Here is a 922746-nt window from a genome sequence, read left to right on the forward strand (position 1 = left end):
CGGGGCTGGTCAGGTGTACCCGCGCCACATCGGAAAAATCCACCAGACCGCGCAATTGCACGTTCAACTGCTCCTGGTTCAAATCCCACAGGCTGCGTTCCAGGCTCGCCAGGTAGCCGGCGCGGATCAGCTCCATGCGTGCGTCGATATCGCGCATTTCCCGGCGGTATTCGATGTACAGCTGCACGCTGCTGGCGAGTACGGTGAAGCACAGACTGAACAACAGAATGAACAGCAACAGCCGTCGCAACAGTCCACCGGGTCGGGCGCGGATCATTGCGCGTTCGCCGGCAGGTTGATCATGTCGCGGTAAGTCACTTCGCTTTCATTGAGCAGGCGTTCGATGTCACCGGCATCGACCATGCGCTGCAATTGCTCGTTGATCTGCGGCATGCGCGCGGCCAGTGGAGAACGACGGGAAACCGCGACCCGCAAGTAATCCACGCTCAAGGCCTTGGGCAAGGCCACGATGTCTTGGGCACCGGGCAGGTTCTGCACGTAGAGCTCACCGGTGCGGCGCTCCTGGGTGATGAAATCGATGCGCCCGCGAATCAGCTTGCCGAAGTTCTGGCGGCTGTCGGAGACCCATTCGATGTTGTTGTTTTGCGCGACCATGCGATCGAATTCCACGCCATAGCTTTCACCGAACAGCAGGCCGCCACGGTAACGGGACAGATCTTCCAGCCGCTCGAATTTCACCGGATGCTGGCGATTGACGAACAACGCCACTTCTTCGCGCAACACTGGCACCGTGGAAAACAGCATGCTTTGTTCCCGTTGCGCGGTGCTGTAGGCCAGCACCACGTCGACCCGGCCCTCGGCGGCGTCAAGCAGGCAACGCTTCCAGTTGCCCAGCACCACGATCTCGACTTCGTAACCGAGTTGGCCGAACAGTTTTTTCACCACGCTCGGCGCCAGACCACGGACCTGTTTGCCGTCGCTCCAGGAAATCGGCGGATACACCGGGTAGTCGCAATAACGGACCTTTTCCGCCGCCTGCGCAGTGCCCGCCAACACCAACATAAACAAGAGCAACCACCTCACAGCTATCACGCCGCCAGGCTGGCAGTGAACAGGTAGCCGGCGCCGTGGATGGTGATGATCAGTTGCGGTTCGGCCGGGTCGTCGTGCAACTTGCGGCGCAAACGCCCGACCAGTACGTCGATGGAGCGGTCGTTGGGTACCCATTCGCGGTTGCGGATCTGGTCCATCAACTGGTCGCGGCTGAGGGTGTGGCCGCTGTTGCGCAGGAACACGCTGAGCAACTGGAATTCGCCGTGGGTCAGCAGGGTTTCGCTGCCTGAAGGATCGATCAGGCGTCGACGGTCGGTGTCCAGCGCCCAATCGGCGAACTGTTTGACGGGTTTGGAAACAGCCGCGACCGGTTGTGGAGTTTGCGCATGACGAACCCGGCGAATCAGGTTTTTCGCCCGCGACACCAGTTCACGCGGATTGAGCGGTTTGATCACGTAGTCATCGGCGCCGCATTCGAGGCCGACGATGCGGTCGATTTCATCGTTGCGCCCGGTGATCAGGATGATCCCGACTTCCGAACGCACCCGCAGTTCGCGGGTCAGGGTAAGGCCGTCCTTGCCCGGCAAGCGGATATCGAGCATGACCAGGTCAACGGCCTGGCTGGCCAGAAAGGCTTCGGCCAGCTCCGCCGTGGCGGCGCAATGAACGTCGTAGCCTTCCTGGGACAGGTAGGCGTGCAACAGTTCGCGAATCAGCGGATCGTCGTCGACGATCAGTACCCGAGGAGTCATTGCTGGGTGTCCCGCACAGGCCCGAAGGCGTATTTCTTATTAGAGTGTTTTGTTGCTTCAGCGCCAGAGAGTAGCCACTGTTGAACAGGTGATCAACAGCTACTCGTCTTCCCACAAAAGCGCTGCCGGCCACCAGCCTGCAAACCGTCGACCCAGGCTTCACAAATCTGCATGCCCTGCTCCGGGGTGAAAGTGCCTGGATTCAAACCCAACTCCAGCCAGAGGCCATCGAGCAAGGCACTGAGGCTGATCGCGGCGAGATCGGCGTCGAAGTTTTCCCAGCCTTCTTCCTGCGCCAGTTCCATCAATACCTTGCGCAGGATGGCGCGGTACTCGCCATAGGAATGATCGTGAGCCTGGTTGATCGCCTCGGCGGTTTTCACCGCGCCCCAGAACGCCAGCCAGGCGTCGATCAGTTGCGGGTCGAGCAATTCGGCGGAAAACGAACCACGGAAAAACGCTGACAAGCGCTCGCGGGCGTTGGGTGCAGCTTGCTCCATGGCGTCGCGCAACAGCGTCATGACGCGTCCGGTGATCGCCATGTAAGCCTCGGCCACCAACTCATCCTTTCCCGAATAGTGATGGCTGATCAGGCCAACCGAAACGCCCGCCTCGGCGGAAATCTTGCGAATCGAAGCGCCCTGGAAACCATGACGTTTGAGGCACACCAGCGTTGCCTCGATCAGATTGGCCTTGCGCAACTCCGGTTCCATGCGGGAAAAACGGGCTTCCTGATTCATGGCGACTGCTCCTGGATTCAATCATTAGGGCCCGCGCTGGCAAGCGACGAGCTGAACGACTGTACAGCAAGAGCAGGCAAAATCTCCAGTCAGTCTGGTAAACCGCGTCGCCTGCATCGCGGGCAAGCTTTGCTCCTACGGTTGAGTGGGCCGTCATGCGAACGCGCCCTTGTAGGAGCATGGCTTGCTCGCGAAGAGGCCAACCCATTCAATCTAGAATCCGGATCAATCCCGATACCCCGGAGCCACCCGATCCAACAACCGCAACAACGCCGCCCAAGCAAGTTGCATCGCATCCGGATCGCTCAACTCGCCTTCATCCAGCGGCCGCCCCGGATCATTGAACTGCCGTTCGGTATGCGCACAAATCTCAGCCGGTGGCAGAACGATCTCTCCCGCCGCCTGCGCAGCCAACTGAATTTCACAAGCCTTTTCCAGGTAATACATGCGCAAAAACGCCTGGCTCACGGTTTCGCCGACGGTCAACAAACCATGGTTGCGCAACATCAGCACCGATTTGTCGCCGAGGTCCTGCACCAGCCGTTGCTGCTCGCTCATGTCCAGCGCCACGCCTTCGTAGTCGTGGTAAGCGACCCGGCCGTAAAACTCCATGGAAATCTGGTTCACCGGCAGCAACCCGCACTTCAACGCCGCCACGGCGCAACCGGACTTGGTGTGGGTGTGCAGCACACATTGCGCGTCTTCGCGGGCGCCGTGAATGGCGCTGTGGATCACGAAACCCGCCGGGTTCACCGGGTACGGCGAAGGCTCGACGGCATGGCCATCGAGGTCGATTCTCACCAGATTCGACGCGGTAATCTCATCGAACATCAGCCCGTAGGGGTTGATCAAGAAGTGATGTTCCGGCCCCGGAATGCGCACCGAGATGTGGGTGAAGATCAGGTCGGTCATGCGGAAATGTGCAATCAAGCGATAACAGGCCGCCAGTTCTTCACGCAGACGCTGTTCGGTGGCGTTGCGCTCGGGGGCGGTCAGCGCTGTGGCAATTTTGTTCATTGTTCGGGCTCTCCAAGCTGTTCGGCTGGGCAGACAGTAAGACTGGACGCTTCGACACGTCCAGCCACCATCGCTATTTATTTGCTGGCCCAGGCGTTGAAGCGCTCTTCCAGTTCTTCGCCATGATCGACCCAGAAACCAACGTTCATCGACAACGCACCCTTGAGATTTTGCGGCGCCGTCGGCACCCATTGCGCCAGTTTGTCGTCCAGTCGCGCGGCGGCCTGGGTGTTGGTCGGGCCGTAAGGAATCTGCTCGACGTATTTGACCTGCGCATCCGGCTGGTTGGCGAAGGCAATGAAGCGCTGGGCCTGATCGACGTGCTTGGAGCCCTTGATGATCGCCCAATAGTCCATGCCATACAGGCTGCCCGGCCAGACCAGACCGAGGTGGCTGCCTTTTTGCGCCGCGTCGGCGATGCGACCGCTGTAGGTCGACGTCATCACCACGTCACCGGCGGTCAGCCATTGCGGCGGTTGTGCGCCGGCCTCCCACCACTGGATATACGGCTTGAGTTCAGTCAACTTGGCGAACGCGCGGTCCACGCCCTGCGGGGTGCCAAGCACCTTGTACACGTCCTCGACTTTTACCCCGTCTGCCAGCAAGGCGAATTCCAGGTTGTACACCGCACGCTTGCGCAACCCGCGTTTGCCGGGGGTTTTTTTGACGTCCCAGAAATCTGCCCACGATGTTGGCGCCTGGGCCAGTTTGTCGGTGTCGTAGGCAATCGCCACGCTCCACACCAGCGCAGCGGAACCGCATTCCTGTGCCGCGTCAGTGATCAACTGGTCAGCGTGGCCCAGGCGCGTCCAGTCGAGCCGCTCGTACATGCCCTCCTCGCAGCCGCGCATCAGGTCCGGGCCCTCGATCTGCACCACGTCCCAATCGACGTTGCCGGTGTCGACCATCACTTTGATCTTGGCCATTTCGCCGTTGTATTCGCTCTGGATCACTTTGCTTTGATCCACCGCAGCGAACGGCTGGAAGAACGCCACGTCCTGGGCTTTTTGTCCTGCGCCGCCGTAACCGACCACCACCATGTCCGATGCGGCTTGGGCGCTGCCCAGCCCCATCGCCAGGGTCAACACCAAAGGATAAAAACCGTGCTTGAGCGTTTGCGATTTCATCAGTGGTTCCTCTTGCAGGTGCCACCCGGTCACAGGCCGGTGCAGCCCTTTTTTATTGTTGTGAGGTTCGCCCCAGGAGCGGGCTCGAAACGAAATTACTGCAAGCCACAGTAAAAAAACAAGTTGATTTTTTACTACAGGTAAATTTCTATAGCGCAATAATAACAACGCCGAAAACCCGGCCTTTCGGCTTCAGCCTGCCTGGAGTATCCGCACCATGCCGACCACGACCCCAGCTTTTGCGCACCTGTTCGAACCCTTGCAGATCCGTGGCAAGCGCCTGAAAAACCGCATCATGTCCAGCGGTCACGACACGTCGATGCCCACTGACAATCTGGTCAACGAGCAACTGATCGCCTACCACCGGGCTCGTGCCGAAGGCGGTGTCGGGCTGATCGTGCTGCAAGTGGCCGGGGTGCATGACAGCGCGCGGTACACCTCCCATGTACTGATGGCCACCGACGATGAATGCATCGAGGGTTATCGCAAACTGGCGCAAACCTGCCATGCTCATGGCACCGTGGTGCTGTCGCAGGTGTTCCATCCGGGTCGGGAAATCATGGAGTCCAGCGATGGTCTGCTGGCCGTGGCTTATTCGGCATCGAATGTGCCCAACGAACGGTTTCGGGTGATGCCGCGGGCGCTGGATCAGGCGATGATCGACGAGATTGTCGCCGGTTATGCCGCTGCCGCCCGGCGCTTGCATCAGGCTGGCATCGACGGCGTCGAAGTGGTCGCCAGCCACGGTTATCTGCCGGCGCAATTCATCAACCCACGGGTCAACCGCCGCACCGATGGCTACAACGGTGAACTGGAACAGCGCCTGCGTTTCCTGCGCGAAGTGATCGCCGCCGTGCGTGCGGCGACCGACGAACAGTTCATCATCGGCCTGCGCATCTCCGCCGATGAACGCGACCCCGAAGGCCTGACCGAGGATGAATCCCTGGCCGCCGTGCAATCGCTGCAAGCACAACTCGATTACGTGCACATCGTCGCCGGCACTTCGGCCTCGTTGGGCGGCGCGGTGCACATCGTGCCGCCGATGGCGATAGAGGCGGCTTACCTGGCCAAGGAAGCCGGGACGTTCAAGGCGAGTCTGGACATTCCATTGTTCGTCACCGGGCGCATCAACCAGCCCCAGGAAGCCGAACTGATACTGGCCCGTGGGCAAGCCGATGTCTGCGGCATGACCCGCGCGCTGATCTGCGACCCGCAAATGCCCAACAAGACCGACACCGGCCGCGCTGAAGACGTGCGCGCCTGCATTGCCTGCAATCAGGCATGCATCGGCCACTTCCACAAAGGCCTGCCGATTTCCTGCATCCAGCACCCGGAAACCGGTCGCGAGTTGATTTTCGGCGAGCGGCAACCGGCCAAAACACGCAAACGCATCATGATTGCCGGCGGTGGCCCCGGCGGAATGAAAGCGGCCGCCGTCGCCGCCCAGCGCGGGCATGAGGTGACGCTGTACGAAGCCAGTTCGCAACTCGGTGGCCAGGTGTTGCTAGCGCAATTGCTGCCACGGCGCAGCGAGTTCGGCGGCGCCAGCACCAATCTGCAACGGGAGATGGAATTGGCCGGTGTGCGCGTGGTGCGCAATACCCGCGTCGACCGTGCCTTGGTGGAACAGGAAAAACCGGACATGGTGATCATCGCCACCGGCGCCGAACCGTACTGGCCGACATTCGAACGCGGTGGCGAATTGCAGGTGGTGGACGCCTGGCAGGTGTTGCGTGACGAGGTGCAGATCGGCCGTTCCGTGGTGGTGGTCGACTGGCGCTGCGACTGGATCGGCCCGGGCATCGCCGAGCGCCTGACTCGCGCCGGGCATCAGGTTCAATTGGCGGTCAACGGCACCCATTGCGGGGAAAACCTGCCGCTGTACGTGCGCGATCAACTGGCCGGCGAGTTGCACAAACTCGGGATCCCCATCACGCCATACGCACGCCTGTACGGTTGCGACGACAACACCGTGTACCTGCAACACACCGCCAGCGGTGAGCCGATGTTGATGGAAAACATCGATACGCTGGTGCTCTGTCAGGGCCATCAGCCGGTGGATACGCTGGGCGCCGAACTGCAAGGTCTGGTGGAATTCCGCCGCATCGGCGACTGCCTGGCGCCGCGTACGGCTGAAGAAGCGATTTATGAAGGCTTGAAAGTCGCGTGGGAGCTCTGAGGCTGTTTATACTCCGGGGCCTTAACGGCTAACACCGACCCTGTGGGAGCGGGCTTGCTCGCGAATGCGACGGATCAGTCGCCATTAATACTGGATGACTGACCGCTTTCGCGAGCAAGCCCGCTCCCACAGTGACTGCGTTCCCCTTCCCGGTTCGGAATTTTCCATGAGCAACAACAGCAAATCACAGCCCGCAACCGGCGCCGCCGAACCGCACTTCCTCGGCACGCGGATTCGCGGCCTGCGCAAACGCCGAGGCATGACCCTGGCGGAACTGGCGCAGCAAAGCGAACTCACCGCCGGCTACATCAGCCAACTTGAACGCAACCTCGCCTACCCGTCGATTCCCGCACTGTTCAACATCGCCCGCAGCCTCGGCGTAACGATCCAGTGGTTTTTCGCCAGTGAGGCCAATACGGCTCCTGAAGATGACGGCGTCGTGGTGCGCAAGAACAGCCGCTTGAGCGTGCATTACGAGGACGGCATCGTCGACCAGTTACTGACGCCGCAACCCAATCAACAACTGGAAATGCTTCACTCGCGTTTTCCGCCCGGCACCTACAGCCAGCAAAGCTACAGCCACGAAGGGGAAGAAGCCGGTTATCTGCTTTCCGGCAGTTTTGAGTTGTGGGTCGGCGAGCGTCATTTTCAGCTCAGCGAAGGCGACAGCTTCAGTTTCTCCAGCCAGGAGCCGCACCGTTACGGCAATCCCGGCGATGTCGATGCGGTGGTGATCTGGGTGATCACGCCGCCGACGTTCTAACGCCGCCGACCCACCAGCGCAGTGTTGCCCGCACGTTTCAAGGTGTCGCTCGGCAACTCCTTGAACAGTGCGCGATAACTGCTGGAAAACCGACCCAGATGCCAGAACGACCAATGCATCGCCACTTCGGCCACGGTGGTTTGCGTTGGCGTGCGGCTGAGCAGTTCGCGGCGGGCGCTGTTGAGTCGGCGCAAGCGCAACCATTGGGTCGGCGCCATGCCGGTGTAGGTCTTGAACGCATGCTGCAACTGGCGCAGTGAAACCCCGGCAACCAGGGACAATTCCAGCAGGTTGAGGTGTTCTTCCGGAGTGTCCGCCGCCCATTCCCCTACCCGCTTCATGATCGCCCGTTCCCCGGCCCGGCGCTGCAACGCACCTTGGTCGAGGCAGACACAGGCGTTATCGAGGATGAACAGGCAATCCTCCAGCAATTGCTGAGTGAGCGCTTCGCGCGTCGGTGGATCGAAGGTCTGGGACAACCGCGTCAGCGTGCCGCTGAGCCAACGGCAAAACAGCGCGTTCTGCTGTGAATTGAGCGGTGCCATGAACAACCCTTCCAGCCGAGCCACATCCAGGCTGTTGCGCTGGACGAATTCCGGCCCGAACACCACGGCGATTTCCTGATAGTTCTCCGGGGTGATCCAGATGTTGCGGCTTTCACCATTGAGCACGTAAAGCGCGTTGTCGCTGCGGTCGAAACAGAACGCCAGCGAACCCTCGGGCGCGCTGAAATTCTGCTCGACCCGGGTGTTCATGTGCTCTTCGTAAATCTCCACGCCCTGTAAATCCAGATAGCGCACGAGACCGGCGAAATGCCCCGGCGACATCTGTTGGTAATGCTGGGTCCAGCCCGGCGTGGCGCGGATTTGCTCGGCGACATCGGCGGTACTGAACGCTTGAACCTGTAGTGAATTACAGTTTGTCATGGGTGACCTTGCGCACTCTTTTGGTGCGCTTTGTGCTGCTTAAAGTGGATAGATGGAACCGCAAGGCTCGCCCAAGATAGACGGCAACGCGCTACAGGGGAAGTGTCCGGCGGATGAAACTGGCCTCTCCTGGCGTTAATAAAACCAATAACGAGGTCTTTATGAATGTCCCTTTCGATCAGCTGTTCACTTGGCTGAAAGATCACAAGATTACCGAAGTCGAGTGCGTCGTCAGCGATCTGACCGGCATTGCACGCGGCAAAATTGCACCGACCAACAAGTTCCTGCATGAGCGAGGCATGCGCCTGCCGGAAAGTGTCCTTCTGCAAACGGTAACCGGGGACTTTGTCGACGACGACATCTACTACGACCTGCTTGACCCGGCCGATATCGACATGGTCTGCAAGCCTGACGCCGATGCGGTCTACGTGGTGCCATGGGCCATCGAGCCGACCGCCATCGTGATCCACGACACCTTCGACAAGTTCGGCAACCCGATCGAATTGTCGCCGCGCAACGTGCTGAAGAAAGTCCTGCAGCTGTACACCGACAAAGGCTGGCGCCCAATCGTTGCGCCGGAAATGGAGTTCTACCTGACCCAGCGCTGCGAAGACCCGGACTTGCCGCTCAAGGCGCCGATGGGCCGTTCGGGCCGCGCCGAAAGCGGTCGTCAGTCGTTCTCCATCGATGCCGCCAACGAATTCGATCCGCTGTTCGAAGACGTCTACGATTGGTGCGAGCTGCAAGGCCTGGACCTCGACACGTTGATCCACGAAGACGGCCCGGCACAGATGGAAATCAATTTCCGTCACGGCAACGCGCTGGACCTGGCCGACCAGATCACCGTGTTCAAACGCACCATGCGTGAAGCCGCGCTCAAGCACAACGTGGCGGCGACCTTCATGGCCAAACCGGTCGGCGACGAGCCGGGCAGCGCCATGCACATTCACCAGAGCGTGGTGGACATCGCCACCGGCCAGCCGATCTTCGCCGACGCGAATGGCAACATGAGCGAGCTGTTCCTCCATCACATCGGTGGCTTGCAGAAGTACATCCCGAAAGTGCTGCCGATGTTCGCGCCCAACGTCAACTCGTTCCGCCGCTTCCTGCCGGACACCTCGGCACCGGTGAACGTCGAATGGGGTGAAGAAAACCGCACCGTCGGCCTGCGCGTACCGACCTCCAGCCCGGACGCCATGCGCGTGGAAAACCGCTTACCGGGTGCCGACGCCAACCCGTACCTGGCCATCGCCGCCAGTCTGTTGTGCGGCTACCTCGGCATGGTCGAGCGCATCGAACCGAGCGCCGCTGTCCAGGGCCGCGCCTATGAACGCCGCAACCTGCGCCTGCCGATCACCATCGAAGACGCCCTGACGCAGATGGAAGAAAGCGAAACCATTGGCCGTTATCTGGGTGACAAGTTCGTGCGCGGTTACGTCGCGGTCAAACGCGCCGAGCACGAGAACTTCAAGCGAGTGATCAGTTCGTGGGAGCGTGAGTTCTTGATGCTCAGCGTCTAAGGCTCGCGCTGTTGATCGTTCCCACGCTCTGCGTGGGAACGCAGCCCAGGACGCTCCGCGTCCCTTTTTCAAGCCGAACGCGGAGCGTCCGTTGAAGCATTCCCACGCAGAGCGTGGGAACGATCAACCTGAAGAACCCAATAATTCCAAGAAGGTATCGATATGCGTCTATTGAAATCCGTGGTCCCGGTTGCGCTGGCCGTTCTGTTCAGCGCCGTTGCCCAGGCCCAGCCGCAGGTCAGCGTCTACAACTGGACCGACTACATCGGCGAAACCACCCTCGCCGACTTCCAGGCCAAGACTGGCATCAAGGTGATCTACGACGTCTTCGATTCCAACGAAACCCTGGAAGGCAAACTGCTCGCCGGGCGCACCGGGTATGACGTGGTGGTGCCGTCCAACCACTTCCTCGCCCGTCAGGTGAAGGCTGGTGCGTTCCTCAAACTGGATCGCGAACAACTACCGAATTTCAAGAATCTCGACCCGAAACTGCTGACATTGCTGGAGAAGAACGATCCGGGTAACGAGCACTCGGTGCCGTACCTGTGGGGCACCAACGGCATCGGCTACAACGTCGACAAGGTCAAGCAAGTGCTGGGCATCGACCACATCGATTCCTGGGCCGTGCTGTTCGAACCGGAGAACATCAAGAAACTCAGCGCGTGCGGCGTGTCGATGATGGATTCGGCGGACGAGGTGTTCCCGGCAGTCCTCAACTACATGGGTATGGACCCGCGCAGCGAGAATCCCGAGGACTTCAAGAAAGCCGAGGCCAAGCTGCTGAGCATCCGTCCGTACATCACCTATTTCCACTCCTCCAAGTACGTCTCCGACCTGGCCAACGGCGATATCTGCGTCGCCTTCGGTTATTCGGGTGATGTGTTCCAGGCCGCCAACCGCGCCAAGGAAGCCGGCAACGGCGTGAACATCGCCTATGCCATTCCCAAGGAAGGCGCGAACTTGTGGTTCGACCTGCTGGCCATTCCCGCCGACGCCAGCAACACGAAAGAAGCCCACGCCTTCATCAATTACCTGCTCGACCCGCAGGTGATCGCCAAGGTCAGCGCCTCGGTCGGTTACGCCAACCCGAACCCGGCCGCCAAGCAATACATGGACCCTGAACTGGTCAACAATCCCGAGGTTTACCCGTCCCAGGAAGTCCTCGACAAGCTCTACATCTCGACCACGCCGCCGCAGTCGATCATGCGACTGATGACCCGTTCGTGGAGCAAAGTGAAGTCCAACAAATGAACCAGTACACCCAGGAACATACCCACTCCTACTACGCCGCGTCGGCCCATGGCATAGGGCCCTGGCCGACGCTGGGCGAAGACCTCGTTGCCGATGTCTGCGTGATCGGCGGTGGTTTTACCGGGGTCAATACCGCCATCGAACTAGCCCAGCGCGGGCTCTCGGTGATCCTGCTGGAAGCGCGGCGAATTGGCTGGGGCGCCAGCGGGCGCAACGGCGGGCAACTGATACGCGGGATAGGCCACGACGTCATCGGTTTCGCCAAACACATTGGTGCCGAAGGCGTGCGCTATCTGGAGCACGCCGGGACAGAATCGGTGCAGGTGGTGGGCAATCGCATCCGCGAAAACGCGATCGATTGCGACCTGCGTTGGGGCTTTTGCGAATTGGCCAACACCCCGGCGCAGTTTGCCGGTTTGAAAGCGGAATACGCAGAGCTCAAGGAATCCGGTTACGCCCACGAAACCCGGCTGGTCGAACCTGAGCAGATTCGTCAGCAAGTGGTGAATTCCGGCGTGTATGCCGGTGGCCTGATCGATATGGGTTCGGGGCATTTGCATCCGTTGAACCTGGTCCTGGGCGAAGCGCAGCTTGCGCAATCCCTTGGCGTGAAGATCTTCGAACAAAGCCCTGTACTGGAGTTGATCCATGGCAGCACGGTGCAGGTGCGATGTGCCGGTGGCACGGTACGCGCCGGCAGTCTGGTGCTGGGCTGCAACGCGCATCTGGAAGAACTCGAACCGAAACTCAGCGGCAAGGTGCTGCCGGCCGGTAGCTACATCATCGCCACCGAACCGTTGTCGCCGGAGCTTGCAGCAGAGTTGATCCCGCACAACGTGGCGCTGTGCGACCAGAAAGTCGGCCTGGATTATTACCGGCTCTCAGCGGACCGACGTCTGTTGTTTGGCGGCGCCTGCCATTATTCCGGGCGCGATCCTCGGGACATCACGGCGTACATGCGCCCGCAGATGCTCAAGGTCTTCCCGCAATTAGCCAACGTGCGCATCGACTACCAATGGGGTGGCAAGATCGGAATCACGGCCAATCGTTTCCCGCAGGTCGGGCGCTTGAGCCAGCACCCGAACGTGTTCTACGCCCAAGGCTATTCCGGTCATGGCCTGAACGTGACGCACTGGTGCGCCAAGCTGCTGGGCGAAGCGATCCATGCCGGCCACAGCAAAGGTTTCGACGTGTTCAGCGCCGTGCCGCACATGACCTTCCCCGGCGGCCGCGCCCTGCGTTCGCCACTGCTGGCCCTTGGCATGTTGTGGTATCGCATGCGCGAAATCCTCGGTTAAAACACCCGTCCCTGTAGGAGCTGCCGCAGGCTGCGATCTCTTGATCCTGATCTTTTCAGATCAAAAGATCGCAGCCTGCGGCAGCTCCTACATTGACCGCGTACATTCGCTGCCCCATCTATCTCGTTCAGCCTTTCGATTTGCTCAATTGCGAGTCACTTCTATATTGAGGGGGTGCTCATCAATTCCTGCCTCCTGTCGAGCCTGGCCCATGGCGACGAATGCCCAACTGATCATCTGCGAGCACTGCGACTGCGTGTACGAAAAAGCGACGCTCGCCAAGCATCAGAAAACCCTGTGTACGCGCTGCGGCGGCGTGCTCCAGCGCTATAACGGCCTGACGGTGGAGCAGCGCCTGGCGCTGACCTTCACCGCATTGATGCTGTGGATCTTCGCCAATTTCTATCCGGTCATGAGCATCAGCCTCAAAGGCCTGAAAAACAGCGCAACACTTTGGGATTCGGTGCTGGCCTTGAGCCTCGGGCCGATCACGTTCATCGCGATGGTGGCCGCGATCGCCATGATCATCGCGCCGATTATCCAGTTGTCGCTGCTGATCTGGGTCCTGAGCTACGCCCTCGCCCATCGTCGCTCTCCGGGGTTCAAGTTCTGCATGCGCTGGCTGGAAACGTTGAGGCCCTGGAGCATGCTGGAAGTCTGCCTGCTGGGGGCGATGGTCGCGGTGATCAAGCTTGCCGGATTGCTCGATGTACTGCCCGGCATCGGCCTCTTCGCGTTGGCCGTTCTCAGCCTGATGATGATCCGTATCGCCGGCCGCGACATCCGTGATCTGTGGGACATCCCATGAATACGCCTCCGGTCGCCGACGACCTCGATCTGTGCCTGTGCCACAGCTGTGGCCTGGCCTGTGACATGACCAGCCAGCCTCACGAATGTGAGCGCTGCGGTGCACCACTGCATCGACGCAAGACCAATTCGCTGACCCGGACCTGGGCCTACATGATCACCGCGCTGGTGTTTTACGTTCCGGCCAATCTGCTGCCGGTGATGAACACCAAAATGGTCGGCAACGGTGCCGATAGCACGATCATCAGCGGCGTACTGGAGTTCTGGGAGGCTGGTGCCTGGGACATCGCCCTGATCATTTTCATCGCCAGCATCGCGGTGCCGGGCATCAAGTTCGTGGCGATCACGTTGCTGCTGGTCACCGTGCAGCGCGACAGCGAGTGGGCGCGCAAGGAGCGCTCGAAGCTGTACCGCTTCGTCGAGGTGATCGGCTACTGGTCGATGCTCGACGTGATCGTGGTCGCCCTGGTGGCCTCACTGGTGAAGTTTCAAGCCCTGGCCGACATCGAGCCGCGTGCGGGCATTCTGTTTTTTGGACTGGTGGTGGTGTTCACCATGCTATCGGCCATGAGTTTCGATCCGCGCCTGATCTGGGATAGAGAGGCAGAGCGGGATAAACCAAATGAGGAGGTCAAGGATGCAGTCTCAAGCCACTGACGGGCCACAGGCCCCCGGTCAGGCCCCGATCAAGACCCGCCGTTTCGGCGTTTCATTGGTATGGATCGTGCCGATTGTCGCAGTACTCGTGGGGATTTCGCTGGTGGTCAACAGCATCTTGAAGGAAGGGCCGACCATCACGGTCACCTTCAAGACCGGTGACGGCCTGACCGCCAACAAGACCGAGGTCAAGTACCGCAACGTGGTGATCGGCCATGTCACGGATGTGGATCTGAGCAACGACCAGAAAAGCGTCAACGCCACCATCAAACTGGCCAAGCAGGCTGAAAGCTTCACCCGCGAAGACTCGCAGTTCTGGGTGGTGCGTCCACGTATCGGTGCGGGTGGAGTGTCCGGCATCGACACACTGCTGTCCGGCGATTACATCGGCGCCGACATCGGCCAGGCCAATGGCCGCGCGAAGAATTTCAAGGGCCTGGAAAACCCGCCACCGATCACTTATGGCGAACCGGGCAAGCGCTTCACCCTGCATACACAGGACCTCGGATCGCTGGATATCGGTTCCCCGGTCTACTACCGCAAAATTCCGGTTGGGCAAGTCGTGGCGTATGAACTGGACCCGGACGGCAAAGGCGTGAACATCGAATTGTTCATCCACGCGCCCAACGATCAATACGTTACCGAAAACACCCGGTTCTGGAACGCCAGCGGTATTGACGTAAACGTCGGCGCCAACGGTTTCGCGGTCAAGACCGAGTCCTTGTCCTCGATTCTGGTGGGCGGCATCGCGTTCCGCGCGCCTGAATACAGCCCCAACGACAAACCGGCGCCTGAGGAATACGCCTACGAACTGTTCGACGACCAGCAAACTGCCCTCGCCCCACCCAATGGCAAACCGCAATACCTGGCCTTGCGCTTCGATCAGGCACTGCGCGGGCTCAAGGTCGATGCGCCGGTGGAATTCCTCGGCATGGAAATCGGGCGAGTGGTGTCGATCAATCTCGATTTCGATGCGAAAAAGCGCAGCTTCCCGCTCAACGTCGGCATCGTGATCTACCCGCAACGTTTGGGGCAGGCCCATACGAAAATGCTCGCCGCGCTCAATCATGATCCCAATGACGAGGCCGGCGGCGTGCGCCTGATCGGCACGTTCATCGAGAACGGTCTGCGCGCTCAGGCCCGCACCGGCAACCTGTTGACCGGCCAGTTGTACATCGCGCTGGATTTCTACCCGAAAGCCGAAAAAGTCGCCTTCAATGCCACGGCGCGTCCGGTCATGATTCCGACCGTTCCGGGTAGCCTGGAGCAATTGCAGGAAAAACTCGAAGCCATGGTCGACAAGATCAACAAACTGCCGGTTGAGCGGATTGCCGGCAATCTTGACGGCAACCTCGTGGAAATGCGGAAAACCCTGAGCCAGTTCAATGGCAAGACGCTGCCAGGGGTACAAAACACCCTGTCAAACGTGAGCAAGACCCTGGAGTCGGCCAATACCACCCTGCAATCCGCCAACTCGACCCTGGCCGAAGATTCGCCGCAGCGGGAAAAACTGGGGCAGACGCTGGACGAGTTGGGACGCACGTCGCGGTCCTTGCGTGACCTTTCGGATTACCTCGGGCGGCATCCGGAATCGTTGATTCGCGGTCGGCCCAACAATGCCGCGCCGATGGACCTGCAAGCGCCACCGCGCAATTGACCACAGGAGCAACACCCATGGCTTTTTCGCACAAGCTGACCTTGATTACCGCTGTGTTGCTGCTTGCCGCTTGCCGCAGCGACCCGATTCAATTCCACACCCTTACCCCGGCTCAAATGACCGGTAACGCAAGGCCGACGACGGATATCCAGATCGAAGGCCTGACCGTCCCGCCGCAGGTCGACCGGCCGCAGATTGTGGTGCGCGAGGGCAACACCGGCATGGCGATTCTCGAAACCCAATGGTGGGGCGCCAGTCTGGTGGATGAGCTGCGCAGCGCCCTGCTCGACCAGATGATCAACAGCAATCCGCAACGTCGGGTTTCGGTGCGCCTGGAGGTGCAGCGCTTCGATTCGATTCCCGGCCAATACGGCTTGATCGACGTCAAATGGCGCTTGCGCGGCGCCAATGGCGATGAAAACACCCTGCTGACCTGTCGCAGCACTTTGCAGACACCTTCTGGGCCGTCCATTGATGAATTGGTGGCGGCCCAGCAGAACAACGTCAAGCGTCTGGCAGCGGTGATCAGCCAGGCGGCAAGCGGCTCGCAAAAAGGTTGTCCATCGACCCAATGATTTGACGAATTTTTCTCATTTGGCCCTTTACATTTGCCGCGCCGCAAACATGCAAATGATTCCTATTGATCTACAATAATCGACGTCTTCCCCGTCAAATCTGCTTGCTCGATTAAAAAGCCAGGAGCTGCCACAGCATGATTTCCCGTATCCCGTCTTTCCTGAAAAAAGCCCTGCTGGCCACCGCGTTGGTGAGCGCCGGCCATGTGTACGCAGCCGATGGCGTCGGCATAGTGGTCTACAACGCGCAGCACGAAGGCCTGACCAAGGCCTGGGTTGAAGGTTTCACTCAGGAAACCGGGATTCCGGTCACCATGCGCAACGGTGATGACACCGAAATGGGCAACCAGATCGTCCAGGAAGGTGCCGCCTCGCCAGCCGATGTGTTCCTGACCGAAAACTCCCCGGCCATGGTGCTGGTCGACAACGCGGGGCTGTTTGCGCCGGTCGACAAAACCACCCTTGAGCAAGTCGATTCCGCCTACCGTCCGGCCCACGGCAAGTGGGTAGGCATCGCCGCACGCTCCACGGTGTTCGTCTACAACCCGAGCAAACTGCCGGAAGCGCAACTGCCGAAATCGATCATGGACCTGGCCGACCCAAGCTGGAAAGGTCGCTGGGGCGCATCGCCGGGCGGTGCTGACTTCCAGGCCATCGTCGCCGCCATCCTCGAACAGAAAGGCGAAGCCGCGACGCTTGACTGGTTGAAAGCCATGAAAACCAACTTCACCGCCTACCGTGGCAACAGCTCGGTGCTCAAAGCGGTGAATGCCGGGCAGATCGACAGCGGCGTGATCTATCACTATTACAGCTTCGTCGATCAGTCCAAGACCGGCGAAAACAGCAAGAACACTGCCCTGCATTACTTCAAGCACAAGGACCCGGGTGCGTTCGTCAGCATTTCCGGTGGCGGCGTTCTGGCCTCCAGCAAACACAAGGAACAAGCCCAGGCGTTCCTGAAATGGATTACCGGCAAGGACGGCCAGGCCATCCTCAAGGACGGCAAATCGTTTGAATACGCCGTGGGCAAGAACGCTCAATCCAATCCAAAACTGGTGCCTTTGCAGCAGCTCGACGCGCCAACCGTTGATGCCTCGAAACTCGACAGCAAAAAAGCCGTGGAGCTGATGACTCAGGCCGGACTGCTTTAATTGATGCCTGAAATCCTGCCAGCGGGTGTCACAGACGCAATACCCGCCAACCTGCGCCGACGATCACGCGGCATGTTCGCGAGCCGTGGCGGCGCGTGGGTGGTCGGTTTGTCGGTGCTGGTTTCGTTATTGGCGCTGCTGCCGATTGCCTATGTCATCGGCGTTTCCTTGCAGACAGGTTGGTCGACGGTGGTCACGCTGGTGTTCCGGCCACGGGTTGGCGAGTTGCTGGTCAACACCGTGTTGCTGGTGATCATCACCGTGCCCCTGTGCATCGCCCTCGGGGTGACGCTGGCCTGGCTGACCGAACGCACCAACCTGCCGGGGCGGCGCTGGTGGTCGTTGCTGGCGACGGCGCCACTGGCGGTACCGGCGTTCGTGCACAGTTACGCTTGGGTCAGTCTGGTGCCGCCGATTCACGGGTTGTTTGCCGGGGTACAGGTTTCGGTCATCGCCTATTTTCCGTTTTTGTACCTGCCGGTTGCCGCCACGTTGCGCCGACTGGACCCGGCCATCGAAGACGTTGCCGAATCGCTCGGGCTCAAGCCCTGGGCGGTGTTTTTCCGGGTGGTGTTGCCGCAACTGCGCTTGGCGATCTGCGGTGGCGCGCTGCTGGTGGGCCTGCATCTGCTGGCCGAATACGGCCTGTACGCGATGATTCGCTTCGATACGTTCACCACGGCGATCTTCGATCAGTTCAAATCCACCTTCAACGGCGCTGCGGCGCACATGCTGGCCAGCGTGCTCGCCCTGTGCTGCCTGGCCATGCTGACCGCTGAATCCGCCGCTCGTGGTACGGCGCGCTATGCTCGCGTCGGCTCCGGCAGTGCCCGTGAACAGCGGATCGTGATCCTGCGCACCCCGTCGACCGCACTCGGGCTTGCGTTACAGATCATCACCTGCGCCCTCGCGCTGGGCGTGCCGTTGATCACCCTGAGCCAATGGCTGATTGCCGGTGGCTTGCAGGTCTGGGATTTGAGCGAACTGTTGCCGGCCCTGGAACAGACGCTGTTGTTCGGCGTGGCCGGTGCAGCCCTGACGACTTGCGCGGCGATCCCGATTGCCTGGCTGTCGATTCGCTATCCGGGCCGATTGCAACGGGTTCTGGAAAGCTGCAACTACATCACCAGCTCGTTGCCGGGAATCGTCGTCGCGTTGGCCCTGGTCACCGTGACCATCCACTTTGCCCGGCCGATCTACCAGACCACCATCACCGTGCTGCTGGCATATCTGCTGATGTTTCTGCCTCGCGCGCTGGTGAGCCTGCGCGCCGGCATCGCCCAGGCGCCGGTGGAACTGGAAAACATCGCCCGCAGCCTTGGCCGTTCGCCGGTCCGGGCGTTGTGGCTGATCACCCTGCGATTGGCTGCACCGGGCGCCGCTGCCGGCGCTGCGCTGGTGTTCCTGGCGATCACCAACGAACTGACCGCCACCCTGCTGCTCGCCCCCAACGGTACGCGCACGCTGGCCACCGGGTTCTGGGCGCTGACCAGCGAAATCGACTACGCCGCCGCGGCACCCTACGCGCTGCTGATGATTGTGCTGTCGCTTCCGTTGACCGGAATCCTTTATCACCAATCCAAAAAAACGGCTGGCCGATGAACGCTCTAGAACTGCATTCGCTGAACAAATCCTACGGCGCCCACCGAGCGCTGGACGATGTCAGCCTGTCCGTGCCCAGCGGCAGCCGCACGGTGATCGTCGGCCCTTCCGGGTCGGGCAAAACCACCTTGCTGCGGATGATCGCCGGCTTCGAATTCCCGGACTCCGGGCGTCTGTCACTCAATGGTCAGACACTGGTCGACAGCACCCACGAAGTGCCGGCGCATCAACGCCTGATTGGTTATGTGCCGCAGGACGGCGCGCTGTTCCCGCACATGACGGTGGCCGCCAACATCGGTTTCGGCCTGGCGACCAAGGGCAGCGAAAAACAGCAGCGTGTCGAGGAACTGATGGACAGCGTGGCGCTGGATTCGAACATGGCCGAGCGCTGGCCCCACGAATTGTCCGGCGGCCAGCAACAACGGGTGGCGCTGGCACGAGCGCTGGCCCAACAGCCACGGCTGATGCTGCTGGATGAACCGTTCTCCGCGCTCGATACCGGCCTGCGCGCGAGCATGCGCAAACTGGTCGCGCGCTTGCTGGCAGAGGCCGGGGTCACCACCATCCTGGTCACCCACGATCAGAGCGAAGCGCTGTCCTTTGCCGATCAACTGGCGGTGATGCGCCACGGTCGACTGGTGCAGTCGGGGCATCCGCTGGACCTTTACCGTTATCCCGACGATGTCCAGACTGCGTTGTTTCTCGGCGATGCGGTGGTGATGCCCGCCCGCATCGAAGCCGGTTGGGCCCATTGCGATCTGGGCCGGATACCGGTCAACAACCACCGCAATAACAGTGCGGCGCAAATCATGCTGCGGCCCGAGCAATTGCAGGTCGCCAGCGTCCTGCCCAATAGCGCGGAAGTCGCCGGTTGCCGCGCGGTGGTGACCGACCGAGATTTCAGCGGCAACACCTGCACCCTGACCGTGGAATTGCAGGCCATGGCCCCCGGCGAAGACACCGGTCGTTCACTGCTGGTGCGGAGCTCGGGCATGTACGCGCCACCAGCCGGTAGCGCCGTGCATGTCTCGACCATCGGTCACGCCCACGTATTGAGCGAGCCTTGAACCCTTCCGATCAAAGATCGAAGCGATCCACCGCACGGCGCCGCTCGTTGTCATCGCGCACGTCGTAATTGGCGGTGGTCTGGATGTTGCTGTGGTGGGCCAGTTTCTGTGCGATCGACAGGTCGTGTTCCTCGATCACCCGGGTGATGAACGAACGCCGGAAATCATGGGGCATGATTTTTACCCCCACCTGCGCCCCACGCTGCCGGGCGATGTAGTAGATCGCATGCTTGGTGATGCGCTCGCGGGTGATGTGGCTGCCCCGGCGAATGCGGTTGAACAGGAACGTATCGTCCGCTTCGCCTTCCTTGAGCTGTGAACGACGCAACTCCAGCCAGGCATCGAGTTTGGCGAAAGCCCAGGCCGGGGCGTACTTGATCAACTGCTTGTTGCCCTTGGCCGTGACCCGCAGGCTGCGTTCGGTGAAATCCACCTGGTTCAGGTCCAGGTTCACCGATTCCGATTTGCGCATCCCCGAACCGTACAGAATCCCGATGATGGCCGCATCGCGCAGGCCCTGTGGCCGTGGATCGGCGGCGCAGACTTCCATCAACTCCTGAATCAACGTACGTCGCAGATTGCGCCCTTGGGACAAACGCGTGCCGGCAATGCCCTTGACCGAGCGCATTTTCAGCAAGTGTTCCTGGCTGATCAGGCTCATGCGCCACGCTTCGTTCATCACCCCGCGCACTGCGTTGACGTATAGCGACGAGGTATTCGGCGCATAGCCATCCGTGCGCAACGTTGCCACCAGCGCAATCACATCCTCGGGCTGCAACTCATGCCAGGGAATTTCCTCGATGTTCACGTCTTCGAAGCCCAGGCGGTCGGCGGCGTCCTGCAACACGTAACGCATGGTCAATTGGCTGGACGGTGCCAATCGCGCCAGATACACGGTCAGCGGGTTGGTCTTGGGGGTACTTGAATCAACATCGGGTAGGTCAATCAAACGAAACGGCCTTGAAAAAGAAGTAGCAACAAACGGTGTGCAGACAAAGAGGGTCGTTACGCTGCCGGTCATGGCCGATAAAGTCAAATGTCGCCGACAGGGGCCACCACTCTGCTGATAGATGAATTGAAACATGGTGATGCAATCCTCGAACGCAGTCGATCGCGGCAGGAGCAAGCCATGAAAATCAGTGTATTTGGTAGCGGTTACGTTGGCCTGGTGCAAGCCGCCGTCCTGGCTGAAGTCGGCCATGACGTGGTGTGCATGGACATTGACGAGAAAAAAGTCGAGTTATTGCAACAGGGCCACGTGAGCATTTTCGAACCGGGCCTGGCCAGCCTGGTGCGCGAAAGCCTGGACGCCAAACGGTTGCAGTTCACCACCGACGAAAAGGTCGCCGTGCAACACGGCCAGGTGTTGTTCATCGCGGTCGGCACGCCATCTCGGGACGATGGTTCGGCGGATTTGCGTTACGTGCTGTCGGTGGGTGAAGCGGTGGCGCGGCATCGTGAACAACCGGTGATCCTGGTGGAAAAATCCACGGTGCCGGTGGGTACCGGCGACACCTTGCGTGCGCACATCGACAAGTGCCTGATCAAGGTCGGCCGTTTGCTGCAATTCGATATCGTCTCCAATCCGGAGTTTTTGAAAGAAGGCTCGGCCGTGGCCGATTGCCGGCGCCCGGACCGTATCGTCATCGGCTGCGAACGCGAAGAAGTGCGCGACGTGATGCGCGATCTGTACTCGCCGTTCAACCGCAATCATGAGCGCATCATGTTCATGGACCTGCGCAGCGCCGAGCTGACCAAGTACGCCGCCAACTGCATGCTGGCGACCAAGATCAGCTTCATCAACCAGATCGCCGAACTGGCCGAACACCTGGGTGCCGACATCGAATCGGTACGCCTGGGCATCGGCGCCGACTCGCGCATCGGCTACCACTTCATCTACCCCGGTTGCGGTTATGGCGGTTCGTGTTTTCCTAAGGACATGCGTGCGCTGATCCACAGCGCCGAGGAGGCGCACTGCTCCAGCGACCTGCTGCAAGCGGTGGAGGCCATCAACCAGCGGCAGAAACACAAACTGTTCGAACGCATCAAGGCGTTCTACAAGGGCGATTTACGCGGCAAGACCTTTGCCGTGTGGGGCCTGGCGTTCAAACCGAACACCGACGACATGCGCGATGCACCGAGCCGCGTGCTGCTCGAAGCGCTGTGGGCTGCTGGCGCCAATGTGCGAGCGTTCGACCCGGAAGCGATGCAGGAAACCCAGAACCTGTATCCCGAGGAATCAAAGCTGATGCTGATGGGCACGCCGGAATCGGTGTTGAACGGCGCCGACGCGCTGATCATCTGCACCGAGTGGCAACAATTCAAGGCCCCGGATTTCGAGCTTATTCGCCAACGGCTCAATGCACCGGTGATCTTCGACGGCCGCAACCTGTACGACGCCGAACGCCTGGCGCGCAATGGTTTCATGTACTTTCCGATGGGCCGGGGTGAATCGCGCAAGTTGCCGATTCCATTGCAGCGGTGGCCTGCAGTGTCAGTGGCTTGAGGGCATTGTTTGCAATAACTGCGGCGGGGTTGGAAGTTACTGTTTGCTGTCTGTGAATACGCAACTCCTGTGGGAGCGGGCTTGCTCGCGAAGAGGGTGTATCAGACAACATTCAAGTCGATTGACACACCGCCTTCGCGAGCAAGCCCGCTCCCACATCTATGGATACCCCCATTTCTGCAATACTGTTTTTGATGTGTGTTTGGCTTGCTTTCATCTATCCGGCGTCTGGGGGACGACCCTGCGCCTCGATGAGAATCGCGCCTGACGGCCCTTCATAGGGAGAAGGCTTTTTCAGCCTTGTGGGAGCCCAGGGTAGTCGTCAGGCCGGTTGGCCGTTCACGTCATCTGTTATCCAGCATCGCAAAACCAGGTGGGTGGTGCTCGGGTGGCAGCGGGGTCAAGCGTTCATCGCGCTTGACCCCGCCTTGAATTCATCATGGTGAGCGGCGATCGACCAGGCGATTCTTGCCAGTTTGTTGGCCAGGGCGCAGACCACACGGTTGGAATGATGGCGAGCCAGTAGCTGGCGAACCCAATCGGCTAGCGCTCCTGTCTGTCGTTCCAGCCCCATCAGATACACACGGGCGCATTGAATGAGCAGTCGCCTTTGATTTCGGTCACCGCGTTTGCTGATACCCAAAAGTACGGTCTTGCCACCGGTGGAATGTTGTTTGGGCACCAGCCCAATCGAGGCTGAATAGTCTCGACCGCACTTGAACTGCTGGCCGTTGCCCAACTCCGCAGCCAGGACGCTGGAGGTGATCGGGCCTACGCAAGGTATCGTCATCAGGCGAGAAGCCAGATCATCTTCAGCGGCTTGGCGTTCAACCTGCTTGTCCAGCGCCTTGACCTGCCCGTCCAGGTAGTTGAAGTGCGCATGCAGTCCCAGCAGGATTTGTTTGATCAGCGCAGAAAATGAGCATTCCTCCAGCAGCGCTGGCAGTTCTTTGATGGAGTGAAAGCCTGGGGACAGGCTGATACCGACCTCCAACAGGCCGGCGTGAATCCGATTGACCGTAGCGGTGCGCTCCTTGATGTAGGACTCGCGCACTGAGTTGAGCATGGCCAGCGCTTGTTGCGCTTCGGTTTTCGGGGACACAAAACGCATGGTCGGGCGGCTCGCCGCCTCGCAAATCGCCATGGCATCGGCGAAGTCGTTCTTGTTGCTTTTTACATAAGGACGCACGAGATGAGGCGCTATGAGCCTGGGCATATGCCCCCATTTTGCTGCTTCTCGTGCCATATAGTGGGCGCCGCCACAGGCTTCCATCACCACCGTGCACGGTTCAAGGTTGGCCAAGTGCCTGGCCAGTCCCGCGCGATTGAATTTCTTGTGGTAGAGCTCATGACCGCGATCATCTTGAGCATGCAGATGGAAGGTATGTTTCCCTAGATCGATAGCGACAATAGTTACGTTGTTCATGGCAATGGCCTCCGAAAGACACCCTGTGAAAGCTTAGAGAGCAATCACAGGGTGTGAGGGGGTAGCCATTTCATTAGGGATCCAACCAAGTCTTTAGGTCGTTGCTTTCAAATCAACCCCCAACGCCAGCGCAAATGCCTTCACCAACGGACTGCGCACGGTGTTGTGCCGAAGGATCAGATTGAACGGCGTGACGATGTTGATCAGGTCCGGGCGCACCGCGCGAAACTCTCCCCTCTCTACCATCGGTGCCGCGTAATGCTGCGGCAGGAAACCCACGAAACGGCCGGTCTTGATCAACAGCGCCACGGCTTCGACCTGGGTTGCCGAGGCGGAAAAACTGTCGTAGTGGGCAAAGTTGAGCTTGTCGCGATGAATCGCGTAGCGGTGATTGATGCACTCGTGATCCTTGAGCACGTTGCTGCCCATTTCCGTGTCGGCCATGGTGAACAACGGGTGGCCGACCGCACAATACACCTCCGAACGTTCTTCATATAAGGCGTAGTAATCAAACTCTTCACGTTTCTGATAAACCGGCACGATTCCAGCCACTAACCGACCCTCTACCACCCCTCTTTCCACTTCATCCAACTGAGTGGCCTGAAGTTGAAAGCGGACCTTGGGTGATTGCTCGTTAATTATTCTAAGCGCGGTAACTAACGGTGAATTAACGTCGGATATCGTGTTATCGATAACGCCCACACCCAGGTCGCCAATAAGTTCGTTCTGCGCTGAACTAAGCCGATCACGAAAGTTGTCCACCGAGGCAAACAGATCAATCGACGCCTGATACACCAGGCGCCCTTCTTCGGTCAGGTGAAACCCCTCGCGACCTCGCGTACACAAGCGCATGCCGATGCGGATTTCCAGGTCGGAGATCTGTTTGCTGATGGCAGCCAGCCCCACATTCAGTTCGTTCTGCGCCGCACTGAAACCGCCCGCTTCGACCACGGCCTTGAACACCTTGAGCAATTTGAAGTCCAGCCCGCTCAGGGCCAGCGGTGCCCGTTGCAGCGTTTTCGGCGGCGGGTTTCCGGAATTGGAAAGTGGGGTTTCCATAATGCTTATTTACCTCTGGCGCCGTATTCAACACTCTGTGCCCAACAACAAAAACATAGCTGGCCTAATAATAATGAACACAGAAAACCAGGCTTGGCAACCGCCAAAAAATCCCGAACATCAGTGCCAACTCACTGATCTCGAAACATTAAAAGCTGACACTTCGATCAGCTCTCGCCCCTTTGCAACTGCGCTGATCCCCTGCCCTTGATTTTTAACTGACCTGATTACGGCCGATTGATTTTCGCCACGTATTTCAGGTCTGGCACACCGATTTCAGTTCGCGTTACCGACGAGGAAAAAAACAATGTCTCAAGCTACCGACCGTCTCTGGGGTGCTCGCTTCAAAAGCGGTCCGTCCGAAGCCCTGGCCGCTCTCTCCCGTTGCCCCGAGCGCTACTTCCGCCTGACCCCGTACGACCTCGCCGGCTCCAAGGCCCACGCCCGGGAACTGCAACGCGCAGGGCTTTTGAGCGAGCAAGAAACCCTGACCATGCTCGACGCACTGGAGCGCATCGGCGCTGACTTCCGCGCCGGCAGCATTGCCCCGACCCTGGACGACGAAGACGTTCACACCTTCATCGAACGCCTGCTGACCGAACGCCTCGGCGCGCTGGGCGGCAAGCTGCGCGCCGGCCGTTCACGCAACGACCAGACCGCCAACGACCTGCGTCTGTTCCTGCGCGATCACGTACGCACCCTGGCCGTCGAAGTGCTGGCCTTGCAGCAGGCGCTGGTGGATCAGGCCGAGCAACACATCGAGAGCATCTGCCCCGGTTTCACCCATTTGCAGCAAGCACAGCCGATTGTCTTCGCCCATCACCTGCTGGCCCATTCGCAATCGATGCTGCGTGACGTGCAGCGCCTGGTGGACTGGGACGCACGCACTTCGTTGTCGCCACTGGGTGCGGCGGCCATGGCCGGTTCGGCCATCGCTCGCCTGCCCCAGCAATCAGCAAAAGAAATGGGTTACAGCGGTGTATGCGAAAACTCCATCGACGCCGTGGCCAGCCGTGATCACGTCGCCGAATTCCTGTTTATCGCCAGCATGCTCGGCATCAACATTTCGCGCCTGGCTGAAGAGTTCTGCCTGTGGTCGTCGCGGCAGTTCCGCTGGGTCGCGCTGGACGACGCCTACGCCACCGGCAGCTCGATCATGCCGCAGAAGAAAAACCCGGACATCGCTGAACTGGCGCGGGGCAAGGCCGGGCGCCTGATCGGCAACCTGACCGGCCTGCTGTCCACTTTGAAATCCCTGCCGCTGTCGTACAACCGCGACTTGAGCGAAGACAAGAACGGCGTGCTCGACAGCGTCGACACCCTGCTGCTGGTGCTGCCGGCCATGGCCGGGATGGTCGCGACCATGACCGTCAACGTTGAAGAACTGCGACGCCAGGCGCCCCTGGGCTTCACCCTCGCCACCGAAGTCGCCGACTGGCTGGCGATGCGCGGTGTGCCGTTCAAGGAAGCCCATGAAATCACCGGCGCGCTGGTGAAGGCTTGTGAAAAACACGACATCGAATTGTGGGAAGCCTCGCCGGCCTTGCTGGCCGAGATCGATCCACGCCTGACCCCGGAAGTCCGCGAAAGCCTGACCCTGGAAGCCGCCATCGCTGCCCGCAGCGGCTGGGGCGGCACCGCGCCGCAACAGGTGCGCGAACAGATCGGCCGCCTGAAAACCGCCCTCGCCGCGCAGCACGCGTGGACCGAGGACTATCAGGGCTTCCGCCTCTAACGGCCACAACACATAACCCTGTGGGAGCTGGCTTGCCAGCGATGGCGTCTAGCCAGTCGACATTGATGCTGGATGGCCCACCGCAATCGCTGGCAAGCCAGCTCCCACAGGGACCGTGGTGGATTTGAAAGAAAAGTGTACGGAGAACCAACATGAGCCAGACACAGGCAGAACGACTCCAGGCGGAGCGCAAACTGGCGGAAAACCAGTTCGACATTACCCAGTACCAACACGTGCCACGGCGCTACTACGGGCGGATTTTTTTCGCCACGCTGATCGTCATCGCTATCTTGGGCCTGGTGCGCGCCTTCGCCGAAGGCAAGATCGAATGGTCGTACATCGGCCAGTTCCTCACCTCTCAGGCGATCATGTGGGGTTTGCTCAACACCATCGTCATGGCCGTGCTGGCGATGGCGCTGGGCATCGTGTTCGGGGTAATCACCGCGATCATGCGCATGTCGGCCAACCCGATCCTGCGCTACGTGGCGGTGACCTACACCTGGCTGTTTCGCGGTACGCCGCTGATTTTGCAACTGCTGTTGTGGTTCAACCTGGCGCTGATCTTCCCCACCATCGGCATCCCCGGCCTGATCGAAGTCGACACCGTGAGCCTGATGACGCCGTTCGTGGCTGCGCTGCTCGGCTTGAGCATCAACCAGGGCGCCTACACCGCCGAAGTGGTGCGCGCCGGTCTGCTCTCGGTGGACACCGGCCAGTACGAAGCCGCCAAGTCGATCGGCATGCCACGCTTGCAAGCCTTGCGCCGGGTCATCTTGCCCCAGGCCATGCGGGTCATCATTCCGCCGGTCGGCAACGAGTTCATCGGCATGGTGAAAATGACCTCGCTGGCGAGCGTCATCCAGTACTCGGAGTTGCTCTACAACGCGCAGAACATCTACTACGCCAACGCCCGCGTGATGGAGCTGCTGATCGTCGCCGGTATCTGGTACCTGGCCACCGTCACCGTCCTGTCCTTCGGTCAAAGCCGTCTGGAGCGTCGTTTCGCTCGCGGCGCCGGCAAGCGTTCTTGAGGAATCCGACATGAGAAGCATCGTCAAGGCCGTGAGCCTGAACAAGTATTACGACCAGTTCCACGCGCTCAAGGACGTCAACATCGAAGTCGAGCAAGGCGAAGTGCTGTGCATCATCGGCCCGTCCGGCTCCGGCAAGAGCACCTTGCTGCGCTGCGTCAACCAACTGGAAAAGATCGACAAGGGTGGCCTGTGGGTCGACGGCGAACTGGTGGGTTACCGCGTCGTCGGCAACAAACTGCACGAACTCAACGAGTCGCAGATCGCCCGCCAGCGCCTGTCCACCGGCATGGTGTTCCAGAGGTTCAACCTGTTCCCGCACATGACTGTGCTGCAAAACATCATCGAAGGCCCCTGCCAGGTGCTCAAGCGTTCGCCCAAAGAAGCGCACGAAGAAGCCCTGGAACTGCTGGCCCGCGTCGGCCTGGCCGACAAACGCAACAGCTACCCGATCGAGCTGTCGGGTGGTCAGCAACAACGCGTGGCCATTGCTCGTGCCTTGGCCATGCGTCCCAAGCTGATGCTGTTCGATGAACCCACTTCGGCACTCGACCCGGAACTGGTCGGTGAGGTGCTGTCGGTGATGCGCGATCTGGCGCAGACCGGCATGACCATGATCGTCGTCACCCATGAACTGGGCTTCGCTCGCGAGGTTTCCAACCGCATGGTGTTCATGGACGGCGGGCAGATCGTGGAGGCTGGAAGCCCCGAAGAAATTCTAATAAGTCCGCAAAACCCACGCACCCAAAGCTTCATTTCTGCCGTTCGAACCTAAGCGTCTGTTGGCGCTCACAACACTCATAAGAGAACGACCATGAAGAACTTCGTCATCCCAGCAGTACTCGCAGGCGTCATGGCCTCCGGCTTCAGTTTCGCCGCCGAATTGCCGGCCAGCATCAAGGAAAAAGGCGAGATCGTCGTCGCGATCATGCCGAACTACCCGCCGATGGATTTCAAGGACCCGGCCACGAACACCCTCACCGGCCTCGACTATGACCTGGGCAACGCCCTGGCCGAGCGCTTGGGTGTGAAGATCAAATGGCAGGAAACCGGCTTCGAGCAAATGATCAACGCGCTGACCACCGACCGCGTGGACATGGTGCTGTCGGGCATGACCGACACCGCCGAGCGTCAGGCCAGCGTGACCTTCGTCGACTACTTCACCAGCGGCCCACAGTTCTACACCTTGCAGAAAAACAAGGACACCAACGAGATCGTCGACCTGTGCGGCAAGAAAGTCGGCACCAGCCGTCGCACCACGTTCCCGGCGGAAATCGCCGAGTGGAGCAAGGCCAACTGTGAAGCCGCCGGCAAGCCTGCGATCAACGTGATCGGCACCGAAGGCTCGGCCGACGCCCGCGCACAACTGCGTCAGAGCCGTATCGATGCGGCGATGCAGGGCAGTGAAACCCTGTCGTATCTCAAAACCCAGGAAAAGGACATGTACAAGACCGTGGGCCTGCCGATCTCCGAGCAGTTCACCGGCCTTGGCGTGAGCAAGAAAAAGCCTGAGCTGAGTGAAGCGGTGAAAGTTGCGCTGCAAAGCATGATCGACGACGGCAGCTATCAGGCGATCCTGAAGAAGTGGGACCTGGAACTGGGCGCGATCAAGACTGTGACGATTAACGCCGGGAAATAAAGGTCGCCTCAGAACCACTGTAGGAGCGAGCCTGCTCGCGATGAGGCCTTTCAGTCGACATCAATGCTGAATGACAGACCGCTATCGCGAGCAGGCTCGCTCCTACAGGGGCTGGTGTTAACTTGAATATTGTTGGAGCACCTTACAGATGTCCTCCTCACCCCAACCCACCTGGCCCGACCAGCACAAGGCCTGTCTGGCCCTGGCCTTCGACCTTGATGGGCCGACCGGCGATGCCATGCTCAACGGCTCGATCTGGCGCAAGCCCGAGTACTTCGGTTTCGGTGGCTACGGTCCTTATCGGGCATTGCCACGGATTCTGGATCTGCTCGATGAGTTCAAAATCCCGACGACGTTTTTCGTCCCGGCCTGGGTCGTGGAAAACTGGCCGAGACAGTGCCAGGCGATTGTCGAGCGCGGGCATGAGGTGGCGTATCACGGCTACAAACACGAATCTTTTTACGCCCTGACGCTGGAACAGCAAAAGGACGTGATGAAGCTGTCCCGCGAGGTGTTCTGGAAGCACCTGCACATCCGTGCCGAAGGCTTTCGCACACCGTCCGGCGACTGGCGCGCCGAAACCCCGGCAATGCTGGTGGAAGCTGGCGTGACCTACTCCAGCAGCATGCGCGGCGATGATCGTCCCTATCTGGTCAACGTACCCGGCCACGCCACGCCACTGGTGGAAATCCCCGGGCGCTGGGAAATGGACGATTACGCCTCCCTCGCCTACACCCGTGCGCCGAACTTCCCTTCAGGGCTGGACCGCACCGCGAGCTACGAGCTGACCCTCGACAACTGGTGCCGTGAATTCGACGGCGCGATGAACGAAGGCTTGTGCCTGACCACCTTGTTCCACCCCAAGATCACCGGCAAACCGGGGCGCATCCTGTTGCTGGAAAAACTCTTCGAACACATGCGCCAACGCGAGGACGTGTGGTTCGCCACCTGCCGCGATGTCGCCCACTGGTGGCTGAAGGAGCATCACCATGGCTGATTCCGCTCACTGGCCCAAAGGCTATCGCTGCGCCGTGGTCGTGACCGTCGACTACAACGACATCCACGGCATCCTCACCCAGGCCCCGGAAGTCGCCGGACGCGACAAGACCCTGTCGGTCTGGCGCTACGGCACCCAGCGCGGCGTCGAGCGTTTGCTCGGCCTGTTCAAGGAACTTGGGGTTGCGAGCAGCTGGTTTGTCCCCGGCATTGTCGCCGAGGAAAACCCTGAGCACATCCGCGCGATCCAGGCTGGCGGCCATGAAATCGCCTGCGCCGGATATCGCCATCAGGACTACGACACGCTTGACCTTGCTGCGCAAAGTGCTGATATCGCCAAGGGTTGCGATGCGCTGACAGCGCTGACTGGCCAGCGTCCAACCGGTTTTCGCATTCCCGCCGGCAACGGTGCGCCGGGTTTCATCGAAGCGTTGCGCGATCAGGGCATTCGCTGGTCGTCGTCATGGCGTGGTGATGATCTGCCGTTCGCTCACCCGACCGCGCCGCAGGTGATCGAGCTGCCGTTGCACTATGAACTGGAGGACGACCCCTACTTCGCCTTCAACCTCAGCCCCGCCGTGCCACCGGCGCAATCGCGCATCGCCTCTTACAGCCACACCCTGGGCAACCTGCAAATGGACTTCGCCGGGTTCCATCGTTTTGGCCTGTGTTACGTGCTGCGCCTGCACCCGGAAATCATTGCCACGCCGGGACGGATCGGCGTGCTGCGCGAGCTGCTTGAAGGGATTTTGCAGCACCAGGACGTGTGGGTCACCACTGGCGCCGAAGTCGCCCAATGGTGGGCCGAATCCGCTGCGCCCGTGACTGAGGATCATCCGGCGTCAGTGTATGAACGGCATTACCGGGATTACCTGCTATGACCGAACGCATGCAACGGCTGGCGCAGTTTTGCGTCGACACGCGGTTTGAAGACCTGCCACCGGCGCTGGTCGAGCGAGCCAAACGGCACATCCTCGACACCTTCGGCGCGACACTGGCCGGGGCTGGCAGCGATGTGGCGAAAACCGTGCGACAGGTGTTCGAAGGCGAAGCGGGCAACAGCCTGGTTTGGGGCACCGATTTGCGGGTCGGCGCGGCGCAGGCCGCCATGCTCAACGGCATCGCCGCCCACGCCCTGGAGCTGGACGACACCGGTGGCTGCGACCATTCCGGCGCGGTGGTATTGCCGGCAGTGATGGCGGCTGTGTCGATGACCGAAAAATCGGTGAGTGGCCGTGAGTTCATCACCGCCGTGGTCATCGGCTACGAAATCGGTCGGCGCGTACTGGAAGCCTGCGGCGGCTATTCGGCCCACAACGGCGCCGGCTGGCACTCCACGGCGACTTGCGGCGTGTTCGGCGCGGCGGCGGCCAGTGCGCGGATTCTCGGGCTGGACGCCGGGCAAACCTTGTCGGCACTGGGCATCGCCGGGAGTTTCAGTGGCGGTTTGTGGGCTTTCATCCACGACGGTTCGCAAAGCAAAAAACTGCACAGCGGTCGCGCCGCCGAAGGTGGATTCCTGGCGGCGCGGTTTGCCCAACAGGGCATCAGCGGGCCGAAGCAATTATTTGACGATGTCTGGGGCGGTTTTCTGAAAACCCTCGCTCCGGCCACTTCGACTGCCGAAGCGCTGGATACCGGTCTCTGCGAAGTGTGGAAACTCGCCCGCTGTTCGATCAAACCGTACGCGTCGTGTCGTGGTACTCACTCGGCAATCGATGCATTGGGCCTGTTGCTCGATCAACTGAAGGTGCCGGTCGATCAGGTCGAGGACGTGCAGGTTTCGCTGTGCGGGTTTCTGCATGACATGTGCGGTGGTCAGGATGTCAGCAGCCTCGCGGCCGCGCAGATGAGCTTGCCGTATGCACTGGCATCGCGGCTGGTGCACGGTCATTGCCGATTGCAGGCTTATGACGATGAGCAACGCCGTGATCCGCGCATTGCCCAGTGGATGCCGCGCATTCGCCTTGAAGTAGACCCGCAACTGTCCGAGGATGGCGAGCCCGTGGTGACGCTGCGGACCGTGGACGGTCGGCAGGCGAGTCTGTGCGTTGAAGTGCCGTTGGGCGCACCGGGTAATCCGTTGAGTGACGCGGCGCTGGAAGAGAAGTTTTTCAGTTTGGCTGAGCGGGTGATTCCACAGCGGCAGGCTGAGGATTTGCTGGAGCAGTTGTGGCGGATTGAAGAAATGGAATCGGTGCGTGCGCTCGAGCGGTGGCTGGCTTGACTCTTATGTCTGCCGCAAGTGCCTCTTCGCGAGCAAGCCCGCTCCCACAGGAGGATGCATTCCAAATGTGGGAGCGGGCTTGCTCGCGAATGGCAGCAACTCGGTATCGCGCCAGACACTACGAAATCTGAATAAGGACATTTGCACTCACCGTGGCCACTTACTCGCTCGTTATTCGCCGGTTGATGATTGTTTCGCTGACCATCGTCGTCAGCCGCGCCATCACCAGCCCATTGCTCACGCTGTTCCTGAGCAACAAGCTCGGGCTCAACCAACAGGATGTTGGTTTGCTGCTGGGCATCGCGGTGTTCATCGCCACCCTGCTCGCCCTGTATGGCGGCTACATCATCGATCGTCTGGAAAAACGCCGGTTGCTGATTCTGGCGATGCTCTCCAGCGCCATCGGTTTTGTGTTGCTGACCTTCGCCGAAAACCTCTACCTGACCACGGCCACCCTGGTGATCACCGAGACCGCGTCGGCGTTGTTCCTGATCGGCTCCAAAGCGATCCTCAGCGAAAACCTGCCCATGGGACAACGCGCCAAGGCGTTTTCCCTGCGCTACACCCTGACCAACATCGGCTATGCCACCGGCCCGATGCTCGGCGTAGTGATCGCTGGCGTGTATCCGATTGCGCCGTTCCTGATTGCCGGCGCTATCGCGTTTTTCAGCATCTTCTTGATGATCGGCATCCCGAAGGATTCGGCGCAGACGCCAGCGATTGGCCAACCGCAGAGTTTCCTCAAGACCCTGGTCACCCTGAAGAACGACCGCACGCTGATCATGTTCACCTGCGGCTGCCTGCTCAGCACCGTCGTGCACGGACGCTTCACCCTGTACCTGTCGCAATACCTGCTGGTGACCCACGACTCCAAACGCGCCCTGGAAATCATGGCCGCCCTGCTCGCCTGCAACGCCATCAGCGTGATCCTGCTGCAGTACCAGATCGGCCGCTTCCTCAATCGCGAAAAGCTGCGCTACTGGATTGCCGGCGGCACCAGCCTGTTCATTCTGGGGTTGATTGGCTTCAGTCTGGCCGACAGCATGCTCAGTTGGTGCGTGGCGATGTTCATTTTCACCCTCGGGGAAATGATCATTTACCCGGCCGAATTCCTCTTCGTCGACACTCTGGCCCCGGAAGAACTGCGCGGCAGCTACTACGGTGCCCAGAACCTGGCGGCACTCGGCGGCGCGCTGAGCCCGGTGATTTGCGGGTTCCTGTTGATGCACACCCCGGCGCCGACCATGTTCTACGCGTTGAGCGCACTCACCGCTATGGGCGGGTTCCTGTGTTTCATGAGTGGGCGTCGCGTGGCTTTACATCAGAATTAATGAACTGAAGCCTCATTAATATGAATTTGTCAGCATCAGCAAGTAACGGCACACTGTGCTCGTTCCTCCCCCAATAGTTGGAACAACCTTCAAGGGCTTTCTGGGTATCCCAGATAAGCCTTTTTTTTTCCTCAGGTTTTGTCTACGGAACGATCTTAATCATGCTCGCACGCTGGTTACCCGCCGCTATCAACACCCGCCCGACTGAATGGAGCCGTGCTGCCATCGGTATGTCACTGGGAACGATGCTCAGCGTCTGGGTCTGTGCTCAGGTATTCGGCATGGAAGTGGCGCAGCATCTGGTCGGTCCGCTGGGTGCGTCGGCGGTGTTGTTGTTCGCGGTGTCGTCCGGCGCACTCGCACAACCCTGGTCGATACTCGGCGGTTACTTGAGCGCCGGGGTCGTCTCATTGCTGGTCGCCCACGTGCTCGGACGAACCCTCGGCAGCGCTTGCCTCGCCGCCGGCATGGCAGTGATCCTGATGTGCTGGCTGCGTTGCCTGCACCCGCCGGCCGGAGCACTGGCATTGTTGCTGGTCCTGGCCGACCCGGCGACCATTGCCCTGGACTGGAAAGAGCTTGGCCCGGTGATGCTCGCTGCATCGACCATGCTGCTCAGCGCCCTGGCCTATAACAACCTGACCCGCATCCGATACCCCAAGCGCGCCAGCGAACCCGTCGCCGTGGTCCCGGCCGACCACCCTCCCGTGGAATCCCAGGCGATTACCGCCCAGGACCTGAAACTGGCCCTGGCTGAAATGGAAGCCTTCTTCGACGTCACCCCCGAAGACCTCGAACAGCTGATCCATGCCAGCGAACTGCATGCCAAGCGGCGCAGTATTGGGGAAGTCCTGAGCCGCAGTGCCTGAACCCCAAAGCGTCTCTTTTCTGTAGGAGCAAGGCTTGCCCGCGATGGCGATCTAAAGGGCCCCATCGCGGGCAAGCCTTGCTCCTACAAAAGCCTCACCCAAAATTCTGTACTGCAAAAACGCAGACAGCACCTGCACATATCCCGGTTGTACATCACAAATTTGCACTGTTACGATCCAGCATCGCTCGCGCGCGAGCTTCTCTATAAAGAACAATAAAAGCAGGGAGTTAGTGATGACTGCTCAGGTTTCATCGAAGGCGAGCTGGTCCATGGATGCCACGCAAAACGAAGTGCTGGCCGAAGTACGCAACCACATCGGTCACCTGACCCTCAACCGCCCCGCCGGCCTCAACGCCATCACCCTCGACATGGTGCGCAACCTGCACCGCCAGCTCGACGCCTGGGCTCAGGATTCGCAGGTGCATGCAGTGGTTTTACGCGGTGCCGGTGAAAAGGCATTTTGTGCCGGTGGCGATATCCGCTCGCTCTACGACAGTTTCAAAAGCGGTGACACGCTGCACGAAGATTTCTTCGTCGAGGAGTACGCCCTCGACATCGCGATTCACCACTACCGTAAACCGGTGCTGGCGCTGATGGACGGGTTCGTCCTCGGTGGCGGCATGGGTCTGGTGCAAGGCGCCGATCTGCGGGTGGTCACCGAAAAAAGCCGTCTGGCGATGCCGGAAGTGGGCATCGGTTACTTCCCGGACGTCGGCGGCAGCTACTTCCTGCCACGCATTCCCGGTGAACTGGGGATTTATCTGGGCGTCAGCGGCGTGCAGATCCGCGCGGCGGATGCGCTGTATTGCGGCCTGGCCGACTGGTATCTGGACAGCAGTAAACTGGCCACGCTGGACGAAAAGCTCGATCAACTGGAGTGGCGCGACACGCCGTTGAAGGACCTGCAAAGCCTGCTGGCGAAGCTCGCCGTGCAGCAGTTGCCGGATGCGCCATTGGCGACTTTGCGCCCGGCCATCGACCACTTCTTCGCGTTGCCTGACGTGCCGAGTATGGTTGAGCAAATGCGCGAAGTAACGGTCGCCGACAGCCACGAATGGGCGAAAAACACCGCCGACCTGTTGGAGACGCGTTCGCCGCTGGCCATGGGCGTGACCCTGGAAATGCTGCGTCGCGGTCGGCGCCTGAGCCTTGAACAATGCTTTGCCCTTGAGCTGCACCTGGACCGCCAGTGGTTCGAGCGCGGCGACCTGATCGAAGGCGTGCGCGCCCTGCTGATCGACAAAGACAAATCACCGCGCTGGAACCCGCCCACTTTGCAGGCGCTGGACGCCGAACACGTGGCGAGTTTCTTCAACGGTTTTGATGAGAGCGGGAGCTGAGCCATGCACGATCTCGAATTGACTGAAGAACAAGTAATGATCCGCGACATGGCCCGGGACTTTGCCCGCGGTGAAATCGCGCCTCACGCCCAGGCCTGGGAAAAGGCCGGCTGGATCGACGACGGTCTGGTGGCGAAGATGGGTGAATTGGGCCTGCTGGGCATGGTGGTGCCTGAGGAATGGGGCGGCACCTACGTCGACTACGTTGCCTACGCGTTGGCGGTGGAAGAAATCTCGGCCGGCGACGGCGCCACCGGTGCGTTCATGAGCATCCACAACTCGGTGGGTTGCGGGCCGGTGCTCAATTACGGCACCACAGAGCAGAAACAAACCTGGCTCGCGGATCTTGCCAGCGGCCAGACCATCGGCTGCTTCTGCCTGACCGAACCCCAGGCCGGTTCCGAAGCACACAACCTGCGCACCCGCGCCGAACTGCGTGACGGTCAGTGGGTGATCAACGGCGCCAAGCAATTTGTCAGCAACGGCAAACGGGCGAAACTGGCAATCGTGTTTGCCGTGACCGATCCGGACCTCGGTAAGCGCGGTATTTCGGCGTTCCTGGTGCCGACCGACACCGCGGGTTTCATCGTCGACCGCACCGAACACAAAATGGGCATTCGCGCGTCCGACACCTGTGCCGTGACGCTCAACAACTGCACCATTCCGGAAGCCAACTTGCTGGGTGAGCGCGGCAAAGGCCTGGCCATCGCCCTGTCCAACCTCGAAGGCGGCCGCATCGGCATCGCCGCGCAGGCATTGGGCATCGCCCGTGCGGCCTTCGAAGCGGCGCTGGCTTACTCCCGTGATCGTGTGCAGTTCGACAAACCGATCATCGAGCACCAAAGTATCGCCAACCTGCTGGCCGACATGCACATGCAGCTCAATGCGGCGCGATTGATGATCCTGCATGCGGCTCGCCTGCGCACGGCCGGCAAACCGTGTCTGTCGGAGGCGTCACAAGCCAAGCTGTTCGCCTCGGAAATGGCCGAGAAGGTTTGCTCCTCAGCGATTCAGATTCATGGCGGGTATGGGTATCTGGAGGATTACCCGGTGGAGAAGTATTACCGGGATGCGCGGATCACGCAGATCTACGAAGGGTCGAGCGAGATTCAGCGGATGGTGATTGCCCGCGAGCTGAAGAACTACCTGGTTTGAAACCCTAAAAGCATCGCTGGCAAGCCAGCTCCCACAGTTCCGGGATGTACACAGTATGTGTGAACGACCGAAAACCCTGTGGGAGCTGGCTTGCCAGCGATGGCGTCCTCAAGAACGCTACATCACTTACCTTTGAACTCCGCCTCACGCTTGGCAATAAACGCCGCCATCCCTTCCTTCTGATCCTGCGTCGCAAACGCCGCGTGGAACACCCGACGCTCGAAACGCACACCTTCAGACAGGCTCACTTCAAAGGCACGGTTGACGCTTTCCTTGACCATCATCGCAATCGGCAAGGACTTCTTGGCGATCAGCGCAGCGACTTTCAGCGCCTCGTCCAGCAGTTCATCGCTCGGCACGATCCGCGCCACGATCCCGCAACGTTCTGCTTCCACCGCATCGATCAGGCGCCCGCTCAGGCACATTTCCATGGCCTTGGCCTTGCCCACAGCGCGGGTCAGGCGCTGGGTGCCGCCCATGCCCGGCAGCACGCCGAGGTTGATTTCCGGCTGGCCGAATTTGGCGTTGTCGCCGGCCAGGATAAAGTCGCACATCAGCGCCAGTTCACAGCCGCCGCCCAAGGCGAAACCGTTGACCGCCGCAATGATCGGCTTGCGGCGGTTGGCCACACGATCGCTGTCGCTGAACAGGTCGTCCAGATAGATTTGCGGGTAGGTCAGCTCAGCCATTTCCTTGATGTCGGCACCGGCGGCAAAAGCTTTTTTCGAGCCGGTCAGCACGATGCAACCGATGTTCGAATCGGCCTCCAGACCATCAAGGGCGTGGTTCAGTTCGCTGACGATCTGCGCGTTCAACGCATTCAGCGCCTGCGGACGGTTGAGGGTGATCAGGCCAACACGGCCGTGGGTTTCCAGCAAAATCGTTTCGTAGTTCACGTAATGGTTCCTTCTTTCAAAGATTGCGCGAAATGACCATGCGCTGAATGTCGCTGGTGCCTTCGTAGATCTGGCAGACCCGCACGTCGCGGTAGATCCGCTCCAGCGGGAAGTCGTTCAAGTAACCGTAACCGCCGAGGGTTTGCAAGGCCGAGGAACAGACCTTTTCGGCCATTTCCGAGGCGAACAGCTTGGCCATCGACGCTTCGACCAGCGCCGGTTTGCCGCTGTCACGCAGGGCGGCGGCGTAATGCACCATTTGCCTGGCCACGGCGATCTGGGTCGCCATGTCTGCCAGACGGAATGCCACGGCCTGATGCTCGATGATCGGCTTGCCGAAGCTCTCGCGTTCACAAGCGTAATCGCGGGCCGCTTCGAACGCAGCGCGGGCCATGCCCACCGATTGCGAAGCGATGCCGACACGCCCGCCTTCGAGGTTGGCCAGGGCAATCCGGTAACCTTCGCCCTCTTCGCCCAAGCGGTTGGCCACCGGGACTTTGACGTCTTCGAAGAGGATCTGGCAGGTGTCCGAGGCGTGCTGGCCGAGCTTGTCTTCGACCCGCGCGACTTTGTAGCCCGGCGAATCGGTAGGCACGATGAACGCGCTGATGCCACGCTTGCCGGCAGTCGGGTCGGTCACCGCAAACACGATCACGATCCCGGCGTTCTGCCCGGAGGTGATGAACTGCTTGCAGCCGTTCAGGACGTAGTGATCGCCGTTCAGTTTGGCGCGGGTTTTCAGGCCGCTGGCGTCGGAACCGGCCTGCGGTTCGGTCAGCGCGAAAGCGCCGAGCATTGCGCCGCTGGCCAACGGCTTGAGGAAGCGTTCTTTCTGCTCATCGTTGCCGTAATGCAGGATCGGCACGCAGCCCACCGAGTTGTGCACGCTCATGATGGTCGAGCAGGCGCCATCGCCGGCGGCGATTTCTTCCAGGGCCATGGCGTAGGCCAGGTAACCGGTGTCGCAACCGCCCCACTGCTCCGGCACCAACATGCCGAAAAAGCCCAGCTCGGCCATCTCGCCGATGGCTTCCTTGGGAAAGCGGTGCTCACGGTCCCACTCGGCGGCGAACGGTTTTAGCCGTTCCTCGGCGAATTGCCGGGCCATGTCGCGGATTTGTTGTTGGTCGTCATTGGGGATCATGGTGAATCCTTAAAATCGGGTACGACATAGAACAATGTGGGAGCCAGCCTGCTGGCGATGACGGTGTGCCATAAAGGTAGACGTTGACTGACACGACGCCATCGCCAGCAGGCTGGCTCCCACAGGGGTGGGGTTGGCTTAGTAGAGGCATTCCACGGCCATCGCCGTCGCTTCGCCGCCACCGATGCAGATCGCCGCAACGCCACGCTTCAAGTTCTTTTGGCGCAGGGCCGAAAGCAAGGTCACCAGAATCCGCGCGCCGGACGCACCAATCGGATGACCCAGGGCGCAAGCGCCGCCGTGCACGTTGAGTTTCTCGTGGGGGATTTCCAGATGCGTCATCGCGGCCATGCCGACCACGGCGAAGGCTTCGTTGACTTCCACCAGATCGACTTCATTGAGCGACCAGCCGGTTTTTTTCATCAACTTCTTGATAGCGCCAATCGGTGCGACGGGGAACAGACCCGGCGTATCGGCAAAGGCCGCGTGGCCATGGATCACCGCCAGTGGTTTCAAACCACGCTTTTCCGCTTCGGAACGGCGCATCAGCACCAATGCCGCCGCGCCGTCGGAGATCGAACTGGAGTTCGCCGCCGTCACCGTACCACCGTCGCGAAACGCCGGTTTCAGCGAGGCGATCTTGTCCAGCTTGGCTTTTGGCGGCTGTTCGTCGTTGCTGATCGTCACCTGTTCTTTGCCGACGGTCACGGTCAGCGGCACGATCTCGTCCTTGAAGCTGCCGTCCTTGATCGCTTGCTGAGCGCGGGTGGTGGAGGCGATGGCAAAGGCATCCTGAGCTTCACGGCTGAAACCGTTGGTTTCGGCGCAATCCTCGGCAAAGGTGCCCATCAGGCGGCCCTTGTCGTAGGCGTCTTCCAGGCCGTCGAGGAACATCGAATCCTGTATCTTGCCGTGGCCCATGCGGTAGCCGCTGCGGGCGCGGTCCAGCAGGTACGGCGCGTTGGACATGCTTTCCATGCCCCCGGCAATGACCACTTCGGCGCTGCCGGCGACCAGCATGTCGTGGGCCAGAATGGCCGCTTCCATGCCCGAACCGCACATTTTGTTGAGGGTGGTGCAGCGGGTGGACTTGTCCAGCCCGGCGCCCAGCGCAGCCTGGCGGGCCGGGGCCTGGCCGAGACCGGCAGGCAGTACGCAACCGAACAGCACTTCATCGACGGCATCGCTGGCAACACCGGCGCGTTCGACCGCTGCTTTAATCGCGGCAGCACCGAGTTGCGGTGCGGTCAGGCTTTTCAGTTCGCCCTGAAAACCACCCATCGGGGTGCGGACGGCGCTGACGATGACAATCGGATCGTTGGAAAGGCTCATGTCAATTCCTCCTTATTTCGCGGCCATGCGCAAGGCACCGTCGAGACGGATCACCTCACCATTGAGCATGCTGTTTTCAATGATATGCCGCACCAGCGACGCGTACTCGGCAGGTTTGCCCAGACGCGGCGGGAACGGTACGCCAGCCGCCAGGGAGTCGCGGACTTCCTGGGTCATGCCAGCCATCATCGGCGTTTCGAAAATGCCCGGGGCGATGGTCATCACGCGGATGCCGAAACGCGCCAGTTCACGGGCGGCAGGCAAGGTCAGGCTGACGATGGCGCCTTTGGATGCCGCGTACGCCGCTTGACCAATTTGGCCGTCGTAGGCCGCAGCGGACGCGGTGTTGATGATCACGCCACGTTCGCCATCGGCGTCCGCTTCGGTTTCGGCAATCGCCGCCGAAGCCAGGCGCAGCATGTTGAAGCTGCCGATCAGGTTGACGTTGATCACCTGGCTGAAGCTGGACAGCGCGTGTGGACCGTTCTTGCCGAGGATCTTCTCGCCACGCACGATGCCGGCGCAATTGACCAGGCCATTGAGGCCGCCAAAGGCTTTGACTGTCGCTTGCACCGCCGCTTCGGCCGCCGCTTCGTTGCTGATGTCCGCCACCACGCTTTGCGCGCCGAGGCGCTGGGCCTGAGCTGCAACGGCGTCGGCGTTCATGTCCACCAGCATCACTTTGGCGCCGGCCGCGACCAGCATTTCAGCGGTGGCCGCACCGAGGCCGGAAGCGCCGCCGGTGACGAGAAAAACCTTGTTTTCGATCTGCATCATTGTGTCCTTGGATTCAAGCTGAGACGTTCTTTGCCGCCGCCTCTTGGGCTTTGGCGATTTCCTGATTACGCAAGATAAAGCGCTGCAATTTGCCGCTTGGGGTTTTCGGCAACTCGCTGACAAATTCGATTTCTCGGGGGTAAGAATGCGCCGCCAGACGCTTGCGCACGTGTTGGCGCAACTCTTCGGCCAACTCCGGCGCGGCGCGGTATTGCGCGCTGAGCACGACGAAGGCTTTGACCAGTTCGGTGCGCTCCGGATCGGGCTTGCCGACGACGGCGGCTTCCACCACTGCCGGGTGCTCGATCAGCGCACTTTCCACGTCGAACGGGCCGACGCGGTAGCCGGAGGTGGTGATCACATCGTCACTGCGCCCGACGAAGCTGATGCTGCCGTCCGGGTTCCACTCGACGGTGTCGCCGCTCAAGTAGTAGTCACCAACGAAGGCTTTGGTCGGTGCGCCTTCGTAACCGGCGAACCAGCACATCGGCGACTGCGTGCGGTCGATGGCCAGAATGCCCGGCTGACCGATGCCCAGTTCCTTGTATTCGTCGTCCAGCACCACGATGCGGTGGCCCGGCGAGGTAAAACCGGCGGCGCCCATGTGGATCGGATGCTCCAGACCATGATGGTTGCACAGCACCATGCCCAGCTCGGTCTGGCCGTAATGGTCGTGGATGACCACGCCGAGTTGATCGGCAAACCAGCGGATCACTTCCGGGTTCAGCGGCTCACCGGCGCTGCTGACAATGCGCAGCTTGCCCTTGATCGACTTGGCGAACTCGTCGCCGCCAGCAATCAACAGACGATAAGCAGTCGGTGAACCAGTGAGGTTGGTAATGCCGTATTTGTTGATCACCCGGCAGGTGCTTTCGAGGGTGAACGGGCCATCGTAGAAGGTGATCGGGTGCCCCATGGACATCGGTCCGGTCACACCGAAATAGATGCCGTAGGCCCAACCCGGATCGGCGACGTTCCAGAATGCGTCTTCCGGGCGCAGGTCCACGGCGTCGCGGGTGTAGCTCTGGAACGCAACGATGGCCTTGAGTGGCACCGACAACGCTTTCGACGGGCCAGTGGTGCCCGAGGTGAACATCAGCAGGAACGGGTCTTCACCGGTCAGCATCACCGGTTCGCAGTCGTTGGAATAGTTGGCCAGTTCGGCCCAGAAACTGAAATCGCCCTGAACGATGCCTTGGCCTTTCGGGCCACCGACGGTAACGACGGTCGGGCAATCGGCGACTTCGCTGAGTTTCGAGCGGTTGACCGCGTCGGTGACCACCACTTTGGCGCCGGAGCAGCCGAGGCGATGTTCGATGGCTTTCGGACCGAAGGCGGTAAACAGAGGTTGATAGACCGCGCCAATGCGCCAAGTGGCGAACACGGTGATCAGGAGTTCGATGTTACGTGGCAACAGGCCGGCGACCTTGTCGCCTTTTTTAACGCCTTGCGCTAACAGGAAATTGGCAAAGCGCGCGGCTTTGTCTTGCAGGTCGGTGAAGGTGTACGTGGCGCTGGAGCCATCGCGACCTTCCCAGAACAAAGCGATCCGGCCGGGCAACGCATGCCGGTCGCAACACTCGACGCAGGCGTTGAGGGCAGTCAGATCACCTGCGAGTGCGGCGTCGACGGTGTGCTGATAATTGAACTGTGAAACAGCAGACAAGTAATCGCGCATTGCCAGAATCCCTCTGTGTTTTTTATTGGTTGGGGGAACCGTAAACAACAGGGAAATACTCGCCCCGCGCGGGGCGTCGGGCAATGGTCAAAGTTATCAAGTTGTCTGACTGGTTTGGCCAAGATTTGAGAGGTGTGGCGCCTGAATGGACGCTTTCGCGAGCAAGCCCGCTCCCACAGGGGAACGCTTTTCAAAATGTGGGAGCGGGCTTGCTCGCGAAGAGGCCCGACCAATCAATACAAAATCCGGATCAGTCAGCCTCGTTAAGAATCAAACTCCGGTAATGCCCCGGATTGGACCCCGACCATTTGCGAAACGCCTTGTAGAACGAACTCGCATCGGCAAACCCCAGCCGCGTGGCGATGTCGGCGAAGCTGATGCTCGGTTCAGCCAGCCAGACAATCGCCAGTTCCTTGCGCACGCTGTCCTTGAGCCCTTGGTAGGTCTGGCCTTCTTCGGCCAGTCGGCGGCGCAGGGTCGAGGCCGACATGCACAGGCGTTGCGCCAGGGCTTCGGTTTCCGGCCATTGCTCAGCGGGTAATTGCCGCAGGTCATGCTTGATGCGGCTTGCCAGGCTCTGCGGGTCGCGATACTTGACCAGAATGTTCGCCGGCGCATGGGCCAGGAAACGCTTGAGTTCTTCTGCCGTGCGTTTGATCGGCAAATCCAGGCAATCGGCGGAGAAAATCATCCGCGTGCGTGGCCGGTCGAACCGCAGGTTTTCGGAAAACATCACTTGATAGTCGTCGCAAAAATCCGGCTGCGGACAGCGCAATTCGATGGCCAGGATCGGAATACGCCGCCCCGCCAGCCAGCACGCCACACCGTGCACGATCATCCAGTAAGTGAAATAAGTGAAGGCGCGGCGCGGGTCGTGGTCGTCCTCAAGCAGCACGATTTCCGCCAGGCTTTGCTGACGCACCAGTTCGGCGGGCATGCGCTCAAGCATCAACGACAGGAAATTCAGGCCGCTGGTGAGTCCCGTCGCCACGCTCGGCTGGATCATGGCGCTGCGACACAGAAACTCGAAACTTCCGGATTTGAGCTTGCGTGGGTCCATCCCGAAAAACTCATCATCCCCACGCCGGGCCAGCAGCCGCCAAAGCCGCGCATAGGCGGTGGCCGGGACGCGAACCTCGGGATTGTCCAGTTGCGTAGGATCGATGCCGACCTTGCTCAGCACCTCTTCCGTGGCAGCACCCGGCGCGCAACACTGCAACAGCGCCTCACGCGCCAATTGGATGGAGATGGTGTCTTTTTCCGACATTGAGCGCGGCAAGCCCTGTTCTTGTTTGAGTGGTGGGCATATTAGCGCAGCCAAGATCAAAAGATCGTCCGAAGGCTCGGGCGGCGATCGGACGATCTTTTGATTTGTTCAGCTTACGTTCAGGTAATTGTCAATCACTCCCATATGGGAATGAGTGTCATTATGTTACAAATTAGCACCCTATCTAAATTAGAGACGCTGCTGAATGCTCGTTCCTTTTCTGATCATGTTGCGCGAAGGCATCGAGGCCGCGTTGATCGTTGGCATCATCGCCAGCTACCTGAAACAAACGGGCCGCGGCCAGTGGATGCCCGCCGTATGGATCGGCGTATTTCTTGCCGCCGCCCTCGCCCTGCTGGTGGGTGGCGGTCTGGAACTGGTCAGCGCTGAGTTCCCGCAGAAACAACAGGAACTGTTTGAAGGCGTGGTCGGCCTGGTGGCCGTCGGCATCCTGAGCTCGATGGTGTTCTGGATGCGCAAAGTGGCGCGTTCGATCAAGCATTCGCTGCACGTGTCCCTCGATCAGGCATTGACCGGTTCCAGACATCAAGTGACCGCGCTGATCGCCATGGTGTTTTTCGCCGTGGCCCGGGAGGGCCTGGAAACGGTGTTCTTCCTGCTCGCGGTGTTCCAGCAAAGCGAAGGCCCGGCGGCACCGATCGGCGCCCTGCTCGGCCTGATCCTGGCGATCATCGTCGGTTTCCTCATCTACAGCGGCAGCATGCGCCTGAACCTCGGCGCGTTCTTCCGCTGGACCGGCCTGTTCATTCTTGTGGTGGCGGCCGGAATTCTCGCCAATTCCGTGCAGGCATTGCATGAAGCCGGCGTGTGGAACCACCTGCAAACCGTGCTCTTCGACATCAGCGCGACGCTGCCGATGGACGGCCCGTTGGGCTCGGTGCTGGCCGGCATGTTCGGCTATCAGGACGCACCAACCGTCAGCACCCTCGGCGCTTACCTGATTTATCTGGCGGTGGCGCTGGTGATGTTTTTTCTCCCGACCCCGGCGCCAGTCAAACAGTCTTCCTCCGTTTCCAGTCAGTAAGGGCAACCATGCCAAATCCAGCCCCTCCCCAGCCTTCCCCTCCCCGCGCCTTGCGCTGGGCGGTGGCCGGTTCGGTGATCGTGATGATCGCCGCCGGTGGCCTGTTCTACTACGCCTCGAAAATGGCCGCCGCCAAGCGCCAGGCCAACCACGATGAAGTGCTGGTGACGATTCACTCGCACAGCTGCGAACCGAATGCCCTGACGGTGCCGGCCGGTCGCGCCAGTTTCCGCATCGTCAACCGCTCCGATCGTGCCGTTGAATGGGAAATCCTCGACGGCGTGTTGGTGGTCGAAGAGCGCGAGAACATCGCTCCGGGCCTGAGCCAGGTGATCAACGCCAACCTGCTGCCCGGCGACTACGCGATCACCTGCGGACTGCTGAGCAATCCGCGCGGCACCCTGCACGTCACGCCGACTGCCGAGTCCGATGCGGCAGCCAAAGCCAAGCCGTCGATGGTGGCGTTTGTCGGGCCGTTGTCGGAGTTTCGCGTCTTCCTGAGCAGCCAGAGCACGGCGCTGATCGAAGCCGTTACCGCGCTTGATCAAGCCATTGCAGCCGGTGACTTGAGTCAGGCTCAAGCCTTGTACCTGCCGGCCCGCGCCGCGTATCAACGACTGGCCCCGGCGGCTCAGCGCCTGGCCGAACTGGACAACGCCATCAACGCCCGCGCCGACTATTTCGAGAAACGCGAACAGGACCCGGACTTCAGCGGTTTCCATCGCCTCGAATACGCGCTGTTCCAGCAACGCAACGTGGACGGACTGGCGCCGGTCGCCCAGCGACTGCTCGCCGATGTCACCGCCCTCAAGCAACAGTTGTTGGCCCAGACGCTGCCACCGGAGCAACTGGTGAGCATCGTCGTGCGCAACCTCAACACCCTCGCCGACGTGCGCGCCGCCAGCGGCGAAGAGGAGCGCTACAGCCACAGCGACCTCAACGGTTTTGCCGGCAATCTCGACGCCGCACGCAAAGTCGCCGAGTTGTTGCGCCCGTTGTTGGCCAAGTCCGCCGCCGAGCTACTGCCGACAATCGACACTGCGCTCAATGCTTTCGATACCGAACTCAATGGCTTCAAGGTCGACGACGGCTACGCCAGCTACGACAGCGTCAGCGCCGAACAGCGCAAACAGATCGCCGACAAGGCCAAGGCCCTGGCCGACGCACTCGACGGAATCGATCCCGCCCTTGGCCTTTCCGGCCTGTAAGCAGAAGACCACTTTCAGATGAACGATTCAGAGCAACTCAACCTTCAGCGTCGCCGGGTATTGATGGGCATGGGCGCCGCCGGTGTCGCCCTTGCAGGCTCCGCGTTGAGCTGCCCGGCCATGGCCGCCAGCCCCGCGCAGGTCACCGAAGCACCGAGCAGCGACCGCACCGAAGATCGTCACGACTTCCACGGCAAACACCAGAGCGGCATCGTCACCCCACGCCCGGCGTCCGGCATGTTGGTGTCGTTCGATGTGCTGGCCAGCAACCGCGAAGATCTGGAGCGTCTGTTCCGCACCCTCAATGAGCGCATTGCGTTCCTGATGAAGGGTGGCCCGGTCACTCAGGTCGACCCAAAATTGCCACCGGTGGATTCGGGGATTCTCGGCCCGGTCGTCACCCCGGACAATCTGACCATCACCGTGTCGGTCGGCGAATCGCTGTTCGACGAGCGTTTCGGGTTGGCCGACGCCAAACCCAAACGTCTGATCCGCATGGTCGGTTTCCCCAACGATGCGCTTGAAGCCGATTGCTGCCATGGTGACCTGAGCTTGCAGTTCTGCGCCAACACCACCGACACCAACATCCACGCCCTGCGCGACATCGTGAAAAACCTGCCGGACCTGCTGTTGGTGCGCTGGAAACAGGAAGGCAGCGTGCCGCCCCAGGCCCCGGCGAAACCCGGTGTACCGGCGCAGAGCGCGCGTAATTTCCTGGGGTTTCGTGACGGCTCGGCCAACCCCGACTCCAACGACGCCAAGGCCATGGACAGCATCGTCTGGGTCCAGTCCGGCAGCGATGAACCCGTCTGGGCGGCGGGTGGCAGCTATCAGGCAGTGCGGATCATCCGCAACTTCGTCGAGCGCTGGGACCGCACGCCACTACAGGAACAGGAAAGCATCCTCGGCCGGATCAAAAGCACCGGTGCGCCCATGGGCGGATCCCATGAAACGCAAGTGCCGGATTACGCCAAGGACCCGGAAGGCAAGCTGACCAAACTCGACGCACACATTCGCCTGGCCAACCCGCGCACCGCCGCGACCCAGGCCAACCTGATCCTGCGCCGGCCGTTCAACTACTCAAACGGCGTGAACAAGAACGGTCAGCTCGACATGGGCCTGCTGTTCATCTGCTACCAAGCGGATCTGGAAAAGGGATTTATCACCGTGCAAACCCGCCTCAATGGCGAGCCGCTGGAGGAATACCTCAAGCCCGTTGGCGGCGGTTATTTCTTCACCCTGCCCGGCGTTACCGGCGACCAGGATTTTATCGGTCGTTCACTGCTTGCTGCCACACAACCCACAAAAACCGCATAAATACCCAACACGGAGCCGTCCCATGAAAAAGTCGCCACTGGCGTTAATGCTGACCCTAGGCTTGCTCAACACCCCGCTTTCCGCTTTCGCGGCGACGGCACCGCTGGAGTTGGTGCAACCGATTTCCGACTACAAAATCTACGTCACCGAGCAACTGGACGAACTGGCCAGCCACACTCAGCAGTTCACCGACGCGGTGAAAAAGGGTGACCTGGCCACCGCGAAAAAACTCTACGCGCCAACCCGGGTTTACTACGAGTCAATCGAGCCGATTGCCGAACTGTTCAGTGACCTCGATGCGTCCATCGACTCCCGCGTCGACGACCACGAAAAAGGCGTGAAAGCCGAAGATTTCACCGGTTTCCACCGCATCGAATACTCGTTGTTTTCGGAAAACAGCACCAAGGGTCTGGGCGAACTGGCCGACGGTCTGAACAAAGATGTCAAAGACCTGCAAACCCGCGTCGCCAGCCTGACCTTCCCGCCGGAAAAAGTCGTCGGCGGTGCTGCTGCACTGCTGGAAGAAGTCGCGGCCACCAAGATCTCCGGTGAGGAAGACCGCTACAGCCACACCGACCTTTACGACTTCCAGGGCAACATTGACGGCGCGAAGAAAATCGTCGACCTGTTCCGTCCGCAGATCGAAAAACAGGACGCGGCATTCGTTGCCAAAGTCGACAAGAACTTCGCCACGGTGAACACCATTCTGGCCAAGTACAAAACCAGGGACGGTGGTTTCGAGACTTACGACAAAGTGAAGGAAAACGACCGCAAGGCGCTGGTCGGCCCGGTGAACACCCTGGCTGAGGATTTGTCGACGTTGCGGGGCAAGCTCGGCTTGAATTAAGGATCGGTCTGTTCAGGACCACCTTCGCCCTGCGACTGAAACTCACGTTCAGCCGCAGGGTCGTCTGACCGCACGGGCAGGACCGAATCAGTGCTCCACCCGCCCCACCGTTTCATTGCTACTGCGCAGTTGCCGGAACTACGAAATTATCGATTACGCGCCCCACCGGCGTTCCGTTTTTATCGAGCGCATACCATTTGCCGTTATCCAGAGTGGCCATGATTTGGGTACTATTTACCCGCCCCATGACACCGACGATCCTGGACTGACGAGATAACCTGGCAGCCGCTTCAGCGGCGAATCCTCCAAAGTATCCCCTCAGTCGATCCACGCATGTTTGTAAACGGCTAATCCCCGATTCTGTTAAAGCAAATACGCCAGTCGTCAACATTTTACCGAAGGAAGTGATAGCTCTTCCTCCACCCGCGATCATATCCACGACACCATCCAGTGGATTGATCATGGAAACGAAGGTTGTTCCGGTGATTTTGAAGGCTTCAAACGCCTTGACGCTGACGGGTCTGACAGGCCTCAACACACTGGAAATTTTTCCCACGCCACCTCCCAGGGCATTCAACCCTGAAACAAGGTCCGTGAAGCAACCAAAAGCGCCATTGATGAACCCCATACGTTTCCCGGAATTCAGGTCATCAACGCAACCTACAAACGGAATAAGCTGGACCAAAAAATTTTTGACTTTTTCCCAGTACGCACGATTTTCTTCTGCGCTGGTTTGCCCTTTTGCTTTTTTGAAAAGAAACTCTTCATACCCCTGTAAAAAGTTATCGCTCACGATGCGTTTGGCGATATCTCCGGTTTTGGCCGAGAAGTAACTATCGGGCACGTTCGCCGTTTGCTCGGCAGATACGTCCTTGGCGGGAATGGTTTCTCCCAACTGTTCGATGATCAGTTTTTTGGACGTGGCGCCGGCTTTCGGTTCTGCTCCTTCAGAATAGGCGGAGAAATCAAACGGCAGTTCAGTTCCACGCTGTATGGGAAATCTACCTGCGGGACCTCTGCCACTGACTTTTACCTTTATTGTTTTAATCTCACCATCGAGTGGCAAGTCATGGGGTAAATCCGTGCGTTTGATTATGGTCATCCGCCCCGGAAATACCTCGTAGTAACTAACCTGCTGATTATATTCGCAGCGTAAAAGCACCCCTTGATGCCCACGCATCGCCGCCTGATCCTCCGCTGTTTCGTCTTCCTTGAGCTTTCCGGTTTCCTCGCGCAACGTGAACAACCTGATCTCGCCAAGTTCAATGCTCTGGCGCTCGTCCAACGGTAACGCTGCGATCATGGATTTTGTTGCACACAAAAAACTGGCAGTGTCCGACTCGAAATGCCTTTTGACTGACTCAGTTAACAATTTGTCAAGGTCAGGCAACTTTATTCGAAACCAGTCGAAGGTATGGCGCCCCATCGAAATATTGGACATCTGCCAACCCGCGCTAGACAAATCTCCATCTATATATGCCTCTACGAATGACTTTTCGGTACTTCCACCGCTAACCTTTATATCTTCGATCGGCACACTGACATACGGGCCGTAAAGTTTATTAAGTTCTTTTATCGCAATTTCATTTCGCGTCACAAGATCGCGTTTGAAACCTTCAATAGCCTGGGCCATTTCCTTGCGCTGAGTCGAAAATTTGCTCGCTGCGATGTAATAGTCGTCAGAAGAATAGGAGGCGCGTTGAGGGATAATCCCGTTCATGACTCCCCATATCATCAGGATATCAACGGCGAGGGTCTTGAACAGCATTTGCTGCTCAGGGGTATGGGGCGTAAGAAGTGCGAGGTCCATCAACTGGGACATCGTCATTGCTCGCGAGCACCCGGGTTTCTGAGTCTCGGCAATCGCGACGCCCAAGCGCAAAGTCATCCAGCCAGCGGTGCCTACCTGCACCCCTTTGGCGATATCGTATGCCAGAAATTCTGGTGCGGCATCCACTAGAAACAGATGGGCAATCAGTGGCGCAGTGCGTTCGCTGACACCTTTATGTTGCACCAGATACCGTTCAATTTCCGTCAGCACTTCATTGACATCACGTCCCAGGTTTTTCGGCTGATAGACGTCATAACCTACGACCGTTCCGGGCTTGCCAGAGGCATCGGGATCGACGGCCAACTTGATTGCAGCCAGCAAAATCTGTTGCTTGATTTCAACCGAGGCCGTTTGCCCTTCCAATGCACCATACCAACCAAGCTCCCTGAGCATTTGCTGCGCCCAGGAATTCGATTGTTCTGATGCCAACATGTCTTCCAATATGGATTCAGCATTATCACGCCGATATTCAACGGGACGGTCGAGTTCGGAGGCATTACACAGCCCGTCAATAATTGATGCTGCACCATTTAATAGTTTTCGGGAAACCCCAATGATTGTCGTTCTTTCAACCGTTGTCAGTGTCGCCGATGATGGAGTGAGAGCCAACAACCCTGCGCCGAAATCGCCCAGAGGCATGGATGTTGGCAACGAAGTTTGCAGCCATCGAATAACATTGCGCACTTCTCCCGCCGTCTTTGGAGATCCAAAACCTCTGAAGTTCACTGTCTGCTGCAGATCAAAAGATAACGTTGAATAGAGCGCATTCCCCGTGTCCTTGACCTGTTGCAATAGCATGTTGAATGGCGCCAGCAAATGACTGTCTGCACTGACGGAATTCGTTATGTCGTACCACAGGGCGGGTGGCATCAGGACCTGAATTCTACTTTCGCTAATTCTCACTGGTGCGGCAGCACAATCGATTTCAAGACGTTGACAGAGTGAGATCATGCCCGGCAGTGCTATAAACTCATGCAAGTGACCAACGATGCTTTTGCATTTTTCATCCAGAGGTGAGCCGTTGGCGACTCTGCTGAACAGGCTGGACAACGAAACCGGCGCGTTATCTGCGAGATTTTTCACGCTTTGTTCAAGCTCATAACTCAACTGCGCACGGGTTTTTTCCTCATGGATCAGCGCCTTGGCCTTATTTAACAGTTCGTCATTTTTGATCGTATCGAACGCCGGCCAACCCTCTGCGCTTAAACGACGGACAAGTTCCGTCGCCTCCTCGGTCGAGGTCGGCGAAGTCTCCCCGTAGAACTGGATGATCACATCGCGATAAACAAGTTCAGGGCCTTCATTCGTATAAACAAGTCCGATGTCTCCAGGATCAAGTAATTGTCTGGCGATCAGAACTTGCGCTGATACCTGCCACCACCCGGAGTCATCCCATATGGAAAAGCTTTCGTCGCTGCTGACACCATCACGGATGACCTTTCCAGAAACTCTATCCGCAAAAACTTTCAATGTATTAAGGGCCAAACCCTTGGATTCAAACCATTCCAATACCTTTGGGTCGTTCATCGCGTCCCGGAAAAGGCTCGCGGGTTTGCGGATCGAACTGTCGGTAGAAACAGGCATCGGCGTATTTCCAGCCGAGGTCAGTTCCTTCACCACTCGCGCTTGCAGGGTTCGATCCGCGTGCAACGTGATGTCTGCATCGCTCATGGCATCGAGCACCCATTCGGCACTATCGAGCGCGCTATCGGTACGTTGGGAGTTTGCGGATACGTCTTCGGTCTCGACAAAAGGGTTCCCATCGATGTCCACGTCCATTCTTGATATTTGCAGACGAGCGTAGTGAACCCGAGCAATGGACTCGTCGACCAGTTCCGCGACCGTGATGTCTGGATCCGATGGCGCTGGCTGTTGCATAAGGGACTTAACGTCCGCTACCAACATGGGATCGTCATGAGGGTTCGTATAACCGGAAGCCTCACGTCGTGCCCTGACCGATTGTACGAATGTCGGCATTGCGTCCAGGGTCAATTGCACTTCATCGATAATTTGTTGGCGTAACCCGGGATCCGCCTCGGCGGCAAAATGAGCCTGGTTGCCTGCCCCCTCGTAGGGAAACCAGCGGCTGTAAAATTCATTCAACGCTGCGTGAATGGCTGCGAACGCCAGTGTTGCAGATGCGTTCGGGTGTTGCCGGGTGAGATGGGTAACCCCGGCCAGCATCGTCACTCCCATTGATCCCAAATGGGCGGCTGACGAACGTAGCCATGCTCCAAGGCTGGCCCCCAACGCTGTGAAATGGCTGTCAGCGTTAGTTTCGGTCGTTTCTGCATAGGGATTATCCAGGGAGCCAAAGGACGAACCTGGCGTCCTTTGAAACGGAGTTCGTACGTTCAGTCCTTCCATTGTCTCGGCAATCTGACTAAGTAATTGCAGAGGTTCTTGCAAATCAAATGCCTGGGTGGGCCTCCATCCAGTCAGGGCGTTAATGACTTTTGTTAACAGCGCATCCGCCTGCCGGGCCATCTCCAAAGCTTGCTCAACACTCGCAAAGGGAACCACCGATTTGCGTTCAACACCGGGTTCAGGAGGGGTATCGGGGTTAACAGGAACATCTTTGACGATGAACGGTTTCGAAGGTTTTTCCGGCAACAACATGATGGATTTGGGATGAGGTTTTTCTGGATACGCATGAAAATTCGAAACATTAACTATCTGGAGTAAATACGCTGCCTGGGCCACTAACCCTTTCGGAACACGATTGGCGTTGATGGTTACAGGGTGGAAGTCGGATTTGCGCTCTATTTCCTCAAGAATCGCCAGCAGTGGGAAGTGCCCGTTGCTTGTGCCTTCTCGGTGTCGTGAAGTCGGCGCAAGAAACTCGAACATCGCCGTCTCTTCCTCACGACTACATAGTTGTACTGCCGGATCGGTTTTGTCCTTGATGCACTCAATGAGCTCGCGGACCTGGCTTGCGTACTCGCCAGGCGCCGTTTCTTCTGAGCGATACTCATCTATGACCTGCAAGCATTTTCCCAGCAGAAGTTGCGTGGCAGCGGACGATGGCCTGAGCGCTGGAATATCCTCCAGGTCCATCCACGGCATATTGGGATCTGCCTGCTCCAAACGCTCATTCATCCATACCGGACGTTGCTCCAGCACCTCGCAGAGCCGCTGCCACTGCGCGTCGGTCAACAATTCACCAGAGGCGATGTTTTTATCCCTTTCCTCCCGCGATAATTGCAATTGCGCCTGTATAAAACCGGCAACGCCATGACTGCCGCTGGTTCGGGAAAAGTTGAGATGCTCGCCAAACTCGACGGCCCATTGGTCCGGGGGCAGGTGACAAATAGCCTCGAAAATTTCACCCAACCGTTGCGCAGTCATGTCGCCTTTGGGCTGGGTCGAGCGCACCATCGCCTCGAGGAAAACCTGTTCCAGGTTTTTGCCCATGTTTCTTTGCAAAATCCCACTTTTCAGAACGCTTAGCACTTCGCGCTCTGACAGGATCTGAGTAGTTAAATGCTCGTACAGCGCGCCCCAGGTTTCACTGAAAGAGTTCAGATCATCAATCAGATCGCCTTCGCGTTTGCTTCCCTTGCAATATAAGGGAATCTGCACGTCATCACAGTGCACAGACCCACTTCGGGCGTTGTCACCCAAAAAAATGAACGGTTGCGAGCTGTGACGGGTAGCTAAAATCTGCTCGGCTAACCGGGTTGGTGCCGCTGGCACCGGTGGGGAGTTAGAGGATGCTGCGGGACTGGTGGTGTTTGTGGGGCCAGATGAGACAACCATTTTTCAAATTCCTTTTTGCATGGGTGCATCACGTCAGCCTAAAAGCCTCACCCAAAAGGAAATACAAAAAAGCGCTCAATTCCTGGTTGTCCCCCACCTCCTCCCAGCAGGGCATCCCGCCTGCTTACAGAATGCGATACAGCAGCCGCTCAATCCGCACACGACTGACACGCTTGAGAAACTTGGCAACACCCGCCGGATACTCCGGCAATGTTTCCAGATCCTGATATCGCTCGATACGCAGGGTATGCTGGAAAATCTCTGCCAGTTCGGTGCGGCGTGGCCCCAGCAATTCGCCTTTCGGGTCATCGATCAACAAGGCGTTTTCCAGGTCGAGGCGAAACGCGCGCGGGTTGAGGTTGTTGCCGGTCAGCAAGGTGTAGCGCTGATCGACCCACATACCCTTGAGGTGATAGGTGTGGTCGCCGTCCTTCCACAGGTGCAGGTTCAACTGGCCGCTGTCGATGTTGCGCTGATGGCGCTTGGCGAAGCGGCGCAGGCTGATTTCGTAGAGATACGGCAGCGCAGAGATCACTTTGAACGGCTCGCTCGGCGGGATGTAGAAGTCATTGGCGGTCTTGTCGCCGACCACGATGTCGATCTTCACACCACGCGCCAGTGCCCGGTTGATTTCCCGGGTCACGGCCAACGGCAGGTTGAAGTACGGCGTGCAGATGGTCAGTTGATGCTGGGCGCTACCGATCAGCTCACCGATCACCCGGCTCAGCGGGTTGTTCTTGCCGACGCCCAGCAATGGGCTGACCGACAGACCGCTCTTGTCCGTTGAACCCTGGGTGGTGTCGTACGCGGCATGCTTGAGGCGGCTGCGCAGATCGCCGATGTCGTTGCGCAGGCTGCGCGTGGTCGGCAGGTTCGGCAAATCGAGGCGATGCACCGCTTTGGAAGCCACCAGCCCATGCTGAACCAAGTGATGCATGGAATCGGCCAGTGCACGGTTGTTCAGCAAGTGATAACGGTCGTAGCGGTACTTGTCGAACTTGTGCAGGTAGACGTTATTAAGGCTCGCACCGCTGTAGATCACGCAGTCATCGATGACAAAACCCTTCAAATGCAACACGCCGAACAGCTCGCGGGTCTGCACCGGCACGCCATACACCGGCACTTCACTTTCGTGGGTACGGGTCATCTCCTGATACCAGGCCGAGTTGCCCGGCTGCTTGCCGGCACCGATCAAACCGCGCTGGGCGCGCAACCAGTCAACGACCACCACCACGTCCAGTTGCGGACGCGCCAGTTTGGCCGCGTGCAAGGCATCGAGAATTTCCTGGCCAGCCTCGTCCTGTTGCAGGTACAGCGCGACGATATAGATGCGCTGGGTGGCGCTGGCGATTTTTTCCAGCAGGCAACGACGGAACTCGGCAGCGCCGGAGAGGATGGTGACGGCATCGGCGGTCAGCGGAAAACTGCGCAGTTTTGGCAGCAGGGAGCGTTTGAAAAGCGACGGCATAGGGCTCGCAATGGGTCGAATCCAGAGAGTTTGAGAGCTTACACCATGGATCGGTTCGGGTCTTGTTACTGTCTGTAAAGGCCCCACCGCCAGCAGGTTGGCTGTGCTCCCACATTTGCTTTGTGTATCCGCCTCAAGATTGTGTCGTGCCTGCTATCATGCGCGACACCCCATCGTACAGGACCGCGTCGCCCCCCATGGATTACCGCAAACCCTCCGACCGCAAAAGCATGCACTCGCGCATCGTCCAGGAACTGGGCATGCAGATCGTCTCCGGACGTTTCCTGCCGGACGACAAACTGCCCGCCGAAGCCCTGCTGTGTGAGGAATATGCCGTCAGCCGGCCGGTATTGCGTGAAGCCACGCGGGTTCTGGTCGCCAAGGGCCTGGTGTACTCCCGCCCGCGGGTCGGCACCGTGGTCAAGCCGCGTCGGGAATGGCACATGCTCGACCCGGACGTGCTGCACTGGCTGATGCAAAGCAGCCCGCAGAATGAATTCTTCAGCCTGTTGACGAGCGTACGCAGCATCATCGAACCGGCGGCCGCCGCCCTCGCCGCGCAATTTGCCACCGACGACGACATCGTCTCCATCGGCGAAGCCTACCAACGCATGGAAGCCGCACCGACGCCGGAAGCCTTGCTGCAACCGGACCTCGACTTCCACAGCCGCATCGCCGATGCGACCCACAACGACTTGCTGGCCAACCTGTGCAACATGCTTTCGGTGGCCATCGCCGAAGCCTTGAAGCATTCCAACCAGCGACCGAACCTGCATGAACTGGCCTTGCCGCGGCACAAGGCAATCCTCACTGCCATCGAGAACCGCGATGCCCTTGGCGCGCGGCATGCGACGCTGGTGCAACTCGATGATGCGCGCAGTGCGTTGAATGTGGTGCTGGGTAGCGATCCTGCCTGACCACGTCAGCCCGGTAGCAGTTCGTCGATGTGTCGATAGTCGGACTGCAACTGCGCCGCCAACATCTTGCTGCGTCCGAGTCGAATCGGGCCGCGTTCGATATCGATCAGCAGCCCCGGACACTCAAGTGCGGGCAACGCCTGCCAGTCCTTCAACCGACCATCAGTGAGCAACAGTAGCCGTTGCTGCTCCGCCGGAAAACGCTTTTGCCGCACAGTGAGCCAGCGCCCCGCTTCGCCCAGCGCTGACAGCAACGGCGTGCCGCCACCCGCGCCGAGGCCATCGAGCCAATGGCGCAAACCGCTGGACGCTTTCAACCCTTGGACCTGCCACTTCGGCACATGCCCGCTGGCCGTGAGCAAAGCGAGGCGCGCGCGTTGCCGATAGGCGTCATCGAACAGCTGCGCAAGCAAACCCTTGGCATCACTCAACGCCTGATGCCGGCGGGTCGACGCCGAGGCATCGGCGATCACCAGCCACAGCTCATGGGGCGAACGGGTACGCAGATGGAACAGCAGCTCTGAGCGCTGACGCGGCCGGCCGTTGAGCAGCGTGCCAGGCCAGTTGACCGTGCCGTTGCGGGCGGCGTGACGCTTGCCTTGTTTGCCGTGATCCAGCCGTCCGGCACGGGGTCTGGCATTCGCCCCCGCGTCAGATCGAGGGCGAATGCCTAGGGCTTTTTTGGCCAGCTCGGCACTTCACGTCGGGCGCCGATCGGCAGTGCTTGAGCAGGCATTTCGCCCCACTGGCCCTGACCTTCGCTCGGGTTGGTGTTTTGCGGAGCCGTCTGTTGCGGCGCTTGCAAGGATTGCTGCGCGGGCGATATGTGTTCGCGACGGCGATGGCGCAAGGCGAACTCGGCAACGGCGTCGATATCTTCCTCGGCAATGTTGCTCGCCCCGCGCCAGGCAGCGTGGGCACGTGCGGCACGCAGCCAGACCAGATCCGCACGCAAGCCATCGACCCCGGCAGCAAAACAGCGCTCGGTGATTTGCGCCAGCGCTGCATCGTCGAGGGGAATCGTCGCTAAAGCGCTGCGCGCCTTCTGGCATCGCTCGCGCAGGTTCGCTTGCTGGCTCTCCCACTCGGCACAGAAGCCTTGAGGATCATTGTCGAAATCCAGGCGTCGACGGATGATCTGGCCGCGCTCGGCAGGTTGAGTGTGACCGCTGAGCGCGACGTTCAGGCCGAAACGGTCGAGCAGTTGTGGACGCAACTCGCCCTCTTCCGGGTTCATGGTGCCGATCAACACGAACTTCGCGGAATGCCGATGGGAAATGCCATCGCGCTCCACCAGATTGGTGCCGCTGGCGGCGACGTCGAGCAGTAGATCGACCAAGTGGTCGGGCAGCAGATTGACTTCGTCAACGTAGAGCACGCCGCCGTCAGCCTTGGCCAACACACCGGGAGAAAACTGTGCACGACCTTCGCTCAGGGCCGCATCCAGGTCGAGGGTGCCGACCAGACGCTCTTCGGTCGCGCCCAAGGGCAAGGTAACGAATTGACCGCTGGCAAGCAGGTCCGCCAGGCCTCGGGCCAGGGTCGACTTGGCCATGCCGCGCGGGCCTTCGATCAGCACGCCGCCGATCTTCGGGTCGATGGCGGTCAGGTACAGCGCGAGCTTCAAATCGTCGGCGCCGACCACGGCGGAGAGCGGGAAATGCGGGGTGTCGGTCATTGTTCTATCTCAGTCATGGTCGGTGATGTCATGAACGGCGATGCCGTCAGCCATCTTCTTCTATATCCAATAGCAGGTTTTCCAGCGCCTCTCGGTACTCGCCCGGCTCTTTCCACATTCCGCGCTGTTGCGCTTCGAGCATGCGCTCGGTCATATCGCGCAAGGCATGGGGATTGTGCTCGCGGACAAAATCCCGGGTGTTCGGGTCGAGCAAGTAGGCATCGGCCAGCAACGCGTACTGGTGATCGTCGATCAACTGCGTGGTGGCGTCGAAGGCGAACAGGTTGTCGACCGTCGCCGCCATTTCGAACGCGCCTTTGTAGCCGTGACGCTTGACCCCGTCGAGCCACTTCGGATTGGCTGCCCGCGAGCGAATCACCCGGTTCAGTTCTTCCTTTAGCGTGCGAATTTTAGGCAAGTCCGGCTGGCTGTGATCGCCGTGGTAGCTGGCCGCGGCTGCACCGCTGAGGCTTTCGACCGCCGCGAGCATACCGCCCTGGAACTGGTAATAGTCGTTGGAATCAAGCAAATCGTGTTCACGGTTATCCTGATTTTGCAATACGGCCTGCACCTGGCTCAGACGCTGGGCGAACTGCTCGCGGGCGGCGGTGCCTTCGTCGGAACCACCATAAGCGTAACCGCCCCAATTCAGGTAAACCTCGGCCAGATCCTCACGACTCTGCCACAGGCGACCGTCGATGGCGCCCTGCACGCCCGCGCCATAGGCACCGGGTTTGGCGCCGAAGATCCGCCAACCGGCCTGACGCTTCGCAGCTTCTTCATCGAGGCCCGATTTCAGCAACGCTTCTCGCTCGGCGCGGACCTTGGCTGCCAACGGATTGAGGTCGTCCGGCTCGTCCAATGCGGCGACGGCTTGTACGGCGGCATCAAACAAACGGATCAGATTGGCAAAGGCGTCGCGGAAAAAACCCGAGACTCGCAACGTGACATCTACTCGCGGGCGGTCGAGCAGGCTCAGCGGCAGAATTTCAAAGTCATCAACCCGCTGACTGCCGGTGGCCCACACCGGACGCACGCCCATCAACGCCATGGCCTGAGCGATGTCATCGCCGCCGGTGCGCATGGTCGCCGTGCCCCAGACCGACAGGCCGAGCTGGCGCAAATGATCGCCGTGATCCTGCAAGTGCCGTTCAAGAATCAGGTTGGCCGACTGGAAACCGATGCGCCATGCGGTGGTGGTCGGCAGGTTACGCACGTCCACCGAATAGAAATTGCGCCCGGTCGGCAGCACGTCCAGACGACCACGACTCGGCGCGCCGCTGGGGCCGGCCGGGACGAAACGACCGTTCAGGGCGTCGAGCAGGCCGCGCATTTCGGCTGGGCCGCAGGCATCGAGGCGCGGTGCAACGATGTCGCACAGGCTGTCGAGGATGGCCGCCACTTCAGCGCAATCTGCCCCTTGTGGGAGCGGGCTTGCTCGCGAATCGGTTGATCCTTCAACATTTATGTCGATTGACCCACCGTTTTCGCGAGCAAGCCCGCTCCCACAGGGGTCCCCCAACACTCGTGAGATCAGTTGTGCGGCGAACAGCTCAAGGCGTTCTCGGGTATCGCCCGCCGTACGCCAAACCTCATCACTGACCATTAACAAGGCGTCTGGACGCGGCCCACTCCACGGCTCGGCCAACGCACAATCCAGCGGATCGAACCCCAGTGCAAACGCCTTGGCCAACGCGCGCAGCAAACTCGATTGCGCCCCGCGCCCATCGCCGCGCGGAATACGCAGCAGCGCGAGCAAGGTATCGATGCGCAAGCGACCGACCGGCGACTCGCCAAACACATGCAAGCCGTCGCGAATCTGCGACTCCTTCAAGTCGCACAGGTAAGTGTCCAGACGCGGTAACCAGATCGCCGCATCGGCGTCGCTGTCGAGTTTTTCGTCCAGTTGCAGTTCGCGATCGATGTGCGTATCGCGCACCAGCTGCAGGATGTCGCGCTGCAACTCCCGGGCGCGGCGCGGATCGAGCAATTGCGCTTCGTAATACTCGTCGGCCAGCAGCTCAAGATTGCGCAGCGGGCCGTAGGTTTCGGCGCGGGTCAGCGGCGGCATCAGGTGATCGATGATCACTGCCTGGGTGCGGCGCTTGGCCTGGGCGCCCTCGCCCGGATCGTTGACGATGAATGGATAGATATTCGGCAACGGCCCGAGCAACGCGTCCGGCCAGCAATTCTCGGACAACCCGACACCTTTGCCCGGCAGCCATTCAAGGTTGCCGTGCTTGCCAACATGGATCACGCCGTGGGCGCCGTAGGTGTTGCGCAGCCAGAAATAAAACGCCAGATAGCCATGGGGCGGCACCAGGTCCGGGTCGTGATACACCGCGCTCGGGTCCACTTGATAACCGCGCGCCGGTTGAATGCCGACGAACGTCAGGCCAAACCTCAAGCCGGCGATCATCATCCGCCCGCTGCGGCACATCGGATCGTTTTCAGGCGCGCCCCAACGCTCCAGCACCGCGGCGCGATTGGCTTCGGGCAAGGCATTGAACATCGTCAGGTATTCATCCATTGCCAGACTCTGCTGGCACGGACGCTGGTCGAGAGTATCCAGATCGTTGCTGACACCGCCGAGCAGTTGCTGGATCAACGCGGTGCCGCTGTCCGGCAAGTCCGCCGGTAACGGGTAACCTTCGGCCTGCAATGCTCGCAGGATATTCAACGCCGCCGCCGGCGTGTCGAGCCCGACACCATTGCCGATACGACCGTCGCGGGTCGGATAGTTGGCGAGAATCAGCGCCACACGCTTTTCCGCGTTGGGCAGACGCGCCAGATCGATCCAGCGCCGCGCCAGTTCGGCGACAAAATCCATGCGCTCCGGTTGTGGCCGATAACAGACCACATCGGACTGACTGCGCTCGCTGCGCCAGGCCAGATCCTTGAAGCTGATCGGTCGGCTGATGATCCGCCCGTCCAGTTCCGGCAGCGCAATGTGCATCGCCAGATCACGCGGGCCGAGGCCTTGTTCGCTGGCGCGCCAACCCGGTTCGTTATCCTGGGCGCAAATCGCCTGGATCACCGGAATATTGCGGCGAAACGGTCGCAAATGCGGCGCTTCGGGACTGGATTGGGCAAAACCGGTGGTATTCAGAATCACCCCGGCCTCGACTTCATCCAGCCAATCCTCGACCACCGACAGGCAGCCGGGCTCTTTCAAACTGGCCAGCGCGATCGGCAACGGGTTCAACCCCGCCGCTTGCAAGCGCTGGCAGAAAACATCGATGAATCCGGTATTCGCCGCCTGCAAGTGCGAGCGGTAAAACAATACCGCCGCCACCGGCTGACCGGCCTGCCAGTCGGCTTGCCAATCCTGCAGTGTTGCGGGGCTTTTATGGGGATGGTAAATCGCCGTGCGTGGCAGGGTTTGCGGCTCGGTCCAAGCGTAATCCCGCGCCAGGCAACGGTTGGCCAGACAGCGGAAGAAATCCAGAGCGTTGCCCATGCCGCCTTGACGCAGATACTGCCAGAGCCGGTCGCGATCATCGACGCCGACGGTGCTCAAGTCACTGAGTTCCGGGTCGGGACGGTCATCGCCCGGCACCAGAATCAGTTGCACGCCCCGTTGCGACAACTCCACCAACCGCTCGACGCCATAGCGCCAATAGGCAATGCCGCCGTGCAGCGAAATCAGAATGACCTTGGCGTGACGCAAGACCTCATCGACATAGAGATCGACCGAGGCATGGTTCTGCACCTGCATCGGATTGGCCAGACGCACGCTCGGGTAATCGTCGGGCAACTGCTGTGCCGCTTCGGCGAGCAGCGCCAGGCTGGAATCGCCGCTGCACAGGATCACCAGCTCGGCAGGGGTTTGGCCAAGGTCGGCGATGTTGTCATCCGACACGAAACCGCCGGGCTGGGTCCTGAGCAGGTGCATGGTTTACACGCTGAGCGCAGCGCGCAATTGCGCTTCGAGCAGTGCCGCGTCCAGTGCCTGGCCGATCAACACCAGACGGGTGACGCGCGACTCTTCGGCGCCCCACTGACGGTCGAAGTGTTTGTCGAAACGCGTACCCACGCCCTGGATCAGCAGACGCATCGGCTTGTTCGGGATGGCGGCGAAACCTTTCACGCGCAGGATGCCGTGCTGCACCACCAGTTGGGTCAACGCGTCCATCAGCAGGCTTTCGTCGGCTTGCGGCAGTTCGATGGAGATCGAATCGAAAGCATCGTGGTCGTGGTCATCGTGATCGTCATCACCGTCGTGGTGGTGATCGTGGTGACTGTGACGGCTGTCGATGTGCTCTTCGGAACCGGCGCCAAGGCCGATCAGCACGTCCAGTGGCAGGCGACCGCTGCTGGCTTCGATGACTTTCACCGCTGGCGGCAATTCTTCAGCCACTTCCAGGCGCACGCGGGCCAGGTCTTCCGGGCTGATCAGGTCGGCCTTGTTGAGGATCACCAGGTCGGCGCTGGACAGTTGGTCGGCGAACAATTCGTGCAGCGGCGATTCGTGGTCCAGGTTCGGATCAAGTTTGCGCTGGGCATCGACCTGATCCGGGAACGCGGCGAAAGTGCCGGCGGCCACGGCCGGGCTGTCGACCACGGTGATGACTGCGTCGACGGTGCAGGCACTGCGGATTTCCGGCCACTGGAAGGCTTGCACCAGCGGTTTCGGCAGAGCCAAACCGGATGTTTCGATCAAGATGTGGTCGAGATCGCCACGACGGGCGACCAGTTCGCGCATTACCGGGAAGAATTCTTCCTGGACGGTGCAGCACAGGCAGCCGTTGGCCAGTTCATAGACGCGGCCATTGGCCTCTTCTTCGGTGCAACCGATGGAGCACTGCTTGAGGATTTCACCGTCGATGCCCAGCTCGCCGAACTCGTTGACGATCACCGCGATGCGGCGGCCCTGAGCGTTGTCGAGCATGTGCCGCAGCAAGGTGGTTTTGCCCGAGCCGAGGAAGCCGGTAACGATGGTGACGGGGAGTTTGGCCAGTGTTTTCATCGGATGCCCTTTGGCAAGGTGGCGGGCATACGGGACGAGTACCGGCAACGCACATGCGCGCCGGAAGCGTTCGCCACCGGATCACCCCGCCCGGTTGTAGTGAGAATCTGTATCGAGGCAGGTCTCCTGGCTGACGGTGTGCCAGTCGCTTGACTGGCGTTTGCTGCGCCTTCCCGCGGGCTCAAGGGTTGAGCGTGCAGTGGCGTGGCAGCGAACATCACCGTTCACAGTTGCGGGGGCAGCCGCGGCATTGACCGCGTTCCCTTCTTAGCTTCGACAAACGCCGAAGAACCTCGAAAGCGCAAGGCTACGCATGGTATTGGGGCGGGTCAATGTTCAAGCGGAGAATGCGATCATCTGTGGCGAGGGAGCTTGCTCCCGCTCGGCGGCGAAGCCGTCGTGAAACCGAGCGCCGCGTTTCTACAGGAAGAACACATGAATCCGATTGCGACCGCTTCGCGCTCGAGCGGGAGCAAGCTCCCTCGCCACAGAAGCTCAAACGAGAACCCTTGCCAATTGACGTCCAACCCTCGCCCATGCTCTCCTACACGCCTTGTTACGGGTGCCCTTCACAGGGTGAAACGGGAAACCGGTGAATCATGTGCTTTACTCAAAGCCATGTCAGTCCGGTGCTGCCCCCGCAACGGTAAGCGAGCGAAGCGTCGAATCCACTGTGCCGATCAGGCATGGGAAGGTGATGCTTGCAGGATCAGGCAGACGCCTGCGCCCCTCGTGAGCCCGGAGACCGGCCCGCAACACAAAGTGAAAACACAATCACTGAATGACAAACCCGCGGTGGGCGGGCGCTGTTCGAATCTCTGCGCGCCCGGTCGTGCGGAGGCTCTGCATGCGCTTTTGATTCCCCGCTGACAGACCAGAGGGAAACGCCATGTCGATCATCAGCAGCACCGGCCACAGCAGCTCTTCCAGCGCCACCACAACCTTGACTCAACGCCTGACCGCCGCCGTTTGTGCGTCGATCCTTGGCGCGTGCCTGGTGTATTTCGCCGGTTTCTCGCACATCGAAGCGGTGCACAACGCCGCGCACGATACCCGCCACAGCTCTGCATTCCCGTGCCATTGAGACCTGCCGACATGATCAAGCGTATTGCGCAAACCGCAGGTTTCACCGGGCTGCTCGCCGCCCTGCTGCTCACCCTGCTGCAAAGCTTCTGGGTCTCCCCGCTGATTTTGCAGGCCGAAACCTACGAGAAATCCGAACCGGCCGCTCTTGAAGTCCACGAACATACCCACGCCGAGGGCGCTGTCGCCGCTCACACCCACGATGCCGAAGCCTGGGAGCCGGAAGACGGCTGGCAGCGCGTGCTGTCGACCACTGGCGGCAATCTGGTGGTGGCTGTCGGTTTCGCCCTGATGCTCGCTGGCCTCTACACCCTGCGCGCACCGACCAAAACTTCTCAGGGCCTGCTCTGGGGCCTGGCCGGTTACGCGACCTTCGTACTGGCGCCAACCCTCGGCCTGCCGCCTGAACTGCCAGGCACCGCTGCCGCCGATCTGGCACAACGACAGATCTGGTGGATCGGCACTGCCGCGTCCACCGCTGTCGGCATCGCCCTGATCGTGTTCAGCCGCCACTGGCTGATGAAAATCCTTGGCGCAGCAATCATCGCCGTTCCTCATGTGATTGGCGCACCGCAACCGGAAGTGCATTCGATGCTCGCGCCGGAAGCACTGGAAGCCCAATTCAAAATCGCTTCGCAGCTGACCAACGTGGCGTTCTGGCTGGCCCTGGGCCTGATCAGCGCCTGGTTGTTCCGCCGCAAAAGCGATGGTCAATACCACGCATGACTGATGTCAGCGCAGCGCCGACCTTGGTGGTCGGCCTGGGCTGCCAGCGCGGCTGCCCCCTCAATACGTTGCGGGCGCTGCTGGATCAGGCGTTACAAGCGCATCAAATCGGGCTGCATCAAATCAAGGCCCTGGCCAGTATCGACTTGAAGCGTGATGAACCGGCGCTGATCGAGTTGGCTGAACAACTGGCGCTGCCGCTGATGTATTTCAGCAGCGAACAACTGGCCGGTTATCAGCCTCAACTGAGTCACCATTCCGAGATCGCATTCGAGCGCACCGGCTGCTATGGCGTGGCGGAAAGCGCCGCCCTGGCCTTGGCCGAACAACTGGCCAACGCACCGGCCAAGCTTTTGATCCCGCGACAAAAATACGCCCAGGCCACCCTGGCATTGGCCAGCGCTGCATAAAATCCCCGATAATCCACGCATTCGATCATGAGCAATCTTCATCTGAAGCCTTGCGCAGCCCCTTTTTCCCACAGGAACCGACGATGACCGTCTACTTCATTGGCGCAGGTCCCGGCGACCCGGAACTGATTACCGTCAAAGGCCAGCGGCTGATTCGCAGCTGCCCGGTGATCATCTATGCCGGCTCACTGGTGCCCGCTGCGGTGCTTGAAGGCCATCACGCCGAAACGGTGGTCAACAGCGCCGAACTGCACCTGGAACAGATCATCGATTTGATCAAGACCGCCCACGCCAACGGCCAGGATGTGGCGCGGGTGCATTCCGGCGATCCGAGCCTGTATGGCGCCATCGGCGAGCAGATTCGCCACCTGCGCGAACTCGGCATCGCGTTCGAAATCATCCCCGGCGTGACCGCAACCGCAGCCTGTGCGGCGTTACTTGGAGCGGAACTGACACTGCCCGACGTGTCGCAGAGCGTGATCCTGACCCGCTATGCCGACAAAACCGCGATGCCGCCGGGCGAGGAGTTTTCCAGTCTGGCGCAGCACGGCGCGACCATGGCGATTCATTTGGGGGTTAATCACCTGACGAAGATTGTCGAGGAACTGCTGCCGCATTACGGCGCGGATTGCCCGATTGCGGTGGTTCATCGGGCGACATGGCCGGATCAGGATTGGGTGGTGGGGACGCTGGCGGATATTGCCGGGAAGGTTGAAGCCAAGGGTTTTCGTCGTACGGCGTTGATTCTGGTGGGTCGGGTGCTGGGCAGTGATCATTTCAGCGAATCGTCGCTGTATCGCGCCGGGCATGCGCATCTTTACAGACCCTGAAGCACCTGTGGCGAGGGAGCTTGCTCCCGCTGGACCGCGAAGCGGTCCCAATATCAGCTAACGCATTCATCACGGGAAAATGCATTGACTGACTTTGTGATGGCTATGCCATCAAGCGGGAGCAAGCTCCCTCGCCACAGCGCCGTTTTTTCATTTCGCAGCGAACACCTTAGTAGTAGGCGTTTTCTTTCTGCGTGTGGTCGGTCACGTCGCGCACGCCCTTGAGCTCTGGAATGCGCTCGAGCAAGGTGCGCTCGATGCCTTCCTTCAAGGTGACGTCTGCCTGGCCGCAGCCCTGGCAACCGCCGCCGAATTGCAGAACGGCGATGCCGTCTTCAACGACGTCGATCAGGCTGACCTGACCGCCGTGGCTGGCCAGCCCCGGGTTGATCTCGGTTTGCAGGTAATAGTTGATGCGCTCGTTGACCGGGCTGTCGGCGTTGACCATCGGTACTTTGGCGTTTGGCGCCTTGATGGTCAGCTGGCCGCCCATACGGTCGGTGGCGTAGTCGACAACCGCGTCGTCCAGGAACGTTTCGCTGAAGTGATCGATGTAAGCGGTGAAGCTTTTCAGCCCCAGCGCCGTGTCTTCGGGTTTTTCTTCGCCCGGCTTGCAGTAGGCAATGCAGGTTTCTGCATACTGGGTGCCAGGCTGGGTGATAAAGACGCGGATGCCGATGCCCGGGGTGTTCTGCTTGGAGAGCAGATCAGCCAGGTAATCGTGGGCGGCGTCGGTGATGGTAATAGCGGTCATGGAAACTCCTCGCAGGCTTGGGCGCAGTTTACGCCAATCATCGCCGCGGACAAAGTCCTAGTATTTTTGTCGGGAAAGAAAGCACCAATTTCCCCTGTGTGAGCGGGCTTGCTCGCGAAAGCGGTGGGTCAGTCCCATTGATGTTGCCTGACACGACGCCTTCGCGAGCAAGCCCGCTCCCACACTGGTTCGTTGGGGGTCAGAGATTCTCGTAGCGATTCATGTCCAGCACGCCCTCTTCCACTGGCTCTGTCTCGTGGATGTAGCGGCTCAGATCATGAAAATACTGCCAGAACTGCGGATGACTGCGGCGGATCCCCCAACGTTCGACGATTTTCTCGAAACGGTTGGCGTCCTTGGCATTTTCCATCGCATCCACAAACGCCGGAACCTGATCAGCCGGGATGTTGAACATGAAGTTCGGGTAACTGCTGAGTACGCCGGGGAAAATAGTCAGAGTGTCCAGCCCCGGCTGATAACGCAGCGATTCGCCGAGCAGGAAAGCCACGTTGCTGTGCGCGCGGTTGCGCAGCAGGCTGTAGATCACACGCTGACCGTTCGCGGTTTCGATGCGCAGCATCGTTGCTTCCGGCAATTGATCGATGACTTTCAGCCCGGCAGCCGGTCGCGCCGTGAGCGTGCTCAAGGCTTGCTCGGCATTTTGCAGGTCTGGGTCGATGTTCGGCCGCGAACAGTAGGCGCCGTCACAACGATTGATCGGATCTGGCTTGGCATTGAGCTCGCCGTAACGCGCCAGCAACTGCATGGCGAAATCGCGTTTGGGGTCCTTCCCGTCCAGTTTCAGCGCGGTCGGCTTGTCGTCGTCGATGGCTTCATAGTCCATCCACATCTTGAATTTGCCGCCACTCTGGTACCAGTCATTGAGGTAATCGTCCCGCGAATCGGCAGGCATGAGGCGCAGGAAATTCTGCTCGGCACCATTGCGGATCAGGTCGAAATACAGACGTGTCTGGGCTTGATGGGAGACGTTGCCGAACACGTCGAAATTCACCGCCAGCTGATAATACGTGCGCTCCAGCAAGGGGTAATCGAACAGCCACATGGTCTGCGGCACCTCGCCGATCAAGCCTTTGGTCACGGCGGCGCTGTCGAAATGCCGGAAGATGCTCAGCAGGGCATTGTCGTTTCCGGCCCACAACGTCGACCAGCTCGGTGCCGGCTCGTCGGCGTAGCTGTCCCGGCGCAAGGCCTCGTATTCGTTACGTTTGTCGCGGTAGTCGTGCCAAAGGGTCAGGACGCTGCCGACATCATCGTTCTGCCCCGGCATCGCCAGCAGCGGCGTGGCCTGGCCGCGATAGTTCGGGTCGGTGATGTAGAGGTCGTGTTCGGGCGCCTGGAACATTGCCCAGAAGTTGTCGCGGATCACGTCCGTGGCGATCTGCCCCCGACACACCGGGCCACGAATAAAGGTGCGCACGAAGTATTCGGCGTTATCGAGCATGAACTGGTAGCGTGCCTGGGCCGGGATCGCCTCGAACGTGGAAAACGGATTGGCCCGGCGTTCAGGCCCATAACCCGGCAACGCGCTGACCTGCCAATTGCCGCTGTAGAACAGGCTTTTGACCCGGGCCATTTTCGCCGCGCTCAGCGGATAGGTGATGTGGGTCTTGTGCACGATCACACCCTGCACCGGCCACAAGCGGTAATAGAACTGCACGCCCGGATCGTCGTTCGGGCGACGGGTATTGATCACGTCGATGGGCTGGCCGGTCGGCGTGCGCGAACGCACCCACTGGAAGAAATGCCCCGGTTCGCCGTCCTTGAAATAGATATGCGCGAGAAACCAGTGCTCGAACAGCCAGCGCCCCACCAGGCTTTGCCGGGCACCCGGCGCGTTGAGCAGATTCTCCCACTGCACCACCTGCAACGCTTCTTGTGCGCTCGGCACCAGGCCTTGCTCGTCGATCGGCGCGCCAGAGGCCAGCCAGCGTTGCAGCGTCTGGTATTGCTGATCGGTCAGGCCGGTGACCGCCAGCGGCATACCTTCCTTCGGATGGGCACTGGCGTAGCCGTCGAACTCGGCGGGCATGGCACACATGTTGTTGCGGTTCAGGCCCAGGACGATGTCTTCGGGAAGCTTGGCGTTAGGCTGCAACGGTACGCTGTGGCCCAGTTCAAGCATTCGCGCCATCAGTGCAGCCTGGCTGCCTTGGGCGTCGAGTACCGAATAGAAGCCTTTTTGCTGCCAGGCCCGCTTGCCCGAAGCGTCATAAAACAACCGGGTCGGTGCAACGGCCTGACTGCGGTCGCCGTCATACACCGGGACTTTCGTTGCGCCACGTGCCGCACCTTCGCCGCTGCCCAGATTGAGCTGACAGGCGGCGTCGTTGCAGGCATGGCAGGCCACACACTTTTCGGTGAAGATCGGCTGAATATCGCGGGTGTAGGAGATTGCAGGGGAAATCGCCGGACTTTGCGCGACCGCGCCCCAGCTTAAAAACATCAACACACTGCTGATGACGACGCGATACGACATGTCCCTGGTCCCGATCCTTTGAAAAACGCCGCGATTCTACCGGTCTGATGCTCGTACCAACATGAGCGATATTCATGCAAAACCCGAACATGCTCTAAAAGCGCACAGGTTTGCTATTATCTCGGCCCTTCGTCATGGCCTTACCGAGTAGTCCAAATGTCCGATCGCAGCGTTCGCCTTCAAGCTCTCAAGCACGCCCTTAAAGAGCGCATCCTGATTCTCGATGGCGGCATGGGCACGATGATCCAGAGCTACAAGCTCGAAGAGCAGGATTACCGTGGCAAACGCTTCGCCGACTGGCCGAGTGATGTCAAAGGCAACAACGACCTGTTGGTGCTGACACGCCCGGACGTGATCGGTGGCATTGAAAAGGCTTACCTGGATGCCGGCGCCGACATTCTGGAAACCAACACCTTCAACGCCACTCAGATTTCCCTCGCCGATTACGGCATGCAAAGTCTGGCGTACGAGTTAAACGTAGAAGGCGCGCGCCTTGCCCGCAAGGTCGCCGACGCCAAGACCCTGGAAACCCCGGACAAGCCGCGCTTCGTCGCCGGCGTGCTCGGTCCGACCAGCCGCACTTGCTCGTTGTCGCCCGACGTCAACAACCCTGGCTACCGCAACGTGACCTTTGATGAGTTGGTGGAGAACTACACCGAATCCACCAAGGGCCTGATCGAGGGCGGCGCCGACCTGATCCTGATCGAAACCATCTTCGACACCCTCAACGCCAAAGCCGCGATCTTCGCCGTGCAAGGCGTGTTCGAAGAACTGGGCATCGAATTGCCGATCATGATTTCGGGCACCATCACCGACGCCTCCGGTCGTACGCTGTCGGGCCAGACCACCGAAGCCTTCTGGAACTCCGTGGCCCACGCCAAACCGATTTCGGTCGGCCTGAACTGCGCCCTCGGTGCCAGCGAACTGCGTCCGTACCTGGAAGAGCTGTCGAACAAGGCCAACACCCACGTTTCCGCGCACCCGAACGCCGGCCTGCCGAACGAATTCGGCGAGTACGACGAACTGCCGTCGCAAACTGCCAAGGTCATCGAAGAATTCGCCCAAAGCGGCTTCCTCAATATCGTCGGCGGTTGCTGCGGCACCACGCCGGGCCACATCGAGGCCATCGCCAAAGCCGTGGCCGGTTATGCGCCGCGCGAGATTCCAGAAATCCCCAAGGCCTGCCGTCTTTCGGGCCTGGAACCGTTCACCATCGATCGCAACTCGCTGTTCGTCAACGTCGGCGAGCGCACCAACATCACCGGTTCCGCCAAGTTCGCCCGCCTGATCCGTGAAGACAACTACACCGAAGCCCTGGAAGTCGCCCTGCAACAGGTCGAGGCCGGCGCCCAGGTGATCGACATCAACATGGACGAAGGGATGCTCGATTCGAAGAAGGCCATGGTGACCTTCCTCAATCTGATTGCCGGCGAACCGGACATCTCCCGCGTACCGATCATGATCGACTCCTCCAAATGGGAAGTGATCGAAGCCGGCCTGAAATGCATTCAGGGCAAGGGCATCGTCAACTCGATCAGCATGAAGGAAGGCGTCGAGCAGTTCATTCATCACGCCAAACTGTGCAAACGCTACGGCGCCGCCGTGGTGGTGATGGCGTTCGACGAAGCCGGCCAGGCCGACACCGAAGCGCGCAAGAAAGAAATCTGCAAACGCTCCTACGACATTCTGGTCAACGAAGTCGGCTTCCCGCCTGAAGACATCATCTTCGACCCGAACATCTTCGCCGTGGCCACCGGCATCGAAGAACACAACAACTACGCTGTGGACTTCATCAACGCCTGTGCCTACATCCGCGATGAGCTGCCGTATGCGCTGACCTCGGGCGGCGTGTCCAACGTGTCGTTCTCGTTCCGTGGCAACAACCCGGTGCGTGAAGCGATCCACTCGGTGTTCCTGCTCTACGCGATCCGCAATGGCCTGACCATGGGTATCGTCAATGCCGGTCAATTGGAGATCTACGACCAGATCCCGGTGGAACTGCGCGACGCCGTTGAAGACGTGGTACTCAACCGCACCCCGAACGGCACCGACGCCCTCCTCGCCATCGCCGACAAGTACAAGGGCGACGGCAGCGTCAAGGAAGCCGAGACCGAAGAGTGGCGTAACTGGGACGTTAACAAGCGCCTGGAACACGCATTGGTCAAAGGCATCACCACGCACATCGTCGAAGACACCGAAGAGTCGCGTCAGTCGTTCGCCCGCCCGATCGAAGTGATCGAAGGCCCGCTGATGTCCGGCATGAACATCGTTGGCGACCTGTTCGGCGCCGGCAAGATGTTCCTGCCGCAGGTGGTGAAATCCGCCCGCGTGATGAAGCAGGCCGTGGCGCACCTGATCCCGTTCATTGAGCTGGAAAAAGGCGACAAGCCGGAAGCCAAGGGCAAGATTCTCATGGCCACGGTGAAAGGCGACGTGCACGACATTGGCAAGAACATCGTTGGCGTGGTGTTGGGCTGTAACGGCTACGACATCGTCGATCTCGGCGTGATGGTCCCGGCGGAAAAAATCCTCCAGGTGGCCAAGGAACAAAAGTGCGACATCATCGGCCTGTCCGGCCTGATTACCCCGTCGCTGGACGAAATGGTCCACGTCGCCCGCGAGATGCAGCGCCAGGATTTCCACCTGCCGCTGATGATCGGTGGCGCGACCACTTCCAAAGCGCACACGGCAGTGAAGATCGAACCCAAGTACAGCAACGATGCGGTGATCTACGTCACCGACGCCTCCCGCGCCGTGGGCGTGGCGACGCAGTTGCTGTCGAAGGAGTTGAAACCGGCTTTCGTCGAGAAAACCCGCCTGGAATACATCGACGTTCGCGAGCGCACCGCCAACCGCAGCGCCCGCACCGAACGCCTGAGCTATGCCGCGTCGATTGCGAAAAAACCGCAGTTCGACTGGAGCACCTACGAGCCGGTCAAACCAACGTTCACCGGCACCAAAGTGCTGGATAACATCGACCTGAAAGTGCTGGCCGAATACATCGACTGGACGCCATTCTTCATTTCCTGGGACCTGGCCGGCAAATTCCCGCGCATCCTTCAGGACGAAGTGGTCGGTGAAGCGGCTACCGCGTTGTACGCCGATGCCCAGGAAATGCTCGCCAAACTGATCGACGAGAAACTGATCAGCGCCCGCGCGGTGTTCGGCTTCTGGCCGGCCAACCAGGTGCGCGACGACGACATCGAGCTCTACGGCGATGACGGCAAGCCATTGGCCAAGCTGCATCACCTGCGTCAGCAGATCATCAAGACCGACGGCAAGCCGAACTTCTCCCTGGCCGACTTCGTTGCGCCGAAGGACAGCGAGCTCACCGACTACGTGGGTGGTTTCATCACCACCGCCGGCATCGGCGCCGAAGAAGTGGCCAAGGCCTATCAGGACGCTGGCGACGACTACAACTCGATCATGGTCAAGGCCCTGGCCGACCGTTTGGCCGAGGCCTGCGCCGAATGGCTGCACCAGCAAGTGCGTAAAGAGCACTGGGGCTACGCCAAGGATGAAACCCTGGACAATGAGGCGCTGATCAAAGAGCAATACAGCGGTATCCGTCCGGCCCCCGGCTACCCGGCCTGCCCGGACCACACCGAAAAAGCCCAGTTGTTCGCCCTGCTCGACCCCGAAGCCGCCGAAATGCGTGCCGGCCGCAGCGGCGTGTTCCTCACCGAACATTACGCGATGTTCCCGGCGGCGGCTGTCAGCGGTTGGTATTTCGCTCACCCGCAGGCGCAGTACTTCGCCGTGGGCAAGATCGACAAGGACCAGGTGCAGAGCTACACCTCGCGTAAAGGCCAGGAGTTGAGCCTGACCGAACGCTGGCTGGCGCCGAACCTTGGTTACGACAACTGAGATGCTATGCCAACCGCAACATTGTGGTTGGCAAAGATCTCATGTGGGAGTGAGCCTGCTCGCGATTGCGGTCTATCAGTCAACATCGATGTTGAATGTTATTCCCTCATCGCGAGCAGGCTCGCTCCTACAGGTGATGCGTTTTAGCTGTTTGATCCACCCGCCTGCTCCGCCACCTCCTGTCGGGACAACTCGATCATCTTCGCGTTGCGCGCCGCCGCCTGTTCGAAAAGCTGGCTCAAGAAGGCAGCTTCATCGGCGTTGTCCACCTCCTCCTGAACATCCATCTCATCAAGTGCCTGGAAGACCTCAGGGTATTTCTCCTTGAGATAATTCACCCAGTAATCGCGCTGGATCAGGTCTTCAAGAAAGGTGTCGGAGCGTTCTGCATTAAGGATCTCAGTGCGCATTTCCGCCATTTGCCGAGGCGTGACGCCCGAGGCATAAGTCATGTGTTTCGGTTGCCCTGGCAGGCTCAGGCCATCATCCCATCCATCCGTCAGGCCGATTCGATAACCCAGGCGTACCTCAGCCTCATCCTGACCAGTACGAGTGGCCTTTGTGGCCAGCTCATCCACCTTGTCCAGACGAAACAACTGCCGGGACAACCTCAACAGTGCTTCACCTTTCACGCTCAGACCTCCAACAGGAATATCGAGCAAGGCATTGTGGGTGAACACTTTGCTTTCCAGCCCGCTGAACGTCAGGATCCGACCGTCGACACAGGTACCATGGGTCGCGGAACTGGCGAACAACACCTCACGCAATTCGGTGTTGCTGGCGGCGGCGTCCATGACTGTCCACACTCGCCGGGTCAGGTCGGCATTCGCCACTCTGAACTCTTGCGTATCCTGCAATCGGGCAATCAAATGGAAGAACGCCGCGTTGTCCGGTTCCGCCGCCAGTTGATTCCAGATCTCGTTTTTACCGGCCAATTCCTCGGGGGGAGCATTGGCTAACCAGGGCTCCTTTTGTGCGGCGTCAGGCTCGGTTTCAGCGAGTTCTTCATCAGATTCGACGGTTTCGCTGCCCTCTTCGTCGAAACCATGGGCATCATCAATCAAGTCATCCAGATCAGTGCGCGTGAACCCCAGAACGGTCTCGTGCAAACCCTGTTCGCGATAGGTCCTCAGCCGCTCAAGGCTCTCCAGCGACAGGTTGTAGTTGTCGCTCAGATCGATACCGCCCAACAGAACTTCGTGGCTGCCATCCAGCGCCTGTTCAGGAATCGATGTGATGTCATTGCCACTGAGGTTCAATACTCTGAGCCGATAGGAGTCGAGCACACCGTCCGGCCATTCGGTCAGATTGTTGTTGCGCAGATCGAGCGTCTCCAACGCTTCAAAAGTACCGACATCAAAGGTATCCAGTTCGTTGTAGCTCAGGTCCAGCCGTTTCAACCGCTCCAGATGAGCCAACGAGGCATACAATTGCTCGTTATCGCTTACAAGATTCGAGGACAATTCGAGCCATTCCAGCTTACCCATGTATTGAACCGGGTCAGGCACAAGTTCCAATTCATTGCCATTGAGTTCCAGTGTTTTCAGTTGCGTAAATGCCCTGAGGAACCCATCTGAACCTTGGGTGGTAAGTTTTACACTCGTTAGATACAAGCTACCCACATGGTCGAACGCTACGGGCAGCTCGGGCAGGTCTCCCAGTTGCAGACCATTCAGATTCAACACGGAATCCGAACTGCCGGATGTGCCGGCCAAACCTTCGCGCCAGCACTCAAGGATTCGTAAAGCACCCAGCCTGCGAGTGCCCGAAGACGTCATCCAGCCAGCTCCTTGAATGCCTCGCGTATACAGCCAGCCATTCAAACGACGGGTGAGCAATTCAAAGGTTTGCTCCCATTCGGCAAGTCGCGAGCTGAGTTGCGCGTCCGTTAAGCCATTCGTGCGCATCTGTTCGATCACCTGCACGGCGTCTTCATCGGCGAGGTCAGGTTTCAGACGTTGCAGGCGTTTAGTCAAAACCGCAGGCCCTTCTCCCACCGGGACTTCTGTCAACGGCAGCAAATGACGAGCGATCGATCCCCCGCTCTCGGACGGCGGAAAAACCGTCGGCACCTCTTCCAGATCAAACCGCTCGAGGGTCCCGAGTGGCAAACCTTTGGCGAGCTCCACACGCTGTCGGGCGAGTTTTAGCGTTGCGATGGATTGCACGGTCAACGGCGTGCCGGTCAGATTGGTCTTGAGCAGCATGTCATCCGCAAGCTGCACGGGCAGTTCACTGAGCTGACTGTCACGCAGATCCAGCCAGGTCAGTTCTGGCAAGTTTTGCGACCCTATTGGCCATTGATGCAGATTCGTGCCGCGCAGACTCAAGGCTTTGAGGCGAGTCAATGCACTGACGTCCAACGATTGCAGCGGATTGTTACGCAGGTCCAGGTACTCGAGAGCCTGCAACCCCTCAATATGTTGCACAGCTGCTGAACCGGCACCAATGCTGTTGTCGGAAAGGTTCAGATGAATCAATTGCCCAAGTTCACCGGGCGCTATCGGCACTTCAGTCAATTCATTGCGGCTTAAGTCGAGCCTTTGAAGTTCAGTGAATCCACCGATGAAGCTGCGAATCCGTTCTGCGGACGCTTTGCTGCCCTTCAAGTACAAGGTCTGCACATGTGGGAAAGCACCGGCCTGCAGCTCGGGAAATTCACTGAGTTCCAGATTCGGCAAATCCAGCACCGACGCATCGCCTGTCGAGCCATAACGTTTGAAGACACCATTGCGCCAGCAGTCTTTCAGGGCATTTTTCGCCCACGTCCGGCCCATCATCTCCTTGATCATTGGCGTCTGTATCGCACGACTGGACCAGTCATCGAGTTGTCGGTCGAGCACGCTGTATTGCTCACTCAAGGCCTCAACAGCCGCAAACCTGGACTCGGCGTCCTGCCATTGCTCGGCAAACTGATTGAACACCCCGTCGAGAGAGTCGTTGATACCTTTGCCAAGACGTTTTAACTCACCCTTGCTGTAGCCCCTGACCATTTCCTCCAGATCAATTAGGTGCGCAGGATGATTCTTGACGTACTCATACGCCGGCTTGAAGTTTTCCCGCAGGAAGCTTGACCAGTCCAGCGACAGTCCGGACCAGAGTTTTTCATGCCCTTCGAAAACGCTATCGGGCAATGTTCTGATCCCTGTGCCTTTCAAGCTCAAACGCTCAAGCCGCGGCAGTTCGAAAACCCCGGCAGGCCATTCGAACATTGAAGGGGCAAGGACCTCCAGGCTACGCAATTTGTGCAACCGGGAGACATCCAGGGTTAGCGGCGCATAACTGGCGGAAGAAACCGTGAGGTCTTCAAGCCCCGTCAACGCATTCAACCTCGACGGCATATCCACCGCGTATGAAGTCGCTGAGAACAGGCTCAGGTCCCTGAGGTCGCGCATTTCGCTCAATGCTTCGGGAACGTTGCTGAACTCGTTGCCTGTGGCATTGATTCGCAGCCGTTTAAGCTTTGGAAACCTCGTCAAAAGGGCATCGGCGTTGGCGTCAGTGATGCATTGGCCCCGGACATTCAGATCACGTACATGGGAAAAATCCGCCGACAACTGAGGTATCGGGTCGTGGCAGACCAAATCCAGCAACCTGAAGCGGGAGTGTTCCCCGGCCAACGGCGAATTGCGCCAACTCTGTTTGATGTTATGCGCGACCGAACTCCTGCTCCCCAGCATCGACTGCAAAATGGAATCCGGCACCGGTTCGCCAACCCATTGATCGAGCGTCGATTCCAGTACTTCCCACTCACGCATGCGCGCCTGCAAAAGGCTGTAAATCTGTGCGTCGGTTTTGCCCGCGCGCAACTGCGCCAGGATAAATCCGCTGGCTTGCTGATCGGTGAGCGCCGGATACACATCCTGCACCCGCGTCACCAGCGAAGGATTCAAACCTTGCCCGCGCCCGCTGGCGAAGTAACCCACCCTGCGCTCGGTGATACGTTCAGGTGACTTGAACGACTTGCGGTTACCGGCGCGCTCCGCCAACAGGCGTGACAACGTCGCTCGATGTTCGATGGCCGAGTCGATGACGGCCTGCTGCAGACTGGCACCCTGACTGACGTGGGGAACACCCAGTGCCTGACGGGATTCATCGGGCAAGGCGTGCATGATCGAAGCAAAAAAGTTGTCGCCGCTCACCGGCACACCATTGAGCGCTTCGCCACGCTCATCAAATGCCTGATAGGAAGGTCCCTGTTTCACGAGGTACTTGCGACGGGTGGCTGTTTCGCTGCCGATGCCATCGATGAGTGGACCGTTGATATGACCGTCGCGAACCTCCAGACGTACCTCGCTGGACCATCCCGGCAACTTTTCCAGGGCATGCAGGGCGAGCAACCGGCTGTCTGCGGACGTCATGTTGCCCGTCTGCAAGTCGAGGAAAGCGCGTGCCTCACGCCCCTGCTGCGTGTACCAACGGGCCTCTTCCAGCATCCTCAACGGTATTCGGCGTGTTGCTTTGACACGTGACAACTCTTCGGCATTAGCGTCCAGCAAAACCCTCCGGGCGGCCGCGTTACTCAGCCCCGGGCTGGCACGCCGCAACTTTTCGACCAGTTCGCCACCGATGCCAGGCTCGCCTTCGAATAGCCGCAAGGCGTCCGCCAGTGCTGGAGGCGGCGGCATATTGTCCATGTGCATCTTGCGCAAGGCGTTGTCTTCGACGCCACAGGCGTCGGCGATGTCGAGCAACTGCTCATCGGAGAAGCCCTCGGTGATGTGGCCGATGCGCCGCAGCAGCGTCAGGCGATCCCATGTTCGCGGGCGCTCCAGCGTATGGCGCCAGGCGCCGTGCCCGTTGTGTTCGAGGATCGGCTGCCAGGCCTGCTTGTCCGTCGGATGCCGGATGCGCCATTTCTCCAGCGATGGGTCAAAGGTTGTTTCATAGACCTTGCCGCTCTGCCGGATAAAGGTTTTGCCATTGACCGGATACTGTCCCAGCTCATCAGGCATTGAATGGCGATCCAGCGTGATATTGCTTTCGTAGGCGCTAAGGTCAGGTTTCCATAACCGGGCTTCACCATCGGCACGCTTGACCGGCTCCAGGCGTTCGATCACCGCTTCAGGTTTCACCGCCGTCAACCTGGCCAATCCTTTACCGCCACCGGCCATTACCGCGATCAGTGCCAGATTCTCGGCCACATCGACCAGATGCCCTTTGGCTGCAACCCGATCGCCCTCGCTCCACTCGATCGCCCCCTCGAACGATTCGTATAGCAGTTGACCTGCCATGACCGTCAGCATGATCTCGCCCAGCACCGGTACGAACATCGACACCATGTTCAACCCCAGCATGCCGACTTCCAGCAGGTGATTGAGCTTTTCTGCCCGCACCCTGGCGTCGACATCAGCCGTGGGCACCGCATGACTGCGTGCATCGGCGATCACCTTGGCGCGGTTTTGTTCGTAGAGATAAGTCCACAGATCAGTGTTGGCGGACCAGATACCGTCCACGCCTTCGCGAGTGATCCCGAAAGGATTGAGGTAGGGATCGTCGACCGGCTCACGTTTGCCCGGCCGTTCGGGTGGCAACTCTTTGATGTGCGCTGCCGTTGATAGCGGCGGTAGGTATTGGACGACTTTCATCCAAAACGAACGCAAAGGATCGACGGGAGCGTCAGCGGCTTTGCGGGTGAACTGGCTGAAGTAATAAGGACGGTCGGCGTAGGCCACGAACTGGCTGAAAAAACGCTGGTGAGCCGTCGGCCCGTCATCGGGGGCAGGCGATGCATCCCGGGCGGTGAACTGGCGCTTGAACTCTTCACGCATCTGCTCGGAGGTGTAGCGCTTGAGCGGGTGCTCCGGGTCATGGGGAATGTAGACGATGAAATCGCTGGTGTAGCGATATTGCTCACTGATGCTGAATACCACGCAGCCTGTCATCCGGCGCTTCATCAAATTCAAGTCACGAAACCAGACGGGCTTGTTACCGACCTTGGGATGAATTTCGCCCTCAGTGACTGAGAGGATCATTGTGTAGTCTTCGGGCTCGATGTCCTTTTTCAGCAGAGCCAGTTCGGCTGCGGCCCGCATTGCCGCTTTCTGACTGGCAATGAACTGCTGACGAAGTGTCTGCACATCCGCTGACTGGAAAAACGCTTTCACACGGGTCTGGTACTGCGCGCCGATATCCAGTTGGCGACACAGTGTCAGGAACTCGCTGACCGTCATTTCGAAGGTAGCAACCTGGAACGTGCCCGGAGTCGATGTCTCGACAACAAACCCGGACTGGCGATGAAAGGCACCCTCCTCACACTCGGATGCTTCGAAGTTATGCAGCGCCGCCTGTAATAGCGACAGCTTCAGCACCTCAAACGATGAAACTTCTATTTCAAACACGCCCACCTCCAGCGGGCGCCTGAGACAGACTTGGGTTTTATTGACGTTTACTTCAACGCCAAAACGTTCCTTCAAGGCTTTGGTGAGTATCGGTTCGGCAAAGGTGTCGATGTCTTGCAGCGCTGACATCGTCTTGTCCAGTCGGGACTGCGCAGCAAAACTGGCGTTGAAACTGTCCTTGAGTGTCTGCTGTTGCCCGGTTGACGACCGCTGATACCAGTCCGGTGCACGCGTGCCGGTGTCCTTGATTTCGGCCCGTCTTTGCGGCGTGGCATTGATCAGCCATTGGGGCGTCAGTTGTTCCAGTAGCTCACTGTGAATGCTGCTTTGGCCTGGAAGCGGCCGGGACGAAATCGGCGGATGGTTAGGCATATTGTCTCTCCAAAAAAGTGGATCGACAGGACACCATTTCGCCAAGCCGCAACTGCGGTAGATAGTTATCGCATTGAGAAAAACCGGTAACGAATTGCGTCGATCCGCAGGCAGGTTCAGCACAACAGGATTCGTCGTATTGGCTATGCTTTGAGGACTTATTTCCAGGCGAGGGATATATGGACGATCCAGTCGACAACAAGCCGCCGACGTTCTGGCAGATGCTGCACAGTGTAATGGCCGCCGCATTCGGCGTGCAGAGCGGAAAGAATCGCGCGCGGGATTTCACCCACGGCAAGCCGAGTCATTTCGTGATTCTGGGGATCAGCTTCACCGCCGTGTTTGCGCTCGCGCTGTTCGGCATCGTCAAACTGGTGCTGTATCTGGCGGGGATATGAAGCGGCTCAGTGCATCAGGGTTTGCAGGGTGAACGGGTAACGCCAGGACGTCGGTCGCCCTTTTGCCGAGAGCTTGTGAAAATCCACACCGAAATCCTGCTTGGCGCCCATTGCCAGCAGGCGCTTGGCTTGTGCCCGGTCAATCAACTGCAACAACGGAATCTGCCGGTCGCGACCGCCGTACTGGCTGATGTCGACACCTTCGTCGTAGTCGTGTAATTGCACCAACGCCCAGCCGCCCAGGCTGAAGTGCCCGCCGAGCAGCACGCTCAAACGGTTGTCCAGCAACGCCTGCAATGCTGCGGGCGAATTGTTGATGGTGCCGAACAGCGCGTCCTTGCCGGGTTTGCCGCCAGACTCTTCAAAGGCGTGCATGACGCCAAAACCCATTTCGTCATTGGCGGACCACACCAGCGAGGTCTGCGGGTAGCGTTTGAACAGGACCTTGGCCTGTTCGTAGGCGCGCTCGCGGGTCCAGCCGCCGTACACCATCTGCCGCAGGCGCACTTCAGGATGCTCGGCCAATGCCCTGCGCATGCCTTTTTCACGCAACTGCGCGGACGGCGTGATTTTCAACCCCGAGAATGCCAGCAGGTCGATGGACTGACCGGGAGCCACCGGACGGTGCAGCCGAATCAGTTCCTTGAGCATCAGGTAGCCGCCCTCCTCGTCGTTGGGCACAAGGCTGCCGACCCAATCGGGGTATTTGTCGGGCCGGGCACCGAGCAATCGCATCTGGTCCGGGGTCAGGGCGTTGTTGACGATAAACAGCTTCACTCCGCTGCCCTGGGCCAGGCGCAGGATTTCCGGGGCGATGTATTGCTCGTTGACGAACACCAAGTAGTCAGGCCGCTTGGGCCCTTGCAGCGCATCGCGCGCCTGTTTGATGGTGATGTCGGAGTTGCGGTCGGAATATTCAATGTGCAACTCCATGCCCAGGTCCTTTGCGGCCGCCTGCATGAATTGCGAGTAACTGACCCAGAAAGCTTCTCGGGTGGTTCCTGGATTAAGGAACAGCACCGACGCCGCCTGAGCGCAAGGTCCCACGACCGTACCCAGCGTCAGCAATACGCCACACAGAAACTTCAACATTTGTCGTCCGAGCCCCCGGAAATTCGCCGCGCATTATAGCCAGCGAACGCCCGCAAAACGGCGTTTATTCCGGTTTTTGTCCGACAATCGTCGGAACGAGGCCCGGACGGGGTCGCTTATTGGTGACTGACCCAAAATACCGCAGTGCCGACGACCAGAATGATCAGGAACAGAATCGCCCAGGCATCGACCGTGCTATCGCTTTTCCTTGCTTTGGTTGGGTTGCTCATTGCATCGCCTCTTGTCGGTTTTATCGGTGATTGCATAAAGACTCGACCACAGTTAAGACGATGATTGTCCGCACGACAAATGTGGGTTAGTTGACAACAATTCTCGTTAGTCGATTTGGTTCTTTACATATACTCAAACATCACTTTTGCGCATAACTGCAAACTGGTATCTTGCCCCGGCTCCATAGGGAGTGCGCGGCCGTGCGCGCAGAATTGCAGAGGCTCTTTCGGACTCAAGCAAGCACAAAAACGCAGCTGTATCCGAGCGACCCAAGCCTGAGAACAGGACTTATATGTACGTATACGACGATTACGATCAGCGGATCATCGAGGACCGCGTCAAGCAGTTCCGTGATCAGACCCGACGCTATCTGGCAGGCGAGCTGAGCGAAGAAGAATTCCGCCCCCTGCGCCTGCAAAATGGCCTCTATATCCAGCGTTTCGCGCCGATGCTGCGAGTCGCGGTGCCTTACGGCCAACTGACTTCGCGTCAAATGCGAATGATGGCCAAGATTGCCCGCGACTACGACAAGGGCTACGCCCACATCAGTACCCGGCAGAACGTACAGTTCAACTGGCCGACCGTGGAAGACATCCCGGACATTCTCGCTGAACTGGCCACCGTGCAGATGCACGCGATCCAGACCAGCGGCAACTGCCTGCGCAACGTCACCACCGACCAGTTTGCCGGCGTCGCTGCCGATGAGTTGATCGACCCGCGCCCATGGTGCGAGATCGTCCGCCAGTGGACCACGTTCCACCCGGAATTCGCTTACCTGCCGCGCAAGTTCAAGATCGCCGTCAACGGTTCGACCTCGGACCGTGCCGCCATCGAAGTCCACGACATCGGCCTTGAGCCGGTGCACAACGCCGCCGGCGAACTGGGCTTCCGTGTGCTGGTCGGTGGCGGCCTTGGCCGTACGCCGGTGGTGGGCGCGTTCATCAATGAATTCCTGCCGTGGCAAGACCTGTTGAGCTACCTCGACGCCATCCTGCGTGTTTACAACCGCTATGGCCGTCGCGACAACAAGTACAAGGCGCGGATCAAGATTCTGGTGAAGGCACTGACGCCTGAAGTCTTCGCACAGAAAGTCGACGCGGAAATGGAACACCTTCGCGGTGGCCAGACCACGCTGACCGAAGCCGAAGTGCATCGCGTCGCCAAACACTTCGTCGACCCGGACTACAAGGCACTGGAAAACCAGACTGCCGCACTGGCCGAACTCGATCAGCAAAACCCTGGCTTCGCCCGCTGGCGCACGCGCAATACCCTGGCCCACAAGAAGCCGGGTTATGTTGCCGTGACCCTGTCCCTGAAGCCGACCGGCGTTGCACCGGGCGACATCACCGACAAGCAGCTCGACGCCGTGGCCGATCTGGCCGACCGCTACAGCTATGGTCAACTGCGCACTTCCCACGAGCAGAACATCATCCTGGCCGACGTCGAGCAGGACAAGCTCTTCACCCTGTGGGGCGAGCTGCGCGAGAAAGGTTTCGCCACGCCGAACATCGGCCTGCTGACCGACATCATCTGCTGCCCGGGCGGTGATTTCTGCTCCTTGGCCAACGCCAAGTCGATCCCGATCGCCGAATCGATCCAGCGCCGTTTCGACGACCTGGACTACCTGTTCGACATCGGCGAACTGGACCTGAACATCTCCGGTTGCATGAATGCCTGTGGTCACCACCACGTCGGCCACATCGGCATCCTCGGGGTGGACAAGAAAGGCGAAGAGTTCTATCAGGTGTCCCTCGGCGGCAGCGCCAGCCGTGACGCCAGCCTGGGCAAGATCCTCGGCCCGTCCTTTGCCCAGGAAGCCATGCCTGACGTGATCGAGAAGCTGATCGACGTGTACATCGAACAACGTACCGAAGACGAGCGTTTCATCGACACCTATCAGCGTATTGGCATCGACCTCTTCAAGGAGCGCGTCTATGCAGCGAATCATTAAGAACAACGAAGTCGTCGACGAAACCTGGCACCTGTTGCCCAAGGACTTCAACATCGACGAGATCAGCAACTGCGATGATCTCATCGTGCCGTTGCAACTGTGGCGCGAACACAGCCGCATGCTGTTGGCCCGCGATGGTGGCCTGGGCGTGTGGCTGGATGCCGATGAAGAAGCCGAAGAGATCGGTGAAGACGCAAACCAGTTCAAGGTGATCGCCCTGAACTTCCCGGCCTTCACCGACGGCCGCAACTACTCCAACGCCCGCCTGCTGCGTGACCGTTATGGTTTCAAAGGCGAACTGCGAGCGATTGGTGATGTGCTGCGTGACCAGTTGTTCTACATGCACCGCTGCGGCTTCGATGCGTTCGCGGTTCGCCCCGATAAAGACCCGTACGAAGCCCTGGAAGGTCTCAAGGACTTCTCGGTGACCTATCAGGCTGCCACCGACGAACCGCTGCCGCTGTTCCGTCGTCGCTGATCAGCGAATCGACATAAAAAAAACCGGGGATTTCCCCGGTTTTTTTATGGCTGCGAGATAACGTTCAGCGTTACCAGAAACGTTGCTGGGTCAGACGACTCCACCAGCTCAGCAGAACGCGGTCGACCGACCCGCTGGCCGCCATGCCGATACGCTCTTGCAGGCTTTTACGCTCGGCGTAGTGCAAGTGATAGAGCTCGGACTGCTTGGCGCGCTCGGCCAGGTATTCGTCGCTGGTCTTGAGTTCGTCCACCAACTGCTTGTCGAGCGCCGCGACGCCGAGCCAGATTTCCCCGGTGGCCACTTCGTCGATGGCCAATTGCGGGCGATAGCGGGACACGAAGTTCTTGAACAGTTGATGGGTGATGTCCAGATCTTCCTGGAACTTTTCCCGACCCTTCTCGGTGTTTTCGCCAAACACCGTCAAGGTGCGCTTGTACTCGCCGGCGGTCAGCACTTCGAAGTCAATGTCGTGTTTTTTCAGCAGGCGATTGACGTTGGGCAACTGCGCGACCACGCCGATCGAACCGAGGATCGCGAACGGCGCGCTGATGATCTTCTCGCCGATGCACGCCATCATGTAGCCGCCGCTGGCCGCGACCTTGTCGATGCACACGGTCAATGGCACGCCGGCCTCACGGATACGCGCCAGTTGCGAGGACGCCAGACCGTAGCTGTGGACCATGCCGCCGCCGCTTTCCAGGCGCAGCACCACTTCATCCTTCGGCGTGGCGAGGGTCAGCAGCGCGGTAATTTCGTGACGCAAGCTTTCGGTGGCCGAAGCCTTGATGTCGCCGTCGAAATCCAGCACGAACACCCGGGGTTTGGTCTCGGGTTGTTTCTTCTGCTTTTTCTCGGTTTTAGCCTGGGACTTGCGCAGGGCCTTGAGCTGGTCCTTGTCGAGCAAGGTTTGCTCCAGCCGTTCACGCAGCCCTTTGTAGAAATCATTGAGCTTGCTGACCTGCAACTGGCCGGCGGACTTGCGCCGACCTTTGCTGCGCAAAGCGGCAAAACTGGCCAGGACCACCAGAATGGCGATCACCAGGGTCACGGTCTTGGCCAGAAAAACGGCGTACTCGGACAAAAACTCCATAAGACATCCAATGAGGCTTGAAAGGCTCATCATATGGGTTCGAGGCGAACAATGTCTAACTCATTGGTGACAGTTTGTGGCGCTGTTGTGACACTCAGAGCATGGCCTTTGGCCTCAGACCAGCACCATCTTAGCCCCCGCCTCGGCCACCATTTGGGACCACAGCGGGACCGACCTAAAGAGGCGCACATGCGTAGGCGGCAAGGACCCATGCGGGCACGCGGCAAGGCTCAGGCGCGAGGCCTACGGGGGTATTTGCATGTCAATTAAGACTGAGGTGGTCTTAGAGAAATTTTCTCCATATTTTCCTCAGACTTTATGGGCCCTCATGCCACCGCATAGACCTCAGCGACCAGCTCACCAAGGACCTCAGAGATGGCCTCAGCGTTAGCGATCCCACAGGTCGCCCCAAGGATGCCGACAAGCTTCCAGAACGCTCTGGACGTTAGGACAGCCTTCACGACTGCCCACGGTTTCATATGGACCATCGTTAAGGCTCCTGTTGATATGGTTCGTGTTGCAGTAGGTATCGTGGTGAAGCCTCAAACACCCGGATTTGTAGCGGATGAAACTCAAACCTTAAATTGGCTTGAGGCTTCCCACGAGACCCACGAGGTCCCCGCGAAGGGACCCCAATGGTTCTTGATGGTGGTGTTGTTACTCTTCTTCAGGCTCAGCGAAGACCACGCGAGTGATTAGCGGAAAGCTAACTGTCTCGGTCTGCAACTTCTCGGTAGGGTCGGCAGGGTTAGCCAGCTTCAAGCGAACTTTGCCCTGAGCGATTACGTCAGCCACACCGGTGACCTCAAGATCCCAGCCTTGAATGGCCGGATTGCGAGTGGTCCTTACGTCCCAGATGTCGCCGTCTGGTCCCTCACGGAAGGACAACGAAGAGAAGCCCATAGGCAGCATGAACACACCATGGTCTTCGCCTGAGTAGAACTGAGTACGGGTCCCCAAATAGTCTTCAAGGTCATCGTGTCCAGCACGCTGAGCGGCACGGTTCAGGACAGCAGACAAGGCCACAGGCATCAGCAGCACGAAGGACTCAAGGTCGCGACCCACTGCAAGGTTCAGGTTCATGGTCAGGGCGTCCACGATGTCCTCTGCACGCTCACGCGGAGTGGCACTCAAGGCACCCGTAAAGGTCTTGGTCTCAGTGGACTGAGAGTCCTTCAAGATCCCCGCAACGACACCACCACAGGTCAGCTCAAAGTCATCCAGCAACTTCTTACCGGTCTGCTGTAAGCCCTCACCGGACCAGCCAGCAATGAGATGAGCGTCCAAGAAGGTGGCACGGAAGGAGAACAATGCGGCCTTGTCGCAAGGCTCCGTGAAGATCACGTCCCCGACAATAGCCTGACCATTGGTGAACTCTGATTTGTCACCGTAGATGCTGGTACGAGGGTCGAAGGTAACCGAACGGTTCTGCATCACGACCAGTTGTTGAGCGGTTGGCTCAGTCTTGGCCGGACGGAACTCGCAAGGGATCGCATTAGCCGCTTCTTCCTTCCAGTCGCCCTCATTGAAATACTCGTCGAGGGCCTGAGAGAAGATCTCGACGTAAATACTGGTGTCCGCTGCCATTCCTTCCTTGATCTTGTCGGCACGGGTGAACTGAATACGGGTCGAGCCCTCAGTTTGGGACACGGTATATGCGTTGGGTGCTTCGTATTGATCGCGTTTCATGATGGGTATTTACTCCTGAATAAGTTGTCTTGAAGGGTTCGTAACGAGGGACGCTGTGGGGATCAGTCAAAGTCGGGGAAAGAGGACCATGCACCACCACCTCGGGCAGCTCGGGTCTCTGCACCCATACGGCGAATGCGCTCGTTCTGAGCGTTCTTCACAGCACGCTTACGCTCAACTTCAAGACGCGTCGGAAGGACCTGCTCTTTGGCTCGTTCAGCGAACCATGCAGCCTCAGCGATGCGTTTGGCCTCCTGCTGTTCTTCCTTAGCGAAGACCGTGAAGGCCCGACGGGTCTCTACAGGGAACGCGGCGGTACTCAGACCAGCATCACGGTACTGGCGGACGATCTCGGTGACCTTGGGGTCGTTCTTGCCAGCCATAGCCAACAGACCAGCCAGCATTACGCCCTCGGCATATTCTCGGGATACGACTTGGCCTTGAACTTCAAGACGATCAGGGGTGTTAACGATGTTCAGTTGCATGGGGTTGTGTCTCCTAATAGACACATAGATCAAGCCGTGCCGCATGGGCGACGAAGACCAGAGGCCAAGGAGTAAGCCACTCCGGCGCCGTCACGGCTTGTCTATATGTTCTGGGTTTGAGGGATGTATTCGACGACTGGGGGTGAAGCTTTTGCGGGTCGTCAAGGGACCTTCGGGCAGCATGGCGGACTGACCTAATGGGCACTTTTGGGTAGGGTCTTGCGGGTGCTGTTGGGGTGGTCGTTAAGCGATATGAGCGGACTCAGGAGAGAGGTCCAGGAATCGGGGGTACGCAATTGGTTGTCGGTTCAACGGTACGGACAAAGGCACCATCAAGAGAGCGTCCAGATGGATACCAGCGGCTATAAGGCTGTGCATGAAGGTCACCAAGTAGGCGCCGTGTTTCTCCTTCAAGAAAGCCTCAAGGGCCGCTTGATCGACTACACGACCACCCAAGGGATGGATCATTGAGATGGCCTTGCGCTTGTAGATATCGGTCCACTGATTGCGGATGGTGATGAGCTTCATACGTGACGCTGGGGTCGGGCATAGCTTGTTGAGTAGGTCGAGGTAGCTCATTGCTGGACCACCTGAGAGGAAAAACTGGGACGTCCTACACGCTTAACTGTCGATTGCTTGGCAGCTATCTTTGCCCTGCTCTTCTGAGCCTTCGTCTCAGCTACCTTTAGGTTGATCTCTTCGGCCTTGTTACGGAGCCAATCCAGACCACGAGGTTTTACCCGCCAGCCTTCACGATTCCCAAACTCCGAAGAGGCTTTCACAAAGGCACCCTTTTCAAAGCCGGACTTGTGTGGGCGTGGCGAGCCCTCACGGCTACCGAAGTTATCCATGGGGTATACAAAGGAGCCCATTGAGACCAAAGCGTCCAAGGCGAGTCGAGGTTGTTGAATACCAGCCACACGAGAAGCCTCAGTCCATGTCAGACCAGCACCACGGGCTTTCATGTCGAGGGTCGAGGCCTTGGGCATGTTGGCGTCAAGGTCTGCCCTGAGGCTACGGGACTCGGCTACAGCATTATTACGCATGGCAACAAAGGCATGGACGACCATCAGATAGAAGTCAGTTGAGACCCACATGGCATAGGCAATGGTCCCGGCCTCAGTAGCGAAGGTGCCACCAAGATCACCGTTTACGGTCTGCAAATTTGCAGAGCGTCGCAACTCATCAGCCACAGCATTACGCCATTGCGACGGTGCTTTTGACTCAGAAAGGTCAAGGCCCTTTTGAATCTCGTTGAGGTTCCACATACGATCTTGATTGGCAGAGAAAGTCCGACCGTTAATGACCACAGGTAGAAGTTCGGAAGTTTGCATTTCATGGTTTCCTTTTGATTGCTCCCTGAGTTCGCATCCACAGGCCAGCACAGAGACCCCATGACGGGTTCTGGCGAGTAGCACAGGGAGCAATCAGAAAGACTCTGTTGGCGTAGTGACCATGCGAATGGCCTTAGAGGTGGACGGTGTGTCCGGTGTATGTGAGGGTTTTTAAATGGCATCCAATATTGAGGACACCTGAGAACTCAAGACTACATGACGCGTTACGATGAGTGACCCTATGAGGCCGTTGCTTGCAATCATGGTCTGAGAAGACCTGAGCCTTTGTACTTAAAGGACTCTTAAAGTCTTTTAACTTAGAGAGAGAATATAAAGATTACTATCTGATATTCATCATAGAGGATCTTTAAGTTAAAAGGCCCCTGTAATCACACGATCAGCAATAGGAGGCCCAAACCTATTAATGGTCCATCAAGCCATTCAGAGGCTCGATAGACAGTATCGTTGTGATGGTCCTCGTAACTGGACCTCAGAGGACCCCGAAGGGTTCTGACTTGGTGGTCTCATGTGTCTGGTGGAGTGAACCACGCTGTCACGTTGAGCCTTGCCCACTGGGATCACCTTGAGGGTGACTTAGCGGTTACGGTGGGGTGACTGTGGGTCATCCCGGTATATGTGAGGGTTTTTAAATCCCTGTCGCAATAGTGAGGGGTTTTGACAGCTAAGGTCTATCAACGGCGCCCTTAAAGAGCTTCGCCCCGAAAGTAACAATATCAATGCCCCCTCTTTTCTAATGAAGCCAAGCACAACAGCCTGCTCAATCGAGGCGCCTCACTAAAACCTCACAAACTTTTACCATTTGCCTTTTTTATGCTTTCGTCGGCAACCTCACAAATAAACTGAGCAATAGACGAGGCGACACTTCCGCTATCAAATAAAAAATCAGTCTCGTATTGATATTCACCACTAACATCCAAAGATATCAGCTTACCCATTTTATTTTTGCAATCCCCAGCAGTGACATACCACTTCGCAGATCTATAGTTGATGGCTTTGAGTTAACCACCCTCCCCGTCAATACCGCAATAGGTATACCACTCCTATTTTTTGTAAATTCAAATGAGCCGGGCTTGGCTTCCCACTTTGTACCATCGTCTGACACTGCAAGATCGATCCAATTTTTTTCAGCAAACGCGGAAAAACTGACGAGTAAAAACAAAGCACTCACTACAGCAACCATGCACCTATTAAACACCCTCAACATTTCACTCACCCCACTGGTCAAGATCACTGGAATCTAATATATTTTTTTATATCCAACAAACCAAACTTAGAACCTCATCATCAAAGGGCCGCATTTCGTAGACTTTGATAGCACGTACAGCCTCTCGCTCATCTTTTAGGCTCATCTACGCCTGTTCATTGCCTACCTGTAGATTTGAAGTAGGGCTGCCTCAACCCGAAAGCAGGCCGCATCGCAAAGCAATACCGACACCATAAAAACGCATCTGAAACTCCTTATTTTGAATGCTCGATCATAGCTGCCTGCCATTATTTAGCTATCAGCCAGAGCAATCTTAAGCGCCTCAACCATCCTGCCCATCTGTACGGACCTTGACGACCCATAAAGGTCGAACGCAAGGGTCCCCGAGCTGTGTCCGAGAATCTCCTGAACGGTCCCGGCTGGAACCTCAGCGGCCTTCATGGCGCCCGACAAGTGATGACGTATTGAGTGGAACGTCCGACCTGTATTGGCCTCAGTCCCCAGCACATCCCGAAGCAACTGATTGAGCATAGACGTGAAGCCACTTGAGGACATCTTGAACAGCCGACCGTTGGAAGTCTCAATGAAAGCCTTCAACGCCTTGAGGTCCAACCCATAGGCCGACACTACGGGCACCTTCCTGACGCTGTACTTGTTCTTGGTGGTCTTCTCGTCGTTGGTATTGATGTCCATGACCAACACGCCTTGAGCATCCTCAACGAGGTCCTTAGAGGTCAACTGGTGAAGCTCACCGATACGCGCCCCAGTGACTACAGCCAACGACAATGCCCAGCGCTGCCATGAAGTTGCAGGCAGACCATTGGCGTGAGTCATTAGTGTCGCTATTTGGTCCGAAGAGAAGGCCAGACGCCCACTGTCAGTTCCTCTGGCAATCTGAAGTTTCTTATCGAATGACTTCGAGATGTAGTCGTTGACCACGGCCCATGTCATCACGGTAGAAAGCTGAGTAAGGATCTTATTGACCGAGGACGGCTTACGACCCTCCAAGAGCTGCTCCCGCAGAGCAACCATATGAGCCCGTGTGTGATGCTCCAAGTCCAGGTCACCAAGACCAGCACTGAGGACTGCGCAAGTGGATTTGATGTTCTTCATGGTCGAGGGCGCCACGTCATCCTTGCGTTCCTTAATGTACAGATCGGCCAGCGCCCTGAAGGTCCTTTGGGGGCTTGTCTCTGTGGGGACTTCACGGATGCCTTGAGGAGCCCTTACAGATAAGGACGGAAAAGGAAGAGAAATACTATTATTAGACCCCGATCCATTCAGTTCCTCTATGACATCCACGAGCCCCTTCAAGTCCCCTTGAAGTCTCCCCTCCGCTGCCTGAAGAACTCGACTACCAGCGCTCACAGCCTTCGCCTGAGGGACCGTTAAGGGCACCGTGCGGGCGATTTCCAACAGATCTTCACGAAGGTCCGAATAGACCTGACCCAGCCCCATGTCCTCACGATCCCACACCGATCCGGTCGCCAAGGCATCCTCAGCGATCTCCTTGAGGCGCTCCCTTAGTTGTTCCCAAGTGGCCTCAGGGTTGTCGAGGTGGAAGGTTCTGAGTGTGGTCAGCAAGTGCTTAGCGGTGGTCATAGCAATAGGTCGATCCGTGGTGCGCAATGAGAGCTGAACAGCGTCCGTACAGGACCCTTGAAGTCGAACGCGCAGAGTGTATCGCCCCTGTCGACGATAGATCCAAGGCTTAGCGAGTTGTGACAGTTTGTGGCGGTTTGTGACAGTGCTGCCCTGAGGTGGGAGGTGGTTCATGGTCAGAATCCCGTGTGCGCTGGGGTTGACCTCACTGGTCGGAGTTGGACAAAAACTCCACAGGGACTCCTTAGACGATGCGCGGCATCAACGCGCGCGGGATACCACCAGCATACTCATGCGCCGGCCTTGCGACCAGCCGTGAAACCTCTGGCAACAGGCGTGTAACGGGCATTTCAAACAAGCGTATGTTTTTTCATTGACAGCTCACCGCCATCCTCATAACCTCGCCAAACCTTCAACGTACCGGGATGACGCGGACGTGGGCAGCATCTATTTGATTCGACATGGCCAGGCCTCCTTTGGTGCAGACGACTATGACGTCCTGTCGCCGACCGGTGTTCGCCAGGCAGAAATTCTCGGCCAGCACCTGGCCGAACTCGGCATCAGCTTCGATCGCTGCCTGGCCGGAGACCTGCGCCGCCAGCAGCATACCGCCAACAGCGCGCTGGAACAGTTCGCCGCCGTGGGCTTGCCGGTGCCGATCCTGGAAACCGATTCCGCCTTCAATGAATTCGATGCCGACGCGGTGATTCGCGCGTTGTTGCCCGCCATGCTGGCCGACGAACCTGAAGCCTTGGACATCCTGCGCAACGCCGCACAAAACCGTGCCGAGTTTCAGCGCATCTTCGCCCTGATCATCGAGCGCTGGCTGGCCGGCACCTACGACACACCGGGCCTGGAGAGCTGGCTGGGTTTCGTCGAGCGCGTCCAGGCTGGATTGCACCGCATCCTCGAACAGGCCGACAACACGCAGAAAATCGCCGTGTTCACTTCCGGCGGCACCATCACCGCCCTGCTCCACCTCATTACGCAAATGCCTGCCAAACAGGCCTTTGAATTGAACTGGCAAATCGTCAACACCTCGCTCAACCAACTCAAGTTTCGTGGTCGCGAGGTGGCCCTGGCTTCCTTCAACAGTCATGCGCACCTGCAACTGTTGAAGGCCCCGGAACTCATCACGTTTCGCTGAGTCCGGACTATTGTGACCCTGGCTGTAATCACCCTGCTCTTATTACCCTGCTTTAAATACCAGAAAAAGGATCAAACCATGACCTCCGTAGCAGATGCCGTACAAGCAATGAAAGCCAAGTTCAACCCAGCCGCCGCTGCCGGTCTGGACCTGGTCTTCGGTTTCCGCATCGACGACACCAAGAACTTCTCGCTGGTCGTCAAGGACAGCACCTGCGAGCTGCTGGAAGGCGAAAACCCTGACGCCCAGGTCACTCTGGTGATGGACGGCGAAACCCTGGAAGGTATCGTCAGCGGCGAAACCGACGGCATGCAAGCCTTCATGGGCGGCAAACTGCGCGCTGAAGGCGACATGATGCTGGCGATGAAACTGTCCGAGCTGTTCCCGTCGTAAGACGGAGCTTCTCAGTTAGCGATTCTGTTGCACACGAAACCCGCCCCTTGTGGCGGGTTTTGTCGTTTTCGAGGCAGCGACGGTCCAACCGGGATCAAGGCTGTAACAACAACGCCACCAACGCACTCCACCCTGTCTGGTGACTGGCCCCCAGACCACGGCCGGTTTCACCGTGAAAATACTCATGAAACAACACCAGGTCACGGCTGGCAGGGTCAGCCTGCAGTTGCGCATACGCCGCCATCGATGGTCGGTTGCCCTCTTCATCGCGCAAGAACAGTCGGGTCAGACGCTGGCTCAGGCTGTCGGCCACCTCCTCCAGTGAGGCCAGAAAACCTGATCCCGTGGGGTATTCCACCGAAAAATTCTGATCGTAGTAGCGGTGGAACTCGCGCAAGGACTCGATCAGCATGTAGTTGATCGGCATCCACACCGGTCCGCGCCAGTTGGAGTTGCCGCCATACAGCCGTGAGTCAGACTCCCCCGGCTGGTAACGGGCACAGAACCGGTCACCATTGATCTGCGCGCCGAAGGGCTGGTCAGCAAATGCTTTGGACAGCGAGCGAATGCCAAAGCCAGAGAGAAACTCATCTTCACCCAGCATGCGTTTGAGCAAATCCTTGGTACGTTCGCCACGCAGCAGGGCCAGCAGAAACCGGTTGCCTTCACCCGGCTCGGTCCAGCGCGAAACCAGGCTCGCCAGATCCGGTCGATGGCGCATAAATCCCAGCAAGCGCTCGCGCAAACCCGGCAATCCCTCGTGTTCCTGCTGCTCAAGCACTTGCACGGCAAACAGCGGCATCAGCCCAACGATGGAGCGCAGGCGAAGCGGCTCGTTGACACCGTCCGGGCGATGCAGCACGTCATAGAAAAACCGGTCCTGCTCATCCCACAAACCTTCGGCGTCGGAGTCGACTTTATTGATCGCACCGGCGATGTAGAGAAAATGCTCGAAGAACTTCACCGCGATGTCGACGTACACACTGTTGCGCTTGGCCAACTCAAGGGCGATGCGCATCAGGTCCAACGCATAGGCAGCGACCCACGCCGTGCCATCGGCCTGATCGAGTTCGTAGCCGGGTGGCAATGTCGACGAGCGATCAAACAACGCGATGTTATCCAGACCAAGAAACCCTCCCTGGAAAAGATTGCGACCCTCCGCGTCCTTGCGATTGACCCACCAGGAAAAATTCAACAGCAATTTATGGAAAATCCGCTCGAGGAAATCCATGTCTCCTACCCCGGTCAGCCGCTTGTCCTGCTGATACACGCGCCAACAGGCCCACGCGTGGACCGGCGGGTTGGCATCGTCGAAGCGCCATTCATAGGCCGGTAACTGGCCATTGGGGTGCATGAAGCGATCTTTGACCAGCAGCAACAATTGATGCTTGGCAAACTCCGGATCGATCAGCGCGAAGGCCACCGCCTGAAAGCCCAGGTCCCACGAGGCGTACCACGGATATTCCCAGGTGTCGGGCATGGAGACGATGTCAAAATTCGACAGGTGCCGCCAATGGGTGTTGCGAATGTGCGAGCGTCCGGACGGCGGCGCAGGTTGTCCCGGATCGCCGTCGAGCCACTGATTGACGTCGAAATAATAAAGTTGCTTTGACCACAGCAATCCGGCCAGCGCTTGGCGTTGTACGTTGCGCGCATCGGGGTTGTTGATTCCACGTTGCAGCGCTGCATAGAACCCGTCGGCCTCGGCGCGCCGACGCTTGAACAGCGCCTTCGCGTCCACTTCAGCTGAACCCGACCGGGCGAAACGCAGATAAACGCTGCGACTTTGGCCACCCTCGAATGCCAGTACAAAATGCGCCGCCACCCGTGTGCCAGCGTCACGGCGGATCGCGGCGTCGATGCCATCGACCACAAAGTCGTTGATCCCGTCCTTGTACGGACCGGCCGCCGCCACACCATCAAGTTTCGGGAAATTTCTCTGGTTTTCGCAGAACAGCCACTCGCAATCTTCCTCGCCCCAGGCCGTGGCCTGCCGATCTGCCAGTTGCGGATGCCGGGCCAGAACCTGATCGCCGGCCAGTGTCAGGCTCGGTTTCTGCCCGTCGACCACCCAGCTCCAGGTGTTGCGCGCCCAGAGCTGAGGCAATACGTGCAAACGCGCCGGCTGATCGGCGCGGTTGTGCACCGTGACACACATGAAGATGTCGTCGGGCGAGTGTTTGGCGTACTCCACTGTTACGTCGAAGTATCGGTTGTCCTCGAACACGCCGGTATCGAGAATCTCGTACTCGGTATCGGTCAGTCCACGCCGGGCGTTTTCCGCGATCAGGTCGGCGTAGGGAAATTCGGCCTGAGGGTATTTGTAGAGCATGCGCATGTAGGCATGGCTCGGCACGCCATCGACATAAAAATACAGCTCCTTGACGTCTTCGCCGTGGTTGCCTTCGGTGTTGTTCAGGCCGAACAGACGTTCCTTGAGAATCGGGTCGCGCTCGTTCCACAGCCCCAATCCCAGGCACCAGTGCTGAGCCTTGTCAGAAAACCCCGCCAGCCCGTCCTCGCCCCAGCGATAAGCGCGACTGCGGGCATGGTCGTGGGGAAAATAGCGCCAGGCATCGCCATCGGCGCTGTAGTCCTCGCGCACCGTGCCCCACTGACGTTCACTCAGATACGGCCCCCATTCGCGCCAGGCATCGGCCTCGCTGCCGAGCAGACGCTGGCCTTCGACGGTGCCTTGGATGTTCGCAGCGGGTTTGGCGGTCATGGCGGGGCCGTTGGGCGAGAGACCGTTGCAGTGTAGTGCCTCGGCTGACCGCTTGACTGAACACCAACGTAGCAGCTGGCGTCACCTGCTCTTACAATGCAGCACTTCCCCAACCGGCCACCCCATGGACATCGACCTCGCCCGCACCTTCCTGGAAATCGTCCGCCACGGCAGCCTTGCAGCCGCCGCCGAGAAACTCCACGTCACCCAGACCGCGATCACCGCTCGGGTGCAGAAACTCGAAAGCCAATTGGGCAGCACGCTATTCGTGCGCAACCGTGCCGGGGCGCGGCTGACGCCCAATGGCGAGGCCTTCGTGGTGTACGCCAATCAACTGGTGGAAACCTGGGAAGCGGCGCGACGGGACCTGCCGTTGCCCGAGGGTTACCACGACGTGTTGCACATCGGTGGCGAGGTCAGTCTGTGCAACCCGCTGATGCTCAGTTGGGCCGGCGAGTTACGAGAGAAAATTCCCAGCCATGCCTTGCGCATGGAGATCCGCGACGGCGAAAACCTGCTGCGCCAACTGGAACTGGGGGTTCTGGATGCGGCACTGGTCTATCAGCCCGAGTACTGGCCGCGCCTGCAAGTCGAGCAGATTCTGGAGGAAAAACTCATCCTCGTACGGCTACCCGGTCACCCCGATCCTTACGTGTACATCGACTGGGGCCCGGATTTCCGTCGCCAACACGATGCCGCGTTGCCGGAAAAAGCCAAAGCTGCCCTGAGTTTCAACCTCGGTCCACTGGCCTTGCAGTACATTCTGGAGAATGGCGGCAGCGGCTACTTCCGCACCCGCGTCGTGCAGAGTTACCTGGAAAGCGGCGTGCTGGAGCAGGTGCCCAAGGCCCCGGAATTCAGCTACCCGACCTACCTGGTTTATTCCCGCGATCGCGATTCGGAAACCCTGCAGCGAGCCTTCGATCTACTGCGCGAAGTGATCCGGTCCGATGATGACTGGTCGCAACGCTGGAACCCGCTGACCTGAATCCGCTTTGCACCGGATCATGGCAGTTGTGTCCTCAAGGTTCGGCCCGCCAAAACGCCGGAATCGTCTAATCTGCTGGAGATAACAATAACGACAGGTGATTGCAGTGAGGCAGACCACCGAAGCATTCCGCAGCCGTTACCGCGCCAACATCCATCCGCTCTACAACCCCTGGCTGCACGGCACCTTTGTGCTGTTGTTCGGCCTGTTGTCCATCGCCGCATTCTGGAGCACCGTGCAGCAGGTGCAACCGCTGGAGTGGCTGGCGGTGCCGCTGACCTTGCTGTTTTTCAACCTCGGCATTTACATGGTGCATCGGCACCTGGGCCATCACAAAAAAGCCTTCGCGCGGATGTTCTACGCACGCCACGCCGGTGACCATCACAGTTTTTTCGCCCCCGGGCACATGACCTACGACAGCGCCCGTGACTGGCGGGTGATCCTGTTTCCGGCCTGGCTGATCGTGTTGCACACACTGGTCATCAGCCTGCCGATCTGGTGGTTGCTCAAGCAGTTCGATGCCAATGTCGCCGGGCTGGTCGGCGGTTGCCTGGTGCTCGGTTACCTGACCTATGAGGTGTTTCACGCCTGTGAACATCTGCCGCCGCACAATCCGTTGACGCGCCTGCCGTGGATTCGCCAGATGCGTCGCCTGCATGAGCTGCATCACCGCCGCGAGATGATGCAGGAGCGCAATTTCAACATCGTTTTTCCGTTGATGGATTACCTGTTCGGCACCCTCTACTGGGAACCGGAACACGCCACCCCGTACCTGACGAGAACGCCCATGACCCGCATGCAGCACCAGATCGAGATTGCCGGAACCCCCATCGACGTACTCGCCTACGCCAGCACCGTGACCCGTTGGCCGGAATGGCATCCATCGTCGCTCAAGATCAATGGCCAGAAAGGCTCACTGCATGCCGGCGCACGGTTCGAAGAGGACATTCGCGCCGGCGGCCGTGATGGGCATTTGAGCTGGGTGGTCGACGAGTATTTGCCCGGGCGGCGCTGGAGTGCCCGGGCCGATGGTGATCATGGTCTGTCGTTGGTGGTGACCTATGAATGCGCGGCCGAGGGGACTGGCACGCGATTCGTTCGTACCCTCGAATACCAGTTCAGTGGCCTGGGGATGCGCGTGGCCAATGCACTGCTGCTCAAGCGGCGGATCGATCGCGAGTCGGCCGAATCGATGCTGGCCCTGCGCGAAATGGCGCAAAAGCATCTGGCGCAATCGGGAGTCAATGCGTGAGTCGATTCATCAGGTTCCGCCATTGGCTGCTGCTGGTGATCATCGCCATCGGCGCATTCCTGCTGCTGATGCCGACCAAAGTGCAACCGGTGGCCTGGACGCCGCCGCCCGCACCCTCCCTCACCAGCGGCGTTTATGCCGATAACACGCGACTCAAGGGCGTGGAACGGGTCGGCGCCGCAGACATCGACGGCCCCGAAGCGCTGCTGCTGGAAAACGATACATTGATCACCGGCTTGCATGACGGCCGGCTGATCCGCACCAGTCTCGACGGCAAGGTCACCAAAGTTTTGGCCGACACCGGTGGTCGGCCGTTGGGGCTGGCCCGTCATCCCAATGGCTTGCTGGTGATCGCCGATGCGGTCAAGGGTTTGCTGTCGCTCGACGCCCAGGGTCGACTGGTAGCGATGACTACCGAGGCCAACGGCGTGCCCTTCGGTTTTACCGACGACGTGGCCATCGACAAACCCGGTCACTACGCCTATTTCAGTGACGCTTCCAGCCGCTTCGGCTACGGCAAGGACGGCGAGGCGATCATCGAGCACGGTGGCGACGGTCGTTTGCTGCGTTACGACTTCCAGACCGGCAAGACTTCGGTGTTGCTGGATAAGCTGGAGTTTGCCAACGGCGTCACGCTGGGGCCGGACGATGCCTTTGTGCTGGTCAACGAAACCGGCGCCTATCGCATCAGTCGCTACTGGCTGAGCGGACCGAAAGCCGGCACCCACGATGTGTTTATCGATAACCTGCCCGGTTTGCCGGACAACCTGTCATTCAACGGCCGCGACCGCTTCTGGGTCGCCTTGTATGCACCGCGCAATGCCTTGCTGGATGCCACGGCGGAGCACCCATTCGTTCGCAAGATGATCGTGCGGGCCATGACCGTCCTGCCCAAACCGGTAGAAAAACGCGCCTTCGCATTGGGGCTGGATGTTGAGGGCAAAGTCATCGCCAATCTGCAGGATAGTAGCGACGGCAACTATTCCCCAATCACGACGGTGAGGGAGTATGGCGACTGGTTGTATTTCGGATCGCTGAAGGCGAAGAACATGGCTCGATTGCCGTTGACCACCGCATTGCAATAAACACCACAAAACCTTGTGGGAGCTAGCCTGCTAGCGATAGCGGAGTGTCAGACATCTGTTGATCAACTGACAGATCGCTATCGCTAGCAGGCTAGCTCCCACAGGGTACAGGGCACAGAATTCAATTCAGATCGGAGTCGATACCCTCGTCCTCCGGCACATCATCAATGCCCGGTTCTTCTTCAGGATGTTCAGTGGTATGGGCCGGGCTTAACGGTTGCGGACGGGTCGGCATCGGGTCGAAGCCACCCTGTTCTTCACTGGGATATTTCTGTTTCATGAGGCACCTCGCCTGCCGCCCGTCTTGTCGGGTTCTGAACATTCGAGGTGCCGGTTCTTATCGCCGTTCCAACTTTTCAGTCACCGGTCGTCGGTGACTCATGACCAGGGGTCAGGACGGCGACTGCAGTTGTTTGACGATCTTGTCCTTGACCTCCAGGCGCTTCGCCTTGAGCTTTGTCACCGCGTCATCGCTGGATTTGGCTTGCTCCGCCTTCACCACCTCGGCATCTGCCAGGGAATACTTGTTGATCAGCGAATCCAATAACGGATCCTTGGTGCGTTTCTGCTGGATTTCTTCCTTTGTGCAACTCAGGTCCTGATAAAGGTCATGGGACACCGGCATGGAACACCTCCGTTTGTTGATCGGTAGCAAACGCGACTGATTGCGTTCGCCAACTATCAGAATGGCCTCGGTTGGCCGGTTCTGTCGACCATCTGTCAGACCAGCGGTGTCCATTCGTCGTCCTCCGGCAAATGCGATAAAACCTTTCCCCAGGCGCCGGCCTCCACTAATTAACGATCACCGTGATCATCTGCGTGGAGAAGCACCAATGGACGGATTTAACCTGCGCCACCTTGCTATGGCCGTTGCTTTGAGCACTGGCATGATGGGTGCGGCATTTGCCGCGACTTCCAATGATTTTGTCGACAAGGCAGCCGCCGGCGGCATCGCCGAAATCGAGGCCAGTCGACTGGCCCTCGAAAAAAGCCAATCGGCGGACATCAAAGAGTTCGCCAACATGATGATTACCGATCATGGCAAGGCCAACGACGAACTGGCGACCATCGCGAAAAAGAACGACATTGAAGTGCCGGACAGCACGACGCTGGTGAAGCAGGCCAAGGAAAAGATCCTCGACATGCGTGACGAATCCTTCGATGCGGCTTATGCCAACAATCAGGTCAAGGCTCACGAAGAAGCCATTGAGCTGTTCAAGAAAGAAGCCAACACCGTGACGGACGACAAATCCAAAGGCGCGGTGGAACTCAAAGGCTTTGCGCAGAAAATGCTGCCGGGTCTGGAAAAGCACCTGGATATGGCGAAAAAACTCCAGGCCGCGCATCCGAGCAAATAATCACGCTGCCAATGCAAAAGCCGCATCCAGGATGCGGCTTTCGTGTTTGAGGATCACCTAACCGCCATCGGTATCGATATCGGCATCGGTGTCATCACTGGGCTTGGGTCGATCCGGATTGGGCTTGAAGCCTGGGCTGAATTCATTGTCGTTGTCGGTATGGCGGTTCTTTTGATCAACCGTTCCATCGCCGCTTTGCGGCTCCGGTGTGCTTTCCACGGGCTTGCCAGGGTTTTCGCTCTGCGCTCGATCCCTTTGCGGTGTCATCGTTTGGTCTTTCATGGCTACCTCGCTCGTCACTGCATGTACGCGGCCGGAATAGTCGAGTCTTGAGGTTTCGAAGTCGGCTGGCCGGCAGGGTTCCCTCGGACCGCTGATTTGCAATGAAAAACCGCCATCAGAACCGGCGCCGACTACAGTCCATGTGCAGCGGATGAAAAATGCTCTCGAAAGCGAACAACTATTTCATCCGGCAAATGTCATTGATTTGCGCCGGTCATTTCTTGGGGAGTCGGCGCCTACACTACAAGGAGTCAAGTCTCATGGCGGCACTGCAATCCAGCACTCTCGATGCGATGAAGAAGAACCAGGCACAACTGCTTGCCGAATGGACAACCGGCCTCGAAGCCAGTGGCGCCACCCGCAATATCAAAGACCAGGACCTGCAACAGCAAACTTCGCAATTCCTGCAACTGATTATCTCGGGCCTGCAGGGCGGTAACGGGCAGAACATCGCTGCCTCAGACTGGGACGAGATTCGCCAGTTTCTGGAAAAGCTCTCCCATAGCCGTGCCCTGCTCGGCCAGGACTCACAACAGACCGCCAGTTTCATCTTCGCCTTGAAAGGCCCGTTGTTTGCGCTGCTGCAAAATCACTATCAGGACAGTCCGGCGCTGTTGGCTGAACAACTCTGGGAAATCTCAGAACTACTCGACGCCCTCGGCATGCACACCATCCGCACATTCCAGAAGTCCCGTGAAGCGGTGATCAAGCGCCAACAGGAAGAACTGCTGGAACTGTCGACCCCGGTGGTGAAGCTCTGGGACGGCGTACTGGCGCTGCCAATGATCGGCACGCTGGATTCGCAACGCACTCAAGTGGTGATGGAATCGCTGTTGCAGCGGATCGTCGACACTGGATCGGAAATCGCCATTATCGACATCACCGGCGTGCCGACCGTCGATACGCTGGTGGCGCAGCACCTGCTCAAAACCGTCACCGCCATTCGCCTGATGGGTGCCGATTGCATCATCAGTGGTGTGCGCCCGCAGATTGCCCAGACCATCGTGCATTTAGGCCTCGACCTGCAAGGCGTCGTCACCAAGGCCAATCTGGCCGATGCCCTGAAACTGGCCCTGACCCGTTTGGGACTGACCATCAGCAAGGCGGTATGAGCCCATGGAGCGCATTCCGATATTGCAGATGGGTGACTTCCTGCTGGTGACCATCCAGGTCGACATGCATGACCAGTTGGCCCTGACCCTACAGGACGACTTGTCCGAGCGGATCAGCCGAACTTCCGCCCGTGGCGTGCTGATTGATATCTCTGCGCTGGACATGGTCGACTCGTTCATCGGCCGGATGATCGGGACCATTTCCGGACTCTCGAAAATCATGGACGCGCAGACGGTGCTGGTCGGCATGCAACCGGCGGTGGCCATCACCCTGGTAGAGCTTGGCCTGACGCTGCCGGGGGTCAGTACCGCATTGAATGTCGAGCGCGGGATGAAACTGCTTCAGGATCGAGTACGTGACCAATGAACGTACGCAGCAGTGGCTCTCATCCGATTCATATCGAGCAGGATGTGGTCCTGGCTCGGCAACTGGCGCGCAAGCTCGCCCAGGAATGCGGCATGCGCCTGATCGACCTGACCAAACTGGTGACCGCCGTCAGCGAACTGGCGCGCAACACCATGGTGTACGGCGGTGGTGGCGACATGGACTGGCAGATCCTCGACGACCAGACCCGCTGCGGCCTGCGCCTGGTGTTTCGCGACGAAGGTCCCGGCATCCCCGATATCAAGCTGGCGATGACCGATGGCTGGACCTCCGGCAGCGGTCTTGGCCTGGGCCTGACCGGCGCCAAGCGTCTGGTGGACGAGTTCGAGCTCGACACCGCGCCTGGCCAGGGCACTCGCATAACGATCACCCGATGGACATGAACATTGGCAGTTCGCTGACGCAAGTGCTGGTGATCGAAGACAGCAGTCAGATCGGCCACGCACGGCGTACCGCGCAGCAACTGGCGGAAAAAAACGGCTTCGACAGCACTGATGCCGGGCGCGTGGCGCTGGTTGCCACCGAACTGGCCAGCAATATTCTCAAACACGCCAGCCATGGCGAGCTGCACTTGCGAGTATTGCCTCGTACAAACGGCGCCGGCATCGAAATGCTTGCCGTCGACCGCGCGCAAGGCTTTGATTTGCAGGCATGCCTGACCGATGGATTCTCCACCGGAGGAACCCAGGGCATCGGGTTGGGCGCCGTGTCGCGTCAGACCGAAGTGTTCGACGTCTACGCCGATTCCCGAGGTGCCGTGCTGCTGGCACGCTTGTATCCGCGCCAGGACAAGGCCCCGGATCGACGCATTGGCATCAGCCAGCACTCATTGCGCAACGACCCGGCCTGCGGCGATGTCTGGCACTTGGCGTTCGACGGACCACGCACCAGCGTGCTGGTGATCGACGGCCTGGGCCATGGAGAAGAAGCCGAGCGAGCTGCCCGCGCTGGCGAGAAAGCCTTCGCACTGTCGCCCTTCGCGTCACCGATACTGGCACTGGAAGACATGCATCACGCCATGACCGGTACCCGTGGCGGTGCAGTCGCCGTCGCGCAATTTGACGGCGACGCACTAAAATTTGTCGGTATCGGCAATATCGGCGCCTGCGTGATTGCAGCGGACAAGTCCCGGGGGCTGGCCTCCCATCCCGGCATCGTCGGCGGCCAGTATCGAAAGGCGCAAGCCTTTGACTATGCTCAAGTGAGCGGACAGCTGTTGATCATGTACAGCGACGGCCTGCAATCGCGCTGGAACCTGCAGGATTATCCCGGTCTGGTGCACCGCCATCCCGCCGTGATCGCCGCCATTCTGCACCGTGATTTCTGTCGTGGACGGGACGATGTCACGGTGTTGGTCATTGCTCTGGAGGCCGCCCATGCCTGAAGCACCGATGAGTCAGACTGACGAACAAACGGCGCTGATCGCCCGGCTGCAAAACGAAGCCGAGGCCCTGCGCGCGGAGCTGGATGAAACCAATCAGGGTGTACTGGCGCTGTATGCGGAACTCGACACCCAGGCCGAACAATTGCGTCAGGCCTCGGACCTGAAAAGTCGCTTTCTTTCCTACATGAGCCATGAATTTCGCACCCCGTTGGGCTCGATCCTGAGCATCGCCAGCCTGTTGACCGATGAACTCGACGGGCCATTGAGCCCCGAACAGCACAAACAAGTGGCCTTCGTCAGCGGTTCCGCCCGTGAGCTGAGCGATATGGTCGACGATCTGCTGGACCTGGCGAAGATCGAAGCCGGGCGCATCACCATTTCCCCGGCGTGGTTCGACATGTTCGACCTGTTCGCAGCACTGCGCGGTATGTTTCGGCCAATTGTCGATGCAACCGCCGTGGACCTGATTTTCGAGGAGCCGGTGGGACTGCCTCGGCTGTACACCGACGACAAGAAACTCGCGCAGATCCTGCGCAATTTCATTTCCAACTCGCTGAAGTTCACCACCCGTGGAGAAGTCCGGGTGTCGGCGCGTCTGGAAAACAGCTCCCATGTGCGCTTTGCCGTCAACGACACCGGAATAGGTATCGCTGCCGAGCTACATGGCGCATTGTTCGAAGACTTTTCCCAGGTCGACTCACCGCTGCAAAAGCGCCTGCGAGGAACCGGGCTCGGATTGTCCCTGTGCAAGCGCTTCGCCGGTTTGCTGGGTGGCGAAGTCGGGCTCCAGAGTACGCCGGGCACTGGCTCGACCTTTTTCGTGATCATCCCGCTGGCCATCGCCACGGAGCCTGCCGATGAAACGTGACCTGCGCCTGCTGATCGTCGACGACAACGTCGCCACGCGCTATGCCCTGCGCCGACGCCTGGAGCGTCATGGCTATGAAGTGCTCGAAGCCGGTACCGGCAGCGAGGGCCTGGAGTTGATCGACAGTGTCACCATCGAGGCACTGATTCTCGACGTCAACCTGCCCGACATGAGTGGCTTCGACATCGTCCGCATACTGCGCTCGGACCCCGCGACCGCCCTGCTCCCGGTGATCCACGTGTCGGCCGCCTCGATCCAGACCGGCGACATCATCACCGGCCTGGATGCCGGCGCCGATGCTTACCTGATCCACCCGGTGGACCCGGACGTGTTGCTGGCGACGCTGCGCACCTTGCTGCGGGTGCGTGAAACGGAAAATGCCCTGCGGGAAAGCGAGGCGCGCTTTCGCGAGATTTTCATCAATGTGTCGGCGCCCATCGCTGTGCTGGATGCCCAACTCAAGGTGCATGAATGCAACCATGCCTTTTCCCGGTTGATTCAGGACAACCTCACGCCTGACACGCTGCGCGAGTGCTTCGCCGACGACCAACCCGGCATCATCGACGAACTGCGCCTGCGCCTGAGCTATGGCGAGCGCTGGAAAGGCACCTTGAGCATGCGGGTCCAGGGCGAAATCCGCGAAACCGAGTGGCAGATCTCGCCCTACCGTTCACCGGAACTCAGCCTGGTGTTTGTCGAGGATGTCACCGAGCACCGCCACCGCGAGCGCTCGCACCTGGCGCGCCTGGACGACGCAACCACTCAACTGGCCAAGGAAGTCGCCGAACGCGTGCGCACCGAAGCCCAGTTGTTGCAGGTGCAGAAAATGGACGCATTGGGCAAGCTCACCGGCGGCATTGCCCACGACTTCAACAATTTGCTCACCGGCATCATCACCAGCCTGGAACTGATCCAGAAACGTGTCGCCGATGCGCGTACCGACAAGGTTCAGTTCTATACCGAAGCGGCGTTGAACTCGGCGATGAGTGCGGCCTCCCTGACCCATCGCCTGCTGGCATTCGCCCGGCAACAGCCGCTCGACACACGACCCGTTGATATCAACGAGAACATCCGCTCCCTTGAAGAACTGCTGGTGCGGACCATCGGCGAACGCATTGCCCTGAAACTTGAATTGACGAGCAAAGCGGCGATTGCCCTGGTCGACCCGATCCAGCTGGAAAGTGCCGTGCTCAATCTGGTGATCAACGCGCGCGATGCCCTGCCCCAGGGCGGCAATATCTGGGTCAACACCTATGCGGCCTATTCCCATGGTGATCCCAACCTGGCCGATGGCGCTTACGTCGCGTTGTCAGTGCGCGACGACGGCACCGGTATCGAGCACAGCGTGATCGACAAGGTGTTCGATCCGTTCTTCACCACCAAACCGCTGGGTCAGGGCACCGGGCTCGGGTTGTCGACCATCTATGGTTTCGCCCGTCAGTCCGGTGGCGATGCACACATCCGCAGCGTGGCGCGGCGCGGCACCGAAGTGACCATCATGCTGCCGGCCAGCTCCGATCCGACGGCCAGCGAAGTGTTGCCCACCGCTGTCGATCCGCAAGGCTCCGGCGAACACATATTGATCGTCGAGGACACGCCGTCCGTGCGCATGTTCGTGGCCGAAGTGCTGGTGGACGCCGGTTACCGCTGCACACAAGTGGCTGACATCGAGGGGGCTCTGGAACGCCTGCAAAATGATCAAACCATCGACCTGCTGCTGACCGACGTCGGCCTGCCGCGCATGAGCGGCCGGGAACTGGCCGATGTCGCCCGAGGCTGGCGCAACAAACTGCCGATCCTGTTCATGACCGGCTACGCCGAAACCGCGATCAACCGTCAGGTGTTTCTGGGGGAAGGCATGGAAATGCTGATCAAGCCGTTCCAGATAAACGAACTGCTGGACAAGGTACGGCGCACGATCGACGGCGCCTGAAAAATCGATTCGCGAGCAAGCCCGCTCCCACATTTAACCGAGTCGCCCACGGATACTGTGATCAACACTAAACCCATGTGGGAGCGGGCTTGCTCGCGAAGAGGCCCGCATGATCGCCGAAAATTAAACCATACCAAGCACCCTGGCCAAAAACGGCGCCGTCCGGCTCTTCTTGCTCTTCGCCACTTTCTGCGGCGTCCCCGCCACGACAATCCTGCCGCCCTGATCACCGGCCCCGGGTCCGATGTCGATCACCCAGTCACTCTGCGCCACCACTCGCATCTCATGTTCGACGACGATCACCGTGTGCCCTGCCGTCACCAGATTATTCAACTGTTCGAGCAAGCGATCGACGTCCCGCGGATGCAGCCCGGTGGTCGGTTCGTCGAGCACGTACAGCGTCGCCCCGCGTTGATTGCGTTGCAGTTCGGTGGCGAGTTTGATGCGCTGGGCTTCGCCGCCGGACAGCTCTGTCGCCGGCTGGCCGAGGCGCAGATAACCCAGGCCGATATCGCGCAGCACCTCCAGCGAGCGACGGATCGACGCTTGTTCAGCGAACACTTCCACGGCTTGATCCACGGTCAGTTGCAGCACCTGGGCTATGTTGCGGCCCTGCCAGGTGATCGCCAGCGTATCGGGGTTGTAGCGCGCGCCGTGGCAGGTTGGGCATGGCGCGTAGACACTGGGCATGAACAGCAATTCGACGCTGACAAAGCCCTCGCCTTCACACGTCGCGCAGCGGCCCTTGGCGACGTTGAAGGAAAACTGCCCGGCGTCGTAGCCCGCCGTCTGCGCCTCGGGCGTGGCGGCGTAGAGCTTGCGCACGTTATCGAACAGCCCGGTATAGGTCGCGAGGTTGGAGCGCGGGGTACGGCCGATGGGTTTCTGGTCGACTTGCACCAGACGCTTGATCGACGCCAACCCTGCCGTGACTTGGCCGCCACTGGTTTGCGGCGCATCGTCTTCCAGGCTCGGTTCTTCCGTTTCACTCTCGATGACTGGGCGCCCGAGGTGCGTGCCGACCAGTTCGAGCAAGGCCTGGCTGACCAGACTCGATTTACCGGAACCTGAAACGCCAGTCACCGCTGTGAAACAGCCCAAAGGAAACTCGACACTGAGATCATTCAGATTATTGCGGGTGATGCCTTCCAGCCGCAGCCAGTCGCTGGCCTTGCGGCTGACTCGCGGCTGGCTGACTTGCTCGGCGAACAGATAGGCGCGGGTTTGCGAATCGGCAACGTCAGCCAGCCCGGCTGGCGCGCCGCTGTACAGCACCCGCCCGCCATGCTCGCCCGCCGCCGGACCGACATCGATCAACCAGTCGGCGCGGCGCATGGTTTCCAGATCGTGCTCGACCACAAACAAGGTATTGCCGGCAGCTTTCAAGCGCTGCAAGGCTTCGAACAACGCCTCGCCATCCGCCGGGTGCAGGCCGGCAGAAGGCTCGTCCAGCACGTAGATCACGCCGAACAATTGCGACCCCAGCTGCGTGGCCAGGCGCAGGCGCTGCAATTCGCCGGACGACAGCGTTGGCGTGCTGCGCTCCAGCGCCAGATAACCGAGGCCAAGATCGGTCAGGGTACTGACCCGCTCCAGCAAATCCTGGGCGATCCGCTGCGCGGCCAGACGCTTTTCCACTGACAGGTTCGGTGTGTGCCGCACATCCGGGGCATTGGCGTGGCCGCTGGCGCCGTGGGCTACACGCTGTTCACGGGCCTCGCGGGTCTGGTTGTGAGTCAGCACTTCGCCCGCCTCTTCACCTTCTTCAAGGTAATGCTGGGCTGCGACCGGTTTCAGTACTTCGGCCACCTGCAGCAACGGCATCTGCGACAACGCGCCAATGTCATAACCGGCGAAGGTCACCGATAACGCCTCGCGCTTCAGACGTTTGCCGTCGCACAGCGGGCAAGGACTGCCCAGCATGAATTGCGAGACACGCTTCTTCATCAGTGCACTTTGCGAATGGGTGAACGTGTGCAGGATGTAGCGGCGCGCGCCGGTGAAGGTGCCTTGGTAACTCGGCTCCATTTTGCGCTTGAGGGCGACGCGGGTTTCTTCCGGCGTAAGCCCGGCGTAAACCGGCACCGTCGGGGTTTCTTCGGTGAAGAGAATCCAGTCGCGCTGCTTTTTCGGCAGATCGCGCCAGGGGATATCGACGTCGTAGCCCATGGTCACCAGAATGTCCCGCAGGTTCTGGCCCTGCCACGCCAAGGGCCATGAGGCGACCGCGCGCTGACGGATGGTCAGGCTCGGGTCCGGCACCATCAACGCTTCGGTGACTTCATACACCCGGCCCAAGCCGTGGCACTCGGGACACGCGCCTTGCGGCGTGTTCGGTGAAAAGTCTTCGGCGTAAAGCATCGGCTGCCCCGCCGGGTAACTGCCGGCGCGGGAGTACAGCATGCGGATCAAGCTCGACAAGGTCGTCACGCTGCCCACCGAAGACCGCGTACTCGGCGTGCCCCGTTGCTGCTGCAAGGCTACCGCTGGCGGCAGACCTTCGATGGAATCCACGTCGGGCACGCCGACCTGATCGATCAACCGCCGCGCATACGGCGCCACCGACTCGAAGTAACGACGTTGTGCTTCGGCATAGAGGGTCGAAAACGCCAGGGACGACTTGCCCGAACCGGACACCCCGGTGAATACCACCAGGGCATCGCGGGGGATATCGACGTCGACATTCTTGAGGTTGTGTTCCCGGGCGCCACGCACCCTGACCATGCCGGAGTGAGAGTTGGAGGTGCGCGTTGAGGTCATCGGGAAGCCTTAATGAGATAACTGAAAAATACCGTTCCCCTGTAGGAGCTGAGCTTGCTCGCGATGGCGGTGTGTCAGGCACAACATTGTTGAATGTGCAGCCGCCATCGCGAGCAAGCTCTGCTCCTACAAGTCTGAATGTGTTTAGCCATTGAGCACGGTACGAATCATTCGAGCCAGCGATTGCGGGCTATAGGGTTTGCTCAACAAATGGGTATCCGGGCTGAGCTGGTGATTGCGCGAGATAATGTCACGGGTATGCCCGGAGGTGAACAGCACCGCCACCGGAGGATTTTGCACCTTGCCCCATGCGGCCAGATCGGAGCTCTTGATCAGGCCGGGCATGACCACATCGGTGAAGATCAAGTCCACCTGCGCGCCCTCCAGCAACATTTGCATCGCGATGTCGGCGTTGGCAGCCGTCAGCACCTGATAGCCCTCTTCACGCAGCAACTCCACCGACGAAGCGCGCACCGCTTCGTTGTCCTCCACGACCAGCACCCGCTCGTGTCCGCCCCGCTGATGCGCTTCCGGCGTGGGTGTTTCACTGTCCATCGAACGCAAGCTGCGGGGGAAATACAGCTGCACCCGCGTGCCCTCGCCGACAACGCTGGACATCTCGATATGGCCGCCACTTTGCTTGACGAAACCGAACACCATGCTCAACCCCAGCCCCGTGCCCTGGCCGTCGGGTTTGGTGGTGAAAAACGGCTCGAAGGCCTGCGCGAGTACCTGCGCTGGCATGCCGACTCCCGTGTCAGCCACGCAGACCTGCACATAGTCCCCGGCCACAATACCTTTGCCTGCGCAAAACGCGCGATCGAGGCTGATGTTGTCGGCGCTGAGGTCGATCGTGCCTTCGCCCTTCATCGCGTCGCGGGCGTTGATCGCCAGGTTGAGGATGGCGTTTTCCAGTTGATTACGATCGACGAACACCGGCCAGCAATCAACCGGGGCGGCCATGTTGACCTGGATTGTTTCCCCCAGCGCGCGCTGCAACAGTTCGCCGAGGCCGTCGAAGATCTGCTGTGGCGTACAAGTCGCCGGGGACAGCGGCTGGCGGCGCGCGAAAGCCAGCAACTGTGAAGACAACTTTGCACCGCGCTCGACGGCGGCAATGGAAGCGCTGACCCGACGCTGCACATTGGCGTTGCCCGCTTCATGCCTGGCCAACAAGTGCAGGTTGCCGGCGATCACTTGCAGCAGGTTATTGAAGTCATGGGCCACGCCACCGGTGAGGCCACCGATGGCTTCGAGCTTCTGTGACTGGCGCAATTGCTCTTCGGCCGCCAACCGCGCTTCGACTTCGTCGGCCACCCGTTGCTCCAGGTTGCGGGTGAACCGGAGCAGCGATTCTTCGGCGGTCTTGCGTTCATGGATGTCGATCAACACCCCGGGAAAACGAAAGGCCTCGCCCTGCTCGTTGAACTCGCAACAACCGCTGGCCAGCACCCACAGATAACTGCCATCGGGACGCAGAATGCGGTACTCGGCGTTATAGGCCTCGCCGACCTCGACCGACCGTTTGACCCGCTCTTGCACCCAACTGCGGTCATCCGGATGAATCCGCGTTTCGGCGAATTCCTGTGACAGATTGTTCAGGTCTTGCCCCGTCGGATAGGAAAAGGTCCGGGCGAATCGCTCATCGCCGGACAGCACATTGGCCTTGATGTCCCAGACGAAGGAACCAAGCAGAGCCCCGGCATTCAGTGCCAGGCGCACCCGTTCGTTGTCGGCGCGATAGGCATCTTCGGCAGTTTGGCGGCGTTGCTCGGAAATCACTCGTTCAGTGGTTTCGACCACCATCGCCATGACTCCGGCCGGACGTCCGTCATCATCGGCAACCGGGCTGTAGTAGAGGTCCATCCAGACCTGTTCGGGAACCCCGTCGCGCAGCAGCACCAGTTCTTTATTGCGATAGGACAACGTTCCCCCGGCCAGGCACGTATCCACCACATGCCGGTTGAACTCGGCGACTTCCGGCCAGCCCAGCTCCACCGGAGAACCCAACAGATAAGGATGGCGCCCGCCGGCGAATTCTGAATAGGCGTCGTTGTAGATCATGTAGCCGGGGCGCCCCCAGAGCATCACCATCGGCAACGGTGAAGCGAGCATCAGTTGCACTGTACTGCTCAGGCTCCGAGTCCAGGAATCAAGAGCACCCAGCTCGGTCCGACTCCAGTCGAACGCACAAATGCGCCCGGCCATTTCGCCGCTCCAGCCGGAACATCCGTGGCTATCGTCTAGAAACTGCATCGCTTGGCTCTATCCCGGTCATCCGCACCCGTTTGTTTCGAGCACAGTGAACGTTATTCGTTTCATAGAGGTATAGCTGAATCTCACGGGCCACTGCAGATCCCTTGTGGGAGCGGGCTTGCTCGCGAATGCGGTGTGTCCGTCGGTATTTGTGCTGTCTGACACACCGCATTCGCGAGCAAGCCCGCTCCCACAGGTTGAATTTTCAGTGACTGGGGAATTGGGGGCTAAACCTCAATGAGGTGTTTGAGCGGGTTGTAGCTGCTTTTCAAAGTCGCCGCCACATCGAGAATCGCCTTTTCGATGCCATTCAAATGCATACACGTCAGCTCAATTGCCGCGCTCTGGTTGCCCGCCTCGATGTACTCGATCAGCCGCAGGTGTTCATCGTCGCGGCAGGCTTCGTGGCTGTCGTCATCCAGCGCAGCGGCGTACAGCGAGGCGCGGGAGATCAGTTTCTGGAACCAGTCGAGCAGCACCGGATTGTTCAGGCTGCGGGCCAGTTTGATATGGAACTCACCGAGCAGATGGATCAGCCGCTCGTGATCCCCGCTTTGATGCGCCTCATCCTCCAGCAGCAGGTGATCGCGCAAATCCTGCGTCACCGCTGTATCGCGACGACGGCAAAGCTCACTGACGATGCCGATCTCGATCAGGCGCCGAGTTTCGAACAGCGAACGAATCTCTTCGTCACTCGGCAACGACACCGACGCACCTTTATTGGGCTCGGTGGTGACCAGTCCGTCGGCTTCCAACTGCTTGAGCGCCGCGCGAACCGACGTTCGGCTGACATTGAAAAGTTCGGCCAACGAGGCTTCGCCGAGCTTCATCCCCGGACGCAGCGAGCGTTTGCTGATCGCCTCGTAAACCCCTTGGTAGACGCGGTCGACCGTGGTTTCCAGTTTCTTTTCCGTCATTCATCAACTCCTTGCGCCCTGTGCAACCAACCCTGGCGGATGAACAGCCATTGAAAAAGGGGCTTGCACGAGCAGGTTAATCCGGGTATTTCTAAATTGCATCCAGATTTTGCATACAATAATTAGAGGAATGCACCATTATGGGTCATCCAGTTGCAATTGAAGTGCGAAACGTCTCAAAGCGGTATTCCGACGATCCGGGACTGGCCCCAGCGCTGGACAACGTTTCTGTCGACATTGCCGACAACGAATTCTTCACCCTGCTCGGCCCCTCCGGCTGTGGCAAAACCACCCTGTTGCGCACCATCGCCGGCTTCGAACATGTCAGCGAGGGTGAGATTCGTCTGGCCGGTGAACCGGTCAACGATTTGCCGCCGTTCAAGCGCCGGGTCAACACGGTGTTCCAGAGCTACGCGCTGTTTCCGCACATGAGTGTTGCGCAGAATATCGCCTTCGGCCTCGAGATGCAGGGTCTTGAACGCAAACTGATACCGCAGCGTGTCGATGAAATGCTCGCGCTGGTGCAAATGCAACACCTGGCCAAGCGCAAACCGGCCGAACTGTCCGGCGGACAACAGCAGCGCGTGGCTCTGGCCCGGGCCTTGGCGCCGAAACCCAAAGTGCTGTTGCTGGACGAGCCGCTGTCGGCACTGGACCTCAAGCTGCGTAAGGAAATGCAGGTCGAACTCAAGCGCGTGCAGAAAGAAGCCGGGATCACGTTCATTTTCGTCACCCACGATCAGGAAGAAGCGCTGACCCTGTCCGATCGCATTGCCGTGATGTCGGCCGGCAAGATCCTGCAGATCGGCACGCCCAACGAGATCTACGAGCGGCCGCAGCATCAGTTTGTCGCGCAATTCATTGGCGACATCAACTTCCTGCCCGGCCATCTCAAGCGCGGCCAGCAAAACGAAAACCTCTTCGTGCCCAACGGCATGCCGGTGGAAATCCCCTGCCCGCCGCAAGGCTTCGACGGTTCGCGGGTGCAGCTGGCGTTTCGTCCCGAGCGCTCACAATTGGTTGACCCGACGCAGCCACATCACCTGCGCGGCGTGATCGAAGCCGTGCTGTATGTCGGCACCGCGACGCTTTACCAATGCCGGTTGAACAACGACATCAAGGTCATGCTGCGCGAGAACAACGAAGGCCTGAACCATGGCCGGGTGGTCGGTGATCGCGTCGCGGTCAACCTGCCGCCCCACGCCTGCCTGCTGATGGAGGCCTGAGATGAGCGTCAGCAGCACTTCCCCAGCCCTCAACCGCGCGCTGTTGCTCAGCCCGGTGGTTCTGACCCTGCTGGCCTTGATCGCCATTCCGTTGGGCATCATGGGCTACATCAGCCTGTTGCCGCGCAACGTCTATGGCGGCGTCGACTGGCAGGCCGACTGGCAATTGCAAAGCTACGTGCAGCTGTTTTTCCAGGAAGGTTTCGACGGCGAACTGGAGCTGAACTGGGTCTACGCCCAAGCGCTGCTGCGTTCGGTGTTCCAGGCCGGTGGCACCACGATCCTGTGCTTCCTGTTCGGTTTTCCGGTGGCGCTGTGGATGTCGAGCCTCACACCGCGCCGGCGCAACCTGATGGTGTTGCTGATCACCATCCCGTTCTGGACCAACCTGCTGATTCGCAACTACGCGTGGCTGATCATCCTGCGTGAACACGGCTGGGTCGCCCAGAGCCTCAACGCGCTGCTGCCCCAGTCCGGTGGCATCACCCTGCTCTACAACGACTTCGCGGTCAGCGTCGGCCTGGTCTACAGCTTCCTGCCGTTCATGATTCTGCCGATCTATTCGACCCTGGAAAAACTTGACTGGCGCTTGGTGGAAGCCGCCTATGACTTGGGTGCCAACCGCTGGCACGCGTTGCGCCGGATCATCCTGCCGCTGTCGATGCCGGGAGTGATTGCCGGCTCCCTGCTGGTGTTCGTGCCGAGCCTCGGTGCCTTCATCACCCCGGCGATTCTCGGCGGCGGCAAGACCTTGATGATCGGCAACCTGATCCAGCAACAGTTCGGCACCGCACGCAACTGGCCGCTGGGCAGTTCGCTGTCGTTCCTGTTGCTGGGGATCATGTTGGTGTCCCTGGTGCTCTACGCCCTCTATAGCCGCAATGCCGCCAAGACCCTGCGTCGGGGAGCCCAAACATGATCGCCCTGCACCTGAAAAAACTGCCGCTGACCCGCGAAGTCAGTCTGCTGATCCTGGCCTATCTGTACCTGCCGATCTTCGTGCTGATTGCCTACAGCTTCAACGCCAACCGCTCGGCGACGGTGTGGACCGAGTTCTCGTTCGACTGGTATGGACGAATCCTGGCCAACCCGTCGATCCAGACCGCCGCGCTGAACTCGATCATCGTCGCCAGCATCGCCACGGTCTGCGCCACGGCGATTGCATTGCTCGCGGCATTGGCGACTTACCGGCCGTTCTACGGGCAGAAAATGGTCGAGGGCGGAATCAACCTGCCGTTGATCCTGCCGGAGATTGTCACCGCCGTTGCCACCCTGCTGCTGTTCATGGCGCTGGGGATCAAGCTCGGTTTGCTGACCGTAATCGTCGCCCACATCGGCTTTTGCATTCCCTTCGCTTACCTGCCGATCCGTGCGCGGCTCAATGACCTGGACAAGAGCCTGCTGGAAGCGGCGAACGACCTGTATGCCAACCCGTGGCAGGTGTTTCGCCGGGTGACCTTGCCGCTGCTGTGGCCGGCGGTGCTGTCCGGTTCGGTGCTGGCGTTCGTGGTCAGCCTCGACGATTTCATCATGACCTTCTTCGTCGCCGGCCCCGGTTCCACGACCTTGCCGGTGTACATCTTCTCGGCGATCAAGGCCGGTGTGACGCCGGAGATCAACGCGATTTCAACGCTGATGCTGGTGATTTCCATCGTGCTGGTGGTGCTGGCCTTCTGGCTGGGACAGCGCGGCAAACAACAATGAGTCTGGAGCGTTCTTGCATGAAACTGAAAAATATTGGTTACGGTGTCGCCGGTCTGGCCCTCAGTTGCTTTACCGTTTTCACCGCCCAGGCCGCCGAGCCCAAGGAACTGTTCTTCTACAACTGGACCGATTACTACCCGGTCGAGCTGCTGGCCAAGTTCGAAAAAGAGACCGGCATCAAGGTCACCATGGACGGCTACGACAGCAACGAAACCCTGCTGGCCAAGTTGCAGGCCGGCGGCGCGGCGTATGACGTGATCGTGCCATCGCAATCGATCATGCGCACCCTGATCAACCAGAACCTGCTGCTGGAAATCGACGCGTCCGCCCTGCCCAACTTCCAGTACGTCAAACCAGCCTTCCGCGACCCGAGCTTCGACCCCGGCCGCAAGTTCTCGGCGCCGTACTTGTGGGGCACCACCGGCTTCTCCTATGACAGCGCGCGGGTGCCCGGCGGCAAACTGGACGACTCGTGGAAAGAGTTCTTCGAACCGCGCAAGGAACTGCAAGGCCAACTCGCCGCCCTCGACACGTCCAGCAGCGTGATCAACGCCGCCAGTCACTACCTGAATGTCGACGAATGCAGCGAAAACCCGCAGGACGCCAAGCGCATTCTCGAACTGCTGCAAAAACAGAAACCGTTCCTGAAGATGTACAGCTCGGACAACACCGTCGACCGCATGGCCTCCGGTGAAGTGATCATGATGCAGAACTGGAACGGTTCTACAGCGCGGGCCACCTTGCAGAAGAGCACGATCAAGTACGTGTATCCGAAGGAAGGACTGGCGATGTTCCAGGACAACTTCGCCGTACCGAAAAGCGCGCCGCACCCCGGCAACGCCAAGATCTTCATCGACTGGATGATGAAACCGGAAAACGCCGCCGCCGTGTCCAACGCCATCGCCTACGACAACGGCATCCAGAGCGACAAATTGATTGATGCCAAATGGCGAGTGATGGACGCCATCAACATGCCCGACGAATTCGCCTCGCGCCTGCGTCCCGAGAAGGAATGCAGCAACAAGGCGCGGGAGCTGCAGGACCGGATCTGGGCGAAGCTCAAGGGCTGATTGCCTGACTTGAAACCGAGTCGCGGCCATCGCTAGCAGGCTAGCTCCCACAGTGGTTTTGTGTGGACACAGAATCCGGGGCAACCCCAAACCCTGTGGGAGCTAGCCTGCTAGCGATGAGGCCCGCCAAGACACCACTGAATTTGAGGTACGCAATGAATCAACCCCGCTGGCTACGCAACGTGCGCCCTTACGGCGCACCCGCCGAAGACCTGCTGATCGAAAACGGCCGATTCACCCAGCGCCGCCCGGCCTCGACCACCGAGCTGCTCGCCACCGACATCGACGGCCAGAACCAACTGCTCACCGGGGCCTTGGTGGAAAGCCACGTACATCTGGACAAAACCCTCTGGGGCCAACCCTGGCGCCCGAACAGCGCCGGGCCCACTCTCAAGGACTATATCGCCAATGAGCGGCGCATTCTGCGCGAAGTCACCACACCGATTGCGCAACGGGCCGGCGCGCTGCTGGAAAACTGCATCGCCCGGGGTTCGCTGACCATGCGCTGCCATGTCGACATCGACCCGGAGTTCGGCCTGCGTCACGTCGAGGCCATGCAGCAATTGAGGGAAAAGTATCGCGACCTGATCGACCTGCAACTGGTGGTGTTCCCGCAAACTGGCCTGATCAGCCGTCCCGGCACCGCCGAATTGATGCGCGAAGCCATGGCTCTGGGCGTGGAAAACGTCGGTGGACTGGACCCGTGCGGCATCGACAACGATCCCGTCGCACAACTGGATTTCGTGTTCAAACTGGCCAGCGAGTTCGACCGTGGCGTCGACATTCACCTGCACGACAAGGGTGAGCTGGGCCTGTGGCAGATCGCGTTGATCGCCGATTACACCGAGCGATTCACGCTTCAGGGGCGGGTGATGATCAGTCACGCGTACTGCCTCGGCATGCTGCCGTGGAGTCAGGTCAAACCGGTGGCCGAACGCTTGGCGGCGCTGGGTATTTCGCTGATGAGCTCTGCGCCGGCCGATTGCGCCGTGCCGCCGTTTCTTGCCCTGCGCGAAACCGGGGTCAATGTCTGCCTGGGTTCCGACGGCATTCGTGACGCCTGGTCGCCGATGGGCAACGGCGACATGCTGGAGCGGGCGATGTTGTTGGCGTTCCGTTTCGATTTGAACAAGGACGAAGAACTGGCGGCGGCCTTCGACGCCGCGACGGTCAATGGCGCTCGTGCATTGGGTTGTGAAGGTTATGGTTTTGAGATGGGCCGGCCAGCAGACTTTTTGCTGATGCCGGTACAAACGCTCGGTGAAGCGGTTGTCTCGCGGCCGTTGCGCCAGGTTTATCGCGGCGGGCAGTTGATTGCGGCGGGCGGCCGTTTGCTGGACAGCCGTTTGTGAAGCGCATCGGCTTGCGGGCCAGCTGCGTGGTCGGCTTCGACGGTACGCAGCATGTTTTATGGCGCGACGGCGAAGTGGTTTTCGAAGGTTCGCGCATCGAGTTCGTCGGGCGCGGTTATGCAGGCGCGGTGGATCAGTGGATCGACTACGGCAACGCGTTGATCGGTCCGGGATTTATCGATCTGGATGCACTGGGCGATCTCGACTCCACGGTGCTAACCCTGGACAACGGCGACGAGCGCGACATGGGCCGCATGTGGTCGGCGGAGTATCTGGCGCGCGGCTCACGGGAAAGCTATAGCCCCGACGAAGAAGTCTTCAAATACCGCTACGCCTTCACACAGTTGATCCGCAACGGCATCACCACGGCCATGCCGATCACCTCGATGTACTACCGCGAGTGGGCGGAAACCTACGATGAATTTTCCGCAGTCGCCGATGTGGCGGCTGAACTGGGGCTGCGCACGTACCTCGGTCCCTGCTACATGAGCGGCATGAGTTACTGGCAGGCCGACGGCACGCTGGCTCACCACTGGGATGAAGCCCGAGGTATGGCCGGGCTCGATGCGGCCGAGCGATTTTTCCGGGATTTCGACGGTTCTCACCATGATCTGATTCGCGGCGCGCTGTTGCCCGATCGTATCCAGACCTGCACGCCCGCTCTGCTTCAACGTACCGCCGCACTGAGCCGGGAACTCAACGCGCCGATGCGCTTGCATTGCTGTCAGGGCCTCGGCGAAGTGGCGATGGTCGAGCAGTTGCGCGGTGTTTCCCCACTGGGTTGGTTGCAGCAATTGGACCTGTTGACTCCACGCAGCCTGTTGCCCCACGGCATCTACACCCGTGGCGATGACGACCTGCAACGGCTGGTGGATGGCGGCGCGAGCCTGGTGCATTGCCCGGTGGTGTTTGCCCGGGACGGCGAGGCGCTGAACTCGTTTGGTCGTTATCGGGCCAAGGGCATCAACTTCGCCTTGGGCACCGATACCTGGCCGGCGGACTTGCTGGAAAACATGCGTCAGGGTCTGAACATCGCCCGGCTGATGGAAGGCGGCAATTCACTGACCCGCACGCTGGACCTGTACAACGCCGCCACCCTCGGCGGCGCTAAAGCGTTGGGTCGCGACGACCTTGGACGTCTGGCGCCGGGAGCAAAAGCCGACATCACCGTGTTCAACCTGCGCGGCCTGCGCCTGGGGCCGCTGTTCGATCCACTGAAAAACCTCGTGCTGGCCGGGCGCGGTGATGACTGCATCGCCAGTTTCATCGACGGCCGCTGCGTCATGCACAACGGTCAGGTCAACGGTATCGATTACCCGGCCCTGCAACGCCAGGCCCAACAGCAATTCGAAAAACTGATGCGCAGTCACAGCGACCGGGCCTTCGGCCAACCGGACTGGAAAAGTCTTTTCCAACCGGCCATCCCGTTCGCCGACGACTACAGCGCGCAAGCGCCACTGAGCGCGATTGATCCACTTCTTTAGAGATTTCTGCCCATGCAAAGCTTCGACTTCAGCCAACTGAGCCCACGGGACAAATACAAGATTCTGATCGGCAGCGTGGTACCACGGCCGATTGCCCTGGTCACCACCATCGACGGTGAAGGCCGCATCAATGCCGCGCCCTTCAGCTTCTTCAACGCGCTCTCAGCCGATCCGCCGATCCTCGCGCTGGGCGTGGAAAACTACGGTGACCAAAGCCCCAAGGACACCACGCGCAACATCCAGCTCAACCAGGAATTCACCGTCAACATCGTCAGCGATGCACTGGTGGAAGCCATGAACGTCTGCGCCGTGCCCTTCGCTCCCGGCTTCGATGAACTGACCGCGGCAGGCCTCACCGCCATCCCCGGCACCACGGTCAAATGCCCACGCATCGGCGAAGCCCCGGTTGCGCTGGAATGCCGACGGATGATGGCGCTGAACATCGGTCAATCCCGGGAGATCATCTTTGGTGAAGTGCTGATGGCCCATGTGCGCGATGAATTGATCGATCCCAAAACCCTGTACATCGATCAACTGGGGCTCGACGCGATCGGTCGAATGGGCGGGCATGGTTATGCGCGTACGCGGGATTATTTCGATTTGCCGACACGGTCGTTGCAGGCGTGGACGGATGCGCCTGGGGGCGGCGAGCGGTTTTGGCCGGTGTCCAAGTAAAAGGAACACCCCACATACCCTGTGGCGAGGGAGCTTGCTCCCGCTGGGGTGCGAAGCAGCGCTCAAGGTAACCACCGCGGTCATTCAATTGCATCGCGGTGAATGGTTTTACACCTGCTGCGCAGGCGAGCGGGAGCAAGCTCCCTCGCCACAGAAGCCCGCTCACCGTGGATCAGTGGAAATCCCGGCTCCGCACGCTGATGCCATCGAGCAGCGGACTCAGGTCGCTCAAGCGCCCGGCAATCAGATGCCGAACCTCGCCCTCCTTTTCCCAACGCCCATCGACCTTGAGCAACTGCGAGCCGACCAGTACCTTTCGCTGCCGATCGGCCAGGTCGTGCCACACCACCACGTTGACGTTGCCGAACTCGTCTTCCAGGGTGACGAAGGTCACACCACTGGCGGTGCCCGGCCGTTGTCGACCGGTCACCAGCCCCGCGACGCTGACCGGCCGTCCGTGCTCGACCTCCAGCAACTCCTTCGAACTGCGGCAACGCCGGGCTTTCAATTCAGCGCGCAACAACGCCAGCGGATGCGGCCCGAGGGTGGTGCCGACGCTGGCGTAATCGGCCCGCAGGTCTTCGCCGACAGTGGGTTTGGGCAGCGCGATCGCACCCTCTTCCTGGCTCGGCAGCCCGGCGAACAACCCAAGCTGTTTCTGCACCCCCGCCACTTCCCAGCGTGCCCGATGACGATCACCGGCCAACCCGCGCAGCGCACCGGCATCTGCCAGTTGCTCCTGGGCGCGGGCATGGAGCCGCGCCCGTTCGCCGAGATCGGCGATGTCGGCAAACGCGCCCTTGGAGCGCGCCACCTCGATGCGTCGGGCATCGTCCTCGCGAAAGCCCTTGATCATGCGCAGGCCCATGCGAATCGCCGGTTGCGCACCGGTGATCGGCTCCAGGCTGCAATCCCAGTCACTGGCCCGCACGTCCACCGGGCGAATCTGCAAATGATGACGGCGTGCGTCCTGCAGAATCTGGTCCGGGCTGTAGAAACCCATGGGCCAGCTATTGATCAGCGCACAGGCGAACGCTGCCGGCTCATGGCATTTCAACCAGCAACTGGCGTAGGTCAGCAAGGCAAAACTGGCGGCGTGGGATTCGGGAAAACCGTAACTGCCGAAGCCTTTGATCTGCTCGAAAATCTGTGTGGCGAAGTCCGCGGTATAGCCTTTTTTCTTCATCCCCGCTGCCAGGCGTTCCTTGTGCGGTTCGAGCCCGCCGTGGCGTTTCCACGCGGCCATGGAGCGGCGCAGCTGATCGGCTTCGCCGGGGCTGTAGTCGGCGGCGACAATCGCGATCTGCATCACTTGCTCCTGGAACAAAGGGACGCCGAGGGTGCGTTTCAACACCTCCCGCAACTCTTCTGACGGATAGCTTTCGAGTTCTTCCTTGTTTCGGCGACGCAGGTACGGATGCACCATGCCCCCCTGAATTGGCCCGGGGCGAACGATGGCCACCTCGATCACCAGATCATAGAACTTGCGCGGCTTGAGCCTGGGCAGCATCGACATTTGCGCCCGTGATTCGATCTGGAACACGCCGACGGTGTCGGCGCGGCCAATCATGTCGTAGGTCAACGAGTCTTCGGAGGGGATCGACGCCAGGCTCAAGTCCAGATTGCGATGACGACGCAGCAAATCGAAACAACGACGAATCGCGCTGAGCATGCCCAGCGCGAGGATATCCACCTTGAGCAAACCGACCGCATCCAGATCGTCCTTGTCCCACTGGATGATGGTGCGCTCGGCCATGGCGGCGTTTTCCACCGGCACCAGACTGTCCAGCGGATGCTCGGAAATCACGAAACCACCGGGGTGCTGGGACAGGTGCCGGGGAAACCCGATCAACTGTTGGGTCAAACTCAACACCCGGCGCAGCACCGGGCTCTCGGGATCGAACCCACCTTCACGCAGACGCTCCACGGGCGGAGTTTCATCACTCCAGTGACCGCAACAATCGGCCAGGGCGTTGATCTGATCCGGCGGCAAACCCAGCGCCTTGGCCACATCGCGCACGGCGCCTGCCGCGTGGTAGGTGCTGACCACGGCGGTCAATGCCGCGCGGGTCCGGCCATAGCGCTGGAACACATACTGCAAGACTTCTTCGCGGCGTTCGTGCTCGAAGTCCACATCGATATCCGGTGGTTCATCGCGCTCCCTGGAGAGAAAGCGCTCGAACAACATGTTCATCCGGTCGGGGTCGATCTCGGTAATGCCCAAGGCAAAGCACACCGCAGAGTTAGCCGCCGAGCCTCGACCCTGACATAGAATTTTTTCGCGCCGAGCGAAGGCGACAATGTCTTGGACCGTAAGGAAATAACTCTCATAGCCCAACTCGGCGATCAGTCCCAGTTCCTTGTCGATCAGCCCGCGCACCTTCTCACTCGCACCTTGCGGCCAGCGCGCGCGAATGCCCTCCTCGGTCAAATGACTCAGCCACGACGTGGCCGTATGTCCATCAGGCACCAGCTCCCGTGGATATTGATAACGCAACTGGCCGAGGTCGAACGTGCAACGCCGGGCAATCGCCAGCGTTTCATCAAGCAAGGCTTGCGGGTACAGGCTGGAGAGAACGTCGAGGCTGCGCAGATGCCGTTCGCCGTTGGGGTGCAGGCGCAACCCGGCGTCGGCCACCGGCAGGTGATGACGGATCGCGGTCATGGTGTCCTGCAAGGCCCGCCGCCCGCGCGCGTGCATGTGCACATCGCCGCTGGCCACCGGAGTAATTTGCAGCTTCCGGGCCAGGGTCAGCAGGTCGTTCAGCCGACGGGTGTCGTCCTGGCTGCGATGCAGTTGCACCGCCAGCCACAGGCGTTCGGCGAAAACCTGCTTCAGCCAATGGCCCTGCTCGTAATCATCGACCGCGTCCGGCACCCACAACGCCAACAGCCCCGGCAGCGGCTCGCTGAAGTCATCGCGCAGTATTTGATACTGACCTTTCTGCGTGCGCCGTCGGGCGCGGGTGATCAGTCGGCACAGCGTCTGGTAACCCTCAAGGCTCTCCACCAGCAGCACCAGTTTCGGACCGTTCTCGATGCGAATCTCGCTGCCGATAATCAGCGGTAGCTCCACGGACTTCGCCGCTTGCCAAGCGCGGACGATGCCGGCCAAGGTGCATTCGTCGGTGATCGCCAGGGCTTGATAACCCTGTTTTTTCGCCCGCTGGAACAGCTCAAGGGCACTGGAGGCACCGCGCTGGAAACTGAAGTTCGACAGGCAGTGCAACTCGGCATATTCGGCGTTCATGCGAACCAGCCCTGCAACCACAACGGGCCGTCTTCACCCACCGCCCGATAAGCCCAGCCCTGCTGGCCGGCACGGGTTTCGATCAGGTAGTAATCGCGGCGCACATCATCACCGTCCCACCAGCCGGACTCGATACGTTCCGGTCCCATGAGGATGCGGGTCGAGCCTTCGTGCACCGCCAGCGGTTCCGTCAGCAACCAGCCCGGTCGCTGCACGGTCGGGAATCCGCCGCAGGGCTGACTGTCGGCACTGGCCTGCCACGCGCACTCGGGTCGGTGATCGGCCTGAAACCGCAGGCCGTGCACCGCGTCATCGCCCAACCGTGCGCGCAGGCGTTCGCGCAATTGCTCCCAAGGCAAGGACTGCTGCGGGCGGTCGTCGAACAGTTCCTGACACTGCGGCACGAAGGCCGGCAAGTCTTCGGCGCGCAGGCGAAAACCGCGTACCGGCGCCTCGACCTGAACCTGCTCCAGCCGCCCCCGGGCCAGTTCGAACAGCATCGCCGGATCGCGCTCGGCGCTGAGCAGGCCGACCTTGATGACCGTGTCCGGCAATCCGGCGTGTTCCAGATGCAGGTCGAAACGCTGTACGCCGCTGTCGCGCCCGCACAGGAACGCCGACAGGTCACCGGTCAACCGGCGTAGCGGAAACAGCAAGGCCTGATGGGATTGCACATCGAAATTGAGCTCGATGCGCACATCGAAGCGATCCGGCGGCAGGTAGAACGCCAGCGCCAGCCGCCGCACCCCGAGCAAGGCGTCCAGATGCTTGAGCACCTGAGCTTCGAAACGCCGGGCCAAACTCTGCCGGGGCAACGCCTGCAGCTGACTCAAGGTGCGCAGCCCCATGCGCGACAACGCCGTGGCGACGTTGGCCTCCAGCCCGATGCGGTCGACGGGCATTTGCCCGAGGTGACGCTGCAAGGCTTGATCGTCGGGCACCACCAGACCGTCATAGGCATTGGCCAGCATTCGTGCCGCCACCGGATTGGGTGCAGCAACGATGCGATGGCGAAAACCCAGTTCGCCGAGTTCGCGACGCAAGCGCGCCTCGAATTGTGGCCAATTGCCGAACAGGCCGAGGCTGGACTCGATTTCGAACACCAGTGCCCGCGGGTAATGCACGCTGACCTGAGCGCTGAACCGATAGGCCCAAGCGGCCAGAAACTGCTGCCAGTGTTCGATTTGAGCGGCGTCGTACTCGGCGGTGGCAAAGCCTTTGCTCAAGGCCTGCGCGGCGCTCATGGACTGGCCGGGGCGCAAACCCAATTCCCGCGCCGGGCCGTTGACCGCCTGCAACACCCGGCGTTGGGCCGGACCGGTCAGCAGCGCCAATGGCTCATCGGGATCGGTGCGCTGACGCAGTACCGCGTCCAGCGCCAATTGCGGAAAAAGAATACAGACCCAGCGCATGGCAACCTCAATGCCCCACGGCGAAGGCAATCGGCGCCGAACGGGCCAACCCGCCCCGGCACTTGAGTACCCGCAATTGCGCAGGCTTGGCATCGATGGCGATGCGCAGGGCCGCGGGCGACGGGTTGATCGCTTCACTGAGCGAGCGATAGGCGAACGCCAGGGTCTGGCCGGTTTCCGCTGCCACCTGCAATCGACGCAAGGCGCGATCATCGGCCTTGTGCGGCCAGCACAGCACCGCGCCGCAACTGCCCGAACGCAGGCATTGCTCCGCGGCCCACAGCGCATCGCGCTCGCTGGCCTGGATGATCGACAACTGCCGCAGATCAACCCCCGCGTTCTGCCAGGCCTGGGGGTACGGCACGTAAGGCGGCGCCACCAGCACGATGCGCTCGCCCGCCGCCGACAGCCGCGCCAGCGCCGGCCACACCAATTGCAATTCGCCCACGCCCTGCCCGCTCAGCAGGATTTCCGTCAGCGCCGCCTCCGGCCAGCCACCGGTGGGCAGCGCCGCATCCAGCGTGGCATGCCCGGTGGGTTGCGGGCTGACGGCCGGCGGCGCAGGCCGGCCCTTCCAGACCTGGCCGCCATTGAACAGCGTATCCAACGCAACGACGGCGCCCATCAGCCTTGCCTCACCAGACCGCAGAACACCCCTTCGATAGCGAGGTCCCGGTCGGCTTCGACGATGATCGGCTGATAAGCCGGGTTGCGCGGCAACAGGCGAACCGTGTCACCGACCCGCTCGAAGCGCTTGATGGTGACTTCGCCGTCGAGGCGCGCCACGACGATCTGGCCGTTGACCGCCTCGGGGCTGCGATGCACGCCCACCAGATCGCCATCGAGAATGCCGTCCTCGATCATCGAGTCGCCGCGCACCCGCAACATGTAGTCCGGCACCCGCGAGAAAATCGACGGATCAAGCAGCAAGCGGCTATGGATTTCGGCATCGGCACCGATCGGCGCACCGGCCGCCACCCGGCCGAGTACCGGGATGTCCAGCAGTTCGGGGCGCGGCGGTTGCCCGAGCAGGCGAATGCCCCGGGCCTGATGCGGGTTGACCTCGATAAACCCGGCGTCGGTGAGCGCCAGCACATGCTTGCGCGCCACACTGCGGGAGGCGAAGCCGAACGCCTCGCTGATTTCAGCGAGGCTCGGGGACTGACCGTGCTCCGCGATGCGCTCGCGGATGAAGGTCAGGATGGCGGTACGGCGGGGAGTAAGAGTCGTCATGGAGTACATTTGTACTCTTTTGGCATTTTCCTGGCAAGGACCGCCAGTCAGCTCAACCCACGTGACGCCAAAAACCCTGCAATGTAATCGATGAACGCCAACACCTTGGCCGTGGCCCGTCGATGGCTCGGGTACACCGCCAGAATGTACGGGCCGAAGCTGTCCGGATCGATGTCGTAGTCGGCCATGACCCGCACCAGTCGCCCATCGGCAATGTACGGCGCGGCGCTCCACAGCGGCGTGTGCAGCAAGCCGCGCCCGGCCAGGGCATTGGCCAGCAACAAGTCGTAATTGTCGCTGCGCAGGCGCGGTGCCTGAGGTTGCGGCAGGCTCAGGCGCTGCCCGTCACGCTCGGCCCACCAGAATTCGCGACTCAGCAACGGATGGCGATACAGCAACCACTCGTGGTCATCGACGGTCTGCGGGGTGACCGGCAGCCCCTTGCGCGCCAGGTACTCCGGGCTGCCGCACAGTGCCAGGCGATTGCTGCCGACCACGCGGGCGATCAGCCCCGGCAAATCGTCGTGGCCTTCACGCAAGGCCAGGTCGTAGCCGCTTTCCAGCAGATTGACGAACTCGTCGCACAAGTCCACTTGCAGGTTGATCTGCGGATACTGCTCAAGAAAACCGCCACAGACCTGATCGAGAAAAGCCTGCCCATAGGCCAGCGGCGCGGTGATTTTCAGGCTGCCGCGCAAACCATGCTGCAACTGCTCGATTTCCTCGCCGGCCTCGTCCAGCCGCTGCAATACCTGGCGCGCGGTTTCCAGATAAAGCCGCCCGGATTCCGTCAGCAATATCCGCCGGGTGCTGCGCTCGAACAAACGCGCACCGAGTTCCGCTTCCAGGTGATTGACCGCTTTGGTCAGCGCCGACGGAGTCTTGCCCAATTGCTCGGCGGCGCGACTGAAACTGCCCAGTTGCGCCGTGACCACGAACATTTTCAATGCACCCAGCTTGTCCATACTTTTTCCATTCAGGCAAAAATGTTTTTCGTGAGCGAGGCGTTCTACCGAGCACGGCAAGCCACTAATCTGGCCATCAGACGCAATAACAAGGAAACATTCAATGAAAAGATTCATCCCGAATCTCTTGGTGGCCGCAGTGAGTTTTGCCTCGTTGGAAGCCATGGCGGCGACTGATCTGGTGTTGTTAAACGGCAAGATCTTCACCGCCGACCGCAGCCAGCCCAAGGTTCAGGCACTGGCGGTGCAGGACGGCAAAGTGCTGCAAGTGGGCAGCGATGCGCAGATCAAAGCCTTGATCGAATCGGGAACCAAGGTCATCGATCTGCAGGGCAAGACCTTGATGCCCGGCCTGATCGACAGCCACTCCCACGCGATTTTCGGTGGCCTGGAAATGGTCTCGGCCAACATGGCCGATGAAGTGGTCGAGCTCGACGAACTGGAAAAACGCCTGCGCACCTGGCGCGATGACGGCACGGCGAAGCACGGTGACGTGCTCAGCATCGCCGGCATGAGTTCGGTGTATTGGGCTCAGGCCGAAGCGTTGGGCAAGAAATTCAACAGCGGCGAATGGGCCAGTGTGCCCGTAGTCTTTATCGGCAGTGACCACCACACAGCCTGGGCCAACGACGTGATGCTCAAGCGCGCGGGTGTCGATGCTGCGCTGATCAAGTCGTTGCCGAAGGCTGAAGACGGCACCATTGGCAAGCTCAAGAACGGCGCGCCCAATGGCTTTCTGGTAGACGCCGGTTGGGACCGGGTCGCCTCGAAAATGCCGGCGCCGAGCGCCGCCGACATGCTCAAGGCTGCGCAAACCGCCGTGAGCTACAACAACAGCGTCGGCATTACCGCGTGGATGGACCCCGCTGCCAACGCTGCGCCGGGCGAACCGGTGTTCGCCCTCAAGCCCACGGAAAAAACCGTCGGCGTGTTGCCGGTGTACAAGGCGCTGGCCGAAAGCGGCGGCATGACTGCCCACGTCGCGGCGCTGCTGGTGGCCAACTCGAAAAGCGTACCCGCCGACCTCGACACACTGGACAAGGTTCGCCAACAATTTCAGGGCATCCCCAACCTGACGCTGCCCGGCATCAAGATTTTCGCCGACGGCGTGATCGAGTACCCGGCGCAAAGCGCGGCGATGATCGATCCCTACAGCAACTCGCACAAACAGGGCGAGTTGCTGATCGATCCCAAGCACTTTGGCGAGTTGGTCAGCGCCATCGATCAACGGGGTTGGCTGGTGCACATCCACGCCATCGGCGACCGAGCGGTACGTGAATCGCTTAACGGTATCGCACAGGCACGCAAAGACCGGCAGAGCGGCGTGACCCACTCCGTCACGCACCTGCAAATGGTCAACCCGAAAGAGTTCGCCCGGTTCAAACCGCTCGACGTCATCGCCTCGATGCAACTGCTCTGGGCCAGCGCCGACGACTACACCACGGACATGATCAAGCCTTACGTCAGTGCCCTGGCGTTCCGTTACCAGTACCCGGCGCACTCGTTGCTCAAACAGGGCGCGACCATCGCCGGCGCCAGCGACTGGCCGGTGTCGTCGCCGAATCCGTTCAACGCCATGGCCCAGGCCATGACGCGGGTCGGCCCTTTGGGTGTGCTCAACGCCGATGAACGCATCGACCGCGAAACCATGTTCTACGCCTACACACTCAACGCTGCGCGCACCATCGGCCTGGACAAGACCATCGGCTCGTTGAGCGCCGGTAAACAGGCCGACTTTATCGTTCTCGACCGCGACGTGTTCAGCGTCGACGAGAAAGCCCTGCACGACACCCAAGTGCTGCAAACCTGGTTCGCCGGTCGTCAGGTCTACGCCCCAACCCTCTAATAAAAAACCGCAACCACCCCGCTGCCCGACCTCGTGTTTTTCGACATGAGGTCCGGCGCAGCCTTGTCTCAAATCTGCCCATAACAATCACAATAGCGGGACGTAACCCATGAAAGCCTTCACCCTGATCGCCCTCGGTTCCTTGACTTTGCTGCCCTTGAGCAGCCAGGCCATCACCTTGAACGATGATTTCTCACTGTTGCTGGATGCAACCCTGGCCAGCGACTACCGCACTCGCGGCATCTCGCAGACCCAGAACGATCCGACCATTCAATTCGGCATGACCCTGGCCCACAGCAGTGGCCTGTACCTGGGCGCGTGGACATCCAACGTCGACTTTGGCGGCGGCCTGAAAACCCGCCAGGAAGTCGATTACTACGCCGGTTGGCTGTGGCAGGCCACCGATGACGTCAGCCTGGATCTTGGCTATCTCAAGTATTCGTATCCGAAGGAGAGTCAGTTCAATCAAAGCGAGGCCTACGGCATTCTCAGCGTCTACGGTGTGAAGCTGGCGGCCTATTACTCCGCCGATGCGCCGGGCATCGACAGCGAGCAGAACTCGCTCTACAGCTATGTCGGTTATGAAACCGAGCTGCCTTATGGCGTGGGTCTGAAGCTGCGTTACGGCGACATGGATTTCAAGGACCCGCACCTGTACTCACGCTCGGGTGAGGCCGAAGACTCGTACCGTGAATGGGAGGTCAAACTGACTCACGAGTTGGCCGGGGTGATGCTCGGACTGAGTTACATCGATACCGATTTGTCGAAGAGCCAGTGCGCCAGTAACTGGGGCTTCGATGATGTGTGCAGCGCGACAGTAGTGGCGAGTGTCAGCAAATCCTTCTGATCTCCATGGATCCCCATGTGGGAGCGGGCTTGCTCGCGAAAGCGGTGGATCAGTCGATATCAAGATTGAATGTTCGACCGCATTCGCGAGCAAGCCCGCTCCCACATTAGTTCTCTGTGGCTTCAGAGTTGAGTTGCGCCAGATAATCCCACGGATAAATCCCGCGTTCATGCCCGTCGCTGAACACCAGCTGCAAACCATATCCCTGCGGATTCAGTTCGACCACGCACACACGCTCATCGACCAGCGGCGTCATCCCGCGCAAACGAAACGCCCGGCATTGCGAACACGGACACAGCCGACGCAGTTCGGCGTGGCCGAGCAGTTGTTCACGACCATCCGGCCAGCCCAATCGCAACTGCTGTTTGCTGCGGGAATTGCCAATCGCCACGGGGTTCATTGCAGCTGACTCAAGGCGATGCGTACGGCTTTGCGCACTTCCGGGTCGCCGTCGTCCTGTGCGGCCTGCAACGGTGCGATGGCGCCGCGATCGTTCAATTCGCCAAGGGCCAGCGCGGCTTCCTTGCGCAGGTTGCTGATGCGATGGCCGAGGGCTTCGATCAGCGGATCGAGGGCCGGGGCGTAGCGCAAGCGGCCGAGACTGCGGGTGGCGCGCAGGCGCACTTGCCAGTAATCGTCGGTCAAGGCTTCGACCAGCGCCGAACCCGCATCAACGTGCCCGACCTTGCCCAGCGTGGTGGCGGCTTCCTCGCGCACTTGCCAGGCTTCGTCCCGCAGCGCCTGACGCAGCGCCGGCAAGACTTGTTCGTCGGAGGCAAGACCCAATGCCCCGGTGGCGGCGCGGCGAACTTCGACGTCCGTATCGGCGCTGGCCAGTCGCGCCAGTGCCGGCAAGGCATCGAGTTGTTTGAGCCAGCCCAGCACACCGACCGCTTCACGCCGGACGCTGGCGTCCTTGTCGTCCAACGCGAGCAACGCCGCTGGCGCCGCCTCGGCAAAGCGCAACTCTCGCAAAGCCCTGAACGCCGCGATACGCACGCCGATGTCGGCATGCCCGGTCCACGGCAGAATCACCTTCCCCGCCGCTTCACTCTTGAGCAGGCTGAGGCTTTGCGCAGCGGCAGCTTGCACCGCATCCGATGGATCGGTGAGTGCCTGGCACAGCGCCTCGACCACCGGCGCGTCCTCCCAGGCTTCGAGCAACCGCGCGGCTTCGGCGCGGACTTCCGGAGCCGGGTCTTCGGCCAATCGATTGACCAGCCACAGCAGGCCGTCCGGCTCTTCCAGGTCAGCCAGCTCGATCAGCGCAATGCGGCGCACGCCCGAATCGTCATCGGTCAGGCGCGGTTGCAGGGCGAGAATGTCTTCGTTATCGGTTACATCGAATAGTGAGGTCATAGGGCAAATCGCGGCAGTTTGTTTTCTGGGGGAAGTCCGAGAGGGTTCAGGCGAGGCAGCTGCCGACCGTCTTCGTGACGCAACAGTTCGAGGCAGTGACGCTTCAAACGGGAGAACTCATGGCTCGTCACCAGTTCAGTGGTGCGTGGCCGGGGGAAATCCAGGCGCAGGTCTTCGATGATCCGGCCGGGACGCGAACTCATGACCAGCAGGCGATCGGCGAGAAACAGCGCCTCGTCGATGTCATGGGTGACAAACACCACGGTGGTGCGAATGCGCGTCCAGATGTCCAGCAACAGTTCCTGCATGTTCAACCGGGTCAAGGCATCGAGCGCGCCAAAGGGTTCGTCCATCAGCAACAGCCGTGGACGATTGACCAGCACCCGGGCGATTTCCACCCGTTGCTGCATGCCGCCGGAGAGTTGATCCGGCCAGCGCTCGGCAAAACCTTCGAGGCCGACCAGGGCGAGGATTTCGTCGGCGGCCCGGTGCCGCTCAGCCTTGCCGACGCCGCGCATTTTCAGGCCGAAGGCGACGTTGTCGCGCACCGTGCGCCAGGGAAACAATGTGTGCTGCTGGAACACCATGCCACGCTGCGGCGACGGACCGGACACCGCCGAGCCATCGACGTTGAGGCTGCCGGTACGCGGTTGCAGATGGCCGGCCAGGGCACCGAGCAACGTGGATTTACCGCAACCGGACGGCCCGAGAATGCACACGAACTGCCCCGGTTCGATCTGGCAGTCGAGGCCCTGCACGGCTTCGAAGGCCGCATTGCCCTCGCCCAGGCTGATCGACAGACCGCGAATATCGATACGCCCTTCCGGGTGTTGAAATACGCTCATCAGGCTTTTCCTCGTGGTCGATGCCAAGGCGTGAACAACCCGCCGAGGCGTTTGATCAGCAGACTGCTGCCCATCCCGAGTACGCCGATCAGCAACATGCCGACCACGATGTCGGGGTAGTTCTGAATGGTGTAGGACTCCCAGGTGTAATAGCCGATGCCGTATTGGCCGGAGATCATCTCGGCGGTCACCAGGCAGAACCACGAGGTGCCCATGCCGATGGCGAGGCCGGTGATGATGCTCGGTGCGGCGCCTGGCAGAATCACTTCCAGCAACATCGCCCGGCGCCCTGCTCCGAGGCTTTTTGCCGAAGCGATCAACCTCGGGTCGACACCTTCCACACCGTGTACGGTGTTGAGCAGGATCGGAAACAAGGCGCCGGTAAAGGTGATGAACACCATCGACAGTTCCGACGACGGGAACATCAGAATCGCCAGTGGAATCCACGCCACGGCCGGAATCGGCCGCAGCACTTCCAGCGGCGGCAGCAACAGATCCTCGGCCCATTTCGAGCGGCCGATCGCCAGGCCCAACGCGACGCCGATGATCAGCGCCGCGAGGTAACCGGCGAACACCCGGCTCAGGCTGCTGCTCAGGTGCCGGGCGAGTTTGCCTGAATCGCCAAGGCCGAATGCGGCTTCGATCACCGACAGCGGCGTGGGCACGTTGGCGAAGGTAACGAGGCCGAGGTTCCAGTGGTGGCTGGCGGCGAGTTGCCAGAATACGAGGCAGAACAGCAAGGATGCGGCTCTTGGAATCCAGCGTGAATATGATCGGTACACAATTTTTCCTCTCTACCGAGATCCTGTGGGAGCGGGCTTGCTCGCGAAAGCGGTGTGTCAGTCAACAAGGATTTTGAATGTTGGACCGCATTCGCGAGCAAGCCCGCTCCCACATTTGACCGGGGTGTTCCGGGGGTTAGCGCACCGCCACAGCCTGCGCAGTGGCATCCGTGAAATCGAACACCTTGCCGCCCTGTGCCGAGGCAAATTGCTGGGCCTGGCCCTTGAGCAGGAATGCGCTCAGGCGTCCCTTGGCATCACTGGCAAACCACGCCTGATCGGCCAGCAGCTTGATCCCGCTGTCGCTGGCCTGGGTGTACACCGCGCGGATGTTCTTGCCTTCCTGTTTCAGCACGGTCAGCGCAGCAAACGCCGATTCCGCCGAGGCGTATTGACGGACTTTCGGCTCGCCGCGCACCCAGATTTCGGCCACATGGCTGAAATCAGTGATGGCCTTGCCGCTGGATGCATCCACGGCTTTGAGCGGCGTCTGGGCGTAGTTCGCCAGTTGCGCGGTGTAATCGAGGTTCGACGCCTTGAAGGCAGCACGGATGTACTGATCGTCGATGAAGGTATTCAGATCGAGACCTCGATCGGCCTTCTTCAATAGCTTGAGGGTGTCGATGGCAGTGCCGACAGCCTGGCGGTATTCCGGTTTCCAGCTCAGGTCGCGGGTCTGCACGCCAAGCGGGCCGTGGAACAGGTAGTTGACCTCGGCATCGACGCCGGTGACTTTGGCGATCAGTTCGCTGTACTTCTCAGGCTCGGCGGCGAGCAGTTGATTGGCTTCGATGCTGGCACGCAGATAAGCGACAACAATCTCCGGGTACTTTTTCGCGTAGGACTGATCGACCAACGCTCCGTGGAAGGTCGGCGCGCCGGCCTGGGAGCCGTCGTAGATCTTGCGTGCGAAGCCCCGGCTCGGGAACAGCTCGGCGAACGGCACGAAGTCGGCGTGGGCATCGATCTTGCCCGCCTGCAACGCAGAACCGGCGACTTCCGGCGGCTGGGCGATGATGTTCACATCCTTGAGCGGGTCCCAGCCTTGAGCCGCCACGGCACGCAGCAACATACCGTGGGCGGTGGAAGCGAACGGTACGGAAATGGTCTTGCCCTTGAGCTCGGCCAGCGACTGCACGCCCGATGCGCTCGGCACCACGATGCCGTTGCCACTGCCCTTGGTGCTGCCCGACAACACGCTGATAAACAGGCTGTGCTTGCCCGCTGTTTCAAACGCCACGCCGTTGAATGAACCCGGGAAATCGGCCATGGCGCCGAAGTCGAGTTTGCCGGCGACCATCTCATTGGTCAGCGGCGCGCCACTGGTGAAGTTCTTCCACTCCACCTCGTACTTGGCGTCTTTGTATTGGCCGTCGTGGGGCAAGTATTTGTCCAGCAGACCGAGCTCGCGAATCAACAGACCGCCGGCGGCACAGTTGATCGTGGTGTCCTGGGTGCCGATGGCAATGCGGATAGTTTCGGCCGAGGCCGACAAGGTGAATGAAGCCAGTACCAGACCGGCCAAAGCTGCACGCAACATCATGAGTGTTTCCCCTCGAATCATTTATAGGATGTTCGTCTCCGCCACGATCAGGGCGTGGTGGGAAACGAGGGGTGTTTTGAAGCAAGCGTCCGGGGGTGGCCGGATGGCGTTTTTGTGAGGCTGCTCTCGATCCCCTGTGGGAGCGGGCTTGCTCGCGAATGCGTCCGTTCAGTCAATGGAGATGCCAGTTGTGCCGGCCTCTTCGCGAGCAAGCCCGCTCCCACATTGATTGTGTTTCAGCGCAGTAAATACGGGATTTCGACCTTCACCGCCCCGGTCGGGCAGTCCTTTTCACAGGGCATGCAGTACCAGCATTCGTCGAAGGCCATGTAGGCCTTTTGCGTGGCCGGGTTGATCGCCAGCAGGTCCATCGGGCAGACGTCGACGCACACGGTGCAGCCCTTGTGGGCGATGCATTTGTCCTCGTCGACCGTGACGGGGGCGTTGGAACGGAAGAAGATTTCCTGAGGTTGGTAGGCCATTTCACGGTTTCTCTCTAGTGTCTTGCTCAAGCCGCATCGGCACCGACCCGCAACCGGTCGTAAGCCTGCATTTCGTCCACGTCGAGCGGGATGATGTAAGGCTCGACGGCTTTCTTGAAACTGGTCATCAGGCCGTTTTCGCCCTTCTTCAGGTGGCAATGGCAGAACCAGTCGCTGTCGTTGCGCTGCGGGTGATCGACCCGATAGTGGTAAAGCCCCCAGCGACTTTCGGCACGGAACAGCGAGGCCCTGGCGGCCATTTCGGCGCAGTCGCGGATCATGCTGACTTCCATGGCGCGCATCAGTTCGTGGGCGTTGTGGGCCTTCATCTGATCGAGGTCGCGCTGGATGTCGCTGAAACGTTGCAGGCCGATCTGCATCTTCTTGGTCACTTTCGGCGGTTGCAGGTAGTCGTTGACGAAGCGCCGCAGCTTGTATTCGACCTGAGCCGGTGGCAGTCCGTGTTCACGATCCAGCGGTGCGTAGACCCGTTGTTTTTCGGTTTCGATCTGCCGGGCATCCAAGGCTGAAAACTCGCGACCGGCAACAAAATCCGCCGCGTTGTTACCGGCAAACCAGCCATAGGTGAACGCGCCAAGCATGTAGTTATGCGGCACGGCAGCCATGTCGCCCGCCGAGTACAAACCCTTGACCGAGGTCTCGGCCTTCTCGTTGACCCATACGCCGGACGCCGAATGACCGCTGCAAAAACCGATCTCGGAGATGTGCATCTCGACCATCTGCGTGCGGTAGTCGGTGCCGCGATTGGCGTGAAATTGGCCCCGACTCGGGCGCTCGTTGCTGTGCAGGATTTCTTCGATGTTCTGGATGGTTTCTTCGGCCAGGTGATCGAGCTTGAGGAACACCGGACCGTTGCCGCTTTCCAGTTCCTGGTGGAACTCCCACATCATCTGCCCGCTCCAGTAGTCACACTCGATGAAGCGTTCGCCCTTGTTGTTGGCGGTGTAGCCGCCCAAGGGACCGGTGACGTAGGCGCAGGCCGGGCCGTTGTAGTCCTTGATCAGCGGGTTGATCTGGAAGCATTCCAGGTTCGCCAGTTCGGCTCCGGCGTGGTAGGCCATCGAGTAACCGTCGCCGGCGTTGGTCGGGTTTTCGTAGGTGCCCATCAGGTAGCCCGAGGACGGCAGGCCCAAGCGCCCGGCGGCACCGCAGGCGAGGATCACTGCCTTGGCCTTGATCACATGGAAGTCGGCCGTGCGGCAATCGAAACCCATCACGCCGTTGACCGCGCCCTCTTCATCCGTGAGCAAACGGGTGCAGACCAGGCGATTGGTGATGCTCACCCGCGCCCGCTTCAACTGGCGATACAGGACTTTCTTGATGTCGTGTCCTTCCGGCATCGGCAACACATAAGCGCCCATGTGGTGAACCTTCTTCACCGCGTAATCGCCGGTCTCGTCCTTCTCGAATTTCACGCCCCAGCGGTCCAGTTGCTCGATGGTTTCGAAGCTGTGGGTGGCATAGGCGTACACCGCTGCCTGATTGACGATGCCGTCGTTGGCGATGGTGATTTCCTTGGTGTACTGCTCCGGTGTCGAGTGGCCGGGAATGATCGCGTTGTTCAGACCATCCATGCCCATGCTGATCGCACCGCTGCGCTTGACGTTGGCCTTGTCGATCAACAACACCCGCAAGTCGCGGTTGCGTTCCTTGGCCTTGATCGCTGCCATCGGGCCGGCCGTGCCGCCGCCGATGACGACGATGTCGTATTCCTGTTCGAGGGTGTTTCGCGTCATGCCTGCTCCCCTTTTTGCCGGTCGATCCGCAGGCGGTACTGGAAGGCATCGCCACGGTAGTAAAGGTGTTCGAAGTCCAGCGGCTGGCCTGCGGCGTCGTGGGTCAGACGCTCGATGCGCATGATCGGCGAGCCCGGTTCGACGTTCAGCGCCTGGGTCAGGTCGCTGTCGGCCAGCACCGCGTCGATGGCCAGATCAGCATGGCCGAGCGAAACGCCGCAGTCGTTTTCCAGGATCAGGAAAATGTCGCGAGTCACCAGATCCGCCTTCTCCAGGCGCTCGCCGATGGCTTTGGGCAGGTAGGTGATTTCCAGCGAAATCGGCTCGCGGTTGATCAAACGCACCCGTTTGATCTGCGCCACGGTCTCGCCTTCGGCAACCTGCAAACGTTCGGCGACCAGCTTGTCGGCGGCGATGAATTTGAAACTGCGCAGGCGGTTGATCACTTCATAGCCGCGCCCGGTCATCGACTCGGCGAGGCCTTGCAGGGTGCTGACGTTCTGGAAGGTTTTCGGCTTGGCGACGAACGTGCCCTTGCCGTGGATCTTGAAGATCAGCCCTTCCTTTTGCAGATCGCCGAGCGCCTGGCGCACGGTGATGCGGCTGACCTTGAACAGCGCGCCGAGCTCGCTTTCGGAAGGCATCTGGCTGTCTTGCGGATATTCGCCGTCGAGAATGCGGGCACGTAGTACGTCGCGCAGTTGGGTGTGCAGTGGGACGCTGCTCAGGGATAGAACGTTATCGGTCATGAAGATCACTTGTTATAACGAGTTATGACGTGATCTTAGAGTTCTAATGACGGGCTTGAGAAATATTGTTTGGGCATAAGGTTAGATGCGCAGCGCAATCCCAATGTGGGAGCGGGCTTGCTCGCGAATGCGGTATGTCAGTCGACGTTTACGGCACAGATAGACCGCATTCGCGAGCAAGCCCCACAGGGGATTGGGTGTGATCTGCAGGTTCAGTGGCGCTTGAGGATCTGGTCCATCACCCAATCGGTTTTCAGCGCTTCCCCAGCCACCGACGGATGCTGCGCTTCACCGCGTATATGCGCGTTCATGCCCAACACGTGATGCCACTGGATGTGCGCGTGGTTATCGATGTTCAGGCTGAGCTGTTCATCGGCATGCAACTCAACCGGATACTCATCGAACACCGAAAAACTGATCCGGCCCTGGCTACCGATCACCTCGACACGGTCTTCGCGGCGATCGGCAACGAAGTTCCAGCAGCCCAAGCCCATCGCTCCCGAAGCAAACCGCCAACTGGCGCTGACCGCATCTTCGGCAGCATACAAACCGGCCTGCCGCGCAGTGAAGCCGGCGACTTCGACAATATCGCCCAGCAGGTACTGGAAGAGGTCAAAGCCATGGCTGGCCAGATCGGCGAAGTAACCGCCGCCGGCAATCGTTGGATCGGTTCGCCAGTTGCTCACGCCCTGCAGATCCGTCGCCGACGGCGCTTTGGTCAGTGTCCAGGTCAGGTGCCGAACCTCGCCAATCCGCCCCTGTTGCAGCCACTGCCCCACTTGCTGGAAGCGCGGCAGTGAACGTCGGTAGTAGGAAACGAACAGGTGCAGCCCGGCATCGGCAAAGACCTTTTGCATTTCACGACTTTGCCCGGCATTCAGCGACATCGGTTTTTCGACGCAGCAATGCTTGCCCGCGGCGGCTACCTTCAGGGCGTAAGCGTGATGACTGTCGGGCGGCGTGGCAATGTACACCGCGTCCACTTCGGGATCGTTGATCAACGCGTCGACATCGGTGTAGACCCGGGCGATGCCGTGACGCGCGGCATAGTCGCTGGCCGCCTCCAGCCGCCGCCCCATCACCGCCACCAGCGCCGAGCCGGGTGCCTTGTAGAAGGCCGGCCCGCTCTTGCGCTCGGCAACGCTGCCGCAACCGATCATGCCCCAACGCACCACGTTCATAGTCATTCCTTGATGATTAGCCGATACGCAGTGCACGCAGATCCAGTCGTCCGTCGTTCAGCGGTGGACACCAGTAGTAGCCACCGGTGATCGGCCGGCTGATGCGGTACAAACCGTCGGTGATGCCGTCTTCCAGCCCGCTCATGCGCCGCAGCTGAACTTCGAAGGCGTCGAGGGAAAAACCGAAAGCGAGGAACATCAGGCCGGCACGCTCGTCTTCGATCCACGGCATCGAACGACGGACCACGAACGCCTCGGGAGCAAAGCTTTCCTGGGCGGTGCGTTTGACGTGGGCAGAGATCGGCGCGTCATCGAGTTCTTCGTTGTCACTCAGGCGTCGACCCATGATGTCGTCCGTTTCATGGGATGGCATCGCGTGAAAGCGCTGGAGGTCATGCTGCCATTGCTGGATCGCGGCGAAGCTGCCGCCGATCATGCCTTCAGCGCCCTGGCCAACCAGTGCGGCAGCCGCAGCGGCTTCGTCGCGAGGATTCTCGGTGCCGTCTTCGTAGCCGGTCAGGTCGTGGCCGTCGCGGTGGCGGAAGCCTTCGGTCACCTGCACCAGGCGCAACGCCGGTGCCAGGGCAGCGGCAAAGGCGTTGCTGCGATTGAGCAACTCGCCACGGTCAGTGCCGTGCAACCAGCACCACAGCGCCTGTTGCGTAGACGGATTGTCCACGCCAACGCCGGTCATTGCCGGAAACACCCGCAACCCTTCGATGTTGCAATCGAGCGCCTTGACCAGGGATTCACCGAAACCGACCACTGCCGACTTGCCGTCCACCAGCTGCATCAACTTGTCGAGTGCCGCCGGCAGTTCAGCAGCAGATTCGAGAGCAAAGAACATGTGGCGGGCGTGAGGCGGAACAGGGGTGGCGAGAATGCCCGGCTGGTAGTGACTCATGTGAACTCCTTTAGAAAGAGCGCGAAGTTTAACCGCAGCATCGGCTGTTGTGTGCTCAAAGGTCAAAAGTCGCGTTTCAAGAACCGGGTAAAGCGGTCTACGCTTGAGGCACAAGATCCAAACCCTTAACCCCTCTACTCTGCCCATCGCCGCTCGATTGACTTAAAAAGTCGGGTCATTAGGGCGTATAACCTTTGAAGCGATTTCCGAACGGCAAGCCATCAGCGTACGGCTGACATCTCACACGGGGTAGCGACATGAGCACAGCAGATCTCCTTGGCAACCTGTTTCCCGAGGCCGGCAGCATCCCGGAAAAATACCGTCTCGAAAGCCAGATCGAGCAACGCGAATACCTGGTCGACGGCGTCCTGAAAACCTGGTCCGGCCCCCTCGCCCAGGTCCGCAGCCCGGTGTACCTGACCGGCGAAAATGGCGACGAACAAGTGATCCTCGGCAGCACGCCGCTGCTTGACGCCGAAACCGCTTTGACCGCCCTCGACGCCGCCGTCCGCGCCTATGATCGCGGCCAGGGTTTGTGGCCGACGATGCGCGTGGCCGAGCGTATCCAGCACGTCGAAACCTTCCTCGGCCGCATGCGCGAACAGCGTGAGGCCGTGGTCAAATTGCTGATGTGGGAAATCGGCAAAAACCTGAAGGATTCGGAAAAAGAGTTCGACCGCACCTGCGATTACATCGTCGACACGATCAACGCCCTGAAGGAACTCGACCGTCGCTCCAGCCGCTTTGAACTGGAGCAGGACACTCTCGGGCAGATCCGCCGCGTGCCGATGGGCGTGGCACTGTGCATGGGACCTTACAACTATCCGTTGAACGAAACCTTCACCACCCTGATTCCGGCGCTGATCATGGGCAACACCGTGGTGTTCAAACCGGCGAAACTCGGCGTGCTGTTGATTCGCCCATTGCTGGAAGCCTTCCGCGACAGCTTCCCGGCCGGGGTGATCAACGTGATCTACGGTAGCGGTCGCGAAACGGTCAGCGCGCTGATGGCCAGCGGCAACATCGATATCTTTGCGTTCATAGGCACCAACAAAGCCGCCAGCGACCTGAAAAAACTGCACCCGCGTCCGCACCGCTTGCGTGCGGCGCTGGGGCTGGATGCGAAGAACCCCGGCATCGTCCTGCCGGAAGTGGATCTGGACAACGCCGTGAACGAAGCCGTTACCGGCTCCCTGTCCTTCAACGGCCAGCGCTGCACCGCGTTGAAAATCCTCTTCGTCCACGAAGACGTGGTCGATGCGTTCATCGAGAAATTCAACGCCAAACTCGCCACCCTCAAACCGGGCATGCCGTGGGAAAGTGGCGTGGCCCTGACGCCGCTGCCGGAATCGGGCAAGGTTGATTATTTGCATTCGCTGGTGGCCGACGCCGTCGGCAAAGGCGCGAAAGTGGTGAACCCCAATGGCGGCGAGGCTCGCGCATCGTTCTTCTATCCCGCCGTGCTGTATCCGGTGACGCCGCAGATGCGTGTCTATCAGGAAGAACAATTCGGCCCGGTGGTGCCGATCGTGCCCTACCGGCATCTGGACACGGTGATCGATTACGTCCTGGAATCAGACTTCGGCCAGCAACTGAGCATCTTCGGCACCAACCCGGTCGCGGTTGGCCGCCTGGTCGACACCTTTGCCAACCAGGTCGGGCGCATCAATCTCAACGCCCAGTGCCAGCGCGGCCCCGACACCTATCCGTTCAACGGCCGCAAAAACTCCGCCGAGGGCACCTTGTCGGTGCATGACGCCTTGCGGGTGTTTTCGATCCGTACATTGGTGGCGACCAAATTCCAGGAGACCAACAAGGATCTGATCAGCGAGATCATCAGCGGCCGCAGTTCGAGCTTTTTGACCACTGATTACATCTTCTGAGGAGCGCAAACCTGAGCACATCCATCGCGCTTCGCCTGCCACCGCTGCTGCGCCGGTTATTGCGTCCGCTGCTGGACCCGTACCGGCGCTATCGCCATGCGCGGATGATCCATGCGGTACGCGTGTCGCTCGGATTATTGGCGTCGATCGCGCTGACTACCGGCATCAACCTGCCTCACGGTGAGTGGGCGTCGGTGACGATGCTGGTGGTGATCGGCGGCTTGCAGCATCACGGCAACATCGGCAAAAAAGCTGCGGAACGGGCGATCGGTACCCTGGTCGGAGCGGCTGTCGGCCTGGTCCTGGTGGTCCAGCAATCCTGGCTCGGCATGCCGTGGCTGACCTACTTCGCCATGGCCGTGGTGTGCGGTTTTTTCTCCTACCACGCCATCGGCAAAGGTGGATACACCGCGTTGCTGGCGGGAATTACCGTGTTTATCGTCGCTGGGCACGGTGACAATCCAGTCGCTGACGGGTTGTGGCGCGGGGTGGATATCCTGATCGGTATCGCTCTGGCATTGGCGTTTTCCTTCGCCCTGCCGCTGTATGCGGTTTATTCCTGGCGCTACAACCTGGCTGACGCCCTGCGTGATTGCGCGACAATCTACGCGCGCATTATCAACGGCCAACCCGTCACCGCTGACGAACACCTCAAACTCATGGGGCGCCTGAATACCGTGATGGTGCAACTGCGTTCGCTGATGCCATCGGTATCCAAGGAGGTGAAGATTTCCATGAACGAACTCGATGCCATTCAGCGTCAGCTACGCCTGTGTGTCAGTACGCTGGAGATTCTCGCCAACACCCGACCCGATACTAGTGACCCCGAGACCGTGGCTCGCCTGCGCTCGGCGTTGAAAGCAGAGCACCGGCTGATCCACGTACAACTGATCGGCATGGCCCGGGCGCTGAAGACCGGCGTCGTCCATCGCTTGAATCGTCCTATGGAGTTGCCGATCGTCAGCCTCGATGCTCCGGTCTACAACGCCCTCGACGGTTACCGTTTGTTGACTCAACAACTGGCTGCGAACATTGGCGAGATGCGCCAGCGACTGGCCAAAACTGCGCCGCGCTGGAACATCTGACGCACTGTTAAACAAGTTAAAAATCCGAGCAAAACGAAAACGCAACCTTATAAGCGATACTTTATATTTACTGAAAACACCACAAAACCGACATGACTTTTTATAAGCACAATAATGAGCCTTTTTTAATAGCCAGCAGATCGCCCCTTATTACAATGAGGCGAGCCATAAAGCCAAATACAATAGGGATATTAAATGCTTAGCATCAGCCGCACTAGCTTAACGCCCACCGCGTCCTTCAAGTATATAGAAGCTGAAACTGCCTACGGCGACCAACGCTTGATATTCGACGACACAAACAGAGTTCTTTATTCATTAATAACAGCATCCAACACAACAAAACCCACGCTCCAACTTCACAGTGCAATACCAGAAATAAGAGACCTCGGCATTACGTTCATCAAAAAAATCATCCATTGCGACACCACGACAATGCTGAAAGAGCCTGGACTGGTTCGTACCATTCTCGGCCAATATAACAACAACAGTTCAATTCCCGATCGATTTCGAGCCATCACTGATCTGAGTAAAATTGAAAAAACGCAGTACAAACAAATTTCCGACGCAAAATCAACTGAAATTCTTCGCCGCGACTTAATCTCGCTCATTGACGAAGACTTAAGAGAACAATTCAATATCGTGTTGAACGAATGGGCAACATACGGAATATCAGCAAGTGAAATCGACGCCCGCACCTATACAACCTTCAAGGCTTTTTATGATGAAGCCATGGATAGCTATGCGACAAAAAAAGAAGATTATACAAAGCTCGACTTTGCCACACAAAATGTCAAGCCGCTCATAACAGACAGCCGTTGTCTCGACGCAAAACTGACGCCCCTACAAATCTTTAAAGCCGCGTACCAATTGGGTGACATTCCAGCCGTGTCAAACTTTCGCTTCATGGACAATCCTGCCAGCAAAGATGACGGAAAATACAGAGAGTGGATGTTTCACTTCGACAACAGCAACTACGCTGCAGAATTCAAACTGATCACGACCCGGGTGACGGATACCTGCCAAGCGAACAAGGAACAATGTTTGGCAGCCTTCCCCTATGACACTTCCCAATCCATTCGATTTACCAAAAGCGAAGCCGCCACCAAATTTCCTGATTTCGAGGATCTGGAGAAGGAATTTCACAACGTACCTGGTGCAAGCTACGTAGTCATTCAAAATTCGGATAACGATACACCAATCGAAACCGGTATCCGAACCGAAATGATCGTTCATCACCGATCGGCCAGCAGTACCGACGATCAGGGTGAATCCAGAAGTTCCGAGCTAATGACCTTTCATGGAGTGGATCGGTGCAAGCCCTTTCTCTCAGCCCCTGAACTGACGGTGGCCAAACACCTTACGCCGTTACAACTATTTGTATTAGGCGGATTCAAAAATACTGACCCTAAAAAATTCATGGAATACTTCACAGCGGAGAAGCAAACCCTTAATTTGCAAATTCGAGATCTTGTTGAAGGGTATCGGATCAAGTCTCTAGATAGCTTGATAGTAGCAAGATTCAACGAGACAGATACAACAGTGATTAATAAATCTTTGTTCAACAAGCAGATTGACACTTACGAAGATCTCCCGGAAGTACTTGATAGAATTCCTGATCTGGCAGATGAAAGCCGTTGGCAAAAAGAAACTATCTTCAAGATGGTTCCGATGCTGATGAATTACGACCAGAACGCAGAACTCAAACCTGACTGCACAGAAAACGATGCCTTTCCGGCCCGAACCCAACTCAGAGAACGAACCTACGAAGCATTTGTCAGACCACTGGAAAGGGACTTGCCTGAAGTAAAATTTGGTACGGAACAGCAACATATCCTCCCTTTGGACAAGATCATCGATGCCGTACAACACATCCATGACTTCTACATCACCTACAACTCCCTTTTGAAAGCCACCCAGCCTCATAATAAGCTGCTAAGTTTATTTGAAAGTCGCGCAGCGCTCGCAAAAGAATACACCGAACAGTTCCAATCAAGGGCGACCCTCCCGGAAACGCACCAGACACTCACACTTTTTACATATTACATGCTTGACGACCTGGATACCGTCAGCCAGGAATTCTCCGACAACAACATAAAAATCGACAACACCACATTTGAAACAATCAAACAAGCAAGAATACCGCTATTACAACACTTCATCACTCATCGAGTATTAAGCGACAGATTGAAAATCTGATATTGAATCAAACCCCCTATATAAAGTGAAATTGGCATCTGCATTGATACCCCAATCACTTTAAAAGCGTTATTTCAAGTTTGGACCAGACCAATGATCAACAACAATTACAGATCAACGATACAGAATTTCATTTCAGTCGCCGAAAACGATCAAGCGCACGTGGATCAACTAGTAGAAAAAAAGAACAACTACTACTTTACCGATATGAGTCAGGTGCGAGGCCACAGCGATAGCAACATTGAAAAAATGACTCATCCACTTTCCCAAACTGATGACGTGGATTATTTATCACCCTACATGATTGACCTGTTAGGCAGAACGACAACTTTAGCTTTTGCCGAGAAGGTGCTCCAGTCCCCAAGAAAACAGATACTGGACCAATTGGGTATTGACGACTCACAACAAACACAACGTCAAAGCAGGCTACACTCCGATCAGATCGCAATCTCAAGATTTTACAACCATAGACCCGAAGCGCGCCCGCTATCCCTGACATTAAATGGTTCTCCATTTCTGGAGCAGGAGCCCACAACGCCATACTTCATCGGTCAAAAAATCATCACTCCTGATTTCACCATACACAGACGTGAAGAAAGTACTCACTTGCTGGACTTGCTACGGTGCAAGTTTCGTGATGATAGCGGAAAACCGTTTGATAAAGCTCCGATCGAAAGACTGCAAAAATACAACAGCACCGTACATTTAAACGAATCCCGCCGAAACGAAAATGGAGCATCCAACAAGGCAGACTACTTTGTTGAGATGGCAGAGTACCTAATACAGAGAGGAAACCCTGGAGATTTTATCGTACAAAATTCACTGGAAAGCAGTAGCGATAAGAACACACCCCATTTTCAATACGTCCCGAACCAGGTACCCCTCCCCATTTTCTTTCATATACCGCCATACGATGAAAGCATCGACACACAACGAGTCGATTGGCATCTACCGTCTCTTTACCAGAAGGTCGACCTACGGCAACCTGACTGGAGAGCAAAAATCATTTATCTGCAACAGTCATCTCAACAGCTGCTGAACCATAACAACATTAGCACCACTCCCGTGTTCAGGATGGTAGATCAAAGCCACATTGAGGTTCTTCTTGTTTTTAAGAAAGACGGTACTCCCATTTGGAATATGGCATTAGAGGACTCCCAACACACTCCCGGATGGCTAGAAGCCTGCGGTATATTTATCGCCAACACCCCCAAGGCTGAAGTATTCAATCTCAAAGGAGCACAACAATATTATGCAGTTTATAGCGTGCCGGCAGAGTGTATAGGCGATTTTTTTTGAAACTACTGCGTTACTGTGCGCCGAAACTTCAGGCTCCAGCCCTGCTGCATGCCCGCAGCCGCCAGCAGAATCGCGGCAACCCCGAGCCATTGCAGTGGTTCCAGACGATGGCCGAAGGCAAACCAGTCGACGAAAATCGCTGCGATCGGATAAATGAACGACAGCGCGCCGGTCAGCGCCGTCGGCAGTTTCTGGATCGCGCCGTACAGCAGCACATACATCACGCCTGTGTGCACGATACCCAGCGTAATCAGGCTGGCCCAGGCGCTCGGCGCTTGCGGCAGTGCTGAAAAATGGGCGAACGGCGCGAGCAACAACACGCCGGTGCTGACCTGGATCAGCGCGATCAGATGCGGCGGCGTGCCGGTGAGGCGCTTGATGATCAACGCGGCAATCGCGTAGAGGAACGCAGCGCCCAGCGCCAGAGCGATACCCAGCAAGTACTCGCTGCCACTCTCGCCCTGCCCGCCATGGGCACTGACAATCGCCAGCATCCCGAGAAACGAGACACCCAGCCACGCCATTTTCTGCAAGGTGATTTTCTCGTTGAGAAACACCGCGGCCAAACCCACCAGCATGAACGGCTGAACGTTGTAGACCGCGGTGCCGATGGCAATCGAGGCGCGAGAATAGGACGCGAACAACAGCACCCAGTTGCCGACAATCGCCACCCCGCTGAGCACGGCCAACAGGAACGTGGTACGGGTCAGAATGTCGGGGCGCAGGAAGCCGAATGCCGCGCAAATCAGCAGCAGCGTGCCAGTGCCGAACAGGCAGCGCCAGAACACCACGTCCAGTACCGGTTGCCCGGACACCAGCACAAACCAGCCGATGGTTCCGGAGATCAGCATGGCGGCGGTCATTTCGAACGAGCCGCGACGTATTGTGTTGTCCATCTTCAGACTCCTTTGTTGATGGGCAAATTATGCCGATCAGCCTTGGGGCTTCTCCAGCGCAAAAAGCAGGCTAAACTCGGAATCTGCCTTTAATGCGAAGGCAATTTTGAAAAACTGCCTAATTGAGGTTTTGGCCATGACCGATGATATCGACCAAGTGCTGATTACGGCATTGATGGAAGACTCGCGACGTTCGCTCAAGGCCCTGGCGCAAATCAGCGGCCTGTCTTCGCCCAGCGTCGCCGAACGCCTGCGTCGCCTCGAAGAGCGCGGCGTGCTCAAGGGCTACACCGTGGAAATCGACCCGAAATGCTTCGGCTATCAACTCCAGGCTATCGTGCGCATTCGCCCGCTGCCAGGCCAGTTGCAGGAGGTCGAACGGCAAATCATGGCCATTCCCGAGTTCACCGAGTGCGACAAAGTGACTGGCGACGACTGCTTCATCGCCCGTCTGCACGTGCGTTCAATGGAACAATTGGACACCCTGCTCGACCGTCTCAACACCCACGCGGAAACCAATACTGCGATCGTCAAGAAAACTCCGGTCAAGCGCCGGTTGCCGCCGATGGCGTGACCGCGCGGCCAAATCGCAGGCAAGAAAAAACCCGCCGAAGCGGGTTTTTTTACTCAGAGCTGACGATTAATCATCGCGGCTCATGATGCCGAACAGCTGCAACAAGCTGATGAACAGGTTGTAGATCGATACATACAGGCTGATGGTCGCCATGATGTAGTTGCGCTCGCCGCCATGAATGATGGCGCTGGTCTGGAACAGAATGCAGACCGAGGAGAACAGCACGAAACCTGCGCTGATCGCCAGTTGCAGGCCGCTGATCTGGAAGAAGAAGCTCGCCAGCGTCGCGCCCAGCAGGACAAAGAAGCCTGCGGTGATGAAACCGCCGAGGAAGCTCATGTCCTTGCGGGTGATCAGCACGTAGGCCGACAGGCCACCGAACACCAGTGCCGTCATCGCAAAGGCCGAGCTGACTACTTCAGCGCCGCCCTGCATGCCCAGGTAACGGTTGAGGATCGGGCCGAGCAGGAAACCCATGAAACCGGTCAGGGCAAATGCCGACACCAGGCCCCACGCGGAATCACGGAGTTTGTTGGTGAGGAAGAAAAGGCCATAGAAGCCGATCAGCACCACGAAGATGTTCGGGTAACCGACGCGCATCTGCTGTGCGACGAAGGCCATCACACCGCTGAAAGCGAGGGTGAGTGCGAGCAAGCCGTATGTGTTGCGCAGGACGCGGCTAACCTCTAGCTGCTCAGCCTGCAAGCTGTTATTAACTGCGTAATCCTGTTCGCGCATGGCGACACTCCTGTTGGTTTGAAACGTTCAGTCGCAAAGATAATAACAGACGCCCTGTAACAAGCTATGCAGAGAGTTTGACAGTGTGTTTCATTCAGGTATTATGGCGCCCGCAACGCAAACGGAGGTGTGGCCGAGTGGTTTAAGGCAACGGTCTTGAAAACCGTCGACTGTAACAGGTCCATGAGTTCGAATCCCATCGCCTCCGCCATCTTTATACGACAAAGCCCTGATTATTCAGGGCTTTGTCGTTTCTGGCTTCTGTAAAAACCTCCCAGCTCCACTTTTCCGGAGGCAGTCCTGACTACATGTTTCGACCGTGTTCAGGCACCTGACTCAGGATCGCTAGCCGGCATATTGCGCTGCTCCCTTTCGTCGTCGTCAAGTTCGTTCATCCGGGCTGCGTCGGGATCGTCGACGCGGTTGTCAGGACCCGTTTCCGGATGCTGATCCGACACCGAGCGATTGGCATATACATCGGTCAAATCTTCGTCAACCGGTGCCTCGTCGTCTGGGGGCAGTGGGACCTCGGGCGCATCCCTCTCGGAGCCATAGCCGGTTTCGTTGTCGGTCATGCGTGTTTCGGGCTGCTGGGATTTGTTGCCAGGGGCGTTCTCGTCAATTTCCATGGTGGCTCTCCGTCTTCATGCCCGGTAATTCGGTGCTTAAACGTGAGACGGTCACACCACGCTCGAGTGCCCTGCATTGGACGAGTGGTGGAAACGAAAAACCCTGAACACTGATGATTCACGCGACTTTAAGCGTGTCCACACGTACTCGCCCATCCGCCATGAGTTGCAGATATTCACGCCATTTTTTGAAAGCTTGCTGCTGTCTGTCGGAAGCTTCCAGCCACAAGGCGCCACCGATGTGCTCAACCGGGATGCACATCATCTGCTCGATCGCAAGATCAAGCTCATTGGCGAGTTCACGCCCATTCGGCAAATCAAGGATCAGTGGTCGCATGGAAACTTGCCTTCTTTTTTTGGGGCTATTGCATCGACTTGCCATTTTTTTATTCGTGCGAGAGTCCCGACGAACGGTTGCTGTAATCTCGACATGTGCCGCTGAGAACTCAGAAAACCGAAACGCCAGCGAGACTCATACCCGATAAAAGTGGCGATACCAATTCACAAATTGCGGCACACCGGCTTCAATCTCCACTTGCGGAGAAAAGCCGACCCAGTCGGCCAGCGCCGAAACATCGGCCCATGTATTGATGACATCGCCAGCCTGCATCGGCAAAAAATTGCGCTGAGCTTTAATGCCCAATGCCGATTCCAGACACTCGACAAAGTCCAGCAGCGCGACCGGCTTGCCGCGCCCTATGTTGAATATTCGGTTGACGCCTTCGGTCTCGGTTTCCGGGACCGGGGGCCTCGGGCGCAGTCGGACAATGCTTTCGACAATGTCGTCAACGTAGGTGAAATCCCGCGCCATTTGACCATGATGGTAAATATCGATTGGCCAGCCTTGAAGAATCGCTTCGGTGAACTTGAACAGCGCCATGTCGGGCCTGCCCCAAGGTCCGTAGACGGTAAAAAAACGAAGCCCGCTGGCTTTCAGGCCATAAAGATGGCAATAGCTGTGGGCAAGCAACTCATTGGCGCGTTTGGTGGCGGCGTACAAGGAAACGGGTTGCTCGACTGCATCGTCGACGCTGAATGGCAATTTGCTGTTAGCACCGTACACAGAACTGCTGGATGCATATATCAGGTGCGCTGGTCGATAGTGTCGACAGGCTTCCAGCACATTCAAAAACCCGACCAGGTTCGATTGCGCGTAGACATCCGGATTCTCCAGTGAGTGACGAACCCCCGCCTGCGCGGCCAGGTGAATGACTTCTGTGAACCCCTCTTCTTTGAATAACGCCATCAAGGCGGGCTTGTCGACAATGTCCATCGTCTGAAAGCGGAAACCGGGAGACTCGCTCAGTTGCGCGAGCCGGGCCAGCTTCAGTTTTACGCTATAGTAATCATTGAGGTTGTCGATACCGACAACTTCAAAACCTTCCTCGCATAATCGTTTAGCCGTGTGATGTCCAATAAATCCTGCAGCGCCCGTCACCAGAATGGTCATAATGCCCACCCGCTTGTTGAACCTCAGGCAGCTATTTATAGCGTCGCTTAATCACAAGATCCAGTTCATATAACCATGCCCCAATATTGGGTAGTGTCCTCTTGGCAACTAGCCAAACCAATGACTACGGACAGATAAAAAAGTTTAATCCGTTCGACGGAAAAAAATTCGTCTTAAAAATCAAATATTTGAAAGAAATCAACTTTACTTTTGGATGGATGGCATTTTTTTTGACAAGGAACGTTTGACAGCTTGTCGAGAGTGGTCAATAACTACACGGGTCTGTTGAAATAGAACACGAATACAGTTTTCTTCGTAGTCTCTATTCCTTAGGCAACTTACGAATTCATTGTTTTGATCCTGCTCCCTGACAAGGACCGTGCGGTAGCTTTGCCTTTAGAAAACTACTCATTGGTTATACCCGAAAGACTGTCAGATATAACGCACTCGACAAGTTCACTGTTACATCCATGCAACAGTTGTGACTCATTACTGATACACACTTACGAGCATCGCATATAACAATAACTCTGCCTGACTTAATTACTTATCGGCCCTCAGTAGAGCCACTGCCTGCCTAAACTTTCGATTTTTACGGAGTTTACCAGCATGCCCGCAATCAGCTCCGAGCGTTCCAACTGGTACCTGTTGCAATGCAAACCTCACCAGGACGAACGTGCCCATCTCAATCTGCTTCAACAACACTATGCCGTTTTTCATCCTCAGGTGCTGAGTGAGCGCGTGATTCGTGGAAAACGACAGCAGGTACGGGAATCCCTTTTTCCCGGTTATCTGTTTATCCATCTTGGAGGTAACGACAATTGGGCGCCCATACGCTCCACCCGTGGCGTCAGTCGTTTCGTCGAATTCAATCATGGTCCAGCGACGGTGCCCGAGAACGTCATCGAGCATCTGCGTGCGCGCTGTTTCGAATCATCAATATCTCGCGATGGCCCGCCGCTTACACCCGGTGACCACCTGCAGATAATCCGTGGGCCACTGTCATCACTCGAGGGAGTTTTCATTACTTCGCAGGGGCCTGAGCGCGTCATGATCCTGCTTCAATTTCTGAATCGGAACCAAACGATTTGCATGCCACTACGTGATCTCGAACGTCAGCTATCCTCGTTTCACCCCAATATCTGACTGTTTGTCTAGGAGCCATGACATGGCCTTGAGTTCACGCTGCCCTTTTGCACTGCTTATGGTCTCTCTTTACCCGGGAGTGGCCTGGAGTCTCGATCCGGCGCCTATCAATGTTTACGGATTCGATTTCACTCCGACCTTTCTGGTTTCAGAAAGCTATGACGATAACTTCCGGGAGCTGGAGAACGATAAGCAGTCGTCGATGGTCACCAAGCTGGTGCCCAATTTCGAGCTCAAGGCCGAAGATCGTAACAGCGCCACCCGGCTGATCTGGCAGCCCGCCCGCTACATTTACCACGATGAATCAGATGCCTCGTACACCGCACAACGGGTGCGCGCGGACAGCATAATGGAGTTCACCGACCGGCACCGTTTGAAACTCGAAGCCGAGTACCGCAAATGGGAGCGCACCGAATCGACGGCGGTCGAAGGCGAAAATGACAAGTTCAACAACAAACGGGTGGGTGGTCTTTATACCTTCGGCGCCAAGAGCGCGGACAATCAGATCGATTTGGGTGCCAGCTACGCCGAGCTTCGTTCAGACAATTCCGACGGCATCAACGACGACAAAGAACGAAATACCACCGCACTCACCAGTACCTGGTATCACCGCATCGGCAGCAATACCCGTGGCCTGCTGGAATACGACCATACCGATTTTGACTACCAGGAACCCAACAGCACGCGCAGCAGCAAATCCAACGCGCTATACGCCGGTGCCGCCTGGGACATCACTGCCAAGACCACCGGTAAAGTCCGCCTCGGTTACGAGAAAAAAGACTTCGACAGCAGCGAATCCAAGGACCTCGACAACCCGACGTGGCAAGTGGACATGCAATGGAAGCCACGCACCTATTCAACGTTCACCTTTGTCGCCCGCCAGGCACTTGCCGAGGGCGACGATGGCGCCGATGCGGTGAAGTCGACCTTTACCCAGGTCGGTTGGCGCCATGGCTGGACTGATCGGATCACCACCGTGGCACAGGCCGGGTTCGGTCGGTATGTCTACGAAGGCCAGGACCGCACGGACGATTTACAGGACTACAACCTGGCGGTGATTTATGCGATGCGCCGGTGGCTGGATATCGAACTCGGCTATCGGTTCCGCGACAACGACTCGGATGCCGACAACGAAAGTTTTACCCGCAACGTGGTTCAGATCAGCTTCAACGTAAGCCTCTAAGAGGGTTTCGCCATGAAATCGCATACTCTTGGCCTGTTGTTCGCACTGGCGGTTCTACCCAATAGCTATGCAGCAGATCCCGACACTCAGTACAAACTGGCTGCCGGCGACGTCTTGCGCATCATCGTGTTCGGCGAGCCGGAGTTGAGCATGAAAAAGATCCGCCTGAGCGATGCCGGGACGTTTTCCTACCCCTTTCTGGGAGAGATTTCCGCGAAAGGACTGACCCCCAACCAAGTCGAAAAAATCATCGTCGACGGACTTAAACAAGGGTACCTGACCGACCCGAAAGTCAGCTTGAGCCAGATCGAATACCGTGCGTTCTACATCAACGGCGAAGTGAAAAAACCCGGTAATTATCCATTCATACCCGGGCTGACCCTGGAGAAAGCCATTGCCCTGGGCGGTGGCTTGACCGAACGGGCTTCGATCAAGCGCGTAACCATCGTGCGCGGTGATGGCGGCGCCACGCTCACCGATGAAGTGACCCGAAACACCACGATTGGCCCCGGTGACACCATTTCCATTGCACAAGGCTTTTTCTAATCATGGACAACAGCCCTAGCACCTACGTCGAACGTCCTCTTCAAACGCATGTACATCAGCATCAACAGTACAGCGAAGACAAGGACACCATTGACCTGCTCGCGCTCTGGAGGGTGATCTGGCGCGCCAAATGGAACATCGCCTTGCTGGTCCTGCTTTGCTGTGCGTTGGCGGCCCTCGCGGTCTCGGCCATTACCCCGCAATACATAGGCAGTACCACCCTGCTGTTCAACGATAAAACACCGCCATTGATGTCTTTCCAGCAAGTCAAGGACTCGGGCAGCAACGCTACGGAATACTTGCAGACGCAACAAGCGCTGCTGCAATCGCGAGAGCTTGCCGAACGCGCGGTGAAAAAACTCGGCCTGACCACCAACCCGATCACCGACCCGCGCCAGCAACCGACATCTTGGTTCACGCCGCGCAAATGGCTAGCACAGCTCGAGCTAGACCAATGGCTGCCGGGACTGAGCACATGGGTACCGATCAAAAACGCGCCCAGCGAAGACGACGTGTTTAATCAGGTCACGCAAAATCTCATGCTCAATACCAGCGTCAAATTCGTAGGGAAAAGCCAACTGCTGGAAATCGAGGTCGAACTGCCCGACCCGGTCCTCGCGGCAGCGGCGGCCAACGCGCTGGCTCAAGGCTTTACCGACAGTCAATTGGACACCAGCGAGAAATCCTCGCAGGCCACCACGGCCTGGATGAACACACGACTGGTCAAGCTGCGCGACAACTTGCGTGTCGCCGAGAAAAAGCTCCAGGGCTATCGAGAAGAACAAGGGCTGGTCGACGTCGGCGGTGTCGCCACTATCAGCGCCAACGAACTGGAGATGACCGGCAATCGCATGGTTGATGCCCGTCGCAACCGCGCCGAAGCCGAGAGTGAATACCGTCAGGCGAAAGCCCTGAGCAACGGCGATCTGAGTCGACTCTCAAGCGTGCCGGCAGTCTTGAGTAACCCGCTGGTCCAGCAATTTCAGGCGGATCGGGCCAAGGCTCAAGCCAAGGTCGATGAGCTGGCAGGACGCTATGGGCCGAAACACCCGAGCCTGATTTCCGCGCAGTCCGAATTGCGCGCGGCCACCACGAGCCTGCAATTGCAAGTGCAGCAGGTGGTCGCCGGGATCGAACGGCAGTACCAGCTCGCCTCGGCCAGTGAGGCCTCGCTGCGCCAATCCTTCAATAGCAACAAGGCGCAGATCCAGGACATTGCCCGCAAGGAGTTCCAGCTGCGCGAGTTCCAGCGTGAAGTCGACAGCACCCGCGCGCTGTATGAAACCTTCGTCACCCGCTTGAAGGAAACCGCCGCCACCGCCGACATGGACTCCACCAAAGTACGCATTGTCGACTCGGCCATTGTTCCCGTAGAAGCGAGCAAGCCTCGTAAAAAATTGATTGTGGGGATCGTCGGATTAATCGCGGCGGTGTTTGGCATGGCGCTGGCCTTGCTCATGGACAAACTGAGCAACACCTTCAAGACTGACGAATCGATTGAAAGCACGTTGAACGTTCCGCTGCTCAGCGTGGTACCGCTGGTCCTGAAAAAAAGCCGTCGGCAATTGGCGCGATTGTTCGAGGACAATGAGAACCCGCGCTTCTCCGAGACCATTCGCAACTTGCGCACCTGGCTGATGTTGCAAAGCAGTGATATGCCGTCGCAGGTTGTACTGGTCACTTCAACCGTTTCCGGTGAAGGCAAAAGCACCATTGCCAACAACCTGGCAAGTTCCCTCACTCCGCTGGAGCGTGTGTTGCTGATCGATGCGGATATGCGTCAGCCAACCCTTTCGCTGAACTTTGACTTTGCGCCTGACAGTCCGGGGCTCGCCAATGTGATTGCAGGCACTGCGAGGCTCGAAGACTGCATCGTTTCGGTGGGCAATCTGGACATGCTGCCGGCCGGAATGGTCATGCCGTCTTCCTCGGATCTGTTCACTGCACCGCGCCTGCCTTCCCCGGCCGAGGCCCTGAACCCGTCCCGCCAGCCTCCGCCGCAGGATCTGCTCAGCTCACCGCGCATGGAGCGCATGCTTGAGGCATTGAAGTCGCGTTACCGCCACATCATTATCGATTCACCCCCTGCGGAGATGATCAGCGACGCGCTATTGCTGGCCAGGCATTCAGACGCGGTGATCTATGTGGTCAAGGCCGACAGCACGCCGATCAGCCAGGTACAGAGGGGCATAGCCACATTGAAACAAAGCCACGTGCCGGTATTTGGCGCAGTGCTCAATCAGGTAGACCTGCGCAAGGCGCGCAAGTACGGCTACCACCATTCCAAGTCGTTTTACAACTACGACTTCGCACCCCGGTAAAACCCGGTCCCTCGGTCTGTCACCGGACCTGTTTCATCCATCACAACAATTAGCTTCACCTCTGCCGAGCTACGGAAAGCCTGCGGGAGCCACGCTGTGTCTGCTCCCTCAGCGCTGATGCACTCTCTTTCCCTTGAGGTCAAGCCCATGACACCGCTCTATACCAATCAAATGGCACACCGCCGAGGCCTGACGTTCTGGGGGCAATGGTTGTGTGCGATGACGCTGGCGATCGGGCTGTTGATGCTTCTCGTGTATTGGCGCGTCGGCAGTCTGACCAGCGGATACCGCATTCTGATAATCCTGACTGTGCTCGGTTCAGTGCCGATCTACAGCATGATGCAGGTTTACCACAAGCGTCATGGCCTGGTGGTCGGGCTCGGTCGGCTACTGGTTGCCTGGCTGATCCTGCTGGCGGTCCTGGCGGCCATTGCGTTCTTCACCCAGACCAGTGCGATTTACTCGCGCCAAGTCATTATGGTCTGGGCGGTTCTGGGCTTTGTCGTCCAGGCCGCGAGCTTTCTGCCCCTGCACTACTTCGCCCGGCTGCATTCGCGGATGATCTGCAGGGAACGTCGCTCGGTGATCATCGGCACGTGCCCGACCGCCCATGAACTTGCGAAAAAACTGACCCGACCGAACCGTGCCCTGGCATTGGGTTTCATCGCCGCAGCCGATGACAGCGGGCCGGCACCGAGCATTTTGCCGTTGCTGGGCCATGTCGATGAGATCCGCGAGATCATCACGCGACTGGAAGTACGCCGCGTCTACATCGTCCTGACGATGGCGCACGCGGCCACCATCGAAGCGCTGTACATCGATCTGCTGGACATGAACGTTGACGTGGTGTGGATCCCGGATTTCGGCAGCATGGTGCTGCTCAATCATTCGATTTCCGAAATAGAACGAATGCCGGCCATCTATCTCAACGAGAGCCTGATCAGCTCGCATCCCGCCAGTCTTTTTTGCAAGGACCTGTTCGAACGCAGCCTGGCGGCCATCGCCATTATTGTCCTCAGCCCGTTGCTGTTAGGCGTAGCGATTGCCGTCAAGATGACCTCCGCCGGCCCGGTGCTGTTCACGCAAAACCGACATGGCTGCAACGGCGAAGTGATCACGGTCTGGAAGTTTCGTTCGATGCGCCTCCACGACGACCGTGACGTACGCCAGGCCACCCGTGACGATGATCGTGTCACGCCGCTCGGACGCTTCCTGCGTCGCAGTTCCATCGACGAATTGCCACAGTTGTTCAACGTATTGTTCGGCCAGATGGCCCTGGTCGGCCCCCGGCCCCATGCCGTTACACACAACATTTATTACACCGGCAAAGTGCGCGCCTACATGGCCCGTCACCGCCTCAAACCAGGAATTACCGGGTTGGCCCAGATCACCGGGCATCGAGGCGAAACCGAAACGGTGGAAAAGATGCAGCTGCGCGTCGCCCAGGACCTCAATTACATCAACCAATGGTCGCTGTGGCTGGACATCAAAATCCTCATCAAAACCCCCTTCACGCTGTTCTCCAAAAACATCTATTGACGCCCTGCCCAATCGTGGACCTGTGCCACGACGACCCGAGGTTAGATCATGAATGTGAGCGTATTCGGTATTGGTTATGTGGGCCTGGTACAAGGCGCCGCGCTGGCGGAAGTCGGCCACGACGTCCTCTGCGTGGATGTCGACACTGCCAAGGTCCAGGCGCTGAAGGATGGCACGCTGCCCCTGTACGAGCCGGGTCTGAAAAATCTGGTCCGCGAGAATTATCACAGTGGTCGACTGCAGTTCGCCACTGACCTTGTCAGCGCCGTCCACCATGGGGATGTGTTGTTGATCGCTGTGGGTACGCCGCCTGATGAAGATGGTTCGGCAGACCTCAAATACGTGCTGGACGTTGCGCAAACCATCGCGATGCACATGGACCGTCATCACATCATCGTCGACAAATCCACCGTCCCGGTCGGCACCGGTGACCGGGTGCGCGCACAGATCGAGCAGGTGCTGGCCGACAACGGTCGCAGCCATCTGACCTTCGATGTCGTCTCAAACCCCGAGTTTCTCAAGGAAGGCTGCGCGGTCGAGGACTGCATGCGTCCGGACCGGATCATCATCGGCACCGACAGCCCGCACGCCGAAGCGGTCATGCGCGAGCTGTACGACCCGTTCAATCGCAATCGCGAAAAAATCATCGTCATGGACATGCGCAGCGCCGAGCTCACCAAGTACGCGGCCAATTGCATGCTGGCGACCAAGATCAGTTTCATGAACGAAATGGCGTGCCTCGCCGAAAAACTCGGCGCCGATATCGAGATGGTTCGACACGGCATCGGCTCCGATCCGCGCATCGGATATCAATTCATTTACCCGGGCCTGGGCTATGGCGGGTCGTGTTTTCCCAAGGACGTGCAGGCACTGATCCAGGTGGCCACCAGCGTCGACATAGACGCCCGGGTACTCAAAGCCGTCGAGTCGCGCAACCACGAACAGAAAGCCAGCCTGTACACCCGGATTTTCGATCACTTCGATGGAGCCCTTCGCGGCAAGACCTTCGCCTTGTGGGGCCTGAGTTTCAAACCCAACACCGACGACATGCGCGAAGCCCCCAGCCGGGTTTTGATGGAAGCGTTGTGGCACGCCGGCGCCAGCGTCCAGGCGTATGACCCCAAAGCCATGGAAGAAGCCCAACGCATTTATGGCTCGCGCGATGACCTGGTACTGGCGGGCACCAAGGAGGCGGCGCTGAAAAATGCCGACGCGCTGATCATCGTCACCGAGTGGCAATCGTTTCGGGCACCGGACTTCGACCTGCTCATCCGGCAGCTCAAGCAACCGTTGATTTTCGACGGGCGCAATTTGTTCGATCCGCAGCGGTTGAGCAAGCGCGGCATTACGTACGTCTCCGTGGGCCGCCAAACCCACCCGGTCTACTGACAGGAGCTGCCCATGATCAGTCTGCAAATAGTCCGGCATTACTCACCGACGTTGCTCGACGAAAACCAGGCGTACTCCTTCATCAACTTTGCGTCCATCGGCAATTTTTTCGAGCAGACGCCGAGCACCGTCGCCTATTTTTGCGACGGCATGCTGATGTCGCTGTTCATGTCCCGAGTGACCGGCTGTGCGATCGACCGAGTCAGTTTCGACTTCACCTCTATTGCCGACGCGGTACTCGGCAGCGCTGAGCAACAGCGCAAACGCGTGTATTTCGTTGGCGCCCGGCAGGCTGAGCTGGAGCTGTTCATCGACAAGATCAAGACCCTCTATCCGCGGCTGACCATCGCCGGTTATCACAACGGCTACTTCGATGCATCCCATGCCGAAGACATTCAGGCCGACATCCGCCGCAGCGAAGCGAACATCCTGATCGTAGGCCTTGGTGCCGGGCTACAGGAACGGTTCGAACTGGATGCGTTGCGTGCAGGCTTTCGTGGAGTCGCCTTTACCTGTGGCGGATTCATTCACCAGGAAGCCATGGCTACCCACAATTACTACCCCCCGGTGATCAATCAACTGCATCTGCGCGCGTTTTACCGGATGTATCGCGAGCCCCATACGATCAAACGCTACCTCCTCGATTATCCGAGCAATTTTTTACACCTGCTGAAGCTACTCGTTCAGCGCAAAGTCGCCATCAGCGTGGGGGAATGACCATGCACATCCTGTTCATTCTCAAGGATTTCAGAGTGGGAGGCGGTATCGAGCGCGTCCAGCAACGGTTGTCCGAGCAGTTTCTCAAGGACGGCCAACGCGTGAGCTTTTTCGTCATGAATGGTGACACGGCGAACACCGCGGGTGTGCAAACGCTCAACGGCGCTGGCGGCGGCATCGTGGGCTTGCTCAAGTCCATCGTGCTGTTGCGCCGACTCATTCGCCGTGAGGGCATAACCCACCTGATTTCGGCCAAGGAGCAGGCCAACCTTTGCACCTGGTTCGCCACGCTGGGCCTTCCTTGCAAGGTCATCTATAGCCGCCACGCGACACTGGATTGCTCCGAACAGAAAACCGGCCCCTCAAGCTTGCGTCTGCTCTATGCGCTGTACCTCTGCGGCAGCGGCAAGGTCGTAACGGTTTCAACGGCCCTGCGCCAGTCGCTTGTCGACCTGATGCCCTGGGGTCGTCAACGCATCCGTTATTGCCCCAACGCCGTGGTCACCGACCAACTGCTGCAAGCCTCAAAGGCGCCGCTGCCCGACGGCATACCCCGCGACTATTGGTTGGGGTTGGGCCGCCTGGTCGAGCCCAAAGGGTTTCATCTGTTGCTCGATGCCTACGCTCTGGCGCTGCGTAGCAAAGCACTGCCGGACCTGGTGATCGCCGGCGACGGTCCCTTGCTCGATGCATTGACCGCCCAGGCCGGGCAATTGGGCATCGCGGACCGCGTGCACTTCAGCGGATATATGAGCAATCCCTATCCGCTGCTCAGGCACGCACGGCTGTTCATTCTGAGCTCTCTGCAGGAAGGCATGCCGACCGTACTGATCGAAGCGCTGGCGCTGGGTACGCCCGTACTGGCGTGCGACTGCGAGAGCGGGCCGAGGGAATTGCTGGACAACGGCCGGCTGGGTCAACTGGTCAACGTCAACGACGTACAAGCCCTGGCAAATGGAATGCTGCGCAGCCTGACTTCACCGGATTGCGTTGCGCCGAGCGCAAAAATGCTCGCCGATGCCATCCATCCGTACACCAGCCAGTGCGCTGCGAAAACGTACTACCAGGTATGGAACCAATGAAAAAGTTGCTGATAATCCTGCATGACCTCAGCGCAGGCGGGGCCGAGAAAATGATGGCGCGCCTCGCCAGCGCACTGGTGGACGCCGGCAATGACGTGACCTTGTTGATGCTCACCGGTGGCGGCCTGCATGCGGCGCACCTCGACCCGCGGGTCAAACAGGTTGAATTGCGCAGCCCGCGTACCGCGCGTGCCGTACCGGCACTCGCGCGATTTCTGCGTACGAATCGCTTCGACGCGCAATTGGCCGCCCTGACTCACGTCAACGTAGTGGCCATCGTCGCCGCATTGCTGTCGGGAACACTGACACGGTTGCATGTCAGCGAGCGCAATGCGTTTTCCCATGACAAGCATGTCAATCCCGACTTCATGGTCCGTCTGGCGTATCTGGTGGCGCCGCTGCTGTATCGGCTGATTCCCAATCCGGTGATCTGCGTCTCGCGAGGTGTCGCCCAGGATCTGGTCGACACCACCATTGCACGTGGCCGGGACGTGACCATTGCCGACAACCCGGTCCTTGATGACGACTTTCGCAACAAAGCGCCGCAGCGGCCCGGTCACCGCTGGCTCCTGGAAAAGTCCGGACAGGTGATTGTCGCCGTGGGGCGCCTGGCGGCGCAAAAAGGCTTCGACACCTTGATCAGCGCCTTCGCCTTGTTGCCGGACACCAACACGCGCCTGATCATTTTTGGCGAAGGCGCGCTGAGGGTCCCGTTGCAAGACCTGGCCCGAACCCTGGGCGTGGCGGATCGAGTCGATCTGCCGGGCTATGCCAGCGACCCTGTGGCTGAAGTGGCAGCAGCCGACTGCTTTGTGCTGTCGTCGCGCTTCGAGGGCAGTCCCAATGCGCTGGTCGAAGCCTTGTCCACCGGCACTCCTGTGGTGTCGACTCGCTGCCCCCATGGCCCGCAAGACATTCTCCTCGGAGGCATCGTCGCGCCACTGGTGGCCGTCGACGACCCGGCCGCCCTGGCCCAAGCGATTGCTCTGCAACTCTCGACACCACGAGATTTGCAGCGGCTGTCCCGCATCGATGCCGCAGCGCGCTTCATGAATGGCCGCGCAGTCGAAACCTACCTTGCGGCGTTGCTCCGGAGACCATCGCCATGAGTACGCTGGAGATCAGATATAGCACCCTGCGCGACGCCTTCACTCTGTTCGGCGTGCTGTTCTACATCCAGGTCATCACGTTTGTCCTGAGTCTGGGCAGCGCATCCAGTTTCGGTGACATCAACAAAGACCTCGAAGGCAACGTCGCCAACCAGATCTGCGGCCTCATCACACTGTTGGTGCCCCTGTTCTTCTTCATCCGCAACAAAGTGTTCCTGAGCAAAACCTTTTACCGCAGCAACTTCTTTCTACTCGTGTTCATAGTCTGTGTCGTTGCATCGATCGGTTGGTCCAACGATCCGATGCTGAGTCTCAAGCGGTTTATCGCACTGCTCAGCGTGATGTTTTTTGCCGGCTTCATCGCCTATAACTACCCGCTTGAAAAAATCACCTACATGCTCGGCTGTGCCATCGGCGTGGCGGCGATGATCGGATTGATACTCGCCGTGGTCATGCCTGACGTCGCGTTCTTGTCCGGTGGCATTCGTGACGGGGCATTCAAGGGGGTTTTTGCAGAAAAGAACGCTGGGGCCCGGCTCAACGCAATTGCCATCCTGTTGTTGATACCGACTATCCGCCAACGCAATCGCTGGGCCCTCTTCTGCTCGTTTTTTTCGCTGATCGCCATCCTGCTCGCGCAATCGGCAACCGGCGTGGCATTGATCGTTTCCGGTACGCTGAGCTACTGGTATTTCCTCACCTTGATCCGGCTCCGGATCAACCGCTCGCAGTGGCTGTTTTTCGGTTGCACGCTGGCGTTCCTGCTGGTTTGCCTGTTGCTGTACAACCATCTTTCGTGGCTGCTGGAGATGGCCGGTCGTGATCCGTCGCTCACTGACCGAACATTGATCTGGGAGCTGCTCGCGCCATTTATCGACGATCAATGGCTCAAGGGCTACGGCTTTGGTGCCTTCTGGGCCAGCCCCGACGCTGATGCTTTCATCCGTCGCTGGGGCTATATAGGCAATGCCCACAGCGGTTACGTGGAAACCCTGCTCAATGGCGGCGCTATCCAGCTGGCTGCGCTGATCCTGCTGCTGGCCGAAGCGCTGCTCAAACAATACCGCGCCGTAACGGCCAACCAGGCCGCACAGTTTCGCGCCAGCGCCCTGGTGATCATCGGCTTGTTCATCGTCACCAATTATGTGGCGTACGTGATTCCCAATTACCGCTCCGCCGAGTTTTTGGTGTTTTGCACCCTGGCCCTGTCCTTTCGGCATCACCACGCGACATACCCCGAGTCATCACCGACAACCCTGCGCCAGCGTCAGGCTGGCCGAGAATTCCAGCGCGATTCAGCCAAGGCGTAACAAAAAGGAGAACCACCCGTGCCAAACCAAGCCACCCCCTTAGCGCATTCCGTGTGTGTCGTGATCCCGATGTACAACGGCGCCGGCAGCATTGAGCAAACCTTGTCGTCCCTGGCCGAGCAAACCCGACTGCCCGACCACGTCATCGTCGTCGACGACGGGTCCACCGATGACGGACCACAACGGGTCCGAGACTTCGTGGCGCCGTTTCGCCTCACGCTGTTGCAGCAAGCCAACGAAGGCCAGGCCAGCGCCCGTAACCACGGCATGCGGCACTCCCAAGAGACTTTTGTTGCAATGCTCGATGCCGATGATCAATTTCGTCCGCAAAAGCTGGAACTGCAGCTGGCTCTGTATGAAGAACTCAGTCAACAGGGCCGCCCCGTGGGATTGATCGACTGCTACACCCAGGTCAATTACAGCGATGGCAGGCGGCAACTGGACAACATTCTCAAGAACGGCAGGCATTTCTACGACTTCATCCACGCCAACGTCGTCAACGGCGTATCCACCGCGCTGGTCAAGCGCGACGTGATCATGCAACTGGGCGGCTTCGATGCCAGCCTGCGTTATTCCGAAGACCGCTTCATGTGGACGCGTATCGCAGAACACTGGGAGATCCACACGGTGCCCCAGGTGCTGCTGGAACGCACGGTCAACAGCGGCAACATGACCGCGCAACCGAAAAAGTATTACCAGAACAAGATCCGCTTCATCGAGGTGTACCTCGCCCGCTACGGCGCGCAGTTAAGTAAGCAGCAACGGATCGATTTCGTGCTGGGCAACCACTCAGACTTTCTCAATGCGTTTTCCCGACGCGACGAGCATGCCGAGGTAATCGACGTGTACCGGCGAATGCTTGAGTGCTCCTGGCAAACCCTGATCTTCAACAACGGCAAATCGACCTTGCGCTACCTCTATGCCCGCGCCCGGACATTGCGAAAGGCAACGGCATCAACCACCGCTCATTGAACCGGTATTCGCCATGGCCAATCATCGACTGGTTACATTGACCTGGATCTTCACCGAGAAATTCGGCCTGATCTTCCTGTCTATGATTACCTTTGTTGTCTATGCCAGGCTGCTGTCGCCCGCCGAGCTGGGTGTGGGCACGGTCATCATTGCCATCGTCGAGTTGATCGGCCTGGTTTATTCATCGGTACTGGAAGACCCACTGGTACGACTCGAACGGCTGGAAGACAAACACATCAGCACGGCGTTCTGGGCATCGGTACTGGTCAGCCTGGCGTCCATCGTCGTCGTCTCGGTCGCGGTGGTGCTGTACACCTCCGACTCGGTGTTGCGATGGATGACGGCGGTGGCCTCGGTGAAGATTCTTTTCACCATGATGGCCCGTGTCTATGTGGCGCAAATGCGCCGCAGCGGCGACTTCAGGACGCTGGCCTCGCGCACATTACTGGGCAAGGTGCTGGGTGGCGTTGGCGGCATCGCTGTTGCGCTTTGGGGGTTGGGGGCCTGGGCGGTCGTTGCCCAGGCCGTGATCATGGAACTGGTGTCCATCATCGTATTGATGCGCGCAGATCCGCGACGCATTGCCTTTTACATTGACGGGCCGTTCCTGCGCGAACTATTGAAAGCCGGCGCACCGGTTGCAATCAACGCCCTGAGTTCCCAGACACTGCAGCGTGGGGTCAACGTGGTGCTCGGGATGGCAGCCGGCGCGAACGCGGTCGGCATGTTCAACATGGCAATGCGCATCATCGAACTGCCGCGCACTGCGATCTATAACGGTCTACTGAGCTACGCGCTGCCGGCGTTCGCGCGGCGCAGCGCAGAGCCGCTGCGACTTCTCGGGATCATTGGCGATTCAACTGCCATCAGCAGCTTTCTGTTGACGCCCCTGTTCATTGGCATCGCACTCACGGCCAACGACCTCATTCTGTTGATTTTCGGCGCCAAGTGGGTCGAAGCCATTCCCCTGCTGCAAGTGCTGGCCTGCACGGCGGCCATTGGCAACACCGCCATGTACGCCACCACCGCACTGGTGGCGGTCAACCGTAGCCACCTCACGATCAAGGCTGAAGTGGCGACCACGGTGCTGGCGCTGGCACTGGTTTACTTCTTCGGCAGCGTTTATGGCGGCATGGCCGCGGCCATCGCTCTGCTGGTGAGGATGCTGATCATCACACCGTTGCAAATCCGCGGACTGAACGCGGCCATCGGTTACGGCTGGCACCGGTTTTTCGACTCCAACTACCGCAGTGTGATTGCCTCGCTGGTCATGGCAGCAGTCGTTTTGTATGTGTCACCGCAGCTGGGTTTCCAAGGCAACCTGCACCTGATCTGCAACATCGTGGTGGGTGCGCTGAGCTATGCCGTGGCGTACAGCGTCATGCATCCGCGTTGGCCGCAAGAATTCAAATCGGTTTTCACCGCCCGCTGAGTTCAGTCCCCGAGACAGGAAGACTTCACCATGCGCAAAACTACGTTGATTACTGGCGGGGCCGGCTACATCGGCTCCCACACTGCTTTGGCGCTCATCAATGCCGGACACAATGTGCTGGTGCTCGACAACCTGTGTAACAGCTGTCGGGAGTGCATCGCGCGCCTTGAGCAACTGACTTTGTCCCGGGTCGACTTCATCAATGGCGACATCCGTGATTCGACCCTGCTGGACGACATTTTCAGGCGGTACGACATCGATGCAGTGGTGCATTTTGCCAGCCTCAAATCCGTCGAAGAAAGCATGCGCAAACCCCTGGAATACTACGCCAACAATGTCGCCGGCACGCTTGACCTGTGCCAGGCCATGGCGCGCAACAATATCTTCAAACTGGTGTTCAGCTCATCGGCAACGGTTTACGGCGAACCCACACGAACACCGATTGCCGAAGATTTCGGCACCGGCAAACCGGTCAATGCCTATGGTCGCACCAAGCTCATGATCGAAGAGTTGCTCACCGATCTGTGCCACTCCGATCCCCGCTGGAGCATCGGGTTATTACGCTACTTCAACCCGATTGGCGCTCACGAAAGCGGGATGATCGGCGAAGATCCCCGAGGCCGACCCAACAATCTGTTGCCGTGCCTGACGCAGGTCGCCATTGGCCGGATGCCCGAGCTTACGGTGTACGGCAACGACTATCCCACCGTGGACGGGACTTGCGTGCGCGACTACATCCATGTGGTCGACCTCGCCATCGGCCACCTCAAGGCGCTTCACGTGTTGCAGCACAACAGCGGCATCAATTTCTGGAACCTCGGTACCGGCATTGGCTACAGCGTGCTGCAAATCATCCATAGTTTCGAGGACATCACCGGCATCACCATTCCCTACCGCTTCGCACCGCGACGCGAAGGTGACATTGCCCAATGCTGGGCCGACCCCGGCAAGGCCGGAAGGGAGCTGGGCTGGACCGCGCAACGCGATCTTCATCAGATGATCGTCGATACCTGGCGATGGCAGTCATGTAATCCGCAGGGGTATCAATCTTCATTCGAGATTCAAGCGCTGATGGCAGTCAAATGATGTTCAAAGCGTCTTGGCTGGTACTGCTGCTGGCGGTTGCGATGGTTTGCAACGCACAATCGGGTGTACCTGCTACGGGGCTCGTGTTGTGGCTGGATGCGGCTGATGCGTCAACAATGACCCTGAATGCACAGAACTTTGTCCAGCAATGGAAAGATAAATCCGGCAAGTCCAATCACGCCACAGTCGACGATGGCGCGTCGCAGCCACAGCGAATGGCAAACGCCCTGAACGGTCATCCGGTGATGCGTTTCAGTGGTGTGTCGGGATTTCTGGGTAAAACCATCCGCAGCGCCAAAGGCCCTGTAACGGTATTGATCGTATCCCGTCGATTGTCGGAACAAGCCGAGGTTGATCCCTGGCAGCGCCTGTTCAGTTCACGCCCGCAATCCGCCCACAACGATAACGTGTTGCCGAATTTCGCCATCAGCCTGCAGCAGACCACCGCGTATGCGGCGACCGTTTCCGTCCTGGAGCTTTACGATGTGCCGATTGGTCCGTATGGAGTCGGGCGCAATGCCATCGGCAATTCCGAAAACTTTCGCGGCGACATCGCGGAAGTGTTGGTATACGACCGTGCGTTTGGCTCCCTCGCAGAACGCCAGCAAGCATTTCAGTACCTGGCGAATAAATGGGCCGTTGCCATTCCCAAGCAAGCCGATACCTGGACTCGCGTCGGGCCACTGGGCACATTGCCGAACCGGACTAACGCCAAGCTGCCACTGTCCGATCAAGTCAATGACGGACAGTGGATTCTCAACACCAAACTGTCCGACGACTTCAATGGCACCACCCTCGACCGCGAACGCTGGCACGTCAACAACGCCATAGGGAACGAGTCGCTGGGACGCAAACCGGCGCTGTTCACGCCAAACAATGCATCCGTCAACAATGGCAATCTGAACATTGTCTTTCGCAAGGAAACCTTGCCGCAGAAATACGTCAAGCTGGGCTTCAAGGACTACACCTCAGCCATGGTCCGAACCAATGAACGTGGGCTCTACGGATACTATGAAGCCCGCGCCAAACCCATGAACTCCGCAGGCTCCAGCGCATTCTGGCTGGCGTGGACGGGCATGGAGGACAACGCCACCGAAATCGACATCTTCGAGATCGGCGGCAAAACCAAAAACGCAGCTCTCGACCGCTCGTACAACATGAATGCCCACCTGTGGGCGACGCCGCAAAGCACCGAGCACATCGCCGATGGCAGCATTTGGATCAGTCCATGGCGCCTGGCGGATGACTTCCATATCTACGGCTTCGACTGGCAACGCGACACCCTGCGTTGGTACGTCGATGGTGTTCTGGTCAGGGAATCAAAGAACGTGCATTTCTTTTTTCCGATGCAGGTGATCTTTGATAGCGAAGCCATGTGGAAATGGTTCGGCGTGGTCGACGATGCCGACCTGCCCTCCACCTTCGAAGTGGACTATTTCTACATGTGGCAACGTCGCCAATAGTCAAGATTCAGCCCGCCTCTTTTGCAGCCTGATCTGCATGCCACCTTTAGTTAAGCCCATGAGGCGTGACGTCTGTTACAGCGTTCCCTGGCAAGATTTCAATCGATAGGGAGGTCGGTTTTCAACCAGGGCTAACAAGTCTGGAGCGCATAATCATGATCAAACGACGGCTGAGAGAACTGGATTTGCTGCGCTTCCTTGCTGCTATCGCCGTAGTGTTTTTTCACTATGCGTTTCGCGGATATGCAAAGGGCGACATGTCGACAATGCCCTACCCGCTTTTGGCTGAACCCGCTAAATACGGTTATCTAGGCGTCGAACTGTTTTTCATGATCAGTGGGTTTGTCATTCTGATGACCGCGTCGGGCAACAGTCTCAGAGTATTTTTCATATCCCGCGTCGTTCGCCTTTGCCCTGCCTTCTGGGTGTGCTGCACAATCACGTACCTGGTGACCCTTGCCATCGGACAGCCAAGATATACGGCAACTCTTTATCAATACCTTATTAACATGACTTTCCTTAGCAACTTGACGGACGTTCCGGCGATAGACGGCGTTTATTGGTCGCTCTTTGTAGAAATTCAATTCTACTTGATGATTTCCATTCTATTGGGCTTCAGGAAAATAGAAAAAATAGAAACTTATCTCGTGTTCTGGCTAATCATTTCAGCCACAGCAGAAACACTCGGTTTCGAACAATTACGCTCGATCTTGATTACCGATTACGCCGCCTATTTCATCGCGGGAGCCACGTTCTACATCATATGGGCCAAGGGCATCACAAAAACACGAACCTTTCTATTGCTGGGTGCATTGGCATTAGCCTGCTACACCGCAGTTGTATGGGCCGAACTGCTCGAAACAAAATACTCGACCGATTACAACCCACTGATCGTATGCAGCATGATTGTTCTGTTTTTCATGACGTTCTCACTGATCGCAACGAATAAAACGGGAGCCATAGGCACCGTGAACTGGACTGCATTAGGAGCGCTAACCTATCCACTGTATCTGTTGCATCAAATGATCGGATTCATGATTTTCAACGTTGCCTACCCGGCTGTGAACCCGCACATATTGCTCTGGGGCACCATCGCCTTGATGGTAGGTGCGTCTTATATGATCCACAAAAAAATAGAAGCTCCTATGGCCAGCTTCCTTAAAAAATTCCTTTCATTATCCTTCGCCCGCGTACGAAGCTGATTGGCTGTGACACCCCGGTGTTCGCTGTAAACAGTGGCTTACAGCGTTGAACAGGAAATAACGAATCCGCGAAAAATCCCCCACCTCGTCGATCCCTCCACGGCGTTCTGCCGATATCTTTCTTTCCCCCGACCGCTGCTACGCTGACCTCTCAATCGCTGTGCAAACCGAGACCTCTTCCCCTGCACGCTTGTCGTGTGAATCTTCTCTTCAAGCCCTATGTCGACGAGCGGTATCGGACTGTCTGTTCCGGCATCACGCAAGTTTCAGGCTGCCTACTATCATTTCAGGGGGACCATTTCACATTGACTCTGAGGACGTAAGTCATGATATCGATGCTTGAGTTACGCCATAGCATTGAGTGCGGCTTTCTCCCGTTATCCTGTATCTGTACGGCAAATTCGGATGGTTCGTTGAAGATCGAAGTGTTCGATCCATCGTCCGGTCAGGTTGAGTTGTTGGTCACTGGTGTGACGACAGATAAGCTGACGTCAAGCCGGGCCATAGCCGATCTCATTGGTGAGTTACGAAGTGAGATGGCCGTCAGACGTGCGCATTTTGCCTAGGAAAGTCAAGGCGCAGAGGACAATGAGTGCGTCGTGTTTGACCGCTGAAAAAAGGTGGTTATCTTGCCTTTTGCAGCCGCAAATGATCGATTTTTCAAATGCAACTTCTTTGATCATCCCTGCCGATCGTACGGTCTGAATATTTGTGAATTGAAACCTGCGCCCATTTCAGGATTTGGGTGCTCTGCTAAATGACAGGGATGATTTAAAGGTAGAAACCATCATGTCTAACTATTCAGCCGACCAGATTATTGCCTGCCGCCGCGTAGCAATGGAGCAAAACAAAAAGCTGTTCGAGGAGGCAAATGCCATCAATCGGTCAGCACTCGACCTCCTGGACCGCAGTGACTTCGATAATGAAATGTTTCTTGTTTATTTGCTGCTGCGAGAAAAGGCAAAAAACCAATTCAGAGAAGCGCTGGAACATATCGCTTTACTGAACGAGCATTTCCCCTCACCGGAGCTGCAAAGTACACGCAGTCGGGAGCACTCGAAAGTCAGGGTGAAAGACGGAGTCTGTTCATGAGCTGCCGCATACGCCTGGATTATCTGCTGGATACATTTCTTGGCCCCATCGCAAAAAGCGTGGAGTGCGAGGTAGTGATCATCCCGATTACGCCTGGTGCCTTCCAAGTGCAGGTGCAAGCACCCTTCCCGGAGGATCTGCATAAAGCACACACGGTGACGGTTACCCAGCCGTCAAAAGAGCTCTTGACCGGGACTCTTGTCCACGCTCGCAAATTGGCCAATGGTGATCTGGAATTGCAGATTGATGTATGAAGCCCATTGACGCTTTTGCATTCAGATAATGTCTTGTGGGTGTCGAACTGCTGACCCAGACAGGTCAGCAGTTCGAGCAGACGCATTATCGTTCGCCACGCGTCCCTCCGTGGCTATGCTGCCCACCGATACGAGCCTTCTCGGCTTTGTCGGTGGCCACGTTAGTCTTGGATTCGCCTTTGCGCCCGGCCTCTTTGACCTTTTGAGGGTCGTCGGAAAATCCGTGATGGGTTTCCTGTCGCTTGGTCATGGCTAATCTCCTTTACGTACCGCTTGTAGTTGGTTCGAGCTTGACCTTAATCCAGCCAGTCTCGTGTTTATCGAACGATCTGAAAGCAGAGATCGCATCGGTTAACGGTTCGGTCTGGGTGAGAATTTTTGAAGGGTCGACGCGACCTGCGAGGGTCATTTCGATAAGCCTTGGAATGTATTTACGGTGATGGCAGTTGCCCATATTTATTCGGACGTTCTTGTTCATTGCAGCGCCAATCGGGAAGCTGTCGAATCCCGCCGGGTACACCCCAATAATGGAAATCGTCCCTGCCTTCGCCACGGCCTCGACGGCCCATTGCAGGGCCTGGGCTGGTTCATCCCCTGGCTGCCACTGCGCTTGCTCGTGAGTTTCGCCATGATGCGCATGATTGGCATCAATACCGACGGCGTCTATCGCCCGATCAACACCAATGTCGCCCGTCAGTCGAGCGATCGTTTTTACCGGGTCTTCGGTTTCGAAGTTGATGCACTCGGCACCCAGCTCTTTTGCGCGGGCCAGTCTGTCCTCCAGACCATCAATGGCAAACACCCTGGCAGCGCCCATCAATTTGGCACTGACAATGGCGAAAAGACCCACCGGGCCGCAACCAAACACTGCGACAGTGTCGCCATCCTTGATCTCAGCCATTTCCGCGCCAAACCAGGCTGTCGGAAAAATATCTGACATGGCGATTGCCTGGTCATCAGTGATTTCTTCCGGAAGTTTTATCAGACCGATGTTGGCGAACGGGATGCGCGCTTTTTCTGCCTGCAGTCCATTGAACGGGCCAGTGGTTTTAGGCCCGCCAAAGAAAGCCGTGCCCGCTGTTTTGCCATTGGGGTTGGCCACGTCACACTGCGAAAAATATCCGGCGCGACAATAGGAGCAATTCCCACAAGCGATGGTGGAAGGAATCAGTACCCGATCGCCGACCTTCAGATTGCGCACGTCGTCGCCAATGGCCTCAATGATACCAACACCCTCATGACCGAGAATTGTGCCGGGCTGCATGTCTGGGGCGCTGCCACGGATGAAGTGCAGATCCGTCCCGCAGATAGCCGAGGCAGTCAGTTTGACGATGGCATCAGTGGGCGACTGAATGGTTGGATCGGGGACATCATCCAATCTGATGTCGCCCACACCATGAAACACGACAGCTTTCATTTTCTCACCTCGGCATCTTTGTGAAGTACGTAGATGGTTGAGAAAATGGCGCTGCCAAGGTTTCATTAAAAACAGAGGAAGGCTGACAAACGGCGGATGATCTGGTCATGGCATGGCGTGAAACCGCCTCGTTGGAATGGACGGAGGTATCGCCATGAACGGCAAATTCCAAGTGAGTTGTTCATGTATCGCGGTATAAGGCTCGAAGAAGGGCACACCTCAGGGCGCGAGTTGAATGTAGATGGCCCAGCCACCAAGAACTACCCAGAAGGCCGCGAACATCCAGGGTGTTCGTACCGAGAAAAGCAAAGCCTTGCGATAGCCTTTATGTGTAGATTCACGTTCGCAGAACAGGGGCGACTCATCGTAGGCCATGCCCATGATGGGCTCGCTGCGCAGAAGCTCGCTCTGTTTGAAATACCAGTGGTCGATGATGTCGTACGCCGCACGTATACCAGGCCATGCGTTCAACGAGCTCAGCACGCCCAGCAGCGCCAGAAATGGTGGTACCACCAGCGTGAACAGCTTGCCCCACTCCGGGTTCAGGTTGGCCATGCAGGAAGCAAAGGCTATGACCAGGAAGGATTGAGCCGCCAGATAAGCATCCGTCCGGTTTGCCAGGATGCTGGTTTCGTACTGGATTTCCCGTCGATAAAAATCGAGGCGCTCTTTAGGCGATCCAAACAGTTTGGCGTTGTGTTCAGTCAGCTCGGCGTCACTTGGCTGCGAAGTTAATATTCTTGGCAAAACGATAAAGTCCTGAAATATGAGGGGCAGCAGCCTGAAAAAACACGGCAGCCAACAACCCGCCGCCGTGCTGGTGGTCCAGAAGATCACGCAATCTTTCTGCGATTATTTCTCCAGCGTTGCCGCTTGATTGCCGCCCTGCTCCGCGATCTTCGTCAGCTTTTCGTCTGCACCCTTTTCTTCCGCCAGCGTAGCGGCCAGAAGCGTCACGGCGTCATCCAGTTTGAGGTGCTTGGCCATTGCGATCAGCGTGCCGTAGCTGGCGATTTCGTAATGCTCAACCTTCTGCGCCGCGCCAATCAGACCGGCGTCCAGTACGGCGCCCTTCTCTATTTCTTCGAGTAACTCTTTCGACTCCTCGACCAAACCTTCCATGGCCACGCACTTCATTCTTTTGAGTTTGATACCGGTCAACTCCACCAACTGATCAATGCGTTCAATTTGCCCTTGGGTTTCCTCCAGATGGGAGGTAAAGGCATCAGCGAGCAACGGGTTGGTCGCGGCTCTGGCCATACGAGGCAATGCTCGGGTGATCTGTTTTTCGGCGCTGTACATGTCCGACAGCTCGTGGATAAACAGGTCTTCAACAGTTTTTCTCGCCATTTGAAATACTCCTCTCCACTGAGTACGCGTCACCGTAGCGGAACGCATCATTTGCATATCCACACTTGTGGCCTGCATGAAGAAATGACCGATGGCCATCGGAACGTGTTCAAATTTTTTGCGACAGTGGTACCTGCGTGTTCATCCCAACGCCGTATCGAGAAACATCATTACCCCAAAGCCCAGCATGAGGCCGAGCGTCGCCGGCGTTTCGTGACCGTTACGATGGGTCTCCGGGATGACTTCGTGCGAAACCACGAAGATCATCGCGCCTGCCGCGAGGCCGAGCGCAATGGGATAACCCAAGGCAAAACTGCTTGAAATACCCAAACCGATAATGGCTCCTAACGGCTCCATCAATCCTGAGCCGACTGCAATCAGTGCTGCACGGTGCGTCGAGATGCCGGTCACTCTCAAAGCCAGGGCAATCGCCAGCCCTTCAGGAATGTCCTGGATGGCAATCGCGGTCGTCAATGGCAGTCCTACCTTCATGTCACCGGTCGCAAAACTGACGCCAATTGCCATGCCTTCCGGCAGGTTGTGCAGCGTGATGGCAAGTACAAACAGCCAAATGCGATTGATGCGTCGAACCTCGGGGCCGCGCTTTCCGCTTTCCACGTGTTCATGCGGCACGAAGCGATCCAGGCCAATCATCAACGCCACACCCAGCGCCAGGCCGAGCACAACAATGCTTGCCGCCAGCAACTGGTTGTTCGATATCCGCTGGGCCGCTTCGATTCCTGGAAGAATGAGCGAGAACGAACTGGCGGCGAGCATCATGCCAGCGGCGAAGCCCAACATAATGTCTTGAGTGCGGGAGGCAATGTCGCGCAGGATGATCGCGGCGATTGCCCCCAATGCCGTGGCAGCGAACCCTGCCAGACCGCCCAAAAAAGCCAGATGCAAAAAATCTCTTCTGGCACCCACGAAAGCGCCGTAGCCGCTGATGATCAGCAGAACGACGACGCCTGCGAGCACGCACCAAAAGAACCAGCCCATCCATCCCGACTGAGAAATCTGGACAAACCAGGATCTTTCCGGTGACCGAAGCGGTGCGGACGGTTCGGACATACGTCCCTCCTAACTATTAGCCATACGGATTACAGATCTGTTGAGGTTAGTGCGTAACTCTCGGGAGACACGCGTGGCCTCACGTTCAAAAGACAATGCCGTCGCAAGAAATAGATTTGGCGAAACCACTTCGAATCGCTCGGTTCTGAAATAGCTGGTCATGAAGTTCACCTCGACAAGCTGAGTAAAGGAGCGCCGCGTACCACAGCGGTACGCGGTGAGTCTTCAAGCTCCAGGTTCGATCTGTACGCCCGCGCCAAGATCGGCACCGGTCACCGGGTTGCTGTCCGGATCGGACATTGTTCTGGCTTTCATATCCATCAGCAGCGCATCGTCTTCAGCACTTAATTTCACGCTGGCCATGCCATCCCCGCCATCGACTGCCGGCGTGGGTTCTTCCACGAATTCCCAATCGTCTCCCTGGTTCCAAGGACCACGCGTGCTGCCTTCCCCTTGAGACATGTTGAAGTACACATTGGTGAATTCGGGCATACCCGGTAGCTTGCCCTGCGGGAAATTTGGCTGGATGGCATGCAGCGCTTTTTCGAACGACAGTTGGTGGGCGATCTCGCGCGTCATCAGGAACCCAAGCGCTTCCTTCACACCTGGATCGTCGGTGACATTCATCAGCCGTTCGTAGACGATTTTTGCCCGCGCTTCAGCGGCAATATTTGAGCGCATGTCAGCTGTGGGCTCGCCAATGGTATCGACATAAGCTGCCGACCACGGAACGCCTGCCGAGTTGGTCAGAGGGGCGCCGGCGCCGTACAACAGGCTAGTGATGTGAGAGTCGTTACCCGCACCGTTGATGGCGCGATAAAGCTCCCCTTCTTCTTCGACACCTTCGGCCATTTGGCCTTTGGCGCCCTTGTTCAACATGACGATGATTGAGCCGACGATCTCCAGGTGGCTGAGCTCCTCCGTCGCGATATCCATCAACAGATCCTTTCTGCCAGGATCGTCTTCCGCCAGTGCTTGGGTGAAGTAACGCGAGGCGGCTGCCAGCTCGCCTTGTGCGCCTCCAAACTGTTCAAGTAAAAGATTGGCCAATCCAGGATTGGGCTGGGCAACACGCACGGTGTATTGAAGCCTTTTGTTATGTAGGAACATGACAATCTCCTCAGGTGAAGGGGCTCGACCAAACCGATGTCGAGCCCACATGTTTGAGAAGCGATTGCCCTGCAGTTAATTTCAAAAACCTTCGACGCTGACGACAGACGGATAAAATCAACCTTTGCTGTTCTCCGGTGACGTTGCGAGGCCCGGCAACACCCCAGACGATCACCACGTTAATTCGCGCAGGCATCAGCTCGGTCAGATGGCGGCTGCGGGTTGTTCCAGAGGAAGCCAAACCCAAGCGCATCAACATCGATAGCTCGGGAAAGTCTGATCTGAAACAGCTCAATTAACAGCCCAACGAGGCGCTCTTCGGAGCGCCTTTTTTGTACGACCAAGCTGTAACCGAATTATCGGTTTCTTCACGCATCCGGTCAGGATCCAGTCCGGTGCGGTCATCATCAAGCGGACGCTCACCTACCAATCGTCGACAGCGGACAGGCAACCCCAAGCCGATTGAACCTAGCTGAAACCCAAGCCTCGGATATTGAAACGCCTCTGGTGAGCCTATGAAAATCGAGGACACGTTGTTACGCCAGCGTAAGGTGCTTGCCAAGTTTGGCGAGCTGGCCTTGGCATCAGATGACCTTGAACAAATCCTCGACGAGGCATGTCGATTAGTCGGGGATGCCCTCGAAACCAATCTGGCCAAATTCATGCAGCTCGAAGAAGACGGCGTCACTTTCTTCGTGAGAAATGGCGTGGGCTGGGCGCCAGACGTGGTAGGAAAGGTTCGTGTGCAAGCATGCGAAGGAAGTCCGGAAATCTTCTCACTCAACACCAATGCACCCGTCATTTCGACAGACATCGCAGCAGAAACACGCTTTCGCTATCACGATTTTCAAAAGAACAATGGAGTGAAAGCCTTCGTCAACGTACTTGTACATGGCGCCAACGGGGAACGTCCTTTCGGAATATTTGAGGTGGACAGTCGACGCCCTCGTCAATTTACCGACAGCGATATCGACTTCCTCCGGGGATATAGCAACCTGCTTGGTGCCGCTTTGAAGCGCTTCAAGAATTTCGACGTTATGCGCGAAACAGAAAAACGCCTTCGTGAAAGCGAAAGGCATTACCGCATTGCAGCTGAGCTAAATCCACTCTGGCCCTGGACTGCCGACAAGGGCGGTAACCTTATTTCTATCGATCCGCGTTGGTACGAATACACCGGTCTATCGCTCGAGCAGACATTAGAGCGTCAGTGGGCCAATGCTGCCTATGAGGCGGATCAAGTGTCGATTGCTGCTCTTTGGGATCAATCTCTGGCCACGCTGCAGCCATTCGATCTGCAAGTGCGATTACGAAAACACACTGGCGATTATCGTTGGTTCAGAATCCTTGCGCTGTGCAGCCTCGACGTCGCGGGGAATTGCGAACAATGGTATGGCACCATCGAGGACATAGACGACAGGGTGCAGCTGGAGAGTGCTCTGCGTGACTGGAACGTTCTGCTCGAAGTTCGGATAGCAGAACGCACCCAACAGCTCGAAGATGAACAGCGTGAACGCGCTGTAACGGAATCCAAGTTAAGACAAAGCCAAAAAATGGAGGCGGTCGGCCAACTCACGGGCGGAATCGCTCATGACTTTAATAATTTGCTGGCGGGCATCATTGGCAGCCTGGAGCTGATGCAGCGACGCATCGATGCGGGGCGTTACAACGACCTGACGAGATATAACTCCATCGCCATGACCTCCGCATCGCGAGCGGCTGCATTGACACAACGACTATTAACGTTCTCCCGGCAGCAATCGCTGACTCCTGAACTGCTCGATCCCCGGAAGGTGCTTGCGGGTCTTGAAGAGATGATTCGGCGCTCGGTTGGGCCAAGCATCACTGTCGAGTGCTCATTCAGAACAACCGATCGAATCAGATGCGACCTTAACCAATTGGAAAATGCCTTGCTCAATCTTGTGATCAATGCACGAGATGCAATGCCAGGTGGTGGGAGGCTCGACCTTCAGGTAGATCGATGCGTTATCGTTGAGACCCTCGCCGAAAACGCGCTGCCACCTGGTTCTTATGTGAGCATCTCTGTAACAGACTCAGGCACTGGAATTTCTCCGCAAGACCTGTCTCGCATATTCGACCCTTTTTTCACTACCAAGAAAATTGGCGAAGGAACCGGTCTGGGCCTTTCAATGATTTATGGTTTCACTCAGCAATCTGGTGGCCAAGTCAGAGTACACAGCAGTCTTGGTGTCGGCACCACTGTGACTCTATATTTTCCGGTAGACGATTCTCCGCCGGAAGATAAGGAGGTAGACCTGGCTGATAATCAGAAGCTTGAGTCATCGGGGAAGAACGAAACCATATTACTGGTGGACGACGAAGCGGCTATCCGGCAAATGGCGTCGGAGCTTTTGTCCGAAATCGGCTATCGAGTGATTGAAGCGGTAGATAGCGTTTCCGCAATCAGCGAGGCGCAGAAGCTGGAGCACCTGGATTTATTGCTGAGCGATGTTGGTTTACCAGGATTGATGAATGGGGTCAGCCTGGCGGCCGAACTCAAGGGAAAATTTCCACAGCTCAAGGTGCTTTTCATTACCGGCTTTGCTGGAGGTTCACGACTGGTTTCTGTCGATAGCACAACCCGAATACTAACCAAACCCTTTAGTCTGAATGAGCTCACTTCGCGAGTGCATTCGTTGCTGAACACTCCCTGAATTTGAGCACGCCTGACGATGGATGCTCGTAGTCAAAATGATGAAAGTGAAAAATGTCTCTCCTCAAGCTGACTGCTATTGCTGAGTGATAGGGAGGCCCGATGAAGACCTCCCATTTGCAGCGACCATCAGGAAGTCCCTAATCCCCGAGAGAGATCCGCCGACGCACCCGCTTCGCTGTTTTGTTGCGAATCTGACCTGGCTGTCACGTCCATCTGGTCGGTCGTTTTGGTGACGGTGTCGCGTACTGTTTCATAGCCTTCCTGGGCCTGTTTTTTCACCTTGTCGACCAAGCCTGCACTGGTACGTCCCATGTAACGCTGCTCGGTCGCGGTTGTAGGCAATGCCGCGCCAATCAGCGCGCCCAGGGCGATGCCCGCCGCGGCAACCACCAGTGGTTGTTCCTTGAGCAAGTGATTGAACTGCTGCCCCAGCACCTGGCTATTTCGCGCCAATCGATCACCGGCGTTATGCATGGCATGGCTCACGGTCTCGGTGGCCGCACCGACGTTGTCGCTCAGGTGAGTGGCCTTGTCCTTCAATGACTGATAGCCCTCTTTCAGCGAGTCGGAGGTCTGATGCATTTGTCCACGGACGCTGTCAAAGCCCTCGGCGATATCATCGACCCATTCGCCAACCTGATCCGGCCCCGTTCGATAGCCAGGTTGTGGTACTGGCGGCCGGTTCTGACTCATTATCAACCACAACAAGCCAACCGAAGTCAGCACCGCCGGTACGGGGTTGTTACGCACACTGGTGCCCAGGTTGTTCAGGAATGTCGAGCCGTTGTTCTGCATCATGCCCCACGCTTGATCAATCATCTGGCCGGGGGTGAATTTGCTTTCCAGCCGATCGACGATGTTGCCGATACTGGCCCGCTGAGCATCGATCTCGCGCTCGATCTGTTCGGGGCTTTTTTCCGCTTCGATCTCCAATTCGCTTTTCATGTGACTTTCCTCCGCAGCGCTTCCTGATCTTTATTCAGAGCGTCCAGTGTCCGGTCAGGCTTGAAGTGGGACGGCTCGAATTGTTTTTTCCCCGATTGCAACATGGCGAAGCCAATGATCACCACCACCACACCAACGATCAGCGCAGCCAGCCAGGGTGCCATGAACATGCTCAAGCCGTAGACAGCCGACATCAACAGGATGATGAAGCCCGCCAAGAGTACAATGGCGCCACCCGCCACTGCCGCAATGCCCGCCTTGAGCGTATTGAAGCTGGCTTGAAGTTCCGCCTTGGCCAACGCCAGTTCCTTGGTGAACAAGGCCGGTACCTCGCGGGATAATTGCCGCAGCAAGCCGACGACGGAAGCGTCGTCAGGTGGTGTGGCCGGTCTTGTGCCGGGAAGATCTGAATCGTCTCTGTTCATCACAGTTCTCCTTTGGCGTTGGGTGAAGCCGGCGGCATTGCCGCAGCGAAGTCAGAAGGATGATCGTGCGGATTTTGCGAGGCCGGTATGAAGCCGGAGGCCAATTCCGGCGCCGGGTCGGTATGAGACGGAACGGACGTTTCATAAGGACGCTGAGCGCCAAAACCACCCGCTGGCGGTGTTGACCTGCCCGCCGCCGGGTCGTGTTCACCCTGCATGGTCATGGCCGCAGAACTGCCTGCCTTGAGAAAGCGTGACAGGCCAAAGCCCAACGCAATACTGCCGGCAATGAACAGTGCGGGATTGCTGTGAGCCAGTTCGGCGCCGTCATGCAGAAGCTGTTCGGCGCTTTTACCGCGCAGATTTCCCGCCAGCCCGCTCATGGATTCCGCCATGTCGGTGAGGTAATCGGACATGCCGAGCGTGTCTTTATCCTCCAACTCGGAAACAAAGCTTTTCGCCCCTTGGGCCAAAGCTTCTATCTGGTCGGCAGCCGTGTCACGGTACTGCCCGAACTGAGCGTCAGCCTGTTGCCTAGCGCCGCCGAGCGCCTCCGTGACGTCATCTTTTAAATGTTGAAAACCCGGCTCAGGTTTGCCGCTCTCTGGATTACCGTTGCTGGTTCCAGCCCTGCTATCTGAAGTGTCCATATCGTCGCTCGCCTTCTGGTTGAAAACGCGTCACGGGACTTCGCAGCGGATTGCCCGAGCCCCTCATAGCAGAGGACGAGAGCGCCCGGTAGGGAGTTCAAAGAAGCTATTGATTGATGCGACGAGGGGAGCCATTTGTAACGGCTATCGGGGTCTGTCATTCACCGGTGGTCGTTAAACCAGCATCAGTTGGCTGAACCATGACCTGAATTCTTGTCAGTCCTACCCGCTCGGCCTGTTCCAAAATCTCCTCGGGTGTCGCATCGGCACTGGGCATGATCAGACTGTTTTCTCCATCTCCGAAATGTAGCTGTAGAAGGTGCATTGCTCCCTCATGGACAGGCAGCTGAACCTGCTTGAGTTCGAAGGTGTATGTACGGGGTTCGCCGTTAAAAAGGTAGTTCAAGGTGTATTCACGCATCACGATATCCTTGATACAGAAGTACTGCAGATGCACCCATACCCTCGACGTTGAGGGTATGCAGGTTGGAGATGCTTGCAGTTTCGAGCGTTCGATTTATCGCAGTACCAATCGTCGACGTCCTTGCAGATAACCTTTTAGTCATCCCGATGGAACATTGAGCTCAGCGCCGTCCTCTATCGCAACACCAGTGCACATTGAGGATGCCGCCATGATCGATCCATCGACCGGTATGAAGCCAGGCGAGCGATACGCTGTCGAAAGCCTGGAGCGCACGAAACACTTTCCAGGTTTTTTCCTTGATGGAAAGTATTACCTGGGCCCCGAGTTGATGACGGCGGTCGGATGGCTGGAAGGACAGACGTTTTTTTACGACGAGCTCGATCCTGCCGGAGAGCCGGTATTCCCGGATCGAGTCGCAGGCACGATTGAAAATCTGACGCTTAACCTCGCGGACGGCGCGCGTCTGAACCTTTACGAGGTGCGATATCACGCTCGGGAAGAACTAATGGCATCGGAGGTCGATAACCGCCCTGCTCCACTCGATCGCCAAGACTACCGGCGGCTCAACAACAAACTGGTGGTGATCACCGGGGCATCAAGTGGCATAGGTCGAGCAGCGGCTCATGCATTTGCTGACAAAGGCGCTCGCCTGGTGTTGGGTGCGCGTGACAAGGCCGCACTTGATGAAGTTGTCGAGGAATGCACGGCACGCGGCGCTTCAGCATTGGCCGTGCGCACCGATGTCACCAATAGCGAGCAGATGCGCGCTTTGGCAGATCAAGCCGCTGCCTTCGGTGACGGACGCATCGACATCTGGATCAACAATGCAGGTGTTGGTGCGGTCGGCAGCTTTGAGGAGACGCCGCTTGAAGCGCATGAACAAGTGTTGCAGACAGATCTATTGGGTTACCTGCGCGGTGCCTACGTAGCATGGCCATATTTCAAGAAACAAAAACGAGGAATCCTGATCAATACCCTGTCACTGGGTAGCTGGGTCGCACAGCCGTATGCCGCTGCCTATTCCGCCAGCAAATACGGTTTGCGCGGCCTGAGCGAAGCCCTGCGCGGTGAACTGTATGACTATCCGCAAATCCATGTCTGCGACATCTATCCAGCGGTCATGGACACGCCAGGATTTCGTGACGGTGGCAACTTCACAGGCCATGCACTGAAACCCCCGCCTCCCATTTATGACCCGCATCTCGTCGCCGAGGCCATGGTGGCTTGCGCGCTATGTCCCAGACCGAGTACTACCGTCGGCGCAGCTGCAACCCTGGCACGGATAGCGCATTTTTTGCTGCCTGGGTTTCCGTATCTATCTGGATGGTTGACTCGCCTGGGTTTGCAACACAGTCCGCAGGCTACCTCGACATCGGGCAATCTGTTTGTCCCGTCGAACGCTCAACGTCAGGTTGAAGGTGGGTGGCGAGCGAAAGCGCATCGACCCTCGCTCGCAATCGTGGTGGGTGCGACACTTGTGGTGGGTGGCTTGATGTTCGCTTTGAGTCGCCGAACGAATCAACATTGAGGACATCACCTCCGCCGTCTTCGTATCGAAAAGGCCCCATTTATTGGGGCCTTTTGCTTTGTGCAGTTTCTGTTCCCCCATGCGTGGGATGAATCAAAACCCTTCTCCCAGTACTCCTCCGCCCTCGACCCCGATCATCTAACAGGGTCGAGCCCATCGACTGTCAGTCAGCCCTTGATGTCTTTGGAAAGCATGGCTTTCGGAATCAGCAGGATCAGCACACAGCTAACGAGCAGGCAAGCGCCCAGCACATAGGTGCCGTTGTTCATGTCGCCCGTCAGTGTCTCAGCGGTGGCCGTAATCATGGAACCGGTGAACCCTGAAAGGTTGCCGATTGCGTTGATCATGCCAATGCCCGCCGCTGCGGCCACCCCGGACAACACCGTGCCCGGCAATGTCCAGAAAATTGGCATCAGGCTCAGCAAGCCTGAGGCGGAGACGCTGAGGAAGAAAATGGACACCGGCAGGTTATGGGCAAAGACGGCGCTGCAAATCAGCCCGATACCACCGATGAATGCAGGAATAGCCGCATGCAGTCGGCGCTCGCCGGTTTTGTTGGAGTGCCAGGCATTGAGTGTCATGGCGACGATGGCGGTGGAGTACGGGATTGCCGTCAGTAAACCGATGTGCAGGGTATTGGAGATACCCGTGGCCTTGATGATCGTCGGCATCCAGAACGCCAGCCCGTAAAAGCCAGTATTGAATGTCAGCAGAATCAGCACCAGCAACCACACTCGACCATTGAAGATCACATCCCGAAGGCTCGACGCCTTTGTGGTGTTTTCTCGATCGAGGTTGTTTTTGAGCATGTTCTTTTCTGCCGTCGTCAGCCACTTGGCGTTGTCAATTTTATCGACCAGCAAAGTCACCACGATAACGGCCATGATCAACGACGGGATGCCTTCGATTATCAGCATCCACTGCCAGCCGGCCATACCGTGGACACCCTGCATCGCCCCCATCAACCACCCTGACAAAATCCCGCCCAAGGTCAGGCTGATCGGCATGGCCATCAGGAAGCCCGCCATGACCCGGCTTTGCCGGTGCGTAGGAAACCAGTAGTTGAGGTAGAGAATCACCCCTGGGAAGAACCCGGCTTCGCATATCCCCAGCAGGAAGCGCAGCACGTAAAACATGGTTTCCGATTCGATGTGAAAGAACCTGGCCAGCGGTACGGTAAACGCTACAGCCATGGAGACAATGCTCCAGGTGATCATGATGCGGGCAATCCACAGGCGCGCGCCAAAGCGATGGAGGAACAGGTTGCTGGGTACTTCGAAGAGGAAATAGCCCCAGAAGAAAATGCTCGCCCCCAGCGCGTAGACGGTGTTGCTGAATTGCAGGTCGTTAAGCATGTCCAGCTTGGCAAAACCGATATTGACCCGATCCAGGTACGCCGCCATGTAGCAGAACAGCAGGATCGGCAGGATACGCAGAATGACTTTGCGGTAGGTACGATCCTCGGAGGTAAGCTCCGCCGAGCCCTCTCCTTCGAGAGGACGCTGAGATACTGATTCCATGTGTTGACCTCAAGGCATGTCGTCATGCCGATTGTTTTTGTTTTGGCTTGCGACCTTGAGTTCCTTGGGCTGACCTAAGCCAATCCGCAAGGAAAAAGGAATCTGCAAGTGACTCTGTTACCGGTAACATTTTTAATGTAGCAATTAGTTTCGGAGCAAAGCAAGCGGGCCCGGTTAAAAAAAATCAGGTGCTTTCGCGCGCCAGGATTTTGAATTCGACGACATCGAACTCCCGCGGACGTGGCAGCCCAAGGCGCTGTGCAGCAGCGCTGGCCACCAGTAATTCACCGGCGCGCCGGCCGATTCGATAGGGATCAACCGAGACGGTGGTGATCGTCGGCGTGCAATAGCGTGATACTTCGAAATCACCGAACCCGGCGATCGCGATGTCCTCGGGCACCCGTCGTCCCTGTCGATGGCATTCCATGATTGCCCCGAACGCCGACAGGTCGCTGACGCACATCACCGCGTCTGTGTCCGGCCACTTTTCCAGCAGCCGCTTCACGGACTCTCCGCCATGGCTCATGGTGATCGGCGACTCGCCATACTCCATCACCCTGGGCTCCCCTGCCCCCAACGCCGCGACAGCCTGAAGGTAGCCTTGCTGACGTTGCTGACCACGGTGGTCGAGTACCGACGCACCGCCGATGTAGCCAATCCGCCGATAACCTTGCTGATAGAGGTGTTCGTACAGTGCCGCCGCGGCGGCCGCGTTACTGAACCCGACCGATTGCTCGATCGGGTCGGCTGGAATGTCCCAGGTCTCGACAACCGGCACTTGCGCCTGGCGCAGTAGCTTACGGGTTTCGTCCAGATGCGCGCTGCCCGTCAACATCACCCCGACCGGCCGGTGGCGCAGCAGCGTACGCACCAGCAATGCCTCTTGCTCCAGGTGGTAATCCGTGTCCCCCAACAACAGGCACAAACCGTGTTCGCTGACGGCATCATTCAGGCCACGCACGGTGTCGGCAAAGTTCGAGCTCGCCAATGACGGCACCAGCGCCACGATAAATTCCGAACGTCCGGTGGCCAGGGTTCCCGCAGAGGCATCAGGCAGATAGCCGAGCGTTTCAATGGCTTCGTGGACAAGCTTTTGCGTGCGCTCTGACACGTCGCGACCGGCCAGGACCCGGGAAACCGTCATCTTCGAAACACCGGCCAGTTTGGCGACGTCGGCCATTCGCGGCGGCGTGGTGGTCTTGCCTGAATCCTCGTAACTCATGAACGTCCTGTTTTCCTGAAAATGACCGGCGGACATGGAAATCAACGCCACCAACACGGATGGTCGCAGATTATACATGGCCACTGACAGGCCCACCTCTGCTCGTTGCACGCGATTACCGTGCCCATTCGAGTATCGACATTGGGTCTTTACAAAAAAAATGTTACCGGTAACATCAAGTCATTCGAACGCCCAGGGATGCTTTTCAAAACCGGCTTTCTCGCCTCCTTCGACTGTTCATTTACCGCTGATACGCCCCTAACAAGAGATAAAACCATGCCTGAAAACACTCCTCGGTCCCTGCGAAGTCAACAATGGTTTGACGATCCAAGTCATGCGGACATGACCGCGCTCTACGTCGAACGCTTCATGAACTACGGCATGACGCGCGAGGAGTTGCAATCGGGCCGCCCCATCATCGGTATCGCCCAAACCGGTAGCGATCTCGCGCCGTGCAACCGCCATCACCTCGAACTCTCGCAGCGCACCAAAGCGGGCATTCGCGATGCCGGGGGCATTCCCATGGAATTCCCCGTGCACCCGATGGCCGAACAAACCCGGCGTCCCACTGCGGCACTGGATCGCAATCTGGCTTACCTGGGCCTGGTCGAGATTCTTCATGGGTACCCGCTCGATGGTGTGGTGCTGACGACTGGCTGCGACAAGACCACTCCCGCCTGTCTCATGGCGGCGGCGACGGTTGATCTACCGGCGATCGTATTGTCGGGCGGGCCAATGCTCGATGGACACCACAAGGGCCAGTTGATTGGCTCCGGCACGGTGCTGTGGCATGCGCGCAACCTGCTGGCCAGCGGTGAGATCGATTACGAAGGCTTCATGGAGATGACCACCGCGGCCTCGCCTTCGATCGGTCATTGCAACACCATGGGCACCGCGTTATCGATGAACGCGCTGGCCGAAGCGCTGGGCATGTCGCTGCCAGGCTGCGCGAGCATTCCGGCAGCCTATCGTGAACGCGGCCAGATGGCTTATGCCACTGGCAAGCGCATCGTCGACATGGTCCGTCAGGATGTTCGTCCTTCGCAAATCATGACCCGCGAAGCCTTTGAGAATGCCATCGCCGTGGCGTCGGCACTGGGTGCCTCGACCAATTGCCCGCCGCACCTCATCGCTATCGCGCGGCACACCGGCATCGACCTCAGCCTGGAAGACTGGCAACGCGTCGGCGAAGACGTGCCCCTGCTGGTCAATTGCATGCCCGCCGGCAAATACCTCGGTGAAGGTTTCCACCGCGCCGGCGGCGTGCCTGCCGTGATGCATGAACTGAAGAACGCCGGACGGCTGCATGAAGATTGCGCCACGGTCTCCGGCAAGACCATTGGCGAGATCGTCAGCAACGCGGCCGCCAGCGATACCGATGTGATTCACGCTTACGAAGACCCGTTGATTCAGCGAGCCGGCTTCATCGTGTTAAGCGGAAATTTCTTCGACAGCGCCATCATGAAGATGTCGGTGGTGGGCGAAGCGTTCCGTAAAACCTATCTGTCCGAACACGGCGCGGAAAACAGTTTCGAGGCCAGGGCCATCGTTTTCGAAGGCCCTGAAGACTATCAGGCCCGCATCAACGACCCAGCTCTGGACATCGACGAGCGCTGCATTCTGGTCATTCGGGGCTGCGGCACTGTGGGTTATCCGGGTAGCGCCGAAGTGGTCAACATGGCACCACCCGCAGCACTGATCAAACGTGGCATCGATTCCCTTCCCTGCCTGGGTGACGGGCGCCAAAGCGGTACATCGGCAAGTCCGTCGATTCTTAACATGTCCCCGGAAGCCGCCGTGGGTGGAGGAATAGGACTGCTGGAGACCAACGATCGTCTTCGCGTCGACCTCAATGCCCGTCGAGTCGATCTGCTGGTGGATGAAAGCGAAATGGCGCGTCGCCAGGCGGCGTTCAAACCCTCCATCCCGGCTTCGCAAACCCCGTGGCAGGAACTCTACCGACAGCAGGTCGGCCAGCTCTCCACCGGCGGTTGCCTGGAGCCCGCGACCTTGCATTTGCGGGTCATCGCACGCAGCGGCGATCCACGCCACTCCCACTGATTCGCTCTTTGCAGAGGTTAACGCCCATGTCCCAAACATCCGCTGTAACGTCATTGTCGGATCTCAACGCTCCCGCCCAAGACCTCGCTCAAGGCACGTGGATCAGTCGCGCCTGGATTCCTGGCGCCAGTGCAGGACCCGCCGTCGTGCTGCTCAAAGACGGGCAGGTTCATGACATCAGTGCCCGAGTGGCGACCGTTTCGGCGTTGCTTGAGCTTGATGATCCCGTTGCTTACCTGCGCAGCTTGCCGTTGAAAGAGCCGGTGATCAGTCTTGACGCTCTGCTCATCAACAGTGATGTATCCGCGCGCGACGAAACACGGCCGTGGTTGTTGGCTCCGATCGACTTGCAAGCCGTGAAAGCTGCCGGGGTTACCTTCGCCACCAGCATGCTTGAGCGAGTGGTCGAAGAGCAGGCCAAGGGCGACCCGGCCAAGGCCGATAGCATTCGCGCAACCCTGGTAGAGAGCATCGGTGCTGACCTCGGGCAAATCGTGCCGGGCTCTTCCCAAGCCGCCGCGCTCAAGGAAGTGCTGATAAGCCAAGGCATGTGGTCGCAGTACCTCGAAGTGGGGATTGGTCCGGATGCCGAGATCTTCACCAAAGCTCAGCCGCTGTCAGCGGTGGGCTACGGATCAGACATCGGCATTCACCCGAAATCCAGCTGGAACAATCCTGAGCCTGAAGTGGTACTGGCTGTTTCCAGCCGCGGCAAGGTACAGGGCGCAACGCTGGGTAATGACGTAAACCTTCGCGATTTCGAAGGGCGCAGTGCGTTGTTGCTTTCCAAAGCCAAAGACAACAATGCGTCGACCGCGCTTGGGCCATTTATCCGGCTGTTCGATGAAACCTTCGGCATCGAGGATGTACGCGCAGCAGAAGTCGCACTGCGTGTCGTCGGCGAGGATGGTTTCATCATGGATGGCAGCAGCTCCATGAACCAGATCAGCCGCGACCCGTTGGATCTGGTCGCTCAAACGCTTAACGAGAACCATCAGTACCCGGATGGTTTTGTGCTGTTTCTCGGCACCCTGTTTGCGCCCAAGCAAGATCGCGATCTGCCCGGCGGAGGCTTTACCCATAAAAAGGGTGACATGGTAGCCATCAGCAGCGCCAAGTTCGGCACGCTGGTCAACCGGGTGACAACAAGCGATCGCGCTCCGGCCTGGCAAATGGGTTATCTCGCCCTGCTCGACAACTTGCAAGGCCGTGGGTTGGTTTCTGCCGCGATCAAGCCACGGTAGCCAAAACGACAACTTCCATGGGCGCAGATCAACCGTTTCCTGCGGTCGATCTGCTTTCTAATCCCACACGGTCATTTCAACAGATCATTCGTGATCAATGTTTTCGGCTCCAGATACGCGCTCATCCCCCATTTGCCCATTTCGCGTCCAAGGCCTGAATGCTTGAAGCCACCGAAGGGAGCACGCGGTTCGTGGGCCAACGTGTTGATGAGCACTCGTCCCGAATCGATCTGCCGTGCGACATCCACACAGCGTTCGGGACTTTTCCCCAGCACCAGGGCGCTCAGCCCATAGTCCGTATCGTTGGCAATGCTGATCGCATCAGCGTCATCCTCGTAGGGGATGATGGTCAGCACGGGGCCGAAGATTTCCTCCCGCGCGATGCGCATCCGGTTGTTGGCATCGGTGAAGATCGTGGGCTTGACGAACCAGCCGGCATGCAAGCCTTCCGGACGACCTTCGCCACCCGCCAGCAACCTCGCGCCTTCTTCCTGGCCGATGCGGATGTAGCGCTGCACCCGCTCCCATTGTTTCTGGCTCACCATCGGGCCGATGTCGGTGTTGGCGTTGCGCGGATCGCCCGATTGAAACTGTGAGACGCCCTCCTTCGCAATCCGCTCGAACTCTGCCAGCCGCCTGCGCGGTACAAGGATGCGAGTGCCCGCGACGCAAGCCTGGCCGCTGTTGAGGAATCCGGCTTGCAGGACCAAGGGCATGACCGCCTGGAAATCCGCATCGTCCAGCACCACAGTGGGCGACTTGCCGCCCAGTTCGAGCGTTACGCGCTTCATGGTGTCTGCACCGGCCTTGACCAGATGCTGCCCGACTGCGGACGACCCTGTGAATGAGATCTTGGCAACATCGGGATGGCGGGCGATTTCCTCGCCAACCACATCGCCCCGTCCGTTGACGACATTGAATACACCCGGCGGCAGCCCCGCTTCGTGCAATGCACTGACCACGATCTGCGTCTGCAACGCGCTCATCTCGCTGGGCTTGATGACGGCGGTGCAACCTGCCGCCAGCGCGGTGGCCAGCTTGTTGCAGATGAAGCCCGCATTGCTGTTCCAGGGCGTGATCAGACCAGTCACGCCCACGGGCGTGAGAATGACCCTGGCCATGCCGACCTGTTCCTCAAAATCGAACGCCTGTAATGCATCGATCGCTTGCGCAATCACATCCGCCGGGTAAGCCGCCATCCAGCGTCCGCGAACCGAAGGCGCGCCGTATTCCACGAGAATGGCTTCCAGCAGTTCCTCCTCCTTAGCCGCCACGGCCCGGTGCATCCGTTGCAGTGCCGCGATACGCTCCTCCCGACGGGTACGAGACCAGGCCGGGAACGCAGCCTTGGCGGCTGCGATGGCACGCTGTGCATCCAGTGCATCGCCCAGCCGAACCTGACCGATGACGGCTTCGGTGCTCGGGTTGTGGAGGTCGAACCATTCCTGACCGTGCGGGATGACAAATTCGCCGTTGATGTAGATGTGATCAATGCGCTGCATGGCGCCTCCTCGTTGAAAACGACTGGCCTGAATCGAGCCTGTATGCAGCGAAGTCTATGGGGGGCTGATTGTTCCGATAAGCTATCCTTTTGCGCATGACGCATCCTTATTTTCAGGACAATCCATGCACAGAACAGGAATGACCGAGCTGGAAGTGGTGCTGGCCGTTGCGCGCCGCAACAGTTTTCGCGGCGCGGCACAGGAATTGGGCATGTCCACTACCGCTGTGAGCAGCGCGGTGGCCGGGCTGGAAGCGCGCCTGAAGGTGCGCCTGTTCAATCGCTCCACGCGCAGCGTAGCCCTCACCGACATCGGGCAACGCTATGTGGAGCGCATCGCCCCTGCGTTGGCGCAGATCAACAGTGCCGGCGAAGAGGCCAGCGTCGGCCTCGACGAACCCAGCGGCACCCTGCGCATCAATGCACCGCATGGCGCGGCCTACTTGCTGCTGGAACCGCTGTTCAAGCAGTACGCCGAGCGCTATCCCAAGGTGCGCATCGACATCGTCAGCGAATCAAACATGGTCGACATCGTCGCCGCAGGCTTCGATGCCGGAATTCGCCTGGCAGAGTCCGTGCCGCAAGACATGATTGCCGTGAGACTGTCAGATGACATCCGGATGCTTGTGGTGGCAACGCCGGAGTATCTCGAACGCCATGGCATCCCCGAACACCCGCGAGACCTCCTCACTCACCAGAGCATCGGCATGCGCATGGCCCACGGTGGCCTGTACCAGTGGGAACTGGAGCGAGACGGTGAGAAGTTGCAGATGGATCTGCCGGCGCGCTTCACCTTCAACGAGATGCTGGCCATCAAACAGGCTGTACTGCTGGGCCTTGGCATCGGGTTCATTTCCGAGTGGTTCATCCAGGAAGAACTGGCCAGCGGCGCCCTGGTGCCGGTGCTGATGCCGTGGTGCCCGTCGTTTGGCGGTTTGAGGCTTTATTACTCGGGACATCGCTTCGTGCCGGCGCGATTACGCGCGCTTATTGATCTGGCGCACGCGTTGTGACGGCCGCGATCATGGCGCTACCGAACCGACAGATCGCAGAACACTACTTCGCCACATACTTCGTGCCCCGCGAATCCCCAAGCTTTGCCTGCAACATCCCCCACTCGCGCTGAATGATGGAGTAAGGAATGAAGATGCTGATCCTCTCAGCCTTATTTATGCCGGAGTGGTTGCTCACATCGTTCAGCGTGGTTGAGTGGAAACCGATATTGATGCCGACGACACTGCCGTCACTGGTAATGACCGGCCCGCCCGACATGCCCTTGATCAGCGGGGCATCATGGATGGCATAGAGCTCACCGCTGTGTTCATCGGCGTTGACGAACGGCGTTTGATAAACCTTGCCTTTCCCGGTCGTGGTCACCAAGTAAGGACTAACCCCCACGGCCGTTATGCTTTCGCCCGCACGCGGTGCGCGCCAGGAGGGGTAGCGGCCGTTGGCCTTGTGCTGGATGAAGACCAGGTCGCAGCCTGTGCTGCAACTGTATTTGACGTTGGGAATGAACGGCATATGGCGAATGGTGACGGCGTAGTCATCGTTCCATTGCACGGCAGAGGCCATGTATACATAAGGCAGAGGAAAGCCTGAATAGACCAGGAAGTATGAATCATTAACAGGTCCCGATAAGTCGGGCTTAACGAAGCCATTGCATCCTGCAGTTAAAGCTCCTATTAGAAAGCAGGCCATGATCTTGATCATGATGGATCACCGACTTAATAGAGAGAGTACGACTGTTTTTTGTTGCCATTATTTTGTCTTTTACCGGGTTGCAGTACTCCTCGCCGCTTGCCCTAGTTCGACCTTATTTACTTATGGTTGAGTTTGCCATCACCCGTATGAACAAATCGCACTAAATCCAATCGCTTTTTGATCAACTTCACAGATTCAAATATCCGGCGCCTACGCCCGAGAAAACATCATTCCCACCTCCACATTCATTGCAACCAATCGTCATGCGCGCCGGTCGACATCGGATAGCCAGGTAATAAGTGCAGGCAGCATGGAGATCGTCAAATGATCGGAGTCATTGTCCCGGTGCACAATGAAGAGCGGCTGTTGAACAGATGCATCGAGTCACTGCTGGAGGCGGCTTTTCACCAGGACCTGGGCAATGAAGAGGTAAAAATCCTGATCGTTCTCGACGACTGCACGGACACTTCGTTGCACATCGCCCAATCCTACGGCGTGATGACGTTGACCTGCACGCATCGTAACGTCGGAAAAGCCCGGGCGCACGGAGCCGAGCACCTGTTGGGAGCGGACGCTCGCTGGCTGGCGTTCACCGATGCCGACACCGTCGTACCGGATGCGTGGCTGGCCGACCAAATCAGGTTCAACGTGGATGCTGTTTGCGGTCTGGTTGAAGTCAGCGACTGGTCTGAACATCCACAGAGAGTGCGTGAGCGCTACCACGCCAGTTACCACACCGTTGACGGACACCGGCATATCCATGGCGCAAATCTTGGCGTCTCCTCAGCGGCTTATCGCAAGGCTGGAGGCTTTCAGTCCCTGCCTGCTCACGAAGACGTGCAACTGGTGGCCGATCTGGAGCGTAGCGGCGCAAGCATCATGTGGACAGCGAGCAATCGGGTGACGACCAGCGCGCGCAAGAACTGCCGCTGCCGGGAAGGGTTTGGCGATTACCTGAAGTCGTTGGCGCTGTAACTAGTCGAAGGTCTCGGCAAGGTCAATCGAATGCGGCGAGCGGCTCCAGTATTCCAGGACAAAATCTGCTTCTTCATGACGAACCAGACGATGCAGGTGCAGGCGCTCCGCAAGTGCCGAATGAACGTCGCGGCCGTCCTGTGAACACCCGTCAATCGGGTGCAACCAATGACAGGCCAGAACGCCACCCTCCGGGCTCAGGCTGAGTAATGTTTTTTCGATCACCTGGTGCCACGCCTTGGCATCCAGAAAGTACCCAACTTCGCTCAATACGATCAGATCAAACAGGCCGTGGGGCCAGTCTTCTGGAATGCTCGCCTGCTCGACGCGAACGTGGGGGAGTTGACGCAATCGATGTTGTGAAAGCGTCACGGCCTTGTCATTGAGGTCCTGACACAGCAGCGACTCACAGCGCTCGGCCAGCATCGCACTCAGCTCACCGTTGGCGCAGGCGGGTTCGAAAACACGCTGATAACGCTGGCGTGGCAGCATGGCCAACATCAGGTCACGTTTGCGTTTCTCATACCAGCGCGTACGGAAAGACCAAGGGTCGTCACTGGCGTTGAACAGTTGTTGGAAGTAGTCAGGCGACATGCTCATAGAAACACCAGTTCAAAGGGCTGCAAGAGTCGTTCGATAGTTTGTTGATCAAGCACTGCCGGGGTTTGGCCATCTGTAGTGACCTGAGAGACATGGGCGTTGATAGCGCGGCGCTTTTTCGCTAATACCGGCGCATCAAGCATTAACTTGCGTGCGCGCGCCCAGGGAATTCTTGGATCATTGGGTCGCGCCCAATGCCATGCCCAGATCGGCACTTCGATCAAACAGGCTTTGCGCTGTGACGCCGCAAAGGCCGCTGCCCTGCCGGTCGCTTCGTGATCGCAATGTCCATCGAGTCGCCAGGTCGATATCAGCCGATCTCCCGGGCGTATGACTTCCAATAGTTGCTCGACCAACTGGTCTTCCTGCCCGGCTACAGCGCTATCCGGGAAACCCAATCGTTGCCAGTCCAAGGCATTGGCATCGAGCCCCAAGCAGTCGACGGCGCGCAAGCTTTCCAGCGGACGCTGTTGACGAAGCCGTGACGGTGTCCGCTCCTGCGAACATGGATGACTGGCTTCGCCATCGGTGACCGCAAGCATCACCACATCGGCCTCCCGGCCCCTCATTCCGGCCAGGATGCCTGCGCAGCCAAGGACTTCATCGTCAGGGTGAGGTGCGATCACAATCAGGCGATGGCCCGTGGGGATCAGTTGCTGGTGGATTATGGTCGGCACACACGCCAGCGAGTGGCTGGCCTGCCATTCAGCCAGCGTCGTACCCGCGCCACGGATGAGATTTTCCGCTTCAGCGCACTTCACAATATCCACCCATCAACGCCATGAGCAGCGATCAGTTCACCGAGCGCCGCAAGATCTTTCTCCGCGTGACTTTGCCGGATGAACACCGGCAGATCGGCGGCGAGCCTGGCGAAGTGAGCGTTACGACAAAATGGCGTGGCACCGAGAGCGCGCCCCACATGCTCAAGCACGCCGTTGACCGTTGTTTCCACTTGGGCACGTAATCGCCGCACAGGTATCTCAGCCGACCGTCGAGGGTTGGCATCGATCCACGTTGCGGTTTCTCTCAAGGACGCCGAGGCCGCGCACAACGCTGCATCGACAGCGCCAAGGTGAGCGGCGGCATGCGCATCGTGATGGGGCTGACGACAGTGTTCCCGAAGATAACCGGCAAGCGCACAGGCCGCGCCGTACCAACAGGCAGCGATGCCCCCGCCGCCCTGCCAAAAACCGGGTCGACCCACATACTGACCCGGCAACCCGACACATCGACCCAACGCACCTTCGAACTCGACATCAACGCTGGCCGTACTGCCCATGCCAACTGCCTGCCAACTTTCACCCACAGTGCTGATGCCCGACTGACGCAAATCCACCGCGACCAGTTGTGGTCGATGTTGCTCATCCCACGCGGTCAACAGGGCCCGATCAAGCATGGGCGCACCGGAACACCAGGCTTTGCGCCCCTGCAAGTACACCTGATCTGCCTGGCGATCAACGATGTTGACCCGGGCAAAATGCGGTTCGGCAGCCCAAGTGCCCCAGGCGCCGGCGGCGATGGGTGCGTCGGGCTCAAGCTCCGTCATGATCGCCAGCGCATCGGTATGGCCTTCGAACAGTTTGACCAAGGCCAGATCGCTCGCGGAGACAGCGGCCAACATCCCCCATCGTTCCAGTGTTTGACCTTGTCCAGGCATAGGCAGGACTGTTGATCCGCAGTCGATGAGTTCCTGCATCATCTGTTGTAGCGCACTGTCCGGCGCGGGAGTCGCGGGCCGAGAGGCAAACGTGTCCAGCAGATTTTCAAAGATGGCGGAGCTGCTCATGGCCCATTCTCCGGTTCTGAACTTGCTATGGGGTGTTCTTGATGTTCAGAGGTAGGTGACACGTCGACAGTTCCAACGCATTGCGCAGCGCTGCACCGCTCGCCGTATTGTCGAAAATGCACCAGACGGTCACGCCCTCGGCAGCTACAAGCCGCAGTTGATTCGCAAGGTTCTGCAAATAGGGTTGGTCATAGGCGCTGTAGTAAATGCGCGGCGAACCATGCAGTCGCCAATACTGCACTTCAGGTGCTCCGGCCGGTAATGAGTCGGTGCTGATGCGTGACGGATCGACTGCCGCCTGGGTAATCCGATACTCCATCAGCAAAGGGGCGGCACCCACCCAGGATTCGTGCCGGGGCTCCAGAATGACCGCCCCGGAATATTGCGCCTTCAGCACCCTGAAGAAGCTTTCTGCAACCGATTCGTCAAATACCAGCGACGGTGGTAGCTGTACCAGCAAGCCACCCAAACGCTCACCCAATCCGCAGCATTGACCGAGGAATTCGTCCAGCGGCTGTTCACAGTTCACTAAACGCAGTTCGTGGGTGATGTGCTTGGGTACTTTTACGCAAAACCGAAACATTTGCGGCACCGACTCGGCCCAGCGGGCGTAAGTCTGATGACGGTGCGGTCGATAAAACGAGCTGTTGATTTCTACGCAATTCAATGTCGAGCCATAGCGTTGCAGATGCGTGCCTTCAACCGGAAACGCCGCCGCCTGTTCGCGCCCCACACTCCAGCCTGCGCAGCCAATGTAGATCGGCAGATCACTCAAAGGATGACCCTCGCTATTTTTTGCGCGGCAACACGGCTCCCAATACCTGCTTGGCGGTTTGCACAATCACACCGGCCTCATCCGGATCGCCCCTGAGCAACGTCGTGGCGAACTTTTTCGCTTGCTCAAGCTTGATGTGCGGGGGGAGCGGCGGCACATTCGGATCGGTCTTGAACTCGATCAACACGGGTACGTCGGACGCCAACGCCTGTTCCCAGGCACCCGCAACGTCTTCTTCGCGCTCGACAAAAATGCCCTTCAAGCCGATGGAAATGGCGAAAAGGTGATACGGGACGTCGGGAATGTTTTGCGAGGCTTCAAACTTTGGATCGCCTTCCATGACCCGCTGCTCCCACGTCACCTGATTGAGGTCTTCGTTATTGAACACGGCGCAGATCCATTTGGGGCTTTCCCATTGCCGCCAGTATTTGGCCACGGTGATGAGCTCGGCCATATTGCTCATTTGCATCGCACCATCGCCGACCAAGGCAATCACTGCGCGTTGCGGGAAGGCAAACTTAGCGGCAATCGCATAAGGCACGGCGGCGCCCATCGAGGCCAGCCCACCCGATAGCGAGCATTTCATGCCGCGACGGATCTTCAGGTCACGGGCGTACCAATTGGCACATGAGCCCGAATCGCTGGTGATGATCGCCAGCTCCGGAAGTCGTGGTGAAAGCTCGAAAACCACCCGCTGGGGATTGATCGGCGAGGCTTTTACCATCGCGCGTTTTTCCAGGGTTTTCTCCCAACTGCTGCGCCAGCCTTCGACCTTTTTCCGCCACTTGCGAGACGTCTTGTGTTCCAGCAAGGGCAGTAACGCCGCGAGCGTCTCGCCGGCATCGCCCACCAGATTCACTTCCATCGGATAACGCAAGCTGAGCATGTCGGGCTGCAAATCGATCTGCACCCCGCGTGCCTGCCCTTCTTTTGGCAAGAACTCCGAATAGGGAAATCCGGAACCGATCATCAGCAAGGTGTCGCATTCGGTCATCAGCTTGTAGCTGGGCTCGGTGCCGAGCAACCCGATGCTGCCGGTGACCCAAGGCAGTTCGTCAGGCAGCGCCGCTTTGCCGAGCAAGGCCTTGGCCACGCCGGCTCCGAGTATTTCCGCTACCGCGATTACTTGATCGGTTGCCTGCAAGGCACCGGCGCCGACCAGTATTGCAACCTTCTCCCCTGCATTGAGTACTTCGGCTGCCCGTTGCAAATCCGCTTCATAAGGCAGCACTTTCGGCTTGCTGTAACCGACCCCGGAATGCACCGTGCCATGCGCCCTGCCCGGCGCTTCATACTCGGCGTCCTGCAGGTCATTGGGCAGGATAATCGCGGTGACGCGACGCTCGCCAAGCGAGGTGCGCACCGCGCGGTCAACCAGGTGTCGGACTTGCGCGGGCACCGAAGCTTGTTGCACGAAAGCACCGGCGACATCCTTGAACATCGACAGCAGATCAAGCTCTTGCTGGTAGTGACCGCCGAGCGCTGCGCGAGCCTGCTGGCCGACAATCGCCAAGACAGGCATGTGATCCATCCGCGCATCGTAGAGCCCGGTGATCAGGTGAGAAGCGCCAGGGCCGGAAGTGGCGATGCACACGCCAAGCTCGCCGGTGAACTTGGCGTGCGCCGACGCCATGAACGCGGCCATTTCTTCGTGCCGGGCCTGGATGAATTCGATTTTCCCCTGCGCTCGGCTCAGGGCGCCGAACACCCCGTTTATGCCATCCCCCGGATAACCAAAAATCCTCGTCACGCCCCATTGGCTGAGCCGCTCGACCAGAAAATCCCCCACTGTCATCGTCATGTCGTTGTTCGCCTGTAACCGATCCATAAACGTTCCCGACGGGACATGCCAGCGGGAGGTGTAAAGGTCTGGACAGTCAGGCCAACTTTGAAGTTCGAACAAAAACGCCTGAAACCGACCTCTGCCGGATCGGCCAGCGTTCAACCTTCAGTCCCGAACGGGATGAACCTTGCCACTGAAAACCCTGAATCCATAGGTGTTGTAGATGAGCGTCACCGGTATCAATACGGCAAATCCAACCAACATGAATACCTGACTGACGGGACTGGAGGCAGCGGCTTGCAGGGTCAGGTTAGGCGGGACAATCAGTGGAAAAAGCGCTGCAATCATCATGGCGAAGGCCAGGACAAAGATGCCCAGCGCGGCAAACAACGGCAGATAATCCCGCCGGCTCCAGCAGCCCAGGATGAAGCCGACCGTCAGGATGAAAAACAACGCGGCGCCAGGCATCCAGACAAACGTGTCGGACAGCCGCTGCGCATACCGAACATCCAGTTTCGCCGTCCAGACGACCAACACCGCCAGCAGCGCGATGGTCACGACGGCCAGGCTTTTTGCCTGGCGCTTTGAGCGCTGCTGGAGTTCATCCTCAGTGCGCCAATAGAGCCAGCACGCCCCCAGCCATGTGTAACCCACCACCAGCACTGCACCACAAAACAGTGGAAACGGTCCCATCCACTCTCGCCCGTCCCCGGTGTATTGCGCGCCGTTATTCGGCAGCCCTTGAACCAGCGTACCGAGGACAATTCCCTGTGTTCCGCCGACGAGTAACGAAGCACACATCAGCAAGCCGTCAACACAACGCTTGATGGTTTGATCAGGCACATAGTCGCGAAACTCCAGCGCGACCGCACGAACAATCAAAGCCAGAAACATCACAATGAATGGCAGATACAGCGCCGGAAGCAAGATCGCATAGGCCATTGGAAAAAGCGCCAACAGACCACCGCCGCCCAGCACCAGCCAGGTCTCATTGGCGTCCCAGATCGGCAAGATGGTCACCGCCATGGCCCGCCGTTGTTTGCTACAACGGGTGAACCCTAGAAGAACTCCCACCCCAAGATCCGTGCCGTCGAGCAGGACATAGTTCAACACTGAGAACGCCAGGGCTGCGGCGGATAGCAGGGTTATCCAGTCATTGCCCCACATGGGTTCGCCCCCTCAAGAGTCGCCGGTCTCATCCGCCAGCGTGGGTTGCGGGCCAGGTTCGTCCTCCTGCGCAGGTTTGCGCAGGATTCGTAAAAGCACCCAAAGCCCGATGCCGAAGATCAACAGATAAAAGCCGAGGATCGACCACGTCGATGCAATCACCTGCCGATGCGAAATCGAGGACAGACTGTCGGCCGTGCGCAACAAACCGTAAACCGTGAACGGTTGGCGGCCCACCTCCGTCACCACCCAGCCACTGAGCATGGCCAGAAAACCGGCGGGAGCCAACAACACGCAACCTCGCATCATCCAGCGAGCACCGAACAGCCGTTGCCGGCGACGCAGCACCCAACTGACCAAGCCCTGCCCCAGCATCAGCAGACCTAGCCCGACCATGAATCGAAAAGCGAAAAATACAATCGGCACGGGCGGGATATCCTGGGGCGCAAATTCATCCAGCGCAGCGATGGTGCCCGTCAGGTTGTAGCGCAGATACAGCGAGCCGACTCGAGGGATCGCCAATTCCCAGTGATTGCGCCGCTCATCCATATCCGGCACGGCAAACAGACGCATCGGCTCGCCCGCTCCTTCTGGCGGACGTGTCCAGGAGCCTTCGATTGCGGCCACCTTCTGCGGCTGCACGGCGAGGCTGTGCTCAGCGTGGAAATGCCCGACGACAATTTGCGCCGGTGCAAGCACAAGGATTGTCCATAGCGCCATGGAGTACTGGAGGCGAGCTCGCGGGTTTTCAGGCTCCTTCAGCAACTGCCATGCACTGGCTCCGGCCACCAGCGTGGCGGTGCCGAGCATCGCCGCCAATGTCATGTGCACCAGTCGATACGGAAACGATGGATTGAAGATAATCGCCCACCAATCCTGCGCTATAAAACGGCCATCGGCGCCGATGGAGAAACCGGCCGGGGTCTGCATCCAGGAATTGGCCGAGAGGATCCAGAAAGCACTTATCAACGACCCGGCTGCGACGGCGCAGGTGGCGAAGAAATGCACGCGCGGGCCTACTTTCTTCAACCCGAACAGCATGATTCCCAGGAAGCCAGCCTCCAGGAAGAAAGCGGCCAGCACTTCATAGAACATCAACGGGCCAAGGATATCTCCGGCCTGGGTCGAAAGCCGCGACCAGTTGAGCCCGAACTGATATTCCAGAATCAGCCCCGAGGCCGTGCCCACCGCTACGGTAAGGGCAAATATTTTCAACCAGTAGCGATAGACATCCAGGTAGATCTTTCTTCCACGCAACAGCCACAGGCCTTCGAGCACCATGAGAAAATTGGCCAGACCGATGGTGAGTGCTGCCAGCACGATATGAAAACTGATGGTGATCGCGAACTGGGCACGCGCAGCCAGAAGCGCCGACTCGACAGCTTCCATAAAGGTCACTCGTGTTGAGCAGTGTCACGGTAGAACATCGTAAACGCCCGGATGTTCAAGCCACGCGACATGAGGCAGGCTTTTGCAAATATCTTCGAATCGAGTTTGTGCCTATTTCAATCAAGCCCCGAGATAAATCGGGGCTTGACCAGACTCACACCGCATCAGGATTTACGGCCTCCTCCGTCGCTGTGTTCGCCTCCCTTACGCCCCGCTTCAGAAGCCTTGTCGCGGTCATCGGCAAAATTGCCGCCGCGCCCGGTTCCCTGGCCACCGCCAGTGGATTGATCAGCGTCGGTTGATTGCCGCCCACCCGATGCCTGACCACCTTTTTGCCCAGGTTTGTTCATGTTTTCCTTATCGTCAGCAAATTCGCCTCCGCGATTGCCTTGCCCACCTCCTGACATACGATCGGCATCGCGCGATTGTTGTCCGCCTGAAGCCTGGCCGCCTTTCTTGCCAGCTTCAGAAGCCTTGTCTCGGTCATTGGAAAAATTGCCGGGATTGTTATTTCCTGTATTGGCCATTTTCATTCACCTCTTACATCGTTAGTACGAGCGTTCGCCCGTGTAATTCGGAGGATGCAGAAAATCGAAAGTTTGGAAAAAACATCAAGCTTGCGACGAGCGGATTCGCATCGTTAGTTCCATTGAAAACAAAGGCTTTAGACTGGCGGTGCGGTTCGTCGGAGTGCGTGATTCAAGCCGTTTTTTTCGCTGAAAACGGTGAATATTTACTAGACTCATTAGCTCAAAAGAAGGTTTACAAACGCCGAAATTCGGAGATCAATCGATGACCGAGCATATCGTGCACTTTCACTGTCAGATCGACCAGGCAACGACCGAACGCTTCAGGGATTGTTGTCTTGAAGCGATCGATCAAGGCGCCACGTCGTTGCTGCTGAACCTGTCTACGTCCGGCGGCAGCACAAACTTCGGCTTTACCCTCTACACCTTTCTGAAGTCGTTGCCTGTGCCACTGTGTGCGATCAACGCCGGAAACATCGAGTCGATGGGCATCATCATGTTTCTGGCTGCGGGACGCCGCATCACTTCACCGCATTCGCGCTTCCTGATTCACCCGATGAACTGGTATTTCAGCCAGAAATCCGTTGACCACCAACGCCTGCGCGAATACCTGTCGAGCCTCGACAACGACCTCGCACGCTATGTCCAGATTTACTCGCTGGAAACCGCTGATGCGGCGACCAAACTCGATATTTTCCACTGCCTGTCAGCCGAGGAAAAAGTGATCGCCGCGCACGAGTCCCTGGCCTACGGCATTGCCCACGAGATGAAGCAGATGGTCTTCGCCGACGATGTCAAACACTGGAAAGTCAGTGGTGGATGATCAGCCTACAAACTGGGAACCCCGCGATCGGCGAACACCACACCCGGTTCAATTGACTCAGTCAACGGTTCCACTGGCGCGCCGGGAATCAGTATGACCTTGCGGCAGTCCTCCTGGCGTTTGTCGAATATTTCATAGCCTTGGGCGACGTTCTCCAGGGACATTCTGTGAGTGATGATTTCCTCAGGACGCAGATGACCCAGTTCAATATGCTCAAGCAGTTCGGGCAGATACCGTTGCACGTGCGTCTGGCCCATCTTGAATGTCAGCCCTTTATCGAACGCATCTCCGAACAGAAAGCCATGGATGAATCCCGCGTAGACCCCCGGCACACTCACCACGCCACCGCGCCTTACAGCGGCAATGCATTGGCGCAACGCTTTACCGCTACTGCCTTCTAGTTTCAGCGTCGCCAGCACGGTTTCGGTCGTGCTGCCCTTGGCTTCGAAGCCCACCGCATCGATCACCGCGTCCACGCCGCGCATACCCGGTGTCTGCCGAATCAAGGAGTCAGCCGGATCATCATCGTCATCGAAGTTGATCGGGATGACTCCGTAGGTTTTCCTGGCATAGGCGAGTCGGTATTCATGGTGATCAATCATGAAGATCTGTTCGGCGCCGAGCATTCGCGCGCACGCTGCGCTCAACAACCCAACCGGCCCGGCGCCGAAAATCGCCAGACTCGACCCTTTGCCGATCTGCGCATTGATCACCGCCTGCCAGGCGGTAGGCAGAATGTCGGATAGAAAAAGCACCTTTTCGTCTGCCAGCGTGCCAGGCACCTTGAACGGCCCGGTGTTGGCTTTCGGCACCCGGACCAGTTCGGCCTGCCCCCCGGGAATGCCTCCATACAACCGGCTGTAGCCAAATAATGCGGCACCCGGCGGGATGGATTTCTTGTTCAGATTGGCACCGCGTCCGTCGTTGGTGGTTTCGCAGGCGGCGTACAGTTGCTGCTGGCAAAAGAAACAGTCACCACAAGCAATGACAAAAGGAATGACGACGCGATCCCCGCGTTGCACCTGGGTCACCGAACGCCCGGTGTCTTCGACGATGCCCATGAATTCATGGCCGAAAATGTCGCCGTGTTCGACGGTGGGAATCTTGCCGCGATACAGGTGCAGATCGGAACCGCAAATTGCAGTGGCCGTGACACGCAAAATAATGTCGTCGGGTTGCTCGATGATCGGATCCGGAACGGTTTCAATCCTGACCTTGTGGGCGCCGTGGTAAGTCATTGCTCGCATGTCGTCACTCCTCGGTTAACGTAGAGATCGCTTTTGAATAAGGGCAATGACCTGCGAACAACGGTTCCTTTTCCATTGATGGCAACTGATCAATGGTTGTTGCCGTTGTCGATCAGTTTTCTCGCGCAATGATGGAGATCTTGCCGTTACGCTCAATGATCGCGAACTTGATCTCTTCCAGCTTCTCGATTCCCTGGCTGGAGCGCGCGGCCTCCATGACGTCGGCTTCCACCAGGCGAGCGTGACGCAGGCGCCGATGCAGGAGCTTGCCGTTTTCCACGATAATCGTGGGTTCACCGTCAATCAGCCGTGATAACCATCCCGAACGCTGCTTGAGCAACGAGAGCCCGACGTCGATGGCGATCAAAGTCACAATCACCAGCATCGAATTGGTCAGCGAAAAATCATCCCCAAGCAACGCTTGCTGGGTTGCCTCGCCAATCATCATCAACAAGACAAAGTCAAAGGTCGTCAGCTCGGCCAATGAACGTCGGCCGGCAATCTTGAACAGCACCATGAGCGCCATATACATCGCTGCCGCACGCAATACTGAATCCATAGGTCACCTAGGGGAAAATGAACTGATCGAGTTTCACGTCACTGGTGCCGGGCAAAACGATGCGGCTGTGGAACAACCCAAGGCCATCCCCTCGCAGAGTGAGGAATAAATCCGCCTGTCCTTGGGTATCGGTCTGTACCCATAACCGAATGCCTTGAGCAGAACTGCGGGTGCGCGCCGGCTCAGGCTGAAGCGTCTCGATGCTGAAACCCTCCAGGATCTCCCCGGCCAGTTCCAGCTCGACAGTGGATTCCGGGGAGCCGCTGACACTGATTTTCATGGAGTTGGTCGAGCCGTTGCGGTGGAACATCTCGTATTCCACTCTGACCCTGCCGTCCTCGCTGCGAACATCTCTGGAGCTCAGGACTCCGCGAGAAAACAGGCCCATCAAACCCAATACCATCAGTAAAACCAGCAGATACCACCCGCAGCGCTCAAAGCGCCAGACCCTCAACTGGTACGCCATGTCCTCGCGTACGGGGTATTTACGACTGTGCAAGTCCGGATGTTCGGCATCGTCGTTCATTACGTTTCAACCTTGCTCGCCAAGGAGCGCGCGGCGATGGAAATGCGGCAGCCATTGCATGGCGTACTCGGTTGCTTCCGTTTGCACCTGACAGCGAGTACCGAAAAACCGGTGCTCATGGCTGAACACGCAACGCTCCCCACGCGACTGGAAAGCCCACGCAAAGCAGATGGTGCCTGCGGGAATACCGTCGATATCCTCCGGACCTAGAATCCCGGTTGTGGCGATGGCGGCATTGGCGGTGCTGTCTCGCAGGGCACCCATCGCCATCTCCCTGGCGACCTCCACACTCGTCAGGTTGAAGGTTTCGATGGTGCGCGGATTGACGTGCAAAACACGTTGCTTGGCCTGCGGTGAATACACCACGTAACCGCACTCGATGAACTCACCGCTGCCTTCGATCCCGGACAATAGCGTCACGATTTTTCCGGCAGTGCAGGACTCGGCAGTGGTCAGCAACAAGGCGTTTTCGCGCAGGTAGTCAACAGTATCTTCAGCGATAGACATGAGCGGAACTCACGATGTTATTGCTCGATTGACAGGTGAAGACGCCGAACATTCCAAGAGAACGCTTCAGTGATAATCCTCTCCGGCGACTGCACGCAGATAGGCTTGATCTGCTTCCATTCGCAGATCTCGCCACTCAGTCCAGGTAACGATACCCAGCCGATCCATCTCGTCGGACTGACGAAGCAGTTCGTCGTGGTAGGCGTCAGGACAGTCCATACGCAACTGTCTGTTTTCCAGAGCGCGATGCCAGGCATCAAGGGCACGCAGTCTCACCTCTTGAGCAGGTGTCAGCAGGTCTTTGAAGGCGTTCATCACATTGGCCCACCCGGATATTTCTTGGTGGAGCAGTCGGTTTCGGAATAGGTTCACAACGTCTGACGAGAAGTCGCCGAATTTCCGCTCGACTATAGAATCGACCGCCCCAAAGGCCTTTCAGTCAGCTCGATGGAACATTGCGTAAAGTCCATGCTCTATCGCAACATGAATCCCACTACACCTGATGGTCGCTATTTCGTCGTCAACGGTCAGTTGTGGCGCTGTTCCAATCCATCGCTGACTGAAGACGTTCGCCAACGCCTCGTAAACGATCTCATGGCTGCACGACGTGAGGTCAAGGCTGCGAAGGCCACGGGCGATTCCGACCAGATAAAACTGGCCAGGATTCAAATACAGGAAGCCAAAGTCGCGCTAGGAGAGCGAGGCCCTGTCTGGTGGGAAGATGGCAGCCCAGACCTCAACAGGCGACAAGTTCTCAACACGCCCTACGCGCAGTGGTACCGCTCGTTGAGTAAGCCCCCGGCTACTGATCTTGCCCGGCAGTGACAGACCAGCACCTTTTTTATGCGAAAAAGCCCTGACTATGCAGGGCTTTTTCGTCTTCGGGAGTTGGTGGCCGAGACCTCTTACTCAGTCACCCCCACAATGTGCTCAGGAGCAGGCTCGGCACTGCCGATCGGTGCGTTGAGCAACAGGTAGTACGCCAGCGCCGAGCACAGCGCCACCACAGCACTGATCATGAACGCGGTGTTGAACGAGCCCGAGTACTGGATGCTGAAACCGGTGACGATTGGCGCGACGGAGCCCGCGATGTAGCCGCCGAAGTTCTGGATCGAACCGAACGAGGCGACACGGCGGCTATCGACGATGGTGTTGACGATCATCCATGCAGTGGCACTGGCCATGTTGATGCTGAACAGCGCGAGGCACAGCAGGATGATGCAACCGGTCAGGCCGGTGACAAACGACAGCGGCAAGGTGAACAGCGCGGCCAGTACCAGGCCGGTGATCACGCCGAACTTGCGGCTGGCGAGGATGCTCATGCCACGGCGGACCAACATGTCGCAGAAACGCCCGGCGACGATAGTGCCCACCGCGCCGAAACCATAGGCCAGCGACACCAGCCACGCGGTCTTGTACAGGTTCATGCCGTGCTCGCGTTCGAAGTAACCCGGCAACCAGGTCAGGTGCAGCCACAGCATGTAGATCACACCCATGAAGCCCAGTACCGCGCCCCAGGTGCTGCGGTGTTTGAACAGGTCGAGCCAGCCGGCAAAGTACGAGACCTTCGGTGCCTGCGAATCGACGGCTTGCACCTGAGCTTTTTTCTCGGTCGGCAACGGTTTGCCTTCAGCCGCGAGTTCGGCCAGGTACTGCGCCTTGCTCTTGTAGAAGGTCAGCCAGCACAAGGCCAGGACGATACCGATGGCGCCGGTGATGATGAACATTCCGCGCCAGCCGAAGTTGACCATGAACAGCGTCAGCAACGGCGGCGCCAGGCATGGGCCCAGGCAAGTCGACGACCAGACGATCCCGGTCGGTGTGCCGCGCTCGTTGGCATCGAACCATTCGGACAAGGCTTTGGCCGCCGAAGGAAACATCGGAGCCTCGCCAATCCCCAGCAGCACGCGCAGGCCCATGAAGCCGGCGAAGCTGTTGACCATGCCGAACGTCGACTGCGCCACCGACCAGGCCAGCAACGACGCGCCCAGTGCAATCTTGCTGCCCAAGCGGTCGATGATCAGGCCCATCGGCAACTGCGCAAACGCGTAGGCGATGGAGAAAGCCGACAACAGAATGCCCATTTGCGAAGGGCTGATCATCATGTCCTTCTGGATCGAGGTGTTGGCAATCGACAGCGCACTGCGGTCCAGATAATTGACGATGCCAATCAGTAGCAGGAAGACAACCGTGATGCTTTGATACTTCTTCAGTGAGTTCATCTGATGGCCTTTATTATTGTTGTTTCAGCGGTTGCAATACCGGTGCGATCCATCAACCGGTGACACACTCATCCGTGGGAGCCGACAAAAATCAGGGTTGGCGCGCCGTCACCGCTGCCTCAAGCAGGCCGCGCCGGCTCAGACTGTCGATCAGCGAGCGCAGGCCGAAGTCCCATTGCGGCGCGTGGTCGCTGGTGGTCACGCGGTTGCTCAGGCTGCCCAATTGCGGGTTGCTGATTACCACCACATCGCCCAATTTGTGGGTGAAACCGTTGCCCGGTTGATCGCGATCCTGCTTGGGGGCGAACAAGGTACCGAGAAACAGCACCAGGCCGTCAGGATATTGATGGTTTTCGTTGAGCGTCTGCTGAACCAGGTCGAGCGGGTCGCGGCTGATCTGGCTCATGGAGCTGCGGCCCTCAAGGATGAAACCGTCCTGGCCTTCGACGCGCAAATCCACTTGCGCGTTACGTACGTCATCCAGGTTGAAGGTTTCGTCGAACAGGCGCAGCAACGGACCCAGCGAGGTCGACGCGTTGTTGTCCTTGGCTTTGCCCAGCAACAGGGCACTGCGCCCTTCGAAGTCACGCAGGTTGACGTCGTTGCCGAGCATGGCGCCCTGAATGGTGCCGTTGCTCGATACCGCCAGCACCACTTCCGGTTCCGGGTTGTTCCAGCTCGACTTGGGGTGAATGCCAATGTCTGCGCCATGGCCGACGGACGACAGCGGCTGGGCCTTGGTGAAGATTTCGGCATCCGGGCCGATGCCCACTTCCAGATACTGCGACCACAAGCCCTGCTCCACCAGCACTTTGCGCAAGGCTTCAGCCTGGGCCGAGCCCGGGACGATTTGCGAAAGGTCGGCGCCAATGCGGCTGGCCAGGGTGTCGCGAATCGCGTCAGCCTTGGCCGGGTCACCCTTGGCCTGCTCTTCCACCACCCGCTCCAGCAGACTGGCGGCGAACGTCACGCCAGCAGCCTTGACTGCCTGCAAGTCAATCGGCGCCAGCAGCCATGGCAAGCTTTCGTCGCGGCGACTCGGGTCGCTGTTGTCCAGCAACGCCGGCAACTCGATCAAGGCCTCGGCCAAGGGCAACGCACGCAGATACGCCACCGGGTCTGCCACTTCAAGCAAGGCCGAGACGGTCGCGACATGGGCGCTGACATCGTGCACGGCGCCCGCCTTGACCAGCACCACGGCCGGTCCCTGGCCGGGCAGCCAGACACGCCCGACCCAGCTGCCGGTGTTGAAGACGGCGGCGTTGTTGCTCAGCGGCAGCGGTGCTTGTGCTCTCGAATCGTTTGTCATTTCTGCACTCTTGTTGTGTATGTAGGAGCGAGCCTGCTCGCGAAAAACCTGAGAACACCGCGGGGTGTCAGGAAAGAGCTGGCAGCTGCAACTGCGCGGCGCTCTGGTTGAGGTCGTCGATCACTTTCTGCGACAGGCTCACCCCTTCGCGCAGGGCTTGCTCACGCAGCTTCAACCCGGCCTGACCCGGCAAACGCACCGGGCGCTCGGGGTCCACCGGGCGGCTGGCCAGGATCAGCTTGCTCAGGAACGAACTCTCGTCGGTGAAGGCATCCAGCCCGCCGAAGAAACGCGGATCAATCACCACGGCCGTCGCCGATGCGCCCCATTGGTCCGGGCCGTCCTTGCGGCCATGACCGGCCAGCCCCGAGGTCAGGGCCTCGACCAGAATGGCCAGGGCAAAGCCTTTATGGCCGAAGGCCTGGCCACCCAGCGGCAAGATGCTGCCCGGTGGGGTGGTGAAGAAATCAGTCGGGTTGTCGCTCAACTGGCCTTCGTTGCTCATCAACACCGGGTGCGGCAGCGTGCTGCCGGCATCGCGGCATTGGCCGATCAATCCCAGGGTGACGGTGGACATGCTCACATCCAGCAGGATTGGCTCGCCCCGGGTCGGGATGCCTGCGGCAATCGGGTTGGGCGTGTAGATCGGGTCGATCCCGCCATGGGCGCAGACCAAACCAACCGACGGGTCCGAGGAATACACCATGGCCACCAGGCCACGGTCGGTAAAGGGCTTCAGATAGGCGGCGAGGCAACCGATGTGCGAAGCGCGGCGCACCACGGCGATACCGATTCCCTGCGCCATGGCGCCCTTGGCCGCGCAGTCCAGGGCGCGACTGACGCAATACGGGCCGAGCACATAGTGGCCATCGAACAGCGCCGAAATGCCGCTGTCGGAGACCTGTTCCAGTAACCCGGCACTGGCCTTGACCTGCCCGCTGAGCACGCCGCCGAGATAGCGGCTCACCAGGTTGAGGCCGTGGGTGCGATGGCCCAGCAGCTCACCTTCGAGCAGCACCCGGGTCACCACTTGGGCGACCTCGGCATCGGCCCCGGCCTTTTCGAACAGTTGCTCGACGAACGCGGTCAGCGTTTGTACGTCGTAGCGTTTTGCTTCCGTCATGCTTGCTGCTCCGTATTCAGTTCGCCACCGCTGTGCTGTGCTTGCCATCGACCAGCCGTTGGATGCCCAGCGGGTTGGCGTTTTTCAGGGCATCGGGCAGCAACGCGTCGGGCACGTTCTGGTAGCACACCGGACGCAGGAAACGATCGATCGCCAGGGTGCCGACCGACGTGCCGCGGCTATCGGACGTGGCCGGGTACGGGCCGCCATGGACCATCGCATCGCACACTTCAACGCCGGTCGGGTAGCCATTGAGCAGCACTCGACCGACCTTCACTTCCAGCGCACCGAACACTTCACCGAAGGCCGTCAGGTCGTCGTTGTCGGCCAGCAACGTGGCCGTGAGCTGGCCGCGCAAGGCGCCGACCGCGCGCAACAGTTCAGCCTTGTCCGCCACTTGAACCAGTACCGTGCAAGGGCCGAAGACCTCTTCCTGTAGCAGTTCATCGTTTTCCAACAGCAGGCTGATATCGGCCTCGAACAATTGCGGCTGCGCCTGGTTGCCCTTCTGCGCCAGGCCACTCAAGTGCCTGATGCCCGGGTGAGCCAACAACGCCTGCAAGCCTTTGCCGTAGCTGTTCAAGGTGCCGGCATTGAGCATGGTTTGCGGCGCCTGCGCGGCCATGTGCCCGGTCAGTTGCTCGATGAAAGCGCTGAACGCCGGCGAGCGAATGCCGACGACCAGGCCGGGGTTAGTGCAGAACTGGCCACAGCCCTGCACCACCGAAGCGCTCAGTTCCTTGGCAATCAACGCGCTGCGGTTGGCCAGGGCTTGTGGCAAGACCAGCACCGGGTTGATGCTCGACATCTCGGCGAACACCGGGATCGGTTGTGGCCTTGCCGCCGCCATATCGCACAGGGCACGACCGCCCTTCAGCGAGCCGGTAAAGCCCACGGCCTGAATACCAGGGTGTTTGACCAGTGCCTCGCCGACGCCAGCTCCGAAGATCATGTTGAACACGCCGGCCGGCATGCCGGTGCGTTCGGCAGCGCGGATCAGCGCTTCGGCCACACGTTCGGCCGTGGCCATGTGGCCGCTGTGGGCCTTGAACACAACAGGGCAACCGGCGGCCAGAGCGGCGGCGGTGTCACCGCCAGCCGTGGAGAACGCCAGCGGAAAGTTGCTGGCACCGAAGACCGCCACCGGGCCGACACCGATGCGGTACTGACGCAAGTCAGGACGCGGCAACGGAGTGCGCTCCGGCAGCGCCTGATCGATGCGTGCGCCATAGAAATCGCCACGGCGCAGGACTTGCGCAAACAAGCGCATCTGGCCGCTGGTACGGCCGCGTTCACCCTGAATGCGGGCGCTCGGCAGAGCGGTCTCGCGGCAGGTGAATGCGATGAAGTCCTCGCCCAGATCGTCGAGTTCATCGGCGATGGCTTCAAGGAATTCGGCCCGGCGTACTGCGGGCAAGTTGCGAAACAACGGGAACGCCGCACTGGCAGCCGTCACCGCTGTATCGACCTCGGCCAGAGTCGCCTGATGGAATGCGCCGGGCAGTTGTTCGCCGGTGTGAGCGTCGACGCTATAAACCAGAGTGTCGCCCAGGGCGCTACGTTGGCCCGCGATAAAGTTGAATCCGGAAACTTGCATGTGCTTTTCGCCTTGTGGAGGTTGCAGGGCTGTCAATCAGGTCACGGCACCGATCTGCCAGGGCACGAACTCGTTCTGCCCATAACCGTGCTGTTCGCTCTTGCTGCGCTCGCCTGAAGCGATGCGCAGCATCTGTTCGAAGATGTACGCGCCGCGCTCTTCAATGCTGGTGGAACCGTCGGCGATGCCGCCGCAGTTCACGTCCATGTCTTCTTCCTGGTGTTCGAACACCCGGTTGTTGGTTGCCAACTTGATCGACGGTGCCGGCGCGCAGCCGTAGGCAGAGCCTCTGCCGGTGGTGAAGGCGATAAGGTTGGCGCCACCGGCGACTTGCCCTGTGGCCGAGACCGGGTCATAGCCCGGCGTATCCATGAACACCAGCCCCTTGGCCCGGACCGCTTCTGCGTATTGGTAGACATCCACCAGATTGCTGGAACCGGCCTTGGCCACCGCGCCCAGGGACTTCTCCAGAATCGTGGTCAGGCCACCGGCCTTGTTGCCGGCCGAAGGGTTGTTGTTCAGTTCGGCGTTCATGCGCTGGCAGTAGTCTTCCCACCAATGGATGCGCGCGATGAGTTTTTCCCCCACCTCGCGGCTCACGGCACGGCGCGTCAGCAAGTGTTCGGCGCCATAGATTTCCGGGGTTTCTGAAAGAATCGCGGTGCCACCGGCCGCTACCAAACGGTCAACGGCATTGCCCAGCGCCGGGTTGGCGGTGATGCCCGAGTAACCGTCCGAGCCGCCGCATTGCAAGCCGACAATCAAGTGGCGAGCGCTGACTGACTCACGTTTCACCTGATTGGCCTGAGGCAGCAATGCCTTGACCTGCTCGATGCCACTGGCGATGGTCTTCGACGTGCCGCCGATGCCTTGAATGGTGAACGCGCGCAACTGGTCGCTGGCGGTGAGCCCTTGCGTCTCGAGCAGGCTCTCGATCTGGTTGGTTTCACAACCCAGGCCGATGATCAGCACGGCAGCGAAATTAGGGTGCACGGCGTAACCACCGAGCGTGCGACGCAGCAGCCCCAGGGCTTCGCCGCTCGGGTCGACTGCGCAACCGGCGCCGTGGGTCAGCGCCACGACGCCGTCGATGTTCGGAAAAGCCGCCAGCGCTTCAGGATGGATGTCCCGACGAAAGTAGTCCGCCACGGCCCGGGCCACGGTCGCCGAGCAGTTCACCGAGGTGAGAATGCCGACATAGTTGCGGGTCGCCACGCGGCCATCGGCACGCACGATGCCCTGGAACAGGGCTTCGGTACTGGGCGTGGCGTGGGCATCGACGCCGAAGGCGTAGTCACGGGCAAAATCGCCCATCTCCACATTGTGCACATGCACATGCTCGCCGGCCTCGATGACCTGCGAAGCAAACCCGATGATTTGGCCGTAACGACGCAGGGGCTGGCCCTGCTCTACCCGCTGAGTGGCGACTTTGTGCCCGGAGGGAATCGGCTGACGCACGGTGATCGCTTCGGCTTCCAGGACCAGGCCTTCAGGCAAGACCTGCCGTGCAATCGATACGTTGTCCAGGGGATTGAGGCGGATCACGGCAGAGTCGCCGGTCCGGGTTCTGGCAATCAGTTGCATGGGACCTCTCAGGGCAGTACGGCTGACTTCTTGTTATGGCGTCGCCCGTTTCGTGACGGGCGAATCTGCGATAACTGTAGGGAGCCAGCCCCAACATTCCCAATGAGATGATCCGATCAATCGATAACCTGACGTTATCGGATTGGCTTATTGAGCGACACTAATCAATCGCTCGCCGATTCTGCCTCCTGCCGTTGACGCGCGAAATCGAGCAGGATGTCGGCGAATTCCCGGGCCGAACCGGTGAGCGGCTCGTCCTTTCGGGTAATGATCCCGTACTCCAGCGGTGCCAGATGCAATGGGGTCTTCAGCTCCTTGAACTGGCCACTGTCCAGCTGCGCCGCCACCATCGATCGGGGCAACATGGCGATCATCGGTCCGGAGTGCAGCAGTTGCAGGAACATCTGCATGGAGATGGTATTGACGCTGTCCGCCGGCGATGTGATGCCTGCGGCCTTGAACGCCAACTCCAGGCGATCGCGAATCGGCGTACCGACCGGATACAGCACCCACGGCCACTCGCCGAGCGCTTCCAGCGGCGTGAAGTCCAGCTCATTGAGCGGATGACTGCTGTTGACCACCAGGCTGAAGGGCTCGGGCTCCAAAGGCTGGAAATCGAAGACCTGGCTGTAACGCTCTTCGGTGAAGCGGCCGATCATCAGGTCCAGCTTGTTTTGCTCAAGCATGGCCAGCAGATGGTCGCTGGACTGCTCCACTACTTCGATCGACAGCAAAGGACTGCGCGCCTTGATCGCGGCGATGGCCTGGGGCAGCACCACCGAGGTCGCCGCAAAAATCCCGCCCACCTTGAGAAAACCATGCCCGCCCTTGCGCAGCCGATTGACCTGATCTACAAACTTGTGTGAATCGGCCAACGCACCCTGGGCATACCGCACCACATGCTCGCCCAGCTCCGTCGGCGGCATGCTGCGCGGCAGACGCTCGAACAGGGCAAAGCCGAACTGCTCCTCCAGATCACGCAGCATCTTGCTCAAGGCTGGCTGACTGAGATTCATCCGGATGGCGGTGGCGTGCATGTTGCGCGTGCGCGCCAGGGTGTCGATCAGCACCAGGTGCTTGAAGCGCACCCAGTTGCAGAAGCTGGAATGGGTGATATCTGACGGCATGTTATTGCTCCCTGAAATACTCGAGCAGCCTATCCAAAACCAGTGGTCTAGGCCGAGACCGCAACGTCAGCAAACCAATGTTGACCATGGAAATCGGCAACTCCACCGGCAAAACCGTGACCATCCCATAGCGCGCATAATGCTCGGCCACATCATTGGGCACCACCGCGATCATGTCCGACGCCTCGAGCATCGCCGTGGTCGCCAGGATCGAAGCGGTCTCGACAATGTCCAGCGCCTGCACCATACCGCCGGCCTTCAGGGCACTTTCCACCCGCCGACGCATGGGGCTGCCGATGGGATGCAGGATCCAGGTCAATGTGATCAAGTCGGCCAACTGCAATGGCGAAGATCCCGCCAACGGATGACCAGCCCGGGCGATCACGCGCATCTGTTCACCCTGATCGAACAGCTCGATATCCAGATCCTGACTGTCGCTCTGGTCCGGCAAGCGCCCCAACACCACATCGAAATCACCGCGCAGCAAGGCCGGTAGCAAGGTATCGCTGGTACCGACCTCAATCGAAATGCGCACCTTGGGGTAATCGCGCTTGTACGCCAGCACCGCTTTTGTCAGCAGTCGGGGCACCGGTCCCATCACACTGCCGATGCGCACCAGCCCCGCAGCCCCACGTGCCAGTTCCGCGATCCGCGCCTGGGCATGCTCGAACTCATGCAGCGCGCCCTGGGCGTAGCGGATCATCACTTCGCCATACAAGGTTGGCTGCATGCCGCGCGGCAAGCGCTCGAACAGACGCACTCCAAGACGCTCTTCCAGTTGCTGCAACAGCAAGCTGGCGGCAGGTTGCGTGGTGTGCATCGCCGCGGCTGCGCGGCGCAGGTTGCCGAACTCACCCAAGGCATGAAGCAAGGTGATCTGCCGGCTGGAAATTTTCAGGGTGCCGAAATTATTCGGCGTGAGCGTGGCGCCTTCTGGATTGGATGACATATCAAATCCGGTATCCCTGCTTAGGAAATCGCGATTATGCACATATCGCTCGTCGACCTACAGTCGGTTCTCCAAATGGTCTTCAAGAACAAGAGCCCGCCATGCCTATTCGAATCACCCATCTGAGCGTTCGCGACATCCGCTTCCCCACTTCCCTGTCCCTGGACGGCTCCGATGCGATGAACAGCGCACCGGATTACTCCGCGTCCTACGTCGTGTTGCACACCGACGCCCCGGCCAACCTTGAAGGCCACGGTCTGACCTTCACCATCGGCCGTGGCAATGAAATCTGCGTGGCCGCGGTGCAATCGCTCGCGCCGATGGTGGTCGGTTTGTCGCTGGAAGAGATCGTCGCCGACATGGGCGCTTTCTGGCACAACATCACCGTGGGCGACAGTCAACTGCGCTGGCTGGGCCCGGAAAAAGGCGTGATCCACCTCGCCACCGCGGCGATCGTCAACGCCGTCTGGGACCTGTGGGCCAAGCACGAAGGCAAACCGGTGTGGAAATTGCTGGCCGACATGACGCCGGAACAATTGGTGCGCTGCCTGGACTTCAGTTACGTCACCGACGTGCTCACCCCTGAAGAAGCCATCGCCCTGCTGCGCCGCCAAGTGCCGGGCAAGGCCCAGCGTGAGGCGCACATGCTGCGCGAAGGCTATCCCGGCTACACCACCGCGCCAGGCTGGCTCGGCTATAGCGAAGAAAAAATGCGTCAATTGGCCCGCGAAGCGGTCGAGGATGGCTGGACGCACATCAAGCAGAAAATCGGCGCGAATCTCGAAGACGACATCCGTCGCGCCACGATTCTGCGTGAAGAAATCGGCTGGGAACGGACGCTGATGATGGACGCCAATCAGGTCTGGGACGTCGATGAATCGGTCGCCAACATGCGCCGCCTCGCCGCGTTCGAACCGCTGTGGATCGAGGAGCCGACCAGCCCCGACGACATTCTCGGCCATGCCAGCATTCGCCAGCGCATCGCACCGATCGGCGTCGCCACCGGCGAGCATTGCCACAACCGGGTGATGTTCAAGCAGATGTTCCAGGCCGGCGCAGTGGATTTCTGCCAGCTGGACGCGGCGCGCCTGGGCGGTCTCAACGAGGTGCTGATCGTGCTGCTGATGGCCGCCAAGTTCGACGTGCCGGTCTGCCCCCATGGCGGTGGTGTCGGGTTGTGCGAGTACGTGCAGAACATCGCCCTGTTCGACTACATCGCCGTCTCGGCCTCGCTGCACAACCGTGTTCTGGAATACGTCGACCACCTGCACGAACACTTCCTCGATCCGGTGGTGATCCACCGTGGCCGCTACATGCCGCCGCAGCGTCCTGGCTACAGCATCGAAATGACCGCCGAAACCCTGGAACGTTACCAGTATCCCGACGGCCCGGTGTGGGTCGACATCCGCCGCGCCTGACCACTGAACCACGGTGCCCGCTGCTATAGCAGCGTGGCACGTGACGGCTACAAAACGAGCCGCCGGTAATCCGCCAACACCCCCGTCAGATAAGCATTGAAACGCCCCGCCACCGCGCCATCGATGACCCGATGATCCCAACTCAGGCTTAGTGGCAGCATGTTGCGCGTGACCACTTCGCCCCGCTCCAGGGCAAGTCGTTCGACACTCTTGCCCACGCCCAGAATCGCCACTTCCGGTGCATTGATGATCGGTGTGAAGTAGGTACCGCCGATACCGCCCAACGATGAAATGGAAAAGCAGCCACCACTCATTTCGGCAGCGCTCAACTTTCCTTCCCGCGCCTTGGCCGCCAGTTCCGACATCTCCGTTGCAATCGCCCGAATGCCTTTGCGGTCGACATCCCTGATCACCGGCACCACCAGCCCTTGCGGCGTATCGGCGGCGAAACCGATGTGCACGTAACCCTTGAGCACCAGTTCATCGCCGTTGAGGCTGGCATTGAACTCGGGGAATTGCTTCAGCGCCGCTGCACAGGCTTTCATCAGCAACGCGAGCAACGTGATCTTCACCCCGGCCGAGGCGTTTTCCTTGTTCACCCGAACGCGGAATTGTTCGAGCTGGGTGATATCGGCATCGTCGTGATTGGTGACGTGAGGGATCATCACCCAATTGCGATGCAGGTTGGCGCCGCTTATTTTCCTGATCCTCGACAACGCCTTGCTCTCAACTGGCCCGAATTTGGCGAAGTCGACCACCGGCCACGGCAGCAAGCCACCCAAGGGTTGAGTTGCCGTGGCGGTTTGAGGCAAAGCACTCAGCGCAGCTTTTACATGGGCCAACACGTCAGCCTTGGTGATGCGATTGCGCAGCCCGGTCCCTCGGATGCTTTGCAGCGCCACACCCAGTTCCCGAGAGAACTTGCGCACCGAGGGCGATGCCAAGGGCAAGTCCGTTGTTGAGACAACAATCTCGAATGGTGCCGCAACCACAGGCTCATCAGGAATATCAGCGGGTTCGACAACAGGCTGTGCCGCTGGCTGATCAACCTCGATACTGGCGATCGCCGAGCCTTCGCTGATCTTGTCGTCCAGCCTGACCGACAATGACTGCAACACACCCCCATGGGGCGATGGAATTTCCATGGACGCCTTGTCGGTCTCGACAATGATCAGGGTCTGTCCTTCGACCACGGTGTCGCCCGCCTTGGCGAGGATTTCTATAACGCCCACATCCCTGGCGTCCCCGATATCGGGCAGACGAATTTCACGCACATTCTTCATAAACACTTCCTGAAAATTCGACTCACACCAAGCCCGGTTTCAGGCTTCCCAAGGCGCCACGCCGTCAACGTCAATGGCGTACCTGGCGATAGCCTCGGCACACACGCTCGCGTCCAGAGTTCCCTCGTTAACCAGTGCCGTCAGCGCACTCAAGACGATCTGATGGCGATCCACTTCGAAGAACTCGCGCAGCCTGTGGCGAGTGTCGCTGCGGCCAAAACCGTCGGTGCCGAGCACGGTGTAGCGGGCATCCAGATAACTGCCGATCAACTGCGGCAAGGCGCGCACGTAATCGGTGCAGGCAATGATCGGCGCCGAGTCGTTGAGCGACGCTTGCACATGGCACTGGCGCGCCGGTTGCTGCGGATGCAGGCGATTCCAGCGCTCCACTTCACGGGCATCACGGGCCAGTTCGGTGAAGCTGGTGACGCTCCATACCTGGCTGTCGATGTTCCAGTCGCTGGCCAGCAATTCGGCGGCGGCAATCACTTCGCGCAGGATGGCGCCGGAACCCAGCAATTGCACGCGGCCACGGGCATCCTCGAATTCATGCCGGGCAAACAGGTACATGCCCTTGATGATCGCCTGTTCGACGCCGTCAGGAAGGTTGGGTTGCGGGTAGTTTTCGTTCATCAGGGTGACGTAGTAGAACTCGTCCACCTGACGTTCCAGCATCTGACGCATGCCGTGATCGAGAATCACCGCGAATTCACCGGCGAACGCCGGGTCGTAGGCGCGGCAGTTGGGGACCATCGCCGCCATCAGGTGGCTGTTGCCGTCCTGATGCTGCAACCCTTCCCCGCCCAATGTCGTGCGCCCTGCCGTAGCCCCGAGCAGAAAGCCTCGGGCCCGTTGATCCGCCGCCGCCCAGATCAGGTCGCCGATGCGCTGGAAGCCGAACATCGAGTAATAGATGTAGAACGGCAACATCGGCAGGCCATGCACCGAGTAACTGGTCGCGGCGGCGACCCAGGAACTGATCGCCCCGGCCTCGCTGATGCCCTCTTCCAGAATCTGGCCGTCGAGTGCTTCCCGGTAGCTGAGGATCGAACCGATGTCTTCCGGTTCATAGCGCTGGCCGACGCTGGAATAGATCCCGATCTGCTTGAACAGGCTGGCCATGCCGAACGTCCGCGCTTCATCCGCCACGATCGGCACGATGCGCGGCCCCAATTGTTTGTCCCGCAGCAAACCACTGAGCATGCGCACGAACGCCATGGTGGTGGACATTTCCTTGCCTTCGGCGGCAATGGCGAACCCGGCATAACTGTTGATCTCGGGGACGGCCAATGACTCGCTGGTGGTGGGCCGTGCGGGCATGTAGCCGCCCAAGGCCTGGCGTCGTTCATGCAGGTAGCGCATTTCGGCGCTGTCTTCTTCGGGTTTGAAGAAGCTCAAGGATTCTGCCTGCTCGTCGGTCAGCGGCAAGTTGAAACGGTTGCGGAAGGCGATCAACGCTTCCTTGTCGAGTTTCTTCTGCTGGTGCACGGTCATCTTGCCCTGCCCCGCGTCACCCATGCCGAAGCCCTTCTTGGTCTGCGCCAGAATCACCGTGGGTTTCTTGCCTTCGAGCAGCGCGCTTTGATACGCCGCATGGATTTTCACGATGTCGTGGCCGCCGCGCTTGAGGCGATCGATCTGCTCATCGCTCAAGCCTTGGGCCAGATGCGCCAACGCCTCGTTCTGGCCGAAGAAATGGTCGCGGTTGAAGCGCCCGTCTTTTGCCGCGAACGTCTGGAACTGACCGTCGACGGTGCTGGACAACGCCTTGACCAGCGCACCATCGGCATCCCGTGCAAACAGACCGTCCCAATCGGAACCCCAGACCAGTTTGATCACGTTCCACCCGGCGCCGCCGAACAGCGCTTCCAGCTCGTCGATGATGCGACCATTGCCGCGCACCGGCCCGTCCAGCCGTTGCAGGTTGCAGTTGACCACCCACACCAGATTGTCCAACCCTTCGCGCGCGGCCAGGGTCAGCGCCGACATGCTTTCCGGCTCGTCCATTTCACCGTCGCCGAACACGCCCCATACGGTTCGACCCTTGGTGTCTTGCAGGCCCCGGTGGTCCAGGTAACGCATGAATCGCGCCTGGTAGATCGAACTGATCGGGCCGATGCCCATGGAGCCGGTCGGGAATTGCCAGAAGTCCGGCATCAGCCACGGGTGCGGATAACTCGACAAGCCCCGTGCACCATTGGCGCGGGCGCCGATTTCCTGCCGATAGTGCTGCAAGTCCTGCTCGTCGAGCCGTCCTTCGAGAAACGCGCGGGCATAGACGCCCGGTGCCGAATGCGGTTGATAGAACACCAGGTCACCGCCGCTGCTTTCGGTGCGTGCGTTGAAGAAATGGTTGAAGCCCACTTCGAACAAATCGGCGGCGCTGGCATAACTGGCGATGTGGCCACCCAACTCGCCATACGCGTGGTTGGCACGGGCGACCATGGCCAAGGCATTCCAGCGCATGATCGACGCCAGGCGTTCCTCGATGGCCAGGTCCCCGGGGAAGACCGGTTGGCGTTCGACACTGATGGTGTTGATGTATGGCGTGCCATGGCTGGGCCGCCAGCCGATGTCCGCGCTGCTCGCCACCGCCACCAGCATGTCGAGGATCTGTCTGGCCTGGGCAGTGCCGCCATGGGCGATGACCGATAGCAAGGCGTCACGCCATTCGGCGATTTCCTCACTGTCTTCTGCGGCCTGGCCCGGCAGTTGGGCGTGATGATCGGACGGGTTCATGAGCATCTCCTGCAACTGTCGGGTAACGCTTCAAGATGGCGTGAATGGCTGACTCGGGCGAGGCTTTTGACGTGTTCTACTGCGTCAATGACGGAACGCTCCGCCCAGGTGTCGTGCGTGACGTGGTAGACGCAGGGCTTGCCGTGCAGCAAGCGTTCATCAAGCTGACCGAACACTACAAAACTGTAGTCACTGCGGGTTGTTTGCACCTCGACGATCTTCTCGGGTCCAGTGTCAGCCCTGTCTACCTGCATAAGGGCGATGTTGTCGAAACAGCTGAAACCATGATGCATCAAGTCAATATGATCGCTATCAAGTCCGGACGCGATAACCACGATGCGCGTGCAACTGGACGGCTCGCGCATCCATTTCATGGCTTGATGTCGGTAGTCGGTGGATCGGTTCATAGGCGTTGTCTTTCTTGTTTGAATAGTTGATTCAGCCGTTGAATGGGCAGCGGGATTTCTAGAGGGCGCAACGCTCCTGCAACACGCTTTTGGCCAGCGTCCGGGCCATCGATAAAATGGCCTCCACCTGCTTATCCATCGCAGCGCCGGATAGCGCCGGCGTTCCCGGATTGATCACACGCAGCGGGTGGCCGCACACCGAACCCAGCCAGGTCAGGCCGGGTATCGGGGTGATCTCGACATCCAGTAAAAAACAGCCTTTGGATACGCCACTCAACAATCGAGTGGCCTGACAGGTGGAGGCCGGAACCTGCTCCATCGATTGGGAACTGACTTGCAACCAGTCGTGCATCAACACCTTGGGTTGCGTCACCACCAGGTAAGCGACCTGATCCCAGTCGTCGATTGCCACGTGCAACCGGTCAATGATGTACTTGGGCAGCGCGGCGCTGGTGACGATGACCACCCCGACATCCGCCAGAGGCTCTTTGATCCAGGTTGCGGATTGCGATATCGCATGCATGGCGGTACTCCCGGCGAAAAGGATCAGAACACTGCAATCACTGTGGGAGCGGGCTTGCTCGCGAAGAGGGAGTGTCAGTCGACAGAGATGTTGCCTGGCATACCGCTTTCGCGAGCAAGCCCGCTCCCACAGGTTGTTCACCTTCCGACAGAAGTTCAGCCGTTACGAAACAGGAAGCTGTAGGCGTTCAGCGCCGGAGCGCCACCGAGGTGGGCGTAAAGCACTTTCGACCCTTCGGGGAATTCACCGCGACGGACCATTTCGATCATGCCGTGCATTGATTTGCCCTCGTACACCGGATCAGTGAGCACCCCTTCGAGGCTGCCGCACAGGCGGATCGCTTCCAGTGTCCCTTCGTTGGGCAGGCCATATTCGGGATAGGCGAAGCGCGTATCGAGTACCACGTCGTCTTCGGTGATTTCGCGCCCCAGATCCACCAGTTCGGCGGTGTGGCGGGCGATGCGCAGGATTTGCGCCTTGGTTTTTTCCGGTTTGGCCGAGGCATCGATGCCGATGACGTTCTTCGAACGCCCGTCCTCTGCGAATCCCACGACCATGCCGGCCTGGGTGCTGCCGGTCACCGAGCAGACCACGATGTAGTCAAACTTGAAGCCCAGTTCCTTTTCCTGCTGCCGTACTTCTTCGGCGAAACCGACGAACCCGAGGCCGCCGTAGGGATGCTCGGAACAACCTGCGGGGATCGGAAACGGTTTGCCGCCACCCTCGACGACATCGCTCATGGCTTTCTCCCAACTAGGTCGAATGCCGATGTCGAAGCCTGCTGCATCCAGCCGCACGTCGGCGCCCATGATCCGCGACATCTCGATGTTGCCGACGCGGTCGTACACGGCGTCGGAGTAGTTCACCCAGTTTTCCTGCACCAGCACACACTTCATGCCCAGGTGGGCGGCGACCGCAGCGACTTGGCGGGTCTGGTTGGACTGGATGCCGCCGATCGACACCAGGGTGTCGCAGCCTTGATCGATGGCTTCGGGAATCAGGTATTCGAGCTTGCGTGTCTTGTTCCCGCCGAAGGCCAGGCCACTGTTGCAATCTTCACGTTTGGCATACAACTCCACCTTGCCGCCCAGGTGTTCGCTGAGGCGTTTGAGGGGCGTGATGGGAGATGGACCGAAGGTCAGCGGATAACGTTTGAAGCGATTCAGGTTCATGGCGTTGTTCCTTATAAGTTGAGATATCCAAGCTCTTTCAGCGGGCTTCGATGAATCAATCTTAAGAAAAAACCTGAAAATTTGTGTTGCAAGTTTCAACCAATAAATGAAGCATTATTTGTGCTGATCAAACCAGAACTTTACTTAATTGCGTGTAGGCGACCATGAACGCAACAAACAACCATAAGAAAGCTAGCGAGAAAGCCGCAGAGCCGATGCAGCTTGATCGCACCGACCGCGCCATCCTCAAGGCCCTGCAGCGAGATGCTTCGATCTCTAACGTAGCCTTGGCGGAGAAAGTGAAACTGAGTCCGCCGGCCTGCCTGCGGCGCGTCGACCGACTCAAACAGGCCGGCCTGATCAAGGGCATCGTCGCCCTGCTCGACCCCGAAGCGCTGGATGCGGGAATGGTGGTGTTGATCGGCGTGGTGCTGGACCGCTCCACGCCGGAATCGTTTGCCGCCTTCGAGGCCGCCGCGCAAAAAGTCTCGGGCTGCATGGAGTGCCACGTGGTAACTGGGGAATTCGACTACTTCATGTTGCTGCGGACCAAGGACAGCCAGAGCTTCAACCGCCTGCATGCAGAACAGTTGCTGTACCTGCCGGGTGTCCGGCAGATCCGTTCTTTCATGGGATTGCGTCAAGTGTTGTCGACGCCGCAAATTCCTCTGTGAAACTCAGATCAGCCCCAGCGTCAGTGCCTTGAGCGTCGCCGCCGCACGGGTGGTGCATTGCAGTTTGCGGAACACGCTCTCGACGTGGGTCCGCACCGTGCTTGGGCTGATGCCGAGCTGGCGCGCCACCTCCTTGTTGCTGCCGCCCATGCTGATACGCCGCAGGATTTCCGTCTCCCGCTCGGACAGCGGGCCGCTGCTCGCCTTGCCGGGGGCAACGCTGCTATCACCCCGGGCCGCCGCCATGACGGCCTGACAGGCACGCGAATCGAAACGCCCCTGTGCCGCTTCGTCGAGCAACAGTTGTTCTGCTTGTTGCGCACTGAGTGCCGGCCGCCACGGTCGGTCGGCGATCAGCGCTTGCCAGGCCAGTGCCGCTGCCAACAGGCAATGCTCGGTTTGCAGGGCATCGCCGTTCAGGCTGCGGAAATAGCCGCTGCCATCGAGGCGTTCATACGCGTGGGCAGCCAGTTGACCCGGCGCGACCAGTTCAGGCACCTGGGTGCTGGCCCGCAGTGTCCAGTAAGGCACGAGCCGCACCTGTTCGAGATCACCGTCAAGCAATGCACCTGGGGTGTTCCAGATTCGATTGGGCACCGCAGCCCGGCCGATGCCGTGAATCAGCGCGGCCTTGCCCAACTGATCAACCGATGACTCTGTGAGCCCCGACAGTTTGCCGGCCTCCCGCACCAGTTCCGACGCACGCCGCGAATAGCCCGCCAGCCACGGCAGCTTGAGATCGATCACGTCACTGACCAGCGTGAGCGAGACTGTCGCGCCATTGCCGGTCGCGCCTGATGCAGACGCTTGCGGTGTGCGCAGTTGTTGCAACCAGTCCTCGGCATGGCGCGAAATCTCGGCGGCCAGCGATGCCGGATAACGACGATCAGCCTGGGTCGTGATCCACTCCAGCGCGGCCTCCAGACCGTGAACCCGGGACATGATTTCCAGATCGCCGGCCAGCAACACCTGATACACCACCTCCGGCACCTCGGGGTGTCGCAGCCCAAACGGCCGGCCTTCGCCATCAAACTGCTCGAATACATGCCGCAGCCCGTGTTCAGCCGCTGCATTCAAGCCCAGCGTACGGGCGATATCCCCGGACACTTCGCAATGGATTTGCGCCAGGGGCGTGGTTTTGCGCATCGCCCGTTGCCCGGCGGCATTCAGTGTCTGGCTCAGCATGGCGTTACGCCCGCCGACATCATCGCCCAGCAACCGCGTGAAGCCCTCGGCGTTGGCGGTACACCCCGACCAGCGCAACAGCGCCACCTGACGTGCGATCTCCAGATGATCGCCAGCCCCGTTGCAGGACTGCGCGAGCATCCGTGCCAGCCGCGCGGTGCGACGTGACTGGTCGAAGGGCTGCCCCATGCTCAGGTCGCCCACCATGGACAAGGCCAGGATGGCGCCTTCGAGCTCGATGCAGTCAAGATCCGGCATAACGCACTCCACACAATCGCTGAAAATTATTCGTTCGCCTCGGATAAACGACCGATACCTGAACCTGCGGACATTGATGAAACTGGACCTCACCAAAAACAGGAGATTTGACCATGTTCAAACCCAAGACGCTCGCCCTCGCTCTCGCCATGACCGCTTCGCTGTTTACCGCAGCAAGCCATGCCGCCACCGCGCAACCTTCGGTGGTCATCGTACACGGCGCCTTCGCCGATGGCTCCGACTGGGCCAAAGTCGTACCGCTGTTGCAGGCTGAAGGCATCAAGGTCACCGTGGTGCAAAATCCGTTGACCTCGCTGGCCGACGATGTGGCGGCGACCCAGCGCGTCTTGAACAACCAGGGCGACAACGTGGTCCTGGTCGGGCACTCCTGGGGCGGTACGGTAATCAGTCAGGCCGGCACCGACAAGAAGGTCAGCGGCCTGGTGTACGTCGCCGCGTTCGCGCCGGATGCCGGTCAAGCCAGCAAAGACCTGGGCAAGGACTACCCGGCGCCGTCCGGCGTGAAAGACATTGCCGCCGACAAAAACGGCTTTCTCTACATGACCCCGCAAGGCATGGCGACAGGTTTTGCCCAGGACCTGCCTGCACAGCAGACCGCAATCATGGCGGCTACACAGGGACCGATTCGCGCCTCGGCGTTTGACGACAAAACCAGCGTCGCAGCCTGGAAAGGCAAACCGTCGTGGTATGTCGTAGCGGCTGAAGACCACATGATCCAGCCCGACTTGCAACGCGCATTCGCCAAGAAAATCGGCGCACAAACTACCGAGCTGAAGACCAGCCATGTACCTCAGCAATCGCGTCCGGGCGATGTTGCCAAAGTGATCATTCAAGCGGTCCACAAGAGCCAGGTGGCAGCTCAATAACACCGAAAGCAAAACCTCAAACGAAAAAAGACGCACCGCGTGAGCGCGTGCGTCTTTCGTGTTGTGGAGCAACTGACGTCAATCCGATTTCTGCTAATGTCTTGCTACCTCATCCAACGCTCATGGAAACGTTCTATGACAACGCTGATGCCCATGGATAGCGAGACCCCCGAGCCACAATCGATCTGCAGCCCCATCACCCGCAGCGCGATTTTCATCGTCGCAACCCTGGTTCCCGGCAGCGATGCGGCCGAGAAAGTGCGCGGCTGGTGCGCCGATATCGCAGGCCTCACACGCTCGGTGGGCAAGCGTGTGCCCTCGGGCAATTTGTCGTGTATTTGCGGGTTTGGCGCCAGCGCCTGGGACAGCCTGTTCGGCGCCCCGCGGCCGGCCTCGTTGCATGCCTTTCGTGAGTTCGGCGTAGAGGGCCGTCGAGCTGTCGCGACGCCCGGCGATATTCTGCTGCACATTCGTGCCGAGCATATGGACCTGTGTTTCGAACTGGCGACGCAACTGCTCACAGCGCTTGGCGATGCGGTATCGGTGGTCGATGAAGTTCAGGGTTTTCGCTATTTCGACATGCGCAGCATCATCGGCTTCGTCGACGGCACCGAAAACCCGGTGGGTCGCAAGGCCGTCGACTTCACGATCGTCGGCAGTGAAGATCCGACGTTCACCGGCGGCAGCTATGTGCTGGTGCAAAAGTACCTGCACAAGATGGACGCGTGGAACGCCTTGTCCGTCGAGGCGCAGGAACGGGTCATCGGGCGAACCAAACTCTCCGATATCGAGCTCGATGACTCGGTCAAACCGACCAGCTCGCACAGCGCGCTGACGACCATCACCGAAGACGGGCAGGAAGTGAAAATCCTGCGCGACAACATGCCGTTCGGTCGCCCCGGCGCCAAAGAGTTCGGCACTTACTTCATCGGGTACGCACGCTCGCCCGCTCCGCTTGAGCAGATGCTGGAAAACATGTTCGTCGGAAAACCGCCAGGCAACTACGACCGTTTGCTGGATTTCAGCACGGCTGTGACCGGTGGTTTGTTTTTTGTGCCTTCAGCAGATCTGCTGGAAGAACTGGCGGATCGTCAGCCTTAGGGCATGAACATCCATCAGCTTTGAAAAATGGCAGGGGCGGCTGGATTCGAACCAACGCATGGCAGGATCAAAACCTGCTGCCTTACCGCTTGGCGACGCCCCTGTATCTGATACGAGCAATGCGAACGCTTGCTCCCCTTCACTGCATACGCCGTTGGCGCTGTGTGAAAGTGGGCGGAAATTTAACAACTTTTGTTACGTCTGGGAAGCCCCGAAGGAAAATTATTTTATTGAAAAAACAGCGACTTACTAAGAATCCGCTTGAGACCTCGCACCTTGCGTGTTTCACCCATGATTTCCCGGCGAGAAAAAACGGGCCGGACAGCCTTGCAGCGAACCCGACCCGTGTTCAACGACCCTCGCTTACGCCAACTGCGCCCGATGCTGTTCGATGAACTGCGCCGGTGTCAGCAACGCCTGCCCGATGATAGCCGTGCCGGTGCTGTCGAGGCCTTCCAGGCGCTTCTCGCGCTGGTCGATTTTCACCGCATTGAAATGCACGGCAAATGCAGGATCTGCGTCGATGCCAAGTTGCTTGACGAAGTCTTCGACAGAAACCTGTTCATAGCGCACAGGCTTGCCCAGCGTCTCGCTCAACAAACCGGCCAATTCTGCATGGCTGTATTCGATCGGGCCGTGCAGCGGGTACGCCTGGCCGCCGTGGCCTTCCGGTTTGAGCAGGATGTTGGCGACAATCAGTGCGATGTCGCTGGCGGCGAGCGGCGCGAAGCGGCTGTCGGCGTCAAACGGCGTCAGGTAGCGACCTTCACGGATGAACGGCGCAATGTAGAGCATCCACTGGGCGAAAAAAGTCACCCGCAGGTGCGTGGAGGGAATGCCGGACCAGGTAAAGATTTGTTCCGACATCCAGTGGTTCAACGTCGCCTGACTGCGGGCGTCGGGCCGCGACTGTTTGTGGGACATGTTGACGATGTGTTTGACGCCCTGCTCCTTCGCCGCCTGAGCGAACAGCGCTGCCGCTTCCACCAGGCCATCACTCAACGGATAACAGAAGTACGCGCCATCGACGTCTTCCATGGCGGGACGCAGGGATTTCAGATCCAGCAGGTTGCCGACGCAAATTTCGGCCCCCAAGTCCTTCAATTGCTGTGAACGTTCATCTTCACGACGAACCAGAGCCTTGACGCGATGGCCCTGTTCGAGCAGGTACTTGACGGTCGGGGTGCCCGTATCGCCGGTAGATCCGGTAATCAAAAAGGTTTTCATGGTCTGTCTCCAATACAAAAAAGTGAGGGTGTTGGTTTATTCGGTTCTCAGCGGGCCGGCAGGCACCACCGTGTCGATTCGGCCGGTGGCCACGTCGTAGACCAGACCCGTGACGGTGAAGCCGCCGGGCAGGTTTGGATTGGCCTTCAGTGCCGCCACATCCACCGCGACCGCTTTGTAGGGATCGTCGATTTCCAGTGCCGCCAATTCCTGTGGCGCAACACCCATGTGTTTCGCCAGTAGTTCGGGGGCGTGGTGCAGGCAACCGGTGATGCCGCAGTCGGTGTGATGCAGGAGGATCAGGTTCCAGCCCTCTCCGACCTCAGAACCACCGACCCGCGAAACGGTGCGCAGGATGGCCATGGTTTCCAGCAGTGCCGGGTTGACCCGGCCGCCGACATTGCGGATCACCGCGGCCTCACCGGGCTTGAGCTGAAGAACATCCATCGGGTCGACTCTGGGGTCGACGCAACCAATGATCATGGTTTTGCGCGACGGGATAATCTTCAGGTCGGCAGAAAAATCCAAATTCGCAAACGCCGCATTGCGCTGGGCAAGGGTCTGTAGAAAGTCCATGAATCACCTCAAGGTTCAGTTAGTCGAATGGCGTTGCGGCAGCCGGGTGGACATCATCGACTGGACCTTTTGCGGGTCAGCGGTAAAGGCTTGGTAGATGCCGCGTGTCTGGGCGCCGGCGATGACCTCGTCGTTGGTCCCGGCTTCGATGGCGTTCAGGGCGTCGGTGACAACCTCAAGCGGACTCAGGCGCGGCTCCGGCAGTTTGGCGCCCATGTCCGTTTCGGTTTGCACGGCCAGCACACCAACGACTTGCGTACCTTGCCCGGCCAGTTCGGCGCGCAGACTGCGGGTCAGTGACAGGCCAGCAGCTTTGGACGCCGAATAGGTTGCGGCCATCGGCAGGCTGATCAGCGACAACATCGACAGCATGTTGAGCACCGCGCCACCGGTCTGCGCCAGGACCGGCGCAAAGGCACGGGTCAGCGCCAGAGGGCCGAAGTAGTTCACTTCCATCTCCAACCGGGCGTCTTGCATATCCGGGGCGGAAATGGCGCCATCGAACGCGGCATACCCGGCGTTGTTGATCAGGAGCGTGATATCGCTGGCGACGCTGGCCGCCGCAGCGACTTGGTCGGGATCAGTCACGTCGAGAGGCAGCGGCACCAGACGCCGATCGCCATTCTTGAGCAGCTCGGCCAGCGAGGCGGTGTCGCGAGCGGCGACGTAGACTTTGGCCACACCGCGCTTGAGCAGTTCTTCGACGAAGGTGCGGCCGATGCCGCGATTGGCGCCTGTCACCAGGGCAATGGAGTTTTCGATGTTCATGGTGGATTCCTGTTGGAAAGGGTTGGGGCCGCTCGGGGAAGCGTGCTGCTTCGTCGCCGATGGACCCACTATCCCTTCCCGCCGGAACGTCCGGTAGCGGTCGATTTCGGCTAACATCTATCCTGATTCCGCATTAATCGACGCTTACGCGCACGCGCCGCCACGGCTCGCTCGCACAGGAAACGGCATGCCTTTGAAAGACATCCTCAGCTTGCGGCTGTACACCCGCGTGGCTCACCTGGGCAGCTTCTCGGCGGCTGCACGCGAGAGCGGACTCACACAATCCCAGGTGTCGCGAATGATTGCCGAACTGGAGGCGGGACTCGGCGCGCGACTGCTGTCACGCACCACCCGCGCGGTGGTCCCGACCGAGGCCGGCCTGGAGTTTCTGGCGCGCATGGAGCCGATCCTCGCCGCCCTCGACGATGCCGAAAACAGCGTGCGTGAAACCGGTGAGTTACGCGGCCTGCTGCGCATCGGCATGCCTTCGACCATGGGCATCCGCGTGGTGATTCCGAGGCTGTCCGCCTTCACCGAACGTCACCCCATGCTGCACCTGGAACTGATGCTCGAAGACAAATGGCAGGACATGGTCAAGGAAGCCGTCGACGTCGGCATCCGTGTGGGCACTCTGCCCGACCTGTCCGGGACCGCCCGGCTGATCGGCACAATGCGTCGAGTGATCGTGGCCTCGCCGGACTACCTGACGCGCCACGGCACGCCCAGCACCCCCGAAGAACTGGAACGGCATCGCATCGTCGGCGGTCCGGCCGGTGCGCATGTCTCTTCCTGGCAATTGGAGCACGACGGCCAAATGGCGTCGGTCAACCTCAGCCCGCAGTTTTCCACCAACGACACCGCCGGTGCGCTGGCAGCCGCCGCAGGGGGACTGGGCATCGTCTCAACAACGTCCTGGGCTTGCCGACTGGAGTTGGAGAACGGGTCATTGGTACAGCTTCTGCCGCAGTGGAAAATGGCCGAGCTGCCGGTGCATGCCTACTTTCCCATGGGCCGCACCACGCGCCTGGCGGCGCGCGCGTTTGCCGATTTTCTAGCCAGCGAACTGGCCAGTGATCCTCGGCATTTTGATTCGTCCGATAAACGCTGACGGTGGATCGAATTCGGCCTACATCTCGGCGGCGAGCAACTTCACCAATGCCGCCGCCGGCATTTCCCGAACCAGTGGCGCGCCCTGCCCGGCCCACTGCACGGCGAAGTCAGTGTTGGCCTTGCCCGCTGCCGCAGCGTTGAGCGCTTTGTTGGCGTCGTAGGCGATGGGATAGTCCGGCAATGCCGGGGCATTCGCCTCAAGGCTGGTGAAGTTGCGATTGACCATGCCCCGGGCAGGACGACCGGAAATGACGCTGGTGACTTTGGTCTGGTGCGCACGCGGGCCTTTCAGGGCTTCGCGATAGGCGTTGTTGGCGGAGGATTCGGGGCACAGGATAAACGCCGTGCCCAACTGCGCAGCGCCGGCGCCCAGTTGCATGACGGCGTTGATTCCGGCGCCGTCCATGATCCCGCCCGCCGCGATCACCGGCAGCCCACACGCCTCGGTCAGCACACGCACCAGGGCAAACGTACCCATCTCGCTGTCCTGCTGTGGGTCGAATACCCCGCGATGTCCACCGGCTTCATAACCTTGCGCCACCAGCGCGTGCACGCCGGCACGCTCCGCCGCTTGCGCTTCGGCCAGATTCGTCACGGAACACAACAGCACGATGCCGGCGTCCTTGAGCGCATCGATGGCAGGTTGCGGCGGCAAGCCGAAGTGGAAACTGACCACCGCCGGTTTTTCGTCCAGCAGCATGTGCAGCATGTCGGTGTCTTCGACGAACGAGGTGTAGATCTCGCGCAGTGATGCTGGCGCTGCTGCGTCGAACTCGGCAAAGAACGGTGCGAGGAAATTCAGCCACTGCGTTTCGCGCTCGGCGTCCGGCACGGCAGGTTCATGGCAGAACAGATTCACGTTGAATGGCTTGTCCGTCAGCGCCGCCGTCTCGCGCAACATCGCCCGCGCCTGCTCGACATTGCTCGCGCCGATACCGATGGCACCGAGGCCGCCGGCATTGGACACCGCCGCGGCGAGTCTCGGTGTGGAAACACCAACCATTGGCGACTGAAGGATCGGCAGTTCAATGTTCAACAGCGATAACAGAGGATTGGACATGACGGCACCTGATGAGTGAGCGTTATAGCTCTGCGGTTAAGAATTGCGCACGGCCACGGCCGAACGACCAGTCTGCATCGCTGTTTTCCACCAGCGAGACAATCAGATCGTCCGGTGACAAATCGCAATCGACTTGCAGCTGTTCGGCCAGCAAGCGATAAAACTCGACTTTCTGCGCCTGTGAGCGCGGTCGCGAAATCACCGTCAGCAACACCACGTTGGCGGAGCGCGAGTAACCCAATCCGGTGTCGTGCAGGATCAACTCCCCCGCACGGTGCTGCGTGACGCTTTGGTATCGATCACTGAACGGCACGTCAAACGCCTGGACCATGGCCTGGTGCGCCCCATCCAGCAGGGTGCGCAGTTGTTCATCGGTGCGGCCCTGGATGATGTCGAACTTGAGCAATGGCATCGCGATTCACCTTGGAAAAAATTGGGAGCGAAGAGCTCGCCCCCCGGGACAAATGAACAGCGTGCAAGCCCGCGCCAGCACGCCTTCCAACCCGAAAACGTCAAAGTCTATTTGGAAGTCGGCATGGCAAACTCGGCACCCTTGGCGATGCTGTTCGGCCAGCGTTGCATGACCGACTTCTGCTTGGTGTAGAACCGCACCCCTTCTTCGCCATAAGCGTGCATGTCACCGAACAGCGAGCGCTTCCAGCCGCCGAAACCGTGCCACGCCATCGGCACCGGAATCGGCACGTTGATGCCGACCATGCCCACCTGAATGCGCGTAGCGAATTCACGGGCGATATGGCCGTCGCGGGTGTAGCACGCGGTGCCGTTGCCGAATTCGTGGGCGTTGACCAGATCGACCGCCTCGGCGAAATCCTTGACTCGCATGCACGCCAGCACCGGTCCGAAGATTTCCTCTTTGTAGATTTTCATCTCGGGGGTGACGTGATCGAAAATAGTGCCACCGAGCCAGAAGCCTTCGGCGCAATCGGCACCGGCCTGCGCGCCATCAAAGCCACGACCGTCCACCAACATCTCGGCGCCTTCGGCGATGCCTTGTTCGATGTAGCCGGTGATGCGTTGCAGCGCGGCGGACGAAACGATCGGGCCCATTTCGGCGGTCAGGTTCATGCCTTCCAGAATCTTCAGCGTGCGGGTGCGCTCCACCAGTTTCGGCATGACCGTGTCGGCCACGTCGCCGACAAACACCGCCACCGAAATCGCCATGCAGCGCTCGCCGGCCGAACCGAACGCCGCGCCAATCAGGGCGTCGACCACTTGATCGATATCGGCGTCAGGCATCACCACCATGTGGTTCTTCGCACCGCCCAGTGCCTGCACACGCTTGCCGTGGCGGGCGCCGGTTTCGTAGATGTAATTGGCAATCGGCGTCGAGCCGACAAAGCTCACGGCTTTGACTTCAGGGTGATCGAGCAGCGCATCCACCGCTTCTTTATCACCCTGCACCACGTTGAACACGCCGTCGGGCAACCCGGCTTCCTTGAACAGCTCGGCGATCAGCAGCGAGGGCGAAGGATCGATCGGGCTCGGCTTGAGCACGAAGGTGTTGCCGCAGGCGATGGCTACCGGGAACATCCACATTGGCACCATCACCGGGAAGTTGAACGGCGTGACGCCTGCCACCACACCCAAGGCCTGGCGCAGGGTCCAGTTGTCGATGTTGGTCGAGACCTGTTCGGTGTAGTCACCCTTGAGCAGTTGCGGGATGCCGCAAGCGAATTCGACGACTTCGATGCCACGCGTCACTTCGCCCTGGGCATCGGTGAACACCTTGCCGTGCTCGCGGGTGATCATCTGCGCCAGCGTGTCGCGGTGCTCGTTGAGCAGCGCCAGGAACTTGAACATGATGCGCGCGCGGCGCAGTGGCGGCGTGGCCGACCAGGCGGGGAACGCCGCTGCGGCCGACTGCACCGCCGCGTCGACTTCCGAGACATTGGCCAAGGCCACAATGCCGGTAACCGAACCGGTGGCCGGGTTGGTGACGTTCTGCGCGCGACCGGAATTGCCCGGCACGGCGCGACCGTGAATGTAATGTGCGATGTCTGCTGGCTGGTTGCTCATGGCGGGTGTCCCCTGGTGGTGGATAAGAGCCATCTCTTTTTGTTGTGAGGCCGGTGGCTGTTCAACGCCCCGACATCGCCAAAGTAGGCCCGCCAATGAATCATGTAAAATGATGATTAATGATCTTATGGATCATATTTCGTGAACACGTTTCTGCAGCCACTTCGCCCGCTCACCCAGACGCCGCTTCCAGTCCTCAGCCAGCCCAGCAGTGGCCGCCAGTACCAGCAAATCGTCGATGACAGGCCGATGCGACAACTGCACCTGCCAGAACTGGTCGATGGAAAAGCGTTCGCTGTGCCGCTCCAGCAGTTCGATCCGGTCCCCCGCTTCAATGAACCCGGGCTGAATGACCCGGTAATACCAACCGGTGATCCGCTCTTTGGCGACAAACATCGACATGTGTTCGGCATCGAAGCGGTGATTGATTTTCCAGCACGGGCTGCGCGGTTGGGACACCTGCAACACCGCGCTGCCGACCTGGAACACGTCACCGATGTGCACGTTGAGTTCCGATAGGCCCAACGCAGAAATATTCTCCCCGAGGCTGCCCGCCGTCAGTTCCGGTGCGCTGTATGGGAAGGCCTGAGCCAGACGTTCATAGTTTTGCGCCGCGTACTGATGGACTGCTTTTTCCGGACCGCCGTGCACGCGGGTATCGCCATGCTGGTCGCCGACGATTCCATGATTCTCTACGCGGACCGGTCCTGCGTGCCGTTGCTTGAAGATGCCCGTTTGCTGCCCTTCAGGTTTCAACAACCCCAAGCCTCCTGCAAACACATGGTCAATTTTTGAAGTCAATTTCATGGTCGATCTACGCTCGTTTCATATCGTTTCAAGCACTTTACTAATCCGCAGAAAAGCTCGTAAAGTGATCATTAAATATATCCACAATCACTTTTCATGATGGGTGGTAACGAACATGGAAATGCGCCAACTGAAGATTTTCTGCGCCGTGGCCGAGTTGGGCAGCTTCACCGCAGCGGCGGTGCAGGTGAATACGGTGCAGTCCAACGTGACCATGCGCGTGAAAGAACTGGAAGCCGAACTCAACCGCGAGCTGTTCATCCGCAAGAAATCCGGGGTCGTGCTGACATCGGCGGGCGAAACCTTCCTCGGTTACGCGCGGCGCATCCTGCAATTGACCGAAGAAAGCCGCAGCGCGCTGATGGACACGGGCAGCCCGACCGGCCTGCTGCGCCTGGGCTCAATGGAGACCACCGCCGCTATTCGCTTGCCGCAAGTGCTGACCAAGTACCGCGAGCAGTTTCCCGAGGTGCAGTTGTCGCTGCTGACCGGCACCACGGTGGAGCTGATCAAGGCGATTGAAGCGCATCGGCTCGACGGCGCGTTCGTCGGCGGTTTCCACCAGAATTCGGCATTGGCCCAAGAGGAAGTGTTCAACGAAGAATTGGTGCTGGTCAGCAGCAACCAATTCGAAACACTGCCCGCGCTGATCGAAAAAATGCCCCAGCAAACCGTTTTGGTTTTCCGTACCGGGTGCTTCTATCGCTCGACACTGGAAAACTGGTTCTATCAGGTGGGGCTTGTGCCGAACCAGATCATGGAACTGGGCACGCTGGATGGCATTCTGTCGTGCGTCGCGGCGGGCATGGGCGTGACGCTGTTGCCCAAGGCGATCGCGGAAAATTGCAGTGTTCGGCATGCGATTCGCTGCCACACGTTGCCGGCGGAATTCGCTAACGTTTCTACGGTGTTCATTCGCCGCAATGACACGATGATCACCTCGGCGATGAGTGCGTTCATTGGGTTGGCGCAGCAGCAGATTGCCCGGCCGGCGGCGGTATAAATCAGAAACTGTGGGTCGGGTCAGTCAACACTCTTATCGACTGACCTGACGCCTTCGCGGGCAAGCCCGCTCCCACAGTTTTTGTGTCGACTGCAATGTTTGTGAACGACATCAACCCTGTGGGAGCGGGCTTGCCCGCGAAGGGCCCGCCCATTCAACATGGATGCCGGCTCACTACCAGCCGAGCGACCTTCTCTGCTCATTCAAAAACCGCCCGGTCGCGGCATAGTCGGTGACGCCAATCTCCGCGACCGACGACCGATCCGGCACATCCAACAAACCACGAGCCAGCTCCGCCACCCGTTCCGCCGCCGGCACAACGCTGTGAATCTTGCCCACACCCTGCCCCGCATACAGCGACAACTTCTCGGCCATCCGCGGCTTGTCGATCGCCCGGGCGCCGCCGCCGATGAAGCGCAGCAGGTTCCATTTGTCCCGGTTGGGGATCACCCGGTGCGGCGTGCCGTAGGTCCAGCCGAACGAATAACCGGTGCGGTACTCCGTGTCGTCGGTGGTCGCCTCGACGATTTTTTGTTTGTACAACGGATGGGCGTTGGATTCATCGGTGGCAATGAACGCCGTGCCCACCACCACCCCGGATGCGCCGAGCGACATCAGCGCCCGCACGTCGTCGCCGTGGGTGATGCCACCTGCCGCCAGCACCGGTCGCCCTTCCGAAACAGCAAGGATCGAGGTGAGCAACGGCATGATGCCGATCGTGCCTCGATTGAGATGCCCGCCGCTTTCACTGCCCTGGGCGATGATGATGTCCGCGCCTTGGGCGATGGCGATGTGGGCCAGCTCTACCGACCCCGCTTGCACCATCACGATCAACCCGGCGTCCTTGGCTCGGGGAATCATGTCGGCGGCATACTTCTCGGCGTAGAACAGCGATAGCAGCTTGGGCTTTTCCTTGAGGATCACCTGAAACTGCGCTTCGAATACATCCGGGCCACCGAACTGCGGCACCAGGTTCACCCCGAAGGGCTGGTCGGTCAGTGCGCGGGTTTCCTGTATCCAGCGGCGCAAGGCCAAGGGCGGCAGGCGCAAGCCACCGATAACGCCCATGCCGCCGGCATTGGCCACCGCGCCCACCAGTTGCGGACCGGAAATCGCCGCCATGCCGCCGAGAAAAATCGGGTACTTCACGCCGCAGAGCCGGGTGATGGCGTTACCGGCAAAATCGAATCTGTCCTGGTTCATGACTCACAGCTCCACATGTTTGCCCAGCATCCGCTTGAGCGTGTTGTTCTTCAGGAGAAAGTGATTTTTTACTGCGCCGAAAATATGCAGCGCGAGCCCTGCGAGAAACGCCGAGGCGCCGATGTTGAACAGCACGTCGACCACATGCTTCAACGCCTCATTGACGGGCAGGATTGCCGGAATCCACAAGCCGCCGGGCAGTTCCACGACTTCGCCGGCAGCAGAGCGTGATGCCCATACCGCGATCGGCAACAGCACCATAGCCAGTGCGAGCGACACCGCCACCGAGCGGCTGATGATCACTTCGATAGGGTTCGGCGTGCCCACCGGCAGCGGATGGTAAGAGGTGATCCGCGCCCAGAACCGGTAAGACGAGACGAGGAACAGAATCAGACCCAGCAGGTTTTGCAGCCTGCCGAGTTCCAGTTGCTGTGCCGCGCTGGAGGCTTGGCCGATAAACAATTGCAGGCCGAAAATCGCCAGCAGCGCAAACGCCACGACCCAGTGCAGGGCGACGGTGATGGGTGAAAATCTCAGGCCATTGTCTCGAAGTTGCATGGCTGACTCCTTTTGCAGAGTGCGCAAATCAGGAAAGGATTGACCGCGAAGGTCTTAGTGGTTGACCGCCTGCGCGGCGCCGAGCCCGGTCTGGGCGCGGATCAACTGATCATCGAAACGCTCGCGCTCAAGCCCTGCCCCATGGCTGCGATCAGTGACCGAGCCCAGCCAGGTGAACAGGAACGCCACGTTCATCGAAATGATCGCCGGGTAGTCATAGGGGAAAATCGCGTCGGCATTGCCCAGCACTTTGACCCACACGGCCGGCGAGAGAATGACCAGCCCGACCGCACTCACCAGCCCGGCGACACCGCCGATCAACGCGCCGCGAGTGGTGAGCCCTTTCCAGTACATCGAGAGCACCAGGATCGGGAAGTTGACCGAGGCCGCCACACCGAATGTCAGCGCCACCAGGAAAGCGATGTTCTGGTCCTTGAACAAGATCCCCAATACCACCGCGACAATACCGATGCCCACCGAAGCGATGCGCGATACGCGGCGTTCGTCCTTGGCCTCGGCCTTGCCCTTTTTAACCACCATCACATACAAGTCGTGAGAGATCGCCGAGGTGCCGGCCATGGTAAGCCCGGACACCACCGCCAGAATCGTCGCGAACGCCACGGCGGAAATGAAGCCCAGCAGCAGATCGCCGCCCACGGCTTTGGCCAGGTGCATCACCGGCATGTTGCCGCCGCCGATCAACTTGCCCGCCAGATTACCGCCCTCGTAGAAGGCCGGGTCTTGCCCGACGATCACAATGGCCGCCAGGCCCAGCACCGCCACGATCAAGTAGAAAAAGCCGATGAAGCCCGTGGCGACGAACACCGATTTGCGTGCCTGCTTGGCGTCCGGCACGGTAAAGAAGCGCATGAGGATGTGCGGCAGTCCTGCCGTGCCAAACACCAGTCCAAGCGACAACGAGATCAGCGACAGCGGGTCAGCTACCAGTTTGCTCGGCAGCAGAATCCGCTCGCCATCGCGGTGCGCGGCCACCGCTTTTTCGAACAGCAGATCGAAGGAAAAGCCGAACTTGCTCAGCGCCAGAAACGCCAGCAGCGTCCCACCCACCAGCAGCAACCCGGCCTTGATGATCTGCACCCACGTGGTGGCGACCATGCCGCCAAAGGTGACATAAACCGCCATCAGCAAGCCCACGGCGATCACTGCATAGTTGTAAGGCAGACCGAACAACAGTTGAATCAACTGCCCTGCCCCGACCATCTGCACCACCAGATAAAAACACACCACCGTCAGCGAGCCGAAGGCCGTCATCGTGCGGATGCGGTTTTGATCGAGGCGAAAAGAAGCGATGTCAGAGATGGTAATGCGCCCCAGATTGCGGATGCGCTCGGCGAACAGAAACAGCAGCAACGGCCAGGCGACAAAGAAGCTGATCGAGTACAGCACGCCATCGAAGCCGTTGAAGAAGATCATGCTGGTAACGCCCAGCAACGCGGCCGCCGACATGTAGTCACCGGCCAGTGCCAGACCGTTCTGGAAGCCGCTGATACCACCGCCGGCCGTGTAGAAATCGTCCATGGATTTGGTTTTGGAGGCGGCCCAGTACGTGATGCCAAGCGTCGTCACGACGAAGACCAGGAACATGCTGATGGCAGTAATGTTGATCGGCTGTTTTTCGACGCTCTGGATAACGTCGCCGGCCATGGCGCGAGCGGCGAATACGCACAGCAGCACGGGCAGGATGAGGTTCACAAGGATGCGTTTCATACGATGGCCCCCGCGCGGATTTCTGCGGTGAGGTCATCGAACTCGCCATTGGCGCGATGGATGTAGAGCCCGGTAAACAACCAGGCGCCGACAATGAACACGGCACCTAAAGGCCAACCGATGCTGATGATGCTGGTGGCGGAAAGCTTCGTCGCTAGTAGCTGAGGGGCGAAGGCGGCGACGAGGATGAACGTGAAATACGGGACAAGGGTTGCAGCGGTAAGACTGGCGACGAATCTTCGCTGCCGTGAGACCAAGTCCTTGTACCGGGGGTGGTTACGGATTCTGGCTGACTCAGATGCATGATTCACGTTGACTCCGTGTAGCAGTGGTTGCGTTATTGTTGTTCCACAGCCTCAGATTCAGACTCGATCCGCCACTGGCTGCGGTATCTGTGCCCCTTCAACCTATGCCCGCCTCTTGATCATGTAAAATGATCATTTATGATTCCATTGATCGTTTTTGGTGAATCAAAAGCCGCCGTTTGCTTGTCTTTCCAAGACGCCAGCCCTAATCTCTTCCATGCTTCAGATACACAGCTGGCTATTACTTTTTGAGATAGGTGAGTTCGATGGATGTTACGGATCTCAAGGTGGTGGATGCGGTGGCGCGCCACGGCAGCATGAACAAGGCTGCGAGCGAGCTGAACACCGTGCAGTCCAACGTGTCGGCGCGGATTCGCTCGTTGGAGGACGAGCTCGGCGTCGCGCTGTTTCAACGCAGCGCCAAGGGTGTGCAGGTGACGCCTGCGGGCCGGCGTATCCTGCCCTTCGCCGCCCGCCTTTCGAAACTGCTGCACGATGCTTCCAGCGCCGCCCGCGATGACGGCCATCCCAAAGGCGTGCTTGAAATCGGCACGCTTGAAACCACCCTCGCCCTGCGTCTGCCGCACCTGATCGCCCGGTTTGCCAAGGCTTATCCCGAGGTTCGCCCGGTGGTCCGCACCGGCACCACGTGCAGCCTGATCCAGGGCGTCATCGACTGTAAGCTCGAAGGTGCGTTCGTGGTCGGACCGGTCAATCACCCGGAGCTGCACACTGAAGTCGCCTTCCGCGAAGAACTGGTGCTGGTCACCTCACCGGCCCTGCACCGCCTGGAAGATGTCGCCGGCATCGACAACCTGAAGACCGTGGTGTTTCGCCTCGGCTGTTCCTATCGCCAGCGTCTGGATACGCTGTTGACCAGCCTCGGCGTACTCGCGCCCGAGCCGCTGGAATTCGGCTCGATCGAGGCGATTATTGCCTGCGTGTCAGCCGGGGTCGGGATTACGTTGTTGCCCAGAGGCGTGATCGCGAACGCTGCACGCGAGGGATTGGTGGCCGTGCACGAACTACCCGCCGAATTGGCGGAAGTGGAGACAGTGTTCGTGCGGCGCCTCGACGGTTACCTCTCCAGCGCGCTGGCCACCTTTCTGCGCGGCGTTCATCTGGAGGGCGCTGTAGCGGCCGAGACTGCATAGAAGCGACTTTTCACCCAGCCGTTGATCCCGGCGCTCACTACCAGCAGCGCGCCGGTCACCAGGAACACGTGGTGCAATCCGAAATGCGCACCGATCTGGCCACCGATCAGCGGCCCGATCACCTGCCCGGAAAACTGCGCCGATTGCAGATAGCCGAGGATTTTTCCGGTGTTGTGATCCTCGACCGATTGCCGGATCAGCTTGGCAATGGCCGGCAGCAGCCCGGCGATGGTCATGCCCATCAGCCCACGCAACACCGCCAGTTGCCACCACTGCGTGACGAAGGCCTGGGGCACCATGACGATGCCGGTCAACACCAGGCAACCGATGATCACGTTCCAGCTGCCGACCCGATCGGCCAGTGCACCGAGTTTCGCGGCGGTCAGAATGCTGCCCAGCGCCGAGCAGGCCATCACCACGCCGGCGATCCGCGCTTGATCATCAAAGGCCACGCCCAAGTGTCCGATGTAGACGGTGATGATCGGCTCGATCGACATGTTGGCCAGCAGCACCATCATGGCCGTCATCAGCAGCGCCCCGATGATCGGCCAGCGAGAACTGACACCTTCGACCGGGGATTTTTTGTCGCGCCGGGCCCCGTCCGTCCCACGATCGAAGTCCTCGCGGATCAGCGCGATGGTGGTGATCGCCGCGACAGCGATCATCGCGCCGCCAACAAAAAAAGTGCCACGAATACCCACCAATTGCGGGAGAAATCCTCCCACCAGTGGCCCGATCAGATTGCCGGACAACGCTCCCGTCGACAGTACCCCCAGCGCCCAACCGGCTTTTTCCCGAGGGACCTGAGAGCCGATCATCACGATCGAAGCCGATGCGTAGCCGCCAATGAGCCCGGCGATCAGGCGCAACACCACCAGATCGGTGACGTCCCGCGCCAGCCCGATCAGCGACATCACGATCGCCATGCCGATGGCCGCGCGAACCAGCATCGGTTTACGCCCAAAACGATCAGCCAACCGGCCCCAGAGTGGCGCGGTAATCGCCGTGCCAAAGAACGTTGCGCCGAAAGCCACGGCCGACCACTGCACCACATCGGCCTGTTCGGTGACGCCCAGTTGTTGCACATAGAGCGGCAGGAACGGCAACAGCATGCTCAGGCTTACCAGCGTGGTGAACGAACCGAATACACAAACAGCCAGGTTGCGACGCCAGTAGGAAAGATTGCGATCGGCATAATTCACGTGAACAGGTGCTCCGGCGGACGAATTTGAAGTGATTCGCCGCCGACACTACGCGCGAGCAGATATCTCAAGAAGCGAATTAATCAGACAGCACCTATCTTGGATAGTGATATGCACCCGATCACTGTAGGAGTGAGCCTGCTCGCGATGACGGTCTTACGGCCACAGCGTATGTATCGGATGTACCGGCCTCTTCGCGAGCAGGCTCACTCCTACAGGGTTTTGATTACACGGTGTATCAACAGTAATTCCCGGATGACCGTATATCTTCACTTTGGGGCTTTTTACAGTGGCCGACGCACTGCGTTCTTTCACTCCACGAGCGAACCTTCATGCCCCACGATTTGAATCATCTTGATGCCGCGCTGGCCGCTTACCCACGGGTGGCATTGCTCGAAGGCCCGACACCGATCCAGAAACTGTCCCGATTGAGCCGGTTGCCCGAACTCAATGGCTGCAACCTCTACGTCAAACGCGATGACCTGACCGGACTCGGCGGTGGCGGCAACAAGCTGCGCAAACTGGAATTCCTGCTCGGCGAAGCACTGGCCGAAGGCGCCGACACGCTGGTGACCTGGGGCGGTTTTCAGTCCAACCATGCACGACTGACCGCTGCCGTGGCGGCCCGCCAGGGCCTGGCCTGCGAGCTGATTCTGACCCCGTCCGCCGTGCGCACCGATGACGACTTTTGCCACAACGGCAACGTCCTGCTGGACGGACTTTTTGGCGCGAAGGTTCATCGGCTACCTCGAGGGGTGATGCCGGATGCCTATGCGGCGCAGTTGGTCGAGAAGCTCAAGAGCCTGGGTAAAAAACCCTTTGTCATGCCGTTGGGCGGTTCCAGTCCACGGGGCAGCCTGGGTTATGCCGCGTGCGCGGCCGAAATCCTGCGCCAGGCTGACGCGCTGGGCGTGCAATTCGAGCGAATCATCGTGCCCAATGGCAGCGCCGGGACGCACTCGGGACTGCTGGCGGGTGTCACCCTGGCCGGAGCGACGACGCAGATCCTCGCCTATTCGGTACTGGCGACCGAGGAGCAGGCCACGTCCACGACTCTGGAAAAAACCCGTCAGGTTTTGCAGCTGCTTGATAAGTCCACAACGCTGGCCGACAGCGCGATTCGCGTGGATGGCAGTCAACGCGGCGAGGCCTATGGCGCGCCGACCGAAACGATGCTCGAAGCTGTACGCCTGCTCGCGTCCCAGGAAGGCTTGCTGACGGATCCGGTCTACGGCGGCAAAGCCTTCGCCGGACTGCTGGCCGCCGTGCGCCGGGGCGATTACCCGGCGGGTAGCAATCTATTGTTCGTGATGACCGGTGGCCTGCCCGGCCTGTTCGCCTATCGCAGCGCATTCGACTGACAGGTATTTCAGCGGCCATAAAAAAACCTCCCCGGGCGCGAACCCGGGGAGGTTTTTTTACAGCCGTATCGAGTGATCAGCCCTGGGCTTTGCTCATTTTGGTGAACAGTTCGGTCGGTACTTTCTTGCCGTTGGAGGTGAACTGGTTGGTGCGGAATTTGTAGACTTCGCCTTCGGAGAGGAAACCGTCGTTGTTGGTGTCCATCGCCTTGAACTCTTCACCGCCCTGTGGGGCAACGGTCAGCAGTTCTTTCAGCGAAACGCGACCGTCGTGGTCGGTGTCGGTACGGGCGAACGAAGCGTCGCCGCACTTGCCTTCACCGCATTTGCCTTCACCGGCCTTGGTCACTTTGGCGCCGGATTCTTCAGCGCCACATTTACCTTCGCCACACTTGCCTTCACCGGTCTTTTCGGCGGCGGCCAGTTGGTAGCCCTGGGGCAGCGCTTCTGCGGCAAAAGCGGTGGAAGCGAGGTTCATGCTGCCGGCCAGTGCAACAGCGATCAGGCCAATACGGGATTTGTTCGACATACGGGACATGGTGATTCTCCGGATTACTGTGTGCGGCCAGGCCGCTAAGGTCATTGCCACTAAGGGCGATAAGCCGTGGTGCGAGGCGCGTTTGCTTTCTCGCTAAGGCAGGGCTATTTGACTGCAGCCGTGTATCCCGGATGTATCCGGTTCGAGGGGCATTTGTAAGCCAGTCTCCGTACGGCGGGTTCGGATACACAGCGATACACACGCCCCGGACCTTGTTTGCGCAGGCTGCCTGCACGAGATAACACCTCAGGAAAATTGACGAGGCACCTGGCGTTTTCTAAGGTGACGTCGCAATCGTCTGCGTTCGGCCTAAAGCACAGGAGGTGTGATCAATGAAGCCATTCAGAGTGCGCGAGCTGAGCATTACGGATAGCGAAGCGTTGCTGGCCTTCGAAATTCAGAACCGCGAATGGTTCGAATCCCATATCGATGCGCGCGACCCTGCCTTTTACACACTGACGGGTGTCGCCGAGCATATTGAATGTTACTTGTCCGACTTTGCCATCGGCGCCTGGCATCCGTTTGTCATCGAAAGCGACAACGGAGAAATCGTGGGTCGAGCGAACTTGAAAAGCATTGACTCAGCGAACAGCACTGCAGAGGTAGGTTATCGGATCGATCAGCGCGCTTGCGGTCAGGGTTTGGCGACACTGGCGCTCAAGCATCTGATCCAGGAGGCACAGATGCGCTGGGGGCTTACGCAATTGGTTGCTTATGTTTATGAGGCGAATATCGGCTCGAAGAAAGTACTGGGCCGGTGCGGGTTCTTGCTTGAACCGCCAGCTACAAGCGCCAAGGCCGGGGACGAACGCCGATTCGTCCTTTCGATCTAGATAATCGGGCTCAAGCCAGCAGTTCGGTAATCCACCGGGCCTGCCGGGCAAGGTCTTGCACCTTGTCCTCAGGCACGGCCTGCCGCGCATGGGCGAAGCTGGCTAGCGTCTTGTGCTTCTGATGCAACATGCGCCGCCATTTGTCCAGGAACGCCGGGCTGCGGGCCTGCATCTGTAGCGGACCGAAGTACAGTTCCTCGTCGGTGTACTCCACCGGCCCGGCACGCTCGGCGACGATGATTTCGTAGTCGAAGCGGTTTTCCCGCAGCAGTTCCTCGCAGAGGATGCGGTAGCCATTGTCCATCAGCCATTGGCGCAGTGGCTGCTCGCCGCCGTTGGGTTGCAGGATCAGGCGTTCCTGACCGCTCAGGCGCGCCTTGCCGCTGTCAAGGATGTCGCGGATCGTCTCGCCGCCCATGCCGCAGATGCTGATTGCGGTGATCTCGTCTGCCTGCTCGATCGCCGCCAGGCCGCTCGCCAGTCGCACGATGATTTGCTGGTCCAGGCCATTTTCACGCACCGTGCGTTCGGCGGCGCTAAACGGCGTCAATGCCACCTCGCCCGCCACCGCCGCCGCAATGGCGCCACGGCGCATCAACGCCACTGGCAGGTAGCCGTGATCCGATCCGATATCGGCCAGGCGCGCACCTGCCGGCACATGCGCCGCCACGCGTTCCAGGCGCATGGACAATGTCTGTTCGTTCAACTGCAGCCCCTTTTCACCACGCACGTCCGGTACCTTTGGCCGGATGGGGCGCGATTCTGTCGAGCAATGCCGCGTATTACAACTTTATGCGACCAAGACCATGGTTCTAACCCAATTCGCCCCCCACATCTCGCTGGTTGGCCAGGTTGGCGAATTAGGGATACGCTGGTCAATCTCCTTTCTGAATCGCTATTCCATGACCAACCCAGAGTTTTCACTAGACGTTGACGCCATCAGCAGCATTGATGCTGTGCCGGTGATCTTGAGCATGGTCAAACATCTCACCGGGATGCGTTTCGCGGCGGTGGCGAGAGTCACGGAAAGGAGTTGGGTGGCATGCGCCGTCGATGATTCCATCGATTTCGGGTTGAAACCCGGTGGTGAACTGGTGCTTGAGTCGACCATCTGCCATGAGATTCGGCAACACCGACAGCCCGTGATTTTCGGTCACGCCAGCGCCCATCCGGTTTTTTCGTTGCACCATACTCCCAGGACTTATGGGCTGGAGAGCTACATCTCCATTCCCATCATCAGAGCCAACGGCGATTTTTTCGGCACCTTGTGCGCCATTGACTCGGTGCCTGCGAACCTGGATGAGCCCGCCATTGCCCAGACCCTCACACTCTTCGCCCAATTGATCGCGATGAGTCTCGACACTCAGCACCGGTTGGCAGAAACGAAGGCCGAGTTGGTCAACGCCAATGAGCTGGGGCGGCTGCGCGAGCAGTTCATCGCCGTGCTCGGGCACGACCTGCGAACGCCATTGAGCGCAATTCGCATGAGTGCCGATCTGCTGGAAACCAAAACAACGGACAAGCGATCCCTGAACCTGATTTCGGCCATTCGCAACAGCTCGATACGCATGGGCGTACTGATTGAAAATGTTCTCGATTTTGCGCGCGGACGGCTGGGAAGCGGGATACCGATCCAGCGCAAACTGGTCGATGACCTGGAGCGCACCCTGCGTTTGACCGTAGAAGAGGTGCAGGCCTCTGTTCCCCAGGCAAACCTTGTACCGCAGTTGAACCTGCCGGCGGGCGTCTATTGCGACGCCCTGCGTATCAGCCAGTTGTTATCCAATCTTCTGGGGAATGCGATTACCCACGGTTCCGTTGCGGAGCCGGTCAACGTGCGGGCCTGTACCGAGGGTGAAGAGGTGGTTATTTCCGTCACCAATCAGGGTGCGCCCATTCCTGCTCAATTAATCCCGCTGTTGTTTGAGCCTTTTACCCGATCGGAAGCCGGGCAACGCGGTGAAGGCTTGGGACTGGGCCTTTACATTGCCTCCCAGATTGCCACCGCCCATAACGGGACCTTGAGTGTCTCCTCGACGCGGGAGACGGGAACCTGTTTTGTCGCAAGATTTCCGGCTCAATTCCGATGGGTTTGAATCAACAATCAAGTGCATCCCTCTGATTGCAATCGTGATTCATCCCGCTGCGAGCCAGTTCACCAACGTCGCGATCAGACCGGAAAACATTTACTTACAAATAAACCGCTCGCTAAAAATCGGGCCAGCGACTACAAGTGATAGGTTACGCCTCCTGATCGGGCCATGAGATGCCTAGCCTTAATATGCGCATCAAACTTCCCGGTATACCTGCTCTCGGTGCTTATCTGGCACTGTCGTGCCTCTTTGCGGCCGCATGGTTCGCCAGTCCTGCCAACACGCACTCTTCCTTTGCATTGATGAAGCCAGTGCTGGCCGTGGCCGATCAAGTGGCCAAGCCCATTTATACCAGCCGTTTCGCCTCCTCCGGGCTCGTCGACTTCGTGCACTCCTCAGCCGTGACAGCTTTGCCTGACGGTAGCTTGATGACAGCCTGGTTCGCCGGCACGCGTGAAGGCGCCGCCGATGTGCAGGTGCGTTCCGCCCGCTTCGATGCAAAAACCGGCGAATGGGGTGCCGAACAGGTATTGGCGACTCGGGATTCAACCCAACAGGGCACGCAAAAATACATTCGCAAGCTGGGCAACCCGGTGATTGCTCTGGCGCCGGACAATCGCCTATGGCTGTTCTACGTGTCCGTGTCCATGGGTGGCTGGGCCGGGAGTGCGGTGAACGTGATGGTTTCCGACGACTTCGGTGAACATTGGTCCGCTCCGCGCCAACTGATCACGTCGCCCTTTCTGAACATCAGCACCCTCGTCCGGTCGGCACCGGTTTTTCATGCCGACGGCTCCATCGGTCTACCGGTCTACCACGAATTCCTGGGTAAGTTCGCCGAGTACCTGTACTTGAGCGCTGACGGCAATGTGATCGACAAGTACCGCATCAGCCACGGCAAGAACTCACTACAACCCACCGTGGTTCCGCTGGACGGGCAGCGCGGCATCGCCTTGTTGCGTTATGCCGGCAACACCCACCACCGGGTTTTGGCCACCCGCACTGAAGACGCCGGGCAAACGTGGAGTGAACCGTATCCGCTCGAGCCATGGAATCCCAATTCCTCGCTGGCGGCCGTCGCAACCCCCGAGCATGGCTTGCTGGTAGCGCTCAATGACCTGCAAGAGGGGCGTTTCAAGCTAAGCCTTTATGGCACGGACGCAAAAATGGACGATTGGCGCTCGTTGCGTGACCTGGACAAGTCGCCTGATCCAGAGGGCGATCCGTTCTCACCCGAGGCCTACAAGGAAATCATCGGCAATGAGTTCCGCGGTTCCAGTGGAGCGCTGCGCCAACCGCTGGCGGCGCAATTTCTCGACAACCTCGATAAGCGCGTCTGCAAAAGCAAAGGGTGTGAGTTTGAATATGAATACCCCTACTTCATTCGTAGTCCAGACGGCATGTATCACTTGGTTTACTCCTGGAACAACACGTTCATCAAGCACGTCAGCTTCAACGAAGCGTGGCTGTCCGAGCGTCTCAAATGATTAACCTCTGGCAAGCCCATGTCAGCTTCGCGATGATCAGCTTCCTGCTGCTGCCGTCTTTTGGTTTGAACAGGGCCTGGCGAATCGCCCTGCTGGTCACCTTGCTGGCCACCAGTTTCATACCCGTGGACGGGTTGTCGTTGGCCGTGTATTTGCGCAGCCACATTGACGACCTGGCGATCACGACGCTGATATTCATGGCGTGGGGTTGTCAACGGCGGCTGGGCTTCTTGCCGCCAGCGCAGCAGGACAGGAACTGCGTATTGATCCTATTCGCCGCGTTGGCGCTGGTGTTGTACCCGGCAACCCTGGGTCTAAGTGATCTGGACCCTTATCGGTTTGGCTACAGTCCGCGTCCGATGCTGATTTTCTTCGGCCTGCTGACATTGGGTCTGTTTTACCTGCGCAACGGTCTGGCTGTCGTGATGCTGGCCGGCGCGACCCTGGCCTTCATCGCCGGGATCAAACCTTCGCAAAACTATTGGGATTACCTGGTTGATCCGCTACTGGGCTTGTATTGCTGCGCGGCACTTGTGCTGCTCTTAGCACGCTGGACGTATGGCTTCCTGAACAAGCGACGCGGCTCAGTGCGCAATCGAACGGCTTGAGATTCAACAAAACTTTTTAACAGGGGAACATGGATGGGTTGGCTGCATTCGAGACGTTTGCACTATTGGCTGGGCGCAACAGCGATTCTGTTTGTGCTGTTTGCCCTGCTACGGGTGGTGTTCTTTTTCGGCTTTTCCGGTTTCGACGCCAAAGCCCTGATCGACCAGGATGCGGTCCTGGAAACCCTGGGCATCGGCTTTCGTTTCGATCTGCGCCTGGCCATCCTGGTGATGCTGCCGCTGGCGTTACTGGCCTCGATTCCTCGCTGGAACCTAGTCAACAGCCGTCTGCTCCGCCTGATCGCACGCGTATACATTGTGCTGGCCCTGGGTGCCCTGCTGCTGGTCTACATCATCGATTTCGGGCATTACGCTTACCTGGGCGTGAGGATCAACGCCACCGTCCTGCGCTTCATCGATGATGCACAAATATCCCGTGACATGGTCTGGCAAACCTACCCGGTTGTCTGGATTTCCCTGGGTTGGCTGGCAACAGTCGCGTTGGTGACACTGGCGCTGGTGCGTCTGGAACGCGTGACGCTGGACCGCCCCCGCAAGCCCATTCACCCGCTCTCCGCCACATGGGGTGGTGCGGTGATGCTCGTGGTGGTGTTGCTGGGCATTTTAGGTCGTGTCGAGCACATGAACCTGGAAAACCCTGTGCCGTTGCGCTGGAGCGATGCTTTCTTCTCGGGCAATAACCAGATTGCCGCACTGGGCCTGAACCCGGTGATTTTCCTCTATGACACGGTCAAGGTCGGCCAGTCGCGCTATGACGAAGCGCAGGTGCGCAAACTTTACCCGGTCATGACCAACTACCTGGGCGTCGATCAGCCCGACGCGCAAACCCTCAACTTCGTACGTCACCAGGCACCGCAACCCTACAAAGTACCGGGTTCCCGGCCGCCGAACGTGATGTTCGTCATGCTCGAATCGCTGGGCACCAGTGCCGTCGGCGCCTATGGCAACCCGATCAATCCGACACCCAATCTCGATCGCCTGGCCACGCAGAGCTGGTTCTTCGAACACTTCTATGTGCCGGTGACGGGGACCGCTAAAACTGTCTGGGCCAGCATTACCGGGATTCCGGATGTCACGCGCCAGGAATCGGCAACGCGTAACCCGTTGATCACCAAACAGCACTCCCTGATCAATGCCTTCACCGGCTACGAGAAGATCTACACCATCGGCGGTAACTCCGGCTGGGCCAACATGAATGCCCTGATCCGGCAAAGCATCGACGGCGTTCGCTTGTTCGAAGAGCGGGACTGGAAATCCCCGGTGGTGGATGTCTGGGGGATTTCGGACCTGGACCTGTTCAAGGAAACCGACCGCATCCTGCAAGCGCTGCCCATGGACAAACCGTTCTTTGCGTATGTGCAGACTGCCGGTAACCATCGCCCTTTCACCATTCCCAAGACAAATGACGGATTCGAGGTCAAGCACCCTACCCTCGAAGAAGTCCAGGCCGCAGGATCGCGCAGTGTCGAGCAATACAACGCCGTGCGCCTGCTGGACTTCAACATCGGACGCCTGATGGAAATCGCCAAGGCTGGCGGCTACTACGACAACACCATTTTCGTGCTGTTTGGCGACCACAACACCCGTATCGCCCAGATCCCTTACCTGGCCCCGGCCTATGAGCAACTGGGCCTGGAAAGCAATGCGGTGCCGATGATCATCCACGCCCCGGGCTTGCTCGGGACGCGCAAGGTCGAGGAAGCGGTTGGTCTGGTGGACTTGCTGCCAACCGTGGCGGGCATGGCCGGTCTTGAGTTCCGCAACGGCGGCATGGGGCGTGATATCCAGCAGCCTGCGCCCGAAGGCGAGCGCGTGGTACCGCTGGTGCTGCGCGAGGGTACGTTCCCGTTGATTGCCGGCGTGACTCAACATTACATGGTGCAAATGGAGCACGACGGCAGCTCGCCTTCGCTCCACGACCTGGCGTCGAAGACGCCGCTGGACAACGTGGCAGAGCAAAACCCTGAAGAGTTCAAGCGCCTGGTGGAGTTGACCCGCGCCATGCATGAAACCTCAAGGTTGATGCTGTATCAGAACGTGCGCGAGTAACGACCAGTACCAACGCAGCCGGGGTGATGGAAGGCCACACCTGCGCAGACAAGCCATAAAATCAAAAGGCCCCGGCACTTCGCAGTGTCCGGGGCCTTTGGCGTTGTATTGAACCGGTCAGGTTTTTTTAAAACTCCTGAACGGTCGGGCGCAGCACCACTTCGCTGATATCCACTTCAGCGGGCTGTTCGATCGCGTAGGCAATGGCCCGTGCAACAGAGTCCGCCGGGATAGCCTGCTTGTAGAACTCATTCACGTTGTTCGAAGACGCTTCGTCCGCGCTGCCGTACTTGAGTTCCGAGTCCACCGCGCCGGGGGAAATCAGGGTCGTGCGGATGTTACCGCCGACTTCCATGCGCAGACCTTCGGTGATGGCCCGGACCGCGTACTTGGTGCCGCTGTACACCGTGCCGCCCGGCGCGAACACCTTGATCCCGGCCACCGAGGCGATGTTGATGATGTGTCCGCTGTTTTGCTGTTGCATGTGTGGCAAGGCGGCGGCGATGCCATAGAGCACACCCTTGATGTTGATGTCGATCATCCGGTCCCACTCATCCGTGCGCCCCTGAGCCATGGGTGCAATCGCCATCAGGCCGGAGTTGTTGACCATCACGTCGATACGGCCGAACCGTTCGACCGTGGCCGCGACGAGCGCCTGCACTTGCGCCTGCACCGTGACATCGGTCGCAACGGCCAGCGCTTCGCCACCGGCGGCACGAATTTCTTCGGCAATCACTTGCAACCGCTCTTCACGCCGCGCTGCCAATACGACCTTGGCGCCGCGAGCGGCCAGGTGACGGGCGGTGCTTTCACCCAGTCCGCTGCTGGCGCCAGTGATAACCACAACTTTGCCGCTGATGTTGTTGCTCATGTTGATCTCCTTACACCTGGAAAAGAGCAGAACGATTTCTGCATGGCCCGGAGTATGGAAAAAAGCTTTAGTGAAATGAATGGAATAGATAGGATTTCGGAATTCCAGAAATAGGAACAATCCCATGCTCAATCGCACCGAACTGCTCCGTATATTCTGCTGCGCCGCCGAATCAGGCAGCTTTCGCGAAGCGGCCAATGCCTTGGGCATCTCACCGCAGGCCGTGACCCGCGCGATCAAAGAGCTGGAAGGCATGTTTGGCGAGCCCTTGTTCCATCGCAACACCCGCCAGGTGCAGATCAGTGCGTTCGGGGAGCGCCTGGCGGAGCAGGCGCGCCCGGCGTTGAGCGGCATCGAGCAGCTATTCAGCCAACACAGTCGCGCCCGTGATCAGGAAGTGAAAGGTCGGGTGCGGATCACCGTGACGCAGTCAATCGGCCACCGCATGTTGGTGCCGCTGCTGGCTCCGCTGCTGCGTGAACATCCTGAAATCGAACTGGACCTGCGTGTGAACGATGTGATGGTGGACGCCGTCGATGAAAAAATCGACATAGGCATTCGCGTCGGCTTTGTCCGCGACCGCAGCTACATTGCCCGCGTGATCGCGCCCATCGGTTTGCAGGTCGTGGCGACGCCGGAGCTGGTGCAACGCTGCGGCCTCCCCGCCAGTCCACTCGATCTGCAACGCCTGCCGTTATCCGCGCTGGTCGACCGCAACAACGGCCGCATCTGGCCTTGGTACTTTGCCGATGAGCAACAGTTCGTGCCCAGTCAACCCGCCTTTACCTGCGATGATCAGGAAGTCGAGTGCGAAGCTGTCCTCTCGGGCCTGTGCATCTCCCAACTTCCCGACTACCTGATCACCACACACCTTGCCAGCGGGCATCTGATCGCTCTGCTGCCGCACTGTGCGCCTGTTCCGTTGGAGTTGTTCATCTACCGCCCCCAACGCGGCCCGGTGCCTGCGCGGGTACGGCTGGTGTATGACCACTTGGCCCAATACCTCAAAGGTGTTTTTGATGAGGTCGATCATGCGCGCTGATTTTCCTGGCGGCTTTCTTTTATGATCCAGAGAATTGTCCATCCGCGGTCCATGTGATCGCCGCAAGCAAACGATGAGGTTGGTCTGATGAGCAAAGCGTCCTACGTTCCTCCTAAGGTCTGGAAAAACAACGCCCCGTCCGGCGGCCAGTTCGCCAGCATCAACCGGCCGACTGCCGGCCCCACCCATGACAAGGCATTGCCGGTCGGCAAGCATCCGTTGCAGCTTTACTCCTTGGCCACACCCAATGGCGTGAAGGTAACCATCCTGCTTGAGGAGTTGCTGGCGCTCGGACATTGCGGCGCGGAATACGACGCCTGGTTGATCCGCATCAACGACGGTGATCAGTTCTCCAGTGGGTTTGTCGAAATCAACCCGAACTCGAAGATCCCGGCATTGCTGGACCGCAGCGCTGAACCGGCGATTCGCGTGTTCGAGTCCGGCTCGATACTGCTTTATCTGGCGGAAAAATTCGGCGCCTTCCTGCCCACCGATCTGGCAGGACGCACCGAAACCTTGAATTGGCTCTTCTGGCAGATGGGTGCTGCGCCCTACCTCGGCGGCGGCTTCGGGCACTTCTATGCCTACGCGCCGGATAAGCTCGAATACCCTATCAACCGCTTCACGATGGAGACCAAGCGTCAGCTCGATGTCCTTGATCGTCGCCTTAGCGAAAGCCGCTATCTGGCCGGTGACAGCTACACCATCGCCGATATCGCGGTATGGCCCTGGTACGGTCAGTTGGTGCAAGACAACGTGTACTCCGCTGCCGAGTTTCTTTCTGCGCACGAATACACCCACGTGCAGCGCTGGGCCGAAGACATCGCCAACCGGCCTGCGGTGCTGCGTGGACAGCGCGTCAACCGTACGTGGGGCGATGAGGTAAGCCAGGTGCCCGAGCGGCATCAGGCCGATGATTTGGGTTAATCGCCTTTTTACTGGCAGCGTTCGGCAAAAAAACAAAATTGCCATGTGCTCACTTCGTTCTTCCATACGTCGCAGTGTTCACTGCCCGTTCCTGTACGTCTGGAGAATTCTCAATGCCCTCGCCCAACTCCCTGCCCGCCGCGCTGCTGGGTCTGGCCCTTGTCTGTCCGGCCATGACCGAAGCCCAAGGCCTGGAGCTGGGGCAAGTGCTGATCGGCGCAGAGGACCAGAGCGACGAAGACCAGAGAATCGACGACGCCAAGGCGCGGCTGGCCCAGGTGCCCGGCGGCACCAACGTGGTCGACATGCGCCGCCCGCTGCAAGGTCGCGTGGCCAGCAATCAGGACGTGCTGGCTTACCAACCGGGGGTCTATGCCCAGTCGGCGGGCAATGAAGGGGTAAAAATTTCGATCCGCGGATCGGGGATCAACCGGGCACCGGGCGCCCATGCCTCGGGGCTGTACGCCATGCTCGACGGTCTGCCGCTGACCGGCCCCGGCGGCACGCCCTATGAATTGCTGGAGCCGTTGTGGCTCGACCATGTGGAAGTGCTGCGCGGCGCCAACGGTTTCGATCGCGGCGCACTGGCCCTGGGCGGCGCCATCGATTACGTCAGCCACACCGGCTACGACGCACCGAAGTTGCAAGTGCGCTACGCGACGGGCAGCCATGGCTATCAGCAGCGCCAGGTCAGCTCCGGGCAGGTGCTGGGCGATTTCGATTACTACTTGTCGACGACCGATTCAAATGCCGATGGCTATCAGGACCACACGGCCAGCGACAGCCAGGGCGTGATCGCCAACTTCGGTTATCGCTTCAACCCGAACCTGGAAACCCGCTTCTACCTACGCTACCGCCAGACCGACAACGACCTCGCCGGGCGGGTGACCAAACACTCCATCGAACACGATCCACGCGCGGCCAACCCGGCCTACGTGACGCGGGACGACAGCCGTGAACAGCCGGGCAGCACCTTCATCGGCAACAAGACCACTTACTACATCGATGACGATTCAAGCATCCAGACCGGTCTCGTCTACCACGACTACCCGATGGATCTGCGCGAAGGCCCCAACCGCCTGAAAGTGGCGTACACGGATGTTAGCGGCACGTTCGACTACAAGCGGCGCGACACCCTGTGGGGGCTGCAAAGCCAAAGCACGGTTGGCCTGCGGGTGACCAAGCACCTACCCAATGCCGGGGCCAGCGAGCTGGTGCGCATTCCCGCCGGCAACACTGCCGGCTACGCGCCGGGCACGCACATGCGCAACTTCACCTACCAGGGCTCGGATTCCGTTCTGCATGTGGGCAATGATCTGGAAATCGCCGACGACCTGTGGCTGACCACTGGTCTCGCAGCGATCTATACCCGCCGCGAAAGTGCCGTGACGTATCCGGACGGAGGTGGCAAGACCAGCCTGGGCGACTGGGATTACGCACCGCGTCTGGGCCTGCGCTACCAGCTGACACCCGACCTGCAAATCTTCGGCAACCTCAGTCGCTCGGTCGAGGCGCCGCACCCGTGGTCGCTGATCTACAGCGCCAACCAACGCTTCCCGGTCGGCAGCGGCCCCGCCACCGGCACCCAGCGTGATCCGATCGAGCTGAAAAACCAGACGGCGACCACTCTGGAAATCGGCGGCCGTGGCGACAGTGCGCTGGGACAATGGAGCCTGGCCTGGTATTACGCCCAAGTGCACAACGAACTGCTCTCGGTGTTGCCGGATGCCAACGCCGTCACCCCCTACGAACTCAACGCCAGCCCCACCGTGCACCAGGGCGTGGAAGCCAGCCTGCAAAGCAACCTGTGGTCGCCGGGCGATGGCGGCCAGTTGAGCCTGCGCCAGAGCTATACCTTCAGTGACTTCCACTACCGCGACGACGACCGCTTCGGCGACAACCGCCTGCCGGGCCTGCCGATGCACTACTACCAGGGCGAGTTGCGCTACGACTGGACCCAAGGCTTCTTCGCCGCGCTCAATACGCAGCTGGTGTCCAAAGTGGCGGTGGATTACGCCAACAGTTATTACGCCGATCCCTACGCGATATTCGGCGCCACCTTGGGCTACAACGCGCCCAAGGGTGACTGGCAAACGTGGCTGGACATGCGCAACCTGACCGACAAGCACTACGCAGCCACCGTCACCCCGGGTTACGACGACAAAGGGCTGGACGCGGCGCGGTCCACGCCGGGTGAAGGAATGGCGATGTATGTCGGGGTGTCGTGGAGTCTGCTCTGAGGCTTGCGTGATGACGGGAGCGCCCGTCGTTCACGCAATCACTTTCGCATACACGGTTCGGTCAATGTTTCCGCCGGAAAGAATCACCCCCACCTTTTTTCCCGACATTGCTTCGCGCTCCTGAATCAGCGCTGCCAGGGCCGCCGCGCCAGCCCCTTCAGCGAGGTTGTGGGTATCGGTGTAATACACGCGCATGGCCTCGGCAATCTGCGCCTCATTGACCGACACGATCCGCGCCGCACCGGCCGCATAGACGGCAAAGGCTTCAGGAATCGGCCTGCGTACGGCAAGACCGTCAGCAAAGGTATTCGCGGAGGGGGTTTCACAGATGGCGCCTGTCTCGAACGACAGTTTCGCGGCCGCCGCCTCGGTGGAAACCACACCCACCACTTCGGTTTTCAGGCCCAATGCGTCGCGGGCGGCGATCACCGCGCAAATCCCCGATCCACAGCCAATCGGCACGTAGACGGTGTCGAGGTCCGGCGCCGCGCTGAACAGTTCCAGCGCATAGGTCGCCACGCCCTTGACCAGTTCCGTATGAAACGGCGGAACCAGATAGAGCCCATGCGCTTGCGCCAGGCGTGCGGCCTCTTCGCGGGCCTCGTCGAAATCACGGCCGTACTCCACCACTTCGCCGCCGAAGCCGCGCATGGCATTGTTCTTTTCCAGCGAGTTTCCTTGCGGAACGACAATCAGCGCATGCAAGCCCACCGCGCTTGCCGCCAGCGCCAGGCTCTGCCCATGGTTGCCGCGGGTGGCGGTGACAATGCCCTTCACCTCGGGATGCTCGCGTTTGAGCCAGTTCATGAAGGTAATGCCGCCGCGCACCTTGAAAGCGCCGGTCGGTGTGTGATTTTCATGCTTGACCCACACCGTGCAACCCAACCGCTCAGCCAATAAGGGCCAACGGTATTGGGCGGTGGCAGGCATTACCTGGTAAACCTGGCGGGCCGCCTGTTCGATATCGTCGCGAGTCAGTCTGTGCATGAGTAGTCTCCCTAGGATTTTTCCCAGTGTAGGCACGGTCTGAGTCTCATGGCTTTCAGAAAACTGACCTGACTTTTATGCCTCGTCTTCACTATGATGCGGTTCATGAGCCATCGAAACCGCCTGCTTCTGCCGCCCCCATCCGAACCGGTCCGCCGGGTCGAGGCCGGCCCATGGGCGATTGAATTGTTGCCGGGCGCCGCGTACGAAACCCGGTACGTCGCGACCCAGTCGGCGATTGGCTTTGCCTTCGATAGCCAGCGCGGCCTGCATGCTATCGGCAGCGACCGAATACAACCCTTCGATGCCGTGCCCAACAGCCTGGCATTCGTCCCCACCGGGTGTGACGTATTGTCCGAGTCGCCCAAGGGCGGTGAATACCTGCGGGTGATCCGCACCGACGGTATTGCACTGGAGGGAAATCGCCCCTTCAACAACCAAATCGATCAACAGGCGACCGCCCTCGCCCTACGAATACGCAGCGCGCTGTTACGGGCCTCGGTGGACGACGATTGGGAAGCCTGGGCGCTGGCACTGGCTGAACGGGCGCAGGCTAACCAAGCGCTGCCGGCTCCGTTCCAGGGTGCGATAACCGGCAGCCGGATGCGCCTGCTCGACGAGTTCATCGACGCGGGCCTCGACGGCCCGCTGGGTGTTCCGGCGATGGCGCAGTTGCTGGGATTGTCGGAAGGATATTTCATGCGGGCATTCAAGAACACGACGGGCATGAGCCCGCACAGTTACCTGATCGACCGCCGCCTCGCCAAAGCACGTGCCCTGATGCGCGATTCAGCAGCAACGCTGACGGAGATCGCGCACATCTGCGGCTTTAACTCCCACGCGCACATGGCGACGGTCTTCAAGCAACGCCTTGGCGTCAGTCCGGCACAGTTGCGTTCGCGGTTCAGTTAGAAGCGTGCGCAAGGGTCGAAAGTTTCCCATCCACTACCTTATTGCCGCCACTGTCCCACCCTCCTCCCAGCGCTTTGTAGATCGCAACAATCCCCCGGTACTGGTCGATCTCACCCTGGGCCTGCGCATCCTCCGCATTCAAACGCTCACGCTCGGCATCGAGCAGCACCAGATAGTCGACCGATCCCTCCCGATACTGAATGCCCGCCAGATCTGCCGCTGCGCGGCTCGATTCGCTTTGCTTGATCAGCGACAGCAAACGTTGTTGGCGTTTGCCGTAGTCGCTGAAGGCATTCTCGGATTCTTCCAGGGCCAGCAACACTTGCTGTTCATAGGTGGCCAGCGCGCCTTCGGCATCGGCATTCGCCCCACGGATGCGGGCGCGCACGCTGCCCAGATCGAAGGCCGCCCAAGTGATGCTCGGACCGAGGCTCCAGGCACGCGCGGCGCTGGAACCGATTTGCGAACCGCGCCCGGCGGTGAAGCCAAGGAATCCGCTCAAGCTGACCCGAGGAAACAGGTCAGCCGTGGCCACGCCGACATCCGCCGTGGCGGATGCCAGTCTGCGCTCAGCCGCCATTACATCGGGACGACGATGCAACAACTCGCCCGGATCACCGATCGGCAGCGCTTTGGTGATCGCCGGCAAATCCGCCGGGCTCAAGGACACGCTCAACTGATCCGGACGTTCACCCAGCAAGGTCGCGATGCGATTCTTCTGTCGGACCTGTTCCGCTTGCAGCTGCGGCACGCTCGCCTCGACCGCGGCCAGACGAGCGTCGGCACGCACCACATCGAGTTCGTTGCCCACGCCGGCATCACGCAGGCTGACCGTGACTGCGCGTGAATCGCTTTGGTTTTTCAGGTTGGCCAAGGCGATTTTTTCCCGCAGTTGCGCCCCGCGCAGTTGCCCGTAGGCATCTACCAGTTCGGCAATCATGGTCACCCGCAACTGATAGAGATCCGCCGCCGCGGCGTCTTCCAGCGCATCGCTCGATTCGAGCTGACGCTGGATGCGGCCGAACAGGTCGATTTCCCAGGCCATGTCCAGCCCGAGGTCATAACGTTCGAGATTGACACGGTTCTCGGTTTGACCAGGAACCTGCGAACGACCTTGCTGGCTGCTGACGCGACTGGTGACCACTGGCAGATTGTCGTTGCTGATGTCATCACGAATCGCCCGGGCGGCTTTCCAGCGCGCAAACGCCACGCGCAGGTCGCGGTTGCCCTCAAGGGATTTGCTCACTAGCTGATTGAGCGTTGGGTCGTCGAACTGCTGCCACCACACCCGTTCAAAGCGCGACTGGTCGTAGTTCGACGCCTTGGCGTAAACACTGTTTGCCGGTGCGGTATCGGGGGTTTTGAAATCCGGTCCGACCGTGCACGCGGCCAATGCAGTCACCAGGAGGCTGGGTAGAAACAACTTCAGAGCATTCATGGTTGCACCTCCAGGTTCAGCGCTTTGGTTTGCTGGCGCGCTTGCTTGCGTTCGATGTAGCGGCGGATCAGGACGAAGAACACCGGGGTCAGCAGCAGGCCGAAGAAGGTCACGCCGAGCATCCCGGAGAACACCGCCACACCCATGGCACGACGCATTTCCGAACCGGCACCGGTGGACGTCACCAACGGCACCACACCCATGATGAAGGCGAACGAAGTCATCAGGATCGGCCTCAAACGCATGCGGCACGCGTCGAGAACAGCGTCCAGCGGCGACAGCCCTTGCTCCTGTTTATCCTTGGCGAACTCGACGATCAGGATCGCGTTCTTGCACGCCAAACCTACCAGTACGATCAGGCCGATCTGGGTGAAGATGTTGTTGTCGCCCTTGGAAATGATCACCCCCGCAATCGCCGACAGCAGGGTCATCGGCACGATCAGGATCACCGCCAGCGGCAGGCTCCAGCTCTCGTACAACGCCGCCAGCACCAGGAACGCCAACAGCACGCAAAGCGGGAACACCAGCAACGCGGTGTTGCCGGACAGGATCTGTTGGTAGGTCAGGTCGGTCCATTCGTAGGTCATGCCGTTGGGCAATTCTTCCTTGAGCAGCTTCTCAATTGCTGCCTGGGCCTGGCCGGAGCTGTAGCCTGGCGCCGCACTGCCGTTGATTTCGGCGGTGACGAAACCGTTGTAGTGCGAGACCCGGTCCGGCCCCGACGTCGGGCTGACCTTGACGAAGGTCGCCAGCGGGATCATCTCGCCGCGATCATTGCGCACCTTCAACTGACCAATTTGCTCCGGCTCCTGGCGGAACTGTTGCTCTGCCTGCACGTTGACCTGATAGGTCCGGCCAAAACGGTTGAAGTCGTTGGCGTACAGCGAGCCCAGGTACACCTGCAAAGTGTCGAAGATGTCGTTGATCTTCACGCCGTGAGTCTTGGCTTTCTCGCGGTCGATCGCCGCTTCCACCTGCGGCACGTTGACCGTGTAGCTGGTGAACAGATTCGCCAGCTCTGGAACGCTACGACTCTTGGTAATGATGTTCATGGTTTCTTTGTACAGCTCGTCGTATCCGAGGTTACCCCGGTCTTCGATCTGCAAACGGAAACCGCCGATGGTGCCCAAACCTTGCACGGGCGGTGGCGGGAACACCGCGATGTAGGCGTCCTGAATGCCGCCGAACTTGGCGTTCAACGAAGCGGAAATCGCCCCGGCGGACAGGCTCGGGTCCTTGCGCTCATCGAATGGGCGCAAACCGATGAAGGCGATACCGGCGTTCGGGCTGTTGGTGAAGCCGTTGATCGACAGGCCGGGGAACGCCACGGCGCTGTCGAAACCCGGTTCGTTCATGGCGATGGTGCTCATGCGCCGGATGACCGACTCGGTGCGATCAAGGCTGGCGGCATCCGGCAATTGCGCGAAGGTCACCAGGTACTTTTTGTCCTGGGTCGGTACGAAACCGGTCGGCGTGGTGCTGAAGCCCATATAGGTCATGGCGATCAGCCCGGCGTAAACCAGCAAGGCCACGCTGCTGCCACGAATGATCTTGGCCACGGCAACCACATAGCCATGGCTGGCCTTTTCGAAGAAGCGGTTGAAGGGCTTGAACAGCCAGCCGCCGAACAACTTGTCCAACACTTTGGAGAAGCGGTCTTTCGGCGCGCCGTGGGCCTTGAGCAGCACCGCCGCCAACGCTGGCGACAGGGTCAGGGAGTTGAAGGCCGAGATCACCGTCGAGATGGCAATGGTCAACGCGAACTGTTTATAGAACTGCCCCGTGAGGCCGGAGATGAACGCCGCCGGGACGAACACCGCGCACAACACCAGCGCCGTGGCGATGATCGGACCCGTCACCTCGCCCATGGCTTTCTTGGTCGCTTCAGCCGGTTCCAGACCAGATTCGATATTGCGCTCGACGTTCTCCACCACCACGATCGCATCGTCGACCACGATGCCAATCGCCAACACCAGACCGAACAGCGACAGCGCGTTGAGTGAGAAGCCGAGCAAATGCATCACGGCAAAGGTGCCGATCAGCGACACCGGCACCGCGACCAATGGAATGATCGAGGCGCGCCAGGTTTGCAGGAACAGGATCACCACCAGCACTACCAGAATCAGCGCTTCGAACAGCGTGTGAACCACCGCTTCAATCGAGCTGCGCACGAAGATGGTCGGGTCGTAGACGATCTCGTAGTCCATGCCTTCCGGGAAGTTTTTCTTCAGCTCGGTCATCTTCGCCCGAACCTGGTCGGAGACGTCGATGGCATTGGAACCGGGGCGCTGGAAGATCGGCATGGCCACCGCTTCCTGGTTGTTGAGCAAGGCGCGCAGCGCATATTGGTTGGAACCCAGCTCGATCCGGGCAATGTCCTTGAGGCGGGTGATCTCGCCGTTCGGGCCACTGCGGATGATCACGTTTTCGAATTCTTCCTCGGTGACCAATCGCCCTTGGGAGTTGATCGACATCTGGAAGCTGGTGGCATTCGGTGCAGGCGGTGAGCCCAGTTGCCCGGCAGCGACTTGACGGTTCTGCTCGCGCACGGCGTTGACCACGTCGGTGGCAGTCAGGTTGCGCGAAGCGGTCTTGTCCGGGTCAAGCCAGATCCGCAGCGAGTAGTCACCGATGCCGAACATCTTCACATCGCCGATACCGTTCAGACGCGACAGCTCATCCTTGACGTTGAGGATCGCGTAGTTGGACAGGTAGAGCATGTCGTAGCGCTTGTCCGGCGACACCAGGTGCACCAGCAAGGTCAGCTCCGGCGAGGCTTTGTCGACGGTGATGCCGATGCGCGTCACCTCCTCCGGCAACTTCGGTTCGGTGCGGGTCACGCGGTTTTGCACCTGGACCTGAGCGTTATCCAGATCGGTGCCGAGGGCGAAGGTCACGGTGAGGGTCAAGCGACCGTCCGCCGTCGACTGCGAGGACATGTACAGCATGTTCTCGACGCCAGTGATCGCCTGCTCCAGCGGCGCGGCGACGGTTTCGCCGATGACCTTGGGGTTGGCGCCCGGATAGTTGGCGTGCACCACCACGGTTGGCGGCACCACTTCGGGGTATTCGCTGATCGGCAATTGGAACAGCGAGATGCCGCCGGCGATCAGGATCAGCAGCGACAGCACCGCTGCGAAGATCGGTCGCGTGATAAAGAACTGAGAGAATTTCATGTCGATGTTCCCTTATCCGCGAGGAGTGACAGCCGCATCGGTTTTCACCAGGGCCGGTGATTTCACGGGTGCAGGATGATTGCCGGCCTCGATTGCCTGCCGTTGGCGGCTCAGTGTCGCAACGGTTTCCGCGTCGGCCATTGGCGCATCTTGAGGGGCGACCACGGCGCCGGGACGAACCCGTTGCAGGCCGTTGATGACGATGCGGTCCTCTTTCTGCAAACCGCTACGCACAATGCGCAAGCCTTCAAGCTTCGGCCCGAGATCGACGTTGCGGTACACAGCCTTGTTGTCCTGATCGATCACCAGCACGAATTTCTTGCCCAGGTCGGTGCCCACCGCTTCGTCCTTGATCAGCAGCCCGGCGTAAGCGGCGCTGCCCACCAGTTTCAGGCGCGCGTACAAACCGGGGGTGTATTGGCCGTCGGCGTTGTCGAACACCGCGCGACCGCGAATGGTGCCGGTCTTGGGATTGACCTGGTTGTCGACGAAGTTCATCTGCCCCTGATGGCTGTTGCCCTCCTCGTTCGACAAGCCCATGTAAACCGGTGTCGTCTGGCCGCGCTGGCCTTGACGAGACAGTTGGCTGTACTTGAGAAACAGGCGTTCGTCGGCATCGAAGTAGGCGTAGACCTTGTCGGTGGAGACGACGCTGGTCAGCGGCGTGGTGTCGGCGGTGACGATGTTGCCGGCGGTGATTTCCGCACGGCTGACGCGGCCGGTGATCGGCGCGGTGACGCGGGTAAAACTGAGGTTCAGGCGTGCAAGGTCGAGCTGCGCCTGAATGGCATCGACCCCGGCCTTGGCCTCCTGCGCGGTGGTCGTGCGGGTATCGGCCAGCTCGGCGGAAATCGCGTTGCTGCCGAGCAAACGCTGCCCGCGCTGCGCTTCATTGGCGGTGCGGACGAGCGTTGCCCGGGCTTGTTGCAGTTGGGCCTGGAACCGTTCTACTTCGTGCTCGAACGGCCGTGGATCGATCTGGAACAGCAAATCCCCTTTCTTCACCAATGCACCGTCGGTGAAGGCGACACGTTCAATCTGCCCCGACACACGAGGACGGACCTCGACGGTTTCCGGCGCTTCAAGGCGCGCGGTGACTTCGTCCCATTCGGTGATCGGCTGTTCGATCACCTTGGCGACGGTAACGTGCGGCGCCCCCGGTGCTTTGGCGACATCGGGCGCACGATCGCAAGCGGCGAGCATCGTGAGGGCCAACGCGGCAAAGGGATAACGAAAAGGTTTGAGTGACTGTTCCATAAGGGGTGTCCGCCAGACGGTTAAGAAGTTTGCGGAGTCTCGGCCTCGCGCGAGGCAGCGACGAATTGAACGGAGTGAACTTGGCTATTACTATTAATGATGAACGTCATGTATAAGCACAAAAAAAAGGGATTTGTCCCGCTCATGCCCGCGTATCGGCGAGCGCATCGCACACCGAATCCAGCGCCGGTCCCAGAAGCTGCGCAACCCACAACGCGCGGGGTGTCGGCTCCATCGTCCGGCCTGTGCGCATGAACAAGGGATCGTTGAACAGACCGCGCAAACGGCTGAGGGCATTGCTGACCGCCGGTTGTTTCAGCGCAAGTTTGTGCGCCGCCCGGGTGACGTTGCGCTCCTGGAACAGGGCTTCGAACACCACCAGCAGGTTCAGGTCGATGTTGCGCAGTTCGTTTCTTTTCATGAGTCAGGCCCGCCAGATAGTGTCCACGAGGCATTTGCGCAGACAATATATTACGACCATAATCATTACAAGCCTTCAGGCGACGACTTGCTTGTAGCTATTGTGGGAGCGAGCCTGCTCGCGATGGTCGCCAACGATAACGCGCGCTGTCTGAATGAACGCGTTGTCTGGGCGCTTTTCGCGAGCAGGCTCGCTCCTACAGGGTCAAGGCGATGTCTGCACCACCGCCGCTTCCCGGCCCTTGAACGCCAGGGAGAAACAGAAAAAGATCAACAGCGCAAAACCTGCCGGGAACAGCCAGATGTGCTTCCAGTCGTGGCTGCCGGCTGTCGCGGCGTAGTGATCGGTCACCTGCCCCGCCACCCAGAATCCGATCAGCATGCCCAAGCCGTAAGTCGCCAATGTGATCAAACCCTGAGCCGAGCTTCTGAAGCGCTCCGAAGCCTTGGCGTCGGTGTAGATCTGCCCCGAGACGAAGAAAAAGTCGTAGCAGATGCCATGCAAGGCGATGCCGGTGAACAGCATGAATGCCAGGTCGCCATTGTTGCCGTAAGCGAACAACAGATAGCGCAACGCCCAAGCGAGCATGCCGACCAAGAGCGCAAGTTTGATGCCGAAACGGTGAATGAACAGTGGCAGAAGCAGCATGAACAGCACTTCAGACACCTGCCCGATGGCCATCTTCGCCGTGGGATTGGTCACGCCGATTTCCGCCAGGAACGGGTTGGCATTCTGGTAGTAAAACGCCAATGGGATGCAGATCAGAATCGAGGCGATGAAGAACACCAGATAACTGCGATCCTTGAGCAATCCCAGCGCATCCAGCCCCAACATTTGCTTGAGACCGACACGCCCCGCTTCCGGCTTCAGTGGCGCAGTGCGTGGCAAAGTGAAGCTATAGAGACCCAGCAGCAGCGAGGCGATGGCCGACATCAGGAAGGTGTTGCGCAACCCGCCGGAGGAAATCGCCGCTTGCGAATCCCAGGCAAACACAAAACTGATCACCACGCCGGCCACGATCCAGCCAATGGTGCCCCATACGCGAATGCGCGAGAACTCCAGTGCAGGGTCGCTCATCTGGCGAAACGCGACCGAGTTCACCAGTGCCAGGGTCGGCATGTAAATCATCATGTAGGCCAGCACGAACGGGTAAAACGAGCTGAAGTCCGGCGCGCGATAGAGTTGATACAGCAACACCGCGCCCACCAGATGCAACACCGCGAGGATGCGTTCGGCGTTGAAGAAACGGTCAGCGATCAAACCAATCACGAAAGGGGCAATGATCGCGCCCCAGGACTGGGTCGAAAACGCCATGCCGATCTGCCCGCCACTGGCGCCCAGGTTGCTGGCGAGGAACGTACCGAGGGTGACGAACCAGCCACCCCAGATAAAGAACTGCAGGAACATCATTGCGCTTAATCGCGCGGTCATCGTGGTCATAACAGTCACCGTCTTATTGTTGTTTTTTGCGAGTGTTCGAAGCGATCAGGCGTCGGGCAAGCCCAGCAATCGTCGATTGAATTGTTCGTCGGACGACACGCTGACGAAATCATCGAAGGCCTTGCGGGTCTTGGTGATCATGTGCCGCTCGATGAACGCTGCCCCTTCGGCGGCGCCCTGTGCGGAGTCCTTCAAACAGCATTCCCACTCCAGCACGGCCCAGCCAGCGAAGTCGTATTGGGTCAGCTTGCTGAAGATCGATTTGAAGTCGATCTGGCCATCGCCCAACGAGCGGAAACGCCCCGGCCGCTCGACCCAGCCTTGATAGCCGCCATAGACACCGGAACGCGCGTCGGGGCGAAACTCGGCGTCCTTGACGTGGAACATGCGGATGCGGTCGTGGTAGCGGTCGATGAACCCCAGATAGTCCATTTGCTGCAGCAACAGATGGCTCGGGTCGTAAAGGATGGCGGCGCGGGGATGGTGATCGACCGCCTCGAGAAAACGCTCGAACGAGGCGCCGTCGTGCAGGTCTTCGCCGGGGTGAATTTCGTAGCACAGGTCGACACCGGCCGCTTCGAAGCAATCGAGAATCGGCAACCAGCGCTTGGCCAATTCCGCAAAACCCTGCTCGACCAAACCGGCCGGACGCTGCGGCCACGGGTACATGTAGGGCCAGAGCAGCGCCCCGGAAAACGTCGCATGAGCCTTCAAGCCCAGGCGCTGACTGGCGCGCGCGGCCAGTTTCAACTGGTCGATGGCCCATGCCGTGCGCGCCTCCGGCTGCCCGCGCAAATGCTCTGGCGCGAAGTCGTCGAACAGCGTGTCGAACGCCGGATGCACCGCCACCAATTGGCCTTGCAGATGGGTCGACAGTTCGCTGATCTCGACACCAGCCTCGGCGCAGACGGCTTTTAATTCGTCGCAGTAATCCTGGCTTTCGGCGGCACGCGCCAGGTCGATGAATTGCGTGCCCAGCGTCGGCAACTGAATGGCCTTGTAGCCTTGGGAGGCCGCCCAGCGCGCGATGTTTGCCAAGGTGTCGAACGGCGCTTCGGCGGACATGAACTGCGCGAGGAAAATCCCCGGGCCGCGCATACCGGTGGAGGTTTGAGTGGTATCGGTCACGGAAGTCTCCAGGGTCATGGGGTGCAGACCAGTTCGGTCCACTTGGCGTCGCCGCGATGGTTGGCGATGACGGTCTCGATGAATGCCATGCCACGCAGACCGACGTCGATGCCCGGTACGCCGGGAGCATCAGGGCCAGCAACGTCGGCGCGAATCGCTTTGGCAAAGTCGCCGTAAAGATTGGCCATGGCTTCGAGATAGCCTTCGGGGTGCCCGGCTGGCAGGCGCATGCGCTGGCTGGCGGCCTCGCACAACCACGGCTGCCCGACGCCGGAACGCAAGACACGCATGGGTTGATCGAGGGCGCGGTGGATCAGGCTGGCCGGCTCTTCCTGACGCCACTCCAACCCGCCCTTGTCGGCGTAGACGCGGATTTTCAGCGGATTCTCTTCACCTGCGCAGACCTGGCTGGCGATCAGCACGCCACTGGCGCCTTCGGCCATCTTGAACAGCATCGAGGCGTCATCGTCCAACTGCCGACCCTCGATGTGCACGCCCAACATGGCGCACAACTGCTTGATCGGTTGATCCGCGACAAACTCGGCGAGGGAAAACGCATGGGTGCCAATGTCACCGATGCAACCGCCCAACCCGGACTGCTCGGGCAAATCACGCCACGCGGCCTGTTTGTTGCCCTGCCCGGCCACGTCCTGACTGAGCCAGCCCTGGGGGTACTCGACGATCACCTTGCGCACCGCGCCGATCACGCCGCTGCGCACCATCTCCCGTGCCTGCCAGACCATCGGGTAACCCAGATAGGTATGGGCCAGGCCGTAAAGACGATTGCCGCGCTCGACTACCTCTTTCAGGGCCAGCAACTCGCCCAGATTCAGCGCAGCAGGTTTCTCGCTGAACACATGAAAACCGGCGTTCAGCGCTTCGCTGGCCACCGGCGCATGCAGATGATTGGGAGTGACGATGACCACCAATTCCATGCGCTGCTCGGCGGGCAAGGCGCGCTCGGCTTCAATCATCTGCCGCCAGTCGCTGTAGCAGCGTGACGCCGGCAAGCCCAGTGCTGCGCCGGTGCTCTGGTTGTTTTGGGCATCACGGCTGAATGCGCCGCACACCAGTTCGAAGCGCCCATCGAGCCCTGCGGCTTGACGATGAGCCTTGGCGATGAAGGCCCCTTCACCACCTCCGACAAATCCCATTCTTATTTTTGGCACGACAGCGTTCATTGCATTTTTTCTCTGTTTGGAAGGGAATCCAGTCATGATGTAACCGGTTACATCGTGGCGGAAATTTAGGCTCAGTTCGGGGAGCTGTCAAACCCCGGATTAACATCCACGAACATTTCAGAGCAGCGTCGACCTGCGGTAAGCTCGCCGGCCGCGCTGTTCGATAACGAGGTGGTCTTGTCCAATATCCGTGAAGTAGCCCGGCTCGCCGGTGTCTCGGTGGCCACTGTGTCCCGAACGCTGAAGTCGCCCGAGCGCGTGCTCCCCGAAACCCGCGACAAGGTCAACGCCGCCGTGGAGCAGGCAGGCTATCGCCCGAACCTGATGGCGGTGCAATTCCGCTCGCGCAGGACCGGCAACCTGGTGATTCTGGTGCCGGCCATCGCCAACACCTTTTTCGCCCGGGTCATCAGCGGCGCACAACAAGCTGCCCAGGCTGCCAACTATCGCCTGCTGCTGTGCGACACCCAGGGTCGCGAGGAAATCGAACGGGAATTCGCCGAGCTGGTGTACAACCATCAGGCCGACGGCGTGATCCAGTTGCGCGCTTACGATCCGTTCGAAGCGCCCTTCCCCAGCGCCGAACTACCGCCCATCGTCAACGCCTGTGAGGTGATTCAGGGCGGTCGCCATCCGACCATCAGCCTCGACAACCGCGCCGCCGCCAAGGCCATGACCGAACACCTGATCGAACTCGGTCACCGCCGCATCGGCCTGATCAAAGGCCCGAAAAGCAGCCCGCTGACCCGCGACCGCGTGGCCGGTTATCAGGACGCCTTGCAGCACGCCGGCATTGCCAGCGACTTGGCCCTGATCTGTCACGGCGACTTCAGCCTGAAGGCCGGTTATGACGGCGCGGCGGCGATGCTGAAACTCGCCGAACGTCCCACGGCACTGTTTTGCGAAAACGATGAGATGGCCATCGGTGCGTTAAAGCACATCAAGCAGTTGGGGTTGCGCGTACCCGAGGATATTTCGTTGGTGGGGTTTGACGACATCCCTTTCGCGGCGTACTGCGATCCACCGCTGACGACCATTGCGCAACCGGCCGAAGTCTTCGGCCAGAAAGCCGTCGAGATGTTGATTGCGCTGATTGAGAAAAAGCCGCTGGCGCAGCGGCATGTGGTGTTGCCGTTTGAATTGACGCTGCGTAGCAGCACCGCGGCGCGAAAGTAAAACACCTGTGAGAGCGATCAGGCTCCCACAGGTTCAGGTCAATCGCGGAATTGCGTCAATTGCTGGCTCAGCGACCCAGCCTGATCACGCAGTTGCACCGACTGTTCAAGCAGGCTGCGAATCGCGTGATCGTTCTGCTCGGAGATGCGGCTGACGCCCTGGATCGCCACCGACAGTTGCTCGCCGGTCGCCGCCTGGCTTTGCGTCTGACGAGCGACTTCGCTGATGCGCGTCAGAATATCCTGGGCATGCTGGCGGATCTGATCCACGCCTTGGGCCGAAGTGGTCAGTTGCACCACACCCTGACGCACCGCTTCGCCGACCTGCTGAACGTTGGCGACGGTGTTGCGCACGTCCGAACCGATGGCGCCGATCATCTCGCCGATTTCACCGGTCGAGCGACTGGTGCGCTCCGCCAGTTGCCGCACTTCATCGGCCACCACGGCAAAACCACGCCCCTGCTCCCCGGCCCGCGCCGCTTCAATCGCCGCGTTGAGGGCCAGCAGATTGGTCTGGTCGGCGATGCTGCGAATCACCGCGATGATCCCGGCGATCTGTTGCGAGCGTTTTTCCAGATCGCCCACCGCGCCGGCCACCACGTCCATGGTCTGGTCGATGTGGGTGATGCCGGCGAGAGTCTGGCTCATGTCCCCGGAAATGTTCTTGGTCAACACTTCAGTGTTGCGTGCCAGTTGCTCCACGTCTTCGGCTTGCTGGGACATTTCGGTCACCGAGTGCGCCAGTGCCGTCACGCCGCTGGCCATTTCTTCGGTGGCGGTGTGTTGCGAAGTCGCACGTTCGGCGACGGCTTGGGTGGTATCGCCCAGATGATTGGAAATTTGCATCAGCGCCGTGCTGCTGTGACGGATCGAGCCCACCAGATCGCCAAGGCGCTGAATGAACTGGTTGAACGCCCCGGCCAACTTGCCGGTTTCATCGCCGCTGCGCTGTTCGAAACGCAGCCCCAGCTCGCCACCCCACGCCTGAATGCCGACCGTCAGGCCTGACAACGGACGAATCTGCCACGCCAGCAGATGCCACAGCACGATGGCCAGGACCAGCAACGCGACCAGTCCGATAATCACGGCGGTGTAGAGGAAATGATTGATCCCGGCCATGGCTTCGGCCAGCGGATAAGCGACCATCAACGCCCAGTTGTTCGGCGACTTGCCGATGTGCACCGGTTGCAGCACATAGCCCCAGCCATCGTGCTCGAAACTGTAGGGCTGGCCAGCCTTGATTGCGTCCTTCGCAGCGGCCGGCAATTCGTCGGCAGGCTGGGCTAAACGCTTGGCATCGGGATGGCTGGCGTACAGGCCATCGCTGGAGATCAGCGCGCCATAGCCTTTGAATGCATCAATGGTCGCGAGCTGGCGGTTGATGCTTTCCAGCGGAATATCGACCCCCGCCACACCCAGGGCTTTGCCACCCTGCAACAGCGGCACCATGATCGATACCAGCATCACCTTCTGCCCACTGCCGATGCTGTAGGCATAGGGTTCGGAGGCCCACGGCTGACGTGTATGCAGCGGTCGGTAGTAATACTGGTTGTCGGCATTTTCCGGCACGTAACCGCTCAACGCCTCGGACTTCACCCCGCCACTGGCGCGGTTCCAGTAAGTCAGGTAACGGCCCGTGGCATCAGTGTTCGGTTGATTGGCAAACTCACTGTCCTTGCCATCGAACGCGTTCGGCTCCCAGTACTGCCCAAGGCCCAACAGCTTGGGATTGGCTTCGAACAGTTGACGTGTCAGGGCATCAGCGGTCTTGCGATCGACCTGTTGTTGCTGCATCGCAGTGGCGACACCGGCCAGGGATTCGGCCACGGTAAAACCGACACTGAGTTCGACTTCGACTTCCTTGGCATTGGCCTTGACGATGGTATCGACCAGGGCAAAGGTCTCTTTGACCGACGAGCCATAAGCGATGTAGGCGATGGACCCCAACAGCAGCGCCATGACGACGACGGTGCCAATCAGCGCCGTCCAGAACAACTTGAAGTGCAGTGAGCGATTAGGCATGAACATTCTCGAAGGTGCGATTCGTCAACCAGCAACAGACCACGCAAAAACGAGAGTGCCGCAGCCCTGCTGGCAGGTGATTTATAATTGATATTATTTGGCCACTATATCGAGGCAAACGCCCCCGATGCAACACAATTGAACGTACGATCAGTTTTGAAAACGGAGGGAAGAAACCCGGGACGACAATCAACAACGGCACACTCGTTTCAGGTGTACCGATGCGGCGCAAACGTGCCGGTTAGACGGCTGTCAAAGACATTCCTGCGCGGCGCGTTCAAGCCTGGAAGGTCCGAATGTCGAGGCCAATAAGGTGCGCTCATACAGGAACACCTTGCCCTTGTAGGCCTCGAGTACATCGTTGGCAGCGACCTTGCTCGTAACCACGATACGGTAGCTGCGCTGGGTTTCCGAGACGGTGGTATGCAGCGCGCCTTCATGCAGTTTCGGCAGAACACACTGCGCGTAATCCTCAGGTGCTTTTTTCGTCTGCAAGGTCAGCGTGGGGTCGTTTGGCGTTGACGCACAACCTGCCAACAGCAAGGGTGCGAAAAGGGCCAGTCGAGTAAAATTTTTCATCGCGCCGGTTCCGGTAGAAGCGTTTAGATGGGCGCGATTTTCCTTGTTTCCCGCAAGCAACAGAACTTGTGATCGGTGATGGTCACTATTACTCGAACGAATAGTAAAAGCCCTTATTGCTCAGGGTTTTCGATCGGCTCAGCCCCGCGCTTGCCCTTGAACGCTTCGCGGCGTGCCTTGCGTTCCTCGGCGTAGGCCGGCGCAGGTTCGCTGATCAGCTCTTCCCGGCGCAGCAACTCGCCGCAATGCTCGCACAGCGGTCCGAGTCCGGCGTGATGCCTGCAAGTCTGGTGGGTATAGCGCACCGCCAACCCTTCCCCTTCGGATTTGCACCAGGTTTCCCCCCAGGCGCGCAACGCCAATACCACCGAGTAAAACGCCTGCCCTTTGGCGGTGAGGTGGTACTCGTAGCGCGGCGGTCGCTCGCTGTAGGCGCGGCGCTCAACCATGTCGTCCGCCTCCAGGCTTTTGAGACGCGTAGCGATCATCTGCGGGGTTCCGCCGGTCTGCGCCTGGATCTCGTCATAACGATGGTTGCGCATGAACAACTCGCGCAAAACCAGCACGGTCCAGCGATCGCCGACGATGTCTTCGGCCCGTGCAATCGGGCACAAAGTTTCGGGACTATTCTTCTTTACCGCCATGCGGGCTTGCCTCTTTTCTAGTTACTATGATTATCATATCAACACTATGCCGAGGCAAGCCTTGGCAAAGGTCAGTCAAAATTCCTGGAGAATTCGTCATGTCCAACGCAGCCTACCCGCTAGATCGAACTGCCTACCTGCTGGTCGATCCCTACAACGATTTCCTGTCCGAAGGCGGCAAGATCTTTCCCTTGCTCAAGCCCATTGCCGACCAAGTCGGCCTGCTCGATAACCTGCGCACGCTGGATCGCACTGTCCGCGCCCTCGACATTCCGGTGGTCATCGTACCGCACCGTCGCTGGGAACACGGCGACTACGAAAACTGGGATCACCCGAGCCCCACCCAATGCAAGATCCAGCACATGCACCACTTCGCGCGTGGCGAATGGGGTGGCGAATGGCATCCCGATTTCGCCCCGCAGGAAGGCGACACTATCGTCCAGGAGCATTGGGGTTCGAGCGGCTTTGCCAACACCGACCTGGATTTTCGCCTCAAGCAGAAAGGCATCACCCACGTGATCATCGTCGGCCTGCTGGCCAATACCTGCATCGAGGCCACCGCCCGTTACGCCCAGGAACTCGGCTACCACGTCACGCTGGTGCGCGATGCCACCGCCGCGTTCAAGCCGGAAATGATGCACGCCGCCCACGAACTGAACGGCCCGACCTACGCGCATTCGATCGTGACCACCGAGCAACTCATCGCCACCCTTAAGCAGTGAACACACAATGAAACTGACCGGAAACCTGTTGATCGGCGCCAACGAAGTCCCCGCGAGCGAGGGGACAATGAAAGCGCTCAATCCCGCGACCAACCAGCTCATCGAGCCGGACTTCGCCTTCGGCGGCGTCGCGCAAGTGGACATGGCGGCGAACCTCGCCGACGAAGCGTTCGACCATTACAGCCATACCTCACTGGCGGAACGTGCGGCATTCCTTGAGCGCATCGCCGCCAATCTCGATGCCGTCACTCCGGAGCTTGCTGCACGGGCCGCGCTGGAAACGGGTCTGCCCGAGGCGCAGCTTCAGGGCGAAGCGGCGAAGGCCGCCACTCAGTTCCGCCAGTTCGCCGACGTGGTGCGCAAAGGACGATTCCTGCAACTGGCCATCGATCCGGCGCAACCTGATCGCCAGCCGCGACCGCGCATGGATCATCGATTGCAGAAAATCGCCATCGGCCCGGTGGCGGTTTTTGGCGCGAGCAATTTCCCCATCAGTTACTCGGTGGCCGGCGGCGATGTCGCCTCTGCGCTGGCGGCGGGCGCGACGGTGATCGTCAAGGCGCATAACGCTCACCCTGGAGCGTCGGAAATTCAAGCGCGGGCCATCCGTAAAGCCGTGCAGGACAGCGGCTTTCCCGAAGGCGTGTTCTCTATGGTGCGTGGCGGTGGCAACACGATTGGCGAAGCGCTGGTCGACCATCCGCTGATCAAGGCCGTGACGTTCACCGGTTCCGAGCAAGGTGGCATGGCGCTGTACCGGCGTGCGCAACTGCGCCCGGATCCGATCCCGGTGTTTACCGAGATGACCAGCGTCAACCCCACGTTCATTCTGCCCCAGGCACTGGCCGCGCGCGGTGCACAGATCGGGGATGGATTTGTCGAGCGCATGCTGGTCAACGTCGGCCAGGCCTGCCTCAAACCGGCAATCCTGATTGCGATTGAAGGCACCGGGTTTGAAGCGTTACGCGGCGCGATGATCAAGCGCGTGGGCGATGCACCGGCGCGTTCGATGCTGACGCCGGGGATTCATGCGGCTTACCTCAGCGGCCTGGACCAGTTGCAAAGCGCTGGGGCAAAAACTGTCGTCGAAGGTTCGGCGACGACGGCGGATCTACAAGGCCAGTCAGCCTTGCTGGAAGTCGACGGCCAGCGTTTCCTCACCGAGCCGGCACTTGCGCACGAGGTGTTCGGTCCGGCAGCGCTGCTGGTGAAGGTCAAGGATGAGGCTGAGTTGCTCGCGGTGGTCCGTGCGTTTCGCGGCCAGCTCAGCGCAACCCTGCATCTTGAAGAAGGTGATCTGGAATTGGCCCGGCGTGTGCTGCCAATTCTGGAGCGGCGTACCGGACGCATCGTGGTCAACGCTTTTGCGCATCCACAGGAAGTGTCCTTCGCGACCATCCACGGCGGACCGTTCCCGGCCTCGTCGGACAGCCGCTTCACCTCGGTGGGCATGACTTCCATCGAACGCTTCCTGCGCCCGATCACCTATCAGGGCTTCCCGGATGCGTTGCTGCCCGAGGCACTGCGCGACCTCAATCCGCTTGGATTGCCGCGTAGCCTGGACGGTCAGTAAACGCCAACGCTGGCCCGGCGTGGTTTACGCCACTGATGCCGGGCCTTTGTGCAGGGCGAACACCTGATTACGCCCGTTGCGTTTGGCCTGGTACAGGCCGTCATCGGCACGGGTCAACAGGCTTTCCAGGTTGTCGCCGGGTTGGACGAAGGCGACGCCGAAAGACGCGGTGATCGTATCCAGCACGGTGTCGGTTCCCCGCGCCTTGATTCGCAATGACTGGACCTTAAGCCGCAGCTGCTCGGCGAAGGCGCAGGCACCGTCGAGATCAGCGCAGTCTTCCAGCACCACGCAGAACTCCTCGCCGCCGTAACGCCCGGCAAAGGCATTGGGCACCAGCGCGCCGCGCAACACCTGGCCGACATGCTGCAACACCCGGTCGCCCAATGGGTGGCCGTACTGATCGTTGAATTGCTTGAAGTGGTCGATGTCCAGCATCACCAGCGCAACACGTCGGGGACCCTTGGCCAGCGCCTGCTCCAGCAACCGCGTAAATGTCGTGCGGTTTAGAAGTTCGGTCAGGCCATCGAGTGTCGCGGCCAACTGGGCGCGTTCGAGTTTGTCGCGCAGGGTCTTGATTTCGTTTTGCGCAGACTGCAACTGGCCGAGGAATTGTTCCTGCTGGCTCTGCATCAGCCGAGTGCTCTGTTGCAGCTCATTGAGAATGCCCGGCAAGCGATCGCTGACTGGCTCGTCGAGCATTTCCAGGCACTGCCCGAGACGGTTCTGGAAATTCTGGCTGCCCTTCACGCTGCGCGAAACGTCGCGTTCCATACCATCCACCAGGCTGATGACTTGCTGCTGCTCGGCGCGGGCATCTTCCAGCTCGTCACGAATGATGTACTCGCGAAAAAGCCTGGTCGCCGACTCTGGCGGACAACCGTCGAAGTCCCGGACAACCCGGTCCAGATGACGATTGAGTTCCGGGTCCTGACCTTTGCTATAGGTGTACCACAGCGCGTAATGCACCGGATTGGGCGGAATGTTGTGGCGAACCATCAGTGGAACGGCTTGCTTGAGCAACGCCGCTGCCTCGCGGGAGTCTTCCGGATAAAGCGCTAGAACATTCGCACGCGATTCTGATTGGCTCATGGTTTCACTGTGGTTGTTAATCATTGGCATTCAGGCAGCCGGCAGAGCATACCGATACGCCTGACAAACGGCTATCCCGCCATGGGCTGCAAAGATGATTTTTATCGCGCCGAATCCCCTGTGGGACCAGCTCAACCCAGATTCAACAACGCCTGACGAAGCAGCCTGGCCGCCGGTGAATCCGGCACGCCTTTGCGCGAAACCAATTCGTAGGGCTCGCTCCGCGAGGTAATCGGCAGTGGCAGCGTGGTGGTAAAGCCGTAACCGGAACAGAATTTCGCCACATCGGTCGAGACCAGCGCCACCAGCGACGGGTTCTCCTGCAACAACGACAACGTCGCGAACGCCGAGGTGGTTTCCAGCAAATGCACCGGGAACCGCAAGTCGGCCTCGTGAAATTCGCGCTCCAATAACAGTCGCATCGGCATGTTCGCGCGGTAGACCACCCAGCGGTAATCCACCAGATCCTTCAACGACAGCTTCCTGGCATAGGCGAACGGATGCTGGGTGCTGGCGATCACCGCCAGGGTTTCTTCAACGAATATTGCGCTTTCGTACAGGTAAGGCGTGCTGCTGACGGTCGTGCGGCAGATCGCCAGGTCAAGACGCCCGGCGTCGAGTTGGCTTAATAAGGCGGCACTGGTGTCCTCGACGATCTCGATGGACATCTTCGGGTTGTCGGCAATCACCCGGCTGATCGCCGTGGTCAGCAGCGGCACCGCGCCCATGATGGTGCCCACCGACAGCCGTCCGCCTTCGCCGCTCATGATGCCGATGATCTCTTCGCGCAAGTGCGCGAGGTCGGTCTGGATCAGTCGAGCGTAACGAATCACCGAGCGTCCGGCGTCGTTTGGCTCTAGCCCGCGGTTAGTCCGGGTGAACAGCGAAGTGCCGAACGTGGTTTCGATTTCCTGCAATGCCTTGCTGGCGCCGGGCTGGGTCAGCGCCACCTGCCTGGCCGCGCCCAGCAGGGAGCCGTGTTCATCAAGGGCTATCAAAAGACGCAGCTGCTTGATGTGCAAACGGGACATGATCGAGTTGAGTGAGGGCGTCATCAGGGTTAACTAAAAGTTATAGAGGTATCGAAAGTTGTCAGTATCGGGGGCAATACGTCGGCCCTATAGTCCGCTCCACAGTCAGGCAATGCAATGGGTTTGGCCAGCGTTCAGCAGCGTTGCAACCACAGGCCGATTGCAACAATAACAATCCTGTATAACTTGTGGTGAATCATGTCCCTCATCAATTACGTCACCAAAATCCAGTTCGGCTATGACAGCCTGGAACATCTGGCCGCCGAAGCCGACCGCGCCAACATCACCCGTCCGCTGATCGTCACCGACCTGGGCGTGCGCAATGCCGGCATCGTCGACAAGGTCATCGCCGCCCTCGGCGCCAACCGTCCCTACACGATTTTCGACGCCACCCCACCGAACCCGAACGAACACGCCGTGCGTGAAGCCGTCGCGCAATACCGCCTGGGCGAGTGCAACGGCATCATCGCGGTTGGCGGCGGTTCTTCCATCGATCTGGCCAAGGGCGTGGCGGTTTGCGCGACGCATGAAGGTCCGCTGCAAAGCTTTGCGGTGATTGAAGGCGGACTGGACCGCATCACCTCGGCCACCGCGCCGCTGATCGCGATTCCGACCACCGCCGGCACCGGCAGCGAAGTCGGTCGCGGCGCCATCCTGATCCTCGATGACGGCCGCAAAGTGGGCGTTATCTCGCCGTACGTGGTGCCGCGCGTGGCCATCTGCGATCCGGAACTGACCCTCGGCCTGCCAGCGATGCTGACGGCCGCCACCGGCATGGACGCCATCGCCCACTGCATCGAAACCTTCATGGCGCCAGCCTTCAACCCGGCAGCGGACGGTATCGCCCTCGACGGCCTGTGGCGTGCCTGGGGTCATATCGAACGCGCCACCGCCGAACCCGGCGACCGCGAAGCGCGGATGAACATGATGAGTGCGTCGATGCAGGGCGCGCTCGCATTCCAGAAAGGCCTGGGCTGTGTGCATAGCCTTTCCCATGCCTTGGGCGGGATCAATCCGAAGCTGCACCACGGCACCTTGAACGCGATCTTCCTGCCGGCGGTCGTCGACTTCAACGCCAACGCACCCACCGTGCGTGATGAGCAGAAACTAGAACGCCTGCGCCACGCCATGGGCCTTGCGGCCGACGCCAACATCGGCTCGGCCATTGAAGACATGACCCGCCGCCTGGGCCTGCCCACCCGCCTCAGCGAAATCGGTGTCGACGAAAGCCTGTTCGAGCACATCGTCGAAGGCGCGCTGCACGACCACAGCCACAAGACCAACCCGCGCGAGGCATCCAGCGCGGACTACCTGACGATGCTCAGGCAGTCGCTTTAACGCATCGCCGCACCCTAATGCTATCCAACAATAAAAATTCAGGAGGCCGCCGCATCGCCGGGTTCACTCGAAACCGGCGATGGCAGAACAACCATGAAGCCCACCGTCCTTATCGAACGGCAAGACACCCTTGCCATCGTCACTCTCAGTAATCCCGGAAAAATGAACGCCCTGAACCTGTCCATGTGGCAGGACCTGGGCGACGTCATGACCGAGCTGTCGGCGGACTCGTCCATACGCTGCGTGGTATTGCGCGGCGAGGGCGAACAAGCCTTTGCCGCCGGTGCCGATGTCGGCGAGTTCCCCAGCGTGCGCGCCAACGCCGCTCAAGCACGGACGTATGCCGAAGTCACCTCGATGGCCATGCGCGCGGTTGCCGATTGCGTGCACCCGGTGATCGCGATGATCCACGGCGTGTGCGTCGGCGGCGGCCTGGAGATTGCGGCGCTGTGCGACCTGCGCATCTGCGGCACGTCCAGCCGCTTCGGCGCCCCGGTCGGCAAGCTCGGCCTGGTCATGTCCTATGACGAAATGGCCGGACTGGTCGCGCTGGCCGGGCGTTCGACCACCCTGGAAATCCTTCTCGAAGGTCGCATCCTCGATGCCCAGGACGCCTACGTGAAAAACCTCGTGACCCGCGTCGTCGCCGATGCCGAAGTCGAGGCCGAAACCCTCGCCACCGCCAAACGCATCGCCAATGGCGCGCCGCTGGTAGCGCGCTGGCACCGTCAGGCTGCCCGTCAGCTTGAAGCCGGCCAGGCACCCACCGCCCAACAGGTCGACCACAGCTACTTCTGCTACGACACCGAAGACTTCCAGATCGGCCTCAACGCTTTCATCGCGAAAGCCAAACCACAATTCAAGGGGAAATAACATGGGACCGCTGACAGGAATGCGCGTGGTAGAACTGGCTCACATCATGTCCGGCCCGGTGTGCGGAATGATGCTGGCCGACATGGGTGCCGACGTAGTCAAGGTCGAGAAAGTCCCCGACGGCGACGACTCGCGACGCTTCTCGCCGATCATGGCCAGCGGCGAATCCGCTTCGTTCATGGTGATTAACCGCAACAAGCGCGGCATCGGCCTGAACCTGAAGACCGACGGCGGCCGCGACGTGTTGCGCCGCTTGCTGATGGACGCTGACGTGGTCACGGAAAACTACCGCGCCGGCACCATGGAAAAATTCGGCCTGGGTTACGACACGCTGAAGACCCTCAACCCGGGGCTGATCTATTGCGCGATCTCCGGCTACGGCCGCAGCGGCCCGTTCGGCGACAAGGGCGGTTTTGACCTGATCGCCCAAGGCATGAGCGGCATGATGAGCATGACCGGTGAAGCCGGACGCGAGCCGGTCAAGGCTGGTTCTCCGGTGGCCGACATCAACTCCGGCATCCTCGCCGCCCTCGGGATCTGCGCGGCCTACGCCGCCAAACAGAAAACCGGGCTGGGGCAAATGGTCGACACCTCGTTGTTCGAAGCCGGCCTGCAACAGATGTTCTGGCCCGCAGCCGCGTACTTCGCCGATGGCACCATCCTGCCGAAAATGGGCTCGGCCAACTCCACCAGCGCGCCGTACCAGGTGTTCCGCACCGCCGATGGCTGGATCAACATCGGTGCCGCCAACCAGGCCAACTACGAGCGACTGGTCGAAGCCCTCGCCGTGCCGCAACTGAAAGCCGACCCGCGTTTCGCCAGCAACGCCCTGCGTATGCAGCACCGCTTGGCACTGGTGGAAATCCTCAACGAAGTGCTGGTCGCGCGCACCACCGATGACTGGATGGTGCTGTTCGACAGCCTCGGCCTGCCCGCCGGCCCGGTGCTGGACATCGCCGCCGCCCTCGCCCACCCGCAGACAAAAGCCCGGGGCATGGTGGTGGAAACCGAGCACCCGACTGAAGGTCGCGTACGCGGCATGGGCCTGCCGATCCACTTCTCCGACATGGACAACGCCCCGCCACAAACCAGCCGCCCGGCACCGCTGCTCGGCGAGCACACCCGCGAAGTACTCAAGGAAAGTGGTTACGCCGATGACGAAATCGACGACCTGATTCGCAGCAAGTCGGTAGTGGCGCTCGCGTCCTGACCTGTGGGAGCGAGCCTGCTCGCGATGGGCGTTAACGATGACGCGTGTTTGCTGGAAAAACGCGGCGCCCTCAGGTTTTTCGCGAGCAGGCTCGCTCCCACAAAGAGCAGCTAAACCGCCGTTTCTTTAGAACAACAACAAAAACAAAAAGGTAACCATCATGAGCCGTATCTTGACCGAAGCCGTCAGCCGCCGATCGTTCCTGGTCTCCGCGGGCGTCACCGTTGGCGGTGCCTTTGCCGCGAGCCTGCTGCCCACCAGTGGCGTGTTTGCCGCCACAAAACCGATCGTTTTGCGTTACAGCAGCAGCCTGCCCGACACCCATCCGCTGAACAAACAGATGAAGGCCGCGTCCGACGCGATCAAGGCTGAAACCAACGGCGCCGTCGATTTGCAGGTGTACGCCAACGCCTCCATGGGCGGCGACACCGACATGCTGTCCCAGGTGCGCGCCGGTGCGGTGGACTTCATTCCCCTGCCGGGCGCGATTCTCTCCACGCTGGTGCCGGCCATGTCGATTGAAAGCATGCCGTTCGCCTTCAAGGACTACGAAAGCGTGTGGGCCGCACTGGACGGCAAACTGGGCGATTACGTGCGCGCCCAGACCACCAAGGTCGGCCTGATCCCGATGGAGAAGGTCTGGAACAACGGCTTCCGCCAGATCACCAGCTCAACCCGCCCGATCTACACCCCGGAAGACCTCGCCGGCTTCAAACTGCGCGTCTTGGTCAGCCCGTTGTGGACCTCCATGTTCAGCGCCCTCGGCGCCGCGCCGACCGGGATCAGCATCAACGAAACCTACTCGGCGCTACAAACCAAAGTCGTCGACGGCCAGGAAAACCCGCTGGTGGTGGTCGAGTCGGCGCGCTTTTACGAAGTACAGAAATACTGCTCGCTGACCGACCACATCTGGGGCGGTTTCTGGATTCTCGGCTCGGGCAAGACCTTCCCGAAACTGCCCGCCGACGTACAGGAAATCGTCTCCCGGCAGATCAACGCTGCCGCGCTGGTCCAGCGTCAACAAGTGATCGACCTGAATGCCAGCCTCGAACCCTCGCTGACCGCCCACGGCGTCACCTTCAACAAGGTCGACCGCTCGCTGTTCCGCACCGAACTGCAGAAAAAAGGCTTCTACACCCAATGGAAACAGAAGTACGGCGACGAAGCCTGGGGCTTGCTTGAGCAGTACGCGGGTCAATTGTCCTAAGCCGGAGTCAAGGTCATGAAAAACGAAATGCCTATGACGGATGTTTCCCCCGCTGACGGACTCAGCCCACGCCACACCGCGCTGCGCATCGGCCGCGTTCTCGATACCGGCCTGCGCTGGGCGACCGAGGGCAGCGCCGCGCTGCTGGTGATCCTCGAAGTCACCTTGCTGTTCTGCAACGTGTTCTCTCGCTACGTGCTCAACCAGCCGATCGTCTGGGGCGACGAAATGGCCTCGTTGCTGTTTCTGTGGCTGGCGATGCTTGGCTCGGTGGTGGCGATGCGACGCGGCGAGCACATGCGCCTGACCTCGTTCATCGGTCGGCTACCGGCGGAAAAACGCGCCTTCGTCGACACCTTTGGCGCGGTGATCGTCATCACCTTCATCGTCATGCTGTTCTCGCCGGCCTGGGAGTTCGTCAGCGACGAGTGGATCATCACCACCGCCGCCCTGGAAATCCCCAACGCCTTTCGCGTGTCGGCCATCGCCGTCGGCCTGAGCCTGATGCTGCTGACCTGCGTCGCACGCCTGTTGACCAGCGCGAGGCTGATCGATTTCACAGTGTCGATGGCAATGCTCGGCTCGCTGGCCGCGTTGTTGTGGGCCGGTGAAGGCACGCTGTTGCTGATGGGCAACTGGAACCTGATCGTGTTCTTCATGATCGGCGTGATGGGCATGATCGTCATCGGCGTGCCGATCATGGTTGCGTTCGGCCTGGCCACCGTGGCGTACCTGTCGACCATGACCAGCACACCGCTGACCCTGGTGGTGGGCCGCATGGACGAAGGCATGGCCAGTCTGATCCTGCTGGCGATTCCGTTGTTTGTGTTCCTCGGCGCGCTGATCGAAGCCATGGGCATGGCGCGGGCGATGATCCGTTTCCTGTGCTCGTTGATCGGCCATGTGCGCGGTGGTTTGTCGTATGTGTTGATCGGCGCGATTTACCTGATCTCCGGAATTTCCGGCTCGAAGGCCGCCGACATGGCCGCCATTGCGCCGGCGCTGTTTCCGGAAATGAAGAAGCGCGGCGAGGATGAAAACGAACTGGTAGCGATGCTCAATGCCTCAGGGGCGATGTCGGAAACCATCCCGCCGAGCCTGGTGCTGATCACCATCGGTTCGGTCACCGGCGTGTCGATTTCCGCGCTGTTCACCGGCGGTTTCATGCCGGCGGTGGTGGGCGCGATTGCCATGGCCGCCGTGGTCTGGTGGAAAAACCGCAAGCGCGATGCCTCTACCGGCCAGCGCGCTACCGCCAAGGAAATCGGCCACTCGCTGCTGGTCGCATTACCGGCGCTGGCCCTGCCCTTCGTGATCCGCACCGCCGTGGTCGAAGGCGTCGCCACCGCGACCGAAGTGGCCGCCATCGGCGTGGCCTACACCTTCATCGTCGGCTTGCTGTGCTACCGCTGCTTTGACTGGAAACGCCTGTATCCGATCCTGGTCAGCACCGCGTCGCTGTCCGGCGCAATCCTGATCATCATCGGCAGCGCCACCGCCATGGCCTGGGCGCTGACCCAGTCGGGGTTCTCCCATCAACTGGCGCAGGTGATGTCCACCGTGCCCGGTGGCGCGATGGGCTTCCTGATCATCTCCGCCGTGGCGTTCATCCTGCTTGGCAGTTTCCTTGAAGGCATCCCGGCCATCGTGCTGTTCGGGCCGTTGCTGTTCCCGATTGCCAAGACCATGGGTATCAACGACGTGCACTACGCCATGGTCGCGATCTTCGCCATGGGCCTGGGCCTGTTCGCACCGCCGTTCGGTGTCGGTTTCTACGCGGCTTGCGCCATCGCCAAGGTCGACCCGAGTGGTGCCATGCGCCGGGTCTGGCCGTACCTCGGCGCGCTGGTGGTTGCCCTGGGCGTGCTGATTGCCGTGCCTTGGATTTCGATTGGTTTCCTGCCGTCCTGACTCACCTTTTGACTCCCCGCCGACGGTCACCACCGCGACTGTCGGCACTCAAACACGAGGTTGCTTATGAATTTCTCCACACTGGAAACCGGCGCCACCACCGAGCGCCGACTGATCGTCGACCAGCCACGCACCATCTCGTTTCTCGGCGAGGACTTGCGCATCTACGCCACCCCGCGCCTGGTGGATGACATCGAACAGGCTTGCCTCGACTACCTCCTGACCTTCCTCGACGAGGGTGAAAACACCGTCGGCGCGGCGGTCGATATCCGCCACGTTGGCGCGACGCTGCTGGGCATGTCGGTGAGCATAGTCGCCACAGTCACTCGTGTTGAGGGGCGCAGCGTGACGTTCAACGTCGAAGTGCGCGACGACGTGGAACTGGTGGCAACGGCGGCGCATACGCGGGTGGTGGTCAACGTCGCCAAGCTGCGCAGCCGCGTGCAGGCCAAGGCTGCTGCGGCCGAGGCTGGCGAAATCGATGACGGCGCGCTCAGCCCTGCGCGCCTGACCGCGTCGCGCTGAGCCAGGGAACGTCGCCATGATCACCCTGCAAGAACGCAACGGTTTGCCGAATTTCGCCGCCGACGATGCGCTGCCGATCGTCGACGCCCACCATCATCTGTGGGACCTCGGCGCCGGTCGCTATCCCTGGCTGCAGGAGGAATATCACGAGGAGTTTTTCCTTGGTGACTACCACTCGCTGCGCCGCGATTTCCTGCCCGAGCATTTCCTCACCCTGACGCAAAAACAACGGTTGATCGGCACGGTGCATGTCGAGGCCGAACGTGCCCGCGATGAGCAAGTCGCCGAGACGCTTTGGCTGGAACAGGTGAATGCCCGCTACGGTTTTCCCAACGCCATCGTCGCCCACGCCTGGTTCGATCGCGAAGACAGCGCCGAGATTCTTGCAGCGCAGGCCGAGAGGCCGTTGGTCAGGGGCATCCGCTCAAAACCGCTGACCTCGGCTTCGCCGGACGTCTCGATTGCCGGCGCCCCCGGCACGATGCAAGACCCGAAATGGCTAGAGGGTTTCTCGCTGTTGGCCCGCTACAACCTGTCGTGGGACTTGCGCGTGCCGCCGTGGCACCTGGTGGAAGCCGCCGAAGTGGCGGCGATGTTCCCGCACATACAGATCGCCCTGAACCACAGCGGTTTCGCCTGGGACCGCAGCCCCGAAGGCATGGCGCGCTGGCGCAAAGGCCTGGAAGCACTGGCCATGCAGCCCAACGTGCATATCAAACTGTCGGAGTTCGGCCTCAAGGATTCGCCGTGGCGCTTTGAGGACAACCGCGTCGTGGTGCTCACCGCACTGGAAATCTTCGGCCCCGAGCGCTGCATGTTCGCCAGCAACTTTCCGGTCGCCGGGTTGCGTGCCTCTTACGACACCATTGCCGATGGCGTGGCTGCGATGCTCGCGCCGCTGGGCCGCAACGTTCAGGAAGCGGTGTTCGCCGGTAACGCACAACGTTTCTATCGCCTGGAGACCGCGCATGAATGAGCAACAGGCCATCGACTGGCGCGCACGTTTTCTCGCCAGCGGCGACGACGCGGACTTGCCCATCGTCGACGCTCACCAGCACTACTTCGACATAAAGGCGCATTACTACCCGTGGCTGAACGACCGCCCATTGCGCCCGTTTCGTTATGGCGATTACTCGTCGATCTGCCGCAACTTTTTGCCTCAGGACTATCGCCGCCTGAGCGATCATCACCGGATTGTCCAGACCGTTCTGATCGAGGGCGAATGGGACCCGGCCACGCCGCTCAACGAAGTGTTTTTTGTCGAGTCGCTGGCCAAGGACGAACCGACGCTGGCAGCCATGGTCGCCCAGGCCTGGCTTGACCGCGAAGACGCCCCCGCGCTGTTGCGTCAATACGCGCAGCATCCACTGGTGCGCGGCATCCGCCACAAACCGAGCGTGACCAGCCGTGAAGCGTGGCACGAGAATTTTGCCGCACCGGGCTCCATGCGCGACACCCGTTGGCGGGACGGCTACGCCTTGCTGGCGGAAAACGGCCTGCATTTCGAGTTACAGGCGCCCTGGTGGCATCTGCCGGAAGCGGCCGAACTGGCCAGGGACTTTCCCGACGTGACCATCGTCGTCAACCACACGGCGCTGCCATCGGATCGTTCGGCACAAGGTCTGGCGGGTTGGCGCAACAACCTTGAATTACTGGCTCGCGAGCCGAACGTCGCGCTGAAGATTTCCGGCATCTGCATTCCCGGCGAGCCATGGCCCGTCGAAGCGAACCGCGTGGTGGTGAACGACGCGATTTCGATCCTCGGTGTCAGTCGCTGCGCGTTTGCCACCAATTACCCGGTCGACGGCGTGGTCAACGGCATGAGCGAGATTCTCGACGGTTTCAAGACTATCGTCCGCGACCGTCCTCTGGCTGATCGGCTGGCGCTGTTCCATGACAACGCCCGACGCCTTTACCGACTCAACTGACCCCATCCTTCAGGAGTTCCCATGTTTGAAGTTTCCGGCCACAACTACGTTGCAGGCACTCGCTCTGCCCAAGGCACCAGCACCCTTCAAAGCTTTGACGCCACCAGCGGCGAAGCCCTACCGTATCGCTTTCATTCGGCCACCGTCGAAGAAGTGAACGCAGCGGCCGAAGCAGCGGCAACGGCCTACCCGACTTTCCGTCATCTGTCGGCCGAACGTCGCGCCGAGTTTCTCGACGCCGTCGCCGCTGAACTCGACGCGCTGAACGACACCTTCATCGCCCTGGTCTGCCGCGAAACCGCCCTGCCCGCCGGGCGCATTCAAGGTGAACGGGCGCGTACCAGCGGCCAGATGCGCCTGTTTGCTCGCACGTTGCGGCGTGGCGATTTCTACGGTGCGCGCATCGATCGTGCCTTGCCGGACCGTCAACCGTTGCCGCGCCCGGACCTGCGTCAATACCGCACCGGCCTCGGCCCGGTCGCCGTGTTTGGTGCCAGCAACTTCCCGCTGGCCTTCTCTACTGCCGGCGGCGACACCGCTGCAGCCTTCGCCGCCGGTTGCCCGGTGGTGTTCAAGGCTCACAGCGGCCACATGGCGACTGCCGACTACGTGGCCGGTGCGATTCAGCGTGCGGCGGAAAAAACCGCCATGCCCAAAGGCGTGTTCAACATGCTTTATGGCAGCGTCGGCGAAGCGCTGGTCAAGCATCCGGCGATTCAGGCAGTCGGCTTCACCGGTTCGCTGCGCGGTGGCCGTGCACTGTGCGACATGGCGGCGGCCCGTCCGCAACCAATCCCGGTGTTCGCTGAAATGAGCAGCATCAATCCGGTGTTGTTGATGCCCGAAGCGCTCAAGTCTCGCGGCGACAAGATCGCCACTGAACTGGCGGCTTCCGTGGTGTTGGGTGCCGGCCAGTTCTGCACTAATCCGGGTCTGGTGCTGGGCATTCGTTCACCCGAGTTCTCGGCGTTTCTCGAGCGCTTTGCCGCGGTGATGGCCGAGCAATCCGCGCAGACGATGCTCAACAGCGGCGCGCTGAAAAGCTACTGCCACGGTCTGGAAAACCTCAGTGCCCACCCAGGCGTGACTCATCTGGCCGGGGCCGAGCAACAGGGCAACCAGGCCCGGCCACAGGTGTTCAAGGCCGACGTCAGCCTGCTAATCAACGGTGATGAACTGCTGCAGGAAGAAGTCTTCGGCCCGACCACCATCGTTGTCGAAGTGGCGGATCACGCCGAATTGATTCAGGCATTGCACGGTTTGCGCGGCCAGTTGACCGCGACCTTGCTGGTCGAAGACGCCGAGATCGATTCCTTGGCCGATGTCCTGGCCCTGCTGGAACAAAAGGTCGGCCGCGTGCTGTTCAACGGCTACCCAACCGGCGTCGAAGTCAGCGATGCCATGGTCCACGGCGGCCCGTATCCGGCCACCTCGGATGCGCGCGGCACCTCGGTCGGGACACTGGCGATCGATCGATTCCTGCGTCCGGTTTGCTACCAGAACTGCCCCGACAGCCTGCTGCCGGATGCCCTGAAAAACGCCAACCCGCTGGGCATCGCCCGCCTGCTGGACGGCGTCATGAGTCGCGACGCGCTGTAAGCCCGCGACCCGCCAAAGCCCACTGTTGATCCATTGACAGCAGCGCCTGTTTCCCAACAGGCGCCGGGCATCGCTTTGCCTGAAAAACGCTTCATCCCTACAAAAACAACAACAGAGGAAGTCCCATGCAAGTGCAACGTCAATCGAAACACCGCTTGTCCACACTGATGCTGGCGATCAGTGCCGCCGTGCTGATCAGCTCAAGCATTGCCCCATCGGCCATGGCCGAAACCCCGACCACTGCGACGACCCCGCCCATGCAATGTGCAACCGAAGCCACCCCGCGCTACACCAAAACGCCCACCGGTTATCTCATGGTCCTGCGCATGGGCGACAACGCCTTCAAGGAGCTGACCAAACTGGCCATCGCCGAGAAAATCCCCAGCGCCTCGATCAGCGGCATCGGTTTCGGCAACGTTAAATTCGGTTTCTGGAACAAGGATAAAAAGGACTTCGACGCCAAGACCTTCAGCAACGTCGAAATGGCCAGCATCACCGGCTCCGTGGCGTGGAAAAACGACCAGCCGTCGATCCACATGCACGGTGTAGCCGGGGATGCCACGTTCCAGGCTTACGGCGGGCACATCCTCGACTTCGAAGTGACCACCGGTTCGATGGAGATCACCGTCATCGTCCACCAGCTTCGTCTGGAGCGCGGGATTGATCCGTGCATCGGCGCCAACGTGCTGGGCATTTAACTCCTGCGATCTGCTACTCCCACAGCGTCTTCGCGATTGCGTTTGCCGAGCTGTGGGAGCACCCAACTTCCAATGATAAAAAACGGGCGACATCAATGAGCAGTAAACACATAGGGGCAACCCTGGCGCTGGGCGGCATCGTGCTCGGCAGCCAGGCACAGGCGGATTTCCTCAGCGACAGCAAAGCCACCCTGGGCCTGAAAAACTTCTACTTCAACAACGACAACCGCGACGGCACCGCCGCCCCTTCGAAAACCGAAGAATGGGCGCAGGGCTTTCTGCTCGATTACAAGTCGGGCTATACCGACGGTCAAGTCGGTTTTGGGGTCGACGCATTGGGGTTGATGGGCGTGACGCTGGACAGCGGTAAGGGCCGCCACGTCGGCAGCAGCATGATTCCATCGGACAGCGACAACAGCGCCGTCGATGAATGGAGCCGCCTGGGCCTGACCGGCAAAGTCAAAATCTCGAAAACCGAACTGCGCATGGGCACGCTGATGCCGAAGTTGCCGATCCTGGTATCGAACGATGGTCGGCTATTGCCGCAGACCTTCGAGGGCGGCCAGTTGACCTCAGGTGAATTCAAGGATCTGACCTTGATCGGTGGGCGGATTGAACACGCCACCGGCCGTGGCTCCAGCGATCAAACCGGCCTGGCGGCCACCGGTGGCTTGCGCGAGAGCAACCAGTTTGACTTCGCCGGTGGCGACTGGAAAGTCACCAAGGACCTGACCGCGCAGTATTACTACGCGCACCTGGACGACTATTACACCCAACAATTCTTCGGCCTGATCCACACGCTGACAATTGCCGACAATCAATCGCTGAAAACCGACCTGCGCTATTTCAAGACAGACGCGTCGGGTGAAAACAGCGACGGCAGCACGGGCTACAGAATCAGCGGCTACGCCGAAGGCAACGATGGTGAAATCGACAACAAGACCTGGAGCGCCGCGCTGACTTACACCTTGGGCGGCCATGCCGTCACGGCCGGTTATCAAAGCGTCTCCAGCGGCAGCGGTTTCACCCAACTCAACCAGGGTGGCCTGCCGGACAAAGGCGCGGGCGGAGCGAGTCTGTACCTGTACACCGACCGCCTGATCCAGACCTTCACCCGTGCCGGCGAGCGCACCGCGTTCGGCCAATACGCCTATGACTTCGCGGCCCTGGGCGTGCCGGGCCTGAAAGCCTCAGTCATCTACCTCAGCGGCGACAACATCAAGACCACGACCGGCTCAAACCAGAAGGAATGGGAACGGGACATCAGCCTCGACTACGCGCTGCAATCCGGTCCGCTCAAGGGGGTTGGATTCGGCTGGCGCAACGGCGAATCCCACAGTCAGGCGTCGCGCAATCAGGACCAGAACCGCTTGATCGCCAGCTACAGCATTCCATTGCTCTGACCCGAAGCGCATTGCAAACAAACGCCGCTCATCGAGCGGCGTTTTCATTTTTCCAGCGTCCTTTTTCCGCGATCAGCCAAGGCTGGCCCTATCGCCGGAATACGTCGTCCGACGTCGCTAATTCGTAAATTCTCGCCGGTAACGCAGCGGCTTTTTTTGTCGACACAGTACATGATGCCAATCTGCCTTCACTGCATCATGTAATCACTGCCCTGCCCTTCGATCACCCCCTCTTCACTATGTTGACTCAGGAAAACCGGACTATGGAAAGCTGGAAAATCAGGACTCACCTTCTGCTGCTGACCAGTGCTTTACTGCTGGGACTGTTGTGCGTCGGTGGCCTTGGACTCTTGGGTATGCAATCTGCCGTGCACAGCCTGGAAACCGTGTATATGGATCGAGTCGTACCGCTGCGGGACCTGAAAAAAATCGCCGACCTGTATGCAGTAAACATCGTCGATGCCACCCACAAGGCGCGCAACGGCAACTTCACCAAAGCCGAATCGTTGAGCCGGATCGAGCAGGCCCAAAAGGAAATCGAACAGACGTGGAAAGCCTATAAATCGACGCGGCTGATTACGGCGGAAACGCGGCTGATCGCGCAAATCGATCCACTGATGGACGCCACCCGCGCGCCGCTGCAAAGTCTGCAGGGCATGTTGCGCCAGAACGACGAAGCGGGTCTGGCACGATTCGCCACCGACCAGTTGTATCCGCTGATAGACCCGCTGTCAGACAAGTTTTCCGAGTTGATCGAGGTTCAACTGGTGGAAGCCAAGCTCCAGTTCGAACAGAACCAGATCGCCTACCGCTCCAATCTGCAACTGTGCCTGCTGATCCTGGCATTGGCGACGATTGCGGGCGCCGCCTATTCATTGTTCTTCTCCCGGTTGCTCACCCGACAACTCGGCGCTGAACCCGCCGAATTGGCCACCATCAGTTCGAACATCGCCCAGGGCAAACTCGCTCGCGCACACGATGACCGGCAAGGACCGTCAACCGGCGTCCTGCACTCTGTCCAGGCGATGCGCCACAGCCTCAGCGACATGATCGGCAAGATCAGCCAGGCCTCCGAACAGATCGAAGGGGCAACGCTGCAATTGTCCGCCTCTTCGGAACAGGGCTTGAGCAGTGCTGCGCTGCAAAGCGAAACCGCCTCATCCATGGCAGCCACCGTCGAAGAGCTTTCCGTGAGCATCAACCACATCGCCGACAATGCCCGACAGGCGCAAAGCACCGCGCAGACAGCGGGCGATATCACCGGTGAAGGCATGGCGGTCATGCAGGCGTCCATCGAGGAAATGGGGCAGATTGCCGATCTGGTGGCGCAAAGCTCTTCCGACATCGATCAACTGGCAATCCAGTCGAATGACATCAGCCTGATTGTCGGTGTGATTCGCGGCATAGCCGAGCAGACCAATCTGCTGGCCCTCAATGCCGCCATCGAAGCGGCACGCGCCGGTGAACAAGGTCGCGGCTTCGCCGTGGTTGCCGATGAAGTCCGCAGCCTGGCCGCCCGCACGGCCCAGTCCACCACCGAGATCGTAGCGTTGGTAGCAGCGATCCAGAACGGCATGGTCAAAGCGAAGGACAGCATGGCCGCAGGCTGCGAGCGTGTGACCCATGGCCAGAAACTGGTCGAAAGCGCCGGGCAATCCATGAGCCGGATCAAGGGCGCACTGGACGAATCGATTGCGGCGGTCAGCTTCATTTCGTTGTCGTTGCAAGAACAACGCTCCGCCAGCGACCAGGTCGCCAGCAACGTCGAAAAAGTCGCGCAAAGCGTCGAAGAAAACGCAACGGCCCAAGGCGGGATCGTGCGCACAACCCAGGAACTCAAAGCCATGTCCGACGGACTCGGGGTTATTTTGCAGCGGTTCAGCCTGTAACTGACGGCCGACAACAACATTGTCATGAACAAGCGCTACGATGAATTGACGGCATTCGTTATTGAATGCCGCGAAGACGACGACGTTCGCGAGGAATGCATGCAGTTCGAGGAAAAATCATGGCCCTGAAAACCCTGCTGATCTATTGGCCGCTGCTGTCGATCGCCATCGTAGTCGTCCTGTGTCGTATTGTTCATAACGCCAAGGTCGCGCTTGCGGCGCTGGAGATTCAGGCGCCGGATCGACAGCCTCTAAGGGCAGAACCCGGCGATGCCGGCAAGGGCGTGAGCCGTAACGCAGAGGCGGATCGCCGCGTTGCATGAATGCCGGGTTTAAGAGCTGATTTTCATCCATAAAAAAAACCGGCTTTTCAGCCGGTTTTTTATCACTCAATAGCGCATTGTTCTTGAGTCTTAATATGCATTCAATACTATGGGTAATCGCAATATCCGAATTGCGATTTGAGCATTAAACTTCCAACCCATAGAACTTGATCATCTGTGCTACAGCATGCGAGCATCTTCACCACCTTGCGATGCAATGGCACCAATATCTTCTGGAGGAGGCAGAGGATGCAGCAGTTCGGCAATCTGGCTCGCGGAATAGTCTTTTAAAACTCCCTGATCCTTAACTCTAATAAAGCTGATTGCCGAATCGCCGCCGACAAAATGACTGACGATTCTTATTTTTGACGAAATACCAAAATTCACCATTATTACGAGATCGTCATTATCACGATGAAACCTAAGGTGGTAAATATTTAGTCCCACCTCTGAAAAATCGACAACATCGTTGCCACCGCCGGAATTAATGACTATATCTTGCCCTGACTCATCATACTTATAAATATCATTACCACCCCCTCCGGACAACGTGTCATCTCCCGGGCCTCCCCAAAGAACATCATCACCTGAACCTCCTAAAATAAAATCATCTCCTTCCATACCTCGCATTACACCACTACCACTTAATGTATCATTACCTGGCCCACCTACAAGAGGAAGTAACTTATTATCTCTGAACGAGTTGACCACTGGCGCATTAGTGATCTGAACACCATGATTATAGACATCCGACGGCGCCTCCAACTTATGATTGATGATCAGCACCTCCAGGGTAATTGTCGACCCGTCTGAAAACTGTATGCTTTCGATGCCTGAGCCGATTGGATCGCTGGAGTTAGGCATTACGATCCGAACTGTCTGTAACGTTCCCCATGAAATATCCAAAGTGGTGTACAGCATTTGGCAGCGAGGGGCGATATATGAGGAATCGCGATTCGGCTTTGGATCCAGGGCGGTATTCACTGCCTCAATTAATGCAGTTCCCCAATTTAGTTGTAGCGTTTGCAATGAGGCACCTTCTGGAAGTATGACCGTGTCCTGATCGTTTCTCCCATGGAAGTCAACCCGCCACCCGGTCAATCCAACTTCAGGGCGCTGGAACACAGGGTTGACCATGTCGGCAACGATTGTCGTCGCGCCTGGATGTTCTCCGACTATATAGGCGTCCTGTCCGTCTTCGCCATATAGGTAATCATTTCCGGCCCCACTGATTAGAAAGTCATCGCCTTTCGATCCGAGCAAAATATCATCACCTGCACCACCCGACAGTAATGCCCCGGGAAAACCATCTTCGGGGTTACCGTATCTGATTCTCGGATTGAGGTAGGTGACTACTAGATCATCACCAGCACCTCCATGGTAAATATTTCCCGTTTCAAGATTAACTCTACCTCCGGTGTCATCCCCCTGAACCACTTGATGTCGAATGGTTTCAACTGTCGTACTCCAATCGAAGTTTTTGTATAGCGTTTCATCACCACTGAAACTGCTAGCCGGATAAACAAACCAGCCTTGAATCACGCCTGATTCGTTCTTATCCTCAACTACTACATCACCTGCACCTATAGCGAAGCCACTATGAATGGAGCCCAAGCGATAGTATTTTGGCTCTTTAGATGAATTATTTTTATGCCCACCCGAAAATATGCGTCTTGATTCGTTACTAGTGGTAAATTCAGAAGAGCGCTCACTAATGACAGCCTTACCAGAATCAGCCTTCATCCATGACGGCACTTCCGAATAAGTACTGACCTGAAAAATCTCGGCGCTTACTCTAGTATGCTCGGTGTATTCATTTGGATAATCAGCAATATAAGTCTTAGTCCATGCCCCCCCTTTGTTTAGAGTAGCTCCAGATAACAATCCAAGTACTGCCTGACGCTCCACCGCCTTATTTATAAACTTCTTGCCCCACGATTTGCCTTCAGCTATCTCGTCGAAACGATTTTCTTTCGGAAGGCTGATAGCCATAATTTCATCAATTGGGTTGTCAACACTACCAGCTATCTGACCCGCTCGAACTTCATCACTTACCGACTCTGCGAGCTCATCACTTCCAACACCTCTGATCAAGACTTGAGGCAAGCGCAACTCGGAAATATATTCAGGATTATTAAGTATTTTCATAATATCCTGAAAACTCAGCACACCCCCATCAAGAAAACTAAACGATGACTCATTCCACTTCTGATAATCTTTGATTAGAACTGCGTCACCCAGACCATTAGATAACTTCAGTACAGGACCAGTATTATTAACGATGAGGTCTACCTTTAACTCACTTACAGAAAATCCTGCACCAAATTTGAGGATATTTTTGCCACCTACATCGGTGATGATATCTAGGCCATCACCTGACCCGAAGTGAAAGATATCGTCGCCGCCTTGCCCTTCCAGATAATCATTTCCGGCCCCACCATCAAAGAAGTTATTACCAGAACCACCAAGGAGACGGTCAATTCCTGAGCCGCCAATCAACGTGTCGTTACCCGCACCACCCAAAAGCGTGTCGTTTCCCGAGCCACCATTCAAGTAATCTGCGCCATGTCCCTCTTCGGAACCGTCTATATAATCGCCTACTAGAATGTCATCATCAGCACCGCCGAAAAGAGTATCTGCGCCGGGCCCTCCCCAGAGTGTATCGTTACCCCCGCCGCCCTCAATGTAATCATCATTGACACCACCTGGCTCAAGGTTGTGACCATCACCATCGAGTTTATCTGCCCCTTCGCCGCCAATCAGAATGTCGCTGCCACCCATGCCTCTGAGCATGTCGTCACCGTCACCGCCATCGAGATAGTCGTTTCCCTGATAACGAATGGGATGTTCACCGTAATCGCCGGAAAGAAAGTCATTGCCTGCACCACCGTAAAGCGTGTCGTCAGCGCCTCCCCCATAGAGTTTATCGTCACCCGCTCCGCCATCTAGAAAGTCATTACCGAAAAAATCTGCTGCGTCACCATCAATACCTTGCAATACGGGATCATCACCCTTTAGCTCATCGTTTCCGGAACCTCCGAACAGCACATCGTTCCCTCCGTTACCGGCGAGATCGTCATTGCCGTTGCCACCGTCCAGCAAATCGTTCCCATGGTATTTGCTTTGCAAGCCGTCAACGCAATCAAGGTTGTCACCCAATAACAAGTCGTTATCCTCACCTCCCCTCAGCGTGTCATTTCCCCTCTCACCGACCAAGACATCATCTTCAGTCCCGCCGTCCAGTAGATCATCCCCCCATTCGCCATTGAGAAAATCTCGACCACCCTGGCCATAAAGAACGTCACTCCCTCCCTCACCCGGACTGATGGAGGATGCGTTTGAGAACATGCTGCGAACACTGACCACATCGCTACCAAGAGCGACATCAACCCTTTTGAAATCCCAGTGTTCTGACAGTGAACCCGTGACGCTATCACCGCCTAACCGATCGTCACCAGCACCTCCAATCAGCGTGTCACTACCGCTGCCGCCGAACAACACATCTTTTGCATTAGTACCCAATAGCAAATCATCGCCTTGCCCCCCATCCAGCCAATCGCCTCGAGCGCCACCTCCTTCTCCAGTTACACTCGCGAAAGCTTGTTCGATTGTTAAGCGTTGATTTCCGAACAGGCTGTCATTCCCGCCTTTACCGAACAATTGATCAGAACCGCCACCACCGATGAGTACATCGTCATTTCGCGAACCGTGTAGTACATCAGCTCTGTCTATATCCAGTGCAGGTTCCACTATGACGTTGCCTAAATCGTCATACGAAAATTGATCACCGGGAACGTCTGGGTCCGTGTCTATGGCCTGAAAATCCCCAACAATCGTTAGTGCAGGCGTTGATGAATTTTCACTCGTGTAGCCCGACAGATTGATACCCAACATCCCAGGTGTATAGTTTTTAACAACAACCTGGTCTACTTCACCGTACTGGATAGTAAGCGTTTGATCAGCAATCCCATCGCTAAGCGTTAAAGTGGTTTTTCCATCTTGAGTGATCCAAGTATTACCAAGGGGCATGGCGCGCTGAGCAATAGAAATTGGAACTCCATTTATGAGTATCCGACCATTGGCATCAAGATCGAAAATCTGATCCATTCCATCGCCACTTAAAAACTCATAGGTATCGTGGCCGACTCCTCCAATCAGAACGTCACTCCCTTTACCCCCCACTAATGTGTCATCACCTTCCATGCCATGCAGGGCATCATTTCCATCACCACCTGTTATTTCGTCGTTACCACCACCGCCCTCGACGTAATCATTCCCGGCAAAACCGCTGATTCTGTCATCTCCAGCGCCACCAAAAAGATGATCTTTATTAGAAACCCCGCTGAACGAACGGCCACCATCATCCCCAAAAATGATCAGGGGATTTGAAACGCCCGTACTCATCGGAGCTTGTTTACCAGATGCGATATCGGAGTAGGAAAAGGCTTGGAGGGTATTTTCTCCGAACGAACCATTGGTTCTTGCTATCAAGCGCCCCAGCATATCTGCACGGTCTGAAAGCCACCGTTCGGTCAGTACACCGACACCCGTTTCAGGGTTATAGAGCTCCAAACCGCGCCCGGAAAAATTATCTAGCTCGATGACTACTTCGCTTAAAAATTTAAGTGCATTGCGTAACGACATTGCTGTTGGCGTCGCCTCAGAAGCAAATTCTCCCAAAGCAGAAACGCTACCGTATTCCCCTACAGTTTTAACGACGATACTTTGTGATTGATCCGCTGAGAACGTAGAGAAAAAAGCATACGCATTAGCCGCAAATGTACCGTCCGTAGTGGGAGCAAAATCGGAGGAGCCTTGATAGATGCGCCTAAGCATGTCAAGAAACTCATTTTTTCCATGCCTTAATATCAGGTCGACCGTAGGCGAAATAGGGGTATTCTTGACAACAGACTGAATAAGAGGATTGACATTACCACTACGGAGCGCAACATTTATTTGTTCGGGAATAACAGAAAATAAAGAATCCAAAGTATTAAAACCGAAATTTTTTACGACCGCTGTAAGTGCAAAATTATAGGAATCCATTGCGAACAAAATATTTTTATAGTCGTCAAGCCTGTTGACTTTCGCCTTATCATGATTGCCTTTCAGCTCCGAACCTGGATCACCTGCCGATATCAATCGCCACGTCTCATACGGCCATTCGCCCCCTAGCAAGCTAAAAGCAATTGTCCCAGACCACCCTGCATTTCGGCTGGCCGCGGTATCATTCTTGCCTAAACCCTCTTGAAACAACACCTCACCAACAGCACGCGCATCGATGGAGGCTATTTGATCAATAGAGGGCAACGTCCACGGGGCTAAATTGTCCGATACTGAGCCGAACAACAATGCATTGATAAAATTCGCTGCCACCGTATTAGACGCTTCCTGAATTAATTCCTCACTAAATATTTCGTTTAACCTCAGTTCTCCCTGCCTCAATGTATAAGCACGGATCAATGCAGAGTAAGCCCCCGCCCCTCCATTGGCATCGAATGCTACATCCAGCCACAGCTTTGCACTTCTAAAACCGTCGATAACCCTATCATCGAACTTGTATCTACCATCAAGCCTTTCCTGCAGGATATCGGATAAAACCTCATACAAAGGAGCACAATTTGCTCCAATAGTTCTTCTCGCCTCATATGAAAGATCATCAGTATTTCGCTGCAACCCAGCACAAAGACTGGCCACTCCGACAATTTTCTCTCTTTCGGCAAAACTAAATACATAACTCATTCTTTACTCCCTGTAATTACTGAACGAGACAAATAGTCATTGAAAAATTTAAGTGCTTTAGGCGCGCTTCGCAGCGAATCAACGCCCAAGCTTATACGTGCATCCCCTGCGGCAAAATTGAAACTGTCGAGATCAACATTACAATAAGCCCTTAAACTACCAAAATCCAGATTCTCCAAGTGAACCCTATCAAGCTTTGTTAAATCTTCTACATTAAACCCACTTCCCAAGCTCCGCGAAGAGCGCAATCCACCACATGATATGTATCGTGGAGTTCCATCTCGCCGTCGCCAATCACGCATTATAAAGTGACTAACCGAGGACCTATTCTCGTCGCTCGGTGGCGGCGCTTTAAGCCAGAGCTCCAAGCCCGGATAATTTTTCAGTTTGATAATAAGCTCATCAGGCCAATCCAAGTGCCTGTAACCGGTGCTATGGGGACTGGCATTCGAATTATTCAGAAAAAGTCTGGCAGCCACATTAAAATGGGCCCAGCCAGTCTGATCATTTTTTTCCCCACCTCATCGTATGTGTTACGCAGTTCCGTCCCGGTCCACCAAAATGAACCCTCAAGATTATCGCCAACACAACCCTCTTTACTCATTTTTACAGACCAGAAAAAGCCGTGCAGCTTCGAAACATCAAGTAGTCCGCCACCCAAAATAGGAAGATACTTTGAGTCAGATAGCTTCTTTCTACACTCCACTAACTCTTTATGACTAATCTCTCCAGCCATCCACACCCTATCCCAGTAAAAATATTCACTTATCAACCAATAGAAAAATAACGACAAAATACTGACCTTCACTATCGTCTTGCGCCACCACTTTCTCCCTTTGCGAGGCATAACAAACATTTTGACTTCCCTTTCTAGTTGGTGACCTGACGAACAATATCAATCAAACAATAAAACAATCATTTAGAGCGATATATATTCGAGCTCACAAACGCTAACAAATATGCAGAAAGAAAACTGTAGGAGGTTTCCGCAAACTAGGGAGGAGATGGAGCAAGGTGAGGGGACAACCGATAAACGAGTGCATCGTATTTTTTATCTATGGATCATTCAAAAACCACAACGAAAAAAGCCCGGTTTACCGGTAATGACGTCTTAAAGATCGCCATCACCGGTAAATCGGGCTTCTAAAGCAAACTGCTTAGATATTTCGCTTCAACAACACTTCGGTCCAGCCTTGCTGCCGTAACGGGCTTCCTGGCGTTCCCGAAAGAACGCCTCGTAGTCCATCAACGGCTTGTCCGGGTGCTTGGTTTGCATGTGCTCGACGTAGTTGTCGTAGTCGGGCATGCCCACCATCAGGCGCGCGGCCTGACCGAGGTATTTGCCGAGACGACTCAGGTCATTGAGCATGATCAGGCTTCCGGCAGCGCTTGGTATGGCGCTTCTTTATCCGTGCGCTCCTTGGTGCCCCAAGCGGCGATGCCGACCTTGAGTGCGAAGAACAGGATGCTGAACACCACGAACAGGAACAAAGCAGTCAGCGTTGCGTTGGTGTAGGCGTTGAAGATCACGTGCTGCATCTGGTCAATGTTCTTGGCCGGGGCCAGGACTTGGCCGTTAGCCAGGGCATCGCTGTACTTCTTGGCCAAGGCCAGGAAACCGATCGCCGGGTTGGCGTCGAACAGCTTGATGAAGCCTGCGGTGGTGGTGCAGATCAGCAGCCACACAGCTGGCAGCAAAGTCACCCAGACGTAGCGCTGGCGCTTCATCTTGATCAACACAACGGTGCCGAGCATCAGCGCGATACCGGCCAGCATCTGGTTGGAGATGCCGAACAGCGGCCACAAGGTGTTGATGCCGCCCAGCGGATCGATCACACCTTGGTACAGCAAGTAACCCCACATCGCCACGCAACCGGCGGTTGCCACCAGGTTGGCGGTCCAGGATTCGGTGCGTTTCAGCGCCGGCACGAAGGAGCCGAGCAGGTCTTGCAACATGAAACGCCCGGCACGAGTACCGGCGTCCACAGCGGTGAGGATGAACAGCGCTTCGAACAGAATCGCGAAGTGGTACCAGAACGCCATGGTGTTTTCACCCGGCAGAACGTGGTGGAGGATCTGCGCGATACCGACCGCCAGGGTCGGCGCACCGCCGGCACGGGCCAGGATGGTGGTTTCACCGATGTCATGGGCGACCGCATGCAGCGCTTCCGGGGTGATTGCAAAACCCCAGCTGCTGACGGTTTGCGCGACGGCAACAGCGTCGGCACCGACGACGGCGGCCGGGCTGTTCATGGCGAAGTACACGCCCGGATCGATCACCGAAGCCGCAACCATGGCCATGATCGCTACGAACGATTCCATCAGCATGCCGCCGTAACCGATGTAACGGGCATGACCTTCGCTGGCCAGCAATTTCGGCGTGGTGCCGGAAGCGATCAGCGCGTGGAAACCGGATACCGCGCCACAGGCGATGGTGATGAACAGGAACGGGAACAGACCGCCCTTCCACACCGGACCGGTGCCGTCGACGAATTGGGTCAGCGCCGGCATTCTCAGCTCGGGCATGGTCACCAGGATGCCGATGGCCAGGGCGACGATGGTGCCGATTTTCAGGAAGGTCGACAGGTAGTCACGCGGGGCCAGGATCAGCCACACCGGCAACACTGCCGCGACGAAACCGTAACCGATCAGCATCCAGGTGATCTGGATACCGGTGAAGGTGAAGGCCTTGGCCCAGACCGGGTCAGCGGCAATCTGCCCACCGAGCCAGATCGAACCGAGCAGCAACAGCACGCCGATGATGGAGATCTCACCGATGCGGCCCGGGCGGATGTAGCGCATGTAGATGCCCATGAACATCGCGATCGGGATGGTCGCCATCACGGTGAAGATGCCCCACGGGCTCTCCGCCAAGGCTTTGACCACGATCAGCGCCAGCACCGCGAGGATGATGATCATGATCAGGAAACAACCGAATAGCGCGATGGTGCCGGGGATGCGGCCCATTTCTTCGCGAACCATGTCGCCCAGGGAGCGGCCGTTGCGGCGGGTCGACATGAACAGGACCATGAAGTCCTGAACCGCACCGGCCAGCACCACACCCGCGATCAGCCAGAGCACGCCGGGCAAGTAGCCCATCTGCGCCGCCAATACCGGACCGACCAGTGGCCCCGCGCCGGCGATGGCCGCGAAGTGGTGACCGAAGAGTACGTGTTTGTTGGTCGGCACAAAGTCCAGACCATCGTTGTTGAGTACAGCCGGGGTCGCTCGATTGGGGTCGAGTTGCATCACTTTATTGGCGATGAACAGGCTGTAATAGCGGTATGCGACGAGGTAGATAGCGACGGCTGCGACTACGATCCACAGGGCGTTGATCGCTTCGCCGCGGCGCAGGGCCACGACACTTAGCGCAATCGCTCCCAGGACAGCCACGGCAAACCAGGCGAGGTGTTTAGCCAGACGGGGCATAGAGGGTCTCCTGCCGACAGCCAGTGAACTGCGGCGGTAATTTTTATAATTGTGTCCGCTGTGCGGAGCTGGCCCAATATCCGCGCATGCCGTCCACAAATAAATCCGCGTTACTACGTACGTGGTGTCTACGTAGTTCTACGTAGATCTACGTAGATGACCCCGTCCCCTTGTGGGAGCGGGCTTGCTCGCGAAGGCGGCGTGTCAGTCGCTGCCAATGTTGAATGACACAACGCTTTCGCGAGCAAGCCCACTCCCACATTGGGTTTGCATTTCATCCCGCCCTTCGGTCATTCCGTCCTGCAACGCTACAGGCTGAGCGTATCTTTGGCATATGATGCCGAGCCTTCGCGCGGGCAGGAGTCAACATGCAGCTCAAACACAAGATCGTCGCCCTCGGGATTCTGCCGCTGGTGCTGGCCATTGCCGTCATTTGCGCACTGGTCATTTCGCTGAATCGCCAACTGGGTGATCAACAGGCGCAGCTGATCGAAGACAGCATCCTGATGAGCAAACGCGCGGAGTTGAAAAACTACGTGGAAATGGCGAAAAGCCTGATCGAACCGCTGTACGACGATGGCCACGGCGACGCCCACGCCCAGCAACAAGTGCTGGAAGAACTGCGCAAGCTCAGCTTTGGCATCAACGGGTATTTCTTCGTCTACGACCATGAAGGCCGCAGCCTGATGCATGCGCGGCAGTCGGAGCTGGTGGGCAAATACCTGTGGGACATGAAAGATCCGCACGGTCTTCCGGTGATCCAGGCGCTGCTCAAAAGCGCGCAATCGGGTGAAGGTTTTCAACGCTACGCCTGGAACAAACCCTCCTCCGGTCAGGTCACCGACAAGCTCGCTTACGTAGTGATGCTCGATCGCTGGGGCTGGATGCTCGGCACTGGCATCTACCTCGAAGACGTCGAGCGCGCCACCCAGCAGGCCCGCGCCGAAGTAGCCCAGGGCATTCGCAAGACCATGATGGCGATTGCCGTGGTCGCCCTGGTCGCGGTGCTGTTCGTGTTCGCCACGGGCATGACGCTGAACGTCAGCGAGCATCGTCTGGCAGACAAAAAACTGCAGCGCCTGACCCAGCGCATCGTCAGTCTGCAGGAGGAAGAACGATCGCGAGTCTCCCGCGAATTGCACGACGGCATCAGCCAGGTGCTGGTCTCGATCAAGTTTCAGTTCGAACTGGCCAGCCATCTGCTGGAGAGCGGGCAGGCACACGACAAGGGTTTGAACACGTTAAGAGACGCCACCGAGCGTTTGGGCGAGGCGATTGGCGAGGTTCGCAGCCTGTCCCACGACCTGCGCTCATCGTTGCTCGACACCCTCGGCCTGTCGGCAGCCATCGGCCAACTGGCGGCGGAGTTCGAGCAGCGCAGCGGTCTTACGGTGACCTATAACGACAATGAATTCGACTGCCAACTGGTTGATGGTGCCGCTGTTTCGTTGTTCCGCATCGTGCAGGAAGGCCTGACCAATATCGAACGCCACGCCGGGGCAAAAAACGTTTCCATTACCCTGCGCGGCTGTGAACAATCCGTGCGCCTGACGGTGGTTGATGACGGTGTGGGTTTCAACGTCGCCCAGGTCGAACGTCGTCACGCCGGCATTGGCCTGCGTAATATCCGTGAGCGGGTTGAACACTTTGGTGGTCGGTTCGACCTGATCTCGACGCCAGGACGCAGTGAGCTGGATGTTCTGTTGCCGATGAAACTACCCGGCGGCAAACGCTGACATCGCCCCGAAAACAACAAGAGTGAAAGCTGAATGAACCTGCCCTCCCCGATCCGCGTCGCGTTGGTTGACGATCACTCCCTGGTCCGCGACGGCATCAAGGCGTTGCTGGCTGTCATGGCGCCCCTGGAAGTGGTGGGTGAAGCTGAAAGCGGCGCCGAGGCGATCGAGATGGTCGGGCGTTGCCAGCCGGACCTGTTGCTGGTCGACATCAGCCTGCGGGACATGAACGGCCTGGAGCTGACCCGCGTGCTGCGCAGCCAGTACCCGTCGCTCAAGGTGTTGGTGCTGAGCATGTACGACAATTACGAGTACGTCAGTGAATCGGTGCGTTCCGGTGCTAGTGGCTATGTGCTGAAAAATGCGCCGTCACGGGAAATCATCGCGGCCATTGAAGCCATCACCAGCGGCGGGACGTTCTACAGCGCCGAAATCGCCCAGCGACTGATCGCCGACAAGAACACCGACAACGAGCTGACGCCTCGGGAAAGCCAGGTGTTAGTGAAGATGGCGCAAGGATTGAACAACAAGGAAATGGCGCGGGAACTGGACATCAGCGTGCGCACGGTGGAAACCCATCGCTTGAGCATTCGGCGCAAGCTCAACATCGACAAGCCTGCGGCGCTGGTAAAGTACGCCCTGGATCATGGGCTTATTTCTCGCTAGCGACCAATGAACCTGTAGGAGCAAAGCTTGCTCGCGATGGCGCCGTATCAGTCGACTTACATTCTGAATTTACCGGCCTCATCGCGAGCAAGCTCTGCTCCTACAGTTAGCGGTTCGCAACCATTGACTGCGTCAATAGTCACCATTAACTCAATGAAGTTCTCTTAAAAAATCCACGGCGTAACATCAGCTCCATACCAACCAACAACACCCCGGAGCACACGATCATGAAACGCCAAACCATCCTCAGCATCGCTTTCTCGATCTTTGCAGTTAACGCTTTCGCCGCAACTTCTGCTCAACCTGTCGTCGCTGAAGGCGGCTCGGATCGACTGATTGAAAGCCGTGTGGCTGAAGGTGGTTCGGATCGTCTGATCGAGAATCGTGTCGCCGAAGGCGGCTCTGATCGCCTGATCGAAAACCGCGTCGCCGCCGATGGCTCGGATCGTCTCCAAGGCAACTCCGTCGCCTGAAACCAATTGCTTCACCGCAACACCACAAAAAACCCGGCCTGATCAGCCGGGTTTTTTCATGCTTCTCAGCAGGATGAAGGCAACTCAGCTCCCCGCACCACCGTGTGCTTCTTCAAAAAAGTAGTCCTTCCAGCTATCGGCCTTGTTTTTCAGCACGCCCAACGCCTGCAGTTTTTCGGCGTAGACAGCTGTGCGCTGCGGATTAATCGTGAAGTCGATTTCAGGATCGTTGACGATTTTCTCAACCAGCGGCAGCGGTAACTTCGACTGCTCGACCCGAATGTAGGTCGCGGCCGCCGCGGACTTGTCGGCCTTGATGATCTTTTCGGCCTCGGCCAGTGCGTCGTAGAACGCCTTGTAGGTTTTCGGGTTTTCGTCGTGGAATTTTTCAGTGGTGTAGAGCACGTTAAACGTGGCCTGACCGCCCAACACGTCGTAGGAACTCAACACTTTGTGCACGTTGGGACTCTGTAACTCCTGATACTGGAACGGCGGACTGGAGAAATGAGAGGTGATTTCCGACCCACCGGCGATCAGCGCCGCCGTCGCATCCGGGTGCGCGAGGCTGATCGAGATATCGTCGAACTTCTTGAAATGCTCATCGCCAAACTGTTTGGCCGTTTCGATCTGCAGCGTGCGCGACTGGAACCCGACGCCCGCCGCCGGCACCGCGATGCGGTCCTTTTCGGTGAAATCCTTGAGGCTCTTCACATTCGGGTTATTGGTCAGCAAGTAGTTGGGCATCGAGCCGAGCGACGCGATCGCCTTGACGTTCTGTTTGCCCTTGGTCCGGTCCCAAATCGTCAGCATCGGCGGCACGCCCGCCGACACCACATCCAGTGCGCCGGCCAACAACGCCTCGTTCATCGCCGTGGCGCCGGAAATGCTGTTCCAGTCGACCTTGATGTCCAGGCCCTGCTCCTTGCCATGTTTCTCGATGAGCTGCTGATCGCGCACCACATCCAGAATCAGGCAACCGATGCCAAATTGCTGGGCGATGCTGATCTTGCCTTCGGCCTGGGCACCGGGGCTGAGCAATACACCCACCGCTGCAACGGATGCCGCTAACAGCGTCAACCCTGAATTCTTGAAACGACCCACCATGACAACCTCATCAAAATATTAACTAACAAAAGTCCTCACGCGATCCGTAGCAGCTGGCGAAGCCTGCGTTCGGCTGCTACAGAAAAGCGTTGAGACCGGACTCAGAGTTTGGCTATCGAGACTTCGGTGGATTTGACGAAGGCAATGACTTCGCTCCCGACCTTCAATTCCAGGTCACGCACCGAACGGGTGGTAATCACCGAAGTGACAATCCCCGACGCCGTTTGCACGTCGATTTCGGAGACCACTTCGCCTACCAGTATTTCCTTGATGACGCCCTTGAACTGGTTACGGACGTTGATCGCTTTGATGGTCATGATGAGGCTTCCTGTCTGATGTCGAGCCCTTCCGCATGGATGGGGCAGGCCCTCAAAGTGCACCTCCATTGATCACAACAAAAGGAATAAATAATTATCTATTTATAGCGTTAGGGAATATAAGCGCATTACTTGGCACCGAATCCGGCTGGATGCCCCGGGGTTGTGGAGGAGCGAGAGCTTTTCCGCTGGCAGGCGCGGAGCAAACTGCCAACTCTTGCGGCCGAGGGCGTCGTAGCCGAAGCAGCTGGTAAGCGTGCCCTGGGTACGCAGGACTTCGCGGTGCAGTCGTCACGCTCGATGTCGCTGATGAGCTGGCCGTCGAGGTTGAGTTGGTGCAGATGGCCGCTGCCGTAGTACAGGTGATTAAGGTGTTGGCCGGTGGGCATCGTCAGGGTGGTGAGGTTGCTCAGTGGGTCGTATTCGTAGGACAAGGCGCCTTGCGGCGTAGTCTCCTGGATCAGTCGGCCGAGCAAGTCGTAGGCGAATTCCAGCGTTTCTTCGCTGACGCCCAGTTGCTTGCCCTGCGCGGTCGACAGGCGCTGGATCGACAGCAGGCGATCAGCGTCGTCGTACACGTAATCCTGACGCGCATCGCCATTGAGTTTGGCCAGCAGCCGGCCAATGCGGTCGCGCTCGAATTCGGTACGACGCTGTGGTCGTTCACCGCGTTCGCCGTAGCCGGTTTCGTCGACCTGGGTCAGATGCCCGCCGAGGTTGTAGCTGAAGCGTCGAGTCAGGTTGTCGATGCGTTTTTCTTCGATCAACCGGTCGGATGCATCGTAGGCAAACTGATACGCCGCGTTGTTCTCGTTGATCAGCGCGGCCAGGCGAATCGCCGGGTCGTATTCGTAGCGGATGCGCTGGCCCTTGGCGTCCTGGCGGCTGCTCGGCAATCCACGGGCGGTGCGCAGCAGGCGCGTGGTCTGGCCTTTGCCGTCGGTATGGCTGAGCACTTGGCCGAGGGCGTTGTAGGTGAACGACTCGGCGCTGCCGTCCGGATGATTGATGCGCAGCACTTCGCCGTCAGGCTTGCGTTCCAGCGTGGTGGTCTGACCCAGCGCGTCGGTGACGGCGACCAGATGCTGGCGCTCGTCGAAGCGGTAGGTGGTGTTTTTACCCGAGCAATCCTGGAAGCGTTCGACCTGCGCCAGGGTGTTGCACCACAGGTATTTGGACTTGTGGGTCGCATCGATGATGGTGTGCGGCAGGCCGTCGTCGCCGTTGAGGTATTCGGTTTTATTGCCCAGGGCGTCGACTTCGGCGATCAAATTGCCTTTGGCGTCGTAGCGGGCCTGCCAGGTGCTGCCGTCGAGGAAGGTCGTTTCGGTGACCAGGGTAGTGCCGAGGTGGTACTTGTATTTGATCTTGCGACCCAGCGGGTCGGTTTCTTCAAGCAAACGCGAAAAGTCGTCGTACTTGAACCCCAACCGGTTGCCATCCGGCAGCTTGAGACCGGTCATGTTGCCCGCTTCGTCGAGGTCGATAGCGTACTGCTCGCCGCCGAAGTCGCGACTGGCAATCACGCGGCGATCGGCGTTCTAATGAAAGGACGTCGGTTACTTGTGTGGTGCGCGCCTTGATGTCGTAGCGGTACTGCACAAAGGCCTCAACTGTGGTTGCCGACGACACGTGTGGTGTCGGCCAAACGACCCAGCGAACCAAATGGATTCGTTCATTACTACTGATTTTTAGCGTGAATTAAGCACGCGCTTGCACAGCTTTTTTAGATTAAAGAGGAAAGTGGCTTAAGATAACCTTAAGCCACTCTGGAGATAAAATTTTAAAGAACGGCACAAACCCCACTAGTTTTTGACTACCAACGAACAACCAAACACATCCATGAAATACAGCGCCACCAGTACAACGGAGCGCTGCACCGCTTTCATACAAACATCAGAGAGCGGTTTTTTTCCACTTATCACCATTCTTTGTTTCTTTTTTCACTATCAGCCAACCACTTCCAGTATCTTTCAGAAAAAACTTATATACAGCTTTTAGTCTAGCCATCTGCTCGACAACCACAGCGTAATTTTTACCTTCTTGAACAGGCTTGTTTATTACATCCCTATCTGGATCATATGTCGGAGGAAACCCACAACCGAGATCTATAAGCCGAGCCCAGCTTCGCTCATCTGACACAGAAAACCTGGTTAATATCCTCTTAAGCTCGAGCTCATACTTTTTATCACAGTCAGAGGTATCTTTTTCCGCTTCGATCAGGCTCATTTGCTCATCGCGAAAAGCCGTCTCCCAATCTCGCATTTCGGACATAAAGCCTTTCAACACATCAACCACCGAAACTTCTTTTTCCATAACAACCTCAGTTACTAAAAATATCCGACAGTACAGTTTTTCCTTGCTGAAAAACGTTATACACAACTTTGGTCGGCCTCGTACTTGATGCGCCATAGATAAACTTAATATCTACATCCACCGATCCATTATTTCTTACGAAACTGGCAACCTCCCCTTCAAAATCCCTGAAAAGACCTCGATTTATCCGTGAGAGCTGTGGAAAAACGCCATCTTTACCGCCTGAACCACCCAAAAGTTTTCCGACGATATGTCCCGCATCGTCTTTTGAGTCACCCAGTGCGCGTGCCCAAGCTCTTGATGAAGCATTCGTCGCTGTTCCGGTACCGAGATCTTTCGCGGTAATTGTCGCTGTCGCTCTAAGAGGTTGCCCTGCCGCGCCACGTGTAACCACAGCACTGACACACCAGCCCAAGGGGTCAATCCACCCGTTAGTGTTGGGAGCATAACCATACAAATTACTACCACCCAACAACCCAATCGGATCCTGCGTAACAAACCGCCCCACCTCCGGATCGTAATACCGAAACGTGTTGTAGTGCAGCCCCGTCTCGTCATCAAAATACTGCCCCTGAAAACGCAGGTTCTGCTCGACGTCATTGACCGCCAGCTTTTCAACCGCCCCCCACGCCTTGTACGTCGCCTGCCAGACAATGCTCCCGTCCGCGTCCGTCATCTCCAACGGCGTACCAATCTGGTCAGTATGAAAGTAATAAAGCTTCTGCTCTTCACCTTCCGCCTGATCCATCCGCGCCAACGCCGCATAACTCCCCGGCTCATACAGGTACAAGCTGCTCTGCCCCGGACGCTCCTCACGCAACATCCGCAAACCTTGCCACAAGAAGTGTTTCTGCTCGGTCACGCCATTAACAACAGACTGTTTGCCGACCCGCCGCCCCAGGCTGTCGTACCGATACGCACCGGTACTTTCCAGCTTGCCATTCACCAACGTCTCAGCCCGCACCAAGCGATTTTCACAGTCATAACCAAACGTCTGCAGCGTGCCCATGCCACTGCGTTTTTCAATCAGGTTGCCCCACGCATCGTAGGCATATTCCTGATCCCGCCAGCGTTTGAGGCGGTTGTCTTTGACGTGATCGAACTGGCTGGTGTTGAAATTCAGCCGGTTCGCCGCGGCGTCGTAGCGGAATTCTTCGCTGTCGATCAACTGCCCAGTGTCACGGCTGTGCAACTGGCCGTTGGCTTCGTATTCGTACTTGATCTCGCCGCGCAGTTTGTCGAGGGTGCGGGTCAACTCGCCTGCGGGGTCGTACTGGTGACGGCGATGGATCGGGTTGTAAGCGTGCTCGACCAGCAAATCCGGCTGGATGCCGGGGTTGTGCAGGCGCGAGAGTTTTTCCGCCGGCAGGCGCGAGGCGAACTGCCAGCTCTTGCGCTCCCCACGCTTTTCAACCCCTAGCAGTTAAAAAACCGCCATAGCATACCGCGCAAAGGCCTGCGACCTAACAAGTCACAAATCCATCAAATAGCTAACCTTGAAAATCGTCATTCTCAAGATAGTACAGCGTCGCCTCCAGGTACTTATTTAAATCAGGCTTCGTTGTGCTTCTATCCGCGACAGACTTAATATCCAACATAGTCGGGCACTCGACAAACGTACGTTTAGTATCCTCAAACGCAATCTCCTCAAAATCATCTTCTGCCACATAAAAAAATGCAGAACTCACAACATCCTTCGATGTTCGATCAACTGTAGAGTCGACAAAAATCCATCCGACAACAGGTAGATGATCTAGATTCAACATAAGCTCAGAAAAACCCTTATATACTTTCATGCACATCCTCTTTATTATCGACAGGCTGTACCACCGCCCCATTTATTTCGCCCACCCTTGCCATCTGGATGGTACACCTTGTGATATGTTTGATGATCTAGTCTATCAACCAACTGAAGCGATCCAGGCTTGTCTCCGTGATGCCAAGTCATACCCGGAGGAGAACTGCCGCGGAACGAGCCGTCTACCCGAGGCTGAACATGTTCTACAACACCGGGATACTTAGACTGCAACGTCTTTTTAAAATCGTAGTCGACTTTAACGCGCTCATATACTGATTGATTCGCACGACTGAAGTGCTCAACATCTGTCATTTTGAACTCTGACTTCATCAGAGTATGTTCGTGACTAGAATGATATTTACCTAAGTCACGTACGCCTTCTCCATTGTACCAGCCAAGTGGATCTATCCAACGTACTGAGTTAATAGCATATTGATATAGATTATCCCCACCTACCAACCCGATCGGATCCTGCGTTACAAACCGCCCCACCTCCGGATCGTAATACCGAAACGTGTTGTAGTGCAGCCCCGTCTCATCGTCGAAATACTGCCCCTGAAACCGTAGGTTCTGCTCGACAGCGTTAACGTGCAGTCGCTCCAGTGCACCCCACGCCTTATACGTCGCCTGCCAAACAATCTGCCCCTCTCGGTCCGTCATCTCCAACGGCGTACCAATCTGGTCGGTATGGAAGTAGTAAAGCTTCTGCTCCTCACCTTCCGCCTGATCCACCCGCGCCAACGGCGCATAACTCCCCGGCTCATACAGGTACAAACTGCTCTGCCCCGGACGTTCCTCACGCAACATCCGCAAGCCTTGCCACAAAAAGTGCTTCTGCTCCGTCTTGCCATTGACCTCTGAAACCTTGGCAACCCGTCGCCCCAGGCTGTCGTATCGATACGCACCGGTACTTTCCAGCTTGCCGTTAACCAACGTCTCCGCCCGCACCAAGCGATTTTCACAGTCATAACAAAACGTCTGCAGCGTGCCCATGCCGCTGCGTTTTTCAATCAGGTTGCCCCACGCATCGTAGGCATATTCCTGATCTCGCCAGCGTTTGAGGCGGTTGTCCTTGACGTGGTCAAACTGGCTGGTGTTGAAGTTCAGCCGGTTCGCCGCGGCGTCGTAGCGAAATTCTTCGCTGTCGATCAGCTGGCCGGTGTCGCGGCTGTGCAACTGGCCGTTGGCTTCGTATTCGTACTTGATCTCGCCACGCAGTTTGTCGAGGGTGCGGGTCAACTCGCCGGCCGGGTCGTACTGGCGGCGGCGGTGGATCGGGTTGTAGGCGTGCTCGACCAGCAGGTCGGGCTGGATGCCGGGGTTGTGGATTCTCGAGAGTTTTTCCGCCGGCAGGCGCGAGGCGAACTGCCAGCTCTTGCGGCCCATGGCGTCGTAGCCGAAGCAGCTGGTGAGTGTGCCCTGGGTGCGCAGGACTTCGCGGTGCAGGTCGTCGCGCTCGATGTCGCTGATGAGCTGGCCGTCGAGGTTGAGTTGGTGCAGGTGGCCGCTGCCGTAGTACAGGTGATTCAGGTGTTGGCCGGTGGGCAACGTCAGGGTGGTGAGGTTGCTCAGTGGGTCGTACTCGTAGGACAAGACGCCTTGCGCCGTGGTCTCCTGGATCAGCCTGCCGAGCAGGTCGTAGGAGAATTCCAGCGTTTCTTCGCTGACACCCAGTTGCTTGCCCTGCGCGGTCGGCAGGCGCTGGATCGACAGCAGGCGATCAGCGTCGTCGTACACGTAATCCTGACGGGCATCGGCATTGAGTTTGGCCAGCAGCCGGCCAATGCTGTCGCGCTCGAACTCGGTACGACGCTGAGGCCGGTCGCCGCGTTCGCCGTAGCCGGTTTCGTCGACCTGGGTCAGATGCCCGCCGAGGTTGTAGCTGAAGCGTCGAGTCAGGTTGTCGATGCGTTTTTCTTCGATCAACCGGTCGGACGCATCGTAGGCGAACTGGTACGCCGCGTTGTTCTCGTTGATCAGCGCGGTCAGGCGAATCGCCGGGTCGTATTCGTAGCGGATGCGCTGGCCCTTGGCGTCCTGGCGGCTGCTCGGCAATCCACGGGCGGTGCGCAGCAGGCGTGTGGTCTGGCCTTTGCCGTCGGTATGCGTCAGTACCTGGCCGAGGGCGTTGTAGGTGAAGGATTCGGCGCTGCCATCCGGATGATTGATGCGCAGCACTTCGCCGTCGGGTTTGCGTTCCAGGGTAGTGGTCTGGCCCAGCGCGTCGGTGACGGCGACCAGATGCTGGCGCTCGTCGAAGCGGTAGGTGGTGTTTTTACCCGAACAATCCTGGAAGCGTTCGACCTGGGCCAGGGTGTTCCACCACAGGTATTTGGACTTGTGGGTCGCGTCGATGATGGTGTGCGGCAGGCCGTCGTCGCCGTTGAGGTATTCGGTTTTATTACCCAGGGCGTCGACTTCGGCGATCAAGTTGCCCTTGGCGTCGTAGCGGGCTTGCCAGGTGCTGCCGTCCGGTAATCCACCTGTGTGATCAGCAGCGTCAGGTGGTGATAACGGTATTTGATCGTGCGCCCGAGCGGGTCGGCGATCCGTGTGCTGCGTACTTTATTGCTCGCAATAACAGTGTAACCATTAGAGGCCGAATTATTATCTCAGCCCCTCCGAAAGCACCAACTTATTAAAGAACACCGCATCCAATTAAGATCCAGCCACTACCACAAACGACCTTCAGAAGCACACCGCCAAAACTTAATTACCACCAAGAAAAAACTGCTTAACACTAAAAATCTAATTTCGCATCATACACAAACTCAGACACTGGCATTAACATCACACCCCTCATTGAAAATTTAATAATTTTCTCTCCAAGCTCGGCTGAAAAAACATACTCCCCTCTCAGCATCTCAGAAGAAATAAAAAAATCTAAATCACAAACGTCTTTTCTTATACTAAAATCGGATATAGCATCAAAAATCACTCTACCTGGATGAAACATATCTTCTTCTGGAACTTTAGTGATCGGATCAAGCCGTAACTCGTATTTCGATTTTTCCATATCCAAAATCTTATGAATTTCTCTACTACGCACCAAATAGTATTTTTTTGATGAAATTGGGGAGACTTTACTCTCCTGATGGAGTCGAACCTCCCTGACATCCACCACGCCACAATTAGATGATTTAATTAATGCAAGAAAATCACCGGAACAAATAAATTCACTACCAAAATAAAAGAAATCCGTCACTACAACTTTATGCAGTGCGTAAAAATCAAGAATCGCGCCTTCAGGTGGAAATCTATCATCCTCAAAATTATTTGAGTTCCAATTATACCCAGCCAACTCTCCGTAGACTCCTCCTTCCGGACATCCGCTTTCAACACCTTTATAGACAATCGTAAACATGATTCTCTCAATAACACTCAGCATAATCGCCCTTTCGCATTAATAGGGACATTTTGGCTATTATGTTAGTACGCCATTGACTTCGAAATCGTATTTGATCCCGCCGTGCAGTCGCTGTTGAGGTATTCGGTGTAAGGCGCAGGACGTCGCAGCGCAATTCTTCGCTGTCGATCAACCGGCCGGTGTCGTGGCTGTACAGCTAAAATTCTCCACGGTCAAGCGCCAGTTAAACTGCCGACTGTATTTTTTGACATGACGATAGAGATTGCAGGTAGGTGGTTACAAAACAACCTCATCGCCCCCCATACAAATTTGGTCAGTCGAAACAGCGTCAGTCAAGACTTGAAAAATCCCAGATCGTACTCTTTGTTCTTAATTATTTTTTTATTGTTAGAGTTCTCCTCTAGAATCGAATCGCAATTAATTCCCGAGTCATACTTTGCAGAACATTTCAGCACGATTGCTGGATAAGCATAAAAGTCCGGATTCCTGACAACATCCCCAACCAAGTCGATATTGGGGAATACGCAATTAAGAACCCAAGGTATATAACGATTTACCAACTTATCTCGAACATTAAATGCGACCTTTTCAGCCACTGCAACGTCCGGCGTCTTTAAAACGCCCCCCACCACATCACCAAAGTATCCATCCCCCTCAGAAAGAGAAGTGAAGGACAAAATAGAAGAGTTAAATAAATTATTTTTATACGGCGGCTCGTTTTTCATACAGCACTGGTAAAGGGGACCACCATAAACCTCACCCCCAACATAATAACCGTCAACTTTTCTAAGATGAGCAAAGTATATTTCTGCAACTACCACCTTTCCAATCTTAAATTTTATTTTATTTTTGCTAGCCGAGATACTTTGATCAATTTGCTCCAGCGTCTTCAGCTGCTTGAAAAGTTCCCGCTCAAAATTTGACCGCTCTAACTCACTCATTATCTTCACCGATATTTAAGTATATTAAACGTAGCTTCATGCACGGCACCTTTACCACCAAGAGGTATTCCAGGCATGCCTTTTGTATCGACCTTGAACGTTCCTGGAACACCCTGCGAGGGTTTTATTACCCCACCTCCGAGCCATTCCGTAGTATTGGCAGGTGATGACATATCAAAAACATTCGCAGCTTTCTGGTTTTTGGTCAGTGCTCCAGAACCATGCTTAACCTCAAATACGTGTAGATTGCCCTGCGCATCTTTAGCAACAAAATCCGCTCTGACCCTACTTCCATTCACCTTCATTGTTACTTCTTCGGCTACTACCTTATATCCGTTTTGGTTCAAATCATGAATAGCTTTACTTCGACCTTTATCACCACTAACAGAACTCTTGCAGAGCCCCCATGGATCAATCCAGCCTAAAGCGTTTGGAGCATATTGGTAAAGATTCAACCCACCTAGGAGTCCAATCGGATCCTGCGTAACAAACCGCCCCACCTCCGGATCGTAATACCGAAACGTGTTGTAGTGCAGCCCCGTCTCATCGTCAAAATACTGCCCCTGAAACCGCAGATTCTGCTCGACGTCATTGACCGCCAACTTTTCAACCGCCCCCCACGCCTTGTACGTCGCCTGCCAGACAATGCTTCCGTCCGCGTCAGTCATCTCCAGCGGCGTACCAATCTGGTCGGTATGGAAGTAGTAAAGCTTCTGCTCCTCACCTTCCGCCTGGTCCACCCGGGCCAACGGCGCATAACTCCCCGGCTCATACAGGTACAAACTGCTCTGCCCCGGACGCTCCTCACGCAACATCCGCAAGCCTTGCCACAAAAAGTGCTTCTGCTCCGTCTTGCCATTGACCTCTGAAACCTTGGCAACCCGTCGCCCCAGGCTGTCGTATCGATACGCACCGGTACTTTCCAGCTTGCCATTAACCAACGTCTCCGCCCGCACCAAGCGATTTTCACAGTCATAACAAAACGTCTGCAGCGTGCCCATGCCGTTGCGTTTTTCAATCAGATTGCCCCACGCATCGTAGGCATATTCCTGATCCCGCCAGCGCTTGAGGCGGTTGTCTTTGACGTGGTCAAACTGGCTGGCGTTGAAGTTCAGCCGGTTCGCCGCGGCGTCGTAGCGGAACTCTTCGCTGTCGATCAGTTGGCCGGTGTCGCGGCTGTGCAACTGGCCGTTGGCTTCGTATTCGTACTTGATCTCGCCACGCAATTTGTCGAGGGTGCGGGTCAACTCGCCTGCGGGGTCGTACTGGTGACGGCGATGGATCGGGTTGTAAGCGTGCTCGACCAGCAAATCCGGCTGGATGCCGGGGTTGTGGATTCTCGAGAGTTTTTCCGCCGGCAGGCGCGAGGCGAACTGCCAGCTCTTGCGGCCCATGGCGTCGTAGCCGAAGCAGCTGGTGAGTGTGCCCTGGGTGCGCAGGACTTCGCGGTGCAGGTCGTCGCGCTCGATGTCGCTGATCAGCTGGCCGTCGAGGTTGAGTTGGTGCAGGTGGCCGCTGCCGTAGTACAGGTGATTCAGGTGTTGGCCGGTGGGCAACGTCAGGGTGGTGAGGTTGCTCAGTGGGTCGTACTCGTAGGACAAGACGCCTTGCGCCGTGGTCTCCTGGATCAGCCTGCCGAGCAGGTCGTAGGAGAATTCCAGCGTTTCTTCGCTGACACCCAGTTGCTTGCCCTGCGCGGTCGGCAGGCGCTGGATCGACAGCAGGCGGTCAGCGTCGTCGTACACGTAATCCTGACGGGCATCGGCATTGAGTTTGGCCAGCAGCCGGCCAATGCTGTCGCGCTCGAACTCGGTACGACGCTGAGGCCGGTCGCCGCGTTCGCCGTAGCCGGTTTCGTCGACCTGGGTCAGATGCCCGCCGAGGTTGTAGCTGAAGCGCCGGGTCAGGTTGTCGATGCGTTTTTCTTCGATCAAGCGGTCGGACGCATCGTAGGCGAACTGGTACGCCGCGTTGTTTTCATTGATCAGCGCGGTCAGGCGAATCGCCGCGTCGTACTCGTAGCGGATGCGCTGGCCCTTGGCGTCCTGGCGGCTGCTCGGCAGGCCACGGGCGGTGCGCAGCAGGCGTGTGGTCTGGCCTTTGCCGTCGGTGTGCGTCAGCACCTGGCCGAGGGCGTTGTAGGTGAAGGATTCGGCGCTGCCGTCCGGATGATTGATGCGCAGCACTTCGCCGTCAGGCTTGCGTTCCAGCGTGGTGGTCTGACCCAGCGCATCAGTAACGGCGACCAGATGCTGGCGCTCGTCGAAGCGGTAGGTGGTGTTTTTACCCGAACAATCCTGGAAGCGTTCGACCTGGGCCAGGGTGTTCCACCACAGGTATTTGGACTTGTGGGTCGCGTCGATGATGGTGTGCGGCAGGCCGTCGTCGCCGTTGAGGTATTCGGTTTTATTGCCCAGGGCGTCGACTTCGGCGATCAAGTTGCCCTTGGCGTCATAGCGGGCCTGCCAGGTGCTGCCGTCCAGGAAGGTCGTTTCGGTGACCAGGGTAGTGCCGAGGTGGTACTTGTATTTGATCTTGCGACCCAGCGGGTCGGTTTCTTCAAGCAAACGCGAAAAGTCATCGTACTTGAACCCCAACCGGTTGCCATCCGGCAGCTTGAGACCGGTCATGTTGCCGGCTTCGTCGAGGTCGATGGCGTACTGCTCACCGCCGAAGTCGCGACTGGCAATCACGCGGCGATCGTCGTTGTAGTGGATCTGCAGCTCGCGCCCCAGCGCGTCAGTGGCCCACGAGGTGCGGTGCTTGAAGTCGTAGCGGTAGTGAAAGTGTTCGCCATCGCTGGTCCAGTGCTCCACCACACGCAGCTGGCCTTCAAGGGTTTCCCAGCGGTAATGACAGCTCAGGCCCAAGGCGTTGCTGTGGCTGGCCATCACACCATCGGCGTAGCTGAAACGGCGCATCGAATCGCTGTTGCGATTGATCACCTCGATGAGTTGGCCGTTGTCGTCATAGCGGTACTGCACCAGGGTTTCAACCGCCACGTTGTCGACGACGCGCTTGACGTCGGTCAGGCGCCCCAGCGGGTTGTCATAGTGCAGGTGCACGCGAACACCGCCAGTGGCGCTGATGTCGGTCAACCGGCCTTCTGTCGTACGGGTGAAATGCAGGTAATGCCCAAGGGCATTTTCCAGGCGCTGCAGCGGAACATCGCTGTTGTCGTCCGGCACCTCGCCGAAGTAGAAGAACAGGTTGTCGAGGGTTTGCAGCAGGTAGTGGCCGCCTTCGGTGCGGACCAGGTGGAGTTGCTCATAGGGGTTATAGATGCGATCGCCGGGCTCCACATCCACAAAGGGCACGCTGCGCCCCTGGTTATCCGTGAGGTAGACGAAGCTGCCGCTTCTGCGCAGGCTTTGCTCCCAAGGCAATACCCAGCCTTTGCCGAGCACGCTGTCGACAGTCAGATCGCTGGCATAGAAGCGCGACCACTCAATCGGCATGAGCCCTGGCAGCGCAAAGTCGGTTTCTCCCGACTCGAGCAACAGCTTGCGCCCGCTGGTAAGGTCGACGGGATTGCCGCTCAAACCGCCGATTGCGCGTTCAACGGCCGGACCGATGACAAAGCGACCGGCCAGATAGCTGCCCGCCACGGCTGCGCCGAATTTCAATGCGCATGGCCCGGCCGCCTTCAGACCTTGTGCCATGCCCAGCCTGAAGATCGGACCTATTGCGCGGCCCATCGAGGCGACAATCATCAGCACGTCGACGGTGACCCGCAGCCAGCCGGGAATTTCTTCGTCGACATCGAGATAGCGCTCGGTCCCGCCGCCAATGAACACATTGTTCGAGCCGCTGGAGATCTTCGCGCCGCAGGTGAGTTTGTCACCCTTGCGCGAAGCCGCCACATTGTTGATGAAAACGTTGGAAGAGCCTTCGGCAACCATGACCGGTGCTGGGTGTTTATCGCAAATCCCCATGCTCAATTTTGCGTGGGCGGCATTACGGCTGTTGATGAACACATCCGTGGAGCAGCCTTCGAGCTTGATCCCCCCGGCGGGCGAACTCATTGCCGACCCTATGCTTTCGCCAATCATGGGGACGAAACTGGCAGCCAACCCTACGGCAATCCCCAGCAGAATGCCGCCGAGCCCCGCCGTGCAGATCGTGAATGCGGCAGCCGTCGCAATTGCAAGCCCGATCACTGCGCCGGCGAGAAACCCGCCGAGCGCACTGGTGTGTTCAATTTCATCGCCCCAACGCGCAGCTTCGAACATGGGTTACTCCTGTTCGGCGCTGTCGGTTGACACCATATCGGCCTGACGCGGTTTGAAACTTGCCAGCAGCTGCAACCAATTCTGATTTTGTGTGGCGCTGAAATCAGCCTGGCTGGTCGTGGAAAACACCAGGATGCGACCGGGTTCGATTTCGAACGCTGCCTGCCGTTGGTACACCGGTCGACCATCGTTCATGTAGTAGGCATCCACCTGGATGCCGGAGAACGGTTGCTCCCCGGACAGCGCTGCCGGCTTCTTGCTGAGCAAGGTATAGCCGCGCAGTTTGGCGGCAATGAGTTTTACCTGGCGCTCGATGTAAGCTTTCAGATCCTCTGCCGGCAGCATGTTGTCGCGCGACAGTGTGATGTTCAGCGGCGCAGGAATGCTGTTGCCGAGCACAAACATGTTCACCGTGCGGTCCTGAAAACCTTCCGGCAAAGTGATGGATCCTTCCTGAAGCTGATAGTCCATTGGGCGTGTGTTCCGTGAATGCGTGAAAGGGGAAAATGTTTAGTCGACGCTGATGTTTTCGAGCATCGTCTCGAACTCGATCAGCCAATCGGCTAGCTCTGCATGAGCGGGATTGATCATCGTCGACATGCTCAACCATTGGCGCTCGTTACCATGGCCGGGCTGGATGACTGCGCTGGTCGCTCTACCGTGGCGACGCTCCTGTCCCGCCGTGAATATATAATCCAGGGTTATCGCCGGGCTGCCAGCCAGCAGGCAATCGCTCTGGCGCACAATGGTGACGTCGGGGTGGTTTTTGCGCAGGTTCTCCACATACAACTGCACCGAGCGTTGCAGCGTCAGCCCTTCAGGTGCAGGACGACGCTTGACACTGAGCGTGACGGGATGCCCATGCTTTTCGAGCGTTGTATCGATGTCGCGGAAATTGAAGCCTTGCGGCATTACCAGGTTCAGCCCCGCGACTTTCAATTCATTGCGCGTCAATTGCAGCGGCACCACCGCTACCGGCTCAGGCTCGATGACAGCGGGCGAAGCCTCGGCAGCCTCCTGTAACTGCTGTCGCGCAAGTGTCTCGGCCGCGAGCCGCTTCTCGGAAATACGGTCGTAGATACTGGTCCTGACCATGGTCTGATTGCTCACTTGTTGATATCGACACGGTCACCGTGGACGTAGGTGTTCTTGCCAAGAATATCGATGGCGTCGCCCTTTATTTCGATGCCTTCGGGCGTCAGCTTGATACTGCTGCCGCCCACCTGAAGAATGATGTGCTGCTTGGCATTGACCTGAATGAACTGGTTGTCGACCTGAATCGTCAGCGAGCCTTCCTGGACATTCATAAGCGTGTCTTTCTTGATGGTTTCGGTGTGCGTGCCACCGACCGTGATCGTGCGATTGCTGCCGACACTGTGGATCTCGTCGACCTCGATCTCGGTGTCCAGGTTGCGCTCGGCGTGCATGATGATCTGCTCGGCACCGGCCTTGTCTTCGAAGCGGAAGAAGTTCGCCGTGCCGCCGTCGCCTTTCATCGAGCGCGTCAGGAATCCACTCTGCGTCTTGTTCGCCGGCAATGCCCACGGCGGCGTGTTCTGGCTGTTGTAGAGGCTGCCCATGACCAGCGGGCGGTCGGGGTTGCCGTCGAGGAACACCACCACGACTTCATCGCCCACACGGGGAATCTGGATGCTGCCGAAACCGCCACTGGCACCGGCCTGGGCGACGCGGACCCAGCAGGAGCTCTTGTCGTTGTGCTCGCCCTTGCGGTCCCAGTGAAACTGCACCTTCACCCGACCGAGTTCGTCGGTGAAGATTTCCTCCCCCGGCGGGCCGACGATGATCGCGGTTTGCGGGCCGGAGATGGTCGGGCGCGGAGTAGTGAGTTGAGGTCGGAAGACGATCTTTTTGCGCACGCAGGCGAAGGTGTTGTAATAACTCGCCTGATGCCCGCTGAGGTAGTTGTTGTGGCCTTCGCTTTCGACGCTCATCAGCAGGAACTGACGATCCTCGGCAGGGCCTTGATCGTGATCGTAATGCTGCAGCAGTTCGAAGGTGTAGCCGGGTTTCATCGCACGGCAGTTACTGGCGCCATGAAAACTCTTGCCCTTGAGCTCAAGCGCTTCGACCCGCAGCCGCAGCAGCGTTTCGCCTTCGTCGTAGGTGCCGTGAGTGTACTGGCCGGGGAAGTCGTAGATTTCGAATTCGTCGACATCGCCCTGCTTGTTCAGGCTTTTCATGGCGACCGGCAAGCGATTGGACGGCTGACGATAATCGAAGGTCTGGACCGCGATTTTCCCAGATTGCAACTGGCGATTACCGCTCCATTGGGTGATGGAGTCGGCGGTCTCGGTGACCGATGCCGTGTGGTAGCGGATCTGCGGTTGTTCAGGCAACGGCAGCAGCGTGCTGGAGTCGTCGCAGATGATCATGGTGTGACCTTCGGCGGTGTGCTCGAAGTAGTAGAACATCCCCTCTTCTTCCAGCAGGCGCTGGACAAAGTTGAAGTCCGTTTCACGGTACTGGGTGATGTAGGTGTAATGCTTGAGCGGCTTGCTCAGGCGAAACTCGTGCCGGGAAAACGCCGGGCACAACGCAAATACCTGGGTGACGACATCTTCCACCGTACAGCCCTGGAAGATGCGCGTGTCGAAGCGGTTTTTCAGCATCGAGAACCACGGGTTCAGCGTCGCCGTATAGCGGGCCATTCCACCGTCGCTGCCGATGCTGGCAAACCGCGTGAGGTAGCCTGCCAGGTAACGAGGCGAGGCATCCGCCAGCTCAATTTCCAGAACCACGTGCTGGCCCATCATCGACTTCAGCTCGACGCCGGAGTCCTGGCACACCAGCAGCAATTCGAAGTTGTACGCACGGGACAGACCTTCCGTTCCCCTGAAGGACTCAAGCAACAATTGCTGCTCGGGGTTGGCGAGGTTCTTGAACTTGAACAGGCGCCGATTTTGCGGGGAAAGCATTGCGGCAAGGTCCATCAACATGTGTATCTCCTTGAAAACAGTGGAAAGCTACCGCCCTCTCTCAACCACTGCGCATAACGAATCAGGTAAGAGGGTTAAACGCTGTTTGCCGCAACATTGATTTGGGCGAACACTTCGCCACCCTATGTTTTCGGACGGCGGCATGAGTCAATCTGTATGTTTTGTAAGAGACAACCTACAGAACACTCTTCATTTCCATCGAGCTCTCTTAAACATCCAGCGAAACTGCTCACACGAAATATTACGTCAGGAACTGCGACCTCAAGACAGTATGAAAGTGCCATCACTCAAAAAATATTTGAGAAATTTGTCACACTTTTGCAGGTATCACAGGTTCTGAACGCGGGAAGGAGACACCCATGTCATGCACTGTGTCAACCCACTCTCAGTTAATGCGGGTACTTCCACGCACTTCGAACTCAGTTCAGGACATTCCCTGAAAAATAATTATCGTCCCGCTGGCTGGCCAGAAACGCCGATATATCAAGGATGAACGGGAAGTCAGGTGCCACTGATTGGCAGCTAATGCCTTATTGCCATCATTGCCGAATGTAATGCGAATAACAAAAAATGGGATCCATGTTGAATTTTCCATCCCGCCGCGCAGTCTGAAGTGCGGCAGATAGCCATCACTTCGACATTGATGTTAAGTCGGATATTCGACAGCTCGACCGCAGCAACAAGGAAGCGCCTTTTCCCCAAGGACAGTGAAGAGTAAATGGATCTTTTAGCCAACGTGCCCAGCTGGGCCGATGTCGAACGCAACCTCGACCAGAAATTCAACGAGCTCAACCAGGGCGTCAACGACGGCTTGCGCAGTGCTCACGACAACTGGAACGGCTTCACCCGGCGTGTCAGCAATGGCGCGAGCCAGGCCTATGGCTACATGGGCGGTCATCGCATCGATGCGGTGCATCAGGCGATGACCCTCTCCTACCCGATCATCCAGATGGACCTCAAGCGCAAATGGGCCTCGATTGAAATCGAGCAGATCCTGCCGGTGCTGCTGCAACTGGTCAAGGAAGTCTCGATGATTCTCGGCGGCAGCGTGGCGATCGGCACCGTGGCCGGCGGCGCGGCGGGGGCCTTCGCATTCGGCGTCGGCGCTGCCCCCGGAGCCGCTGCCGGGGCCGGTATCGGCTTGCAGGTCGGCAACCTGATTCTCATGGGCCTGGGCCTGTCCGCCATCGCCGAGTATTTTTACCAGGGCCTGCCCGCCTGCCTCTCGACCTTGCAGGAAGGCATCGCCACGGCCTGGCACGCCGAAGAAGGCGTCAAACCGTCCGGCCTGGACCCCAGCGGCGGCTCCGCTGCACTGGTACAAGAGCGCGTCGAACGCGCGGCACGACAACTGGCCCGCGGACAGGAGCAACTTGTACTGCTGTTGCTCACCGCCATCGTCACCTACCTGACACGTGGTCAGATGAAAGCGGGTGTGATGAACAGCATGGAAAGCATCGCGACCCGCAGTGCGAAGCTTCAGGCGGAGATATCGAACAAGGAGTTGGCGGGTTGGTTGGCAAGGAATGAGCAAAAGTTGCTGGCTCGGGATGAGTTGCGGGTGAGGGAACCGGCGCATTTGGTGAAGGCTGAGCCAATAATGGATACTCCTTTTACCACTGCTCCAAAAACCAGCCAGATCCCTGAAAAAAAAGTCGATACATACCTCGGTCAACTACGAAAATACTGGTCCAAGCCTCCCGTCGACTTTAACGGCAACAAAGTGTTTCAGAGAGACGATCTGTTTGACCCAGATTTGATGACCACCTGGAGAGAGCGCGGAAAACTTGTGTCCGGTACCAATCTTGAGCGCATGGCAAGCGGACGAGCACCTATAGGCATCGATGGGAAATCAATCAACCTTCATCACATGATACAGACTCAAAACGGGGCAATAGCTGAGCTCACTCAAACATTCCATCAAAAATTTAGTTCTGTTATACATATAAACCCGAATACAATACCCTCTGGGATCGACAGATCTCTGTTTGATCGATGGAAAAGCGACTACTGGAACAATCGAGCACTAACCTACGCGAAAGGCAATTGAAAAACATGACACCTTCTCAGCTGGAAGACCTGATTAAAAAACATCCGGATATTGCTGCATTTGGATCCCCCGCTGACGCAGTGACTGATGATTGGTTAGTAAAAGCCGAGCAAAGAATCTGCCATAAATTACCTACGTCCTACAAATGGTTCCTTCTGAACTATGCAGGGGGAGAAGTCGGATCGGAGGAAATATATAGTATCTATGGAATGGACTTCGACGACATCAATGGTGGCGATATAGTTTTTCAGCACATTAATGGCCTCAAACATAAATCAACAACCGCAAAAAAGGTAGTTATCAGCGAAACCGACTTGGGCGAGGTTTTTTTCTTCGATTACGATACATATAACGGCGAGGAATGTCAGATCTTCGTTAGAATCCCTTCAGGGGAAAATTTATTGTACGCGAACAATTTTTACGAGTATCTCGCCAAGAGAATTAAAGCGCACTTGCCATAAGAGCTCCTTTCTTTGGAGCGCTCCGTCAAGTGAAAAATTATCCAACTCAGTCAACACAAGCACAGCATGGAGCTAACAACGCCACTTGAGCATGTCGAAAAAACGATCATGCTCACAACTGATAGGCGTTAGATGCCCACAGTTCTCGGTCTATACAATATTACTCACCTGAGTGAGTTGAGTGTACAAAAGCGCATGACAAACTCAAACCTGACAGAACTGCTTATTACGCTCAAAGAAATCTTTCACAGTGAGAGCTGCCAGAATTTTGATTCAGGAATAAACGCGATAATCCGCCTACTTTCCGACGACCCTTTACCGGACAGTAATGAATGGGCACAAGCGACTTCAATGTATAGAACTATGGCAGGCAGTAAATCAGGTTTCTCCGACGTCTACATTGATCGAGGTACCGCGGAGCAGCGAATCGCAGCCAACGCAAAACTGGATACAATTCGACAGATGTTGTGGGACGCATTTGAACGAATCTGAACTCAGATACATCGTGACAGATCATTGCCTGGTGCCAAGATGTTAAAAAACCTTATTGATCTCAGAAGCTCCAACGAAGCGCTCACCCAATACACTGAGCGTTACGACCACCTGCTCCCACCGCCCTCTCCTCAGCTGCTTCAGCGCATGGACCCTATGTTGCAGCCGGACGCACCCAAATTTCCGGTCAGGAAGCCTGAGTGGCTGACTTCCAGGCCTTGCACCCTCACTCAAGAGCAGGCGCTGGACCGCGCAAAGGGTTGCCTGCTGGGGCTCGCGATTGCCGACGCCGTGGGCACAACACTCGAGTTTCTGCCCCGGGATCGTGAACATGTCAGTGACATGGTTGGCGGAGGCCCGTTCAAGCTGAAACCGGGAGAGTGGACTGACGATACGAGCATGGCACTGGCTCTCGCAGACACTTACGTGGCAAACACTCAATAGGATTTCCTCGACTACTCGCAAAGGCTTTGTAGCTGGTATAAAAATGGCGAAAACAGCCATAACGGCAAGTGCTTTGACATTGGCAACGCCACTCGTACCGCGCTTGAAGGTCGGTTGGCGCAGGGCGTCGACTGGTACGGCAACGATCATCCATCTACAGCCGGCAACGGGTCGATCATCAGGCTGGCACCGACCGCCATTTTCCGTCGCCACTCCTTGTCCGGTACCTGGCGGGAAAGCGCGGCACAAAGCCGCTGCACCCACAGGGCTGCAGAAGCCGTAAATTGCTGCGAACTGCTCGGCGCTCAACTGCACCTGGCCCTCAATGGCGCGAACAAGGAAGAAACCCTGTCGTCAATGGTTCGCGCCTTGTATCCCCGCCCCTTGATCATCAACGCTGGCGAATACAAACAAAAAACCCGCGATCAGATCCGCTCCTCCGGCTATGTCATCGATACGCTGGAAGCCGCTCTGTGGGCGGTCTGGAACACCGACAACTTCAAGGATGCAATCCTGTTGGCGGCCAATCTGGCGGACGACGCCGACAGCGTGGCAGCTACAGCCGGCCAGATAGCCGGGGCACTGTATGGGGTGACGGGCATGCCTGAAGAATGGGTCAGAACGGTCGCCTGGTCAGAACACATTCAAGACCTGGCGCAAAAGTTATTCGAAAGCGCCCCACTCCATGACGAGATGGACGAAGTGATTTATGGGAATCGCTGAAACGACACGGATAAATACCCCAGACACCAGTTCAAGGACACGATGAAACTCAGTGACGTATTCACAAGCCGTGAACACATATTTACCTTAGGCGTCGAGGAGACTACAGGTCGCCTTTACCTGTCGATTCCAGTCAGCAACGGCATGGTCGACTACGAGGAGTATTACCAAATTGACCGGGCAGACTTCGATCTCTTCCAAACGGATCTTGATACAGCCCTGGCGTTTGCCATGAGATGTCGCCGCAGAGAGCTGGATGATCTTCTGATTGTGCAACCGGGGGCCAATAGAGGAACGGCCATCTAAGGCAAGCTCGTCACTTCGTCCCCGTGGACCGCTGCCCTCAAAATCAAAATCCTTGAACGGACATCCCATGTCAAAACTACTGCATCGTTTGAAAACCCTATTCGGGCAAAAGACCGCTCTTCCACCCGCCCCCACCGAGCAGGTTGTCGATGCAGCCCCCCAGACCGAAGTGGACAACCCACTTTCCCGAGTGGAAAGGAACCTGTCCTGGCTACCGATCAATCGTGAGCCAGAAGTGTTTGTCCCGCTGATGCCCCCCGCCTGCCCGGACCTGACGCTTGTGGATGCCCTCCTGTTGCAGCGTTATCGGGTTTTCGTCATAGCGAATGACCCGGCCGACGGGACTTCAGAGACCACGATAAACCGCGATTACGCCAGCCAACTGGCGAGTGACTTGTACGGCAAAGCGACAGATCTTGGTTATTGTCGAGGCACTGAATCCTCGTTCGAGATCTATTGGCTCACGCAATGTGCGGCGATTGTTTCGCTGCTGTCCCATGGACCAGAATCAGAACAATTCCTGACATATAGAAAACGCGTTGGTTATGATCGAGACTGTGCCCTGACCGGTGAGCAGGTTCGAATGTTTGATGAGTACGTAGCGTCGCGCAGCTATCAAACCGCTGGAACCGATAAGGACCGCCGTCTGAAAACGCCTATAACGGCCCTCGACTACATCGACAATGCGATAACCATCACCGCCCTGAGATACAACGGCTGTCCAGAGTTCCAGATCTACTCAAGCTCGTTAATCCAATTGCAATTCATCAAAGACGTGTTGCTGGGCGTTGAAAAAGATAAAGCCCGGTTGCACCAATTGACTATCGGCGCTTGGGCCAGCAAAGAGTTTGAAGCCGACGATCCTGAACTTGCTGGCGTACTGGGGGATGCCTTCTACATAGGCATTCAGATTGCACGCGGCCTGAAGATTCAGCTGCCTAACGGGTTGCCCCCGGAAAGTTTTCCTCGCACATGAAATTGCTGCGACTTCAGGGATAACACTAGAGGTAACGTCATGACCGAAACCTGGTACCACGTTGACAACGGCACCCTTTGGATAGCAGATCAATCCATTCACCTGCCTCACCCGGTCAAAGTCGCCTTGCAGCATGACGACAGGCTCGCGGTCCTGATCGAGTCCCCTTCAAATGTCATTTTCAACAAAAACATCCTTGCACTATCGAGGCATGGAAAGGTGGTTTGGTTCATCCAGGAAAGTCCCCACGGCACGCAAGCAGACAAGCCCTACATGAGTCTTCAGTGCGACAAAAACGGGGCGTTGATCGTTGGTAACTGGAATGGCCTCAGTTACTCGGTCGATTGGCACAATGGTTCCGTCAGCGTTGTGAACTTTGATAAATGATTCGCTCAGGACTGTCACCATGAAAGACATCTGCAAGATCTCCTTGAACCTTGCCCGAACAGCAGAACTACTGAGGAGATTCGGTCACCCGCAATGGGCCGACAGACTTGAGGAGTGCAGCCTTGCGCTGCCCCACGATACGACGTACGCGCTGTCTCGATTGATGTCGCTGTACGGCGGCATGGGCTCGATCAACGACGTTGTTCTGTATGAAGACACAACGCCCTTGCTGGCCGAAAATAACGAACTTCAGACGCTGCTATCAGACCTCCATCAGCTCTGCGCAGGGTGCCATTGAACTTCGCACCCCACGCTTGCAGGCCAAAATCGGCGATGTGCCGGATCGGCAATGGCGCCTTTAGGTTCGCAGATACCAAGTGCTCGGGCGTCCGCAACAACGCCGTCTTGTTCGCCCGCTTGAGCATGCGCAACGAGAATGGCAGCAGGCACGCCATCAATACGACCAGCCCCCCGCCAGCAACCAGTATCATCGATTTGCCAATGCAGTGGCCGGCGCTGGCGATTGCGGTTTTCTGTGCAGTGATTGCCTTGCTGAAACAAGCTTACCGACCGCTCGGCAAGGGCGGTCGCGTTTCGACTTGCTCAAGGCTTACACGGTAGGTGGTGTAAGTGTCGCCGTCTTCAAGGTAAAGGTTGCTCCGGTAATTCGAGACTGCGCCTTTGAGTTTGATGTGCAGGCCGTTGGAGACACGCTGGATTACCACGTCTTTCAAGTCAGTGTCCGAGACCAGGAAGGCCGGGGTCTTGCCGAGGCGCACCTTCATCGTCTCATTATTCCTGCCGCCGCCATTGTTGACGTAGAACCTCAGGCTTTTGGGCTCATCTGGATCTCTGGCATCTTGAACGATGTAGATCGACTGCCCCGCAATGAAGTCCTGCTTCAGGACTATCTCAGAAGGAAACGCCGGTTTGTGCAGGTACGCATAGATGAGAGCGCCTACAAGGCAGAGCAAAAAGATAATCAAGAGATACTTTTTGACTCTGACTACAAGAGTTTGCAGTTCGGTCTTGTTCATGGGATTCAACTGTAATCGAAGGTGAATAGTACCAAGCCTTCAATCGGCTCGTAGAACATGACGATCATGTCTGCGCCGGCCGTCCGGTAATGCCAGCCCGGAACGCTTGCCACGTGGAAAAACCGGTTATTCGCAGGGCTCAGGGGGTAGACATTCGAATCGCCGCGGTCGGGGTCCAGTTCAACGATGTGCATTGGAAATTCGACCGCCTCCACCCAGTTGGCGCAGCCATCGATTTCGCCGCCCAGTTGCGCGACAAATTCCACTGCATACAACGGTTCGCCATCCTCACGCGCCAGCACGCCGCTGGTTTTAAACATTTCAACGGTGGCGGCAAAAGCGCTGTGCTGATCGGCGTAGTGCCGCTCCAGATCCGCTCTCGCCTCCGGGTGAGGATCAGCCAGCTGTGCATTCCCCTCGTGCAGAAAGAAGTAGCGTGGATCGCCGCACAAGCGATAGCGCCCTTGCTCGACCTTGAAGCCGATCCAGTTGGTTTTCAGCAGGCAGCCATGGCACCCGTCCCACTCGGTCAGCTCGCCGACAAGGCCCTCGTACGGTTCCAACGGGCTGAGCATGTGCAGCACACCCGACCACAAGGGGTTTACGGTGCTGATATCCAAGCTGAACAAAGGATGCAGATGGTTGGCCAGTTCCAGTTGATCGGCGACAAACACGTCTTCAACAGGCGGGAACGGCAGCATGCCGGTGGGGACTTTGGTGAAGTCGGGGGTGTGATCGTCGGTCATCAGAGTTTCTTCCTTGTGGGTCGCCCCGGATTGCGCACTTTGGGTATCAATGGTTGTCCTGGTAAGCACCCAGCGTGGCGCAGTGGCGACATTTGAACAGGTAGGCGGTAGGCCCGTGATCCTTATCCAGGGCATTGAAGAACGCTTGCCACTGCGGACCGTCCTCCAATCCTGTTGAGTCCTGAACGGCGGCGATGGCTTCCGGGCCCAGTTCAAGCAACTCTGCATGACCGGCCTTGCCGACAAACTCGGCTGCGTCGTCGCAGTGAGTGAACCAGCACTCTTGCTGCCAGCCATTAAAACCAGGCGTGCGCTGGCTGACTTCGGCGATCTGCGCCTCGCTCAGCGTGTCTTCGACGTCCAGGCCGATACTCCCGTCATCGACAAACGTCGCGCCCAGGCGCTGGTGCGCACTCCCGTCGGCAATGCACCAAGGACAGATGCAGTTTTCGTATTCATCAATGGCGTATACCGGGCCCACATAAATGTAGCCTCGCGCCTGATTGCAGCTCACGCAAGTGGCGTAAGAGGCTTGCACCGAACCGCTACCGACGGGATCTGGATGATAAATAAAGTGGGGCAGTGTCATGTGCGCATCCTTGTTAAGTGCATGCCTTTCATTGCTCGACCTGCTCTAACCATGTCTTGAATTCGAGGGCTTGCTCGGGGGTATTGAGTTGCGTAATCCAGGCGATTTCTTCCGGCACGCTTTGAGAGTCAGAGACTGCGAATACATAAATGGCGTTCTCAAACGTGCACGTCGTCAGCGACTTCAAGGCCGCAACACAGTGTTCAAAAACGAGCGCGCGGTGACGTGCAAAATCTTCATCGGGAATCGAATCAGCCAAGTCCCACAACAGGCTCGACAGGGCGTTGAAGTGTTCGCCACCGAAGGTTACGTGGCTCCATTCAGCGGGTGACCATTTGAAATACGCTCGCTCAGCAGGATCTTCAGCCTGCACGCGCGCCAAGTGATCAGCCGTGTTGAACGACGGCACCAGCGTCCGCGCATCGGCGTCTGAGTACAGCGCAAACCCACAGACATCGGCGGAGGGGTGCGCTTGGCGAAATTGCTCGATGGCTTTCTTGCACGCTACCTGAATATCTCGCTGAAAATGGTCGTTGATCTGGCCCGAGTCGCTCATTCAAAAAAGAACCTCATGAAACCCTCCACATCCGTGCCCTCAACATCGTTGGCCACTTCCCTGGCCCTGAACAGAAAGGCGGGCGTGCGCTACCCCGGGATACGGCGTACGCATTGTCTCGATTGATGTCGCTGTACGGCGGCATGGGTTCGATCAACGACATTGTCCTGTATGAAAACGCAACACCCTTGCTGGACGAAAACAACGAACTGCAAGGGCTGTTATCAGACCTTCATCAGCTTTGCGCAGGGAGCCTTTGAACCCGGCGCCCCACGCTTGCCGATGCTGAAAGCCTTCAGGCCTGCTCGAATCGCTGCTGCAGCAAGTGCCGCGCTGTGCCTGCATTGAGGTAGGTACCGATCAGTTCCGCCAATTGCTCATTCTTGAGCTTTTTGTCGTCCCGGCAGAACTGAATCAACTGCAACTGGACCCAGCGCTTTTTCTTGTCGAGCTTCGCATCAGGCGAAAAGAACGAGCGCGAGGCCAACTCAGGCATCGGGGCATCGTCTTCCAGCAGCAGATTCAAGTGCAGCCCCTGGCCCATTTGCAGACCAAAATCAGCGACGTGCCGAATCGGCAGTGGTGCCTTGAGGTTGGCAAAAACAAAGTGTTCGGGCGTCAGCAACAACGCGGTCTTGTTCGACCGCTTGAGCAAGCGCAACGAGAACGGCAGCAGGCATGCCATCAATACGACGAGCCCCCCACCAGCGACCAGTATCATCGATTTGTTACTCCCTGAAGCCTGCGGCAGCAGGTACGGCAGGATCAGCAGGCCCAACCCCAACAGCATGAAGAACGAGAAGCAACCCAGGGTAATCCACCCGCGCAATCGTGCGCCTTCATGCAGCCGGACTTCCTCCGTGGCATTGCTGGCATGGCTACGCAACGCCTGCACAACCGCCGCATCCTGCTCCACGTAGTGGCCGAGAAAGTCCTCGGTAATGCGCGCACGCAATGCCTGGGGATCGGCGAAATAGTGATCCATCGCGGCGCAGGCTTGTGCCGCGTTGATCGGGCGGGTGCCGCGGCTGACGGCCTCTTCGACCGTGACTTGCAGGGATTCCAGCCGTACGAGATTGGAGGGATGAGTGTCCGATGGATGCGGCAGGCTGGCCGCCATTTCCTCCTCGGGCAGGGTCAGCGTCTGCGCGGCCAGTTCCTGCACCAGGCTGCCTGGCAAATCGCCGGTACGCACGTGTTCGGCACTGGGGTTGGTCGCTCGGGCCACATGGGTCGATACCCCCTGCTGCAACAAGGGGTCGATGGCAGAGATGCGCACCAAGGCCGAAGCGATGGCGATATTCCCTGTCAGCTTCGCGCCCGCCGCGTCCGCCGCCAGCTCCCGCACGCGGCTCCAATGGTTCACCGCATGATCGAAACGCTCCATGAAATACTCACCGAGCATGAACGCCGGCCACAGGGTCGTGCGTTGCAGCACATCGCTTTGCAACATGGTTTCGGCAATCACCCCGAGGCTGCGGCCGATGCCCTCGTAGATCGGTACGAAGCGCAGGCTGTACTCGGTATCGGCACCGGCGAAGTGCGCCAGTTCGTGACCGATGACCGCGCCGGTCTCCGCCGAATCGAGCAGGCCCAGGTACAGCATCGGCACGTGCAGTGTGCGCCCCTTGAGCGTGGTGTCTGCCGGGAGCAGGTTGACGTCGCTGGAGGTGACGTAAAAGCCTTCGGTCATGCCCAGCACGATGTGCTCGGGCGCCAGCGCGCCGAGTTGCTCCGCCAGCTGGCGAACATAGGCCCACAGCGCCGGCGCCTGTTGCGGTGTGACCATCTGGCCCAGAACGTTCATCGGCGTGGACTGGAACATGCGCAGCATGACCGGCAGCTGCTTGCCCATCTGCCAGATCGAATACAGGAAACCGAGCATCAGCATCAACACGATGAGCATCAGCTTGAATTCACCGGCGGCCATTTTCCCCATGTGCCACAGCCCCAGGCCCTCGAAACCGAGGATGGCCGCCACCGCCGCGCCCATGGCGACGATGTGCCCCACCAGCAGGTACGGCAACAGGCGGCTAACCCGGCTGAAGGTGTGCAGCAAACGTTCACGGGAATGACTCGCGCGGGCACCGGCCCAGCGCAAGCCCAGCAGACCCAATACGCCGACCAAGAAGGCCAGCAGGCCGAGGGCGATGACACCCTTGGCCAGATTGCTCATCACGGCACTCACCGGTTGCAGGATGGTCAGGTCGTGCTCGGCGTCAGCAATACGCGATAGAGCCATGGCAACACTCATGCGCTTGCCATTGATATCGACCATTGCCGAGCTCGATCCCGGCTTTGCAGCCATCGCTTCGAGTTCGACATGCATATCACCCAGTTCGGCGTTGATAGCCGCGAATTCCTTGATGCTTTCCGAACTGCGTTGTAACTCCCAGGCGCCAAACAAACCAAGGCAAAGCGGCAGGAGAATAAGTACGGCAATGAGTTTCAACGTTCTCATGAGACAGGGCCTCAATAGTCGCGTCGCCTTACATCCGTGGCGAGCATAAATTCCATTTAACGAAGGCCCGAAAGCCCCCACGCTATTGCACGGCCCGACATGAAAGTTACGGGGCGCACTCGTACCGGCGCGTTATACAGAAATATCGGCGATATGTAACGTCATATTGCCCGAACACTCGTTCAGCAATGGAAAGGACGCCTTGTATATCTCGGACATCCTGAATTGCCATCACTTCCCCCCGGTTATATGACACTTATCCTTCAACCTTTCCTCAGCGGATCATCAAGCAGGCGTTGGGTGAACCGATTCACCTTTTTCAAATTATTTTCATTTTAAAATTGGATCCACAACCTGCCTGAAACCATTGAATTAACTGGCTTTCGGAACTATCCGACAGACACACCCCACAAGTAATGGCAAGCCGACATCATTGCGGCGTGTAACAAAAACGAGAAAAAATCCGTTCTCGAATGAACTTTTCGATACGACGTGTTGCCATACACGACGTTACTGGCAACTCAATATCCATATGCCAGCATCACACTACCGGTTATCCCCGGCAGTGTGTTTTTTTGGTTTCGAACATTAGCAATCACCTCTCGTGGACAGCTGTTCACTCGAGAAATCTGTCGCTCGACATGCCCCGGTTTTTTTATCCAGGAAGGCATGGAGTGTTCAAGGACGATGTACCGATGACTCAGACGTTTTTTGATGTTGAAGCATTGATCAAGCTGCGAAGCCAGACCCGGGCCATTTCTGATGCGCTGAAGGCGCAGGCTTCGGATTATCTGGCGACCCTGGCTTTGCTGATTCGTCCGCAGGCGTTTTTCGGTGAGTACCTGCAGGGTGCACAGCGCAGCAGCGGCCGCGAAACCCAGCACCATTTCAAGGAACTCAAGGAGCTTTACGACCGCATCGGCTCGGGCACTCCGTTCCAACTGGTCAATGAACTCGAAGTGCCCCTGAACCTGCTCAGCACCACTCCGCAACTGTTTGCACTGGAGTACGACAAGGTGCTGTCCCAAAGCGGCCAATCCATTCGCATCACCAGCCCCGTGCGCTGGGTGGTTGGCTTCAGCTCATTCGACCTTGCCCGTTTCCGCACGGTCATCAAAGACCCCAATCGCAGCAGCGCCGAGTTGTACCGCTTCGTGGTGCATTACCTGGTGCTGTTCTACTGCCTGAGCAAGTCGCCCGGCATCAGCCGCCTGCTCGAAGGCTTGCGCTTCCCCGTAAGTTTCGAACGTTTGAAGGACTTCGGCGACCTGCCCTTCTGCGTCATCAGCTCGCCGGTTCGCTCGCAATTGCCCGACGAAGCGGTGATCCGCAGCAGCACCCAGATCGCCGGCAACACCAGCTTCGAAGAACTGGTGGGCTTTGAAAACATCATGGAAATGAACGATGAAATCCGTCAGCGCCTGCTGCTGACGATCGAAGGAATGTAACGCGCTCGGCCCCCATTGAACCGACACGCAAACGACTTGCGGCGAATTGTTCGCACAGGAGATCACGATGGCGAAGAAGGAAAGTACCCAGCACAAACTCGACCGCGTTCGCGCGCCTCGGGTCCATATCACCTATGACGTGGATATCGGCGACGCTCAGGAAAAGAAAGAGCTGCCCTTTGTCGTCGGTGTGCTGGGCGATTTCTCCGGCAACCCGCTGGAGCCGCTGCCGAAGCTCAAGGACCGCAAGTTCATTTTCATCGACCGCGACAACTTCAACGGCGTGCTCAAGGGCATCAAGCCTCGCCTGACTTACCGGGTCGACAACACCCTGGCGAAGAACGGCACGCAGCTGGGTGTCGAACTCAACTTCAACGCCCTCGAAGACTTCGAACCACAGAACGTGGTCAAGCAAGTCGAGCCGCTGCGCAAGCTGCTGGAAGTGCGCAACAAGCTGGCGGACCTGCGCAACAAGATGGGCGGCAACGACAAGCTCGAAGAGCTACTGATGGATGTGTTGCAGAACACCGAGAAGTTGAAAACCCTGGGCAAGGAATTCGGTCGCGAAGCCGCCGTTCCAGCCACCGACGGCAAAGCGTAGGAGCCTCGCGATGAACGACAAGCAAACCGTGACTCAACAGGACAGCGAACTGGTTGAAGTGGAAAACTTCACCGCGCAATCCTCGCTGCTCGACAGCATCATTTCGCAAAGCCGTGTGGCCCGCTCCGAGACCGAGCGCACCCGCACCCGCGACCTGATCGGCGAGTTGGTCAACCAGATCCTGGAAGGCGAAATGACGCCTAGCAAGGACCTGATCGCCGTGCTCGACGCGCGCATCGCCGAGATCGACGCGATGCTCTCCGAGCAGATGAACGAGATCATGCACGCCAGTGAGTTCCAGCAGCTGGAAGCCTCCTGGCGCGGCCTGAAATATCAGGTCGACCAGACCGAAACCAGCACTACGCTGAAGATCCACCTGCTCAATGCTTCGAAGAAAGACCTGGTACGCGACCTCAAGGCCGCTTCCGAATTCGACCAGAGCGCGCTGTTCAAGAAGATCTACGAAGAAGAGTACGGCACCTTCGGTGGTGCACCGTTCGGCATGCTGCTGGGTGACTACGAGTTCAACCGCAGCCCGGAAGACATGTACCTGCTCGAAGAGATTTCCCACGTCGCGGCGGCTGCCCACGCACCGTTCATCTCGGCGGCCTCGCCTGAACTGTTTGGCTGGGATTCGTTTACCGACATGTCCGGCCCACGGGATCTGGCAAAGATTTTCGACACCGTCGAATACGCCAAGTGGAAGTCGTTCCGCGCCTCCGAAGACTCGCGTTATGTCGGCCTGACCCTGCCCCACGTACTCGGTCGCCTGCCTTACGGCCCGGATACCACGCCGGTCGAGGAATTCAACTTCGTCGAAAGCGTTGATGGCCGCGACCACAACAAATACCTGTGGATGAACGCCGCCTACGCGCTGGGCACCCGGGTCACCGATGCGTTTTCCCGTTACGGCTGGTGTGTGGCGATCCGTGGTGTCGAGGGTGGTGGTCTGGTTGAAGGCTTGCCGACCCACACATTCAAGACCGATGACGGTGAAATCGCCCTCAAGTGCCCGACCGAAATCGCCATTACCGACCGCCGCGAGAAAGAGCTGTCGGACCTCGGTTTCATTCCGCTGGTGCACTGCAAAGGCACCGACTACGCCGCGTTCTTCGGCACCCAGTCGACGCAGAAGCAGAAGCAATACAACACCGACATCGCCAACGCCAACGCCCGGCTTTCCGCGCAGTTGCAGTACATCTTCGCCACTTCGCGCATCGCCCACTACATGAAGGCGATCATGCGCGACAAGATCGGCAGCTTCGCCTCGCGCAAAGACGTCGAACTGTTCCTCAACAAGTGGCTGTCGAGCTACGTGTTGCTGGACGACACCGCGAGCCAGGAAGCCAAGGCCAAGTTCCCGTTGCGTGAAGCGCGTGCCGAGGTGTTTGAAGTGCCGGGCAAACCGGGCGTCTACAAGGCTGTGACGTACCTGCGCCCGCACTATCAACTGGACGAACTGACCGCTTCGTTGCGCCTGGTCGCTGAACTGCCGCAATCGACGCGCGGCTGATCAAGCACATTGCCAGGGAGGCACCATGACCAGTCAACACAAGCTGTTGCCATCACTGCTGGACCGATTGCTGGACGATCGTCCGCATCAGTCCATCGAAGCGTCATCGCAGCGCTTGTGTTCGCTGGCCGATTACAAGGCCAGCATCGTTCGCGACCTGGAAATCCTGGTCAACACCCGCCAGTCCCTGGTCGCCAACGAGCTGGACGGTTTCGTCAACCTGAGCGGCAGCATCCTCGATTACGGCATGCCGGATTTCACCAGCCGCAGCGTGCTTGATCCCAAGGATCGCCTGCTGATCCAGCGGCAACTGGAGAAAGCGATCACGGTCGGCGACCGGCGTTTTCGCAGCGTCAAAGTGCAACTGCTCGCCCAACAGACTGGCCAACGCATGCTGACCTTTCGTGTGGACGCGGTCCTGCGCCTGCAAGACGTCACCCGTCAGGTGTCCTTCGACGCGGTGCTGCAGGTCAACACCCAGGAATACAAAGTGCAGAACCTCAACTGATGCTCGACGAACTGCTGCCCTATTACGAAAAGGAACTGTCGCACCTGCGCTTTTTGGGCCAGGAGTTTGCGAGCCAGTACCCGAAAATCGCTTCGCGGTTGCTCATCGAGGGCGATAACTGCGAAGACCCGCATACCGAGCGTTTGATCGAAGCGTTCTCGTTCCTGTCGGCGCGGGTGCACAAAAAACTCGACGACGAACTGCCGGAAATCGTCGAGTCGTTTCTTGAAGTGCTGTACCCCCATTACCTGCGCCCTACCCCGTCGATGTCGATCGTCGAATTCAATCTGGGCAAACAGGAAAAAGTCACCGAAGCCTTCCGTGTGCCCCGGCACACCGAACTCAGTGCCAACCCGATTGATGGCGTGGTGTGTAAGTTCCGCACCTGCTACCCGGTCGAGCTGTGGCCGGTGTCGGTGCAACAGGCGTCATTCATCGAGATGGAGCGCTCGGCGTTCAACGGCCACAGTGCCGACCTGGTTGCGCGCTTGCGCATCGGTCTGGTCGCGACCTCCGATGTGATGTTCGGCAAGATGGAACTCGACAGCCTGCGGTTTTTCCTCGACGGCGAAAGCACGTTGATGCTGCAACTGTACGAACTGCTGTTCAACAACCTGGCCAAGGCCACGCTGAGCTTCGAAGATCAGGGGCGCACCCGCGAGGTCGTCTTGCCGGCCAACGCGTTGAAAGCCGTCGGCTATGGTCTGGACGAAGGCCTGGTGGACTATTCGGAGCGCTCGTTCCTCGGCTATCGCCTTCTGCACGAGTACTTCACCTTCCCCGATAAATTCATGTTCTTCGACCTGTCGGGCTTTGCGCGGATTCTGGCGGGCAAGGACGTCGAGAAGGTCGAGGTCAATTTCTACTTCTCCGACTACGACCTCAGCGACCGCCTGGCACGCCTGACGCAAAACATCGGGCGCAATAACTTCAAGCTCAATTGCACGCCGATCATCAATTTGTTCCGTCAGCAGGCCGAGCCGATCAAGTTGACCCACGCCCAGCACGAGTACGCGGTGACGCCGGATGTGCGCCTGCAAAGCTCGGCGGAAGTGGTGTCTATCGATCGCGTGCGGCGCGTGCGCAAGGTCGGCGGCATCGATCAGGTCGGCACCTGCCACCCGTTTTTCGAACCCCGTGGCGATCAGGGCCCCGGCCAGAGTTTCTGGATTGCCCGACGCCGTGCCGTGCAGACCGGACAGCGCGATGGCTCGAACGTGTTTATCCGGGTGGTGGACCGAGAGCTGGGGTTGATGGAGTCCAACAACGACACGTTGAGCATCCGCCTGACTTGCAGCAATCGCGACCTGCCCCTGATGTTGCCATTCGGTGGCGAGCGCGGTGATTTCAACATTCCCGGAAACTCGGTGATCAAGGACATCCGCTGCCTGCGCAAGCCCACCGCCACCGCGCGCGTGCCGCTGGGCAACGGGGTGATCTGGCGGCTGATTTCACACCTGTCACTGAACCACATGTCGCTGGTGTCCCGTGGCCGCGAGGTGCTGCTGGAGCTGTTGTCGCTCTACAACTACCGCAACGTCTCGGCGATCCGCAAACAGATCAACGGCATCGTCTCGGTCAGCAGCGAACCGGTGGTTGCGCGCATCGGCCACCCGCGACCGAATTTCGTGCGCGGCGTCGGCATCACCCTCAATTTCGATGAAAGCCAATACACCGGCAGCGGTGTGTTTTTGTTCGGCATGGTGCTCGACCACTTCTTCGGTCAGTACTGCTCGATGAACAGCTTTACCCAATTAACCCTTCGCACCTTGCAGCGCGAAAAGAGAGTCGTCCAATGGCCACCGCGAACCGGCGATCAACCCCTGGTCTGATTGATCAGGCAAGGGCTGAGCCGCACCGATTCGAGTTTTTCCAATTGGTGCGCTTGCTTCGCCTGCATTACAGCAGAACCGGGCGCATGGACCTGGAGACCCGACCGCACGAAGACCCTCTGCGCTTTCGCTCGCAGCTGTCGCTCAACTTCCCGGCCAGTGAAGTCAGCGATTTGCAGTTTGAGCGTGAAGGCAAGGTGTCCGTGGCCGGCCTGCCGTTGTCTGAAGTGCAAGTCACGTTCATGGGCCTGGTCGGGCCGTCGGGTGTCTTGCCGCGCCCGTACACCGAGCTGTTGATCGAACGGCACATCCAGTACCGGGATGACGCGGCCCATGCGTTCCTCGACATCTTTTCGCATCGCATGACCACGCTGTTCTACGAAGCCTGGCAAAAGTACAAGTTCTACATCGAGTACGAACGTAACGGCAGCTCGGATTTCGACCGCTACCTGCTGAATCTGGTGGGGTTCGGCCCCGAGGCGCAGAAGCAGAAATTCGACAAACAAGGCTCGCCCCTGCGCCAAGAATTGTTCAGCTACTTCTCCGGCCTGTTCGCGCAGAAGCCACGCAATGCCTTGAACCTGGAAGTGATGCTCAACTTCTATTTTTCGCTGCCATTCAAGGTCAAGCCGTTTGCCGGTCGCTGGCTGAAGCTCGATGCCAGCCAATGCACGCAGCTGGGGCGCAAGAACGCTGTGCTCGGGCAAAGCGCCGTGGCCGGCAACCGGGTCTGGGACTACCAATCGTGCGTGCGCATCGAAACGGCGCCGCTGGAACTGGCTGACTATCAACGCTTGCAGCCGGGCAGCGTCGACTACCAGAAACTGGTTGAGCTGGTGCGCTTCTACGTCGGTGCCGAACTCGATTTCCAGTTGGCACCCAAGCTCAAACCCCAAGCCGTCCCCGTCGCCCGCCTCGGTCGTCAGGGCAACGTTTCGCTGGGCCGGCTCGGTTGGCTCAAACGACCAGGCGTCGACGTGGAACCCTCCCGTTGCGCGCTCTTCCACATTCCTTTTGATGGGGTCTCCCTGTGAACCTGAAGTCCCTGTTCGCCAAGCTGAACGACACCAGCCGTACCGCCACCGAAAGCGCCGCGGCGCTGTGCCTGTCGGAACACCATTACGATGTCGAGATCGAGCACCTGTTGTTGCAGTTGCTCGACAGCCACGACAACGACCTGCCAGCCATCCTGCGTCATTACGACGTGGTGCCTGAACGCTTGCAGGCGCAATTGGTGACGGCGCTGGGGACGTTCAAGAAAGGCAATACCCGCACGCCTGCGCTGTCCCCGCACCTGACCCGCATGATCGAGCAGGCATGGGTGCTGGCGTCCATCGAATTCGGCCAGGCGCAGATCCGCACCGGCCATCTGTTGCAGGCCTTGCTCGATGACGACGAACTGCGCCGGGTGGTGATCGCGGGTGCGGCGGAGCTGGAGAAAATCAACGCCGATGATTTGCGCGTGAACCTCAACGCGTTGGTGGAAGGCAGCGCCGAGTCGCAACAGGCCAAGCCACTGGACACAACCGGCGGCGCCAGCGTCAGCCCGATCAAAGGCAACGGCAAAACCCCGGCCCTCGATCAATACACCATCAACCTCACGCAAAGCGCTCGCGAAGGCCGGATCGACCCGGTGCTGGGCCGCGAATTCGAGGTGCGGCAGATGGTCGACATTCTCACCCGCCGCCGCCAGAACAATCCGATCCTCACCGGTGAAGCCGGCGTGGGTAAAACCGCTGTGGTTGAAGGCCTGGCCCTGCGTATCGTTCAGGGTGACGTGCCGTCGGTGCTCAAGGGCGTTGCCATCCACACCCTGGATCTGGGCTTGCTGCAGGCCGGTGCCGGGGTCAAAGGCGAATTCGAAAACCGCCTCAAGTCAGTCATTGAAGAAACCAAGCGCAGCCTGCACCCGATCATTCTGTTCATCGATGAAGCGCACACCTTGATCGGTTCTGGCGGTCAGGCCGGGCAGAACGATGCCGCCAACCTGCTCAAGCCAGCCCTGGCTCGTGGCGAGTTGCGCACCATCGCGGCGACCACCTGGGCCGAGTACAAGAAGTACTTCGAGAAGGATGCCGCCCTCGCCCGCCGTTTCCAGGTGGTGAAGGTCGAAGAGCCGGACGAAGACAAGGCGATCCACATGCTGCGCGGCCTGCTGGCTAAAATGCAGGAGCATCACAAAGTCACGGTGATGGACGAAGCGCTGGTGCAAGCCGTGCGCCTGTCCAATCGCTACATCACCGGACGCCAACTGCCAGACAAAGCTGTCAGCGTTCTGGACACCGCTTGCGCCCGGGTCGCGTTGGGGCAATCGGCGCAGCCGGGACCGCTGGAAGACTGCAAGCGTCAGATCGACAACCTGCAAGCCGAAATCTCGGTGCTGGAGCAGGAAGCCGCCAAAGGCAGCGACCATGCCCGACGCCTGACCACCCTCAACGCCGAGTTGCTCAGCGAGCAGCAAACCCGCGATGCCCTCGAACAACAGTGGCAACGCGAGCTGCAACTGGTGGAAAAACTCGGCGCCCTCAGCCACCCGGAAAACCAATCGCCGGATGCTCAGGAAATTGCCGCGGTGCGCGCCGAACTGGCCAGCGTCCAGGGTGAGCAGCCGCTGGTGCATGCCCTGGTGGATGGCGGCACCATCGGTGAAGTGATCTCCGGCTGGACCGGTATTCCTTTGGGCAAAATGCTGCGCGACGAAATCGAAACCGTGCAGCGCCTGCCTGCATTGCTGGGCGAGCGGGTACTCGGCCAGGACCATGCACTGCTCGAAATCGGCAAGCGCATCAAGATTTCCCGCGCACGCATGGAAGACCCGAACAAGCCGATCGGTGTGTTCCTGTTGCTCGGCCCGAGCGGCGTCGGCAAGACCGAAACCGCACTGGCGCTGGCCGACACCCTGTACGGCGGCGAGCGTAACGTCATCACCATCAACATGTCCGAGTACCAGGAAGCCCATACCGTCTCGAGCCTCAAGGGTTCGCCTCCGGGTTACGTCGGTTATGGCGAGGGCGGCGTGCTGACTGAAGCCGTGCGGCGCAAGCCCTACAGCGTGGTACTGCTCGACGAAGTGGAAAAAGCCCACCCGGACGTGCTCGAACTGTTTTTCCAGGTGTTCGACAAAGGCGTGCTGGATGACGGCGAAGGTCGCGAGATCAACTTCCGCAACACCGTGATCATCCTCACGTCCAACACCGGTACCGACCGCATCATGCAGTGGTGCCTCAATGCCCAGCCGCAACCGACACCGGAAGACATCGTCGAAGGGCTGCGTGACGAGTTGAACCAGGTATTCAAGCCGGCCTTCCTCGGCCGCCTGACCATCGTTCCTTACTACCCGGTCAAGGACGCGATCCTGGAGCGCATCGTCGCGCTCAAGCTCGAACGCATTCGCCAGCGCTTCGAGCGCAATCATCAGGCCGTCCTGAGCTATGACGAGGCGCTGGTCAAAGCCATTGCCTCGCGCTGCACGGAAGTCGACAGCGGTGCCCGGAACATCGACAACATTCTGTCCAAGACTCTCATGCCGGAATTGGCGCAGCGGGTACTGGAGCGCATGGCGCAGGACAAACCGATCCAGAGTTTGAACATCGAGTTGGGCAGCGACGGCGATTTCGCCTATCGCCTGTGCTGATCGAGCATTTACAGGTAGTGGTCATGGACAAGAATTTTTCAGGGAAACGTCCCGCGAAGGCATTGGCTCAATGCCTGACGGTGGTGGCGATGATGACGGTACTGAGCGCCTGCGGCGTGACTGATCGGGTCAGCAAGCGGGTCGACGATACGTGGGCCGGCGACATGCTGTTCGATGACAACGAGAAAGTCATCCTGACCTCCGACGGCGGCAATCAGCTCAACCCCGACGCGGAGGGCAAACCGCTTTCGGTGGTGCTGCGAGTTTATCAGCTGACTTCACTGGAGCGCTTTTCCTCGGTAGACGCCGACTCGCTGTGGGACGACCCGCAAAAAGCCCTCGGCAACACCCTGATCGAGAACCGCGAAATCACTTTGTTGCCAGGCATGGGCCAGGTCGACAAGTGGCCCCTGAACAAGGCCGCGGGTTATGTCGGCGTCGCGGCGTTTTTCCGCTCCGACGAGAACAGCCGCTGGAAGGTCGCGTTTGACGCCAATTCGTTGCGCAAGGACGGCATCTGGTTTTCTTCCGATGGCCTGCGAGTACTGGTCGACAACAACACCGTCTCCGCCGTCAGTGGCGTCGACGTGCTGAACAAACCCAAGACCGAAGAGCAACTCGCCAAAGCTTCCGCCCTGCCCGACCCACCGGCCCAGCCAACGCTGACTCAACGGGTTCAGGACGTGGTGATTGAAAAAGCCCAGGACAAGGCAGCCGGCTCCGCGCAGAAAGCCGTGGACTCGAAATTGAATTCATTATTGGAAGGCGCTCAATGAGTAAGCAAAGCCGGGTGATGTGGTCCGAAGGCATGTTCCTTTTGCCACAACATTTCCAGTATCAGGATGAGTTCCACCAGCATCAGCTGGCGCAGGCGACCCTGCGCAATACGCCTTTTCACTGGGGCGTGCAGTTGCTCGAAGTGGACGAAGAAGCCCTCGCCACCGGCTCCCTGCAGCTGAAAAGGCTGAAACTGGTGTTTCCCGACGGCAGTCTGTTCGATGCGCCGCAGCATGATCCGCTGCCCGCTGCCCGCGATTTGAAGGACTTGCTCAAGGGCAACGACCTGAAGGTCTACGCCGCGCTGAAACTGCCTGAGCCCTTCGGCCTGAACTACGTCGAAGACGGCCAGGAACAAAAGACCGGGCGACGCTTTCGCAAGCAGTTCGACACCTTGCCGGACCTCAACGAAGGCGACCTGGAAAACGAAATCACCAGCCTGCGGCTGAACGTGGTGATGCTGATCGACGGCGACAACCTCGATGGCTACACCTGGTGCCCGATTGCTCGCCTGTCACGCAACAACATCGGCGGTTTCAACCTCGACGGGCATTTCGTGCACCCGACGCTGCACCTGGGCACCCACGACACCCTGATCGGGCTGGGCAAGCGTTTGCTCGGTGCTTTGCAATCGAAAAGCAAGGCGCTGTCCGGCCGTCGTCGCGAGCGAGCGGACCAGATTGCCGAGTTTGGCTCCAGCGATGTGACTCTGTTCTGGCTGTTGAACACGGTGAACCGCGCCCATCCGACCCTCGCGCATTTGCTGGCCCATCCGCGCTTGCACCCCGAGCGCCTGTATCTGTTCCTGGCCGAACTCGCCGGCGGCCTGCTGACATTTTCGTTGGATACACAGCTCAACGACATCCCCGAGTACGACCACCACGACCCGGCGGCCTCGCTGGTCAAGCTCGACGAAATGATTCGCGTGCTGCTCGACAATGTCGTGCCGAACCAGTGTGTGGTGATCAACCTGACCCAGACCAAACCTTCTTATTGGCAAGGACAGTTGCACGACCCCCGGCTGGCAGAGGCGGATTTCTACATTTCCGTGCACGCCGACATGCCGGGCGCGAGCCTGCTGGAACTGGTGCCACGGGCGTTCAAGGTCGGCTCGCCGGAAGACATCGAAGTGGTGGTCAACAGCGCCATGCCGGGGGTCACGCTCAATCACTCGACGCGCCTGCCCAATGCGATTCCGGTGCGACTGGACAATCACTATTTCTCCATAGAGCCCCATGGCCGGGTCTACGAACGAATGATGAGTGCCCAGGCCATTTCTTTCTATGCGCCCAGCGCGTTCACCAACCTCAAGCTTGAACTGATGGCGGTACTCAAATGACCGAAGCCGTACTGCAAGGCGCCGTTGCGGCCGCCAGCGAAAAACCGACGCTCAAAGACCTGGTGCAGGATTTCATCAGCATGGCGCTGATCGTGCGCAAGGGCCGCCAAGTGACCTCGGTCAGCGCCTTCGAGGCGAGCGTCGACACCTTCTTCAAGGCTCTGGAACGCGATGCCCGCAGCGCTAACTACAGCGTTGAACAGGTGAAGGACACCCAGTACGCCTTGTGCGCCTTCCTCGATGAAAGCGTGTTGCGTTCCGGGGACAACGAATTGCGCCGTCACTTCGAATTGCAGCCGTTGCAGTTCCGCTATTTCGGCGTACACCTGGCGGGCGAAGGCTTTTTCGAAAAAATCGATTCATTGCGCGGTGACGTCAAACAGAACCTCGATGTACTCGAGGTTTACCACCTGTGCCTCGCCCTGGGTTTCGAGGGCAAATTCAGTCTCGGGCAAAAGGACCAGTTGCGTTACCTGGCCAATACCCTGGGCCAGGACATCGCGCGGTTTCGCAAGACGCCCAAGGCGCTCTCGCCTGACTGGGCCCTGCCCGACCAGGTCTCGCAGATGCTGCGCCATGAAGTTCCCCTCTGGCTCTACCTGGCGCTGATTGCGCTGGTCTGCGTGGGTGTTTACCTGACGCTGGACTGGCTGCTGGCCAAAGACGTAGCCGCGTTGTCCGAACAAATCAGCCAGCTGTTCAGTGCCTGAGCACAGGTCAGGTAACCGAGTCAGGAAGACATGAAGACATTATTGCGTTTGTTGAAGAGTTTTTGGTTCCTCGTCCCCGTCCTGTGGCTGGCAAGCCTGGCGGTCTGCTGGTTCGTGGCCCCGCACGTGAACTGGCTGCGCGGTTATGCGCTGGAGGCCATGGCGATCGTCAGCGCCTTCTACCTGCTGATCATTGTGCTGCGTCAGTACAAGCGTATCCGTGCAGAACACAACCTTGAAAACCTGGTGCAGATCGAAGTCGATCGTTCGCTCAAATCCACCGGCGAGTTCCGCGATCAGCAAGTGCTGCGCGAACGCCTCAAGCACGCTATTGCGATGCTGCGCGCCGACCGTTCGGCCGGTGGCGGTGGTTCGTCGGCACTTTACGATTTGCCGTGGTACCTGGTGATCGGCATGTCGGCGGCGGGCAAGACCTCGTTGCTGACCCGCTCCGGCCTGTCTGCGAGCATTGCCAGCAGCGCCAACGACACCGAAAGCGGCACCCAGCATTGCGATTGGTATTTCAGCCCCGAGGCCGTGATGATCGATACGGCCGGCCGTTACCTGCGCGACGACCCATCGGCCAGCGAGTTCGCGGCGTTCCTGCGCATGCTGAAAAAGCAGCGCAACAAAGCCGCCGTCAATGGTCTGGTGTTGGTGGTGAGCCTGCCTGAACTGCTCGCGTGCAGCGCGGCCGAGCGCAACGAACTCGCCGCACAACTGGTGTCGCGCATCGAGGAGTACAACGATTGCCTGGAAGCCAATCCACCGATCTACCTGATGCTGAGCAAGACCGACCAACTGCCGGGCTTCAGCCAGGCGTTCGAAGGCCTCGACCTGAACGAGCGCCAGCAACCGCTTGGCATGACCTTCGGTTTGTCCGAGATCCGCAACCAGGGCCTGCGCCCGGTACTGGATGCCAAACTGGCCAATTTGCACAGCCATATTCGTCGTCACGTCGATGCCCAGATGATTGCATTGGGCGCCGATGCCAACAGCGCATTGCTGAACTTCCCGAACTATTTCGCCGAGCTGTCGGGCGTGCTGGAACAGTTTCTCCAGCACTTCGCCGAGACTCGTCGCAGCGGCGCGCCACTGTTGCTGCGCGGGCTGTATTTCACCAGCGCCTTACAGACCGACCAGCAACTGAGCCAGGTGTATGAAGACGATCTGGCAGAGTCGTTCGCCCTGCAACCGGAGCACGAACAACCGGAGCCAAGCACCGGCCGCAAAATCAGCGACCGCAGCTACTTCATCACCGACACATTCCGTCGAGTGATTTTCCCGGATCGCGACCTGACGCTTTACCAGTCGCGTTTCGGCAAGAACAAATCCGCCAGCCCTGCCCTGCTGGGCCTGGCGGTCCTGGCCGGTGTCGCGTTCATCGGCTGGCAAGCCCTGTCGTTCCAGAACAACCGTCAGTGGCTGGCCACGCTGCGCGAGCAATTGACCGAACTGCAACAGGCCCCGGACAGCGCACGGTTACTCGCCTCGGGCCAGGGCCTGGAACTGCTGCGCGATCAACTCATCGCTATCGAGAAACACCGCGCCAAAGGCGTGCCGCTGCAACTCGGCGCCGGCCTGTACCGTGGTGACGACATTTACCGCGTTGCCCAGACCGCCTATTTGCAGCAACTGCGCACCCAGGCGCTGGAACCGATCACCCTGCAATTGCAGTTGCAGATGCGCGCGTTCAACGAGTTCGCCAAGACCATGGACCCGCAAAACAACTTCGCGCCTGCGACGTCCAAGGCCGGTTCAGCCAAAACCCGCTTGCAGGGGCAGAAACTGCCGATCCGCTTGAACAACGTGCCACGCAGCACCGCTGATGTTGCCGGTCGCCTGAACGGTGCAGCCCGTGGGGCCGCCAACAAGGCTCGCGGCGAAGCCCTGACCGCGTTGCGCAACCCGGCTACGGCGAGCGATGCCGCGGAACTGTCGGCGACAACCGGCGGGCTTTCGTTGTCCGAAGAAATGCTCGGCCGACTCGATGAGCGCCAGGTCGCTTCGATCATCGAGTCTTACAACGCACTCAAGCTCTACCTGATGCTGACCCAACCCGCCACCCATCCGGATGCAGAGTTCGTGGCGGCTGCGTTGCCGCTGGCTTGGGCCAATACCGCCAGCGCCGACAACGCTGTCAGCAGCGCGGTGATCCAGGACAACGCGCCGGTGTATGTGCAATTGCTCAAGAGTGGTCAGGCGCCGACGTTGTCGCGCAACGAACAACTCATCAGCGAAACCCGCAACAGTCTCAAGTCCTTCATGATTTCGAGCTCGCTGGTCGATCGCGAATACCTGCGCCTGCAACTGGAATCCGGTCGCCAATTCCCGGCCGTCGGCCTGAGTGATCTGGTGCCATTGCCGGGCCGTCAGTTGCTCTACGGCACCGAAGCGGTTCCTGCGATTTTCACCCGTCAGGGCTGGGAACAGTTCGTCAAGCCGGAGCTGATCAAACTGGTGTCGGGCAACCTGCAGAACGAATCGGACTGGGTGCTCGACGGTGAAGGCGCCGACAGCATCGTGCAGAAAGCCAACTTCATCCGTGAGTTCATGACGCGCTACAAGCGCGACTACACGCAAGCCTGGTACACCCTGATCGACAGCGTCGGCGTGCGCCATTTCACCGACATGGCCAACGCAACCCAACAGCTGTCGCTGCTCAGCGACGTACAAAACTCGCCAGTGAAAATTCTCTTGGCGGCGGTCAACGACAATACCCAATGGGATGTCCCTGCCCCCCGCGAAACCCTGCAAGCGGGCATCAAGCCTGAGGACGGATTCTGGAGCAGCGTCACCGGCATTTTTGACGACAAGAACGCCTCACCGAGCACGCTGATTTCGCCTTTGCCGGCGGTCGACGACGGCAGCCTGGCGAAACGCTTCGAGCCAGTGTCGCGGGTGTTTGCCGTGCAAAACGCCGAAGGCGCCGACAGCACGATCATGGATCGTTACCTGGCGGCGTTGCGCAAACTCAAGGTGCGGATGAACAACATCCAGCGCTCCCAGGACGTTGGCAAGAGCAGCAAGCAGCTGATCAGCGAAACCCTCGAAGGGCTGCCGAGCGAAGTGACCAGCGTGCGCAACTATGTCGAGACCACCGTCGATACCAGCCAGGGCGGCCTCTCCACTTCGTTGCAGGGCTTGTTCAGCCTGCCGATCCAGTTTGCCTGGGAAACCCTGCGCGACCCGGCCGGCCAACAGATTGCCAAGGCTTGGGCACAGCAGATTGCCAAGCCATGGGAACAGGTCATGGCGCACCGTTACCCCATTGCACCCGGTAGTCGCAACGAAGCCTCGGTCAAGGACCTGCAACGTTTCGTCGACCCGGAATCCGGGCTGTTGCCGAACTTCAAGCGTAACGAAATCGGCAACCTGTCCGGTGGTGAAGGCCTGGGGATGAGCAGCGACAGCAAGGCAACACCGCTGGTCAATCCGAACATGGTCAACAGCATCGACAAGGCCAGCTCGTTGGGCCAGGTGATTGCCAGCCTGTCGGACCGCGACAACGGTTTCGAGATCATGCTCGAACCTGCGGCCAGTCTCACCGACATCATCTTCACTCTCGATGGCCAGGTGCAGCACTACCGCAACGGCAAGACCAGTTGGAGCCGTTTCTCGTGGCCGGGCACCACCACCACGCCGGGCGCACGACTGGATGTGGTGACACTGAGCGGCGAACGCATCACGGTATTCGACTACCCAGGCCGTTGGGGCCTGCTGCGCATGAACGACAGCGCACGGGTCAGCGATCTGGACGGTATCCAGCAACGCTTCAGCTGGAACACCAGCAGCGGCCCGGTCAGCCTCGCCGTGCGCAACTACGGCGGCGTCAAACTGACGGACCTGGCCAACGTCAAAGCCTTGAGCGCACTGAACGCCAAAGAAGGTCGTCCGCTGTGAGTCGCCGCACCTTGAATCAGGGAACCGGCCAATGATCGGCTGTTTCGGAAAAGTCCCATCGAGCCCGGACTTCGTCAGCCTGCAAGGTGCAGGCGACGACGTCTGCGAGTTCGACGGCTGGCTCCAAGGCGCGCTGGCCGCCTTGCAGCACCGCGAAGACTGGCGCGAGCTGTTCGACACGTTGCCGGTGTGTTTTTTCAGCTATCGCGCGCGCAGCGGCAACTGGTTGCTGGGCGGGCTGATCAGCTCGAAAGATTCGAGTGGGCGACGCTATCCGTTTTTCATTTTCCAGACGCTCAAGGCCAGCGAAGCCGAGCCTCTGGTCAATCCGTTCACCCTTGGCGAACTGTTCAGTGGCCAGATCAGGCCTCTGCTGCACATGGCCGTCCAGGGTGAAAGCACCTCGGTGCTGTTCGATCGCATCAAGGCCCTGCGTCCGTTGCAAGGCCAGGACTTCGAGTTGTTCCGGCGCGTACATGACAAGTTCCTGGTGAACTTCAACCTGCGCGATATCAGTAGTGCACTCCAGGGTGCCTACCCGGAATTCGTTACCAACGCCGCGTTTACCCGGCTTCAGGCCCTCAGACGGCACTTGGCGCACACGACGCCAATCGGCATCGCCCTGCCCTTGCCGGCGGAACGAGGCCTGAAGAATCCGACTGCCGATTTGTGGGTCACCTGGCTGACGCAAATGACCCCGGAACGCGCGGTGCCGCAGATCAGTCTGCTGGCCGACGACTTCATGCGCCCCCGGCTGATCTGCTTCGCCTCACGCCAAACCAGCGATGCCTACCGCGTGCTGACGGGCATCAGTGACCGCTCGCAAAGCTACGACGTGCTGGCGTCTTTCGATGCCTTCGACGAGCACCACCGCCAACACGCCTTTCCCGAAATCGACCGCCCTCTGGGTGACGTTATCGACCGTTTTGTCGATGCCCTGGATTCGAAGCCTGTATGAACAAGATCAAGTACTACTTCTTGCGCTATCAACCCTACATTCTGGGGGTGTGCTTTTTCCTCACTATCTTCGTGGTGTGGGGCATCGGCCGTGCGTTTGATTTCAGTTCGCTCAACAGCCTGCTGACCGGCATCGGCGTATTCCTGGTGCTGTCGGCAGGCTATGTGCTGCTGCTCTATCGTGGCGTGTCACGCCATCACAACCTCGAAGGGCTGCTGCGCGACGATGCCGATCAAGCGGTGCTGAACGCGAGCCCGGCGGATCGCGAAGAGGTCAGCCTGTTGCGTGAGCGGCTGTTGCAGAGCATCGAACGCTTGCACAGCAACAAACCACGGGGCAGCAACGCCAAAGATGCGCTGTACGCCTTGCCCTGGTATCTGGTGGTCGGCCAGCCTGCGGCGGGCAAAAGCACCATGCTGTACCAATCGGGGCTCAATTTCCCCTACGCCGAGCGTGAAGGCGTGCGCGTTGCCGGCCTGGGTGGCACGCGCAACTGCGACTGGTTTTTCAGCTCCGAAGCAGTCCTGCTGGACACCGCCGGCCGCTACATGAACAACCAGGAAGAGGCCGGCAAATGGCGGGCCTTCCTGCAACTGCTGCGCCAGCATCGCCAGCGCCGGCCACTCAATGGCCTGATCGTCACCGTCAGCATCCACGACATCCTGCAAGCCTCGCTGGAAGATCAGGAGCGTATCGCCAAGCGCCTGCGCGAACGCATTCAGGAAACCCATGCCCTGCTCGAAGTGCGTCTGCCGGTGTATCTGGTGTTCACCAAGTGCGACCTGTTGCCGGGCTTCGCACCCTTCTATCGCCAACTCGATGAAACCGCGCGCGGCGAAGTCATGGGCAAGACCTTTTCCCACAAAGGTTACGAGCAGGCTGATTGGGGCCAGCGCTTCGGCGTCGCAATGGATGAACTGGTCAGCTACTGGCAACAGGTGGCGAGCCAGCAATTGGTGACGCAGGACATCCAGATCACCCGCCAGGATTCGGCGGTGTACCGCTTCCCGCTGGAGCTGGCGGCGCTCAAACCACGGTTGCAACTGTTCGTCGATGCGTTACTGCGCGCCAATCCTTATCAAAATGCAGAATTGCTGCGCGGCTTTTATTTCACTAGCGCCCTGGATGCCGACCAGCCGGAAATGGGTGGACACGCACGCCAGGTGACAGAGCGTTTCTCACTCGAACGGGACCTGGAGACCGCCAGCGGCAACGCGCAGCCACGTCCTTTGTTCATCAACAGCCTGTTCCGCAAAGTTATCATTCCCGACCAGCATCTGGTGGCGCTGTACACCACCAACCATCGCGAACGCCGGCGCAAGGCAGCATGGATCGGCGGTGCCGGGCTGGTGGCGATGCTGCTGTGCAGCCTGCTCGGCTGGTCGTACATCAACAACAAGAACACCCTGCAAAACATCACGGCCGAGCTGACCCAGGCAGGTGTCGATGATCGCTCGGCCAGCGGCCAATACACCGATTGGCAAACCCTGGATCGCCTGCGATTCTGGACCGCGCATTACTACGCGCAGCATCACGACGAAGGTGTGCCGTTGCGCATGCGCCTCGGGCTTTACCAGGGTCACAAGGTAGAGCCAATGGTGCGCAGCCAGTATTTCGATCGGCTGGAAACCGTGATGCTTAAACCCACGGCCGACAACCTGACCCGCTCGTTGTATCTGCTGACTACGCTCAAGGTCTATCAGCGCAACGCCAAAGAGTTGATGCCCGTAACCGGTGTGGACAGTGTCGAGCCCAAGGCGCTGCCCAACGACAACCGCGCGCAATCCATTGCCGCGTTCGGCAAGGCAACACTGGACACCTACGTCATGCTGTCGCGTGCGCAACGGGAAAAGGCCGACCCGGCATTCCTGAAAGCGAAAATCCCGGATTACTGGTATCCGGCGATTGCCCGCCAGGTCGGCAGTGCCGCTGCTGCCACCAGTAACCAGGACTATGAATTCGCCAGCCGCCAGATCAATTTCTACAGTGATCAGATTCACGAGCCGGACGTGCCGCGGATTCTCGATAACGCGTTCCTGATCTCCAGCTCGCGCAACTACATCAACAGTTTGCTGACCCAGTCGTTGCGTTCGATCGAGACCATCACGCTGGAGTCGGACACCCTGTTCGCCTTTGCCCGTGCCGATTTCCAGAGCCTCAAGACCGAGGGTCAAAGCCAGCTCAGCGCCATTGCCGGCAAGCTGCTCAGCACCCCCAACATCGGAAAAATCATCATCGCCGGGCACGCCGATCAACTCGGCGACCCACAAGGCAACCTGCAGGTTTCCAAACAGCGGGCACAAACCATCAAGACTTATCTGGTGGGTAAAGGTGTCCCCGGCGAGCTGGTAGAAGCGGTCGGCGAAGGCAGCAACAAGCCTTTGGTCAAGTGCGATATGCAGCAGCCTAGGGCGCAGCTGATTCACTGTCTGGAACCTAACCGGCGGGTAGAAATCGAAGTGCGGGCACTCAACTGAGAAGCCTGCGCCGGTAATAGAAAATTCGGTGCCTGGGCCATCTCGAAGTGGGCCGAGGCTGCCGTAACACACCTCTCTTGATCGTTTCAAAGAGGTTAAAACGAAGGGCTGCGATCTGTTTTCAGACTCACCCCTTTAAATGAAGGTAAGGAGAAATTAGAAATGGCATTTGACGCATACATCCAGATCGACGGCATTCCAGGTGAAGTACTGGACGACAAACACAAGGATTGGATCGAAGTGCTGGGCTACGAGTACGGCGCTACCCAGGCCACTTCCGCGACTGCCAGCTCGTCGGGCGGTGCTTCGTCGGAGCGTGTCGCGCTGAGCGATTTCAGCATCCGCAAAGCCGTGGACAAGGCTTCTGCCAAGCTGTTCGAAGCCTGCTGCAAAGGCACGCACATCGCCAAGATCCAACTGAATGTGAACCGCGCTGGTGGTGACAAGGTGACCTACCTGACCATCAACCTGGAAGAAGTCGTGGTGTCGTCGGTCAAAGCGGTCGCCGGTGGCAGCCAGAACGGCGAAGACAAATCGGTTGGCGACCTGCCGATCGAAGAAATCAGCTTCAACTTTGCCCGCATCAAAACCACCTACACCCAGCAGAGCCGTGCCGATGGCCAGGGCGGCGGCAACGTCACCGGCGGTTGGGATCGCACTGCCAACAAGGTTTTCGCATAAAACCGTGGCAATGACGGGCCGCCCCGGCGGCTCGTTTTCAGCACCGTGCCTGCCGGGCGGGTACGGTGTTCTTTTATTTTGATCAGAGTTACCTATGTCTGAATTTCTCAACGACCTTTCGCTGGCCGAACTGACCGCGCCCATCAATGAGGGGAGCGGCGAAGACTTGAGCTTTTCCGCCTTGTTCGATCAGGTGAAAGAAGCGCGGCGAGCAGACCCCGATTATTTGACCCAGGGTGACTGGCAAACGGATCTGAAGTCTTCTGACTGGGACCTGACCATCACCCTGGCGGCTCAAGGCCTGGCTCGACAGAGCAAGGACCTGATGCTGGTCGCCTGGCTCAGCGAAGGGCTGGCGCACCAGCATCATTTCAGCGGTATCACTTTTGGCCTGACGCTGGCCGAACGCATTCTGGATAATTTCTGGGGCGACCTCTTCCCTTCCCTCGAAGACGGCGTCGATGAACGCGCGGCCCGTTTGGCGTGGATGAAAACCACCTTGGCCGATGTCGTGGGCGGACTGCCCATTACCCAGGGCCAGCAATACGGTTTGCTGCGTTACGACGAGTCCAGGCATGTCGAAAACCTGGCACTGCAAAGCCCGCAGGCCATGCGCGCCGCCTTGGACGAAGGGAAGATCAACGCTGAGGTCTTTCAGCGTTCGGTGGTGCTGACCGACTCCGATCACCTGCGCCGCAAAGCCAGCGAAATCGCCGCCAGCCTCAACGCCTGCCAGCAATTGCAGAGCACCGCTGACAGGCTGTTCGGCCCTGACGCGCCGAGCTTTGCCGGGCTGCATGACGTGCTGTCCCGTGCAGGCCAATTGGCCGAAAAACTGCTCAAGGATCGGGGGATCGAACTGCATCCGGCCCCTGTCGCTGCAACCCCGGCCGTTTCCGAAAGCGCTGGCGTACAACCTACAGGTGCTGCAATGACCCAGACCCAGCAAGACATTCCCGTCACGCCGCTGCGCACTACGCCCCAGACCCGCGATGAAGCGTTTACCCTGCTGGCGGGTATCGCGCAGTTCTTCAAGCAGACCGAGCCCCAGAGCCCTGTCCCCTACCTGATCGAACGCGCGATCAAATGGGGCAACATGCCGCTCGAAGGTTGGCTCAACGATGTGATCAAGGACAGCAATGTCGTGGACAACATTCGCGACGTGCTGGGCACCAAGGAAGCGAAGTCCTGATGCGCTGATGGACGCAGAAATCGCAGGCAAAAAAAATCCCGGGCAGCTGATGGACGCCCGGGACTTAAAAATGCATAAACCGTGGTGGTGAACGCGGCGCGGATATTACGCAATGTTTCGCCCTGTAACAAGATATTTTATTTAACCAGTCAGTTACTAAATTCTCTAAGCCTTTAAATATCCAGATCTTTTTTAGGGTTAACCTCGAAAGCTCTTTAACTACAGGAACCAGCGGTATTCCCGCGCGCTGATGTCGTGCAGGAAGGCCAGGTGGTCCTGACGCTTGTTCTCGCAATACACATCGACGAACTCCGCGCCCAGTCCTTTGCGCAACTGCGGGTTGCCTTGCATGGACTGCACGGCCTCAAGCATTTCCAGCGGGAAGTCGATACCGCTGTTGCGGTCTTCGTTGAGCGGTGCAATTGGTTCGCGACCGCGCTCCAGACCTTGCTCCAGCCCGACCAGGATCGCGGCGAGCACCAGATAAGGGTTGGCATCGGCACCAGCGAGGCGATGTTCGATTCGCAGGTTTTTTGCGTCCGACTCCGGCACTCGCAGGCAGGCATCCCGATCCTCAAAGCCCCAACTGGCCCGCGAGGCGACGTTTACCGTACCGCTCAAGCGACGCATCGCGTTGTGGTTCGGCGCGAAGATCGGCATGCAGTGCGGCAACACATCCAGGCAACCCGCAACTGCATGGCGCAGCGCTTGCTGCCCGTTCGCCGCCAGCAAGTTGTTGCCCGCTTCGTCGTAAAGGCTCACATGCACATGCATGCCGCTGCCGGGGTGCTGCAAGTAAGGTTTGGCCATGAAGCTGGCGCGGTAGTTGTGCTTGAGCGCTACACCACGGGTGCTGCGGCAAAACAGGGCAGCCCAATCGGCGGCGCGCAGGCCGTCATCCAGATGGCCGAAATTGATCTCAAACTGACCAGGCCCCAACTCGGCGGTGATCACTGTGGCATCGATGCCTTGTGCCCGGGCAGTCTCGACCATTTCATCGAGTACAGGAGCAAACCGCGACAGACGCTCGATGTGCATGTTCGGTTGATCATCAGCATCGCCCGTCAGCGGATCGCGGGCGAACTGCGGCAAACCATCACGCAGCTGGCTGTCGAACAGATAGAACTCCAGCTCGAACGCCACCACCGGAAAAATGCCTTTGCGGCCCAGCCGCGCCAGCACTTGCGCCAACACTTCGCGCGGTTCGAATTCGATCGGTTTTGCTGTGCCGTCCGAGGTGATCAACATTTGCCCCAACGGCTGTTTTTCCCAGCTCACCAGTTTCAGCGTGCCTGGCACCAGGCGGCGCAAAGCATCCGGATCACCGTCGTTGAAGCAGTAGTCGCCGATCTTGAAAAGCCCGCCCTGAGTGCCGAGCAACACACAGTTTTGCGGCAACTTGAGCGCACTGCCGGCAGCGACTTTTTCGAGCATTTCGACCGGGTAGCGCTTGCCGTAGAAATGCCCGGGAATGTCCAGGGAAATCAGGTCGACGTAGCGCACATCGGGGTAGCGCTGACGAAACCCACGCACTTCGGCCAGCAGATCAGAGCACACAGCATCCATCATTTTGTTCCTTGTTGTTTTTATCAGGTGTAAACCCAAAGCACGCGGGTGAGTTGATCGGACAGATTGCCGTAGCGGCAATGGGCATGACTGGCCAGTTGAAAGCTGTCGCCGGCACGCAGGGTCACCGGCTCATCGTCATCCAGCCACAGCGTCAATTCCCCTTCGAGGACATAGCCGCCCTGCTCCGAGCTGTCTTTCATGTGCCGGTCGCCACTGCTGGCGCCCGGTTCGAGCTGACTTTCGAGCATGGAAAAAGTCGCGCGCATTTTCGGCGAGACCATGATGTCGGTGATGCCGTCGGCGTAGTACAGCGTGCGGCGCTCGTCGGGGCGAGTCACCCACGGCAGGGCCTTGGGTTTGGGCAGGCTGTAGAAGTAGGTGGTCGGCACGCCGAGGGTTTCGCTGATGGCGGTCAAATCCGCCACCGTCGGGCGGGACAAACCGCGCTCAACCTGCGACAGGAACCCCACGGACCGGCCGATTTTGTCCGCCAGTTCCTTGAGGGTGTATTTCTTGTGCTTGCGCAGGTCCTGGATCAGGATCGCCAGCGCCGAAATCTCTTCTTGCATGTCCATCTAAAGGCTTCCAGAAATTACTGCTTCAAATGCTGTCGCGCAGCCGATACCAGGCTTTGCCGATGGCTTCCAGTGGCGCCGCCATGTACTTGCCGCCGGGAAAACTGCCGTTGTTCAACCCTTGGTACAACGCCAATTCATCCGGCTGACCGAGAATCGCATCGCCGACTGCCCGCGCCCCGGCAAGGGTTGGCAGTACGCCGTGACCGGAATAGCCCTGTAGCCAATACAAATCGCCACGTCGACCGATGTCCGGCGTGCGCTTGAGGGTCAGGTCGATGTGACCGCCCCAGGCGAACTCCAACTCGACGCCTTTCAATTGGGGAAACACCCGTTCCAGGCACGGCCGGGTTGCGCCAGCGATGTCCTTCGGCATCCCGCCCAGATAAGTGCAGCCACCGCCGAACAGCAGCCGGTTGTCCGGCGTGCGGCGGAAATAATCGAGCACGAACTGGTTGTCGGTGACGCACACATTGCTCGGTAACAGCGCAGTGGCCTGCGCTTCGGAAAGCGGCGCGGTGGACACCTGATAAGTGCCAACCGGCAACACGCAACTCGATAGCTGCGGGTCGAGCCGATCAAGGTAAGCGTTGCACGCCAGCACCAACACGTCGGCGCGAATGCGACCGCGTTCAGTGGTGACCACGTAGCCGTTGGCGTCCTCGTGATAATTCAGCGCTTTGCTTTGTTCATGAATCACGCCCCCGGCCCGCTCAATCGCGGCGGCCAGACCGAGCGCCAGTTTCAGCGGATTCAAGTGCCCGCCTTCAGGATCGAACAACCCTGCCTGATAACGCTCACTGGCGACCCACTCCGGCAGTTGCTCGCACGGGATGAACTGCAAAGCGTCGTGACCCCATTTGTGGCTGGCCTCGTGTTGCCATTCCGTCAGCAGGCTGACCCGTCGCGGCATCACAGACGTCCAGAGGTGACCAGATCGATAGTCGCAATCGAAACCATGACGCGCAGGCAGTTCACGTAACTCCCGCGCCGCCCAACGCATACCGTCCCACAACCGCCGCGCGCGCTCATAACCCAGTGCAGCTTCCAGCGGCGGCATGTCACAGGACCAACCCAGAATGGCCTGCCCGCCGTTACGCCCCGAAGCCGCCCACGCCACCCGACTGGCTTCCAGCAGTGTCACGCGCTTGCCGGCCAGCGCCAGGCGCAGTGCCGTGTGCAAACCGCTGAAGCCGGCGCCGATGATCAGCACTTCAGTGTCCTGCTCGCCTTCCAGTGCCGGCCGATTGACCAGGCGATCGGCGCAGGTATGGGCGTAATAGCTGGCGACATGCTGCGTGGATTGCTGAAACATTCCGGCTCCATGAAATTTTATAGTTTTAATTTCATGAAAAAATACACGATGATTTTCACGCAGGCAATGTTTCAGAGACAAAAGCGCGTTTTAGTCCGGACAGCCGATGCCAAAAGCAGCCCTGTTACTGCTTATTGCGCACAACGCTTCCAACAATAAAATGATGAGGCTTCGATGCGTGCTCGACTCCTGAGGAGTTCAAGTTAGGGGATATTCCTGGCGAGCATGCAACACACTCACGATCTCTATTCGGTCCGTCACTCGATAGACCACCAGGTAGTTGGGGTGCACAACAATTTCTCGAGTACCGGGCACTCGACCGAATCGATACAGATAGGGGTGTTCTGGGAGAACCGATGTAACCATCTCGATGGCCTGCCCCAGGTCGCTGGCCGCTACAACGTGACGATCGCCAATATAATTAAGGATTTGCCAAAGTTCAGCCCTTGCTTCGGGCCGCCACTCAACCAGCATCCCGTTTTTTGCGCTTCGATTCGATCAGGGCTCGCATTTCAGCCATCACTTGATCGTGCGGAACATTTGGACGCGGATCATCCAGTGAAGCCTGTACCTTGGCACGGAACCAACGGTCATAGCTGGCGGCCTGTTCTTCGGTTTCAAACTCGGAAACGATGGGGGAACGTTCGGCGCTCATGGTGACCTCCGGAATCAATGTGTTGGAGTCTATTCGGTATGTGGCTCGTTGTCGTTGTTGCCTGGATGAAGTACAGCCCGCTGGATATGGCATGGTTACTTCAGAAAAGCCAAATCCTAAACGCCGCATTTCCGACCGCCAACCCTAAAAAAGCGTCAGAAAATTCCGCGATCGCCCTAAGAATTCACCTACGCGTACCAGCAAACAAAAATGTCCGGACAAAGTGCCGGGCATTTCAGTAAACACACAACGAGTTGTGCTAGTCGGTGAAACCCAGTTTCGCCGCCCGCTTTTCCCGCCCCTGCCCCCGCGTCGCCAGGCAGTAATACAACGGACAAGTCACCACCAACCCCACCAGCCAGGAAAGGTCCGCGCCTTCGACCAGATTGGCGTACGGCCCGACATACAACGAGGTGTTGGCGAACGGCAGCTGCACGATGATGCCGATGAAATACGCGACGATCGCATGCAGGTTGAAGCGTCCGTAGATCCCGCCGTCCGCGCTGAAGATCGAGGCGATGTCGTAGTGGCCGCGTTTGATCACATAGAAATCGATCAGGTTGATCGACGCCCACGGCACCAACACCAGCAACAGCGCCAGAATCAGGCCGATGAACTGCGAGATGAAATCCGCCGACGCGCCCAACGCCACCACACAGCAGCCCGCCAGCACCACGCTCGATAGCACCACACGCACCTTGATGCTCGGCGTCCATTGACTCGCAAAGGTCTGGAACGAGGTGATGATCGACAGCACCGCACCATACAGATTCAAGGCGTTGTGGCTGATGATGTTGAGCAGAAACAGCACCATCAAAATCGGTCCCAGCCAACCGGTGGACTGCTTCACCGCCGCCATCGCTTCGGTGCCTTCCGGGGTCGCGAGAACGGCCACCGCACCGAAGGTGAACGACAGGATCGTGCCCAGGGTCGCGCCCAAATAAGTCGCGAAGAACGGACGGGTAATGCCGATATCGGCTGGCAAGTAACGCGAATAATCCGAGACATAAGGCGAAAAGCTGATCTGCCAGATGATCCCCAGCGACACCGTGGCCAGCCAGCCGGACAGGTTGAAACCGCCGCGGGTGAAGAAATCCGCCGGCAGATCATGGGCGAAGATGTAGAGGAACCCGGCGAGCAACGCACTGCCCATGACCCAGGTGCCGATGCGGTTGAGCGTGTGAATGAAGCGGTAGCCGATCACGCCGATCGCGGTGGCGCTGAGGGCGCCGATCAGGATGCTGGCCGGCACTGGCACTGAAGGTGCGATACCGACGATCGATTTACCCGCCAGCACGATGTTTGAAATGAAGAAGCCGATGTAGATCAGCGCGGCGAAGAACACGATCAACAGCGCGCCATAACGACCGAACTGGCCGCGACTCTGGACCATTTGCGGAATCCCCATGCGTGGCCCCTGGGCCGACGCGAGGGCAATCACCAGTCCGCCGACCATATGCCCCAGGGCAATCGCCAGCAAACCCCAGAACAGATCGAGATGGAACACCTGAACCACCATGGCGCCGGTGACGATAGGCAGTGGCGCGATGTTGGTGCTGAACCATAAGGTGAAAAGATCGCGGGCCTTCCCGTGGCGCTCTGCGAGGGGAACGTAGTCGACTGTGTGATTCTCGATCAACGGGTCTTGCCGGGACATCTGGGACATATGCATGAACTCGAGTTTGTCTGTTCTTATCTTTGTATGAAGCCAAACCGGGGGGACTCTCTGGCCGCCCCTCAGATGCAAACCATATTATGGTATTCCAACATTTTCACAAGACTGATCCGCTGTGTGGAAGCCCATCTGATACGCCATCCTGCCTGGTGCCTGTCACCGCTGAATAGCTGAAAGCCCCGTCTACATTGAGTTTCCGACGAAACCCTTACGTTTATCGGTCCATCAAAAAAGATCTTGCAAACGATGTATTACGGTATACCATCAGACCTACAAACACATAAGAATCGCGTCACACCACCCGAGGACAGACCAATGATCGATGCCGCCGTCTACAAACAAGTCATGGGTTCGTTCCCGTCCGGCGTAACCGTGATCACCACGCTCGATGACGACGGCCAGATCGTCGGCCTCACCGCCAGCGCCTTCAGTTCGTTGTCCATGGACCCGGCACTGGTGCTGTTCTGCCCCAACTACAACTCCGATTCCTACCCGGTCCTGATCAAGAACAAACGCTTTGCCATTCATGTGCTGTCCGGCGGCCAGCAGAGCGAAGCCTATGCCTTCGCACGCAAAGGCAAAGACAAGGCGCAAGGGATCGAGTGGACGTTGAGCGAGTTGGGCAACCCGATCCTGGCCAACGCCACGGCGGTCATCGAATGCGAACTGTGGCGCGAATATGAAGGCGGCGACCACGCCATCATGGTCGGCGCCGTGAAGAATCTGATCGTCCCCCAGCACAACGCCGGACCACTGGTGTACTGCCACGGCAAGATGGGCGCGCTGCCGGTTCTCGCCTGACCTGATACTTAATAAGGTATTCCAATAATCAACAGACCCGCTGTCGACGGGCCAACAACAAAAGATCCGAGGAAAGCGTCATGAAATTTTCCCTGTTCGTACACATGGAACGTTGGGACGAAAGCGTCAGCCACCGTCAGTTGTTCGAAGACTTGACCGAACTGACCCTGATGGCCGAGGCCGGCGGTTTCAGCACCGTGTGGATCGGCGAACACCACGCGATGGAATACACCATCTCGCCAAGCCCGATGCCACTGCTGGCCTACCTCGCGGGCAAGACCACCACCATTCACCTCGGCGCCGGCACCATCATCGCGCCGTTCTGGCATCCGATCCGGGTGGCGGGTGAATGCGCGTTGCTCGACGTGATCAGCAACGGGCGCATGGAAGTCGGTCTGGCGCGGGGCGCTTATCAGGTCGAATTCGACCGCATGGCCGGTGGCATGCCCGCATCGAGCGGCGGCCAGGCGCTGCGGGAAATGGTCCCGGTGGTGCGCGCACTGTGGCAAGGCGACTACGCCCATGACGGCGACATCTGGAAATTCCCGACGTCCACCAGCGTACCCAAGCCAATCCAGAAGCCGAACCCGCCGATGTGGATCGCCGCACGCGACCCGGACTCGCACAACTTTGCCGTGGCCAACGGCTGCAACGTCATGGTCACACCGCTGATGAAGGGCGACGAAGAAGTCCTCGACCTGAAGAACAAATTCCAGGCCGCACTGGACAACAACCCGGACGTGCCGCGCCCGCAATTGATGGTGCTGCGTCATACCCACGTGCACACTGCTGACGATCCAGAAGGCTGGCAAGTCGGCGCCAAGGCGATCTCGAAGTTCTATCGCACGTTCGATGCCTGGTTCGGCAACAAGGTAACCCCGGTCGACGGCTTCCTCGCGCCGAGTCCGGAAGAGAAATTCGCCGGCCGTCCGGAGTTCGAACTGGAAAGCCTGCACAAGACCGCGATGATCGGCACTCCGGAAGAGATCATTCCGCGCATCAAGTACTACCAGGAACTGGGCGTCGACGAGTTCAGTTTCTGGTGCGATAACAGCCTGCCCCATGCGGAAAAGAAAAAATCCCTGGAGCTGTTCATCAAACATGTGGTGCCAGCGTTTCGCTGAGGATCACAAGGGTCGATTTGCGACACCTGCACCTATCACCTTCATCACAACGCCGGCGTTGAGGCCTTGCCCGACCCGGCGTTTTGCCCGCACTTTTTCAACCCGCTTCAACCCTCCCCTGCAAATCGCAATTTTCTGCCTAGACTTGCTCCTGTCCGTCGTACGAACAAGCGTTAAAGCACGGAACCGTACGAACAATTAAAACAAGAGGAATCCCCCCAGATGTTCAAGTCCATCTGCAAAGCGTTCGCCTGCACCCTCGCCCTGAGCACCATCACCAGTGTCATGGCAGCCGATCCGGTGATCATCAAGTTCTCACATGTGGTAGCCGAACAGACGCCCAAAGGCCAAGGGGCGTTGCTGTTCAAGAAACTGGTGGAGGAACGCCTGCCCGGCAAGGTCAAGGTCGAGGTCTACCCAAACTCCTCATTGTTTGGTGACGGCAAGGAGATGGAAGCCCTGCTGCTGGGCGATGTGCAGTTGATTGCACCGTCACTGGCCAAGTTCGAGCAGTACACAAAGTCCGTGCAACTGTTCGACCTGCCCTTCCTTTTTGACAATATCGACGCAGTCAACCGCTTCCAGCTGAGCCCGCAAGGCCAAGAGCTGCTCAAGTCCATGGAAAGCAAAAACATCACCGGCCTGGCCTATTGGCACAACGGGATGAAGCAACTGTCGGCCAACAAGGCACTGCGCGTGCCCGCCGATGCCCGTGGCCTGAAGTTCCGGGTGCAAGCGTCGGCCGTACTTGAGGAACAATTCAAGGCCGTGCGCGCCAACCCGCGCAAAATGAGCTTCGCCGAGGTGTATCAGGGTTTGCAGACCGGTGTGGTCAACGGTGCGGAGAACCCCTACTCGAACATCTACAGCCAGAAAATGCACGAAGTGCAGAAGTTCATCACTGAATCCAACCACGGTGTACTGGACTACATGCTGATCACCAACACCAAGTTCTGGAACGGTTTGCCACCGGATGTGCGCAGTGAGCTGGACAAGATTGTCGTTGAAGTCACCGCCCAGGTGAACAAGCAAGCGGAGCAACTGAACCAGGGTGACAAAGAACGGATCATTGCGGCCAAAACCACCGAAATCATCACCCTGACGCCCGAGGAGCGTAATCAATGGCGAGACGCGATGAAGCCGGTCTGGAAGATGTTTGAAGTTGATATCGGTCCTGATCTGATCTCCGCAGCCGAAGCCTCCAACAAGGCTCAATGATCGCCGGGCAGGTACTGCTGCGGCGGTGCCTGCCGATCATCACTCGACAGGGGATGCCATCCATGAGAGCACTTCGGCGGATCTGGGAGCACTTCGAGGAGGGGTTTATTGTCTTCCTTCTGGCGGCCATGACGCTGGTCACCTTCGTCTACGTCATTCTCAACAATCTCTACAGCCTCTTCTATTGGCTGGCCGAGCGCTGGGAGGGTGCGAGCGCCCCGTTGTTCGCCGTCGGCGACGGGATCATGGGTATGGCTCAGGCCATGACCTGGAGTACCGCACTGACCAAAGCCCTGTTTGGCTGGCTGATTTTTTTCGGCCTGGCTTACGGCGTGCGCACGGCCGGGCATATCGGCGTTGATGCACTGGTCAGGCTAGCCAGCCGATCGGTGCAGAAATACATCGGCATCGTCGCCTGCCTGTGCTGCCTGGCGTACGCAGGACTGCTCAGCGTTGCCAGCTTCGAATGGATTCAGACCCTGATGAATGCGGGCATCGGCGCTGAAGACCTGGGCCACTTCGGCATCATGCAATGGCACATCGGGTTGATCGTCCCCCTGGGGTTTGCCCTGGTCTTCATTCGCTTCGCCGAAATTCTCGTGCGCATCCTGCGCAACCGCCAGACCGGCCTAGGCCTGGCCGACGAAGCCGCCGATGCCCTGAAACTGACTGAACAAGAGGATGACAAGCCATGACCATCGCCTTCCTGTTCGTGGCCCTGTTCGTCCTGATGTTCATCGGTGTTCCCATCGCCATTTCCCTGGGGCTGGCCGGCTCGCTGACCATCATTTTTTTCAGCCCGGATTCCGTGCGCTCCCTGGCGATCAAACTGTTCGAGACGTCGGAGCATTACACGCTGCTGGCGATCCCGTTTTTCCTGCTCGCCGGAGCCTTCATGACCACCGGTGGCGTTGCGCGCCGGCTGATCGACTTTGCCAATGCCTGTGTCGGTCATATTCGCGGCGGCCTGGCCATCGCTGCCGTATTGGCGTGCATGTTGTTTGCCGCGCTTTCCGGTTCAAGCCCCGCGACGGTGGCTGCGGTGGGCTCGATTGCCATTGCCGGCATGGTCCGCTCAGGTTATCCGCAAGCCTTTGGCGCAGGGATCATCTGCAACGCCGGGACTCTGGGCATCCTGATCCCGCCGTCGATCGTGATGGTGGTCTACGCCGCCGCCACCGAAACCTCCGTGGGCAAGCTGTTCATGGCCGGTGTGGTGCCAGGTCTGTTGCTGGGCACTGCACTGATGGTGGCGATCTACATCGTCGCCATCAAGAAGAACCTGCCCGCCTTGCCGCGTGCAACATTTCGGGAATTGATGGGAACCGCGCGCCAGGCAATATGGGGCCTGCTGCTGATGGTCATCATCCTGGGTGGCATCTATTCCGGGATGTTCACCCCGACCGAGGCGGCTGCTGTGGCGGCCGTCTACTCGGCGTTCATCGCCTTGTTCGTCTACAAGGACCTGACGTTTCGTGAAACGCCAAAAGTCCTGCTGGAATCCGCCAAGCTGAGCATCATGCTGATGTTCATCATTGCCAACGCCATGCTGTTCGCCCACGTCCTGACCACCGAACAGCTCCCGCAACAGATTACTGCCTGGGTGATTGACGCAGGCCTGACGCCCGTGACTTTCCTGCTGGTGGTCAACATTGTGCTGCTGATTGCCGGTGCGTTCATGGAGCCGTCTGCAATCATCCTGATCCTGGCCCCGATCCTTTTCCCCATTGCCATGAAGCTGGGTATCGACCCGATTCACCTCGGCATCATCATGGTGGTCAACCTCGAGATCGGCCTGATCACGCCACCGGTGGGCCTTAACCTGTTTGTCACCTCTGCGGTGACGGGCATGTCTTTACCGGCAACGGTCAAAGCGGCCATGCCCTGGTTGACGATTTTGCTGCTGTTCCTGGTGCTGATCACCTACGTGCCGTGGATCTCCCTGGTGCTGCCGAACTGGCTGGGCATGAATTGACGTCTCGCGCGCCACGCTCTGCGCTGCGATCTACTACAGTGGAATCACTCTGCATAAAGCCATAACAAGACGGAGAGGTTCCCCATGCGAGTGACAAAACGCTTTGCCCTGTTGGCCGCCGCCACGCTGGCATTTACCACCGCCGCCCAGGCAGCGCCGGTGTTCATCAACATCCTGACCGGTGGGACCAGCGGGGTTTACTACCCGATTGGTGTTGGCTTGTCGCAGATTTACAGCGATGGCATCCCGGGCGCGAAGACTTCAGTCCAGGCCACCAAGGCTTCGGTGGAAAACCTGAATCTGTTGCAAGCCGGTCGAGGCGAACTGGCGCTGGCACTGGGTGACTCGGTTGCCGATGCCAAAAACGGTGTGGAAGACGCCGGTTTCAAAGCGCCGCTGACCAAATTGCGTGCCATTGGCGGTGCCTATCCCAATTACATCCAGATCGTGGCCAGCAAGGAATCGGGCATCAAGACCCTGGCGGATCTCAAAGGCAAAACCATCTCGGTCGGAGCACCCAAGTCGGGCACCGAGCTGAACGCACGAGCGATCTTCAAAGCGGCGGGCTTGACCTACGAGGACATGGGCAAAGTGCAATACCTGCCCTTTGCCGAATCGGTCGAACTGATCAAGAACCGGCAACTGGATGCGACGCTGCAATCTTCCGGATTGGGCATGGCAGCCATTCGCGACCTGTCCTCGGTCATGGCATTGAACTACATCGCCATCCCGACCGATGTGGTCGCAAAAATCGGCAACCCGGCCTACCAGAGTGCAATGATTCCGGCCAACACCTATGACGGGCAGGCCGACGCAGTGCCGACGGTGGCAATCACCAACATTCTGGTCACCCGCGCCGATGTGCCCGATGAAGTCGCCTATGAGATGACCAAATTGTTGTTCGATAACCTGACGCGCTTGGGTAACTCACATTCGGCAGCCAAGGACATCAAACTGGAAAGCGCCGCCAAAAACCTGCCGATCGCGCTGCATCCGGGCGCCGAACGCTACTACAAGGAAAAAGGCGCGCTGTAACCGCACGAGGCGCAGTGGGCCCGCCACTGCGCCATAAATTCTATCCAGTGTGGTCATGAGGCAGGCAGCCAATGAGTGATGAACATCACGGCATTTCCGCGAATCCGCGGGACTGGCCAAAAACCTTGTTTTACGTAGCGTTGCTGTTTTCGATTTTTCAAATCGTCACCGCGGCCTTTTCACCCATCTCCAGCCAGGTGCTACGTGCGGTACACGTAGGTTTTTTGCTCTGGGTGGTCTTTCTGAGTTACCCCGCTCACGGCAAGGCTCGTCCCTGGCAACCGCTGGCCTGGCTGCTCAGCCTGGCAGGCATCGTCACCGCGTTGTATCAATGGGTGTTCGAAGCTGACCTGATCCAGCGCTCCGGCGACTTGACGACAGCAGACACGGTAACAGGTGTCCTGCTGATCGTCCTGGTCTTCGAAGCCGCCCGACGCGTGATGGGCATTGCACTGCCAATCATCTGCGGCCTGTTCCTGGCCTATGGATTGTTCGGCGAATATCTACCGGGCGACCTGGCCCATCGCGGCTATGGCTTCGACCAAATCATCAATCAACTGTCTTTTGGAACCGAAGGGCTGTACGGGACGCCGACCTACGTTTCGGCGACCTACATTTTTCTGTTCATCCTGTTCGGCGCCTTTCTTGAACAGGCCGGCATGATCAAGCTGTTTACCGACTTCGCCATGGGATTGTTCGGGCACAAGCTCGGCGGCCCGGCGAAGGTGGCCGTGGCTTCGTCGGCGCTGATGGGGACCATCACCGGCTCCGGGATTGCCAACGTCGTGACCACGGGACAATTCACCATTCCGCTGATGAAGCGCTTTGGCTACCGGGCCGCGTTTGCCGGCGGGGTCGAGGCCACTTCGAGCATGGGCAGCCAGATAATGCCTCCGGTAATGGGCGCCGTTGCCTTCATCATGGCCGAAACCATCAACGTGCCGTTCGTGGAAATCGCCAAGGCGGCGTTGATCCCCGCCATCCTCTACTTCGGTTCGGTGTTCTGGATGGTTCATCTGGAGGCCAAGCGCTCCAACCTCAAGGGCTTGCCCAAAGACCAATGCCCCAGCGCTTTGGGCGCCGTAAAGGAAAACTGGTACCTGTTGATTCCCCTGCTGGTGCTGGTTTACCTGCTGTTTTCCGGGCGCACCCCACTGTTCTCCGGCATGGTCGGCCTGGCACTGACCGCCATTGTGATACTCGGTTCGGCGATCATTTTCAGGGTGCAAGGCTTCGGCCTGCGTTGCGCGTTCTGGATCGCGCTTGGCGTCTTGTGCACTGGTTTTTTCCAGTTGGGCATCGCCGTGATTTTTGCAGTCATAGCGGTGCTGATGGTGATATGCGGGTTCATCAAGGGCGGCCGGGAAACGCTGATCATCTGCCTGCATGCGCTGGTCGAAGGTGCACGCCATGCAGTACCGGTGGGCATCGCTTGTGCACTGGTGGGCGTGATCATCGGCGTGGTGTCACTCACGGGGGTCGCTTCGACGTTTGCCGGGTATATTCTGGCCATCGGTCGGGACAACCTGCTGCTGTCACTGATATTGACGATGCTTACGTGCCTGGTGCTGGGCATGGGCATTCCAACCATCCCCAACTACATCATCACCAGTTCGATCGCCGCCCCGGCCCTGTTGGAACTGGGCGTGCCACTGATCGTGTCGCACATGTTCGTGTTCTATTTCGGCATCCTCGCCGACCTGACGCCACCGGTCGCCCTTGCCTGCTTTGCCGCGGCACCGATCGCCAAGGAGAGCGGATTCAAGATCAGTCTGTGGGCGGTACGCATTGCGCTGGCCGGCTTCGTCATCCCGTTCATGGCGGTCTATAACCCGGCGCTGATGCTGCAAGGCGGCAACTTGTGGATGACCGCCTACATGCTGATCAAGACCCTGCTGGCGGTCGGCCTCTGGGGAATGGCGTCTACCGGTTACCTGCAACAGAAAATGGCCATCTGGGAGCGCCTGTTGAGTTTTGGCGCCGGTGCATTGTTGATTGTTGCGTTGCCGTTGACCGATGAGTTCGGCTTCGCACTCGGGATACTGGTCATTGTCCAGCACGTCTGGAGATCCAGACTGGCCGGGGTGGCCAACGCATGATCGGCTTGTGCCTGGGCCTGGCCGGTGTGGTCTGGGCCCAGCTGCCGGTTTCGGACTTCACGCTGGCATGGAACCACACCATCGAAAAGATCCGCTGGGAGGAGGATTACCGCGTCACTCAACAAGGCCTGGTGCTGGGAGAGGCACGAGTCCGCGGCAATGGTGCGGGAATGGAGATCCCGGAAGACGCTCGACTGGAAAACGGCAGTTGGCACTACCGCCGCATGCTGCCTGCGCAGCAACCCCTGCGATTGGGACGAACCCCCGAGGCAGGTGACTACCAATTGTGCTTCGATGACCGCTGCCATTTCATGAGCGAGTGGCTCGGTCCGCCGACCGACAGCCAGCCTTTCATGCAGCTGTGGAGTTGCCCGTCGGGATAAAGATACGTGTTGCGCTCGCTAACTGTGTATCACAACGTATCCGGGTCCCGTCCCGATACACAGACTTTCATCTGGCCGTCGATACGGACACAGCTCAGATACGTCACCGAGTTGAAATGCCTGCCAGGTTTGAAGGAGATCAGCCAGACCTCCTGGCCAATGGCTTGCAACGGAGACATCACCATGAAGATGGCACTGCAGAACAACCGCACCGGCAATACTCGCCGCCGCCTGGTTGGCCCATCGATCCTCGCGCTCACCCTGTTCAGCGTGCTCGGCACCGCCCAGGCGCAAACGACCGCCGCCGCGCAACCCGCCGCGACCAGTGCCGCTGCCACGTATACGACGCCTTCTCCGTTCGGCCCGTTGAAGCATGTCAACGCCGGACTGCTGAACGTGGCGTACGCCGAAACCGGTCCGGCCGATGGTCCGGTGGTGATTCTTCTGCACGGCTGGCCGTACGACATTCACAGCTATGACGAAGTCGCGCCCTTGCTCGCGGCGAAGGGCTACCGAGTGCTGATGCCGTATGCCCGCGGTTATGGCGACACGCATTTCCTGTCTGACAAAACCGTTCGCAACGGCCAACCCGCCGCGCTGGCCAGTGATGTCATCGACTTCATGGATGCTCTGAAAATCAAACAAGCGGTGCTCGGCGGTTATGACTGGGGCGCGCGTTCGGCGGACATTGTCTCGGCACTGTGGCCGGAACGGGTCAAGGCGCTGGTTTCGGTCAGCGGATATCTGATCGGCAACCAGGCGGCGGGCCAAAACCCGCTACCGCCAAAGGCTGAATTGCAGTGGTGGTATCAGTTCTACTTCGCCACCGACCGTGGCCGCGCCGGGTACGAGAAAAACACCCATGACTTTGCCAAGCTGATCTGGCAACTGGCATCGCCGAAATGGGCGTTCGACGACGCCACCTTCGACCGCAGCGCCAAGGCGCTGAGCAACCCAGATCATGTCGAGATCACCGTGTTCAACTACCGCTGGCGCCTGGGGCTGGTACAGGGCGAAAGCAAATATGACGCCCTGGAACAGAAACTGGCGACGGCGCCGTCCATCAGCGTGCCGACCATTACTATGGAAGGCGACGCCAACGGCGCACCGCACCCTAACCCTGACGACTACGCCAAGCGCTTTACCGGCAAATATGAGTTCCGCCTGATCAGCGGCGGCATTGGCCACAACCTGCCGCAGGAAGACCCGAAGGCGTTTGCCAAGGCTGTGATCGATGCGGATCACCTTTGAGTCCTGAGTCCGCACAGCGTTAACACCGCAGTTCCTGTGGGAGCGAGCCTGCTCGCAATAGCGGTCTGTCTGCCAACAAGTGTGTTGGATGTGTCGGCCTCTTCGCGGGCAAGCCCGCTCCCGCAGGGTATTGCGGGGGCCCAGGATTATCCGTTGCTCATTTGAAGAAATGACTGGGCGTCTTGCCGAACTGTTTCTTGAACATGGTCGTGAATGCGCTGGGGCTGTCGTAGCCCAGCTCACCGGCGATGTCGATGATCTTCTCCCCGACCGCGATGCGCTCCAGGGCCAGCAGCAAACGCGCTTGCTGGCGCCACTGGCCGAAAGTCATTCCGGTTTCCTTGTGAAACAAGCGCTGGATGGTTTTCTCGTCGAGGCGGAGCCGGGCGCTCCAGTGCGCCAAGGTCGATCCATCGCCGGGATCACGCTGCAAGGCCGAACAAATGGCTTTGATACGTTGATCCGTCGGCTGAGGCAGGTGCAAAGGCAAGGTGGGCAGAATCCTCAGTTCATCGAGGATCAGGCGCATGACACGGCCCTCGCGCGAGTCTTGGTCGTAGGGCGGCGCCACATTGACAGAGACCTTGATCAACTCACTCAGCAGCGCAGAAATGCTCACTGCTCGAGGTTCGTTCGGCAGGTCCGGAAACGGCTCGGGCCGTACGAACACGCTGCGCATCTTCAACGGTCCCACACAGCGAATCGAGTGAATGTGCCCGCTCGGCATCCAGATGCCACGGCTCGGCGGCACGGTCCACTGGCTTAATCCTGAATGCACGACCATCACGCCCTCGATCGCGTAGATCAATTGATGCGCTTCGTGGGAGTGAGGTTCGATCACCCAGCTTTCGGGGTAGTCGGTCGCGCTGCTGCTGACTGCGCAGGCTCGCCCGTCGATTTCTCTGAGGAATTCATCCAGCGGCTTCAACAGCATGCCCTTTTTGCGATAGTAGATTCCCGAATTGCGCGAGACAGGCAATCCGGCGAAACCTAGCATAGCGCTCAACCCCAAAATGGGTAGCGCTTTTGGCGCCCCGCTGTGCGTTTTTGTCTGGAAGACCGCCCATGTCCATCAGCACCACCGCTTCCCCCGCCGCCACCGCATCGGTGGCCAGTCAAGCCAGCCCCTTGGTGCTGCGCGTGATCGGCGCCTGTGCCCTGGCGCACCTGATCAACGACCTGATTCAGGCTGTGCTGCCGTCGATCTACCCGATGCTCAAGGCCACTTATGGCCTGACTTTCACCCAGGTTGGCCTGATCACCCTGACCTTCCAGCTCACCGCTTCGCTGCTGCAACCGTGGGTCGGCTACTACACCGATCGTCATCCCAAGCCATGGCTGTTGCCGGCCGGCATGGTCTGCACCCTGATCGGCATTCTCATGCTGTCGATGGTCGGCAGCTTCCCGGCGATTCTGTTGGCTTCGGCGCTGGTGGGCATTGGCTCCTCGACTTTCCATCCCGAGACATCCCGCGTCGCACGCCTGGCTTCAGGCGGTCGCTATGGCTTTGCTCAGTCGACGTTCCAGGTCGGTGGTAACGCCGGCAGCGCATTCGGCCCGTTGCTCGCGGCGGCGATCGTGATTCCCTACGGTCAGGGGCACGTCGCCTGGTTCGGCCTGTTCGCGGTGTTCGCCATTCTCGTGCAGTACGGCCTGAGCCGCTGGTACCGCAACCATCTGAACCTGTTCAAGCTCAAGCAAGGCAGCAAGGCCACCCACGGTCTGTCCAAAGGCCGGGTGACATTCGCCTTGGTGGTGCTGGCAATGCTGGTGTTCTCCAAGTATTTCTACATGGCCAGTTTCACCAGTTACTTCACCTTCTACCTGATCGAGAAGTTCGACCTGTCGGTCGCCAGTTCGCAGTTGTACCTGTTCCTGTTTCTTGGCGCCGTCGCTGCCGGAACGTTCTTCGGTGGCCCTATCGGCGACCGGATCGGTCGCAAGCAAGTGATCTGGTTTTCCATTCTCGGCGCTGCGCCCTTCACCCTCGCCCTGCCCTATGTCGACCTGTTCTGGACCGGCGTGCTGAGCATGATCATCGGCTTCATCCTCGCCTCGGCGTTCTCCGCGATCGTGGTCTTCGCCCAGGAACTGGTGCCGGGTAACGTTGGCATGATCGCGGGTGTATTCTTCGGTCTGATGTTCGGTTTTGGCGGCATCGGCGCCGCGTTGCTCGGGCACCTGGCGGATATCCACGGCATCGAATACGTGTACACGCTGTGCTCGTTCCTCCCGCTGCTGGGGATCCTGACTATCCTGCTACCGTCGACCAAAGGGGTGTAGAGCCCGCAGGTCTTCTCGAAAAATGAACGGAGCCTTCTTAATTATTCAGTTTTGGAAAAACTCACTCGAGACTACCTTGGCGCCAGGTTTGGCAGGCACGGCTTGAATCGCGCCGTGACCCAGCGCCAGCGGTTGTCATTTTAGAATTACTCGAGGTAAGTCCCATGTCTGAACACACCCTGGCTGTGCACTCCCCTTACAACGGTGCCGTCGTCGGTCACGTGGCGGTTTCCACCGAGGCCGATGTCGAGCACGCCTTGAGCATCGCCCACGGCCTGTTCCGTGACCGCAGCCAGTGGTTGTCCAAGCCTCGGCGCATTGAGATCTTGCAGCGTGCCGCCGAGCTGATCGGTGCACGCAAAGTCGAGATCGCCACCCAGGCGGCCAGCGAAGGTGGCAAGCCGCTGAAGGATTCGATCACCGAAGTCGAGCGTGGCATCGACGGCATCCTCAACTGCATCGAAGTGCTGCGCACCGAGGGTGGTCATGTGATTCCGATGGGGTTGAACGCCACGTCGGCCAACCGTGTAGCCTTCACTCAATTCGAACCGCTCGGCGTGGTTGCGGCCGTCTCGGCGTTCAACCACCCGTTCAACCTGATCGTGCACCAAGTCGTACCGGCCATCGCCGTCAGTGCGCCAGTGGTCGTCAAACCGGCGGCCAACACGCCGCTGAGTTGCCGCACGTTGCTCGACATCCTCACCGAAGCCGGTCTGCCTGACGGTTGGGCGCAAATGGTATTGCCGACCGACAACGCCTTCACCGGCAAACTGGTGTCGGACCCACGGGTGGGTTTCTTCAGCTTCATCGGTTCGGCGGCGGTGGGCTGGATGCTGCGCTCGACCCTCGCACCGGGCACCCGCTGCGCGCTGGAACACGGCGGTGTGGCGCCGGTGATCCTGGCGGCGGACGCCGACCTCGACGATGCCTTGCCGCGCATCGCCCGTGGCGGTTTCTGGCACGCCGGCCAGGCCTGCGTGAGCGTGCAACGGATTTTCTGCCACCGCAGCATCGCCGAGCAGGTCGCCGAACGCCTGGGCCAAATGGGCGACGCCATGGTCGTCGGTGACCCGACCGATGCGCGCACCGATGTCGGCCCGCTGATCGCTGAACGTGAAGTGAACCGCGTGAGCCAATGGGTGGATGACGCCGTCGCCGGTGGCGCGCGCTTGGTCGCGGGTGGCCGCGCACTCGGCAACAACTGCTATGCGCCTACGGTGTTGTTGAATCCGTCGATCGACTCAAACGTAATGCAGAAGGAAGTGTTCGGCCCGGTGGTCGCGGTCTATGCCTACGACGATCTGGCTGACGCAATCCAGTTGGCCAACGCCCTGCCCTATGCTTTCCAGGCAGCGGTATTCACTCGCGATCTGGACACGGCGATGCAGTGCTATCAGGACCTGGACGCCACAGCGGTGATGGTCAACGAGAACACTCTGTTCCGTGTCGACTGGATGCCGTTCGCTGGCGCGCGTCTCTCCGGGCATGGCGTGGGCGGTATTCCTCACACCATGAAGGAAATGCAGGTCGAGAAAATGATGGTCTGGCGCTCTCGGGCAGTGCGTGGCTAAAAGACCGCTCAGAGGTTTGCCGCCAACGGCGATGGCGCCGGGAAAGAGAGCCGCTACACTTTTCTGGCTCCGTCGCCGCTGCACGAGCGGCCAAACCCTCGTCTCCTGATCTGGAGGTCTTCCATGAGCGACAATACCGAACTCAAGACATTCACCGGCTGGGCCGCAACGGCGGCCGGTGCGCCACTGGAGCGATACAGCTACGACCCCGGTCCCTTGGGTGAAGAAGAAGTAGAAGTCGCCGTGGAATATTGCGGCGTCTGTCACTCCGACCAGTCACTGATCGATAACGACTGGGGCATCAGCCAGTACCCGTTTATTCCCGGCCACGAGGTCGTCGGCCGCATCGTCCGGGTGGGCGCGCAGGTGCGCGGTCTCGAAATGGGCCAGCGGGTGGGCATCGGCTGGTACAAGGGCAGTTGCATGCATTGCACGTCCTGCATCGAAGGCTCGCACAACATGTGCCGCACGGTCCAACCGACCATCATCGGCAGCAACGGTGGCTTCGCCGACCGGTTGCGCTCGCATTGGGCCTGGGCCCTGCCAATACCTGAAGGACTCGACCCGGCGTTGGCCGGTCCGCTGTTTTGCGCCGGTTCCACCGTGTTCAACCCGCTGGTGGAATTCGGCATCAAACCGACCGATCGGGTCGGCGTGGTGGGCATCGGCGGCCTCGGCCACCTGGCGCTGCGCTTCCTCAACGCCTGGGGCTGCGAAGTCACCGCGTTCACCTCATCGCTGAGCAAACAGGACGAAGCCAAGCGCCTGGGTGCGCACAAAGTCATCGCCTCGACCGACAGCGACGCGCTGAAAGCGATTGCCGGCACCCTGGACTTCCTGTTGGTCACCGCCAACGCCAACCTCGACTGGACGACCATCCTCGCCACCCTGCGCGGCAAGGGTCGCCTGCATTTTGTCGGCATCGTGCCCAGTGCAATCCCGGTGCACGTGTTTGACCTGATTCCGCAACAAAAAACCCTGTCCGCCTCACCGGTCGGCTCGCCGAGCAACACGGCGACCATGCTGGAGTTCTGCGCACGTCATCAGATCGTGCCGCAGGTCGAGATGTTTCCCATGAGCCGGATCAACGAAGCCATCGATCATCTGCGCAGTGGCAAGGCGCGCTATCGCGTGGTGTTGGATGCCAGTAAATGACAGACGAGGCACTCTGAACCTGCCGGGGACTCGCGCTCAAACCAGCCCCCGACTACCCGCATAAGCCACTACCACTTCATTCAACGCAGCACACAGCACGCGTTCATCCGAGCTCTGTAGCGCGGTTTCAAGGCTGTTCATGTACCCCAGCAATTGCGCCTTCACTTGATGGGCAAATTCCGGACTCACTTCCTGATCTTCATAAAACAGCACGTAAGCACGACAGAACTCGCCGATTACGAAACACATTGCCGCGTGATCGGGAACATTGCGGATGATCTGCTCGCATTGCACGCGCACACGCTTGAAGGCGTCGGTGCCGGGCAAGGCCTGGCGAAACTCCTGGACGGCGGTTGAAAAATTCATGGCTGACTCCTTGAACGTGATCAACGATCGAATGAAAGACGCTGGCCGTGCAGACCCGACAGAATTGCCGTGCCGTCCCAGACCCGTTGCCCGTTGACGAAGGTGCTGACGATGCGCGATGAAAAGGTGCTGCCCTCGAACGGGCTCCAGCCGCATTTGGACAGGACCTCGGAGCGCTGCACGGTGTGTGGCTGACGCGGATCGACCAATACCAGATCAGCGGCATAACCTTCGCGCAGGAAGCCGCGACGGCTGACATCGAACAATTTGGCCGGCGCATGGCTGACCGCCTCGACCACCCGTTCCAAGCTCAACTCACCGGCGAACACCCGCTCCAGCGCCGCTTGCAGGGCAAACTGCACCAGCGGCACACCCGATGGTGCTTTCTGATAAGGGGCGTTTTTTTCTTCGAGCAAATGGGGGGCGTGGTCGGTGGCCAGCACGTCGATGCGCCCTTCAGCCAACGCTTGGACAATCGCCAATCGATCGCGCTCGGTCTTGACCGCCGGGTTGCACTTGAGTTGCATCCCCAGGCGCTGGTAATCACGGTCATTGAAATGCAGGAAATGCACGCAGGTTTCCGCGGTAATGCGTTTGCTCGCCAGCGGCCCCGGTTCGAACAGTTCCAGTTCCTCGGCAGTAGAAATGTGCAGCACGTGCAGGCGCGCATTGTGTTTGCGCGCCAGGGCGATGGCCAGCCGGGTCGACTTGATACAAGCCTCGCGCGAACGAATGAGCGGGTGCAGGTGGGCGGGTATGCTTTCGCCGTAACTGCGCAGTGCCTTTTGCAGGTTGTCCTCGATCATCGGCGAATCTTCGCAGTGGGTGATGATCGTTACCGGCGACTCGCGAAAGATACCGTTCAATACCGCAGGATCATCCACCAGCATGTTGCCGGTGGACGCGCCCATGAACACCTTGACCCCCGGCGTACTCTTGGGATCGATAGCGCGGATCGCCTCCAGATTGTCGTTGCTCGCGCCCATGTAAAAGGCGTAGTTGACCATCGATGATTGCGCCGCGATTGCGTACTTGGCTTCCAGGGAATCGCGATCCAGAGCCGGAGGCCGGGTGTTGGGCATCTCCATGAAGCTGGTGATGCCACCCGCCGCGCAAGCTCGGGACTCGCTAGCGATGTCGGCCTTGTGGGTCAGGCCCGGTTCGCGAAAGTGCACCTGGTCGTCGATCATCCCCGGCAGCAACCAGAGCCCGGTGGCATCGATCATCCGCTCCTCGGAGCGAGGCTCAATGGCGGGCGCAATCTGCGCGATCCGACCGTCCTCTATGCGCAGGTCGCTGCAAAAGCGCTGGCCTTCGTTGACCAGTGTGGCATGGCGTATCAGCCAGGATTGAGAATGGTCTGTCATAGCGTCAGCTCCTGTGTGGCGTGGTACAGCACCTCGGTGGCTTCGATGAAATCATCCAGCTCCATCGCCTCGTAAGGGTTATGTGAGCCGTGTTGATTACGGATGAAGAGCATGGCGCTGGGGATTCCGGCGTTGGCGAAAACCGCAGCGTCATGCCCCGCACCACTCGGTGTCAGGACGCCTTCCCAACCATGCTCGCGGGTCATGCGCACAAAGGTGTCGACCCAAGGTTCATGCATGGCTGCCGGTTGCGTATCGATGCGTTTATCGAACTCGAAACGCACCTGACGGTGTTCCTCGATCTGCCGGATTTCGGCCAGAATCAAGGCGTGGAAGGCTTCCAGCGTAGGTTGATGCAGGCTGCGGATTTCCAGGCTGAAGTTCACTTCGCCGGGAATGCGCGAGACCGCGTGATGGGCAGCATTAGTGCCGAGAGTTCCGACTGTGATCACCAGATCGCGGCCGTCTTCCAGCCACTGGCCCCACAATTGGTCGATGCGCGCGACCAGTTCGCTGACTGCAAATACGGAGTCATGACGATCCTCGCGGGACACTGCACCGGAGTGGCCGTCCTCGCCCAGGCAGCGCACCAGATTGTGTCGCAGATTGCCGCGAATGCCGGGCACGATGCCGATGGCCTGACCCATTTTTTCCAAAGATTCGGCCTGCTCGATGTGCACTTCCAGGTAACCGGCGAACTGCCGGCGATCGATCAGCCATTGCTGACTGCGGACGGCTTCCAGGTCAGCGCCGACCGCCTGCATAGCCTCGCCTAACGTCTTTTTGCTGAAGCGGTTGACCAGCGTCAGATCTGCCGATGTGAGCCCGCCCATTAATGCCCGCGAGCCCATATAAGACTTGCCGAACCAGGCGCTCTCTTCACCGCGCAAGCCCAGCACACGGATCGGGCGCTCAGTCCGGACCGCTTGCTGGTCCAGTCGGCACAGGCACAACAGCCCCGCTACGACACCAGCCAGACCATCGTAGTTACCGCCCTGGGGCACTGAGTCCAAATGTGAGCCGATCCAGATGGCGGGCTGTCCGTCGTCATCGGCTCGTTGAAAAATCACGTTGCCGGCGCGGTCGTTGAGCACCTGCAAACCATTGTTGCGGGCAAACTGCGAGAGGTAGGCAATCGCAGCGTTTTCGCCAGCGCCGTAGCTCTCGCGGGTGATACCGATTTCCGGGTCACAGGACAGTTCACTGATTTCGCTGAACATCCGCCGCGCCTGTTGTTTCCACAAAGTGCTCATGGCAAGGCTCCAAAGGCTGCGGCCGGAGAATCGTCGAGGCTGCCGATGAGCGAGCTCAACTGGCTGATGCCCTTGCGCCGGCAATACACTTCCAGCTCGTTGACCATCAGGTTCATGGTCTTGGGATGAATGAAGGTGGCGGTGCCGACCTGCACCGCACTGGCCCCGGCGTAGATGAACTCCAACGCGTCATCGGCGGTGGCGATGCCGCCGCAGCCTATCACTGGAATCTGCAAGGCCTCGGCGCACTGATAGGTCAACCGCACCATCAACGGCTTGATCATCGCGCCGGAGATCCCGCCCATGAAATTGCCCAACCGTGCCCTGCCCTTTTCGATGTCAATCGACAGCCCGAGCAAGGTGTTGCCGACCACCACCGCATCCGCGCCTTCGTCCTGCGCAGATAACGCAATATCGACGATGTCGCCTGCATTGGGGGTCAGCTTGACCCACAGCGGCAACGACGTACTGGCACGCATCAACTTGACCACTTGCCGCGTGGTGTCGGCGTGCATGCCGAACGACTCACCGTGGGCTTCGAGGTTGGGACATGAGATGTTCGCCTCGATGCCGGCGACGCCCGGCACGTCACTCAAACGCGCCGCCAGCTCGGCAAAACCCTGGGCGGTCGGCGCCGAGATGCTGACGATCAGCGGCGAGTCGAAGTCGCGGTAGAACGGCACGACTTTTTCGATGAACAGGTCGGCGCCTTTGCTCGGAATCCCGATGGCATTCATCATGCCGTCGGCCAGTTCGCAGACCCGTGGCATCGGGTTGCCGGTACGCTTTTCGCTGGTGATGGTCTTGGTCACCAAAGCGCCCAAGCTATTGAAATCCAGCAAGTGGGTGAGTTCTTCGGCGAAGGTTCCGGACGCCGGCATCACCGGGTTCTTCAGGCGCAAGCCGCCGATGTTTACGCTCAGATCAATCATTCCAACACCTCCGCCAGGTCGAACACCGGGCCTTCCAGACACACACGTTTGCCGATTTTCAAACCATCGACTTCGAACACATCGACGCAGCACTGACACATGCCCAGACCGCAAACCATTTGCTGCTCCAGAGCAACTTGCCCGGCCAGTCCCAATTCACTCGACAAGCGTTTGAGCAAGCGGGTCAGGCGTTTGGAGCCGCAGGTGAACAAGGCGTTGCTGCCTTCGCGGGCAATTACCTTGCGCAACAGCGCTTCAATGTTTTCCAGCGAGCTGCTGCCGTCCTCATCGAGTGCGCTGATGACTTCAGCGCCCAGGGAGGCGAAACGCTCGCGCGACAGCAGGCTTTTTTCGCTGCGGGCGCTGAGCACGGCGGTCAGCTTGATCCCCAAGGCGTGGGCCGCTTCGGCCAACGGCGCCAGAGTCGCAAGGCCTACGCCCCGGGCAACGATGGTCATGTGCCGCCAGTCCGGATCGAGATCGAAGCCCTTACCCAGCGGGCCGAGGATTTCCAGAGTTTGCCGTTCGCTCAGGGTTTCCAGCCCGAAGGTGCCTTTGCCAGTGACCTTGTAGAGAAACTCGACCTGGCCACTAACCGGGTCGGCCTTGTAGGTGCTCATCGGCCGGCGAAAGAAAGGCTTGTGCTCACCTTCGCTGGGGCACAGCAGGTTGAAGAATTGCCCTGGCTGCGAATGGCACGCTGCGCCATCCGCTTGCAGGACGAGACGCTTGTATTCGTCGTTGACCCATTCGTTGGACAGCACCACTGTCAGCGTATCGTTCGGCGGCGTGACGGCGATGGCCTGGCAGCAGTTGGAGATCCCGGTCATTTTGAAAGCCCTCTTATGTTCTTGTTTAAGCGCTTTGTCTAATTTTTGATACAGTCAAATCAAAATAGAAGCGACGCCGCCCGTGAATCCGGCAGCGTCGTGGTTTCTACTGCATTTCTGGGTTTGACTCTACGCCTTGGAAAAGCGTTTGTCTAATTTTTGATACTGGTTTTGCAATATTTTTCAACGTTGACGGTTCTGGCCAAGCGCCTACTTTTGCTGTGCTGTAAGTGGGTTCGACAGCCGTGCCTCACCACTGTCGCCCTGACTGCGCGGCAGCAGGAACAACGTGGCGGCCATGGCCAAAAGGTAGATCGAAGCCAGCAGCATGATTGCCGCCGAGAACGAATACGCCAGGGCTATCGCTCCCACCACCAGCGGCCCGAATCCACCGACGCCACGCCCGACGTTGAACAGTACGTTTTGCGCGGTAGCCCGGACCTGGGCCGGATAAAGGTCGGAGATCAATGCACCGTAGCCGCCGATCATGCCATTGACGAAAATACCCATTACCACACCGGTGAACAGCATGCTTATCGGGTCCGTCAGGTTGGCGTAGATCAACACCATCGCCGCCGCGCTCGCCTGATACAGCAAAAAGATCCGCCAGCGACCGAAGCGGTCGGCGAGTTGCCCGAACAACCAGATGCCGAAGGCCATCCCCACCACGGTGGCGGCGGTCCAGGTGCCGGATGCGGTCAGCGAAAAACCGAACTGGCGCGACAGGTAACTGGGCATCCAGATCATGATTCCGTAGTAACCGAAGTTCTGCACCGAGGTCAGCACCATCACGCCGATACTGGCCTTGGTGGTCGGAACATCCTTGAACAACTGGCCGAAGCGCTGGGTAAAGGAGATCGGGTTGGCCGTGGCTTTGACGAACTCCTCCGGTTCGCCCATGGTGTGGCGAATCACGAAGGACAGCAGCGCCGGGACCAGTCCGACCAGGAACATTCCGCGCCAGCCGATATGCGGCAGCAGCAATGGCGTCAACAACGCCGCAGCCAAAACGCCTGCCTGCCAGCCCATACCGACGTAGGACGATGCGCGGTTACGCTTGTGGGCCGGCCAGGTTTCGGCGATCAGCGCCATACCGATGCCGAACTCGCCGCCCAAGCCAAACCCGGCCAGGGTGCGATAGGTCAGCAAGTCCCAATACCCCTGCGCCAGTGCGCACAATCCGGTGAAAATCGAGAACACCAGAATGCACACGCTGAGCATTTTGACTCGACCGTAACGGTCGCTGAGCTGGCCGAATATCAGGCCGCCGGCTACCGCGCCGAGCAAAGTCCAGGTCACCAGCGACCCGGCCTCGGAGGTGGTCAGCCCCAGGCCCAGGGTTATGGCCGGCAGCATGAAGCCGAGAATCAGCAAATCGAAACCATCCATGGCGTAGCCGGTCACGCTGGCGATCAACGCCTTGCGTGGTGACGCATCCGCCTTGGTGGCGCTTGAGTCGTTGTGAGTTTTCACAATCATTACCTCTTATTGTTATCTGTGGTTGATGCGGGTGATCCGGGATTCCGGGTCAACCGCCTGACTCATCCCTGGAAGGAAACAGCGCCGTCCTTCATTCGCCGGAGCGAAGCGCTGAGTCTACGAACAAATGAGACGCTTTGTCTAATTTTTGATACTGGTCAGGCGAAAAATAAAGATCGCGCGCCTACAGATGCCACTCCAGGTTGATCGATAACGCATCGACATCCGTTCCCGGCCCCTTCTCATTGCCGAATTTGTTGCGCCAGTACTCGTAACCCGGACCGATCCACAGCACATTCTTTTCGCCCCAGCCCAACTGCCCGACATCCAGCATCAACGACGTACGCATCAACTGCTCGGCGCCGGTCGGGCGATTCTGATAGTCGTCGCCCTTTTCGCTGCTGTAGGTGTAGAAGCCCTGGAACTTGAGCGGCAGCGGACCCGCCATGAACGGTACGCCCCACGTAAGGTTGAACTGGAAGAACGGGTCGAACAGCAGATCCGTGTGATTGCCCGGCTTGCCGCACACATCGAGACCGCAATGGTTCCACTCCCGTGCGTAGAGCACACTGGCGTCGAGGAAACCGGCGGGCAAGGCGAACTTGAGCGTTGGGCCGAACACCAACAGGCGCTTTTCGGAAGCGAACTCATTGTTCTTGGTGTTGTAGTCGAAGCCGGCGGTCAGGGCCACGTCCTTGACCGGGCCGAAGGCCAGCGGTTTATCGAACACCTTGCCGTACTGCAACTGGTTACGGTACGTCAGGTAAAACTCGGTGGCACCGGTGCCACCGCCCTTGGCCGGGTCGGTGCTGTCGGACTTGAACACATCCAGGTTGATGAAATTCTGTCCCAGCCTGTAACTGCTGACGTGGGTGATCTGCAGGATGTTCTTGGCAACGTCTTTGGTTTTGCCGGGATCGCTGTAATGATCGCTATAGCGATAGCCGATCAAGGTGTCGCTGAAGCCCGGTGCGGCGAGTGCGCAAGGCGCCAGAACGGCCAGTGACAGCGTCAGCAATGAAGGTATGGCGGTTGAATGCCTCATGGGTGTGCTCCGTATTTTTATTGATTTAGGGTTTTTCAGGCGTAACGAACTGCGCCGCCCTTTGGCGAGGGCGACCGGATTCAACAGTGTTTGGTCAGTTTGTGAGGCAGTGAATGCCGGGCGTCATCCCGGAGACAGGCTCGGGATAGGGACTTGGGGTGGGATATACATAGACATGGCCGCACCATTTTTGTATTTTTTAGACGAGCAAATAATTTCTGTCTAAATATTGATACAGCCAAGTCGTAATGAGGTCAACAGATTCCTTGCTTGAGTCGCATGAACGGCGCGTATCGGACATCAGCATTTCGGAGTTGCAGTGAGCCAAATCGATTATCAAGCCATCGGTGAGCGCCTTCGGGCGTACCGCATCGGTCGCCAATTGAACGCCGACCAAGTGGCCGAGAAGCTCGATATTTCCCGTGCTGCGGTGTATCGCCTGGAAATGGGCAAGATCGTAAAGCTCGAAACCCTGGATCGCCTGGCGCAATTGCTCAAGGTATCCCTGACCAGCCTGCTGGGTTCCGACACCGAGTATTTTGACAACGCCCTGGGCTACTTCGAACGTATGCGTCAACTCGAAGCGCGCTCGGTGAGCATCCAGTCTTACTTCGATCCCTTTTCCTACCTGCTGACCTCCCCCGCTTACTCCGAGCTGTTCAAGACCATGCTCGACGAAGCACGGCCGAAGAACTTCGACGCCAGCCAAGCGGCCATGCAGGCGCAAATCCTTGAGATTCTCAACGAGCGTAAGGCGACGTTTTCCAAACAGAAATTCGAAGTGCAGTCGATCATCAGCCTGCGTCAGATCGAGCGTTACTTGCACATCGGCCTTGTCGGTCGCCTTGATCTGCCACCGAGCGTGAGAATGGAACGCTCACTGCTGGCGCGGCGCGAAGTCGAGAACCTGATCGACAAGATCGGTAGCGAAGGCTCGCGATTCAACATCTACCTGATCGACGAAACCCTGCCCAGCGCCACCTTCCAGATTTTCGAGCAGGTGCATACCAGCTATGTCGCCGTCAGCCCCTATCGCCTCGGCGAGCTGCCCAATGTCCATACCGGCATCGCCAGCGTGACCTCGTCACCCGAGGCCGTGGACATGTACAAATCCATGACCCGGGGATTGCTCGAACGTGCGCATTCGGGTGAAGCGGCGAAACATGAACTGAGCAAACTGCTGGCCAAACTTTAGTCTCGATAGACTCGTCAGCGATCGCTATTCGGATCAACTCACTGCGTCGACTGAACCACCGCCTGAAGCTGCTTCAGCAAATCATCAGCACTCTTGCCGTCCGACTCTTTCTTGTCGAACCAACTGGTGCCGTTCTGCAGGATCTCGGCGAGGATCGGGAAGTACAGCTGCTTTTTCTTCGCCAGTTCCACCGGATCGGCGGCGGTGGCCTGGTCGAGTGCGGTCTGGATGGTCGAACGTTGGGTCAGCCATTGCGGCGTGGATTTTTCTTCCGGGCTCATGTTGTCCAGGAAGTTCAGGGCGGCCTTGGCGCGACCGACCGGGTCGTTGGCGAACGGGTCCCGCCAGTTCTTCTTCTGGTCTTCCGGGCCGACGTAGTAGCCCGTTGCGAGCTGCGCCTGCTGGCGCATCAGGTCTTGGGCCGCGGTCTGTTCTTCCTTGGTGAAATTGCCGCCTTCATTGGTGGAAATGGCGTACAGCGAACGCCGATCCAGATCGCCCATCAGCGCATTGCGATCCTCAACGTTCTTGTTGTCGTACGGCTTACCGCTGTCTTTCATCAGCGCGTATTTTTCATCCATGCGCTTGCGGGCATCGATGGCCACGTCGGCAAAGGTTTTGTCCTTGGAACTGGAAATCGCCCCAGGCTTGGCCACACCCAGAATCAACGCGTCGGCGTTCATCCCCGCACGCACCGGAAAATACGGCGCGTTGCTGGCGATGGAAGCGCTGTAGTCAGTGGCCGTGCCGGAAAAACTCACCGAGTCATCATTCTGCGAATTGCCTGCTGCCTGATCGCTATCGGCCACTTTGCCTTGACCATCTGCCCTGGTATTGGCGGCAGAGGAATAGGCAGCGATCAATGCGCTGGATGACGACGATGATGAGTTAACGTTCATGCTGCTTCCTTGTAAGTGAGCTAGATGGTGGCAAACCGCCGCCTAATCTACTGGCGTTGGGCTCGTAAATAAACCACCGTCGTGACAACTGTGTGTCGCTTCACCCGAATCTTCGTCCAGAGCCATCCAGCACATCACGCCAGCAAGCGTGCGTAGCGGTCCAAGTCGATATTGCCGCCACTGACAATCACACCCACCCGCTGCCCTTCCAGCACCTTGCCTGAATGACGAAGGGCGGCCAATCCCAGGCATCCGGTGGGTTCGACGACCATCTTCATGCGCTCGGCAAAAAAACGCATGCCTTCGACCAGTTGGGCGTCTGTCACCGTCAGGATGTCGTCAACGTCACGGTGGATAATCGGGAAAGTGAACTGACCCAAATGCTGCGTCTGCGCACCGTCGGCCAAGGTGTCCGGGGTGTCGATGTGGACGATTTTCCCACTGCGAAATGACTGCTGGCCGTCGTTCCCCGCCTGCGGTTCGACTCCATACAGTTTGCAGTCAGGCGCCAGTGCACGGGTCGCCAAAGCGCCACCCGCCAACAATCCACCACCGCCCAGGCAAATGAACAGCGCATCCAGCGGACCGGTTTCCTGTAATAGCTCCAGGGTGGCGGTCCCCTGCCCGGCAATGACATCGGGGTGGTCGTAGGATGGAATCAGCGTGTAACCGTGCTCGTGCGCCAGTGTTCGACCAATCGCCTCGCGGTCCTCGCTGTAGCGGTCATAGAGCACCACGCTTGCGCCATATTCGCGAGTGGCCGCCATTTTCGAGGCGGGCGCGTCATGGGGCATCACGATCGTCGCGGGAATGCCGAGGATACGCGCGGACAAGGCGATGCCTTGAGCGTGGTTGCCGGAAGAAAACGCCACCACGCCGGTCTTTCGCTGACGTTCGTCGAAACGCGCCAGCGCATTGAACGCGCCGCGAAATTTGAAGGCGCCCATGCGCTGGTAGTTCTCACACTTGAAGAACACCTCGGCATTGAGTTGCCCGTTCAGGGTGCGTGACGTCAGTACGGGTGTGCGATGAGCATGGCCCGCGATGCGAGCGGCGGCATCAAGCACGTCCTGATAGGTTGGAAGCGTCAATTCTGGCGAAGTCATTGGTTGAGTCCTGTCTTGTTGTCATCAATACCGGCAGCCAGTGCCATGGCTTCCACTTCGACGGCGCAGCCAAAATGCAATTGGGCCACGCCGGCAACCGCTCGGGCGGGACGGTGATCGCCCAGCCATTGCGCATACAACCGATTGAAAGCAGGCCATTGATCAATGTCGGTGACGTACACCCGGACCTGCACCAGATGGTGTTTGTCCACGCCTGCTCGAGCCAGGCAATGCCCAAGATTGGTGAGCACCTGGTGCACCTGCTCGTCGAAAGGCCGGTCGGCCAATGCCCTGCCTTCGGCATTGATCGGCAACTGCCCGGAAATCATCACAAAACCACCGGCACTGCATATGTGTGAATAGTGCCCGGCAGGCGGGTTGATCGCGTCGCTGTTGGCGCATTCGATAACGGGCATGGCGTCACCTCGATGTCAGTGAGAGGTTAAAGAATCGATGCCCGTGTCCCGGCCAACTGGAACAGGCAATCACCGCGCTGAACCTTGGCCATCGCCCGTTTGCAGACCACCTCGCCATCGCCACTGAACAGCACCTGGACCGGCTCGCGCATCGGCTCATCAGGGAAATGGATCAGCGCCGCCGGTTGCCCGACTTTGACCGTCGCCCCCAACTCCACCAACGGCTCCCATAGCCCGGCGTGCAAGGCATAGACGTAGTGCAGACTCTTGTCGATAGCGAGCAGACGCGAGACGGTCGGCGGTTGGGCCGGCACCAGTTCGCCCTGCAAAATGCCGGTGTAGCCGAGCAAGTGCAGCAGGCCGTGACGCGCCTGTTCGATCAAGGCCGGATTGACCGTACCACCGCCGCCGAGTTCGGTGAGGAAGCAGATCGCGCCCTGGCGTCGTGCCGCCGCCGTGATGTTCACCGGGTTGGGGTGATAGAGAAACGCCTTGGGCAAGCCGAAGGCCTTGAGCAGCCCGGAGACCACTTTTTCTTCCGCGGCATCGCGCGGTTCGAGGCCCATCATGTTGGCGCCGTCATACAGCAATGAACTGCCACCGGAATGCAGGTCGACCAGGTAATCGGCGCGCGCCAGTAGGACTGTTTCGATGTAATGGGCAATGATCTGGGTCGGCGTTCCAGCAGGGTCGCCGGGGAACAGGCGATTGAGGTTGCCATCGTCCAGTGGCGAAGTGCGCAGACCGGCAGCGGCGGCCGGGTAGTTCATCATCGGCAGCAGAATGATCTGGCCCTGGATCATCTCCGGTTGCAGCTCGCGAATCAGGCGCGAGACCAGAATCTGACCTTCGTATTCGTCGCCATGGCTACCGGCGCTGATCACAAACACCGGGCCCTCGCCGTTGCGGATCGACACCACCGGAATCGGAATCCAGCCATAGGCCGAACGATGCACCGAGTGCGGCAGGCGCAGATAGCCGTGATGTTTGCCCGGTGCGTCGAAATCCACGTCGCTCTTGATAGGGTTTGCAATGCTCATATCGATGCCTTGATTGCCAATGGGGTGTGGGCCGCTTCGGCGGCCCGGTTCGTAGAAAAGCGTTACCAGGCCTTGGCCTTGGTCATGTCGCCCACCACGTCGTAGTCGGCGCCCAGATATTGCTTGCCGAGTTTTTGCAGCGTGCCGTCGGCGGTCATGTCGGCGATGGCTTTGTTCATCGCTTCACGCAAGGCATCGGCGCCTTTGGGCACGATCGCCGCCCCCAGGGAATAGGTCACCGGTTCACCCACGACCTTGACCGGCAAGCCGTTGGCTTCCTTGACTTTCTGGCCATGGAAATAGGAGTCGATCAACGAATCCAGGCGCCCGGAAACCAGATCGCTGTAGAGCAGACCGGCACCTTCATAAGTACGGATTTCCGACTCCTTGAGGTTGTTGCGCGCCCACAATTCATTGGAGGTGCCGGACGTGGCGCCAACGCTGTGGCCCTTGAGGCTTGGGATGTCATGGATGTCGTCGTTGCGCTCGCTGACCCAGATGCGGAAGGCCTGCACGCTGTACGGCGAGGTGAAATCGACGATCTTCGCCCGCTCCGGGGTGTTGGCCAGGCTGTTGATCACCGTGTCGTATTTGTGGGTCTTGATGCTGTCGACAAAACTGGTGAACTTGTCGGCGACAAACTCGACCTTGGGGATGCCGATGCGCTTGAAGATTTCCCGGGCCACGGCCACGTCATAACCGGAGGGCTGGTTCTGCTCATCGATGTAACTCCAGGGTGGGCTGGTCTGTGTATTGGCGATCCGGACCACGCCGCTCTGGCGCAATTTCGACAGCGAGTCGTCGGTTTCGGCGACGGCGGTGTTCAGGGCCAGGCAGGTCAACAGACCCAGCAGGATGGCAGTGTTCGGGCGGAGCAAGGAGCGGATGTTCATGATGGATCTCTCTGTAGGCTGAGGGGCGCAAAAGTGATGACGTCAGCGGCTAGAACAGCGGCAATGTGTAGCTGAGGATCAAGCGATTCTGGTCGGTGTCGCTGGACGCATCGCTGCGAAACACCGCGCTGCGCCAGGTCAGGCCGACGTTTTTGAACACGCCGCTCTGCACCACGTAACCGAGGCTGGTATCACGCTCCCACTCGCTCAGGTCGCCGCGCTTGGAGGCAATGTTGTCGCCCTTGAGATAAACCACCGAGGCCGTCAGACCAGGAATGCCCTGCGCAGCAAAGTCATAGGCGTACTGCGCCAGCCAGGTGCGCTCGCCGGCCTTGACGAAGCTGCCGATCATGCGGTCGGTGATCAAATACAGACCGCTGCCGGTAGCGCCAAGCGAACCCTGGTTGATGTACGGAAAATTACTGTCTCCGCTCAATTGCTGATAACCCGCACTCACGGCGTGACCGCCGAGGCTATAGGTGAACATCGCGCTCCAGGTGCGGTTATCCACCTCGCCCAGGGTCGCTCCGTCAGTGTAGTAGCCGGTGCTGGCGTAACCTTCGGCCCGCCCTTGACGGCTGGCGTTCTTGCCGTCGGAAGTGTTGTAGAAGTAACGCAGGTCGGTCTTGAGTTTGCCCTCGCCGATCGACATCGCATGTTGCAGGCCGAAGAAATGCTGGTTGTAGAAATCTTCCAGATTGCCGTAGTAGTACTGGCCGAGCAGGTCCTTGGTGATCTTGTAGTCGGCACCGGCGTAATAGAAGTGATTGGTGTCCGCGCCTTTGGCAGCGCCACCGATGGCCAGCGCCTGGAAGTCCGAGGACGTGCGGCCCTTGGCGTGCTCGATCTGCCCGCCGGTGAAGGTCAAGCCTTCGATCTCCATCGAAGTGATTTGCTGGCCTTCGTAGGTCTGCGGCAGCAGACGAGAATCGCTGAAGCTGACCACCGGCAATTTCGGTTGCAAGGTGCCGACCCGCAGTTCGGTCTTGGACACTCGCGCCTTGGCTGTCACGCCCAGGCTGCTGAAATCGTCGACGGCGCTGCCATCGCTTTCCAGTGGAAACATCACCCCCGGTGTGCGGTCGGCACCGGCCTTGCCGACTTTCGAGCCACCGTCCAGGCGCACGCCAAGCATGCCCAGCGCGTCCACGCCAAAGCCGATCGGCCCCTGGGTGAAACCCGATTGGTAGTTGAGGACAAAGGCTTGCCCCCACTCTTCCTGGCGCGGCGCCGAATTCTTGCTGCGCGGGTCGGTGTTGAAGTACAGATTGCGCAAGCTCAGGCTGGCATGACTGTCTTCGATAAAACCCTCAGCCCAGCCAATGTTGCAAAAACCCATGCCGGCGACGGCCATGGTCAGGGGCAGGCGCTGCCTCATGTTGATTTTCATGCACACGAACTCCTCTCGGGGGGATCGTGCCCCCCTTTTTATTGTTGTTGGGTCAGGTGATGCGTTGCGCTGTGTCAGCCGTCAGTAACGTCGCAGGAATTGCTGGATGCGCTCGCCGCTGTCGTCGCCGAAGAACTCCTCGGCCGTGGTGTTTTTCACCACCACGCCGCCTTCCATGAAAATCACCCGGTCAGCCGCTTCCTGGGCGAAGCGCAATTCATGGGTGACCACCAGCATGGTCATGCCGGCATTGGCCAGGTTGCGCATGACCATCAGCACTTCGTCGCGCAGTTCCGGGTCGAGGGCCGAGGTCGGCTCGTCGAAGAAAATCACTTCCGGGTCCATGGCCAGGCCACGAGCGATGGCCACTCGTTGCTTCTGCCCTCCGGACAGGCTCGCCGGGTATTTGTCAGCCTTGTCCTTCAAGCCGACCTGTTCCAGCAAGGCCATGCCGCGGGCAATCGCCGAAGCCTTGGCGACTTTCTTGACGCTGATCAGGCCTTCGATCACGTTTTCCAGTGCGGTCTTGTGCGGAAACAGGTTGAACGACTGAAACACCATCGCCGTCTTCTGCCGCAGTTGGGCGATCTGTGCCCGATCGGCACGTCCCAGGCTTTTGCCTTCCTGGACTACGACACGATGGCCGCAGATTTCCAGCACGCCGCTGTTGGGTTCTTCGAGGAAGTTCAGCGAGCGCAACAGCGTGGTCTTGCCTGAACCGGACGGGCCGAGGATCACCACCACTTCGCCCTTCTGCACTTGCAGATCGACACCTTTGAGCACCGCCAGTGGACCGAACGATTTGCACAGGGCGGTGACGCTGATTGTGGTCTGGCTCATTGGTAGCGCCTCGTCAAACGACCTTCAAGGTAGGTCTGTAATACCGTCAGGACCTGGTTGATGACCCAGTACATCAGGCCGACCATCAGGAACATTTCCATGTAGCGGAACGTTGCCGCGCCCATCTGCTCGGCAACCCGGGTCAGCTCGACCACGGTGATGGTCGAGGCCAGCGAGGTGTCCTTGACCAGCGCGATCAGCCGGCTGCCCAGCGGCGGCAAGGCAATGCGCAAGGCTTGCGGCAGAATGATCCGGCGCAGCGCGGTCCAGTAGCCCATGCCCATCGAAGCCGAAGCCTCCCACTGGCCACGGTCCACTGCGCTGATACCGGACCGGAAGTTTTCGCTCAGGTACGCGGCGGAGAACAGCGTCAATGCCAGCAACGCTGAAGGGATCGGCGACAGCACGATGCCGAAATGCGGCAAGCCGAAGTAGATCAACAGGATCTGCACCAGCAATGGCGTGCCGCGAAAGATCGACACATAGCTGAAGGCGAACACCCGCAGCAGCCGCACCCGGGAATTACGCAACAGCGCGATGCCCATGCCCACGGTGCTGCCAAGGATGAACGCGGCCAGGCTCAAACCGAGCGTGACCTGAATCGCCTGCTGCAACAGCGGCAAGGACCGGATGAATAAGTCGTACATGGTCAATCCTCAGCCGGTGTGACCGGAATGGTTGAGCGACTCCATCACAGGGCTGTGGCGATCCATGCTTGGCGGTTGCGCGAACGCAATGGCGATAAACAGATACAAAGCGATGCGGGGTCGAATGCTGTTCATTGTTGTCATGTTTTCCATCCCTCAGGTGGCAGCTGTTCGAATAAAAAGCGGCGGCGAATGTCGTGGATTCGCCGGCCGCGTGTCGGTCAGCCGAGGAAGGCTGCGTAACCGTCAAGCGCGCGTTGCAAATCCTCGATCAGCCAGGCCGGATCTTCCAGGCCGATGGCCAGGCGCACGATCGGTTGGTCGGTGGGTGAATACGCGCGACTCTGTTGCTGGCTGGCCGGGTAGTAGGCGATCAGGCTGTGGGTGCCGCCCCAACTGGCGCCGATCGGCAGGTGTTGCAGGGCATTGAAGAACGCACCGAACGCGGCCTCGGACGCCGGCTGCAAAATGATCGAGAACAGACAGCCGTTGCCGGTGAACTGTTTGCGCCAGATCTCGTGGCCCGGATGGCTGGGCAAGGCCGGAAACAACACTTGTTGGACCTGCGGCTGAGCTTCGAGCCACTGTGCGACTTGCAGCGCCGTACGGCTCTGTTGCGTCAGGCGCAATTCGAACGTTTCCAGTCCGCGCTGCACCAGAAAGCAGTCTTCCGGGCTGGTGGCCTGCCCGAGGATGCTCTGGGTCTCACGCAAAATGTCGTAATAGCCGCTGTCGTTCATGCTGATGCTGCCCATCAGCAGGTCGGAGTGGCCGCCGAACAGTTTGGTCGCGGCCTCGATCGACAGGTCGACGCCGTGATCCAGCGGGCGAAAATACAGGGGGCTGGCCCAGGTGTTGTCCATCATGGTCATCACGCCGTACTGGCGGGCGATGGCGGTGATGACCTGAATGTCCTGCATTTCCATGGTCACCGTACCGGGTGCTTCCAGGCAGATCATTTTGGTGTTGGGCTTGATCAGTTGTTCGATACCGGCGTCGATGGTCGGCGGATAGAACTCCACGTCCACGCCCATTTTCGCCAGCCAATTGCTGGCGAACGACTTCAGCGCGCCGTAGCAGGAGTCCGAAACCAGCAGATGATCGCCGCCGCGTACGAAGCCCATGACCGCGGTCATCAGCGCCGATTGACCAGACGGTGTCACAACGCAGTGCCGGGCGTTTTCCAGGGTCGCGATGCGCTGTTCGAGGCCGCGAGCGGTAGGCGTGCCGGTGATGCCGTAGCTGTAGCCGTCGGGTTGACGGGCCTTGCGGGCGACGAAGTCTTCGAAGGTGTCGAAGACGACAGTAGAGGCGCGCCAGACCGCTGGGGAAAGGCTGGCGAACGGATTATTAGCGTGGTCTGTAAAGCTCATGGGGAAGTGCCTGTTGGGCCGTTGTTGTTGACTCGATTCTAGAAAGGCACTTACATGACAACAACACGACAAATGATTAACTCTATAACCCCCGCTTATAGGTATGACCCGACATGGGCGTTCGCGAGATTGAAGTCTTCCGCACCATCATGACTGCTGGCAGCACCAGCAAAGCCGCGACGATGCTGGGTATTTCCCAACCGGCGGTGAGCCAGGCGATTCGTAAACTGGAGACCAGTTCAGGGATTCAACTGTTCGTCCGGACACGAGGACGGCTGGTGCCGACGCAGGAAGCGGCGGCGCTGATGGTGGACGTGAACAATTTCTTCATCGGCTACGAGGTGATCGAGCATCGCCTGAAAAGCCTGCGCAATTTCGGCATCAAGCGCCTGTCGATTGCCGTGCACCCTGCCCTGGGCAACAGCTTCCTGCCACGGGTCATTGCTGCGTTCGATACCGCCAAGCGCGAGATGCAGATTTCGCTACAGGTCATGAGCTCGCGGGACGTGCATCAGGCCGTCAGCAGCGGCCAGTTCGACTTGGGCCTGATGGCCGATGAGATGCCGGTGGAAAGCCTTGAGCACTCGCAATTTCTCAACAGCCCCGGCGTGATTGTGATGGCCGCCAGTCACCCACTGGCGCGGCGCACGTTGATCGGCCCGAAGGACCTGGCAGACGTCGACTTTCTCGCCCTCAACCCGGAAGACAGCAGCCGCCGACGCCTGGAGGCCGCGCTCAGCGCAGAAGACGTGAGTTTACGGATCCGGGTCGAGACCGCTTACGCGCACACCATCTGCGAGTTGGCGTTGCTCGGTGTCGGTGTCGGTTTCGTCAACCCGATGGCGGTACGGGACTTCGTCGAGCGTGGCTTGGTGGTCAAACCGTTCAGTGTCGACGTACCGTTCATCAGCATCCTGGTGTTCCAGGCAGGCAAACCCATGACCGACAACGCCAGGCAATTCATTCGCGCCCTGCGCATCCAGCTCAACCGCGACTTGGCGCACTTGCCGCAAAAATGAACCCATCATTGGCCATCTGCATCACAGGAGTTGACCCCATGCGCATCGCCTTGCTGTCCGACATCCACCTGTCCGTCAATGCGATACCGTTTCCCGAAGTGGAGGCCGATATCGTTGTTCTCGCCGGCGACATTTCGCGCCCCGCTGCCGCCATTGAGTGGGCCAAGGCCTGCCCCGCGCCGATCGTGTACGTGGCCGGCAACCATGAGTTTTACGGCAGCGACCTGATCTCGACTTACGAGCAATTGCACAGGCTGTCGCAAGGCACGCAGATTCACGTGCTGGAGCGCTCGGAATACGTTCACGACGGCGTGCGGTTTCTGGGTTGCACGCTGTGGTCCGACTATCGTCTTTACGAAGATGCGCACGAACGAGCACATGGCATCGACCTGGCTGCTGCGCTGGTGCGGGACTTCAGCCGCATCAGAATTTCCCCCGATTTCGAAGACCTGTTCAGCCCGGCGGTGTCCCAGCTTGTGTTTTTGCAGACCGTCGCCTGGCTGGAAGACTGCTTCGCCCGCGACAGCACGACGCCCACGGTGGTGATTTCCCATTTCGCACCGACCCGGTCGAGCATCAGCCCGATGTTTGCCAGTTCACCGATCAATTCGAGTTTTGTTTCCGACCTCGAAGAGCGGATCAGAAAATGGCAACCGGCCCTTTGGCTGCACGGCCACACCCACGGCAGCTTTGACTACCGGGTGGGCGATACCCGCGTGGTGTGCAACGCCCGGGGTTATGCCAAAGAAGGCGTCAACGAAAATCCCGGATTCGATGGCGCATTGTTGATCGAACTGGCGGTCTGAGGCGCGCCGTACGGGAGTTTGCGCCTATACCAAAGCGTTAGTTTCAAACACCCATGTCTGGTGGTCAGTGCCCGGCTTTGCCCATAAATTTCCCTCAACCGGGGAAGTGCCTCGGGCCGCGCATGCGTTACCTCCAGAACTCACATGAGTGTTGAAAAATGACTGACGAGAAAAGCGGAACCTCACGTCGTGGCTTGATCACGACCGGTGCCATGGCAGCAGCCTTGGCGGTGACACTACCTGCGCTGGCAGCGCAGCAAACCAAGGCACAGACGCCCGCTTCCACCGGAGGCAAAAGCGACGGCAACGCCAGTGGTTCGGGGATGATCACAGTCAAGGACGGCACGCAGATTTTCTACAAGGACTGGGGCAGCGGCCAGCCGATCGTGTTCCACCATGGCTGGCCCCTTTCCAGCGATGACTGGGATGGGCAAATGCTGTTTTTCCTCAGCAAGGGCTTCCGTGTCATCGCCCACGACCGCCGCGGTCATGGCCGTTCGTCGCAGACCGCTGTCGGCAACGAGATGGACACCTACGCCGCCGACGTCGCTGAACTGATGGCGCACCTGAACATCAAGAACGCCGTGCACGTCGGCCACTCCACCGGCGGCGGCGAAGTGGCACGCTATGTGGCGCGTCATGGTCGCGGCCGCGTGGCCAAAGCGGTGCTGATCGGTGCCGTACCGCCGATCATGCTGCGCACCGCAAACAATCCGGGCGGCATTCCAATGGACGTCTTCGATGGCTTGCGCAAAGCCGTGGCGGACAATCGCAGCCAGTTCTATCGCGATTTTCCGAGCGGGCCGTTCTACGGCTTCAATCGCCCGGGCGCGAAAGTTTCCGAAGCGATCATCGACAACTGGTGGCGCCAGGGCATGAACGGCGGCGCCAAGGCGCAGTACGACTGCATCAAGGCCTTCTCGGAAACCGACTTCACCGATGACCTGAAAAACATCGATGTGCCGACTTTGGTGCTGCATGGCGAAGATGACCAGATCGTACCGATCGCCGACTCGGCGCACCTGTCGATCAAACTGCTCAAGCACGGCACCCTGAAAACCTATCCTGGCCTGCCCCATGGCCTGTGCACGACCAATGGTGACGTGATCAACGCGGACCTCCTGGCGTTCATCAAGGCTTGACCTCCTTGGGCTGCGACTGCACCGCAAGAGCCGACTCATGATGAACGTCATGATCGGCTCTCCGTGCGCCAAGGCAAAGTGCCTGGCGCTCTGGGCAACCACGCTCGCGATCTTCGTCGTCGATACCCTCACGGAACTCGATATCGCGGTGGCGGTGTTGTACGTCCTGGTCATCATGATGGCCATGGACTCGTGCTCGATCCGCGGGTTGCGCCGGGTTGCACTGACTTGCGTGGTGCTGACGACTGCCGCGTTCTGCTTTTCCCACCTCGATCATCCGTTCAGCGCCGCGCTGGCCCGCTGCCTCGTTAGCCTGACGGCCATCGGCATTGCCACCTGGCTGGCCTTGAAAAACCGCCGCACCAGCGATGAACTACAGGAACAATTCAGTTTGCTAGCCCATACCCGTGATGTCGAAGCGCAGCTGCACCGTGCGCAAATCGAACTCGCTCATATCAGCAGAAACACCACGATGGACGAGCTGGCAGCGTCCATCGCCCACGAAGTGAATCAACCCTTGGCCGCGATCACTTCCAGTGCCGAAGCGGCCCAGCGCTGGCTCGACCGCCCCAGCCCCGACCTCAAGGAAGCCGGGACAGCTATCGCCCGCGCAGCCAGTAATGCGCGCCGCGCGGCCGAAGTGATCAAGCGTATTCGCGACCTGACGCGCAAAAGCGATTCGCACTACGAAGAAGTGGATCTAAAATCGGTAGTAGTGGACTCGCTCGCCCTGCTTGACCGGGAAATCCAGAGTCATCAGGTGCGATTGTCGTGCACGTTCGAACATCAGTCGCCCAAGGTATCGGGCGACCGGATCCAGCTCCAGCAGGTAGTGATCAACCTGATCATGAACAGCCTGCAGGCCATGAGTGGCCACAACGACTTGCCCGGGGAGCTGCACGTGCGAATACAGGCGAAAGAGAGTCAAGCGGTGGTGGAGGTACGCGATAACGGCCCAGGGATTGACCAAAATCACCTTGCGCTGCTGTTTGATGCGTTTTTCACGACCAAAGAAGATGGCATGGGGATCGGATTATCCATCTGCCGCTCAATCATCGAGTTGCATGGTGGATGCATAAGGGTAGACAGTCAGCCTGACCACGGCGCGACCTTCTCATTCTCCCTACCAGCTTCGACAACGGATACCCAACCATGGACATAGCGCCACGCTTCATCATCCATGAGACAGCCCACTGGGTACTCAACCACCACATGACGACCAAGCTGCCCGGCTATCTGGTGCTGGGGACGCGGCACCCGGTGCGTTCGTTGTCGGACCTGCCCGAAGGTGCTTTGGTCGAGATGGGCGTGCTGCTCGCCAAAGTGCAGAAAATCCTGCAACTGGAGCTGCAGCCGAAATGGCTCTACATCAGCCGATTCGGCCACGACCCGCGCTTCCCGATCCACTTTCACTACATCCCGGTGTACCACTGGGTCGAAGAACTGTTCTGGCAGGATGAGCGCTATCGACTGCTGAGAAACTTCGGCGCGGTCAGCCCTCAGACGCAGACCGATGGCGCGGAAATGACCCTGTTCATCTGGCGCGAATTTGGTGAAAGTCCGGAGCCGCCGAGCATCCAGGGACCGTCGATCGAAGAGATCATCGATCGCCTGCGGATCGCGTTTGGCACGCAGGATAATTACCTTTTGGTTGGAAAGGCTCACGCTAAAGCCTGACCGTTCTATACGTGCGTATGGTATCGAACGCGCTGCGTCGAAAGGCACACTGATTCTCCGGGCGATCTGACCCAGGCAAACGGAGAACGGCCATGACAACGCAACTGAACCCAACCATCCAGAACGATGGAATACATCAGAAAAGCAACGGTCAGCACGACACCTCACTCGCCGCAGGGTCGGGGTTCGAGGAGTTAGTGCCTTCGCGCTATGCGGTGCGGGTCGGCGAAATCGACGTGCTGGTGATCAGCGATGGCGTGCTGCCGCTGCCGACCACGACTATGTCCACCAACGCCGACCCAGCGGCCCGCGCAGCCTGGTTCAAGGACATGTTCCTGGGGCCGGACTCGTTCGATTGGGCACTGAACGTCCTGGTAATTCGTAGCGGCGACCAGACCATCCTCGTCGACGCTGGACTGGGCGGGCAGTTCCCCGGTTTTCCCCGCGCCGGGCAGTTTCCCAAGCGGCTGGAAGCCGCCGGTATCGACCTGGGGTCCGTGACTGACGTGGTGATTACCCACATGCACATGGACCATATCGGCGGGCTGCTCGTCGACGAAGTGAAGAACCGCCTGCGTCCGGATGTGCGAATCCACGTGGCGGCGACCGAGGTCGAGTTCTGGAAGTCGCCCGATTTTTCCCTCACCTCCATGCCGTCGCCGGTGCCGGACGTCCTGCGAGCAACCGCCAATGAATTCATGAAAGAATTCCACAGCAAGCTGCGCACCTTCGAAGATGAATACGAGGTGGCACCGGGCGTGGTCGCCAGGCTCACCGGCGGCCACACTCCGGGGCACTGCGTGGTCTACGTGACATCCGGTGGCGAACGGTTGACCTTCGCCGGCGACGCCCTGTTTCCGGTCGCCTTCGAACACCCCGACTGGCACAACGGCTTTGAACATGACCCCGAGGAATCGGTGCGCGTTCGGGTTCGCCTGATGCAAGAAGCGGCGGCAAGCGGTGAGCTGTTTGTCGCCACTCACCTGCCATTCCCCTCCGTTGGCCGCGTGGCCGTCGACGGTAAGGCGTTTCGCTGGGTCGCGGCCTTCTGGGATTACTGATCGCCGCCTGGACGGCGAACTCGCGTTTGATGATCGAAGCTGTAACAGGCCGTCTAGACTAAACAGCGCACACTCGAAAACACGCCTTCAGCACTCTGGATTCAGGGGAAACGCGATGACGAGCTTGAACACGCATCAATGCTCGTCATGGCTCCTCCCTGCCCTGCTGGCTATCAACCTTGCACTGATCGCCGGGTGTGCAGGCAAAGCGGCCACGCCTCGCTATGCGGCCTCGAACATAGGCTCGGCCTGCTACGCAAAAGCCCTGCCCACTGTCGGCGAAGGTAGCCTCGCCTGGGGCGACACCTTGAACATGGCTCGCCAGAAATCCCTGAGCAATTGCGCACGCTATGCGGGGCGATCCGGCGGTACGCCAAGTACCTGCCAGGTAGTGCTGGCAGAATGTAAGCACTGATAAACGGTTTTTCGTTTGTGCGCCGCTTTTGCGTTTCTGTGCGACACATCCCGTTACAGGGGCTCCCGCATCACACCCTCATGGTGTTAGTTTGGAAATGTTTCTGATTAAACGATCAGATATTTCCCACAAACCACCTGCAAAGGAATGCCTCCAGAAATGGAATTTTCACTCAAGCACCTGGCTGCGACCACTCTGATGCTCGCCAGCCTCTCGTCGTTCACCACCGCTGCTCACGCCAACATCACGCCGCAACAGAGCGCGATCATCCTCAAGACCTTCAGTGATGCCTCGGTCACGGATTTCAGGCAATTCCTCGGGAGCCTGGCCAAGAGCGACATCGCCAAGACCGACGACCTCGGCGCGGCCATCAGCGCCTTCCTCGACAACAAGACGCTGACTGCCGAGCAACAAAACGAAATCCATCGCCTGCTGGGCCTCTATACGCGCGTGAAGTACGGCAGCGCGGCCACCGAAACCTTGAAGGAGCTGGTGGCCATCCCGACCATGCGCGTGGATGGCGTTGCCCAGCACGACAATCCCGAGTTCATCAAGATCGCCGAGAAGATCAAAGGCCTGGCCCAGGCGTTCAACCTGAACTTCCGCAACGTCGACAACCGCGTCTATGAAATCTCCCTGGAAGGCACTGGCGATGAAGTCGTGGGCATTCACGCCCACGCCGACGTGGTGCCGGTGACGCCGGAGAACTGGGTGCTGAAGGATGGCACCCGCCTCGATCCGTTCAAGGTCACTTTGATCGGCGACCGCATGTATGGCCGTGGCACCGAAGATGACAAGAACGGCATCGTGGTCGCGATGTACGCGATGAAAGTCATCAAGGAAGAGAAGCTGCCGCTGGCACGCAACTTCAAGCTGCTGATCGACACCACCGAAGAAACCACGGGCGACGCCATCCCTTACTACTTCGAACGCAACCCGACGCCCAACTACAACCTGGCGCTGGATGGCGGCTATCCGGTGGTGATCGCCGAGAAAGGCTACGGCACCGTCATGGCCAGCTTCGCCAAGCGCGCTGGCGAAGGCAAAGGCGCGGAAATCACCTCGATGACCGGTGGCCTGGCCACCAACCAGATTCCGTCGAAATCTGTCGCCACGCTGGTGACCGACAAGCCCGCCGAACTGACCGCTGCCCTACAAAAGGCCGGCGCGGAGTACGTCAAGCGCAATGGCGGTGACTTCGAGATCGCCGCCAAGGTCGACGGCAAGGACGTCAAACTGACCGTCACCGGCGTTTCCGCCCACTCCTCCGAACCCGAGTCCGGGGTCAACCCGGTGGCGCGGATGCTCGACTTCATCAATGGTCTGGACGGCAAGGTCGCGCTCAAGCACAACCAGATCACGGACGCCGCTCGCTACGCCGCCGACAACTGGGGCCTGGACTACCTGGGCAACAAACTGGGCGTCGGTTTTTCCGATGAGTTCATGGGCCCGCTGACCACCTCCCTGACCTACGTCGGAGTGGATGACAAAGCCTTCAAACTCGCGGTCAACCTGCGCGTGCCGAAGGGCAAGTCGCCGGAAACACTGAAAGCGGAAATCGCCGGAAAACTGGACGCCTGGAGCAAGAAGACCCAGATCGCACCGGCCTTCGATTACTCCATCGCCGAACCGATGTACCGCAACCCTGAAGGCGAATGGGTCAAGGCCCTGCTCGCCGTGGCCAGCGAAAACCTTGGCATGGAACACAAATTCGGCACCTCCGCCGGCGCCACGTCGGTGCATGAATTGCCTAACGGCGTGCAATTTGGCCTGGCCATGCCCGACGTCAAATACACCGGCCACAACGACAACGAGTTCAAGACCACCGAGCAGTTCTTGCTGGACTTGCAGATCGTGACCGAAATGATGGGGCGAATTGGGCAGTTTCCGAAGCTTTGATCGATTGTTCGGACCCGCCGTTTTGGCGGGTCCGATTTTTCAATTACTCAGATACCGCTTACTCATTTATCCGATGCAGGAGGTGCCGGAACGTCGAGACTCTGCGCCCTGTAGGTCTTGTAGATGCGCTGGACTTCCGGGTTATCCAGGCTTTCGTACGTAATATCTTCTTTGTCCAGGCCATCCAATCCTCTGATTCCACTGATGGTGTCTGGCCACTCATCGCGACTGGAGATATCTACCCTGAACGGTTTCAGATAGTTATCAAGATGCGCTTCACCCGGCATTCGGATCTCGCTGCTGAGCGCACGCAAATAGTCGTCCTTGCTTGTCCTGGACCAATCGATAGCGAATCTGGCCCGATAGCAGAGTTCCATGAAGACTAAAAGTATTGCGCGTCCATTGCCGTCCAGAAAGGGGTGAGCAAATGCCAACTGACCCATCACCTCCCCTGGGTGATCTCTGAAGCGCTTCTTGTTCACTGCCAGTTTGAGCGCATAGTCGACCGACATCTTGATTAAATCCGGGCGCTCGAAGGCTGTACTGTGGGGATCTTCGTATGAGCCTTTGAAAACCGCCAAGTGCGGTACGAGTTCATTCCGATCCTTCCCGGCCCAGTGATAAAAGTCGGAGAACAAGATCTGGTGAACCTGAAGTACAGCCTTGTAATCGATGCTTCTCTTCTTGGCCAAATAGGCAAGAGCATCTTCAATGCTCAATTCAAACGAAAGGTGTTCTGATTCTTTTACTTCAGTGGGATCTTTCAGCTGCAATGAATTCTGCAGGTATCCAGCCGTTTCGAAATCGCCGAACGGATCAAAAATCATGCGCTACGTTTCTTGGCGCGTCTTTTTTCCTGAAGATAGCGCCCTTGCAGCGCCAGGATCTCAGACTTGCTCAGAACGCCTTTTCTCTTGAGATTGACGAGTAACCGTTCGACGCTATCCAGTTCCACAATATCGCCGGCCAGGCGGGTAATGGTCACAGCCATACGACTCATACCGTCGGGCTCAGCGGAAATCTGGTGATCTTTTGCAAGTTTGCGGACTTGACTTGCTACGCTGGTAGCGGCTGCCTGGGTCATCAAAAAGTCCTCTATGTATGGTCAAACCTTAGCATTGCGCTTGCTTTTTGTCTTCGCTGACAGCTATGTCGGCGACTTGTGAAGGGGGGACTTTCGAGGTGTGCCCCCTTCACCACAACATATCCCTACTCAGGCGGATCAATCTGATCCAGCACCCGGTTCGCGGTTATCTCCGCCAGCATCACACTGTTGGAAATACCCAGCAGCGCATTGCGTGATTCACCATCCAGGTGATCCACCAACTGATGGACCATCACATCCACCGAGGCCAGGGTCTCGACCAAATAAACGGCCAGGGTTTCGAGCGTCACCTCAGGGTCGACGGTGAAGAGGGTGCTGACGGTGCGCGGTGTGGCTTTGATATCGGCGGTCGAGGGGAAGTGGAAGTCGAGGGCGCGTTCTGCGGCTTCGTTGAGTTTTTTTGAGTCGGGTTCGTATGGGGAGGCTGGATCGGTGTCCGGCGGGTTCGGTGTGACTTTGAACATGATTTTCTTTTCCTGTTTGCAGCCACTCCATCGCTGCTAAACGAGGGGTGGCAGCTGTGCGCAGGTTAGCAGACCGGGGAAAAGAAGAAAGCCGGCGCGCCCGAGGGCGCCCTGCGCACAGCCACCATCAAATACAGGCATGGGAATACCTGTCTGACGGACACTCGTACGGTCTTCTAATGCCACAGGCTGCTAAACCCGATCACTGGGAATCAGTGACGGGAATCAAGTTACCAATGGCCCCAAAAGCGCACAAGCCGGCGGATTCTGGCGTACCCGTAGGCAACGGCGCAAGGTCTTGTAGCTTGCAGGAAGTATCCTTAAACGCTTTTAAACAGCCGCTCTCGGTTCTGATCCGGATCTTCAGTTATCAGGTAACCACCCTTCGACAACGCACTCTTCACGTACAGCAACGCCCGATGAAAAACCGGATGACACTGAGCAAATGGCAAGTCATTGAGGGGAGCCCAGAAAAAGCTGAAGACATGGCCATGGTCGTCGAGCGTGTAGTGCGTCCACTGTTCAGGCAACGGTAAATGCGCTTCACAAAGTTGAAATGACCATACCTGGTCCAAGTGCCCTGCAATCCAATTGCCCATATCGCAGACAACCGTGGCGGCTTCGATTCCGGACTCTTCTCTCAACTCACGTAACGCCGCCTGAGCGGGTGTTTCACCGGACTCGATCGTGCCTTTGACCAATTGAACCCCCGCCTGTGGATGGCGGAACAGCAGGATGCGCGAGACAGGCGTATTCGAAAGAATAATGGGACAGGCTTTGTTGGGTGACATGCGATCTCCTTATCAACGCTGAAGTAAATGGTACCGCCCTGGCCCGCCTCCACGATGGGTCAGCTGCTGTCCTTGTGCAAAGGCAGACACCGGCCACGAGCGGAAAGCTGATCACTCGCGTCATCGGTAGAGCTAATAGGGTCAGATTGCACCCTGCGTACAACCTCGGGGCAATCTGATACGGTTTTTTATTGTAAATCTGAGCCTTTTTTTGGCTTTGACCTTTTCTTATAAAGTGCGCCCGACCCACTCATAGAAAGTGATCGTCCACACGCTATCTCCGGCCCTGTGAATATCGATGACCTCGAGAGCAGGCGCCCAGTTTGAATAGCCGCTTCAAGTACTTTCAGCAAGACACTCCCCCGAGCCTCGATTTGATGTTTGCCAAGCACCGCAGTGTCCCGTTTGACTACGGCTCGACGGTTTCACGCCAGACCCTCTTAACCCCCGCGGCCTCATCCCTTCGCCCATATCGGCAAGAACAACATCGAGCCTTCCAACCGGGAACGATCTGCCCGTACGATCATTCTAAAAAGCTACTACGCTCTGGTCACTGTTGAAAAATTCACCCCACTAGCAAAGTGACAGAGACCTAATCTCAGATTTATCACTTGGAGTGTTATGTCGAAGCCTGACGCATTTATCACTGCCCACGAAGCCCCATTAAATTCAAGCGTTGCGCTCACCAGAGCCTCATTGTTCAAGTTCGCTGGGTTACTGGGCACCGTATTCATCCTCGCTACGGGTATGCTGGTTTTTGTAGCGAAAAATCTCGATAGCACCGAAGAATCCAGAAGCGCTTTCTACGCCGAAAAAGCTGTTCAGACGCTTGAAAAAAATCTTCGATCCACCATCAAGGATTACTCCTTTTGGGGCGACGCATACAAACATCTGCACAAAACCGTGGATACGGACTGGGCGTTTACCCGACAGAACCTTGGCCCGACGCTTTATTCCGATTTTGGCCTCACTGGCCTATTCGTAATAAACGCAGCAGACCGGAGTGTCTACTCGGTCGTAAAAGGTGAGCTGACGACCGTTGAAGCTGCGGGCTGGTTGGGACAACCTTTAGCGCCGGTGCTCGACCAGGCTCGTCGAGGCGCAGACAGTGAGACGCCGGTAACTACTTTCATCAATGTTCGCGGCGTTCCTACTCTCGTTGCCGCTGCGGCTATAACCCCGGGAGCGGATCCCACTGTCCAATCTGAACATGGGCCATCATCGGTACTGCTTTTCGTGGAAACACTGGACAACGTCAAGCTGCAGGCAATCGGAAGTGATTACGGAATCGAAGGATTGCACGTCGCTACACCTGACGAGATCCACAAGGAGTCCATCCTGCTGCTAGGCGACAACGGATCGGCCGGTGGATTGCATTGGGAACCTGCAAAGCCCGGCGTCCGATTGTTGGGTTTTATACTTCCATTGATTGCCACAGCTGCTCTTCTGGTAGGCCTCATGATATGGGCCATTCTTCGACGTTCGACCGCTGCCGCCAAAGCACTTGATTGCAGCTACGTCCATTTGCAAACAAGCCAGGTAGCCCTCGCCGAGAGTGAAGCCCGTTTTCGAGATATCGCGGAAGCAAGCTCCGATTGGATCTGGGAAGTAAATCAGGAATGGCGCTTCACCTACCTCTCTGAAAGATTTGAAAGTGTTACAGGGCTATCTCGAGAGGCCTGGATCAGTGCAAAAATTGATGACCTGCTTTGCATGGAGTTCGGCGCCATATCTCAATGGCTCAGCATCCCGGGTCGCCGTCACAACATCAGCGTGCAATGTTCTTACGTCGATACGAAAGGCACTGCGCGAATTGCACGATTATCGGCACGGGGACTCGTCGACCACGGATTTCGGGGTACGGCGACCGACATAACGGATGAGGTGGAGGCGCGTCGGCGTATTGAATATCTTTCGCAGCATGACGCGCTGACAGGGCTCCCAAACAGGACAAGGTTACAGGAGTTTCTAGACGGCAAACTCAAAGCCGCGCCTACCCCCGAACATCCCCTCGTGATGCTTATTTTAGACCTTGATCGATTTAAACCGGTAAACGACCTGCTCGGTCATGCAGCCGGTGATGAGGTGCTCAATGAAGTCTCCCGCCGGCTAGGTGAGTGTGTGCGCAGCGGAGATCTCGTGGCGCGGATTGGCGGCGATGAGTTCGTGTTAATTCTTAACGATGTGAGCTCAGCTGAGGAAGTAGAAACGGCATGCCGGCGCTTGATAGATTCGATTGAAAAACCAGTCACCGTCGAGGATCAAGAGGTCTTTGTCAGTGCCAGCATCGGTATTTCAATGGCACCTAACGATTCATCGCAAGCAACAGAACTCCTCCGATACGCGGACATCGCGTTGTATGAAGCAAAATCCGCTGGTCGAAATACCTGGCGATTTTATGCAAATGAAATGAACACTAAGATCATCGAACGCCGACAGCTCGAAAATGATCTTCGCTACGGAATAAAACACGGTGAGCTGCGTCTCCATTTCCAGCCCCGCTATCGCCTTGCTGACGGCCAGATGGTCGGCGCGGAAGCGCTTGTTCGCTGGCAGCATCCTAAACGAGGCCTTATACCCCCCGATCGGTTTATTCCTATCGCTGAAGAGACCGGACTAATCCTTGCGCTGAGTAACTGGGTGCTCACAACCGCTTGCGAACATGCGGCCCGCTGGTCAAAAAATCTGTTTGTTTCAGTCAATCTCTCTCCGACCGAGTTTCAACGCGGCAATCTGGTTGAACGGATAGAGAAAGCAATCGCAACAACGGGACTTCAAGCGCAACGCTTGGAATTGGAGGTGACCGAGAGTGTCATGCTTGAAGACGCATTGGTTGCTCTAGAGGTGATGCGAGCTCTAAAGCGAGTAGGTGTACGTCTTTCAATGGACGACTTCGGTACTGGCTATTCTTCGCTCAGTTATCTGCGGTCGTTCCCGTTTGACGGCCTCAAAATAGACCGCAGCTTTGTCAACCGTCTGGGGGAAAGCGAGGAGGACAGGTCTATCATTCAAGCCATCGTAGGGTTGGGCCGCGCTTTGTCTTTGACCGTAACGGCCGAAGGCATCGAAACCGGTCTGCATCTGGACTTGCTCAATGAGGCTTGCTGCGAAGAGGGTCAAGGATATTTCCTGAGCAAACCGTTAAGTAGTGAAGATTTTGAGTTTTTGCTGAATGCCGAACAGGAGTTGGGTAGCTAACGTTGCTTGAGAAAGCTACTCGCACCAGACGAACAACTACTTTTCGTCCAAGTTCGCTATGCGTCGATAGCTGCCCTTCGCAACAGGCAACTATCGGCCAGAGTCTCAACTCACGCACCTACGCCTGCGCTAATTCAGAGTGCGCAGTTTCTCCATGGGCGCCCCCGGGTAATGCATGTCTGACCCCTGCTCAATCTCCGAGTTCTTCGAGGTTGTCGACGTAGCGCAACCCCTTTTCGGCCAGGCGCACGCGCATGTTGTAGATATCCAGACCCAGCTCACCTTTGGCCAGGCGCAGGGTCTTCTGTTCTTCCAGATCGGCCCGTGTGCGGCTGGCAACGACCACCTGCGGAACTTCTTCGCGCCGGATGATGACCACGCCGTCGTCATCGGCGACCACCACATCTCCCGGATGAACCAATTGCCCGCCGCAGACCAGTGGCAGATTCACCGACCCCAATGTCTCCTTGATCGTGCCCTGGGCACTAATCGCCCGCGACCAGACCGCAAAGCCCATCTCGCGCAAAGTGTGGGTGTCGCGCACGCCGGCATCGATCACCAGCGCGCGCACGCCGTGGGCCTTGAGCGAGGTCGCCAGCAGGTCGCCAAAGTAGCCGTCGGTGCATGGCGAACTCGGCGCTACCACGAGAATATCGCCAGGGCGGCATTGCTCTACCGCTACGTGGAACATCCAGTTATCACCCGGAGCGACTAGCACCGTGACCGCCGAACCACTGGTAACGATGCCTTGCTGGATCGGCCGGATCGACGTGCCCAGCAGACCTTTGCGCCCCTGCGCTTCATGGATGGTCGCGACGCCGAAGCGCTGCAATTCATCGATCAGCGCCGGATCCGCCCGAGGAATATTGCGCACGACAATCCCGGTTTTTCCAATGTGCTCGCTCATGCCAGGTTCTCCGTGACCCGTGGGAAGATGCTCTGGTAGCCCTCGCCGTACACGATGTTACGGGTCGAGGTGATGCCGACGTTGCGCTTGGCTTGCACGCCGCGTTGCAGGGCGACGCGGGTGTAGTATTCCCACAGATGTTCCTGGCCGGCCATGCACTGGATCGCCGCGTACTTCTTGTCCCAGACCTCGGTGATGTCCAGGAGCACGTCCGGGCGCCATTCGCATTGCTCGGGCTGGTGCGGCTCGAAGCTGTACACCGGCGGTGCGCCGACGATTTTCTCGCCCGGTTTGTAGCCCTCGGCCTGGGCGATGATGCGCGCCTCCTGCGTCAGGTTCATGGCCAGCGGGTGGTCATAGTTGTACGGGTCTTTCGAGGAATGGCTGAGGACAAATTCCGGCTGGACCCGACGGAATACATCAGCCAGACGAAACAGGGTTTCCTTGTCGGCGCGCATCGGGTAATCGCCGATATCGAAGAATTCGACGCTCGCGCCCAGGATGTCCGCGGCGGCCTGGGCTTCCTGACGGCGGGCGGCCTTCACCTTGTCTTCGCTCATCTCGCCCTTGCGCCACAACTTGGCGGACTCACCACGCTCGCCGAATGACAGACAGACGATGTGTACGTTGTAGCCCTGCTGCGCATGCAGAGCGATTGCGCCGCCGGCCCGCCAGACAAAATCGGCGGAGTGGGCGCTGACAACCAGCGCGTTCTTGGATGAATTAATCATTGCGGGTGCTCCTCTCTATTCAATGAATGTGGGCTTCTTTGACGTTCAGCACTCAATCGCCACCGCCCGGCGAGCTCAGGCCGAACATGCCGCCGAAACTCAGTTGCACGTTTAGTCCATACGCCAACATGTTCTTGGGCACCGTTGCGGTTTTCGGCAGGCCGGAGTTGTCCGGATTGACGATGTACTGGATGTTCGGCATGACAATCACGCCCGGGATCAGGTGCCAACCGTAGTTGAGCTCGAAGGAGTATTCGTGGGGATCGTTGCTGCCATGCCCGCCGGCCTTGGCCCGTGCATCGCGCAGAAACGCTCTTTCCTTGTCGGTGAGATTGAACAGCGACGCCGAGAAGCCAATGGTGTCCCGTGGTCGCGACGCCGTAGGCCCGGTCAGCACAAAGCCGCCGAGGAATTGCTGGCGCATGATCTCCTCGTCTTCGAGTTGCTGGACGACACCGCCGAACACCGTCAGGTTGCGCGTGGAATTCGCATCGGGTCGCCAGACCACGCGGTCGCCCAGCAGATACACGCCCTTGCGTTCGTCGTTAACCGTGCGTGCGGTCCCGCCGAAGCGGCCGAGTGAACGACCAGCGGTGTTGTAATACGGGTCCGGCCGCGGCGCAGTGCTGACGTAGCCGCCAGCCTTGACCTCGAACTTGCCGGGCTCGACCCAGCCCCACTCCAGCGGCACGGTCACGCCGTTGGCCTCGGCAATGGAAAAGTCCATGCCGTTACTGGCGGAGGTGCTGGGGTTGACCTCATACACGCCGGTTTCGACATAGGTATGCGGCGTCGTGCGGTAACGCGCGTTGATGCCCCAGGTCGCTGAAGGCAGCAAGCTATAGCCCGCTTCCGAGTTGATTAGCCGCGGGACGCCGCAGGTGTTACCGGCTTGAAACTGGCAGTTGGTGCTCAGTTTGGCGTAGTAACTGGTAGTACCCAGTCGACCCAAAATCACATCCAGTCGGTCGTCCAGCAGCTTCTGTTCAAAGGCGAACAAGCCCAGGTGCCAGTCGGGAAATTCGTTCTTGTAGATGTGTTGCTGCTTGGGAAACGTACCGGTGACGTCGTGGTTGAGGCCGAAGCCGTAATCTTTGTAGACGGTGAAGTGGAAGCTGCTGCCGGACGTGCCGACCAGCTTGTCCAGGTTGAAGTCGGCGCCGATGTTGAACTGGCCGACATTGGTGTGGCCTTGCTCGACGGCACCGCGGGTGTTCCTCGCGTATTGGTTGATCAGGTTGGCGCGCAGGAAAATGCCCTGATCTGCCAGCTCTTTCAGCGCGGCGCCGAGACCGGTGGCACGGGTTTCCGGTTTGGCTGCGGCGGCGCTGGCCGGCTCTTCCAACGCATCGGCCGGCGTACCCGGGAGGCGGCTGGATGCGGTGTTCGTAGCGGCCAGGCTAGTGCCATGGATCAATGAAGTGAGTACGCCGAATGCCAGAATTTTTGTTGTTGTTATTTTCATGAGTCGAGTTTCCTCACCGGAATCGCAGGTGCGCGTCACCCTTGCGCATCAGGCAATCCGGTAAATGGTGTTGTTAGAGGTTGGAGGTGGTCAGGCGTCGCGGTAGCCCGCATCCAGCTCGCTTTGCAGTCGCTTGCGGTCGATCGCGTTTTCCCATTTTCCCACCACCAAGGTGGCCACGCAGTTGCCGGCGATGTTGGTGAAGACGAAGGCAGAAGCGAGGATGCGGTGAACGCCGAGGATCAGCGCGATACTGCTGACAGGAATCGACTTGGTAGCAGCGAGCGTCATTGCCAGCACCGCAATGGCAGAACCGGCCACACCGGCGCCGCCTTTTGAGGTCACCAGCAGTACAAAGAGCAGTGACAGCTGTTGCTCCCAGCCCAACGCCGTACCCGTGGCCTGGGCCAGGAAGACCGCAACCGCAGCGAAGTACAGGCAGGTGCCATCGTGGTTGAAGCTGTAGCCGGTCGGCAGCACTAGCCCCACGACTGATTCTTCCACCCCGAGGCGCTTGAGCTTGGAGATCAGTTGAGGGAACACGCTTTCCGAGGAGTTGGTGCCGATCACCAGGATCAGTTCTTCACGGATGTAGCGCATCAGCTTGAGCAGGTTGAACCCGGCGTACCAGGCGATCGGTGCCAGCACGATCAGAAAGAAAATCGCGCAGGTCAGGTAAAACTCGCCCACCAGCGCAGCCAGCGGCACCAATGACTTGAGGCCGAATTTGGCCACCGTGAATGCAATGGCACCGAACGCGGCGATCGGCGCCAGTTTCATCGCCAGACGAATGACCCAGAACAGCGCCTGCGAGACTGTTTCAACGACGTTCAGTACAGGCTGCGCCTTGTCACCCAAGGACGCCAAGCCACAGGCAAACAGCACCGAGAACACCAGAATCTGCAGGATTTCGCCTTCAGCAAACGCACCGGTGGCGGTTTTTGGCACCAGATTCAGCATGAACTCGCCCAGGCTCATGCGAGCCGCCGGGTGCACCGCATCACCGGCGTTCTGCAACAGCGCAGGGTCGATGTTCATCCCGACACCGGGCTGCAGAATGTTGATCGTCACCAGCCCGATCACCAGCGCAATGGTCGTCACCACCTCGAAATAGACGATGGCCTTGATTGCGATACGACCGACCTTGCCCAAATCACGCACGCTGGCAATACCGTGGGTGACGGTGCAGAAGATGATCAGGCCGACCACCATCTGGATCAACCGGATGAACACGTCACCGAGGGGTTTGAGCGCCTGGCCGACGTCGGGGGCCAAGGCGCCGACGGCGACGCCGAGGACCATGCCCGTCAGGACCTGAAAAGTCAGGTCTTCATAAAACCGACGTGAACGCCGGGGTGAAGTGGCAATGGCTGGCGAGATGATACGAGTCATATCGGACTCCAAAATGAAAGTTTAGGCGGCTGGACACCGCTCAATCGGCGTCGCTGCCCAGCAGCTTGCGCGCTGGGGCGAACACTTCTTCTAGGCTCAAACGCCGAGGCAACAGCCCCTGCTTCATACACGCCTCGATAGTGAAATCGAGAGGACCCGCCAGACGATCGAAACCGAACAGCGTTGGGTGTGGCGTATCAGCACCTGGCGCAGCGGTGATACTGCGACGGTCGGCCTCGCGTAAAAGGGCAAACGCGCGCCTGATCGCTTCTGGCTGTTGTGCACAAGCATTTTCACTGGCCACGATCAAGTGATTGATCGGCATGAAGCGATGCTTGCGCCACCAGGCCAGGTCGCGGTCGGCGGCATTGCCGATGACCGGGACAAACTCATCGCCGGTCGGCAAGTCATTGCCCAGGATCGCCGCGTCCACGTCGCCGTCGCGCAACATCTGCACCGCCCCTTTCGTACTGGCGGCCTGCTCGACGAACGAAGGATTACGGTACTCCTGAACATGCGCCGGATCATGGGTGATCCAATGCACCTTGGAGATGTCCAGGTCGAAGTCTTCGGCGAGGTGCGCCCGAACCCACATGCCCGTGGTCTGCGTATAGGCACGGACCCCGATGCGCCGGCCAGCCAGATCAGTTTCGACGGGCACGCCACGCGGACCGTAACCGATCAGGCAGCCACGCTGGAAGCGCGAGGCGACCACGGCCGGCAACAACACCACGGGACGGCCGTAGGCAATGGCTTGCAGTGCGGTCACCACCGCCAGTTCGCAAAGATCGTAAGCCTGATCGCGCACCATGGGGGCGAACGCTTTGTGCACTACCGGAATGTCCTGGAACTGCAGGTTCACTGCGCAATCGACCAGCTCCCTGGAGCGCAATGCCACGGTGTGCGGGTAATTGCCGAGCACCGTGCGCAAGGTTGGAACGGGCTTCATCAACGCGGCTCCGATGGGGAGAACAAATACAGGCGCCGGGCCGTGCCACTGGCGATTGCCTGCTGTTCCTGCACTGACAGCTCCGACAGCACCGCGCGGGCGGTGTCGGCCAGTTCGGCCAGAGTGCCGGCTGCCGCGGGGAAATTCGAACCCCAGGCGATATGATCGGCCCCAAACGCCGCAATGATCGTGCGCAAGAAATCGATCGGTGTCGACTGGCCTTCGGTCGCTGCCGCCAGGGTTCGGTTGGTCAGTTTCAGATGCACACCCGGGAATGCCGACAGTTCGAGCAACGCCTGTGCGGCGTCGTAGGGCGCACCTTCGGACAGCACCGGCCGCGCACAGTGGTCGAGCAACACGATCGCCTTGGGGAAGCGTTCAAGCAGACCACGCAGGGCCGGAATCCCTTCCATGGTCATTTGCAGACACACCGGGATTGCATGCGCTTCAGCATAGGCCCAGGCGGGATAGGAATTGGCGTGGCCCAGCCAGTCGCCTTGGCCCGGCATGGTGCTGCCGGTGGTGAATAGCCGGAAGCCCGACAGTCCTTGTTCCTGCCAGTAAGCAATTTTTTCCACCGCATCGGCGGCGAGCGCATCGAGGGAATAGACACCTACCAGGCGATCCCGGTGCGCCCGCACAGTGTCGGCAACATAACGGTTGTCGTGCCCGTAAACCGTCGAGGCCTGAACCACGACCGCCTGGGCAATGTCCGCTGCGTCCATGGCGCGCAGCAGGCTGTCTGCATCGACCGGACGAGCCTGCGACCATTCGGACTGATGGCCGCCAATGGGATCAGTGGGGTAACGCGCGCTATCGGGAGAAATCACATGAGTATGGGTATCAAGCAGCTTCACAGGCGCCTCGGCTCCAGAGTGGCAGGGTATTTGAATTAGCTATTGATTCAGTTATCCAGCAATCATTAGCGAATCCGCTGTGGGCTAACTATCCATGGATGTATACGAGAGGGGAAATTCGAATTACGCTCCAGCCATTGGTTTTTGCTAAAGATCAGCAAATGAACACTGTCTACTCGTTAAACCTGCGCCACTTGGGCGCGCTGCTTGAAGTCGCGCACTCAGGCAATATCAGTATGGCGGCGCGGACGGTCAATCTATCGCAACCCGCCTTGGCCCAGGCCATCACCAAGATCGAACGGATACTCGATGCGCGTCTGCTCGAGCGTCGCTCAGGCGGCGTGGCGTTGACGGACGCCGGTAATCTGTTCGTGGCGCGTACCCGACGGGCGCTGGCCTACCTGGCCCACGGGGTGCGCCTGATCCGCCGTGTGCCGGGGAAACCAGCGCTTGCCCATCTCGACCAACGCTTGACCATGAGTCAGCTGCGCGCATTGGTGTCGGTCGTCGGGGCCGCCAGCTATACCGGCGCGGCCGCACAACTTGGCCTGTCCCAACCGTCGCTACACCGGGCGATGCGGGAGTTGCAGGAGATCGTGGAGATCCCCTTGCTGGAGCGCACGGGACGGGCCATCCAGCCCACCGCCACGGCCGGTCGCCTCGTGCATTTCGTACGTCTGATGCTGGCGGAATTACGTGCAGGGATCGACGAGATCACCACCCGCAACCAGGGCCAGGGCGGCACACTGCGCATCGGCGTTTTGCCCGTCGCCCGCGCCTACTTTCTGCCAAAGATCCTTGCGGAGTTCTGTATCCGGTGGCCGGCGGCATCGGTGGACATCGTCGAAGGCCCCTATGCCGAATTGCTCACACACTTGCGTCAGGGTGATATAGACCTGCTGATTGGTTCACAGCGCGAACATGTCCCGGCGCATGACGTGACCCAGGAACCGCTGTTCGACGACGAACTCGTGATCGTCGGACGTGCCGGCCATCCGCTGCACGGCAAGCGTCAACTCGCCACGATTGACCTACTGAATCATCAGTGGGTAATGCCGGCTCCCGGTACGCCGATGCGAGTGAACTGGGAACGGATGTTCGAGGAACGCGGGCAGACCCCGCCAACCCTGCGGGTGCAGTGCGGGTCCGTCACAATCAAGCGTGGCCTGATGCTGGAAGGTGATTGGCTGACACTGATGTCACGGGATCAATTTCGCCTGGAAAGCCAGGCTGGGCAACTGGTAGAAATCGGCTCGACCGGTACGGGCATCTGGCGAACCATCGCCCTGACGCGTCGGACCGACTGGCGACCTACAGCACTTCAGACATCGTTCATTGAACTGTTGAAAAGAGTGGCAGCACAGATGCGTATCACATCAGGAGATGTCCGGAGACTTTTTTGAAATCGGTGAGTGAGCACTTGCCTCCGGATCACCGCCGCAGATGATTTTAACGCAACGCTGTACATCCATTTCGGCTCGATTTCAGTCCTTCTCCACGGCCTTTCCCTCCTGCATTTGAACGGAGGACTTGGTGCCATCGGTGTTGTCCTTGGTGGTGTTCTGTGAATTATCGAAGCAACCGTGCAGCATGAACAGACTGCAAAAGCTCAACCACAGGCAGAATTTATTCATCATTTATCTCCTGGTCACGTAGCTGGTGAATGGGCCTGATCTTCTGACCAGGCGCATCCACTCATCCGACTCAAGCCGCTGGTTTGAGCACAACTTTTGTCCAGCCATTGTCGCGCGCGTCGAAATGCTTGTAGGCATCAGGCCCTTCAGCGAGTTTCAACCGATGGGAAATGATCTGGGCGGGGTTGGCACGGCCGTGGTGTATGAGCTCTGCCAACCGGCGGTTGTAGGCTTTGACGTTGGCTTGCCCTGTTCGAATCTGCTGTCCCTTGAACCAGAAAGCACCGAAGTCGAAGGCCATCTTGCCTTGCTTTGCGAGGTCATTTTTGGCGCCTGGATCTTCCGGCACAAACACACCGACGACACCGATCCCACCGGTAGCCTTGGTCGATGCGACTAGATTGTTCATGGTCAAGTGATTGGCTTCGTGACCATGACGGTCGCAGCATTGATAACCCACACATTCGCAACCGCGATCAGTCCCCTTGCCGTGAGTCAGATTGAGAATCTGATCCACCGCTTCCTTCTCCAGCGAGTTGATGGGCGTGGCGCCCATCTGAGCAGCCAGTTTCAATCGATCAGGCTGGTTGTCGACCACGAATACCTGCGATGCACCTTTGATCATCGCAGAGTGAGCGGCCATCAAACCCACCGGCCCCGCACCATAAATGGCAATGCTCTCACCCGGTAAAAGACCGGCCAGCTCAGTGGCGTGCCAACCCGTTGGAAAGATGTCGGAGAGCATGACGTAGTCATCTTCACGCTCTTGCGCGTCCTCGGGCAATACCAGGCAATTGAAGTCTGCATATGGCACGCGCAGCAATTCTGCTTGCCCACCTTGGTAGGGCCCCATGTCGGCAAAACCATACGCGGCGCCTGCGGTACCGGGGTTCGCAGTCAGGCAGAAACCCGTCAAACCCTTCTCGCAGTTTTCGCAGAAGCCACAACCGATGTTAAACGGTAGGCAAACGCGGTCGCCCACCTTGACTCGATCAACGCCGACTCCCACCTCGATGACCTCACCGAGATTCTCATGCCCAAATACACGACCGGTCTCCATCGAGGTGCGGCCTTCGTACATATGCAGGTCTGAACCACAGATGTTGGTCGTGGTAATTCGAACCAGGGCGTCTGTGGGTTTTTCAATTTTGGCATCGGTGACATTTTTAACGCTCACGTCACGTGGGCCGTTGTAAACAATGGCTTTCATGTCGTTCTCCCATTGGCAAAACGAAATTCATTTTTCGTCTGCTCAGACTTATCTGTCAGGAAGAAATCGTCGTATGTTCAAACAATTGATGTGGGGAGTGACGAGCGGCCAATCGGGAGGTTCTGTCATCGAAATTACTGAATTTTTTCCAGCGTCAGGCATCAAGCTGATGATCCATTTGGAATGTCGACCCGTCAGACTTATGGGTGCATCACCCAAAACCCATCTCATCGCATTAAAAAATTTGAACCGCTTTTAGCCGCGCTCGCCTAATGATCAGCTGGTGGATATTCCCACAGGCAATGTGCCTATACCGGCACACTCCGCGAGGTGGTCAACGTGGCAAAAGACGAGAAGAAAAGCAAAGGTGAGTCTTCAAAAGCCAGCAAGGAATTGAAAGACAAAAAATCATCACCGGCAAAGAAATCAGCTGCGGCGTCGTCTCTTTCGAAATCTTCCGATAAGAAAGACAAGAAAAAAGATGCCGAACCAAAGAAATCTGCAAAAAAAGCTGATAGCAAGCCAGAAAAGGCTAAGAAATCAGAGAAGGCAGAAAAGCCCGCGAAAAAGAAAAAATGACATCTGGTATCTGCTAGGGCTTTACGCCCTAGCTTCCTCACACGGTGTCGCTTCGAAGATGGCACAGGCTGCTATCCGTTCGCAAAGGAAAGATCGCTGATGCCTGCCTGTCGTCCTTTGCCGACGGCAACTCTGGCTCGACCGGTTGAATCCACAGCCAAAAGCTGACATTCACACAGCCAGTATCTGCCGTTGAAAAACGGGTTTACGAAAGCAGGTGTTCTACAGACCGCGTATAAGCCACCGTCGCAATTTTTATCAATGTATTGCGCGCCGAGGTATCGATAATTCCTCGACTTCGAAAATCATCAGCAAGCTTCAGCAACTCGTCATACCTTTCATCTGCATCCAACGGGATTTCTGAATCCGTCAACAAGTCGTGCCACTTTGCGTACGCCAACATTTTCGCTTCGCTGTACATGATGGAACGCTCCGTCGCCTTTAAACGGTAGAGGACGGCAGCATCCGCATGTTCATTGGTCTCGACGTGTGGCGTCGATTTGAATCGTCTCGGCTTCAGGAAGCTCAAGCCAAACAGATCAAGCGTTATGCGATGCGGGTCTGACTTGCTCCAATAACTGGCATACCCGCTATAGGTCGGCAGCACTATTTCGCAAGAGACTAACCTCTGCCAAATCGACCAATCACGGAAGTACGATTAAACTTAACCAAGACCACTTTTCCAAAGCCGATCAAGGCCAAAACTTATGCCGTCCAACGTGAAGCGCTCAACCAACGTCCCACAGCGCAAGGAGCTGATACCCAGCACCCTGCCCTTTCCTGTGGTCGGCATTGGCGCTTCCGCTGGTGGCCTGCAAGCGGTGAAGTCGCTCCTCGAACATATGCCCAACGATAACGGCATGGCCTTCGTCGTCATCCTGCATCTGTCGCCCGATCACCAAAGCCTTGCCGACAAGATCCTCCAGGAAGCCACCAAGATGCCGGTGCGGCAGGTGACCGAGACGATCGCCATCGAAAAGAACACCGTGTATGTCATTTCGCCGGCGCATAATCTGACGATGAACGATGGTTATCTGTCGGTGACACCGTCTGATCGGCCAACCGGCCTGCACGTCGCGATCGATCTGTTCTTCCGGGACCTGGCAGATGTACACAAGGAGCGCGCCTTCTGCCTGGTGCTCTCGGGCACCGGATCCGATGGCGCCGTGGGGCTTTCCCGGATCAAGGAACAAGGCGGCGTCACCCTGGTTCAGACACCGGAAGATGCCGAGTTTGACGGCATGCCGCGTGCTGCCATCAATACGCAGATGGTCGACCTGGTGCTGCCCGTTGTGGAAATGCCGCAAAAGTTGCTCGAGCTCTGGCACAACTCGCGCGCCATCACCTTACCAACAGCCAACGATCCTGAAATCAAGACCATCCCGCCCTCTTCGGAGCGTGATGCCGCCAAAGCCGAACAAGCGTTGCAGGACATTTTGCTGCAGTTACGCGCCGGCACCGGCCATGACTTCAAACACTACAAGCGTGCCACGGTCCTGCGCCGCATCGAGCGTCGCCTGCAAGTGACCGCGCAACCGGACCTGGCGGCCTATTACGACTATCTGCAGGCCCACCCGGAAGAAACCAAAGCGCTGCTGGGAGACATGCTGATCGGTGTCACCAATTTCTTCCGCGATCGCGAAGCTTTCGAAGCGCTGGAACGCGACGTCATTCCGAATCTGTTGAAATCGCTGCAGGACAGCCAGCCGCATCGCGATGAAGTTCGCGTCTGGTCGGCAGGCTGCTCGACCGGCGAAGAAGCCTACAGCCTGGCGATCCTGCTGACCGAGCAGATGGCCCTGGAAGCCTGCCCAGCCAGGCTGCAGGTGTTTGCCACCGACATCGATGATCGCGCCATCGCCTTCGGACGAAACGGCGTCTACCCAGAGGCGATCATCACGGACGTGCCGCCGACGCGCATGCGCCAGTATTTCATCCGGGAAAACCAGCACTACCGGGTGAACAAGGAGGTCCGCGAAAAAGTCCTGTTCGCCAAGCACAGCCTGTTGCTCGATCCGCCCTTTTCACAGATCGACCTGATCGTCTGCCGAAACCTGCTGATCTATCTCGATCGCGAAGTGCAGCGCGACATCATGCAGATGTTCCATTTTGCCCTGCGTCCGGGCGGTTATCTATTCCTCGGCACCTCGGAATCCGCCGACGGCTGCCTTGACCTGTTCACCCCCGTGGACAAGCGCAACCGGATTTTCCGCGCCAAAAGCGTGTCCAGCAGCCCCCGACGCGCCCCGGCCATGCCGCGAGGCGGCTACGCGCGCACCACGCTCACCACTCGTCCCCAGGAACCGGCGGTAGCCCGCAAGGTTTCATTTGCCGATATTCACCTGCGTGCGCTGGAGAAGGCTGTCCCGCCAAGCATCATCGTCGATGCCAACGCCAACATCCTGCATATGAGTGAAGGCGCCGGTCGTTTCCTGCGCTATGTGGCAGGGGAAATCTCACGCAACCTGCTGACCCTGGCCCATCCGGACCTGCGTCTGGAAATTCGTACCACTTTATCCCAGGTCCACCAAGGCGGGATCCCGGTCACCTCGCGCAAAGTGCGCATCGAGCGCGAAAAGCGCAAATACCTGGTTGACCTCACCGCGCATCCTTACAAAGACGAGGAATCCGAAAGCGAATATGTGCTGGTGATCTTCGAAGAGAAAGAGGTCGAATCCCACGAACTGCTGGATGTCGCCGCCAACCAGACCGATAACCAGATGCTTGGCATCCTCGAGAAAGAGCTTCAGCGTACCAAGCTGCATTTGCAGGAGACCATCGAACAATCGGAAGTCTCCAGCGAAGAGCTCAAGGCGTCCAACGAAGAAATGCAGGCCATCAACGAAGAGCTGCGCTCGGCCACCGAAGAACTGGAAACCAGCAAGGAAGAGTTGCAGTCGATCAACGAGGAGTTGCTGACAGTCAACTACGAACTCAAGACCAAGGTTGAAGAGACCGACAAGATCAACGATTACCTGACCAACCTCATTGCTTCTACCGACATTGCCACGGTGTTCGTCGATCGCAACATGCGCATCCGCTGGTTCACCCCACGCGCCACCGAAATCTTCAGCATGCTGCCCGTCGACACCGGGCGTTCGCTGATGGACATCACCCACCGGCTGGACTATCTGGAGATGGCCGAAGATGCAGTGACGGTGTTCGAGTCGCTGAACATGATCGAGCGCGAGGTCTGTAGCAGCGACCATCGCTGGTACATCGCTCGACTGCTGCCTTACCGCTCCAGCGAGGATCATATCGATGGCACGGTGCTGACCTTCATCGACATCACCAAGCGTCGCGCCGCCGAGGATGAATTGCGCCTGGGCGAAGAGCGCATGCGCCTGGTTGCCGAAAGCACCCACGATTTCGCGATCATCATTCTGGATGATCATGGCGTGATTACTGATTGGAACACTGGAGCCGAGCTGATTTTCGGCTATGCCAAGGAGGAAGTGCTCGGCGCCTATTATGACCTGATTTTTACGCCCGAGGACCGCAGTGAAGGCGTACCGGAAACTGAGCTGCGCGCCGCGCGCGAGCATGGCCGTGGCGAAGACGAACGCTGGCACTTGCGCAAGGACCGCAGTCGATTCTACTGCAGCGGCGAGGTGACACTGCTCGAAGGCGAGAGTCTCAAGGGCTATGTGAAGATTGCCCGCGACCTGACCGGGCACAAACGCATGCATGACGAACAAAGTCAGCGGCTGGCCGAAACCCAGACCAGCAGCCATCTCAAGGATGAATTTTTCGCGGTGATGTCCCACGAACTCAAGCACCCGCTCAACCTCATTCAGCTCAATGCCGAACTGCTACGGCGCCTGCCAATGGCCAAAGCCGTCGGCCCGGCGATGAAAGCGGTGAATACCATTTGCGATGCAGTCACTAGCCAATCCCGGATCATTGACGATCTACTGGACGTGGCCCGGGTGCGCACCGGCAAGCTCAAACTGAAGAAACAGGCAGTGGACCTCGGACGGATACTTCAGGACATCCATACCGTGGTGACCAACGACCAACACCCGTGCGAGGTCATACTGCAAGTGCCGCAGCCTCCGGAACCGCCGCTAGTGGTCGATGCCGACAGCACTCGCCTGGAACAGATCATCTGGAACCTGGTGAACAACGCATTGAAATTCACCCCAAGGGATGGTCGCGTCGAACTGATTGCCCAACGCGTCGGCGACATGGCGCAACTGGATGTCATCGACAGCGGCATTGGCCTGGAACAGGACAACCTGCACAAAGTCTTTGACCTCTTCAGCCAGGCGGATAACCAACATACCGTCCAACAGCGCGGAGGTCTGGGCATTGGCCTGTCACTGGTGCGGCAACTGGTTGAAGCCCATGGCGGCACGGTTGACGTGCAATCCGCAGGCATTGGTCAAGGCAGCACCTTCACCATCCGACTGCCGTTGTGCCAGCCCCACCAGCAGGCAGACAACCAACCGAAAACTTCCGGGCAATCGGGGCGCCTCATAGGTCATAAGGTGCTGTTGGTCGATGACTCCAAGGATGTAATGGATGTGCTGCAGATGCTGCTGGAAATGGAGGACGCCCACGTGGAAGCCTTCAGCGACCCACTATTGGCGCTGAAGGCAGCGAAAGATGGAAACTACGACGTGATCATTTCCGACATCGGCATGCCGGTCATGGATGGCCACGCACTCATCCAGGCCATCCGCCAGATCACTCATCTGAAACACACCCCCGCGATCGCCCTCACCGGCTATTCCACCAGCAATGACCAGAAGAAAGCCAGACAGTCGGGCTTCAACTACCACGTAAGCAAACCGGTGTCCCACGATGACTTTATCGACATCATTGATGAGGCTTGCAGTGCTCGTCCGTTTTAAATCGGATGCCCGGTGCGACCTAAAAAAGTTGGTCATCTAGCCAGATGTTCAATCTAACGAATGTCTGCAATGGATTGTTTGCAGCCCTTCGTGTCTGGCAGCAATCGGCCAGAAGCGGCCGGTCAGAAGGCCCGTCGCACTCAAGGCGATTCAGCTATTAACTGTATGCACAAAGGTAGTTGCCTCTGCCAGCGAATACAGTATGAGCTCACTGCCGAACTCGGGGACTTTGGATATTGCCACTGTATTAGTTGTGGCAAGGCAAGCGGGTCGGCGCACGCGGCAAACGCTCCCATCGGCCGAGAGCATTTCCGATCTACGCGTACCGCGCGGAAAATCCGGACTGCCTCGGCATTCGTCTTGGCACTCTTGACAGGAATTTCCACCGCCTTAACTGGCTTTACGTGCGCTGTGCTCACTCCAAACGGCAGGGTACGGAACCAAACCAGGCGTGGTATTTCGACACGAGTGCTTCATACCCCGCCATCCGTCACCAGCAGTCAAGCTGCAGCAAGCCCTCCATCAATCAGGTAGATCGCGAAAGAGAACGTCACGATCGACAGCACCGTACTGACCAGGATGGAGGTCGCGGCTTCACTCTGATAGGCGCCGGTCTGGTTCGCGAACATCGCCGGGATGGTCGCCGACGGAAGCGCGCAAAGCAGGATCATTTGTTGGGCATAAAGTCCATGGGTGCCAAGTACCACAGTGGCGGCGAACATCAACACCGGGTGAACGAACAACTTGAGCCCAAGGTTGCCCCACACCTCACCTGACATTTTCAACTTCTCGGACGACATGATCAGTCCCAGGCACAGCAGGGATACGCCAGGCGTTGCCTTGCCGAGAAGATTGAGTGACTCCGCAGCAATCGGCGGCAGCTTGACCTGCAGCAGCGAAATCAGAATGCCAAGGGCCGGTGCCCACATCAGCGGACGGCGTACCGCTCCCGACAGGCTCGACACGAACGCCTGAGTGCCACTGCCCTTTCCATCGGCAATGGTGAGCAACATGGTCGTCAGGGGGATCATCACCAGGCTTGCGACCAGGTTCAGCACCAGCACCGAATAAATGCTGCCGGCTCCGTACATCGTTGCGAGGATCGGGATGCCCATGAAGGCCGCGTCCGGGTAACCATTGACGAAGCCCTTGAGCGTTGCGACCTTGAGATTGCGCGTGGTGAACCAGCCGATTGCGAGCGCTATCGTGTACATGCCCATAATGCCGATAAACGTAGCCACGACGAATTTGAAGTCGAAGAGCTGTTCACGAGGCGTGCTTGCCATCCCGACAAACAGCAGTGCCGGGAAAATCCAGCCGAGTACCAGCCGACTGATCAGCAGGCTGTCCGAATGGGTAAGCCGTCCGCGCTTGCCGGCGATGTAGCCAAGCGCGATCACAAAGGCGACGGGCAAAATTGGCCCTACGATTCTGTCTAACATGTGCTCAATCCTCGTATTTATTTTTATCAAGAATGTCGTCGTGGTTGATCGACGCCGATACGGCGGCCTCGATCAACGCGGCAATGGCCAGGCGGCCGTTACGGTTAGGGTTTGAAGCGATAGTCCCGAATGACGTCCTGGTCCGGCTCGATTCCGAGACCCGGCCCTTGGGGTACGTCGATACGGCCGTTACGCGGAATGATGGCGTCGCCATAGAGCTGCGCTTCGAGATCGAAGTAGCGCCATTCGACCAAGGACTTCGCGCCGCCGAGGGCGGCACTGCCATGCACGGCGGCCAACAGTCCCGGGCCGTCATAAAAGGCGTGGACCATCACGGTGACGCCATGCGCATTGGCCAGCGCATAGACTTTTTGCAGTTCGGTGATGCCGCCCATTTTTGCCGGGCTGGGCTGGATGAAATCGACCGCGCCGGCTTCAAGCAGATGCTGGAAGTCCATCAGCGTCGAAGCGTTCTCGCCAGCCGCAACCGGAATGCCGCCGTGTTGGCGCACCCTCGCCAGACCCGCATAGTCTTCCGGCGGCCACACCGGTTCTTCGATCCAGCGCAGATTCAACGGACGTAGCTTCTCGGTCATATCGAGCGCTTCGCGAACCGACCACGGAGCGTTGACGTCAAGGGTGATTTCCACGCCGGGACCGGCGGCTTCGCACGCGGCGCGGATTACATCTGCATTCACTTCATGCAACTTGAGATGACGGAAACCGCTGTTGACCGCGCGCTGCACATTGACCCGAATCAGTTCAGGGTCGGCATAGCGGATCAAGCTTGCATATGCCGCCAGCGACGTGGCTTCGCTGCCACCCAGCAATTGGTAGATCGGTTTATCAGCCGCTTTGCCGGCGATATCCCACAGCGCGATGTCAATCGCTGACAGGCCATAGATGAATGCGCCGCTGCGCCCAAAGACGTGAAACTTCTTCTGCAGATCCCCCTGCAGTTTTTCGCGCCGCGTCACATCACTGCCGATCAGCTCAGGCGTGAGGATCGTGTCGATCACGACTTGCACTGCTGGTATCGCGGTGAAGCCGAAGGTTTCGCCCCAGCCGACGATACCCTCGTCCGTGGTGATTTTAACCACCAGGGAATCGACCATCTGCAGGTCTTTCGGGCCCCAGACCCCGCCCGCCGACGGACCACCCGTAGTGAAGGGAATCCGAAGCGGAATGGTTTCGATGCTGGCAATTTTCATAGGACTTCGCCTCAAGCAGGTTGCAGGATGGCGCGGCGATTTTCGGATTTCGCTCGTGCCGGGTTGAGGACAACGTACATGACGTCCTGTTGTCCTTCAACTGAACAACTGTTGCTTTTTGCTAGACCTTGGTCTAAATATCACCTAACTATATGTTTTTGTTGGTTATTAATTTTCTTAGTCACAGTGAAATTCAGTTTTAACTGTTGGGAACAAGTCTTCTGATGTAGATTAAGAAGACAAGTGGAAGGGATGAAAAGAATGAGTGAAATGAATGTGCAACCCGTGGCGCGGCGTCCTCATCTGGCTGAGCACATCGCCCGCTCGTTGAGCGACGAGATTGCGTCCGGCCGACTACGCCCGGGAGACCGGTTGCCAACCGAGCAGTTTCTCTCGCAAAACTTTGGCGTCAGCAGGAACGTCGTGCGCGAAGGGATTGCCACGCTTCGAGCTCAGGGGTTGATCCAGTCCCGCCAAGGCGTTGGCGTATTTGTCTCGGCCGCAGCCCCATCGCCGGAGATTTCGCCCGAGCGCGACAGCGCGCCGTTGCTGGACGGTGACAATACGATTCGCAACATGTTCGAAGTGCGGGCCGTCCTGGAAAGCCAGGCTGCCGCGCTTGCGGCGTCGCACATGACGCCCCAAAAGCTGAAAACGATCCAGGCTGCGGTCCTGCGAATGCAATACGTAGGGGAACCTACGCTGGACACTGTGAACGCCGACCTCGACTTCCATCGGGCCGTGGCCGCGGCGTCCGGCAATGACTATCTCGAGACAATGATTCGCACAGTGCTCGAGCCGATGCGGGCACTGATCACCATGAACTTTGCGCGACGAGGTCCTGTGTTCAGCAATATTCCGCATGCAGCACGCGGTGAGCATGAAGACCTGGTGCAGGCGCTGACCGATGGGAATGCGGCGGCGGCACGTCAGATCATGGGGCAGCATATCGTCAGTGCAGCATCCCGATTCGGCTACGAAATTGATTTCTTCTAATGTCGATTAGAAGAGTGGCGGTTGTCTCGTTATCCTACAAGTGAGCTGCCACTCCTGTCTGATACCTGATACACATGCCCGACCGTGTTGCGACGAACAAACATTGATCCTCCGGCAGTGCGTTGGGCCTCAAACGTGCGACGGGAAGTGCGGCAAGATGTGCTCGCCGAGCTCGTCAAGAATCTCGCCATAGGGCTGGCGACTGACCTTTGGGTTGAGCGCGATATGCGAAACACCGGCTGCCTGCGCTTGCTCCAGGTAGTTACGCAGGCCGTTGCGCCCGGCCCGGAAGCCACCCTGGATGCGCTGGAATGGCTGGTCCGGGTTATCACTGAGGTCGAAATAACCGCCCAACCCTAACGGCTTGAACGCGTTGCGACCTTCGAACTCGCGCACTTTGGCGTGCCAGGTCTCGCCCAACGATGCCAGCCGCTCGGGGCTTTGCACACCGGCCAGAAAGCCATCAAGGTGTTCGGCCAACCATTCAATACTTTGCTGCGCCTGGCCGACAGCGATTGAAGGGACGCGCCCATACGGCGCTTTCGGTACCAGGTCGAGATTGCCGGATGAGCCACCGAATCGCTCGGAACGAAAGCGCGGGAAGTCCTGCTCGATCAGGATGCGGAACACCGAAAAGGCGTCACGGTAGCGTTCACCACGGGTTTCAAAATCGATACCCAGCATCGGGTAGTCGCTGTATCGATCGCCCGAGGACAGCCCCAACACCAGGCGCCCTTCGCTCAACTGATCCAGGGACGTCGCCTGCTTGGCCAGATACATGGGCTCATGGGTAGGCAGCACGATACCGGTGGTTCCCAGGACGATGCTGCGTGTGGCGGCGGCGAGAAAGCCGATGTAAACCAGGGGTTCAAAGATGTGCGCCACATCGTTGTACTCCGGGTCGAAGAAAGGAATGTCACGCATCCACAGCGCGCCAAAACCTAGCGCCTCGGCGCGTTGTGCCATTTCCACGTGACCACGCATGGTCGGTGCCGCTCGGCCGGCGTGGGTTTCGAGGGGCAAAATCAGACCCACCGTCAGCGCCTGTGGTCGAAACAGGCGTTGAAAACCGGGGTGACGTTCAAGCGCAGGATGGGCCGTCGGTAAGGCGGCAGGTTGCACTTGTGGCGAGCGTTGGGTGGCGATAGTCATGATGGCAGTCTCGGTGGGTGACGATGACTGACATATTTATTGAATCCTCATCTCGGATAAACCACACCAACAGACCATCACAGGGTCCACTGAGTCCCCAATATTTTTCAGGCTTCCCAAGGCACTCCTGATTCCCAGCGCTCAATCAACAGGTCAATAAACGCGCGCACGCGCGGGGACAATTGGCGCTTGCTCGGGTAGACAACCCGGATGGGATCGGGTTGTGCACGGTAAGGTTTGAGTACTTCCACCAACGTCCCCTCGCGCAAGTCGTTTCCAGTGATATAGGTCGGTAAGTGAATCAGGCCAATGCCCGTCAGCGCCGCTTCGCGCATGGCTTCAGAGCTGTCGATGTTTAGCCGACCTGGCTGTTCGTACAAATAAAGGCCGGTGGGTGTCTGGTAACGCCAGACACTGGCCTGGCCACTGATGAAAGCGATGGTGTCACGCCCGACAAGTTCCTCAGGTGTTTGCGGTACACCGCAACGGGCCAAATAAGACGGCGAGGCACACGTTGCGAACTGCTGCCAACCCACGGTGCGGGTCAATAGTTGTGAATCATCTTTTGGCGTGCCAATGCGGATGGCTATGTCGATACCTTCATCTACCAGGTCGACATAACGATCAGTAAACCAGACGTCTGCGCGAAGCTCAGGCCACTGTTTCAGATAAGCATCCAGAATCGGCAGGATATGACGCTGGCCGAAGGAAAGTGGGGCTGTGAGTTTAAACGTGCCGGTCGGTCGCCCACGGCGCAAGGCCATGGTTGCATCCACCTCATCAAGGTCCTCGAGAATTTGCTTCCAGCGCTCATAGGCGACCTGCCCTTCATCAGTCAGGCTCAGTTTGCGCGTCGTGCGATTTAACAGCCGTGCTCCCATCCGACCTTCAAGACGAGCGATACTTTTACCTACAGCCGATCGGGTCAGACCAAGTGAGGCGGCTGCGGAGGTAAAACTTCCAGCCTTCACAGCGCAGACAAACGCAGCGATGTCACCGAATCGGTTGGCTTCCATTGGTAGCTTTACTCCAGTGCATACTTACGTTGTAGCGGGACATAACGCCCGAAAGAATCCACAGTGGTTTAAGCCCTTAACGACAGTGAGCAACGGGCCAATTGCAGCCATTGGTGAAGTGTTGCAAATGACTTCTAGCATGTCCCGAACTGTTTTATTGCCTGGGTAACTATTGGGCGATTCCCCAATTGTAAAAGTGGTGCGCATGATTAGTTACACCATGTATCAACTGATATTTCAAATTGTCCATTTATCTGAAAACCCAACATAAATATAGTGATCCATTGTTCTTCAGAAATACCGCCAAGATTACTTCTCCTTTAAACAATCATCCGACCGCTGCTGGCTGGCCGTCGCAGCCTTGCCCAACGATTCACTTGAAAGCAGAGGACTCACCATGAGCACGCCTATACACATTGATTTCATTTCCGACGTTGTCTGCCCCTGGTGCGCAATTGGCCTGGGCGCCTTGGAACAAGCTATTCAGCGCCTGGCAGATGAAGCAGTCGTCGAGATCAATTTCGAACCTTTCGAGTTGAACCCGAATATGCCTCAGGGTGGGCAAAACGCGGTCGTGCACATCATGCAGAAATACGGAAGTAACGCTGCAGACATCGCGCGAGGTCAGGACAGTATTCGCTCTGGCGGAAACAGCGTTGGATTTCACTTTGATTTCGATAAAAGAACCCATTTTTACAATACGTTTGATGCGCATCGATTGATGTTTTGGGCCGATCTTGAGGGAATGCAGCGCCCTCTTTCCCTTGCACTTTTCGCTGCCTACTTCACCGATGGTCAGGACATCAGTTCACACAAAACGCTGGCCAGCATCGCAAGCAGTGTTGGTTTGTCTGAAGAACTGGCTTACCAAGTTCTTTCGTCAAATCTGTATGCCAACGAAGTGCGTGAGCGTGAGATCTATTTCACCAGCCGCGGTATTCATTCCGTTCCTGTCGTCGTGATCAACGGCCGTCAAGTAATCACTGGCGCGCAAACGGCGGATTACTACGAGCAGGCGCTTCGAAAGATCACTGCTCAAATTTGAGGCACAAACAAGTCGCAATCCTTACGGCCAAGCCCTTCGATGATCACGCGGATCAGACGCCTGACGAGTTAGTGGATTACGACGCCATTATTACCGGTACGCCAACCGGTTTCGGGGTGCTGGAGTCAGGGCAGATCGACTCGCAGCACCTCCGGCTTGGCTTGCCCGGAACGGCTGCCCAGGATTACTTCATTTTTGCCAACATGGCCACGGCGACTGCCTTGGCCGACTGTGGGTTCTGGCCGGAAATGACTTCGCGGTCTTCGATCACGTTCTCGCTCCATGGCTTGGCTTCGGAGAAGTTGGCACCGGCTGCCGTCAAGCCATCCTGCGGGAACAGCTTCATATGGCCGCCGCCGAGGAAACCTTTGGCCTGCTCCTCTTCCGCGTCGGTGAAGGCGGTCACTTTGTACCCCTTGTAAATCCAATTGGCTGGCGCTGCCGGCTGTTTGCCCGATTCCAGCGCGGAGACAAAACCGTGCGCGTCCGGGATTGCCGACAACATGGCTATGGTGCCATGGCAGGTAAAGCCGGTGATCTTGCCTTTTTCATGGAAGTTGGTCAGCAGTTGGCCCAGCTGCTTGTCCTTCAGCAGATCCTGCATCGGGATATGGCCGCCAGGCACGAATACGGCATCGAACTTGTCGTAGCCGATTTTCTGAACCTGCGCGAAGCTGATTGCCGGCGAGCCGCTCTTCGAGGTCAGCTTCAGCGTGTCCAGCAGCGCGAGACTTTCCTGACGGGCCTTTTCATCGCCGCCCCAAAAGCTCACATCATTGGATTTCTGATCCGCGGTTGGCGCCTTGCCGCTAGGGGTGGCAAATACGACGGTTTGACCCGCCGCGATGAAGGTCTGCACAGGTTGCATCAATTCGTTCAGGAAGAAACCTGTTTGCATGACCTTGCCGTCTTTCAGGTCCAGTTGATCCTGATCCGACAGTACAACCAACACCGTGCCGGCGTTGGCATAGTTAGCGGCAGCGGCTAGCAGGACAGCAAGAATAGTTTTTTTCACGCGATTCTCCAGTAGGGATGGTTTGTTGGGGCCATCTTATTACTAGAGCAGGAAACGATAGAGTCCCTGAATTGCATTTCACCTATTACACTGAGTAATCAATAGTTAGGGCTTACTGCCGGCAAGTGTCTGGTCTGCCAATCGAATTTTCTTGGCGCAGATGTGCTTTGGCGCAAGTATCGCAATAGCTTGAAACCGGAACGGCTGAGGCACGACTCTCAACGCACTTTCGTAATGTCTGTTTTGGGTCGTTTTCAACCATTCCCGCCCCCTTCCTGTCAGCCAATCGCAGTCATTCCCGACTGACGCAAAACCCTGTCTGGAACGCGAAACCCAGCCAACCACTCCCACTCTCACAACGGCAGCGGTCGATCCTGCACCACCCGTTTCATAACCAGCGTCGAGGTCAGCCGTTGCACATTGGGTAACGTCGAAAGGCTTTCATCGTGGAGCCTTTGAAAGGCTGGCAAGTCCTGGGTGATGACGTGCAGCAGGTAGTCCGGCTCCCCAAATAACCTCTGGGCATCGACCACTTGGGGTATCTCAACGAGCGCCGTTTCGAAGGCATCGACGGCTTGCCGGTCGCCTTCTCTGAGGGTGGCAAACACCATGGCGGAAAAATTCAGGCCTAGAGCCGCCGGATCAAGCTGCGCGCGATAGCCCAGCAATACGCCCGACTCCTCCAGTGCCCGCACTCGTCGATGGCAAGGTGAGAGGCTCAGGCCTACACGCTCGGCAAGCTCAGTGACCGAAAGGCGACCATCCTTTTGCAGCTCGGCAAGAATCTTCCGGTCAGTTCTGTCCACGTAGAAAAATCTCCCAATCCACAACTGCTAAACGACCATCTTTGAAAGTTAATTCTAACCATATTTCATTAATCTTCCTCCAACCATTAACCAGCCGTACTCCTCATTAAAGGGCGGCGTTGATTTGAGGGCCGGAATGATGAATAGCTGTGTGAATGACGTACAGACGCGGGGTACGCTATGACCTTCAGTGTCTTTGTTGCTTTCTGGGCGGTGTCCATGTTGTTCGTGATCACGCCCGGAGCCGATTGGGCCTACGCGATATCCGCAGGCTTGAGGCATCGCGTCGTCATACCCGCCGTGGGCGGCCTGTTGTCCGGTCACTTGATTGCCACGATGGTCGTTGCCGGTGGCGTGGGCACGTTGCTCGCCAACAATCCTGTGGCCATGTCTGTACTGACAGTGGCCGGGGCGGCTTATCTGCTTTGGCTGGGTGCCAACATGCTTGCCCGCCCCGCCACACCGCACGCGGATACCGCTCAGGCGTCAGGCTCATGGCAGCGCTGGGCGCTCAAGGGGCTTTGCGTCAGCGGGCTGAATCCGAAAGTGTTCCTGCTGTTCCTGGCACTCCTGCCGCAATTTGCCGACGCCACTGCCCCCTGGCCTGTACCGATGCAGATGATTGCGCTCGGGCTTGTCCACACTGTCAGTTGTGGCGTGATCTACCTACTGGTCGGATTTGGCTCGCAGGTCGTTCTTCGGGCGCGCCCGGCAGCCGCTCAAATGGTCAGTCGTTTCTCTGGGGCCACCATGATTATCATCGCTGTAACCCTGTTTACCGAACGGATGCTGGGTTGATTCACCTTCAGCGAGACAGACCCAGCACCGCTGACAGGGGTCTCGCCCTATATTTCAAGCTGGTATCATTCGACAACTTACAAACCGGGTAGCAAAAATGAATCGCCGTAAAAAACTCAACCAGATATTGAAGGCCAACGCTAAGAAGGCCAGCGCCAAATTGGCACCGAAGAACAAGACCAAGTACATCAGCAAAGCTGACCGGTTGAAGCTGGAGGCTGAAGCCAGTCAGGAATCGAACACTTCTTCTGAGAGTTGATCCAGGCAGCGCCATGCTGCCGATTCACGACTCGTCGGCAACAACTCTCACTCTGTGGCAGTCAGACGGTCCAAGTTTCTGACCGTTTGAGGAGCGAACATCAATCGGCATGAGAACCTGTCTGGACTCGTTGTCCAACAGCACAGAACGCGTCTCCCCCGGCTGGAACAGAAAACGTTCGCCCCACTGCCTCATGCTGACCACAACCGGAAAGATCTCCCGACCTTTGTCCGTAAGCACGTACTCCTTGTAGGCGCTTCCATCTGAAGCTGGTCGGACGTCGAACACACCGACCTCAACCAACGCTTTCAGGCGCGAGGCCAGAATATTCTTGGCCACGCCCAGGCTCTTTTGAAATTCGCTGAATCGGCGAATGTCGTCAAACGCGTCGCGGATGATCATCAGCGACCAGCGATCCCCAATCACTTCCAGTGTTCTTGCTACCGGGCATTCGCTGCTATGCGGTGAAGCACCATCGACCATCGTATTTACCTTTTGAATAAGGATTGCCATGCCAGTCGATCAATCACGATCAATGTGGTTGCAATTTGAAACCTAATCCAGCAACAATTGAATCAGGTTTTTAATTGAAACTACTTTAACGCCATGGAGGCGTTCATGACAGCAGATACCGACTCAGCCACCAAACGCTTGTCCAGGCAGCCTTCGGGATTGCCACCTACGGATACGATCGATCGGTCTCCGGGGCTTTCACCGTCGATCACATTATTGTTTTCCGTCACCTGCGCGCTTGCGGTCGCCAACGTCTATTTCGCACAACCGTTACTCGACTCGATGGCCCAGAGCCTGGGTGTGGCCTCATCAATGATCGGGGTGGTGGTGACGGCGACTCAGGTTGGTTACGCGTTAGGCTTACTCTTCATCGTCCCACTCGGTGATTTGGTCAACCGAAAGCGGCTGATTTTTGACTCAAGTACTGTTGTCTGCCGTTGCCCTCGCGGCGGTGGGCGCAGCACAACAGTGGCTGGCCCTGCTGGGAGCCATGATCGTGATGGGCTTACTGGCAGTGGTGGTTCAGGTGCTTGTGGCATACGCCGCCATGCTGGCAACGCCTTCACAACGTGGGCAAGCAGTGGGAACAGTCACCAGCGGAATTGTCCTGGGTATTCTTCTGGCTCGGTTTACCTCTGGAGTGATCGCAGATCTGGCGGGCTGGCGCGCCGTTTATTTTGTGTCCGCAGGATTGATGCTGGCTATCGCGGCGGTGTTCTGGAAAGTGGTTCCTGGCGCAACGACACCACGCAACCAACACGCCTACCCAGCGCTCATCCGGTCGCTGTTCAAGCTGTTCGTGACCGAACCGGTTTTGCGGATCAGGGGTCTGCTGGCCTTGCTGATCTTTGCCGCGTTTTCCGTGCTATGGACAGCCATGGTGCTGCCATTGAGCGCCCCGCCGCTGTCGCTCTCACACACTGCCATCGGCTTGTTTGGCCTGGCCGGCGTCGCCGGTGCCCTGGCGGCCAGACGAGCCGGTCGCTGGGCCGATCAAGGTTTGGGACAACGCGTGACCGGCATTTCGCTGGGGCTGCTGACGCTTTCCTGGTTGCCCATCTCTTTTGCCGAAACGTCGCTGATCGCGCTGGTTTGCGGAGTGGTCCTGCTCGACTTCGCGGTGCAAGCCGTGCACGTCACCAACCAGAGCCTCATTTTTGCTGCACGACCTGATGCGCAAAGTCGCATGGTCGGCGCCTACATGTGTTTCTACTCAGTCGGTAGCGCGCTGGGCGCAGCGACCGCGACCCAGGTTTATGCGCTTTGGGGCTGGATGGCGGTGAGCCTGCTGGGCGCCTTGATCAGCGCGACAGCGTTGGTGCTGTGGTTTCTCACGTTACGTTTCCCAACCAACCATCAAGGAAGATCTGCATGAAAGTCGGGCACCTGCTACTTGCCATCTCGATTACGGCGATATGGACAAGGGCTCGGGAGCTATAGTGACGTTGTCAGGCAATCTGGGAAATTGACCTGCGGGAGAACCCATTGTCAGCAGTCTATTTGCGCCAGGTTTTGACATTCGCAATGCTGCTTTTTGGCGTCGGCACTTCGTCCGCTGTTCTCGCCTGCCCGGCAGGTCAGTACCAGGTCTGCGTGGTCGCTTGTTTTTGTGCCCCAGGCTCCGAAGAGGACATCGGGACGATCTTCGAAAACGTGAACCAGATGGCTGTCACCGGATTGGAAAGCTGGATCGTGCTATCGCGCAACACCGCAGCAACCGGCGATATCCAGACAATCCCGCTGAACATCCGCGCCCAACTCGAACCCTACTACGACCTTAAAGTGCTCGACTCGGCGCGCTACAAGGTTGGCGATGATGCGGAGCTGAACGCCGCAAACACCATGCTGCAGAACCCCGATATCAATGCAGTCACGCTGATCGACATCATCGTTTTTCGCAACGCCGAAGATGCACTGAACGATGTGGCCCTGTGGGCGCATGAGTTGAAGCACGTGCAGCAATACCAGCAATGGGGCGTCCGCGAGTTTGCCACGCGCTATACCCGCGACTACAACGCCGTTGAAGCGCCCGCTTACGAGATTCAAACCCAGGTAAGCAAAGCGCTGAGAGCGGGTGCGGCACAGCCGGGGCTTACTCGATAGCCGGTACATGTGGTTTTGAACGCGCTTCAAGTCCTCTAATCAAGCATTCGCATTCAATCAAGTATCGGTTGGGCCGATTGATGCCTGCGAATTATCGATTTGAGCTGTTGTTGAAGCACCCCGAGTATGGGGCCACTTCCAACAACAAAAACAAAGGACCCGCCATGATTGCCCGATTCCACAATCCAGTTGATACACGTTTCGGCTGGGGCAGCCTGCATGAACTTGCCGACATCACTGAAAACCAGAAAGTCGCCCTTGTGACCTTTCCCGAGGCGCGTGGGCTGGGATTGGTTGATCGCATTCAAGACCTGCTAGGCGACCGCCTGGTGTATGTGATCGAGGATGTCCAGCCTAATCCTGATGTGGCCCAGCTACGCGATACCTATGAACGATTCTGGCAGCAGGCCAGCGAATGCCACGCCGTCGTTGCAGTGGGTGGCGGCAGTGCCATCGATACCGCCAAGGCGATGATCGTGGGTACCGAATCGGGGCGTTTTGATGAACTGCTCGCGTTACTGGCAACCGGTAAACCCTTCGTCCCGGCGCGCAGCAAAGTACTGATCGCGGCGCCCACCACGGCGGGCACCGGGAGCGAGGTGACGCCTTGGGCGACGATCTGGGACTCGGCCAGCCACAAAAAATACTCGCTGCACCTTGAATGTACCTGGCCGAAGGTCGCCATTGTCGACCCGGAGCTGATGCTCACCGTCCCTGGCGGCGTCACCGTCTCTACAGGGCTGGATGCCTTGTCTCATGCGCTGGAGTCAGTCTGGAACATCAATGCCAACCCGGTTTCAGACACCTTTGCCATATCCGCTATTGCGGACATTCTGGAATGCCTGCCGCTGCTGCGTCGAGACCTCTCCAGCAGGGAACTGCGCTCGCGCATGGCATTGGCCGCCCTCAAGGCAGGGATGGCGTTTTCCAACACCAAAACCGCCCTGGCCCATTCCATCTCTTACGAGATGACGCTGCATCACGGTCTGCCGCACGGCATCGCCTGCTCCTTTACGTTGCCGCTGGTGCTGGGCCTGGCCTGGGGTCACGATGCAGCGCGCGACCGTATCCTTCAACGAATTTTCGGCAACGACCTGGACAAAGCACAGGTTCAGTTACGTGAATTCCTGCATAGCCTGGGCGTGAAAACGGAGTTTTCCGATTATGGCGTAACGGCGGAGCAAGCCGAGCAAATGATTCATTTCGCCATGCAGGGCGCAAGGGGCAAAAACTTTATCGGCTCTCAAGCTGCGTAGACCCTGCCAACACCTAACAAGCACTGTCAGCGGCATGACGAGCCGCGACGATTTCCTGCGGCACTCACAAAAGAGTGCACTCGCCGACGCCAATCGGTGAGAGCGAACAATAATAAGGAAAAGATCATGAATCGTGCCCAAACCATGCCTGCTCTGGCCGTACACACCGCCTCATTTCGAGTCGCTCAATGGCGAATGTTGCTGGCGGCGATGTTTTGTTATTTGTTTTTCTACACCGGTCGGCAAACCTTCGGTTTCGCCATTCCGGGCATCCAGGCCGAATTCGGTTTTACCAAGGAACACCTCGGATGGGCATCGGCAGCCATGCTCTGGGCCTATGCCATCGGCCAGGCCATCAACGGTAACCTTGCCGATAAGTACGGCGGTCGCCGCATCATGACCGCCGGTGCCGTGTTGTCCTGCGCCGCCAACTGGGTGACCAGCTTCGCAGGCAATTTTTCCGCATTGATCCTGCCCTGGGGCATCAATGGTTATTTCCAGGCTTTGGGGTGGGCGCCGGGCAGTCGGCTGATCTCCAACTGGTGGAGCGCCGGCGAGCGCGGCAAGGTGTATGGCTTATACGTATTTGCCGCCGGTTGCGCCTCGGTCCTGTCGTACGTGACCTCGATCGTGGTGCTTGAGGTGATGCATCTGGAGTGGCGCTGGATCTTTCGGTTGCCGGTGCTGCTGATGCTGGCGGGCGGGATTATCTTCTATCTGGTGGCGCGGGAACGTCCGCAGGATATGGGCTTCGAGCCACTCGCAGACACCGGAGTAGCTAACGCCGAAGACAAAAATCACGAAGTGGCCCATGGCGAAGTCGAGACCTCCACACAACGCTACAAGGCGGTCCTGAAAAACTTTCGCTTGATCATTGCCGCAGTGTCCCTGGGTTTTCAGAACGCCGCTCGCTATGGCCTGATCGTGTGGGTCCCCGTGCACTTTCTGGGTGCCAACTGGAAGAGCGGCGACAGCATGATCGATCCGAAGTGGATCACCGTTGCCCTGCCGGTAGGCATGGCCATCGGCGCGCTGAGTAATGGCTGGATTTCGGACAAACTGTTCGGTTCCAAACGCTACCTGGCGATCATGCTCTACATGGTGCTCGGCGCCGCTACCAGCCTGTGGATGTGGACCCTTGCGCCTCACAGTGCCACGGGGCTTATCGCGTTATTCCTCTGCGGATTCTTTGTTTACGGCCCTGCGTCGAGTTTCTGGGCGCTCTGCCCTGACCTGGTCGGAGCAAAGCGGGCTGGCACGGCGACCGGCGTCATGAACTTCTCGTCCTACCTGTTCGCGGGCCTGGCGGAACCGCTGATCGGCGGTATGCTCGACAGTACCGGCAATACGTCGTTGATCTTCATCGTGGTCACCACCGCTTGCCTTTGCAGCGCAGTGGTCGCGCTGTTCATCAGGCGTTGAGTACAAGGTCGCGGCTCAGGAACAGGATCTTTTATGTACCAGTACCACAAGTGGCTACGTTCTTTTCATGCAGTAGCGAAGACGGGCAGTTTCACCCTCGCCGCCGAGTACCTGAGCGTCGGCCAACCGACGGTGAGTGAACAGGTCAACGCGCTGGAAAAGAAATATTCCGTAGAACTGTTCCACCGTCGCGGCCGCTTTATCGAAATGAGTTCGGCGGGACACAAGCTCTATGCGATCACTCAGGGCCTGTTCGGCCAAGAGGATGAAGCCGTGCAACTTTTACAAAGTTTCAAGCAACGCAAGACCGGTATGTTGCGCTTGGGCGCGGTGTCCCCGCCCATAGCGATGAACCTGACGTATGAATTGATGCAGCGACACCCGGACATCGAACTGGAGACCTCGTTTTCTCCCGAAAAGGAGACGCTGGACCGGCTCTTCAACTTCGACATTGATGTGGCGATTCTGGCGCTGTCCGAATTCGACCAGCGTTTTGATACACAACTTTACCGGCGCTATCCGATCATTGCTGTCGTGCGCGATGACCATCCCTGGGCCAGTCAGAAAGAGGTACACGTCGAACAGATCAGCAGTGAACGATGGGTGCTTCGGGAAAAAAGCTCGCGCACGCGTCAGTTGGTGGAGGAAAGCTGCAAGCGCCTCGACGTCGCGCTCAACTGCGTGATGCAGCTGAACAGTCGCGAAGCCATCGTCCATGCCATCGCCAAGGGCATCGGCATTGGCTTTGTCTCTGCCGTCGAGTACGCCGAAACCCCGGGCACAAAACCGATCACGTTTGTAAATCACCCGTTTTCCATCGACTACCACTTGTGCTGCCTCGGTATTCGCAGAAACCGGCCGATGATCGCGGAGTTGTTCGACGCCAGTTCAACGCCTGTTATCTGATTCTGTAACGCACTTTAACAATCGATAAGCCTACTTCTCACTGGTGAGAGGGACGGCCTTCCCCTACCCAAAAGTGGAGATTCAACATGCATTACAAACAACCTGCGCAACTGCAAGCCGTGGTCCTGGACTGGGCAGGCACCGTCGTCGATTTCGGCTCCTTTGCCCCTACGCAAATTTTCGTCGAGGCGTTCGCCGAGTTCGGCGTGGCGGTTTCTCTGGAGGAAGCGCGCGGTCCCATGGGCATGGGTAAGTGGGACCACATCCGCACTTTATGCGATCAGCCACAGATAGCCGAACGTTACCGTGCGGTGTTTGATCGCTTACCGACCGATGAAGACGTCACCGCGCTTTACGAGCGTTTCATGCCACTGCAAATCGAAAAGATTGCGCTGCATTCGGCACTTATTCCTGGCGCCTTGAACGCCATCGATGCGCTGCGCGACCAGGGTTTGAAAATCGGATCCTGTTCCGGTTATCCGGCTGTCGTCATGGAAAAAGTGGTGGAACTGGCGCGCCACAATGGCTACGTCGCCGACCACGTGGTAGCGACCGACGAAGTGCCCAATGGCCGCCCACACCCCGCCCAGGCTCTGGCTAACGTGATTGCCTTGGGCATCAGCGACGTCGCCGCTTGCGTCAAGGTCGACGACACCTGGCCCGGCATCCTCGAAGGCCGCAGCGCCGGTATGTGGACAGTCGCGCTGACGTGCTCCGGCAACGCTCTGGGTTTGACCTACGAACAGTACAAGGCGTTGCCCTCCGACAAGTTGGCGGAAGAACGTGCCCGCATCATCAAGATGTTCGAAGGTTCTCGCCCGCACTACCTGATCGACACGATCGTCGATTTGCCGGCCGTCATCGAAGACATCAATGCCCGCCTGGCACGCGGTGAAACCCCTCAAGGTTCCTGACCACGTTCGGCTAAGTGACAGTGGCCGTTCTCCGGACGGCTACAACCAAAAACAACAAGAGAGACTCGTCATGATCTACGCCCATCCTGGCACCCCCGGCGCCCTCATATCCTTCAAGCACCGCTACGGTAACTACATCGGCGGCGAGTTCGTCGCGCCTGTCAAAGGTCAGTACTTCACCAATACCTCGCCAGTGAATGGCCAGCCCATTGCCGAGTTTCCTCGCTCCACGGCCGAAGACATCGACAAGGCCCTGGACGCTGCCCACGCGGCAGCCGATGCCTGGGGCGCCACGTCCGCCCAGGCGCGCTCGCTGGTGCTGCTGAAAATCGCCGACCGCATCGAACAGAACCTGGAACTACTGGCGATCACCGAGTCCTGGGACAACGGTAAAGCCGTGCGTGAAACCCTCAACGCCGACATTCCGCTGGCCGCCGACCACTTCCGCTACTTCGCCGGTTGCATCCGCGCCCAAGAAGGCAGCGCTGCCGAAATCGACGGCAACACCGTGGCCTATCACATCCATGAACCGCTGGGCGTGGTCGGGCAGATCATCCCATGGAACTTCCCGATCCTGATGGCTGCCTGGAAACTCGCCCCGGCCCTGGCTGCCGGTAACTGCGTGGTGCTCAAGCCTGCCGAGCAAACGCCACTGGGCATTACCGTGCTGGTCGAGTTGATTGGCGACCTGCTGCCACCCGGCGTGCTGAACATCGTGCAAGGCTTCGGCAAAGAAGCCGGTGAAGCGCTGGCCACCAGCAAGCGCATCGCCAAGATCGCGTTCACCGGCTCGACCCCGGTCGGCTCGCACATCATGAAATGCGCGGCCGAAAACATCATTCCGTCCACCGTAGAGCTGGGTGGCAAGTCGCCGAACATCTTCTTCGAAGACATCATGAAGGCTGAGCCTTCCTTCATCGAAAAAGCCGCTGAAGGCCTGGTGCTGGCGTTCTTCAACCAGGGCGAAGTCTGCACCTGCCCGTCCCGCGCGCTGGTGCAAGAGTCGATCTACGACGACTTCATGAAAGAAGTGATGAAAAAAGTCCTGTCGATCAAACGTGGCGACCCGCTGGACACCGACACCATGGTCGGCGCCCAGGCCTCCGAGCAGCAATTCGACAAGATCCTTTCGTACCTGGAAATCGCCAAGGGCGAAGGCGCCGAGCTGCTGACTGGCGGCAAGGTGGAAAAACTCGAAGGCAACCTGGCGAGCGGGTATTACATCCAGCCGACCCTGCTCAAGGGCACCAACAAAATGCGTGTGTTCCAGGAAGAAATCTTTGGCCCGGTGGTGAGCATCACCACCTTCAAGGACGAAGCCGAAGCCCTGGCCATCGCCAACGACACCGAGTTCGGCCTGGGCGCCGGCCTCTGGACCCGCGACATCAACCGTGCATATCGCATGGGCCGCGCCATCAAGGCCGGTCGTGTCTGGACCAACTGCTACCACCTGTACCCGGCTCACGCCGCGTTCGGCGGTTACAAGAAATCCGGCGTCGGCCGTGAAACCCACAAGATGATGCTCGATCACTATCAGCAGACCAAAAACCTGCTGGTGAGCTACGACATCAATCCATTGGGGTTCTTCTAATACTTGGACTGTAGACGACTAGTCGAAAGACAGAATGTGCTCTGTAATTTGAAACCTCGCATAGTCAGGGCCCGACAGCCGGGCCCTGATGCTCAAGGCTATTTCAACGCACCATCGAACGCCGGCGTCAGCCCCGACAACTCCAGCTTGCGCACAAAGTCGCCGAGACGTTGCTGCTTGTAGGCGTCCACATCCAGGTCACGGTAATCGTAAAAACCCTGGCCATCGCGCAAGCCATTGCGGCCGTTTTGCATGTTGTCGGCGATCACCTGTGGCGACTCGAAACGCGGTGCCAGCGCGCCACTCAGGTAACGCGAGGCGTAGTAGAGAATGTCGCCGCCGCCCCAATCGATGAACTCCAGCAAGCCCAGCACCGAGAAGCGCAAACCAAAGCCGACGCGCACTGCGGTGTCGATGTCTTCTGCGCTGGCCACGCCCTCTTCCACCATCCGTGCGGCTTCGTTCATCGCCAGTGCCTGGATGCGCGGCACGATGTAGCCGGCCACCGGATTGCACACCACCGGCACCTTGCCGATGCGCTTGAGCAATTGCAGCAGGCGCTCGACCACTTGCGGGCAGGTTGCGTCGCTACGACTGACTTCCACAAGTGGCATCAGGTGCGCAGGGTTGAGCCAGTGCGCGTTCACGAAGCGTTGCGGCTCACTGACCATTTCGCTCAGCTCGGTGACCAGAAAAGTCGAGGTGGTCGACGCGATGATGGTCGCCGCCGGGACGTGCTCGCTGATCCAGGCAAAAGTCTCCTGCTTGACCTCGATGACTTCCGGCACGGCTTCGAACACCAGGTCGCACTCGCGCAATGCCTCAGCGGACTGGGTCCTGGCTTGCAGCGTCAACCGCGATAGCGCGATGTCCGCCTGCTCCAGATTCAACACGCCGAGGCGCACCAGCATTTGCAGTTCGCGGCGGATACTGCTTCGCACACGTTCGAAGTAGCCGTGCCGCTCATCTTCGGCGCGATCCTTGATGTCGATAAGGGTCACCGGCAGACCGGCATGGATGAACGCCAGGGCAATGCCCTCGCCCATCCGGCCGGCGCCGACCACGCTGACTTGGGGCAGCGCGGCGTTCATCAGTTGTAACCCTTGGTCAGAAGCTCGGTCATCTGCGCCCGACTCAGTTTGGCCAGACCGAGGTTTTCCAGGGTACGGCCTTCTGCGTAGAGATCACGTTCGGCGACAACCGAAGCAATGCTCAGCAAACCCTGCGCAACCGGCGTCGGCACACCGGCCCAGCGGCCGACGGACACCAGGAATGACAAGCCCAAACGCGTGTCTTCAAGCATATAGCGATGCTTTTGCAGGTCGATGTCTTCGCGCCAGTCGCCGCTGTCGGTCAACTTGCCATGGGCGCCGCGACCGTACATCCACTCCTCGCCCTCGGTGGTGTTGTAGTGGTCGGCCAGGGGAAAGTGCGGTGCGCCGTAGGTCAATGCTTCGCGCACGGCCATGCGTTCGGCATCGAGCTGGTTGGTCACGCGACGAATCGACGGTTGGGTGCCTTCGTTGTGAATGTCCCAGGACTCGAAATGCTCAAGGGGACCGGCGTTCATCATGATCAGCGGCGGGTGAATGATTGGACCGGCGTTCATCAACGCACCGCTGAGGGCATCTTCAATCGGCTCTACACTTGGGTAGGCTTCGCGCAATACCGCGAAAGCGTGTTCGGACAGGTTGCTCGGGAACACGCCGGTCGGCAGGCGGGTGGCGTAGCAACTGATCACCAGGTCACTGGCGCCGTGCTTGCGCACCAGATACGGCAACGTGCCGGTTTCAGCGAAGGCGACCTTGCTCTGATTGCCCGCATCGGCCATGGCCTTGGCGAACACATAGCTTCCGAATGTGCCCGGTGGCAGGAACACCACCTGACCGTCGTGCAGGTGCGGCGCAACCTGTTTGGCCAGGTCTTCGTGGGAGGTCGACGGCAGCGGGATGATCACCAATTGCGCGTCGGCCAGTGCTTCGGCCAGGTTGTCGGTGAACGATAGCTTGTCGCCCTGCTGGCCGACGGATAATTTGCGAGTGCCCTTGTAGTCCTTGATGGTCAGGCTACCGATCGCCAGCAGCTCCTTGAGCGCTGCACCGTCGCGACGCCACAGGCGAGTTTGATGCCCCTTTTCAGCCATTTCCACAGCAGCGGCGTAACAGCCGTGTCCACCACCCAGCACTGTAATCTTCATGGAGCCACTCCTCTTGTAAGTGACTCGATGCTAGCGAGGCGTACCGCCACAGGCTTATCCGATTGCGCAACCGTGTTACGGATTACGCAGAAGTCTTAGTGCTTCTGTCGCCGCAGGGTGTCCGACGGCAGGCAGCCATAACGTTGCCGATAGGCGCTGGAAAAATGCCCGAAGCTGTTGATGCCGTGACGCAAAAGGATGTCGGTGACGGTTTCACCGGCCCTGCCCTGCTTCAGCGACTCATGGATCACCGCCAGGCGCCGGTCACGGATGTACTCGACCGGCGCCTGTTGGAGGAACTGGTTGAAGCCGTTCTGCAAGGTGCGCACCGAGACACCGCAGAGCTCGCTCAGGGTGGTCAGGCTGATCGGTTGGTCGAGGTGTTCCTCGATGTAGTCGCGGGCCTTCTTCACGTGGTGCGGCAGCGGCGCGCGCGCGTCGATCAAGAGGTCCGCCGAGTAGTTATGCGGTAACTGCGTGAGCAGCAGTTGCATCAAGTATTCGGACAAGCCGCTGGCGAGGCGCGAACCGTCCACGCCACTGCCGTACAGCCGACAGATATAGTCCAGGGTGTGATAGAGGCTGACGACGCCGGCGCCCAAATGGTCGACGCTGACATCGAAGATCACTGACTGCCGCAGGCTGCGGCCGAGCAGGCGTTGCAGTTGCGTCTCCAGGGCATCCCGGTCGACGCGCAAGATCAGGTTGCGGCACTCGCCATCGGTAACGATGCGGCTTTGCGCGAACGGCGAGGAAACGCTCAAGCAGCCCGACTGCATCGCCGCGCTGCGTCGCCCGTGGGCCACTTCGCAGTGCCCCTGCAAGGTAATGCGAAACAGGTACTGGTCGGCAATGTCGCCGATGGTGATTTCCACCGGCGCGCCATAGCGCAAGTCGAGCAGCGCCGAATCGCCGAAGAATACGCCGTTGAGCCGGGTGTGAATCGGCTCGTCACGCAGCACGTTGAAGCTGTGCGGGCACAGGTATTGGCTGACCTTGTCCTGGATCTCACGGTAATCGGCCGAGCTGAGCAGGCTGTGCCGCTCCAGCAGGTGTACGTCATTCAACATCGAGGGTTCTCCCGATCTGAAGCGGCTCAGCCCCGCTCCTTCAAAAGGGAGCGAGGCCGAGGCGCCGATCATGAACTATGCCCCATCAAGCCCGGGTCGGGTACTCACGGGCATAACTTTCGCGGAAATGACGGCAACCACGCCACAGCAGAAGTACGGTCAAGGCCGATGCACCGGCGATCACCAGCGACATCGACGAACCCACCGCCGCCGGCGAGCCGAAGTAACGGTCGGTCAACAGTGCCACCAGCGTGGTGCCCAGCCCCAATCCCAGCAGATTGCTGATCAGCAGGAAAACCGCCGAGACCTGTGCGCGCACCTGATTCGGCGCGAGGATCTGCATGGCTGCCGTGGACGCCGGCATCGGGAACGAAGCGAAGAACATCGCCGGCACCAACAGAGTCACCGACAACCACAGTTGATCGACTTGCGAGAACAGCACGGCCGGCACCGCCATGCCGAGGGCACCGATGACGCCAGTGCGCATGGCAGCGTCCTGATGACCTTTCTTGGCCAGATAATCGGTGAGCCAGCCACCGAACAGCACGCCGGCGGTGTTGGCCACCAAGAGTACTGTGCCGAGCATGTAGCCCGCCTCCATGGGCGACAGGCCGAACTTGCGGATGTACAGCGCCGGGCTCCAGCTCATCAGGCAGAACAGGGCCATGGCGTAGAACGAAAAGCCCAGGTAATGACAGGTGAAGGTGGCACGGTGGCGACCCAGGAAGCGCAAGCCATCGCTCATCGCGACCTTCTTCGCCTTGCCCTGCGCATCGACTTGCAGGCCTTTGCGCGCCGGGTCACGCACGGTGAGCCAGATCAGCAGGCCGACGACGATACCTGGCAAACCGACAATGAAGAACGCCAGTTGCCAGGCCTTCATCGCACCGAGAAAGGCCACCTCGATGGTGTTCATGTCCTTGAGCATCGCGATCACATAGCCGCCCACCAGAAAGGCCAGGCCACCACCGACGAACGAACCGATTGAGTAGATGCCTACGGCGCGACCGAGTTTTTCCTTGGGGAACATGTCGCTGAACATCGAGTACGCCGAAGGCGACAGCGCCGCTTCACCGACGCCGACGCCAATGCGTGCGAGGAACATGTGCAGGAAGTTTTTGCTCAGGCCACAAGCGGCGGTCGCGAGACTCCAGAACACCACGCCGACGGCAATGATTTTCGGTCGGGAGAAGCGGTCCGCCAGATAGGCGATGGGCATGCCCATGAAGGCGTAGAACAACGAAAACGCCAAGCCGTGCAGCAAGCTGAACTGGGTGTCACTGATCTGCAGGTCAGCCTTGATCGGCTCGATCATCAGCGCGAGGATCTGCCGATCCACGAACGAAAAGATGTAGGCGATCATGCACAGGCCGACCACATACCACTCGTAGATGTAGGTTTTCTTCTTCTGCAGGACCGCGTCGTTGACCTGAATATTCACTAGGGTTTGCTCCTCTTGGAATCCGCTCATGCGCGCAGCGCGCCGGGTGACGGTGCACAAGACACCGACTGGGAAGTTGCGGGGCAGATGTAAAGGACAAGGGGTTGGAACATGGTCAGGCCTCTTATTGTTATGGGGTCAATCGCCGGATGAACCGGGCTTACCAGAACTTCCAGGTGTAGGTCGTGGCGACACGGAATTCGTTGTAGTCGTAACCGTACTTTTGTTTCACATCGATGTTGCGCACATCCAGCCCGAGGCCTTGCAGCGCCCCGCTCTGCACCACGTAGCTGAGCCCCAGAAAGCGTTCGCTTTCCTGGTTGTCGCTCAGGTTGCCGCCACGGTTCCAGTTGGTCCCCTTGATGTAGCGGGTGTAGAGCTTCAGCCCCGGCATGCCCATCCCGGCAAAGTCATAGCTGTAGCGCGCGCCCCAGGACTTTTCACCCGGGCGGACAAACCCCAGGGACGACCAGTGCACCAGATAAGGCTGTGGGATGTAACCGTTCATGGTCGGGAACACGCTGTCACCGAGCATGCGCTGGTAACTGAGGCCAAACATGTGAGCACCCTTGAGCAAGCTGAACAAGCCGCCATAGGAACGGTTGTCGATTTCACCGTTTAGCGCATTGCCGTCTTCATTGTTATTGAAGTAGCGCAAGTCGGTTTTAAGTTTGTAGCCATTGCCCAGATCAGCCATATGCATCAGGCCGAAATAGTGTTGCTGGTAAATATCGTGCAGCACGCCATAGAAGTAACTGGCTTGCAGGTTTTTGCTGATGTCGTAAGTGACGCCACCGAAGTCCAGGCCATCGCTGTCGAGATTATCGGTGGAGCCATATTTGTAGAGCTTCTCGTGGTTGGAAGACTCTCGTGTCACGGCCGACCAGAAACGGCCACCGGTCATCGTCAGCCCATCGATTTCCTTGGATTCGACCACGGCCCCTTGGTAGATCGTATCCAGTTGCCGACTGGTGTCATCGAACGCCACCGGCAATTGCGGGCGCAGATCACCGACCTTCAACTCGGTCTTGCTGTAGCGCATCTTGAAGGTTGCGCCGGCGCGGCTGTAGTCATCGGCCGTCTGCCGATCACTGACGCTATACGGCAGCGAACCGTCGTTGCCCGACGAATCCAGGCGAACGGCGTATTGCGCGTCCACATCAAGGCCGATGGCCAGTGCTGTGTCGGTGTAACCGGAAGTGAACTGCGCATCGAAACCCTGGGACCAACTATGCACTTCAGAATCGACTGCATTGGTATTGGTGTAGTTACGGTGCAAGTAGAAGTTACGCGTATCCACTTTGAAGTGGCTGTCATCAATTACATCGGCCTGCGCTGCCAAGGGTGAACACATCATTCCCAACGCGCCGGCAATACCGAGCCCACGGCAAGACTGTTTTACTTGAAACATCCGACATCTCCACATCTGTATGTGCTTGGGCACTGTATTTATAGGAGCAGGAGCAGAATCAAACTAAAAACAAAGGCGGATGGCCTGAGGGATGTAAATGACGATGGGTTCGAGCATTGTCAGGCCTCTTGTTGTTATGGGGTAAAACGCCTGACGAGCTCAATGGAGCAGTCCGTCAAGGCGACACGCCTCTTGTCCATGCAAGGTAAGTCAGTAGACGCGCCGCGGGTATTAAGACGAACAGCATCCGCAGGGGGGAAAACTCCAACCCGGCTAAAGATTTCCCTTAGATGATTCAGAAGCGGAGTGCGGCGAGAGGAATGGCGAGTCCATACACCCGAATCGCGAATTCCAGGAGCAATTTCGGGTGAACGTCTGCTTTGACAGCGCCGCATATACATGGGTACCAAGTCGCTCATACGTATGTATCTACAGCCTCTACCAACGCATGACAGACGCCAACGGCCGGTTCTTTAAACTTGCGACATGGCCAAGCTTCGTCAGTGGGTCTGTATCGCTTCGAGGTCGCCTGCGCGACAACTTGCAGTGCAACCGAGTGCTGCAGAGTCGTCGGCTTGATCGGCGTCAAAGCTAAACGAGTACATGTCTGGAGAAAAAAAACATGAGTGCACCGCAAAAGGTAGTCATCGTTACCGGCGCGTCACAAGGCATTGGGGCTGAAGTCGTGAAGGCGTTCCGAGGGCTCAACTACCGGATAGTCGCGACGTCCCGCAAGATCAAGCCGTCAGAAGACCCGGACATCCTGACGGTAGCGGGAGACATCGGTGATCCGGCGACTGCGCAGCGTGTCATCAACGAAGCTGTCGCGCGATTTGGCCGAATCGACACGCTGGTAAATAACGCCGGCATCGGTTTGAGCGCCGTGACCAGGTCGCTGGCGATTGAGTACGCGAAGCAAGGCATTCGCGTTTAGCCGTTGCACCGGGCGTCACCAAGACGCCTATGCATACAGAGGAATACTACGAAATGCTTGGCTTCTCTCCATCCGCTGGGACGTATGGGCGAAGCGAGCGAGATCGCCAGCGCTATTGTGTTCCTGGATTCGGCAGCGTTCGTCACGGGAGAAATCCTGCACGTTGACGGCGGCCAAAGCGCCGGTCGATAACGGACGGGGCAGAATCCTTTGCGGCTATCGCGAAGGATTCTGCAGGACACGCCCGGCTAATGAGAATGGACAATCCAACTGCCCCCCGACTTTCAACGTGGCCATAGATCCACTGGAAAGTACTTTTGCGAGATCTGCGTGTACTTGCCCGATTCATGCAATTGGGTGAGTGCCTGATCGATCCGCGCCTTGAGCGCGGTGTCGCTCTTGCGCAAGCCCGCCCCTACTCCCAGCCCATACTGCAATGGGTCCATTTTCACGCTGCCGGTGCCTTTCTCTTCGTAGTCAGCGCCGTCGGCGGAACTCAGGAAAGCGATGTCACCGAGCTTGTCGAGGAACATGACGTCGATACGGCCGGACAGCAAATCGGCATTGCAGTCGTCCTGCGTGTTGTAGATCCGGATGTCAGAGGTTTTGCCGTACGCGGTGCGGATGAATTCGGCGTTGGTGGTCGAGCCCTGCACACCGATGGATTTACCGGCCAGGCCTTCCGGTGTCAGCGTCAGGTTCGCGCCCTTCTGGGCGACGAAAATCCCGGTCGTCTCATAATAAGGACGCGAGAAGGCTATGACTTTCTGACGTTCAGGACTGATGCCCATCGAGTTGAACAGCACGTCGAACTTGTTGGCGAGCAGGGCCGGAATGATGCCGTCCCACGACACTTCCTTGATCTCGCACTCGGCTTTCAACTGCTCGCAGAGCGCCCGGATCAGGTCAGGTTCGAAGCCGGTGAATTGTCCGGTGGGGGTCTTGACCAGGAACGGCGGATAAGGCTCCGCGGCAACACCAAAACGCAGGGTTTCCGCCGCGGCGTTGGCGGGCGCCGTGAAGGAACACAACGTCATGCCGATAGAGGCGAGCAACGTGAAATTGCGGAACATTCGTTTCATGGTCGATCCTTATTTTTATGAGGATGGTTGCACATAGAACGGTTCAATTGCGTACTACGATTCAACTGGTTTTTACGCCGCAGGCGCGGGCAACGGCAGCCATCCCTGGATGGCCTGCCAATCAGACTCAAGGGCCGAAAAACGTGAGAGCGAGAAGCTAGACAAATCGGCGAAACTGCACGTCCCGTCAACCACCAGATCGCGAATGGCATGACCGCTCGCCGGAGAGAGCCCGAAACCGACACCGGACATCGTTGCCACAGTGACGTTATCCAATTCGACCGGACGATCAATGACGGGGCGACCGTCCGGCGTGTTTTCGATGAACCCTGCCCAACTGCGGATCACCCGTTTGTGAGCGACCTTCGGGAACAGTTCGGCGAGTCGTTTGGCGATGTTGCATTGCAGCGGGGTCGATTGCGGACGCGTGCCGCGCAGATCGGCGAGATCGACCCATTCGTGCGGGCCGCCACCATACGCCAGGTTGCCACGCATGGTTTGCCGGCCATACAAACCATTGCCATCCACCCCGCCGACGTCCAACAACGGAAGCGGCTCGGTCACGATCATCTCCGCGCGCGCAGTAACCAGCGGAATATCTACGCCAAGTTGCGCGGCCAATTCGCCGGTATGCGGACCTGCGGCTATCACCAGGTGATCGCAGGTGATCAGGCCTTGGGCCGTGCGCACGCCCGACACACGATCGCCCTGGCGCTCGATGCCGACGACGGGCGTGTTTTCCAGGACGCGACCGCCGAGGTTTTTCAGCGCCCACGCATAGGCTTGCAAGGTACGGTGCGGATTGGCATGCCCGCCGAAATGGTAGTAGTAGCCAGCCAGCACGTTGTCACCGGCAAAGGGAACGAGTTCACGTACCTGCTGAGGGTCCAGGAGGTCGACGCGCAACCCGTACCAGGCGGCTTCATCCACGACTTTCTGATCGAGGGAAATCTGGTGTTCGGTCAGGTCGATGCTGATTCGATCCGGGCGGTACTCGGTCGGATAACCGAGCAGTTCGTCCATCATCGGCCACAGCCGCTGCTCTTCGACAAACAACGGACTGTGGTGATGCGAGCACCCGCCGCCGTTACGTCCCGATGCGCCCCAGCCAATCAGGCTTGCGTCCAGGACCAGCACATCGACGCCATCGCGCGCCAGCCACCACGCGGCGCTCAATCCTGTCACGCCGCCACCGATGATGACGACGGAGGCGCTGGTGGTCGATTTCGTAACTGCCTGCATGGTCTCAGCCCTCGTGATGCGACGGATGGATAGGTCGGGCGGCGTCCAGCGGATGCCTGGCGACAGTCTGTTGCCCGGTGCACAACCAGAACGGCGTCCACTGCGACGGCATGTCAAACCAGGCATCCCATCGACTTTGCATCTGCGGCACCTCTTCGACCTGTCCGGCCTGTTGCAGCGACAACGGGCGCACCGGTGGACGAAACGAGGCGAGCGCGATGTCCTCGACACTCATACCGGCGCCGATGCCGATCAAGGTCGCCACCTGCTCGCGGCAACGACGACCCTGGCATGGGCCCATGCAGGCCCGGGTCAGACGCTTGGTCACATCCGGGTTGGGCGAAGGGTTTGGCATGGCGTTTTTCAACGCTGCATCGGCGGGTGTCCAGTCGAGATAACGCGGCGGCTGTTGCCCAAGGATTTCGCTGGCCGTCACCTCTTCGCACAAGCACACGAAGGGTTGGTTCTGCGCGTGGAAAGTGGACGCACGCACCCAAGCCGAGCGATGGCTTGCGATGTCGAAAACAGGCAGGTCAGGAATCGGCGCCGTGTCGGCCTCATTGATATCGACACCCAGCGCGGCCAGTGCGGTTTGCGCGGCGAGCCGGCCTTCGCGCCGGGAAATGTTGTCGTCCAGGCTTTTTGAGGCCCATACGCCAGCGCAATCACCCGCCACCAGGACGAAGGGCAGCGACGTGCGCAGCAAAGGATCGATGTCGGGGACGTGACCGCCACGGTCGCCGTGAAATGTCGTGCTGCACCCCGCCGCCTCGACCAGTTCAATCGCGGGAATGGCAGCCACGCCGAGCAGCACCGTGTCGCAGTCGATCTCGTGCAGGGAACCGGGAACGGGACGTCCCTCCCTGTCGACGGCGATGGCGGCAATCCGCTGGACGCCGAACGCATCCCCGGTCGCCTCGCGAACCACGTGCCCGGTCAACACCTGGGCGCCGTGCTCGACCAGCAAACCGAGCAGTGCCGAATCGCCGCTCACGTGTCCGGCCTGCTCAATGATTGCGACGATACGCACGCCCTTGCTGATCAGCGCATGAGCCGTCGCCAGCGCTTGCGTGTCACTGCCGACCAGCACGGCGCGCTTGCAATCCAGCGCCTCGTAAACGGTCGCAAGCCGATGAGCCGCGCTGGCGCCCATGACGCCGGGGCGATGCCAGCCATCAAAGGCCAGCCCCATGTCGCGTCTGCCGGCCGCGACGATGACCTGTTTGAAACGCAGCAGCCAGGCGTTTTCCTCATCGGCCAGACCGGCAACGGCGCCCTCGATCCACGCAGTAGTGGGTTGTTGCGGGAACAGTCCCCAGACCGCCGTGCCGAGACGCACATCGACCCCGGCGTCGAGCGCTTCGGCAATCTCCGGACGGGCGTCGAGCAGGGTCTGCAGCACGCTGTTGCGGTTGGCCACCGCCGCGCCCATTCTGCCGCCGAAATGCAGCGGCACCTCTTCGCCCATGGTTTCGAGGGGGACCGGATTTTCATCCACCAGCGTAACGCGCAGGCCGTGCCCGGCGGCGGTCAATGCGGCGGCGAGCCCTGCTGGGCCGGCGCCGACGATGAGAATATCGGTTTCGTCGCTGATCGGCGGCGCTTTGCCTGCCACCGAGGCGGGATCGTAATAGATGTTTTGTTTGGTCACCGTACTTCTCCCGAGAAATGACGCATTGGCAACGACTAGAACAGCGACGACGGTGGCTTGACGTCGCCCTCGGCAAATCGCGACAGACGCAGCTGGCGCATATCCAGTCCCGGGTCGCCGGAGTCGATCCAGCTGGCCAGGGTCTTGCCGACGATGGGGCCCATGGCAAAGCCGTGGCCGCAGAATCCGGTGGCAACGGCCAGGCCACGTGGCGAGGTCTGCGCGTCGATGACGGGAATGCCGTCCGGCAATACATCGATCGCGCCCGCCCAGCGGTCGGCGATCTGCGTATTCAACTGCCCGGGGAACGCGGCCTTGAGTGCGCTCATGGCGGTGCCCAAGCCTTTTTCATTCGGTGGGATAAGCGGATTGCGGACGTGAATCCCCTCCCCTAGCCGCGCCGATTCCGACCACGGCATGCGCTGGTGCAGATCGGTCAGGCAGGCACCGTTGAGATTGAAGCGAAACGATTTGCGGTGAGCCCACAGCGAAGGCGCATACCAATGCAGAGCGCGCAGATGGCCGAGCGTCATGTCGACGTCGACATGGGCGTCGTCGGCGATGTTGAAGCTGCCGTCGAGCCTTTGCCGAAAACCCACGCCGTTGGCGATCGTCGAGATGCCACTCAGCGTCGGCCCGGACGTGGTTCGCGCCACGGTTCCCCTGACCAGTTGCTGCGGCAGGTCGATGCCGAGCATCTTCAGCAGGCGGAACGTCGTGACGCCCGCAGCGCACACCACCGTTTTCGCCTTCACGTAACCGCGCTCGGTCTCAACGCCCACCACCTGGCCGGCGGCAACGTCGATGCCTTTGGCACCACAATGCTCAACGATGTGCGCACCCAGCTCACGAGCACGCATCGCGAAGGCGCGGGCCACGAGCGTGGGCTCTGCCTGGCCGTCGCTGGCGGTGAACAAACCGCCCAGTTGCGGGACGGCGTAACCCGGCAGTTTCTTTTCCACCTCACGCGGCGACAGCATCACGGTGTCGACCGAGAAGCTGCGTGCGACCGACAGCCACGATTCATATCCATCACGCTCAGCTTCATTGCCCGCGACGAAAAGGCAGCCGTCGTTGCGCCATCCCAGGTCGGTCTGCAGTTCACGTTCCAGCGAACGCCAGATTTCGATGCTGGCCTGCATCAGCGGCACCTCGGCTTCGTCACGCGATTGCTGGCGAACAAAGCCCCAGGCGCGTGACGACTGCTGGCCCGCCAGCGTGCTTTTTTCAAGGAGAAGAACCTTGGCGCCCGCTTTGCTAAGGTAGTACGCGCACGCACACCCCATCAGACCGGCGCCTATGATCGCCACGTCGACTTCACGAGGCAGGAGCTCACCTTGGGGCGTCGACACGCTGGCAAATGCTGCTTCTGGAATGTTCATAGGGGAACCGTCAGGTTGAAAATGACGCGTAGCGCCGCGTCGCTGTTTCGGCTAAGAATGTGCCCCGACCCGCTGAAATTACAGTGATGTATCCGCATTAATCCCATGCGAGGAGCGCATAGAACGATGAGCCGCCAACTTCCATCCATCGAGCTTTTGCAGGCCTTCCTGACGGTTGCGAAGACAGGCAATTTTGGCCAGGCCGGTGAACAGCTTCACCTGAGCCAGAGCGCGGTGAGTCGGCAGGTTGCGCAACTGGAGGCGCGCCTGGAGAGCCGCCTGTTCGAGCGGCACACGCGCAAGATCGTGCTCACCGCCGAAGGCCGGTCGCTGGTGCCGGTTGCGGAGCAGGTCATTGGCCTGCTGTCGGATGCATCGCACATGCTCGCCACAGTCGGAAAAAGTGTCAGCCTGCGCGCGCACCCGACCATGGCGGCGCGCTGGCTGATTCCACGGCTCACCGCGTTTTATCGCTTGCACCCGCAAGTGACCGTCAGTATCGACACGGTGTATCACCGCTTTCCCGATTTTGCGTTTGAATCGGTCGACGCGATGATCGCCTACGGAACCGCCACATGGCCGGACTTCGAAGCGCTGGATCTGTGGGAAGAGGAACTGATACCGGTGTGCTCGCCGGCATTGCTCGCCGGAACCACCGCCGAAGAGGTACTCAAGACCGCACGGCTCGTGGACTCCAGCATGGATCGCCTCGACTGGCGTCGCTGGGATGAGTACTACCCGGATTCAACCGGCGCCGATAACGCGCATCTGACCTTCGATACGCTGGAGTCGGCGATCGTCGCCGTGAAATGCGGTCAGGGCATCGCACTCGTCGACGCCGTGCTGACGCAAGATGAATTGCTCAACCAGCAACTGACGCGCGTGCATTCAGGCAGCATAGTTACCGGCGCGCGTTACACGCTGGTCTATCCGAAGCGGGTGAAACGGTCGAACGGTTTTTCCGAGTTCATCGAGTGGGTGGAGCAAGATGTAATCGGGAGCGAAAGCGTCAAGTAACCTTGCGCTTGCGTCGCGCTTGCTCATCTTCCGCCAGCGCCTGGCGAACCAGCGCCCTCGCCGCCCAGGCGGCACTGTCGAGTGATTCTTCGATGCTCGCGCCACTGATATCGCGCACGGCGATCAACGCCTCGGTGCCCATGACAATCGACAGCGCCTGCTTCAGTCGTTTGCGTGCCCGGGGTGAAAGCACGTCCTTGAGCGAATCGACAATCGGCTCGATGTAGCTCATGCGTCGGCCCAGCCGCAGAGGCTCGTGCGTCTCACTTTCCAGCCACACAGTCATGAACGAACGCTCCATCACGTGCAGGCCGATTTCGTCGTCGAGCAACAGTTTGTTCAACGCGTTCGCCGCCAGTCCGATGCCCTTTACCGGATCGTCTCCCGGTTGCCAGAAGCGCTCCAGCGGCTTCAAATCTCGATCGGCCGCCGTCTCGCTGATCAACGCCTCCATCGAGGGAAAGTAACGATACGCCGTAGCCCGCGAGACCATGGCGCGCTCAGCCACTTGCGCAACCGTCGGGTTATGGCCCTCATCGCGCATGGCAATGGCAGCGTCGATCAGCGCCTGACGCGTGCGGTTTTTCTGGTTGGTGCGGCCTTGGGAGTCGCCGTCACCGACGGACGGGCTTGACTTCGAATTCGTCATGGAATAAATGATACTCCGTCTACTCGTGAGACTTAAGTCTCATGATAGACACACGGCACGGGATATGCCAATGACCAGTGCGCAGCACCACCGCCGCGCCGGGCACAACGATTTGACATCGATATTTCAGCAACTGAGCGCGCCTCAGGGCGCATGAGGTGAGTGTCATGAATCACAATCCCCGTTCACGAACCTGGTTCCGGCTCGCAGCCCTCTACTTTGCCCTCGGCGTGGTGATGGGTGTGACAATGGGCGCGTCCGGCGACCATTCGTTGTTCGCGGTACATGCCCATGTCAATCTGTTGGGATGGGTGTCGATGGCCCTGTTCGGACTCATCGGCACGATGCACCCGTCAATCGCCGAAGGGCGCGTGGCTACGGCACAGTTCTGGACCTACAACGTCGGTGTCCCGGTGATGCTCGGAGCGCTCGCTCTGCGCCTCAAGGGTTTCCCGGCCGTGGAACCCTTGATTGGCGTCGCCTCAATCCTGATTGGCGCAAGCGTGCTGCTTTTTGTCTGTTTGGTGTTTTCGCGTGTCGGAGTGTTGGTCGAGAACTTGAGCAGCGCGACAAGTGAAAGGCAACGATTGTGGAAGTGACTCAGGTGCTCACTAGAAGATACGCTGCGGCTCGAAGCTCGTCGGTTTCGAGCCCTTCGGTGAAGCATGCATAGACTCGCCTGAGGCACTCCTTTGCGCCCTTATCGGTGCCTTGCGCGCGCTCGAATTTACTGGCGAACATCGCGATTCTAAGCTGCCACATCAAAGCCTTCTGCTGTGATGCGATAGCACTGGCCTGGGCGATGATTTCACTGATTTCGCCGTAGGCGGGCTCTGGCATGCCCAGCATGCCTTCCGCTTTTGCGATCAACAAATCGGCCAGACAGAAGCGCTCGCCGGTAACCAGCGCCAGCTCGATGGCTTCGTTCGCACAATTGATCGCCCATGCCCAATCGCCACACCTCATCGAAGCCTCGGACAGACTCCTTAACCCGTCGATGCGCGAAGCGCTGCTGATGCGAACGACGGGGCTTTCATACAGACAGCTGAGCAAGGCCGCCCTGGCATCCTCACACCGACCCGCGTGAAGCCACAATCGAGCCTGCAGCATTTCTGGCAGCCGATACCGAGTGCCCATCGTGTATTCGCTGGAGATGCCGGTCATTTCTTGCACAAGGCGCTCGCACTCTTCCCGCTTTCCGTTTTGGAGCAGTATCGGAAAGCAGAGAGTGGCGCATCCGCAGAAGGACTCCGGGTGATCTCGAGCCTCTTCAATAGCTTTCCTTGCCAAAGCCGTGGCCTGGTCCATCCATCCAAGGGCCCAGCTAACGCGCGCTCTGCCAATGTCGGCAATGAGCCTTTGTTTGATTTCAAAAAACGGCGGGCGAATCGGTGCATGCAGCTTGTGTAGCGCCATGCCTTTGCGGAAAGCTCTTTCAGCAGCCTGCAGATCCCCAAGAAAATGACAGGACGTTCCCTGCATCCACTCTAAAACCGCCCTCTGCCCTGCCGCGCCCTCTCGATTCGCCAGCTCTGCGTATTGCTGCGCAATCTCCAATGAAGCGTCGAACCGTCCGTGGTCGAGCAAGGCGACATGGTAGCCCGCCAGCAGATGCAATGTTGATGGACCATCATTCAAGGCTCGACTGATTTCGATACCCCGTCGAAGCACGCAGATCATGCTGTCGTCATACTGCCCCACCGATGCATAGACCAAGGCACGGGATTCCAGCAGGCTTAACTCCAGATCTGTGGACCTGTACTCGTCCGGTAGTTGCCGCAAGGCCCTGTCACAGACCCGAGTACATTCATTGATGAGCAGTTTGTTCAGAAAAAACGGTACCGCCAGGCGTACCATCTCGACGGCCTGGCTTGTTGTTCGTTCGTTGGTGAAACCCCATTCAATAGCGGCCTGCACGTTGCCCATGTCGAGCGACTCCAACACATCCCGTGCTTGCCTGCCTGAGTTTTGAGGCGACTGTGCGGACCTGAGCATTCGAGCGTAATAACAGGCGTGTCGCAGAAAAACAGCGTGCCTGCGGAGACTGCGATCCAGTTTTATGCTGGCGAAAACCCGCGTTGTTTCGGGCAGCCTCAAATAGGCTCTGTCCGTCTCATCGATGACGCTGACCAGGCACTTGTTGACCAGCGCATCAAGCGCCTCTACAACTTGAGTGCCTGACACTGAATCGTCGGCGATGATCTCTATTGCGGCTTCCCAGCTGAAGGCGCCGACGAACACCGAGAGGCACGAGAAAACAAACCTGTCGCGCTCAGGCAGCAACGCATAGGTCCAGGTAATCGCTGCATCAACACTTTGATGTCGGGGCGGTGCGTCCCTTTGCCCCTGCCAGTGCAGGGCAAGCTGGCTCGCAATGAGGTCCTCGACCCCTTCAATCCCATACACGCCAACCTGGCTCGCAACCAGGCCGATAGCCAGTGGGTTTCCGTCGAGGCGCCGGCAAAGGCAAGCGACCTTGGCCATGTCCTGATCACTCAGCTCAGCGTTGGCTCCACTGGCGGCAATTCGCGTCATGAAAAGCTGTACCGCCGGCCAGTTGATCGCGTCGTCGACCGACACCGAGCTCGATTCGGGTGGGAAACCGAGCGGCTTCACCAGACAGACGCGCTCTCCCATGACCCGCAGCGCTTCACGGCTCGTCAGTAGCAAATGTACGCTGGCGCAATTCTCAACCAGTCGCAGGGACAGTTCGGCTACAGCCTCGATCACGTGCTCGCAGTTGTCCAGGATGATCAGGGTTTTCTGGTCCGACAGCAGCTCAAGCACGTCAGATAACTGCATCGCGTGCGAAGCCTCGCAACCCAACGACGACGCCAGCGCCCCCAGCACCCTTTCATCGTGCTGCACGGCGCTGAGGTCGACAAAAAACCTGGCGTCGAAACCCTGCAAGGCATGCCCGGTGAGTACAGCCAGCGTGGTCTTGCCAGTCCCCCCACCGCCCACGATCGTGACGAGACGATGCTCCGCTATCAGGTGCGACAGTTCTTCGATGCAGGTATTGCGACCCAGCGCGCCGCCAAGGGGAACCGGAAGGTGAGAAAGCGGCCGGGCGTCCTCGTCAGGCGACACATTGGCCTCGTCATACTCCCGCTGATTGACCGGTGCCGCAAAGTAATAACCGCGTCCGGGGACACTGACGATGTATCGGGTAATACCTTGCTCACCGCTCAAAGAGCGTCGAAGGCTGGCAACCTGGACCCGGATGTTCGCGTCCTCGACCACCAGACCTGGCCATGCGGCCGCCATCAGTTGCAAATGGCTCAGCACCTTGCCCTGTGATCGTACCAACGCAACCAGTATGTCGAAGGCACGTCCACCGAGAGGAATATGCTGCTTGTTTCTTTGTAATACCCGTGTTCCCGGGTAAAGACGAAAAGCTCCAAACTCATAGAGATGGCTCATGGTCTTCCCCTTCGACGACCAACGGTTTCGCCGAATGAATGAAGTGTGCCTTTCGGCCCCTCCTGAGCCAGGGTATGTCTGCCTTGGTTGCTCTGTACCTCGATCAAGAATCGTAGCACCGGCTATATGGGCTGTCGTTGAGTCAGGGCCTTGGTGAGCCCGCAGATTATGTCTTTAAGTTTCACGATTGAACGCCCCTTACTGGCTTGGGGCGGTGGCCTTGTCTGGCGTCGAAGAAGGGAGAAGCGGAAATGGGAGGATTGCAGTTGTCCGCACCCGAGGCTCAAGTGATGTCGGGGTGCGCCAAGGTGTACGCCTTGCCAGAGGCAGGGAGGAAGGGATGCGACGAGGTGCCGCTCTCAGCCTCCCCTGCGAGCTTATGGTTTCCACGCACCTTCGAGGAAGGCGGCCGCGTTTTCAAGTGCACGCCTTCCCTCAGGTAAAACGGCGGCGAACAAGTGCCATACATGGAACATGCCAGGCCACACTTCCAGGGTTACCCGGACTCGGTTCTCGGCCAAATGTGTAGCCAGTCGCATCGCGTCACTGAGCATGACTTCGCTTTCGCCGATATGGATTGCAATAGGTGGCAGTCCCCGCACGTCGGCAAACACGGGAGAAGCACCGGGATCGTTACGCAAGGCACCTTGCAGGAACGTTTTGGCCATCAGATTCAGCCCCCCCAGGTTGACGGTGGGATCGATGCCGTCGCGAGTAGTCATGGATGAACCACTGTGTTCCAGGTTAGCCCAGGGTGAAAGTGCCACTCCGGCCGCCGGGAGCGGTAAACCGGCGTTCCGCGCAGCAACCATCACTGACACCACCATTGAACCACCGGCCGAATCGCCCGAGAAGACGATGGATTGAGCGGGTATGCCCTGGTGCAAAAGCCACTTGTACGACGCGAGCGTGTCATCGATGGCGGCCGGATAGGGATGCTCAGGCGCCAGCCGGTAGTCGGGCATGTAAACTTTCGCTTTCAGCAGCTTCGCGTAATTTCCCGCGATGCCGTGGTAACCCGAAGGGCTTCCTGCGACATACCCACCGCCGTGGATGTAGAGCATGACCCTGCCGTCTTCGACATATTCGGGAGTCACTACGGTGGCCGGCACACTCCCCATCTGGATCTCCTCCACCCTCACACCCTCAGGTGTGGGGTGGACCGTAAGCGCTTCCAGATATTGCGTCCGGGCGCTAGACCAGGATCCCGGCTCACCCAGCATGAGCGGACCAAAATCAACCGTTGCCGCATTCCAGGCGTCGATCCGATCTTGAACAATGGGCGTAATGGGCATGTTTAGAACCTCCAGGTTTAAGCTCCAGATCACCGATCCACACAAACACTCATCGGGCTGGTCGACAGATAACGTTGCATTAGCCGGCTCCATGTAGAGCCGGCGAGTTTCTTCAATCAAACATTGCGCTGCACCCGCCGCAGCGCTATTGCGCCAGATAACCGCCATCAATGACCAATTCCGTACCGGTGACGTAGCTGGATTCATCCGAAGCCAGGTACAGGCAGCCGTAGGCAATCTCGATCGGTTTGCCCCCTCGCTTCATCGGCGTCGCGGCAATCACCTCATCATTGAGTTCAGATGCCTGTGCATCGGTAAGGGGGGTATGGATGAAGCCCGGATGTACCGAGTTGACGCGAATCCCGTCAGCGACGTAGGTCATCGCCGCGTTCTTCGACATGTTGCGAACCGCGCCTTTGGCTGCATGGTAGGAGTGAGCTCCACCCACCGCGGCGCTGCCCCAGATGGATGAGATATTGATGATCGATCCCGACTTCTGCTTTCTCATCAGCGGAACGACCTCGCGCATCCCGAGGAAAACCCCCGTCTGGTCGACTGCAATCATCTGCAGCCACTCCTTCATTTGCAGTTCGTGCAGGGGTTCGTAGGCAATGATGCCTGCGTTGTTCACCAGCACGTCGATGCGATCGTGCTTCTTGACGATTTCGCTGACAACCCTCTTCCACTCGGCCTCGCTGGTTACATCCAGGTCCATGGACTCGACACCCGCAGGGTATGGCGATGGAGGTGCCACAATGTCGGTGGCCACTACCGTCGCTCCCTCCCTGGCGAAGAGTTCCGATACCGAATAGCCGATGCCGCCAGCGGCGCCAGTGATCAGCACAACCTTGTCTTTGAGTCTCATATCAATCACCTCACGTTTCGTACCGGGGAAACCCTGATGTGTCCGCGTGCCACCGCGAACCGCTGTCCGAGTCGTTGCCTGCGTGGTTCGATGGCGGCGCTTTGCTCGCACCGCTGAACGGGAGGCAAGGACGGACCGGTCTGCCTTGACGATTCGAATGTATGACCCGGGTTCGGAGCGTGGTTAGTAAATCATCGTGAAACACTGTGAAACACGGTGAAAGCCGACTCCGTCTGGGCGCTGTGCGCATTTCTCTATTCGCACAGCGCCTGGAGTGTCACTGGGCTTATGCGCGTGTGAACGTGGTGTACCCTTCGGCACCGCCGCCGAAGTAGGTTTCCATCGGCGCTTCGAACAACGGCGTTTGCGATTGCAGCCGCTCGACCAGGTCGGGGTTGCCAATGAACGGTTTGCCAAAGGCGATCATGTCCGCGTGATTGGAGGCCGTAGCATCCACGGCCCGCTGGCGGTCGTAGCCGTTGTTGGCCATGTAGGCGCCACCGAAGGCTTCGCGAAGCGCCTGCACGTCAAACAGCTCGGCGCCGTTGCCGCCATGCAGTTGTCCTTCAACGACATGCAGATAGGCGAGTCCCATTGCACCGAGGCGACGGACCAGATAGGTGTGCGTTTCCATGGTGTTGCTGTCCAGCGGCGTATCGCCAATCGCGGTGGACAGCGGCGACAAGCGCAGGCCCACTCGATCTGCACCCCAGATTTCGGCAACGGCTTCTACGACTTCCAATGGGAAGCGCGCGCGGTTTTCGACGGAACCTCCGTACTGGTCGTCACGATGATTGGTGCTGTCGCGCAGAAATTGCTCCAGCAGGTAACCATTGGCGGCGTGGACTTCTACGCCATCGAACCCGGCCTCTTTCGCCAGACGTGCAGCATGGCGATAGTCTTCCAGGATGCCGGCGATTTCCTCGGTGGACAGCGCACGTGGCATCGAAGGAGGCATGTTGCCGGCTTCCGTGAAGACGTTGCCCCCAGCCTGTATCGCGGACGGCGCCACGGGTGCAACACCGTCTTCCTGCAAGCTGACGTGGGACATGCGGCCCACGTGCCAGAGCTGAACCACGATCCGACCACCAGCCGCATGAACCGCTTCGGTCACAGGTTTCCAGGCCTTTACATGAGCATCGGTGTAGATGCCCGGGGTGTACGCATAGCCTCGGCCCTGACTGGAAATGTTGGTGGCCTCGGTGATGATCAAGCCTGCCGAAGCGCGCTGCCCGTAGTAGTCGATTGCCAGGGGCGTCTGCACGCCGTCCATGTCGGCACGGGAACGCGTCAATGGCGCCATGGCGATGCGGTTGCTTACTTCGATTGCGCCGATGCGGGTTGGGGAAAAAAGAGTTTCAGTAGTCATGGCAGCTCCAGTTGCAGTGCAGATTCAGGGACGAGCCGGCAGCTCGTCATTGAGGCCAAGGATGCGCGCCGCCATTCTATTCATGAAATTTATTTATTGAATTTTAACTATATGGATAGCAGTATGACTGAATGAGATACGACATGAATTTGCTCCCGGTTTTCCTGGCCCTGATGGAAGAGCGCAACGTCACGCGCGCGGCCGAACGACTGGGCATCACCCAGCCTTCGCTGTCCAATGCCTTGTCGCGGTTGCGCGACATGCTTCAGGACCCGTTGTTCATTCGTGAGCGATACGGGATGCAGCCGACCGAAAAGGCCGAAGCGCTGGCACCCGGTATCGCCGCCGCCGTTGCACATCTGGACGAATTGGTGCTTGGACAGCAGGGTTTCGACCCGGCGAAAGCGCAGCGTCAGTTCACACTGGCGCCGACCAGTTACGTTGAGTTCGTGTTGATACCGCGCATCGTCGTACGCCTGCGTGAACAGGCGCCGGGCATCAGTCTTCGGCTGGTGCCGTTTGGTGCCGACCTGACAGAGACCGGCGTGACCTCCGGCGCAACGGCAATGGTGTTGGGACGCATCGTCGACCCACCCGACAATCTGGTGGTGCAGTCGCTGATGGAAGATGGCCTTGCCTGCGTCGTTCGCGCCGACCATCCGCAGATCAACAAACGGATTTCAAAACAACAATACGAACAGCTGCGGCACGTCACCGTACTGCCGCCCGGTCGTTTGCGTGCGGGTCTGTTTCAGGCGCTCCAGCGTCAGGGCTTGCGGCGCGACGTGGCTGTTTCGGTAACGCACTTCCTGGCCATCCCGGAACTGATCGCGGCGACGGATTACTGCGCGACGCTGCCCAAGCTGATCTGTCAGCATCTGGCCCGCGACCCGCGCTTGAAAGTGCTGGCCACCCCGCTCGACCTGGGCACATTTCCAGTGGAAATGGCCTGGCATGTTCGCTACCGCCACGACCCTGCGCACCAGTGGTTGCGCGGGCTCGTCGAAGAAGTTGCTCGCGAAACCGTGCTTGGCCTGGCGATGTAAGCCTGCGGCTGCGGCGACCGAAATTTACGACAATTAACAACTCCTAACACCAGACCTCGCAAGGGTCGCCCTAACATGGAGGCCTACTCAAAACGCATTCACCGAATCGTGGAGCCGACATGAGAAACCATGAATTTGAGACATCGAGCGAACCCGACGATCCCGCGCGGCGAGAGCTGATACGCGCCACCGGTGTCGTCGCGATCGGAGGCCTTGTGGGCTCTTCCCTCGGCCTGACCCTGCCATCCCAGGCCCAGGCTGCCAGCAGCCCGGACGCAAAAAACCTGGGCTCGCGTCTTCGTGGTGTGCAGCATTTCGGTATCACGGTGCAGAACATGGATCGTGCATTCCAGTTCTACACCGAGGTCCTGGGCGGCACGGAAGTGATGCGTGATGGCGACTTCTTCGGTGATCGCATCCAGAACACCCTGCTACTGAGTGAAGAGGTCCAGGCGGTGGAGGACGGCGTCAACCCGCTCACGCTCGGTGTGCCCGACCTTCGCAGCGGCGCACAACGTCTGGATGTCAGGTTCATTCAGTTCGACAACGTGGTGATTGAACTGCTCCAGTACCGCAACAAGGAGCAACCTGCCGGCGGCGCCGACAACTTCGCGCCGGCACGGGAACTCACCAGCCCTGCATTCCCGCGCTCGATGCATGTGTGCTTCTACATCCGCGACGACGTCGATTTCAACCAGTTCGTCCGCGACCTGGAAGCAGAGTCGGCCCGACGTGGCATGACCAATGTGAAGGCGAACCGGATTGTCAGGGCGACCACCAATGCACAACGCCTTGGTGCACCCATCGACAGCAACACCAACGCTATCACCGAGGGACCTTCTGCCGGCTGGTCCTTGATCTACTGCAAAGGTCCGGAGGGCGAACAGCTGGAGTTTGTCCAGGTGCGCGGGCATGCGAAACAAGTGTTCGATGGGGCCTACGAGGCTCGGCGCAAGGCTCTCGGCAACTGACTTTCCCATTCTGCGACCGGGGACTTCGATGAAAATTTTCGCGTCGTCAGTTCTGCTTGCGCTTTCGCTGACGTGTATTTCGCCGAGCCATGCCGAACCCCAGACGCTGGTGGTCGGGCAGATAAATCTCGGTTTCTACACGGCCAGTGCGGCGGTGGTGAAAGAGGTACTAGGTCGGCTCGGCCATCATCTGCAAGTAGTCGAGGGCAATCACCCCGATATGTACGGCCGCTTGGGACAAGGCGAAGTTGATCTGTTGATCGCCTCCTGGCTCCCTCATGCCCACGGCCAATTGCAGGCACCGATCGCCGATCGACTGGTGGAGGCTTCCACGCTCTACGAGGATGCGCGCCTGTACTGGGCGGTCCCGGCTCACGTGCCGGTCGAGACGGTGCGCTCGATCGATGACCTGAAAAAACCTGAAGTGCTCGCACGCATGGATCCGCTCATCGTCGGCGTGGGGCCGGGTTCAGGCTTGATGAATGGTTCCGAGCGGGTCATGCGCAGCTACAGCCTGCAAGCGGCGGGATACAACCTGAAGGTTGCGCCCGCCCCCGAGTGGTCGCAGCGGTTGGCCGATGCCTCTGCCAATGGCCGCTGGATGGTGATGCCCTTGTGGCAGCCGCAATACCTGAATGCGCTGTATCCGGTCCGGATACTGGAAGACCCGCAGCAGATCTTCGGTGTGGATCGCGCCGTGGTAGTGGTCCGCAAAGAGGTTTGGCAACAACTGCCCGAGCGCTCGCGGGAGGTAATCGGGCGCATTCATCTGGGAATCGCGCAGGCCACCGAGCTGGAGCGCCGAATGATGGTCGAGGGCATTCCCGCCGAAGACGTTGCCCGCGACTGGATGGCCGCCAATCCGGCCACCGTCGAGGGCTGGTTCCAAGAGCAATGATGGTGCTCGAAAGCGTCCCCTGGCCCCCTACAGCAGGGCCCTGTTCAAACAGGAGAGATTGCGATGAAAATGCTGAGTATCCACCTCCCGGCCTCAGTCCTGGCGGCGTTCATCCTGGTCACTATGGCAAATGCCCAGCAACCTGAGGTTGGCGAGGTTGAGGTGGTTGCCGAACTCGACATCACCCCCGGCAATGTCACAGCCTCGAAGGATGGACGAATGTTCGCCAGCGTTCATGGCATGCGCCGTGGCCCCGTCCAGCTGGTGGAGATTACCGGATTCAATAGCTACGCCGCTTTTCCGAATGAGAGCTGGAATGCCAAGCCGGGTAGCGGACCGGATGTGATGAACACGCCCCACGGCGTGGTCATCGACAGCCGCGATCGGCTCTGGGTGGTCGATCACGGCAACTGGATGGATAAACCCCAGCCTGCGAAGCTGGTGGCGTTCGACATCAATACGCGACAAATGGTCAACCGTTACGACTTCAGTGCCCAGGTTGCACCTGCGGGCCAGATCCTCCAGGACCTGGCCGTCGATGGCGAGCGAGACTTTGTCTACGTCGCAGACTGTGGCCCGGATCCCGCCATCGTCAGCGTCGATATCAAACAAGGCATGGCGCGCCGTTTTAGCGGCCATCCGTCGCTGGCCGCAGAGAACGTTGAGCTGGTAGTGGAAGGCAAGCCTCTGCTGTTCCCCGGCGAAGGTGGAAAAATGGCTCCCGCTCGCGTTGGGGTCAATCCCATCACGCTGTCGGCTGATGGCGAGACCCTTTACTTCGGCCCGATGAATGGCACCAGTTGGTATTCCGTGCCGGCGAAGCTGTTTCGTGAGGGCGCTCCGGATGCGCAGATCGCCGCCGCGATCACCCGGGTGGGCTCGAAACCGATTTCCGATGGCGCGGCAACCGATGCCGAGGGCAACCATTTCATCACCAATCTGCCGGACAACGGGATCGACGTGCTGACGCGCACCGGCGAGCTGAAACCGCTGGTCCGCGACGAACGTTTCCTGTGGCCCGACAACGCTCATTTCGGCCCGGACTCCTGACTCTACGTTGCCGTTAACCAGCTTCATCGCAACCCCATCTTCACCGGTGCGGGGGATACCGGCAAACCGCCCTACCTGATCGTGCGGATCTGGACCGGTACAGAGGGTCAACCGGGACGCTGATGGTTGCACAAGCCCTGTCCCGTGTTCGCGAGACCGGCTCTCTTTGCGCGATTGGTGCCAGGCCGGCATCATTTTCCGAGCCCGGCACCCTCTACTCCATCGCCCGGAGTACGTCGGCCAAAACCCTGAGTTCACGGGTTTCGAAGCCTTCGGTGAAACGAAAGTAGACCTCCTCCAGATCTCTCCTGGCTTCGCTGCTTTTTCCGTCTTCTACTCTCGTTCTCGAAACGACCTGCGCGACCCTCAACTCCCAGGTCAGCGCAGATTGTTGTTTTGCACACTCCAATGCCCGCCACAGCAGATCGTCTATTTGCTTTCTGTCGACCGGTGACAGGCTCATCATCACCTCAGCCTTCGTTCGCAACAGGTCCGGCAGATTGAAGTGACCACTCGTTTTATCGGCCAGCTCGATCGCTTCCTCGATCGAGGCCAGCGCATCCACAGGCTCCCCACACTTGAGCTGCGCTTGAGCAAGCGCCTGAAGTGCGTCCGTCCTCACGACGCTCATTTTGGGTGGCGGCAGCAGCTCCAGGCATTTACACAGGTCGTCAGCAGCGGTCCGAAACCGCCCTCGCTGGAGCAACAGCAAACCATTGAGGAAAAAAATAACCGGTTTACGTACCGCCACCTTGTAGTCCTGGGCGACATTCTGCAGTTCCTGGATCAGGTCTGCGGCCCTGTCCAGCAGGCCATTGCTCAGCAAAATCGGGAAGCACAGCGTCACGCATAGATAGAGCGAGTCCGGATTTTGCCTGCTCTCGGCAATGGCACTGGTCGCCAGTTGCAACGCCTGCACCGGCATGCCTCGAATCCACTTCACGCGCGCCTTGCCAAGCCTGGCAACCACGTATTCCTTGGTCTCGAAGTAATGCAATGGACGCACTTCGTGTCGAGCAAGCAGCTCAAAGCTTGCCGTATAGCTTTCGTCGGCTTCCAACTGATGCCCCAAAAAATGCAGCGAATTGCCCTCCATCCATCGTGCGAGAATGGCCTCGGCAGGGTCGCCCTGGGTCTTGGCAATGCTCGCGTAACGTTTGCTGACAGACAGTGACTCCTTGAATCTGCCGTTTGCCATCATCGCCAGATGCAACCCCGCCAGGAAATGGAACATGGACCGGACATCACCCAATTGCACCGAAAGCTCCAGCCCGCGCTCTACCACAGGTGTCATGACGCCGTCGTAGTCACCGCCGGAGTAGTACGTGATGGCCGTAGAATCCAGTAGCTCGAGTTCCGTTTTCGTCGAACGAAACTGCTCAGGCAGTCTGCTCAACGCCCGTTCGCAACAGCGCTTGCACTCCCTGAGCAACCCGAACTCCAGTAACAAGGGCGCCGCCATGCAACTGAGCTCAACCGCCAGCGCCAAGTCGCCTGACTCCGAAAATGCCCACTCGATGGCCGCTCGGACGTTACCCATTTCCAACGGCCGCAACAGCTCGCTCGCGAGACCGGACTCGACACTCGCTTCCTTGATTTTTCTGAGTTCGCCCGCGTAGTAGAGCGCATGGAGACGGGCATAATCATTGCGATGTTCGAGCCCGACGAAGCGCGAGGCGGCGTAGGCCCGGGTAGTCTCGAACAATCTGAACTGCGGCACTGGGTGTGTTGGCGCGATGGCGACCAGCGACTTGCTCACCAGATTACTGACGGCCTCCCCTACCTGATACCCATCGATTTCTTCGTCCTTGGCCACCGCAATGGCGGCGTCCAGCGGGAAATTCCCCCAGAACACCGAGAGCCGATAGAGAACCTGCCGATGCTGCTCGATCAGTAGATTGTGGCTCCAGTCGATCATGGTTTCGACGGTCTGTTGCCGAGGGCAGGCGTCCCGGCGGCCCTCCCAGTGCAAGGTGAGCTGGTGCGCGACCATGTCAGCGATACCCTTTACACCATAGGTCGCCACCCGACTGGCAACCAAGCCGATAGCATGGGGATTTCCATCCAGCTGGCGGCACAGCGCGGCGACGGTGGGTGCATCATCGTCATTCAAAGGGTTCCTGACGCCTCCCTCTCTTGCGCGCTCCATGAACAACTGGATGGCCGGCCAGTAAAGCGCCTGCCTTGCCGTCAGGTGTTGCGCACCGGGTGGCGAAGTCAGGGGCCGCAGCAGGTAAACGGATTCGTCGTTGACCCGCAGCGCTTCCCGGCTGGTATTCAAGAAAGACACACTTGTGGTGCCGTCGACAATTTGCTGGCAAAGCAGCGCAACAGCGCCGATCAGATGCTCGCAATTGTCGAAAATGATCAGAGCCTTGTTCGCCGAGAGAACGTCCAGCAGCCCAGGGAAGAGTTCGGTGCCTGGAGGGCTGTAGCCGATAGTCGCCGCTAGCGCTTCGGCGACCATTTCACCTCGCTCAAGGGAGCTCAGGTCTACGAAATGGACCGCCTCACCGAATTCGCCGAGAAGACCATGGGCGACCAGCACGGCCAGGGTTGTCTTGCCAGCGCCCGCGGCGCCGACGACGCTGACCAGTCGTCGCTTCAAAACCATCCGGGACAGTTCAGTCACACAACTGTCCCGACCCACTGCAGATTTCAATGGCGCCGGTAGACTCGGCGACGCGTGGGTGACGTTGCTCGCAGTCAATGGAGGCAGGATCGCAGAGTTCAGACCGCTCCCGGATACCTGCGGCGCAGTTGAATCCGGGGACTGGATTCGCTCGACCGCAGAAACGAAGCAGTACCCGCGCCTCGTCACGCTTGCGATGTATCGTGTGTCGCTCTGATCACACTCCAGGGCGCGACGGATATTGGCGACCTGCACACGCACATTTGATTCTTCGACAACCAGCCCCGGCCAGGCGAGCGTCATCAGTTCCTGATTTGTCAGCACCTTGCCATTGCTTTGAACCAGCGCAGTGAGGATGTCGAAGGCCCGACTGCCCAGGAGCACCTCCACGCCACTTTTCTGAAGGACGCGCATACCTGGGTAGAGGCAGAACGGCCCGAAAGAGTACACATCGTTCATAGTCTGTGCTCCTCGGTAGGAAGGAGAAGGTGAAGGATGGCAGGTATACAAGCGATTTCAGGACACTGGATACGCTCGGGGCCACCCTTTCAGGATTAAGAACCCCACGAGACTTGATTGATATAGCAGGCCAATCACAGCATCTTTGATTGCTCTTCACAGCTAGCTGGCATCGAATATGCTGCGGTTGCGCATATCCGCCGAGCATGGTTCAAGTCACCTTCCATGGGTGCTGACGCCACTTCTCCTGGAAGAACTCGATGAACACTCGAATGCGCGGGCTGAGGTGTTTTCGGTCCGAATACAACAGATAAACCGGCTCAATGATTCCGGATTTGAACTCTTCCAGCAGCGGCACCAGGGTTCCGGCCTTTACGTCCAGGCCGATGTGAAAATCGGCCAACTTGACCACACCGGCGCCGGACAGCGCCATGTCCCGTAGAAGATCACCCTGAGTGAATGACGCACTGGGCGTTACGGGCACGGAAACACCCTCGCCTTCCTGAACAAACGACCATTTGTTCCACGGGCTGACAAAGCTGAAATGGAAGCAACGGTGGTTCAGCAGGTCAGCCGGAACCGTGGGGACACCGTGCTCGGCCAAGTAGTCGGGCGAAGCCACGATCAGCCACTCACATTCCCCGATTCGCTTGGCAATACGTGAAGAACTGGGCAATACGCCGCTGTGAATAGCGATATCGAGCCCCTGTTCAAAATGGTCGACAAACTGCGCGCCCAACTGCAGCTCAACATCCAGGGACGGATACAAGTCCAGGAATTCAGGCAGCCAGGGCACGATCTGGTGCTTGGCAAACGTGGTCATGGTATGGATTCGAAGGGTTCCACTGACCCTTGAAGGCAAAGCTTCAGCCAGGGAGTCAGCCTCGTTCATCGCCTCAACGACTGCCTTGGCACTGCGCAGGTAGGCCGCGCCCTCCTCGGTCAGCGTAAGAACCCGCGAGCCTCTTTGAAAGAGCCGGACTTGCAGCCTGTTCTCCAGACGCGTGATCAATTTGCTCACAGCCGAGGGCGTAATGTTGTGGACCCGAGCCGCCGCCGAGAAGCTTCCACACTCGGTTGACCAGATAAATGCGAGCAGCTGTGTGTAGTTGTCCATTTCCGGTCCTGGCGTAAGGGGTTGAGTGTCCCGCGTCCGCATCGATTACAGGAAAACGCGCCGAAGCGCGTTTTCCTGACCGTGTCGCTTACCTGATGAACTGTTCAATATAGTCGTCCGGCAAGCCCAGAGACTTGTAATGCGCGCGGGCGCTTTCCAGCTTGGTGAAGACATCTTCATAACCGACCGCTACGCCCAGAGGATCGACATAGGTGTAGCCGCCCTGAACATGGAACCAGGTGATCATTTCCTCGACGTCTTCCGGCACGAACAGGGTGTGGGTCTCCCCCGGAGGCTCATACGCAAATGAGCCTTCCTCGGCAATCCAGTCATGTTCCAGATAGAACCAGCGCCCCTTGAGCACGATCGCATGCACGCCACCGGTGTGGCGGTGACGGGAAAGCACACCGGACTGCCGCACCCGCAAAAGATTGATGTAGTAGCCGCCCGAGGTATTGAGCAGCAGCGGCTTGAACGACACGGTTTTGGTGACCGGCACCCACAACTCATCATCTTCCAGCCATTGCGTCATGACACCGGGGTGAACCATATCCGGGGTCATGAACGGGACTTGCGGCAACTGGTAGGCAATCGCCAATTCATCAGGTTTGACGGGGGTATTCATGTGTGGCCTCTCGGTTTTTTTTTATGCATTCACAGGGCGAGAACTGCGCCCGGACTTCGACTGAGAGAAAGGTTATGAGAGTGCTGATTCGATGAAAATAGCTACATTTGCACATCAGGTGTGACGCTGGGGCATAGCGAAAATCAGTGCCTGCCGGGGCGGTTACGGGGGCACGCCGACCAATGAAAATGCCCGCAAAAGCGGGCATTTTCGGCTGGGTGTTCGCGGCTACGCGGCCGGCAATCGGCTACTCACACACGAGGGTCGGCGTAGAAGTCGATGATCGCCGGCAGCACCAGCTCAGGCGCCTCCAATGTCGGGCTATGCCCTATCTTGCTCAGCCGCATCAGTTTCGAATTCGGCAGCTCTCGTTTCATCTCATCGGACCACGCGGGAGGTCGCGGCATGTCTTCCTCACCGTTGATGATCAGCACCGGGATCTTGATCGATGACAGCAGTTCTACCGAGCTTTCACGGTGCATGACGCCTTTCATCGCCGGACGCAGTGATTTCGGCAACACCTCGATCCGATCGCGCCAGTAAGCCACCAGCGCCTGTTTATCGGGGTTGTTGCGCGTGGTCTTGCCGAACATCACTTCCATGGTCATGTCGAGAATATCTCCGACGAAACCTCGCTCCCCCGCGTCGACTACCCATTGCGCGAATCGGGCGCCTTGCTCGGGCGGCTCACCGCACGCCGAAGAGCCCGCGACGACCAATGAACGGAAAAGCTCCTGGCGCCTGGCAATCAGCCGGAACGCAACATCGCCGCCCATGGACTGGGCCATGACGTTGATCGAATCGAGCTCCATTCTTTCGATCAACGCCTCGATGTCGTCGGCACACTTGTCCATGGTGATGATATCGACATCATCCAGGGCGCTTTTGCCCTGCCCTCTGAAATCGGGCCGGATGACCCGAAACTTGCCGGCTGCGGCCTGGACCAGACCCTCAAACATTGTCCCGTCGAGAAAACAGGAGTGCAGGCACAGAACGATTGGCAGATTGGCTTCACCCGTGTCTTCAACCCACAGTGTCGTGCCATTGACCTGAATGTGTTTACCGTGCGAATTGGCGACTTCTAGCATGTTGATTCTCCTGACATTGGACATCCCCGCGAGGGAATTTTTTATAGGTTGCAGGTGCGGCGTTCCAGCCGGATTGGCGACCTCAATGGGCCATGTTGCAGGACGCTTTGGACACCAGCGCCCGATCGTGTTTGAGGAACCACCCTGTGGTTTCGCGCGTAAAGAACGCCGTGACGAATGCAGCGACGATCATCAGCCCGGAAATGAAATACAGAGCGTAGTTGTAGCCAGCCACCTGATCGAAACCGCCGCCGGCACCAATGAACATGCCGATCACGAACGGCCCGAAACCGCCGGCGTAGATACCCACGTTGACAATCGACCCGGCAATGCCGGAGGTGCCGGGCTTGGCCGAATCGAAGGCAATCGCGTACAGCAACGTGTAGGGCGCGTTCATCGCAAACCCGGCAAACAACTGGATGCAGACCAGCCAGGTCAAACTCAATGAGGTGAACTGGAAGAGGTACATGCCAACCGCCAGCCAAGCGAAAACGATCATCAGGCAAAGCTTGCGACCCATCCGGTCGGAGATCCAACCCCAGACGATTTGCCCGATGCCACCGGTGATGGTGAACAGTACGGAGTACGCCGCCGCCTCGGCGAAGTTGTAATGCGCCACGAACGCCAGGTACTGGGGCAACCAGAAGCTGATGCCGAAGTAGCCAACGATAGCCAGCATAGAGACGAGTGCGATGGTGCTGATGTTCGGATTGCGCATCGCCGACCGAAAGGCGCCCTCAGGTGCAACCACCGTCCCGTGAGCCGCGCTCAACGCTGGAACGGTTTCGCCGACCTCACGCACATGCTCGACGAACGAGTCATATCTTTTCTTGGTGCAAAACCACCAGTAAACAGAAAAGATAATGATCATGGGCACCGGGAACAGCAGAAACGCCAGGCGCCAGTTTTCCGGACCGTAGGCGTTCAACAAGGCACTGATCGCCAGACCGCCGATCAACGTGCCCCACGGATAGCCCGTGTGATGTAGCCCCAACGCAAACCCGCGCCGCTCACGGGACCACCACTCGGATAATGACGTGACCTCGATCGCCTCCCCCGCACCGCCGAAGGCATGGGAAATCACCTGCAATGCCACGAGCATGCCCAGTGAAGCGGTGAGGAAATTGAACCCTGTCAAAAAGGTAAACAGCGTGTAGGCAATGACGATCGGCAGATGGCGATACTTCCTCATCCAGCCTTGCCCGCCCTTGTCCGCCCAGATCATGCAAGGCACAGCGATCAACGAGGTGGCAATCGTGATGAACGCCGCGAGCAAACCCGTCAGCTCCGCGCTGGTTTTGAATTCGCTGGTGATCGAGGGCAACACCATGAAGAACATCTGACGTGAATTGGCGTCCATGGCGTAGACCAGCCACAGCAACGCCATGGCGCCCCACGAAGCGGTTCCGGCTCCCTTGGAAACCCGCGTGAACGAGGGAATAACACCAGCTTTATCTTGAGCGAGTCCCATAGGATCATCTCCCGCCGAGTTTTATTTTTATTTTCCCCGGCAGTTGAGCAACACAGAGTTGTTTCAACGTCGGGTTTGCGGGTGGCGCTTGACGCTGGAGGCCACCGTTTGAAGATTAAAAGCTCGACGGGATTTGATTGATATAGCTGGAAAATCACACCTGCTTTGCCTTACAGGCACAGGAGAAATGGCATTCGGGATGTGCCCGGCCATTAACGCCAGACGATGCTGTCGACCACTGAACCGCTTACAATCACGCCTTTCCACTGCATTCAGAAAGGCAACAAGGCTATGGCGCTCGACCCTCCCACGATGTTGACCCTCTCGATTGCCCTCGCAGCGGCGGCTGCGCTGTACCTGGTGATCGAGTGGCGCAGCATTCGTGAACCGTCGCTGCTGTTCTGGAGCGCAGGCTTTGCGACGATTACCGTGGGTTCAACGCTCGCCCTGTTGCGCGGGATCGGTCTGTTGCTGGTGGGCATCTGGTTCGCCAACGGCCTGCTGGTGTTGGCCCACTGGTTCTTCCTGGTGGGTGTCGCGCGCTTCACCCAGGCGCGCCTGTCCCGTGCCTGGTATCTGATTTTTGTCGCCTGGCTGGCATTGCTGTTGCTGCCGGACGAACCTTCGTGGTCAAAGATCATGCTGCTGGCTAACTCGCTGTTGGTCGCCCTGTTGTCGCTGCGGGCCAGTTTCCTGCTGCGGCCCCACGGCAAGTCGCTGAGCGTGGGGGCGGTTCAGCTGCGTTACGTGCTGCTGGTCCATGGGCTTTTCTATCTCGCCAAATCGATAACGGCTGTGGTTCCAGGAACGCTGATCGACCTCGCGGCCTTTCGTGGCGAGATCATTCAGATCTCCCTGGTCGAAGGCGTGATGGCGATCATGCTGATCGCGCTGTCGATGACCGGGACCGAGCGCTATCGACGGGAGAAACAGATCGCCCGGCTGGCCGAACGCGATCCGCTGACCGCCCTGTACAACCGCCGCGCCCTCGAAGTGCGGGCACCGCGCCTGCTGAGTGAAGTATCGAGCGCTCGACCGGGCGCACTGCTACTGATCGATATCGACAACTTCAAACCGGTCAACGACCTGTACGGCCATACCGCAGGCGACCGGTTGCTGGTGTCGCTGAGCGAGATGATCCGCTCGGTATTGCCCGAAGACGCGCTTGCCGCGCGGTTGGGCGGCGACGAGTTCGTCATCCTGCTGAGCAACGCGTCGAAGGAGCGAATCGTGCAGATGGGCAACGCATTGCGTGATCAGTTCCACAGCGCCGCCGCGCAGACATTCACCACGCCTGAAGCGGTGACCCTGAGCATCGGCGCCAACTTGTTCGACCATCCGCCGGCCAGCCTGGCGACATTGATCGAGCAAGGCGACGCCGCGCTCTATGAATCCAAGCGTGGCGGGCGAAACAGTATCCGTCTGGTCGACCGTACCGTGGCGAGCGGCGAGCCCGCACGCTAATTCAGGATGCTGCCCCTTCCCCCATCACATCCTCCGCCCAACTGATCGCCGCCACGACGGTGGGGAAACCGATCGTACTGGTCAGTGAAATCAGGGTGTGTCGGATCTGCTCCGGCGTAGCACCCGCCTCCAGTGCCCGGCGGGTATGGCTGTGCACCGCGCCTTCGGAGTGGATGGCCGCAGCAGCGCCGAGCTGGATCAGCTGGACGATTTGCTCGTCCAGCGGCCCCGCGTGACGCACCGCCGTCCCTAATGCCTCCACGGCATCCAGGTAATCCGGATAGTGCTGCTTGAGATTTTCGTAGGTCGAGTGCGCTCTCTTCTTTGCCATTTTGATTCCTCCGAAAACCGGATGCGGGCCTGCGCCGACGGGCGTATTCCCAGCGATGTTTACCCCGTTTCACAAGGCTTCGCTCCGTGAAAACTTGCGAAAACCGACAGTAGGCTAAGCTTAGTGCAGCTTATTGCCCACGATGCTCGCGGCGGCAGTTGTTGGATTTTTCTGGAGAGCGTCTGCAACAGCTATCTCAGACAGACCCAAACAATTTGCGCAGGATTGCCGTAATGACCGAGCCTTTTCTCAGTTTTGACCAACTCAAGCGTGCTGCCACCTCTGGCGAAATCGACACCGTCCTGGTGTGCATGGTCGACATGCAGGGACGGCTGGTGGGCAAGCGATTCCAGGTCGAGTTTTTCATCGACAGCGGTCATGAAGAAACCCACTGCTGCAATTACCTGCTGGCCGACGACATCGACATGGAGCCGGTGCCAGGTTACGCCGCGGCCAGTTGGAGCAAAGGCTACGGCGATTTTGTACTCAAGCCCGACATGAGCACCCTGCGCAAGGTGCCGTGGCTGGAATGCACAGCGCTGGTGCTGTGCGATGTGCTCGATCATCACCATCGGCAAGACTTGCCCCACAGCCCCCGGGCGATCCTGAAAAGACAGGTCGAGCGCCTGCGTCAGCGCGGCTATACCGGCATGTTCGCCTCGGAACTGGAGTTCTACCTGTTCGACGAAAGCTACGAGGCCATTCACAGGCGCAACTACCATAAGCCGAAAACCGCCGGGCACTACATCGAGGACTACAACATCCTGCAGACCACCCGCGAAGAGCCGGTGCTGCGGGCGATTCGCAAGCATCTGCAGGCCTGCGGGATTCCGGTGGAAAACTCCAAGGGCGAATGGGGGCCGGGGCAGGAAGAAATCAACATCCGTTACGCCGACGCCATGACCATGGCCGACCATCACGTCATCATCAAGCACGCCTGCAAAGAGATCGCGCAACTACAGGGCAAGGCGATCACCTTCATGGCCAAGTGGCGCTATGACGCCGCCGGGTCCAGCAGCCATATTCACAATTCGCTGTGGGACAAGAACGCCAAGAAGCCGCTGTTCTACGATGCCAAGGCCGAGTTCGGCATGTCCAAGCTAATGCGTGCATGGGTCGCCGGGCAGCTCAAATACGCCAATGACATCACCTGCTTTCTCGCGCCCTACATCAACTCCTACAAACGTTTTCAGGCCGGCACCTTCGCACCGACCCGTGCGGTGTGGAGCCGCGACAACCGCACAGCCGGTTTCCGTTTGTGCGCCGAGAGCAGCAAATCCATCCGCATCGAATGCCGCATAGGCGGTGCCGATCTCAACCCCTACCTGGCCTTCGCCGCGCTGATCGCGGCAGGGCTGGCCGGCGTCGACGAAAAACTCGAGCTCACCCCGCCCTTCGAAGGCGATGCCTATCTCGACGAGCAATTGCCGGAAGTTTCCAAGACCCTGCGCGACGCCAGTGCCGCGCTCCAGGGTTCGAGCATGTTGCGTGAGGCGTTCGGTGATGAAGTGATCGACCACTACGTGCACACCGCCGAATGGGAACAGAAAGAGTACGACCGGCGGATCACCGACTGGGAATTGCAACGCGGCTTCGAACGCTATTGAGGCGATCATGACAGCAACGATTCAACTCATCTCGCCGGTCGATGGCCGAATCTACGCCGAACGTCAGTGTGCCGATATCGCGCAGATCGAACAGGCACTGGCAGCCGCCGCACACGCCCAGGCGCAATGGAAGCGCCGGCCACTGAATGAACGCGCGGCTTTTTGCAGCGCCGCCGTGGACGCGATGCTGGCCATGAAAGCTGAAATCGTCCCGGAACTGGCCTGGCAAATGGGCCGTCCGGTGCGTTTCGGCGCGGGTGAATTGCGCGGTTTCGAAGAGCGGGCGCGATACATGATCGGCATCGCGCACGACGCGCTGACCGCACTTGAACCCACGCCCATCGCCGGCTTTCGACGGCAGATCAAACGTGAACCGCTGGGCACGGTGCTGGTAGTCGCGCCGTGGAATTACCCCTACCTGACCGCGGTCAACACGATAATCCCGGCGCTGATGGCCGGCAACAGCGTGATCCTCAAACACGCTTCGCAAACGCTGCTGGTGGGCGAGCGTTTCGCCGAAGCCATGCGCCGCGCCAATTTGCCCGAAGGGCTGTTCCAGAATCTGCTGCTCGACCATGTGTCGACCGGGGCAGTCATTGCCTCCGGGCGCGTGCAGCAAGTGAACTTCACCGGCTCTGTAGAGGCCGGCAAAGTCATGGAAAACGCCGCCAGCGCAAGATTTCTCGGCCTGGGCCTGGAGCTTGGCGGCAAAGACCCGGCTTACGTGCGCGCAGATGCCAACCTTGCGCATTCGGTAGAGAATCTGGTGGACGGCAGTTTCTTCAATTCCGGGCAGAGCTGCTGCGCGGTCGAACGCATCTACGTCGACCGGAAAATCTATCCGGAGTTTGTCGAGCGCTTCGCCGAACTGACCCGCCAGTATGTGCTGGGCAATCCGCTGGACGAAGCCACCACCCTCGGTCCGCTGGTGACGCCGGGCGCGGCGTTTTTCGTCCGTGCGCAGATCGCCGAAGCCGTGGCCCAAGGCGCGACGGCGCTGATCGATCCGCAGGCCTTTGCCGCCGACGTGCCGGGCAGCGCCTACCTCGCGCCGCAGGTGTTGGTCGACGTCACCCATCAAATGTCGGTCATGCGCGATGAAAGCTTTGGTCCGGTGGTCGGCATCATGCCGGTGAACAGCGACGACGAAGCCATCGCCTTGATGAACGACAGTGAATTCGGGCTCAGCGCATCGATCTGGACCCAGGATCTCGCCGCCGCCGAACACCTGGGCAACGAGATTGAAACCGGCACCGTGTTCATGAACCGCTGCGATTACCTCGACCCGGCGCTTGCCTGGACCGGGGTGAAAAACAGCGGCCGCGGCGTCACGCTGTCGCGCCTGGGCTACGACAACCTGACCCGCGCCAAATCCTTTCATCTGCGCCACGAGATCTGAGCCATGAGCCTGACTGGAAACTGGAACTACCCCACCAGCATTCGCTTCGGTGTCGGCCGCATCACCGAACTGGCCGAGGTCTGTCGCAGCCAGGGTATCCAGCGACCGCTGTTGGTCACCGACAGTGGCCTGGGACGGGCACCGATCACCACGGCAGCGCTGGACTCGTTACGCGACGCAGGTTTGGCCGCTGCACTGTTTTGCGACCTCAAGCCGAATCCGGTCGAAGCCAACCTGGCCGGCGGGCTCGATGCCTGGCGCGCGGGCAACCACGATGGCGTGGTCGCTTTCGGCGGCGGCAGTGGCCTGGACATGGGCAAGCTGATTGCGTTCATGAGCGGCCAGACTCGCCCGGTCTGGGATTTCGAAGACATCGGTGACTACTGGACCCGCGCCGATGAAAGCCGCATCGCCCCGATCATCGCGGTGCCGACTACGGCGGGCACAGGCTCTGAAGTGGGCCGTGCGGCGGTGATCATCGACGACCGCACTCACACTAAACGGATTATTTTCCACCCGAAAATGATGCCGCGGGTGGTCATCAGCGACCCGGCCCTGACCGTCGGCATGCCCGCCAAAGTCACCGCCGGCACGGGCATGGATGCGTTGTCGCATTGCCTGGAATCCTATTGCGCCCCCGGTTTCCATCCCATGGCCGATGGCATCGCGGTTGAAGGCATGCGCCTGGTGAGTAGTGCCTTGGTGCGCGCCGTGCACACGCCTTCCGACCTCGATGCGCGCGGGCAAATGCTCGCGGCGGCGGCGATGGGCGCCACCGCTTTTCAGAAAGGCCTGGGCGGCATGCATGCCCTCGCACACCCGATTGGCGCGCTGTACGACACCCATCACGGCATGACCAACGCGACCCTGATGCCCTACGTCCTGAAATTCAATCGCCCGGCCATCGAAGAACGCATCACGCGCCTGGCGGCCTACTTGCACCTGCCCTCCCCAGGCTTCGACAGTTTCATGGCTTTCGTTCTCAAATTGCGCAAAGACGTTGCCGTGCCGCACACGCTGTTCGAGTTGGGCGTGGACGACAAACAAGCCGACCTGATTGCGGACATGGCGGTTGTCGACCCCTCGGCGGGTGGCAATCCGTTGCCGTTGACCAAGGCTGGCGTGGCGGAAATTTTCGACGCGGCTTTCCACGGCCGGCTCTAGAGCAGTCGACGGTCCATGGTCGAAACGGCAACACGCAGCATGGACGTGTTTTACCGGTGGCAAACGGAGCAGTACGACAAGGGGTTGAAGGCCAGCCCATCCGGAGATCCGGATGGATGCGTATCAAAACCTGAAGGGGCACACAACAATGAACCCAGCAAGCCAGCCCGGCACCGACGCGCCGCATGACGATGACGTCAAGGTGCTGCACAGCATGGGCTATGCCCAGCAGCTCTCGCGCCGAATGGGCGTTTTCTCCAACTTTGCGATTTCCTTTTCGATCATCTGCATCCTTTCCGGTGGCATCAACTCACTGGCCCAGGGCACTTCGGGTGCAGGCGGTGCCGCGATCGGCATCGGCTGGCCGATCGGTTGCCTGATTTCCGGGGTGTTCGCCCTGGCCATGGCGCAGATTTCGTCGGCCTATCCCACCGCTGGCGGTCTGTATCACTGGGGCTCGATTCTCGGCAACCGCTTCACCGGTTGGCTCACGGCCTGGTTCAACCTGCTGGGGCTGGTGACAGTGCTCGGTGCGATCAACGTCGGCACCTATTACTTTTTTTTCGGCGCTTTCGGCCCGGCACTGGGCATGGAGGACACCACCACGACACGGGTGATTTTCCTGGCCATTCTCACCGGAGTCCAGGCCTTGTGTAATCACCTGGGCATCGGCCTGACCGCCAAACTCACTGATTTTTCCGGCTACCTGATTTTCGCCACCGCACTGGCGCTGACCGTCGTCTGCCTGATCTCGGCACCCAGTTATGAGTTCTCGCGGCTGGTGACCTTCGGCAACTATTCCGGCGAGGCTGGCGGCAGCGTCTGGCCACAGGTGTCCAACGGCTGGATCTTCATGCTCGGCCTGCTGCTGCCGATCTACACCATCACCGGCTACGACGCCTCCGCGCATACTTCCGAAGAGACCCGCAACGCGGCGATGTCGGTGCCCCGGGGCATGGTGATGTCGGTGATCTGGTCGTTGCTGTTCGGCTGGGTGATGCTCAGCGCCTTCGTGTTGATGTTGCCGAGCATGGACGAAGCGGCCACCCATGGCTGGAGTGTATTTTTCTGGGCCATGGATACGCAGGTGAACCCTACGTTGAAACTTGCGCTTTACGTGGCGATTTTTATCTCGCAAGTGCTCTGCGGACTGGCCACGGTGACTTCGGTTTCCCGCATGATCTTCGCCTTCTCCCGCGATGGCGGCCTGCCGTGCTCCAAGGCACTGGCCTCGGTTTCGCCGACCTTTCGCAGCCCGGTGGCGGCCATCTGGACCGGCGCCACGCTGGCGGTGTTGTTCGTCTGGGGTTCGTCGGTGATCTCGATCGGCGAGACGCCGGTCTACACCATCGTGGTCTCCTGCACGGTGATCTTCCTGTTCTTCTCCTTCGTCATTCCCATCGTGCTGGGCCTATTTGCCTACGGCACCTCGAAGTGGCCGACCATGGGCCCGTGGAACATGGGGCGTTTCTGGTACACGGTGTTCGCCCTGCTCTCGGTCCTGTCGATGGTGATCATTTTCATCATCGGCATCCAGCCGCCGAACGAGTGGGCGCTGTACATCACCATCGGTTTCCTGGTGCTGACGGCCATCGTCTGGTTCGGCTTTGAAGCGCGACGCTTCCAGGGGCCACCGGTGGGCGACATGATCGTCAAGCGTCAGGCTGCCATTGCGGCGGCTGAGGCGGCCTTGAACAAAACCGGAAGTTGACTCGGATAACCTTGAAAGTCGGTCACTGAGCCTGTGCGATACGGCTCAGTGATCGTCATCCTCTCAGAATTTTTCCGGAATGCGCCTGAGCGGATAATCCGGCTCGCGATAGCCGCCGGGCTTCTGCCGCTTGGGCAGCACTACCTTTTCACGCGGCACATCTTTGTACGGAATGCGGCCGAGCAAATCGGAAATGATGTTGAGACGGGCCCGTCGTTTATCGTTGGAGTTGGCCACCAGCCACGGTCCGTGATCGGTGTCGGTCGCCTCGAACATGTCGTCGCGGGCGCGGGAATAGTCGTACCAGCGGCTGTATGACTTGAGGTCCATGGGCGTCAGCTTCCAGATTTTGCGTCCATCCTTGATCCGCGCTTCCAGTCGACGGGTCTGCTCATCAGGGCTGACTTCCAGCCAGTACTTGAGCAGGATCACGCCCGAGTCGACGATTGCGCGCTCCACATGGGGCACTGACTTGAGGAACGTGACCACCTGCTCTTTGCTGCAGAACCCCATCACGCGCTCGACACCCGCGCGGTTGTACCAACTGCGGTCGAAGATCACCACTTCGCCGGCGGCAGGCAAGTGCGGCAGGTAACGCTGCACGTACATCTGGCTCTTCTCGCGTTCAGTCGGTGCTGGCAACGCCACCACCCGAAACACGCGCGGGCTGACGCGTTCGGTGATCGCCTTGATCGTCCCGCCCTTGCCGGCGCCATCGCGACCCTCGAAGACGATACAGATCTTGATGCCTTCCTTTTTCACCCACTCCTGCAACTTGACCAGCTCGACGTGCAGTCGGCGCAACTGTTCAAGGTAGTCTTTGTTCGACAGCTTCAAGCTGCCAGTGGGATTAACTTTGGAGGCGCTCTTTTTATCCTTTGCCATGGCCCATTCCTCACCGATTGGCACCGACGATTAACTGGATGAGTCTAGTCCATCCTCACCCGCCAAGAGCGATGATCGCGGTGATCAATACCGCGCCGGTCACCGCCAGCGCGACCCCGCCTTGCCAGGGTTTTCCGCCGGCGTATCGCGCCAGTATCCAGCCGGAAATGAACAGCACCCCGAGCCCGACCAGGTTCGATAGACGCACGGCCAACCCTGTGTCGTCGAGCAACAGGAATGGCACCACGAGCGGGAATGTCGAGAGCACGACCAACAGGAAAACCCCGAACGCGCCGATGAAATCGTCCCAACCCAGGCGCGGCTGTACCGATGTGCCGGCAAACGCGACCAGGCGTCGACGCAGCGCCTCCAGTTCCTCGGTACCGGCGGCTGCCGAGAGGCGCGGCGGCAGTGCCTCGGCAATCAGCGCCTGTCCCGCCGCGTCCGTCCCGCTGCGCAAACTGGCCAGCAATGAGCGATTGCGCGTGCGCTCGATCAGGGTTCGCAACAAATACATAACCGCATCGGCGAGCCCCCAGGCGAGGTTGCAGCCGAGCGCGGCGTACATCATCGTGCGTTCCGCTTCCTGACCTCCCGTGGCAACGCTGATGGTGCCGGTGAACGTCATCGCCATGAGCAGACCGAAGATCACTTCCGTCACCCGATCGACAGGATCGAGCACACGTGCGCGCTTTTGCAGTTCAGTGCCTTGCATGCGTCCCACCTCGCGGTTCCGTACTCGCGTGATACCCGGTTTATCAGCTGCACTTCATTGTAGATTCAAAAAAATCTGACGCTGGTGTGGTGGGCTGCGAGTTAATCAGCAGGCGATTGGAAGAGCCCCTATAATCGCGCCAATTCGTCTACCCTCACAGTGCGCCGGGCAGCATTGAGCTTGCACGCGCGCATCGACAATCTTGCGCAAACGAAACGGAGAACTTCCATGCTCAAGCGTACCCTGGCACTCGCCATCGGCTTGACCCTGTCTGCCTGCACCTTGCTCGCACAGGCTGCGGACACCCTGAAAGTCAGCGCCATTCCCGATGAGGCGCCGACCGAACTGCTGCGCAAGTTCAAGCCGCTGGGCGCCTACCTTGAGCAGCAATTGGGCATGAAGGTCGAGTTCGTGCCGGTGAGCGACTACCCGGCCGTGGTCGAGGCGCTGGCCACCGACCGCATTGATATGGCCTGGCTGGGTGGTTTCACTTTCGTGCAGGCTCGCCTGAAAACCGGCAATGCGATTCCGCTGGTACAGCGTGAGCAGGATGCGCAGTTCACCAGCAAATTCATCACCGCTGACCCGAACGTCAAATCCCTCGCCGACCTCAAGGGCAAGACCTTTGCCTTCGGTTCTGTGTCCTCGACGTCGGGCAGCCTGATGCCGCGCTACTTCATGCTCAAGGATGGCATCAAGCCGGAAACCTGGTTCAGCCGCGTCGGTTACTCCGGCGCCCACGACGCCACCGTCGCCTGGGTTCAGGCCGGCAAGGTCGATGCCGGTGTGCTGAACGCCAGCGTCTGGGAAAAACTGGTCGCCGCCGGCAAGGTCGATACCAATAAGGTCAAGGTGTTCGCCACCACGCCGGCCTACTTCGACTACAACTGGACCGTGCGTGGAACGCTCGACCCGGCGCTGGCCAACAAGATCAAGGCAGCCTTCCTGGCGCTCGATCCGGCCAAGCCTGCGGACAAGGAGATTCTTGATCTGCAAGCCGCCAGCCGCTTCATCGAAACCAAGCCTGAAAACTACAAGGGCATCGAGGAAGCCGCGCGCGCTGCCGACCTGCTCAAATGACATTGCAACTGAAACGGGTCAGCATCACCCACGCCAATGGCGTGCACGCATTGCGTGATGTTGACCTGCACATTGCTGCCGGCGAGCGGGTCGCCATCATCGGCCCGTCCGGTGCGGGCAAGTCGAGTTTGCTCAATGTGCTGGTTACCGCACTGCGCCCGAGCAGCGGTGATCTGCAATTGCTTGGCGAAAAAGCCTGGCAGCTGTCGGCCCGCCAGCGTCAGCGCCTGCGCGCGCGGATCGGTCTGGTGCATCAGTCGCCGCCGCTGCCGCCACGCCAGCGTGTGATCACGGCGGTGCTGGCCGGCAAGCTTGGCCAGTGGAGTCTGGGCCGGAGCCTGCTGAACCTGCTGCATCCGGTGGACATTCCCGGTGCGCGTGCAGCGCTGGCCCGACTGGATCTGGGCGATAAATTGTTCGCGCAATGCCAGCAGCTGTCCGGCGGTCAGCTTCAACGCGTTGGCGTGGCCCGCGTGCTGTATCAGGCACCCGAAGTGTTGCTGGCCGATGAGCCGGTGTCGGCGATGGACCCGGTACTGGCCGAGCACACGCTGGCGGTCCTGTGCCGTCATGCCCAGGAACATAACGTCACGCTGGTGGCCAGCCTGCATGCGGTGGACCTGGCGCTGGCGCATTTTCCGCGCATCATCGGCCTGCGTGACGGGCAGATCCTGTTCGACCTGCCGGCCGGCGAAGTCGACCGCGAGCTGCTCGACAAGCTTTACGCCAACGAGCAATTGCAGTCTCCACCCGTGCCTTCGCCGCCCTTGGTTGTGCAGATCCCCCGATGCTGACGCGCGACTCCCGAGACCCGGCCACCCGCCCGCGCCTGCTGCTGAGCCTGTTGGCCATTGCCCTGTTGTGGCCGGGCATCCACTTCAGTGAACTGGACCTTGGTGTGCTGCTGGCGAGCGACAGCCAGAGCGAAATCGGCCGTTTCGTCTCGACCTTCTGGCCGCCCGCCTATGGCGAAGAATTCCTCCCGCTGCTGTGGCAAGCCACCTTGCAAACCCTGGCCATCGCCACGGCCGGCATGACCCTGGCGCTGTTGTTGGCGGTGCCCGCCAGCTTGCTCGCCAGCCGTGCGCTGTCGCTGTCTGCTGCTTCCCGTGCCGGTCGCCCCGGCTACTGGGGCCGACTGCTGCGCTGGCCAGTACGCGGTTTATTGATCTTCCTGCGCAGCGTGCCGGAAATCGTCTGGGCCTTACTATTCGTGCGCGCCGTCGGCCTCGGTCCGACGGCTGGGGTGCTGGCGATTGCCATTACCTACAGCGGCATGCTCGGCAAGGTCTACGCGGAGATTTTCGAGTCGGTCGACCAGCGTCCGGCCCACGCGCTGATGCAAGCGGGCAGCGGACGGCTCGCAGCGTTTTGCTACGGAATCCTGCCCAATGTCGCGGCCGAATTGCTGTCGTACACGGTGTATCGCTGGGAATGCGCGATCCGCGCTTCGGTGGTGATGGGCTTTGTCGGCGCGGGCGGCCTGGGCCAGCAAATGGATCTGTCGCTGCGCATGTTTGCCGGCGGCGAAGTGGCCAGTCTGTTGCTGACGTTCCTGGTGCTGGTGCTGTTCGCCGATCAACTCAGCCGTCTGCTGCGCTGGAGGCTGGCATGAATCGCCTGATCAATCTGGCGCTGCTGCTGTGCATCGGTGCTGCGGTGGTCGCGTCCTTCAGCTACTTGGGCATCGACCTCGGCGCGCTGGGCGATAACAATAACCTGAAGCAGATGGGCGCTTATGCGCAGCGCTTTCTCAGCCCGGACCTGAGCGCGGGCCATTTGCAGGCCATCGCCCATGGTGCGGTGGAGACCATTGCCATGTCTGCCCTGGGCACCCTGCTCGCAGCGGTGTTCGGTCTGATATTGGCGCTGCCGGCGGCGGGTCGATTCGGCTGGCCGTTCAAAAGTGCCTCGCGCCTGATACTCAATGCCCTGCGCGCGATTCCGGAACTGGTGTGGGCGGCGCTGATGGTGCTGGCCGCCGGGCTCGGCCCGAATGCCGGCACCCTGGCGTTGGCCCTGCACACCACCGGCGTGCTCGGCCGACTGTTCGCCGAAGCACTGGAAAACACCCCGCCCGAACCTGCCGAAGCCATCCGCCTGCAAGGCGGCAATGCGGTGTGGGCGTTCTGTTACGGCACCCTGCCCAACCTGTTGCCGCAACTGCTGGCCTACATCCTGTACCGCTGGGAAAACAATATCCGCATGGCCAGCGTGCTCGGTTTCGTCGGTGCTGGCGGCTTGGGGCAGATGCTGTATGTCAGCCTCAGCCTGTTCCAGGAAGCCCAGGCCAGCACGGTCATCCTGGCCATGCTGGTGCTGGTGTTCGCCGTCGATTCGCTGAGCAGCTGGAGTCGTCAACGCTGGGTCAAGGCCTGACCTCAGGCTTCGCTGATCTGGTTGACGCTGGTGATTTGCCGGTTCCAGATCATCTCGTAATGGGCGGTCTGAATAATCGACAGCACAGGCCTTGGGGTCATCAATGCCCAGCAATGGCTGCCCTGTCGGCGCACGGAGTGGTAGCGCAGACCGGGGCACCGCGCCTTCCTGATGGCCGTGCCGAAACGATGGGAATCGGCGTAATCGTCGGGGTCGTAGATCGGATCGGTGATGGCAATGGTCGTCGCGTCTTTCATCGCCTTGTCCACGAAAGAACAGGACAGCCCACGGAAGACAAAGCGCTCATAGTTGAGGTTGTGCACCTTCGACCAATACAGCGTTTGATGATGCTGCACTTCGGCCAACGCCGTTTCCAGGGTGTCGGCCAGGTACAACACGCCAAAACTGCCATCGCTGAAGCGCGAGCCCGCCGGGTTGACATGGGTAAACGGCGCGGTCGCGTAAGAGCAACCGGGAATGCCGAACGGGATCTCGCTGCGGGCGATCAGTTCAAGGTGCCCTAGTTCGTTCTTCAAGCGCGGATTGGTCAGCGCCTGGATCTCGTACAACACCTCGAACTCGTCCGCATCGGCCACGTCATCAAACATCGCGATCGGCGGAAACTTGGAATTGACCAACCGGTAAGCCTGCAACGGCTCACCGGCAAACACCGGCAGCTGATTGACCTTCACCATTGCGCGCCCCGCAGCGCATCGATCCGCCGAAATGTTTCGTACAGGGCAATCATGTCGCCCTGAGACATGATCTCCAGCGGAGTCCGTCCATTGAAAAACTCGTTGTCGTTGGCCATCGACGGGAAGCCGTAGACGTTTTCCGGGTTATCGAAAATCAGGCGCAACGTGGCGTGGATGTTCAGCACGAAGCTGATGCGCTGCATCTGATCGGCATCCAGCGCCACCGCCCACTCGGGATCGCGTTGGCGGGCGCGGGTGTAGGTGCTGCGGGAAATGCGCAGGATGCGACAAGCCTGCTCGCTGGACGCCGCCCATTTCTCAAGGATGCCGACGGCTGCGCGCAGGCCGGTGACGCACTGGTTCTTGGTGAATGTTTGTGCCTGTAGGGCGAGTGACATGTCCTGTTCCCCGTTATGACTCTATAGATTCAAACATAGACATTATGAATCTATAGATCAAGATGACGACGACCAGTGGCGCAGGCCCGTTTCCTGACTACATGCCATGCTGACTATGGGTGATTTCTTCGCCCTCACTCAGCAGAGGTCATGAAGATGAAACTCATGTTTGCGGTCGTCTTCAGCCTCCTGTTTTACGTATCCATCCCGGCAAATACAGCGTCCGCCGACGACAGCATCCGCCCCTTCAAGATCGCGGTGGCGCAACAGGATCTGCTCGACCTGCGCCAACGCATCTCGGCCACCCGCTGGCCCGACAGGGAAACCGTCGGCGACACCTCCCAAGGCGCGCAACTGGCACAGATGCAGGCGTTGATGCGCCATTGGGCCACTGACTACGACTGGCGCAAGGCCGAGGCGCAGCTCAACGCATGGCCGCAGTTCGTGACGACCATTGACGGCGTCGACATCCATTTCATCTGGGTGCGCTCCCCCGCTCCCAAAGCCCTGCCGATGATCATGACCCACGGCTGGCCGGGTTCGGTGTTCGAGTTCGTCCAGGTCATCGGCCCACTCTCCGATCCGGTCGCCCATGGCGGCAAGGCTGAAGATGCCTTCGACCTGGTGATTCCGTCCATTCCCGGCTACGGCTTTTCCGGCAAACCGAGGGGCACCGGTTGGGATCCGGATCGCCTTGCGCAGGTCTGGGCGCAGTTGATGCGGCGTCTCGGCTACCAACAATACGTCGCGCAAGGCGGCGACTGGGGCGGCCCCATCACCGGCGCGATGGCGCGGCAGGCGCCGCCGGGGTTGCGCGGCATTCATCTCAATTTGCCGGCGACGATCCCGCCCGAGGCAGGTGCCGCGCTGGCCGTCGCCGGCCCCGCACCGGCGGATTTCACCCCGCAGGAACGCGCGACTTACGATGCCGTTGCCAAACTGATCAAGCAGGGAAACCTGGCCTACAGCGCGATGATGGCCGCCCGCCCCCAAACGATTGGCTACGGCGTGACGGATTCCCCGGTCGCCCTCGCCGCATTCCTGTTGGTACATCCGGGGTTTTCCCTATGGACGTATGGCGCAGACCCGCAGCAGTTGCCGACCCGCGATCAAGTGCTGGACGACATCACGCTGTATTGGCTGACCAACAGCGGCGCATCTTCGAGCCGCTTGTACTGGGAAAACAAAGGCCGCAGCCCGCTGTCATCCACTGCCCAGAAGACCAGCGAAATCTCGCTGCCGGTGGCGATTACCGTATTTCCGCAAGACGTCTATTGCCCGCCGGAGAGCTGGGCCCGGCGCGCCTACCGCAATCTGGTCTACTTCCGCCAGGCGGAAAAAGGTGGCCACTTTGCAGCCTGGGAACAGCCGCAGCTGTTCACCGAGGAATTGCGCACGGCGTTTCGTTCGATGCGTTGAGGGCTTACTCGGACACCGCGACTTGATTACGCCCACGGGCCTTGGCGCGATACAGCGCCTTGTCGGCGTTGCTCATCAAACTGTGCAAATCCTTTTCACTGGATTCCATGGACGCCACCCCGATGCTGGCGGTTATGCAGTGCACAGGCCCGGTCATCAGGCCGGAAATGGAGTGGACGAGTTCTTCGGCGATGTTTTGCGCGGCTTCAAGCGAGGTGTCCGGCAGCAACACGGCAAACTCCTCGCCACCCAGTCGACCGTAGACGTCGGTTTCGCGAAATGACCGGCAGATGACCACGCCCATCTGACGCAGCACTTGATCACCGACCTGATGCCCGTAGGTGTCGTTGATGTGTTTGAAATGATCCATGTCCAGCATCACCGCACATAGCGGCAACTGATAATTCTGGCAATGGTTATACAGGCGCTGGGCCTGCTCGAAAAACGCCCGGCGATTCTTCAGGCCGGTCAGTTCGTCAGTCTGTGCGGCGCGAGTGGAAATGCTGTGGGCCAGCTCCATTTCACGGGTCAGGCGGAAGGCCGTTTCCAGCGCATCGGAGAGTTTGCGGGTGGCGCTGCACACGAATGAGGCAAACACCAGAACGGCCATGGCCATGCCGACTTGCAGGGTCGACGGCTGGAACAACAGCCAGAAGGTACACGGCAGCAACACCAGCGCGATGGACACCACGGTCATGTAGCGATAAGCCGAATAGCACGACACCGCGCTCACGGACATGCCTACGGTAAACAGCATCACCAGCGCCTGGGCAAGCAAATCGTCGGCCGGCATGACCGCCAGCGCGCCACCACCCCAGATGGCGGCGGACAGCACCAGCGTTCCGAAATAGATGCGTTCCCAGCGTTGCGGTGTGCGCGCCTCGTCCGGGCTGTGGAAATAGGCCACGAACATCAGGATGCGCAACAACGTCGAGCCCGTCAGCAGGGCGACCCACCAGGCAATGACGCCATGATCAAAACGCTCCCAGCACAGCCAGCACAGCATGACCAGTGCAAGGAAACTGCCAAAAACCGCTGAAACCGATTGCCGAAACAACTGATGCAACCGGTCGGTGCGCACCTGCTGGGCGATGAAGCTTTCCTGCTCGAGCCGAAATCCGGGGCCATCCATTGAGTTCGCCTGATAATGCTGAGGTGAATGGAGCTATTGTGGCACATTGCTCATGGCCACGTGCTCCGCTGAGAGATTGCGCCTATCAGCAACTAATACTCCGACTATTAGCTGACTTCCCAATAGGGGTCTAGCCTTATCTAGCGCCGGCGCTTTCTGGCCGGTTCAGACCTGATGAGGAGATAAGAATGAGTCAGAAACTGACAGGGCGTACCGTGAGTCCCTGTGTTGGCAATTCCCTTGCCACTCTCGAGAATACCCACGCGACCACAACGATCAATTGATCGATATGCCGGTCCCGCAGCCTGTGTCATGGATCTCACTCACCGTTGTCCCGAGCCCGCACCGGGCCGAACCGCTGAATGAACTCGACCAAAGGTAGCTCACACATGGCAACTGAATCGAAATGCCCGTTCCACCAGGCCGCCGGTGGTGGCACAACAAACCGCGACTGGTGGCCTAACCAGCTTAATCTGAAAATCCTGCACCAGCACTCGTCCCTGTCCGACCCCATGGACGAGGGCTTCAACTATGCCGAAGCGTTCAAGGCCCTGGATTTTGCAGCGGTCAAACGCGACCTGACGGCTCTGATGACCGACTCCCAAGACTGGTGGCCCGCCGACTTCGGCCACTATGGCCCGCTCTTCGTGCGCATGGCCTGGCACTCCGCCGGCACCTACCGTACCGGTGACGGTCGAGGTGGCGCCGGGTCCGGGCAGCAACGCTTTGCCCCTCTAAACAGTTGGCCGGACAACGTCAGCCTCGACAAGGCTCGGCGGCTGCTGTGGCCGATCAAGCAAAAGTACGGCCGCAACATTTCCTGGGCCGACCTGATCGTGCTCACCGGCAACGTTGCGCTGGAGTCCATGGGCTTCAAGACCTTTGGCTTCTCCGGTGGCCGTCCGGATGTCTGGGAACCGGACGAGGACGTGTACTGGGGTTCGGAAAGCAAATGGCTGGCCGGTGACACCCGCTACGGCAAAAACGATGAACCGATGCAGAAACCCGGCGAAGGCCCACTGGTTGCCGAGCCTGGGGAAAACGAGGACACCCGCGTCGAGCCCGGCCGCAATCTTGAAAACCCGCTGGCCGCCGTGCAAATGGGCCTGATCTATGTGAACCCGGAAGGCCCGGAAGCCAATCCGGACCCGGTCGCTGCCGGCCTGGACATTCGCGAAACCTTTGGCCGCATGGCCATGAACGACGAAGAAACCGTGGCACTGATCGCCGGTGGCCACGCCTTCGGCAAAACCCACGGCGCAGGCCCTGCGGACAATGTCGGGGCCGAGCCCGAAGCGGCCGGTCTTGAAGAACAGGGTCTTGGCTGGCGAAACAAATTCGGCACCGGTAAAGGCGCCGACACCATCACCAGCGGCCTGGAAGTCACCTGGACCACGACGCCGACCAAATGGAGCAACAACTTCCTGGAAAACGTGTTCGGTTTCGAGTGGGAGCTGACCAAAAGTCCGGCGGGCGCCCACCAATGGAAGCCAAAAAACGGTGCTGGCGCCGGTATCATTCCGGATGCTCACGATCCGTCGAAACGTCGTGATCCAACCATGCTGACCACCGACCTGGCGCTGCGCTTCGACCCGATCTACGAGCCGATTTCGCGGCGCTTCCTGGAGAACCCGGAGCAACTCGCCGATGCCTTCGCCCGCGCCTGGTACAAACTGATCCACCGCGACATGGGCCCGCTCTCGCGTTACCTCGGCCCGGAAATGCCCAACGAAGTGTTGCTGTGGCAAGACCCGATTCCAGCGGTCGATCATGCGCTGATCAACGACAGTGATGTCGCCGCGCTGAAGAGCAAACTGGTGGCTTCCGGCTTGTCGGTTTCGCAGCTTGTGTCGACAGCCTGGGCGGCGGCTTCGACTTTCCGTGGTTCCGACAAACGCGGCGGTGCCAATGGTGGGCGTCTGCGTCTGGCCCCACAGAAATTCTGGCAATCCAACCAGCCAGAGCAACTGGGCAACGTGCTAACCAAACTCGAAGGCATTCAGAAGGAGTTCAATGCGGGCGGCAAGAAAGTCTCGCTGGCGGACCTGATCGTGCTGGCCGGTTGTGCCGGCGTCGAGCAGGCCGCGAAAAATGCCGGGCAAACCGTCACGGTGCCTTTCACGCCAGGGCGGATGGACGCCAGTCAGGAGCAGACGGATGTCGAATCTTTCGGCTTCCTTGAACCTATCGCTGACGGCTTCCGCAACTACCTCAAGGGCCGCTACACCGTTCCGGCGGAAAAACTGCTGATCGACAAGGCACAACTGCTGACCCTCACCGCACCGGAAATGACCGCGCTGATTGGTGGTCTGCGCGTGCTCAACACCAACGTCGGCAAAACCGCCCACGGTGTGTTCACGAGCCGGCCGGAAGCGCTGACCAACGACTTCTTCACCAACCTGCTGGACATGGGCGTCGAATGGAAACCCGTGACCGAGGCCAATGAAGAATTCACCGGTCGCGACCGCAAGACCGGCCTGCAGAAGTGGACCGCGACGCGCGTTGATCTGGTCTTCGGCTCCAACTCGCAGCTGCGGGCACTGGCCGAAGTCTATGCCAGCGCCGGTGGACAGGAGAAGTTAGTGAAGGACTTCGTGGCGGCGTGGACCAAGGTCATGAACCTGGACCGTTTTGACCTGAAGTGAGATAGCGACGTGTAGGTTGGCCACTTCGACGATGAACGCGCCGGGGTGGCCATTTTTTTGAAAACGGGCAGCGCAATGTTGCCCTTGCCGCTTCGATTGTCGCTCATTTACAATTGCTAATAATTCTCACTAGCAAAAATTACGATGCGATGAGCAACTCTCTGTCCGCCACTGACCAGCAGCATGTGCAATGCGTCGAAGCCCTGTATGTCGGCCACCAAGGCTGGTTGTACGCCTGGTTGCAGCGAAAACTGGGGAACCGGGTGGATGCGGCGGATCTGCTGCACGACACTTTCATGCGCATTCTGGCGGCCAAACCGCTCCCGAACATTGCCGAGCCACGGGCCTATCTGACCTGTGTCGCCAAAGGCATCCTGGTGAACTGGTACCAGCGTCAGGCGCTGGAGCGCGCTTACTTGTTGGCTCTGGCGCAAATGCCGGAGTCACTGGCGCCCTCCCCTGAGTTGCGCTTTCTGATTCTGGAAACCCTGCACGAGGTCGACGCCCTGCTCGATACCCTGCCGCCACTGGTCAAGCGTGCGTTCCTGCTGTCGCAGATCGGTGCGATGAAATACCAGGACATCGCCGAACAACTCGACATCTCGCTCATTACCGTCAAACGCTACATGAAACATGCCTTTTTGCAGTGCCTGACGTTGATGCCCGAATGAGCCGCCCTTCAATGGTCAGCCCGGCCGTGCTGGATGAAGCCGCCGAGTGGCTGATGCGCCTGACGGAAGGCTCGCTCAACGAGCAAGAACGCGCGCAATGGCAAGCATGGCGAGCCAGCAGCGCCGAATGTGAATACGCCTGGCAGCGTGCCGAAAGTTTGCTGGGCAAACTCGGCGGGCTGCCGCCGGAACTGGCGATGCCGGCGCTGGATCGCCCGGCCAACCCACAACGCCGGGCAATGCTCGCTCGTCTGGCGGCGCTGTTGGCAATCGCGCCCGCCACTTGGCTCGGCTGGCAAGTGAACCAGCGTCAGAGCTGGACCGCCGACTATCACTCGCCGATTGGCGAACGCCGCCAACTGACGCTTGCCGATGGCAGTCAACTGACCCTCAACACCGACACTGCCATCGATGTGGTGTTCGATCAGATGCAGCGCCTGATCCGGGTGCGCAAAGGCGAAATCCTGGTGCAGACCGCGCCGGACATTCAGGTGCCTTCCCGACCGTTCCGGGTGTCGACCGAGCAAGGCATCATGCAGGCCTTGGGCACCCGTTTCAGCGTTCGCGAAGACGCCGACACCACACGGCTGGCGGTACTCGACGGCCGTGTGCAGATCGAACTCTATCAACGGCTGCAGGCCACGCCGATGATCCTCAGCGCCGGCCAACAAACCGAATTTTCAGCCTCCGCGATCGGGCCGGTGACCCATGCCGACAGCGCGCTGACGGCCTGGACCCAAGGCATGCTGGTGGCGGACGGTATGTCGCTTGGTGAATTTGCAAAGGAACTGGCGCGCTACCGCCATGGCCTCGTGCGCTGCGATCCGGCCGTTGCCCGAATCCGCATTTCCGGGGCTTTCCCGCTGGACGACAGCCGTCGTGCGCTGAGCATGCTTGCCCTGACGTATCCGGTAAAAGTGACGACGCACTTCGGTGGGTATTGGGTGACCCTGTCACCGGCCTGACCTGCTCGAAAAAATATTTGCAAAGAGGTGATACTTTTTTCGCGCTGGGCTGGCAAGGGAAGACACACCCCGTTTCTCTTGCCGACAGGATCACTTCTCACATGCCCGTTGAACGCGCTTTACGCCTCACGCCGCCCTTTCGCCATGCGATCTTCAGCTTGATGATCGGCGGCGCCTGCACCCAGGTGTGGGCAGCACAACCGTCATCCATTACCGATACGCGCAGCTATCAGATCCCGGCAGGCCCGCTGGGGCAAACCCTGTCGCGCTTCGCCGCCGACAGCCGCATCGCCTTGTCATTCGATCCGGCCCTCACCGATGGCCTGCAAAGTCCCGGATTGTCCGGCTCCTATTCGGCGCTTGACGCACTGACCCGGCTGTTGAACGGCACCGGCCTGGAAATGACCCAACGCGCCGACGCCAGCTACACCCTCGTGCGCTCGGCCAACACCGGCGCCCTGCAACTGGGCGCGACCTCGATCACCAGCCAGCTGTTGGGCGTCACCACCGAAGACACCCACTCCTACACCACCAACGAAGTCAGCATCGGCAAGGGCAACATCAAGCTCAAGGACATCCCGCAGTCGGTGTCGGTGGTCACGCGCCAGCGCATGGACGACCAGAACATGAACAGCCTGCAAGACGCCATGCGCCAGGTCACCGGGGTCACGATCAAGACCTACAACTCCGGTTCCAGCCTCAATGACGTCTATATGCGCGGCTTCCTCGTGGATCAGGTGCAGGTCGACGGCGTCTCGCAACCCACCGGCCAGGGCGACATGGCCACCGCGTTCGATCTGGCGATGTACGACCGGGTCGAAGTGTTGCGCGGTCCATCGGGCCTGTATCAAGGGGCCGGCGAACCCGGCGGGACGATCAACGTGGTGCGCAAGCGCGCCCTCAATACCTTCGCCCTCGGCGGCGAACTGGCCGCCGGTTCGTATGACCACTACCGATCCTCGGTGGACGTCACCGGGCCGCTGAACGATGCGGGCACCGTGCGCGGGCGTTTCATTACTGCTTACGAGAACAACAAATCCTTCGTCGACTACGCCCAGAATGAACGCCCGATGGTCTACGGTCGCCTGGAATTCGACCTCGATCCGTCCACCACCCTGTCGGTCGGCGGCGCTTACCAGCAAAACCATTCCACTCCGGCTTTCGGTTTGCCGGCCTACGCCAACGGCAAGTTGCTGGACGTGCCGCGCTCAACCTTCGTCGATGCCAAGTGGAACGAACTGAACGAGAAAGTCTGGGAAACCTTCGCCGAAGTCGATCACGCCCTCGACAACGGTGGCCAGTTCAAGACCACCCTCACCTACCGCGATGCCGAAACACCCAAGCGTAACTTCACCTGGGCCGACGGCGCGGTCGATCCCGAAACCGGCGACAGCTGGGCCGTGGCGTACAACTACTACACGCACATCAAAACCATCGGCGCCGACAGTTTCGTCACCACGCCATTCGAAGCCCTTGGTCGCAGCCATGAATTCACCGTGGGCGCCGAATACCAGCACCTCGACAAAGACTTCACCTACGGCGGTGGCGACTATTTCCCGATCAACGTCTTCGATCCGGGCAGCATCGACATCCCGAAGCAGGATTACGTGAAGAACAACGGCAACTGGTCCAAATCCGATCAATACGGCCTCTACACCCGCGCCAAAATCAATGTCACCGACTGGCTCGACGTGATCGGCGGTAGCCGCGTGACCTGGTACGAAAGCGATGCAAAAAACGCCAACGCCTTCTTCAACAACTTCGGCAGCGCCCACACCAGCATCAACCGCAAGGTCGTGCCGTACGGCGCAATCATCGGCAAGCTGACCCCGGAACTGTCGGCCTACGCCAGCTACACCGGCGTGTTCAAACCGCAAAGCGAACTGGGTTCCGACAACACGCCCATCGGCCCACGTGAAGGCGAGCAGTATGAAATCGGCCTCAAGCGCGAATTCTTCGACGGGCGCCTGAACGCCAGCGTCGCGGTGTTCCGCATCTACGATGAAAACCGCGCCGAATACGACAACGCCACCGCCGCCTACAAGGCACAGGGCAAGGCCCGCAGCCAGGGCTGGGAAACCGAGTTGAGCGGCAACCTGTCCGACAACTGGAGCATCGTCACCGGCTACGCCTTCACCTCCACCGAGTACCTGAAGTCCGACGATGGCAATGAAGGCAAGACCTTCAGCACCATCACGCCCAAGCACAACTTCAACCTGTGGACCAAGTACGAATTCACCGACGGCCCGCTCAAGGACTTCAGCGTTGGCGGCGGCGTGCGCGTGGTCAGCGACACCTATTACCAGCGTGAAGTCAAATTCGAACAGAGCGGCTACGGCATCGCCACGGCCCAGGTCGGCTACAAGATCAACGACAACCTGTCGACGACCCTGACCGCCAACAACCTGTTTGATCGCAAGTATTACGACCGCGTCGATGCCTCCTGGGGCACCAATTTCTACGGCGACCCGCGCACGCTGACGCTGGCGGTGCGGGCGCAGTATTGATTGGGGTTTGAGCGGTTTCTACTCAGGCGGATCGATCTGATCCAGCACCCGGTTCGCCGTTGTACGGGCATACTGGATCGGTGTCCGGCGGGTTTGGCGTAACGTTGAACATAGTGAAACTCCTGGCTGGAATGAAGGAGCCAACAAGCAGCGTCCGACAATGTTTAAAACCCGCTAAACGCTCCAGCTGTTGGAGCGAGCCTGCTCGCGAAAATCGCAACGTCACGCCAACCCTTCTGCCAGTAGCGCCTTTTGCACCGACGGCCGCTGAAGCACCCGGCTGTACCACGCCTGAAGGTTTTTCAGCCCGTCGAAATGAATGCCTGCTTTGTAGTAAGACGTCAGCCAATCCGCTTGGCCCCAACCCGTAAGGGCAAACAGGTAAGCATCGGCGACAGTGAAGGTGTCGCCGAGCAAAAAATGGCGGCCTTCGAGTTGTTTATCTACCCACGCATAACGCGCCTCCAGTTTCGGCTTGGCCGTGTCCAGGTACTTGCCGGCCAGCCCGGCATAGAGCAGTGGAATAAACCCTTTATGAATTTCCGACGTCAGAAAACTCAGCCACTCTTGCAATCGATAGCGGTCCAGCGTGCCATTGGGCGGAGCCAATCCCGACTCGGGCTTCTGGTCAGCCAGGTACTGCACAATCGCAGGGCCTTCCCGAAAGCGGGTGCCATCGTCCAGTTCAAGAATTGGCACGTAACCCAGGGGATTCACATCGTAATAATCAATGGTGCCGTACACCGTGTGTGCGCGGTGATCGACCTTGAGCAACGCGACATCAAGCCCCAGTTCATTGATCACGATATGGGGGGAAAGAGAGCAACTGCCAGGGATGTAGTAAAGCTTCACGCGCGATCTCCTAATGGGGTCTGCTGCATCACTTCCGTCCGAAAAGTGCTGAAGGACCATCTTAGGGACGTGGTATATAAATAGAAGAAGGCACTTTTTTATCATCTAGGTACATAAAATATACCTGCCATGCCCTGAGGAAAGTTTCATGAAAAAGAACGTGACGGGCTGTTCCGTGGAAGAAGCCATGCGCCTGCTCGGTGGTCGATGGCGTCTGCTGCTGGTGTCGTATCTCCTCGACGGCCCCAAGCGTTTCAACGAACTGCGCCGCGACGTCCCGGGCATCTCGCAACGAATGTTGACCCTCGACCTGCGCGCACTTGAGGAAGTCGGTTTGGTGAAACGCACGGTTTACCCGACAGTTCCGGTCAAAGTGGAGTATGAGCTGACCGACGAAGGTGACCGATTGAGACCCGTCGTCAGCGTGATGCGGGACTTTGGGTTGTGGCTCAAGCAAAGCGGAAAGCTCCAGATGCCGCTGGAGGAAGTGAGTCAGGCTTGAGTAGTGTCGAACGTCATTTACAGCCCGGAAAAAAGTGCAACCGGTCGCGTCAGGCAACAATCGGCCAGAAGCAACCAGTGGACGGAGGGATAGCAAATGAGTAGCTATGCTTGATCTACTGCTGGAGCTGATTGAGCAGACACAGGCTTTCCGTCGATGGTATATCAACCCCTCAAGTGGTCATCCCACTGGGGATCAATTTAGAGTTATGCCCAAAGAGGAGTTCGCCATGACCGTAGTCGATCGCCTCAGGTATTTGCGCGTCGTACTAGTATTGGCTGGCCTCGCGTGCCTTGCTCTCTACCCACTTATGTTGTTCTGGCCGTCCGGCTGGGCCTGGCACGTCAGTCACTCGGACTACCCGATGATGATCGTTGGCATCTACGCCACACTTGGCGTGTTCTTGATCCTGGCCGCACGTGATCCATTAGCCAACCTGAGCCTAATCTGGTTCACCGTGTGGTCCAGCGCCGTACACGCAGCAATCATGGCCGTCCAGGCGGTCACCCAGCCGGGGCAAATGGGACACTTGGCAGGTGACGTGCCAGCGCTCTTCATCGTGGCGGTTGCCTTGGCGCTCTTGACGCCCTGCTCGCAATTGGCCGTTCGGCCCCGGACACACAATGGGGCCTAAGCGCAGGTTTGACTGTCACTACTGTCCGGTTTGGGTCGATAGCGACCTGTCGGGGTAACTTGATAGCCCGCCAGGCTCTACTACCGTGGATACAAGTTTGCTTTCCAACGCAGGAGCGCAACGCATGTCCAGAATCCTCTTTTCGATGGTCGCCAGCCTGGTCCTGTGCACCAGCCAAGCGATGGCGGACACCCTCAAGATCAGCGTGATTGGCGCCGGTAATGTCGGCGGCACGCTTGGCACGCTATGGGCAAAGGCCGGGCACTCGGTGATGTTTTCATCGCGCCACCCGGAGGAACTGACGGACCTGGTCAAGACCGCCGGCCCCAACGCCCAGGCGGGTTCTGTCGGTGATGCCGCTGTATGGGGCGATGTGATCGTGTTGAGTGTTCCCTACGGCGCGATGCCGGTACTGTCCGAACAACTGAAGGGCAAGCTGGACGGCAAGATGGTGTTCAGCACCAGCAACCCATTCAGCGCACGAGACGCAGACGTTGGGCGCAAGGCGCTGGTTCTGGGAGTAGCCCTCGCAGACCAGCAATATCTGCCAGGAGTGCACCTGGCGCGAGCGTTCAACGCCATCGGCTACGCCTCCATGAAAGACCAGGCTGGCAACGACAAGGCGATTCCCCTTTTCGCCGACGACGCCCAGGCCCGGGAAATGGGGGCGCGGTTGGTGCGCGACGCCGGATTCACGCCGGTGATTTTCCCGCTGGCGCGAGCCAATGAAGGCTTGCCGGGCGGCCCCCTCAGCGGCGTTTGGACCGAGGCGGAACTCAAGCGGAAGGTGGGCCTTTAGGGAATATCACCGGAGTATTGAGTCATTGCGCTCGGAGATTGGAGGCGGTACTTCGTGACAGGCGGGTATCCCGTTTTCTGCCACTCGTGAAGGGCAAGAATCAACCAGAAGAAGACCTTCCGAGTAGTGAGCACATATCAGGTCCGCTTTCTTTCTCTGGTCTCGTTTTTGCCACCGGTTTTCAAGTTGCCCACCGAACACCACCGATAGGATCAGGCAATATTCAAATCCAATCCGGCATAGTCCTCCACCACTCCCCGCTCTAGCATGGCCTCACCTTATATCTTCAGGAGTGCGCCCCATGAGTGCAGAAAAAACCCTCTTTATCACCGGCGTCAGCAGCGGCTTTGGCCTGGCCCTGGCCAAGGAAGCGTTCGCCCAGGGCCATCGAGTGATCGGCACTGTTCGCAGCGAATCCTCGCTGGCAACCTTCGAGGCGCTCTCGCCTGAGCGGGCCCATGGCGTGGTGCTGGACGTTACACATTTCGATGCCATCGACGCGGTGGTCGCCGCTGTTGAGGACCGGCACGGCCCGGTGGATGTACTGGTCAACAACGCGGGTTATGGCCACGAGGGGATTTTCGAGGAGTCGTCGTTGGCAGAGATGCGTCGCCAATTCGACGTCAATGTATTTGGCGCGGTGGCGATGACCAAGGCGTTTGTGCCGTACTTTCGCCAGCGGCGGGCGGGGCATATCCTCAACATTACTTCAATGGGCGGCTATATCACCATGCCGGGCATTGCCTATTACTGCGGCAGCAAATTTGCACTGGAGGGCATTTCTGACACGTTGAGCAAGGAACTTGCCCCCTTCAATATTTTTGTCACGGCCGTTGCACCGGGGTCGTTTCGCACGGATTGGGCGGGCCGTTCTATGCAGCGTACACCGCGCAGCATCAGTGACTACGATGCGAGCTTCGACCCGGTGCGCAAAGCCCGTGAGGAAAAAAGTGGCCATCAACTTGGCGACCCACAGAAAGCTGCACGCGCCATGCTGACAATCATCGCCAGCCCCACCCCGCCCGCTCACCTCCTGTTGGGCAGCGACGCCCTGGCCTTGGTGCGTGACAAGCTGCACCGGACGGCGGAGAGTATTGAGCAATGGGAAGCGCTTAGCTGTTCTACGGATGGCTGAGCATCAATGTGGAGATTGTGCGGTCGATGCCCAAACCCAAGGACCCGAGCACAGCGCGAATGGTGCAGTTGATGGGCCAGCTTGCGCCGCTGGAGGGTTACAACCTGAGCCCGCTGGATGATGTGCGTTTTCTGCGTTCCAACCGGCCGCTGACGCGCACGCCGGTGTTGTATGAACCGGGCATCGTCATCCTCTGTCAGGGGCGCAAACGCGGCTATCTGGGTGATGACGTTTACGTCTATGACGCCCAGCATTATCTGGTGGTGTCGGTGCCGGTGCCCTTTACGATGGAGACCGAGGCCAGCGAGGCGGAGCCAATGTTGGCGGTGTACCTGCGTCTGGATTTCACCCTGGCCGGTGAGCTGATTCAGCAGGTGGATGAGCTATGGCATTTCAGCGCGGCTCAGCCTATGGGCATGTACGCCTCGCCCATGGACGAACCGCTGCGCCAGTCGACCTTGCGTTTTCTGGAGGTCATGGGCGACCGCACCGACGCGCAAATCCTCGGCCCGGCGATGCTGCGCGAACTCTACTACCGCATCCTCACTGGCGAACAAGGCGGCACCCTGCGCGCGGCCATCGCCCAGCAGGGCCAGTTCGGCAAGGTGACGCGCGCCATTCACAAGATCCACAGCTGTTACCACGAGTCTCTGGATGTAGAAGCCCTGGCCCGGGAAGCGCAGATGAGCGTGCCCAACTTTCATCTACACTTTCGCAAAGTGACCGATTCCTCGCCTATGCAGTACCTCAAGTCGACACGGTTGCATCAGGCGCGATTACTGATGCTGCGTAACGACCTGACAGCCGCCAAATCAGCATTTCTGGTGGGCTATGAAAGTGCGTCGCAATTTAGCCGCGACTTCAAACGCCTCTTCGGCCGCACACCGTTAGCGGAAGTGGCGTGGATGAAGCGGGCCTATGCGTTGCCAGCACCGACAACCCCGTCGCCCTTCGTGTCATCACACTGATCTTCCATCAATGGAGCAGGGTCGATACCACTGACATCTCTGCCAAAGGAGTCACCGCATGTCAAAGCTATATCCCAGTATCGATCCTCAGGGGTTGATCGAGTACTCCGTGGTCTACACCGACCGCTCGCTCAACCACATGTCGCAGTCATTTCAAGCCGTGATGAAGAACATTTCCACGACGCTGAAACAGGTCTACAACGCCCAGGCTGTTGCGGTGGTCCCGGGCAGCGGCACATTCGGCATGGAAGCGGTGGCGCGACAGTTTGCCACCGACCAGCAATGCCTGGTGATACGCAATGGCTGGTTCAGTTATCGCTGGAGCCAGATCCTTGAGATGGGTAACATCCCGGCCGCCACCACGGTGCTCAAAGCCCGACCGGTCGAAACGGGTCGCCAGGCTGCCTACGCCCCACCCCCTCTGGACGAAGTGCTGGCAGCCATTGCGGCTTCGAGGCCGCAGATCGTCTTCGCTCCCCACGTCGAAACCTCATCAGGGATTATCCTGCCCGACGAGTACCTGCGGGCCGTCGGCGATGCCGTGCATGCGGTGGGTGGCCTGTTTGTGCTGGACTGCATCGCCTCAGGCACGATTTGGGTTGATATGCAGAAATGTGCAGTCGACCTGCTGATCAGCGCACCGCAGAAAGGCTGGAGCGCCTCCCCTTGCTGCGCCCTGGTGATGTTCAGTGCTTTGGCCCTCGAGCGCATCGAGCAGACGCAGAGCAGCAGCTTCGCCTGCGATTTGAAAAAGTGGCTTCAAATCATGCAGGCCTACGAACAGGGCGGACATGCCTACCATGCGACCATGCCCAGCGATTCCCTCGCGCGGTTTAATGAAGTGATGAAAGAGACGCAAGCCTACGGTTTCGACAAGGTCCGCGACGAACAACAGGCGCTGGGCGATCGGGTACGCGCCATGTTGACCGGCAAGGGCATCAAAAGCGTGGCCGCCGCCGGCTTTCAGGCTCCTGGCGTCGTGGTGAGCTACACCGATGATGCCGACATCAAGAGCGGCAAGAAATTTGCCAGCCACGGCCTGCAGATCGCCGCCGGAGTGCCGTTGCAATGCGACGAGCCGGCCGATTTCCAGACCTTCCGCATCGGGCTGTTCGGACTCGAAAAGCTGCACAATATCGAGCGCACAGTCAGCACCCTCGAACAGGCACTGGACGAGGTGATGGTTAACTAAGCCATCATCTCGGCGATATCACTGTCGCATTCAAACGCGACAGTGATATCGCCAGAAAATAGTCAGGAGGAGTTGCAATGACAACAATCGATGTGAAATCCCGATTCGAAGCAAAGCTTCTTCGTCCGGCAAAGACGGGTAATGATACGTCGTGGGCGTTCGTGGTTCTGCCAAGAGACGCGAGTGAACCGCTTCCGAGGCGAGGAAGGACGACAGTTGAAGGCACAATCAATGGGCACCCTTTCCAGGTAACCCTTGAGCCCGATGGTCAGCTGAGCCATTGGTTGCAGGTCAGTAACGAGTTGCTGGAAGCCGCAGGCGCGGCCGTTGGGGATATCGTTACCATCGAACTGGCCCCGGTGAAGAAGGAACCCGAGCCTGACATCCCGGCAGATTTTGAGGAAGCACTGGCAGCCTCTCCTGAGGCTCGTAAAGTCTGGAACAATACGACGACCATCGCCCGAGTGGACTGGATACACTGGATGACGTCAGCCAAGCAACTCAAGACGCGCGCAAAACGGATTGGTGATGCCTGCGATATGCTTGCATCCGGCAAAAAGCAGGTTTGCTGTTTCGACCAGTCCGGCTTCTACAGCAAGGCCTTCCGTGCGCCCGAGGCTTGTTAGACAGTTGCGTTGAGGTTGAGTGTGACGGCGGAGCTCCTAGCTCCCATCCGGATTTCCAGGCCAACTATACTTTTTTTCTCACTGTCGATCGGGTCACACCGAGAGAGGCGGCCGCTGCGGTTAAGCTCCCAGGCTACAACGTGTAGACAAATGCAACGATCTCACCAAATCTGCTGGCTTCCCCGTGTAGCTTTACTCCAGGGCATGCATCGAGTGTATGCGGAGCATGAGGCCCCCACGGTCACCTGTTCATTTATCTATAGGACTGAATCATGATCCTAAAGCGCATAGGCTCGCAGCCATCGATAAAAGCCCCTGAAGCGTACTTCACGGGCACCGTCCGTATGGACCCACTCAACTCCCCTCCTGAACCCGCCCGAGCGTCCATCGTCAGCGTCACCTTTGAACCCGGTGCTCGAAGCGCCTGGCATACCCATCCGCTGGGCCAGACGCTGATTGTCACCGCAGGCTGTGGCTGGACGCAGTGTGAAGGCGAACCGATCGTAGAAATTCGTGCCGGCGATGTCATCTGGTGCCCACCGGGCCACAAACACTGGCACGGAGCAAGCGCAACCACCGCCATGACCCACATTGGCGTCCAGGAAGCATTGGACGGTGTGAGTGTCGTCTGGATGGAAAAAGTCACCGACGAGGAATATAACGTCGGCCCGCCTGGCGAATGATTTGACGCCATTCATGACAGCGTCGTTTTACATACTGTCAGAGGATCACTGTGTGTTGCCCCACCTGCGACGTACGAACCCGCAACCGCGGCGTCACAAAATCGAAGAACGCGCGCAGCTTCAACGGCAGCGGCGTTTGCCCTTTGTGCACGAGGTTGATCGGCAAGGGCGCTGATTCAAACTCATCGAGCACAATACTTAGTTCATTGTCTCGTACCGAGTCTGCGACCTGGTAGGACAGCACACGGATCACGCCAACCCCAAGAATCGCCGCTGCGATAGCCGCTTCAGCGGTATTGACGGTAAACCGTGAATGCACGGGCACGGACAGCTCTGACTTGCCAGCGCCAAACACCCAGGCGCGCATGGACGCGAGGACTTCAAAGGTGATGCAGTCATGCCCGGCGAGATCTTGTGGTGTGGTTGGCACGCCATGGGTTGCCAGGTAGGCCGAACTCGCGCAGACAACACGGCGCACTGTTCCGACTTCCGTGGCCATGAGCATACTGTCCGGCAGTTCGCCAATTCGCACTGCGACATCAGCGTGTTCGTCCATCAGATGCACGACGCGATCGGTCAACACCAGGTTGATGTCGATCTCCGGGTAGTGCGCCAGAAATTCCGCCACAACTGGCACCACGTGCAAGCGCCCGAACACGACCGGGGCGGTGACCACCAGTTCGCCTTTAGGGCTGGCGTATTCACCCGTTGCTGCGCGTTCGGCTTCGCCAATGTCTTCGAGAATGCGTCTGCAGGCCGCCACGTAGGAGTCGCCGGCTTCGGTTAACGAAAGCTGTCGCGTCGTCCGATGCAACAGGCGTGTGTGCAGATGTGCTTCCAGTTCCGCCACCTTCCGGCTGACGGTTGTCAGGGGCATGCCCAGGCGGCGCGCCGCCGCTGACAGACTGCCCGCATCAACGACGGCGATGAGGATAGACATGGATTCAAGACGGTTCATCAGACTCTACCAAATTTTGGAAGGATGCTTCCCAATCCTATGGGATTCTCTTGATAAATACGAGTAGGTAAGGTTCAACCCTGACCTCCCGCCTGTGGCGTCCCGCTGCACAAATTGGGGAGATTGAAAGGAGAGTCCCGTGAGCGGCCTGCCCAATATATCTGCTAGTTCACCTGCGCCCGCGGTAGCGTCGCGCGGCAAGATCATCATGATGGCGATCATCGCTGGCGCGATGATCACCAACATCTACGCCACTCAACCGATCCTGCCGTTGATCTCGTCGGATCTGGGGATCGGCCTGACGACGGTCGATCTCGTCGCCGGCGCAGCGCTGCTTGGCTTCGCATTCGGGCTAGCCTTTCTGTTGCCGCTGGGTGACCGTTTTGATCGGCGCAAGCTAGTGCTTGGGCAGATTGCGGTCGCTTTTTTATTCGGCCTCGCGGCGGCGTTTGCGCCTGGCATCTGGGCGCTCATCGCTGCGTCTTTTGGCCTTGGCGTCGTCAGTTGCGTGCCCCAGCAACTCGTGCCCTTCGCCGCGGTGATGTCGCGGCCGCAAGAGCGCGGGCGCTCGGTCGGCACCGTGGTCAGCGGCATCATGGTTGGCATCCTGCTTGGTCGCACAATCAGCGGCGTGGTTGGGGAAGCCTGGGGATGGCGCGCGGTCTACGGCGTGGAAGCAGCGTTCATGATCCCAGTGTTTATAGCTGCGGCGATGCTCCTGCCGCGGGGGGTGCCTACCACCACCCTGTCCTACGGAAAACTGCTCGCGTCGCTCTGGCCACTGGCGCGCGACAATCGCTCGATCCGCGAATCAATGATGGTCCAGGCGCTGTTGTGGGCATGTTTTAACGCCTTTTGGGTCAACCTTGCTGCGCTCCTGAGCGATGGTCCTTGGCACCTTGGCAGTGCGTGGGCAGGCGGCTTCGGCATCATCGGAGCAGCCGGTGCGCTTGCAGCTTCACTGGGTGGTCGCGCCACTGACCGGCTGGGCTCGCGGACTGTGATTGGGGCCAGCATCGGCATCGTTACCCTGGCTTTCCTGCTCCTCGCTGGGGCGCAGTCCTCGATTATTTTCCTGGTGATCGGCGTTATTGTTCTCGATATCGGCGTGCAGTCAGGACTTGTGTCCAACCAGACTCGCGCCTTCGCAGTCGATCCAAAAGCACAGGGCCGCATCAACAGCCTCTATATGACCGCCACCTTCCTCGGCGGCGCGCTAGGCGTGACCATCAGCGGCTGGCTGATGACCCGTTACGGCTGGCCGGGCATCGTGATCTTCGGTATTGCGCTAGGGCTGATTGCATTGGCCATCCACTGGCTCGGTGCGCCGCGCCGTCAGGCAAGCGCGGACGTCGGCGTGCGATAAGGAAAATCAGATTACCGATACCCGTAGGAACAGGGTTTGTACGCGAGCCGCTCCTATGGGCTTGGTCGGCTTATACCTTCTTGCTGCATAACACCCACAAACGCGTTGTCCTGAATGTCGAGGTATGGGCTTCTCCCCCGCGCCTCGATTTCTTATAACGCTTATCCGGAATCTGCCCATGCTAGGCCTTGTGCGCGTTGCTTTGAGACGGCCGTATACCTTTGTCGTGCTCGCCATCCTGATCCTCATCGTCGGGCCTCTGGCGGCCCTGCGGACACCTACGGATATTTTTCCGGAAATCCGCATTCCGGTGATTGCGGTCATCTGGCAATACACCGGGCTGTCACCGGATCAGATGGCGGGCCGCATTACCTCGCCGTTCCAGCGAGTACTGACCACCACGGTCAGCGACATTCGCCATCTCGAAGCGCAGTCGTTCAATGGCTATGGCATCGTCAAGGTGTTTTTCCAGCCGGGAGTGAACATCGCCACGGCTAATGCGCAACTGACCTCGGTGTCGCAGTTCATGTTGCGTAATCTGCCGCCGGGCACGGTGCCACCGTTGATCCTCAGTTACAGCGCCTCGACAGTGCCCATTGTGCAACTGGCCCTGTCGGGCAAGAACCTCAGCGAGCAGAAGCTGGGCGACCTGGGCCTGAACAGCGTGCGCCTGCCATTGACCACGGTGCCCGGCGCGTCAGTGCCATTTCCGTACGGCGGCAAGTCTCGACAAGTGCAGATTGATCTCGACCCCGCTCAGATGCAGGCGCGAGGGCTGTCGGCGCAGGACGTCGCCACGGCGCTGGCGCAGCAGAACCAGATCACTCCCGTGGGCACGCAGAAGATCGGTAGCTACGAATACACCCTGCAATTGAACAACTCGCCCGTGGCCTTCAAGGACCTGGAAGACCTGCCGATCAAGACCGCCAATGGCACCACGGTGTTGATTCGCGACATCGGCACGGTCAAGGACGGCAACCCGCCGCAGACCAACATCGTCAATGTCAACGGCAGCCGTTCGGTGCTGATTCCGGTGTTCAAGACCGGTTCGGCCTCGACCCTCGGGGTGATCGCCGGGATCAAGAGCAAGCTTTCCGACGTCAAGGCGCAGTTCCCGGAAAACCTCAGCATCGAACCGATCGGCGACCAGTCGCTGTTCGTCCGCGCGGCGATCAGTGGCGTGGCCCGGGAAGGGTTGATTGCGGCCGGTTTGACCAGCCTGATGATTCTGCTGTTCCTCGGCAGCTGGCGTTCGACGGTGATCATCGCGGTGTCGATCCCCCTGGCAATCCTGGCCTCGATCACCGCGCTCTCAGCCTTGGGTGAAACCCTCAACATCATGACCCTGGGGGGGGCTGGCGCTGGCCGTCGGGATCCTGGTGGACGATGCCACGGTGACCATCGAAAACATCAATTGGCACCTGGAACAGGGCAAATCCGTCGAGGACGCGATCATGGACGGCGCCACGCAGATCGTGACCCCGGCGTTCGTCTCGCTGCTGTGTATCTGCATCGTGTTCGTGCCGATGTTCTTCCTCGAAGGGGTGGCGCGTTTCCTGTTCGTGCCGATGGCCCTGGCGGTGATCTTCGCCATGATCGCTTCGTTCATCCTGTCGCGGACCCTGGTACCGACCATGGCCAACTACTTGCTCAAACCCCACGTGCCGGGTGAAGGCAGCACACGCAGTCGCAATCCGCTGGCGCTTTTCCAGCGTGGGTTCGAGGTGCGTTTCGAGCGCATCCGCCAGAGCTATCACGGCCTGCTGCAGGTGGCGCTGGAGCATCGCAAGATCGTGCTGGTCACGGTGTTCGGCTTCATCTTCGTGTCCTTTGCGCTGGTGCCGTCACTGGGTCGAAACTTCTTCCCGGCGGTGGATTCCGGGCAGATCCTGATGCACGTTCGCACCCCGGTCGGCACGCGCCTGGAGACCACCAACCGCACCATCGCACAGGTCGAAGAAGCGATTCGCCGGATCATCCCGGCCGAGGAGCTCAATGCCCTGGTGGACAACATCGGCCAGCCCATCAGCGGCATCAACATGGCCTACAACAACACCGGCACCATCGGCGCCCAGGACGGCGATGTGCAGATCAGCCTCAAGGAAGGCCACGGGCCGACCGCCGACTACGTCCGCCATTTGCGCGAACAACTGCCACGGCAGTTCCCCGAGGTGGTGTTTTCGTTCCCGCCGGCGGACATCGTCGGGCAGATCCTCAATTTCGGCACCCCGGCGCCGATCGATCTGGAAATCATCGGCGGCAACCTGCCGGCCAACTACGCCTACGCCGACAGCCTGTTGCGGGAGATTCGTCGGGTCCCTGGCGTTGTCGATGCGCGGATCCAGCAGTCGCAGCAATTGCCGACCTTCAACATCAACGTTGACCGTACCCGGGCGCAACTGGTGGGGATCAGCGAGCGCGATGTGACCAATAGCCTGGTGGTCAACCTGGCCGGTTCCAGCCAGGTGGCGCCGACGTTCTGGCTCAACACCGCCAACGGCGTGTCGTACCCGATCGTGCTGCAGACGCCGCAGTCGAGCCTCGACACGCTGGCGGCGCTGCGCAACCTGCCGCTTTCATCGACCACTACCGCAGCGGGCAGCAACGGGCAGATCCTCGGCGGGTTGGCTACCGTGGAGCGGACTCGCAGCCATTCGGTGGTGACGCAGTCGGACATCCAGCCGATGGTGCAAATCCTGACCTCGATCCAGGGCCGTGACCTGGGCGGTGTCGCCGCCGATATCCAGAAGATTCTCGCCGCCCACGCCAATGACCTGCCGAAGGGTTCTAAGGTGGCGCTGCAAGGACAGATCACCACGATGAACAGTGCGTTCAGCGGCATGCTGTTCGGCCTGCTCGGCGCGGTGGTGCTGATCTACCTGTTGATCGTGGTCAACTTCCAGTCCTGGAGCGACCCGTTCGTGATCATCACCGCGCTGCCGGCGGCGCTGGCCGGCATCGTCTGGATCCTGTTCGTCACCCACACACCGTTGTCGGTACCGGCCCTGACCGGGGCAATCATGTGCATGGGGGTGGCCACCGCCAACGCGATCCTGGTGGTGAGTTTCTGCCGCGAACGCCTGGCCGAACATGGCGATCCGGTGCTGGCGGCGCTGGAAGCCGGGTTCAGCCGTTTCCGTCCGGTACTGATGACCGCGATCTCAATGATCATCGGCATGTCGCCCATGGCGATGAGCCTGGGTGAAGGCGGCGAGCAGAACGCGCCGCTGGGCCGTGCCGTGATCGGCGGGCTGAGCTTTGCCACCGCCGCGACCCTGTTCCTGGTGCCGCTCATTTTCAGTCTTGTCCACGCGCGCCAGGGTCATGCCCGCGTTCAGACCACTGCTATTGAAGGGTTTTGACATGCATACCGACACTGCTCCATCTCATCCTCGCAAAAGCCGCGCTCGCGTTGGCCTTTTGTTGACGCTGATTGTCCTGATCGCCATCGTTGCGTTCGGCATGACCGGGCGCGCCAGTGAGTCCGCGGCCTTGCAGACCTGGACCGAAAAACAGGCGCTGCCCAATGTCCTGTTGGTCAAGGCACTGGCCGTGCCCCAGGCGCCTGCACTGGTATTGCCCGGACGCCTGGAAGCCTGGTCGCGGGCGGCGATCTTTGCCAGGGTCGGCGGTTACCTGAAGTCGTGGAAAGCCGACATCGGTACCCGGGTCAAGACCGGGCAGCTACTCGCTGAAATCGATACCCCGGAACTGGACCAGCAGCTGTTGCAGGCCCGCGCCGACCTGGCCACCGCCAAAGCCAATGCAACCCTGGCCGGCACCAGTGCCAAGCGCTGGCAGGCAATGCTGGCGTCGGACTCGGTTTCGAAACAGGAAGTCGACGAGCGCAACGGCGATCTGGCGGCGAAACAGGCACAGGTGATGGCGGCCCAGGCCAACGTTGAACGACTGACCGCGACCAAGGGTTTTCAGCGCCTGGTCGCGCCGTTTGACGGGGTGGTCACCGCACGCAGCACCGATGTCGGCGCGCTGATCAACGCTGGCAACAGCAGTGGCGGACAGGAGTTGTTCGCCGTGTCCGAGGTCAGTCGCCTGCGGGTCTATGTGCAGGTGCCGCAGTCCTATGCGGCGCAGATCAAACTCGGCAGCAGCGCGCAAATCAGCGTGCCGGAATACCCGAAGGAAGTGTTCCTGGCCACGGTCATCGCGTCCGCCGATTCGGTGAGTGCGGCGTCCGGTACCACGCTGGTGCAACTGCAAGTCGATAACCAGCCCGGCCGCCTGCTGCCAGGGGCTTACACCAGCGTGCGCTTTGCACTGCCGGCGCAAGCCGATGCGCTGCGGATTCCCGCCAGCGCCTTGCAATACGACGATCGTGGCCTGCGGGTCGCGACTCTGGATGCCCAGGATCGCGTGTTGTTCAAGACCGTGACCATCGCCCGGGATTTCGGTGACAGCGTTGAAATCGGCAGCGGACTCAGCGCGACCGACCGGATCATCGACACGCCACCCGATGCCTTGAGCGACCAGGACGCCGTGCAGATCTCATCGGCCAGCGCCGAGGGCAATCCCCATGGTTAAGCACAGCCTGCTGTTCGCCGCGCTGTTGGCCATCGGCGCCTGCTCGTTGGCGCCGCACTATGAAACGCCGCCCGTGCCGACGCCGGAGCAATTCAAGACCCGTGGCATCTGGAGCACCGCCACCCCCAGCGATCACATCAACCGCGACGGCTGGTGGCAGGTCTACAAGGACCCGCAATTGGACGCCCTGCAACAGCAATTGCTGGCCAACAACCCGAACCTCAGTGCCGCGCTCGCCCACTATCAGCAGGCGCAGGCCTATGTCAGCCAGGTCAGCTCCGCTGAGTTGCCAACGGTCAAAGGCATAGGCAGCGCCCAACGCAATCGCCAGTCCGATACCCGACCGCTGCGTGCCAGCAGCACCGGGGACGTTTACAACGCCGGTACGCTGGGCCTGCAGGTGGACTATGAAATCGATCTATGGGGACGCGTACGCGATTCGGTGGCCGCTGGCACCGATGAAGAGCAGGCATCGCGCGCCGATCTGGCCTCGGTACGCCTGAGCCTGCAGGCGCAACTGGCTGACAACTACATCCGCCTGTGCGGGCTGGATCAGCAAACGAGGCTGCTCAGCGAAACCAGCGCGGCGTTCTCCCGGGCATTGGAACTGACCCAGGGTCTACATGACGGTGGCATTGTGTCCGGGCTGGATGTCTCTCGTGCCAACGCACAACTGTCATCGGCAAAATCCCTGCTCAAACAGAATCAGGTGCAGCGCGCTTTACTGGAGCATGCGATCGCCGCGTTGGTGGGAACCTCGGCGTCGACCTTCAGTCTTGAACAACGGGCCGCCACGCTGCTGGTGCCAATGGTGCCCCCCGGGGTTCCGTCGGCGTTGTTGCAACGCCGTCCAGACATCGCCGCGGCCGAGCGGCGTGTGGAGGCAGCCAATGCGCGCATCGGCGTGGCGCGCAGTGCCTGGTTTCCGGCACTGACGTTAAGCGCTCAAGGGGGTTACCAGAGCAATGAATTCGCCAATCTCCTGAGCGCACCCAACCTGTTTTGGGCCATCGGCCCGTCGTTGGCCGTTACGCTGTTGGACGGTGGTCTGCGTAAGGCACAAATCGATTCGGCCACGGCCGCTACCGCCGAAGCGGCGGGTAAATACCGTGCCCAGGTCCTGGCCGCGTTCGAGCAGGTGGAAAACAACCTGTCGATCATCGACGGCCTGGGCTCGGCGCTGGACGATCAGCGCGCGGCGGCAGAGGCTGCGCAGTTCACGGAAAACCTGTCGATGGCCCGTTACAAACAGGGTGCGGTCCGTTACCTCGATGTCGTGGTGGCGCAGACCGCTTCGTTGCAGACCCAGCGCAACGTGCTCGACTTGCAGACGCAACAGTTGGCGGCGAGCGTCGCCCTGATCAAGGCATTGGGTGGTGGCTGGGACACTCAGGAGCTGTCAGCCAAGTGATGTCCGGCTCATCTAGTTCAGGCTGGATTTCCACTCTATCGAGAATGCAAAGACACTTGGTATCGGGCTGATAATGTAGAAGTCGGCCAGCGCGAGTTCATCGTCCAGGATCCCGATGGCTATCTCGTAAGATTGGTAGAACGTTTGGGTGAGCGACCGGTTTGTTCAAACTGAGCACTGGCTGGAGGCGAGCGTCCGCTTCGGGCCATATGCGCTCATTCGCTACAACGCCCATGGTCGGCTAAACCTCTCAATCAAAGCGTTTTTTCAAAGTAGACGCGATCGAATCCATCCTCCGAACGCCGCTCGACTTCCACATAACCCAGTCGTGGATAAATAGACAGATTGTCGGTCATCTTCACATTCGTGTAGAGATGAACGCTGCCAAGGCCCAAGCGCAACGCTTGGGCCTCGCAAAATTGAACGAGTGACTTGCCGATACCTTTCCCACGCCCGGCTTCAGACACGGCCACGTTTTCGAGAAACATATGCTGATCCACCGGAAAGAAGACTATGAAGCCTCGCAGTTCTTCTTGTTCTCCAGTGGATAGGTAAACGTAGCCTGCCGCAATCTGTGCCCTGAAATCCGCCAGCATCGGTGCAGGCTTTTGTCCTATCACGCAAACATACTGGGCATACGCTTGCTCGGCACAAGCGCGCAGAGCGACCTCATCGTCTGCAACTGCCTGGCGGATCATGTGTCGTTCGCTCATGGCAAATCCTGATGAAAAAACTATGTGATTCTGGCTTGGAATAAACGTAACCGTAGAAGTACCGCAAGCATGCCCATCGACACGGCGCGGCCAACGTTATACCAAAGATTGCGTCCTGCATCCTTGGCCTGCCCCGCAAGTATCTCGAAACCACAGATGAATGGCGCATTGGGCGCTGGAACAAAGCCGAATGAGGGATGAGCTTGTCAAACCCAGGAAATGGCAGTCACTCATAATCCTGACCGTGATGATATTTGGTCTGAGCTACGGCTTGAGCGCTCCTTTGATCGCCATAAAGTTGACCGCCGCGGGTTTCAGCGAGCTGTATGTTGGAATCAACGCGGCGATGCAGGCAGTCGGGTCTTTGCCGTTGCACCTTTATTGCCATGCTATGCCGGCGTTTCAGTCCAAAAATGCTGTTGGCTCTGTCGCTGGGGCCACGGTCTTTTTGCTGGCCTTGTTTCCCTTTACACCAATCGAAGGCTGGTTTTCCTTGCGCCTTTGCCTGGGGGTGAGCATACCCGGGCGCGTGACCTTGGTTGCCCGCTTGCTGATGTGGGTATCGGCCTATTACGTGACGGGGATCATTTCGCTCGACTTCGACGACCCTCTCCCAAGTCCCCATTTTATGGTTCCCGTCGGGCGTAGCGGTCGCGGCCTTTCTTTGCTCCAAGCGTTCGCAGATTGGTATCGCTGACGTGATCGTCGAGGCTCTCGGGAAGTAAGGTGCTTTGACCTCGATGTTCACCTTGAATAAAGCGCTTCACGAGGCGATCCTCCTTTGGAACCCGAATGCTGGATACTACTTTGAAGATAGTGAAATCTGCTCGCTTTGATGATGTCGACCATGATCTTGGATATGAATACCGTGGTTATAACTACGACATACAGAACGAAGAGGATATGTTTCTGGTCAGAATTTACGATGACGAAAACGGACAGGCAACGGTAGTGCATCCGACTTCGATGTCTAAAAACGGTAACCTCAGGAAGCTTGTTGAGTTCTTACAATCCGAGCTAGGAGTGTCCAGGGTCTCTCTCTACAAGGGAGATTTGGGGAGCTACGCCGAGATCGATCTTGATAGCTTGGCATTCTGCTCCGCCTGAAGTCGGCTGTGAGAGAGTACCAGGCGTTTTTACACACTCTGGACCAATAGCGGACGCTCTCCCAAGGGCTGTTTTTGACTTTGTTTGCAACCAGTCGACATGCTCCTAACATGGCCATCGTCACCAGCCGTGCGGTTGCCCACGTCTGGCGCGCTGGTATCACCGCAACTCTAGGAATAACCCTGGCCGATGTGCTGATGACCGTCATTGTGAGCACGGGTCTTGGTGCGCTGGTAATGAGTTGGGCTCCTGCATTTGACCTGCTGCGGTGGGCAGGCACTTGCACCAGTCGCTTTCTGCATCACTTGCCCGTGGTCGACGGCGATCAATTGATCGGGTGCTGTCCATTGGCGATATCGTCAAGGCCGTGATTGCCGAGCAGGACCAACTGATCGAGCAACTGGAGCAGTACATTCGCGGTCACTTATCACGCCTTCATATCTTTCAATGCCGTCATGAGTTCGCTGTAAAACCACCTCAGCGCGGTGGACTGATCGCTGCGTGCATGCCAGTGCAGGTTCACATGGAACGACGGGACCTTGAACGGTAGCTCCAGCACCTTCAATGGACCGGTCACCGGGTGGCGGCAAAAGCTTTTGGCAATGTGCGACGGCAACACCGTCAGCAGCTGTGTGCCGGGAAGGATGCCCGGCAGCACGGAAAAGTGCGGCAGGCGCAGGCGCACGCGGCGTTTGATGTTCAGGGTCTTGAGCACCTGCGCGACCATGTTGTGCCCCGATGTGCTGTTGACCAGTACATGAGGCTCAGCAACGAATTGCTCCATGCTCAGTGAATCCCCCACCCTCGGATGATCCGCCGCCAGCAGGCACACATAGTGCTCAAGCAACACCGGATGGTGGGTGATGCCCGCCCCCACCAGCACCCGACTGCAGATCAACGCATCGACATGCCCCTCGTTGAGCCATTGCGTCGCCAGTTCAACGTTCAGCGAGATCACCTCCAGCTCGATATGTGGCGCCACCCGGTTTAAATGCGCCAGAACCCTGGGCAGGAAATCCACCTCCCCCATGTCCGACAGCGCCAGGCGAAAGTTGCGCGTGGAACTGGCGGGATCGAATTTGCGGGCCTGGGCGATCGCAGAATCAACGTTCTGCGCCACCTCCTTGAAGCTCGCGTACAGCGCGTTGGCCAACCGCGTGGGCTGCATGCCGTTGCGATTGCGGATGAACAGCGGGTCATCGAACTGCTCGCGTAATTTGCCCAGCGCGTAGCTGATGGAAGGCTGCGTGACGTGCAGGCGTTCAGCGGTCGCAGTGACGCTGCCGGTCTCGTGCAGGGCCACGAACATGGGGATCAGGTTCAAATCAAAGGTGCTCATCAGCCAGTCCCGACCTCTATAAAGACCATCTATGTTGCAATCATCAAATATTGATTGGTTGCATGAAAGGATAATTTCTAGACTGGGCCGACCATGCCTACGGGTTGCCGGCGCCGTATGCCTGGTTCGAGCGCAGATGCGTGAAATACAACAACAAGAGAAATTCCTATGGCTACTCATGATGCACTAGAAGTCGCTGAAACCGCGCCTATGAACCGCTTCCACTTCGGGTTGCTGTTCTGGTGTTCCTTCATCATGTTGTTCGATGGATATGACTTGGTCATCTACGGTTCAGTGGTGCCTCACCTCATGGAACAGTGGCAGTTGCCAGCGGTGCAGGCCGGATGGATGGGCAGCGCGGCGCTGTTCGGGATGATGTTTGGTGCCCTGACGCTGGGGCCGCTTGCCGACCGGTTCGGCCGTCGACGGGTGATTCTGGTGGCCATTGCGCTGGGCAGTCTCACGGCTTTTGCCAACGCCTTTGCCTGGGACGCCTGGAGTTTTGCGGTGCTGCGCTTCATCACCGGGATCGGCCTGGGTGGCACCATTCCCAACATCGTCGCGCTGATCAATGACATGGCGCCCAAGGCCCGACGCAACATCATGACCACGGTGATGCTTGGCTGCTACTCGCTGGGTGCACTGCTGTCGGCACTGGTGGCGCTGCTGGTGCTGTCGCGTTTCGGTTGGGAATCGACCTTCATCATCGCCGGGTTGCCGCTGTTGACGCTGCCGTGGATGTACCGCTTCCTGCCCGAATCCCTGCCTTACCTGTTGGTACGCGACAAGGTGGCGGCGACGGCGTTGTTGCGTCGGATTAAGCCTGGGCTCGATATCGACAAACTGCGCTGGCCGTCCCTGGATACCCCGCGGGTTTCCGCGCCTGTTTCCGGCCTGTTCACTGAGGGCCGCGCCCTCCGCACCTTGATGCTGTGGGTTGGCTTCGGCATGTGTCTGCTGATGGTTTATGGCCTCAATACCTGGCTGCCGAAGATCATGGTGGCGGGTGGTTATCCTCTGGTGTCGGGCCTGATGTTTCTGATCACCATGAACCTGGGCTCGATCATCGGCGCATTGGGCGGCGGCTGGCTGGCGGATCGCTGGGGCACCAAGCCGACACTGATGATGTGCCTGACACTGGCGGTGGTGTCGCTGATCATTCTGGGGATCAAGCCCGGCCCGGTGTTGTTGAACATCATGCTGATGCTGGCCGGCGCCGCGACCATCGGCAGCCTGTCGGTAATCCACGCGTTTGCCGCGCAGCAATACCCCACCGACATTCGCGCCACGGGCATCAGTTGGTGCTCCGCCGTTGGACGCATGGGCGGCATTGCCGGCCCGGCTCTGGGTGGTCTGATGCTGAGCCTGAACCTGTCGCTGCAACTGAACTTCATCCTCTGCGCCGTCCCCGGCATGATCGCCCTGCTGGCCGTCGCGGCCGTCACCCAACGCCGCGCCAGAGAGCCCGCTGTGGCACAGTTGCATGACATGAACGCCTGACACACCCCGCCACATCGCTTGATCGCCAATGCCCGCCGAGTGCTCACTCGGCGGGCATTGTCATTCCCCCTCCCTTTCACGGCGACCATCTGTGGATGCTGTGTAGGAGCTGCCGAGAGAAAGCAGGCTGCGATCTTTTCGAGGCCACTTGAGTCTCAGCAAAAGATCATAAAGATCGCAGCCTGCGGCAGCTCCTACAGTGATTTGGGCACATCCCATGGACAGTGTTCATCTGGCACACCTTCCTCGCGGCAAAAAAAAGCGCCGGGCCATGGTTCCAGTGAGACCGGAACCAGACACCCGACGCAAATACCAAAACCGATTACACGATGCCCTAGAACAGCACAGCCACCCGCACAAACCCGGTGTAGTCGAACTTGTACCCCCCCCTCACCTCAAGGTCGCGGTTGAGCTCGGTATAGAGCTGCACATTCTTCCTCACCCAATACCCGACACCCGCGCGGGCACGCAAGTAGTCGGTACGGCGGCCGGTCTCGATGCCCTCAACGCTGGACTCTCCACCCCAGGTGCGCGCCACACCGACCGAGGTCGTCACCTTATTGTCGAAGGTGTAGCTCAGCCACGGCTGGAAGTTATAGGTAGGGTCCTGCTTGAGTGTGCGGTTGGCGGCGCCGTAGTGGTCGTTGTCGCCATACCAGGTTACGTCCTGATTAAGCTCCAGCCGCCACGGCCCCCAGCTTTCTGCGTACCCGAGCGAGAGCGCGTGGGCATAGCGATTGTTGCCCATGTTCAACGAATGGTTGTTTTCGTAGGTACCGGTAGGAAGCGCCATGAACCCGGTGATCGAGAAGTAGCGTTTGAGCTTGGGGTCGTCGATGACCCAAGCCGTCACAGCCATGTAGGAGTCGCCCAGACCACTTTCATGGCGAATTTTGGTGCCGTTGAATTTCAGGTCCTGGCTGCCGAACGGTAAGCCGAACTGAAGTTGCACCCGGTGCTCGGCCACTTCGAACATGTGGAACAGGCGCACCAGCCCGGTTTTGGTCTTCAGCTCAGTGCCCTTGCTGACGGCCTTGCCCTGCACCGGTTGAAACTCATCGGCCTTGCCGCCACCCAGGTACAGCATGGCCAGATTACTGCCGGTGGGGATTGGCACATAGGCGCCTGGCGAAGCATCAACCGCATTGGCACCACCGCAATACAGACTCAATGCGGAAGTGGAAACTACAAACGTGGCGCGCAGGGAAGCCCTGCGCGCATATTGATAAGCGCTCATCTGGATACCTATTTGTTTTTATTAAAATTGGCTTTCAGCTTTGCTGGTGTGGCTGCTGGTGTTGTTTTAACTCAACTCCTCCCATAGGGCTGGCAAGAACATTTCATGAACCAGGACGCGTGTTTGTCCACGACTGAACACTGAACGCCTGGCCCATAACGGATAGGCCGCTCGGCTGCTGGCATTACAGGCATCGCGATAACGACACACTTCTATTTCGCTGCGCTTATATGGCTTTTCGCCAAACAACAGACTGCCCAGTGGAACATTGCCCAGTTGAAGTAACGTTGAATCACTCTCTTCAACATCACGATGATTGATCACCGATCTTGCATATACCCACGGCCGACCGAAGCCGGTCAGGTAGACTTCGCGAATCCAGCCCAGGACCCCGGGTTGCAACCCCAGGACCCGGCATTCTTCCGGCAGGATCGGCCCCACTGCTTCGCGCAGGGGAATCACTTCGAACTCATCGTCGGACAGCGCCCTGAGCCGCCCCGTCAGTGAACTGCGGTCAAACAACCAGTCCCGGTGTATCGCGGCCATCGACTCACGCCAATGGCCGAAAGCACTCCACTTCAGTTGCGGTTGCGAAAACCGGTATACCACCTCCATTCAACTGGCCTGTGCCGGGAAGTCATAGGAAATGCGCCCGGCAGGCAGGAAGAAGAACGCAATCAACGCGCCGCCTTTCACCTCTGGAAAGTGATGGCTGCCGGGCGACGGCGCCGTCCAACCCGCACCCTGCCAGCCCCGTGGCCCGGCCAGTACTGCGCCTTCATCCAGCGGGATCACCATGTTCAATTCACCGTAGGGGTGCTGGTGATAGTCGCCGCGGAAGGTGCGTTGATCGTTATCCAGCTCGTAACCCTTGCTGTCCATGTAGACGGTGGTGATGCTGAAGTAGAAGGTTTCCGCACAGGGCTCGCACAAGCGACTGCGACGATAATTCGGGCCGCTGATTTCACTGTTGGCCGCCCAGCCTTGTGCCACGCCTTCAATCACCAGGTCGGCAATTCGCTGGTAAGTTTCACTGTCCGGCCCATAAGTATCGTTAAGCCACTGTTCAAGATTATTACTCGCGGTTTTATCTTTGACCTTAGCCAGAAACTCAATGCAGAGATTGATCAACTCATCACGTTTATTCATTTATCAGACGCTCACTGTTTTAAGGTTTTTTACACTCTCCCATACTTGCATTCGGGCAAAAAGCGAACTTTCTGCAGTGTCTCAATGCATGACATTCAACACTGGTGAGCATTGATACTCGCTTGCAAATGCTTGATTTATGGACTCAAATTATTAACCAAATCGCGCCCTCCGGAATGCCCGCCATGATTACATTCGATAAACTGGATCTGAATCTGATTAGGGTCTTCGACGCCGTCATGGAAGAGCGCAGCGTACTGCGTGCCAGCCAGCGCCTGCACCTGAGTCAGTCCGCTGTCAGTCATGCGCTGTCCCGTTTACGCGAGGGCCTTGCCCAGGAGATTTTCGTCCGCACCGGCAAAGGCATGACCCCTACCAGCTATGCGATAGAAATCAGCGGCCCGTTGCGCGCGGCGCTGCACAGCATGAGCCAGACCCTGGCACAGGCCGCCTCTACCTTCTTGCCGCAGACCGTGTGCCGATCCTTTGTGATCGCCGCCAACGACTACGTGTCGGCCACGCTGCTGCCGCAACTCAACCGCCAGTTATCGACCGCGGCCCCGGGCATCGACCTGTCGATCACCCCGGCGACCCGCCTGGACCTAGCCGAGCAGATCGACCTCGGCCGGATCGATGTGGCCATCGGCACCTTTCGCAGCGCCCCGGAGCGGTTTCGCAGCAAACCCGTACTGTCACAGGACGAAGTGTTCATCTGCAGCGGCGGGCATCCGATCGGCGACAACGCGCTGCATCTCGAAGATCTGGTGAAGTATCCGCTGGCCGTGGTGTCCCTGGGCGGCGAAGGCGAAGGAATGCTCAGTGGCTACATACTTGAACGAGGCCTGGCGCGGCAGGCGCAGATGTACGATCGCAATGCCCTGGAGAATGCATTGACGGAGGCGGGATTGTCGGTGAGAAGCCAGATCGTGCTGCCACATTTCCTGGCGTTGCCGATGCTGCTCGAAGGCAGTGAATTGCTGGCGATCGTACCGCGTCCGCTGGCGCGGACATTCGCCAGGACCCTGGGCTTCTTGATCAAGCCATCGCCCTACCCCGTCGCCCGCCAGCAGTTGGACATGATCTGGCACAGCAGCAATGACAATGATCCGGCGCAACGCTGGCTGCATGGCCAGATCAGTGCGGCGGCAGAAGAAATCTCTCGTTTGCAGGACTGAGCAAGTCCGTTCGTGGCAACGTCCTTGCTCAGTGCCAAGTCAGGCTGCGCGCAGCGCGCCGGAGAACCTCACCAACGCCGCACCGATGGCCTTCACTTCGCTCTCCACCTGCGGATTGCTCAACTGGTCGTTCTCGCCGAAGGCCTGGTGTGCGACGCCCAGGGTGAAGGTTTGCGGGATCAGCATCGCGCCAAGCTTTTCCAGCACGCCACGCATGGCCAGCATCGAACGAATGCCGCCCATGGGGCCAGGCGATGCCGAGATCACTGCTGATGCCTTGTTGGCGAACAGCGCCAGGCCGGAGACTTTTTCAGTCGTCGGACGGCTCATCCAGTCGATGGCGTTTTTCAACAAGGCCGTGTAGCCACCGTTGTAGTCCGGCGAGGCCACCAGCAACGCATCGTGCTCGCTAAACAGTTTCTGCAGGCTCAGGGCATGGGCAGGAACGCCCTGCTCCTTCTCGAGCTCGCTGTCGAAAAACGGCAGCGGATAATCGCTCAACGAAACCACGGTCACTTCAGCGCCTGCGGCCAATGCGCCCTGCACGGCGACGTTCAGAAGTTTTTGATTCAACGAACCCTTGCGGGCACTGCCCGATAGGGCCAGAACTCGTACTGCCATTTTGATGTACACCTCGTGCTGCCGTGTGGGGGACGCCGGGAAGTCGATACAGCGTGGCGTCCCGAAAAATGGACTACTGATCGAAGCCCAGGAAGTGAGTGAAGGCGTGGGACGACTCTCGCGGCATGCGCAGGGCGTTCACCGGCGCGCTTTCATCGGCGTAGCCCAAGGACATGCCGCAGACGATTTCCTGGCCGCAGTCCAGGCGCAGAAAGTCTTTGATCAACGCCTGGAATCGTGCGAACGACACCTGCGGGCAGGTCGATAGGCCACGGGACCGCGCCGTCAGCATCAGGGTTTGCAGGAACAGGCCGTAGTCGAGCCAGCTGTATTTCTTCAGGTTCGCATCGATGGTGAAGATCAGCCCCACCGGCGCGCCGAAGAACTCGAAATTCAGGCCGCTGACACGAGCGCGACCGTCGCTGTCGCACTTGTCGATTTGATGCAGGCCGTAGAACAGGGCGCCGAAATTTTCCTGGCGATCGCGGTACTTCTGCGCCAGGTCATCCGGCAGATGCAACAGCGGGTCGGCGAACGGGTCGGCGTGGGCCGTGGCCAGCAAGGCGCTGAACGCGCGCTTGGGCGCGCCGGTCACCACATGGACCGACCACGGCTGGGTGTTGGAATTACTGGGGGCTAAACGAGCGACATCGATGACTTCATTGATCAACTTCCTCGAAACGGGCGTCGGTAAAAAAGCCCGCACAGCCCTGCGCGAGGCAACCACAGCATCAAAATCATCAACGAACGAACTCATACCAAACTCCACAGCTGCAACGGTCTTGTAATTAGTCCGAAGAGTTTTACATGGCGTTTGGCCAAAGAGCAGTGAAGTGTTTGCAGCTTGGAAATGCAGGATGTGCAACTGTGCCGAACGCGGTGCCGCCTACCTCGAATAGGCCACCAACGTGTCGGCCAGTTCCAGTGTCTTGCCATCGTCCGAGGGCAACCGCAGCGTGGCGACCGGACGTCCGCGTGCCCTGTCGACCAGGGTCGCGACGGGTCCCTCGCCCTCGGCGAACAGATTGCGTTCGCCCCACTGGCGCAGGGCGACCATGACATGGAACAGGTCTTTGCCCAGATCGGTGAGCACGTATTCCTGATAGTTGCTGCCGTCGGATGCTGGCTGCACTTCGAGAATGTCCCGGGTGACCAAGCCCTTGAGCCTGACCGAGAGAATGTTCTTGGGGATCGCCAGGCTCTTCTGGAATTCGTTGAAGCGGGTGATGCCGTCGAACGCGTCACGCATGATCAACAGCGTCCACCAATCGCCGATGGTGTCCAGGGCCCTGGCAATCGCGCAGGGTGAGTCTTCGAGACTTTTTCGTTTCACGGGTCTGCCTGTCAGTTTGGCAACGCTCGAAATGGCGTCGCTGGGAGATGAAAAATGGGTCTCATGATAAAACTGACCAGTGGCCCATGCAATCAATCCCCGCTCTACGGCGGGCGACTCCTTCACTTCGGTACTCGCAGCTGAAATATCCCTGCGGCTATCTGGTTGCATTATTGAACCAGTAAATCTAGGATCAATCCGGTCTCATTACGAGACCAGATACGTGCACCTGTGGTCGCACGTCACCCTACCGCTCTACAGGAATCCATAAAGATGCCCAGCACTCACAACCGCCTGACGATCTCCAAAGTTTCCCCTGGCTATTGGCGCGTGATCATCGGCAACCCGCCGATCAACCTCTATGACCCTGAGATGTTTGCCGAACTGCGGGTACTGATGGACCGCATCGAGCAAGACGACGACCTGAAGGTCGTGGTGTTCGAGAGTTCGAACCCTGACTACTTCGTTGCCCACTACGACCTGGTGCGTGGCGAGGTGATTCCGGACATGCCGGGGTCGGCGAAATTTGCGGAATGGCCAGCCTTCGTCACCCGCCTGGCCCAGTCCCGGGTCGTCAGTATCGCCAAGCTTCGCGGCCGTGCCCGTGGTCATGGCAGTGAATTGGCCCTGGCCTGCGACATGCGCTTTGCCAGCCGTGAAAAAGCCGTGCTGGCCCAGGTCGAAGTCAGCGTGGGCGTGGTGCCTGGAGGCGGCGCGACGGAGTGGCTGTCGGCCCTGGCCGGTCGTTCCCGAGCCCTGGAAATCATCACCGGCTCGAACGACTTCGATGCCGACACCGCCGAGAAATACGGCTGGGTCAACCGCTCGATGCCCGACGCCGAGCTCGATGCATTCGTCGACAACCTGGCCCAGCGCATCGCCAGCTTCAGCAAAGACGCGCTGGAACTGGCCAAGAAAACCGTGAACGCCCGCGCTGGCGTGCCCACCGAGGCTGATCGCTGGGGCTCCAACCAGGCGTTCATCGGCACCACCTCTTGGCCCGACACCCAACGCCTGATCGCCAAGGCGCTGGACCAGGGTCTGCAGCAGGAAGGTGATTACGAGTATCGCCTTGGGCACCACGTGGCGAAGCTTAATCAGCAGTAACCCCCGGATCTGCCTGACGTATAGGTGAGCATCGCGGTTTGCAGGGCGGTGCTCCCGATTCCAAACAAGTCCAACAACTAAGGAAATCATCATGCATGCCATCGTTACCGACACTGCCGACAAACACCCTTCCACGCATCACCGTGGCAAGGATGACCGGCCCTATGTCACGCTGATTGAGGGTCTTGAATTCAAACTGCTCCAGGTAAACGCCGACACCGGTTTGTGGGTGGTACAAACCCGCTTCGCCCCAGGCCTGACCATTCCCCGGCATAAACACACGGGCGATGTCTACGCGGTCACCTTTTCCGGCAGTTGGAAGTATCTGGAGTACCCGGAGGTCAACACCGCTGGTTCATATCTCTACGAACCTGCCGGCTCTATGCACACCTTGCATGTGCCGGCGAGCAACAGCGAACCGACCGAAGTCTGGTTCGCCATTAATGGCGCCAACCTGAATATGGATGAACACGACAACGTCGAAAGCATCTGGGATACGCCGTTCATCACCGCGCTCTACCTTGAAGAATGTCGCAAGGCGGGGGTTGCCGGTTCCGGATGTGATCGGGCTGTCGGCATAGGCAGTCTCCACGAATACTCCTATCGGAACGGTGTAGGAGCTGTCGAGTGAAACGAGGCTGCGATCTTTTGATGTTTAAAAGCCAGATCAAAAGATCGCAACCTTCGGCAGCTCCAGAGGAACTGCGTACAACGTTCACTGTTCTCGATATTGACTATGCGCAAGGGTGTTTTCTCATCCCGACGCTCCGGCTCCACAGCGGACCCATCTTCTCACCACGCTCTGGAGCCTCATCATGAAAAGCATCATCGGTATCGGTTTCGCCCTTTCGGTCCTTGACGCCACGTCGGCCATCGCCGCACCCCACGCCACCTAAGCAGTCGTTGCAACAAACCGATCCATACGCCCCACCTTCAATACCGTTGCCACCGCCAACGCAAGCACCAGCGCCCCGAGCCACATCGAGCTGTGCAGTCCCATGGTATTGACGGCTGCGCCGCCCATCAGTGAGCCCAGTCCGATGGACAACTGGAATACGCTGGTATTGACCGCCTGCGCGGCTTCGGGGTCACTTCGGGTGGCGTTGTACAGCCACAATTGCGTGCCGACCGGCGCCATACCCCAGGAGATCGCCCAGACGATCAGGCTGAGGGTGACGATGACCACATGACTGGCGAACGCCGCCATGCAGATCAGCGCAATCAGGAAAATGACCACGGTCGTGACCACCGTCAATTGCAGGTTTCTGCCAGCGAAAGATCCACCCAGAAAATTACCAGCCACTGCCCCTACGCCATAGATGAACAACAATGTACTCAGCACATTGGTATCGACCCCGGTGACCTGCTCAAGATACGGCGTGACGAAGGTGTACCCGCAATACTGCCCGGCGACGATGAAGATCACCGCCAGGAAAATACCCCTGACCTTCGCCGACTTCAGCAGGCCGAAAAAATTGCTCAGCTTGATGCCGTGGTCGATGTGGATTTTCGGCAGCGCGACCAGTTGAATCAGCAACACCACCACAGCCAGCACACTGGCGGCCATGAACGCGATGCGCCAATCATAATGCGCGCCGATGTAGGAGCCTGCCGGGACGCTCACCACCGAGCCGATGGAGATGCCGGCAAACACGATCGACGAGGCGGCATGCACTTTCTCGTCCGGCACCAGCCGCGCCGCCGCCGTGATCGAAATCGCCCAGAAACCACCGACGCCCACCCCCAGGATGACCCGCGCGATCAGCAGCGTTTCGAAGTTCCTGGCCAGGGCGGACATGACGCTGGAGATGACCAGCAAAACCGTCAGCGCCAACAGCACCAGGCGCCGGTCGGTTTTGCCGATCGACATTGCGGTGATGGGTGCCGCGAGAAACCCCAGCAGCGCGGTGGCCGTGACCGCAAGGCCCGCCGTGCCCTCGGAGATCCCCAGATCCCGGCTAATGCCCGGCAACAATCCCACCGGGAGAAACTCCGTAACCACCAGGGCGAACGCGCCGAGCGCGATGGCCAGTACGCCGAACCACGAATAGGGGGTGACGCCTTCACTGTCTAACGTGCTTGAAACCATGAGTCTTACCTATGTCTTTTTGAGCGGCCACGGCGAGGCCGGGGACCCTGCCCCTGCCGTCGGCTAAACCAAGCGTGTGGTGAATTCAGAAGTGTTCTTTGAACGGTCTTAAATCGAGTTCCTGCGTCCATGCCGTCAACGGCTGCCGATGCAGGTGCCAATAGTTTTCGGCGATCGCATCGACGTCCAGCAGACCGTCCTCGCCGCGCTGGGCGACCACCTCAGGCCTGAGCACCCGCAGGCGCTCGCCATTGATCCCGCCGTCGACCACCACATGCGCAACGTGGATGCCCTGCGGTCCGAACTCCCGGGCCATGCTCTGACTGAGCATCCGCAGCCCCGATTTCGCCGCGGCGAAATGGCCGAAACCGGACCTGCCCCGCAGACTGCCCGATGCCCCCGTGAACAGGAGGGTGCCGGCGCCCCTGGGGACCAAATAACGCGCAGCCTCGCGACCGACCAGAAAGCCTGCATAACAACCGATGCGCCAGAACGCCTCGAACTGCGACGCGCTCAATTCGCGCAGGGGAATATGCGCGTTATTACCCGCGTTAAAGACCACCACGCTGGGCGCTTCACGACCGGCCACCGGCCGCATCGCATACTCGAAAAGGCGCAGCACTTCGCGCTCTTCCGTTGCGTCGCAGACCACTGCCTCTGAGCTGCCGCCTCGTTGTTTGATGGTATTCACCACCGCGTCGAGTTTCGCCCCCGTGCGGCCGACGGACAGGACATGAAAGCCTTCACGGGCAAAACGCCGACTAATCGCCGCGCCCAGTCCCTGCTCAGAACCCACCCCGACTATCAATGCTGTTGGCTGCTGCATAGCGAACCTCCTTCCCATGCAAGTGGTTTATTTATGAAACCACAACAGTTGTATCAACATCGGTTCTATAATGCAACCAGTCAGCACGATGATCAGGAATGAAAAAACAGCCCTACGCAGCAACAAGCCGAGGGTTTACTCGGCAGTCAGATGGTTGAACTCACTGAGGAATTCATCGGAGGCAATCTCATCCGCCAACTGGCGCAGCAACGCCGCCGACGACGGCCCCAGCACGGTTTCGACCCGTTCGTTGGCAGCCTGCCACAGCACCAGCGCTTCGGCCAGAAGCTGGTCGCCCTTGGGGGTGAGCACGCAATGTTTGGTCCGCTTGTCCAGCGCGTCTTGCTGCAACTCGACAATGCCGTCGCGCACCAAGGGTTTCATGGCATGGGAGATAGCAGACATCTGGATCGCCAGCAGCCCTGCCAACTCCTGCAAGGTAGGCCCGTTATGCCCGTCGGCGCTCGGAAAGCGGCTGATCTGGGCGAGCATTCCGATTTGCGTGGCCTTCAGGGAAATGGGCGCGAGCGCTTCGTCGTACAGGTTGCCAAGGCGCCTGGCGGCGCGGCGCAACGCGGTATTGGTGCACGCTACTTCGCCCAGCAGGTCGAGGTCGGAGGCGTCGCCGGTATGTCGGGGGGAGGTTTTTGAGTTCTTCATCCCCCTAGAATGATTGAGGGCAAAACCATTGACAAGCGGAACGTCCCGGCATCTATACTTGAGCCCTCAATCATATTGATTGAGTACTCATGCATCGGAGATGCCCATGTCCACAAATGACGCTCAGAAAATTGCCCTCATCACCGGCGCTTCTTCCGGAATCGGCGCGGTGTATGCCGATCGGCTGGCTGCCCGTGGCTACGACTTGATCCTCGTGGCGCGACGCCAGGATCGCCTCGATGCCCTGGCCGAAAAAATTTCAGCCCGCCATGTCCGGCTGGTCAAGACGATTCGTGCAGACCTGGTTAACCCGGACGATCTGGCCCAGGTGGAGAAGATCCTCGCCACCAACCCGGCGATACGCGTGCTGGTGAACAACGCCGGCCTCGCCAGGCTGCACCCGATCGCGGAGTCATCGGTCGACGATTCCATGACCCAGATCGCCCTCAACATCACCGCCCTGACCCGCCTGACCCATGCGGCGCTGCCGGCCATGCTCAGCCGCAACAAAGGGGTGATCATCAACGTCGCATCGGTTCTGGCACTGCACTCGCTGCCGGTGAGTTCCGTCTACAGCGGCTCCAAGAGTTTCGTGCTGGCGTTCAGTCGTGGCTTGCAGGCTGAACTGGCGGAAACAGGCGTCAAGGTCCAGGTAGTCCTACCCGCCTCCACCGCCACGGAAATCTGGGATGAGTCCGGCATCCCGCTGTCTGCACTGCGCAAAGAAGCCGTCATGACCACGGAAAACCTGGTCGACGCGGCGCTGGCCGGGTTTGATCAAGGCGAAAGCATCACCTGGCCGTCGGTGGCGGACTTTTCGCTGTGGGACAAATTCGACGCGGCCCGGGCAGAACTGTTCGGCGCGACCCAGACCGGTATTCCCGCACCGCGCTATAAGGTGTCTTGAACACCTACCCCGTCACACGGTACGCCACAAACCTGTAGGAGCCGAGCTTGCTCGCGATGAGACGGCGCGCTTCAATGTATTCAACAGAATCCTGGTTTGATGTCAGTGCCACAATCTCAGAGCGCTCTATCCATTGAGCCCGAAAAGCAGCACGGCCTTGGTCTAGCTGACCGCCACAGTAAAAGGCGGTCATCTCGGCACAGCGGATGAAGGTTAAGCAGCACGGCTTGAGTGGCTTCTTCTGGCCGATCTTAGCCCTTGTCGACAGGCAGCTATGGGTCGATTTCAGCCAATCGTAGAAGGCAGAAATCGGCCAAAAGTGATCGATCGTCGGTAAATGTTTTTTTCCGATTGCTGCCTGTCCCGAAGGACTAATCCTGACAGCCCATTCAGGCATTACCAAACCGATGCAAAGCAAGCGGCAATAGTTCTGATGGCCAGTTTTTCCGTTCAGCAACGCCCTCCAGGCAAAGCGTCAGATCACTCTCCACCCAACAGATAAATACGCCGCCTTTTCGTAACCGTGGATGACTGAACGGTTTGCAGATTTCCTGTATCGGCGGTACCGCGCCCGAGGGCTGAATACACTTGAGGATTGAAAAGAATCCGGCGGTGGTGATAGCCCGCTCCTGCACCCTGTAGTGATCAGCGTTGACCGCCGGAACCGGATTACCTGTGTTGCTCGCGTCGAACAGATGCTCCAGCGCGAACAACTCAACTTCATCGAGCTGCATATATTCCTCTTGTTTGGTTAAGAACCCCCTGAAACCATAGTTCCAGAGGGCCTCTGCTAACTAAACACCCTCAATTACCGCACACTTCAAACTTGAAATACTTCTCCTGCAGACGCTTGCAGGTGCCATTGGCGTGAACCGCAGCAATCGCCGAATTGAGCTGATCCAGCAGCGCTTTATCACCCTTGCGCACCGCAATGCCGTTGCCGTTGCCGTCGCCAAAGTATTTCGGGTCATCGAAGTCAGGCCCAACCACCGCAAAACCTTTACCGGAGTCGGTATTGAGGAAGCCTTCGTAGATATTCACGACATCGGCCAGCCCGGCGTCCAGCCGCCCCGCCACCAGATCCAGAAACAACTGGCCCTGAGAGCCGTAACGCACAACATCGACCCCGGCTGGGGCCAGTACCTCGGAGGCAAAACGATCGTTGGTGGTGCCTTGCTGGACACCGACCTTTTTCCCCTTGAGATCGACCAGAGGATTATTGATGACCGATCCCGACTTCATGACCAGGTTGGCCGGCATGCTTCGATAGTATTGCTGGGTGAAATCCACGGACTTCAAGCGTTCCGAGGTAATCAACATCGAAGAAAGAATGGCATCTATCTTTCTAACTTTGAGTGAAGGGATCAGCCCGTCGAACTCCTGATCGACCCACACACATTTGACTTTCATCTGCTCACAGATTGCATTGCCGATATCAAAATCAAAACCCGCCGTACCGCCATCGGCTGTCTTGTAGGAGAACGGTGGATAGCTCGGTTCTATCCCGATGCGCACTGTTCTGGACTCTTCCGAAACTGCCAGCGTCGACGTCAGGGCGAGCGCGAAGAGTCCGATCAACTTGATCATACTCATGATGGATATTCCTGTTTTTTATTGGACTTAGGGAAAGTAAGCAGATGCAGTTGCGTCAGTTTTAAATCGATGACTCACTTGCGATGACGGTAAGCGCCGCCATGACCCCATGAAGCACCCAGCACGTTCAGGATCATTCTTCCGGCGGTGATGCAGGTGATGGCATTGCTGGCATCGAAGCTGGGCGCCACTTCCACCACATCCATCCCCACCACGGTGCAATCGCGCGAAACGGCCCGCAACAGCGGTGCTATCTGGTCGAAACGCAGGCCGCCCGGTGACGGTGCCAGCACACCTGGCATGCCGGAAGGGTCAAGCCCGTCGGCGTCGACGGTGATATAGACCGCAGCGCCTTTGGGGATCGTGGCCAATACCGGCTCGATGCCGCCCGCGTGAACCTGTTCTGCGGTGAAGATCCGCGATCCGTAGGCCTGTGCCGCGGCGAACTCTTCGCGTCGGGCGCTACCGGTACCGCGCATACCGATTTGGGTCATTCCGGAAATCCACGGCTTCTCGGCAGCCCAGCGCAGCGGGCTGCTGTAGCCGCGACGCACGCCATTGACCTCAGCCCGCCAGTCCAGATGTGCGTCGATGTGCAGGATGTGTACAGGGGTCTGCAGTACCGCCAGGGCATCCAGCGCCGGAATGGTCACTCCATGATCGCCCCCCAGGATGAACACCTGCGCCCCATCGCCCCACAGGCTGGCCAGCAATTCGGTGACCTGTGCGGCGTGTTCGTCGTAGCTTCCGTTGGCCCAGGGCATGTTGCCGTAGTCGACGCAGTGAGGCGGCAGCACGCTGGACAATTCGGCGCCCAAATCGAAATCCCAATGTTCCTGCCCATCGCAGAACTGACCGGATTGCCAGCGAATGGCGTCCGGGGCGCGGGCCTGGTCATTGGGATGTGGGTTGCCGGGGTAAGGCTCGCTGTGCGGCAGCCCGAGCAGCGCCACTTGGGTTGGCTGTGCCCTCGGATTGGTTGCGATGGACCAATTCAAAAAGGGCCGAACCGGGGCGTGGGTGGTGTGCGTATTCATGGTCTAAGACTCCTGTAGAAGCCGTGGCGCGTTGGCCCGGCCCATTGAGTAGACTCAACGCCGCAGGTATCCTCAAGCTAAATAAATTAGCCTATCTTTAAAAAAACTAAACCAGAGGCACCATGCTCGACACCCGTGATTTGATGACATTCCTGGCCGTCATCGAGGAAGAAAGCTTCGAGGCTGCCGCCCGAGTGCTGCATGTCACGCCGGGGGCGGTATCCCATCGGATCAAGCAATTGGAAGAGAGTGTCGGCACGCTGCTCGTCAAGCGCTTGCTGCCGACCCAAGTCACGCCAGCAGGGGAAGTTGTGCTGCGCCTGGCGCAACAGGTTCGGATGCTGCAAATGGACGCCCGCCAGGAATTGAGCGAGGCCAACAATACGGTCAGTACCCGGCTGACGATTGCCTTGAACGATGACTCACTGTCCGCCTGGTTCCTGCCGGCCATCCTGCCGGTGATCAAGGCCCATGACGTGTCGCTGGACCTGCGCATGGGCGATCACGAACACACCAATCAACTGTTGCGTGACGGCACCGCCATTGCCGCGATCACCACCGATCCCAAGCCTGTTAGAGGCTGCGAGATCAAGGCGATCGGGGCCATGCGCTACAAGGCCGTCGCGACCCGCGCGTTCCAGGAAGAGTACTTTGCCGAGGGTTTTACCCCGCAGGCTCTGGAGCGTGCGCCGACCATTCTGTTTGATCGGCAAGACACCATGAGCGAGCGTTTTTGCCAGCAACAGTTCGGCCAGTCATTGCAAATGCCGGTGCACTACATACCCAGTTCGCGAGGCTTGATCGAAGCGGCGATGATGGGATTGGGCTGGTGCATGGCCCCGGAAAAACTGATTCGCGAAGCCTGTGAAAGTGGCCATCTGATCGAATTGGCCCCAGAGCATACGCTGGACATCCAGTTGTTCTGGCAGGCGTTCAAGCTCAATACCCAACTGCTGAAAGAGCTCACCAAAAGCATCAGCATTCCCGTCGATGCCTGATGGGGAACTGATCAGGTACTGGAGCCGAGCCATTCGATGAACTCATCCACTTCGGGGCGGCCCCGGCTGCTGTCATTGCACACGCAGTAGTAGTTATGCAGGGCCGGAACGCTCAGCGTGAAAGGCTGAACCAGGCGGCCGTCATCCAGGTCTCTGGCCGACACGAGTTCATCGCTGAGGGCGACGCCAAAGCCGTCGATAGCGCCCTGAAGCACCATGCCAAAATCGTCGAAATGGACACTCGAGTATTCACGCTCATGACAACGGGCTTCGGTCAGCCAGCGCCGCCACTGCGCCCCGTCGTCTTCATGCAACAGGCGATGATGGGCAAGGTCGGACAGTTGACGAATGGCCCTGTCGCCACGCAACAACTGAGGGCTGCACACCGGCGTCATGCGAATACCGTGCAGCAAGCGCCACCAGAAACCGGCACCGGGCGGCGTTCCATAGGTCACGGCAACATCCGCACGACGCCAGTCAACCAGACCGTAGCTGACCTCGCTGATGACATTGAGCTTGATGTGACGGTTCTCATCCATAAAGGTAAACAGCCGCGTCGCCAGCCAGGAAAGACCATAGGCCCCCGGAATGGAGAGGGTCAGCGGCTTGACCTCATCAGGCCTGACGGTGGCGTTGCGCAGGACCGAAACCGCCCCGCCGATTTCCCTGATCGCGCTGGCCACGTGTTTCTGCAACACCCTGCCGCTGTCGGTCAGCACCAATTGCCGCCCCTGTTTGACCAACAGTTCCACGCCCAGGCTGGCTTGAAGCGCTTTCAACTGCTGGCTCACTGCGCCGGAGGTGACATGCAGCTCATCCGCCGCCGCACTGATGTTGCCCAGCCGCGCAACGCACTCGAACACCTTGAAACTGTGGAGGGGTGGCAAGCTCATTGGTGACGGCCCAGGTTAGTCGATCGTGATGGTTCGGCTGGTAATAACTGATCCCGTAGACCCCGTCAATGAAAGGCCCGCGCCGTCTTCGGCCAATGTTTAGTTTTTCTAACGATAAACACTTTAGTACTTATCGATTGATTGGCGACCTCGTATTGGTTTTGACTGAGCGCTCCACCACGAGGAAGTTTCACCCATGAAAATCAATAATAAAAAAATAGCCTTTGCCCTCACGCTGGCTGCGGCCTTTGTTTTAAACGCTAACGCCGAAGACGCTCCCAAAGAGAAGTCCAATTTCGTCGTGCATAAACTAAGCGACAACCTTTACGCCATTGGCGAACCGACTTACTACCAAGCCAATTACTCTTATCTGATTATCGGCAATGATAAGGCCTTGATGCTTGATGCTGGCGCCGAGCAAAAAGAAGACATCACCAAAATCGTCAAGAGCATCACACAAAAACCGCTGTCCGTGCTGCCCTCGCACCTGCATTTCGACCACATTGCCGGCCTGCACAACTTCGACAGCATCTATCTGCTGGATACCGAATTCACGCGCAAATTCAAGCAGGACGATGGGCTCTACCACGTGCCGGAGTCCGTGTACCTAGGGGATTTCGATAAGTTTGTGCTCGAACCGTTCAAGGTGTCCCGCCTGGTCAAGCCCAATGAAGTGATCGACCTGGGTGGCGTGAAACTGAAGCTGCTCAGCATGCCTGGCCACACCCAGGATGAAGTGGCGCTTTATGATGAAAAGAATAACGTGCTGTTGTCAGGCGACCATCTTTATCCATCGTCGCTGTTTGTGGGCAACATGGAAGATTACGTGGCCTCGGTTTCGGCAACGCTGAATGTCATTAATAAAGACACTGCCATTTATGGCGCTCACGCGGGCTCAGATCCTAATCTGGTTCCGAAGATGACCTATGAGGAGATTGTGCTGATTCGCGACAAGTTGAAAGCGGCTGAGAATAAAACTGTTAAACCTGATCCATTCCCCGGTTCTGATTTGGTCAAGAGCACTAATCTTTATAACGTTGATAAAGAGGTGAGTATTCTTTCGGATATTGAATTCAAGGATGGCAGGAAGTATGGCTACTGATTGGCAACGCAGGCATTCGGGCTTGAACCTGTGCTTGCGACCCTGATGTGAAAAAGCATCCCCAATAGGAGCTACCCAGTGCAACGAGGCTGCGATCTTTAAAAGCAAGATCATAAGATCGCAGCCTGAGGGGAGCACGATTGAAGGTGGGAGCGAGCCTGCTCGCGATGGCCAAAAACGATACCGCTCGAAATCTGACACCCCGCAACACCGGATATCAGAGCAAGCCGCTCCGGTCTTACGGACTGACGGGATGAACAGTGCTGAATAGATAGCCCTGCTATTGATCCCGTCCCGACATTCGATCAGGGGCAGAGCGCAATCCCGACTGCATGACTGGAGCAGCCTCAACCGCTTCGACAAAGTTGCCCTCTGTGATAGTTGTCTTCGTTCGCTGATTGCGAGAGTCATAAGCCTGTCGACGTTCAATCCAGCGACGCAGTGCCAACAGTAACGCACTGACAAACCCGTACATCACCGTGACAATAAACGCCGATTGCAACAACGACTGCGGCGCGAAGCTCGATATCTGCTGTGAACGTCGCAACAGTTCTTCGTACGGAATGATGTACCCCAGAGACGTGTCCTGGACGATCGCCAGAACGGCACTGACCAGCGTTGGCAACATCAGCTTTAGCGCCTGTGGCAATACCACCCACATCATCGCTTGGTGATCGCGCATCCCAATGGAAAGCGCGGCCTCCTTCTGCCCGCGCCCCAACGAAAGAATGCCCGCACGTACAACCTCCGCTGTCATCGCGCTGTGATGCAGCACCATGCCGAAAATCAGGTAGCCCAGTGCCGACCAGTGCAACCCGATCGAAGGCAGCAGGATGACGGTAAACAGAATCAGCAACAGCAGCGGTACCGCGCGAAAACAACCGATGTAGCCCGCCGCCAGGGTGCGCACCCAAAATCGGTTCGACAACCGCGCCATCGCCAGAGGTACGGCAAGGCTGAAGGCGAGTACCGTACTGATCACCGCAGCCAGCAAGGTCGCCATCAGTCCGTCAAACAGAAACTTCAAGGTGCCCGGGTGCAGGAAGATTTTCCAGCGATGGGCATCGAACTGACCACTCACCTCCAGACGATGCCCGACCGCGTACATAAAGCAGAACAACAGGACCACCCCAACCACCGAGATGATCCGGTTCCGCCGCCTTGCAACAGGACCCGGCGGTTCGTAGAGCAGATTGTCCGCGCTCATCGCAGCACCGCCATTTTTTGCTCAAGGACGCGGAAGATCAGGCCCGCGGGAAGGGTCAACAGGAAATAGGCCGCCATCGCACCGAGGAACGTCGGCACGGCCAAGGCGGTGTCGAAGTTGATTTTTTGCGCGGTGTAGGTGATGTCGGCGACACCGATCGCAGCACCGATAGCGGACGCCTTGATCTGAATGATGAACAGATTGCCCAGCGGGGCGATCACCGACTGCACCGCTTGCGGCAAAACCACCTCGCCCAGTATCTGGTCAAACCGCATGCCGATACTGCGGGCTGCTTCGATCTGCCCGATGGGCACGGTGTTGATGCCCGACCGCACCACCTCGCAGATCCAGGCCGCGCTGTACAGCCCGAGGACCAGGACCGTCGAGGTGAACAGCGAGTACATGAAGCCCAGCTTCGGCAAGCCGAACGTGAACAACAGCAATAACGCCAGCAGCGGCATCATCCGCATGAGTTCTACGTAACTGCTGGCAAACCAGCGAAAGGGTGGCCATGGGCTCACCCTCATGATCGCCAGAAGCAGTCCGAGAACGATCGCAATGGCAAAGGACAGCAGGGTCAGCTGCACGCTGACTGCAATGCCCCCCAGGAAGCGTTCGATATAAGACATCAGGCTCACCTCTGCCTCTCTTTACTGTTCGATCACTGGCACCTGAGGCGCACCGAGTCCGTCTTGCAGATCCTTGCCGTACATTTCCTTCCACTGACCATTCTCGATGGAAGCGCTCAGTTGGCTGTTGAGCCAGTCACGCCAGGTCGTATCCTCCTTGATGACGGCAATGCCGTACGGCTCTTCGGTGAACGGCGTGCCGACCACGCGCATTTTTCCGGGTTGACGCATGGACTCACCGACCAGCGTCGCACCGTCGTCGACGTATGCGTCGAAGCGCTTGTCGATCAGCCCCTCGACGCACGCCGAGGCATCGCTGAACGTCACGATCTTGGCCGCAGGCGCCAATGGCTTAAGGTTGCGCTCTACGGTGGTGCCACTTAGAACGCAGACCGTCTTGCCATCCAGGTCGGCGGTCTTTTTGATCGAATCGTCATCCGCGCGGACCAGAGAATCCTGGCCGGCGAGGTAGTACGGGCCCGCAAAGCCAATGACCTTTTTGCGCTCGTCGGTCACGGTCATGGTCGCGATGACCATGTCGACGCGTTTGTTTTCGACCAGCGGAATGCGGTTTTCCGGTGTGGTGCTGACCCATTCGATATTGTCTTCGGAACCGGTGAGCTTTTTCGCCAGCATTCGGGCCAGGTCAGCCTCGAAACCTTCAACCTCCCCCGTCATGGGATTGCGCGACGAAAACATCAGGGTATTGAGCGAGCTGCCAACGACTAGCTTGCCGCGCTTCTGGACCTTGGCCATGGTCGAATCGGCCGGGAACTGCTCAACGGTAGAGGCCGACGCGGTCGAGGCGAACATGCAGGTAGCCAGGAGGGAGACGCCGAGGGAAGCGATTCGATTTAAGCGCATGGTTGTTTTCTCTTGTTCTTGTGATGTTGTTGAGTGGATCAGTGTGCAAGGACCTTGGACAAAAACTCGCGGGCGCGCTCCGAGCGAGGGGCGCTGAAAAATGTCTCGGGCGGAGCGCTTTCGACGATCCGACCGGCGTCCATGAAAATGATGCGATCGGCGGCGGAGCGTGCGAAGCCCATTTCATGGGTGACGACCACCATGGTCATCCCGGTGCGGGCCAGATCGACCATGACCTTGAGCACCTCGTTGACCATTTCCGGATCAAGCGCCGAGGTCGGTTCGTCGAACAGCATCACGCTGGGTTTCATCGCCAGTGACCGGGCCAATGCCACACGCTGTTGCTGGCCGCCGGACAATTCAGCGGGATAGGACTTGCCCTTGTGTGCCAGGCCGACCTGATCAAGCAGTTGCAAGGCCCATGCGTCGGCATCCGCGCCGCGCATGCCGAGGACTTTTCGCGGGCCCATCGCGACGTTCTGCAACGCGGTGCGATGGGAAAACAGGTTGAAACTCTGGAAGACCATTCCGACCTTCGCGCGCATCTTGGCCAGCGCCCCACCCTCTTCCGGCAGGCGCTCGCCGTGCAGAAAGATATCGCCATCGGTGACGGTTTCCAGGCGGTTGATGCAACGGCACAGGGTCGATTTCCCAGAGCCCGATGGGCCGATGATCACCACCACCTCGCCAGGCTGCACCTCCAGGTCGACATCAAACAGCACTTGCTGACTGCCGAAAAACTTGTTGACGGCACGCAGTGAAATGGCAGGCGTTTGTTGAGTGAACGATTGAGCCGATTGCATGGTTTCTGGTCTGCCTCAAAAGATCTGACACGTGCCCGGCAGGCACCCCGAACTAGACGAACTTCAATTGCACCGTGGCTTTCAATTGACCGGCTCGCGAACCGTTGTAACTTCTCAACACCGGATCGGCCCAGGGCGCCAGCAGCGGATTGTCGCTGTCCTCATCCAGCACCCCCAGTTGTTTGAGCACGCCAATGGTCACCGCGAACACGCTGGCGAAATCGCCGTCACTGATCTTGACCGCCACGCCCAAGCCACGACTGCGGATACCGACCGTCTGCACGCCATCGGCACCGGTTTTCGCAACCCAGTCACCATTCGAAGACATCGTGATGCCCAAGTCGGCGCGACCGGTCCCCGAGACCATTTCCGGATGGCTGCGCATTGCATCGAACAGCCGCCGCAATACGGGATCGAGGCTGGCGTCACCACCACCCTCGGCACTGGCCAACCGCGCCCACAACAGGGCCAGGCGTGACAACGGCATGCCCAGGTTTGGCGCGTTGCAGCCGTCGATTCCGGTCCAGAGCTGATTCTCCGCAACCCCTGTCAACGCCGCGACTACCCGCTGGATGTCGCGCTGCAAGGCATGTTCGGGGGACAGATAGGTTTCGTTGGGCAAACCATGCAGGCGGCAATACGCGAGGAAACCGCTGTGCTTGCCGGAACAGTTGTGGTGGCGCTGATCGTAGCGAAAACCCTGGGGCGGCAGATTGTCCGCCGTGTAGAAATCGGGCAGATGGCAACCACACCCCAAGTCAGTGGACGCTCGCTGGATTTTTGCGAGCATGCCACTCACAGCATTCACGTGTACGGTTTCGCCCGAGTGACTGGCGCACATTATGGCCACTTGTTCATCGGAGAAGTCGAAGTGCTCGACCCCGCCATCCCGGACGAAGGGAATGGCCTGGAATGGCTTGAGCGTGGAGCGGGAAAACATCATCGAACCGGGGTCGCCGGCATAGGCCAGCAAACATCCTTCGTTATCAACGACAGCCACCGATCCCCAGTGGATGCGCTCCACATGTTCGTTTCGGGTAGCAATGGCCAATGGAACGTGTGCGGGAAAATCCATGGTGATCTCGATACTCCAAAGTTCGCTACAGGGATCTGTGTCCCTATCGCAAATACGTGGTCGGTTGGCTGAACGACGTGCGCACTTCGATCGAAAATGAGTCTATATTCAGTCAAATACTGATGGAATAACGCGAAACAGAATTCGGTTTTGCATCCCGCGCAAAGGCAACCACTTTCAACATGACGTCTGAAACGGCACGTATCGATCACCTGGGGGTCATGAGAGCACTGGTCAAAGTGGTCGAATTGGGCACCTTTTCCGCAGCGGCCCGGGAGATGCACGTCTCCCCTTCAACCCTGACCCGCATGATCACTACGCTGGAAAAATCCCTGGGCACGACCCTGCTGCACCGCACCACGCACATCGTCGCCCTCACGGAAGCGGGCCAAATCTATCACGCGCGGGCGTTGTCGATGATCGCGGATCTGGACGACACCTTGCGTGTCGTCAGCGACCTCAACCTGGCGCCTAGCGGCCCGCTGAAACTCGTATCGCCGGTGGCATTCGGCAGACGGTTCCTCGCACCGCTGATCGCGCCATTCCTCCAGATGTATCCGGGTATCCAAATGGATCTGCGGTTGACCGACAACCACAATGACATGATCGTAGGCGGCTTTGATCTCGATATTCACGAGGGCGAAAATCATCTGGCGAACCTGGTCGCCTATCCAATCTGCCGCAACGATTCATTGCTGTGTGCCACACCCGACTATCTAAGACGCAACGGCCCTCCAGCCACCCCCGCCGAACTCAGCTCACATAATTGCCTGATCTACCTGCACCCTGACAGCGACCCGCACTGGTACTTCACCAAGGATGACGTAAAGCACTCGATTTTCCCCAAGGGCAATCTGCAATCGGACAACTCGGAGCTGCTGCTTGAAGCCGTCTGTGGCGGCCTGGGTATTGCAGAATTTGAAATCTGGCTGGTGCGTGACCAGCTCTTGAGCGGTGAATTGCAAATCGTGTTGCCTGAATATCGGTTTATTAATTCACTGACCGGGAATCAAATCTACATGGCTTACCTTCCCAATCGACGTTACTCGACGAAAGTCAGGGTACTTCGCGATTTTCTTGAAGACCGACTCAAGGGCATAAGCGAACTGCCTCCTGAGCTTTTCAAGTGTCGGTCATGAGCAAGTGCTCACGGGAACGCGTGGTCCAGGACGCGCGGCGACCGTGTCTCGGTATCAGTTCTATTGATAAGTTCCGCCGGATGAGGCCCAGTGGTCGCCCACGCTGGCAACTCACCGAAAAAAATGGCAGATGACCGCGTAGGTTCGTTTTCCGCCCGTCGTGACAGGCGGGTATCGGCCAACAGCGGACACTCACCGAATTTCAGAGCGCCACGACTGGCCGTAATAGACCGACCGGACGGGAAGGAGCAACCTTTGAGGCGCCCCTTCCACAACTTCATTCCGACCTAAGATGTTTACGACAACCGATAATCGACCTGATGCCGCGCAATGCGTGAATTACCCAACTCCCCTTTCACCCGCAAATGTTCGGGGTGGGAAGCGTAGGCGTCCAGGGCTTCCTGGGTTTCAAACTCACTGTAGAGCACGACATCGCACGCATAGTCTATACGGCTGAAATCTACGCCTACTTCGATTTTCAGAAGCCCAGGTATCAGCCCGGCGAGCCCTTCGAAACGCTCCTTCAGGAACAGGCAGGCCTGTCTGTGCGCTTCAGGCGTTTCCCCTTCCAGTTTCCACATCACGATGTGCTTGATCATCGCGGACTCCCCACTTTGTCGGACATGCCTGCCATTTCAAACTTTGCTCTTCTGATAAACATCCACAAATACCGCCGCCAGCAACACAGCGCCCTTGATCATCTGCTGATAGTCGATGCCGATGCCCATGATCGACATGCCGTTGTTCAGCACACCCATGATGAAGGCACCGATCACCACGCCGACAACCTTGCCTACCCCACCAGACGCCGAGGCGCCGCCGATGAACACCGCAGCGATGACATCCAGCTCAAAGCCTGAGCCCCCACGTGGTGTAGCGCTGTTGAGTCGGGCCACGAAAATCAGCCCGGCCACCGCCGCGAGTACGCCCATGTTGACGAAAGCAAAGAAGGTCACACGCGACGTGTTGATCCCCGACAGCTTCGCAGCCTTGAGATTGCCGCCCACGGCGTAGATCCAGCGGCCAATCACAGTGCGGTTCATGATGAAGGTGTACACACCGATCAACACGCTCATGATCACCAGCACAGTGGGGATGCCGCGATAGGTCGAGAGCAGGTAGCAGAAGTACACGATGAGCGCCGTGATCACGCCATTTTTCAGTGCGAACAAAGCCATGGGGGCGGCGTTGCCACCGCTCTTGAGTGTACGTCTGCGACTACGGTATTCGACGATCCAGAACGCAGCTGCGACGGCGATGCCCACCAGCAAGGAAGTAATGCGCAGGTGTTCACTGGCAAAGATATCGGGAATAAAACCCGAGCTGATCGCAGAGAAGGCCGGTGGGAATGGACCTATCGACTGGCCTTGCGAGATGGCGATAGTCGCGCCTCGAAAGATCAGCATGCCTGCCAGGGTGACGATGAATGACGGCATGCCCCAGACCGCTACCCAGTAGCCTTGTGCGGCACCGATCAGCGCGCCAGTAGCGAGGCAAATGATGGTGACCGTGAAGAAATCCATCCGGTACTGGACCATAAGCACGGCGGCAATCGCACCGATCACTCCGACTACGGAACCCACCGACAAGTCGATGTGACCGCAGACAATCACCATCAACATGCCCAACGCCATGACCACGATGTAACTGTTTTGCAGCAACAGGTTGGTCAGGTTCAGCGGCTGCATCAGCGCCCCGCCGGTGGCCACCTGGAAGAACACCATGATGACGATCAACGACGCCAGAAGACCGTATTCGCGCGCGCCGCGCTTGAATGACGTGAGCGCTGATGGTTTGGATGCGAGAGGTACGCTGACTTCGTTCACTGGATCACCTCGTTTTTCATGATTGCGTGCATGATTTTTTCTTGCGATGCCTCGGCGATCGGAAACTCGCCGACAAAACGCCCTTCGTTCATCACATAGATGCGGTCACAAGTACCGAGCAGCTCCGGCATTTCCGAAGAAATCATCACGACACCCCTGCCCTCACTGACCACCTGATTGACCACGCCATAAATCTCGTACTTGGCCCCCACATCGATGCCACGGGTGGGCTCGTCGAGGATCAACACCTTGGGATCGGAGAACAGCCACTTGCCCAAAACCACCTTCTGCTGATTGCCCCCGGACAGCTTGTCCACCGACTGCAATACGTTGGGGGTTCGGATGCGCAGGCGTGCCTGATAGTCAACGGCCACTTTGGTTTCGGCCAGTTCGTTCATCACCCAGCGCTTTGAGACTGCGGCCAGGTTGGCCATGCTGGTGTTGCGAGTGATGCTCTCCCCCAACACCAGGCCGGCGCCCTTGCGGTCTTCGGTGGCGTAGGCCAGGCCTTGATCGATGGCCTTGCGCACGGTGCCAAGGTCAACTTCACGTCCTTCCAGGCGAGCCTTGCCGCGAATGTTGGTGCCGTAGGTGCGGCCAAACACACTCATGGCGAACTCGGTACGGCCAGAGCCCATCAGCCCGGCAATGCCCACCACTTCGCCACGGCGCACGTGGAAATTGATATTGCGTATGCGGTCGCGGCCCGGACGCTCGGGATCACCCACCGACCAGCCTTCGACCTCGAACAACGTTTCGCCGATCTCGCTGACACGCGACGGGTAACGATCCGACAACTCGCGACCGACCATGGAGCGGATAACCCGAGCTTCGTCGATCGGTTCGGCGCGGCAGTCGATCACGTCGACAGTGCTGCCGTCGCGAATCACCGTGATCTCGTCAGCCACACGGCCAATCTCGTTGAGCTTGTGCGAGATGATGATCGAGGTAATGCCACGTCCCTTGAGTTCGAGCATGAGCTTGAGCAAGGTATCGCTGTCTTTTTCGTTGAGGCTGGCGGTGGGCTCGTCAAGAATCAGCAGGCGCACGTCCTTGGCCAGCGCCTTTGCGATTTCCACCATCTGCTGCTGGCCGATGCCGAGTTTACCCACCAAGGTCTGGGGGCTTGCATCAAGGCCGACACGGGCGAGCAAATCACGGGCCCGCCGATGCGCCTGGTTCCAGTCGATGACGCCATGCCGAGCGATCTCGTTGCCGAGAAACAGGTTCTCGGTGATCGAGAGCATCGGCACCAGAGCCAGCTCCTGGTGAATGATACAAATGCCCAGCGCCTCGCTGTCACGCAATCCCTGGAAGGTTCTTGGCTTGCCGTCGAAGACGATTTCGCCGGTGAAGCTGCCATGAGGATAGACCCCACTGAGGATCTTCATCAGGGTCGATTTGCCGGCACCGTTCTCACCGCAGATCGCATGGATTTCGCCATCGCCGACCTTGAGGTTGACCCGGCTGAGCGCCTTCACCGGACCGAAGCACTTCTGGATATCACGCATGTCGAGAATTGTTGTTGTCATGTTCTCTCTCCTGCCCGCACGCACCGTACGCCGTTCGCCTTAGCGCAACTGTTCCGAGGTATAGAACTTGGTGTCGTCCACCAGAACTTTCTGCCAGTTGTTGCCGTCGACCAGTTGTGGCGTAAGCAGTTGGGTCGGCACGATCATCACGCCGTTGTCGTAAGACGTGGAGTCATTGACCACCACCGTCTTGCCGCTCAAGGTGGCGTCCATCATCTGCGCAGCGGCTTCAGCCAGTGCACGGGTGTCCTTGAAGATGGTCGAGGACTGATCGCCGCGAATGATCGACTTGATGCTGGCCACCTCGGCATCCTGTCCGGTGACAATCGGCATGGCCGCCTTGCCCGAGCCATAACCCACACCGCGCAATGAAGACACCACACCGGTTGCGATCTGGTCGTTCATCGCCAGCACGGCGTCCAGGTGCGCGGTTCCATAGAAGGCACTCAGCAGGTTATCCATGCGCGCCTGTGCCTGGGCGCCATCCCAGTTCGGGGTCGCTACCTTCTCCATCGCTTGTTGGCCGCTGCGGATCACCAACTTGCCGCTGTCGATGTATGGCTTGAGCTGCGACATCACCCCCGCGTACACCACGTGGGCATTGTTGTCGTCGGTGGAGCCGGCGAAGATTTCCAGGTTGAACGGCCCCTTGCCCTGCGCGAGTTGCAACTTGTCTACAATGGACTGGCCTTGCAGCACGCCGGTGCGGTAGTTGTCGAAGGTGACGTAGTAGTCGAAGTCCTTGGTGTTGCGGATCAAACGGTCATAGGAAATGACCTTGATGCCTTTTTCCTTGGCCTGCTTGAGCACATCAGCCATGGTCGTGCCGTCGATCGGCGCGACGATCAGTCCCTTGATGCCCTTGACCATCATGTTTTCAATTTGCGACAGCTGGGTCGGTGCTTCGTACTGGGCGTACTGCAGGTCAGTGTCGTAACCGAGCTTTTTCAAAGAATCGACGATGCTGCTGCCGTCCGAAACCCAGCGCGCCTCGGTTTTCGAGGGCATGGCAACCCCGATGGTGCCTTTGGTGCTGGTGGCGCTCTTGTCGCAGGCACTGACGGCCAGTCCCAACAGTAATGCGCCGGCAAGCTTGATGATCGTGTGCATGGTGACCTCTTCTTTTTGTTGTTGGCATTTCTCGGGATGCAGGCCCCCTTCCGACCCTGTAAACAGAGTCGGCCGGGGTATTCGCTAACGGGACTGCGTGTAGCCGATTACTTGGCCAGGATGACTTCCTGGCCGTTCAATTCAGCGGACTCGAACAGCGCTTCGAGAATCACGTTGATGTTGTGCGCCTGGGTGGCCGGCACAGTCGAAGGACTGCCGGTACGCAACGACTGGACGAAGGCTGCGGCTTCGCGGTCGAAATACACCGGGTTGCCGATCTCGGCGATTTCCGGGGAATAAACCGTTTTGCGCACGGCCCAGATCTCCGGGAAGCTGTTTTCGTTCCAGTGCGTCCAGCCTTGCTGATGGCCATTCTTGCCATCGTGGTACAGCTTGTACGACGCTGGCATCGGCGTGGAGTGCATCACCCCATGGGTGCCGTAGGCCGTGATGTCCCAACTTTCCGTCCAGGGCATCGGATCCCAGGACATGAAGTCGATGGTGATTAACTTGTCATCGTAGTTGAGCACTGCGCCCACGGCGTCTTCGCGCGCCGAGTCGCTCATCTGCCCGGCGAACTTAGTGATCCGCGCATTGACCGAGTTGGGCATGCCGAAGTGCAGCAGCAAACGATCGATGGTGTGGCAGCCAATCACGTAGAAGGCGCCACCGCGGTCGCCCGGTTGTTTCATGTGGTTGGTGTCGGCTTCATCGTGGGAGCAACCGGCATGGGCGCGCACTTGCAGGACCTTGCCGATTTCTCCGCTTTGCAGCACTTGCTGCATCTTTTCCACCGACGGCGCGTAGCGCCAGCAGTAGCCCACCTGGAACAACCCACCGGTGCGCTCAACCGCTTCGACGATACGCGTGGTATCGATGGTGCCGCGACCCGCCGGTTTTTCGCAAAGCACCGCCTTGCCAGCTTCCAGGGCTTCGATGGCCCAGTCGGCCATCAGGTAGCTTTTAGGGTGTACCAGTACGACGTGCACATTCGGGTCGGCGAGGATTTCTTCCTTGCTGCGCGCCTGCAAGCCCAGGGCATCGCAGAATGGCTCAAGCAAAGGGCTGTCGTCGTAAGCACCGAGGAACTGCGCGCCAGGTATGCGTTTGAACGCTTTGACGCGGCCCGACGTGTGCGGGTGAGTAATCCCCAGGCAGGCCACACCGATGGTGGCGCCACTCTCAAGCTTGTAGGACATGGTGTTCTCCTGATGTTCTTGTCCAAATTGGCGAATGACCGTTCAAGCTCACAGACGGACTGCGCGCCCGGTCTTGACCGACTCGACGGCGGCATCGGCCAGCTTCAGGGCCTTGAGACCGTCCTGTACGGTGGTCGGCATTGGGCTGCCTTTGACCAGTGCATCGATGTAGGCATCCAGTTCGGCCTTGTAGGCTTGCTGGTAGCGCTCAAGGAAGAAATTCAGCAGCGGTTCGCGAGCGTCGGTGACGTCCTGGCTCCAGCGCCGGATGGTGGTCGGGCGCAGGTTGTCCATTTGCAGCATGCCTTTGGAGCCAAACACCTCGATGCGCTGGTCGTAACCGTAGACCGCCTGACGGCAATTGTTGATGTGGCACTGTTTGCCCGACGCGGTTTGCATCTGCACCATCGCCGTGTCGTAGTCGTCGTACTTTTCCATCATCTGCGGGTCGATCAGACGGCTGCCGATGGCGGTCAGCTCCACCGGCTCCTCACCCAGCAGCCAGCGGCCGATGTCCAGGTCGTGGATGGTCATGTCGCGGAAGATGCCGCCGGAATGTTCAATATAGTCTTCCGGCGCCAGGCCCGGATCGCGGCTACTGATGATCACCTGACGCACTTCACCGATGTCACCGGCCTCGATCGCCGCGTGCATTTCGGCGAAGGTGGTCTCGAAGCGGCGGTTGAACGCCAGCATCACCCGACCGTTGAGGCGCTCCACTTCTTCGACGGCGGCCAGGCTCTTGGCCATGTCCAGGTCGATCGGTTTCTCGCACAACACCGCCTTGCCTTGGCGCACCGCGCGCAGCATCAGGCTGATGTGGGTGTGGGTCGGGGTGCCGATGACGATGGCCTGGACGTCGTCGCGATCGATCGCCGCTTCGCAATCGGTCATGGCGTCAGCGCCAAATTGCTCGGCCAGTTGCTGGGCAGCGTTGCCGAAAGGGTCAGCCACTGCCACCAGTTTTGCGAACGGACTGGCCGCGACATTGGCTGCGTGAATCTTGCCGATTCGGCCGGCGCCGAGAACTGCGATACCTACCATTGTCTCTCTCCTGAAAACTCTATTGTTCGTTGTTGTGTACGAGCAAAACTTGCGTGTTAGTCCGGCGCATCACTTCGGGAATTTGATCCCTTCGAATTGCGCGATGGTGGTTTCAAAGGTTCTCTTGGCCACCACATCCAGCGGCAGCTTGCGCAGTTCAGCGGAGATCAGTTCCACACCCCAAGGGCCGTCGTAGCCGACATTGACCACTTGCTGGATGAACTCCGGCACGTCCAGCTGGCCTTCGCCACAGCATTTGCGGTAGTGCGTGGAATCGTTGAACAGGGTTTCGACGATGGCGTGATTGGCGTCGTCCAGTTCGATGGACTTGATCAACTCCAGTGGGATCTTGGCGATTTCATCGAAGCTCATGCCGCCACGCGCCACGTGCCAGGTATCCACCAGAAGGCCGCCGTTGGGGCGCACACCTTCTGCCACGGCGATGGCGAGATCGATGGTATTCACGCTGGAAAACGGCAGGAATTCGATCACCACATTGGTGCCGAAAGGTTGGGCCCGATCGCACAACAGCGCGAAGGTGTCACGCATGCGGGCGATGTCGGGCGGCCCGTCTTCGAACAAACCGGCGGCTACCTTGAGGCTGCGCGCGCCGAGCTCGCCAGCGACTTCCAGCAGTTCGTCGCGGACTTTGTCCGACGCCGCTCGGCGTTCGCCATCCAGGTGCCAGTCCGTCAGGAACTCGACTTCCAGGTGCTTGATGCCGTTGTCCTGAAAGATATTGCGTACGGTGGAAATACCCAGCTTTTCAACGTTGTGCAGGATGTCGGCATGCACCAGCCCCATGCCGCGCCAGCCGGCTTTCGACGCCGCCTCCGCACGCGCTTGCAGGGAAAATGGGCTGATCTCGCTGGGAGCTCCGGGATAGGTGTCGCCAGCGAGGGTCCAGTAGGCAGCAAGCAGTTCAATATTTTTGTTTGGCATGACGATCACTTATGAGTGAGTGGTTTCAGGACGGTCGCTAACAGATGTTGATGATTCAGGCCTGGGTCAGGACAAAGTCCCAATTCACCGCCAGGAACGGCACCTGCAAGTCATAACGACTCGCCAGTAGCGGATCGGTTTGGGTGGTGAACTCGGCAATCAATTCCTTCTTCACGCCGAACACCGTGTCCTCGTGCAAGTACGGGCAATCGGGGGTGAAGATGTGGGTGATGACCTGGTCGTAACCTTCGGCGGTCACAATGAAATGCAAATGCGCGGCGCGGTTGGGATGCCGCCCCAGATCACCCAGCAACTTGCCTACCGGACCGTCGGCGGGAATCGGGTAGTGACGCGGCTTGACGGTACGGAATGCGTAATAGCCATCGGCATCGGTGGTGAACAGACCGCGCAGGTTGTAATCCGGTTGTACGCCTTTTTGCTGCACGTCGTAGAACCCGTCATCGTTGGTCTGCCAGATATCCAGGGTCGCGCCGGCGATCGGGTTGCCCGCGATATCGAGCACCCGACCGCTGACCAGCGTCGGCTCGCCCTTGCCGTCCAGGCAGATGTTCGCGCCATTCTCGTAGCGCGGTGCATCGGCTACGTAGAAAGGCCCAAGGATCGTGTTAGGCGTCGCGCCCTTGGGCCGCCGATGGTTGATCGCATCCACCAACATGGTCGCGCCCAGCACATCCGACAGCAGAATGTATTCCTGGCGCCAGTCAGTGCACATCTGCCCGGTCTGGGTCAGGAACTCGATAGCCTTGAACCACTCATCATGGGTCGGTTCGATTTCCTTGATGGCTGCATGCAGATGCCGGGTCAGCACCGACATGACCTCGACCAGCCGCGGGTTCGCGTCGACCGAATTACGGGCATTGACGATCTCGGCGGATTGTTCCTCTTCGAAAAGTCCGCCGATGGCGATGTCGGTATCCAGATGAGCAGTCATGAATTTTAATCCTTGTTTCATTGTTCTTGAAGGCCGGCAGGCTCTTGATATTTTGACTGCCGGCAGACGCTGGTCGTTCTCAATAAGCTTGAGCGTCGACAGCGCGCCATTTGCGGCCATTGAAACGTTGCTTCATTTGCTGCTCAATTTCTTCCAGGGTCAGGCCCTTGGTTTCCGGCAACCACAACGTGCAGAAGATGATCGAGCCAATGTTCACCACGGCGAACAGGAAGAAGGTCATGCCGCCCAGCACGCTCAGCAACACCGGGAAGACGAAGGCAACGATGGCGTTGAAAATCCAGAACACGCTCACCGAAATGCCATTCATCAAACCGCGTGCATGGGTCGGGAACAGTTCCGACATCAGCAGCCAGTAAACCGGGCCGATGCACATCTGCATGAAGAACAGGAACACCAGCACGCCGGACAGTGCCAGGTAGCTTTGCAGCAGCGAGTGCGGCATGAAGTTGAGCACCACACCGAGGAAGATCTGCGCCAGTACGACGACCGTCAGCCCCAGCAACAACATCGAGCGACGGCCCATGCGGTTGATCACCCACATGCCAATCAACGTGGCGATCACCGAGACCACACCATTGCCGATGGTCGCGATAAGGGCGGCGTTGATGCCCATGCCGGTCTCTTTGAGAATCATCGGCGTGTAGTACATGAACGCGTTGACGCCGGTGAACTGGATGACGAAGCCAAGACCGATACCAATGGCGAGCAGCTTGAGCAGCCAGGGTTCGTTGAGCGTGGCGAGCACACTGGTCTGGCGCGCTTCGACTTTGCACTGGGAGATGATTTCCTTCAGCTCGCGGTCCGCTTCATGCTGCGTATCACGGATGCCGGCTAGTACTGTCTTGGCTTCTGCAACGCGGCCTTTGCTGACCAGCCAGCGCGGCGAGGTGGGGACGAAATGCATGCCGACATAAAGCAGCGCCGCCGGGATCAAGGCGATGGCCAGCATGTAGCGCCAGATCGTCGGGCTGTCGAACAGGTGCGCCAACCCGGCACTGGCGACGTAAGCCAGGCATTGCCCTGAAACAATCATCAGTTCGCTCTGGCACACCAGTCGGCCGCGATGTTTGGGGGCTGCCAGTTCTGCAATCAATACGGGAACGGTGGAAGATGCACCGCCAACGGCGATGCCGAGAATGAAACGCGTAACGACCATGGACCACATATCCGGCGCCAGCGCGGTACCCAGGGCGCCCAATGCAAACAGCAGGGCCAGCGCCTTGAGCACGCCGAGACGACCATAACGGTCGGACAGTTGCCCGGCGAACAGCGCACCTACGGCGCCGCCAAAGATCAACGAGGACGCGACCAGACCTTCCGAGACCGGGGTCAGACCGAGGCCGCCCTGGCTGGCATCCAGTGACATGAAGGGCAGCGCTCCGGAAATGACACCTGTGTCATACCCGAATCCCAATGACCCCATGGTAGTGATGGCTGCAATTCGCCAGAGAATCTTCGACGAAGCACCGACAGTTTGACTGTTAGACATGAGGTCAACCTTTATTGAAGTTATGTGTGCTCTCAGTGGAATCGAGACTACTGCCATTGAATCGGAAAACAAACGCCCTAACGGCAAATGTGTTTTCCACTAGATGGAAAACTGAGAATTCCGGCAGTTAAGTCGCGCGAACGCGCGACTTGGGGGGATGGAGCGGAACGCAGTATCAGCGCGTCCAGAAGCGCTCATATTCATGCTCGGCAAAGTCCGCGAGCAGAAAATCGATGAACACGCGCAGCTTGGTAGGCATGTAGCGTCGGCTCTGGAACGCCATGTTGATCGTCAATCGCGGCAGGTCCCAGTCATCCAGAACCGGGATCAGGCGCCCCGCCACCAGATCGGCGTTTATGATGTACTTGGGCTGCACCAGGATGCCGCCACCGGCCAGGGCCGCTGCCCGGACGATCTGCCCATCGTTGGTTTCCAGCATGGGTTCGACCTTGATCGCGACCTCTTCGTCGTCTTTGGTGAAACGCATGACCCGGGGCTGGTTGGCATGGCTGTAGATCAGTACGTCATGTTTAGCCAGATCTTCGATGGTCTTCGGCGTGCCCATGCGTTGCAGGTAACCCGGTGAAGCGGCCAGCACCCTGCGCGTTTCGGCCAGGCGGCGAATGGTGATGTTGGAGTCAGGCTCGTATTCCTTGGTCCTGATCGCCAGGTCTATTTCGCTGTCGATGATGTCGAAATAGCGATTCTCGCCCAGGAGCTTGACGTTGATGTGCGGGTATTTCTTGCGAAACGCCGGTATCAGCGGCGCGATATGCAGCATGCAAAACGAAATGGACGAGGTGATCGTCAAGGTGCCGACCGGCTGTACCAGTGATTCGGTCAGCGAAGCCTCGGCTTCCTTCAACTCACCGAGCAGGCTTTTGCAACTGGTATAGAACTGATGACCGGAATGGGTCAGCGCAAGACGACGTGTATTACGATCGATCAACCGGACGTTGAGTCGTTGCTCCAGTGCTACCAGGTGTCGACTGGCGGCGGCGTTCGATAAGCCGAGCAGTTCTGCCGCCTTGCTCAAGGTACCCACTTCCGCCGTCGTGACGAAAAGCTCCAGTTCGGTTAACCGATCCATTGAGTGCTCCGCTTTTACTTTTTCATATATGAAATAAAGATTTTCTTTATCAGTCTTTTTTTGCGTTGTCCGGAACTATAACGTGCAGCGCTATAGCCTGAACAGAGCCGTTGGCGGCACACCCGCGACAGGCAGACAGGGCACAAAAAAACCAAAAAATCCCGGAGTCACGATGCGTAATCTGGACGAAGCCTCCATCACTCAAGCCGTACTGGCGCGCAACAGTGGCACCACGGATGCGCGCCTTTGCGAAATCATGACCAGCCTCGTGCAACATCTGCACGCCTTTGCCCGCGACACCAAACTGACCGAACAGGAATGGCAGCGTGGCATGGACTTTCTCGCCCAAGCGGGCCAAATGAGTTCAGCGGATCGTCAGGAGTTCGTGTTGCTTTCCCATACTTTGGGGCTGTCGACACTGGTGCTGGCACAGAACGACAAGAACCCCAAGGGTTGCACCGAGCCGACAACCTTTGATGTGTTGCAGGCAAAGAACGCCAGAATCTTCGATCTGGGCGCTGACATCAGCGCGGGCCTTGCCGGGCCCAAGTGTCATGTGCGCGGCGTGATTCGCGATGTCAGAGGCAACGTCGTTCCAGGCGCCACCTTGCAGATCTGCATGGCCGGCGGCAGCGGTGCCGATAACTGCAACCAGGCGCTGATTCAAGCCGATCAGGCGGGTGAGTACCATTTCTGGACCGTCGTGCCCGACTGTCAGCCCATCCTCGACGACGGTCCGGTTGGCCAGATGCTTGCGTCGCTCAACCGCCACCCATGGCGCCCCGCGCACCTGCAATTCACCATCAGTGCTCCCGGTTATCAACGCCTGACCACCCAGGTATTTCGTGAAGGCGACCCGTATCTGGATTCCGATGCGGTATTCGGCGTGCGCTCTTCATTAATTACCGAGTGGACTGCCCACGAACCCGGGCTGACTCCCGACGGCACATTCAGCAGCGATGCCTTCCATACCCTCGCCTTCGATTTTGTCCTGACCAAACATTGAATCGCACAGCGAGGAAATCATGCTCGACGAACCTTCCATTACCGCGGTCATCAGTGCACTTGAAGAAGAACGTTACCTGGCCATGCGCCAAGGTGACTTGCAAACCTTCGAACGCCTGTCTCATCCCGAGTTGATCTATATCCACTCCAATGGGGTCAAGGACAGTCTGGACAGCTACCTGAACAAATGCCGCGAAGGCCTCTACGTTTATCACCGCATTGATTATCGGCTTGAGGAAGTTCGCTTGTCAGGGAATACCGCCCTCGCCTTCGGAAAAATGTCAGCCGACATCACGTCCCACGGCATCGACAAAACCATTCACAACCGCACGCTGACGGTCTGGCTCAAGACCGGCCTGCAATGGCAATTGTTCGCCTATCAACCCACGCCTATGGCAAAGCCTTCAGCGCTCTAACCGCCCCCGGAGAATCGCCCCATGTCCACCCTACCCTTCATCTATAACGGTCAGCCGTCGCGCGTCATTTTCGGCAAGGGCTCGCTGCAACAACTGGAAGCGGAAATCGATCGGTTGGGCGCCAAACGGGCACTGGTGCTCTGCACCCCGGAACAACGCTCCCAGGCTGAGCACATCGCGCATTTGCTGGGCAATCGCGCCGCCGATATTTTCGACAAGGCCGTCATGCATGTGCCCATCGAAACCGCCCGGCAAGCCCGTGAAGTGGCGAACAAACTGGGCGCCGATTGTGCCATCGCCATCGGCGGTGGTTCGACCACTGGCCTGGGCAAGGCGATTGCCATGGACTCGGGCCTGCCGATCCTGGCAATTCCCACCACCTACGCTGGTTCCGAAATGACACCTGTTTACGGTCTGACCGAAAACGGTCTCAAACGCACCGGCAAGGACCCGCGCGTCCTGCCAAAAACCGTGATCTACGACCCTGAGCTCAGCGTCAGCCTGCCCCTGGACATGTCCATCACCAGCGGCATGAACGCCATCGCTCACGCGGCCGAAGGCCTGTATGCCCAGGATGGCAACCCGGTGATGTCGCTGATGGCCGAAGAAGGGATTCGCGCTCTGGCCGAAGGCATGAAAAAGATCAGCCAAAACCCGGCTGATCTCGACGCGCGTGGTGATTGCCTCTACGGCGCCTGGCTATGTGGCACGGTATTGGGCAACGTCGGTATGGCACTGCATCACAAGCTATGCCACACCCTGGGCGGCAGCTTCAATCTGCCCCATGCACAAACCCACACCATCGTGCTGCCCCACGCCATTGCGTACAACCAGCCTGCCGCGCCTGCATTGTCACGCATCAATCGAGCACTGGGCGTCGACGATTGCAGCCCCGCCGCCGCATTGTTCGATCTTTCCAGCTCCTTGGGCGCACCGACCCGACTCAAGGATCTTGGCCTGACCGAGGCGGATCTGGATCGCGCCACCGACATCGCTTTGTCCAACCCATACTGGAACCCGAGACCCATCGATGCGCAGGCAATCCGCCAGTTGCTTCAGGACGCCTATGACGGCGTTCGTCCACAGTAGACCGAATTAGTAAGACAAAGTCAGATCGAGTGCTTTGTGCACTCGGTTTGCACTCAAACGGACATCCCTCGATAGCTTGCCAAGGATCACCCACCAAAATGTAGCTGATGGAAAAGCGTCCTTCTGAGTCGGATCATCACAAACGACGCTCTACCGTGTCTTAAAGCGCCCACTATGAAAGGCCGCAATCGGCCAAAAGCAGACAGTCGAAAATGTCTGGGTGTCGCTTTAGCTATGCCCGCATATGAACTGCCTGGCAATACCTGGAAAGCGGTTGACATCTCAGCGGCGCTATTTGAATTGCCGCTTATACTCACCGAGCAGCCTGGGTTTGCCATCCATGTCGAATTCTCCTCGAACAGTGTCGCGTTCGGAGTGACATCTTCGGGCAAGACAAGGATTCACAGGAAGACTATGCGCGCGATGAGTCATCAGGTCGCGAACACCGCGCCCCTTCACATCGCCTAACCAGTGGTTAGTTGATCGACACACTATCCGATTCAAGGAATGGAGAAGCAGGTTTATGAAAAGCCCACTACCGAGAGCCGTTGGCTGTGCGATGTTATGGCTCGCCTCTTTTACATCCACCCTCACCCACGCAACGGACATCACTCCCGCCGAAACGAAAACCATCGCCGAGGAAGGCTACATTTACGGTCTGCCCATCGTGATGAACTACGCGATCATGTATGACTACGCGGTGGACAAGAACTCCAGCCAGTTCAAGGCGCCGTTCAACCAGATCCATAGCCTGCATCACGTCGCTACCTACCAGGACACGGCCATCATCTCGCCGAACAGCGACACTCCCTATTCCCTGATGTTCATGGACGTGCGAAGCGAGCCAGTCGTGCTCTCGGTGCCGGCGGTAGAGAAACCGCGCTACTACTCGGTGCAACTCATCGACGGCAATACTTACAACTTCGGTTACATCGGTAACCGTACCACCGGCAATGAAGCCGGCGATTACATGGTGGTCGGCCCCGAATGGAAAGGCGCGACTCCGCCGGGTATCAAGAAGGTGTTTCATTCCCGTACGCAACTGCCCTTCGCGATTTATCGAACCCAGCTGTTCAATCCAACTGATATGTCGAACGTCGAAAAGATCCAATCCGGCTACAAAGCACAACCGCTTTCCGCCTACCTCAAGCAACCCGCACCACCTGCCGCGCCGCCGATTGATTTCCCGAAGATCGACAAAGACCTGGTGAAGACTGACTTCTTCAAGTACCTGAGCTTTGCCTTGCAGTTCGATCCCGCCGCACCGAATGAAGTGGCGATCCGCGAGAGACTTGCCCGAATCGGGGTAGGGAAGGACTTTAACTTCCAGGCTCTATCGGCCGAGCAGAAGTCCGCCATCGTTCAGGGCATGCAGGCTGGGCATGCGAAGGTCGAGGATGGGATCAAGAATCTCGGCACGAAGATCAACGGCTGGAACATTGCCGGTGCCGGTGGCAACAGTGCCTTTTATAACGGTGACTGGCTGAAGCGCGCTGCCGTCGCGCAAGCGGGCATCTACGCCAACGATGCCGATGAGGCCACGTATCCAATAACCAGTACCTTACCCGATGGCGAGCGACTCGACGGCAGCAAGCACAACTACACGATCACCTTTCCTGCCGGGCAACTCCCGCCAGTCAATGCCTTCTGGTCGGTGACGATGTACGACGGCAAGTCGCAACTGTTGATCAAGAATCCGATCAATCGCTACCTCATCAACGCGCCGATGCTACCCGATATGAAGAAGAACGCCGACGGCTCGCTGACGCTGTACATCCAGAAGGATTCACCCGGCGCAGACAAGGAAAGCAACTGGCTGCCCGCACCAAATGATCTGATCTACATGGTGATGCGCCTGTATTGGCCGAAGACGGAAACACCTTCCATCCTGCCTCCTGGCAAAGGGACATGGAGTCCACCGCAGATCGTCAAAGTTACATGACGCGCTGACAACTGTATCCAGCGGACGGCCCTGGTGAGCCGCCGCTGGCCAGGGCATCAGATTTGTTACAGCCATTCAAAGACTGGCCAATAAGCGCACTGGGAGTCGGTGATAGCCAAGCTTCAAACCGCGTCGACTTCACCCCTAGGTTTCTTACGTTCGCGACCGTTTAATGGGTCGCTTTCTGCCTCTCGCGATGGCAGAAAACGGCCAGGAGCGGCAGTGAACGAATCGTTGCGAGCAGCCCATCGACTGCTCAAGGTCGCGCGCTCGCTGGCGGACCTTTAACTAGGCGACGGGATCAGCTACGAACATTTGGCCGAGGGGCTGCAATATCGGCCGACAATGCTCCAGCCGGTGTCACCCCTTGGTCAGATCAACCAGCGGCGTCTGCCGCACCTCAGTCTCCCGCCCATCCTGAATCTCGCTCACCTGCTTCAAGGCCTTATCCACCGCCGCCGTATCCGCCAACAAGCTGTAGCTGATGCGGAACTGCTTGTGTTCCTTGGGCCCAATTGTCGGTACCAGGTTCAGTGGCCGCTGATAACGGCGGTTGTAGGAAAAACTTGTCCCCGGCTCCAGCCCCGTGACATAGCCCTGGCCTTGGGTATCGGTGTTTTTCCACAGGGAAAACACGGGCAGTGTCTGGGTATTGAAGCCGACCGAAACGCCCAGGCTGCCGGCCTTGTTATGCAACACGGTCAACGTATCGCCCTTGGCATCGGCATACGGCACCACGTTGTAAACCGTTTCGTCGTAGTCCCTGGTCGGTGCGCGGTAGGTTTGCCAGTCGGGCAGATCGCCCTTGGCCTTGTCGTTGAACGGCGACACCTGTTTCACCGGCGCGGCGAAACGAGCGCCCTGCTCCAGGAACGGGGTGCTGAAGTTGCTGTGATACAGCGCCTGGTATTCCTTCGGATAGTCGCCGTTGTTGGTCAGGGTGTCGTTGAGGGCGAAGACGACGCTGCCGGGTTCGGTGACCAGTTCGGTCGCGACCGAGAAGTCAACCTTCTTGAACGCCTGCTCTTTCAGTTCGCCGCGCAGGGTGATGGCGTACGGTGGTTTTTCATCGATATGCAGGGTGACGTTGTTCGCAGGAATGTTGGCGGCCCGACCGTGCAGGGTCAGCAGTTCGCCGTTGTCGACGCCGGGGTGGCCGACCCATTCGTATCCGCAGCGGGTGACCAGCTCATTGAAACCTTCCAACCAGCCCAGACCACCGCGGCCATTGAGTTCGATGAAGGACGGATTGACCACTTCCTTGACCGGCGAATCCCAGCCCATGCGCACATTGCCGACCGAGGCCTGCAAGACGTTCATTCCGCGTGTCGGCACTACCGAGAGTTTCATCGTGCCGTTATCGATGTCGACGATGCTGACGCCCTCCTGCCGACCGCCGTGCAAGGTGCGCAGGGTAACGCTGAAGGGTTTGTCGGTTTTTATTCCGAGTTGCTGGCTGGTGATCTGCCAGTTCTGGGCGGCCTTGTCGGTGTCGAGCAGAACGTAATCCCAGGCCATGGCGTGGGAGGCAGCGGACAGTGCGCTGAGGGCAACAAAAAGTTTGAGCGGGGTCATGGCGGCAGCCTTTCTTGGAGTTGTGCCGTTTTTATAAACTTGATGAAACGTTTCAGCAAGCTAAAAAGCGACCCAATGCCGACGAGGTTGGCAGCGTGCAGCGAGCGCAGGGCAAACACGGTAATGTCGTTGATGGCCCAAAGCAGACCTTCGTGAATGTCCGCTTTGGGTCGGTTGCCGCCTCCCGGCGAGCGACGACTGCGTCCTCGGACGCAGCCTCGCAGGCTCGACAGCTGCTATGTGGTATGGCGAGAGTTCGGGGGCTATGGGGCGGAAAACTTCAGCACAACGCTCTGGGTATAAGTTTTGCCCGGGTCCAGTCGCGTTGAAGGGAAGTTCGGCTGATTCGGCGAATCCGGGTAATGCTGAGTCTCCAGCGTGAACGCGCCCCAATGCGGATAAATCTTGCCGGCCTTGCCCTTGACCGTGCCGTCGAGGAAGTTGCCGGTGTAGAACTGCACGCCCGGTTCGCTGGTGTAGAGCTGCAAGCGACGGCCCGATTGCGGGTCGCTGACATCAGCGGCGAGCTTGCTCACGTCGCCCTTGGCGTCCAGCACCCAGTTGAAGTCAAAACCGCCCTGTTTCGGTTCAGCGAATTTCAGCTGCGGGTGATCAGCCTTGATATTTTTGCCGATGGCGGTGGGTTGGGTGAAGTCCATCGGTGTGTTGGCGACCGGTGCCAGTTCACCGGTGGGGATCAACGTGGCATTAACCGGCGTGTACTGCGACGCGTACAGGGTGGCGACCTGTTTCAGCACATCACCATTACCGGCGCCGGCGAGGTTGAAATAGCTGTGGTTGGTCAGGTTCAGCACCGTCGGTTTATCGGTCGATGCCTTGTAGTCGATCCGCAGTTCGTTGTTCTCGGTCAGGCTGTACGTGACCTCGGTTTTCAGGTTGCCAGGAAAGCCCATTTCACCGTCAACTGACAGGTAAGTCAGGGTCACGCCGACCGAATCCTTGCTTTTGGTCGGTTGCGCTTTCCACACGTGTTTGTCGAAACCCAGCGGCCCGCCGTGCAGCGAGTTCGGGCCGTCGTTTTTCGGCACTTGATAGTGTCTTCCGTCCAGTTCGAACGTACCGTTGGCCAGGCGATTGCCGTAGCGGCCGATGGTCGCGCCAAAGTACGCGGTACCACTTTGATAACCCTGAACGTCATCGAAGCCGAGCACGATATCTTCGGACTTGCCGTCCTTTCCCGGCACCTTCAATGACTGCAGAACCCCGCCATAGGTAATGACTGTGGCTTGCAGGCCATGGCTGTTGCGCAATATGTATTGTTCGACGGGCGTGCCGTCATTGGTCTTGCCGAACGCTTTGTGTTCGGCAGACAGGCCGGCAGCCTGGGCGGAGAGAGTGGCGATCATCAGGGACAGTCCGAGGCCGGATAGCAAGTGTCGGGATTGAAGCATGGTTGACCTTCCTTTGTTGTTTTTAATAATTAGTCATACTAAATACTCAACAAGAGAAGATTTATAGCGGCTTGCTGGAGAATATCCAACAAAAAAGCATGACTTTTTTGCCTCGCCTGTAGCGCTGCCTTGCCTCGCCGGGTCGGAAAAAACCTCGCTGCGTAGGTGGGCCTGTCGCATCCAAGCCTCCAGAACCGTTCGGGTTTGTTCAGTGATTTCAAATTGCACTGGGTGCTGGGTTTTCTGCTGCTGCGAATCCCCGTTTGAGCTGTTGTTGTGGCCTGCCATTTAATGAGGGCGTGCAGAAGCGTGCCCGTTGCTCCGTTCCTTCGGGGGTCGACACATGTACGTGGGTTTCGTGCGCATGACCGGACTGTGGTCTGGCACGGTCGGCAGTCCAGGCTGAAGTGGACATGTGTTGATAGATCCATGAACACCGGGATCTTGGTGGGCGAAACATGTCGCCTTGTGCCAGGAGGGGCCAATCCAGCTTGCGCTACTGCTGCCACTGATAATCGCGCCTAAATTTGCCAAAGAGCTGCTGCTGACCATACCGCTAAGTCGAGCATCAACAGGTGCTTGTGATCCTGAAGGGTGTTCAGGTCAATTCATCGCTGTTCATTCCATTAAGTTGGAGTTCACCGTTATGAAACTAGCCCGTATCGTAAGCGCCACTCTCGCCTTTAGCATGCTGCTGGGCGGCACCACTATGGCTGGTCAAGCTCTGGCTGCCGACACTGCCAGCCCCCCCAAATCTGCCAGCTCCTCCCCCAACCAGTTTCTCATTGAAAAGATCAGCCCCGAATACTGGCGAGTGCAGATCAACAACCCGCCTTTCAACATATATGGCCCGGATTCTACCTTCCAGTTCGAGAAGGTGATTAGCGCGATCGAAAGCGACAGCAAACTCAAGGTGGTGGTCTTTGAAAGCAAGCTGCCTGGTTTTTTCCTAACCCACTACGACTTTGCGGAGCCTCTGCAGCGGACCCTGGAAATGCCCAACGGGAAGACCGGCCTGCCGCCCCTTCCGGACATGTTGGTACGCCTGAGCAAGTCCCCAGTGGTTTCCATCGCGATGATCAACGGCCGCGCCTCCGGCGTGGGCAGCGAACTGGCGCTGGCCAGCGATATGCGTTTTGCCAGCGACAAGGCAGTGCTTTCCCAATTTGAAATTGGCGCCGGCTTTGTCCCAGGCGGAGGCCCGATGGCGCGCCTGCCACGCCTTATCGGCCGCGGCCGTGCATTAGAGGTCTTGCTGAGCGGTAACGATATCGACGGCAAGCTGGCCGAGCGTTATGGTTACGTTAACCGCAGCTTCCCCGAAGGCGAACTGAACAGCTTCGTCGATGCTCTGGCCCGCCGCATCGCCACCTTCGACAAGCAGTCTCTGGGCGAGATCAAGGAGCTGGTGAATGTAGCTTCCCTCCCTTCAAACGAAGACATCGGCAAGGAATGGCCCGCTTTTCTCAACTCTGTTCGACGCCCTGCCGCCCAACACCATATCGGCCGCCTTATGGAACTAGGCCTGCAACAAAAAGCTGATGTGGAAATTAACCTGCCCAAGTATACCGGCCAGGTCAGTGCCGAGAAAAACTGAGGCGCGGATAACAGCAACAGTGCTGATTTTACCGGGGCTGGGCCAGGCTTAGCCCTTTACTCAAGTTGCCGATTTCAGTTTTGGAAGCCAGCCGGCGCATTGCTCCTGCTTAAAAGGCGTGGGCTTTGAGGCTTGCCTCTGGGCATTCCCTCAGGCCCCTCTGGAGAAGCCATCTCGCTACCCAAGTTCCTTTGAACCGCATCAAGTCGACAAGGCAACCCGTCCTATCCCGGCAAACTCAACTTCCACTTGCACCCCGGCCGACACCCAGTAGATACCGGTCCAGCTGCCACTAGCCACCAGGTCACCGGCTCGCAAGGGCCTGCCCAGTGCCGCAGCGTGACGCGCCAGCCACGGCAGCGAACTCAGCGGCTCACCGAATGGATGGCTGCCAACGCCAACGAACTCAGGTTCTCCGGCCACCCGCAACGCCACCTGCTGTCTTGACCAATCCGGCATTTCCGCCAGCGTTTGCGGTGTACCCAGTATTAGCGCGCGGTTGAGTTGCTGGTCGGCCAGCCGAAGCAGTGGCGCGGCCTGATCGCCCTGAAGCCAACGCGTGCCACACAGTTCGATGCCCGGCATCCACACATCGACCGCCGCACAGGCCATGGCCAGATCGGTGTGCTGGTCGAGGTCGCGCGACAGGCGCACGATCAGTTCTCCCTCGATCCCGAAACCGAAGGCATCGCCCGGCGGAACCTGCCATCCCGACGGGTGCACTGCAATTGCCGGCACCCCGGCGGCGCTGATCAGTCCTCCCGGAGCACCGCCCAGTTTCCAGGCCGATGGCGGCCCGGAGGCGAACCAGCCGAGGGCATCCGCTACCTGGTGCTGGACGGCATAGGCTTCGGCTTCGCTAGCCAGTTCCAAAGTTGGCAACGGTTGTTGGCGCCCCTCACGCCAACCACGAATCAGGCTGGCGGCCACCTGCGTGATCGCACTCACAAATCCAACTCGGTCTTACGTCGGCGCAGTTGTGCGGGCGCCGGGCGTTCGCACGGCAGAAAGCGGCCGCGACCAGCCTCACCGCGCGGCTCGCCGTCCCAGACCACCTCACCGCGAGACAAGGTCATGGCCGGCCAGGCGCTCAGGGTCATGCCGGCGTAAGGTGTGTAATCGACGTTGTGGTGCAGCATTTCGTTGTTCAGGTGAACCGGCTCACCTTCGTTCCAGATCACCAGGTCGGCATCAGCACCAATAGCGATGCTGCCCTTGCGCGGATACAACCCATACATCTTGGCGGCATTAGTGGAGGTCAGCGCAACAAAGCTCTGCGGGGTGATGCGCCCACTGCGCACGCCTTCGGACCAGAGCAGTGCCATGCGGGTTTCCCAACCACTAGAAATGGGGGGTGTAGGTCGGCCAGCGGTTTTGCCAACGTCCACCCTCCCCGGTGACCCTTTTCTGAGCGCACATACCCCTTGTCCCTGAACAGTGCCATGGTCCGCCGGACCACCACCGGATTGGATGACTGCCAGAAGGTTTGAAAGTCCGCCGCGCTCTGCAAAAGGTAATCCCAATACCGACTGGAATGAGCATGCAATACGCTGCGGTGTGGTGCTGCTGGTATTCCATCACTATGACGATCAGGCGGGCGGGTATTCGGTCAATCGTGCGCTCAAGGATAGCAAGGGAATGCTCCAGGCCTTTGAGCGCGCACTGGCAGATCACAACGCCTTGTATGGAGATGCGCCAAAACTGGAACTGGCCTTCGGAAAAACTGAAGTAAGCCTGCCTGCCAAATGCCACACAGGAACTGCAGAGCGTCTTCACGTTCGCAACTTGTAGCGACTGGCGCAGCCGGACGCAGGCAGCGCCAGATGCTACACGTTGCGTGTCCGGCCTGCTGATCGCCACTACATGAAGCTGTAGGTGTAATTGAAGATCAACCGAGTCTGGTCCTGATCGGCAATACCCGTGTCGCTGCCCCGATAAACACCGTGACGCAACGTCGCACCAAAGCCCTTCAACGCACCTGACTGGATGACATAGTCAATGCGCATGTCGCGCTCCCATTCGGATTGATCGGCGGCACCTGTCAGGCTCTTGATATCCCGACCTTGAAGATAGGCAATCGACGTCTTCAGGCCAGGCACGCCCAGCCCCGCGAAGTCATAGCTGTACTGGCCGAATGTAGTGTTTTCGCCCGCGCGGGCGAATTGGTTGATCATGCTGTCAGTGAACAGGTAGAAGGCTGCACCGGCCGCGCCTTCGTTGGGCAGGCTGCCCTGATTGGCCCAGACGAAACCGCCGTCGTCGCTGACCCGTTGGTGTCCGAGCATCAGCGAGTTGCCACCCAGGGTGTAGGTGAACATGGCGCTCCAGGTGGTGTTGTCGATTTCACCTGGATGCTTTGCATAGCCGCCGTTGTTATTGAATCGGTAACCGGGATCACCATTGGCGCCGTCGCTGCTGCTTTTGAAGTAGCGCAGATCGGTCTTGAATGACTGTCCCGCGCCCAGCGGCAGCACATGGATCAGGCCACCGAAATGCTGCTGGTAGTAGTCCTCGAGGTTGGCGTAGTAGTACTGCAACATCAGGTTCGGGGTGACCTTCCAGTCGCCGCCGGCAAAGCGGAACTGGTTGCTTTCTTCGGTTGCCCCGGCCACCGCCAGGCCTGTGTGGTTGCTCGAAGCCCGGCCCGTGACGTGTTCGATCTGCCCCGCCACCACCGTGAGGTTGTTGATTTCCTTTGAGGTCAGGATGCCGCCCTCGAAGGTTTGCGGCAGCAAGCGGCTGTCGGTCGGCACCAGAATCGGCAGGTTCGGGCTCAGCCCGCCGCCATAATGAAATTCTGTCTGCGAGAAACGTACCTTCCCATTCACCGCCGCACGGCTCCACGAACTCACCGCCGAGCCATCGGTATCGCTGGGGATGAAGCTGTTGTTGTTCGGGTGGTGACCTTTGCCGCCATCCAGCGGCACACCCAACAGTGCTTGCGCATCCAGACCAAAACCGACGGTGCCGTCGGTAAACCCGGACAGGTAATCGAGGCGAAAGCCCTGGGCCGTTTCTCGTTGATCGGCGCCACCGTCGCGGTTGTCGTTGTTGTAGTAGAACGTCCGGGCGCTGATCGAGGCTTTGCTGTCCTCAAGAAAGGCCCCGTGGGCCGGTTGCCACAGCGCCACGCTGATGGCGACGCTAGCCCATTTCAGGCTTGTGGATCGAGTGACTCTGGTCATGTGTACCTCTATTATTTTTATGGGTGTTCCGGGTGTACGGCTCAAATTGCAGGCGCGACGATGCCTTCTTCGTGCTCGGCCACGCAGGCGCAAAGAATGAAAACGTGTTGTTATGTTTGCTTTCGGGGTGATCAGTCGATCAGCGGATTAAGCCCACTGCGTGCCACCCGACTGTGCAGTTCACGCCCCAGTGCGGCTTCGCACTGCGCGGAAATGGTCAGCATCCGTTGCAGGTCGATACCCGTGTTCACGCCCATCGATTCCAGCAGGTTGACCCAGTCTTCAGTACTCACATTGCCGGTGAACCCGGAGCCGTATTTGACCTTCGCCGGATGGCCACCGACCCCGCCGAACGCGCAGTCGAAATAGCGGGTGCCCGCTTCCAGGGCGGCCAGGTAATTGACCAGCCCGGTGGCGCGGGTGTCGTGGAAATGCGCGATCGGGGTGACTTCAGGCATGGTGCTCAACACACTGCCAAACAACCGCCGTACGCTGTGTGGCGTGGCGACGCCCGTGGTGTCGCCGAGGGTGACGTGGGTCACGCCGAGCCGGGCGAACGCTTCGACATCCGCCAGCACCTGACTCTCGTCGACATGACCTTCAAACGGGCAACCGAATGCCACGGACACGGTGCCGATCAATCTGAATCGACCTTTCGCCGCGTCGACCATCGCCGCGATGTTGGCCCATTGCTCGGCGCGACTGCGCTTGAGGTTGGTCTGCGAATGAGATTCGGAGGCCGATACCAACAGGCTGATTTCGTTGGCGCCGAAGCCCGCATCCAGATCGGTGATGGCCCGTTCCACTGCCCGCACGTTGGCGCAGGTCGCCTTGTAGAAAACGCCCTCAAGCCGTGGCAGGTCCGCCAGAAGCTCACTGGCATCGGCGAATTGCGGGATGACCGCCGGGTTGGAATACGAGGTCGCCTCCACGCGGGTAAAACCGGCATGGGCGAATTGCTCGATCAGCTCGCGCTTGCGCGGCATCGGGATGATCGCACTTTCGTGCTGCAAACCGTCGCGCGCGAAACACTCGCAAAGTACGACATCAGTCATGGCGTCTCCAGGTTGTAGATGATTGGCATCGTCAATTATGTTGCTTACCGCTAACATGCTGCTTTTGCTATGGCAGATACCGTCTTTCAAGTTTTATTGCCTGTTAATGAAGGCTGAGTCTCTGCCAACTTAGTTGACAATGTCAATTTATTTAACTGAGGAAAGGTGCATGCCGAAAACCACCAATACAAGCAATGGCGATCCCTCCCGAAAGCTGGGTGAGCCTCAGGATTTGCGCGACTTGATGTCGTTCCAGTTGCGTCAGTTGAGCAACCTCTACACCAAGAACACCGCCAGCGTTTACCTGCGAAAATTCTCGCTGACCATGAACGAGTGGCGGGTCATTGCGCTGATCAACACCGCCGGCGAGTTGTCCCTCAACCGGTTGGCAGCCCAGGCGCAATTCGACAAGGGCCTCACCAGCCGTATCGTGGTCAAACTCAATGAGCGGGGCTTCGTCGAGCGCCAACCGGACCCCAGCGATGCACGGGGCATCGCACTGTCGCTGACCGACCAGGGCAAGGCACTGGTCGATCAGGTGTTCCCGGAAGCCGTGCAGCTCAACAAACAACTGCAATCGTGCCTGACCAAAAGCGAGCGAGAGCTGTTGGCCGTGGCACTGCAAAAGCTGACCCATCAGGCCCGCGCGATGCTCGACCAGGAGCGGGAAAACGACTGGAGCGAATGACGCGCCGTCAGCCCAATCCGAACTCCTTGATGGCGTGCTCGCGCAAGCGGTTCTTCTGGACCTTGCTCGAGCCGGTCATGCCGATGCTTTCAAAGCCCTCGACCACGCTGAGGTAGCGCGGCACCTTGAAGTTGGCGCAGCACTGTTTGCAGAACGCGATCAACTCGGCGGTTTCGGCGTGCTGGCCACTGCGCAGGGTCACGTAGGCGGCCGGCACTTCGCCCAGTCGCGGGTCGGGCACGCCGACCACCTGGGCCAGTTCCACGCTTGGGTGTTTGAGCAGCACCTGCTCGACTTCCAGCGGCGAAACGTTCTCCCCGCCCACCCGGAACATGTCCTTGAGCCGGCCAATGAAACGCAAGCGGCCATCGACGCCCATCTCCCCCAGATCACCGGTATGCAGCCAGCCTGAGCGCAGGGTCTGGGCGGTTTGTTCTGGCAGTTTGTAGTAGCCCTTCATCAGGCTCCAGCCTTTGGCGCAGATCTCGCCGACTTCACCGGGCGGCAAGGTTGCGCCGGTGTGCGGATCGCGGATTTCGATGCTGATTCCTGCGTGGGGTAGCATGTAGCCGTCGATGCGCTGCGCCAACGGCTCGCTGGTGGCCGACACCACGAGGTTGGGCGCCGCTTCGGACAAACCGTAGGCGTTGCAGATTTCCGTGGCGCCCATCAACTCGACCACGTCGCGCAGGATGTGCGGACTGGCGGCAGCCCATCCCCCTCGCAAATGAAGCTTTGAAGCATCAAAGCCTGGGTCGGCGAGCATCATCAAAAACATTGTGTCGTTGCCCGAGGTCAGTGTGCAGCGCTCCTCGGCCATGATCGACAGCGCCTGACCCGGATCGAAAGTCTGGGCGGTCACCAGGCAGGCGCCTTCGACCAGCGCGACCAGCAACGACATGGTGCTGCCGGACACGTGGTAGAACGGTCGCGGGCTGAAATAGCGATCATCGGCACGCACGCCGATGCGCCCCGCCACCGACTTGGCGACTCCCAGCATCGCCGCGTGACTGAGCATGACGCCCTTGGGGTAACTGGTGGTGCCGGACGTCAGTTGAATCAGCAGCGTGTCGTCGGCCTGCACCCGATTTCGTGCCGCCTCGAGCTCGGCATCATCGATGGCCACGCCGGCACCGAGGAAATCGCCCTGGCTGCGGGCTCCGGCCGGGACCTGCTCGCCATCGACGATCAGGTTGTGCAGCAGCGGCAATACATTGCCCGGCAGAACGCTGTCGATGGCCGGCTCGATCTCCCGGAGCATGCCGACGAAGTCGATCTTGCCGAGGAACCGATCGACGCAAAACAGCGCACGAATATCTTCGTGACCCAGGCCATAGCTGAGTTCTTCGGTGCGAAACCGGGTGTTGAGCGGCACTGTCACCAGGCCCAGGGATGCCGCTGCATACCAGTGCACCGCCCAACTGACCGAGTTGGCCCGCAGCAGGCCTATGTGGTCACCGTGCTTCAAGCCCAACGCCAGCATGGCCCGAGCGACATTGTCCGCACTCTCGACCAGTTGTCTGTAGGTCAGACGGCCGTCTTCCGCCGCCAGGGCTTCGGCATGGGGACGTTGTTGGGCAACACCACACAGCACCGCCCACAGCGGAATACGAACGGGGGATTGGACGTCACTCACTGGCGGTATCCTTTTTGAAGGTGGTCATGGCGGCTTTCCAGACGCCGGCATTGAGATTTTCTTCGATCGCCAGAATTTCCCGGGCCAAGGCGCCGTGACGGCTATCGTCCAAGCCATGGTCCAGGGTGTGTTTGGCGCTGCGCATAGCGTGGGGCGGCCCGGCGGCAATCTCTTGCGCCAGCCGGTCGCTGAATTCACGCAACTCACCGGAGGCCACGACGCGATTGAGCAGGCCGATGCGCTGCGCCTCGTGCGCATCAACGACGCGCCCGGTGAACATCAGTTCCTTGGCCAGGCGCCGACCGACGATGCGCGGCAGACGTTGAGTGGCGCCCACGGTGCCCCAGCGCGCTTCGGGGTAGCGAAAACTGGCGCGATCACTGGCGATAGCGAAGTCGCAGGCACTGGCGATTTCGCAACCGGAGCCGATGGCGGCGCCATCGAGCACCGCGAAGATCGGAATCGGCAGATCCTCGATGGCCGCATACAGGGCGAATGCGCGCAGACGCCGGGCGCGGATCTGGTCATCGTCCATGCCCTCGCGTTCTTTCAAATCGGCGCCGGCACAGAACACCGGACCTTCTGCGCGAATCACCGCAACGTGCACAGCCGGGTTGTCGCGGATAGTCAACAAGGCGCGATGAAGATCGCGGCACAAGGCGCTGTTCAAGGCGTTGCGGGCTTCGGGTCGATCAAGCACCAGCTCGGCAATGTGCTGCTCTCTATCGATGTTCAGACGTACAGTGGAATAGGTGTTCATACTCAAATCGCCCCCCCGGCCCGCAAGCCATCGATCTGTTGTGCGGAGTAACCCAGTTCGGTCAGCACCGTATCGTTGTGCTCACCCAGCAATGGCGGGCGGCTGAGTGTCGGGTTGTCGAAGCCGGTGAAGTGAAACGGCAAGCGAATCGCCGGGAAACTGCCGGTTTGCGGATGGTCGAAACGATCGAATACGCCCCGGGCTTGCAGGTGCGGATCGACCATCACCTCGTCCAGCGTCTTGAGCGGTCCGGCCGGTACGCCGAACGCATCACAGGCTGCACACAATTGGTCGCGGGTCAGCCCCTCGCAGGCTTGCGTCAACGCCTGCATGACTTCGTCGCGGTGCAAGACGCGACCACTGTTTTCCCGCAGCCTCGGGTCTTCGGCCAGTGCGTCCAGACCGAGCAGTTTGCACAGAGGTTTCCAATGCTGATCGGCGCCGGTGATGTGCACGAAACCGCCGTCGGCACAGCGGAAACTGGCCGAGGGCACACGGCCCGGGTGTTCGGTGCCCATGCGCGTCGGCAGCTCGGCATGGGTAAAGAAGCGCGCCGCGGCCAGTGACAGCAGCGGGATCTGGCCATCGAGCATGGAGAAGTCCAGATAGGCACCCTCCCCGCGCCCTCTGGCACCTTGCAGCATGGCCAGGGTCCCCAGGGCGATCCACAGACCCGAGGTCATGTCCGCCACCGGCACACCAGGCTTGACCGGTTCACCCTCGCGAGCACCAGTCATGCTCATCAGGCCGCTCATGGCCTGGAACACCGTGTCGTAGCCTTTGCGTTTGGCGTAGGGGCCGGTCTGGCCGAAACCGGTACAGGAGACGTACACCAGTTCGCGGTTGACCTTTTGCAGGCTCGGCCAATCCAGGCCGTAACGGGCCAGGGTGCCGGTGGGAAAATTCTCCAGCACCACATCGGCGTCGGCCACCAGCTTGCGCACGATGTCCTGGCCCTCTACCGAGCGTAGATTGACGCTGATCGATTCCTTGCTGCGATTGAAGGCGTAGTAATAGGCGCTGCGCTCCACGCTAGAATCGTCGTTTTGCGCAACGCTGTCGGCGAACGGCTCGTAACCCCGGGTTTCGTCACCCGTGTCCGGTTGCTCAACCTTGATCACCCGCGCGCCCAACTCCGCCAGGATCATCCCGGCCAGCGGACAGGCGAGTACCCGCGCCATCTCGATTACGGTAATTCCCTCAAGCGGCTTCATGCCGGCGTCTCCTGGCCTTGGCGAAAGGCACGCATCCGCGCATTGAGTGCCTTGCCGCGCTGCAATCCTTCGCTGAAGGGCAACTCGGCCACTTCATGGAAAATCCGTTTGGTGGCGCGCATCGCTTGCACCGGATAACTGGCCAGCGTCGCGGCGAGCTGGTGGGCTTCATCCAGCAACTGACCGGCAGGCACGACGCGGTTGATCAGACCGAGTGCCAACGCTTCATCGGCCGCCACGGTGCGACCGCTTGCCACCAGTTCAAAGGCAGCCTTGCGCCCTACGTGCTCGACCAGTCCGGCCATGACAATCGCGGCGACGATGCCGTGCTTGACCTCCGGGTAACCGAATCGTGCTTCCGGGGTTGCCAGCGCCAAGTCGCAGGACAGCACCAGGCCGCTGCCGCCGCCCATGGCGTAGCCGTTTACCGCGGCAATCAGCGGTTTGCTCAGGCATTTGCCCAGCCCCTGCAGTTCAGTGGTCAACGCGGCACGCTGTTCGACCAGCGCCTGGTTGTCCGGGGTGAGAATGGCGAACTCCCGGGTATCGGCCCCCGCGCAGAAGCCGCGACCGGCACCGGTCAGAATGATCGCGCGGACGGAATCATCGGCGTCGGCGGCTTTCAAGGCATCGATCAGGGCCTGGGTCAGGGCGAAGTTCAGGGCATTGAGTTTGTCGGGACGATTGAGCGTCAGCACCAGCACGCCAGCATCGAATTCGCTGAGGATCAGGGTTTCGGTTGTCATTGTTATTCTCCAATCAAGACTGCATGTCACGCAGACGTTTCAATGCCTGTTCGGTTTCTTGCACCAATTTCGCCATGATGCTGGCGGCTGGTTGTATCTCGTTGATCAACCCCGCGCATTGGCCGGCCTCGACCTTGCCGTTGGCCGTGTCGCCTTCGAGGCTGGCTTGCTTGAGGGTGGCCGAGGCCAGCAGCGCCTCATAGGATGCTGGATTGCTGATGTGCTGGCCGTCGTGTTCAGCGGCCAGTACGCGATCGGTGAAGTCGTTGCGCACGCTGCGCACCGGCAGCTTTCCGCGGCCCACCAGCAGGGTGTCGTCGATGCCGGCGGCCAGCACTTTGCGTTTGTATTCGGGATGCAGGCGCGCCTCTTCGCTGAGGATGAAGCGCGTACCCAGTTGCACCGCATCGGCGCCCAGCGCCAGTAGCGCCGCAATGCCGTAGCCGTCGGCAACACCCCCGCCGGCGACCACCGGGCAGTCCACGTGTTGCAGCACGCTCCGGACGTTGACCAGCGTGCTCACCTCATTGGCGGGTGGGTGGCCGCCGGCCTCGCAGCCGACTACCACCAGCGCATCGACGCCGGCCGCCGCGGCCTTTTGCGCATGCTCGACAAACGCCACCACGTGCATCCAGGTCGCGCCATAAGCATGAAAGCGCTGCACATGCGGCCTGGGCGAGCCCTGGCTGGCGATGATCACCGGCACTCGCTCACGTTCCAGCAGGTCGAGTATTTCGGCGGCGCCCTTGCGGTACAGCGGGATGTTGACGGCGAAGGGTTTGTCGGTGAGTGTCCGGATTTCGGCGAGGGTCTGCGCCAGGTCTTCCAGGCGCATGGGGCCAGCAGCAATCACCCCCAACCCACCTGCGTTGGAGACGGCCGCAGGCAGGGCGGCACAACTGGAGGCCCAACTCATGCCCGCTTGTATGATTGGATACTGGATCCCGAGCAGGCGGGTCAAAGGGGTCTTCAACGACATCGGTCACGCCTCGTCTTGTTTTAATTTACGTTGACAATATCAACTACATAGTTGACCTTGTCAATCATATGGCGAGCCTGCAATTGGCAGGCAAATCGTATAAGCGCATTGACTCGCAAGCTGCATGACGGACGGACTCAGCAGGCCCGCCTGCGATCTTCAGGCAACTGCCCGGCATCGGCTTCACCTAACAAAAACAAGACAGGAGTTCCCATGCAATCTTCCTCGTCCCCGGGCCACGACCCGGCGGTTTATCGGCGCATCAGCTGGCGGATCATGCCGCTGCTGTTGCTGTGCTACATCGTCAATTACATAGACCGGGTCAACATTGGCATTGCCAAGCTGCAGTTCAGCAACGACCTGGGTTTCAGCGCAGCGGTGTTCGGGCTGGGCGCCGGCCTGTTTTTCGTCGGGTTCCTGCTGTTCGAAGTGCCGAGCAACCTGCTACTGGCCCGCATCGGTGCGCGCAAGACGCTGCTGCGAATCATGCTGCTGTGGGGGCTGGTGTCGACACTGACCATGTTCGTGCAGACGCCGTGGCAGTTCTACACTTTGCGCGTGCTGCTGGGAGTGGCAGAAGCCGGGTTCTTCCCGGGGATCATTCTGTACCTCTCCTACTGGTATCCTGCCAGCCGACGCGGGCGCATTACCTCGCTGTTTTTCGTCGGCGTGCCCATCGCCGGACTGATCGGTTCCCCCCTTTCCGGCTGGATCATGAGCTTCTTTTCCGGGTACATGGGACTCAAGGGCTGGCAGTGGATGTTCCTGCTCGAAGGCCTGCCAGCGATGATCCTGGGCGTGGTGGCTTTCGTATGGCTGGATGACAAACCGGCGGATGCGAAATGGCTCACCGACCAGCAAAAACAACAGGTCGAGAGGGACTTGCAGCTTGAACAGCAGGCTCATGCACCGTCAAGCCATCAGAGTTCGCTGCGCCTGGCCTTGCAGGAGCCGAAGCTGCTGGTGCTGGGGGTGATCTCGCTGTGCAGTTATGTGCTGGCCAACACCATCGCGTTTTTCTCCCCGACCATCATCCACAACAGTGGCATCACCGACGTCATGCACGTCGGCTTCCTGGCCGCGATACCGGCGCTGGTGGGCATTGCCGCCATGCTCTGGGTAGGCCGCCATTCCGACCGCTCCGGCGAGCGTCGCTGGCACTACGCCCTGCCACTGTTCGCCGCCGCCCTGAGCCTGGCCCTGCTGCGCACGGCAGAAGGCAATCCGCTGTTCTCGATCCTGCTGCTGAGCATCGCATCAGCCGGGCATTTCGCGAGCCTGTCAGTGTTCTGGTCGATCCCGCCCGAAGTACTTTCCCGCGGCGCCGCAGCCGCCGGGATCGCCATTGTCAGCAGCATCGGCGCACTGGGCGGCGCGATTGGTCCTTCCCTGCTGGGATACATCACCACGGCCACCGGTGACCTGGGGATGGCCCTGCGAGTGGCGGCGGCCATCGTGGCCATGGGCGGGGTGATCATGTTGCTGCTGTTCCGGCGCAATCATCGGCCACATTTGCAGGCGGCGGGTCAGGAGACCTGATCACTCTGCGAATGTTGCAAGGTGATGAGTGAGGGCCGATAGCTGCTTTCGAATGAGGGCAGTTATTGGCCGATTTCTGTCTGTCGCCAACGGCAGCTGTCGGCCCAGAGTGTGTAAAAACGCCTTCGCGAACACTTGCTATGATTTCTGAGGATTTCATCGCAGGGATCGCCCATGAAGCGCTTCATCCAAGGTGAACATCGAGGCCAAGGCACCTTACTTTCCGAGAGCCTCGACGACTACGTCAGCGATACCAACCCGGTGCGCGTAGTCGACGTCTTTGTCGATGAACTCGACCTGGTCTCCTTGGGTTTTGACGGTGCTATCCCAGCCGACACAGGCCGGCCTGCTTACCACCCAGCGATCCTGCTGAATATCTACATTTACGGCTATCTCAACCGCATCCATTCGAGGAATGGAAGAAATCGAATCGAGTATCAACCGTTACCTGACGGTACTCGATGCTGCCGATCGGCAAGAACCCACAGCTTTCGAGACCAGTACCGGGCGGCTGAAAGAGAAAATCGCCAAGCTCAAAAATGAGGGATGAGGAATTACTCTTCAAGTGATGCGAGGACTTCGCTTTAGTCGAGGCGCCCAATTGCTTAGGATGGCACATGCCCTATCACATTATCTTGCTCGTACTTTTCGCAGCGCTCTTGCATGCCAGTTGGAATGCCGCATTGCGCGGTGGCACCGACAGACTTTGGTCGATGACGATCATGTGCGTGGCGGTAGCCATTGCCAGCATCGCAACAGCCTTGTTTTTGGAAGCTCCGGCCCAAGCCAGCTGGTTCTACGCAGCGCTTTCAGCGGTGCTGCACGTTGGCTACAACCTGTTCCTGGTGCGCAGCTATAAGGTTGGAGACCTTGGACAAACTTACCCTATCTCACGGGGCTCCTCGCCTGTCCTCATTACCCTCGCCGCTTCGCTTTTTGCCGGAGAAACGGTTGGGCCAGTGGCGATGATCGGCATTTTACTGGTCTCAGGCGGCATCATCTCGCTGGCCTTCAGGGGACGCAAGCTTGCCGTTCCCAGTCTGCCTTACGCCCTGGGAACCGGTTGTTTCATTGCGGCTTATAGCGTGACGGATGGCATTGGCGTCCGCCTGTCCGGCGCGCCGATGGCATACACGGTATGGATGTGCGCCTTGTGGGGCATCTTGATGCCTTTGGTGTATGTCGGTGTGCGCGACGCGAAAAGTTTATGTTCCTTGCGACCGGGGTTCATGTCGGCCTTCATTGGAGGTCTGGTTTCACTTCTGGCCTATGGCATCGTCATCTACGCCATGTCCGCCGCGCCCATGGGAGCGGTGTCGGCGTTGCGCGAAACCAGCGTGTTGTTCGCGGCATTGATCGGATATTTTTTCTTGGGCGAAACACTGACTGTCCGAAAAGTATTGGCATGCGCGGTGATTGCTGTCGGCACGATCATCATTGGCTGACGGCAAGGGCGCAAAGCCGAGGTCAGCTTGGGGTCTGTTACCACCCTTCGCGACAGGCAACTGCCGGCCAGGAGCGGTCGTTCACCCATAATGACTTGCCTTAAACATATGGATATCCGTATATTTGATTATCCATATGTAAAAGAACCCTAGCATGATCACGCCACCGGAAGTATTCAAAAGCTTGGCCGACGAAACTCGCGCCCGCGCCACTTTGCTGATCGCCAACCAGGGCGAGCTTTGCGTCTGCGAACTGATGTGCGCCCTCGATGACAGCCAACCAAAGATCAGTCGTCACCTCGCCCAACTGCGCAGCAGCGGCCTGTTGCTGGATCGTCGCCAGGGGCAGTGGGTTTACTACCGTCTCAATCCGGATCTTCCCGCCTGGGTGCACGAGATGCTGCAAGTGACGTTGCAGGCCAACGCTATTTGGCTGCAAAACAACGCTTCGCGCCTTCAGAATATGGACGGACGCCCTGTCCGCGATGTTGCCTGTTGCTGACCCCCTGAACGAGTAAGACTTCAATGCTGGTCGCTGTCGCTGTTTTCGTGCTCACCCTCATTCTGGTCATCTGGCAACCCAAAGGACTGGGCGTAGGCTGGAGCGCCGCTATCGGTGCGCTCATCGCTCTCTCGGTGGGTGCAGTGTCGTTGCAGGACATCCCCACTGTGTGGGCCATCGTCTGGAACGCAACCGCCACGTTCATCGCTGTAATCGTCATCAGTCTATTGTTGGATGAAGCGGGGTTCTTCGAATGGGCCGCCCTGCATGTGGCACGCTGGGCCAATGGCAGCGGCTACCGGTTGTTCGCTTTCTGCGTGCTGCTGGGTGCGGCTGTCTCTGCGCTATTTGCCAATGACGGTGCGGCGCTGATCCTCACGCCAATAGTCATGTCCATGTTGGTGGCGTTGCGCTTCTCCCCGGCTGCGACCCTGGCCTTTGTGATGGCCGCCGGCTTCATCGCCGACACCGCCAGCCTGCCGCTGGTGGTGTCCAATCTCGTGAACATCGTATCCGCCGACTACTTCGGGCTGGGTTTTGCTGAGTACGCCTCGGTGATGGTGCCTGTAAGCCTGGCCAGCGTCGCCGCCACTTTGCTGATGCTCTTTGTGTACTTCCGAAGGGATTTGCCGAAACGCTATGCCATTGATGCGCTGAAGAAACCCGAAACGGCGATTCACGACCGCGCCACTTTTGTCGTTGGCTGGTGGACATTGGTTTTGTTGCTGGTTGGCCTCTTCGCCTTGGAGCCATTGGGCATTCCCATCAGCGCGGTCGCTACCGCTTGCGCCGCGATCCTCTTCGCGGTCGCCGCCAGAGGCCACAGGATCTCCACTCGCCGCGTGTTGCGCGAAGCCCCGTGGCAGGTGGTGGTCTTCTCCCTGGGCATGTACCTAGTGGTTTACGGCCTGAAGAACGCCGGGATGACGGATGCTCTCACCCACGTACTCGAGCGGCTGGCCGATCAGGGTCTATGGAGCGCCGCCATCGGCACCGGCCTGTTGTCCGCGTTGCTGTCGTCGGTGATGAACAACATGCCTAGCGTGCTGATCGGCGCGCTGTCCATTCAAGCCAGCGGCGCCGAGGGCCTGGTTCGCGAGGCGATGATCTACGCCAACGTCATCGGTTGCGACCTCGGCCCAAAAATCACCCCCATCGGCAGCCTTGCCACGTTGCTGTGGCTGCATGTGCTGGAACGCAAAGGCATGCGCATCACCTGGGGTTATTACTTCAGGGTTGGCATCCTGCTGACCCTTCCGGTTCTGTTGATCACCCTCTCGGCGCTGGCACTGCGCCTGAGCCTTTGATGTCCGCGAAAGCGGCAGGAGTACCTATGCGCGTCCTGTTCATGTGCACGGCCAACAGTTGCCGCAGCATCCTTTCAGAAGCCATGTTCAACCACCTGGCGCCGCAGGGATTTGAAGCGGTAAGTTCCGGGAGCTTTCCCAATGGGCAAGTGCTGCCGCGCAGCCTGACCACGTTGCAACAGGCCGGCATTTGCGTCGAAGGTTTGAGCAGCAAGGGCAATGATGCCTTCGAGGTCAACCTGCCGGACATCGTCATTACCGTGTGCGACAAGGCAGCCGGCGAAAGCTGCCCGGTATATTTCGGCCCGGCGCTGAAATCCCATTGGGGTCTGGAAGATCCCTCCGACGTGGTGGGTGACGAAGCCGTGGTTGACGCGGCTTTCCGCGCCACGCTGGCGCGCATCGAGCAACGCTGTAAAGCCTTCCTCGCGCTTCCTTTCAACAGTCTTAGCCGTGATGAACTCAAACGCGAGCTGGATCGAATCGGTGCTTTCTGAGCCGGAGGATGTATGTCAGAGCAACTGCCTAACCTTGACCTTTCTTTGTTCGACGACGTGCAGATCACGCCTCGCCCGGCCGAGCACAAGCCACGCATCCTGTTGTTGTACGGATCGACCCGCGAACGCTCGTTCAGCCGACTGTTGGTCGAAGAAGCCGCGCGCCTGCTAGAGCACTTTGGCGCAGAAACCCGCATCTTCAATCCTTGCGGGTTACCACTGCCCGACGATGTCCCTGTGGATCATCCCAAGGTGCAGGAACTGCGTGAGCTGGTGCTGTGGTCGGAAGGTCAGGTCTGGTGCTCGCCGGAACGCCATGGCGCCATGTCCGCCGTGTTCAAGGCGCAGATCGACTGGATACCCTTGGCACTCGGCGCACTTCGCCCCACACAGGGCAAGACACTGGCGGTGATGCAGGTCTGTGGTGGATCGCAGTCCTTCAACGTGGTCAATCAGCTGCGTGTACTGGGGCGCTGGATGCGCATGTTCACCATCCCCAATCAGTCTTCGGTGCCGAAGGCTTACATGGAGTTCGATGAAGCCGGCCGAATGAAGCCCTCGGCGTTCTACGATCGGGTAGTGGACGTGATGGAAGAACTGGTGAAGTTCACCCTCCTGCTGCGTGACCGTCAGGATTTTCTAGTGGATCGCTATTCGGAACGCAAGGAAAGTGCCGAACAGCTCATGGCGCGCGTGAACCAGCGATCAATCTGAGGCCAGCATGTCTATCGAAATCAGAGTGGCACAGGTTCAAGATGCCTCGGCCATCCAGGCTATCTATGCTCTGGTTGTAACCGATACTGCGATCTCCTTCGAAGAGGTGCCGCCCACTGCCGAAGAGATACAGCAGCGCATCGTAGCAACGCTACGGTCTTACCCGTACCTGGTAGCGGTACGAGAAGGCCAGGTGGTCGGCTACGCCTATGCCAGCCAGCACCGCGCTCGCTCCGCGTACCGCTGGGCGGTCGATGTCACGGTCTACATCGCTGAGAGCGAACGTCGCACCGGCGTGGGTCGCAGCCTGTATGAACAGCCTGCCCATAACAGTCGTTCAAATCTTTTCCTTAACTCACAAATTGCCCCGCGGTGCCTTCTGCATCACAGGCCTCTCAATGATTGCGACACCTAAATCAGATAAGTGCGCAGCAGGTTAACTCTGCGGTCTATAGCCTGCTGTAAACGAACACGATGCGCTTCCCAAACGTCGAAGTCGACAGAGGCAGAGCGCATCAGGGTCAACATCGCCAAGGTGGCAGCAGTGTATTCCGCATTCGCATCAAGCATATTGAGCTTGCGCTGTTCTTCCTTTGTCATCTCCATACGTCTGAGTGCAAGTACTGCGTCGTCGGTAATCACTGGTCCCAGAGTCAACTGCGGACGATGGGGCGCGCAGAAGGGCTCGCTCTCTACGAGAATCGTCCGTGCACGCTGAAGCCCCCAACTCAGTGCGCTATTTAGCCTCTCTGAAGATGGTCGGTCATGGAACTCCTCGCGCATCGGGGCGCCATTTTCGTGATAGATACCGACAAAAATTTGCACTTGTTTGTTGTGCGTAACGCGTGATTGTATTTCCACGCGCCGCCCATCCCTGAGCCGTTCTTCATGGATCCTTGTAGGGAATTGTTTGTTCACCCAAAGCCAGAACTGCGGTCCTCTACGACGCATGCACTGCCCTCCTCGACTTGGCGTTCGAGTAAGGCACAGGCACTGTGGAACTTCCACGCCATTAGTCGGCAAGCTCGGCTGGCGATACCGGGATGAACGCCTTCCTGGCGATTAGTAGCTCCGCCAAGGTGACCATCCGTTGAAACTGCTATTCGCAAAAGACAACCAACGACAGCTGGTTTATCGGATGACCGAATGTAGAACAACAACGCTCAATGCCCATCCGAATGCAAGAATCCCCATTCCGAATGTGACGCCAAGAAGCAGAGGATGTTTCCACAAGGTTCTAACTCCCTTACTCATAAAAACTCAATAAGTGCGCTAGAGCAATAACCAAGCCACTGTGATATTTGGGTCTCGATCCACAGCGCAGCCGCGTAATGGCCCATTTTTTGTCGATAGGATTTCATCGCCCTTAACCAAAATGCCCACACTTGGGGATTGCTTCCCCTAACTTAGGTGCTTGGGCCGCAAAAATGGTGAAGGCTAGGTGATTCAATAAGGATATCGAAGCTGTCTTTAGCGGTCAGATCGATAAACTTAAAATAGACAAGTGCGCCTCCCCAGCCGCTCAGGGACGAGCTGATTGGACTGCGACTGGCGAGGCGAACCTCTAAACATTAGCTCAACCGAAGCGTTTGTCTAACGCCCTGGCCGGGCACAAATCCTTGTGATTCCTACTTATCCTTCGAGGATGAGGCCATAGGGCTATCAAGTATCCACAAGATTCTCCGATGTGCCTCGCGTTCGCGCTTAACTGCGGCCCTCCACTCGTCTCCAAAGGCCTTCCCTGCTCTGACGAAGCTCATAACGTCCTCGGTCGCAGCCGTCAGTTCCGTCCGAGCGTATGCGAAGTCCTCTTCGAATTTTCGCTGGTCATTTTTGCTCTCGGCGTGGCTATGGTGACTCTAGTTCGTGCCCCGGCGAGTCATCTCGATGTTTATTCAGTAGATGATCCTTACTTTCATGCTCATCATCTTCATTTTTGGCACGGGGGAGGCCGTCGTTCTCATGAGCCTGTTCGGTGGATGAAACGTTTTCGGTTCTGCTGTCTGGCAGTGATCTTTTGCAGTATGGCACCCTCCACATTGTCTGCATCCTGAACACTTGCGCAGCGTCCGCTCTAGGCCGGGTGCCGCCCCTCCCAGTCAGGCAGAAATCGGCCAATAGCTGCCTTTCGTCACCAGCCGAAATCGCCCCAAAGCTGTCTATCGAATGTCAAAAGGCCAACCAAAAATTGCGCATTGGTAACAGTTGCCTACGCTTTCCAATTGCTGTCCCGAGCAATGGGACTTTTCCAGTTCCATGGGAGTTTCGACTTTGATCAGCCAATGGCGCTGCTTGATCAATGTTGTATCTGAATTTTTGCAAGGAGCGATTTTCGATGAATGTACTGGCACCCACTGCTTTCCTGTTGAGCTTACTGGCAACGAGTATTCATGTTGCGCAGGCCGACGAAAAAACGCCCCTGCTCAGCCTGGACGCGGCCCGAAAACTTGAGTCGACGCTGGTCAACGAAAAGAACGTTACTGTGAGCCCAGAAAACTTCGCTTTCGCCGTGCTGGATGAGTCCATGCAAAATGAAGTGAAGCTCGGAGCGACCAACAAATTTTACAATCACCGGAAACCGATGGAGCTCGATAAGCAGCCAGCCGTATTGATGAACCGCGATACTTTGTATTCATTCGCCATTATTGACGCGTCGCACGGTGCCACCATCCATGTGCCCAAAGGCGACGGACGTTACACCTCGGTTCACCTAATGCAGCATGATCATGTCACCGACACCGTCTATTACGGTGGCGGTGAATACGTTATCGATCCCAAGACCGTCACCAACTTCGTCGTGGTCAATATCCGTACTCAAGTGAATCCGAATGACCCTGCAGATGTTGCCAAGGCCAATGCCATCCAAGATGAGTACAAGGTTAGCTTTCCGTCCGGTTACACACCAAAAGCCTTCAAGGCTATTGATTGGAATCAGGAGCAGCTCAAGCAAATCAAAGCGCACTACGTGAAGACTGCCGATACCCGTGGTGTAAGCAAAACCATGGGGGCTCGCGGCTTTATCTCTCAAGATGACATCAATGTGGGGGCTGCCGTAGCTACCGGACTATTGCCCGACCAACACGCCTGGTATTCCTTCAAGTCGTACAAGGTCAAGAAAGATATCTGCTATGCCGCGACTTACCCGATACCGGGCATGACCAATCCGCAATTGGGCTTCTATTCCATGACGATGTACGGCGACGATCTGTACCTTCACACCGAGGAAGGCTCCAGCCTTTCGAACCATGAGATCGTGCCCGACAAGGATGCCAAGACGTTCACCCTGCACTTTGGCAATCCACAAACCTGCGGCAAGGATGCTAAAAACCTGCTGATCGCACCGACTGACAACTGGACGCTGGCGTTCCGGGTCTACATGCCGGATAAGTCCGTGCAGAACAATGAGTACAAATTGCCTGAGCCAAAACCTGTCACTCATTGATCACTGAACCCAAGGAAGAAGAGATATGGGGACTGACACGCATTACTGGAGTGCGGGAGCGACGCTATTCGTCACTCTTTGGTTCGTGCCAGGCGCTCAAGCAGAGGACTCGGCGGAGCTGGCGAAGAAGGCGCTTAACCCGGTCGCGGCCATGTACAGCCTGCCGGTGCAGTACAACTGGGATCAAAAAATGGGGCCAACCGGTGACGGCATGCACAGCGTCACCAATATCCAGCCCGTGCTGCCGTTTACCCTTAACGATGACTGGAACCTGATTTCCCGCACCATCTTGCCAGTCATCGATCAGCACGGTTTGGCGCCGAATGGGGCGGCGGACAAATCCGGCGTTGGCGATATCACGCAGAGCTTTTTCTTCTCGCCCAAACAACCCACGGAAACTGGCTGGATACTCGGGGTCGGCCCGGCGATATTGATACCTACGGGAAGTGATGAATTGCTCGGCAGCGAGCAATGGGGGATAGGCCCGACAGCGGTGGCCCTTAAACAGGAAAATGGCTGGACGCACGGCATCCTGGCGAACCACATCTGGGGCTTGGACGGCAGCCCACCGGACGACAAGGACAAGGTCAATCAGACGTTCCTGCAACCCTTCCTTTCCTACACCACCAGCACCCTGACGACCTGGGGCGTAAACACCGAATCAACCTACAACTGGCAATCACGCGAATGGTCAGTGCCGGTCAATCTGACCGTTACGCAATTGCTGAAAATCGGCGGCCAGCCACTGACGGTGCAAGCGGGGCCACGTTACTGGCTCGACAGCCCTGACGACGGCCCACAAGGTTGGGGTTTTCGTTTTGCCGTGACCCTGTTATTTCCGCGCTGAGCCAACTCGCTCAAGCGTCTGCTTTTGGTCGATTTTTGCCAGTGCTCACCGGCAGCTGTGGGTCGTCTGCCGCCCTTCGCGACAGGCAGAAATCAGCCAATAGCACACGTTGGATTAAATTTAATCTGACATATTGCGGACGGTTGTCTGCCTTGCTCAAATCTGCCTTCTATCAAGCCGGGTTTCGCGATGTGAAAAAGGCCATCACTGCGGCGAGTACCAACAAGATAGAGCTTGCGAGAAATGTCATGCGGTAGCCGCTCCCGTCGAACAGCAGTCCGCCGAGGGTAGAGCCCAGCGCGATGGATAGCTGAATGACTGCGACCATCAGGCCGCCACCGGCTTCAGCATCCTTGGGCAACGCCTTGGCCAACCACGACCACCACCCCACAGGTGCCGCCGTCGCGATCAGGCCCCACAGCCCCAGCAATACAAATGCTGCCACGACACCGCCGCCAAGGACAATCAAGGAAAGTGCAATCGCGGCCATCAAGAGTGGAATGCAGACCAGGACGCGGTACATGCCGGTTTTCAGGAAAGTGCCGATCAGGGTGGTTCCGACAAAACCTGCTACGCCGATGGCCAGCAAGATCATCGACAACAGGGAGACATCTACACCCGTGACGGTCTCCAGGAACGGGCGCAGATAGGTGAACAATACAAACTGCCCCATGAAGAAAGTGCCCACACTCAACATGCCAAAACGGATCAATGGGCGCTTGAACAATCGAAAGACATTGCCAGCGTCCGGTTTTCGCGGTGCCGTCTTCATGCTTGGCAGGCTGATCCATTGCCAGATCAACGCGATGATCGCGACCGGAATCAGGCAGAAAAAAGCACCCCGCCAACCGATGACACTCCCCAGATAGCTTCCCAATGGGGCGGCCACAACGGTTGCCAAGGCATTGCCGCCGTTAAAGATTGCCAGAGCCTTGGGCACGCTACGTTCCGGTACCAGGCGCATGGCCATTGCCGCCGACATCGACCAGAACCCGCCGATCACCACGCCGATCAGCGCACGACCAATCATGTACACCGTGTAGTTTGGCGCCAGACCCACCACCAGCCCCGACACGCACATAATCCCGGTCAGTAGCAGCAACAGCGTCTTGCGATCCATTGAGCCCGCAAGCCTGGAAATCGTAAGGCTTGTCAGCACCGCGAAGGCGCCCGAGATGGCGATCCCATACCCGGCCAGTCCTTCGCTGATACGTAGATCCGAAGCAATCGGCGTGAGCAAACTGACAGGCATGAACTCGGAAGCGATCAGCGCGAATACGCACAGTGTCATCGCAAAGATGCCACTCCAGTAAGCCGGCAGTTCCCCAGTCCTCGGCATGCCAAGGGCATCACCTGTCGGGGTGTCGAATACTTGAGCCGTCATGCAAAAACCTCTCATCAAATACTGTAGGCCGAAGCACTGGTCTTTTAGCCAACCGCCGTCAGGTGCCGGGTAAAAAAGGCGGTGAGTTTGGTCCAGGGAGTCAAGTTCACGCGGTCGTACAGATCCACGTGACCCGCACCGGGAACCCAGGCCAGTTCCTTGGGTTCGGCGGCGCGTTGGTAGGCGTCCTCGCTGAACTCTCTGGAGTGCGCCTGATCGCCAGCGATGAACAGCAGCGGACGCGGGGAAATCGTTTCGATATCGTTGAATGGATAGAAATTCACGAACCTGACTTCACTGGTCAAGGCGCGGTTTTGCGTCAGCTCCAATGTTCTGCCATGAGGGATATGGATGCCGCGTGACGTAGGGTAGAAGTCCCAGAATTCACGAGTCACTGGGCCTGCATCTTTACCAAGCTGCACCGCCTGCGACAGAAAGGACGCCCAGAGCCGCAATGCTGACGCCGGTGGCCTTTACGAATTGGCGCCGATCAAACCCTGGAGGCGTCAAGGTGTCTGTAGCGTTAAGGAGATTTACAGGTGTCTCGCTCATCATCAGTACTCCGTTCCAGATAGGTGACAGAGCTTGACGGATTCAAGACAACCTGATTAGTAGCCATAATCTTCATGTAGTTTTGAGAAAAACTCAGCAATGGCCAATACCAAAGTCAACGATCTCCAAGCTTTTCTGGCGGTGGCGCGCGATCAAAGCTTTACCAAAGCCGCCGCCAAACTGGGCGTTACGCCTTCTGCGCTAAGTCATACGATCCGGGCTCTTGAACAAAGATTGGGCATACGCCTGCTGGCCCGCACGACACGCAATGTGTCGCCGACAGAGGCGGGAGAAAGATTGATGCGCTCGATCGCCCCGCTTTTTGATCAGATCGCTGTTGAGCTTGAAGCCTTGAGCGAATTGCGGGACAAGCCTAGTGGCACGATTCGTATTTCCTGCACTGACGATCAGATTGAGTTGTGCATTCGGCCGATGCTTGCAGGCTTCTTGAAGAACTACCCGGATATCACACTGGAGTTCTACGTCGATTATGGATTCACCAACGTGGTCGAGGAACGTTTCGATGCCGGCATTCGCATGGGCGAATCGATCAGCAAGGACATGATTGCGGTTCGCATAGGACCGGATTGGCGATTGGCGGTAGTGGGCTCTGCGGCGTATTTCGAACGCAAACCGGCACCAGCGACGCCCCACGAGTTGACTGCCCATGACTGCGTCAATATTCGACACAGGCCATCAGGGGCGATTTACGCCTGGGAGTTTGAACGAGATGGCCAGGCGTTTACGGTCAAGGCAGATGGGCAACTGGTTTTCAACAGCATCATGCATGTTCTCAATGCCGCCGTTGATGGCATTGGTCTGGCCTACGTACCAGAGGAATTGGTCGCTCCGTATCTGGCCGACGGCCGACTCAAAGAAGTCCTGGCCGACTGGTGTCCTGTGTTTCAGGGTTACCACTTGTATTACCCCAACAGACGCCAGGCTTCTCCTGCCTTTTCTGCATTGATTGAGGCGCTGAAATACAGACGCTGAGCTTAATGGCTGTTCCGTCTCCGCCCTTCCAGCAGATCGCCGCATACGATCACGAACGCGGCCGATTTACACGACGCATGCGTATCCACACCACACCGACCAGCAGCAATGGCACGCCCAGGCTGAGCCACGACAGCAGGTCATAGAACTCATCGCCGATCAGTGCCGAAAACAGCCCGAGAAAGCTCAGCAGAGCCAACAACAGCGGCCAGCGAAATATCATCCATAGGCCGCGCCTCATGCCCTGCCCTCTATTCCCACGCCACTGGCATTAAGCTCGGCAAGGCGCTTATCCAACGGAACCTTGCGTCGGCCCAGCCAGAGGTACAGGCCGCTCCCCAGGACGACGATGGTAATCACGTCGAGCAGTGCCCAGATGATCTTCAGAGGCAAGCCACCATAGTCGCCAAAGTGCAGGGGTTGCGAGAGCAGCAAGGTTTTCACGTACAAGGGCATCTCGCGCATGTCGGTCAGTTCACTCGTTCGCGCGTCCACCAGCGCCGGCTTGAGCAGGCGCGCGGTGAGTGGCGTGGTACCGCGCATGAACACCGCGTAATGATGCTGGCTGCTGAACTGAGTACCGGGAAATGCAACGAAGCTTGGCTCCATGTCCGGCGCCGCGTTTCGAGCGGATTCCAGCGCCCTGTGCAATGAGCCGAGGCGTTCCAGCGGCGGTGCGTCTTTGTAGGGTGCGGTCATCTCCGCCAACTGGCCCGTCTGCCACATCCCCTGTATGGGCAGCGCCAGGGTGTTGATCACGCCGGTAATGCCAACCACCAATATCCAGGCCAGCGTGACGATGCCGAGCACATTATGCAGGTCCAGCCATTTCAGTCGTCGACTACGTCCGCTGCGCACGGTGGCGAAGTCCAGCTTGCGCATGAACGGCGTGTACACCACGACGCCGGAAACCAGCGACGCAACCAGCAGTAGCCCCATGAAACCGAGGAACAGATAACCGGGGAGACCGAGGAACAAATCGGTATGCAAGCGCAGCATCAGGTTCATGAAACCATCATCCGGCGGCTCCGGCGGGAACAGCTCGCCGGTGCGCGTATCGAACGGCTGAGAGTGACCGTCAAGCGGCGGAGGCACCAGGCTCGTTGCAGTGATCACCACACCTAGCGGGTCTTGCGGGTCGAAACCGACGAAGCGCACGACTTCACCTGGCCGTGCTGCCAAGGCACTGGCGATAACCTTGTCGTAGTCGATTCGCGGCGCTGCGGCAGTCCGCGAACGCAGTTCCGGGTGGGGTTCGAAGGAATGCTCGATCTCTTCATGAAAGATCAGCGGTAATCCCGTCAGGCACAGCAACAACAAAAAAAGGGTGGCGATCAGGCTGGTCCATTTGTGCAGCAGATACCAATTGCGCAAGGCTCGGGCGGTCATGTTCGGTACTTTTCCCTATAGATCCACGCTTGCCGAGAGTTGCTGGCACCGCCAGCGACCAGGTACAAAAAACTGTACCTGGCCAGCCACGGTTTACCAGTTATAACTTACGGTGCCGTAGACAGTGCGTTGCTGTCCGTACTGGCAGCCAACGTTGCTGAAACAACCGGCCACGTACTCTTCGTCGAACAGGTTCGTGGCGTTCAACGACACCTCTACGCCCTCCAGCGAAGCATCGACCTTGCCGAGTTGATAGCTGACCAGAGCGTCGATCACGGAATAGCTGTCCACTTTGAAACTGTTGGCCGAATCGCCGAATGTGCTGCCCACGTAACGGGCGCCTGCACCCAGACGCAAGCCAGCCAGCGAGCCACTCTGGACGATGTAATCACCCCACAACGACGCCATGTGCTCGGGTACCCGGAACGGTGTATTGCCCTTGTTGCCGGTTTCCGATTGAGTGACTTCGACATCGTTCCAGGTGTAACTGCCGATCAGGTTGAAACCCTGGGTGATTTCGGTCTTGGCCTCAAGCTCCACACCCTTGGAACGAACCTCACCTTCCTGGCGGGAGAAGCCGTTGACGTTCTCCGTGGCGTTTTGTTTGGTGAGGTCGAACCAGGCAATGGTGTAGAGGCTGTTGGACCCTGGCGGCTCGTACTTGAGGCCCACTTCGTATTGTTTGCCGATTTCCGGATCAAGTTGCGAGTTATCAGCGGTGACGCCCATCACCGGCAAAAACGATTCGCTGTAGCTGGCATAGGGCGCCAGGCCATTGTCGAAGAGGTAGACAATACCGGCGCGACCGCTGAACTTCTCATCCTTCTGGGTTTGCGGATCGCGATCGTCCTTCTGGTTGCTGGCCCAATCGTAACGACCACCGAGGAGGAACACCCACTTGTCGACCTTCAACTGATCCTGCAGGTAAACACCGGTTTGCGACATTTTCTGTTCGTAGCTGTTGGCGCTGAACGGGAAGAAGGTCAGTGGCTGCCCGTTGACCGGATTGAACACGTCGAAGCTTTCCAGGATGAAATTCAGCGACTGATCCTGATTGAATTTGCCGTTGTTGTAGTCGACGCCGGTCAACAGCGTGTGGTCAAGCGGGCCCGTGGCGAAGTTGGCCTGAATCTGGTTGTCCATGGTGAACAGATGGCCGTCGCCCTTGCGTTGATCGTTGTAGCGCGAGTACTGGTCGCCCGCTGGCCCGAACAAGGCAATCTCGGAGCTGGCCTGGCGATAGTCGCTGTAACGTACGTTCTGCCGCGCCGTCCAGACTTCATCGAATTGATGCTCGAATACGTAGCCCAAAGACGTCTTTTCGTTGGTCATGAAGTCATAGGCGCTGTCACCCACGTAGGTGTCGCGGTCCAGGCGACCGCGCGGGTCGCGAAACACAGTGCCGTCGGCCGGCAGCGGGTTGGCGAAGTTGCCGGTCTGCTTCTGGTACTCGCCCAGGAACGTCAGCTCGGTGTTGTCGCTGGGGCGGTAGCTGATGGCTGGGGCGATGTACTGACGACGGTTGGTAATGTGATCGGTCTGGGCATCGGCTTCCCGGAACAGGCCGGTCAGGCGATAACTCCAGATGCCCTCCTCGTCCAGCGCATCCCCCAGGTCAAAGGCGCCCTGCTGGTAATTCTGGTTGCCCATTTGCAACTGCACTTCATGCAGTGGCTCGATCGTCGGGCGCTTTGTCACCAGATTGATCTGTCCGCCCGGGTCGGAGGCTCCGTAAAGGACCGAGCTGGCACCGCGCAGCACTTCAATTCGTTCCAAACCATAAGGTTCGGGGGCGTCCCAGCCGAGAAACTCGGGCAGGAAGGTGCGCGTTCCATCACGCAACATGCGCCCGGTGCCCTGCTGAAAACCGCGAATGGTCAACTGGTCGGTCACAAACTGAGGACCGGCGATTTCGGCATTGACGCCCGGCGTATAACGCAGGGCCTGGCCGATGGTCTTGGGCTGCTGGGCTTCCATTTGCTCACGGGTGACCACGGAAACCGAGTATGGCGTTTCAACCAGAGGTGTGTCGGTCTTGGTGCCAGCAGAAGCGCGCTTGGCGACATAGCCGTCGTCGGCGCTCACGGAGCTATACGCCTGACCAACGACGCTGGTGACAGGCAAAGTCATCGCCGAGTCATCCCGGCTTCCCTGCAAGGTCACATGATTGCCTTCGATCTGGTAGGCAATCCTGGCCCCTCCCAACAACTGACGCAGCGCTGCCTCAGGCTCCATCTCTCCGGCGACGTCACGACTACGAATACCGGACACGGTGTCCTGACTGTAGATGATCTGCAGATTGGTCTGCCTGGCCAGATCGGAAAGCGCCGACGACAGCGCCTGCGAAGGGATGTTGACTTGGACCGGGTCGGCCATCGCCGGCGCAGCTGTCACCAGCGTGAGGCCAAGAGTGGCGGCGGCGATGCAGCGGCGCAGACGCAGGGCGGGTCGATTCAGTGGATAGGCGCTCATAATGCTTCCGGTAGCTTGATTGTCAGGGCATGCCGGATCGACGAATGAGCGTGTGATTTGTTCAGAAAATCACAAAAAAGAAATCCAGAGGACAGGTTTCAGCGCTTGATTAGCAGGGTCGCTTGATCGCTGTGACGTAACTTGACTGGCAATACCTTCGGCAGCGCGCTGACCAGTTGACCAAGGTCGGCGGTGTCATAGGTGCCACCGAAGCGCAGGTCGCCGACATCGCTGCTCGCCAGCTTCAACGGTACGTCAAGGTAGCGGTTGATCAGGGGCAGCGCCTCGCGCAGGCTGACATCATCGAGCATCAGCTTGCCATTGCGCCAGGCAGCGGCCCGGGATGGATCGATGCGGGCCAACTGCAACATGCGGTCAGGGCCAAATGCCGCTTGCATTCCGGCCGTGAGCACCGTCCCCTGATTGTTGTCATCGCCGCCATCGCGCGACGCCAGCACCGAACCCTGGGTGACGGTTACCGTGGTGAGTTCTTGGCCGGTCCAGACATTGAAATGGGTACCGGTGACTCTGATACTCGCGTTATCGGCACGGATCACGAACGGCTTTTCAAGATCGTGCTGCACATCGAAAAACGCCTCGCCATTACGCAGATGTACCTGGCGTTGATCGCGGAAACCGAGATAGACAAGGCTGGTGCGCTGATTGAGTTGCACCTGGCTTTGATCAGGCAGCAGCACCTGTCGACGAACTTCCTGCGCCATGAAGTAGCGAACACTGCCCGGCAACATGCCCGCTGACCAACCTGTACCCCAAGCGGCACCGACGACCGCCAGCACCACTGCCGCGCGCGCCATCCAGGACAACGGCTGGCTCCAGCGCGAGCGCCCCGACCTGTCGACATCGACGCTGGCGGGTAGCTGCTCGCTGACCTGCCAGATGCGACACATGTTCGTGTATTCCACCGCATGGGACGGGTCAGCATCATGCCAGCGCCGGAACTCGGCACGATCTGCATCCGTGCACTCGCCGAAATGCAGTCGCACGCACCAGTCGGCAGCAATTTCACCAGTAGATTTCTGCGGGCAGGGAAGATTGGTCATCATGGCGGGTAGAAGAAAAATTTCGGCAAGCTTACTCCATGTCCCGTGGTTTTGGTTCAGTTCCAGCACACCGCTGAAATCACCTTCGGCTTGACGGGAACATTATTGCAAATAATTCTTAATAAGAATAAATTCACGACCCTCGCTGACAGATTCATAAAATAATTCAGGTGCATCATGCAAAAGCCCAATACGGCGGGGAGCGGGTCCCAATTGCTTGAAGTGTTCTTTGAGCGGCGTCAGCGCTTGATTGGACTCGCGGCGCGAATCACCGGATGCCGCAGCCATGCCGAAGACATTGTCCATGAAGCCTTTCTCAAAGTGGGTGAAGCCGACGCCAGCGGGCCGATCCGGTCCCAAGCTTCGTACCTCACTCGTGTAGTGCGCAATCTGTCGATCGACCATTACCGTCGCCGCCAATTTGAAGAACGCTGGATCGTCCAGGACGATGACAGCAGCGAGATGTCCGGCCCACAGACGGAAACGCCGGAAGCACTGGTGTCGGATCAACAGGTGCTGGAAAGGGTTTCCGGAGCTTTGTCGGATTTGCCAGAACGCACTCGCTATGCGTTCGAAATGTGCCGAATTCACGGCATGAAACAGAATGAAATCGCAAAGATCCTCGGTGTTTCTCCTTCACTGGTCCACGCCATGATCAGCGAGGCCCTGCTCCACTGTCGGCAGAAAGCGCTTTGATGCTTTGACCCGCTTAATTTCATCCGCGCCGAGGTATCATTTCGCCAGTTGCGCATATCGAGGGTGACCAGCGGAGTGTTCACAATCGCGCAGCCTCAGACGACTGCGCTGGCCGACTCACAACAAACAAACCGAAATACCGAACAGGACCCTGCACGTCCACTCGTGCAGTAAATGGAGCTTTTTGATGGCTGTATGGCGCTTTACCACCGCATTACTGGCACTCACCTTGGCCGGATGCTCTACCAACAACGAACCCAAACCCATCTCGCGGATGCCCGAAGCCGAATACGCACAACTGATGCAGGCGCAGGCAACAGCAGGCGTTGGGTCTATCTCGGGAAAGCTGTACTTCACGGACCGCCGAGGCCGGATACTCTATGGCGACAACAGCAATATGCTGCTGTGGCCAGCAACGCCCTACACAGAAAAGCGGCAACAGGCCGAACGGGAAGGTATTCGATTGCCGGATCGGTTTGACCCCCGAATTGATCCGCTCACCCGTCGCACACACAGCAACAGCTCAGGCGAATTCCAGTTTGACGCAATACCGGCAGGTGCTTATTTCATCTGGAGCGTAGTCGACATGAATTCGCTGGTAAGACGAATCGTTGTCGAAGAAGGTCAGCAGACCGTGGTGTTTCTCACTAACGATTGACCAAGGCATGCCCTGCCGGATCGCAACTTCACCACAAGGAAATAAAGGATGTACAAGTGGATATTGGCGCTTGCCGCCATGCTAACGCTGGGCGGCTGCGTCACCGCTTCCAACATGATTGATCGAGCCGATGAACATAAGCCCATCGATCCCCAAAAAGCGATTGTTGTCGGTTTTGTTTCCGAGGGGTTTCTCACTCAGCCGCACGGACTGAATGTATTGCTCAAATATCATGATCCGGCCTCCCAGGCGAAAGCGACCCGCATCGCACTTACAACACTGGACCAGAACAACGAAATTCGTGGCACCTCACATATCATGGGCAACAGCTTCGTTTACGAAGTACCAGCCGGCACTTATGAAGTCACCCACTGGTACTACCGTTTTTTTGACGGGTTCAGTGCCGATCAGAAAACGCCACTACTCTTCAGCGTCAAGCCTGGGGACGCCGTCTATATTGGCAACTTCCACGCAAACTCGCTGACGATGTGCCTTTCCAATCGAGACGACTTTGCAAAGGCCGTTGTCGATATAAAAAAGGCCCACCCATTCCTGGCCAACGTCGCGATAACGAACCTGTCCCATGACCTGCAATTTCCAGGCTGGCCCAATACAAAAGCCACCGATGTGTTTGGAAAAGGCTTGTGCAAGGTGAAATCGCCGGATGATGTGGTTTCGTCCGCCGCCAACTGAAGTTAGCCCGGCGGGCTCTACTACAGTGGATATAAGTTTGCTTTCCAACGCAGGAGCACAACGAATGTCCAGAATCCTCTTTTTGATGCTCGCCAGCCTGGTTCTGTGCACCAGCCAGGCGATGGCGGACACCCTCAAGATCAGCGTGATTGGCGCCGGTAATGTCGGCGGCACGCTTGGCACACTATGGGCAAAGGCCGGGCACTCGGTGATGTTTTCATCGCGCCACCCCGAGGAACTGACGGAACTGGTCAAGACCGCCGGCCCCAACGCCCAGGCGGGTTCTGTCGGTGATGCCGCTGTATGGGGCGATGTGATCGTGTTGAGTGTTCCCTACGGCGCGATGCCGGTACTGTCCGAACAACTGAAGGGCAAGCTGGACGGCAAGGTGGTGTTCAGCACCAGCAACCCCTTCAGCGGACGAGACGCAGACGTTGGGCGCAAGGCGCTGGATCTGGGAGTAGCCCTGGCAGACCAGCAATATCTGCCAGGGGTGCACCTGGTGCGAGCGTTCAACGCCATCGGCTATGCCGCCATGAAAGACCAGTCTGGCAAAGACAAGGCGATTCCCCTTTTTGCCGACGACGCCCAGGCCCGGGAAATGGGAGCGCGGCTGGTGCGCGACGCCGGATTTACGCCGGTGGTGTTCCCGCTGACGCGAGCCAATGAAGGCTTGCCGGGCGGCCCCCTCAGCGGCGTTTGGACCGAGGCTGAACTTGAGCGGAAGTTGGGCCTTTAGGGCAAATAGTGAGACTCAGACAGGTATGGGATATCTTGCCGACCTCGAAACCGACTTGTATCCATGGAGGAAAAATTGCGGATTTACATTACAGGTGCTTCGTGTGCGGGCGTGACTACTGTGGGTCAAAACATCGCAACTCTGCTCGGTGTACAACAGGTCGATGTCGATGATTATTTCTGGATACCCACTAACCCTCCTTTTACAACCAAGCGGCCTCCCAGTGAGCGCGTGTCATTGATCCAGCAAAAGTTCGGTGACGACGATTGGGTGCTGACCGGCTCTTGTATGGGCTGGGGAGAAGCGCTGATTACCCATGTCGATTTGATTGTGTTCGTTGTCACACCAACGCCCGTTCGCCTTAAACGGCTGGCCGCGCGTGAAAAGGAGCGCTTTGGAGATCGGATAGCACCGGGTGGTGACATGCATGAGATACACGTGGCCTTTCGGGAATGGGCTTCGCAGTATGACGATCCGAACTTTTCAGGACGCAACCGGGCGTGGCACGAGGCGTGGCTATCAGAGCAGACCGTTCCGGTCCTACGGATTGACGGGATCAACAGTGCTGAAAAGATGGCTGCGGATGTCATTCATGCGTTGCCACACGTATCGCAATAGCTCGAAACCTTGACGATCGAGGCACGATTCTCAACGCGCTTTAGCAATGTCTATATTGGGTCGGTTGCTGCCGGTCGCGTCAGGCAGAAAACGGCCAATAGGGGTCATCCATTGTTTACGAAATCAGGGGTGATTCAGATACAGCTTTGTAACGCGGCCAAGTGTTTTTTTGATATCCAGAGAGACGTCGCAGCGTAATATTTAGCCACCGAACCAGATGTTTCTGGCTGGATGTCGACAAAATACGCGGAGCCACTCGTTGCTACGGTGTAGCCGCTTTTGCTGCCCGATTCCTGGGTTGCCCCATCCCGTCCTTCAAAAACGAACAGGCTTTGCCACTCGCGCTGAACGCAATCCGCGATGACCTTGTCGGTTTTTTTTGAATGCAAAACCTCGCGAGGGGCTTCCTGACGCATCTCGTTCATGGTTGGAGTTGCACATCCTGCCAAAGACAGTAAAGCCAACACCCATATCGCTAATTTCATAGGTTCCGTCCAAGTTGGTGGGAAATCCAATCAAGAAAGGCTGAATGTTCTACTGGAGTGACGGCAGCGCGTTCGCACACTGCCATCCTCCAGGAACGATTGGTTTGCCGCAGAGCTACCTGCGACATGATTGGCTTTCGTTACGGCGTCACGATGTTGAACCAGAAATCGAAGTTGTCCATGTAGGACACCAGCTCCTCCAGCTTCCCTTGCTCTCCATCGATTTTGATATCCCCTGAGGCCAGTGCGTCTTTCAACGTGGTCTCTTTCAACACGATCTTGTTCAGCGTGTCGCGGCTCAGGGTCACCTTCGCATCCGCATCTTTTGCTTCAACGCCTTCGGTATGGTTAAGCACGCCATTCTCCATTTCCACCGAGTATTTCTGTTTGAGGTCGGTGAAATCGAAGTTGAGCGACAATCGCTTGCCTTCGGCTTTTGGCCCATTCAAGCGCATGGCCAGGAAGTCAAAGAACAAGTCCAGATCCATCGCCCGCACCGTATCCGGGCTGGCGGTATCTGGTGTCGGCAGCTTCATCACACCTTCGCGCAACTCCTTGGCGCCGGTGAGATAGAAGTTACGCCATGGCCCACTTTCGGCCTGGTAGCCCAATTGCTCCAGGGCATCGGCCTGCATGTTCTTGGCCGCCTGGTTGCCTGGATTGGCGAACACCACATGATTAACGACTTCGGCGACCCAGCGGAACTCACCCTTATCGAAATACTCCTTGGCTTTCTTGAGGACCGCCTCTTCGCCGCCCATCATCTCGACGTAATGCTTGCCGCCTTCCTCTGGTGGCAGTTCGTTCAACTGCGCCGGATTACCGGTAAACCAGCCCAGATACAACACGTAGGTAGCTTTGACGTTGTGGTTCACCGAACCGTAGTAGCCACGGTTGGAGAATTTGTTGGCGATTGCCTTGGGCAGTTTGAACTGCTCGGCGATCTCGACCATGGTGTAACCCTTGTTGATCATCCGCAGGGTTTCGTCGTTGATGTAGCGGTACATGTCACGCTGGGAAGACAACTGCTCGCGTACCTCCTTGTTACCCCAGACTGGCCAGTGGTGCATGGCATACATCACTTGGACATCGTCGCCCCACAGCTTGAGTGCCTCGTTGAGGTATTTTGACCACGGCAACGGTTCACGGATCTTCGCGCCGCGCAACGAGTAAGTGTTGTGCAGGGTGTGGGTGGAGTCTTCGGCGGTGTTGAGCGCTTTCTTCTCCTTGATGTAATAGAGCATCTCAGCGGGCGCTTCACTGCCAGGGGCGTATAGGAACTGGTACGTCAGGCCGTCAATGACATGGGTTTCGCCGGTCGCCTTGATGATGTCGGTCGGCGGGATCAGCGTCACCGTGCCCGCCGATGTCGTGGTGCCCAGACCGGCACCCAATTGACCGGTCGGAGCCGGAGGCAACAGGTTGCCGTACATGTAGCTGGCGCGACGACTCATGGCGGTCCCGGCCATGACGTTTTCGGCTACCGCATGCTCGATGAATCCAAGCGGGGCGTAAATCTTCACCTTGCCGGCTTTCACATCCTCTTCGTTCACCACACCACGTACACCACCGTAGTGGTCAACATGGCTGTGGGTGTAAATCACCGCCACGACCGGCTTTTTCGGTCGATGCTGGTAATAAAGATCGAGTGCAGCCTTGGCGGTTTCGGCAGAAATCAGCGGGTCGAACACGGTGATGCCATCCTTGCCCTCGACGATGGTCATATTCGACAGGTCGTAGTTGCGAACCTGATAGATACCGTCAGTCACCTCGAACAAGCCGGAAATGTTGATCAGCTGGGACTGCCGCCACAGACTGGGGTTGGTAGTATCCGGAGCCTCTTCGCCTTCTTTGATAAACGCGTATTTGGCCGGGTCCCAGATTACATTGCCCGAGGTGCCCTTAATGACTGTCGATGGCAGGGGAGCAATAAATCCTTTGTGAGCCAGCTCAAAGGACGTCTTGTCGTTGAACGGCAGCTCCTTGAGCAGCGCATTGTTAGCGGCTTTGGTGGCTTCCGATGCAGGCTTTGGTTTCTCGGTCTCTGCGGCGATAGCTTGGGTGGCTACTGCAATTGAAGCTACCAAGGAACAGATGACCCCTGTCGTTTTGAGGGTGCGCCACTCGCCACGAAGCAAACTCTTACTTGGCGCCTTCATACTGAATTTCATCTTCCAAGCTCCTTTTAGTCGAAATGCGCTACACCAAAGCCGTAGCAGCAGGCTCAAATAAAAGTAGTTCCTGATGAAAATAAGTCGAGAAATCCAGATCCCATTCGGATCGATGGGATTGTTTTAGGCAAAATCGAACCGCGCGAGACTGATCACAAATACCAGTTTTTTGGCGGACGCCCAAGAGCTGCCCAACGGCAGTTTTGCGTTGGAAACAGTCCTTCTGCTTAGACAGAATTTAGTTGTATTGCATCGACCGGTTGAATCCACAGTCGTTGGCTGCCCTCTAAAACAGGCAGCCATGGGTCTGAGCAGCCCTCCCCGACTGACAACGATCGAACCCCGCACACCCTTCACACTCACACCTGATCCATAGCCTCGACCACGCCCTGATCCTCACCCAGGAACCCGCCACTCTGATGCTGCCAAAGCCGCGCATAGATGCCGTTCTTCGCGAGCAGTTCGGTGTGGGTGCCCTGTTCGATGATGCGTCCGTCATCCATGACAACCAGTCGATCCATCGCCGCAATCGTGGACAGCCGATGGGCGATGGCGATCACGGTTTTACCCTCCATCATTTCATCAAGGCTTTCCTGAATAGCCACTTCGACTTCCGAATCCAGAGCGCTGGTCGCCTCGTCAAGCAGCAGAATCGGGGCGTTCTTGAGCATCACTCGGGCAATCGCGACGCGCTGGCGCTGGCCGCCCGACAGCTTGATGCCGCGCTCACCGACCAGGGTGTCGTAGCCGGTGTGGCCTTGCCGGTCGCTCAGTTGGCTGATGAATTCATGGGCCTGGGCACTGGCCGCGGCGCTGCGGATTTGTGCGTCGGTCGCATCGGGACGGCCGTAGGCGATGTTGTCGCGAATGGAACGGTGCAACAGGGAAGTGTCCTGGGTGACCATGCCGATGGCACCACGCAGGCTGTCTTGTGTCACTTTTGCGATGTCTTGCCCGTCGATGCGAATCTGCCCGCTGTCGACATCATAGAATCGCAGCAGCAGGTTGATCAGCGTGGATTTGCCTGCGCCTGAACGGCCAACCAGGCCGATTTTTTCGCCCGCGCGAATGTTCAGGCTCAGGCCATCGAGCACCTGGCGTTCGCCACTGTAGTTGAAGCTCACCTTATCGAAAGTCACAGCGCCGCCGGAGGTCACCAGCACGCCCGCGTCCGGTGCATCTTGCACCTTGGGGCCGCGGGTAAACGTCGCCATGCCATCCTGCACGGTGCCGATGCTCTCGAACAGCGAGGTCATTTGCCACATGATCCAGTGCGACATGCCATTGATACGCAACGCCATGGCGGTGATTGCCGCCACGGCACCAGCGCCGACCTCGCCCTGATGCCATAACCACAGCGCATAACCGCCGGCGGCCATGATCAACGCCACCACCAATGCCTGGTTGACGATCTCGAACTGGCTGACCAGGCGCATCTGACGAAAGCCGGTTTGCTTGAAATCCTCCATCGCTGCTCGCGCGAAGTGCGCTTCGCGATTGGAGTGGGAGAACAGCTTCACCGTCGTGATATTGGTGTAGGCGTCCGAGATACGCCCGGTCATCAGCGACCGCGCATTGGCTTGTTCCTGGCCGACTTTCCCCAAGCGCGGCACGAAGTACATCATGGCCAGCCCGAACAGCACGACCCAGGCAACGAAAGGCAGCATCAGCTTCAGTGCGAAGCCGCCGGCCAATGCGATGATCGCGATGAAATACACCCCGATCCCGGGGGCGATCTCGATCAGGGTGAATAGCACGTCGCGCACCGCTAGCGCAGTCTGCATTACCTTGGTGGTGACCCGGCCGGAAAACTCATCGGAAAAAAACGAAAGGCTTTGCCGCAGCATCAGGCGATGGAAATCCCAGCGCAGTCGCAACGGTAAGTTAATCGCCAATATCTGGTGCTGCACCATGGTGCGCAACGCCACCAGCCCGACACTGGTCACCATGACGATGCCCATGCCCCACAACACGCGGGTTTCCTGCGCAGCCGCCTCGCCACCAGCCTGCCAGGTCGAGAGCAGATCCACGACCTGCCCGAGGAAGGAAAAAAGCCAGGCTTCGTAAATCGACACAGCGGCACTGAGCAACGTAAGCGCAAGGATGTAACCGCGGGCGCCCCGCGTACAGGCCCACAGGAATCGAGCCAGGCCGTTGGGTGGCGGTGGCACCTCGTCGGGCGGGAAAGGGTCGAGTCTTCGTTCAAACGCACGAAGCATGGTGTTCTCCAAAACGATCAAGTTGAGGGGATTCTGCCAGCGTTGGAAAATGACAGCTAAGCTTCTTTCTAATTTCGGGCGTATTGAGCAGATTGCGTTTTGCTTGGTAAGGCCTTCGCAATCGTCTCGGAGGGGAGCCAATGAAACGCTATGCAATGCTCATCGCGATCTCTTTGCTGACCACGGCTTGTCAGAGCACAAATGACGGCATCACCCGACTCGACAATTGTGTCTGCTATAAATCGCCCGAGAATAAGCATTTACAAGCATCGCAAATAGCCTGGAAAGACCCCGATACGCTGCAGAAACAGTTCTCGCATTGCGTTTGCCGAGCCTTGATTGACCTGAAGGAGTTCGATGACCCAGGTAAACTTTTCGTGCCCGGGACGCAAATAAAATGAGTGTCGGATCAAGCTATGCCATGGCCCCATCAGCGAAGGTCGACTGTTACCCCTGACTTCAGGGCCGTAGAAGCGCTTCATGAATTTCGATTGAAGGAACAGCTCCCTCCCCTCGCCGACTATCGAGCCAACGCCTGGTTTTGCTCACATCGAATATTTGACCTTGCTCCATCAGCATCATGAGGAGCTCATCCGACACGCGATAACGACCACATTCCGGACAATCCCGCTCTTCCCAGGGGCCGTGACATTGAATGCGCTGCGCAGTACCGACACATATAAGACAATTCATCGCGATCACCATAGCCGGGAGTGTGTCAGACGGTCGCGAGCTAATCGTGATCGTGTTTGAAGTCACCGCCGAGCGTGTTGAGAAACGGGTGATGGGTCGACAGGAAACCCCAGGCAGAGTTCGATGGCGTGTCGCTTACAGTACAAACAGGTCGCATCCACCGCTCAACGACGCCCCGTCTGTAATTATCACGACCGGATCTTGTCAACCGTTCGAGTGACTTGGGAGGTGAACGTCTTGGCTTATCTTGATTGGGTTCAATGGCCCGCTATGGTGGTGACAGTGCTCGCTGCATGGCTGATCGGGTCTCAACGTCCAGGCCGGAGAATGACAGGTTTCATCAGCTTTATTATCAGCAACGTTTTGTGGGTGATCTGGGGCGTACACGCCGAAGCCTACGCGCTGATCGCCCTGCAGTTTTGCCTGTGCGCCATGAACCTTCGCGGGTTCAGAAAGAACCTGGATAGCCAGTGATGCTTTTCCAAACGAGGAGCGCTCATACCGCATTTGGCACCTTGCAGGTCGTCTGCCATAGGGACATTTTTCCACTGCTATGCTGATTGCATCTGTTTCTGCACTAGAGACGATCATCATGTCAGCACAAGGCAGGCATTCCCCGTTCAGGTTCAAGGTAATGGCCTACCCGGCTGGAATTTTCCTTGTCACTTGGGCTGCCATAAAGCTGCTCGACACTCACTTCGACCTGACGTTGTCAGCAGATACCACGGGCTGGCTACTGCGTTTTTGGGATTGGCTCTTGCTGGAAACGCCAATGCCGAATTGGTCACTGATGATTATCGCGATTTTACTCAGCACTATGTCTGTAGCGATTTATTACGCCCGCATCACTGATGGAACTTACGGCGAGTTACACGAGATAGAGCGGAAAGTTTACAAAAAAAACAACCCTCAATTTCCAAAGCTGACAGATAACCAAACGCTGCTGATGGAAGCATTGGCCTATCATGCGAACTTCAGAAAAGTTGCAAACCTGGACTCGATTTGCAAGCTTGTCTCACTCAGCACATTGGAAGTTGAAGCCGGTCTGAAGCAACTCCAGGCGAAACGTCTTGTGGAGCAAAAAGTGACAAGGGGCACATTCGGCGCCACCACTTTTGAACTTACCTTGACAGGTAAGGATTACGCATTAGAGAGACTTCAACTAACGTAGGATAGCTGCGGGCTTCACGATGAGCGCATTGGCTGTCGACCGGCAGGGCCGGAGGAGGCAATTTGAAACCATTTCCGCTCAGACCTGGCGCCTCTTTGGACATGTTTCTTCAAGCGTGTCTGCCTCGCCGAGACGCGGTTCCGCCAACCTTGACGGAAAAAGCCATCATCCCGGGCATCCCTGATGCTCGCTACAGGCTGGACCATGACCAGACCCCTTTCATTGAGGATGCGGTTCAGTCCAACAAACGTGAGAGCCTGTTGCTCGCCGACTCCGGAAAGCCGAACGATGTCCTGCCGCTGGCACACATGCTGGCAGTTTCCGGCGGTGGAGATGCAGGCGCATTCGCAGCGGGGCTGATTGCCGGATGGACTACGCATGGGACCCGCCCCATTTTCAAGGTCGTCACAGGCATTAGCGCGGGCGCCCTCGTCGCCCCGTTTGCCTACCTGGGGTCTGAATATGACGGCGTGATTCGTTACGTCTCCAACGCAATCGGTCCAAAAGACATTTTTCATTCGCGAAACGTGTTAACGCGTTTTGCCAGCGACGGGATAGCGGACAGCAAGCCACTGTCGCGGCTCATCGCAAAATACGTCACGGCAGAGATTCTTGCGACGATTGCGCTGGAATATTCCAAAGGACGAATTCTGCTGATCGGCACCACTGACCTTGATTCAGGGCGGCCAGTCACCTGGAACATGGGCGCTATTGCCGCAAGCCAAGCACCGGGAGCGCTCGAACTCTTTCGCAGCATCATGCTCGCTTCCATGAGTATTCCCGGTGCAGTCTCGCCGGTCATGATCGATGTGGAGGTTGACGGCAAACAGTTTCAGGAAATGCACGTGGACGGCGGGGTCATCACGCAAGTGTTTCTATACCCACCCAACACTGTGATGGCGCTGAGCAAAGCCGTCGGAGCCCCTTTGCGACTCGACCGCCATTTCTATGTCATTCGTAACGGGACACTGGAGCCACAGTGGTCCGGGACCAAACGCCGTACATTGAGCATCGGCGGTCGCGCCATCAGCGCATTGATTCAAACTCAGGGGATCAGTGACCTGGAGCGAATTTACCGTATGGCGCAGCAGGATGGAGCGGATTTCAATCTTGCGTACATTGACTCCGACTTCAACTTTCCGCACCTGCGGAAATTCGATGGCGAGTACATGAAGCGTCTATTCGATTACGCCTTTCAACTTAGCGTAAAGGGCTATCCTTGGCATAAATCGCCGTACTCGGAAAACACCAAACGATAAAAACCCGCTAAAAGATTGAGGCAATCTGGCGCACCGGCGTCATTGAATCAACTACTCCGCGTTTCTGGCCGCCCTGCCCGCTCATGTTCAGGAGACTCTCAATCTGGAACGCTAGATTCCAGAATTAATGAATACAGCCCCAGATGGGTTCGCTTGCCTGTACTTTCACAAATCCGCTTTATAAAAAGGAATTTTACCGGTGTCCGAACATCGCATTCGCCCCCTCGCCCTCTGCATCTTTCATCATCTTGGCAAGATTTTGGTCAATCAGTTTCACGATACCGAGGAACAACGAATCCTCTATCGCCCCATCGGCGGCGGCATCGAATTTGGCGAGAGAAGTGCCGATGCGATAGTCAGGGAGGTGCAGGAAGAGTTGGGTTTGCCGATTCATGGCGTTCGCCTGCTGGGTACTCTGGAAAGCCTCTTCACCTACGCCGGCAAGCCAGGGCACGAAATCGTCCAGATCTATGACGCGACATTCGACGACGTGCTTGTCTACGAAAAAAACGAGATAGAAGGTCAGGAAAGCAACGGGGCGGTTTTCCATGCCAAATGGTGCGACAGCACGAACTTCAGCCCCGCCTCCCCTTTGGTGCCTGAAGGCCTGCTCGACCTGCTCAAGTCCCTTTCGCTGCTGAAGTAAGCCACAGGGTGAATGGGCCGATTGATGGAAACCTCGGCACTGGTGACCGGCGGCTTTCACCGAGCAAGGTACCGTTATGCCCCGATCAGGCGGGCACGACAGTGCTGCATCCCTTTGGCGATCTGCTTTTCGATGGTGCGCTCCTTGATATCCAACTGCATAGCGATCTCACGCAGGGTGAATCCTTCGCAACGGGAGAGCAGAAACACAGCTCGGTATTTTTCCGGCAGGCCTTGAGTTCCTCGTAGTGGATCTCAACCAGTTGGGTCAAAGAAGGATGTTTACAGGAGGCCATTAGTGAGAATGATCAGGTCCAGGGAATGTGCCGGACGCTGTCACATATGATAAATGTTCTCAAATAGGTATAAAACCCATTCCTCAATGATTAACGCATGCGTATGATAGTTATTCTCAAATAACACCAATTCATATGTGAGTTCGCATGTCCGCCCCAATCTTCCTGTGTGCAGAAAACACCGTTGCCCCGCGTTCGTCCCTGGCACTCCGGCCTCTGGCTCTCGCAGTACACATGCTTGCGGCCGGTATCACCGTCGCGGCTCCGTCCTTGCAGGCGGCGGAAGCAACTGAGCAGACGACTGAAAGCGCTTTGACCTTGAACCCCATCGCAATCACCGAGACTGCCAACGCAGAGCAAGTCGGGGTTACCGAGGGCACTAACTCTTACACGACGGATGCTGCGCGCACGGCCACGCCGTTGACCATGTCGCTGCGCGAAACACCGCAGTCCGTCAGCGTCGTCACCCAACAGCGCATTCAAGACCAGGATCTGAAAACCATCCTCGACGTGGTCAACAACGCCACCGGTGTGTCGGTCAATCGCTATGAAACCAGCCGTGCCCAGTTCAACGCCCGCGGCTTTGAACTCAACTCGCTGATGATCGATGGCGTACCGACCATCTATGAGCAGCCATGGAGTTCGGGTGAGATTTTCAGCAGTCTGGCCATGTATGACCGAGTTGAAGTGGTGCGCGGCGCCAACGGTTTGATGACCGGCGCGGGTGACCCTTCCGCGTCCCTCAACATGGTGCGCAAGCGCGCCAACAGCAAGGAACTGAAGGGTTCGGTGGAGCTGAGCGCCGGTACTTGGGACACCTATGGCGTGGAGACCGATGTGTCCACGGCGCTGAACGAGGAAGGCACGATTCGTGCGCGCTTTGTCGGGGAGACCAATGAGGGCGACACCTGGATCGACATGAACTCGAACAAGCGCCAGACCCTTTACGGCACCATGGACATCGACCTGACGCCCGACACCACCTTGTGGTTCGGCTTGAGTCACCAGGAAAGCAATGCCGAATCTCCAATGTGGGGTGGCCTGCCGGTCTGGTATGCCGATGGCAGCCGCACTCACTGGAGCCGCTCGAAGACAACGTCTGCTGACTGGAGCAAGTGGGACACCACTTACAAAACCTACTTCGTCAACCTCGACCACACGTTTGCCAACGACTGGCAAGTGCACCTCAGCTACAACCGTGGCGAGCGAACCGGCGACTCTTCCCTGCTGTATCTCTCCGGCAATCCCGGGCAGAACGGCAGCTCTGGCATGTTCTCGTTCCCGGCGACCTACAAGACCGAGACTACCCAGGACGACTACGGCATCCGCTTCAATGGCCCGTTCACGTTCCTGGGCCGCGAGCACGAAGTGGCCTTCGGTTACGTGGACAGCAAACAGAAGTTCGACGCCGATGCACTCAATGCGCAAACCGGGTTTGACGGTGTTGCCGACTTCGACAGTTACAACGGCCACTTCCCCGAGCCGATCTGGGGCCCGCGGACTGACTACGGCTACAGCGAGACCCGGCAGAAAGGGCTTTACGCAGCCACCCGCCTGAGCGTGACCGACGATTTGAAAGTGATTCTCGGCGCCCGTGAAAGCTGGTACGAGAAGACCGCCGATGACGTGTTCTCGGAAGTGAGCAAGACCGATGTCGATCACGAGCTGACGCCTTATGCCGGCGTGGTCTACGACCTCACCGACAACCTCTCGGCCTATGCCAGCTATACGGAAATTTTCCTGCCTCAGTCGGTACGCGACCGCAATGGCCAGGAACTCGACCCGATTGTTGGCGAGAGCACGGAATTGGGCCTCAAGGGTGAATACTTCGGCGGCCGCTTGAACGCTTCCGCGGCGATCTTCCAGATCAAACAGGATAATCTGGGCAAGAACACCGGCGAGCTGATCGACCCTACGAACCCCGTCGGCGGCTTCGCCTACGAGGCCACCAAAGGCGCGACCAGCAAGGGCTTTGAGCTTGAAGTGTCCGGTGAAATCGCCACCGACTGGAATGCCACCATCGGCTACACCCAGTTCAAGGCTGAAGACGCCCATGGCGACGACGTCAACACCCTGTACCCGACCAAGTTGCTGCGCACCTTCACCACCTACCGTCTACCAGGTGTTTTCAACAAGCTGACCATTGGCGGCGGGGTTAACTGGCAGGACTCGATCTACACCTACGCCACCAACCCGGCCGGCAACTCCGAGAAAATCCAGCAGGATGCCTATGCACTGGTCAACCTGATGGCTCGTTACGAGATCACCGAAAACCTCTCGGCCCAAGTGAACGCGGACAACATTACCGATGAGAAGTACTTCGACATCTTCGATGCCTACGGCGCGCTGACATACGGTGCACCACGCAGCATTACGGCTTCAGCGAAGTATCGTTTCTAAGACACAGCGCTGGGTGGCCAGGCTCTGTGCCTGGCCTTGCTCAACTCATCTCACAATATTTTCACAACCGTCGGCGTACGGTAGATCCCACTCCTTTTGTGATTCCCGGCCCGCACTCCCCATCGCGGGCTTTTTTTTGCCTGTACTAAAGCTTCATGCGACCAGCCAAAGCAGCAGGCCCGTTGATACAACCAGTGATGTCGTGCGCGTCGGGTCGGTCAGTTGGCTTCATGCAGTTGTCTGCTACCACCTTCGCGATGTTCATACGGATCGGCCACCCAGCCATTGATCGAGCCTGGGCCACATCCGCTTGATCGCGGCCGGCCCCGCTACCAGGCTGACATGCCCGCCCGGCAGCATCAGCTCTTCCTTGTCGCGCGAACCCACGCGGGCCACCAAAGGCTGCGCACAATCAGGCGGTACCAGGGAATCGTATTGCGCGATGATGTGCAGCAGCGAAGCCTCGATGTTCTTCAAATCGACCGCTTGACCACCGATGCGCAAGCCACCTTCGTACAGCGAATTCTTTAGCCCGAATTCTTGATGGATCTGCCGGAAATACCCGCCGGGAAGCGGCAAGGTTTCGTCATTGAAACGCGCCATCATGCGGTGTCCCCTGACGTAGTCGTCGCTCCACATGTTGGCCCAGAGCCGGGCCTGGCCGGCAATGCGGCCTGCGGGGCGATGCAATTCAATCGCCTTGATAATGGCCTCAGGCGGGACCAGACCCGTCGCATCAATCAAGCGTTCAGCCTTGAAGTGACGCTGTTTGGCCAGGGGCATCTTCGTCCAGTCGATGGGTGTCGTGAAACACACCAGGTTCTTCAACGGTCCTGCGGGATGCAGCGCGGCGTAAAGCGTCGCCAGCACACCGCCCATGCAGTAGCCAATCAGCGTGATGTCTTCCACGCCCGAGTCTTGCTGCACCCGGCGAATACAATCCGGAATGAAGTCGAGCACGTAGTGGTCAAGCTTCAGATGGGCCTCTTCCTGGCTCGGCGCATTCCAGTCCATGACATAGACGTCGTAGCCCTTTGCGAGCAGAAACTCGATCAGGCTCTGTCCCTTCGTCAGGTCGAAGATGGCCGCCTTGCTGGTCGTCGCCATGACAAACAGCAACGGCACGCGATAGATCTCGTCCGATGTCGCGTGATAGTGGTACAGGCACAAGGTCCCGCGACGGTGCACGAGGGTCTTGGGCGTCAAGCCCACCGCTGGCGGCGGCGTGCTCAGGTACTCGAGCCCCTTGAGGACACGCTGGACCATCATGCTGACCTCCGAACGGAGTCTGTCGGTCACCGACATGTCAGCGATCTTGTTGTCATGCGGCCGGCTCATCGTCACCTCCTGCCTTTCTTTTGCGCTTGGATGCCAGTTTGAGTGGCGTCGGGGGCACTTCAGCCAATGGGCGCCGCGTCCGTGGCGGTTGCGGTGCAATCGCCGGATGGGTGGGGGCTGGAAGCAATTGATCGAGCTTGTCCTCTACTCGCCGCAAAGCGGTGGCCAGGGCGTTGACTTCGGCGCGGCTGGGCAGGCCCATGCGCTTGTGCAAACGCTCCAGCGATGTCTGCGACAGGTGCTGCAACCCGAGCGCAACCTTCGAATACTGGTCGATCACAAGACCGACTTCTTTTGAATCGATGTTACGGGCGGCCAGGGCATTGACGCCGTTCTCAAACCGGGTGATGGCCTCGCGATACAATTTGAACGGATCCGGTAATGCCATGACGTAGTCCTCGATCAAGGTTTCACAGTGCAGTTTTTGTCTGTCGGCCAGGTTTGGCGCGCGGCCAGTCGGTCCAGGCCGGAAATGGCTCTTCGCCGAATGATGACGGTGGGCAAGAGCCAAGGCCTGATCAACAACCGGCAGGCACCGGCCGCTTTTGGCGATAGCAGCCGCAACAAAGCGATGCCCCACCGTTCGGTGACTACCCAAGTGGTCAAGGTGGCGGTTGCCAACTCGTCAGCGGTAGCGCGCAGGCGCGAATGCCTGCGTGGCCCCCTGTCGGCGATCTCGATCGTCCTGTCCGCAGCCGGTTGTCGGGCGAACGCCGTCGTCAGTGCATTGCCGATGCGCTGCAACGCATCGCGGCTGGCACTGTTGACCGAATCAAAATTGAGGAACCCGTGGAACTGGCCCCCGTAGTGCAACAGCTCCACCGGCACGTCGGCTGCTCGCAAGCGAGCGGCATAGTCCAGGCCGTCATCGCGGATCGGATCGAAACCGGCACTGACGACGATTGCCGGCGCCAGGCCGCGCAGGTCCGGGCTGCGGCGCGGGGAGTACCAGGGATCAAGCAGGTCCAGCGTATCGAGCGAAGGCGCCAGGGTTCGTTCGATCCATTGCATCGCATGATCGGTCAGCAACGCACGCCCGTAAGCGTTCTCCGCGTAGGAAGGGAATTTCTCCACCAGTTCGGTGGCCGGGTAAACCAGCACTTGCAGGCTCGGTAACGGGCCGCCGCGACGCAGACTTTCCTGGGCAACGGCAGCACAGAGATTGCCACCCGCCGAATCGCCGCCAATCGCCAGGCGAGTCGTATCGATACCCAACTGCGCGCCGTTTTTTGCCATCCACTCGAATGCCGCGAGGGCATCGGCACGGCCCGCAGACAGGTCGTGCTCCGGCGCCAGTCGGTAGCGCACGGCAATGACGATGCAGTTGGCGGCCAGCGCGATGCTGCGGCAGATGCCGTCAGCGGTGTCCAGATCGCCAATGATGAACCCACCGCCAAAAAACCACATGAACGCGGGCCGCAGTTGCTGCGCATTGTCAGGTTTGAAGATGCGCAGGGCGATGTCACCACCCGGCCCGTCGATCAGTTGCTCGGTCACGGAACCCACCGGCGGATTGCGCGCGAGTGCCAGCGCCGTCAATCGCCAGCCCAGGCGCAGTTTGGGCAGCGAATAGTCTTCTGCGCGGCGCAGACTCATGGAGAGATTGGCCAGGCGCAGGAACGCACGGGCCTCACGGTCGGGTTGATGTGCGCGCAACACGCGAGGCATACCGATAGCCGGTCGCTCAGGGTGCACCGTTGGTTTTTTTTGGTTTTTCATTGCCACTCCATTCGCAGGGAATCCGTATACCGCGCAGCAGCAATAGCTTACTGAGCGCCACGGCTGCGGGGGCTACCCTCAATGGGGGGTAAAGCAAACCAGCCATCGGTTAATGAAGTTGGAAAGCTCAATTGGAGTACAGCAACACAAGGACGAACGTGAAGAGTTCAGCGACGTCAACGACGACGGCGTTCGGTCCCTCCCGCAGGGTTTTTCAGTTATTTCTCGAACCTTTGAAATATCTACTATGGTTTATCACTGTGATCATGGGGCAATGGAAGTGCCGTGCCGAGGGTATCCAGAGAGACTTGAATGAGGTGAACAAGGAGGTTTAATGCACATCATTTGCGGCCGGACTTGCACCGAGCTTTCCCCCCACTTCATTCGCAGCGCCTTGCTTGTTGCCATTGCGAACGCTGTCACCCCGATGAATGCCCAGGCAGCCTGTGGTCCGCTGGCTGCCGGGGCCTACAACGTATCGCAGACATGCACGCCCGCAGCAACTGTCGATGCGTCGATCACCACTCAGCCCGGCACGACTATCACGACCACTGCCGGCTCTTCAGTGCTGAGTCGTGGCAACAACAGCAACTCAACGATCACGCTCAGTGGCACTTCCATCAATAGCACGCCACCTACGGCGGCCAACGCAGTGTTTTCCAATGTGATCGGTACCGGCAACGCGAGCCTGACCGTCAACGGTGGCACCAATACCGTCAACGTCGGGGGCAGCGGGCTGGATGCACTGGCGATCACCAATGCCGGCAGCGGGTTGTCGACGTTCTCGGTGACTTCAGGCACCACACTGAACATTCTCAATACCGTCGTCGGCAATGAACACGACGGGATCGATATCAGCGCCAGCGGCAGCGGTGGGATCAATCTGACACATGAGGGTAACGGTCAGATCACCCTCCTCGGTGGTAATGGCATCTGGACCAAGGCCACAGGCAGTGGCGACACCCAGGTCAATGTCGGTGCCGGGGTCAGTATTCTGATCAACAATGACGATGCACTGTCCGCCGGTCCTCCCATACTCGACGATACCTTGCCCACCGCCGGCATCGGCAACCATGCCGGGGTTCATACTCGCGCGGTCAATGGCAACACCACCGTAACGAGTGCCGCCAACATCCAGGGGATCGGCATGAATGCGTTCGGTATTTTTACCGAGGGTGGTGCCGGGAACACTCTTCTGAACAATAGCGGAACGATCAATACCAACGGACTAAGCGGCTCCGGCATACGCGCCTTCTCAACCGTGGGCAGCATCACCATCGTCAACAACGGCGCAATTGCTACAACCGGTGGCGCCGGCCACGGCATCTATGCCAACGACAACGTCGGCGCGACCGGTTCGATCAGCATCGAAAACAACGCAGTGCTCAATGTTGGCAGCACGGCCAATGATGCCGGTTCACGAGCCATCTATATCATCAAGCGCGGCACAGGTGATGCCACCGTTACCGGCAATGGCAACATCACCGTGCTCGGCGGGCTGAACACCACTCGGGCCTACGGCATCATCATCAGTGCCGAGGGCGGCAATGTTCTGGTGGATTACGGAGGCGATATCTCCGCCAGCGGTTTTGGTGCGGGCGGCATCCGGATCGACTCGACCGGTGGCAATGTCCGTGTCAATTACACCGGCAATCGCATTGAAACGCTTCACAGCAACGCCAACGGCATTTATGCCTCCACCCAATCGTTGACGGGCACAGTAGACGTCAATGCCGGCGGTACGATCATTACCCATTCCAATGCCGGTACAGGCGATGGTACCGGCATTGGCGCTTTCGGCATTCAGGCTTTGACCTTGGGGGGAGCGGTAAATGTTGCGTTCACCGGGCCGCTGATCGACGTCAATGGCCAGGGAGCCGCCATTCTTGCCGGCAATGCGTTCAACTCAGGCACCGGGCTAAGCGCGCTCAGTGTCAGCAATAGCGCACAGCTGATCGCCCGTGGCAATGAACAACGAGGAATCCGCACGCTCTCCACCAGTGGTCAGCAGACTATCGTCAACACTGGGGCAATCCAGACGCTTGGCGCGAGCAACAGCCAGGGGATTCTTGCCCAGGCATCGGGTGCAGCCAACGTTTCGGTCAGCAATTCGGGAGCGATCACCAGCCGGGGCGCAGGCTCTTCAGGGATCGATGCATTGACCCAGAGCGGAACGGCCAGCGTCAGCAACACCGCGACGATTCAGGGCGGCTGGGCAGACAGCAGCGGCATCGCCCTTGCCGGCGCAACGCAATCGTTGAGCAACTCAGGCGCAATCGGCGCCCTCAGTGATGCGGCGGTGCGCGCGGACGCTACCCTTCCGGGCACGGTTTTCAGCCTGATCAACACGGGGCAGATGACCGGCTCGGTCACCGCCACGAGCGCCACCAGCACCCTGTCCAACAGCGGCACCTGGACGCTGCGCAACTTTGCCGACAGCACCGGCAGCGGCAACCGCGACACCTGGGGGATCGCGGTCAGCAACCTGGGTTCGGCAACCGCCAACAGCATCGACAACAGCGGCCTCATTCGCCTGGCAGCGCAACCGGCGACCGGTGTCGTCAATTTCAATGCAGCCGGTGCCTATTTGCCCCTGGGCCAAGCGGCAAACACGCCAACTCCAGGTGGTGCTGTACAAGGTCAATTGCTCGGTGTGAACCGTTTCATCAACAGCGGCACACTTGACCTGTCCGGTGCAAGCAACACTGTTGGCAACGTCATGCTAATCAGCGGTGCGACTACAGCAGGCACTGATGGCGGTGGGGTTTTCGTTTCGAACGGCGGCAGCCTGCTGCTCAATTCCACCCTGAACGAAGGCGGTACAAACAGCCGCTCCGACATGCTGGTGGTGGACTCGACCGAAACAGGCAGCGGTGCCACGAGGATTGCAGTCACTAATAAAGGGGGACTGGGTGAGTTGACCCAAGGCAACGGCATTGCCGTCGTCGAACTGCTCGACAAGTCGGCGGCGGCGAGCGATCCGAACGCTTTTCGCCTCACTCGCCGGGTGGTTGCCGGACCATACGAGTATCGTTTGCAGCAAGGCGCCGAGGATGGCAGCGCCAAAGACACCTGGTTCCTGCGGTCGGATGCCCCAATACCGGATGACCCTCCTGACCCAACCCCCGCACGAATACCCAACTATCGACCGGAAGTCTCGCTGTACGGCGCGTTGCCAGCGCTGGCTCTGGTCTACGGCCGTACGCTGGTTGATACCCTGCACGAGCGCGTCGGCGAGGAGCGCCTCAACGCTGACGACCCGCTTCCTGCGCAAGACCAGACCACCTACGCCCCATCCATGGGATGGGGACGCGTGATCTACCGAAGCGGCAAGCAGGATGGGGATCAAAAAAACGCCTTGGGCAACACACCGGATTACAACTACGACCTGACTGCGTTTCAGGTGGGTACCGACCTGTATCGCAAGGTCGATGCGGATGGCAGTCATGATCAGGCCGGCCTATCCTTGTCGGCTGGCACCATCGACGCGGGCGTCAGCCACTACACCCGACGTGCCGCCGGCGAAGATACATTGCGCGCCTATGGCGTGGGAGCCTATTGGACACACTTCGGCCCGTCTGGCTGGTATCTGGACGGCGTAGTTCAGATCAATCGTTTCGACATCGAAGCCAAGCCTAACGATCTGTCCGGCCTGAAAACCCGAGGCTGGGGGTATACCGCTTCGCTGGAGAATGGCTACCCGTTTGAGATGGACAAGGACTGGTATGTCGAACCCCAATTGCAGGCAATCTACAGTTACGTTGACCTGGACAGCAGCGATGATGTCGGCGCCAATATCCGGTTCAAGGACGTGGAATCGCTTATTGGCCGGGCCGGCGTGCGCATCGCCAAAGACTGGGACACTGAAGGTGTCGACCAGCGCACACGGCGCACCAACGCATGGATCCGCCCCAGTGTCTGGCACGAATTCAAAGGGCAACCGAAAACCGAGTTCTCATCTCAATCGGGTTATATCCCGTTCGAGGCGGACATCCAGGGCACGTGGGGGGAAATCAATCTGGGAGTGGATTACCAAGCCAACCAGCGCACCACTTTCACCGCTTCGGCAGGCTATCGCCAGGGCTTCGACGGTGACAGCCATGGTTACGACGCCATGCTGGGTTTCAAAATCAACTTTTGAGGTTAATACCGCATGGCGCAAGATCCATAGCTGTTGCCACCGTAGGCTCATTTCAAAGTAAAACTGCCATCTACCCGTTGAATCCACAGTCCGACGTGCCAAACAGCAATCGCCCCACTGAAAAGCCCGCTGACGATTAACGTCCAGCGGGCTTTTTGATCACAGCGCCATGTCGGCCGACGCATTGTCCTTTACGGGTCGGGTCGCTTCTTTTTCAACATCCGGCGTGGCGACCTGGCTGATCGCCGGTGGCGGCATCAGTTCCAGCACCTTGGCGGTGTAGGCCCACTCCTGCGCCACTTTTTCCGGATCGTCATTGAGCTGGGTGCCGTAGCTTGGCAGGATCTGGTGGAGTTTCTCCTGCCATGCCGGCGTCGCGACTTTGTCTTTGAAGACCTTCTGCAGCAGGCTCACCATGATCGGGACGGCGGTCGACGCGCCGGGGGATGCACCCAGCAACCCGGCAATGGTGCCGTCCTGGGACGTGACAATCTCGGTGCCCAGTTTCAGGACGCCACCGGCCGCTTCGTCACGCTTGATCACCTGTACGCGCTGGCCTGCCTGCCACAGACGCCAATCCTCGGCTTTGGCGTTGGGAAAGTATTCCTTCAAGGCATTGATACGATCCGCGTCCGACAGCATCAGTTGACCCGCGAGGTACTGGACCAATGGATACTGCTTGATGCCAACGCGGGTCATCGGCCACGCATTGTCTGTGGTGGTGGTACTCAACAGGTCGAGATAAGAACCCTGCTTGAGAAACTTGGTGCTGAAGGTGGCGAACGGGCCAAACAGGATCAGGCGCTTGCCGTCGAGCACGCGGGTGTCCAGATGCGGAACCGACATCGGTGGCGCGCCCACTGAAGCCTGGCCATAGGCCTTGGCGAGATGGCGCTCGGTAATGGCCGGATTTTCCGTGACCAGGAATGAGCCGCCCACCGGAAAGCCTGCGTATTCCCTGGCCTCGGGAATCCCCGACTTCTGCAACAGTTTCAGCGCACCACCGCCCGCACCAATGAACAGGAACCGGGCGTCGGTGACGGTTTCGCTACCATCCTTGAGGTTTTTGTAGCTGACGCGCCAACTACCGTCGTTGTTATGGGTGATGTCCTGCACTTCGCTCGACAACTTCAGGGCAAAACCGGGAGAGGTTTGCAGGTAACCGACCAGTTGCCGGGTTACTTCGCCAAAATTCACGTCGGTGCCATTGGGGTTCCACGTGGCGGCGATTTTCTGCTTCGGATCACGCCCTTCTATCATCAGCGGAACCCATTTCTTGATGACAGCCGGGTCTTCGGAGTACTGCATGCCGCGGAACAACGGGCTGGCCTGCAACGCCTCATAACGCTTTTTCAGAAAGCGCACGTTGTCCTCGCCCCAGACGAAGCTCATGTGCGGCGTGGAATTGATAAACGAGCGCGGATTCTTCAACACGCCTTGCCTGACCTGCCAGGCCCAGAATTGCCGGGTCAGCTGGAAGCCTTCATTGACTTCAACAGCCTTGTTGATCGTGACTTTTCCGTTCTCGTCCTGCGGCGTGTAATTCAACTCGGCCAGAGCCGAATGGCCTGTACCCGCGTTGTTCCAGCCATTGGAGCTTTCCAGAGCGACACCGTCGAGACGCTCGACCATTTCCATGGAAAGCCCCGGCTCGAGCTCATGCAGCCAGACGCCCAAAGTCGCACTCATGATGCCGCCGCCGATCAGCAGTACATCGACTTTTTTGGCCTCTTCGGCCTGCGCATGCACAGCGCCAAATGACAGGGTTAAACCGGCAAGGACGTGTTTCAATTTTCTCATGTTCATCATGTGATTCTCTCGCGAATTCACGGTCATCCCTGCCGCTCGGTTGGCTCTCTCGTTGGTGGTAGGTGGGTAAAACCTGACGGGAAACTTCGAGATCAAGCATCACGTGAATCGGATTTGCCCCCACGCTCGACACCCCGATGAACATCAGGGTAACGAGGATCAAGCGACCCTGTGGGGGTGTTTACTTCTTTTTTGTGCCAAAGTGCATTTAATTACGGCCAACCCTGCCGTTAATCGTAAAACGCCTCGACCGAAACACGACTGCCAACAAAAAAACTGTCGGCAACCAGTCGCAGCGGCTGGAGGTCGAGGTCACTGGCCTGATCGCCGATCAGCTGTTGAAAGTGTCGATACACCGCCGCGTACTCGCCCTCTTCCGATACGGTCTGGCGCACGCCGTCGATGCTCAACAACGCGCCACCGTTGTCCAGTCGCAGGACGCCTTCGGCGCAGCGAATCTCGATGCTCCAGAGTTCGTCGTGACCATGGTCGAAATCGAATTCGGCGCGGACGTCGAGGTGGCGTGCGTCAGACATTTTGATGGAAGCGGCAATCGGTGACTGGCAGTTGCTCGGGACGCGCAGTTCGGCGGACTCGACAAACAGCGGCAGCGCCAGCAGATGGGTTGCAATCGACAAGGCATTGATGCCCGGATCGAAGACGCCCAGGCCGCCGGGTTGCCAGATCCACGCCTGGCCGGGGTGCCACTTGCGCACGTCTTCCTTCCAGTCGATCTGTACGCTTTGCACGGTGCGGCTGGCCAGCCAGTCGCGGGCAGCTTCGATGCCGGGCGCGTAGCGTGAATGCCAGGCGAACAGACCGCTGACGCCTTGCACCTCTGCCTGGCTCACCAACGCAATCGCTTCACCCAGGGTGGCGCACGGTGGTTTTTCTACCAGTACGTGTTTGCCCGCGGCGAGCGCTTGTTGCACCAAGGCGAATCGCCCTTGCGGCGGCGTGCAAAACGCAATCGCATCGACCTGCGGGCCGTTTTCGAGCAGCTCGCCAAGGGACTGAAAATTTTCCACCCCGGCGCAGGGCTGCCCTTGCGTGGCGACAGCCACCAACTGGAACGCGGGGTTGGCGTTGATCGCGGGAACGTGTTGATCCTGGGCAATCTTGCCGTAGCCCACCAGACCGAGACGGATCGGTTGCATCAATGACTCCTGATTTTTTGTTTTTGGTCAGCGAACTGGCGAGATTACGTTTGTATCGCGCGGAAGTCATTTTCGCTTTTCAATAGTCCGGAAATTCATCCCGATAACACGCCGGTGAACTGGAACCGCCGTATCGATCAATCTCATCCTCCAGCCACTGGGCGAGCAAGACGGCATGGTTTTGCAGTGGATCTTTGGCTGTGAAGACCAACGTCAGCGTCACCGTTTCGGCGGACGGCAAAAGCGCCCACCAATGCGCCGGCTGCGCGGTTAGCTCCAGACGATAGGCTGCGCTGTACCGGGTGAAATCCAGCGCCCCGGTATCGAAAGCGTTCTGTAGATCAACCGATGGCGCGACATCGGGTGACCAGTCATCCAAACGCAACGAATCCTTGGGGCAATCTTGCGGCCACAGGCGATCCACCAGAATGCGCCGCCCATCCTCAGGCGTGGCAGGCTCGCCGCTACTTTTGCACTGGATCATGACTGTTCACCCTCTCCACTCGCGCGGGCTGACCCCGGTCTTGCGGCGAAACGCCCTGGCCAGCGCCGATGGGCTTTCGTAGCCGACTTCTTCGGCGATCAGCGCAATCGGCTTGCCTTCGCGCAAGCGTTTCTGCGCCAGGCTGATGCGCCAGCTCACCAGATAATCCACCGGTGCCTGCCCCACTACTCGCTTGAAGTGTTCTGCGAAACTGGCGCGGGACATATTGGCCGCCGCTGATAATTCGGCCACGCTCCAAGGCTTGCCCGGTGCTTCGTGCATGAGGTTCAAGGGGCGTGCCAGGCGCGGATCGGCAAGGCCGGCCATCATGCCCGGCTGTTGATTGCGGCTGGTGAGGATGTGCCGCAACAACAGGATCACCACCAGTTCGAACAGCCGATCCATCACCGCTTCACGGCCACAGGTGCCCGCGAAAGCTTCGTCGAACAGCCATTGCAACGTGCTGGCCATGGTGGGGATTTCATCGAGTTTGAGTACCAGATACTCCGGCAATGCCGAAGCGAGTGCATTGCCTGAGCCGCCATCGAAACTCAGCGATGCGCACACCAGTTGCGTGGCGGACGCCTCTGAAGCGAACAAACGATGGCGATACGGCCGAGGGAAAAAGATCAGCGTCGGCTCGGTCAGTTGCAGCTCGCGCTCGTCACCCAGCTTCAGCGCGACCTCGCCGGCCTGCAGCAAGTGCACATGCCCGCACACCTGAGTGCCATCGAAGGCGGTCGTGCCGCAAAACGTGCCGCTGTGGAAGGTGCCGGCATTGACGCCGAAATGCGTAAGCAAGGTGGACAAGCGATCCATGGGTAGGCTCCCGGGAGCAGTTCTGGACGATCTGTCGCATATCGTCGACGATTTGCATCCAATTGACCAGAGCGAATCACTAGCATGGACTCCGTACCCAGCGCCTGTCGCGCTTGAATCCTCGGAGAGTCACCATGACCCGCATTGTCCCTGTCAGCCTCGAACACGCCACCGAAGCCACCCGCCCGTTACTGGAAGGCGTGCAGAAGAAAATCGGTTTCCTGCCCAACGTCTTCCGCGTGTTGGCTCTCGCCCCCGCCGTGCTGGCCTCGTACCTGCAGAACTCGGCGGCACTGGGCAAGACATCCTTGAGCGCTACGGAGAAGGAAGCGATCTTCCTCGCCACCTCGCAGGTCAACGGCTGCGATTACTGCCTGGCGGCGCACACGCTGTTTGCCGGCAAGGCCGGGCTCTCCAGCGAGGAAATCCTCAGCGCCCGTGAAGGACAACTCGACGCCTACGCCCTGCTGGCCAAACAGGTCACCGAAAGCCGCGGACACCTGAGCAGCGATCAGATCGCCGCCGCCCGCGCCGCCGGGATCAATGACGCGAAGATCATCGAAGTGATCGCCCACGTGGCCTCGCAGACGCTGACCAACTACCTGAACAACGTCGCCCTGACCGATATCGACTTCCCGGCCATCAACGCCTGATCAACCTCGCTGCGGAGAATACGAGCATGAACACTGTGACCCTTTACACCACTGACACCTGCCCTTACTGCCGCAGCGCCAAATCACTGCTGGCCAGCAAAGGCGTGAAAATGCACGAGATCAACATTCAGCGTGAGCCGGGCAAACTTGAGGAAATGCTTGAGCGCAGCGGCCGTCGCAGCGTGCCGCAGATTTTCATCGGCGACGCGCACATCGGCGGCTTTGATGACCTGGCAAAACTGGATCGCCAGGGTGGGTTGATGTCGATGCTGGCCTGAGCCTGTAGGAACGAGCCTGCCTGCTCGATTTCGTGAACAACGCCAAACCCTGTGGGAGCGGGCTTGCCCGCGAAGACGTCGGCACATTCAATATTGATGTGACTGAGCCGACGCTTTCGCGGGCAAGCCCGCTCCCACAGTTGTTGTGTACGCTCAGTCGTCTTCGTGCAACTTGATCCCACGCTTGTGCAGCAGGTACGGCACCAACAGCACCAGCAAGGTCAGGGCCATGAAAACCGCCGAGATCGGTTGGGTGAAAAACACCGTCCAGTCGCCTTCGCTGATGGACAAGGCGTTGCGCAGTTGCTTCTCGGCCATCGGTCCAAGCAGCATGCCAACGATCACCGGCGCGACGGGGAAGTCGAAGCGGCGCATCAACACCCCGGCCCATCCGATTGCCAGCATCAGCAGCAGGTCGAAGGAAGAGTGGCGCATGCCGTACACGCCGATGGTGGCGAACACCAGAATGCCGGCGTTCAGGTACGGTCGGGGAATTTGCAGCAGCTTGACCCACAAGCCCACTAACGGCAGGTTCAGCACCAGCAGGATGACGTTGCCGATGTAAAGCGAAGCCACCAGTGTCCAGACCAGATCGGCGGAGGTTTCGAACAGCATCGGCCCCGGTTGCAGGTTGTAGTTCTGAAACGCCGCCAACAGGATCGCCGCCGTGGCGGACGTTGGAATGCCGAGGGTCAGCAATGGCACCAGCGAGCCAGTCGCACTGGCGTTGTTGGCCGCTTCCGGGCCGGCCACACCTTCAATGGCGCCCTCGCCTTTGTTGGCCGAAAACTCTTTCGGATATTTGCTGAGTTTGCGCTCGGCGGAATAAGACAGGAACGTCGGAATCTCCGCACCACCGGCCGGAATCGAGCCAAACGGAAAGCCGATCAGCGTGCCCCGCAGCCAGGCCGGCACCGAGCGTTTCCAGTCAGCGCGAGTCATCCACAACGAGGTCAGGCGATGCCGCCCTTCTGCCTGTTCTGATTGATAAAGCAGGCTATACAAGGCTTCGCCGACCGCAAACAAGCCGACCGCCACCAGCACCACTTCGATGCCGTCTACCAGTTCGGGAACGCCCATGGTGTAACGGGCAATGCCCGAGGTCGAATCCAGGCCGATCAGGCCGATGGTCAGCCCGATCCCCAGCGAAGCAAAGCCGCGCAGCATTGACGCGCCGAGCACTGCCGACACCGTGGTAAACGACAGCACCAAAATCGCGAAATACTCGGCCGGGCCAAAATTCAGCGCCAGCCTGGCCACGATTGGCGCGAACAAGGTCAACAGAATCGTCGCGATGGTGCCGGCCACGAACGAGCCAATCGCTGCCGTCGCCAGCGCCGGTCCCGCCCGGCCATTGCGCGCCATGCGGTTGCCCTCCAGCGCCGTGACCATGGAGGACGATTCACCGGGGGTGTTGAGCAAAATCGAGGTCGTCGAACCGCCGAACTGCGCGCCGTAGTAGATCCCGGCGAACATGATCAGTGCGCCGGTGGGGTCGACCTTGGCAGTGATCGGCAGCAACAACGCCACCGTCAGCGCTGGCCCGATACCCGGCAAGACGCCAATGGCGGTGCCGAGCAGACAGCCGATGAAACCCCACATCAGATTGATCGGCGTCAGCGCTGCGGAAAACCCCATCGCCAGGCTTGCGAGAATGTCCAAGATGTCGATCTCCTTCGGCCCGAGTCAGATCCAGGCGTTGACCAGCGGCGGCAGGGAAACCCCCAGCCCGGCGTTGAACAGCCAGTAGATCGGCAGGGTCAAGGCAATGCCGATGGCCAGGTCGCGCAGCGGATGACGACTGCCGAAACCCCGGGCCGCACAGGCAAACAGCAAACCTGCGGCCAGCACAAAGCCGATCAGGTTGATCAGCAACGCCACGCCCACCAACCCGCCGGTCACCCAGGCCGCACCGGTTTTTCCGCCAGCAATGCCGGGATTGCCGCTGTCCAGTTCACGAAATCCGCCAGTGAACGCCTGATAACTCAGCAACACGCCCACCGCGCAGAGAAACCCCCCGACCACGTAGGGATAGACGTATGCCGGCAGAATCACGAAGCCCATCTCGGGCGGGAACCGAAAAGCACCCACCGCCAACACGGCGCTGAGGGCGATCAGGCCAATGCCGATCGCCAGTTGCACCGGCACGACTGCACGCGCGCCGGCCATTTCAGAGCAGTCCGACCTTGACCAGCATCGCGCGCAACCGCACGTGTTCTTCATCGACGAATTTGCCGAAGTCATCACCGGTCAGCACGCTTTCGGTCCAGGCATTGATACGGATGTTGTCCTGCCAGACCTTGCTTTTGCTGGCGGCCAGCACAGCATCGGTCACTTCTTTACGCTGCTCGGGCGTGAGATTCGCAGCGCCGTAGACACCACGCCAGTTGCCGATGACCACGTCGTAGCCACTTTCCTTGAGGGTGGGCGCGTCGATCTCCGGAACACGCTCAGGGGCACCGATGGCGAGCACGCGGATCTGGCCGTTCTTGATGTATTGACCCAGTTCGGCATAGCCACCCGTCAGCACTTTGATTTGCCCGCCCAGGGTCTGGGCCACGATTTCACCGCCACCGCCGGTGGCGATGTAATTGACCTTGTTGACTGGTACGTCCAGCTTGCCGGCCAGTTCGGCGATGCCGATGTGGTCGATCGAGCCCTTGGAGCCACCGCCCCAAGTGATGCTGGAGGGCTTGGCCTTGAAGTCCTTGATCAGGTCGTCGAGGGTCTTGTACGGAGATTCCTTGCGCACCGCGATCACGTTGTATTCGGTAAACAACCGCGCGATCGGCGTTACGTCCTTCAAGCTGATTTGCGGTTTGTTCTGTTCGATACCCGCGACCATGATCGCGCCGACCACCAGCAGCGCATTCGGATCGCCCTTGGTGCTGTTGGCAAACTGCGCCAGCCCCAGCGTGCCACCCGCGCCGCCCTTGTTTTCAAAGGTGACGGCCTTGGCGACATTGGCCTCGATCAGGGCCTTGCCCAACACTCGGGCGGTCTGGTCGTAGCCACCGCCCACGGAACCGGGGGCCATGAACTTGACGGTGTCCAGCGCCAGCGCAGGTGTGGTGAGTGCAGCAGCGACAAGGCCCACAGCCAGGCTATGACCGACGCGACGAAACAAAGCGGACATGGTGTATCTCCCTTTAGCATTGTTTTTATGGGTGCCGTTTGCGCGTCGATCAGAGTACGAATTCCTGCTCGATGAACATTGGCCTGCGCATAAGCGTAGGACAAAGTTGTATCTATGAGGATTTCATCGCGGGATCAGTTGACCGCGCACCGTCTCACTTGCGCACGGAGCCATTGCAGGCCTTCATCGGCATCGAATCGCGCGTGCCAGCAAGCAATCAGTTCGGGCTCGGGAAACTCAAGCGGAGGGGAATGGCAACTGAGGTTGAATACGTCGGCAAAGGTGCGAGCGATCGGGCTCGGCAAGTTGCAGATGTAGCCGGTTTGCGAGGCAATGACCGGCATCGCCATGAAGTTCTGCACCACCGCACCGATGCATCGGCTCAGGGACTTGGCCGCGAGTGTTCGGTCAATGATGTTGCCGCCGCGCTCGTGCATGCTGATGACTACGTGCGGCCGCTCCAGATAGAGATCCAGCGGAAAGCGCCCTTCAGGCAAACGCTCTCGCTGCCAGATCAGGGTGAGCAACTGGACGGTCGACAATTGCTCGAAGCGTACCCCCGCACCCAACGCTTCGGGGAGGTTGATCATCAGGTCGATGGCCCCACTTTCAAGCATCAATGACAAGGTCCCGGGCTCGGGCAAAGGCACGATTTCAATGACCACCCCCGGCGCGGCCACGGAAATATGCTGGAGCAGCCGGGGCAGAATCAGGAACTCGACGAAATCCCCTGCCGCAATGCGAAAGGTGCGCTGGGCGTTGGCCGGCGAAAACAGTTCCCCGCCCTGCAGCACCTGATCGATTTTCTCCAACGCCTCACGCACCGGGCCGATCAATTCGGTGGCCCGTGATGTCGGCAACAGCCCCGCACGACCGAGCACGAACAGTTCGTCGCCCAGTCGTTCACGCAAACGGCGCAACGCGTGGCTGACGGCTGACTGGCTCAGCGCCAGGCGTTCACTGGCGCGGGTGACGCTCTGGGTTTCCCAGAGTGTGATGAACACCACCAGCAGGTTCAGATCGAGGGTACGTATATTAATGTTGTGCATACATTGAATGGTACATATTCATTTTACTCATTGTAAGGCCTTTGATTTAGTGAACCCATCGTTCACCTGTCGGGAGACTCACAATGAATAAAAAAATCCCCCTGAGCATGGGCTGGTTCTGTCCAACACTGGGCGACACCACTGCGTTCGGTGACCCGAGCCAGGATATTCCGCGCTCGCTGGAGCATTTCGAACGCGTGGCCATCGCCGCCGAAAACGCCGGGTTCGACTACATGCTGCTTCCGGTCAGTGCGATCTGCTGGGACGCCTGGGTGGTTGCCTCTTACCTGGCGGCGCGTACCACACGCCTGAAAATGCTTGCGGCGCTCAAGCCCGGCTATATCCATCCGGTTACCCAGGCAAAGATGATCGCGACCTTCGATCAACTGTCCCAGGGCCGCATCTACCTCAATCTGATTGCCGGCGTCAGCGACAAAGACGCTTACGCTGAAGGCCAGTTTGTGGCCAAAGAAGATCGCTACGATCAGTTACTCGAAGAAGTCGAGCTGATGAAACGCCTGTGGACCGAGCAAGACGTGGAACACAACGGCAAGTATTTTCAGGTCCATGGTCCGAAAATCATGCCTGCCACGGTCCAGCAGCCGCATCCACCTTTCTTTCTCGGCGGTGGTTCCGACCAAGCGGCGGAAATTTCGGCCAAGCATTCGTCCGTGCACCTGTTCTGGGGCGATTACCCGGAACGCATTGCCGGGCAGATCATCGAGATGCGTGCCCGGGCAGCCAAATATGGCCGCGAAGACGAAATCCGATTCGCCATGCGCCTGCAAATCATCTGCCGCGAAAACGAAGAGGACGCCTGGGCTGCCGCCGAGGCACTCATCGCCGGGGCAGAAAACTCGGCACTCGCCGCAGCGGTACAGATGGCGGCAAAAAGTAATTCGGTCGCCAGCCAGCGCGCCGCCGAACTGTCGAAAACCGTCGGCCGCAAGATGACTCCGCACCTGTGGACGGGGATTACCGAAGTCCGTCCCGGCGCAGGCGTCGCGGTGGTGGGCAACCCTGAGCAAGTCGCCGCACAACTGATGGAGTTCGTCGAGGCCGGTTGCAGCGGCTTCTGCCTGTCGGGTTACCCGCATCACGAGGAAGCCGAGCGCTTTGGCCGTCTGGTCATGCCCCTGCTCTGCCCTTGAAACGCCCCTTCGTGCAAGAACAACAATAAATTCGCCCTGATCCGTCAGCGGCGATGGAGTACTGGTACATGAACAATTCGAACTTCGACCCGCGGCAGTTCCGCCAGGCGCTGGGCGCCTTCACCACCGGCGTGACCATTGTCACGACCCGAGGTCGGGACGGGCAGGACTACGGCATGACGGCCAACAGTTTCAACTCGGTGTCGATTGACCCGCCGATGGTGCTCTGGAGCCTGAACAAGGATTCGTCATCGGCCCAGGCGTTTACCGGTTCCGAACACTTTGCCGTGCACATCCTGGCCAACGATCAGGAAGATTTGTCCAACCGCTTCGCCAAGCGTGGCGTCGACAAATTCGCCGGGCTGTCGACCACTCGCGGTGCTGACGGCATCCCGTTGCTGGAAGGCTGTTCGGCGCGTTTCGAGTGCCGCACAACCTACCAGTACGAAGGTGGTGATCACATCATTCTGGTCGGGGAAGTGCTGGCCTTCGATCGCTTTGACAGCTCACCACTGGTGTTTCACGGCGGCGGTTATCGACGCCTGCTGGAGCCTGTCGTCGTGCAGGATCATAGCGTCTATGGCGACAACTGGCTGGGCTTCCTGCTGGGCCGCGCCTACTACCAGATGCAAATGCCGATTCGTCAGCAACTGAAGGCCATGGGCATGAGCGACCTCGATTTCGAGCTGCTGGGCATGCTCAGTTTCGGCGAAGGCAAAACCCTGACTGAGTTGCGCCGACTGTTCGAATTCGTCGGCAAGGACCTCACCCGACAACACCTGGATGTCTGGGTGCAAAAAGGTTTGCTCACCTTGGAAACGACCAATGATGAAGCGGCGCGAATTTACTTCACCGAGTCCGGACGGCAATTGACCATCGAGTGGCTGGCGTTCGCCAAGGCCGCCGAAATGACCGCAATGGAGTCACTCGATTACGAAGAAGCCCAGCAGCTCAAACTGCTGATCGGGCGCGTGATCCAGCAAACCGGCGAAACGCTGCCGCAGCACTGGCGCAAGGAAAATATCTGGCAGGACAACAATCTTTGGCAGCAACCCGGCTGAACCGCTGCCAGCCATGCGGCCTGGGGGCTTTGCTCCCAGGATCTGGATACAACAATAAGAACCAGCGCGTGTCATGAGGTATTGAAGTGATGTCGAGTACAACCGGTATCCGGAGCACTACCGTCGCCCCTGCGGCAGTGATCCTGCCTAATCGCGGACAGGCGTATTACACCGTCGGCGTCCTGCTGATTGCCTATATTTTTTCGATCATGGACCGGCAGATCCTGACCCTGCTGGTCGGCCCGATCCAGCAATCGTTGCAGGTCAACGACAGCTGGATGGGCGTGCTCCACGGTTTTACCTTCGCTGCTTTTTACTCACTGGTCGGCCTGCCCATCGCGCGGCTGATCGATCGCGGCAATCGGCGCTGGGTGATCACCGTCGGCATCGGTCTGTGGTGCATTGCCACCGCGGCCGGTGGTTTGGCCAGCGAGTTCTGGCACTTGTTGCTGGCGCGAATCGGCGTGGCGGTCGGTGAGGCCGTGCTGCTGCCGGGTGCGGTGTCTTTGATCAGTGATTTGTTCCCGGCGGAAAAACGCGGCCGCGCCCTCGGCGTGTTCGGCACTGGCGCATCATTCGGCGTGGGTGCCGGTCTGCTCGCCACCGGTTTGGTGCTGGGCTATTTCACCGAACACCCGCTGACCCTGCCTGGGTTGGGCTTGCTGCAACCTTGGCAGACCACGTTGATGTCGATCGGCTTGCCCGGCCTGCTGGTGTTGCTGTTGATGGCCGGCGTGCCCGAACCGCGTTCACGCAAAAACGCGATGGGCGTCAAACCGCAGGCCCGCACGGATGTACCGCTGCGTGAAGTACTGGCGTACCTGCGCGAGAACCGTCGCACCTTTGCTGCACTGTTCCTCGGCGCCGGCTGTTTCTATGCGGCGGTGTATGGCAGTGGCGGCTGGGTGCCGACTTATCTGGTGCGTGAATTTGGCTGGAGCTACGCCCGGGTCGGAGCCTTGATGGGCGCGATCATGTGCGTCTGTGGTCCGCTCGGCGTGGTCATCGCCAGTTGGCTGGGCGAGTACTGGCGCAATCGCGGGGTGAGCAACGGCAACCTGCGCGTCGCCCTGATCGCCTGCATCCTGCTGGCGCTGGTGAGTGTGCCGCTGTTGCTGGCGTCGAGCCTGGAACGAGCGATCCCGTTCCTGGTGTTGGCCACCCTCCTCTGGACCAGCCTGTTCGGCGTGGGTGCAGCCCTCATCGTCGAAGTGTCTCCGGCGCCCATGCGCGGCCAGTTCATGGCCATGTTCACCGGTGTCCTGAACCTGCTGGGCGCCGGTTGCGGCCCGGTCTTCATGGGGTTGCTGACCGACTACGTGTTCAAGGACCCGCACGCGATCAAGTACTCGATCCTCTATGTCTCCCTGATCGCCTGCGCCCTCGCCGCCCTGCTCTTTTGCAGCGCCTGGAGCAGTTTCCGGCACACCGCGCAAAACGCCCTGCAATGGGAAGCCAGGCGCGCGCTTCACCCTTGACCCTTTTCCTACCCCCCGAATGAGTAATTTTCCATGACCACCCTCAATGGCAGTTGCCTGTGCGGCAACATCCAGTATTCGACCCTCGCCGCCCCGCTGATGACCGCTGTCTGCCACTGCAGCGATTGCCAGAAACAATCGGGCAGCGCCTTTTCGATCAACGTGCTGGTACCCACCGACGGTTTCGAAGTCGCCGGCAAGACGTTGAGCAGTTTCTCCAGCAATGGTGGCAGCGGCCTGCCGGTGCGGCGGTTCTTCTGCAGCCATTGTGGCTCCGGACTGTATAGCGCGGTGACCACGATGCCCGGCCTGTTTGCGGTCAAGGCCGGCACGCTCAGCGACACCTCGGCACTCAACCCGGCCTTGCACCTGTGGTGTGCCTCAGCCCAACCGTGGGTGCCGATCGATCGCGACTTGACGTGCTACGAGCAAGCAGTCACCGACTAATCCCCCCGCCTGGCGTCCGGATCGACGTAGCTCCCCGCGCGTTGCTCCGGACGCTGTAGAGAAAATCAAGATGATCAAGAACGCGCCCCCTGCGTCGCACATCAGCACACCCGTCAGCGCGCCCCGGCAATGGCTTGGCCAGCTGCGGCAGATCGGTCCCGGTCTGCTGGTCAGCCTGGCGATCGCCATGGCCTCGGCCTTTATCGCTGATCACTACGGTGGCCCGACGTTGTTGTATGCCCTGTTATTCGGCATGGCCTGCCATTTTCTCAGCGAGCACAGCCGCTGCCTGCCGGGTATCGAGTTCGCCTCGCGGACGCTGTTGCGCATCGGCGTCGCGCTGTTGGGTGCGCGTATCACCCTGGAACAGATCGGCTCGCTTGGTTGGGAAACCGTACTGGCAGCCGTGTTTGCCGTGACGGCGACAATTGTTGTTGGCTGGCTCAGCGCTCGCCTGCTGGGCGTACGCGCCGACTTCGGCGTGTTGACCGGTGGCGCCGTGGCCATTTGCGGAGCGTCGGCCGCCCTGGCGATTTCCGCCGTACTGCCCAAACATGAGAACAGCGAGCGCGATACCTTGCTGACGGTGGTCAGTGTCACCGGCCTTTCGACCGTGGCCATGATCACCTATCCGATCCTCTGCAAACTGCTCGGCCTTTCTCCCGAACAAGCCGGGACCTTTCTCGGCGGCACCATCCATGACGTGGCGCAGGTCGTCGGCGCCGGCTACATGATCTCGCCGGCAACCGGCGACATCGCCACCGTGGTGAAGCTGCTGCGCGTGGCGCTGCTGGTTCCCGCCGTCGTGGTGATTGCCTGGTGTTTCCGCCGGCAACAGGGCCAGCAGACAGGCACGGGACGGCGGATGCCGCTGGTTCCGGGATTCCTGCTCGCCTTTGTTTGCCTGGTTGCGATCAACAGCAGTGGCGTCCTGCCGCTTTCGCTGTCGAGCGCCATGAGTGACACCTCACGTGTCTGCCTGGTGATCGCTATCGCGGCCTTGGGCTTGAAAACCTCACTGCAAAAACTCGCGACTGTGGGCTGGCGCCCGATCGCGTTGCTGGTTGGTGAAACGCTGTTCCTCGCAATGCTGGTAATCGGCCTGCTTTACCTGGGTCGCTGAACTGACCCTGCCCATCGAAAAACCTGAGAGCAACGACATGAAAACAACAAAAATACTTGTGCAAACCGGTGCCCTGGCGCTTTCCCTCCTGGCCACGGCTGTCATGGCCAAGGTTTCTCCCGAAGAGGCTGCGCAACTGGGCACCACGCTGACGCCGATGGGCGCCGTCAGAACCGCGAACGCCGCCGGCAGCATTCCCGCCTGGTCCGGAGGCCTGCCGACCAGCGCCGGGACAGTCGATGCCAAGGGCTTTTTGTCCGACCCGTTTGCCAACGAAAAGCCCCTGTTCACCATCACCGCCGCCAACGTCAATCAGTACAAGGACAAGCTCTCGGCAGGCCAATTGGCCTTGTTCGCGCGCTATCCCGACACCTACAAAATCCCGGTCTACCCGACTCACCGCACCGCCGCGGTGCCGGCAGACATCTACTCGGTGATCAAGGCCAGCGCCCTGAAGACCGAAGGCGTGGATGGCGGCAATGGCTTGACCGGTTTTGCCGATAGCCGTTACTACGCGTTCCCGGTGCCCAAGAGCGGTATCGAAGTGCTGTGGAATCACCTGACCCGTTATCGCGGCGGCAACCTCAAGCGCTGGGCAACCCGTGTCCAACCGCAAGCCGACGGCGCCTTCAGCATGGTCGAACTGGAAGACGAAATCTCTTACCCGCGTGAGCTTCCGGACCTGGACAAGGACAAGGCCGATAACGTGCTGTTCTACTTTATCCAGCGTGTGACAGGCCCGGCCCGCCTGGCCGGTAACGTGTTGCTGGTGCACGAAACCATCGACCAGGTAAAAGAGCCCCGCAACGCCTGGCTGTACAACGCCGGCCAGCGTCGCGTGCGCCGTGCGCCACAAGTGGCCTACGACGGCCCGGCCACCGCTGCCGACGGCCTGGCCACCACGGACAACTACGACATGTTCAACGGTGCGCCGGATCGATACACCTGGGAGCTGGTCGGGAAAAAGGAGCTGTACATCCCCTACAACAGCTACAAGCTCGACTCACCCAACCTCAAGTACGCCGACATCCTCAAGGCCGGTCATATCAATCAGGACCTGACCCGCTACGAATTACACCGCGTCTGGGAAGTGGTGGCCAAGGTCAAGCCAGGCGAGCGTCACATCTACGCGACACGCCACATGTACTTCGATGAAGACAGCTGGCAATTGGCGGAGGTGGACCATTACGACGGCCGCGGCCAACTGTGGCGCGTAGGCGAAGGGCATGCGCAGCAGTACTACCACAAGCAAGTGCCGGGCTATACCGCTGAAGTGCTCTACGACCTGCAGTCCGGCCGCTACTCGGTGCTGGGCCTGAAGAACGAAGAAAAGCGCAGCATTGAATTCGGCGCCGTGGCTTCGGCGAACAACTACACCCCGGCAGCGCTGCGTCAGGCGGGTGTGCGTTAATTTCGCCTATCAGGCAACGCACAAAACCCGGTGGGAGCGAGCTTGCTCGCGATGGCATCGGCACACTTAACATCGTGGTGGCTGATGCACCGCAATCGCGAGCAAGCTCGCTCCTACAGGGGTTGTGGTTGCCCTGTAGCAGAACAACTACATAGTCAGAAACATACTTTTGGTCTGGCCGCCCAGCCCTTGCGAATGTGCGGGCTATCCTGAAAAACATCGACTCAGGAGAACCCTGCCATGAACATCATGCTCAAGGGCATTGGCGTGTCATTGCTGCTGGTGGTCACGACGGCCTTCGCCCATCACGGCTGGAGCGAGTATGACTCCAGCAAGCCCTTGCAATTGAGCGGCACCATTGAAGAAGCCGGTTATTCCCATCCCCACGGCTTCGTCAACCTGAAAACGGCGGACAAAACCTGGAACGTGGTGCTCGCCCCGCCTTCGCGCATGGAAAATCGCGGGCTGTCGAAGGACATGCTGGCGGTCGGCACGCAAGCCACCGTGGTCGGTTACCAGAACCGCAGCAAACCCGATGAATTACGTGCAGAACGCATCACCATCGGCGACAAAACCACCGAGTTGCGCTGATGCAAACCGAACCGGGCTGGATGGACCGGCTGAACGATTCGCCGCTTGGAACAGCCATGCGCGGCGACTTGTGGCTGTACCCGCTGGTCGAGGTGGTGCACATACTCGGCTTCGTGATACTGGTTGGCTCAGTGGTGATGTTTGACCTGCGAGTACTCGGCGTGTCGCGCTCTATTCAGGTAACGGCCCTCGCCCGCCATCTCCTGCCATGGTCCGTGGCGGCCCTGCTGTTGATCGTCCCGGCCGGGCTGATGATGTTTTCCGCTCACCCACACGACTTTGCCTCCAATGACATTTTCATCCTCAAGCTGTGCCTGATCGCCACGGCGGGTCTGAACGCCGTGCTGTTCCATGTCGGCGTGTACCGCTCCGTCACGGCGTGGAACACCGATGCATCGGCACCCGGCGTAGCCAGGTTGCAGGCGCTGTTTTCCATCGGGATATGGGTCAGCGTGATCCTTTGCGGCCGTTTGCTGGCCTACACCTGAACGGTTCATTGCATTACAGACTTGTCATTGAGTTGTCAGCGTAGCCAGCACCCTCGCCTCATACAGTGAAGTCGTCAGTCACCCACAGCGGGTGACACGCCTTCCACTGATGATGACAAGGGTCGATACCATGAATCCATTGAGCAAACTCTGCCTGATCGCCGCCAGCCTGTTCGTGCTGGGCACCGGTTCCGCCATGGCCGCTTCGCCAATCGCACCGGTCAAGGCCAATAACGTCGTGCTGGTGCACGGTTCCTGGGCCGATGGCTCCAGTTGGTCGGACGTGATTTCCCGTTTGCAGGCTGCTGGTCTGCATGTCACCGCCGTGCAAAACCCACTGACCTCGGTGGCCGATGACGTCGCTGCCACCCAGCGTGTACTTGATCAGCAAGACGGCCCGATCGTACTGGTCGGCCACTCATACGCCGGCACCGTGGTCAGCGAGGCCGGGGTCAATCCGAAGGTCAGTTCGCTGGTGTATGTCGCCGCGCGGGCGCCGGATGCCGGGGAAGACTTCGTCGCCCTCTCGGCCAAGTATCCGACCATGCCCGTGCGTGCCGGCACTGAAGAACACGACGGTTTCGTCAGCCTCAAGCAAGACGCCTTCCTCAAATACTTCGCCAGCGACGTGCCACACGACAAGGCCATGCAACTTTTCGCCGTGCAGCAACCGATAGCCAAGACCCTGTTTGGTGAGCGCACCACCGCCGCGGCCTGGCACACCAAACCGTCGTGGTACGCCGTGTCGAGTCTTGACCAGACAATCAACCCTGACCTGGAACGCTTCCTCGCCAAGCGCATGGGCGCGACCACTATCGAGTTGCCGTCGAGTCATCTGTCGCTGGTATCGCATTCCAAGGAAATCGCTGACCTGATCCTTGAAGCCTCCGGTCGCCAACCGTAATCCGACACCGGTTTATTACAACTTTGTCATCAAGCTGTTGGCTGGCTGTTCGGATCACCTGGTTAACCTGTACTTACTGCCAGGCCCACCCGCCGACAGCCATCTCAACCCTGAATAGAGAGCCCCATCATGAAAATGTATATCCTCGGTTTCGCCGCCCTCCTCGCTACCGGCTCGGCCTTTGCCGATACCCAAAGCACCGCCCCGGTGATCCACGACAAGGACGCGGCCTTCGTCCACCTCGATATCGCCAAAGTCACCGGCGAAACCGACATTTCGCAACAATGCGGCATCATCCCCGCCCAACTGAACTACCTCGACCATCAGGGTCGCCAGCATGAGCTGGATTACCTGGTCCAGGGCAGCGGTTGCACCAATGAGCATTGATCGTCATCCCTGCGTACCCGCAGATGAACGGGCTACACTGGCGGCATCGGCATGCCGCTGTAGCCCGCGTTTGCGGCGCTGAATTTTGTTGACCCTGAACCAGGCACAACTCCATGAACATTCTTGTCGTCGAAGATGAACCCAAGGCCGGTAATTACCTGCTTAACGGCTTGCAGGAACTCGGTTACACCGTGAGCCTGGCCCGCGATGGCGTCGATGGCTTGCACCTGGCCCTGGAGCACGATTTCGATGTGATCGTGCTCGACGTGATGATGCCGAAAATGGATGGCTGGGAAGTCCTGCGCCGCCTGCGCAAGGAAGCCGACACCCCGGTGCTGTTCCTCACCGCCCGCGATGACATCGCCGACCGCATCAAGGGCCTGGAACTGGGCGCCGACGATTACCTGATCAAGCCGTTTTCCTTCGCCGAACTGGTCGCCCGCCTGCGCACCCTGACCCGCCGCGGCCCCACCCGTGAAGAAGAACAGTTGCAGATCGAGGACCTGCAAATCGACGTGCTCAAGCGCCGCGTCACCCGCGCCGGCACGCGCATCACCCTGACCAACAAGGAATTCGCCCTGCTGCACCTGTTCGCCACGCATCAGGGTGAAGTGCTGTCGCGCTCGATGATCGCCTCGCGGGTCTGGGACATGAACTTCGACAGTGACACCAACGTGGTGGATGTCGCCGTTCGCCGGTTGCGGTTGAAGGTCGACGACCCGTTCCAGCTCAAGTTGATCCACAGCGTGCGCGGTATCGGCTACCGCTTCGATACGCAGCCATGAACGGCCTGTCCCGTCTGCGCCACTCCCTGACGCTGCATCTGGCGCTGGTGTTTGCGTTTCTCGCGTTTGTCTCGTTGACCGCTCTGGGCGTGGCGTTGTACCACGACCTGGAGCACGAATTGATCCGTCGCGACGATGCCGCCCTGATCACCCGCATCGATCAACTGCGCACGTTCCTCAACGACAGCAACACCCTGGAGCTGATTCGGACCAAACCGGCGCTGTTCCAGAACATGCTGGGTAATCGCGAAGCCTTGCTGACCATCGGCGCGCCCGGTCAAACGCCGTTGCTGGTGGTCAATCCGGGTAACCTGAGCATGCCAACGCTGTCGCCGATGCCTCTCAATCACCCGCTGAGCCTTGGCGACGTGCATCACTTGCCCAACATCAACGGCGTGCCTTTTTCGGCACTGGCGGCGACCATCGACTCCGGCGACCAGGGCACCCTGGAGGTGGTCACCGGGCGCCTGATGACCGAGCGCACAGCGGTGCTCGCCAACTATCGGCTCAACGTCTATCTGTTCGCCAGCGTGGCGGCGATTCTGCTGGCACTGTCCGGCTACGTACTGGTGCAACGTGGTCTGCTGCCGGTGCGGCGCGTGGCCCAACATGCCCAAGGCATCGGCGTGGGCAACCTTGGTGAGCGCCTCGACAGCCAGGGCGCGCCGCTGGAACTGCTGCCGATGATCGACGCCTTCAATGCCATGCTCGATCGCCTCGGCAGAGGCTTCGTGCAACTGGGACAAGTGTCGACCGACATGGCCCATGAACTGCGCACGCCAATCAACAATCTGCTCGGCGAAACCCAGGTCGCCTTGCAGCAGAACCGCAGCATCGAGGCCTATCAACAGTTGCTCGCGTCCAATGTCGAGGAACTCGAACGCCTGGCGCGAATGCTCGACAACATGCTGTTCCTCGCACGCACCGACCCGGCCAGCGCCCTGCGCCAACGCCAGGAACTGGACGCCGCCGACGAGATGGAACGCATGGCCGACTATTTCGAAGGTCTTGCGGCGGATGTCGGAATCCGCATCGATGCCCAGGGCAGCGGCGTGATCTGGGCCGAACCGATGCTGCTGCGCCGCGCCCTGGCCAACCTGTGCGCCAATGCGATCAAATACGGCGCGCCTGACTCAGCGCTACACATCCAAGCCACACCAAAGACCGACGGCATCCACCTGCAAGTGCGCAACCACGGCCAGACCATTCCCGCCGAGCACCTGCCCAGGCTGTTCGAACGCTTCTACCGGGTCGACGAATCCCGCGAACGCTCGGCGCAATCCAATGGCCTGGGTCTGTCGATCGTGGCGACGATCATGCAACTGCACAACGGCGCGTACAGCGTCAGCAGCGCTGATGGCGTTACCTGTTTTGAGCTGGTTTTCCCGGCGCGGCGGCCAGGTGAATGAGGTTTGAAGCCAAAAAAGCCTCGATAACGTGAGTCATGACCTAACCTCATAGGCTGAGTGACAAACAACCAGTCGAGCGCTCCCATGCGTAATGCATTGAAGTTAATGATGGTCATGGCGTTGCTGCTGTTCGCGTCGAGCGGCTCGATGCTCGCGGCGGCGCCCGTGCCAGACGCTCCGGCCGACAGCCTCACGAGAGCCCCCGCCAGCGTTTCCGAAGGCGATCTGGATGCGCTGCTCAACCAGCTCGGCAACCTGAAACAGCAGGTGTCCCTGGTCAGCAACTACAGCCAGCTCGAAGGCCCGCAGGATCTGGTCCAGGCACTGATCCGGGAAGTTGATCGGCTGACGGCACTGCTGTTGCCCGAACAGGCTCAATTGCAGGCGCAACTGGGTGTGCTGGGGCCAACGCCCCTGGCAGAGGCCGCGTCGGAAAAGTCCGAAATCGCCAACCAGAGGACGGCCCTTACCGAGCAGAAAAACCGCATCGACTCCCGGCTCAAAACCCTGGCAACCCTCAAAGCCAGCGCCGCCGAACTGCTGCTCCAGATAGCCGCCATCCGCCGCAGCCTGCTGGAAACCGAAGTGACCCAACAGACCCGGAGCGTGCTCAATCCCTGGTTCTGGGCCCCTCTGCTCAATCCGCCCGAGGAAGACCGGCAAAAATTCAGCGCATTCATGCAACAGATCGGCGACACGCTAGGCGCCACCTGGCAACCCGGCGAACGTCTGCTGACCAGCCTGTTGCTCGCCGTGGCCCTGGTTTTCTGGATTTTCGGTCGCAGGGTGGCCGAACGCGGACTGACCTGGTTGTGTATTCATCGAATGCCTGAAGGTCGCCTGCGGCGCAGTGCCCTGGCGCTGGCCTCGGTCGTGGCGACGATCCTGTCTGCCTGGATTGCCCTGCAGTTGCTGTTCTTCACCGTTACCCGAGAACTGCCCCTGACGCCGCAACTGCTGGGGTTTTCCCAGGACTTCGAAAAGATCGTTTATACCTGTGTGCTGATCACCGGTCTGAGCCGCGCGCTGCTGTCCACGCAACACCCTTCGTGGCGACTGCCGGCCTTTGCCGACCCACTCGCCCTGGCCATCAAACCCTACCCGGTACGGTTGTCCTTAGCGCTGCTGGTGCTGGTATCGCTGGCACAAATGACCAATGCCACCGGCATGAGCTCGCAGATGGTGATCTCTGTCCGAGGCCTGGTGGCACTGATTGTCTCGTCATTGATCGCGTTGCTGCTGTTGCGCGTCAGCAAAACCCGTCGGGCCATGGTCATCGCAGGCGTCGCCCCGGAAGCGGGTCGGACGCTGGCCGGGGTGATTTATTCGTTCGCCAGCATTGCGATCGTGATTTCGCTCGTTGCCTTGCTTGTCGGCTATGTGTCGCTGTCGCGCTTCATCACTTACGAGCTGGTGTGGTTCTTCATAATTTTTGCCGGCTTCTATTTGTTGATCCAGATCGTGAAGGACGGTTGCGAATTCCTGTTTTCACCCCGCTATTCCACGGGCAAGGCCCTCAAGCAATTGCTGGGCATTGGCGACACACGCCTGGAGCAGATTTCGATCCTCCTGTCCGGTTTCGGCCGCGCCATGCTGTTGCTGTTAGCGCTGATCACGCTGGTGGTGGGCGGCGTCGGTTCGACGCTCGGCCAACTGGCCACCAATATTCTGGCTATCCTCGGAGGCGACGGCCTGCGCAAACTGAACATCGTCCCGGCCAACCTGTTGCAAGCCTTGCTCGCGCTGATCATCGGCATCTACCTGATCCGCTCATTGCGCCGCTGGCTGGACAACGAATTCCTGCCGAAAACCGAAATGGACCCCGGCATGTGTGCCTCGCTCAGCACCTTGTTCTCCAACATCGGCTACGCCTTGGTGATTTTGCTGATGCTGTCGTCGCTGGGGGTCAAGTGGACCAATCTGGCCTGGATCGTCAGCGCCTTGTCGGTGGGGATCGGCTTCGGTTTGCAGGAAATCGTCAAGAACTTCGTATCCGGCATCATTCTGTTGACCGAACGCCCGGTGAAGGTTGGCGACCTGATCAGCATCAGCGGGGTCGAGGGTGACATCCGCCGGATCAACGTGCGGGCCACGGAAATACAACTGGCCGACCGCTCGATCGTGATCGTGCCCAATTCGCAGTTGATCTCGCAGAACCTGCGCAACGTCACCCTCGGCGGCAGCGCCCAAGGGGTGGCGACACTCGAACTGATGTTCCCGCTGGACATCGACCCCGAGCAAGTGCGCAACCTGCTGTACAACACCTACATCGAGCACGAAACCATTCTGGACAAACCGGCGCCGGTGGTGCGTTTCAGCCAACTCAAGCCCGAAGGCATTACTTTGACCATCACCGGTTATGTCAGCAGCCCGCGCATGGTTACCGCGATCAAAAGCGAGCTGCTGTTCGAAATTCTCAAACGGCTGAGCGCCGCGGGGATAGAACTGGCGAAACCGCCTGCGGCGTGATTACCGTCACGCCGCAGGTAGTGTTTTGCATCAATGCGCGATGCACACCGACTTGAGCTCGGTGTAAGCCTCGATCACTGCGCGGCCGAACTCGCGGCCCATGCCCGACTGCTTGACGCCACCGAACGGCATCGCCGGGTCGAGCAATACGTGGGCGTTGACCCAAACCGTACCGGCCTCGATGCGCGGCACCAGGTTCATCGCTTTGCCCAGATCGTTGGTCCACAGGCTGGCGGCCAGACCGTAGCGGTTGTCGTTGGCCAGTTCGATGACGGCATCTTCATCGTCGAATGGCATCACGCCCAGCACCGGACCGAACACTTCTTCGCGGGCCACGGCCATGCTGTGGTCGATATCGGCCAGGATGGTCGGCTGCACGAAGAAGCCATCGCCTTCCAGCAACTCGCCACCGGTCACGACGCGAGCGCCTTCCTGACGGGCCAGTTCAATGTGCTTGAGCACGCTTTGCTGCTGCTTGCGCGAAACCAGCGGGTTGATCGCTGCATCGCAGTTCATGCCGTCACCAATCGGCATCGCCGAGACGGCCGCTGCCAGGGCTTCAACGAACTGGTCGTGAATCGAGCGATGCACGTAGAAACGCGAGGCCGCCGCACACACCTGACCATTGTTCAGCAGGCCGCCAAGAATCGCGCCCTGCACGGCTTTCTCGATGTCGGCATCAGCGAGCACGATCATCGGGTTCTTGCCGCCCAGTTCCAGAGAGAAGCGTGTCATGTTTTCCATGCACGCCACACCGACGCTTTTGCCCACGGCGGTGGAGCCAGTGAACGACACTTTGCTCACCAGCGGATGCGAAGTCAGCACCCCACCGACCGAAGCACCGCCACCGGTCACGACGTTGAACACGCCTGCGGGAATCCCGGCTTCGAGGGCCAGTTCAGCCAGGCGCATGGCGGTCAGCGGGGTTTCCATCGCCGGTTTGATGATGACGGTGCAACCGGTGGCCAGCGCCGGCATCAGTTTCCAGGCGGCGATCAGCAGCGGGAAGTTCCACGGCACGATGCCGACGACTACACCCACCGGCTCACGCTTGGTGAAGGCAGTGAACTTGGCACCTGGCGGCAGCGGGATCGACACATCGAAGGTCTGGCCTTCGATTTTGGTCGCCCAACCGGACATGTAGCGCATGAACTCCACGGTGGCGTTCAAATCCAGAGCGCGAGCCATGTTGATCGACTTGCCCTGGCTCAGGGTTTCCAGTTGCGCGAGTTCTTCAGCGTGTTCTTCTACCAGACGGGTGAAGTTCAGCAGGATGCGTTCGCGATCAGCCGGGCGCAGCGCAGACCACACACCGGACTTGAACGCTTTGTGCGACGACTGCACGGCGCGCTCGACGATTTCCAGCGGCGCGTCGAGGGTCTCGCACAGGGTTTGCCCGGTGGCCGGGTTGACCACGGCAATGCTCTCGCCTTCGGCAAACACCCACTGCCCATCAATGAAGCAGCCGTGACGACGATCGAGGAATGCAGCGACCTGCGGCAGAATTTCAACGTTGCTCATAAATCACCTTTCATGCAGATGAGTTGTTCAGTCGGTAATCCGGCTGATTACTTTTGTTCTTTGAGGAAGCACACGACCGCTTGGCGATCATCTGCCGAGGCCATGCCCATGTAGGGCATGTAGGTGCCAGGCACATAGGCCTGGGGTTGGGTGATGAGTTGTTCGATGTTCTCGGCTTGCCAGTCGATGTTCTTGTTGCGCATGGCTTGCGAGTAGTTGAAGCCTTCCAGCGAGCCGGACTTGCGCCCGATCACACCCGCCAGGTTCGGCCCCATCATGCCGGCCGTGCCTTTGCTCACGGCATGGCAAACCCCGCATTCATTGGCGAAGACTTCGGCGCCACGGCTTTTAACCGGTGCGCAATCGGCCGCCAGTGCGGCCTGGGCCAGGGTGAAAGACAACAAACCAATGAGGGGCAAACGCAGGGCGGTGAACATAAGAAACGACCTTGAAAATCCACGCGTCCGCCAGCAGACGAACGCCAACACTGAAGATGCCGGCACCACGGTGCTTCGGCAGGTTGAGCTGGATTGTCGGTGGTCGTTGGCTTGCAGGTTTTGCCCTGCGTGCCAGTTGTGTTGGCGCTTCTGCCAAACCGACCAATCTGGCACGCACGACCAACTAATTGGCAAACAGGCAAAAGGCTGGAAAAAAGCCGCGACTTAGTATCCGGGCAGACCGCAAACCTGCGCTCAAGAACAAGAACGGATGCCACACCATGCTCAAGTCCCCCTTGCTTCGCCTTTCGACTCTCGCGCTGATGATCAGCGCTGGCCAGGCCGGAGCCTACGAACTCTACGCCGATGACGACAGTCACCTGAACGCCACGCTGGAAGCGGTTTTCGGCGTGTTCCACAGCCAGGAAAACTACGCCCTGTCGGGTCGTCTCGACGAAGGTTCGTCGTCGTGGCGCGAGGGCTACATCAAGTACGGCCTGAGTTTCGACCAGGGCCTGGCCGGTGTGGGCACCGCTTATGGCGCGGCGAATCTGCTCAGCTCCGGCACCTGGGGCGACGGCGATGCCGCAGGTTTCAGCGATGGTTCGGAACGCACCACCAAGTTCGAAGACGCCTACCTCGGCTGGCGCTCGGCGGACCTGTTCCCGGTACTGGGTGCCGATGGCATCGACCTGTCGTTCGGTCGCCAGAACATTGTGGTCGGCGACGGTTTCCTGATTGACGGCGACGCTTTGAACATGGGCAAAGGCCTTGCCGACGGCGAGTTCAACCGGGGTGGCGCCTACTGGCTGGCCGCGCGCAAGGCCTTCGACGAAACCGCCGTGCTGCGGATCGGCGGCAAGGAAGGCTGGCGCAGCGACCTGATGTGGCTCAAATCCAACAACCGCGCCCAGGCCATGACCGAAATGTACGTCGGCACCCTGGAGCACGTGTCCGAAGCCGGCACCGTCGGTTTGACCTACGTCGACACCAAAGACATCGACGAACAGTACGCCTCCCCTGCGCAACTCGAACGCGACGGCATGAAAACCTACAGCCTGCGCGCAACCGGCAACGCCGGGGTCAAAGACCTGTTCCTCTCCGGCGAATACGCCAAGCAGGACAAACCGCACACCGCCACCGAAGACGCCTGGTATCTGGAAGCCGGCTGGACCTTTTCCGACGCACCGTGGACGCCGTATGCCGGCTATCGCTACAGCCGTTTCTCGGAAGGCTACGACACGCTGTTCTACGGTTTCAGCCGTGGCTTCGGCACCTGGTTCCAGGGTGAAGTGGCGGGCAACTACGCCGGCCCGTTCAACAGCAACTCGCGCATCCAGCAACTCAAGTTCACCGTCTCGCCGCTGGAGAACCTGACCGTCGGCGCGATGTACTTCAACTTCGACACCATCGACCGCGACCTGGGCAACACCGATGGCCACGAAATCGACCTGTACGCCGAATGGCACCTCAACGACCACATCACGGTCATGCCGCTGGTGGGTCTGTTCCAGCCGGACAAGAGCGCTGATCAGGGCGGCACGCAGCTGGGCAACAACGACAAGAACCTCTACAGCCAGCTGATTTTCGCCACGACTTTCTAATTCGGCCTCAACGCAAACCTTGTAGGAGCGAGCCTGCTCGCGATGGACGTCAACGATGACACGGGCTGTCTGAATGAACGCGTCGTCCAGACGTTTTTCGCGAGCAGGCTCGCTCCTACAGGGATCGGGTAGATTTCCAGGAAAAAGGTATTTCCAATGCAGAAAAGTTTCCTCACGATCCAGAGCAAGATCGCCCTGCTCGCCGGCCTCTGCCTGCTGTTGGTGGTCGGTTTGCTGATGGGGTTGTCGCTCTACCAGACGCACAAGAGCAGCCAGCAAGTGGCCGAGGCCAGCGGTGAAATGCTCGCCGACGCGGCCAAGGAACACATGCAGGCGCTGGGCAAAGTGCAGGCCATGCAGGTGCAACGCACCTTCATGCAAACCCACGAATTCGGCCAGGGGTTGTCGCGGTATCTGCTGTACCTCAGGCAACTTCAACATCAGGGCAATCTGACCCGCCAACAACTGCGCCAGGAGCTGAGTACCCAGCTTCACCAGGCCCTGATCGACAAGCCCGACCTGCTCGGGCTTTACGTCATTTTTGAACCCGATGCCCTGGACGGCGCCGACGCCGGTTTCGTCGATAAAGCGGATCTGGGCAGCAACGAAACCGGTCGTTTCTCCCTGTACTGGGTGCAGAGCAAGCCCGGTGAACTGCAAGCGGTGATCGGCGACGAAGGCCTGCTGGCCAACACCGAGCCCGGCCCGAGCGGCGCACCGTATAACGCCTTCTACACCTGCGCCCGCGACACCCGTCAGGCCTGTGTGCTGGAGCCCTATTTCGACGAGGCATCGGGCAGTCGAAAACTGGTGACCAGCGTCGCCTTCCCACTGCTGGAAAACGGCAAGGTGATCGCCGTGGTCGGCCTCGACATCAACCTCGCCGCGTTGCAAAAGAACAGCGAAGCCAGTGCACTTGAACTGTTCGACGGTCACGGTCAGATCAGCATCGTCAGCCCCCGTGGCGTGATCTCCGCCGACAGTCAGAATGTCAGCCGCCTCGGCCAACCGATGGACAATACCGAGGTGATGGACGCCTTGCGTCAGGGCCAGCCAAAGGTGTTTGTCGACCCGCAACAGATCAAGGTCCTCGAACCACTGCCGCCGATTGCCGGCGCCGCGCCGTGGGGTGTGTTGGTGGGCGTGCCGCAAGACGTGTTGCTGGCGCCGGTCGCGACCCTGCAAAAGGAACTCGACGCCCAAGGCGTGCAAAGCACGGCGCTGGAACTGCTGCTCGGTGGCGGCTCGGCACTGCTCGGCCTGCTATTGATCTGGTACACCGCGCAACGCATCACCCGGCCGCTGCAAGTGCTGACGCGGGTCATGGAAGACATTTCCCTGGGCGAAGGCGACCTGACCCGACGCCTGCAAGTGCAATCGCGGGATGAGATCGGCCAACTGGCGACGGCGTTCAACCGCTTCGTCGAGCGCATTCACCAGTCGATGCGCGAGGTGTCGTCAGCGGCCCTTGGCGTCAACGAAGGTGCCCGCCGCGTGCTGGACGCGTCCAACTCGTCGCTGAGCAATTTCGACGATCAATCCAGCCGCACCAACAGCGTGGCCGCCGCGATCAATCAACTGGGTGCCGCTGCCCAAGAGATCGCCAACAACGCATCCGACGCCTCGCATCAGGCGTCCAGCGCCCGGCAACAAGCCGAAGACGGTCGCCAGGTGGTGCAACGCACGATCGAGGTGATGAACGAGTTGTCGGGCAAGATCAGCGCGTCGTGCACCAACATCGAAGTGCTCAACGACAAGACCGTGAACATCGGGCAGATCCTCGAAGTGATCAAGGGCATCTCCCAGCAGACCAACCTGCTGGCGCTCAACGCCGCGATCGAAGCAGCCCGCGCCGGTGAAGCGGGACGCGGTTTTGCCGTGGTGGCGGACGAAGTGCGCAGTCTGGCCGGACGCACCCAGGCCTCGGCGCTGGAGATCCAACAGATGATCGAAGAGCTGCAAGTCGGCGCCCGCGACTCGGTCATCACCATGACCGAAAGCCAGCAACACAGCGAAGAAAGCGTCACCATCGCCAACCTCGCCGGCACCCGCCTGGGCAGCGTCACCCAACGCATCGGCGAGATCGACAACGTCAACCAGTCCGTCGCCGCCGCCACCGAAGAACAGACTGCCGTGGTCGAAGCGCTGAACGTCGACATCACCCAGATCAACACGCTGAACCAGCAAGGCGTGGAAAACCTACAAGCGACATTGCGCGCGTGTACCGAGCTGGAGCAACAGGCGGCAAGGTTGAATCAGTTGGTTGGTAGCTTCCGCATCTGAAATTGATGGTGTCGGATAGGCCTCATCGCGGGCAAGCCCGCTCCCACAGTGATTTGTGGTGCACGCAAATTTTGCAGTCAACGCAAAAACCTGTGGGAGCGGGCTTGCCCGCGATGAGGCCGACACTGGCAACACCAATGCCCGTTAAACAGCGGGAAGATCCATTTTGTAACCCGCTCCCGGCGTGCCCTCATGCAGCGCCGCCTGGATTTTTGAGTACAAGGTATTTGCCTCGGCTGTGGTGATTGACCGCGAACAATCACGCAGTACAACGCGCAGCAGCACATTCTCCTGCCCCGGTAACATCCCCAGTCGATCAATGGCCTGCGATGGCAGATCAGAGATTTTCCACCGTCCCTTTACCTGCATCTCTTCGATCCAGTCAGAACAATCGCCAGCAGCCTGCAGCATTTTTTCGGTCAACACTTCTTCGCTTTGTCCCGGCGTTACAGCTAACGAAATGTCACGGGCAATCGAAGGCAAACGTGAGACGGTGTTCCAAGGATTCAAATCATGCATTTGCGCCCTCACTCGCTCGTTCTGGTCACGCAACAAACGAATATCCGGGATGCCTTTGCGCAGCATGGTCAGGCGATCCAGGCCCATTCCCAAGGCCAGTCCTCCATGAAGCGAAGGATCAATCTCCAACCGCTCCAACAAGGTTTTGGCAATTCGACCGCATTCCAGGACCTCCACCGGGACACCATCATTCAGCACATTCACTTCGATCCCGCCCTCGGTGTAGTGGTGCGGGCTGTCGCTGTAGATCCAGGCTTTGTCAGGCACGGCAGAGTTGAGAACATCGCTTACCAGACGCAACAAGTGTTCATGAGTCGCCAATTCGGGATCACCCAGAACCCAAATGTCCATTTGATGCGGCTCCGCACAATGCCAACGGTCCCGGCTATCGCGACGGAAAGTGATGCCGGGCGCGGCTAGCAATATTGTCTGACCTGGCTGTCGTATTTTGGCCGCTCGCTGAAGCGCTGCCGGAATTTGGCTAGTGGTTTGCGTGCGCAGCAGAGAGCACGCGTCAACCCACCGGGTATGCGCACTTCCAAGGGTGATTTCAGATGGGTCATAACCAAGCAAACCGTAGTTTTCTTCCGCCGAGACAATTCTCGCTCCTGTCTGCACGTGCGCTTTTGGCCAACCCTGATTAGCCAATCCTTGAAGGATTTCATTCAGCATTAACCGGACGGCGTGATCGGGTGTGGCAGGTTCTGTTAAGTCAGCCAGCAACAAGGCTTTTTGTACGGACATTTCCGTCAGATATTTCTTTGATTCCTGCATTGAAAAGCTCCTTATTAACCGTTGGAGTTTGAGATCCCCTAAAACCGACCCCATCAATCAAACTAACGATTTCGGCTCTACAGCTACAACCAAAATGCGGCGAAACACCCAGTTTTCAGAAGAGGACTACAGCTGCGAACTACACAAATAACTCACAACGCCGTATACGAGCTCTCCAAGCACTATTAAGTTTAAAAGTTCAAAATTAATCATTTAATACATCAAGAAAATCTGTATTAATTATTCCGCCCCTGCAAATCAACGGGGCAGCACCAAACCAACAAAATGAAAAAGGATGATCAAATGACTAACAAAATCACGTCTAAAGAAAAACTCAACCGTATCGCTTCTGGCCCGGAGAACTTTGGTTGGGCTCCGTTAGCCTGGGCTCACGTTGAAGGATAAATGATGCAAATGGGCGCCAAGAGAAATCTTGCCGCCCATCGATTAAACAAGGAGGTATTCATGTCAACATCAACAATGATAAAAACGCTCTTCGGCACAGAGGAACCTTCGATAATCGCTGACTCTGAAGTATTCCTACAGGAATGCTCAAAGCTTGGATTCAAGACAGCCAACATTTCCGATATTGCTGCTCTTCCAAAAAACAGCATCGTTTTTTCTTTCACCAATGACGCAGCAAAACGGGTATTTGAGATAGCGAAAAACACTGAAAACAAGAAAAGCGTTTTTTGTGCCGTGCAAGTGTTCGACCCCACTCTGGATACCGCACTTTATAGCCTGGACCTCCTATTGAGGAGTGACTTTGAGCGGGCTTTAATTGCACAGAGACGGGTGCTGAACATGCTGAACTCACACGACTCTTTTGCGTTGACGGGAAATGACGCCGACGCACAGATAACGATTTTTTCTCACGCACAGCCCTACGCGTTGATTGCAGAAGATATTGAAATCGATTTTATTCAGTCTGTAGCAGAATTTTTCGAAGTTCATTACGCCCACATGAACCCACAAAATCCAAGTCCATTCTGCTTTCATGGAACCTTGAAGATAGCCGGCATACTTACAGTTCTCAGAAAACCAAATTCAAAATTACCTGACGGGCTAAAAAACTCTTTAAAGTGGTTGAGCGATCTGATATCCGAGAAAGGAGCCGTGCTATCCGTTAAAAACAACACCGTTACCTCACTAAAAATAAACGATGACGAGCATGTGAAATTGCTTGATCTAGCCGCGGGCCGTCGAGGACTCAAAATGACTGAATTTGCCATTGGAGTAAACGACAGCATCGCCACGAGCATCAACTACAAAACCAACTCTCAATTAAACGAGGGCATCAGTGGAGTTCACTTGGCTATTGGGGATGGCTCTTCCGGCTATCACATAGACTTCCTCAGCCCATCGGTAAACGTTGCTCCCACGTATCAATTGCCAAAACCAACAAGTCTCCCGTGAAAGATCCGGATTAGCCGCAAAGACGCCAGCATATCCAGCATTAATGGTGACTGAGACTACGTTATCGCGAGCAGGCTCACTCCTACATTGGATTTTCGTCGTACACAAATCTTGTGTTCAGCGAAGACCCGTGTGGGAGCGGCCTTGCCCGCGATGGGGCCGGCACATTCAACATCTCCGGCGCCTGATACAACAGGGTTCGTGTCGAATCTGGCACCCACAACCAACCACATGGCATGCACGCAAACATGTCGCGCCGCATCCCCGGCGTAGTATCGAAACAGCCCCCTCCAGTGGGCGCGAAGCAACGCTGAACATCCTCCATTTCTCACTAAAACAACAAATCGGCCTTCGGGTCGCGGGAGACTTTTGTGCTCAAGAAAAGTGCGCTGGGCTGGCCAAAGATTGCCGGCCTCGGAATTGCGTTGGTGGTGGCCGGGCAGTTTTCCGGCTGGAACTTCGGGTTGGCGGCCGGTGGCTGGTTGAACATGTTGATCGCCACGTTGTTGATGGCGCTGCTTTGTGGCGGGCTGGCGTTGTGTGTGGCGGAACTGTCCACGGCGTTGCCGAGCGCTGGCGGTGTGTTCGTCTATGCGCAAAGTGCCTTCGGGCCGTTCGTGGGTTATCTGGTCGGCGTGGCTTGCGCGTTGGCCCTGACCATCGGCACCGGCGCGGCGGCGACGTTCATTTGTGCCTACACCGAATCGATTTTCGGCATCGGTGGCTGGCCGGTGAAGATCGCCCTGTTCGTGGTGATCATCGGCATTCACCTGCGCGGTGTCGGTGAGGCCATGGGCCTGACGTTCATTGCCGGGGTGATCGCTGTCGTCGCCCTGCTGACCTTCGGCGTGGCCATGGCGCCGCATGTCGAACTGGCCAACCTGCTGACGTTGCCAGCCAATGTCACAACTTCGGTCAGTCTCGGCGGCATCTTCGCCTGCGTGCCGTTCGCCATCTGGCTGTTCATCACGGTCGAGCAAACCGGCTCGGCGGCCGAAGAAGCCGAAAACCCCGGTCGCACCATGCCGCGCGGCATTCTCGCGGCCATCGGCACTTTGCTGGTGACTGCTTTGGTGGTGCTGGTGTGCGCACCGGGCGCTGGTGGTGTCGAACTCGTGGGCTCGGCAGGCGATCCGTTGTACGCGGCGATGTCCAGCAACAGCGCGTTCGGTGAAGGCTCGTGGCTGGCCAAGGTGATTGGCTGCGGTGGCGTGTTCGGTCTGATCGCGACCTTCTTCTCGCTGGTCTACGCGGCATCGCGGCAACTGTTCGCCATGGCCCGCGACGGCTTGTTTCCGCAATGGCTGGGCAAGACCGGCAAGCGCGGCACGCCGTACCCTGCGCTCCTGCTGATCGGCGCCATCGGCCTGCCGCTGTCCGAAGTCGACCCGGCCACGGTGATGCTCGCGGTCGTGCTGCTGCTCAACGTTTGCTACCTGTTCATTTTCGGCGCCTACCTGCGCATCAAAAACAGCCAGCCTGACCTGCCACGCCCGTTCACCCTGATCGGCGGAAAACTGGTGGCCTGGCTCGGCTTGGCCCTGACCCTGGTGGTGATCGCCGCCTGCTTCCAGCTCGACATGCTGATGCTGATCGCCCTGGCCGTGACCTTCACCCTGTGCATTTTCAATTACCTGCTGCGCACTCGCCGCAGCGTTATCGAGGTTCCAGACCATGCCTGAAGACACTCTCCTGCAACGCCGTCATCGCGTACTCGGCAGCGCCTCGCCGCTGTTCTACGACAAACCTCTGCACCTGGTACGCGGCGAAGGCGTCTGGCTGTTCGATGTCGACGGTCGCCGCTACCTCGACGTCTACAACAACGTGCCCTGCGTCGGTCACTGCAATCCGCACGTGACCGACGCCATGCACCGCCAGGCCACCACGCTGAACATTCACACCCGCTACCTCGATGAGCAAGTGGTGCGTTACGCCGAACGCCTGACGGCCACCTTCGCAGAGCCGCTGGACACCGCGATGTTCACCTGCACCGGCAGCGAGGCCAATGAACTGGCGCTGCGTCTGGCGCGTTTCGCCAGCGGCGGCACCGGCATCATCGTCAGCGACTACAACTACCACGGCAACTCGGCGTCGCTCGCCGAAGTCACCACCGCCCTGCCCTCGCCGGAACCCTTCGCGGCCCATGCGCGGGCGGTGCCGATTCCGTGTCTGTACCACGCACCCGAAGGCACCACTGAAGCGCAACTGGCCGATGAATATGCGGCCAATATCGCGGCGGCGATTGCCTCAATGCAGGCCCAAGGGATTCGCCCGGCAGCGTTGCTGATCGACACCCTGTTCGCCAACGAAGGCCTGCCACGGGTGCCGGCCAGTTTCGTCAACAAGGCCGCTGCGCTGATCCGTGCGGCGGGCGGTTTGTTCATCGCTGACGAAGTACAGTCCGGTTTCGGTCGCACCGGCGATCACCTGTGGGGCCATCAGGCCCACGGCGTGGTGCCGGACATCGTCACCCTCGGCAAACCGATGGGTAACGGCTATCCCCTCGCCGGGCTGATCACCCACAAGGCCTTGGTCGAATCGTTTGGGCGCCACGCGATGTACTTCAACACTTTCGGTGGCTCACCGGTGGCGGCGGCGGTCGGCATGGCGGTACTGGATGTGATTGAAGATCAGCAACTACTGCGCAACGCGCAAAGCGTCGGCGCCTATGTACAGCAACGCCTGCAAGTGCTGGCCGGCAAGCATTCGATCATCGGCGACGTGCGTGGCAAAGGCCTGTTCTTCGCCATGGAACTGGTGCGCGACCACGCCAGCAAGGAGCCGGCCGGACTTGAGGCGCGCAAGGTGGTCAACGACATGCGCGAGAACGGTGTGCTGATCAGCAAGATCGGCGCCGGCGACAACATTCTCAAGTTGCGCCCGCCACTGGTGTTCAGCCGCGAAAACGCCGACCTGTTTGTTGACACGCTGGATAACGCGCTCAGCGCGATTTGAGGCCTTGCCATGACTGATTTCCATGCTCTGAACCACGAACAACAAGTCGCCCGGCTGCACGATCTGGCGCGGCATGCCCTGCAACATTGGGACGGCGAGTTCGCCGACATTCAACTGGTGAAATTCCGCGAGAACGCGGTGTTCTCCGCCCGTCGTCACGACGGTCAGCGGGTCGCCCTGCGTATCCATCGCAACGGCTATCATTGCGAGGCCGCGCTACGCTCCGAGCTGCAATGGATGGAAGCGCTGGCGAGTGCCGGTATCACCGTGCCGCAGATCATCCGTGCGCAGAATCAAAGCCATTTGATCGAAGTCACCCACCAGGACATCGGCGAGCCGCGCCACATCGACATGCTCGCCTGGCTACCCGGCGCCACCGCCGGCACCTCCGAGGCTGGCGTGCAGGCCGATACCGAAATCGATTTCCTGTTCAACGAAGCCGGTGCAATTGCTGCGCGCATTCACCTGCATTCGGCGGATTGGCAGCAGCCGGACGAGTTTGTCCGGCATGCCTGGGATGAGGAAGGTCTGATTGGCGCCAATCCGTTCTGGGGGCGGTTCTGGGAGCTTGCGCAGCTCAGCGATGAGCAGCGGGATTTGTTGCAACAGGCCCGGCGCACGGCGCGCACGGACCTGCGCCAGTACGGTCGGCACCTGGGCAACTTCGGCATGATTCACGCTGACCTTGTGCCGGAGAACCTGCTGGTCGAAGGGCCGCAACTGCGATTGATCGACTTCGACGATGCCGGGTTTGGCTGGCATATGTTCGAACTGGCGACGGCGCTGTATTTCTGTCTGGATGATCCGCGTTATGAGCAGATCAAGGCTGCACTGCTCGACGGTTACAACGCGGTCAAGCCGCTGACCGAGGTGGATCGCAAGACCCTGGCGCTGTTCCTGATGCTGCGCGGCACCACGTACCTGGGCTGGATTCACACCCGCCAGGGCACGCCGACGGCGATTGAGATGGCGCCGATGTTGATTGAGCGCGCTTGCTTGTTGGCTCGGGAATATTTGCAGCAGTAACTGCATATACAGAAACACGTGTGGCGAGGGACCTTGCTCCCGTTGGGCTGCGAAGCGGCCCAAAAACCAGCAAACGCGGTTATCCAGATGAACCGCATTGCCAGGAATTACGACTGCTGCGCAGCCGAGCGGGAGCAAGCTCCCTCGCCACAACCATCAAGCCGCGCTGGCATGCTCAACGCGATGAAACAACCGGTTGAAATACACCAGGCTGTCTCGTGGTTCCCGCACGCCCACCTTCGTCAGTTCCACGAACATCACCGAATGCGACCCCACTTCCTTGCACTCGCTGATCCGTCCTTCCAGCTGCACCAGCGCATCGCGCAGCACCGGCACATCGGCCGCGCCGTCGTCCCACAAGTCCCAGGCGAAACGCTCATCCATCGGCACCTTGGTCATGCCGGCGAAGTGTCGGGCCAGTTCTTCCTGCTCGCCACACAGCACGTTGACGCACAAGTGGCCGTTGGTGCGGAACACGTCGTGGGTGGCGCTGTTGCGATTGACGCAGACCAGCACGGTGGGCGGCGAATCGGTCACCGAGCACACAGCGCTGGCGGTGATGCCGCAGCGACCGCCGGGGCCGTTGGTGGTGATGATGTTCACCGCAGCAGGCAGCTGCGCCATGGCGTTGCGAAAGTCGATTTGCTGCTGGCTCAGGTCGGCCATGTCGATGCCCCTTCCTTCAGGAGGACCGCGTCGTAAAGCGGCCCGTAGGTGATGGAACAAGACTAAGGCGGCAGGCGCAGCGCAACCATTCTGACGATCCCCATGGTGAGGTTGGGTTTCCGCTAGTCGACTAGGTGGTTTCTTTATCGCAAGGGCCGGCGACAGTGGGTATTCTGCACACTGGCTTCACAAAGATGAGCCGATGCGTGCCGCGCGTTCGCGTGCGAAAACAATAATTAGAAATTTTCGTGGCAGCCCCGATGGAAACCCGCAAACCGATTGTTTACATCGTTGACGACGACAAGGACCTGCGCACTTCGCTGGCGTGGTTGCTGGAGTCCGTCAGCGTGCAGGCGCAGTGCTTTGCCGGCGCCGAAGAGTTCCTCAGCCAGTACGACCCCAAGCAGCCCGCCTGCCTGGTGCTGGACGTGCGCATGCCGGAGACCAGCGGTTTCCAGTTGCAGGAGATCCTCAACCAGCGCGGCAGCACCTTGCCGACCATCTTTGTCTCGGCCCATGGCGACATCCCGATGTCGGTCACGGCGATGAAGAACGGTGCGCTGGACTTCGTCGAGAAGCCCTACAACCCGCAGCAGATGATCGACCGCATCCAGGCCGCGCTGAAGACCGCCGTGCACGCCCAGGCCGATCAGCAACAGCGTCAGAACCTGCAAGGCAAACTGGCGCTGCTGACCACCCGCGAGCGCGAAGTGTTGATGCTGGTGATCGATGGCAAGGCCAGCAAGGTGATCGCGCGGGAGCTGAACATCAGCGTGAAGACCGTTGACGTGCATCGCACCAAGATCAAGGAAAAGATGGGCGTGAGCAGCATTGCCATGCTGGTGCGCGAGGTGCTGCATTTGCCGGTGGAAGAGCCGGTGCGGCATTGAGGGATGTGTGGCGGCCATGAGGCCGCCATCGCTAGCAGGCTAGCTCCCACAGTGGATCTCCAGTGAACACAAAATCTTTGTACCACCAAAATCCCTGCTAGCTCCCACAGTGGATCTTTAGCGAACACAAAATCTGTGTACGGCGAAAATTCCTGTGGGAGCTAGCCTGCTAGCGATGAGGCCAGCACATTCAACATCAATGCCGGCTTGTCAGATCTGGCTGTACCGCTTGCGATAAGCCCCCGGCGACACACCGAAGCGTGATTTGAACGCTGACGAGAAGTAGCTGGAATCCGAAAACCCCCACGCATAACACAACGCCGAGAGCTTCTGCTCGACATCGGCACGGCGCAGGTTTTCCGCGCAGAAGTCCAGGCGTCGGTGCTTGATGTATTGCGCCACCACCAGACCGCGCTTGGAGAACATCCGGTACAGCCCTCGCACCGAAACACCGACCTCACGGGCAATCATCTCGGGGCACAGGGCTTCGTCGCTGATGTGCTGGTCGATGAAGGCGATGATCTTGCGGAACTGCCGCTCGTGAGCGTCACCGCCGTTGTCTTGCGCACTAATGCCCGGCAGCAGCAAGCTCGCGAGGGCGTCGAGTACGGCTTCGCTTTCCTGCATGTCCAGGCCTTCTTGCTGACGAGTCTCCAGCACCAGCCTGTTGGCCATCGAAGCCAAGGGGCTACTGGCGGCAATGCGTGTGGCGCAGTTGACCGCGTTGAAGTGCGAGCCACGCTCGACCACCTGACGCGGCAAAATCAACGACAACTGACGGGAATCGTCGTTGTAGGTCATGTCACTCGGACGGCTGGCGTCGATCAGGGCGATGTCGCCACAGCCCAGTTGCGCACGGTTGTCGCCCTGCTCCAGCTGTGAGCTGCCACGCATCTGGAACACCGCGTAGTAGTGGCCATCGCTGCTGGTGCTGACGTCCTTACTGGTGCGATACAAATGCACGTGCGCCATGTCGACCACGCTCAGGTTGATCGCACCGCTGCGAAATTCCGCCAGTTCGCCGTAGAAGTCGGTGTCCAGCGCGCGGGCATCGAAACGCCCACAGGCCTGGTTCACCTGGCTCAACCAACTTTCGAACGCCTCATTGCGCACCGCCGATGCTGTAATCATGTCCGCAAAGCCTCACGTTTTTTTGTTTTTATTTCCGACCGCTTCGTCGAGCGGTTCGGTAAAAAAGTTTCGTCTTCCAGCCATCGCCTCCCTCGATGGTCGCCGGGCGCCATTCAACAGGCTCCGGCGTCAGCTTTCCAGTGAAGAAAGCGCTTAGATGTCCAATACCAGACGAGCGGAAAGCGCCCGGGAAACACAGGCGCAAATCTGCTTGTTGGAGGCCTTTTCCTTGTTGGAAAGGCAGTTGTCGCGGTGCTCCGGCACGCCGTCCAGCACCTCGACGATGCAGGTGCCGCAGATGCCTTCGCGGCACTCGGTGTCGATGTCGCAACCATGGGCTTGCAACACGTCGACCAGGCTGGTGTTGGCCGGTACTTGCAGCACCACGCCGGAACTGGCCAGTTCCACTTCGAACGTGCCGGCCGGGGCGCTGTTGGCGGCCGGGTCTGCGGCGAAGTGTTCCAGGTGAATGGCCTCATCAGCGCGACTGCGCGACGCGACTTCGACCACTTTGTTCATGAACGGTGCCGGGCCGCAGGTGTAGACGTGGGCCGTCGGACTTGCGCGATCCAGGCAGGCACTCAATGCGCCGTCGAGATCCGCAGGTTCGATGCCGTAGTGAAACTCCACATGATCGGCAAAATTGGTCGCCAACAGTTCGGTAAACGCGGCGTACTGCGCCGAGCGCGCGAAGTAGTGCAGACGGTACGGCTGGCCGCTTTCCGCCAGCTTGTAGGCCATGCTCAGCAGCGGCGTGACGCCGATACCGGCGGCAAACAGCACGTGTTCGCTGGCGCTTTCATCGAGACGGAACAGGTTGCGCGGCGCGCCCATTTCCAGCTCCATGCCCTCTTCCACTTGCTCGTGCAGCGCCAGCGAACCACCGCGCGACTGCGCTTCTTTCTTCACCGCCACCAGATAGGCACGACGATCCTGTGGCGGGCTGCACAGCGAATACTGGCGGGTTACGCCGGTCGGCCCGGTCAGGTCGACGTGGGCACCCGGTTCATAGGTGTCGAGCGGCTGGCCGTCACTGCGCACGAGGCGAAAGGAACGGATATCCAGCGCTTCGTCGACGATCCTTTCGATCTTCACCTTCATCATTGCATCACCTGAATACTTATTTTTCGTTTAACACATCACTTGTAGGAGCTGTCGCAGGCTGCGATCTTTTGATCTTGACCTTAAAAACAAGATCAAAAGATCGCAGCCTGCGGCAGCTCCTACAGGGTCATTTTCCGGCCTTTGAATCAGCGCATGAACAAGCCGCCGTTGACGTCCAGGCACGCGCCCGTCACGGACGTCGCGTTATCGGCGATCAGCAGCAACACGCTGTCGGCGATGAACGCTGGGTCTCCGAGGGTGCCGGCCGGGATCATCTTGAGGATCTGTTCCAGACGCTCCGGGGCCACGGTCTCGCGTACCACCGGCAAGTCCAGCGGGCCCGGCGAAATGCTGTTGACCGTCACGCCCTGAGGCGCCAGTTCACGGGCGAAAACCTTGGTCAGTGTCGCCACGCCACCCTTGGCCGCCGCGTAATGCGCGCCTGTCGCGGTGCCGCCGTTCTGCCCGGCCAGCGACGCGATGTTGACGATGCGCCCGAAGCCGCGCTCGGCGAAGTGCGCGCCGAATACCTGACAGGCGACAAACGTGCCGCGCAGGTTGATCGCCATCGACTCGTCGAACTCTTCAGGCGTGATGTCCATCAGTGCCGCGACTTTCGACACGCCGGCGTTATTCACCAGGATGTCGGTGCCGCCCCAGCGCTCGGCGAGCAGATCACGGGCACGCTGGAAGTCGGCTTTGTTGCGCACATCCAGTTCAAGCGCGACTGCCGTGGCGCCGCTGCCATCCAGTTCCGCTGCCAGTTGCTGCACGCCATCAAGACGCACATCGGCCAGAGCGACGCGATAACCCGCCGCATGCAGACGGCGGGCGATGCACTCGCCCAGTCCGCGCGAGGCACCCGTTACGAGGGCTACTCGACTCATGATATTGCCCTCACAGAAGGAAGCCGAGCGCGCTCAGGCTGTCGGTGGAGTTGATCAGTCGCACCACTTTGCGCTCCAGGCTCGGCACGCCGTCGGTGAAGCGAATGCGGTGATTGAGGTCGGCCACGAATGGCGTGTGCACGCCGCGCTTGTAGGCGTACAGCAACTGCGCGGAATTCACTTCGACGATGTCGCCCGCCGCTTCCACCAGACGGAAACGCGATACGGTACGAATGGTTTTCGCCGCATCCACTGCCGATGGCGAGTAACCGGCGGTCAGACGTTCGATGCGCAAATCACGCATGCGCGCATCGTCGTAGGCGTAGTTGAGCGTCGCTTCGAAATCTTCGGTATCCGGATCGATCGGCACGATGTACTTGCCGCTTTCGCTCCACAAGGTCGCCCACTCGGCGTAGTTCTTGTGATCAAGCAGTTCGGCTTCGCGCCAGATGAATTCAATGGCCTGGGCCAACGGGCCGGAAAAACCGTTCAGGGTGTCTTGATTGCTCATTGGCTCATCATCCTTTTCCACATGTCGTAGGCACCGCGCATGCCGCCTTCGTCGGTGGCGTGGCTGACCTTGTCGCCGTTTTCAGCGGTGATTTCGCGGTTCAGGCCGCGGTTGACCAGGATTGGCGCGTCGACGCCGGCGTACGAGCCGCGCTGCACACGGTCCCAGGCTTCGGCATCGTCGGGGCTGCCGAAACCGAACGGGCCCTGAAAGTGTTCGTGGATGCGCATGCGTTCGCGGTTGGCGATTTCCGGGCCGCCGTCCATGCCGAGGGCGACGTGGCGGATCTCGGTTTCAGTGACTGACACCGGGCGCAGCACGCGGAAGAACGACATCGACATCGCCACGTTCGGGAACAGGTTCAGGTTGAAACCGGCGCCGTGCAGCGAACGCACGATGCGACGGACCTGATCGGCCGGCATGGTTTTCGACAGCTCCTCAGTCACATGGGCAAAGCGCTCCTGCAACTGCTCGGTGCCGTCATCGTGATCGAGGTCGACGTGCTCCGGCACCATCACCATCACGCTGTGGCCGTTGCCCAGCGAATGGGTCACGGCTTGTTCGTCGGTCATGAACGAAAGCATTTCCGAGGTTTCTTCATCCACCGACGACATGAACGACTTGTGCACGATCGGGAAGTGATAACCGTCCGTGGTGTTCTCCAACTGGATCTTCCAGTTGCCCTTGAAGCTGAACTTGTGTTCACCCTGGGTCTTGATCGGGTACCCGGCGCCCTGCTTCATGAACAGGTCCATCCAGTGTTTCGCGCCGCCGAGGAAGTCTTCCAGCGGTTCGATCTCGTCGTTGTAGCTGGCGAAGACCATGCCGGCGTAGCTTTCGACGCGCAGGCTGGTCAGCGGCAGTTCGGATTTTTCCAGGATGCCTTCGTAGCCATCCGGATACGGCAGCGCACGCAGCTTGCCGTCCAGGCCATAGGACCAGCTGTGGTACGGGCAAGTGAAACCGGTGGCGTTACCCTTGTGCTTCTCGCACACAGTTGCACCACGATGCCGGCAACGGTTTTCCAGGACGTTGATGTTGTTCTTCTTGTCGCGCACGACAATCACCGGGCGACGGCCGATGGTGGCGGTCTTGAAGTCACCCGAGTTGCGCACTTCGCTTTCGTGGGCAACCCACACCCAGGTGCGGTAGAAAATCTTGTCCAGCTCGGCTTCGAACAGCGCCGGGTCGTTGTACAGCGAGACGTCGACGCGGTCGTGCTGGACCAGGTCTTCGGGGCTTTTCGACGTCGCGATCAGCCGATATTCATGAGTGCTCATGCGGTTCTCCTCATGGCTTCTTTTTATGATTGAGTGGTAGAGGCTTGCAGCTGCGCACCAAAGGCGCAGACCAGTTCGTCCTGACCTTTGCGACCGACGATTTGCAGGCCGACTTTCAGCCCGCCGCAATCGAGTTCCACCGGCACCGTCAGCGCCGGATGGCCGCTGAGGTTGAAGGGCCTTACCAGCGGGGTCATGCCGGCCACGGCTTTGCTGCCGGCGCGGGCTTCGCTGAGAGTCGGCGGCAAGGTCGGCAGTGTCGGCAGCAACAACACGGCGAAGTCTTCCAGCGCGGCGTCCACTTGTTGCGTGAAACGTGTGCGCACGGCTTCGGCCTGGGCCAGTTCTTCACGGGTGGTACGGCTCGCCGCCAGCAAACGTGTCTCGACATCGGCGCCGATCAGGCCTTTGCCGGTCAGGTGACCGAAGGCCGCCCAGTTTTCGAAATTGATCACGGTCAGGCCGGCCGCGAACGCCGCTTCGAACTCGCTCAGGTGCAAATTGCCGCGGCGCCATCCGGCACGGTCGGCGGCGGCACCCAGGCAGGCTTGCAGGTGCGGGTCGCAGTTCACGTCAAGGAAGGCGACTTTTGCACCGGCGCCCGGCAAGCCCTGAACTGCAAAGCCCGGACAGATCACCTGCATCGCGGCGATCAGGTCGTCCATGGATTTGGCGAACGGCCCGACGCAATCGAGGCTGGATTCCAGCGGATGCGCACCGACGCGGCTGACGCGACCATAAGTCGGCTTGAGTCCGGCAACGCCGCAGCACGCCGCCGGCACCCGCACCGAACCACCGGTGTCGGTACCGATGGCGATGTCGGCCAGACCGGCCGCGACTGCCGAAGCCGAACCGCTGGACGAGCCGCCCGGCACGCGATCCGGTGCTTGCGGGTTGATCGGTGTGCCGGTCCAGTCGTTGATGCCGGTAACGCCAAACGCCAGTTCATGCAGGTTGGTCTTGCCGACGATCTGCCAGCCAGCGTCGAGGATCGCGTCGACCACTTCGGCGTTCTTTGTCGCAGCCGGGGCGTCGGCGAAGGCGCGGCTGCCCGAACGGGTCGGATGGCCGGCGATGTCGATGGAGTCCTTGATGGCGACGCGCTTGCCGTTGCCGCCGAGGAGAAATTCGCTGATGAAAGTACTCATGCATTCAACTCCGTATTGAATAGGCGCTGCGTACGGAAATGCGCGATCAGCCAGGTGCTGTCGACACAACGAAAATCGATGTTCAGCCGCGTACCGAACAACTCGTTGCGGCCATCGGCATAGATGGAAATCTGCTGCATGATCCACTGCCCTTGCGCCCCGCTGCCGTCGACCACGATCGACTCGCTGGTGAGGTAATGCAGGTTCAGCTTGAAGTGGTCAGACGGTGGCAAGTAACCACCGACAAACGCCGCCACAGCCTCACGCCCCTGGTGCTGGCCGAAGGTTTGCGCGGTCTGGGTGCCAAGGCCTTCCCAGATCGCATCTTCGGTAAACAACTGCGCCAACTGGCTGAGTTGAACCGCCGCTCGCGGCACATCGCACAGGTCCATGTAGCGCGCCATCAGGCGACGCACTGCGCTTTCCCCTTCGAGCGTCGCCAGACGCTGCAGCAAGGCCTCGTTCATGGCTTACACCTTGGCCGCATCAGGGATGGTCAGCGGACGACCGATGCGCGCTTCGATCTTGGCGTAGCGCCACAGGCTGTACTGGCCGACTGGTGTGGTGCGGAACAGGTTGCAGGCATCGATCACCGACTGGTGGCAGTCGACGTCGGCCATGATGTACACGGTCCACGGCGAGGTAGTAGACGGCCCGACCATCAAGCGGTCGTCATCCATCGCACCGAGCACGGTGATGCCGGGCATGGCGCCGAGGTCGCCCATCATCTGGCTGAAGCCCTTCCAGACGCTCAGGCCTTCGCCGGTCGGCAGGTCGAAAAAGTTCTGGGTGATGCCGATGCAGAAGACGACGCGCAACGGTTCCTGGGTAGCTTGGGACATGCTGTTGATCCTTTGAAAAAGTGATGAGAATTCAGATGTAGCCAGGGAACGGCGGCACGCCGAGGAACACCGAGCCGGCGCCGTCGTACAGGCCTTCGCTGAGGAAGGCGTGCTGGGTCACCACCATCGAGTCGCGCAAGTAACGTTGCAGCGGATGGCGCAGGTAAATGGCGGTGGTGCCGGCGAGGCTGTAGGCGCTTTGCACCACCTCCGCACCGGCCTGGGAAACATGGATCGCCGACAGACGCAGCAGGCTGGTCTGCTCAGGCGTCACCGGGTTGCCCGCGAGGATCGAGTTCCATACCTGTTCGGTGGCGTTGTAGAAAAATCCGCGTGCGGCGGCGAGCTTGGCTTCAGCCTTGGCGATCTCGATGCGCACGTAAGCGCGGTCGGACAGTTTCGGCGCGCCGGTGATGCCGCTGCCGCCCGCCATGCGGCTGATTTCGTCCAGTGCAGCACGGGCCAGGCCGAGGTTGACCACCGCCAGCACTTGCGCGGCGTAGGCAATCGACGGGTAGCGGAACAGCGGTTCGTCGATGGTCGCGGCACCGCCACGGATGAAGGTCCAGCGCTCGTCGACGCGCTTATCGGTCACACGCAGGTCATGGCTGCCGGTGCCTTTGAGGCCGACTACGTCCCAGTTCTCGATGATGTCGACCTGCTCCGGGCGGAATACCGCGGTGCGCGGCTTGCCGCCCGCAGCGCCGATGCCGACACCGAGCAGGTCTGCGCCTTTGCAGCCGCTGGCGAATTTCCAGGTGCCGTTGACCTGATAGCCACCTTCCACGGCTTCGGCCGGTTGCAACGGGAACAAGCCGCCAGCGAACACCAGATCAGGGCTGTCGGCGTAGAGTTCAGCCAGGGTTTCCTTCGGCAAAGCGGCCAGATAAACGCCGGCGCTGCCGAAACTGGCCACCCAACCGGCAGAGCCGTCGGCTTCGGAGATGCGTTCGATCATTTGCAGGAACAGCGCCGGCGCCAAGGCGTCGCCGCCGAAGCATTTCGGCGTGGCGGCACGGTAGATGCCCACTTGTTTGAAACGCTCGATCATGTCCCGTGGCACATGAGAGACCGCGTCGAATTCCTCACGACGCTGGCGCACTTCATCCAGTACCTGCGCAAAGGCCTGGCTGTCGACGACGTTCTCGTCAACGCCGATCAGAGCGTCTTGTTGCGCAACCGCTGAACGCAGCATGGGCATTCTCCGTTTTGATTATTGTTAGTGGGCTACACCGTGTCCTGCTGGATCGGCGTGACTGCCCTTACATTGCGGTCCAGTGTAAAAACCGCACCCCGGCGCAACTATTGGTGCGTGCAGCCCCCCGACTAAAGAAAACCCCTAGGCCGACACCCCATACCTCTGAGCGCATCCCCATGCGCGAGCGGGTATAAAACGCCATACTTCCGGCTCCACCGGTCGGAACCCACTGCCACCAAGGGCTGCGCGATGTACTTGCCGAAACCGAACGACTTTTATGCGCTGATCGAAGCCATGCCGCTGTGCATCATTCTTCACGATGCGCACACCAAGGAGATTCTCTGGGCCAACGCCGCAGCCTTGGCGGCGCTGGGCTTTACCCTGGAAGAACTGACGCCACTGAAAGCCCCGGACATGACCCGCGACGCGCCGAAGTACCGGCGCTCGGTGGGTTTGCGCTGGCTGGAAGGCGCCGCGCGCACGGGCCAACGCGCCATCGAGTGGTGCTATCGCTCAAAGCAAGGGGTGGAGATTCTTTCCGAGGCGGTAGCGACGCTGGTGCACCTGGACGGTCGCGATGTGCTGATGGTGCAGTTCCGCGACATCTCTAAAGAAGACAAGGTCAAGCGCGACCTCAAGCGCTTCGAAAGTCGGCTCAAGGCTTTCATGCAGGACCTGGCCGAAGGCGTGGCGGTGCTTGGGCCGGAGGGCGATATTCGTTTTATCAGCGACTCTGGTGCGCACTTGCTCAACAGCGAGGGCCACAAGCTGATCGGCAAGAATTTTCTCGCCTGGTGCGACAACGTTTCACGCCAGCGCCTGTTGCAACAGCTCGCCAACGAAACACCGGAACATGCGCCGTTCAGCGTGCACTACAAAGTGCAGCGACTGGACGGCGAATGGCGCTGGCATGACGCAACCTGCCGCTACATCGAGATTGAAGACGATCTGGTCGGCCACCTGCTGTTGTTCCGCGACGTGACCGAACAGGTGCTGGCCGAAGAGGCGCGGAGGGTCAGCGAGCAGAAACTCGAATACCTGGCGCGCTACAACGCCATGGGTGAGATGGCCGTGGCCATCGCCCACGAATTGAGCCAACCCTTGGCCGCCACGCGTAATTTCATTGAAGGCACGGTGATTCGCCTGAACAACGCGGGCGACACCGATGAAGGCGTCGCCTGGGGCTTGCAGAACGCCGTGCGGCAAATCGAGCATGCCTCGGTGATCATCAAGAGCGTGCGCGATTACGTGGTCAAGCTTGAGCAGTCCGAAGAGCTGGTCGACCTTAACGAGCTGCTGCGCGAAACCCGCTATTTCATCAGTTTGCGCGCCGATCCGAGTCTGGTGCGAGTGGAAATCGTCACCGCGCCCGAGCCGCTGCGGGTGAGCTGCGAGAAGGTGCTGATCGGCCAGGTGATCCTCAATCTGGCTTTCAATGCAATTGAAGAAATGGCCGACCTGCCCATTGAACGGCGCTTGCTGCGCATTCATGCCAGCGCTGGCGACGGCGTGGCGTTGGTGCGCATCGAAGACCGTGGCCGCGGGATTCAGGCCCAGGCGCAGGAAAAGCTGTTCGACGGGTTCTTCTCGTCCAAGGTCAGCGGCAACGGCATCGGCCTGGCGCTGTGCAAGAACATCATTGGTCGTCACCGTGGGGACATCTGGGCGCAAAACCTGGAGCCCTGTGGCGCTGTTTTCAGCTTCTCCCTCCCCCTCGCTTCCCCCGCCTGACATACACAACTCCTGTGGCGAGGGAGCTTGCTCCCGTTCGATTGCGCAGCAATCGTAAAACCTTCCATCGCCCGCACCATTTCGGGGGCTGCTTCGCACCCCAACGGGAGCAAGCTCCCTCGCCACAGGGGATCGCATACCCCCGTTCTGTGGCATGTCAGTGACACTGGCACAGATACACAAACACTTGGCAGGCAGCGCAATTCCCCGATTTGCCGGGCGAGGCACTATTCGATGGTCAGAATCTGCCCACTCACCCGCGATCCGCGTTACCAACAATTCAGGAAGTTCCCCTTATGCGAACAAACAGGATCTCCGTACAGTCAGCGCTAGGCCTGAGCCTGCTTGTACTCGGTTTGAACAGTGCCCGTGCGGATTTGCCCGCCGACACCATCGGCCAGACCACCTTGGCATTCCCCGCTGAACCGCATCGCGCGTTTGTCGTCGATGTCGAGTTCGAAAGCTTCGTCGCCGGCCGTGTCACCGTGGTCGACCCCGACCAGAAGCGTGTGTTGGGCATGGTGCCGACCGGTTTCGCCGCACCTTCGGCCCTGAGCCATGACGGCAAGCTGCTCTACAGCGCCGACATCTGGTATTCGCGTGGCACCCGCGGCACCCGCACCGACGTGCTGACCGCTTGGGACACTTCGACCCTGTCGCCGGCCTGGGAAGTGCTGATCCCGAACAAGCGCGCCGAGTCGCTGACCCAGCGCTACGGCCTGAAGACCAGTGGCGATGACCGCTTCGTCTACGTCTACAACTTCACCCCGTCGACCTCGGTCACCGTGGTGGATACCCAGACCAAAGCCGTCGCGACCGAAATCGCGATCCCCGGCTGCGTGCTCAACTACCCGGTCGGCAAGCGTCGTTTCGCCTCGCTGTGCGGCGACGGCAGCCTGCAAGTGGTGACACTCAACGATCAGGGCCAGGAAACCGCGCGCAACCGCACGCCGTTCTTCGACCCGAACGCCGAGAAACTGGTCGAGCGTGCGGTCAATGTCGGCGACACCTACTACTTCACCACGACCACCGGCACCGTACGCGCCGTGGATTTCTCCGGCGACACACCGAAAATCCTGCCGAGCTGGTCGCTGACCACCGACGAGGAAAAGAAGGCCGGCTGGGCACCGGGCGGCTGGCAGCTGATGGCCGTCGCGCCGAAGCTGAACCGCTTGTACGTGCTGATGCACGACGCTCACGAACCGATGAAGTGGGAAGACCCGAGCACTTTCATCTGGGCCTACGACCTCAAGACCATGAAGAAAATCGCCACCCTGGAAGCCCCGGCACCGGTGTGGAGCATGCAGGCAACCGGTGACGACAAGCCGCTGTTGCTCGGCGCCGACGTCGAAGGTGGCTTGCAGATTTTCGACCTCAAGACCAACAAGCACACCGGCAGCATGGCAAAAGTCGCGAAGACCGCGACTCAGGTCATGAGCTACTAAACGAGGTTCGGCCATGCAATCAGATCCGATCTTCATCATTGCCAGCGCGCTCGCCATTTCGGCACTGCTGGCCAGTGCTGCGACCCACAAGGTGCGGGCCCCGGCGCGCTTCGCCAAGCAAGTGGCGGACTATCAACTGCTGCCCGCTGCGCTGGTGCGCACGAGCGCGCGGTTGATTCCGCTGCTGGAACTGGCCATCGCTTTCGCGCTACTGGTTCCGGTCAGCCGGGGCTGGGCAGCGTTGAGTGCGGCCAGCCTGTTGGCGCTGTACGCCGCCGCTATCGGCATCAACCTGTGGCGCGGTCGTCGTGACATCGACTGCGGCTGTGCCGGCCCGGACCAGGCGCAACCGCTGCGCCCGGTCCTGCTGCTGCGCAACAGCGTGCTGGTAGCGGTAGCGCTGCTGGCCAGCGTGACGCCGGTGGTGCGTGACATGACTGTGTTCGATGGCTTCGTCACCGTGGCTTCCGCCGCTGTCGCGCTGCTCATCTACGCCGCGGCCGCTGGCCTGATGGCGAACTCCCCTCTTCTGCTCAAATTGATTGGTAGGTAATCAAAATGGAAGGCTTGATAGTTTCCAACGTTCTGCTCTGGGTGCTGCTGGTGGCCGTGGCGTTTGTCGTCATGGGCCTGGTTCGGCAGATTGGTGTGCTGCACGGTCGCCTGGCTCCGGCTGGCGCACTGATGGTCGACAAAGGCGTGGCCGTCAACGAAGCCGCACCGCAAATCACCGCCGCCGACCGTAACGGTCGCCCGGTGAACTTCGGTTATGCCGGTGAAAAATCGCAACTGCTGTTCTTCCTCTCGCCGACCTGCCCGATCTGCAAATCCTTGCTGCCGGCGATCAAATCCATCGCCAAGGAACAGGCCGGCACGCTCGACGTGGTGTTTGTCAGCGATGGCGACATGGACGCCCAGCAAGCGCTGATCCGCGAACACAAACTGGAAGACGCCACTTATGTGGTCGGCCCGGAAGTGGGCATGACCTACCAGATCGGCAAGCTGCCGTACGCGGCGCTGATCGACAAGTCCGGCACCCTGCGCGCCAAAGGCCTGGTCAACTCTCGCGAACACCTGGACAGCCTGTTCGAAGTCGAGCACTTGAAGCACGCCACGCTGCAGCAGTACCTCAATGCTCAGCCTCACGATCATGACCACAGCCACGGCCATAGCCACTGATAAGGCAGGGAGACGTTTATGAAACTGCTGGATCTGTTGTTCGAGCGCTCGACGCGCCGTGTTGCCGACACCACCTCGCGTCGCAAACTGCTGTCGCGTATGGGCTCGCTGATGGTGGCCGGTGCCGCCCTGCCCCTGCTGCTGCCACTGGATCGCACCAGCAAGGCATTGGCCGCGACTGACCCGAAGGCCGGCGACCCCGGTGATCCGAACAGCTGCGACTACTGGCGCTACTGCTCCATCGACGGTTTTCTGTGCAGCTGCTGCGGTGGTTCGGTGACATCCTGCCCTCCGGGCACCGAAGCTTCGCAAGTGACCTGGATCGGCACCTGCCGCAACCCGGCCGACGGCAAGGACTACATCATTTCGTACAACGACTGCTGCGGTAAACAAAGCTGCGCGCAGTGCGCCTGCACCCGTAACGACAGTGAAGAACCGGCCTACCGCCCGTTCAACAACAACGATGTGAACTGGTGCCTGGCCGCCAAATCGCACATCTATCACTGCACCGTTTCGATCATTCGCGGCGTCGCGGTCTGACACGCGATTTACCGCCGGTTGCCTGGGCAATCGGCGGTTTTTTTCTTTATACGTCTGCTGTTTTTTTTCTTTTGGTAAGACCTGCCACCCGCAAAAGGTACTTGTCATGCGTATGTTGCTTTCCCTGGGCCTGGCCTGCCTGCTCATCACCCCACAGGTGTACGCCCGGGCCATTCCCAACCCTGGCCAGCGCCATGCGCCGGGCAACGAAGAACTGCAAAAGCCCATCGCCGAGGCCAACTACAGCGTCGGCGTGAACTACCAATTGCAATGCGCCGGCTGCCATTTGGGCGACGGCACCGGTTCCGCTGCCAATGACACGCCACGGATGAAAGGCTTTGTCGGCAACTTCCTGAAAGTCCCCGGCGGCCGCGAATTCCTGGTTCGCGTGCCGGGCATGTCGCAATCGGCGTTGAACAACGCGCAACTGGCGGACTTGCTCAACTGGCTGATGCGTGAAGACGGTATGGCCGGCCAGAGCATGCCGGCGGACTATCAGCCTTACAGCGCAGAAGAAGTTGCGACGTTGCGCGCCAAAACCATGCTCAACCTGCCCGGCACCCGTGGCGAACTGATCAAAGCCATGCGTGCGCAAGGCATCGCGATTGATGACGGGATGAATTACTGAGTCGGCTCGAATGCGGTCCGCCTGAGTTGCTGATAGGCAACCGCCAATTGCTCCAGGCTGAACGAGAGATTTCGCCCACTGGGGTTGGGCAAGATCCACACGGCCGCATTGCCGAAAGTCCTCTCCTGAAGTCCCCACGCCACGTTGCGCTGACCGGATAGCGCCGAGTACGCCGCTTTCCCCAGAAACGCCACATAACGTGGCGCATGACGGGCGATCTTCTGTTCGAAAGCCGCCGCCGCTGCGGCGAACTCATACAGCGACAACTGATCCGCCCGCGCCGTCGGTCGGTCGACCACCGCAGTCAAACCGCACTGATACTGAAGAATCGTCCGATCGTTTTCCGGGCGCACTTGCTCCGGGGTAAAACCGGCCAAATGCAGCGTGCGCCAGAAGCGATTGCCCCGGCCCGCAAAGTGATGCCCCTGGGCGGCGGCGGTCATGCCGGGGTTGATCCCGCAAAACACCACCGCCAGTCGCTCGGCCAGAATGTCTTCGAGCCCTTCACTCACCGCAGATCACACTCACCGCATTACGGGCGAGGTCGGTCAGCTCGCTGCGGGACTTACCCGCCCGCGCGCGGATCGAAATGCTGTGCAGCAGCGATGATGCCAGTACCGCCAGGGACGCCGCGTCGACATCGCCTTTCAGTTCGCCGGATTCGATAGCCGTTCGCAGGCGCACTTCCAGGTCTGCGTCCAGGCGGCTGAGCCGGTCCGAAAGCACCGCGCGAATTTCCGAGTCCTCAACCGCTTCGGTAGTCGCCGTGCCGATCGCGAAGCAGCCGCGTGGTTGGCCTTCGCCCGAGAAGTAGATCGACAACTGCCCCTCATAAAAACGCAACAGCGCCTCACGCAACGTCAGGCCGGTGTCTGTCAGCGCCGCCTGCATCTCGGCGGAGGCCACTTCCCAGTACTGCTCCAGCGCCTTGATGTACAGGGAATGCTTGTCGCCGAACGCCGCGTAGAGGCTCGGGCGATTCATTCCCGCCGCCGTGGCGATGCTGTCCAGGGACGCGCCGGAATAGCCGGTGCTCCAGAAAACACCGAGCGCTTGTTGCAGCGCTGTCTGCGGGTCATATGCGCGGGGCCGGCCGCGGCCTTTACCCTCTGTCAGTTTATTTTGTGCCATGTCGTACAAAATCCTTGCAGGAAGGTGAATGTGGGGATATTTTTACACCATCGCACAAAAATAAGGAACCACAAATTCCTTGATCCATGTTTGTTCACGCGAAGCTCGAACCGGGTGTTGCAGCGACGAAACAGAGGCGGCGGAGCGATCCTCCCAACCGCCTGCGGGTTTGCTTTCAAACAGCATTTATTCACATCGGCGCCAGGCGATAGCTCCAGGCCCGAATTCCCCGGTTAAAGGTGCTTTCGATCATGACTACCCAAATCGATATCCCGGCTTCCCAGGCCTTCGCGGCCCAATCGCCCATCAAGAAACCCTTGAAGGAAAAACTGCGGCCATGGCTGATGGTGGGCCTGCCCGCCCTCTTCGCCGCCGTTGGCTACGCCCACTACGTTGCCGGCGTACCCTTCGTCACCACTGATAACGCCTACGCCCGGGTGGCCAAGGCTTCGATCAACGCGCGGATTTCCGGCCAGGTTGTAGAAATCGCCGTTGAAGACAATCAGAAGGTCACCAAGGGCCAGGTGCTGTTTCGCATCGATCCCAAGCCGTTGCAGATCGCAATCGATCGTGCCGAAGCGCAACTGAGCGTCGCGCGGTTGCGCATCGACGGTCTCAAGGCCAGCTATCGCCAGCAACAGGCGGAACTGCAATCGGCGAAAGAGTCGGCGGGCTTCGACCAGAAGGAATTTGCCCGCAAGAAAGCGCTGGTGGCGACCGAATTCGTTTCCCGCTCCCTTTTTGAACGCTCGGAAACCGACCTCAAGGTGTCACGGCAGCGCATTGCGTCCATCGAGCAACAAATCGCCAGCACCGTTGTGGCTTTGAACGGCAACCCGAACATCGAAGCCGACAGTCATCCGAGCGTTCGTGAAGCCAAGGCCCATCTGGACGAAGCGCAGTTGTACCTCGCGTACGCCACGGTTTATGCGCCGGCCGACGGCATCGTCGCCAAGGTCGACGACTTGCAGGTGGGCAACTACCTCAACAACGGCGCGCCTGCATTTGCGCTGATTTCCGACCACGAGATCTGGATCGAGGCCAACTTCCGCGAAACGCAGGTCACGCACATGCGCCCCGGCCAGGAAGCGACCATTCGCATCGACACCTACCCGGATCGCGTGTTCAAGGCCCACGTCACCAGCATGAGCCCCGGTGCCGGTTCGGACTTCGCCCTGCTGCCGCCGGAAAACGCCACCGGCAACTGGGTCAAGGTGGTTCAGCGGGTACCGGTTCGCCTCGAACTGGAGGACGCCGACCCTGCCCTGCCGCTGTTTTCTGGCACCAGCGCCACGGTAAAGGTCGACACCGGTTACAGCACGCCATGGTGGTATCCGCTCAAATCGTTGCTGACGGCAGGTAACTTCTAATGAACGCCCATGCAGATACAACCCCGAATGCAAGCAGTGCGCGCTCGCTCAGGTTGGCCGTTCTGCTCACGACTTACATGCAGTCGGCGAACCTGCCGTTGCCCAATGCGGTATTGCGGCTGATTCAAGGCAGCCTGTCGATGACCGACGACCAGGCGGGCTGGATTTTCACCGCGTACCTGGCGGCGAGCGCGATCACCATGCCGATTGCCCAGTGGCTTGCCGGGCGCTTTGGCTTGAAGCTTGTGTATCAAGCCGCGCTGGCGTTCTTCGTGCTCGGTTTGCTGCTGGCCACTGTTTCCAGCACGCCGCTGGAGTTCATCGGTGCACGCATTATTCAAGGCTTGGCCAGTGGTGTGCTGGCGCCGCTGTCGATGGCGATTGCCATGGAGATGTTGGCGCCCGAGAAGCGCATGAAGTTCGGCGCGACCTGGACCGCCATCGTGCTCGTGGGCATCGTCAGCGGCCCGAGCATCGGTGGCTGGATCGCCGAACATTTCGACTGGCGTCCGATCTTCTACGTCAGCCTGCCGTTGTCGGCGTACATCTTCCTGGTCGTAGCGCTGTTGCTCACCGAGAAGAAAGCCGCAAAGGCGCCGGCGTTCGACTTCTTTGGTTTTGGCACCTTCACGCTGGCGTTGATCAGCCTGCAAATGCTGCTCGACCGTGGTGAACGCATGGACTGGTTCGACTCGCCGGAAATCTGGATCGAGGCGCTGGCCAGCGGGCTGGGTTTGTACTTGTTCCTGGTGCATGTGTTCACCAAACAGGCGCATTTTCTCAACAAGAGCCTGTTCCGCGATCGCAATTTCGTGCTGTCGACGATCATCTTTTTCGCCGTCGGTTTCGTGCTGTTGTCGACCATGGCCCTGACCTCGCCGATGCTCGATGAAATCCTCGGCTACCCGCCTGACACCACCGGTGCCTTGACCATCCCGCGCGGTATCGGGCTGGTGGGCGCGTTCCTGCTGATGGGGCGTGTGCCTGAGCGTTTCGACCGTCGGTGGTTCGTGGCGGCAGGCGCGGGCGCGGTGATTTATGCCAACTGGTTGATGCTCGGCTATTCGCCGTTGATGGACTGGTCGCCGGTTGCGCTGACCGGCGCGATCCAGGGGATCGGCATCGGCATGTTGATGCCGTCGCTGACCAAGGTTGCGTTCAGCACACTCGACCCCAAGCTGCGCCCGGAAGGCACTGGTCTGTTCAATCTTTCCCGTGTTTACGGCAGCACCATCGGCGTGGCGATCGTGCAGATTTTCTTCTTCAACAATACGCAGGCGATGCATCTGGCGCTTGGCAACAACGTGACGCCCTACAGCGCCGCCGCGCATTTCGGCACCGCATCGTTGCCGCTGCCGACACTTGAAGGGCTCAACCACCTGATCACCCACCAGGCTGCGTTCATCGCCGTTGTCGACCAGTTCAAGATCCTGATGGTGGCAATGCTGGTGGTCAGCCCGCTGATTCTCTTTCTTCGCAAACCCGCTGCGGCCAACTAGTTTTCGTGGAGTGTGCACAATGAAATCCAGTCATCTGTTCCAACCGAAACTCACGGCATTGTCGGCGCTGGTTTTTCTCTCGGCCTGCACTGTCGGTCCTGACTTCAAAACACCTGAAGCGAGCCCGTCGCAGCATTACGATCAACAGGCCGAACAACATCTCGGCGGCCAGCAGCGCATCGCGCTTGGCCAGAAAATCAGTGGGCAATGGTGGTCGGCCTTCCGCTCGCCCAAGCTCGACCAGGTCGTGCGCCGGGCCATCGACGGCAACCTTGAACTGGTCGCTGCCGACGCCACCATTCGCCAAGCCTCTCAATCCGTAGCGGCGGCGCAAGGTGCGCTGTACCCGCAGGTCGACTTCGGCGCAACGGCGGGTCGTCAACGGGTGCACAACGCCAAGGAACCTTCGATCTCCAATTTCTATGCGATCGGACCACGGGTCGGTTTCGACCTGGATGTGTTCGGTGGCAATAAACGGCTGGTCGAACAGCAGCAAGCGTTCACCGATCTGCAAACGCATCGCTATGAAGCGGCGTATCTGACCCTGACCGGCGAGGTTGCGAGCCAGTCGTTGTTGATCGCATCGGCGAATGCGCAAATCCTGGCCGTGGAGAAACTGCTGGCCAACGACGCCAAGAACCTCGAACTGGTGCGCGCGGCGCTGATCAACGGCACGACCACGCAGATTGATGTTTCGCTGGCCGAGACGCGGCTTGCCCAGGACCGCACGCTGCTGCCGCCATTGGCCCAGCAACGTGATGCGGCCCGCCATGCGCTGTCGATCCTGACCGGCAAAGGCCCGGCTGACTGGATCGCGCCGGATTTCCACCTCGACGAGTTCGCCTTGCCGTCGAACGTGCCGGTCAGCCTGCCCTCGGAAATGGCCCACGACCGGCCGGACGTGCGCCAGGCCGAGGCCGAGCTGCACATCGCCAGCGCCGCCGTTGGCGTGGCGACCGCCAATCTCTATCCGCGGGTGACGCTGTCGGCGTCGCTGGCCCAGGCCGCTTCAGGCAATGGCGGTGCCGCGCTCTGGGGTTTTGCTGCGGGCCTGACGGCACCGATCTTCAACGGCGGAACCCTCAAGGCTGAGCAGCAGGCAGCCGTCGAAGGCTACAACGCGACGCTCGCCGGCTATCAGCAGACCGTCATCAGTTCGTTCGGCCAGGTCGCGGACACGCTGCAAGCGATCAATCACGACGCGGAAGAATTCCGTGCCCAGGAAGATGCTCTGCAAGCGGCCGAAACCAGCCTGCGGTTGAACCAGCAAGCCTACGCCCAAGGCGAGAACAGCATCCTCCAGGTGCTGGAAGCCGAGCGCGCCTATCAACAGTCGTTGCTGGGCCATATCCGCGTGAAGACCGCGCAGTACCTCGACACCGTGCAGCTGTTTGTAGCCCTCGGCGGCAATTCCATCGGCGTCTTCGAGCAACGGGTTGCCAGCCGCGAAGCCCCACAACGTCCGTATCAGTAGAGGCTGCGGCCTCGATATTTGGAGTAATGACATGTCCTACGAAGCCTTTCACGATGAACTTCGCGATACAAAATTTGCGCTGAATCACGGTACGGGGAAAATGCCCGCCGTCGGCTTCGGCACCCTGTTCAAGGACCTGAGCGTCACCACCGAGGCGATCACCCACGCGCTGGAAACCGGGTTCCGCCATTTCGATTGCGCCGAGCGGTATCGCAACGAAGAAAGTGTTGGCGTTGCCTTCAAGGCATTCATGGACGCGGGTAAGGCGCGGCGCGAAGACTTGTTCATCACCACCAAACTGTGGAACACCAACCATCGTCCCGAGCGCGTGTTGCCGGCGTTCGAAGCCAGTTGCCGTCGGCTCCAGGTGGACTACATCGATTGCTACCTGATCCACACGCCTTTCGCCTTCAAGGCGGGCGACGATCAAGACCCGCGGGATGCTTTCGGGCATATCCTCTACGACGGCGACGTGAAGTTGATCGACACTTGGCGCGCGCTTGAGCAACTGGTGGATGAGGGTCGTTGCGGAGCAATCGGCTTGTCCGATATCACCCTCGAAGCGCTGAAAGAGATCGTGGCCGAGGCACGGATCAAACCCGCCGTGGTGCAAGTCGAATCCCACCCATACTTGCCGGAATGGGAACTGCTGGAGTTCTGCAAGGAGCATGGCATCGTGGTCCTCGCCTTTGCCCCGCTCGGGCATGGCATGGAGCCGAACGTGTTGGAAGACGAGGTGATTACCGGGATCGCCCGGCATTTGCAGCGCACCCCGGCCCAAGTATTACTGGCCTGGGCTGTGCAACGGGGTGTAGCGTTCCTGACTACTTCAGCAACACCGAGCCGTATCCGCGAAAACTTCGATATCGCTACCTTGCCGCACCGGGCCATGCTGGAAATTCGCGAAGAGATCACAACACGGATACGCTTCAATTCGGTGGTCGAGACGGGTGTGCCGGGATTCATCCCGCGCAAACAGTAATGCACGATAAGGGACGGCACCGACCGTCCCTTTTTTTGGCTATACCTTGAGGTGAAACCGATGGATGTTTTCCAGACCATGCGCTGCTTCATGGCGGTCGCCCAAAGCGGCAGCTTTACCGCAGCGGCCCAGTTGCTGGACACCACCACGACCAACGTTTCCAAAGCGGTTTCCAGTCTGGAAGCCCGTCTGCAAACCCGCCTGATCAACCGCACGACCCGACGCCTGGCGTTGACCGAAGCCGGCACACGTTACTTGCAACGCTGCGAGAGAATTCTGGAAGAACTGCGTGAAGCCGAGGAGGAAGCGGGCACCGCACAGATAACCCCCGTGGGCCGCTTGAAGATTCATGCGATGTCGGCCATCGGCAACCATTACGTGATCGACGCCATCGCCCAATACCGCGAGACACATCCCTCGGTCCTGTTTGATCTGACCTTGACCAATCGGCTGCCGGATTTGCTTGAGGAAGGCTATGACATGTCGATCGTGCTGGCGCGGGACTTGCCCGACTCGGGCTTTGTCGCGCAGCGGCTGGGCATCACCTACAGCATCCTCTGCGCCTCGCCGGCGTACCTGAAGAAACGCGGAATGCCCGACACGCCGGGTTCGTTGGGAGCACATGATTGCTTGAGGATCGTCAATACGATCATGCCGGTTGAACACTGGGTGTTCGAAGGGCCGGAAGGCGTGGAAACCGTCAGCACCCCGGTGTCGCCGTTTCACGTCAACACCGCCGATGCCATGACCGTTGCCATCACCCGCGGCATGGGGATCGGCATTCAGCCCATTGCGTCTGCCGTGGCCGGCCTCAAGGCCGGCACCCTGGTGCGGGTGCTGCCGGACTATCATTTCGAAGAGTTGAACCTGTTTGCGATCTACCCTTCACGAAAATTCGTCGATGCAAAAATAAAAACCTGGGTGGAGTTCCTGAAGGACTACCTGCCCGGGTTGCTGGCGACCGATGACAAAATTGCGCGCTCGTCAAAACACGCCAAAAACAACTAAGAATGTACCCGCCCTGCCCGGATGGAGTGTCGACCCTCCACCGTCATCACGGCACTCAACCGTTCGAACACCCGGTGCCCATGACCTGATACTGCAGGACATGCCGTTGACCTTGGGAATCTTCATAAGTCATTTGTGCCGAAACCGGGCCGCACTCTGGTGGAACATCGGTCACGGAGATGACCTTCTTCACGTCCAGTTTCGAACCGTAGGTGTAAGTCTCAACCGGTGTCTGGTCTCTCGACACTTTGGCGTGGCTTTCTTCGGCAAAGGCCTGCGCACCGATACAACTGAGTGCAAGGAAAATCGCGATTTTTGAGATGTTCATGAGGTTCACCGTCTCGTTCAAGTGGGTTTGCTTGTACGTTGTGAACCCATGGCGTGGGCTCATTCCGTAGAGACGATGCTAGGTGTTTACCCCGGCGCCAAACAGCGCAGCGCCGGACAAACACTGTTAACGAAATGAGGGGGAATGCAGGACGCTAACGGTAGCGCGCCCTGCCTGAATGACCGCATCTGCGCAGACTTCGGCGACACCCAATAAACCTGTGGGAGCTAGCCTGCTAGCGATGAGGCCGGCACATCCAGCATCCCTGCTGCCTGACACGCCGCCATCGCGAGCAGGCTCGCTCCCACAGGGATTTGCGTCGTTCACATAACCGAGCGATGGACGTCAACGATAACGCGCCTTAAGCCTGCGCAGCAGCCAACGAATTCACTCGCCCCACCGATTCACGACGCTCAATTTCCGGCAAACCATCCACCGCTGGCGTCCACGCCGGTACGCTCGGCATCTCTTTACGCAAGCTGTGAATCAGGGTGTACGACATCACCAGCAGCAACATCGCAATCGGCAAACCGGCAGCAATACTCGCCATCTGAATCGCCTTCAGCCCGCCCGCCAGCAATAGACCTGCCGCAATCGCACCTTCCAGAAGGCACCACAGCAACCGGATCCAGTTCGGCGGATTGGTGCTGCCCAACGCACACAAGGTGCACAACACCTGGGTTCCGGCATCCGCCGTGGTGACAAAATGCACACCCAGCAACACGCACACCAATATCGACAGCGCGGCACCAATAGACGGGCCATCAAGCGACTGAAGCAGCGTGAACATGGCCGCCGTGGTTTCTTTCTTGGTGGCGAGCAGCACCGTGCCGCCTTCGAACTTCGGCTGTTCCTGAGTCACGACCTGGCTGGCGACAGACGCCTGGTAAGCCTGACGATCCTGCTGTTCGTTTTTCAACGCCGCACCACCGAACACCGACATCCACAGAATGGTCACCATGGTCGGCACCACCAACGCGCCGATCACCAGTTCACGAATGGTCCGGCCCTTGGAAATCCGTGCAATGAACAGACCGACAAAGGGACCCCAGGTCATCCACCAAGGCCAATAGAACGCCGTCCACCAGTTTTGCCATTCGCTGTCTTTTTGCGTGTCCATCCAGAGGCTCAGGCCGACGATGTTTTGTACATAGTCGCCGGTGGACTCAAACATCAGGTTCAGAATGTAGCGAGTCGGACCAATCGCAAGTACCGCCAGCATTAAAATGAAGGACAGATACATATTAAGCGTGGAGATACGCTTCATACCTTTGGACAGCCCGGCAAGTAGCGAAATGCAAGCAACAATACTGACAAACAGAATGATGGATAACTGCAACCCAACACTCACCGGAATACCAAATACCTGATGCAACCCGGTATTGATTTGAACGACACCCAACCCCAAAGATTGCGAAACACCGAACGCCGTAATAACCACGCCCATAATGTCGACAACATGACCGATCCAGCCATAGATGCGGTCGCCAATCAGCGGGTACAGCAACGAACGAAGGGCCAGCGGCAAACCTTTACGGTAGGCAAAATACGCCAGGCTGAGGCCGATCATGGAGAAGATCGCCCACGGGTGCAGGCCCCAGTGGAACAGCGTGATGCGCATCGCCAGGGTCGCCGACTCGTCCGTCAGGCCCTTGGAGAACGGGTTGTCGGCGTAGTGCAGCATGGGCTCTGCCACCGACCAGAAAATCAGGCCAATACCCATCCCGGCGCTGAACAGCATGGCAATCCACGAGGCGAAGCTGAACTCGGGCCGGTCATGTTCGGTGCCCAGTTTGAGATTGCCGAAACGGCTGATAGAGATATAAAGCAGCAGACCGAGTACGCCACTGATCAGGGCGAGGTAATACCACTTGAAGTTATGCAGAATAAACACCGAAGCCATTTCAAAAGCCTTGGCTGCCTGCTCATCTTTAAATGCACAAAATAGAACAAATGAGATCACCGCTAATATCGAAGCGACTGTCACATTCGGGTTCAAGCCTTTTAACATGCCTGATTGCGCACGCATTGTTTTCCCCTTTTGTTTTTGTTTAAGGGTTTTAGAGAGTATTCCGCAAGATGCTTATCGCCTGATATCAACTGATGTCAGCGCGCTGTTTATCTGCAGTTTAATTCCGGTCTATCTCGGTTTTGGCAGCATCGCCAAGATGATTGAAACCTGGCCGTCGTTCAAACCATTTTTAGTCACCGACTCATGAGAAAAACGCATCAATAAATCCGCTCCGCCCTCCTTCGCTTAACGTCCGTCCACGCACTCACTGACAGGCTCGACAACCGACGCCAGGCTCGAGCTGGCGATCCCGTTGGGTGTCGATGGGTGTTGCAGTGGCGCATCCTTTTGCAGGTGCTTGCCGGTGACTTTCGCCTGGCCCACGCACAGCGCAAGCAACGCTGCACTGCCCGCATAGAAAAAGTAGAAGCTCGAAGTGCCGAAGTGCTCCATCAACACGCCCGCGATCAGCGGACCGAAACAGGCGCCGACACCGAAGGTGATCAACAGCATGCCCGACAGCGAAACGCGCAACTGTGGCTCCATATTGTCATTGGCCAACGCCACGCCCAGCGGATACAGGCAGAACTGCAAAAAGCCGATGCCCGCGCCGAACCACAGCAAGGTCATGAATGAAGGCGCTTGATCGAAGCCCAGCGGCAGGCTGATGAGCACCAGCAACACCGCCACTGCGCGAATCAGGCTCGCACGGGGCAATCGATCCGAAAGCCAGCCCAGCGGCAACTGCGCCAACAGCCCGGCGCCGATGGTCAACGCCATGAACTGGCCAACCTGCGCCGTGCCCAAGCCCTGCTTGCTCGCATAGATCGACGCCAATCCGTAGAAGCTGCCGTTGATCATCCCGGACACCAGAATCGTCACCAACGACTGAGGAATGCGCCGCAGGAACAACCGCAGATCGATCGAGGCCGAAGGCACCGCCGTCGGATGTGCGCTGCGGGTGAGTGCCACTGGCACCGAACACAGCGCGAACACCATCGCCACACCCAGCAGTGCGCGGATGCCCAGCCCCTCGTCGAGACTCAAGGCCAGTTGACCGAGCATCATGCCGACGTAGCTGGCGACCATGTACAGCGCCAGCACACTGCCGCGCTGCTCGGTGCGGGCCTGATCGTTGAGCCAGCTTTCCAGCACCATCAACTGGCACATCATGGCCAGCCCGACCAGCCCACGCAGCACCAGCCAGAATGGCAAGGAGGTGCTGAACTCATGCGCCAATACCGCCGCCGCAATCGTTCCGGCACAAGCCGCATAGGTCCGAATGTGCCCGACCTGCGCGATCAGGCTGCGCCCGACCCAGCCACCCAGCACCATCCCCAAGGCATTGGCGGCCATCAGCGCACCGCCTGCCGTTTCGGTCGACCCCATCGCATTGAGACGCAGCGCCAGATAGGTCATCAGCAAGGTCGATCCCAACTGCATCAACAAGCTGGCCAGATAGAGGGCGCCGAAGGTTTTTGTGAGTTTTATCACCGTGCCGATCCCCCGATAATTGCGCGTCAAGCCAAGCCGTGAAGTTGCTTCCAGTTGCCGGGGTGAACCACATACCCGAACAACGCATGCCCGCCATACACCAGCTCGGTGCCTTCGGGAATCCACAGCAACTGGCCAGGCGTGACCTGGAAAAGCTCGTCGCCGACCTGCAGTTCGAAGCAACCCTCGATCACGAAAATCACCTCGTCGTAGAGCACCGTCCAGGCGACTTGTGCACCTTCCCAACGGGCGAAGCCCACACCGATGTTCGGCGAGACTTCGTTGCTGAGGGCTCGCGCTACATAAGCGGCGCCGGGCGGACCGCCACGGAAGGTAAAGTCGAGGTCCTGATGGTCGATGCGCAGCACGCCGCTTTTGCCTTTGTCCGCAGGGCTCATAGCTCGCTCCGGCTGTTCCAGGCCGCCAGATGAATGCGCGAACGAACACCGAGGCCGAGGAACGGCTCCGGCGGATTGAGCGACGGCATGCCGGTCACGGCGCGAATATCGTTCAGCTGCGCCGAATCGGCACCGACGGCAAGATCTGCGAGCATCGTCCCGGAAATCGTGCCCCAGGCTGCACCGACACCGTTGTCACACGCCGAGGCATGCACGCCCGGTTCCAGCTCGCCAAAGAAATTGGTGAAGTTGCGCGAGATCGCATAGACGCCACCCCACGTATGACTGAAAGGCACGTCGGCCAGTTGCGGGAAGCGCGCCAGGAATGCCTTGCGGTGCGAATCACGTACTTTCGAGCGCATGCCATCGCTGGTGCTGCGGCCGTATTTGGGTACGTGCTTATAGGTGTTGCGGATGATCAACCGACGATCCTGAGTCATGCGCACGGTCGTGCCGGCGTGGTCCGCCGGGGTCAGGCCCCAATCGAGTTGCCCGCCATAGGTGGCCAGTTCCGCATCGGTCAACGGGCGGGTCCAACTGGCGAAGGTCATCACCGGCAACAGGCGATTGCGCAGATAACCGAATTCCTGGGTGAAGATGCTGGTGCCCAACAGCAGTTGCGGGGTGCGGATCAGTCCAGCCGTGCCATGCAGAATCCAGCCGCCACGCCCGTCGCGCTCCAGACGCTGGATGGGGGATTCTTCCAGCAATTCGACGTTGCTCGGCAATGTACGAGCCAGGCCGGTGACCAGCGCTGCCGGTTGCATCAGGTAGCAGCCGGGGGTGTAGATGGCGCCGCTGTAATGGCCGGTGCCCAACACCTTGGCCAGCTCAGCGGAATCGGCCCTGCGGAACGGTTCGCCGAGGTCGCTCATCAGGCGTTCGAAATGATCGAGGTAAGCCTCGCCACGAGCGCCGACGGCGCCTTGATACTTGCCGGCATGGGACCATTGGCAATCGATGCCATGGTTTTGCACCAGCCCTTGCAGCTGCGAAATCGCGGAACGGTTGAGCGACAACAAACGCTGTTTGTGCGCAGGGTCCGGATGCTCCAGGGCAAATTTGTGCGGCAGGTCGATCACAAAACCGGAGTTGCGCCCCGAAGCGCCATGGGCGACCCGTTGCGCATCCACCAGCAGGATACGAGCCTGCGGATGATGCTCGGCCAGACGGCGGGCAGCGGCGAGGCCAGCGAAACCCGCGCCAATCACGGCGTAGTCTGCACGCTGCTCACCGGACAAACGTTGGCAGGACGGTTGCTCGGGCAGCGCCGCGTACCAGCCGCAGCTCGAGTCATCGAATGGCAGGTTGATGGTGTTTTTCATGATTCGAGCCTCAGGCAACCGCCTGCTGGGAATGCTGACAGGACTGCAGCAATGCGCTGCGTTGCGTTTGCGCTTGACGACCGAGCAGGACAAAACCATTGAGCTGGCCCGTGGTGTCGTAGAACCCGGCACTCAAGCCATCGTCGGTCGGCGTGCAGCGCCATTCACCTTCGCCGGCGTTAGCGGGTGCCAACAGACACAGCGGCGCCGCCGGCGTCTTCACCGTTACCGGCATCAACGGGTAGTCGACAGCCGTGGGTTGGCCAAGCAATGTCTTGCTCAACGCAGCAATGCCTTGGTTGATCGGCGCCAGATACGGCAACAGTTGCCCATCGACCTCGATGCAGTCACCCAAGGCGAAGATGCCCGGTACCGAGGTTTGCAACTGAGCGTTCACCTGAATACCCCGCCCAACCACTACGCCGGCACTCTCTGCCAGGCTCAGGTCGGGACGCAGACCCACGGCAGACAACACCAGATCGGCCTCGATGGTCTGGCCGTTGGCGAGTTTCAAGCGATAGCCCTGAGTGGTCGAATCGATGGCCTCCAGGGTGTTTTGCAGATGCCACCTCACTCCCAAATCACTCAGAGCGTTTTGCAGTACCTGCCCCGCCTCCGCCGGCAACAGACGCTCCATCGGCCAGCGACCCAGGCCGATCACATCGACGCTGAAACCGTTGTGGGCCAGGTCATTGGCGAACTCGCAACCAATCAGGCCATCGCCCAGGATCGCGACGCGCCGCACACCGGTCAGACGCTCACGGAACCCGTGGTAATCCTGCAGGTTATTGACGCTGATCAGCGCTGACGTATCGCCCTGAATCGGCAAGCGAATCGGCTGCGCACCGCTGGCAAGCACCAACTGGCCATAGTCCATTTCGCCGAAACTGGTACGCAAGCGCCGCGCCGAACTGTCGATGCCCAACACCTTGCAGTGCGGATACACGCGGATGTTCAAGCGCTGCTCGATTGCCAGCGGTGATTCGCCGGACAACGCCTCGGCACTCTTGCCTTGGGACAGTCCGATCGACAGCGCAGGTTTCGAATACAGATGCCCGGACTCTTGCGTCAGCACGCGGATCTCGACCTTGGGGTCTGCCTTGCGCAACGCCTGGGCCAGGCCATAACCGGCATAACCACTGCCGATGATGACGATCGGCTGGCGCGGTGCCGCAGCAACCACAGGCGCAGCCACCACTACCGGCGGCGTGCTGACGGCTGTCACCGCCTGCGTGTATTCACTGATATCGAGCATTTCGAAATCAGCCTTGCCGACGTGGCATTCCGGGCAGATCCAGTCTTCGGGAACATCTTCCCAGCGCGTGCCGGCGAGGATGCCATCCTCGGGCCAACCCAGCGCCTCGTCGTAAATCAGGCCGCAAACGATGCAAAGCCAAGTCTTGAACATGGTGTTCACTCCCCAGCAATCCGGATCGCTACGTTTTTGGTGCGCACGTAGCTGTATAAGGCTTCCTGACCCTTCTCCCGACCGAAGCCCGACAACCCGACACCGCCAAACGGCGTCTCGATGCCACCGGCGTACCATTCGTTGACGAACACCTGGCCGGATTTCAACTGGCGTGTGCAACGCATGGCGCGGCTGATGTCCTGGGTGAACACCCCGGCCACCAGACCAAATTCGGTGCCGTTGGCAATCGCGATGGCTTGTTCTTCGGTGTCGAATGGCATGATCGCCAGCACCGGCCCGAAGACTTCTTCCTGAGCGATGCACATCTCTGGGGTGACGTCGCGGAACACGGTCGGACGCATGAAGTGCCCGGCACGGTCAGCGAAGGCTTCACCGCCGGTAACCGCTACGGCTCCGTCTTCGATGGCTCGTCGGCACAAGGCTTCGATGCCCGTCAGTTGCCCGGCGCTGACGACCGGCGTGAGGTCGGCATTCTCCTGACCCAGACCGACACTCAACCCTTCGGCCATGGCAACGACGGCCTCGACCACTTCTTCATAAATCTCGCGCTGTACCAGCAGCCGCGACATCGCCGAACAGACCTGGCCGGCATTGAAGAAAATCCCCGACTGAACGCTGGCCAGGAGTTGTTCACGATCGGCGTCGGCAAAAGCGATTGCCGCCGACTTGCCACCCAACTCCATCACACTCGGAATCGCATGCTGCGCGGCATCGCGCAAAATCGACTGCCCCGTCGGAACGGAACCGGTGAACACGATCTGATCGACAGCACGGTGGCTGACCAGATACGCACCGACTTCGCGACCACGGCCACAAATCAGGTTGACCGCGCCGTCGGGCAAGCCAGCCTTGGCGATGGCGCGGATCAGTACGCACATGCCCAGCGGGGACAGCTCGGGGGACTTGATCACCACCGCATTACCGGCCGCCAGTGCCGGTGCCAGCGAACGGGCGCAGATCGACACCGGGAAATTCCACGGTACGATCTGGGCCGAAACGCCCATCGGGTCGTACAGGGTGAAGTCCATGTAACCGTTGCCCAGCGGAATCGAGGTGCCCTCGATTTTGTCCGCCATGCCGGCGTAATACTCGAAGTAGCGCGCCGCCTCGATGAACTCGTCCTTGGCATCGCTCAGGCGCTTGCCGTTTTCCTGGCACAGCACCCAAGCGCCTTCGTCCGCCACCGCACGAATTTCTTCGGCGATGCGCAGCAACCACGTGACACGCTGCGCCGGGCGCACGCGGGTCAATTCGCCGCTGTCGGCGCAGCGACGCGCCGCCAGCAATGCACGCTCGGCATCGGCCACGGTGGCCTGGGCGATGGTCGCCAGGGGTTCGGCGGTGCCGGGGTTGTTCACCGTCAGGCGCTGGACGCTGTCGCTCCATTGCCCGTCGATATAGTTGAGCCAGTGAGAGGCTATCGGATACATGGGACCTCTCCTCAGGCAGACGGCGTGATGGCGAGCAACTGCCGTGCAGCCCACTGGTGGAAGAAGTGCGTCGGAATGTCCATTTCCGGCGAGAACGCGCCGCCCTTGTAGCCTGGGGAATGACGACCCTTCTGCATGCCTTCCACGGAGCTGATGTCTTCGGCGAACACCACTTTCCACGACTCCAGGATTGCATCGCGGCAAGCGCTGAATTCTTCGCTGCTCGCGGCTTCGTCGCCGACATAGAACAGGCGTAGGTGCTCGATGGTGCGGCCCGGCGCGACTGGTTCCAGTTGCATGGCGAAGGCATGGTCAGCCTGGATGCCGAGCAGAACGTTCGGGAAAAACGCGACGTATTCGGCGTTGCGCAAGCGGTCCAGCGGCCAGCCCGGGAATTTCGGCAGGTGCGTACCGGCGACGTCCGACAGGTTGTAGGCGTAGCTGCCCTGACCGGCGAAGTGTTCGTCAAAAATGATGTTGTAGTGATCTTCCAGACGCGAGTACGAGTTCAGGCTCGGGTGTACCCACGGCAAGTGGTAGGCCTCGCAGTAGTTCTCGACGGCCAGTTTCCAGTTGCAGTTGATGTCCAGCGTGGTGGCGTCATGACCCGGGCGGCGGCGCATCAGGCTCATGCCGTCTTCACCGAGGAACTGGGTCCAGCGTTTGGTCAACGGCGCCAGCATGTCTTCAAGCGGCTGCGCATCGCCGGAAAGGTTGATGAACACCATGTCCATCCAGATCGCGCTGCGGATGGCTTTCAAGCCATGTTTTTCACAGGCGAAGCGTTCGTCCTTGTGCTGGTCAATACCGCCAACGTGAGGCGTGCCACGCAAGCCGCCGTTGAGGTCGTAAGTCCAGGAGTGGTACGGGCAGCGAATCACGCCCTGCACTTCGCCGGCCTCTTCCACCAGTTTCATGCCGCGGTGGCTGCACACGTTATGGAACACTTGCACCAGGCCTTCGCGGTTGCGCATCAACAGCAACGGCAGGCCCATGAAATCGATTGGCTTGACCGAACCGGCCTTGCCCAGGTCGCTGGCGAAGCCGACGCAGGCCCAGGTTTTACCCATGACCTGATCGCGTTCGAGTTCGAAGTAACGTTGCTCGGTGTAGAACTCGTTGCTCAGGCCGGTCGCTTCGTGGATCGGATTGAGGACGGTTTCAAGGTGATGCACTGGAATCTGTTGGAGGGTGGTCATTATTGTTTTCCCCTGCTGGGCACGGTTTGGATGATCGGCGGGCACATTGGCCCGGGTCCGCTGGCGGCAAGTTTGGGAAAACAGGGAGTGTCTCGACAAACGATATTTCGGGAGGGATTAATGACTTTTGATCATGAATATGACAGCACCGTGGTTCCCCTGTAGTCGCTGCCGCAGGCTGCGATCTTTTGATTTTGCTTTTTAACAAAACAAAAGATCGCAGCCTCGTTGCACTCGACAGCTCCTACAGGGGCGGTGTCGGAAGTTGATTCATCAACCAGCTGCGAAAGCGTTTGACGCTCTGGCGCATGCCGCCACGGGACAACGGCTCAAGCAAACAAAACTGCGCATCGGTTCTCAGCACGGTATCGAGCGGACGGATCAGCGCGCCGCTCTGTAGGTGATCGTCGACAAGATTGGACCAGGCCAGCGCAATACCCTGCCCGCTGATGGCCGACTGGATCAGCATCGAGTAGCTGTTGATATTGATCCGGCGTTTTGGCTCGACATTTTTCAGGCCCTGACTCTGGAACCACTCCGGCCAGCCAATCCAGTCGCGTTGCGGGTCATCGAGAAACAGCCAGGTGCAGGCTGCCAGGTCCTCGGGCTTGTTCAAGGCTGGATATTTGGCAAGGTAAGCGGGGCTGCAAACCGGATAAACCTCTTCGGAAAACAACGGCGTGACCTGCATGTCGCGGGGCGGTGTCTTGCAGTAATACAACGCCAGGTCGCAATCGAGGCGAGAGAAATCCTTGACCTGGTCATGGGCGATGATCCGCAGGTCGATCTCTTCGTTCTCCCGTTGAAACTCGGTCACTTTCGGCAACAGCCACAGCGAAGCCATCGCGGTACTGGTGGCGACCGTCACCTGCTCGGCGCCCTGCCAATGGCGAATCTCGCCGGTGGCTTGGGCGACTTGCATCAACGACGCACGCACCGTTTCATAGTACTGACTGGCCGCTGGGCTCAGGTGAATCGTGCGGGTGGTGCGTTCGAACAACACCTTGCCCAGATAGTCTTCAAGCAGCCGAACCTGTCGACTGATTGCACCTTGCGTCACGTTCAACTCTTGCGCAGCCAGGGTGAAACTCAAATGACGTGCCGCCGCTTCAAACGCGACCAGACTGTTGAGTGGCGGTAATGGGTGGATTTTCATACAAGGCCGGTCACGTCGTTATTGTGGTTTTATCGCGGCATATTAGCCCCTGCCGCAGACGCTGGACAGCGCCGCTCTGACCGACAATGAGTAACCCTGTGGGAGCGAGCTTGCTCGCGATGAGGCCGGCACATTCAACATCCCAGCCACCTGACCCACCGCCATCGCCATCGCCATCGCCATCGCCATCGCCATCGCCATCGCCAGCAGGCTGGCTCCCACACTGGATATTTGCCAACCGCAAATTCCATGATCTGCGCAAAGGACGGATTACGCTGCTGGCGAACGGATCCAATAAGTGTAACAACCGCGAAACAGCCGCGATCAAGCGGACTATTTCGCCGATAAAGGGCGCTTGCGACCGACTGGCCAACTGCTAGTGTGAACAGGGAGCGCAACGGTTGAACACGCCATTTGTTCGAGTGCTGTAGATCTTCGGCCAGTACCGGAACGCAACAACGGCAGACTCCTGCACAGTGCCCCGGTGGATTCCTGGGTTAGCGTTTTGTGAGTGGCGGAAAGATCGCAATGACCGGCCATGACAAGTCCGAGCACTGGATAGCCCGTTGGATATCTGCTGGCACTCATCATTTGCCTGCGGCGTTGATGGTTGCTGCGGTGGTGTTTATCTGTCATCACAAATTGCACTTGCTTGACGCTATCGACGGTTACGCCTATCTGGGAATTGGCAATCGAACGGCCAATAGCATCGCACGGGAGATCGGCAGTAAGCCCACAGTGGCGGTGGTACTGATCGACCAGAAAAGTCATGAAGACTATTACCAGGAACGCAGCCCCCTAAACCGCTGCCAGCTGAAAAAAGACCTCGAGGCCATATATGACCTTCCAGGACCACCAAAGCTATTGGTGATCGATCTCGACCTTTCACCTCCATTGCCGCTCCTGCCACTCGAAGGCCCTGAAAATCAAGAATTGAAATACTGCGACGCTCAACTCAAGACGCTGCTCTCGCAACAGAGAAAAACCGAAACCGTGGTAATTGCCCCCTTTGAAATGCTCGATAAGAATGCCCAGGCGAAGAACGAAAACTGGCGCAAGGAGCTTACGGGCATTGTCACCTTCGCCGACCCTAGCATCAGAGTCAGCTATGGGCTGGTCAACGGTATCGAATGCACCGCCGACTCGCTAGCCGTGACGGCGTACGATAAATACCCGGATAAACCCGCCAACCTGAAAAACTGCCGGACCGAAGAAGACGATGATCTGAAGATCAGCCCGGGGCAGTATTTTTCCGGTTTGCGGCCGGTGTCGATCTGCCAGTTGTCGTCAAGAGTGGAAGAAAGCCAATGCCATACCTCCGAGAACGAAGGCCCCAATAACTTGCCGGTCGTGTTCTTCGGCGCCAGTTTTGGTGACAGCGACACCTACCTTACCCCCCTCGGTACGATGTATGGCGTGGAGGTGCATGCAGCAGCTTTCATGTCGTTGCTGCAACCGACCACTCATAACGACTTGTCGGCATTCATCCTGGACGTCGTGCTCGGTCTGGTGATGGGCAGCAGCATTGCCTTTTTCTGGCACCACTATTTCTCTCTGCGTTTCAGTTCCAGTGCCGTCAAACGTCAGTGGGCTCCGTGGATGATCCTGCTACTTGTCATCTTCCTTTTGCCCTTGGTTGCCGGACTGACTTACTTGTCTTTCGTGTTGTTGCGTCACTGCAACATTTGGCTCTCACCGATTCCGATTGCAGTGGGGATGCTGATCGAAAGCTTCTTCAACAGCGCGATCGGTAACGCCGTGAAGGAAGGCTACGAGCAACGTCAGGCGCTGATCCGACGCCTTCAAGCCAGCGGCCCCGACAGCTATGCGAGTCGATTGGCACTGGAAGCTGAGCAGCACCCGCACCCTGCGCACAGTCTTCAAGAGCGCGCGAAGCGTTTTGTTTATCTGGATTGCCTACGCCTGTGGCGCCTCGAGAAATATGGTGCAGCGCTCTTGCTGTTCGTACGCCGGCTGATGTTTTTACTGGTGCTGCTACTTGCCTTTTACTGGGATTCGATTGTTCCACCCATCAAGGACTTTCTTTTAAAAGCCGTGATCTTCCTTTTTTACTAGCCGAGGACATTCCATGAATCCGCTCCGCTTCAAGCTCGTCATCGCCTCGCTACTGCTGACTGCCGCAGCGACCGTCATGGCCCAAGACTGCAAAGGGCTACAGGACCTGCAACAGTATCGATCCGATAAACCGCAGGTCGAATGCAGCTCCCTCACATCGGTACTCGACAGACTGGTCAACACCCGCAAAACCGGCGGCCGCAAACTCGAAGAAGACCGCCCGTTCAACGCCCAGCAAGCCCAGGCCGACTTGACCAAGGCGCAGGCCGACCCCGAGGTCCGTCCGCGACTGGAGAAGATTAAAAAGGAAGTGTCTGACCCGACCCGTCGGCTGGTGTATGAAGCTGCGGTCTTCGACGAAGAGGGGTATTACGGCGCCAGGGATTTGCGCATCAACCAGCTCAAGCAACAGCTCAAATGACAGGCAAGTCCCTGTCGGGGATACCCCATGAACACGCGCGTGGCCCTGCACGGTGTACTGGCGCTGACGATACTGGTCAGTGCCTGTGACAGTACCCCGAAATTGTCCAACCCCTTCAGCAGCCAGGATAGCCCGCAACACATCAAGGACATCAACAGCCTGCCGCCCCGTGCTCTGGTGGTGCTCGACCGTAACTGTGCCGAACTGGTGCAACCCTATCGGCTGACCGATAACTTCGCCTCGCTCTCGGTGTTCGGCATGCAGGAAGGTATCAAGGCAGTGCCGGGTCAACTGAGCAAACTGTTCGGTGGAAGCGGTTCGCAAGCGTCCGCCAGCAGCGACAAACTCAGTGACTCGGCGAAGCAGGCGGCCAAGCAATTGAACTGGATGCCCATGAGCGCCGAGGTGATGTATGCCGAGCGTCAACATCGGGCCCGCCAGGACGAGTTGCTGACCCGTGACAGCAAGCAGGGCCGCAAGTACTACCCCACCGCCGACAAGATGCTCAGCGATATTCTGGCCAGCATCCACGAGCCGTACGACTATCAATTCAAGCTGTTTATCGTCAAGAGCGACAACCATAACGCCCTGGCTTTACCGGGCGGCTACCTGTATCTGGACAAGGGTCTGTTGAGCACACCGGAGATGCAGAAAAAGGCCTACTTCGCCCTCGCCCACGAAATTTCCCATGTGCTGCAACGGCATGAAACCAAGGAGATGCAGAGCCTGGTGGTCGACTCCTTCAGTGCCAAATCGGACTTGCTCACACTGATGAAAAGCTCTCAGGGAAACCCCAAGGCAGTGGTCGACCGGATCAAACTGGAGAAGGGGCAATTCACCCGTCACCATGTCGATCAGGAACTGCAGGCCGATTCCTGTGCGGTAAAAATGCTCAGTCGGGTCTACCCCACTCGGCAGCAATTGGCGGACTCGATCAATGCGTTCATCAACGACCTGCCGCCGGCGCAGGCCAGTTCGACGTCCAAAGCCGCCAGCAATCAGACTGTGGCCATGGCAGGTGATGTGGAAGACATCGTCAAGTCACCGGCCCTGCGCCATCCCAACACCCAGGAACGCAAAGCCAACTTGCAGGAGATTTACCAGGAGGTCGGGGCTGGCGGAAAGTCAGGCTAGTGGCTGACTCAATTTCCCGAGACCAGCTTCAGTCCGATCACGCCAGCCAGGATCACCGCGATGCAGAGTATCCGCGGCAGCGACGTCGAGTCGCCCAGCAAGGCCATGCCGACAATCGCCGTCCCTGCCGCGCCGATGCCGGTCCACACCGCGTAGGCCGTGCCCACCGGTAACGTGCGCAGCGACAGCGACAGCAGAATGACGCTCGACAGGCCGGTGACCACGGTCAAGACGCCGGGGACCAGTCGGGTGAAGCCTTCGGAGCCCTTCATGTAGAAGGCGAAGGCGATTTCCAGGATGCCAGCGATACCCAGCAGTGCCCAGGCCATATGTCATTGCTCCTTTGAAAGGACTCGCCGGGCCTCGAAGCCCGGCGAGAGAGAGAGTGGGATCAGGCTTTTGCGGCGGCTGCCGGTTGCGAGCGGAATGCCACGCCGAGTCGGTTGAAGGCGTTCATCAAGCTGATGGCGTAGGTGAGATCCGCCAGTTCCTTTTCGCTGAACTCAGCGGCAGCGGCCTCATAGACGGCATCGGGTACGCCGGTTTCGGCAACGCGAGTGACACTTTCCGCCCAGGCCAGCGCAATGCGTTCACGCGGGGTGAAGACATTCCCGGCGTCGTGCCACACCGGCACCAGCACCAGTTTTTCTGTCACGACACCGAGGTTGAGCAGGTCGCGAGAATGCATGTCGATGCAAAACGCGCAGCCATTGATGAGCGAAACTCGCAGGTAAACCAGGTCGATCAACTCGGTGGGCAAACCGCTCTTGAGCAGATAGCCGTACACATTGCCGAAGGCCTTGTAACCTTCAGGAGAAGCGCTGGAGTAGTTGATACGTTGAGTCATGATGAATCCTCGGGTTTGCTGTTTGGAGGACTGCATCGTGGGGCAGCTTGGCCTATGCTTGAAGAGCCATGTTTTGGTTAGTGTCATGGGCCATGTTTGTGCCGTCATGGCCTAGTCGAACAAGCGATTCATGGACCTTTGAAGCAGGTCATGAGACTTGTAGGATTATTGTTTAAGTCGGCAACGCTGTTGCCTTCAGAGCCAGAGCATGAGCAAAACCGTCAATAGCTTTTCCCCCCTTGACCCCGGCTCCATGGAACCGATCTACCGGCAGATCTACTGGCGGTTTCGCGGTGCGATCACCGACGGCGTACTCGCGCCGGGCGAGCGCATTCCCGCGGCCCGGGCACTGGCAAAAGAGCTGGGGCTGGCGCGGGGAACCGTCGATACCGCGTACTCGTTGCTGACCGCCGAAGGTTACCTTCAGTCTCGCGGCCAGGCCGGCACGGTGGTTGCGGCAGGGCTGAATGTCCGGACTAGCCAAAGCCGAGACGAACGCGCCTTGAGCCCAGCCTCCAGCGCCTCGCTCCGGCAAAAGTCGCCGGTGCTGCCCTTTCAGATGGCTTTGCCGGCGCTGGATGAATTTCCGCGCAAAATCTGGGCGCAGATCGGTGCTCGCTGCGTGCGTGCAACGGGGGTTGCGGAGATGGCCAACCCCTCGGCGCATGGCCTGGAATCCCTGCGCAGTGCGATTGCCAGCTACCTGCAAGTGGCGCGCGGCATCAGTTGCCAGCCTTCGCAGGTATTCGTCACTTCGGGCTACCGCAACACCCTGACGCTGATCGTGCACGCCTTGCTGCAACCGGGCGACCGCGTGCTCGTCGAGAATCCCGGTTACTCCCCTACCCGCCAAGTGCTGGAATATTTGCAGATCGGCGTGCAACCCATTGCGGTGGACCAGGACGGCATGCAAGTCGCGCAAGCCGTGATCGATTCATCCGGCGCACGCGCCGCCGTGGTCACGCCGGCCCATCAGAGCCCGTTGTGCATGTCGCTGTCGTTGCCGCGACGCTTGCAACTGTTGGAGTGGGCGAGTCGGGAGCAAGCGTGGATCATCGAAGACGACTACGACGGCGAGTACCGCTACGTCAGCCGTCCACTGCCAGCGCTCAAAAGCCTGGATCGCGAGGGTCGTGTGCTTTACGCCGGCACCTTCAGCAAAGTGCTGTTTCCCGGCATCCGCATTGCGTATCTGGTGGTGCCGTCGGCGCAGGTCGAACGCTTCGAACAAGTCGCCCAGACGTTCCTCGGCGGCGTCCCGGAACTGACCCAGGCCATCGTTGCGACCTTTGTCACCGAGGGCCATTTCGCCCGGCATATCCAGCGCATGCGCAAACTCTACGGCGAACGCCGGGTAGCGGCAGTCAAGGGCCTGAGCAATGCCTTGGGTGAACACATCCACATCGATGCCCAACCCGGCGGCATGCACCTGATACTGCGATTGACCCGGCCACAATCAGACCGTGCGCTGGTCGAGCGCCTGCTGCGCGCGGGGATCTACGCCGAAGCCTTGAGCGAGTGTTGCTTCGGCCCCGAAACCCATTGCGGGTTGATGCTTGGCTTCGCCAACATCGACTCGCAAGCCAGTGCCGAACGGCTTGGGCAAAAAATCCTGGCGCTACTCTGACCCCATCCATGGCCCACACACGCAACCAATTCTTGGCTCTTTGTCACTGGTCCAAGCGACGACATCATGCAGATCCTGTCTCCACACACGTCGAAGGGTCCCATGAAAATACTGCGCGTGATCTGCAGCCCGCGAGGGACATCCTCCGAGAGTTATCGACTCTCGCAAACCCTCATCAATCACCTGATCGACAGCCGCCCCGGCAGCGACTTCATCATTACCGAGCGCGGCGTCACGGGGCTTGCGCATATCGACGCCGAATACGCCGAAGCCGTGAGCAAGCGACGCGATCCGTCAAACCCGGTAACCGCCACAGGCGCGCTGCTGCAATCCGAGCAATTGATTCGCGAACTGGAAAGCGCCGACTGCGTGGTGATCGCCACTCCCATGCACAACCTGATGGTGCCCTCGGCGCTGAAGGCCTGGCTCGATCATGTGATCCAGGCCGACCGGACCTTTCGCATCACCCCTGAAGGCAAGGTCGGCGCCCTGCGCGATCGGCCGGTGTTTATCGCTGTCGCCTCGGGGGGCACGTTTACCGGGGTCAATGCCCAGCAACCGGACTTTTTGCGGCCCTGGCTGAAAGCGGTGCTGGCGAGTATCGGCTTGCGCGATGTGAAGTTTTTCTCGGTGGAAGGCACCGGTCAAAAACCGGATGTGGTGAATACCACCCGAGCAAAAACCGAGCGGGAAACCGCCCTGTATTTTTCCAGCCATGCAGCAGTGCCTGCCTGAAATCAAATCCCAGGAACAATTCCATGACTACCGCTTCTCCCCTGCGCAGCATTGCCGTGTTTTCCGGCTCCAACTACGGCTTCAACCCGGCCTATGTCGAAGGCGCCCGGGCGTTGGGCCGGGAAATCGCCAGGCGCGGTTTGCGTTTGGTGTATGGCGGCACAGATAAAGGCTTGATGGGCGTGATGGCCGACACCGTACTCGCCGAGGGCGGTGAAGTGGTCGGCATCATCACCCGCCTGTTGTGCGATCTGGGGCACCTGCACCCAGGCCTGACCCGGCATGAAGTGACACCCGACATGCGCAGCCGCAAGACCCGCATGAGCGATTGCGCGGACGCGTTCATTGCCCTGCCCGGTGGCCTGGGAACCTTTGAAGAATTGTTTGAAGTGGCGACGCTGACGCAATTGGGCGAACACCACAAAGGCGTCGCGTGCCTCAACATCGGCGGCTTTTTCGAGCCGGTGCGCAGCCTGCTCAACCATGCGGTGAGTGAAGGTTTCATGAAGACTGAACACAGCGAGATGCTGGTGTTCGATACCGATCCGGTGGCGCTGATCGATGCGCTTGAACGATGGCAGGCGCCGACCGTGACGAAATGGATCGCCCCTCCCCTGATTTGAACGCTTTCAGGTCCTGGCGATGTTGCTCCCAAAATCTGTCGCCAGGACCTTTTTTTACATCAGCATCAATGCGCGGCAGCGTTTACCCATTGCGGTGCGATGAGGCTGGTCTGGCGCTTGGCGCGCTGAGTCAATGCCAGCATCGTCAAGAAGCCCAATACGATCAGCACCGGGTATGCCATCAGCAGTTCGGAGAGAGAGTACTTCCAGGCCAGTGGTCGACCGACACCGAGCATGGCGGCATACATCCAGGACACCGCCGACAGCGAGCCACAAAACAGAGCGAGCATTCGGGCACTGAAGCCGAGTTCGAGCAAGGAGCCAGCCTTCTGCAATGCCGGCAAGACCAGGTGGTGCAGCAGCACGCCGTTGTAGGTCAGCAGCACGACGATTATCACCTTGGCGTGAAGCTTCGGATTCATGAAGTATTCCATGCCTTTGCCCAGGTAATCGATACCGATGATGGCGGTGCCTGTCACCCATAGACAGATCAATGCCATGACCACAGACCGCTGAAGGCTTTCCATATGCGCATGATCATGTGCAGTGAATGCCTTGCGTTTCAATAAATCCCTGACCATTGCAATATCACTGGTCAACACTAAACCAATCGCCACGCAACAGGCGACCAAATGAGCGTAAACTACGCCCAGCCGTAAAAACTCCATGAATTCTTTATGTTCGATCAGGCTCATAATTGTATTTATCGCCACGGGATTCTCTCCACCTTATTCGACAGTACAGATCGGCCAATCAACAGGGTATTTATTAAAACAGCCCCGAACGACCTTGCTCATACAAGAAAATCAAACCCAGGGTTTATTATTTGAAGCCCTATTGGTCCGATTAGGAAATTGATGACAGCTTAGTTGGCACCTCTTGAATTTCGGGTAAAAAAATCCTCATTTGCATTCACTGCAACTGAGGTTCGGATTCAACTTCTTTTTGCGATCAAAGCAGCAGGTCATGGGTGACATGCTGCAGGATCTGAGGCCTGCAACCACGGAATGTTCATTTTTTAGCCACCCCACCGACAAGCGGTCGCTGGCTGGAGAGCCGCCAGCCTCGACATCAAGACATCAACTTCCGCGTCAAGCCCCGGTCCAACTGAGCTGCTTTAATTACATGACCTTCGACATTGTCAATTGGATCCACTAGTTGTCGCGCAAGCAAAAAACATGATCAATAGCGACCACATGTCATTTATGCCCTCACAACTAAAACAGTCAGACTATTCATCATGCTCGAGCTTGACCCGACAGAGCCCGAACAGAGAAAAATGCGCGAGCACTCTTAGTTAATCATTAGATAACAAGTGAGAGAGTTTAAGCCAAAGAACTTTTGACACGCTTGGTCGTCATCTTTGTAAGTATCAGGTCTTGGCGACGTTGCTTGCAGGAAATCGTTCGCCAAGACCTTTTTCATTTCAGTTCAGACCAACTTCAATGTGACGTTGATGTTGTTGCGGGTGGCTTTGGAGTACGGGCAGTACTTGTGGCCGGTGTCGACCAGCTTCTGTGCGGTTTCGCGATCCAGTCCCGGCAGGCTCACATTCAACCGCGCCTGCAAAAGGTAGCCACCTTCATTGGTGCCCAGATCGACTTCGGTATCGACAGCCACATCCTTGGGCAGCGCCACCTTCATCTCCTTGGCCGCGACGCCCATCGCGCCGATGAAACAGGCAGACCAGCCGGCGGCGAACAATTGCTCCGGATTGGTGCCACCGCCGCCCGCGCCCGGGGACGACAGTTTGACATCGAGAATGCCGTCATCGCTTTTGGATGCGCCGTCCCGGCCACCCGTGGTGTGGGTTTTGGCGGTGTACAGAACTTTGTCGAGCTGGGTCATGATGATCTCCTGATTGAATTGAGGTTCATGCAATTTCAGGTGAATCAGAAAAACGGCCTTCAGGTTGGATGCCGGACATTGAATATAGATGGCGCTGCTGGATAAGGTGTGTGATCCGACGAAGGTCGTGTTTTGGGATTTCACGTATTCGCCAAATTGCCTGTGGGAGTGAGCCTGCTCGCGATGGCTTTGTGGCAGGCACCGGGATTTTAATCGAGTACATATCCGTTGCTGCGGTAACGGCGGCTTATGGTTTCGCTCTTACAGCGACTCACTTTTTCAAACGCCAAAAAGTAAGCAAAAGGCTTTGCCCCGGCGTACGGCACCTCGCTGGGGCTCGGTGTTCCCTCGCTACGGTGCCCATCAGGGGGCATCGCCTACGGTCTGCTTCGCGACGACCTCCTCTCGATGTGTGCGGCTTCGCCGCACGGCGCTACGCGCCTAACCCCCTGATGAACACCTACGCTCGGCCTGCCGAAGGGGCAAAAGATCAAAAGCCAAAGCCAAAGCAAAAGCAAGGCGGCCTACCGGCCGGCCTGTTTGTTTGGTTCGTGCGCGTTTCTCTGTAGGAGCTGTCGAGTGCAACGAGGCTGCGATCTTTTGATTTTGTTTTTTACAAGCGAGATCAAAAGATCGCAGCCTTCGGCAGCTCCTACATTGGGCGCTGTATAGCCACGACATCAGGTCGGCTGGCAGGCCGCCATCGCCAGCAGGCTGGCTCCCACAGGAGATCGGCGTACAAGCCAACCGGAGGCGATGCCCCGGATGAATGCCGGAGCGAGGGGCCAGACGCTCGGGGCGAGCGTTTTTTTTTTACTTTTTAGCTGGGGGCGAAACCGCCAGCAGCCATTACCGAAGAAACGGATATTCGCACCAACCAAAAAAGCCTCCACCATCACTTACGCGCCAACTTATACCTCACACAATCATCATAAAAACTCTGCCGCAATGCGGCCGGCTTCATCTTCGTCGGACTGTCATAAGTTTGCTCGGTAATCCCCATCGCCATCATCCTCATCCACGATTTGGCGAACTTGTAAGACTGGATTTTCTGCCGCGCCGCATACAGCGAAACCCCGGACAACTTGAGTTCCTGCGCTCTGGCCGCCGTCCCCGCCCCCCAGCTGCACATATAAGTATCACCGGGCTTCAGTTCCCTGGCCTGGGCAGAAACTGCACAGCCTGCAACGCTGAACGAGATCAGCGCGATCCACACATTGCGCATGTAAATGCCACCATAACCGCCTGAAATTCCAGCGATTCTGGCGACAATCGAAAGTCTTGGGGGCCAGCATAACGCCTTACCCTCAACAGCTGATCTGTGTCAGTAAACGAAAGTCATTTTCTTGCGACATTTCAATCCTTTGCTATAGCTATCAGTCTCTTCTGCCAACTAATGGGGCAACGGAATGTCAGTCGCAAAGAAAATGAGTGTGGGGCAACTGACAATGTTGACCGCCGTCAACATGTTGGGCTCAGGCATTGTGCTACTACCGACAAAACTCGCGGAAGTCGGCGCAATTTCGATTCTCTCCTGGCTGGTAACGGCCACAGGTTCACTCGCACTGGCCTATGCCTTTGCGCGTTGCGGGATGCTCAGTCGAAAAACCGGCGGCATGGGCGGCTACGCTGAGTACACCTTCGGCAAGGCCGGCAACTACATCACCAACTACACCTACGGCCTGTCGCTGCTGATTGCCAACGTGGCGATCAGTATTACCGCGGTCGGCTACATCCAGGTGCTGTTCAACGTTCAGCTCGGTTCACTGCAAGTGGGCCTGGCGACCATCGCGCTGTTGTGGATCACCACCTTCGCCAACTTCGGCGGTGCGCGGATCACCGGACGGATCGGCGCCATCACGGTCTGGGGTGTGATCGCTCCGGTGGTGCTGGTGTCGACCGTCGGCTGGTTCTGGTTTGACAGCAGCGTTTACGCCGCTGGCTGGAACCCCCACGACAAGTCCTGGTTCGAAGCGGCGGGTGCCTCGGTGGCGATTACCCTGTGGGCGTTCCTCGGTCTGGAGTCGGCTTGCGCCAACACTGACGCCGTGGAAAACCCCGAGAAGAACGTGCCGATTGCGGTCCTTGGCGGCACTCTGGGAGCGGCGGTGATCTACATCGTCTCCACCAACGTCATCTTCGGTATCGTCGGCAACGCTGAACTGGTCTCCTCCACCGCGCCATTCGGTCTGGTGTTCGCCCATATGTTCACCCCATTGATCGGCGACATCGTGATGGCGGCGATGGTCCTCGCCTGCATCGGCTCGTTGCTCGGTTGGCAGTTCACCATCGCGCAGGTGTACAAAAGTTCGGCCGACACCGGTTACTTCCTGTCGATCTTCGCCAAGGCCAACAAGGCGGGAACGCCGATTGTCGGCATGCTGGTGCTGCTGGCGGCGCAGACTGCGCTGGCCCTGCTCACCATCAGCCCTAACCTGAGCAAACAGTTCGATACCCTGGTCAACCTCGCGGTGGTCACCAACCTGGTGCCGTACATCCTGTCGATGGCCGCGTTGATGACCATGCAAAAAGTCTCCAACGTACCGCCTGGAAAGGCTCTGGCGACCAACATCATCGCCTGGGTCGCGGCGGCCTACAGCTATCTGGCGCTTTACAGTTCGGGCGAGCAGGCGCTGATGCTCGGCGGCGTCGCCACCATCTTCGGCTACACGCTGTTCGGTTTCGTCAACAACCGCCTGATCCGTCTCGAAGCGCTCAACAACAGCGTACCGACCCAGACCGTCAGCGCGCAGCACCTCAGCGCCGAACCCGTACCGGTCAATAACCTGAAATCTGTCGCACTGGAGACTCAATCATGACGGAATATAGACACTCCCTCGGGATGCTGACGCTGCTGGTCAGCAGCCCGCCGGACAAACGCACCGTCTTCGGTCGCGCCCTGCAACAGCTGGTCAACGACGTGGAAGAGCGCGCCGTTCACGTGCTGGCGTCTGAATCCCTGAGCGACGCCACCTCCATCCTGCGCTCGGACCCGGCCATTCAATGTGTGCTGCTCAGTTGGGAGATGGATAAAAGCGAGGGCCATGACGAGTGCATCAAACTGCTGATCAGCCTGCGCGAGCGCAATACCCGCGTGCCAGTGTTCCTGATCAGCGACCGCAGCACTGCGTCGAGCATTCCGCTGGTGGTCATGCAACACGCCGACGACTTCATCTGGCTGCCCGAGGACACCAGCCGCTTCCTCAGCGGCCGTATCCTGGCAGCCATCGAGCGCTATCGTCAGGCTGCCCTGCCGCCGATGTTCGGGGCGCTGGTGAAGTTTGCCCGGTCGTATGAATATTCCTGGCACACGCCGGGGCATGCCGGTGGCACCGCGTTTCTGAAAAGCACCGCGGGCCGCGCGTTCTACGAGTTCTTCGGGGAAAACCTGCTGCGTTCCGACCTGTCGATTTCCGTCGGCGAACTCGGTTCGCTGCTCGATCACAGCGGCCCTATCGGCCAGGGCGAGCGTTATGCCGCCAAGGTCTTCGGCGCCCACCGCACTTACTACGTGACCAACGGTTCGTCGATGTCCAACCGCGTGATCCTCATGGCCAGCGTCACGCGCAACCAGATCGCCCTGTGCGACCGTAACTGCCACAAGTCTGCCGAACACGCGATGACCCTGTCCGGGGCACTGCCGACCTATCTGGTGCCGACCCGCAACCGCTACGGCATCATCGGCCCGATTCTCCCGCAAACCTTGAGCGCCGAAGGCGTGAAAGCGGCCATCGCCAACAACCCGATGGTCAAGGACGGCATCGATCCGACGCCGGTTCACGCGATCATCACCAACTCCACCTACGACGGCCTGACCTACAACGTCACCCGCGTCGAAGAACTGCTGGGCCAGAGCGTCGACCGTCTGCATTTCGACGAAGCCTGGTACGGTTACGCGCGCTTCAACCCGCTGTACCGCGACCGCCATGCCATGCACGGCAGCCCGGACGATCACGATGCGTCGAAGCCGACCGTATTCGCCACGCAATCAACCCACAAACTGCTGGCGGCGCTGTCCCAGGCCTCGATGATTCACGTGCGCAACGGCCGCAACCCGATCGAACACGGGCGCTTCAACGAGTCGTACATGATGCACGCCTCGACCTCGCCCAACTACGCGATCATGGCGTCTTGCGACGTCAGCTCGGCGATGATGGAAGCGCCCAGCGGGCAGATCCTCACCAGCGAATCCATCGAAGAAGCGGTGTCTTTCCGTCAGGTCATCTCGCGCATGCACAACGAGATGCTGAGCAAGAACGACTGGTTCTTCACCTGCTGGCAACCGCCGACCGTGCAAGTCGGCAATGCCACGGTGCCGTTCCACGAAGTCGACCCGGTGCTGCTGAAAACCGAGCCGAACTGCTGGGTCCTGCACCCCAACGAGGTGTGGCACGGTTTCGGCGACATCGAGGAAGGCTACTGTATGCTGGACCCGATCAAGGTCTCGGTGCTCAGCCCCGGCATGGGCGACGACGGCAACCTGCTTCCGACCGGTATCCCGGCCTGCGTGCTGACCGCGTACCTCGGACGCCAAGGCATCGTTGTCGAGAAAACCACGGACTTCACCATCCTGTTCCTGTTCTCCATCGGCATCACCAAAGGCAAATGGGGCACGCTGGTCAACGCCCTCCTCGACTTCAAGCGCGACTACGACGACAACGTCGAACTGGAGCTGTGCCTGCCGGACCTGCTGGCCGGGAACCAGACCCGTTACGCGGGTATGGGTCTCAAGGACCTGGCCGACGAAATCTTCGCCGCCATGAAGAAACACAAAACCACCTCGGCCATGTCCAATGCGTTCGGTACGTTGCCGCAAGCGGTCTTCAGCCCGGTGGAAGCCTACGAAAAACTGGTGCGCAACGACATCGAACTGGTGACCCTGGAACAAGCTGCCGGGCGCATCGCCGCCACCGGTATCGTGCCGTATCCACCGGGTATTCCATTGCTGATGCCGGGCGAAAATGCCGGTCCGGCGGACGGCCCGCTATTGGCCTATCTCAAGGCGCTGGAAGCCTTCGACAAATCCTTCCCCGGTTTCACCCATGACACTCACGGGATCGAAGCCGAGAATGGGGTTTATCGAATGTTGGTGTTGAAGTAACCAAACCAATGTGGGAGCTAGCTAGCCTGCTAGCGATGGAGTATCAGTCAACATCAATGTGGCTGACCCACCATCGCCAGCAGGCTGGCTCCCACATGGGATCCCCTGCAAATGCTCCATCAGTCCAATCCCTATGGGCAAACTCAATCACAGCACTCTATGATTGAACCCCATGACCACCTCTGCTCCGATTCGCCAACCCTGCCCACCCGGTGCCTGCGATTGCGGGCGTGACCCGTTGCTGGAAACGCCGGGGGCCGACGTACGCATCCTGTTTCTGACCCGCGCGGAAGAAAAACGCCTGATCGAACGTCTGGAAAATTTGTCGAGCCTCCAGGACCTGGAGCACCTGAAACGGCGCATGTTCGAGCAACTGGGCATCCGCGTCGACATCGTCCCCAGCTTCAACGAAGTGCGCACCATGCGCGGCATCGGCATCCACGTCGGCGAACTGCCGGGGCTGTGCCGCAAGACTCGCGCATCGATCCCCACAGCGATCCGCCGCGCCCTGGAAAAGCGCCCCGAAATCGCTTACGAACTCCTCAACGCCAATGACCTGTTGCGGGATGCGTGATGAACCTTGCGCTCGAATTCCCCGTCACCGACGAGATACTCACCTCGTTCGCGCTGGTAATCGGCACGGACCTGCAGGGCTATCGCAATCACATCTATCGCGTGCTGAATTTCTATCGCGCGCTCAACGACATTCAAGGCCTGCCGTCAGAGGCGGTGCAGATCGCCGCAGGGTTCCACGACCTGGGCATCTGGACCGACAACACCCTGGACTATCTACCGCCTTCGGTGGCCCTGGCCGTTGATTATCTGGAAACCCGACAACGCCCTGAACTGATCGATGAAGTCAGTGCGCTGATCCTGGAGCACCACAAAGTACGTCCTTATCGCTTCGCAAACGCCACGACTGTCGAGGCATTCCGGCGGGCCGACCTGATTGATGTGTCGCTTGGACTGGTGCGTTTCGGCCTGCCTCGGGCATACATCAAGACGGTGCAGTCGACGTTTCCCGATCATGGCTTCCACGGGATGTTGATGAGGCAGTCTGTACGGCAGTTCCTCCGCTCGCCATTGCGTCCGTTGCCTATGTTTCGCTGGTGAAACAACCTCCTGAAAAGACTGAAAAAACAGGATCAGCGGTCGTACGTGAAGTACGTGGCAATGCTATGCCTTCTGCAGGACGAAATCGTTTCGAGGCAATAGCAAACGTGACCGTGGTCCCGGCGCCAACCCGGTACGAAATGACAGACGGGTGCCAATCCCTGGAAGGAGGTGGCCAATGTTATTCATCGTCAGCTGGACGATCAGTTCGGCGAATCGCAACAATGCGATCGAGCGTTTTCTCAAGACCGGTGGCGCCCCGCCGGAAGGCGTCAAGATGCTTGGCCGCTGGCACGCCGTCGGTGGCGCAGCCGGTTTTGGTATTGCCGAAGCCAGTGACCCGGTACCGATTCAGAAGTGGGTACTGCAATGGAGCGACCTCATGAACATGGAAGTCCAGGCCGCGTTGACCGACGAGCAAATCGCGCCACTGCTGGCAGCCGCTGCCGGCGGATAACCGCTATTGAGGCGGCGAGCGTAGTTCACCGCCTCATGTTTTCTTCAGATGTTTCTCCAGCAATCGGAATAACGCGCGCACACGCCATACTGTTGATCCATCTGCGCCATCCGCTCCAGGTGGCGGCCGACGGTTTCAAACGTCACGCGATTGCTGATCTGGAAGTAGTAGATCGCCATCGCCTTGTACTCCGCGAACGCCGCCGCATTGGCAGGCTTGGCCGATTTGTCTTCCGGCAGCGCCCACTGCTCCAGTTGCTTATCGTCAAGTCGTTGCAGGCGCACACGGTATTCCTCGGTGTAACGCTTGAGCGTCTCGCCCTTGTTTGCCGCCATGTCTTCTTCGAACGCGATCAGGTTCTGGCGATACAGCGTCCAGTAGTCGTCCGGCAGCGCAAAACCGAGCTTGGCCTTGCGCTCCGTGATCAATTTGTCGAGGTTGTCCGGCGCCGAAATGCTCGGCTTGGCCGGATCGGGCTTCATCGATGCAATCACGGAACTGCCAATGATTTGATCGATCAAGGTCACGCGATGCGGCGTATCCGGTAATGTCGGCGGCACTTTCGGGAAGAACGCGTTGCGTCCTTCACAGGCTGCAACGCCTTTGCGGTCGAGCAACATCGGCATGCGCACATCCTTGCCATCGATACGCTGCACACGCTGCAGCGTAGTCAGGCAATAGCCGCGCCCGGCCTTCAGGGTCACCTCGTACTCCGCTCCCCGTTGAGGCCTTAGGTTGAAACCGCTGCCGCACACTGAGTAGCCACCCGCCTGGGCGAGCAGGTAAGCATCTTGGTCGGGCTTGAGTTTGATCTCCAGGTAATCCTTGGCGTCGGCCGGTGGCGCAACGCTCATGCCGACCCGGCGCTGGCTATCACTGGTGAACATGTTGTTGAGCGCGCCAGTGGTCTGGCCGTCACAATGCGCGGCATCGAAGTAGGAGAACGTCGAGTTCTGCATGCTGGTGACGAAGCGCAGCTTGGCGGCATCCGGCTCGGTGGCATCGGGATAAGTGCCGTTGACGACACAGCCGCCGAGCAAAACGGAGAACAGCGCTACCGTGGCAACGGCGCGCGATGATTGAAAGTTAAGGGCCAACATGTTCGTCCTTGAGGGGGCGTGCGCAATGGAAAGCGCGGAAGGCTACTAAATAGCCACTACTGTGTCCATCAATGAAGAGACGCTCTCGCAATGCCGCTCAAACCACTTTGCCGAGGCTATGAATGAAAAGCTTTCTCATTTATATTTGCCGTCGTTCTGCCTCGTCTCGGGTCTGTCATGCCTTTCGATTCCACCAAACCTTCGCTGATCAGCACGCTGGTGCGTCATTACGACGAACTGGTCGACCGTGTTCGTCGGCGCTTCGGTGATCGTGGTTTTGCTCGCGAAGTGGTGCACGACGTCTGTGTGCAATTGCTGGAAAAACGCGAAAAGGAAGGCGTGCACACGCCGCTGGCGTTGCTGCACAAGATCTCCCACGATCAGGCAGTAAGTCGTTACCGCAGCGAACGGCGGCGTCAGGCCTGGGTCGTGGCCATGCCCGAGTTGCCCGAAGCGGCTTGCCAGGCGCCGTTACCCGCGCAGCAGTATGAGGCAGCCCGCGAGTTCGAGCGTCTGGCACAAGCCATTGCCGGGTTGCCGTCGCGTTGCCAGATAGTGTTCGTCATGCACAAAATCCATGAACTGCCCCAGGCTGAAGTGGCCGCGCGCATGGGTATTTCCTTGAAGACCGTGGAAAAACATCTGCGCCTGGGCCTGGCCGCCTGCCGCGCAGTGCTGGCTGAGACGGAGCGTGCCCAATGAGCCAGTCGCCCATCCCAACCCCATCGTCCCGCGAAGACGAAGCCCTGGCGCGCCATCGCGAGGAGCTGCGCAATCGCTTCCCGATGCCCACGCCAGCCCCGCGCAAACCGCGCAAGGCACTCGGCGCGACGGTCTTGCTGGTGCTGCTCGGCGCAGGGTTGGTGTGGCTCGATCCGGCCTACCAGAGCGAGCAGTTCCATACTGTGATCGGCGAGCGCCGGGTGGTGAAACTGGTCGACGGCAGCCGCATGACCCTGGACAGCGACAGCCGCGCCACGGTCGCCTGGCATCTGCGCTCACGGCGTGTGGAACTGCAAGCCGGGCAGGCGCTGTTCGATGTATCCAAAACGCTTTTGCGCCCTTTCCGCGTCGATGCCAGTGGCGCGCAGGTCAACGTGTTGGGCACGCTGTTCAGTGTCAGTCATCTTGAGGACGGGGTGCGGGTGACGCTGGTGCGCGGCGTCGTCAATGTGAACGACAGAACGGCAGCCAAACACAGTGTTCAACTCGTGCCGGGGCAGCAGGTGGATGTGCGACAGCACCTGTTGCAACAGCCGATCGCAGTCGACACCGACGCGGCGATTGCCTGGAAGGACAGTCGACTGATTTTCGAGCGCACACCGCTGGCCGAAGCCTTGGTGCAGATTCAGCGCTACCGCAAGCCGGCGATCATCCTTGATGACCCGAGCCTCGCCAGCCTGCCGATCAGCGGCGTGTTCGATAACCGCAACGTCGAGGACTTGCTCAAGCTGTTGCCGAGCATCCTGCCGGTCAGCCTCAACAGCGAATTCGATGGCACCCTTCACGTGCGGCGCAAGGCGACGAAAAAATAATTGCCGAGAGAGGTAGGGTTTTCTTGCGCTCGTGGCGGCTAGTCAGTACAGCCCCCACTTTCCAAGGAACACCGTCCATGAAACACCGCCGGCATTTGCCATTGTCCACCCTCGCCGCCAGCCTGCTGTTCGCCCTCGCGACACCGGCCCAGGCGCAGGAAAAGGTCGAACTCGACCTGCCAAGCACCAGCCTGGACAAGGCGCTCAATGCCCTGGCGCGGCAATCGTCGGTGCAGATCATCTTCGCCAGCGACATCACGACGGGTAAAACCACCAAGGCACTCAAGGGCAGCTACACGCCACAGCAAGCACTGTCGCAACTGCTCGACCACAGCGGCCTGCAATCACAGGTTCGCGACGACCACACGTTCATTATCGTTCCGGCGCAAACCCCGGCACCTGCCGCCGCCAAGCCTGCCGAACCCGAATACATCGCCCCGATGGTGATCCGTGGCGATGTGCTCGGTGGCGCGACTGATCCGGAAATTCTCACCTACGCCGGCAGTCGCTCGATGGTCAAGGAAGCCGACCTGCACAAGGCCAGCGTGCGTGGCGTCGACGATGCCTTGCAACGGGTGCCGAGCGTAAAAATCTTCGACGAAACCGGCACTGGCGCCCTGCCGCAGATTTCCGTGCGCGGACTGTATGAAAGCCGCAGCGGCCGGGTGCAAGCCTTGTCCGACGGCATTCCTCTTGCCCTCGCGCCGTATGGCCAGACCGGGTTATCGCTGTTCCCGGTGACCCTGGCAACCGTCGACCGGATCGATGTCGTGCGTGGTGGTGCCGCCGTGCAGTACGGCCCGAACAACGTCGGCGGCGTGATCAACTTCATCAGCAAGCCGATTCCCCGGGAATGGGAAACCACCCTGCAGGAACGCACCACGTTCAACGCTGGTGGCCACCAAATGTGGGACACCTACCTCGGCACCGGCGGCTACCTCACCGACAACTTCGGCCTGCAACTGGACCTCAACACCATCAATGGCGACACCGCCCGCGAGCATTCCGACAGCGACATCCAGAACTATCGCCTGCGCGGCCAATGGAACATCGACGATGACCGCGACCTGAGCTTCGGCGTGCAGCGCTATGTAGCCGACATGGACCTGGCCGGCGCCCTCAGCGTCAAGGATTACAAGGACGACCCGCGCCAGTCGACCCGCCCGCTGGACCGCTTCGAAGGTGACACCGACCGGGTTTGGGGCACCTACACCCAACAGCTCGGCGCGATGGGACCGTTCGATTCGGTGGAGTTCAGCTGGACCAACTTCGCCCACAACAGTTACCGCAACTTCGTCGTCGGCCTGCCCTTCACCCCCGACGGCGCGGCGGTGACCAAGCAGGATGGCCCGCGTGACTTCAAGGTCTGGGGCAGCGAACCGCGCCTGAGCATGAGCATCGACGGCGAACAACTCAGCCAGACGTGGTTGCTGGGCGCGCGTTACGTGCGCGAAGACATCGACTACAAGGTCAATCGCGAAAGCCTCGCCACGGGAAGAACCACGCCGTTTCGCGACTGGACCTTCGACGACGAAGCCAAGGCGTTCTACCTCAGCAACGCCATCGGCCTGCTCGACAATCGCCTGACGATCACGCCTGGCGTGCGCTACGAAAACGCAACGATGAACTACGACGACGGCATCACCGGCTTCAAGAATGAAAACAAATCCGAGGAATGGCTGCCAGGCCTGACCGTGGGTTACCAGGCCAGCGATGACTGGTTCGTCTACGCCAACGCGCAAAAATCCCTGCGCCCGCCGCAGGTCACGCAGATCGTCAAGGAAGGCGACGTTGGCGCCGAACTCGCCTGGAACTACGAAACCGGTGTGCGTTACACGCCGTGGCAAGGTCTGCGCGTGGACTTCGGTGTGTACCGCATCGATTTCAGCGATCAGATCGTCTACAACGCCACCACCGACCGCTTCGTCAACCTCGGCAGCACCCGCCATCAGGGGATCGAGACCGAAGTGTTCTGGACCCCGTCGGCGCTGCCCGATCTCGACCTGCACGCCAGCTACGCCTACCTCGATGCCAAACAGCGCAACGGCGCCTTCAAGGACAACGAAGTGCCGTACGCGTCGCGCAACCAGTTCAACATCGACGGCCGTTATCACTTTGCCGAACACTGGACGTATAGCCTCGACGGATTGTTCGTCAGCAGTGCCTATACCGACGCCGCCAATTCTGGCGACGAAGATGCCACCGCGTCCGTGGGCAAACTCCCGGCGTACTGGGTGTGGAACACCGCGATCGAGCGGGAATTCAAGTTGCAGGACCACAGCGTCCTGACCGCCTCGGCCGGGGTCAGCAACCTGTTCAACCGCAAGTATTACTTCCGCGGTATCGACACCAGCCCGTGGGGACGCCAACCGGCGCCAGAGCGTTCGCTGACGCTGGGCTTGAACTACCGATTCTGATCCGCGATGTACCGGGCTGGCACCTTTTCCCGGCGCCGGCCCCTGTGTAAGCGAGCTGAAACACAGGTTGCCAATAACTGGAAATTTCGCCATTCGAACCTACGCTCTTCGCGGGGGTTCCCAAAATCAATGGCGCTCGGGGGTTCGTCTCAGAGTACTAACGCTAGTACGCAGGAGCTCGACATGAACCGAACAATGTTATCGTCAATACTCGCTGTGCCCATACTGATGTCCGCAATCATGCTGCCCGGCATGAGCCATGCCGCCGACAAGGCACCCAACATCGTGGTGATCATGGGCGACGACATTGGCTGGTCCAATATCGGTGTCTACAACCAAGGCATGATGGCTGGCAGAACACCCAACCTCGATCAACTTGCCGCCGAAGGCATGCGCTTTACCGACTATTACGCCGAGGCCAGTTGCACCGCCGGGCGCGCCAATTTCATCACCGGTGAATTGCCGATCCGTACCGGCATGACAACAGTGGGCCAGGCCGGCTCTCCCATCGGCATTCCCGCGCAAGCCGTGACCATTGCCGCAGCCCTGAAATCCATGGGCTATTCCACAGGCCAGTTCGGCAAGAACCACTTGGGCGACCTCAATGAATTCCTGCCCACCGTGCACGGGTTCGACGAATTCTTCGGCTACCTCTATCACCTCGACGCCATGGAAGATCCGGCGCACCCCAATTACCCGCAAGCGCTGCTGGCGACCGTCGGCCCGCGCAACATGGTGCACAGTTGGGCAAGCAGCACTGACGATACGACCGTGATGCCGCGCTGGGGCAAAGTGGGCAAGCAGAAAATCGAAGACGCCGGCACGCTGTATCCGGAGCGGATGAAAACCGTCGACGACGAAATCCGTGACAAGGCCTTCAGCTTTATCGACAAGGCCAAACAGGACAACAAACCGTTCTTCGTCTGGCTCAACCCGACCCGCATGCACATCGTCACCCACCTTTCCGACAAGTACCAAGCGATGCGCAATGCGGAAAATGGCTGGTCGGAACAAGAGGCCGGCATGGCACAGATCGACGACATCGTCGGTGACGTCATGGCCAAGCTGAAAAAAGACGGCATGGATGACAACACCATCGTGATATTCACCACCGACAACGGGGCGGAAAACTTTACTTGGCCGGATGGCGGGCAAACACCGTTTGCCATGGGTAAAGGCACGGTGATGGAGGGTGGCTTCCGCGTTCCGGCGATCATTCGCTGGCCGGGCAAAGTACCGGCGAACCAGATCAACAACGGCATCATGTCCGGCCTGGACTGGTTCCCGACGCTGGTCGCGGCGGCTGGTAACCCGAACATCACCACAGAACTGCTAAAGGGCAAGCAACTGGGCGACACCACCTACAAAGTGCATCTCGATGGCTATGACCAGACGCCGATGATCACCGGCAAGGGCCCTTCCAATCGCCATGAAATCTTCTACTTCGGCGAGAGTTCGCTGGGTGCGGTACGGATCGACGACTACAAGTACCGCTTCATCGATCAGCCTGACGGCTGGCTGGGAGCCAAGGTCAGTATCGACGTGCCTGTGCTGACCAACTTGCGCCTGGACCCGTTCGAGCGTGCCGGCTGGCCGCAGCACCAGGCGGCCAATGGTTCGACGCAGTATTTCGACTGGTTCAAGTTCCAGTTCTGGCGTTTCGTATTCGTGCAACAACAAGTGGCCAAACTGGCCGAAACCGCGATTGAATTTCCGCCCATGCAAAAAGGTGCAAGCTTCAACCTCGACTCGGTCAAGGCCAAGATCGAGGCGGCCCGGGCGGCCATGGGCAAGTAAGCAGCCCGATCACGGGTGGCCGCGACTGGCCACCCTCAGGGAAAAAGGACATTTGCTGAGGTAACGCCATGCAGATCAAGACAACCGCCCTGCCCGCCCTTACGGTGCTTGCCCTGTGCTGCCAGCAAGCTCATGCCGGCGGCATCATGCTCTACGAAATCGGTACGGATAACGTCGGGCTCGCCAACGCCGGCGCCGCTGCCCGGGCACAAGGGCCCTCGACGATAGCGTCAAACCCGGCAGGCTTGAGCTATCTGCCGGGTACGCAGATCACCGGTGGTTTGCAGGTGCTGTACGGCAACCTCAAGTTCGATCGCGACGACAACACCAACGTGGCGGGCAGCGGCAGTGGCGGTGCCCTTGATCCAATGCCCGGCGGCAGTTTTTTCATCAGCCATGAACTGGACGATCACTGGAGCGTCGGCTTCGGCCAGTACGGCGATTTCGGCCTTGCCGTCAATTACGACAACGAATGGTCCGGCCGCTATTTCTCGCAAAACTCCAGCCTGCTCGGTCTGTCGTTGGTGCCCAGTGTCGCGTATCGCTTCAATGAGCAATGGTCGATCGGCGTCGGAGTAAAAGCCATGTACGGCATGCTGCAGGCCCAGACCGCGATCGATCGCTCGCCGTTCGGGTTCACCGAACGCGAGGACGGCCAGTTCAAATACAAGGACAAGGACTGGGGCTTCGGCGCCAATGTGGGGGTGATCTACGCGCCTCAACCGGGCACCCGCATCGGTCTGACCTACACCAGCAAGGTCGATCTGGAGTTCGAGGACGGCCTGGACATCAAGGGCAACGGGCCGTTGCTCAATCGCCTGGATGGCGCCAAGACCCAACTCGACATGACCGTGCCGCAAACCCTGACCCTGAGCCTGTTCCAGCAACTGGACCGGCAATGGGCCCTGCTCGCCTCTGTCAACTGGCAGGACTGGTCAGAGTTCGGCGAAATCGGTGCACAGGTCGACACCTCGGCCAACAATGCCGTGTCGACCGATGTCGATGCAGGCTTCAAGGACACCTGGCATTTGTCGCTCGGCGGGCAATATCAGGCCACCCCGCAACTGCTGTGGAACTTCGGCGTGGCTTACGACAGCAGCGCTGTTTCTGACAGCAAGCGCTCGGTGATTGTGCCCATGGCCGAGTCCTGGCGCATCGCGACGGGAGCCACCTATGCTCTGAACAGGGACACTGACGTCAACCTCAGTTGGGCCATGATCTGGATGGGTGACATGGAAGTGGACCAAAGCAAATCGTTGTCGGGCAATCGACTTTCCGGCCAGTTCGACAACGCCTGGATTCAAACAGTGACCGGAAACATGACTTGGCGTTTCTGATTATCTGACTACGCTTAAACGACTACTCAAGGAGCACACCGCACTATGAACCTGTCCCGAAACTTGCTCATCGGCGCCGCACTGACCGGGCTCCTGCTCGGGGGTTGCACCTCGAAAGTCACCGACAAGGAGCAGTACTCCGGCTACCTGTCCAACTACAACAACCTGCAAGAAGTCAGCACCCCAAGCGGCGGTACGGCGATGCGTTGGGTAAGCCCGTCATGGAACGCGAATGCCTATGACACCGTAGCGTTCACCCGACTCGAACTCTATCCGGCGCCCAAGCCCAATGAGCGAGTCAACCAGCAGACGCTCAACGACATCCAGAACTACATGACCAACAAGGCCAAGGCCACATTGGGCCAGAAATACCGGGTGGTCTCCAGCCCGAGCGCGGCACCGGCCGGGTCGAAAACCCTGGTCATGCGTGCAGCCATCACGGGCGTGAGCGCCTCGAACGAAGGTATGAAGTGGTATGAAGTGGTGCCCATCGCCGCTGTCGTCGGGGCGACCCAGGCAGCCACCGGGCACCGTGATCAGGACACCGAGCTGTTTATCGAAGCCGAGTTCATAGACGCAAAAAACAACCAGACCGTGGCCAAGGTTGTGCGCAAGGTGTTCGGCACGCAGCTTTCCAACGAAAGTCAGAAAATCACTGCACAGGACTTCAAAGCGGCGATCGACAAACTGGGTTCTGACTTCCAGGCGTTTCTCAAGTAAGGCAATTGCTCTTGTGTAGGAGCACGGCTTGCCGGCAATGGCGTCAGTGAGATCGCCATCGCCGGCAAGCCGTGCTCCTACAAGGACGCATCACGTCTTCTTCATCCCGACCCGCCGCCGCATCTCGGCAGTAATCGTCTGCCGGGTTTTCTTCAGATCCTCCCACGGCCCGTCGCCCACTTCGGCCAGGCGCTCATGCACGTTGTGTATGTTCCACTGATTGCCGCCCTTGAGTTCGGCCACCTCTTCACGGTAAATCGGCACCGACACCGGCAGCCCTTCGCGGGTGCGTGCGGCATAGGCGCAGATGGTGGTGGCGCCCAACCCGTTGCGCAGGTAATCGATGAAGATCCGCCCCACCCGGTTCTTCGGTCCCGACACCGCGGAAAAACGCTCCGGCAACAGCTTCGCCATGTGGCTGACAATGGCGTGGCTGAAGTCCTTGACTTCATCCCAGCCGAGCTTGCGGGTCAGCGGCACCACCAGGTGAATGCCCTTGCCGCCGCTGGTCTTGAGAAAGGCCTTGAGCCCCAGTTCATCGAGCACCGTCAGGGTCAACTGCGTGGCTTCGATCATGCGCTTCCACGGCAGCGCCGGGTCCGGGTCGAGGTCGAGGACAAAGCGGTCGGGCTTGTCGAGATTGTCCGAGGTGGCGTTCCACGTGTGCAGCTCCACGGTGCTCATCTGCACCGCGCCGACCAGTGCTTCGGCGTTGTTGATCACCATCATCGGCTGCCCCGTAAGCTTTTGGTCCAGCGTAGTGATGCCGGGGATGGCCAGGCGCTCGGCGTTTTTCTGGAAAAACAGTTCGCCGGCAATGCCGTCCGGCGCACGCACCAGCGCCACCGGGCGGTCCTTTAGCTGCGGCAGAATCCACTCGGCAACGCTGGCGTAGTACTCCGCCAGCTGTACTTTGGTGGTGCCGCTGGTGGCGTCGATGACCCGGTCCGGGTGAGTGATGCGCACCTTGCCCTGGTCCAGGCCGATCTGTGACGGGGCCGGTTCGGCTTTCTTTTTCGTGGCGGATGGCTTGGCGGTTGGCTTTTTCGCGGAGGTGGTTTTCATGTCGGTTGCACGCTCCTCGGTGATTTCTGTGGCGGGTTTGTCGTCACGCAGGCCATGGAACACCGCATGCCGCACCGAGCCGTCCTTGGTCATTTCGGCAAAAGCCACTTCCGCCAGCAGAGTCGGTTTGAGCCAATGCACGCCCCTGACTTCGGCACCACTGGGCGGATTGACCACGGCCGGTTTTTTCGTTTGCAAGGGCTTGAGTTGCGCATGGATGGTGCTCAACGTGGCCTCGGTGAAGCCGGTGCCGACCTTGCCGGCGTAGCGCAATTCGCCGCAATCGCGGTCATGCAGGCCCAGCAGCAACGCACCGAAAGCACTGCGCGAACCCTTGGGATCGGTGAAGCCGACAATCACGAATTCCTGGCGATGCTTGCACTTGAGCTTGATCCAGTCACTGCTACGCCGGGACACGTAAGGCGAACCGAGGCGCTTGCCGATCAGCCCTTCCATGCGCATCTGGCAGGCGCTGTTGAGCAAGGCTTCCGGGTCTTCGCCGAAGGCATCGGAAAAGCGCAGCAACGGGTCTTTTGTGGCTTTGAGTACTGTCGCCAACGCGGCGCGACGCTCCTCCACCGGCACCTCGCGCAGATCGACGCCATTGAGGTACGGCAAATCGAACAGGTAATAAACAATGTTGCCGCTGCGACCGGCTTCGAAAGCATTTTGCAGCGCCTGAAAATCCGGCACGCCCTCTTCGTCCGCCACCACCATTTCACCATCGAGCCACGCCGATTCCAGGCCCAGGCCGGCCAACGCCTTGGCCTGGCCGGGCAACTTGTGGGTCCAATCATGGCCGTTCCGCGTGAAGAGTTTGACCTCGTCATGGTCGATGCGCGCCATGATCCGATAGCCGTCGAACTTGACTTCGTAGCTCCACTGACCGCCGGGTGCCTTTTCCACCAGCGTCGCCAGTTCCGGTTTGATCTGATCCGGTAGTTTGGCCTTGCGCGCGCCAGTGAGGGGAGCAGACTTTTCCTTCTGCGGGGCCGCCGGTTTTTTGATGGCTTTGGGTTTGGCGGCCTTGGGTGATTTGGCGACGATGGTGCGCTCGCTGAGTACGCTGTCAGGCTCGGCGCTGACCACGTCGTAATCACTTTCCGGCCGCGCGGCGCCGTCCTGATGTTTGATCAGAAACCACTGTTCCTGCTTGCCCGGCATGTGGGTGCGCACCAGGTTCCACAGGCCTTCGAGCTTCTCGCCTTGCAGCTCGAACTTGAGCTTGCCCTTGGCATAGGCCTTGGCGGGATCCTCCTGGGGAATCCACACGCCACGGTCCCAGACAATCACATCGCCCGCACCGTAATGGCCTTCGGGGATGCTGCCTTCGAAGCTGGCGTAGTCCAGCGGATGATCTTCGACGTGCACCGCCAGGCGCTTGACCTTGGGGTCCAGCGATGGCCCCTTGGGCACCGCCCAGCTTTTGAGCGCGCCATCGAGTTCCAGGCGAAAGTCATAATGCAGGCGCGAGGCGTCGTGCTTCTGGATGCAGAACTGCAAGGCGTGATCCTTGGCGTTTTTTCTGCCCGTGCGTTTGACGGCAGCCGGTTCCGACGTCGCCGAAAAATCGCGCATGCGGTTGTAGTCATCGAGATTCTTGTTCATGGCTCACCTGCGGGTCGCTGCAGGGTGCTGAATCAGCACTTCCCTCCCTCAGCAGAGCGAGTCATCAGCCGAAAAATTCCATCGTCGTCAAAATTACCCGGACCAACGGCCCTGCATCACGGCGGTCGACCGCCGTTCAAGCGCATACAATCAGCGGGTGCTGCCTCATCCCCCGGAGAGCAATCATGCGCACGGTTCACGTCCTCCAAGCTCCACCGGCACCGGTCAACGTCGTTGGCGAAACGATCACGGTCCTTGCCGGCGGCGATATGAGCAAACCCTTCGAAATGCATATCCAGGAAGGCGTGCAAGGGGGCGGCCCGCCACCGCACTTTCACCCTTGGGACGAGGCGTTCTACGTAGTCGACGGCCAGGTCGAAGTGACCGTGGAAGGCAAATCCACCACCGTATCGACCGGGGGCTACGTGCATATCCCGGCTGGATCGATTCATGCCTACAAGAACATCAGCACCACCGCGAAGATGATCGGCGTGGTCTCCGATCCTCGCGGCGGGCAGTTTTTTACGGCGATGGATCAGTTCAAGGTGCCCGAAGACCTACCGCGAATCTTCGAAGTGGCCGAGCGTTTTGGTGTGACGTTTCTGGTGCCGAAACCGGACTCACCGGCAGGTTGACCGCGTCATCGTTCATCGCTGGCAAGCCAGCTCCCACAGGGATCGATGGTGGTAACAGATTTTGCGTACAACCTCGGTTACCTGTGGGAGCGGGCTTGCCCGCGATGGCGTCCTGGCAGCCGACCTTATCCTCACGGATACATAATCAAACAGCCCCGCCCTTGGCCTGCTGCTCCAGATGCACCTGCAAATCCGGATCAATACCCAGCGCCGCCGCCAATTCGTCCAGATAGCTGCGCTCGGCATCCTGTTGATCGTCCACCAGCATCACGCTGGCCAGGTACATTTCGGCAGCCATGCCGGGGTCAGTTGCCGACTGCGCCACATCGGCGGGGTCCAGTGGTTTGGCGACTTCATCATCCAGCCATTGCTGCAATTGCGGGTCATCGGTGTGCTTGCCGATTTCAGTGCTGATCATGTGTTTCTCTGCCTCATCGATCCGGCCATCGGCCTTGGCCGCCGCTATCAATGCACGCAGGATTGCATGGCTATGGTCCTCCAGTTCCGGCCCCGCCAAAAGATCAGCCGTGCGTGGGGTTTCCTGAGGCGCGGTGGCCTGACTGCGCTGCCACGCCTGATAAGCCTGAAACGCCATCATCCCCAGAGACGCGAGCGCGGCATAGTTGGTCCCGCCGCCGGAACGCGATTGCGGCGCACCGCCCATCGGTGAACCGCCACCGAGCAGGCCGCCAAGCAAGCCGCCCAGCCCGCCCATTCCACCGGCCCCGCCACTGCTGGCGGCGCCACCGCCATCGAGCAGGCCACCGAGCAAACCGCCCAGGTCACCGAGACCACCTTGAGCCGACGCCCCACCGCCGCCCTGTTGCGCCATCGAGCCCTGGCCGGCCCGCAGTAATTGTTCGAGCAGATCGCTGGTGTTCATGACGACGTCCTCATCGAAGGAACTGATCCGTCAGGCAACGATAGACCTCGCCGGCAATTGCGCCACCACCGTTTGGCTGATGTAAACGTGGATGGAAAGGCGCATTCTCGCCCCGGCCAACTGACATAGCTATCAATTAGCCACATAACCGACAAGCGGCAATGTGCTATCGCAAACATTCGCTATACCAAGCTAATCAGTATCAACTCAGCCAACGAACATGAGGCGCGCAAGCGTATCAGGAGTCGGCAGGATGCTACCCATTCGCTCCTTTATCGTTGGCTGCCCTTCGGCGCACCCTCAACCTGTCGAGCTTTCTTGTGCTCTGACTCAAATACCCCATATCAACCGGCAAACGGCGGTAACAACGGCGGTCGAAAAAATGCCGTGGCCATTCGATGGTCCCGCGTACCGTGTAGCTCGGCGGAAAATCCTGGCCAAATTCTTATTTTGCATCTTTTCGCTCCTTTGCGCTGCAGCCGTGCTCTCAGGCTGCGCATCCTTGATAAAACCCAACCTGGGACCGGATCCCGAGGTCGCCAAGACTTACGATAAGGCGCCGACCTTGCAGAATGCGATCGCTGTCGGTACCTCGATGCGTGAACGCTACAGCGCAAAAGTCGAAGACCAGATTGCCTGGGAACGGGGTCTCGGCATCGGACTGATCGGCGCGGCAACCATCGGTGCCGACCTCGCCATGCGTTCGGTGGGTAAAAGCGAAATACTCGGACTGGGACTTGCTGGCGCGGCGCTTTATGCGAGCAGCAACTGGTTGTTCAGCAAGCCACAACAACTGATCTATGCCGCAGGCGCGGGAGCCGTGCAGTGTGCACTCGATACGGTGTTGCCTTTACAGGGGCCGTACCAGCAACAAGGAGATCTGCAATCGAAAAGGGACCAGATCGCCAGAATGGTACTTGAGGTTAAACGCCTGAAGACCAACGTCGCTCCGGGCGCGCCCGGTCAACCACCCACCAGCCTGGTCCGGGCTGACGCGATGATCGCACGCGCCAATGCCGTCCTGACCGCCGCAGATCAAGCTTTGGCTGTGCTCAAGGGAGCCGCCGGAACATTGCGATCTTCATTGAGCGCAATTCAGATACAGGTGACCAATGCCTACATCACCAATGCCCCGAGCATGGAGGCGTTGGTTCGCTCCCTGGAAACTTTGATTCCGGCAGCACCGCCAAAGATCAACACAGGTTCGACAGCGGTCGCTTCAACAGTTGGGGTAATGAGATCAGCGGAAAATGAAGGGCCACTGGTTATAAAAACTGCCGAACTGGAGAACCTGATCATTGAAGTCTCGCTGATGATTGATGCTATCAACGCAAGCCCTGCACCGAACACGTTGAAACAATGCAATGTGGATCTCAAGCAGGCCGGTCTGTCGATGAGATTGACACCTTCCGAACTGTCCATGACACCTGACAGCAAGGGCACCGTAACTGCTTCTGCGTTTGTCTCCGGCAATGTACTGCCATATAGCTCAGATTGGATTGGCGTACGGCCGCCAAGCGAGCAACTCGACCAGAAAATCGGGCCAACCCCGAGAACCATCACGGTTACGGCAAGCCCCACAGCGAAAGCCGGGACCTACCAGATACTGGTCCTCGATGAAGCGAAAGCTCAAGAAACCATTCTTCGGGTAACGATCCTGGGCGAGTCCGCTTCTTTGCCGCAAAAACAGGTGACGCCTGTCACTGCGGTCGACCAGCGAGTGAAAAATCTCCAACAGGATTTGATTGATCTGGGTTACGGCACGGTTGAAGTCAAAGGAAAGAAAGTGACAGTGGCCGCTGACGGTCGTATGGGAAGCATCACGACTGAAGCGATGCGGCGGTTCTACATAAATAATGGAAGGGACGATGTTCAGGAAGACGCAATTCCCAAAGAAAGCAAAAAACTGTTCGACGACGTCGAGCAAATGATCAAAGACCTGAAAACGCGTAGAACGGTGGAAACATGAAAGCCCCCAGTTACGTGATACGCACATTTTTTGTGCTGCTCGCCGCTGCCGCACCGGCAGCAATACTGTTGTGCTACAGAGACTCCAGCGCGATGGCTGGATTCGACTGGCCGCGTTTGGTTGCCTGGATCACTTGCCTGGTCGCAATGCTCGTCTTGTTCATATTGGCCGGGCTGAAGATCCGAGGCCGAGTGCTAGGTGTACTGGTCGACGAACGCAATCGTTATTCGTTATCCCGCCTGCAGATCTCGCTATGGACGGTACTGGTGCTGGCAACCGTGTACGTGGCGTACCTTGCCAACATTGTCCGAGGGCCCGCCGACGATGCCCTGGACATTGATCTCGATTACAACTTGATTGCCTTGATGGGTTTCAGTCTTGCGAGTTTCGTGGCTGCACCGATGGCATTGAGCCGCAAAGCCGAAAAGCCCGGAGGTGAACAGGATCTCGCAACGAATGGCCAGCAATTGCTGGACGCTCAGAACCTTTCAACGCTGCCGTCAGCGACAGGTCAGGTACTGGTAAAAAACAACCCGAAAGATGCACGGCTTGCAGACCTGATCCGGGGTGAAGACGTCGCCAACGCAATGGTCGTTGATCTGCCTCGCTTGCAAATGCTGTTGATCACTGCCGTTATTGTCTTCGTGTATGGCGTCACGGTCGGACATAGCTTTGGAACCAGTACCTGGCTGCTGGACCATTTGCCAAAGCTGAACCAAACGTTGCTGCTACTGGCGCTGATCAGCCACAGCGGCTATGTCGTCGGAAAGTTGATCCCTACCAGCGCGACATCAACGTCCGTGTTGCCACAACAAACCGCTCGTGCGCTGACGGCAAGTCAGCGAGCAGCTTCACTGGCGGGTGACTTACAGGCACGACTCAATGCTTGCGCACCGGGTGATCCGCTGTACGACTGGCTTCGTCGAAGTCTTGCACTTACCCAAGTCACCTCTGCCGAAGCATCGGCGCTGATCGGCCAATTGGACGCACCTGACTTCAATCTCGATGCGATTTCCAGAGTCGAGGGTCGCATCGATGCGCTGCAAGCAAGCCTGAGCTCACTGCCCACCGGACCAGCAGCTCGCCAAATGCTCGATGCGCCCTCTGAAGAGACCGTGCGCAAAGTTCAGCAACGCCTGTACAACGTGGGTCATAACGAGGTGACGGTAAACGGCATTGCCGATGCGCCGACCGAACAGGCCATCCGTGCCGAACTCGTGAAGCAAGGTATCGCCCGCACAGATCTGCATCCACGCCCCTATCGTTATTTTGAAGAACTCGCCCACCTCATCAAATAAATCCCGGAGTTCGCCATGAGCCTGATGCTGCGGATCCACCAGGACCTTTACAAGGATGCGTTCGACTTCCTGTCCAGGGACCTGCCAACCATCAATCAACAAGCACCCAATGTCTGGGAGGCTTTCCTACAAAATTCGGGGCTCAAATCCGATGAGGCAGTGCAAGCCGTTACGATGAATGGGTTGGCACCGCTGATCTTCGTCGCCAACCTTGGACCGGCGGTGTTTGGCCAGTTTGATCCACAAATACCAGGTCGTATCGAAATCAGCAGCGAGGTGCTGGATCAGTTTGCGCGCAGCCCGTCAGATACGCTCGCACAGCAATTCTTGAGGGCAAAGGTGCTGCACGAACTCTGCCACTGGGCCTGCTTCAAAAAACAAATACCGGACAATGACCAATCTGGCGAATCCTTCGAACAAGCCGCGTTCGGCCGAGAACTGGTGCCCGACTGGACCATCGGCATTGCGGCCACCCACTCGGTGTTCAGCGACCCGCAAGAACGTGCTGACCTGCTGGTGTCGCTTCTCACGAAACGTACCTTTGCTCCGGGTAGAATCGAGGATCCTGACCACACAGTTTTCGGTGGGGCCAATGTCGCAGAAGCCATGGCGCGCGGTTTCAGGAACAACAATCCCGGCAACATCCGTGTCAGCCTGACGTCTATCTGGCGCGGCTTGGCAGACCCTGTCGACATGAAAGACTTTCAGCTTCGCGAGAAGAGTTTCTGCGTATTCCTTGAGCCCGAATGGGGGCTGCGAGCATTGGCGATCCTGCTGCGCAAATACAAGACCAAGTACGGGCTGGATACGCCGCGCAAAATTATTTCGCGTTGGGCACCCGCCAGCGACAACAATGATGTAGCCAGTTACGCTCAACAGTTCGCTAAAGCACTGGGTATTGGACCGGATGATTTCGTTGATGCAAACAGAGACGCTGATCTGGTCAAAATGATGCGCGCCATTGCTCGACACGAAAACGGTGATGCGCCACCGTATAGCGCTATGCAGTATCAAACGGCGCTCATACTTGTCTGACGAGGTGCGCAAGGCCGACAGCCCTGTTCCAATGAGCATGGCTGAACAAAAGAGGATGTCAGAAACAACGCGCCCCCGGATTTATCCAGATTTTTCTTACGGCCCAGCTAAGATTCATAGGTGGTGAACCTTATTCCCGGATACCCGGTCGATACCTGCAACCCGAACCGGTTTGCCGCCGCCCGCCAGATGAGGGCGATGACTGGCTTGCTTCACTTTCTGGAGAACGCCCCCGTGATTTCAACTCTACACATTGCCAGGCTCAAAGCATGGGGTGCCCATGGTTTTACCGCGACCGGCGTGGTCACCGCCTTCCTCGCCACCCTCGCCCTGCTCGATAACCAGCCGACCAGTTGCCTGCTGTGGCTGGGCGTGGCCCTGATCGTCGACGGGCTGGACGGCGCATTGGCGCGCAAGGTCAATGTGCAGTCGGTGCTGCCGAGTTTCGACGGCTCGATTCTCGATCTGGTGATCGATTACCTGACGTATGTATTCATTCCGGCGCTGTTCATCTATCGCTATATCCCGTTGCCGGACTACACGCTGCTGCTGACGGTGTCGCTGATTCTGGTGTCGTCGCTGTTCTGCTTCTGCAACGTCAACATGAAAAGCAAAGACAACTACTTCCAGGGCTTTCCTGCCGCGTGGAACGTGGTTGCGCTGTGCCTGTACATCATTGCGCCGTCGCCGTGGATCACTTTTCTCACCGTGATCGGCCTGGCCCTGCTGACGCTGACCCGGATGAAATTCCTGCACCCGTTCCGCGTGCGGCGCTTCATGCCGATCAACATTGCCGTGACCGCCATCTGGCTGCTGTGCAGTCTGTCGCTGGTGATCAATCATCCAGTGATCAACCCGCTGGTGATGGGCCTGTGGCTGCTGATGTCGGCTTACTTTCTGGGGATCTGCTTCTGGCGCACGGCGCTGGAGTGGTTCGACGGATCGCGGGTGAAATAACGCCATGCCTGTCCATATCGTGCGCCTCGGCTCACCGCGCCTGCCCGGCGAAGGTTTGCGCCTGGGCACCGTGCGTCGCCCACCTCGTGGCGTACCGAAAGCCGAGTTCGCCAGTCGGGATTTCTACGATGTGTGGCAACCGCTGCTGTCCCCGAGCCAGGAGTTGGTGCACGAAGCCCAACACGCTGAAGACGAAAAAGCCTGGAACGCGTTCAAGCGCAAGTTCAAGGCCGAAATGAACCAACCCGCCGCCAGTCAGTTGCTCGATCTGCTGGCCGCCCTCTCGCATGACACTTCGTTGGCTGTTGGCTGTTACTGCGAAGAAGAAGCGCATTGTCATCGCTCGGTGTTGCGTGAATTGCTGGCGGCGCGGGGTGCGAAAGTTACCTGATCACCAACAAACACCATAAATCCTGCGGGAGCGGGCTTGCCCGCGATAGCGATCATCCAGACAAAGATAAAGTGGCTGGCAGACCGTCATCGCGGGCAAGCCCGCTCCCACAGGGATCTATGTCGATTCAACGCCGTGTGATCACCACCTCCAGATACTCACTCGGCACCACCAGCGACTTGTCGCCCGCCCGGTTCGAACGGTTGATCAGATCAGCCAGGTCATTTTCCAGGGCCAGGGCGCTTTCCGGTGGCAGCGCCCCGAATGCCTTGTGCACCGGGCCGTACCAGGTGCGGAAGGTGTCAATGAAATGCGCTGTGGAGCGATACCGGAAATTGAAGGTCTTGCGCGTTACCTGAACCAGGAAGTTTCGCTCATCGAACTGCATGTGCAACCAGGCTTCGGTGCCCCACTGCGAGGGCGGTTGCGCGCCGGGTGGTGGTGGCATGTGCCGGCCGAGGGTCTTGAACATCTGGCCGACGAAACCTTCCGGTGTCCAGTTGGCCAGGCCGATCCGGCCGCCCGGCCGACAGACCCGCGCCAGCTCCGCTGCAGCCTTGGGCTGGTCCGGGGTGAACATTACGCCGAAAGTCGAAAGCACGGCGTCGAAACTGGCATCGTCAAAAGGCAGCGCTTCGGCATCGGCCACTTGAAAAGTCACGTTGAGGCGCTCTGCCCTCGCCCGGTCTTCGCCGCGTTCGAGCAGTGCGGCCACATAGTCGGTCGAGGTCACCAGGCAACCCCGGCGGGCAGCGGCCAGTGTGGCATTGCCGTTGCCGGCGGCGACGTCCAGCACTTGCTCATCGCACAGCAGGTCGCAGGCTTCGGCCAGTTGCTCGCCGACAATCTGCAAGGTCGTGCCGATCACGGCATAGTCGCCACTGGCCCAAGCGGCCATCTGACGGTTTTTCAAGGCAGTAAGATCAATGGGTGTACTCATGGAGACGATCTCTGGGTTGAAACACGGATCAGTTACCGGCGCACACTTACTCCGCCGTGGTGGGATCGATGATGTTCATGACCTGGGAGACACGATTGGCCGGGAAACCACTCAGCCGGGCATGTTCCTGGATCTGTTCTTCGCTTGGCGCGATGTACACGCAGTAGAGCTTGTCACCGGTGACATAACTCTGCAGCCACTGCACTTCCGGCAAATCGCGCAACGTCCTGCAGGACTTTTGCGAAGCGGCTTTCAAATCCCTTTCTGACAGTGTTCCAGCACCTGGAATCTCGCGTTCTATGACGAACTTAGGCATGGCAACCTCTCATTCTTGTTATTGATGACAGGGTCGGCAGACCCTGTGCGTCAACTATCGCGCCGCGAGACGGCGGCGTCCTGCCCGATCGTCGGCCAGCACTGTCCGATCGTCCGGCGGTTTCACGCATTGCTGCAACAGGCTCACAATCGAGAACATCCGTCCGCACGGGAAAACCACCATGGATGCCCTGTCACAGACCCTGCGTGTCGTTCGCCTGGTCGGCGCGATTTTCATCAACGCCCGGTTCACCGCGCCCTGGTGCTATCAGTCGCCGAGTGCCGACACGGCTGCGCCTTTTCTGGAGCCGAACGCCGAGCGGGTGGTGATTTTTCATTTGATCACCGAGGGCGAGTGCTACGTCGAACTGGGGGATGACCCGCCACTGCTGTTGAGCGCCGGAGACGTTGTGGTATTTCCCCAGGGCGATGCCCATCGCATGAGTTCCCAACCCGGACTGACGCCGGCCAGCGGCGGACGGCTGGACAAGGTGCTGGCGCGTCGGCCACGGCAATTGAGCTATGGCGGTGGCGGCGCGGTCACGCGGCTGGTGTGCGGTTATCTGGCGTGTGATACGCGGTTGGCGGGAATGTTGTTGACCGGACTGCCGCCGGTGGTGCGGGTCAATGTGCGCGGTTCGAATGCCGGAATCTGGCTGGAATCTTCGGTGCGTTACGCCTTGGCCGAAGCCCGCTCGCCCAGGCCTGGCGGCGAAGGCGTGTTGGCCAAACTGGCCGAGGTGTTGTTTATCGAAGTGCTGCGCCTGTACATGCACGAACACGGCAAGGGCCGCACCGGTTGGCTGGCGGGCGTGAGCGACCGGATCGTCGGCGCCGCCCTCAACGCCTTGCACAAAACACCCTGCCACACCTGGACCCTGGATGAACTGGCGCGCACCGCCGGCACCTCCAGATCCGTCCTCGCGGAACGCTTTCAACAATTGGTCGGGGTTTCGCCGATGCAGTACCTGACGCAATGGCGCATGTTGCTGGCGGCCAACCTATTACGCAGCAGTAACAGTTCCTTGATCCGCATTGCCGAAGAGGTGGGTTACCAGACCGATACGGCGTTCAGCCGGGCATTTCGTCGCGAATATGGAGCGCCGCCAGCGGCGTGGCGGCGCAGTCAGGAGAATCGCTCAATGGCCCACGGCGCGACGCCTTTGAGCCATTGATCTTCAGGATCAAGCCGCTGGAGCGGTGGCTTTGGCGTCGGCCTTGGCCTCTTCCAGCAACTGCTGGATCATTTGCTCCTGAGTGTCGTAGCGACCTTCACCAAAGTGAGTGAAACGCACCTGCCCCTTGGCGTCGATCAGGTAATGCGCAGGCCAGTACTGATTGTCGAAGTTGCGCCAGATCGCGTAGTTGTTGTCGATCGCCACCGGGTAGGTGATGCCGTATTCCTTCACCTTGTCCTTGACGTTGTCGATGATGCGCTCGAAGCCGTACTCAGGAGTGTGTACGCCGATCACCACCAGGCCGTCCTTCTCGTATTTCTTCGCCCAGTCTTTCACGTACGGCAAGGTGTGCTTGCAGTTGATGCAGTCGAAGGTCCAGAAGTCCACCAGCACCACTTTTCCTTTGAGCGATTCGTTGGTCAGCTCCGGCGAGTTCAGCCATTGCACGGCGCCGTTCAGCGAAGGCATGGCGCCCTGGGCGTTGTCCATGGACTCGGCCTTGACCTTGCTGACGAAGTAATCGACGACTTTCGGCACAGTTTCCAGCACGCCTTTCTCGACACTGCTGACACCTTGCGACGAGGTGCCGGCGAGCAACACGCTATCGGCGCCGGTGGAGATCAACGCCGCACCCGCCAACACCGCAACACCAGCACCGCGACGCAACCAGCCAGTGACCGGAATCGACGGTTTCAAGCGATTGACCAAACGGCGACCGGTGAAGATCAGCACGCCCAGCGACAACGCACTGCCGAGACCGTAAGCCACCAGCAACAGACTGGTGCCGGCGTTCGCGCCTTGCAGCATGGCGCCGGTGAGGATCACGCCGAGGATCGGCCCGGCGCATGGCGCCCACAGCAGGCCGGTGGCGACGCCGATCATCACCGACTTCAACGGGCCGGACGCTTTGCGGCTGTTCGGGTCCAGGCGATTGCCCAGCATCACGAACGGACGCGCCAGCCAGTCACCGACCCGGGCGGAAATCAGCGACAGGGCGAACAGCACCATCACGATCAGGGCCACATGGCGGCCGGCGTTGCTCGCTTGAATCACCCACTCGCTGCTGACCACGGCCAGGCTGGCGACCAGGGCAAACGTCAGGGCCATGCCGCCGAGGGTCAGCAGGATCGATGAGCGTGTGCGGTCGGCACCGGCAAACAGGAACGGCACGACCGGCAGGATGCACGGGCTGAGGACGGTCAATATGCCGCCCAGGAAAGCGATGAGAAACATGGGATCACCTATTACGAATTAGAGGGCGACATACATTCCCAGTGGGAGCGGGCTTGCTCGCGAAAGCGATCTGACAGTCACATTGATGCTGAATGTGCCGCCGTCTTCGCGAGCAAGCCCGCTCCCACAATGGCTTGGTGGTGTTTACAGAACCGTGCCAAGGCCTCAGGCCGTCTGGCCATCCAGCCACTTGCCCTGCGGCGTGTGGCTGGAGCCGTTTTCGGCGAGGAAGGCGTCACCGCCCTTCTCTGCCACCGGCGTCAACTGAAAGCAGGTGCTGCTGCCGCAAGCGCTCTGTTCTACAGCGCCGTTGGCGTGGGCCGCAGCACCGGCGGCGGAGAAGGCAATGGCGGTCAGGAATCGGCTGATGTTGTTCATGGTGGTGTTCCTCGCTTCAAAGGGGATGCGCAATGGCTGATCGCTGGACTCAGTTGTCCGAGGTGCAGCTATCGGAAATCTTGCGGTAGTCCAGAACCTGGGTTTTGCTGTGGGAGTCCAGGTAGGTCAGTTGGGCATCCACCACCCCGCAGGAAGGCGTCGCGTCCTGCTTCAACGACACCACTTTTTTGATGTCCAGTTGCGTGCCGTAGGTGTAGGGTTTGGCGCTGACATCGGCTTCGGCGCGGGCCGACAAGGTGCAGATGTTCAGGGCGGCAAACAGGCAAGCGGCGTAGATGGCTTTGGTGTTCATGGCGGTTTCCTCAAGGTTTGAATAGGTCAATCGTTAGTTGGGTAGAGGCAGCTGGGCTTGCCTCGATGGAACCTATTTAAAGCTTGCGAGGTATCCCGCATGTGTCGGAAAAAGGCGCGTGTAAATCGGTACGTATCAGAACCGGGTCGGGATACAGAGCGATACAAAACCCCGGAAAAATCGCTTTTTTACGTCGGTGTGTATCCACCGACAAGCCAGATACACTGCAATACAAACCCCTGCGGGCGAGCGGGAAAAGGCTCGATAGACTGTGCGACATCCCCCACTTACAGAGGCAAGTCCCCATGGAGCACGTCGATCACATTCTCATCGTTGATGATGACCGCGAGATCCGCGAACTGGTGGGCAACTACCTGAAGAAGAACGGCCTGCGCACCACCGTCGTGGCGGACGGTCGACAGATGCGCACCTTCCTGGAATCCACCCCGGTGGACCTGATCGTGCTGGACATCATGATGCCGGGCGACGATGGCCTGATGCTGTGCCGCGAGCTGCGCTCCGGTAAACACAAGGCCACGCCCGTATTGATGCTCACCGCGCGCAACGATGAAACCGACCGCATCATCGGCCTGGAAATGGGTGCCGACGATTACCTGGTCAAACCCTTCGCCGCCCGTGAACTGCTGGCGCGGATCAACGCGGTCCTGCGCCGTACGCGGATGCTGCCGCCGAACCTGGTGGTCACCGAAAGCAGCCGCCTGCTGGCCTTCGGGCGCTGGCAGCTGGACACCTCGGCCCGGCACCTGCTCGACGATGACGGCACCATGGTTGCCTTGAGCGGCGCGGAATATCGCTTGCTGCGGGTGTTTCTCGATCACCCGCAGCGGGTGCTCAACCGTGACCAGTTGCTCAACCTGACCCAGGGCCGCGACGCCGACCTGTTCGATCGTTCCATCGACTTGTTGGTGAGTCGCCTGCGTCAGCGGTTGCTGGACGACGCCCGTGAACCGGCCTACATCAAGACGGTACGCAGCGAGGGCTATGTGTTTTCGCTGCCGGTTGAAATCGTGGGAGCGCCAGCATGAACCTGTCGATGCGTTGGCCGCGCACCCTGGCTTCGCGGCTGTCACTGATTTTTTTGATCGGCCTGATCCTCGCCCAGGCGCTGTCCTTCGGCGCGCAGTATTACGAGCGCTATGAAAACGCGAAAAACACCATGCTGGGCAACCTGGAAACCGACGTCTCGACGTCCATCGCCATCCTCGACCGCTTACCGGCCGAAGAGCGCATGAGTTGGCTGCAACAACTGGATCGGCGCAATTACCGCTACTTGTTGGATGAGGGCTCACCTGGCACATCCATGAACACAGACATGCCCGAAGCCCCCATTGCGATGGCCTCGATCAAGGACGCCATCGGCAAAGACTACCCGATGACCTTTACTGAGATTCCCGGGCCGCGCAAACACTTCCAGGTCCACCTGAAGCTGGCCGACGGCGCCCCGCTGACCATCGACGTGCGACCTTCGATGCAGCCGCTGTCACCTTGGTTGCCGATCGTCTTGCTCGGGCAATTGGCGTTGATGATCGCCTGCACCTGGCTGGCCGTGCGCATCGCCATCCGCCCTCTGACCCGCCTCGCCGAAGCCGTGGACACCCTTGACCCTAACACCCACCCGGTGCTGCTGGACGAAAAAGGCCCGACCGAAGTAGCCCACGCCGCGAAAGCCTTCAACGCCATGCAGGCGCGAATCGCGGCTTACCTGAAAGAACGCATGCAACTGCTGGCGGCGATTTCCCACGACCTGCAAACACCGATCACCCGCATGAAACTGCGCGCCGAGTTCATGGACGACTGCGTGGAAAAAGACAAGCTGTGGAACGACCTCGGCGAGATGGAACATCTGGTGCGCGAAGGCGTGGCCTATGCCCGTAGCGTGCATGGCGCCACAGAAGAAAGCCGCCGCACCGACCTGGACTCTTTCCTCGACAGCCTGGTGTTCGACTATCAGGACGTGGGCAAGGAAGTGCAGCTGAGCGGCAAAAGCGCCACCGTCATCGACACCCGCCCCCACGCCTTGCGCCGAGTGCTGGTGAACCTGACCGACAACGCCCTCAAATTCGCCGGTGCCGCCGAGTTGCAGGTGGAAAAGCAAGCCGACGGCAGCGTCTCGGTGAAGGTCATGGACCGCGGTCCGGGGATCGCCGAGGCGGAACTGGCCCAGGTCATGGAGCCGTTCTACCGCGTGGAAAATTCGCGCAACCGCAGCACTGGCGGCACCGGGTTGGGGTTGGCGATTGCGCAGCAACTGGCGTTGGCGATCGGGGGATCGTTGACGTTGAGTAATCGTGAAGGCGGAGGCTTGTGCGCGGAGCTGAAGTTGCGGGGGTAAGCAAGCGACTGATACACCCACTTATTTTCACTGCATTGTAGGAAGCGCCCGACATCAATTCGTTTATTCCCTTGCTTGCATTGCATCCAGCGGATTTAAAACCTGTCTAGCCGCTGGATACATATACGCTTAATGGAACTCAGGCAACGGAATAGCAAAAAATGGATGACAACCGAAGACCCATCAGCGCGCGCTCCACAGGCTGGGCCAAACGCATAACCGCCCTGTTGGTGAAACGCGACATCTCACCCAATCAGATCTCCGTCGCCAGCATTTTCTTTGCACTCGCGGGTGCCATTGCGCTGAACATCGATAACGGTGTCGCCGGGTCGATCTGCTGCGCCGTCGCCATTCAACTGCGCCTGCTGTGCAATCTCTTTGACGGGATGGTCGCCATCGAAGGCGGCAAGCAATCCGACATCGGCAGCCTTTACAACGAATTTCCCGATCGGATCGCCGACACCCTGCTGATTGTCGGGCTCGGCTATGCCCTCTGGCAGCCGGAACTCGGCTGGTTTGCCGCCCTGGCCGCTGCGCTCACGGCGTATGTCCGGGTGTTCGGCGGCTCCATCGGCCTGAAGCAGAACTTCATGGGGCCGATGGCCAAGCAGCACCGGATGGCCGTGATGACTGCCGGGTTGGTGCTCAATACCATCGAATTCCATCTCTATGCCAGCCACTACGCGCTGATGCTGACGCTAATCGTCATTGCCATCGGTGCCGCAGCCACGTGCATCACCCGCACCCTGGCGATCTCCAGACAACTGAAGGAGGCCGGCCATGTGGATCAGTAATGCCCTGATCGCGGTGCTGCGGCTGCTGATCGGCGTCACCGCCCGCTGGGAAGGCCCGCCGGACCTCAGCCGTCAGCGCATCTATTTCGCCAACCACACCAGCCACATGGACACCCTGGCGATCATGGCGGCCCTGCCCGCCGAAGCGCGGATCAATGTGAAACCGGTCGCCGCCGCCGATTACTGGGGCAAGAACCGGTTTCTCTCCTACATCTCTCAGCGAGGCCTCAATGCCGTGCTGATCGAGCGCAATCCTGCGCCGGGCAGCAATGTGCTGGAGCCGATTTTCGATGTGGTGCGGGCCGGTCATTCGATCATCATTTTCCCTGAAGGCACGCGCTCCAGCCAGGCCTTGCCGGGGGAGTTCAAATCAGGGATCTATCGGCTCAGCGAAACCTTTCCCGATGTCGACCTTGTGCCGATCTACCTGGAAAACCTGCATCGTTCCATGCCCAAGGGCAAGCACGTGCCCTTGCCGATCATCTGCACCATCCGTATCGGCAATCCTCTTCCACGATTTGTCGGCGAGGACAAACAGGTGTTTCTGGAGCGGGCGCGTGACGCCATCGTGAGGCTGTCGAAATGAGTCTTGAGCAAAAATTCCTCTGGTTCTTTTTCGCGATCGCCTGTTTGTTGGCCGTCGCTTCGGTGATCGGTCGGGTGCTGGCCAAACGCGCCACGAGCGAAGGCGCAATCTCCACCATCGAAAACCTCAACCAGCGCGTGAACGCCTGGTGGGGCATGGTCATCATCTTCTTCGTGTCCTGGCTGCTGGGACCGAATGCAACGGTGGTGCTGTTCGGATTCATTTCCCTGTTCGCCCTCAGGGAGTTCATCACCCTGACCCCGACGACGCTGGGTGATCACAACGCGCTGTTCTCGGCTTTTTTCATCCTGATCCCGCTTCAGTACCTGTTGATCGGCACCCACTGGTATTCGATGTTCACGCTGCTGATTCCGGTGTATGCCTTTCTGCTACTGCCGGCGATTGCCGTGTTGAGCCAGGACACCGAAGCCTTTCTGGAACGAACGGCCAAGATCCAGTGGGGCGTGATGATCTGCGTCTATTGCATCAGCCACGCACCCGCGCTGTTGCTGCTGGACCTGCAAGGGTTCACCGGGCAGAACGCGCTGCTGTTGTTCTATCTGGTGTTCGTCGTGCAGTTGAGCGACGTGTTGCAGTACGTCTTCGGCAAGCTCTTCGGCAAACACAAAGTCGCACCGCTGGTGAGCCCGTCGAAAACCGTGGAAGGCCTTGTGGGCGGCGGGCTGTCCGCCACGCTGATCGGCGGCTGCATGTTCTGGATGACCCCGTTCAACTTCTGGCAGTCGCTGTTGATGTCGCTGGTGATCGTGGTGATGGGCTTTCTCGGTGGCCTGGTCATGTCGGCGATCAAGCGCAGCCTGAGCGCCAAAGACTGGGGCACCATGATCAAGGGCCACGGCGGCATGCTCGATCGCATGGACTCGATCTGCTTCGCCGCGCCGATCTTCTTTCACCTGACGCGGTATTTCTTTTCCGTGCAGTAAGGCTTGCTTGTCAGATGACAAACCGCGCCACCAGCGCATTCAAATCCACCGCCAGACGCGACAGTTCATGGGTGGCGGTGCTGGTCTGGTTGGCACCGGCGGCGGACTGCGTAGCGAGGTCGCGGATGTTCACCAGGTTGCGGTCGACTTCGCGGGACACCTGGGCCTGTTCCTCCGAGGCACTGGCAATCACCAGGTTGCGCTCGTTGATCAAATGGATCGACTGGGTGATCTGCTCCAGCGCCACACCGGCGGCGCGGGCCAGTTCCAGGGTGTTTTGCGTGCGTTGATTGCTTTGCTGCATCGACGCCACCGCTTCACCGGTGCCGTTCTGGATGCCGGCGACCATCTTCTCGATTTCCTGGGTCGACTGCGCCGTGCGATGGGCCAGCGCCCGAACTTCGTCCGCCACCACGGCAAAACCACGCCCGGCTTCACCGGCACGGGCCGCTTCGATCGCCGCGTTCAGCGCCAGCAGGTTGGTTTGCTCGGCGATGGCACGGATCACGTCCAGCACCTTGCCGATGTCGCGTCCCTGAGCCGCCAGACCTTCGATCATCAGCGAGGTGTTGTGCACGTCATGGGTCATGGTCTGGATCGCGTCGACGGTTTGCACCACCCGGTCACGACCCTCGCGGGCGGCCTGGGTCGACTGGTTCGAGGCTTCGGATGTCGACACTGCATTGCGCGCCACTTCTTCCACGGCGGCGGTCATTTCGTTGACGGCGGTGGCGGCTTGTTCGATTTCATTGTTCTGTTGCTGCAAGCCACGGGACGCATCTTGAGTCACCGCGCTGAGCTCTTCGGCGGCGGTGCCCAGTTGCGTGGCGGAACCGGCAATCTGTTCGATGGTTTTGCGCAGGCTGGCCTGCATCGTCGCCAAAGCGCCGAGCAAGCGCGCCGGTTCATCCTTGCCATCGACTTCGATGACATTACGCAGATTACCTTCGGCGATGGTTTGCGCGGCCAGCACGGCACGGTTCAACGGTGTGACGATGCTGCGGGTCAGGAGCCAGGCCAGCAGCACGGTCATCAACGCTGCGATAACCGCGACCGCGATGATGCCGGTGATAGCGCTGTTGTAATTGTCAGCGGCTTCAGCCGAAGCGGTTTTGGCGTAGTCCGCATTGAGTGCCACCAGTTTGTTCAACTGCTCGCCCATCTGATCCGTGCCGTCCTTGATACGTGTGTTGATCAGCGTGCGCATCTCATCCAGTTTGTTCTGTTGCGACAACTCCAACATCTGAGTCTGGGCTTGCATGTAGCTGTCCAGCGTGACGGTGAACGTCTTGTACAGCTGCGCTTCTTCGTCACCGGCGGGCAGCGCGGCGTAACTCGCTTGTGCGCTGCGCAGCTTGTCGACCAGTACGCCAACACGCGTCTGGGCTTCCTGCAAGGCCGCCGGATCACGGTTGACCAAAATCCGGAACGACAGAATTCGCATGCGCAGGACGTTTTCGGTCATGTTGCCGAGAAAACCGACGCTGGGCAGATGGGTGGTGCCCATGTCGATGGAGGCCTGGCGGATGACGGTCATGCGGTTCACGGCGAATACACCCAGCACGATGACCAGCAAGGCAATGAAGGCAAAACCAAGGAAAGCGCGAGGCGCGATATTCAGATTACGCAATGACATAGGACGATTCTCGGGGGTTGGTGGCTGCGAGCGTCCTTGCGTCATCACTGAATGGCGGGCATTGGCGCGCACCCTTTCAGATGGGCGCCATTGTTGTAATAGATTGGTCTGCGCCTGATGGTTGTATCGGCCGGGCTTGAGGTTTATTGCGGGGGTTTTAGTAAATATTTTTCAAGGAGTTAAGGGTGTTTCACAGACGAGACATATGGAACGGAAGTACCCATATTCCTGTAAGCAGTCAGAGAATGACACCCACCACACGTTGTTCATGCATCTGCCGCAACAACGCCAACCCGTTATCGAAGAACTCCGCTGAGCCGGTCATTCCCGCCTCCTGCGCCAGTGCCTGCAACTGCGCCCGGCCATCCAATTCAGGAAACTCCTCGATGCGCTGCAACAACCGAAACGCCAACGGGCTCAACCCGGAAAACTTCACACTGAAATCCACATCCCGACGTACCAACAACAACGTCGGCTGATCCGGCGCAGTGTCCGGCTGATATTCCGGCCCCACCAACTGCACCGGCCAGGCATACGCCAGCGGCCAGGCCAACGGCGAGACTTGCAATGGGCGGTCCAGCAACATGTCAGCATCGCCGGATGGCAACGGTTCGGCCTCGGACTGCTGCAAGGCCATCTCCACCCATTCGTAATGCGCCAGCTCAACCATGAACGGCGGCCACGTACCATCGGCCAACGCCGCAGGCTCAGAGGCGAGAAACTCGACAAACTCCTCGGCGATCTCACCGAATTTCGGCGTGTGGGCACGGTAGTCGCGCAGGAAGATCCGCACCAGCGTCCGCCATTGTTTGTCACCAAGAATCTTCACCAGCACCGGAAACGTGCCGCTGATCAGCGATGACAGATTGGCAAATACCAGGTCGCGATAAACCTGCGCCCGCGCCGGGTCCATCTCGGGCGGTGGCGCGCAGTGGTCGGGGTCGCGCAGGTACAGGCCCATGCTGCTTTGCTGTTCGTGCAGCGAGCGCTTAGCCACGGTTCACCCCCTCGGTCTGCAAGCGGCGGATGGTCTGCAACTCGGCAACCAGTTCGGAAAACGCCGGGAAGTTGAAATCGCGCTCCAGCAAAGTCGGTTGCGCGCCGAACCGGGCGTAGGCCTCCGTCAGCAACGACCACACCGCCGGTTTGACCGAGGCGCCATGGGTGTCGATTTTCAAGGTGTCGGACTCATCGAAATGCCCGGCGATGTGCATGGCCACCACGCGATCCGCATCGATGCCGGCCAGGAACGTACGCGGATCGAACCCGTGGTTGATCGAATTGACGTAGACGTTGTTGACGTCCAGCAACAGGTCGCAATCGGCTTCGCGCAGAACGGCGTTGGTGAAGGTCACCTCGTCCATGTCCTGCTGCGGTGCGGCGTAGTAAGAGACGTTTTCCACCGCCAGGCGCCGACCGAGAGTGTCCTGGGCCTGACGGATGCGCGCGGCGACGTGGTGCACCGCTTCTTCGGTAAAGGGCAGCGGCAACAGGTCGTACAGGTGACCGTCATCGCTGCAATAGCTGAGGTGCTCGCTGTACAGCGGCACGTTGTAGTGATCGAGGAAAACCCGCACCTCTTGCAGAAACCCGACATCCAGCGGCGACGGCCCGCCCAGCGACAGGGACAAGCCATGACAGGACAACGGATAACGCTCGGCCAGACTTCGTAGCGCTGCACCATGGGCGCCGCCGATGCCGATCCAGTTTTCCGGCGCGACTTCGAGAAAATCGAAATGACCGGCAGGAGCCGCCAGAAGGTCTTTCATTAAACCGCGACGCAAGCCGAGCCCGGCGCTGGCCTTGGCTGAAGTGATGGGGGTTTGCATGATGTCGATCTCAAGGTTGTCAGAACGTAAGCACAGTTAATCGAAGCGGTGTATCGGGACTGTGTTGCGCGCCAACGGAAAACGGCAGGGCTTGTATCGGCAGCGGGCCTGTACACACTCTGGTACAGACCCGTTGCCCGGCATTACGCCAGGTCGTACTTCTCGCGCACCAGCTGGCCGATGCCCATGCGATCGAGCACGTTCATCGGGCACAGGAACGTCACGCGGATGGTGCCCGGCAGGCGGCTGATGTCGATGGAACCGGTAATGGTGGCGCGGTTGAGCACTTCGTCGTACGGCAGACCGGTGACGGAGGCCGCACGCTGCAAGCCGTTCTCCACCGCGAGGTTGAGGTTTTCGCCGCTGCCGATGAAGGTGATCGGGCCGCTCTGCTCGATCTCATGCTGGCCCCAACGCTCACCCAACTCACGGACTTTGGCCCGCTGTTCGGCGTTCATCGGCCGCGCCATCGGCGGCAGGTCATCGAGGTTTTGCAGGAGGATCGGGCCTTCCAGCGTCAGGTTTTTCACCACTTGCACCACCACTTCGGTTTCCCCGGAGCAATCCGTGGCGTGCCCGGCAATTTCGCCGTTGCCCTGCTGGGCGTGCATGTCGCCCATGTACACCCCGGCACCCGGTACTTTCACCGGGCAGATCAACACGCAACCTTCGCGGATCGAATTGGTGTCCATGTGGCCGTCGGTCTTGGCCGCGTGCAGTTCTTCGCGGCTCATGCCGAAACGGTGCGGTGCATTGATCAGGTACTGGCCGAAATCGGCGCAGTTGTGCGAATCAGGAATATCCCGCGACGGCATGGTGCCGATGTTGCCGAGGAACGGACGCATGTGTGCGGCGACGCCGGGGATATCGGCGCGGGCCAGGGACAGGATCGAATGCTGCGCGGCGAATTCCGGCAGCGCCGACATTTCGGAAGCATTGCCGGCCAGTTGATTGGCGATGTCCTGGTTGACCGTCAGGCTGACCTGGTTCTGCGCATCGAACACGATCACGTAGCCGTGGCTGAAGCGAAACGCGCTGACCTCAGCGTTGCAGTTATTGCAGCGAATCGCGTCCTCGCCAATGCCTTCGACATGGCTGGCCGGATGGTCGGTGCCGCATTTTGAGCAGAATTTGGAGACAAACGGATCGCCGTTGTAGCGCCCTTCGACAAAGCTCATGACCCCGGACGACGTGGCCAGCGATGTGACGCGCATGCTCTTGATCTTGATCGCCACAGCATCGCCGATCTCTGCGCCGACGATGGCCACCGGTTGCGTGACTTCATGGCCGCCTTCGAAGGCTGGCGTGATCATCGGCCCCCAGCAACCCGGCGGCGTGCCGGTGATCAGAGTGCCGCCGTCGGCCAGCGGTCCGAGCATCGGCTGGCTCGGGCCGATGATGCCGTTGGTGTAGTGATCGACCCGCAGGCGGTTGACCGGGGTGGCGTTGAGATTGGATTCAGGCACAAGCGTTGTCATTGTGGTCCCCTTGACCGCATCAGGCGCGGAACAGAGTCAGTGCGAATGGCCGCCGGTGAACACGGCCATGGAAAGTGGCCTCCACAGTTCATCGCAGGTTTGTATCTGGTCTGTGTTCGGCTGTGCGCCGCAATTGAGCGGGACTGTATCGGGAGACCTGTTAGATACAGTGGGATACACAACGCAAATCCCCTGTAGGAGCACGGCTTGCCGGCGATGGCGTCATTGAAATTGCCATCGCCGGCAAGCTGTGCTCCTACAGGGACTGTGTCGATTGCCATTGCAGGGGCTTTCGTCGCTCCAGGCCACGCCGTACGGCCTGCGAACTAAACTTAATGCACACAGGAACTGCTTGATCTCCTGTTCATTCCCACGACCACCGCCCGGACCAACAAAGCCTCCGGACCGTGATCCTGCAAAAGGAGCACACGTGATGGACGAGGCCAGACTCAATGATTTCATGGGCAAACTGGTAGGTGACATGGGCGGTGCGGCGATGCTCGCCAATGTCATCCTCGGCGAAGAACTCGGCCTGTACCGGGCCATGGCCGACAGCCAACTGATCAGCCCCGAAGCCCTTGCCGGCAAGACCGGTTGCAACCCGCGCCTGGTGCGCGAATGGCTCAGCGCCCACGCCGCTTCCGGCTACATGGAACACCGCGACGGCCAATTCCGCCTGCCCGAAGAACAAGCGCTGGCATTGGCCATCGAAGACTCACCAGTCTATATCGCCGGGGGCATCGGGGTGGTCGCGTCGTTCTTCCACGACAAGGACAAACTGGTCAAAGCCATGCGCGGCGATGGCGCCCTGCCTTGGGGCGATCACCATCCGTGCATGTTCAGTGGCACCGAACGTTTCTTCCGTCCCGGCTACAAAGCACACCTGATCGCCGAATGGTTGCCGGCCCTCAACGGGGTGGTGGCCAAGCTGGAGGAAGGCGCCAAAGTCGCGGACATCGGCTGCGGCCACGGCGCGTCGACGGTGATCATGGCCCAGGCGTTTCCGAACTCGCGGTTCGTCGGCTTCGACTACCACGCGCCCTCCGTCACCGTCGCCACCCAGCGCGCCGAGGAAGGCGGCGTGTCCAGCCGCGCGCGGTTCTTCCAGGGCACGGCGAAAAGTTACCCCGGCGACGACTATGACCTGGTCTGTTACTTCGACTGCCTGCACGATATGGGCGACCCCGTCGGCGCGGCGAAACACGCTTTCGAATCGCTGAAACCGGATGGCTCGGTGCTATTGGTGGAACCGTTCGCCAATGACTCGCTGGATGACAACATCACCCCGGTCGGCCGTTTGTTCTACGCTGCCTCGACCTTCATCTGCACGCCCAACTCGTTGTCCCAGGAAGTCGGCCTCGGCCTTGGCGCCCAGGCAGGCGAGGCGCGGTTACGCAAGGTGTTTACCGAGGCCGGGTTCTCGAGTTTCCGCCGGGCCACGGAAACGCCGTTCAACCTGATTCTGGAGGCGCGTAAATAGCGCCGTTCAATGTAGGAGCACGGCTTGCCGGCGATAGCGTTCTGAAAATCGCCATCGCCGGCAAGCCGTGCTCCTACAGGGTGATCGGCAAATGCTACGCTGCACACACTCAAGGCCCTCCGGAGTGTTGAACATGCTCGACCGCCTGACCCGCGAACAACTCGATCGCTTCCAGCAACTCATGGCGGATCAGCCGTTCGCGGTGCTGACGGGTGCCGGTATCAGCACGCCGTCGGGCATTCCGGACTATCGCGACAATCAGGGTGTGCGGCGTGGCCGGCAGCCGATGATGTATCAGGAATTTCTCTCGGCCCCCGAATCCCGACGGCGCTATTGGGCGCGGGCGATGCTCGGCTGGCCACGGGTGCGTCAGGCCCAACCGAATGTGGCTCACGAGACACTCGCCCGATTGCAAAGCACCCGGCAGATCAGCGGGCTGATCACGCAAAACGTAGACACCCTGCACGATCAGGCCGGCAGCCATGACGTCATTGAACTGCACGGCAGCCTGCACCGGGTGCTGTGCCTGGACTGCGGAAAGCGCAGCGAGCGCGATTCGATCCAGCACCTGATGGAAACCCAGAATCCTTACCTGGCAGGCGTGGACGCGGTGCAGGCACCGGACGGCGACACCCTGCTCGACCCGGCTTTCGAAGCGCGTTTTCAGGTGCCGCACTGCCCGCATTGCGCCGGGGAACGGATGAAGCCGGACGTGGTGTTTTTCGGTGAAAACGTCGCACAAGCCACAGCGGCCAAGGCCATGGCAGCGGTCGAACATGCCGCCGGATTGCTGGTGGTCGGGTCCTCGTTGATGGCGTATTCAGCGTTTCGCCTGTGCCGCGCGGTGGTGGATCAGGGCAAACCGCTGATTGCGATCAACCTGGGCAAGACCCGGGCGGATGAGATGCTGGATTTGAAGATTGAGGGGTCGTGTGAGCAGCTGCTGCCCTTGTTGGCCGAACGCCTGAATACCTGAAAGAACACAATCTCTGTGGGAGCGGGCTTGCTCGCGAAAGCGGTGTGTCAGGCACCATCAATGTTTTATGTAATGCCCTCTTCGCGAGCAAGCCCGCTCCCACAATGGTTTTGTATTTCAAAACGAAGACATACGCTGACTGAGGTTTTCCTCTTTGAGCACATCAAACAACGCCTGCGCCGCCGCCGACAACTCTCCGCCCGGCAACGTCAGTACGCCTAACGCCCGCTCCACCACCGGATCGCGCAAGGTAATGCAGCACGCGCCCAGCTCGCGCATCTGCCCGGCACACAACGCCGGCACCGCACTCACCCCCAACCCGCTCGCGACCATCCGCCCGACCGTCGCCAGTTGATGACTCTCAAACTCCACCGGCAGCTTCATGCCCCGCGCCTGCAAGTGCTCTTCCAGCATCACCCGCACTGTCGACGGCCGCTGCAAGGTAATGAACGGCTCCTTGAGCAAGGTCTGCCAGTCGATTTCGTCCAGCTCGACCAGCGGCGAATCATGGGGCACCACCGCGACGAAGCGGTCGATGTACAGCGGCGTGAATTGCAGCGACGAACTCTGGGTCGGTTCGAACGCCACGCCCAGTTCCACCTGGCGATCGCGGACCATTTCCAGCACTTGCTCGTTGATCACATCGTTGACCGTGACGTTGACTTTCGGATAGCGGGCGCGGAATGTCTTGAGGATCGGCGGCAGCAGATTGCCGGCGAACGACGGCATGGCCGCCAGGGTCACGCGGCCGCGCTGGAGCGTGAAGCGCTGACGCAGTTCGTCCTCGGCGTTGTCCCAGTCGGCAATCAAGCGACGCGCCAACGGCACCAGGGATTCGCCCTCGGCGGTCAGTGCCACATTGCGCGTATTGCGCGTGAAGAGGCGCCCGCCCAGGCCTTCCTCCAGCGCTTTGATGGTCAGGCTCAGTGCCGATTGCGACAGGTGCAGGCGCTCGCAAGCCACGGCAAAACTCAGGCTCTGGGCCACGGCCAGAAAGGCGCGGATCTGCTTGACTGTCATAGTCGTTGTGCTCCAGTAGTAAGCTCAGACGCTATCTGTAGGAGCACGGCTTGCCGGCGATGGCGTCCTGGACAACGCCATCGCGAGCAAGCTTTGCTCCTACAGAGCAATTGGTGAGTTTTATCTATTAATCAAACCTAAAAATCAACTTAACAAATGAATCTTGCGGCGAGACACTCAACCCCATACGGCTAGCCAGCCGCCCACAAAGAATAAAAGAGGTGCATATGGCAGGTTTCGACAAGCGCGTGAGTTCCTACGAGGAAGCTCTGGCAGGTCTTGAAGACGGCATGACCGTGATCGCCGGCGGCTTCGGCCTGTGCGGCATTCCGGAAAACCTGATCGCCGAGATCAAGCGTAAAGGCACCCGCGACCTCACCGTCGTTTCCAACAACTGCGGCGTCGACGGTTTCGGCCTCGGCGTGCTGCTGACCGACCGCCAGATCAGCAAGGTCGTGGCCTCCTACGTCGGCGAAAACAAGCTGTTCGAAGAGCAACTGCTCAAAGGCGAAATCGAAGTCACCCTGACCCCGCAAGGCACCCTCGCCGAGAAAATGCGCGCGGGCGGCGCCGGCATCCCGGCCTTCTTCACCGCCACCGGCGTCGGCACCCCGGTTGCCGAAGGCAAGGAAGTGCGCGAATTCCATGGCCGCAAGTACCTGATGGAAGAATCCATCACCGGTGACTTCGCCATCGTCAAAGGCTGGAAAGCCGACCATTTCGGTAACGTGATCTATCGCCACACCGCCCAGAACTTCAACCCGCTGGCCGCCACCGCCGGCAAGATCACCGTGGTCGAAGTCGAAGAGATCGTCGAACCCGGCGAGCTGGACCCGGCGCAGATCCACACCCCAGGCATCTACGTCGATCGGGTCATTTGCGGCACGTTCGAAAAACGCATCGAACAGCGCACCATCCGCAAATAATTCAGGCTGACGGAGAATAAAAACATGGCACTTTCCCGCGAACAAATGGCTCAACGCGTCGCCCGCGAAATGCAGGACGGCTTCTACGTGAACCTGGGCATCGGCATCCCGACCCTGGTTGCCAACTACATCCCCGAAGGCATGGAAGTCATGCTGCAATCGGAAAACGGCCTGCTCGGCATGGGTCCTTTCCCGACCGAAGAAACCATCGACGCCGACATGATCAACGCCGGCAAGCAAACCGTGACCGCACGGATCGGCGCTTCGATTTTCTCCTCGGCCGAATCCTTCGCGATGATCCGCGGTGGCCACGTCGACCTGACCGTACTGGGCGCGTTCGAAGTGGATGTCGAAGGCAACATCGCCTCGTGGATGATTCCCGGCAAACTGGTCAAGGGCATGGGCGGTGCGATGGACCTGGTGGCTGGCGCCGACAACATCATCGTCATCATGACCCACGCCTCCAAGGACGGTGAGTCCAAGCTGTTGTCCAAATGCAGCCTGCCGCTGACTGGCGCCGGTTGCATCAAGCGCGTACTGACCGACCTGGCCTACCTGGAAATCGAAAACGGCGCGTTCATCCTGAAAGAACGTGCACCGGGTGTCAGCGTTGAAGAGATTGTCGCCAAGACCGCCGGTAAACTGATCGTGCCGGACCACGTGCCGGAAATGCAGTTCGCTGCCCAGTGAGGAATCATTCCATGCAAGAAGTCGTCATTGTTGCCGCCACGCGCACCGCGATCGGCAGTTTCCAGGGTTCCCTGGCCAATGTTTCTGCCGTCGACCTGGGCGCTGCGGTAATCCGTCAGTTGCTGGCACAAACCGGCCTGGATCCGGCTGAAGTCGATGAAGTGATCATGGGTCAGGTGCTGACCGCCGGCGCCGGGCAAAACCCTGCGCGTCAGGCTTCGATCAAGGCCGGTCTGCCGTTCGCGGTCCCGGCCATGACCCTGAACAAGGTCTGCGGCTCGGGCCTCAAGGCCTTGCACCTGGGCGCTCAGGCGATCCGTTGCGGCGACGCTGACGTGATCATCGCCGGTGGCCAGGAAAACATGAGCCTGGCCAACTACGTCATGCCCGGCGCGCGCACCGGCCTGCGCATGGGTCACGCGCAAATCGTCGACACCATGATCAGCGATGGCCTGTGGGATGCGTTCAACGATTACCACATGGGCATCACCGCCGAAAACCTGGCCGAAAAGTACAGCCTGAGCCGCGAACAGCAGGACGCGTTCGCCGCCGCCTCGCAGCAGAAGGCTGTGGCTGCAATCGAAGCCGGGCGCTTCGTCGATGAAATCACCCCGATCCTGATTCCGCAGCGCAAGGGCGATCCGCTGTCCTTCGCCACCGACGAGCAGCCACGGGCCGGCACTACCGCCGAATCCCTGGGCAAACTCAAGGCTGCCTTCAAGAAGGACGGTTCGGTGACAGCCGGTAACGCTTCGTCGTTGAACGATGGCGCCGCCGCCGTGATCCTGATGAGCGCCGAAAAAGCCAAGGCTTTGGGCCTGCCGGTACTGGCAAAAATCGCCGCTTACGCCAACGCGGGCGTCGATCCGGCGATCATGGGCATCGGCCCGGTATCGGCCACTCGCCGTTGCCTGGACAAGGCTGGCTGGAACATCGGTCAACTGGACCTGATCGAAGCCAATGAAGCTTTCGCCGCACAATCGCTGGCCGTGGCCAAGGACCTGGAATGGGACTTGAACAAGGTCAACGTTAACGGCGGCGCCATCGCCCTCGGTCACCCGATCGGTGCCTCGGGCTGCCGCGTGCTGGTGACCCTGCTGCATGAAATGATCAAGCGTGATGCCAAGAAAGGTCTCGCCACCCTGTGCATCGGTGGTGGTCAAGGTGTCGCCCTGGCGCTCGAACGAGCGTAAACGCGTTCAACAGATTGCGCGGGGACCCACGAATAACCGCGCGATTTGGCAAAACACCCGGTGCGACTCACGTCACACCGGGTTCTTTTTGTCTGGTATTCAACTGATTTTGTAGCAGCTGCCGAAGGCTGCGTTCGGCTGCGCAGCAGTCGTGAAATCAGGTGGCGCGGTGCATCACCTAGATTCTGTACTCAGGATTGACGACTGCTGCGCAGCCGAACGCAGGCTTCGCCAGCTGCTACAGACATCAGTCGCGATCAATTCAGAAGCTGCAAGATCAACCAGCTATTCGCCCCACTGATCACCGCAAACAATCCCCACGCCAACACCCGTGTCGGCAAACGGTTCACAAACGGCCCCATCAACTGCTGATCATTGGTCATGCGAATCAACGGATACAACGCAAACGGCAACTGCAGACTCAACACCACCTGACTCAGCACCAACAGCTTGCCCACCGCATCGTCGCCCATCAGCCACACGCCAATGAACGCCGGGATCAGCGCCAGGCCACGGGTGATCAAGCGCCGTTGCCAGCACGGCAGCCGCAGGTTGAGGAAACCCTCCATGATCACCTGGCCGGCGATGGTGCCGGTGAAGGTCGAGCTCTGTCCCGAAGCCAGCAGCGCCACGCCGAACAACACACTGGCCAACGCCCCGCCCACCAACGGATCGAGCAGGTGATAGGCGTCTTGAATGTCGACCACTTCGGTGTGCCCGGTCTTGTGAAACGCCGCGGCGGCAAGGATCAGGATCGCGGCGTTGACCAACAGCGCTAAAGCCAGAGAGCCGATGGTGTCGATGCGCGCCAGTTTCACCGCGTCCTGCTTGCTGGCGATGTCCTTGCCGATCAATCGCGTTTGTACGATCGAGGTGTGCAGGTAGAGGTTATGTGGCATCACGGTGGCGCCGAGAATGCCGATGGCGAGGTACAGCGGCGCCGCATCACTCAGGGCCGACAGCGAGGGCTTGAAACCTTGGGCGACTTCAGGCCAGTAAGGTTTGATCAGCAGCAACTCGACAAAAAAACACGCGCCAATGGTGCCCACCAGCACCAGCATGATCGCTTCCAGTCGACGGAAACCACGGTTTTGCAGGGCCAACACCAGCAAGGTGTCGAACGCCGTGAGGGCGATGCCGAAAGTCAGCGAACAGCCCAGCAACAAATGGAATGCCAAGGCACAGCCGAGCACCTCGGCGAGGTCAGTGGCAATGATCGAAATTTCCGCCAGCACCCACTGCGTGCGGGCTGTCCGTTTGCTGTAGCGCTGCCGGCACAACTGCGCCAGATCGCGTCCGGTCGCGATGCCCAACCGCGAACACAGGCACTGCACCACCATCCCCGCCAGACTCGCCAACAGCACCACGAACAACAGGCTGTAGCCAAACCGCGACCCGGCCTCGATGGCAGTCGCCCAGTTCCCCGGGTCCATGTAGCCGATGGACACCAGCAAACCGGGACCGGCAAAACGCAGGACCCGTTTGAAAAATGACGCGCTCGGGTCGACAGCAACGGTACCCGCCACTTCCGGCGGACAGAACGGCGCAGTGCCGACTTTGGGCAAACTGAATTTCACGCGATGATCCATCAACAGGTGGGAAGGCGCAGCTTAGACGTTTCGAGGAACACACAACACCCTGTAGGAGCTGCCGCAGGCTGCGATCTTTTGATGTTGATCCTCGGTGAATTTGAAATGGCTGAAAATCAACAGATCGCAGCGTGCGTCAGCTCCTACTTTGTATACAAAACTTCGACACATATAGAGCAATCCATCTCCCGCAGTGCTAACGTTGCCACCTGACACAGGTTGGAGATGTACGCGTGCTGATGCTCAAATTGCTGGTGATTCCCGGATTCCTGCTGCTGATTTCCCTGGCCGGTAAACGTTGGGGGCCAAGCGTGGCCGGTTGGTTGTCGGGGTTGCCGGTGGTGGTCGGGCCGATTCTGTTTTTCCTCGCCATCGAACAAGGCGAACTGTTCGCCGCGCAATCAGCCCAGGCGGCACTGTCGGCCATGTTCGCGATGATCGCCTTCTGCGTAACTTACGCGCAGGTCGCCCAACGTACCGGATGGCCACTGGCGCTGACGATTTCCCTGTTGGTGTGGGCCGTGATCGCCGTGGTGCTGTCGTTGATCCCACCGTCACTGATGTTTTCGGTGATCGCCGCCGCGACCGCCCTGTTGGCCGCGCCTTACCTGTTCCCTTCGGTGCAACCCATCGTTTCCGGTCCAAAACCAAAGTCCGACAAACTGCTGCTGCGCATGGTCGCCGGCGCCCTGCTGACCCTGGCCGTCACCCTGCTGGCCAGCACTGTCGGCGATCGCTGGAGCGGGCTGCTCGCGGTGTTCCCGGTGTTGGGCAGCGTGATGGCGGTGTTCTCCCAGCAAACCCGTGGCCCGGCATTTACCGCTGCCCTGCTGCGGGCGACGGCCACCGGTATGTATTCGTTCTCGGCGTTCTGCCTGGTCTTGGCGCTGACATTGCCGAGTATGGGGATGAGTGCGTTTGCTCTCGGCGTGGCGGTGTCGGTGGCAATGCTGGGCGTGACCAAACGCCTGCTGGCGCGGCCCGTCGGCCAGGTTCCGGCGGACGCTGGACGAACCGCGATCAAGCGCTAAGCTGCAACAGGTCATCGGGCAAGGAAGTCGCCCGTTCAACGCCTGAAGGAACAGACATGGCCACGTCCAGCGTCCGCAGTGCCCGCTCCGCCACCGCGGTCGGCGTGATCGCAATCTTCCTCTGGTCCTGCCTGGCGTTGCTGACTACCCTCACCGAAGGCATTCCACCGTTTGAACTGCTGACCCTGAGCTTCGGCGTTGCGTTTATCGCGACCTTGATAATTCTGGGTCGGCGCGGCCTCAGCGGTTTCAGCAGTTGGCGCCAACCCTGGCCCGTCTGGGCGACAGGGTTTGTCGGAATTTTCGTTTATCACGCGCTGTATTTTTTCGCGCTCAAGTCCGCGCCGGCAGCCGAAGCCAGCCTGATCAACTACCTGTGGCCCCTAATGCTGGTGCTGCTCTCGGCCTTCGCCGCCGGAGAAAAACTGCACAAGCGACAAGTCCTCGGTGCAATTCTGGGTCTGGCAGGCACCGCGTTCATCATGCAGCAACGCGATACCCATACCTCCGCCGTGATGCCGGTGGCCGGGTATCTGGCGGCGCTCGGATGTGCGCTGATCTGGGCCGGGTACTCGGTGTTCAACCGGCGGTTCAAGGAAGTACCGAGCAGCATCATCGGCGGCATTTGCGGCATGTCGGCCTTGGGCGGGCTGGTCTGCCATCTGGCGTTCGAAACCACGGTGTGGCCCGATTTCAGGCAATGGACAGCGATCGTCATTCTGGGCCTCGGCCCGGCGGGGCTGGCATTTTTCGCCTGGGACCACGCGACCAAACACGGCAGCCTGGCCACACTGGGCGCGCTGTCCTATCTGGCTCCGCTGATTTCCACGGTGTTGTTGATCGTCGTCGGCCGCAGCCATGCCAGCCCGATCCTGATGATTCCTGCGCTGCTGATTATTGCAGGCGCGGTGATCGCCACCGCGCAACCGTCGGTTAAATCCCCTACAACACCTTCGATGGTTTCGCACGAGTAGCCCAACAACTCCGTACGTCAATCGAACAGGTTTAGCCCACCATCAGCCTCAGTTCAAACCACTAACGACTGAGGCCTACATCATGAAATTCTTTTTCCACCCTTCGCCGAACCCGATGAAAGTCGCCCTGCTGCTCGAAGAACTGCAAACGCCTTACGAGCTGATCGGCGTCGACACTTTCAAGGGTGAACAACACCTGCCAGCCTTCCTGGCGATCAACCCGAATGCCAAGGTTCCGGCGCTGGTCGATGGCGACGCCACGGTTTTCGATTCCCAGGCGATCCTGCTGCACCTGGCGCAAAAACATCAGCGTTTCCTGCCCACCAGCGCTGCCGGCAATGCCGAGCTGCTGTCCTGGCTGATGTTCATCGCCACCGGCCTCTCGCCGTTCTCCGGCCAGGCCGTACACTTCATGCACCACGCGCCGGAAGACCTGCCGTACGCGAAAAACCGCTACTTCAAGGAAGTCGAACGCCACTACCGCGTCCTCGACCAACGCCTGGCCGAACACCAATACCTGGCGGGCGACACCTACAGCATCGCCGACATGGCCCTCTGGGGCTGGGCCAACTACGCGCCGTACATCCTCGGTGAAAACGGTCTGGCGGCTTACCCGAACGTCAAGCGCCTGTTCGATAAAATCAGCGCCCGCCCGGCGGCCCAACGTGCTCAGGGTCTGAAAGAGAAACTGGTACTCAAGGCAGAGTTCGACGAAGAAACCCGCCGCAACCTGTTCCCGCAAAACCAGGCCCAGTAAGCCGTTCCCAATACAGGAAGGTGATGAAATGAGTGATCAAGTCGCGTTTATCGTTTACCTGCCGGCCAAACCCGAACGTTTCGCCGAAACCAAAGAACGGCTGCTGGACGTCGTGCACCAGATGTCGGCCGAGCCGGACTTCGTCAACACCTGGGTGCATCAACTCCAGGACGAACCGAACACCTTGGTGCTCTACGAAACCTGGAACTGCAGCAAGGAAGACTTCATCGCTCGTCACCTGAGCAAGTCGTATCGCCAGGAGTACGAAAAATTGCTGCCGGAGTTGTTGGCAAGCGAACGCCGGATCGAGTTTCTGGATGTGATCGAGAGTTATCCGGTGCGTCGCGAAGAATGAGGCTGGCTCGGCAACGGACAACGACCGTCCGTTACCCAACGCTGGAACACGTCACAACCTCCATGGGATGATCGCCCCCCACCGCGCGACCATCCCTGGAGATTTCGAATGTCATTGTTGAGTAAAAAAGCCGTTGTCCTGTTGCTGGCGGCGGCGGCCACTTTCGGGGCTCTGAATGCGCAGGCCGCCAAGGCCCCAGCCAAGGAGACCGCATCGGCACAGAAGGTCTCGATGCTCGACGGCAAGTTCACGTTCACTCTGCCCAAGGGCTTCGTCGCCAATCCGCTGCCGACCAGTCCCACCGGCGCAAGCGGCACCATGTACGCCAACGAGACCACCAAGACAGTGGTCATCGCCGCGCAAAACAGTCTGCCGGAAGGCACCACGGTCAAGGACAACGACGGAGCATTTCTGGATGGCACCGTCGCCGACTTCGACGCGGCGCAACGCAAGGCCCTGCCCGACTACAACAAGCTCAGCGAAAAAAGCCTGACCCTGAAAAGCACCGGGTTGGGCGTGCGCCAGGTCGACAGCACCGCCACCCAGGGCGGCGGCATGACCCTCAACACCACGCTGATGGCCGCGTCCGGCAGCCACATGACGGTCATTCAGGTCATTTCCCGCCCCGGCGACATGGCCGCCCACGAGACGCTGATCAAGCAGATCGTCAGCGGCAAATAAGCCTCAGGGATTGAGACGCTGCAACCAGGCGCTCAAATCCTGCATTTCTTCGGCACTGATGTTGTGGCCGACACCCTGGTAGGCGTGGAACTCGGGTTCGAGTGAAATGCTCTGCAACAGGCTGTTGGCCTCCGTGCCGTCGCTGTACGGCAGACGTTTGTCCGCCGTGCCATGACCGATGAAAATTGCCAGCGACTGGCGTTTTTCATCCGGTTTCAGTTCGGCCTTGAGCACCGGCAAAATCCGCCCGCTCAACGCGGCAATCCCGCCCACCGCTTCAGGATGGCGCAGCGCGACTTCGTAAGACATGATCGCGCCCTGGCTGAACCCCACCAGGAAAACCTTGCCCGGCTCGGTGTGATATTTCTTTGTAGCCTGTGCGACAAAATCCAGCAGCAACTGGCCGCTGGACTTCAGATCATCGGTCTCACCGTTGTAGGCACCTTCGCCTTTCTTGCGAAACCACTGGTAACTTCCCTCCTGCATCACCATCGGCGCCCGCACCGACAGGTACGTGTATTGCGCGGGCAATTCATCCTTGATGCCGAACAGATCCTGCTCGTTACTGCCGTAACCGTGGAGGAAAATCACCAGGGGCTGATCGCGGGAATCGGAGGGTGCCTGCTCCAGATACTTGAGCGGCAGGTCTGTTTGAAGCGGGGTTTGAGCGTGGACAGCGGCGGATGCCAGCAGCATGAACAGAGCCAGAAATTTCAACATAAGCCTTCCTTCACAATGCGCAGGATTCGGGGAAGAGCCTAACACTGTGAAGCAGGCCGAGGTATTTTCGCTGTGCCAACTACCGCTATCGCCAGCAAGCTGTGCTCCTACAGGATTGGCGTTGTTCCGTAGGAGCACAGCTTGCTGGCGATGAGGCCCTATGCGGCCCCAAAGAATATCCAGCTCAGTCGTTGATCAACTTCCCAACCCGAATCGGCTCCCGCCCCGCCACTTTCGCCTGCCAGGTCCCCGGCTGCGTGTAACGCCCGCGATCAATCGCAAAAAGTACGCCACTGGTCCCGGTACGTACGGTGGTGACCTTGTCATTCAACGGGTCGACCACCTCAAACAGCGCATCGCCCTTCTCGACCCACTCGCCCGCCTCGCGCAAGAAACTAACGACACCGTGATGCGGCGCGAACAGGTATTCGGTGCCTTCAAACGGCATGCCCTCACAGCACTCATCCGGCGCTGCCGGCCAATTGCCCTTGATGAAACCCTGCTCGGCGAGAAAGCCCAGAATCGCCTCGCAATTGGCTTGCGCCTGATCAACCCGGGTGTCGCCCATGCTGCCCAGCTCCAGAGTGGTCGCCAGGTTCGCCGGTGGAATCGCCGCCTCGGGGAACTCCCTGGCCAGACGCAACCACGGCGAAGAACAGGATTCGTCGAAAGAACTGCCGCCGGAATCCTCACACAACAACGCCACGCCAGCCTGCAAACGCGCCGCCAGGGATTGCCACTGCGGCCAGTGTTGCGGCAGTGCGTAAATGTGAATCGCCGCCTCGAAATCGCAATGCAGATCGAGGGTGATGTCAGCGTCACAGGCGTGGCGCAACAACAGGCGATGCATGGCTTCGAGTTGTGATGCCGGGGCCGGCAAACCGTCGAGAACCTGGCCCATGGTTTGGCGGATCAGCGTGATGTTCGCCTCGGCATCGCTGCCCAGACGATCCCCCACCAACTGCGCCACCGGTGCACTGAGTTCGACAAACGCGCGGTTGAAATTCTTGCCGCTGCCCAGTTCGAAGCGGCCCATGTGACTGCCTTGCAAGTGCTGGTCGAGACCGATCGGGTTGGCCACCGGCACCAGCTCGATCACACCGTTCAACTGTCCCTGAATTTCGAGATCGGACAGACGCTTCTTCAGTTCCCAAGCGGTGCGCATACCCGGCAATTCGTCGGCATGCAGGCTGGCCTGGATGTAGACCTTGCGGATGCCCGCGCCATAACGAAACACACTGAGGGTGCGTTCGGAGCCGAGGTGGCTCCAGGGCAATGGATGGTCGATGCGTTGCATGGGAGAACTCCAGTTTTTCCGTAGGAGCTGTCGAGTGAAACGAGGCTGCGATCTCTTGACCTTGAAAAGCAAGATCAAAAGATCGTCCGAACGCGGCCCGAACCTGCGGCAGCTCCTACACCTACGGCGTATTAATGACCGTAAACGTCAAAGTCGAAGTACTTGTCCTGCACTTGCTTGTACTTGCCATTGGCGCGGATTTCAGTGATGGCGGTGTTAAATTTGTCCGCCAGCTCTTTTTCACCCTTGCGCACAGCAATACCGGCGCCGCCACCGAAGTACTTGGCGTCTTCATAGGTCGGGCCGACGAAAGCGAAGCCTTTACCGGCGTCGGTCTTCAGGAAACCGTCGTCGAGGTTGACCGAGTCAGCCAGCAGCGCGTCGATGCGACCGGAAACCATGTCCAGGTTGGCTTCCTGCTGGGAGCCGTAACGCACCAGCTCAATACCGGCCGGAACCAGCACTTCGGTGGCGAAACGGTCGTGGGTACTGGCGCGCAGTACACCGACCTTCTTGCCTTTGAGTTCGATCAGCGGGTCTTTGATGTCGGTGCCTGCCTTCATCACGAAGCGCGCCGGGGTGTGGTAGTACTTGATGGTGAAATCGACGTTCTTCTTGCGATCGTCAGTGATGGTCATGGACGACAGGATGGCGTCGATTTTCTTGACCTTCAGCGCCGGGATCAGGCCGTCGAATTCTTGCTCGACCCAAGTACATTTCACTTTCATCTGCTCGCACAGCGCGTCGCCGATATCAACGTCAAAACCGGTGAGCTTGCCGTCAGGGGTTTTCATCGAGAATGGCGGGTAACCGGCTTCGATACCGATGCGGATCGGCTTGGCGTCTTCGGCCACGGCGGTCAGGGACAACATCGACAGTGCCAGGGCACCGAACATCACTAGCTTCTTCATTTATAACTCCTGTGTGCGGAGGTTTTTATTGGCAGCTTTCGGTCGTTGCTTGTGGCGGGTAAGGACCGAAGAGGCCGGCAGTCTAGAGTGGCTGGTGCGGGGCAAATTGTTTTTAGGCGACAAATACTTATAGAAGTTGGCCGAGTCGATGATTGCCGTAGAAGCGTGCGCCAGAGCGGTGCAAAGCCTGTCAGACAATTATCGTTTTCGGAAAAAACCTACAAGATTTCTGAGCATTCCGACTGAACAGTCATGCTGGCGATGAGCTCTTTTTTGCGGCACATTGACCACCCACCCACCCCGCCCGTTCAAGAGAAGCGCGATGTCCGAGTTGAACCTGATCCAGCACCACCCTGCCGAGGGTCCGGGCGCCATTGCCGCGTGGGCCGCTTCTCGTGGGGTGACGCTGAACGTCTTTCGCGCCGACCTCGGTCAGTTGCCAGCGGTGAGCGCGGGACCCGCGATTCTGCTGGGTGGGCCGTATGAATCCAACGCCGGGCCGGCATGGCTGGAAACCGAACGCCAATGGCTGGCCGGCAGCCTCGAACAAGGCGCAGCAGTGTTCGCCATCTGCCTGGGCGCGCAACTGTTGGCGTTGAGCCTGGGTGGAAATGTGCGGCGCATGGCGCGCACGGAAACTGGCTGGACGCAGGTGAACTTCGTCGATGGCCAGAGCCTGAAGGTGCTGGAATGGCACGAAGACGCCATCGACCTGCCACCGAATGCGCAACTGCTGGCCAGCAGCGAGCAGTGTGAACAGCAGATGTATTGCGTTGGACCGACGCGGGTTGGCTTGCAGTTTCATCCGGAATGGAATGCCGAATCGGTGGCCCTGCTCAACCAGCACTTCGCCGATGAGTCGCCGCTGCCTCGGGGGACGCAGGACAGCGCCGACTACGCCAGCGTTTTTGAATGGTTGCAGGTGACTCTGGATCAGTGGTGGGTGGCTGCGCGTTAAACAGCTACATCAACACTCGCAACCGATCACGGCTTTCACCGCCCGTTGCACCGCGACACTCAACTCAAATCCTTCATCCAGCCACCCGGTCACGCCGCCAATCATCTCCTTGACCGGGTAGCCCAACGCCGCCAGTTTCACCGCAGCCTTGTTGGCGCCGTTGCAGTGCGGCCCGGCGCAATAAACCACGAACAGGCTGGCTTTCGGGTAGGCCGCCAAACCTTCGGCAGTGAGCAAACGCCCCGGAATATTGATCGCGCCCGGTACATGGCCACGTTCGAATGCCAGCGGGCCGCGCACATCAACCAGAACAAAATCAATGAGGCCGGCCTGTTGACTGCCGTGGACGTCGGAGCAATCGGTTTCGAATGTAAGACGGTTGCTGAAATGCATCAGGGCGATGGCCGATGGTGCGGCAGGAATTTCGCGAACAAGGCTGGTCATGGGCAGTTCTCCAGAGCGTCAGTGGGTGTGAACAGACTTTATCTGCCTGGCACTTGCGACTACAGTGGCGCACAAGACACTCACCGGGAACTTTCCGCCAAATGCAATCATCCCCTGGATTGGTCGCGATTCTGGCCTACGACGGCCTCTGTACCTTCGAGTTCGGCATCGCCGTGGAGATTTTCGGCCTGCCGCGACCGGAGTTCGATTTCCCGTGGTACGAGCATCAGATTGTCGCGGTAGATCAAGGACCGATGCGCGCGATGGGCGGCATCCAGGTCCTGGCCGATGGCGGCCTGGAACTGCTCGAACACGCCCGGACCATCATCATTCCCGGTTGGCGTGATCGCCACGCGGCGGTGCCCGAGGCGTTGCTTGCAGCCCTGCGTCAGGCCCATGCCCGCGGCGCGCGGTTATTGTCGATTTGTTCAGGGGTGTTCGTACTGGCGGCTACCGGACTGCTCGATGGTCATGGCGCCACGACGCACTGGCGCTACACCACGGAACTGGCCGAACGTTTTCCGAACATTCTGGTGGACCCGGATGTGCTGTATGTCGATTCGGGTCAGTTGATCACCTCGGCCGGCAGCGCTGCGGGCATCGATGCCTGCCTGCATCTGGTCACACGGGATTTCGGTACGCAGGTATCCAATGCCGTGGCGCGGCGACTGGTGATGTCACCGCAACGCACTGGTGGCCAGGCGCAATTCATTCCGACACCGGTCAGTCCTACACCGCGCAGCGATCTTTCCCGCGTCACGCAGTGGGCACGTGAACGTCTGCATGAGCCGCTGGAAGTGCGCGACCTGGCCAGCGAAGCGGCCATGAGCGAGCGCACCTTCCTGCGCCGTTTCAGTGAAGCCAGCGGTCAGTCGCCCAAGACCTGGCTGCAACACGAACGCCTGGGCCGCGCCCGCGAACTGCTGGAAAGCACCGATCAAAACACCGAGCAGATCGCCCAGCGCTGCGGTTATCGCTCGGTGGAAAGCTTCCGCGTGGCGTTTCGCAGCGTGGTCGGCGTGCCACCGTCGGTGTATCGGGAACGGTTCGGGCGCAAGGTCAAGGCTATTTCCTGAGGTGTTGGTCAGGGCTTGCGCAGCAAATAGGTGTCCATGATCCAGCCATTGGCCAACCGCGCCGCCTTGCGCACTCGTTCGATCTCATCCGCCACATCTTTGAGCTTGCCGCTGATCAGGATTTCATCCGGCGTCCCGAGGTAAGCGCCCCAGTAAATCTCGGTGTCCTGATCCGCCACCTGATGGTAGGCATCCTGCGCATCCAGCATCACCACCAGGCTGTCCGCATCGCTGACCTGCCCCGCCGCCAGACGCCGTCCCGTGGTGATTTCAACCGAGCGGCCAATCTGATTGAGTGGCACTTTGTGCTGCGCTGTCAGCGCCTGCACGCTGGTGATACCGGGAATCACCTCGAACTCGAACGCACACGCGCCCGAGGCCAGAATCGCGTTCAAGATACGGATTGTGCTGTCGTACAACGCCGGATCACCCCACACCAGGAAACCGCCGCACTGCTCGTCGGACATTTCCTCGTTGATCAGCCGTTCAAAGGTCCGCTGCTTGGCCAGGTTCAGATCGTCGACGCTGGACGTGTAGTCCACATCGCCCCGCTCGCGTTCCGGGCTCAAGGCTTCGACAAAGCGGTAATCGTGATCGGTGATGTAGCGCTCGCAAATTTCCCGGCGCAGGTCGATCAGCTTGTCTTTGCTCTGGCCCTTGTCCATGAGGAAAAACACGTCGACCCGATTCAGCGCCTTCACCGCCTGCATCGTGATGTAGTCGGGGTTGCCGGCGCCGATGCCGATAATCAGAAGTTTCTTCATCAAAGCGTTCCTTCAGGGTCAGTGCCCGGCAAACGTAGCCGCCAGCAGCCATTGAACCTCAGTTCGATGGCCGACAACGGTTCTACATCAATCAGGTTGAACGCCGAACTTCGCAACACCGTGGTGAGCGCGGCGCGGATGATAAACGGATGGGTCACGGCCACGACATGACCGGGTGCAGCCTCCAGCGTCGCCAGCCAAGCGCCCACCCGCTCAGTGACTTGCGCCATTGACTCGCCGCCATGGGGTGCCGAATTCGGGTCGGCAAACCAGGACTGGAGTAATTCAGGTTCGGCTTGTTGCAGATCGTTGACGCGAACTCCGCTCCATCGCCCGAAATCGCAGTCCCTGAGGGCTGCGACAATTTCCACGGTGCTGCCGAACAATTCGGCGGTTTGCCGCGCCCGCAGTTCCGGACCGCACAGCAATTTCGGCGGGTGCTTGAATTGAGTACTGCGCGTGCCCCTCACCGACTGCCAATCCATCTCCAATGGCTCATCCGCAGGAAAGTGCGCCAGTTTCTGTGCGACGGTTCGGGCGTGGCACATCAAGGTCAAACGGGTCGCCTGCACGAAGGATCACTCTGTCGATAGAAAGGAAAAATGGCGCCGTGGAGCCAGTCAAAGCGCAATTGTGCCGTAAGCGGACCTGATTCGCCGAGGCATTTCATCCACCAAGTACAGCCACGTCCGACCACACTTTAGGCGATAACCTACAAGCTCAGTCGACTTGCCCGTAGCCCTATTTCGCCCCATGGGCGGGCGTTGAAACGCCGCACGAAAATTAACTAGACATGTTGTACGCCTTAACCAAATACTTCTTTCAACGGATTATGATCCCACCATCCAGCAGGAGCCCGGATGCCTTCATGCCAAGACCCGATCACCGATCCTGGTGATTCGCACGCAAAGCCGTATGCATTTTGATGACCCCGTCCGGATATCACGGATCGCGCCGGGCATCGCGTGTGGCCGTCCCAACAAGTAACGAATGACAAAAAAAGAGCGGCGCCTGACAGGTCGACCGCCGTTTTATAGTGTGGAAACCGACAGTGATAGTCAGGCCCGGCACCCGTTGCCGAGCCCTTTGATACAGGAGTGCATCCATGCTGGTCTTGCGTCCAGTGCAGTTAACCGACCTGCCCCAATTGCAGCGACTGGCTCGCGAAAGCCTGGTGGGCGTTACGTCCTTGCCGGACGACAGCGAACGCCTGCGCGACAAGATTCTCGACTCCTGCACGTCGTTCGAACAAGACGTGCAGAGCCCCGGCCCGGAAAATTACTTCTTTGTGCTGGAGGACTCGACGACTCAAAAACTGGCGGGGTGCTCGGAAATACTCGCCACCGCCGGCTTCAGCGAACCGTTTTACAGCCTGCGCAACCGCCACTTCAACAGTGCCTCGCGGGAACTCAATATCGAGCATGGCGTACCCGCGCTGTCGTTGTGTCATGACCTCAGCGGCCACACCTTGCTGCGGGGCTTTCACATCGATGCCGCGCTGGAGGGCACAGCGTTTTCCGAACTGTTGTCACGGGCCAGGCTGCTGTTCATCGCGGCCCATGCCCGACGGTTTTCCGATGCGGTGATTACCGAGATCGTCGGCTACAGCAGCGACGAAGGCCACTCGCCATTCTGGGACGCCGTGGGCAAGCATTTCTTCGACCTGCCCTACGTCGAGGCCGAACGGCTTTGCGGCCTGGAAAGCCGGACCTTTCTCGCCGAACTGATGCCGCAATACCCGATTTACGTGCCGATGCTGTCCCAGGCCGCGCAGGACTGCATCGGTCGCATCCACCCCGATGGCCAGGAAGCCTTCGATATCCTCGAGCGCGAAGGGTTCGAAACCAACAGTTATGTCGACCTGTTCGATGGCGGCCCGACGCTGTATGCACGCACCGCCGGGATCCGTTCCATCGCGCAAAGCCACACGGCGTCGGCAAAGCCCGGCTCAACCATCGATGCCCGCGGCCGATACCTGGTGAGCAACGATTCACTGGAAAATTTCCGTGCCATCGTCGCTGATCTGGACGATGTTGCCGGGCAATCGGTAACCCTGGACGCCGGGATGTGCGCTGCGCTGAGAGTGAGCAACGGCAGTCCTGTCCGGCTGATCGCACTGTGAGCACCTTGTGGGCCCGCGCCCGATCACAACGCCTGAGCAGGCACGCAAAAGGAGTTGCACCATGATTGTCCGCCCGGTTCAGGTCACTGACCTGCCTGCCTTGCTCACGCTGGTGCAACAGGCAGGCCGCGCGCTGACCAGCCTGTCGGCTGACGAAAACCGCCTGGCCCACCGTCTGCGTTGGGCCAAGAGAACATTCGCCGAACAGGTCGAACGGGCCGATGCCGATTACCTGTTCGTCCTTGAGGACGACGATCAGCAAGTGATCGGCGTCAGTGCCCTGACGGGAGCCGTTGGCCTGCGCGAACCCTGGTACAACTACCGGGTCGGGCTGACGGTCAGTTCATCAGCGGATCTGGGTATCCAGCGACACATTCCGACCCTGTTCCTGAACAACGAAATGACCGGTCAATCGGAACTCTGCTCATTGTTTCTGCGCCCCGATCAACGTCTGGGCAATCACGGCCGATTGCTATCCCTGAGTCGCTTGTTGTTTGTAGCGGAGTTCCCGCACCTGTTTGGCGAAAAGCTCATCGCCGAACTGCGCGGCAGTGCCGATGAGCAGGGCTGTTCGCCCTTCTGGGACAGTGTGGGTCGGCATTTTTTCAAGATGGATTTCAGCCATGCCGATCATTTGTCGGGGCTGGGCAACAAGTCGTTCATCGCCGAACTGATGCCACGCCAACCGATTTACACCTGCCTGCTCACCGAACAGGCCCAGGCCGTCATCGGCAAGCCTCATCCGAACAGCGAGCCAGCCTTGAAAATCCTTGCCGCCGAGGGTTTTGCGCACAAGGGCTACATCGATATCTTCGATGCGGGTCCGGTCATCGAGGCACCTACCGCAGGCATCCGCACGGTGCGCGACAGTCAACTGCTGGAATTGGCCATTGGCACCCCGGACGACCAGGCGCCGACATGGCTGGTCTACAACCGCCGCCTGGAAAACTGCCGTATCACCGCAGTTCCGGCCCGACAGTCGGGTCGCAGCCTGATCGTCGATCGCCTCACGGCCAAACGCTTGCAGCTACAGCCTGGTGATTCTGTTCGGGCCGTGCCGCTGCTCAACCAACAACAGCACGCCGTAGCGGCCTGACCATTCACGTCAGAATGCAGCACACAGTATCCCCACGATCAAAAGGCAGAAATTGCGCTAAATTCGTCATCATTCTCCACCTCCCTACGTGATAGCCTTTTACACTTTCGGCGTTGACACTTTTGCTCAAGCCCTTCCATTTCCATTGGTGGAACCCATATGTCCAGGCTGTCTCATCAAGATTTGCGCCGCAACTTTCGTCAACTGTTCGCTTCCAACACCTGCTATCACACGGCATCGGTCTTCGATCCGATGTCGGCGCGCATCGCCGCCGACCTTGGGTTTGAGGTTGGGATCCTGGGTGGTTCGGTGGCCTCGTTGCAGGTGCTGGGCGCCCCTGACTTTGCCTTGATCACCCTCAGCGAATTCGCCGAGCAGGCCACCCGCATCGGCCGTGTGGCCCAATTGCCGGTCATTGCCGACGCCGACCATGGCTACGGCAATGCACTCAACGTGATGCGCACCATCGTCGAGCTCGAACGCGCCGGCGTGGCCGCCCTGACCATCGAAGACACCTTGCTGCCAGCGCAATTCGGCCGCAAATCCACCGACCTGATCACCGTCGCCGAAGGCGTCGGCAAGATCCGCGCGGCACTGGAAGCCCGCTGCGACTCGGAAATGGCCATCATCGCCCGCACCCATGCGGGGATTCTGCCGGTCCAGGAAATCATCAGCCGCACCAAGCAATATCAAGCCGCCGGCGCGGACGGGATTTGCATGGTGGGCGTGAAGGACTTCGACCATCTGGAACAGATCGCCGAGCACCTGAGCGTTCCGTTGATGCTGGTGACCTACGGCAATCCGCTACTGCGTGATGACCAACGCCTGGCCGAACTGGGCGTGCGCGTCGTCATCGATGGCCATGGCGCCTACTTCGCCGCGATCAAGGCGACGTACGACAGCCTGCGCGAACAACGGCAAATCTTCACCCAGGCCGCGGACCTGAACGCGACTGAACTGACCCATACCTACACGCAGCCTGAGGAATACATTCGTTGGGCGGAGGAGTTCATGCACGTTAAGGAGTGATGGGCAGCGGGTTTACCTCCGTCGCCTGACACGACGCAATCGCCAGCAGGCTGGCTCCCACAGGAGAACGGCGTACACCCAAGCTTTTCACCACTCAACAGGCCGAGCGTTAGCTCGCCTGCCGCTCTTGATCCACCCGCCCCATCGGAAGGCTGAGTGGAGGCGTTCATCCGGGGGTTAGGCGCGTAGCGCCGTGCGGCGAAGCCGCACACATCGAGAGGAGGTCGTCGCGAAGCAGACCGGAGGCGATGCCCCCGGATGAATGCCGGAGCGAAGGAACACCGAGCCTTAGCGAGGGGCCGAACGTAAGGGGCGAGACTTTTTGGTTCCTTTTGTGTCGTTTGACAAAAGGGACTCGCCGTAAGGGCGAAACCATAAGCCGCCGTTACCGCAGCAACGGATATGTACACCCACAACAACATGGTCGGCTGTCAGGCCGCCATCGCGGGCAAGCCCGCTCCCACAGGGGATTTGTGAAGGCCAATCAAACCGAATCGAGCAGCTCGGGTTGCGACCGACCATCCCCACAACAGATAACCCGATTACGACCACTGGTCTTGGCCTCATACAACGCCTGATCAGCATCGTTGAGCCACCGAGTGGCATCCGTATGACTTGGGTTGAACGCCGCCAGCCCAATACTCAGGCTGACCTTCAGCGCCGGACTCTGCTCATAGCCCAAGGTAGCGAAGCGCTCCCGCAGGGCTTCCATGACAGCGGCGGCACTGCCCAGGGGCAGGTTCGGCAGGATCACGCAGAACTCGTCGCCACCATAACGCCCGGCAACATCAGTGGCCCGCAGGTTCTGCCTGAGTATCTTGCTCAATTGCCGCAACACGATGTCACCGGCGACATGGCCGTACGTGTCGTTGATGCTTTTGAAATGGTCGATGTCGATCAAGGCAATCGCCCCGCCCTGAGGCTGGCGTTGGCAGCGCTGGAACTCGACTTCCAGTTGGTCCTTCCAGGCGCCGTGATTGAGCAGGCCGGTCAGGCTGTCGGTGCGGCTCAGGGCCAACAACTCACGCTTCTGCCGGCCGAGGGTATGGGCCTGGCGAAAGCAGATCAGGCCCAATGCCAGCGGATAAAAACACATCAGGGGCAAGCAGGCGTACAGCTGAAGCTGGCTGGTTTCAGGAATGAACAGCGGCGTGAAGATCAGCCATCCGACACCGATGCCGAGAATCTGCGCGGCCGTACCCGCCAGCAGAAAACGCAAGCCACCGATGGCCACGTTGTTCATTGCCATCATGGAAATGGTGGTAGCGCTGGGCAGCGGATTGAACTGCATGGCGGCAACCCAGAAGCCGCCCATAAAGGCATCCACCAGCAAATTACGGTGTTCGGCGTGATAAGGCCTGGCGGCTCGTCGCGCCCATTGATAGGCCAGGTGTGGCCAGAGCAAGCTGTTGAACAGCATCACGCCCCAGACCCAGGGCGCCGGATTCAGCGGGTACATCGCCGCACCCACGCACAGCAAACCCAGAACGAGGCCAAGGGCACGCGATGCGTAGAGCCTCCTGGCCAGTGAAAGTCCTTTTCCTCCCACGTTTCCCATTGGGACCTCTGCACCACAGAACGGAACCTGAATACACCGAAGGTTGCGAGGTGTGCTCGAAGTCTATCAGGGCAACGTTAAATAGCCATCACCGGCTGGCAGGCTGAATACCCTGACATAGACACAATACGCGGGCGCCATGATTGGCTATACATGAAGAACAGGTTGGACTCGTCACGACAAAAAAGGAGATCCATGCAGACCTTTCAAGTGCTGATCATCGGCAGCGGTTTTGGCGGCCAGTGTGCGGCGGTGAATTTGCTCAAGGCTGGCATCACTGACTTTCGCCTGCTGGAACGGCGGGACTTCTTCGGTGGCACCTGGTGCCAGAACACCTACCCCGGTGCGGCCGTCGACGTGCCCTCGCCGCTTTACTCATTGTCCTTCGCCCCTTACCGCTGGACGCAGATGTTCGCCGAACAGGCCGAACTGCATCGCTACACCGGCTACGTGGTGGAGCATTTCGGCCTGCACGACCGGGTGGAACTACAGGCCAATGTCGAGCGTGTCGAATGGGACGACATCGGCAAACGCTGGGCCGTGCACACGGCTGGCAAAGGCACGTTCCACGCACAATTCCTGATCAATGCCACAGGTCCTTTGAGCCAACCGGTGGTGCCGCACTTCGAAGGCCAGGAACGCTTTCAGGGCAAAACCTTTCACACCAACCATTGGGACCATTCCTACGACTACCGGAAAAAACGCGTAGCCATCGTCGGCAGCGGTGCCAGCGCGGCCCAGGTGATTCCGGCAATCGCCCCGGATGTTGCGCACCTGCATGTGTTCCAGCGCACGCCGCATTGGGTGTTGCCTCGGGCGGACCGCACGTTCGGCCGTTTCCAGCGTTGGTTGCTTGGGCTCAAACCGGCCTACAAACTGCTGCGCTGGATGATCTACTGGCAATTCGAAACCCGGGTGATTGCCTTCAAATACTCGAAGCCGGCCGTGCGCATGGTCCAGCATCAGGCCCTGCGCTTTCTCAAACGCCAGGTGCCAGACGCCGAACTTCGGAAAAAGCTGACGCCGGATTACACCATCGGCTGCAAACGGGTAATCCTTTCCAGCACGTTGTACCCCGCGCTGGCCCGCAGCAACGTGACGCTGCACAGCCGTGAACAAGGGATCGCCGCGATCGACGAAACCGGCATCGTCATGCAGGACGGCCAGCATATCGATCTCGACCTGATCGTCTGGTCTACCGGTTATGACGCCACCGACGGGGTGATTTCCTACCCGGTCACCGGCAAAAACGGCACGCAATTGCGAAACGTCTGGGCCGAGTATCCTCGCGCCTACCTCGGCACCAGCCTGCCGGACTTTCCCAACCTGTTTATCGTCACCGGCCCGAACACCGGCATCGGCCACACGTCAGCGCTGTTTATCATCGAATCACAGATGAACTACATCCTCGACTGCATTCGCACATTAAAAACACAAGGTTTGCGCAGTATCGAAGTTCGCCCCGAGGCAGAACGTACCTACACTGAAATGATCCATAGAGAAATGGAACGCACGGTGTGGAAGTCCGGTGGCTGCCACAGTTGGTATCAAAGCAAGAGCGGTCATGTGATTGCCATGTTTCCGGGGTTCAGTTTCAGCTTCCACCGCTTGACCCGAGCCCTGAAACCCGCCGATCACATATTGTCCTGAGCCTTTAGAAGGAAGACATCCGATGCTTTTACTGGTTGTCGCTATCGCGGTTTTCGCGGCCTGGAGCTGGTTGAGCTACCCGGCCATCGGTTATTGGCTGTACAACTTGAGCACCGCCGCCGAGGCCAAGTTGTACAAGCTGCACAAGATTGTCGTGCCCATCAGCGAAATGACCGTCTCGACCTGGCAAGGCGGGCCGTACGAAGCATCCAGCAATGTATTGATGCTGCACGGCTTCAGTGCCGACAAAAATATCTGGCTGCGTTTTGCCAGGCACTTTGTCGGCAACTACCGGGTGATCATCCCCGACATTGCCGGTCATGGCGAAACCGGCTTCAAGGCCGGTGGCGGCTACGACATCCCGCTGCAGGCCAAGCGCATGATTCAGTTACTCGACGTTTGTGGGGTCGAGAAGGTTCATGTGATCGGCAACTCGATGGGCGGCTACCTGGCGGCATGGCTGGCGGCCACGTATCCGGAGCGCATTGTCTCGGTCGCCCTGATCGATCCGGCCGGCGTCACCTCGCCCGAACCCAGTGACCTGGAGCGCCATTTGGCCAAGGGCCACAACCCGTTCCTGATTCACTCCCGTGAAGAATTCAAATACCTCTATGCCATGACCATGGCCGATCCACCCTGGATACCGCGCGTGGTGCTGGATGCCATCGCCCACCGCTATGAACAATCGCGCGACGAACTGGAAGAAATCTTCAGCGATTTTCGCGCCAGCCCGCCGATGGAACCGAAATTGCCGGAAATCACGGCGCCGGCGTTGCTGCTGTGGGGGCGCAAGGATCGCCTGATCGATGTCAGCAGCGTGGCCATCTGGAGCAAGGGCATCGCCGATCTGCGGGTAGAAATCTGGGAAGGCATCGGCCACATGCCCATGGTCGAGGCGCCAGCGGGATCTGCACGCCTGTATCGGGAGTTTTTGGCATCGCTGCGCTCGGAAAGCCCTCAGGATCAACGACTGCACTAAACATGCAGTCCTTTGCAGAATGAAGTTCGTCAGAAACTTCGTTTGTCGGCGTCGCTGAAGGCTGCGATCTTTTCTCCCATCCTTCACGTCACCGCGCCAGGAATTTCGTTCATGAATCACCCGAGCTTCGTCAGCCCCGACCTGATCCGCCAACGCTTCTCCAAAGCGATGTCCGACATGTACCGCGAAGAAGTGCCGCTGTACGGCGCGCTGATGGAGCTGGTGGAGCAGACCAATCGCCACGTGCTGGACAACGACCCGCAAGTGGCCAGGCAGTTGAACAGCACCGGCGAAATCGAACGCCTGGACCTCGAGCGCCATGGCGCGATCCGCGTCGGTTCGGCTGCTGAACTGGCCACCCTCGCCCGCCTGTTCGCGGTGATGGGCATGCAACCCGTGGGTTATTACGACCTGACCCCGGCCGGCGTACCGGTGCACTCCACGGCATTTCGCGCCGTGCACGAAGCGGCGCTGCAAGTCAGCCCGTTCCGCGTCTTCACCTCGCTGTTGCGTCTGGAGCTGATCGAAGACATTGAATTGCGGGCGTTCGCCCAATCGGTGCTGGATAAACGTTCGATTTTCACCCCGACCGCGCTGACCCTCATCGATCGCGCCGAAAGCCAGGGCGGCCTTAGCGAACAAGAGGCAGAAGAGTTCGTCAAACAGGCGCTGGAAACTTTCCGCTGGCACCACAGCGCCACCGTCACCGCCGAGCAGTACCAGAAACTCAGCGCCCAGCATCGCCTGATTGCCGATGTGGTGGCGTTCAAAGGTCCGCACATCAATCACCTGACACCGCGCACCCTGGACATCGACATCGTCCAGGCGCAAATGCCGGCACACGGCATCACCCCCAAAGCGGTGATCGAAGGCCCGCCGCGTCGCCAGTGCCCGATCCTGCTGCGTCAGACCAGCTTCAAGGCGCTCGATGAACCGGTCGCCTTCACCGATCAGGCCAAAACCCAAGGCAGTCACAGCGCCCGCTTCGGCGAGATCGAACAACGCGGCGCGGCCCTTACGCCTAAAGGCCGAGCGCTGTATGACCGTTTGCTCAATGCTGCGCGGGACGAACTCAAGGAGTTTCCCAACGAAGCCAATGCCGAGCGCTACAACGCTTTGATGACGCAGCACTTCAGCGAATTTCCTGACACCTATGAAGGCATGCGCAGACAGGAACTGGCGTACTTTCGCTACTTCGTGACGGAAAAAGGCCTGGCCGCCGCCGAGTTGAAAACCTTGCCTCTGGAAGACCTGGTCAGCGACGGTTATCTGCGGGTTGAACCGTTGGTGTACGAAGACTTCCTGCCGGTGAGCGCGGCGGGGATTTTTCAGTCAAACCTGGGGGACACCGCACAGACTCACTATGGTGTGCATTCCAATCAGCAGGCATTCGAGAAAGCGTTGGGGCGTTCGACCATTGATGAATTGGGACTGTATGCGGAGACGCAGCGGCGTTCGATCGAGCAGTGTTTTGCCGCATTCGGTCACTGACACAGACCTGTAGGAGCACGGCTTGCCGGCGATGGCGATTGCACGGGCGCCATCGCCGGCAAGCCGTGCTCCTACAGGATTTGTGTCTATTTCAGCTTCGCCAACAGCGCCTCCGCCGTCGCCTGCGACGACGCCGGATTCTGCCCGGTCAGCAACAGGCCATCAGTGAGCACATAGCTCGCCCAGTCAGGCCCCTTGGAAAAAATCCCGCCCTTGGCCTTGAGCTCGTCCTCGACCAGAAACGGAACGACATCGGTCAGTTGCACAGCGTCTTCTTCGCTATTGGTGAACCCCGTGACCTTCTTGCCCTTGACCAATGGCTGGCCATCCGCGCCTTTGGCATGACGCAGCACACCCGGTGCATGGCAAACCGTCGCAACGGGTTTTCCGGCGTTGTAGAACGCTTCGATCAGGGCAATTGACTGCTTGTCTTCGGCCAGGTCCCACAGCGGGCCATGCCCGCCCGGGTAGAAGATCGCATCGTAGTCTGTCGCCTTCACCGAGTTGAGCAACACGGTCGAAGCCAGTGCCGACTGGGCCGTAGAATCCTTGCGGAAACGCTCGGTGGCTTCGGTTTGCGCGTCGGGCTCGTCGCTTTTCGGGTCCAGCGGCGGTTGCCCGCCCTTGGGCGAGGCCAGGGTCAATTGCGCGCCGGCATCCTTGAAGGCGTAATACGGTGCGGCGAACTCTTCCAGCCAGAATCCGGTTTTCTTGCCGGTGTTACCCAATTGATCGTGGGACGTTAAAACCATCAGGATTTTCATGTCGTCTTCACTCCGTCTCGGGACTGCGGTGGTGGCGTATGGCCGTGATGCGCAGGAAGCTGCGTTTTTTCCTCTCACAGGAACATGGCACGGAGGGAATCGTTCAGCCTGCAAGGCTCTTCGACACGTTGCGCCAAAAGCAGTCCTCTGTCGCGCAACTTTCTGCGCAAATATTGAGGGCTTTTCGCTACAGAACGTTCAGTAAATTAACTCAACCACCCGGTTTACATGGCTTTCAGATTTATGGCACGGACCTTGTTAACCGTCAGGCCCCCATCGGGCGATCGTGCCTGTCGGGAGTCTGACTTAACTCTAGCAAGGAGAGCATCCATGGCCACACCCGCGTACATGTCCGTTACTGGCGAAAAACAGGGCCTGATCACTGCCGGTGCATTCACCGCCGATTCTGTTGGCAATACTTATCAGGAAGGCCACGAAGACCAGGTAATGGTCCAGGGTTTCAGCCACGAACTGAGCATTCCGCGTGACCCTCAGTCGGGCCAGCCTACCGGCCAGCGCGTTCACAAACCTGTTGTGATCACCAAGGTATTCGACAAGGCTTCTCCACTGTTGCTGGAAGCGCTGACTTCCGGCGAGAAGCTGACAAAAATCGAAATCCAATGGTTTCGTACCTCAGCGCAAGGCACTCAAGAGCACTACTATTCCACTGTTTTGGAAGACGCCATCATCGTCGATATCAAAGACTACATGCACAACTGCCAGGACCCTGCCAACTCACACTTCACTCATCTGCAAGATGTACACTTTTCCTATCGCAAGATAACCTGGACGCACGAAGCATCCGGCACTTCAGGATCGGATGACTGGCGCAAGCTGAAAATCGAATAAATTGCGCGCATAAAAAAGGCGACTTAACTGTCGCCTTTTTTTCATCTGGAATTTGATACTGCACTCCAACAAAGGTGTTCGCCCAGTGCAATGGCCTCGGCAATCCATGCACTGGTAAAGAGCCGTGACACTGGGCGAACGGGGCACATTTTAATTGAAGTCGATGAATATGTCCGCGCTTAAAAAATGAAATTTTCCGATACAAATTCTATTAAATGCGACTCCAATATTACTTGGGCAGACGACTAGAAACTCACCAGCTCGACCATAAACAAGGCTGATTGTTCTTATACAAAAAGCTGTACAAGAACAATCTTCAAGTAGAGCTAATACTCAACTTCCGCGTTTGCTGGTCACGGTCAGGATGTCGGTGTAAGTCACATACACGCTTTGCCCAACTTTCAGATCCTTCAGTTTTGCTTGAACTTCCGGTCTTTCGACATCGACTGTTTTCGACTGGCCTTTAGGGTTTTCGAAGGTCACACGGTTGTTCTTCACATCAATGCCGGTGATCTTCAACTGGACCTGTACCTGGCGGTAGGCTTCGCCCCCAGGGTTGGCGCTGCCCGGCGCGGCGCGGACTTCGCCGGTGCGCTCGGTGCTGCCTGGCAAACCCTTGTCGACATCAGTGTCGAGGTAAGCCGCAACGGCGCGAGTCACCTTGACGTCGACCTGATCGCCGACCTTCAGGTTGTCGAGGTTCTTGGCTTTGTCGGTCAGTTGCACATGCACCTGGCGACCTTCCGGCCCTTCGAGGACGACTTGATGGCTGGCAGCATCGACCGAAACGACTTTGGTGGTGATCTGATCAGCCTCCACGACGGCAGACAGCGGAATATCCGCCGCAACGGCGCTCAGGCTGGCGGCAGACAGCAAGGTGGCAAGGGTGATGGCTTTGGTCAGTGCGTGGCGTTTCATAGGCAGAACATTCCCTGTGGTCTATTGGCGACAAACGGCGCTGAAACCCGGTTCAACGCCGCGTGGGAATGAGCATAGACGCTGTTTAGAGAGTTCGACGCTCAACTGCAGCCTTCGCTGTTTCCTGCGCAGTCGATTCGCCGCTGGCGGTGCCCTTGCCGCTTTCCTTGCGCCGGGTCGGGTCGGTTGGGCGCAGAGCATCGTTGTCGCGCTCGGTTTCTCCAGCTGGACGTGGCTCGTCTGGGTTTTCTGATTCTGGTGTCGGCTTCATGGTCAATTACCTCAAGCTTCGGGATCGTCGACTTCACGGGCAACGTTAATGGCCGGTGAGCCTTTGTGGGATTGCTCCGCCTTGGCCTGCAGGTCTTGCCACTGTTGGAGATCAATGGCGCCCTGCCCCAGCAGGTCGTCGGCCAGGCGCAGCAATGCGATGTAATGGGCGTCGGGGGATTGCTGCCAGTAAGCCTGGTCTTCAAACAGCCGCTGCCACGCGTCAAGGTCGGGCGGTGTGAGGTCTTCGCGCATGGCAGTCTCCGGTCAATGGCCTTCTTGATTTAGGAGGCCCGCGTGCTACCGAGAGTTCCGACTCAATACCCGGTCATTTCCAGATACCCCTGCCCGCCATGACTGCCGCTCAAGCGCACCGGGCCTTCCCAGTAAGGAATGCGCAAATCCATCCAGGCATCGGGATTGAGGGCGCTGATGACAATGTCTAGATTCTTGCCGGGAATCTTGATCGACCAGCGGACCGGCATCTTGCGCCCTGCCACGGTAGCGGTGTCCTGCTGCGTGAGGCGGATGTCGCCGGCCTTGAGCAGCTGTGTCTGGCCCTGTGCGTCAATCCATGTGCCAGTCAGATAAGGCTCGCCGTCCTTTTGCCGCATGCGATAGAGCATCACCTGCTCGCCACTGTCCAGGTGCAGGGAAAACCAGTCCCAACCGGTCTGATTTGCGGTCAGGGGCTGGCTGCTCCATTCGCGGTCGAGCCACGCGGGACCGCTGACCTGATAACGCTTGCCGTCGATGTCCAGGGTGCCGCTGGCCTGGAAAAACGGCTGGCTGTAGTAGTACGACGCCTGGCCCTGCTCGGATTTCTGACTGAAACCCTTGTCCCCTTGCAGCACCAGCGGACGTGTTGAGGTCAGCCGCAATTGGTAACTGAACGATTTATTGCGGGCGCTGAGTTGCAGGTCGGCCAACGGATTTTCAGCAGTCGCCTGACTGCTGAATCGCCAGTCATCGATCCACGCGTTGAACGGCGCCAGGCTGACACCGGCCTGCCCAACGCCACCCCGGGCATAGCGTTCGGCCGCGTGATGCGCCGTCGCCGAGGTCACCGCCGCATGACCGAGCCAGATTGTCTGGTTTTCCCATCCGGCCACCTCGGGCGTGGCTTTCAAGGCGCTGCGAAACAGCGTCCACTGCGCCCCGAATTCCTGGCCGTGTTCGTCCTTGAGATTGGCGGTGACGTACCACCATTCAATGCGAAAACCGTCGTGGGGGCCATGATCCGCCGGAAAGCTGAACTCCCGACCGGGAACGACCGGCGTGAAGGCCGTCGCTTGGTTGCCCAGCCCCGCGAAGCCTTTTTCCGCTGGCGCCGGTTGATCGCAGCCGCCCAACGCCAACGCCAACAGCCACACGGCGAATTTAATCCTCATGGGCAAACGTCCTCAGCAAGTCCGCCGGTTGCGTGCGATACAACGAATACAACGGCCATGCCGAAGCCAGCAACGTCGCCACCAGCGCCAACCCCATCAATTGCAATAGTTGCAACGGAAACACCCGCAGCGGCAGGCGCCAGCCGAACGCCTGGACGTTGATCACTGTGTCCAGGCACCAGGCCAACGCAATGCCCAGCGGCAATGCCAGCACCAGTGTCAGCACCGCCAACAGCCAGGTTTGCCCGAGGTTGAGCAGCATCAATTGCCGGCGTGTCACGCCCAGCGCCCACAGTGGCGCCAGTTGCCCGAGGCGGCTTTGGCTCTGGGTCAGCAGACTGATGAACAACGCCACGCCGGCCACGCACAAGGTCAGGCTGTTGAGCGCGGCGGTGGCGGCGAAGGTGCGTTCGAACACTTGCGTGGACCATCCCTTGAGCCGCGCCTGATCGACGATTCGGCTGTCCTCCAGGGCGAAACGCTCTTGCAGCGCCTTCACGAACGGCGCAATCGACGCCGGCTCAATGCGCAGGTTGAAGCGATTCGGCGTCAACTGCGGCCAGCCGCGCAGCAGGTGATGGACATTGACCAGCAGATGGCCCTTCGGATTGCCGTAGTCGGCGTAGATCCCGACGATGCGCGGCGACCACGGGCCATTGGGCGTGGCAATCGAGAGGTGATCGCCCAACTGCACATTCAAGCGCCGCGCCAATTGCTCGCTGAGCATCACGGCATCGTCCGTGGCCAGGTGATCCCAGGGTTTGTCACCCAAGGCTTCCAGCAGCGGCCAGTGCTGGCGATAGGTCGGGTGATCGATCACGCCGAAGACATCCACCGGCCAGCCTTGCAGCTGGATCGACACCTGCCAGTTGGGCAGCACCGCCGTGGGCTGCGGCTGCTGTTCGAGCCAGGTGTGCAGCTCCCGGGTCTGGGCCGGGTTTTGCGGGTTGAGGTAAAGCTCGGCGGTCAATCGTTGTTCGAGCCAGTCGCTGAACGTCTGGCGAAAACCGGCGGTCATGCTGCCGGCGCCGATGTTGGCCGCCAGCGCCAACAGCAGCGCCATCAGCGCCAGGCTCAGGGCTGGCAATTGCTGGCGACAATCGGCGAGAAACCACTGGCCAAGTACCGAGCGATTGCGTTGCAGCAGCAGGTTGAGCAGCGCATCGAGCACCACGGGCAGCGCCAGCGCCGCACCGACCAACAGCGTCGCCATCAAGACAAACCCGCTGATCAGGCTGTCGCCAAACACCAATGCCAGCCCCGCCATTACCAAGGCCAGCGCCGCCACCCATCCCTGACGCCGCAACCATCGCGAATGCGCCTGATGCCAGGCCTGCGGGTCGGCCAGGGCCAGCAACGGCAAGCGCGACGCCCGCCACAAACTGTTGCCACCGGCGAGCAAGGCGCCCAGCAGGCTCAAGCCAATCCCGCTGAGCCACCACAGCGGACTCAGGCTCAACTGCCCCGCCACTTCGGCGCCGTACAAACCGCGCAGGCTGGCAGCGACATCCGGCAGCAACACGCCCGCCAGCAGATAGCCGCTGACGACTCCAGCCACGCCGCCGATCAAGGCCAGCCCGCCCAGTTCGACCGCGAGGCAGGCAATCAACATCCGCGCGCTGACGCCGCAAGCGCGCATTGTCCGCAGCAAACCTCGACGCTGCTCCAGCGCCAGCCCGATCGCGGCATGCACGATAAACAGCCCGACCACGAACGACAGAAAACCCAGCGCATTGAGGTTCAGATGAAAGCTCTCGGTCAGGCGCGCCAGATTGTTTTCTTCAGCGCTGCTTTTGAATTGCAGTTGTCCCTTGAACGGCTCGGGCAATGTCGCGATGAAATCCTTGGGCAGTAGCAGGCGCGAGAGCTGATTGGGCAAACCGAGAATCTGCTGGGCAAAACCGATGTCCACCAGCAATACACCGGCGGCCATATCGGTTTGCACATGCAGGGGCGGCAACGATGCACCGCTGACGCTCAAAGGCCGGTCGCCTTCGCGCAAACCCAACGCCTGCAAGGTCGACGGCGAAATCCAGATGCTGCCGGGAGGGCTGAAAAATTCGACTACCTGCTCGATCGCCAGTGACTGCCCTGCTACCTCGTTACCGGCCGGCAGTGACACCGGCTCGATGCCCATCAATTGCAGCCGCTGGTCCTCATGGCCCTTGAGCGTCACCCGCCCTTGCAGCACTGGTGACACCGGCCAACCGGCGCGACGCAGGTCGATAAACCATTGCTGAGGGAACGTCCCGCCAGCGGTTGCGCTGAGGCTGGCCTGGGGTTCGCCGCCGATCAATTGACTGGCGCGGGCGTAGCTTTCTCGCGCCTGGCTATTCAGCGCCTGAACACCGGTCAGCAGGCTGGTGGCCAGCCACAACCCGGTCAGCACACTGAAGAACTGCACCGGGTGTTGCCGCCAGTGACTGAGCAACGCCCGCAGGGTTTCGCGAAAAATGCGCATGTCAGCGCTCGTCCATAGCGGCCAGACGCCCACCGTGCAGCAGCACTTTTTCCGCCAACCGCGCGGCGACGCCGGGGCTGTGGGTGACCATCAACAAAGTCGTGGCACTGTCATCGAGGAGTTCCAGCAATAACCTCAATACCTCGTCGCTGGTGGTTTCATCCAGGCTGCCGGTGGGTTCGTCGGCCAGTAGCAGTTTCGGTTGCGAGGCCAGGGCTCGACCCAATGCGACCCGTTGCTGCTGACCGCCAGAGAGTTGTTCCGGATAGCGCTTGAGCAACTCGCCCAGCCCCAACCGCTGCACCAGATGCGCCTGCCAGCGCGGATCATGGCGCCCGGCGAGCCGCGCCTGAAACGCGAGGTTGTCCTCCACCCGCAAACTGCCGATCAGGTTGAACTGCTGGAACACCAGGCCGATCTCGGTGCGTCGCCAGTTCGCCAGTTGCCCTTCGTTCATCTGCTCCAGTCGATGTTCGCCGCTGCGGATACTGCCGCGATCAACCTTGTCCAGCCCGGCGATCAGGTGCAGCAAGGTGCTTTTGCCGCTGCCCGACTCGCCCATCAACGCCAGGCTGCTGCCGGGTTTCAAATTCAGGTCGACGCCTTGCAGCACCGGCAACGGCCCTTGCGGCGTGGCGTAGCTTTTGAACACACCCTGGACTTCAAGCATGAAAGAACCCGTTCGATGAGCGTGGGCCAAGAATAGCGGCCCTGAATGGTTTTTGTCCGTTGACGATGTTCGCCTCGGCCCGGTGGCGCCTTACCCTCGAGGCTGGTCTAACCATAACGATAAAAAACGGAGACTCCATGCCTCGTTTCGCTTTGCACCCTCGTGGCCTGCTGGCCTGCCTGATCACCGCGTGCCTGACGCAATCGGTGGTCGCCGCCGATGCACCGGTCGCCGCCAGCGCGCAGACTGCCGCCATCAATACCGCAGTGCTGCAACAACTGCCCTTCAGCGACCGCACCGATTTCGAGTCGGTCAGCAAAGGCTTGATCGCGCCGTTCAAGGGCCAGATCAAGGATGCCGCCGGCAAGGTCATCTGGGATCTACCGGCCTATGACTTCCTCGCCAAGGATCAGGCCCCCGACTCGGTCAACCCGAGCTTGTGGCGCCTGGCCCAGCTCAGTGCCCATGCCGGGTTGTTCGAAGTCAGTCCAAGGCTGTATCAGGTACGCGGCCTCGATCTGGCCAACATGACCATCATCGAAGGTGACGACGGGCTGATCATCATCGACCCGCTGACCATGTCCGAGACCGCCAAAGCGGCGCTGGAACTGTACTACCAGAATCGCCCGCGAAAACCGGTGGTGGCGGTGATCTACAGCCATACCCACGTCGACCACTTCGGCGGCGTGCGCGGGGTGATCGACGAGGCTGACGTCAAGTCCGGCAAGGTCAAAGTGTTCGCCCCCGTGGGTTTCATGGAACACGTGATGAGCGAAAACGTGTTCGCCGGCAACGCCATGAGCCGCCGTGCGCAATACCAGTTCGGCAGCCTGCTGCCCCGTGGCGAACATGGTCAGGTCGATGCAGGCCTGGGCAAGAGCTCGCCGAGCGGCGGCACCATCACCCTGATTGCGCCCACCGACCTGATCGACAAGGAACTGGAAACCCGCACCATCGCCGGCCTCGACGTAGAGTTCCAGCTCACGCCGGGCACTGAAGCGCCAGCAGAAATGAACCTCTACCTGCCGCAACTGCGGGCGCTGTGCATGGCGGAAAACGCCACGCAAATGATGCACAACATCCTCACCCCGCGCGGTGCGCAAGTGCGTGACGCCAAGGCCTGGGCGCAATACCTCGACAGCAGCCTGGCGCGATATGGCGACAAGAGTGACGTGCTGTTCGCCCAGCACAACTGGCCGACCTGGGGCGGCGAGCGCATTCGCACGTTCCTCGCCGATCAGCGCGACATGTACGCCTTCCTCAACGATCGCACCCTGCATCTGTTGAATCAGGGCATGACGCCGCTGGAAGTCGCCGATGCGATCAAAAAGCTGCCGGGTACGCTGGACCAGAAGTGGTACACCCGTGGTTACTACGGCTCGCTGAGTTTCAACGTGCGCGCGGTGTATCAGCGTTACCTGGGTTTCTATGACGGCAACCCTGCCAACCTCAATCCGTTGCCACCGGTGGAAACCGCCAAACGCAGTGTCGAGGCCATGGGCGGTGGCGCTGCGGTGCTGGAGAAAATGCGTGCAGCGATGGCCAAGGGTGATTACCGCTGGGCCGCGCAACTGGGCAATCAGTTGCTGTTCAGCGATCCGGACAACGGCGATGCGCGCAAGGCGCAGGCCGAGACGCTGGAGCAACTGGGTTATCAAAGCGAAAACGCCACCTGGCGCAACATGTACCTGACCGGTGCCATGGAACTGCGCAACGGTGTTCCGCCGCATGGCGGCACCTCGGTATCGGCGGACATGGTGCGAGCGATGAGCCCGGAAATGTTCTTCGACTTCCTGGCGATTCGCCTGGACAGCGACAAAGCCGTGGGCCATGACATGACCCTGAACTGGACCTTCGAAGACTCGAACAAGGACTTCACCCTGACCCTGCGCAACGGCGTCCTGACCCACCGCGCCGGGCTCAATTCGCAGGCGGATGCCGGGGTGAGCATGAGCAAGGCTACCCTGGAGCAGATCAGCCTCAAGCAACTGGACTTCCCGACGGCGATCCAGAAAGGTTTGGTCAAGCTGCAAGGCAATGGCAAGAAGCTTGGCGAGTTGATGAGCAGCCTGGATACCTTTGCGCCACAGTTCAATATCGTTACGCCTTAAGCCAGATCAAAAGATCGTCCGAACGCGGCCCGAGCCTGCGGCAGCTCCTACATTGGAATGCGTTTCCCTGTAGGAGCTGTCGAGTGCAACGAGGCTGCGATCTTTTGATTTTGTTATTTACAAGCAAGATCAAAAGATCGCAGCCTTCGGCAGCTCCTACATTGGGCGTGATACAGCACAAAATCGGGTCGGCTGTCAGGCTGGCTCCCACAGTGGAACGGCGCACACCCAAGCTTCTCACCACTCAACAGGCCGAGCGTTAGCTCGCCTGCCGCTCTTGATCTTGATCCACCCGCCCCATCGGCAGGCTGAGTGGAGGTGTTCATCCGGGGGTGGGCGCGTAGCGCCGTGCGGCGAAGCCGCACACATCGAGAGGAGGTCGTCGCGAAGCAGACCGGAGGCGATGCCCCCGGATGAATGCCGGAGCGAAGGAACCCCGAGCTCTAGCGAGGGGCCGTACGTAAGGGGCGAGACCTTTGCTTCCTTTGGGGCGTTTGCCAAAGGGAGTCGCCGTAAGGGCGAAACCATAAGTGGCCGTTACCAATGAAACGGATATGTACACAAAACGCTAAAGCCCAAGCCGAAACTGCTTAGGCGTAATCCCAAACCGCTTCCGAAACGCCCGAATAAAATTACTCGGCTGCCGATACCCAAGCCGCTCGGCAATCCGCTCGATCGGCTGATCCCCCGCCGTCAACCAATGCCGCGCCAACTCCAGACTGTCACCGCGAACATGCTGCGCCGCCTCAGCCTGCCAATGCCGCAACATGCTCTGATGCAAAAACGGATTAGCCCCCAGCAACGGCTCATCAAGACAGGCCAGAGGCATCCGCAGGCAAGGATGCGCACCGTGCGCCACCTCAATGCCCACACTACGCAACCACTCCCCAGCCGCCTGCTCCGGCGTCAAAGTCACCCCAAGAAACACCGCACCCGGCGCCCGACCCAGTCGCCGGGCGATGTTGCGCACCAGAGTCAATGTCGCCGCATCCAGCCCGAAGAAATGCGGCAATTGGTCAGCCCCGCGCAAGTGCAAGCAGACCTGCCCATCAACCTCCTCCAATTCCGCCTGCACGTAGTTGGTCACTTGGGGCAAGAACTCGGTGAAGCACGCGAGACTGGCGCGCAGGGTGGCGGCGGAGTCCAGCAGAATGTTCAAACCTTGCAGGCTGGTGGTCGCCATGCCGTTGACCAGTTCACAGCCAAACGTGGCGCCCGCCCCCAGGCGTTCGCATTCATGCCACAGCTGTTCCACTAGATGCGCAGGCACGCGCAGCCCTTGCCCTTCCAGCAGCGACAGACAGATTCCGGCCCGTTGCAGCAACTGTTCCTGACACAGGCCGGAGCGTTGCGCATGGCTGAGAATGGTGCGGGTGAAGGCACTGGAGGCGAAGGTTTGATGGGTCATGGCAGGCTACGGCGAGAAGACAGGCGTGTACTTATGCCAGTCTCTGTGATATCGATCCAATGCATTAAAAGTATCCGCTGAATGCAGGAGACGCATGATGGATCTACGACAGCTTCGCCACCTCGTCGCACTGGCTGATTACCGCAGTTTTGGCCGCGCCGCCGAAGCGATCAACCTCAGCCAACCGGCCTTCAGCCGTAGTATTCAGACCCTTGAGCGAGACCTCGATTGCGCGCTGGTGGAGCGCAGCAGCCGCGAGTTCCGCCTGACCGGCCAAGGCGAATTGGTGCTGCAACACGCCCGGCGTCTGCTGGCCGGTAGCCAGGCGTTGCACAACGAACTGACCCAATACAACGGCCTGACCGGTGGCGAATTGCAGTTCGGCAGCGGCCCGTATCCGGCGCAGCTGTTGGTGCCCGAAGCCCTGGCGCAATTCATCCAGGCGCACCCGGCGATCCGCACCTGTTTCCACCTCGGTGACTGGGAGCAACTGGCGCTGTGGTTGCGCGAGCAGCAGATCGAATTTCTGGTCGCCGATTCGCGGTACTTCACCGGTGATCCGCAATACCACGTGCAACTGCTGCGACCACGGCGCGGACGGTTCTTTTGCCGCGTCGATCACCCCTTGGCCAACCGTGAAAACCTGTCGCTGCGCGCCCTGCTCGACTATGCGGTGGTCGGCACGCGCATCCCGCCGATGATCCGCAAGATCCTCGCCGATGTGCAGGGCGAGCCGGACTTCAACCCCAGCGTCGAATGCGCACAATTCGATGCCATCTGCCGCGTGGTCAGACGCTCCGACGCGGTGGGCATCGCCACCATGGAAGCCCTCGCCGAACAGGTCGATCAGGGGCTGTTTCAACTGCTGGATTTTGTCGACTTGCCCAACGACGACCCCGGTTTGCTCCTGCATTACGGCATCGTCAGTCGCGTCGGTTATTCCCTGACACCGGCGGCGCTGGCGATGGTCGAGGCGATTGTGCAGGTCGATGAGCGATTGCTCACTGGGATCACTCGTTCCATGTAGGAGCTGCCGCAGGCTGCGATCTTTTGATTTTGCCCTTGAAAAACAAGATCAAGAGATCGCAGCCTGCGGCAGCTCCTACAAGAGCCGTGCTTACGCGCGGCGAGCCAGCGCCTGCATCGCCCGAGGCTCACCCAATGCCCGCAACAGGCAATGCATCACCTCTTCACGGCTGCGTTCGAAGCGATAACGCGCCTCGATGTACAGCGCCAATTTCAGCTCCACCGGTTCCTCCAGCGGCAACGGCACGTGTTGCAAGCCCAATGCGCTGGCGACCCGACTCGGCAAACTCATGCCGAATGGCTTTTGATGAACAGCGGATCGCCGCAAAATTCGCGCAAGCGACGCAGGGCGTTGCTCATGGCCGACTGCGACAGGCACATCACCTCGGCGGCACGGGTGACACTGCGCTGCTGATAAATCGCATCGAAGGCGAGCAGCAGGTTCAGGTCGAGCTGGCGTAAATCAAGCATGGTCTTGCTCCGGCAAATCGCTTAACGTCGGGCAGCCTAACCAGTGTTCCGAAACAAGCGGTGAGCCCTACATGACAAAAAGCGATCAGCCACTGCACCATCCACCCTCCGCCAATGCGTTCTACGCGCCGACCTTGCTACCGGCCATCGAAGAGCTGCTGGCGCGCGGCGTTGACCGGGACAACATCGAAGCGCTGTTCCGGCGCAGCCTGTTCGAATTGCGCGCGCCATTCATGCGCGTGCCGCTGTTTCTGTCGCGGCGTTTCTGGTCGTTTGCCCTGGAGCAGACTGGCGACCCGTTGATCGGTCTGGCGGCGGGTCGACGCTTCGTCTCCACCGCCACCAATGGCCTGACCTACCTGTTCGATGTCGCCGCGTCGCTGGAAAGCGCCTGCGAGTATTTCGAACGTTTCTTCCCGTTTTTCAACGGGCATTTCCAGGCCAGGATCGTGCGCGGCGAGAACAGTGTCGAACTGCGTCTGCTCGACAGCGGCAGCGTCAAGGCTGTTGCACCGACCGCCGATTACATCCTCGTCAGTCTGTGCAGCATGCTGCGGCGAAAATTTCTCACCAGTGGCCTGGTGCGCGATCCGATCCTGGGCGTGGATATGGCCGGCGCCTGCATGGCCAATCCGCAGGACTATGAACAAGCGTTCCGCGCCCCCGTGCAGTGGCGGCAGGCGCAGCACACGATCCACCTCGACCCGCAACTGTTCGTCACCGCGCTGACACCCGGCAACCATGGCCTGGAACAGACCTTGATCGAGTTGCTGGAACAGACCCGGCGCAACAGCGAACCGACCTTGCTGGAACAGATCAGCGACTACCTGATCGATGATCTCGCCGGGGCCAACTGGCAACAGTTCTGCGCCTCGCAGCACCTGATCGAACGCACCGCGGCGCGGCGCTTGAAAGCACTGGGCTGGAGTTTTTCCGAGTTGCTGGATGAGTATCGGCGCTGTCGGGCCGAGGATTTGTTGCAGGCCGCAGAGCTTGAGCTGGTGGAGATTTCCGACCGGTTGGGGTACAGCGATGTGCAGAGTTTCAACCGCGCGTGTTTGCGGTGGTTGGGGTGTGCGCCGGGAGTGTATCGGGCCAGATGTGGGCATCCTCAAAATGTGTAGTGGCTGAGCCCGCGATGAGGCAGACCAGACTACCAAAACCTCACTGCCCCACTGCCACACTGGCAGGCACCTCGGATGGCGTCACAATGCTGCCCAAATCGATATGCTTCCACTCCGGCTTCGCCCCCAACCGCGCATTGAATCGATAGTTGAACGTGAAGTCGTCCGCCGTCGGCACGCTCAACGGTTTTCCATACACCGCTTCCACACCCGCCAGGTCATACCCCATCAACTGCAACAAGGTCGGAAAGATGTTGTAGTGACTGGAGCGATCCTTGTTGCCGGCCAGTTGTGCCTGCCAGTCGAGGGTCTTCAAGCCGCTGCCCTGGATCACCACCAACGGCACCAACCCTTCCTCCTCCACCGGGTCGCCACCGCAATGGGTGTTCAAACCGGGATTGCCGCGTTCGTGCAAATCCTGGCCGTGATCCGAGGTGTAGATCAGCAAGGCGTTGTTCAGATTGGCCTGGGCAAACACCCGTGAAAAAAACTCGCCGACGTTCCACAGCAAGGTGTTTTTGTAGGCGTTGCGGTACAACAGCCAATCATCCGGCTGACCATTGAAACCGTTACGCTCACCGGTTTCCGCCACTTCCACGAACTGCCCGCGAGGCAGCGTCGGACGATAGGCCATGAAGCCGTCCGGATACTTGTCGTGCACCGGGAAATGCGCGCCGACCTTGTTGATCACCACCAGTTGCGGCTGGTCGTCGTTGAGCAGCTCGATCAACTTCGCCGCTGCGGCCATGTCACGGTCGCGCACGCTGGTCTGGTCGAATTGCACGAACTCGTCGATGTCCCTTTTCTCGGTCTCGGTCATCAGGTTCTGCAAGTTGCCGCCGGTGCGCTGGCCATCGATGTAGACCGTGTGCAGGCCGGCCTTTTTCGCGTACTGCCAGATCGACGGCAGTGTGCTGTTGATCCGCACGTAGTCGGCGCGGGTGCCGCCATAGCGCAGGGTGACGTTGGTATCGACGCTGCAATTGGCGATCGAAGCGGCGTAGCCGTAGTTGAACATATCCACGCCGGGATGCGGTTCCTTGAGATTGCTGTGCACACCGAACGGCGCATTGATGTCCAGGTAGTTGCCGGAAATGCTTTCGTCGATGATCAGCACAATATCGTGGTTCACCGGTTGTGCGAGGCGCGCCAGGCTCACTGGCTCGCGCGGGCCGACGGTGTTGTGCAGGGACTCGTAGGCGAACAGGTTGAGGTAGGCCAACGGCGTGTACATCTGCGGTAACCCGCGCGCGCCCTCGCCCGCCCGTACGAACAGCACCGCACTGAGCAACAACACCCCCAACACCGGCGCCGCCACCAACAACGCTCCCGGCACCGGCGTTTGTCGACGCGGCTTGAGGCCGATGCCCAACAACAACGGCAATCCACCGAGCACACCGCCGATGATCGCATCGCGGTACTGGTACAGCGCCTCTTCGATGAAACCACCGGAATACACCAGCGAGACGAAACTGCTGTAGGTCAGGTAGTCAGCGGTGACCCGCGAATAAACATCAAAGAACACCGCCGAACCAAACATTGCCAATGCGAAACAATGCCGAACAAGTGTCTGGCGAATGCTCGCCGCCATGAATAAAGCAATAGTCAGTACAACAAACATTCCGACAAATAATAACAACGGGAAGCCAATTCCGATCGCGCTGATACGCCCAAAGTAATAGTCGTAATGGGTAATCAAATAGACAGCAATTAATATTTCTTTGAGATATCTAATCATTAGCTTTCCGGTACTCGTTCTCGCGGGCGGCCAATAGTTTGTCGGCCATTTTTTGACACTAGCACCGGGCCATCAAAGCGCAAGAAATGGCGCAAATGAGAAGAAAGCGTCAAAAAAAAAACGTCTCAAATCTGACACACTCAAGTGCCTATAAGCCTTGAATTTAAAGCCCTACGACCGTTTATCGCTTTCTCGAAAATCTTCTCGATGCCGCAAAAATCCGTCAAAGCGAGCAGGGGCAAGCTCTTGATGGCAATTGGCCCCCCAAAACCGGGGGTGTCTTACTCTTTTAACATGTCATTTTGCTGACACGGTTTGCCAAGGCTGGGCTATACCCCTTTTGACAGTCCCATTTCTGATCTTTCCAGCGAACTTACGAGGCACGCCAATATGGACGTGAGCGTATTTGGTACGGGCTATGTTGGCCTGATACAAGCAGCGGCACTGGCCGATGTCGGACATCGTGTCTTATGTGTCGACATTGATCCGAACAAGATCAAGCAGTTGCAACAAGCTGTTCCACCAATTAGTGAACCGGGCCTGTCCGGAACGCTGGAAGAGAACATCAAGGCCGGTCGGTTGCTCTTCTCCACCCAGGCCAGCGATGCCGTCGAACACGCCGAGTTGATCTTCATCGCCGTCGGCACACCCGCCGATGAGGACGGTTCCGCTGACTTGACCCATGTGCTGAATGTGGCCCGGCAGATCGCCAGCTACATGGAGGCCGACCGCACCCTGATCATCAAGTCCACCGTGCCGGTCGGCACCGCCGACCAGGTCGCCGCCACCGCTCTCAAGGAATTGCAGCGCCGGGACAAAAACGCGCTGAGGGTGCGGGTGGTGTCCAACCCCGAATTTCTCAAGGAAGGCAGTGCCTTGGCCGACTGCATGCGGCCAGACCGGATCATTGTCGGCACCGATGATGACGAAGCCCGCAGTCAGATGAGCGAGCTGTACGCGCCCTTCTGCCGCAATCATGAAAAGCTGATGTTCATGGACAACCGCAGCGCCGAGCTGACCAAGTACGCAGCGAACGCGATGCTCGCCACACGCATTAGTTTCATGAACGAACTGGCCAACCTCACCGAGCTGCTCGGCGCCGACATCGAAGCCGTGCGCAAAGGTATCGGTTCGGACCCGCGCATCGGCTACCACTTCATCTATCCCGGTTGCGGTTTCGGCGGCTCGTGCTTCCCCAAGGATCTGCGTGCCCTGCTGCACACCGCCGAACACAACGGCATGCCGTTGCGCCTGTTGCGCAGCGTCACCGATGTCAACGACAGCCAGCGCCACATTCTATTCAGCAAGCTCAAGGCGCAGTTCCCGCAAGGGTTGGCCGGCAAGTCCATCGCGATCTGGGGCCTGGCGTTCAAGCCCAACACCGATGACATGCGCGAAGCGCCCAGCCGTTACCTGATGGATGCGCTGTGGGCCGAAGGCGCCAGCGTGCAGGCCTACGACCCGGAAGCGATGTCCGAATGCCGGCGCCTCTACGGCTACCGCAACGACCTGCACCTGTGCGCCACCCGCGACGACACCCTGGAAGATGCCGATGCGCTGGTGATCTGCACCGAATGGAAGAACTTCCGCGTGGTCGACTTCGACCTGCTGGCGAGCAAACTGCGTTCACGGGTGATCATCGACGGGCGCAACCTGTACAACCCCGAACACGTGGCAGCGGCCGGCCTGCACTACAGCGGCATCGGCTTGCGTCACGTCGTACCCGAGGCGCCGCGCCCATGAAGATTCTCGTGACCGGAGCCGCCGGATTCATTGGTGCCCATTGTGTGTTGCGGCTGTTGCGCGACGGGCATCAGGTGGTCGGCCTGGATAATTTCAACGACTACTACGACCCGCAACTCAAGCACGATCGCGTGCGTTGGGTGCAGGAGCAGGTCGGCCATTTCCAGCTCGCAACGGTTGACCTGGCCGATGCCCCGGCCATCGAGACCCTGTTTGCCCGTGAACAACCCGAAGTGGTGATCAACCTCGCGGCCCAGGCCGGGGTGCGTTACTCGCTGGACAATCCCCGGGCCTACCTCGACAGCAATCTGAGCGGTTTTCTGAACATCCTCGAAAGCTGCCGTCATCACCCGGTCAAGCATCTGATCTACGCCTCATCCAGTTCGGTGTACGGCGCCAACCAGCACACGCCCTACTCCGTGCAGGACGGCGTTGATCACCCGCTGTCGCTGTACGCCGCGACCAAGAAAGCCAATGAACTGATGGCCCACAGTTACAGCCATCTGTTCGGCATTCCCTGCACCGGCCTGCGTTTTTTCACGGTGTACGGTCCCTGGGGCCGGCCCGACATGTCGCCGATCCAGTTCGCCCGGGCGATTGCCGAGGGGCGGCCGCTGAAGCTGTTCAACTACGGCGAGCATCAACGGGACTTCACCTACATCGACGACATCATCGAAAGCATCGCCCGCCTGATCGACCGCGCGCCGCAAGCCAACCCTGAATGGGACCGTGAACAACCGGCCCCGGCCAGCAGCATGGCGCCCTGGCAGATCTTCAACATCGGCGGCCAGCACCCGGTGGAACTCAAGGCCTACCTGGCGTTGCTGGAAAAACACCTGGGGCAAAAAGCCCTGGTCGAGTTGCTGCCACTGCAACCCGGCGATGTGCTCAACACCTGCGCCGATGCCAGCGACCTGGCCCGCGCCACCGGTTTCCAGCCACGTATCGAGCTGGATGAAGGACTCGGGCGGTTCATCGCCTGGTTCCGCGATTACTACCCACTGCCTATCGCCCATGCGCCGCTCGCGGCTGAATTACAGCGGAGGACTGCCCAATGACAGGACATGAAAAAGGTGTACCGATCCAACAGCTACGCCGTGACAAACGCATGGACCCCGAACACCGGATGCGCCTCGACGCGGCGATCCATATGCAGGGGCGCGGCTGGGTGACGGGCCGGGACGGCGGCCGGCCATGGACGTTGTCGCGAACCAATCGCGTGCTCGCCTGCGTCGGTGCACTGATGATTCTGCTGCTGATTTCTCCGGTCCTGCTGGGCCTGGCACTGGCCATCAAGCTCACCAGCCCGGGTCCGGTGATGTTCGTGCAAAAGCGCACCGGTTACCGCGGTCGCATGTTCGGCATGTACAAGTTCCGCACCATGGTCGCCAACGCCGAAGAGCTCAAGGAGTCCCTGCGGCATCTGAACAAACACGGAAAGGACGCCATCGATTTCAAGATCGACAAGGACCCGCGCATCACCGGCATCGGCGGTTTCCTGCGGCGCACCAGCCTCGACGAACTGCCGAATCTGATCAACGTAGTGACCGGTGACATGCGCCTGGTAGGCCCGCGGCCCACCTCGTTCAACGCCTATCGCTACAAGGACAATCACCTCGCGCGCCTGAGCATCTACCCCGGCATGACCGGCCTCTGGCAGATCTCCGGGCGCAGCAACATCGACTTCGACCAGCGCGTTGAGTTGGACCTCAGCTATATCGCCGAGCAGAGCCTGCTGCTTGATCTGAAGATCCTGTTGAAAACCCCCTTCAAAGTATTCAGCGGCCACGGAGCAAGCTAATGGACGGTTCAACTGCAAAGAGTCTCAGCATCGCCAACCCGAGCGAGTCCAACCTCGCCTCGACCGTGCTCGATCAGGATGTGCGCATTCTGTTCATGACCGCCGCCAACCCCGGCGCAGGCACGACCACCAGTGCCCTGGCACTGGCCAGCCAACTGGCACAAATGAGCAGCGGCCAAGTGCTGCTGGTGGACAGCAGCCAGTCCTCGACCAACCTCACCCATCAGCTCGGGCTGACCAAGGAGCGCGGTTTTCGCGACCTGCTGTTCAACACCCAGAGCCCGCCGCTGTTGCAGGACTGCGTGGTGGACGTGTCCAGCCTGCCCTTTCACGTGTTGCCGTATGGGCGTTTTTCCCGCGGCAGCGAACACCTGACACCGGAGCGCCTGAGCCCGTTGCTCGACCAGCTCGGCAGCCGTTATCGCTTCGTGGTGATTGACGGCGACGCGGTGTATTCGGCCGCCGACACCCTGGTCATCAGTACTCAGGTGGACGGCGTGATCATGGTCGTGCGCTCCGAAGACACCCGCTGGGAAGTGGCCCAGGCCGCGGTCCAGCGCCTGACCCAGGCCGGCGCGAAACTGGTCGGCAGCGTGTTCAACCGGCGTAAGTACTACATGCCCAAGTGGCTCTACAAAAACCTGTAAGCAAACGCAAAAAGGATGACGCCATGAACGCCAAGATGCTTGTCCTGCTGTTGCTGCCGCTTGCAGGTTGCACCAGCACTTCCGAAACCCAGAACATGCCGGTGAATATCCTCACGGCCTCACCGGCCAACGCCCAGGCCACCGACATGCCCAAGGTCGAACAGACCTTGCGTCCGCAGGATGTGCTGGACGTGATCTTCCACATCAGCACCAGTGGCTCGGATGCCTACCGCATCCAGTCCGGTGACCAGGTCGGCCTGAACTTCACCGCCGCCAGCCAGCTCAACGGCAATCAACTGGTGCTGCCGGACGGCAGCATCGAACTGCCGGGCGCCAACACCTCGGTGAAAATCGCCGGGCTGACCAGCGACGAAGCACGTACCGAAATCCAGCGCGCCTACAACCGCAAAGCCTTGTTCCAGCCCAACCGCAATCAGCTGAGCGTGCAGATCATCAGTCCGCTGACCAACGAGCAAAACATGAAAAGCGCGTTGAATCACCCGGCCACCGGCATGAGCCGCGAGATCACCGTGGGCACCGACGGCTACGCGAGTTTCCCGGAAATCGGCGCCGTGCCGCTGCAAGGCATGACCGTCAATCAACTGGAAGCCTTCCTCAATAAAAAGTACGCGCAACTGCCGGGACGGATGACCGTCGACGTGCTGCTCAAATCCACCGCGGGCAACGAAATCTACGTGCTTGGCGAGGTTGGCCAACCGGGTTCCTACCCGATCCGCCGTCCGGTCTCGGTGCTCGAAGCCCTGACCCTGGCCCGTGGTTCCAACGTCAAGGCGCGCCTGGATTCAGTGGTGATCATGCGGCGCAACGGCAATCAGGTTGAAGCCCGTCGCTACGACGTGGAAAAAGCCCTGGCCGGCGATGCCTCGCAGATCGCCTACCTGCAACCGGACGACATGCTCTATGTGCCCAAGACCAAACTGGCCAGCGCCGGTGAACTCGCACGGCAACTGGCGGATGTGGTGCTGTTCCAGGGTGTGGGCTTCAGCTTCGGCTACCGCGTCGACAACAAAGACAGTGACAGCAACTAACTCTCAGGTGATCTGACATGAATCCAAAGGAAAACTACCTGCACGAGTTCTTCAGGATCTTCTTCGCCAACAAGCAGTTGGTGAAGCGCATATTCCTGATCTTTGCGGTGATCGCTCTGGTGCTGCCACTGGTGCTCAAGCAAAGCTTCGACATCACCGCCCAGGTGATCGTGCAGTCGAAAAAACTCTCACAGGGCGACGCCACCACGTCGCTGAATCAGGAAAACGCGCAGTTCATTCCGCCGTCACTGGCCGACATGGAAACCGAGAGCAACATCCTGCGCTCACCGGCGCTGATTCGGCAGACCATCAGCGAGCAGCGGGACAAGGGCGAATACAGCCCGCCTCCCGGCATGCTCAACAAACTGCTGGCGCAACCGTTCAAGAAGTACGTCAGCACACCGCTGCGTGAGAACGTGATCAACCCGATGAAATCGGCGCTGGGCATGGAAACCGATCCAGTGCGCGACACCACGCTCGATGGCTTGACCCAACAAGCCATCGACAGCCTGAAGATCGAAACCCTTCCGGGTTCCAACGTGATCTCGATCATCTACAGCTTCCCCGATCCGGCCCAGGGCACCAAGTTCGTCGCCGCGCTGCTGCAAAACTACCTGGTCAGCCGTCAGGCGCTGCAATCGATCGACTTGCCGCAGAGCTTCTACGAAACCAAGAAGATGCAGTATCAGGTGCGCCTCGATGGCCTGGAAGGCAATCGGCAGGATCTGCTGGGCGCTATCGGCGCGTCCGATCCCAAGGAAGAGATTACCTTCCGCCTGAACGCGATCAACACCGAGGAGCAAGCGCTCAACCTGTACCGCGACCGCTTGCTGCAAAGCCAACGCTGGCTCGACTACCTGAAAACCAGCCTGGCCGCCGCCAGCAATTCCAAGCTCAATGACTACACCTTCCCCTACACCTTCACCACCACCGTGGACAACGTTGCCTTCGAAGACCGTGAGATCAAACAGATGGGTGAAGCGCTGACCACACAAGTCAGCCGCTACATGAACGACCTCGCAATCTTCCAGCCAAGCAGTGAGCCGATGCTGCTGACCCGCGAGCAAATCGCCCGCACCCGCCAGCAGTTCTTGAAAGTGGTGAGCAACCGGATTCAGGAGCGCACCAACGACCTGGCGATTGTCAGTTCGGTGATCGACCAGAAAACCGCGCGCATTGCCGAGTTCAAGAACCGCATCCACCAGTTGCAGGAAACCCAGAGCAAGCTGCGCCAGGTAGACACCGAGATCGACGCCTTGCACGCGGCCTTCTCCACCTACGCCCAGCGCTTTGCCGAAAGCAGCACAGCCCGTTCGCTGGACAATGACCTGTCCAACGCCCGGGTCCTGAGCCCGCCGTTCGAGCCGACCGAAGCGGCGTTTCCCAAACCGCTGCTGATCATTCCGTTCGGCTTGTTCACCGGTTTGTTGCTGGCGATTGCCTTCGTCTACGTGCGTGAGTTCTTCGATCATCGCTTCAAGCATCCTGCGCAAATCACCCACGAACTGGGCCTGCCGGTGCTGCTGGTGATCAACGATCAAAACGTGGAGCCGAGCAATCCACACCGGAACTGGAGCGTGCCGAGCTTCGTCCATTGGGTGCGCAATTGAACGCGTCCCTGCACAGCAAGCCATCCCTGCCGATCATTCATTTGCTCAGCAGTGGTGGCTTCTATGGGGCCGAGCGCATGTTGCTCGACCACTGCCTGGCGACGCCGGGGCAACACCAGGTGCTGTTTCTCGATGCACCATACGAGTTGCTCGCGCGGTTTCGCGAGGCCGGGGTCGACTGTCGCGGTTGCACGGGGCTGGGGGCGTTGCTGGCGCATTTGCGTCAGCGGCGGGCCGAGCGGCCGCTGATCAATACGCACAATTTCAAGGGCCTGTTGTTCGGCTGGGTCGGCGCAACCTTGTTGCGCCTGCCGCTGGTAATCACGCAACACGGTTTCACGCCGCGCAGTCGCAAACAGAAGTTCTACACCTGGCTGAGCCTGCAACTGTGCCGCACCGCGTCGGTCAATCGCGTGGTCTGCGTCGCCGAAAGCATTGCCGTGCTGCACCGCCAGGCCAGTGTGCGAGCGGAGAAACTGCAAGTGATACCCAACGGCCTGCCGGCGACCCACGACCAGCAGCCACAGACCGCGCAACGTCAGCGCTGGCTGGCCGGATACGTCGGGCGCCTGAGCAGTGAAAAAGGCCCCGACCTGTTTCTCGATGCGCTGATTCCGCTGTGTCAGCAATACCCGCAACTGGACGCCGTGATGCTCGGCGACGGCCCGGAACGGGACAGCCTGCTGACGCGCATCGTTGCAGCCGGTTTGCAGGAGCGCATCACCCTGCCCGGTTACCAGACCGACATGCGCCTGTGGTGGCGGCAACTCGATGCGCTGGTGATCAGCTCGCGTACCGAAGGCACGCCGATGATTCTGCTCGAAGCCATGCAGTCCGGCGTGCCGGTGGTGGCGTTTGGTGTCGGCGGGATTCCCGATGTGCTGGAAGACCGGCACAACGGCCTGCTGGCGTCACCCGCCGACAGCGCCGCCCTCGCCCGGCAGATCGGCACCCTGCTGCGTGATCCGACGCTGGCACAAGAGTTGAGCGACAACGCAAGACGTACGCAACTGGATCGCTACGACCTCAAGGCCCTGGCCGAAAGCTGGTCGCAGCTTTATATCCGTACCGCACGGGAGGCACGCGCGTGATTTTTCCGCTCTCGATCGTCAGTTTGTTTGGTTTGGTCTGCCTCGTGTTGCTGGCCAGCCCTTATCCGTTTCTGGCGCCGGGAGCGGTGCTGGGCCTGGTCGGTTTCGCCGTGCTGTATCGCAAACCGGCCTGGGGCCTGTTGGGTATTGCCGCGCTGATACCGCTGGAAGGTTTCTTCAAGGACAGCGCGTTGTCGGGCACCAAGCTGATCGGTGCCTCACTGGCGCTGATCCTGATGCTGCAACTGGCGATGCACCAGATTCCGTCCGAACGCCTGCGCAGCAATATCTGGCGCTATCTGATCGGCTTCATGGCCCTTTACCTGCTGAGCCTGCTCAACACGGATGACATGGGCATGTCGCTGGGGCATCTGCGGGAACTGAGCGTCGGCCTGATCCTGTTCGTGATCACGCTGCTGATCGGCCGTGAAATGAACCTGGATCTGTTCGCCAAACTGGTCACCCTCAGCGTCACCCTGACCTGTGCGCTGGCGATGTTTTCCAGCAAGTATCAGGACCAGGGCCGCGCCGCCGGCCTGCTGGAAGACCCGAACGCCTTTGCCATGCTGATCGCCTTCGCCGTGCCGCTGGCGTTGCTGCTGGTGATCCGCAGCCCGAACCTGCTGCATCGCCTGTTCTGGCTGGGTTGCTTCATTTTGCTGCTGGGCGGCATGACCAAGACTGAATCGCGCTCGGGGCTGGTGGTGTTGTTCCTCAGCCTGATGATCGGTGCATGGCACTACCGCGCGCATTTGCCGCGCATTCGCCCGCGTCACCTGGGCTTTGCCATGCTCGGCTTCGCGATCATCGTGCCGCTGGCGATTTATGCGATGCCGCCCGGTTACGTCGCGCGCATCCAGTCCTTGAGCATTTTGAGTTCCGGTGCCAAGGCCCAGGACGAATCCCTCGGTCGCCGCGCCTCGTACATCGTGGTCGGCAGCCAGATGATCCAGCAGAACCCGCTGCTGGGCACCGGCCCCGGCACCTTCCCGCTGCACTACGCCACCACCGGTTACGCCAAGGCGTTTTCCGCCAACCGCAAAATCGGTGACCTGTATCGCCGCGCCCACAACACCTATCTGGAAATTTTCAGTGAACTGGGGATTCCCGCCGGGCTGTTGTTCGTCGGCATGCTTGGCCTGGGCTTGTACAACCTGATTCGCGCCCGACGGGCCTGGATACAGCGCCGCAACTGGCAACAAGCCGACCTGTTAACGCACCTGGGCATGAGTTTCCTGTCGTTGACGCTGTTCCTGATGTTCCTCAGTGCACCGAATCAAAAGTACGTGTGGATCATGCTCGCCATGACCAGCGTGCTGCGTCTGAAAGCCGAAGAAAGTCCAATCCCGGAGGCCAAGGCATGAGTCGCGTCAGTATCGTCATCCCGATGTACAACGAAGCCCGGCACATCGCCCGCACCCAGCTGGCTGCGCAACGGGCTGCCAATGTTGCCGGCCTGGAATGCGAGTTGATCGTGGTCGATAACGGCTCACAGGATCAGGGGCCGGAGATTGCCCGGCAATTCGGCGCACAGGTGCTGGTCATACCCGGCGTGCTGATCGGCGCCCTGCGCAACCGGGGCACCGAGGTCGCTACCGGTGAATGGCTGGCGTTCATCGACGCCGACATCGAAATGCCTGAAGACTGGCTCACCCATCTGCTGAAGCTGGAGGATGCCGGCGTTGCCGACGTGTTTAGCCTGGACTTGCACACCCCGGCCCAAGCGCCGTGGTACGCCACGGCCTGGCAACGACGGACCCTGCGCCCTTCCCGGCATACCGTGCAAATGGTCGATTGGCTGCCCAGCGCCAACCTGCTGATGCGCCGCGCATGGTTCGACAAAGTCGGTGGTTTCAACGAAACCCTGCGCACCGGTGAGGACAAGGATTTCACCCTGCGCCAGAGCGCCAGCGGTGCGCGGCTGATGTCGATCAACGAAAACATCGCCCTGCACTGGGGCTACGAAATGAACTGGCGCGAGTGGATGGGCAAGGAAATGTGGCGCCAGGGCAGCCACCTGCAACTGTTGCGTACCCATGGCATGAGCCTGCGCCTGCTGCGCTTTCCCCTGTTGTCGCTGTGCGCCTGGCTGCTCGACTTGATGGCGATTTCTGCACTGTTCAACGGCTTTCCTCACCATGCGCTGCTCATGGTGCTGCTGACCACTGTCCCGGCGCTGGTATTGAGCGTGCGCCAGACCGCCAAGCACCGTAACCCGTGCCTGACCGTTCAACTCTGGGGCCTGCATTGGGTGCGCCTGCACCTGGCCGGCGCCGCGTTCATCCTCAGTCTGTGTCATTGGAATGCCAGGAGGCCCGCCCGTGGCTGAATTCATTTTCTGGTTGTGCCTGTTGTTGCCTGTCTACGCGTACCTCGGCTACCCGTTGCTGCTGACCCTGCTAGCCCCGTTCTTCGCCGCGCGGCGTCACGGTCCTGCGGCACCGATGGAAGTGAGCATTGTGATTGCCGCGCACAACGAGGCGCGGCATATCGAGGAAAAACTGCGCACCGTGCTGGCCCAGGATTATCAGGCGCGCACGCTGCAAATCATTCTGGCCAGCGATGGCTCCACCGATGACACCGTGGCTTGCGCACGCAAGGTTGTCGACCCGCGCATCACCGTGCTCGACCTGCCCCGCCAGGGCAAGGCGGCAACATTGAATGCCGGTGCCGCGCTCAGTACCGGTGAAATTCTGGTGTTCACCGACGCCGACAACCAATGGTCCCACGACACCCTGGGCCATTTGCTCGCACCGCTGGCTGATCCGCAAGTGGGCGCCTGCGCCGGGCACATGCTGATCCCGGTGACCGGCAAGGGCTTGAGCATCGGCGACAGCCTGTATCGGCATTACGAAGGCTGGCTGCGCTACGTGGAAAACCGCACTGGCTGCATGGTTTCCGCCGACGGCGCGCTGCTCGCCTTGCGCCGCGAGTTGTTCCAGAACGTGCCGGCCGAGGTCAACGATGACTTCTTTATCAGCACCTGCGCGCCGGTGGCGTTCAAGCGGATCATCTACGTGCCCGAAGCCCGGGTGATCGACACTGGCGTGGATGAAGCCGACAAGCAATTCCGCCGTCGCCAGCGCGTGACTGTTGGGGGTCTGCAAAGCCTGGCCCAGCGTCGTGAATTGCTCAATCCGCTGAAACATGGCCTGTACGCGATTGCGCTTATCAGCCACAAATTGATCCGGCGCCTGGCACCGATACTGTTGCTGCCACTGCTGCTGAGCAACTTCTGGCTGTGGGACGACCACGCTTTTTATCGCCTGAGCCTGATCGCGCAACTGCTGGGGTATTCGGCGGCCATCGCCGGCCTGCTGGATTCGCAACACCGCTTGCCCAAACCCTTTCGCCTCGCCGCGTTCCTCCTGGTGACCCTCGCCGGGATGAGCATCGGTCTGTGGCAGTTCCTGCGCGGCCAGCGTTATACGCAATGGAACCCCGAGCAAAATCGTTGAGAGGCACGTGCCATGGCGATCAAACAATTACTAAAGCGCACCAGCGGCTGGCTGTACCTCAATTCCCCGGTGGGGCGCCAGCAACTGCACGGCGCCGGGGTGATCCTGATGTTGCATCGGGTGCTGCCCAACGACCGCGCCGCCGAGCTGCCCCATCGCAATGAACTGTGCGTAGGGCCCAAGGCCTTTGAGCATTTGCTGGCCTGGTTGAAGAAACATTTCGATTGCGTGCCGCTGATGGAGATCCTGCATCCGGGCAGCCTAAAATACGAACGGCCGAAAGTTGCGTTGACCTTCGACGATGGCTGGCGCGACAACGCGGTGAATGCCTTCCCGCTGCTGCAAAAATATCAGGTGCCGGCGAGCATTTTCCTCTCCACCGATTTCATCGGCAGCCGCCAGCGTTTCTGGTGGGAAAGCATCGGCGAAACCCTGTGGAACAGCCACGGCGAAAAGGCTCGCATGCATTTGATCGAATGCTTGCAGCAACTGGGTCGACCGTTGCCGGTGCTGTGTGATGACCCGGATGTGCAACGGCGTAGCCTGGCACTGCTGCACTTTTTGCAGCACCTGAAAACCCTGTCCCCGCACGACCTCAATCGCCTGACCGACGAGTGCCCGCAAGAGTCGTTGCCGCAAGCGCTGGACTGGCATCAAGTGCGTTCGCTGGAAGCCAGCGGCCTGATCCGTTTCGGCCCCCACGGCGCCAGTCACGCGATCCTCACCGGGCTCGACGATCAAACCCTGGATGAAGAATTGAGCCGCAGTCGCCAGGCATTGCTGAACGGCTGCAATCGCCCACTGCCGGTCTACTGCTACCCCAACGGCGACAACAACGAACGGGTCCGGCAACACGTGGCCGCGCATGACTTCCCGTTTGCCCTGGGCACCGGCACCGGCATCTATCGTGGCGCAGAAGATCCGCTGGCCCTGCCTCGGTTCGGCGTCAGCCAACGCACAGCGCGTAACCCGGAATTATTGTCCTGGCGCATCTACCGTGGGGCGCGTCCATGAGTCGCAGCCATTACCTCAAACACCTGGCCCTGAGCATGGGCACCAAACTGGCAATGATCGGCCTGCGCTTGCTGCGCAACGTGTTGCTGGCACGGATTCTCGGGCCGAGCGAACGCGGACTGTTTGCCCTGCTCAGCACCCTGCCCGACCTGATCAGCGCCGCCACCAGCGGCGGGCTGAATTCGGCGGTGGGCTACCAGGCGGCCAAGCAACGACCGATGGGCCTGTTGCTCAGTCAGGTGTTGGTCTTTGGTTGTCTACTGGCGGGTTTGCTGACCTTGCTGGTGGTGGCACTGACCCGTGAGTTCGGCAGCGAACTGGACATCACCACCCAACTCGGCTTGCTCGCCTGGCTGTTGTTGCTGGCGGTACCGTTGACCGTGCTCAAAAGCGGACTGCTGACGCTGCACAACGCTTCGGGCGGCGTGGTGGCCTTCAACGCCTTGCGCCTGATCGAATCCCTGGCGCCGCTGCTGCTGTTCCTCGCCTTGTTCTGGATGTGGAAAAGCGCCGCGCTGGAAGCGGCGCTGATCAGCTGGTTGGCGGGCATCAGTCTGGTGGTGCTGGTGGGTTGGCTGTGGCTCAAGCGCAATCAACCGCTGACCCTGCAATGGGACCGCGCCAGCCAGAACGAACTGCTGCGCTTCAGTGCCCGTAGCCATCCCGATTTACTCTTCCAGCAAGTGATCCTGCGCTCCGATTATCTGTTCATCGGCGCCCTGCTCGGCAGCACCGCGCTCGGTCATTACGCCATGGCGAGCGCCGCCGCCGAGTTGCTGCTGATCGTGCCGGAAGCGGTGACCACGCCGCTGATGAAACGCCTGCTGCAACAGGAAGAAGGCATCGAAAAAGTCACGCCTCTGGCCCTGCGCCTGACCGCGACAGTGATGCTCGGCGCATGCCTGACCATGGCGGTGATCGGCGAATGGCTGATCGTCACCTTGTTCGGTGTCGCCTATCAACCGGCCTATCCTGCCTTGCTCGCGCTGCTGCCGGGGCTGCTCGGCCTGTGCTACGCGAGCATCCTGCGCCTCGATTTGCTGGGCAAGGATCGTCCCGGTTCGATTTCCCTGTTGATGGGCCTCGGTGCCCTGCTCAACCTGGCGCTAAACCTGTTGCTGATCCCCGCCTACGGCATCGTCGGCGCAGCGGCGGCTTCGTCCATCGCTTACCTGGCGGTGACCATCGCGCTGCTGGTGATGTATTGCCGCTTGAGCCACGTTCCGCTATGGCAAACCCTGATCATCCTGCCCCGCGATGTGATGCCGATGCTGTACATCCTGCAACGGAAGTCGGCATGAAACATTTCGCGCTGGCAGTGAGCCTGGGTCTGTCGCTCGACGCGTATGCCGGGCCGATGCGCTGGGCCGATATCCGTGACGGCAGTCTTTACCTGCAAACGGATCGCCCCGACACCGTGACCGTGCGTTGGGTGCCGGCGTGGCAGGCCGACGCCAACGAAGAACACCTGTACTTGCTCGACGGCCAGGGCAAGTTGGCCGGCGATCGGCCGATCGCTGCCAGTGAAACCCGTGGCAGCCAGAGTTGGCCGTTGGCGCCGGGCGCCAGCAGTTATCGCCTGGAGATTCCCGGCTACAGTTTCCGCCGCTACAAGGTCGAGCACGACGAGCGCACGGTGGCGTTGTTCGCCCCGGCCAAGGTGCATTTCAGCGCGGAAACCCGCGACGGCGACGAACTGTTTTTCAAGGTGGCGGCCGGCGAACACGCAGTGCTGGCGGGCAAGTTCCACGGGGGCGTTGGCGCCCTGCAAGCACAACGGGTCGGCGACGGAAAACAAGTGTCGCTGGCGCTGAAACCCTACCGCGCCTATTGGCAGTTCGATCAGGTCGCCTTGCCCGTGGCCACAGCCGATCAGGTCTGGCGCGTACGCTTGCAAGGCAGCGGCAAAGCGGCGTTCTGGCTCGACGGCACGGCCAACCTGTTCGCGCAGAATCCGCAGCAGCTCAAACCGCTACGTGAAGACGACGGCCAGACCCGCCTGACCTTGCACGACAAAATTCTCGGCAACACGCCGAACCTGGGCATCGCCCTGCCCTACGTGATGCCGCCACCTTCCAGTTATGCCGTGCTCGACGCGATCAAACCGCAGGCCGGCGCCTATTACAGTTTCGTCGACATCACCGCAAAACAGCCGCACTACGAAGACGCGTTCCGCCAGTTGTATCAGGATCGCTTCGGCATCACCCAGGACATCACCCTGCTCGCCGGCAGCCAGCGTCAGGCTGACCTGCGCGCCGACACCATGAGCAATGCCGGCCTCGACGCCTGGCTGGCCGCGACCCGAGCCCTTGGCGGCAAAGGCACCCATTACATCGGTTTTGCCGACGAGCCGAACTTCAACTACCCGGACTACGCCAGCTACCAAAGCATTTTCACCAGCATGGCCCGGCAGGTGCGCAGCAACCCCGACAACGCTAAGGCTGGCGTGCGCATCGCCATGCCCGCCAGCTCACGGTTGGTCAACGGCCCGCTCGCCGACAACGCCGCCGACAAGCGCGGCATCGACTGGGCCAGACGACTGCTGAAGGAATCCGGCGATCAGGTCGATGCGCTGGCCTGGCACGAGTGGATGATTCGCGATCTGCTGGCGACCCGCGTTTACCGCGACAGCGTGCGGCGCGCCGCCGACCTCGTCGGTCTCGACGCCAATGGTCGGCCGCGCAAGGCCTTGCTGCTCGACCAGACCAACATGTCCAGCGGTTCGAGCCTGAGCCCTTACGATCAGGAAACCCACTTCGCCTCGTTGTGGTGGGCCTCGGTGGTCATCAATTCGTCCCAGGACGGTTTGCTGGAGATGCTCAACTGGTTCCAGGCCGCCGACGAACCCGAGTACCCCAAGGGCATGTTGCGGGTGAAAGGCAACGATCAGTTCGAACTCAAACCGGTCGGCCTGGCCCAGCAGTTCATTGGGCAGCACTGGCTGCACAGCGTGATGTACCTGGAAAACGATGCCTTTGAAGTCGACGTGCTGGCCATGGCCGACGACAGCAAACGCAGCCTGCTGGGGGTCAACAAAGGCTCGCGTTTGCAGCATGTCAGCCTCAACGGCGCGGCGTGCCCGTTGGCCAATGGCTCATTGCGTTATTTCGGCGCGGACAACCGCAGCCGCGACGCACCTTTGCGCTGCAACGACGGTCGCGTGAGCTTCGAGCTGCCAGGGCAAACCCTGTTCGCCCTGAGCTGGAAAGCCTCATGACCGCCGCCCGACTGCTTGGCCGCGCAGGCATATCGCCGCGCGCTGGTTTACTCCACTTGCGGGTCCACCCGTCAGGAGCCAATAACATGAGTGCATTGCAGAAACTCAGCCAACACATCAAACAAAAAGGCCTGCGCGCCACCGTCAAAAAGGCATGGAAGCACTACGTGTTTTCCCACGAGGAACTGCTGTGGATGGAGCGCGATCTGGTCAGCCCGATACCGCCGCATAAACTCAAGTCTTATCCGCCGTTGCAAGTCGTCAGCATTACCCCGGAAAACGCCGTGGCGTTCACCCGCTATTTCGGTGACCGGGTGGAAACCATGGCCGAACTGGCCCGCGAAGGTCATACCGGACAGATGCACCTGGACGACAAAGGCGACGCGGTGGCGTTCATCTGGGGTGCCGCACGCGACTATCACGATCGCCATTACTACGGTTGCTGGTTCCCAGTGAAAGAAGGCGAGTTCTTCGAGTTCGGTGGCGAACTGACCCGGGGCTACTGGGGCACGTCGCTGTCGATGGACCTGCAAACGGAGCTGTGGAAAGCCATGCACGCCCAGGGCTGCAACAAGGTGGTGGATGTGTGCGAGTGGCACAACGTCCCGGCGCTGAAACTGCACATACGCACCGGGTATAAGGAACAGGGGCGCATCATGAACGTGTATGAACTGTTTGGCCGTTGGCGCTTTTATCGTGAATCCCGCTACACCGGCTCGCGCCTGGATGCCTTGCGCAAACCGGAACGTTCACCTGCGACAGCTTCGGTGGCCTGAGCCTATGACCGTGCGATTTGAATGGCGTACTTCGCTGTGCGCCGCTGACTTTCCCGCAGCGGCCTATGAAGCGCTGCGTCTGCGAGTGATGGACCACACGCCGTTCAACGCACTGGCCTGGATGGTTGCCTCGCAGCAGGCATTGACGGCTGGCGAACGCTTGCACGTTCTGCTCGGCTGGCAGGCTGATGAACTGGTTCTGTGCCTACCGTTGGTGGCGTCCGTCGAGCGGTTTGGCGGATTGCCGTTTCGTGTGTTGCATCACTTGGGCTATCCCCTCGCCGATCGCCTCGCGCTGCTCGCGTGCATGGATGCAGCGGACATGCGCAAGGCGTTGACCGAGGTTCGCCGTCGACTGCCTCATGCTGTGCTGCAACTCAATGAACTGGCAGGCGAGGACAGCGCATTGGCGCACTGGACCTCCCGCAGTTCGACCGCCGAGCGCCGCCTCAGTTGTCGCGCGCCGGTACACCTGATCACCGATGCGGACCGCCAGGAAGTCTCCGGCGATCCGCGCTACAAACTGCGCCGGGCACGCAAGCGCATTGCCGCGTGTGGCGCGCAAGTCCGCCGAATCACCCCCGATGCGACGACCATGGGGCCATTGCTCAAGGTCATCGCCGAGGTCGAAGCGGTGAGCTGGAAAGGCGATGAGGGCGTGGGCATTTTCGCCGACGAACGCCACCGCCAATGGATTGACCAAGCCTTCACCGCCCTCGCCGCCCAAGGCCTGGTGCGCGTGGTGGTACTGGAGCTGGACGGACGCTGCATCAGCTACCGCCTCGGCTTGCTGGAACAAGGACGGCTTTACGATTACAACCTGGCATTCCTGCCGCAATACGCCGACCTGGGCAGCGGTCGGGTGTTGCTCGAAGAATGGATTCGCTGGGGTCTGGACGACAACTGGCGCTGGATCGATGCGTCGCGGGTGAGTCTGGAAAACTCCAGCCATCAACTGCACGAACGCATGACCGGACACATGGAACACTGGCGCTGGAGTTTCTACTCCTGGCGCCCGAGCGGCCTGGCACTGGGTCTGGCCCTGCGCTTCTGGCAACGGCTCAAACCCGCGATGCAGCAATGGCGGGCCAAGCGTGCGGCAGCGGTCAGCTCACCTGCCCCTGCCCCGGCTCCCATCGCGACGCCGGCGGTCAAGGCGCCTGCATCCACCGACAAACTCATGGAGGGCGAACATGCCACAGCAAGTCATAGTCAACGCTGACGACTTCGGCCTCAGCGCCTGCGAAAACGCGGTGATTCTGGGGGCTTTCCAGGCCGGGATCATCAGCTCCGCCACCGCCATGGCCAACATGCCGGCCTTCGAAGCGGCGTGCGCCCTGGCTCAACACCCATTGCTGGAGGGACGGATCGGCCTGCACTTCAACCTCACGTACGGCCGCCCCTTGAGCCGGCGCATTCTCACGCGCCGGACCTTCTGCGACAGCGCCGGCGTGTTCGATCTCAACCTGTCGCGCACCCGCCTGTGGCTGGGTCGCCAGGATCGGCTTGCGGTGGAAGAAGAACTCGAAGCCCAATGGCAACGCTGCGTCGACAACGGCGTGCGCCCCAGCCATCTGGACTCCCATCAACACGTGCACAACATCTGGCCCATCGGCGAGATCGTCGCGCGGTTCGCGGCGCGTCAGGGTGTGCCGGTGCGATTGGCGCGCAACTTAGGGCAAAACCTGAGCCTGCCCAAGCGCTTGTTCAAACAGTTGCTCAACCACCGTTTGAACAGTCTGGCCGGCGCCACCGCCGACTATGTCTGCACCCCGGTGGATTTGCGCAACGCGGCGCCGCCCAGTGACGGCTTGCTGGAAATCGTCGCCCACCCCAACCAGCTCGGCGCCGATTTTGGCGATGCCTATCTGGAACAAGGCGAGTCGTTGAGCGCCCTGCTGGAGCACCGATTGCCGGGCGTGCCGAGGGTCGCCTACAGCGTCGCCAACAATGCCATCCACAGGCGCGCAGAGACCGTGATGGAGTGATCGTTCAGGGAGGATTCAACCTGGGATTTCCCCCGCAAAAACCCCCTCTGGATTCCCCGGTGCGCGGCTTTTTGACGCCGGAAAAACTGTGTCAATACTGAAACACAAATAGAAACAAATTGCTGGTAAAGGAGCTGCCATGCAAAGGCCATGGTGATCTATACCCAACATTACCTTCACCCAATGCACGGCCAATCCCGGCCAAGGAGGGCTTCATGAGCCTGATCGACAAACTCCGCGAACGAATCAAACAAAAAGGCCTGAGTCGCACGTTCAGCACTCTGTGGAAACGCTATGTGTTTTTCCACTGGGAGTTGCTCTGGATGGAGCGCGACCTGGTCAGCCCGGTGCCGCCGCACAAATTGCGCCCCTACTCCGGGGTGCGTCAGGTCACCATCACCCCGGAAAACGCCGTCGCGTTTACCAAACACTTCGGTGACCGGGTGCAAACCATGGCCGAACTGGCCGCCGAAGGTCACACCGGCCACATGTACCTGGACGAAGAAGGTCATGCGATCGGGTTCATCTGGGGCAGCGTTCGCGACTACCACGACCGTCACTATTACGGCTGCTGGTTCCCGGTCAAACCCGGCGAGTTTTTCGAGTTCGGCGGTGAAATGACCCGCGCCTACTTCGGCACCAGTCTGTCGGTGGACGTACAGGTCGCGCTGTGGGAAGCGATGGCGGCGCAAGGCTGCAACAAGGTGGTGGACGTCTGCGAAACCCACAACATCCCGGCGCTGAAACTGCACATCCGCATGGGCTACCACGAACAGGGTCGCGTCACCCACGTCTACGGACTGTTCGGCCGCTGGCGCTTCTTCCGCGAAACCCGCTACACCGGCTCACGCCTGGACCCTCTGCGTAAACCGGGACGCCCGGTGGTGGCGGCGGCAGCGCAGGCCTGATTCAGGCCTTGGCGGCCATTGCGGTGACTTCCACGCGCATGCCTTCAACCGCCAGCGCCGCCACACCCACGGCGGCGCGCACCGGCCACGGTTTGGCGAAGAAGCGTTTGTAGACTTCATTGAATGCGGCGCGGTCGGCCATGTCGGTGAGGTAGATGGTCAGGTGCAGCACGCGGTCCATGGAACTGCCGGCACGCTCCAGCGCAACCTTGAGCGCCTGCAAAGTGCACTCGCTTTGCACAGTGATATCGCCCAGCTCCAGGCTGCCGTCTGCGCGGGTCGGGATTTGCGTAGAGACCAGCAGTCCACCGAAACCGGCGACGTCGGAGGAGATGGAATCCGCATCGGGATCGGGAGTGAACGTGATGTCTTGGTTTGCCATGGGACTCTCGTACTGGAGGAAGTAAAGGGGCGCCGCGGCGATGTAACATCGCGGCGCCTTTTGCGCGGGCAGTTTACCGCAAGTTTTTTGTTCGCCCATCCGCCATGTCGGCAGAGTGACTTATCCGGTGCCGCTGGATACCCTTGCGCTCATATCCTCACGCCATCCAGACGAGCCTGTCATGAAATCCCCTGCCGGCCTGCTGTTGTCGGGCATCGATCTGGACCGGACCAGTTCCGTTCCGCTCTACCGTCAGCTCTATTTGCAGATTCGCAAACAGATATTGTCCGGACGGCTTCAAGGGGGCGTGCGCCTGCCATCGACCCGGACCTTGAGCCAGGAACTGGCGCTGTCGCGGATCACCATCCTCAATGCCTTCGACCAATTGATTGCCGAAGGCTTTCTGGCTTCGCGCACCGGAGCGGGCACCTACGTCGGTGACGAGTGGGAAAACCATGGCCTCGCCGACGATGAGCAACCGCGCCAGCCACCGCGCCTGTCGGACCTGAGCCAGTCGATGCTGTCGCTGCGCAGCGAGCATTTTCGCGGGGTGTCCTATGCCGACTGGGACCCCGCGAGCCCCACCTCGTTTCTGCCCAGCCACAGCACCTATGACGCGTTCCCGCAACATATCTGGAAGCGTTTGATGAGTCGCCACCTGCACAAACCGACCAAGGCAATGCTCGGTTATGGCGAACTGCAAGGGCTGCTGGCCTTGCGCACGGCGATTGCCGAATACGTCTTCGATGCCCGTGGCATCGACTGCACGGCGGAGCAGGTGGTGATCGTTTCCGGCGCCCAGCAAGCCTTCAACCTGCTGGGCATGTTGCTGCTCAATCCGCAGGACGGCGTCTGGATGGAAGACCCCGGGCACATCGCCGCGCGCATCGCGCTCCAGGCCCAGGGTGGCCGGGTGGTGCCGTTGCGCATCGACGATCAGGGCATCGACATCCAGCAAGGCCTGGCCGAATGCCCTGATGCGCGACTGGTGTTTACCACGCCGGCTCGCCAGCATCCCTTGGGCGTGACCATGAGTTACGCCCGGCGCCAGGCGCTCATCGATTGGGCCGCGCAACAGCAGAGCTGGATCATCGAAGACGACTGCGACAGCGAGTTCCGGTACAGCGGTCGCCCGTTGCCCGCGCTGTTCGCCTTGGACCAGCGGGCCCGGGTGATTTACGTCGGGACGTTCAGCAAGGTGCTTTTCCCCTCGCTACGCCTGGGTTACGTGATATTGCCCCACGCCTTGGTCGAACCTTTTTGCACCCTGCGCGCGGTCATGGATCGCAGCCCGCCGACGCTCCTGCAAGCGGTGACCGCCGACTTCATGAGTGAGGGCCACTTCCTTGGGCATATCCGCCGCATGCGTGCGCTGTATCAGGCCCGCCAGCAAGCATTGGTCGAGCAGTTGCAGCAACAGTTGGGCGATTTTTTTACCCTCACCCCGGTTGAAGCCGGCATGCATCTGATCGCATGGCTGCCGGAGCATCTGGATGCCGACACCATCGCCAAGGAGCTGGCCCGGCACAATATCCACACCTATGCCCTGAGCGACTACTGCCTGCAAAACTACCTGCCGCCCGCGCTGTTGATCGGTTTTGCCGGCACGCCAGAAGATCAGGCCAAAGCACGCGTTGAAGCACTGGCACAGGCATTGGTCCGCATGGGGCATCTGCAACAGCCCCGCTGAAGGAGCAAAGTGGTCTTATCAATTAAATAGTAATGGATCTATCGAGAGTTCCTGACTGGCGCGATAAAGGCTGCGCCGGGAGACCCGGCGTCTGAACCAGGAATCACTCGAATGAACAATAAGATCCAGGAACGATTCAACGCCTTGCTCAGCCACAAGGCGACCGGGGCCGAAGCGCCCCCAGTGCTGACGCAAGCACTGGCCCGCCAGCTGCTTGAACGCCTCAAGCAATTGCGCTTGTTTGCCCACGCCTATCCCCTGCTGACCAACCTGACCCATGGTCGTGTCACGCCCGCCGACATGCTGGACTTTGCTTATCGCCACGAGCTGCAAGGCCTGAGCCTGCACTTGCTCGACGGTGAGGAAAACAGCCTCAGCCAAATGACCGCCGTCCAGCTTCAGGCGTTTGCCGCCAAGGCCAGCGCGCTGCAACTGGACGTGCATCTGGAGATCAGCAGCACGCGCAAAAACGATGTCGATCAGGTGATCGCCATTGCGCGGGAGTTGGGTGTGCGCAACATCCGCGTTTACTCGCGCTACGAAGGCACGCTGTCGCGGGTCATGGACATCATCGAGACCGACCTGCACTACCTCGCGCAGCAGGCCGACGAACACGACCTGTACTTCGACTTCGAACAGCATGAAGAACTCAAGAGCGGCGAAATCGCCGAGTTGTTGAACCGCCTCGACCACCCTCGCCTGCACGCCTTGTTCGATTTCGGCAACATGATCAATGCCTGCGAACAACCGCTGCAAGCCCTGCAAACGCTGGCGCCGCACATCCGTCAGACCCACCTCAAGGGCGTGCGCGTGGTCCCCGAGCAAAACGGCTTTGGTCACTACGGCGTGCTGCAAGGCAGTGACGAAGACGACCTGCCGAACGCCCGCATGCTGTTCGAATTGCTGATGTTGGGTGAATCCACCCCGCAAGTGATCGCTTTCATTCTTGAGCAGGAAAACCACTACGTGGCGCCGGCGTTCCGCCAGACCGACGAGGCGGCCGACCCGTTCATTGCCTACCGGGAAATGAGCGACACGCCTCTGCCGGCGGGTTATTCGCTGGAGCGCATGCTGGCCGACGAACACCGCTGGGCGAATAACCAGGTCGCCTATGTCCGTGGCGTGCTGGCCGAGTTTCGCACCCTCGCCGAACTGACCCTGGACAACCGCAGCAACGCCTGAACCTGACGTGGAGAACAACAATGACAATCCAAAACAAGGCCAAATGGCTCAGATTCCTGATCCTCATTCTCGGTGGCGGCACCATCTACAAACTGGCGAACCTCAAGGACGCCTTCTATGTGCCCATGCAGGAATTCATGGGCTTGAGCCACACTGAAATCGGCGTGCTGCTGAGCGCCAACGCGATCATCGCCACGGCGTTGTTTGTTGTCGGCGGCTTGCTCGCGGACCGTTTCGACACCCGAAAACTGATCCCATCGGCCTGCTCGGCACCGGTTGCCTGGGGCTCTATCTGGCGACCTTCCCGCCGTTCAGCAACCTGCTGATCGTGTTCAGTCTGCTGGCGGTGTGTGCCGACTGCATTTTCTGGCCTTCGCTGCTCAAGGCCATTCGCAACCTGGGCAATGATCAGGAACAAGGTCGTTTGTTTGGCTTGCTGGAAGGCGGACGTGGCGTCATCGATACGCTGGTGGCTTTTTCCGCGCTGGGCGTTTTCGTCGCCATGGGCTCCGGCGAGTCCGGTCTGAAATCGGCGATTCTGTTTTACTCGGTGATCGACATTCTCGCCGGCACCCTGACCTGGTTCCTGCTCAAGGGCGGCAACACGCAGTCGATCGCCAAGCCGAAGAACGGTTTGGCGAATCTGCTGGAAGCGATCAAGGTGCCGGGGATCTGGCTGGTCAGCCTCAACGTGTTCATGGTCTACATCGTGTATTGCGGCCTGACCTACTTCATTCCCTACCTCAAGGAAATGTACGGTTTGCCCGTGGCACTGGTGGGTGCCTACGGCATCATCAACCAATACTTCCTGAAGATTCTCGGTGGTCCTGCCGGTGGTTTCATTGCCGACAAACAGTTCAAGAGCACCAGCCGCTACCTGAAATGGGCATTCCTGGCGCTGTTGCCACTGATGGGCGTGATCATGCTGATCCCGAAAAGCCCCGGCTTCATCTACGCCGGCATGGCCGCCACCCTGTCCTTCGCGTTGATCGTGTTTTCGATGCGCGGCGTGTTCTGGGCGCCGATGGGCGAAGTCGGCATCGCGCCACACATCACCGGCTCGGCGTTCGGCATTGGCTGCCTGATCGGTTATGCACCGGGCATGTTTGCCTACGTGATCTACGGTTCGATCCTCGATCATTTCCCCGGTCAGCAGGGTTACAACTACGTCTTCAGTCTGATGAGTGTGCTGGCGATTCTCGGGTTCCTGGTGTCCAGCGTGCTGTATCAAACCGTGCGCAGTAAATCCACGGCAAACGGCGCCGTGGGGGCCGCACAAGCCTGATCATCATGACGTGTGGGAGCGCGCTTGCTCCCACAGGTTTCGTGTACTGACCGCTGGCCTGAGGCCGGAGAAGATCGGCGAAAGAATTTCGTATACCCTAGCGCTATCCCACTCCGAACGACCGCCGCCGTGAACCTGACCAAACTCAACGCCCCCGACCTTGGCAACACCCCTTCAACGTCGGAAATCATTACCCGCCATCTGCGCGATGCGATCGTCGCCGGGCATTTTGCCGAGGACGAGCCGATCCGCCAGGACGATATCGCCCGCCAGTTCAACGTCAGCAAGATCCCGGTGCGTGAAGCGCTCAAGCGTCTGGAAGCAGAAGGCCTGGTGATGTTCCAGCGCAATCGCGGGGCGATGGTCACGCGGGTGTCCGATGCGGAACTGGCGCAGATGTTCGAGGTGCGCATGTTGCTGGAGGACAAGATCCTGCGGCTGGCCATCCCCAACATGACCGAGGAAACCTTCGCCCGTGCCGAGCGCATCTGCCAGGAGTTCATCGGCGAAGACGACGTGGGGCGCTGGGCTGAACTCAACTGGGAGTTGCACGCCTGCCTCTACGAGCCGGCGCAACGGCCGTTTTTGGTGAGCCTGATCCGTTCGGTCAACGACAAGCTGGAGCGTTACCTGCGCATGCAGATGAGCCTGTCGGCCGGCAAGGAACGCGCCGATCACGAACACCGCGAGATCATCAAGGCCTGTCGCGCCGGGGATGTCGACCGGGCGGTGACGCTTTTGGACGAGCACATCGCCGGGGTCTGCAAGACCTTGTTCGAACACCTGCCTCACGCCCACTGACGCAACAACCACTGTGCCGATTTCGTCATCGGTGCAGGCTAAATCCATCAAGCCGGCATCTCGCCGTCCGGGCCACTCTTGCGTTCACTCAACCGAATGGACGTGGCCCTCCGATGAAACGCATCTCCGTGATCGACTCCCACACCGGCGGCGAACCGACCCGCCTGGTGATCGCCGGTTTTCCCGATCTGGGCGACGGCAGCATGGCCGAACGACGCAAGATCCTCGCTGAGCAGCATGATCAATGGCGCGCCGCCTGCGTGTTGGAGCCACGGGGCAGCGACGTGCTGGTGGGTGCCCTGCTCTGCACACCCGTGGACCCCAACGCCTGCGCCGGTGTGATTTTCTTCAACAACAGCGGTTATCTCGGCATGTGCGGCCACGGCACCATCGGCCTGGTGGCGTCGTTGGCGCACCTAGGCAAGATCGGGCCCGGCGTGCACGGCATCGAGACGCCGGTTGGCACGGTGCAGGCTACTTTGCACAACGATCATTCGGTGAGCGTGCGCAATGTGCCGGCCTACCGTTATCGCAAGGCGCTGCAGTTGCAGGTGCCGGGCATCGGCCAGGTCAGCGGCGATGTGGCCTGGGGCGGCAACTGGTTTTTCCTGATCGCCGACCATGGCCTGCGGGTCGCCGGTGACAATCTTGACGCTCTGACCGCCTACACCTACGCCGTGCAGCAAGCGCTGGAAGCCCAGGGTTTTCGCGGTGAAGACGGCGGCCTGATCGACCATGTCGAGCTGTTCGCCGACGACGATCACGCCGACAGCCGCAACTTCGTGCTGTGCCCCGGCAAGGCCTATGACCGCTCGCCCTGCGGCACCGGCACCAGCGCCAAACTGGCGTGCCTGGCGGCGGACGACAAACTGCAACCGGGGCAGATCTGGCGCCAGGCCAGCGTCATCGGCAGCGAGTTCGAAGGCTCTTTCGAATGGCAAGGCGAGCGCATCGTGCCGACCATTCGCGGCCGTGCCCATATCAGCGCCGAAGCCAGCCTGATCATCGAACAGGACGATCCTTTCGCCTGGGGCATCCGCCCATGAACCAAGGCCAGGTGGCCGATGTGATCGTGATCGGCGCCGGCATCATCGGCGCCGCGTGCGCCCAGGCCCTGGCCCGACGCGGTTTGCAGGTGTTGGTGCTGGACGCCGGCCTGCACGGCGCAACGGCAGCGGGCATGGGCCACCTGCTGGTGCTCGACGACAACCCGGCGGAACTGGCCCTCAGTCAATATTCACTGCAACGTTGGCGCGAACAGTCTGCGGACTTGCCCGCTGCCTGTGCCTATCGCTGCAACGGCACGCTGTGGCTGGCGGCCAACGCCGAGGAAATGGCCGTGGCCCAAAGCAAATACCTCAACCTGCAAGCGCAGGGTGTGGCGTGCGAGCTGATCGGCACCCATGCCCTGCGCCAGCGCGAACCGGAGTTGTGTGAAGGCCTGGAAGGCGGCCTGCTGATCAACGGTGACGGCATTCTGTACGCCCCGGCGACGGCGAGCTGGATGCTCGACACGCCGAACATCCGCCAGCGCCGGTCACGGGTCTGCGAGGTCGACGGCAACCGCGTGCGCCTCGATGACGGCCAATGGCTGAGCGCCGCCGCCGTGGTGCTGGCCAACGGCATCCAGGCCAACGAGCTATGCCCGGAGCTACCGATCGAGCCGAAGAAAGGCCACTTGCTGATCACCGACCGCTACCCCGGCACCGTCACCCATACGCTGGTGGAACTGGGTTATGTCACCAGCGCCCACAATGCCACGGGACCGTCCACGGCCTGCAATATCCAGCCGCGCCCCACGGGGCAATTGTTCATCGGCGCCTCGCGGCAATTCGGCACCACCGACCCGCAGGTCGAAGGCTGGATGCTCGCCAAAATGCTCAAGCGCGCCGCCCGCTACATGCCGGGGTTGAGCCGGCTCAATGGCATCCGCGCCTGGACCGGCTTTCGCGCCGCGAGCCCCGACGGCCTGCCGCTGGTGGGCCAGCATCCGCAACGCCAGGGCTTGTGGCTGGCGGTCGGCCACGAAGGTCTGGGCGTGACCACCGCGCCCGGCACCGCCGACCTGCTGGTCGCCCAACTGTTCAACGAAACCCCGCCACTGGCCGCACAACCCTATCTGCCCCAGCGTTTTCTCGGAGAACCCGCCCATGCCTGAATTGCTCCTGGACGGTCACGCCCTGAAAGTCGCCGAGGGCACCAGCGTCGCCGCCGCCCTGGCCCTGGGCAGCGACGGCTGCAGTCGCACCTCGGTAAGTGGCCAACGCCGTGCGCCGCTGTGCGGAATGGGTATCTGCCAGGAATGCCGGGTGACCATCGATGGCCGCCGTCGCCTGGCCTGCCAGACCCTCTGCCGTGACGGCATGCAAGTGGAGACCCGCTGATGAATCAATACGCCGATCTGCTGATCATCGGCGCCGGCCCCGCCGGCATGGCGGCCGCAATTGCCGCCGCGCCCAGCGGTGCACGCATCGTCATGCTCGACGACAACCCGCTGCCGGGCGGGCAAATCTGGCGCGACGGTCCGCAAGCGAGCGTGCCCGATCAGGCACGACACCTGCGCGAACGCCTGGCCTCGTACAGCAACATCCACCACCATCCCGGCACCCGGGTGATCGCCAATCCCGCGCCAAAACAATTGCTGGTTGAAGACGATGAAAACGGCTGGCTGATCCGCTACGACAAACTGATCCTGTGCACCGGCGCCCGCGAATTGCTGCTGCCCTTCCCTGGCTGGACCCTGCCCGGCGTGACCGGAGCCGGTGGCTTGCAGGCGCTGATCAAGGCCGGGCTGCCGGTGCAGAATGAGCGCGTGGTGATCGCCGGCAGCGGACCACTGCTGCTCGCCAGCGCCGCCACTGCGAAAAAACAGGGAGCCAAAGTCATGCGCATCGCCGAACAGGCATCCCTCACGGCCGTCGCCGGTTTCGCCGCTCAACTGCCGCGCTGGCCCGGCAAGTTCTTGCAATCGTTCAGCCTGTTCGACCGTCACTACCGCACCGATAGCCACGTGCTGGCCGCCCTCGGCAGCGACCGACTGGAAGGCGTGCGCCTGCAACAACAAGGCAGGATCGTCGAACTGGAATGTGATCGCCTGGCCTGCGGTTTCGGCCTGATCCCCAATACGCAGTTGGGTCAGGCGCTGGGTTGTACCGTCGAAAAACAGGCGCTGTCGGTGGATGCGTGGCAGGCCAGCAGCCGCGCCGATCACTTCGCCGCGGGCGAATGCACCGGGTTCGGCGGCAGTGAACTGGCTCTGGTGGAAGGCAGCATTGCCGGTCACGCGGCGGTCGGCGATTCGCAAGCGGCGCGCCGGTGGTGGCCGCAACGGGCACGCTGGCAGGGTTTCGCCAAGGTATTGAATCAGGCCTTCGCCCTCGACCCGCGACTCAAGTCGCTGGCCCGCCCCGACACCCTGGTCTGCCGTTGCGAAGACGTGCCTTACGCGGCATTGGCCGGCCATGCCGACTGGCGCGAAGCCAAGCTCGCCAGCCGCTGCGGCATGGGCGCCTGTCAGGGGCGCGTGTGCGGTGGCGCGACGCAGCACCTGTTCGGCTGGCAACCCTCGGCACCGCGCCCACCGTATAGTCCGGCGCGAATCGAAACCTTGATGAGCCTCGACGACACCCCGCCAGCGTGACGAGCGCGGCGGGGGTTTCGGCGATGCAGCCAAGTCACTATGATCCCGAGGGTCACCCTCAGACCTGCGGCGCCATGTATCCCTCGCTCACTTCTTTCAAGCCATGCGATTTGCCGACGCTGCTAAGCAGTCTGCAACCGATTGCGCCGCTACTCGACACCCTGTCGGACGTGGTGTTTTTCATCAAGGACGTTGATGCCCGCTACGCCTTCGTCAACCAGACCCTGGCCCGGCGCTGCGGTTTCAAACAGAGTGCCGAACTGCTCGGACGCACCGCCGAAATGGTCTTCCCGGAACGCTTCGGCCCGCTGTACACCGAGCAGGACCGACGCGTGCTGGCCAGCGGGCGGGAACTGTCCGATCAACTGGAACTGCACCTGTATTACGGCAATCAGCCGATCTGGTGCCTGACCCATAAACTCGCCCTGCACGATGAACAGGGCCGGATCGTCGGTCTGGCCGGGATCTCCCGGGACCTGCAATCACCGCAGTCGAATCATCCAGCGTTTCAGAAACTGGCGGCGGTGGATGCGCATATTCGCCGTCACTTTGCCCGGCCCATCAGCCTTGCCGAACTGACGGCCATTGCCGGGTATTCCGTGGCGCAACTGGAGCGGCACTGCAAGCGGGTGTTTCAGCTCACGCCACGGCAGATGATTCACAAGGCGCGGCTGGAAGAGGGGTCGCGGTTGTTGTTGCACAGCGAGTTGCCGATTACCGAGATTGCCTTGCTGTGTGGGTATACCGACCATAGTGCGTTTAGCCGGCAGTTTCGGGCGTTGACCAGTGTTTCGCCTAGTGAGTATCGGGGGAATCGGGGGTAGGTTTTTTTGGGGTTTTGGTTTGGTCGGGGTACATATCCGTTTCTTCGGTAACGGCTTCTTATGGTTTCGCTTTTACAGCGACTCACTTTTTCAAACACCAAAAAGTAAGCAAAAGGCTTTGCCCCGGCGTACGGCACCTCGCTGAGGCTCGGTGTTCCCTCGCTACGGTGCCCATCAGGGGGCATCGCCTCCGGCTTGCTTCGCTGCACCTCCTCTCGATGTGTGCGGCTTCGCCGCACGGCGCTACGCGCCTAACCCCCTGATGAACACCTCCGCTCGGCCTGCCGAAGGGGCAAAAGATCAAAAGCCAGAGCAAAAGCGAGGCGGCCTACCGGCCGGCCTGATCGATCGGACATATTTATCTCCCCTTGTAGGAGCGAGCCTGCTCGCGATGGACGTCAACGATTACGCGCTCTATCTGAATGATCGCGTTGACCAGGCGTTTTTCGCGAGCAAGCTCGCTCCTACAGTTTGGATGGGTTGTATCTGAAAGAGATTGGTCGGCTATCAGGCCGCCATCGCCAGCAGGCTGGCTCCCACAGTTTGAAATGCGTACGAACCAAACAAACAGGCCGGCCGGTAGGCCGCCTCGGTTGTTTTTGATCTACCCGCCCCTTCGGGAGGCTGAGTGGAGGCGTTTATCCGGGGAGTGGCGCGCAGCGCCGTTCGACGCAGTCGAACACGCTGCATGTAGGTCGTCGCGAAGCAGACCGGAGGGCAGTGTCCCCGGATGAATGCCGGAGCGAAGGTACGCCGAGCCTCAGCGAGGGGCCGGACGCTCGGGGCGAGCGTTTTTTTGGTTACTTTTTTTAGGCGCTTGTAAAAAAAGTGACTCGCCGTAAGGGCGAAACCATAAGCCGCCGTTACCGAAGAAACGGATATGTCCCCGGTGTTCCGAAAAGGCGCGCCCACACATCAAATGCTCCTATATGTAACACCACCGTAATAGCTGCAACACCGCCGAATACGACGATCCCCAACCCCAGTACCTCTAACTCAGGCCCCACCTCCTAAATCTTCAAAAAAACTGGAAACAGGCACACTGCTTGCTACAGTTAATATCGTATACGAAATCCCCAATACAATATCCAACAGCCACCCACCAACGAGGCATCTATGAAAAACCCAGCATTTGCCGTAGCCCTCAGCGCTGTTCTAAGCACCTCCTTCATCGCCACCGCCCAAGCGGACAAACTCGACGACATCATCGGTTCCGGCAAACTGCGCTGCGCCGTGACCCTCGACTTCCCGCCCATGGGTTTTCGCGATGGCAGCAACAGCCCGGCCGGGTTCGACGTGGACTACTGCCATGACCTGGCAAAAATCCTCGGCGTCGAAGCCGAAGTCGTGGAAACACCGTTCCCGGATCGCATTCCGGCGCTGGTCTCCGGGCGTGCCGACGTGATTGTCGCCTCCACTTCCGACACCCTCGAACGGGCCAAGACCGTCGGCCTCACCGTGCCCTACTTCGCCTTCCAGATGGTGGTGCTGACCCGCGACAACACCGGCATCAACAACTTCAATGACCTCAAGGGCAAACCGGTGGGCAACACCAGCGGCACTTATGAAGCCATTGCCCTGGAAAAAGACGTGAAGAACTGGGGCACCGGTAGCTTCCGCGCCTATCAATCGCAGAACGACACCCTGCTGGCAGTCGCCCAGGGCCATATCGATGCCACTGTCGTCACCAACACCGTGGCCGCCGCCACCCTCAAGTCGGGCAAGTACAAAAACCTCAAAGTCGCCGGTAACGCTCCGTATGTCATCGACTACGTGTCGCTGGGCGCCAAGCGCAGCGAGTACGGTCTGCTCAACTACCTCAACCTGTTCGTCAACCAGCAGGTGCGCACCGGTCGCTACAACGAGCTTTTCGTCAAATGGGTCGGCACCGATATCCAGCCGGCCAACCTGACCGTGCCACAGGTCTACTACTAAGGTGTCCGGCATGCCCAGGTCCATTTCTCTGAGCGGTCGCAGCCTGGTCGGGGGCGCCGCGCAAGGCACCCTGCTGTTCGCCGATGTCGGGCTGAGCTTCTGGGGCGGGGTCGAGCCCAGCACAGGCGAGATCATCGATCGCCACCATCCCCTCAGCGGTGAACATCTGGCCGGCCGGGTGCTGGCCATTCCCAGCGGTCGCGGCTCGTGCACCGGCAGCAGCGTGTTGATGGAGTTGATCAGCAACGGTCATGCACCGGCGGCACTGGTGCTGGCCGAACCCGACGAGATCCTGACCCTGGGCGTGCTCGTGGCGCAGACCATTTTCGAACGCTCGCTGCCGGTGCTCTGCATCGGCCGGGAGGCCTTTGCCAACTTGCGCGGCCAGGCCTTCGCACGGGTTGAAAATGCAACGCTGAGCCTGTTCGAACAGTTGCCCGACGATACCTGGCAGGCGCTCGATAATCCTGTGCCCGACACCGTCGTCAGCGCCTCGATCGAACTCACCGAACACGATTGCGCGCTGCTCGATGGCCGGCATGGCAAGGCAGCGCAAATGGCCATGCAGATTGTCTTGCGCATGGCCGATCTGCAAGGTGCGCGCAGTCTGGTCGATGTCACCCAGGCGCACATCGATGGCTGCATCTACACCGGCCCGGCGAGCCTGCGCTTTGCCGAACAACTGGTGCAATGGGGGGCGAAAGTCAGCGTGCCCACCACCCTCAATTCGATTTCCGTGGACCAGCGTCGCTGGCGTGAACTGGGTGTCGATCCGGCGCTCGGCGAACCGGCCAGTGCCTTGGGCGACGCCTACATGGCCATGGGCGCGCAACTCAGTTTTACCTGCGCGCCGTACCTGCTCGACAGTGCGCCGAAGGCTGGCGAGCAGATTGTCTGGGCCGAGTCCAATGCCGTGGTTTACGCCAACAGCGTGCTCGGTGCCCGCACCCTGAAGTATCCGGATTACCTCGACATCTGCATCGCCCTCACCGGCCGCGCGCCACTGATCGGCTGCCACCTGGACGCACAGCGCAAGGCCCGGCTGCAGATCGAATTGCCTGCCCTCGGTGAACTGGACGATGCCTTCTACCCGCTGCTGGGTTACCACATCGGTGCACTGGCCGGCAGCCGAATTCCACTGGTGTACGGGCTGGAGAAATACTCGCCGAACCTTGACGACCTCAAGGCCTTTGGCGCGGCCTTCGCCACGACCTCCGCCGCACCGCTGTTCCATATCGCCGGCGTCACGCCGGAAGCCATCGATCCGTTGCTGGTGCTGGAACCTGACACCTGCATCCCCTTGGAGAAAATCCGCCTCGAAGACTTGTTGCTCAGTTGGCGCGAACTCAACAGTGCCCGGGACAACCGGGTGGATGTGGTCTCGCTGGGCAATCCGCACTTCTCCCTCAGTGAATTCGCAAGTTTGGCAACGCTGTGCCAGGGCCGGCACAAACATCCGCACGTGGTGCTCGCCATCACCTGCGGCCGTGCGGTGCTGGAGCAAGCCCGCAGCGCCGGGCATATCGCCGTGATCGAAGCCTTCGGTGCGACGCTGGTGACCGACACCTGCTGGTGCATGCTCGGCGAGCCGGTTATTCCGCCGGCCGCAAAAAACCTGATGACCAACTCGGGCAAGTTCGCCCACTACGCACCCGGCCTGGTCGGTCGCAAGGTGCACTTCGCCAGCCTCAAGGAATGCGTCGACGCCGCCTGCACCGCCACGGCCAGCGGACGTCTGCCGGCCTGGCTGCAACCTGCCGCCCAACTGGAGAGCCCCGTGCATGTTTGACTACACCTTCCAATGGCGCTCAGCCCTGCGCGCCCTGCCGGACATGCTCGCCGGCGCTCTGGTCACCTTCGAAACTGCCGCGCTGTCGATGATCTTCGGTGTGCTGATCGCCCTCGCACTGACCGTGATGCGCGAGGCCAAGCACCCGCTGCTGCGCGGTTTCGGCAATGGCTGGGTGTCGATCGCGCGCAACACGCCCTCGCTGTTCCAGATCTACATCCTCTACTTCGGCCTCGGCTCGTTGGGCCTGCACGTCAGTTCATGGTTCGCCCTGCTGGCGGGCATCACCTTCAACAATGCCGGTTACCTGGCGGAAAACTTTCGCGGCGGCCTCAAAGCTGTGCCTAACACACAGGTCCGCGCGGCGCGGTCGCTGGGCATGAGTGCCTTCCAGGCCTACCGCATGATCATCGTCCCGCAACTGCTGCGCATCGTCTTCTACCCGCTGACCAACCAGATGGTCTGGGCGGTATTGATGACCTCGCTGGGGGTGATCGTCGGGCTGAACAATGACCTGACCGGCGTGACCCAGGAATACAACGTCAAGACGTTCCGCACCTTCGAGTACTTCGCTCTCGCTGCGGTGCTGTATTACCTGATCGCCAAGGCGATCGTCGCGGCAGCCCGGCTGATGGCCTGGCGGTTGTTCCGTTACTGAGGAGCTGTCCATGTTTTCCACCGATTTTTCCTCGAATGACCTGCTGTTCCTGCTCGACGGCGCATGGGTCACGCTGCAACTGACCTTCTGGTCGATCATTCTCGGTTCCCTCGCCGGTTTGTTGTTCGGCCTGCTGCGAGCGTTGCTGCCGCGCGCCAGTCTGCCGCTGGCCTGGGTGCTGGACGTGTTTCGCAGCGTGCCGTTGCTGATCCAGTTCGTGCTGTTCAATTCGCTCAAGAGCATCGTCGGCCTGAACATCAGCGCCTTCAGTGTCGGCTGCATCGTACTGGGCGTGTACACCGCCGCGTACTTCACCGAGATCGTCCGTGGCGGTGTGCTGGCGGTGCCGTTCAGCGTGCGCCGGGCCAGTCGTTCGCTGGGGCTGAGCTTCTTCCAGGATCTGCGCTGGATCGTCCTGCCGATGGCCACCCGGGTGGCATTTCCCGGCTGGCTGAACCTGGTGCTCGGGGTGATGAAAGACACCGCGCTGGTGATGTGGATCGGCATCGTCGAATTGCTGCGCGCCTCGCAAACCATCGTCACGCGCATTCAGGAACCGCTGCTGGTGCTGTGCATCGCGGGCCTTATCTACTACGTCATGAGCCTGGTGGTCGCACGCCTCGGCGCTCGTCTGGAAAGAAGGTGGCAAGAAAATGATTGAGATCGACAACGTACATAAATCCTTCGGCAACCTCGAAGTGGTCAAGGGCGTCAACCTGACGGTGAACAAGGGCGAAGTGGTGTCGATCATCGGCGGCTCCGGCTCCGGCAAGTCGACCCTGCTGATGTGCATCAACGGCCTGGAACCGATCCAGAAAGGCAACATCCGCGTCGACGGTGTCGAGGTCCATCACAGCGCCACCGACCTCAATCGCCTGCGGCAGAAAATCGGCATCGTGTTCCAGCAATGGAACGCCTTCCCTCATCTGACGGTGCTGGAAAACGTCATGCTCGCCCCGCGCAAGGTGCTGGGTAAAAGCAAGGCCGAGGCCGAGGAACTGGCCGTACAACAACTGACCCACGTCGGGCTGGGCGACAAGCTCAAGACCTTCCCCGGCAAATTGTCCGGGGGCCAACAACAACGCATGGCCATCGCCCGCGCCCTGGCCATGTCGCCGGACTACATGCTGTTCGACGAAGCCACCTCGGCCCTCGATCCGCAACTGGTCGGCGAAGTACTGGACACCATGCGCATGCTCGCCGAAGACGGGATGACCATGGTCCTGGTGACCCACGAGATCCGCTTTGCCCGCGACGTGTCCGACCGGGTGGCGTTCTTCCGCAATGGGTTGGTGCATGAAATTGGTTCGCCGGATCAGGTGATTGGCAATCCGCTGCATGCGGAGACCGCGGCGTTTCTTAAATCAGTGAAATAAACGATGGCCCCATCGCCAGCAGGCTGGCTCCCACAGGGATATGGGTTGTCCTTGAAATTTCAATCAACCCAAAACCACTGTGGGAGCCAGCCTGCTGGCGATGAGGCCCTGACAGACAACACAAGGAGCAAACCATGCGCTCATCAAAAGTCATCCACGTCGTCAGCTGCCACGCCGAAGGCGAAGTCGGCGACGTGATCGTCGGCGGTGTCGCCCCGCCGCCCGGCGCCACCGTGTGGGAACAGTCGCGCTGGATCGCCAAAGACGAAACCCTGCGCAACTTCGTCCTCAACGAACCACGCGGCGGCGTGTTCCGTCACGTCAACCTGCTGGTGCCGTCCAAGGACCCGCGGGCGCAGATGGCCTGGATCATCATGGAGCCGGCGGACACCCCGCCGATGTCCGGCTCCAACTCGTTGTGCGTGGCCACAGTGCTGCTCGATAGCGGCATCCTGCCGATGACCGAGCCGCAAACCCGCCTGGTGCTGGAAGCGCCCGGAGGCTTGATCGAAGCCGTGGCCGACTGCCGCGATGGCAAGGTGCAACGGGTGGAAATCAAGAACGTGCCGTCGTTCGCCGACCGTCTCGACGCCTGGATCGAAGTCGAAGGCCTCGGCTCGCTCAAAGTCGATACGGCCTACGGTGGCGACAGTTTCGTGATCGCTGATGCCAAGGGCCTGGGCTTTGCCATCCGCCCCGACGAGGCCGCCGACCTGGTGGCGACCGGGTTGAAAATCACCCGTGCCGCCAACGAGCAACTGGGCTTCGTCCATCCGCTGAATCCCGAGTGGTCGCACATTTCCTTCTGCCAGATCGCCGCGCCCATCGTCCATGAGAACGGCATCGCCACCGGCGCCAACGCCGTGGTGATCCAGCCGGGCAAGATCGACCGCTCGCCCACCGGCACCGGTTGTTCGGCGCGCATGGCCGTGCTGCACGCAAAAGGTTTGATGCAGGTCGGCGAGCGCTTTGTCGGGCGATCGATCATCGGTTCCGAGTTCCATTGCCGCATCGATTCAGTGACCGAAGTGGCCGGTCGCGCCGCCATTTACCCGTGCATTTCCGGCCGCGCCTGGATCACCGGCACCCACCAGCTGCTGCTCGACCCGAGCGACCCGTGGCCACAAGGCTATCGCCTGTCCGACACCTGGCCCGGTGCTTGATATCGGTGCAGAGCTTTTGTGGCGAGGGAGCTTGCGCCCGCTCGACTGCGCAGCAGACGCAAATCCAGAGAACCCGCTGCATCAGACATACAGCGATTAGGGCTGCTGCGCAGCCCAGCGGGAGCAAGCTCCCTCGCCACAGGGTTGCTCACCAGACCAGTGGCCAGATAAATCCGTAAAAACCTGAAAAAAGCACTAGCCGAACATAGTCACTTTAAATATCGTATACGAAATACAAAAACGAACTGGAGGTAACAAATGAGCAAGCGCATTAACTGGAGTGGTGTATTCCCTGCGGTGACCACGCAATTCAACGACGACTTCACCATCAACCTGGACAAGACCCATCAGGTGATTTCCAACGTGATTCGCGATGGCGTCTCGGGCCTGGTGGTCTGCGGTTCGGTGGGAGAAAACACCTCGCTCACCGCTGAAGAAAAAATCGCCGTGACCGAAGTCGCGGTCGATGCCTCTCGCGGTCGCGTGCCGGTGATTTGCGGCGTGGCCGAGTTCACCAGCGTGCAAGCGGCCAAGGTGGCCAACGCCGTGCGCAAGGTGGGCGTGGACGGTGTGATGTTGATGCCGGCGCTGGTCTACGGTTCCAAACCGTTCGAGACCGCCGAGCACTACCGCTACGTGGCGAAAAACGCCGACGTGCCGCTGATGGTCTACAACAACCCGCCCATCTATAAGAACGACGTCACCCCGGACATCCTGATTTCCCTGGCCGACTGCGACAACGTGGTGTGCTTCAAGGATTCTTCCGGCGACACCCGTCGCTTCATCGATGTGCGCAACGAAGTCGGCGACCGTTTCGTGCTGTTCGCAGGCCTCGACGACGTGGTGCTGGAAAGCATCGCGGTGGGCGCCGAAGGATGGGTCTCGGGCATGTCCAACGTGTTCCCGAAAGAAGGCGAAACCATCTTCCGCCTGGCCAAGGCCGGCCGTTTTGCCGAAGCCATGCCGATCTACGAATGGCTGATGCCGATCCTGCACCTGGACGCCCGCGCCGACCTGGTGCAATGCATCAAGCTGTGTGAAGCCATCGCCGGTCGCGGCAGTGCGCTGACCCGTCCACCGCGCCTGGCCCTGCCGGAAGCCGATCGCCTGTTCGTCGAGCAGATCATGGCCAAGGCCATGGCCAACCGTCCGCAGCTGCCGGACGTCGGTCTCTGAGTGATTGCCGGGCGGGCCTTTGCGGGTCCGGCCCGGCTGCCTGTTTTTTGCGCCCTTACAGGAAACGCCAGCATGTCCAATCCTCAACACAGCTCAAGCGCAACCACACCCTCGGGACTCAAGCGCGTCGTCGCCGCCGCGATGGCCGGCACCGTCGCCGAATGGTATGAATTCTTTCTCTACGGCACCGCCTCGGCACTGGTTTTCGGCAAGCTGTTCTTCCGCCAGACCGACAACCCCGTCGACGGCATCATCGCCGCCTTCGCCCTCTACGCAGTGGGCTTTCTGGCCCGTCCGCTGGGCGGTCTGGTGTTCGGTCACTACGGTGACAAATTCGGCCGCAAGCGCCTGCTGCAACTGAGCCTGGTGGTGGTCGGCATCACCACTTTCCTGATGGGCTGCCTGCCCGGCTTCGACCAGATCGGTTATGCCGCACCGCTGTTGCTGGTGCTGCTGCGGCTGATCCAGGGGTTTGCCTTTGGCGGTGAATGGGGCGGCGCGATTTTGCTGGTGTCCGAACACTGCCCGGACAATCGCCGTGGTTTCTGGGCCAGTTGGCCACAGGCCGGCGTACCGGCCGGTAATTTGGTGGCCACGGTCGCCCTGCTGCTGTTGTCGTCGAACCTGTCGGAGGAGCAGTTCCTCGCCTGGGGCTGGCGCGTGGCGTTCTGGTTCTCGGCCGTTGTGGTGCTGATCGGCTACTGGATTCGCACCAGTGTCGATGACGCCCCGATCTTCAAGGAAAGCCAGGCACGCCAGGCGCAGACCCGCCAGCAACAACTGGGCGTGGTGGAAGTGCTGCGTCATCACTGGCGCGCGGTGCTGGTGGGGATTGGTGCACGGTTCGCTGAAAACATCCTCTACTACACCGTGGTGACGTTCTCGATCACCTACCTGAAACTGGTGGTGCACAAGGACACGTCGCAGATCCTGCTGCTGATGTTCGGTGCGCACCTGCTGCACTTCTTCCTGATCCCGCTGATGGGCTATCTGTCCGACATCGTCGGGCGCAAACCGGTGTACCTGACTGGCGCGGTGCTCACCGCGTTTTGGGGCTTCATCGGCTTCCCGATGATGGACACCGGCAACAACTGGCTGATCATGGCCGCGATTACCCTGGGCCTGGCCATCGAGTCGATGACCTACGCGCCGTACTCGGCGCTGATGGCCGAGCTGTTCCCGACCCACGTGCGCTACACCGCGTTGTCGCTGTGCTACCAGGTCGCGCCGATTTTCGCCGGTTCCCTCGCACCGCTGATCGCCATCACCCTGCTCAACAAGTACAACAGCTCGACACCGATCGCCTGGTACCTGGTCGGCGCCGCCCTGATCTCGATCGTGGCCGTCGGCCTGACCCGCGAGACCCGTGGTAAGTCGTTGCGCCAGGTGGATGCCGAAGCGGCGGCGCGGGTGGCGGCGGTGGACCCTGCCGCAGCCAAGCCACGCCGGGCGGATTCATTGGCCTGACCCGGACCCTGTAGGAGCGAGCCTGCTCGCGATGGACGCAAGGGCGACGCGTTAACTCAGGCAGCACGCGTTATCGTTGACGTCCATCGCGAGCAGGCTCGCTCCTACAAGGGACGGTATTCCATTTCTCGACAGGAGTTTTTTCATGCTCGGCCATAACTACATCGGCGGCACGCGCAGCGCTGCCGGCAGCATCGTTTTGCACAGCCACGACGCCAGCACCGGTGACGCGCTGCCCTTCTCGTTCGTGCAAGTCACCGTCGATGAAGTGGACGCCGCCGCTCAGGCTGCCGCGACCGCCTACCCGACGTTTCGCAACTTGCCGGCAACGCGCCGCGCAGAGTTTCTTGAAGCAATCGCTGCGCAACTGGATGCCCTGGATGATGAATTCGTTACCCTGGTTTGCCGGGAAACCGCCCTGCCCGCCGCACGCATCCAGGGCGAGCGCGCTCGCACCAGCGGCCAGATGCGCCTGTTCGCCCAGGTCCTGCGGCGCGGCGATTTCTACGCCGCGCGCATCGATCGTGCCCTGCCCGAGCGTCAGCCAATGCCACGAGTCGATTTGCGTCAGTACCGGATCGGCGTCGGTCCGGTAGCGGTGTTCGGCGCGAGCAATTTTCCGTTGGCGTTCTCCACGGCCGGCGGCGATACAGCCGCCGCCCTGGCCGCCGGTTGCCCGGTGGTGTTCAAGGCTCACAGTGGGCACATGGCGACTGCCGAGCAGGTGGCCGATGCGATCATCCGCGCCGCCGAACAGACCGACATGCCCAAGGGTGTGTTCAACATGATCTACGGTGCCGGCGTGGGCGAAGCGCTAGTCAGGCATCCGGCGATTCAGGCGGTGGGTTTCACCGGCTCGCTCAAGGGCGGGCGCGCGTTGTGCGACATGGCTGCCGCACGGCCGCAACCGATCCCGGTGTTCGCCGAGATGAGCAGCATCAACCCGGTGCTGCTCTTGCCTGAAGCCTTGCGCGTGCGTGGCGAGAAGATCGCCGCCGAACTGCTGGCGTCGGTGGTTCAGGGATGCGGTCAGTTCTGCACGAATCCGGGGTTGGTGATTGCCGTTCGTTCGCCTGAGTCGACGGCATTCATTGCACGACTCAGCCAGCTCATGGCCGAACAGCCGGCGCAAACCATGCTCAACGCCGGCACCCTCGCCAGCTACGAAAAAGGTGTGCGGGCCTTGCTCGAACATCCGGGCGTGACGCATCTGGCGGGTCAGGAACAGCACGGCAAGCAAGCGCAGCCGCAACTGTTCACGGCTGATGTCAGCCTGCTGCTCGAAGGCGATCCGCTGTTGCAGGAAGAAGTGTTCGGCCCGACCACGATCATCGTCGAAGTGGCGGACAAAGTTGAGCTGCGACAAGCGCTGGACAGTCTGCATGGTCAGCTCACCGCCACCCTGATCGGTGAGGCGCAGGACCTGCACACCCACGCCGATCTGCTGGTGTTGCTGGAACAAAAGGTCGGTCGGGTGCTGTTCAACGGTTATCCCACCGGGGTCGAAGTCTGCGATGCCATGGTCCATGGCGGCCCGTACCCCGCCACCTCCGATGCGCGTGGCACGTCGGTTGGCAGCCTGGCCATCGAGCGTTTCCTGCGCCCGGTGTGCTACCAGAATTGCCCGGACGAGCTGTTGCCCGATGCCTTGAAGAATGGCAATCCGCTGGGGATTGCGCGGTTGGTTGATGGCAGCAGCCACCGCCAGCCGATTTAAGAAAACTCGAATAATCGTGGGAACGGGCTGCTCGCGAAAGCGTCAGCCCAAACAACACTTGCATCGGCCCTTTGCCAATAGTCAGATAGGCACCACAACACACAAAAACGAGCTTTATTCATGCGTCAACTGCCCTCGCTCAACATGCTGCGCGTCTTCGAAGAGGTCGCGCGGCATCGCAGTTTCAGCCAGGCAGCCCTGGGACTGAACGTCACCCAGGGCGCGGTGAGCCGGCAGATCAAGCAGCTCGAAGACTACCTCGGCGTGGCGCTCTTTATCCGTACCCCTCAGGGCTTGTCATTGACTGAAGCCGGCAGCGCACTTTCCCCTCATCTAAGCGATGCTTTCGATCACATCGAACGAGCCCTGCAAGCGGTGCGCGTGCCCAACCTGCGTCTGCGCCTGCGCATCGTCGCACCTCCGACCTGGGCCACGCGTTGGTTGTCGGCGCACTTGCGCGCGTTCTGCCAGCGTTACCCCGACATCAGCCTGAGCGTGACCCACCAGGCCAGTCACGACAGTCTCGCCGAGATCGACTGCCACATTCGCTTCGGCCTCGAAGCGGACAGCCATTGCCACAGTCAGTTGCTGGTAATGGAACGGCATATCGCCGTGGCCAGCCCCGAGCTGTTCATCGACGGTCAGCCACCGGACCTGCAGCATTTGCCGCTGCTGCACATCCTGCACAACGGCAAGCGCTTGAAGGTCTGGGAAAACTGGCTGGCGGCGATGGGCCGCGAGGATGTCGACGCCGGGCAAGGTCTGGAATTCAGCACCCTGGACCAGGTGATCCATACCACGCTGGCCGGTGGCGGCCTGGCGGTGATCGACCGGCAGATGATCGAAAAGGAACTGGCCAATGGCAGCCTGCTGCCGATCACACCGGTGGAAGTGATCGGGCCGTATGGCTATTGGCTGGATGTGGCGAACGACAAATGGGGATTGTCGAAGGTGCGGTTGTTTACCGAGTGGCTCGGTTTAGTCAGCAATCCCTGACACCCCGCAGCCCCCTGTAGGAGCGAGCCTGCTCGCGATGGGGCCCTTCCAGCCAACATCCATGTCGACTGTCAAGCCGTCATCGCGAGCAGGCTCACTCCCACATTGGGCCGGTGTAGATTTTTAGACCGGTGTCGCTACTTTTACGGCTACAGACACACCACCCTCCACCGGACTCTGCGCCTTGCACGCCTGGCTCAAGGTCAGCGATTTGGTTTCCGGCGCCCAGGCCCAGGACAGCAACGCGCCAATCGCCAGGATCGCCGCGAGGATACCCATGGTCGGGCTCAGGCCGATGCCCGCCACGCTCACCGGCAGCAGAAAGGTGCTGACCGCTGAACCCAGTCGACTCACTGCCGTGGCCAAACCAATGCCGCTGGCGCGCACTTCAGTCGGGAAGCTCTCTGCCGGGAACACGCCGACCAGGTTGCTCACCGCCGACAACACCAACGTGAACAAGCCGAACACCAACACCATCAGCCACGCCGCACTGCTCGGCAGTACTGCGAGCAGGAACAATGCCACGGCGAGGATGATGAACGAGTTGATCAGGAATCCGCGCCGGGTGAACTTGATGGTGCACCAGATGCCGATCAGCGCCCCGAGGATCAGCAGCATGTTCAGCATCAGCTCAGTGCCGAAGCCTTCGGCCAGGCCCATCTTCTGCAGGATCGATGGCAGGAAGGTGTAGATGGCGAAGTACGGCATCACGATGCAGACGAAGAACAGGCAGTTGAACGCCGTGCGCTTGCGGTATTCAGGGCTGAACAACACCGCGTAACCGGAGCGGGTTTCCGTGGAACGGGTTTCGTCGAGTTCGACGTTGTCGCCGAGAAACTTTTTGACGATTGCGCGGGCCTCGGCAATGCGCCCCTGATTGACCAGCCAGCGCGGTGATTCCGGCGTACCGATGCGGGCGACCAGAATCAACGCCGCCGGGATCGCCGACGACGCCAGCATCCAGCGCCAGGCATCGTCGCCGAGGCTGAGCATCGCGGTGCCGACGAAAGTCGCGGCGACGTAACCGAAGGTCCAGATCACGCTGAAGGAACCGAGCAATACGCCGCGATGTTTCTTCGGTGCGAACTCGGCGAGCATGGCGTGGCCGACACTGAAGTCGCCGCCCAGGCCAATGCCGATCAATACGCGACAGAGGAACAGCGCCATCGCCGACTCGACATAGAACTGCATCACCGAGGCGATGGTGATCAGCACGAAGCTGACGAGGAAGATTTTCTGCCGGCCGACCTTGTCGGAAATCCAGCCGAAAAACAGGCTGCCGAGGAACAGGCCGATCAGCGCCGAAGCCCCTATCAGGCCTTGCCAGAATGCATCGAGTTGCATCTGTGGGCTCAGCAGTGTGAAAGCGATACCGATCAGGCCGAGGATGTAGCCGTCGGTGAAATGCGCGCCGAAAGTCAGGCCGGCGATCTTGATGTGAAAGCGCCCGATGGGCAGGTCGTCGATTTTTACCGGTTGTACGGACATGTAAGTCTCCAATTGTTGTTATTTAAGGAGAAACCGATAGCTTTTAATTGTGGGAGCGGGCTTGCTCGCGAATGCAGTGTGTCAGTCGACACATGTATTGCCTGACACTCCGATTTCGCGAGCAAGCTCGCTCCCACAGTTGGGATGTGGTGGGGTTAGAGACCACCCATCAACAGGTATTTGATCTCCAGGTAGTCATCCAGACCGTACTTCGAACCCTCGCGACCCAGGCCCGATTCCTTGATACCGCCGAACGGTGCCACTTCCGTGGAAATGATCCCTTCGTTGATCCCGACCATGCCCGCTTCCAGGCCTTCGGCCATGCGCCACACGCGGCCGATGTCGCGGCTGTAGAAGTAAGCCGACAAGCCGTACGGCGTGTCGTTGGCCCGTTGCAGCACTTCGGCTTCATCCTTGAAACGGAAACACGCGGCGACCGGGCCGAAGGTTTCGTCCTGGGCGATCAGCATTTCGCTGCTGGCCTCGGCGAGAATGGTTGGCTCGTAAAACGTACCGCCCAAGGCATGCCGACGGCCGCCGCAAAGCACCTTGGCGCCCTTCTCCAGAGCGTCGCTCACATGCAACTCGACCTTCGCCAGCGCCGCTGCATTGATCAGCGGACCTTGCTCGGTTTCGCCTTCCAGCGCATTGCCCACGCGCATCGCCGCAACCGCTTCGGCGAGTTTGCCGGTGAAGGCTTCGTACACGCCGTCCTGAATGAAGAAGCGGTTTACGCAGACGCAGGTTTGCCCGGTGTTGCGGAATTTCGAAGCCATCGCGCCTTTCACTGCGGCATCGATATCGGCGTCGTCGAAGACAATGAACGGCGCGTTTCCACCCAGTTCCAGCGAGACCTTTTTCAAAGTGTCGGCGGCCTGGCGCATCAGCAACTTGCCGGTGCGAGTTGAACCGGTGAACGACAGTTTGCGCACGATGCCGGAGGCTTGCAGTGCACCGCCAATCGCCACGGCGTCGCCGGACACCACGTTGAACACACCGGCCGGAATCCCGGCCTGTTCAGCCAATACCGCCAAAGCGAAGGCCGAAAGTGGTGTCTCTTCCGAAGGCTTGAGAATCATCGTGCATCCCGCCGCGAGCGCCGGGCCGACCTTGCGGGTGACCATCGCCAGCGGGAAGTTCCACGGGGTGATCGCGGCGACCACGCCGATCGCTTCCTTGACCACGATGATCCGCGCATCGGCCTTGTGGCTCGGGATCACATCGCCATAAGCGCGCTTGGCTTCTTCGGCGAACCACTCCAGAAAACTCGCGGCGTAGACCACTTCACCCATGGCTTCGGCCAGCGGTTTGCCCTGCTCGCGGCTGAGCAAAGTCGCCAGATCCTTCTGGTTGCTCAGCATCAATTCACCCCAGCGCTTGATGCGCTGGCTGCGTTCCTTGGCGGTCAATTTGCGCCACGCTGGCAAGGCGCGGTTGGCGGCGTCGATGGCCCGGTTGGTTTCTTCGGCCCCGGCCTTTTGTACGTCGGCAATCAGCTCGCCGGTGGCCGGGTTCAGCACCGGGTAAGTGGCCCCACCGCTGGACCCTTCGCCGGTAAACCAGTGCCCATCGATGAAATTGCCGTAACGGATCAACGCGCTCATGCCACGGCCTCGGTCAGGTTGAAGCGCTCCAGACCCGGACGGGCCGAACGCAGGATTCGTTTGCCGGCGGTGTAATCGTTGATCACGTCGCACGGCGTGTAGTTGCGCTCCAGCTCATGCAGCTCTTCGGCGTCGAGTTTGGTCTCCAGGGCCGCCAGGGCGCTGTCGAATTGCTCGGTGGTGTCGGCGCCGACCAGCATGCAATCCACGCCCGGATGGTTGGCCACCCACGCTTGTGCGATTTGCGCGTTGGACACGCCACGGGCACGGGCTACACGTTGCACCGAATGGGCGATTTCGAAGGAAGCTTCGTCGCTGTACATCTGCTGGGTGAAGAAGTCGGTCTGGTTGCGGGTCGACTTTGCATCGCCGGTCAGCAAGCCGCGAGCCAGCGGGCTGAACACCGAAACGCCAAGGCCCTGATCGTGGCAGAACGGGATCATCTCGCGCTCTTCTTCGCGGTAGGCGCAGTTCAGTTGCAGCTGCATGTTGATCGGCTTGACCCAGCCATTGCGCTCACAAGCCATGAGGATTTTTGCCAGTTGCCCGGTGAGCATGGTCGATACGCCGATGTAGCGCGCCTTGCCGGAACGCACGATGTCGTTCATCGCGCTCATGGTCTCTTCGACCGGCGTATTCACGTCGAAATAATGCAGCATGAAGACGTCGACGTAATCCATGTCGAGGCGTTTGAGCGACGCATCGATGCTGTCCATGATGTGCTTGCGCGAATGACCGCTGGCGTTGATGCCGGCGCGGGTGCCGTAGCCGACCTTGGTGGTGATCACCAGGTCTTCGCGACGGGCCAGCCGCTTGACGATGCGCCCTACCACTTCTTCGCCTGTACCTGCGGAATAGAAGTCCGCGAGGTCGATGAAGTTCACGCCGTTGTCCAGCGCGTGCTTGACGATCGGCTCGCTTTTCTTCTCGTCGAAGATCCACGGTTTCCAGTCCGGGGTGCCCATGTTCATGGTGCCCAGGCACAGACGGGAAACTTCAAGGCCGGAGTTGCCCAAACGGATGTATTGCATGGCGCGGACCTCAGGCTTTTGGCGTGTAGAAAGGGTTGCTGATGTGGTTGACCACATCTTTGAGCTGCGCGGTTTCCGGCTTGCCGGTCAGGGCGGCGCGAATCGCGGTGCGGCAGGCGTTGTAGTTGTTCAGGTAGACGGCATCGAGGTCGTCGCAGGCCGGATTGACCCAGTTGGCGGTGACGATGGCCCACTCGTCTTCGGCTTCCGGCGGCAAGGTGCCGTCGAGCAGCGCTTCCAGAACAGCCTTGGCGATGCCTGCCTGGGACGCGCCCCAGGTGGCGTTGCCGTGCAGGTCGCTGCTGATCGCGGCTTTGTTGACGTACAGGGTCATCGGCTTGACCGGGATGTTCGGTTGGGCGATCACCATGAACGGGCAATGGCCCTGGCTTGGCGAGGCCAGGCTGTTGGCGAACGCTTGCCCGGCCGGGCCGTTGCGCGGGCCGATCAGGATGTTGATGTGCGCGGCGTTCACGCCCGGGCCTTCGAAGCCTTCACCGATGTACAGGTCGAGTTCTTTCATGAGTCGTTACTCTTCAGGGAGTTTTTTGGTTGATCAGCAGCGCACGCAAGCACGAGGCCTGGCGTGGCAAATGTCTGGGTTCGAAGAGCGCAGCAGTACGCTGGCGAGGACGTGGCAGTGATGATGAGTCATGGTTGCAAACGCTCTTTTTTGTTGTTGATGAGCTGGTTTGCGATTTTTTAACACTGGGGGTTTGCGGGGCTGTAACCATAAAAAATCATGGGGGTATGAGTTCAGGTCATACCCCCTCAGGAGCGATAAAAAACTGCAGGAGCCGAGCTTGCTCGCGATGACGGTGTGTCAGCCAATACACAGGTTGACTGTTACACCGTCATCGCGAGCAAGCTCGGCTCCTACAGGGGATCGCGGGGTGTTTGGGGTTACTGCGACATCGCGTCCTTCTTCATCGCATCCTTGGACATGGCATCTTTTTTCATGCCGTCCTTGGACATCGAGTCTTTCTTCATTTCGTCTTTTTTCATCGCGTCCTTGGACATTGCATCTTTCTTCATGGCGTCTTTGGACATGGCATCCTTGGACATCGAATCCTTGCTCATGCTGTCGTTGCTCATGGTGTCAGCCGCGAACACGCTAGCGGCACCAACGGCCAGGCACATGGACAGAACAACGGTGGTCAACTTTTTCATGATGAAACTCCTTGAAGCACAGGTTGCGGACGGGTGAATTTTCCGGGGATTGATCAGCTGCCACCGAACCAGTTGTAGCCCTGGTCTTCCCAGTAGCCGCCGCTGTAGGTGTTGCTGACGAAAATCGCCTGAATGTGTTTAGGGTTCTTGTAGCCAAGCTTGGTGGGCATGCGCAGCTTCATCGGGAAGCCGTATTCGCGTGGCAGCACCGCGCCGTCGTACGTCAGCGCCAACAAGGTTTGCGCGTGCAGCGCGGTGGCCATGTCGATGCTGGTGTAGTAGTCGTCGGCGCATTTGAAGCCGACGTATTTGGCGTCGGTATCAGCGCCGATGCGCTTGAGGAAATCGCTGAATCGCACACCACCCCAGCGGCCGATCGCGCTCCAGCCTTCAACGCAAATGTGCCGGGTGATTTGGTCGGTCTGCGCCATGGCGCGCAGTTCTTCGAGGCGCCAGCTACGTTTGTCGGCGACCAGGCCGGTGACTTCCAGGCGATAGCTCTCCTCCTCCACCGTTGGTGCTTCGTCGATGCCGTAGAAGGCATTGAAGGGAAACGGCCGAGTGATCATCGACGCCGGATAGGTCGGCGCCATGGCGTTGGGGTTGAACAGCCAGCCTTGCACCCGGTCGTTGAAGCGCGACATGGACGACAACGCGGTCTCGACACTGTCGTTGTCGCTGATGTTGCAACCGGACAACATCGCCACACCGCCGAGGGTCAGGCCACGCAGCAGGAACGAGCGGCGTGAGCGGTCTTCGATTTGCGGGGCGAGGATTTTCCGGGCGTCGGTCAGGATCGAAGATTCGTCCAGCCCGGAGCCTTGATTGGGCTTTTTCATACGTGCTCCTTGCGGCCGACGATCATGGCCAACAGCGTTTTGGGGACCAACGCAACCATCAGCAGATGCACCGCCACGAAGGCCACCAACAGCGCCATCGCGAAGAAGTGCACACGGCGCGCGCCTTCGTAACCCCACATCAATTCGCGCAACAGCGGGAACTGCACCGACTTCCACAACACCAGCCCGGAGAGCACCAACAGGGTGATATCGACGATCACGAACAGGTACGCCACGCGCTGCACCTGGTTGTAGTGGCTGAGGTCGGCGTGGCCGAGTTTTCCGCGCAGTGCGGCCCACAGGTCATGCAGTACGCCTTTGGGCGAAACCGGGAAAAAACGTCGTTTCAGGCGTCCGCTGAACAAGTTGAACGCGAGGTAGACCAGGCCGTTGATCGCCAGGAACCACATCGCCGCGAAGTGCCATTGCAATGCGCCGCCGAGCCAACCGCCGAGGGTGATCGATTTGGGGAAGCTGAAATCGTAAATCGGCGAGGCGTTGTAGATGCGCCAGCCGCTGGTGACCATCACCAGCACCGCCAATGCGTTCAGCCAGTGGGTGAGCCGCAGCCAGCGTGGGTGGCTGGCCTTGGGTGAAGCAGTTGACTGCGACATGTCCGGCTCCGGTTGTTGTTATTCGTTGGAGCCGAGTATGGGAGCCGGAAGATCGCCAAATCCTCACGTAAAGTTAAATTTAATGTGATAACTCGCTCACTCACGGCTACCCAGAACCCTGTAGGAGTGAGCCTGCTCGCGATAGCGTAGCGTCAGGCAATACAGTCGCTGGCTGACATACCGCTATCGCGAGCAGGCACTCCTACAGGGGGCGGTGGTGCTCCGCCGAACGCGCATCTATGGTTAAATGCCGCCCCCCGTAAATTGCCGACCCAGACCCATGAACGCAGACGCCCTCTCCATCCTTCACGACCACTTGCTGACGGCACTGGCAACACCGCCTGCCGAAACCCGCCGCCTGTTCCACGGCCGTGGCCGCTGCTGGCCGGGGTTGGAGCAAGTGACCGTGGACTGGCTGCAAGGCGTGGTGCTGGTGGCGTTGTTCAAGGAGCCGGAAGCCGCGCAACTGGAGGATCTGAAGCGGTTGCTGATGACGATCACTCAGTCAGCGCAATGGGCGCAATCCGGTGCGCGCACCTTGCTGCTGCAACATCGCTACCTGCTGCAAAGCACCACCGAATGGCTGCTCGGCGACGTCATCGAAGAAATGACCATCACCGAAGGCGGGCTGAAATATCGGGTGGACCTGGGTCGCAAGCAGAACACCGGGTTGTTCCTCGACATGCGTTACGGTCGCGATTGGGTGCGGGCCAACGCCGAGGGTAAACGGGTGCTGAACCTGTTTGCCTACACCTGCGGTTTCTCGGTGGCGGCGATCGAAGGCGGCGCGACGCACGTGGTCAACCTCGACATGTCCAGCCCGGCCCTGAGCCGTGGTCGCGACAATCATCGGCTCAATGGACATGACCTGAGCAAGGTCACGTTCCTCGGCCACGACCTGTTCAAGTCCTGGGGCAAGGTGATTGGCAAAGGCCCGTACGACATGGTGATCATCGACCCGCCGTCGTTCCAGAAAGGCAGCTTTTTGCTGACCAAGGACTACCAGCGCGTGCTGCGCCGCTTGCCGGAATTGCTCGCGGAAAACGGTACGGTGCTGGCCTGCATGAACGACCCGGCGTTCGGTGCCGACTTCCTGATCGACGGCGTAACCCGAGAGGCGCCGAGCCTGCGCTTTGAACAGCGATTGGAAAATCCGCCGGAGTTTCCGGATGCGGATGTGGAATGCGGGTTGAAGGCGTTGGTGTTCAAACTCGAAAGCTGAAAAGCGAAAGATCGCAGCCTGCGCCAGCTCCTACAGGATCGGGTTTGCACCCGGTCAATGTAGGAGCTGGCGCAGCCTGCGATCTTTTGATCTTCGTTATTTTTAACCCAAAACCCGACGCCCCGCCGCCATCTGCCGCGCGACATTCGCCACCCGGGCACCGAGGTGTTGCGCGGTCAGCAAGTCCGCTTTCGGCGGGCCGAGTTCAGGGCCGACATCAGCATCGGACTGCGCCGCCGCACCGAGCCAGAAGCTGTGACGGTTGAGCATGTCTTCCGTGGTTTTGCTGCTGTTGTGGCCCGGTGGCAGGCCCAGGTTGATCCAGTGCATGCCGTGCTGCGCGGCGAAGATCGACAGCTGCTGCAAAGTCGCCAGTTTGTCGCCGGAGCGAGACGCCGCATTGGTGAAACCCGCAGCAATCTTGTTGGCCCACACGCCGCCCTTGGCGAAGACGTTGCGCGAGGTCGAATCCATGAAGCCTTTGAACTGCGCCGAAGCGCTGCCCATGTAGGTCGGTGTGCCGAAGATGATCGCGTCAACACCTTCCAGGGTTTCCCAGTACTGGTCGATTTGATCGACGCTGATCAGCGAAACCTGGGTGCCGACAACACTGCCGGCGCCTTGGGCAACGGCTTCTGCCTGTTTGGCGGTGTGGCCATAACCACTGTGATAAACGACGGCGACGCGGGTGATATCAGTCATGACGCAAACCTCGGTAGTGATCAGTGTGTCCGCCCGTATTAGGTTGCGGATTGAGAGTGATCATCTACCGAGCTCGTTCGATTGACGCACGAGGTTTTCAGGCTACTCGTTCGAATATTCGGAACATCTTGTCGAGCAGTTCAGCGCGGGTTGAGCACCAACGCAAACAACTCCCCATGCCCGTTCACATTGAGCTTGTGGTAGAGATTGCGTCGATGCACCTTCACCGTCTCCGGGGAAATGCCCATTTTCTGGGCGATGGCCTTGCTGGAAAAGCCCTGCAGAATCAGCCGCGCCGTTTCGATTTCGCGCACTGACAGGCGTGCGTCGAAACGGTCCAAAAGGGTTGCCAGATCACCGGCCACCGCTTCAGCGACCGGTCCTTCCGGTGGCAGCAATTGCACGTGTCGGCGCATGGCGGCCAGCACCCAGTCGCGCACGCACAACAGACGGCCCTGTTCTTCGAGACTGAAGCGCGTCGAGCGTCCCAGGGACAGACCGAGCACTGCGCCGTCAATGTTGAGCATGAACTGCAACTCGTCACCACCGACCACCGAACGGAAGTAACTGAGGTAGTACTCGCTCTGCTGGAACTGGTCCGGGGCCACGGAATCGAGGCTATGCAAACCGTCATTGATACCGGCACATACAGCCAGATAAAACGGGTCGAGCAGGTACATGCCGGCGCGGTAGTCCGCCAGTTCTTCGTGCTCGTCGCCGCTGCCCTTGGCGTCGAAATCGATCAGCAGGCGCGGCACTCGACCCGGTCGCATCACCGCGACCAGGGCGTTGTCCAGCGGCACCAGCAAGCGCAGGGTGTCGACCAGTGCGCGCCAGAACCCGTCTTCGCCCAATACGCCAAACACCCGCGCCAGCCCCTGGTGCAGCGGCAACTCTTTCAACAACGCGTCCACGCACTACCCCTTTCGAGTAACCCATGATGGGAATGGGTAACGGCCACCCCGGTCGATACGCTGCAAGCTCCTGAACATCACCGGCCGCAGCAGGCCAGGAGTGCCGCATCATGAGTGGTCACCGCTCGTATTTCAATCTGGGGTTTGGTGCCTGTCTGGCGGTTTCGCTGTCGGCGGTTGCCACTGAGAGCCCGACCGTTCACGTCTACAACTGGTATGACTACATCGGCCCGAACACCCTGCATGACTTCAAGCGTGACACCGGTATCCAGCCGGTCTACGACACGTTCGACAGCGCCGAAGTCCTGGAAGGCAAACTGCTGACCAGTCGCAGCGGCTACGACGTGGTGGTGGCCAGCAATTTCAGTTTGCCGACGCTGATCAAGGCCGGCGCCCTCGCCCCGCTGCCCCGCGCCGAGATGCCGGATTTCAAGAACATGGACACTGAGCTGCTGGCGAAACTGGCCAACAACGATCCGGGCAACCAGTACGCCGTGCCGTACCTGTGGGGCACCAACGGCATCGGCTACAACATCGACAAAGTGCGCGCGGTGCTCGGCGACAAGGCGCCGGTGGATTCCTGGGACCTGGTGTTCAAGGAAGAGAACCTGGCCAAGCTCGGCGAATGCGGCGTGGCGATGCTTGATTCGCCCTCCGAGATGCTGCCGGTCGCCCTGCACTACCTGGGCCTGCCGCCCAACAGCACCAACCCCGAGGATTACAAGAAGGCCGAAGCGCTGCTGCTCAAGTTGCGCCCGCACATCGCCTACTTCAACTCGTCAAAATTCATCAGCGACCTGTCCAACGGCAACATCTGCGTAGCGGTCGGCTGGTCCGGCGCGATGCTGGAAGCCAAGGCCACCGCCGAACAGGCCGGCAACGGCGTGAAGATCGCCTACAGCCTGCCCAAGGAAGGCGCGCCGGTGTGGTTCGACACGCTGGTGTTGCTCAAGGACGCGCCGCATCCGCAACAGGGCCTGGCCTTCATCGATTACCTGATGCGCGCAGAAGTCATCGCCCCGGTCAGCAATCACCTCAACTACCCCAACGGCAACCGCAACGCGACGGCGCTGGTGGCTGAGGCGACCCGCAACAATCCGGCCGTTTACCCGTCGGCTGAAGCGCTGGCCACGTTGTTCACCTTGCAGCCATTGCCGCCGGCGACCGAGCGGGTGCGGACGCGGATCTGGAGCAAGGTCAAGAACGGTCAGTAAGCCCACCGCCGTCCCTGTGGGAGCGGGCTTGCTCGCGAATGCGGTGTGTCAGTCGACATCTCCTTTACCTGACATACCGCATTCGCGAGGAAGCCCGCTCCCACAGGAGAATTGTGATAACCACGTCCTTTTTTTTCCAAGAACTTGAAGATGAGAAAACCAATGAAACCACGTGCCCGCGACCTGAACATCCAGTTCGGCCAACTGCAGCCCGGCCCGCTCAACGCCATCACCGACGTACCCGGCGTACGGGTCGGTCACAGCAATGTGCGCGGTCGCACCGCCAACGGCCGCGACATCCTGAGCGGCGTCACCGTGATCGAACCCCGTGTCGGTTCCACCAGCCAGCAACCGTGTTTTGCCGGGGTGCATGTGCTCAACGGCAACGGCGACGCCACCGGTCTTGAGTGGATTCGCGAGGCCGGTCTGCTGACCAGCCCGATTGCCTTCACCAACACCCACAGCCTGGGCGTGGTGCGTGATGCGCTGATCGCCGTGGACCGTGAGCAGCAACCGGACGACGGGCGACTCTACTGGAACATGCCGGTGGTGCTGGAGACCTACGACGGTTTGCTCAACGACATTAACGGGTTTCACGTCAAACCTGAGCATGTGGCCGAAGCCGTGCATTCAGCGGTGGGCGGTCCGGTGGCTGAAGGCAACGTTGGCGGTGGCAGCGGCATGATCTGCCATGAGTTCAAGGGCGGCATCGGTACTGCGTCGCGACGGCTGAGCGCTGCCCAGGGCGGCTGGACCGTCGGCGCCATCGTCCAGGCCAACCATGGCATCCGCAACGAATTGCGCGTCGATGGCTACCCGGTCGGGCGCTACATGGAACAGGTCGACTCGCCGTTTCTCAGGGCCTCGTTGCCGCATCCGGGCATGGGCTCGATCGTGGTTTGCCTGGCCACCGATGCGCCGTTGCTGCCGCATCAATGCACGCGTCTGGCACAACGCGCCAGCCTCGGTCTGGCCCGTACCGGCGGCGGCAATGAGGACCACAGCGGCGACATTTTCATCGCCTTCGCCACCGGTAACGACCACGTGCCGCCAGCGGCCTATGAAAGCAAAAAAGCGCCGACCACCGGCAACCTGAGCATGGTCAATAACGATCACATCAGCGAATTGTTCCTGGCGGCCACCGAAGCGGTGGAAGAAGCCATCATCAACGCCCTGCTCGCCGCCGAAACGACGGAAGGTAACGGGCACGCGGTGTCGGGGCTGGATGCCGAGACGCTGCTCAAAGCCTTGAATCAGGCCGGTTGGTCGGGTGAGCACCAGCGTAGAAGCTGACATTTGTGGGGGGACGCGACTAGCGGTACTTGAGTGCAAACCCCCACCTTTCTACGATGAAACTGCGCAGCCGCTTGCTTGCCCAAGCCGTTGCGTAGGTGGTGAGTGCATTGAACCCCTATCAAGCTCACCGCCTGCTTCATGCGCATCTTGAGCCTCAAAGGCTCCACTTTCTCCCCATCAAAGAGCTTTGAGGCTCTTTTTTAACCTTTTGAAAATCACCCTGTTTCATTGTGGAGGGTCTTCATTGGTTTCGGCAGCAGCGACCGACCGCCACGCTGCCTCCGCCAAGAATTCCCGATAGACCTTCGGGCTGCCCTTGACCCGCCCCGACAACCAGGCGCGGCAGTAGCTGTCGGCCTGGCCGATGATCAGCGACAACATCAACTCAGCCGGAACCCCCGCCAATTGCTCTTGGCGCTCGGGCTCGAACAGCCACTCCAGAAGCAGCTTGTTGCGCGCCTTGTTGCGGGTGGCGAGTTCGTCCTTGAGCGGTCCCTTGGTCACGGCAAATCGCGCGTGATACTGGAACCGCGCCCACTCGGGCTGGCTATCGACCCAATCCACGTAGCTGTGCACCAACGCCTGCACGCCCGCTTGGGTGGTCTGCGCCTCGGCGAGATAGCTGTCGCGCAATCGGGCCTGATCATCCAGCGCGGTGAAAAACAACGCGGCCACCAGCCCTTCCTTGTTGCCGAAGTGGTGGTAGATCGCGCCGACGCTGGTGTCGCATTCGGCGCGAATCATCTCGATGGTCGTGGCCTCGATGCCCTGCTCGTTGAACAGTTTGAGGGCCTTACGAAAGATGTCGCGCTTGAGTTCGGCGCGTCGGCCGGGGTAGCAGCGTTCGAGTAGGTCAGCAGTTTCCATGCGGGATGCGGTCCAAAAAAATCGATGGTGGAGGCTGGCGTCAGGTTGACAGATTTCGCGTCGACAGAATACTGTTCCGCAACAGAACAATATTCTGTAACGGAACAGTATTCCGTAAACCAATCCCTTGAAGAGGCTTCAACATGAGTCAGTTCCTCAGCATGTTCAACAGCGCAGGCCCGGAAGCGTTCAGCAAAATGGCCTGTCAGGTCGCGCCTTACTTCTCCACCATCAACCCGCTGGTCAAGGACTTGCGCCCAAACTCGGCCACCGTGCGGGTACCGTTTGCCAAAGAGATCACCAACCATTTGGGCACCGTGCATGCGATTGCGATGTGCAATGCCGCCGAGCTGGCCGCCGGGATGATGACCGACGTGTCCATCCCCGCCGGTGCGCGCTGGATTCCGAAAGGCATGACGGTTGAATACCTGGCCAAGGCCAAAACCGATGTGACGGCGGTGGCTGATGGCGAGGCGGTGGACTGGAGCACTGAAGGCGACAAGATCGTGCCGGTGGACATTCACGATGTGGAAGGCAAGAAGGTGTTTACGGCGCGGATTACGATGAATGTGAAGTTGGCCTGAATCCCAATGTGGGAGCGAGCCTGCTCGCGATGGGGCCAGACCAGTCAACACATGTGTTGAATGTAAGACCGCTATCGCGAGCAGGCTCACTCCTACAGGGGAATTGCGGTGCGGTCAGACCAACCGAAGTCGCGGACCACTGGCCGGCACCGCGTCGTCACCCAATCGCCCACGCACAAACTCATTGGCCTTGTGCGTCAACTGATCCAGATGTCGGTCCCGCTGTTTCTCCGCGTCGACCATCGCCCGTTTGCCGTGTTTTTGCAGCAGGTACGTGTGAATCTGTCGCACCTCCAGCGAGCTGTAGATCGGCGCCACATCCAGCAACGCCATCAAGCCGTCGCTGCCGTGATCGCGGGTGTTCATCAGCACCTGAGTCGCGCGCACGCCCACCACCTGGAAACCCATCGCTTCGAAATACGGCACCTTGGCCACAGCGCAAGTCAGCTCGGCATGGGGATAGCGACCGACCATTTCCCGCAACATCCGGCGCGCAACGCCTTGGCGCCGATGTTCAGTTCGAACCGCCATGTACGCCACGCCGCAGGCCTCGGGATCGTCCTTGACCGGCAGGTACAGCAAGAAACCGATGACTTGTTCCGGATCATCCAGATCGGTGGCGACAATCAACTCCACATCAATCCCTTTCGCCCCGTTCAGCGCTTCCAGATACAGGTGCACCTCATAGCCGATCGCGTACTGGTAGACGTTGTACAGCAGGTTGCTCGGCGGAATCGCGACCATGCTGATGTCGGTCAGGTTGTCGACCACCATCTGCAGGATCTGGCTATTGATGTGCTCGGGGCACGGGGTTTTGAAGTGCGTGATCTGGGGCATTGCGGGCGTGGGCTCCGGGACGGTTTGCGTGGGCTGCCCATCTTAACGCGTTCCGGCTCTTTGCTGGATTCATGAACCAGGCACATGACTCTATAGCCGAAAAAAGAATAAACATTTTCATCAATTCAATGGTCACTCTTATAGATGAGGGCTGCAAAGGTGCCAAAGGGCACTGCACGCAAAAATTACGCAAAGGAAATGACCTGATGACGATTTCCCGACGCACTTTCTTGATTGTTGGTGCGGTGACAGCGGCCAGCGTGGCGCTGCCGCCGTTCATTTCTGCACGGGCATCCGCCGCCAATGCCGCGCGGCCGATCAAAGCCGCGGTGAAGATCTGGGTGAATGACAAAGAATGCGCCCTTGACCTCGATACCCGCACCACCCTGCTCGATGCCCTACGCGAAAACCTGCATCTGACCGGCACCAAGAAAGGCTGCGACCACGGCCAATGTGGCGCCTGCACGGTGATCGCCAATGGTCGGCGGATCAATTCGTGCCTGACCCTGGCCGTGATGCATGAGGGCTCGAAGATCACCACTATCGAAGGCCTCGGCACCCCGCAACAGCTGCACCCCATGCAGGCCGCGTTCATCAAGCACGACGGCTATCAATGCGGTTACTGCACGCCGGGGCAGATCTGCTCGGCAGTCGCGGTGCTGGGGGAAATCCGCGACGGCATTCCCAGCCATGCCAGCCCCAGCCTGACCGAGCCACCGAAGCTGATCGCCAGTGAAATCCAGGAACGCATGAGCGGCAACATCTGCCGTTGCGGGGCGTACTCCAACATCATCGAAGCGATCAGCGAAGTCGCGGAGGCCAGCGCATGAGACCCTTTACCTACATACGCGCCAAATCCCCGAGCGAGGCGGCGGCACTGGCCGCACAGGTCAGCGATTCGCGGTTCATCGCCGGCGGTACCAATCTGCTTGACCTGATGAAGCTCGACATCGAAACGCCTACGCACCTGATCGACGTCAACGGCATTGGCCTGGACCGCATCGAAACCACGTCCGAAGGCGGCCTGCGCATCGGCGCTCTGGTCAGAAACACCGACCTCGCTGCCGACCCGCGCATCCGCAAAGACTACGGTTTGCTCGCACGCGCCCTGCTCGCCGGCGCCTCCGGGCAGTTGCGAAATGTCGCCACCACCGCAGGCAACCTGCTGCAACGCACCCGCTGCCCGTACTTTTACGACACTCATCAGGCCTGCAACAAACGCCAGCCCGGCAGCGGCTGCGCAGCCATTGACGGCGTCAGTCGGCAGCTCGGCATCATCGGTGTCAGCAACGCCTGCATCGCCACCCACCCCAGCGACATGGCCGTGGCAATGCGCGCGCTCGATGCTCAAGTCGAAACGATAAAACCTGACGGCAGCACACGCGCCATTCCGATTGCCGACCTGCATCGTTTGCCCGGCACCACGCCGAATAATGAAACCACACTGACGGCCCATGAATTGATTACCGCCGTGACCTTGCCGGCGCCAATTGGCGGCACACACATTTATCAGAAGGTCCGGGATCGGTCGTCTTATGCATTCGCCCTCATTTCAGTTGGCGCGATCCTTCAGAAGGATGGCAGTGGCCGGGTCGCTCTGGGCGGCGTGGCGTCTAAGCCATGGCGCGTCGAGAGCGCTGAGTCGGCCATGCCACAAGGTGCGAAAGCACTGACCGAAAAGCTGCTCGCCGGTGCGACACCCACCCACGAAAACGCCTTCAAACTGACTCTGGTCGAGCGCACGCTCGCTGCGGTGATGGCCCAAGCGAGGGAGCACGCATGAAATTCGACACGCCAGCCACCACCAACCCCATCGATCAAATGCAGGTCGTCGGCAAGGCCACCACCCGTATCGAAGGCCCGCTGAAAACCACCGGCACGGCGCATTACGCCTACGAGCATCACGACGTCGTACCGAATCAGGCCTATGGCGTGGTGATCGGTTCGGCCATCGCCAAGGGTCGCATCGCCTCCATGGACCTTGAAATCGCCCAGGCTTCGCCGGGGGTACTCACCATTGTCACCGCAGCCAACGCCGGCAAGCTCGGCAAAGGCAAATACAACACCGCGAAATTGCTCGCCGGGCCGGACATCCAGCATTACCACCAGGCCGTCGCTCTGGTGGTGGCGGAAACTTTCGAACAGGCACGGGCCGCCGCCGAGTTGGTCAACGTCAACTACGTACGTGCCGAGGGCGTGTTCGACCTCGCGGCCACTCGCGATTCGGGCAAAGAAGCCAAGGATCAGATGCCCGACACCGTGCATGGTGATTTCGAAGGTGCTTTTGCCGCTGCACCGGTGCAACTGGATGCGACCTACACCACGCCCGATCAGGCCCACGCGATGATGGAGCCGTTCGCTTCAATGGCGGCGTGGGACGGCGACAAGCTGACCTTGTGGACCTCCAATCAGATGATCGACTGGTCCGTCACCGATCTGGCGACAACCCTTGGTATACCGAAGCAGGATGTGCGGCTGATTTCGCCCTACATTGGCGGCGGTTTCGGCGGCAAGCTGTTCATCCGTTCCGACGCGGTGCTGGCCGCGCTCGGTGCCCGTATGGCCGGCAGACCAGTGAAAGTCGCGCTCGCGCGCCCACTGATGTTCAACAACTCGACCCACCGCCCCGCCACCATCCAGCGCATCCGCATCGGTGCCACCGCCGATGGCAAGATCACCGCCATGGCCCACGAAGGCTGGAACGGGGGCTTGCCCGACGGCAAAGTGGAACTGGCCTCGCAACCCAGCAAGTTGCTGTACGCCGGGGAAAACCGTCGGGTGACCATGCGTCTGTCGACCCTTGATCTGCCGGAAGGCAACGCCATGCGTGCGCCGGGCGAAGCGCCGGGGATGATGGCTTTGGAAATTGCCATGGACGAAATGGCGGAAAAGTTGAAGCTCGACCCGGTGGAGTTTCGCATCCTCAACGACACCCAGGTCGATCCGGTCAATCCGCAACGCCCCTTCTCACAACGCCACTTGATCGAATGCCTGCGCACCGGAGCCGAGCGTTTCGGCTGGAGCAAACGTCACGCGCAACCGGGTACGCAACGCGAGGGCCGTTGGCTGATTGGCATGGGCATGGGCGTCGCTTTTCGCAACAACCTGCTGGTGAAATCCGGCGCTCGCGTGCGGCTCAATGATCAAGGCATAGTCACCGTCGAAACCGACATGACCGATATCGGCACCGGCAGCTACACCATCATTGCCCAGACCGCAGCGGAGATGATGGGTGTCAGCCTCGACAAGGTCGTGGTGCGCCTGGGCGATTCGAGCTTTCCGGTGTCGGCCGGCTCCGGTGGCCAGTTCGGTGGCAACTGTTCGACCGCTGGCGTCTATGCGGCTTGCATCAAACTTCGTGAAGCCGTTGCGCAACGCCTTGCCGTGAACCTGGACGATGCGACGTTCGCAGAAGGAGAAGTCCGTTCCGGCGATAAACGCGTGCCGCTGCAAGAGGCCGCGCAAGCCGGAGAGTTGGTGGCCGAGGATTCGATCGAGTTTGCCGAGCTAAGCAAAAAATTCCAGCAGTCGACCTTCGGCGCGCACTTTGTCGAAGTCGCCGTGGACAGCGCCACTGGCGAAACCCGCGTGCGGCGGATGCTCGCGGTATGTGCCGCCGGGCGCATCCTCAATCCGACCTCGGCACGCAGCCAGGTGATCGGCGCCATGACCATGGGCGTCGGCGCGGCATTGATGGAAGAATTGGCGGTCGACAAGCGCCAGGGCTTTTTCGTCAACCACGACCTGGCCGGGTACGAGGTGCCGGTGCACGCCGACATCCCGCATCAGGAAGTCATTTTCCTCGACGAGACCGATCCGGTTTCATCGCCAATGAAAGCCAAGGGCGTGGGTGAGCTGGGTATTTGCGGGGTCAGTGCGGCAATTGCCAATGCCGTTTACAACGCGACGGGCATTCGGGTGCGGGACTACCCGATCACGCTGGACAAAATGCTCGATAAATTGCCGCAGATGATTTGACTTGGCACCGCGTCAGTCGCTCTGCGGTATTGGGTGAGTCAGTTGATTTTGTACCGGGTTTGCGGCCCCATCGCGGGCAAGCCCGCTCCCACAGGAGACCGGATTGCTTGGTTGAACTCGGATCGACTGTGGGAGTGAGCCTGCTCGCGATGGCGTCAGTAGCTTCGGCGGAGATTAGAAGTCGTAAGTCATATCGACCGACGCCACCCGCTCCTGCCCGTAGTAGCAACCGAACGAGTAGTTGCAGTCCGACACGTACTCGCGATCGAAGATGTTCTGCACGTTCAGGCGAGTTTGCAAACCGCGCAGGCTCGGGTCGAGTTTGCCCATGTCGTAGCTGACGGTGGCGTCGTAGACGACCCACGACGGCACGTCGAACGAGTTGGCCGCATCACCCGGTTTGCGTCCGGTGTAGCGCGCGCCGGCACCGAACGTCAGGCCATTGAGGGTGGCCTGGGTGAAGTGATAGTCGACCCACAACGATGCCGACACTGGCGATTGCGCTTCGTTGCGATTGTCCTCGTTGCCCCAGCTGTCCTTGGTGTAGAACGAGTCCATGTAGCTGGCGGCGGCCAGGACGTCGACGTTGTCGATACTGGATTTGACTTCCAGCTCGACGCCGCGCGAGCGCACTTCGCCGCCTTGGGACATGTATTCCGGATAGTCATCGTCGCCGGTCAGTACGTTCTTCTGCTTGATCTCATACACCGACGCGGTGATCAGGGTCTTCTCGAACGGCTGGTACTTCACGCCGACTTCGTACTGCTGACCTTCAGTCGGTTCGAAGGCCTTGCCGCCACGCTCGGGAGCGGCAGTGCCCAGTGTCGGCAGGAAGGATTCCGAGTAGCTGACATACGGCGCCAGGCCGAAATCGGTGACGTAGGTCAGGCCGACGCGTCCGGTGAACTTGTTATCGCGCTTGGATTCACGGGTCGACGCGAGCAAGTCCTTGTTGTCGATTTCCGCCCAGTCCTGACGACCGCCGATGGTCAGGATCCACTGGTCCAGTTTGATCTGGTCCTGCAGGTACACGCCGGTCTGGCGCAGGGTGTTGTCCCACTTGGTGGTCAGTGTCGGCATCACGCTGCTGGTGTCGTAGTTGTTCTTGCCATACAGGTCGACCGGCAACACGTTGCTGGCGTTGTAGCCGTCGTACTTTCGGGTGAAATGCCGATAGTCCACGCCCGCCAGCGTGGTGTGTTCCAGGGCGCCGGTGTTGAATTTGTATTCCAGGTTGTTATCGATGGTGTAGGCGATGTTGTGCTGGCGCCAGTCGATCTTGGCGCGGTTGGCCCGGGTGAAATCGGTCACGCCGGCATCATCGGTGACGAAGCTACGCAGGTAGAAGCCCTTGTAGCGGTCACGCACGTCGGTGTAACGCGCGGTAGAGCGGTACTTCAAGTCATCAGTGATGTTGTGGCTGAAGTCGTAGCCGAAGACGTATTGGTCACGCTTGTAGTCGTTGAAATTGGTGTCGCCGGAAAAGAAGTCGCGGTTGATTCGTTCGCCGTTGGGACCACGATCCAGCGAGCCGATCCGTGGCAGCGACTGATAATCCGGTACGCCGTCATCGCGCTGGACCTGCGCCAGCAAGGTCAGGAAGGTGTCCTCGGTCGGCGCCCAGGTCAGGCTCGGCGCCAGCAGCATGCGTTCACTGCTGTTGTGCTCGACTTGTTCGCCACCCTTGTTGGCGACGCCGATCAGGCGATAGGTGAACTGTTTCTGTTCATCGATCGGGCCGCTGGTGTCGAAGGCGCCGTTGACCCGGTCGTAACTGCCCGCCCCCAGTTTGATCTGGCTGCGCTGCTCGGTGGTTGGGCGCTTGGAGACCATGTTGATCAGGCCACCCGGCTGGTTCTGCCCGTAGAGTACCGACGACGGCCCCTTGAGCACTTCGATGCGCTCCAGGGTGTACGGGTCGATTTGCGGCGCGCCACCGAGGCTGCCCGCGTAAGGAATGTAGGCGCCATCGAGATACAGCGGCGTCGGCGCGAAACCACGGCTGGTGATTTCATCGGCAATCGAGTTGCGGTCGGTGTAGCCGCTGGTGTTCAGCCCCGGCGTGTAACGCAGGGCCTGGGTCAGGTTACGCGCACCCTGGGCTTCGACCTGGTCGGCGGTGACCACGTTGATGGTCTGCGGGATTTCCAGGATCGGCGTATCGGTCTTGGTCCCGGTCGCGCTGCGGGTCGCGACGTAACCGTCCACCGGACCGTAGGCCGACTCCACGGCAACCCCCGAAATGCTGGTGGCACCCAACTGAATCGCCGCACCCGCCCCTACGATCGGCAATAGCGAATAGCTGCCGTTGTCGTGACGCACCGCTTCGAGTTTGCTCCCCGCCAGCAACTGGCGCAGACCGGCATCCACCGAATAACGACCCTGCAGTCCCGCCGTTTGCTGGCCGTTGGCGGAGGTCGGTTCGAAGGAAACGGTGACTCCGGCGGTGCCGGCGAACTGGATCAATGCCGAGCCCAGGGGACCGGCCGGAATGTCGAATTCGGTTTCGCCCGTGGTTTGCGCCCAGGCCGGTTGCGCCACCACCGCCATGCCCAACGGGGCGACCAGCGCCATACCGAGCAGTGCGGCATGCACGGCGCGGCTCAAGGGTCTGACGGATGGCTGGAGGGAAGAAATGTTCAGTTGCGAATTGCGAGGGGTCATGCGGTGTCCTTTCGCCCGTTAGTGGCAGTAAATGGCGGCGTCTATGTGCGCCTCTAACTACCAAGTCGAACGAGAATCGAAATCAATAACCCCCGCGAAGATTTTTTTTGATCAATCACTCAGACCGGCTCCACACGGGTCCAAAACCGGCTGAAGCGACGTATGCGCACAGGCAAGGTCGAAGTCAGGTTGTCGAGGACCGTGTCGGTGCTGCCCAGATGAAACGCGCCGGAAATCCGTAGCGCCGCCACCGCCGGCTCACACCCCAGATGGCCGGGACGATAACGTTGCAGTTCGCGGACAAAATCACCCAGGCGCCAGTCATTGACCACCAGCATGTCCCGGGTCCAGGCATCCGCTTGCGGGGCGGCCCGCTGCACGGCGTCGATGGCGTCGCGGCGAAAGCTCAATTGCTGGCCGGCATCGACGCGCACCGCAGGGCCGGATAGATCGGCGCAGCGCACCTCGACCGCATGCTCCTGCACGCTGACCAGGCTTTGCTCCGCATCGCGCCGTACGACAAAACGGGTGCCCAGGGCGCGGATGCTGCCTTCGGCGGTGTGGACCACAAAGGGTCGCGCCAACGCGTCGAGCGCCGTTTCAATCTGGATTTCACCTTCGAGCAAACGGATTTCGCGCAGGGTATCGCTGTAGCGAATGTCCACCGCCGTTGCCGTGTTGAGTTGCAACTGGCTGCCATCGTCGAGCCGCACACGGCGACGCTCGCCAGTGCCGGTGCGTTGGTCGGCCATCAAGGTCGGCAGTGACGTGGTGTTCCAGGCCAGTGTCCCTGCCCCGCCCGCCATCAACAGAATCGACAAGACCTTGAGCACATCGCGGCGTTTGGCGCGGGCACTGGCCAGGGTCGGACGAGCGACGGCGGGAGTGACTTGCCCGAGTTTGTCCTGCAAGCGCGACAGACGCTCCCACGCCTGCACGTGCCGAGGGTCTCGATCCAGCCAACGCCGATGCGCTTCGCGAACGGCCTCGTCCGGCACCTCGCCGCGCAAGTCGACATACCAGCGCGCGGCGGCTTCGAGGGTCGCGTAGTCCAGCGGTTGTGCTTGGGCCACGGCTCAGTCCTCGATCAGCAACAGGCAGTGCGTCAGGGCGCGCACCGCGTGCTTCTTGACTGTGGTCACCGAGACATTCAGGCGCCGGCCGATCTCGACATAGCTCAGGCCATCGAGCTGGGCCAACAGGAAAATCTCGCGGGTTCGCTCACCCAGGCCGTCCAGCAAGCGATCGATTTCCATCAGGGTTTCGATGATCAGCGAACGGGTTTCCGGCGAGACCGCCACCGGCTCTGGAGCGTTGGCCAAGGTTTCCAGATAGGCCTGCTCCAGCGCTCGTCGGCGGAACATGTCGATCATCAGGCTGCGGGCGATGGTGCTGAGGTAGGCGCGGGGCTCGCGCAACTCCTGGACCTTGCGTTGAGTGAGGACGCGAATGAAGGTGTCCTGGGCCAGATCCGCCGCGTTGTGGTTGCAGCCGAGACGTTTACGCAGCCAGCCACACAGCCAACTGTGGTGTTCCTCGTAAAGCGTGTGCACGGCGTGTTGCAGCGAGAGGTCGGCGGAGGACATGGAAAAGGCCCGAAACAAATTTATTTGATAATGACTCTCATTTTCTTCCAAGCCAACACACTTTGGCAAGACCACCCCAGCATTGGTGAAAGTAACCCAATGAAATAAGGGGATTTCCCCCGTAAGCGCGGAATATGCCCCACCCGTTTCTGTAAGCGTGCAGAAACACTCTGAAACAACTTACTAATTCATTAGCACTTTTTTCTTCCGGCCAGATGATGGCCCAACAGTTGCACTTCCCCCATTACCGCAGCAGCTGTCGTTCCAGAACGGGATGGCGGGTTTCGCCGATTTGGCATGACGCGAGGGGAAAAAAATGAAACGTGCAACACCACCGTTCAACCCGATGGTTTGTCTGCGCAGGTCCGGCGTGGCCTCTGCGATGCTCATGACGTTGGCCACGGCCAACGCCGTACCGCTCGACGACGTCAACGAGCCACCACCAACAGACCCCTCGGCCTACTACCCTCTGCCCGCTGATCCGGTAGCTGCCGCAGCCGCGCTCGAGGCATTGAAAGGCATGCCCGAAGCCAACCAGGGCGCGATCGCCTATCCCAACGGCGTGTACGGCGACCGCAACTCACCGCGCGCAGAAAACGTGCTGCCGCCGAGTCTGCAGACCTCGTTCAATTACCCCACCAACGGCAAACCCAGCCCGTTGTTCGGGGCGCTACCGTACACCCAGCAATTATTGCTGTTCGAAGAATTCGGTACGGAAAAACTCGACCCTACCCTTCCGGCACCGCCGCTGACATTCCCGGTGCCCTCTGTCGGTCCGTTGCCACAACAGGACCCGGACAACGTCGCCCGCAGCGGACCGTCCGCCACGGCGCTGGAAGCCTTCATGCGTCAACCCGGGTTGTACCCGTTTCCGTCACAGTTCTCCAACGTACTGGACCGCAACCCGTGGAAAGCGCAAATCGAAGCCTTCCTCAACCGCCACCCGGTCGGCTCGCCGGCCGAGGGGCGCCCACCAGGAAAGGGTTGGTCGCATCAACGCTGGAACGAGTTCTACCCGCAGGTCGCCTTCAAGACCGTGCAAGCGGGCGCAAAACTCAACGGCGGCATGCGCGATCGGCGGCAACTGCACAACTATGCCGTCGGTGAATTCGGGCCTGGCGGGCTGTACTACCAGACCTCGGACATCCCGACCACGACAGGCACGACCAAAGGTATCGACACTCGTTTCCACCCCAATTTTCCGATACAGAATCACAACGCGCTGTGGACCTTCGACGGCACCTTTCCGCCAAAACTGCTGATGGTGCGTTACGGTCAACCAGTGCTGATGCGGCACTACAACGCGCTGCCGATCGACCCGGCGGCCAACATGGGTTTTGGCCTGCACACCATCAGCACCCACGAACACAACGGCCACTCCCCGGCTGAAAGCGACGGCTACACCAACGCGTTCTTCTTTCCGGGCCAGTACTACGACTATCGCTGGCCGCTGCAACTGGCCGGTTACGACACCATCAACACCGACGCCCATGACCCGCGCGCGGCGTTCCCCTGCGCGCCGGGCGAAACCCTGTTCGTCAACGATGCCAACCCGGGCCTCAAGACCTGCGACAACGGCAGCATCAAGATCCGTGGCGACTGGCGCGAAACCATGAGCACCCACTGGTTCCACGACCACATGCTCGATTTCACCGCGCAAAACGTCTACAAGGGCAACGCGGTGATGATGAACTACTACAGCGCCCTCGACCGTGGCAACGAAGCGCTGGAAGACGGCGTCAACCTGCGCCTGCCCAGCGGTTCGGCGCTGCCTTGGGGTAACCGCGACTACGACGTCAACCTGGTGGTGGCCGACAAGGCCTGGGACGGCAATGGTCAACTGTGGTTCAACCCGTTCAACACCGACGGCTTTCTCGGCGACCAGATCCTGGTCAACTGGCAGTACGAACCGCGCCTGAAAGTGCGGGCGCGCAGCTATCGATTCCGCATTCTCAACGGCTCGGTGTCGCGCTACTTCCGGATCGCACTGGTGCGTGAAGTCGCCGGCAACAGTGGCGAATATCCAGGGCCGGCAGGTTCCAACGTGTCTTATACCCGCGTGCCATTCCACATGATCGGCAACGACGGCAACCTCATGGAACACGCCATACCGTTCGACGGCAGCTTGGATCTGGACGGCGACGGCGATAAGCAGAACCACAACGCGATCCTGCCGACCCAAGGCATCGCCGAACGCTACGACATCATCGTCAACTTCGCAAAAAACGGGATCAAGACCGGCGACAAGCTGTACTTTGTCAACCTGATGGAACACAAGACCGGCAAGGGTCCGGAGAAAAACGGCCTGAGCCTGGCTGACGTGCTGTCCGAGAAGTACAAAGCGGTGATCAAGCAAGGCAGCAAAGGTCCGGAGTGGGACAAAGGCGACCCGGTGGTCGGCAAGTTCATGCAAATGATCGTGCAGCCCTACACCGGCACGGATGTCAGCATGAACCCCGCCGACTATGAACCCGCCAAACCGGGTAAAGCCGCCGGCAAAACCATGATCCCGCTGACCCTCAACCGTGACGATCCGCAGGTCCAGGCCAAGCTCAAACTGGCACGGCACCGCGAGTTCATTTTCGGCCGCTCCGACGGCACTGATGAAGCGCCGTGGACCATCAAGACTGACGGCGGTTTCGGCTACAGCATGGACCCTCGCCGGCTCAACGCGGCCCCGCAACTGGCCAACGGCCCGACCGATGGCGGCTACGTCGGCGACGGTACGCTGGAAGTGTGGAAAATCAAGAACGGCGGCAACGGCTGGAATCACCCGGTACACGTGCATTTCGAGGAAGGCATCGTCCTCAGCCGCGACGGCAAGGCGCCACCGGAATGGGAAAAATGGGCACGCAAGGACGTGTATCGCATCGGCGAAGGCATCGACAGTTCAGTCGATGTGGAAATGGCGATTCACTTCCGCGAGTTCGCCGGGACCTACATGGAGCACTGCCACAACACTCAGCACGAGGACTCTTCGATGCTGCTGCGTTGGGATATCGAGCATCCAGGGCAGTTCCAGTTGATGCCAACGCCGCTGCCGGGTTGGGACGGTGTCACCTACGTCAACTCCGCCGCACTGCCGACCTTCCGCAATGGCGATGGCAACGGTAATGATGACGACGATGACGACAACGAAGGCCAGAACAAGAAACCGATTGCCAACGCCGACAGTGCCGCCAGCAACAATGGCCAGCCGGTGACCATCAACGTCCTGGCCAACGACACTGATCCGGATGGCAACGTGCCGTTGAAAGTGGTCGGTCTGGCGCAACCGGACTCCGGTCAGGGCACGGTCAGCACCGACGGCGTCCGCGTGATCTACACGCCACCGGCCACCGTCACGGCGCCGTTCACCGCGACCTTCACCTATCAGGCCAGCGACGCCAAGAACGCGGTCTCGGAACCGGCAACGGTCTCCGTGGCGGTCACAGGGGCGGCGGTCGACGAAGACCTGGCGGTCACCAGCGCCTCGGTCACCTCCCGTAGCAACAGCCGCTACACCTGGGACCTGGCGGGTACTACGTCACGCGGCACCGGCAATACGCTGACCGTGACCGTGTCCACCACCGCCGGCCCGCTCAGCCTCGGCAACGCGATCCTCACGCCAACCGGCACCGGAGCGCGCTGGAGAGTGTCGGTCAGCACCACCGGCGCCGGCCCGACACCGAGCCCGACCGCGACCATACGCTCGGCCTTCGGGCAGGCGGTGACAGTGCCGATAACGGCGAAGTGATGGGTTAAATGATTGACGCCCGGTTCATGCAATGTGGACCGGGCGTTGGCCCTTAAAGCATGTTCGTAGCCAGACTCTGATAACTAAAACCCGTTTCAGCTATAAATCACCCGTTGTGCCCCGCAAGTGAAGCTATAAAGTTGTCAGACTTACCATACGCATCCCAGTAATAGTGCCAAAAGCCAAGTTCATCATCGAATGGAAATTTCCGGGGATCTGAACGCGATCCATCCGTGATGATTTGCCGATGGGTTGTAATATCAGATGCTGTAAGTCCGAAAGCAGAAGTGATCCAGGCGCAAAGACTCGCAACAGATCTAACCTGCTCATCGGGGTACAAGGGAGTTAAGGCAAGCTTGCTGCTTTGAACGATTTCAATACCCAGAGTGACTCGATTAACGGCAGCATTCTTGTAGGTTCGCCATTGCGTCGCCCTGCCCGCATGATTGCAATAATACTTGGGCAAGTCAGGATTCAGTTTCCATATCGAACCATCTCGTTCAACGGTGAAGTCTGTACTCACCTTTCGCCCATCCTGTGGGTTTTGGAGATACAGAGTATCGTTGTGCTTGCCGCTACCGGCCGTATCATGCAGAACAATACCTAAAATGCCAGTACGACCTGAGTTTATGTAAGTCGCCTTCAATTCTGTCCACAAGGGTTGCTTTGGGGTCGCCATAAAGCCTCCTACTGCACTGCCAAATCTGACTATTTCAGGCCGAAAATATCTGCCTCCACACTACCGCCACTTCCACGCCCCAGAGGGGAGTCATACACCAAAAGCAACTGTGATCCGGAGCCATCGCCCGCCGAGAAAAGTGTCATGCCTTCACCATGGTCACCTCTTTGGCCAAATGGGACATCCAGGACTTTTACGAGATTTTCTCTGGGGACCACACTATCGCCTGTCGTTTGCACGCCATTTACCCAACGACTGACCGTTACCGGGCCATCAAGATCCATGGTGGGTCCGGCAAGAATCAGCAGATCATTTCCGTCCACGCACAGATCGCGGATTCCCAAGCCATCCAGTTGAAGGAAGTGCTTGTTATACAGGTGACAATCCTCGCCAATATTCGCCAGGTTCATTGAGTAACTATCGTGTTCATCTATTCTCGGCTCAATTTCAAGGATGATGGCCCACCCTCTTAATACCGGCCCACGCAAGCCAATAAAAAGCCGCTTGCCGGCAACAGCCAGGCCTTCGATATCAAAACCGTTGTCCTTACCAGGAATGGCAAAAAAGTCACGCAGGTGTTCATCATGCTTGAGCGCTTTGGTCAGCGCATTCAACGACTGTTCCCCGCGCAACAGTGCGGCGGTTCTTTGCGAATCCGTAGCCGTGCGCACAAGTTGCAAGGTACCGCCTTCTTCCACCACTGGAATCCGGGCCAATAGGTAACGATTCCCGTCATTGCTCACTTTGCTGAGACGTTCGATATTCTCTCTGTCCGTTTTTCCGGCGTCTGCTTGCTTGCGTTTCAAGCTATGGGAACCAATCAACCACAGATAATGTTCGGCCTCGTCATAGGCGAGCCCTTCTATATCAGCCTCTTCGAACTCTTGCGGCGACGTTGGCGGAGAGGGCAGATCCAGCAGTTCGTTCAGCGCAAACTGCTGATGCCCCGCATAAATCAACTCACCAACCGCTGCCTGACTCGTCACGGTAAGCCGCTCCAGGCTCAGCGTTTCATCATTGGCGAGCCAAAGCGTCTGGTCGATCTGCAACACCGCTGATAATCCATCACGTAGCTTCTTTTTTTCATTCACATCAAATTGACTGTCAAACTTGAGTAACACTTTCCCTATACAACTCATACGAGCCACCTTCAGATAAATATCCGCAAGAGAATGGAATACAACAATGAAAACAGCTTACAACACACAGACGAACACTATAGATTCGCGCACCCGATCCGGAGCTTACACAACAAGTAAATATCAGGCTGTTTTGGAATAATATTTAAACCCAACAACACTATACAACCCACTCAACTACCGCACCTGAACTGAAGTCAATAATCGCTTTACTGAATATCCGGCCGCTATGGGAGCGAGCTCGCTCCCATAATGGGTTTAAATCACCCGATCTTATTCACCGGCCTGTAAGTCCCCGCCAAATACACATCCACATGATTTTTCGGCCGATACGTTCCCGAAGCGACCACCCGTTGCTGCACGCTGTCATCGAAACACTCTTGGCCGAATGGTGTCTTGCCGATAGGCCGGAAATAGCGCGCGTTCAACAATCGGTAAGTACCACCGAGGAAGTCTTTGTAGGAGTCAGTGATGTCGGACAGTGCGTTTGACTGTCGGGGGAGCTTCTTCGGGTTCAGTTCCAGCCCGCAATCCATGGCTTTATTGGCCATCCACCGCAGCGGAACATCCGACAGATTGTTATCGGCGTAACCGCCCCCCACATTGGCATGCGCGCCGCAAAACCAGACCTGCTCCATCACCTGATTCGGCTTGGCAATCGGGTCCCACAGTGTGCATTCGTAATTGGCCCGATGTTCATCAATGGCGATGGCATGGAAGGCATTGCGTACGATCCCGCTGAGTTCAGTGTCGTGAAATTCGTAGTATTTGTGGTTGAACCACTCAGCTGATTTGAACGGCACACCCAGCGCACCGACCGTGTCCCAGATACCCAGAAAGTGGATGTCGATTTCCCGGGAGTAACTCTCGCGGAAGAACCGGGCGTTCTCTGTATCCGCGCTTGAATCGCGGGTGCGGTACAAGGTGTAGGCCTCATCGATACGGTCGATGTGCTTTTTCGTCAGCAACCCGACATTGCGGATCAGCCCCACCAGGCTTCGTGCGGAATAGGCCCCGCGACTGAAACCGAAAATGAAAACCTGATCGCCCTCTTCGTAGCTTTTGGCCAACGCGACGTAGCCTTCCTTGATTTTCTTCGACAGGCCGACCCCGAACGCCCCACCCTCGAGTTTGTCGTACCAGTCGGTGCCCACGCCGGTGACATAGATTTTCTTCTGCACCGTCCCGTCCTTCTGACTGGACAGGATCGCGTCATGGAGCTTGACCACATTGGTGCTGGCGTCGCCATCGATCTCCGGCGCCTGATCAGGCAAGTTCCAGGTGCCATCGAATGCGACGATGATTTTTTTTGGCATGTTCATCTCCCTTCAAATTGACCGCCCATGCACGCCCGCTAGCGCTGCGGCGTAACCATCCGAAACTGGATATTAATCTCGTTGGAAACAAAGCTGTCGGCCCACTCACCCTCCCCGATCTTGAAGTCGTTGCGCTTGAGCGTCAGTTCGCCGACGAAGATACCGATGCCGCCTTCGGCCTTGAGCTGGACCGGCACATCCACTTCGCGGGTCAGCCCCCGCAGCGTGAGGTTGCCGGTGATCAAATAGCGGTTATTGGCGAGGTCTTTGATTCGCGTCGATTCAAAGTTCGCCTGCGGATAAGCCGCCGTATCGAACCAGGCGGGCTTGGGCAGTTCGGTCCTGGCGTCATCGCTGTCGACATCGATGCTGGCAAGGTCGATGGTCAGCTTCGCGTGAGCTTCTTCGGGACGCGCGGTATCGAAATCGAGGGTCCCCTCAAACTTGCTGAACGTGCCATACACCCGCGCGCCCATCTGATCGTATGTGAAACTGATTTTACTGGCTGTCGGATTCACGTCCGCGTACTCGACCGCGCAGGCGCTGGATAAACCGCCAATCGCGAGGACGGCTACTAATACAGTGAATCGAGGGAATCGAGAGTTCATGCGACTCTCCGGGCCGAAGCCCTCAAGGATTGAGGTGTCGAACGCTCCGTGGACTAAAGCAAAAAACGGCGGTTTGTGCCAGCCGCGTCAGCATGAAGGTTTCACTGATGCAGCCCTGTTCGGCGTTGTCGACACGGCGACATACTGTAGATCGCCTGGTGACTATCAGCTGGCCTCTTTCCCCCACGCCCGTTGCAACAGCTCCACGACTTCCCGATCCGTCGTCTGGGAAAAATCCATGTACCAATAACCGATCGACATCATCCAGTCAGGCATCAGCGGGCAGACCAGCTCATCCACTTCGCTGCGCAACGCCTCGGCGGTTTCAATCGGCGCCACCGGTACGGCGACGACAATCCGTGATGGCGCATGCACCCGCGCAGCCTGGATCGCCGCCATCATCGACGCGCCAGTCGCCAGGCCATCGTCGACCAGGATCACCACCTGATCCTTGAGTTGCAGCGGTGCGCGGTTGCCGCGATACGCCTGCTCACGGCGCAGCAATTCTTTGCTTTCGCGGGCAACCACGGCATCGAACGCGGCTTTATCAATGGGGTGTGCCCTTAGCGCCTGCTCATTGAGAATCTGGATGCCGCCACTGGCAATCGCGCCCATGGCGAACTCTTGATGCGACGGCACCCCGAGCTTGCGCACCAGCATCAGATCGAGGCGCACGCCGAGAGCCGTGGCCACTTCATAAGCCACCGGCACCCCGCCACGGGGCAAGGCCAGGACGATAACGTCAGATCGATGGGCGTATTGAAGCAGCGGTTCCACCAGCCGCCGCCCGGCGGCGGCGCGGTTTTGCAGGATGGTTGGCAATGAGGGGTCCATATGAAAACCTCCCCAGGCGATTGCGCCTGATGGTTAACCTCCCCTCATGGATTGTCGGTCCGACAGTGGCAGTCATCAAGCACTGTTCACGCAGCCCTTTGTAGGAGCGAGCCTGCTCGCGATGACGCCAGCCCCATCAACCGTGAAGCATCAGCGTTACTTCGCTACATGCCTGCCAAGAAAATCCCCCACCAATCCCGCAATTTCCCCAGGCTTTTCATCCAGCGCAAAATGCCCCGCCTCCAGTACATGAATTTCGGCATTGGGCAGATCCCGTCGATAAGCCTCGGTTTCGGCAACATCGAACGACGGATCAAACTTGCCCCACACCACTAGCGTCGGCGGTTGATGCGCGCGCAGCCAGGCTTGCCACTTCGGATAGCTGGCCACGTTGTTGCGGTAGTCATAGAACAGGTCACTCTGGATATCCGACTGTCCTGGCTGGTTCAGGAAACTGAATTCGTCGGTCCACAAATCCGGGTTGAAAACCTCAACCGCAGGATTGGCGCCGACATGCCGTTGTCGGGTGGTCGCCAACGAGAAAAAACTCGCCCGCAAACCCGCCTCGTTCGCGGCTCGATTGGCCCAAAACTCACGCCGCTTCTGCCACAGCGGCCCCAGCCCATCCTCATGAGCCACCGCATTCTGAACGATCAGCGCCTGCAGACGTTCGGGATGGGCGAGCATCATTCGGAACCCGACCGGGCCGCCGTAATCCTGCACATACAGCGAGTATTGGTTCAGGCCGAGGGCTTCGGTGAAATGCTCCATCACACTGGCCAGGTGATCGAACGTGTAGGCAAACGCCTTCGCATCCGGCGCATCGCTATGACCAAACCCCGGATAGTCCGGCGCCACCAAATGATAGTGCTGCGCCAGCCGTGCCAGCAGCGGGTCAAACATACGCGAAGAACTGGGAAAACCGTGCAGCAACAACAACGTTGGCGCATTCGGCGAACCGGCTTCACGATAGAAAATCGTCAGGTCATCGACCTTGATACTGCGGTAGGCAACCGACACCTGTTCCTCCGAATAGCTTGCCGATTCGGCAGCATGCACGGCGTTGGACAGCGACAGGCCCAAAGCGCAACCGAGGGCCAGGGCAGACAGCAGTTTGTTCATAAAACAGCTCCGATTGAAGAGTGAAAAAGTGGACTGGATAAACAGTGCCACCTCGATGTATCCACCCCGTATCGGATTTGTAATGGCCTGTATGATCACGGCCGATCTTACACAGCGATACACTTGCCTTGCCGAAAGCCTGCCTGTGAAATTGCCTACACCAACCGCTCAATCTTCTGATGCTGCCACACCAATTTGTAATACAGCGTCTGCAACGCCAGCATCCCCAGATACGCCACCGGAAACGCCATCCACACCCCTTGCAACCCGAACCGCGCATCCAGCAGATAAGCCACCGGCAACTGCACACACACCACGCACACAATCGAGATCGCCACCGGCACCATCACCGTGCCGCTGGCGCGCATGATCCCGCCGATAATCGCCTGGAAGCCGAACACCAACAGGCTCCAAAGCATGATGTGCAACAGGTGCTCAGCCATATTCAACGTCGCCTCTTCGGTGAGGAACGACGCCAGCAACCAACTCGACAACAAGTACCCGAGCACAATCAACCCGCCGGTCAGGCACACGTTGATCATCAACCCGGTCTTCAAGATCGGCCCGATGCGCTCAATGCGTCCTGCCCCGATCGCCTGCGCGCCGAGGATCGACGCCGTGATCGCAATCGACAGCGCCGGGAACTGCACGTAATTGACGATCTGCGTCACCGCGCCATACGCCGCCGTCGCCTGGGACCCGTGCTGGTTTACCAGCGCCAGAATCACCAGCTCTGACAGCGACAACACCACCATCTGCAACCCGGTGGGCAAACCGATGCGCAACACCTTGCCGAGGATCGCCCAATCCAGCTTCATCGCCGCAAAAAACTCGCGGTCCGGCGCCAACGGATGCCCGCGACGAATCAAGCGCCACGCCAGCCACCCCATCGCCACCAGGTTGCCCGCCAACCCGGCAAACGCCGCACTCTGAATCCCCATCGGCGGCAACCCCAACCACCCGCGAATCAACGCCGGCGTCAGCGCCAGACCGATAACCGTCGACACCACCAGCGCCAACAACGGCGACAGCGTGTCGCTCACCCCGCGCAGCAACTGCGTGAACAACACAAACACCAACAGCGACGGCATGAACCACAACATCACATGCGCATACGCCACCGCATCGTCCAGCACATCAACCGGCGTCCCCAACCCCACCAGAGAAGACCGCGCAAACACACTCCCCACCACCGCCGCCACCAACCCGATCAACAGCCCCAAAAACAACGTCGCCCCGGCAATCGCCTTCACCAAATGCGTCTCCCGCGCCCCCCACGCCTGCCCGATCAACACGCCTGCGCCCGCGCCCAAACCGATGACCAGAGCGATGAAGAAAAACACGATGGGAAACATGCCGGACACAGCCGCCAAGGCTTGAGTGCCGAGCATCTGGCCGATGTAGATACTGTTGACGGTGCCGGACATGGATTGCAGGAAGTTCGACAGGACCATGGGCGCCAGGAAAAGCAGGTAGATTTTCCAGAGTGGGCGTTGGGATTGCGCTGGGGTTTGCATTGGGTGGAGGTCCATCTCGACGGCGTGAGGGCTAATAGAGGATAGCTTCGGTGAGTTAGAAGCGAGGGGCAATGAACATTTCGGGGTTGTGTTTAGATTTTCAGGGAAGTGAGGTGAAAGGTCTGAGATTTCGTTGTGATTGGTCCTACATGAAGCTCGGAATGTCTCACCTACCGTGCTGATCTTGGGCGGCTTATAGTCAGCCGTCGCCCTAAATGGCGATTCGGGTTTGGCGACCCGATCGAATCGGAATGCAATGCGCTGTGCTTTAATGCACGCGCTTTTGCATGCCCGCAAAGTTGTCTTTATGGCAGCTGTGCGCGGGAGACCTTCGGGTCTGCCGGTTTCCCGATCCCGGTTCGCCAACCTGCGTATAGCTGTCACCCATTCGTTTGGCGACGAATGAGGGGCAGTCAACCTTTGCACTGATCGGAGTTACATCTATGGAAAGATACATGCCCCTTACCGGAATCGACCTGATTCCGGCCTCCCTGCTCATTGATACCGAAGCGCCACTCGATGTGCTGCAAGCCATGGCGGATTACCGAATTCGTACGGTTACGCAGGTGTTGGAAAATATTGCCTTTCGCGCAGAGATTGGTTGCGACACGGTCGTGTTGTCAGACTTTTCCAAGCTGCTGGCCATTCCATTGCGGGATGGGTGTGATTTGATGGATGTGATCGGACGGCGGTTGCGGGTTCAGGCGGCGGAATGAAGGGAAACGGGCGCTAAAGGCGCCCATTTCTCTTTGTCTGGTGAGAAACACGACTGTCTGGTTCAGTAAATGACAGTCAGTGCCGCGAAAGAGCAATCTATTAGTGACAACTTTGAACGGGCAAATCTAGCGCATAAAACTCCTGTCCAACTCCCTGCCAGGACCCGCTTGAGTCTTGGACCCGAAGCAAGTCATGGATTGAGCTTCAAATGCGCATTGACTCTCCCGTTTTTTGGATCAACAAACCAGAACTCATTATTAGCCACTTTCACTTGGCTACATTCCGTCGGATAGCCTTTGGCTATGACGCAAACAACACCCTCGCTGAGGGTCCAGCTTTCTTTCTCAGGAGGGTTAGGCGCCATTTGAAATACGTCCGTACCATCGGGAGAAAACAAAATCGAATACGGGCGACTGCCCTCCCGAGTGGTTCCATATAGCTTCTTGTTCATCAGCGTGCCGTGGATTTGCTCGTCAGTTAACGTGACGGCGTTCGCAGGCACTGACGGAGGTTGATAAGCGCTACTGCTCGCGCATCCGGCGAGAAAAATCAATAAAGAGATCATTCCGAACTTTGAGAAAGTCATGTCACACCTTCCGCGTATTTGCCGAAAAAATTTCGGTAAATCAAAGCTTAGACAACGCTTTTCAAAAGCCCTGATACAGGCGCCCAACGGTTGACGGTTATGGCACTCGTTTCTTCATTTGGCTGGCGCCGCACAGTTAGCTGGACGGCTGGTTTTGTCTTTTTTCGCCCATCGCATCAGACTCTTATCGGCCAATAGCGAACCTTCAATCGACATTTCCCGTAGCAGCTGGCGAAGCCTGCGTTCGGCTGCGAAGCAGACGCAAAATCAGGCAGCGCGGTCCTTCAGGATGATCACCTTTTCAGGTTTTACGACTGCTGCGCAGCCGAACGCAGGCTTCGCCAGCTGCTACACAGAGTGCCTGGCAACAGCAAATCTCGCCCTCTGTCGCCTCCCGCATTGACATATCGATAAATCTCGATATCCTGCGCTCATGGACCTACTCGAAATATTCAAAGCCCTCTCAAACCCTACACGCCTTCAAATCTTGAAAGGCTTGAAGGACCCCGTTAAGAACTTCCCTCCGCAGGATGAGGGTGACGTTCTCACGGTGGGGGTCTGCGTCAGCAGTATTCAGGAAGGTATCGGGCTGTCGCAGTCAACGGTGTCTGGTTATCTTGCGACGCTGCAACGCGTGGGCTTGGTCGAAGTCAGGCGCATAGGTCAGTGGACCTACTACAAGCGCAATGAAGCGGCCATCAGTGCGCTGGCCGAGATCATAGGGACAGATCTGTAATTTTTTTACTCCATGATATCGAGATATCTCGATATCCCTTTTTGTCGATACGAGGATTTTCAATGAAAGCGATGATGCTTAAATCATTTGGCGGCCCGGAATCGTTCGAACTCTGCGACGTGCCCAAGCCTGTGCCGCGTGCGGGACAAGTCCTGGTGCGGGTACAAGCCACCTCCATCAACCCTTTGGATTATCAGGTTCGACGTGGCGACTACGCCGATCTGGTGCCACTGCCGGCCATTACCGGACACGATGTATCGGGCGTCGTCGAAGAAGTTGGGCCGGGGGTGACGGCCTTCGCTCCGGGAGACGAAGTCTGGTACACCCCGCAAATATTTGACGGGCCAGGAAGTTATGCCGAGTACCACGTTGCGGCCGAAAGCATTATCGGGAAGAAGCCACCATCACTGAGCCATCTTGAAGCGGCCAGTCTGACCCTGGTCGGCGGGACGGTATGGGAAGCACTGATCGGGCGTGCAGCGCTCAGAGTGGGGGAAAGCATTCTGATCCACGGCGGCGCAGGGGGAGTCGGTCATGTAGCCATTCAGGTGGCAAAAGCCATTGGAGCGCGAGTCTTCACGACCGTGCGCGAAGCCAACTTTGAGTTCGCACGAACCATGGGAGCCGACGTGGTCATCGACTATGAAAAGGAGGATTACGTCGACGCCATCCTCCGCGAAACGGATGGCCGCGGAGTCGATGTCGTGTTCGACACCATCGGCGGCAACACACTGACGCGTAGCCCCGACGTGCTCGCCCAACTGGGTCGCGTGGTGTCGATTGTGGACATTGCCCAGCCACAAAACCTCGTTCAGGCCTGGGGCAAAAACGCCAGTTATCACTTCGTGTTCACACGACAGAACCGCGGCAAGCTGGATGAGTTGAGCACGTTGATAGCGCGCGGTCAGCTTCGGCCACACGTCGGCGCCGTCTATTCGCTTGCCGACCTTGCGCTCGCCCATGCCCGGTTGGAGAGTCCCAACAACGGCCTTCAAGGAAAAATCGTGATTGCGGTCGAGCCATCGCTCATCCCGTAAGTGCGTTCTTTTAACCGCTCAAGTCATATCAGAGGAATGCCATGATTTACGAAATCGCCCAGCTCCCCATTCACAAAGAACGCATTGAAATGTTCAGACGTGCATTTGCCGAGGTCGCGCCTATGCTCACCCGCGCAAAGGGTTACGGCGGCCACTTGCTTGCGCAAGGGATTGAAACCCCTGAGCGATTCAACCTGATAGTGCGCTGGGCTTCACTTGAGGATCACACGCCGGGCTTCGAAGAGAGTGAAGACCATCGGATTTTCATGATGGGGTTGGAGGAATATTTTTCGGAAGAACCGAGCGTCTACCACATTGAAGGGTCAGCTTTTTCTGCTGGCGAACAAATAGAAGAAGGGGGGCAGATTTTTTGACTTAATCCGCAACCCAGCCCGTAGCAGCTGGCGCAGCCTGCGTTCGGCTGCGAAGCAGACGCAAAATCAGGCATTGCGGTCCTTCTGGATGACTTCACTCTCAGGTTTTACGACTGCTGCGCAGCCGAACGCAGGCTTCGCCAGCTGCTACACCGAGTGCGTGGAAGAAACTATCGAGCTGACACGCATAGACCGAAAGTCGAGACTAGATCAGTCGAGCTATTATGGCGGCGACGACAAAGGTCGCCAGCGCCATCGCGGCCCCCATGCTGAACGGCAGCAGAGCCGCGCGCAGCGCGGTCGGAGGCGGGCTACGCATTTCTTCGGCAAAAGCTGCAACGTCGCGGTGCAGTTGTTCAATGCTGGATTGATTCGTAGGTTGTGTGGACATGCTGCTACTTCCTGTGTTGGTCACGCGTCTCTGCTGCGTGAACCCAGTTTGGGCAATGTGTGTAGCCGCTGCCCCCCTCCTGCCCTTTCAATACTTCCCGTTTTTTCATCTCCGGAATAGCGGATGGTTTCCGGAGAAGTCGTAGGCAAAATCCGAGAATCGGGTAAGGGGTGACCGACGCCCATCAGATAACCCTCACTCCACCAACGAAACCAACCTCGGCTCAACCGCCCCCTTCTCCACTTCCAGCAACGCCAACGTCACCGGCAACTTGAACCGCCGCGGCCCCGCGCTGCCCGGGTTTAGGAACAGCCGTTCGCCACGCCACTCAATGCTTCGCTTATGGGAATGTCCGGTAATCACCAGCCTCGTGCCCGCATCAAGCAGCGCGGGTACATCGGCAATGTCATGCACCAGTAAGGTTTGCCAACCGTTGAGGTCGAAACTCAGGTGATCGGCGACGAGTTCTGCCCACGGGGCCGTCTGGTCGTTATTCCCGCGCACGACATACAGCGGCGCAATCGCCGCCAGTTGTTCAAGGATTTCCGGTTTGCCGATGTCGCCCGCATGAATAATCCGTTCACAGCCCTGCAACGCCGCGAGGGCTTCGGGGCGCAGCAGGCCATGGGTATCGGAAATCACGCCAACTTTCATGCAAGGCTCCAGGCCAAATTCAATATTGAGCGCCTCTCACTTCGACGCATTCCGAGGATCATCATGGCTATCAATGTATTCAAGCCCCAGCGGCCCCGTGCCGTAAACCTGTGAGATGTACTCCCCGGATTTCGCCCAGTGAAAGTGCGGCGTATTGGCCGGCAGTATCACGACGCTACCCGGCCCATAAGCAACCAGTTTGTCCGGGTCAAAGACCTTACCAAACCCAATGTAGAAAACGCCGGACATGACGGTATAGATACGATTTTCTGGATGGGTATGGGGCATTAACTTCGTGCCGTTGGGCACTTTGACTCGCACAACGTAGGGTGCAGGCTTACTCGGATCGCCGGCGATAACAGCCAGTTTCACTTCTTTCGGGAACGCGGGAAAGCTGCGCCATTCCACGTCTTCGTTGTGTAAAGCGCCGACTTTATCGAGGGGCAAGGGTTGTGCCTGGACAAACGGCACGGCTGCACTTGCAACAAGAACCGCAGCCAAACCAGCCATTTTGAAAATGTTCTGAATCATGAGAGACACCTTAGCGATGCAGTAGACAAAATCGTCGGGCTGACTCTATTTGTGATCGGCGCTGCTGATAATGACACTGTGGCGCATTACAGTTGATCCGCAATGTAATCAATGTAATGGCGCAATCCCCGCTCCACATCATCACGCCTACCAGCGGTGTTCCGCTCGCCCTATCAATGCCGTCGATGTTCACAATCACTTCAATGAAGTTCTCTTAAAAAATCCGCGGCGTAACATCAGCTCCATACCAACCAACAACACCCCGGAGCACACGATCATGAAACGCCAAACCATCCTCAGCATCGCTTTCTCGATCTTCGCAGTTAACGCTTTCGCCGCAACTTCTGCTCAACCTGTCGTCGCTGAAGGCGGCGCGGATCGACTGATTGAAAGCCGTGTGGCTGAAGGTGGTTCGGATCGTCTGATCCAGAATCGTGTGGCTGAAGGCGGTTCTGATCGCCTGATCGAAAACCGCGTCGCTGCCGATGGTTCGGATCGTTTGAAAGGTAACGAAGTCGCTGCCGATGGCTCCGACCGTCTGCAAGGCAACTCCGTCGCCGCCGATGGCTCGGATCGTCTGCAAGGCAACACCGTCGCCTGAACACATCGCGACAACGCAATACCCACAAAAAACCCGGCCTGATCAGCCGGGTTTTTTGTGGGTGTAACAAATGTGCTTTTGGCTCCAGGCTACTGGTTAGTACACCACGTACATCCCCAGTCCCAAAACCACCACGACAGCATGCGGAAGGCACACATGTGGCCACCTCGCAAACTCGAAATACCTACCCGCCACCTCGGCATGAAACGTCTCGAACCACCGCGCCGATATCTGGAATGCAGGAATTGGCGGCGGGCTTTCAGCTGAAAAATACGCTTCAATGTCCCGTATGCGTCCATGGTAAGCATATTGAAAACCCTTCCAGGAGGTCTCCAATGCCCAGAAAAGAGTCGCGGTCAGCGCAGCGATCAGGAAGAGGCTTGGTGACGCGCTTGTGAAGCCGGCAACGATTTGAGCAAGGCTGAACGTCACACTCCAGCCTTTGATCAGCAGCGTTCTGCTGTCAAAATCTTCAACCACTTTCTGAAGGTGCAGGTACTCGGTTTCGAGCTGTTTTCTTAAGAGGTCAACGTCCATTGTTTTACCTTCAATTCGGTAAGTTCAGCTTCGTTCACGGTGAGGATAGTACAGCGCTGTAATTCATCACGTTTCACTACGCTCTCCCCGTTAGCGGTCAGTGCAGGTCATTCTGACTCTTCGAATGTCGTACCGTTATTGGGCTAACAGAATGGAGTCTGAAATGGTAAATCGCACAGGCAAACGGGTCGTTGTCATCGGCGCTGGCATCGTGGGCGCCTCCTTGGCATATCACTTGGCTGGCAAAGGTGCGAATGTCACCTTGGTCGAGGCTGAAGATATCGCGTCCGGGGTGACGGGAACCTCATTCGCATGGATCAATGCTTCACACAGCGAACCTGACCCCATTGCGCAATTGCGCGGTGCAGCCATTCAGGAATACCACCGACTCGAAACCGAACTGCCCGACTTGGCGATACGCTGGACAGGTTCTCTGTCCTACAGCGCAAACCTGGATGAAGGGCCCCCGGATATCCAATCATCGGCCAACCTGATATCCCGCTCGCGGATTCTGGGTCTTGAGCCGAACCTCAAGAATCCCCCTCGGCATGCCGTGTATGTCGCCGAAGAAGGCGCCCTCGATGCAGTGCAGGCAACACACGTTTTGATCGCGGGTGCTGAAGCGCATGGTGCGAAGGTTCTGACGCACACTCAGGTGGTGGGTTTTACAACCCGTGATGCAGAGGTGACGGGAGTCGAAACGGTAACCGGCATCATCGAGGCCGATATTGTCGTACTGGCCGCAGGGACCGGCATCACACAGCTGACCCAGACGCTGAAAATCCTTCTTCCCATCGAGGCCTCCCCAGCGATTTTCATCCGCTACAAGACACAACCCAATCTCGTGAACACCATCATTTCCAGCCCCGAAATGGAGGTAAGGCAAGGCTCGGAGGGTACGCTGCTGGCGGCAGAAGATTACTTGGGCGACGCTTGCGAAAACCAACCCATGGCGATCGCGCTGCGCACCGCTCGGGCCATCCAGAACGAACTCCATGGGGTTGTTTCCATCGAGCCGGAAGTGGCTTGCGTCGGACTCAGACCCATACCTGGCGATGGTATTCCCATCGTCGGCTACCTACCCGACATCGGCGGTGCGTACGTTTGCACAATGCACCCTGGCGTCGCTCTGGCGGCGGTAGTTGGCCGTCTTGCCAGTGAGGAAATAATCGACAACACGTTATCCCCTGCCCTTGCGCCCTGCCATCCCAAGCGGTTTTTCCGCACGTAGGGGACGCCCTTGATTGTTAACAGCGGCTGTTGCCCGCTTCATATAACTGCCGGTTACATTTTCAAATAGTTGTGTGTGAATGTTTGTAGGCTAAAAGCATCACTATAAAACGATGTACCCTTTCGAATAATTGTGCTCAATGTAAAACAAAGGGGGTTTTATGACCATCACTGCAATTCAATCAGTACACCCGAGCTCGCAACTACCCGACGTACACAAGCCTTCAAATTTCAGTTCTATTTCTGATGGACTTCACAACACCAGCAACACACCAGAAGGAACTCCTTTGATATCGCCACCAGCAACTAGACATCACACGCTCAATAAAAACACCATAGATTGGTTCAAGGCAGTGACGACCAACGATTGTGAAACAATCGAATCGCTAATCAAGAACGGCGTAGACGTCAACCTAAAAGGTCCCGGCGGCCTCACCGCTTTAGTGTACAGTCTGTTTGGAGATATTGACGGCGAAACAAACATCCAAATTGTCACACATATTCTGCAAGCAAAAGACTTGAACATCAGCAAAGATACCGCTGGTGTTTATTTCAACACATTACGAGAGCTTAAAAAAACTCAAGAAACAACAAACACCTATATTAAATATCAAAAAATAACCAAAGAAGAACCAGCACTCAACAAATTTACTATTGGCGCCGATAAAAAAACCGATGCACTTGAAGAACTGTACACAAGAGATGACGTAATAAAATGGCAAAAAGCCGTTATTCAACTGGTAACTCCGCCCCAGCTAACCGAGATCCAAAAAAACTGGTTTGAAGCCATCAAATATTCGGATACAGAAGCAATAAACCAAATGATGCAATCCGCAACAATTATCAACATGACAGATCACCTCGGCCGCACAGCCTTGTGGCTTGCTGCATACAAAGGGGATGTGGATCTTCTGGAAATCCTGCTTGCTTCCGACGGGCTCAACATCGATAAGCAAACCGCAGGTGAGTTTCACATGGATCTTTTCGTACTACGAGACTGCCTGATTTCTGGAAAAATCGACAAAGAAGAAATCCGTAAGGCGCTCACGGAGCTAACGACTGATCCCTATCCGAGTGTTTATGCCGAATTGCTTGAAAAAGTGGGTTCAACATCTCCCCACAACACCTCCATCTTCAATCGACTAAAACAGTCCCTTTTCACCACAATTTGTGTAAACACCGGATTCCGGAACTGACCAGCAGTCATCAGCCCCCCATCACCGAACTCGCCAACAACGCCTCCAACCCCATAGGCCTGGCAAAGTAATAACCCTGGGCCTGCCCTGCGCCCATCTCGCGCAGCAGGTCCAGCGTCGCTTGATCCTCGACACCTTCGGCCACCACGCTCAGGTCAAGCGATTCGGCCATGCGCACGATGGCCCGGACGATTGCGCGACTGCGGGCGCTGGTGGTCAGTTCGAGGATGAACGACTTGTCGATTTTCAAGCCGCTGAATTGGTATTGATGCACGTAGCTCAGGGATGAAAATCCTGCGCCGAAGTCATCGAGCACCACCGACATGCCGTTGTCGGCCAATTGCTGCATGGTCTGCTTGGCAATCGCCGGTTCGGCCACCAGCGCACCTTCGGTCAACTCCAGGCAAATCCGCGACGGCTCGACGCCGTGTTGCGCCAACAACGCCAACACATCACTGGCGAAGTCCGGCCGCGTCATGCTGTAGCTGGAGCAATTGACGTGCACCGCAGGCCAGTTGGCGTGTTCAGGTTTCGCGAGGATCGCGGCGATGCTGGCCAGCATGTACAAGTCCAGTCGGCCGATCAGGCGCAAACCCTCGACATCCGGAAGGAACTCGCCCGGCGCGATCACCCGGCCGTCCGGGGAATGCCAACGGATCAGCGCTTCCAGGGCTAACAGCTCGCCGGTTTCCACACTGACAATCGGCTGGAAATACGGCAGCAGTTCGTCGGTACGCTTGAGCGCATTGCGCAAGGCCCCTTCTCGCTCGACCTGGTCCGAGACTTCGCGGCGCACTTCCTGGTTGAACACCGCATAGCTGTCGCGCCCGGCACTCTTGACCCGGTACATCGCCGCATCGGCATCGCGCAGCAAGTCAGCCGGCTCGTGATGGAACTGACTGTCGGCGCTGACAATACCGATGCTGCAGGACGAAAAAACCTCATAGCCATTGATGAAAAACGGCAGGTCGAACGCCGCCAGGATTCGTTCGGCGATTTCGATGACCACGTCCAACGACGCCTCGGGAGCGAGCACTGAAAATTCGTCGCCGCCCAGGCGCGCCAGCATGTCGGTTTCGCGCAAGCAACCGCGTAGGCGGTGGGCGGCCTGCATCAACAGCAGGTCGCCGAAATGGTGGCCGAGGCTGTCGTTGACCATCTTGAAACGGTCAAGATCGATGAACATCACCGCCAAGTGCCCGCCGTGACTGCCAAAGCGTGACCAGGCCAGATTGAGGCGCTGCTGCAGGTAGGTGCGATTCGGTAGCCCGGTCAGCGCATCGTGGGTGTTTTCATGCTGCAACTTGGCATTGGCGTGATCGAGTTCACGGGTGCGGCTCTGCACCCGGGCTTCGAGCTTGAGGTTGGCGGTATGGATCGCTTCGGCGGCGGTACGGCGCGACAACGCGGTGTCGATGTGCCGCGACACGAACGTCAGCAGTTCCTGGTCCCGCAGCGTGTACCACACGTGCGAGGTATAGCTTTGCACCGCCAGCACGCCTCGCACCATGTCGCCATCGAACAAGGGAATGCCCAGCCAGGAGAAGGACCGGACCGATTCCTGAGCCAGTTCGATTTCACCGTTAGCAGCCAATCGTTCAGCCTCGCCGACGTCGATCAGGCAAGGTCGACGCTGGCGGATCACGTACTCGGTCAGGCCCCGACGCCCACGCCGCGCTGGCGGACAGATCGTCTGCCGCTCGTCCACGTAATAGGGAAAAGTCACTTCACTGGTCGCATCGTCGAACAGCGCAATGTAGAAGTTCTGCGCGAACAGCAGATCACCGACGATGCCATGCAAGGTTTGGAATAGCTCAGCCATGTCGCCAGACTGGCTCGACAGTTCGGCAATCTGGAACAGCGCGCTTTGCAGATGCTCGGCGCGCTCGCGGTCCGCCACTTCCTGCCGTAACGCGTCGTTGAGTGCCGAAAGCTCCAGGGTGCGGCGCATCACCGTTTGCTCCAGTTCCTCCCGGTGCAGAATCCGGCCCAGGGCCATGGCCACGTGGCGCGCCACTACCAGAAACAACGCGCGGTCTTCAGCGCTGTAAATACGCGCAACGTCATAGACCTGCATCGCCAGCATACCGAACACTTCATCCGAGGCGTTTTTCAACGGCGCGCCCATCCAGAATTCGGGACGATCACCCACGCAATAGAAACGCCCCTCCGCTTGAGCCGCGAGAATACCGGCGGCGTCGATCAGCAGCGGCTGGCCGGTGGTCAACACCTGGCCGGTCAATGACAGGCGCGAAGGGACAAGGTATTCGTAGTTCTCGGACTCCAGCGCATCAACGTCGATGATGTCGACGTAATACGGGTAGTCGATCTTGCCGGTGTGCGGGTCGTACAGCGCAAGATAGAAGTTCTCGGCATCGATCAGGCTGGCCAGCAACCGGTGAACCCCCACCAGAAACACGGCGCGGTCGCGGGTTGAACTGGCCAGGTAGGTGATTTCATACAGCACACGTTGAGTAATCTGCGCACGGGCAAGCGTATTGGTCTGTAGCTGAACACCCAGGTGCAGGGCAAATTCGGCGAGCGCCGGTTCCGCGGCCTCGTCTTCTGGCGCGAGTAGCCAGCCCAGCACACTTTCGCCCCTGCCGGTCGGCCAGCGGTGCAAGCGTCGGGCCCGGCAAAAGGCGTCAAATGCTTCATTCTCGATGTTTAAGGGCCACTGCGTCCGAGGGTCGCCTTGCCCGACGCAATGCATTTGTTCACCTGCGCGGTAAAACACCCACGCGGTGGTATGACGCCAGATGCGCGCTGAGTCCAGCAATTGTTCGATTGTGCCCGCGCTGCCAACGCAATCCATGCCGACAGTAGCCGGGTAATCGTTATGTTGAAGTGACGCTACTGCGCAATCGGTCGATTGCCGTGGGGAGTCGTTCCTTGTACGCAAACTCATCAGCGCTCCCTGAGCCAGAAACTGGCGACACTCACTGACTGCTAGCAATGTGCCAGTGAGCTTCTCATTTAAAGCTTGTTGTTATTTATTTCAATAATTTTGTTCGCTTGTGTGCCAACTATGAGACGAGCAGCAAGTTATTGGCGATTTGTCGTCCCGTGCGCGGCAATCGTCATCGGCGCCAACCAGCCTGACGCAGCTTAGTGACTATGCCCAACTCCCAACGCCTCCGCCATGCGTACCAGATCCGCAAAGGACCTGGCGTGCATTTTTTTCATGGCATGGGAGCGGTGAATCTTGATGGTGATTTCGCTGAGGTTCATCTGCCCGGCGATCTGTTTGTTCATCAGGCCTTTGACGGCAAGCGCCATGACCTCTCGCTCACGCGCCGTCAGCGATTGATAGTCGGCATGCAGGTTCGAAGATTGCCGTTCGACTTCCCGGCGCTTGATATCGGTTTGCAGCGCGGTGGATACCGCGTCCAGCAGGTCCTGCTCACGAAACGGCTTCGCCAGGAAGTCCACGGCACCCGCTTTCATAGCCTTGACGGACATCTCGATGTCGCCATGGCCGGTGATGAAAATAATCGGAATGGTCGTGTTGGACTCAACCAGTTGCCGCTGGAAATCCAGGCCGCTATTGCCTTGAAGACGTACATCCAGGACCAGGCAACTGGCGCCCTCGGTCTTCGGCTGGCGGAGAAATTCCGCCGTGGAGGCGAAGGTTTCGACGCGGATGCCGGCAGAGCGCAAAAGGTTGCTCAGTGCGTCGCGTATGGAAGCATCGTCATCCACCACGTACACGATCGAACCATTGTTTTGCGGCTCACAAGACGGTGCGTTCATGCACGGCACTCTTGAAAAATTGACGGAAAAAAAAGTGTAGCACAGCATCTAAATTTGCCTGGAATGCACCCAGGGAGCCGCCGTAGCGGCATCGCGGCCCTCGCTGACGCCAGGCTGCGAAGCAGAGTTGCAACGCCGAAATCAACCGGCTTGCCATTGGCGAAACCTTCCAGATCCGTCACCTCGATCGGCCCCTCTTAAACCTAAGTATTGCGACTGGCACTGACCGACTATGTTCATCCCTGCATCACGGGAAGCGTGAACTGAACCGTGGCACCGCAAGGCTGGTTGGCGCTTGCCCACAAACGACCGCCATGAGCCTCGATGATCGAACGACAAATCGACAACCCCAACCCCAGCCCCGTGGGTTTGGTGGTGTAGAACGAGGTGAACACCTGATCGGTGTTTTCCACGAGAAATCCCGGCCCGGAATCGCTGACGCTCACCCGCAGGTAGCCCGCTTCTCCCGGCGCCACGCTGATCTGCAACTGCCGCTCGCCCTGGGCAGTCCCGCTCATGGCCTCAAGCGCATTCATGATCAGGTTGAGCAACACCTGTTGCAGCTCTACACGATCGCCTTCGATGAGGGGCAAACCGTCCATGAGTTGAGTTTGCAATGCGACGCCATTCTTCATGATCTGGCTACGGCTGAACTCGATCATTTCGCCGATCGCGGCGTTGATGTCCACCGGCCCCTTCTGTCGCGGCGCCTTGCGGATGTGCTGACGAATCCGCCCCAGCACGTCTGCTGCGCGGTTGGCATCGAGGATGAGTCGACTGAGCACATGACGCACCTCGTCGAGCTCGGGTGGCTCGGTGTTCAGCCAGCGCTGGGCGGCATTGGCATTGAGGATGGCGGCGGCAATCGGCTGGTTGACCTCGTGAGCGATCGACGCCACGAGCTGGCCCATGGTCGCGACACGGTTGGCGTGGGACAACTCGGTCTGCACCTCGCGATAGCGCCGCTCGCGCTCGGCAACCTCGCGATACAAACGGGTATTTTCCAACGAAATGGCAGCCTGTGACGCCACCAGTTTGAGCACCGCGATCCGGTCCGGGCTGAACACCCCGGCGGTCAGATTGTTTTCCAGATAGAGCGCGCCTGTCAGCTTGGCCTGGTTCATCAACGGCAGGCAGAGGATCGAACGGGCGCGATGCTGACGGATGTAAGGGTCTGTAGAAAATGCCGCCTCGGTCACGGCATCGTCGAGCACAACGCTCTCGCGGGTGCGCAGGACTTGATAGAGAACCGACTCCGGTAGCACCTGCGAACTGACCGGGATATCGCGCAATTGCGTTGCGTTGTCGCCGGTAGTCACTTGCGCGGCGATCCGGTGTTCCGCGCAGGTCGAGAGAATCAACAAGCCCCGTTCGGCACCGGCCTGCTCGATGGCCGTGAACATGACTGTGTCGATCAGTTTTTCAAGAACGATTTCGCCCGACAACGCCTGGGAGACCTTGAGTACTGTGGCCAGGTCGAGGTGTTCGACCGCCGTGGCCATGGTGGTGGTCGAGCCCAGCAGGTGTTCTTCGGTACGCAGCGATGGATACTTCGCGTCGAGCTGCCGAACCTTGCCATCGGCGCCCCAACGCAGATAACCGTAACGGGCATCCTGCAAATAGACCCGGGCAATCTTGCCCAGGCCACGCGCGGCGTAGAAGCGAGATGCGAGCTCGTTGGCAAGCGCCTCGATCTGGATAAAGCCGCTGTTCTGCGCCATGTCGATGGCTTGTTCGTAAAGCAGCTCTGCCTCGACGACACGCCCTTCAACCCGAGCGATTTCGGCACCGACCAATGCCGCCCTGCTGGCAAAATTATCTGGACACTGTTGCGCCCAGGTCTGTAATTGCCGGTGACTGTCCTTCATGGCGCCCAGGTGCGGACCGTATTCGTCCGCCGGGATGCTGTCACACCAGGCGGCCCGGGCTAATGCGTCATAGAAGTAAAACTCGGCTTCCTCGAAAAACGACTGGCATACCCAAAGCAGCTGTTGCGCCTTGGCGGCAGCTGCCATGGCTGCCTCGGGATCGTCGGCCATGTAGCGGGCCTGCAACTTGCGAACCCAATAAAGACACTCGGCCAGCACCAGATCCGGGTTGCTGGACAAATGGGCTTCGGTGTCGGGCTCGTTCAACTCGCCTTCGTCGAGACGGCCAAACGTGGTCGTCAGGCCCCGGAGCATGCGGATCAGTGCAAGTTGGGTGTTGATGAAATCCACGACCAGCCCGAAGCGCACCGTCTTCGCGTAATCGAGGCCGCGTTCGGCTTCGATTTGCACGTCGGGCAACACCTCGCCGGCGAACAGCAGGTCAGCCGTAAGATTGTTGCCCGCATAAGCGCCGTATGGCAGGTCGCCGATGCGGTTCGCCGCCGCAAAGGAACGGCGCAGCAGTTCGCGACATTCGGCCACGGGCCTCATCCAGCGCACGGCAAAACACGAGAAGCACAGGTAGGTGCTGGCCTCGAATCGCGTAAGCCCACGTCGCTCAATGAGTTCGCAGCCGAGCTGACCGAAGCGGAACCCCATCTGGTAGTCACCAAAACGCCGGCCCGCTACCCTGAATAGATTGGCGTAAAGCACGCAGGAGGCATCGCAGTTGCCCCACTCGAGGCTGAGACTGATCGCCTTGCAGATCGACAGGCACGACAGATTGAAATCAGTCTGCAAGGCTGGCGCGAAAAGCTTGCCCAGCGCGTTGACTGTGACGAGTGATGTTGCATCCTTCATCAGCGGTAAATCGATGAGATCTTCAATGGCCCGATCCCCCAGCAGCGAGCCGATCTGTTCATATTCGCGGCGTACTTCATCGTCATTCGGATGGGCTGACCACTCGATGCCCACATGACGCAGGTAGTCGAGGCAAACGGCGACCGCGCCATCGCTACGATCAAGCAGCAGATAAACGTCCATTTGCAGGCAGGCGACGTCGGCGCGTTCGATCGTGGTTGCGGCGCGTTTCGACAGTGCCGTCAGGCGCTCATCCGCGACCGATAGCTGCCCGGTCAGGAATTCGCATTCGGCCCGGTTCAACTCCAGCGCGAACATCAGCTCATGGCGATGCGTCCAGCCATCTTCATCCAATAGCTGTGCACCGGTGCTGAGGTAGTTGAGCGCGGAGGCGTAAGCCGTTGACGCCTTGGCGCGCTGGCCGGCCATCAAGTTGAAACCGGCCAGTTGCACCCGCTCGTTCTGCTCGGTGAGCAGTGCGGCACCGCGATTGAGCTGACCGACGATTTCAAAGATTGCCGCTTCCAGGTCTGCCGCAGGCGTCTGCGCGGCGAGCAGCCGGCCGGTGCGCAGATGAGCCTGGGCGCGGGAATCCCTGGGGATCAGTGAATACGCGGCCTCATGGATGCGGTCATGGACAAAGCCATACGCGCCCTCCAGCCGCTCGACCAGTTCCTGGCGAATCGCTTCCCACAACACCGTACGGACCTGTGCCTTGGGCATCCCCATGGCGGTTGAAAGCGCAGTGATAGTCGCGACGTTTCCCAGACAGGCAAGTTGCTGCAATGCCTGCTGTGTCTCGGCCGACAAGCGAGTCAGTTTGTCGACCATCAGGTCGACGATGTTGTCGGTGTAGCCCTTGGCATGGATGCGATCCGGGTCCCAGCACCATCGGCGTGCATCGTGATCGAACGTCAGCAGTTGCTCCTCGGCGAGCGCATGCAGGAACTGGATCACAAAAAATGGATTGCCCGCGGTCTTGTCCAGCACCAACTGCGCCAGCGGTTCGATATGCGCAATCTCGTCATGCAGCGCCTCGGCGATCAACTGCTCGATGTGTGCCTTGGCCAGCGGTGCCAGCGTGATCTCATCGACCCTGCCGCCCGCAGCGCGAATGGCCTTGAGCTTGCTCGACAGCGGGTGTGTGACATCCACTTCGTTGCTGCGATAGGCGCCCACCAGCATCAGGTGGCGCATGTCCGGGCTGGTCAGCAGATCCTCCAGCAGGTCGAGCGTCGCCGCGTCGAGCCATTGCAGATCGTCGAGAAACAAGGCCAGCGGATGCTCGGCCCGGGCAAACACACCGATAAAGCGCCGGAACACCAGAAGGAAACGCCGTTGTGCCTGCTGCGGGTCAAGGGCCGGAACCGCTGGTGGTTCGCCGATGATGAGTTTGAGTTCCGGAATGAGGTCGGTCATCAGCCGCGCATTGGCATCCAGCGCCTGTTGCAACGCGTCACGCCAGTGCGCCAGCTCCGTGTCGTTCTTGCCCAGCAGCGTGCGCACCAGGCTTTGAAAGGCCTGTACCAGCGTCGAATAAGGAATGTCGCGCCGGTATTGATCGAACTTGCCGGAGGCGAAAATTCCGCGCGGCGGCACCAGCACTTTGTGCAGTTCGTTGACCACCGACGACTTGCCTATACCGGAATAACCGGTGACCAACACCAGCTCCGGCGCACCGTTTTCTACGATTCGCCCGAAGGCGGCAACCAGCGTTTCAACCTCGCGCTCGCGCCCATAGAGTTTCTCGGGCACCAGCAGCCGATCGGACGTGCCGTGCTCACTCAGCGTAAAGTCGTTGATCCGGCCCAGGTTCTGCCAATCCGCCAGGCATCGGCGCAGGTCATGCTCTATCCCCGCAGCCGTCTGATAGCGCTCCTCGGCGGTTTTGGCCAATAGCTTCATGACAATGTCGGAGAGCGCTTCGGGAACGGTTTCAACCCGCGAATTCGGTGGTTGCGGCTTTTTCGCGATATGGCAATGCACCCACTCTATGGGGTCGGTCGCGGTAAAGGGCAGCGAGCCGGTCAGCATCTGATACAGGGTGACGCCGAAGGAATAGAGGTCGCTGCGCGAATCGATCGAGCGGTTCATCCGGCCGGTCTGCTCAGGTGCCATGTAGGCGAGCGTGCCGGCGATGGTCTCGGGCGCCTGCCGTTCGCGCGGCAGCCGTGAGGCCAGGCCGAATCCGGTGAGCCGGGCCTGTCCGTCAGCGCAGTTCACCAGGATATGACTGGGCTTGATGTCTTTATGGACAAGTCCACGTTGGTGGAGCTTGCCCAGGACCACCGCGACGCTGATGGCGTGATGCAGAAAAGCGCTGATTTCCATGGGCGCCACCAACCACTGCACGAGCGGTTCGCCACCGGGATCTTCGAGCACCAACTGCATCTGCCCACCTTCACGCACCATCTCAAGCGGTCGAACCGCCCAGCTACGGTCCAGTTCGTCCTTCAGTGCAAATTCGTGGGTAAGACGGCCAAGGCAGGCCGGAAGCGGCTGTGCGGCAGCAGGTCGCGCCACCAGCACACTGCAATCACCGCCCGTGCCCGAGCGCAGTTCCCGGCAGAAGATACGCTCACCATCGTCCCATAATATCTGCATGTTGTTATCCACCGGAGAGGGAACAAAAGTCGTGTCTTGTCTGCCGTTTGCCTTCGGGGCGGGCATCCGAAACGGTCGCGACGTTTCAGATTAGCTTCTTATCGCCACGCGCCAAGTAAACATCGTTGCCACGTGTACGATTGAACACCGCCCACGATGTCATCGAACGGCCTGCGCTACATCAACACTTAGATCTTAGCGACCTATACATAGATATACTTTTCCCACCTTGAAGACCGCGTATCTTGTAGGTACAACCGGCGTAGTCACGAGCCCATTACATGACCCAATCCCCCCAGACACGCAGTGCCACAATTATTGCAATTGTCGATGATGACGATTCCGTTCGAAGTGCCCTGAATAGCCTGGTGCGGTCCGGCGGATATAAAACCCGAACCTATTGCAGCGCCCTGGAGTTTCTCGACGCTAACGCTTCCACCGAAACCCATTGCCTGATTTCCGATATCCAGATGCCGGGCATGAGCGGTGTCGAGATGCTTGAACAACTTATCGCGACGGGCTTTCACATTCCCACGATATTCATCACCGCCTATCCCGCAGCTGCTCCCCCTCTGGGCGCTCATACCCCGGAGTTGGTTGCCTGTCTGCCCAAACCCTGTGACGGCGACAGGCTGCTGAACTGCATCGAAGCCGCCCTGCTCCAGCGCCACTGATCCGAATCCCCCTCTGCGTTACCTGTTTTGCAGCTCTCCAGCAGCCACTGGGCGTCAGTCACCTGCCACCCGACTGTCGAGCGTCGATCAGTTAGGCTCACTTTTTGAGAGGCGTCACCAGCGGCATGTCATCGCTGTCGACGACGAACACCGCCAACAGGCGTGCTGGTTGACTGTCGCTGGCGTTGGCGCTGACCTCATGTACGGAGCCCGGCTCCTCCACGAAGTTTTCGCCGACGTGGTAGACCTTTTCCGGCTCGCCTTTGATTTTGATGCGAAACGATCCTTCCAGGACCGTTGCATAGATGAAGGCCGTTTTCGGATGGGTGTGCGCCGGCGACGCGGCACCCGGCCCGTACTCGACGACCACGCCTTTCATGCTCTTGCCAGGAATGTTGGGAATGGGACGGTCGAACACCACCGTCACCTTGCCGGGAGGCGGCTCAGCGGCCGACGCCGCGCCGATCGAAAGCACTGTGAAAACAGCGGCCAACAGCATGCGAGTAACCATGGCATTTGCTCCTACGTGGGTGGGGATGTGATGGGGCGAATTGTCAGCGGTTCGCCGACAGGGCAAACCAGTCTTCGAAGCGGATCGCGCCCAGACGGGCACTCTTGCCGGCGGTCAGCGATTGATCGTCGAGCACGGCGCCGAAGTAGCGGGCGTTCACGTCCGGCACGACTTTGCGTTTGTCCCCGGTTGCCTGCATAAAGCGCCTGACCAGTTCGTCGATCGGCAGGGCTTCGGGACCGGCGACTTCGACCGTGCCGTTGACTGGCGCTGCCAGTACAACATCCGCCAGCGCGGCCACTACATCGTCGGACGCTATCGGCTGGATCAGCGCCGGCGAAGCACGAACCTCCTCGCCGACGGTAAACGACTGGACAATGCCGCCGACAAATTCGAAGAACTGCGTGGCACGCAGCAGAGTGTAAGGAATGCCGGATGCCTTGATGATGTTTTCCTGCGCGACTTTGGCCCGGAAGTAACCGTTTTCAGGCAGCCGCTCGGTGCCGACAATCGACAGGGCAACGTGATGGCGAACCCCGGCAGCAGCTTCGGCAGCCAGCAGGTTGCGGCTCGACGTTTCGAAAAAATCGAGAACGGCCTGGTCCTCCCACGACGGCGCATTTGCCACATCAACCACCACATCAGCGCCATCCATCGCTTCGGCCAGGCCTTCGCGGGTGATGCTGTTCACGCCCGTGCTGGGGCTGGCGGCGAACGCGTCATGGCCGCGCTCGCGCAGGGTGTTCACAAGTTTCGATCCAATGAGGCCGGAGCCTCCGATAACGACGATCTTCATGGGTTTACTCCACTTGTCGACGGCAATCATTGCGTCGGTGTGGAGCAAGATTGCCTGCCCGCGCGCGGCGAGTCCTTGCGCCGGGCTTGGGTTTGCCTTGGCGAACGCTTGGATTTACGTCCAAGGAAATTCTTGATCGTCCAGCGGCCCTTGCCGCTGACGGTGCAGCGGCGTTCGACCTGCCGTATCATCAGCGTCAGATACCAATCGCCAGTCGCCTGGGACACGGAGTTGAGGGCGCTTCGCCAGGGGATGCTCACTTTGCAGTTCGCATTTGATGACTTCGTGCTCGATCAGGATCGCCGGGAGCTGACCTTGCGCGGGCAAGTCGTGGCCGTCGGCCCGCAGGTCTTCGATCTGTTGCTGCTGTTCGTCAGCAACCCCGAGCGCGTGGTCAGCAAGGACGACTTGCTCGAAGCCGTCTGGAGCGGCCGGATCGTCTCGGAATCGACGATCACCAGCCACATCAATGCGGTGCGCAAGGCCGTCGGCGATACCGGCGAAGAACAGCGCCTTGTGCGCACGGTCGCCCGCAAGGGTTACCGCTTTGTCGGGCAGGTCAATGTCGAAAATAACGGGCAACAGCGCCAGCCCGACATCAACGAATACGCGACTTCTTCCAGGCAAACGCCCTCCTCAGCGCTGGTTCTTCCGGACAAACCCTCGATCACCGTTTTGCCCTTCCACAACCTCAGTGGCGATCCAGAGCAGGAATATTTCGCCGACGGCGTGGTGGAGGACATCATCGCCGCCCTGTCGCGCATCCGCTGGCTGTTCGTCATTGCGCGCAATTCGAGTTTCACGTTCAAGGGCCGGGCGGTGGACGCCAGAGGCGTTGGCCAGGAACTGGGCGTTCGTTACGTGCTGGAAGGCAGCGTGCGAAAGTGCGGGAACAAGGTGCGCATCACCGGGCAATTGATCGACGCAACGAACGGCACGCACATCTGGGCGGAGCGTTTCGAAGGCCTGCTCGACGATATCTTCGAACTACAGGATCAGATCGCCGAAAGCGTGGTCGGCGCCATCGCGCCGCAACTCGAACGGGCAGAAATCGAACGCGCCAAACGCAAGCCGACGGACAGTCTCGACGCCTACGATTATTACCTGCGTGGCATGGCCAAACTGCACAGCGGCAACCGGGAAGCCATCGAGGAAGCGCTGCCGATGTTCTACACGGCCATCGAACTCGATGCGGAATTTGCCTCGGCCTACGGCATGGCCGCCTGGTGTCACTTCTGGCGCAAGCTCAATGGCTGGATGATCGATCGGCCTGCCGAGATCGCCGAGGGAATTCGGCTCGCGCGCCTGGCGGTGGCGCTCGGCCGCGATGATGCAGTCGCATTAACGCGCGGCGGGCATGCACTGAGCCATCTCGCCGGCGAGGTCGACGGCGGCATTGCCCTGCTCGACCGGGCGCGCCTGCTCAACCCCAACTTCGCGCCCGCCTGGTTCCTCGGCGGCATCCTGCGCGCGCTGCACGGTGAAACCGACGCGGCCATCAAGGACTTGAACCATGCCGTTCGCTTGAGTCCGCTGGACCCGGAAATGTTCCGGATGCAGATCGGCATGGCGCTGGCGCACTTTTTCGCCGGACACTTTGATGCCGCTAAGGACTGGGCGGAAAAGGCCTTGGGCAACCTGCCCAGTCTGCTGCCTCCGGTGGCGTTGGTGGCGGCCTGTCATGCACTCAGCGGGCGCATGGATAAAGCGAAAGTGGCGATGCAGCGCCTGCACGAACTGGATCCCTCTTTGCGCATTTCCAACTTGAAAGACTGGCTGCCGATCCAGCGCCCCGAAGACTTCGCCCGGTTTGCCGATGGGCTGCGGTTGGCGGGATTGCCGGAGTGATCGCAACTGGCTGGTCCCTGGGCTACTGACAACAACGCTTTTCGATCCGGCAAAAACACGATGCCTTGATCTCCACATCTGCCCGCGCCATCGCCAGGTTGAGCCGCACTTGCGCTGCCGCCGCTTCGGCATCGCGGCCCAGTCGTTTCAAACATTCCACATAGCCGTGCAAGCTCCAGACATTATCCAAATGCCACGCCGCGCGGCTGAGGGTGTTGTCCAGGCCGAGATCGGCGCTGTAGGCGTGCAAGGCTTCTTCGACCCTGTCCTGTTCCAGCAGCAGCGCACCCAACGCGTGTCGCACCGGTTGCATCCAGCCCCAGGGTTCGTCGTAGGGCAAGTGATCGTCCAGTGATTGTGCTTCGCGCAGGTGGGCGAAAGCTTCGTCGAAGTTGCCTTTGCGGTATTCGATTTCGCCGCGCAGCATGCCGGCCGCTACGGCGAGGATGTCGTTGCATTGGTTGTTGAACAGGTAACGTGTGTCCGGCACCCGGGCCCAGGCTTCAAGGAACAGGTGGTGTTCGGTTTCGGCGGCGTCGACTTGCCCACAAGCCGCATGGGCCACACCTTTGGCGTAGTGCAACATGGCCGTTGTCACGCAGTACAGCGCCTGGTCATCCGGTAGCGGTGTGGCGAGGATGTCGTGCCATTTGCCGAAGCGGATCTGCACGTGGACCTTCATCGACACGAAGCTTTCCAGCCAGTCGGCCATGGGCGGTTGCTCGACGCGCAGCAGCTCTTCCTTGATGGTTTCGGTCAGTTGCTCGGCGGCTTCCAGTGCCGGTTGGTACTGGCCGAGGAACATCGCCGAGTAGAGTTTGAAGTGGTAATTGTGGCTGCGGTACAGCGTGTAGAAGTTGATCGGGCCTTCCTGTGCCAGGTATTGGCTGTCGGCCTGGATCGCCCGGTGATTGGTGATCATGGCGCCACGGTAGTCGCCGCAGAGTACGTCGATGTGGGATGGCATGTGCCGCAAGTGTCCGGCATCCGGCACCAGGTCGCGCAGGACATCGCCGGCGCGTAACGCCCGTTCCGGGTACGGCGACATTTCCATGGTGTGAACGTACATGTGCAGCACGCCCGGGTGCGGCGCGTCACCGTTTTGCTCCATGCGCTGCAAGGCCCTTTCGAGTACGGCCACCGTTTCAACGGTGTCGGCACCCGCTGCCGGTTCGCCGGTTTTCAGATCCCATAACTGCCACGGCGTGCGGTCGATCAGCGCTTCGGCGAACAGCGCCACCACGTCGGGGTCATCGGGGAAGGAGTTGTAGATATCACGCATGGACGCCGCGTAGGCATCGTTCCAGCTGAAGAGTTCGTCAACGCTATTGGCCTGTTCGGCCTGGTAGCGTTGCGGGAGCGCGCGAATCAGCGCCTGCTCCACCGGCGTTGTGCCGTCGAGATGCACCAGCGCGATTTGCGTCGCCAGTCGGGCCCGGGCCACGGCTTCCTTGAGCTCTTGTTCGATGAAGGCGTCCCAGCGTTTGTTGTAGTTGGGACCCGAGGCGTAGGCGATGCCCCAGTAGGCCATCGCGCAATTGCGATCGTGTTCGAGGGCTTTCTGGAAACAGCGGATGGATTCGTCGTGGTTGTAGCCGTAGCACCACATCAGGCCACGGTCGAACCAGAGCTGGGCTTGTGGCGAACTCGTTGTCACCGGGCGGCTGTAGGTGCCCAAATCGTAGTAGTCGTGCATCGGTTTATTCTCTCGATCAGAGCATGAAACCTGCGAAGAACCAGCATACCCCCGCGCTACTGGCCGAGCCGTGCAGCCGACGACAGGCTACGCCGCATCATCACGCCCACAAGGGGTATGCCGCTTGCCCTATCAATGTTGTCGATGTTCACCATCACTTCAATGAAGTTCTCTTAAAAAATCCACCGCGTAACATCTGCTCCATACCAACCCATAACACCCCGGAGCACACGATCATGAAACGCCAAACCATCCTCAGCATCGCTTTCTCGCTTTTCGCAGTTAACGCTTTCGCCGCAACTTCTGCTCAACCTGTCGTCGCTGAAGGCGGCTCGGATCGACTGATCGAAAGTCGTGTGGCTGAAGGTGGTTCGGATCGTCTGATCCAGAATCGTGTAGCTGAAGGTGGTTCGGATCGCCTGCTGGAAAAGCGTAACGCTGTAGCGGCCGATGGTTCGGATCGTTTGAAAGGTAATGAAGTGGCTGCCGATGGTTCCGATCGTCTGCAAGGCAACACCGTTGCCGCTGATGGCTCGGATCGCCTGAAAGGTAACGAAGTGGCCGCCGATGGCTCCGACCGTCTGCTGCGCAACCTCGTCGCTGAAGGCGGTGCCGATCGCCTGATCAAGTACCGCGCTGCATAAACACCTGGCTTCACCGCTTCATCCGCAAAAAGCCCGGCCTGATCAGCCGGGCTTTTTCGTGTTCGACATCATGCGACTGATTGAAATTTCTTGCGGTACGCCGCCGGCAACAATCCCACGCGCTGGCGGAAGAGCCTGCGGAACGAGTTACCGTCTTCATAGCCCACCGCGTAAGTGATGCTGTCCAGGGTCATGCGGGTGGATTCCAGCAGCTGCTTGGCTTTCTCCAGACGCAGGGTTTGCAGGTAGGTAATCGGCGTATAGCCCGTCGCGTCCTTGAAGCGTCGCTTGAAATTGCGCACGCCGAAACCAAATTGCTGGGCAATGTCATCGATCAGCAACGGCTGGTCAAAATGAGCCTCAAGCCAGTTCTGCGCCCGCAGCACTTCGCCATCGCCATGGTTTTTCGGCAATGACCACATCACATACACCGACTGCTCGCTGCGCACCGAGTCGACCAGCAAGTATTTGCCGCACTTCTGCGCCAGTTCCAGTGAGGCGAAGCGACGCACCAGATGCAGCAGCAGGTCCATGGCGGCACTCGCGCCGCCGCTGGTGATCACGCGCTGGTCTTCGCAGATGATCTGCGTTTCCTCAAGACACGCCGCGCTGTAGCGGCGACGAAAGAGGTCGGCAAAGGCCCAGTGCGTGGTGCTGCGAACGCCATCCAGCAACCCCGCTTCGCCCAACATGAAAGCCGCCGTGCACATCGACGCCACCACCGCGCCCTGCGCGTGTTGTTGACGCAGCCATGGGCCATACACGGCGAAGGTCGGCAAGGCGTCTTTCAGGGTGAAAAGGAATCCGGGGATCAGCACCAGATCGGTTCGCGGGATCTCGGCGATGGACCGGTCCGCGCGTAACGTCTGCCCTCCCCACGCGGCGACTTGCGCGCCATCCAGCGATGCACTCACCACCTCGAACGGCGAGTCTTCGGCGAACAGGTTCGCAGCGCTGAGCACTTCCAGGGCCAGGGTCGCGCTGGCGGCGGAACATTGATCAGCCAGAAGCAAGGTGATGTGCATAAAACCCCGTTGCGCTTTTCGCATGAAAAAAGTCATTTGCGCACCTACCTTAGCCGATTTCCGACGCCTAAAGTGCAGCCATCACTTAATCATCGGCGTACTTATGAATCTCTGGTTCCGACTGTTCCTCATGCTGTTTCGTCGTCCGTGGCGCAAGCCCGTGGATGCCTTGGCCACCACCGTCGTGCACATGCGGGTGTGGCCGCTGGATCTGGACCTCAACCGGCACGTCACCAATGGCCGCTATTTCACCCTGGCCGACATCGGGCGCATGGATTACGTGCTACGCAGTGGCGCCTTTCGTGTGGCGCTGCGCAACAAGGCAGTCCCCATCGTCGGCGATACCTGGGGCAAGTTTCGTCGCGAGCTAAAGCTGTTCGAAGCGTTTGAAATTCACACGCGGATGCTCGGCTGGGATCACAAGTGGAGCTTCATGGAGCACCGTTTCGTGAGCAATGGCCGAGTGGTCGGCGTGGTGGTGATGCGCGGCTTGTTCCGTGCGACGAAAGGCACGGTGCCGCCCGGCGAATTTGCTCGCGAACTGGGGTTGTCGGAGCAATCGATGGAAATGCCGCAATGGCTGACAGACTGGTCGCAAAGCTGCGACGACATGAGCCTTCAGCTGCGGGACGAAGAGGCACCGCGTACCCGCCAGGCACAGACCGTCGAATGACAGTCTCAGGGGCACGCTCTATCCTGTCGCCTTCACCCACCGCCCGGAGACGCCCGTGCCGCCCCTGACCGCCCGCGAGGTTTACCAGCAATTGCGCGATGCAGCCCTGGGCTTGCGCCCGCTCAAGCGCCTCGAAGATCAATCCGGTACGGTGCAGGTCGACATCGAGCAATGGCGTTTTAGCCTTGATGTCGACGGCACACACCTGCGCCACTGCCTGCATTGCCAGAGCCCGGACGGTCGCGAATTCAACGGCGGACAGCGCTTCGGCACCGACCCGGTGAGCTTGCTCAGCACCTGGGAACTGGCACAGATTGAACGACTGTTGGCCGCCACTGTAACGGGTTGAATACACTGTCGTGTTTCATGCCTCGGGCTCAGCTGTGATACATAAGACCTGATGCGCATCCCATGCCCAAGAGGTTTGCTTATGTTCCACTGCCCACGCCTGCCGCAATTGCTGAGCTGTGCCCTGCTCGGCTTGCTCGCCAGCGGCGCCCAGGCCGCCACCGCTGCACCCGAAACCCTGCAACCGCTGCTGAACACGATCAACGAGCGCCTGAACATTGCTGATCAGGTGGCATTGACCAAGTGGGACAGTGGCAAACCGATCCAGGATACCGCCCGGGAAGCCTTGGTGATTGCCAATGCCAAAAAGCAGGCCGTCGAGCGCAAAGTGGACCCGGACGAAGCCGCAGAATTGATCGCCGCGCAGATCGAAGCCAACAAACTGGTGCAGTACGGTTTGATCGCGCAGTGGCAGGCGGCGCACAAGGCGCCCGATGTACCGCGACCAGACCTCAATCAGATCCGCCCCAAACTCGATGAACTGCAAACCCGTCTGTTGCAGGAGTACGCCGATTTCGTGCCCTACCGCGTCGACCCGGAATGCCCGGCGTGGCTGGCCGAACAGCGCTCCGCCCTGATCAAGGATGCCCTGCACGGCCAGGCCCTGATCCGCGCTACCGGGGAATTGTGCGTCACCGATCAATGACCACGAATACGGCGCTGGCAACCATTGACTGCGTCAATAGTCACCATTAACTCAATGAAGTTCTCTTAAAAACTCCAGGGCGTAACATCAGCTCCATACCAACCGACAACACCCTGGAGCACACGATCATGAAACGCCAAACCATCCTCAGCATCGCTTTCTCGCTTTTCGCAGTTAACGCTTTCGCCGCCACTTCTGCTCAACCTGTTGTCGCTGAAGGCGGCTCGGATCGACTGATCGAAAGTCGTGTGGCTGAAGGTGGTTCGGATCGTCTGATCCAGAATCGTGTGGCTGAAGGCGGTTCTGATCGCCTGATCGAAAACCGCGTCGCTGCCGATGGTTCGGACCGTTTGAAAGGTAACGAAGTCGCCGCCGATGGCTCCGACCGCCTGCAAGGCAACACCGTCGCTGCCGATGGCTCCGATCGCCTGCAAGGCAACACCGTCGCCGCCGATGGCTCGGATCGTCTGCAAGGCAACACCGTCGCTGCCGACGGCTCCGATCGCCTGCAAGGCAACACCGTCGCCGCTGACGGCTCGGATCGTCTGCAAGGCAACACCGTCGTCGCCGATGGCTCGGATCGCCTGCAAGGCAACACCGTCGCCTAAACGAATCGCTTCACCGCAATACCACGAAAAAGCCCGGCCTGATCAGCCGGGCTTTTTCGTGGGCGTTGAAAAGAGTTCAACGCCATCGGCAATTTCCTGCAAAGGCGCCGGACGTATCCCATGTAACAAAAGGATCAGGCTGATATTCATGGCGTGCGTAAAGGTTTGAAATATGGGACCGGCAACTCAATTGGCCGGAACGCATCGAGCCACTGATCAAGCTGCGGTTGACCCCAAAGCCCCCGTTCAACCAGAATGCTGGAGGTAGCGCCAATGTAGCTACAAATCAACGATGAGGTTACTGCCATGGGTGCATTACTTAAAACGACGGACGTGCGTTGCCGCATTGATGAGGATTTGAAAGCACGAGCTACCGAAGTCTTGAGCGCTTGTGGACTGAGCATCAGTGATGCCATGCGTCTGTTTCTTCGACAAGTAGTAGCGACTCAGGGACTTCCGTTTGAAGTTCGCGTCCCATCGGAGAAAACAGCTCGCGCCATGATGGAAGCACGCGAAATTCGCCAGCGGTTCGACTCGATAGACGAAATGCTGAGGGACGTTGATGGCGAAACCGGAGAAAAAGCAAAAACGCGCTGAACTGCCCAAGCAGTGTGCACAGACCTCGGAATTCAAGAAGTCATGGGAACGTTACAAGCGTGCCGGGCGCCGTGACATGAATGAGGTTCGTCAGGTAATGGTCATGCTTTTTCTGGGAGACTCATTACCAGCGCAGTACCTGGACCATGCGTTGTCGGGGGATTGGACTGGTTTTCGAGAGTGTCACATTGGTGGTGACTTCTTGATGATTTATGAACACACGCGCTCCGACCTACTGACATTTGTCGATCTCGGAAGTCACTCGGAACTGTTCAAGTAACACGGGACTTCATCTGCGATACAACAAACCTCGATTGATTCGGGCTTTTTCATGGCCGGAATTTACGCGAATCTAGGCTGCCCTTTCCGGAAACCTGCGCATGAGCAAAACCGAAGCCCTGACCACAATCATGCTCGGCCCCGTATTGCTGATGCAGGGCATGTACACGCGGCGCGCCACACCGAAATTGCCAGAAGCCGAGGGTGAGCGCCAAGGGCTGGTCGGCAATGGCGAACCCCTGCGCTTGCTGATTCTCGGCGACAGTGCCGCGGCGGGTGTCGGGGCGTCGACTCAGGCTGAAGCGCTGAGCGGTCAGGTGGTCAGTCGTTTGGCCAAGGATTATCAGGTTGGCTGGACGCTCTGGGCGCGGTCGGGTCTGGATTCGCAAGCGCTGCTGGAACTGCTCGAACAACACGCCGCGCAACCCTTCGATGTGGCGCTGCTGTCCATCGGCGTCAACGATGTCACCAGCACGATCACCGATATGCAGTGGATCGCCCGGCAACAGCAGTTGCTGGACGTGCTGCTCGACAAGTTCGGGGTCAAGCTGGTCGTCATCTCCCCTCTTCCGCCGATGCACCTGTTTCCCGCATTACCGCAACCGTTGCGCTGGTATCTCGGTAACCGCGCGGCGCGTTTCAATGCGCATCTTGAGAGACTGGCGGATCGTCAGGATCGCTGTAGGATGCTGACAACCCATTTGGCCCCCGTGGACGGGGCGATGGCGCGAGACGGTTTTCATCCCGGCCCGGCCATCTACAGTGTGTGGGCAGATGACGCCGCGCAGGTCATCGCCCGACAGTTTGGTCACACCGCATCAGGCACGCTTTGAACAACAACAAAAAACAGGAGTTGAATATGTCTGAACTGCAATTGCACCCCAGAGCCGCAGAGTCCTTGAACCTGTGGCACGCGATGATCCGCACCGGTGACTTGAAGGCCTTGCCTGCGTTGCTGGACGAGCAAGCGGCGTTCCGTTCGCCAATGGCGCACACGCCTTATCCGGGCGCGCCGGTGGTATCGATGATTCTCAACACGGTGTTCGAGGTGTTCGAGGACTTCACCTACCACCGTGAACTGGCGACCGCCGACGGCCTGAATGTGGTCCTCGAATTCAGCGCCAAGGTTGATGGTAAACAGCTCAAGGGCATCGACATGATCCGCTTCAACGAACAGGGAAAAATCGTCGACTTCGAGGTCATGGTCCGGCCAATGAGTGGTTTGCAGGCCTTGGGCGAAGAAATGGGTCGACGTCTCGGCGCTTACCTGGCTGCCAGCAAAGCCTGATCGTTGTGCAACACCGGTCGAGATTTTGGCACGACCTGCAACTCGACCGGCTCACAAAGCAACGCACTGCAGCGCGAACGTAACCAGCGCTGGCCAGAGTCATCGTGCACCGCCGCGCGCCAGACCATTGAAAGCTCCGGTGCCGGCAGTTGCAACGGCGCCGGCTCGGCTCTCATTCCCGGCACAGACGCCATTGCCTTGGCCACGTAATCCGGCACGATGGCGAGCATGTCGCTTTGCGCCAGCAACCCCGGCAATGCACTGAACTGCGGGACGGTCAGCACCACTTTGCGTTGCCGGCCCAGCAGGTTCAAGGCATGGTCGGTGTCATCCGAGGCGCTGCCCACGGACGACACCACCACATGCGGGCGCCGACAGAACTCGTCCAGGCCCAACGGACCGGGTCGGGTGTCAAACCGCAGCAGCATTGGCCGGATCGGCCGCAAGCCTTTGCGTCGGGCATTCGCCGGCAGGTCGAGGGTATGGCTGATGCCTACTGAGATGTCGCCGTTAACCAGCCTTTGCGACATCTGCTGCTGATCGACCCGATGCACAATCAACTTGATGTTCGGCGCCTCGACCCGCAGTTGCCGTAACAGCCGCGGCAGCAACGCGTACTCGACATCATCAGACAGGCCGACGTGAAAGGTCGCCTCGCTGGTGCGCGGGTCGAACGATTGGCAACGGCTCAACGCGGCGGCGATGCCATCCAGCGCCGGTGCCAGGTTGGCGAAGATTTCCTCGGCCCGTGCGGTGGGCTCCATCAATCGCCCGCACCGTATGAACAACGGATCATCGAATAGCACGCGCAAACGGCCCAGGGCACCGCTGATGGTGGGCTGCCCCAGGAACAGCTTTTCGCCGACGCGGCTGACATTTCGCTCATGCATCATCGTCTCGAAAACCACCAGCAGGTGGATATCGGCACGACGCAGGTCATTTCTGTTCATGAGGTTCGCTACCCGGCACGCGGCCATTTGAGTTCGGGAAGGTGCCTGAACAGGGTATGGCGGCGGGGGCAAAAGGTCTGTCGTACCTGCGGACAGCGCGATCATGCATTAGGTGAGTGCGTTGATACTTCCGTATAACGCCCGCAAAAAAAACTTATTCCAATTAAGCACTTCCGCGACTTTTCTACTGAAGCGCGATTCGCCGCCATGGCAGTTTTTTCGGGTTTTTTGTCCTAACGGGGTGCGAGCCCGTGCTTCTAGGATACTGAACCGATTCTCCGCCCCCAGCCCGAACAAACCACCGAGGCGCGCATGATCGAAATCCCCAAAAAAAAGCCTGCCAACGCATGCAGCGCGTCCGCCTCTGCAAAAGGAACCTACAGCAAGATGCTGTACAACTCAGGACAAAGGGCCTCTCGTCACTTGCTCGGCCTCAACCTCAAGCCGTTGGAAAACCTGTTGGTGTGGCTGATGGGATTGGTCGTGGCGTGCGGGATCCTGATCAACACCGAAACCCAATCCGACCTCACTACCACCACGCTCTACATCGCGTTGTTGCTGATGGCGATCAACCTGTTGTCGATCAGCGCCGTGATCGTGGTCGCGTTGTTCTGCATGTTGGTGCTGACGTCGATGTGCCTGTATCACGGCGGATTCAGCCGCTGGGACTCGGTCACGGACTTGCTGCGCAGCTTGACCGTGTTGGCGGCGATCATTTTCCTGGCGCTGCGCAGCAAACGGGTCTCCGACAACCTGCGCCACAAGGAAGTCTACATGGTCGGTGCGCAGCGCCTGACCCAGACAGCGTGCTTCGGCTTTCGCGCGGACCTTGGGAAAATGGGCTGGTCGGAGCAGGCGGCACGGATACTCGAATACCCGGCGGGCGCACCTTCCTCGGTGGACTTGTTCCTGGCGCGAACCCACCCCGATGACCTGCCGCTGGTGCTGGCCGGTTTTGACAAGGCTGCCCGCCATGCAACCTTGATCGAGGTCAAACACCGGTTGCTGATGCCTGACGGGCGCATCAAGTATTTGCACATGTTCGCCACCCCGCTCGGCAGCTTTGAGTACCTGGGCGCACTGATGGACGTGACCGCCAGCAAACTGGCCGAAGAAGCACTGTGTCGCGCCCAGACCCAATTGGCCCATGTCACCCGCGTGACGACGTTGGGCGAACTGGCCGCCTCCATCGCCCATGAAGTCAATCAACCGCTGGCGGCGATCACCAGCAGTGCCGAAGCCTGCCGCAATTGGCTCGGCCACCCGCAACCCGATGTATACGAAGTACGCCAGTCACTCGAACGGATCATCGCCAGTTCCAACCGGGCCAGCGAGATCACCCACCGCGTCAGGGCCTTGTCGCGCAAATGCGGCCCGCTGCGCCAGAACGAATCACTCAACGACATCGTCAGCGAGACCCTGAGCCTGGTTCGCTATGAGTTGGCGCATCACAAGATCACCCCGAAAATCGAGCTGACCGCGTTCGGCGGCCAGGTCAGCGCCGACCGCGTGCAATTGCAGCAAGTGATCATCAACCTGATCATCAATGCTTGCCAGGCCATGGACGCGGTCAGCCCTGGCGAGCGGGCGCTGTGCATCCGCACCAGGGTGAAGGACAACGAAGCAGTTCTCGAAGTGGCCGATCAAGGCCCCGGCATTCCCGCCGAAGTCTTGCCGCAATTGTTCACGCCATTTTTCACCACCAAGGCAAACGGCCTCGGCATGGGCCTTTCCATTTGCCGTTCGATCATCGATTTCCACGAAGGGCGGATCTGGGCCACCAGCACAAGCGGCCAGGGCAGCTCGTTCCTGTTTGCCCTGCCGATACGCGTTGCCAACGATCAAGGTTTCGCAGCGGCCATTTAATACACAGGTATGAGTGCCGCCTGCCCGGCTGACAATTAATGTAGCGCCCCTCGCCAGGAACACAGCGCCGGGCGGTTGCGCGTCCAACCCTTTGGAAACCAGCAATGAACGAACAACATCCGCTCAACAAGATCACGCAGAACGAGTCCATGGTTTTCATCGTTGATGACGATGCGCCGCTGCGCGAATCCCTCGGCAGCCTGTTGCGTTCCATCGGCCTGCGGGTCGAGTTGTTCGGTTCGGTCGCCGAGTTCATGAAGTACCAGCGTCCGGACACGGTCAGTTGCCTGGTGCTGGATGTGAGGCTGCAAGGCAGCAGTGGCCTGGACTTTCAAAACGAACTCGCCGCCGCCGGCATCAACGTGCCCATCGTGTTCATCACCGGGCACGGCGACATCGCCATGACCGTGCGGGCAATGAAAGCCGGAGCAGTGGATTTCCTGACCAAACCCTTTCGCGAACAGGACCTGATCGATGCGGTGTGCGCCGCCCATAGCCGGGACAAACAGCGACGCGAGTCAGAACGGCATGCCGATGAATTGCGCTCACGTCACCAGACCCTGAGCGCGCGGGAACAAACGGTCATGGCGCTGGCCGCCTCGGGTTTGATGAATAAACAGATTGCCGGTGAAATCGGCTTGAGCGAAATCACCGTAAAAATCCATCGCGGCCAGGCCATGCGCAAAATGGGTGCGCGTTCGTTTGCCGATCTGGTGCGCATGTCTGAGGTGATCTCGGCCCAGCCAGTAATCAGGTGACTATACCCACGTATACTGTGCGCCCTTTCAGGACGGCGTATCTTGCAAGGATGGCGCAGAGCCTATTTAGTGCTCTGTGCTACCAGGCAGGACACCACTATGTGCAATAAGGCAATGATTGCCGTTGTCGATAACGATGAATCCGTTCGAATGGCGCTGGACAGTTTATTGCGATCCTATGGTTATACGGTGCGAACCTACGAAGGCGCGCATGAGTTTCTCTTCTCCGATCGCCCGCTTAATACGTCCTGTTTGATCTCCGACATACAAATGCCGGAAATGGACGGCATCACCATGTATGAAGAGTTGGTGGCCAAAGGCATTCATATCCCGGTGATTTTCATAACCGGGAACCCCTACGCGCAGCGCCCGCCGCGCACCGGCGCCATGAAACCCATTGCCTTTTTCCCCAAGCCTTTCTCCACCGAAAAGTTGCTCGCCTGTATCGAAACGGTCCTTAACCGACGCAACTAACATCTGCCGATTCAAGCAACTAACACCTTGGTATAGCCCGTTAATACCTAGTCATACTTCGGCTGACCCTATGTAGCAGTGTCAGATCCAGACCCCTCGAATAACATCTGTTCCAGATCAAGCCGAACCCGACTGTTTAGTGATGCCTTCTTGCGTCGCAAATGGTCAACCGCCGCGATGGCGCTTACATCGCACATTCTTTTTTACGCCCTCGATTGTTCTTCAGGAGCTAAACAATGAAACAGCAAATTTTGATTATTGGTGCAGGGTTCGGTGGGGTCTGGAGCGCATTGAGCGCCGCCCGTCTGCTGGACAAGCACGATCGAAATGACGTCGAGATCACCGTGTTGGCTCCTCAGGCCGAACTGCGCATCCGCCCGCGTTTCTACGAGCCTGACGTGCATACCATGAAGGCACCGTTGAACGATTTGTTCGACGCGGTGGGCGTGAAATTCGTCAAAGGCTCGGCCGAGATCATCGACGAGAAAAGCAAAACCGTCAGCTACATCAACGCCGCGGGCATTGAGGGCAAGCTGAGCTACGATCGCCTGGTGCTGGCCGCCGGCAGCAAGCTGCAGCGTCCACCCGTTGAAGGCATGCTGGAACATGCGTTCGACGTCGACGAGATCGAATCGGCCAGCCGCCTGGAAGCCCACATCAAATCGCTGAAAGACAAACCGGACAGCACCGCCCGCAACACCGTGGTGGTGGCCGGCGGTGGTTTCACCGGCATCGAGACCGCCACCGAAATGCCGGCGCGCCTGCGTGCCGTGCTCGGTGAAAACGCCGACATCCGCGTGATCGTGGTCGAACGCTCACCGAAAATCGGATCAGCCCTGGGCGAAGGCATCAGTCCATCCATCGTCGAGGCTTCGGAGTATCTGGGCATCGAATGGGTTGTCGGCGCCACCGTTGCCTCGGTCGATGCCAACGGCGTCACCCTCGCCGACGGTCGTCGCATCGAATCCAACACCGTGATCTGGACCGTCGGTTTCCGCGCCCACTCGCTGACCGAGCAAGTGCAAGGCACCCGCGATCATCAGGGCCGCCTGCATGTTGATCAGAACCTGAAAGTACGCGGTCACGCCGATGTCTACGCCTCCGGCGATGTGGCTTACGCCGCGACCGATGACCTGGGCAACTTCGCGGCGATGTCCTGCCAGCATGCGATTGCCCTGGGCCGTTATGCCGGCAACAACGTTGCCGCCGAGCTGCTGGGCGTCGAGCCGATGGCCTACAGCCAACCCAAGTACGTCACCTGCCTGGACCTGGGCGCCTGGGGCGCGGTGTTCACCGAAGGTTGGGATCGCCAGGTGAAACTGGTGAAAAAGGAAGCCAAGGACCTCAAGACCCAGATCAACACCGTGTGGATCTATCCGCCGGCGGCTGATCGTGCCACCGCATTGGCGGCAGCCGACCCGCTGATTCCGGTGGCCTGAAGACGACGGATGCGGCCGTGAATGCCACGGCCGTGACACTTCAAAACGGAGGTGATCGAAATGTATGGTTTTTTTGAGCATCCGTATCAGGTTTTGAAGTTGTCCCACGCCATGCTCATCGGCGGACTGATCGCGTTAGTGGTCGGGGCGATTCTGGCCTACGGCCTGGATCAATACCTGTCGCTGCCCAGCGTGGTGATGGCCCATGCCATGACGATTCTTGGCCCGACGGCCATCAAGCTCGGTTATGTGATGCGCCTGCTGACGCTGCATCGCCTGCGGCGCCAGCAAGTCATCGATTCGCCTGGCCTTGCCAGGTGATGTGAAGCTCAACGCCTGTATCCCGGACAGCCCACTCCTTGCTGGCCCGGGACATTTCCCAAGCGCCCGCCACTGGTTTTTCTGGCGGGCGTTTTTTCTCAAGCCGGATCGACCCGACATCGCGCTAAACATTTGCTCCAAAGGATGGATGACCAGCCCGTTTCAGCAGCGCTTTTGCACCACAACACCAACACCCCTCACAAAGAGTTTGCCCGGCATTACCGATGCCTTGCGAGTTGCCGTTCGATAGCAAAAATCCGGAAGAACAAATGTCTATCATTAAACGTTGCAAGAAACTTTTTATGTCAGATGCCGTCGCCTGGCTGGCCGCCATTGCAGCGGGATGCATGATCTTCATTACCAACGCCTATCTCGACCTCGATGTGGCTCCGACACTGTTCTACATCACCCTGGTGTTCATGTCGGCGAACTTCTTTCCTGTTCCTGTCTTCCTTGCCGTCGCCCTGGGTTGCGTGGCCATTCTGACCGCCACTTTTATTGCCGACGCAGGCTATCGTGATCACCGGTTGATCGCCGGATTCGTGCGCTGCCTGATTGCCTTGACCACCATTACCCTGCTGGCCCTGCGCAGCAAACGCGCGACCAACACGTTGCGCCGCAAAGAGGCGTTCTTCCTGGGCGCACAAAAACTCAGTCACACCGGCAGTGTCGGCTTCACCATCAATGACGAAGTCATCGTTTCGTGGTCGGACGAAGCTTCGCGCATTTTCGAATACCCGCTGGACGAAACACCGACGCTGGCGATGGTCCGGGGACGCACTCATCCCGATGACCTGGCGATTTTCGATAGTGTTCTGGAGCAGGCCGCGCGCCAGCAAAGCCTGATCGAAGTGGAACATCGGCTGGTCATGCCGGATGGCCGGATCAAGTACGTGCAGATGATCGCCAACCCGTTGTTCAAGAATGGCCGGCGCATTGAATACGTTGGCGCGTTGATGGACGTGACGGCGTCCAGACAATCCGAAGAAGCACTGTTTCACTCCCAGGCGCAACTCGCGCACGTGACGCGGGTGACGTCCATGGGCGAACTCGCGGCGTCCATCGCCCATGAAATCAATCAACCTCTGGCGGCGGTGATCACTAGCGGGGAGTCCTGCAAACGCTGGATCAATCGCCCTGAACCGAACCTCGAAGAAGCACGCCGTTCACTGGACCGGATCATTCAAAACTCGGCCCGGGTTTCCGATGTCATCGCCTGTATCAGGGCGCTGTCGCGTCAAAGTGAAGTGCAGCGCAAGGCAGAAGCGTTCGACGACATCGTCAGTGACTCACTGACGCTCATGCAACATGACATAGGCAACCACCAGGTCCGCCCACACTCACAATTGGACGCTCCCGGCGCGCATATCAAGGGCGATCGGATTCAACTGCAGCAAGTCATCATCAACCTGATCATCAATGCCTGCCAGGCCATGGCCAATGTGCATGACCGCACTCGAACGCTACGGATTCAGACCTCCGTGCAGGACAACGAGGCGGTGCTCGAAATCGCCGACTCCGGCACCGGCATTGACCAAGACATTCTCCCATCGCTCTTCGATCCGTTCTTTACCACCAAACCCACCGGCCTGGGGATGGGCCTCTCGATCTGTCGCTCGATCATCGAGTTCCACGGCGGGCGCATCTGGGTCAGCAGCACCGTGGGCGTCGGCACACAGTTCCTCTTTGCAATTCCGCTGACCACCCTGAGACACGATGAATAACCCTCATCCACACCTGATGCCGCTACGCGGCGACACGGAGATCAAGCAGTGTCCATCGATGAACTGAACCACCGCTCTGAACACCAAAACCCTGCGCACGCGCAACCGCGCACCGTCATCTTCGTGGCGTATCCGCAAATGGGTTTGCTGGACTTGACCGGTGCCCAGACCGTTTTCTGGGCGGCAACCCGTAGCCTGGCTGAACTCGGTTTGCCGGGTTATGACTTGCACACGGCCAGTCTGGACGGCGGGCCGATCCGCACCGGCGAAGGTCTGGTGGTGGAAACCCGGCGCCTGAGTGAACTGGCCGATAGTCCACCTGATACGTTGATCGTTCCCGGCTCGCCACACATGCGCCAGGTCATGGCCGACAGCGCGCCGCTGGTGGACTGGCTACGCGTCGCTGCCGGCACGGCCAGGCGCACCACATCGGTGTGCAGCGGTTCGTTTTTCCTGGCCCGCGCGGGTTTGCTCGATGGCCTGCGTGTGGCGACTCACTGGCTGATGGCCGACATGTTCGAGCGGATGTTCCCGCAGGTGGAGCTCGACCGCGAGGCGATTTTCGTCCAGCAAGGCTCGGTGTGGACATCCGCCGGGGTCAGTGCCGGGATCGATCTGGCGCTGGCGATGGTCGAGGCCGACAACGGTCGAGAGGTAGCGATGCAGGTCGCCCGGCGCATGGTGGTGTACTACCGTCGCCCGGACAATCAGGAGCAATGGAGCCCGCTGTTGCAGTCGCAATATCCGGCCGCCTGATCCGCAGGCCTTGCATCGGGCAAGGCCGCGTTCACTTTCTTTGCAGCAGCCATTGCAGCAAACCGGTTTTCTTGACCTCCACCGTTTTTTGCATGACCAGGGTCTGACGGATTTCCTGGCGCTGATCCTGCAAATTACTCAGGGCGGTTTTCAATTCAGCGAGGTGCTCCAACTGGCTGCCGAACAGGTTTTTCTCGATGCGAAACAGACGTCCGCTGGTAATGCTGCGGAACTCCCCACGCGAAGGTTTATCGGCAAGAATGCCCTCCTCGCCCAAGACTTCACCCGGCCCCATACGCCCGACTTCCACCAGTTTTTCGTCGTCATGAATTGCCACCGACACCACACCGGTGCTGATGATCATCAGGCAATCGGCAACCTCGCCGAATGCCAGAATCACCTCGTCGGCCTGATAGTCCACGGGGCTCATTTCATCGGCCAGGCGGTCACGCTCGTCATTGCTCAGCGAGCGGAATATCCGCACGTCCTCCAGCAACCGACGCTGACGGTTCCAGTGCTGCTCGTCCTGGCCGTGGCCCCAGCTGACACCCGCGGCTTCGAGGTGACGATGGGCCAGGTCAAACATCAGGTTGCAGATTTCATTTTTGCTTTTGGCCGAGGCGATGAAGCCCTTGAGCTCGTACTCGGTGTAATCCAGGTGCGAGGCTTTGACCGAGACTTTGGCCGTGCGCGCCGGCAGTAGCGCACGGGTACCGCGCAAGGTTTTTTCCAGGGCATCGATGGCCCGGCGCGGACGCACACTGCTGGGCACGGCGATGATCACACTGACTCCATGCACATCACCCGGCCGACTGAAATTGATGATCCGCGCTTTCGCAGCCACCGAGTTGGGCACTACCGCAATGCCACCCATGTCGGTCATCAAGTGGGTCGAGCGCCAATCGATTTCGACCACTTTGCCCTGGGTACCGTCAATGGAAATGCTGTCATCGAGTTGGTAAGGCTTGGTGGTGTTGAGCACGATGCCGGAAAACACATCGCTTAAGGTGCTTTGCAACGCCAGGCCGACAATGATCGCCATCGCTCCGGACGTCGCGAGCAAGCCCTTGACCGGCAACTGCAAAACGTAGGCGGCGGCGCCGACAATGCCGATCAGGAAAATCACGGCGCCCAGCAGGTCGTACAGCAAACGCGCGCTGTGCCCGGCCCTGGACGTCAGGCCATAGCCAACGATGATGGTCACGGTCCGGGCCGCGAACAACCACCAGCCAATGCCCAGCACCGTACCCATCAGGTTAAGGACGGCGTCGTCCGGCCACAGTGGCGGTTGCAACGGGCTGATGCCGGCCGAGGTCATGACCCAGCTGAACGCCACAAAAATACCGATGCGAACGCACAGGCGCAGGTTGTGCCGCGTCGCGCCGATCAGTTGCCAGAGCGCCAGGTCGATCACGACCAGGATGACACCGCAGATCAAGGGGTGAGTTTGCAGGAACGTGAACATGAATGATTTCTCCACTGCCCTTTTCAGCAGTCAGGAACCTGCGGGCGATTGCCGTCAAAAACAGATTAGCGCCGATGGGAGAAAACACCGCGAAGGCCGGCGACCAGCCTTGTGCATCTGATTGATCGGCACTGTAAGTTGCCCGAATGCACCAGGCACTCCTACCTCAGTGCTAACCGTTAATACCCAGGTATGACGAGGCTGACCCCCATGTGCTAGCGCGCTGTCTTGAGGTAGGAGTGTTATCCGGACCCCGTCGATTTACGCTGGTCACCTCGAATGAATCAACTCATCGCGCCGATGCGCTGGCCTGAGGACGGTTGTCATGAACGCACTGCAAAAGCTGTACATCGTCAGTCATCCGATGCGCATCAGCCGTTATGGTGCGCACACGTCCCTGTCCATCGCCGAGCGCGTGGAGATCATCGACGCATTGACGCAAACGCTGAGCACCACACTGGGCATTCTCGCTCAGCTCAAACGGGGTCAGCAGAAACTGCACAACGTCAGCTTCCTGCCGGTCCAACAGCTGTTCCACCGGCTGGTGCGCACCAATACCGACTATGCCGAATTCCTCGTTGCCGGCATCACTGACCTGGGCGGATATGCCGAAAGCGCATCGCTCTACGCCCTGAATGACACAAACGAGGCACAGTGTTTTGCCGATTGCCTGACAGGCATTTGCCAGGGAACGCGCCGCCTGCGGGCTTTCGATGCCTTGCTGCGTGATTACCGGGAATGCGCCATCGCCAACAAGGACAACGCCAGCAAACGTTTTTTCGAAGAATGCACGCGCCACACCGCGCGGTTTCTGTTGTTGATCGAGGACAACCTCAGCCATGAACAACCATGGTGAAGGCTCTATCTCAAGACTTGATATTGATAACCCGTCGCAACTAAGGCGAAAAACCAACCAAACATACCCAAGTATACTATTCCGCATTTTTGGAGCGCGTATCTTGCAAGTATGGCGGGCGCCACTTAGCGCCACTCGCAATGACGCAAGGTTTCTACATGTTCAACTCAGCTATTATTTCAGTTGTTGATGATGACGAACTTATTCTTGTCTCACTGGACAGTTTATTGCGCTCTTACGGTTACACGGTAATGACCTACAACAGCGCCTATGCGTTTCTTGAGTCCAGCGGGCCAGAGCAGACCCACTGCCTGATCTCGGATATTCAGATGCCCGGCATGTGCGGGGTAAAGATGTACGAAGCGCTGGCGGCCAGGAATACCCATATCCCCACGCTGTTTATTACGGGTAAACCGGGGCTGCCGCCGCAGTTCAGTGCCAGTGTGCGAAAGCCTGAAGGTTACTTTTCCAAACCTTTTAATACCGATGCGTTGCTGGCGTGTATAGAACGGGCCTTGAAGCGCCGGATTTGATATTGATTAAACAACTTACCTTTTCTTTATCCGTTTTCGATTAGTTAAGACTTTCACGCTCCCCACTCAACTAAAACATCAACTTAAAGAAACCGTGCCATGCCCAAAAACAAACTGACCTCAATCAACGGCGCGCCCGTCGTCGACAACTTCAATATCCAGACCGCCGGCCCTCGTGGCCCGGCACTGCTGCAGGATATCTGGCTGCTGGAAAAACTCGCTCACTTCGACCGCGAAGTCATTCCCGAGCGGCGCATGCATGCCAAAGGTTCCGGCGCCTACGGCACCTTCACCGTGACCCACGATGTGACGCGCTACACCAAGGCCCGCCTGTTTTCGGAGGTCGGCAAGCAAACGCCGATCTTCACCCGGTTCTCCACCGTTGCCGGCGAGCGTGGCGCCGCCGATGCCGAGCGTGATATTCGTGGTTTTGCCCTGAAGTTCTACACCGAGCAAGGTAACTGGGATTTGGTGGGCAACAACATCCCGGTGTTTTTCTTCCGCGATCCATTGCGTTTCCCGGACCTCAACCACGCGGTCAAACGCGACCCACGTACCGGCATGCGCAACGCGCAAAGCAACTGGGATTTCTGGACGTCACTGCCCGAAGCCTTGCATCAGGTGACCATCGTCATGAGTCAGCGCGGCATCCCCCGCAGCTACCGGCACATGCACGGTTTCGGCAGCCACACCTTCAGCCTGATCAACGCCAACAACGAGCGGTACTGGGTCAAGTTCACCTTCAAGAGCCAGCAGGGCGTGCAAAACCTCAGCGACGAGGAAGCGCAAAACCTCATTGGCCGCGACCGGGAAAGTCATCATAGGGATCTGTTCGACAGCATCGAAGCGGGCGACTTTCCGCGCTGGACGTTCTATATCCAGGTCATGACCGAAGACCAGGCCCACGACCACGAAGTCAATCCGTTCGACCTGACCAAGGTCTGGCCGCACAAGGATTACCCGTTGATCGAAGTAGGCTATTTCGAACTCAACCGCAATCCGGAAAACGTCTTCGCCGAAGTCGAGCAAGCGGCGTTTTCGCCATCGAACGTCGTGCCCGGTATCGGCTTCTCACCAGACCGGATGCTGCAAGCGCGCTTGTTTGCCTATGGCGACGCGGCGCGTTATCGCCTCGGCGTCAACCATCACCAGATCCCGGTCAACGCCGCCCGCTGCCCGGTGCACAGTTTCCATCGCGACGGCGCCATGCGCGTGGACGGCAACTACGGCGGCCAGTTGGCGTACGTTCCCAACAGCGATGACCAATGGGCCGACCAACCGGACTGGCGTGAGCCGCCGCTGAAAATATCCGGCGCTGCCGGGCATTGGGATCATCGTGTGGATGAGGACCACTTCGAACAGCCGGGCAACCTGTTCCGCCTGATGTCGGAATCGCAGAAGCAGGCGCTGTTCGAAAACACCGCGCGTTCGCTCAGTGGCGTGTCGCAACAAGTGCAGCAGCGGCATGTTGCTCACTGCACCAAGGCCGATCCGTTTTATGGGGCTGGGGTTGCGAGAGCGTTGGCCGAACTCGCCCGGTAAACCCAAAACCCTGTGGGAGCTTGCTCCCACAGGATCATCCGGGGATTCAAAAAATCAGTGCGGCACACCCAATTTCGTCGCCACCTCACCCGCTGCCAGATGTCGTCCATCGGCCGCAACCAGTTCCAGTTTCTGAATCGGTTTGCGATTTTTCGCATCGACCATGACCGACCCGAGTTCGCCGGGCTCGTACATGAATTCATTGCCCCACTGCGACAGCGCAATCAGCACTGTCTGCAACGCACGCCCCTTCTCGGTCAGCACATATTCCTTGTAAACACTGCCATCCGCGGCCGGGAGCATTTCCATCACACCCTGCGCCACCAAGCCTTTGAGCCGTGTACTCAGAATGTTTTTCGCGACATCCAGGCTTTTCTGGAAATCGCTGAATCGCCGCGTGCCGGCAAGGGCGTCACGAATGATCAGCAGCGACCACCAATCGCCGATCAGATCAAGGGACCGGGCCACCGGGCATGGATCACCCTGCAAGCTTTTGCGCTTCACCTCATTTACCTCCATTAAAAATTGACGGATTGGCGCAAAGCACGCCTTCCAGTCAGTGGTTGCATAATACAACCTTGGGTGCTAATAATTACAACTGTTGGTTTTATTATAAAACCAAAAACCCGATTCCAATCTGTTGACGCCAGTGCCAGGCACACCTTTGTACGGGCCTCAATGGTTGCATCATGAAACCTAAAAAATAGGAATTCCCCCATGAAACTGGCTGGAAAAACGGCATTCATCACCGGCGGCAATAGCGGCCTGGGCCTGGCGACCGCAAAGCTTTTCATCGCAGAAGGCGCAAAAGTGGCCATAACCGGCCGCAGTCAAAAAACCCTGGATGAAGCGCGCGAAGCGTTAGGTCCGAACCTGCTGGCAATCCAGGCCGACCTCACCGATGTCAAAGAGATCGAACGCGCCGTGGCCGAGGCCGTCGCGGTGTTCGGCAAACTGGATGTGGTATTTGCCAATGCGGGAATCGCCGGCCTGACGCCCGTCGGCGGGACCACACTGGAAGCCTTCCAGAGCATCATCCAGACCAACCTCACCGGCACCTTTTTTACCGTGCAGGCTGCTGAACCGCACCTCAATCCCGGTGCCTCGATCATTTTGAACGGCTCGGTTCACGCCGACATGGGCTGGCCGGGCTACAGCGCTTACGCAGCGACCAAAGGCGCGGTCCGCTCGATGACGCGAGTCATGGCAGCAGAGTTCGCCCCACGAGGGATCCGGGTCAATCAGATCACACCCGGCGCCGCACGCACGCCGGTATGGAATCCGCTTGCGTCGAGTTCGGCAGCCATGGATGCACTGGAAGTGAAATTGGTGACGACCATTCCCCTGGGTCGCATTGGCGAAGCCGAAGAAGTCGCCACGGTGGCGCTGTTCCTCGCCTCCAGCGATTCAAGCAATGTGGTGGGTGCAGAGATTGTCGTGGATGGCGGCGCAACCGGTTCACCCTTGGGCGCACCGGCTCACCGGAAAAATTGGGAGTCTTGAGGCACTGGCGATAATCGACAAGCGATTTGAATGACCTGTGGGAGCGAGCTTGCTCGCGATAGCGGCGTGTCAGTCACCGTCAATGGCGACTGGAACACCGTCATCGCGAGCAAGCTCGCTCCCACAGGGTTTGTTGCTTCATTTCAGGACGCGCTGAGCACCCATCAAATTTCCGTAGCCCTCAAGACCACCGGCGCGACTGAACTATGGCGTGTGCACAAGCCGAGCGTCGATGGCATCATCACCCGCTACGAAGGTTTCGATGCCGATGGTGAACTGGTCATCCGGCTGTTCGGCGTGCGCAAGCCGGGCATCCCGGAGCGTGACGACTGGCGTTCCCTGGCCGAAACCGTCACCGTCCTGAACGACTAAGGAAAAGTCTTGATGCGTATCAAATCACTGCGGGTCGCCGGCGGCGCGTTCAGCGAATGGGTGGTCGCCCTTGGTAGCGAGAGCAAACCGGTGGGTGTCGACAGCTATCTCCAGACAACAGAGAGCAACCGATGACGGCCATCGTTCGGCCACGGCCGATGCTGATTACCCTGGGTCTGTTGTTGCTGTTGGTGTTCTGGCTGTCCCTGGCCCTCGGGCCGGTCAGCCTGCCGCTGGGCGATACCTTGCTGGCCGGGATGCGCTTGCTCGGGATGCCGGTTGACGGTGGCGACACGCAACAGGCGGAACTGATCCTCGGTCAGATCCGCCTGCCGCGCAGCTTGCTCGGCATCGCGGTCGGTTCGGTACTGGCTCTCTCGGGCGTGGCGATGCAGGGGTTGTTTCGCAACCCGTTGGCAGACCCGGGTCTGGTCGGCGTGTCCGGTGGCGCGGCACTCGGCGCAGCTTTCGCCATCGTCGGTGGCAGCATGCTGGGCGGTTTGCCGCCGGCCATCGAGCCGTATCTGCTGTCGGTCTGCGCCTTCGTTGGTGGCTTGATCGTTACGGCGGTGGTGTATCGCTTCGGGCGCAGCAACGGCCAGACCGACGTCGCCACCATGTTGCTGGCGGGCGTGGCGATGACGGCCATGGCCGGTGCCGGGGTCGGTTTGTTCACCTATCTGGCCGATGACGCCACGTTGCGCACCCTGACCTTCTGGAACCTGGGCAGCCTCAACGGCGCCAGCTACCCGCGCCTGTGGCCATTGCTGATCGTGGCGGTGGGCGTGGCGCTGTGGTTGCCGCGTCGCGCGGCGGCGCTCAATGCGATGCTGTTGGGCGAATCGGAAGCGCGTCACCTGGGTTTTAATGTCGAGCGGATCAAACTCGAACTGGTGCTGTGCACGGCGCTGGGCGTCGGTGCCGCCGTAGCGGCGGCGGGCCTGATCGGATTCATCGGTCTGGTCGTCCCGCACCTGATGCGGCTGCTGGTCGGTCCGGATCATCGGGTGTTGTTGCCGGCCTCCTTGCTCGCCGGGGCTAGCCTTTTGTTGCTGGCCGATCTGGTCGCCCGCCTGTTGCTGGCGCCGGCCGAGTTGCCGATCGGCATCGTCACCGCACTCATCGGTGCGCCCTTCTTCCTTTATCTGCTGGTGCGAGGGCGTTCCTGATGCTGCGGGCAAACAACTTGCTGGTGCGGCGCGGCAGTCGCACCGTGCTGGCCGACATCGATATCGAGTTACGTCCGGGTGAAGTCCTCGGCGTGCTGGGGCCTAACGGCGCCGGTAAAAGCACCCTGCTCGCCGCCCTTTGCGATGAGCTTCCCATCAGTGAAGGAACGGTCAGCCTCGACGAGCGCAAGCTCGCGGACTGGCCCGGTCAGGAGCGAGCCAAACGCCTGGCGGTTCTGCCGCAGAGTTCGAGCCTGAACTTCGCCTTTTCGGTCAATGAAGTCGTGGGCATGGGCCGTTTGCCCCATGCCAGCGGCCGCGTGCGCGATGCCGAAATCGTCGCCGAAGCGCTGAGTGCCGCCGACGCCTTGCACCTGGCCGGGCGCAGTTATCTGGCCTTGTCCGGTGGCGAGCGCCAGCGAGTGCATCTGGCGCGAGTACTTGCGCAACTGTGGCCGGGTGCCGAGGGGCAGATTCTGCTGCTCGACGAGCCGACGTCGATGCTCGATCCGCTGCACCAACACACCATTCTACAAGCGGTACGCGACTTCGCCGGGCGCGGTGCGGCGGTGCTGGTGATCCTGCACGACCTTAATCTGGCCGCGCGTTATTGCGATCAGTTGCTGCTGTTGCAGGACGGACGCCCGCACGCCTACGGCCCGCCGGATGACGTCCTGACCGCCGAAGCACTGCAAGCGGTGTATGGGCTGCAAGTGCTGATTCACCAGCACCCGGAACGTGGCCACCCATTGATTATCGCACGCTGATACCCGCCCCCTCCCGCCATTGCAAGCGAGGGGGCCACCGTCTAATAAGGAAAACCGATGCGCATTCTGCTGTTATGCCTGGTCAGCCTGCTGGCGGCCTGCCAATCCCATTACGTCGCACCGCCACCGACGCCGATCGCCCCGCAAGGTCGCAATCACGCGGATCTCGGGGTGATCCGCGAACTCGCCACCGGCCGCACTCTCACCCCGCAAGAACTGGTCGAGCGTCTGGCTGCTGCGCCACGGGTACTGGTCGGTGAACAACACGACAACCCCGATCACCATGCCGTGCAACTGTGGCTGCTGCGCCAACTGGCGGCGCAACGTCCGCAAGGCAGCCTGCTGATGGAAATGCTCAACCCCGACCAACAGGCGAAAGTCGACGCCGCGCAGGCCGCCACTCGTGCCGGTCAGCCAACGGCCGACGCTTATCAGGCGCTGTCCTGGCAAGCCAACTGGGATTGGGGCGTCTACGGTGCGATTGTCACTTACGCCCTGCGCCAACCCTACCCGCTGCTGTCGGCCAACCTCGATCGGTCGCAGATCATGCAGATCTACAAACAGCGTCCGACCCTCAGCGGCGAAGCGTCCATCACACAACAGGTGCAAGCGACTTTGCTGGAAGACATCCGCGAATCCCATTGCGGCTTGCTGCCTGAAACGCAGATGCCAGCGATGCTCGCCGTCCAGCAGCAGCGTGACCGACGCATGGCCGAGCGCTTGATGGCGGCACCGACGCCTGCCGTATTACTGGCCGGGGCGTTCCATGTGCGCAAGGACCTGGGCGTGCCACTGCACCTGAAAGACCTCGGTGCTGGCGAGGGCAACGCGGTGCTGGTGCTGGCCGAAGCGGGCAAGACCGTGACCGCCGAAAGCGCGGATTACGTGTGGTACACCGCCGCACAACCGGAGCAGGACCACTGCGCGAAATTACGTCGTTAAAAAGCAAAAGATCGCAGCCTGCGGCAGCTCCTACATGAGATCTGTGTAGGAGCTGCCGCAGGCTGCGATCTTTTGATCTCACGGCGCCTGAAAGGTCTGCAAATACGCCAGCAAATCATCGATCTTTTCCTGATCGCTGATCCCCCAGAAAATCATCCGCGTCCCCGACACCACGGCCTTCGGATCCTCGATGTACGCCGCGAGTTTTTCCTGCGTCCACACCACTCCGGATGACTTCATGGCATCGGAGTACTGATAGTCCGTGGTACTCCCGGCAACACGTCCGAAGATATTGTTGAGCTGCGGACCAAAAAAGGGGCGCGCGCCCTCTCCGACCTGATGGCAACCACCGCAGACCCGCTTGAACAGTTTCCCGCCCGCCTCGGCATCGCCGGCGGCGAAAGCGTGTGTGCCGAACATGCCTGCACCGAGGCTCAGTACGAGCGTCATCACGACCGCTTTGTTCATTCCCATGGCTCCAGATCAGGCATTGCCTACAGCAAAAAATGGCGGTCATTTGATCACGACCCCGCCTGCAAACCGAAGCCTTTCAAACGTTCAATTTCGCCGATCTGCCAGCCGCCCCCGCATTTGACCCGCGCCGGGCATACCTGTGTATGAATTTTTAACACCTAGATGTTCGCCCGAACAACCTACGCATAAGTGACGTGTTTTTTCCGCCAATTAAGATGGCTGGCATGAATGTCGGGCCGAAATGGCAGGCATTCATGCCAACCCGATTGTTGCGTGAACGATCCCGTGACTCACTAGGTGAACATGATGAACACCCACAACCTTGCATTAGGAATTGTCCTCCTTTCGGCCCTCGGTCTTATCGGGGCGAACACTCAAGCGGCCGAAGCGGGAGCCACCACGACCGGTGCCAACACCGCCGCACACAACGTTGCCGAAGGTGCGCCCGACCGCATCAAGGAAAAACAACTGGCCGAAGGTGGCGCTGATCGCCTGCAAGAACGACGACTCGCCGAAGGCGGCGCCGATCGTCTGCAAGAACGACGACTCGCCGAAGGTGGCGCCGATCGTCTGCAAGAACGACAACTTGCCGAAGGTGGCGCCGATCGTCTGCAAGAACGACAACTTGCCGAAGGTGGCGCCGATCGCCTGAAAGAACGACAACTTGCCGAAGGTGGCGCCGATCGTCTCAGAGAGCGGCAACTGGCTTCTGACGGTTCCGATCGGCTGAAGCAAAACAGCGTTGCAGCGGGCGGTTACAACTCGATGCGCGGCACCCGCGTAGCAGAAGGCGGTTCTGACCGGTTGCGGCAAAACCACTATGCCGATGGCAGCAACGGCTACGATGCCAGCTCCGATGTCATGCCCTACTTCTGCATGGAATGTCGCTGAGCGGCCATTGAATCACCGCAAAAAAAATGTAGGAGCGAGCCTGCTCGCGATAGCGGATTGTCATTCAACATTGATGTCGACTGACATGACGCCATCGCGAGCAGGCTCGCTCCTACAGGTTTTGCGTTTTAACTTCAGTCCTTGAAGTCAGTAGACAGCGCCAGCTCATTCCACTCGGCCAGTTCCTCGGCGACGAAGCGGTTCTTCGCTTCGATGCGCGCGATGGTATCGCTGCCCAGCGCCAGACGCTGTGGCGGTTTCGGCGCATTGACCAGGGCGAACATCGCCTCGGCAAATTTCACCGGATCACCTGGCTGCGCATGGTTGGCCGCCTCGGCATGCTTGCGCATCGCGCCGACCGTTTCATCGTAGTCCGGCAGTTCCAGCGCGGTCTTGACCAGCGATTGCTCGTCGAGGAAGTCGGTGCGGAAGAAGCCCGGCTCGACCACCGTGGCGTGGATGCCCAGCGGTGCCAGCTCCTGATGCAGCGCCTCGGTGATGCCTTCCACCGCAAACTTGGTCGAACCGTAGACGCCCCAGCCCATGTAGGCCTGGTAGCCGCCAATCGAAGAGATGTTGATCACATGCCCGGAGCGCTGGCGGCGCATGTGCGGCAGTACCGCACGGGTCACGTTGAGCAAGCCGAAAACGTTGGTGGCGAACAGACGCTCCGTCTCACTGGCACTGGTTTCTTCCACCGCTCCCAACACACCGAAACCGGCATTGTTGATCAGCACGTCAATCCGGCCAAAACGCTTGATGCCTTCCGCGACCGCCTGATGCGCTTCTTCTTCGCGGGTCACGTCCAGACGCACGGCCAGCAGGTTGGGATGGTCGCCCAGTTTGGCGATGACTTCTTCAGGTTTACGGGCGGTGGCAATCACCGCGTCGCCGGCACGCAGAGCACGTTCTGCGATGAGGGTACCAAAACCACGGGAAGCTCCAGTAATCAACCAAGTACGCATTTCAACTCCTCCTGTCAGCGACCCGAGCGTTATTGCCGGGCCTTCTTGATGAGTTGACGCAACTTTAAAACTCCACTACTGATGTGATAATCCCAATAATTTTGCATGGCTTTGTGAAAGGTATTCACAGATGAAAGCACCTTCGGCGGCAGATCTCTCGACCTTCCTGAGCGTGGCCAGCCACCTGAACTTCAGCCGCGCGGCGGTGGAACTGGGGCTGACGCCTTCCGCCCTGAGCCATTCGGTGCGCACCCTGGAAAACCGCCTCGGCGTGCGCCTGTTCAACCGCACCACCCGCAGCGTCGGCCTGACCGAGGCCGGCGAGCGTCTTTTCGCGCGATTGAAACCGGCGTTCCGCGACATCGACGATGCGCTCGAAGACCTCAACAGCTTTCGCGACAAACCCTCCGGCAACCTCAGGATCACCGCCGGGCGCCAGGCTGCAGAACTGGTGGTGCTGCCGCTGGCCGCACGGTTTCTGGAGGCCTACCCGGACGTGAAACTGGAGATCGTGGCCGACGACGGCCTGGTCGATGTGGTGGCGGCAGGTTTTCATGCCGGCGTGCGCTTTGGTGCGCGACTGGAGGCGGACATGGTTTCGCTGCCGATCGGCGCCTACATGCGCTCGGTGGTCGTTGCCTCACCGGCGTTCTTCGAACGGCATGCAATCCCGCAAAAACCCGAGGACTTGCATGGCCTGCCGTGCGTTCGTCACCGCTTCCCCAGTGGAACACTGTATCGCTGGGAGTTCGAACGTGGCGGTATCGTCCAGGAAATCGAAATCGACGGCCCGCTGACGCTGGGCGATGTGAGCCTGATGGTCGGCCCGGCATTGCTGGGCGTTGGCATCGCTTACATTTTCGAAGACATGGTCAAGGCGCAAATCGCCGATGGCAGCCTGATCCAGGTGCTGAGCGACTGGTGCCCCTACTACCCGGGCCTGCATCTCTACTACCCGAGCCGCCGACATGTGCCGGCGACGCTCAAGGCGTTCATCGAGTTTGCCCGGGCCGCCCGGGAGTAGCTGCCAAGCCAGTAGACGCGGCTTGATCAGGCCTTGAGATAGTCCAGGGTTTGCGCCGTGGTCCACAGGCCGTTGGCGATGTAGCGGTAGTTGATCAACGCCGCCAGGTAGCCATCGCCTTCAGGGGTGGTCGGGCCGGCGGTGGCGTCACGCACCACGGCGACTTCAAAGCCCTGTTCCAGCAGTTCGCGCAAGTGCGACTCGACGCAGAGGTTGGCCGCCATGCCCGCCAGAATGATTTGCGACACTCCATGCTTGCGCAGTTGCAGCGCCAGGTCGTTGGTTTCCGGGCCGTAGACCTTGTGCGGCGACGCGATGATGGTTTTTCCGTCGAGGATGTACGGCTTGAATTCGGGCATGAAATCGGCGCCGGAGTTTTCGAAACCGTCGAGGGTCAGCGGGCCCTTGCGATCGAACATGCAGATACTGTGCATGACCTTTTCCAGCGGCCCGCCGAACTGCCATTTGTGGTCGCACGGATAGTAGTAATGCGGCGAAACCGCGACGGTGATGCCCGCGTCTTTGGCGGCAGCAAACAACTGGCCGAGGTGATTGACCACGTCATGTTCGACGACGCTCTTGCCGAAGATGCTCCAGCTCACACCCTCGGGGCTGAGGAAGTCGATCTGCGGGTCGATGACCACCAGCGCAGTGCGGGACAGGTCAAGCTTCATGCCCGGATCCGGCAGCGCAGGCTCTGCCGGGTCAGCGTACTGGGGGGCGGTGCGAATCGGATCGTTACTCATGACGGTGGACTCCGGACGTGGACAAGAAAAATCACTCTGCGCCGTGGCACCGGGAAGGGGTGTTGGTTACCATCGGCGAGAACTTCATCCTACGGTCGCGCCCTGCTCCCCTTTTGTCAGGACGTACAGCGTCTTTACCCGGGCGTCTCTAAATGGACATTCTTTCCGAATTCTTCGAACGCACGCATTTGCAGGGCCGGCTGTTTTTTACAGGCACGGTGGACGGCACGCTGGTCCTCGACAAACCGCCGGGCATGGCGTTTATCCATGTGATCAGTCGTGGTGGCATGGACATGGTGCAGCCGGGATTGCCAAAGATCTCGATCAGCGAGCCCAGCGTGCTGTTTTGCCCCAGCAGTTGCCGTTACCAGTTGCGATCGAGTACGGCCGACGGAGCCGAACTGATCTGCGCGTCATTCCAGTTCGGCCGCAACTCCCTGCAACCCTTCCCGCTCGGGCTCAAGGAAACCCTGGTGTTTCCGTTCAGGGAGCTGGAAAACCTCGCACCGTTAATCGGCAGCCTGATCGGTGAATTCGAGGATCAGGCCCCCGGCCGGACCAAGGCGCTGAACCTGCTGCTCGAATACATTTTCGTGCTGCTGGTGCGCCGTTCAGTGGTGGAGGGAAAGATTTCCAGCGGCCTGCTCTATGCCCTTCAGGACGGACGCCTCGGGGCGGTGTTCAACCGGATTCACCAAGAGCCCGAGGCGCTCTGGACCGTCGAGAAACTCGCCCAGCTTGCGAACATGTCGCGCTCGAAATTCTCGGCGTGCTTCACCCGGATCATGGACATTTCACCCATGGGCTACGTCACGGCGTGGCGCATGAAACTGGCCCAGGACCTGTTGCGCGAAGGGGTGCAGATCAAGGTGATCGCCGCAACGGTCGGCTACAGTTCGCAAGCCTCGTTCTCCCGAACCTTCCTCAACGTGGTGGGCCTGCCACCGGCCGAATGGCTCAAACGCGATGCCAGCGATCAGGATCAATCGCCAATCACGGCGCGGGTGATCCGGGCGGCTGAAAACCTTTAACCCTGTCAGAGAGAAAACCGATGGTCACGTGCTACCTGAAATATGTGCTCGATCCGTACAAGCTCGACGCGTTCGAGCACTACGGCAAGTTGTGGATCCCGCTGGTGGAGAAATTCGGCGGCCAGCATCACGGCTATTTCCTGCCGTCCGAAGGCGCCAACAACATCGCCCTCGCCATGTTCACGTTTCCCAGCCTGGCAGCATATGAACACTATCGGCAAGACTCGATGAACGACCCGGATTGCATCGCCGCGTTCAAGTACGCCGAAGAAACCCGCTGCATCCTCAGCTACGAGCGCAGTTTCTTCCGACCGGTCTTCGGTGAGCCGAAAGCGCAACAGGCCTGATCGGCCTCAAGGCGCATTGACCACGACGTAAGTCACGTCGCTGCCTTGATACTGCGGCTGATACCAGGTCGAGCCGCACTGCATGTAGACCGTGTTGTATTGCATGACTTGCACACAGTTGGTGGGCATTTGCGCCGGGGTCATGATCGAGCCGACGACTGCGGCCGTCACGGCAACCGTGGCCGTAATTGCCGCTGCGGCGGCAATCGGATGGTAGTGATCGTCGTAGCCGTACCGACCGTGCCCATCGACATCGATGTCGACGTCGCGATGGTTGTCGATGTTGACGTTGCGATTGACGTTACGGTTGTGCGTGCTGTTGTTGATGTTGGTGCGGTTGCCCACGTTGTTGCCGGCATTGACCCGATTTCCGGAGTTAACCCGGTTATTGGCGTTGACCCGGGTGGCCCGTTGCGTGTTGCCGGTGTTGATGCGCTGCGCCCGTGGCGCGCTGGGTGGCGGTGGCCGGTTTACCGAAGCCCTGGCGTGACCTTGGGCGCGCATGGGCCGGGCGTCGGCTTCGGCGATCAGGCCGATGGTCAGCGCCGAGGCGGTTACCAGGGATAACAACAGGCTGCACGACATTGCGCTGTTCATGTCATTCCCCTCCCTTGTCACTGGCTTTCTTCAAAGGAATGGACACATCACCTTTGCCCGGTTTGAAGGTGAAGATCGAGTCCTTGATGTCCGGCTTGAGGTTCCAGCGATAGACCGCGCTGTACTCCGGAAAACTCGCCTCATCGGTGGTGGTAATCACCAGTTTGCACGGCAATGGTTTTTCGGCGCGGGTGATCCATAGCTGCCAGTCGATCCCCTGCTGCCGGAACGCCAGGTGATCGCAGAGCTTGCCGTTGATCGTCGATGGGCCGACGTACAGCGCTTCCTTCAGGGCATCGATCTGCGACTGATCGCTGCCAAACAGAAACAAGTCTTCCATCGGGACCTGAACGCCGTAATAGTCTTCGAGCCGGTGCAAGGTTTCAGACACTTTCGGCGGCGCATCGACCGTGGTGTAGTACTTGAGGAACGGCGAATACTGGGTCAGTTTCTTGCCGTTGTAGAAGAACTCCCGGGTCCTGACATCGCCCTCGGTCTTGGCATACAGCCGATCATGGCCGACCACTTTCAGCGTCGTCACGGCCTCGGTTTTGATCTTTTGCCCGGACTCGAGCACCGAGTCCCTGGTGATTTCGGCGTCGACCTGAAACCTTTTCAGGCTGCGCAGGTAATTGCCCATGTCAATCACCTTGTCGACCACCTGCGGGTTAATCAAAGGCGTGTTGTCGGCAGCTGGCGGGTCCTCGGCGTGAGCGACGGGAATCACGGCCAAGGTGAACAACAGGCCGAAAATACTCATATCGACTTTCATGGATCCCGCTCCTGGCCTGCGCACGTTCCTGGACTGAATTTTCAGCCTAGACCCCACTTGCCCTGACCGCCATCAGCCCTGTTTCAGATCCAGACAATAGGTGTAGTAACCCGGATCGCGCACGTAACCCAGCGACTCGTACAGGTGCTGCGCGCTGACGTTGTCGGTGGCGGTTTCCAGGGTCATGCCCTTGGCGCCGGCCAATCGGGCAAAGTCGCGGGCGGTGTTCATCAGCAGCGTGCCGACGCCTTTGCCACGGGCGGCGGGCGTGGTGAACAGATCGCCAAGCAGCCAGGTGCGATGCGCATCGATGGAGGAAAAAGTCGGGAACATCTGCACGAAACCCAAGGCTTCACCGTCGGCGTCCTCGGCATAGAAGATCACCGATTCGTCGCGGGCGATGCGTTCGGCGATGAACGCGCGCGATTGCGGCAGGTTTGAAGGTTGGAGGTAGAAACCCCGGTAGGCGTCGAACAACGGGGCGATTTTGTCGATGTGGGATGCGTCTGCGCGCAAGGCCTGAATAGCCATGAGGATGCTCCATTGCGGTCTCAAGGAATTACAGACTAGCAATGGCAACGGAACAGAGACGCACTATTTTCCTGAAAGCACCGCGACCCACTGTGGGAGCGGGCTTGCTCGCGAAGAGGCCGTGTCAGTCGACATAAATGTTGAATGACACACCGCTTTCGCGAGCAAGCCCGCTCCCACATTAGGCTCCCACATTGGATTGCGGATTGTGGTCAGACCCGCACGTTACGTCCCGGCAATCCATTGCGCTGACTGTTCTCCCAGTTCTCCACCAACCCCACCGGTACATCCGATGCCGGCAGCATCTTCACGCCACGCACCAGATCCGAGGCACGTTCGGCGAGCATGATGGTCGGCGCATTGAGGTTGCCGTTCGGTTCAGTCGGGAACACCGACGAATCGATCACCCGCAACCCGGCAATGCCATGCACCCGCAACTCGGAATCCACCACCGCCATGTCGTCCTCGCCCATGCGGCACGAACCGCAAGGGTGGTAAGTGCTTTCGAGGTTTTCACGCACGAACGCATCGAGGTCTTCATCACTGGTCACCAGCCCGCCGGGAGCGATTTCGCCGTCACGGAAACGGTCCATGGCTTTCTGACCGATGATCTCGCGGGTCAGGCGGATGCAGCGGCGGAAGCCTTCGCGGTCCTCTTCGCGTTGCAGATAGTTGAAGCGGATTTCCGGATGTTCATACGGATCGGCCGAACGCACCCGCACATAGCCACGGCTCTTCGGTTTGTTGGGACCTGTGAGCACCATGAAACCGTGGCCCTTGATCGGCTTGTTGCCGTCGTAGCGCATCGCCGCCGGCAGGAAGTGGAACTGGATGTCCGGCCAGCGCAGGCCCTTCTCCGAGCGAATAAAACCACCGGCCTCGAAGTGGTTGGTCGCGCCAAGGCCATCCTTGAACAGCAGCCAGCGCAAACCGATCATCAACTTGCTCAGCGGGTCCATCTTGCTGTTGAGCGTCACCGGTTCCTTGCAGCCGAACTGGATGTACACCTCGGCGTGGTCCTGCAGGTTCTCCCCTACTCCCGGCAGATCATGGCGCACGCCGATCCCGGCTTTGCGCAGGACTTCGGCCGGGCCGATGCCGGAGCGTTGCAACAGGTGCGGCGAACCGATCGGCCCGGACGAAATCAGCACTTCGCGGTTGCAATACACCTGATGGGTCTGGCCGTCGTGGTCGTACATGACCCCCACCGCACGCTTGCCTTCGAGGATGATCTGCCGAGTCATGGCGTGGGTGATCACGGTCAGGTTCGGGCGGCCCATCGCCGGGCGCAGATACGCATTGGCGGTGGAGCAACGCACGCCGTTTTTCACGGTCATGTGCATCGCGCCGAAACCTTCCTGCATGTAGCCGTTGCAGTCTTCGGTCTTGATGTAGCCCGCCTCGGCACCGGCTTCAACCCAGGCCCCGTATAGCGGGTTTTTCATGTGGTTGCCGTTGGTGGTGTGCAGTGGCCCGGTTTGCCCGCGATAGCTGTCGCCACCCGACTCATAGCTTTCGGCACGCTTGAAATACGGCAGGCAATTCTTGTAGCCCCAGCCCTGGGCGCCGAGGGATTCCCATTCGTCGAAATCCAGCGCGTGACCACGGATGTAGACCAGACCGTTGATCGACGACGAACCGCCCAGCACTTTGCCCCGAGGGCAGTGAATGCGTCGGCCGTTGAGGTAAGTCTCAGGCTCGGTCTCATAGCGCCAGTTGTATTTCTTGGTGTTCATCGGGATCGAGAAGGCACTGGGCATCTGGATCACTACGCTCTTGTCGCTGCCGCCGAATTCCAGCACCAGCACCGAGGTGGCGGGATCTTCGCTCAGGCGGTTGGCCAACACACAACCCGCCGAGCCTGCGCCAATGATGATGTAGTCGTATTTTTGCGTGGTCATGCTTTGCGTGGTCATTCTCTGCGTGGTCATAGTTATCTCCCGACCGTCGATTCAGTGAATACCGGCAATGGCTGCTGTTTGTGGGTCAGCGTGTCGCCGGTGGTGTATTGCGGGGAGGTCTTTTCGATCTGCTGGATCACGACTTCTTCGCGTTTCAAGTCGATCGAGCGGCTCAGCCAGTAGTACGCCAGCCCCGAGACGATCAACCCGACCAGCCAGGCGATGTCGATGCTGCCGAGCGCCTTGGCCAGCGGGCCGACGTACACCTCGCGCTGTTCGACGCCGTCGTAGATGTAGAAGAACGGGATCATCGAAATGAAGCCGATGGCGTAGGCGGCGATACCGCGCAGGCCCCAGCTGCCGTAGATGTTGCCGTGGGGCATGAAGAAGTGCGGGATGGCGTAGCGGCCCTTGCGCACGAAGAAGTAGTCGGTGAGGTTGACCGAGGTCCAGGGCACCAGGAAATACAGCATCACCACCAGGTAGATCCCCAGCACCGACAGGCCTTTGCCGGAACTCTGGATGCTCAGCGCCACGCCCAGTTGCAGCAGGATCACGAACGCGATGGCCAGGATGCGCGCCTTGCGGGTGGGTTCGATGTGTTTGATCGAGTCGACGCAGGTCAGCGTGGTCAGCTTGGCGCTGTAGATGTTCATCGCGATCACCGGCAGGAACGCCAGAATGGTGACCACCACCACCGCCGTGCCCATCAGCGGCGATACGGTGTTGCCGACTTGCCCGAGCGCCACCAGCACGTCAGTGGAGTGCAGGTGATCGGCCAGCCAGCCACCGACGGAAATCATCCACGCGCCGGACAACGACGCCCCGAGAAACACCACCGCAATCAACTTGCCGCTGGAGGTGTTCTTCGGCAGGTAGCGCGAATAATCCGAAACGTACGGGGCGTAGGCGATGTTGTAACTCGCCGCGGCCGCGAACTGCGCGATGAAACCGGTCCAGTTGAAGCCCAGCGGTTCGCGGGCCACTTCACCTTCGGCGAGCGCCGGCAACACGGCATCCGGCACCCAGCCCATCACCACCGCCAGGGTCACCAAACCGTACAGCGGCAGCGACAAGTACAACGCCCATTTGAAGCTGCGGTGCATCCAGTCATGACCGAGGATCGCCAGCACCGCCGCCGGAATGGTCACCGCCACCGCGATCACGGCGGGATTGAATCCGAACAGCGTGTGCAGACCTTGCATCATCAACACCAGATTGACGATGTTGAACCCGGCGAACACGAACAGCGTCGCCAGTAGCACCAGGATCACGCCGCGATAACCGAACTGCGCCCGCGACTGGATCATCTGCGGCAGGCCAAGGTGTGGACCTTGCGAACCATGGAAGGCCATGAACAGCGTGCCGAACATGATGCCCAGCGTGCCGGCCAGCGTGGTCCACAGCGCGGTGAGGCCGACGCTTGGGCCGACGAAACCGATGGTCATGGTGAAGAAGGTGAAGTTGCCGAGGAACCAGAACGGGCCCTGGCTCGACAGTTTGTCGGTGCGCTCGTTCTCAGGGATGAAGTCAATGGAATGCCCCTCGACGACGGACTTGTCGTCGAGGGCGGACACGCTCGTGGCTGACTTGGCGTTAGTGTTCATGATGGACTCTTATTGTTGGAAGATCATGACGAGATAACCGCGTTTTTTCGGGTGAACGACTCCCCTGTGGCGAGGGAGCTTGCTCCCGCTGGACTGCGTAGCAGGCCCATTTTCAGGGCCGCTTCGCGCCCCAGCGGGAACAAGCTCCCTCGCCACAGGTTTAGTGTTGCCCGTGCCTACCTGGCGTTGTTGCAGATGCCTTTTGACCGTGGGGGCGCATCAGCTTGGCAGCGTGATCCACACAGCCTTGGTTTCGAGCAGGTAGTCGAGCTGCTCGGCGCCCAGGTCCTTGCCGAACCCGGACTGCTTGTAGCCACCGAACGGCATCGAAGGGTCGAGGGTGCCGTGGGCGTTGACGTAGACCGAACCGGCCTTCAAGCGTGGAATCAGGCTGTGCACCTTGCCGAGGTCATTGGAATACAGTGCGGCAGCCAGGCCATACGGCGAGTCATTGGCCAAGGCCAGCGCCTCTTCCTCATCGTCGAACGGTGCGGTGACCAGCACCGGGCCGAAGATCTCTTCCTGGACGATGCGCATGTCGTTGCGGCAGTTGGCGAAGATGGTCGGCTCGACGAAGAAGCCAGGGCCATCGACCGGTTGGCCGCCGTAGACCAGTTCGGCGCCTTCGGCCTTGCCGGTTTCGATGTACTCGGTCACGCGCTGCTTTTGCAGGGCCGAAACCAGTGGGCCGATGAAGCAGTCTGGGTCCAGGCCCGGAGCCATTTTCAGGGTGCGCGTGTAGGCGATCAGCTCACGCAGGAATTCGTCGTAGACACTGCTATGAATATAGGCCCGTGTACCCGCATCGCATACCTGCCCGGAGTTGAAAAACACACCGTTGGCGACTGCCTGGGCGGCGGCCGGGATGTCGGCGTCGGCACAGACGATAACCGGTGATTTACCACCGAGTTCAAGGGTCAGGCGCTTCATGTCATCCAGTGCTGCGCGGCCGACCGTCTGGCCGACCGGGGTCGAACCGGTGAAGGTCAGTTTATCGATGCCGGGATGGGTGGCCATGGCCGCACCGACCACGCTGCCGCGCCCGGTGACGATGTTGATCACGCCGTCGGGGATGCCCGCTTCCTGCACCAGTTCCGCGAAGCGCAAGGCCGACAACGACGTTAGTTCAGCGGGTTTGACCACCACGGTGCAACCGGTCGCCAGCGCCGCACCGAGCTTCCACGCCATGGTTTGCAGCGGGAAATTCCACGGCACGATGGCGCCCACCACACCGACCGCTTCCTTGCGGGTATAGGCCAGGTAATTGCCCGGCAGCGAAGGTTCGACGGTGCGGCCGTGCAGTTTGGTGGCCCAACCGGCGAAGTAACGCAGGGTATCGATGGTGCCCTGGATGTCGACGTCCTTGGCGAAGGCCACGGATTTGCCCATGTCGATGGATTCGATCTCTGCCAGTTCAGCGGCGTTCTGCTCGATCAGGTCGGCCAGGCGCTGCATCATGCGCTCGCGTTCTGCCGGTTTGGCCTGACGCCAGGCGCCGCCGTCGAACTGCGCGCGGGCGGCTTGCACGGCGCGGTCCAGATCATCGGTGGTGCCCATGGGAATGCGGGTGATCAGGCCTTCGGTCGACGGTTCGATCACATCGGAGGTTTCACCATTGCTGGATTCGACCCAGGCGCCACCGATGAACATTTTCTGGACCTTGCTGAGAAAGGTCTGAGTGGCTTCGCTGACGCCGAATTTCTGCAGGTAACTTTTGACGATCGTGTCCATTTTTATTCTCTCTGCCCGGCAGTCAGGTCCTGCCGGGTTTTTGTGGTTTCGATGTTCAGGCTGGCGTGGCTTCACTCTCGGCCGCCGCCCTTACCTTGCCCCGCTCGTGGAAGATGAAACCGATGCTGTTGAGCAGCAGTTGCGCGGCGAGGATCGAGGTCATGCCGGTCGGGTCGTACACCGGCGCCACTTCCACCAGGTCCATGCCGACGATGTTGCCTTTGCTGCGCTTGGCCAGGGCCTGGATGATTTCCAGCACTTCGTAGTAGAGGAAGCCGCCGTGGCTCGGGGTGCCGGTGCCGGGGGCGATGGACGGGTCGAAACCGTCGATGTCGATGGTGATGTAGTAGTTGATGTTCTGCGGGATCAGCGCCAGCACACCCTCGACGCCGAGGCGACGCACATCGCGCACCGAGAGGATTTTCGAGCCCGCTTCATGGGCCGCTTCGTAGTCGTCGCGGTTGGACGACGAGACGTTGCGGATGCCCATTTGGGTCATGCCGACGATGTGGTTCATTTCCGAGGCGCGGCGCAGCGGGTTGCCGTGGCCGTAGCGCACGCCGTGGCGCTCGTCGACGAAATCCAGGTGCGCGTCGAAGTGAATGATGTGGATCGGGCCGCGGCCTTCGAAGGCCTTGATCACCGGCGCGTGCACCGAGTGATCGCCGCCGAGTACCACCGGCATCACGCCGGCATCGAGGATCTTGCGCACGGCGTATTCGGTGTTCTTGTTACTGGTGACCATATCGGTGTGGACGATGTCGGCATCACCGACGTCGACCATGCGCACGTCCGATGCGGTGAGGTACATCACGTCATCTTCGTGGTCGTAGGCGCCGGCGTGACCGAAGGAAAACAGCGTCGATGCTTCACGAATCCCGCGTGGTCCGAAGCGTGCGCCGGAGCGCCACTGGGTGCCCATGTCGTTGGGCACGCCGAGTACCGCGACGTCGGCATCCAGTGCATCCCAATCGGTGCACACCGGGGATTTGCCAAAGGTGCAATGACCTACGAATGGCAGGTTCAGACGACCGGATTCATAACCGTTGTTCGACATTTCTAGCCTCTCCACTTCTTGTTATCGGCCTGGCGGACTGCAAGGCGACCGCCGCTGGAAAGACTATGGGCGCAGCTTTTCGTGGAAAAAATGCTAAACATCAGATACTCATATCGGCATTACCGATGCATCCCCATGCCGGAGGTCCAAGATGATCCAGCTGCACGATGTCGACCTGAAACTGCTCAGGGTGTTTGCCACGATTGTCCGCTGCGGCGGCTTCTCGGCCGCGCAGGCGGCGCTCAATGCCGGGCAGTCGACCATCAGCGAACAGATGACCCATCTGGAAACCCGGCTCGGGGTCAAGCTGTGCCAGCGCGGGCGCAGCGGCTTCCGCTTGACCGAACAAGGCGTGGCGATTCATGAAGCCACCCAGCGTCTGCTGTCGGCGGTGGAAAATTTCTGCATGGACGCCGACGTGCTCAAGCAGCACATCAGCGGCAAGCTCAATCTGGGGATCATCGACACGACGATCACCGACCCGGATTCGCCGATCCCGCGCACCACCCAGCGCTTCGTTTCCCGGGGCCACGATGTGCACCTGAACGTGTACGTCGGCACCCCGGCGGAACTCGAAGAACGAGTGCTCGACGGCCGCTTGCACCTGGCCATCGGGCACTTCCCGATTCATCTGCCGGGGCTGCTGCAATCACCGCTGTACCAGGAAGCCTTGGGCTTGTATTGCGGGCGGCGTCACCCGTTGCATGGCAGCCAGGCCGAAGGCCAGGAACTGCTCGAAGAAGTCGCGGCCAGCCGCATCGTGGTGCGCGGCTACATGCAGCAATACGACCTCGAACACTTGGGCGTGAGCAAGGCGGCGGCCACCGTGGACAACATCGAAGCCACCGCGATCCTGATCATCTCCGGTGCCTACCTGGGTTTTCTGCCGGAGCACTTCGCCGCGCAATGGGTCAAGAGCGGCGAAATGCACCAACTCGCGCCGAACAGCCTGCGCCTGAAATCGCCGTTCGACGTGATCACCCGGCGCGGCGTGGCACCGCCGCCGATCCTTCAGGCGTTCCTCGAGGACCTGGCAGCCAGCGCCCGTAAAACCGCCAACGGCTAACGTGACGCTCGCCAAATTCAAATTTCGCCCTGCATACTGATTTTAGTTCGCCCACCTTGCAGGCCTGTCATGCGCATCCACGTCACCTTCATCGACCGCGTCGGAATTACCCAGGAAGTGCTGGCCCTGCTGGGCGGGCGCAGTTTCAATCTGGACGCGGTGGAGATGGTGCCGCCGAACGTCTACATCGATGCGCCGACCCTCGACGCCGACGTGATGGAAGAACTGCGCGAAGCCTTTCTCGGGGTGCAAGGTGTGCAAGCGGTGACGGTGGTCGACATCCTTCCCGGCCAGCGTCGGCACTTGCAACTCGACGCGTTGCTCGCGGCCAGTACAGACCCGGTGCTGGCGGTGGATGATCGTGGTCACGTGCTGCTGGCCAATCCGGCGCTGATCGCCCTGTGCGGTCGTGAACCGGCCGGGGAATCGCTGAGCACTTTGTTCGATGATCCTGATTTGCAACGCAGCCTGATCGCTCACCATTTCCGCCTGCCGATGCACGAGGTCAGCCTTGGCGGCCAGACCTTGCTGCTCGACGCCATGCCGGTCACCGATGCCGGCGCCCTGCTCACGCTCTATCAACCGAATCGCATCGGCGAACGCCTCTCGGCGCTGCATCACGATCACGCCGAAGGGTTCGACGCACTGCTCGGCGAGTCGCCGCCGATCCGCGCGCTCAAGGCCCGCGCCCAGCGTGTGGCAGCGCTCGATGCGCCATTGCTGATCCAGGGTGAAACCGGCACCGGCAAGGAACTCGTGGCCCGCGCCTGTCACGCCATCAGCGGACGGCGTGACGCGCCGTTTCTGGCGCTGAACTGCGCGGCGCTGCCGGAGAGCCTGGCCGAGAGCGAGCTGTTCGGCTACGCCCCCGGCGCCTTCACCGGCGCGCAACGCGGCGGCAAACTCGGGCTGCTGGAACTGGCCGATCAGGGCACGGTGTTCCTCGACGAAGTGGGGGAAATGTCGCCGTACCTGCAAGCCAAGTTGCTGCGTTTTCTGAGCGATGGTTGCTTCCGTCGGGTCGGCGGCGATCGTGAGGTCAAGGTCAACGTGCGCATCCTCAGCGCCACCCACCGCGACCTGGAAAAGATGGTCAGCGAAGGGCATTTCCGTGAAGACCTGTTCTACCGCCTCAACGTGCTCAACCTGCAAGTGCCGCCGCTGCGCGAGCGCGGTCACGACATCCTGTTGATGGCCAATCACTTCATGCAGCAGGCCTGCGCACAGATCCAGCGCCCTGTCTGTCGCCTGGCGCCAAGCACCTTCCCCGCCCTGCTCGGCAACCGTTGGCCGGGCAACGTGCGGCAACTGCAAAACGTGATTTTCCGCGCGGCGGCGATCTGCGAAAACCCGCTGGTGGACATCGACGACCTGGACATCGCGCGCACAGCGGTGGAGCGCAAGAACGACGGCGAAGTCGGCAGCCTGGAAGAAGCCGTGGGTGACTTCGAAAAGAACCTGCTGGAACAGCTTTACCGCAGCTATCCATCCAGTCGATTGCTGGCGGCGCGGTTGCAGACTTCGCACAGCGCCATTGCGATTCGGTTGCGCAAGTACGGGATTCCAGCCAAGCCTTAAAACTGACTCAGTCAAAAATGTGGGAGCGGGCTTGCTCGCGAAGGCGTCGTGTCAGACAACATAAATGGTGAATGACACACCGCCTTCGCGAGCAAGCCCGCTCCCACAGTGGACTGTGTTGTTGTTGAACTCTCCGTGTTCAAATCGATACAGCGTAACGAAATCAAGACAAAACCCTGTACGCACTGCAATGACGGCGTCCACGCTTACATCCCTGCCCGACTGTATTGATCTCAATACACACGCAATTCCCCCCGCGTCAAAAAATATCTTCAACCAATTGATTTTAAACAAATAATAAACCTTGGCACCGCCCTTGCTATCACTCCTCCAACCCCACTCGTTGCCCCCCAGCGAGCCTAAAAACAATAAGGAGTTGATATGAGCGAATTGCGTTTCACCGTCGATCACGAATGGTTGCGTCTTGAGAGCAATGGCCTGGTCACTGTCGGCATCACCGCGTTTGCCCAGCAGGCATTGGGGGATGTGGTGTTCGTTCAGGTGCCCGAATTGGGCGCTTTCAATGCCGGTGCTGAAGTCTCGGTGCTGGAATCGGTGAAAGCCGCCAGCAGCATCGGCATGCCGCTGGACGGTGAAGTGGTCGAGATCAACGCAACGCTGGAGAACACCCCGGAACTGGTCAACGAAGACCCATTGGGCGAAGGCTGGTTCTTTCGCTTCAAACCGGTCGATGTCGAAGCGTTGAGCGATTTGCTGGACCAAGACGCCTATGAACGCCTGACCGCAGAACACGCCGACGCTTAAAGCCCCCTTTCCACACAAGGACCACACCATGTTCAGCAAGCACGACCAGATCAAAGGCTACGACGACGAATTGCTGGCGGCGATCAATGCCGAGGACGCACGGCAAGAGCATCACATCGAACTGATCGCCTCGGAGAACTACACCAGCCAACGGGTGATGGAAGCGCAAGGCAGCGGCCTGACCAACAAGTACGCCGAAGGTTATCCGGGCAAGCGCTACTACGGCGGCTGTGAACACGTCGATGTGGTTGAGCAACTGGCCATCGATCGCGCCAAACAGCTGTTCGGCGCCGATTACGCCAACGTCCAGCCCCATTCCGGTAGCCAGGCCAACGCGGCGGTTTATCTGGCGTTGCTGCAAGCGGGCGACACCGTGTTGGGCATGAGCCTGGCCCACGGCGGCCATCTGACCCACGGCGCCAAAGTGAGTTTTTCCGGCAAGCTGTACAACGCCGTGCAATATGGCATCGACACCAAAACCGGGCTGATCGACTACGACGAAGTCGAGCGTCTGGCCGTTCAACACCAGCCGAAAATGATCATCGCCGGGTTCTCCGCCTACTCCAAGACCCTGGACTTCCCGCGCTTCCGCCAGATCGCCGACAAGGTGGGCGCGTACTTCTTCGTCGACATGGCCCACGTCGCCGGGCTGGTGGCGACCGGTCTGTACCCGAACCCGTTGCCGTACGCCGACGTGGTCACCACCACGACCCACAAGACCCTGCGCGGCCCACGCGGCGGTTTGATCCTGGCCAAGGCCAATCCTGAACTTGAGAAAAAGTTCAACGCCGCGGTGTTCCCCGGTGGTCAGGGCGGCCCGTTGATGCACGTGATCGCGGCCAAGGCCGTGTGCTTCAAGGAAGCGCTGGAGCCGGGATTCAAGACTTATCAGGCGCAGGTGATCCGCAACGCCCAAGCCATGGCGCAAGTGTTTATCGAGCGGGGTTATGACGTGGTGTCCGGTGGTACCGACAACCATCTGTTCCTGGTCAGCTTGATCCGTCAGGGCCTGACCGGCAAGGACGCCGACGCGGCCCTTGGCCGTGCCGGTATCACCGTGAACAAGAACGCCGTGCCCAACGATCCGCAATCGCCGTTCGTGACTTCGGGCCTGCGCATTGGTACGCCGGCGATCACCAGCCGTGGCTTCAAGGAAGCGCAAAGCATCGCGTTGGCAGGGTGGATTTGCGACATCCTCGATCACCTCGGCGATGCTGATATCGAGGCCAATGTCGCTCGACAAGCCGCCGCCTTGTGCGCCGACTTCCCGGTCTACCGCGACTGACCACACAACACAAAAACCCTTGTGGGAGCGGGCTTGCTCGCGAAGGCGGCGTGTCAGTCAATATGGATGCCGACTGACACGCCCCCTTCGCGAGCAAGCCCGCTCCCACAGGTTCTGTACCCTGTCGCACAAGGAAAGCACCATGAATGCCAAAGTAGAAGTCGGCACCAAACTGCGCGGCGCAGAAAAGGTCGCGCGGATTCCGGTGAAGATCATCCCCACCGACGAATTCCCGCGTAAACCGGACTGGATTCGCGTGCGCATGCCAACCTCCCCCGAAGTCGACCGCATCAAGCAGCTGCTGCGCAAACACAAGCTGCACAGTGTCTGCGAAGAAGCCTCCTGCCCGAACCTCGGCGAGTGTTTTTCCGGTGGCACCGCGACGTTCATGATCATGGGCGACATCTGCACTCGCCGCTGCCCGTTCTGCGATGTTGGCCATGGACGCCCGAAACCACTGGACGTCGACGAGCCGACCAACCTCGCCGTGGCCATTGCCGAATTGCGCTTGAAGTACGTGGTGATCACCTCGGTGGACCGCGACGATTTGCGCGATGGCGGCGCCCAACACTTTGTCGATTGCCTGCGCGAGATCCGCAAGCTGTCGCCGGGCATTCAACTGGAAACCCTGGTGCCGGATTATCGCGGACGCATGGACGTCGCCCTGGCGATCACCGCCAACGAGCCGCCGGATGTGTTCAACCACAATCTGGAAACCGTGCCGCGTCTGTACAAGGCCGCGCGACCGGGTTCGGATTTCGAGTGGTCGCTGGACTTGTTGCAGAACTTCAAGCAACGGGTGCCGCAGGTGCCGACCAAGTCCGGACTGATGCTGGGCCTGGGCGAAACCGACGAAGAAGTCATCGAGGTGATGCAGCGCATGCGCGAGCACGACATCGACATGCTCACCCTCGGCCAGTACCTGCAACCGTCGCGCAGCCATTTGCCGGTGCAGCGTTTCGTGCACCCGGACGTGTTTGCCTGGTTCGCCGAGGAAGGCGCGCGCATGGGTTTCAAGAACGTCGCGTCCGGTCCGTTGGTGCGCTCGTCCTATCATGCCGACCAACAACTTCATGGAGGTGGAGCGGGTTTCAAGCCATGATGAGGTGTCTGGTCATGCATGGAGCCGTTTGCGATGTCGCGTTCACCCTGTCTGTTGCTGCTGTGCCTGAGCCTTGCCACGCCGTGCATGGCCGACGAATCGAAACCCGAACACATGGTGTATCTGCGCACCATCGATCCGGGCATCGAGCAGGACATCCGCTACGCCAGCGCCCACAACTTCACCGGAAATCCGCTCGACGGTTACCAGGCCGCCGAGTGTCTGTTGTCAGCGGACGCCGCCAAGGCATTGGTCCGGGTACAAAAGGCCCTCAAAGCTGAAGGCTACGGCTTGAAGGTGTTCGACTGCTATCGCCCTGCCCGGGCGGTCGCGGACATGGGCCGTTTCGCCACGGAGCCGGGCGACCCGCTCAAGACAGAGTTCTACCCACGGGTAGACAAGCAGGACTTCTGGCGCCTGGGTTACGTGGCGCGGGTCTCCAATCACTCCCGTGGCAATACGGTCGACCTCACCATGACCGGCCCGAGCGCCCTGCCCGCCGACGCCTGGACGCCCGCCGCCACACCGGTCGATTGCACTGCCGACTATGCCCAACGTTGGCACGATGGCGCCGTAGACATGGGCACCGGGTTCGATTGTTTTGATGAGCGCGCGCATACCGATTCATCACTGATCAGCGCGGCGGCCAAGAACAATCGCCAGCGACTGAGCCGTGCGATGGAGCATGAAGGATTTACCGGTTACGCCAACGAGTGGTGGCACTTCACGTACAGTCGGGACGCGTCGTTGAAGACCGTCATGGATTTCCTCATTACGCCGCTTACGCCATGAAACGCCTGATCGGGGCTTGGTCGTTGCTGATGCTGCTGTTGCCCGGTGTGGCCATGGCTCAAGGACTCGACGGCAGCGATCAGTTGATTGTCGTCACCAGCAAAAACTGGGATGACATCCAGGGCATCGCCCAGCGCTATGAACGGCACGGCGACCGCTTTGAAAAGTTCGAAGCCGCGTTTCCCGTGGTGCTCGGGAAGAATGGCATGGCCTGGGGCCAGGGCCTGCAAATCGTCGATCAACCCCAGGGCCCCATCAAACAGGAAGGCGATGGCAAGGCCACGGCCGGGATGTTCAAACTGGGAACGGCGTTCGGCTACAACGCTTCAGCCAGCACCCGCCTGCCTTATCTCGCGCTGACACCCACCATCGAATGCGTGGATGACAGCCAGTCGGCGCGCTACAACCAACTCGTCGACGGCGCAATCGTGGCGAAAGACTGGAACAGCGCCGAACGCATGCGGCGCAAGGACGATTTGTATCGCCAAGGGATTTTCATCCAGCACAACACCCCGGCATCTCCCGGCGCCGGCTCCTGCATTTTCTTCCATATCTGGCGCAGCCCGACAGCGCCGACCCGAGGCTGCACCGCCATGGCCCCTGAAGACATCGCGCGATTGCTCAACTGGCTCGACCCGCGCCAGTCCCCGCTGCTGGTGCAACTGCCCGAGGCGCAATACGAGCAGTTGCGTGAACGCTGGAAGCTTCCGAAGCGTTGACTTCAGGCCCACGCTTTGTCTGGCGAAACTTGTGCGCCGTCTCCACAAACGGCGTCACGATCAGGCTATAGAGCGTCAGGTAGCGCTCGTGGTCCGCTTCACCGGTGCCGAAGCGGATGGCCTCGGGTTTCGCCTGCGTGACGTAGAGCGTGCCGAACATCCAGTCCCAGAGTGACAGGTTGAGGCCGAAGTTCTTGTTCATGTGCCGAGGCGCATCGCTGTGATGGATCTGGTGCTGCGCCGGACTGTTCAACACATGCTCGACCGCCGGACCGAACGACAGCCAGACATGGCTGTGGCGCAGGTTCGCCGCCAGTGCGTTGAGGATGAACACCATGTAGGTCACGCCGAACAGCGTGTAGCGGCTGATCTCCCCGCCGCAGGCGTACCAGAACACGCCGGCAAACGCGCTGATGAACACGATGTCGATCAGCCGCTCGACCATTTTCTCGATGAAGTGCACGCGACTGGCCGTCACCGGAACCAGCACCGGCGCCGAATGATGGACTTTGTGGAAGGCCCACAGGTAGCGCGAGTGATAAGCGCGATGCGCCCAGTAATGGATGAAGTCCTGCAGCAAAAACACGCCTAGCCCGTAGAGCAAGGACAGCGCCAGGTGTTCCTCGACCTGCACCCGCGCGCCCCACAGGTGAGTGAAAAAACGGATGTAGTCGCCGGAGCGCAGCACGTACGGATCAACGAGCCCGACAACGGGCACCACCAGCATGACTTTGAGGATCGCGCGCACGAAGTAGTAGCGGTAATCGAGCTTCGCCGAAGGGTGAAAATGCACGCGGTTGCCGCCGATGAACTGCCAGAACGTGTGTGCATCGGTCAGCCCGCGAGCCTTCCTGAAACGGAACAGAACGTAAGCAACGGCATAGGAGACGAAGAGGAAAGCCACACAGAGACGGCCATTGAGGTCGAACAGGCCGAGAAACTGCTCGCTGACAGGCGCGATCACCCACCTGAACAGGTATTGGTAGAACGGTGCGAGAACATCCATGAACGGCTGCCCCCTGTGGAAGTGCAAGAATCGCTTTTTGCAGGAGCACGGCTTGCCGGCGATGACGTCCTCAAGATCGCCATCGCCGGCAAGCCGTGCTCCTGCATTGGCTGATCAGCAAGTGTAGACGCTATTGAGGATGTATCTTATTCAGGCCTTTGAACTTCGGCAACGGATATCCCCAATGCCGAGGTCCGGGCCAACAGGAAGTACAGAATCCCCGGCACCACCAGCCCGACAATCCACGAAATATCCACGCCGCCGAGCTGCGCGACCATCGGTCCGGAATAGAAATGGGTGTCGACGAAAGGCAACTGAATCAGCACGCCGACGACATAGACGCCGATGCCCAACAGGTTCCAGCGACCGTAGCGCCCGGCCGGATCGGACAAGGCCGGGATGTCATAACGCTCCTTGTTGATGAAGTAGTAATCCACCAGGTTGATCGCGCTCCAGGGTGTGAAGAACGTCAGCAGGAACAGGATGAAATATTTGAACGAGTTCAGGAACGAATACTGTCCCAGCAGCGCCAGCGTGGTGGACGCCGCGACAATCACCAGCACGAACAGCATGCGCTGGCCGGCGGTGATTTCGAGGCGGCTGCGGAAACCGCTGATGATGGTCGCCACGCACATGAAGCTGCCGTAGGCATTGAGGGTCGACACCGTGACCTTGCCGAACACCACGCTCAAGTACAGCAACGAGGCCATCACCCCGGTACTGCCCAGGCCGACGATGGTCGCCACTTCGTGACCACGGAAATTCGCCCCCGCCAACGCCGCGGCGAATACGCCCAGCACCATCGACGCCTGGGCGCCCAACACAGTGCCCAGGCCGACAGCGGTGAAGGTTTTCCAGGAGGACGTCTTGCTCGGCAGGTAGCGCGAATAATCCGCCACATAAGGGCCGAACGCGATCTGCCAGGAGGCGGACAGGGAAACTGCCAGCAGGAACGTGCTCCAGCCGAAATGACGGTTTTCCAGCAACAGGCCGATGTCGTTGAGGGTCATCAAGCGGGTGAACAGATAGACGAACGCAATGACGCCCAGCACGCTCGCCACTCGCCCGACCAGATGAATCACCCGATACCCGAACATCGTCAGCAGCGCGATACACCCGGCAAAAATCAGGATGCCCGCACTGTCGCTGACGCTGATCAACTGGGCAATCGCCTGCCCCGACAACACCGCACCCGTGGCACTGAAACCGAGGTACATCAGGCACACCAGCACAATCGGGATCGCCGCGCCGTAGACCCCGAACTGCACGCGGCTGGAGATCATCTGCGGCAAGCCGAGCTTCGGCCCTTGCGCCGCGTGCAACGCCACCACCGCGCCGCCCAATACCTGGCCGATCAGCAACCCGATGAGTGACCAGAACACATCACCGCCCAACACCACGGCCAGCGCCCCGGTGACGATCGCGGTGATCTGCAGATTGGCGCCGAGCCACAGGGTGAACTGGCTATAGAGGCTGCCGTGGCGCTCGGCTTCGGGGATGTAATCGATCGAACGGGTCTCGATCAGGGGACTTCGTTGTGGGCTGTCTGTGACCTTGGTCATTATTTTTGTTCTCTTCAAAATTTGAGGCTTCACTCAATCCTGTGGGAGCGGGCTTGCTCGCGAACGCAGTGTGTCAGTCGACACTTATGCAATCTGACACACCGCGTTCGCGAGCAAGCCCGCTCCCACACTGGGTAGTGTTTAGCTGACTATTTTTATTGTTGATTTACAGCCACTTGCCCCACAAACGGCACCTTGGCCCACACCACCTTGCCGCCGACCATCGTCATCAGCACCTGATTGCGCCCCAGTTCATCCTCGGGCACCTGCATGAAGTTCTTGTCCAGCACGATCAGATCGGCAAACTTGCCCACCTCCACTGAACCGACCACCTTCTCCAACTTGAGCTGTTCGGCGGCGTTGAGGGTGATGGTGCGCAGCACCTCGGCGCGGGACAGCGCCGGGTCGGCATTGAGCCTGCCTGCGTAGTTGGGGCCATAGCTGTGCGGGTTCTGCGGATCGCCCGAGCGGGTCACACCGACCTTCAATGCGAGGAACTCGTCGAGCGGATCGACCGGCCAGTCGCTGCCATAAGCCACACGTCCGCCAGCGCGGGCGATGCTGCCCGAAGGTTCCATGCGCGCGAAGCGTTCGACGCCCAGGTGATCGCTGGTGCCGTCAACCGTGGACGGCGCTTGCTGCGCCCATTGGAAGGACATGTTGGCGGTCACGTCGAGCGTCTTGAAACGCCCGTAGTCGGCAGGGTCCACCGATTCGGCATGGGTGATGGTCGGACGAAAGCCGTTGCCGGGCAGTTGCTGGCGCACGTATTCGATACCGTTGAGCGAATCACGCACCGCGCGATCCCCGGTGGCGTGCAGGTGCGGGTCGAATCCGGCCTGCACCGCTTTGAGCAGCAGCGGATTGAGCACCTGCGGCGGGAAATACAGTTCGCCACGGTTTTTCCCCGCCGTCCATTTCGGCGCTTTCTCGGTGCCGGCGTTGTGCAGGTACGGCGTCAGCATGGCCCCGGTATCGGCCGGCGCGTTGATGATGCCGTCCATGAACAGTTTGACGTGGCGCATGCTCACGCCCGGCGCGACCTGGGCTTCGCCCTGATCGTAGGTGGTGGCCAGTGCCTTGGCTTCGGCGATAGTCTTGTTCGGGTCGGCAGTGGCGGCGGCCGGGTCGAGTTTGATCGACAAAATGGCGCGGGCCGTCAACTCGCCGGATTGCTGCAACGTGGTGAACGCCTTGCCATTCTCCGGCCCCGACAAGGCATCGAAGAAACTGGTGATGCCCTGCTGGCGCATGGCGTCGAGCGCGGCGCGGCTCTGGATCAGCTTCTCGGCATCGGTCGCCGGCGGCACCACGGCGGCCATGGTATCCGCCGCGCCGTCCTCGCAGATGCCGGTGGGGTTGCCGGCACTGTCGCGCGCGTACTTGCCGTCGGCGGGGTTGACCGTGTGCTTGTCGATGCCGGCCACTGCCAGACCACGGGAGTTGGTCAGCACGGTGTGGAAGTCGGTGGAACGTACCTGAATCGGCCGTTTGGTGTTGAGCGCATCAAGGGTCGATTTGTCGGCATCGCCGTCGAGGCCGGTCATGCCCATGCGATCCCAACTGCCGACTTCAAGCCACACGTCCTGGCCTTTGTCCTTGTCGGCATCCAGGCACGCCTGAATGGCTTTTTGAAAATCCTTGCGCGTCATCGTCTGGTATTTCAGGTCGCACAAGGTCATGGCCCGACCGCCATCGCCGGGATGCATGTGCGCATCGATGAAGCCCGGCATCAGCATGCGTCCGGCCAGATCGATCACCTGCGTCTGTGCACCGATGAATGAGGCTGCCCCCTCATCGCTGCCGACATAAACGATCTTGCCGCCCGTGACGGCAACGGCCTGCTGCACCGAATCCTTGCCATCGACGGTGTAGACATAACCGTTGCGCATGACCATGTCGGCGCTGGTCGGACTTTGGCTCTGGCTCCCCACCAGCGCCACACAGGAAACGGCCGTTGCACCGGCAACGGCGATAAATAGCCTGGAAAACATCACTGGCCCCACCTCTGTTTTTATAGTTTTTGAAGGGCCCGGCCACACGGCCGCGCAAGCCCTTGATATGCAGGGCATACCCTATAGCGCGCGGTGGCTGGATGGACCTCTGCAAATGAGGAGGGGTCAGGCAAAAAGTGGGGGGGTGGTTATGATTTCCTACGGTTGCGTTGTGCAGGCGGAACCCTGCGAACGCAGGACCGAACCCAGTTCCACCTTGCTCTTCACGCCGAGTTGCAAGTAGCAATTGCGCAGGTAGGTGCGCACGGTGGCCGGGCTCAGGCCGAGGATTTTGGCGATTTCTTTATAGGAATGACCGGCAGCGAACAGCATCGCTGCGGTCCGCTCCCGAGGCGCCAGCACCGCGCCGCGTGGTTGTGTTTCCAGCGACAGGATGACGTGCTCGGCGTTGGGCGTGAGGGTCAGCGCCGAACGTCCCAAGCGCATCACGCAAGGTGCCTTGGGCAATTGCGCGATGATCTCGGCGGGTAGCGTGGAACCGCTCCAGCCGGGCAATTCCCGTTGAATGACCGCGCACAACCCGGCGCCGATATACAGCAAACCGCCGTCCCGCCGCGCCACCCCGAATTCGCTGGCGCCGTTGCCGGTGTCGACGCGGATCATGTCCTGCACCTGGAATCGCCACAGCTGCAACAAGTGATCGCAGAACGCCGAGAACAGACCGGCCTCGTTGTCCGAGAACGCAGGGGCATCGCCGCCACGGTAGAGACAAACGAAAAACATCAAGCCGCTTTCCGGCAGCTCGAAGGTGATGCACATCGGGTGGTAGAGATCATGCCGTCGGGCGAACGCGTCCACGTCGGCATCGGGATCGGTGAAGCCGCTGTCGCGGATGACTTCGCCAGGGCGGCTCAAGGTGTCATGGGAGAACTTGTCGCTGCCGGCACTCTGTTGCCATTCGCCGGCAAACGATTCGGGCAGATCGATGCGCCCGTGCATCCAGCTTTGCGGTGGCGCGCTAGCGTCCGACGTGGACATCTCGCCCCACCACGCCGAAGCGAACGGCACTTGTTGACGCAACACCTGCAAGCCGTCGGCAATGAACTCGGCGGCACCCCGCTCCCGCGCCAGACGCCCCAATTGCAGCAGACAACGGTTGAACGCTTGCAGCATCGCCATCGACGGGTCGATGCCCAGCTGATTACCCTCCTGCATCGTGCCGATCCTGTTCATTGCATGGTCTGTCGTTTCGACCATGCCACAGGCGCCGGGATGGCGTCCACAGGGTCACTGAGCCGAACTGCTCAACTCATACAACTGCGGCCGCCGATCCCGATGCAGATCATTGCGCTCGCTGATGCGCTTGTTACGCGCCTCGGCCAGGTTCAGGGTGGCCAGCAAGATCTGTTCGCCGCCCTGCTCCGCCGGCCCGGCCAATGGATAACCGTCGGCATCGACGATCACCGAGCCCTGCACCCAACCCACGCCGCGCTCGTGACCGTAACGGTCACACGCGGCGATGAACATCCGGTTCACCGAGGCATTGGCCTGCACCCGCAGGACCTCTGCCGGGCGCTCGGTTTGCGGACGTGGACCGTCGGGCCAGTTGACCGGCGCGCACAACAAATCCGCGCCGGCCAACGCCGGAAGACGCACCCACTCGGGGAACTCCAGGTCGTAGCAAATCAGCACGCTGATACGTCCGTGGACCGTTTCGATCACCGGCGGCGCAGCATCGCCAGCAGTGAAAATTTCCCGTTCGGCATCCCACAGATGCGCCTTGCGGTACACCGCGCGCAAACCCTGGGCATCGATCAGCGCGGCACTGTTGGCCAGTTCACCGTTGGGCAAATGCTCACAGAAACCGCCGACCACAACGACGTTCAGTTCCCGGGCCAAGGCTTGCCACAGGCGCAGGGTCGGGCCATCGCAGGTTTCCGCCAGCGCCAGCGCTTCGTTGCGGTCGGCAAACAGATAGCCGCTCTGGATCAGTTCCGGCAGGACGACGACTTGGGCGCCCAGCAACGCCGCCGAACGGATCGCCCGTTCGGTGAGGGTGCGGTTGTAAGCGAGGTCGCCGATTTTCGGTGCCAGTTGGCAGCAGGCGACCACGGTATTCTTGGCAATGTTCAACGCACCAACTCCGCTGTTTGATGAGTCATGGCGACAATGTCCTTTTCGGTAATCGAGTCGATGACCCGGCGCTCGGCGTTGAGGTCCAGCGAACGACTGAGGATGTAATACGTCAGGCCCGACACCAGCAATCCGACCAGCCACGCGATGTCGACGCCTTCGAGCATCCGTGCCAACGGGCCGACGAACACTTCTTTGCCGGCAGCGGCGTCAAAGATGTAGAAGAACGGCACCATGGCCGCGAAGCCGATCAGGTACGAGACGATGCCGCGAAATTGCCAGGCGCCATAGATGCCTTTTGGCGTGAAGAAATGCGGGATCGCGTAGCGACCTTTGCGCACGAAGAAGTAGTCCACCAGGTTCACAGCGGTCCACGGCACCAGGAAGTACAACAACAAGACGAGGAAGGTGTTCAGCAGCGCGATGCCATCACCCTTGATCGACAGCACGCAGGTCAACAGGATGATGCTGATCGCGCTGATCGACAGCACCCGGGAGCGAGGCGTCGGGGTGATTTTCTTGATCGAGTCGACGCCGGTCAGCAGCGTCAGCATGGCGCTGTAGGTGTTGAGCGCGATGATCGGCAGGAAACCCGCCACCGAGACGATCACCAGCAAATTGCCCAGCCCCGGAATCATCGAAGAGCCGACCTGATTCAGCGCCACCAAGGCATCGACAGCTTTCAATTCCTGGGCGAGCCATGCGCCGAGGCCGATCATCCAGCTACCGGACAGTGACGCACCGATGAACACCGCCGCGATCAGTTTCGGGCGGCTGGTGTTTTTCGGCAGATAACGCGAATAGTCGGAAACGTACGGCGCATAGGAAATGTTGTAGCTGGCGCCGATGGCAAACAGTGTGGCGAAGGCGATCCAGCTGAAACCCAGATCAGTCGCCGGTGTGACGCCTTCGGAACCCGCGCCGAACATCAGGGCAATGGTCACCAGCGCATACAACGGAAGTGTCGCCAGCAACGCCCACTTGAAGGCCTTGTGCATCAGGTCATGGCCGTAGATCGACAGCAACGCGCCGACCAGCACCACGGCCACCGCGACGATGGTCGGGTCAACGCCGAACACATGCTGCAGCCCGTTCATGATCAACGAGATGTTCACCACGTTGAAACCGACGAACACAAACATCGTCGCCATCAATGCGAGGATCACCCCGCGATAACCGAACTGGGCGCGGGACTGGATCATCTGCGGCAGGCCCATTTCCGGACCTTGCGAACCGTGGAACGCCATGAAAATCGTGCCGAACATGATGCCCAGCGCGCCGGCCAGCATCGTCCACAATGCCGACAAGCCCAGGCTCGGCCCGACAAAACCGATGGAGATAGTGAAGAAGTGGAAATTGCCAAGAAACCAGAACGGCCCCTGGCTGCTGAGTTTGGCGTGACGCTCGTTTTCCGGGATGTAATCGATCGAGTGGCCTTCGATGGCCAACCCGCTGCTCGCCTCGGCGGCGTGCGCAGAAAGTGGAGACCCTGACATACGATGATTCCTATGCAGTAGATTGTTTTTGTTTTGAGCGCAGCGGTCGGTTCGACGTCCGGATCAGGTGAAACTCCAGAAAAAGCTAACGATGACGCTGGTTTCCCTGCAATGTATGGCGTTGGCTTCGGCCATAAAATATCTCAGGCGCACTGTTCACATAGATCGGCGTCTATGTAATCGAGTATCGGGAGCCTCCATGCTGGGAACTGTAACGGAGCTGGATCTGCGCTTGATCCGGGTATTTCTCACCGTCGTCGAAGCGGGCGGGATTTCAGCGGCGCAAACCGCGCTCAACACCACGCAACCGACCATCAGCGCGCAACTGGCGACGCTGGAAGCGCGGGTGGGTTTTCGCCTGTGCGAACGCGGTCGCGGCGGGTTTTCGGTGACGCCCAAGGGCGGTCAGTTTGTCGAAGCTGCACGCCGCTTGCTAGCGGCGGCCGAAGGCTTTCGGGTCGAAGTGCAGCACATCAACCGCAAGGTCTCAGGCAACATCAACATCGGCCTGCTCGGGCAGATCGACCCGGTGGCGAACAAGAAAATCGGCTTGGCCATTGCACGCCTGCGAGCCCGGCACGAAGGGTTGTACTTCCACTTCACCGAGCTGTCGTCGTCGCTGCTGGAAGAAAAAATCATCAACAGCCACATCGATCTGGCCATCGGTTATTTCTGGCACCGTTTGCCCAACATCGACTATTTCCCGTTGTTCCAGGAAACCCAGATCGCCTATTGCGCGCCGTCGCACCCGCTGTTCGAACACGTGGGCGCACTGACTCGCGAAGACGTCAGCCACTACGACTGGGTCTGGCCAAGTCATCCGCTGCCGGAAATGCCCGCCCCCACTTCGATCGAACGCCTGACCGTGCTCACCGACAGCATGGACGGCGCCGCGCTACTGATCCTCTCCGGCCAGCACTTGGGCTTCCTGCCGCAGCACTACGCGGCCCGGCATGAACAGCTCGGGCAGTTGCACCCGCTCAATCCCGAATTGCTGCGCTATGAGGTCGGCTTTCATGCGGCGGTCAGGCATTCGGCGCGGCAGCGGGATCTGGTCAGTGCGTTTCTGAACGAGTTGATCGATATCTTCGGCACAGCATAAATCTTCTGTTTTCCTGCGAACCACTCATCTTCACGGCTGGCCCTACCGCTATATATTTTTGTATATTGCGAAACTCAAATCGCCAAGACACGTCCATGAGCCGCATTCGCCAACACAACCAACAGCTGATTCTGGAAGCCGCCAGCGCCGAGTTCGCCGCGAAAGGTTTCGACGCCGCCCAGACCCGCGACATCGCCGCGCGGGCCGGCGTGCCGAAGGCGAATCTGTATTACTACTTCCAGAGCAAGGAAACCCTTTACGCCAAGGTCCTGCTCGGGTTTGTCGAGCCGTTGCTGGAAGCGTCTGCGGTACTGCGCGAGAGCGACGACCCGCTGGTGGGTTTGCCTGCCTACATCGAGGCGCGGATTCGCATCGCCCGTGAGCATCCGCATATCGCGAAGGTATTCAGTGATGAGTTGTTGCTCGGCGCGAGGCAACTGCCCGAGCAATGTCGCGACCTGCTGTATGCCGAAGCCCGACGCAATGTCGACTGCCTGCGCAGCTGGATTGATCGGGGGTTGCTGGCGCCGATCGATCCGGAGCATTTGATGCTGTTCATCTGGTCAGCGACGCGCACGTACACCAATCTCGACTGGCAGATGGCGCATATCACCGGGCGGGAGACGCCACAGGATGAGGATTATCAGAATGCAGCAGCGACCATCACCCGGTTGGTGTTGGGGGGTGTGATGCCGGAGGTTATGGAAGCGCCTCGGTTATTGAGGTTCGCGACTTGATTCGTCAATCACGACCGGGAACCTGTAGGAGCGAGCTTGCTCGCGATGAGGTCGGTACATTCGGCCTGTTCATCGACTGATACACCGCCATCGCGAGCAAGCTCGCTCCCACAGGGTCTGTGACAATTTCAGAACTGGATATCTTTGGCCGGAATCACATCGATCCGCGTCACCGAACCGGTGAGGTGCGCCCAATCCTTGTTGTGCTCGGCAATGATGTCTTCAGCGGTGAGGTTGCCGTTGTCGACGGTGGAATGCGCGTCGTTCGCCAGCACCACGTCATACCCCAGTGTCAACGCTTGACGCACAGTGGCGTTGACGCAGTAATCGGTTTGCAGACCGCAGATGACCAGGCGCTCGAAGTCTTCCTTCGGTAAAAGTTTTTGCAGGTTGGTCTGGTAGAACGAATCCCTGGTGGTCTTGCGCACGCGCAGGTCCTTTGGCGCCGTTTCCAGACCTTCAGCCAGTTGCCAGCCCGCCGCCTCGTGCGCAAGGGGACTGTTCGCCTCTTCGTGCTGAATCAAAACCACCGTAACGCCGGCATTGCGCGCCTGCGACGAAAGGTCGTTGATGGTATTGATCACGCGATTGATCTCGAAGCACTCGTATTCACCCGAGCATAGAGCCTGCTGGACGTCGATGATTAACAGTGCAGTGGTCATGATTCCTTCCTTGAAAATTCAGAGGGGCAAGGGACGAACATAAGTCCGTCCCCCGCCAAACACAACCCTCAGTAACCCAACGACAACCCAGTGTTACGCCGTGGATCGTTGGCCCCGTAGAAACGGTTCTTGCCCACCGGTTTTCCGTCCAGCGACGGCGCGCCTACGAGGATCGCCGCCAAGTGGTTGGCATCCTGCGGGCCGGCGAACTTGTGGCCCCAGCTTTCGAGGATCTTTACCGTGTCCGGGCTGGTGGTGAAGGTTTCCAGATTGGTTTCCTCCGGCAGCCATTGCTGGTGGAAACGCGGCGCATCGACCGCTTCCTGGATGTTCATGCCGTAGTCGATGACGTTGAGCATGGTCAGCAAGGTCGCGGTGATGATGCGGCTGCCGCCCGGCGTGCCAACCACCATCACCACTTTGCCGTCCTTGGTGACGATGGTCGGGCTCATGGACGACAGCGGCGCCTTGCCGGGCGCGATGGCGTTGGCCTCGCCCTGCACCAGGCCGTACATGTTCGGCACGCCGATTTTCGAGGTGAAGTCGTCCATCTCGTCGTTGAGGATGACCCCGGTCTTGCTGGCCATGACCCCGGCGCCGAACCAGTCGTTGAGGGTGTAGGTCACCGACACCGCGTTGCCCCATTTGTCGACGATCGAGTAATGGGTGGTGTTGCTGCCCTCATGGGGCGCTACGCCAGGCTTGAGGTCTTTGGACACGCCGGCCTTTTGTGGGTTGATCGCTTCACGGAGCTTGGTCGCGTAGTTTTTATCCAGCAAATGGGCGATCGGGTTCTTCACGAAATCCGGGTCGCCGAGGTAGCTGTTGCGATCGACGTAAGCGTGACGCATCGCTTCAATCTGATAGTGCATGCCCTGGGCCGAGTGGTAGCCCAGATCCTTCATCGGATAGCCTTCGAGGATGTTCATGATCTGGCAGATCACCACGCCACCGGAGCTCGGTGGTGGTGCCGAAACCACGTGGTAGCCACGGTAGTCGCACTCGATCGGCGCCAGTTCTCGGGTCTTGTATTTGTCGAGATCGGCCTGGGTGATGATGCCCTTGTTGGCCTGGCTGGAGGTGACGATCGCGTCGGCTACCCAGCCTTTGTAGAAGCCATCGGCGCCCTTCTCGGAGATCTCCCGCAGGGTTTTGCCGAGGTCTTTCTGCACCAGTTTCTGCCCGACCTGCATCGGCTCGCCGTTGCTCAGGAAGATCGCGCCGGAGTCCTTGATGTCCTTCTTGAACACGTCGGTGGCGTAGTCCAGCAAATCGACATCGCCCTGCTCCAGCACGAAGCCGTCTTCAGCCAGTTTGATGGCCGGGGCGATCACGTCCTTGCGAGGTTTGGTCCCGTATTTGCTCAGCGCCAGTTCCATGCCGGACACCGTGCCCGGCACGCCAACGGCCAAGTGACCGCGTGTACTCAAGTCCGGAATGACGTTGCCGGCCTTGTCGAGGTACATGTCGGCGGTGGCGGCCAGCGGGGCTTTTTCGCGGAAGTCGAGGAAGGTCTTGCGGCCGTCGGCCAGTTGAATGGTCATGAAACCACCACCGCCCAGGTTACCCGCCGCCGGATACACCACCGCCAACGCGTAACCTACCGCGACAGCGGCATCGACCGCGTTGCCACCGTTCTTCAACACATCCACGCCCACATGGCTGGCCAGGTGCTGGGCGGTGACCACCATGCCGTTTTCTGCGGCGACCGGGGCGACAGAGGCCGCATGGGCCGTCAGGCAGCTGAGCGCCAACGAGGTCGCAATCAGCGATTTGGCAAAAGGTTCGTACTTCATGAGTCGGTCTCTTCTTGTTTTAAAGTAGGAAAACGCGTCAAAAGCAGTAGCCAAGTATGGTCGGGATTGCGTATTGCGCCTCCCCGACGAAGCAGTATCCTTAACGCCTGTTCAACAATCAGACGGGGCCTGCGGCATGACTTACACCTGCACCACCCTGGCCTCCCCGGTCGGCGAGTTGAAGCTGGTGGCGAACGGTTCGAGACTGGTCGCCATCCTCTGGGAAAACGACAAACCCGGTCGGGTGCGTCTCGGCGCGATGATCGAAGCGCCGGACAGCCCGATCCTCATGCGCGCCGCCGAGCAACTGCGCGAATATTTCGCTGGCACACGCCAGCGATTTGAACTGGAGCTGGATTTTGTCGGCACGGAATTTCAGAAAAAGGTCTGGGCGGCGCTGCTGACCATTCCTTTTGGCGAAACCCGCAGCTACAGCCAGATCGCCGAACAGATCGGCAACCCGAGCGCGGTGCGGGCGGTAGGTGCGGCGAATGGCAAGAACCCGATCTCGATTATTGCGCCTTGTCACCGGGTGATTGGCGCATCGGGGAAATTGACCGGGTTTGCCGGGGGGCTGGAGGCGAAGGAGCTGTTGCTGACGCTGGAAGGCGGGCATTGGCCAGGCACAGCGCGCTTGCCTGGCTTCTAACCCTGTAGGAGCTGCCGCAGGCTGCGATCTTCTAAAAGCAAAATCAAAAGATCGCAGCCTGCGGCAGCTCCTACAAAATTGTGTGTGCCCAATTCAGGAAAGCTGCGCCTCGTACTCCTTCTCGTACTGCCCCGCCAGCGTCTCTTTCTGTTTGTCATTGAGCAACTTGCCAGCCATCTGGAAGAATTTCTGCTCCTCCTCCTCGAGATGGTGATGAACCTTTTCCGACAGCTTCTTCGCGGTCGCCAGCCAGGCCGGGCTGGACATCTCGGTCTCGTCGAGCTCCTCCATCATTTCATCCATTTCGTGATGCTCGGCGATTGCGTGGCGGCTGAGGTCGACGCCGTTGTCGAACTCCATCAGCGGAATGTAGAAATGCCGTTCTTCAGCGGTTTCATGGGCCTGCAATTCGGACTTGAGTTGCTTGTAGGCCTCGACGCGTTCAGGCGTGTCGCCGCTGGTGTGGATCAGCGCCTTCGCATAGATCCGCTGGCGTTCATGGCTTTCGCGCAAGGCTTCGAAAATGTTCACGGCGTGTCCTCATCAGTCGCGCTCGGCAATGGCGCGTCACAACAAATGACACCTGCGTGATGGCGACGGTTCCACCGGTGTTGTGGTGATGGAACATTGGCGTCGACCGCGATAGGCTGCGCGTTCACAGCCATAAGGATATAGCCATGACCCTGCGTATCGAACGCAAGCACAACCCCAGTAACGAAGAACGCGAGGCGATCCTCGTGCCGTTGCGCGCCTATAACACCTCGAAGTCCGCGAGCCCGCCACCGGAACATATCGCACTGCTGATACGCGACGACAACGATGAAATTGTCGGCGGCGTTTATGCCCGGTTGTTTTATCAGTGGTTGTTCATCGACTTGCTGGCGGTGCCGGAACAGGCCCGTGGACAAGGCATGGGCACGAAGCTGATGCAGATGGCGGAAGACCTGGCGCGGGAAAAGGAATGCGTCGGTCTGTGGCTGGAAACCTTTGAGTTCCAGGCGCCGGAGTTCTACAAGAAATGCGGTTATAGCGAGATCGGCCACATCGCCGACTACCCGCCAGGGCACAAGCATTTCTTCTTTCAGAAGCGCTTGAGTTACTGATTCAACCCACAGTCGCCTGCTGTACACCAAACAAATGTGGGAGCGGGCTTGCTCGCGAAAGCGGTTTTTCATTCAACATTGATGTTGCCTGGCATACCGCCTTCGCGAGCAAGCCCGCTCCCACATTGGGTACTACATTGGTCTCACAGACAGGTAGCCAACGCCGCCAACCGGCGCTTGGCGACGAAATCGTCCTGCTGCGCGTAGTAGCTCAACACAGTGCCCGAAGCATCGGTGGTCACGTCCACGAAAGACTCCGCCGAGCGGGTGTAAACCGTGGTGCCGCCCTTCTCTGCTGGCTCCAGGTAAGCAGCGGCATCAACACCGAACACCGATTCGTCC

825 protein-coding genes, 2 tRNA genes, 20 pseudogenes and 2 riboswitches (2 of these 849 cut by a window edge) are annotated in these 922746 nt (G+C 59.2%); of the genes and pseudogenes, 438 read left to right on the forward strand and 409 right to left on the reverse strand.

Annotated features, from left to right (window positions below; translation table 11 throughout):
* The 6 genes from V6Z53_RS18320 to V6Z53_RS18345 form a co-directional block, all read right to left on the reverse strand.
* Positions 1-277, reverse strand: the 5' portion of a protein-coding gene (locus tag V6Z53_RS18320) for an ATP-binding protein (RefSeq protein ID WP_338581021.1). The gene continues 1985 nt to the left of window position 1, outside the view; the window shows 277 of its 2262 coding nt (coding positions 1-277); it begins with the start codon at positions 275-277; its stop codon lies off the left edge, out of view.
* Positions 274-1023 (reverse strand): transporter substrate-binding domain-containing protein, encoded by a 750-nt coding sequence (locus V6Z53_RS18325; protein ID WP_338586516.1) that lies wholly within the window; start codon positions 1021-1023, stop codon positions 274-276. The genes V6Z53_RS18320 and V6Z53_RS18325 overlap by 4 nt, the downstream gene beginning before the upstream one ends.
* 26 nt (positions 1024-1049) lie before the next feature.
* A complete protein-coding gene (locus tag V6Z53_RS18330) occupies positions 1050-1766 on the reverse strand; it encodes a response regulator (protein WP_338581022.1) in 717 nt (238 codons plus the stop codon).
* 92 nt (positions 1767-1858) lie between these two features.
* Positions 1859-2506, reverse strand: a complete 648-nt coding sequence (locus V6Z53_RS18335; protein WP_338581023.1) for a TetR family transcriptional regulator C-terminal domain-containing protein — start codon at positions 2504-2506, stop codon at positions 1859-1861.
* A 225-nt stretch (positions 2507-2731) separates the two neighbouring features.
* Positions 2732-3523 (reverse strand): class II aldolase/adducin family protein, encoded by a 792-nt coding sequence (locus V6Z53_RS18340; protein ID WP_338581024.1) that lies wholly within the window; start codon positions 3521-3523, stop codon positions 2732-2734.
* Positions 3524-3600: 77 nt separating this feature from the next.
* On the reverse strand, positions 3601-4650 hold the full coding sequence (locus V6Z53_RS18345) for an ABC transporter substrate-binding protein (RefSeq protein ID WP_338581025.1): 1050 nt from the start codon (positions 4648-4650) through the stop codon (positions 3601-3603).
* Positions 4651-4867: 217 nt separating this feature from the next.
* On the opposite strand from V6Z53_RS18345, the gene V6Z53_RS18350 reads away from it, so the two are divergent.
* Together V6Z53_RS18350 and V6Z53_RS18355 are read left to right on the forward strand one after the other, a co-directional pair.
* Positions 4868-6829: an FAD-dependent oxidoreductase gene (locus tag V6Z53_RS18350; RefSeq protein ID WP_338581026.1), complete on the forward strand. Its 1962-nt coding sequence runs from the start codon at positions 4868-4870 to the stop codon at positions 6827-6829.
* A gap of 166 nt (positions 6830-6995) precedes the next feature.
* Positions 6996-7592, forward strand: coding sequence for a cupin domain-containing protein (locus V6Z53_RS18355; RefSeq protein ID WP_338581027.1), 597 nt, complete (start codon positions 6996-6998; stop codon positions 7590-7592).
* Here the strand turns inward: V6Z53_RS18355 and V6Z53_RS18360 are convergent.
* The gene (locus tag V6Z53_RS18360) at positions 7589-8518 is read right to left on the reverse strand and encodes a helix-turn-helix domain-containing protein (RefSeq protein WP_338581028.1); all 930 of its coding nucleotides are present in this window, start codon (positions 8516-8518) and stop codon (positions 7589-7591) included. The genes V6Z53_RS18355 and V6Z53_RS18360 overlap by 4 nt on opposite strands.
* Positions 8519-8679: 161 nt before the next feature.
* On the opposite strand from V6Z53_RS18360, the gene V6Z53_RS18365 reads away from it, so the two are divergent.
* From V6Z53_RS18365 to V6Z53_RS18410, 10 genes are all read left to right on the forward strand, one after another.
* Positions 8680-10038, forward strand: a complete 1359-nt coding sequence (locus V6Z53_RS18365; RefSeq protein WP_338581029.1) for a glutamine synthetase family protein — start codon at positions 8680-8682, stop codon at positions 10036-10038.
* Between the two features lie 162 nt (positions 10039-10200).
* Positions 10201-11289, forward strand: coding sequence for a polyamine ABC transporter substrate-binding protein (locus tag V6Z53_RS18370; RefSeq protein ID WP_338581030.1), 1089 nt, complete (start codon positions 10201-10203; stop codon positions 11287-11289).
* The gene (locus tag V6Z53_RS18375; RefSeq protein WP_338581031.1) at positions 11286-12587 is read left to right on the forward strand and encodes an FAD-binding oxidoreductase; all 1302 of its coding nucleotides are present in this window, start codon (positions 11286-11288) and stop codon (positions 12585-12587) included. Before V6Z53_RS18370 ends, V6Z53_RS18375 begins: the two co-directional genes overlap by 4 nt.
* Before the next feature lie 211 nt (positions 12588-12798).
* Entirely contained in the window at positions 12799-13395 is a 597-nt protein-coding gene (locus tag V6Z53_RS18380; protein WP_338581032.1) for a paraquat-inducible protein A, read from the forward strand.
* Positions 13392-14051 carry a paraquat-inducible protein A gene (locus tag V6Z53_RS18385; protein ID WP_338581033.1) on the forward strand — a complete coding sequence of 220 codons (660 nt, stop codon included), beginning with the start codon at positions 13392-13394 and terminating at the stop codon, positions 14049-14051. The genes V6Z53_RS18380 and V6Z53_RS18385 overlap by 4 nt, the downstream gene beginning before the upstream one ends.
* Positions 14032-15708: an MlaD family protein gene (locus V6Z53_RS18390; protein ID WP_338581034.1), complete on the forward strand. Its 1677-nt coding sequence runs from the start codon at positions 14032-14034 to the stop codon at positions 15706-15708. Before V6Z53_RS18385 ends, V6Z53_RS18390 begins: the two co-directional genes overlap by 20 nt.
* A gap of 17 nt (positions 15709-15725) precedes the next feature.
* The gene (locus V6Z53_RS18395) at positions 15726-16283 is read left to right on the forward strand and encodes a PqiC family protein (protein ID WP_338581035.1); all 558 of its coding nucleotides are present in this window, start codon (positions 15726-15728) and stop codon (positions 16281-16283) included.
* A 137-nt stretch (positions 16284-16420) separates the two neighbouring features.
* Complete coding sequence (locus V6Z53_RS18400; protein ID WP_338581036.1) at positions 16421-17434, forward strand: iron ABC transporter substrate-binding protein; 1014 nt, start codon at positions 16421-16423, stop codon at positions 17432-17434.
* 3 nt (positions 17435-17437) lie between these two features.
* Positions 17438-19036, forward strand: a complete 1599-nt coding sequence (locus V6Z53_RS18405; RefSeq protein ID WP_338581037.1) for an iron ABC transporter permease — start codon at positions 17438-17440, stop codon at positions 19034-19036.
* Positions 19033-20103: an ABC transporter ATP-binding protein gene (locus V6Z53_RS18410; protein WP_338581039.1), complete on the forward strand. Its 1071-nt coding sequence runs from the start codon at positions 19033-19035 to the stop codon at positions 20101-20103. Before V6Z53_RS18405 ends, V6Z53_RS18410 begins: the two co-directional genes overlap by 4 nt.
* Before the next feature lie 10 nt (positions 20104-20113).
* On the opposite strand, the gene V6Z53_RS18415 is transcribed toward V6Z53_RS18410, so the two are convergent.
* On the reverse strand, positions 20114-21052 hold the full coding sequence (locus V6Z53_RS18415; protein WP_338581040.1) for a tyrosine-type recombinase/integrase: 939 nt from the start codon (positions 21050-21052) through the stop codon (positions 20114-20116).
* A 180-nt stretch (positions 21053-21232) separates the two neighbouring features.
* On the opposite strand from V6Z53_RS18415, the gene V6Z53_RS18420 reads away from it, so the two are divergent.
* Positions 21233-22609, forward strand: coding sequence for a UDP-glucose/GDP-mannose dehydrogenase family protein (locus V6Z53_RS18420; protein WP_338581041.1), 1377 nt, complete (start codon positions 21233-21235; stop codon positions 22607-22609).
* A gap of 400 nt (positions 22610-23009) precedes the next feature.
* Here V6Z53_RS18420 and V6Z53_RS18425 read toward each other — a convergent pair whose 3' ends face one another.
* Both V6Z53_RS18425 and V6Z53_RS18430 read right to left on the reverse strand, forming a co-directional pair.
* On the reverse strand, positions 23010-24035 hold the full coding sequence (locus V6Z53_RS18425; RefSeq protein ID WP_338580500.1) for an IS110 family transposase: 1026 nt from the start codon (positions 24033-24035) through the stop codon (positions 23010-23012).
* Positions 24036-24128: 93 nt separating this feature from the next.
* On the reverse strand, positions 24129-25094 hold the full coding sequence (locus V6Z53_RS18430) for a LysR family transcriptional regulator (RefSeq protein WP_338581042.1): 966 nt from the start codon (positions 25092-25094) through the stop codon (positions 24129-24131).
* 307 nt (positions 25095-25401) lie between these two features.
* Here V6Z53_RS18430 and argH point away from each other — a divergent pair, with 307 nt between their 5' ends.
* The 11 genes from argH (at position 25402) to V6Z53_RS18485 (ending at position 37419) form a co-directional block, all read left to right on the forward strand.
* Positions 25402-26829: an argininosuccinate lyase gene (gene argH, locus V6Z53_RS18435; RefSeq protein WP_338581044.1), complete on the forward strand. Its 1428-nt coding sequence runs from the start codon at positions 25402-25404 to the stop codon at positions 26827-26829.
* 152 nt (positions 26830-26981) lie between these two features.
* The gene (locus tag V6Z53_RS18440; RefSeq protein WP_338581045.1) at positions 26982-27860 is read left to right on the forward strand and encodes an amino acid ABC transporter permease; all 879 of its coding nucleotides are present in this window, start codon (positions 26982-26984) and stop codon (positions 27858-27860) included.
* Between the two features lie 10 nt (positions 27861-27870).
* Positions 27871-28635: an amino acid ABC transporter ATP-binding protein gene (locus V6Z53_RS18445; protein ID WP_338581046.1), complete on the forward strand. Its 765-nt coding sequence runs from the start codon at positions 27871-27873 to the stop codon at positions 28633-28635.
* A gap of 39 nt (positions 28636-28674) precedes the next feature.
* On the forward strand, positions 28675-29499 hold the full coding sequence (locus V6Z53_RS18450; protein WP_338581047.1) for an ABC transporter substrate-binding protein: 825 nt from the start codon (positions 28675-28677) through the stop codon (positions 29497-29499).
* Between the two features lie 148 nt (positions 29500-29647).
* Positions 29648-30496 (forward strand): polysaccharide deacetylase, encoded by an 849-nt coding sequence (locus tag V6Z53_RS18455; protein WP_338581048.1) that lies wholly within the window; start codon positions 29648-29650, stop codon positions 30494-30496.
* Complete coding sequence (locus tag V6Z53_RS18460; protein WP_338581050.1) at positions 30489-31376, forward strand: polysaccharide deacetylase; 888 nt, start codon at positions 30489-30491, stop codon at positions 31374-31376. The genes V6Z53_RS18455 and V6Z53_RS18460 overlap by 8 nt, the downstream gene beginning before the upstream one ends.
* The gene (locus tag V6Z53_RS18465) at positions 31373-32722 is read left to right on the forward strand and encodes an MmgE/PrpD family protein (RefSeq protein WP_338581051.1); all 1350 of its coding nucleotides are present in this window, start codon (positions 31373-31375) and stop codon (positions 32720-32722) included. Before V6Z53_RS18460 ends, V6Z53_RS18465 begins: the two co-directional genes overlap by 4 nt.
* Before the next feature lie 152 nt (positions 32723-32874).
* Positions 32875-34053: an MFS transporter gene (locus V6Z53_RS18470; protein WP_338581052.1), complete on the forward strand. Its 1179-nt coding sequence runs from the start codon at positions 32875-32877 to the stop codon at positions 34051-34053.
* A gap of 161 nt (positions 34054-34214) precedes the next feature.
* Positions 34215-34922, forward strand: coding sequence for an HPP family protein (locus V6Z53_RS18475; RefSeq protein ID WP_338581053.1), 708 nt, complete (start codon positions 34215-34217; stop codon positions 34920-34922).
* Between the two features lie 235 nt (positions 34923-35157).
* Positions 35158-36264, forward strand: coding sequence for an enoyl-CoA hydratase/isomerase family protein (locus V6Z53_RS18480; RefSeq protein ID WP_338581054.1), 1107 nt, complete (start codon positions 35158-35160; stop codon positions 36262-36264).
* Between the two features lie 3 nt (positions 36265-36267).
* A complete protein-coding gene (locus tag V6Z53_RS18485; RefSeq protein WP_338581055.1) occupies positions 36268-37419 on the forward strand; it encodes an acyl-CoA dehydrogenase family protein in 1152 nt (383 codons plus the stop codon).
* A gap of 122 nt (positions 37420-37541) precedes the next feature.
* Here the strand turns inward: V6Z53_RS18485 and V6Z53_RS18490 are convergent, their stop codons facing one another.
* The 6 genes from V6Z53_RS18490 to V6Z53_RS18515 form a co-directional block, all read right to left on the reverse strand.
* Positions 37542-38315, reverse strand: a complete 774-nt coding sequence (locus V6Z53_RS18490) for an enoyl-CoA hydratase (RefSeq protein WP_338581056.1) — start codon at positions 38313-38315, stop codon at positions 37542-37544.
* Positions 38316-38331: 16 nt separating this feature from the next.
* On the reverse strand, positions 38332-39459 hold the full coding sequence (locus tag V6Z53_RS18495) for an acyl-CoA dehydrogenase (RefSeq protein ID WP_338581057.1): 1128 nt from the start codon (positions 39457-39459) through the stop codon (positions 38332-38334).
* A 138-nt stretch (positions 39460-39597) separates the two neighbouring features.
* A complete protein-coding gene (locus V6Z53_RS18500; protein ID WP_338581058.1) occupies positions 39598-40791 on the reverse strand; it encodes an acetyl-CoA C-acyltransferase in 1194 nt (397 codons plus the stop codon).
* A gap of 12 nt (positions 40792-40803) precedes the next feature.
* A complete protein-coding gene (locus V6Z53_RS18505) occupies positions 40804-41565 on the reverse strand; it encodes an SDR family NAD(P)-dependent oxidoreductase (RefSeq protein ID WP_338581059.1) in 762 nt (253 codons plus the stop codon).
* A gap of 16 nt (positions 41566-41581) precedes the next feature.
* Positions 41582-43246: an AMP-binding protein gene (locus tag V6Z53_RS18510; protein ID WP_338581060.1), complete on the reverse strand. Its 1665-nt coding sequence runs from the start codon at positions 43244-43246 to the stop codon at positions 41582-41584.
* A gap of 250 nt (positions 43247-43496) precedes the next feature.
* A complete protein-coding gene (locus V6Z53_RS18515) occupies positions 43497-44513 on the reverse strand; it encodes an AraC family transcriptional regulator (RefSeq protein ID WP_338586517.1) in 1017 nt (338 codons plus the stop codon).
* A gap of 205 nt (positions 44514-44718) precedes the next feature.
* Here V6Z53_RS18515 and efeU point away from each other — a divergent pair, with 205 nt between their 5' ends.
* The 4 genes from efeU to efeO (V6Z53_RS18535) are packed head-to-tail and all read left to right on the forward strand — an operon-like array spanning position 44719 to position 48930.
* Positions 44719-45558: an iron uptake transporter permease EfeU gene (gene efeU, locus V6Z53_RS18520; RefSeq protein ID WP_338581061.1), complete on the forward strand. Its 840-nt coding sequence runs from the start codon at positions 44719-44721 to the stop codon at positions 45556-45558.
* Positions 45559-45566: 8 nt separating this feature from the next.
* Positions 45567-46766, forward strand: a complete 1200-nt coding sequence (gene efeO, locus V6Z53_RS18525; protein ID WP_338581062.1) for an iron uptake system protein EfeO — start codon at positions 45567-45569, stop codon at positions 46764-46766.
* An 18-nt stretch (positions 46767-46784) separates the two neighbouring features.
* Positions 46785-48083, forward strand: a complete 1299-nt coding sequence (efeB, locus tag V6Z53_RS18530; RefSeq protein WP_338581063.1) for an iron uptake transporter deferrochelatase/peroxidase subunit — start codon at positions 46785-46787, stop codon at positions 48081-48083.
* Between the two features lie 22 nt (positions 48084-48105).
* Positions 48106-48930, forward strand: coding sequence for an iron uptake system protein EfeO (gene efeO, locus V6Z53_RS18535; protein ID WP_338581064.1), 825 nt, complete (start codon positions 48106-48108; stop codon positions 48928-48930).
* A gap of 118 nt (positions 48931-49048) precedes the next feature.
* On the opposite strand, the gene V6Z53_RS18540 is transcribed toward efeO (V6Z53_RS18535), so the two are convergent.
* Both V6Z53_RS18540 and pssA read right to left on the reverse strand, forming a co-directional pair.
* Positions 49049-54343, reverse strand: coding sequence for a hypothetical protein (locus tag V6Z53_RS18540; protein WP_338581065.1), 5295 nt, complete (start codon positions 54341-54343; stop codon positions 49049-49051).
* 301 nt (positions 54344-54644) lie between these two features.
* Entirely contained in the window at positions 54645-55988 is a 1344-nt protein-coding gene (pssA, locus tag V6Z53_RS18545) for a CDP-diacylglycerol--serine O-phosphatidyltransferase (protein ID WP_338581066.1), read from the reverse strand.
* Between the two features lie 197 nt (positions 55989-56185).
* Between pssA and V6Z53_RS18550 the strand changes: the two genes are divergently transcribed.
* Positions 56186-56905, forward strand: a complete 720-nt coding sequence (locus tag V6Z53_RS18550; RefSeq protein WP_338581067.1) for a FadR/GntR family transcriptional regulator — start codon at positions 56186-56188, stop codon at positions 56903-56905.
* A 5-nt stretch (positions 56906-56910) separates the two neighbouring features.
* Here V6Z53_RS18550 and V6Z53_RS18555 read toward each other — a convergent pair whose 3' ends face one another.
* The 4 genes from V6Z53_RS18555 to cobW all read right to left on the reverse strand — a co-directional run bounded on the left by V6Z53_RS18555 (position 56911) and on the right by cobW (position 63552).
* Positions 56911-57456 (reverse strand): VWA domain-containing protein, encoded by a 546-nt coding sequence (locus V6Z53_RS18555; protein WP_338586518.1) that lies wholly within the window; start codon positions 57454-57456, stop codon positions 56911-56913.
* A 119-nt stretch (positions 57457-57575) separates the two neighbouring features.
* A complete protein-coding gene (locus tag V6Z53_RS18560) occupies positions 57576-58583 on the reverse strand; it encodes an AAA family ATPase (RefSeq protein ID WP_338581068.1) in 1008 nt (335 codons plus the stop codon).
* 46 nt (positions 58584-58629) lie between these two features.
* Complete coding sequence (gene cobN, locus V6Z53_RS18565; RefSeq protein ID WP_338581069.1) at positions 58630-62478, reverse strand: cobaltochelatase subunit CobN; 3849 nt, start codon at positions 62476-62478, stop codon at positions 58630-58632.
* A gap of 3 nt (positions 62479-62481) precedes the next feature.
* Positions 62482-63552, reverse strand: coding sequence for a cobalamin biosynthesis protein CobW (cobW, locus tag V6Z53_RS18570; protein WP_338581070.1), 1071 nt, complete (start codon positions 63550-63552; stop codon positions 62482-62484).
* Positions 63553-63650: 98 nt separating this feature from the next.
* A riboswitch (cobalamin riboswitch) is annotated at positions 63651-63863 on the reverse strand.
* A gap of 232 nt (positions 63864-64095) precedes the next feature.
* Positions 64096-64321: riboswitch (cobalamin riboswitch) on the forward strand.
* Positions 64322-64441: 120 nt separating this feature from the next.
* Here cobW and V6Z53_RS18575 point away from each other — a divergent pair.
* The 4 genes from V6Z53_RS18575 (at position 64442) to cobM (ending at position 66601) form a co-directional block, all read left to right on the forward strand.
* A complete protein-coding gene (locus tag V6Z53_RS18575; RefSeq protein WP_338581071.1) occupies positions 64442-64636 on the forward strand; it encodes a CbtB-domain containing protein in 195 nt (64 codons plus the stop codon).
* A gap of 11 nt (positions 64637-64647) precedes the next feature.
* Positions 64648-65361: a CbtA family protein gene (locus V6Z53_RS18580; RefSeq protein ID WP_338581072.1), complete on the forward strand. Its 714-nt coding sequence runs from the start codon at positions 64648-64650 to the stop codon at positions 65359-65361.
* Entirely contained in the window at positions 65358-65771 is a 414-nt protein-coding gene (locus V6Z53_RS18585) for a cobalamin biosynthesis protein (protein WP_338581073.1), read from the forward strand. The genes V6Z53_RS18580 and V6Z53_RS18585 overlap by 4 nt, the downstream gene beginning before the upstream one ends.
* An 83-nt stretch (positions 65772-65854) precedes the next feature.
* A complete protein-coding gene (gene cobM, locus V6Z53_RS18590) occupies positions 65855-66601 on the forward strand; it encodes a precorrin-4 C(11)-methyltransferase (RefSeq protein ID WP_338581074.1) in 747 nt (248 codons plus the stop codon).
* 169 nt (positions 66602-66770) lie between these two features.
* Here cobM and nfuA read toward each other — a convergent pair whose 3' ends face one another.
* Positions 66771-67355 (reverse strand): Fe-S biogenesis protein NfuA, encoded by a 585-nt coding sequence (nfuA, locus tag V6Z53_RS18595; RefSeq protein WP_338581075.1) that lies wholly within the window; start codon positions 67353-67355, stop codon positions 66771-66773.
* A 199-nt stretch (positions 67356-67554) separates the two neighbouring features.
* On the reverse strand, positions 67555-69852 hold the full coding sequence (locus tag V6Z53_RS18600; RefSeq protein ID WP_338581076.1) for a fatty acid cis/trans isomerase: 2298 nt from the start codon (positions 69850-69852) through the stop codon (positions 67555-67557).
* 156 nt (positions 69853-70008) lie between these two features.
* On the opposite strand from V6Z53_RS18600, the gene metH reads away from it, so the two are divergent.
* Complete coding sequence (gene metH, locus V6Z53_RS18605; RefSeq protein ID WP_338581077.1) at positions 70009-73719, forward strand: methionine synthase; 3711 nt, start codon at positions 70009-70011, stop codon at positions 73717-73719.
* Positions 73720-73862: 143 nt separating this feature from the next.
* On the opposite strand, the gene V6Z53_RS18610 is transcribed toward metH, so the two are convergent.
* Complete coding sequence (locus tag V6Z53_RS18610) at positions 73863-80432, reverse strand: NEL-type E3 ubiquitin ligase domain-containing protein (protein WP_338581078.1); 6570 nt, start codon at positions 80430-80432, stop codon at positions 73863-73865.
* Between the two features lie 179 nt (positions 80433-80611).
* On the opposite strand from V6Z53_RS18610, the gene V6Z53_RS18615 reads away from it, so the two are divergent.
* Entirely contained in the window at positions 80612-80830 is a 219-nt protein-coding gene (locus V6Z53_RS18615; protein ID WP_338581079.1) for a DUF2970 domain-containing protein, read from the forward strand.
* Between the two features lie 6 nt (positions 80831-80836).
* Here the strand turns inward: V6Z53_RS18615 and V6Z53_RS18620 are convergent, their stop codons facing one another.
* A complete protein-coding gene (locus V6Z53_RS18620) occupies positions 80837-81922 on the reverse strand; it encodes an ABC transporter substrate-binding protein (RefSeq protein WP_338581080.1) in 1086 nt (361 codons plus the stop codon).
* A gap of 523 nt (positions 81923-82445) precedes the next feature.
* Here V6Z53_RS18620 and V6Z53_RS18625 point away from each other — a divergent pair.
* Both V6Z53_RS18625 and V6Z53_RS18630 read left to right on the forward strand, forming a co-directional pair.
* Entirely contained in the window at positions 82446-84104 is a 1659-nt protein-coding gene (locus tag V6Z53_RS18625) for a nitrite/sulfite reductase (protein WP_338581081.1), read from the forward strand.
* On the forward strand, positions 84088-84582 hold the full coding sequence (locus V6Z53_RS18630) for a DUF934 domain-containing protein (RefSeq protein WP_338581082.1): 495 nt from the start codon (positions 84088-84090) through the stop codon (positions 84580-84582). The genes V6Z53_RS18625 and V6Z53_RS18630 overlap by 17 nt, the downstream gene beginning before the upstream one ends.
* 70 nt (positions 84583-84652) lie before the next feature.
* On the opposite strand, the gene sohB is transcribed toward V6Z53_RS18630, so the two are convergent.
* From sohB to V6Z53_RS18665, 7 genes are all read right to left on the reverse strand, one after another.
* Positions 84653-85675 carry a protease SohB gene (sohB, locus tag V6Z53_RS18635; RefSeq protein WP_338581083.1) on the reverse strand — a complete coding sequence of 341 codons (1023 nt, stop codon included), beginning with the start codon at positions 85673-85675 and terminating at the stop codon, positions 84653-84655.
* Between the two features lie 657 nt (positions 85676-86332).
* On the reverse strand, positions 86333-87364 hold the full coding sequence (locus V6Z53_RS18640; protein ID WP_338581084.1) for a hypothetical protein: 1032 nt from the start codon (positions 87362-87364) through the stop codon (positions 86333-86335).
* Between the two features lie 62 nt (positions 87365-87426).
* Positions 87427-87849, reverse strand: coding sequence for a hypothetical protein (locus V6Z53_RS18645; RefSeq protein WP_338581085.1), 423 nt, complete (start codon positions 87847-87849; stop codon positions 87427-87429).
* Between the two features lie 243 nt (positions 87850-88092).
* Entirely contained in the window at positions 88093-88428 is a 336-nt protein-coding gene (locus V6Z53_RS18650) for a hypothetical protein (protein ID WP_338581086.1), read from the reverse strand.
* The gene (locus V6Z53_RS18655; protein WP_338581087.1) at positions 88425-89183 is read right to left on the reverse strand and encodes a hypothetical protein; all 759 of its coding nucleotides are present in this window, start codon (positions 89181-89183) and stop codon (positions 88425-88427) included. Before V6Z53_RS18655 ends, V6Z53_RS18650 begins: the two co-directional genes overlap by 4 nt.
* Positions 89184-90126: 943 nt before the next feature.
* Entirely contained in the window at positions 90127-90372 is a 246-nt protein-coding gene (locus V6Z53_RS18660) for a hypothetical protein (protein WP_338581088.1), read from the reverse strand.
* Positions 90373-90699: 327 nt separating this feature from the next.
* A complete protein-coding gene (locus V6Z53_RS18665; protein ID WP_338581089.1) occupies positions 90700-92010 on the reverse strand; it encodes a tyrosine-type recombinase/integrase in 1311 nt (436 codons plus the stop codon).
* Positions 92011-92446: 436 nt separating this feature from the next.
* Here V6Z53_RS18665 and V6Z53_RS18670 point away from each other — a divergent pair, with 436 nt between their 5' ends.
* Entirely contained in the window at positions 92447-93157 is a 711-nt protein-coding gene (locus tag V6Z53_RS18670) for a histidine phosphatase family protein (protein ID WP_338581090.1), read from the forward strand.
* A gap of 78 nt (positions 93158-93235) precedes the next feature.
* Positions 93236-93550, forward strand: coding sequence for an SCP2 sterol-binding domain-containing protein (locus V6Z53_RS18675; protein ID WP_019409572.1), 315 nt, complete (start codon positions 93236-93238; stop codon positions 93548-93550).
* 94 nt (positions 93551-93644) lie between these two features.
* Here the strand turns inward: V6Z53_RS18675 and V6Z53_RS18680 are convergent, their stop codons facing one another.
* Positions 93645-96275, reverse strand: coding sequence for a glucosidase (locus V6Z53_RS18680; RefSeq protein ID WP_338581091.1), 2631 nt, complete (start codon positions 96273-96275; stop codon positions 93645-93647).
* A 124-nt stretch (positions 96276-96399) separates the two neighbouring features.
* Between V6Z53_RS18680 and V6Z53_RS18685 the strand changes: the two genes are divergently transcribed.
* The 3 genes from V6Z53_RS18685 (at position 96400) to V6Z53_RS18695 (ending at position 99600) form a co-directional block, all read left to right on the forward strand.
* Positions 96400-97263, forward strand: a complete 864-nt coding sequence (locus V6Z53_RS18685; RefSeq protein ID WP_338581092.1) for a LysR family transcriptional regulator — start codon at positions 96400-96402, stop codon at positions 97261-97263.
* Between the two features lie 106 nt (positions 97264-97369).
* The gene (locus V6Z53_RS18690) at positions 97370-98515 is read left to right on the forward strand and encodes an SRPBCC family protein (RefSeq protein ID WP_338581093.1); all 1146 of its coding nucleotides are present in this window, start codon (positions 97370-97372) and stop codon (positions 98513-98515) included.
* Entirely contained in the window at positions 98512-99600 is a 1089-nt protein-coding gene (locus tag V6Z53_RS18695) for an SMP-30/gluconolactonase/LRE family protein (protein WP_338581094.1), read from the forward strand. Before V6Z53_RS18690 ends, V6Z53_RS18695 begins: the two co-directional genes overlap by 4 nt.
* 121 nt (positions 99601-99721) lie before the next feature.
* On the opposite strand, the gene V6Z53_RS18700 is transcribed toward V6Z53_RS18695, so the two are convergent.
* Positions 99722-99880 (reverse strand): hypothetical protein, encoded by a 159-nt coding sequence (locus tag V6Z53_RS18700; RefSeq protein WP_338581095.1) that lies wholly within the window; start codon positions 99878-99880, stop codon positions 99722-99724.
* 111 nt (positions 99881-99991) lie between these two features.
* The gene (locus V6Z53_RS18705; protein ID WP_150700636.1) at positions 99992-100225 is read right to left on the reverse strand and encodes a DUF465 domain-containing protein; all 234 of its coding nucleotides are present in this window, start codon (positions 100223-100225) and stop codon (positions 99992-99994) included.
* 208 nt (positions 100226-100433) lie between these two features.
* Here V6Z53_RS18705 and V6Z53_RS18710 point away from each other — a divergent pair, with 208 nt between their 5' ends.
* A complete protein-coding gene (locus V6Z53_RS18710) occupies positions 100434-100958 on the forward strand; it encodes a DUF4142 domain-containing protein (protein WP_338581096.1) in 525 nt (174 codons plus the stop codon).
* 57 nt (positions 100959-101015) lie between these two features.
* On the opposite strand, the gene V6Z53_RS18715 is transcribed toward V6Z53_RS18710, so the two are convergent.
* Entirely contained in the window at positions 101016-101240 is a 225-nt protein-coding gene (locus V6Z53_RS18715) for a hypothetical protein (RefSeq protein WP_338581097.1), read from the reverse strand.
* Positions 101241-101500: 260 nt separating this feature from the next.
* Between V6Z53_RS18715 and V6Z53_RS18720 the strand changes: the two genes are divergently transcribed.
* The 6 genes from V6Z53_RS18720 to V6Z53_RS18745 are packed head-to-tail and all read left to right on the forward strand — an operon-like array spanning position 101501 to position 106922.
* Positions 101501-102352, forward strand: coding sequence for an STAS domain-containing protein (locus V6Z53_RS18720; RefSeq protein WP_338581099.1), 852 nt, complete (start codon positions 101501-101503; stop codon positions 102350-102352).
* Between the two features lie 4 nt (positions 102353-102356).
* Complete coding sequence (locus tag V6Z53_RS18725; RefSeq protein WP_338581101.1) at positions 102357-102719, forward strand: STAS domain-containing protein; 363 nt, start codon at positions 102357-102359, stop codon at positions 102717-102719.
* On the forward strand, positions 102716-103120 hold the full coding sequence (locus tag V6Z53_RS18730; protein WP_338581102.1) for an anti-sigma regulatory factor: 405 nt from the start codon (positions 102716-102718) through the stop codon (positions 103118-103120). Before V6Z53_RS18725 ends, V6Z53_RS18730 begins: the two co-directional genes overlap by 4 nt.
* Positions 103117-104121: an ATP-binding protein gene (locus tag V6Z53_RS18735; RefSeq protein WP_338586519.1), complete on the forward strand. Its 1005-nt coding sequence runs from the start codon at positions 103117-103119 to the stop codon at positions 104119-104121. The genes V6Z53_RS18730 and V6Z53_RS18735 overlap by 4 nt, the downstream gene beginning before the upstream one ends.
* Positions 104114-104989 carry an ATP-binding protein gene (locus V6Z53_RS18740; RefSeq protein WP_338581103.1) on the forward strand — a complete coding sequence of 292 codons (876 nt, stop codon included), beginning with the start codon at positions 104114-104116 and terminating at the stop codon, positions 104987-104989. The genes V6Z53_RS18735 and V6Z53_RS18740 overlap by 8 nt, the downstream gene beginning before the upstream one ends.
* Positions 104979-106922 (forward strand): response regulator, encoded by a 1944-nt coding sequence (locus V6Z53_RS18745; RefSeq protein ID WP_338581104.1) that lies wholly within the window; start codon positions 104979-104981, stop codon positions 106920-106922. Before V6Z53_RS18740 ends, V6Z53_RS18745 begins: the two co-directional genes overlap by 11 nt.
* A 123-nt stretch (positions 106923-107045) precedes the next feature.
* Here the strand turns inward: V6Z53_RS18745 and uvrA are convergent, their stop codons facing one another.
* The 3 genes from uvrA to V6Z53_RS18760 form a co-directional block, all read right to left on the reverse strand.
* Entirely contained in the window at positions 107046-109682 is a 2637-nt protein-coding gene (uvrA, locus tag V6Z53_RS18750) for an excinuclease ABC subunit UvrA (protein ID WP_338581105.1), read from the reverse strand.
* A 144-nt stretch (positions 109683-109826) separates the two neighbouring features.
* Positions 109827-111938: an ATP-binding protein gene (locus tag V6Z53_RS18755; RefSeq protein WP_338581106.1), complete on the reverse strand. Its 2112-nt coding sequence runs from the start codon at positions 111936-111938 to the stop codon at positions 109827-109829.
* Positions 111939-112165: 227 nt separating this feature from the next.
* Positions 112166-112855 carry a GntR family transcriptional regulator gene (locus V6Z53_RS18760; protein WP_007987445.1) on the reverse strand — a complete coding sequence of 230 codons (690 nt, stop codon included), beginning with the start codon at positions 112853-112855 and terminating at the stop codon, positions 112166-112168.
* A 140-nt stretch (positions 112856-112995) separates the two neighbouring features.
* Between V6Z53_RS18760 and V6Z53_RS18765 the strand changes: the two genes are divergently transcribed.
* The 7 genes from V6Z53_RS18765 to V6Z53_RS18795 all read left to right on the forward strand — a co-directional run bounded on the left by V6Z53_RS18765 (position 112996) and on the right by V6Z53_RS18795 (position 120366).
* On the forward strand, positions 112996-114081 hold the full coding sequence (locus V6Z53_RS18765) for an ABC transporter ATP-binding protein (protein WP_338581108.1): 1086 nt from the start codon (positions 112996-112998) through the stop codon (positions 114079-114081).
* Between the two features lies 1 nt (position 114082).
* On the forward strand, positions 114083-115000 hold the full coding sequence (locus V6Z53_RS18770) for an ABC transporter permease (RefSeq protein ID WP_338581110.1): 918 nt from the start codon (positions 114083-114085) through the stop codon (positions 114998-115000).
* Entirely contained in the window at positions 114997-115785 is a 789-nt protein-coding gene (locus tag V6Z53_RS18775) for an ABC transporter permease (RefSeq protein ID WP_338581111.1), read from the forward strand. Before V6Z53_RS18770 ends, V6Z53_RS18775 begins: the two co-directional genes overlap by 4 nt.
* Positions 115786-115802: 17 nt before the next feature.
* A complete protein-coding gene (locus tag V6Z53_RS18780) occupies positions 115803-116855 on the forward strand; it encodes an extracellular solute-binding protein (RefSeq protein ID WP_338581112.1) in 1053 nt (350 codons plus the stop codon).
* 155 nt (positions 116856-117010) lie between these two features.
* Positions 117011-118207, forward strand: coding sequence for an amidohydrolase family protein (locus V6Z53_RS18785; RefSeq protein WP_338581113.1), 1197 nt, complete (start codon positions 117011-117013; stop codon positions 118205-118207).
* The gene (locus V6Z53_RS18790; RefSeq protein ID WP_338581114.1) at positions 118204-119691 is read left to right on the forward strand and encodes an amidohydrolase family protein; all 1488 of its coding nucleotides are present in this window, start codon (positions 118204-118206) and stop codon (positions 119689-119691) included. Before V6Z53_RS18785 ends, V6Z53_RS18790 begins: the two co-directional genes overlap by 4 nt.
* A gap of 12 nt (positions 119692-119703) precedes the next feature.
* On the forward strand, positions 119704-120366 hold the full coding sequence (locus V6Z53_RS18795; RefSeq protein WP_338581115.1) for a flavin reductase family protein: 663 nt from the start codon (positions 119704-119706) through the stop codon (positions 120364-120366).
* Between the two features lie 172 nt (positions 120367-120538).
* Here the strand turns inward: V6Z53_RS18795 and V6Z53_RS18800 are convergent, their stop codons facing one another.
* Genes V6Z53_RS18800 through V6Z53_RS18820 form a run of 5 tightly spaced genes read right to left on the reverse strand, consistent with a single transcriptional unit; the run spans position 120539 to position 127226 of the window.
* Positions 120539-123637, reverse strand: a complete 3099-nt coding sequence (locus V6Z53_RS18800) for an error-prone DNA polymerase (protein WP_338581116.1) — start codon at positions 123635-123637, stop codon at positions 120539-120541.
* A complete protein-coding gene (locus V6Z53_RS18805; protein WP_338581117.1) occupies positions 123613-125028 on the reverse strand; it encodes a DNA polymerase Y family protein in 1416 nt (471 codons plus the stop codon). Before V6Z53_RS18805 ends, V6Z53_RS18800 begins: the two co-directional genes overlap by 25 nt.
* Before the next feature lie 7 nt (positions 125029-125035).
* Positions 125036-125653 carry a translesion DNA synthesis-associated protein ImuA gene (imuA, locus tag V6Z53_RS18810; RefSeq protein WP_338581118.1) on the reverse strand — a complete coding sequence of 206 codons (618 nt, stop codon included), beginning with the start codon at positions 125651-125653 and terminating at the stop codon, positions 125036-125038.
* The gene (gene lexA, locus V6Z53_RS18815) at positions 125653-126270 is read right to left on the reverse strand and encodes a transcriptional repressor LexA (protein ID WP_338581119.1); all 618 of its coding nucleotides are present in this window, start codon (positions 126268-126270) and stop codon (positions 125653-125655) included. The genes imuA and lexA overlap by 1 nt, the downstream gene beginning before the upstream one ends.
* A 38-nt stretch (positions 126271-126308) precedes the next feature.
* Positions 126309-127226 (reverse strand): LysR family transcriptional regulator, encoded by a 918-nt coding sequence (locus V6Z53_RS18820; protein ID WP_338581120.1) that lies wholly within the window; start codon positions 127224-127226, stop codon positions 126309-126311.
* A gap of 103 nt (positions 127227-127329) precedes the next feature.
* Here V6Z53_RS18820 and V6Z53_RS18825 point away from each other — a divergent pair, with 103 nt between their 5' ends.
* Both V6Z53_RS18825 and V6Z53_RS18830 read left to right on the forward strand, forming a co-directional pair.
* Entirely contained in the window at positions 127330-129072 is a 1743-nt protein-coding gene (locus V6Z53_RS18825) for an amidohydrolase (RefSeq protein WP_338581121.1), read from the forward strand.
* A gap of 109 nt (positions 129073-129181) precedes the next feature.
* The gene (locus V6Z53_RS18830) at positions 129182-129919 is read left to right on the forward strand and encodes a TorF family putative porin (RefSeq protein WP_338581122.1); all 738 of its coding nucleotides are present in this window, start codon (positions 129182-129184) and stop codon (positions 129917-129919) included.
* Positions 129920-130025: 106 nt separating this feature from the next.
* Here V6Z53_RS18830 and V6Z53_RS18835 read toward each other — a convergent pair whose 3' ends face one another.
* From V6Z53_RS18835 to V6Z53_RS18880, 10 genes are all read right to left on the reverse strand, one after another.
* The gene (locus tag V6Z53_RS18835) at positions 130026-130319 is read right to left on the reverse strand and encodes a DUF971 domain-containing protein (RefSeq protein ID WP_338581123.1); all 294 of its coding nucleotides are present in this window, start codon (positions 130317-130319) and stop codon (positions 130026-130028) included.
* Entirely contained in the window at positions 130316-131278 is a 963-nt protein-coding gene (locus tag V6Z53_RS18840; protein ID WP_338581124.1) for a HEAT repeat domain-containing protein, read from the reverse strand. The genes V6Z53_RS18835 and V6Z53_RS18840 overlap by 4 nt, the downstream gene beginning before the upstream one ends.
* Positions 131275-132123 (reverse strand): ABC transporter ATP-binding protein, encoded by an 849-nt coding sequence (locus V6Z53_RS18845; RefSeq protein WP_338581125.1) that lies wholly within the window; start codon positions 132121-132123, stop codon positions 131275-131277. The genes V6Z53_RS18840 and V6Z53_RS18845 overlap by 4 nt, the downstream gene beginning before the upstream one ends.
* A complete protein-coding gene (locus tag V6Z53_RS18850) occupies positions 132123-132905 on the reverse strand; it encodes an ABC transporter permease (RefSeq protein WP_338581126.1) in 783 nt (260 codons plus the stop codon). Before V6Z53_RS18850 ends, V6Z53_RS18845 begins: the two co-directional genes overlap by 1 nt.
* Before the next feature lie 136 nt (positions 132906-133041).
* The gene (locus tag V6Z53_RS18855; protein WP_338581127.1) at positions 133042-134448 is read right to left on the reverse strand and encodes an ABC transporter substrate-binding protein; all 1407 of its coding nucleotides are present in this window, start codon (positions 134446-134448) and stop codon (positions 133042-133044) included.
* A 236-nt stretch (positions 134449-134684) separates the two neighbouring features.
* A complete protein-coding gene (locus V6Z53_RS18860) occupies positions 134685-134930 on the reverse strand; it encodes a ferredoxin family protein (protein ID WP_003180418.1) in 246 nt (81 codons plus the stop codon).
* A gap of 26 nt (positions 134931-134956) precedes the next feature.
* The gene (locus V6Z53_RS18865) at positions 134957-136687 is read right to left on the reverse strand and encodes a fumarate reductase/succinate dehydrogenase flavoprotein subunit (protein WP_338581128.1); all 1731 of its coding nucleotides are present in this window, start codon (positions 136685-136687) and stop codon (positions 134957-134959) included.
* Positions 136684-137436 carry a GntR family transcriptional regulator gene (locus tag V6Z53_RS18870; RefSeq protein WP_338581129.1) on the reverse strand — a complete coding sequence of 251 codons (753 nt, stop codon included), beginning with the start codon at positions 137434-137436 and terminating at the stop codon, positions 136684-136686. Before V6Z53_RS18870 ends, V6Z53_RS18865 begins: the two co-directional genes overlap by 4 nt.
* Positions 137437-137648: 212 nt before the next feature.
* Entirely contained in the window at positions 137649-138617 is a 969-nt protein-coding gene (locus V6Z53_RS18875; protein ID WP_338581130.1) for a Gfo/Idh/MocA family oxidoreductase, read from the reverse strand.
* A gap of 16 nt (positions 138618-138633) precedes the next feature.
* Positions 138634-139521, reverse strand: coding sequence for a Dyp-type peroxidase (locus tag V6Z53_RS18880; RefSeq protein ID WP_338581131.1), 888 nt, complete (start codon positions 139519-139521; stop codon positions 138634-138636).
* Positions 139522-139778: 257 nt separating this feature from the next.
* Between V6Z53_RS18880 and V6Z53_RS18885 the strand changes: the two genes are divergently transcribed.
* From V6Z53_RS18885 to V6Z53_RS18900, 4 genes are all read left to right on the forward strand, one after another.
* Positions 139779-141404 carry an NADP-dependent glyceraldehyde-3-phosphate dehydrogenase gene (locus V6Z53_RS18885; RefSeq protein ID WP_338581132.1) on the forward strand — a complete coding sequence of 542 codons (1626 nt, stop codon included), beginning with the start codon at positions 139779-139781 and terminating at the stop codon, positions 141402-141404.
* 44 nt (positions 141405-141448) lie between these two features.
* The gene (locus tag V6Z53_RS18890; protein ID WP_338586520.1) at positions 141449-142489 is read left to right on the forward strand and encodes an FUSC family protein; all 1041 of its coding nucleotides are present in this window, start codon (positions 141449-141451) and stop codon (positions 142487-142489) included.
* Between the two features lie 195 nt (positions 142490-142684).
* Positions 142685-144685 carry a hypothetical protein gene (locus V6Z53_RS18895; RefSeq protein ID WP_338581133.1) on the forward strand — a complete coding sequence of 667 codons (2001 nt, stop codon included), beginning with the start codon at positions 142685-142687 and terminating at the stop codon, positions 144683-144685.
* A gap of 93 nt (positions 144686-144778) precedes the next feature.
* Positions 144779-145984: a hypothetical protein gene (locus tag V6Z53_RS18900; protein ID WP_338581134.1), complete on the forward strand. Its 1206-nt coding sequence runs from the start codon at positions 144779-144781 to the stop codon at positions 145982-145984.
* A 2-nt stretch (positions 145985-145986) separates the two neighbouring features.
* Here V6Z53_RS18900 and V6Z53_RS18905 read toward each other — a convergent pair whose 3' ends face one another.
* Positions 145987-146880, reverse strand: coding sequence for a DMT family transporter (locus tag V6Z53_RS18905; protein ID WP_338581135.1), 894 nt, complete (start codon positions 146878-146880; stop codon positions 145987-145989).
* 136 nt (positions 146881-147016) lie between these two features.
* Here V6Z53_RS18905 and V6Z53_RS18910 point away from each other — a divergent pair, with 136 nt between their 5' ends.
* Positions 147017-147454, forward strand: a complete 438-nt coding sequence (locus V6Z53_RS18910; RefSeq protein ID WP_007987480.1) for an Lrp/AsnC family transcriptional regulator — start codon at positions 147017-147019, stop codon at positions 147452-147454.
* A 66-nt stretch (positions 147455-147520) separates the two neighbouring features.
* Here V6Z53_RS18910 and V6Z53_RS18915 read toward each other — a convergent pair whose 3' ends face one another.
* Entirely contained in the window at positions 147521-148192 is a 672-nt protein-coding gene (locus V6Z53_RS18915) for a Bax inhibitor-1/YccA family protein (RefSeq protein ID WP_338581136.1), read from the reverse strand.
* A gap of 123 nt (positions 148193-148315) precedes the next feature.
* On the opposite strand from V6Z53_RS18915, the gene V6Z53_RS18920 reads away from it, so the two are divergent.
* Positions 148316-148403, forward strand: a tRNA-Ser gene (locus tag V6Z53_RS18920).
* Positions 148404-148515: 112 nt separating this feature from the next.
* Here the strand turns inward: V6Z53_RS18920 and V6Z53_RS18925 are convergent.
* From V6Z53_RS18925 to V6Z53_RS18935, 3 genes are all read right to left on the reverse strand, one after another.
* A complete protein-coding gene (locus V6Z53_RS18925) occupies positions 148516-148821 on the reverse strand; it encodes a hypothetical protein (RefSeq protein WP_338581137.1) in 306 nt (101 codons plus the stop codon).
* 118 nt (positions 148822-148939) lie between these two features.
* On the reverse strand, positions 148940-149158 hold the full coding sequence (locus V6Z53_RS18930) for a hypothetical protein (protein WP_338581138.1): 219 nt from the start codon (positions 149156-149158) through the stop codon (positions 148940-148942).
* 135 nt (positions 149159-149293) lie between these two features.
* Positions 149294-150271: an NAD-dependent epimerase gene (locus tag V6Z53_RS18935; protein ID WP_338581139.1), complete on the reverse strand. Its 978-nt coding sequence runs from the start codon at positions 150269-150271 to the stop codon at positions 149294-149296.
* 609 nt (positions 150272-150880) lie between these two features.
* Between V6Z53_RS18935 and rfaH the strand changes: the two genes are divergently transcribed.
* The 18 genes from rfaH to V6Z53_RS19025 all read left to right on the forward strand — a co-directional run bounded on the left by rfaH (position 150881) and on the right by V6Z53_RS19025 (position 170114).
* Positions 150881-151417, forward strand: coding sequence for a transcription/translation regulatory transformer protein RfaH (gene rfaH / locus V6Z53_RS18940; protein WP_338581140.1), 537 nt, complete (start codon positions 150881-150883; stop codon positions 151415-151417).
* A 22-nt stretch (positions 151418-151439) separates the two neighbouring features.
* Positions 151440-152600: an outer membrane beta-barrel protein gene (locus tag V6Z53_RS18945; protein WP_338581141.1), complete on the forward strand. Its 1161-nt coding sequence runs from the start codon at positions 151440-151442 to the stop codon at positions 152598-152600.
* Positions 152601-152612: 12 nt separating this feature from the next.
* Entirely contained in the window at positions 152613-153146 is a 534-nt protein-coding gene (locus V6Z53_RS18950; protein ID WP_338581142.1) for a polysaccharide biosynthesis/export family protein, read from the forward strand.
* Positions 153147-153148: 2 nt separating this feature from the next.
* Positions 153149-155467, forward strand: a complete 2319-nt coding sequence (locus V6Z53_RS18955; RefSeq protein ID WP_338581143.1) for a Wzz/FepE/Etk N-terminal domain-containing protein — start codon at positions 153149-153151, stop codon at positions 155465-155467.
* Positions 155468-155614: 147 nt separating this feature from the next.
* Positions 155615-157006: an undecaprenyl-phosphate glucose phosphotransferase gene (locus V6Z53_RS18960; protein ID WP_338581144.1), complete on the forward strand. Its 1392-nt coding sequence runs from the start codon at positions 155615-155617 to the stop codon at positions 157004-157006.
* Positions 157007-157054: 48 nt separating this feature from the next.
* The gene (locus tag V6Z53_RS18965) at positions 157055-158395 is read left to right on the forward strand and encodes a UDP-glucose/GDP-mannose dehydrogenase family protein (RefSeq protein WP_338581145.1); all 1341 of its coding nucleotides are present in this window, start codon (positions 157055-157057) and stop codon (positions 158393-158395) included.
* 12 nt (positions 158396-158407) lie between these two features.
* Positions 158408-159112 (forward strand): WecB/TagA/CpsF family glycosyltransferase, encoded by a 705-nt coding sequence (locus tag V6Z53_RS18970; protein WP_338581146.1) that lies wholly within the window; start codon positions 158408-158410, stop codon positions 159110-159112.
* A gap of 2 nt (positions 159113-159114) precedes the next feature.
* Complete coding sequence (locus V6Z53_RS18975; protein WP_338581148.1) at positions 159115-160194, forward strand: glycosyltransferase; 1080 nt, start codon at positions 159115-159117, stop codon at positions 160192-160194.
* Positions 160191-161303: a glycosyltransferase gene (locus V6Z53_RS18980; protein ID WP_338581149.1), complete on the forward strand. Its 1113-nt coding sequence runs from the start codon at positions 160191-160193 to the stop codon at positions 161301-161303. The genes V6Z53_RS18975 and V6Z53_RS18980 overlap by 4 nt, the downstream gene beginning before the upstream one ends.
* Positions 161300-162613, forward strand: coding sequence for an O-antigen ligase family protein (locus tag V6Z53_RS18985; RefSeq protein WP_338581150.1), 1314 nt, complete (start codon positions 161300-161302; stop codon positions 162611-162613). The genes V6Z53_RS18980 and V6Z53_RS18985 overlap by 4 nt, the downstream gene beginning before the upstream one ends.
* A gap of 18 nt (positions 162614-162631) precedes the next feature.
* Positions 162632-163585 carry a glycosyltransferase family A protein gene (locus tag V6Z53_RS18990; protein WP_338581151.1) on the forward strand — a complete coding sequence of 318 codons (954 nt, stop codon included), beginning with the start codon at positions 162632-162634 and terminating at the stop codon, positions 163583-163585.
* A gap of 13 nt (positions 163586-163598) precedes the next feature.
* On the forward strand, positions 163599-165017 hold the full coding sequence (locus V6Z53_RS18995; protein WP_338581152.1) for an oligosaccharide flippase family protein: 1419 nt from the start codon (positions 163599-163601) through the stop codon (positions 165015-165017).
* A 30-nt stretch (positions 165018-165047) separates the two neighbouring features.
* Positions 165048-166103 carry a UDP-glucose 4-epimerase GalE gene (galE, locus tag V6Z53_RS19000; RefSeq protein WP_338581153.1) on the forward strand — a complete coding sequence of 352 codons (1056 nt, stop codon included), beginning with the start codon at positions 165048-165050 and terminating at the stop codon, positions 166101-166103.
* Complete coding sequence (locus tag V6Z53_RS19005; RefSeq protein ID WP_338581154.1) at positions 166103-167566, forward strand: family 16 glycosylhydrolase; 1464 nt, start codon at positions 166103-166105, stop codon at positions 167564-167566. Before galE ends, V6Z53_RS19005 begins: the two co-directional genes overlap by 1 nt.
* 155 nt (positions 167567-167721) lie before the next feature.
* Complete coding sequence (locus V6Z53_RS19010; RefSeq protein ID WP_338581155.1) at positions 167722-168768, forward strand: acyltransferase; 1047 nt, start codon at positions 167722-167724, stop codon at positions 168766-168768.
* A gap of 326 nt (positions 168769-169094) precedes the next feature.
* Positions 169095-169334 (forward strand): DUF1652 domain-containing protein, encoded by a 240-nt coding sequence (locus tag V6Z53_RS19015; protein ID WP_338581156.1) that lies wholly within the window; start codon positions 169095-169097, stop codon positions 169332-169334.
* A gap of 223 nt (positions 169335-169557) precedes the next feature.
* Entirely contained in the window at positions 169558-169860 is a 303-nt protein-coding gene (locus V6Z53_RS19020; RefSeq protein ID WP_338581157.1) for a hypothetical protein, read from the forward strand.
* Positions 169857-170114: a hypothetical protein gene (locus V6Z53_RS19025; protein ID WP_338581158.1), complete on the forward strand. Its 258-nt coding sequence runs from the start codon at positions 169857-169859 to the stop codon at positions 170112-170114. The genes V6Z53_RS19020 and V6Z53_RS19025 overlap by 4 nt, the downstream gene beginning before the upstream one ends.
* Positions 170115-170199: 85 nt before the next feature.
* Here V6Z53_RS19025 and V6Z53_RS19030 read toward each other — a convergent pair whose 3' ends face one another.
* The 7 genes from V6Z53_RS19030 to V6Z53_RS19060 all read right to left on the reverse strand — a co-directional run bounded on the left by V6Z53_RS19030 (position 170200) and on the right by V6Z53_RS19060 (position 175321).
* A complete protein-coding gene (locus V6Z53_RS19030; RefSeq protein ID WP_338581159.1) occupies positions 170200-170364 on the reverse strand; it encodes a KGG domain-containing protein in 165 nt (54 codons plus the stop codon).
* Between the two features lie 12 nt (positions 170365-170376).
* The gene (locus V6Z53_RS19035) at positions 170377-171531 is read right to left on the reverse strand and encodes a zinc-dependent alcohol dehydrogenase (RefSeq protein WP_338581160.1); all 1155 of its coding nucleotides are present in this window, start codon (positions 171529-171531) and stop codon (positions 170377-170379) included.
* 219 nt (positions 171532-171750) lie between these two features.
* Positions 171751-172278: a hypothetical protein gene (locus V6Z53_RS19040; RefSeq protein ID WP_338586521.1), complete on the reverse strand. Its 528-nt coding sequence runs from the start codon at positions 172276-172278 to the stop codon at positions 171751-171753.
* Positions 172279-172383: 105 nt separating this feature from the next.
* A complete protein-coding gene (locus V6Z53_RS19045) occupies positions 172384-172881 on the reverse strand; it encodes a ferritin-like domain-containing protein (protein ID WP_338586522.1) in 498 nt (165 codons plus the stop codon).
* A gap of 141 nt (positions 172882-173022) precedes the next feature.
* Positions 173023-173952: a ZIP family metal transporter gene (locus tag V6Z53_RS19050; RefSeq protein WP_338581161.1), complete on the reverse strand. Its 930-nt coding sequence runs from the start codon at positions 173950-173952 to the stop codon at positions 173023-173025.
* A gap of 225 nt (positions 173953-174177) precedes the next feature.
* Positions 174178-175062, reverse strand: coding sequence for a manganese catalase family protein (locus V6Z53_RS19055; protein WP_338581162.1), 885 nt, complete (start codon positions 175060-175062; stop codon positions 174178-174180).
* Positions 175063-175072: 10 nt separating this feature from the next.
* Positions 175073-175321 carry a hypothetical protein gene (locus tag V6Z53_RS19060; protein ID WP_338581163.1) on the reverse strand — a complete coding sequence of 83 codons (249 nt, stop codon included), beginning with the start codon at positions 175319-175321 and terminating at the stop codon, positions 175073-175075.
* A 256-nt stretch (positions 175322-175577) separates the two neighbouring features.
* Between V6Z53_RS19060 and V6Z53_RS19065 the strand changes: the two genes are divergently transcribed.
* Complete coding sequence (locus tag V6Z53_RS19065) at positions 175578-177734, forward strand: ATP-binding protein (RefSeq protein ID WP_338581164.1); 2157 nt, start codon at positions 175578-175580, stop codon at positions 177732-177734.
* A 128-nt stretch (positions 177735-177862) separates the two neighbouring features.
* Here V6Z53_RS19065 and V6Z53_RS19070 read toward each other — a convergent pair whose 3' ends face one another.
* From V6Z53_RS19070 to V6Z53_RS19085, 4 genes are all read right to left on the reverse strand, one after another.
* Complete coding sequence (locus tag V6Z53_RS19070; RefSeq protein ID WP_338581165.1) at positions 177863-178681, reverse strand: DUF3618 domain-containing protein; 819 nt, start codon at positions 178679-178681, stop codon at positions 177863-177865.
* Entirely contained in the window at positions 178678-179106 is a 429-nt protein-coding gene (locus tag V6Z53_RS19075) for a phage holin family protein (protein WP_338581166.1), read from the reverse strand. The genes V6Z53_RS19070 and V6Z53_RS19075 overlap by 4 nt, the downstream gene beginning before the upstream one ends.
* The gene (locus V6Z53_RS19080) at positions 179106-179756 is read right to left on the reverse strand and encodes a hypothetical protein (protein ID WP_338581167.1); all 651 of its coding nucleotides are present in this window, start codon (positions 179754-179756) and stop codon (positions 179106-179108) included. Before V6Z53_RS19080 ends, V6Z53_RS19075 begins: the two co-directional genes overlap by 1 nt.
* 157 nt (positions 179757-179913) lie before the next feature.
* On the reverse strand, positions 179914-180177 hold the full coding sequence (locus tag V6Z53_RS19085) for a hypothetical protein (protein WP_338581168.1): 264 nt from the start codon (positions 180175-180177) through the stop codon (positions 179914-179916).
* Between the two features lie 211 nt (positions 180178-180388).
* Here V6Z53_RS19085 and V6Z53_RS19090 point away from each other — a divergent pair, with 211 nt between their 5' ends.
* Complete coding sequence (locus tag V6Z53_RS19090) at positions 180389-181708, forward strand: SDR family oxidoreductase (RefSeq protein WP_338581169.1); 1320 nt, start codon at positions 180389-180391, stop codon at positions 181706-181708.
* 167 nt (positions 181709-181875) lie between these two features.
* On the opposite strand, the gene V6Z53_RS19095 is transcribed toward V6Z53_RS19090, so the two are convergent.
* Together V6Z53_RS19095 and V6Z53_RS19100 are read right to left on the reverse strand one after the other, a co-directional pair.
* Positions 181876-183228, reverse strand: a complete 1353-nt coding sequence (locus V6Z53_RS19095) for an MFS transporter (RefSeq protein WP_338581170.1) — start codon at positions 183226-183228, stop codon at positions 181876-181878.
* 184 nt (positions 183229-183412) lie between these two features.
* Complete coding sequence (locus tag V6Z53_RS19100; RefSeq protein WP_338586523.1) at positions 183413-184528, reverse strand: LacI family DNA-binding transcriptional regulator; 1116 nt, start codon at positions 184526-184528, stop codon at positions 183413-183415.
* A 198-nt stretch (positions 184529-184726) separates the two neighbouring features.
* On the opposite strand from V6Z53_RS19100, the gene V6Z53_RS19105 reads away from it, so the two are divergent.
* Positions 184727-186511 (forward strand): IlvD/Edd family dehydratase, encoded by a 1785-nt coding sequence (locus tag V6Z53_RS19105; protein WP_338581171.1) that lies wholly within the window; start codon positions 184727-184729, stop codon positions 186509-186511.
* Between the two features lie 26 nt (positions 186512-186537).
* Entirely contained in the window at positions 186538-187755 is a 1218-nt protein-coding gene (locus tag V6Z53_RS19110) for a fumarylacetoacetate hydrolase family protein (protein WP_338581172.1), read from the forward strand.
* Between the two features lie 71 nt (positions 187756-187826).
* On the opposite strand, the gene V6Z53_RS19115 is transcribed toward V6Z53_RS19110, so the two are convergent.
* Complete coding sequence (locus tag V6Z53_RS19115; RefSeq protein WP_338581173.1) at positions 187827-189257, reverse strand: aldehyde dehydrogenase family protein; 1431 nt, start codon at positions 189255-189257, stop codon at positions 187827-187829.
* A gap of 124 nt (positions 189258-189381) precedes the next feature.
* Between V6Z53_RS19115 and V6Z53_RS19120 the strand changes: the two genes are divergently transcribed.
* Positions 189382-190269 (forward strand): LysR family transcriptional regulator, encoded by an 888-nt coding sequence (locus tag V6Z53_RS19120; RefSeq protein WP_338581174.1) that lies wholly within the window; start codon positions 189382-189384, stop codon positions 190267-190269.
* Between the two features lie 43 nt (positions 190270-190312).
* On the opposite strand, the gene V6Z53_RS19125 is transcribed toward V6Z53_RS19120, so the two are convergent.
* The gene (locus V6Z53_RS19125; RefSeq protein ID WP_338581175.1) at positions 190313-190969 is read right to left on the reverse strand and encodes a trypsin-like peptidase domain-containing protein; all 657 of its coding nucleotides are present in this window, start codon (positions 190967-190969) and stop codon (positions 190313-190315) included.
* 315 nt (positions 190970-191284) lie between these two features.
* Between V6Z53_RS19125 and V6Z53_RS19130 the strand changes: the two genes are divergently transcribed.
* Complete coding sequence (locus V6Z53_RS19130; RefSeq protein WP_338581176.1) at positions 191285-191935, forward strand: glycosyltransferase family A protein; 651 nt, start codon at positions 191285-191287, stop codon at positions 191933-191935.
* On the opposite strand, the gene V6Z53_RS19135 is transcribed toward V6Z53_RS19130, so the two are convergent.
* The 8 genes from V6Z53_RS19135 to V6Z53_RS19170 form a co-directional block, all read right to left on the reverse strand.
* Positions 191936-192535: an SAM-dependent methyltransferase gene (locus V6Z53_RS19135; protein ID WP_338581177.1), complete on the reverse strand. Its 600-nt coding sequence runs from the start codon at positions 192533-192535 to the stop codon at positions 191936-191938.
* On the reverse strand, positions 192532-193305 hold the full coding sequence (locus V6Z53_RS19140; RefSeq protein ID WP_338581178.1) for a PIG-L family deacetylase: 774 nt from the start codon (positions 193303-193305) through the stop codon (positions 192532-192534). Before V6Z53_RS19140 ends, V6Z53_RS19135 begins: the two co-directional genes overlap by 4 nt.
* On the reverse strand, positions 193293-194321 hold the full coding sequence (locus V6Z53_RS19145) for an acyl-CoA dehydrogenase (protein WP_338581179.1): 1029 nt from the start codon (positions 194319-194321) through the stop codon (positions 193293-193295). The genes V6Z53_RS19140 and V6Z53_RS19145 overlap by 13 nt, the downstream gene beginning before the upstream one ends.
* Before the next feature lie 25 nt (positions 194322-194346).
* Positions 194347-195096: a DUF72 domain-containing protein gene (locus V6Z53_RS19150; RefSeq protein ID WP_338581180.1), complete on the reverse strand. Its 750-nt coding sequence runs from the start codon at positions 195094-195096 to the stop codon at positions 194347-194349.
* Between the two features lie 13 nt (positions 195097-195109).
* Positions 195110-196897, reverse strand: a complete 1788-nt coding sequence (locus tag V6Z53_RS19155; RefSeq protein WP_338581181.1) for a thiamine pyrophosphate-requiring protein — start codon at positions 196895-196897, stop codon at positions 195110-195112.
* A gap of 147 nt (positions 196898-197044) precedes the next feature.
* Positions 197045-198046 carry a cytochrome d ubiquinol oxidase subunit II gene (gene cydB, locus V6Z53_RS19160; RefSeq protein ID WP_338581182.1) on the reverse strand — a complete coding sequence of 334 codons (1002 nt, stop codon included), beginning with the start codon at positions 198044-198046 and terminating at the stop codon, positions 197045-197047.
* A gap of 12 nt (positions 198047-198058) precedes the next feature.
* Entirely contained in the window at positions 198059-199435 is a 1377-nt protein-coding gene (locus tag V6Z53_RS19165) for a cytochrome ubiquinol oxidase subunit I (RefSeq protein WP_338581183.1), read from the reverse strand.
* Between the two features lie 164 nt (positions 199436-199599).
* Positions 199600-199962, reverse strand: a complete 363-nt coding sequence (locus tag V6Z53_RS19170; RefSeq protein ID WP_338586524.1) for a KGG domain-containing protein — start codon at positions 199960-199962, stop codon at positions 199600-199602.
* Between the two features lie 265 nt (positions 199963-200227).
* Between V6Z53_RS19170 and V6Z53_RS19175 the strand changes: the two genes are divergently transcribed.
* A complete protein-coding gene (locus V6Z53_RS19175; protein WP_338581185.1) occupies positions 200228-200785 on the forward strand; it encodes an ATP-dependent Clp protease proteolytic subunit in 558 nt (185 codons plus the stop codon).
* A gap of 5 nt (positions 200786-200790) precedes the next feature.
* Here the strand turns inward: V6Z53_RS19175 and V6Z53_RS19180 are convergent, their stop codons facing one another.
* The 5 genes from V6Z53_RS19180 to V6Z53_RS19200 all read right to left on the reverse strand — a co-directional run bounded on the left by V6Z53_RS19180 (position 200791) and on the right by V6Z53_RS19200 (position 203939).
* A complete protein-coding gene (locus tag V6Z53_RS19180; protein WP_338581186.1) occupies positions 200791-202032 on the reverse strand; it encodes a zinc-dependent alcohol dehydrogenase in 1242 nt (413 codons plus the stop codon).
* A 112-nt stretch (positions 202033-202144) separates the two neighbouring features.
* Positions 202145-202591, reverse strand: coding sequence for a YetF domain-containing protein (locus V6Z53_RS19185; RefSeq protein WP_338581187.1), 447 nt, complete (start codon positions 202589-202591; stop codon positions 202145-202147).
* A 7-nt stretch (positions 202592-202598) separates the two neighbouring features.
* A complete protein-coding gene (locus V6Z53_RS19190; protein WP_338581188.1) occupies positions 202599-203117 on the reverse strand; it encodes a hypothetical protein in 519 nt (172 codons plus the stop codon).
* Positions 203118-203123: 6 nt separating this feature from the next.
* Entirely contained in the window at positions 203124-203624 is a 501-nt protein-coding gene (locus tag V6Z53_RS19195; protein ID WP_338581189.1) for a CinA family protein, read from the reverse strand.
* Between the two features lie 66 nt (positions 203625-203690).
* Positions 203691-203939, reverse strand: a complete 249-nt coding sequence (locus tag V6Z53_RS19200) for a hypothetical protein (RefSeq protein WP_338581190.1) — start codon at positions 203937-203939, stop codon at positions 203691-203693.
* Positions 203940-204107: 168 nt separating this feature from the next.
* Here V6Z53_RS19200 and V6Z53_RS19205 point away from each other — a divergent pair, with 168 nt between their 5' ends.
* Positions 204108-204449 carry a hypothetical protein gene (locus V6Z53_RS19205; RefSeq protein WP_338586525.1) on the forward strand — a complete coding sequence of 114 codons (342 nt, stop codon included), beginning with the start codon at positions 204108-204110 and terminating at the stop codon, positions 204447-204449.
* An 80-nt stretch (positions 204450-204529) separates the two neighbouring features.
* Here the strand turns inward: V6Z53_RS19205 and V6Z53_RS19210 are convergent, their stop codons facing one another.
* The 7 genes from V6Z53_RS19210 to V6Z53_RS19240 form a co-directional block, all read right to left on the reverse strand.
* The gene (locus V6Z53_RS19210; RefSeq protein ID WP_338581191.1) at positions 204530-205846 is read right to left on the reverse strand and encodes an MFS transporter; all 1317 of its coding nucleotides are present in this window, start codon (positions 205844-205846) and stop codon (positions 204530-204532) included.
* A gap of 91 nt (positions 205847-205937) precedes the next feature.
* Positions 205938-207155, reverse strand: coding sequence for a fumarylacetoacetate hydrolase family protein (locus V6Z53_RS19215; protein ID WP_338581192.1), 1218 nt, complete (start codon positions 207153-207155; stop codon positions 205938-205940).
* A 67-nt stretch (positions 207156-207222) separates the two neighbouring features.
* Complete coding sequence (locus tag V6Z53_RS19220) at positions 207223-208278, reverse strand: Ldh family oxidoreductase (protein ID WP_338581194.1); 1056 nt, start codon at positions 208276-208278, stop codon at positions 207223-207225.
* A gap of 16 nt (positions 208279-208294) precedes the next feature.
* Positions 208295-209875 (reverse strand): aldehyde dehydrogenase (NADP(+)), encoded by a 1581-nt coding sequence (locus V6Z53_RS19225; protein ID WP_338581196.1) that lies wholly within the window; start codon positions 209873-209875, stop codon positions 208295-208297.
* Positions 209876-209911: 36 nt separating this feature from the next.
* Positions 209912-211459, reverse strand: coding sequence for an altronate dehydratase family protein (locus V6Z53_RS19230; protein ID WP_338581197.1), 1548 nt, complete (start codon positions 211457-211459; stop codon positions 209912-209914).
* 164 nt (positions 211460-211623) lie between these two features.
* Positions 211624-212586, reverse strand: a complete 963-nt coding sequence (locus V6Z53_RS19235; RefSeq protein ID WP_338581199.1) for a LysR family transcriptional regulator — start codon at positions 212584-212586, stop codon at positions 211624-211626.
* A 1-nt stretch (position 212587) separates the two neighbouring features.
* Positions 212588-213535 (reverse strand): LysR family transcriptional regulator, encoded by a 948-nt coding sequence (locus V6Z53_RS19240; RefSeq protein WP_338581200.1) that lies wholly within the window; start codon positions 213533-213535, stop codon positions 212588-212590.
* Positions 213536-213636: 101 nt separating this feature from the next.
* On the opposite strand from V6Z53_RS19240, the gene V6Z53_RS19245 reads away from it, so the two are divergent.
* Positions 213637-214953 carry an L-fuconate dehydratase gene (locus V6Z53_RS19245; RefSeq protein WP_338581201.1) on the forward strand — a complete coding sequence of 439 codons (1317 nt, stop codon included), beginning with the start codon at positions 213637-213639 and terminating at the stop codon, positions 214951-214953.
* A 47-nt stretch (positions 214954-215000) separates the two neighbouring features.
* Here V6Z53_RS19245 and V6Z53_RS19250 read toward each other — a convergent pair whose 3' ends face one another.
* From V6Z53_RS19250 to V6Z53_RS19270, 5 genes are all read right to left on the reverse strand, one after another.
* On the reverse strand, positions 215001-216236 hold the full coding sequence (locus tag V6Z53_RS19250) for a dihydrolipoyllysine-residue acetyltransferase (RefSeq protein WP_338581202.1): 1236 nt from the start codon (positions 216234-216236) through the stop codon (positions 215001-215003).
* 39 nt (positions 216237-216275) lie between these two features.
* Positions 216276-218975, reverse strand: coding sequence for an alpha-ketoglutarate dehydrogenase (gene mdeB, locus V6Z53_RS19255; protein ID WP_338581203.1), 2700 nt, complete (start codon positions 218973-218975; stop codon positions 216276-216278).
* Positions 218972-219382 (reverse strand): hypothetical protein, encoded by a 411-nt coding sequence (locus V6Z53_RS19260; RefSeq protein ID WP_338581204.1) that lies wholly within the window; start codon positions 219380-219382, stop codon positions 218972-218974. The genes mdeB and V6Z53_RS19260 overlap by 4 nt, the downstream gene beginning before the upstream one ends.
* A 58-nt stretch (positions 219383-219440) precedes the next feature.
* Entirely contained in the window at positions 219441-219905 is a 465-nt protein-coding gene (locus V6Z53_RS19265) for a transketolase (RefSeq protein ID WP_338581205.1), read from the reverse strand.
* A gap of 155 nt (positions 219906-220060) precedes the next feature.
* On the reverse strand, positions 220061-221077 hold the full coding sequence (locus tag V6Z53_RS19270) for a 1-aminocyclopropane-1-carboxylate deaminase (protein ID WP_338581206.1): 1017 nt from the start codon (positions 221075-221077) through the stop codon (positions 220061-220063).
* 164 nt (positions 221078-221241) lie between these two features.
* Between V6Z53_RS19270 and V6Z53_RS19275 the strand changes: the two genes are divergently transcribed.
* The gene (locus tag V6Z53_RS19275; protein WP_338581207.1) at positions 221242-221751 is read left to right on the forward strand and encodes an Lrp/AsnC family transcriptional regulator; all 510 of its coding nucleotides are present in this window, start codon (positions 221242-221244) and stop codon (positions 221749-221751) included.
* A gap of 3 nt (positions 221752-221754) precedes the next feature.
* Here the strand turns inward: V6Z53_RS19275 and V6Z53_RS19280 are convergent, their stop codons facing one another.
* Entirely contained in the window at positions 221755-223194 is a 1440-nt protein-coding gene (locus tag V6Z53_RS19280) for an HD domain-containing phosphohydrolase (RefSeq protein WP_338581208.1), read from the reverse strand.
* Positions 223195-223307: 113 nt separating this feature from the next.
* Here V6Z53_RS19280 and V6Z53_RS19285 point away from each other — a divergent pair, with 113 nt between their 5' ends.
* Together V6Z53_RS19285 and V6Z53_RS19290 are read left to right on the forward strand one after the other, a co-directional pair.
* Positions 223308-224081: an alpha/beta hydrolase gene (locus V6Z53_RS19285; protein ID WP_338581209.1), complete on the forward strand. Its 774-nt coding sequence runs from the start codon at positions 223308-223310 to the stop codon at positions 224079-224081.
* A 147-nt stretch (positions 224082-224228) separates the two neighbouring features.
* The gene (locus V6Z53_RS19290; RefSeq protein ID WP_338586526.1) at positions 224229-225182 is read left to right on the forward strand and encodes a Dyp-type peroxidase; all 954 of its coding nucleotides are present in this window, start codon (positions 224229-224231) and stop codon (positions 225180-225182) included.
* Positions 225183-225210: 28 nt separating this feature from the next.
* Here V6Z53_RS19290 and V6Z53_RS19295 read toward each other — a convergent pair.
* The 4 genes from V6Z53_RS19295 to V6Z53_RS19310 all read right to left on the reverse strand — a co-directional run bounded on the left by V6Z53_RS19295 (position 225211) and on the right by V6Z53_RS19310 (position 227753).
* A tRNA-Gln gene (locus V6Z53_RS19295) sits at positions 225211-225285 on the reverse strand.
* Between the two features lie 260 nt (positions 225286-225545).
* Positions 225546-226409 carry an NmrA family NAD(P)-binding protein gene (locus V6Z53_RS19300; RefSeq protein WP_338581210.1) on the reverse strand — a complete coding sequence of 288 codons (864 nt, stop codon included), beginning with the start codon at positions 226407-226409 and terminating at the stop codon, positions 225546-225548.
* Positions 226410-226445: 36 nt separating this feature from the next.
* Positions 226446-226985: a carbonic anhydrase gene (locus V6Z53_RS19305; RefSeq protein WP_338581211.1), complete on the reverse strand. Its 540-nt coding sequence runs from the start codon at positions 226983-226985 to the stop codon at positions 226446-226448.
* Between the two features lie 15 nt (positions 226986-227000).
* A complete protein-coding gene (locus tag V6Z53_RS19310; protein WP_338581212.1) occupies positions 227001-227753 on the reverse strand; it encodes an SDR family NAD(P)-dependent oxidoreductase in 753 nt (250 codons plus the stop codon).
* A 187-nt stretch (positions 227754-227940) separates the two neighbouring features.
* On the opposite strand from V6Z53_RS19310, the gene V6Z53_RS19315 reads away from it, so the two are divergent.
* A complete protein-coding gene (locus V6Z53_RS19315; RefSeq protein WP_338581213.1) occupies positions 227941-228861 on the forward strand; it encodes a LysR family transcriptional regulator in 921 nt (306 codons plus the stop codon).
* An 18-nt stretch (positions 228862-228879) separates the two neighbouring features.
* On the opposite strand, the gene V6Z53_RS19320 is transcribed toward V6Z53_RS19315, so the two are convergent.
* From V6Z53_RS19320 to V6Z53_RS19335, 4 genes are all read right to left on the reverse strand, one after another.
* Positions 228880-229923, reverse strand: a complete 1044-nt coding sequence (locus V6Z53_RS19320; RefSeq protein WP_338581214.1) for a nitronate monooxygenase — start codon at positions 229921-229923, stop codon at positions 228880-228882.
* Between the two features lie 22 nt (positions 229924-229945).
* Positions 229946-230335 carry a tautomerase family protein gene (locus V6Z53_RS19325; RefSeq protein ID WP_338581215.1) on the reverse strand — a complete coding sequence of 130 codons (390 nt, stop codon included), beginning with the start codon at positions 230333-230335 and terminating at the stop codon, positions 229946-229948.
* Between the two features lie 107 nt (positions 230336-230442).
* Positions 230443-231960, reverse strand: coding sequence for a CoA-acylating methylmalonate-semialdehyde dehydrogenase (locus V6Z53_RS19330; RefSeq protein WP_338581216.1), 1518 nt, complete (start codon positions 231958-231960; stop codon positions 230443-230445).
* A gap of 132 nt (positions 231961-232092) precedes the next feature.
* Entirely contained in the window at positions 232093-232719 is a 627-nt protein-coding gene (locus V6Z53_RS19335) for an MOSC domain-containing protein (protein ID WP_338581217.1), read from the reverse strand.
* Between the two features lie 163 nt (positions 232720-232882).
* Here V6Z53_RS19335 and V6Z53_RS19340 point away from each other — a divergent pair, with 163 nt between their 5' ends.
* A complete protein-coding gene (locus V6Z53_RS19340; protein WP_338581218.1) occupies positions 232883-233770 on the forward strand; it encodes a LysR substrate-binding domain-containing protein in 888 nt (295 codons plus the stop codon).
* Between the two features lie 174 nt (positions 233771-233944).
* On the opposite strand, the gene V6Z53_RS19345 is transcribed toward V6Z53_RS19340, so the two are convergent.
* Genes V6Z53_RS19345 through V6Z53_RS19360 form a run of 4 tightly spaced genes read right to left on the reverse strand, consistent with a single transcriptional unit; the run spans position 233945 to position 237570 of the window.
* Positions 233945-234973, reverse strand: a complete 1029-nt coding sequence (locus V6Z53_RS19345; RefSeq protein WP_338581219.1) for a nitronate monooxygenase — start codon at positions 234971-234973, stop codon at positions 233945-233947.
* 3 nt (positions 234974-234976) lie between these two features.
* On the reverse strand, positions 234977-235531 hold the full coding sequence (locus V6Z53_RS19350) for a cytochrome b/b6 domain-containing protein (protein WP_338581220.1): 555 nt from the start codon (positions 235529-235531) through the stop codon (positions 234977-234979).
* Between the two features lie 54 nt (positions 235532-235585).
* Positions 235586-237259, reverse strand: coding sequence for a cation acetate symporter (locus V6Z53_RS19355; protein WP_338581221.1), 1674 nt, complete (start codon positions 237257-237259; stop codon positions 235586-235588).
* Positions 237256-237570, reverse strand: coding sequence for a DUF485 domain-containing protein (locus V6Z53_RS19360; RefSeq protein WP_338581222.1), 315 nt, complete (start codon positions 237568-237570; stop codon positions 237256-237258). The genes V6Z53_RS19355 and V6Z53_RS19360 overlap by 4 nt, the downstream gene beginning before the upstream one ends.
* A 260-nt stretch (positions 237571-237830) precedes the next feature.
* Between V6Z53_RS19360 and V6Z53_RS19365 the strand changes: the two genes are divergently transcribed.
* Positions 237831-238718: a LysR family transcriptional regulator gene (locus V6Z53_RS19365; protein ID WP_338581223.1), complete on the forward strand. Its 888-nt coding sequence runs from the start codon at positions 237831-237833 to the stop codon at positions 238716-238718.
* Here the strand turns inward: V6Z53_RS19365 and V6Z53_RS19370 are convergent.
* Positions 238682-239920 carry an MFS transporter gene (locus tag V6Z53_RS19370; protein WP_338581224.1) on the reverse strand — a complete coding sequence of 413 codons (1239 nt, stop codon included), beginning with the start codon at positions 239918-239920 and terminating at the stop codon, positions 238682-238684. The two genes, V6Z53_RS19365 and V6Z53_RS19370, sit on opposite strands and share 37 nt — an antisense overlap.
* A 332-nt stretch (positions 239921-240252) precedes the next feature.
* Here V6Z53_RS19370 and V6Z53_RS19375 point away from each other — a divergent pair, with 332 nt between their 5' ends.
* A complete protein-coding gene (locus V6Z53_RS19375) occupies positions 240253-241281 on the forward strand; it encodes a D-cysteine desulfhydrase family protein (protein ID WP_338581225.1) in 1029 nt (342 codons plus the stop codon).
* 76 nt (positions 241282-241357) lie between these two features.
* On the opposite strand, the gene V6Z53_RS19380 is transcribed toward V6Z53_RS19375, so the two are convergent.
* Positions 241358-241819, reverse strand: coding sequence for a hypothetical protein (locus V6Z53_RS19380; protein WP_338581226.1), 462 nt, complete (start codon positions 241817-241819; stop codon positions 241358-241360).
* A gap of 332 nt (positions 241820-242151) precedes the next feature.
* Between V6Z53_RS19380 and V6Z53_RS19385 the strand changes: the two genes are divergently transcribed.
* On the forward strand, positions 242152-242652 hold the full coding sequence (locus V6Z53_RS19385) for a GNAT family N-acetyltransferase (protein WP_338581227.1): 501 nt from the start codon (positions 242152-242154) through the stop codon (positions 242650-242652).
* Positions 242653-242662: 10 nt separating this feature from the next.
* Here the strand turns inward: V6Z53_RS19385 and V6Z53_RS19390 are convergent, their stop codons facing one another.
* Positions 242663-243358: a class I SAM-dependent methyltransferase gene (locus V6Z53_RS19390; RefSeq protein WP_338581229.1), complete on the reverse strand. Its 696-nt coding sequence runs from the start codon at positions 243356-243358 to the stop codon at positions 242663-242665.
* Positions 243359-243554: 196 nt separating this feature from the next.
* On the opposite strand from V6Z53_RS19390, the gene V6Z53_RS19395 reads away from it, so the two are divergent.
* From V6Z53_RS19395 to V6Z53_RS19410, 4 genes are all read left to right on the forward strand, one after another.
* Positions 243555-244748: a GAF domain-containing sensor histidine kinase gene (locus tag V6Z53_RS19395; protein WP_338586527.1), complete on the forward strand. Its 1194-nt coding sequence runs from the start codon at positions 243555-243557 to the stop codon at positions 244746-244748.
* A 185-nt stretch (positions 244749-244933) separates the two neighbouring features.
* On the forward strand, positions 244934-246232 hold the full coding sequence (locus V6Z53_RS19400; RefSeq protein ID WP_338586528.1) for a sialidase family protein: 1299 nt from the start codon (positions 244934-244936) through the stop codon (positions 246230-246232).
* Complete coding sequence (locus V6Z53_RS19405; protein WP_338581230.1) at positions 246229-246840, forward strand: hypothetical protein; 612 nt, start codon at positions 246229-246231, stop codon at positions 246838-246840. Before V6Z53_RS19400 ends, V6Z53_RS19405 begins: the two co-directional genes overlap by 4 nt.
* Before the next feature lie 33 nt (positions 246841-246873).
* Positions 246874-248910, forward strand: a complete 2037-nt coding sequence (locus V6Z53_RS19410) for an LTA synthase family protein (protein ID WP_338581231.1) — start codon at positions 246874-246876, stop codon at positions 248908-248910.
* 127 nt (positions 248911-249037) lie between these two features.
* Here the strand turns inward: V6Z53_RS19410 and V6Z53_RS19415 are convergent, their stop codons facing one another.
* Complete coding sequence (locus V6Z53_RS19415; protein WP_338581232.1) at positions 249038-249781, reverse strand: SDR family oxidoreductase; 744 nt, start codon at positions 249779-249781, stop codon at positions 249038-249040.
* A 124-nt stretch (positions 249782-249905) separates the two neighbouring features.
* On the opposite strand from V6Z53_RS19415, the gene V6Z53_RS19420 reads away from it, so the two are divergent.
* The 3 genes from V6Z53_RS19420 (at position 249906) to V6Z53_RS19430 (ending at position 253990) form a co-directional block, all read left to right on the forward strand.
* Positions 249906-250823: a LysR family transcriptional regulator gene (locus tag V6Z53_RS19420; protein WP_338581233.1), complete on the forward strand. Its 918-nt coding sequence runs from the start codon at positions 249906-249908 to the stop codon at positions 250821-250823.
* Positions 250824-250910: 87 nt separating this feature from the next.
* Positions 250911-251750, forward strand: coding sequence for a glutathione-dependent disulfide-bond oxidoreductase (yghU, locus tag V6Z53_RS19425; RefSeq protein ID WP_338581234.1), 840 nt, complete (start codon positions 250911-250913; stop codon positions 251748-251750).
* A 113-nt stretch (positions 251751-251863) separates the two neighbouring features.
* Entirely contained in the window at positions 251864-253990 is a 2127-nt protein-coding gene (locus tag V6Z53_RS19430; protein ID WP_338581236.1) for a TonB-dependent receptor, read from the forward strand.
* Between the two features lie 30 nt (positions 253991-254020).
* On the opposite strand, the gene V6Z53_RS19435 is transcribed toward V6Z53_RS19430, so the two are convergent.
* The gene (locus V6Z53_RS19435; RefSeq protein WP_338581237.1) at positions 254021-254977 is read right to left on the reverse strand and encodes a threonine dehydratase; all 957 of its coding nucleotides are present in this window, start codon (positions 254975-254977) and stop codon (positions 254021-254023) included.
* 96 nt (positions 254978-255073) lie between these two features.
* Between V6Z53_RS19435 and V6Z53_RS19440 the strand changes: the two genes are divergently transcribed.
* Positions 255074-255889, forward strand: coding sequence for an AraC family transcriptional regulator (locus tag V6Z53_RS19440; protein ID WP_338586529.1), 816 nt, complete (start codon positions 255074-255076; stop codon positions 255887-255889).
* Here the strand turns inward: V6Z53_RS19440 and V6Z53_RS19445 are convergent.
* The 7 genes from V6Z53_RS19445 to V6Z53_RS19475 all read right to left on the reverse strand — a co-directional run bounded on the left by V6Z53_RS19445 (position 255882) and on the right by V6Z53_RS19475 (position 265930).
* Positions 255882-257327 (reverse strand): TolC family protein, encoded by a 1446-nt coding sequence (locus V6Z53_RS19445; RefSeq protein WP_338581238.1) that lies wholly within the window; start codon positions 257325-257327, stop codon positions 255882-255884. The two genes, V6Z53_RS19440 and V6Z53_RS19445, sit on opposite strands and share 8 nt — an antisense overlap.
* Positions 257324-260503: an efflux RND transporter permease subunit gene (locus tag V6Z53_RS19450; RefSeq protein WP_338581239.1), complete on the reverse strand. Its 3180-nt coding sequence runs from the start codon at positions 260501-260503 to the stop codon at positions 257324-257326. The genes V6Z53_RS19445 and V6Z53_RS19450 overlap by 4 nt, the downstream gene beginning before the upstream one ends.
* Positions 260504-260515: 12 nt before the next feature.
* On the reverse strand, positions 260516-261760 hold the full coding sequence (locus V6Z53_RS19455; RefSeq protein WP_338581240.1) for an efflux RND transporter periplasmic adaptor subunit: 1245 nt from the start codon (positions 261758-261760) through the stop codon (positions 260516-260518).
* Positions 261761-261902: 142 nt separating this feature from the next.
* Positions 261903-262181, reverse strand: a complete 279-nt coding sequence (locus V6Z53_RS19460) for a LysR family transcriptional regulator (protein WP_338581242.1) — start codon at positions 262179-262181, stop codon at positions 261903-261905.
* Between the two features lie 204 nt (positions 262182-262385).
* Positions 262386-263621 (reverse strand): nucleoside permease, encoded by a 1236-nt coding sequence (locus V6Z53_RS19465; protein WP_338581243.1) that lies wholly within the window; start codon positions 263619-263621, stop codon positions 262386-262388.
* A gap of 45 nt (positions 263622-263666) precedes the next feature.
* Positions 263667-264719 carry a sugar phosphate isomerase/epimerase family protein gene (locus V6Z53_RS19470; protein ID WP_338586530.1) on the reverse strand — a complete coding sequence of 351 codons (1053 nt, stop codon included), beginning with the start codon at positions 264717-264719 and terminating at the stop codon, positions 263667-263669.
* Between the two features lie 44 nt (positions 264720-264763).
* Positions 264764-265930 carry a Gfo/Idh/MocA family oxidoreductase gene (locus V6Z53_RS19475; RefSeq protein WP_338581244.1) on the reverse strand — a complete coding sequence of 389 codons (1167 nt, stop codon included), beginning with the start codon at positions 265928-265930 and terminating at the stop codon, positions 264764-264766.
* A 177-nt stretch (positions 265931-266107) separates the two neighbouring features.
* Here V6Z53_RS19475 and V6Z53_RS19480 point away from each other — a divergent pair, with 177 nt between their 5' ends.
* A complete protein-coding gene (locus V6Z53_RS19480; protein ID WP_338581245.1) occupies positions 266108-267106 on the forward strand; it encodes a LacI family DNA-binding transcriptional regulator in 999 nt (332 codons plus the stop codon).
* Between the two features lie 38 nt (positions 267107-267144).
* Here the strand turns inward: V6Z53_RS19480 and V6Z53_RS19485 are convergent, their stop codons facing one another.
* The 3 genes from V6Z53_RS19485 to V6Z53_RS19495 form a co-directional block, all read right to left on the reverse strand.
* Complete coding sequence (locus V6Z53_RS19485) at positions 267145-269127, reverse strand: methyl-accepting chemotaxis protein (protein ID WP_338581246.1); 1983 nt, start codon at positions 269125-269127, stop codon at positions 267145-267147.
* A 252-nt stretch (positions 269128-269379) separates the two neighbouring features.
* Entirely contained in the window at positions 269380-269706 is a 327-nt protein-coding gene (locus V6Z53_RS19490; RefSeq protein ID WP_338581247.1) for a hypothetical protein, read from the reverse strand.
* A gap of 113 nt (positions 269707-269819) precedes the next feature.
* Positions 269820-270350: a helix-turn-helix domain-containing protein gene (locus V6Z53_RS19495; RefSeq protein ID WP_338581248.1), complete on the reverse strand. Its 531-nt coding sequence runs from the start codon at positions 270348-270350 to the stop codon at positions 269820-269822.
* 98 nt (positions 270351-270448) lie between these two features.
* On the opposite strand from V6Z53_RS19495, the gene V6Z53_RS19500 reads away from it, so the two are divergent.
* A complete protein-coding gene (locus V6Z53_RS19500) occupies positions 270449-271072 on the forward strand; it encodes an isochorismatase family cysteine hydrolase (RefSeq protein ID WP_338581249.1) in 624 nt (207 codons plus the stop codon).
* Between the two features lie 7 nt (positions 271073-271079).
* Positions 271080-272645: an aldehyde dehydrogenase (NADP(+)) gene (locus V6Z53_RS19505; RefSeq protein WP_338581250.1), complete on the forward strand. Its 1566-nt coding sequence runs from the start codon at positions 271080-271082 to the stop codon at positions 272643-272645.
* Between the two features lie 24 nt (positions 272646-272669).
* On the opposite strand, the gene V6Z53_RS19510 is transcribed toward V6Z53_RS19505, so the two are convergent.
* Together V6Z53_RS19510 and V6Z53_RS19515 are read right to left on the reverse strand one after the other, a co-directional pair.
* Positions 272670-273737 (reverse strand): diguanylate cyclase, encoded by a 1068-nt coding sequence (locus V6Z53_RS19510; RefSeq protein WP_338581251.1) that lies wholly within the window; start codon positions 273735-273737, stop codon positions 272670-272672.
* A gap of 131 nt (positions 273738-273868) precedes the next feature.
* Positions 273869-274792, reverse strand: a complete 924-nt coding sequence (locus V6Z53_RS19515) for a LysR family transcriptional regulator (protein WP_338581252.1) — start codon at positions 274790-274792, stop codon at positions 273869-273871.
* A gap of 174 nt (positions 274793-274966) precedes the next feature.
* On the opposite strand from V6Z53_RS19515, the gene V6Z53_RS19520 reads away from it, so the two are divergent.
* From V6Z53_RS19520 to V6Z53_RS19580, 13 genes are all read left to right on the forward strand, one after another.
* Positions 274967-276106 carry an iron-containing alcohol dehydrogenase gene (locus tag V6Z53_RS19520; RefSeq protein ID WP_338581253.1) on the forward strand — a complete coding sequence of 380 codons (1140 nt, stop codon included), beginning with the start codon at positions 274967-274969 and terminating at the stop codon, positions 276104-276106.
* 93 nt (positions 276107-276199) lie between these two features.
* Positions 276200-276979 carry an enoyl-CoA hydratase-related protein gene (locus V6Z53_RS19525; RefSeq protein WP_338581254.1) on the forward strand — a complete coding sequence of 260 codons (780 nt, stop codon included), beginning with the start codon at positions 276200-276202 and terminating at the stop codon, positions 276977-276979.
* Between the two features lies 1 nt (position 276980).
* Positions 276981-278189, forward strand: a complete 1209-nt coding sequence (locus tag V6Z53_RS19530; RefSeq protein WP_338581255.1) for a CoA transferase — start codon at positions 276981-276983, stop codon at positions 278187-278189.
* A gap of 160 nt (positions 278190-278349) precedes the next feature.
* A complete protein-coding gene (locus tag V6Z53_RS19535; protein WP_338581256.1) occupies positions 278350-279396 on the forward strand; it encodes a TRAP transporter substrate-binding protein in 1047 nt (348 codons plus the stop codon).
* Between the two features lie 15 nt (positions 279397-279411).
* Positions 279412-281307 (forward strand): TRAP transporter large permease subunit, encoded by a 1896-nt coding sequence (locus tag V6Z53_RS19540; RefSeq protein ID WP_338581257.1) that lies wholly within the window; start codon positions 279412-279414, stop codon positions 281305-281307.
* Positions 281308-281373: 66 nt separating this feature from the next.
* Complete coding sequence (locus tag V6Z53_RS19545; protein ID WP_338581258.1) at positions 281374-281832, forward strand: thioesterase family protein; 459 nt, start codon at positions 281374-281376, stop codon at positions 281830-281832.
* A 16-nt stretch (positions 281833-281848) separates the two neighbouring features.
* Positions 281849-282808, forward strand: a complete 960-nt coding sequence (locus tag V6Z53_RS19550; RefSeq protein ID WP_338581259.1) for an amidohydrolase family protein — start codon at positions 281849-281851, stop codon at positions 282806-282808.
* On the forward strand, positions 282801-283760 hold the full coding sequence (locus V6Z53_RS19555; protein WP_338581260.1) for an amidohydrolase family protein: 960 nt from the start codon (positions 282801-282803) through the stop codon (positions 283758-283760). The genes V6Z53_RS19550 and V6Z53_RS19555 overlap by 8 nt, the downstream gene beginning before the upstream one ends.
* 21 nt (positions 283761-283781) lie before the next feature.
* Positions 283782-285359, forward strand: a complete 1578-nt coding sequence (locus V6Z53_RS19560) for an aldehyde dehydrogenase (NADP(+)) (RefSeq protein ID WP_338581261.1) — start codon at positions 283782-283784, stop codon at positions 285357-285359.
* Between the two features lie 125 nt (positions 285360-285484).
* On the forward strand, positions 285485-286057 hold the full coding sequence (locus V6Z53_RS19565) for a PPC domain-containing DNA-binding protein (RefSeq protein WP_338581262.1): 573 nt from the start codon (positions 285485-285487) through the stop codon (positions 286055-286057).
* Between the two features lie 95 nt (positions 286058-286152).
* Positions 286153-287460 carry an OprD family porin gene (locus V6Z53_RS19570; protein WP_338581263.1) on the forward strand — a complete coding sequence of 436 codons (1308 nt, stop codon included), beginning with the start codon at positions 286153-286155 and terminating at the stop codon, positions 287458-287460.
* A gap of 263 nt (positions 287461-287723) precedes the next feature.
* Positions 287724-289349, forward strand: a complete 1626-nt coding sequence (locus V6Z53_RS19575) for a methyl-accepting chemotaxis protein (RefSeq protein WP_338581264.1) — start codon at positions 287724-287726, stop codon at positions 289347-289349.
* 119 nt (positions 289350-289468) lie between these two features.
* Positions 289469-289672 (forward strand): hypothetical protein, encoded by a 204-nt coding sequence (locus V6Z53_RS19580; protein ID WP_338581265.1) that lies wholly within the window; start codon positions 289469-289471, stop codon positions 289670-289672.
* A 180-nt stretch (positions 289673-289852) separates the two neighbouring features.
* On the opposite strand, the gene V6Z53_RS19585 is transcribed toward V6Z53_RS19580, so the two are convergent.
* The 4 genes from V6Z53_RS19585 to V6Z53_RS19600 form a co-directional block, all read right to left on the reverse strand.
* Positions 289853-295414, reverse strand: coding sequence for a calcium-binding protein (locus V6Z53_RS19585; protein WP_338581266.1), 5562 nt, complete (start codon positions 295412-295414; stop codon positions 289853-289855).
* 457 nt (positions 295415-295871) lie between these two features.
* Complete coding sequence (locus V6Z53_RS19590) at positions 295872-296270, reverse strand: hypothetical protein (protein WP_338581267.1); 399 nt, start codon at positions 296268-296270, stop codon at positions 295872-295874.
* A 315-nt stretch (positions 296271-296585) separates the two neighbouring features.
* Positions 296586-296783: a YbdD/YjiX family protein gene (locus V6Z53_RS19595; RefSeq protein ID WP_338581268.1), complete on the reverse strand. Its 198-nt coding sequence runs from the start codon at positions 296781-296783 to the stop codon at positions 296586-296588.
* Between the two features lie 2 nt (positions 296784-296785).
* The gene (locus V6Z53_RS19600; protein ID WP_338581269.1) at positions 296786-298843 is read right to left on the reverse strand and encodes a carbon starvation CstA family protein; all 2058 of its coding nucleotides are present in this window, start codon (positions 298841-298843) and stop codon (positions 296786-296788) included.
* Positions 298844-299211: 368 nt separating this feature from the next.
* Here V6Z53_RS19600 and V6Z53_RS19605 point away from each other — a divergent pair, with 368 nt between their 5' ends.
* The 3 genes and pseudogenes from V6Z53_RS19605 to V6Z53_RS19615 form a co-directional block, all read left to right on the forward strand.
* Positions 299212-300579: a cache domain-containing protein gene (locus V6Z53_RS19605; protein WP_338581270.1), complete on the forward strand. Its 1368-nt coding sequence runs from the start codon at positions 299212-299214 to the stop codon at positions 300577-300579.
* 33 nt (positions 300580-300612) lie between these two features.
* Entirely contained in the window at positions 300613-301245 is a 633-nt protein-coding gene (locus tag V6Z53_RS19610; protein ID WP_338581271.1) for a response regulator transcription factor, read from the forward strand.
* Positions 301246-301472: 227 nt separating this feature from the next.
* Positions 301473-301715 (forward strand): annotated as a pseudogene (locus V6Z53_RS19615) (hypothetical protein); the annotation flags it as partial.
* 87 nt (positions 301716-301802) lie between these two features.
* On the opposite strand, the gene V6Z53_RS19620 reads toward V6Z53_RS19615, so the two are convergent.
* From V6Z53_RS19620 to tssI, 14 genes and pseudogenes are all read right to left on the reverse strand, one after another.
* Positions 301803-302822: an ABC transporter substrate-binding protein gene (locus V6Z53_RS19620; RefSeq protein WP_338581272.1), complete on the reverse strand. Its 1020-nt coding sequence runs from the start codon at positions 302820-302822 to the stop codon at positions 301803-301805.
* 101 nt (positions 302823-302923) lie between these two features.
* Positions 302924-303139 (reverse strand): TOBE domain-containing protein, encoded by a 216-nt coding sequence (locus V6Z53_RS19625; RefSeq protein ID WP_056856660.1) that lies wholly within the window; start codon positions 303137-303139, stop codon positions 302924-302926.
* A 141-nt stretch (positions 303140-303280) separates the two neighbouring features.
* A pseudogene (locus V6Z53_RS19630) lies at positions 303281-304735 on the reverse strand (type IV secretion protein Rhs); the annotation flags it as partial.
* 300 nt (positions 304736-305035) lie between these two features.
* Positions 305036-305455 carry an NTF2 fold immunity protein gene (locus V6Z53_RS19635; RefSeq protein ID WP_338581273.1) on the reverse strand — a complete coding sequence of 140 codons (420 nt, stop codon included), beginning with the start codon at positions 305453-305455 and terminating at the stop codon, positions 305036-305038.
* 7 nt (positions 305456-305462) lie between these two features.
* Positions 305463-306851 (reverse strand): annotated as a pseudogene (locus V6Z53_RS19640) (RHS repeat-associated core domain-containing protein); the annotation flags it as partial.
* A gap of 94 nt (positions 306852-306945) precedes the next feature.
* Positions 306946-307251 (reverse strand): hypothetical protein, encoded by a 306-nt coding sequence (locus tag V6Z53_RS19645; protein ID WP_338581274.1) that lies wholly within the window; start codon positions 307249-307251, stop codon positions 306946-306948.
* 14 nt (positions 307252-307265) lie between these two features.
* Positions 307266-307583 carry an HNH endonuclease gene (locus tag V6Z53_RS19650; protein ID WP_338586531.1) on the reverse strand — a complete coding sequence of 106 codons (318 nt, stop codon included), beginning with the start codon at positions 307581-307583 and terminating at the stop codon, positions 307266-307268.
* A 63-nt stretch (positions 307584-307646) separates the two neighbouring features.
* Positions 307647-309796 (reverse strand): annotated as a pseudogene (locus V6Z53_RS19655) (RHS repeat-associated core domain-containing protein); the annotation flags it as partial.
* A gap of 197 nt (positions 309797-309993) precedes the next feature.
* Positions 309994-310617, reverse strand: coding sequence for a hypothetical protein (locus tag V6Z53_RS19660; RefSeq protein WP_338581275.1), 624 nt, complete (start codon positions 310615-310617; stop codon positions 309994-309996).
* 335 nt (positions 310618-310952) lie between these two features.
* Entirely contained in the window at positions 310953-311561 is a 609-nt protein-coding gene (locus V6Z53_RS19665) for a hypothetical protein (RefSeq protein ID WP_338581276.1), read from the reverse strand.
* Positions 311562-311566: 5 nt separating this feature from the next.
* Complete coding sequence (locus V6Z53_RS19670; protein WP_338581277.1) at positions 311567-315793, reverse strand: RHS repeat-associated core domain-containing protein; 4227 nt, start codon at positions 315791-315793, stop codon at positions 311567-311569.
* Positions 315794-315796: 3 nt separating this feature from the next.
* Complete coding sequence (locus tag V6Z53_RS19675) at positions 315797-316264, reverse strand: DUF1795 domain-containing protein (protein ID WP_338581278.1); 468 nt, start codon at positions 316262-316264, stop codon at positions 315797-315799.
* A 39-nt stretch (positions 316265-316303) separates the two neighbouring features.
* A complete protein-coding gene (locus V6Z53_RS19680) occupies positions 316304-316888 on the reverse strand; it encodes a hypothetical protein (protein WP_338586532.1) in 585 nt (194 codons plus the stop codon).
* An 11-nt stretch (positions 316889-316899) separates the two neighbouring features.
* Positions 316900-318750 carry a type VI secretion system tip protein TssI/VgrG gene (gene tssI / locus V6Z53_RS19685; RefSeq protein ID WP_338581280.1) on the reverse strand — a complete coding sequence of 617 codons (1851 nt, stop codon included), beginning with the start codon at positions 318748-318750 and terminating at the stop codon, positions 316900-316902.
* A 718-nt stretch (positions 318751-319468) separates the two neighbouring features.
* Here tssI and V6Z53_RS19690 point away from each other — a divergent pair.
* The 7 genes and pseudogenes from V6Z53_RS19690 (at position 319469) to V6Z53_RS19720 (ending at position 324887) form a co-directional block, all read left to right on the forward strand.
* On the forward strand, positions 319469-320800 hold the full coding sequence (locus tag V6Z53_RS19690; protein ID WP_338581281.1) for an HNH/ENDO VII family nuclease: 1332 nt from the start codon (positions 319469-319471) through the stop codon (positions 320798-320800).
* The gene (locus V6Z53_RS19695) at positions 320797-321261 is read left to right on the forward strand and encodes an SMI1/KNR4 family protein (protein ID WP_338581282.1); all 465 of its coding nucleotides are present in this window, start codon (positions 320797-320799) and stop codon (positions 321259-321261) included. The genes V6Z53_RS19690 and V6Z53_RS19695 overlap by 4 nt, the downstream gene beginning before the upstream one ends.
* 531 nt (positions 321262-321792) lie before the next feature.
* Positions 321793-322920 (forward strand): annotated as a pseudogene (gene tri1 / locus V6Z53_RS19700) (ADP-ribosylarginine hydrolase Tri1).
* A gap of 42 nt (positions 322921-322962) precedes the next feature.
* Positions 322963-323226: a hypothetical protein gene (locus V6Z53_RS19705; protein ID WP_338581283.1), complete on the forward strand. Its 264-nt coding sequence runs from the start codon at positions 322963-322965 to the stop codon at positions 323224-323226.
* Positions 323227-323293: 67 nt separating this feature from the next.
* Positions 323294-324202 carry an immunity protein Tsi6 family protein gene (locus V6Z53_RS19710; RefSeq protein ID WP_338581284.1) on the forward strand — a complete coding sequence of 303 codons (909 nt, stop codon included), beginning with the start codon at positions 323294-323296 and terminating at the stop codon, positions 324200-324202.
* A 39-nt stretch (positions 324203-324241) separates the two neighbouring features.
* A complete protein-coding gene (locus V6Z53_RS19715) occupies positions 324242-324589 on the forward strand; it encodes a hypothetical protein (protein ID WP_160389443.1) in 348 nt (115 codons plus the stop codon).
* A gap of 19 nt (positions 324590-324608) precedes the next feature.
* Complete coding sequence (locus tag V6Z53_RS19720) at positions 324609-324887, forward strand: hypothetical protein (RefSeq protein ID WP_338581285.1); 279 nt, start codon at positions 324609-324611, stop codon at positions 324885-324887.
* Between the two features lie 265 nt (positions 324888-325152).
* Here V6Z53_RS19720 and V6Z53_RS19725 read toward each other — a convergent pair whose 3' ends face one another.
* The 5 genes from V6Z53_RS19725 to V6Z53_RS19745 all read right to left on the reverse strand — a co-directional run bounded on the left by V6Z53_RS19725 (position 325153) and on the right by V6Z53_RS19745 (position 329978).
* Positions 325153-325626: a hypothetical protein gene (locus V6Z53_RS19725; protein ID WP_338581286.1), complete on the reverse strand. Its 474-nt coding sequence runs from the start codon at positions 325624-325626 to the stop codon at positions 325153-325155.
* A gap of 5 nt (positions 325627-325631) precedes the next feature.
* Positions 325632-326372 (reverse strand): hypothetical protein, encoded by a 741-nt coding sequence (locus tag V6Z53_RS19730; protein WP_338581287.1) that lies wholly within the window; start codon positions 326370-326372, stop codon positions 325632-325634.
* A 46-nt stretch (positions 326373-326418) separates the two neighbouring features.
* Complete coding sequence (locus V6Z53_RS19735) at positions 326419-326961, reverse strand: CbrC family protein (RefSeq protein WP_338581288.1); 543 nt, start codon at positions 326959-326961, stop codon at positions 326419-326421.
* A 28-nt stretch (positions 326962-326989) separates the two neighbouring features.
* Positions 326990-327517, reverse strand: a complete 528-nt coding sequence (locus tag V6Z53_RS19740) for a DUF4303 domain-containing protein (RefSeq protein ID WP_338581289.1) — start codon at positions 327515-327517, stop codon at positions 326990-326992.
* Between the two features lie 295 nt (positions 327518-327812).
* On the reverse strand, positions 327813-329978 hold the full coding sequence (locus V6Z53_RS19745) for a M48 family metallopeptidase (RefSeq protein ID WP_338581290.1): 2166 nt from the start codon (positions 329976-329978) through the stop codon (positions 327813-327815).
* Between the two features lie 695 nt (positions 329979-330673).
* Here V6Z53_RS19745 and V6Z53_RS19750 point away from each other — a divergent pair.
* The 15 genes from V6Z53_RS19750 (at position 330674) to tssA (ending at position 351551) form a co-directional block, all read left to right on the forward strand.
* Complete coding sequence (locus V6Z53_RS19750) at positions 330674-331426, forward strand: hypothetical protein (RefSeq protein ID WP_338581291.1); 753 nt, start codon at positions 330674-330676, stop codon at positions 331424-331426.
* 67 nt (positions 331427-331493) lie between these two features.
* On the forward strand, positions 331494-332027 hold the full coding sequence (gene tssB / locus V6Z53_RS19755; RefSeq protein WP_007978739.1) for a type VI secretion system contractile sheath small subunit: 534 nt from the start codon (positions 331494-331496) through the stop codon (positions 332025-332027).
* Positions 332028-332037: 10 nt separating this feature from the next.
* Complete coding sequence (gene tssC, locus V6Z53_RS19760) at positions 332038-333540, forward strand: type VI secretion system contractile sheath large subunit (RefSeq protein ID WP_034150989.1); 1503 nt, start codon at positions 332038-332040, stop codon at positions 333538-333540.
* A gap of 25 nt (positions 333541-333565) precedes the next feature.
* A complete protein-coding gene (gene tssE / locus V6Z53_RS19765; protein WP_034150988.1) occupies positions 333566-334048 on the forward strand; it encodes a type VI secretion system baseplate subunit TssE in 483 nt (160 codons plus the stop codon).
* Positions 334048-335880: a type VI secretion system baseplate subunit TssF gene (gene tssF / locus V6Z53_RS19770; RefSeq protein ID WP_338581292.1), complete on the forward strand. Its 1833-nt coding sequence runs from the start codon at positions 334048-334050 to the stop codon at positions 335878-335880. Before tssE ends, tssF begins: the two co-directional genes overlap by 1 nt.
* The gene (gene tssG, locus V6Z53_RS19775) at positions 335844-336914 is read left to right on the forward strand and encodes a type VI secretion system baseplate subunit TssG (protein WP_338581293.1); all 1071 of its coding nucleotides are present in this window, start codon (positions 335844-335846) and stop codon (positions 336912-336914) included. Before tssF ends, tssG begins: the two co-directional genes overlap by 37 nt.
* A complete protein-coding gene (gene tssH / locus V6Z53_RS19780; protein ID WP_338581294.1) occupies positions 336911-339514 on the forward strand; it encodes a type VI secretion system ATPase TssH in 2604 nt (867 codons plus the stop codon). The genes tssG and tssH overlap by 4 nt, the downstream gene beginning before the upstream one ends.
* 23 nt (positions 339515-339537) lie before the next feature.
* On the forward strand, positions 339538-340290 hold the full coding sequence (tssJ, locus tag V6Z53_RS19785) for a type VI secretion system lipoprotein TssJ (protein ID WP_338581295.1): 753 nt from the start codon (positions 339538-339540) through the stop codon (positions 340288-340290).
* Positions 340287-341630 carry a type VI secretion system baseplate subunit TssK gene (gene tssK / locus V6Z53_RS19790; RefSeq protein WP_150705092.1) on the forward strand — a complete coding sequence of 448 codons (1344 nt, stop codon included), beginning with the start codon at positions 340287-340289 and terminating at the stop codon, positions 341628-341630. The genes tssJ and tssK overlap by 4 nt, the downstream gene beginning before the upstream one ends.
* A complete protein-coding gene (gene icmH / locus V6Z53_RS19795; RefSeq protein WP_338581296.1) occupies positions 341627-342340 on the forward strand; it encodes a type IVB secretion system protein IcmH/DotU in 714 nt (237 codons plus the stop codon). The genes tssK and icmH overlap by 4 nt, the downstream gene beginning before the upstream one ends.
* 30 nt (positions 342341-342370) lie before the next feature.
* Positions 342371-346243, forward strand: a complete 3873-nt coding sequence (locus V6Z53_RS19800) for a type VI secretion protein IcmF/TssM N-terminal domain-containing protein (RefSeq protein ID WP_338581297.1) — start codon at positions 342371-342373, stop codon at positions 346241-346243.
* 31 nt (positions 346244-346274) lie between these two features.
* The gene (gene tagF / locus V6Z53_RS19805; RefSeq protein ID WP_338581298.1) at positions 346275-347201 is read left to right on the forward strand and encodes a type VI secretion system-associated protein TagF; all 927 of its coding nucleotides are present in this window, start codon (positions 346275-346277) and stop codon (positions 347199-347201) included.
* Positions 347198-349678, forward strand: coding sequence for a type VI secretion system membrane subunit TssM (gene tssM / locus V6Z53_RS19810; RefSeq protein WP_338581299.1), 2481 nt, complete (start codon positions 347198-347200; stop codon positions 349676-349678). Before tagF ends, tssM begins: the two co-directional genes overlap by 4 nt.
* A 162-nt stretch (positions 349679-349840) precedes the next feature.
* A complete protein-coding gene (locus V6Z53_RS19815; protein WP_034150979.1) occupies positions 349841-350359 on the forward strand; it encodes a type VI secretion system tube protein Hcp in 519 nt (172 codons plus the stop codon).
* A gap of 94 nt (positions 350360-350453) precedes the next feature.
* A complete protein-coding gene (gene tssA / locus V6Z53_RS19820) occupies positions 350454-351551 on the forward strand; it encodes a type VI secretion system protein TssA (protein WP_338581300.1) in 1098 nt (365 codons plus the stop codon).
* Between the two features lie 219 nt (positions 351552-351770).
* Here the strand turns inward: tssA and V6Z53_RS19825 are convergent, their stop codons facing one another.
* From V6Z53_RS19825 to V6Z53_RS19850, 6 genes are all read right to left on the reverse strand, one after another.
* Positions 351771-353117 (reverse strand): glutamine synthetase family protein, encoded by a 1347-nt coding sequence (locus V6Z53_RS19825; protein WP_338581301.1) that lies wholly within the window; start codon positions 353115-353117, stop codon positions 351771-351773.
* A 23-nt stretch (positions 353118-353140) separates the two neighbouring features.
* Positions 353141-353695 (reverse strand): XRE family transcriptional regulator, encoded by a 555-nt coding sequence (locus V6Z53_RS19830; protein ID WP_338581302.1) that lies wholly within the window; start codon positions 353693-353695, stop codon positions 353141-353143.
* A 25-nt stretch (positions 353696-353720) separates the two neighbouring features.
* Positions 353721-355010 carry an FAD-binding oxidoreductase gene (locus V6Z53_RS19835; RefSeq protein WP_338581303.1) on the reverse strand — a complete coding sequence of 430 codons (1290 nt, stop codon included), beginning with the start codon at positions 355008-355010 and terminating at the stop codon, positions 353721-353723.
* 198 nt (positions 355011-355208) lie between these two features.
* Positions 355209-355484, reverse strand: coding sequence for a type II toxin-antitoxin system RelE/ParE family toxin (locus V6Z53_RS19840; RefSeq protein WP_338581304.1), 276 nt, complete (start codon positions 355482-355484; stop codon positions 355209-355211).
* Positions 355474-355665: an antitoxin gene (locus tag V6Z53_RS19845; RefSeq protein WP_338581305.1), complete on the reverse strand. Its 192-nt coding sequence runs from the start codon at positions 355663-355665 to the stop codon at positions 355474-355476. Before V6Z53_RS19845 ends, V6Z53_RS19840 begins: the two co-directional genes overlap by 11 nt.
* 259 nt (positions 355666-355924) lie before the next feature.
* The gene (locus V6Z53_RS19850; protein WP_338581306.1) at positions 355925-357331 is read right to left on the reverse strand and encodes a cytosine permease; all 1407 of its coding nucleotides are present in this window, start codon (positions 357329-357331) and stop codon (positions 355925-355927) included.
* Between the two features lie 324 nt (positions 357332-357655).
* Here V6Z53_RS19850 and V6Z53_RS19855 point away from each other — a divergent pair, with 324 nt between their 5' ends.
* The 9 genes from V6Z53_RS19855 (at position 357656) to V6Z53_RS19895 (ending at position 367226) form a co-directional block, all read left to right on the forward strand.
* Entirely contained in the window at positions 357656-358141 is a 486-nt protein-coding gene (locus tag V6Z53_RS19855) for a flavin reductase family protein (protein ID WP_338581307.1), read from the forward strand.
* An 80-nt stretch (positions 358142-358221) separates the two neighbouring features.
* Complete coding sequence (locus V6Z53_RS19860; RefSeq protein WP_338581308.1) at positions 358222-359265, forward strand: LLM class flavin-dependent oxidoreductase; 1044 nt, start codon at positions 358222-358224, stop codon at positions 359263-359265.
* A 285-nt stretch (positions 359266-359550) separates the two neighbouring features.
* Entirely contained in the window at positions 359551-360483 is a 933-nt protein-coding gene (gene dctP / locus V6Z53_RS19865) for a C4-dicarboxylate TRAP substrate-binding protein DctP (RefSeq protein WP_338586533.1), read from the forward strand.
* A gap of 62 nt (positions 360484-360545) precedes the next feature.
* A complete protein-coding gene (locus V6Z53_RS19870) occupies positions 360546-361178 on the forward strand; it encodes a TRAP transporter small permease (protein ID WP_338581309.1) in 633 nt (210 codons plus the stop codon).
* Positions 361175-362458, forward strand: coding sequence for a C4-dicarboxylate TRAP transporter large permease protein DctM (gene dctM, locus V6Z53_RS19875; RefSeq protein ID WP_338581310.1), 1284 nt, complete (start codon positions 361175-361177; stop codon positions 362456-362458). The genes V6Z53_RS19870 and dctM overlap by 4 nt, the downstream gene beginning before the upstream one ends.
* 84 nt (positions 362459-362542) lie before the next feature.
* Complete coding sequence (locus tag V6Z53_RS19880; protein WP_338581311.1) at positions 362543-363493, forward strand: TAXI family TRAP transporter solute-binding subunit; 951 nt, start codon at positions 362543-362545, stop codon at positions 363491-363493.
* 71 nt (positions 363494-363564) lie between these two features.
* Positions 363565-365592 (forward strand): TRAP transporter permease, encoded by a 2028-nt coding sequence (locus tag V6Z53_RS19885; RefSeq protein WP_338581312.1) that lies wholly within the window; start codon positions 363565-363567, stop codon positions 365590-365592.
* Positions 365589-365975: a DUF1850 domain-containing protein gene (locus V6Z53_RS19890; protein ID WP_338581313.1), complete on the forward strand. Its 387-nt coding sequence runs from the start codon at positions 365589-365591 to the stop codon at positions 365973-365975. Before V6Z53_RS19885 ends, V6Z53_RS19890 begins: the two co-directional genes overlap by 4 nt.
* Before the next feature lie 183 nt (positions 365976-366158).
* On the forward strand, positions 366159-367226 hold the full coding sequence (locus tag V6Z53_RS19895; protein WP_338581314.1) for an alpha/beta hydrolase: 1068 nt from the start codon (positions 366159-366161) through the stop codon (positions 367224-367226).
* 157 nt (positions 367227-367383) lie between these two features.
* Here V6Z53_RS19895 and V6Z53_RS19900 read toward each other — a convergent pair whose 3' ends face one another.
* Positions 367384-368205 carry a helix-turn-helix transcriptional regulator gene (locus V6Z53_RS19900; protein ID WP_338586534.1) on the reverse strand — a complete coding sequence of 274 codons (822 nt, stop codon included), beginning with the start codon at positions 368203-368205 and terminating at the stop codon, positions 367384-367386.
* Positions 368206-368291: 86 nt separating this feature from the next.
* On the opposite strand from V6Z53_RS19900, the gene V6Z53_RS19905 reads away from it, so the two are divergent.
* The 3 genes from V6Z53_RS19905 (at position 368292) to V6Z53_RS19915 (ending at position 372235) form a co-directional block, all read left to right on the forward strand.
* A complete protein-coding gene (locus tag V6Z53_RS19905) occupies positions 368292-369509 on the forward strand; it encodes an MFS transporter (RefSeq protein WP_338581316.1) in 1218 nt (405 codons plus the stop codon).
* Positions 369510-369673: 164 nt separating this feature from the next.
* Positions 369674-371080 carry an aldehyde dehydrogenase family protein gene (locus V6Z53_RS19910; protein WP_338581317.1) on the forward strand — a complete coding sequence of 469 codons (1407 nt, stop codon included), beginning with the start codon at positions 369674-369676 and terminating at the stop codon, positions 371078-371080.
* Positions 371081-371203: 123 nt separating this feature from the next.
* Positions 371204-372235: an NAD(P)-dependent alcohol dehydrogenase gene (locus tag V6Z53_RS19915; RefSeq protein ID WP_338581319.1), complete on the forward strand. Its 1032-nt coding sequence runs from the start codon at positions 371204-371206 to the stop codon at positions 372233-372235.
* A 36-nt stretch (positions 372236-372271) separates the two neighbouring features.
* Here the strand turns inward: V6Z53_RS19915 and V6Z53_RS19920 are convergent, their stop codons facing one another.
* The 7 genes from V6Z53_RS19920 to V6Z53_RS19950 form a co-directional block, all read right to left on the reverse strand.
* Complete coding sequence (locus tag V6Z53_RS19920; RefSeq protein WP_338581320.1) at positions 372272-372601, reverse strand: hypothetical protein; 330 nt, start codon at positions 372599-372601, stop codon at positions 372272-372274.
* 20 nt (positions 372602-372621) lie between these two features.
* Positions 372622-373968, reverse strand: a complete 1347-nt coding sequence (locus tag V6Z53_RS19925; RefSeq protein ID WP_338581321.1) for a dihydroorotase — start codon at positions 373966-373968, stop codon at positions 372622-372624.
* Positions 373965-375221 carry a Zn-dependent hydrolase gene (locus V6Z53_RS19930; protein WP_338581322.1) on the reverse strand — a complete coding sequence of 419 codons (1257 nt, stop codon included), beginning with the start codon at positions 375219-375221 and terminating at the stop codon, positions 373965-373967. Before V6Z53_RS19930 ends, V6Z53_RS19925 begins: the two co-directional genes overlap by 4 nt.
* The gene (locus tag V6Z53_RS19935; protein WP_338581323.1) at positions 375218-376153 is read right to left on the reverse strand and encodes a dihydroorotate dehydrogenase; all 936 of its coding nucleotides are present in this window, start codon (positions 376151-376153) and stop codon (positions 375218-375220) included. Before V6Z53_RS19935 ends, V6Z53_RS19930 begins: the two co-directional genes overlap by 4 nt.
* Entirely contained in the window at positions 376150-376983 is an 834-nt protein-coding gene (locus tag V6Z53_RS19940) for a dihydroorotate dehydrogenase electron transfer subunit (RefSeq protein ID WP_338581324.1), read from the reverse strand. Before V6Z53_RS19940 ends, V6Z53_RS19935 begins: the two co-directional genes overlap by 4 nt.
* 210 nt (positions 376984-377193) lie before the next feature.
* Complete coding sequence (locus tag V6Z53_RS19945) at positions 377194-378456, reverse strand: MFS transporter (RefSeq protein WP_338581325.1); 1263 nt, start codon at positions 378454-378456, stop codon at positions 377194-377196.
* Between the two features lie 190 nt (positions 378457-378646).
* Positions 378647-379507, reverse strand: a complete 861-nt coding sequence (locus V6Z53_RS19950) for a hypothetical protein (protein ID WP_338581326.1) — start codon at positions 379505-379507, stop codon at positions 378647-378649.
* Positions 379508-379826: 319 nt separating this feature from the next.
* Here V6Z53_RS19950 and V6Z53_RS19955 point away from each other — a divergent pair, with 319 nt between their 5' ends.
* Positions 379827-380702 (forward strand): helix-turn-helix transcriptional regulator, encoded by an 876-nt coding sequence (locus V6Z53_RS19955; protein ID WP_338581327.1) that lies wholly within the window; start codon positions 379827-379829, stop codon positions 380700-380702.
* A gap of 38 nt (positions 380703-380740) precedes the next feature.
* Here the strand turns inward: V6Z53_RS19955 and V6Z53_RS19960 are convergent, their stop codons facing one another.
* The 10 genes from V6Z53_RS19960 to metC form a co-directional block, all read right to left on the reverse strand.
* Positions 380741-381601, reverse strand: coding sequence for a hypothetical protein (locus tag V6Z53_RS19960; protein WP_338581328.1), 861 nt, complete (start codon positions 381599-381601; stop codon positions 380741-380743).
* Between the two features lie 134 nt (positions 381602-381735).
* Positions 381736-382707, reverse strand: a complete 972-nt coding sequence (locus tag V6Z53_RS19965; RefSeq protein ID WP_338581329.1) for a threo-3-hydroxy-L-aspartate ammonia-lyase — start codon at positions 382705-382707, stop codon at positions 381736-381738.
* Positions 382704-383123, reverse strand: a complete 420-nt coding sequence (locus V6Z53_RS19970) for a RidA family protein (protein WP_338581330.1) — start codon at positions 383121-383123, stop codon at positions 382704-382706. The genes V6Z53_RS19965 and V6Z53_RS19970 overlap by 4 nt, the downstream gene beginning before the upstream one ends.
* Before the next feature lie 26 nt (positions 383124-383149).
* The gene (locus V6Z53_RS19975) at positions 383150-384163 is read right to left on the reverse strand and encodes a succinylglutamate desuccinylase/aspartoacylase family protein (RefSeq protein ID WP_338581331.1); all 1014 of its coding nucleotides are present in this window, start codon (positions 384161-384163) and stop codon (positions 383150-383152) included.
* 62 nt (positions 384164-384225) lie between these two features.
* Positions 384226-385056: a transporter substrate-binding domain-containing protein gene (locus tag V6Z53_RS19980; RefSeq protein ID WP_338581332.1), complete on the reverse strand. Its 831-nt coding sequence runs from the start codon at positions 385054-385056 to the stop codon at positions 384226-384228.
* A gap of 49 nt (positions 385057-385105) precedes the next feature.
* The gene (locus V6Z53_RS19985) at positions 385106-386410 is read right to left on the reverse strand and encodes an OprD family porin (RefSeq protein ID WP_338586535.1); all 1305 of its coding nucleotides are present in this window, start codon (positions 386408-386410) and stop codon (positions 385106-385108) included.
* Positions 386411-386527: 117 nt separating this feature from the next.
* Positions 386528-387286 (reverse strand): amino acid ABC transporter ATP-binding protein, encoded by a 759-nt coding sequence (locus V6Z53_RS19990; RefSeq protein ID WP_338581333.1) that lies wholly within the window; start codon positions 387284-387286, stop codon positions 386528-386530.
* On the reverse strand, positions 387283-387933 hold the full coding sequence (locus V6Z53_RS19995; RefSeq protein WP_338581334.1) for an amino acid ABC transporter permease: 651 nt from the start codon (positions 387931-387933) through the stop codon (positions 387283-387285). Before V6Z53_RS19995 ends, V6Z53_RS19990 begins: the two co-directional genes overlap by 4 nt.
* 9 nt (positions 387934-387942) lie before the next feature.
* Entirely contained in the window at positions 387943-388068 is a 126-nt protein-coding gene (locus V6Z53_RS20000) for a hypothetical protein (protein WP_338581335.1), read from the reverse strand.
* A gap of 86 nt (positions 388069-388154) precedes the next feature.
* Positions 388155-389306 (reverse strand): cystathionine beta-lyase, encoded by a 1152-nt coding sequence (gene metC, locus V6Z53_RS20005; protein WP_338581336.1) that lies wholly within the window; start codon positions 389304-389306, stop codon positions 388155-388157.
* Positions 389307-389419: 113 nt separating this feature from the next.
* Between metC and V6Z53_RS20010 the strand changes: the two genes are divergently transcribed.
* The 8 genes from V6Z53_RS20010 (at position 389420) to V6Z53_RS20045 (ending at position 397325) form a co-directional block, all read left to right on the forward strand.
* Entirely contained in the window at positions 389420-390325 is a 906-nt protein-coding gene (locus V6Z53_RS20010; RefSeq protein ID WP_338581337.1) for a LysR substrate-binding domain-containing protein, read from the forward strand.
* Between the two features lie 38 nt (positions 390326-390363).
* Positions 390364-391131 carry a metallophosphoesterase gene (locus V6Z53_RS20015; RefSeq protein WP_338581338.1) on the forward strand — a complete coding sequence of 256 codons (768 nt, stop codon included), beginning with the start codon at positions 390364-390366 and terminating at the stop codon, positions 391129-391131.
* A 323-nt stretch (positions 391132-391454) separates the two neighbouring features.
* Positions 391455-392273, forward strand: a complete 819-nt coding sequence (locus tag V6Z53_RS20020) for an alpha/beta hydrolase (RefSeq protein ID WP_338586536.1) — start codon at positions 391455-391457, stop codon at positions 392271-392273.
* Positions 392274-392310: 37 nt separating this feature from the next.
* Positions 392311-393435, forward strand: a complete 1125-nt coding sequence (locus tag V6Z53_RS20025) for an ATP-binding protein (protein ID WP_338581339.1) — start codon at positions 392311-392313, stop codon at positions 393433-393435.
* On the forward strand, positions 393426-393950 hold the full coding sequence (locus V6Z53_RS20030; RefSeq protein WP_338581340.1) for an HIT family protein: 525 nt from the start codon (positions 393426-393428) through the stop codon (positions 393948-393950). Before V6Z53_RS20025 ends, V6Z53_RS20030 begins: the two co-directional genes overlap by 10 nt.
* A 92-nt stretch (positions 393951-394042) precedes the next feature.
* Positions 394043-395011 (forward strand): MBL fold metallo-hydrolase, encoded by a 969-nt coding sequence (locus V6Z53_RS20035; protein ID WP_338581341.1) that lies wholly within the window; start codon positions 394043-394045, stop codon positions 395009-395011.
* A 115-nt stretch (positions 395012-395126) separates the two neighbouring features.
* Complete coding sequence (locus V6Z53_RS20040; RefSeq protein WP_338581342.1) at positions 395127-395426, forward strand: hypothetical protein; 300 nt, start codon at positions 395127-395129, stop codon at positions 395424-395426.
* Between the two features lie 159 nt (positions 395427-395585).
* A complete protein-coding gene (locus tag V6Z53_RS20045; protein ID WP_338581343.1) occupies positions 395586-397325 on the forward strand; it encodes a dipeptidase in 1740 nt (579 codons plus the stop codon).
* 62 nt (positions 397326-397387) lie between these two features.
* Here V6Z53_RS20045 and V6Z53_RS20050 read toward each other — a convergent pair whose 3' ends face one another.
* The 4 genes from V6Z53_RS20050 to V6Z53_RS20065 all read right to left on the reverse strand — a co-directional run bounded on the left by V6Z53_RS20050 (position 397388) and on the right by V6Z53_RS20065 (position 399685).
* Positions 397388-398152, reverse strand: a complete 765-nt coding sequence (locus V6Z53_RS20050; RefSeq protein ID WP_338581344.1) for a Fic family protein — start codon at positions 398150-398152, stop codon at positions 397388-397390.
* A complete protein-coding gene (locus tag V6Z53_RS20055) occupies positions 398149-398409 on the reverse strand; it encodes a hypothetical protein (protein ID WP_338581346.1) in 261 nt (86 codons plus the stop codon). Before V6Z53_RS20055 ends, V6Z53_RS20050 begins: the two co-directional genes overlap by 4 nt.
* A 125-nt stretch (positions 398410-398534) precedes the next feature.
* Positions 398535-398894 carry a hypothetical protein gene (locus V6Z53_RS20060; protein WP_338581348.1) on the reverse strand — a complete coding sequence of 120 codons (360 nt, stop codon included), beginning with the start codon at positions 398892-398894 and terminating at the stop codon, positions 398535-398537.
* A 320-nt stretch (positions 398895-399214) separates the two neighbouring features.
* Positions 399215-399685, reverse strand: a complete 471-nt coding sequence (locus tag V6Z53_RS20065; protein WP_338581349.1) for an NUDIX domain-containing protein — start codon at positions 399683-399685, stop codon at positions 399215-399217.
* A gap of 621 nt (positions 399686-400306) precedes the next feature.
* Here V6Z53_RS20065 and V6Z53_RS20070 point away from each other — a divergent pair.
* A complete protein-coding gene (locus tag V6Z53_RS20070; protein ID WP_338581351.1) occupies positions 400307-402883 on the forward strand; it encodes an EAL domain-containing protein in 2577 nt (858 codons plus the stop codon).
* Between the two features lie 190 nt (positions 402884-403073).
* On the opposite strand, the gene V6Z53_RS20075 is transcribed toward V6Z53_RS20070, so the two are convergent.
* The 6 genes from V6Z53_RS20075 to V6Z53_RS20100 all read right to left on the reverse strand — a co-directional run bounded on the left by V6Z53_RS20075 (position 403074) and on the right by V6Z53_RS20100 (position 409184).
* Positions 403074-403790 (reverse strand): 4-carboxy-4-hydroxy-2-oxoadipate aldolase/oxaloacetate decarboxylase, encoded by a 717-nt coding sequence (locus V6Z53_RS20075; RefSeq protein WP_338581353.1) that lies wholly within the window; start codon positions 403788-403790, stop codon positions 403074-403076.
* Positions 403787-404521: a 4-oxalmesaconate hydratase gene (gene galB / locus V6Z53_RS20080; RefSeq protein WP_338581354.1), complete on the reverse strand. Its 735-nt coding sequence runs from the start codon at positions 404519-404521 to the stop codon at positions 403787-403789. Before galB ends, V6Z53_RS20075 begins: the two co-directional genes overlap by 4 nt.
* A 52-nt stretch (positions 404522-404573) precedes the next feature.
* Positions 404574-405986 carry a carbohydrate porin gene (locus tag V6Z53_RS20085; RefSeq protein WP_338581355.1) on the reverse strand — a complete coding sequence of 471 codons (1413 nt, stop codon included), beginning with the start codon at positions 405984-405986 and terminating at the stop codon, positions 404574-404576.
* 90 nt (positions 405987-406076) lie between these two features.
* A complete protein-coding gene (gene dctA / locus V6Z53_RS20090; RefSeq protein ID WP_338581356.1) occupies positions 406077-407378 on the reverse strand; it encodes a C4-dicarboxylate transporter DctA in 1302 nt (433 codons plus the stop codon).
* A gap of 40 nt (positions 407379-407418) precedes the next feature.
* Positions 407419-408327 carry a hypothetical protein gene (locus V6Z53_RS20095; RefSeq protein WP_338581357.1) on the reverse strand — a complete coding sequence of 303 codons (909 nt, stop codon included), beginning with the start codon at positions 408325-408327 and terminating at the stop codon, positions 407419-407421.
* Positions 408327-409184: an amidohydrolase family protein gene (locus V6Z53_RS20100; RefSeq protein ID WP_338581358.1), complete on the reverse strand. Its 858-nt coding sequence runs from the start codon at positions 409182-409184 to the stop codon at positions 408327-408329. The genes V6Z53_RS20095 and V6Z53_RS20100 overlap by 1 nt, the downstream gene beginning before the upstream one ends.
* Positions 409185-409345: 161 nt before the next feature.
* Here V6Z53_RS20100 and V6Z53_RS20105 point away from each other — a divergent pair, with 161 nt between their 5' ends.
* On the forward strand, positions 409346-410587 hold the full coding sequence (locus V6Z53_RS20105; RefSeq protein WP_338581359.1) for a LysR family transcriptional regulator: 1242 nt from the start codon (positions 409346-409348) through the stop codon (positions 410585-410587).
* A gap of 81 nt (positions 410588-410668) precedes the next feature.
* On the opposite strand, the gene V6Z53_RS20110 is transcribed toward V6Z53_RS20105, so the two are convergent.
* On the reverse strand, positions 410669-410818 hold the full coding sequence (locus V6Z53_RS20110) for a hypothetical protein (protein WP_338581360.1): 150 nt from the start codon (positions 410816-410818) through the stop codon (positions 410669-410671).
* Between the two features lie 70 nt (positions 410819-410888).
* Positions 410889-412028 carry a glutathione-independent formaldehyde dehydrogenase gene (locus V6Z53_RS20115; RefSeq protein WP_338581361.1) on the reverse strand — a complete coding sequence of 380 codons (1140 nt, stop codon included), beginning with the start codon at positions 412026-412028 and terminating at the stop codon, positions 410889-410891.
* Between the two features lie 339 nt (positions 412029-412367).
* Between V6Z53_RS20115 and V6Z53_RS20120 the strand changes: the two genes are divergently transcribed.
* The gene (locus V6Z53_RS20120) at positions 412368-412607 is read left to right on the forward strand and encodes a hypothetical protein (protein ID WP_338581362.1); all 240 of its coding nucleotides are present in this window, start codon (positions 412368-412370) and stop codon (positions 412605-412607) included.
* 205 nt (positions 412608-412812) lie between these two features.
* Here V6Z53_RS20120 and V6Z53_RS20125 read toward each other — a convergent pair whose 3' ends face one another.
* Positions 412813-413214 carry a hypothetical protein gene (locus tag V6Z53_RS20125; RefSeq protein ID WP_338581363.1) on the reverse strand — a complete coding sequence of 134 codons (402 nt, stop codon included), beginning with the start codon at positions 413212-413214 and terminating at the stop codon, positions 412813-412815.
* A gap of 100 nt (positions 413215-413314) precedes the next feature.
* Here V6Z53_RS20125 and V6Z53_RS20130 point away from each other — a divergent pair, with 100 nt between their 5' ends.
* Positions 413315-417463 (forward strand): CheR family methyltransferase, encoded by a 4149-nt coding sequence (locus V6Z53_RS20130; protein WP_338581364.1) that lies wholly within the window; start codon positions 413315-413317, stop codon positions 417461-417463.
* Between the two features lie 500 nt (positions 417464-417963).
* On the opposite strand, the gene V6Z53_RS20135 is transcribed toward V6Z53_RS20130, so the two are convergent.
* Both V6Z53_RS20135 and V6Z53_RS20140 read right to left on the reverse strand, forming a co-directional pair.
* Positions 417964-418905 (reverse strand): AEC family transporter, encoded by a 942-nt coding sequence (locus V6Z53_RS20135; RefSeq protein ID WP_338581365.1) that lies wholly within the window; start codon positions 418903-418905, stop codon positions 417964-417966.
* A 104-nt stretch (positions 418906-419009) separates the two neighbouring features.
* Positions 419010-420116, reverse strand: coding sequence for a mandelate racemase/muconate lactonizing enzyme family protein (locus tag V6Z53_RS20140; protein ID WP_338581366.1), 1107 nt, complete (start codon positions 420114-420116; stop codon positions 419010-419012).
* A 261-nt stretch (positions 420117-420377) separates the two neighbouring features.
* Here V6Z53_RS20140 and V6Z53_RS20145 point away from each other — a divergent pair, with 261 nt between their 5' ends.
* Positions 420378-421112 carry a FadR/GntR family transcriptional regulator gene (locus V6Z53_RS20145; RefSeq protein WP_338581367.1) on the forward strand — a complete coding sequence of 245 codons (735 nt, stop codon included), beginning with the start codon at positions 420378-420380 and terminating at the stop codon, positions 421110-421112.
* 129 nt (positions 421113-421241) lie between these two features.
* Here the strand turns inward: V6Z53_RS20145 and V6Z53_RS20150 are convergent, their stop codons facing one another.
* Positions 421242-422264, reverse strand: a complete 1023-nt coding sequence (locus V6Z53_RS20150) for a TIGR03571 family LLM class oxidoreductase (RefSeq protein ID WP_338581368.1) — start codon at positions 422262-422264, stop codon at positions 421242-421244.
* A 107-nt stretch (positions 422265-422371) separates the two neighbouring features.
* Complete coding sequence (locus tag V6Z53_RS20155) at positions 422372-423280, reverse strand: LysR family transcriptional regulator (RefSeq protein WP_338581369.1); 909 nt, start codon at positions 423278-423280, stop codon at positions 422372-422374.
* Between the two features lie 397 nt (positions 423281-423677).
* On the opposite strand from V6Z53_RS20155, the gene V6Z53_RS20160 reads away from it, so the two are divergent.
* Entirely contained in the window at positions 423678-424325 is a 648-nt protein-coding gene (locus tag V6Z53_RS20160) for a DsbA family oxidoreductase (RefSeq protein ID WP_338581370.1), read from the forward strand.
* A 184-nt stretch (positions 424326-424509) separates the two neighbouring features.
* On the opposite strand, the gene V6Z53_RS20165 is transcribed toward V6Z53_RS20160, so the two are convergent.
* The gene (locus V6Z53_RS20165; RefSeq protein ID WP_338581371.1) at positions 424510-425340 is read right to left on the reverse strand and encodes a type 1 glutamine amidotransferase domain-containing protein; all 831 of its coding nucleotides are present in this window, start codon (positions 425338-425340) and stop codon (positions 424510-424512) included.
* A gap of 353 nt (positions 425341-425693) precedes the next feature.
* The gene (locus V6Z53_RS20170; RefSeq protein ID WP_338581372.1) at positions 425694-426146 is read right to left on the reverse strand and encodes an Lrp/AsnC family transcriptional regulator; all 453 of its coding nucleotides are present in this window, start codon (positions 426144-426146) and stop codon (positions 425694-425696) included.
* A 180-nt stretch (positions 426147-426326) separates the two neighbouring features.
* Here V6Z53_RS20170 and V6Z53_RS20175 point away from each other — a divergent pair, with 180 nt between their 5' ends.
* The gene (locus tag V6Z53_RS20175) at positions 426327-426944 is read left to right on the forward strand and encodes a LysE family translocator (protein ID WP_338581373.1); all 618 of its coding nucleotides are present in this window, start codon (positions 426327-426329) and stop codon (positions 426942-426944) included.
* Positions 426945-427041: 97 nt separating this feature from the next.
* Complete coding sequence (locus tag V6Z53_RS20180; RefSeq protein ID WP_338581374.1) at positions 427042-427203, forward strand: DUF2986 domain-containing protein; 162 nt, start codon at positions 427042-427044, stop codon at positions 427201-427203.
* A gap of 24 nt (positions 427204-427227) precedes the next feature.
* On the opposite strand, the gene V6Z53_RS20185 is transcribed toward V6Z53_RS20180, so the two are convergent.
* Entirely contained in the window at positions 427228-427686 is a 459-nt protein-coding gene (locus V6Z53_RS20185; RefSeq protein ID WP_338586537.1) for a helix-turn-helix domain-containing protein, read from the reverse strand.
* A 135-nt stretch (positions 427687-427821) separates the two neighbouring features.
* Here V6Z53_RS20185 and V6Z53_RS20190 point away from each other — a divergent pair.
* The 7 genes and pseudogenes from V6Z53_RS20190 (at position 427822) to V6Z53_RS20220 (ending at position 435908) form a co-directional block, all read left to right on the forward strand.
* Positions 427822-429091, forward strand: a pseudogene (locus V6Z53_RS20190) (MFS transporter).
* A gap of 110 nt (positions 429092-429201) precedes the next feature.
* Positions 429202-429819, forward strand: a complete 618-nt coding sequence (locus tag V6Z53_RS20195; RefSeq protein ID WP_338581375.1) for a DUF4157 domain-containing protein — start codon at positions 429202-429204, stop codon at positions 429817-429819.
* A gap of 164 nt (positions 429820-429983) precedes the next feature.
* Positions 429984-431075: an iron-containing alcohol dehydrogenase PsrA gene (psrA, locus tag V6Z53_RS20200; RefSeq protein WP_338581376.1), complete on the forward strand. Its 1092-nt coding sequence runs from the start codon at positions 429984-429986 to the stop codon at positions 431073-431075.
* 126 nt (positions 431076-431201) lie between these two features.
* Entirely contained in the window at positions 431202-432497 is a 1296-nt protein-coding gene (locus V6Z53_RS20205) for an MFS transporter (protein ID WP_338581378.1), read from the forward strand.
* 33 nt (positions 432498-432530) lie between these two features.
* A complete protein-coding gene (locus V6Z53_RS20210) occupies positions 432531-433403 on the forward strand; it encodes a LysR substrate-binding domain-containing protein (RefSeq protein ID WP_338581379.1) in 873 nt (290 codons plus the stop codon).
* Between the two features lie 86 nt (positions 433404-433489).
* Entirely contained in the window at positions 433490-434317 is an 828-nt protein-coding gene (phnX, locus tag V6Z53_RS20215) for a phosphonoacetaldehyde hydrolase (protein ID WP_338581381.1), read from the forward strand.
* 70 nt (positions 434318-434387) lie between these two features.
* Positions 434388-435908, forward strand: coding sequence for an aldehyde dehydrogenase family protein (locus tag V6Z53_RS20220; RefSeq protein WP_338581382.1), 1521 nt, complete (start codon positions 434388-434390; stop codon positions 435906-435908).
* Between the two features lie 98 nt (positions 435909-436006).
* Here the strand turns inward: V6Z53_RS20220 and V6Z53_RS20225 are convergent, their stop codons facing one another.
* The 5 genes from V6Z53_RS20225 to V6Z53_RS20245 form a co-directional block, all read right to left on the reverse strand.
* A complete protein-coding gene (locus V6Z53_RS20225) occupies positions 436007-436999 on the reverse strand; it encodes a 3-hydroxybutyryl-CoA dehydrogenase (RefSeq protein WP_338581383.1) in 993 nt (330 codons plus the stop codon).
* Positions 436999-438105, reverse strand: coding sequence for an NAD/NADP octopine/nopaline dehydrogenase family protein (locus V6Z53_RS20230; RefSeq protein ID WP_338581384.1), 1107 nt, complete (start codon positions 438103-438105; stop codon positions 436999-437001). Before V6Z53_RS20230 ends, V6Z53_RS20225 begins: the two co-directional genes overlap by 1 nt.
* A gap of 95 nt (positions 438106-438200) precedes the next feature.
* A complete protein-coding gene (locus V6Z53_RS20235; protein ID WP_338581385.1) occupies positions 438201-439175 on the reverse strand; it encodes an AraC family transcriptional regulator in 975 nt (324 codons plus the stop codon).
* Between the two features lie 85 nt (positions 439176-439260).
* The gene (locus V6Z53_RS20240; protein ID WP_338586538.1) at positions 439261-440616 is read right to left on the reverse strand and encodes an MFS transporter; all 1356 of its coding nucleotides are present in this window, start codon (positions 440614-440616) and stop codon (positions 439261-439263) included.
* A gap of 160 nt (positions 440617-440776) precedes the next feature.
* Complete coding sequence (locus V6Z53_RS20245) at positions 440777-442027, reverse strand: OprD family outer membrane porin (RefSeq protein WP_338581386.1); 1251 nt, start codon at positions 442025-442027, stop codon at positions 440777-440779.
* Between the two features lie 622 nt (positions 442028-442649).
* Between V6Z53_RS20245 and V6Z53_RS20250 the strand changes: the two are divergent.
* Positions 442650-443153 (forward strand): annotated as a pseudogene (locus V6Z53_RS20250) (SDR family oxidoreductase).
* Between the two features lie 92 nt (positions 443154-443245).
* On the opposite strand, the gene V6Z53_RS20255 reads toward V6Z53_RS20250, so the two are convergent.
* From V6Z53_RS20255 to V6Z53_RS20270, 4 genes are all read right to left on the reverse strand, one after another.
* Positions 443246-444043 carry a transporter substrate-binding domain-containing protein gene (locus tag V6Z53_RS20255; protein ID WP_338581387.1) on the reverse strand — a complete coding sequence of 266 codons (798 nt, stop codon included), beginning with the start codon at positions 444041-444043 and terminating at the stop codon, positions 443246-443248.
* A 72-nt stretch (positions 444044-444115) separates the two neighbouring features.
* Positions 444116-445285 (reverse strand): FAD-binding oxidoreductase, encoded by a 1170-nt coding sequence (locus tag V6Z53_RS20260; RefSeq protein ID WP_338581388.1) that lies wholly within the window; start codon positions 445283-445285, stop codon positions 444116-444118.
* 4 nt (positions 445286-445289) lie between these two features.
* The gene (locus tag V6Z53_RS20265) at positions 445290-446936 is read right to left on the reverse strand and encodes an FAD-dependent oxidoreductase (RefSeq protein WP_338581389.1); all 1647 of its coding nucleotides are present in this window, start codon (positions 446934-446936) and stop codon (positions 445290-445292) included.
* 35 nt (positions 446937-446971) lie between these two features.
* Entirely contained in the window at positions 446972-448318 is a 1347-nt protein-coding gene (locus V6Z53_RS20270; protein ID WP_338581390.1) for an FAD-binding oxidoreductase, read from the reverse strand.
* A gap of 126 nt (positions 448319-448444) precedes the next feature.
* On the opposite strand from V6Z53_RS20270, the gene V6Z53_RS20275 reads away from it, so the two are divergent.
* Positions 448445-449335 (forward strand): LysR substrate-binding domain-containing protein, encoded by an 891-nt coding sequence (locus tag V6Z53_RS20275; protein WP_338581391.1) that lies wholly within the window; start codon positions 448445-448447, stop codon positions 449333-449335.
* Here the strand turns inward: V6Z53_RS20275 and V6Z53_RS20280 are convergent.
* The gene (locus tag V6Z53_RS20280) at positions 449328-449984 is read right to left on the reverse strand and encodes a TetR/AcrR family transcriptional regulator (protein WP_338581392.1); all 657 of its coding nucleotides are present in this window, start codon (positions 449982-449984) and stop codon (positions 449328-449330) included. The genes V6Z53_RS20275 and V6Z53_RS20280 overlap by 8 nt on opposite strands.
* A 167-nt stretch (positions 449985-450151) precedes the next feature.
* Between V6Z53_RS20280 and V6Z53_RS20285 the strand changes: the two genes are divergently transcribed.
* A complete protein-coding gene (locus V6Z53_RS20285) occupies positions 450152-450583 on the forward strand; it encodes a hypothetical protein (protein WP_338581393.1) in 432 nt (143 codons plus the stop codon).
* A gap of 1 nt (position 450584) precedes the next feature.
* Here the strand turns inward: V6Z53_RS20285 and V6Z53_RS20290 are convergent, their stop codons facing one another.
* From V6Z53_RS20290 to V6Z53_RS20305, 4 genes are all read right to left on the reverse strand, one after another.
* Entirely contained in the window at positions 450585-453407 is a 2823-nt protein-coding gene (locus V6Z53_RS20290; protein WP_338581394.1) for a winged helix-turn-helix domain-containing protein, read from the reverse strand.
* 377 nt (positions 453408-453784) lie between these two features.
* Positions 453785-454702, reverse strand: a complete 918-nt coding sequence (locus V6Z53_RS20295) for an alpha/beta hydrolase (protein WP_338586539.1) — start codon at positions 454700-454702, stop codon at positions 453785-453787.
* A gap of 145 nt (positions 454703-454847) precedes the next feature.
* Positions 454848-455567, reverse strand: coding sequence for an SDR family oxidoreductase (locus V6Z53_RS20300; RefSeq protein WP_338581395.1), 720 nt, complete (start codon positions 455565-455567; stop codon positions 454848-454850).
* A 286-nt stretch (positions 455568-455853) separates the two neighbouring features.
* Positions 455854-456936, reverse strand: a complete 1083-nt coding sequence (locus V6Z53_RS20305; RefSeq protein ID WP_338581396.1) for an alkene reductase — start codon at positions 456934-456936, stop codon at positions 455854-455856.
* Positions 456937-457079: 143 nt separating this feature from the next.
* Here V6Z53_RS20305 and V6Z53_RS20310 point away from each other — a divergent pair, with 143 nt between their 5' ends.
* The 4 genes from V6Z53_RS20310 to V6Z53_RS20325 all read left to right on the forward strand — a co-directional run bounded on the left by V6Z53_RS20310 (position 457080) and on the right by V6Z53_RS20325 (position 460901).
* Entirely contained in the window at positions 457080-457982 is a 903-nt protein-coding gene (locus V6Z53_RS20310) for a LysR family transcriptional regulator (RefSeq protein WP_338581397.1), read from the forward strand.
* 119 nt (positions 457983-458101) lie between these two features.
* Positions 458102-458953 carry a VOC family protein gene (locus V6Z53_RS20315; RefSeq protein WP_338581398.1) on the forward strand — a complete coding sequence of 284 codons (852 nt, stop codon included), beginning with the start codon at positions 458102-458104 and terminating at the stop codon, positions 458951-458953.
* A 28-nt stretch (positions 458954-458981) separates the two neighbouring features.
* On the forward strand, positions 458982-459851 hold the full coding sequence (locus V6Z53_RS20320) for a glycine betaine ABC transporter substrate-binding protein (protein ID WP_338581399.1): 870 nt from the start codon (positions 458982-458984) through the stop codon (positions 459849-459851).
* Positions 459852-459914: 63 nt separating this feature from the next.
* Positions 459915-460901: an L-dopachrome tautomerase-related protein gene (locus V6Z53_RS20325; protein ID WP_338581400.1), complete on the forward strand. Its 987-nt coding sequence runs from the start codon at positions 459915-459917 to the stop codon at positions 460899-460901.
* Positions 460902-461115: 214 nt separating this feature from the next.
* On the opposite strand, the gene V6Z53_RS20330 is transcribed toward V6Z53_RS20325, so the two are convergent.
* From V6Z53_RS20330 to V6Z53_RS20350, 5 genes are all read right to left on the reverse strand, one after another.
* Entirely contained in the window at positions 461116-463992 is a 2877-nt protein-coding gene (locus V6Z53_RS20330; protein ID WP_338581401.1) for a winged helix-turn-helix domain-containing protein, read from the reverse strand.
* Between the two features lie 211 nt (positions 463993-464203).
* Positions 464204-465109: a LysR family transcriptional regulator gene (locus V6Z53_RS20335; RefSeq protein WP_338581402.1), complete on the reverse strand. Its 906-nt coding sequence runs from the start codon at positions 465107-465109 to the stop codon at positions 464204-464206.
* A gap of 88 nt (positions 465110-465197) precedes the next feature.
* A complete protein-coding gene (locus V6Z53_RS20340; RefSeq protein WP_338581403.1) occupies positions 465198-465734 on the reverse strand; it encodes a 2,4'-dihydroxyacetophenone dioxygenase family protein in 537 nt (178 codons plus the stop codon).
* 251 nt (positions 465735-465985) lie between these two features.
* Positions 465986-466822 (reverse strand): alpha/beta hydrolase, encoded by an 837-nt coding sequence (locus V6Z53_RS20345; RefSeq protein WP_338581404.1) that lies wholly within the window; start codon positions 466820-466822, stop codon positions 465986-465988.
* Between the two features lie 82 nt (positions 466823-466904).
* A complete protein-coding gene (locus V6Z53_RS20350; RefSeq protein WP_338581405.1) occupies positions 466905-468293 on the reverse strand; it encodes an MFS transporter in 1389 nt (462 codons plus the stop codon).
* A gap of 291 nt (positions 468294-468584) precedes the next feature.
* On the opposite strand from V6Z53_RS20350, the gene V6Z53_RS20355 reads away from it, so the two are divergent.
* Complete coding sequence (locus tag V6Z53_RS20355; protein ID WP_338581406.1) at positions 468585-469757, forward strand: GGDEF domain-containing protein; 1173 nt, start codon at positions 468585-468587, stop codon at positions 469755-469757.
* A gap of 1 nt (position 469758) precedes the next feature.
* On the opposite strand, the gene V6Z53_RS20360 is transcribed toward V6Z53_RS20355, so the two are convergent.
* Positions 469759-470088 carry a carboxymuconolactone decarboxylase family protein gene (locus V6Z53_RS20360; protein WP_338581407.1) on the reverse strand — a complete coding sequence of 110 codons (330 nt, stop codon included), beginning with the start codon at positions 470086-470088 and terminating at the stop codon, positions 469759-469761.
* 233 nt (positions 470089-470321) lie between these two features.
* Between V6Z53_RS20360 and V6Z53_RS20365 the strand changes: the two genes are divergently transcribed.
* The 4 genes from V6Z53_RS20365 (at position 470322) to V6Z53_RS20380 (ending at position 475969) form a co-directional block, all read left to right on the forward strand.
* Complete coding sequence (locus V6Z53_RS20365; protein WP_338581408.1) at positions 470322-471695, forward strand: glutamine synthetase family protein; 1374 nt, start codon at positions 470322-470324, stop codon at positions 471693-471695.
* 7 nt (positions 471696-471702) lie between these two features.
* Entirely contained in the window at positions 471703-473094 is a 1392-nt protein-coding gene (locus V6Z53_RS20370; RefSeq protein ID WP_338581409.1) for an aldehyde dehydrogenase family protein, read from the forward strand.
* A 3-nt stretch (positions 473095-473097) separates the two neighbouring features.
* Entirely contained in the window at positions 473098-474258 is a 1161-nt protein-coding gene (locus V6Z53_RS20375; protein WP_338581410.1) for an iron-containing alcohol dehydrogenase, read from the forward strand.
* A gap of 148 nt (positions 474259-474406) precedes the next feature.
* The gene (locus V6Z53_RS20380; RefSeq protein ID WP_338581411.1) at positions 474407-475969 is read left to right on the forward strand and encodes an amino acid permease; all 1563 of its coding nucleotides are present in this window, start codon (positions 474407-474409) and stop codon (positions 475967-475969) included.
* A 63-nt stretch (positions 475970-476032) separates the two neighbouring features.
* Here V6Z53_RS20380 and ppk2 read toward each other — a convergent pair whose 3' ends face one another.
* Together ppk2 and V6Z53_RS20390 are read right to left on the reverse strand one after the other, a co-directional pair.
* Positions 476033-476854 (reverse strand): polyphosphate kinase 2, encoded by an 822-nt coding sequence (ppk2, locus tag V6Z53_RS20385; protein WP_338581412.1) that lies wholly within the window; start codon positions 476852-476854, stop codon positions 476033-476035.
* A gap of 55 nt (positions 476855-476909) precedes the next feature.
* Entirely contained in the window at positions 476910-477569 is a 660-nt protein-coding gene (locus tag V6Z53_RS20390; RefSeq protein ID WP_338581413.1) for a hypothetical protein, read from the reverse strand.
* A 228-nt stretch (positions 477570-477797) separates the two neighbouring features.
* On the opposite strand from V6Z53_RS20390, the gene V6Z53_RS20395 reads away from it, so the two are divergent.
* Genes V6Z53_RS20395 through phnE (V6Z53_RS20410) form a run of 4 tightly spaced genes read left to right on the forward strand, consistent with a single transcriptional unit; the run spans position 477798 to position 481028 of the window.
* Complete coding sequence (locus V6Z53_RS20395; protein ID WP_338581414.1) at positions 477798-478649, forward strand: putative selenate ABC transporter substrate-binding protein; 852 nt, start codon at positions 477798-477800, stop codon at positions 478647-478649.
* Positions 478646-479443, forward strand: coding sequence for an ATP-binding cassette domain-containing protein (locus V6Z53_RS20400; RefSeq protein ID WP_338581415.1), 798 nt, complete (start codon positions 478646-478648; stop codon positions 479441-479443). Before V6Z53_RS20395 ends, V6Z53_RS20400 begins: the two co-directional genes overlap by 4 nt.
* Positions 479437-480264, forward strand: a complete 828-nt coding sequence (phnE, locus tag V6Z53_RS20405; protein ID WP_338581416.1) for a phosphonate ABC transporter, permease protein PhnE — start codon at positions 479437-479439, stop codon at positions 480262-480264. Before V6Z53_RS20400 ends, phnE (V6Z53_RS20405) begins: the two co-directional genes overlap by 7 nt.
* Complete coding sequence (gene phnE, locus V6Z53_RS20410) at positions 480261-481028, forward strand: phosphonate ABC transporter, permease protein PhnE (protein WP_338581418.1); 768 nt, start codon at positions 480261-480263, stop codon at positions 481026-481028. The genes phnE (V6Z53_RS20405) and phnE (V6Z53_RS20410) overlap by 4 nt, the downstream gene beginning before the upstream one ends.
* Before the next feature lie 2 nt (positions 481029-481030).
* Here the strand turns inward: phnE (V6Z53_RS20410) and V6Z53_RS20415 are convergent, their stop codons facing one another.
* Together V6Z53_RS20415 and V6Z53_RS20420 are read right to left on the reverse strand one after the other, a co-directional pair.
* Positions 481031-481723: an RES family NAD+ phosphorylase gene (locus tag V6Z53_RS20415; RefSeq protein ID WP_338581419.1), complete on the reverse strand. Its 693-nt coding sequence runs from the start codon at positions 481721-481723 to the stop codon at positions 481031-481033.
* On the reverse strand, positions 481717-482121 hold the full coding sequence (locus V6Z53_RS20420; RefSeq protein ID WP_338581420.1) for an antitoxin Xre-like helix-turn-helix domain-containing protein: 405 nt from the start codon (positions 482119-482121) through the stop codon (positions 481717-481719). The genes V6Z53_RS20415 and V6Z53_RS20420 overlap by 7 nt, the downstream gene beginning before the upstream one ends.
* Positions 482122-482277: 156 nt before the next feature.
* Between V6Z53_RS20420 and V6Z53_RS20425 the strand changes: the two genes are divergently transcribed.
* Positions 482278-483540 carry an epoxide hydrolase family protein gene (locus V6Z53_RS20425; RefSeq protein WP_338586540.1) on the forward strand — a complete coding sequence of 421 codons (1263 nt, stop codon included), beginning with the start codon at positions 482278-482280 and terminating at the stop codon, positions 483538-483540.
* A 4-nt stretch (positions 483541-483544) separates the two neighbouring features.
* Here the strand turns inward: V6Z53_RS20425 and V6Z53_RS20430 are convergent, their stop codons facing one another.
* Positions 483545-484672, reverse strand: coding sequence for a GGDEF domain-containing protein (locus V6Z53_RS20430; protein WP_338581422.1), 1128 nt, complete (start codon positions 484670-484672; stop codon positions 483545-483547).
* A 389-nt stretch (positions 484673-485061) separates the two neighbouring features.
* On the opposite strand from V6Z53_RS20430, the gene katG reads away from it, so the two are divergent.
* From katG to V6Z53_RS20450, 4 genes are all read left to right on the forward strand, one after another.
* Positions 485062-487317, forward strand: coding sequence for a catalase/peroxidase HPI (katG, locus tag V6Z53_RS20435; RefSeq protein ID WP_338581423.1), 2256 nt, complete (start codon positions 485062-485064; stop codon positions 487315-487317).
* Between the two features lie 149 nt (positions 487318-487466).
* On the forward strand, positions 487467-487988 hold the full coding sequence (locus V6Z53_RS20440; RefSeq protein WP_338581424.1) for a sigma-70 family RNA polymerase sigma factor: 522 nt from the start codon (positions 487467-487469) through the stop codon (positions 487986-487988).
* A complete protein-coding gene (locus tag V6Z53_RS20445; protein ID WP_338581425.1) occupies positions 487985-488953 on the forward strand; it encodes a FecR family protein in 969 nt (322 codons plus the stop codon). The genes V6Z53_RS20440 and V6Z53_RS20445 overlap by 4 nt, the downstream gene beginning before the upstream one ends.
* Positions 488954-489054: 101 nt before the next feature.
* Positions 489055-491460 carry a TonB-dependent siderophore receptor gene (locus tag V6Z53_RS20450; RefSeq protein ID WP_338581426.1) on the forward strand — a complete coding sequence of 802 codons (2406 nt, stop codon included), beginning with the start codon at positions 489055-489057 and terminating at the stop codon, positions 491458-491460.
* A 222-nt stretch (positions 491461-491682) separates the two neighbouring features.
* Here V6Z53_RS20450 and gstA read toward each other — a convergent pair whose 3' ends face one another.
* On the reverse strand, positions 491683-492312 hold the full coding sequence (gstA, locus tag V6Z53_RS20455) for a glutathione transferase GstA (protein ID WP_338581427.1): 630 nt from the start codon (positions 492310-492312) through the stop codon (positions 491683-491685).
* Between the two features lie 148 nt (positions 492313-492460).
* Here gstA and V6Z53_RS20460 point away from each other — a divergent pair, with 148 nt between their 5' ends.
* The 8 genes from V6Z53_RS20460 (at position 492461) to V6Z53_RS20495 (ending at position 498851) form a co-directional block, all read left to right on the forward strand.
* Positions 492461-492814, forward strand: coding sequence for a helix-turn-helix domain-containing protein (locus tag V6Z53_RS20460; RefSeq protein ID WP_338581428.1), 354 nt, complete (start codon positions 492461-492463; stop codon positions 492812-492814).
* A gap of 229 nt (positions 492815-493043) precedes the next feature.
* Positions 493044-493448 carry a DUF6632 domain-containing protein gene (locus V6Z53_RS20465; RefSeq protein WP_338581429.1) on the forward strand — a complete coding sequence of 135 codons (405 nt, stop codon included), beginning with the start codon at positions 493044-493046 and terminating at the stop codon, positions 493446-493448.
* Positions 493449-493572: 124 nt separating this feature from the next.
* Entirely contained in the window at positions 493573-494247 is a 675-nt protein-coding gene (locus tag V6Z53_RS20470; RefSeq protein ID WP_338581430.1) for an NAD(P)-binding domain-containing protein, read from the forward strand.
* A 301-nt stretch (positions 494248-494548) separates the two neighbouring features.
* The gene (locus tag V6Z53_RS20475; RefSeq protein ID WP_338581431.1) at positions 494549-495382 is read left to right on the forward strand and encodes an oxidoreductase; all 834 of its coding nucleotides are present in this window, start codon (positions 494549-494551) and stop codon (positions 495380-495382) included.
* 26 nt (positions 495383-495408) lie between these two features.
* Positions 495409-496350 (forward strand): AraC family transcriptional regulator, encoded by a 942-nt coding sequence (locus V6Z53_RS20480; RefSeq protein WP_338581433.1) that lies wholly within the window; start codon positions 495409-495411, stop codon positions 496348-496350.
* A 58-nt stretch (positions 496351-496408) separates the two neighbouring features.
* Positions 496409-497542: an aminotransferase class V-fold PLP-dependent enzyme gene (locus V6Z53_RS20485; protein ID WP_338581434.1), complete on the forward strand. Its 1134-nt coding sequence runs from the start codon at positions 496409-496411 to the stop codon at positions 497540-497542.
* Positions 497543-497619: 77 nt separating this feature from the next.
* Positions 497620-498168 (forward strand): YdeI/OmpD-associated family protein, encoded by a 549-nt coding sequence (locus tag V6Z53_RS20490; RefSeq protein WP_338581435.1) that lies wholly within the window; start codon positions 497620-497622, stop codon positions 498166-498168.
* Between the two features lie 272 nt (positions 498169-498440).
* Positions 498441-498851, forward strand: coding sequence for a cupin domain-containing protein (locus tag V6Z53_RS20495; protein WP_338581436.1), 411 nt, complete (start codon positions 498441-498443; stop codon positions 498849-498851).
* Between the two features lie 37 nt (positions 498852-498888).
* Here the strand turns inward: V6Z53_RS20495 and V6Z53_RS20500 are convergent, their stop codons facing one another.
* A complete protein-coding gene (locus tag V6Z53_RS20500) occupies positions 498889-499809 on the reverse strand; it encodes a LysR family transcriptional regulator (protein ID WP_338581437.1) in 921 nt (306 codons plus the stop codon).
* A 139-nt stretch (positions 499810-499948) separates the two neighbouring features.
* Here V6Z53_RS20500 and V6Z53_RS20505 point away from each other — a divergent pair, with 139 nt between their 5' ends.
* The 5 genes and pseudogenes from V6Z53_RS20505 to V6Z53_RS20525 all read left to right on the forward strand — a co-directional run.
* Positions 499949-501175: an MFS transporter gene (locus V6Z53_RS20505; protein ID WP_338581438.1), complete on the forward strand. Its 1227-nt coding sequence runs from the start codon at positions 499949-499951 to the stop codon at positions 501173-501175.
* A 178-nt stretch (positions 501176-501353) separates the two neighbouring features.
* A pseudogene (locus tag V6Z53_RS20510) lies at positions 501354-504537 on the forward strand (efflux RND transporter permease subunit).
* Position 504538: 1 nt separating this feature from the next.
* The gene (locus tag V6Z53_RS20515; protein WP_338581439.1) at positions 504539-505717 is read left to right on the forward strand and encodes an efflux RND transporter periplasmic adaptor subunit; all 1179 of its coding nucleotides are present in this window, start codon (positions 504539-504541) and stop codon (positions 505715-505717) included.
* Positions 505710-507128 (forward strand): efflux transporter outer membrane subunit, encoded by a 1419-nt coding sequence (locus V6Z53_RS20520; RefSeq protein WP_338581440.1) that lies wholly within the window; start codon positions 505710-505712, stop codon positions 507126-507128. Before V6Z53_RS20515 ends, V6Z53_RS20520 begins: the two co-directional genes overlap by 8 nt.
* 18 nt (positions 507129-507146) lie before the next feature.
* Positions 507147-507302 (forward strand): annotated as a pseudogene (locus V6Z53_RS20525) (VOC family protein); the annotation flags it as partial.
* Positions 507303-507382: 80 nt separating this feature from the next.
* On the opposite strand, the gene V6Z53_RS20530 reads toward V6Z53_RS20525, so the two are convergent.
* A complete protein-coding gene (locus V6Z53_RS20530) occupies positions 507383-507841 on the reverse strand; it encodes a GNAT family N-acetyltransferase (protein WP_338581441.1) in 459 nt (152 codons plus the stop codon).
* Between the two features lie 190 nt (positions 507842-508031).
* On the opposite strand from V6Z53_RS20530, the gene V6Z53_RS20535 reads away from it, so the two are divergent.
* A complete protein-coding gene (locus V6Z53_RS20535; protein WP_338586595.1) occupies positions 508032-508538 on the forward strand; it encodes a hypothetical protein in 507 nt (168 codons plus the stop codon).
* Here the strand turns inward: V6Z53_RS20535 and V6Z53_RS20540 are convergent.
* Positions 508525-508608 (reverse strand): annotated as a pseudogene (locus V6Z53_RS20540) (hypothetical protein); the annotation flags it as partial. The gene V6Z53_RS20535 and the pseudogene V6Z53_RS20540 sit on opposite strands and share 14 nt — an antisense overlap.
* A gap of 25 nt (positions 508609-508633) precedes the next feature.
* Between V6Z53_RS20540 and V6Z53_RS20545 the strand changes: the two are divergent.
* The 3 genes and pseudogenes from V6Z53_RS20545 to V6Z53_RS20555 all read left to right on the forward strand — a co-directional run.
* The gene (locus V6Z53_RS20545; protein ID WP_338581442.1) at positions 508634-508948 is read left to right on the forward strand and encodes a hypothetical protein; all 315 of its coding nucleotides are present in this window, start codon (positions 508634-508636) and stop codon (positions 508946-508948) included.
* 104 nt (positions 508949-509052) lie between these two features.
* Positions 509053-509226: pseudogene (locus tag V6Z53_RS20550) on the forward strand (LysE family transporter); the annotation flags it as partial.
* A 6-nt stretch (positions 509227-509232) separates the two neighbouring features.
* A pseudogene (locus tag V6Z53_RS20555) lies at positions 509233-509369 on the forward strand (CBS domain-containing protein); the annotation flags it as partial.
* Positions 509370-509375: 6 nt separating this feature from the next.
* On the opposite strand, the gene V6Z53_RS20560 reads toward V6Z53_RS20555, so the two are convergent.
* Positions 509376-510287 carry a LysR family transcriptional regulator gene (locus V6Z53_RS20560; protein WP_338581443.1) on the reverse strand — a complete coding sequence of 304 codons (912 nt, stop codon included), beginning with the start codon at positions 510285-510287 and terminating at the stop codon, positions 509376-509378.
* Between the two features lie 168 nt (positions 510288-510455).
* Between V6Z53_RS20560 and V6Z53_RS20565 the strand changes: the two genes are divergently transcribed.
* Entirely contained in the window at positions 510456-511787 is a 1332-nt protein-coding gene (locus V6Z53_RS20565; protein ID WP_338581445.1) for an aromatic acid/H+ symport family MFS transporter, read from the forward strand.
* A gap of 334 nt (positions 511788-512121) precedes the next feature.
* Here the strand turns inward: V6Z53_RS20565 and V6Z53_RS20570 are convergent, their stop codons facing one another.
* From V6Z53_RS20570 to V6Z53_RS20580, 3 genes are all read right to left on the reverse strand, one after another.
* Positions 512122-513024, reverse strand: coding sequence for a transporter (locus V6Z53_RS20570; protein WP_338581446.1), 903 nt, complete (start codon positions 513022-513024; stop codon positions 512122-512124).
* A 66-nt stretch (positions 513025-513090) separates the two neighbouring features.
* Positions 513091-513639, reverse strand: a complete 549-nt coding sequence (locus V6Z53_RS20575; RefSeq protein WP_338581447.1) for a chorismate lyase — start codon at positions 513637-513639, stop codon at positions 513091-513093.
* The gene (locus V6Z53_RS20580; protein ID WP_338581448.1) at positions 513640-514173 is read right to left on the reverse strand and encodes a DUF4863 family protein; all 534 of its coding nucleotides are present in this window, start codon (positions 514171-514173) and stop codon (positions 513640-513642) included. It abuts the gene before it with no gap.
* 185 nt (positions 514174-514358) lie between these two features.
* Between V6Z53_RS20580 and V6Z53_RS20585 the strand changes: the two genes are divergently transcribed.
* Entirely contained in the window at positions 514359-515348 is a 990-nt protein-coding gene (locus tag V6Z53_RS20585) for a LysR substrate-binding domain-containing protein (protein WP_338581449.1), read from the forward strand.
* Between the two features lie 39 nt (positions 515349-515387).
* On the opposite strand, the gene V6Z53_RS20590 is transcribed toward V6Z53_RS20585, so the two are convergent.
* The 3 genes from V6Z53_RS20590 to V6Z53_RS20600 all read right to left on the reverse strand — a co-directional run bounded on the left by V6Z53_RS20590 (position 515388) and on the right by V6Z53_RS20600 (position 517302).
* Positions 515388-515969 carry an NAD(P)H-dependent oxidoreductase gene (locus tag V6Z53_RS20590; RefSeq protein ID WP_338581450.1) on the reverse strand — a complete coding sequence of 194 codons (582 nt, stop codon included), beginning with the start codon at positions 515967-515969 and terminating at the stop codon, positions 515388-515390.
* 73 nt (positions 515970-516042) lie between these two features.
* A complete protein-coding gene (locus tag V6Z53_RS20595; RefSeq protein WP_338581451.1) occupies positions 516043-516726 on the reverse strand; it encodes a nitroreductase in 684 nt (227 codons plus the stop codon).
* Positions 516727-516855: 129 nt separating this feature from the next.
* Positions 516856-517302: a helix-turn-helix domain-containing protein gene (locus V6Z53_RS20600; RefSeq protein ID WP_338581452.1), complete on the reverse strand. Its 447-nt coding sequence runs from the start codon at positions 517300-517302 to the stop codon at positions 516856-516858.
* A gap of 273 nt (positions 517303-517575) precedes the next feature.
* Here V6Z53_RS20600 and V6Z53_RS20605 point away from each other — a divergent pair, with 273 nt between their 5' ends.
* Positions 517576-518409 carry an enoyl-CoA hydratase/isomerase family protein gene (locus tag V6Z53_RS20605; protein WP_338581453.1) on the forward strand — a complete coding sequence of 278 codons (834 nt, stop codon included), beginning with the start codon at positions 517576-517578 and terminating at the stop codon, positions 518407-518409.
* 91 nt (positions 518410-518500) lie between these two features.
* On the forward strand, positions 518501-519040 hold the full coding sequence (locus V6Z53_RS20610; protein ID WP_338581454.1) for a 2,4'-dihydroxyacetophenone dioxygenase family protein: 540 nt from the start codon (positions 518501-518503) through the stop codon (positions 519038-519040).
* Between the two features lie 261 nt (positions 519041-519301).
* Here V6Z53_RS20610 and V6Z53_RS20615 read toward each other — a convergent pair whose 3' ends face one another.
* From V6Z53_RS20615 to V6Z53_RS20625, 3 genes are all read right to left on the reverse strand, one after another.
* Positions 519302-520498 carry an MFS transporter gene (locus tag V6Z53_RS20615; RefSeq protein ID WP_338581455.1) on the reverse strand — a complete coding sequence of 399 codons (1197 nt, stop codon included), beginning with the start codon at positions 520496-520498 and terminating at the stop codon, positions 519302-519304.
* 85 nt (positions 520499-520583) lie between these two features.
* Positions 520584-521324 (reverse strand): SDR family NAD(P)-dependent oxidoreductase, encoded by a 741-nt coding sequence (locus tag V6Z53_RS20620; protein WP_338581456.1) that lies wholly within the window; start codon positions 521322-521324, stop codon positions 520584-520586.
* A 135-nt stretch (positions 521325-521459) separates the two neighbouring features.
* Positions 521460-521984: a MarR family winged helix-turn-helix transcriptional regulator gene (locus V6Z53_RS20625; RefSeq protein WP_338581457.1), complete on the reverse strand. Its 525-nt coding sequence runs from the start codon at positions 521982-521984 to the stop codon at positions 521460-521462.
* A 106-nt stretch (positions 521985-522090) separates the two neighbouring features.
* Here V6Z53_RS20625 and V6Z53_RS20630 point away from each other — a divergent pair, with 106 nt between their 5' ends.
* A complete protein-coding gene (locus tag V6Z53_RS20630) occupies positions 522091-522891 on the forward strand; it encodes an SDR family oxidoreductase (protein ID WP_338581458.1) in 801 nt (266 codons plus the stop codon).
* Between the two features lie 389 nt (positions 522892-523280).
* Here V6Z53_RS20630 and V6Z53_RS20635 read toward each other — a convergent pair whose 3' ends face one another.
* From V6Z53_RS20635 to V6Z53_RS20645, 3 genes are all read right to left on the reverse strand, one after another.
* Complete coding sequence (locus V6Z53_RS20635) at positions 523281-523625, reverse strand: hypothetical protein (RefSeq protein ID WP_338581459.1); 345 nt, start codon at positions 523623-523625, stop codon at positions 523281-523283.
* A gap of 70 nt (positions 523626-523695) precedes the next feature.
* The gene (locus V6Z53_RS20640) at positions 523696-524484 is read right to left on the reverse strand and encodes an ABC transporter substrate-binding protein (RefSeq protein WP_338581460.1); all 789 of its coding nucleotides are present in this window, start codon (positions 524482-524484) and stop codon (positions 523696-523698) included.
* Between the two features lie 74 nt (positions 524485-524558).
* A complete protein-coding gene (locus V6Z53_RS20645) occupies positions 524559-525521 on the reverse strand; it encodes an arginase family protein (RefSeq protein WP_338581461.1) in 963 nt (320 codons plus the stop codon).
* A gap of 122 nt (positions 525522-525643) precedes the next feature.
* Here V6Z53_RS20645 and V6Z53_RS20650 point away from each other — a divergent pair, with 122 nt between their 5' ends.
* A complete protein-coding gene (locus tag V6Z53_RS20650) occupies positions 525644-526519 on the forward strand; it encodes a LysR family transcriptional regulator ArgP (protein ID WP_338581462.1) in 876 nt (291 codons plus the stop codon).
* A gap of 11 nt (positions 526520-526530) precedes the next feature.
* Here the strand turns inward: V6Z53_RS20650 and V6Z53_RS20655 are convergent, their stop codons facing one another.
* Positions 526531-527412: a LysR substrate-binding domain-containing protein gene (locus tag V6Z53_RS20655; protein WP_338581463.1), complete on the reverse strand. Its 882-nt coding sequence runs from the start codon at positions 527410-527412 to the stop codon at positions 526531-526533.
* Positions 527413-527608: 196 nt separating this feature from the next.
* Here V6Z53_RS20655 and V6Z53_RS20660 point away from each other — a divergent pair, with 196 nt between their 5' ends.
* Positions 527609-528514 carry an MBL fold metallo-hydrolase gene (locus V6Z53_RS20660; protein ID WP_338581464.1) on the forward strand — a complete coding sequence of 302 codons (906 nt, stop codon included), beginning with the start codon at positions 527609-527611 and terminating at the stop codon, positions 528512-528514.
* A 280-nt stretch (positions 528515-528794) separates the two neighbouring features.
* Here the strand turns inward: V6Z53_RS20660 and V6Z53_RS20665 are convergent, their stop codons facing one another.
* From V6Z53_RS20665 to V6Z53_RS20685, 5 genes are read right to left on the reverse strand one after another with little or no spacing between them, the layout of a single operon-like run.
* The gene (locus V6Z53_RS20665) at positions 528795-529721 is read right to left on the reverse strand and encodes an amino acid ABC transporter permease (RefSeq protein WP_338581465.1); all 927 of its coding nucleotides are present in this window, start codon (positions 529719-529721) and stop codon (positions 528795-528797) included.
* Positions 529718-530350, reverse strand: coding sequence for an amino acid ABC transporter permease (locus V6Z53_RS20670; protein ID WP_338581466.1), 633 nt, complete (start codon positions 530348-530350; stop codon positions 529718-529720). The genes V6Z53_RS20665 and V6Z53_RS20670 overlap by 4 nt, the downstream gene beginning before the upstream one ends.
* 21 nt (positions 530351-530371) lie before the next feature.
* Positions 530372-531214, reverse strand: coding sequence for a glutamate ABC transporter substrate-binding protein (locus V6Z53_RS20675; protein ID WP_338581467.1), 843 nt, complete (start codon positions 531212-531214; stop codon positions 530372-530374).
* 38 nt (positions 531215-531252) lie between these two features.
* Positions 531253-532017: an amino acid ABC transporter ATP-binding protein gene (locus tag V6Z53_RS20680; protein ID WP_338581468.1), complete on the reverse strand. Its 765-nt coding sequence runs from the start codon at positions 532015-532017 to the stop codon at positions 531253-531255.
* A gap of 52 nt (positions 532018-532069) precedes the next feature.
* Positions 532070-533092 (reverse strand): asparaginase, encoded by a 1023-nt coding sequence (locus tag V6Z53_RS20685; protein ID WP_338581469.1) that lies wholly within the window; start codon positions 533090-533092, stop codon positions 532070-532072.
* 182 nt (positions 533093-533274) lie between these two features.
* On the opposite strand from V6Z53_RS20685, the gene V6Z53_RS20690 reads away from it, so the two are divergent.
* Complete coding sequence (locus tag V6Z53_RS20690; protein WP_338581470.1) at positions 533275-534231, forward strand: LysR family transcriptional regulator; 957 nt, start codon at positions 533275-533277, stop codon at positions 534229-534231.
* 296 nt (positions 534232-534527) lie between these two features.
* Here V6Z53_RS20690 and V6Z53_RS20695 read toward each other — a convergent pair whose 3' ends face one another.
* The 10 genes from V6Z53_RS20695 to V6Z53_RS20740 form a co-directional block, all read right to left on the reverse strand.
* Positions 534528-534830, reverse strand: a complete 303-nt coding sequence (locus tag V6Z53_RS20695; protein ID WP_160385835.1) for a Dabb family protein — start codon at positions 534828-534830, stop codon at positions 534528-534530.
* Between the two features lie 36 nt (positions 534831-534866).
* Positions 534867-536057 (reverse strand): multiple monosaccharide ABC transporter permease, encoded by a 1191-nt coding sequence (gene mmsB / locus V6Z53_RS20700; protein WP_160385836.1) that lies wholly within the window; start codon positions 536055-536057, stop codon positions 534867-534869.
* Entirely contained in the window at positions 536054-537589 is a 1536-nt protein-coding gene (gene mmsA / locus V6Z53_RS20705) for a multiple monosaccharide ABC transporter ATP-binding protein (RefSeq protein ID WP_338581471.1), read from the reverse strand. Before mmsA ends, mmsB begins: the two co-directional genes overlap by 4 nt.
* A 39-nt stretch (positions 537590-537628) precedes the next feature.
* Positions 537629-538699 carry a multiple monosaccharide ABC transporter substrate-binding protein gene (gene chvE, locus V6Z53_RS20710; RefSeq protein ID WP_160385838.1) on the reverse strand — a complete coding sequence of 357 codons (1071 nt, stop codon included), beginning with the start codon at positions 538697-538699 and terminating at the stop codon, positions 537629-537631.
* A gap of 107 nt (positions 538700-538806) precedes the next feature.
* Positions 538807-539898 (reverse strand): Gfo/Idh/MocA family oxidoreductase, encoded by a 1092-nt coding sequence (locus V6Z53_RS20715; protein ID WP_338581472.1) that lies wholly within the window; start codon positions 539896-539898, stop codon positions 538807-538809.
* A gap of 48 nt (positions 539899-539946) precedes the next feature.
* The gene (gene iolG / locus V6Z53_RS20720) at positions 539947-540942 is read right to left on the reverse strand and encodes an inositol 2-dehydrogenase (RefSeq protein WP_338581473.1); all 996 of its coding nucleotides are present in this window, start codon (positions 540940-540942) and stop codon (positions 539947-539949) included.
* A gap of 69 nt (positions 540943-541011) precedes the next feature.
* Positions 541012-541884 carry a TIM barrel protein gene (locus tag V6Z53_RS20725; RefSeq protein ID WP_338581474.1) on the reverse strand — a complete coding sequence of 291 codons (873 nt, stop codon included), beginning with the start codon at positions 541882-541884 and terminating at the stop codon, positions 541012-541014.
* Between the two features lie 55 nt (positions 541885-541939).
* Positions 541940-542836 (reverse strand): intradiol ring-cleavage dioxygenase, encoded by an 897-nt coding sequence (locus V6Z53_RS20730; RefSeq protein ID WP_338581475.1) that lies wholly within the window; start codon positions 542834-542836, stop codon positions 541940-541942.
* Positions 542837-542915: 79 nt separating this feature from the next.
* Positions 542916-544346, reverse strand: coding sequence for a sugar porter family MFS transporter (locus tag V6Z53_RS20735; protein WP_338581476.1), 1431 nt, complete (start codon positions 544344-544346; stop codon positions 542916-542918).
* Between the two features lie 175 nt (positions 544347-544521).
* Positions 544522-545436: a LysR family transcriptional regulator gene (locus V6Z53_RS20740; RefSeq protein ID WP_338581477.1), complete on the reverse strand. Its 915-nt coding sequence runs from the start codon at positions 545434-545436 to the stop codon at positions 544522-544524.
* Between the two features lie 172 nt (positions 545437-545608).
* Here V6Z53_RS20740 and V6Z53_RS20745 point away from each other — a divergent pair, with 172 nt between their 5' ends.
* From V6Z53_RS20745 to V6Z53_RS20760, 4 genes are all read left to right on the forward strand, one after another.
* Positions 545609-546442, forward strand: coding sequence for a dioxygenase (locus V6Z53_RS20745; RefSeq protein WP_338581478.1), 834 nt, complete (start codon positions 545609-545611; stop codon positions 546440-546442).
* A 19-nt stretch (positions 546443-546461) separates the two neighbouring features.
* Entirely contained in the window at positions 546462-546857 is a 396-nt protein-coding gene (locus V6Z53_RS20750) for a nuclear transport factor 2 family protein (RefSeq protein ID WP_338581479.1), read from the forward strand.
* Positions 546858-546878: 21 nt separating this feature from the next.
* Positions 546879-547946: a maleylacetate reductase gene (locus tag V6Z53_RS20755; protein ID WP_338581480.1), complete on the forward strand. Its 1068-nt coding sequence runs from the start codon at positions 546879-546881 to the stop codon at positions 547944-547946.
* 523 nt (positions 547947-548469) lie between these two features.
* Positions 548470-549888 (forward strand): DUF1254 domain-containing protein, encoded by a 1419-nt coding sequence (locus V6Z53_RS20760; RefSeq protein WP_338581481.1) that lies wholly within the window; start codon positions 548470-548472, stop codon positions 549886-549888.
* Between the two features lie 360 nt (positions 549889-550248).
* Here V6Z53_RS20760 and V6Z53_RS20765 read toward each other — a convergent pair whose 3' ends face one another.
* From V6Z53_RS20765 to V6Z53_RS20775, 3 genes and pseudogenes are all read right to left on the reverse strand, one after another.
* Positions 550249-551463: an aldose 1-epimerase family protein gene (locus V6Z53_RS20765; protein ID WP_338581482.1), complete on the reverse strand. Its 1215-nt coding sequence runs from the start codon at positions 551461-551463 to the stop codon at positions 550249-550251.
* A gap of 263 nt (positions 551464-551726) precedes the next feature.
* The gene (locus tag V6Z53_RS20770; protein WP_338581483.1) at positions 551727-552875 is read right to left on the reverse strand and encodes an aldose epimerase family protein; all 1149 of its coding nucleotides are present in this window, start codon (positions 552873-552875) and stop codon (positions 551727-551729) included.
* Positions 552876-553022: 147 nt separating this feature from the next.
* Positions 553023-553124: pseudogene (locus tag V6Z53_RS20775) on the reverse strand (integrase); the annotation flags it as partial.
* A gap of 397 nt (positions 553125-553521) precedes the next feature.
* On the opposite strand from V6Z53_RS20775, the gene V6Z53_RS20780 reads away from it, so the two are divergent.
* Positions 553522-554472: an enoyl-CoA hydratase/isomerase family protein gene (locus V6Z53_RS20780; protein ID WP_338581484.1), complete on the forward strand. Its 951-nt coding sequence runs from the start codon at positions 553522-553524 to the stop codon at positions 554470-554472.
* Positions 554473-554673: 201 nt separating this feature from the next.
* On the opposite strand, the gene V6Z53_RS20785 is transcribed toward V6Z53_RS20780, so the two are convergent.
* The 3 genes and pseudogenes from V6Z53_RS20785 to V6Z53_RS20795 all read right to left on the reverse strand — a co-directional run.
* Positions 554674-555420: a fumarylacetoacetate hydrolase family protein gene (locus tag V6Z53_RS20785; RefSeq protein WP_338581485.1), complete on the reverse strand. Its 747-nt coding sequence runs from the start codon at positions 555418-555420 to the stop codon at positions 554674-554676.
* A complete protein-coding gene (locus V6Z53_RS20790; RefSeq protein WP_338581486.1) occupies positions 555417-555797 on the reverse strand; it encodes an amidohydrolase family protein in 381 nt (126 codons plus the stop codon). Before V6Z53_RS20790 ends, V6Z53_RS20785 begins: the two co-directional genes overlap by 4 nt.
* A gap of 32 nt (positions 555798-555829) precedes the next feature.
* A pseudogene (locus V6Z53_RS20795) lies at positions 555830-555943 on the reverse strand (Rrf2 family transcriptional regulator); the annotation flags it as partial.
* On the opposite strand from V6Z53_RS20795, the gene V6Z53_RS20800 reads away from it, so the two are divergent.
* Positions 555943-556263, forward strand: a complete 321-nt coding sequence (locus tag V6Z53_RS20800; protein ID WP_338586597.1) for a hypothetical protein — start codon at positions 555943-555945, stop codon at positions 556261-556263. The pseudogene V6Z53_RS20795 and the gene V6Z53_RS20800 overlap by 1 nt on opposite strands.
* 68 nt (positions 556264-556331) lie before the next feature.
* Here V6Z53_RS20800 and V6Z53_RS20805 read toward each other — a convergent pair whose 3' ends face one another.
* Positions 556332-557657, reverse strand: coding sequence for an OprD family porin (locus V6Z53_RS20805; protein ID WP_338581488.1), 1326 nt, complete (start codon positions 557655-557657; stop codon positions 556332-556334).
* A 131-nt stretch (positions 557658-557788) separates the two neighbouring features.
* Positions 557789-558712 carry a hydroxymethylglutaryl-CoA lyase gene (locus V6Z53_RS20810; RefSeq protein WP_338581489.1) on the reverse strand — a complete coding sequence of 308 codons (924 nt, stop codon included), beginning with the start codon at positions 558710-558712 and terminating at the stop codon, positions 557789-557791.
* Between the two features lie 169 nt (positions 558713-558881).
* Here V6Z53_RS20810 and V6Z53_RS20815 point away from each other — a divergent pair, with 169 nt between their 5' ends.
* On the forward strand, positions 558882-559400 hold the full coding sequence (locus tag V6Z53_RS20815; protein ID WP_338581490.1) for a MarR family transcriptional regulator: 519 nt from the start codon (positions 558882-558884) through the stop codon (positions 559398-559400).
* Positions 559401-559407: 7 nt separating this feature from the next.
* Here V6Z53_RS20815 and V6Z53_RS20820 read toward each other — a convergent pair whose 3' ends face one another.
* From V6Z53_RS20820 to V6Z53_RS20840, 5 genes are read right to left on the reverse strand one after another with little or no spacing between them, the layout of a single operon-like run.
* Complete coding sequence (locus V6Z53_RS20820; protein ID WP_338581491.1) at positions 559408-561036, reverse strand: AMP-binding protein; 1629 nt, start codon at positions 561034-561036, stop codon at positions 559408-559410.
* On the reverse strand, positions 561029-561796 hold the full coding sequence (locus V6Z53_RS20825; protein ID WP_338581492.1) for an enoyl-CoA hydratase/isomerase family protein: 768 nt from the start codon (positions 561794-561796) through the stop codon (positions 561029-561031). The genes V6Z53_RS20820 and V6Z53_RS20825 overlap by 8 nt, the downstream gene beginning before the upstream one ends.
* A 2-nt stretch (positions 561797-561798) precedes the next feature.
* The gene (locus tag V6Z53_RS20830; RefSeq protein WP_338581493.1) at positions 561799-563010 is read right to left on the reverse strand and encodes a CaiB/BaiF CoA-transferase family protein; all 1212 of its coding nucleotides are present in this window, start codon (positions 563008-563010) and stop codon (positions 561799-561801) included.
* Complete coding sequence (locus V6Z53_RS20835) at positions 563007-563756, reverse strand: enoyl-CoA hydratase/isomerase family protein (protein ID WP_338581494.1); 750 nt, start codon at positions 563754-563756, stop codon at positions 563007-563009. Before V6Z53_RS20835 ends, V6Z53_RS20830 begins: the two co-directional genes overlap by 4 nt.
* Positions 563757-563769: 13 nt before the next feature.
* On the reverse strand, positions 563770-564735 hold the full coding sequence (locus V6Z53_RS20840; RefSeq protein ID WP_338581496.1) for a nitronate monooxygenase: 966 nt from the start codon (positions 564733-564735) through the stop codon (positions 563770-563772).
* A gap of 213 nt (positions 564736-564948) precedes the next feature.
* On the opposite strand from V6Z53_RS20840, the gene V6Z53_RS20845 reads away from it, so the two are divergent.
* The 8 genes and pseudogenes from V6Z53_RS20845 to V6Z53_RS20880 all read left to right on the forward strand — a co-directional run.
* Positions 564949-566274 (forward strand): MFS transporter, encoded by a 1326-nt coding sequence (locus tag V6Z53_RS20845; RefSeq protein WP_338581497.1) that lies wholly within the window; start codon positions 564949-564951, stop codon positions 566272-566274.
* 174 nt (positions 566275-566448) lie between these two features.
* A pseudogene (locus V6Z53_RS20850) lies at positions 566449-566818 on the forward strand (transposase); the annotation flags it as partial.
* 73 nt (positions 566819-566891) lie between these two features.
* Positions 566892-567719: a DMT family transporter gene (locus V6Z53_RS20855; protein WP_338581498.1), complete on the forward strand. Its 828-nt coding sequence runs from the start codon at positions 566892-566894 to the stop codon at positions 567717-567719.
* A 154-nt stretch (positions 567720-567873) separates the two neighbouring features.
* Complete coding sequence (locus V6Z53_RS20860) at positions 567874-568221, forward strand: metalloregulator ArsR/SmtB family transcription factor (RefSeq protein ID WP_338581499.1); 348 nt, start codon at positions 567874-567876, stop codon at positions 568219-568221.
* A 23-nt stretch (positions 568222-568244) separates the two neighbouring features.
* Positions 568245-569528 (forward strand): arsenic transporter, encoded by a 1284-nt coding sequence (locus V6Z53_RS20865; RefSeq protein ID WP_338581501.1) that lies wholly within the window; start codon positions 568245-568247, stop codon positions 569526-569528.
* 26 nt (positions 569529-569554) lie between these two features.
* Positions 569555-570025, forward strand: coding sequence for an arsenate reductase ArsC (locus tag V6Z53_RS20870; protein WP_338581502.1), 471 nt, complete (start codon positions 569555-569557; stop codon positions 570023-570025).
* A 12-nt stretch (positions 570026-570037) separates the two neighbouring features.
* Positions 570038-570739, forward strand: coding sequence for an arsenical resistance protein ArsH (gene arsH / locus V6Z53_RS20875; protein WP_338581504.1), 702 nt, complete (start codon positions 570038-570040; stop codon positions 570737-570739).
* 7 nt (positions 570740-570746) lie between these two features.
* Positions 570747-571055, forward strand: a pseudogene (locus V6Z53_RS20880) (N-acetyltransferase family protein); the annotation flags it as partial.
* A gap of 95 nt (positions 571056-571150) precedes the next feature.
* Here the strand turns inward: V6Z53_RS20880 and V6Z53_RS20885 are convergent.
* Positions 571151-571690 (reverse strand): hypothetical protein, encoded by a 540-nt coding sequence (locus V6Z53_RS20885; protein ID WP_338581505.1) that lies wholly within the window; start codon positions 571688-571690, stop codon positions 571151-571153.
* A 1384-nt stretch (positions 571691-573074) separates the two neighbouring features.
* Between V6Z53_RS20885 and V6Z53_RS20890 the strand changes: the two genes are divergently transcribed.
* Both V6Z53_RS20890 and V6Z53_RS20895 read left to right on the forward strand, forming a co-directional pair.
* Entirely contained in the window at positions 573075-574181 is a 1107-nt protein-coding gene (locus V6Z53_RS20890) for a DUF1254 domain-containing protein (RefSeq protein ID WP_338581506.1), read from the forward strand.
* A 25-nt stretch (positions 574182-574206) separates the two neighbouring features.
* A complete protein-coding gene (locus V6Z53_RS20895) occupies positions 574207-575028 on the forward strand; it encodes a transporter (RefSeq protein ID WP_338581507.1) in 822 nt (273 codons plus the stop codon).
* 172 nt (positions 575029-575200) lie between these two features.
* Here V6Z53_RS20895 and V6Z53_RS20900 read toward each other — a convergent pair whose 3' ends face one another.
* Positions 575201-576367 carry an MFS transporter gene (locus V6Z53_RS20900; protein ID WP_338586541.1) on the reverse strand — a complete coding sequence of 389 codons (1167 nt, stop codon included), beginning with the start codon at positions 576365-576367 and terminating at the stop codon, positions 575201-575203.
* Between the two features lie 89 nt (positions 576368-576456).
* Positions 576457-576798: pseudogene (locus V6Z53_RS20905) on the reverse strand (alpha/beta hydrolase); the annotation flags it as partial.
* Between the two features lie 265 nt (positions 576799-577063).
* On the opposite strand from V6Z53_RS20905, the gene V6Z53_RS20910 reads away from it, so the two are divergent.
* A complete protein-coding gene (locus V6Z53_RS20910) occupies positions 577064-577957 on the forward strand; it encodes a LysR family transcriptional regulator (RefSeq protein ID WP_338581509.1) in 894 nt (297 codons plus the stop codon).
* A gap of 49 nt (positions 577958-578006) precedes the next feature.
* Here V6Z53_RS20910 and V6Z53_RS20915 read toward each other — a convergent pair whose 3' ends face one another.
* The 5 genes from V6Z53_RS20915 to V6Z53_RS20935 form a co-directional block, all read right to left on the reverse strand.
* Positions 578007-578198: a hypothetical protein gene (locus V6Z53_RS20915; protein WP_338581510.1), complete on the reverse strand. Its 192-nt coding sequence runs from the start codon at positions 578196-578198 to the stop codon at positions 578007-578009.
* A complete protein-coding gene (locus V6Z53_RS20920) occupies positions 578195-579346 on the reverse strand; it encodes a PepSY domain-containing protein (protein ID WP_338581511.1) in 1152 nt (383 codons plus the stop codon). The genes V6Z53_RS20915 and V6Z53_RS20920 overlap by 4 nt, the downstream gene beginning before the upstream one ends.
* Positions 579347-579439: 93 nt before the next feature.
* On the reverse strand, positions 579440-581818 hold the full coding sequence (locus V6Z53_RS20925) for a TonB-dependent siderophore receptor (protein WP_338581513.1): 2379 nt from the start codon (positions 581816-581818) through the stop codon (positions 579440-579442).
* Positions 581819-581916: 98 nt separating this feature from the next.
* Positions 581917-582948 (reverse strand): FecR family protein, encoded by a 1032-nt coding sequence (locus tag V6Z53_RS20930; protein WP_338581514.1) that lies wholly within the window; start codon positions 582946-582948, stop codon positions 581917-581919.
* Positions 582949-582981: 33 nt separating this feature from the next.
* Positions 582982-583185, reverse strand: a complete 204-nt coding sequence (locus V6Z53_RS20935; protein WP_338586598.1) for a hypothetical protein — start codon at positions 583183-583185, stop codon at positions 582982-582984.
* Here V6Z53_RS20935 and V6Z53_RS20940 point away from each other — a divergent pair.
* The 5 genes from V6Z53_RS20940 (at position 583102) to V6Z53_RS20960 (ending at position 586283) form a co-directional block, all read left to right on the forward strand.
* Positions 583102-583575: a sigma-70 family RNA polymerase sigma factor gene (locus V6Z53_RS20940; protein WP_338586542.1), complete on the forward strand. Its 474-nt coding sequence runs from the start codon at positions 583102-583104 to the stop codon at positions 583573-583575. The two genes, V6Z53_RS20935 and V6Z53_RS20940, sit on opposite strands and share 84 nt — an antisense overlap.
* Positions 583576-583762: 187 nt before the next feature.
* Entirely contained in the window at positions 583763-584233 is a 471-nt protein-coding gene (locus V6Z53_RS20945; protein WP_338581516.1) for a hypothetical protein, read from the forward strand.
* A gap of 48 nt (positions 584234-584281) precedes the next feature.
* Positions 584282-584926, forward strand: a complete 645-nt coding sequence (locus tag V6Z53_RS20950) for a hypothetical protein (protein WP_338581518.1) — start codon at positions 584282-584284, stop codon at positions 584924-584926.
* 64 nt (positions 584927-584990) lie between these two features.
* Entirely contained in the window at positions 584991-585665 is a 675-nt protein-coding gene (locus V6Z53_RS20955) for an NAD(P)-binding domain-containing protein (RefSeq protein ID WP_338581520.1), read from the forward strand.
* 75 nt (positions 585666-585740) lie between these two features.
* Complete coding sequence (locus tag V6Z53_RS20960; RefSeq protein ID WP_338586544.1) at positions 585741-586283, forward strand: adenylate kinase; 543 nt, start codon at positions 585741-585743, stop codon at positions 586281-586283.
* Positions 586284-586417: 134 nt separating this feature from the next.
* Here the strand turns inward: V6Z53_RS20960 and V6Z53_RS20965 are convergent, their stop codons facing one another.
* From V6Z53_RS20965 to V6Z53_RS20975, 3 genes are all read right to left on the reverse strand, one after another.
* The gene (locus V6Z53_RS20965; RefSeq protein ID WP_338581521.1) at positions 586418-586768 is read right to left on the reverse strand and encodes a hypothetical protein; all 351 of its coding nucleotides are present in this window, start codon (positions 586766-586768) and stop codon (positions 586418-586420) included.
* A 140-nt stretch (positions 586769-586908) separates the two neighbouring features.
* Positions 586909-588855: an alkyl sulfatase dimerization domain-containing protein gene (locus tag V6Z53_RS20970; RefSeq protein WP_338581523.1), complete on the reverse strand. Its 1947-nt coding sequence runs from the start codon at positions 588853-588855 to the stop codon at positions 586909-586911.
* A gap of 443 nt (positions 588856-589298) precedes the next feature.
* Complete coding sequence (locus V6Z53_RS20975) at positions 589299-591158, reverse strand: ABC transporter ATP-binding protein (protein ID WP_338581524.1); 1860 nt, start codon at positions 591156-591158, stop codon at positions 589299-589301.
* A 140-nt stretch (positions 591159-591298) separates the two neighbouring features.
* Between V6Z53_RS20975 and V6Z53_RS20980 the strand changes: the two genes are divergently transcribed.
* The 6 genes from V6Z53_RS20980 to V6Z53_RS21005 all read left to right on the forward strand — a co-directional run bounded on the left by V6Z53_RS20980 (position 591299) and on the right by V6Z53_RS21005 (position 597622).
* On the forward strand, positions 591299-591559 hold the full coding sequence (locus V6Z53_RS20980) for a hypothetical protein (protein ID WP_338581525.1): 261 nt from the start codon (positions 591299-591301) through the stop codon (positions 591557-591559).
* 529 nt (positions 591560-592088) lie between these two features.
* On the forward strand, positions 592089-592325 hold the full coding sequence (locus V6Z53_RS20985; protein WP_338581526.1) for a hypothetical protein: 237 nt from the start codon (positions 592089-592091) through the stop codon (positions 592323-592325).
* Positions 592326-592443: 118 nt separating this feature from the next.
* Positions 592444-593022, forward strand: coding sequence for a hypothetical protein (locus V6Z53_RS20990; RefSeq protein WP_338581527.1), 579 nt, complete (start codon positions 592444-592446; stop codon positions 593020-593022).
* A gap of 62 nt (positions 593023-593084) precedes the next feature.
* The gene (locus V6Z53_RS20995; RefSeq protein ID WP_338581528.1) at positions 593085-594281 is read left to right on the forward strand and encodes a patatin-like phospholipase family protein; all 1197 of its coding nucleotides are present in this window, start codon (positions 593085-593087) and stop codon (positions 594279-594281) included.
* Between the two features lie 199 nt (positions 594282-594480).
* Positions 594481-594927: an NUDIX hydrolase gene (locus tag V6Z53_RS21000; RefSeq protein ID WP_338581529.1), complete on the forward strand. Its 447-nt coding sequence runs from the start codon at positions 594481-594483 to the stop codon at positions 594925-594927.
* A gap of 442 nt (positions 594928-595369) precedes the next feature.
* Positions 595370-597622 carry a TonB-dependent siderophore receptor gene (locus tag V6Z53_RS21005; protein ID WP_338581530.1) on the forward strand — a complete coding sequence of 751 codons (2253 nt, stop codon included), beginning with the start codon at positions 595370-595372 and terminating at the stop codon, positions 597620-597622.
* Positions 597623-597883: 261 nt separating this feature from the next.
* Here V6Z53_RS21005 and V6Z53_RS21010 read toward each other — a convergent pair whose 3' ends face one another.
* The 3 genes from V6Z53_RS21010 to V6Z53_RS21020 are packed head-to-tail and all read right to left on the reverse strand — an operon-like array spanning position 597884 to position 600679.
* A complete protein-coding gene (locus tag V6Z53_RS21010) occupies positions 597884-598960 on the reverse strand; it encodes an alpha/beta fold hydrolase (RefSeq protein ID WP_338581531.1) in 1077 nt (358 codons plus the stop codon).
* Positions 598944-599366, reverse strand: a complete 423-nt coding sequence (locus V6Z53_RS21015; protein WP_338581532.1) for a hypothetical protein — start codon at positions 599364-599366, stop codon at positions 598944-598946. Before V6Z53_RS21015 ends, V6Z53_RS21010 begins: the two co-directional genes overlap by 17 nt.
* Positions 599363-600679: an alpha/beta hydrolase gene (locus tag V6Z53_RS21020; RefSeq protein ID WP_338581533.1), complete on the reverse strand. Its 1317-nt coding sequence runs from the start codon at positions 600677-600679 to the stop codon at positions 599363-599365. Before V6Z53_RS21020 ends, V6Z53_RS21015 begins: the two co-directional genes overlap by 4 nt.
* 334 nt (positions 600680-601013) lie before the next feature.
* Here V6Z53_RS21020 and V6Z53_RS21025 point away from each other — a divergent pair, with 334 nt between their 5' ends.
* Entirely contained in the window at positions 601014-604820 is a 3807-nt protein-coding gene (locus tag V6Z53_RS21025) for an autotransporter outer membrane beta-barrel domain-containing protein (protein WP_338581534.1), read from the forward strand.
* A 159-nt stretch (positions 604821-604979) separates the two neighbouring features.
* Here the strand turns inward: V6Z53_RS21025 and mqo are convergent, their stop codons facing one another.
* The 4 genes from mqo to V6Z53_RS21045 all read right to left on the reverse strand — a co-directional run bounded on the left by mqo (position 604980) and on the right by V6Z53_RS21045 (position 609089).
* Positions 604980-606620 carry a malate dehydrogenase (quinone) gene (gene mqo / locus V6Z53_RS21030; RefSeq protein ID WP_338581535.1) on the reverse strand — a complete coding sequence of 547 codons (1641 nt, stop codon included), beginning with the start codon at positions 606618-606620 and terminating at the stop codon, positions 604980-604982.
* 239 nt (positions 606621-606859) lie between these two features.
* On the reverse strand, positions 606860-607786 hold the full coding sequence (locus tag V6Z53_RS21035) for a Gfo/Idh/MocA family oxidoreductase (protein ID WP_338581536.1): 927 nt from the start codon (positions 607784-607786) through the stop codon (positions 606860-606862).
* A 79-nt stretch (positions 607787-607865) separates the two neighbouring features.
* Entirely contained in the window at positions 607866-608270 is a 405-nt protein-coding gene (locus tag V6Z53_RS21040) for a DUF488 family protein (protein WP_338581537.1), read from the reverse strand.
* A 6-nt stretch (positions 608271-608276) separates the two neighbouring features.
* Positions 608277-609089, reverse strand: a complete 813-nt coding sequence (locus V6Z53_RS21045; protein WP_338581538.1) for an AraC family transcriptional regulator — start codon at positions 609087-609089, stop codon at positions 608277-608279.
* Positions 609090-609223: 134 nt separating this feature from the next.
* Between V6Z53_RS21045 and V6Z53_RS21050 the strand changes: the two genes are divergently transcribed.
* Both V6Z53_RS21050 and grxC read left to right on the forward strand, forming a co-directional pair.
* Positions 609224-609742 (forward strand): carboxymuconolactone decarboxylase family protein, encoded by a 519-nt coding sequence (locus tag V6Z53_RS21050; RefSeq protein WP_338581540.1) that lies wholly within the window; start codon positions 609224-609226, stop codon positions 609740-609742.
* 26 nt (positions 609743-609768) lie between these two features.
* Positions 609769-610020, forward strand: coding sequence for a glutaredoxin 3 (grxC, locus tag V6Z53_RS21055; protein WP_338581542.1), 252 nt, complete (start codon positions 609769-609771; stop codon positions 610018-610020).
* A 153-nt stretch (positions 610021-610173) separates the two neighbouring features.
* On the opposite strand, the gene V6Z53_RS21060 is transcribed toward grxC, so the two are convergent.
* The 4 genes from V6Z53_RS21060 to V6Z53_RS21075 form a co-directional block, all read right to left on the reverse strand.
* Positions 610174-611682, reverse strand: a complete 1509-nt coding sequence (locus V6Z53_RS21060; protein ID WP_338581543.1) for a tripartite tricarboxylate transporter permease — start codon at positions 611680-611682, stop codon at positions 610174-610176.
* 24 nt (positions 611683-611706) lie between these two features.
* Positions 611707-612189 (reverse strand): tripartite tricarboxylate transporter TctB family protein, encoded by a 483-nt coding sequence (locus tag V6Z53_RS21065; RefSeq protein WP_338581544.1) that lies wholly within the window; start codon positions 612187-612189, stop codon positions 611707-611709.
* A gap of 1 nt (position 612190) precedes the next feature.
* Positions 612191-613156, reverse strand: a complete 966-nt coding sequence (locus V6Z53_RS21070) for a tripartite tricarboxylate transporter substrate-binding protein (protein ID WP_338581545.1) — start codon at positions 613154-613156, stop codon at positions 612191-612193.
* A gap of 134 nt (positions 613157-613290) precedes the next feature.
* Positions 613291-614205: a LysR family transcriptional regulator gene (locus V6Z53_RS21075; RefSeq protein WP_338581546.1), complete on the reverse strand. Its 915-nt coding sequence runs from the start codon at positions 614203-614205 to the stop codon at positions 613291-613293.
* Positions 614206-614288: 83 nt separating this feature from the next.
* Between V6Z53_RS21075 and V6Z53_RS21080 the strand changes: the two genes are divergently transcribed.
* The 13 genes from V6Z53_RS21080 to V6Z53_RS21140 all read left to right on the forward strand — a co-directional run bounded on the left by V6Z53_RS21080 (position 614289) and on the right by V6Z53_RS21140 (position 627909).
* Entirely contained in the window at positions 614289-615356 is a 1068-nt protein-coding gene (locus V6Z53_RS21080) for an LLM class flavin-dependent oxidoreductase (RefSeq protein ID WP_338581547.1), read from the forward strand.
* Between the two features lie 68 nt (positions 615357-615424).
* On the forward strand, positions 615425-616417 hold the full coding sequence (locus V6Z53_RS21085; RefSeq protein WP_338581549.1) for a flavin reductase family protein: 993 nt from the start codon (positions 615425-615427) through the stop codon (positions 616415-616417).
* A gap of 89 nt (positions 616418-616506) precedes the next feature.
* Positions 616507-617895, forward strand: a complete 1389-nt coding sequence (locus tag V6Z53_RS21090) for an MFS transporter (RefSeq protein ID WP_338581551.1) — start codon at positions 616507-616509, stop codon at positions 617893-617895.
* A gap of 33 nt (positions 617896-617928) precedes the next feature.
* On the forward strand, positions 617929-618342 hold the full coding sequence (locus tag V6Z53_RS21095; protein ID WP_338581553.1) for a GFA family protein: 414 nt from the start codon (positions 617929-617931) through the stop codon (positions 618340-618342).
* A gap of 70 nt (positions 618343-618412) precedes the next feature.
* Complete coding sequence (locus V6Z53_RS21100) at positions 618413-619465, forward strand: YeiH family protein (RefSeq protein ID WP_338581554.1); 1053 nt, start codon at positions 618413-618415, stop codon at positions 619463-619465.
* 37 nt (positions 619466-619502) lie between these two features.
* Positions 619503-620876: a DUF1329 domain-containing protein gene (locus V6Z53_RS21105; protein WP_338581555.1), complete on the forward strand. Its 1374-nt coding sequence runs from the start codon at positions 619503-619505 to the stop codon at positions 620874-620876.
* Positions 620877-621116: 240 nt separating this feature from the next.
* The gene (locus V6Z53_RS21110; protein WP_338581556.1) at positions 621117-621467 is read left to right on the forward strand and encodes a DUF6152 family protein; all 351 of its coding nucleotides are present in this window, start codon (positions 621117-621119) and stop codon (positions 621465-621467) included.
* A complete protein-coding gene (locus tag V6Z53_RS21115) occupies positions 621467-621955 on the forward strand; it encodes a DUF6644 family protein (protein ID WP_338581557.1) in 489 nt (162 codons plus the stop codon). The genes V6Z53_RS21110 and V6Z53_RS21115 overlap by 1 nt, the downstream gene beginning before the upstream one ends.
* A gap of 130 nt (positions 621956-622085) precedes the next feature.
* On the forward strand, positions 622086-622859 hold the full coding sequence (locus tag V6Z53_RS21120) for an alpha/beta hydrolase (RefSeq protein ID WP_338581558.1): 774 nt from the start codon (positions 622086-622088) through the stop codon (positions 622857-622859).
* Between the two features lie 129 nt (positions 622860-622988).
* Entirely contained in the window at positions 622989-623246 is a 258-nt protein-coding gene (locus V6Z53_RS21125; protein WP_338581559.1) for a DUF2790 domain-containing protein, read from the forward strand.
* A gap of 113 nt (positions 623247-623359) precedes the next feature.
* On the forward strand, positions 623360-624031 hold the full coding sequence (locus tag V6Z53_RS21130; RefSeq protein ID WP_338581560.1) for a heavy metal response regulator transcription factor: 672 nt from the start codon (positions 623360-623362) through the stop codon (positions 624029-624031).
* Complete coding sequence (locus V6Z53_RS21135; RefSeq protein WP_338581562.1) at positions 624028-625440, forward strand: heavy metal sensor histidine kinase; 1413 nt, start codon at positions 624028-624030, stop codon at positions 625438-625440. Before V6Z53_RS21130 ends, V6Z53_RS21135 begins: the two co-directional genes overlap by 4 nt.
* An 84-nt stretch (positions 625441-625524) precedes the next feature.
* Positions 625525-627909, forward strand: coding sequence for a DUF3772 domain-containing protein (locus V6Z53_RS21140; RefSeq protein ID WP_338581563.1), 2385 nt, complete (start codon positions 625525-625527; stop codon positions 627907-627909).
* Positions 627910-627939: 30 nt separating this feature from the next.
* On the opposite strand, the gene V6Z53_RS21145 is transcribed toward V6Z53_RS21140, so the two are convergent.
* Both V6Z53_RS21145 and V6Z53_RS21150 read right to left on the reverse strand, forming a co-directional pair.
* Positions 627940-629430, reverse strand: a complete 1491-nt coding sequence (locus tag V6Z53_RS21145) for an aldehyde dehydrogenase family protein (protein WP_338581564.1) — start codon at positions 629428-629430, stop codon at positions 627940-627942.
* Positions 629431-629477: 47 nt separating this feature from the next.
* Positions 629478-629867, reverse strand: a complete 390-nt coding sequence (locus V6Z53_RS21150) for a c-type cytochrome (RefSeq protein ID WP_338581565.1) — start codon at positions 629865-629867, stop codon at positions 629478-629480.
* Between the two features lie 281 nt (positions 629868-630148).
* Here V6Z53_RS21150 and V6Z53_RS21155 point away from each other — a divergent pair, with 281 nt between their 5' ends.
* Both V6Z53_RS21155 and V6Z53_RS21160 read left to right on the forward strand, forming a co-directional pair.
* The gene (locus V6Z53_RS21155) at positions 630149-631471 is read left to right on the forward strand and encodes a hypothetical protein (protein ID WP_338581566.1); all 1323 of its coding nucleotides are present in this window, start codon (positions 630149-630151) and stop codon (positions 631469-631471) included.
* Positions 631472-631627: 156 nt separating this feature from the next.
* Positions 631628-633754 carry a methyl-accepting chemotaxis protein gene (locus tag V6Z53_RS21160; RefSeq protein ID WP_338581567.1) on the forward strand — a complete coding sequence of 709 codons (2127 nt, stop codon included), beginning with the start codon at positions 631628-631630 and terminating at the stop codon, positions 633752-633754.
* A 144-nt stretch (positions 633755-633898) separates the two neighbouring features.
* Here the strand turns inward: V6Z53_RS21160 and V6Z53_RS21165 are convergent, their stop codons facing one another.
* Entirely contained in the window at positions 633899-635047 is a 1149-nt protein-coding gene (locus V6Z53_RS21165) for a hypothetical protein (RefSeq protein ID WP_338581568.1), read from the reverse strand.
* Positions 635048-635512: 465 nt separating this feature from the next.
* On the opposite strand from V6Z53_RS21165, the gene V6Z53_RS21170 reads away from it, so the two are divergent.
* The 4 genes from V6Z53_RS21170 to V6Z53_RS21185 all read left to right on the forward strand — a co-directional run bounded on the left by V6Z53_RS21170 (position 635513) and on the right by V6Z53_RS21185 (position 640444).
* Entirely contained in the window at positions 635513-636463 is a 951-nt protein-coding gene (locus tag V6Z53_RS21170; RefSeq protein WP_338581569.1) for a hypothetical protein, read from the forward strand.
* A gap of 371 nt (positions 636464-636834) precedes the next feature.
* Positions 636835-638145, forward strand: a complete 1311-nt coding sequence (locus V6Z53_RS21175; protein WP_338581570.1) for an amino acid permease — start codon at positions 636835-636837, stop codon at positions 638143-638145.
* Positions 638138-639418 (forward strand): aspartate aminotransferase family protein, encoded by a 1281-nt coding sequence (locus V6Z53_RS21180; protein WP_338581571.1) that lies wholly within the window; start codon positions 638138-638140, stop codon positions 639416-639418. Before V6Z53_RS21175 ends, V6Z53_RS21180 begins: the two co-directional genes overlap by 8 nt.
* 9 nt (positions 639419-639427) lie before the next feature.
* On the forward strand, positions 639428-640444 hold the full coding sequence (locus tag V6Z53_RS21185; protein WP_338581572.1) for a phosphotransferase: 1017 nt from the start codon (positions 639428-639430) through the stop codon (positions 640442-640444).
* A gap of 156 nt (positions 640445-640600) precedes the next feature.
* Here the strand turns inward: V6Z53_RS21185 and hpaC are convergent, their stop codons facing one another.
* Positions 640601-641110: a 4-hydroxyphenylacetate 3-monooxygenase, reductase component gene (gene hpaC / locus V6Z53_RS21190; RefSeq protein WP_056723075.1), complete on the reverse strand. Its 510-nt coding sequence runs from the start codon at positions 641108-641110 to the stop codon at positions 640601-640603.
* A 260-nt stretch (positions 641111-641370) separates the two neighbouring features.
* Between hpaC and V6Z53_RS21195 the strand changes: the two genes are divergently transcribed.
* On the forward strand, positions 641371-642000 hold the full coding sequence (locus V6Z53_RS21195; RefSeq protein WP_150702412.1) for a response regulator: 630 nt from the start codon (positions 641371-641373) through the stop codon (positions 641998-642000).
* Between the two features lie 210 nt (positions 642001-642210).
* Here the strand turns inward: V6Z53_RS21195 and feaR are convergent, their stop codons facing one another.
* The 9 genes from feaR to V6Z53_RS21240 form a co-directional block, all read right to left on the reverse strand.
* A complete protein-coding gene (feaR, locus tag V6Z53_RS21200) occupies positions 642211-643131 on the reverse strand; it encodes a transcriptional regulator FeaR (protein ID WP_338581573.1) in 921 nt (306 codons plus the stop codon).
* Between the two features lie 153 nt (positions 643132-643284).
* Positions 643285-644235, reverse strand: coding sequence for a PDR/VanB family oxidoreductase (locus V6Z53_RS21205; protein ID WP_338581574.1), 951 nt, complete (start codon positions 644233-644235; stop codon positions 643285-643287).
* A gap of 146 nt (positions 644236-644381) precedes the next feature.
* Positions 644382-645122, reverse strand: a complete 741-nt coding sequence (locus V6Z53_RS21210; RefSeq protein WP_338581575.1) for an SDR family oxidoreductase — start codon at positions 645120-645122, stop codon at positions 644382-644384.
* Positions 645123-645132: 10 nt separating this feature from the next.
* The gene (locus tag V6Z53_RS21215) at positions 645133-645633 is read right to left on the reverse strand and encodes an aromatic-ring-hydroxylating dioxygenase subunit beta (RefSeq protein WP_150702408.1); all 501 of its coding nucleotides are present in this window, start codon (positions 645631-645633) and stop codon (positions 645133-645135) included.
* Positions 645630-646913: an aromatic ring-hydroxylating dioxygenase subunit alpha gene (locus tag V6Z53_RS21220; protein WP_338581577.1), complete on the reverse strand. Its 1284-nt coding sequence runs from the start codon at positions 646911-646913 to the stop codon at positions 645630-645632. The genes V6Z53_RS21215 and V6Z53_RS21220 overlap by 4 nt, the downstream gene beginning before the upstream one ends.
* 23 nt (positions 646914-646936) lie before the next feature.
* A complete protein-coding gene (locus V6Z53_RS21225) occupies positions 646937-648061 on the reverse strand; it encodes an amidase (RefSeq protein ID WP_338581578.1) in 1125 nt (374 codons plus the stop codon).
* Entirely contained in the window at positions 648058-648528 is a 471-nt protein-coding gene (locus tag V6Z53_RS21230) for a nuclear transport factor 2 family protein (RefSeq protein WP_338581579.1), read from the reverse strand. The genes V6Z53_RS21225 and V6Z53_RS21230 overlap by 4 nt, the downstream gene beginning before the upstream one ends.
* A gap of 3 nt (positions 648529-648531) precedes the next feature.
* Complete coding sequence (locus V6Z53_RS21235; RefSeq protein WP_046040355.1) at positions 648532-648903, reverse strand: hypothetical protein; 372 nt, start codon at positions 648901-648903, stop codon at positions 648532-648534.
* A 31-nt stretch (positions 648904-648934) separates the two neighbouring features.
* Positions 648935-650098 carry an acyl-CoA dehydrogenase family protein gene (locus tag V6Z53_RS21240; RefSeq protein WP_338581581.1) on the reverse strand — a complete coding sequence of 388 codons (1164 nt, stop codon included), beginning with the start codon at positions 650096-650098 and terminating at the stop codon, positions 648935-648937.
* Between the two features lie 252 nt (positions 650099-650350).
* On the opposite strand from V6Z53_RS21240, the gene V6Z53_RS21245 reads away from it, so the two are divergent.
* From V6Z53_RS21245 to V6Z53_RS21270, 6 genes are all read left to right on the forward strand, one after another.
* Entirely contained in the window at positions 650351-651832 is a 1482-nt protein-coding gene (locus tag V6Z53_RS21245; protein WP_338581582.1) for an ATP-binding protein, read from the forward strand.
* A gap of 296 nt (positions 651833-652128) precedes the next feature.
* Positions 652129-653277 carry an amine dehydrogenase large subunit gene (locus tag V6Z53_RS21250; RefSeq protein WP_338581584.1) on the forward strand — a complete coding sequence of 383 codons (1149 nt, stop codon included), beginning with the start codon at positions 652129-652131 and terminating at the stop codon, positions 653275-653277.
* Positions 653278-653290: 13 nt separating this feature from the next.
* Positions 653291-653830: a MauE/DoxX family redox-associated membrane protein gene (locus V6Z53_RS21255; RefSeq protein ID WP_338581586.1), complete on the forward strand. Its 540-nt coding sequence runs from the start codon at positions 653291-653293 to the stop codon at positions 653828-653830.
* Positions 653831-653835: 5 nt separating this feature from the next.
* Positions 653836-654456: a methylamine dehydrogenase accessory protein MauD gene (gene mauD / locus V6Z53_RS21260; protein WP_338581587.1), complete on the forward strand. Its 621-nt coding sequence runs from the start codon at positions 653836-653838 to the stop codon at positions 654454-654456.
* A gap of 18 nt (positions 654457-654474) precedes the next feature.
* Positions 654475-654996 carry a methylamine dehydrogenase light chain gene (locus tag V6Z53_RS21265; protein WP_027620621.1) on the forward strand — a complete coding sequence of 174 codons (522 nt, stop codon included), beginning with the start codon at positions 654475-654477 and terminating at the stop codon, positions 654994-654996.
* 106 nt (positions 654997-655102) lie between these two features.
* On the forward strand, positions 655103-655624 hold the full coding sequence (locus V6Z53_RS21270; protein WP_338581590.1) for a cytochrome C: 522 nt from the start codon (positions 655103-655105) through the stop codon (positions 655622-655624).
* Here the strand turns inward: V6Z53_RS21270 and mug are convergent.
* Together mug and V6Z53_RS21280 are read right to left on the reverse strand one after the other, a co-directional pair.
* Positions 655618-656136: a G/U mismatch-specific DNA glycosylase gene (mug, locus tag V6Z53_RS21275; protein WP_338581591.1), complete on the reverse strand. Its 519-nt coding sequence runs from the start codon at positions 656134-656136 to the stop codon at positions 655618-655620. The two genes, V6Z53_RS21270 and mug, sit on opposite strands and share 7 nt — an antisense overlap.
* The gene (locus V6Z53_RS21280; RefSeq protein WP_338581592.1) at positions 656129-656755 is read right to left on the reverse strand and encodes a TetR/AcrR family transcriptional regulator; all 627 of its coding nucleotides are present in this window, start codon (positions 656753-656755) and stop codon (positions 656129-656131) included. Before V6Z53_RS21280 ends, mug begins: the two co-directional genes overlap by 8 nt.
* 251 nt (positions 656756-657006) lie before the next feature.
* On the opposite strand from V6Z53_RS21280, the gene V6Z53_RS21285 reads away from it, so the two are divergent.
* The 5 genes from V6Z53_RS21285 to V6Z53_RS21305 are packed head-to-tail and all read left to right on the forward strand — an operon-like array spanning position 657007 to position 663088.
* The gene (locus V6Z53_RS21285; protein WP_338581593.1) at positions 657007-658125 is read left to right on the forward strand and encodes an HlyD family secretion protein; all 1119 of its coding nucleotides are present in this window, start codon (positions 657007-657009) and stop codon (positions 658123-658125) included.
* Positions 658125-659624 carry a DHA2 family efflux MFS transporter permease subunit gene (locus V6Z53_RS21290; protein WP_338581594.1) on the forward strand — a complete coding sequence of 500 codons (1500 nt, stop codon included), beginning with the start codon at positions 658125-658127 and terminating at the stop codon, positions 659622-659624. Before V6Z53_RS21285 ends, V6Z53_RS21290 begins: the two co-directional genes overlap by 1 nt.
* Positions 659625-659643: 19 nt before the next feature.
* Positions 659644-661098 carry an efflux transporter outer membrane subunit gene (locus V6Z53_RS21295; RefSeq protein WP_338581595.1) on the forward strand — a complete coding sequence of 485 codons (1455 nt, stop codon included), beginning with the start codon at positions 659644-659646 and terminating at the stop codon, positions 661096-661098.
* 31 nt (positions 661099-661129) lie between these two features.
* Complete coding sequence (locus V6Z53_RS21300; protein ID WP_338581596.1) at positions 661130-662080, forward strand: aldo/keto reductase; 951 nt, start codon at positions 661130-661132, stop codon at positions 662078-662080.
* Positions 662081-662140: 60 nt separating this feature from the next.
* A complete protein-coding gene (locus V6Z53_RS21305; protein ID WP_338581597.1) occupies positions 662141-663088 on the forward strand; it encodes a LysR family transcriptional regulator in 948 nt (315 codons plus the stop codon).
* Between the two features lie 55 nt (positions 663089-663143).
* Here V6Z53_RS21305 and V6Z53_RS21310 read toward each other — a convergent pair whose 3' ends face one another.
* Both V6Z53_RS21310 and V6Z53_RS21315 read right to left on the reverse strand, forming a co-directional pair.
* Positions 663144-663416 carry a DUF2790 domain-containing protein gene (locus V6Z53_RS21310; protein ID WP_191630508.1) on the reverse strand — a complete coding sequence of 91 codons (273 nt, stop codon included), beginning with the start codon at positions 663414-663416 and terminating at the stop codon, positions 663144-663146.
* A gap of 361 nt (positions 663417-663777) precedes the next feature.
* Positions 663778-665403 (reverse strand): BCCT family transporter, encoded by a 1626-nt coding sequence (locus tag V6Z53_RS21315; protein WP_338586545.1) that lies wholly within the window; start codon positions 665401-665403, stop codon positions 663778-663780.
* On the opposite strand from V6Z53_RS21315, the gene V6Z53_RS21320 reads away from it, so the two are divergent.
* Positions 665288-665635, forward strand: a complete 348-nt coding sequence (locus tag V6Z53_RS21320) for a hypothetical protein (protein ID WP_338586599.1) — start codon at positions 665288-665290, stop codon at positions 665633-665635. The two genes, V6Z53_RS21315 and V6Z53_RS21320, sit on opposite strands and share 116 nt — an antisense overlap.
* A 38-nt stretch (positions 665636-665673) precedes the next feature.
* Here V6Z53_RS21320 and V6Z53_RS21325 read toward each other — a convergent pair whose 3' ends face one another.
* From V6Z53_RS21325 to V6Z53_RS21360, 8 genes and pseudogenes are all read right to left on the reverse strand, one after another.
* Positions 665674-666921, reverse strand: a complete 1248-nt coding sequence (locus V6Z53_RS21325; protein WP_338581598.1) for an MFS transporter — start codon at positions 666919-666921, stop codon at positions 665674-665676.
* 26 nt (positions 666922-666947) lie between these two features.
* On the reverse strand, positions 666948-667319 hold the full coding sequence (locus tag V6Z53_RS21330; protein ID WP_338581599.1) for an ethanolamine utilization protein EutQ: 372 nt from the start codon (positions 667317-667319) through the stop codon (positions 666948-666950).
* On the reverse strand, positions 667316-668644 hold the full coding sequence (locus tag V6Z53_RS21335) for an FAD-dependent oxidoreductase (RefSeq protein WP_338581600.1): 1329 nt from the start codon (positions 668642-668644) through the stop codon (positions 667316-667318). Before V6Z53_RS21335 ends, V6Z53_RS21330 begins: the two co-directional genes overlap by 4 nt.
* A 10-nt stretch (positions 668645-668654) precedes the next feature.
* Positions 668655-669899 carry an FAD-dependent oxidoreductase gene (locus tag V6Z53_RS21340; RefSeq protein ID WP_338586546.1) on the reverse strand — a complete coding sequence of 415 codons (1245 nt, stop codon included), beginning with the start codon at positions 669897-669899 and terminating at the stop codon, positions 668655-668657.
* Positions 669888-670052, reverse strand: a pseudogene (locus V6Z53_RS21345) (rubredoxin); the annotation flags it as partial. The gene V6Z53_RS21340 and the pseudogene V6Z53_RS21345, both read right to left, overlap by 12 nt.
* A gap of 5 nt (positions 670053-670057) precedes the next feature.
* Positions 670058-671503, reverse strand: a complete 1446-nt coding sequence (locus tag V6Z53_RS21350) for an aldehyde dehydrogenase family protein (RefSeq protein ID WP_338581601.1) — start codon at positions 671501-671503, stop codon at positions 670058-670060.
* Between the two features lie 11 nt (positions 671504-671514).
* Positions 671515-672702, reverse strand: coding sequence for an aromatic ring-hydroxylating dioxygenase subunit alpha (locus V6Z53_RS21355; RefSeq protein WP_338581602.1), 1188 nt, complete (start codon positions 672700-672702; stop codon positions 671515-671517).
* Between the two features lie 244 nt (positions 672703-672946).
* Positions 672947-673858 carry a LysR substrate-binding domain-containing protein gene (locus V6Z53_RS21360; RefSeq protein WP_338581603.1) on the reverse strand — a complete coding sequence of 304 codons (912 nt, stop codon included), beginning with the start codon at positions 673856-673858 and terminating at the stop codon, positions 672947-672949.
* A 528-nt stretch (positions 673859-674386) separates the two neighbouring features.
* On the opposite strand from V6Z53_RS21360, the gene V6Z53_RS21365 reads away from it, so the two are divergent.
* The 3 genes from V6Z53_RS21365 to V6Z53_RS21375 are packed head-to-tail and all read left to right on the forward strand — an operon-like array spanning position 674387 to position 677489.
* Positions 674387-675934 carry a CHASE2 domain-containing protein gene (locus V6Z53_RS21365; RefSeq protein WP_338581605.1) on the forward strand — a complete coding sequence of 516 codons (1548 nt, stop codon included), beginning with the start codon at positions 674387-674389 and terminating at the stop codon, positions 675932-675934.
* 13 nt (positions 675935-675947) lie between these two features.
* Positions 675948-676355 (forward strand): hypothetical protein, encoded by a 408-nt coding sequence (locus V6Z53_RS21370; RefSeq protein ID WP_338581606.1) that lies wholly within the window; start codon positions 675948-675950, stop codon positions 676353-676355.
* A 27-nt stretch (positions 676356-676382) separates the two neighbouring features.
* Positions 676383-677489, forward strand: a complete 1107-nt coding sequence (locus V6Z53_RS21375) for a M48 family metalloprotease (RefSeq protein ID WP_338581607.1) — start codon at positions 676383-676385, stop codon at positions 677487-677489.
* A gap of 8 nt (positions 677490-677497) precedes the next feature.
* On the opposite strand, the gene V6Z53_RS21380 is transcribed toward V6Z53_RS21375, so the two are convergent.
* Together V6Z53_RS21380 and V6Z53_RS21385 are read right to left on the reverse strand one after the other, a co-directional pair.
* Entirely contained in the window at positions 677498-677818 is a 321-nt protein-coding gene (locus V6Z53_RS21380) for a multidrug efflux SMR transporter (RefSeq protein WP_338581608.1), read from the reverse strand.
* Between the two features lie 62 nt (positions 677819-677880).
* On the reverse strand, positions 677881-678336 hold the full coding sequence (locus tag V6Z53_RS21385; RefSeq protein ID WP_338581609.1) for a carboxymuconolactone decarboxylase family protein: 456 nt from the start codon (positions 678334-678336) through the stop codon (positions 677881-677883).
* A gap of 208 nt (positions 678337-678544) precedes the next feature.
* On the opposite strand from V6Z53_RS21385, the gene V6Z53_RS21390 reads away from it, so the two are divergent.
* From V6Z53_RS21390 to V6Z53_RS21400, 3 genes are all read left to right on the forward strand, one after another.
* On the forward strand, positions 678545-679963 hold the full coding sequence (locus V6Z53_RS21390) for a PLP-dependent aminotransferase family protein (protein ID WP_338581610.1): 1419 nt from the start codon (positions 678545-678547) through the stop codon (positions 679961-679963).
* A gap of 102 nt (positions 679964-680065) precedes the next feature.
* Positions 680066-680698, forward strand: a complete 633-nt coding sequence (locus V6Z53_RS21395) for an NAD(P)H-dependent oxidoreductase (protein ID WP_338581612.1) — start codon at positions 680066-680068, stop codon at positions 680696-680698.
* Positions 680699-680721: 23 nt separating this feature from the next.
* Entirely contained in the window at positions 680722-681321 is a 600-nt protein-coding gene (locus V6Z53_RS21400; protein WP_338581613.1) for a TIGR00730 family Rossman fold protein, read from the forward strand.
* Positions 681322-681386: 65 nt separating this feature from the next.
* Here V6Z53_RS21400 and V6Z53_RS21405 read toward each other — a convergent pair whose 3' ends face one another.
* The 3 genes from V6Z53_RS21405 to V6Z53_RS21415 all read right to left on the reverse strand — a co-directional run bounded on the left by V6Z53_RS21405 (position 681387) and on the right by V6Z53_RS21415 (position 684394).
* A complete protein-coding gene (locus V6Z53_RS21405) occupies positions 681387-682034 on the reverse strand; it encodes a hypothetical protein (protein ID WP_338581614.1) in 648 nt (215 codons plus the stop codon).
* Between the two features lie 718 nt (positions 682035-682752).
* On the reverse strand, positions 682753-683169 hold the full coding sequence (locus V6Z53_RS21410) for an organic hydroperoxide resistance protein (RefSeq protein WP_338581615.1): 417 nt from the start codon (positions 683167-683169) through the stop codon (positions 682753-682755).
* Positions 683170-684064: 895 nt separating this feature from the next.
* Entirely contained in the window at positions 684065-684394 is a 330-nt protein-coding gene (locus V6Z53_RS21415; RefSeq protein WP_338581616.1) for a hypothetical protein, read from the reverse strand.
* Positions 684395-684578: 184 nt separating this feature from the next.
* On the opposite strand from V6Z53_RS21415, the gene potE reads away from it, so the two are divergent.
* The 5 genes from potE to V6Z53_RS21440 all read left to right on the forward strand — a co-directional run bounded on the left by potE (position 684579) and on the right by V6Z53_RS21440 (position 689840).
* Positions 684579-685988, forward strand: a complete 1410-nt coding sequence (potE, locus tag V6Z53_RS21420; RefSeq protein ID WP_338581617.1) for a putrescine-ornithine antiporter — start codon at positions 684579-684581, stop codon at positions 685986-685988.
* The gene (locus V6Z53_RS21425; protein ID WP_338581618.1) at positions 685985-688270 is read left to right on the forward strand and encodes an Orn/Lys/Arg decarboxylase N-terminal domain-containing protein; all 2286 of its coding nucleotides are present in this window, start codon (positions 685985-685987) and stop codon (positions 688268-688270) included. Before potE ends, V6Z53_RS21425 begins: the two co-directional genes overlap by 4 nt.
* A gap of 172 nt (positions 688271-688442) precedes the next feature.
* On the forward strand, positions 688443-688844 hold the full coding sequence (locus V6Z53_RS21430; RefSeq protein ID WP_338581619.1) for a hypothetical protein: 402 nt from the start codon (positions 688443-688445) through the stop codon (positions 688842-688844).
* Positions 688844-689383 carry an HD domain-containing protein gene (locus V6Z53_RS21435; RefSeq protein WP_338581620.1) on the forward strand — a complete coding sequence of 180 codons (540 nt, stop codon included), beginning with the start codon at positions 688844-688846 and terminating at the stop codon, positions 689381-689383. The genes V6Z53_RS21430 and V6Z53_RS21435 overlap by 1 nt, the downstream gene beginning before the upstream one ends.
* A 178-nt stretch (positions 689384-689561) precedes the next feature.
* The gene (locus V6Z53_RS21440; protein WP_338581621.1) at positions 689562-689840 is read left to right on the forward strand and encodes a DUF3303 family protein; all 279 of its coding nucleotides are present in this window, start codon (positions 689562-689564) and stop codon (positions 689838-689840) included.
* Positions 689841-689884: 44 nt separating this feature from the next.
* Here the strand turns inward: V6Z53_RS21440 and V6Z53_RS21445 are convergent, their stop codons facing one another.
* Positions 689885-690940, reverse strand: a complete 1056-nt coding sequence (locus V6Z53_RS21445; RefSeq protein WP_338581622.1) for a hypothetical protein — start codon at positions 690938-690940, stop codon at positions 689885-689887.
* 177 nt (positions 690941-691117) lie between these two features.
* Here V6Z53_RS21445 and V6Z53_RS21450 point away from each other — a divergent pair, with 177 nt between their 5' ends.
* The 6 genes from V6Z53_RS21450 (at position 691118) to V6Z53_RS21475 (ending at position 698746) form a co-directional block, all read left to right on the forward strand.
* Positions 691118-691642 carry an RNA polymerase sigma factor gene (locus tag V6Z53_RS21450; protein ID WP_338581623.1) on the forward strand — a complete coding sequence of 175 codons (525 nt, stop codon included), beginning with the start codon at positions 691118-691120 and terminating at the stop codon, positions 691640-691642.
* Complete coding sequence (locus V6Z53_RS21455; RefSeq protein ID WP_338581624.1) at positions 691639-692475, forward strand: FecR domain-containing protein; 837 nt, start codon at positions 691639-691641, stop codon at positions 692473-692475. The genes V6Z53_RS21450 and V6Z53_RS21455 overlap by 4 nt, the downstream gene beginning before the upstream one ends.
* A 77-nt stretch (positions 692476-692552) precedes the next feature.
* Positions 692553-694892, forward strand: coding sequence for a TonB-dependent siderophore receptor (locus V6Z53_RS21460; RefSeq protein WP_338581625.1), 2340 nt, complete (start codon positions 692553-692555; stop codon positions 694890-694892).
* Positions 694893-695075: 183 nt separating this feature from the next.
* Positions 695076-696689, forward strand: coding sequence for an arylsulfatase (locus tag V6Z53_RS21465; RefSeq protein ID WP_338581626.1), 1614 nt, complete (start codon positions 695076-695078; stop codon positions 696687-696689).
* Between the two features lie 68 nt (positions 696690-696757).
* On the forward strand, positions 696758-698026 hold the full coding sequence (locus tag V6Z53_RS21470) for an outer membrane protein transport protein (protein ID WP_338581627.1): 1269 nt from the start codon (positions 696758-696760) through the stop codon (positions 698024-698026).
* Positions 698027-698071: 45 nt separating this feature from the next.
* On the forward strand, positions 698072-698746 hold the full coding sequence (locus tag V6Z53_RS21475) for a DUF3313 domain-containing protein (protein ID WP_338581628.1): 675 nt from the start codon (positions 698072-698074) through the stop codon (positions 698744-698746).
* A 90-nt stretch (positions 698747-698836) separates the two neighbouring features.
* Here the strand turns inward: V6Z53_RS21475 and ligD are convergent, their stop codons facing one another.
* Entirely contained in the window at positions 698837-701419 is a 2583-nt protein-coding gene (gene ligD, locus V6Z53_RS21480; RefSeq protein ID WP_338581629.1) for a DNA ligase D, read from the reverse strand.
* 185 nt (positions 701420-701604) lie between these two features.
* Between ligD and V6Z53_RS21485 the strand changes: the two genes are divergently transcribed.
* Positions 701605-702054, forward strand: a complete 450-nt coding sequence (locus V6Z53_RS21485; protein WP_338581630.1) for a cupin domain-containing protein — start codon at positions 701605-701607, stop codon at positions 702052-702054.
* A gap of 145 nt (positions 702055-702199) precedes the next feature.
* On the opposite strand, the gene V6Z53_RS21490 is transcribed toward V6Z53_RS21485, so the two are convergent.
* The gene (locus tag V6Z53_RS21490) at positions 702200-702937 is read right to left on the reverse strand and encodes a tellurite resistance TerB family protein (RefSeq protein WP_338581631.1); all 738 of its coding nucleotides are present in this window, start codon (positions 702935-702937) and stop codon (positions 702200-702202) included.
* A 253-nt stretch (positions 702938-703190) separates the two neighbouring features.
* Here V6Z53_RS21490 and V6Z53_RS21495 point away from each other — a divergent pair, with 253 nt between their 5' ends.
* From V6Z53_RS21495 to V6Z53_RS21515, 5 genes are all read left to right on the forward strand, one after another.
* Positions 703191-704906, forward strand: coding sequence for a peptidoglycan-binding domain-containing protein (locus V6Z53_RS21495; protein WP_338581632.1), 1716 nt, complete (start codon positions 703191-703193; stop codon positions 704904-704906).
* Positions 704903-706204 carry a peptidoglycan-binding domain-containing protein gene (locus V6Z53_RS21500; RefSeq protein ID WP_338581633.1) on the forward strand — a complete coding sequence of 434 codons (1302 nt, stop codon included), beginning with the start codon at positions 704903-704905 and terminating at the stop codon, positions 706202-706204. Before V6Z53_RS21495 ends, V6Z53_RS21500 begins: the two co-directional genes overlap by 4 nt.
* 15 nt (positions 706205-706219) lie before the next feature.
* A complete protein-coding gene (locus V6Z53_RS21505) occupies positions 706220-707239 on the forward strand; it encodes a hypothetical protein (RefSeq protein ID WP_338581634.1) in 1020 nt (339 codons plus the stop codon).
* A 234-nt stretch (positions 707240-707473) separates the two neighbouring features.
* On the forward strand, positions 707474-708196 hold the full coding sequence (locus V6Z53_RS21510; protein WP_338581635.1) for a CDP-alcohol phosphatidyltransferase family protein: 723 nt from the start codon (positions 707474-707476) through the stop codon (positions 708194-708196).
* Between the two features lie 4 nt (positions 708197-708200).
* Positions 708201-708587: a DUF488 family protein gene (locus V6Z53_RS21515; RefSeq protein WP_338581637.1), complete on the forward strand. Its 387-nt coding sequence runs from the start codon at positions 708201-708203 to the stop codon at positions 708585-708587.
* Positions 708588-708714: 127 nt separating this feature from the next.
* On the opposite strand, the gene V6Z53_RS21520 is transcribed toward V6Z53_RS21515, so the two are convergent.
* Positions 708715-709527, reverse strand: coding sequence for a class I SAM-dependent methyltransferase (locus V6Z53_RS21520; RefSeq protein WP_338581639.1), 813 nt, complete (start codon positions 709525-709527; stop codon positions 708715-708717).
* A 46-nt stretch (positions 709528-709573) separates the two neighbouring features.
* A complete protein-coding gene (locus tag V6Z53_RS21525; RefSeq protein WP_338581640.1) occupies positions 709574-709843 on the reverse strand; it encodes a DUF4242 domain-containing protein in 270 nt (89 codons plus the stop codon).
* Between the two features lie 181 nt (positions 709844-710024).
* Here V6Z53_RS21525 and V6Z53_RS21530 point away from each other — a divergent pair, with 181 nt between their 5' ends.
* Positions 710025-711017, forward strand: a complete 993-nt coding sequence (locus V6Z53_RS21530; RefSeq protein WP_338581641.1) for an AraC family transcriptional regulator — start codon at positions 710025-710027, stop codon at positions 711015-711017.
* A gap of 9 nt (positions 711018-711026) precedes the next feature.
* Here the strand turns inward: V6Z53_RS21530 and V6Z53_RS21535 are convergent, their stop codons facing one another.
* The 3 genes from V6Z53_RS21535 to V6Z53_RS21545 form a co-directional block, all read right to left on the reverse strand.
* On the reverse strand, positions 711027-712253 hold the full coding sequence (locus tag V6Z53_RS21535) for a cytochrome c biogenesis protein DipZ (protein ID WP_338581642.1): 1227 nt from the start codon (positions 712251-712253) through the stop codon (positions 711027-711029).
* 165 nt (positions 712254-712418) lie between these two features.
* On the reverse strand, positions 712419-712631 hold the full coding sequence (locus V6Z53_RS21540; protein WP_338581643.1) for a hypothetical protein: 213 nt from the start codon (positions 712629-712631) through the stop codon (positions 712419-712421).
* Between the two features lie 49 nt (positions 712632-712680).
* The gene (locus tag V6Z53_RS21545) at positions 712681-712944 is read right to left on the reverse strand and encodes a DUF2790 domain-containing protein (protein ID WP_338581644.1); all 264 of its coding nucleotides are present in this window, start codon (positions 712942-712944) and stop codon (positions 712681-712683) included.
* Between the two features lie 305 nt (positions 712945-713249).
* Between V6Z53_RS21545 and V6Z53_RS21550 the strand changes: the two genes are divergently transcribed.
* From V6Z53_RS21550 to V6Z53_RS21570, 5 genes are all read left to right on the forward strand, one after another.
* Positions 713250-713990 carry a response regulator gene (locus tag V6Z53_RS21550; RefSeq protein ID WP_034150327.1) on the forward strand — a complete coding sequence of 247 codons (741 nt, stop codon included), beginning with the start codon at positions 713250-713252 and terminating at the stop codon, positions 713988-713990.
* Positions 713987-715297 carry a HAMP domain-containing sensor histidine kinase gene (locus V6Z53_RS21555; protein WP_338581646.1) on the forward strand — a complete coding sequence of 437 codons (1311 nt, stop codon included), beginning with the start codon at positions 713987-713989 and terminating at the stop codon, positions 715295-715297. Before V6Z53_RS21550 ends, V6Z53_RS21555 begins: the two co-directional genes overlap by 4 nt.
* A gap of 161 nt (positions 715298-715458) precedes the next feature.
* Positions 715459-716091, forward strand: a complete 633-nt coding sequence (locus V6Z53_RS21560) for a CDP-alcohol phosphatidyltransferase family protein (RefSeq protein WP_338581647.1) — start codon at positions 715459-715461, stop codon at positions 716089-716091.
* Positions 716078-716677, forward strand: coding sequence for a lysophospholipid acyltransferase family protein (locus tag V6Z53_RS21565; RefSeq protein ID WP_338581648.1), 600 nt, complete (start codon positions 716078-716080; stop codon positions 716675-716677). Before V6Z53_RS21560 ends, V6Z53_RS21565 begins: the two co-directional genes overlap by 14 nt.
* Positions 716674-717621, forward strand: coding sequence for a phosphatidate cytidylyltransferase (locus V6Z53_RS21570; RefSeq protein ID WP_338581649.1), 948 nt, complete (start codon positions 716674-716676; stop codon positions 717619-717621). Before V6Z53_RS21565 ends, V6Z53_RS21570 begins: the two co-directional genes overlap by 4 nt.
* A 10-nt stretch (positions 717622-717631) precedes the next feature.
* On the opposite strand, the gene V6Z53_RS21575 is transcribed toward V6Z53_RS21570, so the two are convergent.
* The 4 genes from V6Z53_RS21575 to V6Z53_RS21590 all read right to left on the reverse strand — a co-directional run bounded on the left by V6Z53_RS21575 (position 717632) and on the right by V6Z53_RS21590 (position 722564).
* Positions 717632-719257: a methyl-accepting chemotaxis protein gene (locus V6Z53_RS21575; RefSeq protein ID WP_338581651.1), complete on the reverse strand. Its 1626-nt coding sequence runs from the start codon at positions 719255-719257 to the stop codon at positions 717632-717634.
* A gap of 238 nt (positions 719258-719495) precedes the next feature.
* Positions 719496-720254 (reverse strand): putative DNA-binding domain-containing protein, encoded by a 759-nt coding sequence (locus V6Z53_RS21580; protein WP_338581652.1) that lies wholly within the window; start codon positions 720252-720254, stop codon positions 719496-719498.
* Positions 720247-721086, reverse strand: coding sequence for a DUF692 domain-containing protein (locus V6Z53_RS21585; RefSeq protein WP_338581654.1), 840 nt, complete (start codon positions 721084-721086; stop codon positions 720247-720249). The genes V6Z53_RS21580 and V6Z53_RS21585 overlap by 8 nt, the downstream gene beginning before the upstream one ends.
* 143 nt (positions 721087-721229) lie before the next feature.
* A complete protein-coding gene (locus V6Z53_RS21590) occupies positions 721230-722564 on the reverse strand; it encodes an acetamidase/formamidase family protein (protein ID WP_338581655.1) in 1335 nt (444 codons plus the stop codon).
* A gap of 433 nt (positions 722565-722997) precedes the next feature.
* Here V6Z53_RS21590 and V6Z53_RS21595 point away from each other — a divergent pair, with 433 nt between their 5' ends.
* Positions 722998-724044, forward strand: a complete 1047-nt coding sequence (locus V6Z53_RS21595; RefSeq protein WP_338581656.1) for a class I SAM-dependent methyltransferase — start codon at positions 722998-723000, stop codon at positions 724042-724044.
* Between the two features lie 133 nt (positions 724045-724177).
* Entirely contained in the window at positions 724178-725020 is an 843-nt protein-coding gene (locus tag V6Z53_RS21600) for an NAD-dependent protein deacetylase (protein WP_338581657.1), read from the forward strand.
* 117 nt (positions 725021-725137) lie between these two features.
* On the opposite strand, the gene V6Z53_RS21605 is transcribed toward V6Z53_RS21600, so the two are convergent.
* Complete coding sequence (locus tag V6Z53_RS21605) at positions 725138-726040, reverse strand: LysR substrate-binding domain-containing protein (protein WP_338581658.1); 903 nt, start codon at positions 726038-726040, stop codon at positions 725138-725140.
* Positions 726041-726267: 227 nt separating this feature from the next.
* On the opposite strand from V6Z53_RS21605, the gene V6Z53_RS21610 reads away from it, so the two are divergent.
* Genes V6Z53_RS21610 through V6Z53_RS21620 form a run of 3 tightly spaced genes read left to right on the forward strand, consistent with a single transcriptional unit; the run spans position 726268 to position 728849 of the window.
* Positions 726268-726966, forward strand: coding sequence for a CoA transferase subunit A (locus V6Z53_RS21610; RefSeq protein WP_338581660.1), 699 nt, complete (start codon positions 726268-726270; stop codon positions 726964-726966).
* Positions 726967-726990: 24 nt separating this feature from the next.
* Entirely contained in the window at positions 726991-727656 is a 666-nt protein-coding gene (locus V6Z53_RS21615; RefSeq protein WP_054051104.1) for a CoA transferase subunit B, read from the forward strand.
* 11 nt (positions 727657-727667) lie between these two features.
* Positions 727668-728849: an acetyl-CoA C-acetyltransferase gene (locus tag V6Z53_RS21620; protein ID WP_338581663.1), complete on the forward strand. Its 1182-nt coding sequence runs from the start codon at positions 727668-727670 to the stop codon at positions 728847-728849.
* A gap of 257 nt (positions 728850-729106) precedes the next feature.
* On the opposite strand, the gene V6Z53_RS21625 is transcribed toward V6Z53_RS21620, so the two are convergent.
* Positions 729107-730426, reverse strand: coding sequence for an Nramp family divalent metal transporter (locus V6Z53_RS21625; protein WP_338581664.1), 1320 nt, complete (start codon positions 730424-730426; stop codon positions 729107-729109).
* Positions 730427-730671: 245 nt separating this feature from the next.
* On the opposite strand from V6Z53_RS21625, the gene V6Z53_RS21630 reads away from it, so the two are divergent.
* From V6Z53_RS21630 to V6Z53_RS21650, 5 genes are all read left to right on the forward strand, one after another.
* Positions 730672-731469 (forward strand): hypothetical protein, encoded by a 798-nt coding sequence (locus V6Z53_RS21630; RefSeq protein WP_338581665.1) that lies wholly within the window; start codon positions 730672-730674, stop codon positions 731467-731469.
* Positions 731470-731525: 56 nt separating this feature from the next.
* A complete protein-coding gene (locus V6Z53_RS21635; RefSeq protein WP_338581666.1) occupies positions 731526-732443 on the forward strand; it encodes an EamA family transporter in 918 nt (305 codons plus the stop codon).
* Between the two features lie 82 nt (positions 732444-732525).
* On the forward strand, positions 732526-733200 hold the full coding sequence (locus tag V6Z53_RS21640) for a glutathione S-transferase N-terminal domain-containing protein (RefSeq protein WP_338581667.1): 675 nt from the start codon (positions 732526-732528) through the stop codon (positions 733198-733200).
* Positions 733201-733228: 28 nt separating this feature from the next.
* On the forward strand, positions 733229-733555 hold the full coding sequence (locus V6Z53_RS21645) for an antibiotic biosynthesis monooxygenase (RefSeq protein WP_338581668.1): 327 nt from the start codon (positions 733229-733231) through the stop codon (positions 733553-733555).
* A gap of 108 nt (positions 733556-733663) precedes the next feature.
* Positions 733664-734236 carry a hypothetical protein gene (locus V6Z53_RS21650; protein ID WP_338581669.1) on the forward strand — a complete coding sequence of 191 codons (573 nt, stop codon included), beginning with the start codon at positions 733664-733666 and terminating at the stop codon, positions 734234-734236.
* A 3-nt stretch (positions 734237-734239) separates the two neighbouring features.
* Here V6Z53_RS21650 and V6Z53_RS21655 read toward each other — a convergent pair whose 3' ends face one another.
* From V6Z53_RS21655 to V6Z53_RS21665, 3 genes are all read right to left on the reverse strand, one after another.
* Positions 734240-734956, reverse strand: coding sequence for an alpha/beta hydrolase-fold protein (locus V6Z53_RS21655; RefSeq protein ID WP_338581670.1), 717 nt, complete (start codon positions 734954-734956; stop codon positions 734240-734242).
* 184 nt (positions 734957-735140) lie between these two features.
* Complete coding sequence (locus V6Z53_RS21660) at positions 735141-736253, reverse strand: succinylglutamate desuccinylase/aspartoacylase family protein (RefSeq protein WP_338581671.1); 1113 nt, start codon at positions 736251-736253, stop codon at positions 735141-735143.
* Positions 736254-736384: 131 nt separating this feature from the next.
* Entirely contained in the window at positions 736385-737164 is a 780-nt protein-coding gene (locus V6Z53_RS21665) for an ABC transporter substrate-binding protein (protein WP_338581673.1), read from the reverse strand.
* Between the two features lie 322 nt (positions 737165-737486).
* Here V6Z53_RS21665 and V6Z53_RS21670 point away from each other — a divergent pair, with 322 nt between their 5' ends.
* Positions 737487-738122: a type 1 glutamine amidotransferase gene (locus V6Z53_RS21670; protein ID WP_338581674.1), complete on the forward strand. Its 636-nt coding sequence runs from the start codon at positions 737487-737489 to the stop codon at positions 738120-738122.
* A gap of 9 nt (positions 738123-738131) precedes the next feature.
* On the opposite strand, the gene V6Z53_RS21675 is transcribed toward V6Z53_RS21670, so the two are convergent.
* Positions 738132-738566: a rhodanese-like domain-containing protein gene (locus V6Z53_RS21675; RefSeq protein ID WP_338581675.1), complete on the reverse strand. Its 435-nt coding sequence runs from the start codon at positions 738564-738566 to the stop codon at positions 738132-738134.
* A 101-nt stretch (positions 738567-738667) separates the two neighbouring features.
* Here V6Z53_RS21675 and ftrA point away from each other — a divergent pair, with 101 nt between their 5' ends.
* A complete protein-coding gene (gene ftrA / locus V6Z53_RS21680) occupies positions 738668-739642 on the forward strand; it encodes a transcriptional regulator FtrA (RefSeq protein WP_338581676.1) in 975 nt (324 codons plus the stop codon).
* A gap of 8 nt (positions 739643-739650) precedes the next feature.
* Here the strand turns inward: ftrA and cobF are convergent, their stop codons facing one another.
* A complete protein-coding gene (gene cobF / locus V6Z53_RS21685; RefSeq protein ID WP_338581677.1) occupies positions 739651-740406 on the reverse strand; it encodes a precorrin-6A synthase (deacetylating) in 756 nt (251 codons plus the stop codon).
* Positions 740406-740978 carry a histidine phosphatase family protein gene (locus V6Z53_RS21690; RefSeq protein ID WP_338581678.1) on the reverse strand — a complete coding sequence of 191 codons (573 nt, stop codon included), beginning with the start codon at positions 740976-740978 and terminating at the stop codon, positions 740406-740408. Before V6Z53_RS21690 ends, cobF begins: the two co-directional genes overlap by 1 nt.
* A 533-nt stretch (positions 740979-741511) precedes the next feature.
* On the opposite strand from V6Z53_RS21690, the gene V6Z53_RS21695 reads away from it, so the two are divergent.
* From V6Z53_RS21695 to V6Z53_RS21705, 3 genes are all read left to right on the forward strand, one after another.
* Positions 741512-742528 (forward strand): arginine N-succinyltransferase, encoded by a 1017-nt coding sequence (locus V6Z53_RS21695; RefSeq protein ID WP_338581679.1) that lies wholly within the window; start codon positions 741512-741514, stop codon positions 742526-742528.
* 61 nt (positions 742529-742589) lie between these two features.
* Entirely contained in the window at positions 742590-743624 is a 1035-nt protein-coding gene (gene astA / locus V6Z53_RS21700) for an arginine N-succinyltransferase (RefSeq protein ID WP_338581681.1), read from the forward strand.
* A gap of 159 nt (positions 743625-743783) precedes the next feature.
* Positions 743784-744653, forward strand: a complete 870-nt coding sequence (locus V6Z53_RS21705) for an oxaloacetate decarboxylase (protein WP_338581683.1) — start codon at positions 743784-743786, stop codon at positions 744651-744653.
* Positions 744654-745137: 484 nt separating this feature from the next.
* Here the strand turns inward: V6Z53_RS21705 and V6Z53_RS21710 are convergent, their stop codons facing one another.
* The gene (locus V6Z53_RS21710) at positions 745138-746211 is read right to left on the reverse strand and encodes a diguanylate cyclase (protein WP_338581684.1); all 1074 of its coding nucleotides are present in this window, start codon (positions 746209-746211) and stop codon (positions 745138-745140) included.
* Positions 746212-746406: 195 nt separating this feature from the next.
* Here V6Z53_RS21710 and V6Z53_RS21715 point away from each other — a divergent pair, with 195 nt between their 5' ends.
* The 3 genes from V6Z53_RS21715 (at position 746407) to V6Z53_RS21725 (ending at position 750331) form a co-directional block, all read left to right on the forward strand.
* A complete protein-coding gene (locus V6Z53_RS21715; protein ID WP_338581685.1) occupies positions 746407-747861 on the forward strand; it encodes an NAD(P)/FAD-dependent oxidoreductase in 1455 nt (484 codons plus the stop codon).
* 22 nt (positions 747862-747883) lie between these two features.
* Complete coding sequence (locus V6Z53_RS21720) at positions 747884-748840, forward strand: alpha/beta fold hydrolase (protein ID WP_338581686.1); 957 nt, start codon at positions 747884-747886, stop codon at positions 748838-748840.
* Positions 748841-748951: 111 nt separating this feature from the next.
* Complete coding sequence (locus V6Z53_RS21725) at positions 748952-750331, forward strand: VOC family protein (protein WP_338581687.1); 1380 nt, start codon at positions 748952-748954, stop codon at positions 750329-750331.
* An 86-nt stretch (positions 750332-750417) separates the two neighbouring features.
* Here the strand turns inward: V6Z53_RS21725 and V6Z53_RS21730 are convergent, their stop codons facing one another.
* Positions 750418-751095: a type 1 glutamine amidotransferase domain-containing protein gene (locus tag V6Z53_RS21730; protein WP_338581689.1), complete on the reverse strand. Its 678-nt coding sequence runs from the start codon at positions 751093-751095 to the stop codon at positions 750418-750420.
* A 330-nt stretch (positions 751096-751425) separates the two neighbouring features.
* Here V6Z53_RS21730 and V6Z53_RS21735 point away from each other — a divergent pair, with 330 nt between their 5' ends.
* Positions 751426-751944 (forward strand): Hcp family type VI secretion system effector, encoded by a 519-nt coding sequence (locus V6Z53_RS21735; protein ID WP_338581690.1) that lies wholly within the window; start codon positions 751426-751428, stop codon positions 751942-751944.
* 333 nt (positions 751945-752277) lie between these two features.
* Here the strand turns inward: V6Z53_RS21735 and V6Z53_RS21740 are convergent, their stop codons facing one another.
* The 6 genes from V6Z53_RS21740 to V6Z53_RS21765 form a co-directional block, all read right to left on the reverse strand.
* The gene (locus V6Z53_RS21740; protein ID WP_338581691.1) at positions 752278-752862 is read right to left on the reverse strand and encodes a hypothetical protein; all 585 of its coding nucleotides are present in this window, start codon (positions 752860-752862) and stop codon (positions 752278-752280) included.
* Positions 752863-752947: 85 nt separating this feature from the next.
* Positions 752948-753133 (reverse strand): hypothetical protein, encoded by a 186-nt coding sequence (locus V6Z53_RS21745; protein ID WP_338581692.1) that lies wholly within the window; start codon positions 753131-753133, stop codon positions 752948-752950.
* 11 nt (positions 753134-753144) lie between these two features.
* Positions 753145-753387 carry a hypothetical protein gene (locus tag V6Z53_RS21750; protein ID WP_338581694.1) on the reverse strand — a complete coding sequence of 81 codons (243 nt, stop codon included), beginning with the start codon at positions 753385-753387 and terminating at the stop codon, positions 753145-753147.
* Between the two features lie 62 nt (positions 753388-753449).
* A complete protein-coding gene (locus V6Z53_RS21755) occupies positions 753450-754523 on the reverse strand; it encodes a lipocalin-like domain-containing protein (protein WP_338581695.1) in 1074 nt (357 codons plus the stop codon).
* On the reverse strand, positions 754513-756984 hold the full coding sequence (locus V6Z53_RS21760; protein ID WP_338581696.1) for an FtsX-like permease family protein: 2472 nt from the start codon (positions 756982-756984) through the stop codon (positions 754513-754515). The genes V6Z53_RS21755 and V6Z53_RS21760 overlap by 11 nt, the downstream gene beginning before the upstream one ends.
* Before the next feature lies 1 nt (position 756985).
* Positions 756986-757654: an ABC transporter ATP-binding protein gene (locus V6Z53_RS21765; protein ID WP_338581697.1), complete on the reverse strand. Its 669-nt coding sequence runs from the start codon at positions 757652-757654 to the stop codon at positions 756986-756988.
* A 137-nt stretch (positions 757655-757791) separates the two neighbouring features.
* Here V6Z53_RS21765 and V6Z53_RS21770 point away from each other — a divergent pair, with 137 nt between their 5' ends.
* The gene (locus V6Z53_RS21770) at positions 757792-759765 is read left to right on the forward strand and encodes an alkyl sulfatase dimerization domain-containing protein (protein WP_338581698.1); all 1974 of its coding nucleotides are present in this window, start codon (positions 757792-757794) and stop codon (positions 759763-759765) included.
* 568 nt (positions 759766-760333) lie between these two features.
* Here V6Z53_RS21770 and V6Z53_RS21775 read toward each other — a convergent pair.
* Positions 760334-761173: an AraC family transcriptional regulator ligand-binding domain-containing protein gene (locus tag V6Z53_RS21775; protein WP_338581699.1), complete on the reverse strand. Its 840-nt coding sequence runs from the start codon at positions 761171-761173 to the stop codon at positions 760334-760336.
* Between the two features lie 97 nt (positions 761174-761270).
* Here V6Z53_RS21775 and V6Z53_RS21780 point away from each other — a divergent pair, with 97 nt between their 5' ends.
* Positions 761271-762200, forward strand: coding sequence for a LysR family transcriptional regulator (locus V6Z53_RS21780; protein ID WP_338581700.1), 930 nt, complete (start codon positions 761271-761273; stop codon positions 762198-762200).
* 90 nt (positions 762201-762290) lie between these two features.
* Here the strand turns inward: V6Z53_RS21780 and V6Z53_RS21785 are convergent, their stop codons facing one another.
* Positions 762291-762491, reverse strand: a complete 201-nt coding sequence (locus V6Z53_RS21785; RefSeq protein ID WP_338581702.1) for a hypothetical protein — start codon at positions 762489-762491, stop codon at positions 762291-762293.
* Positions 762488-762670, reverse strand: coding sequence for a LysR family transcriptional regulator (locus V6Z53_RS21790; RefSeq protein ID WP_338581703.1), 183 nt, complete (start codon positions 762668-762670; stop codon positions 762488-762490). The genes V6Z53_RS21785 and V6Z53_RS21790 overlap by 4 nt, the downstream gene beginning before the upstream one ends.
* 71 nt (positions 762671-762741) lie before the next feature.
* Between V6Z53_RS21790 and V6Z53_RS21795 the strand changes: the two genes are divergently transcribed.
* Positions 762742-763794, forward strand: coding sequence for an AraC family transcriptional regulator ligand-binding domain-containing protein (locus tag V6Z53_RS21795; RefSeq protein WP_338581704.1), 1053 nt, complete (start codon positions 762742-762744; stop codon positions 763792-763794).
* A gap of 40 nt (positions 763795-763834) precedes the next feature.
* Here the strand turns inward: V6Z53_RS21795 and V6Z53_RS21800 are convergent, their stop codons facing one another.
* Complete coding sequence (locus V6Z53_RS21800) at positions 763835-765532, reverse strand: sulfatase-like hydrolase/transferase (RefSeq protein ID WP_338581705.1); 1698 nt, start codon at positions 765530-765532, stop codon at positions 763835-763837.
* Between the two features lie 390 nt (positions 765533-765922).
* Here V6Z53_RS21800 and V6Z53_RS21805 point away from each other — a divergent pair, with 390 nt between their 5' ends.
* The 17 genes from V6Z53_RS21805 to V6Z53_RS21885 all read left to right on the forward strand — a co-directional run bounded on the left by V6Z53_RS21805 (position 765923) and on the right by V6Z53_RS21885 (position 784834).
* Complete coding sequence (locus tag V6Z53_RS21805; RefSeq protein ID WP_338581706.1) at positions 765923-767275, forward strand: UDP-glucose/GDP-mannose dehydrogenase family protein; 1353 nt, start codon at positions 765923-765925, stop codon at positions 767273-767275.
* Positions 767272-768333: an NAD-dependent epimerase gene (locus tag V6Z53_RS21810; RefSeq protein ID WP_338581708.1), complete on the forward strand. Its 1062-nt coding sequence runs from the start codon at positions 767272-767274 to the stop codon at positions 768331-768333. Before V6Z53_RS21805 ends, V6Z53_RS21810 begins: the two co-directional genes overlap by 4 nt.
* Entirely contained in the window at positions 768330-769076 is a 747-nt protein-coding gene (locus tag V6Z53_RS21815; RefSeq protein WP_338581709.1) for a sugar transferase, read from the forward strand. Before V6Z53_RS21810 ends, V6Z53_RS21815 begins: the two co-directional genes overlap by 4 nt.
* Complete coding sequence (locus V6Z53_RS21820) at positions 769076-769723, forward strand: CpsD/CapB family tyrosine-protein kinase (protein WP_338581710.1); 648 nt, start codon at positions 769076-769078, stop codon at positions 769721-769723. The genes V6Z53_RS21815 and V6Z53_RS21820 overlap by 1 nt, the downstream gene beginning before the upstream one ends.
* A gap of 23 nt (positions 769724-769746) precedes the next feature.
* Entirely contained in the window at positions 769747-770772 is a 1026-nt protein-coding gene (locus tag V6Z53_RS21825) for a polysaccharide biosynthesis/export family protein (RefSeq protein ID WP_338581711.1), read from the forward strand.
* Between the two features lie 17 nt (positions 770773-770789).
* The gene (locus tag V6Z53_RS21830) at positions 770790-772382 is read left to right on the forward strand and encodes a Wzz/FepE/Etk N-terminal domain-containing protein (protein ID WP_338581712.1); all 1593 of its coding nucleotides are present in this window, start codon (positions 770790-770792) and stop codon (positions 772380-772382) included.
* Complete coding sequence (locus tag V6Z53_RS21835; RefSeq protein WP_338581714.1) at positions 772379-773473, forward strand: glycosyltransferase family 4 protein; 1095 nt, start codon at positions 772379-772381, stop codon at positions 773471-773473. The genes V6Z53_RS21830 and V6Z53_RS21835 overlap by 4 nt, the downstream gene beginning before the upstream one ends.
* Positions 773470-774837, forward strand: a complete 1368-nt coding sequence (locus V6Z53_RS21840; protein WP_338581715.1) for an O-antigen ligase family protein — start codon at positions 773470-773472, stop codon at positions 774835-774837. The genes V6Z53_RS21835 and V6Z53_RS21840 overlap by 4 nt, the downstream gene beginning before the upstream one ends.
* Positions 774834-775802: a glycosyltransferase gene (locus V6Z53_RS21845; RefSeq protein WP_338581716.1), complete on the forward strand. Its 969-nt coding sequence runs from the start codon at positions 774834-774836 to the stop codon at positions 775800-775802. Before V6Z53_RS21840 ends, V6Z53_RS21845 begins: the two co-directional genes overlap by 4 nt.
* On the forward strand, positions 775795-776931 hold the full coding sequence (locus V6Z53_RS21850) for a glycosyltransferase (protein WP_338581717.1): 1137 nt from the start codon (positions 775795-775797) through the stop codon (positions 776929-776931). The genes V6Z53_RS21845 and V6Z53_RS21850 overlap by 8 nt, the downstream gene beginning before the upstream one ends.
* A gap of 12 nt (positions 776932-776943) precedes the next feature.
* The gene (locus V6Z53_RS21855) at positions 776944-777945 is read left to right on the forward strand and encodes a polysaccharide deacetylase family protein (RefSeq protein WP_338581718.1); all 1002 of its coding nucleotides are present in this window, start codon (positions 776944-776946) and stop codon (positions 777943-777945) included.
* Positions 777942-779246, forward strand: coding sequence for a lipopolysaccharide biosynthesis protein (locus V6Z53_RS21860; protein ID WP_338581719.1), 1305 nt, complete (start codon positions 777942-777944; stop codon positions 779244-779246). The genes V6Z53_RS21855 and V6Z53_RS21860 overlap by 4 nt, the downstream gene beginning before the upstream one ends.
* Positions 779243-781162 (forward strand): hypothetical protein, encoded by a 1920-nt coding sequence (locus tag V6Z53_RS21865; RefSeq protein ID WP_338581720.1) that lies wholly within the window; start codon positions 779243-779245, stop codon positions 781160-781162. Before V6Z53_RS21860 ends, V6Z53_RS21865 begins: the two co-directional genes overlap by 4 nt.
* 86 nt (positions 781163-781248) lie before the next feature.
* The gene (locus V6Z53_RS21870; RefSeq protein ID WP_338581721.1) at positions 781249-781938 is read left to right on the forward strand and encodes an N-acetyltransferase; all 690 of its coding nucleotides are present in this window, start codon (positions 781249-781251) and stop codon (positions 781936-781938) included.
* 4 nt (positions 781939-781942) lie between these two features.
* Positions 781943-783160 carry a GNAT family N-acetyltransferase gene (locus V6Z53_RS21875; RefSeq protein ID WP_338581722.1) on the forward strand — a complete coding sequence of 406 codons (1218 nt, stop codon included), beginning with the start codon at positions 781943-781945 and terminating at the stop codon, positions 783158-783160.
* Entirely contained in the window at positions 783132-783926 is a 795-nt protein-coding gene (locus tag V6Z53_RS21880) for a ChbG/HpnK family deacetylase (protein ID WP_338581723.1), read from the forward strand. Before V6Z53_RS21875 ends, V6Z53_RS21880 begins: the two co-directional genes overlap by 29 nt.
* Positions 783927-784141: 215 nt before the next feature.
* A complete protein-coding gene (locus tag V6Z53_RS21885; RefSeq protein ID WP_338581725.1) occupies positions 784142-784834 on the forward strand; it encodes an N-acetyltransferase in 693 nt (230 codons plus the stop codon).
* A 1-nt stretch (position 784835) separates the two neighbouring features.
* Here V6Z53_RS21885 and V6Z53_RS21890 read toward each other — a convergent pair whose 3' ends face one another.
* The gene (locus V6Z53_RS21890) at positions 784836-785216 is read right to left on the reverse strand and encodes a RidA family protein (RefSeq protein WP_338581726.1); all 381 of its coding nucleotides are present in this window, start codon (positions 785214-785216) and stop codon (positions 784836-784838) included.
* 181 nt (positions 785217-785397) lie between these two features.
* Between V6Z53_RS21890 and V6Z53_RS21895 the strand changes: the two genes are divergently transcribed.
* The 19 genes and pseudogenes from V6Z53_RS21895 (at position 785398) to V6Z53_RS21985 (ending at position 806915) form a co-directional block, all read left to right on the forward strand.
* Positions 785398-786906 (forward strand): PLP-dependent aminotransferase family protein, encoded by a 1509-nt coding sequence (locus V6Z53_RS21895; protein WP_338581727.1) that lies wholly within the window; start codon positions 785398-785400, stop codon positions 786904-786906.
* 111 nt (positions 786907-787017) lie between these two features.
* Positions 787018-788088, forward strand: coding sequence for a TIM barrel protein (locus V6Z53_RS21900; RefSeq protein WP_338581728.1), 1071 nt, complete (start codon positions 787018-787020; stop codon positions 788086-788088).
* Between the two features lie 20 nt (positions 788089-788108).
* A pseudogene (locus V6Z53_RS21905) lies at positions 788109-789373 on the forward strand (MFS transporter).
* A gap of 129 nt (positions 789374-789502) precedes the next feature.
* The gene (locus V6Z53_RS21910) at positions 789503-790174 is read left to right on the forward strand and encodes a GntR family transcriptional regulator (protein WP_338581729.1); all 672 of its coding nucleotides are present in this window, start codon (positions 789503-789505) and stop codon (positions 790172-790174) included.
* 113 nt (positions 790175-790287) lie between these two features.
* Positions 790288-791220, forward strand: a complete 933-nt coding sequence (locus tag V6Z53_RS21915; RefSeq protein WP_338581730.1) for a 4-hydroxyproline epimerase — start codon at positions 790288-790290, stop codon at positions 791218-791220.
* Positions 791217-792332, forward strand: a complete 1116-nt coding sequence (locus tag V6Z53_RS21920; protein ID WP_338581731.1) for an FAD-dependent oxidoreductase — start codon at positions 791217-791219, stop codon at positions 792330-792332. The genes V6Z53_RS21915 and V6Z53_RS21920 overlap by 4 nt, the downstream gene beginning before the upstream one ends.
* Positions 792325-792558, forward strand: coding sequence for a (2Fe-2S)-binding protein (locus tag V6Z53_RS21925; RefSeq protein ID WP_338581732.1), 234 nt, complete (start codon positions 792325-792327; stop codon positions 792556-792558). Before V6Z53_RS21920 ends, V6Z53_RS21925 begins: the two co-directional genes overlap by 8 nt.
* A complete protein-coding gene (locus tag V6Z53_RS21930) occupies positions 792558-793814 on the forward strand; it encodes an FAD/NAD(P)-binding oxidoreductase (protein ID WP_338581733.1) in 1257 nt (418 codons plus the stop codon). The genes V6Z53_RS21925 and V6Z53_RS21930 overlap by 1 nt, the downstream gene beginning before the upstream one ends.
* Positions 793815-793888: 74 nt before the next feature.
* Positions 793889-794638 carry an AraC family transcriptional regulator gene (locus V6Z53_RS21935; RefSeq protein ID WP_338581734.1) on the forward strand — a complete coding sequence of 250 codons (750 nt, stop codon included), beginning with the start codon at positions 793889-793891 and terminating at the stop codon, positions 794636-794638.
* A gap of 1116 nt (positions 794639-795754) precedes the next feature.
* Positions 795755-796573, forward strand: a complete 819-nt coding sequence (locus V6Z53_RS21940) for a transporter substrate-binding domain-containing protein (RefSeq protein ID WP_338581735.1) — start codon at positions 795755-795757, stop codon at positions 796571-796573.
* A gap of 10 nt (positions 796574-796583) precedes the next feature.
* On the forward strand, positions 796584-798362 hold the full coding sequence (locus V6Z53_RS21945) for an aconitase family protein (RefSeq protein ID WP_338581736.1): 1779 nt from the start codon (positions 796584-796586) through the stop codon (positions 798360-798362).
* On the forward strand, positions 798355-799020 hold the full coding sequence (locus tag V6Z53_RS21950) for an amino acid ABC transporter permease (protein ID WP_338581737.1): 666 nt from the start codon (positions 798355-798357) through the stop codon (positions 799018-799020). The genes V6Z53_RS21945 and V6Z53_RS21950 overlap by 8 nt, the downstream gene beginning before the upstream one ends.
* Before the next feature lie 10 nt (positions 799021-799030).
* Positions 799031-799681: an amino acid ABC transporter permease gene (locus tag V6Z53_RS21955; protein ID WP_338581738.1), complete on the forward strand. Its 651-nt coding sequence runs from the start codon at positions 799031-799033 to the stop codon at positions 799679-799681.
* Positions 799674-800396: an amino acid ABC transporter ATP-binding protein gene (locus V6Z53_RS21960; protein ID WP_034150206.1), complete on the forward strand. Its 723-nt coding sequence runs from the start codon at positions 799674-799676 to the stop codon at positions 800394-800396. The genes V6Z53_RS21955 and V6Z53_RS21960 overlap by 8 nt, the downstream gene beginning before the upstream one ends.
* A gap of 134 nt (positions 800397-800530) precedes the next feature.
* Complete coding sequence (locus V6Z53_RS21965; RefSeq protein WP_338581739.1) at positions 800531-801559, forward strand: proline racemase family protein; 1029 nt, start codon at positions 800531-800533, stop codon at positions 801557-801559.
* A 258-nt stretch (positions 801560-801817) separates the two neighbouring features.
* Complete coding sequence (locus V6Z53_RS21970) at positions 801818-802735, forward strand: dihydrodipicolinate synthase family protein (protein ID WP_338581740.1); 918 nt, start codon at positions 801818-801820, stop codon at positions 802733-802735.
* Positions 802736-802807: 72 nt separating this feature from the next.
* Positions 802808-804202, forward strand: a complete 1395-nt coding sequence (gene abaF, locus V6Z53_RS21975) for a fosfomycin efflux MFS transporter AbaF (protein ID WP_338581741.1) — start codon at positions 802808-802810, stop codon at positions 804200-804202.
* Between the two features lie 145 nt (positions 804203-804347).
* Positions 804348-805919, forward strand: a complete 1572-nt coding sequence (locus V6Z53_RS21980) for an aldehyde dehydrogenase (NADP(+)) (RefSeq protein ID WP_338581742.1) — start codon at positions 804348-804350, stop codon at positions 805917-805919.
* 120 nt (positions 805920-806039) lie between these two features.
* Positions 806040-806915, forward strand: coding sequence for a LysR substrate-binding domain-containing protein (locus tag V6Z53_RS21985; protein WP_338581743.1), 876 nt, complete (start codon positions 806040-806042; stop codon positions 806913-806915).
* 123 nt (positions 806916-807038) lie between these two features.
* Here the strand turns inward: V6Z53_RS21985 and V6Z53_RS21990 are convergent, their stop codons facing one another.
* The 7 genes from V6Z53_RS21990 to V6Z53_RS22020 all read right to left on the reverse strand — a co-directional run bounded on the left by V6Z53_RS21990 (position 807039) and on the right by V6Z53_RS22020 (position 813661).
* Positions 807039-808403, reverse strand: coding sequence for an MFS transporter (locus tag V6Z53_RS21990; protein WP_338581744.1), 1365 nt, complete (start codon positions 808401-808403; stop codon positions 807039-807041).
* A 155-nt stretch (positions 808404-808558) separates the two neighbouring features.
* Entirely contained in the window at positions 808559-810007 is a 1449-nt protein-coding gene (locus V6Z53_RS21995) for an NAD-dependent succinate-semialdehyde dehydrogenase (RefSeq protein WP_338581745.1), read from the reverse strand.
* A complete protein-coding gene (locus V6Z53_RS22000; RefSeq protein WP_338581746.1) occupies positions 810004-811038 on the reverse strand; it encodes an aldo/keto reductase in 1035 nt (344 codons plus the stop codon). Before V6Z53_RS22000 ends, V6Z53_RS21995 begins: the two co-directional genes overlap by 4 nt.
* Before the next feature lie 10 nt (positions 811039-811048).
* The gene (fae, locus tag V6Z53_RS22005; protein ID WP_007950493.1) at positions 811049-811561 is read right to left on the reverse strand and encodes a formaldehyde-activating enzyme; all 513 of its coding nucleotides are present in this window, start codon (positions 811559-811561) and stop codon (positions 811049-811051) included.
* 380 nt (positions 811562-811941) lie between these two features.
* The gene (locus tag V6Z53_RS22010) at positions 811942-812208 is read right to left on the reverse strand and encodes a pentapeptide MXKDX repeat protein (RefSeq protein ID WP_150701420.1); all 267 of its coding nucleotides are present in this window, start codon (positions 812206-812208) and stop codon (positions 811942-811944) included.
* A gap of 53 nt (positions 812209-812261) precedes the next feature.
* Positions 812262-813047, reverse strand: a complete 786-nt coding sequence (locus tag V6Z53_RS22015) for a molybdopterin-dependent oxidoreductase (RefSeq protein ID WP_338581747.1) — start codon at positions 813045-813047, stop codon at positions 812262-812264.
* Complete coding sequence (locus tag V6Z53_RS22020; RefSeq protein WP_338581748.1) at positions 813044-813661, reverse strand: cytochrome b/b6 domain-containing protein; 618 nt, start codon at positions 813659-813661, stop codon at positions 813044-813046. The genes V6Z53_RS22015 and V6Z53_RS22020 overlap by 4 nt, the downstream gene beginning before the upstream one ends.
* A gap of 280 nt (positions 813662-813941) precedes the next feature.
* Between V6Z53_RS22020 and V6Z53_RS22025 the strand changes: the two genes are divergently transcribed.
* The gene (locus V6Z53_RS22025) at positions 813942-814883 is read left to right on the forward strand and encodes a class I SAM-dependent methyltransferase (RefSeq protein WP_338581749.1); all 942 of its coding nucleotides are present in this window, start codon (positions 813942-813944) and stop codon (positions 814881-814883) included.
* Positions 814884-814985: 102 nt separating this feature from the next.
* Here V6Z53_RS22025 and V6Z53_RS22030 read toward each other — a convergent pair whose 3' ends face one another.
* Both V6Z53_RS22030 and V6Z53_RS22035 read right to left on the reverse strand, forming a co-directional pair.
* Positions 814986-815585, reverse strand: a complete 600-nt coding sequence (locus V6Z53_RS22030; protein WP_338581750.1) for a flavodoxin family protein — start codon at positions 815583-815585, stop codon at positions 814986-814988.
* A 140-nt stretch (positions 815586-815725) separates the two neighbouring features.
* Complete coding sequence (locus tag V6Z53_RS22035) at positions 815726-816499, reverse strand: helix-turn-helix transcriptional regulator (protein WP_338581752.1); 774 nt, start codon at positions 816497-816499, stop codon at positions 815726-815728.
* Positions 816500-816609: 110 nt separating this feature from the next.
* Here V6Z53_RS22035 and V6Z53_RS22040 point away from each other — a divergent pair, with 110 nt between their 5' ends.
* Positions 816610-817713: an extracellular solute-binding protein gene (locus V6Z53_RS22040; RefSeq protein ID WP_338581753.1), complete on the forward strand. Its 1104-nt coding sequence runs from the start codon at positions 816610-816612 to the stop codon at positions 817711-817713.
* A 162-nt stretch (positions 817714-817875) separates the two neighbouring features.
* Positions 817876-819006 (forward strand): P1 family peptidase, encoded by a 1131-nt coding sequence (locus tag V6Z53_RS22045; protein ID WP_338581754.1) that lies wholly within the window; start codon positions 817876-817878, stop codon positions 819004-819006.
* A gap of 228 nt (positions 819007-819234) precedes the next feature.
* On the opposite strand, the gene V6Z53_RS22050 is transcribed toward V6Z53_RS22045, so the two are convergent.
* Complete coding sequence (locus tag V6Z53_RS22050) at positions 819235-819876, reverse strand: TetR/AcrR family transcriptional regulator (protein ID WP_338581755.1); 642 nt, start codon at positions 819874-819876, stop codon at positions 819235-819237.
* 143 nt (positions 819877-820019) lie between these two features.
* Between V6Z53_RS22050 and V6Z53_RS22055 the strand changes: the two genes are divergently transcribed.
* Positions 820020-820460, forward strand: coding sequence for a hotdog fold domain-containing protein (locus V6Z53_RS22055; protein ID WP_338581756.1), 441 nt, complete (start codon positions 820020-820022; stop codon positions 820458-820460).
* A gap of 114 nt (positions 820461-820574) precedes the next feature.
* On the opposite strand, the gene V6Z53_RS22060 is transcribed toward V6Z53_RS22055, so the two are convergent.
* Positions 820575-821297, reverse strand: a complete 723-nt coding sequence (locus V6Z53_RS22060; protein WP_338581758.1) for a GNAT family N-acetyltransferase — start codon at positions 821295-821297, stop codon at positions 820575-820577.
* Positions 821298-821503: 206 nt separating this feature from the next.
* On the opposite strand from V6Z53_RS22060, the gene paoA reads away from it, so the two are divergent.
* From paoA to paoC, 3 genes are read left to right on the forward strand one after another with little or no spacing between them, the layout of a single operon-like run.
* Complete coding sequence (paoA, locus tag V6Z53_RS22065; protein ID WP_338581759.1) at positions 821504-822127, forward strand: aldehyde dehydrogenase iron-sulfur subunit PaoA; 624 nt, start codon at positions 821504-821506, stop codon at positions 822125-822127.
* Entirely contained in the window at positions 822124-823080 is a 957-nt protein-coding gene (locus tag V6Z53_RS22070; RefSeq protein WP_338581760.1) for a xanthine dehydrogenase family protein subunit M, read from the forward strand. Before paoA ends, V6Z53_RS22070 begins: the two co-directional genes overlap by 4 nt.
* On the forward strand, positions 823077-825275 hold the full coding sequence (paoC, locus tag V6Z53_RS22075) for an aldehyde oxidoreductase molybdenum-binding subunit PaoC (RefSeq protein ID WP_338581761.1): 2199 nt from the start codon (positions 823077-823079) through the stop codon (positions 825273-825275). The genes V6Z53_RS22070 and paoC overlap by 4 nt, the downstream gene beginning before the upstream one ends.
* A 174-nt stretch (positions 825276-825449) precedes the next feature.
* On the opposite strand, the gene V6Z53_RS22080 is transcribed toward paoC, so the two are convergent.
* The 3 genes from V6Z53_RS22080 to V6Z53_RS22090 form a co-directional block, all read right to left on the reverse strand.
* Positions 825450-827939 carry a TonB-dependent siderophore receptor gene (locus tag V6Z53_RS22080; RefSeq protein WP_338581762.1) on the reverse strand — a complete coding sequence of 830 codons (2490 nt, stop codon included), beginning with the start codon at positions 827937-827939 and terminating at the stop codon, positions 825450-825452.
* Between the two features lie 119 nt (positions 827940-828058).
* Entirely contained in the window at positions 828059-829012 is a 954-nt protein-coding gene (locus V6Z53_RS22085; protein ID WP_338581763.1) for a FecR domain-containing protein, read from the reverse strand.
* 3 nt (positions 829013-829015) lie between these two features.
* Positions 829016-829525: a sigma-70 family RNA polymerase sigma factor gene (locus tag V6Z53_RS22090; protein WP_338581764.1), complete on the reverse strand. Its 510-nt coding sequence runs from the start codon at positions 829523-829525 to the stop codon at positions 829016-829018.
* Between the two features lie 316 nt (positions 829526-829841).
* Between V6Z53_RS22090 and V6Z53_RS22095 the strand changes: the two genes are divergently transcribed.
* On the forward strand, positions 829842-833261 hold the full coding sequence (locus tag V6Z53_RS22095) for a multicopper oxidase domain-containing protein (RefSeq protein ID WP_338581765.1): 3420 nt from the start codon (positions 829842-829844) through the stop codon (positions 833259-833261).
* A gap of 106 nt (positions 833262-833367) precedes the next feature.
* Here V6Z53_RS22095 and V6Z53_RS22100 read toward each other — a convergent pair whose 3' ends face one another.
* The 7 genes from V6Z53_RS22100 to V6Z53_RS22130 form a co-directional block, all read right to left on the reverse strand.
* Positions 833368-833940, reverse strand: coding sequence for a peptidoglycan recognition family protein (locus V6Z53_RS22100; protein ID WP_338581766.1), 573 nt, complete (start codon positions 833938-833940; stop codon positions 833368-833370).
* A 29-nt stretch (positions 833941-833969) separates the two neighbouring features.
* Positions 833970-835079: a DUF3616 domain-containing protein gene (locus tag V6Z53_RS22105; RefSeq protein WP_338581767.1), complete on the reverse strand. Its 1110-nt coding sequence runs from the start codon at positions 835077-835079 to the stop codon at positions 833970-833972.
* Between the two features lie 263 nt (positions 835080-835342).
* Positions 835343-836395 (reverse strand): DUF2235 domain-containing protein, encoded by a 1053-nt coding sequence (locus V6Z53_RS22110; RefSeq protein ID WP_338581768.1) that lies wholly within the window; start codon positions 836393-836395, stop codon positions 835343-835345.
* 38 nt (positions 836396-836433) lie between these two features.
* Positions 836434-837003, reverse strand: coding sequence for a YceI family protein (locus V6Z53_RS22115; RefSeq protein WP_338581769.1), 570 nt, complete (start codon positions 837001-837003; stop codon positions 836434-836436).
* 165 nt (positions 837004-837168) lie between these two features.
* Positions 837169-837837: a phosphoribosyltransferase gene (locus V6Z53_RS22120; RefSeq protein WP_338581770.1), complete on the reverse strand. Its 669-nt coding sequence runs from the start codon at positions 837835-837837 to the stop codon at positions 837169-837171.
* Positions 837838-837993: 156 nt separating this feature from the next.
* A complete protein-coding gene (locus V6Z53_RS22125) occupies positions 837994-838959 on the reverse strand; it encodes an alpha/beta hydrolase (protein ID WP_338581771.1) in 966 nt (321 codons plus the stop codon).
* A 155-nt stretch (positions 838960-839114) separates the two neighbouring features.
* Positions 839115-840476: an MATE family efflux transporter gene (locus V6Z53_RS22130; RefSeq protein ID WP_338581772.1), complete on the reverse strand. Its 1362-nt coding sequence runs from the start codon at positions 840474-840476 to the stop codon at positions 839115-839117.
* Between the two features lie 443 nt (positions 840477-840919).
* Between V6Z53_RS22130 and V6Z53_RS22135 the strand changes: the two genes are divergently transcribed.
* The gene (locus tag V6Z53_RS22135; RefSeq protein WP_338581773.1) at positions 840920-841192 is read left to right on the forward strand and encodes a hypothetical protein; all 273 of its coding nucleotides are present in this window, start codon (positions 840920-840922) and stop codon (positions 841190-841192) included.
* Between the two features lie 191 nt (positions 841193-841383).
* Here the strand turns inward: V6Z53_RS22135 and V6Z53_RS22140 are convergent, their stop codons facing one another.
* Positions 841384-841779: a hypothetical protein gene (locus V6Z53_RS22140; RefSeq protein WP_338581774.1), complete on the reverse strand. Its 396-nt coding sequence runs from the start codon at positions 841777-841779 to the stop codon at positions 841384-841386.
* Between the two features lie 433 nt (positions 841780-842212).
* On the opposite strand from V6Z53_RS22140, the gene V6Z53_RS22145 reads away from it, so the two are divergent.
* From V6Z53_RS22145 to V6Z53_RS22155, 3 genes are all read left to right on the forward strand, one after another.
* Positions 842213-842515 (forward strand): metalloregulator ArsR/SmtB family transcription factor, encoded by a 303-nt coding sequence (locus V6Z53_RS22145; protein WP_217873097.1) that lies wholly within the window; start codon positions 842213-842215, stop codon positions 842513-842515.
* Positions 842516-842577: 62 nt separating this feature from the next.
* Entirely contained in the window at positions 842578-843552 is a 975-nt protein-coding gene (locus tag V6Z53_RS22150; protein ID WP_338581775.1) for a zinc-dependent alcohol dehydrogenase family protein, read from the forward strand.
* Between the two features lie 41 nt (positions 843553-843593).
* The gene (locus V6Z53_RS22155) at positions 843594-843926 is read left to right on the forward strand and encodes an antibiotic biosynthesis monooxygenase (RefSeq protein WP_338581776.1); all 333 of its coding nucleotides are present in this window, start codon (positions 843594-843596) and stop codon (positions 843924-843926) included.
* Positions 843927-844131: 205 nt separating this feature from the next.
* Here the strand turns inward: V6Z53_RS22155 and V6Z53_RS22160 are convergent, their stop codons facing one another.
* From V6Z53_RS22160 to V6Z53_RS22170, 3 genes are all read right to left on the reverse strand, one after another.
* Positions 844132-844317, reverse strand: coding sequence for a hypothetical protein (locus tag V6Z53_RS22160; RefSeq protein ID WP_338581777.1), 186 nt, complete (start codon positions 844315-844317; stop codon positions 844132-844134).
* Between the two features lie 195 nt (positions 844318-844512).
* Positions 844513-844971 (reverse strand): metallophosphoesterase family protein, encoded by a 459-nt coding sequence (locus V6Z53_RS22165; protein WP_338581778.1) that lies wholly within the window; start codon positions 844969-844971, stop codon positions 844513-844515.
* A 36-nt stretch (positions 844972-845007) separates the two neighbouring features.
* Positions 845008-845502, reverse strand: a complete 495-nt coding sequence (locus V6Z53_RS22170; protein ID WP_338581779.1) for a cupin domain-containing protein — start codon at positions 845500-845502, stop codon at positions 845008-845010.
* A gap of 277 nt (positions 845503-845779) precedes the next feature.
* Between V6Z53_RS22170 and V6Z53_RS22175 the strand changes: the two genes are divergently transcribed.
* A complete protein-coding gene (locus tag V6Z53_RS22175; protein WP_338581780.1) occupies positions 845780-846103 on the forward strand; it encodes a hypothetical protein in 324 nt (107 codons plus the stop codon).
* Positions 846104-846199: 96 nt separating this feature from the next.
* On the opposite strand, the gene V6Z53_RS22180 is transcribed toward V6Z53_RS22175, so the two are convergent.
* Positions 846200-846640 carry a hypothetical protein gene (locus V6Z53_RS22180; protein WP_338581781.1) on the reverse strand — a complete coding sequence of 147 codons (441 nt, stop codon included), beginning with the start codon at positions 846638-846640 and terminating at the stop codon, positions 846200-846202.
* 163 nt (positions 846641-846803) lie between these two features.
* Between V6Z53_RS22180 and V6Z53_RS22185 the strand changes: the two genes are divergently transcribed.
* Together V6Z53_RS22185 and V6Z53_RS22190 are read left to right on the forward strand one after the other, a co-directional pair.
* The gene (locus V6Z53_RS22185; protein ID WP_338581782.1) at positions 846804-847871 is read left to right on the forward strand and encodes an FAD-binding oxidoreductase; all 1068 of its coding nucleotides are present in this window, start codon (positions 846804-846806) and stop codon (positions 847869-847871) included.
* Positions 847872-848031: 160 nt separating this feature from the next.
* Entirely contained in the window at positions 848032-849066 is a 1035-nt protein-coding gene (locus V6Z53_RS22190) for a hypothetical protein (protein WP_338581783.1), read from the forward strand.
* A 10-nt stretch (positions 849067-849076) separates the two neighbouring features.
* Here V6Z53_RS22190 and V6Z53_RS22195 read toward each other — a convergent pair whose 3' ends face one another.
* The 3 genes from V6Z53_RS22195 to V6Z53_RS22205 all read right to left on the reverse strand — a co-directional run bounded on the left by V6Z53_RS22195 (position 849077) and on the right by V6Z53_RS22205 (position 858152).
* On the reverse strand, positions 849077-851974 hold the full coding sequence (locus V6Z53_RS22195) for an EAL domain-containing protein (protein WP_338581784.1): 2898 nt from the start codon (positions 851972-851974) through the stop codon (positions 849077-849079).
* Between the two features lie 200 nt (positions 851975-852174).
* Positions 852175-852819, reverse strand: a complete 645-nt coding sequence (locus tag V6Z53_RS22200; RefSeq protein ID WP_338581785.1) for a response regulator transcription factor — start codon at positions 852817-852819, stop codon at positions 852175-852177.
* 236 nt (positions 852820-853055) lie between these two features.
* Positions 853056-858152, reverse strand: coding sequence for an AAA family ATPase (locus V6Z53_RS22205; protein ID WP_338581786.1), 5097 nt, complete (start codon positions 858150-858152; stop codon positions 853056-853058).
* A gap of 281 nt (positions 858153-858433) precedes the next feature.
* On the opposite strand from V6Z53_RS22205, the gene V6Z53_RS22210 reads away from it, so the two are divergent.
* Complete coding sequence (locus tag V6Z53_RS22210) at positions 858434-858826, forward strand: response regulator (protein ID WP_338581787.1); 393 nt, start codon at positions 858434-858436, stop codon at positions 858824-858826.
* Positions 858827-858923: 97 nt separating this feature from the next.
* Here the strand turns inward: V6Z53_RS22210 and V6Z53_RS22215 are convergent, their stop codons facing one another.
* Positions 858924-859337 carry a cupin domain-containing protein gene (locus tag V6Z53_RS22215; protein WP_338581788.1) on the reverse strand — a complete coding sequence of 138 codons (414 nt, stop codon included), beginning with the start codon at positions 859335-859337 and terminating at the stop codon, positions 858924-858926.
* 43 nt (positions 859338-859380) lie between these two features.
* Positions 859381-860133 (reverse strand): SDR family oxidoreductase, encoded by a 753-nt coding sequence (locus tag V6Z53_RS22220; RefSeq protein WP_338581789.1) that lies wholly within the window; start codon positions 860131-860133, stop codon positions 859381-859383.
* Positions 860134-860394: 261 nt separating this feature from the next.
* Here V6Z53_RS22220 and V6Z53_RS22225 point away from each other — a divergent pair, with 261 nt between their 5' ends.
* Positions 860395-861981: a winged helix-turn-helix domain-containing tetratricopeptide repeat protein gene (locus V6Z53_RS22225; RefSeq protein ID WP_338581790.1), complete on the forward strand. Its 1587-nt coding sequence runs from the start codon at positions 860395-860397 to the stop codon at positions 861979-861981.
* A 22-nt stretch (positions 861982-862003) separates the two neighbouring features.
* On the opposite strand, the gene V6Z53_RS22230 is transcribed toward V6Z53_RS22225, so the two are convergent.
* Positions 862004-863677 carry a hypothetical protein gene (locus tag V6Z53_RS22230; RefSeq protein ID WP_338581791.1) on the reverse strand — a complete coding sequence of 558 codons (1674 nt, stop codon included), beginning with the start codon at positions 863675-863677 and terminating at the stop codon, positions 862004-862006.
* Positions 863678-863913: 236 nt separating this feature from the next.
* Here V6Z53_RS22230 and V6Z53_RS22235 point away from each other — a divergent pair, with 236 nt between their 5' ends.
* Positions 863914-864321, forward strand: coding sequence for a hypothetical protein (locus V6Z53_RS22235; RefSeq protein WP_338581792.1), 408 nt, complete (start codon positions 863914-863916; stop codon positions 864319-864321).
* A gap of 68 nt (positions 864322-864389) precedes the next feature.
* Here the strand turns inward: V6Z53_RS22235 and V6Z53_RS22240 are convergent, their stop codons facing one another.
* Positions 864390-865346 carry a helix-turn-helix domain-containing protein gene (locus V6Z53_RS22240; protein WP_338581793.1) on the reverse strand — a complete coding sequence of 319 codons (957 nt, stop codon included), beginning with the start codon at positions 865344-865346 and terminating at the stop codon, positions 864390-864392.
* A 103-nt stretch (positions 865347-865449) separates the two neighbouring features.
* Here V6Z53_RS22240 and V6Z53_RS22245 point away from each other — a divergent pair, with 103 nt between their 5' ends.
* The 8 genes from V6Z53_RS22245 (at position 865450) to V6Z53_RS22280 (ending at position 869785) form a co-directional block, all read left to right on the forward strand.
* Positions 865450-866019, forward strand: coding sequence for an acyl-CoA thioesterase (locus V6Z53_RS22245; protein ID WP_338581794.1), 570 nt, complete (start codon positions 865450-865452; stop codon positions 866017-866019).
* A 55-nt stretch (positions 866020-866074) separates the two neighbouring features.
* Entirely contained in the window at positions 866075-866368 is a 294-nt protein-coding gene (locus tag V6Z53_RS22250; protein WP_338581795.1) for a hypothetical protein, read from the forward strand.
* Between the two features lie 81 nt (positions 866369-866449).
* Complete coding sequence (locus V6Z53_RS22255; RefSeq protein ID WP_338581796.1) at positions 866450-867013, forward strand: chorismate mutase; 564 nt, start codon at positions 866450-866452, stop codon at positions 867011-867013.
* A 128-nt stretch (positions 867014-867141) separates the two neighbouring features.
* Positions 867142-867621 (forward strand): hypothetical protein, encoded by a 480-nt coding sequence (locus V6Z53_RS22260; protein WP_338581797.1) that lies wholly within the window; start codon positions 867142-867144, stop codon positions 867619-867621.
* A gap of 306 nt (positions 867622-867927) precedes the next feature.
* On the forward strand, positions 867928-868218 hold the full coding sequence (locus tag V6Z53_RS22265; RefSeq protein ID WP_338581798.1) for a type II toxin-antitoxin system RelB/DinJ family antitoxin: 291 nt from the start codon (positions 867928-867930) through the stop codon (positions 868216-868218).
* Entirely contained in the window at positions 868184-868498 is a 315-nt protein-coding gene (locus V6Z53_RS22270) for a type II toxin-antitoxin system YafQ family toxin (RefSeq protein ID WP_338581799.1), read from the forward strand. The genes V6Z53_RS22265 and V6Z53_RS22270 overlap by 35 nt, the downstream gene beginning before the upstream one ends.
* Before the next feature lie 100 nt (positions 868499-868598).
* Entirely contained in the window at positions 868599-869330 is a 732-nt protein-coding gene (locus tag V6Z53_RS22275) for an SGNH/GDSL hydrolase family protein (RefSeq protein WP_338581800.1), read from the forward strand.
* Positions 869331-869356: 26 nt separating this feature from the next.
* Complete coding sequence (locus V6Z53_RS22280) at positions 869357-869785, forward strand: nuclear transport factor 2 family protein (protein WP_338581801.1); 429 nt, start codon at positions 869357-869359, stop codon at positions 869783-869785.
* Here V6Z53_RS22280 and V6Z53_RS22285 read toward each other — a convergent pair.
* Positions 869761-870735, reverse strand: coding sequence for a LysR family transcriptional regulator (locus V6Z53_RS22285; RefSeq protein WP_338581802.1), 975 nt, complete (start codon positions 870733-870735; stop codon positions 869761-869763). The two genes, V6Z53_RS22280 and V6Z53_RS22285, sit on opposite strands and share 25 nt — an antisense overlap.
* Positions 870736-871122: 387 nt before the next feature.
* On the opposite strand from V6Z53_RS22285, the gene V6Z53_RS22290 reads away from it, so the two are divergent.
* The 7 genes from V6Z53_RS22290 to V6Z53_RS22320 all read left to right on the forward strand — a co-directional run bounded on the left by V6Z53_RS22290 (position 871123) and on the right by V6Z53_RS22320 (position 878073).
* Entirely contained in the window at positions 871123-872601 is a 1479-nt protein-coding gene (locus V6Z53_RS22290) for an ATP-binding protein (protein ID WP_338581803.1), read from the forward strand.
* A 104-nt stretch (positions 872602-872705) separates the two neighbouring features.
* Positions 872706-873359: a response regulator gene (locus V6Z53_RS22295; RefSeq protein WP_338581804.1), complete on the forward strand. Its 654-nt coding sequence runs from the start codon at positions 872706-872708 to the stop codon at positions 873357-873359.
* A gap of 99 nt (positions 873360-873458) precedes the next feature.
* Positions 873459-873833, forward strand: a complete 375-nt coding sequence (locus tag V6Z53_RS22300; RefSeq protein ID WP_338581805.1) for a response regulator — start codon at positions 873459-873461, stop codon at positions 873831-873833.
* A gap of 236 nt (positions 873834-874069) precedes the next feature.
* Complete coding sequence (locus V6Z53_RS22305) at positions 874070-875272, forward strand: NAD(P)/FAD-dependent oxidoreductase (RefSeq protein WP_338581806.1); 1203 nt, start codon at positions 874070-874072, stop codon at positions 875270-875272.
* Positions 875273-875332: 60 nt separating this feature from the next.
* A complete protein-coding gene (locus tag V6Z53_RS22310) occupies positions 875333-875593 on the forward strand; it encodes a transmembrane sensor/regulator PpyR (protein WP_338581807.1) in 261 nt (86 codons plus the stop codon).
* 302 nt (positions 875594-875895) lie between these two features.
* The gene (locus tag V6Z53_RS22315; RefSeq protein ID WP_338581808.1) at positions 875896-877317 is read left to right on the forward strand and encodes an ATP-binding protein; all 1422 of its coding nucleotides are present in this window, start codon (positions 875896-875898) and stop codon (positions 877315-877317) included.
* Between the two features lie 48 nt (positions 877318-877365).
* Positions 877366-878073 (forward strand): AraC family transcriptional regulator, encoded by a 708-nt coding sequence (locus V6Z53_RS22320; protein WP_338581809.1) that lies wholly within the window; start codon positions 877366-877368, stop codon positions 878071-878073.
* A 31-nt stretch (positions 878074-878104) separates the two neighbouring features.
* Here the strand turns inward: V6Z53_RS22320 and V6Z53_RS22325 are convergent, their stop codons facing one another.
* Complete coding sequence (locus V6Z53_RS22325; protein ID WP_338581810.1) at positions 878105-879538, reverse strand: mechanosensitive ion channel family protein; 1434 nt, start codon at positions 879536-879538, stop codon at positions 878105-878107.
* A 325-nt stretch (positions 879539-879863) separates the two neighbouring features.
* On the opposite strand from V6Z53_RS22325, the gene V6Z53_RS22330 reads away from it, so the two are divergent.
* The 3 genes from V6Z53_RS22330 to V6Z53_RS22340 all read left to right on the forward strand — a co-directional run bounded on the left by V6Z53_RS22330 (position 879864) and on the right by V6Z53_RS22340 (position 882469).
* Positions 879864-880394 (forward strand): hypothetical protein, encoded by a 531-nt coding sequence (locus V6Z53_RS22330; protein ID WP_338581811.1) that lies wholly within the window; start codon positions 879864-879866, stop codon positions 880392-880394.
* Positions 880395-880552: 158 nt separating this feature from the next.
* On the forward strand, positions 880553-880927 hold the full coding sequence (locus tag V6Z53_RS22335) for a response regulator (protein ID WP_338581812.1): 375 nt from the start codon (positions 880553-880555) through the stop codon (positions 880925-880927).
* Positions 880928-881026: 99 nt separating this feature from the next.
* Positions 881027-882469: a catalase gene (locus tag V6Z53_RS22340; protein ID WP_338581813.1), complete on the forward strand. Its 1443-nt coding sequence runs from the start codon at positions 881027-881029 to the stop codon at positions 882467-882469.
* Positions 882470-882523: 54 nt separating this feature from the next.
* Here V6Z53_RS22340 and V6Z53_RS22345 read toward each other — a convergent pair whose 3' ends face one another.
* Positions 882524-882973 (reverse strand): helix-turn-helix domain-containing protein, encoded by a 450-nt coding sequence (locus tag V6Z53_RS22345; protein WP_338581814.1) that lies wholly within the window; start codon positions 882971-882973, stop codon positions 882524-882526.
* Between the two features lie 213 nt (positions 882974-883186).
* Here V6Z53_RS22345 and V6Z53_RS22350 point away from each other — a divergent pair, with 213 nt between their 5' ends.
* The 6 genes and pseudogenes from V6Z53_RS22350 to V6Z53_RS22375 all read left to right on the forward strand — a co-directional run bounded on the left by V6Z53_RS22350 (position 883187) and on the right by V6Z53_RS22375 (position 887222).
* Complete coding sequence (locus tag V6Z53_RS22350) at positions 883187-883972, forward strand: SDR family oxidoreductase (protein ID WP_338581815.1); 786 nt, start codon at positions 883187-883189, stop codon at positions 883970-883972.
* Between the two features lie 165 nt (positions 883973-884137).
* A pseudogene (locus V6Z53_RS22355) lies at positions 884138-884344 on the forward strand (hemin-degrading factor); the annotation flags it as partial.
* Positions 884345-884356: 12 nt separating this feature from the next.
* Complete coding sequence (locus tag V6Z53_RS22360) at positions 884357-884479, forward strand: hypothetical protein (protein WP_338581816.1); 123 nt, start codon at positions 884357-884359, stop codon at positions 884477-884479.
* Between the two features lie 50 nt (positions 884480-884529).
* Complete coding sequence (locus V6Z53_RS22365) at positions 884530-885513, forward strand: iron ABC transporter permease (protein ID WP_338586547.1); 984 nt, start codon at positions 884530-884532, stop codon at positions 885511-885513.
* Complete coding sequence (locus V6Z53_RS22370; protein WP_338581817.1) at positions 885513-886280, forward strand: heme ABC transporter ATP-binding protein; 768 nt, start codon at positions 885513-885515, stop codon at positions 886278-886280. The genes V6Z53_RS22365 and V6Z53_RS22370 overlap by 1 nt, the downstream gene beginning before the upstream one ends.
* 57 nt (positions 886281-886337) lie before the next feature.
* Positions 886338-887222 carry a ChaN family lipoprotein gene (locus tag V6Z53_RS22375; RefSeq protein WP_338581818.1) on the forward strand — a complete coding sequence of 295 codons (885 nt, stop codon included), beginning with the start codon at positions 886338-886340 and terminating at the stop codon, positions 887220-887222.
* Between the two features lie 78 nt (positions 887223-887300).
* Here V6Z53_RS22375 and V6Z53_RS22380 read toward each other — a convergent pair whose 3' ends face one another.
* Positions 887301-887690 (reverse strand): cytochrome c family protein, encoded by a 390-nt coding sequence (locus V6Z53_RS22380; RefSeq protein ID WP_338581819.1) that lies wholly within the window; start codon positions 887688-887690, stop codon positions 887301-887303.
* Positions 887691-888002: 312 nt separating this feature from the next.
* On the opposite strand from V6Z53_RS22380, the gene V6Z53_RS22385 reads away from it, so the two are divergent.
* Positions 888003-888587 carry a phage infection protein gene (locus V6Z53_RS22385; RefSeq protein WP_338581820.1) on the forward strand — a complete coding sequence of 195 codons (585 nt, stop codon included), beginning with the start codon at positions 888003-888005 and terminating at the stop codon, positions 888585-888587.
* A 134-nt stretch (positions 888588-888721) separates the two neighbouring features.
* On the opposite strand, the gene V6Z53_RS22390 is transcribed toward V6Z53_RS22385, so the two are convergent.
* Positions 888722-889552, reverse strand: coding sequence for an oxidoreductase (locus tag V6Z53_RS22390; protein WP_338581821.1), 831 nt, complete (start codon positions 889550-889552; stop codon positions 888722-888724).
* A gap of 130 nt (positions 889553-889682) precedes the next feature.
* On the opposite strand from V6Z53_RS22390, the gene V6Z53_RS22395 reads away from it, so the two are divergent.
* On the forward strand, positions 889683-890576 hold the full coding sequence (locus tag V6Z53_RS22395; RefSeq protein ID WP_338581822.1) for a LysR family transcriptional regulator: 894 nt from the start codon (positions 889683-889685) through the stop codon (positions 890574-890576).
* Positions 890577-890602: 26 nt separating this feature from the next.
* Here the strand turns inward: V6Z53_RS22395 and V6Z53_RS22400 are convergent, their stop codons facing one another.
* Positions 890603-891322, reverse strand: a complete 720-nt coding sequence (locus tag V6Z53_RS22400; RefSeq protein ID WP_338581823.1) for a cysteine hydrolase — start codon at positions 891320-891322, stop codon at positions 890603-890605.
* Between the two features lie 152 nt (positions 891323-891474).
* Here V6Z53_RS22400 and V6Z53_RS22405 point away from each other — a divergent pair, with 152 nt between their 5' ends.
* Positions 891475-892353 (forward strand): AraC family transcriptional regulator, encoded by an 879-nt coding sequence (locus V6Z53_RS22405; RefSeq protein WP_338581824.1) that lies wholly within the window; start codon positions 891475-891477, stop codon positions 892351-892353.
* A 20-nt stretch (positions 892354-892373) separates the two neighbouring features.
* Entirely contained in the window at positions 892374-892700 is a 327-nt protein-coding gene (locus tag V6Z53_RS22410) for an NIPSNAP family protein (protein ID WP_338581825.1), read from the forward strand.
* 6 nt (positions 892701-892706) lie between these two features.
* On the opposite strand, the gene V6Z53_RS22415 is transcribed toward V6Z53_RS22410, so the two are convergent.
* The 7 genes from V6Z53_RS22415 to speB form a co-directional block, all read right to left on the reverse strand.
* A complete protein-coding gene (locus V6Z53_RS22415; RefSeq protein ID WP_338581826.1) occupies positions 892707-893297 on the reverse strand; it encodes a hypothetical protein in 591 nt (196 codons plus the stop codon).
* Between the two features lies 1 nt (position 893298).
* Complete coding sequence (locus V6Z53_RS22420) at positions 893299-894069, reverse strand: DUF2092 domain-containing protein (RefSeq protein WP_338581827.1); 771 nt, start codon at positions 894067-894069, stop codon at positions 893299-893301.
* Positions 894070-894141: 72 nt separating this feature from the next.
* The gene (locus V6Z53_RS22425) at positions 894142-894600 is read right to left on the reverse strand and encodes a GNAT family N-acetyltransferase (protein ID WP_338581828.1); all 459 of its coding nucleotides are present in this window, start codon (positions 894598-894600) and stop codon (positions 894142-894144) included.
* 212 nt (positions 894601-894812) lie between these two features.
* Positions 894813-896501: a choline dehydrogenase gene (gene betA, locus V6Z53_RS22430; protein WP_338586548.1), complete on the reverse strand. Its 1689-nt coding sequence runs from the start codon at positions 896499-896501 to the stop codon at positions 894813-894815.
* Between the two features lie 32 nt (positions 896502-896533).
* On the reverse strand, positions 896534-898108 hold the full coding sequence (locus V6Z53_RS22435; protein WP_338581829.1) for a cytosine permease: 1575 nt from the start codon (positions 898106-898108) through the stop codon (positions 896534-896536).
* Between the two features lie 219 nt (positions 898109-898327).
* Positions 898328-899839 carry an aldehyde dehydrogenase family protein gene (locus V6Z53_RS22440; protein ID WP_338581830.1) on the reverse strand — a complete coding sequence of 504 codons (1512 nt, stop codon included), beginning with the start codon at positions 899837-899839 and terminating at the stop codon, positions 898328-898330.
* A 55-nt stretch (positions 899840-899894) separates the two neighbouring features.
* The gene (gene speB / locus V6Z53_RS22445; protein WP_338581831.1) at positions 899895-900896 is read right to left on the reverse strand and encodes an agmatinase; all 1002 of its coding nucleotides are present in this window, start codon (positions 900894-900896) and stop codon (positions 899895-899897) included.
* 151 nt (positions 900897-901047) lie between these two features.
* Here speB and V6Z53_RS22450 point away from each other — a divergent pair, with 151 nt between their 5' ends.
* From V6Z53_RS22450 to V6Z53_RS22480, 7 genes are all read left to right on the forward strand, one after another.
* A complete protein-coding gene (locus V6Z53_RS22450) occupies positions 901048-901962 on the forward strand; it encodes a LysR family transcriptional regulator (protein ID WP_338581833.1) in 915 nt (304 codons plus the stop codon).
* A gap of 69 nt (positions 901963-902031) precedes the next feature.
* Positions 902032-903540 (forward strand): sigma-54-dependent transcriptional regulator, encoded by a 1509-nt coding sequence (locus V6Z53_RS22455; RefSeq protein WP_338581834.1) that lies wholly within the window; start codon positions 902032-902034, stop codon positions 903538-903540.
* 381 nt (positions 903541-903921) lie between these two features.
* Positions 903922-904305 carry a glycine cleavage system protein GcvH gene (gene gcvH, locus V6Z53_RS22460; protein WP_338581835.1) on the forward strand — a complete coding sequence of 128 codons (384 nt, stop codon included), beginning with the start codon at positions 903922-903924 and terminating at the stop codon, positions 904303-904305.
* Positions 904306-904333: 28 nt separating this feature from the next.
* Positions 904334-905590: a serine hydroxymethyltransferase gene (gene glyA / locus V6Z53_RS22465; protein WP_338581836.1), complete on the forward strand. Its 1257-nt coding sequence runs from the start codon at positions 904334-904336 to the stop codon at positions 905588-905590.
* 142 nt (positions 905591-905732) lie between these two features.
* Entirely contained in the window at positions 905733-906692 is a 960-nt protein-coding gene (gene lipA, locus V6Z53_RS22470) for a lipoyl synthase (RefSeq protein ID WP_338581837.1), read from the forward strand.
* 33 nt (positions 906693-906725) lie between these two features.
* Entirely contained in the window at positions 906726-907484 is a 759-nt protein-coding gene (locus V6Z53_RS22475) for a M15 family metallopeptidase (RefSeq protein ID WP_338581838.1), read from the forward strand.
* Positions 907481-908203 (forward strand): L,D-transpeptidase family protein, encoded by a 723-nt coding sequence (locus V6Z53_RS22480; protein ID WP_338581839.1) that lies wholly within the window; start codon positions 907481-907483, stop codon positions 908201-908203. The genes V6Z53_RS22475 and V6Z53_RS22480 overlap by 4 nt, the downstream gene beginning before the upstream one ends.
* Here the strand turns inward: V6Z53_RS22480 and V6Z53_RS22485 are convergent.
* The 6 genes from V6Z53_RS22485 to V6Z53_RS22510 form a co-directional block, all read right to left on the reverse strand.
* The gene (locus V6Z53_RS22485; protein ID WP_338581840.1) at positions 908106-909209 is read right to left on the reverse strand and encodes a sterol desaturase family protein; all 1104 of its coding nucleotides are present in this window, start codon (positions 909207-909209) and stop codon (positions 908106-908108) included. The two genes, V6Z53_RS22480 and V6Z53_RS22485, sit on opposite strands and share 98 nt — an antisense overlap.
* Before the next feature lie 146 nt (positions 909210-909355).
* Complete coding sequence (locus V6Z53_RS22490; RefSeq protein WP_338581841.1) at positions 909356-910771, reverse strand: cytosine permease; 1416 nt, start codon at positions 910769-910771, stop codon at positions 909356-909358.
* 155 nt (positions 910772-910926) lie between these two features.
* Positions 910927-912768: an amidohydrolase gene (locus V6Z53_RS22495; protein ID WP_338581842.1), complete on the reverse strand. Its 1842-nt coding sequence runs from the start codon at positions 912766-912768 to the stop codon at positions 910927-910929.
* A 156-nt stretch (positions 912769-912924) separates the two neighbouring features.
* The gene (locus tag V6Z53_RS22500) at positions 912925-913941 is read right to left on the reverse strand and encodes a helix-turn-helix transcriptional regulator (protein ID WP_338581843.1); all 1017 of its coding nucleotides are present in this window, start codon (positions 913939-913941) and stop codon (positions 912925-912927) included.
* 72 nt (positions 913942-914013) lie between these two features.
* Entirely contained in the window at positions 914014-914859 is an 846-nt protein-coding gene (locus tag V6Z53_RS22505) for a nitrilase family protein (RefSeq protein ID WP_338581844.1), read from the reverse strand.
* Positions 914856-916355 carry a cytosine permease gene (locus tag V6Z53_RS22510; RefSeq protein ID WP_338581845.1) on the reverse strand — a complete coding sequence of 500 codons (1500 nt, stop codon included), beginning with the start codon at positions 916353-916355 and terminating at the stop codon, positions 914856-914858. The genes V6Z53_RS22505 and V6Z53_RS22510 overlap by 4 nt, the downstream gene beginning before the upstream one ends.
* 199 nt (positions 916356-916554) lie before the next feature.
* Here V6Z53_RS22510 and V6Z53_RS22515 point away from each other — a divergent pair, with 199 nt between their 5' ends.
* Both V6Z53_RS22515 and V6Z53_RS22520 read left to right on the forward strand, forming a co-directional pair.
* Positions 916555-917457, forward strand: coding sequence for a LysR family transcriptional regulator (locus V6Z53_RS22515; protein ID WP_338581846.1), 903 nt, complete (start codon positions 916555-916557; stop codon positions 917455-917457).
* A gap of 95 nt (positions 917458-917552) precedes the next feature.
* Positions 917553-918194: a TetR/AcrR family transcriptional regulator gene (locus V6Z53_RS22520; RefSeq protein WP_338581847.1), complete on the forward strand. Its 642-nt coding sequence runs from the start codon at positions 917553-917555 to the stop codon at positions 918192-918194.
* 128 nt (positions 918195-918322) lie between these two features.
* Here V6Z53_RS22520 and V6Z53_RS22525 read toward each other — a convergent pair whose 3' ends face one another.
* Together V6Z53_RS22525 and ggt are read right to left on the reverse strand one after the other, a co-directional pair.
* Positions 918323-918856 (reverse strand): cysteine hydrolase family protein, encoded by a 534-nt coding sequence (locus V6Z53_RS22525; protein WP_338581848.1) that lies wholly within the window; start codon positions 918854-918856, stop codon positions 918323-918325.
* 68 nt (positions 918857-918924) lie between these two features.
* Positions 918925-920652, reverse strand: a complete 1728-nt coding sequence (gene ggt, locus V6Z53_RS22530) for a gamma-glutamyltransferase (protein ID WP_338581849.1) — start codon at positions 920650-920652, stop codon at positions 918925-918927.
* Between the two features lie 136 nt (positions 920653-920788).
* Here ggt and V6Z53_RS22535 point away from each other — a divergent pair, with 136 nt between their 5' ends.
* Positions 920789-921301, forward strand: a complete 513-nt coding sequence (locus V6Z53_RS22535; RefSeq protein WP_338581850.1) for a methylated-DNA--[protein]-cysteine S-methyltransferase — start codon at positions 920789-920791, stop codon at positions 921299-921301.
* Between the two features lie 93 nt (positions 921302-921394).
* Here the strand turns inward: V6Z53_RS22535 and V6Z53_RS22540 are convergent, their stop codons facing one another.
* Positions 921395-921832, reverse strand: coding sequence for a hemerythrin domain-containing protein (locus tag V6Z53_RS22540; RefSeq protein WP_338581851.1), 438 nt, complete (start codon positions 921830-921832; stop codon positions 921395-921397).
* A 146-nt stretch (positions 921833-921978) separates the two neighbouring features.
* Here V6Z53_RS22540 and V6Z53_RS22545 point away from each other — a divergent pair, with 146 nt between their 5' ends.
* Positions 921979-922404 (forward strand): GNAT family N-acetyltransferase, encoded by a 426-nt coding sequence (locus tag V6Z53_RS22545; protein ID WP_338581852.1) that lies wholly within the window; start codon positions 921979-921981, stop codon positions 922402-922404.
* Positions 922405-922547: 143 nt separating this feature from the next.
* Here the strand turns inward: V6Z53_RS22545 and V6Z53_RS22550 are convergent, their stop codons facing one another.
* Positions 922548-922746, reverse strand: the 3' portion of a protein-coding gene (locus V6Z53_RS22550; RefSeq protein WP_338581853.1) for a hypothetical protein. The gene runs 152 nt beyond the window's last position; only the last 199 of its 351 coding nucleotides appear in the window; its start codon lies off the right edge, out of view — the gene reads right to left on this strand; its stop codon occupies positions 922548-922550.

Source organism: Pseudomonas sp. MAG733B, from assembly GCF_036884845.1.
In the GTDB taxonomy this organism is placed as follows: Bacteria; Pseudomonadota; Gammaproteobacteria; order Pseudomonadales; family Pseudomonadaceae; genus Aquipseudomonas.

Bases quoted from the DNA above. Each gene is read 5' to 3' on its own strand.
- V6Z53_RS18325 (WP_338586516.1), bottom strand. From the start codon at position 1,023: ATGTTGGTGTTGGCGGGCACTGCGCAGGCGGCGGAAAAGGTCCGTTAT.
- V6Z53_RS18330 (WP_338581022.1), bottom strand. From the start codon at position 1,766: ATGACTCCTCGGGTACTGATCGTCGACGACGATCCGCTGATTCGCGAA.
- V6Z53_RS18335 (WP_338581023.1), bottom strand. From the start codon at position 2,506: ATGAATCAGGAAGCCCGTTTTTCCCGCATGGAACCGGAGTTGCGCAAG.
- V6Z53_RS18340 (WP_338581024.1), bottom strand. From the start codon at position 3,523: ATGAACAAAATTGCCACAGCGCTGACCGCCCCCGAGCGCAACGCCACC.
- V6Z53_RS18345 (WP_338581025.1), bottom strand. From the start codon at position 4,650: ATGAAATCGCAAACGCTCAAGCACGGTTTTTATCCTTTGGTGTTGACC.
- V6Z53_RS18350 (WP_338581026.1), top strand. From the start codon at position 4,868: ATGCCGACCACGACCCCAGCTTTTGCGCACCTGTTCGAACCCTTGCAG.
- V6Z53_RS18355 (WP_338581027.1), top strand. From the start codon at position 6,996: ATGAGCAACAACAGCAAATCACAGCCCGCAACCGGCGCCGCCGAACCG.
- V6Z53_RS18360 (WP_338581028.1), bottom strand. From the start codon at position 8,518: ATGACAAACTGTAATTCACTACAGGTTCAAGCGTTCAGTACCGCCGAT.
- V6Z53_RS18365 (WP_338581029.1), top strand. From the start codon at position 8,680: ATGAATGTCCCTTTCGATCAGCTGTTCACTTGGCTGAAAGATCACAAG.
- V6Z53_RS18370 (WP_338581030.1), top strand. From the start codon at position 10,201: ATGCGTCTATTGAAATCCGTGGTCCCGGTTGCGCTGGCCGTTCTGTTC.
- V6Z53_RS18375 (WP_338581031.1), top strand. From the start codon at position 11,286: ATGAACCAGTACACCCAGGAACATACCCACTCCTACTACGCCGCGTCG.
- V6Z53_RS18380 (WP_338581032.1), top strand. From the start codon at position 12,799: ATGGCGACGAATGCCCAACTGATCATCTGCGAGCACTGCGACTGCGTG.
- V6Z53_RS18385 (WP_338581033.1), top strand. From the start codon at position 13,392: ATGAATACGCCTCCGGTCGCCGACGACCTCGATCTGTGCCTGTGCCAC.
- V6Z53_RS18390 (WP_338581034.1), top strand. From the start codon at position 14,032: ATGCAGTCTCAAGCCACTGACGGGCCACAGGCCCCCGGTCAGGCCCCG.
- V6Z53_RS18395 (WP_338581035.1), top strand. From the start codon at position 15,726: ATGGCTTTTTCGCACAAGCTGACCTTGATTACCGCTGTGTTGCTGCTT.
- V6Z53_RS18400 (WP_338581036.1), top strand. From the start codon at position 16,421: ATGATTTCCCGTATCCCGTCTTTCCTGAAAAAAGCCCTGCTGGCCACC.
- V6Z53_RS18405 (WP_338581037.1), top strand. From the start codon at position 17,438: ATGCCTGAAATCCTGCCAGCGGGTGTCACAGACGCAATACCCGCCAAC.
- V6Z53_RS18410 (WP_338581039.1), top strand. From the start codon at position 19,033: ATGAACGCTCTAGAACTGCATTCGCTGAACAAATCCTACGGCGCCCAC.
- V6Z53_RS18420 (WP_338581041.1), top strand. From the start codon at position 21,233: ATGAAAATCAGTGTATTTGGTAGCGGTTACGTTGGCCTGGTGCAAGCC.
- V6Z53_RS18425 (WP_338580500.1), bottom strand. From the start codon at position 24,035: ATGAACAACGTAACTATTGTCGCTATCGATCTAGGGAAACATACCTTC.
- V6Z53_RS18430 (WP_338581042.1), bottom strand. From the start codon at position 25,094: ATGGAAACCCCACTTTCCAATTCCGGAAACCCGCCGCCGAAAACGCTG.
- argH (WP_338581044.1), top strand. From the start codon at position 25,402: ATGTCTCAAGCTACCGACCGTCTCTGGGGTGCTCGCTTCAAAAGCGGT.
- V6Z53_RS18440 (WP_338581045.1), top strand. From the start codon at position 26,982: ATGAGCCAGACACAGGCAGAACGACTCCAGGCGGAGCGCAAACTGGCG.
- V6Z53_RS18445 (WP_338581046.1), top strand. From the start codon at position 27,871: ATGAGAAGCATCGTCAAGGCCGTGAGCCTGAACAAGTATTACGACCAG.
- V6Z53_RS18450 (WP_338581047.1), top strand. From the start codon at position 28,675: ATGAAGAACTTCGTCATCCCAGCAGTACTCGCAGGCGTCATGGCCTCC.
- V6Z53_RS18455 (WP_338581048.1), top strand. From the start codon at position 29,648: ATGTCCTCCTCACCCCAACCCACCTGGCCCGACCAGCACAAGGCCTGT.
- V6Z53_RS18460 (WP_338581050.1), top strand. From the start codon at position 30,489: ATGGCTGATTCCGCTCACTGGCCCAAAGGCTATCGCTGCGCCGTGGTC.
- V6Z53_RS18465 (WP_338581051.1), top strand. From the start codon at position 31,373: ATGACCGAACGCATGCAACGGCTGGCGCAGTTTTGCGTCGACACGCGG.
- V6Z53_RS18475 (WP_338581053.1), top strand. From the start codon at position 34,215: ATGCTCGCACGCTGGTTACCCGCCGCTATCAACACCCGCCCGACTGAA.
- V6Z53_RS18480 (WP_338581054.1), top strand. From the start codon at position 35,158: ATGACTGCTCAGGTTTCATCGAAGGCGAGCTGGTCCATGGATGCCACG.
- V6Z53_RS18485 (WP_338581055.1), top strand. From the start codon at position 36,268: ATGCACGATCTCGAATTGACTGAAGAACAAGTAATGATCCGCGACATG.
- V6Z53_RS18495 (WP_338581057.1), bottom strand. From the start codon at position 39,459: ATGATCCCCAATGACGACCAACAACAAATCCGCGACATGGCCCGGCAA.
- V6Z53_RS18500 (WP_338581058.1), bottom strand. From the start codon at position 40,791: ATGAGCCTTTCCAACGATCCGATTGTCATCGTCAGCGCCGTCCGCACC.
- V6Z53_RS18505 (WP_338581059.1), bottom strand. From the start codon at position 41,565: ATGCAGATCGAAAACAAGGTTTTTCTCGTCACCGGCGGCGCTTCCGGC.
- V6Z53_RS18510 (WP_338581060.1), bottom strand. From the start codon at position 43,246: ATGCGCGATTACTTGTCTGCTGTTTCACAGTTCAATTATCAGCACACC.
- V6Z53_RS18515 (WP_338586517.1), bottom strand. From the start codon at position 44,513: ATGTCGGAAAAAGACACCATCTCCATCCAATTGGCGCGTGAGGCGCTG.
- efeU (WP_338581061.1), top strand. From the start codon at position 44,719: ATGCTCGTTCCTTTTCTGATCATGTTGCGCGAAGGCATCGAGGCCGCG.
- efeO (WP_338581062.1), top strand. From the start codon at position 45,567: ATGCCAAATCCAGCCCCTCCCCAGCCTTCCCCTCCCCGCGCCTTGCGC.
- efeB (WP_338581063.1), top strand. From the start codon at position 46,785: ATGAACGATTCAGAGCAACTCAACCTTCAGCGTCGCCGGGTATTGATG.
- efeO (WP_338581064.1), top strand. From the start codon at position 48,106: ATGAAAAAGTCGCCACTGGCGTTAATGCTGACCCTAGGCTTGCTCAAC.
- pssA (WP_338581066.1), bottom strand. From the start codon at position 55,988: ATGCCGTCGCTTTTCAAACGCTCCCTGCTGCCAAAACTGCGCAGTTTT.
- V6Z53_RS18550 (WP_338581067.1), top strand. From the start codon at position 56,186: ATGGATTACCGCAAACCCTCCGACCGCAAAAGCATGCACTCGCGCATC.
- V6Z53_RS18560 (WP_338581068.1), bottom strand. From the start codon at position 58,583: ATGACCGACACCCCGCATTTCCCGCTCTCCGCCGTGGTCGGCGCCGAC.
- cobN (WP_338581069.1), bottom strand. From the start codon at position 62,478: ATGCACCTGCTCAGGACCCAGCCCGGCGGTTTCGTGTCGGATGACAAC.
- cobW (WP_338581070.1), bottom strand. From the start codon at position 63,552: ATGAAAACACTGGCCAAACTCCCCGTCACCATCGTTACCGGCTTCCTC.
- V6Z53_RS18575 (WP_338581071.1), top strand. From the start codon at position 64,442: ATGTCGATCATCAGCAGCACCGGCCACAGCAGCTCTTCCAGCGCCACC.
- V6Z53_RS18580 (WP_338581072.1), top strand. From the start codon at position 64,648: ATGATCAAGCGTATTGCGCAAACCGCAGGTTTCACCGGGCTGCTCGCC.
- V6Z53_RS18585 (WP_338581073.1), top strand. From the start codon at position 65,358: ATGACTGATGTCAGCGCAGCGCCGACCTTGGTGGTCGGCCTGGGCTGC.
- cobM (WP_338581074.1), top strand. From the start codon at position 65,855: ATGACCGTCTACTTCATTGGCGCAGGTCCCGGCGACCCGGAACTGATT.
- nfuA (WP_338581075.1), bottom strand. From the start codon at position 67,355: ATGACCGCTATTACCATCACCGACGCCGCCCACGATTACCTGGCTGAT.
- V6Z53_RS18600 (WP_338581076.1), bottom strand. From the start codon at position 69,852: ATGTCGTATCGCGTCGTCATCAGCAGTGTGTTGATGTTTTTAAGCTGG.
- metH (WP_338581077.1), top strand. From the start codon at position 70,009: ATGTCCGATCGCAGCGTTCGCCTTCAAGCTCTCAAGCACGCCCTTAAA.
- V6Z53_RS18610 (WP_338581078.1), bottom strand. From the start codon at position 80,432: ATGCCTAACCATCCGCCGATTTCGTCCCGGCCGCTTCCAGGCCAAAGC.
- V6Z53_RS18615 (WP_338581079.1), top strand. From the start codon at position 80,612: ATGGACGATCCAGTCGACAACAAGCCGCCGACGTTCTGGCAGATGCTG.
- V6Z53_RS18620 (WP_338581080.1), bottom strand. From the start codon at position 81,922: ATGTTGAAGTTTCTGTGTGGCGTATTGCTGACGCTGGGTACGGTCGTG.
- V6Z53_RS18625 (WP_338581081.1), top strand. From the start codon at position 82,446: ATGTACGTATACGACGATTACGATCAGCGGATCATCGAGGACCGCGTC.
- V6Z53_RS18630 (WP_338581082.1), top strand. From the start codon at position 84,088: ATGCAGCGAATCATTAAGAACAACGAAGTCGTCGACGAAACCTGGCAC.
- sohB (WP_338581083.1), bottom strand. From the start codon at position 85,675: ATGGAGTTTTTGTCCGAGTACGCCGTTTTTCTGGCCAAGACCGTGACC.
- V6Z53_RS18640 (WP_338581084.1), bottom strand. From the start codon at position 87,364: ATGAAACGCGATCAATACGAAGCACCCAACGCATATACCGTGTCCCAA.
- V6Z53_RS18645 (WP_338581085.1), bottom strand. From the start codon at position 87,849: ATGCAACTGAACATCGTTAACACCCCTGATCGTCTTGAAGTTCAAGGC.
- V6Z53_RS18650 (WP_338581086.1), bottom strand. From the start codon at position 88,428: ATGAGCTACCTCGACCTACTCAACAAGCTATGCCCGACCCCAGCGTCA.
- V6Z53_RS18655 (WP_338581087.1), bottom strand. From the start codon at position 89,183: ATGCAAACTTCCGAACTTCTACCTGTGGTCATTAACGGTCGGACTTTC.
- V6Z53_RS18665 (WP_338581089.1), bottom strand. From the start codon at position 92,010: ATGACCACCGCTAAGCACTTGCTGACCACACTCAGAACCTTCCACCTC.
- V6Z53_RS18675 (WP_019409572.1), top strand. From the start codon at position 93,236: ATGACCTCCGTAGCAGATGCCGTACAAGCAATGAAAGCCAAGTTCAAC.
- V6Z53_RS18680 (WP_338581091.1), bottom strand. From the start codon at position 96,275: ATGACCGCCAAACCCGCTGCGAACATCCAAGGCACCGTCGAAGGCCAG.
- V6Z53_RS18685 (WP_338581092.1), top strand. From the start codon at position 96,400: ATGGACATCGACCTCGCCCGCACCTTCCTGGAAATCGTCCGCCACGGC.
- V6Z53_RS18700 (WP_338581095.1), bottom strand. From the start codon at position 99,880: ATGAAACAGAAATATCCCAGTGAAGAACAGGGTGGCTTCGACCCGATG.
- V6Z53_RS18705 (WP_150700636.1), bottom strand. From the start codon at position 100,225: ATGCCGGTGTCCCATGACCTTTATCAGGACCTGAGTTGCACAAAGGAA.
- V6Z53_RS18710 (WP_338581096.1), top strand. From the start codon at position 100,434: ATGGACGGATTTAACCTGCGCCACCTTGCTATGGCCGTTGCTTTGAGC.
- V6Z53_RS18715 (WP_338581097.1), bottom strand. From the start codon at position 101,240: ATGAAAGACCAAACGATGACACCGCAAAGGGATCGAGCGCAGAGCGAA.
- V6Z53_RS18720 (WP_338581099.1), top strand. From the start codon at position 101,501: ATGGCGGCACTGCAATCCAGCACTCTCGATGCGATGAAGAAGAACCAG.
- V6Z53_RS18725 (WP_338581101.1), top strand. From the start codon at position 102,357: ATGGAGCGCATTCCGATATTGCAGATGGGTGACTTCCTGCTGGTGACC.
- V6Z53_RS18730 (WP_338581102.1), top strand. From the start codon at position 102,716: ATGAACGTACGCAGCAGTGGCTCTCATCCGATTCATATCGAGCAGGAT.
- V6Z53_RS18735 (WP_338586519.1), top strand. From the start codon at position 103,117: ATGAACATTGGCAGTTCGCTGACGCAAGTGCTGGTGATCGAAGACAGC.
- V6Z53_RS18740 (WP_338581103.1), top strand. From the start codon at position 104,114: ATGCCTGAAGCACCGATGAGTCAGACTGACGAACAAACGGCGCTGATC.
- V6Z53_RS18745 (WP_338581104.1), top strand. From the start codon at position 104,979: ATGAAACGTGACCTGCGCCTGCTGATCGTCGACGACAACGTCGCCACG.
- uvrA (WP_338581105.1), bottom strand. From the start codon at position 109,682: ATGACCTCAACGCGCACCTCCAACTCTCACTCCGGCATGGTCAGGGTG.
- V6Z53_RS18755 (WP_338581106.1), bottom strand. From the start codon at position 111,938: ATGCAGTTTCTAGACGATAGCCACGGATGTTCCGGCTGGAGCGGCGAA.
- V6Z53_RS18760 (WP_007987445.1), bottom strand. From the start codon at position 112,855: ATGACGGAAAAGAAACTGGAAACCACGGTCGACCGCGTCTACCAAGGG.
- V6Z53_RS18765 (WP_338581108.1), top strand. From the start codon at position 112,996: ATGGGTCATCCAGTTGCAATTGAAGTGCGAAACGTCTCAAAGCGGTAT.
- V6Z53_RS18770 (WP_338581110.1), top strand. From the start codon at position 114,083: ATGAGCGTCAGCAGCACTTCCCCAGCCCTCAACCGCGCGCTGTTGCTC.
- V6Z53_RS18775 (WP_338581111.1), top strand. From the start codon at position 114,997: ATGATCGCCCTGCACCTGAAAAAACTGCCGCTGACCCGCGAAGTCAGT.
- V6Z53_RS18780 (WP_338581112.1), top strand. From the start codon at position 115,803: ATGAAACTGAAAAATATTGGTTACGGTGTCGCCGGTCTGGCCCTCAGT.
- V6Z53_RS18785 (WP_338581113.1), top strand. From the start codon at position 117,011: ATGAATCAACCCCGCTGGCTACGCAACGTGCGCCCTTACGGCGCACCC.
- V6Z53_RS18795 (WP_338581115.1), top strand. From the start codon at position 119,704: ATGCAAAGCTTCGACTTCAGCCAACTGAGCCCACGGGACAAATACAAG.
- V6Z53_RS18805 (WP_338581117.1), bottom strand. From the start codon at position 125,028: ATGCGCTGGGTCTGTATTCTTTTTCCGCAATTGGCGCTGGACGCGGTA.
- imuA (WP_338581118.1), bottom strand. From the start codon at position 125,653: ATGGGCGCCGTCGTTGCGTTGGATACGCTGTTCAATGGCGGCCAGGTC.
- lexA (WP_338581119.1), bottom strand. From the start codon at position 126,270: ATGTACTCCATGACGACTCTTACTCCCCGCCGTACCGCCATCCTGACC.
- V6Z53_RS18820 (WP_338581120.1), bottom strand. From the start codon at position 127,226: ATGGACAAGCTGGGTGCATTGAAAATGTTCGTGGTCACGGCGCAACTG.
- V6Z53_RS18825 (WP_338581121.1), top strand. From the start codon at position 127,330: ATGAAAAGATTCATCCCGAATCTCTTGGTGGCCGCAGTGAGTTTTGCC.
- V6Z53_RS18830 (WP_338581122.1), top strand. From the start codon at position 129,182: ATGAAAGCCTTCACCCTGATCGCCCTCGGTTCCTTGACTTTGCTGCCC.
- V6Z53_RS18835 (WP_338581123.1), bottom strand. From the start codon at position 130,319: ATGAACCCCGTGGCGATTGGCAATTCCCGCAGCAAACAGCAGTTGCGA.
- V6Z53_RS18840 (WP_338581124.1), bottom strand. From the start codon at position 131,278: ATGACCTCACTATTCGATGTAACCGATAACGAAGACATTCTCGCCCTG.
- V6Z53_RS18845 (WP_338581125.1), bottom strand. From the start codon at position 132,123: ATGAGCGTATTTCAACACCCGGAAGGGCGTATCGATATTCGCGGTCTG.
- V6Z53_RS18855 (WP_338581127.1), bottom strand. From the start codon at position 134,448: ATGATGTTGCGTGCAGCTTTGGCCGGTCTGGTACTGGCTTCATTCACC.
- V6Z53_RS18860 (WP_003180418.1), bottom strand. From the start codon at position 134,930: ATGGCCTACCAACCTCAGGAAATCTTCTTCCGTTCCAACGCCCCCGTC.
- V6Z53_RS18865 (WP_338581128.1), bottom strand. From the start codon at position 136,687: ATGACGCGAAACACCCTCGAACAGGAATACGACATCGTCGTCATCGGC.
- V6Z53_RS18870 (WP_338581129.1), bottom strand. From the start codon at position 137,436: ATGACCGATAACGTTCTATCCCTGAGCAGCGTCCCACTGCACACCCAA.
- V6Z53_RS18875 (WP_338581130.1), bottom strand. From the start codon at position 138,617: ATGAACGTGGTGCGTTGGGGCATGATCGGTTGCGGCAGCGTTGCCGAG.
- V6Z53_RS18880 (WP_338581131.1), bottom strand. From the start codon at position 139,521: ATGAGTCACTACCAGCCGGGCATTCTCGCCACCCCTGTTCCGCCTCAC.
- V6Z53_RS18885 (WP_338581132.1), top strand. From the start codon at position 139,779: ATGAGCACAGCAGATCTCCTTGGCAACCTGTTTCCCGAGGCCGGCAGC.
- V6Z53_RS18895 (WP_338581133.1), top strand. From the start codon at position 142,685: ATGCTTAGCATCAGCCGCACTAGCTTAACGCCCACCGCGTCCTTCAAG.
- V6Z53_RS18900 (WP_338581134.1), top strand. From the start codon at position 144,779: ATGATCAACAACAATTACAGATCAACGATACAGAATTTCATTTCAGTC.
- V6Z53_RS18905 (WP_338581135.1), bottom strand. From the start codon at position 146,880: ATGGACAACACAATACGTCGCGGCTCGTTCGAAATGACCGCCGCCATG.
- V6Z53_RS18910 (WP_007987480.1), top strand. From the start codon at position 147,017: ATGACCGATGATATCGACCAAGTGCTGATTACGGCATTGATGGAAGAC.
- V6Z53_RS18915 (WP_338581136.1), bottom strand. From the start codon at position 148,192: ATGCGCGAACAGGATTACGCAGTTAATAACAGCTTGCAGGCTGAGCAG.
- V6Z53_RS18925 (WP_338581137.1), bottom strand. From the start codon at position 148,821: ATGGAAATTGACGAGAACGCCCCTGGCAACAAATCCCAGCAGCCCGAA.
- V6Z53_RS18930 (WP_338581138.1), bottom strand. From the start codon at position 149,158: ATGCGACCACTGATCCTTGATTTGCCGAATGGGCGTGAACTCGCCAAT.
- V6Z53_RS18935 (WP_338581139.1), bottom strand. From the start codon at position 150,271: ATGACCATTCTGGTGACGGGCGCTGCAGGATTTATTGGACATCACACG.
- rfaH (WP_338581140.1), top strand. From the start codon at position 150,881: ATGCCCGCAATCAGCTCCGAGCGTTCCAACTGGTACCTGTTGCAATGC.
- V6Z53_RS18945 (WP_338581141.1), top strand. From the start codon at position 151,440: ATGGCCTTGAGTTCACGCTGCCCTTTTGCACTGCTTATGGTCTCTCTT.
- V6Z53_RS18950 (WP_338581142.1), top strand. From the start codon at position 152,613: ATGAAATCGCATACTCTTGGCCTGTTGTTCGCACTGGCGGTTCTACCC.
- V6Z53_RS18955 (WP_338581143.1), top strand. From the start codon at position 153,149: ATGGACAACAGCCCTAGCACCTACGTCGAACGTCCTCTTCAAACGCAT.
- V6Z53_RS18960 (WP_338581144.1), top strand. From the start codon at position 155,615: ATGACACCGCTCTATACCAATCAAATGGCACACCGCCGAGGCCTGACG.
- V6Z53_RS18965 (WP_338581145.1), top strand. From the start codon at position 157,055: ATGAATGTGAGCGTATTCGGTATTGGTTATGTGGGCCTGGTACAAGGC.
- V6Z53_RS18970 (WP_338581146.1), top strand. From the start codon at position 158,408: ATGATCAGTCTGCAAATAGTCCGGCATTACTCACCGACGTTGCTCGAC.
- V6Z53_RS18975 (WP_338581148.1), top strand. From the start codon at position 159,115: ATGCACATCCTGTTCATTCTCAAGGATTTCAGAGTGGGAGGCGGTATC.
- V6Z53_RS18980 (WP_338581149.1), top strand. From the start codon at position 160,191: ATGAAAAAGTTGCTGATAATCCTGCATGACCTCAGCGCAGGCGGGGCC.
- V6Z53_RS18985 (WP_338581150.1), top strand. From the start codon at position 161,300: ATGAGTACGCTGGAGATCAGATATAGCACCCTGCGCGACGCCTTCACT.
- V6Z53_RS18995 (WP_338581152.1), top strand. From the start codon at position 163,599: ATGGCCAATCATCGACTGGTTACATTGACCTGGATCTTCACCGAGAAA.
- galE (WP_338581153.1), top strand. From the start codon at position 165,048: ATGCGCAAAACTACGTTGATTACTGGCGGGGCCGGCTACATCGGCTCC.
- V6Z53_RS19005 (WP_338581154.1), top strand. From the start codon at position 166,103: ATGTTCAAAGCGTCTTGGCTGGTACTGCTGCTGGCGGTTGCGATGGTT.
- V6Z53_RS19010 (WP_338581155.1), top strand. From the start codon at position 167,722: ATGATCAAACGACGGCTGAGAGAACTGGATTTGCTGCGCTTCCTTGCT.
- V6Z53_RS19015 (WP_338581156.1), top strand. From the start codon at position 169,095: ATGATATCGATGCTTGAGTTACGCCATAGCATTGAGTGCGGCTTTCTC.
- V6Z53_RS19020 (WP_338581157.1), top strand. From the start codon at position 169,558: ATGTCTAACTATTCAGCCGACCAGATTATTGCCTGCCGCCGCGTAGCA.
- V6Z53_RS19025 (WP_338581158.1), top strand. From the start codon at position 169,857: ATGAGCTGCCGCATACGCCTGGATTATCTGCTGGATACATTTCTTGGC.
- V6Z53_RS19030 (WP_338581159.1), bottom strand. From the start codon at position 170,364: ATGACCAAGCGACAGGAAACCCATCACGGATTTTCCGACGACCCTCAA.
- V6Z53_RS19035 (WP_338581160.1), bottom strand. From the start codon at position 171,531: ATGAAAGCTGTCGTGTTTCATGGTGTGGGCGACATCAGATTGGATGAT.
- V6Z53_RS19045 (WP_338586522.1), bottom strand. From the start codon at position 172,881: ATGGCGAGAAAAACTGTTGAAGACCTGTTTATCCACGAGCTGTCGGAC.
- V6Z53_RS19050 (WP_338581161.1), bottom strand. From the start codon at position 173,952: ATGTCCGAACCGTCCGCACCGCTTCGGTCACCGGAAAGATCCTGGTTT.
- V6Z53_RS19055 (WP_338581162.1), bottom strand. From the start codon at position 175,062: ATGTTCCTACATAACAAAAGGCTTCAATACACCGTGCGTGTTGCCCAG.
- V6Z53_RS19060 (WP_338581163.1), bottom strand. From the start codon at position 175,321: ATGTTGATGCGCTTGGGTTTGGCTTCCTCTGGAACAACCCGCAGCCGC.
- V6Z53_RS19065 (WP_338581164.1), top strand. From the start codon at position 175,578: ATGAAAATCGAGGACACGTTGTTACGCCAGCGTAAGGTGCTTGCCAAG.
- V6Z53_RS19070 (WP_338581165.1), bottom strand. From the start codon at position 178,681: ATGAAAAGCGAATTGGAGATCGAAGCGGAAAAAAGCCCCGAACAGATC.
- V6Z53_RS19075 (WP_338581166.1), bottom strand. From the start codon at position 179,106: ATGAACAGAGACGATTCAGATCTTCCCGGCACAAGACCGGCCACACCA.
- V6Z53_RS19080 (WP_338581167.1), bottom strand. From the start codon at position 179,756: ATGGACACTTCAGATAGCAGGGCTGGAACCAGCAACGGTAATCCAGAG.
- V6Z53_RS19085 (WP_338581168.1), bottom strand. From the start codon at position 180,177: ATGCGTGAATACACCTTGAACTACCTTTTTAACGGCGAACCCCGTACA.
- V6Z53_RS19090 (WP_338581169.1), top strand. From the start codon at position 180,389: ATGATCGATCCATCGACCGGTATGAAGCCAGGCGAGCGATACGCTGTC.
- V6Z53_RS19095 (WP_338581170.1), bottom strand. From the start codon at position 183,228: ATGGAATCAGTATCTCAGCGTCCTCTCGAAGGAGAGGGCTCGGCGGAG.
- V6Z53_RS19100 (WP_338586523.1), bottom strand. From the start codon at position 184,528: ATGTATAATCTGCGACCATCCGTGTTGGTGGCGTTGATTTCCATGTCC.
- V6Z53_RS19105 (WP_338581171.1), top strand. From the start codon at position 184,727: ATGCCTGAAAACACTCCTCGGTCCCTGCGAAGTCAACAATGGTTTGAC.
- V6Z53_RS19110 (WP_338581172.1), top strand. From the start codon at position 186,538: ATGTCCCAAACATCCGCTGTAACGTCATTGTCGGATCTCAACGCTCCC.
- V6Z53_RS19115 (WP_338581173.1), bottom strand. From the start codon at position 189,257: ATGCAGCGCATTGATCACATCTACATCAACGGCGAATTTGTCATCCCG.
- V6Z53_RS19120 (WP_338581174.1), top strand. From the start codon at position 189,382: ATGCACAGAACAGGAATGACCGAGCTGGAAGTGGTGCTGGCCGTTGCG.
- V6Z53_RS19125 (WP_338581175.1), bottom strand. From the start codon at position 190,969: ATGATCAAGATCATGGCCTGCTTTCTAATAGGAGCTTTAACTGCAGGA.
- V6Z53_RS19130 (WP_338581176.1), top strand. From the start codon at position 191,285: ATGATCGGAGTCATTGTCCCGGTGCACAATGAAGAGCGGCTGTTGAAC.
- V6Z53_RS19135 (WP_338581177.1), bottom strand. From the start codon at position 192,535: ATGAGCATGTCGCCTGACTACTTCCAACAACTGTTCAACGCCAGTGAC.
- V6Z53_RS19145 (WP_338581179.1), bottom strand. From the start codon at position 194,321: ATGAGCAGCTCCGCCATCTTTGAAAATCTGCTGGACACGTTTGCCTCT.
- V6Z53_RS19155 (WP_338581181.1), bottom strand. From the start codon at position 196,897: ATGACGATGACAGTGGGGGATTTTCTGGTCGAGCGGCTCAGCCAATGG.
- cydB (WP_338581182.1), bottom strand. From the start codon at position 198,046: ATGTGGGGCAATGACTGGATAACCCTGCTATCCGCCGCAGCCCTGGCG.
- V6Z53_RS19165 (WP_338581183.1), bottom strand. From the start codon at position 199,435: ATGGAAGCTGTCGAGTCGGCGCTTCTGGCTGCGCGTGCCCAGTTCGCG.
- V6Z53_RS19170 (WP_338586524.1), bottom strand. From the start codon at position 199,962: ATGGCCAATACAGGAAATAACAATCCCGGCAATTTTTCCAATGACCGA.
- V6Z53_RS19175 (WP_338581185.1), top strand. From the start codon at position 200,228: ATGACCGAGCATATCGTGCACTTTCACTGTCAGATCGACCAGGCAACG.
- V6Z53_RS19180 (WP_338581186.1), bottom strand. From the start codon at position 202,032: ATGCGAGCAATGACTTACCACGGCGCCCACAAGGTCAGGATTGAAACC.
- V6Z53_RS19185 (WP_338581187.1), bottom strand. From the start codon at position 202,591: ATGGATTCAGTATTGCGTGCGGCAGCGATGTATATGGCGCTCATGGTG.
- V6Z53_RS19190 (WP_338581188.1), bottom strand. From the start codon at position 203,117: ATGAACGACGATGCCGAACATCCGGACTTGCACAGTCGTAAATACCCC.
- V6Z53_RS19195 (WP_338581189.1), bottom strand. From the start codon at position 203,624: ATGTCTATCGCTGAAGATACTGTTGACTACCTGCGCGAAAACGCCTTG.
- V6Z53_RS19200 (WP_338581190.1), bottom strand. From the start codon at position 203,939: ATGAACGCCTTCAAAGACCTGCTGACACCTGCTCAAGAGGTGAGACTG.
- V6Z53_RS19205 (WP_338586525.1), top strand. From the start codon at position 204,108: ATGAATCCCACTACACCTGATGGTCGCTATTTCGTCGTCAACGGTCAG.
- V6Z53_RS19210 (WP_338581191.1), bottom strand. From the start codon at position 205,846: ATGAACTCACTGAAGAAGTATCAAAGCATCACGGTTGTCTTCCTGCTA.
- V6Z53_RS19215 (WP_338581192.1), bottom strand. From the start codon at position 207,155: ATGACAAACGATTCGAGAGCACAAGCACCGCTGCCGCTGAGCAACAAC.
- V6Z53_RS19220 (WP_338581194.1), bottom strand. From the start codon at position 208,278: ATGACGGAAGCAAAACGCTACGACGTACAAACGCTGACCGCGTTCGTC.
- V6Z53_RS19225 (WP_338581196.1), bottom strand. From the start codon at position 209,875: ATGCAAGTTTCCGGATTCAACTTTATCGCGGGCCAACGTAGCGCCCTG.
- V6Z53_RS19230 (WP_338581197.1), bottom strand. From the start codon at position 211,459: ATGCAACTGATTGCCAGAACCCGGACCGGCGACTCTGCCGTGATCCGC.
- V6Z53_RS19235 (WP_338581199.1), bottom strand. From the start codon at position 212,586: ATGCCGTCAGATATCACCCATTCCAGCTTCTGCAACTGGGTGCGCTTC.
- V6Z53_RS19240 (WP_338581200.1), bottom strand. From the start codon at position 213,535: ATGTCATCCAATCCAGAAGGCGCCACGCTCACGCCGAATAATTTCGGC.
- V6Z53_RS19245 (WP_338581201.1), top strand. From the start codon at position 213,637: ATGCCTATTCGAATCACCCATCTGAGCGTTCGCGACATCCGCTTCCCC.
- V6Z53_RS19250 (WP_338581202.1), bottom strand. From the start codon at position 216,236: ATGAAGAATGTGCGTGAAATTCGTCTGCCCGATATCGGGGACGCCAGG.
- mdeB (WP_338581203.1), bottom strand. From the start codon at position 218,975: ATGAACCCGTCCGATCATCACGCCCAACTGCCGGGCCAGGCCGCAGAA.
- V6Z53_RS19260 (WP_338581204.1), bottom strand. From the start codon at position 219,382: ATGAACCGATCCACCGACTACCGACATCAAGCCATGAAATGGATGCGC.
- V6Z53_RS19265 (WP_338581205.1), bottom strand. From the start codon at position 219,905: ATGCATGCGATATCGCAATCCGCAACCTGGATCAAAGAGCCTCTGGCG.
- V6Z53_RS19270 (WP_338581206.1), bottom strand. From the start codon at position 221,077: ATGAACCTGAATCGCTTCAAACGTTATCCGCTGACCTTCGGTCCATCT.
- V6Z53_RS19275 (WP_338581207.1), top strand. From the start codon at position 221,242: ATGAACGCAACAAACAACCATAAGAAAGCTAGCGAGAAAGCCGCAGAG.
- V6Z53_RS19280 (WP_338581208.1), bottom strand. From the start codon at position 223,194: ATGCCGGATCTTGACTGCATCGAGCTCGAAGGCGCCATCCTGGCCTTG.
- V6Z53_RS19285 (WP_338581209.1), top strand. From the start codon at position 223,308: ATGTTCAAACCCAAGACGCTCGCCCTCGCTCTCGCCATGACCGCTTCG.
- V6Z53_RS19290 (WP_338586526.1), top strand. From the start codon at position 224,229: ATGCCCATGGATAGCGAGACCCCCGAGCCACAATCGATCTGCAGCCCC.
- V6Z53_RS19300 (WP_338581210.1), bottom strand. From the start codon at position 226,409: ATGAAAACCTTTTTGATTACCGGATCTACCGGCGATACGGGCACCCCG.
- V6Z53_RS19305 (WP_338581211.1), bottom strand. From the start codon at position 226,985: ATGGACTTTCTACAGACCCTTGCCCAGCGCAATGCGGCGTTTGCGAAT.
- V6Z53_RS19310 (WP_338581212.1), bottom strand. From the start codon at position 227,753: ATGAACATCGAAAACTCCATTGCCCTGGTGACAGGCGCCAATCGCGGC.
- V6Z53_RS19315 (WP_338581213.1), top strand. From the start codon at position 227,941: ATGCCTTTGAAAGACATCCTCAGCTTGCGGCTGTACACCCGCGTGGCT.
- V6Z53_RS19320 (WP_338581214.1), bottom strand. From the start codon at position 229,923: ATGTCCAATCCTCTGTTATCGCTGTTGAACATTGAACTGCCGATCCTT.
- V6Z53_RS19325 (WP_338581215.1), bottom strand. From the start codon at position 230,335: ATGCCATTGCTCAAGTTCGACATCATCCAGGGCCGCACCGATGAACAA.
- V6Z53_RS19330 (WP_338581216.1), bottom strand. From the start codon at position 231,960: ATGAGCAACCAGCCAGCAGACATCGCACATTACATTCACGGTCGCGCC.
- V6Z53_RS19340 (WP_338581218.1), top strand. From the start codon at position 232,883: ATGGAAATGCGCCAACTGAAGATTTTCTGCGCCGTGGCCGAGTTGGGC.
- V6Z53_RS19345 (WP_338581219.1), bottom strand. From the start codon at position 234,973: ATGAACCAGGACAGATTCGATTTTGCCGGTAACGCCATCACCCGGCTC.
- V6Z53_RS19350 (WP_338581220.1), bottom strand. From the start codon at position 235,531: ATGCAACTTCGAGACAATGGCCTGAGATTTTCACCCATCACCGTCGCC.
- V6Z53_RS19355 (WP_338581221.1), bottom strand. From the start codon at position 237,259: ATGAAACGCATCCTTGTGAACCTCATCCTGCCCGTGCTGCTGTGCGTA.
- V6Z53_RS19365 (WP_338581223.1), top strand. From the start codon at position 237,831: ATGGATGTTACGGATCTCAAGGTGGTGGATGCGGTGGCGCGCCACGGC.
- V6Z53_RS19375 (WP_338581225.1), top strand. From the start codon at position 240,253: ATGCCCCACGATTTGAATCATCTTGATGCCGCGCTGGCCGCTTACCCA.
- V6Z53_RS19380 (WP_338581226.1), bottom strand. From the start codon at position 241,819: ATGTCCCGTATGTCGAACAAATCCCGTATTGGCCTGATCGCTGTTGCA.
- V6Z53_RS19385 (WP_338581227.1), top strand. From the start codon at position 242,152: ATGAAGCCATTCAGAGTGCGCGAGCTGAGCATTACGGATAGCGAAGCG.
- V6Z53_RS19395 (WP_338586527.1), top strand. From the start codon at position 243,555: ATGACCAACCCAGAGTTTTCACTAGACGTTGACGCCATCAGCAGCATT.
- V6Z53_RS19400 (WP_338586528.1), top strand. From the start codon at position 244,934: ATGCGCATCAAACTTCCCGGTATACCTGCTCTCGGTGCTTATCTGGCA.
- V6Z53_RS19405 (WP_338581230.1), top strand. From the start codon at position 246,229: ATGATTAACCTCTGGCAAGCCCATGTCAGCTTCGCGATGATCAGCTTC.
- V6Z53_RS19410 (WP_338581231.1), top strand. From the start codon at position 246,874: ATGGGTTGGCTGCATTCGAGACGTTTGCACTATTGGCTGGGCGCAACA.
- V6Z53_RS19415 (WP_338581232.1), bottom strand. From the start codon at position 249,781: ATGAGCAACAACATCAGCGGCAAAGTTGTGGTTATCACTGGCGCCAGC.
- V6Z53_RS19420 (WP_338581233.1), top strand. From the start codon at position 249,906: ATGCTCAATCGCACCGAACTGCTCCGTATATTCTGCTGCGCCGCCGAA.
- yghU (WP_338581234.1), top strand. From the start codon at position 250,911: ATGAGCAAAGCGTCCTACGTTCCTCCTAAGGTCTGGAAAAACAACGCC.
- V6Z53_RS19430 (WP_338581236.1), top strand. From the start codon at position 251,864: ATGCCCTCGCCCAACTCCCTGCCCGCCGCGCTGCTGGGTCTGGCCCTT.
- V6Z53_RS19435 (WP_338581237.1), bottom strand. From the start codon at position 254,977: ATGCACAGACTGACTCGCGACGATATCGAACAGGCGGCCCGCCAGGTT.
- V6Z53_RS19440 (WP_338586529.1), top strand. From the start codon at position 255,074: ATGCGGTTCATGAGCCATCGAAACCGCCTGCTTCTGCCGCCCCCATCC.
- V6Z53_RS19445 (WP_338581238.1), bottom strand. From the start codon at position 257,327: ATGAATGCTCTGAAGTTGTTTCTACCCAGCCTCCTGGTGACTGCATTG.
- V6Z53_RS19450 (WP_338581239.1), bottom strand. From the start codon at position 260,503: ATGAAATTCTCTCAGTTCTTTATCACGCGACCGATCTTCGCAGCGGTG.
- V6Z53_RS19455 (WP_338581240.1), bottom strand. From the start codon at position 261,760: ATGGAACAGTCACTCAAACCTTTTCGTTATCCCTTTGCCGCGTTGGCC.
- V6Z53_RS19460 (WP_338581242.1), bottom strand. From the start codon at position 262,181: ATGAAAAGAAACGAACTGCGCAACATCGACCTGAACCTGCTGGTGGTG.
- V6Z53_RS19465 (WP_338581243.1), bottom strand. From the start codon at position 263,621: ATGACCACGATGACCGCGCGATTAAGCGCAATGATGTTCCTGCAGTTC.
- V6Z53_RS19470 (WP_338586530.1), bottom strand. From the start codon at position 264,719: ATGCGCGGCCCGGGGATTTTCCTCGCGCAGTTCATGTCCGCCGAAGCG.
- V6Z53_RS19475 (WP_338581244.1), bottom strand. From the start codon at position 265,930: ATGAACGCTGTCGTGCCAAAAATAAGAATGGGATTTGTCGGAGGTGGT.
- V6Z53_RS19485 (WP_338581246.1), bottom strand. From the start codon at position 269,127: ATGCCTAATCGCTCACTGCACTTCAAGTTGTTCTGGACGGCGCTGATT.
- V6Z53_RS19490 (WP_338581247.1), bottom strand. From the start codon at position 269,706: ATGAAAAATTTTACTCGACTGGCCCTTTTCGCACCCTTGCTGTTGGCA.
- V6Z53_RS19495 (WP_338581248.1), bottom strand. From the start codon at position 270,350: ATGGCGGTAAAGAAGAATAGTCCCGAAACTTTGTGCCCGATTGCACGG.
- V6Z53_RS19500 (WP_338581249.1), top strand. From the start codon at position 270,449: ATGTCCAACGCAGCCTACCCGCTAGATCGAACTGCCTACCTGCTGGTC.
- V6Z53_RS19505 (WP_338581250.1), top strand. From the start codon at position 271,080: ATGAAACTGACCGGAAACCTGTTGATCGGCGCCAACGAAGTCCCCGCG.
- V6Z53_RS19510 (WP_338581251.1), bottom strand. From the start codon at position 273,737: ATGAGCCAATCAGAATCGCGTGCGAATGTTCTAGCGCTTTATCCGGAA.
- V6Z53_RS19515 (WP_338581252.1), bottom strand. From the start codon at position 274,792: ATGACGCCCTCACTCAACTCGATCATGTCCCGTTTGCACATCAAGCAG.
- V6Z53_RS19520 (WP_338581253.1), top strand. From the start codon at position 274,967: ATGTCCCTCATCAATTACGTCACCAAAATCCAGTTCGGCTATGACAGC.
- V6Z53_RS19525 (WP_338581254.1), top strand. From the start codon at position 276,200: ATGAAGCCCACCGTCCTTATCGAACGGCAAGACACCCTTGCCATCGTC.
- V6Z53_RS19530 (WP_338581255.1), top strand. From the start codon at position 276,981: ATGGGACCGCTGACAGGAATGCGCGTGGTAGAACTGGCTCACATCATG.
- V6Z53_RS19535 (WP_338581256.1), top strand. From the start codon at position 278,350: ATGAGCCGTATCTTGACCGAAGCCGTCAGCCGCCGATCGTTCCTGGTC.
- V6Z53_RS19540 (WP_338581257.1), top strand. From the start codon at position 279,412: ATGAAAAACGAAATGCCTATGACGGATGTTTCCCCCGCTGACGGACTC.
- V6Z53_RS19545 (WP_338581258.1), top strand. From the start codon at position 281,374: ATGAATTTCTCCACACTGGAAACCGGCGCCACCACCGAGCGCCGACTG.
- V6Z53_RS19550 (WP_338581259.1), top strand. From the start codon at position 281,849: ATGATCACCCTGCAAGAACGCAACGGTTTGCCGAATTTCGCCGCCGAC.
- V6Z53_RS19555 (WP_338581260.1), top strand. From the start codon at position 282,801: ATGAATGAGCAACAGGCCATCGACTGGCGCGCACGTTTTCTCGCCAGC.
- V6Z53_RS19560 (WP_338581261.1), top strand. From the start codon at position 283,782: ATGTTTGAAGTTTCCGGCCACAACTACGTTGCAGGCACTCGCTCTGCC.
- V6Z53_RS19565 (WP_338581262.1), top strand. From the start codon at position 285,485: ATGCAAGTGCAACGTCAATCGAAACACCGCTTGTCCACACTGATGCTG.
- V6Z53_RS19570 (WP_338581263.1), top strand. From the start codon at position 286,153: ATGAGCAGTAAACACATAGGGGCAACCCTGGCGCTGGGCGGCATCGTG.
- V6Z53_RS19575 (WP_338581264.1), top strand. From the start codon at position 287,724: ATGGAAAGCTGGAAAATCAGGACTCACCTTCTGCTGCTGACCAGTGCT.
- V6Z53_RS19580 (WP_338581265.1), top strand. From the start codon at position 289,469: ATGGCCCTGAAAACCCTGCTGATCTATTGGCCGCTGCTGTCGATCGCC.
- V6Z53_RS19585 (WP_338581266.1), bottom strand. From the start codon at position 295,414: ATGAGTTATGTATTTAGTTTTGCCGAAAGAGAGAAAATTGTCGGAGTG.
- V6Z53_RS19590 (WP_338581267.1), bottom strand. From the start codon at position 296,270: ATGTTTGTTATGCCTCGCAAAGGGAGAAAGTGGTGGCGCAAGACGATA.
- V6Z53_RS19595 (WP_338581268.1), bottom strand. From the start codon at position 296,783: ATGCTCAATGACCTGAGTCGTCTCGGCAAATACCTCGGTCAGGCCGCG.
- V6Z53_RS19600 (WP_338581269.1), bottom strand. From the start codon at position 298,843: ATGCCCCGTCTGGCTAAACACCTCGCCTGGTTTGCCGTGGCTGTCCTG.
- V6Z53_RS19605 (WP_338581270.1), top strand. From the start codon at position 299,212: ATGCAGCTCAAACACAAGATCGTCGCCCTCGGGATTCTGCCGCTGGTG.
- V6Z53_RS19610 (WP_338581271.1), top strand. From the start codon at position 300,613: ATGAACCTGCCCTCCCCGATCCGCGTCGCGTTGGTTGACGATCACTCC.
- V6Z53_RS19620 (WP_338581272.1), bottom strand. From the start codon at position 302,822: ATGGTGGGTCGTTTCAAGAATTCAGGGTTGACGCTGTTAGCGGCATCC.
- V6Z53_RS19625 (WP_056856660.1), bottom strand. From the start codon at position 303,139: ATGACCATCAAAGCGATCAACGTCCGTAACCAGTTCAAGGGCGTCATC.
- V6Z53_RS19635 (WP_338581273.1), bottom strand. From the start codon at position 305,455: ATGGAAAAAGAAGTTTCGGTGGTTGATGTGTTGAAAGGCTTTATGTCC.
- V6Z53_RS19645 (WP_338581274.1), bottom strand. From the start codon at position 307,251: ATGAAAGTATATAAGGGTTTTTCTGAGCTTATGTTGAATCTAGATCAT.
- V6Z53_RS19650 (WP_338586531.1), bottom strand. From the start codon at position 307,583: ATGAAGTCAGAGTTCAAAATGACAGATGTTGAGCACTTCAGTCGTGCG.
- V6Z53_RS19660 (WP_338581275.1), bottom strand. From the start codon at position 310,617: ATGTTTACGATTGTCTATAAAGGTGTTGAAAGCGGATGTCCGGAAGGA.
- V6Z53_RS19665 (WP_338581276.1), bottom strand. From the start codon at position 311,561: ATGAGTGAGTTAGAGCGGTCAAATTTTGAGCGGGAACTTTTCAAGCAG.
- V6Z53_RS19670 (WP_338581277.1), bottom strand. From the start codon at position 315,793: ATGTTCGAAGCTGCGCGTTGGGGCGATGAAATTGAACACACCAGTGCG.
- V6Z53_RS19675 (WP_338581278.1), bottom strand. From the start codon at position 316,264: ATGGACTATCAGCTTCAGGAAGGATCCATCACTTTGCCGGAAGGTTTT.
- V6Z53_RS19680 (WP_338586532.1), bottom strand. From the start codon at position 316,888: ATGGTCAGGACCAGTATCTACGACCGTATTTCCGAGAAGCGGCTCGCG.
- tssI (WP_338581280.1), bottom strand. From the start codon at position 318,750: ATGTTGATGGACCTTGCCGCAATGCTTTCCCCGCAAAATCGGCGCCTG.
- V6Z53_RS19690 (WP_338581281.1), top strand. From the start codon at position 319,469: ATGGATCTTTTAGCCAACGTGCCCAGCTGGGCCGATGTCGAACGCAAC.
- V6Z53_RS19705 (WP_338581283.1), top strand. From the start codon at position 322,963: ATGAAACTCAGTGACGTATTCACAAGCCGTGAACACATATTTACCTTA.
- V6Z53_RS19710 (WP_338581284.1), top strand. From the start codon at position 323,294: ATGTCAAAACTACTGCATCGTTTGAAAACCCTATTCGGGCAAAAGACC.
- V6Z53_RS19715 (WP_160389443.1), top strand. From the start codon at position 324,242: ATGACCGAAACCTGGTACCACGTTGACAACGGCACCCTTTGGATAGCA.
- V6Z53_RS19720 (WP_338581285.1), top strand. From the start codon at position 324,609: ATGAAAGACATCTGCAAGATCTCCTTGAACCTTGCCCGAACAGCAGAA.
- V6Z53_RS19725 (WP_338581286.1), bottom strand. From the start codon at position 325,626: ATGAACAAGACCGAACTGCAAACTCTTGTAGTCAGAGTCAAAAAGTAT.
- V6Z53_RS19730 (WP_338581287.1), bottom strand. From the start codon at position 326,372: ATGACCGACGATCACACCCCCGACTTCACCAAAGTCCCCACCGGCATG.
- V6Z53_RS19735 (WP_338581288.1), bottom strand. From the start codon at position 326,961: ATGACACTGCCCCACTTTATTTATCATCCAGATCCCGTCGGTAGCGGT.
- V6Z53_RS19740 (WP_338581289.1), bottom strand. From the start codon at position 327,517: ATGAGCGACTCGGGCCAGATCAACGACCATTTTCAGCGAGATATTCAG.
- V6Z53_RS19745 (WP_338581290.1), bottom strand. From the start codon at position 329,978: ATGAGAACGTTGAAACTCATTGCCGTACTTATTCTCCTGCCGCTTTGC.
- V6Z53_RS19750 (WP_338581291.1), top strand. From the start codon at position 330,674: ATGACTCAGACGTTTTTTGATGTTGAAGCATTGATCAAGCTGCGAAGC.
- tssB (WP_007978739.1), top strand. From the start codon at position 331,494: ATGGCGAAGAAGGAAAGTACCCAGCACAAACTCGACCGCGTTCGCGCG.
- tssC (WP_034150989.1), top strand. From the start codon at position 332,038: ATGAACGACAAGCAAACCGTGACTCAACAGGACAGCGAACTGGTTGAA.
- tssE (WP_034150988.1), top strand. From the start codon at position 333,566: ATGACCAGTCAACACAAGCTGTTGCCATCACTGCTGGACCGATTGCTG.
- tssF (WP_338581292.1), top strand. From the start codon at position 334,048: ATGCTCGACGAACTGCTGCCCTATTACGAAAAGGAACTGTCGCACCTG.
- tssG (WP_338581293.1), top strand. From the start codon at position 335,844: ATGGCCACCGCGAACCGGCGATCAACCCCTGGTCTGATTGATCAGGCA.
- tssJ (WP_338581295.1), top strand. From the start codon at position 339,538: ATGGACAAGAATTTTTCAGGGAAACGTCCCGCGAAGGCATTGGCTCAA.
- tssK (WP_150705092.1), top strand. From the start codon at position 340,287: ATGAGTAAGCAAAGCCGGGTGATGTGGTCCGAAGGCATGTTCCTTTTG.
- icmH (WP_338581296.1), top strand. From the start codon at position 341,627: ATGACCGAAGCCGTACTGCAAGGCGCCGTTGCGGCCGCCAGCGAAAAA.
- V6Z53_RS19800 (WP_338581297.1), top strand. From the start codon at position 342,371: ATGAAGACATTATTGCGTTTGTTGAAGAGTTTTTGGTTCCTCGTCCCC.
- tagF (WP_338581298.1), top strand. From the start codon at position 346,275: ATGATCGGCTGTTTCGGAAAAGTCCCATCGAGCCCGGACTTCGTCAGC.
- tssM (WP_338581299.1), top strand. From the start codon at position 347,198: ATGAACAAGATCAAGTACTACTTCTTGCGCTATCAACCCTACATTCTG.
- V6Z53_RS19815 (WP_034150979.1), top strand. From the start codon at position 349,841: ATGGCATTTGACGCATACATCCAGATCGACGGCATTCCAGGTGAAGTA.
- tssA (WP_338581300.1), top strand. From the start codon at position 350,454: ATGTCTGAATTTCTCAACGACCTTTCGCTGGCCGAACTGACCGCGCCC.
- V6Z53_RS19825 (WP_338581301.1), bottom strand. From the start codon at position 353,117: ATGGATGCTGTGTGCTCTGATCTGCTGGCCGAAGTGCGTGGGTTTCGT.
- V6Z53_RS19830 (WP_338581302.1), bottom strand. From the start codon at position 353,695: ATGGACATGCAAGAAGAGATTTCGGCGCTGGCGATCCTGATCCAGGAC.
- V6Z53_RS19835 (WP_338581303.1), bottom strand. From the start codon at position 355,010: ATGTTTCAGCAATCCACGCAGCATGTCGCCAGCTATTACGCCCATACC.
- V6Z53_RS19840 (WP_338581304.1), bottom strand. From the start codon at position 355,484: ATGCTGGTTGAGTGGCGGCCCGAAGCAAGGGCTGAACTTTGGCAAATC.
- V6Z53_RS19845 (WP_338581305.1), bottom strand. From the start codon at position 355,665: ATGAGCGCCGAACGTTCCCCCATCGTTTCCGAGTTTGAAACCGAAGAA.
- V6Z53_RS19850 (WP_338581306.1), bottom strand. From the start codon at position 357,331: ATGTCCCAGATGTCCCGGCAAGACCCGTTGATCGAGAATCACACAGTC.
- V6Z53_RS19855 (WP_338581307.1), top strand. From the start codon at position 357,656: ATGATCGATGCCGCCGTCTACAAACAAGTCATGGGTTCGTTCCCGTCC.
- V6Z53_RS19860 (WP_338581308.1), top strand. From the start codon at position 358,222: ATGAAATTTTCCCTGTTCGTACACATGGAACGTTGGGACGAAAGCGTC.
- dctP (WP_338586533.1), top strand. From the start codon at position 359,551: ATGGCAGCCGATCCGGTGATCATCAAGTTCTCACATGTGGTAGCCGAA.
- V6Z53_RS19870 (WP_338581309.1), top strand. From the start codon at position 360,546: ATGAGAGCACTTCGGCGGATCTGGGAGCACTTCGAGGAGGGGTTTATT.
- dctM (WP_338581310.1), top strand. From the start codon at position 361,175: ATGACCATCGCCTTCCTGTTCGTGGCCCTGTTCGTCCTGATGTTCATC.
- V6Z53_RS19880 (WP_338581311.1), top strand. From the start codon at position 362,543: ATGCGAGTGACAAAACGCTTTGCCCTGTTGGCCGCCGCCACGCTGGCA.
- V6Z53_RS19885 (WP_338581312.1), top strand. From the start codon at position 363,565: ATGAGTGATGAACATCACGGCATTTCCGCGAATCCGCGGGACTGGCCA.
- V6Z53_RS19890 (WP_338581313.1), top strand. From the start codon at position 365,589: ATGATCGGCTTGTGCCTGGGCCTGGCCGGTGTGGTCTGGGCCCAGCTG.
- V6Z53_RS19895 (WP_338581314.1), top strand. From the start codon at position 366,159: ATGAAGATGGCACTGCAGAACAACCGCACCGGCAATACTCGCCGCCGC.
- V6Z53_RS19905 (WP_338581316.1), top strand. From the start codon at position 368,292: ATGTCCATCAGCACCACCGCTTCCCCCGCCGCCACCGCATCGGTGGCC.
- V6Z53_RS19910 (WP_338581317.1), top strand. From the start codon at position 369,674: ATGTCTGAACACACCCTGGCTGTGCACTCCCCTTACAACGGTGCCGTC.
- V6Z53_RS19915 (WP_338581319.1), top strand. From the start codon at position 371,204: ATGAGCGACAATACCGAACTCAAGACATTCACCGGCTGGGCCGCAACG.
- V6Z53_RS19920 (WP_338581320.1), bottom strand. From the start codon at position 372,601: ATGAATTTTTCAACCGCCGTCCAGGAGTTTCGCCAGGCCTTGCCCGGC.
- V6Z53_RS19925 (WP_338581321.1), bottom strand. From the start codon at position 373,968: ATGACAGACCATTCTCAATCCTGGCTGATACGCCATGCCACACTGGTC.
- V6Z53_RS19930 (WP_338581322.1), bottom strand. From the start codon at position 375,221: ATGAGCACTTTGTGGAAACAACAGGCGCGGCGGATGTTCAGCGAAATC.
- V6Z53_RS19935 (WP_338581323.1), bottom strand. From the start codon at position 376,153: ATGATTGATCTGAGCGTAAACATCGGCGGCTTGCGCCTGAAGAACCCG.
- V6Z53_RS19940 (WP_338581324.1), bottom strand. From the start codon at position 376,983: ATGACCGGGATCTCCAACTGCTGCCAGGCCATCGCCGTCACGCCGCCG.
- V6Z53_RS19950 (WP_338581326.1), bottom strand. From the start codon at position 379,507: ATGAGGCATTCAACCGCCATACCTTCATTGCTGACGCTGTCACTGGCC.
- V6Z53_RS19960 (WP_338581328.1), bottom strand. From the start codon at position 381,601: ATGAACGTTAACTCATCATCGTCGTCATCCAGCGCATTGATCGCTGCC.
- V6Z53_RS19965 (WP_338581329.1), bottom strand. From the start codon at position 382,707: ATGACTTCGCCAGAATTGACGCTTCCAACCTATCAGGACGTGCTTGAT.
- V6Z53_RS19970 (WP_338581330.1), bottom strand. From the start codon at position 383,123: ATGCCCGTTATCGAATGCGCCAACAGCGACGCGATCAACCCGCCTGCC.
- V6Z53_RS19975 (WP_338581331.1), bottom strand. From the start codon at position 384,163: ATGAGCATTGCAAACCCTATCAAGAGCGACGTGGATTTCGACGCACCG.
- V6Z53_RS19980 (WP_338581332.1), bottom strand. From the start codon at position 385,056: ATGAACATCCGCTCCTTGCTCCGCCCGAACACTGCCATCCTGCTGGGT.
- V6Z53_RS19985 (WP_338586535.1), bottom strand. From the start codon at position 386,410: ATGGCCGTCGCCGGCATGGGTTTTTGCAACATTGGCTGGGCTGAGGGT.
- V6Z53_RS19990 (WP_338581333.1), bottom strand. From the start codon at position 387,286: ATGAGCCAGACCACAATCAGCGTCACCGCCCTGTGCAAATCGTTCGGT.
- V6Z53_RS19995 (WP_338581334.1), bottom strand. From the start codon at position 387,933: ATGTACGACTTATTCATCCGGTCCTTGCCGCTGTTGCAGCAGGCGATT.
- V6Z53_RS20000 (WP_338581335.1), bottom strand. From the start codon at position 388,068: ATGAACAGCATTCGACCCCGCATCGCTTTGTATCTGTTTATCGCCATT.
- metC (WP_338581336.1), bottom strand. From the start codon at position 389,306: ATGAGCTTTACAGACCACGCTAATAATCCGTTCGCCAGCCTTTCCCCA.
- V6Z53_RS20010 (WP_338581337.1), top strand. From the start codon at position 389,420: ATGGGCGTTCGCGAGATTGAAGTCTTCCGCACCATCATGACTGCTGGC.
- V6Z53_RS20015 (WP_338581338.1), top strand. From the start codon at position 390,364: ATGCGCATCGCCTTGCTGTCCGACATCCACCTGTCCGTCAATGCGATA.
- V6Z53_RS20020 (WP_338586536.1), top strand. From the start codon at position 391,455: ATGATCACAGTCAAGGACGGCACGCAGATTTTCTACAAGGACTGGGGC.
- V6Z53_RS20025 (WP_338581339.1), top strand. From the start codon at position 392,311: ATGATGAACGTCATGATCGGCTCTCCGTGCGCCAAGGCAAAGTGCCTG.
- V6Z53_RS20030 (WP_338581340.1), top strand. From the start codon at position 393,426: ATGGACATAGCGCCACGCTTCATCATCCATGAGACAGCCCACTGGGTA.
- V6Z53_RS20035 (WP_338581341.1), top strand. From the start codon at position 394,043: ATGACAACGCAACTGAACCCAACCATCCAGAACGATGGAATACATCAG.
- V6Z53_RS20040 (WP_338581342.1), top strand. From the start codon at position 395,127: ATGACGAGCTTGAACACGCATCAATGCTCGTCATGGCTCCTCCCTGCC.
- V6Z53_RS20045 (WP_338581343.1), top strand. From the start codon at position 395,586: ATGGAATTTTCACTCAAGCACCTGGCTGCGACCACTCTGATGCTCGCC.
- V6Z53_RS20050 (WP_338581344.1), bottom strand. From the start codon at position 398,152: ATGATTTTTGATCCGTTCGGCGATTTCGAAACGGCTGGATACCTGCAG.
- V6Z53_RS20055 (WP_338581346.1), bottom strand. From the start codon at position 398,409: ATGACCCAGGCAGCCGCTACCAGCGTAGCAAGTCAAGTCCGCAAACTT.
- V6Z53_RS20060 (WP_338581348.1), bottom strand. From the start codon at position 398,894: ATGTTCAAAGTCACACCGAACCCGCCGGACACCGATCCAGCCTCCCCA.
- V6Z53_RS20065 (WP_338581349.1), bottom strand. From the start codon at position 399,685: ATGTCACCCAACAAAGCCTGTCCCATTATTCTTTCGAATACGCCTGTC.
- V6Z53_RS20070 (WP_338581351.1), top strand. From the start codon at position 400,307: ATGTCGAAGCCTGACGCATTTATCACTGCCCACGAAGCCCCATTAAAT.
- V6Z53_RS20075 (WP_338581353.1), bottom strand. From the start codon at position 403,790: ATGAGCGAGCACATTGGAAAAACCGGGATTGTCGTGCGCAATATTCCT.
- galB (WP_338581354.1), bottom strand. From the start codon at position 404,521: ATGATTAATTCATCCAAGAACGCGCTGGTTGTCAGCGCCCACTCCGCC.
- V6Z53_RS20085 (WP_338581355.1), bottom strand. From the start codon at position 405,986: ATGAAAATAACAACAACAAAAATTCTGGCATTCGGCGTACTCACTTCA.
- dctA (WP_338581356.1), bottom strand. From the start codon at position 407,378: ATGACTCGTATCATCTCGCCAGCCATTGCCACTTCACCCCGGCGTTCA.
- V6Z53_RS20095 (WP_338581357.1), bottom strand. From the start codon at position 408,327: ATGAAGCCCGTTCCAACCTTGCGCACGGTGCTCGGCAATTACCCGCAC.
- V6Z53_RS20105 (WP_338581359.1), top strand. From the start codon at position 409,346: ATGAACACTGTCTACTCGTTAAACCTGCGCCACTTGGGCGCGCTGCTT.
- V6Z53_RS20110 (WP_338581360.1), bottom strand. From the start codon at position 410,818: ATGAATAAATTCTGCCTGTGGTTGAGCTTTTGCAGTCTGTTCATGCTG.
- V6Z53_RS20115 (WP_338581361.1), bottom strand. From the start codon at position 412,028: ATGAAAGCCATTGTTTACAACGGCCCACGTGACGTGAGCGTTAAAAAT.
- V6Z53_RS20130 (WP_338581364.1), top strand. From the start codon at position 413,315: ATGCCGTCCAACGTGAAGCGCTCAACCAACGTCCCACAGCGCAAGGAG.
- V6Z53_RS20135 (WP_338581365.1), bottom strand. From the start codon at position 418,905: ATGTTAGACAGAATCGTAGGGCCAATTTTGCCCGTCGCCTTTGTGATC.
- V6Z53_RS20140 (WP_338581366.1), bottom strand. From the start codon at position 420,116: ATGAAAATTGCCAGCATCGAAACCATTCCGCTTCGGATTCCCTTCACT.
- V6Z53_RS20145 (WP_338581367.1), top strand. From the start codon at position 420,378: ATGAGTGAAATGAATGTGCAACCCGTGGCGCGGCGTCCTCATCTGGCT.
- V6Z53_RS20150 (WP_338581368.1), bottom strand. From the start codon at position 422,264: ATGACTATCGCCACCCAACGCTCGCCACAAGTGCAACCTGCCGCCTTA.
- V6Z53_RS20155 (WP_338581369.1), bottom strand. From the start codon at position 423,280: ATGGAAGCCAACCGATTCGGTGACATCGCTGCGTTTGTCTGCGCTGTG.
- V6Z53_RS20160 (WP_338581370.1), top strand. From the start codon at position 423,678: ATGAGCACGCCTATACACATTGATTTCATTTCCGACGTTGTCTGCCCC.
- V6Z53_RS20175 (WP_338581373.1), top strand. From the start codon at position 426,327: ATGACCTTCAGTGTCTTTGTTGCTTTCTGGGCGGTGTCCATGTTGTTC.
- V6Z53_RS20180 (WP_338581374.1), top strand. From the start codon at position 427,042: ATGAATCGCCGTAAAAAACTCAACCAGATATTGAAGGCCAACGCTAAG.
- V6Z53_RS20185 (WP_338586537.1), bottom strand. From the start codon at position 427,686: ATGGTCGATGGTGCTTCACCGCATAGCAGCGAATGCCCGGTAGCAAGA.
- psrA (WP_338581376.1), top strand. From the start codon at position 429,984: ATGATTGCCCGATTCCACAATCCAGTTGATACACGTTTCGGCTGGGGC.
- V6Z53_RS20205 (WP_338581378.1), top strand. From the start codon at position 431,202: ATGAATCGTGCCCAAACCATGCCTGCTCTGGCCGTACACACCGCCTCA.
- V6Z53_RS20210 (WP_338581379.1), top strand. From the start codon at position 432,531: ATGTACCAGTACCACAAGTGGCTACGTTCTTTTCATGCAGTAGCGAAG.
- phnX (WP_338581381.1), top strand. From the start codon at position 433,490: ATGCATTACAAACAACCTGCGCAACTGCAAGCCGTGGTCCTGGACTGG.
- V6Z53_RS20220 (WP_338581382.1), top strand. From the start codon at position 434,388: ATGATCTACGCCCATCCTGGCACCCCCGGCGCCCTCATATCCTTCAAG.
- V6Z53_RS20225 (WP_338581383.1), bottom strand. From the start codon at position 436,999: ATGAACGCCGCGCTGCCCCAAGTCAGCGTGGTCGGCGCCGGCCGGATG.
- V6Z53_RS20230 (WP_338581384.1), bottom strand. From the start codon at position 438,105: ATGAAGATTACAGTGCTGGGTGGTGGACACGGCTGTTACGCCGCTGCT.
- V6Z53_RS20235 (WP_338581385.1), bottom strand. From the start codon at position 439,175: ATGTTGAATGACGTACACCTGCTGGAGCGGCACAGCCTGCTCAGCTCG.
- V6Z53_RS20245 (WP_338581386.1), bottom strand. From the start codon at position 442,027: ATGTTTCAAGTAAAACAGTCTTGCCGTGGGCTCGGTATTGCCGGCGCG.
- V6Z53_RS20255 (WP_338581387.1), bottom strand. From the start codon at position 444,043: ATGAAACGAATGTTCCGCAATTTCACGTTGCTCGCCTCTATCGGCATG.
- V6Z53_RS20260 (WP_338581388.1), bottom strand. From the start codon at position 445,285: ATGCAGGCAGTTACGAAATCGACCACCAGCGCCTCCGTCGTCATCATC.
- V6Z53_RS20270 (WP_338581390.1), bottom strand. From the start codon at position 448,318: ATGAACATTCCAGAAGCAGCATTTGCCAGCGTGTCGACGCCCCAAGGT.
- V6Z53_RS20275 (WP_338581391.1), top strand. From the start codon at position 448,445: ATGAGCCGCCAACTTCCATCCATCGAGCTTTTGCAGGCCTTCCTGACG.
- V6Z53_RS20280 (WP_338581392.1), bottom strand. From the start codon at position 449,984: ATGACGAATTCGAAGTCAAGCCCGTCCGTCGGTGACGGCGACTCCCAA.
- V6Z53_RS20285 (WP_338581393.1), top strand. From the start codon at position 450,152: ATGAATCACAATCCCCGTTCACGAACCTGGTTCCGGCTCGCAGCCCTC.
- V6Z53_RS20290 (WP_338581394.1), bottom strand. From the start codon at position 453,407: ATGAGCCATCTCTATGAGTTTGGAGCTTTTCGTCTTTACCCGGGAACA.
- V6Z53_RS20295 (WP_338586539.1), bottom strand. From the start codon at position 454,702: ATGCCCATTACGCCCATTGTTCAAGATCGGATCGACGCCTGGAATGCG.
- V6Z53_RS20300 (WP_338581395.1), bottom strand. From the start codon at position 455,567: ATGAGACTCAAAGACAAGGTTGTGCTGATCACTGGCGCCGCTGGCGGC.
- V6Z53_RS20305 (WP_338581396.1), bottom strand. From the start codon at position 456,936: ATGACTACTGAAACTCTTTTTTCCCCAACCCGCATCGGCGCAATCGAA.
- V6Z53_RS20310 (WP_338581397.1), top strand. From the start codon at position 457,080: ATGAATTTGCTCCCGGTTTTCCTGGCCCTGATGGAAGAGCGCAACGTC.
- V6Z53_RS20315 (WP_338581398.1), top strand. From the start codon at position 458,102: ATGAGAAACCATGAATTTGAGACATCGAGCGAACCCGACGATCCCGCG.
- V6Z53_RS20320 (WP_338581399.1), top strand. From the start codon at position 458,982: ATGAAAATTTTCGCGTCGTCAGTTCTGCTTGCGCTTTCGCTGACGTGT.
- V6Z53_RS20325 (WP_338581400.1), top strand. From the start codon at position 459,915: ATGAAAATGCTGAGTATCCACCTCCCGGCCTCAGTCCTGGCGGCGTTC.
- V6Z53_RS20330 (WP_338581401.1), bottom strand. From the start codon at position 463,992: ATGAACGATGTGTACTCTTTCGGGCCGTTCTGCCTCTACCCAGGTATG.
- V6Z53_RS20335 (WP_338581402.1), bottom strand. From the start codon at position 465,109: ATGGACAACTACACACAGCTGCTCGCATTTATCTGGTCAACCGAGTGT.
- V6Z53_RS20340 (WP_338581403.1), bottom strand. From the start codon at position 465,734: ATGAATACCCCCGTCAAACCTGATGAATTGGCGATTGCCTACCAGTTG.
- V6Z53_RS20345 (WP_338581404.1), bottom strand. From the start codon at position 466,822: ATGCTAGAAGTCGCCAATTCGCACGGTAAACACATTCAGGTCAATGGC.
- V6Z53_RS20350 (WP_338581405.1), bottom strand. From the start codon at position 468,293: ATGGGACTCGCTCAAGATAAAGCTGGTGTTATTCCCTCGTTCACGCGG.
- V6Z53_RS20355 (WP_338581406.1), top strand. From the start codon at position 468,585: ATGGCGCTCGACCCTCCCACGATGTTGACCCTCTCGATTGCCCTCGCA.
- V6Z53_RS20360 (WP_338581407.1), bottom strand. From the start codon at position 470,088: ATGGCAAAGAAGAGAGCGCACTCGACCTACGAAAATCTCAAGCAGCAC.
- V6Z53_RS20365 (WP_338581408.1), top strand. From the start codon at position 470,322: ATGACCGAGCCTTTTCTCAGTTTTGACCAACTCAAGCGTGCTGCCACC.
- V6Z53_RS20370 (WP_338581409.1), top strand. From the start codon at position 471,703: ATGACAGCAACGATTCAACTCATCTCGCCGGTCGATGGCCGAATCTAC.
- V6Z53_RS20375 (WP_338581410.1), top strand. From the start codon at position 473,098: ATGAGCCTGACTGGAAACTGGAACTACCCCACCAGCATTCGCTTCGGT.
- V6Z53_RS20380 (WP_338581411.1), top strand. From the start codon at position 474,407: ATGAACCCAGCAAGCCAGCCCGGCACCGACGCGCCGCATGACGATGAC.
- ppk2 (WP_338581412.1), bottom strand. From the start codon at position 476,854: ATGGCAAAGGATAAAAAGAGCGCCTCCAAAGTTAATCCCACTGGCAGC.
- V6Z53_RS20390 (WP_338581413.1), bottom strand. From the start codon at position 477,569: ATGCAAGGCACTGAACTGCAAAAGCGCGCACGTGTGCTCGATCCTGTC.
- V6Z53_RS20395 (WP_338581414.1), top strand. From the start codon at position 477,798: ATGCTCAAGCGTACCCTGGCACTCGCCATCGGCTTGACCCTGTCTGCC.
- V6Z53_RS20400 (WP_338581415.1), top strand. From the start codon at position 478,646: ATGACATTGCAACTGAAACGGGTCAGCATCACCCACGCCAATGGCGTG.
- phnE (WP_338581416.1), top strand. From the start codon at position 479,437: ATGCTGACGCGCGACTCCCGAGACCCGGCCACCCGCCCGCGCCTGCTG.
- phnE (WP_338581418.1), top strand. From the start codon at position 480,261: ATGAATCGCCTGATCAATCTGGCGCTGCTGCTGTGCATCGGTGCTGCG.
- V6Z53_RS20415 (WP_338581419.1), bottom strand. From the start codon at position 481,723: ATGGTGAAGGTCAATCAGCTGCCGGTGTTTGCCGGTGAGCCGTTGCAG.
- V6Z53_RS20420 (WP_338581420.1), bottom strand. From the start codon at position 482,121: ATGTCACTCGCCCTACAGGCACAAACATTCACCAAGAACCAGTGCGTC.
- V6Z53_RS20425 (WP_338586540.1), top strand. From the start codon at position 482,278: ATGAAACTCATGTTTGCGGTCGTCTTCAGCCTCCTGTTTTACGTATCC.
- V6Z53_RS20430 (WP_338581422.1), bottom strand. From the start codon at position 484,672: ATGGATGGCCCCGGATTTCGGCTCGAGCAGGAAAGCTTCATCGCCCAG.
- katG (WP_338581423.1), top strand. From the start codon at position 485,062: ATGGCAACTGAATCGAAATGCCCGTTCCACCAGGCCGCCGGTGGTGGC.
- V6Z53_RS20440 (WP_338581424.1), top strand. From the start codon at position 487,467: ATGAGCAACTCTCTGTCCGCCACTGACCAGCAGCATGTGCAATGCGTC.
- V6Z53_RS20445 (WP_338581425.1), top strand. From the start codon at position 487,985: ATGAGCCGCCCTTCAATGGTCAGCCCGGCCGTGCTGGATGAAGCCGCC.
- V6Z53_RS20450 (WP_338581426.1), top strand. From the start codon at position 489,055: ATGCCCGTTGAACGCGCTTTACGCCTCACGCCGCCCTTTCGCCATGCG.
- V6Z53_RS20460 (WP_338581428.1), top strand. From the start codon at position 492,461: ATGAAAAAGAACGTGACGGGCTGTTCCGTGGAAGAAGCCATGCGCCTG.
- V6Z53_RS20465 (WP_338581429.1), top strand. From the start codon at position 493,044: ATGACCGTAGTCGATCGCCTCAGGTATTTGCGCGTCGTACTAGTATTG.
- V6Z53_RS20470 (WP_338581430.1), top strand. From the start codon at position 493,573: ATGTCCAGAATCCTCTTTTCGATGGTCGCCAGCCTGGTCCTGTGCACC.
- V6Z53_RS20475 (WP_338581431.1), top strand. From the start codon at position 494,549: ATGAGTGCAGAAAAAACCCTCTTTATCACCGGCGTCAGCAGCGGCTTT.
- V6Z53_RS20480 (WP_338581433.1), top strand. From the start codon at position 495,409: ATGCCCAAACCCAAGGACCCGAGCACAGCGCGAATGGTGCAGTTGATG.
- V6Z53_RS20485 (WP_338581434.1), top strand. From the start codon at position 496,409: ATGTCAAAGCTATATCCCAGTATCGATCCTCAGGGGTTGATCGAGTAC.
- V6Z53_RS20490 (WP_338581435.1), top strand. From the start codon at position 497,620: ATGACAACAATCGATGTGAAATCCCGATTCGAAGCAAAGCTTCTTCGT.
- V6Z53_RS20495 (WP_338581436.1), top strand. From the start codon at position 498,441: ATGATCCTAAAGCGCATAGGCTCGCAGCCATCGATAAAAGCCCCTGAA.
- V6Z53_RS20500 (WP_338581437.1), bottom strand. From the start codon at position 499,809: ATGAACCGTCTTGAATCCATGTCTATCCTCATCGCCGTCGTTGATGCG.
- V6Z53_RS20515 (WP_338581439.1), top strand. From the start codon at position 504,539: ATGCATACCGACACTGCTCCATCTCATCCTCGCAAAAGCCGCGCTCGC.
- V6Z53_RS20520 (WP_338581440.1), top strand. From the start codon at position 505,710: ATGGTTAAGCACAGCCTGCTGTTCGCCGCGCTGTTGGCCATCGGCGCC.
- V6Z53_RS20530 (WP_338581441.1), bottom strand. From the start codon at position 507,841: ATGAGCGAACGACACATGATCCGCCAGGCAGTTGCAGACGATGAGGTC.
- V6Z53_RS20535 (WP_338586595.1), top strand. From the start codon at position 508,032: ATGAGGGATGAGCTTGTCAAACCCAGGAAATGGCAGTCACTCATAATC.
- V6Z53_RS20545 (WP_338581442.1), top strand. From the start codon at position 508,634: ATGCTGGATACTACTTTGAAGATAGTGAAATCTGCTCGCTTTGATGAT.
- V6Z53_RS20560 (WP_338581443.1), bottom strand. From the start codon at position 510,287: ATGAGCACCTTTGATTTGAACCTGATCCCCATGTTCGTGGCCCTGCAC.
- V6Z53_RS20565 (WP_338581445.1), top strand. From the start codon at position 510,456: ATGGCTACTCATGATGCACTAGAAGTCGCTGAAACCGCGCCTATGAAC.
- V6Z53_RS20570 (WP_338581446.1), bottom strand. From the start codon at position 513,024: ATGAGCGCTTATCAATATGCGCGCAGGGCTTCCCTGCGCGCCACGTTT.
- V6Z53_RS20575 (WP_338581447.1), bottom strand. From the start codon at position 513,639: ATGGAGGTGGTATACCGGTTTTCGCAACCGCAACTGAAGTGGAGTGCT.
- V6Z53_RS20580 (WP_338581448.1), bottom strand. From the start codon at position 514,173: ATGAATAAACGTGATGAGTTGATCAATCTCTGCATTGAGTTTCTGGCT.
- V6Z53_RS20585 (WP_338581449.1), top strand. From the start codon at position 514,359: ATGATTACATTCGATAAACTGGATCTGAATCTGATTAGGGTCTTCGAC.
- V6Z53_RS20590 (WP_338581450.1), bottom strand. From the start codon at position 515,969: ATGGCAGTACGAGTTCTGGCCCTATCGGGCAGTGCCCGCAAGGGTTCG.
- V6Z53_RS20595 (WP_338581451.1), bottom strand. From the start codon at position 516,726: ATGAGTTCGTTCGTTGATGATTTTGATGCTGTGGTTGCCTCGCGCAGG.
- V6Z53_RS20605 (WP_338581453.1), top strand. From the start codon at position 517,576: ATGCCCAGCACTCACAACCGCCTGACGATCTCCAAAGTTTCCCCTGGC.
- V6Z53_RS20610 (WP_338581454.1), top strand. From the start codon at position 518,501: ATGCATGCCATCGTTACCGACACTGCCGACAAACACCCTTCCACGCAT.
- V6Z53_RS20615 (WP_338581455.1), bottom strand. From the start codon at position 520,498: ATGGTTTCAAGCACGTTAGACAGTGAAGGCGTCACCCCCTATTCGTGG.
- V6Z53_RS20620 (WP_338581456.1), bottom strand. From the start codon at position 521,324: ATGCAGCAGCCAACAGCATTGATAGTCGGGGTGGGTTCTGAGCAGGGA.
- V6Z53_RS20625 (WP_338581457.1), bottom strand. From the start codon at position 521,984: ATGAAGAACTCAAAAACCTCCCCCCGACATACCGGCGACGCCTCCGAC.
- V6Z53_RS20630 (WP_338581458.1), top strand. From the start codon at position 522,091: ATGTCCACAAATGACGCTCAGAAAATTGCCCTCATCACCGGCGCTTCT.
- V6Z53_RS20635 (WP_338581459.1), bottom strand. From the start codon at position 523,625: ATGCAGCTCGATGAAGTTGAGTTGTTCGCGCTGGAGCATCTGTTCGAC.
- V6Z53_RS20640 (WP_338581460.1), bottom strand. From the start codon at position 524,484: ATGAGTATGATCAAGTTGATCGGACTCTTCGCGCTCGCCCTGACGTCG.
- V6Z53_RS20645 (WP_338581461.1), bottom strand. From the start codon at position 525,521: ATGAATACGCACACCACCCACGCCCCGGTTCGGCCCTTTTTGAATTGG.
- V6Z53_RS20650 (WP_338581462.1), top strand. From the start codon at position 525,644: ATGCTCGACACCCGTGATTTGATGACATTCCTGGCCGTCATCGAGGAA.
- V6Z53_RS20655 (WP_338581463.1), bottom strand. From the start codon at position 527,412: ATGAGCTTGCCACCCCTCCACAGTTTCAAGGTGTTCGAGTGCGTTGCG.
- V6Z53_RS20660 (WP_338581464.1), top strand. From the start codon at position 527,609: ATGAAAATCAATAATAAAAAAATAGCCTTTGCCCTCACGCTGGCTGCG.
- V6Z53_RS20665 (WP_338581465.1), bottom strand. From the start codon at position 529,721: ATGAGCGCGGACAATCTGCTCTACGAACCGCCGGGTCCTGTTGCAAGG.
- V6Z53_RS20670 (WP_338581466.1), bottom strand. From the start codon at position 530,350: ATGTCTTATATCGAACGCTTCCTGGGGGGCATTGCAGTCAGCGTGCAG.
- V6Z53_RS20675 (WP_338581467.1), bottom strand. From the start codon at position 531,214: ATGCGCTTAAATCGAATCGCTTCCCTCGGCGTCTCCCTCCTGGCTACC.
- V6Z53_RS20680 (WP_338581468.1), bottom strand. From the start codon at position 532,017: ATGCAATCGGCTCAATCGTTCACTCAACAAACGCCTGCCATTTCACTG.
- V6Z53_RS20685 (WP_338581469.1), bottom strand. From the start codon at position 533,092: ATGGATTTTCCCGCACACGTTCCATTGGCCATTGCTACCCGAAACGAA.
- V6Z53_RS20690 (WP_338581470.1), top strand. From the start codon at position 533,275: ATGACGTCTGAAACGGCACGTATCGATCACCTGGGGGTCATGAGAGCA.
- V6Z53_RS20695 (WP_160385835.1), bottom strand. From the start codon at position 534,830: ATGATCAAGCACATCGTGATGTGGAAACTGGAAGGGGAAACGCCTGAA.
- mmsA (WP_338581471.1), bottom strand. From the start codon at position 537,589: ATGACAACAACAATTCTCGACATGCGTGATATCCAGAAGTGCTTCGGT.
- chvE (WP_160385838.1), bottom strand. From the start codon at position 538,699: ATGCACACGATCATCAAGCTTGCCGGCGCATTACTGTTGGGACTGGCC.
- V6Z53_RS20715 (WP_338581472.1), bottom strand. From the start codon at position 539,898: ATGTCCTACAAGCTTGAGAGTGGCGCCACCATCGGTGTGGCCTGCCTG.
- iolG (WP_338581473.1), bottom strand. From the start codon at position 540,942: ATGGTAGGTATCGCAGTTCTCGGCGCCGGCCGAATCGGCAAGATTCAC.
- V6Z53_RS20725 (WP_338581474.1), bottom strand. From the start codon at position 541,884: ATGCCAAACAAAAATATTGAACTGCTTGCTGCCTACTGGACCCTCGCT.
- V6Z53_RS20730 (WP_338581475.1), bottom strand. From the start codon at position 542,836: ATGACTGCTCATCTGGATACCGACATCGCCATCGGCGGACTTTTCGAA.
- V6Z53_RS20735 (WP_338581476.1), bottom strand. From the start codon at position 544,346: ATGTCTAACAGTCAAACTGTCGGTGCTTCGTCGAAGATTCTCTGGCGA.
- V6Z53_RS20740 (WP_338581477.1), bottom strand. From the start codon at position 545,436: ATGGATCGGTTAACCGAACTGGAGCTTTTCGTCACGACGGCGGAAGTG.
- V6Z53_RS20745 (WP_338581478.1), top strand. From the start codon at position 545,609: ATGCGTAATCTGGACGAAGCCTCCATCACTCAAGCCGTACTGGCGCGC.
- V6Z53_RS20750 (WP_338581479.1), top strand. From the start codon at position 546,462: ATGCTCGACGAACCTTCCATTACCGCGGTCATCAGTGCACTTGAAGAA.
- V6Z53_RS20755 (WP_338581480.1), top strand. From the start codon at position 546,879: ATGTCCACCCTACCCTTCATCTATAACGGTCAGCCGTCGCGCGTCATT.
- V6Z53_RS20760 (WP_338581481.1), top strand. From the start codon at position 548,470: ATGAAAAGCCCACTACCGAGAGCCGTTGGCTGTGCGATGTTATGGCTC.
- V6Z53_RS20765 (WP_338581482.1), bottom strand. From the start codon at position 551,463: ATGACCCCGCTCAAACTTTTTGTTGCCCTCAGCGCACTGTCCGCTGCC.
- V6Z53_RS20770 (WP_338581483.1), bottom strand. From the start codon at position 552,875: ATGCTTCAATCCCGACACTTGCTATCCGGCCTCGGACTGTCCCTGATG.
- V6Z53_RS20780 (WP_338581484.1), top strand. From the start codon at position 553,522: ATGAAACTAGCCCGTATCGTAAGCGCCACTCTCGCCTTTAGCATGCTG.
- V6Z53_RS20790 (WP_338581486.1), bottom strand. From the start codon at position 555,797: ATGGCACTGCTCTGGTCCGAAGGCGTGCGCAGTGGGCGCATCACCCCG.
- V6Z53_RS20800 (WP_338586597.1), top strand. From the start codon at position 555,943: ATGACTGCCAGAAGGTTTGAAAGTCCGCCGCGCTCTGCAAAAGGTAAT.
- V6Z53_RS20805 (WP_338581488.1), bottom strand. From the start codon at position 557,657: ATGACCAGAGTCACTCGATCCACAAGCCTGAAATGGGCTAGCGTCGCC.
- V6Z53_RS20810 (WP_338581489.1), bottom strand. From the start codon at position 558,712: ATGACTGATGTCGTACTTTGCGAGTGTTTCGCGCGCGACGGTTTGCAG.
- V6Z53_RS20815 (WP_338581490.1), top strand. From the start codon at position 558,882: ATGCCGAAAACCACCAATACAAGCAATGGCGATCCCTCCCGAAAGCTG.
- V6Z53_RS20825 (WP_338581492.1), bottom strand. From the start codon at position 561,796: ATGAACACCTATTCCACTGTACGTCTGAACATCGATAGAGAGCAGCAC.
- V6Z53_RS20830 (WP_338581493.1), bottom strand. From the start codon at position 563,010: ATGAAGCCGCTTGAGGGAATTACCGTAATCGAGATGGCGCGGGTACTC.
- V6Z53_RS20835 (WP_338581494.1), bottom strand. From the start codon at position 563,756: ATGACAACCGAAACCCTGATCCTCAGCGAATTCGATGCTGGCGTGCTG.
- V6Z53_RS20840 (WP_338581496.1), bottom strand. From the start codon at position 564,735: ATGTCGTTGAAGACCCCTTTGACCCGCCTGCTCGGGATCCAGTATCCA.
- V6Z53_RS20845 (WP_338581497.1), top strand. From the start codon at position 564,949: ATGCAATCTTCCTCGTCCCCGGGCCACGACCCGGCGGTTTATCGGCGC.
- V6Z53_RS20855 (WP_338581498.1), top strand. From the start codon at position 566,892: ATGCCCTATCACATTATCTTGCTCGTACTTTTCGCAGCGCTCTTGCAT.
- V6Z53_RS20860 (WP_338581499.1), top strand. From the start codon at position 567,874: ATGATCACGCCACCGGAAGTATTCAAAAGCTTGGCCGACGAAACTCGC.
- V6Z53_RS20865 (WP_338581501.1), top strand. From the start codon at position 568,245: ATGCTGGTCGCTGTCGCTGTTTTCGTGCTCACCCTCATTCTGGTCATC.
- V6Z53_RS20870 (WP_338581502.1), top strand. From the start codon at position 569,555: ATGCGCGTCCTGTTCATGTGCACGGCCAACAGTTGCCGCAGCATCCTT.
- arsH (WP_338581504.1), top strand. From the start codon at position 570,038: ATGTCAGAGCAACTGCCTAACCTTGACCTTTCTTTGTTCGACGACGTG.
- V6Z53_RS20885 (WP_338581505.1), bottom strand. From the start codon at position 571,690: ATGCGTCGTAGAGGACCGCAGTTCTGGCTTTGGGTGAACAAACAATTC.
- V6Z53_RS20890 (WP_338581506.1), top strand. From the start codon at position 573,075: ATGAATGTACTGGCACCCACTGCTTTCCTGTTGAGCTTACTGGCAACG.
- V6Z53_RS20895 (WP_338581507.1), top strand. From the start codon at position 574,207: ATGGGGACTGACACGCATTACTGGAGTGCGGGAGCGACGCTATTCGTC.
- V6Z53_RS20900 (WP_338586541.1), bottom strand. From the start codon at position 576,367: ATGCCGAGGACTGGGGAACTGCCGGCTTACTGGAGTGGCATCTTTGCG.
- V6Z53_RS20910 (WP_338581509.1), top strand. From the start codon at position 577,064: ATGGCCAATACCAAAGTCAACGATCTCCAAGCTTTTCTGGCGGTGGCG.
- V6Z53_RS20915 (WP_338581510.1), bottom strand. From the start codon at position 578,198: ATGAGGCGCGGCCTATGGATGATATTTCGCTGGCCGCTGTTGTTGGCT.
- V6Z53_RS20920 (WP_338581511.1), bottom strand. From the start codon at position 579,346: ATGACCGCCCGAGCCTTGCGCAATTGGTATCTGCTGCACAAATGGACC.
- V6Z53_RS20925 (WP_338581513.1), bottom strand. From the start codon at position 581,818: ATGAGCGCCTATCCACTGAATCGACCCGCCCTGCGTCTGCGCCGCTGC.
- V6Z53_RS20935 (WP_338586598.1), bottom strand. From the start codon at position 583,185: ATGGACAATGTCTTCGGCATGGCTGCGGCATCCGGTGATTCGCGCCGC.
- V6Z53_RS20945 (WP_338581516.1), top strand. From the start codon at position 583,763: ATGGCTGTATGGCGCTTTACCACCGCATTACTGGCACTCACCTTGGCC.
- V6Z53_RS20950 (WP_338581518.1), top strand. From the start codon at position 584,282: ATGTACAAGTGGATATTGGCGCTTGCCGCCATGCTAACGCTGGGCGGC.
- V6Z53_RS20955 (WP_338581520.1), top strand. From the start codon at position 584,991: ATGTCCAGAATCCTCTTTTTGATGCTCGCCAGCCTGGTTCTGTGCACC.
- V6Z53_RS20965 (WP_338581521.1), bottom strand. From the start codon at position 586,768: ATGAAATTAGCGATATGGGTGTTGGCTTTACTGTCTTTGGCAGGATGT.
- V6Z53_RS20975 (WP_338581524.1), bottom strand. From the start codon at position 591,158: ATGCTTCGTGCGTTTGAACGAAGACTCGACCCTTTCCCGCCCGACGAG.
- V6Z53_RS20980 (WP_338581525.1), top strand. From the start codon at position 591,299: ATGAAACGCTATGCAATGCTCATCGCGATCTCTTTGCTGACCACGGCT.
- V6Z53_RS20990 (WP_338581527.1), top strand. From the start codon at position 592,444: ATGTCAGCACAAGGCAGGCATTCCCCGTTCAGGTTCAAGGTAATGGCC.
- V6Z53_RS21005 (WP_338581530.1), top strand. From the start codon at position 595,370: ATGTCCGCCCCAATCTTCCTGTGTGCAGAAAACACCGTTGCCCCGCGT.
- V6Z53_RS21010 (WP_338581531.1), bottom strand. From the start codon at position 598,960: ATGAGCCGGCCGCATGACAACAAGATCGCTGACATGTCGGTGACCGAC.
- V6Z53_RS21020 (WP_338581533.1), bottom strand. From the start codon at position 600,679: ATGAAAAACCAAAAAAAACCAACGGTGCACCCTGAGCGACCGGCTATC.
- V6Z53_RS21025 (WP_338581534.1), top strand. From the start codon at position 601,014: ATGCACATCATTTGCGGCCGGACTTGCACCGAGCTTTCCCCCCACTTC.
- mqo (WP_338581535.1), bottom strand. From the start codon at position 606,620: ATGAGAAAATTGAAACACGTCCTTGCCGGTTTAACCCTGTCATTTGGC.
- V6Z53_RS21035 (WP_338581536.1), bottom strand. From the start codon at position 607,786: ATGCAACCGATCCGTCTCGGTCTGGTGGGCTACGGCAAGATTGCCCAG.
- V6Z53_RS21040 (WP_338581537.1), bottom strand. From the start codon at position 608,270: ATGATCCAGTGCAAAAGTAGCGGCGAGCCTGCCACGCCTGAGGATGGG.
- V6Z53_RS21045 (WP_338581538.1), bottom strand. From the start codon at position 609,089: ATGGATCGCTTGTCCACCTTGCTTACGCATTTCGGCGTCAATGCCGGC.
- V6Z53_RS21050 (WP_338581540.1), top strand. From the start codon at position 609,224: ATGACCCGCATTGTCCCTGTCAGCCTCGAACACGCCACCGAAGCCACC.
- grxC (WP_338581542.1), top strand. From the start codon at position 609,769: ATGAACACTGTGACCCTTTACACCACTGACACCTGCCCTTACTGCCGC.
- V6Z53_RS21065 (WP_338581544.1), bottom strand. From the start codon at position 612,189: ATGGCCGGCGCGCGTGCAGTCGTGCCGGTGCAACTGGCGATCGGCATT.
- V6Z53_RS21070 (WP_338581545.1), bottom strand. From the start codon at position 613,156: ATGTCCGCTTTGTTTCGTCGCGTCGGTCATAGCCTGGCTGTGGGCCTT.
- V6Z53_RS21075 (WP_338581546.1), bottom strand. From the start codon at position 614,205: ATGCACAACATTAATATACGTACCCTCGATCTGAACCTGCTGGTGGTG.
- V6Z53_RS21080 (WP_338581547.1), top strand. From the start codon at position 614,289: ATGAATAAAAAAATCCCCCTGAGCATGGGCTGGTTCTGTCCAACACTG.
- V6Z53_RS21085 (WP_338581549.1), top strand. From the start codon at position 615,425: ATGAACAATTCGAACTTCGACCCGCGGCAGTTCCGCCAGGCGCTGGGC.
- V6Z53_RS21090 (WP_338581551.1), top strand. From the start codon at position 616,507: ATGTCGAGTACAACCGGTATCCGGAGCACTACCGTCGCCCCTGCGGCA.
- V6Z53_RS21095 (WP_338581553.1), top strand. From the start codon at position 617,929: ATGACCACCCTCAATGGCAGTTGCCTGTGCGGCAACATCCAGTATTCG.
- V6Z53_RS21100 (WP_338581554.1), top strand. From the start codon at position 618,413: ATGATCAAGAACGCGCCCCCTGCGTCGCACATCAGCACACCCGTCAGC.
- V6Z53_RS21105 (WP_338581555.1), top strand. From the start codon at position 619,503: ATGAAAACAACAAAAATACTTGTGCAAACCGGTGCCCTGGCGCTTTCC.
- V6Z53_RS21110 (WP_338581556.1), top strand. From the start codon at position 621,117: ATGAACATCATGCTCAAGGGCATTGGCGTGTCATTGCTGCTGGTGGTC.
- V6Z53_RS21115 (WP_338581557.1), top strand. From the start codon at position 621,467: ATGCAAACCGAACCGGGCTGGATGGACCGGCTGAACGATTCGCCGCTT.
- V6Z53_RS21120 (WP_338581558.1), top strand. From the start codon at position 622,086: ATGAATCCATTGAGCAAACTCTGCCTGATCGCCGCCAGCCTGTTCGTG.
- V6Z53_RS21125 (WP_338581559.1), top strand. From the start codon at position 622,989: ATGAAAATGTATATCCTCGGTTTCGCCGCCCTCCTCGCTACCGGCTCG.
- V6Z53_RS21130 (WP_338581560.1), top strand. From the start codon at position 623,360: ATGAACATTCTTGTCGTCGAAGATGAACCCAAGGCCGGTAATTACCTG.
- V6Z53_RS21135 (WP_338581562.1), top strand. From the start codon at position 624,028: ATGAACGGCCTGTCCCGTCTGCGCCACTCCCTGACGCTGCATCTGGCG.
- V6Z53_RS21140 (WP_338581563.1), top strand. From the start codon at position 625,525: ATGCGTAATGCATTGAAGTTAATGATGGTCATGGCGTTGCTGCTGTTC.
- V6Z53_RS21145 (WP_338581564.1), bottom strand. From the start codon at position 629,430: ATGAGCAACGTTGAAATTCTGCCGCAGGTCGCTGCATTCCTCGATCGT.
- V6Z53_RS21150 (WP_338581565.1), bottom strand. From the start codon at position 629,867: ATGTTCACCGCCCTGCGTTTGCCCCTCATTGGTTTGTTGTCTTTCACC.
- V6Z53_RS21155 (WP_338581566.1), top strand. From the start codon at position 630,149: ATGCTCAAGTCCCCCTTGCTTCGCCTTTCGACTCTCGCGCTGATGATC.
- V6Z53_RS21160 (WP_338581567.1), top strand. From the start codon at position 631,628: ATGCAGAAAAGTTTCCTCACGATCCAGAGCAAGATCGCCCTGCTCGCC.
- V6Z53_RS21165 (WP_338581568.1), bottom strand. From the start codon at position 635,047: ATGCAGGAATCAAAGAAATATCTGACGGAAATGTCCGTACAAAAAGCC.
- V6Z53_RS21170 (WP_338581569.1), top strand. From the start codon at position 635,513: ATGTCAACATCAACAATGATAAAAACGCTCTTCGGCACAGAGGAACCT.
- V6Z53_RS21180 (WP_338581571.1), top strand. From the start codon at position 638,138: ATGCCTGAAGACACTCTCCTGCAACGCCGTCATCGCGTACTCGGCAGC.
- V6Z53_RS21185 (WP_338581572.1), top strand. From the start codon at position 639,428: ATGACTGATTTCCATGCTCTGAACCACGAACAACAAGTCGCCCGGCTG.
- hpaC (WP_056723075.1), bottom strand. From the start codon at position 641,110: ATGGCCGACCTGAGCCAGCAGCAAATCGACTTTCGCAACGCCATGGCG.
- V6Z53_RS21195 (WP_150702412.1), top strand. From the start codon at position 641,371: ATGGAAACCCGCAAACCGATTGTTTACATCGTTGACGACGACAAGGAC.
- feaR (WP_338581573.1), bottom strand. From the start codon at position 643,131: ATGATTACAGCATCGGCGGTGCGCAATGAGGCGTTCGAAAGTTGGTTG.
- V6Z53_RS21205 (WP_338581574.1), bottom strand. From the start codon at position 644,235: ATGATGAAGGTGAAGATCGAAAGGATCGTCGACGAAGCGCTGGATATC.
- V6Z53_RS21210 (WP_338581575.1), bottom strand. From the start codon at position 645,122: ATGAGTCGAGTAGCCCTCGTAACGGGTGCCTCGCGCGGACTGGGCGAG.
- V6Z53_RS21215 (WP_150702408.1), bottom strand. From the start codon at position 645,633: ATGAGCAATCAAGACACCCTGAACGGTTTTTCCGGCCCGTTGGCCCAG.
- V6Z53_RS21220 (WP_338581577.1), bottom strand. From the start codon at position 646,913: ATGAGCACTCATGAATATCGGCTGATCGCGACGTCGAAAAGCCCCGAA.
- V6Z53_RS21225 (WP_338581578.1), bottom strand. From the start codon at position 648,061: ATGAGTACTTTCATCAGCGAATTTCTCCTCGGCGGCAACGGCAAGCGC.
- V6Z53_RS21230 (WP_338581579.1), bottom strand. From the start codon at position 648,528: ATGAACGAGGCCTTGCTGCAGCGTCTGGCGACGCTCGAAGGGGAAAGC.
- V6Z53_RS21235 (WP_046040355.1), bottom strand. From the start codon at position 648,903: ATGTCCCAAGCTACCCAGGAACCGTTGCGCGTCGTCTTCTGCATCGGC.
- V6Z53_RS21240 (WP_338581581.1), bottom strand. From the start codon at position 650,098: ATGCTGCGTTCAGCGGTTGCGCAACAAGACGCTCTGATCGGCGTTGAC.
- V6Z53_RS21245 (WP_338581582.1), top strand. From the start codon at position 650,351: ATGTACTTGCCGAAACCGAACGACTTTTATGCGCTGATCGAAGCCATG.
- V6Z53_RS21250 (WP_338581584.1), top strand. From the start codon at position 652,129: ATGCGAACAAACAGGATCTCCGTACAGTCAGCGCTAGGCCTGAGCCTG.
- V6Z53_RS21255 (WP_338581586.1), top strand. From the start codon at position 653,291: ATGCAATCAGATCCGATCTTCATCATTGCCAGCGCGCTCGCCATTTCG.
- mauD (WP_338581587.1), top strand. From the start codon at position 653,836: ATGGAAGGCTTGATAGTTTCCAACGTTCTGCTCTGGGTGCTGCTGGTG.
- V6Z53_RS21265 (WP_027620621.1), top strand. From the start codon at position 654,475: ATGAAACTGCTGGATCTGTTGTTCGAGCGCTCGACGCGCCGTGTTGCC.
- V6Z53_RS21270 (WP_338581590.1), top strand. From the start codon at position 655,103: ATGCGTATGTTGCTTTCCCTGGGCCTGGCCTGCCTGCTCATCACCCCA.
- V6Z53_RS21280 (WP_338581592.1), bottom strand. From the start codon at position 656,755: ATGGCACAAAATAAACTGACAGAGGGTAAAGGCCGCGGCCGGCCCCGC.
- V6Z53_RS21285 (WP_338581593.1), top strand. From the start codon at position 657,007: ATGACTACCCAAATCGATATCCCGGCTTCCCAGGCCTTCGCGGCCCAA.
- V6Z53_RS21290 (WP_338581594.1), top strand. From the start codon at position 658,125: ATGAACGCCCATGCAGATACAACCCCGAATGCAAGCAGTGCGCGCTCG.
- V6Z53_RS21295 (WP_338581595.1), top strand. From the start codon at position 659,644: ATGAAATCCAGTCATCTGTTCCAACCGAAACTCACGGCATTGTCGGCG.
- V6Z53_RS21300 (WP_338581596.1), top strand. From the start codon at position 661,130: ATGTCCTACGAAGCCTTTCACGATGAACTTCGCGATACAAAATTTGCG.
- V6Z53_RS21305 (WP_338581597.1), top strand. From the start codon at position 662,141: ATGGATGTTTTCCAGACCATGCGCTGCTTCATGGCGGTCGCCCAAAGC.
- V6Z53_RS21310 (WP_191630508.1), bottom strand. From the start codon at position 663,416: ATGAACATCTCAAAAATCGCGATTTTCCTTGCACTCAGTTGTATCGGT.
- V6Z53_RS21330 (WP_338581599.1), bottom strand. From the start codon at position 667,319: ATGAGCCCTGCGGACAAAGGCAAAAGCGGCGTGCTGCGCATCGACCAT.
- V6Z53_RS21335 (WP_338581600.1), bottom strand. From the start codon at position 668,644: ATGAAAAACACCATCAACCTGCCATTCGATGACTCGAGCTGCGGCTGG.
- V6Z53_RS21340 (WP_338586546.1), bottom strand. From the start codon at position 669,899: ATGCTCGATATCAGTGAATACACGCAGGCGGTGACAGCCGTCAGCACG.
- V6Z53_RS21350 (WP_338581601.1), bottom strand. From the start codon at position 671,503: ATGTATCCGATAGCCTCTCACTGGCTCAACTATATCGACGGGCAATGG.
- V6Z53_RS21355 (WP_338581602.1), bottom strand. From the start codon at position 672,702: ATGACCACCCTCCAACAGATTCCAGTGCATCACCTTGAAACCGTCCTC.
- V6Z53_RS21360 (WP_338581603.1), bottom strand. From the start codon at position 673,858: ATGAAAATCCACCCATTACCGCCACTCAACAGTCTGGTCGCGTTTGAA.
- V6Z53_RS21365 (WP_338581605.1), top strand. From the start codon at position 674,387: ATGACCGGCCATGACAAGTCCGAGCACTGGATAGCCCGTTGGATATCT.
- V6Z53_RS21370 (WP_338581606.1), top strand. From the start codon at position 675,948: ATGAATCCGCTCCGCTTCAAGCTCGTCATCGCCTCGCTACTGCTGACT.
- V6Z53_RS21375 (WP_338581607.1), top strand. From the start codon at position 676,383: ATGAACACGCGCGTGGCCCTGCACGGTGTACTGGCGCTGACGATACTG.
- V6Z53_RS21380 (WP_338581608.1), bottom strand. From the start codon at position 677,818: ATGGCCTGGGCACTGCTGGGTATCGCTGGCATCCTGGAAATCGCCTTC.
- V6Z53_RS21385 (WP_338581609.1), bottom strand. From the start codon at position 678,336: ATGACTCAACGTATCAACTACTCCAGCGCTTCTCCTGAAGGTTACAAG.
- V6Z53_RS21390 (WP_338581610.1), top strand. From the start codon at position 678,545: ATGAGCAAAACCGTCAATAGCTTTTCCCCCCTTGACCCCGGCTCCATG.
- V6Z53_RS21395 (WP_338581612.1), top strand. From the start codon at position 680,066: ATGAAAATACTGCGCGTGATCTGCAGCCCGCGAGGGACATCCTCCGAG.
- V6Z53_RS21400 (WP_338581613.1), top strand. From the start codon at position 680,722: ATGACTACCGCTTCTCCCCTGCGCAGCATTGCCGTGTTTTCCGGCTCC.
- V6Z53_RS21410 (WP_338581615.1), bottom strand. From the start codon at position 683,169: ATGACCCAGCTCGACAAAGTTCTGTACACCGCCAAAACCCACACCACG.
- V6Z53_RS21415 (WP_338581616.1), bottom strand. From the start codon at position 684,394: ATGCGCAATGTGTGGATCGCGCTGATCTCGTTCAGCGTTGCAGGCTGT.
- potE (WP_338581617.1), top strand. From the start codon at position 684,579: ATGTCAGTCGCAAAGAAAATGAGTGTGGGGCAACTGACAATGTTGACC.
- V6Z53_RS21425 (WP_338581618.1), top strand. From the start codon at position 685,985: ATGACGGAATATAGACACTCCCTCGGGATGCTGACGCTGCTGGTCAGC.
- V6Z53_RS21430 (WP_338581619.1), top strand. From the start codon at position 688,443: ATGACCACCTCTGCTCCGATTCGCCAACCCTGCCCACCCGGTGCCTGC.
- V6Z53_RS21435 (WP_338581620.1), top strand. From the start codon at position 688,844: ATGAACCTTGCGCTCGAATTCCCCGTCACCGACGAGATACTCACCTCG.
- V6Z53_RS21440 (WP_338581621.1), top strand. From the start codon at position 689,562: ATGTTATTCATCGTCAGCTGGACGATCAGTTCGGCGAATCGCAACAAT.
- V6Z53_RS21445 (WP_338581622.1), bottom strand. From the start codon at position 690,940: ATGTTGGCCCTTAACTTTCAATCATCGCGCGCCGTTGCCACGGTAGCG.
- V6Z53_RS21450 (WP_338581623.1), top strand. From the start codon at position 691,118: ATGCCTTTCGATTCCACCAAACCTTCGCTGATCAGCACGCTGGTGCGT.
- V6Z53_RS21455 (WP_338581624.1), top strand. From the start codon at position 691,639: ATGAGCCAGTCGCCCATCCCAACCCCATCGTCCCGCGAAGACGAAGCC.
- V6Z53_RS21460 (WP_338581625.1), top strand. From the start codon at position 692,553: ATGAAACACCGCCGGCATTTGCCATTGTCCACCCTCGCCGCCAGCCTG.
- V6Z53_RS21465 (WP_338581626.1), top strand. From the start codon at position 695,076: ATGAACCGAACAATGTTATCGTCAATACTCGCTGTGCCCATACTGATG.
- V6Z53_RS21470 (WP_338581627.1), top strand. From the start codon at position 696,758: ATGCAGATCAAGACAACCGCCCTGCCCGCCCTTACGGTGCTTGCCCTG.
- V6Z53_RS21475 (WP_338581628.1), top strand. From the start codon at position 698,072: ATGAACCTGTCCCGAAACTTGCTCATCGGCGCCGCACTGACCGGGCTC.
- ligD (WP_338581629.1), bottom strand. From the start codon at position 701,419: ATGAACAAGAATCTCGATGACTACAACCGCATGCGCGATTTTTCGGCG.
- V6Z53_RS21485 (WP_338581630.1), top strand. From the start codon at position 701,605: ATGCGCACGGTTCACGTCCTCCAAGCTCCACCGGCACCGGTCAACGTC.
- V6Z53_RS21490 (WP_338581631.1), bottom strand. From the start codon at position 702,937: ATGAACACCAGCGATCTGCTCGAACAATTACTGCGGGCCGGCCAGGGC.
- V6Z53_RS21495 (WP_338581632.1), top strand. From the start codon at position 703,191: ATGCTACCCATTCGCTCCTTTATCGTTGGCTGCCCTTCGGCGCACCCT.
- V6Z53_RS21500 (WP_338581633.1), top strand. From the start codon at position 704,903: ATGAAAGCCCCCAGTTACGTGATACGCACATTTTTTGTGCTGCTCGCC.
- V6Z53_RS21505 (WP_338581634.1), top strand. From the start codon at position 706,220: ATGAGCCTGATGCTGCGGATCCACCAGGACCTTTACAAGGATGCGTTC.
- V6Z53_RS21515 (WP_338581637.1), top strand. From the start codon at position 708,201: ATGCCTGTCCATATCGTGCGCCTCGGCTCACCGCGCCTGCCCGGCGAA.
- V6Z53_RS21520 (WP_338581639.1), bottom strand. From the start codon at position 709,527: ATGAGTACACCCATTGATCTTACTGCCTTGAAAAACCGTCAGATGGCC.
- V6Z53_RS21525 (WP_338581640.1), bottom strand. From the start codon at position 709,843: ATGCCTAAGTTCGTCATAGAACGCGAGATTCCAGGTGCTGGAACACTG.
- V6Z53_RS21530 (WP_338581641.1), top strand. From the start codon at position 710,025: ATGGATGCCCTGTCACAGACCCTGCGTGTCGTTCGCCTGGTCGGCGCG.
- V6Z53_RS21535 (WP_338581642.1), bottom strand. From the start codon at position 712,253: ATGTTTCTCATCGCTTTCCTGGGCGGCATATTGACCGTCCTCAGCCCG.
- V6Z53_RS21540 (WP_338581643.1), bottom strand. From the start codon at position 712,631: ATGAACAACATCAGCCGATTCCTGACCGCCATTGCCTTCTCCGCCGCC.
- V6Z53_RS21545 (WP_338581644.1), bottom strand. From the start codon at position 712,944: ATGAACACCAAAGCCATCTACGCCGCTTGCCTGTTTGCCGCCCTGAAC.
- V6Z53_RS21550 (WP_034150327.1), top strand. From the start codon at position 713,250: ATGGAGCACGTCGATCACATTCTCATCGTTGATGATGACCGCGAGATC.
- V6Z53_RS21555 (WP_338581646.1), top strand. From the start codon at position 713,987: ATGAACCTGTCGATGCGTTGGCCGCGCACCCTGGCTTCGCGGCTGTCA.
- V6Z53_RS21560 (WP_338581647.1), top strand. From the start codon at position 715,459: ATGGATGACAACCGAAGACCCATCAGCGCGCGCTCCACAGGCTGGGCC.
- V6Z53_RS21565 (WP_338581648.1), top strand. From the start codon at position 716,078: ATGTGGATCAGTAATGCCCTGATCGCGGTGCTGCGGCTGCTGATCGGC.
- V6Z53_RS21570 (WP_338581649.1), top strand. From the start codon at position 716,674: ATGAGTCTTGAGCAAAAATTCCTCTGGTTCTTTTTCGCGATCGCCTGT.
- V6Z53_RS21575 (WP_338581651.1), bottom strand. From the start codon at position 719,257: ATGTCATTGCGTAATCTGAATATCGCGCCTCGCGCTTTCCTTGGTTTT.
- V6Z53_RS21585 (WP_338581654.1), bottom strand. From the start codon at position 721,086: ATGCAAACCCCCATCACTTCAGCCAAGGCCAGCGCCGGGCTCGGCTTG.
- V6Z53_RS21590 (WP_338581655.1), bottom strand. From the start codon at position 722,564: ATGACAACGCTTGTGCCTGAATCCAATCTCAACGCCACCCCGGTCAAC.
- V6Z53_RS21595 (WP_338581656.1), top strand. From the start codon at position 722,998: ATGGACGAGGCCAGACTCAATGATTTCATGGGCAAACTGGTAGGTGAC.
- V6Z53_RS21600 (WP_338581657.1), top strand. From the start codon at position 724,178: ATGCTCGACCGCCTGACCCGCGAACAACTCGATCGCTTCCAGCAACTC.
- V6Z53_RS21605 (WP_338581658.1), bottom strand. From the start codon at position 726,040: ATGACAGTCAAGCAGATCCGCGCCTTTCTGGCCGTGGCCCAGAGCCTG.
- V6Z53_RS21610 (WP_338581660.1), top strand. From the start codon at position 726,268: ATGGCAGGTTTCGACAAGCGCGTGAGTTCCTACGAGGAAGCTCTGGCA.
- V6Z53_RS21615 (WP_054051104.1), top strand. From the start codon at position 726,991: ATGGCACTTTCCCGCGAACAAATGGCTCAACGCGTCGCCCGCGAAATG.
- V6Z53_RS21620 (WP_338581663.1), top strand. From the start codon at position 727,668: ATGCAAGAAGTCGTCATTGTTGCCGCCACGCGCACCGCGATCGGCAGT.
- V6Z53_RS21635 (WP_338581666.1), top strand. From the start codon at position 731,526: ATGGCCACGTCCAGCGTCCGCAGTGCCCGCTCCGCCACCGCGGTCGGC.
- V6Z53_RS21640 (WP_338581667.1), top strand. From the start codon at position 732,526: ATGAAATTCTTTTTCCACCCTTCGCCGAACCCGATGAAAGTCGCCCTG.
- V6Z53_RS21645 (WP_338581668.1), top strand. From the start codon at position 733,229: ATGAGTGATCAAGTCGCGTTTATCGTTTACCTGCCGGCCAAACCCGAA.
- V6Z53_RS21650 (WP_338581669.1), top strand. From the start codon at position 733,664: ATGTCATTGTTGAGTAAAAAAGCCGTTGTCCTGTTGCTGGCGGCGGCG.
- V6Z53_RS21655 (WP_338581670.1), bottom strand. From the start codon at position 734,956: ATGTTGAAATTTCTGGCTCTGTTCATGCTGCTGGCATCCGCCGCTGTC.
- V6Z53_RS21660 (WP_338581671.1), bottom strand. From the start codon at position 736,253: ATGCAACGCATCGACCATCCATTGCCCTGGAGCCACCTCGGCTCCGAA.
- V6Z53_RS21665 (WP_338581673.1), bottom strand. From the start codon at position 737,164: ATGAAGAAGCTAGTGATGTTCGGTGCCCTGGCACTGTCGATGTTGTCC.
- V6Z53_RS21670 (WP_338581674.1), top strand. From the start codon at position 737,487: ATGTCCGAGTTGAACCTGATCCAGCACCACCCTGCCGAGGGTCCGGGC.
- V6Z53_RS21675 (WP_338581675.1), bottom strand. From the start codon at position 738,566: ATGACCAGCCTTGTTCGCGAAATTCCTGCCGCACCATCGGCCATCGCC.
- ftrA (WP_338581676.1), top strand. From the start codon at position 738,668: ATGCAATCATCCCCTGGATTGGTCGCGATTCTGGCCTACGACGGCCTC.
- cobF (WP_338581677.1), bottom strand. From the start codon at position 740,406: ATGAAGAAACTTCTGATTATCGGCATCGGCGCCGGCAACCCCGACTAC.
- V6Z53_RS21695 (WP_338581679.1), top strand. From the start codon at position 741,512: ATGCTGGTCTTGCGTCCAGTGCAGTTAACCGACCTGCCCCAATTGCAG.
- astA (WP_338581681.1), top strand. From the start codon at position 742,590: ATGATTGTCCGCCCGGTTCAGGTCACTGACCTGCCTGCCTTGCTCACG.
- V6Z53_RS21705 (WP_338581683.1), top strand. From the start codon at position 743,784: ATGTCCAGGCTGTCTCATCAAGATTTGCGCCGCAACTTTCGTCAACTG.
- V6Z53_RS21710 (WP_338581684.1), bottom strand. From the start codon at position 746,211: ATGGGAAACGTGGGAGGAAAAGGACTTTCACTGGCCAGGAGGCTCTAC.
- V6Z53_RS21715 (WP_338581685.1), top strand. From the start codon at position 746,407: ATGCAGACCTTTCAAGTGCTGATCATCGGCAGCGGTTTTGGCGGCCAG.
- V6Z53_RS21720 (WP_338581686.1), top strand. From the start codon at position 747,884: ATGCTTTTACTGGTTGTCGCTATCGCGGTTTTCGCGGCCTGGAGCTGG.
- V6Z53_RS21725 (WP_338581687.1), top strand. From the start codon at position 748,952: ATGAATCACCCGAGCTTCGTCAGCCCCGACCTGATCCGCCAACGCTTC.
- V6Z53_RS21730 (WP_338581689.1), bottom strand. From the start codon at position 751,095: ATGAAAATCCTGATGGTTTTAACGTCCCACGATCAATTGGGTAACACC.
- V6Z53_RS21735 (WP_338581690.1), top strand. From the start codon at position 751,426: ATGGCCACACCCGCGTACATGTCCGTTACTGGCGAAAAACAGGGCCTG.
- V6Z53_RS21740 (WP_338581691.1), bottom strand. From the start codon at position 752,862: ATGAAACGCCACGCACTGACCAAAGCCATCACCCTTGCCACCTTGCTG.
- V6Z53_RS21745 (WP_338581692.1), bottom strand. From the start codon at position 753,133: ATGAAGCCGACACCAGAATCAGAAAACCCAGACGAGCCACGTCCAGCT.
- V6Z53_RS21750 (WP_338581694.1), bottom strand. From the start codon at position 753,387: ATGCGCGAAGACCTCACACCGCCCGACCTTGACGCGTGGCAGCGGCTG.
- V6Z53_RS21755 (WP_338581695.1), bottom strand. From the start codon at position 754,523: ATGAGGATTAAATTCGCCGTGTGGCTGTTGGCGTTGGCGTTGGGCGGC.
- V6Z53_RS21760 (WP_338581696.1), bottom strand. From the start codon at position 756,984: ATGCGCATTTTTCGCGAAACCCTGCGGGCGTTGCTCAGTCACTGGCGG.
- V6Z53_RS21765 (WP_338581697.1), bottom strand. From the start codon at position 757,654: ATGCTTGAAGTCCAGGGTGTGTTCAAAAGCTACGCCACGCCGCAAGGG.
- V6Z53_RS21770 (WP_338581698.1), top strand. From the start codon at position 757,792: ATGCCTCGTTTCGCTTTGCACCCTCGTGGCCTGCTGGCCTGCCTGATC.
- V6Z53_RS21775 (WP_338581699.1), bottom strand. From the start codon at position 761,173: ATGACCCATCAAACCTTCGCCTCCAGTGCCTTCACCCGCACCATTCTC.
- V6Z53_RS21780 (WP_338581700.1), top strand. From the start codon at position 761,271: ATGGATCTACGACAGCTTCGCCACCTCGTCGCACTGGCTGATTACCGC.
- V6Z53_RS21785 (WP_338581702.1), bottom strand. From the start codon at position 762,491: ATGAGTTTGCCGAGTCGGGTCGCCAGCGCATTGGGCTTGCAACACGTG.
- V6Z53_RS21790 (WP_338581703.1), bottom strand. From the start codon at position 762,670: ATGCTTGATTTACGCCAGCTCGACCTGAACCTGCTGCTCGCCTTCGAT.
- V6Z53_RS21795 (WP_338581704.1), top strand. From the start codon at position 762,742: ATGACAAAAAGCGATCAGCCACTGCACCATCCACCCTCCGCCAATGCG.
- V6Z53_RS21800 (WP_338581705.1), bottom strand. From the start codon at position 765,532: ATGATTAGATATCTCAAAGAAATATTAATTGCTGTCTATTTGATTACC.
- V6Z53_RS21805 (WP_338581706.1), top strand. From the start codon at position 765,923: ATGGACGTGAGCGTATTTGGTACGGGCTATGTTGGCCTGATACAAGCA.
- V6Z53_RS21810 (WP_338581708.1), top strand. From the start codon at position 767,272: ATGAAGATTCTCGTGACCGGAGCCGCCGGATTCATTGGTGCCCATTGT.
- V6Z53_RS21815 (WP_338581709.1), top strand. From the start codon at position 768,330: ATGACAGGACATGAAAAAGGTGTACCGATCCAACAGCTACGCCGTGAC.
- V6Z53_RS21820 (WP_338581710.1), top strand. From the start codon at position 769,076: ATGGACGGTTCAACTGCAAAGAGTCTCAGCATCGCCAACCCGAGCGAG.
- V6Z53_RS21825 (WP_338581711.1), top strand. From the start codon at position 769,747: ATGAACGCCAAGATGCTTGTCCTGCTGTTGCTGCCGCTTGCAGGTTGC.
- V6Z53_RS21830 (WP_338581712.1), top strand. From the start codon at position 770,790: ATGAATCCAAAGGAAAACTACCTGCACGAGTTCTTCAGGATCTTCTTC.
- V6Z53_RS21845 (WP_338581716.1), top strand. From the start codon at position 774,834: ATGAGTCGCGTCAGTATCGTCATCCCGATGTACAACGAAGCCCGGCAC.
- V6Z53_RS21855 (WP_338581718.1), top strand. From the start codon at position 776,944: ATGGCGATCAAACAATTACTAAAGCGCACCAGCGGCTGGCTGTACCTC.
- V6Z53_RS21860 (WP_338581719.1), top strand. From the start codon at position 777,942: ATGAGTCGCAGCCATTACCTCAAACACCTGGCCCTGAGCATGGGCACC.
- V6Z53_RS21865 (WP_338581720.1), top strand. From the start codon at position 779,243: ATGAAACATTTCGCGCTGGCAGTGAGCCTGGGTCTGTCGCTCGACGCG.
- V6Z53_RS21870 (WP_338581721.1), top strand. From the start codon at position 781,249: ATGAGTGCATTGCAGAAACTCAGCCAACACATCAAACAAAAAGGCCTG.
- V6Z53_RS21875 (WP_338581722.1), top strand. From the start codon at position 781,943: ATGACCGTGCGATTTGAATGGCGTACTTCGCTGTGCGCCGCTGACTTT.
- V6Z53_RS21880 (WP_338581723.1), top strand. From the start codon at position 783,132: ATGCCACAGCAAGTCATAGTCAACGCTGACGACTTCGGCCTCAGCGCC.
- V6Z53_RS21885 (WP_338581725.1), top strand. From the start codon at position 784,142: ATGAGCCTGATCGACAAACTCCGCGAACGAATCAAACAAAAAGGCCTG.
- V6Z53_RS21890 (WP_338581726.1), bottom strand. From the start codon at position 785,216: ATGGCAAACCAAGACATCACGTTCACTCCCGATCCCGATGCGGATTCC.
- V6Z53_RS21895 (WP_338581727.1), top strand. From the start codon at position 785,398: ATGAAATCCCCTGCCGGCCTGCTGTTGTCGGGCATCGATCTGGACCGG.
- V6Z53_RS21900 (WP_338581728.1), top strand. From the start codon at position 787,018: ATGAACAATAAGATCCAGGAACGATTCAACGCCTTGCTCAGCCACAAG.
- V6Z53_RS21915 (WP_338581730.1), top strand. From the start codon at position 790,288: ATGAAACGCATCTCCGTGATCGACTCCCACACCGGCGGCGAACCGACC.
- V6Z53_RS21920 (WP_338581731.1), top strand. From the start codon at position 791,217: ATGAACCAAGGCCAGGTGGCCGATGTGATCGTGATCGGCGCCGGCATC.
- V6Z53_RS21925 (WP_338581732.1), top strand. From the start codon at position 792,325: ATGCCTGAATTGCTCCTGGACGGTCACGCCCTGAAAGTCGCCGAGGGC.
- V6Z53_RS21930 (WP_338581733.1), top strand. From the start codon at position 792,558: ATGAATCAATACGCCGATCTGCTGATCATCGGCGCCGGCCCCGCCGGC.
- V6Z53_RS21935 (WP_338581734.1), top strand. From the start codon at position 793,889: ATGTATCCCTCGCTCACTTCTTTCAAGCCATGCGATTTGCCGACGCTG.
- V6Z53_RS21940 (WP_338581735.1), top strand. From the start codon at position 795,755: ATGAAAAACCCAGCATTTGCCGTAGCCCTCAGCGCTGTTCTAAGCACC.
- V6Z53_RS21945 (WP_338581736.1), top strand. From the start codon at position 796,584: ATGCCCAGGTCCATTTCTCTGAGCGGTCGCAGCCTGGTCGGGGGCGCC.
- V6Z53_RS21950 (WP_338581737.1), top strand. From the start codon at position 798,355: ATGTTTGACTACACCTTCCAATGGCGCTCAGCCCTGCGCGCCCTGCCG.
- V6Z53_RS21955 (WP_338581738.1), top strand. From the start codon at position 799,031: ATGTTTTCCACCGATTTTTCCTCGAATGACCTGCTGTTCCTGCTCGAC.
- V6Z53_RS21960 (WP_034150206.1), top strand. From the start codon at position 799,674: ATGATTGAGATCGACAACGTACATAAATCCTTCGGCAACCTCGAAGTG.
- V6Z53_RS21965 (WP_338581739.1), top strand. From the start codon at position 800,531: ATGCGCTCATCAAAAGTCATCCACGTCGTCAGCTGCCACGCCGAAGGC.
- V6Z53_RS21970 (WP_338581740.1), top strand. From the start codon at position 801,818: ATGAGCAAGCGCATTAACTGGAGTGGTGTATTCCCTGCGGTGACCACG.
- abaF (WP_338581741.1), top strand. From the start codon at position 802,808: ATGTCCAATCCTCAACACAGCTCAAGCGCAACCACACCCTCGGGACTC.
- V6Z53_RS21980 (WP_338581742.1), top strand. From the start codon at position 804,348: ATGCTCGGCCATAACTACATCGGCGGCACGCGCAGCGCTGCCGGCAGC.
- V6Z53_RS21985 (WP_338581743.1), top strand. From the start codon at position 806,040: ATGCGTCAACTGCCCTCGCTCAACATGCTGCGCGTCTTCGAAGAGGTC.
- V6Z53_RS21990 (WP_338581744.1), bottom strand. From the start codon at position 808,403: ATGTCCGTACAACCGGTAAAAATCGACGACCTGCCCATCGGGCGCTTT.
- V6Z53_RS21995 (WP_338581745.1), bottom strand. From the start codon at position 810,007: ATGAGCGCGTTGATCCGTTACGGCAATTTCATCGATGGGCACTGGTTT.
- V6Z53_RS22000 (WP_338581746.1), bottom strand. From the start codon at position 811,038: ATGCAATACATCCGTTTGGGCAACTCCGGCCTTGAAGTTTCCCGTCTG.
- fae (WP_007950493.1), bottom strand. From the start codon at position 811,561: ATGAAAGAACTCGACCTGTACATCGGTGAAGGCTTCGAAGGCCCGGGC.
- V6Z53_RS22010 (WP_150701420.1), bottom strand. From the start codon at position 812,208: ATGAAAAAGTTGACCACCGTTGTTCTGTCCATGTGCCTGGCCGTTGGT.
- V6Z53_RS22015 (WP_338581747.1), bottom strand. From the start codon at position 813,047: ATGAAAAAGCCCAATCAAGGCTCCGGGCTGGACGAATCTTCGATCCTG.
- V6Z53_RS22020 (WP_338581748.1), bottom strand. From the start codon at position 813,661: ATGTCGCAGTCAACTGCTTCACCCAAGGCCAGCCACCCACGCTGGCTG.
- V6Z53_RS22025 (WP_338581749.1), top strand. From the start codon at position 813,942: ATGAACGCAGACGCCCTCTCCATCCTTCACGACCACTTGCTGACGGCA.
- V6Z53_RS22030 (WP_338581750.1), bottom strand. From the start codon at position 815,585: ATGACTGATATCACCCGCGTCGCCGTCGTTTATCACAGTGGTTATGGC.
- V6Z53_RS22040 (WP_338581753.1), top strand. From the start codon at position 816,610: ATGAGTGGTCACCGCTCGTATTTCAATCTGGGGTTTGGTGCCTGTCTG.
- V6Z53_RS22045 (WP_338581754.1), top strand. From the start codon at position 817,876: ATGAAACCACGTGCCCGCGACCTGAACATCCAGTTCGGCCAACTGCAG.
- V6Z53_RS22050 (WP_338581755.1), bottom strand. From the start codon at position 819,876: ATGGAAACTGCTGACCTACTCGAACGCTGCTACCCCGGCCGACGCGCC.
- V6Z53_RS22055 (WP_338581756.1), top strand. From the start codon at position 820,020: ATGAGTCAGTTCCTCAGCATGTTCAACAGCGCAGGCCCGGAAGCGTTC.
- V6Z53_RS22060 (WP_338581758.1), bottom strand. From the start codon at position 821,297: ATGCCCCAGATCACGCACTTCAAAACCCCGTGCCCCGAGCACATCAAT.
- paoA (WP_338581759.1), top strand. From the start codon at position 821,504: ATGACGATTTCCCGACGCACTTTCTTGATTGTTGGTGCGGTGACAGCG.
- V6Z53_RS22070 (WP_338581760.1), top strand. From the start codon at position 822,124: ATGAGACCCTTTACCTACATACGCGCCAAATCCCCGAGCGAGGCGGCG.
- paoC (WP_338581761.1), top strand. From the start codon at position 823,077: ATGAAATTCGACACGCCAGCCACCACCAACCCCATCGATCAAATGCAG.
- V6Z53_RS22080 (WP_338581762.1), bottom strand. From the start codon at position 827,939: ATGACCCCTCGCAATTCGCAACTGAACATTTCTTCCCTCCAGCCATCC.
- V6Z53_RS22090 (WP_338581764.1), bottom strand. From the start codon at position 829,525: ATGTCCTCCGCCGACCTCTCGCTGCAACACGCCGTGCACACGCTTTAC.
- V6Z53_RS22095 (WP_338581765.1), top strand. From the start codon at position 829,842: ATGAAACGTGCAACACCACCGTTCAACCCGATGGTTTGTCTGCGCAGG.
- V6Z53_RS22100 (WP_338581766.1), bottom strand. From the start codon at position 833,940: ATGGCGACCCCAAAGCAACCCTTGTGGACAGAATTGAAGGCGACTTAC.
- V6Z53_RS22105 (WP_338581767.1), bottom strand. From the start codon at position 835,079: ATGAGTTGTATAGGGAAAGTGTTACTCAAGTTTGACAGTCAATTTGAT.
- V6Z53_RS22110 (WP_338581768.1), bottom strand. From the start codon at position 836,395: ATGCCAAAAAAAATCATCGTCGCATTCGATGGCACCTGGAACTTGCCT.
- V6Z53_RS22115 (WP_338581769.1), bottom strand. From the start codon at position 837,003: ATGAACTCTCGATTCCCTCGATTCACTGTATTAGTAGCCGTCCTCGCG.
- V6Z53_RS22120 (WP_338581770.1), bottom strand. From the start codon at position 837,837: ATGGACCCCTCATTGCCAACCATCCTGCAAAACCGCGCCGCCGCCGGG.
- V6Z53_RS22125 (WP_338581771.1), bottom strand. From the start codon at position 838,959: ATGAACAAACTGCTGTCTGCCCTGGCCCTCGGTTGCGCTTTGGGCCTG.
- V6Z53_RS22130 (WP_338581772.1), bottom strand. From the start codon at position 840,476: ATGCAAACCCCAGCGCAATCCCAACGCCCACTCTGGAAAATCTACCTG.
- V6Z53_RS22135 (WP_338581773.1), top strand. From the start codon at position 840,920: ATGGAAAGATACATGCCCCTTACCGGAATCGACCTGATTCCGGCCTCC.
- V6Z53_RS22140 (WP_338581774.1), bottom strand. From the start codon at position 841,779: ATGACTTTCTCAAAGTTCGGAATGATCTCTTTATTGATTTTTCTCGCC.
- V6Z53_RS22145 (WP_217873097.1), top strand. From the start codon at position 842,213: ATGGACCTACTCGAAATATTCAAAGCCCTCTCAAACCCTACACGCCTT.
- V6Z53_RS22150 (WP_338581775.1), top strand. From the start codon at position 842,578: ATGAAAGCGATGATGCTTAAATCATTTGGCGGCCCGGAATCGTTCGAA.
- V6Z53_RS22155 (WP_338581776.1), top strand. From the start codon at position 843,594: ATGATTTACGAAATCGCCCAGCTCCCCATTCACAAAGAACGCATTGAA.
- V6Z53_RS22160 (WP_338581777.1), bottom strand. From the start codon at position 844,317: ATGTCCACACAACCTACGAATCAATCCAGCATTGAACAACTGCACCGC.
- V6Z53_RS22165 (WP_338581778.1), bottom strand. From the start codon at position 844,971: ATGAAAGTTGGCGTGATTTCCGATACCCATGGCCTGCTGCGCCCCGAA.
- V6Z53_RS22170 (WP_338581779.1), bottom strand. From the start codon at position 845,502: ATGATTCAGAACATTTTCAAAATGGCTGGTTTGGCTGCGGTTCTTGTT.
- V6Z53_RS22175 (WP_338581780.1), top strand. From the start codon at position 845,780: ATGAAACGCCAAACCATCCTCAGCATCGCTTTCTCGATCTTCGCAGTT.
- V6Z53_RS22180 (WP_338581781.1), bottom strand. From the start codon at position 846,640: ATGGACGTTGACCTCTTAAGAAAACAGCTCGAAACCGAGTACCTGCAC.
- V6Z53_RS22185 (WP_338581782.1), top strand. From the start codon at position 846,804: ATGGTAAATCGCACAGGCAAACGGGTCGTTGTCATCGGCGCTGGCATC.
- V6Z53_RS22190 (WP_338581783.1), top strand. From the start codon at position 848,032: ATGACCATCACTGCAATTCAATCAGTACACCCGAGCTCGCAACTACCC.
- V6Z53_RS22195 (WP_338581784.1), bottom strand. From the start codon at position 851,974: ATGAGTTTGCGTACAAGGAACGACTCCCCACGGCAATCGACCGATTGC.
- V6Z53_RS22200 (WP_338581785.1), bottom strand. From the start codon at position 852,819: ATGAACGCACCGTCTTGTGAGCCGCAAAACAATGGTTCGATCGTGTAC.
- V6Z53_RS22205 (WP_338581786.1), bottom strand. From the start codon at position 858,152: ATGCAGATATTATGGGACGATGGTGAGCGTATCTTCTGCCGGGAACTG.
- V6Z53_RS22210 (WP_338581787.1), top strand. From the start codon at position 858,434: ATGACCCAATCCCCCCAGACACGCAGTGCCACAATTATTGCAATTGTC.
- V6Z53_RS22215 (WP_338581788.1), bottom strand. From the start codon at position 859,337: ATGGTTACTCGCATGCTGTTGGCCGCTGTTTTCACAGTGCTTTCGATC.
- V6Z53_RS22220 (WP_338581789.1), bottom strand. From the start codon at position 860,133: ATGAAGATCGTCGTTATCGGAGGCTCCGGCCTCATTGGATCGAAACTT.
- V6Z53_RS22230 (WP_338581791.1), bottom strand. From the start codon at position 863,677: ATGCACGACTACTACGATTTGGGCACCTACAGCCGCCCGGTGACAACG.
- V6Z53_RS22235 (WP_338581792.1), top strand. From the start codon at position 863,914: ATGAAACGCCAAACCATCCTCAGCATCGCTTTCTCGCTTTTCGCAGTT.
- V6Z53_RS22240 (WP_338581793.1), bottom strand. From the start codon at position 865,346: ATGCACATCACCTTGCTTCTGGCTGATCAATGTTCCGCCGCCAGCGCG.
- V6Z53_RS22245 (WP_338581794.1), top strand. From the start codon at position 865,450: ATGAATCTCTGGTTCCGACTGTTCCTCATGCTGTTTCGTCGTCCGTGG.
- V6Z53_RS22255 (WP_338581796.1), top strand. From the start codon at position 866,450: ATGTTCCACTGCCCACGCCTGCCGCAATTGCTGAGCTGTGCCCTGCTC.
- V6Z53_RS22260 (WP_338581797.1), top strand. From the start codon at position 867,142: ATGAAACGCCAAACCATCCTCAGCATCGCTTTCTCGCTTTTCGCAGTT.
- V6Z53_RS22265 (WP_338581798.1), top strand. From the start codon at position 867,928: ATGGGTGCATTACTTAAAACGACGGACGTGCGTTGCCGCATTGATGAG.
- V6Z53_RS22270 (WP_338581799.1), top strand. From the start codon at position 868,184: ATGGCGAAACCGGAGAAAAAGCAAAAACGCGCTGAACTGCCCAAGCAG.
- V6Z53_RS22275 (WP_338581800.1), top strand. From the start codon at position 868,599: ATGAGCAAAACCGAAGCCCTGACCACAATCATGCTCGGCCCCGTATTG.
- V6Z53_RS22280 (WP_338581801.1), top strand. From the start codon at position 869,357: ATGTCTGAACTGCAATTGCACCCCAGAGCCGCAGAGTCCTTGAACCTG.
- V6Z53_RS22285 (WP_338581802.1), bottom strand. From the start codon at position 870,735: ATGAACAGAAATGACCTGCGTCGTGCCGATATCCACCTGCTGGTGGTT.
- V6Z53_RS22290 (WP_338581803.1), top strand. From the start codon at position 871,123: ATGCTGTACAACTCAGGACAAAGGGCCTCTCGTCACTTGCTCGGCCTC.
- V6Z53_RS22295 (WP_338581804.1), top strand. From the start codon at position 872,706: ATGAACGAACAACATCCGCTCAACAAGATCACGCAGAACGAGTCCATG.
- V6Z53_RS22300 (WP_338581805.1), top strand. From the start codon at position 873,459: ATGTGCAATAAGGCAATGATTGCCGTTGTCGATAACGATGAATCCGTT.
- V6Z53_RS22305 (WP_338581806.1), top strand. From the start codon at position 874,070: ATGAAACAGCAAATTTTGATTATTGGTGCAGGGTTCGGTGGGGTCTGG.
- V6Z53_RS22310 (WP_338581807.1), top strand. From the start codon at position 875,333: ATGTATGGTTTTTTTGAGCATCCGTATCAGGTTTTGAAGTTGTCCCAC.
- V6Z53_RS22315 (WP_338581808.1), top strand. From the start codon at position 875,896: ATGTCAGATGCCGTCGCCTGGCTGGCCGCCATTGCAGCGGGATGCATG.
- V6Z53_RS22325 (WP_338581810.1), bottom strand. From the start codon at position 879,538: ATGTTCACGTTCCTGCAAACTCACCCCTTGATCTGCGGTGTCATCCTG.
- V6Z53_RS22330 (WP_338581811.1), top strand. From the start codon at position 879,864: ATGAACGCACTGCAAAAGCTGTACATCGTCAGTCATCCGATGCGCATC.
- V6Z53_RS22335 (WP_338581812.1), top strand. From the start codon at position 880,553: ATGTTCAACTCAGCTATTATTTCAGTTGTTGATGATGACGAACTTATT.
- V6Z53_RS22340 (WP_338581813.1), top strand. From the start codon at position 881,027: ATGCCCAAAAACAAACTGACCTCAATCAACGGCGCGCCCGTCGTCGAC.
- V6Z53_RS22350 (WP_338581815.1), top strand. From the start codon at position 883,187: ATGAAACTGGCTGGAAAAACGGCATTCATCACCGGCGGCAATAGCGGC.
- V6Z53_RS22360 (WP_338581816.1), top strand. From the start codon at position 884,357: ATGCGTATCAAATCACTGCGGGTCGCCGGCGGCGCGTTCAGCGAATGG.
- V6Z53_RS22370 (WP_338581817.1), top strand. From the start codon at position 885,513: ATGCTGCGGGCAAACAACTTGCTGGTGCGGCGCGGCAGTCGCACCGTG.
- V6Z53_RS22375 (WP_338581818.1), top strand. From the start codon at position 886,338: ATGCGCATTCTGCTGTTATGCCTGGTCAGCCTGCTGGCGGCCTGCCAA.
- V6Z53_RS22380 (WP_338581819.1), bottom strand. From the start codon at position 887,690: ATGAACAAAGCGGTCGTGATGACGCTCGTACTGAGCCTCGGTGCAGGC.
- V6Z53_RS22385 (WP_338581820.1), top strand. From the start codon at position 888,003: ATGAACACCCACAACCTTGCATTAGGAATTGTCCTCCTTTCGGCCCTC.
- V6Z53_RS22390 (WP_338581821.1), bottom strand. From the start codon at position 889,552: ATGCGTACTTGGTTGATTACTGGAGCTTCCCGTGGTTTTGGTACCCTC.
- V6Z53_RS22395 (WP_338581822.1), top strand. From the start codon at position 889,683: ATGAAAGCACCTTCGGCGGCAGATCTCTCGACCTTCCTGAGCGTGGCC.
- V6Z53_RS22400 (WP_338581823.1), bottom strand. From the start codon at position 891,322: ATGAGTAACGATCCGATTCGCACCGCCCCCCAGTACGCTGACCCGGCA.
- V6Z53_RS22405 (WP_338581824.1), top strand. From the start codon at position 891,475: ATGGACATTCTTTCCGAATTCTTCGAACGCACGCATTTGCAGGGCCGG.
- V6Z53_RS22410 (WP_338581825.1), top strand. From the start codon at position 892,374: ATGGTCACGTGCTACCTGAAATATGTGCTCGATCCGTACAAGCTCGAC.
- V6Z53_RS22415 (WP_338581826.1), bottom strand. From the start codon at position 893,297: ATGAACAGCGCAATGTCGTGCAGCCTGTTGTTATCCCTGGTAACCGCC.
- V6Z53_RS22420 (WP_338581827.1), bottom strand. From the start codon at position 894,069: ATGAAAGTCGATATGAGTATTTTCGGCCTGTTGTTCACCTTGGCCGTG.
- V6Z53_RS22425 (WP_338581828.1), bottom strand. From the start codon at position 894,600: ATGGCTATTCAGGCCTTGCGCGCAGACGCATCCCACATCGACAAAATC.
- betA (WP_338586548.1), bottom strand. From the start codon at position 896,501: ATGACCACGCAAAAATACGACTACATCATCATTGGCGCAGGCTCGGCG.
- V6Z53_RS22435 (WP_338581829.1), bottom strand. From the start codon at position 898,108: ATGAACACTAACGCCAAGTCAGCCACGAGCGTGTCCGCCCTCGACGAC.
- V6Z53_RS22440 (WP_338581830.1), bottom strand. From the start codon at position 899,839: ATGGACACGATCGTCAAAAGTTACCTGCAGAAATTCGGCGTCAGCGAA.
- speB (WP_338581831.1), bottom strand. From the start codon at position 900,896: ATGTCGAACAACGGTTATGAATCCGGTCGTCTGAACCTGCCATTCGTA.
- V6Z53_RS22450 (WP_338581833.1), top strand. From the start codon at position 901,048: ATGATCCAGCTGCACGATGTCGACCTGAAACTGCTCAGGGTGTTTGCC.
- V6Z53_RS22455 (WP_338581834.1), top strand. From the start codon at position 902,032: ATGCGCATCCACGTCACCTTCATCGACCGCGTCGGAATTACCCAGGAA.
- gcvH (WP_338581835.1), top strand. From the start codon at position 903,922: ATGAGCGAATTGCGTTTCACCGTCGATCACGAATGGTTGCGTCTTGAG.
- glyA (WP_338581836.1), top strand. From the start codon at position 904,334: ATGTTCAGCAAGCACGACCAGATCAAAGGCTACGACGACGAATTGCTG.
- lipA (WP_338581837.1), top strand. From the start codon at position 905,733: ATGAATGCCAAAGTAGAAGTCGGCACCAAACTGCGCGGCGCAGAAAAG.
- V6Z53_RS22475 (WP_338581838.1), top strand. From the start codon at position 906,726: ATGTCGCGTTCACCCTGTCTGTTGCTGCTGTGCCTGAGCCTTGCCACG.
- V6Z53_RS22480 (WP_338581839.1), top strand. From the start codon at position 907,481: ATGAAACGCCTGATCGGGGCTTGGTCGTTGCTGATGCTGCTGTTGCCC.
- V6Z53_RS22485 (WP_338581840.1), bottom strand. From the start codon at position 909,209: ATGGATGTTCTCGCACCGTTCTACCAATACCTGTTCAGGTGGGTGATC.
- V6Z53_RS22490 (WP_338581841.1), bottom strand. From the start codon at position 910,771: ATGACCAAGGTCACAGACAGCCCACAACGAAGTCCCCTGATCGAGACC.
- V6Z53_RS22500 (WP_338581843.1), bottom strand. From the start codon at position 913,941: ATGCAGGAGGGTAATCAGCTGGGCATCGACCCGTCGATGGCGATGCTG.
- V6Z53_RS22510 (WP_338581845.1), bottom strand. From the start codon at position 916,355: ATGTCAGGGTCTCCACTTTCTGCGCACGCCGCCGAGGCGAGCAGCGGG.
- V6Z53_RS22515 (WP_338581846.1), top strand. From the start codon at position 916,555: ATGCTGGGAACTGTAACGGAGCTGGATCTGCGCTTGATCCGGGTATTT.
- V6Z53_RS22520 (WP_338581847.1), top strand. From the start codon at position 917,553: ATGAGCCGCATTCGCCAACACAACCAACAGCTGATTCTGGAAGCCGCC.
- V6Z53_RS22525 (WP_338581848.1), bottom strand. From the start codon at position 918,856: ATGACCACTGCACTGTTAATCATCGACGTCCAGCAGGCTCTATGCTCG.
- ggt (WP_338581849.1), bottom strand. From the start codon at position 920,652: ATGAAGTACGAACCTTTTGCCAAATCGCTGATTGCGACCTCGTTGGCG.
- V6Z53_RS22535 (WP_338581850.1), top strand. From the start codon at position 920,789: ATGACTTACACCTGCACCACCCTGGCCTCCCCGGTCGGCGAGTTGAAG.
- V6Z53_RS22545 (WP_338581852.1), top strand. From the start codon at position 921,979: ATGACCCTGCGTATCGAACGCAAGCACAACCCCAGTAACGAAGAACGC.